This is a genomic window from Flavobacterium sp. KH_001 (assembly GCF_057840745.1).
This window is the reverse complement of the sequence record NZ_CM174520.1, coordinates 4556046-5305289: the sequence shown is the minus strand read 5'-3', so window position 1 is coordinate 5305289 and position 749244 is coordinate 4556046. Positions and strand designations below refer to the sequence as shown.

General features: G+C 34.2%; 602 protein-coding genes, 19 tRNA genes, 3 rRNA genes, 3 other RNA genes and 1 pseudogene (1 of these 628 cut by a window edge). 323 read left to right on the top strand and 305 right to left on the bottom strand.

What is annotated here, in order from left to right; all coding sequences use genetic code 11:
• Positions 1-186 precede the first annotated feature (186 nt).
• Positions 187-591 (top strand): acyl-CoA thioesterase, encoded by a 405-nt coding sequence (locus AC3ITQ_RS22570; protein WP_489236295.1) that lies wholly within the window; start codon positions 187-189, stop codon positions 589-591.
• Between the two features lie 31 nt (positions 592-622).
• Here the strand turns inward: AC3ITQ_RS22570 and AC3ITQ_RS22565 are convergent, their stop codons facing one another.
• The 3 genes from AC3ITQ_RS22565 to ribD form a co-directional block, all read right to left on the bottom strand.
• Positions 623-1255, bottom strand: a complete 633-nt coding sequence (locus AC3ITQ_RS22565) for an IMPACT family protein (RefSeq protein WP_489236294.1) — start codon at positions 1253-1255, stop codon at positions 623-625.
• A gap of 156 nt (positions 1256-1411) precedes the next feature.
• Positions 1412-2014 (bottom strand): HAD family hydrolase, encoded by a 603-nt coding sequence (locus AC3ITQ_RS22560; RefSeq protein ID WP_489236293.1) that lies wholly within the window; start codon positions 2012-2014, stop codon positions 1412-1414.
• Positions 2007-3056: a bifunctional diaminohydroxyphosphoribosylaminopyrimidine deaminase/5-amino-6-(5-phosphoribosylamino)uracil reductase RibD gene (gene ribD, locus AC3ITQ_RS22555; protein ID WP_489236292.1), complete on the bottom strand. Its 1050-nt coding sequence runs from the start codon at positions 3054-3056 to the stop codon at positions 2007-2009. Before ribD ends, AC3ITQ_RS22560 begins: the two co-directional genes overlap by 8 nt.
• Positions 3057-3165: 109 nt before the next feature.
• Here ribD and AC3ITQ_RS22550 point away from each other — a divergent pair, with 109 nt between their 5' ends.
• Positions 3166-3657, top strand: coding sequence for a GNAT family N-acetyltransferase (locus tag AC3ITQ_RS22550; protein ID WP_489236291.1), 492 nt, complete (start codon positions 3166-3168; stop codon positions 3655-3657).
• 78 nt (positions 3658-3735) lie between these two features.
• Entirely contained in the window at positions 3736-4602 is an 867-nt protein-coding gene (prmC, locus tag AC3ITQ_RS22545; protein ID WP_489236290.1) for a peptide chain release factor N(5)-glutamine methyltransferase, read from the top strand.
• Positions 4603-4855: 253 nt separating this feature from the next.
• Here the strand turns inward: prmC and AC3ITQ_RS22540 are convergent, their stop codons facing one another.
• Positions 4856-6100 carry an ABC transporter permease gene (locus AC3ITQ_RS22540; RefSeq protein ID WP_489236289.1) on the bottom strand — a complete coding sequence of 415 codons (1245 nt, stop codon included), beginning with the start codon at positions 6098-6100 and terminating at the stop codon, positions 4856-4858.
• Positions 6101-6300: 200 nt separating this feature from the next.
• Between AC3ITQ_RS22540 and hisS the strand changes: the two genes are divergently transcribed.
• From hisS to AC3ITQ_RS22485, 11 genes are all read left to right on the top strand, one after another.
• Entirely contained in the window at positions 6301-7728 is a 1428-nt protein-coding gene (gene hisS / locus AC3ITQ_RS22535) for a histidine--tRNA ligase (RefSeq protein ID WP_489236288.1), read from the top strand.
• A 120-nt stretch (positions 7729-7848) separates the two neighbouring features.
• A tRNA-Trp gene (locus AC3ITQ_RS22530) sits at positions 7849-7919 on the top strand.
• A 480-nt stretch (positions 7920-8399) separates the two neighbouring features.
• Positions 8400-8978, top strand: coding sequence for a nucleotide exchange factor GrpE (locus AC3ITQ_RS22525; RefSeq protein WP_489236287.1), 579 nt, complete (start codon positions 8400-8402; stop codon positions 8976-8978).
• Positions 8979-9057: 79 nt separating this feature from the next.
• A complete protein-coding gene (dnaJ, locus tag AC3ITQ_RS22520; protein WP_072973206.1) occupies positions 9058-10167 on the top strand; it encodes a molecular chaperone DnaJ in 1110 nt (369 codons plus the stop codon).
• Between the two features lie 163 nt (positions 10168-10330).
• Positions 10331-11260: an ABC transporter ATP-binding protein gene (locus tag AC3ITQ_RS22515; protein WP_072973315.1), complete on the top strand. Its 930-nt coding sequence runs from the start codon at positions 10331-10333 to the stop codon at positions 11258-11260.
• Between the two features lie 77 nt (positions 11261-11337).
• The gene (locus tag AC3ITQ_RS22510; RefSeq protein ID WP_489236286.1) at positions 11338-12654 is read left to right on the top strand and encodes an ABC transporter permease; all 1317 of its coding nucleotides are present in this window, start codon (positions 11338-11340) and stop codon (positions 12652-12654) included.
• Between the two features lie 75 nt (positions 12655-12729).
• The gene (locus AC3ITQ_RS22505) at positions 12730-13893 is read left to right on the top strand and encodes a sigma-54-dependent transcriptional regulator (protein WP_072973203.1); all 1164 of its coding nucleotides are present in this window, start codon (positions 12730-12732) and stop codon (positions 13891-13893) included.
• An 85-nt stretch (positions 13894-13978) separates the two neighbouring features.
• Entirely contained in the window at positions 13979-14644 is a 666-nt protein-coding gene (locus tag AC3ITQ_RS22500; protein ID WP_056196354.1) for a DEAD/DEAH box helicase, read from the top strand.
• An 86-nt stretch (positions 14645-14730) separates the two neighbouring features.
• Positions 14731-14949: a putative signal transducing protein gene (locus AC3ITQ_RS22495; RefSeq protein ID WP_026727963.1), complete on the top strand. Its 219-nt coding sequence runs from the start codon at positions 14731-14733 to the stop codon at positions 14947-14949.
• A 145-nt stretch (positions 14950-15094) separates the two neighbouring features.
• Positions 15095-15910 (top strand): Cof-type HAD-IIB family hydrolase, encoded by an 816-nt coding sequence (locus tag AC3ITQ_RS22490; RefSeq protein ID WP_489236285.1) that lies wholly within the window; start codon positions 15095-15097, stop codon positions 15908-15910.
• Positions 15894-16424 carry a GNAT family N-acetyltransferase gene (locus AC3ITQ_RS22485; protein ID WP_489236284.1) on the top strand — a complete coding sequence of 177 codons (531 nt, stop codon included), beginning with the start codon at positions 15894-15896 and terminating at the stop codon, positions 16422-16424. Before AC3ITQ_RS22490 ends, AC3ITQ_RS22485 begins: the two co-directional genes overlap by 17 nt.
• Before the next feature lie 99 nt (positions 16425-16523).
• Here the strand turns inward: AC3ITQ_RS22485 and AC3ITQ_RS22480 are convergent, their stop codons facing one another.
• Complete coding sequence (locus tag AC3ITQ_RS22480) at positions 16524-17045, bottom strand: hypothetical protein (RefSeq protein ID WP_375032385.1); 522 nt, start codon at positions 17043-17045, stop codon at positions 16524-16526.
• A gap of 490 nt (positions 17046-17535) precedes the next feature.
• On the opposite strand from AC3ITQ_RS22480, the gene mtaB reads away from it, so the two are divergent.
• Complete coding sequence (gene mtaB, locus AC3ITQ_RS22475) at positions 17536-18870, top strand: tRNA (N(6)-L-threonylcarbamoyladenosine(37)-C(2))-methylthiotransferase MtaB (RefSeq protein ID WP_489236283.1); 1335 nt, start codon at positions 17536-17538, stop codon at positions 18868-18870.
• Positions 18871-18953: 83 nt separating this feature from the next.
• On the opposite strand, the gene AC3ITQ_RS22470 is transcribed toward mtaB, so the two are convergent.
• From AC3ITQ_RS22470 to AC3ITQ_RS22440, 7 genes are all read right to left on the bottom strand, one after another.
• Complete coding sequence (locus AC3ITQ_RS22470) at positions 18954-19574, bottom strand: hypothetical protein (RefSeq protein WP_489236282.1); 621 nt, start codon at positions 19572-19574, stop codon at positions 18954-18956.
• 2 nt (positions 19575-19576) lie between these two features.
• Positions 19577-20086 (bottom strand): hypothetical protein, encoded by a 510-nt coding sequence (locus tag AC3ITQ_RS22465; RefSeq protein ID WP_072973194.1) that lies wholly within the window; start codon positions 20084-20086, stop codon positions 19577-19579.
• 246 nt (positions 20087-20332) lie between these two features.
• Positions 20333-21049 carry a 3-ketoacyl-ACP reductase gene (locus AC3ITQ_RS22460; RefSeq protein WP_026984935.1) on the bottom strand — a complete coding sequence of 239 codons (717 nt, stop codon included), beginning with the start codon at positions 21047-21049 and terminating at the stop codon, positions 20333-20335.
• 110 nt (positions 21050-21159) lie between these two features.
• The gene (locus AC3ITQ_RS22455) at positions 21160-21576 is read right to left on the bottom strand and encodes a TonB-dependent receptor plug domain-containing protein (RefSeq protein WP_489236281.1); all 417 of its coding nucleotides are present in this window, start codon (positions 21574-21576) and stop codon (positions 21160-21162) included.
• 92 nt (positions 21577-21668) lie between these two features.
• Positions 21669-22631 carry a hypothetical protein gene (locus AC3ITQ_RS22450; protein WP_489236280.1) on the bottom strand — a complete coding sequence of 321 codons (963 nt, stop codon included), beginning with the start codon at positions 22629-22631 and terminating at the stop codon, positions 21669-21671.
• A 2-nt stretch (positions 22632-22633) separates the two neighbouring features.
• The gene (locus tag AC3ITQ_RS22445; protein ID WP_489238962.1) at positions 22634-23134 is read right to left on the bottom strand and encodes an RNA polymerase sigma factor; all 501 of its coding nucleotides are present in this window, start codon (positions 23132-23134) and stop codon (positions 22634-22636) included.
• Between the two features lie 367 nt (positions 23135-23501).
• Positions 23502-24338, bottom strand: a complete 837-nt coding sequence (locus tag AC3ITQ_RS22440) for a DUF6929 family protein (RefSeq protein ID WP_489236279.1) — start codon at positions 24336-24338, stop codon at positions 23502-23504.
• Between the two features lie 206 nt (positions 24339-24544).
• On the opposite strand from AC3ITQ_RS22440, the gene AC3ITQ_RS22435 reads away from it, so the two are divergent.
• Positions 24545-25420: a PPK2 family polyphosphate kinase gene (locus AC3ITQ_RS22435; protein WP_489236278.1), complete on the top strand. Its 876-nt coding sequence runs from the start codon at positions 24545-24547 to the stop codon at positions 25418-25420.
• Positions 25421-25615: 195 nt separating this feature from the next.
• Here the strand turns inward: AC3ITQ_RS22435 and AC3ITQ_RS22430 are convergent, their stop codons facing one another.
• Positions 25616-26161, bottom strand: a complete 546-nt coding sequence (locus tag AC3ITQ_RS22430; protein WP_489236277.1) for a hypothetical protein — start codon at positions 26159-26161, stop codon at positions 25616-25618.
• 524 nt (positions 26162-26685) lie between these two features.
• On the opposite strand from AC3ITQ_RS22430, the gene AC3ITQ_RS22425 reads away from it, so the two are divergent.
• From AC3ITQ_RS22425 to AC3ITQ_RS22405, 5 genes are all read left to right on the top strand, one after another.
• Entirely contained in the window at positions 26686-28071 is a 1386-nt protein-coding gene (locus tag AC3ITQ_RS22425) for an MATE family efflux transporter (RefSeq protein ID WP_489236276.1), read from the top strand.
• A 27-nt stretch (positions 28072-28098) separates the two neighbouring features.
• The gene (locus AC3ITQ_RS22420; protein ID WP_026984926.1) at positions 28099-28326 is read left to right on the top strand and encodes a DUF8828 family protein; all 228 of its coding nucleotides are present in this window, start codon (positions 28099-28101) and stop codon (positions 28324-28326) included.
• Positions 28327-28370: 44 nt separating this feature from the next.
• Positions 28371-30305, top strand: coding sequence for an LTA synthase family protein (locus tag AC3ITQ_RS22415; protein WP_489236275.1), 1935 nt, complete (start codon positions 28371-28373; stop codon positions 30303-30305).
• 161 nt (positions 30306-30466) lie between these two features.
• Positions 30467-30739: a hypothetical protein gene (locus AC3ITQ_RS22410; protein ID WP_489236274.1), complete on the top strand. Its 273-nt coding sequence runs from the start codon at positions 30467-30469 to the stop codon at positions 30737-30739.
• Between the two features lie 19 nt (positions 30740-30758).
• Entirely contained in the window at positions 30759-31235 is a 477-nt protein-coding gene (locus AC3ITQ_RS22405; protein ID WP_489236273.1) for an HAD domain-containing protein, read from the top strand.
• Positions 31236-31248: 13 nt separating this feature from the next.
• Here AC3ITQ_RS22405 and meaB read toward each other — a convergent pair whose 3' ends face one another.
• The 3 genes from meaB to AC3ITQ_RS22390 form a co-directional block, all read right to left on the bottom strand.
• A complete protein-coding gene (gene meaB, locus AC3ITQ_RS22400) occupies positions 31249-32337 on the bottom strand; it encodes a methylmalonyl Co-A mutase-associated GTPase MeaB (protein ID WP_489236272.1) in 1089 nt (362 codons plus the stop codon).
• 126 nt (positions 32338-32463) lie between these two features.
• A complete protein-coding gene (locus AC3ITQ_RS22395; protein ID WP_489236271.1) occupies positions 32464-33105 on the bottom strand; it encodes an NAD(P)-dependent oxidoreductase in 642 nt (213 codons plus the stop codon).
• A 57-nt stretch (positions 33106-33162) separates the two neighbouring features.
• A complete protein-coding gene (locus tag AC3ITQ_RS22390) occupies positions 33163-33570 on the bottom strand; it encodes an RrF2 family transcriptional regulator (RefSeq protein WP_072973170.1) in 408 nt (135 codons plus the stop codon).
• Positions 33571-33670: 100 nt separating this feature from the next.
• Between AC3ITQ_RS22390 and AC3ITQ_RS22385 the strand changes: the two genes are divergently transcribed.
• The 3 genes from AC3ITQ_RS22385 (at position 33671) to AC3ITQ_RS22375 (ending at position 36289) form a co-directional block, all read left to right on the top strand.
• Positions 33671-34606, top strand: coding sequence for an AEC family transporter (locus tag AC3ITQ_RS22385; protein ID WP_489236270.1), 936 nt, complete (start codon positions 33671-33673; stop codon positions 34604-34606).
• Entirely contained in the window at positions 34603-35376 is a 774-nt protein-coding gene (locus tag AC3ITQ_RS22380) for a leucine-rich repeat domain-containing protein (protein WP_489236269.1), read from the top strand. Before AC3ITQ_RS22385 ends, AC3ITQ_RS22380 begins: the two co-directional genes overlap by 4 nt.
• 274 nt (positions 35377-35650) lie before the next feature.
• Complete coding sequence (locus AC3ITQ_RS22375) at positions 35651-36289, top strand: peroxiredoxin (protein WP_026984920.1); 639 nt, start codon at positions 35651-35653, stop codon at positions 36287-36289.
• A gap of 95 nt (positions 36290-36384) precedes the next feature.
• Here AC3ITQ_RS22375 and AC3ITQ_RS22370 read toward each other — a convergent pair whose 3' ends face one another.
• From AC3ITQ_RS22370 to AC3ITQ_RS22350, 5 genes are all read right to left on the bottom strand, one after another.
• Positions 36385-38622 carry a cation:proton antiporter gene (locus AC3ITQ_RS22370; RefSeq protein WP_489236268.1) on the bottom strand — a complete coding sequence of 746 codons (2238 nt, stop codon included), beginning with the start codon at positions 38620-38622 and terminating at the stop codon, positions 36385-36387.
• 302 nt (positions 38623-38924) lie between these two features.
• Positions 38925-39536 carry a hypothetical protein gene (locus AC3ITQ_RS22365; protein WP_489236267.1) on the bottom strand — a complete coding sequence of 204 codons (612 nt, stop codon included), beginning with the start codon at positions 39534-39536 and terminating at the stop codon, positions 38925-38927.
• A 10-nt stretch (positions 39537-39546) separates the two neighbouring features.
• Complete coding sequence (gene purB / locus AC3ITQ_RS22360; protein ID WP_489236266.1) at positions 39547-40893, bottom strand: adenylosuccinate lyase; 1347 nt, start codon at positions 40891-40893, stop codon at positions 39547-39549.
• A 91-nt stretch (positions 40894-40984) separates the two neighbouring features.
• Positions 40985-41611, bottom strand: coding sequence for a sterol desaturase family protein (locus AC3ITQ_RS22355; RefSeq protein WP_489236265.1), 627 nt, complete (start codon positions 41609-41611; stop codon positions 40985-40987).
• Positions 41612-41673: 62 nt separating this feature from the next.
• Entirely contained in the window at positions 41674-42375 is a 702-nt protein-coding gene (locus AC3ITQ_RS22350; protein WP_489236264.1) for an SIR2 family NAD-dependent protein deacylase, read from the bottom strand.
• 175 nt (positions 42376-42550) lie between these two features.
• Between AC3ITQ_RS22350 and cysC the strand changes: the two genes are divergently transcribed.
• From cysC to AC3ITQ_RS22330, 4 genes are all read left to right on the top strand, one after another.
• Positions 42551-43075, top strand: a complete 525-nt coding sequence (cysC, locus tag AC3ITQ_RS22345; protein ID WP_489236263.1) for an adenylyl-sulfate kinase — start codon at positions 42551-42553, stop codon at positions 43073-43075.
• 16 nt (positions 43076-43091) lie between these two features.
• Positions 43092-43775 carry an aspartyl/asparaginyl beta-hydroxylase domain-containing protein gene (locus AC3ITQ_RS22340; protein WP_489236262.1) on the top strand — a complete coding sequence of 228 codons (684 nt, stop codon included), beginning with the start codon at positions 43092-43094 and terminating at the stop codon, positions 43773-43775.
• 9 nt (positions 43776-43784) lie between these two features.
• Complete coding sequence (locus AC3ITQ_RS22335; protein ID WP_489236261.1) at positions 43785-44753, top strand: sulfotransferase family protein; 969 nt, start codon at positions 43785-43787, stop codon at positions 44751-44753.
• A 64-nt stretch (positions 44754-44817) separates the two neighbouring features.
• Complete coding sequence (locus AC3ITQ_RS22330; protein ID WP_489236260.1) at positions 44818-45480, top strand: TrmH family RNA methyltransferase; 663 nt, start codon at positions 44818-44820, stop codon at positions 45478-45480.
• 111 nt (positions 45481-45591) lie between these two features.
• Here the strand turns inward: AC3ITQ_RS22330 and AC3ITQ_RS22325 are convergent, their stop codons facing one another.
• The 7 genes from AC3ITQ_RS22325 to AC3ITQ_RS22295 all read right to left on the bottom strand — a co-directional run bounded on the left by AC3ITQ_RS22325 (position 45592) and on the right by AC3ITQ_RS22295 (position 55281).
• Positions 45592-47187, bottom strand: coding sequence for a PepSY domain-containing protein (locus tag AC3ITQ_RS22325; protein WP_489236259.1), 1596 nt, complete (start codon positions 47185-47187; stop codon positions 45592-45594).
• Between the two features lie 81 nt (positions 47188-47268).
• Positions 47269-49428, bottom strand: a complete 2160-nt coding sequence (locus AC3ITQ_RS22320; protein ID WP_489236258.1) for a TonB-dependent receptor — start codon at positions 49426-49428, stop codon at positions 47269-47271.
• Positions 49429-49528: 100 nt separating this feature from the next.
• Positions 49529-49906, bottom strand: a complete 378-nt coding sequence (locus AC3ITQ_RS22315) for a hypothetical protein (RefSeq protein WP_489236257.1) — start codon at positions 49904-49906, stop codon at positions 49529-49531.
• 135 nt (positions 49907-50041) lie between these two features.
• Positions 50042-53383 carry a preprotein translocase subunit SecA gene (gene secA, locus AC3ITQ_RS22310; RefSeq protein WP_489236256.1) on the bottom strand — a complete coding sequence of 1114 codons (3342 nt, stop codon included), beginning with the start codon at positions 53381-53383 and terminating at the stop codon, positions 50042-50044.
• 89 nt (positions 53384-53472) lie between these two features.
• Positions 53473-53694, bottom strand: a complete 222-nt coding sequence (locus AC3ITQ_RS22305; RefSeq protein ID WP_007138072.1) for a DUF2795 domain-containing protein — start codon at positions 53692-53694, stop codon at positions 53473-53475.
• 239 nt (positions 53695-53933) lie between these two features.
• A complete protein-coding gene (locus AC3ITQ_RS22300) occupies positions 53934-54503 on the bottom strand; it encodes a cob(I)yrinic acid a,c-diamide adenosyltransferase (RefSeq protein WP_489236255.1) in 570 nt (189 codons plus the stop codon).
• A 91-nt stretch (positions 54504-54594) separates the two neighbouring features.
• The gene (locus tag AC3ITQ_RS22295) at positions 54595-55281 is read right to left on the bottom strand and encodes an ABC transporter ATP-binding protein (protein WP_489236254.1); all 687 of its coding nucleotides are present in this window, start codon (positions 55279-55281) and stop codon (positions 54595-54597) included.
• A 293-nt stretch (positions 55282-55574) separates the two neighbouring features.
• On the opposite strand from AC3ITQ_RS22295, the gene AC3ITQ_RS22290 reads away from it, so the two are divergent.
• Entirely contained in the window at positions 55575-56234 is a 660-nt protein-coding gene (locus tag AC3ITQ_RS22290; protein WP_489236253.1) for a DUF6565 domain-containing protein, read from the top strand.
• Positions 56235-56289: 55 nt separating this feature from the next.
• Here the strand turns inward: AC3ITQ_RS22290 and AC3ITQ_RS22285 are convergent, their stop codons facing one another.
• The 5 genes from AC3ITQ_RS22285 to AC3ITQ_RS22265 all read right to left on the bottom strand — a co-directional run bounded on the left by AC3ITQ_RS22285 (position 56290) and on the right by AC3ITQ_RS22265 (position 61501).
• Positions 56290-57069, bottom strand: a complete 780-nt coding sequence (locus AC3ITQ_RS22285) for an O-methyltransferase (protein ID WP_489236252.1) — start codon at positions 57067-57069, stop codon at positions 56290-56292.
• A gap of 110 nt (positions 57070-57179) precedes the next feature.
• The gene (locus AC3ITQ_RS22280) at positions 57180-57722 is read right to left on the bottom strand and encodes a hypothetical protein (protein WP_489236251.1); all 543 of its coding nucleotides are present in this window, start codon (positions 57720-57722) and stop codon (positions 57180-57182) included.
• Between the two features lie 250 nt (positions 57723-57972).
• Positions 57973-58434, bottom strand: coding sequence for an FKBP-type peptidyl-prolyl cis-trans isomerase (locus AC3ITQ_RS22275; RefSeq protein WP_489236250.1), 462 nt, complete (start codon positions 58432-58434; stop codon positions 57973-57975).
• Positions 58435-58579: 145 nt separating this feature from the next.
• Positions 58580-60442 carry an ABC-F family ATP-binding cassette domain-containing protein gene (locus tag AC3ITQ_RS22270; protein WP_489236249.1) on the bottom strand — a complete coding sequence of 621 codons (1863 nt, stop codon included), beginning with the start codon at positions 60440-60442 and terminating at the stop codon, positions 58580-58582.
• Between the two features lie 93 nt (positions 60443-60535).
• Positions 60536-61501 carry a T9SS C-terminal target domain-containing protein gene (locus AC3ITQ_RS22265; protein ID WP_489236248.1) on the bottom strand — a complete coding sequence of 322 codons (966 nt, stop codon included), beginning with the start codon at positions 61499-61501 and terminating at the stop codon, positions 60536-60538.
• A 172-nt stretch (positions 61502-61673) separates the two neighbouring features.
• On the opposite strand from AC3ITQ_RS22265, the gene AC3ITQ_RS22260 reads away from it, so the two are divergent.
• On the top strand, positions 61674-63092 hold the full coding sequence (locus AC3ITQ_RS22260) for an undecaprenyl-phosphate glucose phosphotransferase (protein WP_489236247.1): 1419 nt from the start codon (positions 61674-61676) through the stop codon (positions 63090-63092).
• A 9-nt stretch (positions 63093-63101) separates the two neighbouring features.
• Here AC3ITQ_RS22260 and AC3ITQ_RS22255 read toward each other — a convergent pair whose 3' ends face one another.
• Positions 63102-63839: a tyrosine-protein phosphatase gene (locus tag AC3ITQ_RS22255; RefSeq protein ID WP_489236246.1), complete on the bottom strand. Its 738-nt coding sequence runs from the start codon at positions 63837-63839 to the stop codon at positions 63102-63104.
• Between the two features lie 138 nt (positions 63840-63977).
• On the opposite strand from AC3ITQ_RS22255, the gene AC3ITQ_RS22250 reads away from it, so the two are divergent.
• The 13 genes from AC3ITQ_RS22250 to AC3ITQ_RS22190 all read left to right on the top strand — a co-directional run bounded on the left by AC3ITQ_RS22250 (position 63978) and on the right by AC3ITQ_RS22190 (position 75278).
• Complete coding sequence (locus tag AC3ITQ_RS22250; RefSeq protein WP_489236245.1) at positions 63978-65168, top strand: DUF5009 domain-containing protein; 1191 nt, start codon at positions 63978-63980, stop codon at positions 65166-65168.
• Between the two features lie 150 nt (positions 65169-65318).
• Complete coding sequence (locus tag AC3ITQ_RS22245; RefSeq protein WP_489236244.1) at positions 65319-66497, top strand: hypothetical protein; 1179 nt, start codon at positions 65319-65321, stop codon at positions 66495-66497.
• Between the two features lie 30 nt (positions 66498-66527).
• Positions 66528-67691, top strand: coding sequence for a glycosyltransferase family 2 protein (locus AC3ITQ_RS22240; RefSeq protein ID WP_194658735.1), 1164 nt, complete (start codon positions 66528-66530; stop codon positions 67689-67691).
• A gap of 84 nt (positions 67692-67775) precedes the next feature.
• Positions 67776-69101 carry a dihydrolipoamide acetyltransferase family protein gene (locus AC3ITQ_RS22235; RefSeq protein WP_489236243.1) on the top strand — a complete coding sequence of 442 codons (1326 nt, stop codon included), beginning with the start codon at positions 67776-67778 and terminating at the stop codon, positions 69099-69101.
• A 217-nt stretch (positions 69102-69318) separates the two neighbouring features.
• Positions 69319-70089 carry a 3'-5' exonuclease gene (locus AC3ITQ_RS22230; RefSeq protein WP_072973054.1) on the top strand — a complete coding sequence of 257 codons (771 nt, stop codon included), beginning with the start codon at positions 69319-69321 and terminating at the stop codon, positions 70087-70089.
• 88 nt (positions 70090-70177) lie between these two features.
• The gene (locus AC3ITQ_RS22225) at positions 70178-70789 is read left to right on the top strand and encodes a fumarylacetoacetate hydrolase family protein (protein WP_489236242.1); all 612 of its coding nucleotides are present in this window, start codon (positions 70178-70180) and stop codon (positions 70787-70789) included.
• Positions 70789-71133 carry an Hpt domain-containing protein gene (locus AC3ITQ_RS22220; RefSeq protein WP_489236241.1) on the top strand — a complete coding sequence of 115 codons (345 nt, stop codon included), beginning with the start codon at positions 70789-70791 and terminating at the stop codon, positions 71131-71133. The genes AC3ITQ_RS22225 and AC3ITQ_RS22220 overlap by 1 nt, the downstream gene beginning before the upstream one ends.
• Before the next feature lie 214 nt (positions 71134-71347).
• Complete coding sequence (locus AC3ITQ_RS22215; RefSeq protein WP_489236240.1) at positions 71348-72601, top strand: CinA family nicotinamide mononucleotide deamidase-related protein; 1254 nt, start codon at positions 71348-71350, stop codon at positions 72599-72601.
• 71 nt (positions 72602-72672) lie between these two features.
• On the top strand, positions 72673-72909 hold the full coding sequence (gene rpmB / locus AC3ITQ_RS22210; RefSeq protein WP_007805815.1) for a 50S ribosomal protein L28: 237 nt from the start codon (positions 72673-72675) through the stop codon (positions 72907-72909).
• A gap of 27 nt (positions 72910-72936) precedes the next feature.
• A complete protein-coding gene (gene rpmG, locus AC3ITQ_RS22205) occupies positions 72937-73119 on the top strand; it encodes a 50S ribosomal protein L33 (protein ID WP_008253902.1) in 183 nt (60 codons plus the stop codon).
• Between the two features lie 74 nt (positions 73120-73193).
• Complete coding sequence (locus AC3ITQ_RS22200) at positions 73194-73346, top strand: DUF4295 domain-containing protein (RefSeq protein ID WP_008468081.1); 153 nt, start codon at positions 73194-73196, stop codon at positions 73344-73346.
• Positions 73347-73514: 168 nt separating this feature from the next.
• Positions 73515-74468, top strand: a complete 954-nt coding sequence (gene ftsY / locus AC3ITQ_RS22195) for a signal recognition particle-docking protein FtsY (RefSeq protein ID WP_489236239.1) — start codon at positions 73515-73517, stop codon at positions 74466-74468.
• 204 nt (positions 74469-74672) lie between these two features.
• The gene (locus AC3ITQ_RS22190) at positions 74673-75278 is read left to right on the top strand and encodes a Zn-dependent protease (RefSeq protein WP_489236238.1); all 606 of its coding nucleotides are present in this window, start codon (positions 74673-74675) and stop codon (positions 75276-75278) included.
• Between the two features lie 21 nt (positions 75279-75299).
• Here the strand turns inward: AC3ITQ_RS22190 and AC3ITQ_RS22185 are convergent, their stop codons facing one another.
• Positions 75300-75821, bottom strand: a complete 522-nt coding sequence (locus AC3ITQ_RS22185) for a hypothetical protein (RefSeq protein ID WP_489236237.1) — start codon at positions 75819-75821, stop codon at positions 75300-75302.
• 315 nt (positions 75822-76136) lie between these two features.
• A complete protein-coding gene (locus AC3ITQ_RS22180; protein ID WP_489236236.1) occupies positions 76137-77201 on the bottom strand; it encodes a serine hydrolase domain-containing protein in 1065 nt (354 codons plus the stop codon).
• A 277-nt stretch (positions 77202-77478) separates the two neighbouring features.
• On the opposite strand from AC3ITQ_RS22180, the gene AC3ITQ_RS22175 reads away from it, so the two are divergent.
• Positions 77479-77919, top strand: coding sequence for a hypothetical protein (locus AC3ITQ_RS22175; RefSeq protein WP_489236235.1), 441 nt, complete (start codon positions 77479-77481; stop codon positions 77917-77919).
• Entirely contained in the window at positions 77900-78196 is a 297-nt protein-coding gene (locus AC3ITQ_RS22170; protein ID WP_375032442.1) for a DciA family protein, read from the top strand. Before AC3ITQ_RS22175 ends, AC3ITQ_RS22170 begins: the two co-directional genes overlap by 20 nt.
• A 125-nt stretch (positions 78197-78321) precedes the next feature.
• Here AC3ITQ_RS22170 and AC3ITQ_RS22165 read toward each other — a convergent pair whose 3' ends face one another.
• The 3 genes from AC3ITQ_RS22165 to bshC form a co-directional block, all read right to left on the bottom strand.
• On the bottom strand, positions 78322-78741 hold the full coding sequence (locus AC3ITQ_RS22165) for a nucleoside-diphosphate kinase (RefSeq protein ID WP_026984871.1): 420 nt from the start codon (positions 78739-78741) through the stop codon (positions 78322-78324).
• 209 nt (positions 78742-78950) lie between these two features.
• A complete protein-coding gene (locus AC3ITQ_RS22160) occupies positions 78951-80222 on the bottom strand; it encodes an acyltransferase family protein (protein ID WP_489236234.1) in 1272 nt (423 codons plus the stop codon).
• Between the two features lie 120 nt (positions 80223-80342).
• Positions 80343-81932 (bottom strand): bacillithiol biosynthesis cysteine-adding enzyme BshC, encoded by a 1590-nt coding sequence (bshC, locus tag AC3ITQ_RS22155; protein ID WP_489236233.1) that lies wholly within the window; start codon positions 81930-81932, stop codon positions 80343-80345.
• Positions 81933-82278: 346 nt separating this feature from the next.
• Between bshC and AC3ITQ_RS22150 the strand changes: the two genes are divergently transcribed.
• The 4 genes from AC3ITQ_RS22150 to AC3ITQ_RS22135 all read left to right on the top strand — a co-directional run bounded on the left by AC3ITQ_RS22150 (position 82279) and on the right by AC3ITQ_RS22135 (position 85982).
• Positions 82279-83556, top strand: a complete 1278-nt coding sequence (locus tag AC3ITQ_RS22150; RefSeq protein WP_489236232.1) for an MFS transporter — start codon at positions 82279-82281, stop codon at positions 83554-83556.
• A gap of 103 nt (positions 83557-83659) precedes the next feature.
• Complete coding sequence (locus AC3ITQ_RS22145) at positions 83660-83914, top strand: autorepressor SdpR family transcription factor (protein WP_026984867.1); 255 nt, start codon at positions 83660-83662, stop codon at positions 83912-83914.
• A 3-nt stretch (positions 83915-83917) separates the two neighbouring features.
• A complete protein-coding gene (locus AC3ITQ_RS22140) occupies positions 83918-84580 on the top strand; it encodes an SdpI family protein (protein WP_489236231.1) in 663 nt (220 codons plus the stop codon).
• A gap of 25 nt (positions 84581-84605) precedes the next feature.
• Positions 84606-85982 carry an alpha/beta hydrolase family protein gene (locus AC3ITQ_RS22135; RefSeq protein ID WP_489236230.1) on the top strand — a complete coding sequence of 459 codons (1377 nt, stop codon included), beginning with the start codon at positions 84606-84608 and terminating at the stop codon, positions 85980-85982.
• 56 nt (positions 85983-86038) lie between these two features.
• On the opposite strand, the gene AC3ITQ_RS22130 is transcribed toward AC3ITQ_RS22135, so the two are convergent.
• Positions 86039-90067, bottom strand: coding sequence for an Ig-like domain-containing protein (locus AC3ITQ_RS22130; protein ID WP_489236229.1), 4029 nt, complete (start codon positions 90065-90067; stop codon positions 86039-86041).
• Positions 90068-90188: 121 nt separating this feature from the next.
• Here AC3ITQ_RS22130 and AC3ITQ_RS22125 point away from each other — a divergent pair, with 121 nt between their 5' ends.
• On the top strand, positions 90189-92393 hold the full coding sequence (locus AC3ITQ_RS22125; protein WP_489236228.1) for a B12-binding domain-containing radical SAM protein: 2205 nt from the start codon (positions 90189-90191) through the stop codon (positions 92391-92393).
• A 20-nt stretch (positions 92394-92413) separates the two neighbouring features.
• Here the strand turns inward: AC3ITQ_RS22125 and AC3ITQ_RS22120 are convergent, their stop codons facing one another.
• The 4 genes from AC3ITQ_RS22120 to AC3ITQ_RS22105 all read right to left on the bottom strand — a co-directional run bounded on the left by AC3ITQ_RS22120 (position 92414) and on the right by AC3ITQ_RS22105 (position 95872).
• On the bottom strand, positions 92414-92941 hold the full coding sequence (locus AC3ITQ_RS22120) for a hypothetical protein (RefSeq protein WP_489236227.1): 528 nt from the start codon (positions 92939-92941) through the stop codon (positions 92414-92416).
• A gap of 99 nt (positions 92942-93040) precedes the next feature.
• Positions 93041-93805 carry an MBL fold metallo-hydrolase gene (locus AC3ITQ_RS22115; protein WP_489236226.1) on the bottom strand — a complete coding sequence of 255 codons (765 nt, stop codon included), beginning with the start codon at positions 93803-93805 and terminating at the stop codon, positions 93041-93043.
• A gap of 121 nt (positions 93806-93926) precedes the next feature.
• Positions 93927-94613, bottom strand: coding sequence for a response regulator transcription factor (locus AC3ITQ_RS22110; RefSeq protein WP_489236225.1), 687 nt, complete (start codon positions 94611-94613; stop codon positions 93927-93929).
• A complete protein-coding gene (locus tag AC3ITQ_RS22105) occupies positions 94610-95872 on the bottom strand; it encodes a sensor histidine kinase (protein WP_489236224.1) in 1263 nt (420 codons plus the stop codon). Before AC3ITQ_RS22105 ends, AC3ITQ_RS22110 begins: the two co-directional genes overlap by 4 nt.
• 164 nt (positions 95873-96036) lie before the next feature.
• Here AC3ITQ_RS22105 and AC3ITQ_RS22100 point away from each other — a divergent pair, with 164 nt between their 5' ends.
• Both AC3ITQ_RS22100 and AC3ITQ_RS22095 read left to right on the top strand, forming a co-directional pair.
• Positions 96037-96444: a DUF1573 domain-containing protein gene (locus AC3ITQ_RS22100; protein ID WP_489236223.1), complete on the top strand. Its 408-nt coding sequence runs from the start codon at positions 96037-96039 to the stop codon at positions 96442-96444.
• 177 nt (positions 96445-96621) lie between these two features.
• Entirely contained in the window at positions 96622-98202 is a 1581-nt protein-coding gene (locus tag AC3ITQ_RS22095; RefSeq protein WP_375032456.1) for a L,D-transpeptidase family protein, read from the top strand.
• Positions 98203-98350: 148 nt separating this feature from the next.
• On the opposite strand, the gene AC3ITQ_RS22090 is transcribed toward AC3ITQ_RS22095, so the two are convergent.
• Positions 98351-98863: a C40 family peptidase gene (locus tag AC3ITQ_RS22090; protein ID WP_489236222.1), complete on the bottom strand. Its 513-nt coding sequence runs from the start codon at positions 98861-98863 to the stop codon at positions 98351-98353.
• Positions 98864-99071: 208 nt separating this feature from the next.
• Between AC3ITQ_RS22090 and AC3ITQ_RS22085 the strand changes: the two genes are divergently transcribed.
• The 4 genes from AC3ITQ_RS22085 to AC3ITQ_RS22070 all read left to right on the top strand — a co-directional run bounded on the left by AC3ITQ_RS22085 (position 99072) and on the right by AC3ITQ_RS22070 (position 105190).
• On the top strand, positions 99072-100157 hold the full coding sequence (locus AC3ITQ_RS22085; protein WP_489236221.1) for an SGNH/GDSL hydrolase family protein: 1086 nt from the start codon (positions 99072-99074) through the stop codon (positions 100155-100157).
• Positions 100147-101526 carry a sialate O-acetylesterase gene (locus AC3ITQ_RS22080; protein WP_489236220.1) on the top strand — a complete coding sequence of 460 codons (1380 nt, stop codon included), beginning with the start codon at positions 100147-100149 and terminating at the stop codon, positions 101524-101526. The genes AC3ITQ_RS22085 and AC3ITQ_RS22080 overlap by 11 nt, the downstream gene beginning before the upstream one ends.
• 194 nt (positions 101527-101720) lie before the next feature.
• Entirely contained in the window at positions 101721-104015 is a 2295-nt protein-coding gene (bglX, locus tag AC3ITQ_RS22075) for a beta-glucosidase BglX (protein ID WP_489236219.1), read from the top strand.
• A 218-nt stretch (positions 104016-104233) separates the two neighbouring features.
• The gene (locus AC3ITQ_RS22070; RefSeq protein ID WP_489236218.1) at positions 104234-105190 is read left to right on the top strand and encodes an aldo/keto reductase; all 957 of its coding nucleotides are present in this window, start codon (positions 104234-104236) and stop codon (positions 105188-105190) included.
• Between the two features lie 63 nt (positions 105191-105253).
• Here the strand turns inward: AC3ITQ_RS22070 and AC3ITQ_RS22065 are convergent, their stop codons facing one another.
• The 6 genes from AC3ITQ_RS22065 to AC3ITQ_RS22040 form a co-directional block, all read right to left on the bottom strand.
• Complete coding sequence (locus AC3ITQ_RS22065) at positions 105254-106540, bottom strand: glycoside hydrolase 5 family protein (RefSeq protein WP_489236217.1); 1287 nt, start codon at positions 106538-106540, stop codon at positions 105254-105256.
• 252 nt (positions 106541-106792) lie between these two features.
• Positions 106793-108028 carry a glycoside hydrolase family 26 protein gene (locus AC3ITQ_RS22060; protein WP_489236216.1) on the bottom strand — a complete coding sequence of 412 codons (1236 nt, stop codon included), beginning with the start codon at positions 108026-108028 and terminating at the stop codon, positions 106793-106795.
• A gap of 36 nt (positions 108029-108064) precedes the next feature.
• Positions 108065-109255: an AGE family epimerase/isomerase gene (locus tag AC3ITQ_RS22055; protein ID WP_489236215.1), complete on the bottom strand. Its 1191-nt coding sequence runs from the start codon at positions 109253-109255 to the stop codon at positions 108065-108067.
• A 6-nt stretch (positions 109256-109261) separates the two neighbouring features.
• Positions 109262-110452 (bottom strand): glycoside hydrolase family 130 protein, encoded by a 1191-nt coding sequence (locus tag AC3ITQ_RS22050; protein WP_489236214.1) that lies wholly within the window; start codon positions 110450-110452, stop codon positions 109262-109264.
• A gap of 27 nt (positions 110453-110479) precedes the next feature.
• Positions 110480-111871: an MFS transporter gene (locus tag AC3ITQ_RS22045; RefSeq protein WP_489236213.1), complete on the bottom strand. Its 1392-nt coding sequence runs from the start codon at positions 111869-111871 to the stop codon at positions 110480-110482.
• A gap of 36 nt (positions 111872-111907) precedes the next feature.
• A complete protein-coding gene (locus tag AC3ITQ_RS22040) occupies positions 111908-113044 on the bottom strand; it encodes a glycoside hydrolase family 26 protein (RefSeq protein ID WP_489236212.1) in 1137 nt (378 codons plus the stop codon).
• A 305-nt stretch (positions 113045-113349) separates the two neighbouring features.
• Here AC3ITQ_RS22040 and AC3ITQ_RS22035 point away from each other — a divergent pair, with 305 nt between their 5' ends.
• The 8 genes from AC3ITQ_RS22035 (at position 113350) to AC3ITQ_RS22000 (ending at position 125724) form a co-directional block, all read left to right on the top strand.
• Positions 113350-114228 carry an AraC family transcriptional regulator gene (locus tag AC3ITQ_RS22035; RefSeq protein ID WP_489236211.1) on the top strand — a complete coding sequence of 293 codons (879 nt, stop codon included), beginning with the start codon at positions 113350-113352 and terminating at the stop codon, positions 114226-114228.
• 313 nt (positions 114229-114541) lie between these two features.
• The gene (locus AC3ITQ_RS22030; protein WP_489236210.1) at positions 114542-117709 is read left to right on the top strand and encodes a SusC/RagA family TonB-linked outer membrane protein; all 3168 of its coding nucleotides are present in this window, start codon (positions 114542-114544) and stop codon (positions 117707-117709) included.
• Between the two features lie 11 nt (positions 117710-117720).
• On the top strand, positions 117721-119283 hold the full coding sequence (locus tag AC3ITQ_RS22025) for a RagB/SusD family nutrient uptake outer membrane protein (protein ID WP_489236209.1): 1563 nt from the start codon (positions 117721-117723) through the stop codon (positions 119281-119283).
• Between the two features lie 20 nt (positions 119284-119303).
• On the top strand, positions 119304-120386 hold the full coding sequence (locus AC3ITQ_RS22020; protein WP_489236208.1) for an IPT/TIG domain-containing protein: 1083 nt from the start codon (positions 119304-119306) through the stop codon (positions 120384-120386).
• A gap of 84 nt (positions 120387-120470) precedes the next feature.
• Positions 120471-121736 carry a fasciclin domain-containing protein gene (locus tag AC3ITQ_RS22015; protein WP_489236207.1) on the top strand — a complete coding sequence of 422 codons (1266 nt, stop codon included), beginning with the start codon at positions 120471-120473 and terminating at the stop codon, positions 121734-121736.
• Between the two features lie 86 nt (positions 121737-121822).
• Positions 121823-123055 (top strand): glycoside hydrolase family 27 protein, encoded by a 1233-nt coding sequence (locus AC3ITQ_RS22010; protein WP_489236206.1) that lies wholly within the window; start codon positions 121823-121825, stop codon positions 123053-123055.
• Between the two features lie 12 nt (positions 123056-123067).
• Complete coding sequence (locus AC3ITQ_RS22005) at positions 123068-124033, top strand: glycoside hydrolase family 5 protein (protein WP_489236205.1); 966 nt, start codon at positions 123068-123070, stop codon at positions 124031-124033.
• Positions 124034-124647: 614 nt separating this feature from the next.
• A complete protein-coding gene (locus tag AC3ITQ_RS22000; protein WP_489236204.1) occupies positions 124648-125724 on the top strand; it encodes an outer membrane beta-barrel protein in 1077 nt (358 codons plus the stop codon).
• 381 nt (positions 125725-126105) lie between these two features.
• On the opposite strand, the gene AC3ITQ_RS21995 is transcribed toward AC3ITQ_RS22000, so the two are convergent.
• From AC3ITQ_RS21995 to AC3ITQ_RS21975, 5 genes are all read right to left on the bottom strand, one after another.
• Positions 126106-127011, bottom strand: a complete 906-nt coding sequence (locus AC3ITQ_RS21995) for an N-acetylmuramoyl-L-alanine amidase (protein ID WP_489236203.1) — start codon at positions 127009-127011, stop codon at positions 126106-126108.
• Between the two features lie 34 nt (positions 127012-127045).
• A complete protein-coding gene (locus tag AC3ITQ_RS21990; protein ID WP_489236202.1) occupies positions 127046-127585 on the bottom strand; it encodes a hypothetical protein in 540 nt (179 codons plus the stop codon).
• 41 nt (positions 127586-127626) lie between these two features.
• Complete coding sequence (gene rimO / locus AC3ITQ_RS21985) at positions 127627-128940, bottom strand: 30S ribosomal protein S12 methylthiotransferase RimO (protein WP_072972978.1); 1314 nt, start codon at positions 128938-128940, stop codon at positions 127627-127629.
• Positions 128941-129162: 222 nt separating this feature from the next.
• On the bottom strand, positions 129163-130740 hold the full coding sequence (locus tag AC3ITQ_RS21980; RefSeq protein ID WP_489236201.1) for an OmpP1/FadL family transporter: 1578 nt from the start codon (positions 130738-130740) through the stop codon (positions 129163-129165).
• Between the two features lie 47 nt (positions 130741-130787).
• Positions 130788-131756, bottom strand: coding sequence for a hypothetical protein (locus AC3ITQ_RS21975; RefSeq protein ID WP_489236200.1), 969 nt, complete (start codon positions 131754-131756; stop codon positions 130788-130790).
• A gap of 101 nt (positions 131757-131857) precedes the next feature.
• On the opposite strand from AC3ITQ_RS21975, the gene proS reads away from it, so the two are divergent.
• From proS to rpsT, 5 genes are all read left to right on the top strand, one after another.
• Positions 131858-133336: a proline--tRNA ligase gene (gene proS, locus AC3ITQ_RS21970; protein ID WP_489236199.1), complete on the top strand. Its 1479-nt coding sequence runs from the start codon at positions 131858-131860 to the stop codon at positions 133334-133336.
• 77 nt (positions 133337-133413) lie between these two features.
• Positions 133414-133485 (top strand) — tRNA-Glu (locus AC3ITQ_RS21965).
• Between the two features lie 45 nt (positions 133486-133530).
• Positions 133531-133602, top strand: a tRNA-Glu gene (locus tag AC3ITQ_RS21960).
• 45 nt (positions 133603-133647) lie between these two features.
• Positions 133648-133719: transfer RNA gene (locus AC3ITQ_RS21955), tRNA-Glu, on the top strand.
• A gap of 154 nt (positions 133720-133873) precedes the next feature.
• Positions 133874-134125 carry a 30S ribosomal protein S20 gene (gene rpsT, locus AC3ITQ_RS21950; protein ID WP_007803459.1) on the top strand — a complete coding sequence of 84 codons (252 nt, stop codon included), beginning with the start codon at positions 133874-133876 and terminating at the stop codon, positions 134123-134125.
• A gap of 73 nt (positions 134126-134198) precedes the next feature.
• Here rpsT and AC3ITQ_RS21945 read toward each other — a convergent pair whose 3' ends face one another.
• The 3 genes from AC3ITQ_RS21945 to AC3ITQ_RS21935 form a co-directional block, all read right to left on the bottom strand.
• The gene (locus tag AC3ITQ_RS21945) at positions 134199-134465 is read right to left on the bottom strand and encodes a hypothetical protein (protein ID WP_489236198.1); all 267 of its coding nucleotides are present in this window, start codon (positions 134463-134465) and stop codon (positions 134199-134201) included.
• 140 nt (positions 134466-134605) lie between these two features.
• Positions 134606-135022 carry a response regulator gene (locus AC3ITQ_RS21940; RefSeq protein ID WP_489236197.1) on the bottom strand — a complete coding sequence of 139 codons (417 nt, stop codon included), beginning with the start codon at positions 135020-135022 and terminating at the stop codon, positions 134606-134608.
• A 6-nt stretch (positions 135023-135028) separates the two neighbouring features.
• Positions 135029-136738 (bottom strand): sensor histidine kinase, encoded by a 1710-nt coding sequence (locus AC3ITQ_RS21935; RefSeq protein WP_489236196.1) that lies wholly within the window; start codon positions 136736-136738, stop codon positions 135029-135031.
• A gap of 167 nt (positions 136739-136905) precedes the next feature.
• Here AC3ITQ_RS21935 and typA point away from each other — a divergent pair, with 167 nt between their 5' ends.
• Positions 136906-138702, top strand: coding sequence for a translational GTPase TypA (gene typA / locus AC3ITQ_RS21930; RefSeq protein ID WP_072972968.1), 1797 nt, complete (start codon positions 136906-136908; stop codon positions 138700-138702).
• 108 nt (positions 138703-138810) lie between these two features.
• Here the strand turns inward: typA and AC3ITQ_RS21925 are convergent, their stop codons facing one another.
• Genes AC3ITQ_RS21925 through AC3ITQ_RS21915 form a run of 3 tightly spaced genes read right to left on the bottom strand, consistent with a single transcriptional unit; the run spans position 138811 to position 142929 of the window.
• Positions 138811-141162 carry a T9SS type B sorting domain-containing protein gene (locus AC3ITQ_RS21925; RefSeq protein ID WP_489236195.1) on the bottom strand — a complete coding sequence of 784 codons (2352 nt, stop codon included), beginning with the start codon at positions 141160-141162 and terminating at the stop codon, positions 138811-138813.
• Positions 141163-141177: 15 nt separating this feature from the next.
• Positions 141178-142014 (bottom strand): ABC transporter permease, encoded by an 837-nt coding sequence (locus AC3ITQ_RS21920; RefSeq protein ID WP_489236194.1) that lies wholly within the window; start codon positions 142012-142014, stop codon positions 141178-141180.
• 3 nt (positions 142015-142017) lie between these two features.
• The gene (locus AC3ITQ_RS21915) at positions 142018-142929 is read right to left on the bottom strand and encodes an ABC transporter ATP-binding protein (protein ID WP_489236193.1); all 912 of its coding nucleotides are present in this window, start codon (positions 142927-142929) and stop codon (positions 142018-142020) included.
• 109 nt (positions 142930-143038) lie between these two features.
• Between AC3ITQ_RS21915 and AC3ITQ_RS21910 the strand changes: the two genes are divergently transcribed.
• Positions 143039-144091, top strand: coding sequence for a hypothetical protein (locus AC3ITQ_RS21910; protein WP_056196099.1), 1053 nt, complete (start codon positions 143039-143041; stop codon positions 144089-144091).
• 106 nt (positions 144092-144197) lie between these two features.
• Complete coding sequence (locus AC3ITQ_RS21905; RefSeq protein WP_489236192.1) at positions 144198-145058, top strand: hypothetical protein; 861 nt, start codon at positions 144198-144200, stop codon at positions 145056-145058.
• Positions 145059-145243: 185 nt separating this feature from the next.
• Here the strand turns inward: AC3ITQ_RS21905 and AC3ITQ_RS21900 are convergent, their stop codons facing one another.
• Entirely contained in the window at positions 145244-148978 is a 3735-nt protein-coding gene (locus AC3ITQ_RS21900; RefSeq protein ID WP_489236191.1) for a metallophosphoesterase, read from the bottom strand.
• 26 nt (positions 148979-149004) lie between these two features.
• Between AC3ITQ_RS21900 and AC3ITQ_RS21895 the strand changes: the two genes are divergently transcribed.
• Positions 149005-150183: a Pycsar system effector family protein gene (locus AC3ITQ_RS21895; RefSeq protein WP_489236190.1), complete on the top strand. Its 1179-nt coding sequence runs from the start codon at positions 149005-149007 to the stop codon at positions 150181-150183.
• 196 nt (positions 150184-150379) lie between these two features.
• Here the strand turns inward: AC3ITQ_RS21895 and AC3ITQ_RS21890 are convergent, their stop codons facing one another.
• Positions 150380-152746: a GAF domain-containing protein gene (locus AC3ITQ_RS21890; RefSeq protein WP_489236189.1), complete on the bottom strand. Its 2367-nt coding sequence runs from the start codon at positions 152744-152746 to the stop codon at positions 150380-150382.
• A gap of 226 nt (positions 152747-152972) precedes the next feature.
• Between AC3ITQ_RS21890 and AC3ITQ_RS21885 the strand changes: the two genes are divergently transcribed.
• Together AC3ITQ_RS21885 and AC3ITQ_RS21880 are read left to right on the top strand one after the other, a co-directional pair.
• On the top strand, positions 152973-153725 hold the full coding sequence (locus AC3ITQ_RS21885) for a glucose 1-dehydrogenase (protein WP_489236188.1): 753 nt from the start codon (positions 152973-152975) through the stop codon (positions 153723-153725).
• Positions 153726-153799: 74 nt separating this feature from the next.
• Complete coding sequence (locus tag AC3ITQ_RS21880) at positions 153800-154381, top strand: TetR/AcrR family transcriptional regulator (RefSeq protein WP_489236187.1); 582 nt, start codon at positions 153800-153802, stop codon at positions 154379-154381.
• An 89-nt stretch (positions 154382-154470) separates the two neighbouring features.
• On the opposite strand, the gene AC3ITQ_RS21875 is transcribed toward AC3ITQ_RS21880, so the two are convergent.
• The 11 genes from AC3ITQ_RS21875 to AC3ITQ_RS21825 all read right to left on the bottom strand — a co-directional run bounded on the left by AC3ITQ_RS21875 (position 154471) and on the right by AC3ITQ_RS21825 (position 162196).
• Positions 154471-155529 (bottom strand): nucleoid-associated protein, encoded by a 1059-nt coding sequence (locus tag AC3ITQ_RS21875; protein ID WP_026984812.1) that lies wholly within the window; start codon positions 155527-155529, stop codon positions 154471-154473.
• 44 nt (positions 155530-155573) lie between these two features.
• Positions 155574-155933: a four helix bundle protein gene (locus AC3ITQ_RS21870; protein ID WP_489236185.1), complete on the bottom strand. Its 360-nt coding sequence runs from the start codon at positions 155931-155933 to the stop codon at positions 155574-155576.
• Positions 155934-156039: 106 nt separating this feature from the next.
• Positions 156040-156579 carry an IS1096 element passenger TnpR family protein gene (locus AC3ITQ_RS21865; protein WP_489236184.1) on the bottom strand — a complete coding sequence of 180 codons (540 nt, stop codon included), beginning with the start codon at positions 156577-156579 and terminating at the stop codon, positions 156040-156042.
• Between the two features lie 96 nt (positions 156580-156675).
• Positions 156676-157275: an HPP family protein gene (locus AC3ITQ_RS21860; RefSeq protein WP_489236183.1), complete on the bottom strand. Its 600-nt coding sequence runs from the start codon at positions 157273-157275 to the stop codon at positions 156676-156678.
• 81 nt (positions 157276-157356) lie between these two features.
• The gene (locus AC3ITQ_RS21855; RefSeq protein ID WP_489236182.1) at positions 157357-158634 is read right to left on the bottom strand and encodes a chloride channel protein; all 1278 of its coding nucleotides are present in this window, start codon (positions 158632-158634) and stop codon (positions 157357-157359) included.
• 226 nt (positions 158635-158860) lie between these two features.
• The gene (gene gloA2 / locus AC3ITQ_RS21850) at positions 158861-159250 is read right to left on the bottom strand and encodes an SMU1112c/YaeR family gloxylase I-like metalloprotein (RefSeq protein WP_489236181.1); all 390 of its coding nucleotides are present in this window, start codon (positions 159248-159250) and stop codon (positions 158861-158863) included.
• A 3-nt stretch (positions 159251-159253) separates the two neighbouring features.
• Positions 159254-159826 carry a sugar O-acetyltransferase gene (locus AC3ITQ_RS21845; RefSeq protein ID WP_489236180.1) on the bottom strand — a complete coding sequence of 191 codons (573 nt, stop codon included), beginning with the start codon at positions 159824-159826 and terminating at the stop codon, positions 159254-159256.
• Positions 159827-159834: 8 nt separating this feature from the next.
• Positions 159835-160290: a YciI family protein gene (locus tag AC3ITQ_RS21840; RefSeq protein ID WP_489236179.1), complete on the bottom strand. Its 456-nt coding sequence runs from the start codon at positions 160288-160290 to the stop codon at positions 159835-159837.
• 10 nt (positions 160291-160300) lie between these two features.
• The gene (locus tag AC3ITQ_RS21835; protein WP_489236178.1) at positions 160301-160924 is read right to left on the bottom strand and encodes a hypothetical protein; all 624 of its coding nucleotides are present in this window, start codon (positions 160922-160924) and stop codon (positions 160301-160303) included.
• Positions 160925-160934: 10 nt separating this feature from the next.
• On the bottom strand, positions 160935-161393 hold the full coding sequence (locus tag AC3ITQ_RS21830; protein WP_489236177.1) for a DinB family protein: 459 nt from the start codon (positions 161391-161393) through the stop codon (positions 160935-160937).
• 74 nt (positions 161394-161467) lie between these two features.
• Positions 161468-162196, bottom strand: coding sequence for a carbon-nitrogen hydrolase family protein (locus AC3ITQ_RS21825; RefSeq protein WP_489236176.1), 729 nt, complete (start codon positions 162194-162196; stop codon positions 161468-161470).
• Between the two features lie 148 nt (positions 162197-162344).
• On the opposite strand from AC3ITQ_RS21825, the gene AC3ITQ_RS21820 reads away from it, so the two are divergent.
• From AC3ITQ_RS21820 to AC3ITQ_RS21780, 9 genes are all read left to right on the top strand, one after another.
• Positions 162345-164510: a TonB-dependent receptor gene (locus AC3ITQ_RS21820; RefSeq protein ID WP_489236175.1), complete on the top strand. Its 2166-nt coding sequence runs from the start codon at positions 162345-162347 to the stop codon at positions 164508-164510.
• Positions 164511-164807: 297 nt separating this feature from the next.
• Complete coding sequence (locus AC3ITQ_RS21815) at positions 164808-165431, top strand: hypothetical protein (protein WP_489236174.1); 624 nt, start codon at positions 164808-164810, stop codon at positions 165429-165431.
• 21 nt (positions 165432-165452) lie between these two features.
• Positions 165453-166811, top strand: a complete 1359-nt coding sequence (locus AC3ITQ_RS21810) for a 2TM domain-containing protein (protein WP_489236173.1) — start codon at positions 165453-165455, stop codon at positions 166809-166811.
• Between the two features lie 2 nt (positions 166812-166813).
• On the top strand, positions 166814-167116 hold the full coding sequence (locus AC3ITQ_RS21805) for a 2TM domain-containing protein (RefSeq protein WP_489236172.1): 303 nt from the start codon (positions 166814-166816) through the stop codon (positions 167114-167116).
• A gap of 2 nt (positions 167117-167118) precedes the next feature.
• On the top strand, positions 167119-167427 hold the full coding sequence (locus AC3ITQ_RS21800) for a 2TM domain-containing protein (protein ID WP_489236171.1): 309 nt from the start codon (positions 167119-167121) through the stop codon (positions 167425-167427).
• Between the two features lie 2 nt (positions 167428-167429).
• Positions 167430-167759, top strand: coding sequence for a 2TM domain-containing protein (locus tag AC3ITQ_RS21795; RefSeq protein WP_489236170.1), 330 nt, complete (start codon positions 167430-167432; stop codon positions 167757-167759).
• Between the two features lie 2 nt (positions 167760-167761).
• Positions 167762-168067: a 2TM domain-containing protein gene (locus tag AC3ITQ_RS21790; RefSeq protein ID WP_489236169.1), complete on the top strand. Its 306-nt coding sequence runs from the start codon at positions 167762-167764 to the stop codon at positions 168065-168067.
• A gap of 18 nt (positions 168068-168085) precedes the next feature.
• Positions 168086-168454 (top strand): 2TM domain-containing protein, encoded by a 369-nt coding sequence (locus AC3ITQ_RS21785; RefSeq protein WP_489236168.1) that lies wholly within the window; start codon positions 168086-168088, stop codon positions 168452-168454.
• Positions 168455-168492: 38 nt separating this feature from the next.
• The gene (locus AC3ITQ_RS21780; RefSeq protein ID WP_489236167.1) at positions 168493-169260 is read left to right on the top strand and encodes a LytR/AlgR family response regulator transcription factor; all 768 of its coding nucleotides are present in this window, start codon (positions 168493-168495) and stop codon (positions 169258-169260) included.
• Here AC3ITQ_RS21780 and AC3ITQ_RS21775 read toward each other — a convergent pair.
• A complete protein-coding gene (locus AC3ITQ_RS21775) occupies positions 169241-170266 on the bottom strand; it encodes a COX15/CtaA family protein (protein ID WP_489236166.1) in 1026 nt (341 codons plus the stop codon). The two genes, AC3ITQ_RS21780 and AC3ITQ_RS21775, sit on opposite strands and share 20 nt — an antisense overlap.
• A 118-nt stretch (positions 170267-170384) precedes the next feature.
• The gene (locus AC3ITQ_RS21770; protein ID WP_489236165.1) at positions 170385-171815 is read right to left on the bottom strand and encodes a CCA tRNA nucleotidyltransferase; all 1431 of its coding nucleotides are present in this window, start codon (positions 171813-171815) and stop codon (positions 170385-170387) included.
• A gap of 319 nt (positions 171816-172134) precedes the next feature.
• On the opposite strand from AC3ITQ_RS21770, the gene yaaA reads away from it, so the two are divergent.
• Positions 172135-172893 (top strand): peroxide stress protein YaaA, encoded by a 759-nt coding sequence (gene yaaA / locus AC3ITQ_RS21765; RefSeq protein WP_489236164.1) that lies wholly within the window; start codon positions 172135-172137, stop codon positions 172891-172893.
• 218 nt (positions 172894-173111) lie between these two features.
• On the opposite strand, the gene AC3ITQ_RS21760 is transcribed toward yaaA, so the two are convergent.
• The 25 genes from AC3ITQ_RS21760 to AC3ITQ_RS21640 form a co-directional block, all read right to left on the bottom strand.
• Positions 173112-174701 (bottom strand): MDR family MFS transporter, encoded by a 1590-nt coding sequence (locus tag AC3ITQ_RS21760; protein ID WP_489236163.1) that lies wholly within the window; start codon positions 174699-174701, stop codon positions 173112-173114.
• 4 nt (positions 174702-174705) lie between these two features.
• Positions 174706-175785 carry an HlyD family secretion protein gene (locus AC3ITQ_RS21755; RefSeq protein WP_489236162.1) on the bottom strand — a complete coding sequence of 360 codons (1080 nt, stop codon included), beginning with the start codon at positions 175783-175785 and terminating at the stop codon, positions 174706-174708.
• 12 nt (positions 175786-175797) lie between these two features.
• Positions 175798-177120 (bottom strand): TolC family protein, encoded by a 1323-nt coding sequence (locus AC3ITQ_RS21750; RefSeq protein WP_489236161.1) that lies wholly within the window; start codon positions 177118-177120, stop codon positions 175798-175800.
• Positions 177110-177739, bottom strand: a complete 630-nt coding sequence (locus AC3ITQ_RS21745) for a TetR/AcrR family transcriptional regulator (protein WP_072972904.1) — start codon at positions 177737-177739, stop codon at positions 177110-177112. The genes AC3ITQ_RS21750 and AC3ITQ_RS21745 overlap by 11 nt, the downstream gene beginning before the upstream one ends.
• A gap of 124 nt (positions 177740-177863) precedes the next feature.
• A complete protein-coding gene (locus AC3ITQ_RS21740) occupies positions 177864-179543 on the bottom strand; it encodes a M1 family metallopeptidase (protein ID WP_489236159.1) in 1680 nt (559 codons plus the stop codon).
• Between the two features lie 49 nt (positions 179544-179592).
• A complete protein-coding gene (gene trpA, locus AC3ITQ_RS21735; protein ID WP_489236157.1) occupies positions 179593-180354 on the bottom strand; it encodes a tryptophan synthase subunit alpha in 762 nt (253 codons plus the stop codon).
• Between the two features lie 63 nt (positions 180355-180417).
• The gene (locus AC3ITQ_RS21730) at positions 180418-181155 is read right to left on the bottom strand and encodes a carbon-nitrogen hydrolase family protein (RefSeq protein WP_489236156.1); all 738 of its coding nucleotides are present in this window, start codon (positions 181153-181155) and stop codon (positions 180418-180420) included.
• 12 nt (positions 181156-181167) lie between these two features.
• A complete protein-coding gene (locus AC3ITQ_RS21725) occupies positions 181168-181485 on the bottom strand; it encodes a gamma-glutamylcyclotransferase family protein (RefSeq protein WP_489236155.1) in 318 nt (105 codons plus the stop codon).
• Positions 181486-181509: 24 nt separating this feature from the next.
• Positions 181510-182691 (bottom strand): tryptophan synthase subunit beta, encoded by a 1182-nt coding sequence (gene trpB / locus AC3ITQ_RS21720; RefSeq protein WP_489236154.1) that lies wholly within the window; start codon positions 182689-182691, stop codon positions 181510-181512.
• A 12-nt stretch (positions 182692-182703) separates the two neighbouring features.
• Complete coding sequence (locus AC3ITQ_RS21715; protein WP_489236153.1) at positions 182704-183336, bottom strand: phosphoribosylanthranilate isomerase; 633 nt, start codon at positions 183334-183336, stop codon at positions 182704-182706.
• 114 nt (positions 183337-183450) lie between these two features.
• Positions 183451-184236: an indole-3-glycerol phosphate synthase TrpC gene (trpC, locus tag AC3ITQ_RS21710; RefSeq protein WP_489236152.1), complete on the bottom strand. Its 786-nt coding sequence runs from the start codon at positions 184234-184236 to the stop codon at positions 183451-183453.
• A gap of 89 nt (positions 184237-184325) precedes the next feature.
• Positions 184326-185318, bottom strand: a complete 993-nt coding sequence (gene trpD, locus AC3ITQ_RS21705; protein ID WP_489236151.1) for an anthranilate phosphoribosyltransferase — start codon at positions 185316-185318, stop codon at positions 184326-184328.
• Between the two features lie 146 nt (positions 185319-185464).
• On the bottom strand, positions 185465-185869 hold the full coding sequence (locus AC3ITQ_RS21700) for a GNAT family N-acetyltransferase (RefSeq protein ID WP_489236150.1): 405 nt from the start codon (positions 185867-185869) through the stop codon (positions 185465-185467).
• 92 nt (positions 185870-185961) lie between these two features.
• Entirely contained in the window at positions 185962-186528 is a 567-nt protein-coding gene (locus AC3ITQ_RS21695) for an anthranilate synthase component II (RefSeq protein ID WP_056195974.1), read from the bottom strand.
• Positions 186529-186614: 86 nt separating this feature from the next.
• A complete protein-coding gene (locus tag AC3ITQ_RS21690) occupies positions 186615-187058 on the bottom strand; it encodes a hypothetical protein (RefSeq protein WP_489236149.1) in 444 nt (147 codons plus the stop codon).
• A gap of 216 nt (positions 187059-187274) precedes the next feature.
• A complete protein-coding gene (locus AC3ITQ_RS21685; RefSeq protein WP_489236148.1) occupies positions 187275-188675 on the bottom strand; it encodes an anthranilate synthase component I family protein in 1401 nt (466 codons plus the stop codon).
• A 299-nt stretch (positions 188676-188974) separates the two neighbouring features.
• Positions 188975-190255: a hypothetical protein gene (locus AC3ITQ_RS21680; protein ID WP_489236147.1), complete on the bottom strand. Its 1281-nt coding sequence runs from the start codon at positions 190253-190255 to the stop codon at positions 188975-188977.
• Positions 190256-190471: 216 nt separating this feature from the next.
• Positions 190472-192961: a mechanosensitive ion channel family protein gene (locus AC3ITQ_RS21675; RefSeq protein ID WP_489236146.1), complete on the bottom strand. Its 2490-nt coding sequence runs from the start codon at positions 192959-192961 to the stop codon at positions 190472-190474.
• A gap of 192 nt (positions 192962-193153) precedes the next feature.
• Positions 193154-193720, bottom strand: coding sequence for a YceI family protein (locus AC3ITQ_RS21670; protein WP_194657016.1), 567 nt, complete (start codon positions 193718-193720; stop codon positions 193154-193156).
• 31 nt (positions 193721-193751) lie between these two features.
• On the bottom strand, positions 193752-194384 hold the full coding sequence (locus tag AC3ITQ_RS21665; RefSeq protein ID WP_489236145.1) for an NAD(P)H-dependent oxidoreductase: 633 nt from the start codon (positions 194382-194384) through the stop codon (positions 193752-193754).
• 4 nt (positions 194385-194388) lie between these two features.
• Positions 194389-194850, bottom strand: a complete 462-nt coding sequence (locus AC3ITQ_RS21660) for a MarR family winged helix-turn-helix transcriptional regulator (protein ID WP_489236144.1) — start codon at positions 194848-194850, stop codon at positions 194389-194391.
• Positions 194851-195662: 812 nt separating this feature from the next.
• Positions 195663-196178 carry a GNAT family N-acetyltransferase gene (locus AC3ITQ_RS21655; RefSeq protein ID WP_489236143.1) on the bottom strand — a complete coding sequence of 172 codons (516 nt, stop codon included), beginning with the start codon at positions 196176-196178 and terminating at the stop codon, positions 195663-195665.
• A 24-nt stretch (positions 196179-196202) separates the two neighbouring features.
• Positions 196203-196682: a DUF6691 family protein gene (locus AC3ITQ_RS21650; RefSeq protein ID WP_072972872.1), complete on the bottom strand. Its 480-nt coding sequence runs from the start codon at positions 196680-196682 to the stop codon at positions 196203-196205.
• Between the two features lie 28 nt (positions 196683-196710).
• Positions 196711-197280: a YeeE/YedE family protein gene (locus AC3ITQ_RS21645; protein WP_489236142.1), complete on the bottom strand. Its 570-nt coding sequence runs from the start codon at positions 197278-197280 to the stop codon at positions 196711-196713.
• A 299-nt stretch (positions 197281-197579) separates the two neighbouring features.
• Entirely contained in the window at positions 197580-198998 is a 1419-nt protein-coding gene (locus AC3ITQ_RS21640) for an MBL fold metallo-hydrolase (protein WP_489236141.1), read from the bottom strand.
• Between the two features lie 784 nt (positions 198999-199782).
• Here AC3ITQ_RS21640 and AC3ITQ_RS21635 point away from each other — a divergent pair.
• The 6 genes from AC3ITQ_RS21635 to AC3ITQ_RS21610 all read left to right on the top strand — a co-directional run bounded on the left by AC3ITQ_RS21635 (position 199783) and on the right by AC3ITQ_RS21610 (position 204543).
• Complete coding sequence (locus AC3ITQ_RS21635; RefSeq protein ID WP_489236140.1) at positions 199783-200376, top strand: HD domain-containing protein; 594 nt, start codon at positions 199783-199785, stop codon at positions 200374-200376.
• A 272-nt stretch (positions 200377-200648) separates the two neighbouring features.
• Entirely contained in the window at positions 200649-201995 is a 1347-nt protein-coding gene (locus AC3ITQ_RS21630; protein ID WP_489236139.1) for a cytochrome ubiquinol oxidase subunit I, read from the top strand.
• A gap of 2 nt (positions 201996-201997) precedes the next feature.
• Positions 201998-203074, top strand: coding sequence for a cytochrome d ubiquinol oxidase subunit II (gene cydB, locus AC3ITQ_RS21625; RefSeq protein ID WP_489236138.1), 1077 nt, complete (start codon positions 201998-202000; stop codon positions 203072-203074).
• 145 nt (positions 203075-203219) lie between these two features.
• Positions 203220-203600, top strand: coding sequence for a hypothetical protein (locus tag AC3ITQ_RS21620; RefSeq protein WP_489236137.1), 381 nt, complete (start codon positions 203220-203222; stop codon positions 203598-203600).
• Between the two features lie 53 nt (positions 203601-203653).
• Positions 203654-204070 (top strand): hypothetical protein, encoded by a 417-nt coding sequence (locus AC3ITQ_RS21615; protein WP_489236136.1) that lies wholly within the window; start codon positions 203654-203656, stop codon positions 204068-204070.
• A gap of 86 nt (positions 204071-204156) precedes the next feature.
• A complete protein-coding gene (locus AC3ITQ_RS21610) occupies positions 204157-204543 on the top strand; it encodes a hypothetical protein (RefSeq protein ID WP_489236135.1) in 387 nt (128 codons plus the stop codon).
• A 276-nt stretch (positions 204544-204819) separates the two neighbouring features.
• Here AC3ITQ_RS21610 and AC3ITQ_RS21605 read toward each other — a convergent pair whose 3' ends face one another.
• Both AC3ITQ_RS21605 and AC3ITQ_RS21600 read right to left on the bottom strand, forming a co-directional pair.
• On the bottom strand, positions 204820-205605 hold the full coding sequence (locus AC3ITQ_RS21605) for a sulfite exporter TauE/SafE family protein (protein ID WP_489236134.1): 786 nt from the start codon (positions 205603-205605) through the stop codon (positions 204820-204822).
• A 156-nt stretch (positions 205606-205761) separates the two neighbouring features.
• On the bottom strand, positions 205762-206388 hold the full coding sequence (locus tag AC3ITQ_RS21600) for a Crp/Fnr family transcriptional regulator (protein ID WP_489236133.1): 627 nt from the start codon (positions 206386-206388) through the stop codon (positions 205762-205764).
• Positions 206389-206872: 484 nt separating this feature from the next.
• On the opposite strand from AC3ITQ_RS21600, the gene AC3ITQ_RS21595 reads away from it, so the two are divergent.
• The 4 genes from AC3ITQ_RS21595 (at position 206873) to AC3ITQ_RS21580 (ending at position 212409) form a co-directional block, all read left to right on the top strand.
• Entirely contained in the window at positions 206873-207184 is a 312-nt protein-coding gene (locus tag AC3ITQ_RS21595) for a rhodanese-like domain-containing protein (RefSeq protein ID WP_072972856.1), read from the top strand.
• 77 nt (positions 207185-207261) lie between these two features.
• Positions 207262-208842, top strand: coding sequence for an NADP-dependent glyceraldehyde-3-phosphate dehydrogenase (locus AC3ITQ_RS21590; RefSeq protein WP_489236132.1), 1581 nt, complete (start codon positions 207262-207264; stop codon positions 208840-208842).
• Between the two features lie 354 nt (positions 208843-209196).
• On the top strand, positions 209197-211068 hold the full coding sequence (locus tag AC3ITQ_RS21585; RefSeq protein ID WP_489236131.1) for a M1 family metallopeptidase: 1872 nt from the start codon (positions 209197-209199) through the stop codon (positions 211066-211068).
• 84 nt (positions 211069-211152) lie between these two features.
• A complete protein-coding gene (locus AC3ITQ_RS21580; protein ID WP_489236130.1) occupies positions 211153-212409 on the top strand; it encodes an alpha/beta hydrolase-fold protein in 1257 nt (418 codons plus the stop codon).
• 137 nt (positions 212410-212546) lie between these two features.
• On the opposite strand, the gene AC3ITQ_RS21575 is transcribed toward AC3ITQ_RS21580, so the two are convergent.
• Positions 212547-213110, bottom strand: a complete 564-nt coding sequence (locus tag AC3ITQ_RS21575; protein WP_375032544.1) for a hypothetical protein — start codon at positions 213108-213110, stop codon at positions 212547-212549.
• Positions 213111-213272: 162 nt separating this feature from the next.
• On the opposite strand from AC3ITQ_RS21575, the gene AC3ITQ_RS21570 reads away from it, so the two are divergent.
• The 9 genes from AC3ITQ_RS21570 to AC3ITQ_RS21530 all read left to right on the top strand — a co-directional run bounded on the left by AC3ITQ_RS21570 (position 213273) and on the right by AC3ITQ_RS21530 (position 223373).
• Complete coding sequence (locus AC3ITQ_RS21570) at positions 213273-213701, top strand: GNAT family N-acetyltransferase (RefSeq protein ID WP_489236129.1); 429 nt, start codon at positions 213273-213275, stop codon at positions 213699-213701.
• 256 nt (positions 213702-213957) lie between these two features.
• Positions 213958-214338, top strand: coding sequence for a hypothetical protein (locus AC3ITQ_RS21565; RefSeq protein WP_375032546.1), 381 nt, complete (start codon positions 213958-213960; stop codon positions 214336-214338).
• Positions 214339-214512: 174 nt separating this feature from the next.
• Positions 214513-215595 (top strand): efflux RND transporter periplasmic adaptor subunit, encoded by a 1083-nt coding sequence (locus tag AC3ITQ_RS21560; RefSeq protein ID WP_489236128.1) that lies wholly within the window; start codon positions 214513-214515, stop codon positions 215593-215595.
• A gap of 100 nt (positions 215596-215695) precedes the next feature.
• Positions 215696-218863, top strand: a complete 3168-nt coding sequence (locus tag AC3ITQ_RS21555) for an efflux RND transporter permease subunit (protein ID WP_489236127.1) — start codon at positions 215696-215698, stop codon at positions 218861-218863.
• Complete coding sequence (locus AC3ITQ_RS21550) at positions 218856-220295, top strand: TolC family protein (protein WP_489236126.1); 1440 nt, start codon at positions 218856-218858, stop codon at positions 220293-220295. Before AC3ITQ_RS21555 ends, AC3ITQ_RS21550 begins: the two co-directional genes overlap by 8 nt.
• A gap of 475 nt (positions 220296-220770) precedes the next feature.
• Positions 220771-221178: a hypothetical protein gene (locus AC3ITQ_RS21545; protein WP_489236125.1), complete on the top strand. Its 408-nt coding sequence runs from the start codon at positions 220771-220773 to the stop codon at positions 221176-221178.
• A gap of 193 nt (positions 221179-221371) precedes the next feature.
• A complete protein-coding gene (locus AC3ITQ_RS21540; RefSeq protein WP_489236124.1) occupies positions 221372-221836 on the top strand; it encodes a hypothetical protein in 465 nt (154 codons plus the stop codon).
• Between the two features lie 161 nt (positions 221837-221997).
• Positions 221998-222435 carry a hypothetical protein gene (locus AC3ITQ_RS21535; RefSeq protein ID WP_489236123.1) on the top strand — a complete coding sequence of 146 codons (438 nt, stop codon included), beginning with the start codon at positions 221998-222000 and terminating at the stop codon, positions 222433-222435.
• Positions 222436-222599: 164 nt separating this feature from the next.
• Positions 222600-223373, top strand: a complete 774-nt coding sequence (locus tag AC3ITQ_RS21530; RefSeq protein ID WP_489236122.1) for a DUF1835 domain-containing protein — start codon at positions 222600-222602, stop codon at positions 223371-223373.
• Positions 223374-223416: 43 nt separating this feature from the next.
• Here the strand turns inward: AC3ITQ_RS21530 and AC3ITQ_RS21525 are convergent, their stop codons facing one another.
• Both AC3ITQ_RS21525 and AC3ITQ_RS21520 read right to left on the bottom strand, forming a co-directional pair.
• Positions 223417-225123 carry a tetratricopeptide repeat-containing sensor histidine kinase gene (locus AC3ITQ_RS21525; protein ID WP_489236121.1) on the bottom strand — a complete coding sequence of 569 codons (1707 nt, stop codon included), beginning with the start codon at positions 225121-225123 and terminating at the stop codon, positions 223417-223419.
• A gap of 51 nt (positions 225124-225174) precedes the next feature.
• Entirely contained in the window at positions 225175-225372 is a 198-nt protein-coding gene (locus tag AC3ITQ_RS21520; protein WP_489236120.1) for a hypothetical protein, read from the bottom strand.
• 642 nt (positions 225373-226014) lie between these two features.
• Here AC3ITQ_RS21520 and AC3ITQ_RS21515 point away from each other — a divergent pair.
• On the top strand, positions 226015-226647 hold the full coding sequence (locus tag AC3ITQ_RS21515) for a hypothetical protein (RefSeq protein ID WP_489236119.1): 633 nt from the start codon (positions 226015-226017) through the stop codon (positions 226645-226647).
• A gap of 361 nt (positions 226648-227008) precedes the next feature.
• Here AC3ITQ_RS21515 and AC3ITQ_RS21510 read toward each other — a convergent pair whose 3' ends face one another.
• Positions 227009-228142, bottom strand: coding sequence for a nuclear transport factor 2 family protein (locus tag AC3ITQ_RS21510; protein ID WP_489236118.1), 1134 nt, complete (start codon positions 228140-228142; stop codon positions 227009-227011).
• Between the two features lie 281 nt (positions 228143-228423).
• Here AC3ITQ_RS21510 and AC3ITQ_RS21505 point away from each other — a divergent pair, with 281 nt between their 5' ends.
• The 4 genes from AC3ITQ_RS21505 to AC3ITQ_RS21490 all read left to right on the top strand — a co-directional run bounded on the left by AC3ITQ_RS21505 (position 228424) and on the right by AC3ITQ_RS21490 (position 231085).
• Positions 228424-228792 (top strand): hypothetical protein, encoded by a 369-nt coding sequence (locus AC3ITQ_RS21505; protein WP_489236117.1) that lies wholly within the window; start codon positions 228424-228426, stop codon positions 228790-228792.
• A gap of 172 nt (positions 228793-228964) precedes the next feature.
• Positions 228965-229711: a CPBP family intramembrane glutamic endopeptidase gene (locus AC3ITQ_RS21500; protein WP_489236116.1), complete on the top strand. Its 747-nt coding sequence runs from the start codon at positions 228965-228967 to the stop codon at positions 229709-229711.
• A 261-nt stretch (positions 229712-229972) separates the two neighbouring features.
• Positions 229973-230440: a nuclear transport factor 2 family protein gene (locus AC3ITQ_RS21495; RefSeq protein WP_489236115.1), complete on the top strand. Its 468-nt coding sequence runs from the start codon at positions 229973-229975 to the stop codon at positions 230438-230440.
• Between the two features lie 198 nt (positions 230441-230638).
• Positions 230639-231085 carry an SRPBCC family protein gene (locus tag AC3ITQ_RS21490; protein ID WP_489236114.1) on the top strand — a complete coding sequence of 149 codons (447 nt, stop codon included), beginning with the start codon at positions 230639-230641 and terminating at the stop codon, positions 231083-231085.
• A 101-nt stretch (positions 231086-231186) separates the two neighbouring features.
• On the opposite strand, the gene AC3ITQ_RS21485 is transcribed toward AC3ITQ_RS21490, so the two are convergent.
• The 3 genes from AC3ITQ_RS21485 to AC3ITQ_RS21475 form a co-directional block, all read right to left on the bottom strand.
• The gene (locus tag AC3ITQ_RS21485; RefSeq protein ID WP_489236113.1) at positions 231187-231351 is read right to left on the bottom strand and encodes a hypothetical protein; all 165 of its coding nucleotides are present in this window, start codon (positions 231349-231351) and stop codon (positions 231187-231189) included.
• A 34-nt stretch (positions 231352-231385) separates the two neighbouring features.
• Entirely contained in the window at positions 231386-232738 is a 1353-nt protein-coding gene (locus AC3ITQ_RS21480) for a GH1 family beta-glucosidase (protein ID WP_489236112.1), read from the bottom strand.
• A gap of 390 nt (positions 232739-233128) precedes the next feature.
• Complete coding sequence (locus AC3ITQ_RS21475) at positions 233129-234754, bottom strand: L,D-transpeptidase family protein (protein ID WP_489236111.1); 1626 nt, start codon at positions 234752-234754, stop codon at positions 233129-233131.
• 281 nt (positions 234755-235035) lie between these two features.
• Here AC3ITQ_RS21475 and AC3ITQ_RS21470 point away from each other — a divergent pair, with 281 nt between their 5' ends.
• The gene (locus AC3ITQ_RS21470) at positions 235036-235821 is read left to right on the top strand and encodes a bestrophin-like domain (protein ID WP_489236110.1); all 786 of its coding nucleotides are present in this window, start codon (positions 235036-235038) and stop codon (positions 235819-235821) included.
• 8 nt (positions 235822-235829) lie between these two features.
• On the opposite strand, the gene AC3ITQ_RS21465 is transcribed toward AC3ITQ_RS21470, so the two are convergent.
• A complete protein-coding gene (locus tag AC3ITQ_RS21465) occupies positions 235830-238460 on the bottom strand; it encodes a glycoside hydrolase family 3 C-terminal domain-containing protein (protein ID WP_489236109.1) in 2631 nt (876 codons plus the stop codon).
• A 249-nt stretch (positions 238461-238709) separates the two neighbouring features.
• Here AC3ITQ_RS21465 and AC3ITQ_RS21460 point away from each other — a divergent pair, with 249 nt between their 5' ends.
• The 15 genes from AC3ITQ_RS21460 to AC3ITQ_RS21390 all read left to right on the top strand — a co-directional run bounded on the left by AC3ITQ_RS21460 (position 238710) and on the right by AC3ITQ_RS21390 (position 263980).
• Positions 238710-239759 carry a LacI family DNA-binding transcriptional regulator gene (locus AC3ITQ_RS21460; protein ID WP_489236108.1) on the top strand — a complete coding sequence of 350 codons (1050 nt, stop codon included), beginning with the start codon at positions 238710-238712 and terminating at the stop codon, positions 239757-239759.
• A gap of 236 nt (positions 239760-239995) precedes the next feature.
• A complete protein-coding gene (locus AC3ITQ_RS21455; RefSeq protein WP_489236107.1) occupies positions 239996-242092 on the top strand; it encodes an alpha-glucuronidase family glycosyl hydrolase in 2097 nt (698 codons plus the stop codon).
• 18 nt (positions 242093-242110) lie between these two features.
• Positions 242111-242848, top strand: a complete 738-nt coding sequence (locus AC3ITQ_RS21450) for an SDR family NAD(P)-dependent oxidoreductase (RefSeq protein WP_375032576.1) — start codon at positions 242111-242113, stop codon at positions 242846-242848.
• 245 nt (positions 242849-243093) lie between these two features.
• Positions 243094-244257, top strand: a complete 1164-nt coding sequence (uxuA, locus tag AC3ITQ_RS21445) for a mannonate dehydratase (protein ID WP_489238960.1) — start codon at positions 243094-243096, stop codon at positions 244255-244257.
• 105 nt (positions 244258-244362) lie between these two features.
• Entirely contained in the window at positions 244363-247233 is a 2871-nt protein-coding gene (locus AC3ITQ_RS21440) for a glycosyl hydrolase 115 family protein (RefSeq protein WP_489236106.1), read from the top strand.
• Positions 247234-247386: 153 nt separating this feature from the next.
• Positions 247387-248487 carry an endo-1,4-beta-xylanase gene (locus AC3ITQ_RS21435; protein ID WP_489236105.1) on the top strand — a complete coding sequence of 367 codons (1101 nt, stop codon included), beginning with the start codon at positions 247387-247389 and terminating at the stop codon, positions 248485-248487.
• Positions 248488-248712: 225 nt separating this feature from the next.
• Entirely contained in the window at positions 248713-250146 is a 1434-nt protein-coding gene (locus AC3ITQ_RS21430) for an MFS transporter (protein WP_489236103.1), read from the top strand.
• A 34-nt stretch (positions 250147-250180) separates the two neighbouring features.
• Complete coding sequence (locus AC3ITQ_RS21425; RefSeq protein ID WP_489236102.1) at positions 250181-251200, top strand: glycoside hydrolase family 43 protein; 1020 nt, start codon at positions 250181-250183, stop codon at positions 251198-251200.
• Between the two features lie 176 nt (positions 251201-251376).
• Positions 251377-252387: a GntR family transcriptional regulator gene (locus AC3ITQ_RS21420; protein WP_489236101.1), complete on the top strand. Its 1011-nt coding sequence runs from the start codon at positions 251377-251379 to the stop codon at positions 252385-252387.
• Positions 252388-252390: 3 nt separating this feature from the next.
• Positions 252391-253878 (top strand): xylulokinase, encoded by a 1488-nt coding sequence (locus tag AC3ITQ_RS21415; RefSeq protein ID WP_489236100.1) that lies wholly within the window; start codon positions 252391-252393, stop codon positions 253876-253878.
• Positions 253879-253884: 6 nt separating this feature from the next.
• On the top strand, positions 253885-255210 hold the full coding sequence (xylA, locus tag AC3ITQ_RS21410; protein ID WP_489236099.1) for a xylose isomerase: 1326 nt from the start codon (positions 253885-253887) through the stop codon (positions 255208-255210).
• A gap of 351 nt (positions 255211-255561) precedes the next feature.
• On the top strand, positions 255562-256218 hold the full coding sequence (gene fsa, locus AC3ITQ_RS21405; protein WP_194656965.1) for a fructose-6-phosphate aldolase: 657 nt from the start codon (positions 255562-255564) through the stop codon (positions 256216-256218).
• Between the two features lie 601 nt (positions 256219-256819).
• Positions 256820-259894, top strand: a complete 3075-nt coding sequence (locus tag AC3ITQ_RS21400; protein WP_489236098.1) for a SusC/RagA family TonB-linked outer membrane protein — start codon at positions 256820-256822, stop codon at positions 259892-259894.
• 11 nt (positions 259895-259905) lie between these two features.
• Positions 259906-261831: a RagB/SusD family nutrient uptake outer membrane protein gene (locus AC3ITQ_RS21395; protein WP_489236097.1), complete on the top strand. Its 1926-nt coding sequence runs from the start codon at positions 259906-259908 to the stop codon at positions 261829-261831.
• A 235-nt stretch (positions 261832-262066) separates the two neighbouring features.
• A complete protein-coding gene (locus tag AC3ITQ_RS21390) occupies positions 262067-263980 on the top strand; it encodes a sialate O-acetylesterase (protein ID WP_489236096.1) in 1914 nt (637 codons plus the stop codon).
• A gap of 111 nt (positions 263981-264091) precedes the next feature.
• Here the strand turns inward: AC3ITQ_RS21390 and AC3ITQ_RS21385 are convergent, their stop codons facing one another.
• From AC3ITQ_RS21385 to AC3ITQ_RS21350, 8 genes are all read right to left on the bottom strand, one after another.
• The gene (locus AC3ITQ_RS21385) at positions 264092-268105 is read right to left on the bottom strand and encodes a PAS domain-containing sensor histidine kinase (RefSeq protein WP_489236095.1); all 4014 of its coding nucleotides are present in this window, start codon (positions 268103-268105) and stop codon (positions 264092-264094) included.
• Between the two features lie 11 nt (positions 268106-268116).
• The gene (locus tag AC3ITQ_RS21380) at positions 268117-268566 is read right to left on the bottom strand and encodes a response regulator (protein ID WP_489236094.1); all 450 of its coding nucleotides are present in this window, start codon (positions 268564-268566) and stop codon (positions 268117-268119) included.
• A 481-nt stretch (positions 268567-269047) separates the two neighbouring features.
• Positions 269048-270259, bottom strand: coding sequence for an NO-inducible flavohemoprotein (gene hmpA, locus AC3ITQ_RS21375; protein WP_489236093.1), 1212 nt, complete (start codon positions 270257-270259; stop codon positions 269048-269050).
• A 126-nt stretch (positions 270260-270385) separates the two neighbouring features.
• Positions 270386-271126 (bottom strand): ZIP family metal transporter, encoded by a 741-nt coding sequence (locus AC3ITQ_RS21370; RefSeq protein WP_489236092.1) that lies wholly within the window; start codon positions 271124-271126, stop codon positions 270386-270388.
• 62 nt (positions 271127-271188) lie between these two features.
• Positions 271189-272619, bottom strand: a complete 1431-nt coding sequence (locus tag AC3ITQ_RS21365) for an anion permease (protein WP_489236091.1) — start codon at positions 272617-272619, stop codon at positions 271189-271191.
• 22 nt (positions 272620-272641) lie between these two features.
• Entirely contained in the window at positions 272642-273793 is a 1152-nt protein-coding gene (locus AC3ITQ_RS21360) for a porin (protein ID WP_489236090.1), read from the bottom strand.
• Positions 273794-274055: 262 nt separating this feature from the next.
• Positions 274056-274949: a dienelactone hydrolase family protein gene (locus AC3ITQ_RS21355; protein WP_489236089.1), complete on the bottom strand. Its 894-nt coding sequence runs from the start codon at positions 274947-274949 to the stop codon at positions 274056-274058.
• An 87-nt stretch (positions 274950-275036) separates the two neighbouring features.
• A complete protein-coding gene (locus AC3ITQ_RS21350; protein ID WP_489236088.1) occupies positions 275037-276626 on the bottom strand; it encodes a tetratricopeptide repeat protein in 1590 nt (529 codons plus the stop codon).
• Positions 276627-276846: 220 nt separating this feature from the next.
• On the opposite strand from AC3ITQ_RS21350, the gene AC3ITQ_RS21345 reads away from it, so the two are divergent.
• The 11 genes from AC3ITQ_RS21345 to AC3ITQ_RS21295 all read left to right on the top strand — a co-directional run bounded on the left by AC3ITQ_RS21345 (position 276847) and on the right by AC3ITQ_RS21295 (position 291084).
• The gene (locus AC3ITQ_RS21345; RefSeq protein WP_489236087.1) at positions 276847-277089 is read left to right on the top strand and encodes a hypothetical protein; all 243 of its coding nucleotides are present in this window, start codon (positions 276847-276849) and stop codon (positions 277087-277089) included.
• Positions 277090-277192: 103 nt separating this feature from the next.
• Positions 277193-278398 (top strand): DcaP family trimeric outer membrane transporter, encoded by a 1206-nt coding sequence (locus AC3ITQ_RS21340; RefSeq protein WP_489236086.1) that lies wholly within the window; start codon positions 277193-277195, stop codon positions 278396-278398.
• A 48-nt stretch (positions 278399-278446) separates the two neighbouring features.
• Positions 278447-279895: an aspartate ammonia-lyase gene (locus AC3ITQ_RS21335; RefSeq protein WP_489236085.1), complete on the top strand. Its 1449-nt coding sequence runs from the start codon at positions 278447-278449 to the stop codon at positions 279893-279895.
• Positions 279896-279918: 23 nt separating this feature from the next.
• A complete protein-coding gene (locus AC3ITQ_RS21330) occupies positions 279919-280986 on the top strand; it encodes a type II asparaginase (protein ID WP_489236084.1) in 1068 nt (355 codons plus the stop codon).
• A gap of 18 nt (positions 280987-281004) precedes the next feature.
• Complete coding sequence (locus tag AC3ITQ_RS21325; RefSeq protein WP_489236083.1) at positions 281005-282315, top strand: OprO/OprP family phosphate-selective porin; 1311 nt, start codon at positions 281005-281007, stop codon at positions 282313-282315.
• A 353-nt stretch (positions 282316-282668) separates the two neighbouring features.
• Positions 282669-284990, top strand: coding sequence for a TonB-dependent siderophore receptor (locus AC3ITQ_RS21320; protein WP_489236082.1), 2322 nt, complete (start codon positions 282669-282671; stop codon positions 284988-284990).
• A gap of 185 nt (positions 284991-285175) precedes the next feature.
• On the top strand, positions 285176-287164 hold the full coding sequence (locus tag AC3ITQ_RS21315) for a GAF domain-containing hybrid sensor histidine kinase/response regulator (protein WP_489236081.1): 1989 nt from the start codon (positions 285176-285178) through the stop codon (positions 287162-287164).
• Positions 287165-287239: 75 nt separating this feature from the next.
• Positions 287240-287605, top strand: coding sequence for a response regulator transcription factor (locus AC3ITQ_RS21310; protein WP_194614705.1), 366 nt, complete (start codon positions 287240-287242; stop codon positions 287603-287605).
• Positions 287605-288819: a YaiO family outer membrane beta-barrel protein gene (locus AC3ITQ_RS21305; RefSeq protein WP_489236080.1), complete on the top strand. Its 1215-nt coding sequence runs from the start codon at positions 287605-287607 to the stop codon at positions 288817-288819. Before AC3ITQ_RS21310 ends, AC3ITQ_RS21305 begins: the two co-directional genes overlap by 1 nt.
• A 1-nt stretch (position 288820) precedes the next feature.
• Entirely contained in the window at positions 288821-289642 is an 822-nt protein-coding gene (locus tag AC3ITQ_RS21300; protein WP_489236079.1) for a hypothetical protein, read from the top strand.
• A gap of 11 nt (positions 289643-289653) precedes the next feature.
• Positions 289654-291084 carry a glycosyltransferase family 2 protein gene (locus AC3ITQ_RS21295; protein ID WP_489236078.1) on the top strand — a complete coding sequence of 477 codons (1431 nt, stop codon included), beginning with the start codon at positions 289654-289656 and terminating at the stop codon, positions 291082-291084.
• Between the two features lie 39 nt (positions 291085-291123).
• Here the strand turns inward: AC3ITQ_RS21295 and ssrA are convergent.
• Together ssrA and AC3ITQ_RS21285 are read right to left on the bottom strand one after the other, a co-directional pair.
• Positions 291124-291519, bottom strand: a transfer-messenger RNA (tmRNA) gene (gene ssrA, locus AC3ITQ_RS21290).
• Between the two features lie 67 nt (positions 291520-291586).
• On the bottom strand, positions 291587-292789 hold the full coding sequence (locus AC3ITQ_RS21285; RefSeq protein WP_489238958.1) for a serine hydrolase domain-containing protein: 1203 nt from the start codon (positions 292787-292789) through the stop codon (positions 291587-291589).
• A 240-nt stretch (positions 292790-293029) separates the two neighbouring features.
• On the opposite strand from AC3ITQ_RS21285, the gene AC3ITQ_RS21280 reads away from it, so the two are divergent.
• Entirely contained in the window at positions 293030-294232 is a 1203-nt protein-coding gene (locus tag AC3ITQ_RS21280; protein WP_489236077.1) for an NAD(P)-dependent oxidoreductase, read from the top strand.
• A gap of 137 nt (positions 294233-294369) precedes the next feature.
• On the opposite strand, the gene fumC is transcribed toward AC3ITQ_RS21280, so the two are convergent.
• From fumC to AC3ITQ_RS21265, 3 genes are all read right to left on the bottom strand, one after another.
• Positions 294370-295755 carry a class II fumarate hydratase gene (gene fumC, locus AC3ITQ_RS21275; protein ID WP_489236076.1) on the bottom strand — a complete coding sequence of 462 codons (1386 nt, stop codon included), beginning with the start codon at positions 295753-295755 and terminating at the stop codon, positions 294370-294372.
• A 709-nt stretch (positions 295756-296464) separates the two neighbouring features.
• Positions 296465-298957, bottom strand: a complete 2493-nt coding sequence (locus tag AC3ITQ_RS21270; RefSeq protein WP_489236075.1) for a TonB-dependent receptor — start codon at positions 298955-298957, stop codon at positions 296465-296467.
• 94 nt (positions 298958-299051) lie between these two features.
• The gene (locus AC3ITQ_RS21265) at positions 299052-299396 is read right to left on the bottom strand and encodes an arsenate reductase family protein (RefSeq protein ID WP_489236073.1); all 345 of its coding nucleotides are present in this window, start codon (positions 299394-299396) and stop codon (positions 299052-299054) included.
• 112 nt (positions 299397-299508) lie between these two features.
• On the opposite strand from AC3ITQ_RS21265, the gene AC3ITQ_RS21260 reads away from it, so the two are divergent.
• A complete protein-coding gene (locus AC3ITQ_RS21260) occupies positions 299509-300441 on the top strand; it encodes a CPBP family intramembrane glutamic endopeptidase (protein WP_489236072.1) in 933 nt (310 codons plus the stop codon).
• A gap of 6 nt (positions 300442-300447) precedes the next feature.
• A complete protein-coding gene (locus AC3ITQ_RS21255) occupies positions 300448-301488 on the top strand; it encodes an AMP-binding protein (protein ID WP_489236071.1) in 1041 nt (346 codons plus the stop codon).
• Positions 301489-301664: 176 nt separating this feature from the next.
• Here the strand turns inward: AC3ITQ_RS21255 and AC3ITQ_RS21250 are convergent, their stop codons facing one another.
• The 3 genes from AC3ITQ_RS21250 to AC3ITQ_RS21240 all read right to left on the bottom strand — a co-directional run bounded on the left by AC3ITQ_RS21250 (position 301665) and on the right by AC3ITQ_RS21240 (position 306445).
• Positions 301665-302879 (bottom strand): RsmB/NOP family class I SAM-dependent RNA methyltransferase, encoded by a 1215-nt coding sequence (locus tag AC3ITQ_RS21250; RefSeq protein ID WP_194656942.1) that lies wholly within the window; start codon positions 302877-302879, stop codon positions 301665-301667.
• Positions 302880-303025: 146 nt separating this feature from the next.
• Positions 303026-304999 (bottom strand): KUP/HAK/KT family potassium transporter, encoded by a 1974-nt coding sequence (locus AC3ITQ_RS21245; protein WP_072972711.1) that lies wholly within the window; start codon positions 304997-304999, stop codon positions 303026-303028.
• A gap of 129 nt (positions 305000-305128) precedes the next feature.
• Positions 305129-306445, bottom strand: coding sequence for a hypothetical protein (locus AC3ITQ_RS21240; protein ID WP_489236070.1), 1317 nt, complete (start codon positions 306443-306445; stop codon positions 305129-305131).
• A gap of 120 nt (positions 306446-306565) precedes the next feature.
• Here AC3ITQ_RS21240 and AC3ITQ_RS21235 point away from each other — a divergent pair, with 120 nt between their 5' ends.
• Positions 306566-307627 carry a WD40/YVTN/BNR-like repeat-containing protein gene (locus tag AC3ITQ_RS21235; protein WP_489236069.1) on the top strand — a complete coding sequence of 354 codons (1062 nt, stop codon included), beginning with the start codon at positions 306566-306568 and terminating at the stop codon, positions 307625-307627.
• An 85-nt stretch (positions 307628-307712) separates the two neighbouring features.
• Here the strand turns inward: AC3ITQ_RS21235 and AC3ITQ_RS21230 are convergent, their stop codons facing one another.
• From AC3ITQ_RS21230 to AC3ITQ_RS21210, 5 genes are all read right to left on the bottom strand, one after another.
• Positions 307713-308168 carry a sensor of ECF-type sigma factor gene (locus AC3ITQ_RS21230; RefSeq protein WP_375032646.1) on the bottom strand — a complete coding sequence of 152 codons (456 nt, stop codon included), beginning with the start codon at positions 308166-308168 and terminating at the stop codon, positions 307713-307715.
• 17 nt (positions 308169-308185) lie between these two features.
• The gene (locus tag AC3ITQ_RS21225; RefSeq protein WP_489236068.1) at positions 308186-308602 is read right to left on the bottom strand and encodes a hypothetical protein; all 417 of its coding nucleotides are present in this window, start codon (positions 308600-308602) and stop codon (positions 308186-308188) included.
• A 33-nt stretch (positions 308603-308635) separates the two neighbouring features.
• Entirely contained in the window at positions 308636-309178 is a 543-nt protein-coding gene (locus tag AC3ITQ_RS21220) for an RNA polymerase sigma factor (RefSeq protein ID WP_489236067.1), read from the bottom strand.
• 102 nt (positions 309179-309280) lie between these two features.
• Positions 309281-310420 carry an SRPBCC family protein gene (locus tag AC3ITQ_RS21215; protein ID WP_489236066.1) on the bottom strand — a complete coding sequence of 380 codons (1140 nt, stop codon included), beginning with the start codon at positions 310418-310420 and terminating at the stop codon, positions 309281-309283.
• Positions 310421-310618: 198 nt separating this feature from the next.
• The gene (locus AC3ITQ_RS21210) at positions 310619-310807 is read right to left on the bottom strand and encodes a hypothetical protein (RefSeq protein WP_072972699.1); all 189 of its coding nucleotides are present in this window, start codon (positions 310805-310807) and stop codon (positions 310619-310621) included.
• 92 nt (positions 310808-310899) lie between these two features.
• On the opposite strand from AC3ITQ_RS21210, the gene AC3ITQ_RS21205 reads away from it, so the two are divergent.
• Positions 310900-311280, top strand: coding sequence for a pyrophosphohydrolase domain-containing protein (locus AC3ITQ_RS21205; protein WP_194656934.1), 381 nt, complete (start codon positions 310900-310902; stop codon positions 311278-311280).
• Positions 311281-311426: 146 nt separating this feature from the next.
• On the opposite strand, the gene AC3ITQ_RS21200 is transcribed toward AC3ITQ_RS21205, so the two are convergent.
• The gene (locus AC3ITQ_RS21200) at positions 311427-312497 is read right to left on the bottom strand and encodes a branched-chain amino acid aminotransferase (protein WP_375032653.1); all 1071 of its coding nucleotides are present in this window, start codon (positions 312495-312497) and stop codon (positions 311427-311429) included.
• 308 nt (positions 312498-312805) lie between these two features.
• Between AC3ITQ_RS21200 and mnmC2 the strand changes: the two genes are divergently transcribed.
• Complete coding sequence (gene mnmC2 / locus AC3ITQ_RS21195) at positions 312806-313471, top strand: tRNA (5-methylaminomethyl-2-thiouridine)(34)-methyltransferase MnmC2 (protein ID WP_489236065.1); 666 nt, start codon at positions 312806-312808, stop codon at positions 313469-313471.
• 166 nt (positions 313472-313637) lie between these two features.
• The gene (locus tag AC3ITQ_RS21190; RefSeq protein ID WP_017496117.1) at positions 313638-313835 is read left to right on the top strand and encodes a hypothetical protein; all 198 of its coding nucleotides are present in this window, start codon (positions 313638-313640) and stop codon (positions 313833-313835) included.
• 34 nt (positions 313836-313869) lie between these two features.
• On the opposite strand, the gene AC3ITQ_RS21185 is transcribed toward AC3ITQ_RS21190, so the two are convergent.
• Positions 313870-314811, bottom strand: coding sequence for a LysR substrate-binding domain-containing protein (locus tag AC3ITQ_RS21185; RefSeq protein ID WP_194656931.1), 942 nt, complete (start codon positions 314809-314811; stop codon positions 313870-313872).
• A 108-nt stretch (positions 314812-314919) separates the two neighbouring features.
• On the opposite strand from AC3ITQ_RS21185, the gene AC3ITQ_RS21180 reads away from it, so the two are divergent.
• The 4 genes from AC3ITQ_RS21180 to can all read left to right on the top strand — a co-directional run bounded on the left by AC3ITQ_RS21180 (position 314920) and on the right by can (position 318287).
• Complete coding sequence (locus tag AC3ITQ_RS21180) at positions 314920-315399, top strand: Dps family protein (RefSeq protein ID WP_194656930.1); 480 nt, start codon at positions 314920-314922, stop codon at positions 315397-315399.
• A gap of 134 nt (positions 315400-315533) precedes the next feature.
• Positions 315534-315818, top strand: coding sequence for a hypothetical protein (locus AC3ITQ_RS21175; protein ID WP_072972689.1), 285 nt, complete (start codon positions 315534-315536; stop codon positions 315816-315818).
• A 79-nt stretch (positions 315819-315897) separates the two neighbouring features.
• Positions 315898-317541 carry a SulP family inorganic anion transporter gene (locus tag AC3ITQ_RS21170; RefSeq protein WP_375032657.1) on the top strand — a complete coding sequence of 548 codons (1644 nt, stop codon included), beginning with the start codon at positions 315898-315900 and terminating at the stop codon, positions 317539-317541.
• Between the two features lie 107 nt (positions 317542-317648).
• Positions 317649-318287 carry a carbonate dehydratase gene (gene can / locus AC3ITQ_RS21165; protein WP_489236064.1) on the top strand — a complete coding sequence of 213 codons (639 nt, stop codon included), beginning with the start codon at positions 317649-317651 and terminating at the stop codon, positions 318285-318287.
• A gap of 48 nt (positions 318288-318335) precedes the next feature.
• Here can and AC3ITQ_RS21160 read toward each other — a convergent pair whose 3' ends face one another.
• Both AC3ITQ_RS21160 and AC3ITQ_RS21155 read right to left on the bottom strand, forming a co-directional pair.
• Positions 318336-319538, bottom strand: a complete 1203-nt coding sequence (locus tag AC3ITQ_RS21160) for an LETM1-related biofilm-associated protein (RefSeq protein WP_375032659.1) — start codon at positions 319536-319538, stop codon at positions 318336-318338.
• A gap of 105 nt (positions 319539-319643) precedes the next feature.
• The gene (locus AC3ITQ_RS21155) at positions 319644-320171 is read right to left on the bottom strand and encodes a superoxide dismutase family protein (protein WP_489236063.1); all 528 of its coding nucleotides are present in this window, start codon (positions 320169-320171) and stop codon (positions 319644-319646) included.
• Between the two features lie 213 nt (positions 320172-320384).
• Here AC3ITQ_RS21155 and AC3ITQ_RS21150 point away from each other — a divergent pair, with 213 nt between their 5' ends.
• From AC3ITQ_RS21150 to AC3ITQ_RS21135, 4 genes are all read left to right on the top strand, one after another.
• Positions 320385-320810, top strand: a complete 426-nt coding sequence (locus AC3ITQ_RS21150; protein ID WP_489236062.1) for an META domain-containing protein — start codon at positions 320385-320387, stop codon at positions 320808-320810.
• Positions 320811-320846: 36 nt separating this feature from the next.
• Entirely contained in the window at positions 320847-321368 is a 522-nt protein-coding gene (locus AC3ITQ_RS21145) for a DUF4251 domain-containing protein (protein WP_489236061.1), read from the top strand.
• A gap of 47 nt (positions 321369-321415) precedes the next feature.
• Positions 321416-322333: a transporter gene (locus tag AC3ITQ_RS21140; protein WP_489236060.1), complete on the top strand. Its 918-nt coding sequence runs from the start codon at positions 321416-321418 to the stop codon at positions 322331-322333.
• 82 nt (positions 322334-322415) lie between these two features.
• A complete protein-coding gene (locus AC3ITQ_RS21135) occupies positions 322416-322904 on the top strand; it encodes a hypothetical protein (RefSeq protein ID WP_489236059.1) in 489 nt (162 codons plus the stop codon).
• A gap of 76 nt (positions 322905-322980) precedes the next feature.
• Here the strand turns inward: AC3ITQ_RS21135 and AC3ITQ_RS21130 are convergent, their stop codons facing one another.
• The 7 genes from AC3ITQ_RS21130 to AC3ITQ_RS21100 all read right to left on the bottom strand — a co-directional run bounded on the left by AC3ITQ_RS21130 (position 322981) and on the right by AC3ITQ_RS21100 (position 333289).
• On the bottom strand, positions 322981-324075 hold the full coding sequence (locus AC3ITQ_RS21130; protein WP_489236058.1) for a glycoside hydrolase family 18 protein: 1095 nt from the start codon (positions 324073-324075) through the stop codon (positions 322981-322983).
• Positions 324076-324411: 336 nt separating this feature from the next.
• Positions 324412-326217 carry an acyl-CoA dehydrogenase FadE gene (locus AC3ITQ_RS21125; RefSeq protein ID WP_489236057.1) on the bottom strand — a complete coding sequence of 602 codons (1806 nt, stop codon included), beginning with the start codon at positions 326215-326217 and terminating at the stop codon, positions 324412-324414.
• A 234-nt stretch (positions 326218-326451) separates the two neighbouring features.
• Positions 326452-327633: a thiolase family protein gene (locus AC3ITQ_RS21120; protein WP_026984655.1), complete on the bottom strand. Its 1182-nt coding sequence runs from the start codon at positions 327631-327633 to the stop codon at positions 326452-326454.
• Between the two features lie 96 nt (positions 327634-327729).
• On the bottom strand, positions 327730-330120 hold the full coding sequence (locus AC3ITQ_RS21115; protein WP_489236056.1) for a 3-hydroxyacyl-CoA dehydrogenase/enoyl-CoA hydratase family protein: 2391 nt from the start codon (positions 330118-330120) through the stop codon (positions 327730-327732).
• A gap of 64 nt (positions 330121-330184) precedes the next feature.
• Positions 330185-330643: a MarR family winged helix-turn-helix transcriptional regulator gene (locus AC3ITQ_RS21110; protein WP_056193743.1), complete on the bottom strand. Its 459-nt coding sequence runs from the start codon at positions 330641-330643 to the stop codon at positions 330185-330187.
• A gap of 227 nt (positions 330644-330870) precedes the next feature.
• The gene (locus AC3ITQ_RS21105; RefSeq protein ID WP_489236055.1) at positions 330871-331902 is read right to left on the bottom strand and encodes a helix-turn-helix transcriptional regulator; all 1032 of its coding nucleotides are present in this window, start codon (positions 331900-331902) and stop codon (positions 330871-330873) included.
• Between the two features lie 748 nt (positions 331903-332650).
• Positions 332651-333289 (bottom strand): HD domain-containing protein, encoded by a 639-nt coding sequence (locus AC3ITQ_RS21100; protein ID WP_489236054.1) that lies wholly within the window; start codon positions 333287-333289, stop codon positions 332651-332653.
• Positions 333290-333364: 75 nt separating this feature from the next.
• Here AC3ITQ_RS21100 and AC3ITQ_RS21095 point away from each other — a divergent pair, with 75 nt between their 5' ends.
• The 6 genes from AC3ITQ_RS21095 (at position 333365) to AC3ITQ_RS21070 (ending at position 340489) form a co-directional block, all read left to right on the top strand.
• On the top strand, positions 333365-333925 hold the full coding sequence (locus AC3ITQ_RS21095; RefSeq protein WP_489236053.1) for a hypothetical protein: 561 nt from the start codon (positions 333365-333367) through the stop codon (positions 333923-333925).
• Between the two features lie 73 nt (positions 333926-333998).
• A complete protein-coding gene (locus AC3ITQ_RS21090) occupies positions 333999-335420 on the top strand; it encodes an RtcB family protein (protein ID WP_489236052.1) in 1422 nt (473 codons plus the stop codon).
• A 334-nt stretch (positions 335421-335754) separates the two neighbouring features.
• Positions 335755-336567, top strand: a complete 813-nt coding sequence (locus tag AC3ITQ_RS21085) for a hypothetical protein (protein WP_489236051.1) — start codon at positions 335755-335757, stop codon at positions 336565-336567.
• Positions 336568-336669: 102 nt separating this feature from the next.
• Complete coding sequence (locus AC3ITQ_RS21080; RefSeq protein WP_489236050.1) at positions 336670-337419, top strand: nucleotidyltransferase domain-containing protein; 750 nt, start codon at positions 336670-336672, stop codon at positions 337417-337419.
• Positions 337420-337421: 2 nt separating this feature from the next.
• Positions 337422-339431, top strand: a complete 2010-nt coding sequence (locus tag AC3ITQ_RS21075) for an AAA family ATPase (RefSeq protein ID WP_489236049.1) — start codon at positions 337422-337424, stop codon at positions 339429-339431.
• Positions 339431-340489, top strand: coding sequence for a nucleotidyltransferase domain-containing protein (locus tag AC3ITQ_RS21070; RefSeq protein WP_489236048.1), 1059 nt, complete (start codon positions 339431-339433; stop codon positions 340487-340489). Before AC3ITQ_RS21075 ends, AC3ITQ_RS21070 begins: the two co-directional genes overlap by 1 nt.
• A 244-nt stretch (positions 340490-340733) precedes the next feature.
• Here AC3ITQ_RS21070 and AC3ITQ_RS21065 read toward each other — a convergent pair.
• Positions 340734-340907: pseudogene (locus AC3ITQ_RS21065) on the bottom strand (transcriptional regulator); the annotation flags it as partial.
• 87 nt (positions 340908-340994) lie between these two features.
• Between AC3ITQ_RS21065 and AC3ITQ_RS21060 the strand changes: the two are divergent.
• Entirely contained in the window at positions 340995-341621 is a 627-nt protein-coding gene (locus AC3ITQ_RS21060) for a putative polyvalent protein kinase domain-containing protein (protein ID WP_489236047.1), read from the top strand.
• Between the two features lie 4 nt (positions 341622-341625).
• On the opposite strand, the gene AC3ITQ_RS21055 is transcribed toward AC3ITQ_RS21060, so the two are convergent.
• Positions 341626-342504: a hypothetical protein gene (locus tag AC3ITQ_RS21055; protein WP_489236046.1), complete on the bottom strand. Its 879-nt coding sequence runs from the start codon at positions 342502-342504 to the stop codon at positions 341626-341628.
• Between the two features lie 601 nt (positions 342505-343105).
• Here AC3ITQ_RS21055 and AC3ITQ_RS21050 point away from each other — a divergent pair.
• From AC3ITQ_RS21050 to AC3ITQ_RS20995, 12 genes are all read left to right on the top strand, one after another.
• Positions 343106-343306: a hypothetical protein gene (locus AC3ITQ_RS21050; protein ID WP_489236045.1), complete on the top strand. Its 201-nt coding sequence runs from the start codon at positions 343106-343108 to the stop codon at positions 343304-343306.
• 69 nt (positions 343307-343375) lie between these two features.
• A tRNA-Arg gene (locus AC3ITQ_RS21045) sits at positions 343376-343449 on the top strand.
• Between the two features lie 20 nt (positions 343450-343469).
• Positions 343470-343542, top strand: a tRNA-Asp gene (locus AC3ITQ_RS21040).
• A 113-nt stretch (positions 343543-343655) separates the two neighbouring features.
• Positions 343656-343728 (top strand) — tRNA-Pro (locus tag AC3ITQ_RS21035).
• Positions 343729-343733: 5 nt separating this feature from the next.
• Positions 343734-343816: transfer RNA gene (locus tag AC3ITQ_RS21030), tRNA-Tyr, on the top strand.
• Positions 343817-343852: 36 nt separating this feature from the next.
• Positions 343853-343925, top strand: a tRNA-Leu gene (locus AC3ITQ_RS21025).
• Positions 343926-344069: 144 nt separating this feature from the next.
• A tRNA-Leu gene (locus AC3ITQ_RS21020) sits at positions 344070-344155 on the top strand.
• Between the two features lie 144 nt (positions 344156-344299).
• A tRNA-Leu gene (locus tag AC3ITQ_RS21015) sits at positions 344300-344385 on the top strand.
• Positions 344386-345307: 922 nt separating this feature from the next.
• A complete protein-coding gene (locus tag AC3ITQ_RS21010; protein ID WP_489236044.1) occupies positions 345308-346405 on the top strand; it encodes a slipin family protein in 1098 nt (365 codons plus the stop codon).
• 56 nt (positions 346406-346461) lie between these two features.
• Positions 346462-346656: a hypothetical protein gene (locus AC3ITQ_RS21005; RefSeq protein WP_489236043.1), complete on the top strand. Its 195-nt coding sequence runs from the start codon at positions 346462-346464 to the stop codon at positions 346654-346656.
• Positions 346657-346730: 74 nt separating this feature from the next.
• On the top strand, positions 346731-347210 hold the full coding sequence (locus AC3ITQ_RS21000; RefSeq protein WP_489236042.1) for a hypothetical protein: 480 nt from the start codon (positions 346731-346733) through the stop codon (positions 347208-347210).
• Positions 347211-347244: 34 nt separating this feature from the next.
• The gene (locus AC3ITQ_RS20995; protein ID WP_489236041.1) at positions 347245-347790 is read left to right on the top strand and encodes a 3'-5' exonuclease; all 546 of its coding nucleotides are present in this window, start codon (positions 347245-347247) and stop codon (positions 347788-347790) included.
• Positions 347791-347843: 53 nt separating this feature from the next.
• On the opposite strand, the gene AC3ITQ_RS20990 is transcribed toward AC3ITQ_RS20995, so the two are convergent.
• Together AC3ITQ_RS20990 and AC3ITQ_RS20985 are read right to left on the bottom strand one after the other, a co-directional pair.
• Positions 347844-349622, bottom strand: coding sequence for an AMP-dependent synthetase/ligase (locus AC3ITQ_RS20990; protein ID WP_489236040.1), 1779 nt, complete (start codon positions 349620-349622; stop codon positions 347844-347846).
• A gap of 180 nt (positions 349623-349802) precedes the next feature.
• Positions 349803-350234: a hypothetical protein gene (locus AC3ITQ_RS20985; RefSeq protein ID WP_489236039.1), complete on the bottom strand. Its 432-nt coding sequence runs from the start codon at positions 350232-350234 to the stop codon at positions 349803-349805.
• A gap of 242 nt (positions 350235-350476) precedes the next feature.
• Here AC3ITQ_RS20985 and AC3ITQ_RS20980 point away from each other — a divergent pair, with 242 nt between their 5' ends.
• Positions 350477-350761: a hypothetical protein gene (locus AC3ITQ_RS20980; protein ID WP_489236038.1), complete on the top strand. Its 285-nt coding sequence runs from the start codon at positions 350477-350479 to the stop codon at positions 350759-350761.
• 95 nt (positions 350762-350856) lie between these two features.
• On the opposite strand, the gene AC3ITQ_RS20975 is transcribed toward AC3ITQ_RS20980, so the two are convergent.
• The 4 genes from AC3ITQ_RS20975 to AC3ITQ_RS20960 form a co-directional block, all read right to left on the bottom strand.
• Complete coding sequence (locus AC3ITQ_RS20975; protein WP_489236037.1) at positions 350857-351732, bottom strand: hypothetical protein; 876 nt, start codon at positions 351730-351732, stop codon at positions 350857-350859.
• Positions 351733-351975: 243 nt separating this feature from the next.
• Positions 351976-355629 carry a phosphoribosylformylglycinamidine synthase gene (gene purL / locus AC3ITQ_RS20970; protein WP_489236036.1) on the bottom strand — a complete coding sequence of 1218 codons (3654 nt, stop codon included), beginning with the start codon at positions 355627-355629 and terminating at the stop codon, positions 351976-351978.
• A gap of 348 nt (positions 355630-355977) precedes the next feature.
• Entirely contained in the window at positions 355978-357825 is a 1848-nt protein-coding gene (locus tag AC3ITQ_RS20965; RefSeq protein WP_489236035.1) for an endonuclease, read from the bottom strand.
• A gap of 370 nt (positions 357826-358195) precedes the next feature.
• A complete protein-coding gene (locus tag AC3ITQ_RS20960) occupies positions 358196-359710 on the bottom strand; it encodes a hypothetical protein (RefSeq protein WP_489236034.1) in 1515 nt (504 codons plus the stop codon).
• A 127-nt stretch (positions 359711-359837) separates the two neighbouring features.
• Here AC3ITQ_RS20960 and AC3ITQ_RS20955 point away from each other — a divergent pair, with 127 nt between their 5' ends.
• The 4 genes from AC3ITQ_RS20955 to AC3ITQ_RS20940 all read left to right on the top strand — a co-directional run bounded on the left by AC3ITQ_RS20955 (position 359838) and on the right by AC3ITQ_RS20940 (position 362297).
• Positions 359838-360269: a PaaI family thioesterase gene (locus tag AC3ITQ_RS20955; RefSeq protein WP_489236033.1), complete on the top strand. Its 432-nt coding sequence runs from the start codon at positions 359838-359840 to the stop codon at positions 360267-360269.
• 4 nt (positions 360270-360273) lie between these two features.
• On the top strand, positions 360274-361356 hold the full coding sequence (locus tag AC3ITQ_RS20950; protein WP_489236032.1) for a chorismate-binding protein: 1083 nt from the start codon (positions 360274-360276) through the stop codon (positions 361354-361356).
• A 74-nt stretch (positions 361357-361430) separates the two neighbouring features.
• The gene (gene bshB1 / locus AC3ITQ_RS20945; protein ID WP_489236031.1) at positions 361431-362147 is read left to right on the top strand and encodes a bacillithiol biosynthesis deacetylase BshB1; all 717 of its coding nucleotides are present in this window, start codon (positions 361431-361433) and stop codon (positions 362145-362147) included.
• 76 nt (positions 362148-362223) lie between these two features.
• A tRNA-His gene (locus AC3ITQ_RS20940) sits at positions 362224-362297 on the top strand.
• 323 nt (positions 362298-362620) lie between these two features.
• On the opposite strand, the gene ypfJ is transcribed toward AC3ITQ_RS20940, so the two are convergent.
• The 7 genes from ypfJ to AC3ITQ_RS20905 form a co-directional block, all read right to left on the bottom strand.
• On the bottom strand, positions 362621-363469 hold the full coding sequence (ypfJ, locus tag AC3ITQ_RS20935; protein ID WP_375032694.1) for a KPN_02809 family neutral zinc metallopeptidase: 849 nt from the start codon (positions 363467-363469) through the stop codon (positions 362621-362623).
• A gap of 94 nt (positions 363470-363563) precedes the next feature.
• Complete coding sequence (locus AC3ITQ_RS20930; protein WP_489236030.1) at positions 363564-367247, bottom strand: response regulator; 3684 nt, start codon at positions 367245-367247, stop codon at positions 363564-363566.
• 89 nt (positions 367248-367336) lie between these two features.
• Positions 367337-368140, bottom strand: coding sequence for a hypothetical protein (locus AC3ITQ_RS20925; protein WP_489236029.1), 804 nt, complete (start codon positions 368138-368140; stop codon positions 367337-367339).
• Between the two features lie 124 nt (positions 368141-368264).
• Positions 368265-369593 (bottom strand): aldehyde dehydrogenase, encoded by a 1329-nt coding sequence (locus AC3ITQ_RS20920; RefSeq protein WP_489236028.1) that lies wholly within the window; start codon positions 369591-369593, stop codon positions 368265-368267.
• Between the two features lie 76 nt (positions 369594-369669).
• The gene (locus tag AC3ITQ_RS20915; RefSeq protein ID WP_489236027.1) at positions 369670-370359 is read right to left on the bottom strand and encodes an RluA family pseudouridine synthase; all 690 of its coding nucleotides are present in this window, start codon (positions 370357-370359) and stop codon (positions 369670-369672) included.
• Between the two features lie 188 nt (positions 370360-370547).
• Positions 370548-371366: a 3-methyl-2-oxobutanoate hydroxymethyltransferase gene (gene panB, locus AC3ITQ_RS20910; RefSeq protein ID WP_026984628.1), complete on the bottom strand. Its 819-nt coding sequence runs from the start codon at positions 371364-371366 to the stop codon at positions 370548-370550.
• Positions 371367-371461: 95 nt separating this feature from the next.
• A complete protein-coding gene (locus AC3ITQ_RS20905; protein ID WP_489236026.1) occupies positions 371462-372889 on the bottom strand; it encodes an L-serine ammonia-lyase in 1428 nt (475 codons plus the stop codon).
• A 319-nt stretch (positions 372890-373208) separates the two neighbouring features.
• Between AC3ITQ_RS20905 and AC3ITQ_RS20900 the strand changes: the two genes are divergently transcribed.
• From AC3ITQ_RS20900 to AC3ITQ_RS20890, 3 genes are read left to right on the top strand one after another with little or no spacing between them, the layout of a single operon-like run.
• Entirely contained in the window at positions 373209-375356 is a 2148-nt protein-coding gene (locus AC3ITQ_RS20900) for a cation:proton antiporter (protein WP_489236025.1), read from the top strand.
• Positions 375357-375394: 38 nt separating this feature from the next.
• A complete protein-coding gene (locus AC3ITQ_RS20895; RefSeq protein WP_489236024.1) occupies positions 375395-375823 on the top strand; it encodes an SMI1/KNR4 family protein in 429 nt (142 codons plus the stop codon).
• Between the two features lie 39 nt (positions 375824-375862).
• Positions 375863-376222 carry a VOC family protein gene (locus AC3ITQ_RS20890; RefSeq protein ID WP_489236023.1) on the top strand — a complete coding sequence of 120 codons (360 nt, stop codon included), beginning with the start codon at positions 375863-375865 and terminating at the stop codon, positions 376220-376222.
• Positions 376223-376308: 86 nt separating this feature from the next.
• On the opposite strand, the gene AC3ITQ_RS20885 is transcribed toward AC3ITQ_RS20890, so the two are convergent.
• From AC3ITQ_RS20885 to AC3ITQ_RS20800, 18 genes are all read right to left on the bottom strand, one after another.
• Positions 376309-376989: a 2'-5' RNA ligase family protein gene (locus AC3ITQ_RS20885; RefSeq protein ID WP_489236022.1), complete on the bottom strand. Its 681-nt coding sequence runs from the start codon at positions 376987-376989 to the stop codon at positions 376309-376311.
• A 6-nt stretch (positions 376990-376995) separates the two neighbouring features.
• A complete protein-coding gene (locus AC3ITQ_RS20880) occupies positions 376996-377364 on the bottom strand; it encodes an iron chaperone (RefSeq protein WP_489236021.1) in 369 nt (122 codons plus the stop codon).
• 106 nt (positions 377365-377470) lie between these two features.
• Positions 377471-377938: an SRPBCC family protein gene (locus AC3ITQ_RS20875; protein WP_489236020.1), complete on the bottom strand. Its 468-nt coding sequence runs from the start codon at positions 377936-377938 to the stop codon at positions 377471-377473.
• A 109-nt stretch (positions 377939-378047) separates the two neighbouring features.
• Entirely contained in the window at positions 378048-379241 is a 1194-nt protein-coding gene (locus AC3ITQ_RS20870; RefSeq protein WP_489236019.1) for a porin family protein, read from the bottom strand.
• Between the two features lie 181 nt (positions 379242-379422).
• On the bottom strand, positions 379423-380649 hold the full coding sequence (locus AC3ITQ_RS20865; RefSeq protein WP_489236018.1) for a tRNA modification GTPase: 1227 nt from the start codon (positions 380647-380649) through the stop codon (positions 379423-379425).
• Positions 380650-380734: 85 nt separating this feature from the next.
• Complete coding sequence (locus tag AC3ITQ_RS20860; RefSeq protein ID WP_489236017.1) at positions 380735-381316, bottom strand: LOG family protein; 582 nt, start codon at positions 381314-381316, stop codon at positions 380735-380737.
• A 2-nt stretch (positions 381317-381318) separates the two neighbouring features.
• Positions 381319-381846, bottom strand: coding sequence for a GNAT family N-acetyltransferase (locus AC3ITQ_RS20855; RefSeq protein WP_489236016.1), 528 nt, complete (start codon positions 381844-381846; stop codon positions 381319-381321).
• A 212-nt stretch (positions 381847-382058) separates the two neighbouring features.
• The gene (locus AC3ITQ_RS20850) at positions 382059-383183 is read right to left on the bottom strand and encodes a lactonase family protein (RefSeq protein ID WP_489236015.1); all 1125 of its coding nucleotides are present in this window, start codon (positions 383181-383183) and stop codon (positions 382059-382061) included.
• 26 nt (positions 383184-383209) lie between these two features.
• Positions 383210-383740, bottom strand: a complete 531-nt coding sequence (locus tag AC3ITQ_RS20845) for a GNAT family N-acetyltransferase (RefSeq protein WP_489236014.1) — start codon at positions 383738-383740, stop codon at positions 383210-383212.
• 1 nt (position 383741) lies between these two features.
• Positions 383742-384839 (bottom strand): MBL fold metallo-hydrolase, encoded by a 1098-nt coding sequence (locus AC3ITQ_RS20840; RefSeq protein WP_489236013.1) that lies wholly within the window; start codon positions 384837-384839, stop codon positions 383742-383744.
• Between the two features lie 6 nt (positions 384840-384845).
• On the bottom strand, positions 384846-385271 hold the full coding sequence (locus AC3ITQ_RS20835; protein ID WP_489236012.1) for a DUF1801 domain-containing protein: 426 nt from the start codon (positions 385269-385271) through the stop codon (positions 384846-384848).
• A gap of 3 nt (positions 385272-385274) precedes the next feature.
• Positions 385275-386324 carry a serine hydrolase domain-containing protein gene (locus AC3ITQ_RS20830; protein WP_489236011.1) on the bottom strand — a complete coding sequence of 350 codons (1050 nt, stop codon included), beginning with the start codon at positions 386322-386324 and terminating at the stop codon, positions 385275-385277.
• 112 nt (positions 386325-386436) lie between these two features.
• Positions 386437-386805 (bottom strand): nuclear transport factor 2 family protein, encoded by a 369-nt coding sequence (locus tag AC3ITQ_RS20825; RefSeq protein ID WP_489236010.1) that lies wholly within the window; start codon positions 386803-386805, stop codon positions 386437-386439.
• 81 nt (positions 386806-386886) lie between these two features.
• A complete protein-coding gene (locus AC3ITQ_RS20820) occupies positions 386887-387102 on the bottom strand; it encodes an ArsR family transcriptional regulator (RefSeq protein WP_489236009.1) in 216 nt (71 codons plus the stop codon).
• 19 nt (positions 387103-387121) lie between these two features.
• Entirely contained in the window at positions 387122-387535 is a 414-nt protein-coding gene (locus AC3ITQ_RS20815; protein WP_489236008.1) for a hypothetical protein, read from the bottom strand.
• A gap of 80 nt (positions 387536-387615) precedes the next feature.
• On the bottom strand, positions 387616-388101 hold the full coding sequence (locus AC3ITQ_RS20810) for an SRPBCC family protein (protein ID WP_489236007.1): 486 nt from the start codon (positions 388099-388101) through the stop codon (positions 387616-387618).
• Positions 388102-388445: 344 nt separating this feature from the next.
• Complete coding sequence (locus AC3ITQ_RS20805) at positions 388446-388787, bottom strand: nuclear transport factor 2 family protein (protein ID WP_489236006.1); 342 nt, start codon at positions 388785-388787, stop codon at positions 388446-388448.
• A 661-nt stretch (positions 388788-389448) separates the two neighbouring features.
• Entirely contained in the window at positions 389449-390045 is a 597-nt protein-coding gene (locus tag AC3ITQ_RS20800) for an NAD(P)H-dependent oxidoreductase (protein ID WP_489236005.1), read from the bottom strand.
• Between the two features lie 205 nt (positions 390046-390250).
• On the opposite strand from AC3ITQ_RS20800, the gene AC3ITQ_RS20795 reads away from it, so the two are divergent.
• Complete coding sequence (locus AC3ITQ_RS20795; protein WP_489236004.1) at positions 390251-392758, top strand: M14 family zinc carboxypeptidase; 2508 nt, start codon at positions 390251-390253, stop codon at positions 392756-392758.
• Between the two features lie 287 nt (positions 392759-393045).
• Here the strand turns inward: AC3ITQ_RS20795 and AC3ITQ_RS20790 are convergent, their stop codons facing one another.
• The 11 genes from AC3ITQ_RS20790 to truA all read right to left on the bottom strand — a co-directional run bounded on the left by AC3ITQ_RS20790 (position 393046) and on the right by truA (position 404897).
• Positions 393046-393726, bottom strand: a complete 681-nt coding sequence (locus tag AC3ITQ_RS20790) for a DUF4919 domain-containing protein (protein ID WP_489236003.1) — start codon at positions 393724-393726, stop codon at positions 393046-393048.
• A gap of 155 nt (positions 393727-393881) precedes the next feature.
• Complete coding sequence (locus tag AC3ITQ_RS20785) at positions 393882-396275, bottom strand: hypothetical protein (RefSeq protein WP_489236002.1); 2394 nt, start codon at positions 396273-396275, stop codon at positions 393882-393884.
• A 100-nt stretch (positions 396276-396375) separates the two neighbouring features.
• Entirely contained in the window at positions 396376-396765 is a 390-nt protein-coding gene (locus tag AC3ITQ_RS20780; protein WP_489236001.1) for a DUF1801 domain-containing protein, read from the bottom strand.
• Positions 396766-397065: 300 nt separating this feature from the next.
• Positions 397066-397269 (bottom strand): helix-turn-helix domain-containing protein, encoded by a 204-nt coding sequence (locus tag AC3ITQ_RS20775; RefSeq protein ID WP_489236000.1) that lies wholly within the window; start codon positions 397267-397269, stop codon positions 397066-397068.
• Between the two features lie 2 nt (positions 397270-397271).
• Positions 397272-397811 (bottom strand): hypothetical protein, encoded by a 540-nt coding sequence (locus AC3ITQ_RS20770; RefSeq protein WP_489235999.1) that lies wholly within the window; start codon positions 397809-397811, stop codon positions 397272-397274.
• A 176-nt stretch (positions 397812-397987) separates the two neighbouring features.
• Positions 397988-398647, bottom strand: coding sequence for a carbonic anhydrase (locus AC3ITQ_RS20765; RefSeq protein ID WP_489235998.1), 660 nt, complete (start codon positions 398645-398647; stop codon positions 397988-397990).
• A gap of 103 nt (positions 398648-398750) precedes the next feature.
• Entirely contained in the window at positions 398751-399650 is a 900-nt protein-coding gene (locus AC3ITQ_RS20760) for an arginase family protein (RefSeq protein ID WP_489235997.1), read from the bottom strand.
• Between the two features lie 142 nt (positions 399651-399792).
• Positions 399793-401181 (bottom strand): dihydrolipoyl dehydrogenase, encoded by a 1389-nt coding sequence (gene lpdA, locus AC3ITQ_RS20755; RefSeq protein ID WP_070907207.1) that lies wholly within the window; start codon positions 401179-401181, stop codon positions 399793-399795.
• Between the two features lie 341 nt (positions 401182-401522).
• Positions 401523-402107 carry an NUMOD4 domain-containing protein gene (locus tag AC3ITQ_RS20750; protein WP_194656866.1) on the bottom strand — a complete coding sequence of 195 codons (585 nt, stop codon included), beginning with the start codon at positions 402105-402107 and terminating at the stop codon, positions 401523-401525.
• A 144-nt stretch (positions 402108-402251) separates the two neighbouring features.
• On the bottom strand, positions 402252-404006 hold the full coding sequence (locus tag AC3ITQ_RS20745) for an ABC transporter ATP-binding protein (RefSeq protein ID WP_489235996.1): 1755 nt from the start codon (positions 404004-404006) through the stop codon (positions 402252-402254).
• A gap of 150 nt (positions 404007-404156) precedes the next feature.
• Entirely contained in the window at positions 404157-404897 is a 741-nt protein-coding gene (truA, locus tag AC3ITQ_RS20740) for a tRNA pseudouridine(38-40) synthase TruA (protein WP_489235995.1), read from the bottom strand.
• 428 nt (positions 404898-405325) lie between these two features.
• Between truA and AC3ITQ_RS20735 the strand changes: the two genes are divergently transcribed.
• Positions 405326-407239, top strand: coding sequence for an SPFH domain-containing protein (locus AC3ITQ_RS20735; protein ID WP_375032733.1), 1914 nt, complete (start codon positions 405326-405328; stop codon positions 407237-407239).
• A gap of 189 nt (positions 407240-407428) precedes the next feature.
• Positions 407429-407923, top strand: coding sequence for a metallophosphoesterase family protein (locus AC3ITQ_RS20730; RefSeq protein ID WP_489235994.1), 495 nt, complete (start codon positions 407429-407431; stop codon positions 407921-407923).
• Between the two features lie 9 nt (positions 407924-407932).
• Here AC3ITQ_RS20730 and AC3ITQ_RS20725 read toward each other — a convergent pair whose 3' ends face one another.
• The 3 genes from AC3ITQ_RS20725 to AC3ITQ_RS20715 form a co-directional block, all read right to left on the bottom strand.
• Complete coding sequence (locus AC3ITQ_RS20725; protein ID WP_489235993.1) at positions 407933-408766, bottom strand: sensor histidine kinase; 834 nt, start codon at positions 408764-408766, stop codon at positions 407933-407935.
• A gap of 84 nt (positions 408767-408850) precedes the next feature.
• Entirely contained in the window at positions 408851-409513 is a 663-nt protein-coding gene (locus tag AC3ITQ_RS20720) for a response regulator (RefSeq protein ID WP_489238955.1), read from the bottom strand.
• Positions 409514-409660: 147 nt separating this feature from the next.
• Positions 409661-410077 (bottom strand): DUF4293 domain-containing protein, encoded by a 417-nt coding sequence (locus AC3ITQ_RS20715; protein ID WP_489235992.1) that lies wholly within the window; start codon positions 410075-410077, stop codon positions 409661-409663.
• A gap of 183 nt (positions 410078-410260) precedes the next feature.
• Between AC3ITQ_RS20715 and rho the strand changes: the two genes are divergently transcribed.
• Positions 410261-412096 (top strand): transcription termination factor Rho, encoded by a 1836-nt coding sequence (gene rho / locus AC3ITQ_RS20710; protein ID WP_489235991.1) that lies wholly within the window; start codon positions 410261-410263, stop codon positions 412094-412096.
• 176 nt (positions 412097-412272) lie between these two features.
• Positions 412273-415044 carry a T9SS type A sorting domain-containing protein gene (locus tag AC3ITQ_RS20705; protein ID WP_489235990.1) on the top strand — a complete coding sequence of 924 codons (2772 nt, stop codon included), beginning with the start codon at positions 412273-412275 and terminating at the stop codon, positions 415042-415044.
• Between the two features lie 186 nt (positions 415045-415230).
• Here the strand turns inward: AC3ITQ_RS20705 and AC3ITQ_RS20700 are convergent, their stop codons facing one another.
• The 6 genes from AC3ITQ_RS20700 to AC3ITQ_RS20675 all read right to left on the bottom strand — a co-directional run bounded on the left by AC3ITQ_RS20700 (position 415231) and on the right by AC3ITQ_RS20675 (position 421724).
• A complete protein-coding gene (locus AC3ITQ_RS20700; protein WP_489235989.1) occupies positions 415231-416247 on the bottom strand; it encodes a M28 family peptidase in 1017 nt (338 codons plus the stop codon).
• An 8-nt stretch (positions 416248-416255) separates the two neighbouring features.
• Positions 416256-417266: a DUF3667 domain-containing protein gene (locus AC3ITQ_RS20695; protein WP_489235988.1), complete on the bottom strand. Its 1011-nt coding sequence runs from the start codon at positions 417264-417266 to the stop codon at positions 416256-416258.
• 40 nt (positions 417267-417306) lie between these two features.
• The gene (locus AC3ITQ_RS20690; RefSeq protein ID WP_489235987.1) at positions 417307-418080 is read right to left on the bottom strand and encodes a dienelactone hydrolase family protein; all 774 of its coding nucleotides are present in this window, start codon (positions 418078-418080) and stop codon (positions 417307-417309) included.
• 98 nt (positions 418081-418178) lie between these two features.
• Entirely contained in the window at positions 418179-420380 is a 2202-nt protein-coding gene (locus AC3ITQ_RS20685; RefSeq protein WP_489235986.1) for a penicillin acylase family protein, read from the bottom strand.
• A gap of 2 nt (positions 420381-420382) precedes the next feature.
• Complete coding sequence (locus tag AC3ITQ_RS20680) at positions 420383-421246, bottom strand: cyanophycinase (protein WP_489235985.1); 864 nt, start codon at positions 421244-421246, stop codon at positions 420383-420385.
• Between the two features lie 25 nt (positions 421247-421271).
• Positions 421272-421724: an Lrp/AsnC family transcriptional regulator gene (locus AC3ITQ_RS20675; protein WP_026984584.1), complete on the bottom strand. Its 453-nt coding sequence runs from the start codon at positions 421722-421724 to the stop codon at positions 421272-421274.
• Between the two features lie 216 nt (positions 421725-421940).
• On the opposite strand from AC3ITQ_RS20675, the gene rocD reads away from it, so the two are divergent.
• Positions 421941-423194 carry an ornithine--oxo-acid transaminase gene (rocD, locus tag AC3ITQ_RS20670; RefSeq protein WP_489235984.1) on the top strand — a complete coding sequence of 418 codons (1254 nt, stop codon included), beginning with the start codon at positions 421941-421943 and terminating at the stop codon, positions 423192-423194.
• Positions 423195-423429: 235 nt separating this feature from the next.
• The gene (locus AC3ITQ_RS20665) at positions 423430-423882 is read left to right on the top strand and encodes a DUF1810 domain-containing protein (RefSeq protein WP_489235983.1); all 453 of its coding nucleotides are present in this window, start codon (positions 423430-423432) and stop codon (positions 423880-423882) included.
• A gap of 121 nt (positions 423883-424003) precedes the next feature.
• Here the strand turns inward: AC3ITQ_RS20665 and AC3ITQ_RS20660 are convergent, their stop codons facing one another.
• From AC3ITQ_RS20660 to AC3ITQ_RS20605, 12 genes are all read right to left on the bottom strand, one after another.
• A complete protein-coding gene (locus AC3ITQ_RS20660; RefSeq protein ID WP_489235982.1) occupies positions 424004-425395 on the bottom strand; it encodes a RagB/SusD family nutrient uptake outer membrane protein in 1392 nt (463 codons plus the stop codon).
• A gap of 11 nt (positions 425396-425406) precedes the next feature.
• Positions 425407-428394 (bottom strand): SusC/RagA family TonB-linked outer membrane protein, encoded by a 2988-nt coding sequence (locus tag AC3ITQ_RS20655; protein WP_489235981.1) that lies wholly within the window; start codon positions 428392-428394, stop codon positions 425407-425409.
• Between the two features lie 392 nt (positions 428395-428786).
• The gene (locus AC3ITQ_RS20650; protein WP_489235980.1) at positions 428787-430718 is read right to left on the bottom strand and encodes a family 2A encapsulin nanocompartment cargo protein cysteine desulfurase; all 1932 of its coding nucleotides are present in this window, start codon (positions 430716-430718) and stop codon (positions 428787-428789) included.
• Entirely contained in the window at positions 430702-431622 is a 921-nt protein-coding gene (locus tag AC3ITQ_RS20645) for a family 2A encapsulin nanocompartment shell protein (RefSeq protein WP_489235979.1), read from the bottom strand. The genes AC3ITQ_RS20650 and AC3ITQ_RS20645 overlap by 17 nt, the downstream gene beginning before the upstream one ends.
• Positions 431623-431768: 146 nt before the next feature.
• Positions 431769-433424 carry an arylsulfatase gene (locus AC3ITQ_RS20640; protein WP_489235978.1) on the bottom strand — a complete coding sequence of 552 codons (1656 nt, stop codon included), beginning with the start codon at positions 433422-433424 and terminating at the stop codon, positions 431769-431771.
• A 51-nt stretch (positions 433425-433475) separates the two neighbouring features.
• On the bottom strand, positions 433476-434738 hold the full coding sequence (locus tag AC3ITQ_RS20635; protein ID WP_489235977.1) for a YeiH family protein: 1263 nt from the start codon (positions 434736-434738) through the stop codon (positions 433476-433478).
• Positions 434739-434842: 104 nt separating this feature from the next.
• Positions 434843-436459: a sulfatase-like hydrolase/transferase gene (locus tag AC3ITQ_RS20630; RefSeq protein WP_489235976.1), complete on the bottom strand. Its 1617-nt coding sequence runs from the start codon at positions 436457-436459 to the stop codon at positions 434843-434845.
• 10 nt (positions 436460-436469) lie between these two features.
• Complete coding sequence (locus AC3ITQ_RS20625) at positions 436470-437189, bottom strand: rhodanese-like domain-containing protein (RefSeq protein ID WP_489235975.1); 720 nt, start codon at positions 437187-437189, stop codon at positions 436470-436472.
• Between the two features lie 105 nt (positions 437190-437294).
• On the bottom strand, positions 437295-438356 hold the full coding sequence (locus tag AC3ITQ_RS20620) for a sterol desaturase family protein (RefSeq protein ID WP_489235974.1): 1062 nt from the start codon (positions 438354-438356) through the stop codon (positions 437295-437297).
• Between the two features lie 367 nt (positions 438357-438723).
• Positions 438724-440649, bottom strand: coding sequence for an arylsulfatase (locus AC3ITQ_RS20615; RefSeq protein WP_489235973.1), 1926 nt, complete (start codon positions 440647-440649; stop codon positions 438724-438726).
• 28 nt (positions 440650-440677) lie between these two features.
• Positions 440678-442150: a RagB/SusD family nutrient uptake outer membrane protein gene (locus AC3ITQ_RS20610; protein ID WP_489235972.1), complete on the bottom strand. Its 1473-nt coding sequence runs from the start codon at positions 442148-442150 to the stop codon at positions 440678-440680.
• Positions 442151-442165: 15 nt separating this feature from the next.
• Positions 442166-445297 carry a SusC/RagA family TonB-linked outer membrane protein gene (locus AC3ITQ_RS20605; protein WP_489235971.1) on the bottom strand — a complete coding sequence of 1044 codons (3132 nt, stop codon included), beginning with the start codon at positions 445295-445297 and terminating at the stop codon, positions 442166-442168.
• 938 nt (positions 445298-446235) lie between these two features.
• Here AC3ITQ_RS20605 and AC3ITQ_RS20600 point away from each other — a divergent pair.
• The 9 genes from AC3ITQ_RS20600 (at position 446236) to moaA (ending at position 453780) form a co-directional block, all read left to right on the top strand.
• Positions 446236-447408 carry a molybdopterin molybdotransferase MoeA gene (locus AC3ITQ_RS20600; protein WP_489235970.1) on the top strand — a complete coding sequence of 391 codons (1173 nt, stop codon included), beginning with the start codon at positions 446236-446238 and terminating at the stop codon, positions 447406-447408.
• A 183-nt stretch (positions 447409-447591) separates the two neighbouring features.
• On the top strand, positions 447592-448338 hold the full coding sequence (locus AC3ITQ_RS20595; RefSeq protein ID WP_489235969.1) for a sulfite exporter TauE/SafE family protein: 747 nt from the start codon (positions 447592-447594) through the stop codon (positions 448336-448338).
• A gap of 218 nt (positions 448339-448556) precedes the next feature.
• Positions 448557-449129, top strand: coding sequence for a molybdenum cofactor guanylyltransferase (locus AC3ITQ_RS20590; protein WP_489235968.1), 573 nt, complete (start codon positions 448557-448559; stop codon positions 449127-449129).
• Positions 449130-449134: 5 nt separating this feature from the next.
• On the top strand, positions 449135-449926 hold the full coding sequence (cobA, locus tag AC3ITQ_RS20585; RefSeq protein WP_489235967.1) for a uroporphyrinogen-III C-methyltransferase: 792 nt from the start codon (positions 449135-449137) through the stop codon (positions 449924-449926).
• Positions 449926-450162, top strand: coding sequence for a MoaD/ThiS family protein (locus tag AC3ITQ_RS20580; protein WP_489235966.1), 237 nt, complete (start codon positions 449926-449928; stop codon positions 450160-450162). Before cobA ends, AC3ITQ_RS20580 begins: the two co-directional genes overlap by 1 nt.
• A 10-nt stretch (positions 450163-450172) precedes the next feature.
• Positions 450173-451252: a molybdopterin-synthase adenylyltransferase MoeB gene (gene moeB / locus AC3ITQ_RS20575; RefSeq protein WP_489235965.1), complete on the top strand. Its 1080-nt coding sequence runs from the start codon at positions 450173-450175 to the stop codon at positions 451250-451252.
• Positions 451253-451441: 189 nt separating this feature from the next.
• Positions 451442-451879, top strand: coding sequence for a molybdenum cofactor biosynthesis protein MoaE (locus tag AC3ITQ_RS20570; protein WP_072972525.1), 438 nt, complete (start codon positions 451442-451444; stop codon positions 451877-451879).
• Positions 451872-452786 (top strand): bifunctional molybdenum cofactor biosynthesis protein MoaC/MoaB, encoded by a 915-nt coding sequence (gene moaCB, locus AC3ITQ_RS20565; protein ID WP_489235964.1) that lies wholly within the window; start codon positions 451872-451874, stop codon positions 452784-452786. The genes AC3ITQ_RS20570 and moaCB overlap by 8 nt, the downstream gene beginning before the upstream one ends.
• On the top strand, positions 452773-453780 hold the full coding sequence (moaA, locus tag AC3ITQ_RS20560) for a GTP 3',8-cyclase MoaA (protein ID WP_489235963.1): 1008 nt from the start codon (positions 452773-452775) through the stop codon (positions 453778-453780). The genes moaCB and moaA overlap by 14 nt, the downstream gene beginning before the upstream one ends.
• 230 nt (positions 453781-454010) lie before the next feature.
• On the opposite strand, the gene AC3ITQ_RS20555 is transcribed toward moaA, so the two are convergent.
• The 3 genes from AC3ITQ_RS20555 to AC3ITQ_RS20545 all read right to left on the bottom strand — a co-directional run bounded on the left by AC3ITQ_RS20555 (position 454011) and on the right by AC3ITQ_RS20545 (position 460054).
• Entirely contained in the window at positions 454011-454649 is a 639-nt protein-coding gene (locus AC3ITQ_RS20555) for a hypothetical protein (protein ID WP_489235962.1), read from the bottom strand.
• A gap of 159 nt (positions 454650-454808) precedes the next feature.
• A complete protein-coding gene (locus AC3ITQ_RS20550) occupies positions 454809-456239 on the bottom strand; it encodes a rubredoxin (protein WP_489235961.1) in 1431 nt (476 codons plus the stop codon).
• A gap of 296 nt (positions 456240-456535) precedes the next feature.
• Positions 456536-460054 (bottom strand): molybdopterin-dependent oxidoreductase, encoded by a 3519-nt coding sequence (locus AC3ITQ_RS20545; RefSeq protein WP_489235960.1) that lies wholly within the window; start codon positions 460052-460054, stop codon positions 456536-456538.
• Between the two features lie 187 nt (positions 460055-460241).
• On the opposite strand from AC3ITQ_RS20545, the gene AC3ITQ_RS20540 reads away from it, so the two are divergent.
• The 5 genes from AC3ITQ_RS20540 to AC3ITQ_RS20520 all read left to right on the top strand — a co-directional run bounded on the left by AC3ITQ_RS20540 (position 460242) and on the right by AC3ITQ_RS20520 (position 465928).
• Positions 460242-460946, top strand: a complete 705-nt coding sequence (locus AC3ITQ_RS20540; protein ID WP_026984541.1) for a Crp/Fnr family transcriptional regulator — start codon at positions 460242-460244, stop codon at positions 460944-460946.
• 443 nt (positions 460947-461389) lie between these two features.
• A complete protein-coding gene (locus AC3ITQ_RS20535; RefSeq protein ID WP_489235959.1) occupies positions 461390-462829 on the top strand; it encodes an alginate export family protein in 1440 nt (479 codons plus the stop codon).
• Between the two features lie 28 nt (positions 462830-462857).
• The gene (locus AC3ITQ_RS20530; RefSeq protein WP_489235958.1) at positions 462858-464087 is read left to right on the top strand and encodes a CmpA/NrtA family ABC transporter substrate-binding protein; all 1230 of its coding nucleotides are present in this window, start codon (positions 462858-462860) and stop codon (positions 464085-464087) included.
• A gap of 24 nt (positions 464088-464111) precedes the next feature.
• A complete protein-coding gene (ntrB, locus tag AC3ITQ_RS20525; protein WP_489235957.1) occupies positions 464112-464999 on the top strand; it encodes a nitrate ABC transporter permease in 888 nt (295 codons plus the stop codon).
• A 122-nt stretch (positions 465000-465121) separates the two neighbouring features.
• Positions 465122-465928, top strand: a complete 807-nt coding sequence (locus AC3ITQ_RS20520; protein WP_489235956.1) for an ABC transporter ATP-binding protein — start codon at positions 465122-465124, stop codon at positions 465926-465928.
• Between the two features lie 59 nt (positions 465929-465987).
• Here the strand turns inward: AC3ITQ_RS20520 and AC3ITQ_RS20515 are convergent, their stop codons facing one another.
• The 11 genes from AC3ITQ_RS20515 to nirB form a co-directional block, all read right to left on the bottom strand.
• Entirely contained in the window at positions 465988-466611 is a 624-nt protein-coding gene (locus tag AC3ITQ_RS20515; RefSeq protein WP_489235955.1) for a class I SAM-dependent methyltransferase, read from the bottom strand.
• 3 nt (positions 466612-466614) lie between these two features.
• Positions 466615-467328: an endonuclease/exonuclease/phosphatase family protein gene (locus tag AC3ITQ_RS20510; protein WP_489235954.1), complete on the bottom strand. Its 714-nt coding sequence runs from the start codon at positions 467326-467328 to the stop codon at positions 466615-466617.
• Between the two features lie 31 nt (positions 467329-467359).
• The gene (locus AC3ITQ_RS20505) at positions 467360-467848 is read right to left on the bottom strand and encodes a GRAM domain-containing protein (RefSeq protein ID WP_489235953.1); all 489 of its coding nucleotides are present in this window, start codon (positions 467846-467848) and stop codon (positions 467360-467362) included.
• A 234-nt stretch (positions 467849-468082) separates the two neighbouring features.
• Entirely contained in the window at positions 468083-468448 is a 366-nt protein-coding gene (locus AC3ITQ_RS20500; RefSeq protein ID WP_489235952.1) for a hypothetical protein, read from the bottom strand.
• Between the two features lie 138 nt (positions 468449-468586).
• Positions 468587-469849 (bottom strand): alginate export family protein, encoded by a 1263-nt coding sequence (locus AC3ITQ_RS20495; RefSeq protein WP_489235951.1) that lies wholly within the window; start codon positions 469847-469849, stop codon positions 468587-468589.
• Between the two features lie 91 nt (positions 469850-469940).
• Positions 469941-471419, bottom strand: a complete 1479-nt coding sequence (locus AC3ITQ_RS20490) for an MFS transporter (protein ID WP_489235950.1) — start codon at positions 471417-471419, stop codon at positions 469941-469943.
• 97 nt (positions 471420-471516) lie between these two features.
• On the bottom strand, positions 471517-472176 hold the full coding sequence (locus tag AC3ITQ_RS20485) for a response regulator transcription factor (protein ID WP_074658528.1): 660 nt from the start codon (positions 472174-472176) through the stop codon (positions 471517-471519).
• 335 nt (positions 472177-472511) lie between these two features.
• Positions 472512-474317 (bottom strand): ATP-binding protein, encoded by a 1806-nt coding sequence (locus tag AC3ITQ_RS20480; protein ID WP_489235949.1) that lies wholly within the window; start codon positions 474315-474317, stop codon positions 472512-472514.
• 6 nt (positions 474318-474323) lie between these two features.
• Positions 474324-474908 (bottom strand): DUF4202 domain-containing protein, encoded by a 585-nt coding sequence (locus AC3ITQ_RS20475; RefSeq protein ID WP_026984528.1) that lies wholly within the window; start codon positions 474906-474908, stop codon positions 474324-474326.
• Positions 474909-475168: 260 nt separating this feature from the next.
• A complete protein-coding gene (nirD, locus tag AC3ITQ_RS20470; protein ID WP_194656816.1) occupies positions 475169-475549 on the bottom strand; it encodes a nitrite reductase small subunit NirD in 381 nt (126 codons plus the stop codon).
• Positions 475550-475773: 224 nt separating this feature from the next.
• The gene (nirB, locus tag AC3ITQ_RS20465) at positions 475774-478287 is read right to left on the bottom strand and encodes a nitrite reductase large subunit NirB (RefSeq protein WP_489235948.1); all 2514 of its coding nucleotides are present in this window, start codon (positions 478285-478287) and stop codon (positions 475774-475776) included.
• Between the two features lie 292 nt (positions 478288-478579).
• On the opposite strand from nirB, the gene AC3ITQ_RS20460 reads away from it, so the two are divergent.
• Positions 478580-479353, top strand: coding sequence for an META domain-containing protein (locus AC3ITQ_RS20460; RefSeq protein ID WP_489235947.1), 774 nt, complete (start codon positions 478580-478582; stop codon positions 479351-479353).
• Between the two features lie 219 nt (positions 479354-479572).
• Here AC3ITQ_RS20460 and AC3ITQ_RS20455 read toward each other — a convergent pair whose 3' ends face one another.
• Both AC3ITQ_RS20455 and AC3ITQ_RS20450 read right to left on the bottom strand, forming a co-directional pair.
• The gene (locus tag AC3ITQ_RS20455; protein WP_489235946.1) at positions 479573-480853 is read right to left on the bottom strand and encodes a DUF2130 domain-containing protein; all 1281 of its coding nucleotides are present in this window, start codon (positions 480851-480853) and stop codon (positions 479573-479575) included.
• 308 nt (positions 480854-481161) lie between these two features.
• Positions 481162-482043, bottom strand: coding sequence for a LysR family transcriptional regulator (locus tag AC3ITQ_RS20450; RefSeq protein WP_489235945.1), 882 nt, complete (start codon positions 482041-482043; stop codon positions 481162-481164).
• A gap of 259 nt (positions 482044-482302) precedes the next feature.
• On the opposite strand from AC3ITQ_RS20450, the gene AC3ITQ_RS20445 reads away from it, so the two are divergent.
• Entirely contained in the window at positions 482303-483010 is a 708-nt protein-coding gene (locus tag AC3ITQ_RS20445) for a class I SAM-dependent methyltransferase (RefSeq protein ID WP_489235944.1), read from the top strand.
• A gap of 157 nt (positions 483011-483167) precedes the next feature.
• Here the strand turns inward: AC3ITQ_RS20445 and AC3ITQ_RS20440 are convergent, their stop codons facing one another.
• From AC3ITQ_RS20440 to AC3ITQ_RS20425, 4 genes are all read right to left on the bottom strand, one after another.
• A complete protein-coding gene (locus AC3ITQ_RS20440; RefSeq protein ID WP_489235943.1) occupies positions 483168-483635 on the bottom strand; it encodes a DUF3291 domain-containing protein in 468 nt (155 codons plus the stop codon).
• A 59-nt stretch (positions 483636-483694) separates the two neighbouring features.
• A complete protein-coding gene (locus AC3ITQ_RS20435) occupies positions 483695-483973 on the bottom strand; it encodes a putative quinol monooxygenase (RefSeq protein WP_489235942.1) in 279 nt (92 codons plus the stop codon).
• A gap of 19 nt (positions 483974-483992) precedes the next feature.
• A complete protein-coding gene (locus tag AC3ITQ_RS20430) occupies positions 483993-484595 on the bottom strand; it encodes an NAD(P)H-dependent oxidoreductase (protein WP_489235941.1) in 603 nt (200 codons plus the stop codon).
• A 312-nt stretch (positions 484596-484907) separates the two neighbouring features.
• Entirely contained in the window at positions 484908-485894 is a 987-nt protein-coding gene (locus AC3ITQ_RS20425; RefSeq protein ID WP_489235940.1) for an aldo/keto reductase, read from the bottom strand.
• Positions 485895-486013: 119 nt separating this feature from the next.
• Between AC3ITQ_RS20425 and AC3ITQ_RS20420 the strand changes: the two genes are divergently transcribed.
• Positions 486014-486859 carry an AraC family transcriptional regulator gene (locus AC3ITQ_RS20420; protein ID WP_026984517.1) on the top strand — a complete coding sequence of 282 codons (846 nt, stop codon included), beginning with the start codon at positions 486014-486016 and terminating at the stop codon, positions 486857-486859.
• Between the two features lie 134 nt (positions 486860-486993).
• On the opposite strand, the gene AC3ITQ_RS20415 is transcribed toward AC3ITQ_RS20420, so the two are convergent.
• Both AC3ITQ_RS20415 and AC3ITQ_RS20410 read right to left on the bottom strand, forming a co-directional pair.
• The gene (locus AC3ITQ_RS20415) at positions 486994-487755 is read right to left on the bottom strand and encodes a C40 family peptidase (protein WP_375032792.1); all 762 of its coding nucleotides are present in this window, start codon (positions 487753-487755) and stop codon (positions 486994-486996) included.
• Between the two features lie 70 nt (positions 487756-487825).
• Positions 487826-489004, bottom strand: a complete 1179-nt coding sequence (locus AC3ITQ_RS20410; protein ID WP_489235939.1) for an acetyl-CoA C-acyltransferase — start codon at positions 489002-489004, stop codon at positions 487826-487828.
• 250 nt (positions 489005-489254) lie between these two features.
• On the opposite strand from AC3ITQ_RS20410, the gene AC3ITQ_RS20405 reads away from it, so the two are divergent.
• The 3 genes from AC3ITQ_RS20405 to AC3ITQ_RS20395 all read left to right on the top strand — a co-directional run bounded on the left by AC3ITQ_RS20405 (position 489255) and on the right by AC3ITQ_RS20395 (position 489534).
• Positions 489255-489338: transfer RNA gene (locus AC3ITQ_RS20405), tRNA-Ser, on the top strand.
• Between the two features lie 15 nt (positions 489339-489353).
• Positions 489354-489428 (top strand) — tRNA-Pro (locus tag AC3ITQ_RS20400).
• A gap of 32 nt (positions 489429-489460) precedes the next feature.
• Positions 489461-489534, top strand: a tRNA-Arg gene (locus AC3ITQ_RS20395).
• 88 nt (positions 489535-489622) lie between these two features.
• Here AC3ITQ_RS20395 and AC3ITQ_RS20390 read toward each other — a convergent pair.
• Together AC3ITQ_RS20390 and AC3ITQ_RS20385 are read right to left on the bottom strand one after the other, a co-directional pair.
• The gene (locus tag AC3ITQ_RS20390; protein ID WP_489235938.1) at positions 489623-489913 is read right to left on the bottom strand and encodes a hypothetical protein; all 291 of its coding nucleotides are present in this window, start codon (positions 489911-489913) and stop codon (positions 489623-489625) included.
• A gap of 47 nt (positions 489914-489960) precedes the next feature.
• Entirely contained in the window at positions 489961-490239 is a 279-nt protein-coding gene (locus tag AC3ITQ_RS20385) for a hypothetical protein (protein WP_489235937.1), read from the bottom strand.
• A gap of 422 nt (positions 490240-490661) precedes the next feature.
• On the opposite strand from AC3ITQ_RS20385, the gene AC3ITQ_RS20380 reads away from it, so the two are divergent.
• The 15 genes from AC3ITQ_RS20380 (at position 490662) to AC3ITQ_RS20310 (ending at position 514724) form a co-directional block, all read left to right on the top strand.
• Positions 490662-490853 carry a cold-shock protein gene (locus AC3ITQ_RS20380; RefSeq protein WP_056194237.1) on the top strand — a complete coding sequence of 64 codons (192 nt, stop codon included), beginning with the start codon at positions 490662-490664 and terminating at the stop codon, positions 490851-490853.
• Positions 490854-491106: 253 nt separating this feature from the next.
• Positions 491107-491928 carry a phospholipase A gene (locus tag AC3ITQ_RS20375; RefSeq protein ID WP_489235936.1) on the top strand — a complete coding sequence of 274 codons (822 nt, stop codon included), beginning with the start codon at positions 491107-491109 and terminating at the stop codon, positions 491926-491928.
• Between the two features lie 328 nt (positions 491929-492256).
• Positions 492257-492778: an RNA polymerase sigma factor gene (locus tag AC3ITQ_RS20370; protein WP_489235935.1), complete on the top strand. Its 522-nt coding sequence runs from the start codon at positions 492257-492259 to the stop codon at positions 492776-492778.
• A 46-nt stretch (positions 492779-492824) separates the two neighbouring features.
• Positions 492825-493064, top strand: coding sequence for a hypothetical protein (locus AC3ITQ_RS20365; RefSeq protein ID WP_489235934.1), 240 nt, complete (start codon positions 492825-492827; stop codon positions 493062-493064).
• On the top strand, positions 493046-493891 hold the full coding sequence (locus tag AC3ITQ_RS20360; protein ID WP_489235933.1) for a FecR family protein: 846 nt from the start codon (positions 493046-493048) through the stop codon (positions 493889-493891). The genes AC3ITQ_RS20365 and AC3ITQ_RS20360 overlap by 19 nt, the downstream gene beginning before the upstream one ends.
• A 98-nt stretch (positions 493892-493989) precedes the next feature.
• The gene (locus tag AC3ITQ_RS20355; protein WP_489235932.1) at positions 493990-496602 is read left to right on the top strand and encodes a TonB-dependent receptor; all 2613 of its coding nucleotides are present in this window, start codon (positions 493990-493992) and stop codon (positions 496600-496602) included.
• 5 nt (positions 496603-496607) lie between these two features.
• Positions 496608-497450 (top strand): DUF4249 domain-containing protein, encoded by an 843-nt coding sequence (locus AC3ITQ_RS20350; protein WP_489235931.1) that lies wholly within the window; start codon positions 496608-496610, stop codon positions 497448-497450.
• Positions 497451-497619: 169 nt separating this feature from the next.
• Positions 497620-498723 carry a fatty acid desaturase family protein gene (locus AC3ITQ_RS20345; protein ID WP_489235930.1) on the top strand — a complete coding sequence of 368 codons (1104 nt, stop codon included), beginning with the start codon at positions 497620-497622 and terminating at the stop codon, positions 498721-498723.
• A gap of 265 nt (positions 498724-498988) precedes the next feature.
• A complete protein-coding gene (locus AC3ITQ_RS20340; protein ID WP_489235929.1) occupies positions 498989-499690 on the top strand; it encodes an outer membrane beta-barrel protein in 702 nt (233 codons plus the stop codon).
• 14 nt (positions 499691-499704) lie between these two features.
• Positions 499705-500436: an outer membrane beta-barrel protein gene (locus tag AC3ITQ_RS20335; protein WP_489235928.1), complete on the top strand. Its 732-nt coding sequence runs from the start codon at positions 499705-499707 to the stop codon at positions 500434-500436.
• A gap of 30 nt (positions 500437-500466) precedes the next feature.
• Positions 500467-502431 (top strand): T9SS type A sorting domain-containing protein, encoded by a 1965-nt coding sequence (locus AC3ITQ_RS20330; protein WP_489235927.1) that lies wholly within the window; start codon positions 500467-500469, stop codon positions 502429-502431.
• Between the two features lie 80 nt (positions 502432-502511).
• Complete coding sequence (locus tag AC3ITQ_RS20325) at positions 502512-512363, top strand: SpvB/TcaC N-terminal domain-containing protein (protein ID WP_489235926.1); 9852 nt, start codon at positions 502512-502514, stop codon at positions 512361-512363.
• Positions 512364-512671: 308 nt separating this feature from the next.
• A complete protein-coding gene (locus AC3ITQ_RS20320) occupies positions 512672-513847 on the top strand; it encodes an RHS repeat domain-containing protein (protein WP_489235925.1) in 1176 nt (391 codons plus the stop codon).
• Positions 513840-514343, top strand: coding sequence for a hypothetical protein (locus tag AC3ITQ_RS20315; protein WP_489235924.1), 504 nt, complete (start codon positions 513840-513842; stop codon positions 514341-514343). The genes AC3ITQ_RS20320 and AC3ITQ_RS20315 overlap by 8 nt, the downstream gene beginning before the upstream one ends.
• 87 nt (positions 514344-514430) lie before the next feature.
• Positions 514431-514724: a hypothetical protein gene (locus AC3ITQ_RS20310; protein ID WP_489235923.1), complete on the top strand. Its 294-nt coding sequence runs from the start codon at positions 514431-514433 to the stop codon at positions 514722-514724.
• Positions 514725-514917: 193 nt separating this feature from the next.
• Here AC3ITQ_RS20310 and AC3ITQ_RS20305 read toward each other — a convergent pair whose 3' ends face one another.
• A complete protein-coding gene (locus AC3ITQ_RS20305) occupies positions 514918-515448 on the bottom strand; it encodes an Ivy family c-type lysozyme inhibitor (RefSeq protein WP_489235922.1) in 531 nt (176 codons plus the stop codon).
• Between the two features lie 198 nt (positions 515449-515646).
• Here AC3ITQ_RS20305 and AC3ITQ_RS20300 point away from each other — a divergent pair, with 198 nt between their 5' ends.
• Positions 515647-516300, top strand: a complete 654-nt coding sequence (locus AC3ITQ_RS20300) for a M15 family metallopeptidase (protein WP_489235921.1) — start codon at positions 515647-515649, stop codon at positions 516298-516300.
• On the opposite strand, the gene AC3ITQ_RS20295 is transcribed toward AC3ITQ_RS20300, so the two are convergent.
• From AC3ITQ_RS20295 to tsaD, 8 genes are all read right to left on the bottom strand, one after another.
• Entirely contained in the window at positions 516301-516867 is a 567-nt protein-coding gene (locus AC3ITQ_RS20295; protein WP_375032813.1) for a hypothetical protein, read from the bottom strand.
• Between the two features lie 2 nt (positions 516868-516869).
• On the bottom strand, positions 516870-518051 hold the full coding sequence (locus tag AC3ITQ_RS20290) for a THUMP-like domain-containing protein (protein ID WP_489235920.1): 1182 nt from the start codon (positions 518049-518051) through the stop codon (positions 516870-516872).
• 2 nt (positions 518052-518053) lie between these two features.
• Positions 518054-519145 carry an AI-2E family transporter gene (locus AC3ITQ_RS20285; protein WP_489235919.1) on the bottom strand — a complete coding sequence of 364 codons (1092 nt, stop codon included), beginning with the start codon at positions 519143-519145 and terminating at the stop codon, positions 518054-518056.
• A 103-nt stretch (positions 519146-519248) separates the two neighbouring features.
• Positions 519249-520199 (bottom strand): zinc metalloprotease, encoded by a 951-nt coding sequence (locus tag AC3ITQ_RS20280; protein WP_489235918.1) that lies wholly within the window; start codon positions 520197-520199, stop codon positions 519249-519251.
• A 159-nt stretch (positions 520200-520358) separates the two neighbouring features.
• On the bottom strand, positions 520359-520853 hold the full coding sequence (locus AC3ITQ_RS20275) for a TrmH family RNA methyltransferase (protein WP_489235917.1): 495 nt from the start codon (positions 520851-520853) through the stop codon (positions 520359-520361).
• 10 nt (positions 520854-520863) lie between these two features.
• On the bottom strand, positions 520864-521502 hold the full coding sequence (locus AC3ITQ_RS20270) for a DUF4159 domain-containing protein (protein ID WP_489235916.1): 639 nt from the start codon (positions 521500-521502) through the stop codon (positions 520864-520866).
• 16 nt (positions 521503-521518) lie between these two features.
• Positions 521519-522232 (bottom strand): 16S rRNA (uracil(1498)-N(3))-methyltransferase, encoded by a 714-nt coding sequence (locus tag AC3ITQ_RS20265; RefSeq protein ID WP_489235915.1) that lies wholly within the window; start codon positions 522230-522232, stop codon positions 521519-521521.
• A 2-nt stretch (positions 522233-522234) separates the two neighbouring features.
• Positions 522235-523257 carry a tRNA (adenosine(37)-N6)-threonylcarbamoyltransferase complex transferase subunit TsaD gene (gene tsaD / locus AC3ITQ_RS20260; RefSeq protein WP_489235914.1) on the bottom strand — a complete coding sequence of 341 codons (1023 nt, stop codon included), beginning with the start codon at positions 523255-523257 and terminating at the stop codon, positions 522235-522237.
• Between the two features lie 206 nt (positions 523258-523463).
• On the opposite strand from tsaD, the gene AC3ITQ_RS20255 reads away from it, so the two are divergent.
• The 5 genes from AC3ITQ_RS20255 (at position 523464) to AC3ITQ_RS20235 (ending at position 531725) form a co-directional block, all read left to right on the top strand.
• Complete coding sequence (locus tag AC3ITQ_RS20255) at positions 523464-527951, top strand: translocation/assembly module TamB domain-containing protein (protein WP_489235913.1); 4488 nt, start codon at positions 523464-523466, stop codon at positions 527949-527951.
• Between the two features lie 317 nt (positions 527952-528268).
• Positions 528269-529255, top strand: a complete 987-nt coding sequence (gene pfkA, locus AC3ITQ_RS20250; RefSeq protein ID WP_072972069.1) for a 6-phosphofructokinase — start codon at positions 528269-528271, stop codon at positions 529253-529255.
• Between the two features lie 96 nt (positions 529256-529351).
• Positions 529352-530356, top strand: coding sequence for a type I glyceraldehyde-3-phosphate dehydrogenase (gap, locus tag AC3ITQ_RS20245; protein ID WP_026984486.1), 1005 nt, complete (start codon positions 529352-529354; stop codon positions 530354-530356).
• Between the two features lie 132 nt (positions 530357-530488).
• Complete coding sequence (locus AC3ITQ_RS20240) at positions 530489-531340, top strand: N-acetylglucosamine kinase (RefSeq protein WP_072972066.1); 852 nt, start codon at positions 530489-530491, stop codon at positions 531338-531340.
• A 10-nt stretch (positions 531341-531350) separates the two neighbouring features.
• Positions 531351-531725 carry a methylglyoxal synthase gene (locus AC3ITQ_RS20235; protein WP_072973259.1) on the top strand — a complete coding sequence of 125 codons (375 nt, stop codon included), beginning with the start codon at positions 531351-531353 and terminating at the stop codon, positions 531723-531725.
• On the opposite strand, the gene AC3ITQ_RS20230 is transcribed toward AC3ITQ_RS20235, so the two are convergent.
• On the bottom strand, positions 531706-532086 hold the full coding sequence (locus AC3ITQ_RS20230) for a RidA family protein (RefSeq protein ID WP_489235912.1): 381 nt from the start codon (positions 532084-532086) through the stop codon (positions 531706-531708). The two genes, AC3ITQ_RS20235 and AC3ITQ_RS20230, sit on opposite strands and share 20 nt — an antisense overlap.
• Positions 532087-532110: 24 nt before the next feature.
• Positions 532111-534810, bottom strand: coding sequence for a putative LPS assembly protein LptD (locus tag AC3ITQ_RS20225; RefSeq protein WP_489235911.1), 2700 nt, complete (start codon positions 534808-534810; stop codon positions 532111-532113).
• An 82-nt stretch (positions 534811-534892) separates the two neighbouring features.
• Here AC3ITQ_RS20225 and AC3ITQ_RS20220 point away from each other — a divergent pair, with 82 nt between their 5' ends.
• From AC3ITQ_RS20220 to AC3ITQ_RS20185, 8 genes are all read left to right on the top strand, one after another.
• Positions 534893-536011 (top strand): N-acetylmuramoyl-L-alanine amidase family protein, encoded by a 1119-nt coding sequence (locus tag AC3ITQ_RS20220; protein ID WP_375032824.1) that lies wholly within the window; start codon positions 534893-534895, stop codon positions 536009-536011.
• Between the two features lie 50 nt (positions 536012-536061).
• Complete coding sequence (locus AC3ITQ_RS20215; protein ID WP_375032825.1) at positions 536062-537027, top strand: MlaD family protein; 966 nt, start codon at positions 536062-536064, stop codon at positions 537025-537027.
• A gap of 6 nt (positions 537028-537033) precedes the next feature.
• Complete coding sequence (locus AC3ITQ_RS20210) at positions 537034-538371, top strand: 4Fe-4S dicluster domain-containing protein (RefSeq protein ID WP_489235910.1); 1338 nt, start codon at positions 537034-537036, stop codon at positions 538369-538371.
• A 130-nt stretch (positions 538372-538501) separates the two neighbouring features.
• Entirely contained in the window at positions 538502-539293 is a 792-nt protein-coding gene (locus AC3ITQ_RS20205) for a (Fe-S)-binding protein (protein ID WP_489235909.1), read from the top strand.
• 95 nt (positions 539294-539388) lie between these two features.
• Positions 539389-539871, top strand: coding sequence for a hypothetical protein (locus AC3ITQ_RS20200; RefSeq protein WP_056194321.1), 483 nt, complete (start codon positions 539389-539391; stop codon positions 539869-539871).
• A gap of 103 nt (positions 539872-539974) precedes the next feature.
• On the top strand, positions 539975-540421 hold the full coding sequence (locus AC3ITQ_RS20195; protein ID WP_489235908.1) for a hypothetical protein: 447 nt from the start codon (positions 539975-539977) through the stop codon (positions 540419-540421).
• Positions 540422-540785: 364 nt separating this feature from the next.
• Entirely contained in the window at positions 540786-541922 is a 1137-nt protein-coding gene (bshA, locus tag AC3ITQ_RS20190; RefSeq protein ID WP_489235907.1) for an N-acetyl-alpha-D-glucosaminyl L-malate synthase BshA, read from the top strand.
• Positions 541923-541947: 25 nt separating this feature from the next.
• Positions 541948-542370 (top strand): protease complex subunit PrcB family protein, encoded by a 423-nt coding sequence (locus AC3ITQ_RS20185; RefSeq protein ID WP_489235906.1) that lies wholly within the window; start codon positions 541948-541950, stop codon positions 542368-542370.
• Positions 542371-542455: 85 nt separating this feature from the next.
• On the opposite strand, the gene AC3ITQ_RS20180 is transcribed toward AC3ITQ_RS20185, so the two are convergent.
• From AC3ITQ_RS20180 to AC3ITQ_RS20170, 3 genes are all read right to left on the bottom strand, one after another.
• Positions 542456-542953, bottom strand: coding sequence for a hypothetical protein (locus AC3ITQ_RS20180; RefSeq protein WP_072972045.1), 498 nt, complete (start codon positions 542951-542953; stop codon positions 542456-542458).
• A gap of 278 nt (positions 542954-543231) precedes the next feature.
• Positions 543232-543732, bottom strand: coding sequence for a hypothetical protein (locus AC3ITQ_RS20175; RefSeq protein WP_489235905.1), 501 nt, complete (start codon positions 543730-543732; stop codon positions 543232-543234).
• A gap of 164 nt (positions 543733-543896) precedes the next feature.
• Complete coding sequence (locus tag AC3ITQ_RS20170) at positions 543897-544724, bottom strand: UDP-2,3-diacylglucosamine diphosphatase (RefSeq protein ID WP_489235904.1); 828 nt, start codon at positions 544722-544724, stop codon at positions 543897-543899.
• A 188-nt stretch (positions 544725-544912) separates the two neighbouring features.
• Here AC3ITQ_RS20170 and aroC point away from each other — a divergent pair, with 188 nt between their 5' ends.
• Both aroC and AC3ITQ_RS20160 read left to right on the top strand, forming a co-directional pair.
• The gene (gene aroC, locus AC3ITQ_RS20165) at positions 544913-545971 is read left to right on the top strand and encodes a chorismate synthase (protein ID WP_489235903.1); all 1059 of its coding nucleotides are present in this window, start codon (positions 544913-544915) and stop codon (positions 545969-545971) included.
• A gap of 53 nt (positions 545972-546024) precedes the next feature.
• Positions 546025-547317, top strand: coding sequence for a dicarboxylate/amino acid:cation symporter (locus AC3ITQ_RS20160; RefSeq protein WP_489235902.1), 1293 nt, complete (start codon positions 546025-546027; stop codon positions 547315-547317).
• A gap of 72 nt (positions 547318-547389) precedes the next feature.
• Here the strand turns inward: AC3ITQ_RS20160 and AC3ITQ_RS20155 are convergent, their stop codons facing one another.
• Positions 547390-547518, bottom strand: a complete 129-nt coding sequence (locus tag AC3ITQ_RS20155) for a hypothetical protein (RefSeq protein WP_489235901.1) — start codon at positions 547516-547518, stop codon at positions 547390-547392.
• Between the two features lie 318 nt (positions 547519-547836).
• On the opposite strand from AC3ITQ_RS20155, the gene AC3ITQ_RS20150 reads away from it, so the two are divergent.
• Entirely contained in the window at positions 547837-550023 is a 2187-nt protein-coding gene (locus tag AC3ITQ_RS20150) for a response regulator (RefSeq protein WP_489235900.1), read from the top strand.
• Here AC3ITQ_RS20150 and AC3ITQ_RS20145 read toward each other — a convergent pair.
• Positions 550020-551270: a DEAD/DEAH box helicase gene (locus AC3ITQ_RS20145; protein ID WP_026984469.1), complete on the bottom strand. Its 1251-nt coding sequence runs from the start codon at positions 551268-551270 to the stop codon at positions 550020-550022. The two genes, AC3ITQ_RS20150 and AC3ITQ_RS20145, sit on opposite strands and share 4 nt — an antisense overlap.
• Before the next feature lie 135 nt (positions 551271-551405).
• Positions 551406-552443 (bottom strand): formimidoylglutamase, encoded by a 1038-nt coding sequence (locus AC3ITQ_RS20140; RefSeq protein WP_489235899.1) that lies wholly within the window; start codon positions 552441-552443, stop codon positions 551406-551408.
• Positions 552444-552540: 97 nt separating this feature from the next.
• Between AC3ITQ_RS20140 and AC3ITQ_RS20135 the strand changes: the two genes are divergently transcribed.
• Positions 552541-553419 (top strand): hypothetical protein, encoded by an 879-nt coding sequence (locus tag AC3ITQ_RS20135; protein ID WP_072972025.1) that lies wholly within the window; start codon positions 552541-552543, stop codon positions 553417-553419.
• 80 nt (positions 553420-553499) lie between these two features.
• Here AC3ITQ_RS20135 and hutI read toward each other — a convergent pair whose 3' ends face one another.
• Together hutI and AC3ITQ_RS20125 are read right to left on the bottom strand one after the other, a co-directional pair.
• Positions 553500-554738, bottom strand: a complete 1239-nt coding sequence (hutI, locus tag AC3ITQ_RS20130) for an imidazolonepropionase (protein ID WP_489235898.1) — start codon at positions 554736-554738, stop codon at positions 553500-553502.
• 119 nt (positions 554739-554857) lie between these two features.
• The gene (locus tag AC3ITQ_RS20125; protein WP_489235897.1) at positions 554858-555910 is read right to left on the bottom strand and encodes a glutaminyl-peptide cyclotransferase; all 1053 of its coding nucleotides are present in this window, start codon (positions 555908-555910) and stop codon (positions 554858-554860) included.
• A gap of 88 nt (positions 555911-555998) precedes the next feature.
• On the opposite strand from AC3ITQ_RS20125, the gene ffs reads away from it, so the two are divergent.
• From ffs to AC3ITQ_RS20100, 5 genes are all read left to right on the top strand, one after another.
• An RNA gene (gene ffs, locus AC3ITQ_RS20120) (signal recognition particle sRNA small type) lies at positions 555999-556096 on the top strand.
• Between the two features lie 175 nt (positions 556097-556271).
• A complete protein-coding gene (locus AC3ITQ_RS20115; protein ID WP_489235896.1) occupies positions 556272-557075 on the top strand; it encodes an SDR family oxidoreductase in 804 nt (267 codons plus the stop codon).
• A 4-nt stretch (positions 557076-557079) separates the two neighbouring features.
• On the top strand, positions 557080-557280 hold the full coding sequence (locus AC3ITQ_RS20110) for a hypothetical protein (RefSeq protein WP_489235895.1): 201 nt from the start codon (positions 557080-557082) through the stop codon (positions 557278-557280).
• A gap of 184 nt (positions 557281-557464) precedes the next feature.
• Positions 557465-558121: a fructose-6-phosphate aldolase gene (gene fsa / locus AC3ITQ_RS20105; protein ID WP_029273133.1), complete on the top strand. Its 657-nt coding sequence runs from the start codon at positions 557465-557467 to the stop codon at positions 558119-558121.
• 88 nt (positions 558122-558209) lie between these two features.
• Complete coding sequence (locus AC3ITQ_RS20100) at positions 558210-558704, top strand: hypothetical protein (RefSeq protein ID WP_489235894.1); 495 nt, start codon at positions 558210-558212, stop codon at positions 558702-558704.
• Positions 558705-558789: 85 nt separating this feature from the next.
• On the opposite strand, the gene AC3ITQ_RS20095 is transcribed toward AC3ITQ_RS20100, so the two are convergent.
• The 3 genes from AC3ITQ_RS20095 to AC3ITQ_RS20085 form a co-directional block, all read right to left on the bottom strand.
• Complete coding sequence (locus tag AC3ITQ_RS20095; RefSeq protein WP_489235893.1) at positions 558790-560259, bottom strand: MFS transporter; 1470 nt, start codon at positions 560257-560259, stop codon at positions 558790-558792.
• A gap of 177 nt (positions 560260-560436) precedes the next feature.
• A complete protein-coding gene (locus AC3ITQ_RS20090; protein ID WP_489235892.1) occupies positions 560437-561138 on the bottom strand; it encodes a LytR/AlgR family response regulator transcription factor in 702 nt (233 codons plus the stop codon).
• Positions 561128-562180: a sensor histidine kinase gene (locus AC3ITQ_RS20085; protein WP_489235891.1), complete on the bottom strand. Its 1053-nt coding sequence runs from the start codon at positions 562178-562180 to the stop codon at positions 561128-561130. The genes AC3ITQ_RS20090 and AC3ITQ_RS20085 overlap by 11 nt, the downstream gene beginning before the upstream one ends.
• Before the next feature lie 267 nt (positions 562181-562447).
• On the opposite strand from AC3ITQ_RS20085, the gene AC3ITQ_RS20080 reads away from it, so the two are divergent.
• From AC3ITQ_RS20080 to AC3ITQ_RS20060, 5 genes are all read left to right on the top strand, one after another.
• A complete protein-coding gene (locus AC3ITQ_RS20080; RefSeq protein ID WP_489235890.1) occupies positions 562448-565495 on the top strand; it encodes a SusC/RagA family TonB-linked outer membrane protein in 3048 nt (1015 codons plus the stop codon).
• An 11-nt stretch (positions 565496-565506) separates the two neighbouring features.
• Positions 565507-567084, top strand: a complete 1578-nt coding sequence (locus tag AC3ITQ_RS20075) for a RagB/SusD family nutrient uptake outer membrane protein (protein WP_489235889.1) — start codon at positions 565507-565509, stop codon at positions 567082-567084.
• Between the two features lie 107 nt (positions 567085-567191).
• Positions 567192-569129 carry a glucosamine-6-phosphate deaminase gene (gene nagB, locus AC3ITQ_RS20070; protein WP_489235888.1) on the top strand — a complete coding sequence of 646 codons (1938 nt, stop codon included), beginning with the start codon at positions 567192-567194 and terminating at the stop codon, positions 569127-569129.
• Positions 569130-569279: 150 nt separating this feature from the next.
• Complete coding sequence (locus AC3ITQ_RS20065; protein WP_489235887.1) at positions 569280-571346, top strand: beta-N-acetylhexosaminidase; 2067 nt, start codon at positions 569280-569282, stop codon at positions 571344-571346.
• A 496-nt stretch (positions 571347-571842) separates the two neighbouring features.
• Positions 571843-577329 carry a glycosyl hydrolase family 18 protein gene (locus tag AC3ITQ_RS20060; protein WP_489235886.1) on the top strand — a complete coding sequence of 1829 codons (5487 nt, stop codon included), beginning with the start codon at positions 571843-571845 and terminating at the stop codon, positions 577327-577329.
• A 178-nt stretch (positions 577330-577507) separates the two neighbouring features.
• Here the strand turns inward: AC3ITQ_RS20060 and AC3ITQ_RS20055 are convergent, their stop codons facing one another.
• The 3 genes from AC3ITQ_RS20055 to AC3ITQ_RS20045 all read right to left on the bottom strand — a co-directional run bounded on the left by AC3ITQ_RS20055 (position 577508) and on the right by AC3ITQ_RS20045 (position 580089).
• Positions 577508-577705: a hypothetical protein gene (locus AC3ITQ_RS20055; RefSeq protein ID WP_489235885.1), complete on the bottom strand. Its 198-nt coding sequence runs from the start codon at positions 577703-577705 to the stop codon at positions 577508-577510.
• Positions 577706-577928: 223 nt separating this feature from the next.
• Positions 577929-579317, bottom strand: a complete 1389-nt coding sequence (locus tag AC3ITQ_RS20050; protein ID WP_489235884.1) for a radical SAM protein — start codon at positions 579315-579317, stop codon at positions 577929-577931.
• 10 nt (positions 579318-579327) lie between these two features.
• On the bottom strand, positions 579328-580089 hold the full coding sequence (locus AC3ITQ_RS20045) for a prolipoprotein diacylglyceryl transferase (RefSeq protein WP_489235883.1): 762 nt from the start codon (positions 580087-580089) through the stop codon (positions 579328-579330).
• Positions 580090-580187: 98 nt separating this feature from the next.
• On the opposite strand from AC3ITQ_RS20045, the gene AC3ITQ_RS20040 reads away from it, so the two are divergent.
• Positions 580188-580961, top strand: coding sequence for a TlpA family protein disulfide reductase (locus AC3ITQ_RS20040; RefSeq protein WP_489235882.1), 774 nt, complete (start codon positions 580188-580190; stop codon positions 580959-580961).
• A 231-nt stretch (positions 580962-581192) separates the two neighbouring features.
• Positions 581193-582812 carry an ABC-F family ATP-binding cassette domain-containing protein gene (locus tag AC3ITQ_RS20035; protein WP_026984448.1) on the top strand — a complete coding sequence of 540 codons (1620 nt, stop codon included), beginning with the start codon at positions 581193-581195 and terminating at the stop codon, positions 582810-582812.
• A 63-nt stretch (positions 582813-582875) separates the two neighbouring features.
• Here the strand turns inward: AC3ITQ_RS20035 and AC3ITQ_RS20030 are convergent, their stop codons facing one another.
• Positions 582876-583046, bottom strand: a complete 171-nt coding sequence (locus AC3ITQ_RS20030; RefSeq protein ID WP_194659260.1) for a hypothetical protein — start codon at positions 583044-583046, stop codon at positions 582876-582878.
• A 184-nt stretch (positions 583047-583230) separates the two neighbouring features.
• Here AC3ITQ_RS20030 and AC3ITQ_RS20025 point away from each other — a divergent pair, with 184 nt between their 5' ends.
• Complete coding sequence (locus tag AC3ITQ_RS20025) at positions 583231-583812, top strand: hypothetical protein (protein WP_489235881.1); 582 nt, start codon at positions 583231-583233, stop codon at positions 583810-583812.
• A gap of 8 nt (positions 583813-583820) precedes the next feature.
• On the opposite strand, the gene AC3ITQ_RS20020 is transcribed toward AC3ITQ_RS20025, so the two are convergent.
• The 4 genes from AC3ITQ_RS20020 to AC3ITQ_RS20005 all read right to left on the bottom strand — a co-directional run bounded on the left by AC3ITQ_RS20020 (position 583821) and on the right by AC3ITQ_RS20005 (position 586265).
• Positions 583821-584225 carry a hypothetical protein gene (locus tag AC3ITQ_RS20020; protein ID WP_489235880.1) on the bottom strand — a complete coding sequence of 135 codons (405 nt, stop codon included), beginning with the start codon at positions 584223-584225 and terminating at the stop codon, positions 583821-583823.
• 3 nt (positions 584226-584228) lie between these two features.
• Positions 584229-584822, bottom strand: coding sequence for a dihydrofolate reductase family protein (locus AC3ITQ_RS20015; protein WP_489235879.1), 594 nt, complete (start codon positions 584820-584822; stop codon positions 584229-584231).
• Between the two features lie 69 nt (positions 584823-584891).
• Positions 584892-585524, bottom strand: a complete 633-nt coding sequence (locus tag AC3ITQ_RS20010; RefSeq protein WP_489235878.1) for a class I SAM-dependent DNA methyltransferase — start codon at positions 585522-585524, stop codon at positions 584892-584894.
• 72 nt (positions 585525-585596) lie between these two features.
• Complete coding sequence (locus AC3ITQ_RS20005; protein WP_489235877.1) at positions 585597-586265, bottom strand: hypothetical protein; 669 nt, start codon at positions 586263-586265, stop codon at positions 585597-585599.
• 203 nt (positions 586266-586468) lie between these two features.
• Between AC3ITQ_RS20005 and pyrR the strand changes: the two genes are divergently transcribed.
• From pyrR to AC3ITQ_RS19970, 7 genes are all read left to right on the top strand, one after another.
• Positions 586469-587008: a bifunctional pyr operon transcriptional regulator/uracil phosphoribosyltransferase PyrR gene (gene pyrR, locus AC3ITQ_RS20000; protein WP_074658383.1), complete on the top strand. Its 540-nt coding sequence runs from the start codon at positions 586469-586471 to the stop codon at positions 587006-587008.
• 34 nt (positions 587009-587042) lie between these two features.
• On the top strand, positions 587043-587684 hold the full coding sequence (locus AC3ITQ_RS19995; protein ID WP_489235876.1) for a DUF6891 domain-containing protein: 642 nt from the start codon (positions 587043-587045) through the stop codon (positions 587682-587684).
• 49 nt (positions 587685-587733) lie between these two features.
• The gene (locus tag AC3ITQ_RS19990) at positions 587734-588660 is read left to right on the top strand and encodes an aspartate carbamoyltransferase catalytic subunit (protein WP_029273654.1); all 927 of its coding nucleotides are present in this window, start codon (positions 587734-587736) and stop codon (positions 588658-588660) included.
• A gap of 118 nt (positions 588661-588778) precedes the next feature.
• On the top strand, positions 588779-589111 hold the full coding sequence (locus AC3ITQ_RS19985) for a ribonuclease Z (protein WP_489235875.1): 333 nt from the start codon (positions 588779-588781) through the stop codon (positions 589109-589111).
• Positions 589112-589202: 91 nt separating this feature from the next.
• Complete coding sequence (locus tag AC3ITQ_RS19980) at positions 589203-590108, top strand: ribonuclease Z (protein ID WP_489235874.1); 906 nt, start codon at positions 589203-589205, stop codon at positions 590106-590108.
• Between the two features lie 90 nt (positions 590109-590198).
• Positions 590199-590843 carry a pyridoxamine 5'-phosphate oxidase gene (gene pdxH, locus AC3ITQ_RS19975; protein WP_072971963.1) on the top strand — a complete coding sequence of 215 codons (645 nt, stop codon included), beginning with the start codon at positions 590199-590201 and terminating at the stop codon, positions 590841-590843.
• A gap of 174 nt (positions 590844-591017) precedes the next feature.
• Positions 591018-591524, top strand: a complete 507-nt coding sequence (locus AC3ITQ_RS19970; protein WP_072973251.1) for a CAP domain-containing protein — start codon at positions 591018-591020, stop codon at positions 591522-591524.
• Between the two features lie 131 nt (positions 591525-591655).
• Here the strand turns inward: AC3ITQ_RS19970 and AC3ITQ_RS19965 are convergent, their stop codons facing one another.
• The 3 genes from AC3ITQ_RS19965 to AC3ITQ_RS19955 all read right to left on the bottom strand — a co-directional run bounded on the left by AC3ITQ_RS19965 (position 591656) and on the right by AC3ITQ_RS19955 (position 603369).
• Positions 591656-593578 carry an OmpA family protein gene (locus tag AC3ITQ_RS19965; RefSeq protein WP_489235873.1) on the bottom strand — a complete coding sequence of 641 codons (1923 nt, stop codon included), beginning with the start codon at positions 593576-593578 and terminating at the stop codon, positions 591656-591658.
• A 13-nt stretch (positions 593579-593591) separates the two neighbouring features.
• Positions 593592-594509, bottom strand: a complete 918-nt coding sequence (locus tag AC3ITQ_RS19960; protein ID WP_489235872.1) for a PorP/SprF family type IX secretion system membrane protein — start codon at positions 594507-594509, stop codon at positions 593592-593594.
• 160 nt (positions 594510-594669) lie between these two features.
• Positions 594670-603369, bottom strand: a complete 8700-nt coding sequence (locus AC3ITQ_RS19955; protein WP_489235871.1) for an HYR-like domain-containing protein — start codon at positions 603367-603369, stop codon at positions 594670-594672.
• A gap of 1008 nt (positions 603370-604377) precedes the next feature.
• Here AC3ITQ_RS19955 and AC3ITQ_RS19950 point away from each other — a divergent pair.
• The 8 genes from AC3ITQ_RS19950 to AC3ITQ_RS19915 all read left to right on the top strand — a co-directional run bounded on the left by AC3ITQ_RS19950 (position 604378) and on the right by AC3ITQ_RS19915 (position 611495).
• Entirely contained in the window at positions 604378-604863 is a 486-nt protein-coding gene (locus AC3ITQ_RS19950; protein ID WP_072976070.1) for a SixA phosphatase family protein, read from the top strand.
• A 5-nt stretch (positions 604864-604868) separates the two neighbouring features.
• The gene (ppk1, locus tag AC3ITQ_RS19945) at positions 604869-606950 is read left to right on the top strand and encodes a polyphosphate kinase 1 (protein ID WP_489235870.1); all 2082 of its coding nucleotides are present in this window, start codon (positions 604869-604871) and stop codon (positions 606948-606950) included.
• 29 nt (positions 606951-606979) lie between these two features.
• Entirely contained in the window at positions 606980-607870 is an 891-nt protein-coding gene (locus tag AC3ITQ_RS19940) for a Ppx/GppA phosphatase family protein (protein ID WP_072976074.1), read from the top strand.
• A gap of 126 nt (positions 607871-607996) precedes the next feature.
• Positions 607997-608572: a TMEM175 family protein gene (locus AC3ITQ_RS19935; RefSeq protein WP_489235869.1), complete on the top strand. Its 576-nt coding sequence runs from the start codon at positions 607997-607999 to the stop codon at positions 608570-608572.
• Positions 608573-608665: 93 nt separating this feature from the next.
• Positions 608666-609223: a hypothetical protein gene (locus tag AC3ITQ_RS19930; protein WP_489235868.1), complete on the top strand. Its 558-nt coding sequence runs from the start codon at positions 608666-608668 to the stop codon at positions 609221-609223.
• 35 nt (positions 609224-609258) lie between these two features.
• Complete coding sequence (locus AC3ITQ_RS19925) at positions 609259-609819, top strand: Crp/Fnr family transcriptional regulator (RefSeq protein ID WP_489235867.1); 561 nt, start codon at positions 609259-609261, stop codon at positions 609817-609819.
• A 62-nt stretch (positions 609820-609881) separates the two neighbouring features.
• Positions 609882-610913, top strand: a complete 1032-nt coding sequence (locus AC3ITQ_RS19920; RefSeq protein ID WP_489235866.1) for a saccharopine dehydrogenase — start codon at positions 609882-609884, stop codon at positions 610911-610913.
• Between the two features lie 3 nt (positions 610914-610916).
• Complete coding sequence (locus tag AC3ITQ_RS19915; RefSeq protein ID WP_489235865.1) at positions 610917-611495, top strand: NAD(P)H-dependent oxidoreductase; 579 nt, start codon at positions 610917-610919, stop codon at positions 611493-611495.
• Between the two features lie 18 nt (positions 611496-611513).
• Here the strand turns inward: AC3ITQ_RS19915 and AC3ITQ_RS19910 are convergent, their stop codons facing one another.
• Together AC3ITQ_RS19910 and dnaX are read right to left on the bottom strand one after the other, a co-directional pair.
• Positions 611514-611930, bottom strand: coding sequence for a DNA polymerase III subunit gamma/tau (locus AC3ITQ_RS19910; RefSeq protein ID WP_489235864.1), 417 nt, complete (start codon positions 611928-611930; stop codon positions 611514-611516).
• Positions 611931-612181: 251 nt separating this feature from the next.
• Positions 612182-613267, bottom strand: coding sequence for a DNA polymerase III subunit gamma/tau (gene dnaX, locus AC3ITQ_RS19905; protein ID WP_489235863.1), 1086 nt, complete (start codon positions 613265-613267; stop codon positions 612182-612184).
• Between the two features lie 257 nt (positions 613268-613524).
• Here dnaX and AC3ITQ_RS19900 point away from each other — a divergent pair, with 257 nt between their 5' ends.
• The 6 genes from AC3ITQ_RS19900 (at position 613525) to AC3ITQ_RS19875 (ending at position 616970) form a co-directional block, all read left to right on the top strand.
• A complete protein-coding gene (locus tag AC3ITQ_RS19900; RefSeq protein ID WP_489235862.1) occupies positions 613525-614319 on the top strand; it encodes a hypothetical protein in 795 nt (264 codons plus the stop codon).
• Positions 614320-614329: 10 nt separating this feature from the next.
• Positions 614330-614833 carry a LemA family protein gene (locus AC3ITQ_RS19895; protein ID WP_489235861.1) on the top strand — a complete coding sequence of 168 codons (504 nt, stop codon included), beginning with the start codon at positions 614330-614332 and terminating at the stop codon, positions 614831-614833.
• A gap of 46 nt (positions 614834-614879) precedes the next feature.
• Positions 614880-615377 carry a hypothetical protein gene (locus tag AC3ITQ_RS19890; RefSeq protein WP_489235860.1) on the top strand — a complete coding sequence of 166 codons (498 nt, stop codon included), beginning with the start codon at positions 614880-614882 and terminating at the stop codon, positions 615375-615377.
• A gap of 148 nt (positions 615378-615525) precedes the next feature.
• Positions 615526-616011: a cupin domain-containing protein gene (locus tag AC3ITQ_RS19885; protein WP_489235859.1), complete on the top strand. Its 486-nt coding sequence runs from the start codon at positions 615526-615528 to the stop codon at positions 616009-616011.
• Positions 616012-616108: 97 nt separating this feature from the next.
• Positions 616109-616591 (top strand): BON domain-containing protein, encoded by a 483-nt coding sequence (locus tag AC3ITQ_RS19880; RefSeq protein ID WP_489235858.1) that lies wholly within the window; start codon positions 616109-616111, stop codon positions 616589-616591.
• Positions 616592-616598: 7 nt separating this feature from the next.
• Complete coding sequence (locus AC3ITQ_RS19875) at positions 616599-616970, top strand: LysM peptidoglycan-binding domain-containing protein (protein WP_489235857.1); 372 nt, start codon at positions 616599-616601, stop codon at positions 616968-616970.
• Positions 616971-617305: 335 nt separating this feature from the next.
• Here AC3ITQ_RS19875 and AC3ITQ_RS19870 read toward each other — a convergent pair whose 3' ends face one another.
• Complete coding sequence (locus AC3ITQ_RS19870; protein ID WP_489235856.1) at positions 617306-617599, bottom strand: SH3 domain-containing protein; 294 nt, start codon at positions 617597-617599, stop codon at positions 617306-617308.
• A gap of 123 nt (positions 617600-617722) precedes the next feature.
• On the opposite strand from AC3ITQ_RS19870, the gene rnpB reads away from it, so the two are divergent.
• The 3 genes from rnpB (at position 617723) to AC3ITQ_RS19855 (ending at position 620334) form a co-directional block, all read left to right on the top strand.
• An RNA gene (gene rnpB / locus AC3ITQ_RS19865) (RNase P RNA component class A) lies at positions 617723-618038 on the top strand.
• Positions 618039-618068: 30 nt separating this feature from the next.
• Positions 618069-619319 carry a cation:dicarboxylate symporter family transporter gene (locus AC3ITQ_RS19860; protein ID WP_489235855.1) on the top strand — a complete coding sequence of 417 codons (1251 nt, stop codon included), beginning with the start codon at positions 618069-618071 and terminating at the stop codon, positions 619317-619319.
• A 100-nt stretch (positions 619320-619419) separates the two neighbouring features.
• Complete coding sequence (locus AC3ITQ_RS19855; RefSeq protein WP_489235854.1) at positions 619420-620334, top strand: ketopantoate reductase family protein; 915 nt, start codon at positions 619420-619422, stop codon at positions 620332-620334.
• Between the two features lies 1 nt (position 620335).
• Here AC3ITQ_RS19855 and AC3ITQ_RS19850 read toward each other — a convergent pair whose 3' ends face one another.
• On the bottom strand, positions 620336-620530 hold the full coding sequence (locus AC3ITQ_RS19850) for a hypothetical protein (RefSeq protein ID WP_489235853.1): 195 nt from the start codon (positions 620528-620530) through the stop codon (positions 620336-620338).
• A 224-nt stretch (positions 620531-620754) separates the two neighbouring features.
• Between AC3ITQ_RS19850 and AC3ITQ_RS19845 the strand changes: the two genes are divergently transcribed.
• The gene (locus AC3ITQ_RS19845; protein WP_489235852.1) at positions 620755-621297 is read left to right on the top strand and encodes a hypothetical protein; all 543 of its coding nucleotides are present in this window, start codon (positions 620755-620757) and stop codon (positions 621295-621297) included.
• A gap of 33 nt (positions 621298-621330) precedes the next feature.
• Here AC3ITQ_RS19845 and AC3ITQ_RS19840 read toward each other — a convergent pair whose 3' ends face one another.
• Entirely contained in the window at positions 621331-622020 is a 690-nt protein-coding gene (locus tag AC3ITQ_RS19840; protein WP_489235851.1) for a response regulator transcription factor, read from the bottom strand.
• A gap of 10 nt (positions 622021-622030) precedes the next feature.
• Complete coding sequence (locus AC3ITQ_RS19835; protein WP_489235850.1) at positions 622031-623389, bottom strand: sensor histidine kinase; 1359 nt, start codon at positions 623387-623389, stop codon at positions 622031-622033.
• A gap of 285 nt (positions 623390-623674) precedes the next feature.
• Here AC3ITQ_RS19835 and AC3ITQ_RS19830 point away from each other — a divergent pair, with 285 nt between their 5' ends.
• The 3 genes from AC3ITQ_RS19830 to AC3ITQ_RS19820 all read left to right on the top strand — a co-directional run bounded on the left by AC3ITQ_RS19830 (position 623675) and on the right by AC3ITQ_RS19820 (position 627177).
• Positions 623675-625789, top strand: a complete 2115-nt coding sequence (locus AC3ITQ_RS19830; RefSeq protein WP_489235849.1) for a TonB-dependent receptor domain-containing protein — start codon at positions 623675-623677, stop codon at positions 625787-625789.
• Positions 625790-625876: 87 nt separating this feature from the next.
• Complete coding sequence (locus AC3ITQ_RS19825) at positions 625877-626311, top strand: transposase (protein ID WP_489234806.1); 435 nt, start codon at positions 625877-625879, stop codon at positions 626309-626311.
• Positions 626311-627177 carry an IS3 family transposase gene (locus AC3ITQ_RS19820; RefSeq protein ID WP_489234807.1) on the top strand — a complete coding sequence of 289 codons (867 nt, stop codon included), beginning with the start codon at positions 626311-626313 and terminating at the stop codon, positions 627175-627177. The genes AC3ITQ_RS19825 and AC3ITQ_RS19820 overlap by 1 nt, the downstream gene beginning before the upstream one ends.
• Positions 627178-627233: 56 nt before the next feature.
• Here AC3ITQ_RS19820 and AC3ITQ_RS19815 read toward each other — a convergent pair whose 3' ends face one another.
• Positions 627234-627839 (bottom strand): RsmD family RNA methyltransferase, encoded by a 606-nt coding sequence (locus tag AC3ITQ_RS19815; RefSeq protein ID WP_072976100.1) that lies wholly within the window; start codon positions 627837-627839, stop codon positions 627234-627236.
• Complete coding sequence (locus tag AC3ITQ_RS19810; protein ID WP_489235848.1) at positions 627836-628657, bottom strand: DUF3822 family protein; 822 nt, start codon at positions 628655-628657, stop codon at positions 627836-627838. The genes AC3ITQ_RS19815 and AC3ITQ_RS19810 overlap by 4 nt, the downstream gene beginning before the upstream one ends.
• A gap of 341 nt (positions 628658-628998) precedes the next feature.
• On the opposite strand from AC3ITQ_RS19810, the gene AC3ITQ_RS19805 reads away from it, so the two are divergent.
• The 4 genes from AC3ITQ_RS19805 to kdsB all read left to right on the top strand — a co-directional run bounded on the left by AC3ITQ_RS19805 (position 628999) and on the right by kdsB (position 632743).
• Positions 628999-630423 (top strand): ATP-dependent DNA helicase, encoded by a 1425-nt coding sequence (locus AC3ITQ_RS19805; protein WP_072976103.1) that lies wholly within the window; start codon positions 628999-629001, stop codon positions 630421-630423.
• Between the two features lie 56 nt (positions 630424-630479).
• Positions 630480-631016: a hypothetical protein gene (locus tag AC3ITQ_RS19800; RefSeq protein WP_489235847.1), complete on the top strand. Its 537-nt coding sequence runs from the start codon at positions 630480-630482 to the stop codon at positions 631014-631016.
• Positions 631017-631061: 45 nt separating this feature from the next.
• The gene (gene ygiD, locus AC3ITQ_RS19795) at positions 631062-631892 is read left to right on the top strand and encodes a 4,5-DOPA-extradiol-dioxygenase (protein WP_489235846.1); all 831 of its coding nucleotides are present in this window, start codon (positions 631062-631064) and stop codon (positions 631890-631892) included.
• A gap of 116 nt (positions 631893-632008) precedes the next feature.
• Entirely contained in the window at positions 632009-632743 is a 735-nt protein-coding gene (gene kdsB / locus AC3ITQ_RS19790) for a 3-deoxy-manno-octulosonate cytidylyltransferase (protein ID WP_489235845.1), read from the top strand.
• Between the two features lie 183 nt (positions 632744-632926).
• On the opposite strand, the gene AC3ITQ_RS19785 is transcribed toward kdsB, so the two are convergent.
• The 8 genes from AC3ITQ_RS19785 to AC3ITQ_RS19750 form a co-directional block, all read right to left on the bottom strand.
• Positions 632927-635338 (bottom strand): alpha-ketoacid dehydrogenase subunit alpha/beta, encoded by a 2412-nt coding sequence (locus tag AC3ITQ_RS19785; RefSeq protein ID WP_489235844.1) that lies wholly within the window; start codon positions 635336-635338, stop codon positions 632927-632929.
• A gap of 188 nt (positions 635339-635526) precedes the next feature.
• Entirely contained in the window at positions 635527-638277 is a 2751-nt protein-coding gene (locus AC3ITQ_RS19780; RefSeq protein WP_489235843.1) for a gluzincin family metallopeptidase, read from the bottom strand.
• Between the two features lie 280 nt (positions 638278-638557).
• A complete protein-coding gene (locus AC3ITQ_RS19775) occupies positions 638558-639286 on the bottom strand; it encodes an LOG family protein (protein ID WP_489235842.1) in 729 nt (242 codons plus the stop codon).
• A 167-nt stretch (positions 639287-639453) separates the two neighbouring features.
• Positions 639454-639813 (bottom strand): cupin domain-containing protein, encoded by a 360-nt coding sequence (locus AC3ITQ_RS19770; protein WP_489235841.1) that lies wholly within the window; start codon positions 639811-639813, stop codon positions 639454-639456.
• A gap of 511 nt (positions 639814-640324) precedes the next feature.
• Entirely contained in the window at positions 640325-643156 is a 2832-nt protein-coding gene (gene uvrA, locus AC3ITQ_RS19765) for an excinuclease ABC subunit UvrA (RefSeq protein ID WP_489235840.1), read from the bottom strand.
• Between the two features lie 139 nt (positions 643157-643295).
• Positions 643296-645080 carry a chloride channel protein gene (locus AC3ITQ_RS19760; protein ID WP_489235839.1) on the bottom strand — a complete coding sequence of 595 codons (1785 nt, stop codon included), beginning with the start codon at positions 645078-645080 and terminating at the stop codon, positions 643296-643298.
• Between the two features lie 85 nt (positions 645081-645165).
• The gene (gene ggt / locus AC3ITQ_RS19755; RefSeq protein ID WP_489235838.1) at positions 645166-646842 is read right to left on the bottom strand and encodes a gamma-glutamyltransferase; all 1677 of its coding nucleotides are present in this window, start codon (positions 646840-646842) and stop codon (positions 645166-645168) included.
• A 38-nt stretch (positions 646843-646880) separates the two neighbouring features.
• Positions 646881-647465, bottom strand: coding sequence for an acyl carrier protein phosphodiesterase (locus tag AC3ITQ_RS19750; RefSeq protein WP_489235837.1), 585 nt, complete (start codon positions 647463-647465; stop codon positions 646881-646883).
• Positions 647466-647738: 273 nt separating this feature from the next.
• Here AC3ITQ_RS19750 and glmM point away from each other — a divergent pair, with 273 nt between their 5' ends.
• Positions 647739-649127: a phosphoglucosamine mutase gene (glmM, locus tag AC3ITQ_RS19745; protein ID WP_489235836.1), complete on the top strand. Its 1389-nt coding sequence runs from the start codon at positions 647739-647741 to the stop codon at positions 649125-649127.
• A 117-nt stretch (positions 649128-649244) separates the two neighbouring features.
• Here glmM and AC3ITQ_RS19740 read toward each other — a convergent pair whose 3' ends face one another.
• Entirely contained in the window at positions 649245-650729 is a 1485-nt protein-coding gene (locus AC3ITQ_RS19740; RefSeq protein WP_489235835.1) for a glycosyl hydrolase, read from the bottom strand.
• A 232-nt stretch (positions 650730-650961) separates the two neighbouring features.
• Positions 650962-651834 carry a lysophospholipid acyltransferase family protein gene (locus AC3ITQ_RS19735; RefSeq protein ID WP_489235834.1) on the bottom strand — a complete coding sequence of 291 codons (873 nt, stop codon included), beginning with the start codon at positions 651832-651834 and terminating at the stop codon, positions 650962-650964.
• Between the two features lie 112 nt (positions 651835-651946).
• On the opposite strand from AC3ITQ_RS19735, the gene AC3ITQ_RS19730 reads away from it, so the two are divergent.
• Both AC3ITQ_RS19730 and AC3ITQ_RS19725 read left to right on the top strand, forming a co-directional pair.
• Positions 651947-652594: a rhomboid family intramembrane serine protease gene (locus AC3ITQ_RS19730; protein WP_194659314.1), complete on the top strand. Its 648-nt coding sequence runs from the start codon at positions 651947-651949 to the stop codon at positions 652592-652594.
• Between the two features lie 53 nt (positions 652595-652647).
• Entirely contained in the window at positions 652648-653337 is a 690-nt protein-coding gene (locus tag AC3ITQ_RS19725) for an SIMPL domain-containing protein (RefSeq protein ID WP_489235833.1), read from the top strand.
• A gap of 123 nt (positions 653338-653460) precedes the next feature.
• On the opposite strand, the gene AC3ITQ_RS19720 is transcribed toward AC3ITQ_RS19725, so the two are convergent.
• Positions 653461-653931 (bottom strand): Lrp/AsnC family transcriptional regulator, encoded by a 471-nt coding sequence (locus tag AC3ITQ_RS19720; protein WP_072976147.1) that lies wholly within the window; start codon positions 653929-653931, stop codon positions 653461-653463.
• Positions 653932-654119: 188 nt separating this feature from the next.
• On the opposite strand from AC3ITQ_RS19720, the gene AC3ITQ_RS19715 reads away from it, so the two are divergent.
• The 32 genes from AC3ITQ_RS19715 (at position 654120) to AC3ITQ_RS19560 (ending at position 709556) form a co-directional block, all read left to right on the top strand.
• A complete protein-coding gene (locus tag AC3ITQ_RS19715; RefSeq protein ID WP_489235832.1) occupies positions 654120-654935 on the top strand; it encodes a DUF1338 domain-containing protein in 816 nt (271 codons plus the stop codon).
• 199 nt (positions 654936-655134) lie between these two features.
• Entirely contained in the window at positions 655135-656688 is a 1554-nt protein-coding gene (amaB, locus tag AC3ITQ_RS19710; RefSeq protein ID WP_489235831.1) for an L-piperidine-6-carboxylate dehydrogenase, read from the top strand.
• Between the two features lie 155 nt (positions 656689-656843).
• Positions 656844-657008 (top strand): hypothetical protein, encoded by a 165-nt coding sequence (locus AC3ITQ_RS19705; RefSeq protein WP_489235830.1) that lies wholly within the window; start codon positions 656844-656846, stop codon positions 657006-657008.
• Positions 657009-657134: 126 nt separating this feature from the next.
• Positions 657135-659141, top strand: a complete 2007-nt coding sequence (locus AC3ITQ_RS19700; protein WP_489235829.1) for an MGH1-like glycoside hydrolase domain-containing protein — start codon at positions 657135-657137, stop codon at positions 659139-659141.
• A 45-nt stretch (positions 659142-659186) separates the two neighbouring features.
• Entirely contained in the window at positions 659187-661322 is a 2136-nt protein-coding gene (locus AC3ITQ_RS19695; protein WP_489235828.1) for a beta-galactosidase, read from the top strand.
• A gap of 34 nt (positions 661323-661356) precedes the next feature.
• Positions 661357-663654: an aminotransferase class III-fold pyridoxal phosphate-dependent enzyme gene (locus AC3ITQ_RS19690; protein WP_489235827.1), complete on the top strand. Its 2298-nt coding sequence runs from the start codon at positions 661357-661359 to the stop codon at positions 663652-663654.
• 91 nt (positions 663655-663745) lie between these two features.
• Positions 663746-666697: an FAD-binding and (Fe-S)-binding domain-containing protein gene (locus AC3ITQ_RS19685; protein WP_489235826.1), complete on the top strand. Its 2952-nt coding sequence runs from the start codon at positions 663746-663748 to the stop codon at positions 666695-666697.
• A 209-nt stretch (positions 666698-666906) separates the two neighbouring features.
• Positions 666907-669111 carry an alpha-galactosidase gene (locus AC3ITQ_RS19680; protein ID WP_489235825.1) on the top strand — a complete coding sequence of 735 codons (2205 nt, stop codon included), beginning with the start codon at positions 666907-666909 and terminating at the stop codon, positions 669109-669111.
• A 281-nt stretch (positions 669112-669392) separates the two neighbouring features.
• Positions 669393-672131, top strand: coding sequence for a substrate-binding domain-containing protein (locus AC3ITQ_RS19675; protein WP_489235824.1), 2739 nt, complete (start codon positions 669393-669395; stop codon positions 672129-672131).
• Between the two features lie 230 nt (positions 672132-672361).
• Positions 672362-673720, top strand: a complete 1359-nt coding sequence (locus AC3ITQ_RS19670) for a sugar porter family MFS transporter (RefSeq protein WP_489235823.1) — start codon at positions 672362-672364, stop codon at positions 673718-673720.
• Positions 673692-675290 carry a glycoside hydrolase family 32 protein gene (locus AC3ITQ_RS19665; protein WP_489235822.1) on the top strand — a complete coding sequence of 533 codons (1599 nt, stop codon included), beginning with the start codon at positions 673692-673694 and terminating at the stop codon, positions 675288-675290. The genes AC3ITQ_RS19670 and AC3ITQ_RS19665 overlap by 29 nt, the downstream gene beginning before the upstream one ends.
• An 18-nt stretch (positions 675291-675308) precedes the next feature.
• Positions 675309-678422 (top strand): SusC/RagA family TonB-linked outer membrane protein, encoded by a 3114-nt coding sequence (locus AC3ITQ_RS19660; protein ID WP_489235821.1) that lies wholly within the window; start codon positions 675309-675311, stop codon positions 678420-678422.
• 22 nt (positions 678423-678444) lie between these two features.
• On the top strand, positions 678445-680136 hold the full coding sequence (locus tag AC3ITQ_RS19655) for a RagB/SusD family nutrient uptake outer membrane protein (protein ID WP_489235820.1): 1692 nt from the start codon (positions 678445-678447) through the stop codon (positions 680134-680136).
• A gap of 20 nt (positions 680137-680156) precedes the next feature.
• Entirely contained in the window at positions 680157-681554 is a 1398-nt protein-coding gene (locus tag AC3ITQ_RS19650; RefSeq protein ID WP_489235819.1) for a DUF4960 domain-containing protein, read from the top strand.
• A 20-nt stretch (positions 681555-681574) separates the two neighbouring features.
• The gene (locus AC3ITQ_RS19645) at positions 681575-683131 is read left to right on the top strand and encodes a glycoside hydrolase domain-containing protein (RefSeq protein WP_489235818.1); all 1557 of its coding nucleotides are present in this window, start codon (positions 681575-681577) and stop codon (positions 683129-683131) included.
• Between the two features lie 23 nt (positions 683132-683154).
• The gene (locus AC3ITQ_RS19640; protein WP_489235817.1) at positions 683155-684060 is read left to right on the top strand and encodes a carbohydrate kinase family protein; all 906 of its coding nucleotides are present in this window, start codon (positions 683155-683157) and stop codon (positions 684058-684060) included.
• A gap of 484 nt (positions 684061-684544) precedes the next feature.
• A complete protein-coding gene (locus AC3ITQ_RS19635) occupies positions 684545-684832 on the top strand; it encodes a hypothetical protein (protein WP_489235816.1) in 288 nt (95 codons plus the stop codon).
• A 495-nt stretch (positions 684833-685327) separates the two neighbouring features.
• Positions 685328-686841, top strand: a 16S ribosomal RNA gene (locus AC3ITQ_RS19630).
• Between the two features lie 123 nt (positions 686842-686964).
• Positions 686965-687038, top strand: a tRNA-Ile gene (locus AC3ITQ_RS19625).
• Positions 687039-687125: 87 nt separating this feature from the next.
• Positions 687126-687199 (top strand) — tRNA-Ala (locus tag AC3ITQ_RS19620).
• A gap of 136 nt (positions 687200-687335) precedes the next feature.
• Positions 687336-690220, top strand: a 23S ribosomal RNA gene (locus tag AC3ITQ_RS19615).
• Between the two features lie 131 nt (positions 690221-690351).
• Positions 690352-690461: ribosomal RNA gene (gene rrf / locus AC3ITQ_RS19610) — 5S ribosomal RNA — on the top strand.
• Together the 16S, 23S and 5S rRNA genes with 4 tRNA genes alongside form the textbook arrangement of a ribosomal RNA operon.
• Positions 690462-690525: 64 nt before the next feature.
• Positions 690526-690598 (top strand) — tRNA-Phe (locus AC3ITQ_RS19605).
• Between the two features lie 6 nt (positions 690599-690604).
• Positions 690605-690690 (top strand) — tRNA-Leu (locus AC3ITQ_RS19600).
• A gap of 902 nt (positions 690691-691592) precedes the next feature.
• Positions 691593-692234, top strand: a complete 642-nt coding sequence (locus tag AC3ITQ_RS19595) for an RNA polymerase sigma factor (RefSeq protein WP_489235815.1) — start codon at positions 691593-691595, stop codon at positions 692232-692234.
• Positions 692235-692322: 88 nt separating this feature from the next.
• The gene (locus tag AC3ITQ_RS19590) at positions 692323-693504 is read left to right on the top strand and encodes a FecR family protein (protein WP_489235814.1); all 1182 of its coding nucleotides are present in this window, start codon (positions 692323-692325) and stop codon (positions 693502-693504) included.
• Between the two features lie 177 nt (positions 693505-693681).
• Complete coding sequence (locus tag AC3ITQ_RS19585; protein ID WP_489235813.1) at positions 693682-697062, top strand: TonB-dependent receptor; 3381 nt, start codon at positions 693682-693684, stop codon at positions 697060-697062.
• A gap of 27 nt (positions 697063-697089) precedes the next feature.
• A complete protein-coding gene (locus AC3ITQ_RS19580) occupies positions 697090-698697 on the top strand; it encodes a RagB/SusD family nutrient uptake outer membrane protein (RefSeq protein ID WP_489235812.1) in 1608 nt (535 codons plus the stop codon).
• A gap of 179 nt (positions 698698-698876) precedes the next feature.
• Positions 698877-702848, top strand: a complete 3972-nt coding sequence (locus AC3ITQ_RS19575; RefSeq protein WP_489235811.1) for a beta-galactosidase — start codon at positions 698877-698879, stop codon at positions 702846-702848.
• Positions 702849-702901: 53 nt separating this feature from the next.
• Entirely contained in the window at positions 702902-705253 is a 2352-nt protein-coding gene (locus tag AC3ITQ_RS19570; protein ID WP_489235810.1) for a beta-galactosidase, read from the top strand.
• Positions 705254-705290: 37 nt separating this feature from the next.
• Entirely contained in the window at positions 705291-708260 is a 2970-nt protein-coding gene (locus tag AC3ITQ_RS19565) for a glycoside hydrolase family 2 TIM barrel-domain containing protein (protein WP_489235809.1), read from the top strand.
• Positions 708261-708329: 69 nt separating this feature from the next.
• The gene (locus tag AC3ITQ_RS19560) at positions 708330-709556 is read left to right on the top strand and encodes a purple acid phosphatase family protein (protein WP_489235808.1); all 1227 of its coding nucleotides are present in this window, start codon (positions 708330-708332) and stop codon (positions 709554-709556) included.
• Between the two features lie 89 nt (positions 709557-709645).
• Here AC3ITQ_RS19560 and AC3ITQ_RS19555 read toward each other — a convergent pair whose 3' ends face one another.
• From AC3ITQ_RS19555 to AC3ITQ_RS19505, 11 genes are all read right to left on the bottom strand, one after another.
• Positions 709646-710593, bottom strand: a complete 948-nt coding sequence (locus AC3ITQ_RS19555; protein ID WP_489235807.1) for a DMT family transporter — start codon at positions 710591-710593, stop codon at positions 709646-709648.
• 1 nt (position 710594) lies between these two features.
• Positions 710595-711734, bottom strand: coding sequence for an N-acetylglucosamine-6-phosphate deacetylase (gene nagA, locus AC3ITQ_RS19550; protein WP_489235806.1), 1140 nt, complete (start codon positions 711732-711734; stop codon positions 710595-710597).
• 11 nt (positions 711735-711745) lie between these two features.
• The gene (locus tag AC3ITQ_RS19545) at positions 711746-714949 is read right to left on the bottom strand and encodes a LamG-like jellyroll fold domain-containing protein (RefSeq protein ID WP_489235805.1); all 3204 of its coding nucleotides are present in this window, start codon (positions 714947-714949) and stop codon (positions 711746-711748) included.
• 86 nt (positions 714950-715035) lie between these two features.
• On the bottom strand, positions 715036-716223 hold the full coding sequence (locus tag AC3ITQ_RS19540; protein WP_489235804.1) for an AGE family epimerase/isomerase: 1188 nt from the start codon (positions 716221-716223) through the stop codon (positions 715036-715038).
• A gap of 69 nt (positions 716224-716292) precedes the next feature.
• Positions 716293-718368, bottom strand: coding sequence for a GDSL-type esterase/lipase family protein (locus AC3ITQ_RS19535; RefSeq protein WP_489235803.1), 2076 nt, complete (start codon positions 718366-718368; stop codon positions 716293-716295).
• Positions 718369-718524: 156 nt separating this feature from the next.
• Complete coding sequence (locus AC3ITQ_RS19530) at positions 718525-719766, bottom strand: MFS transporter (protein WP_489235802.1); 1242 nt, start codon at positions 719764-719766, stop codon at positions 718525-718527.
• 47 nt (positions 719767-719813) lie between these two features.
• Entirely contained in the window at positions 719814-720974 is a 1161-nt protein-coding gene (locus AC3ITQ_RS19525; RefSeq protein ID WP_489235801.1) for a galactose oxidase, read from the bottom strand.
• 29 nt (positions 720975-721003) lie between these two features.
• A complete protein-coding gene (locus AC3ITQ_RS19520; protein ID WP_489235800.1) occupies positions 721004-721924 on the bottom strand; it encodes a dihydrodipicolinate synthase family protein in 921 nt (306 codons plus the stop codon).
• Positions 721925-722011: 87 nt separating this feature from the next.
• Entirely contained in the window at positions 722012-723466 is a 1455-nt protein-coding gene (locus tag AC3ITQ_RS19515) for a RagB/SusD family nutrient uptake outer membrane protein (RefSeq protein ID WP_489235798.1), read from the bottom strand.
• Positions 723467-723483: 17 nt separating this feature from the next.
• Positions 723484-726918, bottom strand: a complete 3435-nt coding sequence (locus AC3ITQ_RS19510; RefSeq protein ID WP_489235797.1) for a SusC/RagA family TonB-linked outer membrane protein — start codon at positions 726916-726918, stop codon at positions 723484-723486.
• A gap of 511 nt (positions 726919-727429) precedes the next feature.
• Positions 727430-728662, bottom strand: a complete 1233-nt coding sequence (locus AC3ITQ_RS19505) for an ROK family transcriptional regulator (protein WP_489235796.1) — start codon at positions 728660-728662, stop codon at positions 727430-727432.
• A 187-nt stretch (positions 728663-728849) separates the two neighbouring features.
• On the opposite strand from AC3ITQ_RS19505, the gene AC3ITQ_RS19500 reads away from it, so the two are divergent.
• Both AC3ITQ_RS19500 and AC3ITQ_RS19495 read left to right on the top strand, forming a co-directional pair.
• Positions 728850-729806: a YheT family hydrolase gene (locus AC3ITQ_RS19500; protein ID WP_489235795.1), complete on the top strand. Its 957-nt coding sequence runs from the start codon at positions 728850-728852 to the stop codon at positions 729804-729806.
• Between the two features lie 279 nt (positions 729807-730085).
• A complete protein-coding gene (locus tag AC3ITQ_RS19495; RefSeq protein WP_489235794.1) occupies positions 730086-730334 on the top strand; it encodes a hypothetical protein in 249 nt (82 codons plus the stop codon).
• A gap of 189 nt (positions 730335-730523) precedes the next feature.
• Here the strand turns inward: AC3ITQ_RS19495 and AC3ITQ_RS19490 are convergent, their stop codons facing one another.
• From AC3ITQ_RS19490 to AC3ITQ_RS19475, 4 genes are all read right to left on the bottom strand, one after another.
• Entirely contained in the window at positions 730524-731216 is a 693-nt protein-coding gene (locus tag AC3ITQ_RS19490; protein ID WP_489235793.1) for a DUF4386 domain-containing protein, read from the bottom strand.
• 12 nt (positions 731217-731228) lie between these two features.
• The gene (locus AC3ITQ_RS19485; RefSeq protein WP_489235792.1) at positions 731229-731654 is read right to left on the bottom strand and encodes a DUF6326 family protein; all 426 of its coding nucleotides are present in this window, start codon (positions 731652-731654) and stop codon (positions 731229-731231) included.
• 114 nt (positions 731655-731768) lie between these two features.
• Entirely contained in the window at positions 731769-732530 is a 762-nt protein-coding gene (locus tag AC3ITQ_RS19480; RefSeq protein WP_489235791.1) for a phosphatase PAP2 family protein, read from the bottom strand.
• 114 nt (positions 732531-732644) lie between these two features.
• Complete coding sequence (locus AC3ITQ_RS19475) at positions 732645-732956, bottom strand: helix-turn-helix domain-containing protein (RefSeq protein ID WP_489235790.1); 312 nt, start codon at positions 732954-732956, stop codon at positions 732645-732647.
• 881 nt (positions 732957-733837) lie between these two features.
• On the opposite strand from AC3ITQ_RS19475, the gene AC3ITQ_RS19470 reads away from it, so the two are divergent.
• The 3 genes from AC3ITQ_RS19470 to AC3ITQ_RS19460 all read left to right on the top strand — a co-directional run bounded on the left by AC3ITQ_RS19470 (position 733838) and on the right by AC3ITQ_RS19460 (position 737538).
• Entirely contained in the window at positions 733838-734821 is a 984-nt protein-coding gene (locus AC3ITQ_RS19470) for a BstXI family restriction endonuclease (protein WP_489235789.1), read from the top strand.
• Positions 734822-735128: 307 nt separating this feature from the next.
• Positions 735129-736400 carry an MFS transporter gene (locus tag AC3ITQ_RS19465; RefSeq protein WP_489235788.1) on the top strand — a complete coding sequence of 424 codons (1272 nt, stop codon included), beginning with the start codon at positions 735129-735131 and terminating at the stop codon, positions 736398-736400.
• 61 nt (positions 736401-736461) lie between these two features.
• Positions 736462-737538 (top strand): Ppx/GppA phosphatase family protein, encoded by a 1077-nt coding sequence (locus AC3ITQ_RS19460; protein ID WP_489235787.1) that lies wholly within the window; start codon positions 736462-736464, stop codon positions 737536-737538.
• A gap of 246 nt (positions 737539-737784) precedes the next feature.
• On the opposite strand, the gene AC3ITQ_RS19455 is transcribed toward AC3ITQ_RS19460, so the two are convergent.
• The 5 genes from AC3ITQ_RS19455 to AC3ITQ_RS19435 form a co-directional block, all read right to left on the bottom strand.
• Positions 737785-739050 carry a hypothetical protein gene (locus AC3ITQ_RS19455; RefSeq protein WP_489235786.1) on the bottom strand — a complete coding sequence of 422 codons (1266 nt, stop codon included), beginning with the start codon at positions 739048-739050 and terminating at the stop codon, positions 737785-737787.
• Between the two features lie 76 nt (positions 739051-739126).
• Positions 739127-739504 carry a hypothetical protein gene (locus AC3ITQ_RS19450; RefSeq protein ID WP_489235785.1) on the bottom strand — a complete coding sequence of 126 codons (378 nt, stop codon included), beginning with the start codon at positions 739502-739504 and terminating at the stop codon, positions 739127-739129.
• A gap of 1250 nt (positions 739505-740754) precedes the next feature.
• Positions 740755-741543 (bottom strand): 4'-phosphopantetheinyl transferase family protein, encoded by a 789-nt coding sequence (locus AC3ITQ_RS19445; RefSeq protein WP_489235784.1) that lies wholly within the window; start codon positions 741541-741543, stop codon positions 740755-740757.
• On the bottom strand, positions 741530-745543 hold the full coding sequence (locus AC3ITQ_RS19440; protein ID WP_489235783.1) for a non-ribosomal peptide synthetase: 4014 nt from the start codon (positions 745541-745543) through the stop codon (positions 741530-741532). The genes AC3ITQ_RS19445 and AC3ITQ_RS19440 overlap by 14 nt, the downstream gene beginning before the upstream one ends.
• Before the next feature lie 60 nt (positions 745544-745603).
• A protein-coding gene (locus AC3ITQ_RS19435) for an amino acid adenylation domain-containing protein (protein WP_489235782.1) crosses the window boundary here: on the bottom strand, positions 745604-749244 show its 3' portion. It continues 1711 nt past the right edge of the window; only the last 3641 of its 5352 coding nucleotides appear in the window; its start codon lies beyond the right edge, outside the window; the stop codon is at positions 745604-745606.

Sequence of the window (749244 nt, the reverse complement as noted above, 5' to 3'; positions counted from 1 at the left end):
AGATTCAGATAAATTTTTTATTATTGATAAAGATTCTCCTAATAAAAAGGGAGCAATTTTATTCCGTATTTCGGGATAACAAATATGTGAACAAATTTCTGTAAAAAAAAATATTTTGGGGTCTAATTTTATAAAAAAATGTTGTAAGTGAACTTTTGTAAGTTAATTTTTTTTAATCAATAAATAATGAAAAATCATCAAACGCAAGTGCGTGTTCGTTACTCTGAAACAGACCAAATGGGAGTCGTTTATCACGGAAATTATGTGCCATATTTTGAGATCGGACGCGTGGAATGGCTTAGAGACAAAGGGATTTCGTATAAAAGTATGGAAGAAAGCGGAATTGGATTACCAATTGTTTCGATGCAAATAAATTACAAAAAATCGGCGCGTTATGATGAGCTCCTTACGATTCATACCACTTTCAAAACTCAATCATCTGTCAAGATTGAATTCGACTGTGCGATCTATAACGAAGCGAATGAGTTATTAACAACGGCCGTGTTTATTTTAGTATTTATTTCGTTAAAATCAGGTCGTCCAACTGCCCCTCCGGATTATATTTTGGAATTATTTAAAACGCTTGTATAATTGTTAAAATGATGTGCGTTTTTGTATCAATTTATATAATTTTGATGTCGATTTCAAACATTAAATCAAAAATGTCGAATACAGATTCGGCATTTTTTTTTCGCGTTTTTGTAATAATTTTGCCAATTGGAAGTCCTGAATCTTCGTCAATTTCCATTTCCTGAGAGGTAATTTCCAGTTTTTTTTCTTTGATGACACGCATCACTTTATTCATATTTTTATAATCAAAAGAGATTAAAAAATGTACGTCGATCGTTTTTTCGACAATTTCGCAAACTTCAAGTGTCATTTGAGCAGTAGTTTTGTAAGCGGCAATCAATCCGCCGACTCCCAATTTGACTCCACCAAAAATTCTGACTACCACTACCAAAACGTTTGTTAATCCAAAAGATTGAATTTGGCCATAAATAGGAGCGCCGGCTGTGTTGCTGGGTTCTCCATCGTCATTGGCACGATAAGATATTTTTGGAGCAGTACCCAATTGATAAGCATAACAATAATGAACCGCGTGAGGATGTTGTTTTTTTAGGTTTTCAATAATTGGTTTTACTTCGTCTTCATTTGAAAGAGGAAATGCACAACCAAAGAACTTGCTTCCTTTTTCTTTAAAAAGGACTTCTTCAGATTCAAAAGCTATGGTTTGATAGGTATCGTTATATTCCAAAAGTAAAATTTCTAAATTATATTTTTTTACCACAGTTAATTTTACCGCAAAGCACGCAAAGTATTTTTTTGGTATGTACGTAATTGGCTTTATTAAGTTCGCAAAGTTTTGTGACGAACTTTGCATAAAACCTTTGCGAACTTTGAGGTTAAGTGGCTAAAGTATTTTTTTATCAAATAAATCAACAACATCTTCCTGGCCCACTTGTAAATTCCATACATTGAAACCTAAAGCTGCAGCTGAATCTGTGTTTTCTTTTTTATCGTCAATAAATAAAGTGCGTTTTGGCGACAACTCATGTTTGTTAATTAAGTATTGAAAAACATCAGCATTTGGTTTTCGTTTTCCAATTTCAAAAGAAAAATAAACTTTTTCAAAACATTGGTAGAAATCACTGTAAAATGAAATGCCACTTTTGGTTTCGAAAGTTTCTATATGAATCGAATCAGTGTTACTCAATAAAAACAAACGGTATTTTTTTGAAAGCATCTGAAGAAACTCTAATCGGTATAAAGGGAAGTCTGCCAGAATAGCATTCCACGCTTCCAGGATTTCTTCGATTGAAGCATTTGGAAGTTGTTTTTGAAAACCTGCCAGAAAATCATCATGCGAAATATCTCCGGTTTCAAATAAAAGATTCAAACGATCCAATTCTGAATTCCATTCGGTCATGCCTAGTTTCTGCAAGCCCGAAATAGTAGCCTGTTTGTCTAAATTGATAAAAATATCTCCAAAGTCAAAAATTATAGTATCAATCATGATTTCTAACGTATATTAATTCGTCGTTTTGAATGTAGGTTTTGGCTATGGTTTTCTTTTGTATAATCGGAGCTTTTGTTCCTTTGCTAAAAATAGTTTTTCCAATAAAAATACGGGCTTCGTCCCAGATATCCTGGTCTATAAAAGCTTGTAATGTTTTCATGCCGCCTTCTATAATAATAGACTGAATTTGGTTTTGATGTAAAACAGCTAAAACCTGCGGTATAATATTTTGATTAAAATCGATTACTTCAAAGGTAGTGTTTTCTGCTGAAAAGTTAATTTTAGATTTCGTAAATACGATAGTTTTTACACTATCATCAAAAATAAAACTCTCTTTTGAAATGCGATTATTTTGGTCTAAAACAACTCTTACCGGATTATTTCCAGACCAGTCTCTAACGTTTAGTTTCGGATTGTCGTCAATTACGGTTTGAGTTCCAACTAAAATGGCCTGTTCCTCGCTTCGCCATTTATGAACCAATTGTCTGGAGTATGTATTGGTAATCCAAACTGGTTTTCGTTCCTGATCAATTTCTTTTTCAGGTGCCAGAAAGCCGTCCTGACTCTCGGCCCATTTTAATATAATATAAGGTCTCTTCTTATTATGAAAGGTGAAAAAGCGTTTGTTAAGCTCATAACATTCTTTTTCTAAAATGCCTACAGTGACATTTGCACCGGCTTCAATTAATTTTTTGATCCCTTTTCCTGCTACTTTTTCGTTTGAATCTACAGTTCCGACAACAACGTTCGGAATTTCATTTGCAATAATCAAATCACAACAAGGCGGCGTTTTTCCAAAATGACTGCAAGGTTCTAAACTTACATAAATAGTAGCTTTTTTTAGCAACGATTTGTCTTTTACAGATTGAACCGCATTGACTTCTGCATGTGGTGCTCCGGCTTTTTTATGCCAGCCTTCTCCTATAATCTGGTCATTGTAAACAATTACGCTTCCTACCATTGGATTTGGGTAAGTTGTTCCAAAACCATTTTTGGCAAGTTCTATACAGCGCTTTATGTATTTTTCATGTGTATTCACAGCACAAAAGTAATTATTTTTGAGTTTAGTGCCATAGTAATTGATGTAGGATAAGAGACTATCAAAAAAGTATTTTTACTTTTGTAGATATTACAAGAATAAACTTAATATGGAAAATTGGTTAATTAGAGAAATTAAAAAGGAAGACAATCAGGTAGTTGCACATTTAATAAGATCCGTTTTTGATGAACTGGAAATTCCAAAAGTGGGTACAGCCTATGAGGATCCCTATTTAGATTTGATGTTTGAAGAATATAACAAACCGCAATCTGTTTATTTTGTGGTTGAAAATGACGGTAAAATAGTAGGGTGCTGCGGAATTGCTCCTTTAGAAAATGGAGATCCTTTAATTTGTGAACTGCAAAAAATGTATTTTTTACCTGAAACAAGAGGTTTAGGAATTGGAAGTAAAATGATGGAGACATGCTTGGAGCAGGCTAAAGTTTTTGGTTTTGAGAAATGTTATATTGAGACAATGCCATTTATGCATGCGGCTCAAAAATTATATAAAAAATCAGGTTTTGAATATTTAGATGCACCAATGGGCTGTACCGGCCATTGTTCTTGCCCCGTTTGGATGTTGAAAGATTTGAAAAATTAACTGTAACAAATTAGTTTTTTTAATACTTATTTGAAAGAAAATTGGCTTTTGCCAAATGATAATACTCAAAGACCCGAAATGAAAATTAAACAATACCGCACTCAATTTATAAAAGAATTATCGCCTTTTTACGATGCGTATGAAGCGGAGAGTTTTTTCTATTTAATATTGGAAGATAAACACAAGCTGAGGCAAATTGATTTGGCTCTAAATCATGAATTAAATTTTTCAGAAAGTGATTTTGTGGTTTGGAATTCATTGTTAGGTCAATTAAAAAAAGAAGTCCCAATTCAGTATTTGCTGGGGAAAACAAGTTTTTATGGTTTGGATTTTGAAGTTAATGAAAATGTTTTGATTCCGAGGCCAGAGACCGAAGAATTGGTTGAATGGATTATAAATGAAAATTCAAAAACAGATAAAACTAAAAAACTTCGAATTTTAGATATCGGAACAGGAAGTGGTTGTGTTGCTATTTCACTGGCTAAAAATCTTCCTAATGCTGAAGTATATGGTGTCGATATTTCGAAAAAGGCCATAGTAACAGCAAAAAGAAATGCAGTAAGAAATAATGTTGATGTTACTTTTGTTTTTTTGGATATTTTGAAAACGGAAAAATTGAGATTTAATTATGATATAATTGTTTCGAATCCGCCTTATGTTCGAAATTTAGAAAAAGAAGAAATTAAAAAGAATGTTCTGGATTATGAACCGCATTTGGCACTTTTTGTAGAGGATAATGATGCTTTGATTTTTTACCGAAAAATAGCTGCTTTAGCTAAAAGTAGTCTTTTAGAAAATGGCCAGTTGTTCTTTGAAATCAATCAATATTTAGGAAAAGAAATGACGGAGTTGTTGGAGACAATGAATTTTAAAAATATTGAATTGAAAAAAGATATCTACGATAATGATCGTATGATTTCCTGTAAGGTTTCCAAAACCCTGTAGGTTTGTAGATTGTATTAATTTATACCTGCAAGGTTTTGGAAACCTTGCAGGAGAATATCTTAAAAAGTTGAAATCTTCTAATTTAGCCCCGATAGAAGAGGAAATCCTTTTTTGCTGGGGTTCAGCAAAAAAGATTGGAACGGATAGCGGGACAGGTGGCCTTTTGAAAACAATAAATTCTGCTTCTAAAAACTCATCAGAATTTTTACAGTGCAATGACTGAAAACTGCAACTGAAAACTGAAATTTAAAATCTACTCATAACGTAAAGCCTCAATAGGATCGAGTTGTGAAGCTTTTATTGCGGGATATAAGCCAGAAACAATAGCTACCATAAAACTAGTGGCAAAAGCGGCAAAAATGGCCATCCACGGAATTACAAATGCAAAACTCATTGCAGCCGCAAAAGCAAAACCGATTAAGATTCCTAATACGATACCAACCATTCCTCCAATTTGCCCAATCAATAAAGTTTCGATAAAAAACTGAACTGATATGGTGACTTTTGTAGCGCCTAAAGCTTTACGAACTCCAATTTCGCGGGTGCGTTCTGTAACCGAAACAATCATGATATTCATTAAGGCGATAGACGATCCCAGAATTGTGATAATACTGATAATCCAGGAAGCCCAGCCTAAATATTTTGTGATTCCGAGAATTCGGTTGATTAAATCGTCGCTTCGGCCAATGCCAAAATTATTATCACGAACCGGACTTAATTTACGAACTCTTCGCATGGTACTTGTGGCGTTGTCAACAGCTTCGTCAAGAAGTTCTTTTTTAGAAACCATTACACTCATAGTGTAATTAATGTTTGGCGCTGTAAATAAGGAACGCGCAACCTGAATTGGAATCAAGACCCGTAAATCCTGACTGTTTCCAAACGTTGAACCTTTTTCTTTTAATACACCAATTACTTTAAAGCGGGCACCACGAATCGAAATTATTTTATCAATTGGGTTAATGTCTTTTAGTAAACCTTTTTCAAAATCAGAACCTACAACGCAGGAGTAGGTATTATTGTCAATATCAAATTGATTGAAAGAACGACCCAAATTTATTTCTAAACCAGAGTTGCTTATAAAATGTTCGTCGACACCTAGGATTTTGATTTCCGGATCTGTTTTTTGATCTAAATATTTTACTTCGGCAGTTGATGTAGCTGTAAACGAAAGAGAAGTTTCGGTAAAAGGATATTTGTATTTGTTTTTGAAAGCAACGGCTTCTGGGTAAGAAATAATGGGGTTTACAATTTCGCGTTCATTTCCGCCACGATTCTTTACATTATTTTCGTATTGATTGATGTTGAAGGTGTTGGCTCCCATTGAAGCAAAATTGGTAGAAACGGTATTTTCAAGAGCCGTTACAACTGTCAGGATACCAACTAGTGCTGTGATCCCTATCGCGATGATTAATACGGTAAGAATAGTTCGCAGCAATTGTGTTTTGATGGAACCAAAAGCAATTCGGATATTTTCTTTAAATAATTTTAGCATCATGACCAATTTGTCACGAAAATACGTTTTTTGTTACAAGTTTGTTTTCGAACTGCCAATATTTATTTTAAAAAATAAGATATTTGCACACGATTTAGGATTTGTAGAAATCTAAATTGGAATGAAATTAATATTAAAGAGCTTAAGTTTTGGAGTTTCAAAAGGAATCTAAAATCTAAGATCTAAAATCTAAAATAAAAAAAATGGCTTCAAAACCAAGCATACCACAAGGAACAAGAGATTTTTCGCCTGTAGAGGTGTCAAAACGTCAATATATTATTCAGACGATAAAAAATAATTTTGAGAAATTTGGTTTTCAGCCGATTGAAACGCCGTCGTTTGAAAATTCTGATACCTTAATGGGTAAATATGGAGAAGAAGGAGATCGTTTGATTTTTAAAATATTAAATTCAGGTAATTTCTTCTTCAATAAAAATAAAATTGAATTGCCGGAATCTATTGAATCACTGCAGGTTAATTCGGCAGAAACAATTGATTTGAATCAAAGAATTGAACTGAATAAGTTTACAGGAAAAATCTCAGAGAAAGCGCTGCGTTACGATTTGACAGTTCCGTTTGCAAGATATGTGGTACAGCACCAAAACGAAATTGAATTTCCTTTTAAAAGATATCAAATCCAGCCAGTTTGGAGAGCTGACAGACCACAAAGAGGGCGTTACAGAGAATTTTATCAATGTGATGCCGATGTTGTAGGTTCAAAATCATTATGGCAGGAAGTAGAATTGGTTCAGTTGTATGATACTGTTTTTACATCTTTAGGATTAGAAGGTGTTACCATTAAAATTAATAACAGAAAAATATTATCTGGAATTGCTGAAGTAATTGGCGCTTCTGACAAATTGATTGATTTTACGGTTGCTCTTGATAAACTGGATAAAATTGGTGAAGACGGCGTTAAAAAAGAAATGATCGAAAAAGGGATTTCTGAAGAAGCTTTGGTTAAAGTACAGCCGCTTTTTAGTTTTACAGGATCTTTTTCAGATAAAATAAACCAGCTTTCAGATTTATTAGCTTCATCAGAAGAAGGAATGAAAGGAGTGCAGGAATTAAAATTTATTTGTGACAATGTGGCTACTTTAGGATTGTCGACTGCGACATTAGATCTTGATGTGACATTAGCGCGCGGATTGAATTATTATACAGGTGCTATTTTTGAAGTTGCGGCTCCAAAAACAGTTTCGATGGGTTCTATAGGAGGCGGCGGAAGATACGACGATTTGACGGGTATTTTTGGTTTGAAGAACATGAGTGGTGTTGGTATATCTTTTGGTTTAGATAGAATTTACCTAGTTCTGGAAGAATTGCAATTATTCCCGGAAACAGTTGCGGCAACATCAAAAGCGTTGTTTATTAATTATGGAGATGCTGAGGCGTTGTATGCTTCGCAGGCGATTCAGAAATTGAGAAAAGAAAATATAAAAGTGGAACTTTATCCGGACAATGTAAAAGTTGGAAAACAGTTTCAATATGCAGATAAGAGATTGATTCCGTTTGCAGTAATTGTAGGCGAGCAGGAGATTGCTTCAAATTCGTATTCAGTTAAAAATTTAGTGACAGGCGAGCAGGTTTCAGTTGATTTCGAAGGATTGAAAAACACTTTGTTAGGTTAACTGTTTGAAACGTAGGTTTTTGCTGTAGATTGCCCAGATTTAAAGGGATTTCTTTTAAAATCTCTTGTTGAAATAGTTGCTGGAGAAGAAAAAAAACTTTTAATTTGCCCACCTTAAGTTACGGGCGTAGTTCAAGGGTAGAATAGCGGTCTCCAAAACCGTTGATGGGGGTTCGAATCCCTCCGCCCGTGCAATTTTTTTACCGTAAAGGACGCAAAGAATTTGTTTAAGAGTACTTTTAAAAAATACAAAGTTCGCAAAGCTACATCAATAGAAAGCTTTGCGAACTTTGTGTTTTTAAAAAGCTTAAAAGTAAAAAACGTTGCGTCCTTTGCGGTAAAATTTTTTCGCTTTTCAGGTTTTAGGGAGGGATAAGCATAAAAAAAGCTTCGTCTCTTAAGACGAAGCTTTTTTTTAATATAAGGTAAACTTGAATTAATAATTATTTATGAGGCCGAAGCCAACCCTTAAATTCAATTTTGATAGGTAATAATTTAGTTTTTCATTTTGGATACCAAATATACTATAAACTATAACGTAATAGTCTTAAAATTATACTAAATTTTATGGTGCTGTTGTAGTTTTTTAACCCTCTCATTTTTAATAAAGTGACAATTTGACATTTTAAGAGATTTGGCAGTACTTTTGCAATCCAACAGAAAGAATAAAAAATGAAGTTTAAAGATATTTTTAAAAATAAAAGTAATATGACTACGGAAAATACAGAGTTCGATCAGGAATTAGATGATGTAACGTTAGAAAACAATGCCAACGGTGAGCAATTAATTGTTGAAGAATTAAGTGTTGAAGAGCAATTGGCTCAAGACTTGGCAAAAGAAAAAGATAAATTTTTGAGATTATTTGCCGAATTTGAAAATTACAAAAAAAGAACTTCAAAAGAGCGTATGGATCTGTTTAAAACAGCAAACCAAGAAGTTTTGTTAGCAATGCTTCCTGTTTTGGACGATTTTGACAGAGCGACAGTAGAGATCAACAAGTCTGACGATGAAAATTTGAAAAAAGGAGTTGAATTGATTCACGAAAAACTAAAAAGCACTTTGGTAGCTAAAGGTTTAGAGCAAGTTGAAGTTAGAGCTGGTGATGCTTTTAATGCTGACTTTGCTGAAGCAATTACACAAATTCCTGCACCTTCTGACAAATTGAAAGGTAAAATTGTTGACGTTATTGAAAAAGGATACAAATTAGGAGACAAAATTATTCGTTTCCCTAAAGTGGTTATTGGTAACTAAAAAATACAATTAATACATTCTGAGAGTCAATTTTAAGAATTGGAATTTGGAGTTTATATTTTGGAATTTAACCTAAATTATGAAAAAAGATTTTTACGAAATACTAGGCATTTCAAAAAATGCTGACGCTGCCGAAATAAAAAAAGCTTACCGAAAAAGTGCGTTGAAATATCACCCGGATAAAAATCCAGGCGACAAAGAGGCAGAAGAAAACTTCAAATTGGCGGCAGAAGCTTATGAAGTTTTAAGTGATCCTAGCAAAAAAGCAAAATACGATCAATACGGACATCAGGCATTTGATGGTTCTGGCGGATTTGGCGGTGGCCACGGTGGTATGAATATGGATGACATTTTCAGCCAGTTTGGTGATATTTTTGGTGGAGGATTTGGCGGATTCGGTGGAGGCGGAGGCGGTCCTCGTCGCGCTAAAGGAAGCAATCTTCGAATTAAAGTTAAACTGACATTAGAAGAAATTGCAAATGGAGTTGAGAAAAAAGTAAAAGTAAAACGTAAAGTTCAGGCTAAAGGTGTAACGTATAAAACGTGTTCGACTTGTAATGGTCAGGGACAGGTAATGCGTGTAACCAACACTATTTTAGGAAGAATGCAATCTGCATCAACTTGTCCTACGTGTGGTGGTTCTGGACAAATTTTAGATAAAAGACCTTCTGAAGCTGATGCGCAGGGAATGATTTTGGAAGATGAAACGGTTTCTATCAAAATTCCTGCGGGAGTTGTTGATGGAATGCAGTTGAAAGTTTCTAATAAAGGAAATGATGCTCCAGGAAACAGTGTTCCTGGTGATTTGATTGTTGCAATTGAGGAACTAGAACACGAATTTTTGAAACGTGAAGGTGAAAACATTCACTTTGATTTATACATTAGTTTTCCAGAGGCTGTTTTAGGTGTTTCTAAAGATATCGAAGCAATCAACGGAAAAGTTCGTATTAAACTGGAAGAAGGAATTCAATCTGGTAAAATATTAAGATTAAAAGGAAAAGGTATTCCAAGCATAAACGGTTACGGAAGCGGAGATTTACTGGTTCACGTAAATGTTTGGACACCAAAAACATTAAACAAAGAGCAAAAACAATTCTTTGAAAATGCTCTTAACGACGAACACTTTGTTCCAAGTCCTGAAAAATCTGAAAAATCATTTTTTGAAAAAGTAAAAGATATGTTTTCATAAGCTAAACTTTTTTAGAAATGTTTAAATAAATATAAAACCCATTCTAACATAAATTTAGAATGGGTTTTTTGCGTATTAGTACTCAGATTCGCTGTGAATTATTTACTTTTACAGGCGCAAAGCCACAATGGTCAAATTGACCGCAGAAAATCTAAAAAATCGCATGAGCAACTTACTCGAAGTACATAAAGTCGTAAAACAATACGGTGATTATGTAGCGCTTAACGAAGTTTCATTAAATGTGCCAAAAGGCAGTATTTACGGATTATTAGGTCCGAATGGAGCTGGAAAAACTTCCCTTATCCGAATCATCAATCAAATTACTTTGCCAGATAGCGGAGAAATAATTTTAGATGGAGAAAAATTGCAGCCCAAACATGTGCAGACTATTGGTTATTTGCCTGAGGAAAGAGGTTTGTATACTTCTATGAAAGTGGGAGAACAATGTTTGTATCTGGCGCAGATGAAGGGACTTTCTAAAGCCGAGGCAAAAGTACAATTGGAATATTGGTTTGACCGCTTGGGAATTCAGGGTTGGTGGAACAAAAAGATTCAAGAGCTTTCAAAAGGAATGGCGCAGAAAATTCAGTTCGTGGTTTGTGTTTTGCATAAGCCTAAATTGCTGATTTTTGACGAGCCCTTTTCTGGTTTTGACCCGGTTAATGCCAATATTATTAAAGATGAAATTTTGGCATTGAAAGAACAGGGTGCAACGATTATTTTTTCGACACACCGAATGGAAAGTGTGGAAGAGCTTTGTGATCATATTGCTTTAATTCATAAATCGAATAAATTAATTGAAGGAAAACTGAGTGATGTAAAACGTCAGTTTAAAACCAATAGTTTCGAAGTTGGAATCCTCACAAGCAATGTTGAAGGTTTGATGTATGATATTACACAGAAGTTTACGGTTTCGCCAGCAAATTTTAAATCACTAAATGATGATTTGAAATTAAACATCCAAATTGGAGATGCTGCGCCAAATGAGTTATTGAATATTTTAACGCAACGTGGACAAGTGACACATTTTGTAGAAAAAATTCCAAGTGTAAACGATATTTTCATTCAAACGGTTACAGAGAGCAAAAATTAAAATCCCAAAAAATAAATTCCAAATTCCAATTTGAACGTTTTAAAATTGGAATTTGGAATTTGAAAATTAAAATATTTATGAGCATCATTTCGCTGATTATAAAAAGAGAATTTATTGCAAAAGTCCGCAATAAGTCTTTTGTTGTCATGACTTTTTTGAGTCCGCTTTTGTTTGTGGCAATTGCTGTTTTTATTGGGTATTTGAGTTCAATGAAAGCAGATACTAAACGAATTGCTATTCACGACGAAACGGGGTTATTTGCAGATGATTTTGTAAAACAGAATAAAAAAGATGCCGAATACAAATACCTGAATTTGTCTGAAATCGATACACAATCTTTGAAAGACAGTATTGCCAAGGAAGATTTTAGCGGTCTGATTGTGATTCCAAAAACAAACAATTTAAAGGATTTAGAAAGTAAAATAGAATTTATCTCGAATAACAGTCCGAGTATTGCTTTTATTGAAAATACACAGGATGTTATTGCAGGAAAGATCACAAAACTAAATCTGGAAAAAGCCAATTTAGATACACTTGCGATTCAGAAAGCTCAGGCTAAAGTTAATATTCATTTGGCAAAAGCATCCGGTGAAGAAAGTTTAAAAGGATTAAACGAAATCAAAATCGGTATTGGTGGTGCTTTCGGATATTTGATTATGATGTTTATTATCATTTATGGAAACATGGTGATGCGAAGTGTTATCGAAGAAAAAACAAACCGAATTATCGAAATCATAATTTCATCGGTAAAACCTTTTCAATTAATGATTGGTAAAATTGTTGGAACTTCGCTTGCAGGAATATTGCAATTTATGATTTGGGCCATCATTGGATTGGGATTAATGTTTGCAGCTTCGGCATTTTTTGGAGTAAATGTTGGACCAACAGCCAGAATTTCTCCTGAATTAATGCAATCGGCACAACATGAAATGGGAGGAAAAGCACAAATGTACATTAGTGAATTATGGAATTTACCAATTGCCAGTATCCTGATTGGTTTTGTGGTTTATTTCATCGGTGGTTACTTTTTGTACAGTTCGTTTTATGCAGCAATTGGAGCAGCAGTAGACAATCAAACTGATTCGCAACAATTTCTTTTACCTATTATTATGCCGCTTATTTTAAGCGTTTACATAGGATTTTTTACAGTAGTAAATGATCCACACGGAACCGTTGCGGTAGTATTTTCAATGATTCCGTTAACATCACCAATTGTCATGTTAATGCGTATTCCGTTTGGCGTGCCGTGGTGGCAAATTGCGATTTCGGTATCATTATTGTTTGCTACCTTTTTCCTTGTAGTGTGGTTTGCTGCAAAAATTTACCGTGTTGGTATTTTGATGTATGGCAAGAAACCAACGTGGAAGGAGCTTTATAGATGGTTAAGTTATTAAATTCCAACCCTTACGGGGGAATTCAAAATTCCAAAAGTTGGGTTTTGGATTTTTTAAAATTGAAAATTACGAAGAATGAGTAGGATACTAATTATTGAAGACGAAGCAGCGATCAGACGCGTGTTGGTAAAGATTTTATCAGAGGAAAATGATACGTATCAGGTTGATGAGGCGGAAGATGGTGCTGTGGGACTTGACAAAATAAAAAACAACGATTACGATTTGGTTTTGTGCGATATCAAAATGCCAAAGATGGACGGTGTTGAGGTTTTAGAAGAAGTAAAAAAGATAAAACCAGAAATTCCGATGGTCATGATTTCTGGTCATGGTGATATGGAAACTGCTATTCATACGATGCGTTTGGGCGCTTTTGATTATATCTCGAAACCGCCGGATTTAAATCGTTTATTGAATACAGTTCGTAATGCTTTAGATAAAAAACAACTGGTAGTTGAGAATAAAATTTTAAAGAAAAAAGTCAGCAAAAACTACGAAATGGTAGGGGAGAGCGAAGCTATCAGTCATATTAAACTGATGATTGATAAAGTGGCGCAAACCGAAGCCAGAGTTTTGATTACGGGGCCAAATGGAACTGGAAAAGAATTAGTAGCACATCAATTACACGAAAAAAGCGAGCGTGCTAATTATCCTTTAATCGAAGTAAACTGTGCTGCCATTCCGAGTGAATTGATCGAAAGCGAATTGTTTGGTCACGTAAAAGGTGCTTTTACATCGGCGGTGAAAGATCGTGCCGGAAAGTTTGAAGCAGCAGACAAAGGAACTATTTTCTTAGATGAAATTGGAGATATGAGTCTTTCGGCGCAAGCCAAAGTGTTACGTGCTTTACAGGAAAGTATGATTACCAGAGTTGGTGCTGAAAAAGATATTAAAGTTGACGTTCGCGTAGTTGCGGCGACCAACAAAGATTTAAAAACAGAAATTGCCGAAGGTCGTTTTCGTGAAGATTTATACCATCGTTTGGCAGTAATTTTAATTAAAGTTCCGCCATTGAATGAAAGACGAGATGATATCCCGGCTTTGATAAGACACTTTGCAGAGAAAATTGCTTCGGAACAAGGAAATGTAGTGAAAGTATTTTCACAGCCAGCCATAAAACTATTGCAGGAATACGATTGGACAGGAAATATCCGTGAACTTCGAAATGTAGTCGAAAGATTGATTATTTTAGGAGGAACAGAAATTTCTGAAACCGATGTGAAAATGTTTGCAAGCAAGTAGATGCTTCGCGCAATAAGCTTATAGCATTTTAAATATAAATAATTTTAGCTTACGGCTTATAGCCTAAAGCCTAAAGCATTAAAAAATGAAACTAAAAAAAATAAACGAGAAGTTACAAGATGCCTTAATTGAAAACGGTTTGACAGAAGCAAATATATTGCAGATGGAAACTTTTTCAACCATAAAAAGTGGTGCGGACTGTATGATTGTTTCTCCAAAAGGAACCGGAAAATCGACAACGATCGTATTGAATGTAATTCAGCAATTGGCTGGACATACAGAAGAATCGCCACGCGCTTTAATTATTGTGGAAGACAAGGAAAAAGTATTGGCGATGGAAGCTCTTTTCGAGAAATATGGAAAATATACCAATCTTGAAGTTTACGGTGTTCATGACAAAGGCGATATGGACTACGATAAAAACTATATTTCAACAGGAGTTGATGTTTTAATTGGAACGCCAAATAAATTGAGTGATATGTTTACTACCGCTGGATACAATGTGAATCGCTTAAAAATGTTGATTTTGGATGATGCGGATCCTATTTTGAGATTGCGTAATGAAACTAAAATCATGCGTATTTCGAACAGTATTGCAAAAACACAACGAATTATTTTTGCTGAAATATTGACGGAACGTATCGAAATTCTGGCAGATAAATTCCTGTTAGAACCTTATTTCTTTGATATGGATGAAGAAGGAGAAGAAGAGTTGGACGAAGAAGAGGACGGAATTGAAGAGGAGGAATAAGTTTTCAGTCGCAGTTTACAGTGTGAAGTGAAAAATGGTTCTTTGTAAATCAGCTACAATAAAAAATAACAATAAAATAAAATGTCATGGGATTAATGAAGGTGTTTTCGGGGAGTGAAGTTTTAGCAATTGCTTTACAGGAAAGATTAGAAGAAGCGGGAGTAGAAACCGTAAAAAAAGATAATATTCAATCAGCTCGTTTGGGAGGTTTTGGCGGAACAGATTTGGCTGTTGAAGTTTTCATTCAGGAAACCGATTTTGCAAAAGCGAATCCGGTAATTGAAGATTTCAGAATGAGTATTTAAGAAAGTCTTCAGTCCCAGTTTTCAGTCTCAGTACAGAAAACCGATTGTTGTTAATTAAGTAAAAGTTATAAATCGCAATTTTCAGTTTCCATTTTACTGAAAACTGAGACTGCGACTGAAAACTCCAAAAAATATGCAATATAAAATGTTAGTGCTCGACATGGATGATACCTTGTTGACAGACGATCATAAAATTTCAGAATTAAATAAAAAAGTACTGCTTGAAGCTCAGGCAAAAGGCGTTTATGTGGTTTTGGCTTCGGGCCGTCCAACATCTGCCATGACCGCTTATGCTAAAGAACTGGAATTAGATTTGAATGATTCTTATATTATTTCCTTTAACGGTGCTATAATTAGTACAGTAAAAGACGATCTTGTTTTATTCGAACAGAAACTGACTGTAGAGCAGATCCATGAATTGTATGATTATAGTGTGAAAAAAAATACACATATTATAACGTATCTGGATGACGAAATTATCAGTGAAACAGATTCAGAGTATATTGAAATCGAAAAAGAAATCACAGGATTAGCCCATCTTAAAGTTCCTAGTTTTAAAGATGCCGTTTCTAAACCTGCGGTAAAATGTATTTTATTGGCGGAGCCTTCTTATTTAAAAGGTTTAGAAAACGATTTGAAATTAGCAATGCCTCATTTAAGTGTTGCGATGTCAAAACCATTTTTTCTGGAAGCAGCGCAAAACGGAATCGATAAAGCGGCAAGTATAAAAATCTTAGCAGAAAAGCTAAACATTCATCAAAGTGAAATTATAGCGGTCGGAAACGCAGGAAATGATTTAACTATGATCGAATATGCCGGTTTAGGCGTTTGGGTTGATAATGTGATACCTGAATTGCGCGACAGGGCGAATGTAATTGTCGCGTCAAATAATGATAACGGTGTTGCTGAAGTTGTTCAAAAATATATCTTAAATAATTATGTTTATGAAGAAATCAATTGAAACAGAACGTCTGCTTTTGAGGGAATTTGAACTTTCTGATATAGAAGGGATGTTTGAATTGGATTCGAATCCAAATGTACATACTTTCGTAGGGAAAAAACCAGTGACGACTATAGAGGAAAGTATTGCGATGATTGAAAATATTCAACAGCAATACAAAGATTTTGGAATAGGTCGCTGGGCTGTCATTCTAAAAGAAACCAATGAATTTTTAGGCTGGTCCGGAATAAAATTTATTACCAATGAAATCAATAATCATAAAGACTTTTATGAAATTGGATACCGTTTTATAGAGAAACACTGGGGAAAAGGATATGCTACTGAAGCAGGGAAAGTCTTTGTGGATTATGCTTTTAACGAATTGAAAGCAGATGCAGTGTATGCTTACGCAGATGCAGGAAATGAAAATTCAAGAAAGATTCTGGAAAAACTCGGTTTGCAGTATGTCAATTCGTTTGAATATGAAGGAGAATCTGAAGTTTGGTATGAATTGAAAAATCCAAATTTGGTTTAAACCAGAGAAATGCGTCCCAAATCTTTGTAAACTTTCCTCATATAGGTTTGCAAAGATTTGGAAAACAACTCGTAATTTTTATTCTCTGTTTTTTTGGTATTATTTTTTAGCTACAGAAACAAAATATTTATTTCCATCACCCATAGTTAATTTTACACGTTCATCACAAAGATCGATTGCAAAATTTACACTTTCGTAGCAGCTGCAAGTTGTGTTTTTGTCTTTAGACATTTCTGTTTTACAGTTGTTATTTTTGAAGGTTGCTAATTGTGGTGTATATAAACTCACTAAATCTGTTGAAGCAGTAACCAATGAAATAATACTTGCTGAATTATTGTTTGTAATTCTATAAACAATTCTATCAGTATAATTTACTTCATTTACAGTCACTTTACGAATGTAAGTATAAGCAGTTGAACCTTCACCTGGCTCTTTTACTTCAAATTTAAATCCAACCGCACGAATAGCAATGTCAAATTGTGACTGAGAGTTTAAACTCGCCCAAGTTGTTAAAGTGCTAATCGATGGGAAAGGATTAGTTGCAGCCGGAGCATTAGTTTGCGCTTGCGAACTAAAAACGGTTAAGAACATCAAGCAGATTGTGGGTAAAAATGCTTTCATATAGAATTTAATTTATAATTTTCGCCTACTCTTTCTGGTTTTCGGCCTGCCCATTTTTTATTATAACAAAACAACAACATAACGAGTAAAAAACAAAATTGTTATGCGTAAATTGTTTATAAAATAATTTAGTTGTTTTTAGCGGAGTGAAAATACTTCTAAAAACTTTCTAAACAAAGTTAAATGTAAGAAAATTTCAATTTAAAGAATGAAAAAATGCATTTAATCGATAATATTTGCATTTAATCGATGTTTTGTCAATTTATTCTTATTGAAAATATTTTTTGTATTTCTAAAATTATCCTGTTTTCAAAATATACTTTGTCCTGCTAACTGTTTTTCAGGCTGATTCAAAATACAGGTTCCGTGCAAAATGTTGATATATAGTGTATTATTGATTTTATTTTAAAGAATATTGTACGTAAATTTGCAAACTCTTCAAAAGAGATGTAAATATAATATCTTACTACTTAAAACGTAGTCTATTCCTATGGAAAACAGAAAAAAAGTTGCCTTTTATACGCTTGGTTGCAAACTGAACTTTTCAGAGACTTCTACAATCGCCAGAAACTTCAATGATGAAGGTTTTGATCGTGTCGATTTTGAAGAAGTTGCAGACATCTATGTTATCAATACCTGCTCGGTTACAGAGAATGCCGATAAACAATTTAAACAGGTTGTAAAAAAAGCAATGAAACTCAATGAAAAGGCATTTGTGGCGGCTGTTGGTTGTTATGCACAATTAAAACCAGAAGAATTAGCAGCGGTTGATGGTGTTGATTTAGTTTTGGGTGCTACAGAGAAATTTAAAATTACTGATTATATTCACGACTTAAGCAAAAACGATATGGGTGAAGTCCACTCCTGCGAAATTGCTGAGGCTGATTTTTATGTTGGAAGTTATTCTATTGGAGACAGAACCCGTGCGTTCCTGAAAGTTCAGGATGGTTGTGATTATAAATGTACGTATTGTACAATTCCGTTAGCAAGAGGAATTTCACGAAGTGATGCTCTTGAAAATGTTTTGCAAAACGCTAAAGAAATTTCAGCTCAGAACATCAAAGAAATTGTTTTGACTGGAGTAAATATAGGAGATTACGGAAAAGGTGAATTTGGAAATAAAAAACACGAACATACTTTTCTTGATTTAGTTCAGGCTTTAGATAAAGTTGAAGGAATTGAGCGTTTGCGAATTTCATCGATTGAACCTAATTTATTGAAAAACGAAACAATTGAATTCGTTTCTAAAAGCCGCACTTTTGTACCGCATTTTCATATTCCGTTACAATCAGGAAGCAATGATATTTTGAAGTTGATGAAACGTCGTTATTTGCGTGAAGTTTATACGGAACGTGTAAACAAGATTCGTGAAGTAATGCCACACGCTTGTATTGGTGTTGATGTTATCGTTGGTTTCCCAGGAGAAACGGATGAGCACTTTTTAGAAACGTATCATTTCTTGAATGAAATGGACATTTCGTATTTACACGTATTTACCTATTCGGAAAGAGATAATACAGAAGCCGCTAATATGTCTGGAGTTGTTCCTGCAAATGTGCGTGCAAAACGAAGTAAAATGCTTCGCGGTTTATCTGTTAAAAAGCGTCGTGCTTTTTACGAAAGCCAATTAGGAACCAAAAGAACGGTTCTTTTTGAAAGTGAAAATAAAGAAGGATACATTCATGGTTTTACTGAAAACTACGTAAAAGTAAAAACACCATGGAATCCTGAATTGATTAATACGCTGCAAGATATTAATTTGACAAAAATTGATGAAGACGGAAGTGTTCGTTTAGAGTTTGTAAACAAATTAGCGGAAGTGTAAAATGATAATTGTGAAATGTAAATGGTTTATATTTCTAAAGTTTACAAAAACAGCAAAGCCCTTCTTAAAGGGCTTTGCTGTTTTTAATTTAATTCAATCTTTTTCTTAATCAATTTGTAATTTTCATCATTTGGATCTTCCTTGAGGATATACAATGTATTGTTTTCAAGAAAGACTCTCTTTTGTAGATCTTCGTTATTCAGTTCTTCATGTGCCGTTGGTATCAAAAACGTTTCTACTATTTGTTTCCAATTTGAATTTTGAAGTGAATAGGTTGTCATTTCATAAACAGTCCCATTCATTGGAGCCTGATAAACTGAAAAATCTTCTCTGCCATCCTGATTTAAATCGCCTTCATTTATTAATTGAGCTTCACAACATCCAATAAGGATTGGTTTTAATTCTTTATTACTAAAAGAGATTGTGTATTCATCCGGAGTTCCATCTTCAACGGGATTTCCTTCACCTTGTTTTGTCTCAGTAATAAGTGCGAATTCATCTTTACCATCACCATCAAAATCTCCTTCTATTTTAGGGCCAATTAAAATTCGGTCCGTTTTTTCCGGTTGAATAGATTTTGTTTCGCTTTTTGCAGTATCAATGCTTTTTGCAGTAGAAGAAGATGACGTTATTTCATTATTGTTTTTTGTATTGCAGGAAAATACTAAAAAAGAAACAATCGTAAAACAGATAATTTTATTCATGCTTACTTTATTTCTTGCTCCAATACCAATTTCAAGGAATTAATATAATCCGTATCAAATTCAATAACTCTGATTTTTTCCGGATTGAAACTTAATTCACCACCAAACTGACCTCTTGTATCCAGGAAGTCGATAGTTAATTCTTCATCATTCAATTCAAGCAATTTGCCTAAATAAGCCGATTTGGCAGATTTTTTTGCAATCTGAAAAATGCCATATTTATTGGTTAAGAAATTTACAATCGAAGCTAAGTCTTTAATAGGGATAATATCTTCGGCGCTTGTTTTCAAACCTTTTAAGCGGATGACTTTTTCGGTAAAGGCAAGATCCTGATCTCTGTGAATTGCTTCTATGTTTTTGTTTTTCAGAATCACAAAACCATCCAAAATGTAATCGACCGGATTATTTCGAAGTAAAATCCAGTCATCGGAATAATCAATAAGGAATCCAGTGAAAATTTCTTTTTTATCTGTGAATTCTATTGCAATTAATTGTCTTAAATATTGTTCCATCATTTTAGTTTTAGTAAAATTCCAATCCCGAAGACTCGGGATAAATTCCAAATCCCAATTCAATCAGTATTTTGAATATGGAATTTAAATATTAAAATTTATATTTTTTAGGCTATTAGATCTTTGTGAAAGTTTTAAACTTTCACAAAGATTAAAGTACGATAGTTTTTAGACTCCAATTTTTTAAATTCTAATCATATAAGAGTTGGAATTTGGAATTTAAATATTGGAATTTATTTTTTAAAATTAAGGATTAGTAGACCAAATACTGCTGTTTTTAATAAAAACTCGTCGGTTTAATTTAAGTTGAGCGATTAGTAATTCTGCAATATCTTCAGATTGCATTACTTTTTCAGGATTTCCATCCGTTAAGTTTAAATCTTTTGCCATATCGGTTGCAACAGTACTTGGAGTTAAGGCAGAAACGCGGATGTTGTGCTTTCTCATTTCCTGCATTAAAGAATCTGTCAAACCTAAAACTGCAAATTTTGAAGCGCTGTAAGCACTCGTTAATGCGTTTCCAGCAAGTCCTGCAGTTGATGAAATATTAATAATATCACCAGTCTGTCTTTCAATCATATTTGGAATAACGGCGCGGGTTGTATAATAAGTTCCCATTAAATTCACCTGGATGATTTTTTCCCAGGCTGCGGGCTCTAATTCCATGAATTTTCCAAAAGAAGCAATTCCGGCACTATTGATTAAAATATCTATCGTTTTAAATTTTGATAAAGCTTTTTCTACAGCGCTGTTTATCGAATTCATATCTGAAACGTCTGCTGCTAAAGCCAATGATTTTACACCCAGATTAGAAGCTTCATCTGCCAATTGATCAATGTCGGTTTGGGTTCTTGAAACTAAAATTACATTTACGCCTTCTTTGGCTAAAGCAAGTGCAATTGCTTTTCCAATTCCTTTTCCCGCTCCTGTAATTAGGGCATTTTTATTTTTTAAGTCTGTCATGGTAGTATTTTTAGAAATGCAGAAAGCATCATTTAGTAACACAAAAATACAGTTTTTGCTTCCTAAATTAATGCTTTAAATGTTTTCTTAATCTAAGTTTAACAACTTTCTTATTCGTCGTTATTGTTTTGACTATTCTTTTTTGTTGTAATAATTATAACCCCATTTTTTCCTTGATTTCCATAAATGGAAGTAGCTTCAGTGCCTTTTAAAACTTTTATGTCCTGAATATCATTTGGATTAACTTTAGAAAATTGCTTAGTATTTATCAGTCGACCATCAAGAATGTATAAAGGTTCATTTCTTTCCTGAATACTTTTAATACATACAATTCGTAAACTTGGTGGTGAAGTATCCGTTTTTACAAAATTTGAAGAAACTTTTACAGGTGATATCTCAACTTCCGTTTTGACAAATTTAGCTTCTTTTATTTCAGAAATTAAGTCAGTAACTATTTTTTCTTGTGCTTTAGTGCTGAGACCTATAAGCATAGCAATGCCCAATGAAAGAGTTTTGATATTTTTCATGAAAGTCATTTTTTAGATAATTTTTGAGATTTATCTTTGTCAAAGTTTAAAACTTTGACAAAGATTTTCAGGAATCAATTTGAGTTTTGTAATTAATTTTTAGGAGCAGGCTTTCCGTTTTTAGTCGTAATAATAACAACTCCTTTTTTTCCTTTTTCGCCATATTTTGCAACGGCTTCTGTATCCTGAAGAATGGTAATAGTCTTTATCTCCTGTTTGTTTAAAGGAGCGTATGGACTAGTAGGGTTATTTCCGAATAAATCATTTTCTGAATAATAGACTCCGTCAATAATGTATAAAGGTTCGTCTAAAACCACTAACGATTCTACGTTTTCGGGTTGCAGGTTTGGTAATTCTGCCTGCATCATTTCGTCTCTTTTTGCATCATTGCTATGAGACATTGCTTTTCCGTTTAAGATAACCAAAGGAGTTGTTTTTTTAGCTTTTTCAGCTTGTTGTCCAGCTGCTTTTGCTGCAAAAGCTTCTCTTTCTACCTTTTTTGAATAGCCAAAATCAGCAACTTTATCTTTTGCAACTGAATCTTCTTCGTCATTAACAAAACCTGAAGAAGACACAGATTCCGAAATTGGTGCGCTTACTTCAACAGGTTCAGAAACAGTTCCTATACCAACAGCTTCTGCAACTGTAATTTGATCATTGTTAGCAACAACAGTTTGCTGTTCTTTTATTTGTTTGTCTAAGACCATAACAGCTTCAGCTTTCGGAACTAGTTTTGAATCCTCGATGGCAACTCCATCCTTTTTAATTTCTGATTTCTGAATTACTTCTTTCTCCGTTTCATTTACGACCACTTCTGAAGCTGGAATCGTAGTGTTTTGATCTGATTTAAAAAATTGTGTACCTAAAGAAATTAATAATAAAAGAGAAGCAGCAATGGCAATTTTTTTCCATAGCGAAATGGCTTTTTTATCTTCTTTTTTGTCCAGTTTCTCTTCAACGCGCGCCCAGACTTTATCCATTCCCGGAAACTCCTTTTGTTCCGAGTTGTGGGCGGCTTCTTTAAATTTATCGAATATTTTATCTTGATTGTCCATGACTACTTTGCTTTTTGATAATACAATTTGTTTACTAATTCCTTCAGCTTGGTTTTAGCTGCATTTAATTGTGATTTTGAGGTACCTTCAGAAATGTTTAGCATTGCTGCAATTTCTTTGTGACCAAAACCTTCAATGACAAAAAGGTTAAAAACAGTTTTACAGCCGTCCGGAATATGGTTTAGTAAATTGAGTAAATCTTCTTCTTCCAGAGAATTGATTTCTTCTGTAAAAGGTTGTGATAGCAATTTGACATCATCAAGATACATATTGAAATTGGTGTTTTTCCTGATAGTTGCCAAACAGTGATTGACGGTTATTTTTCGCGCCCAGGCTTCAAAAGCTAAAATTTCTTTTAACTGATCCAGTTTCGTGAAAATGGTATAGAAAGCGTCGGCCATCGCTTCTTCAATTTCCTCTTCCTTCTTTAAGTATCGTTTGCAAACGCGATACAATTTTGGAGCCATATGCTCATACACCTGACGCTGCGCATCACGTTGCATTTTTTTGCAGTTGGAAATAATGGTTTCGTTTATCACAATTGTTGTCTTTATACTAAAGAGAGCTTAAAAGATAAAAAGGTTGGGAAGGCTGTGAAAAAAAGTTTTTTTTAAAGGCTCAAAGTTGCTAAGGTTCAAAGGTACAGAGTTTTATTGTAAAGGTTTACAGCAGTGCGTCTTTAAGCGTGGTTTTTATTGAAATGGGCATTCTTTGCAGAGACGCACTACGATGTGCTTCTACGATTACAAGGAGAATAATTTGCGCTGAATCTTTGCGTTACTCTGTGAATTCTTTGTGAATCTCTGTGGTAAAGCTATTACACAAAGATTCACAAAGGATTCGCAAAATTGCACAAAGTGAATGTGTTATTTACTTAACTGGCAAACTCAACTTAAAAATCTTAGTTTCCAATAACTCCGTATCATTATCCTCGCAAAGCAAAAACTCAATTTTATCATTTGATTTTTTATAAAAAGTCAAACCTTCAAATTTATTGGTTGATGTTATTTTTTGAGTGAAATCGATTTTCATGGTTTTAAGATCTATTCTTCCAATGAAACTTCCTAAGATATCACCATCATCATAAGTTGATTTGGTGTCTTCCGCAGTTGATAAGAAATAGATTTTATCTTCAACCAAAATAGCATCTGTAAAACTGGAACGAACTCCTTTTATTTTTGGCAGTTTATAATTGGTTGCCACCAAAGCAAATTCTTCGCCCAGACTTTTGGCGTGAATGGTGAAAATGGTGTTTTTGTTGGATATTCCGTTACCGCGGTTGAATAAATACCAATTTTCGCCATCGAAAATAGCGCCTTCCAAATTGAAATCTTCCGGTTTTATTTCTCCGAAACTTTGCATTAAAGCATATAAATCGACTAAATCATTTTTCTGTAAGATGGTTTTCGATTTAAGATCGAAGGCAATCATTTTGTTTCGTTTGTCTGTAGAACCCGAACCAAAAACATATAAAGTATCGTTATGATGCGTGATCGATTCAAAATCGGGTTTTATGTTTTTTGGAATATTTTGCGACGGATTGTCAATTAAAGGATGATGACTTAATTGCTGATTTTGTATATTGTATTCGTATAAGAATCCGCTATTATCGCCAATGATATAAAGAGAATTGTTATTGAAAAATAATCCTGATGCTGATCCGATTCCGATGATTTGAAATAGTATTTCTAATGTGAATTTTTCCATGAATGTTGTTTTGTAAAAGTGTCGCTAGCCCTGATAGAAATGAAAATACTTTGAGGAGAAATTGTATTTTTTACTGACAGAACAAAGCGACCAGCGGAAGCTCTTGTTATGGCTTGTAAAAAAACAATTTATTGAAAAAGTATTGTAATGAATAGCAGGAATATGCTTCGTAAAATTAGTATATTTATAATATAAAATGGAAAAATATGAAATCTATAGACCCGAATGATTTTAAAGTTGTAAAAAAAATAAAGTTATCAAAGATTTCGACTTTGCTCGATATTGATGCAGACGAAGAGACAAAAGAAAAAAAACTAGATAAAGTTCAGGCGAAATTGAGTGACTTACAAGACGTTATGTATTCGCATAATAAATACGGCGTTTTGATTTGCCTGCAGGGAATGGATACCTCTGGGAAGGATAGTTTAATCAGGGAGGTTTTTAAGGAATTTAATCCGCGTGGGGTTGTGGTGCACAGTTTTAAAACGCCGAATTCTACCGAGTTAGAACATGATTATTTGTGGCGACATTATTTGGCACTTCCGGAAAAAGGAAAGTTTGCGATTTTTAACAGAACGCATTACGAGAATGTTTTGGTAACGCGCGTGCATCCGGAATATATTTTGGGAGAAAATTTACCGGGAATAAATTCGGTTGACGATATCACACCTGAGTTTTGGGAAAACAGAATTGAGCAGATTAATAATTTTGAAAAGCATATTTCGCAAAACGGAACTATTGTAATGAAATTTTATTTGCATTTGAGCAAAGAGGAGCAAAGGGAACGTTTGTTGCGTCGTTTGGAAGAAGAAAAGCACCATTGGAAATTTTCTCCTGGCGATTTGAAGGAAAGAGAACACTGGAAAGAATATCAGGAATATTATGAAGAAGCCATCAATAAGACTTCGACAGATTATGCGCCCTGGTATATTGTTCCAGCCGATGATAAAGAAATGGCGCGTTATATTGTTGCCAAAATTATTTGGGAAGAAATGCAAAAACATACTGATATTAAAGAACCGGAATTAGACGATAAGATTAAGGCTAATATCGAAATGTATAAAAAGGAATTGGGTGCTTAATTACCTAATTAGATAATGTGGCAACTAGAAAATTAGATAATTTTTTATCATAATAACCCGACTGGTTTTTGACCAGTCGGGTTTATTTTTTGTAGCTGTTTTTTAAACTGCTAACTTCTTTAAATAACAAAACCCGACAGACTATGAGGATCTGTCGGGTTCATACCAAAAACAAAAGAATAAATGAACGTATTTTTATAAATCAAATCCGTAGGCAAGACGTAAAGCCACCTGATTGGTTTTGAATTTGTTGTAATCCTCGTAGCGGACACTGATATCGATATATTTGTTAGCGTACCCAATTCCTGGCGCCCATAAAAAAGTAGTGTCGTCATATCCGTTTGTAACGGCAAAACCAGCACCCACTTCACCTAAAACATAGAATTGATCTTCCCAAATGAAGGCTTTAAAACCAGCTTTTGCGGGAATAAATCCAAGATCTTTTTGATCAACTCCATTGTCGTCTTTTCCCATAAATAGGTTTGTAAAACCTGTGGTCAATGTCAACGATGTTCTTTTAGACAAATCATATTGTAAACGAACATCTCCACCAAGAGACCAATCGTAAGCATTGTCAGTTGGTAAACCTCCGTTTAAACCAAATCCCAATCTAAAACCCTGATCGTAATTTTTAATTTCACTTTCCGTATTTGCAGTTGCAGTGTCTTGAGCGAAAGTTGTGTTGGCAGATAAAAAAGCTATAGCAGCTAGGCAGATAAATTTCAGATTTCTTGAGATCATAAAGACATTTTTTTTTGAATTATTAATAATGTAAAAGTAGCAGTGAGGTCGTTTTTAGTCGTTATATAATTTTCTGAAATTGTTATATAATTCTCAAACGGGCCTTTATTTTTCTGGATCAGAAATGCAGGATTCTTTTAGAATCATAGCTAGATGTTGTTGGGAAACATTGAAAATTTCATACATCTTAATTATTTTTTGACGCAGAGAGCACAATCCCGGGAGCTATCGGGGTTCGCAGAGTTCACTAATATTTAAGTTGTCTTTACACGATCTAAGTCCACAAAGCTTTGTGAACTTTGTGTTTTTTATTAAACGTAGAATATTTAAAAAAGACTTTGTGTTCTCCGTGGTAATTTTTTTTCTCTCTACAGCTTTTCGTATTGATCCATTTTGCTTCCTTTACCGTTTTTGGAATTTGGAATTTTATTTTTTTTTGAATTTTTAATATTAGCTTATCTTTTTTAATAATACCGCAGAATTCAAAGCTTCTGATTATCTTTGCCGACTTAAAAACAATAGAATTGAACTTAGCACAGTATACAAAGGAGTTTTCGTATAATTTTAAGTTGGCTTATCCCGTAATTTTAGGAATGGTGGGCCATACTTTAATAGGTATTGTCGATAATATAATGGTAGGGAAGTTGGGAAGTACTGAACTTGCCGCAGTTTCGCTTGGAAACAGTATGGTTTTTATTGCCATGTCTTTAGGGATAGGTTTCTCGACAGCCATTACGCCAATTGTAGCAGAAGGTGATGCGGAGAAGAATGATACTAAAGTTCGTTCTGCTTTTCATCATGGCTTGTTTTTATGTACTATTTTAGGATTAATGCTTTTTGGTGTAATTGTTCTGGCAAAGCCAATAATGGAATTACTACATCAACCCGCTGATGTTATTAAACTTGCAAAACCTTATTTGGACTGGGTTGCTTTTTCATTAATTCCGCTAATTATATATCAGGGATACAAACAATTTGCTGATGGAATGTCGATGACAAAATATTCGATGTACGCTATGATCATGGCAAATGTGCTACACGTAGGTATAAATTATGTTTTGATTTATGGTATTTGGATTTTTCCTAAAATGGGAATTATTGGTGCAGCTCTAGGAACGGTTATATCAAGAATATTTTTGGTCATGTTTATGCACATTATGCTGTCGCGAAGAAATGATTTAAAACGCTTTTTTCAAGATTTTAGTTTTCAGGAAATTAAAAAAGAAACCATAAAAAAAATAATAAGCATTGGTTTTCCATCAGCCATGCAAATGCTTTTTGAAGTGGTGTTGTTTACAGCGTCGATCTGGCTTTGCGGAAATATTGGTAAAACCAGTCAGGCAGCCAATCAAATTGCATTGAGCCTTGCATCGATGACTTTTATGTTTGCAATGGGATTAAGTGTAACGTCAATGATTAGAGTTAGTAACCAGAGAGGTTTGCAGGATTTTAAAAAATTAGTGGTTGTGGCCCGTTCTATTTTCTTGTTAGCCATTATACTTGAAACCCTTTTTGCTATACTCTTTGTTGCGTTTCATAATTACTTACCGTATCTCTTTTTGAATATGGAAAATGGAGGACAATTACTGGATAATAATGAAGTAATAAGTATTGCATCGAAATTACTTTTGATAGCGGCTATTTTTCAAATTTCTGATGGAATACAAGTGGTGGTTCTTGGAGCACTTCGCGGTTTGCAGGATGTAAAAGTACCAATGTATATTACCTTTGTGGCCTATTGGGTAATTGGTTTCCCGATTTCGTATTATTTGGCAGAATATACGCCATGGAAAGCAGAAGGAGTTTGGATTGGACTTTTGGCAGGATTAACTTCAGCGGCGATATTCTTATACATTCGTTTCCATTACTTAACAAAAAAATTAATCAATAATTCAGTTTCAAATAGTTAAATTTGAAGCATATAAAACAAAAATAAAATGGAATTACCTAAATTTTTACTCGGAGACAATACTGATTTTCCAGATGATATTTTTATCATTCATCTTGATTACCCAAGATTTATAATCAATTTAAAAGATGATGAGGTTGAGTTTTTAGAAGAAGCGGAAGATCTTGATGAAGCCGAATTAAATGCAGAAATGGAAGGCTTAATTGAGAAAGCCAATGATTTTTATGACAGAGAAATAAATCGTTACGAAGAGTAATTGATTTTATTTTTAAGCTATTTTTTACGTTCTAAATCTTTCTAATGAAAAAATTAAGTTTTTTAAAACCTATTTTCAATTTTATAGCAATCGGATTGCTAATTACTACTCTTAGCCGACTATTTTTATTTTTTCTTTTTAAAGACAGGGTTGTTGAAACACTAAATTTCTGGTATATTTTTCCAATCGGTCTTCGAATGGATTTGATTTTACTATGTTATTTATCTTTTCTTCCGGCTGTTTTAATTACTTTTTCACCGAATAAATGGTTGAAGTTCACTAATAAATTCCTTGTAATTTATAGTTTCTTATTCCTTTTCTTAATTCTGTTTGTAGAATTAGCTTCTCCGGATTTTGTAAAACAATACGACACGCGTCCGAATAAAATTTTCTTAGATTATCTAATATACCCAAAGGAAGTTGTTGGAATGCTTTTAAAAAGTTACCTAACTTCAATTATTGTTACTTTTTTGATTTTGGGAGCGGTTATCTATTTTGCTTTCAAAAAAGGGAAAAAATATTTCTATACTTCACTAGCTGATTATAAATTCAAATTAATGGTTTTTCCGTTAGTTGCTTTTTTATTGTTTTTTGGAGCGCGTTCAAGTTTGGTTTCAAAACGACCAATTAATGCGAGTAATGCTGTTTTCTCTACCGATCAGCTAACAAATACTTTAGGGTTGAATTCATTTTATACTGTTGCATTTGCAGCATATTCTATCAAAAATGAAGGAAATACTAAGATGTACGGGAAAATGGATGAGGCCGAAGCTATTGCCCGTGTAAAAAAATACATGATTGCCGGTCCAAATGATTTTACAGATGCTGAAATTCCGTTTTTACATGTACAACAACCAGACTCAGCTAATAAGAAGCCTTATAATTTGGTTATCTTTTTACAAGAAAGTTTAGGAGCAGAATATGTTGGAATTTTAGGTGGAAAACCATTGACACCGGAATTTGATAAATTGTCAAAAGAAGGTTTATTATTTACCAATTTGTATTGCACCGGAACTAGAAGTGTACGTGGAATTGAAGCAGTTGTAACCGGATTTTTACCTTCACCTTCAGAAAGCGTTGTAAAGTTAGGAAACTCACAACAAGGATTTTTTACGCTTGCTGATGCCTTGAAACAAAAAGGATACGACACCAGTTTTATTTATGGCGGAATGGCAAACTTTGATAACATGGCTTCGTTTTTCAACGGAAATGGTTTTCAGGATATTGTTGATCAAACAGATTTTGAATCAGATGGAAACAAATATGCTTTCAAAGGAACCTGGGGTTATTCAGATGAAGATTTAGTTACTAAAGCGAATAGTTATTTTAAGGCTAAAGGAGATAAACCATTCTTTTCTTTAATGTTTTCAACTTCAAATCACGAACCTTTCGAATATCCGGCGGGAAGAATTAAACCTTTTGATAAAGTACCAGCTACTGTAAATAATGCCATGAAATATGCCGATTTCTCCATTGGGAAATTCTTCGAAATGGCTAAGAAAGAGGCCTATTTTAAAAACACTATTTTCATAGTTATTGCTGATCATAACACGAGAACATACGGTAAAAATTTAGTACCAATTAATAAATTCCATATTCCTGCTTTAATAATGGGGCCAGGAGTGAAGAAAGGTTCAGTTTACAGCAATTTGGCAAGCCAGATTGATATTCCGCCAACCTTATTAGGTTATTTAGGAATTCCTTTTGAAACGCCAATGGTAGGTAGAAACTTAAATAAGTTAGATGCCAAAACACAAGGAAGATCAATTATGCAGTTTAATGATATTAACGCCTTCAGAGTCGAAAATCAAGTTGTAATCATGCAGCCTAATTTGAAACCATTGCAATTTGAAATCAAAAATGATACGACTTTAATTCCTGTTAAATTAAATGAAGAATTAGCAAAAGATGCTTTGGCGCATGTAATTACAGCAGGAAATTTGTATAAAGAGAATAAGTATAAATTGAGAAGGAAGTGATTTTTTTGTAGTATTTTATTTACTTTTGTGGTGAATAAATTATAACTATGATTGAAATTACTTCAGAAGAAATTAAAAAATATATAACAAGTACAGAGATTGTTCTAGTATCAACCCATCACAAATTAAGCATTCCGGTAATAAAAAGGATTTATAAGAAGATGGTGAATGGTATTAAATTCGATGACATCAAAATATGTGGAAATTTAGTAATCGATGGACATCATCGATATATAAGCTCATTATTAGCTGAAATTGAAATTGGTAAAATTAAAAGTTTAAAATCATCTGCCACAAAAGAATGTAAATGGAATGATATTGAGTTTGATGAAAACGACTGGGATACTATTTCAAAAATTCAATATTTGAATCAAAGAGATGCCGAATATAACCATGTTGATATAGAAACTATTAATGATATTATTTCTGAATAATTATTTGTAAATTTGCAATATGTTGATATTGTTAGATATAGATGGAGTTATGGTTCCTGCTAATTCCTGGAAAAAGCCTGAATTCTTAAACGATGGCTTTCCGGTTTTTAGTTCGAGGGCTACACATGCACTTCAGAAAATTATTTCTGAAACAAGTGCTGATATTTTATTAACTACATCTCACAAATCAAAATATAGCATATCGGAGTGGTTTAAAATTTTTGAATTGCGTGGAATCTTAGTTAATAAAATTGATAGATTATCTGAAAATTTATCGTACTTAAATCGTAAAGAGGAGATTTTGAATTGGTTCAATTCGAAAAATAATCACGAAAATTTTGTAATAATTGACGATGATAAATCTTTAAATGGATTGCCACTTTTTTTGAAAGAGCATCTTATTTTAACAAGTCCGTTAGTAGGTTTAACTGACGAATTAGCTATAGAAACTATTGTTAACCTAAATAAAGAAAAATTAGATATTATATCGAAATAGAAATATATAGTTTTTATCTCTTAAAATACATTTTCAACAAATTTTGAGCAGCTGCAAAAGGTGAAATTTCATCGTTTTGCACTGCTTTTTTGTTTTGCTCTAGTTGCGCAATAATTTCTGGTCGATTGTAGAAGTTTAATTTCAATTGTTCGTTGATGGTTTCCATCATCCAAAAATGATTTTGTTCTTTTCTTTTTTCCTGGAAGAAACCCGTTTCGTTGGTCATTTGAACATAATCACAAATGGTGTTCCAAATATCTGAAATGCCTTCTTTGGTAATGGCGCTACAAGTCGTAACTTTTGGCTGCCAGTTTGATTTTTTGGGAGGAAATAAATGCAAAGCGCGATTGAATTCCAGTTTCGCCTGATTTGCTTTTTTAATATTATCACCATCGGCTTTGTTGATGACAATCGCATCTGCCATTTCCATGATGCCGCGTTTGATGCCCTGAAGTTCATCTCCGGCACCAGAAATTTTTAATAACAAGAAAAAATCCACCATACTGTGAACAGCAGTTTCACTTTGTCCTACGCCAACAGTTTCGATAATGATAGTGTCATAACCAGCGGCTTCGCACAAAATAATCGATTCACGGGTTTTTCTCGCCACACCACCTAAAGTATCTCCGGAAGCACTTGGTCTGATAAAAGCATTTTCATCTTTTACCAATTCTTCCATTCGGGTTTTATCCCCTAAAATACTTCCATGCGAAAGGGAACTACTCGGGTCAACAGCTAATACGGCTACTTTTTTGCCAAGTTGTGTTAGGAAGGTTCCAAAAGCTTCAATAAAAGTGCTTTTTCCAACGCCGGGAACGCCTGTAATTCCAATTCTAATAGATTTATTGGCTTGAGGTAAACATCCATTAATAACTTCGTTTGCTTTATTCGCATGTTCGGGATTGGTACTTTCGACCAAAGTAATGGCACGGCTTAAGGCAGTTCTGTTTCCATCCAGAATTCCGGCAATTAATTCTTCTGAAGAAGGTTGTTTTCGCCTGTTTTTCTGAATTTGACTGATAGCCGATACATTGATAATTTCAGGAGGTGAAATACCGGCTTTTTCTTGTAAACTGCTAGATTGTTTTTTTGGACTTGACAAAATACATTTTTTGGTATTGTAAAAGTACAGAAAACAAAAACAGTTTCAAAAAAGGATTCTTGAAACTGTTTTTAGGTACAATACGAATTTCACGAATTAATTAGTGCTAATTAGTGAAATTCGTGTTTAATAAGCTGCAGTAAATCTTACTTGGTGGTGTTTTGGAGTTTCTGCTTCATCAGCAATTACAACAGCCAGATCTTCTACAGATAAAATACTTCTTTGCTCGTCATTGAATACTGGGTTTTCTAGTCCTAAACGATATTTCCCTGTTCTTCCTGTTGTCGTTCCCGCATGCATTTCGAATGCCGGACTAAAAAAGGCCCAGTCCAGTTCTTTTTCTTCTTTAATGATGTTCAGGTAATCACGTGCAGCAGTTGCAGCAACATAGTATTCTTTTGGGAAATCTGGTGTATCTACAGCTTGGAAACCTGGTGCAACAAACAAACTTCCGCCACCTCCAATTACAATGAAACGTTTTACTCCTGATTTTTTTACGGCTTCCTGAACAGCTTTTGAGCCAGCAATAAAATCGTCATAAATGTTTGGGTTGGTCCATCCCGCATTGTAAGCACTGATGATAAGATCATTTCCTTTTAAGATTTCGGCTAATGCATCTGAATTAAAAATATCAGCGGCTACCCAATTTACATTTGCAGCCTCTTTTGGTGTTCTTGCAATAGCAGTAATTTCATGATTTCTGCCTGCTAATTCATTTAAAATGGCTGAGCCAACAAATCCTGTTGCTCCAATAAGTGCGATTTTCATAATATATAATTTTTATTAGTAATAAAAAATGTTACAGTTTTGTATAAAAAAATAGTTTTAGAACTGATTCGAAAAATCTTCTAAAGAAATTCCCTCTAATTGTAAACTAACTTTCTGATTCATATCCGCGTATAAAGCGGCTAAATTTTGATTGATTTTTTTTCCAACCGGACAATCTGGATTCGGCTGATTCTTGGCGTATCCCAGATTAATGGTTTCAAAAGTCATTTCAAATATTTCTTTCAAAGTAAGATTCGTAGGATCCACAGCTAATTTTGTTCCACCATTTTTACCTTCTTTACTTTCTACAATATGATGTGCTTTTAGATTGGCAATTTCTTTTCGTACCAAAACAGGATTCAGATTAATACTTCCCGCAATATATTCAGATGATAAATAATCATTTGGATATTTGGTGAGCAAAGTAAGAATGTGAATCGTTATGGCAAATTTACCTGAAATCATACTGTAATAAAATATGTTACAAATGTAAAGTGTTTTATTGAACAAAAAAAATATTTTAACGAATAATTAATGTCTCTCAACAATTTAGAAATTCCTATTTTTGTCGGGAACCTACGATATGAACAACTTTATTCAGATATTCTTCTTCTTGTTTTTAGGATTGCTTTTGCAAAAGGTAAAGTGGTTTCCCACTCATATTTACAAAAGCATTAATAAAATTGTCATTTACGTTTGCTTACCGGCTATCACTTTATATCATATTCCCAAAATAAAATGGAACAATGATTTGTTGTTTCCAATAGGAGCGGGCTGGATTAGTTTTTTCCTGGCATTTGTTTTCTTTCATTTTTTAGGTCGACGATTGGGTTGGTCAAATAAACTTATTGGTTGTTTGGTTCTGACAGCTGGCTTGAGTAATTCCTCATTTCTAGGTTATCCTATAGTGGAAGCTTTATTTGGGAAAAAAGGCTTAGAAACTGCTATTTTAGTAGATCAGCCAGGCACTTTTGTTGTGGTTTCCACTTTAGGTGTTTTTGTTGCTGCCTTTTATTCTAAAGGTAGTCCGGATGCCTGGAGCATTCTTAAAAAAGTAATTATCTTTCCGCCTTTTATTACGTTTGTGGTGGCGTGTTCTTTGAATATTTTTAGTTATGATTTAGATCTAAATCTTCAATCTGTATTATTGAAAGTAGGAAGTCTTGTTACGCCATTGGCTCTGTTTTCTGTTGGGTTGCAATTAAATTTTGATAGAAGAAGTCAGCATTGGCGATTTTTACGATTGGGACTTTTTTTCAGACTTATTATAACACCATTCATTATTATGGTCTTGTATGTTTTCATTTTCAATCAGCATTCTGAAGCGATTAAAATTACCATAATAGAAATCGCAATGGCACCAATGATTACAGGTGCGATATTAGCTTCTACTTATGGTTTAAAACCAAAGTTAAGCAGTATGATGATTGGTTTCGGAATTCCCATCTCTTTTATAACTCTTGCCATCTGGTACTTTATTGTTACCAGCAATATTATATGAACGACAGATATAAATTTCACGAATTTTACAAAGGAAAAGAAAACGAATTGGAATACAAAATCGTTCAATTACCTATATATAAAAATATAAATTCAGAAAATATTTTCATAACAGGTTTATCGCCTGCTGCAATTAAAAGAGGATCCGAAAAAGAAAAAAAAATACTCAATGATTGGGACGAAATATTTGAAACTCTTGACAATGTCAAAAGGTTGAAAATAAATATTTATAATCAAGAAATTTTAAATTCTGTATGCAAAATTCCTAACTTAAGTGAACTCATAATCGAAAATTCGAATTTTGAAGATATTTCAGCATTGAAAAAATTGGAAAAATTAACTAGATTAGAAATTAATTATAACTCAAAATTAACTGACATCGATTCTATTTCAAATCTCAAATTAAAACAATTGAAATTGGAACAATGCTTTAATATAAACAATTATGAAACCATTGGAAAAATAAAAACCTTAAAAGGGCTTTCTTTAAATGGAAATTGGACTGCGCCAAAAAATCTAAAAATTAATTCTTTAATTCCTTTTGAAGAGTTAAATAATTTAGAGCATTTAGATTTAGATTATTCTGTTGTAATGGACAAATCGTTTGAAAGTATTTTAAAAATGACCAAACTAAAACGTTTTGATTATTTAGCAACAATAAAAAAAGATATTAGATTGAAAATTAAAAATAATCATCAAAGTTTAGTTGCAGGATTTTTTATGGATTATGATTACGATAATAATGAATTCTATGAAGGTAAGCGATGGTAAAAATACTTCTGGTAACTGATACTACCGGATTTTGGAAATTGGTTCAATATATAAATGGTTTTATATTTGGAAGATTTGACAAATCAGAATAATGTGCTTAATTTAGTCCCAAGCAAGTTGTTGTCCCAAGCAAGTTGTTGTCCCAAGGCATTAATTTTATCTAAGTTGTTTTAAGCTATTTAAGCAGTTTAGAATAAAATTGATAGAAAAAGTAGAGTTTAGTTTTTTTAATTATATTTTTTAGTAATTTTAGAGGAACTAAAAAAATATAATTATGTCAACATTAAGATTAGGCGATATAGCTCCGGATTTTCATGCAGAAACCACAGAAGGACCAATCAATTTTCATGAATGGTTAGGAGATTCATGGGGAGTTTTATTTTCGCATCCATCAGATTTCACTCCTGTTTGTACAACAGAATTAGGAACAGTAGCCAATTATCTTCCGGAATTTACAAAAAGAAATACAAAGGTTATCGCTTTGAGTGTTGATGGTTTAGAGTCGCACAAAGAGTGGATCAAAGACATTAACGAAACTCAAAATACAACAGTAAATTTCCCGATAATTGCTGATGAAGATAAAAAGATAGCCACTTTATATGATATGCTGCATCCAAATGCAAGCGATAAATTTACAGTACGTTCTGTTTTTGTAATTGGTGCTGATAAAAAAATCAAACTAACTTTAACATACCCAGCTTCAACAGGAAGAAATTTTGACGAATTGCTTCGTGTTATCGATAGTTTGCAATTAACAGCAAATTACAGCGTAGCAACTCCGGCAAACTGGAAAGACGGTGAAGATGTAGTAATTACTCCGGCAGTTCCTGACAGCGATATTCCGGCTAAATTCCCAAAAGGGCACACGCCAATAAAACCATATTTGCGTATGACACCGCAACCGAACAAATAAGATTAAGTAGCTAAGATTCTGAGATACTAAGTTTCTAAGGTTTACTAAAAATAAATTCTTAGTGTCTTAGAAACTTAGCATCTTAGCAACTTTTCCTAAGTTCTCTTCATCAACTCACTCATTCTTTTTTTATCTCCAACAACCCAGATAATATCATTTTTTCCTAAGATGATATTCGATTCAGGGTTTAAGATTCGATTTCCGTTTCTTTCAATTCCAACAACCATCCCACCAGTTTTTCCTCTAAACTGACCAATGCTTTTATCGATAAATTCTTCTTGCGAAACCTCCAGCTGGCGTAAGACAATTTGAGATTCTTCAATAGTATCCGGTGCTTCGACTTCGTTTTGATTTAAATATTTAGTAAACTCGGTAACCTGAGCATCTGTACCAATTACACATACTTCATCGCCAGGAAACAAACGCTCATTTTTAGTGGGAATAGAGATCATGACATCACCTCGTTTTATGTAGGCAATATTAATTCCCATTTGTTCTCGAATGCGTAATTCTTCTAAAGTTTTTCCAGCCAAATTTGATTCTTTTCCAATGTCAAAAAACGACATGTGACCATCCCAAGGCATCAAGTTCGCATAACGTCTGTCTATTTTTTTGTTTTCGCGATCGTTTAAATTCTTTAAAAAGTGACTTTCAATTTTATGATATTGTTCGTTCAGTTTTTTAGGAAAAAGCTGGTACGCGGCAATAGCAATGACCAAGGCAACAAAAGCGACCAATGGTGAGAAGAAAATATTCAGTAAGAAACCAATAAAAAACAATCCTAATCCCATCCTAATCAAAATCATCATCAATAAGGCACCACGATATTTACGTTCTTCCCAAAGTAATTCTACTTCATCATCCGCAATGCGTCGTAATGAAAGTGCCCATAAAAAAGGAGCGATAACAACCAATGTTATAAGTGCTGCCAATGTATTTCCAAATCGCGTATCAGCCACTAAAGGCGCAACAAATTTGGCTGATAATAAAATGACGGCTGTAATAATAACGGTATGGAGAATAATCTGAATGATATAAGCATTCAGTACTTTTTGCCAGATGCTCACAGATTTTATTGCTTGCGCGTTGACACTATAACGGTTAATGTTTTTGACCCATTTTCGTGGTAATTTATGTTCCAGAAAGTTTGAAAAAGGAACCGCATATTTCACCATAAAGGGCGTAGTAAAGGTTGTTATAGCAGAAACGGCTACTACAACAGGATATAAAAAGGAACTAGTAACATTTAAAGTCATTCCTAACGTAGCAATGATAAATGAGAATTCCCCAATTTGCGACAAACTCATTCCAGTTTGTACAGATTGTTTTAGAGGCTGTCCGGCAAGTAGAGCTCCAATTGTTGAACTTACAGATTGACCAATAATTGTAACAAGTGTTAAAATAGCAACCGGAAGTGCATGTGTATAAAGCATTTTTGGGTCAATTAACATTCCCACAGAAACAAAGAAAATCGCCCCAAATAAATCTTTTACAGGTTTTATTAAATGTTCAATATGTTCTGCCTGTGTAGTTTCTGCGATAATAGATCCCATTATAAAAGCGCCTAAAGCAGGTGAAAACCCAACATTGGCAGCAAAACTAACCATCATTAAACATAAGGCTAATGAAACAATTAATAACATTTCATCTGTTAGCAAATGCTTTGTTTTTTTAAGAAGGGTAGGGATAAAAAAGATTCCGCCTAAGAACCAAACAGTCAAAAAGAAAATCAGTTTTAAAACAGACATCATCAATTCGCTTCCAGAAAATTGCTGACTTACCGCAATAGTCGAAAGTAAAACCATCATTAAAATCGCCACAATATCCTGAACAATAAGGGATCCGATAACAATTCCGGCAAACTTTTGTGCCTTAACGCCTAGTTCATCAAAGGTCTTCAGAATAATTGTAGTGGATGAAATTGATAAAATTACCCCAAGAAAGATACTATCCATAGACGCCCATCCCATCCATTGCCCGACCAGATAACCAATAATGACCATGGTAATAATCTGGGTAATAGCAGTAATAGATGCCGTGCCACCGACTTTCATTAATTTCTTAAAACTAAATTCGAGGCCCAAACTAAACAACAAAATGATCACACCAATTTCAGCCCAAACCTCCACACTTTTCATTTCGGTTATAGACGGAAAAAAATCAAAATGATTTCCTGCAAGAAAACCAGCAATCAAATACCCTAAAACCAAAGGCTGTTTCATTTTTTTAAAAAGTAATACAGCGATTCCGGCAGTGATCAGGATTAATCCCAAATCACTAATTAAAGGTCTCAAATGGTGTGTAGTTTCTGCAGCAGCGTATAAAGAAATCATAAAGTGGTATTTTTTGTTCAGGAGCTAATCCAGCTTTCCATTTCAAGCTTTTATTCAAAAAACATATTTTTAAAGTAGTTACAGGAGCTTCCGAAGTTTATCCCGATACTTCGGGAGTCGCTCTGTATCTACAAAAAAATATAGTTTTTTTCACAAAAGGCTTTTCATTCTAATCTGGGCTAGTTCCCAATCGGGTTTATAGGGAATAAAAAAAGCTATCGTTAAAGATAGCTTTTTTTGAGAAAATATTTTAGGTTTTCTTTAAATTCCTTAGTATTTGTTGGGATTTAAATCAATTTTCATTACTCTGTTTTTGCAATTCCTATTTGCGTGTCTTTATAATATAAATCAAAAGTTGAAACATTCAATTCTTTAGGAACAATGAAAAACAATTCAGCTTTAAAATTTTTATAGGCAGTTCTTCCAAAAAAAACAATACTTGAATCTGGATTTTTTGTTGTTCCAAATTCAACGGGTATCTCAACATTAAGATATCCTTCTAAGTTGAATTTATCAAATTGATCTATCTCACTTGGATTATATTGAGGAAGATTTGATCCGTAATTTTTATCTTTAGACTTTGTTTTCCTAAAATAATTTCTTTCAGGATTTCCAACAACTGCTGCATATCCTAAATAATCTCCAAGGCGATATCTTAATTTGTTTTCATTATCAACTAATGAAAAAGCGCTGATTTTGGCGTGATTTAAATTCAATGATTTCACACGGCACTTGACCATAATATACTTATACTTCGCCTGGTCAAATTTTATCCCTCTTAAAAGTAGTGTCGAAAAAGATGATGGTTCTTTTGTTTTTAGAATTTCTATTTCAATTTCATCGACGACTTTCTCTTGTGAATATGCTGTTAAATTTAAAAATAAAAATAAAACAATAATATGTCTAAATTTCATTTAGGAAAGATTAAATACCTGTGAAATTTGCAGGTGTTATCTGCATTAATTCTGCTTTAATAGCATCAGAGACTTCTAAAGTTGCAATAAAATTATGAATCGCTTTTTTGTCAATTGCTTCATTTGTTCTTGTCAAACCTTTCAAAGCTTCATACGGATTTGGATACGCTTCACGACGTAAAATCGTCTGAATAGCCTCAGCAACAACTGCCCAGTTTTTCTCTAAATCTTCAGCGAATTTACCTTCGTTCAATAACAATTTGTTTAAACCTTTCAATGTAGCCTCAAAAGCGATAATAGTATGTCCGATTGGAACTCCAATATTACGTAAAACAGTACTGTCAGTTAAATCACGCTGTAATCTTGAAACGGGTAATTTAGCTGCTAAATGCTCAAAAATAGCATTGGCAATTCCTAAGTTTCCTTCGGAGTTTTCAAAATCAATTGGGTTAACTTTATGTGGCATTGCAGATGATCCAATTTCGCCTGCTTTGATTTTTTGTTTAAAATATTCCATTGATACATACGTCCAGATATCACGGTCTAAATCGATGATGATATTGTTGATCCTTTTTAAAGCATCAAAAAATGCCGCAAAATGATCGTAGTGTTCAATTTGAGTTGTTGGAAAAGAGTGGTGTAAACCAAGATCTGTTTCTACAAATTTATTTCCGAATTGTTTCCAGTCGATTTGTGGGTAAGCTACGTGATGTGCATTGTAGTTTCCTGTTGCACCACCAAATTTAGCTGCAAACGGAATGTTGAATAACAAACGCATTTGCTCTTCTAAACGCTCTACAAAAACCAAAATTTCTTTACCTAAACGAGTAGGAGAAGCCGGTTGTCCGTGTGTGCGCGCCAACATTGGAATATCCTTCCATTCTACGCTTAATTCTTTTAATTTAGAAATTAAAGAAATTAATGATGGCATATATACCTGCTCAAAAGCTTCTTTTGTAGAAAGCGGAATCGCAGTGTTGTTAATATCCTGGGATGTTAATCCGAAGTGAATGAACTCTTTATATTGAGATAAACCTAATTTTTCAAAAGCATCTTTGATAAAGTATTCCACCGCTTTTACGTCGTGGTTGGTTACTTTCTCCGTTTCTTTAATCCAAAGTGCATCTTCAGTTGAGAATTTTTTATAGATATCTCTTAAACTGTCAAATAAATTTGGGTTTACACCTGAAAGTTGAGGCAATGGCACTTCGCATAAAGCAATAAAGTACTCGATTTCAACTAATACACGGTATTTGATTAAAGCTTCTTCAGAGAAAAAAGGTGCTAATGAAAGGGTTTTGCTTCTATATCTTCCATCAATTGGCGATATAGCATTCAATTCGTTTAAAGTAGTCATTGTTATGTTGTTTGTTCGAAAGGTGCAAATATAAGTCATTGTTAAAACTTCTGAAAGTTACAAGAGATATATTATGCCTTAATAGTATGATTTAGAAAATAGTTTTAAAGATTTTGTCCCAAATGGTAAAATAAAAACCATAATTATGAGACTGATGTTTATGATGATCAGAATGAAATTTAGTCGTTGAGATCCATCTTGTTGCAAAATTTTTATACCAAAAATCGGGAAAAATATCAGTTTTTAAATGCCCAAATATTCCATATAAAAGATTTAAAATTAGATAAACAATAATGCTAAGATAATTGAAGTTCAAAACTGTAATCGAAAACAGCCAGATAATTCCAAATCCTAAAGTTTCTACGGGGTGTAATACATATAGGCTGTATACACTCGTTTCGACATGTGTGTGATGAAGTTTGTGAATAAGAGAAAACCATTTTAAGTAATGCGCTAGAAAATGGAAGCAAAACATGAAAAAATCCATTACAATAATCAATAATAAAGTATCCGTCATAATTGAAAATAATGAGGGAGAAAAATCTATTTTGATAACACCAAAACGATATAATTCAAAACCCAATAGCGTTATAAATGTATTGCAGATCAAAGTTGCAAGTATCCATTTACGATCTGTTTTGTTCAGTTTCGTATTATCATATTCAATTAATTTGGCTAAAAGAACAGACAGAATTATCAAAACTAAATTTTCTATCAAAAAGAAAACAAATAAACTCAGTAAATTAAATTGAGATAAGAGCTGTAACCAGCTTTGAAATATCATATTGTTTTCGCCATTTCAAATAATTTTTCTCTCATAATTGCAACGCCTTCAGATGCAGGCTTCGCAATAATTTCAACTTTATTTTGGATATTCGGAATCGCAATTGGCTTTGGATCAATATAGAAAACCGGAGTAATGCTGTAAGTATACGAAATCAGTCCGGCCGCAGGATATACTTGTAATGACGTTCCAATTACCGCAAAATAATCTGCAGTTTCCGTAATTTCAATCGCTTCTTCCAACGTGGGAACATCTTCGCCAAACCAAACAATATGCGGACGTAATTGATGTCCGTTTTCATCAAAATCTCCGGTGTATAAATCTTCGGTCCAATCGAGAATATGATTTCTGTTTTGAACGCTTCGTACTTTTAATAATTCTCCATGTAAATGCAAAACCTTTGTGCTTCCGGCGCGTTCGTGCAAATCATCCACATTTTGTGTAATAATATGAACATCAAAATCTTGTTCTAATTCGGCTAAAATTTTGTGACCTAAATTTGGTTCTACTTCTTTAAGCTGCTGACGTCTTTTGTTGTAAAAATCCAAAACCAATTCCTGGTTTTTGCGCCAGCCTTCTGGAGTTGCCACTTCCATCACATCATGGCCTTCCCATAAACCATCGCTGTCACGAAACGTTTTAATACCACTTTCAGCACTGATTCCGGCTCCGGTTAAAACAACTAACTTCTTTTTCATCTTGTTTAATTAAAAGATAAAAATAACAATTTACGTATCTAATTCTTTGAAAAAAGGGAATTTATAGCACAATTTCTTTTAGTATTTGAAAGACCAATAAAAGCGTATTTCTACTTATTGTACCAGTATTATAAATTATTTAGCTTTAAAGGGAATAAAACAAAGCCAATTTTCGATGATTTTAATTCAGTTTACAGGATTGTCAGGTTCAGGTAAAACGACATTAGCAGAAAATGTTCGGCATTTGTTAATTGAAAAAGGTTACAAGGTTGAAATAATTGATGGTGATGTTTACAGAAAGACAATTTGTAATGATTTAGGCTTTTCTAAAGAGGACAGATGCGAAAATGTCAGACGCCTTTTCAATTTAGGACGAAATTTTATAAGTGAAGATACAATCGTCCTGATGTCTGTAATAAATCCTTATGAAAATCTCAGAAATGAATTGCGATCGCATGAATTTGTCAGAACAGTATTTCTCGATTGTTCTATAAATAATTTGATAAAGAGAGATCCCAAAGGATTGTATAAAAAGGCATTATTGCCAGATCACGATCGTAACAAAATAAAAAATTTTACGGGAATAAGTGATGTATATGAGGTTCCCTCAAGAGTAGATTTGGTATTAAAAACAGATTTTGAAACAGTTCCCTTTTCAACTCATAAGTTATACGATTTTATTATAACCAATTTAGCTTAATTTATAATCTAAAGATATGAATCCATCTTTCAGTAAACTTCCGATTTCTTTCTCGATAGATAAATTGCAAAAAGAACTCGTTATATGCGAAACTGATTTGTGGACTCCTCATTTTAATACCAATCGATACGAAGGTAACTGGACAAGCGTTTCTTTAAGATCGCAATCCGGCTTAACAAACGACATAACCTCTTTTGCAAATAAAGCCTATAAAAACACAAATCTCCTTGATCGCTGTCCTTATTTTAAAGAAATAATGGACTGGTTTCAATGTGAAAAAGAAGCAGTACGATTACTTAGATTGGGGCCACTAAGTGAGATAAAAGAACATGTTGACAATGATACCTCTTATGAAGATGGTTTTTTCAGAATCCATATTCCCATTATAACAAATTCTGAGGTTTTCTTTTACGTTGATAAAAAACAAGTTCCAATGCAAATGGGTGAGTGTTGGTACGCCAATTTTCAGCTTTTGCATAGCGTGGAAAATAAAAGTACTGAACCACGTATTCATCTTACACTTGATTGTATAAGAAATGATTGGTCGGATAAATTATTTACAGAAATGGGTTTTGACTTAGAATATTCTAATGAAAAAGTACAATATTCAGAGGATGTAAAACAGCAGATTATAGCGGAACTTTCAAGAAATCCATCAGAAGTTAACGCTAAAATTATCGCTGATTTATTAGCAGAATAAATAGAAAAAATGGAAAATAGCAATCACCCTCTTTCAAACTGGATTCCGTATAAATTAATAGAAAAAGACAATGAAGTTTATTTTGAATGGATTTATTTGGATGATATAAGATATGCTGATCCTTTTTTTGATGAAACAATTTCAAAATGCTGGAAACATTCTTATAACTCAAAACCATTTAAAGTAGTTACAACTGCAGAAAATCTTATTGATTGGTCTAATCAATTAATTGCTATTGAACTCAAGTCATTAATATTTCATGTGTCACGTTGTGGTTCTACTATGCTGAGTCAGTATTTGGCAAGTTCTTCAGAAAATATTATGATTTCTGAAGCGCCCATTATAGATGAAATTCTGAGATGTGATCTTTTTGATTTAGATAAAAAAGGCATTCTTTTAAAATCAGTACTTTTATTATTGGGACAAAAGCAATTTCCGGAACAAAAGAATTTAATTATAAAATTGGATGCCTGGCATATCTTTAATGCCAGTTATTTGAGATCTATTTTTCCTGAAATACCTTTTGGATTGCTTTACAGAAACCCCATTGAAGTATTAAAATCGCATCAAAAACGGACAGGAATGCACATGATTCCTAATTTATTACCACCTAATATTTTTGGAATTACAGCTAAAGAAATTAATGAAATTAGTTTTCAGCAATACGGAGCGTTAGTTCTGGAAAAATATTTTCAGGGTTTTCTCGATTTTTCTCAAAAGGATCAAAATGTTATCAAGCTCAATTATAATGAAGGAATGCAAGGTGTCATAGAAAATTTTCTTTCCTTTATTAATGCCGATTTTCCTGTCGCTGAACTTGATAAAATGTATGAACGTCTAAAAAAACATTCTAAAGATGAAACCGCGATTTTTAAAGGTGATTCTTTTACTAAGGAAAGTTTGCAAATAGATTTTACAAATGTTAATAAGCTCCATGAAAAGCTGAACAATATTCTTCTTGAAGATGTAGTGCGTTGAAAATACATATGAATTTTTCTTTCTGTTTTATTTATAATGTACTTTTGCGCCAAACTCAAATAAAATGATTGATTTAGATTACCTGGCTTTTCTTGAAAATATATTAACAGACAATCGTAAAGAAAGATTTCTCAATGTATTGGGAAATCGTACAAAGCATTTTACAATTGCAGTCGAAGACGTTTTTCAAATGCACAATACTAGTGCGGTAATGCGTAGTTGTGAGGTTTTCGGAATTCAGGAATTAAATGTTATCGAGCAACGCTACGGAAAAAAAATCGATAAAGAAATCGCAATGGGAGCGCAAAAATGGGTTGATATTAATCAATTTGATTCCATTACAACTTGTGTTTCTACTTTAAAAAATCAAGGTTATCAAATCATTGCAACAACGCCTCATGAAAATGATTGTCTGTTGGAAGACTTCGATATTACAAAACCAAGTGCTTTATTCTTCGGAACAGAAAGAGACGGACTATCTGAAGAAATTCTACAAAAAGCAGATGGTTTTCTAAAAATCCCGATGGTTGGTTTTACCGAGAGTTTGAATATTTCAGTTTCAGCTGCAATCATCATTCAAAACTTAACCAATAGATTGCGAAATTCAGATATCAAATGGCAATTATCAGAAGAAGAAATTCTGGAGAAACGTTTGGCTTGGGCTAGAAGTTCTATCAAAGATATTAAACGAATCGAGGCACGATATTACGAGGAAAATCCAAGATAATATTGTTATGGATTTCCTGCAAGGTTTCTAAAACCTTGTAGGTATTTTTGAAAGCCTACAATTTAAACCTACAAGGTTTTAGAAACCTTGCAGGTTATTAAACTGATTTTTCTATTTTCTCAAAAACAAAATAAATCCTAAAATACTAACAATCAAAATGGTCAAAGCCGCCAGAACCATTGTTAGATCCCGAATGTTTTTCCCAGCCCAATCCATAAATAAAAATTTGTGAAGGATAGCAAACGAATAACCTTCAACCATATCGGAACTCTTAATCTTAGCGGCTAATCTGGAAGTTGCTGTTTCTATGAAATATGTTGTTTTTTCCGGAGTATCATAAGCCAATTTTACAACAGGTAATCTCTTATTTACAAAGCCATATTCTCTGCTTTCAAAATCCGTCAGAACTTTAGATTCTAATAATTTTGCATTTTCTAATGAAGCTTCAGGTTCATCTGAAGTTTCTACCATTTCGCAACAAGCGGCTTTTGGAGCTCCATCTGTAAAATAATATGCCAGAAACTCTGCATATTCAAGATCAATATTAGGAACGATTTTGTTGGTTGTTGCATTGATATAAATGACTTCCGATTTTTTCTCGTCTTTTTTATTCCATTTCGAATTAGAATCGGCTTTTGGTTTTTTGAATTTTTCTTTTTCCAATAATTGGCAACGGAAATAGGTTGTGTCGTTTAAAGTAATAATACTTGCGTTTTGGAAACGACTCCAATCTAAATTTAAAGTATTACTTGCTAAAGGAATTTCTTTGGTTTCAAAAGTTGGTTCATAAACCATTTGTGATAAAGTGTACGGAGCCCATTTTGTAGTGGCGTGATAAGCGCCGCTAAAAGCAAATGTCAAAGTAAAAAGTGAAACCCAAATCCCGATTTGGCGATGGTATTTTCGAAGCCCTTTTTTAGGCTGTAAACTATCAGTTTTTTTGAATTGTTTCCATAATAAACCATAAATTAAGATTCCGCTCAAGGCAGAAAATCCAATTATCGATAACAAGAAAATCATTGTAATGATTCGAATACTATTATTGGTAATAGCATCTACAAAAGACCAATTATGGAAAGTATCGAAAAACCAAATAAACCATTGTCTTGACGTTGGATTATAAGTAGCCAGTTTACTGGAAGAAGTTTCTACATAAACTTCCATAGTGTCGGGACGATCAAAACTTAATTTGTAAACGGGCAAATAACGGTTTACATATTTATATTGAGAGGTGAATTCAGTCACAACTTCACTTTTTGTTACAGCACTTTTCTGATCGTCTAAAAAATAACGGGAAAGCCATTCGGCATATTTTTGATCTCCGTTTTCGAGTTTTTTTGCATTTGAAGTATCAAAATACAAAAGAGCACCGGAAATTGTTTTTACCTGATAATAAATTGCATTGTTAAAAGAAACGATTCGGAAATTCTTGAATTGACTGATTTCGTTTTTTTGTAAAACTTCCTGAATGGAAAAATGCAGTTGATTTTTATCAATAATTTGTTGTTCCAGTTTATCATGGGCAATCTCCGGTTTGAAAAAATGCGCCATAAACGGATGCATCAAACCAGAAAGTGTCCAGAATATTACAGGGATAATTGTAATCAAGCCAATTGTACGGTGCCATTTGTACATCTGTTGTTTGATTTTCTTGACAAGCTTAGAATCTTTCTTTTTAGACTTTTTCTCTTTTATTTCTTTACTCATATTCGTGTTCTTATGATTTGTCTACTTGATATTTTTGCCACAGATTAAAGGATTTAAATGATTTTAATCTGTGGCTAAATATTATTTCTTTAATGAAAAATTATACTGGATTCCGAAAACAAAAGTTCTTGGCGCCGCTGCAGTATAGGTTGGTTGAGCGTTTGCTGCATTGGCTCTGGTAACATTATAAGCGTATAATTTGTCTGTTAAATTAAGTACATTTCCATAGATTTCAATTCCTTTCCATTGATAGCCAATTCGCGCATTGAAGATGTTGTAACCATCATATTTTACGGTGTTGATCTGATCTTGATAATAACTTCCCACAAGTTGCCATTCAATAGAAGTTCTAAGATTAGGAAGCCAGTTTGGATAATAACTTAACTCCGAATTTCCAGACCATTTTGGTGCTGATGGCATTTCTTTTCCGTTTAGATTCTGAACTGGATCAGACGGTTTGTCTGAAAGCTTAAAATCAACGTACGTATGTTGCGCGTAAGTTCCACCAAGACGAAAGTTAATTTGTTTTGATGGTCTGTAAGTCGCTCCAAATTCAATTCCTTTATGGCGTGTTTCTCCAGCTGAACGATAATCAGTTGAATTATCAGCAAGTTTGATGTTTAAAAGTTCATTTTTTCCTTCCATATAATAGAAAGCATAATCAAAATTTAATTTATTTTGAAGGAAAGAAAGCCATCCGCCAACTTCATAATTGTTGAAAGTTGCAGGTTCTAAATTATAATAGAAATCGGCAGGAACGCCAGTTGTTCCGCCAGTCCCTGGTTTTGTTCTGAAAATAGAAGTGATTCCCGGAGGCGCAAAACCTTGTGAATAATTGCCATAAAAACCGGCAAATTCAAACGGATTATAATTTGCACCCGCTTTAAAAGTCATTTTGTCATAAATTTTGCTTCCTGTAGAATTATCTATAGCATTGTCGTAATTGACTTTCATGTTGTCATAACGACTTCCAACAGTAACAACTAGTTTTTCTATCGGATTAAAACTTACTTGTGCATAACCGGCCGTGTTGAAAATGTCAGCAGTATAATCGGCTAATTTAGAATCTGGATGTTCTGCAATAATCTCATAAGAATTCACAGTTTGCTTCCCAACTTCTCCCGGATTTAAATTCGCTTTCAAATCAATCACGTAGGACCAATAAGTAACCGGAGAATAATCGTATAAGGCTCCGGCAACAATTTTAGTATTTAAGAAGTCGAATTTTTGAGTATGCTGGCCGATAGCACCATAACTTTTGAAATTATTCGAATTTACTTCGCCTTTTGCCGTTGTAGGATTTACGGTTGGACTCCATTTAATTCCGTACGATGGATTTTGTCCTAATTTATTATCACGTAAATAAGCGGTAATATAACTGCTTGCATTACCATTCCAGTCGTGCTCTAATGTTAAACGAGTTCTTAGGGCATCCGATTTTCTATAAGTGAAATCTGTTGTGCTTTTGTAAGTTCTGTTATTAAATGCCTCTTCGTTTACACTTCCACTCATATCAGAATAATATTTTCCATACATGGTATTACTAATCAATCGGGTAGAAGGAGAAATATTATAGTCGATTCTAGCATTCAGATTGTCTTTGTTGTAATCAGAATATGTCATCCAGCCATTTTCCTGTAAGCTTGAAATACCGGCAATATGAAAACCGACTTTTCCAATCGTTGTGCCACCGGCGGCCTGAAATCTTCTGTAACCATAATTATCAGCCTGTACGCCAAATTTAAATTCAGGATCAACAGGAGGTTTTAGTGAAATTAAATTAATAGTTCCGCCAACTGCTTCCGGTCCATATAAAGAAGAAACGGGCCCTTTTACCACTTCAATACTTTGTAAATTGTATTGATTGATTTCCAGTAAAGCATTGTGATTGAAGATTCCCATTGGGCGAATTGGTAAACCGTCTTCCAAATACAGATAATAGGCGTTGGTTGTCATTGGCTGACGAATCGACATCATATGCTGTTCGTTCCCTAAATTAATCATTAAAACTCCTGGCGTTTTATTGATGATTTCGTAGACTGCTGTTGCTTTGGTTTCGTTGATCGTTTTTGCTGTTATTTTACTAATTGCGACAGGAGTTTCCTTGCGAATAGTCGCAGTACGATTGGCAGTTATAAAAACGTTTTCTAATTCTTGAGATTTTGTTGTGTCTTGCTTCACTTCATTCTGAGCAAAGACACATTGCCCTATGATGAGTAGGGTAAAGTATATTTTTTTCATTTTAAATTATATAAATTTTAAAAAGTAACATGTCTTTTTCCCTGACGTAAAACCAGGAAAAAGTCTTTTCAATTTTGAAATTGAAAAGTGCAGCTAAAATTTATATAAAATAGGATGGAGGGTGGAAAGTACTATTAGAAACCGAAATTGGTTTCTCATCAATAGAAGCAAAAAGTTTTGCTGCAGATTCGATTGGAGTGACTAATCTATAATTAGCGGTTGTTGTGTTTTGAATGTAAACTACTTCTGCTTTTTCTTTCAGATTGTTTTGCATTCTTTTTTCATTGTCGGCATATTTCTTTAAACTTTTTTGAAGTTCACATCGACCGTTACAAGAATTAAAAACCATTTTTCGTTGTACACAGATGGTTTTTGAAATTTCTTCCTGATTTAATTTGAATGAGGTATAAACAAAGAAACTTCCAAAAGAAGGAAGCAAAAGCATGCAGGAAAGAAATAGTATTAAAATTCGCTTCAAAGCTCTGTTTATTGTTTACGCTGGCAAAAATACAGTTTATTCGATTTAGAAAGAATAAATATTAGATTTTTTGCAAAAAAAAATCCCCAATTACAAAAGTGTAGTTGGGGATTGAAATATATTAATTAAAATTTATTATTTAACAAGTACCCAAGCGCCAGAAGCGATTAAAGTTTCTGCTTTTTTAAATTTCATTTCTTCAGTTTTACCTGTGGCAACTTCCTGAACTGTTACAGTATCATTACGGTTGATTTTTGGCATATCTCTCACAATCGTTTCGGTAACCTGACGTTGTTGTGTTTCTCCGGCTTCGCGATTGATGTCTTCGCTGTTTGGAATTTCATCTTTGCTCAATTTGAAGTTTTCTTTTTGACGAACTTCTTTTGCTTCGTGAATTTCAGGAACGTTTTGAGCTGGTAAATCACCTTTGAATAAGAATGAAATTACTTCCTTATTAACGTTATCCAACATTCCTCTAAACAAGTTGAAAGCTTCTAATTTGTAGATAAGCAATGGATCTTTTTGTTCGTGAACGGCTAATTGAACAGATTGTTTCAATTCGTCCATTTTACGTAAATGTTTTTTCCAGGCCTCATCAACAATAGAAAGTGTAATGTTTTTCTCGAAATCAGCGATTAACTGAGCTCCTTCACTTTCGTAAGCTTTTTTCAAATCTGTAACTACATTCAAAGTTTTGATTCCGTCAGTAAATGGAACTACGATACGCTCAAAATGATTGTTTGGCTCTTCGTAAACTCCTTTAATGATTGGAAAAGCCTCTCTTGCGCTTCTTTCTGTTTTTTCGGTATAGAAAGCCAGAGTCTCTTTGTATATTTTTCCTGTGATTTCGATATCAGTTAATTTCTGGAAATCAGCTTCTGAAATTGGAGAAGTGATAGAAAAATAACGAATTAAATCAAATTCGAAATTTTTGAAATCGTTAGCTGGTTTAGTTTGACTTACAATTAATTCGCAAGTATCATAAAGCATGTTAGCGATATCCAGTTTCAAACGCTCACCAAATAAGGCGTGACGACGACGTTTGTAAACTACTTCACGTTGCGAGTTCATAACGTCATCATATTCTAATAAACGTTTACGAACACCAAAGTTGTTTTCTTCTACTTTTTTCTGAGCACGTTCGATAGATTTAGTCATCATAGAATGCTGAATAACTTCACCTTCCTGTAATCCCATTCTATCCATTACTTTGGCTACTCTTTCAGAACCAAATAAACGCATTAAGTTATCTTCAAGAGAAACGTAGAATTGAGAACTTCCCGGATCTCCCTGACGTCCTGCACGACCACGTAACTGTCTGTCAACACGACGAGAATCATGACGCTCTGTACCCACGATTGCTAAACCTCCTGCAGCCTTAACTTCTGGAGATAATTTAATATCGGTACCACGACCAGCCATGTTGGTTGCAATAGTTACAACTCCGGCTTTACCTGCTTCTTCTACAATTTGAGCCTCTTGTTTGTGCATTTTAGCATTCAAAACGTTATGTGTAACGCCTCTCATTTTCAACATACGGCTTAATAACTCTGAAATCTCAACAGAAGTTGTTCCAATTAATACTGGTCTTCCTGCATTTGATAATTCAGTAACATCTTCAATTACAGCGTTGAATTTCTCACGTGTCGTTTTATAGATGTAATCTTCTTTGTCTTGTCTTGAAATCGGACGGTTGGTTGGAATTTCAACAACATCCAATTTATAAATCTGCCATAACTCTCCAGCTTCAGTAACCGCTGTACCAGTCATACCACCTAATTTGCTGTACATTCTGAAGTAATTCTGTAATGTAACAGTTGCAAATGTTTGTGTAGCAGCTTCGATTTTTACATTTTCTTTCGCTTCGATCGCCTGGTGTAATCCGTCAGAATAACGACGACCATCCATGATACGACCTGTTTGCTCATCGACAATCATAATTTTGTTGTCCATGATCACATATTCTACATCTTTTTCGAATAAGGCGTATGCTTTTAAAAGCTGAGTAAGCGTATGAATACGCTCGCTTTTTACTCCAAAATCCTGGAATAATCTTTCTTTAGCTTCTGCTTCAGCATCTTTATCCAGTTTTTGTTTTTCAATAGCTGCGATTTCTGTTCCAATATCTGGTAAAACGAAGAAATCGGAATCAGTATCTCCAGAAAGGTATTTAATACCATTATCAGTCAATTCAACCTGATTGTTTTTCTCTTCAATCACAAAATACAAAGCTTCATCCACTTTATGCATTTCGCGATTGTTATCCTGCATGTATTGATTCTCCGTTTTTTGAAGCAATTGTTTAATTCCTTCTTCACTTAAAAATTTAATTAATGCTTTATTTTTAGGTAAACTTCTGTAAGCTCTTAATAATAAGAATCCGCCTTCTTTAGTATTTCCTTCTTTGATTAATTTTTTAGCTTCCGCTAAGAAACCATTTGCCAACTGACGTTGTTGAGAAACTAAGTTTTCAATTTTTGGTTTCAACTCGTTAAACTCATGACGATCTCCTTGCGGAACCGGTCCTGAAATAATAAGTGGCGTTCTTGCATCATCAATCAATACAGAATCGACCTCATCGACAATTGCATAGTTGTGTTTTCTTTGTACTAAATCGTTTGGCGAATGCGCCATGTTATCTCTTAAGTAGTCAAAACCAAATTCGTTGTTGGTTCCGTAAGTGATGTCGGCGTCGTATGCTTTTTTTCTTTGTTCCGTACTTGGCTGGTGATTATCAATACAATCAACAGTTAAACCGTGGAATTCGAATAAAGGCGCTTTCCATGTACTATCACGTTTTGCCAAGTAGTCATTCACCGTTACTAAGTGAACACCGTTTCCAGTTAAAGCGTTTAAGTAAAGTGGAAGTGTAGCTACTAAAGTTTTACCTTCTCCTGTTTGCATTTCGGCAACTTTACCTTCGTGCAAAACCATACCACCAATTAACTGAACATCATAATGGATCATGTCCCAGGTAATTTCTTTACCAGCGGCATTCCATTTATTTGCCCATGTAGCTTTTTCACCTTCAATAGTAACATATGTTTTTGTAGCTGAAAATTCGCGGTCTTTTGGAGTTGCAGTCACTTCAATAAATGAATTGTCTTTAAAACGACGCGCTGTTTCTTTAACAACAGAGAATGCTTCCGGAAGAATTTCCAATAAAGTTTTCTCTGAAATTTCGTAAGCTTCTTTTTCAAGAGCATCAATAGCATCATAAAGATCTTCTCTTTTGTCGATGTCTTCAATGTTTTCTACTTCCGCTTTAAGCGTAGCAATTTTAGCATCTTTATCAGCTCTGGCTTCTTTTATTTTTTCTTTAAAATAAACGGTTCTTGCTCTCAATTCGTCGTGAGACAAACTCATTAAGCTAGTTTCGAATGTTTTAATTTTGTTTAAATAAGGTTGTAAAGCTTTGACATCTTTCTGTGATTTATCACCTACAAAGACTTTAATAATACTGTTTATGAAACTCATGATTTGTTATATTTCTATTATATGTAAATGTTGTATTTAGAACCAAAAAAAAAGCCTCTGTGATGAGACTTTTTCCTTTGGTTTATTTTTTAATATTCATCCTCATTCCAAAGATAATCTTCGTCTGTTGGATAATCAGGCCAAATTTCTTCCATTGATTCATATATCTCACCTTCGTCTTCGATTGATTGAAGGTTTTCTACTACTTCTAATGGAGCACCAGCTCTAATAGCGTAGTCAATAAGTTCGTCTTTGTTAGCAGGCCATGGCGCATCACTTAAATAAGATGCTAATTCTAATGTCCAATACATCTGTTATCTGTTTAGTTTGTGCAAAAATAAATTTTTTACTGAAAAAGACAAGTAAATTTTGATTTATTTTAATAAAATTTAAGAACGTCTCTTGTTAAATTCCAATTTTTAAATTTCAAATTCCAAAAAAGGAACGTAAAACCTGCAATTATGAATTTTTGTATGTAATTTAAATTCGCAGAATTTTTAATTTTTTCTTTGGATTTTGGGATTTTTAAAATTGGAATTTACGAGAAAATTTATTTCCTCGGAATCCATTTCACTTCCTCCGCTTTTAAGTCTGAGGACAACTTCCGTGCCAAGACAAAAAGGTAGTCAGAAAGTCGGTTTAAGTACATGATTGCGATTTCAGGAACATGTTCATTATGACTTAAATGAACTGCCAAACGCTCGGCACGACGGCACACGCAACGTGCAATATGACAATATGACACAGTTTGGTGACCTCCTGGTAAAACAAAATGTGTCATAGGCGGAAGGCTTTCTTCCATTTGATCAATTTCATTTTCTAATAATTCTATATCAGTATCAATGATGCCCAAATTTTTCAATCTAAGCTCGCCGTTTTTCAATACTTCTTTTTCCTGTGGCGTTGCTAAAATTGCACCCACTGTAAAAAGACGATCCTGAATTTCAATTAAAATACTTTTATAGTGCGAATCCATTTCCTGATCACGAATCAATCCTATATGAGAATTCAGTTCGTCAACAGTTCCATAACTGTCAATCCTAATATGATCTTTAGGAACACGCGTGCCTCCAAAAAGAGCTGTGGTTCCTTTATCTCCGGTTTTTGTATATACTTTCATTTATTTTAGAATTTAGATTTCTGATTTTAGATTAAATGTTGTAATCTAAAATTTAAGATTTAGAAAATAATCTAAAATCAGAAATCTACAATTATTTAGTAGTGTCGCTTTCAATCAATCCGTCACGTAAACGAATTACACGATGTGCATAAGCCGCAATATCTTCTTCGTGTGTTACAAGAATGACAGTGTTTCCCTGTGCATGAATATCTCCAAAGAGTTTCATAATCTCTACAGAAGTTTTACTATCTAAGTTTCCGGTTGGTTCATCGGCCAATATAATAGAAGGTTTGTTAACCAAAGCGCGGGCAATGGCAACACGCTGACGTTGTCCTCCTGATAGCTGATTCGGCTGGTGATCCATTCTGTCGGCAAGATTTACCTGTGTTAAAACTTCTTTAGCACGTTCATTTCGTTCAGATTTAGAATAGCCTGCGTAAATCATTGGTAATGCAACATTATCTAAAGCAGTTGTTCTTGGCAAAAGATTAAAAGTCTGAAATACAAAACCAATTTCTTTATTGCGGATTCCTGCCAATTCATCGTCCTTCATTTGGCTGACATCTTTTCCATTTAAAACATAGTTTCCGGAAGTTGGCGTATCCAGACAACCTAACAAGTTCATTAAAGTTGATTTCCCGGATCCTGATGGCCCCATAAGCGCTACATATTCGCCTTTATTGATTTGTAAATCTATTCCTTTTAAGACATAAACGATTTCATTACCAAGTACAAAATTTCGTTTAATGTCGGTTATTTTAATTAATGGATTTGCCATTTCGGTTTACAATTTTGGTTTTAAAAGTACAAAACACTTTTCAATAAACGATAAGTAGCGTGAAATTGATTTTTGTTACAAAAACATCTTTTGGTTTACAGGCCTATTAAATAATGCATATATTTTTTTTGAATTAATTATATTTTTTTTGATTTATTTTATAAAATTATCATTATTCTATAAGTTTTACATGTTTAATATCTTTTTAATATTAAAAACATGGTAATGATGTAATTTTTGATATTAGGTTATTAGATACATTTGTTAATGTATTAATTAAACAATCAATAATTATGAAAAACATACAATTATTATCAGGAATTGCATTAATTGCATTGAGTTTTACATCGTGTAAAGACGAAAAACAAGAAAAAGCTCAAAAAACAATTGACGCTTATGTAACCTACGTTGACTCAGTAAAAAATGTCAAAGCTGATGATTTGAAAGCAGATTGGGCAGCTGTTGAAGCTGAATATGACAGAAGAGCCGAAAATGCACAATTGGCACTTGCTGACATTAAAGATAATGCTGCTGAAACCGAAAGGATAAATGCAAGTAAAACAAAGTACGAGGAATTTAAAAGTGAAATGACCACCGTTTTTGCCCCACCTGCTCCAAGTCCGAAACAACAATTGCGTAACGCTCTGTTTGGTGAAGGAAAAATTGGAGACGATATGAGTTTTTCTTGGGTAAACGCCCAAAATATTCATAGTGTGTACCAACAATTTGTTCATACAGTTGAGGATAATAAAGATAGTTACTCTCGTGAAGACTGGGATGAAATTAAAGTGTTGTATGAAGCACTGGACAACCGAAAAAATACGGTTGAAAAAGAAGGTTTAAGCTCTGAAGACAATAGAAAAATTGCTGGCTTAAAAGTAAAATTTGCTCCAATGTATACTGTAAACAGAATGGGAGCTAAATCTGACGAAAATAAAGAAGCTAAAAAATAAATTTTAGATAAATTGAATTAGTACTAAATGGCAATCAGAAATGGTTGCCATTTTTTTATGCTCTAATTACAAAGTGTTCTTTTGGTTGTTCATATCTAAAAAAGACAAATCCCCACTGAAAAGTATCAATTGTAACGGTTACTTTCGGGTGGTTTTTAATAATCTCCCAGGCTTCTTCCATTTCCTGAGACCAATGAATGTCATCGAAAATCCAGACGGAATCATTATCTATCGTTGGTAATAAAAGATCAAAGTAAGCTAATGTTGCTTTTTTTGAATGATTACCGTCGAAATATATTAGATTGTAGATTGTAGATTGTAGATTTTCAGAAATTAGAAAAGATTCAAATTCTGAAATAATACTTTCCACATTTGTACAATCAAATTCATTTAATTGATTTTTAGCAATAGTAGCGGTTTGAGAACAACCTTCCAATGTAATCACTTTTGCTTTCGGATTCCCTAAGGCTAGGGCAGAAGTGGCTAAACCTAATGAAGTTCCTATTTCAAGAATAGTTGCAGGTTGAAAATAATTGCTAACTCTAAAAAGTAATTCGGCTCGTTTTGGAGAAATTCCTGCAGTTTTTGCAATCTTCGAAATTTGTCTTCTGTTTGATTTAAAAACTTTTGAACCGGCACCAAAATCGGTTACTTCAATAAAGTTTTTATTTTGTAATAATGATTTGCGATAGTTTTTTAAAATATCATACTCAGCTTTTACTTTTTTGTCGTAAAAACATTTGGTCAGTAAACTAAAAACAAATGGCGAATGTACTCCATGTTCATTTTTGGAGTTCCAAAGGAATTTTAAATAAGCTTTAATTTGAAATAGCATAATCTTATTTGCAAGAAAGCACGAAGATACGAATCAGAAATTGAAATAATTGAATGAAAAAAGCCTAATCTTTAATTAGATCAGGCTTTTATGTTATAAAATTTTGATACTTATCTGTATATGTTTACGCCATTATTGGCTTCCCATTGCTGTTTAAAATACTCAGCATCTTCGTTATTATGTGGATGCACACCTAACACAACATGGCCGTCTTTAATACCAGATTCGTATATTTTTGCTCTGTCTTCCGGAATTCCTGATCCTACTAAGGCTCCAATTATACCTCCTGCAATTCCTCCAGCACCAGCACCAGCTAATCCTGCCGCCAATGGACCGGCAACAATTAAGCCTAAACCAGGAATAACAAGACTAGTTCCTAGTGCAGCAACAACTCCTGCAATTGCGCCAATTGTTCCTCCAATAGCAGAACCTGTTCCGGCACCTTCAGCTGCTTTTGTTCCAAGTTCAGAGTGATCGTCTTTGTCTGAATAATGTTTTTTTCTGGTTTCGTCAGACATGATCAGGTTTATTTCGTCTTTTGTATAACCTCTTTCGCTTAAAGTATCATATGCTCTTTCTATGCTGTCACGGTCTGAAAACATTCCTGTTAAAACCTCACGTTTTGTTCCGTCGGGATTATGTAAATTTTCCATTTTTATATAGTTTTAGTTTGTGAATTTATTTTCACTTTAACAAAGCTCGCAAAACAGATATAATATTATTTACACAATTTTTTCAAATCATTACATAATGAAATTCAGACTTTTGTAAAATAGAGGGCACTTATATAGTATTACTTTAATTTAAAGAAAAGAATAGTGAGTTGAGGATAACAAAAAAAAGGCCACAATAAAAATATGTTTTATTGTGGCCTTTTATAATGAAAAATAAGATTTTGTCTTACTAATTTACTGAAATCAATTTCACATCAAAAATAAGAACAGATCCTCCGGGAATACCTCTGTCATCAAAAGGGCCATAACCTAAATGGGAAGGAACAAGCAGAGATCCGCTTCCGCCCGTTTTAAAATAGGGAATTCCTTCTCTCCAGCCTTGAATTACCTGATTTAAACCAAAGGACACTCCTTCTGCTTTACTTTGATCAAAAATAGTTCCATTTGAATAGTAACCTTTGTAAGCCACTGTTACATTAGAGCTTGCAGTTGGTTGAGCTCCTTCTCCGGGCTCGTTGATGATATAATACAAACCAGAATCAGTTCTTTGGGCTGTTAGTTTATTTTTGGCAATATAATCAACTATTTCTTTTTCGTTTTCAACAGTGTAATCTGTTTTTTTAGGTTCGTCATTAGAATTGCAGGAGATAAAAAGGGTTAAGATAAGTAATGATGTTACGATGTATTTCATGATATTTTGAAAATGTATTTTTTAATAGGTTAATATAATAAAATGTGTTTTTGTTTCACAGAGATTCACAAAGAAAAAACAAAGATTCACAAAAAAAAACTTAGTGTAACTCTGCGTTTTCTTTGTGAATCTCTGTGTAATAACTCTATCCTTCAATTTTAGCCGAAAGCTCAAACCAGCGTTCTTCTTTCTGATCTATTTTATTGATGATGTTTTGTAGTTCGTTTGCTTTTTTCTCGATATCAGCATCAGCGACTTTTCCATCAGAAAATAATTGTTCAATTTTAGTTTTATCAATTTCAAGATCTTTGATTTCTCTTTCTAGTTTTTGATATTCTTTTTGCTCGTTGAAAGTTAGATTTCCTGTTGGATTATTTTGTTTCCAATCTTTCTTTTCTGCTTTGTTCTCTTCTTTTTGAGCGACATCGGCACTATCTTCATAAGCTCTGAAATCAGAATAATTTCCTGGGAAGCTTTCGATTTCACCTTTTCCTCTAAAAATAAATAAGTGATCCACAATTTTATCCATAAAGTAACGGTCGTGCGAAACTACTAAAAGACATCCTGGATAATCCAAAAGAAAACTCTCTAAAACATTCAATGTTACAATATCCAGATCGTTTGTTGGCTCATCTAGAATCAGGAAGTTCGGATTCTGAATCAAAACCGTACATAAATACAAACGTTTCAATTCTCCACCGCTTAATTTTTCGACAAAATCATACTGTTTTTTAGCATCAAAAAGAAAACGTTCTAATAATTGTGAAGCCGAAATCATTCTGCCTTTTGCCAGCGGAATAAATTCACCGTATTCTTTAATAATATCAATTACACGCTGATTTGGTTTCGGATTAATTCCGCTTTGCGTATAATAACCCACTTTTATGGTTTCACCTTTTACAACACGTCCACTGTCAAGCGGTATTGTTCCTGTAAGAAGATTTAAGAAAGTCGATTTTCCGGTTCCGTTTTTACCAATAATTCCGATACGTTCTCCACGCTGAAAATCAAAACTAAAGTTATCCAGGATAACATGATCCTTGAATTTTTTTGAAATTTTGTGAAGCTCGATAATCTTGCTTCCCATACGTTCCATATTAATTTCAAGTTCTACCTTATTCTCAAGACGGCGACTTTGTGCTTTTTCTTTAATTACATAAAAATCATCCTGACGCGATTTTGATTTAGTAGTTCTCGCTTTTGGCTGACGGCGCATCCATTCTAATTCTTTAACGAATAAGTTTTTTGCTTTGTCAACGCTTGCATTTTCAGAGGCAATTCTTTCTTCCTTCTTTTCTAAGTAATAAGAATAATTTCCTTTGTATTGGTATAGTTTTCCGTTGTCTAATTCGATGATTTCATTACAAACACGCTCTAAAAAGAAACGGTCGTGCGTTACCATAAACAGCGTAATATTTTCTTTGGCAAAATAACTTTCCAGCCATTCAATCATTTCAAGATCTAAGTGATTGGTTGGCTCATCCAGAATCAATAAATCAGGGCGATTGATTAGGATTATGGCCAATGAAAGACGTTTTTTTTGTCCTCCCGAAAGATTTTTTACTTTAAGTTTAAAATCTTCTAGTTTTAATTTAAATAAAATCTGTTTGTATTGCGTTTCAAAGTCCCAGGCATTGTGCTGATCCATTCCGTCAAAGGCTTTTTGATATGCTTCTTCATCGTCTGGGTTTTCAAGCGCTTTTTCGTAGGCTTCGATTATTTTTAGTGTTTCATTATCAGAAGCAAAAATGCTTTCTTCAATGGTTAATTCCTCTTGTAGATTATTATCCTGAGAAAGAAATGCCATTCGGATTCCTTTTCTCAAAACTACCTGACCTGTATCCGGCTCATCCAAACCATTAATAATACTCATAATGGTGGTTTTTCCCGAACCGTTTTTAGCGATAAAAGCGATTTTTTGGTCTTTATTGATTCCGAATGAGATGTTGTCAAAAAGCGTTCTTTCGCCAAAAGACTTCGATATGTTTTCTACAGATAAGTAATTCACTTTGTAAATTATGAGTTATAAATTATAAGTTATGAAGGTTTTACAAAACACAACTTTTTTGCAAAAGTAAACTATTATATCACGATTTGCGAATTATTTATGGAGATAGGAATTCAGAATCGGACTTAAATCAAAATTATGGATTTGCTGACGAACATTCAAAACAGGTTTTCGAACCAAAGCCTCATTGGTTAAATAATAATGCAAAGCATCATTTGTAGCAATACCTTCAATTTGATGAAAAGGCAGACTGATAGTAATTCTTCGTTTATTTCCCAACAAAAAATCATGATTTTTGAAGTCGTACATTAAATATATAAAAGGTTTTCCGAGTTTAGAATATCCACAAAGTGCAATAAGTTTTTTATCTTCTAGATAAGTGGCGCCTGTAACCAAACCTTTTGTATCAAGTGTTGCCTTAAATTGAGCAATATGATTTCCGGATTGGTTCGGTAAAACATAAATATTGGTTTTGGATGATTTCCATTGCTTGGAGAACAGATAAATACTGTCTTTGGAAGCAATAAAGGCTTCGCAGTCAAAATCGGTATTGTTTGGTTTTTGTGGAGATAAATCAATCTGATCATTATAAGTAAAAACAATGGTGTCAATAAGAGGATTTCCTTCTAAAAATGATTTTTTTTGTATTTTAAGAATGTTTAAATCAGTTCTGTTTCCAGAAGCATTATTGCCAAAATCTCCAATGTATATATAAGAGCTGTCTTGCGTGATTTCTTCCCAGTCATGGTTTGTTGCTTTATCAAGGATGATTTTTTTCTGAATTATTCCCAAAGAATCTAATCCGTAAATCGTTTTGTCATGATCGTCATTGTGTGTCCATAGTAAGTTGTTAAAATATATAAGTCCTGAGGTTTCTTGGATAGAGTCGCTTAAATGAATTGAATATATAGGTTTTAAACTCAAAGTAAGATATTGGCAGCTTCCGTCATTAATTGTCGCGTTTGGATCATAGTTTTTTGAAAGCGAATCTGTGCAGCCCGAAATTTGAGCATGTGCTGATGTAATGATCGCGAAGAAAAAGAAGAGTGCTTTTTTCATTATTAGATTCTTTTCAAATACAAAAGTACAAGACAGTATGGAAACATCGGTTTTTTATAACGATACTTCTTATAAATAATTAGATTCAGATAGTTTAAAATATAATTAAAATGTTATTTTGCATCAAAAAAATAGAACCAAAGCTTTTGTTTGGCAAAGCTATTCCTGCAAGATGAAAATTATACAAGATTTATCCCATTACCGTTTGTCACGTTACTCCAAATTGCTATTTGTGCTTTGGGATATTATATTGCTAAACACTGCTTTAGTAGTTTCTGCGTTGGTTCGATTCGGAGATTTGGAGAAACTTTTTTTAAAGGATGAAAAAACAGTTTCGTTATTAGCTAACTTAATTTGGATTGGACTATTACTTACTAAAGATTCACACAGAATAATAAGGATAGAATATATAGAATCAATCTTAAAAAGAACGATTAAAAAAATTGTAATACATATTGCTATATTGACTTGTTTTGTCGTTTTTTATAAATATGCCGATATTTCCAGATTGCGACTTTTGTATTTTTATTTGATATTCTTTGTACTGTTGTTAATTTCCCGGTACACCTTAATGAAGACTTTGAAATACATTAGGGCTAAAGGTTATAATTTTAAGAAATTCATAATCGTTGGAGCCAATGAAACAGGCGAGAGAATGCGAAAAATAATGGCCAAAAATTTGACTTATGGTTATAAGTTTTTAGGTTTTTTTGATGAGCAAACAGAAGAATCAAACAGCAGTTTTGCACCGCTTTTAGGCGGATTTAATGATGTAGAGGAGTTTATATTAAGAGAAGAGGTCGATGAAATTTATGTAGCTTTACATATCAACAATGTTGAAGCTATAAATAAGTTGGTAAAAATTTGCGAACAGAATATGGTCCGAATTAAATTTATACCTGATTTTCAATTGTATACCAAATCAAGTAAAGTTGAGGTTACTTTTTATGAAAACACACCGGTATTGATGTTTCGCCCGGAACCGCTGGAATTAGCAATAAACAGATTAATTAAAAAAGTTTTTGATATTTGTTTTTCAATAGGAGTTATACTTTTAATTTTTCCGTGGTTGTTTCCTATAATAATGATAATCATTAAACTGGAATCATCAGGGCCTATATTTTTTAAGCAAGACCGTTCAGGTCGCGATAATAGATCTTTTACCTGTTACAAGTTTAGAAGCATGTATGTTAATGATTTGGCCCATAAAAAACAAGCAGGAAAAGGCGATCGTCGTATTACGAAATTTGGAGCTTTTATGCGTAAAACGAGTATAGATGAACTGCCTCAGTTTTTTAATGTTTTTTTAGGGGAAATGTCTGTTGTTGGCCCTAGACCTCATATGGTTAACCTCGCCAAAGAATATGGTGAACTCATTGCGAATTATTCAGTTCGCCACTATGCCAAACCTGGAATCACCGGCTGGGCGCAGGTAAACGGATATCGCGGAGAAACAAAAGAGCTGATTGATATGGAGAATAGAGTAGAATACGACATTTGGTATATCGAGAACTGGAGTCTGTTATTGGATATAAAAATTATAGTGAGGACACTTATAAATGTTTTTAAAGGCGAAGAGAACGCGTATTAGTAAGCTTCATCAGAATTTAAAAAATTGATTATTTGCGATAACTTCTTTTACGTCACTTATATTTTCGATTTTTATTTTTTGATTGAAGGCAGCAACATGATCGCTATGATGAATATCAGTTCCTGCGAAATCATACATTCCTTTTTTTAGAAGTTGATCTGCTATTTTAGTGATTTCGCTTCCATAATATCCGGCTACAGCAAGAAGGTTTAATTGAAAAAGACATCCGGCTTTTTTTAATTTGTCATATTCATTGAAGTTTTTATGATAAAATAAATACCGTTCCGGATGTGCCAAAACGGGAATATACCCTGCAACCTGCAAATCAAAAAGTGTTTTATACAATTGTACCGGAGCATTCATATATGACATTTCGACCAAAACGTAATTATCCTTTAAGGTTAGTAGCTTTTCGTTTTGAAAATGAGTTTCAAACCAGTCGTCCATAAAGTACTCAGCTGCGGCCTGAAACGGAATTTGTATGTTGCGTTCTTCCAGCAAAAGCTTTGTTTCGTTATAACTTCCAATAATATCTTCTCTCGAATTATTCCAGATGTAATGACTTATATGTGGTGTCGTGATAAACTGAGAAAAACCCATTTCCTGAAAAGATTTGGCAAGCCTTTCTGTACTCGATATGCTTTTGGCACCGTCGTCTATTCCGGGTAATAAATGAGAATGAATATCAATATAATTCCCGCCTAGCAGATCCTTTAAATAAGGTTTTGATTTTAAGAATGAAAACATAGTACAAAAATAAGAATTGCAGATTGCTTTATAGTATTAAAAATGATGATTTTGTTATTTACGGATATTATTATTCATATCTAATTTGACATTTACTCTATTATTCTATATTTGTTACTATCAATAATGTAGTATTTTATGAAAATTAAAGAGAATTTGTATAACAAGAGAATTATTTCGATTGACGCTTTACGCGGAATTACCATTTTTGTAATGATTTTTGTAAATGAGCTTGCCAGCGTTAAAAACGTACCACAATGGATGAAGCACATGCCGGCAGATGCAGATGCCATGACTTTTGTTGATCTTGTTTTTCCATCTTTCCTGTTTATTGTCGGTATGTCTATTCCGTTTGCATTTAATGCGAGATTACTTAAAGGTGATAGTGCTACAACAATCTGGACTCATACTTTAAAACGGGCAGCGGCATTAATTATTATTGGTGTCTTTATGGTCAATGCAGAATATGGTTATGATGTCTCAAAAATGCTAATTGCACCTGCTTTTTGGGGACTTTTAGCTTATGCAATGCCTATTAATATTTGGAACAAATATCCTAAAGATTTCCCTGTATGGTTAAAAAACATTTTGCAATATGGCGGAATGTTAGTCTTGATAGCGCTTTACTTCTTATATGTTCAGGATACTGGAGAAATCGGAATGACGCCAAAATGGTGGGGAATTCTAGGTTTAATTGGCTGGGCTTATCTCTTTTCAGTAGTTTACTATTGGCTGGTTTCAGGAAGATTATTGGCAATGATAACTTTTTTAGTATTTTGTATAGCCGCAAATGCTATGAATTTAATTGAAAGATCTGTAATACAGCAATCTTCTCCGCTTAGTTTTATAGCCGGACATTTAACTCATGCGGCTGTGGTTACCGCAGGTGTCATTATTTCATTATTGTTTTTTGATCGAAAAATTGCAGCTAAAATCAATTGGCCAGTAATTGGTTTTGCTGTTTTCTTTTTTGCTGTGGGCTTTTTTCTTCGTCCGTATTTTGGAATTTCCAAAATAAAAGGAACACCTTCATGGACCATGATTTCGGCTGGGATTTGTACGGTCTTGTTTTACTTTCTTTATTGGTTAATGGAAATCAAAAAACAAACAAAATGGAGTAATTTCTTCATGCCTGCAGCAGCAAATCCGTTATTGATTTATATTTTACCAGGTGTGATTTATTATTTCAATTTAGCTTTCAAAATAGAAATTATACCGGAGTATTTCAGAGACGGAATTCCAGGTATTATTTGGAGTTTAATCTTTTCAACGATTATGTTATTTGTGATGAAAATCTGCAATAAGTATAAAATCCAATTACATCTGTAAGGAAGTTGGTTTTGTTTCAGGTTTCAGGTTTTAGGTTCTGCAAAACCTGAAACCTGAAACATTTTTTTCTTTCTTTAATTATTTTTAAAATCATGTATTTGTCTTAATAAAATTTTAAATTTGTAAGAATGCATTCCTAAAAGCTTTTTAATGAATAGTTTAAAAATCAAATTTATCTGGTTTGTTTTTTTTATTACGCCATTTTGTTATTCGCAAAATGATAGTACGGCTGTGGAAAGCAAAGATATTTTAGATGTTGTTCGAAAGATTTTCAAAAAAGATGATTCAATCAGCAAGCAAAGAAAATTAGCTTTTTCGTTATTGCCCGTTCCAGTTGGTGCTAATAACTCAAATGGTTTGGTAGTTTCTTTTTTAACCACTTTTTATTTAGATGAGAACCATGAGACAACCAATATGTCACAGGTTTCTTTTTCACCTTATTTTAGTTTTAATAAGCAATTTGTCTTTCCAATTCAGTCCTATATTTACACAAAAGAAAATAAATGGAATTTCATTGGAGATTATCGTTATCTTATTTATCCACAGTTAACGTACGGATTAGGTGATCATAATACAAAGGAAGAAATGTCAAATTTAGACTATCAACAATGGCGCTTTTATCAATTTATTACCCGAAAAGTGGTAGGTAATTACAGATTAGGGGTTGGATTTCTATACGATAATTATCAAAACATTTCTGAAGAGTCATATATTGATGAAGAAACGGACTATGTGAAATATATGAACGGAGATTTTTCAGATGAAACTTCTTTTGGTTTTGCTTTTCAGGGTTTGTATGATTCCAGAAAAAATATCATTAACCCCGAAGAAGGACTATATGTTGAAGCTGATTTAAGAATAAATACAAGTGGTGTAGACGGAAATAAATGGCAATCTTTATATTTTGATGCCCGAAAATACCATTCCTTCAGTAAAACAAAACATCGGGTTTGGGCTTCACGCGCTTTTTATTGGTCAACTTTTGGAGGTAAACCCCATTATCTTGATTTGCCAAGTATAGGCTGGGATCGCGATGGGAAAACAGGGAGAGGTTTTACAAAAAACAGATATCGTAGTAATGCACTGATTTATTTGGAAACGGAGTACAGAACGGACATTACCAGAAATGGTTTTTTTGGAGCTGTCTTTTTTGGTAATATTTCGTCTGTTTCTCAGTTAGATACCTATAAATTTGATAAATGGCATCCGGCTATCGGAACCGGAATCCGAATTAAATGGAACAAAAAAAACAACAGTAATCTGGCCTTAGATTACGGAGTCAGTAAAAACGATTGGTCTTTGCGATTGGGATTAACAGAAAATTTCTAACTTTCCAAAAAATCAACAGTCCAATCTTTCATGCAACTATCGGTAATTATCCTTAATTATAATGTGCGTTACTTTCTGGAACAATGCGTTTTAAGTGTTCAGGAAGCAATCGGTAAACTTGATGCGGAAATTATTGTCATCGATAATAATTCGACTGATGATAGTTGTTTGATGATGCAAGAGCGCTTTCCGTTAGTAAAATTGATTCAAAACAAAGAAAATTTCGGATTTCCAAAAGGGAATAACATTGGCGTTTTTGAGGCAAAAGGAAAATACATTTGTATTCTAAATCCGGATACAGTTGTTGCAGAAGATACTTTTGCTAAAATTTTGGCTTTCGCCGAAGGGCAAAATAATTACGGAATTATAGGTTGTAAATTAATTGATGGAACCGGAAGTTTTCTACCAGAAAGTAAACGCGGAGTTCCAACACCTTGGGTTGCTTTTACAAAGATTTTCGGTTTATATAAAGCTTTTCCAAATTGGAAACTTTTTAATCAATACTACGCTCAGCATATAAATGAAAATGAAACAGGAAAAGTAGAAATTCTGGTTGGTGCTTTTATGTTTATGCAACGCGATTTCTATCTCGAACTTGGTGGTTTTGATGAAGATTGTTTTATGTATGCCGATGATATAGATTTGTCTTATCGCGCGTTACAAAAGCAAAAGTCAAATTACTATTTTCACGAAACTACAGTAATACATTATAAAGGAGAAAGTACGGTTAAAGATGAAAAATACATGAATCGTTTTCAGGAAGCGATGAATTTCTTTTATCAAAAACATTTTAAGAAATCATGGTTTTTTACCTTTTTTATTAAAATCGGTATTGTCCTTTTTTCATTTATAAAAATGTTTCAGGGAAAACCAAAAACAAAATCTGCACCTGAAACCTATATTTTTTACTCTTCAAATGAAATTTTGTCTGAAAAATTACCTTCTATTTTGAAAAATAAAGTGCGGTTTTTCGATTTCAAAAAAGAAAAAATGGTAAATTCGTGCCTTGTTTTAAGGGCTGGTAAGACGGAGATAATTTTGGATAATCAGTATGTTTCATTCAAAAAATGTATCAAAATCATAGAAACTCTTAAAGATAAGAACATTACTTTTAAGATTTTCCCCAAAAACTCAAATTTTATAATAGGAAGTGATTCGCGAAATGACAGGGGGCAAATTATAAAAATCGAGTAAAAAATTATATTAAGTGTAATTTATATATAAAATATTCAGTAATTTCGCAATCAGAAAATCAAAATCACCCTTGAGGTTAACAATATGGCAAGATTTGAATTAAAACTTCCTAAAATGGGAGAAAGTGTCGCTGAAGCAACTATTACCAACTGGTTGAAAGAAGTAGGAGACAAAATTGAAGCTGATGAAGCTGTACTGGAAATTGCAACTGATAAAGTTGATAGTGAGGTACCAAGCGAAGTGTCAGGAATCTTAGTTGAGCAATTATTTGGTAAAGATGATTTGGTTCAGGTAGGACAGACTATTGCAATTATTGAAACTGAAGGTGATGCTCCAACTGCTGCTATAGTAGAGGAAACGACCGCTCCTGCAGAAGTTGCAGAAATTGAAAAAACTATAGAAACAGCTCAGGAAACTGTTGCGGCTCCACAAGATTTTTCAGGATCTGATAAATTCTTTTCTCCTTTGGTGAAAAATATTGCTAAAGAAGAAGGTATTTCTATTGCTGAGCTTGATAGTATTCAGGGTTCAGGAAAAGACGGCCGTGTAACAAAAGAAGATATTTTAAAATATATAGAAGATCGTAAATCTGGTGTCGTAACTCCAAAGGTTGCTGAACCTGCAAAAACGGTTGAACCGGTAAAAGTTGCGGAACCAGTAGTTCAAAAAAGCCAGCAAGCGGTACCGGTTTCTGTAAATGGAGGTGATGAAATTATCGAAATGGACAGAATGCGTAAACTGATTTCAGGATACATGGTAGCTTCTGTGCAAACTTCAGCTCACGTTCAGTCATTCATTGAAGTTGATGTAACGAATATTGTAAAATGGAGAGAGAAAGTTAAAACGGCTTTCGAAAAAAGAGAAGGTGAAAAGCTGACTTTTACTCCAATTATGATGGAAGCGGTTGCAAAAGCATTGAAAGATTTCCCTGGAATGAATATTTCTGTTGATGGCGATTATATCATCAAAAAGAAAAATATAAATTTAGGAATGGCGGCAGCTTTGCCAAACGGAAACTTAATTGTACCTGTAATTAAAAATGCAGATCAGTTAAATCTTGTTGGAATGGCAAAAGCGGTTAACGATTTAGGAAACCGCGCAAAAGCTGGAAAATTAAAACCAGACGATACGCAAGGCGGAACTTACACGGTAACTAACGTTGGTACTTTTGGAAGTGTTTTTGGAACGCCAATTATCAATCAGCCTCAGGTGGGAATCTTAGCACTTGGTGCAATTCGTAAAGTGCCTGCGGTTATCGAAACTCCGGAAGGTGATTTTATCGGAATTCGTCAAAAAATGTTCTTGTCGCACTCTTACGACCATAGAGTTGTTGATGGTGCTTTAGGAGGAAGTTTTGTAAAAAGAGTTGCTGAATATTTAGAAGCTTTTGATGTAGACAGAGATTTCTAAATCAAATTAATAAATAAAATGAAACCCGGAAAATTTTTCAATTTTCCGGGTTTTTTCGTTTAGAGAAAAGAGGAGAATAATTTAAATAAACTCGGTAAATCAATGTTTTTTCAAATTGTAATCACAAATAAATGTCCATTTTAACTAAAAAAAATAAAAAATAAGAGGTAGAAATCCGGCTTTAAAAATTACATTTGTAATCTTATAAAAACTAAAAATGGAACTGAAACTCAACAAACCAATCTGCTTTTTTGATCTTGAAACAACCGGAATTGACATCGGAAAAGATCGAATCGTAGAGATTTCAATATTCAAAGTTTTTCCAAACGGAAATAAAGAAAGTAAAACTTGGTTGGTGAATCCGACAATTCCAATTCCACCTCAAACAACTGCAGTACACGGTATTACTGACGAAAAAGTAGCTAATGAACCTACTTTTAATGAATTGGCGCCACAAATTCATAATATGATTAAGGATAGTGATTTAGGTGGTTTTAATTCAGATCGTTTTGATATTCCGTTATTGGCAGAAGAGTTATTACGTGCCGGAGTTGATTTTGATATGAAGAATAAAGTTTCGGTAGATGTGCAGACTATTTTTCATAAAATGGAAGAGCGTACTTTAAGTGCAGCTTTGAAATTTTACTGCGGAAAAAGTTTGGAAAATGCCCATTCTGCAGAAGCTGATACAATGGCAACTTACGAAATTCTAAAAGCGCAATTAGATCGTTATCCGGATTTAGAAAATGATATGAAATCATTATCTGAATTTACAACCAGAAAAAAAATTGCTGATTTTGCCGGAATGATTGCTTTTGATGCTGACAACGAGGAAATTTTTACCTTCGGAAAACATAAAGGTGCTAAAGTAGATAAAGTACTGGAAACAGAACCTGGGTATTTCAGCTGGATTCAAAATGCTGATTTTCCATTGTACACTAAAAAAGTTCTGACAGCTATTAAGTTAAGAAAGTTAAATACAAAATAAAGTTTTCAGTGTTTAGGAATTAGTGTTCAGTTTTTGGATGCTAAGTAGTTTACTGAACACTAAAAACTGAGAACTGAACACTAAAAAAATGAAGATTATCTGTATCGGTAGAAATTATACCAATCATATCGAAGAATTAAAAAACGAGCGTCCAACAGAGCCGGTGATTTTTATGAAACCGGATTCGGCGGTTTTATTAAAACAGCATCCGTTTGTAATCCCCGAATTTTCTGAAGAAATTCATCACGAAATAGAGATTATTGTTAAAATTAATAAAGTAGGAAAGTATATCGAACCTAAGTTTGCGAATAAGTATTATGACGAAATTAGTGTGGGTATTGATTTTACTGCCAGAGATTTACAAGATAAATTGAAAGCAAAAGGCTTGCCATGGGAAAAAGCAAAAGCATTTGATGGTTCTGCTGTAATTGGAGATTTTTTACCAAAAACCAATTTTGTTTCAATGGAAAACCTTAGTTTTGAGTTGACAAATAATTCTCAAATCGTTCAAAAAGGTAATACATCCCTTATGCTCTGGAAAATTGATGAGCTAATTGCATATGTATCACAATATTTTACGCTAAAAATTGGAGATATTATATTTACTGGTACACCCGCAGGGGTTGCATCTGTCAAACCAAACGATGTTTTGGAAGGCTTTTTAGAAGAGAAAAAATTATTTAGAATACAGGTAAAGTAATGGCTTTAAAATACAACCTTTCGAAAGTATATGCGCTTTCAGACAATGATCCGGAATTTGTAAATGAAATTCTTAAATTATTTGTAACTGAAGTTCCTGAGGATTTGAAACAAATCAAAAAAGGAATTAAAAAGAAGGATCATAAATATGCCTATGCCTATGCGCATAAAATAAAACCTACTTTAGATTTAATTGGTTTAAATGTAGCTTTTGAAGAAATCTTGCAGGTCGAAGCCTGGACAAAAGCTGAAGGCAAGAAAAAAGAAATTATTGAAACTTTCAAAAGCATAAAAATACAAGTTAAAGAAGCGATTAAAGAAATCAAAAAAGACTTTGACGTATAATTTGGGCGTACCCCTATTTTTGCCCTTTTTTAAATTAGGTCAAAAATAGGGTCGGGTCATCCACTATATCTTTTGTTCCAGAAAAATTTCGTTTAACGACTTCTTATTGTTTGTCACAAAAGGATGCCGTTTCTACCCCTTACGCAAATCGTTCTCATAACAACGTCCTTTCTAATAATGACTTACGATCTGGTAAGTATAAAAATACATTTACATGAAAGCAACTATAATTACAATTGGAGACGAAATTCTAATTGGCCAAATCGTTGATACTAATTCTGGCTTTATTGCAAAATCATTGGATAGAATTGGAGTCGAAATACATGAAATGATTTCGATAAGTGATGATAAAAAACATATTATCGACACTTTTGAGCAACTGCAAAATAAAGTCGATGTTGTTGTTGTTACAGGAGGTCTAGGTCCAACAAAAGACGATGTGACCAAAAAAACTTTCTGCGAATATTTTGAAGATGAATTGGTTGTAAATCCTGAGGTTTTAGCGCATGTAACGCAGTTGATTGAAGGTTTTTACAAGCGACCAATTTCACAACTTAATAAAGATCAGGCTTTAGTGCCGTCAAAATGTACGGTATTGCACAATCAGGTGGGTACCGCACCCGGAATGTGGATGAAGAAAGAAAATACTGTTTTTATTTCGCTTCCGGGAGTTCCTTACGAAATGAAATATTTGGTCGAAGAAGAAATAATTCCAAAGATTGTTCGCGAATACAAGCGTCCCTATATCATTCATAAAACCATTTTGACGTACGGACAAGGAGAGAGTATGGTGGCAGAGCGTATAGAAGATTGGGAAAATAATCTGCCCGATTTTATCAAGTTAGCGTATTTACCAAATCCGGGAAGAGTACGTTTGCGATTGACCGGGAGAGGAACGAATAAGGAAGAATTAGAAGCGGCAATTGAAGAAAAGGTAAAATCTTTAGATCTCATAATTCATGATATTATAGTGGGTTATGAAGAAAATGAGACAATCGAAACGGTAATTGGAAAAATATTAACAAAGCAGAATAAAACAATTTCGACAGCTGAAAGTTTTACTGGCGGAAAAATCGCATCTCTTTTAGCAGCAGTTCCTGGAGCTTCAAATTATTTTAAAGGCAGTGTTGTTTCATATGCGACAGAGGCTAAGGTTAATGTTCTCGGTGTCTCGCAAGATTTAGTAGGCCAATATTCGGTAGTTAGTGCTGAGGTTGCTTCGGCTATGGCTTTGAATGTGAAAGAGATACTCAAAACAGACTATGCAATCGCGACCACCGGGAACGCCGGACCATCAAAAGGTGATTCGGATGCTGAAATTGGAGCTGTTTTTATCGCTTTGGCTACTCCAACTGATATAATTGTAGAAGAATTTAACTTTGGTCAACCACGTGAAAAAGTGATAGATAGAGCGACGATTAAGAGTTTAGAAATATTACAGAAAGAAATTTTAAAAAATGTGCAATAATTTTTTGCTACAATGGTTTATTTTTCTTTTCTTTGCACCCTGATTTTGAATAACGATAAAAGATAAGTATAATGTCAAGAGTTTGTGACCTTACAGGTAAAAGAGCGATGGTAGGAAATAACGTTTCTCACGCTATGAACAAAACTAAGAGAAAGTTTTCTGTAAACTTAGTTAAAAAGCGTTTTTATCTTCCAGAAGAAGATAGATGGATTACTCTTAGAGTAGCAGCATCTACGATAAAAACAATTAATAAAAATGGAATTTCTGCAGTTTTGAAAAAAGCGCAGTCAGAAGGATTTATCAAATAATCTTTTCCTAAATAAATATATAGCAAGATGGCAAAGAAAGGTAATAGAATCCAGGTAATTTTAGAATGTACTGAGCACAAGACTTCTGGTGTTCCAGGAACTTCTAGATACATTACAACTAAGAACAAAAAAAATACTCCAGACAGATTAGAGATTAAAAAATTTAATCCAATCTTGAAAAGAGTAACTGTTCACAAAGAAATTAAGTAATAATTAGAGATTTTTGTAAATCTCAATGGTTTTGCCATTCGAGTTTTATAAAAGCTTCAAATAACATTTGAATCATGGCAAAGAAAACCGTAGCATCGTTACAAACATCTTCTAAGAGATTATCAAAAGCCATCAAAATGGTAAAATCTCCTAAAACTGGTGCATATACATTCGTAGAATCTATTATGGCTCCTGAAGAAGTTGATGAATTCTTGAAAAAGAAATAATTACAATCACATTATATAGAAAAGCTACTTTCATTCGGAAGTAGCTTTTTTATTTTTTATATTTGTCTAAAATTTAATGAAGCCTCCCTTATTTTAGGTTTCTTTAAATATTTAAGGATTATTTAGATGGTAAAGTCATATAATCTAAAAAACTAACAACCTATAAAAATGAGTTTTTTTAAAAAATTATTCTCCACTGATAAAAAAGAGACTTTAGACAAAGGTCTTGAAAAATCAAAAACTACTTTTTTCTCAAAGTTAAGCAAAGCCGTTGCCGGAAAATCAAAAGTCGATGACGACGTTTTGGATAATCTGGAAGAAATTCTGGTAGCTTCAGATGTTGGTGTAAATACAACTTTGAAAATTATTTCAAGAATCGAAAAACGCGTTGCCGAAGATAAATATTTAGGAACTGAAGAATTAAATCAAATTCTTCGTGACGAAATTGGTGCTCTATTGTCTGAAACCAATAGAGGTGAAGCAACTGAATTTGAAATTCCAAAAGATAAAAAGCCATATGTTTTAATGGTAGTTGGTGTTAATGGAGTTGGTAAAACGACTACTATTGGTAAGCTGGCTTATCAGTTTAAGAAAGCAGGTTATAAAGTGGTTTTAGGTGCTGCAGATACGTTTCGTGCTGCTGCAATCGATCAGTTACAAGTTTGGGCCGATCGCGTTGATGTTCCGATTGTAAGACAAAATATGGGAAGTGATCCGGCTTCTGTAGCTTTTGATACTTTACAATCTGCAGTTGCTCAAAATGCCGATATTGTTATAATTGATACCGCGGGACGTCTTCATAATAAAATCAACTTGATGAACGAACTTACAAAAGTGAAACGTGTAATGCAGAAAGTCGTTGCCGATGCTCCTCACGATGTACTTTTGGTTTTAGACGGTTCAACTGGTCAAAATGCTTTTGAGCAAGCAAAGCAATTTACAGCTGCAACTGAAGTGACTTCATTAGCTGTAACTAAATTAGACGGAACAGCAAAAGGGGGAGTTGTAATTGGTATTTCTGATCAGTTTCAGATTCCGGTTAAATATATCGGAATTGGCGAAGGAATTGAAGATTTACAAGTCTTTAATAAATACGAATTCGTAGATAGTTTTTTCAAATAAATTTTAGATAATTCAATGAGTTTTTCTTCTTTAAAGAGTATAACGCCTGTTACTTTTTATTTCGCAAGCGTTGTATGTTTTGTTTTAGCCAATGTGTTAAAAGGTACAAGTCTTTCTTTTTACTACATTCTATTGGTTTTAGGTCTAGGTTTATTTTTTGCGGGGATGATTAAAAGAATCAGTACTAAAAAATAAGTATTACCTATGAAATACTGTTTTCTTATTATGCTTTTTAGCCTGATTTCTTGTACCAATAGGAATAATGAAAATAGTGTAGAAAAGAAACAAAGTAAAAAAGTTATTGTGATTCAGCCTTTAGGTAATTTCGATTTGAAACAGTCCGATAAGGTTCTTTCTGAAATCAAGACTATTAACCCAAATGCAGTTTTGAGGGCAACTATTCCTTTTCCTGAAAAGGCCTATTATAAGCCTCGAAACCGATATCGCGCTGACAGTATTATTAAAAATCTTAAAAATAAGATAGGTAAAGACTCGGTAATTGTTGGATTAGCGCATTCTGATATCAGTGCTACTAAAAATGGAATTAAAGATTGGGGTATTATGGGATTGGGTTACCGACCTGGAAAAGCTTGTGTTGTCTCTGATTTTAGATTAGATATTAAAAATAAAAATCAACAATTTTATAAATTAGTTTTGCATGAACTTGGCCATACAGCGGGTTTACCGCACTGTGCAGTTAAAACTTGTTTAATGAGAGATGCAGAAGGAGGGAATCCGCTGGATGAAGAAAAAGATTTTTGCAGGAATTGCAGCGGCTATTTAAAAAGTAAAGGCTGGCAATTGATGTAATTGCTTTTTGCTTACTTCGTGTTAGTGTAATTTCCAGGTTGATCCGTCTGAAAATGCTACAAAATAAGCTCGCGCTGAGATAATAGTCTTAGCATCTGTTGAAAAGTTTTCCCAAATTTGTGATTTGGTTTGCCTGGCGTTTATAGCTAAGTGTGTAGCTCCTTCAGATTTTCCTTTTATAAAAAAGAATTTTCCGCTTGCGGGTTTGTTAAAAGCATTTTCGCAATACCACTCAAATCGGATAGCTCCGATTTTTTTTTTGCTGACATTCATGTAAGTTAATTCAATATCCTTATGGTCTGAATATTGGTTTTTTAATAATTTTGAGGAGATGATTTTTATAGGAGATTCTTTGCAGTCTATAGTATTTAAAAAACTTTGTTTAATAGAATCTGATGGTGATGAAAGATCATTTTGGGGATCAACTTGTTTAGTGACCTGATAGGAGTTTATTTTCTTCTTCATGCTAAATTGATCTTTTTTGTTTTTGGTAATACATGAAGTTGCTAATACTATAACAAGAAAAAGTGTTTTTGTATTCATTGTAGTTTGTTTTCTTTCTTCTTTTTTATATTGTTGTTTTCGTGGTTTTTATGCTATCCGTTGATTGATTTTAATTGCGTATAAATCGAGGCAAAAGTTGTGTTTTTCTTGTAGTTTAATGACTGCTAAAAGGTATTGTAGTAGTATAATAAGCTTTTGTTTTGTAAATTAAAAAGTGTGAGAAAACGCATTTTTTATTTTAAAATGAATTGATAAAAAAAAATACAAGAAAGAAATATAATTTCTTTCTTGTATTTTTAGCAACTTAAGCGGGTGTTGTTTATGTAATATCTTTTACCGTGCCTGAAGTATTAGTTACTGATACAAAGCACTAATTTTCTCCCATAAAGTTTCGTCAAAATCAGATAAAGCTAAGTTGACATCGTCAGCAGCATCTCCCATTCTGATGATAACCATGTTTTTGCTGGGTATAACATATATTTTTTGATCATTTTTACCCAAAGCCATAAACATATCGTTGGGTGCTGTTGGAATTACGCTTCCTGGAAAAGTAAGTTGTGATTGTGGTAAATGGTATGATACTTTTCCGTTTAACCACCATAAATAGCCGTAGGCTAAATTGATGTTTTGTGAAGTTGTAGTCGCTTCGTTAAAAAAAGACTCATTTAGGACTTGCGTATTTTCCCATTTTCCTTTGTTTAGCATTAAGAGACCGAAACGCGCCATACTTCTGGAGTTGCTTGTGTAGACACTGTTTGCTTCGATTTGAATCCAATTACCATTCATTCCTATTTTGTCTCTTAATTTGGTGTTGAAGTAATTCTCCCAGGTTTGTCCGCTTGCTTTTGCGACAACATCCTGCAATTTTACATATACATTATGATAGGCCCATCTTGCGCCGGCGTCGGCTTTATAAATGAGGTTAGCTGGTTCAACATCGTCGGTACTATCATCTAGTCCGGATGTCATGTTTAATAGGTGTTTACAGGTTATGAGGCTTTCTTTTGCAGGTGTTTCGCTTGTCCAGCCGGTTCCAATATATTGAGAAACTTTGTTGTTGATGTTGAGTAAACCTTCTTGTTGTGCAATTCCTGTCACAGTTGAAGTTAGTGTTTTTCCGGCACTTGCCCAATACCAGGGTGTAGCAGCAGTGTGTCCATTGAAGTAGTTTTCTAAAACGATTCGGCCATTGACTAAAATGATAAAGGATTTTGATTGCTTGAGTTCCAGATAGTCTAAAAGTGGCTGAACTGCATTTTGATTCCATTTTAAATCGGAAATAGATGTTGTTTCCCAAGTATTTTCTGTTAAGGGCGGAAAATACATACTTTGTGTCGGTGTTGGTGCGGAATCATTATCTTCTTTGCTGCAGCTTGCACACAATAAGAGGATGAGGATTTTACAAATGTTTTTGGTCATGGTTTTTTGGTGTTGGTTTGGGGTTTGACCAAAAATATGTAAAATAGTTTAATGGGTTTTGTGTTTTTTTTATTTCTTTTGAATGATATAAAGTTAACTTTGTAGTTCACGAAATTTCTTTTGAAAATAGGTGTCCTAGCCCTGATGGGAGGGAAAATCCTTTTGTGGTGGGGTTCACCACAAAAGATTGGAAGGACAGCAGGAAAGAGCTCCTTATTTTTCTCCTGAAGTTAGGAACGATTCAGAATAAAAATAGATTGATTTTAATAGAATAAATATGAAAAACACTTTTGTAATCTTGGTTTTGTCGCTTTTGTTTGTAAGTTGCAAAGAGCAAATTAAACCCGTAGATATTGCTAAATTGAATGGTTATTGGGAAATTGAAAAAGTAGTTTTTGACGAGGGTGAAGTGAAGGATTACGGAATGAATGAGAATTTTGATTACTTTCAGATTAAGGGGACAAAAGGAACCAGAACGAAAGTCATGGCACAGCTTGATGGTACTTTTTTGACCACAAATACATTCGAAAATGTTTCAGTTCGATTTACGGATAAAGGAACTTTTCTGGATTATAAAACGGATTATGCGAAGTGGAGCGAGGAATTAATTTCAGTTTCGGACAAAGAGTTTGTTGTTAAAAATGAGCAACAAAAGGAATATCATTATAAAAAAGCAGCACCACTAAATATTTTAAAAGATGGCAAAGAGACTAAATAGTCAAAGTACAATTGGGGATGTTTTGAACCAGATTATTCAGGTGAATAAATTACAGCCCGGTATGGATCAGATTGATGTAAAAGAAGCGTGGAGACAGCTGATGGGGAATGGTGTAAACACGTATACTAAAAACGTTGTTTTGAAGGGAAGTACGCTTTATGTTGAACTTGGATCTGCTGTTTTAAGAGAAGAATTGAGCCACGGAAAATCTAAAATTGTTAAAATGATTAATGAGGAACTGGGGCGTGAAGTGGTGAAGGATGTAGTGCTTCGCTAATTTTAGATTTTAGATTTTAGATTTTTCGTAGTATAAAAAAAATCCATTCGCCGTGGCGAATGGATTTTTTTATTATGATTGTTAAGTTCAGCAATCTAAAATCTGAACTCTAAAATCATAAATTATTAGAATTGCTCTCTTCCGGCAAAGTGGAATGCACCTTCGATAGCTGCATTTTCATCGCTATCAGAACCGTGAACTGCATTTTCTCCAATAGAAGTTGCGTATGCTTTACGAATAGTTCCTTCAGCAGCTTCAGCTGGATTTGTAGCTCCAATTAAAGTTCTAAAATCTTCTACTGCGTTATCTTTTTCTAAAATAGCAGCAACGATTGGTCCGCGTGACATAAATTCAACTAATTCTCCGTAGAAAGGTCTTGCAGCGTGTACAGCGTAAAAAGCCTGAGCATCAGCTACAGTTAATTGAGTTAGTTTTAATGAAACGATTTTGAAACCTCCGTTAGTAATCATTGCTAAGATGTTCCCGATGTGTCCGTTTGCAACAGCATCTGGTTTAATCATTGTAAAAGTTCTATTTGTTGCCATTTTATTGCTTATTTTTAATTTTGTGCAAAAGTATACTTTTTTTATGAATTGATTTTAATAAATTCATAATTTAAACATCATGAAATGATGTTATGGCAAAGAAAACTGTAAAAAGCGAGTTGTAAATTGTAAAATGTTGATATTAAATGTCTTTTTTTAAATAAAAAGGCGCACTACTGTGCGCCTCTAATTATATGGGAGTATTAATTTTAAACTTTGAAAATGAGTTTCTTTTTGTAGAATACCCACAAAATAAATGTCCAGATTGCAACGTAAACCAGTGCTCCGGCTAAAGAAGCGGTCATTGGATTACTGAAAAATGGCGCTATTCCAAAACTATACAAGTAATTTAAAAGATTGATGTTTTCTGTTGGATTATGCGGATTTTGGAATTCAATCATCACTAGTGCCTGAGGAATAATTTGGGAAGCAAAAAAGACAATCATTGGGTTTACACCCCAAATTAAAAAGGGTTTAAATCCTTTTTTATTGTCGGCTATATCAATTATATAGTACAATATTGCTAAAAATGTAGTTGCTAAACCTGTAGTGTATAAAACGTAACTGCTTGTCCAAAGTGATTTGTTAATTGGGAAAGCGGTATTCCATAACAGTCCTCCAATAATAAGACCTACACCCATTATGGCCATTTTTTGGGCTTTTTCAGTTTTGCCTATTTCTCGTAATAATATTTGACCAATTAATAAACCGATAATTCCGTTTACAATTGATGGAATAGTACTTAAAATACCTTCAGGATCCCAAGTCACGGTTCCGTGATACATATGTCCTTTTAATAAAATGCTGTCTACCCACGATGCTAAATTAGTTCCTTTTTCAAGATTTGCAGCTCCAATTCCGGGAACAGGAATTAAAGTCATGACAGCCCAATAGCCTAATAATAAAGCAACACCTGTTATGATTTGTGTTTTTTGAGAGGTTTTTAGATATAAAAGTGAAACTACAAAATATACAATAGCAATTCGTTGTAAAACCCCTGGAAGGCGTACATCGTGATATGCTTCTATACCACTATAGGCTAAAAACAGGTAAATTATTAGAATGGAGAAGGCCAGAATGTTTTTGACTTTCGAACTAAAACTACCCATTAAGGCATAACCAACAGTAATAGTAATAGCTAAACGACCAACTAAAAGCGGAATTCCATCAAGACCGAAAAGCTGTATTTTGGCAAAGAAATTAAAGAATATTCCAAGGCAGAGCATTCTTAAGGACCGAACCAGTATTTTATTGAAAGTGGTTCCGTCGTAAATTTTATCTGGCATAGCCAAAGGAACGGCAACTCCCATAATAAAGATGAAAAACGGAAATACTAAATCGGTTGGCGTGCAGCCGTGCCATTCGGCGTGTAAAAGTGGTGGGAAAACATTGCCCCAATCTCCGGGGTTGTTTACAATAGTCATTAATAAAATAGTTAATCCTCTGAAGACATCTAGTGAAATCAAGCGCTCTCTGGTCATAGTTTTTGGTAATAGATTAATTTTTGTTTTTTTAAGATTACTATTTGGTTTAGAGAGGCAATAACTTCAGAAGAGGCGGTTATTTATTCTGATGATTATTACTTTATTGTTTATTCGTATTTATATCGTGATAATATTAAAGTTCGTTTCTAATGGTTTTAATTTTTGAATTAAAAGCGGAATCAATTGTTCTCCTTTTTCTAGATAAAACTCCGAAAAATTAGTCTGACGTTCCTGTAAACTTTGATTTGGGAAAAGCTCACATTGTAAATCAATTACGCGTTGTAATTCGTTGTCTAGTTTTCTTTTTTGCGCTTTTAATAATCTTTTTTCAAGATTTTCTAATCCTTTTTTCTGTTTTACTTCCTGCGCCTTTACAGCTCCGGTAAATGATTTATCGGTTTGCTGCGCGAGTTGATAAAGATATTCAAATTGTTTTTCTAATGTTTCTTTTTGAGAAGTTAAATCAATTGGAAAAGCAGATAATTTATGCGTAATAGCATTCACTAAATTCGCAGGTTTTGTAAATAAATCTGCCCAGCTTAATTCTAATTTGTCTGCTTTTTTAGCTTGTTTTTCAGTGTTTAAAAGCACTGAATTACGAACTAAAAGCATAGGAAAAGTAATGTTTACAGCATCAAAAAAAGATTTTAATTCCAGCCAATACGCAATTTCTCCCCCTCCGCCAATGTAACATAAATTAGGCAGGATAATTTCCTGATACAACGGACGCATAATTACATTTGGACTGAATTTCTCCGGATTACTTTCTAATAATTTGAAAATTTCTTCTTTAGAAAAGGAAATTTTAGTGTTGTTCACATAGTATTTATCATTTTCAAAAATGATTCTTTCTCTTAAATCATCTTCGATATAAAACAAATTGATTTCGCGTGGATTTACCTGAACGGTGTAATCTCCAAATTTAGAAATCGTTTCCTGGACAGCTTTGAATGAAGTTTGTTGTTCTAATTCTTCTTTTATAAAAGGAATAAAAGCACGTTTTAAATCGGCGTCATCAGAATCTAAAATCACTAAGCCATAATTAGCAAATAGTTTATCAGCTAAAAAACGAGTAGCATCTGCTAAATTTTCGTGTTTTAAATAGGCCTCTTCAAATAGGTTTTTAAGAACATTCGCGTTTGTGCTGGATCCTAATTCCAGAGAATAAATTTCGAAAAATTCAGCTAATCCTTCTGTTGAAAGTCTGCCAACCGGACCTGTACTTTCTTTGTTCCAGCGAAATTTCTTCCCCTTGAAATTAAAATAATTTATTTCTTCAAAATCGTGATCCTCGGTTGCCATCCAATAAATGGGAACAAAATTATGCGTTGGATATTTCGACTTTAATTCTTTCGTCAAATTAATAGTAGAAATGATTTTATATAAGAAATAAAGAGGGCCGCTAAATAAGTTTAACTGATGCCCGGTAGTGATGGTAAAAGTATTTTGATGTGCTAATAGTTCGATATTTTGCTTAGTTGCATCTGATATTTCGATATTTTGATATTGCTTTTTTAGTGTTTCGACTAAAGGAATTCGGTTTGCATCATCAAAATTGGCCTGTTTTTCAGCTATTTGTTTTTCAAAGTTTTCCAATGTTGGAAAATGATTGTAAAAGAAGTTTAATTCGGGTTTTTGATCTAAATAATCTTGTATCAATTTAGAGAAATATCCTGAGTTTTGGTAGCTGATACAGTCGGTGGGCATAATTTTCGATTTATTTTTGATAGCTGTAAATTTAATGAAAATATGTACTTAAAAGTGTTTTTAACGAATGCTTAAGATTTGATTTTTAGTTTTTGATGTAAAATATTTGTAATCAGTATTTTAAGTTGTATTTTGATCTTAAATGAATAGGGGATTATTTGGTTGATCTTGCAGTATTAGATTTAGGCTTTTTGTTAAAATTTTGAGAGTAATAGTAAACTGTTGTTTCGAAGTGTGTGTTTTTAATAATGAAACTATATTTTTGCAGACAAATGTTTGTTATACTAAATGAGTTAATTCATTTTTATAATGTCATTTTTCAAAAAAAAAATCTATATCAACCACAATGAAAAATAACCCAAATCAGGAGAACTCTCTTCGACATGTTCTTTTTGGTTCGTTAATTGGAACCACAATTGAATTTTTTGATTTTTATATCTATGCCAATGCCGCTGTATTGGTTTTTCCACAACTATTTTTCCCGGGAGCTAGTAGTACAAATTCCACATTGGAGTCTTTGGCTACATTTTCGATCGCCTTTCTTGCCAGACCTTTGGGGTCAGCTGTTTTTGGACATTATGGAGATAAAATAGGACGTAAAGTCACATTGGTTGTAGCATTATTAACGATGGGATTATCCACAATTGCAATTGGTTTTTTACCTGGATATGCCAGTATCGGAATCGCTGCGCCCATTTTATTGATGTTATGCCGATTTGGACAAGGAGTTGGTCTGGGAGGAGAGTGGGGAGGAGCTGTTTTATTGGCAATTGAAAATGCACCGCCAAATAAACGCGCCTGGTACGGAATGTTTCCGCAATTGGGAGCACCAATCGGATTGTTACTTTCTGGTGGTACTTTTTTAATATTAACTGATAGTATGACCAGTGAAGCCTTTATGGATTATGGATGGAGAATTCCATTTATAGCAAGTTCTCTTTTGGTTGTTGTTGGATTTTATATTCGTCTAAAAATTAGTGAAACTCCTGCTTTCGAAAATTCTAAAGAAGAACAGAAAGAAGTTAGAATTCCGTTTTTAACTTTGTTGAAATCATACAAAAATCAATTAATTTTCGGGACATTATCAGCTGTAACTACCTTTTTGGTTTTTTATTTAATGACTGTTTTTACATTGAGTTGGGCGACTTCTGACTTAGGTTTTACTAAAAGAGATGCTTTGTTAATCCAGTTACTTTCAGTACTGTTTTTTGCCTTTTTTATTCCAATTTCAGCTTTGGTTGCAGATAAAATTGGTCGTCGAAAAATATTAATTATCACTACCGCTGCCATCGCTATCTTTGGATTTTTCTTTTCGTACTTTCTTAATTCAGGAAATCCGGTTTTGGTAACTGCATTTGTTTGTATGGGAATGTCTTTAATGGGCTTTACTTACGGGCCATTAGGAACTTTCTTGTCAGAGTTGTTTCCGACTACAGTTCGTTATTCCGGTGCTTCTTTGACATTTAATCTGGCTGGGATTTTGGGTGCGGCATTTGCACCTATGATTGCAATCTGGCTTGCTAGTACATACGGATTAAGTTATGTAGGCTTTTATTTAACTGCCGCTGCTTTAATTTCACTAGTTTCGTTTTTAGTGATTTCTAAGAAAGTACATCAGTTTTAAAAATCAACTCTTAAACCTTATAGAATGGGCAACAATTTAAATTGTTGCCCATTTTTTTTGTGAATTAGAAAAGTATTTAGATATTTGTCTAAATATATAAATGATGAACGATATTTTTAAAGCATTAAATGACGCCACCCGAAGAGAGATTCTGGAGCTTTTAAAAGAGAAAGATTTATCTGCCGGAGAAATTGCTGATGCTTTTAATATTTCAAAACCAAGTATCTCGCATCACTTAGATATTTTAAAACGTGCCGATTTAATTACTTCTGAAAAAAATGGGCAATTCATCATTTACTCCATTAATACCACCATTATGGAAGATGTTTTGCAATGGATACTAACCTTTAAAAAATAAAAAATGAATTTAGAATTGAAAAAAGAACTTCCAATAATTGGAATTGTTCTTACTCCTTTTGTCTATTTAGGTATTATTTGGAATACTCTTCCTGAAAAAGTTCCCGTACATTGGAATTATAAGGGAGAAATCGATAGGTGGGGCGATAAGTTTTCACTTATTACCATATTATTTTTATTGCCCGTTTTAATATATGTGCTAATGACTTTTATTCCGAGAATAGATCCTAAGAACAGGATCTCTTTAATGGGAGGGAAATTTTACCAATTGAAATTTATTTTAGTGCTTTTTATGTCTCTGATTGCTTTGCTTATTCTTTATACAACAAAAGAAAGGTCTATAAATAATCCGAATTTGGTTTTTGCATTACTGGGGGCTTTCTTTATAATTCTAGGGAATTATTTTAAAGTAATTCAACCAAATTATTTTCTAGGAATACGTACACCCTGGACGTTGGAAAATACTGAAGTCTGGAAAGCCACACATTTGTTTGCTGGTAAGCTTTGGGTTGTTGGGGGTTTACTTCTGGTATTGGGCGGATTGCTTCTGAGTACTACATTTGCCAACGCTTTTGTTTTTGTTATAATTATTATGGCACTTGTTCCTGTACTTTATTCTTTTATCAAGTTTAAAGAAATTCAAAAAAGAGATAAAAAATCAATTTAATTTTATTCCATAATTTTTAAATCAAATGAAAAAAGCAATACTTATAATAATAACAATTTTGGTTTCCTCTTTTGCAATAGGGCAAGAAATTGCAGGACAATGGAATGGTCTTTTAAAAGTTCCAGGTGCTCAGTTAAGAATTGTAGCCAATATTAGTAAAACGGAAACGCGATATGTTTCTACTATGGATAGTCCGGATCAAAAGGCGAAGGGAATTCCTGTTGCCACAACAACTTTTGAAAATTCTATTTTAAAATTAGAAATTCCTGTAATTAATGGTTCGTATGAAGGAACTTTAAATAAAGACAATATCATTGTTGGAAAACTTACTCAAAATGGACAATCTTTTGACGTGAATTTATCCAAAGAAAGTATTTCAGAACAAGTTTATGCAAGACCTCAAGAACCTAAAAAACCATATCCGTATTATACTGAAGATGTAAAAATTGTCAATGAAACGGCTAATATTACTTTGGCAGGAACATTATCACTCCCTAAAAAAGAAGGAAATTTTCCTGCTGTAATTTTAATTACGGGAAGTGGAGCGCAAAATAGAGATGAAGAAATATTTGGACATAAACAATTTTTAATATTAGCTGATTATTTAACTAAAAAAGGAATTGCAGTTTTGCGTTTAGATGATCGCGGAGTTGGAGAATCTACAGGTAATTCTAGTACATCAACCACATTAGATTTTGCTAGTGATATACAAGCGGGAGTTGATTATTTAAAAACTCGTACTGAAATTAATAAAAAGAAAATTGGATTAATTGGTCATAGTGAAGGCGGGATAATCGCTCCAATAGTAGCCGGAAACTCAAAGGATATTAATTTTATTGTTTTACTGGCCGGACCAGGACTTCGTGGCGATCAATTATTGCTTTTACAAAATAAATTGACAAAAACACAAATCGGAATACCGGAATTAGAAATTGAAAAGGAAAGCGAAATCTTCAAAGGTGTGTATGATATTATTATTGCTTCTTCTGTAAACGATGGAAAATTAAAAAGTACTATCAGTAGTTATTTAAAAGCACAATATAATGATCCATCAAAGGATGCAACTGTAGAATTACTTACAGGACAAGTTACAAATACCTGGTGGTATAATTTTATAAAACTAGACCCGGTTCCCTTTTTGAAAAAAGTAAAATGCCCTGTTTTAGCATTAAACGGAAGCAAAGATTTACAAGTTCCTGCTGAAGTTAATTTAGAGGCTATTAAAAAGACTCTTACAGAAAGCGGCAATAAGAAAGTCACAACAAAAATATTACCGAATTTGAATCACTTATTTCAGGAATGTGAGACAGGTTCCCCACTAGAATATAAAACAATTGAAGAAACATTTTCTCCAATCGCTTTAGAGGAAATTTCAAATTGGCTTTTGATTCAAACGAAATAAAAAGTGATTATAAATAAAAGGGCTTTAATTTTAAAGCCCTTCTTATTTATATTTTTTTATCTTTTTAAACTAAAATGCCCTCTAAATTCGGTTCCGTTTAATCTTGTAACAGTAAACCAATAATCTGCTGCTGGTTCTTGAGATCCTAAATAAGTTCCATCCCAGGCCCCATTGTTATGAAGTTCTTTAATGAATTTTCCGTAACGATCAAATATTCGAATTCCGGTATTAGGAGCTAAGTAAGCAAAATCTATAGTCCAGGTGTCATGAAAGGTATCATTGTTTGGTGTAAAGTATTTTGGGTAAGGAAGTTCATCTACAAAATTAATGCAGTCCCCAGTTGTTGCCTCAAGAATTTGAATAGTAATCGGAATTCTATCGCTTTCGCAACTGTTTATGGTTTGAGAAGCATAATAGGTGATCCCATTTTCGAGTGGAGTTGATCCAGATAAACTAATATCAGAAGAAACACTATCAAACCACTTTATATTTTCTCCTGTAATATCAATGTCATTTAAGGAAGCCTTTTTTTGAATACAAAATCTTTGTGGTGAAGCGGCAGTCGGAGGTTGAGTATCTTGTATTTTTACTGTTACAGCAAGCCTTTTACTTTCGCAGTTGTTTTCTGTTTGTGTAGCGTAGTAAGTGGTGCTTTGCAATAAAGTTGTTTCAGGAAGAGTAGATCCATTTATTGCGGAGTCATACCATTTAAGATTAGTTCCAACAATACCAATAGAAGCAATTGTTGCGTTTTCATCAATACAATATTGTTTGGAAGTACTTCCTGTTGGTAATGCTGTATCATAAACCTGAACTAAAATTGGAGTTCTGTCGCTTTCACATCCTATAGTTTGTGAGACATAGTATGTCTTATTGTCTTCTAGTAAAGTAGTATTTGGCAAAACAGCAGCAGAAAAACTGGTATCGTACCATTTTAAGTTTTGTCCTGTTATTTGAATGTTGTTTAATGTCACATTTTCAGTTTTACAGAATTCTGTTTGTCCAGATAATATAGGAGCAGATGGTGTATTGACAATTGAAACAGTTATTCCAAATCTTGGACTTTCACAGGTACTAACGGTTTGCGAAGCATAATAGGTTTTTCCATCAACAAGACTTGTAGTTTCTGCTAACAAAGAACTACCGCTTAATGCATCATACCATTTTATTGAATTTCCTGTAATATCAATATTTGCAATCGTTGGATTTTGTGCTGAACAAAAAGGCTGATTTGCATTTCCTGTTGGAGGAGGTGTATTTTGAATGTTTATTGTTACAGGAGTTCTTTCGCTTTCACAGCCATTGATTGTTTGTGATGCATAATATGTTGTCCCATTTTGAACTAATGTTGTATTTGGTAAAAGTGTTCCAACTGTTTGAATATTGTACCATTTTATATTTTGCCCATTAATTTCAATATCAGCTAAAGTTGCATTTTGTTGGATGCAGAAGGTTTGGGGAGTGCTCGCGGTTGGAAGCGGTTGACCTGTTATAGTGACTGTTTGATTTTGCTGCGAAATATTACCATGTCCATCATCATATTTCCATACAATAGTATAAGTTCCAGGTAAACTGTAAGATAAAGGATCTGTTGTTGAACCGGTAATTGCTCCAGCGCAAACATCAGTTGCTGTTGGAATTGTTATTATTGTAGTTTTACAATCTCCAGTTATTGTTGGAAGAGTTGCTAAATCTGGAACTGGTCCTTGAAGGTCTCCAATTGTCACTTCCATGTCGTATTTTTTTTCACATCCACAATTATCGCTTGCAGTTAAATGATAAGTGCCACTATTGACATTGGAAACATTTGTAATTATTGGATTTTGTAGATTACTTGTAAAACTGTTAGGTCCGGTCCATGCATAATTATAACCAGAATCAGCATTTAAATTTAAGTTACCGCCAATACAAACAGGTGAATTACTAGTTGGATTTGCATTAATGTTACAATTATTTTCTTCAGAAAACTTCATTAAGTAAAAGTTTTTGCGCCCTAAAATTTCAGGCTGATATGAATTTGAATCAGCAATACCATCATTAGTCATTATTGATGTTCCACCTACTACTATTTCTTTATTCCTAACAGTTATTTCCGTTTGGGAATATTGATCAAATCCTCCTATATAGCTTCCCCAGATAAATTCTCCTGCTTTAGAAAACTTACCAATGTAACCACCCGAAAAAGAATCAGTTTTATATGCGCACAGACTTGCTATTTTAGCATCTCCTCCGGTAGCACCAACATATAATGAATTGTTTGTAAAAACAAGGGAATAAATAATTGCGTCACGACCTAAGTATGTTCCCCAAACTCTTTGGCCATTTTGATCCAATTTTGCCAAAAAGCCTGTCCAGTCATATAAATTATAATCATCAAAGGAGTTGGATGTGGCTATATTATTTGTGCTGGTTGTTTCTCCACCTACATATACATTATTCTCATCATCAATTTCGATTGCATGAATTTTTTCTCCAGATTCTCCTCCATAATAGGTGCTCCATATTCGATCTCCATCTAAATTTAATTTAAAGACTATGCCATCGTTGGAAAGATTATATGTGTAATTAAGATTTTCCTGAAAAACGCCAGGGGTAGAAATATGATCTAAACTGTAAGACCAGCCTGCAGTTACGATACAGTTTTCTCCTACTTTGACAGTTCTAAACTCATCTGTATCTTTTCCTCCATATAACTTGTTCCAAAGTATATTTCCATTAGGATTAAATTTAGCTACGAAACCATCTCCTATAGGAGTGGCAAAAATATTGTCGTAATGATTGATTGAAAATCTGCCGACCATAATGATATTGTTGTTTTTATCAATATCAAGATCATAGGAAGCATCATTATCTGGTCCTCCATAATAGGTTCCCCAAAGTCTAGTTCCATTTGCGTTAAATTTTACTAAAAAACCGTCATCATAACCGCCAAAAGAAGACCTATAAGAACCAGTTGTGCTAATATTAGTTTTACTATTAGTTTTGCCGACAATAATAACATTGTTTTGTTTATCTGTTTTTACGGCATTTATTCTATCATATTCTTCTCCACCGTAATAGGTACTCCATAATTTTTTGCCATCAGATGAAAATTTAACAAGGATTCCGTCAGAAGCCATTTTATCAGGATTCCCAATTGTAGTTTGATGAGCGCCAGAAGTTGCATATGAAGAATTAGGTACCGAAGTCATTCCCACTAAGTAATTATTACCTAGTAGATCGGTTGCAATTCCTCCAAATTCATTATTGCCATAATCTTCTTCATCTCCATAAAAAGTACCCCAAAGTCTTGTTGGCACCGGATCAATTACAATCGTTTTTCCATCAACAGAATCTACTGAATTAAACCCATAAACATCCTTCTTAATCTTTCTATAACCAACCTCAATTTCCTTTTTACTTGATCCATCTTCAACCCAACTCGCCGGCAAACTTTCTTCCATTTTTCCAAAACGAACATTCATTTGGATTTTGTTATCGACTAAATCCGTTTCAGCACCATTAAATTTTAATTGAATATCAGCTATTTTTCCTTTCGGATGAATGACAAAATTATATTCAACCGTTTTTTGAGTATCTTTTGGAATTGAGAAGACAACATCAATATTCGGGTAGATATTTTTGTATGTAATTTGTTTGTATTTATAAACGCCTGTAATTCCTTCAGGTTTATTGGGAACATTGTAATAATTATCAAAATCATTTGATTTTTGATCCGTAATCAATTCAACTTTTGAGTTAGAATTTACAAAGTCAATATCAATACGATGAAAAATATATTCAAGATTATATTCAGGTTTTGTTTCCTTATCTTTTTCAGGAATTAAATAGGGAAGTGTTTTAGATGTTTTAGCACATACAACAGGTGTTTTCTTGACTTCATAAACATCATACGAAAATCCGTTTTTCTTTAACTGTACATTTAATCCATTAGAATTTAATAGATATTTTACTGCTGTATTTAGTTTTCCTTTTTGATCAATAATCTGGCCTTTATTTTCTTTAAAACCAATAGGTTGATTTTTGCTTTGTGAAAATGTTTGATTGATAATGATTAAAAAAAATAAAAGTAATGTATGCTTCATTTGAAATGATTTGGATCGTCGCAAATGTAATTAAATATCTACAAAATAAAACTAAAATCAACAATCGAATCTTTTCCTGAAAAGTCCCTAAATATCCCTTATTTTTGCAAAAACATTTCTTTTGAAAACAAAGCTTTTTATTATTACGCCTCCTTTTACACAACTGAATACGCCATATCCGGCAACAGCTTATATAAAAGGATTTCTAAATACCAAAAATATCGAATCGGTTCAGGCGGATTTGGGTATTGATGTGATTTTGGAATTGTTTTCGAAGAAAGGTTTGATTGATTTGTTTCAGGTTTCAAGTTCAAAGTTTGAAGTTGTTGGAAACGAAATCTCCGATAATTCAAAGCGTATTTTTGCCTTACAGGACGAATACATCAAAACGATCGACGCCGTAATTCAGTTTTTGCAGGGAAAAAATCCAACTTTAGCTTTACAAATTTGTCAGGAAGATTTTCTGCCGGAAGCTTCTCGTTTTGCTCAATTGGAAGAATTAGATTGGGCTTTTGGAACAATGGGAACTCAGGATAAAGCAAAACATTTGGCGACATTATATCTCGAAGATATTTCAGATTATATTGTTGAATGTGTCGATGAAAATTTTGGCTTTAGCCGATATGCTGAACGTTTGGGCCGAAGTGCCAATTCTTTTGATGAATTGTATGATGCTTTACAACAAGAACCAACTTTTATAGATTCGATTTTAATTTCACTTTTAAAAGCTAAAATTGAAGCTGTAAAACCAACTTTATTTTTAATTTCTGTTCCCTTTCCAGGGAATTTATATAGTTCGTTTCGATCTGCACAATGGGTAAAGCAAAATCATCCTGAAATTAAGATTTCAATGGGCGGTGGCTTTCCAAATACCGAATTGCGTTCCCTTTCTGACAAACGTGTTTTTGAATTCTTCGATTTTATTACTTTGGATGACGGAGAAGTTCCAATTGAAGAATTAATTTTCAATTTAGAAAATCCAAATGCCAATTCTTATAAAAGAACTTTTTTATTAGAAAATGGAGAAGTGGTCTACAAAAATAATTCTTTAAAACACGATTATAAACAAGCACAAGTTGGGACTCCTGATTATTCTGATTTGCCTTTGGATAAATACATTTCAGTTATTGAAATCGTGAATCCGATGCACAGAATGTGGAGCGATGGGCGTTGGAATAAACTCACAATGGCGCACGGTTGTTATTGGGGAAAATGTACTTTCTGTGATATTTCATTAGATTATATAAAGGTTTACGAACCTGTTGCTGCCAATTTGTTATGCGACAGAATGGAAGAAATGATGCTTCAAACCGGTCAAAATGGTTTTCATTTTGTAGATGAAGCAGCACCGCCTGCTTTGATGCGCGCTTTGGCGTTAGAAATTCTACGTCGAAAATTAGCTGTAACCTGGTGGACAAATATTCGTTTTGAAAAAAGCTTTTCTAAAGATTTATGTTTGCTTTTAAAAGCTTCTGGCTGTATTGCGGTTTCCGGAGGTTTAGAAGTAGCTTCTGATAGATTGTTGAAATTAATTGACAAAGGTGTTACGGTAGAGCAAGTAGCAAAAGTCACCCGTAACTTTACCGAAGCTGGAATCATGGTGCATGCGTATTTAATGTACGGCTACCCAACACAGACCATTCAGGAAACGGTTGACAGTCTCGAAATGGTACGCCAATTATTTGAAGCCGGAATTCTCCAGTCTGGTTTTTGGCATCAATTTGCCATGACGGCACACAGTCCGGTTGGATTGTATCCGGAGAAATTTGGTGTGACAAAAGCAACAGAAGCTATTGGAACTTTTGCTAATAATGACATCGATTATACAGATTCAACAGGAATCAATCACGATAAATTCAGTTTCGGATTAAAGAAATCGCTCTTTAATTTCATGCACGGAATCTGTTTCGACTACGAATTACAAGATTGGTTTGATTTTAAGATTCCAAAAACTAAAATTGATCCCGACTTTATTTTCAATGCGCTTGAAGAAGGAAATGATTTCAACACAAAACCAAATGCAAAAGTAGTTTGGCTTGGTGGAAAACCTTCTGTGGAACATTTCACTAAATCAAAAAAAGGAAATTCGTGGGAAATGATGAGTTTTACTTTTCATGATAAAAAGGAAAGTTTCAATTTTCAGACCAATAAAAATGAAGGCGAATGGCTAGTTGAAATTTTGAGTAAAATCTCGATTTCAAATGCTAAGAATTATACTTTTCAGGAAGTAAAAGCAGATTTCGAAACTGAATTAGACGATTTTGAATTGTTCTGGTATTCTAAGCCTGTTAATACTTTACGAGAGTTTGGGTTATTGGTTTTGTAGTTTGTTTTAAAATAGATTTTCTAGTTTTTAGTTACCCAATAATGAAAGTCTCTTTCTAAATCATAAGCCATTCTATTTACACTTCTTCTTATTATAAAATAAGGAACTCCTATCATTAGTGACATATGAATTAAAAGAAATGGAGCCATAAAGAAGGGAATAGTATTTTCACCATTAAAAACCATGCTTATAAAGAAAATTGAATAAAAAAGAAGCGCAATAACTATAAATAAAATCATTCTTTTTCTAAAACAAGAAATTTGAGCGTTTATAATTAATTGATCATTTTCCTCAGTTAGTTCTCCTGTAACTTTAGCAAAAGAATAATTCGTATCGAATAGTTTTTTCCTCTTTTTTATTTCGAAGATATAATTACCGATATAGCCTTTGTATTCATTTATACTAGATCGAAAAACTTCAAATGGTTCGTAATCTAAATTAGATTCATCTACATTAATTCTGAACTTGTGGATAAAATCCATTTTTGAAACGGGTAATTGTATGACAATGTCTTTGGTAAGGTTTATTTTTCTCAGAAAATCACTCATGTATTTTGGTTTGATTTGAAAACCAAATATAATATTAATTATGAAACAGGAATAGTTACTGGAATTATTTAAAAGTGTTCCAAAAGCTTAAAAAAAAAATCAATACTCCACAAAAGTCCCATCAGCAGGAACAGCCGTTTTAGACAAAAGATCATTTTCTAATAAAGCAGTTTTTAATTGTTCTCTCGTCGTAGGGCAATGATTCAAAGCTTCTAAATGATTTGCGAAAACTTTTCCGGGTGCCAATGCCGTGAACTTCAAAATATCGTTCATTCGCATTAATAAAGGCTGGCCAATATCTAATCTCGCCGTTCCGCAGGCGACCGTCGCAATGTCTGGTTTGAATTCAACCAAAACTTTTTGTACGTGTTCTGTGAAAACGGTATCTGAACTTATATAAATAGATTTTTCATTGGCCAATTCAATAAAAAAGCCCATTACATTTCCCATCAATTTAGCGATAAATCCATAACCATGAATGGCTGGTATTCCTGTTATTTTTCCGTCCAGAAAAGGTTGAGGTTCCCAATAATTTAAAGTTTGAGTAATGTTTAAACCTCTTTTCGTTAATTCTTTTTCAATTTGCACACTGCAGATTACCGGAATGCTTTTACGTCTCAAAAAAACTTCGCCAGCTTTATCTATATGGTCCGGATGTAAATGAGTTATGAGGCAATGTGTTACCTTGCTTAAAATTTCCCGACTGTTTTTTGGCAAAGAAACCAAAGGATTTCTATGAGGGTTGTAACGAAAGATGGTAAAGGGCGGAATCGTTTTTCTTTTTCCTAGCATCGGGTCAACTAAAATCACATGTTGCTCCGTTTCAATAACTAAAGTAGCGTTACGTAAATGATGTAATTTCATATCATGCAAAATTAGAACTTAAAAATACAAAGATTTTTCAAATTTAATTTACAGATTTTTCTTTATTTTTAACAGAATTGTTATTATTTAAGATGGAAACTGTACAACGCTTTTTATGTAGCTACACAATAGAAAATCGAAAGCCAATTCCGTGCAGGTTTTCTATCGAAATTCCGTTTTCATTTGCCAGGATTTTGCGCAGTCGCGAAATAAAAACATCCAGACTTCTTCCCATAAAATAATCATCAGTTCCCCAAAGTGAGGTCAAAATCTGCTCTCTTTTTAAAACCGAATTTTTATTATCGAGAAATAATTTTAGCAATTCAGCTTCACGTTGCGTGAGACCAATTTTTTCACTTTCATTAAAAAGAATAAAGTTTTTAGTATCAAACTGGTATTTTCCAATTTCATAAACTGCTTTTTCAACCGGAATGTTTTTCTGCGAACGTTTTAAAAATATTTCAATTTTCAAAAGCAACTCTTCAATACTAAAAGGCTTTACCAAATAGTCATCAGCACCCAGACGCAATCCTTTAATGCGGTCTTCTTTTAAAGTTTTGGCCGAAAGAAAAATTATCGGAATGTCGGTATTGGCTTTTCTGATTTCAGTAGCCAATTCAAAACCATCCATTTTTGGCATCATAATATCGAAAATACAGATATCAAAACTTTCTTTTTTAAAGGTTTCCAGACCCAGTTTTCCATCAGGACAATGAATAACTTCGTAGTTATTTTGCTCCAGATTGTCTTTGGTTAAAAACGCTAAGGTTTCATCGTCTTCGGTATAAAGTATTCTGAATTGTTTCATTTTTTATAAGGAATTGACAAAGTTATAGTGATGCCTTTTTCTAAATTATTTTCGGCTTTTATTTTCCAGTTCTGAAGATTGCAAATTTCTTTGACGTAATATAATCCAAGCCCAAAACCATTTACTTCATTGCTTTTTTCGTTTTGAGCGCGATAAAACTTATCAAAGATAAGCGAAATGTTTTTAGGAGAGATTCCGATTCCGTTATCAATAAAAGCAAGTTTCAAAATTTGATTTTCTACTGAAACCCGAATTGTGATGTCAGGTTTTTCGGAACAATATTTTACAGCATTATCCAGTAAATTATAAACTAAATTGCTAAAATGAAAAACATCTGTTTCAATATAGTATTCTGCTGAAGCACTATCGATTTTAATAGAAGCTTCTGGATATTTCATCTGAATATTTTCAATCGTTTCCTCTATAATAGGAATAATTAAAAGTGTTTCTTTTTTTAGTTCCAAAGGCGAATAATCTGCTTTAGAAATATTTAAAATCTGTTCAATATGACTGTTGAGTTTATTGCTTTGATTGATAATAATATCCGTATAAGTATGCAGTTTTTTGTCTTCTTTAATCGGAGTTTGTTCAATCAAATATTTTGATGCAATTAAAATGGATGACAACGGCGTTTTGAATTCATGCGTCATATTATTAATAAAATCCCGTTGCAATTCAGAATATTTCTTTTGCTGTAAAAGTGTAAAAATAGAATAGACATAAATCAGTAAAATCAAAATCAGTGCAATTGAAAGGATAAACCAAAAACGCATTGAACTGAATAGGTAAGTCGTTTCATTAGGAAAACGAACTGCAAAATAATAAACCAGATCCTTATGTTTTGGAAAGGAAACTGCTTTTTTTGCTTTTCCTTTTTCAGAAGATGAAATGTACTTTCCGTAAACCATCTCGTCACTTTGGCAATTGTACACAGCATATTCAAAGTCGGTTGTAATATGCATTTTTTTGAATTCTGATCTTAAATAAAACTCTAAAATATCAGGTTCAAAAGCATTTTCGATGTTTACAATATAATAATCGTTGGAAATTTTGCGAACAGGATTTTGACAAGACGGTTCATGATCTTTTCCGTTGTATAATTTTCTGGCCACTTCAAGCAAAGCAATATTAGCTTTTTGACTCAGTTTTTTTTGTTCGAGCGTAAAAGCCTCTTTGGTCCAAAGCAATTGTGCCACCAATATGCTGATAATGGCGATCAATCCTAAAAGGATAATACTATTGAGTTTATTTATTTTCAAGAAAACAGTGTTTTTTAGAATGTAATATTAATGAAAATTATAGTGAAAAACAGCGATTAACAAGTCGTTAACAAAGATTTGAAACCGGTTAACAGCGATTTGATTTTGTCTGAAGTACTTTTGAAATAGAAATTCAGAACTAATAACCATTAAATATAATAACTATGAAAATGATCAAAATCTCAATGTTGGCTTTGGCTTTAGGGCTAATGTCTTTTTCAGCAATTGTACCGGTAAAAGTAATTGCGTCTAAAATTGAAACAACGGCTGCAACAATTGCCTGGAAAGCTGAAACTATTGATGTGGGACAAATTCCACAAGGAACGCCAAAAGCAATTGTATATGAGTTTAAAAATACAGGAAAAACAGCAGTTGTAATTACAAACGTGCAAGGATCTTGCGGGTGTACTGCAACAGATTATACTAAAGAGCCAATATTGCCTGGTAAAACAGCTAAAGTTACGGCTACTTACAATGCGGCAAACAAAGGTGCTTTTACAAAAACGGTAACGGTTACAACAAGTGCCGAAGCAACTCCGAAAATTCTTACCCTCAAAGGAACGGTAATCTAAATAAAGGTTGATTTATAAAGGGGAAAACTCCAAATATGTAATGTATTTGGAGTTTTTTTTATGCCTTATTGTGAAGCTGAATTGAGTAAGGAATTTTGCTTTGTAAAGCCAATATTATTTTTCTCGTAAAGCCTTTGTTTTCATCAAAACTTTTTTATTTTTATTAAAAATATTATTATGAAAATTTTCTATTCGCCTGTAGTTGTTATTGTTCTGTTTTTAGTTTTTTCATGTAATTCTAAGTCAGAAAAAAAAGAGGAAGACTTAAAGAAGACTTCAGAAAAAGTGATACCGGAATTAAAACTTCATATTGACAGTGTTGCTGTTTCTAAATTTTATGAAGCCTTTCCAAAGTTGGTTAAATTCCAAACGGAGGTTTTGGCTTTGTACGAAAAGAAAAATTCAACTCAATTGTGGCTCGACAATAAAGGCGTTGTTGAATTTGGAAATACTTTATTCAATAAATATAAAGGATTAGAAGCAGAAGGTTTAAAAGCCAATTTTCCTTACAATGAAAAAATCAATCCTATTTTTGAAACTTCTGTTGATAATAAGCTTTCTAAAGTAGATACTGATTTGATGATTTCAAACCTGTATTTTTATTACGTTCAGAAAGTTTCAGGCGTTGATGAAAAAACAACCAAAAAACTAGAGTGGCTTTTACCACGTAAAAAAGTGAATTATCAGGTGTTTTCAGATTCTATTCATGAAAAAGCTACAATAAGCGATGACAAAAAGAGCAAAATGTTCAGCCAATATTACAAACTTCGTGATGCGCTTCATGAATACAGAGAAATAGAGAAAAAAGGAGGATGGAAAACAGTTGAGGTTGGGGAGGATTTTAAGAATTTTAAAGTTGGAGATTCTGTTGACGCTATTGGCCAAATTAGAGAAAGACTATATATTACAGGCGAACTAAAAGAAAATGACAAAAGTAATGTGTGTGATACAACTTTGATAAAAGCCATTAAAAACTACGAAATACACCACGGATTAACGCCAAAAAATATAATATTAAAAGAACATATTGACGAACTGAATATTCCGGTTTCTGACCGAATCAAAACAATTATTGTCAACATGGAGCGTTGCCGTTGGATTGATCCGCAATTGGAAAAAGGGAAGGAATATATCGAAGTTAATATTCCTGAGTTTAGGTTGTATTTAATTCGCGATCATGAAATTGCTTTTGTTTCGCCTGTAGTAGTTGGAAAAGCAATGACCAAAACCGTTATTTTCAGCGGTATGATGAATAATATTGTTTTTAGTCCGTATTGGAATGTTCCAACAAGTATCATCAACAAAGAAATCAAACCGGGAATGGCCAAAAACAAGAATTACTTGGCACAGAAAAATCTGGAGTGGAACAATGGCGCTGTTCGTCAGGTTCCAGGAAAGAACAATTCGCTAGGTTTAGTAAAGTTTTTATTTCCGAATTCGAATAATATTTATTTACACGATACTCCTTCAAAAAGTTTATTCGAAAGAGAAAACAGAGCCTTTAGCCACGGCTGTGTTCGTGTCGGAAAACCAAGAGAGTTGGCGATTGAACTTTTAAAACAAGATCCAACATGGACTCCGGCCCGAATTGATAAAGCAATGCATGCAGGAAAAGAAAATTGGGTAAGTCTGAAAAAGAAAATTCCTGTATATATCGGGTATTTTACTGCTTGGGTAGACCGTAAAGGCGAACTGAATTTCTACAAAGACGTTTACCAAAGAGATGAAAGTCTTATCAAATTATTGACGGAGGAATAAAAAAGTTGTAAATGTTTTCCACGCAGATTTGGCTGATTAAAGCAGATTTAATTAGATTTTTTTAATCTCATTGCACTAAATAATCTGCGCACATCGGCCTAAATCTTTTTAAATCTGCGTGAAAAACAATTCAAGATCTGGTATAAGCTTATTTCGACAAAACGTCAATACACTTATAAAAACGGTTGGTGTAATGTTCTGTATCAAGAGAAGTAATCGTAACGCTGTTTACTTTTCCGGATGACGCATGAATAAATTTAGACTGCATTCCGTTGGCTTCGCAGATAATTCCGAGATGGCCAATAATAGTATTGTCTTTGTATCCGTAAAAAACTAAAATATCTCCCACTTTAAAATCTTCCGGATTTAACGCCTTGCCTAGATTTTTATAACTGCCGGAACTTCTCGGTAAGTCAACCTCAAAATGATGATAGACATAACTGATAAATCCAGAGCAGTCAAATCCTTTTTTCGGATCATTTCCTGCATATAAATAAGGCGTTCCCAAATATTTTTTAGCATAAGTTATAATTGAGTCGCGTTCAATTTCAGCTTGCGGTTTTTCTATTTGACTTGTTTCTGTTTTATGTTCTTCTTTTGAAGTAAAACAAGAACATAAAACGGCAGTTGAGAATATCGATATGTAAAAGATTGATTTCATTTTTTTAATGTGTTGTATCTATAAAGATAGCTCGTTTTTAATTAGTAAGGAAACGCTTTAAGATGAATTTGTAAGAATAAAGAATAAAAAAGTGAGGTTTGATGTATTTATGTGGTGTTTTTTTATTGCATTTTGACGTTTTAGTATCTTTCTGACTACTTCATTTCAAATATATTTGTGAATACTATTTCTATTTAACCAATATATTATGTTTATCAGAAAATTGCCGTTTTTAATTTTGTTTTTGCTGATTTCGACCCTTTCGATCTCACAAAACAAAAATACTTTTTTATATGCTGGCCGTATTGAAAAGCTTCAAAATGATAATGTTATTTTAATCGGAACTGCTTCGTCCGTATCATTTAATTTTACCGGAAGTGAATGTGCAATTAAACTGCAAAGTGTCGATTCGTACGAACATCATAATTATGTTGCTTTAGTTTTAGACGGAAAATATATAGGGAAAATCAGAATTGAAAAAGGCGATGTACAATCTTTTCCAATTCAAGTTACTTCAAATAAAAAAGAGCATCGCCTGGAAATTTATAAAAATACAGAAGCGCAAAGTGGTAATGTTTTATTCGCCGGAACGACAGCAAAACTGACTTCAATATCCTCTAAAAAGAAAAAGAAAATCGAATTTATAGGAGATTCCATTACTTGTGCTGCCGCGAGCGATTCGGTTGATTGTGATAAAGGAGAATACATGGATCATCATAATGGTTATTACGCTTATGGACCGGTGATTTCAAGAGAAATTGACGTTAATTATTTGGTAAGTTCTGTTTCCGGAATTGGGATCTATCGCAATTGGAATGACGAGAATAAAGAGGAAGCAATTATGCCAGATGTTTATCAAAATTTATATTTAACCAAAGACAATTCAAAACCTAAATATGATTTTGCTTTTCAGCCGAATATTATCAGCATTGCTTTAGGAACAAATGATTTTTCCGGTGGAGATGGCAAAAAAGAACGTTTGCCTTTTAATGCCGAAAAGTACATTTCGAATTACATCAATTTTATAAAAATGCTTTACGAACATAACCCAAAAGCACAGATTGTAATTACAAATAGTCCGATGGTTGGAGGCGAAAGAGGAATCGTTTTTGAAGATTGTCTGAATAAGGTTAAAGCGGCTTTTGCAACAGATAAAACCCATAAAGAAATCCAGATTTTCAAATTCAAACCGATGACACCAAAAGGATGTTTAGGACATCCGGATGTTTCAGATCAAAAAGTAATGGCTGATCAATATGTTCCGTTTTTAAAAAAGCTGTTAAATGAAAAATAATATATTTAAGTTTGTTTTCTTTCTGATGATCTCCGGTACTATGATGGCAAACGTTTCTCTTCCGAATATTTTTGGTGACAATATGGTTTTACAGCGCAATTCTGAAGTGAAAATTTGGGGTTGGGCCAATCCAAAGGAAGAAATCAAATTGGTTTCAAGCTGGAACAATCAGGAATATAAAGTCGTTGCCAATAATCAGGCGCAATGGGAACTTCACATTAAAACTCCGGAAGCGGGCGGACCTTATACCATTTCTATAAAAGGATACAATGAAGTTATTCTAAAAAATATTTTAATTGGAGAAGTCTGGGTTTGCGCCGGACAATCTAACATGGAAATGTCAGCTAGCTGGGGAATTGACAACGGCGAAGAAGAAATGAAAAACGCGACGAATCCCAATATTCGTTTTTTTACCGTTCCGAAATTAACAGCCACGACACCTCAAAATAATTTACTGGGAAACTGGACAGAATCGACTCGGGAAACCATGAAAAACTTCAGTGCCATTGGTTACTTCTTTGCTAAACGTCTGCGTGAAGATTTAAAAAATGTTCCTATCGGATTAATTTCATCCAATTGGGGCGGAACTCCGGCTGAAATCTGGATGCCGGAAGAAGTGGTTCAGAACGATCCTCTTTTATTAGAAAATGCCAAAAAACTAAACGAACAAGAATACGGACCAAGACAACCTGGACGCGCCTATAACGCCATGATTTATCCTCTTGTTGGATTTAAAATTGCGGGTACGCTTTGGTATCAGGGCGAATCGAATGTGGGTTCTTTGGTGTACGACAAAACATTATCGGCTTTAATCTCTTCCTGGAGAAAAGCCTGGCAGGACGAATTCCCTTTTTATTTCGTCCAAATCGCGCCATATAAAACCGGTAACAACAACTTCTCAAATGTTACGGTTAGAAACTCCCAAAGAAAAATATTAAATGAAGTTCCGAAAACCGGAATGGTCTTAACTTCTGATATTTCAGATACGATTGATATTCATCCAAAGAATAAAAAATCAGTCGGAATTCGTCTGGCCAATTTGGCTTTGGCCGAAACGTATAAAGTCAATTTCAATCTGGTAAACGGACCACTTTTTAAAGACATTAAAATTGAAAAAAACAAAGTAGCGGTTTCTTTTGATTATGCTGACGGATTGCATTTTAAAAATAAAACGTCCAATCAATTTGAGTTGGCCGGAGCCGATGGAAATTTTTATCCTGCAGAAACTTCCATAAAAAATAACGAAGTGATTTTGACAAGCAAGAAAGTTCCAAATCCGGTGAAAGTAAGATTCGCATGGGGAAATACAATTCAGCCCGATTTGTTTAATAAAGCGAATTTGCCAGCTTCTTGTTTTGTAACGGAGTGAGGATTTAGAGAATAGAATATAGAAAATAGAGTAAAGAGTCAAGAGCAAGATTTTAGACTTTAGTTTTTTTGTTAAACTAATTCATTCCAAGGTTCGGGAAAAACTTTGAGTAGAGTTACAATAAATAAAATACACAAAGCTTTAAAAAAAACTTTGTGCCTTAGTGCCTTTGTGGCATAAAATAACGAACCACTATGAAAAATAAAAAAATACTAATTATTGGGGTTTTTGCCCTGTTTACTGTTGGAAATATGAATGCACAAAAAAAGCCGTATCTGGATAAAACTAAAACCATTGAAGAACGTATTGATTTGCTTTTGCCGTTAATGACTTTGGAGGAAAAAGTAGGGCAAATGAACCAATATAACGGTTTTTGGGATGTTACCGGGCCGGCTCCAAAAGGAGGAACTGCCGAATTAAAATACGAACATTTGCGAAAAGGCTGGGTTGGATCGATGCTGACAGTTCGCGGTGTTAAAGAAGTTCGTGCGGTGCAGAAAATTGCAGTGGAAGAAACCCGTTTGGGAATTCCATTGATTATTGGTTTTGATGTAATACATGGCTATAAAACGTTAAGTCCGATTCCACTGGCAGAAGCGGCGAGTTGGGATTTAGAAGCGATTAGAAAGTCGGCGGCGATTGCGGCGGATGAAGCTTCGGCATCTGGTATTAACTGGACTTTCGGACCCAATGTCGATGTCGCTAATGATGCGCGCTGGGGACGTGTGATGGAGGGAGCAGGCGAAGATCCTTATTTGGGAAGTAAAGTGGGTTATGCTAGGGTAAAAGGTTTTCAAGGTGAAACAATTGCTGATTTGGCTAAGGTAAATACGATTGCAGCTTGTGCAAAGCATTTTGCAGCTTACGGTTATGTTGAAGCAGGATTGGAATATAATATCGTAGATATTAGCAATTCTAAATTGTATAATTCGGTTTTGCCTCCTTTTGAGGCGACGGTAGAAGCCGGAGTTCGTACGTTTATGAATTCTTTTAATACGTTGAATGGCGTTCCTGCAACCGGTAATACATTTTTACAAAGAGACATTTTAAAAGGAAAATGGAAGTTTGATGGTTTTGTAATTTCAGATTATGCTTCGATTCGTGAAATGATCGCACACGGTTATGCCAAAGACGAAGCCGATGCAACAGCAAAAGCGGTAAACGCAGGTTCTGATATGGATATGGAATCATATTTATATGTCGCAAAATTGACTGGTTTGGTGAAAGAAGGAAAAGTAAAAGAAGCTTTGGTTGATGATGCCGTTCGCCGAATTTTGAGAGTGAAATTTGAATTGGGATTATTTGATGATCCGTACAGATATTGCGATGAAAAACGTGAAAAAGCTACGATTGGAAACAAAGCCAATAATGACGGTGTTTTAGACATGGCGAAGAAATCTATCGTTTTGTTGAAGAACGAAAAGAATTTGCTTCCGCTAAAGAAATCCGGACAGAAAATTGCTTTGATTGGTGCTTTAGCAAATGATAAAAATAGTCCATTAGGAAGCTGGAGAATTGCTGCGGATGATAATTCAGCGGTTTCTGTTTTAGAAGGAATGCAGCAATATAAAGACAATCAATTAACTTTTGAAAAAGGAGTTGATTTACTTTCACAAAAAGCTACTTTTTTGACGGAAACTGTTTTCAATACAACTGATAAAAGCGGTTTTGAGGCTGCAAAAACAGCGGCTAAAAATGCAGATGTTGTCGTAATGGTTTTAGGAGAATATGGTTTTCAGAGTGGGGAAGGGCGCAGCAGAACAGATCTTAACTTGCCTGGTTTACAGCAAGAATTGTTAGAAGAAATTTATAAAGTGAATCCGAATGTTGTCCTGGTTTTAAATAATGGTCGCCCGCTTTCTATTCCATGGGCTGCAGAAAATGTTCCTGCTATTGTGGAAGCATGGCACTTAGGAACTCAAACTGGAAATGCTGTGGCGCAGGTTTTATACGGAGATTATAATCCGAGTGGAAAATTGCCAATGTCGTTTCCTAGAAATGTTGGGCAGGTTCCAATTTATTATAACAAATACAGTACTGGAAGACCAATTGACAGTGATAAAAATGTTTTTTGGTCGCATTATATGGATGTGGAAAAAACACCTCAGTTTCCGTTTGGTTTTGGTCTGAGCTACACCAAATTCGATTATAAAAATCTGAAAATAAATAAAACTTCATTCGCAAAAGGAGAAAATGTTGAGGTTACAGTTGAGGTTACCAATTCAGGAAATTATGATGGAAAAGAAGTGGTACAATTGTACATTCATGATGAGTTCGCCAGTATCATTCGCCCAATTAAAGAATTAAAAGGCTTCGAATTGGTAAACCTGAAAAAAGGAGAAACCAAAACGGTAACTTTTACTTTAACAAATAAGGAACTTGGTTTTTATGATAACGAAGGAAAGTATTTAATCGAAGAAGGAACTTTTAAAATTATGGTTGGCGGAAGTTCTGATAAAGGTTTGGAAAGTGGTTTTGAGATAAAATAGTAATTTGCCACAAAGGCACTAAGACACGAAGTTTTTAATTTCAAAGTCGCAAAGTTTTTTTTCGCCACGAATTCACGAATTAATTGTTCAAAAATTCGTGAATTCGTGGCGATTTCTATTTTAAATAAAAAGCTTAGCGTCTTAGTGTCTTTGTGGCAAAACTTCGTAAGTTTTTTTTACCTTTAAAACCTATTAAACTACAACCTTAAACTAAAATAATGAAATATAACAGATGTGGAAAAAGCGGGTTATTGTTACCTGAAATTTCTTTAGGATTATGGCATAACTTCGGATCAGTAGATAATTTTGACAATGCAGAAAGTATCGCTGTGGAAGCTTTTGACAAGGGAATTACTCATTTTGATTTGGCTAATAATTACGGACCGGTTCCGGGTTCTGCCGAAACTAATTTTGGTAAAATTCTATGGCATAATTTTCAGGGAAATTTGCGTGACGAAATCATTATTTCAACCAAAGCCGGCTACACGATGTGGGATGGACCTTACGGAGACTGGGGTTCAAGAAAGTATTTATTATCGAGTTTAGACCAGAGTTTAAAAAGAATGAAAGTCGATTATGTCGATATTTTCTATTCACACCGCCCAGATCCGGAAACGCCCATTGAAGAAACCATGATGGCTTTAGATTACGCAGTAAGAAGCGGAAAAGCATTGTATGTCGGAATCAGTAATTACTCGGCGGAGCAGACTCGTGTTGCAGTTGATGTTCTAAAGCAATTAGGAACTCCGTGTTTGATTCATCAGGCAAAATATTCAATGTTGGAACGTTGGGTTGAAAATGGTTTGTTAGATGTTCTGGAAGAAAAAGGAGTAGGATGTATTGCTTTTTCGCCTTTGGCACAAGGACTTTTAACAGATAAATACTTGAACGGAATTCCTGAAAACTCAAGAGCACACAATCCAAATGGGCATTTGAAAGAAGATGAGGTTACCGCAGAAAGAATTCAGAAATTGATCCAATTGAATGAAATTGCTAAAAATAGAAATCAATCTTTGGCACAGCTGGCCTTGGCGTGGTTGCAAAAAGACAAACGAATTACTTCAGTTTTAATTGGGGCAAGTTCTGTAAAACAATTATGTAATAATATTGATTGTTTGCAAAATACGGAGTTTACAACAGATGAATTGAATGCGATTGAGAAGATATTAGCATAACAATTTTTAGGTATGCATAATCGTAGAGACGCACTGCTGTGCGCCTCTACGGTAAAAAAGGACTTATTTTTTCAATTCCATATTGTATTTCTTCACAATCTCCAAAGTCGATTTATCTGAAGAAAAAACCGAATTCAATCCTTGCGGTTCCTGAGGAGGATCTGTTGTCAAAGGATCACCCGGACTCCATTTTCCGCTGTCATTTATCGCTTTTCCTTCACCGCCAAATCCCCAGAAATTGGCGCCTTGCAACGGTCCATTGTTTTTAACGCTTTCAGCAACTCTTCCAAAAATATAATTGTAGAAAACATCTCTGTTTGCAACTGATGCTGTTGGTAATAAACTTTCGTTTTCTCTTCCCAAACCAAATTCTTCAATAATAATCGGGCGTTTTAGATGATTGGCAACAGCCACATGTTTATCAATATATTTTCCGGCATTTTCTAAAGTTGTTGGTAATGTTTTTTCAGCATTATCCGCTTTAAACCAATTCCAGTTTTTCGGCCAAATGTGCATGGTCAAATAATCAATATTCTGATTTTGATGTGTTCTCTCAAAAATTCCAATGTCATCATTCGAACTGTTCAATCCTTCAGAACCTGTCGAAATCAAATGATTTTTATCTAAACGGTCCATTAAATTCACAATATTATTCAGCCAAACCGTAAATTTTGCTTCATTTTCAACTGTAAAAAGTCTCGGTTCATTTCCAACCTGCCAAGCCATAATCGTGTTGTCTTCTGTATATTTTTTATGAGAATACGCATTCGTTCTTCCCATAATAAATTTCACATGATTTTCTAAAGCCTGCATACAAGGTTCACAACTATGAAATTGTTCTGTATATGCCATGTATTGTGGCCATGTATTAGGCGCAATTCCCGGAACGGGAATCGGACCTTTGCCATTCCATTCTAAATATTGCGACATACCGCCAGACCATTCCCAATTGTTTGTCAAATACAAAACGGCGTACATTTTACGTTTTCGCATTTCGTTCATCAAAAAATCCAGTCCGTCAAGCAAATCTTCATCGTATTCTCCTTGTTCGTATTGCAACGCCGGACGAACTGTAAAATCATATTTTCCGCCATCGCCACCTACTAAAATTCGGAGATTGTCAATGCCGTTTTTCTGCATTAAATCCAACTCGCGAAGCAATCTTTTACGATCACCTATTTTTTTCGAAGCCAGTAAACTTCCGTACCAATAATTTGTTCCAATGTACGCGTAGGGTTTGTCGCCCTTATAAAATTGCGTTCCTTTCACCGTAATTCGTTCCTGCGCCTGACAAGCCATTGAGGAAAAAATTAAAGCCAATCCGAGGGTTTTAAGAAATGTATTTTTCATTATTATATTTTTTAGGAGCTATTTCCCGCTGTTCCTTCCAATCTTTTGTGCCGAACCCCGGCACAAAAGGATTTTCCCTCCCATCGGGGCTAGGGGTTTACGGTTTTTAAGAATTTTTTTTTTGTTCAATTTCCACAATCTTGTCATTTCGACGAAGGAGAAATCACACTAGGAATTCCGCAAAGAAGATCGCCAATCTTTGTCGAGCTTCGTCTGTGATTTCTCCTTCGTCGAAATGACAAACTAGGTCTACTACTTCGGCAATTCATACATCTTCGGCAAAGAATTCACCAAAGCCGATTTTGTTTTAGAACTAAATGTTTTAAAATCAGCGGCGTTTGAAACTGTTCCATTCGGTACCCAATACCCATCTTTAGTATTGTTCCAAAATAATACATAACTCACTTCAATATTATTTGATGTTAAAGCACTGTATAAATAGGTCGAAAACCAATCTGTAATCGGTGATTTTGTACTTGTAACCTGATAACCGGTTTCAGTCAAAGCGGCAATTTTTACCTTGGTTTTAGCCAAATCAGATATTATTTTTAATTTAGAATTTGCTCTGGTTGCTCCGGCTGACCCTTGATTGTCAAAATCGCCGTAATTGTCCATTCCTAAAACATCAACATATTTATCGCCTGGATAGCGGCTTAAATAATTGGTTTCTGTCGTATAAGAGTTGTCTGGAGAAAACGCATACAAAATATTGTGAACGCCTTTTGTGTTTTTCAAATAATCAACCGTAAACTGATAAGCTGTTTTGTATTCTTCAGGTGAGCAAAAACTCGCTCCCCACCAAAACCAACTTCCGTCAAACTCATGGAATGGCCTGAAAATAATCGGAATCAATTCGCCATTTGCACCTTTTAAATTAGAAACTACACTGGCAATTTTGTCTAGTTTTTTCTTGTACCATTCATGATTTGATCCATCAGGCAAAATACTTTTAAAAGCAGTTGCTTTTTGTTCTGATGTCATTTCGGAGGTGTAAAAAGTTTCTTCTTTGCCCGGTTCTCTTAAATGCCAGCTAAACGTATTGATCATGCCTTTGGAGTAAGCAAGTTTCACATCGGCTATGATTTTTACTTCCTCTCCATAAAACCAGTTGCCTACTTGGTTATTATTTTGTTTATCTGCAATAAACATAAAGTCTGAACCTAAAACAGCTGGGTCATAACCCGTATTCTTTTTGATATCAGAATCACCACCTGCATCTTGGTAAAAACTGTTAAAAGCAGCCTGCTGACCAATAGCAAATTTGTTTTTGGCTAGTTTTTTTAAATTATAAAACAAAGCCACGGTTTCTTTTGTTGCAGTTGCGTCAACTAAATAGGTTGCGGCATTTGAGGTAGTCAACGGATCAGTATCAACAATAACTGGTGGATCAACGACCACTTCCGAATCTGATTCGTCATTCGAAGAACATCCTGAAATTGTCAAAATCGATAAGCTTATAAAAAGAATATTTAGAAGATTTTTTTTCATTTTGATTTGTTTTAAAAGCTTAATTTGAAATAAATGTTAGTCTTTTATTCTCTGAATAAGTTCCAGACAAGCACGACTGTTGTGATATGGACATTTCCAGAAACCAGCTTTGTCTTTTTCCATTAATGAATAATCGCGATAAACTCCCCAAAACCATTCTCCGTTTTCTTTATCCAAAATGTGTTTTTTAATGAAATCCCAGTTTTTCAAAACCATGTCCAAATGCTTTTCGTCGTCTGTTAATTGGTATGCATTATAAAAACCAATTAAAGCTTCGGCCTGAACCCACCAATGTTTTTCAGCTATCAATTCATTATTTTTAGGCTCCAATTCATACCATAAACCGCCGTCAGTATCCAAACCTTCCTGTGTGACTTCCGCCATTTGAATGGCGTATTTTTTATAATTGGCAATTAGATTTTCATCTTCAGAAATTTCAGCACACTGCAATAATAGCCAGGCTGCTTCAATATCATGACCATACGAAATCACGTCTGGTTTTTCAATCCATTCTTCGTTAAAAAATAAACGTAAATGCCCTGTTTCTGTATTAATGAAATGTTTTTCTATCGTCTCTAATATTTCAGTAATGGAGTTTTGTAGCTTTTTGTCTTTCCAAACCTTAAATAAATTTGCATACGCTTCCACAATATGCAAATGCGTATTCATGGTTTTCTTTTCGTTCGCATCTTTTTCACTCAGACGCAAATCGGCAATAGGTTTCCATTCTCGTGTAAAAGCTTCTAAGTAACCTCCGTTTATGGAGTCGTAACTGTGTCTTTCTATTTGTAAATATAAATTTATGGCTATTTCTAAGGCCTTTTCCTCTTTAGAAATAACATAATATTCTGATAGTCCATAAATGGCAAAAGCTAAAGCATAAATCTGATTTTTAGTATCTTTTGGTGTTTTATCAGCATTAATACTCCAAAATAAACCTCCAAATTCGGAATCATAAAAATATTTTGAGAGAAATTCAAAAGCTCTAGTTGCTAATTTTTTATGTTCTTCATTTTTAGTAACCTGATAACTGGCAGAAAAGGACCATAAAATTCGGGCGTTTAAGACAGAACCTTTTTCGGCCGTAGCAATCAAATGATCATTAAAATCAATCTGACCAATAAAACCGGCATTTTGATCGTCAACAGTATGTTCTGACCAATATTTTAAAATGGAATCAAGTTCGGCAGTTAATTCAGATTTAAGTTCCTTTAGTTTTGTTGACACGTCTAATTATATTGCGTTATTTTTCTCAATCTGATTGATAATTGTTTTCACAGAACCTGCTGAAATAAAAGTGTCAGCTGGTGTATTGGTTACATAATCAACCAGTTTTGCTACAGATGAAACCGCAACATGCATCCTTGTATCTGATGAAGCGTAGTACACATAAACTGTTCCGTCAGCATCTTCAATCCATCCATTAGAAAATAAAACATTCGATACGTCTCCAACTCTTTCAATACCTTCAGGTCCCATAAAATGACCCGCCGGAACGTGTGTTACCTTTGTAATGTCATTCAAATCGGTCATAAACATATAAAGAGTATAGCGTAGTCCTGCAGCCGTGTTACGAACGCCATGCGCCAAATGCAGCCAACCTTTATCCGTTTTGATAGGAGCAGGGCCAAGACCATTTTTCAATTCGTAAATAGTGTGATATTGTTTCCCAAAGATGATTTTTTCTTCTTTTACAACAGGATTTGTCATGTCTTCAACATATCCTAATCCAATTCCACCACCAGCGCCAACGTCAATAAAACCATCTTGAGGACGTGTATATAAAGCGTATTTTCCGTTTACAAATTCCGGATGCAAAACGACATTTCGCTGTTGACCTGTATTCGAAATTAAATCAGGAAGCCTTTCCCAATTCACTAAATCTTTAGAACGCACGATTCCGGCATTGGCTACAGCCGAACTAGTATCACCTTTTGGTGCTTTTGGATCTTTTCTTTCCGTACAAAAAATACCGTAAACCCAGCCGTCCTCGTGATTGATCAAACGCATATCGTAAACATTGGTGTCTGGTTCTGCCGTTTGCGGAATCACGCATGGTTTTTCCCAAAACTTGAAATTATCGACTCCGTTTGGACTTTCCGCTATAGCGAAAAAAGACTTTCTGTCAATTCCTTCAACACGAACTGCCAGTAAATATTTGCCATTCCATTTCATGGCTCCAGCATTAAAAGCAGCATTCATCCCGATTCGTTCCTGCAAAAACGGATTAGTTTTTTCGTTTAAGTCAAAACGCCAGTTCAGTGGTACATGAGCCGCTGTAACTACTGGGTTTTTATAGCGTTGGTAGATGCCGTTTCCAGCATTTTCTTCAGGAGTGTTTTTTTGCTCCGTCAGTGTTTTATGTTCTTTCTCTATTGCTACTTTTCTATCCTGAAATGTAGTGGAAGTGGCTATTGTTGTCATAGTAATCTATTTCTGATATCTGTATAATTAATTGGTATGGTCTCTTTTTTCGTTTAAATCTTGTTCTATGGTTTGCAATTTTTCTTCAGATAAAGGATAAAACAAAATAAAAGCGACTGATATAAATGCTGCGATGGCAGGAAGTATGCTTAACATTAATTGTATTCCGTTTTGGGCCACGGCAGTTTGTTCAACATTGGCCTGAAAACCATAATAGCCTAAAAGCCATCCAGCTCCGGCACCTCCAATGGTCCAGCCAAATTTTTGTGACATGGATGATGCGGAGAAAACTAATCCGGTTGCTCTTCTTCCTTGTTTCCATTCTGAATAATCGGCACTGTCGGCGTACATGGACCAGATTAACGGGAAAATACAACCTGCACAAACACTGATTAAAACCTGAAAACTTAAGATTAAGAAAATATCTTCTTTTCCGAAGAAATAAAATACCAAACTCAAAATTGCAGCTAAAGCCATAGCACCAAAAAAGGTTTTCTTTTTTCCAATTTTATTGGCAATTGGTGTGGCAATAATTACTCCGATGATATTGGCAGCCTGACCCAGAACTAAATAAATGGAAGTGGGTGTCATGTGAAAGTCTGTTCCAAAAAGCGTGAAATCAAAGTTGATACTACTGCTTACATAATATTTAAAGTAATAAACGGCAGCACCGTCACGAATAGAATTAAAAACTAAAGCGCCAATTCCGGCTCCCAGCAAAATCCACCATGGTTTATTTTTCCACAAGTCTTTTAAATCTTCTTTTAAGTTCGATTGTTCATCAGAAATTGGTTTTACTCTTTCTTTTGTAAATAAAAAACAAGCCCAGAAAAAAGCGGTTGTAATCACTCCAAAAACGGCAATTGTTGCCAACCAGCCTGATTTAGAATTTAGGCTTCCGCCGAAATAATTTACAAGCGGTTCAATTAACCAAAGTGCTAATAAACTTCCTCCAAAAGCAAAAACCATTCGATAAGAAGATAACGTGTTTCTTTCTTTTCTGTCAGATGACATTACACCTAAAAGTGAGGCGTACGGAACATTGATCAACGAATAAATCATCATCATTAGAGAATAGGTCACGTAAGCATAAATTATTTTTCCCTTTTCATCAAAATCAGGTGTGTAAAAAGTTAAAACCCCAATTACGGCAAAAGGCACGGCTACCCATAATAAGTACGGTCTGAATTTTCCCCATTTGCTTTTTGTTCTGTCGGCAATGATTCCAACAATTGGATCAAAGCAGGAATCCCAGATTCTGGTGATTAAAAACATGGTTCCTACCACGGCAGGTGCTATTCCGAAAACGTCGGTATAGAAAAAGAGGAGGTACATGCTGAAAATTTTCCAGAACATGGATGATGCGGCATCTCCAAGGCCGTAACCTACTTTTTCTTTTAAACTAATTTTGTCGTGCATTGGGTTCTTTTTAAGGTTGTAATTTAGATTTGGTTATTATTTTAGTGCTTTCTGAATGTCTTTTTCAAATAAAGTTTTGTCGAGATTATAAAAATCAACAAAATCTTTTTCGCTTATTTGCCCAGTGTATGGAGCGTAATAATGCATTTTTTGTTCTTTTTCCTGCCAGCCATGGTTTCTCCACAATAAAACATAGGATATTTTGTAATCGCCAATGGCTTTTGATAAAGTTCCGGTCCACCATTTTGGGTCAGGAATTGCTTCGTAACCTGCTTCTGCAATCGCGATTAATTTATGTTTATCAGCACCAATTTCATTTACGATTTTAAGCTGATCCTGAACTTCTTTAATGAATTTTGTACCGTCTTTATCGTCATTATTCTGATAGGAATCAAAACTTAACATGTCCGCATAATTATCACCTGGATAATGAGATAAAAAATCTTCTTTTGAGCTGAAACTACTAGTGTTATAGACATAAATTAGATTATGGACCCCTTTTTTCTGAAGGTATTCAATGGTGAATTTCCATAAAGATTTAAATTCTTCCGGAGTACAATTTCCTTTTCCCCACCAAAACCAGCCTCCGGTAAGTTCGTGATAAGGTCTAAAAAGAACTGGAATGTTTTTTCCTTTTTTATCTTTTAAGGATAATAGATAATTAGCCGCTTTGTCCAACCAAATGGTAAATTTTTGATTATTTTCTCCTCCTGGTAAAACTGTTTTTACAGCGTTTGGAGTATTGTCCCAAGCACTTTTTCCCGTTGCGGGATTATCAAAATGCCAGCTAATGGTTGTAATTCCACCCCTTTCATGGCCTTCTTCAATATATTGCTTCATTTTTGTAAAGGGGATTCCATCTATATTATTAGGGCTGTCTTTTTCCAGTCCGGCCAAGTCCCAACCATAAACTGCTGGATAATCTCCAACGACATCTTTTATATCGCTTCTGCCGTTTTCGTATTTCCAGTTTACGCCATAAGCAAGATCATCCTGATGTCCAAATAAATAACCTTTTTGAACCAATTGATTTAGTTTTTTATAAAGAGAAACAGTTTCAGATGTCGCTTTTTTATCTGAAAGTGATAAATTAGTATTAGTGATAATGGCTTTGGAAGAACATGAAGTCCCTGTAAGTACTGTTATTATTAATAGTAGTATGTTTTTTTTCATTCGAAATGAGTTGTTTTCCATTGTAATAAGTGTATGAATAACAATTGATAAAAGTATTATAAAACAGTTAATTTTTCAATCTTTAAATCAATATTGTTTTTCTGCTAAAATTATTAAAACTTTAAAAAGTTATTATATTAAAAATGATTAATGTTTATTATTGATGTGCTTTTTAGAAAAATGATAATTCTATTTTTCAAAGATAATCCGATGTTTATCGTGTAATTAATATTATTTTATCAATTATATATCATATTATTGCAAAACAAAAAGGATAAAAATACTTCATAAATAGATTTTTAAAGATGAGTAGTACTAAAAATTTTTACAGGGAAATTGCTCCGCTTTCTGCTGGAGATAGTTTTTTGGTTTTCGACAGGATTAAAGATAGTTTTGATTTTCCGGTACATTATCATCCGGAATTCGAAATCAATTTTATTTTAAATGGAAAAGGAGTAAAGCGGGTTGTTGGCGATAATATAGAAGAAATTGACAGTGTTGAACTAGTTTTAATTGGACCGAATTTATATCACGGATGGGAATTGAATAAATGTACCAGTAAAAAAATTCACGAAATTACCATTCAGTTTCATAACGATTTATTTCATGAATCTTTATTGTCAAGACGAATTATGAATCCAATTCGCGATATGTTTAATCGTTCGATTCATGGTATTTTATTTTCCAAAAAAGTGGCCGAAGAATTAACGCCAAGGCTTGTAAGGCTTTCTAAATTAGATGGTATGGATTATTTTTTGGAAATCACTTCCTTATTATATGATCTTGCTAATTCGAGGAATCAACGTTTGCTCTCAACTTATACGGTAGATTATGATACGTTTGATGATTACGATAAAATGAAGCTCGTATATGAATATGTTCAAAAACATTTTGCTGAAAAAATTACTTTAGAAGACGTTGCGGGTGTTGCCAGTATGTCGATAATTTCTTTTAACAGATTTATTAAAAAGCGAACCGGAAAAACTTTTGTCAATTATATAAATGATATCCGAATTGGATATGCGGCTCGTTGGCTGGTTGAGAAAGATATGAGTGTATCTGAAGTTGCTTTTAAATCAGGTTTTAATAATATTGCGAACTTCAATCGTAGTTTTAAAGCTACTAAAAACTGTACACCTAGTCAATATAGAGAAGATTTTTCTGGTTTAAAGCGTATTTTATAGTGATACTTTTTTAGCACAAACAAATATTATTTTTAACGAAATCGTTTGCTTTTTTAATGATTTGTTAATTTTTATTTATAATTCGTACTGGATTAAGGGATGGTTGTTGCGAAAAATGCATTTTTTTATAGTTTTTATTTTCATATGTGTTTTTTTAAGGCGGTATAGTAAAAATATTATCATCAAATGATATAATACTATCGATTTAATGTTTTGTTCTGTTATAGATTTGTTAAATAATTTAGATAATAAATCACGCCCTTTTTATTACTTCATTATGAACTAACAAATTTAAACTAACCAAACATTTATTATGAAAAAACTAATGACTAACTTTATTCATTGGAATGCTGGACACAGAGCGGTTCCTTTGATTTTATTCTTGTTACTGACGAGTAATTTTATTACTGCTCAGGTAAAGGTTTCGGGAACAATATCTGATGATAAGGGATTAGCTATTCCTGGTGCCAACATATTGGTTACAGGAACAAAAAAGACGGCTTCAACAGATTTTGATGGGAGATATTCTATTGAAACAAATGCAAATTCTACAATCTCTGTTTCATTTATTGGATACATTACGCAGACAATTAATGTAAAAAACGGAGGAACTATCAATGTAGTTTTGAAACTTAGTGCCGAAGATTTACGTGAAGTGTTAGTAAATGTAGGATATCGCAGTGTCAAGAAAAAAGATTTAACAGGAGCAATTTCTACGGTTGGAGCCAAGGATATTGCAGATTCTCCACAAGTATCAGTAGATCAATTATTACAAGGACGTGCTGCAGGGGTGTCAGTTACAAATAACTCTGGCCAGCCAGGTGGTAGTGTGTCAGTAAAAATACGTGGAACTACTTCTATATCCGGAACTAATGAGCCATTGTATATTGTAGACGGTATTCCGATTTCAGGAGATGCTGCCAATACCAATACAGGAGGTTCAATTGTTAGTGGTTATTTGGGTGCAAACACAGGAAACGTAACTTCGAGCCCTATTGCATTTTTGAATCCTAATGATATTGAAACGATGGATATTTTGAAAGATGCTTCTGCGACTGCAATTTATGGTTCCAGAGCGTCAAATGGGGTTGTAATTATTACTACAAAAAGAGGTAAGAAGGGTGCAGGAAAAATTACTTATGATACCTATTTCTCTATTCAAAATGTTACGAGTTTGTTGGATACCATGACTTTGAGTCAATACGCCACGCAGCAAAATGCTTTGGCAGCGGTTTACGGTGTAACGCCACGTGATGAATTTGCTGTTCCGTCTGTTTTGGGTAAAGGAACAAATTGGCAGGATGAGATTTATAAAACGGCGGTGATGAGTAATCACCAGATTTCATTTTCAGGGGCAAAAGAAGGTACTACGTATTATATTTCAGGAGGTTATGTAGATCAGGAAGGTATTGTTATTGGTTCTAGTTTTAGAAGATACAATTTTAAAACAAACGTAGATAGCAAAATAAAGGATTGGTTGACTGTTGGTGTTTCTATTGGAGCCGGTGTAACAAATGAGGATATTACAATTAATGGTGCGAGTAATGGTATTATTAGTACTTCTATTTTATCTACTCCGGATGTTGCAGTAAAAGATACTAATGGGAATTATGCAGGTCCACCGGCCGATGGGTCAATTGGGGTTTGGATTAACCCAGTGGCTTCAGCTTTGATGAATACTAATAAGTTGATTAAAAAGAACTTCATAGGAAATTTTTATGCTAATTTTAGAATAGCAAAGGGGCTTGAGTATCGATTTGATGTGGGAGGATCTACAAATATTGATAATTTTGAAGGCTTCGAACCTACTTATACTTGGGGCGCTGCCGTTAAAGAAACAAATCAGTTAGTAGAGAGATCGAATAATTGGTATGGTCTTAATATTAAAAATGTTTTGACTTATAAAATTGATGCAGGTGCGCATCATTTTAATGTCTTAGCCGGTCAAGAGGCAAATGATAGCCATTGGACGGGAAATTCGCAATCAGTTTCTGGTTTGGTAAGCAATGATATTCATTCTATTAGCTTGGGAGATCCTGATACACTTACAGCTTCAGAATACAAAGGGAGCTCTGGATTGTACTCTTTCTTCGGGTCTTTTAATTACGATTATGACAATCGATATGGCTTACAGGCAACAATGAGAGCAGATGGAAGTTCTAATTTTGGGCCAGGCGAAAAATGGGGCTACTTTCCTTCATTTTCAGGATATTGGAAACTTTCAAATGAAAAATTCATGGAAGGTACCAAAGAATATATTGACAACATTAAATTTAGGGCTGGTTATGGTGAAACTGGTAATCAAAATGTTGGCGGTGCAGGTTACATGAGTACAGTTCGTGCAATAAAATCGGCACTGGGTAATTTCTTTACAGTTAATAATATTGCAAATCCGGGTTTAACCTGGGAAACTTCTAAGCAAACAAACTTTGGTTTGGATTTTACACTTTTTAAGTCAAAACTTCAGGCTACATTCGATGTATATAGAAAAGAATCAGAAGGATTTTTATTCGTTTTGCCATTGCCTTATTATGTTACGGGTACAGATACTTATCAAGGAGGTTTAGGAGCGCCAAATGTAAATTTAGGAAGCTTAAGAAATGAAGGTTTTGAGATGACTTTAGATTATAACAATAAGTTTGGGAAAGATTTTACATGGAATTCTAAAGTAATTTTTTCTACAAATAGAAATGAATTGTTAAGCTTGCAGGATAATTTTGATTTGACAAAAGATGTAATGCTTAATGATTATACTAATAAAGCAGTGACCAAAACAGTGGTTGGTCAGCCAGTTGGTCAATTTTACGGATACCAGACCGTTGGTATTATCAGAACAAATGAACAATTAGCAAATGCACCTATTCCTTATACAGGAAATAAAGCTGTGAAAAGTCAATTAGGAGATGTTGAGTATGTAGACCAAAATAAAGACGGTTTAATTGATGACAAGGATTTAACTTATATTGGTAATCCTCAGCCGAAATTTACTTATGGCTTCAATAACACTTTTAAATACAAAAATGTTGATTTAGGGGTCTTTTTACAAGGATCTTATGGTAATAAGGTTATGAACTTAACCAGACGTGCCGGCACTAAAAACCAACGTTTGTATGAAAATCAATTGGCTGAAGCTGCGGATTTTTGGACACCGGAAAATGTTGATGCAAAGTATCCAAGACCTGATGGTGGAGATGGACATCCAAATATAGCAATCTCTGATCGTTATGTGGAAGATGGGTCATATCTCAGAATTCAACAAGTAACTTTAGGTTATAACATGCCTTCGGATGTAATTTCAAAAGCGAGTATTAGTAAATTAAGATTTTATTTCGGTATTCAAAATCTTTACACATTTACCAAATATACAGGTTATGATCCAGAGATAGGAGCGTACAATCAAGATCCATTATTAGTCGGAATTGATTCAGGACGCTATCCAACCAATCGCAGTTTTACTTTTGGAATGAATTTAGAATTTTAATTACTATCCTTATGAAAAAATATATCAATATAAAGACCTTAGTTTTATTCATAACACTAGGTTTGGTAACTACTTCTTGCAGCGAAGATTTCTTGGATCGCCCATCTGAAGATAGTTACAGCAGTGACCAGTTTTATAATAGTGATGAACAGGTAGAGAGAACAACTTATGGTATGTATGGCGCAATGTGGGCTCCTTATTATACTAAAAATTTCTATGCATTAGCTGAATTGTCATCAGGGAATTGTTTAGCGTATGCAGATGGACCAGAACTGATTCAGTTTAAATTAACTTCCGATAGTCCAATATTGCTAGATCCCTGGAGAGCCTGTTTTGCAATTGTGGCACAGTCCAATAATTTAATTAATAATATAGAGAAAGATGCTACTGGAAATGTAAGTAAAGCTGTAATTAAAAATACTGTTGCAGAAGCGCATTTTTTTAGAGCGATAGCTTATTTTTATTTGGTTCGTTTGTATGGGCCGGTGCCTATTATTGAAGATAATTTAGCTTTGGCAAAAGACCCTTTAGTTAATACAAATAGAATTGAAGATGTTTATACGTTTATTGAAAACGATTTAAAATATGCAGCAGCAAATCTAAAATCAAAAATTAGATCCAGAACTCCTGGTGGTGAAAATATTTTTGTAACACAAGGTTCTGCCGAAGCATTCCTTGCCAAAATTTATTTGTATGAGAAGAAATATGCAGATTCTAAATTAATGGCTGAAAAAGTTATTAATTCTGGCGAGTTTGGTTTGGTGCCAAATTTTGCAGATTTGTTTTTGACAAGTAAAAATAATAACGAAGAGTCTATTTATTCCTGGCAATGGTCTGGTGCTATCAACACTTATGGCGGAGGAAATTTTTCAAATATTCAATATGGTTTGGATATTTTGAATGATAACGCTTCATATGGTGCTACTTACGTACCAAGTAATGATGTTCAGGATGCTTTTGAAATTGGAGATTTAAGAAGAAAAGAATCTTTTATGATTTACGGTGATTCTTACCCTAATTTAAAAGCTAAAGGAGAGGTAGGTTTTGTAATGGATAAGGATAAATATGGCGATGTATTAGCTAATACCGGTGCCGCAGTTAAGAAATACGTAGTGGGTCAGGCTACTAGTGAGACAGGACCTGCCGATTCATGGGGAGGGATGAATAATTGCAATTATATTATGCGCTATGCAGATCTTTTATTGATTCATGCTGAGGCTATTATGGCTGGAGCCGATGAAACTGCAAGTCCTGCTGCAAAAGAATCATATAATAAAGTGAGACGTAGAGCTGGTCTGGGAATTTTAGGAAATAATGTTCCTTTAACAAAAGCAGCTTTATTTCATGAGCGTAGAGTTGAATTTGCTTTTGAAGGAGAATTTTGGTTCGATTTAGGAAGACTTCCGCGTCAGGAAGCAATCAGTATAATTTCTCAACAAGATAGGGGGTTTGATTCTCAGGGAGAAATACATTATACACCGACACCAGCTGATTTTACTTATCCAAAGCCAGATATCGAAGTTAGAAAAAATCCAAAATTGAAAGAGGCACCAGTTCCTTACAGTTTCAAATAATTTTTTAAAAGTAAATCACTATGAAAAATATAAAAAATAGAATGTTATTGAAGTTGTGTCTTTTGGCTTCGATCTCAATTTTACTGTTTACTTCCTGTTCAAATGATTCAGGAGATTCAGGAGGTTCTTCTACTGGAAAGCTTGAAGTTACCGGTATTAGTAAATCTGTTGTTGATGATCCTTTGGTTGATGGGGATAGAGAAGTTGATGTTCCTACAGATATTATTAACGCTGGAAATTATTATATCATTAGAGGATCTGGTTTTAGTACATTAAAATCAATTTCATTTAATGGATTAGAATCCTATTTTAATTCAACATTTGTAACAGATAATGCTATCGTTGTACTAGTTGATGAAAAAACTCCATATTACAATGAAATGGATGAAATGAAAATAGTTACCAACGTGGGTACTTTGAAGTATAAAGTGGCTATAAGACCTCCAAGTCCTAGTATTAAAGGATTTCCAATCAATCCTAATGCGGGAGATATAATCACGATTAAAGGAGAATATTTTTTACGTCCTGTAGTAAATTTTGGAACTACCAAAGTGGAACCTATTGAGTCATCCTTGACTGAAATAAAAGTAAAAGTTCCGGATGATTTTAAATATAAATACCTATCGATAACAAACGTTTCAGGAACAACTGTTGCTAATCAGGCATTTGGCAGTGCGCTTTATGATGATGCTCCTACTAATATCTGGGGTTGGGATGAAAAATGGGATGGAACGAATGTTTTCGATTTGGCTTATACTAAAGATTTTAGCCAGGGATCTAAATGTATTGAATGGAAATCAGGTGAGTGGGATGGTTATCTTATTGCTCTTGCTTCCTGGAATTTTACAGATACAGATAAATTTAAAGCTGTAAGATTTTCTGTTAAAGGCGCAAAAGCTGGAAAAGTAAAGTTTTTTATTAATGGAAATGCAGATAGTAATTTCAAGGTTGTAGAATTTAAATCTGATTCATGGACTTATATAGAAATTCCTTTTAGCGATTTAGGTAATCCAGCTGTATTAAGTAAAATCGGATGGCAGGAATTTGGAGGTTTTGGAGGAAATACCATCTTACTTGATGATATTGGATTGGTATTAAAATAATTGCGAAGGATTCAAAAAAATAAATCTTAAGGGTCAAGTTGACTTTGTTTATAAGAATCCATAATTAAAAATTAAAAGAGAAATATGAAAAATATATATAATAAAGTAAAACATATTGCTATATGTGTCTTTTTGATTGTTGCAGTTTCTTCTTGTGATAATGATATTAAAGATATTGGAGGAGCGCAGCAAAATTATAACACGGCATACGGATTGCTTCAGGCAAATAGTAATCTATCTACGTTTGTAAAAGCAATACAATTAACAGGATTGCAGTCAACATTAGACACGCCGGATGATTATACTTATTTTGTTCCTAATGACGAAACTTTTGCTGCTTATTTAGTTGCAAATGGTTATGTAAATGAGTTGGGATATCCAGATATTAATTTGGTTCCGGTAGAAGATTTAAAACAACTTGTTTTGAGTCATGTTATTAAAGGTGTTAAAAAACGAGTAGCCACACTTGAAGGTGTCGAAGCTGATTATTTAACAACTGGCGAATATGCTACAATGGCAAATGACGTAAATCCTGATTTGTATTTATTGAGTATAAATGTAACCAACAATGTTTTAAAGGTAAACGGATCTGATAAAGCAGCGCCGGGGTTAGATTATTACGCAACAAATGGTTTCGTTCAAGTTTTAAGTAATGTAATTGAATTAACTCCTCCGGCTCCGGTAATTTCAACTCTTTCACAAGTATTAGCTTCGCCGGGAGATGTTATTACAATTAAAGGTCAAAATTTTGTTAAGGTTAAAAGTGTGAAATTTGGAGCTACAGAGGCTGCGTTTACAGTTGTATCTAAAACAGAAATCCAGGCAACTGTTCCAGCTGATTTTGGTTCGTACGCATCAATTGTGGTTGAGACTGAATTTGGAGTGTCTGCGCCGAGTAGCATAGGGATTACATACCTTTTATATGCTGATGATACATCTAAAATTAGTTACCAATGGGATTGGGGTGGTAGTTTTGATATGCTAAATACCGAGCAGGTTAGTAGAGGTACACATTCTATTAAGAAAATTACGGGACCCTGGTCAGGATTTTACATAGGTTTTAAAGAAACTTTGAACACAAGTGATTATCAATTCGTTAAAATATCTGTATATGCTACGGAAAGTACAAAAATATTAGTAAGTATACATCCTAAAGGAAATGAGAATGATGCTTTTGGAACGACCGTTCAGTTAGTTGCCGGACAATGGAATAATATTTCAATTCCGATGTCAGATTTGAAGCTGGATCAGGTAGGACCTACTTTTAATAATGTGTTTATTAAAGAGTATTCTGGAATATCACTTACGCCAGGAAATACTATCTACTATGATGATATAGGGTTTTTATAAAATATTATTTGTTTTGAGTCAGTTTGAAAATGTTCCCTTATTGAAAGATTAGGGAACATTTTTTTAAGTATTTAATTTGAAAAAGAATGAAAAAAATTGCTTTATTACTTGTTTTAAGTATATCCGGGATCTGTTTTAGTCAAGGAAATACTCATGAGCAGCAAGCCGGAAAATTTGAAGGTCTTGCAATGACTCCGCCAATGGGTTGGAACTCATGGAATACTTTTGCTACTAATATTGATGAAAAGTTAGTAAAAGAAACCGCCGACATTATGGTTTCTTCAGGATTGGCCGCAGCAGGTTATAACTATATAGTATTAGATGATGGCTGGATGGCTAAAGAGCGTGATGCAAATGGGGATTTAGTTCCGGATCCGGTTAAGTTTCCAAGCGGAATGAAAGCTGTCATTGATTATGTGCATAGTAAAGGTTTGAAATTCGGACTGTACAATTGTGCAGGAACGCAAACTTGTGCCGGTTATCCGGGAACGCGTGGTTACGAATATCAGGATGCGCGTTTTTATGCTAAATTGGGTATAGATTTTTTAAAGTACGATTGGTGTAACACGAAAGGAATAACTGCACCTGAGGCTTATACAACAATGAGCAATGCCTTAAAAACAGCTGGAAGGCCAATTGTTTTTAGTCTTTGTGAATGGGGAGATAACCAGCCTTGGGAATGGGGAAAATCGGTAGGGAATCTTTGGAGAATTTCCGGAGATATTTACCCTTGTTTTGATTGCGAATTCAAACATCCTGAAAACTGGTCGTCATGGGGATTTATGAAAATTGCCGAAATGCGAAAAGATATCCGCAAATATTCAGGACCGGATCATTGGAATGATTTTGATATGATGGAAGTTGGGAATGAGATGAATGATACTGAAGATAAAGCTCATTTTGCAATGTGGTGTATGTTGGCATCTCCATTGTTTTCAGGAAATGATTACAGAAAAATGTCTAAAGAAACACTTGCAATTTTAACTAATAAAGAATTAATAGCAGTCAATCAGGATAAATTAGGAGTTCAGGGATTTAAGTTTTCTTCTGAAGATGGATTGGAAGTTTGGGTAAAACCGCTATCAGATGGAAACTGGGCTGTTACATTTTTAAATAGAAGTGATGTTGCTAAAAAAATCAATTTCGATTGGAAAAAAAATGCAATTAAAGATGCTGATTTTGGATATGAAGCAGATTTTAATAAAACGGTTTTTAAACTAAAAGATCTGTGGAAGAATAAGGAAACAGGAAATACTAAAAAGAATTTTCAGGCTGAAATTGCTTCTCATGATGTAATCACACTAAAGTTAATCCCGTAAATTCAATTTGAAATGAAATCAAAAACTCGATTGTCTACTATTATTATGTTGTTTGTGTTTTATGTCTCAAATGCGCAATTTGTAAAGTATCATGGGCAACTTCACGTTCAGGGAACTCAGTTAACAGATCAAAATAATAATCCAATCGTATTACGCGGAATGAGTTTTGGCTGGCATAGTATGTGGCCGAGATTTTATAATGAGAAAGCGGTTCAATGGTTGAAGAAGGATTTTAATTGTAATGTGGTTCGTGCTGCAATGGGGATTGAACTTGGAAACATGTCCTATATTAAAGAGCCGGAATTCTCAAAAGAGAAAGTTGATGAGGTTATAAAGGGCGCTATTAAATCAGATATCTATGTAATTATCGATTGGCACAGTCACAATATAAATCTCAAGCAAGCGGTAGAATTTTTTAATGAAATCTCAAAGAAGTATGCTAAATATCCCAATATAATATATGAGATTTTTAATGAACCAGATCATGAAAGTTGGCAGGAAATTAAGGCTTACTCTGAAGAAATAATAAAAGTGATTAGAAAAAACGATCCAGACAATATTATTTTGGTTGGTTCGCCACATTGGGATCAGGATGTTAATCTTCCGGCTGCTGATCCTATAAAAGGTTATAGTAATATAATGTATACCATGCATTTTTACGCAGCCACACACGGTAAAGAATTAAGAGACAGGACAGATGAAGCCTTAAATAAAGGCCTGCCAATATTTATTTCTGAGTCTGCAGGAATGGAAGCATCTGGAGATGGACCTTTAAATATAAAAGCATGGGAGGAATACATAGATTGGATGGAAGATCGAAAACTGAGTTGGATAACATGGTCAGTTTCTGATAAAGAGGAAACGTGTTCTATTCTTAAAAAATCTGCAAAATCAGAAGGAAAATGGAAAAGGGAAGATTTAAAAGAATCTGGAATACAAGTTCGTGAATTTTTAAGAAAGTATAATTCGCAAGAGTAGAAGTGGTTACTTTTATTTCAAAAAAGCCTGTTCAGTTTATGATCAGGCTTTTTTGTTTTTAATTGTAAAACTTTTTGCTTTTGATTTAAAAATTATATTGAGTGTTTTAAGCTTCTAAGAAGGTTTTTGGTTCCTATTTTTTGTAAGAATTTTTAATTCAAAAATATAATTTATATAGATATTTATAAATTAATGTTTGTGAATTAGTTTTTATGTGAAATTTTAATAACCCCTGTTTTAAGAGGGGTTTTATTTTTTTTTATTGCTTTTTGTGGTGGTTTTTTGGTTGTTTGTGTGTTGTTTTTTGTTGTGTACCCTAAAAATTTTCTGATTTTTACTAAAACAGCATTAGGAATTTTTCAAAATTAAATCAGTATTAATGTCAAATAACGATTATTGTTAATTTAATTTTTGTAATCCATAATTCTGCTTGTAAAACGTCAAAAAAATAGACTTCAATTCTTTTGCTCGTACAAAAGTTAATAAATTCGCTAATGAAAATGAAGAGGTTTTAGGGGGAGATTAGAGGTTTTAAAAGTGACTTATAGTAGAATATACATATATAAAAGATTAACTAACCAGAATCAATTTAATAACTAAAAACCAATTAAAACATGAAAAAAGTATTGCACATTTTAGCCGCGATGTTAACGAGTTCTTTTGCATTTGCTCAGGAAGATACCGAAACTCCAGTTGTACCAGCAACTACATGGGGAGGATCAGCAGATGCTTATTATAAATATGATTTTTCAAAACAAATGAATGGATTAACGAGCTTTACCAACTCACAAGATTCATTTGAATTAGGAATGGCGTCTATTAATGCAGGTCATACTTTCGGAAAAGCATCTGTATTTGTAGATTTAGGTTTCGGAAAAAGAGCGGGAGAATTTTCATATAATGAAACAACAGATAAAGATATAAATGCAAAATTTTTAATTAAACAATTATTTTTTACATACCAACTTACAGAAAAATTTAAATTAGTTGCGGGAAGTTTTGGAACTCATATAGGCTATGAAGTGCTTGACGCAGTAGGTAATAAAAACTACAGTATGTCATATGCTTTTTCATATGGACCATTCTTTAATACTGGAGTAAAAGCACAATATACTTCAGGGAAGTTTACGGCAATGTTTGGTATAACTAATCCAACTGATTTTAAATCGGCTATGGATGCAGGTTCATCACAAAAAACATATATAGGTCAATTAGGGTATATAGGTGAAACAGGAAGCGCTTATCTAAACTTTACATCAGGAAGTAGTAATCCGGCTTCTGAAGATAATAAAACACAATTTGATTTAGTTGCTTCAAAGACAATAAGTGATAGTTTTGGTCTTGGTTTTAATGCAACATATGCTAAAACTAAAAATGATATTTCAAGCTTAGGTGATGGTGAATGGTTTTCACTAGTAGGATATGCTAATTATTCATTTAGCCCGTCTTTACTATTGGCATACAGAATGGAATATTTTGACGCTAAAGATGCTGCTCTGGCAAGTTTAGGGACACTAACAGGGTCAAACGTATTCGCAAATACAATTTCATTGAACTATAAAGTTGGAAAACTTACTATAATTCCTGAGTTTAGATACGATGCTGCATCAGAAGATATCTTTTTAGATAGTGATGCTGCTCCAACAGGAGGGTCGTTCTACGGATTAATTGCTACAACATACTCTTTCTAGAGATAAAGATTGATATTTTTTTTTTTTTTTGGAGCTGTCAAAACATGTAAATGTTTTGGCAGCTTTTTTATTTGTTTAAGATTGATAAAAGTAAAAAGTAAAAAGTAAAAAGTAAAAAGTAAAAAGTAAAAAGTAAAAAGTAAAGAGTAAAGAGTGAAGATGAAAGAGTGAAGATGAAAGAGGAGTGGTAGTGAGATATAAAAACTTTAAAATATTGATTGCTTAACAAGTATTTTAAGGAGCTTAATATAATTTCAGTCATTTCTTTTCTTTGTTCTATACTCTTGCATCCTTCATCATAAGGTGGTATGCTTCAAAAAATACAAAAACGCGTTTCTAAGTGTTTAGAAACGCGTTTTTGTATTTTTACTAATTGTCTTTTTACTGAATCTGTTTTTTGTAAATCGAATAAATAGTATCTATTGTTTTTCTATCTAAAACTGATGTAGCATCTGTTTGAATATAGTGTAATTTAAAAGCCTGTATTGCGGCTGAAAGATTTTTTGTATTGTAGCCAATAATACGTAAAGCAGGTTCTATTTTGAAATCAAAAGGAGCTTCTTCTAAAATTGGGTCTGGCCAAATTCCGAATCCTTTTTCTGCCAAAGTTTTCCAGGGAAATAAAGCGCTTGGATCTTGCTTTCTTCCTGGTGCAATATCAGAATGCCCTAAAATATTTTGAGTTGGAATATTATAATCTTTTTTCAATTTTGTTAAAAGGGCTACAAGACTGCTAATTTGTGCTTCGGTAAAAGGTTTAAAGCCATTGTTGTCAATTTCAATACCAATAGAGCATGAGTTTAAATCTGTGTTTTTACCCCAGGTAGATGCACCTGCATGCCAAGCTCTTAAATAGTCATTTAGCATCTGTACAACTTTTCCGTTTTCAGAAATTATATAATGGGCGCTAACCTGTGTTCTGGTTTTGGTAAAAGTGCTTATGGTTTGTTGTACAGAATCTTGTGCCGTATGATGTAGAATGATAAAACTCGGTTTTCTTAAATTAAAATTAACCGTACCAATCCATTCTGTATTAATGCCGTTTAACAACGCAGTTGAACCTGTTTTTGATAAGGTGTCCTTTACAATTCCTAATTGCGAAGCATACGAGGTATCAATAACCACTGGACTAACAGCGGGAATTGTCTTTGCTTCTTTGCTTGTAATCTGGTTTTCTAAGGTTTTAAGCTGTTGATCGTAGGCTTTTTCTGTAGATTTATAAGGATTCGTGGAGCACGAAGTTATTACAATTGCTAAAATCAAATAATAAAAATGCTTTGTCGTCATGATTAGTTACATTCTAGGATTAGGTTATAAACAATTATTCGTGAACTTTTATTGCTTCTGTTTCCTCTTTTATTTCTTTTGTGTCAGAATCTTTTTTCTTTTTGTTTTTCGTTTTCTTGACCTCTTTAAAATTAGCCATGAAATTGGTGTATTTTTCTATTTGATCAGGATTTAAAAAAGCAGTGATTTTTTTAGTGGTACTTTCTCTTAATGCAGTCAATTGTTCGATTTTTTGATCTTGACTGCTCTCTTCGTTTTTCAAAAGAATTCCTTGTTCTCTCATGCTGTCTGCAAGAACATTGGTAATTGCGATAGCTTGTAAGTCATCCAATTTTACCTCTGGCTTCATTTGCTCAACAATTTTTGCGGCAGTTTCTTCAGCAGGAATTTCTTTAGGCTTGCTCGGAGTGCTTTGCGGGCCAGACATCATACTTCTGTCCATTCCCATTCCGCCACTTCTCCCATAACCACCTCCACCATAGCCATTATTATACCCATTTCCATATTGTGCCGAAACAGAATTGAAACACAATAAAGTGAAAACTAAAATAAAAAGTGTGTGTGTAGGTTTCATAAATATATTTTATCTAAAATTGACAATAGGTTACCGTAAATTTAAGCAGGTTCTCCGTATAAATCAAATTCTGTTGCTTCTATTATGCGTATATTAACAAATTCTCCTGTTTTTACATAATGTTTAGACGCATCTATCAAAACTTCATTGTCTACATCCGGGCTGTCAAATTCTGTTCTTCCAACAAAATGAGCGCCTTCTTTTCTGTCAATAATACATTTGTAAACTTGTCCAACTTTCTCCTGGTTTAAATCCCATGAAATTTGAGATTGTAATTCCATGATTTCGTTAGCTCTGGCTTGTTTTACATCGTCTGGTACATCATCTTCCAGTAAATAAGCATGTGTATTTTCTTCATGAGAATAAGCAAAACATCCCATTCTGTCAAATTTCATTTCCTGAACAAAGTCTTTCAAAATTTCAAAATCTTCCTGTGTCTCTCCCGGATAACCAACAATCAAAGTAGTTCTGATTGCCATTCCTGGAACTGCTGCGCGGAAATCTTTTAGTAATTGAGTTGTTTTGGCTTGTGTAGTTCCACGACGCATCGATTTTAAAATAGAATCTGAGATGTGTTGTAACGGAATATCAATGTAATTACAAATCTTAGGTTCGCGTTTCATAACTTCTAAAACATCCATTGGGAAACCAGTTGGAAAAGCATAGTGTAAGCGAATCCACTCAATTCCTTCCACTTTTACCAAAGCTTCTAAAAGTTCAGCAAGATTTCTCTTTTTATAAATATCAAGACCATAGTAAGTTAAGTCTTGAGCGATTAAGATTAATTCTTTTACGCCATTTTTAGCTAATCCTTCAGCTTCTTTTACTAACTTCTCAATTGATTGAGAAACGTGTTTACCTCGCATTAAAGGAATCGCACAAAAACTACAAGGTCTGTCGCAACCTTCTGCAATTTTTAAATAAGCGTAGTTTTTAGGGGTTGTAGTTAAACGTTCTCCTAGTAATTCATGTTTATAATCGGCTCCTAAAGCTTTCAATAGCTGAGGTAACTCAGTTGTACCAAAATATTGATCAACATTTGGAATCTCTTTTTCAAGATCTGGTCTGTAACGTTCCGATAAACATCCGGTTACAAAAACTTTGTCAACTAAACCTTTGTCTTTTTTATCTGCATATTCCAAAATCATGTTTACTGATTCGGCTTTTGCGTTATCAATAAAACCACAAGTGTTGATTACGATAATGTTTCCTTCCTCGGCTGCAGGCGCTTCATGTTGTACTTCTTTGCCATTGGCACGAAGTTGTCCCATTAGCACTTCACTGTCATATACATTCTTCGAACACCCAAGAGTGATTACGTTAATTTTGTTCTTTTTTAAAGACTTGGTTCTCATACTTTTATAAATTGGAGTGCAAAATTACACTTTTTTATTCAAACACCACTTGTTTCGGTTTCTTTTAGATGATTTTTATAAGTCAATCTCCTTAGATTTCGGGATGTGTTATGTATTTTCTTTCTAAAGAAGTTAGTAAAAGGGTGTTGCTCTCATCAGGGTTAAAAAAAATCCGCCAGGTAAGACCTGACGGAAATTTCAAATTAATCTATTTTAATTTAATTACAATTCAAATAATAAAGTCAAAGAAACATTATTAAGTTTCGATGAAATGTTGGCGCCATCAGTAAATCCGGTGGCAAAAAATCCCTGATTTGATTTTCTTTCTGAATAAGAATAAGCTAAATCTAATTTGGTAGAACCAAAGCTATAACCTAAACCTCCTGAGTAGCTGTTTAAATCTCCAATTGTTGATTCGTTTTTATAAGGGCTACCTTCAAATCGGTAACCGCCTCTTAGGCTTAGTCGCTTTATTTTGTACTCAGCACCAATTCTCAATTCACCGTTACTAGTCAATTGGTTATTTATGTCTCCATTTAATCCGCTAAAACCTGGGTCATTTGTCGGTTTGTATTTTGTGTTTGAATAATCTTTAATTGCATAATCAACACTAATTAAACCTGATTTTCCAAATACATAGGCACCACTAAAAGTCCATTTTGCAGGAGTTTGTAAAGTGTAGCGTTCGTAAATATTTATAACATTAGGGTTTAAATTTGCGTATAATTCAGGGCCATTTGTGGCTTGTCGTGTTGTGTATAAGCTTTGATGAACTTCGTCGTAAAGATCGTACCATGTATTAGATTCGTATGCTAAACCAAGACGGAAAGCTTCTGTAACTTTACCAATTGCTCCAAGTTGAAAAGAAAAACCGTTTCCGTAAGTATATAATTCATTATTGAAAGTTAAGTTAGATATAGTTTCTCTAGGTACTAATGGATTATCGTTAGTTTCGTAAAAACTGCTTGATCTTCTGTAATCTGTAATATGAACATTTAAATTGGCTCCAAAATAAATTCTTTCTTTATATGATGTTGCAATGTTAAAGCTTAATTTACTATTGTATCCTGTGGTGTAAACGTTATTCTCCTGATAATATTTTCCTCCTGATGGAACATTGGTAACATAGGTGCTGTTAGGGTTGTTTGGGTTGTCCGGATTTATTACAAATCCCTGATAGCCTAACATGGCTTGTTGTGCGGAATAGCCAGATAAGTTTGGGTATTGATAATTAGGTAAATTAGAGCCTAAAAAACCATATAGGTCACTAATTGATTCGCCAGGTTGTAGTTTTACAAATTGTTGAGGTACAGGTGCTCCGCCATTGCTATTGTTTGCAAAGGCTAAAAAATAACTATCAATAGAATTAGCATTTAATCCAGCTGAAAAAATCTCATTATCAAAGTTATTGGTGTTTTCGTAAGTTGCACCAATAGCAATTTTTTTCCAGTTGTTATTTGGATTTCGGTCATTGAAAACAAAAACACCGCCAGCCTGATTTAGAATAAAAGAATTTTCTTTATCACTAGTTTGAGTTTGGTTGTAATTAGAATTGTTTTTAATGATTTGATTACTAAAAGTTGTTCCAAACTGATTGTTATTGAATATTGCAGAACCGGCAGGGTTTACAGTTAGAGATGATAAATCTCCTCCAACAGCTCCAAATGCACCACCCATAGCTCTAAATCTTGCAGTTCCGGTTATATTATCTTGTGCATAACGCACAGCATCTGATACTTCCTGAGAATGTGAGACGCTAAAAGTTAGTCCTGTAATAAAAAGGAAAAGTATTTTTTTCATGTGGTTAAGTTTTAAATGTGAGTTATCCGATTAGTGAGAAGGAGAAATTATCTTCTTCCTCCGCCGCCACCGCCAGATCTTCCGCCACCGCCACCGCCGTATGAGCCACCGCCGGACGATCTCATGCTTCCTCCGCTGCTATTCATTGAGCGAGATGGGCTAGGAGAGTATGATCTTGTCGAGTTACTGTTGGTATTGTTGTAACTTCTGTTTGTAGTTGTGCCAGATCTTCTGTAGTCATAACTGTTGCTTTGACCTTGTGCTGTCCCTCTTCTGTTTGTGAAAGTGGGGCTTGTTGAGTAGCTTCTGCTGTTTGCATTAGAGCTTCTTCTAAAGTCAGAGTAGTCTGTACGTCTGTTAGTAGTGTAGCCGTTTCTGTTTGTGGTATAGTTTCCTCTTCCGGCATAATTTCTACCAGTATTGTATGAACTTCTTGTAGAATATCCTCTAGATCCGTAGTAAGCTGCAGATCCTCTTCTTCCGTAGTTGTAAGAGTAGTTGTTGTATCCATAGCCGTAGCCTGGGTAGTAACCCGGGTAACCCCAGCCTGGATAATATCCAGGATAGCCCCATCCATAATAAGGATAGCCCCATCCGTAGCCATAGCCATATCCGTAGTATGGGTATCCCCATCCAAATCCAATTCCCCATGACCACATTGGGTCAGAGTAAACGGTTACAGATACATCTGTATTAGCGCTTCCCCAAGCAGGATAAGCTTTTGCTGCAGTTTGTGTACTGTCGTTTTCTGCATAATTACCATAGCTGTCTACATCAGTAAATATTTCTGTAGGCTGGTCATCAGTGTCTTGTAGTGATTTAAAATAATCTTTATATTGGCTGTTAGCAGAATTGTTTGTTGACTGTGCGTATGTTCTTGTCGAACCACCATAAACGCCATCATTGTCCTGATAGGATGTATTTTGATAAGAACCACACGAAGCAACTAGTAAACTCAGTAGTCCAATTAAGTAAAAATGACTTGAGTTTTGGCGGAGAGTAGTAGAAGTTTTCATATCTGTGGTGTTTTTTATTGTTGCACATTACAAAAATAGTTAGTTTTGTCAAACTATTTAGTTAAAATTATTAAAACAAAATTTGTGCCAAACTATTCAATATGAGTAAGAACCTCACTACAAGATCAGAAGATTATTCGAAATGGTATAACGAACTGGTTGTTAAAGCAGATTTAGCTGAAAACTCGGGAGTTAGAGGCTGTATGGTTATTAAACCGTACGGATATGCTATTTGGGAAAAAATGCAGGCGGAGTTAGATCGAATGTTTAAAGAGACAGGACATCAAAATGCATACTTTCCTTTGTTCGTGCCGAAAAGCATGTTTGAAGCGGAAGAGAAAAATGCAGAAGGATTTGCAAAAGAGTGTGCAATCGTAACACATTATAGATTAAAGAATGATCCGGATAAACCCGGAAAACTAATGGTTGATCCAAATGCTAAATTGGAGGAAGAGCTTATTGTTCGTCCTACAAGTGAAGCTATTATTTGGTCTACCTATAAAGGATGGGTACAATCTTATAGAGATTTGCCTTTATTGATTAATCAATGGGCGAATGTGGTTCGTTGGGAAATGCGTACACGTTTGTTTTTAAGAACTGCAGAGTTTTTATGGCAGGAAGGGCATACGGCACATGCTACAAAAGCAGAAGCTTTGGAAGAATCTGAGAAAATGATGAATGTTTATGCCGATTTTGCCGAAAATTTTATGGCAATTCCAGTAGTAAAAGGAATTAAAACAGAAACAGAGCGTTTTGCCGGTGCAGATGAAACGTATTGTATTGAGGCTTTAATGCAGGATGGGAAAGCATTGCAAGCTGGTACTTCTCACTTTTTAGGGCAAAATTTCGCAAAAGCTTTCGATGTGAAGTTTGCTAATGCTGAAGGAAAACAAGAGCACGTTTGGGGAACTTCATGGGGGGTTTCAACTCGTTTAATGGGAGCTTTGGTTATGACGCACTCTGATGATCAGGGATTAGTTTTGCCTCCAAATTTAGCGCCTATACAAGTTGTGATTGTTCCTATATATAAGACAGATGAGCAATTGGCAGAAATTACAACTGCGGTTAATGATTTAACTGCGAAATTGAAAAAGTTGAAAATTTCAGTTAAATATGATGACAGAACAACGCAAAAACCAGGATTCAAATTTGCTGAATGGGAATTGAAAGGTGTTCCTGTTAGAATTGCTGTGGGTCCAAAAGATTTAGAAAATGGAACTTTTGAAGTTGCAAGACGTGATACATTGACAAAGGAAGTGGTTTCTGCTGAAGGAATTGTTACTTATGTAAATGACCTGTTAGAGCAGATTCAGGCAGACTTATTTAATAAAGCATTAGACTATCGTAATATACATATTACGGAAGTAAATAGTTTTGAGGAATTTAAGGAAGTTTTAGAAGGTAAAGCAGGTTTTGTGTCAGCTCATTGGGATGGTACTGCTGCTACTGAAGAGAAAATAAAAGACTTGACAAAAGCAACGATTCGTTGTATTCCTTTGGATAGTGTGGAAGAAGCGGGAACCTGCGTATTTACTGGTAATCCGTCAACAAAAAGAGTGTTATTCGCAAAGGCATATTAATTTTTTTTAATTTTTTTTGCATCAGGTATTGTACATCTTAAAAATAGTTGTATTTTTGCATCCGCATTAGAGAAGCAGGCCCGTTCGTCTATCGGTTAGGACGCATGGTTTTCATCCATGTAAGAGCGGTTCGATTCCGCTACGGGCTACTACTTTTTCTGCGAAATTGTTCTTAAAATACTGAGAATAAAAATGGCCCGTTCGTCTATCGGTTAGGACGCATGGTTTTCATCCATGTAAGAGCGGTTCGATTCCGCTACGGGCTACAATAATACCTCTATAGTAAATATAGAAAAACTTAGAACGATAATGGTCTGTTCGTCTAGGGGTTAGGACTCCAGGCTTTCGTCCTGGTAACAGGGGTTCGATTCCCTTACAGACTACTAAATTAGTTGTAAATAAGTTTTGTAAAATAAAAGTTGGTGTCTCGATTTTTGTTTTATTAGTTAAAACCAAAGTGATTGTTTTACAATTGTGGGAGGTTTTTCTTTTTTAACTAGTATTTATAATAATTATTACATCTAAAATTAAGAAAAAATGGCAAATCATAAGTCAGCATTAAAAAGAATCAGAAGTAACGAAAAAAGAAGAGTTCTTAACAGATATCAACATAAAACTACTCGTAATGCAATTAAAGCATTAAGATTAGCTACTGAAAAATCTGATGCAGCTTCTAAATTATCAACTGTAATCTCTATGATTGATAAGTTAGCTAAAAAGAACATCATTCATGATAATAAAGCTTCTAACTTGAAGTCTAAATTAACTAAGCATGTTGCTAAATTGTAATTAACTACAATTTCCTAAATATACGAAAAGCCCTCTTTAGAGGGCTTTTTTGTTTGGATAAATAGTGTAAATTTTAAATTCCAAATAAGAAATTCCACATTCCAATATTGTGGATCAACAAGAAAAGCTGTTGAGCAGCAAAAGAAAACCACAAAGCGCGCAAAGTTTTTTTCTGCTGTGTTTGCAGGATCTTTAATAAGTTCGCAAAGCTGTGGGTGATTAATCTTTTTCCGCCTTTCGTGACCCCTTTGCTGATGTTAGAAAATAAAAAATTACCACAGAAAATACTGAATTTTATTGATCCAGCTTTGTGAACTCTTAGTTTTTCTACGGTATTCAAAGATAAAAATCTTAGTGATCTTTGTGGTAAAAAATAATTAGTGAATACATTCTTTATTTTTTCACAACATTTATCGTTGATCCAATATTGCTTTTAGACGAAGTTTAGCATTGGAATTTGGAATTTTTCATTTGGAATTTTTAAAGATCTATCTTCTTTTTAAGATATTCTAACATTGGAAGGGTAATTGGCTTTGAAAGGAAATCGATAATTATTGGGTATTTTTTTGCTTTGGCTAAATCATCAGGGTCTATTGTAGAAGATAAAACAATGACACTTGCGGCGTTGCTGAACTCAGTGTAATCTCCCGATGTAAAATGATCCAGGAATTCCCAGCCACCCATGACGGGCATGTTTAAATCTAAAAAAATTAATTCGGGTTTTTTGCTTACTTTGTTTTTGTTGTTGGTGTATTTTAATGTATTGAAGTGGAGTAGTGCTTCTTCGCCATTTTGAGCCGTAATAATTTCATTCGAAAACTCGGATTTTGAAATTACTTTTTTGCAGAGCATTAATGTGATTGGATCGTCATCAATGCATAAGATTTGCTCAAGCATAATCTGTTAATTTTTAAATGTTATTGTAAATGTGGTTCCTTTGTTGACCTCGCTTTCGATGCTTATGGTGCCACCCATCGTTTCGACCTGCGATTTTACCAGATATAATCCTAGTCCTTTGCTGTCAGGATAATTATGGAATCGTTGATATAAGCCAAAAACCTTGTCCCGGTTTCTTTCAAGATCTATGCCAATTCCATTGTCTTTAAAAGTTAATATGGCTTTGTGATCTATTTGTTCAGCCATTATTGATATTTTTAATTTTCGATTTTCTGATTTGTATTTTATGGAATTCGTTAGTAAATTAAGTAAAATGCTTTCTATGTAGGCTTTGTTTGTGTTTAATAACGGGACTCTGTCGAACTTTAGTTTTATGATTGGTTTGTGTAATTCTATCTGAAATGATAATTGACTAAATACGTTTTCGAATACTTCTTGTAAAGAGACTTCTTCTTTTTGCATTGAAGGGTTGTCTTTGATAATAATGACTTTTACCAGGTCATTGATTGTTTCGTTTAGCAGATGTGTCGATTTTGTGAATCCTGCTATGATTTCTTCAAGTTCGGTATTTTCAACAGGTATGTCTTCAATGAGATTTAAAAGACCAATTAAGTTAGATAAAGGGGCTCTAAGATTGTGTGATGTAATATATGAGAATTGTTTTAAATCCTTGTTGTTTTGTGTTAATTCGCGAATAAGATGTTCCTTTTCTGTTTCTAGTTTTTTCTCATCGGTGATGTCTCTTTGTATGGAGATCCAGTGTGAAATCACGCCTTCGTTATTGAAAATTGGAATCATTGAAAATCGAACCCAAAATTCTTCTTTTTGTTTGGTGTAGCTAATGGTTTCAATTAAACATTCTTCTTCATTTTTTATAGCTCTTAATAGTTTTTTTAGCTCCTCTGAATCTGATTTTGGCCCTTTGAAAATATTTGGAGATTTTCCAATTATTTCATTGGATTGATATCCTGACATTTGAGAAAATGCGGGGTTTACGTAAACAATCTTCGGAATCCTGCGGGCTACGGAATTTGCTTCTGTAATTAAAATAGAGTCTTTAGATTGTGTAATTACAGTTTCTAAAAGTTTTAATCGCTGTTCTTCTTCTTTTTGTTTCGTGATATCCTGGATAGCTCCAATCATTCTGATGGCTCTTCCTTTTTCATCTTTTAATAAAAAGCCTCTGTCTAATACATATTTATAAGTTCCGTCAGCACATCTGAAACGATATTGATCCTGCCATTTTTCGGTTTTTTGCTCAATGAACGAATATAATTTTATTGACATCCTGATGCTGTCTTCAGGGTGGATTTTATCAAACCACCATTTTGAGGTTTTGCCGACATCTTCCTGATTGTAGCCAAATATCCCTTCGATACCTCTATTCCAGCTGATGCTGTCTTCCTGAATTTTCCAGTCCCAAATAGTGTCGCTTGTTGCCTTGGCTACAATATCATATTTTTCGTTAGATTCTTTAATTTCTTCGTTAGTCTGTTTTAGTTTTTCAAAAACAGATTTATTTTTGACTTCATTTTTCGAGAGTATATATTTGAATACCAGTCCTGTGGCTAGAATAAAAAAAATGTCTTTGGCAAGGAATAAATTATAGTTTTCTGTTGGTGAAAAGTAAATCGTGAGTAATTTATGACAGATTATAGTCATAAATAACGAAATGATAATATAAACTAGAGTAATTTGGAGAGTTTTACTTTTCATTACTCAAATATAGTTAAATTAACTATAATTCAGCAATTATTGAATGTCAATTTGACAGTTAAATTTACATTGTTCAGTGAACTAATTAGTTGGATATACGCAAAGTATCAAAGAAACGTTTTTTATATCAAAATAAAGTGTACCTTTGCACCCATTAAAAATCACAGATGGAATCTATTAGAAACATTGCAATTATTGCCCACGTCGATCACGGTAAAACCACTTTGGTTGATAAAATTATGTATCACTGTCAGTTATTTCGCGATAACGAAAACACAGGTGATTTAATTCTTGATAATAACGATTTAGAGCGTGAGAGAGGGATTACTATTACTTCTAAAAACGTATCAGTTCAATATAAAGGAACAAAAATCAATATTATTGACACTCCAGGCCACGCCGATTTTGGAGGTGAAGTAGAACGTGTATTGAACATGGCCGATGGTGTATGTTTGCTAGTGGATGCTTTTGAAGGTCCAATGCCACAAACTCGTTTTGTATTACAAAAAGCTATTGACTTAGGTCTTAAGCCATGCGTAGTTATTAATAAAGTAGACAAAGAAAACTGTACTCCTGAAGAAGTTCATGAAAAAGTTTTTGACTTAATGTTTGAATTAGGTGCTGAAGAATGGCAGTTGGATTTTCCAACAGTTTATGGTTCTGCTAAAAACAACTGGATGTCTGATCATTGGGAAAACGTAACTGATAATGTTGAAGCATTATTAGATATGGTTGTTGAAAATGTACCAGCTCCTAAAGTTTCTGAAGGAACACCACAAATGTTAATTACTTCTTTAGATTTCTCTGCCTTTACAGGTCGTATTGCTATTGGTCGTTTAGAAAGAGGTGTTCTTAAAGAAGGTATGCCAATCTCATTAGTAAAAAGAGATGGTACTGTATCTAAGTCTCGTATCAAAGAACTTCATACTTTTGAAGGACTTGGTCGTAAAAAAGTACAAGAAGTTATTGCTGGAGATATTTGTGCAATCATTGGAGTTGAAGGTTTTGAAATTGGTGATACTATTGCTGATTTTGAAAATCCTGAAGGTCTAAAAACGATTGATATCGATGAGCCTACAATGAGTATGTTGTTTACAATCAACGACTCACCTTTCTTTGGTAAAGAAGGTAAATTTGTAACTTCTCGCCATATTAGAGAAAGACTTACAAAAGAATTAGAGAAAAACTTGGCTATGAAGTTAGGTGAAACTGATTCTGCTGATAAATTCATGGTTTTTGGCCGTGGAGTACTTCACTTATCTGTTCTTATTGAAACAATGAGAAGAGAAGGGTATGAGTTACAAATTGGTCAGCCACAAGTTATCATCAAAGAAATTGATGGTAAAAAATGTGAGCCAATTGAGGAATTGACAATCGATTTACCAGAATCGCTTTCTGGAAGAGCAGTTGAATTCGTTACAATGCGTAAAGGAGAAATGCTTTCTATGGAAACTAAAGGGGAACGTATGATTGTAAAATTTAATATTCCATCACGTGGAATTATTGGATTACGTAATCAATTGCTTACTGCTACTGCTGGTGAGGCTATTATGGCACACCGTTTTATAGGATATGAGCCGTACAAAGGAGAAATTGCCGGACGTAACAAAGGTTCATTGATTTCTATGGAAAAAGGAAAAGCTATTCCTTATTCTATCGATAAATTACAAGATCGTGGTAAGTTTTTCGTTGAACCAAATGCTGAAATTTACGAAGGTCAGGTAATTGGAGAAAACTCTCGTGGTGACGATATGTGTGTAAACGTAACTAAAGAGAAAAAACAATCTAACGTTCGTTCTTCTGGAAATGATGAAAAAGCCAGAATTATTCCACCAATTATTTTCTCTCTTGAAGAAGCTTTAGAGTATATTCAAAAAGATGAATATGTAGAGGTTACTCCAAAATCAATCCGTTTAAGAAAAATTTATTTGACTGAAACTGATAGAAAAAGATTTAAAATCTAAGGATTTAATTTTCAATAGAAAAATCCCAAATTCCAATTATAGGAGTTTGGGATTTTTTATTTAAGATCAATATTGGAATTTGGAATCTTTTATTTGGAATTTGTTAGTTTATCTTTTTAAACTAAAATGCCCTTTAACATTTTTGCCGTCATCAAAAGTTAAAGTAAACCAATAATCGTCTGAGGGTAGTTCCTGGCCATTAAATTGCCCGTTCCATCCAGTACTGTTTTTATTCATTTGTTTTAGTAATTTACCGTAGCGATCAAAAATAAAAATTTTATAATCAGGAAGCAGACTGGAATTTTCAATTGCCCATAAATCATGATAAGTATCTCCGTTTGGCGTAAAATATCTTGGGTAGTCTAAAACAATTATCTGAAAAGTGTTAGAAGGTCCGCAGCCATTTTTATCTCTTGCAACAGCATTGTAGATACCTGGTTCTACGTTGTTAAACATTGGTTCATCCTGAAAGCCAAGGCCATCTATTGAGAATTCATAATTTCCAGCACCGGTATATTCAAGTAAAACTGAATTGTCATTAGCAGAAAAATCCTTGATTACTGCTCCGGTTATTATTGCAGGTTCTGATAAAATAACTTTAAAAGTTTTAGTTTTTTTACAACCATTAGCATCTTGTACGGTGACCGAATAATTGCCGGCATCATAAGCTATTAGTGAATTAGTGGTATTCGTAGGGTCAGTGTTCCATGAATAGCTGCTAAAACTGGGATCGACAGTTAAGGTTATATTACCATCTTTACATAAAATTACTGACTCGTCCTCAAAATTAGGCGGATCAAAAGTGTTTACAACAAGTGTTATAGGTGTAATATCATAACAATCGGGTCCATTTACAACTCTGGCATAAATGGTCTGGGAAAAAGCGGTAGTGTTTTTAAAGATATTTGGAACTGCACCGGTTTCTGTTACTGCATCAGTCGCTGTTAGGTAATATTGTACAGTTAGTCCGTTTGGTAGCCCGAAAACGATTTGTGAAGTTGCTTCCGCATTTAAATCAAATTGATAGAAACCGTCCTGAATTCCATCTTCATCACATGTTTCTATTGGGTTTTGATTTGCTATCGTGTTATTAGAAATTTGCAATGTGACTTCAGCAATTTTATAGCAGCCGTATTTATTTTCTAATCTCGCAAAAACAACTTGATTGAGCGATTTATTTTGATATTTATCAGGAGTTGAAATAGGGTTTGTTTTTGCTTCAGCATTGGCCGCTGATTCATAATAACCGCTATTTAAAATTTCGGAATCATTATTTTTTATAATGTTATCTGCTTTGGTTAAATTGAAAATAGATATCCCATCTGTATTATCATCACATTGTACTAGAGAAGTATTTGTTGAAGGAATTTCCGGAGCATAATCAATCTTTATTTCACCCGATAGTGTACATGTTGTACTTATAACAGTTGCTTCAACCTTGTAGGTTCCGGTTTCTGTAACTTCAAAAGTTGAATTTGTACCCAGAATGGTAGCAGGATTGTCTTTTTTATACCATTTAAATGTATAGTCTGAAGGAGAAAGTTTGCTGTCTAAAAGGATTTTTTCTTGAAAACAAGCGGGATTATTGGTTGCCATTGTACGGTCTTCTCCAAGAACAATTTTTGAAGCAAAACTACCTGCTTCAAGGAAAATTGCTGAATTTTGATATCTAACGTCAGCATCGCCGATTACCAATTTTACATGGTATTTTTTTCCTGTAACTACAGTGCTTTGAGCAGTCATAACCACAGTTTGTCCTGCATAATTTATTGGACTGGTATTGGTGTTCAATCCATTAAAATAGCTTGCATTTGAAGCTTCACAGCCTGTATATGAAATACCACCAGGTCTTGTTCCAGGTTCAATTTTCGGATGAATGTTTATAGAAGAAACTGGTATGCTGGTATTCGGTATTACAGCTAAATTTTTATACGGATCAGTAGTTCCGGCTTCTTTTATTAAAAAAGCAAATCCGTCTGAATATTGGCAAGGATAATTATACTGATATTCATTTGAAGCAAAAACATAATTAAAGCTTAATAAACTTGTATAAGCAATAAAATCAAATTCTAAAACTGTAGTATTTAAGGAATTAATGCTGAGTATTGCATCAAGATCGCTGTCATTGCCCCACTGAGGACTATCGCCAGCACCTTCATTTGCATCACTACTAAATGGTCCAACTGCACTTTGAGCTGTTGATGTTACTAAAACAATACCTTCATTAAAAGGAAAATTGCTTCCGTTGTTATTAAAATAAGCAAAACTTTGTTTTCCTGGGGTAAAAGTGTCTCCGCTACCAGAAAAATTTGAAGCGGAGGCACAAGAGCTATTGACTAAAGTGTTTTCAATAAGTTGTTGCGGTGATCTTTGATCATCAATAGTTATGACCTGTGCATTTACCTTTGCAGACAGACAGCATAAAAATAAAACGATTAAAAAACTTTTTGCCTTATTCATAGTATAACAAATATACTATAAATCTCGATTTTTTAATAATTTGTAAGAGAAGTAAACAAATAAAGCAGTCCATGCCAAAACGATTACTATCGTGAAGTAATTTACACTATAATCCATGTCAGTTTCGATTCCTATTTGAGAACCAATATTTTTAACAACTGATAATCGAGGTCCTGGATTTACAATTAAGTTTGACATAGCTTCTAGAGGAAGAAATTGCATGATTTTCTCATCTGTATTACTTTCTGGAAAAATTTTGAAAGCCAGAATACCTTTTAAAATTCCTTCAAGAATACTCCACACTAAAAGAAAACCTAGTGCAAAAGCAGAACGTTTTACCAAAATTCCAAGAAATAAACAGAATGAAAAGAAACCTGTCAGCTTTACGAAAAAAGCTAAAAGATAATCTAAATCACTAAAAATAATACTGAATTCTGTATAAGAAGAGAAAAATAATCCTAAGATTAAGCTCATTACAAAAACAAAAACCGTTGAAGCAAATGCAAACAAAACTACTGTTAAAAACTTGGACAGAATAAATTCTTTTTTGCTTAAACCGTCAATTAAGTTTTGTTTTAGAGTTCCGTAGCTATATTCATTAGCCATCATAGAGACAATAACTATGGCTAGGAAAAACTTAAGGATTGCGGCAACATAAGTATTAAAATGCCAGATAAAAGGAAAATTAAAAATTCCCATTTCGGCCAAATGAAATTTAAAAACGCCTATGTCAAATTTTATAGCAGCGATAAGCGCTATAAAAGAAAGTAATATAAAATAAGTTAATGTTAAAATGCGGCTGGCTTTATTCATCCAGATTTTTTGAAGTTCTATAGAGATAAGTCTGTTCATGGTTTAATTTTTTTGGATGGTGGCGTTTTTGGTTAATTCTAAAAATTGTGCTTCTAAACTGTTTTTGCGTTTTACTAAATGACTTAAAGCAATATTTTTAGAAAACAAAAACTGATTAAGTTCTGAAGCTGATAATTCTGATTTTAAGTACACCAAAATTTTTCCATCTTCTTCAGTAATTCTGTCTATAGAAGAATGTTCTTGTAAAGCTGTTTTCAAAAGTAAATTGTCATCGGCCTGAACTTCAAAGAAACCTTCATTAGCCGACATTCCGTCAACCGAACCGGAATATAAAATTTCGCCTTTTCTCAGAACAATTACGTGCGAACATACTTTTTCTACTTCATCTAATAAATGAGATGCCAGTAAAATAGTAGTTCCTTGTGAGGCGATTTTTTTAATAATATCACGAATCTGATGAATTCCTTGGGGATCTAATCCATTTGTTGGTTCATCCAAAATCAAAATTTCAGGATCGTTCAAAAGTGCCGAAGCAATGGCTAAACGCTGTTTCATTCCTAATGAAAAAGTACTGAACTTGCTGTCTTTTCTTTCGGACAACCCAACCAAATCCAATTTTTCATTGATTTTAGTATAATTGATGCTTTTTATTTTACAAACCAGTTTCAGGTTTTCTTCAGCTGTCATGTACGGGTAAAAGTTGGGTCTCTCAATAATAGCGCCCACTTTTTTCAAAGCTTCATGTGTTTGCATTTGTCCGTTGAACCAGCGATAATCGCCTGAACTCCTGTTTACAACACTAAGTACAATTCCTAAAGTAGTCGATTTTCCACTTCCGTTTGGGCCTAGAATTCCGTAAACACGGCCTTTTTGTATTTCAAAAGATACATTTTTTAAGGCCTGAATACGCCCGTATCTTTTACTAAGATTTTCAATGGTAAGAATGGTTTCCAAATTTATTTCGGTTTTAGTTTTTAGTATGACGATCCAACTTGTATATTGTTACGCTAAATTTATTTATATCATGCGATTGATGTAAATTTGTACTAAAGATATTTAAAAAATGAGTGAACCTTTAATGGTTTTAAAAAAACCGTCTTATCCTTTAACACCTTCTCTTTTAAGTTATTTAGAACGCTACGAACGGATCTCGAAAGTATCTGTGTTCTATGATGATTTGTTGCGATTTGCTGGTTCTATAAATGTCTACGATAAAAATGAAACGGATACTCTGTGGATTCGCGTTTATTACAGCGAGTTTGAAAGAAATGAAATTGACTTAAATCTGAAAAAAATCTATTCGCTTTTGCATTCTGATGGGAATAGCGAGATTATTCAGTTTTTAAATATTGATGCTATTGATTATTGCACTTTCGGAAATTCAAAACCTTTCCGAATTAAAGTCCGAAATATTCTCAATGATAATTACGTTCATTTTTATATTAAAAAAGCAGATGCTTCAAGAATTTATGGTTTAGAATTAGAGGATATTCTTTCGCCGGATAAAATCAACTTTTTAGTTTTTAAAGATACTTTAATCGAAGAGCACATCATCGGAATTCCGGGTGACGTTTTCATGGATACTTTATTGGATAGCTGTACTGAAATGGAAAAGTCTCAAATTGCAAAAGAGTTTGTAAAGTTCAACGAACGCTGTATGATTCGTCTTCTGGGAGATATGCGTGCGTATAATTATGTAATTGTCCCGATTCATGATTTTGATCAGGTAGTTTATAAAATACGTCCGATTGATTTTGATCAGCAGTGTTATGAAGGGAATTTTAAAGTCTATCGTCCTCAGTTTTTCAAGGAAAATTATCCAATGATAAAACTGATTAAGGAGAAATTAGAAGAGCGTTCGATTATTCAATATAAAGATGAGGAAAGAGCAATTTTAGCGAAACGTATTCATTCTGCCGAAAACAGAATTAAAAAACTATTGAATATAATGTGCCACGATACTATTTCGACAGAAGAACATTTGAATCAACTAAAAATGGAATTGTACCGTTATACTAATGATATGAAATTTAAAAATGCCAAATCAATGGGACATATTATGTTCGCGGCATTTGAATTTATTACTCGTAACTTTAAAAACACGAATTTGATTTAACTTTTTGCCACAGATTTCACAGATTAGAAAGTTTTTTTTGGAGATTTACTTTGTGAAATCATTTTAATCTGTGAAATCTGTGGCTAAATAAAAATAAATGTATACTATGAAAAAGTCTTTGTTAATTATATCTTCTCTCGTTTTATTAGCTTGTCAGCAACAATCAGACAGTGATTTGAAAACGCTTTATTCGCTTCCGAAAAAGTTAAAAGAAGTTTCCGGAATTACTTATTTTTCAGATTCTAAATTAATTTATACGCTGGAAGACAGTGGAAATAAAAATGCTATTTACGCTATAAATTCTGAAGGTAAATTAGATAAAACGATCACGATTTCAAATGCAAAAAATGTAGATTGGGAAGATATTACGAAAGATAAAAATGGGAATATTTACATTGGAGATTTTGGAAATAACGACAATGAACGAAAAGATCTTTGCATATATAAAGTAAATAAAAATCAGCTCAATAAAGATCAGGCTTCCGCCGAATATAAGATCTCTTTTTCATATCCGGAACAAACAGAATTTCCTCCAAAGAAAAAAGAAATGTTTTATGATGTTGAAGGCTTTTTTGAACACGGAAACTACTTTTATCTTTTTACAAAAAACAGAAGTAAGGGATTTGACGGAACTGCTTTTATTTATAAAATAGCAAATAAACCAGGCACTCAAAAAGCAACTAAAATTGGAGAGTTTAAAACTTGTAATAATTATAATCATTGCGTGTTAACCAGTGCAACCATTAGTCCTGATGGAAAAAAAGTAGTACTATTAAGCCACGATAAAATTGTTTTGTTCAAAGGTTATAAAGGAGATTTATTCCACAAAGGAACTCAAACAGAAATAAACCTAAATCACTTTTCTCAAAAAGAGGCCGTAGTTTTCAAAGACAACAACACTTTACTGATCGCCGACGAAAAAACAAATAAAGTAGGAGGTAACGTTTACGAGTTCAAATTAAAATAAAGTAAGGTTCTAAGACGCTAAGGTTCTGAGGTACTAAGAAAAAAATAGGCACGCATTCACGAATTATTTATTACAAATAACTTGTGAATGCGTGTCTAAAAAATCTTTGTTACTTTGAGCCTTTGCAACTTTGAACCTAAGAAAAAGCCTTAGAACCTCAGTCCCTCAGAACCTTAGCGCCTTTTTTAAAAACTATATGCCGCTCCAAAAATAACTCTTCCCACTTCATCAGGAGATTGGAAATAAGAGATTCTTGCTGTGATCACGTTGATGGCATTCAACCAAAGTCCGCCTCCGTAATCCTGATGCCATTTTTTAGAATCTTCACCGTCAAGCCAAATTCTTCCGTAGTCAAAACCTCCTAAAATACCATACGTTAAAGGAGCAACTGTACGTTGAATTTTTCCAATGCTAAGTCTTAAATCTGTACTCTGAGAAAAATACGAATTTCCTAGAAAACGTTCGTTTCTATAACCGCGTAAATCGGTATCTCCACCTAAAGCAGCACCTTGATAAAATTCGTAATTGTTGTTTAAAATGGCTTTTCCTTTTAAGATGGTAGCCAAAACTAACTTGCCATTTTTATCAATTTTATGCGTAAATCCAAGAATACTTTCCAGCGTTGGGAAATTTTGCTTCGTTTCGTTTAAGTTTGCTGTCCAGGTGGCTGCAAGCATAAAGGCCATTCCTAGAGTTGGTTTTGCAGCAAAATCAGCATTTTTAAAAAGATATTTTACTTTTAATCCTCCATAATTCTGACTGTCGAAAACAGCCGGATTAACTATATTGGGAGTATCGATATACCTGTTTTCTGTTTCTTCAACTGTCATTCTCTGATAAATAGGCTGTACGCTAAACTCGCTGCCATAACGCCCAACGTGTCTGATTGCACCTGAAACATTAAATTTTCTGATACGAACACGGTTATAATCCAATCCTAGTTCATCATCATTATTTACCGTTTCATTTCCGTAACCAAAGTAGTTCATTGCAAAATTTGGCGTTGTATACAATGATTCAACATCTATAACCCACTTACCTAATAAGCCCGGAAAATGTGCCGCATAATTAAACTCTAAACCGCCAGTAGCAAAATAGTAAAAGGCATTAAAAATATGTCTTTGTGTATATGGATTTTGTTTGAAATTATTTACCGTATAATTTAAATTAATACCGACTTTTACGCCGTCATCAGGGTTGTAGCCAATATTAGGCAGACCTGAAAAAACATTGTATTTTGGTTTTTCATAATTATACAAATTCACATCATAATCATCTGTAAGTTCCGTTTTTGTTTTAGAATCCAGATTATAAGTGTTTTCTTTTGATTTAAAATCGTAAACAATAACTTTTTTTCCGTTCTCAATGTTGTAAGTATCATTATTTTGACCACCAATCAAACGGATTTTAATATCAGACTTTTGTTCTCCTGTAACCTGAAAAACATCGGCATCATCTAATCCGTAGATCCACAGATTTTTAGTTTTGTCATCTTTTACTGTTTTAGTATAAACCAATTCATCGCCCTCTTTTTTTATTCTGAAAACCTGAATTTCAATATTTTTTCGGGCATTATGATTTAAAATAAATTTGTCTTTTTTATCTGTTCCTGCAATCATTACCGTTTTATTAAGAACATCTGAGTATTCTGAAGCGTATTTCTGTAGCTCTTTTTTTCTGCTCTTTAGTTTTTGCTTGATGTCTTCAATCGTTCCGTCCTGAACTTCTTTAGGTAAATTTTTAAATGCATTATCAATGTCGCTGTCTGATAAATTTTCCTGAATATATTTAGCCTGTTCAATCCAGTCTTTTTCTTCTGCGGTTTTTAAGAAAGCCAAATCTAATGGGTAAGGTTCTCTATTAAGCCATTTCACATTATCGATTTTGCTTTTAAAAGTTCTCATATGACGAATTGCCGGAACGTTCATTAAGAGTGATAGTAAAGTTCCGTCGTACTTAGGGAAAGCCTGATCACGATCGCGTGGAATAGCCTTGTAAACTACTTTATCGCCAATTTTGTGTTCTGCCCAACGCCATTGATCACTATGTCTGTCCCAATCGCCAATAAGCATATCAAATAAGCGAACTTTTATATATTCTTTTTCATCAACTGAATATTTTTCATCTTTACGAAGATTGGCCATCATATCATCTGTACTAATAATATTAGTTGGTTTTCCAAAGTTCTTTCCATCAAGATGATTGTCCGCAGGTCGCTCTTCAACCATATATAATTGATCTCCAAAATTCGAATTGAATTCTTTTAAACCTTCCTGTTTCGGAATATAATACAAAACCGGATTAGTATGCAAAAGCCCCAATTGATCTGATAAACTGGCAATTGCGTAAGGAGTATAAGGATGTGTAGTGGTGTAAAAATCTAAAAGAAAATCTTCAGCATAAGTTTGTTCAAAATCATTTACAACATATTGATCTTTAAAAGCAACAGACTGTAAAAATACAGTGGCGCTTTTTTTCATCGCACGCATTACATATTCTCTTCCTTTTGGATCAGACATTCTTAAGGAAACAGATTGATGTCCTCCGCCTTCGCGAATAGGTTTTAAACCGCCTTTTAAAGTATCTAAAGTAGCAGTTTTGGCTTCAATAGGCATGCTGTAATATTTTCTGTAATGCTGACCGAATAAAAATTTATGAAAGATGCCTTTGTCCGTCATTTTAGCCGAATAAATAGAAGTCGTAACTGTTGATGGGAATTTATTTGGAACATTTGCAGCCCAGTTTATTTCTTTCGCTTTAATGATTTCGCGTTCAAAAAGCATTTTTTCGTGATTATTTTCGTTTCCAAAGAAATTTACTTTTGCATCACCGCTTTTGAATAAAGTCAGGGTTGCATATCCATTGCCACCATAAGAAAAATCAGTTGGATTGACAGCTCTTGCTGCTTCAGATTTAGATCCGGCACCACTAATAATCTGCGTGATGTTTTCGTTATTGATATATTGCAGATTGTGATCATGTCCTGAAACTACAATAACATTTTTTTGGCCTTGTAATAATGTTTTAATTCGCTTGGCATAAATGATATATTGTTTGTTTTGAAGATCCTGCGGGCTTACTCCGGAAGTCTTTCGAAGTAAATTAATAAAAGAGCCAATTACTGGCAGTGGAATTTTTTTCTCCAAAGGAAATAATTGTTTTTCCCACGAATATTGTCCACCGTGTGATCCATTGCTTAATAACGGATGATGAATCGCCAGAATAACCGTTTTCTCCTGATTTTTATTTAAAATGCTTTCAAGTTCTTCAAAAAAAGCTTCGCGGGTTTTAATATCACAATTGTCGTTTATTGTCGGGTGGTTGTCCCAATCTTCCAGAAACCATTCACTGTCAATGGTAACTAATGTAGCTGTACTGTCAATTTTTACATCTTCTATCGGACAACTTTTTCGAGGAAGAAATGCTTTTTTATCATTAAGATATTTGGCCACAAAATCAGACTGATTTTCTAAACCCTTTATTCCACTGTACCAATCATGATTTCCCGGAATCATAATGGTTTTTCCTTTAAATCCTTTGGTTAATTTTAATTGATTGGTAAGTTTGGTTTCGGCTAAAGGCTTTTGTGAATCGTTTTTATCAGCAGGATAACCTTTGGGATAAATATTATCGCCCAGGAAAACTAAAGTCGATTTTTTACTCGCTTTTTTTAGCTTTTCGTGTAATAGTTCTAAAGTTTGTTGTGCCTGCTCTTCATCTGCATTTCCTGCATCACCTACTAAGAAAAAGGTGTGCGCAATTTTTATAGTGTCTGTTGCGTTCTCTGTTTCGTGAGTGCTAACATTTTTACCATATTGGGCTTTATGCGTCGCACAGGAATTAAGCAAAAGCACTAGGGTTATTACAAAAGAATACGTTTTAATCTTCGTAATAAAATGGTTATACAAAAACAATTTCATAATTTAGTGGTATAAAAATATTCTCAATGAATCTTATAGAACAATCCGAAGATTTCGTCAGTAATTTACTCAAAGATAAACTTTCTAATTTATATTCTTATCATAATCTCAATCATACTTTAACAGTTGTAAGTGCTGTAAAAGAGTTGTGCAAAAAAGAAGAAGTAAAGGGAGAAGAAAAAGAACTTTTGCTTGTGGCAGCCTGGTTTCATGACACCGGATACATTGTAGGTTTTGAAAATCACGAAAAGGAAAGCGTGAAAATTGCAGCTGCTTTTTTGAAAGAGAAAGGCCAATCTGATGATTTTATCGAAAAAATTTCTAACCTTATTTTAGCGACAGTTAAAGAATATATTCCGAAAACGCTTTTAGAAAAGATCATTAAAGATGCTGATTATGCACATCTTATGGGCAATGAGTATGAGATTACCTGCGAATTATTGCGTTTAGAACTCAAAAATGCTTTTAATGTTTCATATTCAAATGCAGATTGGGCGAAAGAAAATTTGAGTTTTTTAATGAACAAACATCGTTTTTATACTGATTTTGCATTGAAAAAATGGCAGCCTCTTAAAGAAAGAAACATACTTTTGGTTCAGAAAAGAATTGAAAAACAAGAACAGAAGGAGGCTGATAAAATGGAAGAGGAAAATAAAAAGAAAGATAAAGTAGAGAAACCTGATCGCGGTGTTGATACTTTGTTCCGTGTAACTTTGGGAAATCATACACGATTAAGCGGTATTGCTGATAGTAAAGCGAATATTTTATTGTCTGTAAACGCCATTATTATTTCAATTGCACTTTCGTCTATTATTCCAAAACTAGACAGTCCGAGAAATGCACATTTAGTGATTCCAACTTTTGTGATGCTGATTTCTAGTGTAACAACAATTATTTTTGCCATTTTGTCGACGCGACCAAAAGTAACTTCCGGATTTTTTACACGCGAAGATGTTGAAGCGAAAAAAGTGAACTTGATGTTTTTTGGGAATTTCTACAAAATGCCATTGGTAGAATACGATTGGGCGATGAACGAAATGATGAAAGATCGTGATTATCTGTATTCAACCATGATCAAAGATTTGTATTATCTTGGATTGGTTTTGCAGCGAAAATACAACCTGTTACGAATTGCCTACAATATTTTCATGGTTGGACTGATCGTAACAGTAATCTCGTTTGTGATTGCTTTTAAATCAATTTAATTGTGGTTAAGAATTTTAAACACATCGAAACATAGATACTGAGAATTTGGTAAAGGCGTTTCACTAATCTAAAAACACATAGCTATGTGTGAGAAACATGTTTCTTTTATATATCCTTTTTTCAACACATAGAATCTATGTTTTCTATGTGTTGAATTAAAATTTTAAACAGAAAATTCAAAAAAGCTCAACTAAATTAATTGAGCTCATCTAATAAATCCTGATAGGTGATTTTTTTCGCCGGACTTGCAGTATTGTTAATCACTTTGACGCGTATTGCTCTCAATCCTGAAACACCCTGGAGATCTTCAACTTCAAATTGTTCGATAGCAGGTTCCAGAATTTTTTTGTGTTGTAAATATTTGATGTATTTCAAATACTCCGTTTCTTCGTTATTTTGAGAATAAACAATTGTGATTTTTTCTTTTTCTGTAATTCGTTCTTGTGTGCCTTTGATATTTGCTTTATCAATTCGTTTCTTCACGACTTCATATCTGGCATTGTAAGTGCCGTCAACATCAAAACGTTTTTCATCCATTCTAAAACGAATCGAAAGCGGTGCACTGAAAACCAAAATTAAAGAAGTCACATCCAATTCGTATGGTAATGATTCCTTAAGCTGATGGTGCTCTAATTCCATTTCGCATAAAGTCTGCAGCTGCCACAAACGTAAATTGTGCAGATACATAATATCAAAAGGTTTTGTTGGTGAAATTGATGCTCCAATGTATAAATTATGCTCGACACCATCGGTTTTAAAACGCTCGTAATAATGCGGATAAATTTGCTGTGCGTCTAATTGTTTTCTATCTAGAACAGAAGCTAGTTTCTTGTTGATAATAGACATTGCATTATCAAACTTCTTTCTCTCCTGATAAAATAAACCTGTTTTTTCATCTAAATTTTCAAAATACAATTGTTCTAATTTTTCGTTTTTAGCAGAACCTTTTGTGTTTTTTAAAATCGGATGAATTTCTTCTTCAATATATCTTTGAATATGTTGCTCTGTATCTGCTTTTAGTGGAAAATCCAATTCGTTTCGAAGCGATTCCAACTCAAATTTTCTTTGTTCCAACAGCACCAGATTTGAATTTGGTTTCTGATTATCAAAAATTTCCAAAAGTGTACTCAGCTGACTTTTTAAATCTCTTTTTACAGTTTCATTTCGATGCTCAGATGAACCTTTAATATCAATTTGTCCATATAAAGGATATACATTTTTAAAAACGATTTCCTTAAAAATATAATCTTTTGTAGGATTGTTGTTTTGAAAGTAATTTTGAGATTCTTTTCTGAATTTCCAGTAAACACTAGGGTGTATCGTGGTATATTCACGTTGAATGATCGCTTCAATCTGGTGTTGCATATCCGTATTATAACGATCAATAGTATCTGTTAAATAGGGAAGGACCAATTCCAGTTTTTGAGCATTCACACTATTTAAAGCTCTTGAGTTAGAAGAAACCAACTCTAAAACGCCCAATAAATGATCGTCTTTTATAACCGGCGCAAAAATACAGCTCTGAATACCTTGTTTTAATAAATGCTCTCCCATTTTTTTGTTTGGAGATTCTTCTATAAATTTTGTTACGTTTGAAATAACGAAAGGTTCTTTTTTATTTAGTAAATTATCAAAAGAACATCCAAAAAAGGCATTTTTGCAATCAACTTCCTGATCGTTTGAAAGTAAAAAACTCTCTAGCTGACTTTCTAATTTTGCAGGTTTAACGAATTTTTCTTCTTCAGGATTGTATATAATGAAACCTACTTTCAAATCAGGAATTTTAAATATTGATCTGAAAATATTGGCTACAACCTCGTCAGTTGTAACAGATTCTCTATCTGGTTTAAGTAAATTACTTTTCAAATTTGAAATGGAACTTTCTGTAGTGGCGTCAAACAAAGAAACAATTCCGAAACCTTTTAATATCCAGCTTCCTTTAGGGAATTTAGATTTCCAAAGTTCAAGATTATCATAGTTGTCGATTAAGTTATCAATATCATCCTGAGTTAATTGTATTGCATTTTCTGTTGGAGTAATTTCCATAAAATCTGCATTATACAAAATTCGATAATGTTTTTCGATACCTTCTTCATCCGGAATATCGTAGAAAAACGGTCTGTTGAAATCGATGTGTTGTTTGTAATAACTACTTAGAATTAAACAACAGTTGTTGATATAGAATTGGTGATCATCAAAATCACGAATTTCCATGTAAAATTCGTCGCCTGCATTACGCAGGATTTTTTTGAAACGCTCTGTATAATTAAAAGATATATTTTGAAAAGGAATGGTAACGGCTTTTATTTCATTTTGAGTTAAAGCTGTTGGGAATAGATCAGCTAAAATGTATTTGATTAAGCCTTCATTGTTTTTGATTATGGAATAATCCTCAATTCCTGTTCTTAACTCGGGAATTGATTCTATTTGTTGTAGTATAGCCTTAGCATAGTTTGCACGATAGTCGATATTTGAGGAAGCTATTTCTTCAAAAGATTCGATTAGCTTGTGAAAAGAAATGATAGTTTTAAAAGGACTTTCGTTATGTAAATGAATATCCATCTTTTTTGTTTTTAGGTTACAAAATTAAGCATAATTTAAGAATGTTTTACATTTTACAATCTCTTTCATTTATAGTTCCATAGACGTAAACCTTGTATTTATTGGCCGTTTTAAAGCAGTGAATTATTTTAACTAAAAATTAACGCTAATTATAACGGAACGATCGTTCCGTTATAATATCTTTGTACCATAATAATGAATAATCAATAAGTTAAAAATAAATAAAATGAAAAATTTAGAAAACAAAGTTGCAATCGTGACTGGAGGAAACAGCGGAATTGGGTATGCAGCAGCAGCTGAATTAGTTGCTAAAGGTGCAAAAGTAATTGTAACAGGAAGAAACAAAGAAGCTTTGGTAAAAGCAGAGCAGGAATTGAATGTGACAGGAATTGTTTCAGATCAGGCTGATTTGAAATCTATTGATGCACTAGTAGAAGAAGTAAAAGTAAAATTTGGGAAAGTAGACATCTTATTCTTAAATGCAGGAATTGCTTCTTTTGCGCCAGTTGAGTCTGCTTCAGAAGAACATTATGACAGCATTATGAATGTCAATGTAAAAGGTGTTTACTTTACAGTTCAAAAAGTATTACCAATATTAAATGATGGAGGTTCTATTATTTTTAACACTTCTATAAACGCTCACGTTGGTATGCCAAATTCAAGTGTTTACGCCTCAAGCAAAGCGGCAGTTTTATCTTTAAATAAAGTTTTTGCTACCGAATTAGCACCACGAAAAATCAGAGTAAACGCCGTTTCTCCTGGTCCTGTTGAAACTCCTCTTTATGGAAAATTAGGTTTAGAAAAAGAACAAGTAGACGGATTTGGAGCCGTTTTAGGAGAGAAAATCCTATTGAAACGTTTTGGACAAGCTTCTGAAATTGCTAAAACCGTTGGATTTCTTGCTTCTGATGACGCATCATTTATTACTGGAGCTGAAATTGTTGTGGATGGCGGACTTACTGTTAACGCTGTAGTATAATTTTTTTGAAAAAATTCAGGAACGTTTGTTCCGTATTTTTTGTATCTTTGTAAAGTAATTTTAATTTTGAAGTCATGGCTAGAACAAAAGAATTTAATGAAGATCAGGCTTTAGACAAAGCAATTGAAATATTTTGGCACAAAGGTTATAACGGAACTTCGGCGCAGGACTTGGTAACACATTTAGGTTTAAGTCGTTCTAGTTTATATGATACTTTTGGTGATAAGCAAAAGCTATTTAGTCAGTCTCTGCAACGTTATCAAAAACAATCGCAGGATCAGGTTATAAAGCTTTTAGAGGAATCTAAGAACATCAAAGAAACACTTCATGACCTTTTTAAACAGGCAATTATAGAAAGTTTGCAAGACCGAATTACAAAAGGTTGTTTTATGGTAAATTCTTCTGTAGAACTTGCTATGCACGATGAAGAAATAGCAAAAATTGTTAAAAATAACAGCCAGGTCATGGAGGAAGTGTTTACAAAAGCAGTTCAAAAAGGACAGGAAGCCGGACATATTTCCAAAGCAATTGAAGCCAGAGTATTAGCCCGGTTTATTTTTAATAATTATTCTGGAATTCGTGTTTTGGCCAGAACAGGAGAAAGAGATAAACAAGTTTATGATGATATAGTAAAGGCAATGTTTTCTTTATTGTAATTATAAATTTCAAATAAAAAAACGGCAGGTACAATTTGTATCTGCCGTTTTCTTTTGTAGTAAGTAAGTAATAGAAAATGAATGACTTCTTAGCTTTTTTCTTCTTTATTGAAATACACTAAGTAGTAATACATTTGTTTTTCTTCATCCCAGCCTTTTTCAACAAATTTCTCTGCGCTTTCAGGATTGATAAAATCCATCTTAATCTGAATATGAGTATCCAGGTTAATAACGTTTTTAATCGATTTTCTGGCGTCAGAAACTGCTGCGTTTGCAATAGGGAATGAGGTTACATCTTCGATGCTGTATTTTTCTCCTTTATCAACTTTGTAGTTTTTAAATTCAGGAATTAAGTCCGGATTGTCTAATACTTCATTCAGGAAATTTTGCTCTTCAAACTGATCATTTTTAGCGAAATAATTCACAGATCGGTTCATAAACATTACTTCTTCTTTCTTGTCTTCTGCTGGCAAAACAACATCTTTTGCGAAGTTTTGACAGAATTTTAAATATTTTTTAGTGATGAAGTTTTCATCTTCAAAAGCATCAACAGATAAAAAGTGCTCTAACCAGTAGCGCGCATCATAACGGTTACTATCAACAGTTAGAATTTTATATCCTTCTTCTTTTTTATAGTTGAAAATCAAACATCCTTTATCTAATTTACTCAGGTTGATACCTTGCTGTAAAATCATTTCCAGGTTGCTGTCTTTTTCTTCAAATTGTAAAAAGTCGGCTTGTAACTCACTTTTAAAAATTCCGATAGCATCAACAACATTATTGTCGATACTTAAATTGGTTAAGTACGTTACATAAACCTCTCCGTTTTTAATATGCGGATGATTCGATTGCTCAAATAAATGTGTAGTAATTTTTTTTGAGATCTCTTGTAAATTCCCCGGATTTGTAAAAATCTCAGTCGCATATTTAAACATGTCGTTGTAATCCAAATCGACTTCGTGCGCAAACTGATAATAGTTTTCTTCTTTCTCTCTAAAAGGTTTAAAAAAGTACTCTTTTATCAGAGGTACAATTTCATCATTCAAATTAAAAGGCTGTTCCGATAAAAAAATCGCTTCGTTTCTGCTTTTGTTTCCTACGCGGTGTATCGCAAGCGTCTCGATGTGGGTGTTGAAAAGGTTGATCATATTTTTTTAGGTACTGAGGTTCTTAGATGCTAAGGTACTGAGGTTTAGTTTCTGTCTTTTATTTTTTTAATAAAAGAAACTAACATTCTTTCTACTTTGCGGCTGTCCTCATATAAGTTGTTAAAATCGTATTCTTTTAAATAAGATATGTTTTTTGCGATTTCTAATTGCGTTTGCATTTCGAATAAAGATCCAACGGAAATGTTTAAAAATCGTAAAAGTTCTTTATCGCTTTCTCTTCCAAATCCTTCTGCAATATTGCTTGGAATAGATATCGAACTGCGTCTAATTTGTGAAGTTAATCCGAAAATTTCTTCTTTTGGGAAATTATTTGTTGAAAAGTAAATCTTTGTGGTCAAGGCCATTGATTTTTGCCAGATAAGCAGGCTTCTAAAATTGCTCATTTTTACATATTTTAATTAATTTGATAAAATTAATTAAAATACAAGAAAAAACTTTCAAAATAAAAACCTTAGATCCTTAGCATCTCAGAACCTTAGCACCTCAAACCTAATTCCAGTTTTCCTCAAACCCGTAATCTTCAAAGCTATCATCGCCTTCGAACATGTCTAAGTCGTCTTCGTCAAGATCGTCTTCAAATTCTCCGTAGATATCGTCGTGCATATCGGCTTCGAAGGTTTTTTCTGTGGCTTCATCCGGCATTTCTCCGTGAGAGAATAAGGTTTCAGGATAAATAGCTCCGGCAGATTGCTCCTCAATAGCAGCCAATTCAACTAAGAAAGTCCACATACTGATGAAATCATATACGTAGATGATTTTGGTGTTTTCCTTGTCTAAAATAGAAGATAACGGATAATCACTCATGGTTCTTTGTTCGCCAGGAACATCGCCAGTATCAAAAAGTGGAATTTCATCTTCCTGGTTCCAGGTTTCATCACAAGTATAAAATGAAGCAACTTCCGTTCCGTCAAAACCGAAAGCGTTGAAGATCGCATTGTGTAAATCTTCAAGTGTATCGTCTTCAAGAATTGCAATGTCTCTAAAAATATCTTCTTCGGCGTCTAGAATTACTCTAAATTTATAAACCATAATCTTTGTTTTTATTGAAAGGTCAAAGGTAAAATATAATTAATGATTTACGAATTAGGAATTGTGATTTGTTGAAAAGATTTTAATTGATAAAATCTATTTCCCTGATAAGCGTTTTCTAATCTTATGATAATGTTTGTGATAAGTACTATGACTCGGGTAAGTTCTGCTCGAAGTCATATTATTAAAAACTAAAGCAGTCAGAAATAAAATCAAAACACCAACCAAAACGGGAGAAAGTACATACATATAGCCTAAAGCTTTTATTTTATCGGAACCAATAACAGCAATAAGTGCCGTTGCACCTCCTGGCGGATGTAGCGTTTTAGTCATCTGCATTAATATAATAGCAAATGAAACAGCCAAAGGAGCTGCAATCCAAATAATATCCGGAGCCAATTTATGAACCGTAACACCAATGAAGGCCGAAATAACATGGCCGCCAATCAAATTTCGAGGCTGAGAAAACGGACTTTGTATAATTCCGTAAACCAAAACACTCGATGCTCCAAAAGAGCCAATTAAGTAAACCGCGTCATTTCCTGAAAAATGTATCGACTGAATATAAGCCAGAATTCCGATGCCGACAAAAGAACCTAAGAAAGACCAAAAATGTTCTTTATAATCTACTAGAGTTTCTTTGTAAAGAATGTAACGTGTTTTGCGATATCCTCTTTTTATTTTTTGAACAGGCATAAGTAACTAATATTCGTTGTGGTATTTTTTTGCCACAGATTAAATGATTTAAAATGATTAATCTGTGAAATTTGACATTGTTTATTTGATTAAGCTAGGAGAGTAAGTATAAACGGTGTGCGGATAAATCATTTTTGCAGTGTATTTAGAAATGAGGCAAACTACCAAAATGGGTAAAAACAAAGTGTAATCATTTGTTAAGCCACAAACTAAAAATATGGCTGTAAAAGGTGCGTGAATACTGGCGCTTAAAACTGCTGCCATTCCGATAATCATAAAGTTAACCGGAATCACATTTACATGGAAAAAAGTATTTAAACCTGAAGCTAATAATAACCCTAAAAAGGCTCCAATGAATAAGCTGGGAGCAAATACACCACCATCGCCTCCTGAAGCTAATGTTATCGAAGTTACAATTGGTTTTAAAAGTAAAATTCCAATAAAAGTTAAAGCTAAAGTAAGTGTCATTATTTGATTTGGAGCAATGAAACTGGTTTTAATGGCATGATATCCTTCTCCATATAATTGTGGAAAAATAAATAATGAAATACTTAAAACGGCCGATCCTAAAATGATTTTATAATAATGAGTGTCGATTTTTCCGAATTGAGATTTAAAAAACAAAACGCATTTTGTTAAGTAAACGGAGTTCATTCCTGCCAAAATTCCCAAAAGAATAAAATAAGGAATTGCTTTTAAATGCCAGGTCGTAATAGAAACAGCAAACAAAGGTTCTTCTTTTAAAATAGTAAGCAATCCAAAAGCAATTGAAACGGCAATAACATTTGAAATGATAAAAGCACGTGTTACTTTTCTGGAAATAACTTCTAAGGCAAATAAAATTCCGGCAATCGGGCTGCTGAATAAAGCGGTAACTCCGGCTGCAACACCCGCACAGATTAATTCGGTTTTGTATTGACGAAAAACATTTTCTTTTTGCTGTGCTACAGAACCAATAGTGGCGGTGGCAACGACCGTAGAAACTTCGATTCCCGTTGAACCTCCAAAAATAACCGTCAATAATCCGTTTATAAAGTGCGATGGAATTTTATAAGAAGGCAGGTTTTTTGAAGTTGATTTGGTGCTTTCGAAAACCTCTTTAATTCCTTTGTTTTCTTTTTTCTTAAATAAATATTGTCTTAGAAAATATATTACAGACAATCCGAAAACAGGGAAAATGATATAAAAAATGGGATTTACCGAGACTTCATGAAAGAAGATTTCTTCGTAATATTCGGTTATTTTTTTAAGTGAGATTCCGAGAAAGGCTGAAAGAAAGCCAATTAAAACAGAAACAATAACTAATTTTCGGAATTTAATAAATTGATGATTTTTCTTGATTTGCGCCGTTTTGTTCATCAGATGTGGATTTGTAGATCGCGAGATTTATTTGCGATTTCACAAAATTAGACAATCAAATCTGTTTTTTAATAATAAACGGTCTTTATAATTTGTTAAAATTATTAAGGCAACAAATTCTCTTAGCTAAAAAAAATGCCACAAAGACACTAAGTTGCTAAGTTTCCTATAATTAATTTTATAAAAAAACTTTGTGACTTAGTGTCTTCGTGGCCAAAAATCTTAGTTATCTTTCATAAAACTCAATTGGCAATAAATCAGGGTCTGCGATAAAAGTAAAACGTTTATCAGTAGTTTCATCAATTCTGATAGGCTCAGATTCGATATTTTTTGAATCCAGGAAAGCAATGATTTCTTCTAAATTAATTACTTCAAAAGCCAAATGTCGTAAACCAACTGCTTCCGGTCTTGACGGACGTTTCGGTGGGTTTGGAAATGAGAATAATTCAACGATGTAAGTACCATTCAAAGCCAAATCTAGTTTATAAGACTGGCGTTCTTCTCGGTAGATTTCTCTAATAATAGTTAAGCCTAAAACCTCTGTATAAAAAGTTTTAGATTTTTGATAATCGGAGCATAAAATGGCAATGTGATGAACTTTATTTAAGGTAAGCATTATTTATTTTGATTCAGGTTCTTGATTTAATTTTCTAATAATTTTTGCCGGATTTCCAACAGCTAGCGAGTTATCAGGAATGTCTTTTGTAACAACAGATCCTGCTCCAATAACACAGCCTTTCCCTATAGTTACCCCTGGGCAAATTACGGAGTTTCCACCAATCCAGCAATCATCTCCTATAGAAATAGGTAAGGCATTTTCTAGTGATTTTCGCAATTCGGCGTCAAGCGGATGCGTTGCGGTATAAATTTGAACATTCGGTGCAAAAAAGACATTGGATCCAATAGTTATAGGCGCGCAGTCCAAAACAACGCAATTGACATTGAAATAAACGTTGTCCCCGCAAACAATATTGTAGCCGTAATCACAATGAAAAGGTGGTTCTATATAAAAACTCTTTCCTGTATTCGGAATTAATTCGGCTAAAATTTCTTTGGCTTTTTTGGTCAAACGATATTCGGTTACGTTTAATCGGTGCAATAAATTTTTGGCTTTTCGACGTTCTTTTACTAAAACAGGATCACCCGCAATGTAATATTCTCCCGAGATCATTTTTTCTTTTTCTGTTTTCATATAAAGTATTACATTTTTTTCTTAGAAATCTTCTCGTGAATTTTTACAGTTTCCTGCAAAGCGGCAGTTGCATACCAAGGCGTTAATTCGGCCTCAAGTAATTTTGCCTGTATCGCCGGGTCCGTTGCAACAAGTGCTTCTGCTTCCTGAACTGTTTCAACATTAAAAATATAAATGCCTCTGTAATTTCGATCATTTTTCATAAAAGGTCCGGCAACAACCAATTTTCCTTCTTTGGCTAATTTGTTGATATTCGCCATATGACCTTCAAATAATTTTTGGGTTTCTTCTTTTGAAGCCGTTTTATTAGTTCCGGATTTCAAGAGACAGAAAACGTATTTCTTCATTCCGTATTCATCAGCGTTTAAAGATTTTGCCAAACTTTCGTCGAATTTCACTTCTGTTTCCTGGGAAAATCCCTCACAGCAAAACAAAAGAAATAGAATTAGTATAGATTTTTTCATCTTCAGCGTATTATTTATTTAGCATTCTGTTTTTTGTCAATTCCAAGTTCCTGATCGAGGCTACAGGGGCGATCTTGACTGTAGGATTTCCTTCTGATAAATAAAAGTAGTAGGCAGTATTAGAACCAATTATATAAACATTTTCAGATTTATCATTCGTATAATTTAGCTTATAATTATAGTCAATTTTATTGTTTTTTATTTTTTGAGAAATATATCTGCCATCAGCAAATCCGTATCCAAGGAAAATGGATATTAGAAAAGCAGCAAGAAATTCTATTGCAACGTTGTTATAATAATCAATTCTTTCCTTTTCCGGAACTTCATTTTTATTTTTCTCAGTTTTACTAATCTTCGATCCAAAAACCTTATGCAGACCTTTTTTATCTTCATTTTTTAGCAAGATCTGCGGAAGTTTAAAAGAAAAAATGAATAAAATGAATACCGTTATAAAGAATATGGGATGTGATGTAATTGCGGCTACCGGACTAATCAAAATATCCATGATAGACGAATACTTTACAATGTTTATTCCAATTTGATAATAAAAAATGCTCTCTTTAGCGATTCCTAAAAGTATAAGAAAAAGATACCCCAAGGGAAGTAGATTTTGTAGTTTATCAATGTTTTTCATATGGAATATTTTATACCAACTTCTTCAAAATAACAATTTGGCCTAAGTGATAAACGTCATGCTGAATAATGCCATGAATGTCTTCGTAAAAATTATGATTGTTATTTGGATCTATCTTATCAAAATCAGCATCATTAAAATCATTAAAAAAGGTGGTCCATAATTCCTGTGATTTTGCAAGACTTTGCAGGGATTGCTCCCAGGCAGCTTCAGAGGAATCAATTATAGGTACGAAATAATTATGATCAGGAGTTGTAACGATTTCTCCCTGAACTCTTCTCAAAATATTCCTTCTCCATTGTATGAGATGATTGACAATTTCCCAAATTGTATTGAGGTTTGGATTTGCTTTTTTATAAGCTTGTTCAGCAGTTACATTGCTTAAAGTATCAGCCAGAGTTACTTCCAGCCAGGGATTTCCATTGTAAATGGATTGATATAAATTCGAAACTCTTTTACTTTCTGACATAGCTAATAGGGATTAATTGTGTTTTTTAATATGTTTTTTCAAGCTGACTTTCAGTTGCGTAAATCAAATTTTTGCTAGATAATCTGTTTTATTACTTCTTCAGTTGTCGTATTAAAAACAAGTATACCTTCATTTTTGTTGTCGAGTTGTTCTGCTAGTTTTCCTTCTTTTGTCCAAACAGAACTAAAACCAATACTTACAAAATTATCACATTCTCCAATACAATTTGACATTAAAATGGGCATAGAATGTTTTTTTGCCACTTCCGGGTAGTGTATAAAGGCTTTTTCTACTCCATTTTTTGATTTGGCTACGCTGGCAACATAAATTTCACCTCCAAGATTACTTCCTTTTTCGGCATGTTCTATTTGTAGGCTTTCGTAGCAAATTGCCGGGATAATTTTTTGGTTTTCAATTTTGATTATGACTTGTTCAGTACCATTTTCAAAATAAGGAAATTCATCTTCATGAAGTTGTTGCTTTGAATAGGAGATTCTCTGTTGATTCGGTTGAAACACAATCATACTAATTTGTAGTCCGCTTTTTGTTTTTGTTGGAATTCCAACTCCAATTGTTATCTTTTTTAGATTGCTAATTTCCTGAAAAGTGTCAAAACGATTATCATCTTTGTCAGTTGCCAGATCTTTGGCTAAATCAGGTTCATATCCTGTTAAGGAGAGTTCAGGAAAAAAAATAGAATTTGCATTTAATGATGATGCTATTTCTACAAATTTAAGATGCTTTTCTATGTTAGCTGGAATATCTCCCTTTGCAGGCTTTATTTGTGCGACTGCTATGTTCATTTATTGTTTTTTTATTTAATACTACGAACTAAAAGCTAAGATACAAATAAGTATTTTACAACTCATCCCCGAAATTCTACAATTGGGTTATTTAATATTTTTTAACAGGTACTGTTAAAATACATTTGCTTCATCAAAAACCAAGATCATGCAAACCAAAACACTTTTTACAATTGTCTTTTTATTTTTAACAGCTTTCCTTTTTGCTCAAAACACCATTTCCGGGAAAGTGGTTGACCAGAAAGGAAAACCAGTTCCAGGAGCCAATATTTATATTGACGGAACTTATGACGGAGCGACAAGTTCTGAAACGGGTGAATTTTCTTTTGAAACTGCCGCCGCAGGAAATCAATCTATAATTGTTAGTTTTTTACTTTACGAAACATTCAAAACAGAAATTGATGTTACCAATTTTAAAAATCAAACCATAAAATTAAGAGAAAATGTAAATGCACTTGATGCCGTTGTTATTACGGCCGGAACTTTAGAATCTGGAGATAAGGCAAGGGTTTCTGTTTTAAAACCGTTAGACATTGTAACCACAGCAGGTTCTGCAGGAAACATTATTGCAGCTTTGCAAACTTTGCCTGGAACTCAAACTGTTGGTGAAGACGGGCGTTTGTTTGTACGTGGAGGAGAAGCCAGCGAAACACAAACTTTTGTTGACGGAATTCGTGTCGCACAACCGTATGGAGCAACAACTAATAATTTACCAACAAGAGGAAGATTTTCTCCTTTTTTATTCAGCGGAATTGCTTTCTCGACCGGAGGTTATTCGGCTGAATATGGCGAGGCTTTATCGAGTGTTTTATTATTGAATACACAAGATGAACCAGATATGAACAAAACCGACATTGCTCTAATGACTGTTGGTTTAGGTTTAGGAAATACTCAAAAATGGGAAAAAAGTTCGTTGAGCGTAAATACAGCTTATATCAATTTAGCACCTTATCAGGCAGTAGTTCCGCAAAATGTTGATTGGAATAATCCGTACCAATCTTTGTCTGGAGAAACAGTTTATCGTTATCATTTTACAAACGGAATCTTCAAATTGTACGCAGCTTTCGATTCGGAGAAATTTGACTTAAATCAGAAAAATGTAAACTTTGAAGATAAAATCAGAACTGATTTAAATAACAATAATTTCTACCTGAATGCATCTTACAAAGGAACTTTTGGAACGGGCTGGCAATTAACATCAGGAATCAGTTATGGCTACAATAACAACAAAATAAAATACGATATTAACGATGTTGATAGTAACGAAAATGCAGCACAATTGAAATTGAAACTAAGAAAAAATGTATCGGATCATTTTAAATTGTCTTTTGGAGCTGATTATTTCATTACCAGATTCAATGAAAATTTCGATGACAATGCTTCTATTCAGGTTGCAAATGGTTACAATTCTAATATTACCGCTTTTTACACCGAAGGAGATATTTTATTCTCTAAAAATTTAGCAGCAAAAGTAGGTTTCAGGCTTTCAAATAATAGCTTGTTAGACGAAACCAATATTGCGCCAAGAGCTTCAATTGCTTATAAAGTTTCAAAAAGCAGCCAATTCTCTTTCGCTTATGGAGATTTTACTCAGACACCTGTGGTTGATTATATTAAATATTCGAAATACCATCAATTTGAAAGTGAAAAAGCAAGACATTATATTTTAAATTATCAATTTACAAAACCAGGACAAACTTTTAGAGCCGAAGCGTATTATAAAGATTACAGTAATTTAGTTCAGTATGATACAAGAGATATTGCTTATAATTCGGTTTTTAACAATAACGGTTCTGGGTATGCAAAAGGATTAGATTTATTCTGGAGAGACAGTAACTTATATAAAAACCTGGAGTATTGGATCTCCTATTCTTATATCGATTCTGAACGACAATATAAAAATTTCCCAAACATGGCGACACCAAGTTTTGTAGCCAATCATAGTTTATCAATTGTAACCAAGTATTTCATCACCGATTGGAAATCGCAAATAGGTTTTACTAATAGTTATAGTTCTGGAAGACCATATAACGATCAAAACCAAACGCAATTCATGAATGGAAAAACAAAATCATACAACAGTTTGAGTTTTAACTGGGCCTATTTATTGACAACTCAAAAAATCCTGTATTTCTCTGTTTCAAATGTATTAGGAAGCCAAAATGTTTTTGGATACGATTACGCAAAACTTCCAGATGCCAGCGGAGTGTACCAAAGACAAGCCGTTGTACCAACCGCAGACCGATTTTTCTTCGTAGGCTTCTTTTGGACCATTAGCAAGAACAAAAATGAGAATCAGTTGAAGAATCTTTAGAGGAAGGTGCAAAGTGGCAAAGGTTCAAAGGAGCAGAGGTTTCTTTCATGACTTTTTAAAAAAGCCCAAAATTCGCAGAATTTAGAGAAAAACCTTTGAAACTTTGCAACTTTGAACCTTTGTCCCTCAAAAAAAAACAATTCAGTCACCAAATTCGACAACTCAGTATCATTTAATTTTAAAACAGTACAAACCGATATACTTTTGAAGTATAATAATCAACAGAGTTTTAATCATCAACAAAATAACTTAGACTCTCAGAACCTTAGAACCTTAGTAACTTAAAAAAAAGAAATCATGACCAAAATTATTACAATTACCACTTTATTTATTTGCAGTTTATTATCTGCACAAACACAATTTGAACAAGGAATGGGAAAAGCTTTTGGGCTTTGGAAAGAAGGAAAAAATGCTGATGCTTCGGCAATGTTTGAAAGAATCGCGGCGGCTGAGAAAACAAGTTATTTGCCAAATTATTATGTAGCTTTAATCAACACTACATCAGCTTTTAATGAGAAAGATAAAACAAAAATTGATTTGTTATTGACAAAAGCACAAGACGCCTTAGATGTAGAATTCATTAAGGATCAAAATAATGCAGAATTATATGCGATGCAGGCTTTGATTTATACAGCCTGGGTAGTAGCAGATCCGATGACTAACGGAATGAAATATTCGGCTAAAGTAATGGAAGCTTACGCGAAAGGAAAAGCGATAGACCCAAACAACCCAAGAATCGTTTTTGGTGAAGCAGATTATCAGATAGGAGGAGCAAAATGGTCAGGTGTTGATACAAAACCGCTTTGCGCACAAGTTGATAAAGCTATCGAACTTTTTGCTACTTTTAAACCAGAAACGCCTTTTTCGCCAAAATGGGGATTGGAAAGAGCTTTGGAAACACAGAAAAATTGCAAAAAATAAAATTAATTTAAGAAGATTATAATGGGAGACAATAGAAATACATTTTCGAATTTAAAGAGTGGAACGATAGCTTGTTTCAGGATTTCTATGGTCTTTACAATAATTTTCTCAGCTTTCCTGGGTGCCGATTTAACTTTTAAAAATGTTCTGATTACATTCCTTTTAAGTTGTTTATATTCTTTTGGCTTAGGTTTCGGAAACGGATATATCAATGTTCTTTTAGATAGAAAATGGGATTGGCTCGAGCAGACTAATTTAAGAGTGTATTACGGAATTTTAGTTACTGTTTTATACACTGTTCCAGCTGTTTTGGGAATCAATTATATCATTTTTGTGGTAATACAAAATATGCCTTTAGGCAGTTTTTTTAGCGAAAGAATGATCTGGGTGCATCTTTTTTATATCATTTTATCTCTTGGGGTTTCGACTTTTATGCAGGCCAGAAGTTTTATGGTAAAATGGAAACAGGCATCAAAATTTGAAATTACACAACAAAAGATTATCGCAGGAACGGCAAATGCTAAGTTCGAAAGTTTAAAAAATCAGATCGATCCGCATTTTCTTTTTAACAGCCTAAATGTATTAAGTTCTTTGATTGAAGAAAATCCGGATAATGCACAGCGATTCACTACTTCGTTATCTAAGATTTATCGCTACGTTTTAGAGCAAAAAGACAAAGAATTGGTTTCAGTAGATGATGAATTGTCGTTTGCCAAAACGTATATGAATCTGTTGAAAATGCGTTTTGAAAACAGTTTGTTTTATGAATTGCCAACAACACCGATTAATCCGGATGCAAAGGTAGTTCCGTTATCATTACAGCTTTTATTGGAGAATACAGTAAAACACAATGTGGTAAGCGAACAGAGACCATTACATATTAGAATTTTTATTGATGGTGATTATTTAGCAATTCAAAATGATTTTCAGAAAAAAGAAGTTTTACAAGACAGACAAGGAGTTGGGCTGACAAACATCGTAAATCGATACGGAATTGTAACTAACAGAAAAGTATTGGTCGAACAAAATGAAGAAACATTCACCGTTAAGATTCCGATTTTAACGAAACAAATAACAGTTATGGAAACAAGTGCAGACTATAGTGATGAAAATAAGGCTTATTTCAGAGCTAAGAAAAGAGTAGAAGAACTAAAAGGATTTTACGGAAATGTAATTTCGTATTGTTGTGTGATTCCCTTTTTAATTTTTATAAATTTGAGGTATTCTCCTGGATTTCAGTGGTTTTGGTTTTCGGCTTTAGGCTGGGGATTTGGAGTTGTAATGCACGCTTTTAAAGTTTTCGGTTATAGCTCAGATTGGGAAGAACGAAAAATAAGAGAGATTCTGGAAAAGGAAAACAACAAGCAAACCTGGAAATAATCATGGAAACAAAGTATGAAGAAGCTGAATGTTATTATCAGGCTCAAAAAAGAGTCAAAGAAATAAGAGAATTTTACGAACATTTGACCGTATTCCTGATTTGTAACCCAATTGTCATGGTTGTAAATCTTATGACTTCACCTGGTTATTTGTGGTTTTTATGGTGTGTATTTGGCTGGGGATTTGCAATTTTGATGCACGGATTGAAAGTTTTTAGAGTTTCACCGGTTTTTAATAAAGATTGGGAAGAACGAAAAATTCGGGAGATTTTGGAGAAAGAAAATAAAAGACAAACCTGGAAGTAATCATGGAACCAGATTATACAGAAGAAAGACGTTATCATCAGGCTCAGAAAAAGGTGAAAGAGATAAAAGATTTTTACCAACATCTAACAATATTTATTCTTGTAACGATAATGCTAATTGTCATTAATCTAATGACTTCGCCAGAGTATTTATGGTTTATTTGGTGCATATTGGGTTGGGGAGTAGGAGTGGTTTTCCAAGGATTGAAAGCTTTTGGAGTTTCACCATTTTTTAATAAAGAATGGGAAGAACGAAAAATCAGAGAATTTCTGGAAAAAGAAAAAGAAAGTAAAAAACAAACCTGGAAATAGTCATGGAAACGAATTGTAGTTATAATCCTGTTAAATTTAAATTTGGAGCGATCTTTAGTAAAAAGATAGTTAGACTAAGATCCTTTTATATACATGCCTTTATTTATGGTGCCGGATTAGTTTTTTATGTTTTAAAAGAGTTTTATGGAATACCTCTAAATTTCTTTCCGGTGATATATTTAAATAGTGTTGTAATGATAATTTGGACCAGTGTATTTTTAGTGTCCGCAATTGATTTATTTGCGTATTATAAGATTTTCGGAGAAGAATGGGAAGAACGCAAAGTGAAAAATCTTTTAGAAAAAAGAACAAAAACACAAAAATGGGAGTAATTATGGAAGTAAATTTTAATGATGAGGATAGATATTATTTGGCCAAAAAGAAAGTTGAAAATATAAAAGGATTTTATGGTAATTTAACTTCTTTTATTGTAGTTAATATAGTTTTGATTTTTATCAATTTATATACAACACCAGATCATTTATGGTTTTATTGGCCTTTAATGTGGTGGGGAGTAGGGGTCGTTTTTCATGGTCTGAAAGTTTTCGAAGTATTTCCGGTTTTAGGAAAAGGCTGGGAAGAAAGAAAGATCAAAGAGATCATGGATAAAGAAAAAGAGAATCAAAGCAAGTGGCAATAATTTTTAAAATTTAAAAAAATGGGACGTTTTAGAACACGTATGTACGAAGAATACGCACAGGAATTTAAGAATGACGAGAGCTTTGAAAGGGCATACAAAAAAGTAAAAAAAATAAAAGGCTTTTACTCGCACCTGAAGGTTTACATTATAATCAATCTTCTAATTATCATTTCGAATTTAGATGGAGATTTTTTTGGATGGAACCTTGAGGAAAAGGGTTTATTAGATTGGCATACTTATTCAACAGCATTTTATTGGGGTATTGCTTTATTGATTCATGCTTTTACAGTGTTTGGACCGGATATTTTTTTCAATGGAGATTGGGAACAAAAGAAAATCCGGGAATATATGGATAAGGATGCTTCAAATACCAATAAATGGGAGTAATTTTAAATTATTTTTTTTCAATTTTTTCAGTTTAGTAAATGACCACATTAATTATAGAAGACGAAAAACCGGCAGCAAGATTATTGCAGCGAAAGCTTGAAAAGCTAGAAATTTCCGTAGAAACCATGTTGCACTCTGTAGAAGAATCTGTAGATTGGTTCGCTAACAATGAACATCCGGATTTGATTTTTTTGGATATTCAATTGTCTGATGGTTTATCGTTTGAAATTTTTGAAAAAATAGACATTAAAAGTGCGATCATCTTTACAACGGCTTATGATGAATATGCCTTAAAAGCATTCAAGCTGAATAGTATAGATTATCTTTTAAAGCCAATTGACGAAGACGATTTAGAAGTTGCCGTTACTAAATTTAAGGCTCGTATGCCAAAATCAACTTCAGAAAATCAAAATCTTCAACTTGATTTTGAGCAAATACGCCGCATGCTTTCAAATCCTTTTGAGAAGAATTATAAAAAACGATTCACGGTTAAAATTGGGCAGCATTTAAAAGTAATAACTACAGAGGAAATAGAATGTTTCTTTAGCGAAAACAAAGGAACGTATATTCATACTTTCGATAACAGAAATTATTTGATCGATTCGACTTTAGAAATTTTGGAACAGGAATTAGACATGAAGGATTTCTTCCGCGTAAGCAGAAAATTTATTGTGCCACTTCAGGCCATAAAAGAAATTCAAGTTTATACTAATTCACGACTTAAAGTTATTTTGCCTTCTTATAAAGAAGATGAGGTAGTTGTTAGCCGTGAAAAGGTGCAGGATTTTAAGAGTTGGCTGGGGTAGGTTTCTTAGCCTCCAGAATCATGTAAAACTGTATTCCAAATAAGATTGATGCCAATACTAAATGTATCGCCTGACTTCCTATTGGGAAATCAAGATAAGCCATTGCCATTCCAGTCAGAATTTCAATTCCAATTATCACAATTACCCAGTTTATTTTTGAATATCCTAAACCAAATTTGGTGTTTTTAATGTATAAATAAACATTAACTAAAAAGACAACAATAGAAAAGGAACGGTGAACATAAAAAGTAACCGATGGATTTTGTAACCAAAGAATACTTGCAGTCAATCCGTTTTTAACTTGTTCGTCTACAAACTGACGCACCTGTGTTCCAATCGCTACCTGAATTAAAGTCAGTAAAAGCGAAAACAAAAGTACATTTCTAAAAGTTGAATTGTATTTTACAGTGGCTATTTTTGGTCTGGCCAATTGAATAATGTATAAAATTACCGCAACGATTACCAAAGCCATAACCATGTGAACTGTTATTTTTATTGGGTTCAAGACCGAATAAACTACTTTAGCTCCTAACCACGCCTGAAAGCCCATCATAAATACTACCAACCAGGAAAGTAAAGTGATTTTCTTGTTTTGCCTCCAAAATCTGAAAGAGGCAATTGCCATGAAAAAACAAGCCATTCCAGCCAAAGCACCGCAAAGTCTGTTGATATATTCAATCCAGGTATGCAACGGGTTAAAAATTGCATAATCATGTTTGGTGTATTTTTCCCAATGTGAAGCATCAAAAGATGTTTCAGTCGTAAAATTATGTTTTGCAACCAAAAGACTTTCATCTTTAATAATTACCTGTCCTTTTTCGAAAACACGGTTGGGTTCCCACGTCAATTCCTTTAAATCGGTTGGCGGAATGTAATATCCAAAACACTTTGGCCAATCCGGACAACCCATTCCAGATCCTGTCATACGAACCAGAGCTCCTGCAACAATTACTAAATAAACTAAAACTAATGCTGTTTTTGCGATTGTAGGGAAATGTTTTTTCATTCTTTTTTTAAAGTTGCAAAGTTTCAAAGTTGCAGAGGTTCAAAGGATAGGAACACTTGATTTGAAACATTTAATATTTTAAATTTAAATAAACCTTTGTTGCTTTGTGCCTTTGTTACTATGCACCTTTTTTTAAACCCATTTTTTCAGCTCTTTTAATTACAAAATCATAAGCAGCCTGATATTCATTCGGGATATCACCTTCTAAAATTGCTTCTTTTACAGCTTCTTTTAAAACTCCAATTTCACGGGAAGGTTTCAAGTTGAAGATTTCCATGATTTCTTCACCAGAAATTGGTGGTTGAAAATTACGAACATGGTCGCGCTCTTCAACTTCAACAATTTTCTTGCGGACAATATCAAAGTTTTTATGGTACTTCTTAAACTTTGCTGGATTTTTAGTTGTGATGTCAGCTTCGCACAAAGTCATTAAATCTTCCACATCTTCGCCGGCATCAAAAACCAAACGACGAACAGCGCTGTCTGTTACAATATCCTGTGCCAAAACAATAGGACGCGAACTCATAATGACCATTTTTTGCACAAACTTCATTTTGTGGTTCAATGGCATGTGCAAACGTTCAAATATTTTCTTAGCCATTTTTCCACCTAAGAATTCATGACCGTGAAAAGTCCAGCCTTGTTTTTTAGTGAAACGTTTTGTCGGTGCTTTTCCAATATCGTGTAACAAAGCCGACCAACGCAACCAAACATCATCTGTATTTGGACAAATATTATCGACAACTTCTAATGTGTGGTAAAAGTTGTTTTTATGGGTATGACCTTCAATTTCTTCTACCTGATTCAAAGCTGTTAATTCAGGAAGAATAATATCTAAAAGCCCAGTTTGGTACAAAAGTAAAAATCCGATTGACGGTTTATCTGTCGAAAGAATTTTATTCAATTCATCCACAATTCTTTCTCCCGAAATAATTTTAATTCTTTCTGCATTTTTTGTAATTGCATCTAGAGAATTTTTCTCTATTTCAAAACCTAACTGATTCGCAAAACGAATGGCACGAAGCATTCTTAATGGATCGTCAGAATAGGTAATGTCCGGATCTAAAGGTGTTTTAATTGTTTTATTTTCAAGATCAGCCAAACCATTAAAAGGATCTGAAAGATCTCCGAATGTTTTTTCGTTTAATGATAGTGCCAAAGCATTTATGGTAAAATCACGACGATTCTGATCATCTTCTAGCGTTCCGTTTTCAACGATTGGATTTCGGCTTTCGAAATTATAAGATTCTTTTCGTGCACCAACAAATTCTATATCAGTATCTTCAAAACGTAACATTGCAGTTCCATAAGTCTTAAAAACCTGTACTTTTGGTTTTTTTGGAAGCAATTCAGAAACTTTCAAAGCCAATTCTATTCCGCTTCCAACGGCAACAACATCAATATCTTTTTTAGAACCACGTTTTAAAAGCAAATCGCGAACAAAACCACCAATAACGTAACTGTCAACGTTTAGTTCCTGAGAGGCCTGCGAAATAATCCCGAAGATTTTATGTTCTAAAGCTGTTTTATAATTTGTTTGTATAGCCACGAATTGAGTAATTTTTATAATAATTGTTTCTAATCTTGAAGAGAAGGAAACGCTTGCAAATTTACAACATAGAAAACGCCTTTTACAATCTATTGTTTACTTTTTTGAACAAATTCATATTTTCAGGATGAAGTTTTATTAAAACAAAAAACTTAAGGCTGAATTTCACGAATCACAATCAATAAAAAAAGAAATTCGTGAATTCGTGGCGGAAAAACGATTAGTAGAAATTCACTTATGGAACTATCAAACAAATCAATTCTGATACCTCATTTTTAAAATATCAATTTGTATTTTTGAATCATAGAAAAACGTACAAATGAAAATTGTTATATCTCCAGCGAAGTCACTGAATTTCGAAAAAGAATTACCAACTACTCAATATACTGAACCGTCTTTTTTAAAAGAAGCACGCCAGGTTCATAAAATTTTAAAAACTAAAAAGCCAGCCGAATTATCTGAATTAATGTCGATTTCAGATAAATTATCCGACTTAAACTGGGAGCGTAATCAAAAATGGAAAACTCCTTTTTCACCCGAAAATGCGCGTCCGGCAGTTTATACTTTTGACGGTGATGTTTATACCGGTTTGGATGCTTATACCATTCCGTTAGAAAAATTAGAAGTGTTACAGGATAAACTTAGAATTCTGTCGGGACTTTATGGTGTTTTAAAACCACTAGATTTAATGCAGGCGTACCGTTTAGAAATGGGAACAAAAATGCCAGTGGGTGAATACAAAAATCTTCATGAATTCTGGAAGCCAACCGTTACAAAAGCTTTAAATAAAGAGTTGACGAAAGGGGAGTTGTTTGTGAATTTAGCCAGTAACGAATATTTTTCTGCCGTTGATGTAAAAGCCTTGAAAGTTCCTGTAATAACTCCGGATTTTAAAGATTACAAGGACGGAAAACTAAAAATGATCAGTTTTTTTGCGAAAAAGGCGAGAGGAATGATGGTGCGTTATATCATCGATACTAATGCTGAAACTATTGATGATTTAAAAGGTTTCAATTACGAAGGATATCAGTTTGATGCGAATCTTTCTAAAGGGAACCATTTGGTTTTTACGAGATAGGTTTCCTACAAGTTCAAAGTTTAAAAGGGACAAAGGTTCAGAGGTTTAAAAGAGTCGTAGACTTTACCCATATTGTAGGCAGGGATTTTAATCCCTGTAATCTATACGATATGATTAATTAGAATGATATTAATTATAAAAAATAAAAAAGCCGGGTTAAATTAATTACCCGGCTTTTTCGTATTATAAATTATAAATCAATTATTATATTAACGCTATTAATGCATTGCATCAGCAGGATTAATCTTGTTTTTACCTCTTTTGATAAAGAGGATAATTGGAATACAACATAAGAACATGATACCTAAATACATGAAAATGTCTATGTACGACATTACAGTACTTTGTTTTAACACAGCGTAATCTATAGCTTGATAGGCTTTTTTAAGGGCAACATCGGCACTGTATCCTTTTGCCATAAAGGCGTGCTGCATTCCTTGAATACGTTGTTGCACTTCAAATTTTGCAGGATCCAGATTGTTGATCAGATTTACTCTGTGTTCCTGACTAAAACGGGTAATAAAAGTGGTAATAATAGCAATACCAAATGAACCTCCTAATTGTCTCATCATTCCGGTAAAAGCCGCTCCTTCACCAATATGTTTTCCTTTTAAAGTTGAAAGCGAAAGTGTGGTAATAGGTACAAATAAAAGTCCTAAACCAATTCCTCTCAAAATCAATGGCCAATACATATGTTCTACACCGGTATCAGGTGTCATACGAGTTTGCATCATAAAAGTAAAGAAGAAGAAAACTAAAAATCCAACTCCTACCATATAACCTTGCGGAACTCCTTTCTGGATCATGTTTCCAACAAATGGCATCATGATCGCAGTAGTGATCGAACCTGGAATCAATAATAATCCGGCATCCGTTGCGGTCCATCCTAAAATAGACTGTGTATAAATCGGAATAATTAAAGTTGATCCGTATAATCCGAAACCAAGAATAAAACACATTACGGTTCCGATTCTAAGATTTCCATCTTTTAAAACACTTAAATTTACAATTGGATGTTTGTAGGTTAGCTCTCTCCATATGAAAAGCACCAATCCAAGAACCGTCACAACACTTAAAGTCACGATTGTAGAATCGTTAAACCAATCGTCTTGTTGACCATGTTCCAGAACGAATTGTAAAGACCCGATAAAAGCGGATAATAATATAATTCCCCACCAGTCAACCTGATTCGCTTTTAATTTTTCACCGTATTTTGGACTTCTAACAAAAGTTAATGCCAAAATAGTAGCGATAATTCCTAATGGAATATTGATGTAAAAGATGTAAGGCCACGAATAATTATCTACCAAATAACCTCCCAAAGGCGGTCCTAAAGTTGGCCCCACAATAACCCCCATTCCGTAAATAGCTTGCGCCATACCACGTTTTGCAACGGGGTAACTTTCGGTAATAATGGTTTGGGCCGTTACCAGGAGGGCACCTCCACCCATTCCCTGAACGAATCTAAAAGCTACTAGTTCCCAAATATTGCTTGCATTACCACATAAAAAGGAGCAGACCGTAAATATTATGATAGAAGCCACAAAATAATTACGTCTTCCAAATTGCTGCGATAGCCAGCTCGTCATCGGAATTACAATTACATTCGCAATAGCGTATGCTGTAATTACCCACGCCACATCGGTCAAGGTAGCACCAAGACTTCCGCGCATGTCTGTTAGAGCTACGTTTACAATCGTAGTATCTACAATTTCCAGCAAGGCACAAAGTACTGCTGTTATTGTAATGATAACTCGTCTGTAACCGTATTCTACTAAATCGTCGTCTGCTTGTACTGCTGTTGCCATTTATTTATTTTAAATGTACGTCTACATCAACATTCATTCCCGGACGTAATAAATTTACTTTCTCAGGGTCATTCGATGGATCTAAACTAATTTTTACCGGTAATCTCTGAATTGTTTTTACGAAGTTTCCTGTTGCATTGTCAGGAGGTAATAATGAAAAACGAGATCCTGTAGCAGGAGAGAATGAGGTTACAATTCCTTTAAACTCGTAATTAGGATAAGCATCTACTTTTAAGCTTACTTTTTGTCCCACAATCATTTTGTTTAATTGTGTTTCTTTGAAGTTAGCTACAACCCATGCTTCATTGTTATTGATGATGTAAAATAAAGATTGTCCTGGCTGAACCAATTGTCCTGGCTGAATATCAACTTTCGAAACCTGACCGTCAATTGCAGCAGTTACAACTGTGTAAGTAAGATTTAAATGTGCAACATCCAACATTGTTTTAGCTCTTTTAATGTTTGCTGCAGCAACTTCTGTTTGTTTGTCAGAAGCTTTAGATTTAGATTCGATTACCGATTTTTGATAAGAACTAGCTCTTTGTTGTTGCTCTAAAACACGCACTTGATTTTCAGCTTCTTCTTTTGCAGTTTGAGCCTGCTCAAATTGTTGCTTTGTTATTGTATGTGTTTTGTACAAATTATTGTAACGGTTAAAATCGTTTGTAAGTTGTCTCAATCTGATTTTTGCACTTTCGATAGAACCACTTGCAGATTTCATATTGGCATCAGAAACATTGATACTTGCGTATGCGCTTCCAATATCTGCTTTTGCAGCTTCGTACTGACCTTCAGCTCCTAATAAAGCAGCATTTGCTTCGTCAATTTTCAATTGATAATCTCTCTTATCGATAGTAAATAAAGTATCTCCCTTTTTTACAAAGTCATTATCTTTTACATACACTTTGCTAATGTATCCAGATACTCTCGGAATAATCGGATTCATTTTTTTCTCAATCTGAGCATCATCCGTTTCTTCGTGCGCTTGTCCGTGTAAGTATTTTGATACTCCGTAAGTTCCCCCCAATAAAACCAAAACGGTTAGTATAATGATGAATTTAGTATTTGTTTTTTTCTTTTCCATGAGAGCTATCGATTATATTTTAGAAAGATTGAATGATTGAGATAATTGTCCTGATACTGAAAGTAATTCGTAATATTTTTGAATTATAGTTGCTTTAGATAAAGCGGTATTGATTTTTGCACTTAAATGTTCCACATCAGCTTCAACTAAATCATTTGTGTCTGATAAACCATTGTCAAATTTATCTTTTACAAGTCTATAATTTTCAGAAGCCTGTTGTAAAGCTTCATCATAAACTACACTTTGATTGATCGCTAAGTCATAATCTTCAATAGATTTCTGAACTTCGTTTTTAATACGATCAGTCAAAATTGCTTCTGAACTTTTTGCTTCTAAAGCTTGGCTTTCAGCAACTTTTACGTGTGCACTGTTTTTATAGAGCCCTGATATATCGTATGATAAACCAAGTCCAAAATTCATTGCATATTTTACAGTAATAAAATCTTTAAGATCCAACGCTGTATATCCGCCTAATAAAGCAAGTGAAGGATAATAGCCCGCTTTTGCTATTTTGATATTAGCCTCGCTCGCTTTTTGTTGCAAACGAACTGCTTCTAAATCTTTTCTATTTTCAAGTGCCACTACATCAGATGATGGAGCATTGCTTGTTTTCAAGCTAAAGAAATCACCTTCGTTAACAGTCAATTTCACACTTGGATCTAACTTAAGTAAAGTAGTCAGATAGAAGTTAATATTATTGATATTGTTGTTAGCTTCATCAATAGATAATTGCGTTTTTGAAACCAATAATTGTGCTTTCAATAAATCATTTCTTGGTATGATTCCGTTTTTCTCTAATTCTGTAAAATCAGTAACACGCTGTTTTGCCTGTTTTTGATTTTCGTTTAATAGATCCAACGTTTTTTGCGCTTTGTATAAGGCAGTATAATAAGTGATTACACGCAAAGCAACATCTTCTTTTGTTTTGGCAGCATAAGCACTTTCAGCTTCATATAAATTATCATAAGCATCGATGCTGTTCTGAATTTTAAATCCGGAAAATATTGGCAAGCTTAAAGTTGCCATTCCTAACAATGCCTGATCCGGAGAGGGCATTGGCTCGGCACTAGCCTGATCATTATGCATGTCGATTGAAGCTTTTGTCAATCGTTGATATTGTCCTGAAATTTTAATATCTGGATATTGATTGTTTTTAACCTCTTGTAATTCGTATTTTTTTGAGTTTACCTTAGTGTTGGCAAGCGTAACTTCGTTACTTTTTTCCCAAGCCATTTTTACAGCTTCGTCTAAGGTTAAACTTGTTTTTTCTTGTGCTTCTATTGATGAGATTCCGATAAAGAAAATACCAAAGAGCAATAATGGATTAATTTTCATAAACAAGTAGCGCTTTTATAGTTTGTTGAATGTGCTTTGTAAGACTGGTTTTAATGTAATTATTATACATTTCTTCGGTTTTTAAATTTAATAACTCCACAAAAAAAGATTTATTCATGTGAAAGTGAAAAAAGGTTCCGATGATCGTTGGTGTAAGAAGCGGAATTATAACATCTTTTCTGAAAACGCCTTTTGCCTGCCCTTGCGCAATAATCGTTTCTACAGATTTTAGATTTCCTTTTTTTAATTCAGTAAAAGCGATCATGCTTTTTTCTCTTTTCTCTGAGTTGAGTTCAAAATGTAAAACTCTGAAAATCCCTTTGTTACAACTGATTCTGTTAATGTAAATTTCGATTAATTTATTGACTTTTTCAATAGGTTCGAGATTTTCCTGCAATAAATTTTCGAGTTGTAATTTTAAATCAGATGTTTTATAAAGAATTAAAGCCTCCAGTAGTCTTTCTTTTGAGCCAAAATAATACGAGACCATTGCAATATTAATTTTTGCATGTTTTGAGATATCCCGTATCGATGTACCCTCAAATCCTTTCTCTGAAAATAGCTTTTCAGCAACCTCCAGAATCTGAATTTTTTTATCGTTTAATTCGATGTTTGACATAGTAGTGTTTCTAATCGGATACAAAATTAAACAAGTGTTTAAATTAAACGATCGTTTAATTTTTGTTTAACATAATATTAACATAAAACGGTGTAGTGGTTAGATGATTTGTTTTTGATAGAAACTATTTGGTTTTCTTTGTTGTAATGTAAAAATTAATGTCAAGTTTTAGGGTGTCATCTGGTAATAGGTTTTTTATTTTCAATGATTTCCAGTTAGTTGTTGGGTAAATCCAGGCCTCTTTGGTGAGATTGGTTTTAATTGGTAACGAAAAATTATCATTACAATTGCTGTAGCGATAAAACAGTTGATTGTCTTTTATTTGATATTCTAAAACAGGAACAAGATTAGTCCTCAAATATTGATCAAACAAGTATTGAAAGTCAATCGCTGTATTTAAACTGATATAATTTTCTATTTGTTTAGTGGTGACAATTTTATGGTAGAAATTACGATTTAAGCCTTGTAGAACTTCTCTATATATTGAATCGTTGTCGACAATAATTTTAATCATATGCAAAATAGCCCATCCTTTTATATAATTGTCCTGGCTTCCATCTTCATTTATGCCGTAGCGTGCTATTATCGGCTTGTCGTTTTCTATAGTTCTAAATCTTCCGGCCATAAATTCGTTGCCTGCTTGTTTACCTGCAATGTCAGCGATAACAAGTTCTTCGGCCAGACCGGCAAATCCTTCCTGAATCCAGCGGTCAGCAATATCAGCAGCGGTCATATTGTTGCCAAACCATTCGTGAGCCATTTCATGAACAATCATTTTATCTGTTTTTTTGCCCCAGCCTGTATTTGATATATCTCCGCCTTTTTTATTCGTGCCTCTTTTATATCCGCCTCCATAGGCAATGGCACTTTGATGCTCCATTCCAATATAAGGTGCGTCTGCTATTTTGAAACCATCTTCATAAAAAGGGAAGGGACCAAACCAATGTTCTAATGAGTTCATAGTAAAGTTTACTTCTGGAATCATATGTTTTTCGGCTTTGGTCTTATTATAGTCAAGAACCCAGTAATCCATAGTTAGTTTTCCTTTTTTGCCTTGATATGCTTGGCTAATATTTATATATTTTCCAATATAAAATGAAATTGCATAATGACTTATAGGATTTTTAACTTCCCATTGATAGGTGTTAGTACCGTCATGATTTTTAATTGTGGTTTTTAATCGCCCGTTTGAGATCGCAATTAAGGTATCTGGAGCAGTAACAGCAATCGAGGCTCCGTGATCAGGCTCATCATACATGGTATTTTTGCAAGGGTACCATAAACTTGCTCCTTTGTATTGGCAGGCTACTGAAATCCAAGGACGATTTAAGGAATCTTTTGCCCATACTAAACCACCATCCCAGGGAGGTTTTATCGATTCTGTTGGTTTTCCAGAATAATAAATCGTGATTTTGTTTTTTTTAGAAGCTTGATTTTTAGATAATTTTAAATACCAGATATTCTGATTTTGTGTAAAATCGACTTTTTTATCTTTTTGAAATACACTGTCAATTTTAAGTGGGCTTACCAAGTCAATCTGCATTAAGTCCGAATGCTTTTTGTTAGTAACGTTATATTCAATTACATTTTTGCCTGTTATTGTTTTATTGACATAATCGGGTTTAATGCTTAAATCATAATGCTGAATATCCCACCAAATTCGTTCTGGAGTAATCGAACCATTCAAGGTATCTTGTTTGGTTGGGATATTCAGAGTTTGACCTTCCTGAGCTTGTACTGAATAAAACCACAGATTTAGAATCAGAAAAAGTGTTTTTTTTGAAATTATCAAATGTTTGGGCATAACAAGGATTTTGAATTGACTTAAAAAAATCCCTGTAAATTACATTTAATTAGCGAATATCACCAACAAATTCTGCAATTTTACCAGAACCACTTTCACTCAAATGTTTGATAAAAGCACTACCAATAATAGCGCCTTTTGCAAATTTCGTAGCCTGATTAAAAGTTTCTTTATTCGAAATTCCGAAACCAACAATTTGTGGGTTTTTCAAATTCATGTTTCCGATTCTTTCAAAATAACTTTCCTGAATATTTCCAAAACCAGATTGAGAACCGGTAACACTCGCCGAACTTACCATGTAAATAAAGCCGTTTGAAACGCTGTCAATAAAACGAATACGTTCGTCTGAAGTTTGAGGTGTAATCAGGAATACATTGATTAATCCATATTTTTCAAAAATAGCTTTGTATTCGTCTGCATAAACATCAACCGGTAGATCCGGAATAATTAATCCGTCAATACCAATTTCGGAACATTTTTTACAAAAAGCTTCAACTCCATATTGCAACATCGGATTAAAATAGCCCATGATAATCAAAGGAATTTTTACGCTTTCGCGGATGTTCTTCAGCTGATCAAAAAGAATTTGAGTTGTCATTCCGTTATGAAGCGCCGTCGTCGAACTCGCCTGAATTGTTGGGCCATCTGCCAAAGGATCACTAAAAGGCAAACCAATTTCAATTAAATCAACGCCATTTTTTTCTAAATCCTGAATAATCTGAACGGTATCATTTAAGTTAGGATATCCGGCAGAAAAGTAAATAGAAAGTATCTTTTTATCTTCTTGTAATTTTTGAGTTATTCTGTTCATTTCTTTTATGTTTTTCTCCTAACAGGTTTTTAAAACCTGTTAGGTGTTTTATTACGTTTTTATTTAAAGTATAATAATCTGAGTCGCCCAATTATCATTTTTATTCTCCACCAATAATAGTCCGGAATCCGAATCATTCATTTGTCCAACCAATTCTCCTTTGTTATTCCAAAAAGCGCTTTGTCCTGCCGATGGATAACCCCAGGATTCTCCACTAAAATTAGACATCAAAACATTCATTTTATGATTCTCAGCATAGCTTTGTAAATTTCTATATGCATTCGGAATTCCGTTTGGTGTAAAGAAAATACTGGCGATGTAAATATCACTTGCTCTTTTGCAAGCATTTTCAGGATGCAGGGGATTATCAATATCAGCACAAATGGCAAATGAAATCTTTTGATCCTTAATAGTAATCATCGGATTATAATCGAATGAAGATTGAAAAAACTCATCCTCGCCTTCATGCAAAAACTGCTTCGTATAAATCGAAACCAAATTGTCAGGGGCAATAACAAACTCTCCAATAAACATTTCAGCATCAATTTGAATTGGAGCACCGGCAACAATGATAATATTATTTTCAGAAGCCAGTTTTTTTAAGTGATCTAATCGTGAATCGTTTTTTTGAAAAGCCAGTTTTTGGGCATATTCTCTCTCGTAACCTGTAATAGACATTTCAGGAAATGCAATTAATTGTGCTCCGTTTTGCACCGCCAATTCGATGAGGCGATAATGATCTAATAAATTAGCTTCAATATTTCCCCTGGTTGGTTTTGTTTGTGCTGCTGCTAGAATCATTTCTGTTTTTTATTAATTTTCTATATAAATCCAGGCAACGATTCCTGAGTTCAATGTAACTTCAACTCTTTTATAAGCATTCGATTCGAATATGTCTACTGTAGCTAAATCTGAAGGAGAAATATTATAAACAATACCATGTATTGGGTCTGAAGAACCTTCTGTTGGCACAGCTACAACATAATCTGCCATTCCAAATTCTTCTTCTATCTGAAGACTTTTCAGTCTGTGACCCAAAAGCTGATCTTTAGTTCCGGTTAATACCTTATTAAAAAGCTGCATTTGAATCTGCTTTGACCGTAATGTTCCGTAAGAGAATAACTTTTCCATAATTGCTATTTTTCTTGTTTTGTTTTACAATTTAAAATATTCAATATAATTATCTAAATCTTTATCACCACGTCCAGAAAGACTGATTACCACAATATCAGTTGGCTTAAATTTCTTTTGATCTAAAACCGCAAATGCGTGCGCACTTTCAATAGCCGGAATAATTCCTTCTAATTTAGTTAATTGCAAACCTGCGTTCATCGCATCATCATCAGTAACTGAGAAAAATTCCCCGCGTCCGGTTTTTGCCAAATGCGCGTGCATTGGACCAACTCCTGGATAATCTAAACCTGCGGAAATTGAATACGGTTCTGTAATTTGTCCGTCTGGTGTTTGCATCAAAAGGGTTTTACAACCATGAATAACGCCTACTTTTCCTAATTTACTGGTTGCCGCGCTATGACCGCTGTCAACACCTTTTCCTGCGGCTTCAACAGCAATGATTCCAACTTCTGGCTCGTGCAAAAAGTGGTAATAGGTTCCGGCTGCGTTACTTCCACCGCCAATGCAAGCTACAACATAATCAGGATTTTCACGCCCTTCTTTTTCTTTTAATTGCCATTTTATTTCTTCTGAAATAACACTTTGAAAACGTGTTACCATATCCGGATAAGGATGCGGTCCAATTGCTGATCCTATAATGTAATGAGTGTCAACAGGATTATTAATCCAATCTCTAATAGCTTCGTTTGTGGCGTCTTTCAACGTTCGTGAACCCGAAAGTGCCGGACGAACTTCTGCGCCTAACATTTTCATACGGGCAACGTTTGGCGCCTGACGAGCGATGTCAATTTCGCCCATATAAACGATACATTCCATTCCCATTAAGGCACAAACTGTTGCAGTTGCCACACCATGCTGGCCAGCTCCGGTTTCAGCAATAATTCTTTTTTTACCTAAACGTTTGGCTACCAATATTTGCCCAATTGTATTGTTGACTTTATGTGCGCCGGTATGATTTAAGTCCTCTCTTTTTAGATAGACTTTGGTATTGTATTTTTCAGATAAACGCTTAGCGAAATAAAGCGGGCTAGGGCGTCCAACATAATCTTTTAATAACTGATCAAATTCAGCTTTAAAATCGGGTTCGCTTGTTATTTTTAAATAATTCTGACGTAATTCTTCTACATTCGGATATAGCATTTCGGGAATGTAAGCTCCTCCAAATTCTCCGTAATATCCTTTTTCGTTAACGTTAAAGTTCATTTCGTTTCAAGTTTAAAAGTTGGCAACATCAAATTTTCGTTTGAAATTGCTAAATAGATTTTTGTTTTTAAGCCCCGGTTCGATTTCAAATTTACTATTTACATCAATAGCGTAAATAGGTAAATTGCTTTTTGAAATTTCTTCGATCGCTTTTAATTCGTTTATTCCGATGCCGCCACTCAAAAAGAATGGTTTTTCAGATTTGTATTTTTTTAATATCGTCCAGTCAAAAGTGGTTCCGTTACCTCCGGGTAATTTCCCTTTTGTATCAAAAAGGAAGAAATCAGAGACCGCTTCGAAGGGCTTTATGGCTTCAAAATCAAAATCATTATCTGCAGAAAATGCTTTTATGATTTGGACTTTTTTTGGTAATTGTTTTTTTAATTCTGATAAAAAATCAACCGATTCATTTCCGTGTAATTGAACGGCTTGTAAATTGTATTTTTGAACTTTTTCCAGAATTTCTTCCTGACTCTGATTTACAAAAACGCCCACTTTTTTAACCGTTTCTATCAGTTCCGGAATTTCTCCGTTAAAGTATCTCGCGGATTTCTCCCAGAAAATAAATCCCATATAATCGGGTAGGAGTGTGCCTACTTCGAGTATGTTTTCAGGATATTTCATTCCGCATATTTTGAGTTTCATTTTTTTTGATGTTTTTGCCACGAAGGCGCTAAGACACAAAGTTTTTATTCTTACCATTAATTTCACGAAATAGCACAAATTAAATTTGCGCCTTAGTTACTTTGTGGCAAACCTTTATATATCTAATTGTTTAATAAATTCTGTTGCAGCTTCTCCGGCATTATCGGTTTTCATGAAGTTTTCCCCAATTAAGAAACCACTGTAGCCGTAAGGTCTTAATTCTGAAATGGCTTCTATTGATGAGATTCCACTTTCTGAGACTTTTACAAAATCATTCGGAATTTGCGCTGCGAGTTGTTTGCTGAAATCTAAACTTACCTCGAATGTTTTTAGGTTTCTGTTGTTTACGCCAATCATGTCTAAACTCGGCATAATTGATTTTTCTAATTCTTCCTGATTATGAACCTCAAGTAAAACTTCTAAACCTAATTTCTTTGCAAATTCGGATAATGATTTGATTTCTTCACGAGTTAAAACCGCGGCGATCAATAAAATTAAATCGGCTCCAAAAGCTTTAGCTTCTAAAATTTGGTATTCATCAACAATAAATTCTTTTCGCAAAAGCGGAATATTTACACTTGCTCTTGCCAAAAGCAAATCGTCTAAAGAACCTCCAAAATATTTTCCATCGGTTAAAACCGAAATTCCGCAAGCACCTGCATTTTCATATCCTTTCACCACTTCTTCAACCGTAAATCTTTGGTTAATAACCGATTTGGATGGAGAACGGCGCTTGTGTTCTGCGATAATTCCAGTTAAACTTGTTCTCAGTTTTTGGCTCAAAGAAATCGTTTCTCTTCCAAAAAACACTGAACTTTCCAATTGTGAAACCGGAATGATTGATTTTTTAAGAACGACTTCACGCTGTTTATCAAATATTATTTTATCTAAAATGTTCATGTTGTATTTGTTTCAGGTTTCAGGTTTCAAGTTTCAGGTTACGTTCCAACAACTTGAAACCCGAAACAAAGAAAACTTGAAACTATTTTTTACTTACTTAGTTCTTGTAATGTTTGTAATGCCTTTAACCCTTTTCCGGAGAATAAGCTTTCTTTCGCCAATTCAAATCCTTCCAGCGGAGAACATTTGGTTACGGTTGCAATAGCCATTGCAGCATTGGCCAGAACCACATTGTTTTGAGCTTCTGTTCCTTTTCCTGAAATGATATTAGTGAACATTTCTGCTGATTCTTCGATCGTTTTTCCACCTTCAATTTCGGTTTGTGATAAAAGACGAACGCCAAAATCAGAAGGGTTTAACATTCCTTCCATGTGTGATGTGATCGTTTTGGTTGGACCTGTTAAGGAAATTTCGTCATATCCGTCAAGGGAATGTAAAATGGTGAAATTGATATCAGTATTTTGGTATAAATAAGCATACATTCGGGCTAGTTCCAAATTGAAAACACCAACCAATTGATTTTGTGGAAACGACGGATTTACCATTGGCCCCAACATATTAAAGAAGGTTTTTACAGCCAATTCTTTTCTGATTGGTCCAACGTTTTTCATTGCCGGGTGGAATAGAGGAGCGTGTAAAACGCAGATTCCGGCTTTGTCAATACATTTTTCCAAAAAGGAAGGATTGTTACTGAATTTAATTCCCATTTTTTCCATCACGTTGCTTGATCCTGAAATAGAGGATACGCCGTAATTTCCATGTTTTGCTACTTTTATTCCAGCTCCTGCTGCTATAAACGATGCTAAAGTGGAGATGTTGAAAGTGTCTTTTCCGTCGCCACCCGTTCCGCATAAATCGATGGTGTTGTAAGCTGATAAATCAACGCGAACACATAATTCTAATAAGGCTTCACGAAAACCCGAAAGCTCGTCAATAGTAATACTGCGCATCATAAACACGGTCAAAAATGCCGAAATCTGACTTGGGTTATAATTCCCACTTGAGATATTAATCAATACGTCTTTTGCTTCTTCTTTTGAAAGCACTTCGTGATTGATTAATTTATTTAATATAGTTTTCATTTTTTTTTATTCTAAGGTTCTAAGATGCTGAGGTTCTGAGGTTCTAAGCTTTTAGTTTTTTTGTTTCAAATTTCAGGGTTCAAGTTAATTTTGCGACTGAAAACTGTGACTGAATACTAAAAATGCTGAACACTGCTTACTGCTTTTTAATGTTCATTTCCCTGATAAATCCACATGGGTTCTGTTTTTCCGGCTCTTTCAAACCCGTTCTTTTTATAAAAATCAACTGATTTTCCGTCGGCGGTTAGCATTTGCATGTGAAAATGACTGTATTTCTCCTGCATTTTATCTACAACCATTTTTCCAATTCCTTTTCCCTGATACTCTGGAAGTACCAATAAATGCGGATAATAAACAGTCAAAAATCCATCAGAAATTGCATTCCCAAGTCCGACTAGTTTTGTCCCTTCCCAAGCCGTAACTAAAGTTTCGGAATTTAAAAGACCGTTGTATAATTCATTTGGTTTGCTGGCCGAACTCCATTCGTTGGCTTTGTATAAAATCAAGATATCTTCAATGTTGATTTCTCGGGTTTCTGAAAGTGTTATCATTTTTAAGGTTCTAAGTTGCTAAGAGACTAAGGTTCTAAGTTTTTTGTTTCAAGTTTCGCTAACCTGAAACTTGAAACTTGAAACAAAAGAAACTAACTTTTAATCCAGTTCTCTAAAATCAATTTTCCTTTTGGCGTCAAAACACTTTCCGGATGAAATTGCACACCTCTTACGTCAAAGGTTTTGTGTCTTAGCGACATAATTTGTCCATTTTCATCTATTGAAGTTGCTTCTAAAACGTCTGGTAGATTTGCGTCAACAACCCAAGAATGGTATCTTCCCACTTCGAATTCGTTTCCTAAACCTTCAAATAGAATTTCATCAGAAACAACCGTTTTTACATTTGTTGCCACACCGTGATATACTTTATCAAGGTTTGAAAGTGTTCCGCCAAAAACTTCTCCAATGGCTTGTTGTCCTAAACAAACACCTAAAATGCTTTTTGTCGGTCCATATTTCTGAATTACTTCTTTTAATAATCCTGCTTCATCCGGAATTCCAGGTCCCGGAGAAAGTAATATTTTATCGAAAGTTGCGATTTCGTCAATATCAAATTCGTCGTTTCTATAAACGGTTACTTCGCAGTTTAAATCTTCTAGATAGTGCACTAAATTATAAGTGAAACTATCGTAATTGTCTATAACTAATATTTTTTTCATGAGTTTTTTTGTTTCAGGTTTCAAGTTTTTTTTGTTTCAAGTTCCAACAACGTGAAACCTGAAACTTGAAACTTGAAACTATTTTTTTATTTTTCTCGAACGTATCTTTCTGTAATAATTCGGTTGATTCCTAATTTTTCTACTTTTTCGATTCCTTTTTGAGTTAGTGTATCATTTTTAATTTTTACTACAAACTCAAATTTTCCATTTTCCCATTGACGGTTGTTGAAGTATTCCAGATTTTCGGTGTAAACACTATCTTTCAAAGTATATTTTCCGCCTCCGCCAAAGAATACAGCTGCTGTACTGTCTTTTCCGTTATTCAAATCATGATTGAAAAAGGCAAAATGAGTATCATTTATAATTTTAATCATTTTTGTTTTTGGATTGAAAGTGGAGAAAGTCGAATCTTTTTCTGTCGTTTCAGCTGATATAAGACGCCAGGTTCCTTCAATTGGATTCTCTTTTTTTTCCGATTTGCAAGAGGTTATAGTAATGATTAAAAATAAAATTGAAACTGCTTTTTTCATGATTATTTATGGTTTTTATGGTTTGTTTTTTAATTGTTTCATCGGGTTTTGTTAATCTTTGTTTCCAACGGTTGAAACCGTTGGCTATGCTTATAAGCGTTTTTTTCATATTTGCTTTTCAAACATTGTCCGAGGTTTCAACCTCGGGAGACATATCGCTGAATATTCTGTATTTCTTTCTCTGCGACTGAATACTAAAAAGCTGAATACTGATTACTATATTTTCTCTGCCATTTCAAGCGCTGTATTCAACGCTCTTAATTTATTATAAACTTCCTGCATTTCGCTTTCTTCGTCTGAGCTGGCAACGATTCCGGCTCCGGCCTGACAATGCAGTTGATGATTTTTGCTTAAGAAAGTACGAATCATAATGGCGTGATTAAAATTTCCTTCAAAATCCATAAATCCTATTGCGCCACCATAGAAATTACGGTTTGTTTTTTCGTAATCTTCGATCAATTGCATCGCTCTGTGTTTTGGTGCGCCGCTTAAAGTTCCGGCTGGGAAGGTGTCTGCAACCACCTGCATTGTTGTGGCTTTTTCGTGTAAATGTCCTGTAACTTTAGATACCAGATGAATTACGTGCGAGAAAAACTGAACTTCTCTGTATTTCTCAACGTTCACATCATGTCCATTTCGGCTTAAATCGTTTCTGGCCAAATCAACTAACATTACGTGCTCGCTGTTTTCTTTTTTGTCTTCAGAAAGTTGTTTGGCTAAAACCGCATCGTGTTCGTCATTTCCGGTTCTTTTGAACGTTCCGGCGATTGGGTGAATTTCTGCTTTTCTATTTTTTACGATAATTTGTGCTTCGGGCGAAGACCCAAATATTTTAAAATCTCCATAATCAAAAAAGAATAAGTACGGAGATGGATTGATACTGCGTAAAGCTCTGTAAACATTGAATTCATCACCTTTAAAACCTTGTGTAAAACGACGTGATAAAACCAATTGAAATACATCGCCCCTAAAACAATGCTTCTTTGCCAAAGCCACATTGTGTTTGAATTCCTCATCAGTTAAGTTAGAAAAACCTTCGCCTTCTTTGGAGAATTTATAAGAAGCAATATTTCTGGATTGTAACAATTGCTCAATTTCAGAAATGTTGTTTTTTCCATCAACACTATGACAAAAGATGTAGGCTTCATTTTTGAAGTGATTGATCGCAATAATGTTTTGATAAACCGCATAAAAAACATCCGGAATTAAAGTTGCACTGTCTTTTTTAGCAATTGAAACTTTCTCAAAATAGCGAACAGCATCATAAGAAATGTATCCGAATAAACCGTTATTAATGAATTTAAAATCATTTTTCTCCGATTTAAACTGACTTGAAAATTGCTGAATTACTTCTGGTATATTAGTCGAAGCATCGATTGCAATTTGTTCTGTAGTTCCATCAGGAAAAGTTTTGGAAATGATTTCGTTTTCGATTTTAATCGTCGCAATCGGGTTGCAGCAAACGTAAGAGAAACTGTTATCATTTCCGTGATAGTCACTACTTTCCAATAATAAACTGTTTGGAAATTTATCTCTGATTTTAAAATAAATACTTACCGGCGTGATGGTATCTGCCAGGATTTGTTTGTAGTGTGTGTTGAGTATAAAAGGTTTCAATGTATATAGTTTTTTAATTTTTAGAATATTTCAGTTTAGTTTTGACCAAAAAAAAAGGCTTGTCGTGATGACAAGCCTTTTATATTTATAGTTTTGAAAATACCATAGGAAGCTTTGTTCACGACGTTTGACGTAAATTCTTCCACCACCAAGTATTGTTCATTAATATTTTCATTTTCTTATTTTGATGTCACAAAGATATAAATGTAAATTGGAATAGGAGACATAAAATTTTAAAAAAATCTTTTCTTAATTTGAAAATTTGTTAAATTTCATTAGAAACGATCATTTTTAAAAGCTTAATTTCCAATAGCAATTGTGTTGTTTTGGTTCATTCTAAAGTCAGGATTGCCTTTAATATTAGGCATTGCAAACAATTCGCTATTTTTAAGTTTAGTGTAATCCAGGAAGAAAGTTGGATTTCCGTAAAATCCTTGGATTGCCGGGTTTGCACTTCCTGATTCGCTAGTAATTCCACCATTACAATTGTTAATTATTAAATTTTTGAATGTTATTTTCGATAAATTAGCTTCGCCGTCTCCAATATTTCCTTCCAGTAAAACAAAAGGAGTAAAGCCTGAAACAATACTATTAGACAGATTAAAAAAGGTATTTTCTCTAACATAAATAGATTCCCTAACCAATCCCTGATTGTTTTCTTCTAAATTAACTAAAGTGATATTACTTGCATTTATTTTAGTTAATTTTTTAGTCATATCCGTATTTCCTATCTTATCATAAGAATCTACTTCAAAACATCTTGACCCGGAAACATCTGATGAAAAGGGGTGACGTATGGCAATACTGTTGTTAATATTGATTTGTGCTCCCTGAGTAAAATCGAAATCATCATCGGTAGTACGATATGAAATTAGATTATTCATGTTTAACTCACCTCCATAACATTCAAAAGAATCGTCATTTGAATAACTAACCTGAATATTACTCAAAACTGTTTTTCTTCCAACACCTGCTAATGATAGTCCGTTAAGTTCTTTTAGCGAACTTAATTTTCTGCCTGCATATTCAACTCTTACATATTTTAGAACACCGGAGTTATCATCGGCATCCTGACCTCCGTAGTGATTTAACATTGGCTCTAAATCGAAAGGGAGAATATGAATTCCGCCAATAGTATTTATGGGAGCTTTTCCAAGAATGATAATTCCGCCCCAGTCGCCAGGTTTTCTTTCTGCAATTTCTTTGTTTGAAGTAAAAACGATAGGATCAGTTTCTAAACCTTCTGCCATAATTTTGGCACCATTTGTAATAACAAGAGTACCACAGGTTTTATCATCGCCTCGAATAACGGTTCCGGGTTCAATAGTTAAAGTGGCATTATTGGTAACATAAACTACTCCAACAAGCTGATAGGTGTTGCGTTTTGTTAATCGGGTATCTTTATCTATCGTTCCGGCAATGATATTGGTTGCTTCGTTGTATTCTATTTTAGCTGGATTAAAAGTGGTCCAGTTGGACATCCAGTTGGAGGTACCGGTAATTCCTTTTGGTTGTTGTTGTGCTTGTATAAAAAAACTGCTCAGCAGCGTTAGAATTGCAATTGGTAGTTTTGTTTTCATAACTGTGATTTGAATTTCTAGTTTCTTTTTTTAGTTGCCCAAAATTAGAAGCCGAATGTTAATCAAAGCATGATAAGCTATTACCAAAGTGTTATTTAAGTATTAAGAACGTTATGTTTTTGAAAAGAAAATCTCTTTTATTAAAGAGTGACAATTGTAAATTAAACTGTTTTAACGTAGAATTGAGAATGATTTGTGAGCCTAAACACAAACGCTTTAATCTTCAGGCTCTGTATTTTTATTTATAATGTGAATATCCTGTTGTGAAAACGGTATTACAATTTTGTTTTGTTTTAATGCTTTGTCAATGGCTATAATCATTTCACTTTTAACATCATAGTCAAAGTCGAAATGCTTGATCCAATACATTACCACTAAATCAATCGAACTATCTCCAAATTTGGTAAACCAAATCGTTGGTGCCGGTTTTAATAGAATATTTTTATTCTTACCAATTATTTCTAAAAGTATTTTTTTTGTCAACTCTAAGTCGGTTCCATAAGCAACTCCAAACCGGATTTGCGATCGTCGCTGGTTGCTTCCCAGAGTCCAGTTGGTTAAATTTTGATTTAATAATTCGCCATTCGGAATCACTACATCAGCTCCGTCGTATGTAGTTACAACGCTGCTTCGAATACCAATTGATTTCATTTTTCCGGATTGTGTACCTACTTCAATAATGTCGTTTAGATTTACCGGTTTTTCAAAGGCAATAATTAATCCGCTTATTAGGTTGTTGACAAGGCTTTGCATACCAAAACCTATACCGACTCCAAGTGCACTTATGATTAGTGTTATTCTGTCTAACGGAATACCGGTCGAAGCAAATGCAACCAGAACACCTACAGTTACAATTGTAATTCTTGACAAAAACATCCAGCTGCCAATGTTTTTAGCCTTGTCTTTGTTTTTAATAACCTGATTATCGCTGGCTAAAAAGGAAACCACCTTTGAAATGAAGCCAGACAATAAAATAATAAGAATGAATATGATGATATTTTCAAATGTAAAGGAGATGTTTCCAATATTTCTTGTCTCTGAAATAGAGTTTCTAAAAGGATCAACGATACTTTGAAAAATATAGGTGTTTCTAATCATTAGTATAAAACAAGCAACAAAAAGCAGTAGATAAAAACTAAAGTTAAAATTATGCGGGATGCCTTTTATCGTTTTTTTCGAACTATCTTCATCGGTTGTTTTTAAAATTTTGGAAACCAAATTAATCTCTTTTACAACTATTAAAGTATGGTAAAGAGAAAAAATTACCACTACGGAATAAACGGCTTTTGTCATTAAAAATTTACCTAAATTATAGTGGCCGTTTACCAAATAATAGAAGGAGAAAAATTGAAGAAAAGCGCCTGCAAGAATATACCACAAATAGATTTTTCTTTGAAATTGGCCCCTGTTTAGGAAGGAATAAATACCTATTCCGATACCAAGAAGGTTTATCGCTAATATTAAATAAGATTCTCCAACAAAGTGAATTAGTATTATAATATCAAAAAAGGCTAATAAATTAAGGATAAAGATGGAAATCATTACTTTCCAGACAAATGTCTTTATCGTATGCAGCATCATTATGACCAATGCAATAGTTGATATTGTCCAGATAATTATGGCGAAAATTAGTGGCGGCATTGGAAGTACAAATTGATATAAATTCAACACAACCAAAATGGCAGCAGAAATGGGGCTGTTTAATATATTGATGTCAACTAACATTTCTTTTTTAAAGCCGAGATCAATAAACTTTCCTTTTTGCAATCTGAAATAAATCGCTGTTCCAATTATCAAAAGCAACATGGTGAGGATTGAATTTTTATTGTTTATCAAATAAAAATACATCACAAGAGCATTTGTTCTTATAGAAGTAGCAAAGGGATCTATATGAATAAGAGGACGCTCAAAAACTGGGACTTTTTTTGTAAACAATTGATCGAGTTCTAATCTTCTGAGCCTGTTATTTTCAATTATATCCGATTCAATTTTGTATTTCAATTGATCTCCCATGATTTCCAATGTCTGGATGCTGTCTACGGCATTTTTTAACCTTTCAGAAATCAGTGTGATATCCTTACTCGTCCTTTCGGATTGAAGGCGGTAAATTTCTCTTGAAACAGAATCACTCGGAATATAATACAGGATTTTTTGAGCAACCAGAGAATCTATTTTTTCCTGAGTTCGGCTGAGCTGTTGGTTTTCAAGACTGATTTTTTTTAAACGATCAGTGGATCGGTTTAGCAATTCGTCAAGAAGAATAGAAGTGGAGCTAAGATTTCGATCTGTTAAAACTCTAAATTTTCTCCCAACAATTCCCTTAACTGCAAATTCTTCCCAATCTTTTAATTGGTAAATTTCTCCGGCAACGTCTTTGTAATTGAATCCTTTGGTTAAAAGAAATTTTGCATTCTGGATTTCGAGTTCAATTAAATTGAAAAGTCTATTTTGTTTTTGAACATTTTGGTAGTTAATGTATTTTTCCTCTCTCATTTTTTTTTCTCTTTCGGCCTGGCCTTTAAGTAAAATGAGAGAAGCTTTATCCTTAATTCCCAATTCCTTAACAATCGAATCTAATTTGCTTGTTGTAGTTTGAGAAATACCAGAGACAGAGGATAACGCGGTCAATGCGATTAAAAAAAGTTTAAAACCAATACTTTTGTATTTCTTTGCGGTGTTTTGGAGTAGAAATGCAAAATTTGACATTTGGCTATATTTATTTCATTAGTTATTTTGAAATATTTATTCGATGCGTTAACCAAATTTAACAAAAAAAAATGTCTTTTTTATAATATATGTATTTTAAAAAGAGTTAGTTAGGGTATTATGTCGTTTTTAAGCATAAAAAAAACCTGAACTTTCATTCAGGTTTTTATATAAGAATTAGTAAGTCTTATATTAGAATTTTAAAGCTACAGTCAATTCGAAATCGTCATTGATAGTTTTGTCTCCTAAGTTTTCGAAGAAGTTACCAGAGTTGTATTTGATATCGTATTTAGTTCTGTCAACTTTGAAAGCAGTTGTAGCAGTGTTTCCAGCTACAGTGATGTCAAAAGTTACTGGTTTAGTGATTCCTTTAATAGTTAAATCAGCAGTTACAGTATAAACGTCAGTTGCTTTAGCTCCAATAGTTTTGAAAACTAATTTTGCAGTTGGGAATTTGTCAGTTCCAAAGAAATCGTCAGCTTTTAAGTGACCGTTTAATTTTCCTTGGTATTCTCCAGTTAAGTCAGTTGCAGTTAATGAAGTCATATCAACTGTAAAGCTTCCTCCAGTTAATTTTTTCCCTTTGAAAACTACAGCTCCGTCTTTGAAGTTTACAGTTCCAGAGTGCTCTCCAGTTACTTTTTTACCTACCCATTTGATAGTAGATGCTTTTACGTCGATTTTCTTTGTTTGAGCATTTACTGAAATACTAGCCACCGCTACGAATAATGCTATTGCAATTGTTTTGAAATTTTTCATTTTGTTAAAATTGATTTTGGATTAATAATAATTATATAGTGATAAATAATTCCTCGTGAGATTTTCTAACTTTTTTGTAATGCTGAGCGTCGTCCTCATCATGTCTGTAACCAACAGTTGCAATAACTGAAGCATTTAAACCTAATTTGTCAAAACCTAAGATTTCATTAAATGCAGCAGCATTAAATCCTTCCATTGGAGTTGCATCAATTTTTAATTCAGAAGCGGCACTTAATAAAGTTCCTAAAGCGATATACGTTTGTTTTGCTGTCCAGATGTTTTTGTTTTCATCTGATAAATTGGCGATAGTACCTTTCATCATGTCGCTAAATCCAGCCAATGCATCAGCAGGAACACCTCTTGTTTCGCTAATGTTTTTGATGTAATTGTCTACAGAAACCGCGCCAAGATTTAAATCATTCGCAAATATAAACAATTGCGATGCATCTGTAATCTGAGTTTGGCCGTAAGCCGCAGCTTTTAATTTTTCTCTAATTTCCGGATTTTCAACAATAACAACTTTGTAAGGTTGTAATCCGTATGAAGAAGCACTTAGTCTAACTGCTTCTTTTAAAGTATTTAAATCTGAAGCAGAGATTTTTTTTGTTGCATCAAATTTTTTTGTTGCGTATCTCCAATTTAGATTTTCTAATAGTGTACTCATAATATTAATTTTGTTGGGTTCTGTATTTTTCTAATAACTGATTCAATAATTCTAATTCTTCCTGACTTATATTGTTAGCAAACGTGCGCTCGTGCTCATCTACTTTCGGATCTAATTCTTTTAATATATCTAACCCTTTTTGTGTGATTAGAACTTCAATTTTTCGTCGGTTGTCCGGGCAAACATTTCGGGTCACATAATCTTTCAATAAAAGTTTATCTACTAATCGGGTTGTATTGCTCGTTTTTGCGAGCATACGTTCCTGTATCACACACATATTAGCCGGCTTTCCTTTTTGTCCTCTTAATATACGTAGCACATTATATTGCTCTCCGGATAAATCATACGGTTTTATCAACTCGTTAAAATGATCGTGAATCACATTCTGCGTGTACATGATATTCAGAATAACTTTTTTCGCATTATCCAGCTTTACTGTACTTTTTATAACCTCTTCAATTGTCATAGTCGTAAGTGTATAATTTGTATATACAAATGTAAAACTTTTAATAGTTGTATATACAAATGTGATGTTAAATTTTCGTTAATTCAATTAAGGCGAAATTTTATAACTATACCTAATCTATAAAGTTAATGTAAATGTACTATAAAATTTTAATTTAGAATAGTGCTTTTTATAATGTTTGCTACTGAATTTGCTGAAATTTTTTCATTGAATACCACAAATACCTGAGAGGTCTTAAGATTTTTGATCGCGTGAGGGATAGAAGCCGGCTACCGAAGTAGCGCGGATAGCCCGACAGCATTTAAGAAAAGGCCTAATGAGCGCAAACTGCATCAGGCCTTTTCTTAAATGCTGGCACGCCCTAATTGATATAAGTTTCAAGTTTCAAGTTTCAAGTTTCAGGTTTCAAGTTTCAGGTTTCACGTTATATTGAAACCTGGAACACAAAACCCGACAGGTTTGTAAAACCTGTCGGGTTTGGAAAATCTAAAATCTAAAATCTAAAATCTAAAATCTAAAATCTAAAATCTAAAATCTAAAATCTAAAATCTAAAATCTAAAATCTAAAATCTAAAATCTAAAATCTAAAATCTAAAATCTAAAATCTAAAATCTAAAATCTATAGGGGCGTGCCACCATCCCGATGAGAGGGCAAATTTTCTTTGCGCGTATACGCCCTCTCATCGATATGCTGTCAGGCTTTCGCTGCTACTTCGGTAGCTTAGCTCTATCCTTCACGCGGGCATATGATACAAGAAACCCGACAGGTTATTAAAACGTGTCGGGTTTCATAGATAATGCTGAGTATAAATTTATTTTAACTGTTTCTCGTAAGCTCTTCGTGCGCCGCCTCTAAAATAGACTTCCCCACAATACGTATAATTTAATTTGTCTAAAATTTTAAGCATCGGAACATTGTCAAAATTAGTGTCTACCTTAATGCTGTAAACATTATTTTTAATGCTTAAACCTTCAACGTGTTCAAAAAGTTTGGTAGCAATACCTTTTCCTTTTGCCAATTTTGAAACGGCAACACGATGTACCACAACATAATCGCCATTCGTAAGCCATTTGCCTTCGATTTCTTCGTAAGCCGGTTCTATGTCGAAAATAATGGCAGCGTAACATAAAATAGTTTCGTTTTCTGTAAGCACGTAACCAAAACCATTATTGATATCATTTGTAATTGAAAGCTCGTTAGGATAGCCGTCTTGCCATTGTTTGCTTCCTTCTAATCTTCTTTGTTCGATAGCATCTTGTATAATTTCCCAAATTTGAGGAACTTCTGCAAGAGTTGCTTTTCTTAATTGTAATGCTGTTATACTCATTTTTTTAGTCTAACTATATATTTATTAGTGAGGCAATTTATCTTTAATTAAACCATAAAACCAAGTTCCTGCAATGGCACTTAATAAAGTAACTACAATTACAGTAACTCCAGTCCCAATTTGTGCGAACAAAGGTCCAGGGCAAGCTCCGGTAATAGCCCAACCAAATCCGAACATCAATCCGCCATAGATTTGCCCTTTACTGAAAACCTTTGGCTGAATTTCGATTTTTTCTCCGTGAATGGTTTTAATGTTGAATCTTTTAATGATCTGAACGGATATTACGCCAACTACAACCGCGCTTCCAATTACGCCATACATAAAGAAAGACTGCAATTGAAACATTTCCTGAATACGGAACCAGCTGATGATTTCGGCTTTTACGAATACAATTCCGAAAAAGATTCCCACCAAAAGATATTTTAAGTTTGATAATCCGGAATCTTTCAATTGGCTTGCGTTGATTCCTTCAGTATCGGTATTTTTATTTTCTAAATTATTCATTTTTGAAATTTTAAAGTGAAAGAATATCCTAAAGAGCAAGAATATACGGTAAAATCAAATTCGCCATTATGAAACCGCCAATCATAAAACAGATTGTCGCCACTAATGAAGGCCATTGTAAATTTGAAATTCCCATAATCGCATGTCCGCTCGTGCATCCGCCAGCATAACGCGTTCCAAAACCAACTAAAAATCCACCAACGACAATCATGATGAAACCACGAAGCGTGAATAAACTTTCCCAGGAAAATAACTCTTTTGGCAATAATCCCGAATGATCGGTGATACCGTAAGAAGCCAATTGTTCCGAAAGCTGCGGTGTAATTTCAACCGGATTTGGATTGGCTAAAAGATAAGCGGCGATAATTCCGCCAAGAAAAATCCCGAAAACGAAAAATAAATTCCAGCTTTCTTTTTTCCAGTCGTATTTAAAAAACGAAATATTCGCCGGAATACAAGCCGCACAAATATGTCGTAAAGACGAACTAATCCCGAAAGATTTATTTCCGATAATCAATAAAATTGGCACAGTCAGTCCAATTAAGGGGCCAGCAACGTACCAAGGCCAAGGTTCTTTAATAATTTCTATTATACTCATGTTTTAATATTAAATGTTTTTCCACCATATAAGTGATATAAGTAATTGTAAGTTGGTGTTTAAATCGCACAGACTTAATATCAGTACATATAATCGTTATGTTTTTTTACCATATAAGTGATATAAGTAAATTATAGGCTGGGCTTTAAATCACGCCGAATTACAAACTTATATAATCCTTATGTTTTTTCACCATATAAGTGATGTAAGTAATGATAAGTTTAGCTTTAACCAGTTTAAAGTTAAAACGCTCCGTAATTAAATGAACTTATATAACTTATATGGTGAAAAATTTATGTTTACGCTTTCAAAATCTTGCTTTGGCAAACGAAATCTGATTTTGGAATTGCTGTTTTAGCAATTGCTCCAAAACCTCCGTCAATTTCGGTAAAGTTTCTGAAACCGCGTGCTTGTAAAATGGACGCTGCAATCATACTTCTGTAGCCGCCTGCGCAATGTAGATAAAAATGCTCCTTTGGATTAATGTCTTTTACCCAGTCATTAATATAGGTCAAAGGTTTGCTGTAAGCGTCTTCGATATGTTCTGCTTCATATTCCGTTTCTTTTCGAACATCAATAACTTTGTCTTCTTCTATTTTAAATTCAGAAGCAAATTGTTCAGCTGAAATTCTGTTTACAGTATCCACTTCAAAACCAGCTTTTTCCCACGCATCAAAACCACCTTCTAAATGTCCGATAATCGAATCAAAACCTACACGGCTTAAACGTGTTACGGTTTCTTCTTCCAAACCATTTTCGGTTACTAATATAATAGGTTGTTTTACATTGGCAATCAAAGTTCCAACCCACGGTGCAAAATCGCCGTTGATTCCAATATTAATAGATTGCGGAATAAATCCTTTATAAAAATCGCCGCTTTTTCGGGTGTCTAAAATTAACGCTCCGGTTTCTTCGGCAATAGCCTCAAAATCTTCTGCTTTTATTGCTTTCATTCCGTTATGCAAAACTGATTCGAAGCTTTCGTAACCGCCTTTGTTCATGGCTACATTCATGCTGAAGTACGCCGGAGGAGGTAATAATCCGTCGGTTACTTCTTTAATAAATTCGGCTTCCGTCATATCGGCACGCAAAGCATAATTCGTTGCTTTTTGGTTCCCGATTGTTGAAACGGTTTCTTTACTCATGTTTTTTCCACAGGCACTTCCCGCACCATGCGCTGGATAAACGATTACATCATCGGCCAAAGTCATCACTTTATTTCGAAGCGAATGAAATAAAATTCCGGCCAATTGATCCTGTGTCATTCCAGCTGCTTTTTGAGCTAAATCCGGACGACCAACATCTCCGATAAATAAAGTATCTCCTGAGAAAATTGCATGATCTTTTCCGTTTTCGTCAATCAATAAATACGTCGTGCTTTCCATGGTATGTCCTGGAGTATGCAACGCTTTGATTGTAATTTTTCCGATTTTAAATTCTTGTCCGTCTTTAGCAGAAATACAATCGAATTCGCAGGCCGCGTTTGGTCCGTAAACGATTGGCGCTCCGGTTTCTTTGCTTAAATCAATATGTCCCGAAACGAAATCGGCGTGGAAATGAGTTTCAAAAATGTATTTCAACTTAACGGCATCGCGGTCTAAACGATCCAGATAAGGCTGAATTTCCCTAAGCGGATCAATTATAGCTGCTTCTCCGTTTGACGTTATATAGTATGCACCCTGCGCAAGGCATCCGGTGTAAATTTGTTCAATTTTCATGATATGAAATCTTAAATAAGTTCCACAAAGGTAACTCTGTTTTTTCGGAAAATAAGTGACTAATGTTACAGAAATTCGACTTTTCCAAAAAAACGTTTGATTGTTTTACCATATAAGGCATATAAGAAATTATAAGTTGGATTGTCAATCGTTATGTTTTTTTTACCATATAAGTTATATAAGCAATTATAAGTTGGAGTTTAATTGCGTTGAACTTATATGAGCTCATATAAGTTTAATCGGTTTAGAGTTATAACACACTGCAATTAAATGAACTTATATGACTTATATGACTTATATGGTGGAAAAAAATGTTTGGTGGGTTTCACCATATAAGTCATATAAGGAATTATAGGCTGGAGTTTAGATTGTGCTGAACTTATATGAGCTCATATAAGTTTAATCGGTTTAGAATTATAATACACCGCAATTAAATGAACTTATATGACTTATATGGTGGAAAAAAATGTTTGGTGGGTTTCACCATATAAGTCATATAAGCAATTATAAGTTGGAGTTTAATGCGTTGAACTTATATGAGCTCATATAAGTTAAATAGTTTTGAGTTAAAACACACCGCAATTAAATGAACTTATATCACTTATATGGTGGAAAAAAATGTTTGCGGGTAATTGCTTATATGACTTATATTGTGCTGAACTTATATGAGCTCATATAAGTTTAAACAGTTTTGAGTTAAAACGCACCGCAATTAAATGAACTTATATCACTTATATGGTGGAAAAAAAAATCTACGTAATTTTACTACTCTAGATTAAACATTATGAACACAAAAGACTTATTGGATCAAATTGCTTTTATAAAAGAGATTGATAAAGTAAAATACATTCAGCGAAAAACGAAGCTCTTTAACAGCGACCGATGCGAAAATGATGCCGAACACAGCTGGCATTTGGCTTTGATGGCGATCGTTTTAGCAGAACATTCAGATCAACCGATTGATGTTTTGAAAGTAGTAAAAATGGTTTTGATTCATGATATTGTAGAAATCGACGCAGGAGATGTTTTTATTTATGATACAATAAAAAGTCACGATAATACCGATGAAGAACGATTGGCCGCAAATCGTATTTTTGGTTTGCTTCCGAAGAAACAAGCGGAGGATATGATTGCCATTTGGGAAGAATTTGAAGCCGGCGAAACCAACGAAGCCAAATTCGCAAAATCGATGGACAGGTTAGAGCCTTTATTGCAAAACACCTCTAACGATGGAGGAACCTGGAAAGAGTTTGACGTAAACTATAAAAAGGTGTACGAAAAAAAGAGCGTCATAAAAGAAGGCTCCACAACTTTATGGAACTACGCAGAAGGCTTAATAAATGAAAGTGTTGAAAAAGGAATTTTGAAAAAGGAATAAATATTAAACACATAGAATCATAGTTTTTCATAGCTTAAAAAAAGGCGTTTCACTAATTTAAAGACACATAGCTATGTGTTTTGAAGCAAGTGAAACGCCTTTTTACGTTTCCAAAATCCTATGTCTCTATGTGTTTAATATTTTAGCTTTTAAATTTTTCAAAATTGTTGAAAAGTTTAACAAATACCAGCATATAAACTTTTTTTAAAGGCAGGAATTTCGGGTTTTAATGGGTAAATTTGTGGAACTTCATAAAACCAAATACCACTATAATGGAAGAAATGCTTTTTTATGACCGAATGCAATTCGCCTTCACAATTACCTTTCACTATCTTTTTCCGCAACTTACAATGGGTCTTTCTTTGATCATTGTTTATTTCAAATGGAAATATCTTAAAACTCAAAACGAACAATACAATCACGCCACACATTTCTGGATGAAAATTTTTGCCCTGAATTTTGCAATGGGCGTTGTTACCGGAATCCCGATGGAGTTTCAATTTGGGACCAATTGGGCTAAATTCTCAGAATTAACAGGAGGAATTATAGGTCAAACATTAGCGATGGAGGGTATGTTTTCTTTCTTTTTAGAATCTTCCTTTCTTGGGATATTTTTATTTGGAGAAAAAATTCTTGGACATAAATGGCATTTTGTAACCGGAGTGTTAATCATGATTGGTTCCTGGGCCAGCGGTTATCTAATTATTGCTACCCATTCATGGATGCAGAATCCGGTTGGGTATGAAATTCTGGCAAACGGTAAATTTGTACTGACGAATTTTAAAGCTTTATTTCTAAATCCTTGGCTTTGGCCCTCTTATCTGCACAATCAGGCCGCTTCTTTGGTGACGAGCTCTTTTGTCGTAGCGGGAATTGGTGCTTTTTATATTTTGAGTCAGAAGAATGTTTCTTTCGGAAAATTGTTTCTTAAAACAGGCGTTATTTTCGGATTGATTTCGAGTATAATTGTCGCAGTTCCAACGGGAGATTTACTGGCAAAAAACGTTGTAAAATATCAACCGGTAACTTTTGCCGCTATGGAAGGAATCTTTCATACCGAGAAAAAAGGTTCTGAAATTGTTTTAATCGGTCAGCCCGATGTCAAAGACAAAAAGCTGGACAATAAAATCGCAGTTCCTAATATTTTGAGTTTCCTGACATATGGAAACTGGGATCAGGAAATTAAAGGATTGGATCAATTTGAAGAAGATTTGCATCCAACGAATATTTCAGGATTGTATTATGCCTATCATATTATGGTGGGACTCGGAACCGTATTTATTGGTTTGATGGTAATTGCTCTTTTCCAATTAATCAGAAAGAAATTGTTCGAGACCAAATGGATATTATGGTCGCTCATGTTTATGATGCCGTTTCCGTATATTGCCAATACCACAGGTTGGTACACCGCGGAATTAGGAAGACAACCGTGGCTTGTTTATAATTTAATGCGAACCGCAGCCGGCGCATCGCCAACCGTTTCGTCCGGAAATACCTTGTTTACTTTATTAGGTTTTATAGGATTGTATCTTTTACTCGGAATGCTGTTTTTGCTTTTGATTGGAAAAATTATCAATAAAGGACCTCATCACGTGGAACTTTCAACAGAAAAAATATAAGTATGGAATTTTTTTGGTACGTCGTTTTAATGGGAATTCTGGCCGTTTACATTGTATTGGACGGTTATGATTTTGGAGCAGGAATTATTCATTTGTTTTTTGCCAATACAGAAAAAGATAAAAAAGCAATTACAAGCGCAATTGGTCCGTTTTGGGATGCCAACGAAGTCTGGATTATTGCTGCCGGAGGTGTTTTGTTTTTTGCTTTTCCAACCTTATATGCATCTTCTTTCAGCGGCTTTTATTTGCCGTTGATTATGATTTTATGGTTGTTGATTTTCCGTGCCATCGGTTTAGAAATGCGAGGTCAAGTACATCATCCCATGTGGGAGGCGATTTGGGATAAAGCGTTCGGAATTGCGAGTTTGCTGCTGGCTTTGTTCTTCGGAATTGCTTTGGGAAATATCGTGCGCGGTGTCAATCTCGGAATGGTGCAAAACGGCGTTTCGACGCAAGAAGCTCATTTTTTCTTTTTGCCATTGTGGAATCCAACGTTTAGCCCGCAAGCTAACGAATTGGGAATTATAGATTGGTTTACCCTTTTCCTCGGAATTGTAAGTGTTGTCGCTTTAACGATTCATGGTGCCAATTGGATTATCTTTAAAACCAATTCGTCTTTAAATGAACAGCTTAAAAAAGTCGTTTTTAAACTGAATTTCTTTTTATTGCTTTTAGTTTTTATTTCCTTGGGAATTTGGCATTTTATTGAGCCGGAACCGTTTCATAATTTTGTTGAAAATCCAGTTTTGTGGTTTTTCCCAATCATGACTTTTGTTGGTATTTTAGGATTGTTCAAAGTGCGTTCGTTCAAAAAAGACGGTCAGGCATTTATATTTTCGACCTTGTTTTTAGTGGGAGGATTCGCTTCAACAGCGGTTTCGATTTTTCCGAATGTTTTGCCTTCGACCAATAATGTAAATCCGTCTTTAACGATTTATAATACTGCTGCTGGAGAATACGGATTGAACGCTGGCCTAAGCTGGTTTTTTATCGCTTTGTTTTTAGTGATTGTTTATTTTATTATTCAGTATCGTGTTTTTAGCGGGAAGATGGATGATGTTGGGTATGGGGAGCATTAAGATGTTTTTTTGCCACGAATTCACGAATTAATTTATAGGAATGGCCGTTGGTTTTAACTGACGGTTTTTTAATTTTAGAGAATCTGAAATTTATTATAAAATGGGTATATTTGGCTAAAGCCGGGAAGATATTCTATAAAGTGTTATGAAGAAAAAAGTAGTAATTATATTTTTAGCTCTTGTTTTAATTATATCTGGGAAATTTCTTTTTCAAAAATGGTATTTTAATTCAGATAGAATTCATGAAAGACGAGAGGAAACATGGAATGAAAGAATATCAAATTATAAATATGTAGAATACATTCCGATTATTTTTCAACAAGATGAACTTATCGATGCACGAGATTTACTTTCTAAGACTCATATTAAAAATGTTATTCATGTTTTAAAATTTCATAATGAAAAGTGGAAAGTTCGCAATGGAAAATTGTTAGTTTCTCGTAATATTGACAGGGAGATTTTGTGGAATTATACTACTAAGGCAAATGATTCTGTTTGGTTGGCTGAGCATCGGATAGGGGAATAAATTTATTTAATACACGAAAAACGAAAGTTTGAAGTTTTATACTACATATCAAAATGAAAACCGATAAGTCGAAGAAAAATATCGTAATAGCTTCTATTAGTCGTAAAATTATGAATCCTGAGGAATGGCTTTATTCAAAAGTTTACTTTGTTGGTACAAGTTTAGAATTTGATCTTGAAGAAAATGAACTGTCAATTTTTGAAGTTAAAAGCGCTAGTGCAACAACGATTATTACCACACGTCGTATTTTAGAAAGAAATAATGATGAAATTAATTTCGTAAGGTTTGAAGATATCGATGATGTAGTCTATGGGCATTTTAAAGGACAAGTAAATAAGCCTCAATTATCAATATTTAGAATATTTGATATATATGGAGAGGAACACAATTTTCAAATGGAAACTGGAAAAGCGTCAATAGGATTAATAAATGCTTTAAATACTAGTTTGCGATTAGTTAAGCATATTTAAGTTTCTTTTAGAAAGAAACGAAAGAATCTCACTAAGTATCTTTTTACTATCACAGATAAAGCTTTGATTAAAGTCAACGAGTAAAAATGAAAAAAGAAAGTCTTGAGTTTTCAAATAAACAGTTGAAAAATATTTTAAATGTTGTAGTAGCAATATTTGTAATTTTTCTTTTTGTTAGATCTTTTATAATAGATACTGACAAAAAAAGACTTGATGATGGGCTAAGAAATATTAAAGAAGAAAGTTTTCAAGGACATGTAATTGATAAGGGATTTGAAAAGTTTAATCACAATGCTTCAATGATTTATTTAAGCAATAACACAAAATTTGCTGTTTTAGGACAATTTTGGGCAGAAATCAAGATCGGAGATTCAATTGTAAAGAAAAAAGGAGAAACGACTATTACAGTTTATAGAAATAAAGAAAAATTTGTATTAGATAATAAGGATGTCATAAAATCTTGGAAAAAATAGATACCGAAAACCTCAATTCACACAAGTCCATGTTAGGGATAGTAGCGGTATCTCCCATTTTTTTAACAAGGCTTTTTAGCCGTAGTTTTTGTTAATCGGGAATATAGCTGATAGCCCGTTAGCCACTGAGAAAACGCCCAAAATATATAAATCCGTTTACTCTTAAGAATAAACGGATTTTTTAGTTTTCGTCTACAAGTAAAACTAAAATTGATATCATAAAATAAAAAGATCTGCAAAATCTGCTCCCGATAGCTATCGGGACTGCGAGAAACTTTAAAACAAAACCTCTTTAGTAATAATATAAAACCCCATCACTAAAACAAACCATCCAAAAATAGGTTTCAGTTTAGTTCCGTCGATTTTTTTAGAAAGCTGGCTTCCTACTACCATCCCGAGAAGTGCCATTGCAGAAACGCCTAATAAAAACGGATAATTGATGGGAGTTCCGATGTATAAATCGCCTGCAAAACCTATTGAAGAATTAATTGAAATAATTAATAAGGAAGTCCCAACGGCTTGTTTCATGGGTAATTTGGCAAAAAAGAGAAGCGCAGGAATAATTAAGAATCCGCCACCGGCACCCAGAAATCCGGTTATGATTCCGACTATGAAACCTATAAAACCGAGTTGAATATAATTGGTTTCAGCGCCTTTTATTTCGGGTTGGTTTTTTCGAATCATCGAAATCGCGGCCGTAATCATCAATACTGAAAAGATAATCATAATCAGAAAATCTTTGGAAACGGAATAAGAGGCAATTGAAAATAGAGTCGAAGCAATCTGAGGAAAAATAACTTCACGAATAATCAAAATCGAAATCACGGAAGGAATCGCAAAATACAATGCCGATTTCAGTTTAAGATTTCCCATTTTGTAATGGCTGTAACTTCCAGACATTGCGGTCAATCCCACAATAAATAAAGAATAAGAAGTAGCCTGCTCCGGATTTACTTTAAACAAATACACTAAAATTGGAATGGTCAGAATCGATCCGCCACCACCAATTAAGCCTAGCGAAATCCCGATAATAATCGAAGCAAAATAACCCAGATATTCCATTGCATTTGTTTTTATGCAAAGGTGGTTCGGAAATTAAAATTCTACAGTAACATTTATCACAGAAGCGTTAAATGTTTTTTTTCGCCACGAATTCACGAATTTGTTTTTGTTAATTTAAATTGAAAAACAAATTCGTGAATTCGTGGCTATTTTTAATTATCTCAATAACTCGATTTGGTTACGGTTGAGTTTGACCAAACCTCTTTGTTCCATTTTTTTAAGTAATCGGGATACGACTTCTCTGGAGGTATTTAATTCAGTTGCGATTTCCTGATGTGATAATTTAACTTCAGAGCAGCCACAGGCATCAGAATGTCTTTTTAGATAAAATTCCAAACGTTCATCCATCGAACGGAAGGCAATATTGTCAACGACTTCTAAGACTTCTTCAAAACGGCTTCGGTACGTTTCGATTACAAATTCGTACCAGGAACGGTGTTCCATCATCCATTTGTCCATCATTTGCAGTGGAATCATCATAACCGAAACATCTTCGACTACTTTGGCCATGATCTGGCTTTTTTCACTTTTTGCGGTGCAAATCATCGAAATGGCGCAGGCTTGGCCGGGTTGTAAATAATACATTAAAAACTCACCGCCATCTTCGCCTTCGCGATAGATTTTGATTTTTCCTTTGGTAATTAAAACCGTGTTTTTGATGTATTGTCCGGTGCGCATTAAAATGGTTCCCGCTTTAAAATCCTGAGCACTTCCGTTTTCTTCGATAGTCGAAAGGAGTTCATTGGAGAAATTCGGGAATATGTCTTTTAATGTATTTTGCATTGGTTATTTTTTAAAACTTAGAGTCATAGTTTTTCATAGCTTAAAAAAAAGGCGTCTCACTTGTATCAAAACACATGGCTATGTGTGGAAACTAGTTTCTTCCATTTTCTTTTTTCCACAAAGTAAATCTATGTTTCTATGTGTTGAATTGCATTTTTTTACAAACTAATTCGTGCTAATTCGTAAAATTAGTGGCAAACAATTTTTTATCAAAATGAAATTAAAACATCTCATTTAATACAAAGATAGCAGATTGAAATGGTATAAATTATCAGAAAACCATATTTGACAGTATTTTATGAAAATGAAAAAATCCTATTTTCTATCGATTTTATAGGGTGTATTTTTAAAAATAGTGAGTAAATTTGTGTTTCACTGATTATAATACTTTCTCTAAAACGTTTTCTGAGAATAATAATCGAAATCGCATTTGGCACGTTTTTAATTAATAGAAACGTCGTAATTTTACAAAAACACATTTATTATGAATTTATCACAAGAAGATTGGGTTAATCAGCTTGCTGCTGACGAGAATGCAGTTATACTGGACGTAAGAACTGAAGACGAATTTAATGACGGTTATATCGAGAATGCCGTAAACATTGACATCAATAAAGGTCAGGGTTTTATTTATGAAATCGAAGAGTTAGATAAAAACAAAAATTATTATGTGTATTGCCGTTCTGGAGCGAGAAGCGCCAAAGCATGTCAGATTATGAATGAGTTAGGTATAAATAATGCCTATAATCTGCTTGGTGGAATTCTGGACTGGGAAGGGGATACCGTGAATCCATAAAATAGAAGAAGAGGCAAGAAAAAGCCTCTTTTTTCGTTTAAAATGCTATTAATAACCAAACTATAAATTACCAGATTATGAGTTTAATACCCGAAGAATATCAGATCACAAACCTGATAAATCAAGATACTTATCTTGTAAATGGAGAACTGAAAAAATGGACAGGGCAAACCACACCTGTGTTTTCGACTATTTCTTCTACTGAAAAATATACACCAACATTATTAGGATCGATTCCGTTTATGGCAGATAAAGAAGCTGCTGAAGTGGTGGAAGCTGCAAACGCTGCTTATAATAAAGGACAAGGTTTATGGCCAACAATGAAAGTAGTTGACCGTATTAAATGCATGGAAAATTTCGTAAGACAGATGAAGGAAACCCGCGAAGAAGTGGTGAAACTTTTGATGTGGGAAATTGGAAAAAACCTTGGTGACTCTCAAAAAGAATTTGACAGAACAGTTGAATATATTCAGGATACTATTGCCAGTTATAAAGAACTAAACGGACGCAGTTCACACTTTGAAAAAGTGCAAGGTGTAAACGCGATGATTCGTCGTGGGCCTCTTGGTGTTGTATTGTGTCTTGGACCTTACAATTATCCTTTAAATGAAACTTTCTCGTTATTGATTCCGGCTTTGATTATGGGTAATACTGTAATTTTTAAACCAGCTAAACACGGGGTTTTATGTATTTCACCTTTATTGGAAGCTTTCAGAAGCAGTTTTCCAAAAGGGGTTATCAATATCGTATACGGACGTGGACGCGAAGTAGCTTCTCCAATCATGAAATCGGGTAAGATTGATGTTTTGGCCTTAATTGGAAACAGTAAATCGGCGATTGCTTTGCAGGATCAGCATCCAAATAAAAACAGACTACGTTTGATTTTAGGTTTAGAAGCAAAGAACCCGGCGATTATTTTACCAGACGCCGACTTAGATTTGGCTATTCAGGAATGTATTGCAGGAAGTTTATCTTTCAACGGTCAGCGTTGTACAGCTTTGAAAGTACTGTATGTTCATGAATCTATAGCAGAAGAATTTAACAGACGTTTCTCTGAAAAAGTAGATGCCTTAGGATTTGGAAATCCATGGGATAAAAATGCTTCTTTGACACCACTTCCAGAAACGGATAAACCAGCTTACATTCAGGGATTAATTGATGATGCTTTACATAAAGGCGCAAAAATCCTAAATGACAAAGGTGGAAAACATACCGATAATTTTATTTTTCCGGCAGTTTTATATCCTGTAAATAAAGAAATGAGAGTGTATCATGAAGAACAATTTGGACCAGTTGTGCCAATTATTTCTTTTAAAGATATTAACGAGCCTCTTGAAGATATGGCCGAATCAAACTACGGTCAGCAAGTAAGTTTGTTCGGAAAAGATATTAAAACTTTAGCACCGCTTATTGATGCTTTGGTAAATTTAGTTTGCAGAGTAAACCTCAACAGTTCTTGCCAAAGAGGACCGGATGCGTTCCCGTTTACAGGCCGTAAAGATTCTGCTGTAGGAACTTTAAGTATTCCGGATGCTTTACGTTCTTTCTCAATCCGTACGTTCGTGGCTTCAAAAGATATCGCGTATAACAATGAAATTCTGCAGGAATTGCTAAACAGCAAAGAATCTAACTTCATCAATACCGATTATATTTTGTAGTTATTAAGGTTATATATTAATTGTAGATACCGTCTTTTTTCGCCAGAGAAAGACGGTTTTTCTTTTTTAAGGTACTAAGTTGCTAAGGTTCTGAGGTACTAAGTTTTTTTGCCACAAAGACACTAAGGCACTAAGTTTTTTTAACTTTTCGGCCTTGCGACTTTGCGTGGAATTCTTGCCCGAGTAAAGAAAAAGTCAACTTTGCGACACTTGCGTAATTCTTTGCGACCTTTGCGGTTAAGTGAACCCCAACTTAACAAAAAGCATAATTTTGCAAAAAAGTGTAACTTTAAGTTAAAAAAATCCACTAATATTATAATCAATATTAAATCATCAAAAATCTTAAAACAAGTTATGAGAAAAAATGTACTTCAATTAGTGGTAATTGCATTTGTTTTTCTTGCACAAAACAGCTTTGGACAGGAATTGTATATGCCACGAAACATAAAAGAGGCCTACGCTAAAGGCACTCGTTCTATGGACGGAAAACCAGGAAAAAACTACTGGCAGAATCACGGAAAATATACCATGGAAATTACTGTTGATGCCAAGACAAAAATCGTGAGCGGAACAGAAACGATTATTTACGAAAACAACAGTAATGATACTTTGAGAAATCTTCCAATTCGTTTTGTAAATAACCTTCATAAACCATCTTCTCCAAGAAGCGGCAATGTGAGTCAGGATTTTTTAAGTGACGGTTTAACGATCACATCTTTAAAAATTGCAGATGAAATTTATAAGGAAGATGGAAGAAAATGGGGAACAGTTGGAAATGTAAAATTGAAAAAACCGGTACCTCCTCATTCTAAAGTTACGATTAATATCGATTGGAATTATCCATTGTCTAAAGAGAGCGGGAGAGAAGGGCAAATTGATGAGACTACGTTTTTTGTAGCTTACAGTTATCCACGTGTTTCTGTTTTTGATGACTATAATAAATGGGATAGATTACCTCATACGGATCGTCAGGAATTTTATAACGACTTTAATGATTATACCTACTCGGTTAAGGCTCCAAAAAACTATGTTGTTTATGCAACCGGAGATTTGTTGAACCCTGATGAGGTTTTACAGCCTGAATTTGCGACGCGTTTGAAAAAGTCTTATACAGCTAATGAAGTGATGCATATTGCTAACGAACAAGAAATGAAAAGTGGTGCTGTAACCAAACAAAATGAATGGAACGTTTGGAAATTTGAAGCTAAAAATATTGTAGACGTTTGTTTCGGATTGAGTGATCATTATCTATGGGATGCTAGCAGTGTTGTAGTTGATAAAAAAACAAATCGTCGCGCAAGTGTTCAGGCGGCTTATGATGTGAAAGGAACTGACTTTGTGGCTTCTGTCAAAAACAATCAATATGCTTTGGATTATTTTTCAAATAAATGGCCGGGAGTTCCTTATCCGTTTTCAAAAATGACCGCTTTTCAGGGATTTGCTGACATGGAATACCCAATGATGTGTAACGATTCACAAATGGGAGATCCTAAATTTGCTCAATTAGTGCAAGATCACGAAGTAGCACATACTTATTTTCCTTTTTACATGGGAATTAACGAAACACGTTACGCTTTCATGGATGAGGGTTGGGCAACCACTTTTGAATATTTAATTGGGATTGAAGAGCACGGTAAAGAAGCGGCCGATAAATTCTACAAAGAATTTAGAGTAGAATATTATATAAAAGATCCATCTACTGAAGAAGATCAGCCTATCATTTCAATGTCTTCTCAGGTTTCGGATGCAGGTTACGGAAATAACTCTTATGGAAAAGCTTCTCTTTCTTATTTGGCTTTAAAAGATATGCTTGGCGATGATTTGTTCAAAAAATCATTACATGCTTATATGGAGAATTGGAACGGAAAACACCCAATTCCTTGGGATTATTTCAACTCTATAAATACAGCTTCAGGAAAAAATTTGAATTGGTTCTTTAACAATTGGTTTTTTACCAATAACTATATTGATATAGCAGTTAAAAATGTTACTAAGGACGTAGTTTCTGTAGAAAATGTTGGTGGCTTTGCGATTCCGTTTGACCTTAATATTGTTTATGCAGATGGTTCGAAAGAAACTGTTCATCAAACTCCTGCTGTTTGGGAAAACAATCAAAAGCTGACAACAATTACTTTGAAGAACAAGAAACAAATTAAACAAATTGCACTTGATGGAGGTATTTTTATGGATGCCACACCAAACAATAATAATTTAGAATTGAAGTAAAATTAACTAATTTCTAAGCCGCCTTTTTCATTGAGAAAGGCGGTTTTATTTTTAGTATTAAATAGTATAAAACTAAACCAACTTATGAAAAACAATAATTTTAAGTATGTATTCGGATTTAAGATTGTACTAATTTTTTTAATGATTGCTAGTTTTGGGTTTGCCCAGAATAGAAACAATATTCAAATTGGTACTATTGACAGTATTTCTTCTAAAGTTTTAAATGAGGAAAGGAAAATTTGGATTCATCTTCCAAGAAGTGCCCAGAATACTGGTTTTGCAAAACAAAAATATCCGGTAGTTTATTTGTTGGATGGGGATGCTCATTTTAGCTCAGTTGTGGGTACGATCGAAGAATTGAGTGAAATCAACGGAAATACCATTTGTCCTGAAATGATAGTAATAGGCATCACAAACACAAATCGTACCCGTGATTTGACTCCCACACATTCAGATATCGATCCTCCATTTGTTCCTCAAAATTTAAGCGAGCAATCTGGTGGAGGAGAAAAGTTTGCCGAATTTCTTGAAAAAGAATTGATTCCGTATATTGATAGTAAATATCCAACAGCACCATACAAGACCTTAATAGGCCATTCTTTTGGAGGTTTGACAGCGATAAATATTTTGACAAATCATTCCAATTTATTCAACTCTTATATTGCGATCGATCCGAGTATGTGGTGGGACCACCAGAAGTTCTTAGCAGAGACTCAAAAAAAACTGGCCAATAAAAATTTAGCCAATGTTTCCTTGTTTTTGGCGGCTGCCAACACGATGGATGACACGATGGATATAATAAAAGTGAGAAAGGATACAACACTTTTTACCCGTCATATTAGATCAATTTTGGATTTTAATGATTTCTTAAATCAGAATAAAAAAAGCAATCTGAAGTATCAATATAAATACTATAATGATGATAATCACGGATCAGTTCCTTTGATTGCTACTTACGATGGACTTCGCTATATCTTCAAGTTCAATCAGCTCAAACTTTCGATCCCGGAACAGGTTAATTTCAATAAAGCTGTTTTAACTAAGATTGAAAAACATTTCGAAGAGGTTTCAAAACATTTAGGTTATAAAGTAAGTATTCCCGAAAATACTGTGAATGCTTATGCATATCAGTCTCTTGGCAAAAAAGATATGGATTTAGCGGGTTACTTATTTAAATTGAATGTGACGAATTATCCTAATAGTCCAAATGTGTATGATTCACTAGGAGATTTTTATGAAGCCATTGGAGATAAAAAAAATGCAATTTCAAGCTATGAAAAAGTATTAGTACTGGATAAAAATTTTCCTGAAACAAGAGCAAAATTAGAAAAACTAAAATAAGCTATAAATAGAATGGCAAAAGCAAGGGCATGAAATTGAAAAAGTAACTAGCAATAATCTGGAACTCTTTTATCTCAAAATACAATAATTAAAAAAGGGAATCATTTTTTGATTCCCTTTTTATTATATAAGAAGTTTTATAAAAACTTAAAGCCGACGGATAAATTAGAAATTCCAGTTTTGATACTTCGTCCTGACGGGTCAAGATCTGTTACACCGGCGAGATAGCGATAGTCTACAGTAAATCGCCATAAATCTACACCAGCACCGCCAAGAAAACTGCTATTGTTGTTTTCAAATGCAATGTAATTGAGGTTATTACTCGCTTTTATATCAGAATAGTTTTTCCAGTTGTAACCTACAAAAATTCGGATGTTTCCCATTTTTCCTAACGGAACAATTTTGAAACCTGCAATTAAAGTAGCGTCTGTTCCTCCCAATGTATATTCAGTTTCTCCAATTCCGGTTTGAGAAACACTAAATTTAGAAGAGGAGTACCCAAATTCGCCCTGACCATAAAAAAGTAATAAATTCACTCTTACAAAACCAGCAAAACCAACGTCTGTGCCAGAGCTTTTGGAACTAAAATCATCTGTTATAGGTGAAGTAATATTGGTAGAGAATTGGGGGCCAAATTGTATCAATTGTGCAAAACCATTCACACTAATACATAATAATGCTGCTAAAATGAATTTTTTCATAATCGGATTTATTTGTTTTACGTACCATAAAAATAATTATTATTAATCAGAATTGTATCATAATTTTAAATTTATTTTAAGGTATCTTTTTGATTATGAGTATTATGTGTTTGGTTTGTGTGATGTGGTAACTACTATAGAAATCCTGTAAATTTGTTTTGAATGATAAACGAAAATTGTACTATGGAAATTAAAGCAATCAAAGCGTCAGAAACCTGGGAAATTCGGCACAAAGTAATGTGGCCAGATCAGCCTTTTGAATTCGTACAATTAGTAGAGGATAATTTCGGACTACATTTTGGAGTGTTTGACCAGGAAAAATTAGTTTCAATTGTTTCTTGTTTTATTGTTTGCGATGAAATGCAGTTCCGCAAATTAGCGACACTTGACGAATATCAGGGAAAGGGAATTGCCTCACTATTGTTACATCATATTTTAGAGTTGGCAAAAGATATGAGTTTGAAAAAAGTATGGTGTAACGCGCGAAGCAATAAAAAATCATTTTACGAGAAATTTGGAATGAGAGAAACAGGGCAAACTTTTGTTAAATTAGGTCAGGAATTTTCAATAATGGAAATTTTGCTTTTTTAATACAATCATTTTTAAAGAATAAAGTATTCGGGACTAGATATTTACGATTTTGATTATATTTCACAAATTACTTAGTTTTACTTAGTAAGATTTTGGTTACAAAATGATTTTTTTATGAGATTTTGCAAGAAATTATTAAGCTTTTATTATAATTTCTGAGTAAAAAAACAATGAAAACGTTTTCGTGTTTTTTTAATGTTAAAGCTAATCAAAATTTCTTTTTTTGTATAATTACTTTGCTTACTTTCGCACCCAAATGAGAAAGTTAGTAGTATTTTTAGTGTTTATGAATTTCCTTCTGCTAGGCGGAGGGCAATATCTTAATGCTGAAACACACCAAAGTTCTCATCACTATCTGGAGAAAAGACACCGCGTTAAATTCACCAATCAGGATCAGGGAAATTCTATTATTGAAGATGCCGATGTAGATCTTGATGAAGAATGTGTTGGAAATGATAATCTTAAGGATGGTTTAAGTACTAAATTTTTTGCAACAACTTACAGTCTACTAGATAGCTGGTATTTGACAATCTCTCGTCAGATCGTTGTGAATTCTTTTAATCGTTTTGAAATTTTCGGCTCCTCTTGTGGCCAATCAAATCCTATCTATATTACTCAACGAGTATTAAGAATTTGATATACAATATACATCAGTCACCTTTGTTGTGATCGTGCATATCTTTTGATGTATATTTTTCTACTTCTTCTTATATGAAATTTTAAGATCCGACTTAGGCTTGCTGATGCATTTTTTCATCTCAAGGAATCATCGCATTCCAAGCATTCAATCGCTTAAATTTCTATTAAAATCATGAAAAGAATTATCGTGTTAACGGGCATGCTTGCCTTGTTGTGCCTAACCAGTTGTACATCAAAAAAAGAAGAAAAAGAAGAAGTTGAAAAATTTACAGTGACAAGTCCTGTAAAAATTGACACTTCATTTACAAAAGAGTATGTTTCGCAGATTAAATCTGTTCGAAATATCGAACTCCGCGCCCAGGAAAAAGGGTTTCTACAAAACATTTATGTTGACGAAGGTCAGTTTGTAAAAAAAGGACAGTTGTTGTTTAAAATTATGCCAAACATGTATCAGGCTGAATTACTGAAAGCGCAGGCTGAACAAAAATCAGTAGAAATTGAATTGCAAAATTCGAAATTACTGGCAGATAAAAATATCGTTTCTAAAAACGAATTAAGTGTAGCTCAGGCAAAATTGCAATCTGCAAAAGCTGAGGTTGCCTTAGCAAAACTTCATTTATCATTTACCGAAATCAGAGCTCCGTTTGACGGAACAATCGACCGTATTCCTTTAAAATTAGGAAGTCTTATAGACGAAGGTGAATTGTTGACCAGCCTTTCAGATAATAGCCAAATGTTTGCCTATTTCAACGTATCTGAGCCTGAATATCTTCAATATCAAACGGATGTAAAAGATCGTGCAGAGAATAAAGTGAATTTACTTTTAGCTAATGGCGAATCTTTTAAATACAAAGGAAATGTAGAAGTTATCGAAAGTGAATTTAATAATGAAACCGGAAATATTGCTTTCAGAGCACGATTCCCTAATTCAGAAAAATTACTTAGAAACGGTGAAACAGGAAAAATTCAAATGTTGGTTCCTCTTAAAAATGCTATTGTAATTCCGCAAAAAGCAACTTATGAAATTCAGGATAAAAAGTATGTTTTTATAGTGGATAAAAACAATAAAGTAAGTTCAAGAGAAATCACTATTACAGGTGAAGTACCTGATTTGTATGTAGTAAAAACAGGACTTGCTGAAACTGATAAAATTTTACTTGAAGGAGTTCAGAAAGTAAAAGAGAACGACAAAATTAATTTTGAATTCCAATCTCCTCAAACGGTAATCAATCATTTACGCGTAAAAGCGGAATAGAAGTTTTGTTTCAAGTTTCAGGTTCAGTGCAAAACTTGAAACCTGAAACTTGAAACTAAGAAAACTTTTTACATGGTTTAATCATTAAAAAAATATAAAAATGTTTAATAAATTTATACAAAGACCCGTACTGTCGATAGTAATATCGTTGGTTATTGTCTTTTTAGGAATATTGTCGGTGATGAATTTACCAATCACCCAGTTTCCTTCGATATCGCCACCGATGGTAAACGTTACGGCAGATTATCCTGGATCGAATGGTGAATTGATGATCAAATCTGTTGTTATTCCGTTAGAAAGAGCTCTAAATGGAGTTCCGGGAATGAAATACATGACCTCTGATGCCGGAAATGATGGTGAAGCGAGTATTCAGGTTGTATTTAATTTGGGTACCGATCCTAACCAGGCTGCGATTAACGTGCAAAACCGTGTAGCTTCGGTTACTAATAAACTTCCTCCGTTGGTAGTTAGAGAAGGTGTTAAGATTACCCGTGAAGTTCCGAGTATGTTAATGTATGTGAATCTTTATAGTACGGATAAAAATACCGACATGAAGTTTCTTTACAACTATGCCGATATCAACGTATTATCAGAATTAAAAAGGGTAAACGGAGTAGGTTCCGGAGATATTTTAGGAACACGTGAATATGCGATGCGTATTTGGTTAAAACCAGATCGTATGCTGGCTTACAAAATTTCTGCTGATGAAGTAATGGAAGCATTATCAAGTCAGAGTTTGGAGGCTTCTCCTGGTAAAACCGGAGAAAGTTCTGGTAAACGTTCTCAGGCATTTGAATATGTATTGAAATATTCCGGACGTTTTACAACCAAAGAACAATATGAGAATATTGTAGTAAAATCAAACAGCAACGGAGAGCTTTTACGTTTGAAAGATATTGCAAAAATTGAATTTGGGAGCTCGATGTATGATATTTATTCTAATTTGAATGGAAGACCATCTGCGGCTATTGTATTGAAACAATCTTTTGGTAGTAATGCAAATCAGGTTATTGAAGACGTTAAAGCCAAATTGGAAAAAATCAAACAAAAATTTCCAAAAGGAATGGATTACGAAATCTCCTATGACGTTTCTAAATTCCTGGATGCTTCTATTGAAAAAGTAATTCACACTTTGATCGAAGCCTTTATTTTGGTTGGTTTGGTTGTGTTTCTTTTCTTAGGAGACTGGCGTTCAACGGTTATTCCGGCAATTGCGGTACCGGTTTCGTTGGTTGGAACCTTTGTGTTCATGACCTTCTTTGATATTTCATTGAACTTAATTACGTTGTTTGCTTTGGTTCTGGCGATTGGGGTCGTCGTCGATGATGCGATTGTAGTTATTGAAGCCGTTCACGCCAAGATGGAGGAAGAACATCTTTCGCCATTGAAAGCAACTAAAAAAGCGATGCATGAGATTGCAGGAGCTATTGTAGCGATTACATTTTTAATGGCAGCGGTATTTATTCCGGTTGCGTTTATGTCTGGTCCGGTTGGAGTATTTTACCGACAGTTCTCGATTACAATGGCAACGGCGATTATCCTTTCAGGTATTGTGGCTTTGACTTTGACACCGGCGCTTTGTGCGATGATGCTAAAAAACAATCACGGTAAACCTAAAAAGAAAACACCTGTAAACCGATTTATTGATGGTTTCAATAATAAGTTTAATCTTGCTCAGGGTAAATACCAAAATGTATTAGCTAAAATCGTAAACAGAAGAGCCGTTACTATTATAGCACTTCTTGGATTTTGTGCCGGAACATGGTTGATTAGTAGCACCGTTCCTTCAGGGTTTATTCCAAATGAGGATCAGGGAATGTTTTATGCGATTATCCAGACACCGCCGGGTTCATCATTAGAAAGAACCAATAATATTGCTGAAAAACTGCAAAAAATAGCCGAAACTGTTGAAGGAGTAAAATCAGTTTCTTCATTGGCTGGTTACGAAATTTTGACCGAAGGTACCGGATCGAATGCGGGAACTTGTTTGATCAACTTAAAAGACTGGAACGATCGTAAACAATCGGTACAGGAAATTATGATCGAACTGGAAGAAAAATCAAAAGATATTCCGGGTGCTAATATCGAATTTTTCCAACCGCCAGCAGTACCAGGATATGGAGCAGCAGGAGGATTTGAGCTTCGTTTACTGGATAAAACGGGTGCGGGTGATTTCAAAAAAGTAGAAGAGGTTAATAAAGAGTTTGTTGAAGAATTGAACAAACGCCCAGAGCTATCCAACGTATTTAGTTTCTTTAGTGCGAGTTTTCCTCAATACATGATGAAAGTCGACAATGACTTGGCACAGCAAAAAGGAGTTTCTATCGAAAATGCGATGAACACCTTGTCAACTCTTGTGGGAAGTAACTACGAAATCAGTTTCATTAAATACGGAATTAACTATAAAGTAATCGTTCAGGCTGCACCGGAATATCGGGCACAGCCAGACGACATTTTGAAATTGTATGTGAAAAATGACCGCGATGAAATGGTTCCTTTTTCTGCCTTTATGAAATTAGAAAAAGTATACGGTCTTTCAGAAATTACGAGACATAATATGTATACCTCAACAGAAATTAGTGGAGGTCCTGCTCCGGGATATAGTTCCGGAACGGCGATTAAAGTAATTCAGGAAGTTGCGGCTAAAAAATTACCTCGAGGATTTGATATTGACTGGGCAGGTATTTCTGCCGATGAGGTAGCACAGGGAAATCAGGCAATTTGGGTATTCCTGATCTGTTTAGGATTCGTTTACCTGGTTTTGGCTGCACAATACGAAAGTTTCATTTTACCACTATCCGTAATCCTTTCTTTACCGGCAGGTATTTTTGGAGCTTTCCTTTTATTGAAAGTAACGGGATTAGAGAATAATATTTATGCTCAGGTTGCCATGGTAATGCTTATTGGTTTATTAGGTAAAAATGCCGTACTGATTGTAGAGTTTGCGATACAGCGACATGCAGCCGGTAAAACTGTTCTTGAAGCTGCAATGGAGGGAGCGAAAGCGAGGTTCCGTCCAATCTTGATGACTTCATTTGCATTTATTGCTGGTTTATTACCGCTTGCATTTGCTTCTGGTCCGGGTAAAATTGGTAACAGAACCATTGGTACTGCTGCTGCCGGAGGTATGCTTATCGGAACTATTTGTGGCGTATTTGTAATTCCTGGATTGTACTACATCTTCGGAAGAATTGCGGAGAAACACAAACTGGTTAAAAACGAAGAAGAAAATCCATTAACTGAAGAAATTGATAACAATCATGTCTAAATTCAAATTATATCAATATAGTGTTGTGGTAGGTTTATGTCTTGCTGTTGCGGGCTGTAAAGCTCCGGCAGCAGAGACGGCAACGACCAGCACACCTGTTCCTGAAGCATTTGGAATTGCAAAAGCTCAGGATACAACGAATACGTCTACTGTAAAATGGAATGAGTTCTTTAAAGATCAAAACCTTGTTGATTTGATTGATGTGGCCCTGAAAAACAATCAGGAGTTAAACATGACGCTACAGGAAATCGAAATAGCAAAAAATGATGTTAGGGTTCGCAAAGGCCTTTTATTACCAACTGTCGGAGTACGCGCCGGAGCTGGAGTAGAGAAAGTAGGAAGGTACACCAGCCAAGGGGCTGGTGATGCCACTACAGAAATAAAACCAGGTGTAGAAACGCCTGATCCGCTTGGAGATTTTACTATTGCAGCTTATGCAAATTGGGAAGTCGATATTTGGAAAAAACTACGAAATTCTAAAAAAGCAGCCGTAAACAGATATTTGGCTACTGTTGAAGGTAAAAACTTTGTGGTTACCAATCTTATTGCTGAAATAGCGGATTCTTACTATGAATTATTGGCTTTGGATACGCAATTGGATATTGTAAAACAAACGATCAAATTGCAGTCAAATGCCTTGGAAATTGTAAAAATTCAAAAGCAAGCGGCGAGAGCAACAGAATTGGGTGTTAAGAAATTTGAGGCTGAGGTTCTAACTTCAAGAAGTTTGGAGTTTGACATTTTACAGCAAATCAAAGAAAATGAGAATAAAATTAATTTCTTGTTAGGACGTTATCCGCAGGAAATTAAAAGAACAAATACCAATTTCTTAACGTTGTTGCCAGCTTCAGTTAGCGCCGGTATGCCATCGCAATTGTTGATGAACCGTCCTGACGTAAAACAGGCCGAATTAGAATTGGTTGCTGCCAAATTAGATGTAAAAGTAGCGCGTGCCGAATTTTATCCGTCACTTGATATTTCTGCAGCGTTTGGAGTTCAGGCTTTTAAACCTTCTTATTTGTTTACGTTCCCTGAATCTATTTTGTATTCTTTGGCCGGAGATCTTGCCGCGCCTTTGATTAACAGAAATGCAATTAAAGCGGAGTTTTCAAGCGCTAATGCAAGACAGCTTCAGGCTTTATACAATTATGACAAAACTATTTTAAACGCTTATTTAGAAGTATCTAATCAGCTTTCTAAAATCGATAATCTTCAAAAGAGTTATGATCTAAAATCACAACAAGTTGATGCGTTAAACACTTCGATTGATGTGTCTAATGATTTATTTAAATCGGCCAGAGTTGATTATTTTGAAGTTTTAATGACACAACGTGACGCATTAGAATCGAAATTAGAACTGATCGATACTAAAAAAGAACAACTCAACGCTGCAGTTCATGTTTACAGAGACTTAGGCGGGGGTTGGAAGTAGAATACCATTTTAATTAGTTATTAGTAGAGGCCTCTCAGAAGTAAAATTCTGGGAGGTTTTTTTTGTCTAAAGAATAAAGAGGAAAGAATAAAGAGGAAAGAATAAAGAGGAAAGGATAAAGAGGAAAGGATAAAGAGGAAAGGATAAAGAGGAAAGGATAAAGAGGAAAGGATAAAGAGGAAAGGATAAAGAGGAAAGGATAAAGAGGAAAGACTATAGATTGACTCTTTTTATGGGAAGTTAACAGTTCTTACGGGAATGAGTGTTCTGGAGCAGACAGAAATAGGATTTTTTGAGATGTTGTTGTTAATGGATGTTATTTTGTAATTTGAGAAAAGAAAAAGAATATATTTGAAAATAAATAAACACTGTCATTTGTCAGACATAGCGACCCAATTTTGGGTAGAAAAATCGGATTTTGTCAGATATATATACAAGTTAGTGGCAAGAAATCCGCAGAAACAAAAAATAAAATATGAACAATAAAAGCAATATTGATTCTAAATTTCAATCCCTATTAGAAGTTATCTCGGAAGAATATTTTCACGATTTGTTTGCAGAACTTATTGAAAGCTCACTATTTCTTGACGAACAGAAGCAAATTGAATTATTGGAAATTCTTGCAGAAAAATTTCAGAAGTTTTATAACGTTGATGAATTAACTGAAAACGAAAAAATATTTATTTCTAACCAGCTGATAAAATGGACGCATTTTTCTGATCTAAATAGAGTTTGCGAATTGGTTGGTTTTATGTTTTCTTTTGTCGATAAAAGATACTATGAATTTTTGCGAGTTAGTTTAAAAACTGAACAATTAACTTTTGATGTGAGAATGGAAATAGAGGAAAGTGTTGAAGAATTTGAAAAGATATATTTTAAATAATAACAAGCCAGCCACTAACAGCCAGTACAACGGATTTGGGCATTTGGCTTAATGGAAAAATGGTCTTTTATTTGGAATATTTGGCAAATCCGAAGAATGGGCTTAATTTAGTCCCAAACCCGTTGTAGTACCAGAACGTTAGCAGTAACCTTATCAGAAAATTGAGAATAAACCAAATTATATATAATTAAAAATGAAGAAATTATTAGTTATTGTATTCTTTATATTTTCAACAAATTTTTCATTTGCTTGTAGTTGCATTGGTAAATCTAAAATGAAAAAAGAAATTGAAAATACTAATGTTGTGTTTACAGGAAAAATAGTTTCGCGTAAAGTCTATGAAGAAAAAAATGAATATAATGAAAACTTGAATTTTGCCAAAGTGGAATATAAAGTTCTTATAATTGAAAGGTTAAAAGGCGAAATTAAAACAGATACTTTGACAATTTATACAGGTTTGGGTAACGGAGATTGTGGAATAAAATTTCAAATTGGAAAAAGCTATATCATTTATTCAAATTATGAAGATGAACATTTTAATAATGGCAAAAAAGTTCAAAAGTACTTAAGCACAAATATTTGTACTCGAACAATTGAATTTGAAAATACAAAATACAAAAAAATAAAGAAATATGCCAGAAGAAAAGGCTACTGCTAACAGATACTCCTATGGATTTGCGCAACAAGCTTAAAGGAAAGCCGATTTTGTATTTAGGATAATTTGCAAATCCGAAGAATGATCTTAATTTAGTCTCAAACCCAGCTGTAGACCAGAACGTTATAAGCAATATTAGACAGCATTTAGTTTAAATAGAAACAATGAAAATAAAAATCTTTCTACTCTTAGCATTTTCCCTTAATTCATGTGCGCAGAATTCTAACAAGTATGATTTTAAAAAATCTGATGTTCCAAAAGAGTATCAAGAATTATTGATTAATATTGAAACTTTGAAAACTGGTATGGTTAACTACATGAATGAAGCAAATCCAGACTATACCGAGAAAGATGTAAATCAATGTGTAATAATCTTGCAAAGCTATATTTTAGAAATCGCAAAGAGTACCTCAAAAAAAGATGGAATTGAAATAATCAAGTCAAAAATCCAAGAGTTAAATGAACTCAATAAAAAATGTGGCGATCAACTTATTGAGACAGGTGAAAGAGAACAAATTGCAGAAATTATTATTTCGGCAGGCTATAAAAAAGGTTATAACCAAAAAGACGAAGATGTAACCGAAGAGTGGCGGGAATGGTAATACTCCTCATAACAGCTATTCCTATAGATTTGGGCAATTGGCTTAGTGGAAAGTTGGTTTTGTATTTGAGATGATTTGGCAAATCCGAAGAATGGGCTTAATTTACTTCCAAACCCACTGTAGTAAACAGAACATTATAGGTAACACAAAAAAGCATCACAAACATGATTTATAATATTTTAAATGGTGATTCTATTGCTTACAGTTTTCCTGACACTAAAATTGAAGGAGACATAATCGTTGTTAGAGAAGCACTTATTGACGGAGATTTATCAGGCAATGACTTGCAAAATTTTTGGCATTCAAGAGCGAAGTATTTGAAAGTTACAGAAGCCGAGTATCACGACAAGGTTGTAAGTGAATTTGAAAAAATAATGAATGTGCGCGGCGATTCCGAATTCAATCTTTGGTTTGAGTATGACCTATTCTGCCAGGTAAACATGTGGTTTATTATTTCGGTCATCAATAGTTTGCCAGTAAAGAGAAAAGTTTATGCCGTTTATACTTCCTATTTAGACAGAAAGAATAAGCATTTTTGGAATGGATTTGGACCAGCTAATGCAAGTCAGCTTCAAGCTTGCTTTGCTGATAGAGTTCTTTTAAGTGATGCTGACTTACAATTAGGACAAGAATTATGGACAGCCTATAAAGACAACAATTTTGACCAATTAATTTACCTTGCAAAAAATCAATCTTTTGCTTTTCCATATTTGCAGGAAGTAGTAAAGGCTCATATTGAACGTTTCCCAAAAGATGGCTCAAAAGGAAGACCCGAAAAAGTTATCGAAGACATTATAAAAAATGTTTCTACTGACTTTCATAAAGTGTTTAAAGAATTCTGTAATAGGGAAAGTATTTATGGCTTCGGTGATACTCAGGTAAAAGTCATTTATGATAAAGTAATGCTTTATCAAGATACAAATGATAATTGTTTTTAGGTATAAAGTATAGAATATAGAATTTAAATTTTGCAATTTCACTTTACTTCGGCATTGAAATTTTGACCTTAAACCCTTTATCAGGTTCTGTATCAAAATTAATAGTTCCTTTAACGGCCTGAATACGGCTTTCCATGTTTTGGAGGCCATTTTTTGTCATCTTCGTTTTTTCGCATCCTACACCATTATCCGTGTAGTGTATTAAAATAGATTTGTGATCATTTTCAAATTTTATAAGCACTAAACTTGCCTTACTGTGTTTCTTCATATTCACCATTAGTTCCTGTAAAACTCTACTGATGGTTATCTTTTTTGTATCGTCAATAATTTCCCAGTTGATATCTTCTAAATTAGTGGCAATGATATTTCTTTCATTGGTATTAAAAGCCAAAAGCATTTCTTTTATACTGTTGGTAAAATCTGTTCCGGTTTCAATTCTATTGTTTTCTTTTGAAATTCCTCTCACCCGTCCGTAAATATCATCTAATTTTTCGAGTAGATTCTCTTTAGTACTTTCATTAGATAGAGGTTGAGATTCGGCAAAAGCAATTACATGATACACATCGTTTGCTAATTCGTCATGGATTTTTTTAGCAATACGGGTTTCGGTGTTATACGAAGTTTTAAATGCTGTAACCTTGTTTTTATTTTTATAATAGCGAATTAAAATGGCTATTAAAATGACTAGAAAAATAAAAACAATTCCAAAAACAATCCGTAAATATTTAGCTTGCTGAAGTGACAAAAGATTTTCTGCTTTTTCTAAACGAAGTTTTGCGTTTTCGTCTTTTTCTATTTTAGCATCGTATTTAATTTTGGCAAATTTATTTTTAAAGTTATTTCTAACCTTAATGATGCTGTCATTTAGTGTAAAATACTGTTGCACATATTTGCTGTGCTGACCGCTGTGATTATTTGAAATTATAATTTGAAGCGCTTCTAATCTTTCATCAACACTATTTAGTTTGGTAGCAATATTGTAAGCCTTAAAAGCATTTTCATCTGATTTTTGAATGTCTTTTTTGGAATAGTAATCAGCCAGATGCAGATAACTTTCAATACTTCCATAAGAGTCTTTGATTTCGTCTCTTCTATGAAGCGCTTCAGTCATTAAAGAGAATCCTTTTTCATTCATTCCGTTTTTAAAATAGGCATAACCTAAATTGTCTTGAATTCTTGCTTTAGTAGATGCTGTGGCTTTATTTTCCAAAAATTTCTTTCGTAAAATTGATTCTAGAATTGTAATCGCCTTATCGTATTTTTTTTGGTAGATATAGACAGCAGCAATATTGCTTATGGGCATGTATTTACCAACAGGATCTGGCTCATCTTTAATGGCTTCCTTATAGTAAAAAATAGCATCATCGTAAAGGGATAGTTCTTTATCAGCGATACCTAATGTATTATTTATTGAAGAGGTGTATGCATTCCTTTTTTTATAATAAGCTAAGGCTTCGGTAACAGTTTCTTTACTTCCATAGTAGTCTCCATTGACTTGTTGAATGAATGCCATTTCAATAAGTATGTATCCAATATTGGCACTGTCTTTTAAAGTTTCAAAAAGTTGTTTTGATTTATTGAACTCGTAAAAAGCGACATTAAAGTTTTGTTTGGATCTATTTTCAATTGCTTTATCTCGTAAAGTAAATGCCTCTTTTTTGATAGGTTCTGTGTTAATATCGACAGTCTTTTTTTCCTGACAGGAAATGAAAAGAAGAATAATAAAACAAAAAAACGGGGACCGTAACATATAAATTTACTTTCCCCGAAAATAGTAATTAATTAGATACTAAAAATATATTTATTTATCAGTTGACGGTGGCGGAGGTGGCGGAAATTTTGGTTCGTCACCAGGACCACCAGGAATAGGAATTTCAGCCTGGATAGGATTAGTAATCTTTTCGATTTTCTTTTTTGGTTGAGTTTCAATCTCATCCGGAGTACAAGAAAATATAGTAAATAGTAAAGCGAAAGCGCTTAAAAGTATTAGTTTTTTCATTTTAATTTAATTTAGAAATTAGACATGGGTATGGCCGTCCGGAATATTCCGGCGCTTGTTAATGGCGACACCAAATTGATTTTGGGAAGTAAAAAGTGTAGAACTGTAAGACGTTATTTATACTTCCCGAATAAACTCGGTCTTACTGTTTTCCACAATGTTAATTTGAACTAGTTTTATATTTTTGTTTTAATCTGCAGACAAAACTTGAACTAATTTCTATGGCAAAGGAAAGGCGCTTCTAGCCCTTTGTTGATAAGGGATTCCCAGAATTCCCGCGTTTTCCTGAGATTCCCGCGAATTCCTGAAAAACAAAATACAATGCATACTAAATTAGGTTTGTTAGAACATGTTTTGTGAATTTAAAAACACACCCGACCTTTATTTAATAGAGATAAAAACCACTAAAAAGGTTGTCTCGCACTATTAAAAAAAGATGAAAAATGGAGTTTTGAAGAAATCAGCCCGTTTACGGTTTTCCACATTTTTAATTTGAACTAGTTTTATATATTTGTTTTAATCAGTACATAAAACGGGAACTAATTTCTACGGAAAAATAAAGGCGCTTTGAAGTCTTTTTTTATACGGAATTATCAGAATTGTTACGTTTTTCTGAGATTCCAAAAAATCTTAAAAAATACCATGCATCATACATTAGAAGAATATAAAAAAGCGATTAAAATTAAATACGAGATAGAAAAAGAAGCAGAACATTTTGATTTTTTGTATAACCCTTCCCGCGGAAAACTCCGTGACTTGTGCTGGCTCATTTTTGAAAATAACCCAACGAAAGAGGACCTAAATGTTTTTAGAAATTTATTTTGTTTAGATTTTGATCATACTAAAAAAAATAAGTTTAAGGAACAAAAAGACAAGTTCAGGCCTATTGAAACTTTCTTTAAAGGCGAAACAGATCCATCAAATATTGATGCAATAAATCTCGCAGCAGTTATGGTTGATTTTCAACCGCGACCTTTTAAAAAATTTAATGAAAAATGTAGAATTGAAGAAGCAAAACAGATTGAGATTGCGGATAAAGCTAATGAAGTTGTTGAAATAGAAAAAGAAGTCATAGGCGTAGAGTGTTTAGTGAAAAATGAACATGAAGAGTCGAAAGAGCATCCTAAAAAAGGAAATCTTTGGTTTGATTTTGCAGCTACATTTTCTAAAAAAATAGGTCAGAAAATATATCCACGAAAAATAATTACGATAGGAATTGGAGCGGTTGCTCTGATGTCTTCTGCGCTTTTATATTTTGTGCAGAAAAAAGATTAGAAAGCAAAGTTTCTAAAGAATAGTGGAAAGCATTTTTTCGAAAAATAAAATGCATAAAGAAGTAAAAAGAATAATTTTCTAAAGGGAAATTTTGGCTTTGAAATAGTTTGTTTTTTGGCATATATTATCTGTTATTTATAATATAAAGATAAGAAAAATAATCCGTTAAACCTAATTAATATCAAGGAAATAGCGATTTTTTTTGCTCTAAAATGCATTTTTTTTTAGAAATTTATTGGATGATTATAGCATGAAAAAATAAGGTATTTTTTAGATCATAATTTCGCAGGGAATGATAAAAAAAGCCTGTAAATTTTATGTTACAGGCTTACGATTTTTCATTTGTGCCGATCAGTTACTACTAAAGTTCATTATTTGTTTTTGCACCATTTAGTATTTCTATAATTTTTAAAGCGACGTCGCTTGATGATTGAAAATTTTGCCCAGTAACGATTCTCCCATCCGTTTCTACATGTGAGACATCACCTTTGGAAAACTTAAAAGTGCCACCCCTCGCTTCAATTGTCTTTTGAATTAAGAAAGGAAACTGCTTAAAATAGGCTCCATCTTGTTTTTCGAAGGAATCGGGATAACCGCTAATTTTTTTCCCCGCTACTAAATATTTGCCATCATTTGTTTTTAAGTTCACAATTCCGGCGGTTCCATGGCAAACAGAAGAAATAACCCCTTTATTTTCTTCATATACTTTTAAGGCAATAGTTTGAATTTGCTTGTTTTCTGGTACATCATACATCGCAGCTCCGCCGCCAACGTAATAAACAGCCTTGTAATTTTTGGAATCTATTTCTTCTGGCTTTTTAGTATTTTTTATCGCATACATAAAATCCGGGTCAAATAAATATTGCTTTTGTAAAGTGTCGGAGGTATTGATGTAGGCTAATGGAATACTTCCCCCTTCAGGACTTACAAAATCGACGTTGTAACCTGCTATTTTAAAAGTATTGTAAGCATTTACTATTTCAGCAAAACTATTGCCCGTTGCTATGGTCGATTTGCCGTAATAATGAGCATTGGAAACAATAAATAAAATTTGCTGCCCTAATTTATTACTAGTCATACTGCCAGCGGACTTACTGATTATTTTCCATTCGCCCTGAATCTTTTTGAGTAAAAAAAGATCAATAAATTCCATTTTTTTGTCGGGTATTAGTATTTCGGCCTTAGCCAAAGCTATATTGTTAAATAAATCAATTGAAATAACCCTGCCTACGCGACCATTAAACTGTCCCTGCTTATCATTTTTAAACCATGAAGTATATTCGCTAATGGGTACAATCCATAATTCTTTGTCTTTGTGGCTCAAAAATAGATTGGCCTCCGGATAAAATGCTTTTTCGATGCATTCAGGTTTGTTGTACGAGGTACCATCAATGTAATTTTGAATACATTTTTTAACTGCTGACTCTTCTTCTGTTTGTGCCAGTAAACAAGTTGGTAAAAATACCAGTGTGATAAAATAGATGATTTTTTTCATAAGCTTTTAGAATTAAAATTTTCACAAAGCTATGATTGGCCGTATTTGAACCGGAATAAATTTATAATTCAGGAGTACTGATTTATAAATTAGGACAAAAAAGTACGTTTTTGATGAGTTTACAAGTGCTATTTCTTTAGCTTTTTATAAGTTAGTCATTGAGAATTATTATGTTTAAAATATGAAAACTTCCTTTTTCCGGACAATTGATTTGTAATAAAATTATTTATATTTATAAAATATTACAATAGAGTCGATCACTTGTAACTAAAAACATTTTTATGAAAAAGCTCCTAATACTATTCATTCTTTTATCAACTTTTGGTTGTAAAAAATATGTTGTCTCGTTTGAACAGCCAACAAATATGAAACTTGATAAATTAAAACTGGAAGTACTTCTGGATAAAAAGAAAGTTCAGGATATTAACTTGAATGCAACAAATGCGCTGCCTTCGTATGAAACAGTAGCATTGTCAACATCAGGTGATGGAAAACATCTGCTTCAGGTTAAAGTAAAAGATACTGTCTTTAGTTATGATATAAACTATCCCGAAGAAAAATACATCCTTTTGACTGCGCACTTAAAAGAGAATGGCAAGATCCATATTGGCATTCTAAAACAGCAGTATAAATTTAGGTTTCAAAGATAAGTAGTTGTGAATAAAACCTTTTTTAAATTGAAAAAATACTTTCCCTGAAAAAATAATGCGTGATTAAAATCATACATATCTATATTAATTTGGGTAGCTATGTATGATTTTATAAGACATATAAATAAGCTACAGGCAAGTTTAAAAAAAACGAATTACAAAAAAAACATTAATGACTAATCGACTTTATTTAAATTTATTTATAAGCTTAACAATATTGTTGATAGGATATTATTCCGCAACAGAAATCACAACTTATTGGGGGAATAAAATTGTAAATATAACTTCTATAGTTTTGGCAAGTTTATTTTTAACAGGCTTTAGTTTTAAAAACTTACCGAAGAAAGTTGATTTAGAAATTTATTATAAATATTTGTTTCCAATCTCATTTGGAATTATTGGTTTATGTTTGCTGAATTATTTCATTCCTGCATTGGTTTACAAATTAATGGACTGGAATTTTAATAATGATATTTTAGAATCAATTACAAATTTACCGAGATTTTTAATTATGATGGTTTTGAGCGTATTCTTGGAAGAATTATATTACAGAAGAATAATTGCGCAAAAAATATTAAATGAAAAGGGGTTTAGAAAATCAATTTGGTTGTCAGCATTGGCTTTTTGTATTGGTCATTTCTTTTCAAGCACAGGTTTACTAAGTGCTTTTTTAGGCGGTTTGGTTTTAGGGTATATATTTCTGAAAACAAAGAGTTTAATGTTAAGCTTTATTGCTCACTTAATTTACAATTATACTACATATTTTGGTGCATCAAAACTTAATGAAAACACTAATTTGTGGAACTCATATCTAATAATTACTTTCATTATTTTGATTGGACTTTTAATGATTGCTATAATGTTTTATATCATAAAAAAGTGGAAACCGAAAGTAGAAGCTAAAAAAACCTGCCAGTAACAGCTACTCGGATTTGGGCAATTGGCTTATTGGAAAGTTGGTTTTGTATTTGGGATGATTTGGCAAATCCGAAAATAGAGATTAATTTAGTCCCAAACCCGCTGTAGTACCAGAACGTTAGCAGTAATTATCAATCGACAAAAAACACCAGACAGTAATACTAGCTGGATTTTAATGGAATTTTCGTTTAAACTGAAATAATCGTTTTCAAAATTCCACAATGTGGGACCGTTAAGTAGAATTTGAACTAACAAAATACATATGAAAACACATTTAAAAATATTATTTTCTATTTCATTACTTTTTTTATTAACTAACCAAATAATTGCGCAGGATGCCTCAAAAGCTCATAAAGACTCACTAGATACTGTAGTGAAGAAATATTACGATTTGAACCTTAAAATATTTCAGAAAAACTCAACAATCGAAGATATTGATCGCGCTTTTGAACTTTTTACGGATGACTTTGAATATGTTCATCCAAAATATGGTGGAACTTATACCAGACAAGATTTGTATAATGGATACGTCAGAAATCAAAAAAAAGGAGGTTATGACGGAAAAATTACAGATATAAAAATAGTAAACAAAATTATCGGACTAAACGCAGTAGTTGTAGAAAAAAGGTTTGTTAAAAAGAAAGATGATGGTATTAAAGTTGGAGACTCAGAAATGACACTTTTTGAGTTTAAAAATGGGAAAATTTCCCGAATCTTTGAATATTGGTAATCAACTGAAAACTATACCTAAAAGCTACTACAACGGATTTGGGCAATTGTCTTAATGGAAAGTTGGTTTTGTATGTAAGATTATGTGGCAAATCAGAAAAATGGATTTAATTTAGTGCCAAAACCGCTATAGTGGCAGAACATTCACGGTCATTGTAACAGATAATTTTTCTAATTTAATTATTAGTTTACTAAAATTATGGACAAGGAAACATTTAAAGACTCACTATTTATCGAGACTATAATCCATACTTCAGTTGAAAAAGTGTGGGAAGCGTGGACCGAACCTAATGTTATAATGAAGTGGTTTGGATCTGATCCCAAAGGAAAAGTATTAAGTGCAAAACTAGATGTCAGGTCAGGTGGTAGTTTTGAAGTAGTTTTTAAAGATGCCGACCAGACCGAGCATACTTGTCATGGCATTTATACCGAGATTGAAAAATTAAGTAAGCTAACGTTTACCTGGCATTGGAAAAGCGAACCCAGCGTAGAATCTTTTATTGTTTTGTTGCTAACTGAAGAGGGTAAATCAACGAAAATGCAGTTTGAACATATGAATTTCGGAAACGGTTCAAAACATGACTATGTAAAAGGATGGCAAAGTACATTCTTAAAACTTAAACAACTATTAGGTGATAACCTTTAAAATTATAGAGAAAGAATAATGAACGTAGCAGCTATGAAAATATAAGTAAACCACATGCGGCGAAGGATATTGTACATAGTAGGTCTAGCTTCTAAAAATCCTTACAAATTAGGATCATCATTAATCTCCACTTCCTCAGATTTTTTAGTGTAGTTTAATTCTTCTTCGATCTTTTTACGGTCTTTTTTATTTTGCTTGATTAGAAAATAAACTAATATAGCAACTCCAATTATGATTGCTGAAATAATAAGCCAATTGATTTCCATAAGATTGCTATTTTAAGTTTATCAGAATTTTTATTTAAGATAAGAAATCGCGAAACCATAAACCGGAATGCTTGATGGTTCTTTTCTGCGTTTCAAAATCAACGTGTATTAATCCGAAACGGGCGTTGTACCCTTCGGCCCATTCAAAGTTATCCGTAAGGCTCCACACAAAATAGCCATCAACACTTAAACCATCTTCTTTGGCCTTCAGGATTTGCTCTAAATGATCCTGAATAAAGTGTGTGCGTTTAATGTCGTAAACTTTTCCGTTAGTAACTGTATCAGGAAAAGCAGCACCATTCTCCGTAATTATAATTTTTCGGATGCCTTCATATGCATTAAATCTTTTTAGGATATGATACAGGGCAGGAGGATAGACTTCCCAACCCATGTCGGTGGCGATGACATTTCTTTTTTCGGCACTTATTAATTCGGCACCAATATAGGGCGTCAATAACGAAGCTTTTACAATTTCTCTAGTATAACATTGCAATCCGATAAAATCGAAATCAAAGGCCAGATTGTTGCCGTCATCTTCTTTGATATAATTATTCAGTTTTTTAAGTACTGCCAAATCTTTTTGAGGATAACCCATTCCTAAAATAGGTTCTATAAAAGTTCTGTTCAGTAAAGTATCGACACGTTTTGCGGCTTCGATATCTTTTATGTTCTGAGAAAAAGGTTCAATATGCGTACAGGAGAAAGTAGTTCCGATGTTCGCATCAGCTACTTTATCTCTCAGTATTTTGCCACCGGCGGCTGTAGCCAAAGTTACATGATGCATGGCTTTTAGGTAATTGGTAATTCCCTTTTTTCCGGGAGCGTGAATTCCCAGAAAATAACCCGCTCCGGTAAAAACAGAAGGTTCATTGATGACCATCCAGTTTTTTACGCGATCGCCAAAGTGTTTTGCACAAACCTCGACATAGTCAGAAAACCAGGAAACTGAATCGCGATTGGTCCATCCGCCGTTTACTTCGAGTGCATGTGGCAAGTCCCAATGATAAAGTGTAACCCAGGGTTCGATACCTTGTTCAAGTAAAGAATCTATAATTTTATTGTAGTAATCAATTCCGGCCTGATTAACAGGATGCGTTCCGGTTGGCATAATTCGGGGCCAGCTGATCGAAAATCTGAAATTCGGAATATTTAAATGGCTTATTAAATTTATATCGTTTTGGTACGAATTATAAAAATCGCAAGCCGTTAGGGCATGATGACCGTTTTTTACTTTTCCTTTTTGAGCTGTAAAAACATCCCAGATTGAAGAACCTTTTCCGTCGGCATCATGTGCTCCTTCAATTTGGAAAGCGGCGGTAGAAACACCCCACAAGAAATCCTGTCCAAATTGGTCTTTGTGTAAAAATGACTTCTCAACTTTATTCATTCAATTGACTTTCCTTATTTTTAAACTAATAATTTATTTTAAACTGATAACTTATTAGTGAAGGAAAGTAGAATGCATCGCTCTTAAAAAAAGCCATTCTTTGAATGAAACCAAGAAATTTAGATTGAAGAATTTCATAATGTTTAGTTTTACTCAAATTAATAAAACTAATATGAATTGATCGTAACGGTAAGATTATGAAATTGTTAAGAGATTAAAAAAAGTTTTTCCAGGGGTTATTTTTTTATTAGAATTAGTATTCAGCTAAAAAAATAATAATACAAACAAAAATAGAAAAACCTCCAGAAATACCATTCCAGGAGGTTTATTCTCTATATTCTTTAATCTATACTCTTTCTTCTTTACTCTTTACTCTATTTTCTAAAAAGACTAATTATTAGCCGTCTTATACCCCGTATCCAAAGGAAAAAGCAAGCTGTTAAGTTTAACATCACGCTCATAAACATCAGGAAAAAATCCAATATCACCTTCTTTGCTTACCCAGGCAGTGAAATAGCCTATATAGATTGGGATTTTTTTAGTTAGTTTGAATGGCGTTTCTTTTTCACCGCTCATTGCCGTATTAATCTTATCAATCGTCCAGTCTGGATAATCCTTCATCATGGCAACGGCAAGTTCTTTTGCTTTTTCGACATTGATACAGCCGTGACTGAAAATCCGTTTTTCAAAACCAAATAAAGTTTTAGAAGGGGAGTCGTGCATGTAAATATCGTTTGGATTTGGAAACATAAATTTCACAAGTCCCAAAGCGTTTTCCGGACCTGGCTTTTGTCTTACGTTTCCGCCGTTCCATTCCATATTATGCTCTGCCAGATAATTTTTGTCTTCCGCAATTTTTAACTGTAATTCATTTTTAATAATACTTGCCGGTACATACCAATACGGACTAAAAACAATGCGATCTATCTGTCCGCTAAAGATGACGGTTTTGGTTAATGGAGTACCGATAAAAACTTTAGATACAACATCGTAATTTCCATTTCGGACGAAATACAGCCTGAACGACGGAATGTTAACCATCACATATTCTTCTTGGTTTTCTAATGTTGGCGGAATCCATCGACAGCGTTCCATATTTAACATCAAAGTTTTGATACGATCACTTACCGGCTCATTCATTTGATTAATATGCTCTTTGTTAATAATATAATTTGGAGTGAGTACATGGCGGAGTTTGTATTTCATTACACCATCCATTAATTCCTGATCATAAAAATTACTTTTAGAATCCTGGGCCAAATCACCAAGAACAAAAAGTCGTGTTCTGATGTCCTGAATCGTAACTCCGGTATCATCCGGTCTTAAGTCTTTGTATGGATTTGGCATTGTAATGGTTTTCCAGGTGTTGTTTTTTTCAATTTCCCTGTATTTTTTTAAAACATTCTGAAGTTTGTAATATTGACTAAAAAGAATATGATTATTTTCATCCAATAAATTGTGATTGGTAACAATAGAATCTAATAAAGTCTCATAAGAAAGTTTTTTCTTTGGTAAATACCATTCGATTTTATTTTGTTCAGCGGCATCCATTCCCTGAAAAACATGTTTTGCATAAAGGATATACATGGAACTCAATAAAAGCTCAGTATCCGACTCTGAAATCTTTTCAGTCAAATCTTCATCAAAAACCTTGTCTATTTTATCTTTATACGGAATCCTCACCTGAACACCTTGTTCGTAAGTAGAGTTCAGTTTTTGATACATCAAATGTCCAAATTCGTTGATGTCATTGCCCTCGTACCAGATTGACTTATAGGATCTGTCTTTGTAAAGTGTTGAAACATCTTTTTGATACTCTTTTAATTGAGAATATTTTTTAAAAAAGGCCAACACAGTTACATCGTCAATAATGGGTGCTGTGTAATTATCAAAAGAAGGATCTGGAATAAAAAAAGCAATTTTCTTATGGTCAGAAAGAGTTTTATCCTTTGAAAATCCAAAGGAAGAAACAATAAAGCAGGAAATTAAAAAGATTGTCAGAGTAAAATTTTTCATTTTTTTTCATTTTACGTTACTACTATTTGCCAAAAGGTCAATGCAGGTTGAGGTAATAAAAAAAATGATTTGGGGAAATCGTATAGAAAGCAAATTTCTACAATCAAATTTAGAAAAAAAATCTTATTATTTTTCCTTTTTAGTTCAGAATAATGTTTGATTTAATTTCAAATAGAGAAGAAAAATAATAATTGTAATATTTTGAAATTCAATAGGTTTAGAATTACGGAATAAAGATTATATTTGATTTGCCAGTTTTACTATCCAAATACGAAAGAACCATGATAAATGTAAGTTTTTTTGAGCTTTTAGGAATGTTTGTTATTCCTTTCTTCAGTATTTTAATCCCCATTCTTGCAGGTCAGTATTACGGCTTATTAGTGAGGAATAAATCCGGAAAAGTAAATGATTCTCCAGTCGGATCAGTAGTAGGAGCCGCACTTGGGCTTTTGGCTTTCATGCTGGCTTTTACATTTCAGATTGTAGACAATCGCTATAATAACAGAAAAGAGCTTTTGCTGGAAGAAGTGACCATAATCAGAAAGGCGTATCTTCAATCCGGATTAATACCGGACCCCTATCGTTCTTCTTCCCGAAATCTTTTAAAAGAATATACAGATTTGCGTGTTAGTCTTTTTAAAGATCTTTCAGTAAAAAAAATAGAAAATCTAAAGAAAAGATCACAAAGTATCCTTGATTCACTATGGAGCTATTCTGAAGCTTTAGCGGCGCAAGATCGCAGTTCTGAAGCGTATTCACTTTATACCGGTTCAGTAAACGAACTCGTTGACAATTATAATAAGCGCGTCACTTTTACTTTCGAATACCGACTGCCAGCCACAATTTTATGGGTACTGTTTATAATAATTTTATTTACGATGCTCATTCTCGGCTATCAATTTGGAATTTCAGGTAAAAAAAATCATGTTTTGGCCGTTTTTATTTCCATTATTTTTTCTTCGGTTATGTTTCTGATTTTAGCTTTAGATCGTCCGGAAACGGGAATAATGCAATTAAATCAGGCTCCGATGGAAACGCTTTATAAACAGCTTCACAGTAAAAAATAGCTTTGTTTTTATTCAATCAAAAGACTTTTGGTTAAAACATTACCACTTGTTTTATTAGTTTCATCAGGCTGATGACCGCCAATGGCAATTTTAATCTCGCCATTATATTCCTGATAAACACCTTCAGTACTAACATGCGATAAGTCTTCTGGAGAGAGGGTAAAAGTTATAGTTTTACTTTCGCCAGATTTAAGATTAATACGTTCAAATCCCTTCAAAGTTTTCAAAGGTGCTTTGATGGCTTTGTTTTTATTGATAACATATAACTGCGCAACTTCTTCGCCTGCCATTTTTCCGGTATTGGTAATGCGTACAGAAATAGAAACGCTTTTTCCTTTACTAATTTTAGAAGGCATTGTTAACTGATCGTATTTAAAAGAAGTATAACTAAGACCATATCCAAAACCATAAAGCGGCGTTCCTTTAAAATAACGATACGTTCTGTTATCCATTTTATAATCTACAAATTCAGGTAAGTCTGAGTCGCCTTTATAAAAAGTAATTGGTAATCTTCCGGCGGGATTATAATCTCCAAAAAGAATATCAGCAACCGCAGTTCCCGCTGCCTGTCCGCCATACCACGCATTTACAATAGCAGGAACATTTTGAGCTTCCCACGGAATAGCAATTGCACTTCCGGTCATCATCACAAAAACTACTGGTTTTCCGCTCGTTTTTAAAGCTTTCATTAAATCGGTTTGTACTGCTGGCAATAAAATTGAAGTACGGTCGCCGCCTTTAAAGCCTGGAAAATTCACTTTCATTTCTTCGCCCTCCAGTTGAGGTGAAATTCCACCTGCAAAAACAAAAGCATCAACATCTTTTAAACGATTGATAAGAGCCGTAAAATTGGTTTTTTTATAGTTTCCGGCATTCAGGGCAACGTTGCCTTTTCCTTCTCCCTGCCAGTATTCGACAACCAAATTATAAACGGTTCCTTTTATTGTTTTTAATTCAAAAGTTTGTCCACCCCATCTGTTTTTAGTCCAGGCATTTAGTTCTTCTTTTCCATTCACAAGAAAACGATAGCCATCGTCTGCGGTAAGTTCAAAAGTGATACTTCCATTTTCAGCTGCCGTAAAGTTGGTGGTGTAACGGGCAGAAAAATTATTGGCTTTGATGTTTTGAACCACTGTCTGGCCTTCCTGCCAAAAATGATTCAATTCTGTTTCTATTCTTGTAATTTCAGGCTTTCCTGACAGGTCTGTGTTGTTGAAATATTCTGCTTTAAAACCTTGTTTGCCTTCAAAAGCATATTGGTTTTTAAGATCGGCATACACTAATAAAGTATCATTTGTAAAGTTGATGGCCTGCTCATAAATAACTTCGGTATTGCTGCCTAATTTATCTTTAATGCCTTGTAAAACCGTTGATAGTTTAGAAGGTGTTCCGTTGTAATTTCCTAAAATAGAAATCGAATTATCTGCGTTTGGCCCCAGAACTGCAATCTTTTTAATTTTTTTGCTAAGAGGCAACGTATTGTTTTCGTTTTTCAGTAAAACCATCGATTGTCTGGCCATTTTTAAAGCATGTTCCTGATGTGCCGGACTTTCTAAAACAGAAGCTGGAGTTTGCGCATATTTTACCATTTCGACAGGATCAAACATTCCTAATCGGAAACGGATCATGTAAAGACGTTTTACCGAAATATCAATTTGTGATTCTGGTATTTTTCCGGTTTTAACTGCTTCTACCAAAGCTTTATAGGCGTCTGTTCCGCAGTCAATATCGGTTCCATGAAAAACCGCATCTGCAGAAGCAGAAGCTGCATCCGGATGTGTTTTATGATTTTTGAAGAAGTCGTCAATAGCCCAACAATCTGACGTTACATAACCATCAAATTTCCATTGGTTGCGCAAAATATCGGTCATCAGAATATCGCTCGCACAACAAGGCTGAGTCCTGAAAGCATTGTAGGCACACATAACACCCGCAACTTTTGATTCGGTTATCAGTTTTTTGAAGGCAGGCAAATACGTATCCCAAAGTTCATATGGCGTTACATCAACATCAAAAGTATGTCGCAAAGGTTCCGGACCGCTATGAACCGCATAATGTTTGGCACAAGCTGCCGCTTTTAAATATTTTGGATCATCTCCCTGGAGCCCTTTAACAAAAAAGTCACCTAAAGCAGCAGTCAAAAACGGATCTTCGCCATAGGTTTCCTGTCCGCGTCCCCAACGAGGATCACGAAAAATATTAATATTGGGTGTCCAATAAGTAAGCCCCAGATAACGTTCGTTGGTTCGGCCTAATTCGACGGCCTTATTGTAAATCGCCCTTCCTTCAAGAGCTGAATAATCGGCCATTGTAAAAAGTGAATTTTTATCAAAAGTCGCAGCCATTGCAATAGCTTGCGGATATACCGTTGTTTTAAAAGGTGTTCTTGCAACTCCATGAAGTGTTTCATTCCACCAGTCGTAAGCCGGAATTTCCAATCTCGGAATTGCAGGCGAGGAATTCAGCATTTGAGATACTTTTTCTTCCAGAGTCAGACGGCTTACAAGATCATTCACCCTTGCTTCAAAACTTAAAGAGGTATTTTGAAATTGGAATTTTTCTTTTTTATCCTGTGCTATAGAAGAGATCGAAAGAAAAGAAAAGAGTATGATTTGATAAAGAGCGATTGATTTTTTCATATGACATTTTTTTTAATCTGTCTCCATAATTCTCCAAAGCATATCGATGCTTATTTGAACTATAAAAAGGAAGTATGTTTTATTGTAAAATTTAATTGCAACCGATTGTGTAAAGAAAGAAAAAATAATTTAATTTTACCGAAAAAATATCAGGAATTTATTTCTCATAAATAGTGGAAACATGAAGTCAGCAAATTTTAATGTCGATTTATAATGTAAAATAACCACTATTTTATTTATAAAATTTTTATGGAAGAAAGTAGAGATGTTACCATTTATGATATTGCGCAGCGAATGAATGTTGCGACTTCGACGATTTCGCGTGCTTTAAAAGATCATCCTACTATAAGCGATAAAACTATAAAAAAAGTAAAGAAAGTAGCCGAAGAAATGGGCTTTCGACCAAATATTCTGGCAGCGGGCTTACGCGGAAATTCAACCAAAATTATTGGAGTTTTAGTAACCCGAATCAATAGACCTTTTATTTCATCCTTAATTAGTGGTATTGAGGAAATTGCCCAAAAATCGGGTTATAGTGTTATGATCACACAAAGCCACGATTCGTATGAGGCTGAGGTTAATTTATCAAAAGCACTTTATGATAGTCGGGTTTGTGGTATAATTTGTTCTTTGGCAATGGCTACACGTGATACTTCTCATTTCCAAAAGTTTATCGATAAAAATATCCCATTGGTTTTTGTGGACAGGGTGCCAAAGGATTTTAGTACCTATCGCGTTATGATTGATAATTACTCTGCCGGATATAAAGCGACAAAACACCTGATTGATCAAGGTTGTAAGCGTATTGCACACATTACAGGTTCGCAACATCGGAATACCTATAGTGAACGAAAAAGAGGTTATGTAGATGCTTTGCTGGAAGCCGGATTGATTGTAGATGAAGGACTTATAACCGAAACGAACTTGTCTTTTGAAGAAGGTGAAACTGTGGCTAATGCGTTATTCGATTTGCCAAATCCTCCAGATGGTATATTTGCTTCAAATGATACTGCTGCTGTCGGCGCCATTCAGGTGGCGAAAAGAAGAGGTCTTAAAATTCCTCATGATATTGCAATTGTTGGTTTTAATGATGACCCAATTGCCTCAATAATTGATCCGGGATTAACCACAATTTCGCATCCTGCCGTCAAAATGGGGCAGACATCAGCCAAGAAAATACTAAACCACTTAAAGACGGGTAAAAAGAACTCTGAAACGCCTAAAAAAGATAGTATTACCGAAGTTACTTTTTTAAATACTGAAGTTTTAGTTCGCGCTTCTTCAAAGCGAATAGAATAATTTTTTTTTGATATAAATTGATAATTTTCTATCGATTGCTTCTCTTTTTTAACAAAAGAATTGGTGTAGTGTAAAAAATTTTGCAGTAAAATTTTTTTCTTAAAACACAATGCTATATTTTTACGCAACCGATTGCAAGTTTTTTAATTAATCATTCAAAAAATCACCCGATGCGATATCTAAAGAACCATTTATTTATACTTCCTCTTTTTCTGCTTTTGTTCTCCTTTAAAACAATGGCACAAAAGGATTATAAATTGTGGCTGCAATATAACCAGAAAACGGATGTTGAATTGGTTTCAAAATACCGTTCTGATATGCAGGGAATCGTTTCTTTCGGAAATTCTGAAACTTTAAAAATTGCTTCAAAAGAATTAGAAGTCGGATTGAGTGAAATGTTCGGAAATAAAATTAGTCTTAAATCAGAATTTGACGGAGATCGAAATATCATCATTGGTTCTCAGGTATTACTAAGTACGGAAATTCAAAAAGAAATTGGGAATTTTAATCAGATCAATGACGAAGGTTTTATCATCAAATCGATTTCATTAAAAGGTAAAAATCAAATTGTCATTACCGGTAAAAAAGATATTGGCGTTTTATACGGAGTTTATAGTTTTCTAAGACTGGTGCAGACGAATAAATCCATCAAAAATTTAAACATTGCTGATGCGCCAAAAACGAATATCCGAATCTTAAATCACTGGGATAATTTAGACCGAACTGTAGAGCGTGGTTATGCTGGTTTTTCTTTATGGAACTGGCAGAAACTTCCTGATTTTATTGATCAGCGTTATATCGATTACGCAAGAGCAAATGCGTCAATCGGAATTAACGGAGCAGTTTTAACCAACGTAAACGCAAACGCCTTAATCCTGACGCCACAATATTTAGAAAAGGTTGAAGCCTTAGCGAATGTATTTCGACCATATGGAATAAAAGTGTATTTGACAGCTCGTTTCTCAGCACCAATTGAAATTGGCAGTTTAAAAACAGCCGATCCAAAAGACGCAGATGTCGCGAATTGGTGGAAAAATAAAGCCAAAGAAATTTATAAAAGAATCCCTGATTTTGGTGGATTTCTGGTAAAAGCAAATTCTGAAGGTCAGCCTGGCCCACAGAATTACGGTAGAGATCATGTGGATGGAGCGAACATGCTGGCCGATGCTGTTGCGCCTTTTGGAGGTGTAATTATGTGGAGAGCATTTGTGTATTCGGAACATGATGCCAACGATCGAGCCAAACAAGCTTATGCCGAATTTGTGCCCTACGATGGAAAATTCAAAGACAATGTTATCGTTCAGGTAAAAAATGGAGCGATCGATTTTCAGCCTCGTGAGCCTTTTCATCCTATGTTTGGTGCTATGCCCAAAACGCCCTTAATGATGGAGTTTCAAATTACGCAGGAATATCTAGGTTTTAGTACCCATTTGGTTTTTCTGCCGAAATTATTTCAGGAAGTATTAGAATCAGATACCTGGCAAAAAGGAAAAGGGACTACCGTTGCCAAAGTGATTGATGGTACCATAACGAAAACAAAACTAACCGGAATTGCCGGAGTTTCCAACATCGGAAATGATTTAAACTGGACAGGTCATCCTTTCGCGCAGGCGAATTGGTACGGCTTTGGAAGACTGGCCTGGAATCCGAATTTAGATTCTGAGGTTATTGCGGATGAATGGTTGCGATGTACTTTCTCCAATGATGAAAACTTCATAAAACCAGTAAAAGAAATGATGATGGATTCGCGTGAAGCAGTTGTGAATTATATGACACCGCTTGGTTTACATCATATTATGGATACCGGCCATCATTATGGTCCAGGTCCGTGGGTTTCGAATTTATCCCGACCAGAATGGAATCCGGTATATTATCATAAAGCAGATAAAAACGGAATCGGTTTTGACCGTTCTAAAACCGGTACCAATGCCACAGCACAATATGCTCCCGAAGCAGCCAAAATTTTTGATAATCTGGAAACCTGTCCGGAAAAAGATTTACTATGGTTTCATCATGTTTCCTGGGATTATAAATTGAAGAACGGTCAGACATTATGGAACGGTTTGGCTCTGAAATATCAGGAAGGCGTAAATCAGGTGGCAGCCATGCAAAACGTTTGGAATAAAACTGCAAAGTATGTTGATCAAGAACGTTTCAAAGAAGTAAAAATGTTATTAGAGATTCAATATAAAGAAGCAAAATGGTGGCGAGATGCGTGTTTGTTATACTTTCAACAATATTCTGGTAAGGAATTGCCAGTTGGAGTAGAGAAGCCAACGCAATCTTTAGACTATTTTCAATCCTTAAAATTCCCTTTTGCACCGGGAAATTAAATATTCAAATTAAAAAATATGAGTACAAAAACAGCAATTGTAACCGGAGGGAATTCGGGTTTGGGTTTTGCAACAGCAAAGAAATTATGTGATAACGGAATCAAAACCTATATAATTGGAAGATCAAAAGACAAGACAGAAGATGCGTGTAAAGAGATCGGTCCAAATGCGATTCCGGTTATTTGTGATCTAAATGATTTGGCAGGAATTCCGGCCATGATTGAAAATATAAGCAAAGAAAATCCGATTGATATTTTGGTAAACAATGCCGGAATCAATCTTAAAAAAGAATTTTTGGATGTAACGGATGAAGATTTTTTATCGATAATTCACACCAATCTTTTAAGTGTTTTTGCAGTTAGTAAAGCCGTTGTAAAAAACATGAAAGAAAATGGGGTAGGAAGCATTATCAATATAAGTTCAATGGCATCGCAATACGGTATTCCGAAAGTAATAGCATACTCGGCAAGTAAAGGTGCAATTGAATCGATGACAAGAGCTATGGCGGTTGAGTTGGCTCCGTTTGGAGTTCGTGTAAACTGTATTGCTCCGGGATTTATCAAAACAAAAATGTCTTCTACTGCGCTTGATAATGATCCGGAAAGAAAAAATAAAGTACTGGGTAGAACGCCAATGGGATTCTTAGGAGAACCATCGGACATTGCAGATGCAGTTTATTATTTTGCTTTAAGCGAATCAAAATATACAACCGGAACTGTTTTACCTGTTGATGGCGGAAATAGTATTGGGTTCTAAAAATTTACAGATTGAAAAATATTTTAACACATACGAACATAGATTTAGTTTGGCGTTAAAGGCGTTTCACTCGTTTTGAAAACACATTAGCTATGGTTAAATCTATGTGTTTCAAAGAATACCCCACAAATAGCCTGCTATGTGTTTTTAAACAAATGAAATGCCTTTTTTTAACATCATGTTAAGCTATGTCTCTATGTGTTTAAAAAAATAAAGTGTTATAACAAGTTAGTATTATGATAAAAATGCAACAAACCATGCGTTGGTTTGGTCCTCAGGATAACGTTACTTTAAGAGATATTAAGCAAGCCGGAGCAACCGGAATTGTTACGGCTTTGCATCAAATTCCGGTTGGGGAAATTTGGTCAATTGAAGACATTAAAGAAAGACAGCAAATCATCAGAGAAGCCGGATTGGAGTGGTCTGTTGTTGAAAGTTTGCCGGTTCATGAAGAAATAAAACGTGCTACTGGGGATTATTTGCAATACATCAAAAATTATAAAATCAGTTTAAAAAATTTGGCTGATTGTGGCATTAAAATCATCACCTATAATTTTATGCCGATTCTCGACTGGGTTCGCACCAATCATAATTTTATCAATGAAGATGGAAGTAAAGCGTTGTTATACAATCAGGTTGCTTTTACTTATTTTGATGTGTTTTTGCTGAAAAGGCCTAATGCTGAAAATGATTATTCGGAGGAAGAAAAAGCAAATGCATTGGTATACGGAAATAAGCTTTCTGAAGATGAGAAAGCCTTACTTTTTAAGAATGTTTTATTAGGATTACCGGGAAGTAAAATCAATTTTACGGCTGAACAAATTCTTTCGCTTTTAGATAATTACGCTCAAATTGATAATAATAAACTTAGAGAAAACCTAATTTACTTTTTATCTGAAGTGGCTCCGGTTGCTGAAGAATTAGGTTCGAAATTGGCTATTCATCCTGATGATCCGCCGTTTTCGGTTTTAGGTTTACCCCGAATTGTTTCAACAGAAAAAGATATCAAAGCCATTTTTGAAGCCGTGCCTTTAAACGCAAACGGACTTTGTTATTGCACGGGTTCATTAGGAGCAGATCCAAAAAATAATCTGGAAAAAATTATTGATGATTGTGGAGATAGAATTCATTTTTTACACATGCGAAATACCTTCCGCGAAAGCGCAACTATTTTTAGGGAATCTGCCCATTTAGAAGGAGATACAAAAATGGAAATTCTAGTTGAAAAACTACTTTTATTGATGAATAAAAGAAAAGTGAGTTTACCAATGCGTCCGGATCACGGTTTTTTACATGATGTAGATGAAAAAACAGAAACATATCCAGGATATTCTTTGGTCGGAAGATTAAAAGGTCTTGCTGAATTAAGAGGCTTGGAAATGGGAATTGCCTATAAATTGAATTTGTAATATAAGTATCCTAACAGGTTTTAAAAACCTGTTAGGTATAATTCAAAGTTTATACACGCATTTTTGTGGTCAAAACTGTTTAGCGTTAATATTAATAAAATTATCATGCATTTACTAAAATCTCCATTATTACCAATAATTCTAATGCTTTTCCTCTTCGGAATCAGCACAAAATCCTACGCAATAAATGGAGAAAAATATGTAGTAAACAAAGCTTCTGTAGAAAATTTCCCATTAGCATCTAAAGGAAAAACAGCTTCTATTTTAGTAAGCGAAAATGATTTCCCAGGTGTTTTGCGTGTTGCCGGACATTTGGAAAATGACCTTTTTAGAGTAACAAATGTTCATCCAAAACAAATCAAAACCCTTTCAGGAGCAACCGATTATGTTGTTATTATTGGCACAATCGGAAAAAGTGAAATCATAGATAAATTAGTTCAGGAAGGAAAAATTGATGCAGATCAATTGAAAGGAAAATGGGAAAAATTCATCACTCAAATTGTCGATAATCCTTCAACAGGAATCAAAAAAGCGTTGGTCGTTGCAGGTTCAGATAAAAGGGGAACGATTTACGGAATGTATGATTTGTCGAATCAAATTGGAGTTTCTCCGTGGTATTTCTGGGCTGATGTTCCGGTGAAAAAACAATCGGAATTGCATGTTTTAAGTGGAATTCATTCCAACGGAGAACCGAAAGTAAAATACCGTGGCATCTTTATAAATGATGAAGCTCCGGCCTTGTCAGGCTGGGCATTTGATACGTATGGCGGATTTAATGCAAAATTCTATGATAAGGTTTTTGAATTGATTTTGAGAATGAAGGGCAATTATTTGTGGCCTTCGATGTGGGGAAGAATGTTTTATGTAGATGATCCTCAAAACGCTGTTTTAGCAGATGAATACGGAATCGTAATGGGAACTTCGCATCACGAACCGCTGACAAGAGCACATGCAGAATGGGCAAAATTAGGCAAAGGAAAATGGGATTTTAGTACCAATTCTGAAAACCTGATTTCGTTTTGGAAAGAAGGAATGAAAAGAATGGCAAACACGGAAACTATTGTAACAGTTGGAATGCGTGGCGACGGCGACGAACCAATGACACAGGGAACGGCAATTGATTTACTAGAAAATATCGTAAAAACGCAGAGAGAAATTATAAAAGAAACCACTAAAAAGCCAATTGAAGAAACGCCTCAAATGTGGGCACTTTACAAAGAAGTTCAGGATTATTATGACAAAGGCATGCGCGTTCCGGATGATATTACGCTTTTATTGTGCGATGACAATTGGGGGAATATCAGGAAGTTGCCAGAACTAAACGCAAAACCAAGAAAAGGCGGCTATGGCATTTATTATCATTTTGATTATGTGGGAGGACCGCGAAATTACAAATGGATTAATACCAACCAAATTGAAAGAACCTGGGAACAAATGGATTTGGCGTACCAATATGGCGTTGATAAAATTTGGATTGTCAATGTGGGCGATATCAAACCAATGGAATTTCCAACGGAGTTTTTTCTTGATTTGGCATGGAATCCGGAGAAATGGAATGCAGAGAATTTAGATCAATATTATGTGCAATGGGCGAAGGAAAATTTTGGTGATCAAAATAAGAATGAAATTGCTCAAATTATAAAATTGTACACCAAATACAATTCCAGAAGAAAACCGGAACTACTAAACGAGAAAACGTATAGCATTACCAATTACAACGAAGCAGAAACCGTTTTAGCCGATTATAAAAAATTGGTTGATAAAGCCAATGCAATCAATGAAAAAATTAAACCGGAATACAAGGACGCTTTTTATCAATTGGTTTTGTTTCCAGTTTTGGCAAGTGCAAATCTAAATGAATTGTATGTGGCGACGGCTAAAAATCGCTTGTACGCAAGTCAGGGAAGAGCTTCTGCAAATGTGTATGCAAAACAAGTAAAAGAATTATTCCAAAAAGATAGTTTGTTGACAAATTATTACCATACCAAGCTAGCAAATGGCAAGTGGAATCATATGATGGCGCAAACACACATTGGTTACACGTCCTGGCAAGAGCCGAAAAACAATGTAATTCCGGAAACAAAAAATATTGAAATATCAAATAAATCAGAAGCCGGAATTGCCATTGAAGGTTCTGAAAATTGGTGGCCAAATACTACTTCGGAAATCGTTTTGCCGACTTTTATTTCAGCTGAAAACCAATCTTATTTTGTAGACATTTTCAACAGAGGAACTATTCCTTTTGACTTTAAAATAACCTCTAAAGAGAATTGGATTAAATTTTCAACATCAAAAGGAAAAATCAATTCCGAAGAAAGGATATTGATGAGTATTGACTGGAAAAAAGCTCCGAAAGGCGATGCTAAAAGTCAATTTACAATTTCGGCCAATAATCAGAATTTCATTGTAAGTGTAAATACTAAAAACATTGATTTAACCGGAATAAAAGGTTTTGTTGAGAATAATGGTTTTGTGTCAATTGAGGCGCAGCATTACTCAAGAGCCACTAATTCAGATTTGAAATGGACTGTAATTCCCAACATCGGAAAAACAGAATCGGGAATTACATTAAAACCTTCCAACGTTCAGCCAATTGCAATTTCTGAAAAATCACCAAGATTAGAATATGATATTCATTTGTTGCAAAAAGGAACTATAAAAGTACACGCTTATTTTTCGCCAACCATTAATTTTTCTACTCGTGAAGGTTTGAAATATGGAATTGCTATTGATGATGAAAAACCACAAATCATCAATTTTAATGAAAAAGACTCGGATAAAACATGGAATAAGGCTGTGGCCGATAATATTAAAATAATAACCTCTTCGCATGCGATTGAAAAAGCCGGAAATCATACCTTAAAGTTTTACGGAATTGATCCTGCTTTAGTGCTTCAGAAAATTGTAATTGAAACCGAGTCGGGAAAAATTCTGGAGTCTTATTTAGGACCACCAGAAAGTTTTCAAAAGAAATAAAAGACCAGACCTAAAAGGTTTTAAAAACCTGTTAGGTCTCAATACGCAAAGCTATGTTTTTTAAAAGTAGTGAAACGCCTCTACAGACAAAGTAAATCTATGTCTCTATGTGTTTGAAAAAAAAATTAACTATCAACCAAAAAAATAAAAAAAATGAAATTAATTAAACCCTGTTTACTGGCAATAACCACCTTGCTGTTTGTAAACTGTACGGCGCAAAAAAAAGCCACCTCGCTGAAAGAAGCGTATAAGAAAGATTTTTATATCGGAACAGCTTTAAGCGCTGATCAAATTGAAGTGAAAGATGCCAAACAAGACGCCTTGATTCGTAAAGAATTTAATGCGATTACAGCAGAAAATATCATGAAATCGATGTTTGTACATCCTGAAAAAGATAAATATGATTTTGTATTGTCTGATAAATTTGTGACTTATGGCAAGAAGAATAAAATGTTTATTCACGGTCATACCCTGATCTGGCACAGTCAGTTAGCGCCCTGGATGGAGAAAATCAAAGACAGTACAGAAATGAGGGCTTTCATGAAAGATCACATTACGACGATTGTTTCAAAATATAAAGGAAGAATCGATTCGTGGGATGTTGTAAATGAAGCTTTAAACGAAGACGGAACGTTAAGAACTTCTGTTTTTTTGAGTACCCTTGGCGAGCAATATCTTACTGATGCATTCAAATTAGCTGCAGCAGCAGATTCAAAAGTAGATTTGTATTACAACGATTATAATAACGAAGCGCCGGCGAAAAGACAGGGTACAATTGATTTAATTAAAAAAGTGAGAGCAGGAGGAGGTAAGGTTGACGGTGTTGGAATTCAGGCGCATTGGCGATTGGAAAGTCCTTCTTTACAAGAAATTGAAGAAAGTATTTTGGCTTATTCTGCATTAGGTTTAAAAGTTGCTTTTACAGAATTAGACATCACTGTTTTGCCAAATCCATGGGATTTACAAGGGGCAGATGTAAATCAGAATTTTGAAGGAAGTGCTAAAATGAATCCGTATCCGGAGAAACTTCCAGATTCGATCCAGGAAAAGCTTGCGCAGCGTTATGCAGATATTTTCAAGTTATTTTTAAAACACAAAAACAAAATTAGCCGTGTTACTTTTTGGGGTGTTTATGACGGGCAATCGTGGTTAAATGACTGGCCTATAAGGGGTCGTACGAATTATCCTTTGCTATTTGATACTCAGCTTCAGCCAAAAAAAGCGTATGATACTGTAATGCAATTAAAGAATTAGAAAAATAGCAGTATTGACAAGGGCTTAAAGAATTAATACATCAGACGGTTCCTAAAAAAAAATGTAATAACACAAAGTAAATTTGGATGGTTTGTTTTTTTTGCTAATTTTACACAACCGATTGCTTAAGTAAAAGCCTTTTGAAAGCAGTATACGAGCTAAGTAAATAGTCAAATTTAAATCAACTTTGATTATAAAATTAACCAAAATAACCACAAACAAATAATGAATTTTAATTCTCAAAAACTATCCATAAAAGAAAAAATTGGATACAGCTTAGGCGACCTGGCGGCAAATTTAGTCTTTCAGACACTGATTACTTACCTCGCTTATTTTTATACAGATATTTACGGATTATCGCCTCAGGATTCTTCTATAATTATGTTGGTTGTGGGTTTAATAGCAGCTTTTGTATTTAATCCAATTATTGGAGTTTTGGCAGACAGGACCAGTACCAAATGGGGAAAATTCAGACCATGGATTTTATGGACCGCAGTACCCTTGGGAGTTATTGCTTTGTTAGCTTTCACAACACCTAATTTTGCATATCATGGTAAAATAATTTATGCGGTTGTGACCTATACTTTTTTGTTATTGTTTTATGCCAGTAACAATTTACCGTATTCTGCTTTAAGCGGCGTAATTACTGGTGATATGGGCGAACGCAATAGTTTATCGTCTTATCGTTTTGTGGCGGTAATGTTTGCACAGTTTTTTGTTCAGGTTTTTATGCTTGGGATTATCAAAAGTGCAGGAAATGGCGATAAAGCAATTGGTATTGAAAAAGTAATGACAGCGTTGGCAATATTTGGCACCATAATGCTATTAATTACATTTTTTACAACAAAAGAACGTATCGTTCCAAAACCAGAGCAAAAATCAAGTATTAAAGAAGATTTAAGCGATTTAGTAAAAAATAAACCATGGTTAATCATGCTGGCGTTGACGACTTTGGTATTTATTACTTTGGCAATCAAAGGCAGTGCTTATGTGTATTATTTTGAAAATTATGTAGACAAGCAACAACTGGCAATCCTTATTCAGCCAATTCTGGATGGTTTAGCAAGTATCGGATTGAATCAATTTGGTGATGATCCTATTGCGGCCGGATTTGGTTTGTTTAATGCTGGCGGAATTATTTTCATGATTGTCGGAATCACTTTATCAAAAAGATTAGCAGATAAATTCGGTAAGCGAAACATCTTTGGTTCCTTTCTATTTGTCTCCACCTTATTTATATTGGCTTTTTACTTCTTTTCTTCCAAATCAGTGAGTCTGATTTTTGTTTCCCAAATTCTGCACGGCTTTTTCTACGGAATTACAATTCCGATTCTGTGGGCGATGATTGCCGATGTGGCTGATTACTCAGAATGGTTAAATAACCGTCGTGCAACTGCGATTATATTCTCTGCCATGATGGTGGGCTTAAAAGCAGGATTGAGTATTGGGGGAGCTTTGACAACTTCATTATTAGGACACTTTGATTATGTTCCTAATGCGGCGGTACAAAGTGCAGTAGCAATAAACGGAATTAAACTTTTGGTTAGTGTCTTTCCTGCAATTCCTTTTCTGATTGGAGTTGCATTGTTATTTTTCTACAAAATCGACAAAAAAATGGAGATTCAGATTGAATCGGATTTAAAAGAAAGAAGAGCCTAGCTTATTTTAAAAATTAAAAAAAACCTGAAAAAAAATGCCTGAAGATAGTATTGAAAATATTGACTTTTTAGAGTTAGAAAAACGAGCGATCTCGAATCCATTAATAAATCATATGTATACCGCTGATCCATCGGCGCATGTTTTTAATGGAAAAATATATATTTACCCGTCTCACGATATTGATGCCGGAATTCCTTTTAATGACAATGGAGATCATTTCGGAATGGAAGATTATCACGTCATTTCGATGGAAAACGTAAATGCTGAGGCTGTAGATAATGGCTTGGCTTTGCATGTAAATGATGTGCCGTGGGCTGAAAGACAAATGTGGGCACCGGATGCCGCGTGTAAAAACGGAAAATATTATTTGTATTTCCCAGCCAAACGTGCCAACGGAATTTTCCAGATTGGAGTAGCCATTAGTGATTCGCCAACGGGTCCTTTTGTATCTGAACCGGAAGCAATCAAAGGGAGTTATACCATTGATCCTGCCGTTTTTGAAGACAATGATGGGAAGTATTATATCTATTTTGGTGGTATTTGGGGTGGTCAGCTTCAAAAGTACCGAGGCAACAAATACGATGAAAATAACGAGGAACCGTTAGCAAATGAACCTGCATTAGGACCAATTGTGGCTTTACTTTCTGAAGACATGAAAGAATTTGCCGAAGAACCAAAAGAAATCAAAATTCTGGATGAGAATGGAGAAGTTTTAAAGGCAGGTGATAACGATCGCCGTTTTTTTGAAGCTTCATGGTTGCACAAATACAATGGCAAATATTATTTCTCGTATTCAACCGGAGATACCCATTTCATTTGTTATGCAATAGGAGATAGCCCTTACGGACCTTTTACCTATAAAGGAAGAATTCTGAATCCTGTAATTGGATGGACTTCTCATCACTCTATTTGTGAGATTGAAAACGAATGGTATTTGTTTTATCACGATTCAAGCTTGTCAAAAGGAGTAACGCATTTGAGATCGATCAAAGTGACCAAAATTGAATACAATGCTGACGGTTCGATTGTGACGATTGATCCTTATAAAAAATAGAAATAAGCACTAAAAAAATTTCAAGAAAACAACAACCGGTTGTCCATGTATTTTTTAAGAAAGTATTTTTAAAATAAAGAATCGGATTTATAAAAAAATAACAATTTCAGTGTTAAAATGTTTTTTTTATAAAATCCGATTAGTTACTTTAGCATACCAGAACAGAACGGAACAGCATGCTAAACGAAGAACAGGAAAAATTTGTATTTGTAATTAATCACGACAGTGATATCCCGAAATACCAGCAATTGGTAAACGGGATAAATAATGCTATTGCGGAGAATATTTTACAAAAAGGAGATTTACTTCCCTCTGTAAATGCGATTTGTAAAGAAAATCAGTTGTCGAGAGACACTGTTTTTAAAGCGTATACTATTTTGAAAGATCAGAATGTAATTGATTCTGTTCCGAATAAAGGATATTATGTATCGGGTGAAACGAGGAAAGTGCTCTTGGTATTGGATACTTTCAAGGCCTATAAAGAAGTTTTGTATCACTCGTTTGTGAATAATTTACCGGATAATGTTATTACTGATGTGCAATTTCATCATTATAATATTGATGTTTTTAAAACAATCATTAATAACAGCGTTGGGAAGTATTACAAATATGTGGTGATGAATTTTGATCACAAAGAGGTATCGCCAACATTATCGGCTATTTCGAATGATAAATTGCTTTTGATTGACTGGAATATTCATTCTAAGAAAGATAATAATTATGTTTTTCAGGATTTCGGAAAAGCATTTTACAATTCGCTTAAAGAAGCAGCTGATTTGTTTAAAAAGTATAAAAACATACAATTTATTTATCCGGATTATACGAATCACCCAAAAGAGACATTGGAGTCCTTTAAGAAGTTTTGTGCTGATTTTCATTTTAAATATGACATTGTCACAGATTCAAAAAAGTTTAATATCGAAAAAGGAATCGCTTATATCAGTGTTAGTGACAGGATTTTAGGAGACTTTTTAGAGCAGTGTAAAGAGAAAGATTTAGAGCCGGGAACGGATGTTGGGTTTTTATCTTACAATGAAACACCAATGAAGAAATTTATTTATAAAGGAATCTCGGTGGTGTCAACAGATTTTAAAGAAATGGGAACAAAAGCCGCAGCATTTATCACAACAGATGAAACGGTACAGCAATATATAGCAACAAGTTTAACAATAAGAGAATCATTATAAAGTATGTATTATATAGGATATGATATTGGAAGTTCTTCGGTCAAGGTTGCCTTGGTAGAAGCAGCAACAGGCAAAAAAATAGTCGTTTTGCACGAACCGCAAAACGAAATGGAGATCGTTTCATTGCATGCTGATTGGGCAGAACAGGATCCGGAAATTTGGTGGCAACACATTTGCACAGCGACAAAAAGAGCGATTCGTGAAGCAAATATCGAAGCTTCTAAAATTCAGGGTGTGGGTATATCGTATCAAATGCACGGATTGGTTATTGTGGATGACGCATGCAACCCATTGCGCAACGCTATAATCTGGTGTGATAGTAGAGCTGTAGCTATTGGCGACAAAGCTTTTGAAGAAATTGGAGCAGAAAAATGTTTCAGTCATTTATTAAATTCTCCTGGGAATTTCACGGCTTCAAAATTAAAATGGGTTAAAGAAAACGAACCAGAAATATACAGTAAAGTCTACAAATACATGTTACCGGGTGATTATATCGCTTACAAATTAACAGGCGATGTTACCACGACAAAAAACGGACTTTCTGAAGGAATGCTTTGGGATTATAAAGAGAACAAAGTAGCTGATTGGTTGTTGGATTATTACGGAATCGACCAATCATTAACGCCAACAATTGTGGAGAATTTCACGAATCAGGGTGTGTTGAATGAGAAAGGGGCAAAAGAATCTGGGCTTCCAACTGGTATTCCAGTTGTTTATAGAGCCGGTGATCAGCCTAATAATGCATTGGCTTTAAATGTATTAAATCCGGGTGAAGTTGCGGCAACTGGTGGAACTTCAGGTGTTTTTTATGCCGTTAGCGAAATGTCAGCCGGAAATAAAAGTACGAGAGTAAACAACTTCGTGCATGTTAATTATGAAGTAGAAAAGCCAAGAATCGGGAAATTACTGAATATTAACGGAGCCGGAATTCAGTACAGATGGTTGCGAAATAATATGGGTGATGAAACCTATGAATCGATGAACCGCAAGGCATCAAAAATTGATATCGGATCTGATGGAGTTGTGGTTATTCCGTTTGGGAATGGCGCTGAACGTATGTTCAACAATAAAAACATCGGAACACACTTTTTGAATCTTAATTTAAACATCCACAGTAGTTCGCATTTGTTCAGGGCTTCTTTGGAAGGAATCGCTTTTTCATTTGTGTACGGAATGGAATGTTTAAAAGATGACAATGCGACAATTGGTGTAATCAGAGCAGGAAATGATAATTTATTCCGCTCAGAAATTTTTTCTAATACGGTGGCAACGCTTATTGGGCATGAAATTGAAATTTATAATACAACAGGAGCAGTAGGTGCAGCAAGAGCAGTCGGTTTGATCGATGGCGATTTTGAAAAGTTTGGTTCAAGTATTACCACAAACGACCACGTAATGACTTTTTTACCGTTGCAAAACAAAGAACCATACGTTCAGGCTTACCAAAAATGGAAACAGGAATTAGAATTAATATTAACATACAAAAAATAAAAGGATATGATAGTTTTAGGCAATAAAGAATACTACAAAGGTATAGGCCAAATTAAATTTGAAGGCAAAGAGTCTGATAATCCACTGGCATTTAAGTATTATAATCCAGAGCAGGTTGTGGCTGGAAAAACAATGCGTGAGCACTTTAAATTTGCGATCGCTTACTGGCATACTTTCTGTGGTCAGGGTTCAGATCCATTCGGACCAGGAACGCAACATTTTCCTTGGGATCAGCCTACAGATGCTATCGCTGCGGCAAAAGAAAAAGCAGATGCAGCATTCGAATTCATTACCAAAATGGGATTTGACTATTACTGTTTTCACGATTATGACCTGGTTAATGAAGGAGCTACTTTCGCAGAATCAGAAAGCAGATTGGCTACGATTACAGAGTATTTGAAAGAAAAACAAGCTGCTTCCGGAGTGAAATTACTTTGGGGAACTGCAAACTGTTTTTCTAATCCAAGATACATGAACGGTGCGGCTACGAATCCAGATTTTAATGTATTGGCGAGAGCCGGTGGTCAAATAAAATTGGCGTTGGATGCTACCATTGCTTTAGGAGGAGAAAACTATGTATTCTGGGGAGGTCGTGAAGGTTATATGACTTTGCTGAACACAGATATGGGAAGAGAATTGGATCACATGGGGCAATTCCTTGCTCAGGCAAGAGACTATGCAAGAGCACAAGGATTTAAAGGAAATTTCTTCATTGAGCCAAAACCTATGGAGCCAATGAAACACCAATATGATTTTGACTCGGCTACAGCTATTGGATTTTTGCATAAATACGGCTTAGAGAAAGACTTCAAGATGAACATTGAGGTGAATCACGCGACATTAGCGCAACACACTTTTCAACACGAAATGGAAGTAGCTGCTAAAGCTGGAATGTTAGGAAGTTTAGATGCTAACAGAGGTGACTACCAAAACGGATGGGATACAGATCAATTTCCAAATAACATCCAGGAAGTTACAGAAGCAATGTTGGTTTTCTTAAAAGCAGGCGGACTACAAGGTGGAGGAGTTAATTTTGATGCCAAAATTAGAAGAAACTCTACTGATATGGAAGATGTATTCTTAGCTCACATTGGTGGAGCTGATACTTTTGCCAGAGCATTATTGACGGCTGACAAAATTATCACATCTTCTCCTTATGATAAATTAAGAACAGAACGTTACAGTTCTTTTGATTCTGGAAACGGAAAAGCTTTTGAAGAAGGAAAATTAAGTTTGACTGATTTGTATAAAATTGCCCAGGAAAATGGAGAATTAAATTTACAAAGCGGTAAACAGGAATTGTTCGAAAATATCATCAATCAATATATTTAATTGATTGACGACAGAAAAATAATTTTCGGTTAAAGTGAAACCGAAATCAAGATTGTTTTTTGTAGTTTTTTTGTCTCTGGCAAAATATTTTGGTTAGTGTATTTGCCAGGGAAAATTAAGTGAATTATTTAGTAATTGTGGCCGTTGATGTTGAAGAGGTCAACGGCCATTTCACTAATTTCTTATTCAAAACAGATAATTTTTAAAATTGTCTTCGCAGTGATTTCTTTCACTGTTTTATTCAAATTTCAAATTATATTTTCAAATCAAATTACTTGTTTCTAATTCATTTTTATTGAATTGGAATACAGAACTATTATTTAATCAAAAATAAACTTAAACCAAAAACCAATGAAATTTTTTATTGACACAGCAAATTTAGAAGATATTAAAGAAGCTCAGGCACTTGGAGTTTTAGATGGTGTTACGACGAATCCGTCTTTAATGGCCAAAGAGGGAATTACAGGAAAAGACAATATTTTGAAGCATTATCTGGCAATCTGTAATATTGTAGATGGCGATGTTTCCGCAGAAGTTATTTCAACAGATTTTGACGGAATGATCAGAGAAGGTGAGGAGCTTGCAGCATTGCACGAGCAAATCGTTGTAAAATTGCCAATGATTGCTGACGGAATCAAAGCTTGTAAATATTTTTCGGATAAAGGAATCAGAACAAATGTTACTTTAGTTTTTTCACCGGGACAAGCTTTATTAGCTGCAAAGGCAGGAGCAACTTATGTGTCTCCATTTTTAGGAAGACTCGACGATATCTCAACTGACGGAATGCATTTGATTTCAGAAATCAGAGAGATTTATGATAATTATGCTTTCAATACACAAATACTTTCAGCTTCAATCAGACATACTATGCATGTAGTGAATTGCGCAAAAGTGGGTTCTGATGTAATGACCGGACCATTATCTTCTATTAAAGGATTATTGAAACATCCTTTGACTGATATTGGTTTGAATCAATTTATTGAAGATGCTAAAAAGATGCAGCTTTAATCCAAAATACGAATAATGGGACTCAATTATTTTTGAGTAATCCACTTTTTCTTTTAAGAGCTTCTATTGTTATTGATAGGAGTTTTTTTTGTTTTTAAAACAAGCGATTGTGTAAAGCTGTATCTCAGGAAAAAAAAATTGACATTACTTTATTTCTTTAGCTTTAACTCGAAGAATATTAGCGTGTTAGTACTTGTTAATTTGTCATAAGCCTTCGTTTTAGGGAATTCGTTTTCTTGTTTTTAGCTGTAATGCCTTTAAAAATAGCAGTTTTTTATCTTTTACTACTTCCATAGATATTATTCATAATAAATTAATTAAGGATCAGATTTTCCCGATCACTCAAGTGTTTATTGAGTTTAAAGCAAAATTTTAATTATAAAATTACACTAACTCTATTTTAATTCTGTATTTTTTTAGATATAAATAAAAAAATATTACGCAACCGATTGTGTGTTTTAGATTTTTATTTATATTTGTTAAATGAATATTAAAAAAGAGATTCAAACTGACTTATAATGGAGTTTCAAAACTTCAATATTTATGCAATAAAAAAAAAACTAACTCAACCATTACTATTAATTATCTAAATCAATTTTTTATGACTAACTTTTTTACAGTTAAAAGCAAATCAAAGCTCCTAAGATGTTTAGGGTTTCTTGCTCTGATGTTTCTGTTTTCTTTGAGTGCCAACGCTCAGGCAACAGTTACCGGAGTTGTTTCTGATGCTCAGGGTCCGATTCCGGGAGCAAATGTGAATATTAAAGGCACCAAAACGGGTGTTGTGACAGGTTTTGATGGAAATTATACTATTACAAATGTTCCTTCTAATGGAGTGCTAGTATTTAGTTTTTTAGGTTTAACTACAAAAGAAATCCCTGTTGCAGGTAAAACTAAGGTTGATGCCGTGCTACAGGAAAGTTCTAATGCTTTGCAGGAAGTTGTCGTTATTGGTTATGGCGCTCAACGTAAAGAAGCCGTTACCGGTTCTGTTGCTTCTATAACAGGAGATAATTTACGAGAAGTACCCGCTGGTAATATTACACAGGCTTTACAAGGAAGGCTCGCCGGGGTGGAAATGACTCAGACATCCTCTAAACCTGGGGCAACTATGCAAATTAGAATTCGTGGAACCCGCTCCTTAAACGCAAGTAATGATCCTTTGGTAGTTTTGGATGGTATACCATTCGCTGGTTCGCTTGGCGATATTAATCCAACTGATATCAAAAGTGTTGATATTTTAAAAGATGCATCTGCAACTGCAATTTATGGTTCTCGCGGAGCAAATGGTGTAATTTTAGTATCAACTAATAAAGGGAAGAAAGGGCAAAAGGCACGATTTACTTTTGACAATTATTATGGTTTAAAAAGTGTTTTCGCCAGATATCCTATGATGGACGGACCAGAATTTGTAAAATTGCGTAAAGCAGCCGGTATCTACACAAATGGTATTGATGAAGCTGATAATGTAAATACAGACTGGCAGGATTTATTTTATGGAACAGGTATGGTGTCCAGTAATGATTTTGGAGTTTCAGGCGGAACAGAAGGCGGTTCGTATAATTTTGGACTTGGTCATTATAAAGATGAAGCAGTTATTCCGGGTCAGGATTATGAACGTATTTCTTTGCGCGCTGCTGTAGATCAGGAAATTGGAAAGTATTTTCGTTTTGGAATCACTACTAACAATAACTATTCAATTACAAAAGGAAATAATCTGTCTATGTATGGGGTCTTAAATAGCTCTCCTATTGCTGATCCTTATAATGTTGATGGTTCATTAAAAAGAATTATACAAATGCCATTGGATCAGCAATGGGTTTATACACGAGAGAGTATAGAAAATTTAGGTGATAAATGGATTGATCAAACCAGAGCCTTTGGATCTTATAATAACTTTTTTGGTGAAGTTAAGATTCCAGGTGTTGAGGGATTGAAATACCGCCTAAATGTTGGACTTAATTTCCGCATGACAGATGTTGGAAGTTATACTGGTGAAGGTGTTTTTAGCGCGCAGGAAACAACTCCTTCGACAGCAACTATTGGTCATTCTTTAACCACAAACTGGGTTATTGAAAATTTAGTAAGCTACGATCGCACTTTTGCTGATAAACACAAAATTAATTTAGTTGGACTGTATTCTTCTGAACAGACTTCTTTTAACGATTCTTCTGTATCAGCAAAAGGAATTCCTTCTGATGCTTTTCAATTTTACAACTTAGGAAACGCAACAGGAGAAATTACAATTAATCCGGATAACCAACATTATAACAAAAGTGGTTTAATGTCTTATATGGCACGTGCGATGTATTCGTATGATAACCGCTATATGCTGACAGCTACTGTTCGTTCGGACGCTTCTTCAAGATTAGCACCGGGATATAAATGGCATACTTATCCTGCAGTTTCAGCTGGATGGAATGTGAAAGGTGAATCCTTCATGAAAAATGTAAACTTCTTAGATGCTTTGAAATTACGTGTTGGTTATGGAGAAACTTCAAATCAATCTGTAAACCCTTATGCAACGCTTGGACTTTTAGGTACAAGACCATATAATTTTGGAGATGAGTACTCCGTTGGATATTATGTTTCGCAATTGACTAACCCTAAGCTTGGTTGGGAATATTCACAAACATGGAACTATGGAATCGATTTTGCAATTTTAAAAAATCGCTTGTCAGGTACAGTTGAATATTATGTTACAGACACAAGAGATATTTTATTAGGAGTGGGTCTTCCTGCTACATCTGGTGTAAATAGTTATACGGCAAATATTGGGCAGTCTCAAAATAAAGGTATTGAATTCTCTTTAAATGGAGTGATAATAGATGATGCTGCCGGATGGACGTGGGAAGCAGGAGTGAATTTCTATTCTAATAAAAATAAATTGGTTGCACTGGATTCAGGACAAACAAGAGATGAAGGAAACTGGTGGTTTGTTGGTCAGCCAATAAATGTAATTTATGATTATGAAAAAGTAGGACTTTGGCAGGAAGGTGATGCTAATTTGACCAAGTTTGAGCCGGGAGGAAACCCGGGTATGATCAAGGTAAAATATACAGGAGGATTTAACGCTGATGGTTCGCCAACAAGAGCAATTGGTCCGGAAGACAGACAAGTTATGAAAATCGATCCTGATTTTCAGGGTGGTTTTAATACACGTGTAGCCTATAAGAATTTTGACTTAAGTGCAGTTGGTGCTTTTCAGAGCGGAGGTATTTTAATTAGTACCCTTTATTCTGCTTCTGGTTATCTGAACATGATGAGTGGTCGTAGAGGTAATGTTGATGTCGATTACTGGTCGCCGGAAAATACTGATGCCAAATATCCAAAACCAGGCGGAATTGCAAGTGGAGATAATCCAAAATATGGCTCAACTCTTGGTTATTTTGATGCTTCTTATTTAAAAATCCGTACTATTTCACTTGGATATAATTTTAAAAATAAATTTTTGGATCAATCAGGTTTAGAAAGATTCCGTATTTATTGTACGGTTCAAAATCCATTTGTAATGTTTTCGCCTTATCACAAAGAATCAGGAATGGATCCTGAAACCAATTCATATGGGGACCAAAATGCTGCAGTAACAACGGCATACCAAAGACGTTTATTGACTCTGGGAACTAATACTCCGGCAACGCGTAATTTCTTAATTGGTTTTAACTTAACATTTTAAATAAAAAAATAATGAAACGTATACAAATAAGAACTTTTATAGCAACAGCTCTGATGCTGTTGTTCTTAGGGTCATGTACAGAAATATTAGATGAACAGCCTCGCAGTATTTATGAACCAAGTTTTTTTAAAACAGAAAAGGGTGTTTATGGCGGATTGACTTCTATGTATGCTCATTTGCGTTACATCTATGGACAGGCTTACTATTATAATACTACAGTAACAGGTACAGATGAAGCTACTTACGGTCAAAGTGCTGATAATAACTTTAAAGATATGGATCTTTCAGGTGTAGGGTCTATAACTTCGACAAGCAGCCGTACAGATGCATTATGGGGAGCGGCATTCCTAAATATCAATACGGCGAGCGGTATCATTGAAAATGCAGCCGAAGTAGGAATTGCTCCTGCCTTAATAGCAGAGGCAAGATTCTTCAGAGCGTTTGATTATTTTGTGCTGACACAGACTTTTGGAGGAGTGCCGTTAGATTTAGGTTCCGGTGAATTAAAATTTAATGTCAATCCCGTTAGAACTTCAGTTCGTAATACGGTTCCTGAAGTGTATACCAAAGCTATCTTTCCTGATTTATTGACAGCAGTAAATGATTTGCCTGAGGTAGGAAGAGTAAAAGGAGGGGTAACTAAAACTGTCGCAAGATTATATTTGTCAAAAGCCTATTTAACTTATGCATGGTGGCTGCAAAATCCAAATAATATTCCAACATATCCTGAAGCCAACAGAACCGATCCTGATGGACATGACGCCGCATGGTATTTTCAACAAGCATATAATATTGCAACGGAGGGTATTGAAAATCCGGGGACTTTCAGCTTACAAAATACCTATTACGATGTGAATTTAGGGCCAAACGATCGCAATAGTGAAATTCTATTATATGCAGATCATACAGAAACAAGCGAATTTTATAACGCGAGCAGTTTAACGTATTCAAATGGTGCAGCTCCGGAAAACTTTGCAGGATGGATGATGACATGGAATTATACCAATATCAGAAGCGGTGGTATAAGCTCTGTTCAGCGTGAAGCAGTGCAGTCATTAGGACGTCCGTGGACTCGTATGTGCCCAACAATAAATGTAATTAAAAATACTTTTGCTGATAAAACAAATGATTCTCGTTACGATGGAACTTTTACAACTGTTTATCGTGGTAATTGGAACAAAGTTAAAGTGGTGCCGCCACTTCCTGGAACCTTGACTAATGCAAATGAAATGACAGTTAATCCGGGTGATGCCATTCTTACTTTTCTTAATGAAGACAATCCAGCAGTAGTATATTCAAATACAACTGGTAATATTGGGGCTGGAGTGCTTCCGGGAAGAGCAGATTATGTAATTAATCCAAGCGGAATCAGCAGAGTTGTATATCCGGGACTTTGGAAGCTAGGTGTTTACCGTACGGATAACGATGGAACATTAGGACAGCCGAATGCGGCAAGTACACGACCTTTTAGCATTGCTAAATTCTCAGAGTTTTATTTTATCGCGGCTGAGGCAGCTGTAAAAGGGGCAGCTGTAAAAGGTGGAAAAAGCGCCAGAGAGTTAATAAATGTGATTCGTGCACGTGCAGGAAAGTGGAGATGGAACAATGCTGGCAATACAGCTAAGATTGAAGACAATAGCGCTGTTCTGACAGCTGCTACACCAGCAGTTATTGATATTAATTATATTTTGGCAGAACGTTCACGTGAATATTATGCTGAAGGATATCGTTGGTATGATTTAATTCGTACTCAAAAATGGGAAGAACTTGCCGGTTCTTATCAAATTTGTGGTACTGCTTATGGAGATCACACACCTGTAACGATAACACGAACTATCGATAAACATCATTATCTGCGTCCAATTCCTCAGGGACAGCTTGATGCAATGGTGATGTCGGCTGCAGATAAAGCGGCTTATCAGAATCCGGGTTACTAAGTAGAATTAAAATATTGAAACAAATTTGGTTAGATCTAAAAGTAGTTAGTTAGTCGTTATACATTTTTTTTACAGAATTAATTTATAACATAATGTAAGTTTGTTTCCAAAAAAGCCGGAAGTTTATTTCTTTCGGCTTTTTGTTGTTGAAGTAATGAAATGTCATATTCTAAATATTTCATTGTAAATTCAGCATCAAAACAATGATCATTCGGATATTAAAAGAAAAAATAAAATGAAAAAAATACTCCTCTTTCTAACATTGTTTATTTGCAGTGGTATGTATCCTCAGATAAAACTGCCACGTTTAATTAGCGATGGAATGGTTTTGCAGCGCGATATTCCCTTGGAAATTTGGGGTTGGGCGTCGCCGGATGAAAAGATCGAAATTAATTTCAATCAAAAGAAATTCAAAACAACAGCTGCAAAAGATGGAAACTGGACTGTTACACTACCATCTCAAAAAGCAGGTGGACCGTATGAAATGACTTTATCGGCCAGTAATACTATTGTTTTGAAAAATATCCTAATTGGTGATGTCTGGCTTTGTTCCGGACAATCTAATATGGAACTTCCACTGGAACGTGTTAAGGGAAAATATAAGGACATAATCGCAAAGATTGATAATAACAATATCAGACAATTTTTGGTGCCTGATCAATACGAATTTGCAAACGAAAATACAGATCTCTCATCAGGAGAATGGCTTTCGGCAATTCCTGAAAACATCTTAAAATTCTCGGCTGTCGCCTATTTTTTTGCCGATGAAATCTATCAAAAGTATAACATTCCCATTGGTTTAGTTAATAGTGCCTTGGGAGGTTCTCCGGCCGAATGCTGGATCAGTGCCGATGCGGTAAAAAAGTTTCCGGAATATGATACTGAATATCAGAAATTCAAAGACGGAACTTTAGGGGGTCAAATTGAAGCAAATGATAAACAAATTAGTTCAAACTGGTATTCAACTATAAACAGTCAGGATGAAGGTTTAAAGAAGAAATGGTCAAATCCTGAATTGGAAGATACGGATTGGAAAAGCATGAATATTCCGGGATATTGGGCTGATACTGAATTGGGAAATGTAAACGGTGTGGTTTGGTTAAGAAAAGAATTTACAATTTCAAATCTTAAAGAAACTAATGCAAAACTTATTTTAGGGAGAATTGTCGATGCTGATTCGGTGTATGTAAACGGTCATTTTGTGGGTACAACCTCTTATATGTACCCGCCAAGAATTTATCCTTTTGATGCGAAGTTTTTAAAAGAAGGAAAAAATGAAATTGCCATTCGTGTCATTAATAATTCAGGAAGAGGTGGTTTTGTTGAAGACAAACCATACGAATTGCTACTTGGTAATGAAGTTATTGATTTGAAAGGTTCCTGGAAGTATAAGTTAGGTGTAAAGATGTTGCCTTTGCCTTCGCCTACTTTTATTAGATGGAAACCAGTCGGGTTGTATAATGCGATGATTGCACCATTGAAAAATTATGGAATAAAAGGTGTGCTTTGGTATCAGGGTGAATCGAGTACTAAAAAACCGGAAGAATATTCAGCTTTGATGGAAACCTTAATTACAAACTGGAGAACAGAGTGGAAGCAGGGTACTTTTCCGTTTTTATATGTGCAGCTGACTAATTTCATGACGCCAAAAACAGAGCCGGGAGAAAGTAACTGGGCCGCATTAAGACAACAGCAAAAAAACACTTTATCAGTTCCGAATACAGGAATGGCTGTTACTATTGATCTTGGAGAGTGGAATGACATTCATCCTTTAAACAAATACGATGTTGGAAAACGACTTTCTTTATTGGCCAGAAAAATGGTTTATGGAGAAAAAAATCTTGTTGCTTCCGGACCTCTTTTTAAATCAATGGAACAAAAAGGGAATCAACTTCTTTTAAGTTTTACCGATATTGGGACAGGTTTAACATCCAAAGAAAATCAACCTCTTAAAGCCTTTGAAATTGCTGGAAAAGATGGGAAATTTGTTTGGGCTAATGCGGTTATTCAAGGAGATAAAATTATCATATCAAATGAAACCATTTTAAATCCAACAAGAGTGCGCTATGCCTGGGCAGATAATCCGGATCAGGCAAATTTATACAATAAAGAAAACTTACCGGCTTCTCCTTTTGAAGGCAGTTTGTAAAATCATAATCGAATTAAAGTAAAAAAAAGCGGGAGCTCTAAAATAGACTCCCGCTTTTATATTGAATTTAAGTTTTGAAGTTTACGTTTTGGAATTTGGAATTTAATTCATTTATTGAACCGGAAGATAAATGTCAAAAGTAGCTCCTTTGTTCTTTTCGCCGGTGGCCGTAATAATACCACTATGGTTGTCTACAATTTTTTTCACAATGGCAAGTCCAATTCCAGTTCCGGTATATTCTAGTTTCCCATGCAAACGCTGGAAAACTTCAAAAATCTTAGAGCTGTATTGCTGCTCAAAACCAATTCCATTATCCGAAATTTTAATATGACAATAGTCGGTGTCATTTTCCAATTTTTCATTATTTAAAAGTGCTCCTTTTTTAATTTCACTTTCAATCTTTATGACAATTGGTGTTTCAGGATTGGAGAATTTAAGCGAATTGCTCACTAAATTATACAAGAGTTGTCTAAATTGAAATGGAATAATATTAGCTTCGCAATTCTCACAGTTATCAATTGTGGCATTTTTTTGCTCAATTTCTTCTTTTAAATCGTCTTTAACTTCATCAATAATTTTAGAAAGATCTGTTTTCTCAAAAACACGTTCCTGAATATTTGTTCTGGAATATGAGAGTAAATCATTAATTAGCGTTTGCATACGTTGAGCCGCATTTTGCATTCGCTGAAACTTATCTTTTCCGCTATCAGATAAATTTTCAAACTCTTTTTCCAAGATGAGCGTAGCAAAAGTTTGAATTTTTCTTAACGGTTCCTGTAAATCATGACTTGAGATATAAGCAAATGATTGAAGTTCCTGATTCATTTTCTCCAGCTCTTCATTTTTTTCTTTAAGCTCTAAGGCATTTAATTTTAATTTATCATCTGCTTTCTTTTTTTCTGATAGATCATGTGTCACTTTTGAAAAACCAATTACATGGCCTTTTTTGTTGTGAACCGCAGTAATAACAGAACTAGCCCAGAAATAGGTTCCGTCTTTGCGAACGCGCCATCCTTCATGGCTTGATTTCCCTTTTTCTATGGCTACGTTTAGCAGTTTTTGAGGAAGATTTTTCTTTATATCTTCTTCGGTATAAAATTTAGAGAAATTGTGCCCAATAATTTCATCAGCTTTATATCCTTTGATCTTTTGAGCACCTAAATTCCAATTTTCTACAGTTCCTTGATGATCAAGGTATAAAATGGCATAATCCTGCACTTCTTCCACCATTAAATGATAACGTTCTTCACTTTTTTGAAGTGATTCGTTCATTAAATTCAATTCTCTGGTTCTGGCGGCTACTTGCTGTTCGAGCTCATGCGTAAAAGCTTTTTCAGTATGAATATCGGTGAAGGCACCCACCCATTTTAGAATTTTACCATCAATATCTAAAACCGGTTCACCAATTACGGCGTGCCATCTGTAATTACCATCTTTCCTTCTAACCCGAACATCACAGCGGTAAACTTCTCCCGTTGCTATGCTATGCGCCCATATTCTGGCATTGTCATCAAAATCATCGGGATGAATCATCGCTCTCCATTCGGGTTCACCGTCGGGATGAATTCCGGTGTATTCAAACCATTTTCCTGATGCGAACAAGGCATTCCCTTTTTCATCGGTTTCCCAAATAAGCTGCGGAATACTTTCTGTTAAAGAGCGAAATCTTTTCTCGCTTTCTTCCAGTTCATGCTGATGATTTTTTTCATCCGTAATATCTCTGATAGTTCCAATTAATTTCTCTGGTTTATTTTCTTCATCATAGAAAAGTTTTCCTTTTCCTTCTATCCAGTGAATTGAACCATCGATCCATATTGTTCTTGCTTCATAATTAAGATATCCTGAGATAAGAGATTCTTTAAAAGCTTTATTTCGAATGTGCATATCATCAGGATGAAGATGTTTCAGCAATTGGTCATGGGTTAATTTTAGATTTTCCTTGTATCCACCAACAATTTCAAGATATCTATGAGAATAAATAGGTTCTCTGGTTTTTACATTTAATTCCCATGTTCCCAGTTCACTTGCTTCTACAATAATTTTCAGCCTTTCTTCATTTTGCTCTATTTCTTTTCGTGTTTCAACTTTTTCGCTGACTTCTGTGACAGTTACAATAATTCCGGAGATCGTTCCGTCTTCTTCTTTTAAAGGAGAATATAAGAAATCGAAATACGAAATTTCCAGTTTTCCATAGCGATTTAAAGGAATTGGTACTTCATATCCATGAAACGGAATTCCTGTTGTTAAAACATCTTTTAAAAGAGAACTTACGCTTTCTTCAACTTCTGGTAAAGATTCAAATAATGGCTTTCCAACAAAAGTATTTTCATCTCTGTCAACTAGTTTTAAATAAGCTTCATTTGCCATTTCAACCATATAGTCAGAACCACGTAAAATAGTGATTCCAATTGGTGCTTGTTTTACAGTATTACGGAAACGTTTGTCTGCTTTTTCAATTTCTTGTCTTGCTTTTACCTGAGGTGTATTGTCCAGAACCCAGATAGCGACTTTTGTTACTTTTCCTTCTATATTTTTAAGAGGCGCATAGACAAAAGTCACATATACAATTTCTTCCTTGCCATGTCGCACAAGCATCATTTCTACTTCATTTGCATGAAAGGGCAGACCTTCATTTATAACTTTTTGTAATGCTTCTTCGTAGTAAGGTTTAACTTCTGCAAAAGAATCCCAATAGTGTTTTCCTGCAATTTGATCGTATGATTTTCCTGCGACTTCAATAAAACTTTCATTTACGATTTCGCTTATCAAAGTCTTAGCATCTAAAACACAGATACCAATTGGAGCTTCCAAAACCATGCTTCGCAAATTATTCTCGTTTTCTTCTATTCTTTTTTTGGCGAGATTAAGGTCAGTTGTTTCGGCTGCAGTATTCATTACCCCATAAATGTTCCCATTTATATCGTATAATGGCGTGAAACTATAATCAAAATAAAAAGTTTCTAATACACCATTTATAGTCAGATCAATACGGGTATTTTTGGAGTGGAAAGATTGACCCGTTTCAAAAACCTGAGTAATTTGATCAAAAACCAATTGATTATCAAGTTCCGGTAAAATTTCTGTGTATAATTTTCCAACGACATCATTTCCTTTCCCCCAAACGTCCATAATCGATTGGTTAGCAAGTTCAATTCGTTTTTCTTTACCCACATAAACACCAATAGGGAAAGGGGCATTTTCTACAAGCTGTCTTACTTTTTGTTCACCTTCGTGAATTCTTTCTCTGGCTAGAACCTGTGTTGTTACATCGATAGCAATAGCTACAACTCCAGAGATACTTCCGTCGCTTTCTTTAAGGGAATCATAAACAAAATTCAGATAAAAAGTTTCAATTTTTCCGTTACGTGGCAATTGAACCGGACGCTCATTTGCAATAAATTTTTCACCCGTGCTATAGACCGTATTGATTAAATTTTCTAAACCCTGATCTTTTGCTTCAGGCAAACCTTCAAAAATAGGTTTATTTAATACTTTTTCTGCTGTTGTTCCCCACAATTGAATCATTTTTTCATTTGCAATTTCTACAATGTGTTCTTTTCCTCTAAAAACACACATTGCAACGGGAGCCTGCATAATATTATTTAAAAAACGGGAATTGCTTTCCTTTAGGGCATCAGTGGCACGTTTCTTTTCTGTCGTCTCAATAACAGTAACAAGGACACCTCCAACGGTACCATCTTCTTTTCTAATGGGACTGTATGAAAAATCGAAGTAGCATTCTTCTATAAATCCATTTCTGTTTAAAGGCAACATAAAGTCTGGAAAACCAATAGGTTTGCCTTCCATAACGCCATCAAACATAGGACCTATAATTTCCCAGATTTCGGAGAAGGTTTTTCTTGTACTAATGCCGAGAGCATCGGGATGTTTGGTTGAACCTAAAATAGGACGATATCCATCGTTATACAATTGTGTATAATCGTCACCCCAGGCAATATACATTCCAAAAGGGTTTTCCAGCATAACGGCCACCATAGTACAAAGACTTTGGGGCCAGGTTGAAGGATCACCCAAAGATGTTTTGCCCCAGTCTTTGGCACGAATTAATTCGCCCATTTCACCACCACCGGCTAGAAAATAATGTTCCTTGTTTGTACGGCTCATTCTAAAACTATTTAAGGTTGAAGAACAAAATGCTCTCGTACAGGTTGTTTTAATTTATTCTCGGAAACGATATTCAGGGCGTTGCCAATGACTTTTTTTAATTTAGAAAATTCGCCGGGTTTCCGAATATAGTAAGTCGCGCCTTTCTGATACATCAAATCAACAATTTCTGTATCCAGGGATGTTGAGAAAATAATTACCGGCAGCGAATTGAGTTCGGCAATTTCTTTTATTTCCTTTAAGCATTCATGCCCATTTTTACGAGGCATATTAAGATCAAGAAATAACATATCGGGTAAATTATCAGAAGAATTGGCAGCTAAATAATCCATAAGCTGAACGCCATCATTAACAACAGCAAGAGATATCGGAAGCGACAGTTCATCAAGTGCTTCTTTAAAAAAAGCGCAATCGTCTTCATCATCGTCCGCTAGTAAAAGATTGTAATGCTGTTTATTCATTGTATTGTAGGATATAATCTGGGTTAAAATATTTTTTATTAAAGGATCTCATCCTGATTAGGTTAGATGATATTTTACTGTTTTGTTTCTGCTAAGATAGAACTAATTACACACTTAGGAATCGACAATAACGCAATAAATTTAACGATTTAAACTAGAAATTCACAATCTTTTTTTGATTTTACTTTTTTTAATTTGTCAGTAAAGTATTTTTCAAATTTATAAATATCTGAAAAATAAAAACCTTCAAATCAGTTGATTGAAGGTTTTTGTGAAATTTATCATTTTAGAAGAAAACAATAAGGAAAGAAAGTTTGAAATCAAACAAGCCACGATCCAGGAACGCATCCAAAAGAATAGAAAATTAGATGTGTCTGAACAATTAATACTGGCTAATGTCAACGTGATAAAAAATGTTGTAATACAATTTTTCAAGAATGGATTTAACTTTTTTTTCCTGTAAAAAGAAATAACTTTCACGTTAATTCAGATTAATCAATTGAGGGCCAAACTCTTCATAAAAGATATTTTTCTGATTGATATTCAGATTGAGTAACGCTTCGTATTGTGTTTTAATGAACATTTCAGGACCGCAGATATAAAATTTAGCTTCTTCAAGTAAAATGGCTTCTTTGCATTTATGAAGATCAACGCGCCCTTCAATGATTTTATTTGAAAAAATTACATCATTTGGCGCCGAATCATAAAAAGTAAAGGTCTCCAGCCATTCTGCTTCTTCTTTTAGAGTTGAAATTTGTTCTTTAAAAGCATGAACAGACTCATTTCGGCAGCCATGAATCCATACTGTTTTTTTATTTTGAATGGCATTTAAATTGGTCTCCAACATGCTTAACATCGGCGTAAGCCCAACACCTCCGCTAATTAAAACCAATGGATTTTTAGAGTCCTTTTCTAAATGAAATAATCCGGCTGGAGCCGAAATTGAAATAACATCTCCTTCTGATTTTGAATGTAAAGTTTGAGAAACCAGACCTGATGGATTTGGTGCGATTCCGCTTTCGTTTTTTACTGAAATTCGGTAATATTCAGGATTGAAAGCACTCGATAAACTATATTGTCTGGGCTGTAAAAGTCCTAATTCCGGAACGAAAACCTGAACGCTGATGAATTGTCCTGCATGAAAATTGGCAATTTCTCTTTCATCTTCAGGGTAGAGATAAAATGACTTGATTTCTGTTGATTCTTCGACAATTTTTTTAATGACAAATTTTCTCCAGCCGTTCCAGCTTCCGGGTTTGGCTGCATTTTCTTCATATAAACCTTTTTCAAGATCAATCATAATTTTTGCCAATTGATAAAAAGCGACGGTCCAGGCTTCTAATATTTCCGGAGTTGCAGCGTCTCCCACAACTTCGCCAATAGAAGCTATTAATTGTGTTCCAACAATTTTATATTGTTCCGGCTGAATATTTAAGCTTCTGTGTTTGGTTCCGATTCCTTTCAAAACGCCAATTAAAACGCTCGGGTCTTCTATATTTTCGGCGTAAGCCAAAACGGCATTTGCCAATGCAGATTTTTGTCTTCCATTGGCCTGATTTCCCATATTGAACATATTTCGCAATTCAGGATGTTCTCTAAACATTCTGGCATAAAAATAATGGGTAAGGTCTTCGCCGCTGGCTCTTAAAATGGGAATTGTAGCTTTGATCAGCTCTTTTTGTTGTGAATTCATTTTGTGATATTTAGGATTTGATTTAGATAAACGCTCTTATCAAAACATTTATAGTCACAAATTTAATTATCACGCGAAGCTACTTTTTATGACTCAAATCATAAGAAGTAAAATTGATTCTGTTTTTTAATGGAAGTTCTCAAAAACGACGATACATACAGAAAAGAAGAATCCAAATACGGTAAAGACTCCTGCTAATTTACCTCCGTGTTCATAAGCTTCCGGAATCATGGAGTTGGCCAGCATCATTAATATTGCACCTCCGGCAAAAGCCTGAATAAACGAAAGCCATTCTTGTGATGCACTGCTAAAAACCGAGAAACCGGCCAGAGTTGCCACTGCACAAAGCAAGGCAATACAGATCCAGAGCAATATGATTTTTTTATTACTCCAGCCACTCGATTTCATTCCGGAAGATCCTGCGATAGCTTCCGGTAAATTAGAAATGAAAACCGCTACTAACATCGTAAGATTTCCTGAAACTCCTTCAAAGATTCCTAAGCCGATGATGATGGATTCTGGAACTCCATCCAAAATAATCGCCAAAACCATCGGGATTATTAAATTGGAGTTTTTACTTTGCCCTAATTTCATTGGATTATTGGTTCCAAAATTGGCAATAAGCTTGTCTGAAAAATAAAATATGGATGCGCCTGCAAAAAAGCCAAAAGCAGGATACATAGTACCTCGTCCCAATTTGACAGCTTCAAAGATTAATTCATACGATATGGCCGAAATTAATGTTCCGGCACCAAATCCCATAATCACACCAATAGCACGATTACTTAGCGAATACCGAATAGCCAGTATTCCGCCAATAATCAGGGATGAAGTCGCTAATAAACCTGTGATAAAAGCTTGTAGCATAATAACGATGTTTTATTGCATGATCTTACTTTTGAATTGCTGATTTTTAACCTAATTGGCTTTTAGAAATAGCCAATAACCCTCATCCATAATCCGCCAATTACCATGTAAATAAGCAACATGACCAGTCCGGTTATCAAACCTTTAACCCACCAGCTTTTTAGGTCGACATAACCACTACCAAAGAAAACCGGTGCCGGTCCGTGACCGTAATGTGTTAAAGTTCCGTATAACGAACCCACGAATCCAAGCATGAAAGCAAGCAGTAATCCCGGAATTCCGATAGAAATACCAACACCTAATAATGCAGCATACATCGCAGCCACGTGTGCTGTTGCGCTGGCAAAAAGATAATGACTAAAGAAGTACACCAAAATAATTATTGGAAAAGCCATTTGCCAGCTTAAACCACCAATCTCCGCTTTTACCTGATCGCTAAACCAGCCAATAAAACCTAATTCGTTAAGTGAGCTTGCCATCATTACCAAAACAGAAAACCAAACAATAGTGTCCCAGGCGCCTTTCTCGGCCTTAATATCTTCCCAGGTTAAAACTGAAGTTAGTAATAACACCACTAAACCAATAAAAGCAGTAGTTGTAGCATCTATAGAGAATAAATCACCTGTTATCCAAAGGAATAATAAAATAAAGAACGTCAATAACATTAACCATTCATTTCGGGAAATTGGTCCCATTTCTTTTAGCTTCTGACTGGCAATTTGTGGAGCGTCTCCAGTACTTTTGAGTTCGGGAGGATAAATTTTATACAATACAAACGGAATGACAAAGAAGGAAACGATACCCGGAACAATCGCTGCAGTTGCCCACGACATCCACGAAATTTTGATTCCTAAATTGAGCGCAAATTTTTGGCACATGGGGTTACTGGCCGTTCCTGTTAAAAACATGGAAGAGGCGATCAGGTTCATGTTATAACTGTTTAATGTTAAAAACGCACCCAATTTTCGATGTGTTTCCGGTTGATCCGGCATAGAGCCAAAACTCATAGACATTGATTTCATGATAGGATAAATAATTCCGCCACCTCTAGCGGTATTACTTGGTACAGCAGGAGCCAATACCACATCAGCAAGTCCTAAACCATAAGCTAATCCCAGTGAACTTTTACCGAATACTCTGATGAATAGAAAAGCGATTCTGTTTCCTAATCCCGTTTTAATAAAACCTCTCGCAATAAAGAATGAAATTCCGATTAACCAGATTACCTTATCTCCAAAACCTTTTAATGCCAGCGTGATCGATTTACCAGCTTCGCCCGGTGCGAGAACTTGTGTAAAGGCAGTCAATGCAATCGCAATCATACACATGGTTCCCATTGGAGCTGCTTTCAGAATGATTCCGAGAATAGTAGCTACAAAAATGGCAAATAAATGCCAGGCTTCAATTACAACACCTTGTGGCGCCGGAATAAACCAAATAATAATTCCAACGGCAAAGGTAATGATGGTTTGGAGAATTTTTACTTCTTTCATAATGAACGAGAATTAAATTAAACTAAAGTCGGCATTGCAGCTGCATTAAAAATAAATTGCTGCTGTAGGTCGACGTATCGGGAATGTCTTTTTCATAATTATCAAGTGTAAATCCTAACTCGATGCGGCCGGTGTAGGCTTTACCAAATTCCAGACTTATCATTGGCGTATAAGTTTGTCTTACGTTTGAGTTGATTTTATAACTGGAATCAAAAGTTTCATATCGACAGGATACTTCTATAGAGGACAATCTGTTGTAAGCTATTGCATATCTTAAATTAGGCAAAAAATAAAAACCTCGCATTTGATAATCGGCAACACTTGCTGTTCTGGCGTCAACGGGTAATGAAAAATATAAATTATGATTTGTTCCTTGCTTGTATTCAGCTTGCAGCTCTAAATGAAATTTGTCAGCAAGTTTAAAATTACTGGTTATATCTGCTCCAACAGCAAAAACTTCCTGTGTTGAAACTCTTCCGGTTCCTCCGTTTAAACCCAGATTTATGTTGTTCTTTTTTGATAAACCGAAAACCCATCTTGTAAAATATTGTTTTCCGTTATCCTTATCTTTTTCCTGATTCTTTCCATTTCCATTGACAATAGTAAAGGCATAATTTACAGGAACTTTTCCAATATCAACTGATCCCAAAACTGAAGCACCAATCTGAAAACTGGTCCAGCCGTTTTTTCCGAATTCATAATATTGATTGGAGAAATCAAATGATTTTATGATATCTACCGAAACCTGATCTTCTATACCAAATGGAGCTCTAAACTGCCCTCCAACTAATGCTGCATATTTATTAAATGTATATTTTGCGTAAGCATTCTCTAAAACTTTTCCTTTTGTATCCGATTTAAAATCGGCTAAGTTTACCAGAATTACGACTTCCGTTTCGGGACTAATTTTAGTGGTGAGACCAATACGCATCCTTTTGATATCAAACGAAGTTTGTGTAACTTCTCCGGTTGTATGCTGAACGCCAAGTACATCAACATTATCTGTCATCGCTGCCAGAAATCTTCCCTGAAAAAGTCCTCTAAATTGAAACTGAGGATATTTTACAGCACTTTCAGCTGTTGTAGTTTCCGGAGTTTGGGCTTGTATCTTAAGTGGAAACAGTAAAAAAGTAAAACAGGCAAATACTAGTAAAATTGTACGGATACAGTTCATAAATAAAAAATTAAGTTTTTTATTATTGATCTTAAATTAGTGACAAAAGGGAAAAGGAATATAGTTGTCCGGCTTGTCACTGTTAGAAATGTTGTACTAAAGTAAGAAAAAAAGTAACTTATTGTAGAAAAAGTACCATTAAAATACTGTTAGCATTTCAGATCAAAAAAATATCCATTCACGACTATCACTGTAAAATTGTAATCTTAGATGACTTACATTATCATCTTTCCGACTTTGAACTTCTTCAAAAGATTCATAATTATTTCTTTTTCAATTTCAATTTAAAAAAATCAATAGTTCTTGTCCAGGATAAGGTCGCTGCTGCTTCATCATATCTTAGTGTGGTATTATTATGAAAACCGTGATTCACTCCCGGATAGAAATAAGCGGTGTTTTCTACTTTGTTTTTTTTCAATACATCTTCAAAAGCAGGCCAGCCTTCGTTAACTCTTGTATCTAAACCAGCGTAATGCAGCATTAACGGAGTTGTTATTTTTTCGGCTTCTTCTTTAGTTGGTTGTCCGCCATAATAAGGAACTGCGGCAGATAATGTTGGTATTTTTACCGCCATCATATTAGATATCCATCCACCAAAACAAAATCCGACAACACCTACATAACCATTACAATCTTTATGTGTTTTTAAGTATTCATACGCCGCAATAAAATCTTCCAGCATTTCTTCACGGGTACGTTTTTTTTGCAATTCACGTCCTGCGTCATCGTTTCCCGGATAACCTCCTAATGGCGATAAGGCATCTGGAGCAAGAGTGATGAAACCTTCAACCGCCGCTCTTCGGCCTACATCTTCGATATAAGGATTAAGGCCCCGGTTTTCATGAACGACTATAATTCCGGGTAGTTTTTTTTTGGTTTCAAGAGATTGTGACAAAAGTCCTTTAATGGCACCGCCACCTTTAGGAGAGTCATAAGTAATGTAGTCTGATTTTATTCTTGGGTCTTCCGGTTTAATTAAGATGCTGTCTGCATAATTGGGCATCATAAAACTTAAAAGCGACGGAAGTGTAAGTGTTCCTACTGCAAAAATGGATAGTTTTTCGATGAATTGTCTTCTCTCAATTTTATTATGGGCATAGTCATCATAGAGATCAAATACTTCTTGTGAAATATCTTCTTTGGTTAATTTCTGCATGGCATTTATTTTTTTGAACTAAATTTTGAAAATAAAATGATTCGTGTTTTATGGAAATGTAACGATTTGATTTTTAGCTATAAATAATTAATTCTTTTGAGCTAATCCGATTCTTTCCACTGCTTCAACTATTTCTGTTACTACATCTTCTGAAAGAATTACACTTGAAAGAATTCGATGGATTTTGTTTGGTATGTCAGGCTGTAGAACTAAAAGTTTCGAAAGATATTTTTGTGACTTAATGTCTTCATTAATCAAAGATAATGTAGCAGCTTTAAGAAGCGGATCCCAAAAACTTTCTTCGGAATCTATTTTTTCAGCCCATAAAAAAGCATTTTTATATTCTTTTTTATATAAATAATAACAACAAAAACCAATATTAATCCACCACGGAGAATACGGATTTTTTTCAATGGCATTTTGCATAATTGAATAGCCTTTATCAAAATATCCTGCAAAAACAAGCATGCACCCAACTCCGCAAACGCGGCCCGACGCATTAGGATTTATTTTAATGCATTGCTCAGCAGAATAGAGACACGCGTCCGGCTCTTTTCTAAGTAAATTAATTGCCGTTAAAGTGTGCCAGGCATGTTGGCAATGCGGATCTATTTTTAAAGATTTCATTACACATCGGTAAGATTCTTCAATAGTATTTTCGTCATTGTCAATAGCAAAAGCCACTCCATAAAGATGAAATTCGCCTAACATCGCCCAGGTGGTTGCGTGATTTGGATGTAATTTTGTTGCCTCAGCCAAATTTCTGAAAGCCGACCAGTAATTCTCAAAGGTACAGTCGCATTGATATTTATAATAACTGTAAATTCCTTTCCAAATACTCAAATTGTCTGTAATTCTGGAAGGAGAAGTTTTTATGATTTCTTTAAAAATAATCCCGTAATATCCACCTATTTCACTGACAATACTGTGTGTGATTTCATTTTGAATATGATGAATGTCTTTTATATTGATATGATCGAAAGATTTCGTCATTACGAATTCTCCGGTCTTTGAGTTTAAAAGATTAACTCTTATTTGTATTGTTTTATCATTGCATTGTATGTTTCCGGTAATAATAAAATCGGCACCTAGTGACTTAGCTGCCTCCATAATGTTTTGATTGATTTTTGAAATCATTTCAGATGAAAAATTTCCTACAACAGAAATGTCATCAAATAATGACAATTGCGCGCTTAGCTCTTCGCAAAGCATTAGCGAAAAAAGATCTAGATTTTGTTCGGTAGTAATCGATTTAAATGGGAATATGGCAATGATTGGATTTGTGTTGTTATGGGGAAGCACAATGGGGAGTGCATTTTCCTCTCGATCATTGTTCTTTCGAATAAATCTTGGAATATAACAACCTTTCGGAATATCTATTATTAACGAATTTTTTTGCCCAATAGTCAAATAATATTCGTTCAAAATTCTCCTTAACCTACCAGCATGAATACGCACAACGGCATCATCGTTAGAATTAAAATCAGCTGATCTGTTAAGCACATTTATAGCAATAGAATATTCTTTGATAAAGTGCTGGTTCTCATTAAGTGTTTCCTCTACAATATATCTTAGAAATTTACTTAAGATAGGAGAGTTTTTTAATGAGTGAAAGTTTAAAACAGATTCTAGTTCGGTAAAAATATCTTCATGTGTATTCTTTTTTAAATTCTCCATGTAAGTTTCATTAAATGAGAATAATAAGGTGAAAATTTGGTATGACTAAAGTTAAAAAAAATATTTTCATTTTATGATAAAATTTGGTTTTTTGTAAGAAAAATTATCAAAAAATAAGGTTTTCCCTGCATTTAACGGTTAAATTTAACGGTTTTTAACTGTTCTAGGACTGTATGCTTTTTTATATTTGACTGTATATCAGTGTCTAATGAAAGATAAAATGGCAATTCCAGAGAAATTATATAGCGAAAAGCTTTCCAGTTTTCAAGAATCTATCAAGGTATTGTACCTGGTTGATGATGATTTCAAAAGCATGTGTGATGATTATTGCTGCAGTAAAATAAATGTTGAAAAGTACACACAAATACTGCAGGATAATTTTCAGCGGAAGGTCGAGTATGAAAATTTGACCAAAGAACTCGAGAACGATATAATACACTATATAATAAAAAACATGGAATAAATTTTCTCCACTAATTATAAAACCCATTAAAGTTAGTGGTTCAGTAATACTAGCAATCAAACAATTTTAAACCATAAACAATATGAAAAAAATGTTTTTACAAATGGCGAAGATTAGAGACCTGGCCATTATAATTTGTTTTCTTATGGCGAACCTTATGCAGGCGCAGGAGGATGAGGCTAACAAGAGTATGGAAATTTATGGGTTTATCATGACCGATATTGGCTATAATTTTAATCAGATTCAGCCAGATTGGTATGATGCTGTTCGACCTACCAAGTTACCATCCTATGAAAATGAATATGGACCAGACGGCAGTTATTATGCCTCTGTACGTCAGACGAGATTTGGTATCAAAAATTATTTTGATACCGGAATCGGTGAATTGAAAACACAATTTGAATTTGAGTTGTATGGTACAGGTGTTGATGCAGGTCAGACCACATTCCGTTTGCGACATGCTTACGCGGAGTTAGGAAAATTTGGAGCCGGTCAGACCTGGAGCCCCTTTATGGATATTGATGTTTTTCCTAATACTTTAGAATACTGGGGACCAACGGGAATGGTATTCTTCAGAAACATACAAATACGTTATATGCCAATTCAGGGCGATACCCGTTTGACTATTGCATTGGAGCGACCGGGAGCAAGTGCTGATCAGGGGGTTTATGAAAATCGTATAGAACTTCAGGGCGTAAAAGGAAGGTTTCCGTTGCCGGATCTTTCAGCAGAATATCATCATGGATTTAACTGGGGATATCTGGAATTAGCCGGTATTGTGAGAAAAATTGAATGGAAAGATCAAAATAATGATCAATTTGATTTATCAGGTGATGCTCTTGGTTGGGGTTTGAATTTAAGTACCAATATTAAATTTGGAGAAAGTACTGTTTTTAAAGGGCAGGTTGTTTATGGAGAAGGAATTCAGAATTACATGAATGATGCGCCGGTAGATATCGGAATAGAAAATAATCCTGGAAATGTAACAGAACCTGTTAAAGGTGTTGCACTTCCTCTTGTTGGGGTTGTGGCTTTTATTGATCATACCTGGAGTGAAAAATTCACCAGCTCACTAGGATATTCTATGATTGATATTGATAATTCTGACGGACAAACTCCTGACGCTTTCAAAAAAGGGCAATACGTAGTGGGAAATATATTGTATTCTCCGGCAAAAAATTGCCTGGTTGGAGCTGAATTTCAATGGGGTGATCGTGAAAATTTTAGCGACGGATGGAGTACTTCTATATCAAAAGTACAATTCTCATTTAAGTATAATTTCTCGCAAGCATTTTACAGAAAAAACTAAAAAGAAATAGCTCTCTAAAAGTTACCAAAAACTAAAAAACAGAATATCATGTGTAAAAAAATACATTATGTAATCCTCTTCGGATTATACATCAGCTTCCTTAGTGCTCAAACCCGAACTGAAAAAGATCTTTTGGGTGAGAAGCAAATTCCGAACAATGCTTACTACGGAGTTCAGACCGCCCGTGCTCTTGAAAATTTTCAAATTAGCGGAATGACGACCCAATTTTATCCCGATTATGTAAAGGCTTTTGCGATGGTGAAATTAGCTGCAGCCCGCGCTAATGCAGCTGATGGCCGACTTAAAAAAGAGCGACTCGCAGCCATAGAAAAAGCGTGTCAGGCTGTTATGGACGGAAAATACCACGATCAGTTTCTGGTAGATTTGTATCAGGGTGGTGCAGGTACTTCGGCAAATATGAATGTCAATGAAGTTCTTGCTAACATCGGTTTAGAAATGAGCGGCCACAAAAAAGGGGAGTATCAATATTTAGAACCGCACGATGATTTAAATATGGGACAATCTACAAATGATGTGTATCCGACAGCGATCAAAGTGGCGCTATTATTACACAATGATAAATTGATAAAAGAAGCTGATTTACTTGCCAAAGCATTCCATAAAAAAGGTGACGAGTTTAAAGACATTCTAAAAATGGGGCGTACCGAAGGACAGGATGCCGTACCAATGACAATGGGGCAGGAATTTCACGCTTTTGGAAATCAGCTTGACGCAGAAATTGCCACCTTACGAAAAGCAGAAGTATTTTTATGTGAACAAAATATGGGAGCGACAGCAATAGGAACCGGAATTACAGCCTCACCAGGTTATGCCGAAAAGGTGGCCACGCATCTTGCTAAAATTACAGGAAAACCTATAGTGATGAGTAAAGACCTTATTGCTGCCACTTCTAGTCAACAGGGATTTGTAATTTATTCTTCGGCACTTAAAAGCATGGCCGTTGCTATGTCAAAAATAAGTAGTGATCTTATTTTCCTGGCCTCGGGACCACGCGCTGGTATATTTGAAATTAATTTGCCGGCCCTTCAACCGGGATCTTCGATTATGCCGGGTAAAGTAAATCCTGTAATGCCGGAGTTAATGAATGAGGTTTGCTTTAAAGTAATAGGGAATGATCTAACTGTTACGCTTGCTGCGCATTCCGGTTTACTGCAATTGAATGCTTTTGAACCAGTTGAAGCTATAGCCATGATGGAATCACAAGGATTGTTTTTTAAAACATTTCCCTTATTCAGAAAAAATTGTATCGAAGGAATTACAGCAAACAAATCTGTGCAAGACCATTATATGGAAAGAAGCGTAGGTATTGTTACCGCTCTTAATCCGGTTTTGGGTTATGAAAAAACTACTGAGCTGGCCAAAGAAGCCCTTGAAACCAACAAAGGAATCCTGGAACTTATTCGCGAAAAGAAATTGCTAACTGAGGATCAAATTAAAAAATTGCTTGACCCTGCAAGTTTAACTGGACAAAAATAACCATCAACTAAAAAATCTATATCATGAAAATAAATACAATCTTTTATAAAAAACTGTTTCTTTTAATCTTTTTATCAGTAAGTACAGGCGTAATTGCTCAAACGAAACCTAAAGTTTTAATTCTGGCAACGGGAGGTACCATCGCGGGATCTGCTGCAAGTGGTGTACAATCGGGTTATACTTCCGGACAGGTAACCATCGATGCGATGGTAAATGCAGTACCAGATGCGATGAAGTTGGCCGATATTAAAGGGGAACAAATTTCGAATGTAGGATCTCAGGATATGTCATTTGAAATCATGCTGAAAGTAGCCAACAGAATCAATGAACTGGCCGGAAGTAAAGATGTTGACGGTTTTGTAATCACACACGGAACTGATACTATGGAGGAAACAGCCTATTTTCTAAATCTGGTGGTAAAAACAGAGAAACCTGTTGTACTTGTAGGATCGATGCGACCATCGACTGCAATTAGTGCTGACGGGCCATTAAATCTTTACAATGCGATTGCTGTGGCTGCAGATCCTAAAGCAAAAGCCCACGGCGTACTTTTGGTAATGAACGACTGGATACATTCGGCACAATCTTTAACTAAAGTTAGTACGACTGCTGTTCAGACTTTTATGTCTCCAATACGCGGACTTATTGGAACTACTTCTTATGGAGTAAATGATTTTTACCATTATCCTGATCAAAAATTCGGAAAAAGTTCTGAATTCGATGTGAAAGGAGTAACCACTTTTCCACGTGTGGATATTATTTATGCTGATGCCGATATGAAACCGGATTTGATCGATGCTTCAATTGAAAAAGGTGCAAAAGGAATTGTAATTGCCGGCGTTGGTAACGGAAACATGAATAAAGCTTCTCTTGACGCTTGTGCAAGAGCAAGTAAAAAAGGAATTATTGTAGTTCGAAGCACACGTGTAGCTACTGGTATTGTAGGGCGTAATGTAGAGTGCAATGATGATGAATTAGGACTTATCGCTTCTTATGGATTAAATCCACAAAAATCAAGAATCCTGTTGACCGTAGCCTTACTTAAACCAAGAAAATTGGATGAATTGCAAAAAATATTCCTGGAATATTAATCTATAAATAATAGTACTTTGAAAGCAAAACGAATCATAGCAAATTGTTCTTTTCTGTCGCAATTGCGGGTTGGTTTGGTTGTCTTTATAATGCTGATTTTACCTTGTCGTTCACTAGGTCAGGAACTGCCAAAAACAGTACCTGACGGAACTGAAGGTGATGTGTTACAGGCTGCAGACACTACAAAGTCTGAAAAACTACCCTGGAATATGTTTGACACCAGTTTTACAACGATCAAATTGGGTGCTGGTTTTTTATATGAATATGCCGGATACACGCAGGATGCAACCGGGAAACGACAAATGGATTCTATTGGCGAAAAGCTTAAATACGATTTTGATGTTCGTGACTTTAGGGTTTTAATCGGCGGCCAGCTGAAAACAAAAAGAACCATAACCTGGAAAACCGGTTTCATGTATGACGGAGATGCGAAAGAATGGTATGTTCGGGAGTCAGGTGTAATGATCGCAACTCCGGAGATTTGGGGAAGCATTTTCATCGGTCGAACAAAAGAAGGTTACTCACTTAGTAAAGTAATGAACGGTTACTCCGGAGAATCTTTGGAGCGTCATATGAATATTGACGCGATACCCATTTTGGGTGATGGCATAAAATGGCTTGGTTATCTGCCAAAACAAAGAATCGTATGGAATATGGGAATTTTTGCAGACTGGCTTTCTCATAACCAAGGCTTCAGTACCTATAGCTGGCAATTTATAACAAGAGCGGCATGGCTTCCAATTCATTCTGAAGAAAAACAAACTACGCTTCATATTGGAGGTAATTTCAGAATAGGGCAGCCGGAAGATAATATGATCAGACTTAAATCGAGACCCGAATCAAACACGGCTCCCATTTTTATCGATACAGGTAGTTTTTCATCCAATCAGGGAACTTTTGTAGGTTGGGAAATCTACTATAATAAAGGACCATGGTTGTTTGGAACTGAATATGGCTGGCAAATGTTTAATTCAAAAGAAAAAAACGATCCCGTTTTTCATGGGGGAGAAGTAATGATGAGTTACATTTTTACGGGAGCAAGCAGACCTTACACGACAACAAGCGGTATATATACTTTTATTCCGGTTAAAAAATCTGTTTTTGAGGGAGGACTTGGTGAAATCGAGGCCGCATTACGATATTCAACCAATGAATTGAACGGCGGATTAATTGAGGGCGGACGTTTTTGGAGAATAACGCCAACGGTAAACTGGTACCTTTCTAAAAATTTTAGATTTGAATTCGCTTATGGTTATGGAATATTAGACCGGTACAGCCTGAAAGGGGCAACCCAGTTTTTTCAATCCAGAATTCAGATTTTACTTTAATAAAACAAATACTTTAATAAAATAAAGGTTGGCTTAAATTGTTTCATTTTTAAAATTGTTTTTTAGTTGAATATAGCGAAATGGGTTTTGTTATATTGGTTAATAATAAAGCCCTTGCGCTATATGAATTAAGGAAGTTAAAAAAAGAATTTAAAATAAAGAGGTCTGCAGAACTAGTTTTGCAGACCTCTTTTCGTGTATATAAGTACTTTAATCGGCGGTAAGTATTTTAATATGGTTTAGTTAAATACCATTAGACAAAATAAATACTTGTTAAACAATTATTAATTTTTACATTTGCACTGTTTTTATTAATTCTAAATAAAAATAAAATCAACCAAATGTAAAAATCAATGAAATATCTTAGTTTAAAAACAGTACTCATTTTATGTATTATCACTCTTTTATTTTCAGTCCATTCCTTTTCGCAGAATCATGGAAAAGTAAAAGGACAAATCACAACTTCAGATGGGGCTCCGGCAGCAGACGTAAACATTACGCTTAAGAACTCAAAATACAATACATCAACAAATGATGACGGAAGTTTTGAATTGAACAGAGTAAAAGCCAATACCTATACTTTGCAAATATCCCTGACAGGTTATGAAACTTCAGAACAAGAAATAACGGTTGCAGATAATGAAACGACTACAATTAATTTGCAATTGAAAGTTTCCAATAAAGAATTGCAGGAAGTTGTTATTAATAGCAGAAAAAGCATTTTATCAAAAAAGACAACTTATGTAGCCAGAATGCCTTTAAAAAATCTCGAAAATCCACAGGTTTACAGCGTAGTTCATAAAGAACTTTTACAAGAACAAATTGCAGTCGAGATAGGAAGTGCTGTTAGAAATTCACCCGGAGTAGTACCGCTTAATTATCCATCAGGTGGTTTTGCAGCTATTTTTAGAGGATTTGCTGTAGGGATAAATTCAAGAAACGGAATGGAAACATTATCTGGCCGTTCTTCCGTTGGGATTGCAAATGTAGAACGAATCGAAATTTTGAAAGGCCCTTCAGGAACTTTGTTCGGATCTTCAGCATCTTCATTTGGTGGAGTAGTTAATTTGGTAACCAAAAAACCTTTTGAAGCTTCAGTAACCGAAATCGCCTACACAGGAGGAAGTTTTGGATTAAATCGTTTGACAGCCGATATTAATACGCCACTTACAAAAGATAAAAATGTATTGTTCCGACTAAATGTAGCGGTAAACAGAGAAAAAAGCTTCCTGGATTATGGTTTCAACAATACACTCGAATTCACGCCAAGTATCATTTATAAAGCATCAGAGAAACTTACATTTAATATCGATGCGGAGTTGTTTAATACGAATAACACAAAACCTTTATATCCTAATGCGACTGCCACATCTGGTATAACAAATCCTGGTGATTTAAAACTAGATTATAAAAAAGCATTAGTTCACGATGATGCTGATGCTAAATCATCGTCAGCGAAAGCTTTTGTTCAGGGAGAATATCAAATCAATGATAGTTGGAAATCGACTACTTTATTTTCTTATGTAAGTGAGAACGTGGACTACAGTTATCAGGCTTTGCCAACCTGGACTTCACCAACAACAGTTACGATGCGTGCTACCGTTTTTGGACCTATATCAAGTAACTATACCAACATACAAGAAAATATTAATGGTGAATTTGCAACCGGATTTCTAAAACACAAATTACTAACCGGTGTAAATTACAGATATTATTCGGATACCTTTTCAACGGTTACAACACCGGCAGCTCCTTTTAGAACTATTGATGTGACAACGAATTTTGTTCCCGTGAGGAAAAAAGAGATTGATGATGTACTGGGAAATCCAACGATAAGAGCAGGCCGAGAAGAATTTACTTTTAGTGCCTACGTTTCTGATGTTATCAGTATTGCTGATCGATTTTCTGCGATGTTGAGTTTACGTGTAGATAATTTTGATCGTAAAGAAAGTGGTACTACGCCGGCGTATAATCAAACCTCTTTGTCTCCTAAATTAGGATTGGTGTATCAAATAGTTAAAGATCAGGTTTCTGTGTTCGGGAATTATTTAAACGGATTTCAGAATCTTGCTCCTGTAAACCAGCCTGATGGCGGACAGTTGATCTTAGATCCGCTTTATGCAAATCAGTTTGAGGCTGGTATCAAAGCGGAAGTTTTCAATAAGAAATTAAGCACTACAATTAGTTATTACAACATTACAAATGACAATGCCGTAATGCGATATGCGGACTTAACCTATGAACAAGGAGGAAAGCAGGTAAGTAAAGGTTTTGATTTTGAATTAATTGCCAATCCTATTCCGGGATTAGACATTATTGCAGGCTACGCTTACAATGATAATAAGATTGTAAAATCTACTACTTTTGAAGGAAATAAAGCGGCAGATGCACCTGAAAATGTCGTAAACTTTTGGGCTTCTTATAAATTCCAAAACAAGATAAAAGGCTTAGGCTTAGGTTTTGGAGCTAACTATGTAGATGAAACGTATATGTCGACTGCCAATACCTTTTATATTCCATCTTATACTATTTTAAATGCGACTGTTTTTTATGAACGACCAAATTGGAGAATCGGGATTAAATTAAATAATCTAAGTAACGAGAAATATTGGAGCACCTGGGGAGCTCCACAAGCCCCAACCAATTTCCTGGCTAATCTTACTTTTAAATTTTAGTCTGCTATTTATCTTATAAAAACACCTTTTTTTATTAAAGGTGTTTTTGTTTTTTAAATGACTTATTTTAAGATTGTAAAGTCAGGTAGAAAAGTGTTTATATTGTTAAAACTACTTTCTGATTCTTTTTTTGGCTACGTGTTATTTTAAAAAGATTTATATTTATACATTTTACTTTTAAGAAAATGAATAATACAGAAGAACCAATACCACACAACGAATTAGCGCGTTTAGCGGCATTAAAGCGCTATAATATTCTGGATAGTTTACCTGATCATGCTTTTGATGATGCAACTAAACTTGTTTCCTATATCTGTGGTGTACCCATCGCCCATATTTCTTTTATAGATGAAAGCCGTCAGTGGTTTAAATCTGAAATTGGAATTGGGGTATCAGAGGTGCCAAGAGAAATTAGCTTTTGCCGATATACCATTATGGATTCACATATGGTTGAAATACCCGATACTCATTTAAACGAAAGATTTAAGGATGATCCTAATGTTACCGGCGGTTTTAAGGTAAGATTCTACGCAGGAGTCCCACTAACAACGCCTGACGGTTATAACATAGGAACTATTTGTGCCATAGATCATGTGTGCAAAGATCTTAATGAAAACCAGCGTAATGCACTTTCAATAGTGGCAAAACACGTTATAAATCAGTTAGAATTAAGAACAAAAAATATTGAACTCGACATGCAGAAAAAAATTGCAGAACGAGCAGTATTTGCAAAAGATAGTTTTTTGGCTAACATGAGTCACGAAATCAGAACTCCGTTGAATGCTGTAATTGGTTTTACAGATCTTCTGGCTCAAACCAAATTGGATGCCGTTCAGCAGGATTATATTGGCAGTGTTCAGGTAGCAGGAGAAAATTTGCTTTTGATCGTAAACGACATTTTAGATCTTTCTAAAATAGAATCTGGTAATTTGGTTATTGAAGCGCAGCCATTCAATTTAAAAAAGACACTTAAACATATCTATAAGCTTCTACAAGTAAAGGTTCCGAAAGAAATCGAATTCAATCTTTTTCTGGATGCCAATATGCCTGACAATGTAGTTGGTGATCAGGGAAGACTAAATCAGATTTTGGTTAACCTTACAGGAAATGCCCTAAAATTTACCGAAGAAGGGGAAGTAACAGTTTCTGTAAAATTGGTTGATGAAACAGACGATCATTATTCGCTTCGATTTTCAGTTAAAGATACGGGTATTGGTATACCAGAAGATAAGCTTGTAACTATTTTTGAACGATTTAAACAAGCAGAAGAAAGTACTACAAGAAGATTTGGCGGTACAGGGCTTGGACTCAATATTGTGAAGCAATTAGTTGAATTGCACGGAAGTGAAATTCAGGTGAAAAGCAAACAAAATAGAGGTTCAGAGTTTTTCTTTGTGTTTCATTATAAAAAAGTAAAACAGGATGAAATAGCTGCGGAATCAGTTTCAGAAGATAAACTGGGTAAACTTAAAATTCTGCTTTGCGAGGATAATCTTTTAAATCAGAAATTGGTACGAAGCGTTATTCAAAATTTTGGTTTTGAATTGGATATTGCCGAACATGGTGAAGCAGGAATAGCATTGTTATCTAAAAATAAATATGATTTGGTACTGATGGATCTTCAGATGCCGGTTAAAGATGGATACCAAACTACAGAATATATCAGGAATGAAATGAATTTATCGATTCCGATTATAGCCATGACGGCGCACTCGCTCGTTGGTGAGCAGGAGCGTTGTTTTGATACAGGGATGGATGCTTATGTGCCAAAACCATTTAAGCAGGCAGTACTCTTAAAGGCTATTAAAACAGTAATGAATAAGGGTCTTCATGCTGTAAAGAAAAGAAAAATAGACTTTTCTTATTTAGACGAAATGGCCTGTGGTGATCCGGCGTTTAAAAAAGAAATGATAACTCTTTTTATAGAAAAAATCCCTGCCGAATTGGAGCAATTAGAAGAAGCATTCAACGATGAAAATCATGATAAAGTAAAGAAACTATCGCACAACATGAAGTCTAGTTTAGACATGTTTATGCTAACGGATCTTAGTCATTCTTTGTCTATTCTTGAGGAAGAAGCTTCACTGGGAGATTTCTCTTCTGAAGCTGGAAATCAAATGAACCTATTAAAATGTGGCGTTAATGAAGTAGTTAAAATTCTGAATGAACTATGAAAAGTGAGAAATATACTCTAGCTTTACGTTAGATCCAAAAGTTATAAAGTCAAATTTGCCTCAAATTAATAACCTATGAGAATCATTTTATCTGAAGATAATGATATGCTGCGTAAATCATTATCCTTTTTCCTGGAGTCTAAGGGATTTACTGTTGACCAGTTTTCTGATGGAAAAGAAGCATTAGATGCAATTGAAACAAATAATTATGACTTGATCCTGACGGATATCAACATGCCCGGCATAAGCGGAATGGAAATTACGCAATATGTGAGAGAAACCATAGGCTCTGATGTTCCGATCATTATATTTACTTCTTCAGGTGTAGAGCAAACCGAACTCGATTCATTTGATCTTGGCGCTAACGAGTTCATTGCAAAACCCGTGAGTCCTGCAGTGCTTTTAGTGAGAATTAATAAATTACTAAAAACACGTGCTTAATGAAGTTGCTATATTATACCATTTTCCTGCTGCTTATTTCTCCTGTCGTATTGGCACAGGAAAATACTATTGATGAGGTAATGAGGCACGCAAAGCGTGAAGTAGAGAAAGGTAACTATGATGCTGCCTTAGCACTCACTGAACCTTTAAGTGTAAAATTTCCTGAGAATGAAGAAATAAAAATTTACAACGGACGTATTTACAGCTGGAAAAAAGACTACAACGCTTCCATCAAAATTTTAGCGCCAATGTCAGACAGGACCAATCCAAGTTCCGATGCTTTATTGGCAATTATAAATGTGTATTATTGGTCAGAACAATTCGATAAGTGTATTACGTATTGCGATAGGTATTTAGGCATTGAACCCAATTCGCTTGATGTTTTACGGATTAAAGTAACCTGTCTTGAAAAACTAAATCGGGATGAAGAAGCTTTAGCCATTATCGAAAAAGTATCAATTACAGATAACAGTACTCAGGCCTTTAGAGGAGTGAGAACACTGATTGGAGAGAAGGCAAAAAATGCAATATCGGCTTCTTATTTAAATATTTCTACATCGAATCCCGGACAATCACCATTGCATTATGGCTATGTCGAATACTCTCATAAGTTTACCAAATCAGCACTTGTGGGACGTGCTAATGTAGGTCATGTAAATGGCGATACACAAATGCTGTTTGAAGCAGACTATTATCAAACTTTCGCTAAAAAGAACTATTTGTATGTGAATGGAGGGGTTTCAACAGGAGAGACTGTGTTTCCTGTAGCAAAAGCCGGTGTTGAGTATTATTTCGTTCCGCATAAAAAGTTTGACTATGCCTTGGGTGTTCGATACATGCATTTTGAAACAGAAGATGTAACCTTACTAACAGGACAATTGGCCTACCATATTGGTGCCAATACAATTGCCTACAGACCTTATTACGATACGACAAACGAATTATTTTCTCATGTTTTGAGTTTTCAAAACACAAATGAAGAAAAAGAAAGTATCATAAGGTTTGAACTGCAATATGGAAATGTCCCATATCTTTATCTTTACAATAACCTGACACAACCTTTAAAGTCATACAGAGCAGGTATACAATACCAACGTCGTCTTGGTGATTCCTTTTTTATCAGACCTGTTTTTCTTTACGAGTACGAAGAATATCTGCCTGATGCCTACAGAAATAGATTCAATGTTCAGGTAATTCTAACGAAACGCTTCTGATATGACGAAACTATGGGAACTTTATAAGAGCGGAACCTGGGTAGAACCTTTTTTAATTCTGTCCATAGGCCTGTTTATACTAACATCATTTATTCTTTACTTAATAATAATAAGCAGCCGAAGCAGGAAGATAAGAAGGAACAAACGCCTTGCGGAATATACCATCATTATTGAAAAATTAATGTTTTCGGTGGTTTTTCAGGATATGCCTTTTTCAGAAGTTAATAAGGACGAAAATTTTAATAAACTCTTTCGTAAATCCTTTTTCAGGGAAGTTATGATCGATTCGATTATGAATCTTCATAAAAATTACGAAGGAAATTATGCCGAAAAGTTAGAGCAGTTTTACAAAGATTCAGAATTGATAAAAGATTCCTTCAAAAAACTCAGGAGCCTGAGGTGGGAAGTAAAATGCAAAGGAATTACAGAATTATCAGAAATAAATTGTGCTGACGCTTTTGACAGGATCATAAAAGCATCTCAAGGCGGAAATAAAATTTTAAAAATCACAGCCGTAAATGCTGCTATCAAGCTTGGAGGTACAAAAAGTCTGCCATATCTCACAGAGCATCCACATCCAATTGATGACTGGACTCAGATTAATATCATACATGCTTTCAAAAAGCACGATATTGGCGATATTAAAGGGGTTGAGTTATTGCTTGAATCTCAAAATACAACCGTAATTGCACTGGGATTAAAACTTATTAAGGAGCTTAAATTGACACAAAAAATCCCTTACGTCACAAAGCTGGTTGCCAATGCTCCCAATACATTAATAAAGTACGAAGCACAAAACGTACTACAGCTATTAACTGTTTAATAGAATAAAAAATGACTTTTTTTACTACTGAATTAGCAATGTTTTTTGAGGAATATCTAATCCTTATAATTGGTTATGCGGTATTAATTATGTCTTCTTATCTTGTACTAGCTCACTTGTCTACCAGAGAACTTAGGGAATATCTTAAAAAGAATAGTTTTGTTGATTATGATGTGCTTCTTACAAGTGAATTTGCGCCCAGTCTCTCTCTAATAGCTCCTGCTTACAACGAAGGTTTTACAATTGAAGAAAATGTAAAATCACTACTTTCCCTTAATTACAATAATTACCAAGTTATTGTGGTCAACGATGGAAGCAAGGACAATTCTATGGAAATCCTGATTAAAAAGTACGATCTTGTCCTGACAGAACTTGCTATTCACCCAAAAATAGTAACAAAAAAAATTAGGGGAATTTATACTTCCAGAAATGCTGCTTTCAAAAAACTGATTGTAGTCGATAAGGAAAATGGGGGTAAAGCTGACGCACTAAATGTCGGACTTAATATCGCCCAGAATCAATATGTGGTTTGTATTGATGTTGATTGTATTCTGGATAAAGATGCGTTACTCAAGCTGGCAAAACCTTTTCTGGAATCTTACGGCAAACGTATTATCGCTACTGGTGGTGTAGTCAGGATAGCGAACCAGTGTGTTATTAAAAACGGCCGTTTGGTTGAGGTAAATATTCCGGATAAGATGCTCCCAAGAATACAGGTTTTAGAATACTTAAGAGCGTTTCTTTTAGGCAGAATGGCATGGAGCAGGCTGGATGGTTTATTGCTTATAAGTGGTGCATTTGGTGCCTTTGATAAGGAAATTGCTTTAATGGCTGGTGGTTATAACATAAAAACAGTTGGTGAAGATATGGAACTGGTCGTGAGAATGCGCCGTTATATGCTGGAAAATAAAATACCATACGGTGTTAGTTACATACCGGACCCGCTTTGCTGGACAGAAGCACCTGAAGATTTTAAAATATTTAAGAAACAGCGCAGCCGCTGGATGAGAGGGACAATTGAAACACTTAGTCTGCACAAAAAAATGTTTCTGAATCCGAAGTACAAATTGTTGGGTATGATTAGTGTGCCTTACTGGACCTTGTTTGAATTCCTGGCTCCCGGAATAGAATTTATAGGTCTTGTTATAACACTTGTATTTATTGTAATGGGCTTACTTAACTGGCATTTTTTCATATTGCTGGTTCTTTTTGTTTACTTTTTTGCTGTTATGTTTTCGGTTATAGCGCTTTATAGTGAAGAGTATTCTTATCACAAGTACCCAAAACAAACTCATTTTTTTAAACTTTTAATAGCTGCTTTTATAGAACCCATTTACTTTCATCCACTAACAGTTTACGCCGCCCTAATTGGTTACAAAGAAAAAATTATGGGAACCAAAGGCTGGGGGGAAATGACCAGAAAAGGTTTTACTAAGAAATAAAAAAAACCGTAAAGACTTTTTAAGTCAATTACGGTTTTTTTGTGGAGTCGCCGGGAATCGAACCCGGGTCCAAACAAGCAACTAAAGAGCTTTCTACGCGTTTATTTCCTGATTGGATTTTCGATGTTAAGCTAGGTCAGGAACAACCACTCAACACTTATCTTCTTAATTTCGAAATCCACCCGAAGCTCATGGAAATCTAGGTTTATTTTTACGGTTCCCCTATACTGAACGCCACAAACCAAGGCTTTCAAGGAGAATCCAGCTTCCCTATCTGATAGGGACGTGGCTAATCTTACTATAATTCGGATTATGCAGCTAAAGCGTAGTTATTTTCGCCGTGTAAAATTGTAAGATCTTATATTTACGAGCAAGGTCTCAATGCTCGACGTGCTTACTTTCCAATTCGACTTGCTGTCAAAACCAGTCGACCCCAAAATTGAGTTTGCAAATTTATACTATTTGCGCTTAGATAAATAATAAATTTTACTTAAAAATTATATTATTCTTCATCCTTGAAATTAAAAGGATAATCTCCAAAAATTGGTGCCAGTTTACGAACAGCATAAGTGTTTCTGGTCATTTTATTAGATAAGGCAATAATCGTAACATTTTCTTTCTTTAAAGTAATGTAAGAGGAGGTGTTACCATGCCACCAGCCATTATGGAAATAGAAATTTTGTCCCGTTTCCCAATTGATCATTCGGATACCTAAGCCATAATTTTTCGTCCCTTTTCTTTCGTTGCTGTAACCCGTATATACTTCTTTTAGTAAAGCAGGCTTCAAAAAGTCAGATGAATTTCTTGCTCTGTCAAATTTTAAAAGATCGCGTACAGTCGAAAATACGTTTTTATCTCCGTATACATTATCCAGGTAATCAAAACCAATTTCGGCTCCATTCCCTTTGTATGACGGAACAATTGTTTTTCTTTCTTTATCATCATCAAAAACATAGGTATGTGTCATGCCTAAAGGTTTAAAAATGATTTCAGACATAGCTTCTTTATATTTTAAGCCTGTAATTTTTTCGATGATAAGGGCTAGCATTGCATAATTGGTATTGCAGTATCCAAAACGTGTTCCTGTTTTTGACTCCAGTCCAATATCTTTTGTGGCTAAAATATCTAAAATATCCTTATTGGTAAGCTGATTATGTCTGTCCCAAACCGATTTGTCGTGATCTGTAAAATAGGCATAATTACGCATACCACTGCGATGCGTTAAAAGCATTCGAACCGTACAATCTTCGTACGGAAAAGTTTTCAAGATTGTATTTACTTTCTGGTCTAATTGTAGTTTACCTGCATTGACTAATTTTAGTACCGCTGTTGCAGTTAATACTTTACTGACAGAAGCAATTTGTACAGGTGTTTCTGCCGTTATTTTTGTGCCTTCATTTTTGTTGGCATATCCATTATATTTTTCAAAAATAATCTGACCATTGCGGGCAACAAGAAAGCTTCCGTTCATGCTGTTGTTTGGCCAGTTTTTATAGTAAAAATGATTTATTCTCCCTTTTACTGAATTGATATAGGCCTGTGAAATTCTTTTTTCGGGACCTAATGGCTTCATTCTTGGCATTGTATCTTCAACTGTTGAAGTGGTATCAACACTTGTTTTTTTATCTTTTCCGCATGAACTTAAAACTAAGATTAGGAAAAGTATTTGTGGTATATTTGTTTTTTTTAGGAGACTCATTTTCATCATTCTTTAAAAACAAATATATAGAATTCAATATTTATGTTTTCGGTTTTTGACTCTTTCAAAAATCTGATTTTAACATTGTTTTAACTTCTTTTTTTGTTAGTCGATTGTACATCAGCTATTAGCGTTATAAAAATGTTTAAAAAGAGAAAATAACAACAAAATTTTAACTAATTTTGTTATATTTGAAACAAATTGAATCTAAAAAGTTATATTAATATCTATCTTAATCTCGTATAAATGAAATTTGGAATTATAAAAGAAAGAAAATCCCCACCAGACAGACGTGTAGTGTTCGCACCAAGTGAACTTGCTAAACTAAAACAGCTTTATCATGAAGCCACTGTTGAAGTTGAAAGTTCTGATATTCGAATTTTTACTGATGTGCAATACAAAAGTATGGGCATAACAGTGACCGATGATGTATCTGATTGCGATGTTTTATTTGGGGTAAAAGAAGTTCCGGTTGAGAATTTGATTCCAAACAAGGCTTATTTCTTTTTCTCGCATACTATAAAAAAGCAGCCTTATAATAGAAAATTGTTGAAAGCAATTTTAGAGAAAAATATCGATTTATACGATCACGAAACTATTGTGGATGCTGAAAATCGTCGTTTGATTGGTTTTGGAAAATATGCCGGAATGGTTGGTGTTTACAATGGAATTCGTGCCTTCGGAATAAAATTTGAATTGTTCAAATTACCTAAAGCAGAAACCCTTGCCGGAAAAGAAGCTTTAATTGCACAATTAAAACGTATTACTTTACCGCCTTTAAAATTTGTACTTACAGGAACTGGAAAGGTAGGAAGTGGCGCAAAAGAAATTTTGGATGCCATTAAAATAAAGGAAGTTACAATTGAAAATTATTTGACTAAAAACTATACACAATCGGTTTACGTGCAGTTAGATGTTTTAGAATACAATAAACGAATTGACGGACAGGTTTTAGATTTCAATGATTTTACCTCACATCCTGACGCCTACGTTTCTGATTTTGAAAAATTCACAAAAGTCTCAGATATTTATTATGCAGGTCATTTTTATGACAATGCAGCACCCATGATTTTAACTCAGGAAATGTTGAATGCAAGTGATTGCAAATTAAGAGTCGTTGCTGATATTTCATGTGATGTTAACGGACCAATTGCCTGTACGTTGCGTTCTTCTACTATTGAGGAGCCTATTTACGGTTATTTCCCGTTAGAAAATAAAGAAGTTGATGTTTTTCATCCTGCTGCCATTGTAGTAATGGCGGTTGATAATCTGCCATGCGAAATCCCGAAAGATGCAAGTGAAGGTTTTGGAGAGCAATTTATGGAACATGTTATTCCGGCATTTTTTAACGGAGATAAAGATGGAATTTTACAAAGAGCTAAAATTACGGAGAAAGGAAAATTGACTCCAAGGTTTGCTTATTTGCAAGACTATGTAGACGGGATATAATTATTAATTGTAAATGGTGAATTGTGAATTGTGAATTGTTTTTTGCACTTTCATCTAAAAAAAGAGCTTCATAAATTTTAAGTTTTATGAAGCTTTTTTTTTAATTAATAATTCACCATTTACAATTCACAATTAGTTTAAACCATCTCTTCCGGTTTCACCCAATCATCAAAATCTTCTGGGGTTACGTAACCCAAACGTACAGCTTCCTCTTTAAGAGTTGTTCCGTTTTTGTGAGCGGTTTGAGCGATTTCTGCGGCTTTATAGTAGCCGATTTTTGTGTTTAAAGCGGTGACTAACATTAAAGAATTGTCTACTAATTCTTTGATGCGTTTGTAGTTTGGTTCGATTCCCTGAGCGCAATGTTCGTCGAATGAAACGCAGGCATCGCCCAATAATCTTGCTGATTGAAGGAAATTTGCTGCCATAACCGGCTTGAAAACATTCAATTCATAATGTCCCTGCATTCCCCCAATAGCAATTGCCATATCATTTCCGATAACCTGAGCACAGACCATTGTCAAGGCTTCGCATTGTGTTGGATTTACTTTTCCGGGCATAATGGAAGAACCCGGTTCGTTTTCAGGAATATGGATTTCGCCAATTCCGGATCGTGGTCCTGAGGCTAACATTCTAACATCATTGGCGATTTTATTCAAAGAAACAGCCAATTGTTTTAGAGCGCCATGTGTTTCTACAATAGCATCATGTGCTGCCAATGCTTCAAATTTATTTTCTGCCGTTACAAAAGGATGATTGGTGAATTTTGCAATATATTCGGCAACTTTTACATCGTAGCCTTTTGGGGTATTTAAGCCTGTTCCAACAGCAGTTCCGCCTAATGCGATTTCTGATAAATGAGCTAAAGTATTTTTTAAGGCTTTTAAACCAAAAGACAATTGAGTGGTATATCCTGAAATTTCCTGTCCCAAAGTTAATGGTGTAGCATCCATAAGGTGCGTGCGGCCAATTTTTACAACATCTTTAAATTCGACTGCTTTTGCTGCTAAGGTTGCATGTAATTTCTCAACTCCCGGAATAGTTGTTTCAACAATCATTTTATAAGCCGCAATATGCATTCCGGTTGGGAAAGTATCGTTTGAGGATTGTGATTTGTTCACATCATCATTAGCTTTTATGAATTGTTCGCCTTCGCCAATTTCAAAACCTTTAAGAACCTGAGCGCGGTTGGCGATAACTTCATTTACATTCATATTGCTTTGTGTACCTGAACCGGTTTGCCAGATTACAAGAGGAAACTGATCGTCTAATTTTCCTTCTAAAATTTCGTCGCAGACTGCTGCAATAGCATCTCTTTTCTCTATAGGTAAAACTCCAAGATCGTAATTTGCATAAGCAGCGGCTTTTTTAAGATACGCAAAACCTTCAATGATTTCTGGTGGCATGGAGCCCGATGGCCCAATTTTGAAATTGTTTCGCGAACGTTCTGTTTGAGCGCCCCAATATTTATCTGCAGGGACTTGTACTTCGCCCATGGTATCTTTTTCTATTCTGTATTTCATTTGTATATATAGTTTGTTGTAAAATGCTGCTGGTAAATTGAACGCGGATAACACGGATTTACTTTGTAAAAACGCGGATTAAAAACGGATTCTTTTCTTTGATGTTTAAAATTTCTTTTGAAAATGAATGCCTAGCCCCGATAGTAGTGAAAATCCTTTTATGTCCGCCGCGGCGGATATAAAAGATTGTAACGGATAGCGGGAAATAGCTCCTGAAAATACTCATATTCTTCTGATTTAGATAGTTAAATAAAAATGGAAAAAAAACCTTATTTAAAATGAGTTTAAATATACGGATAATTGTGTTTTTATAAAAATTGATTTGGATTTTATTGCTAAGCAAAAATATAAAACTTACATTTGTCCTTACATTCAAAAATTCCGGAAAACATGTTTGAATTTTCACAGTACTTAGGTTTTTTACTTTTCTTGACCATACTAACTATAGGGTTTTGGTTGATGTTTTTCTTAGTTGGTTTCGTATCTTATTGGGTTACGGGAGCAAGCTGGGAAATGTTCAAAGAGAAAAGAGCAAAAAAGAGACAAGAAGAGCAATCAATTTAATTTTAAATTGACTTCATAAAGAAAGGACCCGTTTTAAACGAGTCCTTTTTTTTATGCTAAAAAGAAAATCCAATAAAAAAAATTCCAAATTCCAATCAGAGCTTAATTGGAATTTGGAATTTTTATTTTTGGAATTTAACTAAGTTTATCCAGGAAATTCTCCTCCACCATCACCTTCATTTCTAGGCTGTGCATTCTTTTCTCTGTCGCTTTTAGGTTTGTTGAAACGGTAAGTAAACGATAAGTTGAATTGACGTTTACGGAATTGCATTTCACTGTATGAAGTTTGATAATCAAGATAAGTGTATGATTTCATGATTCTTGAGTTGAAAATATCGCTTATATTGAAAGCAATGGTTGCTTTGTCTTTTAAGACATCTTTACTGAAAGCGGTATTCAAACCAAACATACCCAGATTTTTACCTTGTGCTGTTTTTTGCTCACCATTGTACATTCCGGTTAATTGCCAGTCGATTTTGTATGGCAATGTAATTTTAGAACTAATTCTAGCAAACCAAGAATTGGCTTGGTTGTCAAGGTTTTGCACTATAAGATCACCATTTGTATCTGTATAACTGTTTTCTCCGGTTGTTTTTACATTATAAAGATTGAAGTTACTGTTTAATCTCCACCACTTAAAAGGAGTGTAATTCAGGGTAAATTCGAAACCAAATTTCTGTTCTTTTCCTAAGTTAATGGGAGTACTTTTAATAACCGGAACACCATCAATATTTTCGCCTGGTGCGGGAGTTACGACCTCGCCATCAGGAGTTACAACTTCACCTGTAGGAAATCTCACGAAGCTAAAAACATCTTTTGTATCTTCAAAATAAGCTGATGTATTGAAAGTGACCTTATCCCATCTTTTTATAAATCCTATATCATATTTGTCAGTTAAGGAAGGATCTAAGTCCGGATTTCCCTGAAAAATATTAACGTTGCTTGAATAGTTTACCGCCGGGTTCATGAAACGTCCTCTTGGTCTTGATAAACGTTTACTATAACTGGCAGTGAAATTGCTTTGATCTGAGATTTCATAACTAACAAAAGCACTTGGAAACAGGTTGTTGTATTTTTTTGTATTGAAATCGTTAGTGTCTAACAAGTTAACCTGAATATTGGTATCTTCCCAACGTAAACCTAATAAATAAGAGAATTTGTTTACTTTAAATCCGTACGAAGTATAAAGTGCATTGATGTTTTCTTTGTACTCTAAATTGTTTGATAAATTTGGAATTGCCGCACCATTTTCATCAAGAACGTAATATTCATTATTTAAATCTCCAAAACTTCCTTTATATCCAGCTTCAAATTGACTTCCTTTACCTAAAGGCAAAACATAATCAGCTTGTAACTGAACTTGTTTCTGAACCTGATCGTTTAATGTATTATTAAAGTTGTCAGATCCTGTAATAAGGCTGTTACTGTCATCTGTGTTTCTTGAAATAGAGAAATCAGCAGTCAGTTTGTGTCCTTTATCATTAAAGTTCTTAATTAAATTTGAAGTAAACTCTACATTTTCGCTTCCTGTATCACCATTATTTAGACGATAAGATTTACCTGTAAAATTACGATCTGCATCAAAATTTTGGTAATTGATGATGTCTTCATCTTCACCTGAATTTTTTTGATAGTTGATGGCATTGGTCCAGAAAGTGGTTGGTGTGATTGACCATTCTATTCCGGCTCTCCCATTAAAACCGTCTCTGGTTCTTTTTGTATCACGATCTTCGTCTAAAAAACCTGTTGTAGCTCCGGTAGTTTTGTCGAAGTATTCAGAAGTAGTTCCACCACCACCTTCGTTAGTTCTGTAATTATAACCTGCAGTCGTGAAGTAGTTTAATTTCTCTGTTTTGTAGTTTAAATTAGCACTTAAACCATACGTTTCAGGAATTCCTGTTGAGGCAATAAAAGTTCCGTTGAAACCCTGATTTTTACCTTTTTTAAGGATAATATTAATTAATCCTGATCCGCCTTCGGCATCATAACGTGCTGATGGATTGGTGATAACTTCAACTTTGTCAATGGCATCTGCAGGAAGCTGACGCAAAGCTTCGGCAACGTTTATAGCATTTGATGGTCTTCCGTCAATTAAAATTCGGATATTATCACTTCCTCTCAAACTAACATTTCCTTCCGTGTCAACAGAAACTGACGGAACATTGTCTAAAACGTCGCTTACAGTTCCGCCTTTTACTATCATGTCCTGCCCAACATTATAAACTTTTTTGTCCAGTTTAATTTCAACTGTTGATTTTTCGGAACGAACAACAACTTCACTCAATTGTGCTGCATCTTCTGATAAGTTTACAACTCCTAAATTAGTGTCTTCGGAAATAGTTTTACCTTTTATTTCGTTTGATTTAAACGAAATAAATTCAACTTTTATATCATAAGTTCCAGGAGCAACAGCTACTTCAAATTCCCCTTTTGGGTTGGTGATTCCACCTGCAATAACTTTGGTGTCGTTTGGAGCCATGATCGAGATTGTAGCATACTCAAGTGGTTGTTTACTAACTTTTTCGAATACTTTTCCGGTAACTTTTACCTTGTTTTTACCTGTAGGCGGCTGCTGTGCATAGTTGTAAAAACTTGTAAAAAAAAGAACAAGTAATACAGCAAATTTGATTTTTTTCATTGTTATTTTTGGTTTCATTTACTCTTAGACCGCAAAAGTAGCCTATGGTTTAAAGAGTAAAATCACAAAAAAATGTTAATTCGATATTTTATATTCAATCTAAAAAAGAAGCCACCAAATCTAAATCTCTTCCAATAATGGCTTTTCCGTCTTTTATCACAATCGGGCGTTCAATTAAAATGGGATTGTCAACCATTGATTGAATTATTTGGTCGTTGGTCAATGTTTTTCCCTTATAGTTTTCAATCCAGATTTTTTCTTTAGTTCTGACTAATTGAAGTGGTTCAAGACCTAATTTTTGAAGTAAAACTTTTAAATCTTCAAATGATGGAGTCTCTGTTAAATAGGGAATGATTTCATATTCCTGGTTAGTCTGGTCCATAAAAGCAAGGCAGGTTCTTGATTTTCCGCAACGTGGATTATGATAAATTTGTATCATTTTGTTATATTTAGGATGTTGTAAGAATAGTTAATGCAAAAAAAGGTATTTTAGCAACACCAAAAGTAAGATTTACTTATTAAATTGAATCCTCATTTTTAAATTTTAAAATATGTTTTTAGAACAGGGAATTAAACCACAAAACAAATTTTGGCTCTATCTAATCGGATCCGTTTTAATTATTATTGCATCTTTTATAGGACAAATTCCTTTCTCTGCAGCACTTTTATATTCCAGTTTTGCAAACAAAAAAGCTTTCCCTACGGACAACGCTGGAGCTATGAGCGTTTTTGATCCCAATCTTACTTTGTTTTTGGTCATGATTTCTTTTGCTTTTGCTTTCGCAGGAATTTATTTTGTTGTTAAATATTTGCATAATCAAACACTTTTGTCGGTAACGACATCACGTAAAAAGGTAGATTTGAACCGTATTTTATTTTCATTTTTGTTATGGGCTGTATTTTCAGCTCTAAGTTTTTGGGCAATCTATATGAGATCTCCAGAGAATTTTGTCTGGAATTTTAAACTGCTGCCTTTCTTAATTTTAGTTGTAGTGGGTACAATATTTATTCCGATACAAACGAGTACTGAAGAATATGTTTTTAGAGGATATTTAATGCAGGGATTTGCTAATCTGGCTCAAAATAGATGGTTTCCACTTCTAATGACTTCGCTGATTTTTGGATCAATGCATGTTTTTAATCCTGAAGTTGCAAAAATGGGTTATGTTATTATGATTTATTATATTGGAACCGGATTGTTTCTGGGAATCATTACGTTAATGGATGAAGGAATGGAACTGGCTTTAGGTTTTCATGCTGCTAATAATTTGGTTGGAGCTATACTAGTTACTTCAGATTGGTCAGTGTTTCAGACTTATTCTATCTTTAAAGATATGTCAGAGCCTTCCGCTGGACTGGATGTGATTCTGCCTATTTTTGTGGTTTACCCAATTTTGCTTTTTATTTTTGCTAAAAAGTATAAATGGACTAATTGGAAAGAAAAGTTAACAGGGAAAATTACTACCTTAGAGACATCAAACTAAATACTTATGTTAGAATTAACACACAAGAACGTTCACAACCATTTTCGGATAAATGGATACCATTTAAGCGCAACTGATTTGTGCAGGGTGGCTTATGATTATATAAAAGAAGGTGATGTAAATGAACAGGCTATAGGCGAATTTTTACTGGATTGGTTCGATAATAAAGATTATATCGAAATGAGAACTTCGGGGACAACCGGACTTCCTAAGACTGTAAAATTAGAGAAACAAGCTATGATTCAATCAGCCTTGGCTACTGGAGATTTCTTTGAATTAGAGCCTCGTAATAAAGCTTTGCTGTGTTTGCCTGTAAAATTTGTTGCCGGTAAAATGATGTTGGTTCGAAGCTTAATTTTAGGTCTCGATTTAGATGTCGTAACACCAACTACAGAGCCGTTAGTGCTAAATGAAACCAAATACGATTTTGTTGCAATGGTACCTTTACAGGTTCAAAATTCGATTGAAGAATTAGTAAATGTAAAAAAGTTAATCATTGGAGGAGCAAAATTGGATTCGGCACTTGAAGCTAAATTATTGCCTTTGAAAACAGAGATTTACGAAACCTATGGTATGACAGAAACCATTACCCATATTGCTGCTAAAAAATTGGGGGAAAGTGTTTTTACTGTTTTACCAAATGTAAAAATAGCACAGGATGATCGTGGTTGTCTGGTGATTACAGTACCGTCAATTTCTGATGAGCCGATTATTACCAACGACTTAGTTGAAATAATAAGAGAAAATCAATTTATCTTTTTAGGAAGAATTGATAATGTGATTAATAGTGGAGGAGTGAAGCTGATTCCTGAACAAATAGAAGCAAAGCTGATTGAGAAATTAGATTCCAGATTTTTTGTGACCGGAATACCGGATGTTACTTTGGGAGAGAAATTAATTTTGGTTATTGAAGGGGAAAAACAAGATTTTGCTGCTGATTTTTTTGATGTTTTAGATAAGTACGAAAAACCAAAAGAAATAGTTTTTGTTCCGAAATTCAAGGAAAATGAAAATGGAAAGTTGTTAAGAAAGCCTAGCTTACTTTAATAGAAATTCCAAGAAAAAAAATCCAAATTCCGATTTTGGTATAGTCCCGCGGGACAGATAATGACTTCGGGTATTTTATAATCCTAAGGAAACAAAAAATTCCAAATCCCAATTATAAAGTTGGAATTTGGAATTTTTTTATTGGAATTTAATCCCACAAAGGTGGAATTTTAATTTTAAGCTTTACGTTCTAACAACGCCATGTAAAATCCATCAAAACCAGACTCAGAGGCCAAAATTTTACGATCTTTTATGAATGTAAATTGTTTTCCGATTTCAGTTTTTAAGAATTTCTCCACTTGCTCCTGATTCTCTGATGGCAATACAGAACAAGTTGCGTAAACTAATTTTCCGCCTGGTTTTACAATTTTAGAATAACTCTCTAAAACTTCGCTTTGAACTTTACGGATATTATCAATAAATTCAGGTTGTAATTTCCATTTCGCATCAGGATTTCTTTTTAAAACCCCTAAACCGCTACATGGTGCATCGATTAAAACACGGTCAGCTTTTTCGTGTAATTTTTTGATCACTTTTGTAGTGTCAATAATACGATATTCAATATTAAAAGCGCCATTTCTTTTCGCTCTTAATTTTAATTGTTTCAATTTGCTTTCGTACAAATCCATTGCAATCAATTGTCCTTTGTTTTCCATTAAAGAAGCAATATGCAATGTTTTTCCTCCGGCTCCGGCACAAGTGTCAACTACACGCATTCCGGGCTTTACATCAAGAAAACCGGCAACCAATTGTGAGTTGGCATCCTGAACTTCAAAAAGTCCTTGTTTAAAAGCGTCTGTTAAAAATACGTTTGCTCTTTCTTTTAAAACCAAAGCTTCCGGCTGATCTTTTAAATATTCTGTTTCAATATTTAAATCCATCAAGGTGTTTCTTAAGTTTTCTTTAGTTCCTTTAAGAGTATTGGTTCTTAAAATAACTTTTGCAGGTTGATTCTGAGCGGTAATTTCTTTAGACCAAACTGCTTCGCCAAGTTCTTTTACACCCAATTCATCCATCCAGTCCGGAATAGATTCTTTAAGTGCTCTGGTTTTTGAAAGTTCGTCAAAACGACCTTTAATTTTTCTTTCAGGAGTTCCTTCCAATTGTCTCCAATCCGGAATAGGATATCCTCTCAACACTGCCCAAACAGCAAACATTCTCCATAAATTGTCTCTGTCAAAAGGTTCCTTAACTTCGGCAATTTCAGCGTATAATCTTTTCCAACGAACAATTTCGTATATCGTTTCAGCAACAAATTTCCTGTCAGAACTTCCCCAACGTTTGTCTTTTTTTAATGCTCTTGCTACCACTTTATCTGCATATTCTCCTTCGTTGAAGATAGCATTTAAAGAATCGATGGTAGTATAAACTAAATTTCTGTGTAATCTCATTTTAATTATTTGAGTTGCAAAGGTACTATTAATTGATTGAAAGTTAAATTTTTAATTTTGATTCTTATTTTTCGACTTTCAGTAAAAGAAAAAAAACACTCTGATAAAGTTTAAAAGAGTGTTTTTCTAAGTTATTTACAAATGATTTATTTTATAATTCGGGTTAATCCGATATTTTCCGGAGCATGAAGCACCATTGGGAATTTCTCGATTTTTACTGAACTACTATCTAAACCAAAAGCTCTTTCTTCAGACAAACTCAGTTTCTTAATAAAGAAATAAGAGTTCATGATAATGTTTTCGTGCCATCTTAAATCATTGTCATTTGATAAAAACTTCTCAGACAATACAAATTTAAAGTCACCAATAATATTGTTTTTATTCAATGATTCGTAACGGCTCGTAATATCCACTTCTCCACGTTTTACCATGTCGCGAATTACTTCTCTAAACATCAAATTGATTTTAGTAGGCTCTCTAAACCCTAAATTAAAGTCAATTCTGTAAATATCGTCTTTCGCAATTTCGGTAACTTTATATTGTGTTTTATAAGGTTCTGTCAAAATATTAACGTGTACGAACCAATAGATATCAGCTCTTTTTGGACGTTTTTGTAAAATAGAGTAAATCACTTTTTCTTCCAATTCATCAACACGATTCGCATTAGTCATGTATACTAAATGCGTTGCATATTTAGGGATTGAAAGATCTTCGCTCAACTCCATTAAAACTTTCTTATAATCATCGATCTTGATGATTTTAGTGTAGCTTTTATTAATTTTCTTAGCCAAATACCAAATCGTCATGATCGAAATAAGCATTATTGCAATGATTAAAGTCACATAACCACCTTCGGCAAATTTGGTAATATTAGCAAAAAGAAAACTAAATTCAATTAATAAATAAATCGTGATCAAGGGAACCATAAAGTACAGTTTCACACGTTTCATGATTAAGTAATAATTCAGCAAAATAGTTGTCATGATCATACATAAGATAATAGCAAGACCATAAGCATGTTCCATATTTCCTGATTCCTGAAAGTGCAATACAATACCAACACAACCAAAAAACAATAACCAGTTAATTGATGGAATATATAATTGTCCTTTTACTTCAGTTGGATATTTGATTTTTACCTTCGGCCAGAAATTCAAACGCATTGCTTCATTTATCAATGTAAATGAACCACTAATAAGTGCCTGAGATGCAATTACAGCCGCTAAAGTAGCTACTACAATTCCGAATGGCAAAAACCAATGCGGCATAATAAGATAAAAAGGGTTTCCGTTTTCTCCGCCTAATTGTTGTAATGTATTTCCTTCGTGGTGAATTAAGTAAGCTGCCTGACCAAAATAATTTAAAACCAAAGTTGTTTTTACAAAGATCCAGCTAATTCTAATGTTTTTTCGTCCACAATGTCCCATATCTGAATACAATGCTTCAGCTCCTGTAGTACATAAAAATACAAATCCTAAAACGAAGAAACCATCAGGATGTATAGATAGCAAATGGTAAGCATAATATGGATTAATAGCTTTTATAACCTCTGGATGATCTAAAATTTGAATAGCTCCCAACGTACCTAACATCGCGAACCAAATTAACATCATAGGAGCGAAAAACTTACCAACTAGTTTAGTTCCAAATTGTTGAATGGTAAATAGTATGAATAAAATTCCAATTACAATATAGACAATGGTTGAAGTTTCCATTGTTGGATAGAATGCCCTGATTCCTTCTACGGCAGAGGAAATCGAAATGGGTGGGGTAATAATTCCGTCTGCAAGCAATGCACTTCCTCCAATAATGGCGGGCACGATGAGCCACTGAATTTTGGTTTTTTTAACTAAGGCATACAAAGCAAAAATACCGCCTTCGCCATGATTATCTGCACTTAACGTGATAAGTACATATTTTATAGTGGTTTGCAATGTCAATGTCCAGAAGACACAAGAGATACCTCCTAAAACGATGTCCGCATTGATGATATGATCACCTAAAATGGCTTTCATTACATACAATGGAGATGTACCAATATCTCCATAAATAATTCCTAATGTGATCAATAAACCTCCAATAGACAACTTACTGTGTAAGTTTTTATGCGCTGCGCTCATGTATATTTTTATAAAAGACGGTTGCAAATTTACTGTTTTAAAATAAATTAGCGTCAATTAATAGTAAAAATAAAAAAAAGCACAATTAAACAATTGTGCTTTTAGTTTTTACTGAAATATGGTTTCAGATTAAATTCTTCTACCGTTACCTCTTGAGCCGCCTGAGTTGTTCTCTCTTTGCGATTGACCTCCTCCTCTTGATTCCTGACTTACTCGCGGTGCTTCAGATCTTTGAGGACTTTGAGTAGTTTGCGGTCTTGCAGCATTGGTTCTGTTTTCAGAGTAGTTTCTTGACGTTTCTGCTCTTGGCGACGGAGCTGTTCTATTTGAGTTCATTCTGTTTTCAGAATTTCCTCTTGAGTTATTTGTGTTATAGTCTGAGTTTCTAGGTGCTTCAGCTCTTGGAGTTGCAGCGGTTCTGTTTGTATTAATTCTATTTTCAGAATTTCCTCTTGAATTATTGTTTTCAGAATAATCACGTCTTGGTTCAGCGTTTCTCTGTGTGCTTTCAACTCTTGAAGGTGTGCTTACTCTGTTTTGATTGTCTTTTGATGAAACACGATTTGAGTTGTAGTTTCTATCAGAGTTTGTTCTGTTTTGACTATAATCTCTGTTTGAATTTGTGGTATTGTTGCCAGAAACCCTATTCGTGTTAGATCTGTTGCTGTTGTAAACATTAGAATTTCTGTTTGTTTCTCTGCTCGCAACACGTCTTTGATCTAATTCATATCTATTACTAACATTTGAATGTCTTTGTGCAAAACTATTGTTTGGACGCATTCTTTCATATCCGTAAGTACGTCTTGATTCGTACAATGCAGGAGCTCTGTAGCTTCTTCTGGTATTAACATAATTGTAATGATTATTTACGTTTATGCATACATTAATGTTATTTCTGTATCTGTAAATTGGATAAGGTCTCCATGCATAATAATAAGTTGGATAATAACCCCAAGTCCAGGTAGAGATATAAGGTCTGTAGTTTGTTATCCAAAATGAGGTATAAATTACCGGAACAACACTGTAAACAGGCTCATAAATATAGTTGGCTCCGTATAAATAGCTGTTTCCAACAACCTGCACATTTACCTGATTGTAATTATCTCTCTCTACATCAATTGTGGCAATATCCTGATACACATCTCGATCAAGAACTGCCTGAATAATTACAACGTGAGTTCTCGATTCTACAGATTCGATTACACGAAGATAGTCAACCTGATCATCTCCATTTAAATCTAGATTTGATATTTGATATTTTGGATCATTTAAACGTCTTTCAAAATCCTGAAGATTAGCTGATTCTCCAAAAATGGAGGCAACCGCTCTTAAATCTAAATTATCGCTGATATCTGAATTTTTCGCATATACTGTGGTTTGGCTTTGTACAGAACAAGAGCTAAGACCTATTGCTAAGAACACTAAAAAAAGTACTTTGGCTTTCATGGCAAATCATATTAAGATTAATATTCAGGGATATCCAATTACTGTGCCAGAAAAAAAAACAAAAGCTATTTTATATGTTATAAATAATTGTATTTTAGCAACACCTAAATCTCTACCTATATGAAGAAAGTATTATTGTTTTGTTGCGCTTTTGTTTTATTCATGTCCTTTAAAACGCTGAATAACAAGAGTGAAAAGTTGTTTTTGAATGGTTTTACATCAATGCAGGTGGATACTTTATTTAAGGATAAAATTAGTATTAGAGCCATTTCTATTGATAAGGATAAAATTTGGTACGGTGGAGATAATTCTCGTTTTGGATATTATGATTTAGAAAAAAAAGAAAAATTTGAAGAGCATATTTACCGCGATACCTTGAAGTTAGAATTCAGAAGTATTGCCCAAAATTCAAAAAATATCTTTTTATTGAGCGTAGGAAATCCCGCACTTCTTTATCAGGTTTCTAAAAAAGATCACAAAGTAAAATTAGTTTACAAAGAAATTAATCCTAAAGTTTTTTACGATAGTATGCAATTTTGGAATGATAAAGAAGGGATTGCGATAGGAGATCCGACTGAAGATACTTTCTCAATTATTGTTACACGTGACGGGGGTGAATCCTGGACAAAATTATTATCGGATAAATTACCGACTAATGCTCAGGGTGAAGCAGCTTTTGCAGCCAGTAATACAAATATTGTAATAAATGGGGATGAAACCTGGCTGGTTTCCGGAGGTAAAAAAGCACGTGTTTTTTATTCTCCTGATAAAGGGAAAACATGGAAAGTAACTGAGACCCCTATTGTTCAGGGGAAAACAATGACAGGTATTTTTACTGCTGATTTTTACGATTCTAAACACGGATTTATTGCAGGTGGCGATTATGAACTTCCGAACAATAAATCTGGAAATAAGGCCTTTACTACTGATGGTGGAAAAACCTGGCAGATAATTGGGCAGAACATGGGATTTGGGTATGCATCATGTGTACAATATGTTCCGGGAGGAAATGGTAAAGAAATTATTTGTGTTGGTTCAGAAGGAATACAATATTCTCAAAATGGAGGAGAAAACTGGACGCAATTATCAACTGATTCAAAGCTTTTTACAATTCGTTTCATCAATCGAAACACTGCAATTGCGGCAGGTCATAACAAAATGGTAAGACTACGCTTTAAATAAAAAATAAATAGTTTAAAAATAATAAGCCCCCTAAATAATAAAGTAAGTATTATTATATAGGGGGCTTATCGCTGTTGTTTCTTTATTATTTTCCAGCCTTATCGCGATATTGTTTTAGCAATTTTCGGTTAAAATCATCTTCTGATTTTTTAAGCTTTAATATCTTTTTTGCCGAAAGTATCTTCTTTAGGTTGGACATGTATTTTTCACGCAAAAGATAAAGTTCTTTGTCTGTGCTTTCTATTTGACATAGCAGACTAGCGGCTTCTTTTTCTGAAATTGAATTAATTTTGTCATCATCCAGCTTGCGCAGATACGTTTTCATTTTCTCGTGACGCAATTCATATTGCTTGTCATCAAAAGCATTATAAATAGGCCAGAATTTTTCTGCTTCTGTAGAAGTAAGCTCCAGTTCTGTTGTTAAAAATGATACTTTGTAGGCTTTAATTTTCTCGCGTTTTTCATCTACTTTATCATTTTGGGCATAAAATGAGAAACTGATTAAGAACATCAATAGCGGTAGTATGTTTTTAATTTTCATCTTTTTAAGTTTTTGTTTTATTCTGAAATTAAGTTTTCAATATTAGGATTGGAAGACAAAATATCTTCTAATGTTTCTTGTTCAAGTGCTACGCCTTTATTTAGTTTGTCAATATCTTTTGTATCAAGTTCTTTCATTAAATCATATTGATTTAAATTGGATTGATAAGATAAATAAGTTTCTAATGTCGCTTCATCAAGTTCTTTTGATGTTGCATTGTAATTGTTTACTACAGGAATCATCAGAGTTGCCACAACTGCGGCAGCAGCAACCAGTGAAAGTACTTTTTTACGTTTGTAAATCGGAATTACTTTTACTTCTTTTTCGTCGTTTATTTGCTGTAAAACTTTTGCCGATAAAGTATCAAAATAATGATCCGGAGTTTTAAATCCGCTTTGTATTTTCGGTTCGTTTTCTAATTTAAATGCTTTCATAATGTCTATAAGATAGGTTTAGTTACAAAAGGTTTAATTTGACGTAACATATAATTCAATTTTTTTAACCGCATGATGATAAGAAGCTTTCAATGCACCTACTGATGTACCTAAAATTTCTGCAATTTCTTCGTATTTTAATTCTTCAAAATATTTCATTTTAAAGACTAATTGTTGTTTTTCGGGCAAGGTGACAATTGCTTTTTGGAGTTTAATCTGAATTTCATCCCCGTCAAAATAAGTATCAGCTTTTAAATTGTCTATGGCTTTATTTTGTAAAGCTTCAGATGTTATTCCGTTTAGCTTTGCTTTTTGGTTTAAGAATGTCAAGGCTTCATTTGTTGCAATACGATATATCCAGGAAAAGAGTTTGCTTTCTCCCTTGAAGCTTTTTAGGTACTGAAATACTTTTACAAAAGTATTTTGTAAAACATCATCGGCATCATCATGATTCAAAACAATGTTTCGAATATGATTATACAATGGTTTTTGATAATCAGACAAGAGTTTTTGAAACGCAACATTCTGCGTTTTAGGATCTAATAATTGTGCTATAAATTCCTTCTCGTTTGTCAAGCTTTAACCTTTATCTTGTTACAACATATAAAGTTAGGAATTTTAACCTTATAATGATTAGAATGAATTAGGAGCAAAAGGTTTAATCGTCTTTACTTTTTTTTAGAATTCTGAGTCTTCTTCTTCAGTTGTTTTTGGTGCAGCAGGAGCAGGAGTTGCCGGTCTTGCAGTTTGTGGTTCTGTTTGAGGTTGATAAACAGGAACTTTTGCAACCGGTATTACTTTAGGTTTTGTTGGAAAATAGATTTCCGTCATTAGTTTTGATGGGCTTTTTGTGTCCATTTTGTTAATAGTCAATATCTCAAGGTGTGACCAGCTTAAATCCGGAACAATTTTTTCATTGTTAATAAAAGCTGTTGTTTTAGCAATAGCTTCGTTTGTATGGGTGTAGTCTCCTTTTAAAGTTGTTTTTACAGCTTCAAATCCATTTAGTTTGCCTGCCGTAATATCACTTCCTGCACTTGTTGAAATTTCTTTATTTATAGGTAAACAGATTGAAATTTTTGCCAATCCGCTTGCGGTGTCATAAGTATGATAAATGATGAAAGGTTTTCCGTTCGTAGCTAAACCGTTTGTTTCGCTGAATTCTATAAGCTTCGGAATTACGATTCGGGCATTTTTATTTACCTTCAGAATTTCGCTAGTGAAAGTCTGTTTGATGTAAGGTGTCTCAATTTTTTTAACTACTCCGTTAACTTTTATTGCATAAGTTCTGGTTTCGTAATCCAGGTTTTTATCGATGTTGGCAAGGCTCTTTTCAGAAATGGTTCCAATAATATTATCTGAACCACCATTTAAAGCAGTGTAAATTTTAAATAAGAAACTCATAGTTCCTTTGGCTTTCCAGGTTACTTTTGTTTTACCTGCCAAAGTATCTTTAAATGTCCAGTTGATATCTGCTGCTGTACCGTCAAAATTCATTTTTTGCTGAATGCTTTCTCCTTCTTTTGTTTTTAAGGTTATTGCATTTCCTTTTCCATCAGAACCTTCCCAATAAAAAGAGGCACCATTACCAGCTGTTTTGTTTGGAAAAGTCATTCTCATTGTAGGATCTTCTACTGACCAGGATTCAAAATCTTCATAATTTCTAAAATCGTTTATGTAGTTATAAACAGTCGATCGGGGAGAGTTGATGACTTTGCTTCTTTCTACAGAAAAAATCCCTTTTTGTGTAGCAACAAAAACGGTTAACGCAACTAAGCTTAATAACGATAAAAGAAATAAATATTTTAAAATCTTCATTGGTGGTAGGTTGTTTGGTGTCGTAAAGTTATAAATTTTATTACTAGTCGCACTATAGCAGAAAAAAAATAAAAATATACTTTTTAAATTGTTTTTTCTGGTAAAAAATAACTTTGAGCAGAACGATTCTGATGAAGTTTAATTGTGAAACTTCGACATTTATTTTATATTTTTAAATATAGAAATAAATTACGAAAATTACCTTTTAAAAAAGAATTTGATGACAAATAGTATCGCAATAAAAAGAAGAAAAACGATTAATACTTTATAGTTTCCCTTGTAAAAAATCTTGTGCAATGCAAGATCTTTTCGATAAGCAAATATCATTACGATTACAAAGGCGATGAAAAAACAGACTGCGAATATTAATTGTCCCTGACTAAACATAGTTAAAATAATTTTTGACAAATTTAGAGAATTGTATATGAATAGTTGCTAATTTGGCTTTTCATTTCATTAAAAAACAAATTTATCTATATATGAAAAAACAAATAGACGCGGTAAAGGAATTTCATACTGCTTTTAAAATAGGACACAGCGAAACCCCGATTGCAGATGTGGGCGAAACTAAAAAATATCTTCGTTATAATTTGATGAAGGAAGAGAACGAAGAATATCTCGATGCAGTACAAAATAATGATTTGGTTGAAATTGCAGATGCTCTTGGAGATATGATGTATATTTTGTGCGGAACCATTATTGAACATGGTTTGCAGGATAAAATCGAAGCTGTTTTTGATGAAATTCAACGTAGTAATATGAGTAAATTAGGTGAAGATGGTCAGCCCATTTATCGTGAAGACGGAAAAGTAATGAAAGGGCCGAATTATTTTAAACCCGATTTTTCAAAACTTTTATAACGAAGATTAACCGCAAAGAACGCTAAGTTTTTTTTCTTGAGTTCCTATAAAAACACAAAGTTCGCAAAGCTTTGTGTTATTTTTGTGAAAAAATAAAACCCGACAGCTTTAGCTGTCGGGTTTTTGTATTTAATATCCTTTTTTGATTACTGAACTTTAACAGTCCAGCCAAAAGTATCTTCAGAAAGTTTGTTTTGAAGACTTGTTAGTTTTTCTTTTAAAAGAGAAGCATAAGAATTTTCAATTGGAGTCATTTCATAATAAACATCCTGATAAGAGAATCCTTTGATTACGCTTATAACTGCTGCAGTTCCGGCTCCAAAAATTTCTTTTAAAGATCCGTTTTTAGCTGCTTCTACTAATTCTGATACAAGAACAGGACGAACTTCTACATTTAATCCTTCTTTTTCGGCCATAGCAATCAAACTTTTTCTGGTGATACCATCTAAAATTCTTTCGCTTGTTGGAGCAGTCATTAAGGTATCATTAATTCTGAAGAAAACGTTCATTGTTCCCGCTTCTTCTAATTTAGTATGCGTTGCATCATCTGTCCAGATTACTTGTTGGAAACCGTCTTTGTTGGCCAAATTAGTTGGGTAAAACTGTGCAGCATAATTTCCTGCCGCTTTTGCAGCTCCAATTCCACCATTTGCTGCTCTACTATAATGTTCAGCAATAATTACTTTCACTTCGCCTCCATAATATGATTTTGCAGGAGAAAGTAAAATCATGAATTTATATTCGTCAGACGGATTAGCAATAACACCAGGTCCCGTAGCAATCATAAAAGGACGAATGTACATACTTGCTCCGTTTCCTCTTTGAATCCATTCCTGATCGATTTTTAATAATTCATTCAAACCATCCATAAAAATAGCTTCCGGAACTTCTGGCATTGCCATACGTACAGCAGAATTATTAAAACGTTTGTAGTTTTCATCAGGTCTAAACAACCAAACATCATTATTTTCATCTTTATAAGCTTTCATTCCTTCAAAAATAGCCTGACCGTAATGAAAGACTTTTGAAGAAGGATCCATTAAAATAGGAGCATACGGCTTAATGACAGGATTTTGCCATTCTCCATTTTTAAAATCACATTCGAATAAATGGTCTGTAAAAACAGCACCAAAGCTTAAGTTTTCAAAGTCTACAGTGCTTATTTTTGACGACGTAGCTTTTCTGATTTCAATTTTGCTTGTTTGAGTTGTACTCATAATAATATATGTTTTATGTAATTTTCATCTCAACAGAAAGAGTTCTAACGTGATGATTTGGTGTAAAATAGGTTTTATTAAATGCAAAATTAAGTAAAAATATATAAATTACTTGCTAAAACTGTATTAATTACGGCCTTTAACTGAGATTTATTTATCTTATAATAAACCTAAAAAAATCACTTACTTTTATAAAGAATTTATGAAAAAAGTATCGTTTTTTAAGGCTTTACGCATTTGTTTTGACTAAATTTGACTAGTAAAATGGTCTGAAAAACAATAAAATCAGATTGTAAATATTGAAAAAGGTGGAAAGAGAAATAATTAAAACGCTAGATGGTTCAACAACAATTCATTTGAAAGAGTGGGATGAATGTTATCACTCGAAGCACGGTGCTATTCAGGAAGCAAAACATGTTTTTATAAAAAACGGACTTTCATTATTTGAAAAAGATCCGGTTAGTATTCTTGAAATTGGTTTTGGCACCGGTTTAAATGCTTTTATTACTTTTTTAGAAGCAATCCAAAAAAATCAGAAGATCGATTATGTTGGGGTAGAAGCATACCCTGTAAATGCTGAAGAAGTTTTAGCCATGAATTATGTAGAAGAGCTGGAAGCATTGGAATTTCATAACATTTTTGAGAAAATGCATAAATGTGAATGGGATAATAAAGTGGAAATTTGCGATCAGTTCTCGTTAACTAAAAGGAAACAATTTTTTGATGAAATCGACGATTTTGAAACTTTTGATTTGATTTACTTTGATGCCTTCGGATATCGTGTACAACCCGAATTATGGAGTACTGAAATTTTTCAGAAAATGTACAATAGTTTAAAACCAAATGGCGTTTTAGTGACATATGCTGCTCGCGGAGTTGTTAAAAGAAGCATGATTGCTGTTGGTTTTACTGTCGAAAAATTAGCCGGACCTCCAGGGAAACGAGAAATGTTTCGAGCCTTTAAAAGGGTTTAAATTAGTTATTTATAACGGTTCTATATTGATTTATCTGTACTAAGAAAACGGTTTCGTTGCTAAAGTTTTTAAAAAAAATAGTTAAAATAAAGCTTTGTATGTGTTATTTGTTTAAATTTGGTGCGAGTTTAGAAATATAGATAACCCCCAAAAATCTTATTTTATTATGTCAAAAATGATGTTTGATTACACGAAATCAATACTTGAGAGAGTTAGTTTCGATCCGATACTTTTCTGCAAAGAGCTGGAAAAAGCTATCAAAACACTGTTACCGTATGAGATGGAACAATTGCAAGAATGGTTATTAAATTTTATTATTGAAAAACCAGAATTAAAACAAAGTCTACTACTAATTAAAGTATAAAGAAAAAGGAGCCAAATTGGCTCCTTTTTTATTTTTATTTCTTTGATAGCGGACTGATGATTTGCACATTCTGAAAAACTATTGCTCCTTTAACGACTCCGGCAATAGTGGATCGAAGCGCGTCAATGATTTGCATTTTTAATTCGCTCTTCGGGTAAATTAAACTTACCTCACGAGCAGGCTTTGGTTCCTTAAAATTACGTAGTTTCAGTTTATCGGAATCTTTTAGATCCATGGTGTGCAAGTACGGTAGTAACGTTGTGCCCAAGCCTTCGTCGGCCAATTTTATCAGTGTTTCAAAACTTCCACTTTGAATCTGAAAATTGTTTTGTTCGACGTCAGTTCCGTTTTTGCATAAATTCAAAATACCATCTCTAAAACAATGCCCGTCCTGCAAAAGCAAAATTTCGTTGATATTTAAGTCGGCTACCTCAATTTCTTCTTTCTGAAAATTAGCATGTTGTTCCGGTATGTAAGCCACAAACGGCTCGAAATACAAAACAATTTCTTTTATTTTTTCGTCTTCAAGCGGAGTAGCGGCAATGGCAGCATCAAGATGGCCATTTTTAAGTTTCACAATAATTTCATCTGTATTCAGCTCTTCGATTAAGAGTTTTACTTTTGGATATTTTTTAATGAAATTGTTCAGGAACATTGGTAAAAGCGTTGGCATAATCGTCGGTATAATTCCCAAACGGAATTCTCCCCCAATGAAACCTTTTTGCTGTTCTACAATATCTTTGATTCTATCTGCTTCGTTTACAATGTTTTTAGCCTGATTTACAATTTTCTGACCAATGTCTGTAAGTTGAATAGGTTTTTTGCTTCTGTCGAAAATTAAAATGTTAAGTTCTTCTTCAATTTTCTGAATCTGCATGCTTAAAGTGGGTTGCGTCACAAAACATTTTTCGGCAGCAAGAGTAAAGTTTTTGTGTTCGGCAACTGCTAACACATATTGTAATTGAGTTATCGTCATTTTGATAGTATTTTGTGATGCAAAAATAAGAAAATATAATTTTTTTTTATAACTTTTTTTAAGGAGTTACTTTAAATTTGTAGTAACTTACTGTAAAATAATAAAAACATGAAAACGAATATTTTAGGATTACCTGTAAAAGAGTCAGAATTGTTAGTAAAAGAATTGAATGTCTTATTGTCTAATTTTCAGGTTTACTACCAAAATTTAAGAGGGATACATTGGAATATTAGAGGAAAACGTTTCTTTGATTTACATGTAAAATTTGAGGAATTATACACAGATTCTCAATTAAAAATTGATATGATAGCAGAGAGAGTTTTGACAATTGGCGGAACTCCTTTACATACTTTTGAAGACTATATAAAAAACAACAAATTGACAGTTGGAAAAAATATTTCAAATGATGAAAAAGCGGTTCAATTGATCGTACATTCTTTATCAGATTTACTTAAAATTGAAAGAGAAATCTTAAATCAGTCAGCTGAAATCAATGATGAAGGGACAAATTCTATGATGAGTGACTTCATTGCGGAGCAGGAAAAAACGATTTGGATGATGAATGCATGGCTTGAAGAAGAGTTGTAATTCGTTGTTTATAAATAATTTAAAAAGCAGTATTGTCGCCATAGATGATACTGCTTTTTTTTCGAATGTTAAATTTCTATAAAAATTTTTGCTTCAAGCTTTGATTTTATTTGTTTAACACTATTTTTGCGACAATGAAATTACTCGCTCGCATATTATTATTCATATTTATTGCTTTCCTGGCAACGCCTACTGTTGTGACGTTGATGAAGAAAAGTAATGATACGTCTATATTCTTTAGTTTTTCTGAAGAGGAGCACTCACACAAAGAACTTAAGGCTGCTGTTTATCCGGCAATACTTCACCATGAAGTTGTAATGCCTGCTTATATTGAAAAAAAGACCATCGTGTCTGAAAATATTGTAAAATTAGACAATATTTCTCCGAGCATATTTGCTCCACCTCCCAATTTAGTATAATACTTCCGATTATTTTAAACTAACTGTATTTATAGTAGATGCAGTAGATCTTTAATGTATCAATTTTTAGTATTGTATTATGTCAAAAAAAATTAATCTTTTTGCCAACCTTAAATCTGATTTTGCTTCAGGTTTGGTGGTTTTCTTGGTGGCTCTTCCATTGTGTTTAGGTATTGCAATGGCTTCTGGAGCGCCATTATTTTCTGGAATTATCGCAGGTGTTGTTGGTGGTATTGTGGTAGGTTTTTTAAGCCAGTCACATATTAGTGTATCTGGTCCGGCAGCTGGTCTAACAGCTATTATTCTTACCGCTATCACTGATTTTGGTGCCTTCGATGTTTTTTTAATGTCTGTTTTTATTGCTGGATTAATTCAATTAGCATTAGGATTTTTAAAAGCCGGAAGTATTTCAAATTATTTTCCAACCAATGTAATCGAGGGAATGCTTGCGGGTATCGGGATTATTATTATTCTGAAACAATTGCCACATGCTTTTGGTTATGATGCTGATTTTGAAGGTGATCAGGCTTTTATTCAGAATGATGGTAGCAATTCATTCTCCTTTTTATTTGATGTAATTAATCATATTCAATTAGGAGCTGTAGTTATTTCGTTAGTTTCATTTGTAATATTAATTGCCTGGGATAAAGTTCCTTTTTTAAAGAAATTAAAGCTAGTTCCGGGAGCACTTATCGCGGTTATTGCAGGTGTAGTCTTAAATGAAGTTTTTACTTCTACAGGAAGCTCATTGGCAATTGCAAAAGAACATTTGGTTTCTTTGCCAGTTCCAAAATCTTTTGACGAATTTAAATCAATTCTTATTACACCAAATTTTGCCGCTGTAACAAATCCGCAGGTTTGGGTAGTAGCTGTTACAATTGCCATTGTAGCTTCTATTGAAACTTTATTATGTATTGAAGCTGCTGACAGAATGGACGTTCAAAAACGTTATACCAATACAAACGTTGAGTTAAGAGCTCAGGGGATTGGTAACATTGTGAGTTCACTTTTAGGAGGTTTACCAATGACATCAGTTGTGGTTAGATCATCTGCAAATAACAATGCAGGTGCAAAATCTAAGATGTCTGCTATTATTCACGGTGTACTTTTATTAGTAAGTGTATTGAGTATTCCGGCAATATTAAATAAAATTCCGTTAGCTACTTTAGCAACTGTTTTAATATTAGTTGGATACAAATTAGCCAAGCCGGCAACTTTCTTGCATTTCTGGGAAAAAGGAAAATACCAATTCGTACCTTTTATTGCCACTCTAGTATTTGTTGTAGCGACAGATTTATTGAAAGGTGTTGCATTAGGAATTATCATCAGTATTATTTTTGTATTGAGAGGAAACCTGAAAAGAGCTTACAGCTTTAAAAAGGAAGAGTACGAAGATGGAGATGTTATTCATATCGACTTAGCTCAGGAAGTTTCTTTCTTAAACAAAGCGGCTATCAAGTTGACATTGAATGAAATTCCAGAAAATTCAAAAGTGATCATCAACGCGCATGATACGGAATATATCGCACATGATGTTTTGGATTTAATTCGTGAGTTTAAAGAAACTCGTGCTATTGATGAAAATATCAAAGTAAAACTGAAAGGTTTTAAGAAAGCTTACGAGTTAGAAAACACACCTGACAAAGATAATCACGTTACAATCGAACATTATTATGATGTTGCGAAGAGAGCATTGGTTAAAAAAGAAACAGTAAAAAAATAAATTAAGGTATTTCTGCAGTGGTAGAACCATCAAAATTTAGGTAACTTTACATAAGTTCTTTTGGTACGTTTAATCACATGGAAATGCCATTCAAAAAATAAAAAACAATGAAAGAGTTTTATAAGCAATTAATAGAAAACAACAAGCAGTGGGTAGAAAAATCATTAGCATTAGACCCAAATTATTTCGCAGATTTAGCAAAAGGACAAACACCACCATTGTTATGGATTGGATGTTCTGACAGCCGTGTTCCTGCAAACGAAATTATTGGAGCTAAGCCAGGTGAGGTTTTTGTACACCGTAATATTGCTAATATGGTAGTGCACTCAGACATGAACATGTTAAGTGTATTAGATTATGCGGTAAATGTTTTAAAAGTAAAACACGTTATTGTTTGCGGGCATTACGGTTGTGGTGGTGTAAAAGCGGCAATGGGAAATATGTCTGTTGGAATTATCGACAACTGGATTCGTCATATTAAAGATGAATACCGTTTACACGACAAATACTTAAACTCAATTGAAGATGAAACAGAGCGTTTTAATGCTTTTGTTGAAATCAATGCTAAAGAACAAGTTTACAACTTAGCAAAAACATCTATCGTACAAGGAGCTTGGCAAAATGGTCAGGACTTAATGCTTCACGGATGGGTTTACGGATTAAATTCAGGTTTTGTAACCGATTTAAATGTGAACATTTCTTCGAATGCTGAATTAGATGATGTTTATCAATTGAATAATCTATAAGAAGATCATTTATATGAATAAAAAATCGCCTCAAAAGGGCGATTTTTTTTATTCATTTTCGTCTAGGTTTTCATTGAAAGCTGATGGTAACATTGTTGGAATAAACTTTATTAGGATCGGCAATAACAAACTTCCGCCTGGAAGTAAAAAGATCGTAAGCGATGGTATTGTTTTACAGATATCCAAAAGTTGTTTTTTTACTTTTTTCTTTTCCTTGGCATCTAAGTCCCTGGTTGTAGAATAAGCTAACAACACCATTAATTCTTTACTCTGAACTATTTCCTTAACCAGTCTGTTTTTATTCCTAATAATCAATTTTACGACTGTGTGTGTCATCTGATCATAAAAATGTTTCACCGGATTTGAATAATTGAAATACGGAATCTTCTTTTTATGTGTTGTGATAAACGAATTGGTAGTATCAATACTATGTGTTACAAAATCGTCTGAAACCTGCATCATTGATCCTAAGGAATATAAAAAGTAAGCTTCTTCATTCTCTACTACACCATCACTCCATAAAGCCATTCCGGCCATATCGATTAAATAATAATGCTCCAGTTTATTGGTAAAATAATCAAGTTGTAAAGTTTCTAAAGTATCGACAGTAACTTTTGAAAATTTTGAATAGCGTATTGATGCTTCAAAAAGCTTAATCAGTAAATCATCATGCTGCGATTTTACCGTTTTCGTTTTTAAAGCCAAACCAACAATACCAAGAACGGTTTCCTCAATTCGCTTTAAATATTTCTCCGGAATTGCACCATGTTCTAAATATTGTCTAAACGCTAATACATCAATAAATAACAATGCATTCGTCACCAAATGTGAAAAGTTTTTACTGATAATACTGTCATTCGTTTGTACCCTCTGATCGATTATACTTTCTAACGAAAGGGAAGGAGTATCTTTTGGAAGTAAAATTTTAAACAGATTAAATCCTTCAGGATTCATTTCTTTATAAAATTTTAAAACTTCGGTAGTAAAATTGTTGGGTTCAGAATTTCTTTTTTCCAGACAAAAAACACCATACAAAGTATTTAATAAGGCAATTTTAGAAATCTCTGTTTTAAACCAGCCTTTTATCGGAATGGGAATTTGAGAATCAATCGAAATGATATGGCCATAAATAAATCCGGTGGCTCTGACTTTATCGTAAAACGATTCATTAGTCTCAAAAGGAATAGCTTCTGAAAACTTTTGTTCGCTAAAAAACTTATCTATCCAACCTGGTGCTGATGGGTTAATCATTAACTTTTGTTTGAGGCTACAAAGCTATATCTTTTTCTTGTTTTAGAATTACTTTAAAATGAAATAACCACTAGATTTTGTGAAAAAATAGTGGTTACTGTATTTTTATTTGATGATTCCTGCACAGGCAACTCTACCACCGGCATTTCCGGTAGGCTGAGTAGTAAAATCATCTGTTCCCTGATGTACTATTAAACCTTTGCCTAAAACATCTTTGGATGCATCTCCACAGCCAACACACCATTCGTCAGTGGTTAAAGTTATAGTTCCGTTACCTTTTGCATCAGCAGTGAAGTTTCCTATATCGCCTTTGTGATATTCACCAACGCCCCATTTTCCGTGTTTTTTAAAGGTTGGATTCCAGTGTCCGCCAGCTGAACTTCCATCTGCTGCAGTACAATCTGATTTTTCGTGAATGTGTATAGCGTGAACACCAGGCTGTAATCCGGCCACTTTTGCAACAAAAGTTACTTTTCCGTTTTTCTCTGTAAAAGTTGCAGTTCCGCTTACGGTGCTGTTACTTTTTGGTTCCAGATTTACAGTTAAAGTCTTGGCATCACTCGATTTTGTATTCGTCTTACAGCCAATTATTAAGGCAGTAATTATAGCGAAGGAAACAATGATTTTTTTCATATGTGAGGCATTTAAATTAAAGATTAAGTAAATTTAACATAAAAAATACGATATAACTTAACGTCTTAAGTTAAAAAAAACTAAAACTATTTGTCTTATTTTAATAGCAGTTTGAGGCTGAAGACAAAAATATTGCTTAAATTCGTAAAGGTTTTTAACGAAAATTTTCCCAAATTCGATTTTCTAATTCATTAATATTTAATCTTTAACGTTATGATGAAGAATGTTTTTATCCTGTTTTTTTTAAGCACCATACTAGTTTCCTGTAAATGTAAAAAAACAGATTCGGTTTCTAAACTGGAAGGAAACTGGGAACTAAATTATATCTCAGGTCCAAGAATTGCTTTTGATGGATTGTACCCCACTAAAAAACCAACCCTAAATTTCGATCTAAAAGAAAATCATATTTCCGGGAACAGCAGCTGTAATTCTTTTAACGGAAAATTAGTTCTCGACGGCAATAAAATTGATTTTACGCAGCCTATGGCGATGACCAAAATGATGTGCCAGGATGGACAGGGAGAACAGGTATTTATGAGCACTTTGCAAAAAATAACATCTTATGATGTGACAGATGATGGCAAGACCCTGAATCTTATTTCTGGTGATATTGCTATGATGCGTTTCACAAAAAAATAGAAGGTTTATTTATTAACTCTATTAAAAGTTTATTTTATGAAACATAAATTATTGATTTTACTAGTGTTAGTGTGCTTTGTAAGTTTCCCGGTTTTGTCTCAGGAAAAAACGAAAAAGGAATTAAAAGCCGAACGGGAATTACAGAAACAAAAAGAAATTGAAGCACTTATCGATTCTAAGAATTTTGTTTTTGAAGCACAAAAAGCAATTCCACAAGGAGGCAGGATGTTAAATTTAGATTACAATACCTATTTTTTGAAATTTAATACAGACAAAACCACGTGCGATTTGCCATTCTTTGGTCGTGCTTTTAGTGTACCATATGGTGGTGATGGAGGCATAAAATTTGAAGGCGTTCCGGAAAACGTAAAGATTGAAAAAAAGAAAAAGTCGTATAACGTCAAAGCAACTGTTAAAGGTAAGGATGATGTTTACACACTGTATTTTAATATTTTTTTTGATGGAGGAGCATCGCTTTCTATCAGTAGTAATAACAGAGCATCGATTTCATATGATGGAGAAATTGAAGCTCCAAAAACAGATGAAATTAAGAAATAAGAAGCACGTTTTAGTTTTAATAATTAGATCCCCGAATTCTTTACTTTATGCCAAAAAATACTTTTTATGTTTTGATTGAGAAACACTATTTTTTGATGTTGTTTCTGCTGGGAATGTCTTCAGGTTTTAGCCAGGATTTAGAACCTCGGGTATATGCTAATGTTCCTAAAAAATTAAATGTAGCTGCCATCGGATATGCTTTTATGGATGGAAATGTACTAACAGAACCATCATTGCCAATTTCTGATTTTACTATTCAAAGTCATAATCTGGCCGCAACCTATGTGAGAACATTTGGTTTGGCAAATAAATTGGCTCGTGTGCAAGTTGCATTGCCTTTTACTTTTATGGATGGATCAGCAAACGTAAGTGGTCAGAATATAACAGGATCAAGAACGGGCTTTGGTGATATGAAAGTTCGATTTGGTGTAAATCTGTTAGGTTCTCCCGCTCTTGATAAATCCGAATTTAGAAAATTTGAGCAAAAAACCATTTTAGGGGTGAGTTTAGTAACATCCATTCCCACAGGTAAATATTATGATGATAAGCGCGTGAATATTGGTACAAACCGTTGGGGATTTAAGCCTGAGGTTGGTATTTCACAGCGATTTTCTCATTTTTATGCTGAAGTCTACGGAGGTATTTGGTTTTATACCGATAACAATGATTTTTTAGGAAAAAAAATGGAGCAGAAACCTACAGGAAGTTTGCAGGCACACGCCAGTTATTATTTTAAGAATAGTATGTGGCTTGGTTTTAATACGACTTGGTTTTTTGGAGGCAAAACAATTACCGATGGTGTTTCTGATGCCAGTGAAATTGATAATTGGAGGGTAGGAGCAACGTTTTCTACACCAATTGCAAAAGGTCAGTCTCTTAGGTTTCAATACCATGTAGGGGCTTATACAAACAATGGCTTAAATTATTATGCTTTAACGGCAGCGTATCAATATTCTTTCTTTTAAAGATTGAAGATGGTGTAATGTGTTTAAAATCAGTATATTTGATAATGAATAAATGTTTGAATTAATCTAAAACCAAAAAACTATGAAAAAATTAAGTCTTATTCTTGTTATGGCAATCGCCTCGTTTTCATCGTATGCGCAATCTTCGTATAAAGAAGATGTAGAATTAGTGCAGAGTATTTATGGAAAATCTAAAACTGACCTCGTAAAACAATATATGAATTTGTCTGATACTCAGAATGCTGCTTTTACAAAAGTATATGAAAATTACGAAAACGAACGTAAAGCTCTTGGTCAAACCAAATTACAGTTAATTAATTATTATGCAGAGAATTATGCAACTCTTACAGAAGAAAAAGCAGACGAATTGGCCAAAGGAACTTTAAAAAATAATCAGGATTACGAAAAGTTATATTCCAAAACTTATGGTCAGGCTAAAAAGGCAATCGGTGCAATAAATGCAGCAAAATTTATTCAGTTAGAGGTTTATTTGCAGACTGTTATTCGTAACGAAATTCAGGATACAATTCCTTTTATTGGAGAATTGGATAAAACGAAGGTTCAGATGTAACAACTTTTACCTTTACTAAAAAAAAAGCGACAGTTGTAGATTTCTACAACTGTCGCTTTTTTTATTTTCAGACTCTTTATTTAGCTGCTTTAACTTCATAAATAGCATTTAGCATCCCATTTTTCGGACTATCGAGAGTAAGTTCCCAAAACATAATTCCACCTAATTTTTTGGCTTTCACATATTCTGTTTTTGCTTTGACAGATTTAAGATCATCAGATGTTGCAAATGTTTTTGTTCCTGCGTTGTACCAATAAGGCGCTTGCGCTTTTTCATCATAAAAATATTTCCATCCATTTGCTTCTGTATAAGTTGTAGCAAAGTTTTTAAAATCAGCGCCCGGAATGTGCTCACCAGCCTGATATAAACCATTGTTGATGTTTTCAACATTCTTCCATGTTCTGGTATAAAAAGCAGCACCAATAACTAATTTTTCAGCAGGAACGCCTTGTTTTAAAAGATAAGTAACAGCTCTGTCAGTAGATTCTTCTTTCGGATTTGTACTGTATAATGGCGTATGATGTCCCGTAACCTTAGAATATCCGTTTACTAAATCGTAACTCATAATATTAATACGATTTACATATGGTGCAACGCCTTTCCAGTCTATAGACTCATCCAAACATTTTTGAAAACCTCCTGCGGCAAAACTTAATTCATACTTTTTACCTAGAGTGGATCGCAATTTTTTTAACAAATCAGTAAAATTAGGCTTATCTGCAGCTTGGTACAAATGACCTGGCAAACCTTCAATTGATGGATATTCCCAGTCTAAATCTAAACCATCTACTTTAAAATAATCACTAACTTCTTTCACAGATTTTGCAAAAGTAAGTCTGCCTTCATCTGTCGAAAAGGCAGCAGAGCAAGGTTCGCAGCCACCCCAGCCTCCAAGAGATAAAACAATTTTAAGTTGCGGATTCTTAGCTTTTGCAGCAACCAGATGTTTAATTGTGATAGAATCTTTAGGAGAATCAACACTTAGTTTACCATTTTTTAAATGACAAAAACTAAAAATAATTTGATCCAGTTTGTTGACTTCGTATTCGTTAATCAATTTGTCATCGCCCGTGTAGTAAGCAATGATATCCATTTTTTTATTTTTTTGTGCAAAAACAGTAGTCGTAAAACTGCACAATAATAAAAAGGCAATCAGGTTAATTTGTTTCATTTTAAAGTTTTTTGTTTTTTGAATGCTAAATATAAGGCAATACATTTAATATTTAACTATGTTCTTTGTGTCATAAAACAAATTTTAACGAAAATTTGCAAATTCCTGCAAAAATATTGCGCTTCATAAATCAGGTTCTCAAAGATTTTTAATCCGTAGCAAAACCTATTTTATATGCACTGTAGTTTACCACACTGCTATACATCTCTACTTTTAAATGAACTTATATCACTTATATGGTGAAAAAAACACATGGTAGAAAACAAAAAAATAAACCCGCACAGTTTCGGACTTGCGCGGGTTTAAACAAATTAAAAGCTAAAAACTATTTTTGTATTAGAAGCAGTATTCGTTTTCTGCAACCAATTTAGAAGTAATCGTTTCTCTCAATGCCACAACATTTGGATTGTTTGTGTATTTTGTGAAACGTTTTAATCCCATTAACATCATACGTTGTTCGTCACCTTCAGCAAAAGAAATAATTCCTTCTTTTCCTCTTGAGTTAACGATATCCACAGCTTTGTATAAGTATAATTTTGCCATTGCAATTTGCTCTTGTACTTTAGCTTCACCTTGAGTTTTAGCTAATTTCTCTGTTCTAAGAATAGTACTTTCAGCCATGTAAACCTCGATTAAGATATCAGAAGCAGCCATTAATAACTGTTGGTGAGAATCTAAATCCGGTCCGTATTTTTGAACAGCGCTACCAGCAACCATTAAGAATACTTTTTTCAGGTTAGCGATAATTCCTTTTTCTTCAGCAAATAATTCAGAGAAATCAGGAGTATCAAAAGATGGAATTCCCATTAATTCTTCCTGAACTTTCATTGCTGGTCCAAGTAAATCAACGTGACCTTTCATTGCTTTTTTGATCAACATACCTACAGAAAGCATTCTGTTGATTTCGTTTGTTCCTTCGTAGATTCTAGCAATACGAGCATCTCTCCAGGCACTCTCCATTGGAGTATCTTCAGAGAATCCCATTCCACCAAAAATCTGAATTCCTTCATCAGCACAAGATTGTACGTCTTCAGAAACAGCAACTTTTAAGATTGAGCATTCGATAGCATATTCTTCAACACCTTTCAATTCAGCTTCCTGGTGAGAAGTTCCTTCTGCCTCACGAGCAGCAATTCTGTCTTCGATATCTTTTGCAGCTCTGTAAGAAGCACTTTCTCCAGCGTATGCATTAGTTGCCATTTCAGCTAATTTAGAACGGATAGCTCCAAAAGATGAAATTGCAGTATTAAACTGAATTCTTTCGTTAGCATATTTTACTGCATTTGAAGTAACTCTACGTTGTGCATCTAAACAAGCAGCAGCCAATTTAATACGTCCAACGTTCAAAGCATTCATTGCAATTTTGAAACCGTTTCCTCTTTCAGATAACATGTTTTCAACAGGAACTTTCGTATCGTTGAAGAAAACCTGACGAGTAGAAGAAGCACGGATTCCTAATTTATGCTCTTCTTCATTCATAGAAATTCCGTTTGACGGATCGTTTTCTACGATGAAACCTGTAATATTTTTATCATCTCCAATACGGGCAAAAACGATGAAAACGCTGCAGAAACCTGCATTCGAAATCCACATTTTTTGTCCTGTAATTTTATAATGAGTTCCATCTTCAGATAAAACAGCTTTTGTTTTTCCTGAGTTTGCATCAGATCCTGCACCTGGCTCAGTTAAGCAATAAGCTCCAAACCATTCTCCGGAAGCCAATTTAGGAACGTATTTTTTCTTTTGTTCTTCAGTACCATAAAGTGTAATTGGCATAGTTCCAATTCCTGTATGAGCACCAAAAGCAGTTGAGAAAGATCCAGTTGCACCAGAAATGTAATCGCAAACTAACATTGTAGATACGAATCCCATTCCCAATCCACCGTATTCTTCAGGAACCGCAACTCCAAGAAGTCCCAATTCTCCAGCTTTACGCATAGAAGCTTCTGTATAAGCGTAATCTTTTTTCTCAAAACGATCTTTATGCGCCCATAATTCTTTATCAACGAACTCTTTTACAGAGTCACGCATCATTAACTGCTCTTCTGAGAAATCTTCTGGTGTAAAGACATCTTCGCACTTTGTTTCTTTAACTAAAAACTGACCACCACGGGTTACGTTTTTTTCGATTGTATCTGCCATTGCTTTTTGTTTTTTGTATATTTTTTTATTTTATAACCTTGTATAATTTAGTATTTCCAGCTTTTTTGTCATTCCGACGGAGGAGGAATCCCCGCAAGTAGCTCCACAACGATTGACAAACTATGCGGATAATTGTCGCGGAGATTCCTCGTTCCTCGGAATGACAAACTAAACGTTTACTTTGTCGAATCACTAGTGTGATTTCTCCTTCGTCGAAATGACAAAGAAGACGTTTTACAATACCTCGTAAATCCCTGCAGAACCTTGTCCAGTCCCCACACACATAGAAACAATTCCGTATTTACTACCTCTGCGTTTCATTTCATCAAATAACTGAACAGAAAGTTTAGCACCTGTACATCCCAGAGGGTGACCTAAAGCGATCGCTCCACCGTTTACGTTTACGATATCAGGGTTTAAACCTAACTCGCGAATTACAGCCAAAGACTGAGAAGCGAATGCCTCGTTTAATTCAACCAAGTCAATATCTTTCAATTCTAAACCAGCTTGTTTCAACGCTTTCGGAATAGCTTTTACAGGACCGATACCCATAATTCTTGGCTCAACGCCAGATGAAGCAAAATTTACTAATCTGGCAATTGGCTCAAGGTTTAATTCTTTAACCATGTCCTCACTCATGATTAAAACAAAAGCAGCACCATCACTCATTTGTGATGAGTTACCTGCTGTAACGCTACCATCCGCAGCAAAAACAGGTCTCAATCCAGCCAAAGCAGCAACTGATGTTCCGGCTCTTGGACCTTCGTCTTGTTTTACAACGTATGATTTAGTTTCTTTTTTTCCATTTTCATTGATGAAAGTCTGCTCAACAGTAATCGGAACGATTTGTTTGTCGAATTTACCTTCAGCCTGCGCTTTTAACGCTTTCATATGAGAGTTGTAAGCAAACTCATCCTGATCTTCTCTTGAGATTTTGTATTGGTTCGCAACCGCTTCAGCAGTTAAACCCATTCCCCAGTAATAATCTTCGTGACCTGCAGCGGCAACTTTATAATCCGGAGTTGGTTTGTAACCTCCCATCGGAATAAAACTCATACTTTCAGCTCCACCGGCGATAATACAATCTGCCATTCCTGATTGGATTTTAGCAGTTGCCATTCCGATAGTTTCTAATCCAGATGCGCAATAACGGTTAACTGTAACTCCAGGAACATCTTCAACTTTTAATCCCATTAATGAGATCAAACGTCCAACGTTAAGTCCTTGTTCTGCTTCCGGCATGGCATTTCCTACCATAACGTCATCGATACGTTTTTTGTCGAAATCAGGCAGTTCATCCATCATAAACTGAATAGTTTCTGCTGCTAATTCGTCAGGTCTTTTAAATCTAAAAACCCCTTTTGGTGCTTTTCCTACCGCAGTACGGTAAGCTTTTACGATATATGCTGTTTTCATTTGTTTTGTTTTTTTAAGATTTATTAGAAGAAAGAAGAAAGAGGCAAGAAGCAAGATATTTCTAAAGTCTTGCTTCTTGTTTCTTGCATCTATTTTCTAATTACGAAGTGGTTTTCCTTTAGTTAACATATACTGAATTCTCTCTAAAGTCTTACGCTCAGTACAAAGAGATAAGAAAGCTTCACGTTCGATATCTAATAAATATTGTTCAGATACTAAAGTCGCTTCAGATAAATCACCACCGGCCATTACATAAGCCAGTTTGTTAGCGATTTTTTTATCGTGCTCAGAAATGTATTTTCCAGCTTCCATTTGGTCAGTTCCTACTAAGAACATTCCAAGTGCTTGTTTACCTAAAACCTTAACATCAGTTCTTCTGATAGGTTGTGTATAACCTGCTTCAGCCATTAATAAAGCATGTTTCTTAGCCTCAGCAATCTGACGATCTTTGTTTACTACGATAACATCTTTACCATGTTGAAGAAGTCCAGTGTCAAAAGCTTCATAACCAGAAGTAGAAACTTTTGCCATAGCGATCGTTAAGAAATACTCCTGAAGAACGTTCAATTCCACATCATTTTTGCGGAATAAATCTGAAGCTCTCAAAGCCATTTCTTTAGATCCACCACCACCAGGAAGTACACCAACACCAAATTCAACCAATCCCATGTACGTTTCTGCAGCAGCAACCACTTTATCAGCGTGTAAGCTCATTTCGCATCCACCACCAAAAGTCATTCCGTGAGGCGCAACCACAACTGGAATAGAAGAGTAACGAACGCGCATCATCGTGTCCTGGAACATTTTGATAGCCATGTTCAATTCGTCATATTCCTGCTCAACAGCCATCATGAAAATCATTCCGATATTAGCTCCAACAGAGAAATTTGCTGCTTGGTTACCAATAACTAAACCTTGATATTCTTTTTCAGATAAGTCGATTGCTTTATTGATAGCCTGAAGTACATCGCCACCAATAGTATTCATTTTAGATTGGAATTCTAAGTTCAAAATTCCATCTCCTAAATCCTGAATGATTGCGCCACTATTGCTCCAAACTTTTTTGCTTTCGCGAATGTTGTTCAGAATAATGAATGAATCTTGTCCAGGAACTTTTACTTGTGATTTTGTTGGAATGTTATAGAAATAAGTTGCTCCTTCTTTTACAGAGTAGAAACTTTCGCTTCCAGAAGCTAACATTTCAGTAACCCATGCAGCTGGCTCTAAACCTTCTGCTTTCATGATTTCGATTCCGTTGGCTACACCAATCGCATCCCAGATTTCGAATGGACCATTTTCCCATCCAAAACCGGCTTTCATCGCATCATCAATTTTGTATAATTCGTCTGAGATTTCAGGAATTCTGTTTGACACATAAGCAAACATTCCAGAGAAACTCTTACGGTAGAATTCACCTGCTTTGTCTTTTCCTTTTACTAAAACTTTAAAGCGATTGATTGGTTTATCAATAGTTTTTGTCAGTTCAAGTGTAGCAAAATTTGCTTTTTTAGCAGCACGGTATTCTAATGTATCTAAGTCTAAAGACAAAATATCTTTATCTACTTTTTTATAAAACCCTTGACCTGTTTTGCTTCCTAACCATTTATTTTCCATCATTTTGTTGACGAAATCAGGAAGTTTAAACAATTCGTGTTGTTCGTCTGTTGGGCAGTTTTCGTAGATACCGTTGGCAACGTGTACCAAAGTATCCAAACCAACAACGTCAACGGTACGGAAAGTAGCCGATTTTGGACGACCAATTACCGGACCAGTCAATTTATCCACTTCTTCAATTGTTAATCCCATTTCTTTTACCAAATGGAATAAACTCTGAATTCCGTAAATACCAATTCTGTTTCCAATAAACGCCGGAGTATCTTTAGCAACAACCGAAGTTTTCCCTAGGAATTTAGATCCGTATTCGTTTAAGAAATCCAATACTTCAGTTGAAGTTTTTGGACCAGGAATAATTTCAAATAATTTTAAGTAACGCGCAGGGTTAAAAAAGTGAGTTCCGCAGAAGTGTTGTTGAAAATCTTCGCTTCTTCCTTCGCTCATAAAATGAATTGGAATACCAGAAGTGTTTGATGTAACCAAAGTTCCCGGAGTACGGAATTTCTCGATTTGTTCAAAAACCAGTTTTTTGATATCCAAACGCTCCACAACAACTTCAATAATCCAGTCAACATTGGCAATTTTTGCCATATCATCTGTCGTATTTCCAGTTGTGATTCTGCTAGCAAATTTTTGACTGTAAATAGGAGACGGTTTCGATTTTAATGAATTCGCCAAGTGCTCGTTTACGACACGGTTGCGAACTGCTTTACTTTCAAGTGTTAATCCTTTTTTAGCTTCAGCTTCTGTCAACTCGCGTGGTACGATGTCAAGCAGTAAAACTTCAACACCAATGTTGGCAAAATGACAAGCTATTCCTGAACCCATAATTCCGGATCCAATTACAGCAACTTTTTTAATTGTGCGTTTCATAATTTGTTACTATTTGTTTTTTGTTTTGAATTGAAATAAGCCGTCCCCTTTAATACGAATCTGCTTATTCCTTTTCTTTGTTTTCTGTTTGGGTAAATATGTTTTTGTCCTGAATCAATTCGTTGATAATTTCAGAAACTTCGATAAAATGTTTCAGTTTTTCATCCGAAACATGTTTTCTAACGGTTTCATTAAATTTCAGAACTGTATTCTTAGATAAATCTCTTTTTTCTTTTCCAAATTCGGTTAGGTAAATTAAAACACCGCGACCGTCAGATGGATTCTTTTTGCGAACAATCAAACCTTTGTCTTCCATTGATTTTAATGTTCTGGTCAGGCTCGTGGCTTCCATTCCCATTCTTGGCCCTAAGGCAGTCGAAGGTGTTCCTTCTTCCTTGTCGATACTCAAAAGAGCAAACCCGGTGGCCATAGTGGCATCGTATTTTGCAGCTTCTTCGTTATACATTCTTGAAACAGCTTGCCATGTCGCTCTCAAAATATAATCTATTGTTTTGTCTTTCATAGGTAACTATATCGATTTCAAATATAATCAAAAAATACTATGCATGCATATTATTTTAAGATAAATTTTTGGTTAATAAATTTTTTGTTCTGGTTTTCAGTGTTTTATGGTTATTTTTAATTTGAAATATACTATTCTTTTTTGATATTTTAACAAATTAAGTGCGGTAAAAATTGTTTTATGACTTTAAAACGGAGTTAAATTCCATATAATGTAAAAATTGCTGTTTATAATGCAGTATTATTATCCAATTCATATTTGGAAAGTGCCTTTTGCAGTATATTTTTCATTCGTTTTCGGAGGTTTTCGGGTCGGAGAATTTCGATTCCGTCGCCAAAACCCAATAAAATACGTTCCATCTCATAATTCGGCAAAATAAAGAGATGTACAATAATACTTCCGTCTTCATTTTCTTTAATCAACCGCTGTGACGAATGCAAAGGTTTGGTCACAACATAAGGCGCATTTACCGAATCAATCCAAAGTTCGATTCGTCGTGGCTGTAATCCCTGATTAACCGTAACGCCAATTACATTTTTATAAAACAAATCGGCATCAAAATCTTCTTCTATATAAGGTAGGTTAAAATCGTAGTCGATTGCGATAATGCGATCCAAAGCCAAATTTTTAATGGGCTGTGAACTTTTTGTCTTTCCCACCAAAAACCAACGGTTATTAAATTCCTTCAATATAAAAGGATGAAAGTGGAATTTGGTTTCTTCTCTCGATTTAAAAGACTTGTACGTAATCACAAGCGTAACTTTCTTAATAATCGCCTGATAAATCTCGTCTAAGAAATGGAGCCCTTTCAAATTCTCATTTTTATCCAGATAGATAACCGGTTTCGTATGTGACTTCTCCGCATAGATTTTATCCTCCAGACGTTGTAAAATATCTGAGACATCGCTAAACAAAGAGAAATCCTTAAACTGTTTCAGCATCGAAACCGTTTCAGTCAAAACATTCATATCCGTTTCCGTTAGCGGAATATCTGTGATCGAAAATTCGTCATCTTCATATTTATAATACTTTTTATCATAAACAACAATCGGCGCATTATAACCCAGTTTTTCACTTCGCATCAGCTGAATATCCATCTGAATCGTTCGTTTGCTAATCGGGTTTTCCCGACCTTCATATTCAAACAAAGCTTCAGAACAGCATTCGATCAAATCTTCCAGAGTCCATTGCCGGTATTTATTCTGCAGGCATTTGTCAATCGTTTTGTAGCGTATTAAGGCATTTTTGTTTTGTGACATATTTTGAGGTTTTGCCGCAAAGGCACGAAGGCTCAAAGTTTTTGTTTCACGCAGATTATGCAGATTTAGCGGATTTTTTAAATCATTTTAATCCTTTAATCTGTGGCTATAAAAAACTTGGTGACTTCTGCTCCCGATAGCTATCGGGATTGCGCGATTCAAATTTTCAGTTTTTCAATTACGTATAATTATTTCCAGTTTTTGGGCGTGTCCCTCCGGGCCGGGCTTTCGGCTTTATCTTTTGTTCCGTTCCACTTCACAAAAGGATATCGCCTCTATCCCTCACGCGTCTTGTTTCATAATGGCATTTATATTATTACAATATTATTTACCGTCAAAATATTTAAGTCCCAGCGGGACAGTATGTTTATAGAAACCAGTGGGACAGTATGTTTATAGAAACCAGCGTGACAACATGTTTATAGAAATAATAAAACACGTTTTCATTAACCCCATCGGGGTGACATATTTTGTAATGTATTTACAGCCTAAATATCGCTCCGCTGGAGCTTTGATTCAACAATTCAATATTAAGCTATAAACATATTGCTCCTCTGGAGCCTTTAATTCAATTCAAAAAAATCTGCAAAATCTGCGAGAGAAAAATTTTGCGTCAAATTTTTTATAGCCACAGATTAAAGGATTCAATTAATAAAAAAAAACTTTTTAAATCTGCTTAAAACTTTTTAAATCTGCGTGAAACAAAAACTTTGCGCCTTTGCTCCCGATAGCTATCGGGATTGCGCGATTATTTTTTGCGTTCTAAAATGTTTATCTCTTTTTCAATATTAATTCGTGCCTTCTCTTCATACAATTTCCTGAATTCATCCGTTTGAAAAATAAAATCATTTTCCAGAAAATGTTTCAACGCTTTTGCCCGCCCGGGTTTATAAAGAAAATCAGGATAAATGCGGTATTCTTTTCTAATCTGTTCAAAATAGATTTTATAATCGTCCCAATCTCTGGCGAGGATTTTCAAATCAAAATCAATCAGCCAGTTAATATCTTCAACTTCATTATGCTGATGCAATTGTGTCGCACAAATAATATCAAAAACCAATTCCGAATTCAAAGTGGTTTCGTTCGGAAGAATCTTAACCGCATATTCCGCACTTTTTAATTCGTTGTCTTTTTTACTGCTGACATAAATGTAGTCGTGATAAAAGATCGAATACAAAACTTCATTCGGAAATTGAAGCTGATCAAAATAGGTTTCATAACAGATAATCATATCTTGTATATGCGTCAGATTATGATAATGTCTTGATTTTTTGGAATAGGCTTTTTCTAAATCAAGCCAATTTTGCTGAATCTCATTTTCTCCGAAGCCAATATTCGTGAGTAATTCGGTATATTTATCTTTAAGATTCATGTAGTTTTTTCTCAAAAATAAAGATTCTTTTTTACTGCGCAAAATAATTGCGTAGTAGTATTTGAATCTTTGAAAATAAAATTGATAGATATGAAAAAGTCAGGATTTGAAATTCATCCTTTTGATGAAGCTTTTTATAGTCAAGCTTTATTAACCAAAACACGTTCAATTTTGAATGATGTTGAATCATTAAATGATTTTTGGAAAAAAGACTATTATGATTGCAAAAACGATGATGTAATTCTAGATTTACTTCAGAATATTATTCTTAGTGTAGGAGGAATTTCCCGATTTTTTTGGCCTCCAATGAGTAATTTATGTTATAAGAATAGAGGAGAAAAGCTGCGCGAAGTTTACCATATTAATGATTCAAGTATTTTAAAAAATAGAGATATGCGAAATCTTTTGGAACATTTTGATGAAAGATTAGATGATTTTTTAAAAGAATTTACTATTGGGACAATAATGCAAAAATACGTCGGGCCAATAACTTACGTAGATGATAATAGAACATTTTTTAGAGCATATTTTTATGATAAGGACATTTTTAAGATGTTCAATGTAGAATATGAAATACAGCCAATTATAGATGAGATTAATAGAATTCATGAAATTTTATTAGTTCAACAAGAAAATGGTGGTCGATTTTAAATAACTGCGTAGTAGTAAAAAAAACTTTGCACCTATGAACCTCTGCAACTTTGCCCCTTAAAAAATAGAAAAAATGAAAACACAAATCAACGGATTTGAATTAATGGAATTAGGATTCCCGGAAGGAAAAATAATCGGAATCGCATTAAAAATAAACAGTAAAAGACATGGGTTAAAACGTGATGAAATGATAACCAATTTCAAAAGCGTTTTGGAAACACCAGAAAATTATACAGACGATGCTATTTTTAGCAAACTCGCTACTGCCCTAATCGAAAAAGCAAATGAAAAACCAGAAGATTTCATCACTTTAAATCAAAATCCAAACGCCTATTCTGCTTACGGATTAGAACATATCGAAGACGGCGCCAGAAAACAAATGGAAGTTGCTATGAAATTGCCGGTTACGGTTGTTGGAGCTTTAATGCCAGATGCGCATCAGGGGTACGGATTGCCTATCGGTGGAGTTTTAGCTACCAAAAATGCCATTATTCCGTATGGTGTTGGAGTTGATATTGGTTGTAGAATGGCTTTGTCGGTTTATGATATTCCGGAAGATTTTTACTTTGAAAACGAAGCTAAATTCAAAAGAGAATTAGTGGCACATTCTAAGTTTGGTGCAGGTCATGGTTTTCAGGGACAATACAAATCAGATCACGCGATTTTGGAGAACGATACTTTTAATATGAATCCGTTTGTGAAGAATTTGAAAGATAAGGCCTGGTCGCAATTAGGTTCTTCCGGTGGAGGAAATCACTTTGTGGAATTCGGAATCATGGAATTTGCCAAAGACGATGCGGTTTTAAATATTCCGAAAGGAAAGTATGTCGCTTTGTTAACGCATTCGGGTTCACGTGGAATGGGCGCAACCATTGCCGGACATTATACTAAAATTGCTAAGGATGTTTGTAAACTTCCTGAAGTGGCAAGAAACTTAGCGTATCTGGATATGAACTCGCAATTGGGTCAGGAATATTGGATGGCGATGAATCTGGCGGGAGATTACGCTTCGGCTTGTCATGAAATTATCCATAACAAAATGGAGAAAGCTTTGGGAGCAACGATTTTAGCGAAAGTAGAAAACCACCATAATTTCGCGTGGAAAGAAACATGGAATGGAGAAGAAGTAATCGTGCATAGAAAAGGAGCAACCCCAGCCGGAAAAGGCGTAATGGGAATCATTCCGGGAAGTATGACCGCACCGGGATTTTTGGTGAGAGGAAAAGGGGAGGAGAACGCGATCAATTCGGCTTCGCACGGAGCAGGAAGACAAATGAGCAGAACTCAGGCCATTAAAAACATCACGAAAACCGAAATGCAATCTATCTTAAAAGATCACGGCGTAACCCTTATTGGAGCTGGTTTAGACGAAGCACCAATGGCCTATAAAGACATCAATCAGGTGATGGAAGCACAACAGGATTTAGTCGATGTCGTAGCAAAGTTTACCCCAAAAATGGTCAGAATGGCGGATGATGGGAGTAGAGAGGATTAAAAAAGAGGCAAGAAGCAAGAAGCAAGAAGCAAGAAGCAAGAAGCAAGAGGCAAGAAGCAAGAAGTAAGAAAATAGACTTTACTCATTTTATGACAAGCATTAAATTAAGAAGATGACTGGGTATTTACTTATCAGTCGCAGTTTTCAGTGGGTTAGACGTGCAGCAGTGCGTTTAACCCACTGAAAACTTAAAACACACCCCGTTAAAAAAACTTTGTGCCTTAGTGCCTTCGTGGCAGAAAGAAAACTTAGTGTCTTCGCGGCAGAAAGAAAACTTTGCGCCTTAGTGCCTTCGTGGCATTAAAATACTTTAATTTGCGCCAAAAAAAAATTAATGAAATTTATACAGCAGCGAACCATAATCCTAAAGTCACTTATTGCCGCACTGGCCATACTAATAATTAAAAATTTTGTATTCAAAAACCTTTCTTTTTACGGACAGGATTTTCACGATTTGATAGAACTATCCGATATTACGATTATTTTTACCGGAGCCTTTTTTGTATTCGGATTATTATTGGCCGCGACCATGACCGATTTTAAAGAAAGTGAAAAAATCCCGGGAGAAGTGGCTTCAAATTTAGAAGCGATAAAAGACTGGATTTATCTGGCTTTCAAGGCGCCAAGAACAGGAACTTCTGATTTGTGTAAGGAGGAACTGGACAGCACTTTTTTACGCGAGCAAATGATCGCGATTACCGATGGTATTATTGCATGGATTTATTCCCACGGAAAAGATTCTACCGTTATCTTTCCCTTAATTCGAAAATCAAATGAGATTGCCTATTATTTTGCCGAAAGAGGTGTCGACAAAGAAGCCATAAAAGGGATACAGGAAAATACGAATGCGATGCGAAAACAGCTTACCCGTGCCTATTCGATTTCGAGAAACAACTTCATCAAACCGGCTTATACGTTGCTGCAAAGTATTTTGTTTATCGTGATGTCGCTTTTACTGATTACCAAATTCAAAAGCCCTTCAGCCGATTATCTGGTAACATCTGCCATTACGTTTTTGTTTTGCTATTTGTATTTGTTAATTAGCGGTTTAGATGATCCTTTTGATATTCTCAACGGAGATACCAATGTCGATTTGAAACCTATCGATCGATTTAAACAACGATTGTGTTCGGATTTTTTGGTTTGATAGTAAGAAATTACGTCTGTAACTGACTTTATTTATAGCCTTTAAATCAGGTACTTTTACTGGGTTTAAAGGCTTTTTGTTTATTTATATTTGAAAAGAATCATGAAAGAAAAAATACTTGAGAAATTAAAAGAAATAGAAAAAAGTAAAGATGTAGAAATACTTTTTGCTGTGGAATCAGGAAGTCGCGCCTGGGGATTTGCTTCTCCGGACAGCGATTATGATATCCGCTTTATATACAAGCATAAACCAGAATATTATTTATCACTTTGGGAAAAACCAGACGTAATCGAATTCATGACCGAAGACGATCTTGACGGTTCTGGTTGGGACTTACGGAAAGCCGTAAAGTTATTAGCAAAATCTAACGCACCTTTGATAGAGTGGTTGTTTTCGCCTGTGGTGTATTACCAAAATGAAGATTTTGTGAAACAAATGCAGGACTTAGCCGTAGAATGTTTCTCGCCAATAGCAACTTTACATCATTATTTAGGAACGACAAAGAATTTTATGGAAGTATGCGAAATGGAAGAAGTAAAACTAAAAAGTTATTTCTACGCCTTAAGAACTGCTTTAGCAGGGAAATGGATAATAGAAAATAATACTTTTCCGCCCGTTGCTTTTGCTGATTTATTGCCAATCGCGCCACAAAATGTACAAGATAAAATAATAGAATTACAGAAAATAAAAGCCAATCAAGACGAAAAGTATTTACATCCAAAAGAAGTAGTAATAACTGATTTTTTATTGGAAACGATTAAGTTTAATCAAGATAATGCTAGTAAGTTGGGAAGTGGGAAGAAGATGAGTGAGGAGTTAGATTTGTTTTTTAGGAAAATAATAAATAAATGATTATGAAAAATACTTATGACCTAATTATTGAAAATACGGAAAATTTTAGAGACTATTTTTTAAATGATCAAGACCATCCTATAAAGTATTTTCCAAAATTTAATTCAATAAATATAATTGTTGGAGCTAATAATTGTGGTAAAAGTAGATTTATGAGACAGTTGATGTCTTTAAATTCATATTATGGAATTAATGATTTATTTTTATTGAGACAACATATTAATGAGTACAATCTATATGTTGAAATGTTTAATAGAGATAAAATAAAAACCTTTTTAGATAAGTATACTAAACGAATTTATGGAGGAAGTGCGAGTGTATTGGATCAGAAAGCAGATAAAGTTCAAAGAAATACGCTCGTTAAATTGAACGGAGATGATTTAAATAATATAATATCTGTTATAACAGCTAACAAAAAAAGACTTGATGAAATACGAAGTTATCCTAATATGCAAGATGATTTTTTAAAGAATTATTCTAAAATTGACGAGATATATAACAAAGAATTTAAACCTAAAAAATATTATATACCAACTTTAAGAACAGCCCATTCATTATTTCAAATAATAAAACCTGGTTCAGAAAAAAAATTAAATGAACCAGGTACAAATGAATATGAAAAAATTGAAAAAGATATATTTCATCATACTTACTTACAGAATTATAGAATAAATAATACTGTTCAAATTTTTACGGGTCTACATTTATATAGAGATATATTGAATTCAAGAAATTCAGAAAAAGCCATAAGAATTCAGTTTGAAAATTTTGAAAAATTTTTAAGCGCTAATTTTTTTGATAGCAAACAAATTGATATTGTAGCTAAATTCGATAAAAATGATAATGAAAAAGGAATTAATGAATCCGAATTAATTCTGATACATGTTGAAGGGGAAAAAGAGACTAGAAAGCTATATGATTTAGGTGATGGTGTCCAAGCATTAATTGTCCTAATTTACAAGATTTTCATGTCGGAACCTGAATCCTTTATTTTTATTGATGAGCCAGAACTTAATTTGCATCCTGGAATGCAAAGATTATTTCTGGAGCAAATTACATCTAATAAAGATTTGACTGATAAGAACCTGAAATATGTAATTAGCACCCATTCAAATCATTTTTTAGATTTAACAATTGAAAAAGAAGATGTCTCCATTTATTTATTTTCTCAAAGAAAGAATGAATTAAACGATAAACAGTTTACTATAAAAAACGTAAACAGAGGTGATAATTCTTTGCTTAAGGATTTAGGAGTAAATAACTCTTCTGTTTTTATGGCAAATTGTAGTATTTGGGTCGAAGGAATATCTGATCGTAATTACATAAAAGCATTTTTAAAATCATATTGTGATTCAATTGAAAAATCTTATCTAAAAGAAGATATAGATTTTGCATTTTTTGAATATGCAGGATCAAATATTGACCACTATATTTTTGACGATGAAGTAGAAAAAGAAAACATAGAAATAGTTTTAAAAGATATCAAAGCCTTAGCAATTAGTAATAGAATATTTCTTTTAGCAGACTCTGATGCATCTAAGCAAAGTAGTAAAAAAGGTATTAGATTAAAAGAGTTAGAAGAGTTAAAAACAGATAATTTTATTCCTAAGATTGTTTGGAATATAAGAGAAATAGAGAATCTATTGACTAATGAAATGTGGAAAGAAGTTCTAATTGATCTTTGCAATAAAACTTTGGTTAAGTCACACGAAGCTGAAATTTTATTAAAAATTGATGAAGCATTATCTCAAGTTAGCTATTCCGATTTTGCGAAAAAATATGTTGGAGAATTTCTGGAGGAAATAAGAAAAAAAATGGGTAAAATATCATCGACGTTTATTCTTAATCAATCAACTTATGAAGTAAAAGCCGAATCTTTGGGAACAATTATTAATAAACGGGAATTAAGCGAGTTGGTTTTTGATAAAAAATTTTCATGGGATATCTTATCAAAAAATAAAGAAATTGAAAAATTAACTATTGAAATTTATAATTTCATTACGCAAAAATAATGACAATTCAAGACTTAAAATCCCGAAACCTAATCCTTTTCGAAGTTATTTCGGGAAGTAAATCTTTTGGGTTAAATACACCAACATCTGATACTGATATTAAAGGGGTTTATTATCTACCAAAAGAAAAATTCTTTGGGTTAGATTATATTCCGCAAATCAGTAATGAAACCAATGATGAGGTATATTATGAGATTGGTCGTTTTGTAGAATTGTTGCTTAAAAATAATCCTAATATTCTGGAAATTTTGGCTTCTCCGGAAGATTGTATTTTGTACAAACATCCTTTAATGGAGCATTTGAAACTAGAAGATTTTCTATCGAAACTCTGCAAAGATTCTTTTGCAGGTTATGCTGTAACGCAAATCAAAAAGGCGAGAGGTTTAAACAAGAAAATAGTAAACCCAATGCCAAAGGAAAAGAAAAGCCTTTTAGATTTTTGTTATGTCCTGAAAGGTTATGAAACACTTGCTTTAAATAGTTTTTTAGCAGAAAATAAGTTGAATCAGGAACAATGCGGTTTGATTAATTTACCCAATTCAAAAGGAATGTTTGCGTTATTTTATGATCAGGATAAAACTTTAGGTTATAAAGGAATTACTCAAAAAGAAAACTCAAATGAAGTTTCGCTTTCGTCTATTCCTAAAAACGAAAAGTTAATAGGCTATTTGTCCTGCAATCAGGATGGCTATTCGAAATATTGTAAAGAATACACTGAATATTGGAATTGGATAGAGAAACGAAACGAAGATCGTTACGATACAAACCAAAAGCACGGTAAAAACTACGACAGCAAAAACATGATGCATACGATCCGGCTTTTGCAAACCGCTGACCAAATTCTGTCTACTGGAAAATTGAATATCAGAGTTTCAAATCGCGAGGAATTACTCGATATAAAAGCTGGAAATAAAGAATATGATGATTTGCTTGACATGACAGATAATCTAATTGTTTCAATTGAAAATCATTATGAGACTTCAACTTTACCAGAAAAGCCAAATGATGAAAAAGCAATTAAAACTTTAATAAAAATGAGAGAACAATTATATGGATGAATTAAAATATGAAACAAAACTGCAGGTCTTACTTTTAATAGAACAGAATAATATTCCGGAAGCAACTTTAGTTGTTCACTTAGAATTAAACTGTGGTTTGAGAGAAGCTAAGGAAATTGTGGAGAACCTAAAAAGGCAAAAAAATTTTAATAGTAATTGACGCTCAATCACATTTTTAACAAGTTTAGACCCATACAAATCACTTTACCCATTTTATATATACGAAATCCTCTAATCAAGAATATTATTTCCCTTTCAACAACTTCTCTAAATATTCAACCTTTTCTTTTTCAGCCAAAACCAAACGCTCATAAAGCTCCACGACTTTATCAAGAGGATTGAATGTACAATGATTGTTATGAGTATTTCCTTGAGCACCACTATTAGTACTATTATCGTAAAAGCTATTAAAGAAATTTCATAAATTATAAAAATATGTTTTTTCTTACTTTTTTAAGTGATAAAATAGTAACTTTAAAATCTTTATATTTGCATTATCAACTTCATGAAACATGAACTACAAAATATCATTTCAGGAAAGAGCCAAGTTAAGCATGGAGCAAATATCCAAGCAATCTCCGGTTACCTTAGAAAAAGCAAGAGCCCAAGCGGAACGTTTGAGTCAGGCAAGCAAATCAAAAGTGAAGAAACAGCGATAATAAAACAATTTTGCGATCGGAATAGTTTTTGGATTACTTATATAAATATCAATGCTTTTATTTCTTCAGGTGCTGAACAAAAAGTTTATCTTCAAAACAAACATAAAGTAGTAAAGCTAAACGATAGTATTTATTATGAAACTTGGGAAGATTATTTCAATAATTTATTACTAAATAATTTCTATTTCCCTGATACTGCTTATCAATTAATTGGGTTTTATGATCAAAATGAAACAATCTATGCTGTAGTTGAACAAATGTTTGTAGAATCTGATAGTGATACAGAATTAGAAAACGTAAAAGTTTTTTTAACGTCAAATGGTTTTCTTAATACTAGAAATAATGATTATTTTAATCCTGAATTAGGAATTATTCTTGAAGATTTACACGATGAAAATGTTTTAACTCAAGATAATGTATTGAAATTTATCGACACCGTTTTCTACATTACTGAACAATTTTATAAACCATGATATTTTAATTAGGAGCAATCACATTTTCAACAGGCTTCAAACCACTAAAATTATCATCCTTCCTCTTCACAAACTTCAAATAAATAAAATACTCCACAAAAGGAATAATCAAAAACAAAAGGAAAAAAAGCAATTCGTGTTTCAGGATTTCATTAAAAATAAGATCCAATCCGGCTTGTAATTTGCGTCCTATTTCAGATTGTATGGAGTTTTCGATTCGTTGCGGTTCGATTTGATCCAGTTTTTGTAAAAGCGTTTTGAATTTAGCATAATCAATATCTTTTACATTTTTCATGTCGGCTTTGTCGTCAACGACTTTCATAAAACCATACACGCAGGCGCTGTAAACTTCCGACTCGTATTTTTGAAGCAAAAACGAAGTCGATGAATTCTTAAAGTTATCTACAGTTTGTAAACCGCTGTTGTTTTGTTTGATATAAAGCGCCAATGCCTGGGTCAAAGATTTGCTGACATCTTCTGAAGAATTAGAAAGCAATTGAAGCGAATGCAGAAAATCTTTTTTTTCCTTTTCAGATGAAAAAGTGGTTCCAATTGTTTTAGCATAAATATTCGCCGTTATGTTTTTGTTTTCTGATCGCAAAACCGATTTCCCTCCATACAAAAGGCCAATCATAGCAAAGAAATAAAGGAAAACAATCATAAAATACGGAATCCAGAGTTTGGTTATCCAATTGTAATATTTCCTGTCACGGGTGAAAATGTTTTTTCTGTACAAAAAGACATTGAAAATGATTCCTACAATAAGGCCGAGAATAATAAATAAAACGGTCCAGAATAGAAACCAACCAATATTGGGTAAAATAAATTGTTTCGAAAATTCCCAAACTTCAGACCAGACAATACTGTCAATATATTCTTTCATAGGTTTCATTTAAGTGAGATAAAAATAATCAAAAGTTGCTACCAAACTAAAATTCTGGAATAAATCAATAGGTTTTATTTGTTTTAATTTTAACAAAAACAACAGAAAAAGTTATATTAAATAAAAATATACGTTACATTTGCCCTCGAATTAGTAAAAAAACAAACATATGAACCTGTCAGCAATAAAAAATAGCGATCGTTTAGCGGGATTTCTTCCAGCTAAAGACTCAGGATGTCATATGTATTTTATGGAATAGAAACGGAATTGTAGTTCCAAACTCAACATAAATAGATAAAAGCGTCCTCCTCGGGACGCTTTTTTTGTTTTTAATGCGACTTCGACTCCGCCCAGTGTGACAAGAAAATTGCAGAATAGGACAAGAAAATGATAAAAAATAACCCTTAACTAAAAATAATTAAAAAAATAATTGACCAAATGTTACATGATAAAACAAATTAGTGAAATATAATCTTGAAAAGTAATCTGATGAGAGACAGTCATTTGATACAAAAAGAAATCTGCACCAGTATGCGGACAGGGATTTTTATGGATTTTATTCAAGTTTAACTAATTGATAATCAGTAAAATAATTTTAAAAATGATTTGGATAATTGATTTTTTCGACTTTATCTTTGCCGAAGAAAATCTGAAGAAAGAATTTCAAAAAACAACAACGATTTCAAAATATAATACAACATATAAAATGGCTTTTAATAAAAACATATATAACGAACAACTGCTAAACCCGAGCTCAGATCTTGGACGTTTAACAACACAGGTGCATCAATACAGGCAATAGGATAGTTATATCCCGTTGAATTTATAAAGCACCTTTAATCGGGTGCTTTTTTTATGCCCAAAACATACTGATTTTGTAGCTCAGTTGGATAGAGCGTCTGCCTACGAAGCAGAGGGTCGAAGGTTCGAACCCTTCCAAAATCACTCGTTCTCTAGAAAGAACTGGCTCATTGGGGTTACTGGCTAACCTTCCCGACTGTCTCTCGGGAGAAACGGGTTCGACTCCCGTATGAGCCGCTTTTTTTAAAGGTGCGGAGGAAAGGTGCAGAGTTGCAGAGGTACAAAGGAGCAAAGGTTGAAAAACTTAGAATCTTAGCAGCTAAGAACCTTAGAACCTTTTAAAAAAAAATCTGGGAAGATAACGATTGGCTGTTTACCTGCTTTGGATGCAGGAGGTTGCAGGTTCGAGTCCTGCTTCCCAGACAAATGGAAATACGCTAAAGCTGGAGAGTTAGGTCGGTCTGTAAAACCGTTGTCTTTGACTGAGTAGGTTCGAATCCTACTATTTCCACAACTTTCAGGTTGGAATCCTGAAAGTTAATTAAAAGCAGGAGTGGCGGAACGGCAGACGCGGCTGACTTAGAATCAGTATTTTGAGAGTTCGAATCTCTTTTCCTGTACTAGATAAAACTTTGCGACTTTGCGTCTTTGCGCGAGATTAACAAAATAAAGTTAAGCAATACCGGCGAGCAATTTTCGCGCAAAGACGCAAAGTCGCAAAGAAAAATAAGATTAGTGTCTTTGTGCCTTCGTGGCAAAAAAAAGCAGGAGTGGCGGAACGGCAGACGCGGCTGACTTAGAATCAGTATTTTGAGAGTTCGTCCCGATAGCTATCGGGACTCTTCCTGTACTAGATAAAACTTTGCGACTTTGCGTCTTTGCGCGAGATTAACAAAATAAAGTTAAACAATACCGGCGAGCAATTTTCGCGCAAAGACGCAAAGTCGCAAAGAAAAATAAGATTAGTGTCTTTGTGCCTTCGTGGCAAAAAAAAGCAGGAGTGGCGGAACGGCAGACGCGGCTGACTTAGAATCAGTATTTTGAGAGTTCGTCCCGATAGCTATCGGGACTCTTCCTGTACTAGATAAAACTTTGCGACTTTGCGTCTTTGCGCGAGATTAACAAAATAAAGTTAAACAATACCGGCGAGCAATTTTCGCGCAAAGACGCAAAGTCGCAAAGAAAAATAAGATTAGTGTCTTTGTGCCTTTGTGGCAAAAAAAAACACTACGCAGAATAACTGCGCAGTGTGATTTGAATATTTGCTCAGGAATTAAAACAAGTTCTTTTATAAACTGAAATTCATCAAAGGAAACTTTGATTTACAATATCAAACAAGTCCTGTTGCGTGTTTCTGTATAGCACCATTGTAGGGAACTTTCCGCGAAAGCGTATTATGTTTTTCTATGCAACTTGATTTGAAGGCTTTGGATTGTTTGCCAAAAAATAATCTCACTCTATGGGTCATGGGTTCGACTCCCATTCGCAGCAATGCGATAGTTCAGTTGGTTAGAACAATAGACAATTCGCAGGTTCAATTCCTGCACCGATTTTGGATCGGGAAAGTCACAGACTGAAAATCTGTATTTCCAGAGAACATCACTCTTTAAAAGATGACCAGGAAAAAACTGATTTGTCTTTGTCAGTGAAATTAGGATTTGGGGATCCTAATTCACACTCATGATAAAACCAGTGCGAACAGAAATGTATTTTGAAATACGCTATTTCTTTTCGGTTTGATTGTTCAAGTGATTTTTTTAGAATTTAAAATCGCTTTTTCAAAATAGAATTGCAAAACAATTAGAGTAAGCAAATTACAAACTGTTAGTCCGTTTTTCTCGGAGGAGAAGGGCAATGAGGTTTTTTTATTTAAGAATATAGAATATAGAAGCAAGAGGCAAGAAGCAAGAGAATAGAATATAGAGAATAGATTTATGCGGTTTCAAAACTTGAAACTTGAAACTTGAAACAAACAAAACAAAACAAACTAAAAAATAAAACCATGATTACAAGAATTAAAATTGAGGCTTACCAAGTAGGATTAGTATTCGAAAATAGAAAATTGGTAAACGTACTAGAAGAAGGATTGCACTGGATTTTTGGAAATAAAAATGTGATGATCTACAATACGAATGAATCATTTCAGGCGCCATTTGAATTGAATATTTTGTTACAGAACGAAGTATTGGCTTCTATGCTGGAAATCGTTGAGGTGGCGGATAACGAGATTGTTTTGCAATTCGTAAACGGAAACTTTAAAGGTACTTTGCAAGCGGGAAGATATGCTTTCTGGAAAGGAATCATAAAAAATGAATTCACCAAAGTGGATGTTTCTAAAATTGAAATTACAGAAAATGTCCCAGTGAACTTATTGGAGCATGCTCAATTGCGATTTTTTATTAGAAAATTCATAGTGTCAAGCAACGACAAAGCTTTATTGTTTGTGAACGGAACTTTCGTGAAAGAATTGAAAGCCGGAACGCATTACTTTTGGAATAACGCGATTACGATCGAAGTTAAAACGGTTGATGCACGACAACAACAAGTGGAAATTTCGGGTCAGGAATTGTTGACAAAAGATAAAGCAGGATTAAGAATCAATTTCTTTGTGAGATACCAGGTGGTTGATATTATGAAAGCGTTGGTCGATAACAAAGACTTCGATAAACAATTGTATGTTGCCATGCAATTGGCTTTAAGAGCTTTTGTTGGTGGATTGACTCTGGATGAATTATTGGCGAAGAAAGATTCGATTGCCGAGGCAATTTTGGCTGAAGTAACGGCCAAAATAAACGAATTGGGATTGACGATTTCTGATGCCGGAATTCGTGACGTGATTTTGCCAGGTGATATGAAAGAAATCATGAATCAGGTTTTGGTTGCCGAGAAAAAAGCACAGGCCAACAGCATCATGAGAAGAGAAGAAACCGCTGCAACAAGAAGTTTGCTAAACACGGCAAAGCTGATGGAAGAAAACGAAATGTTGTGGAAATTGAAAGAGATGGAATACGTTGAAAAAATCGCTGATAAAATTGGAGAAATCACAATTTCAGGCGGCGGAAACGTTATTGGTCAATTAAAGGAAATCTTCGTGAAGTAAAAAAAGAAACCCTTAGCAGTATCTGTTAAGGGTTTAATTAAAAATAAAATTTAAGAATGAATCAAAAAACAGTATTTACGTCTGATCCTTATGTTGGTCAGACCAATATAAATAGGGGTAGTGAGCTTCCGTTGGCTTCGGCAGAAGAAACGGGTTTAGAGCTCATTAAACGCCGGAAAGAAAAAATAGAAGCAAAGAATATTGTATACAATTTATATAATATTCCTCTGGCAAAGTATGGGTGTTTTTAAAACTTACAGCTGGAGGATTCTGAGAATTCCTGCGTTTTTCCTGAGATTCTCAAGAATTTCTAAAGAGAAATACAATGCGTAACAATACATTAAATGAATATAAAAAAGCGATCAGAATTAAATATGAGATAGAAAAAAACGGAAAATACTTTGATTATTTGCACAAGCCTTCTCGTGGAAAACTTCGAGATTTTTGTTGGCTTATTTTCGAGAAAAACCCAACTCAGGATGACTTAAATGTTTTTAGAAATCTATTTTCTTTAGATTTTGATCATACTAAAAAGAAAAAGTTTAAGGAGCAAAAAGATAAGTTCAGACCTATTGAGACTTTCTTTAAAGGCGAAACAGATCCAGTAAATATTGATGCAATCAATATGGCTGCAATTATGGTTGATTTTCAACCGCGTTCTTTTAAAAAGTTTCACGAACAGTCTAAAATTGAAGAAGGTAAACATATTGGAAATAGCGAGAAAAAAGTCATAAACATTTTCAAATGGCGGAAACGCTATAAAGCAATCGAAAGAAATCTTCGTCAAATGATAGCTCTTTTTTAGAAAGAGAATTATAGAATATTAAAAAAGTAAAAAAATGAAAACAACAGATAAAATTATTATTATCGATTTAGAAGCCACATGTTGGCAAAGTGCAGTTCCGCAGGGGCAGGAAAATGAAATCATCGAAATCGGATTAGCGATTTTGGATTCAGAAACGGGTGAGATAACGCAAAATCAAGGTATTTTGATCAAACCGCAACGTTCCAATGTGAGTCCGTTTTGTACGGAATTAACCACTATTACCCAGGATTTACTAGACAGAAACGGAGTAAGTTTTGAAGAAGCAATTGAAAAATTAGTTGACGAATATAATCCCGATTTATATACTTGGGCAAGTTATGGTCAGTATGATATCAATATGCTTAGAAAACAATGTAAATCATTCGGAATTCCATATCCAATGGCCGACGAACATATTAATGTCAAGGTTTGGTTTGGAGAAAAATTTGGTTTAGTGAAGTCAACCGGAATGAATGGCGCTTTGCATTTATTGGATATTCCGCTTGAAGGAACACATCACCGCGGGATTGATGATGCAAAGAATATTGCCAAGATTCTACATTGGTGTTTGCAGAATTAAAAAAGGCTGTCCTTGGAAGACAGCCTTTTTCTTGGTTAAATTATTTTGGAATGTTATTCGTGACCATAGATTTTAGCGTAAAGATCTTTGTAAATTTCTTTAATGATCTTACGTTTTAATTTTAAAGTAGGAGTAAGTTGTCCGCCATCGATAGACCAAACATCAGGAGTTAACTCAAAACGTTTGATTTTTTCCCAGTTTCCAAACTTCTCATTAATCGTTTCAACTTCTTCGTCGATACGTTTAATTACCTCCGGATTTGCGCTTATTTCAGCGTTTGTGCTTCCTAAAGTTGTTTTATGAAGCTTTGCCCATTCTTTTACAAATTCAAAGTTAGGCTGGATAAAAGCAGCCGGCATTTTTTCACCGTCTCCAATAACCATAATCTGCTCGATAAAACGAGATTGTTTCATGGCATTTTCGATTAACTGAGGTGCAATATATTTTCCACCAGAAGTCTTGAACATCTCTTTCTTACGATCTGTAATTTTTAAGAAACCTTCGCTGTCAATTTCACCAATATCTCCAGTGTGGAAATACCCGTCTTGCAATGCTTCGGCCGTTTTTTCAGGATCTTTAAAGTAGCCTAACATTACGTTTGGTCCTTTGCAAAGAATTTCTCCGTCTGCAGCAATTTTAACTTCGACATTACGAATTACTTTTCCAACCGTTCCAATTTTAAATCCTTTGTTTCTTTGATCGTTTACGGCAATTACCGGTGATGTTTCAGACAAACCGTAACCTTCCATAACCGGAATTTCTGCAGCAGCAAAAACTCTTGTTAAACGCGGCTGTAAAGCAGCACTTCCGGAAACCATTAAATCTAAATTTCCTCCCAAACCTTCTTTCCATTTACTGAAAATAAGTTTCCGTGCAATTTTTAACTGAAACTCATACCAGGCACCATTGGCTCCGTATGGTTCGTATTTTAAACCTAAATCAATAGCCCAGAAAAACAGTTTTTTCTTGATACCGGTTAATTCAGATCCTTTTGCATAAATTTTATCGTAAACTTTCTCTAAAAGTCTTGGTACCGCTGTAATTACAGTCGGACGAACTTCTTTTAAGTTATCACTGATTTTATCAATTGATTCTCCAAAGTAAACCGAAACACCATAATATTGATAGATGTACAAAATCATTCTTTCAAAAATATGACAAATAGGCAAGAAGCTCAACGCCGTGCTTTTTCCCGGATCAAACGGAATTCTTGGCGCACTGTCTAAAACATTAGAAACAATATTTTTGTGTGAAAGCATAACACCTTTAGGTCTTCCTGTAGTTCCTGAAGTATAAATAATAGTGGCTAAATCATCCGTTTGAATACTGTCTTTTCTCGCTTCAACTTCGTTTTGATTGCTTTGGTCTTCACCAAGTGCCAATAAATCACTCCAGTGTTTACAACCCGGAATTTCATTAAAAGAATACACTTCTTTTAAAGTCGGAACATTGGCCTGTATCAGTCTTACTTTTTGAAGTACTTCATCATCAGACACAAAACAGTAAATGCTGCCACTGTGGTTCAATATATATTCGTAATCTTCTTCAGAAATCGTTGGATAAATAGGCACGTTCTGAGCACCAGTCTGCAGAATACCAATATCCATGATATTCCATTCAGTACGGTTATTTGAGGTGATCAAAGCGATTTTATCATCTTTCTGAACGCCCATGCGCAACAATGCTCTCGAAACAGCATTGGCTTTAGCAATATATTCTTCGCTAGATGTTTTTTCCCAGACTCCGTCTTTTTTTGTTGCCAAAGCAACCGGAAGGTTATAAGTTTCTTGTTGATAATAGGGAAAATCAAAAAGGCGTGTGATTGAAACCATGTTTAATATGTTGAATTTTATCGCAAATTAAATAAAAAATAGGTATAATTTTTAATTTTGTGGAATTTTATGGGAAAATTTATAAGGACTCTTGAAAATCAACGAAAACGTTTTCTTTTTGCGGGTAATTTTTCCCAAAAAATAAAAATTATGTAATTTGATGTGTGATTTTTTTTCAGATTACTGAACATCATAATCTACATATTCTTTCACTCTTTCTCCCATTAAAAACATTTTTTTCTTGGTAAAGTGAATAGAAAATTGAGAGTTAATCCATTCGTTGCTATCGTTTGGCCTGTACCAAAAAGTGTAAGAGGCGCTATTGAAACCTTCTCTAAAAACAGGAATTCCTTCTTCGGTACATTCAATTCCCCAATTCATCTTTGTTTTGCTTAAATCTTCAGACTGAATTACTCCGGTTCCATCAGGGTTTAAAACTGTAATAGGCTCTTTTTGTCCTGCGGGAATATAAGTACCGGGAACGGGATAGCCAATTGTTGTGGTAATGTAGCGATCACGACCATTATAAGAAATTTTATTTACCTCGACTTGTGAATAAGACTGTGCAACAGTAAAAAATAATGTAATTACTAATAAATGTAAAGATTTCATTCTATGTAGGTTTAAGTGTTTTTGGGGTTTAAAAAAAATCAGTGGCAAATATTTTTAAGCTAATATACTTCAAATTTTAATTAAAAATAAAGATTTATTTTAACTAAAAAATACCGTGTTTTTCCCCTTTGAAAAACAGTTATTTACCTTGCTAATTTAGAGTTTGCTTACTATAATTTTATTTCAAATTAAATGCGTGAGCCGAAAAGCAAAAGAGTAGGCATTATTTTAAAATTGAAATTATGGAAACAGCTTTCTTTTTGATTATGGGATGGTGTGGTACAGGGTACCCGGGATGGTTAAGAGACTTATTGAAAAAAATCCCACCACCGCCAGATCCGGAGCCTTGGTGGCATATTGGCATTATTGGCCTGGGATTAGTTGCAGGTGTAGTTGGCGGACATTACTTTAATGATGCAATTGTAGATAATCAGTTTTTTGCAGGTCAGAAGGCGATTGCATCAGGATTGTTCGCTTTTGGTGCTTCAAATGTGGCAACGGGAATTGCCTCCTCACTAAAACGCTAAAAAAAAATGCCTCAGCTGATAGGGATAGTGCTGAGGCATTTTTTTATATTGTGATAGTTAAAATTTAGTTATCCCTATCCGCTTATGTTGTCAAATTAATAGGAGAGTGTGATTTTAAGATTGGATGAAAAGTAATTATTAAAACCATATAACATTACATACCATTCTCCCGACGGAGGATTTGTGATTGTGATGTTTTCCTTATCTCTGTTAGGTAGTATGCTTGAATATTCGGCATTCCATTTGTATGGATAAGTAGAGATTATTGAAGGACGGCTTTTGCCGACAAACAAATCTGCAGAATTCAAATAGCAGCCACCATCTTCAGATGTTTCAATTACCATTTTCTTTACGTTTGCAGGAAGAGTTAATTTGAAACTTTTTTGATCACCTTGTTTGCCTTCTACGCACTGGTTCATTAATTCTTGAGTGTCATTTCCCCCAGTGCCGCCACCTGTTCCACCGCCAGTACCTCCATCAGTTCCCCCGCCAGTACCTCCTCCAGTTCCACCATCTGGTTCATTATCTGTGGATATGGTCTCGTTTTTGCCATTTACAAGTATTTTCCAGTCAGAACCTTCTCTGATGATATTGATTTTATTAGTTTGATCTTTTAGAAACGCATCATCATTTAATGTGCCTGAGTATGTTTTTCTGGTTTCTGGGTATGGAGTTCCAAATCCCCACTCTCTAACTAAAAACGAATATTTGACTCCGTTGCCACTTAATTTAAATTCAGAAACGATGCCTTCTTCAAGAGCATAAGATTCAGACTTGTAAACGGGTGTGCTGCTTCCATCATTTAGTATAATGCTATAGATACTAACTTTAGAGTCGTTAGAAGAGGTTAGCAGGTCACAGATCGCAATAATTTCTCTTAAATCCGGATTTAGATCTTCTTCACTTACACAGCTGCTAAAAGTTAGGATAATAATAAATGTAAGTAGTCTTAAAATTTTGTTCTTGTGCATCTTTCTTTTGTTTAGTTGTTTTGGTATCTTTTACTTTTTAAGATTAAAATGTAAATATTCTTAGCAAATCTAAAAGGTCTATTGCTAAAATAAAATACTCCAAAAGATGTATTTTTATTTCAATTCAAGTGAATTTTAAAAGGAAGCTTCTAAGAAAGAGTGAGCAAAAAAAATCCCTTTACTCTTTCCTGGTATAAGAAAAGATTAAAGGGAAATTTAATTTGTGATTATAGAAAATTCTATTTATCTATTTTCAATCCATTTTCTGGCGTTGATAAAAGCTTCATGCCAAGGTGTAAACTCGTCATTTCTGTCTTTTGGATAATGTGCCCAGTTCCATTGGAAAGTCGAACGCTCAATATGTGGCATTGTAACTAAATGTCTTCCTGTTTTATCACACATCATGGCTACGTTGTAATGAGAACCATTTGGGTTTGCAGGATATCCTTCGTAAGCGTATTTAGAAACAATGTTGTAATTTTCTTCACCCATAGGTAAATTGAATTTACCTTCTCCGTGAGAAACCCAAACTCCTAAAGTAGTTCCTGCCAATGTAGATAACATAACCGAATTGTTTTCCTGAACTTTTACAGAAGTAAAAATACTTTCGTGTTTATTACTATCGTTATGAAGCATTTTTCCGTGAACTTCATGCTCCGGATTAATAACTTCTAATTCCATAAACAACTGACATCCGTTACAGATTCCAACAGATAAAGTATCTTCTCTTTTGAAGAAATTATCTAAAGCTGTTTTTGCTTTTTCGTTGTATAAGAAAGCTCCGGCCCAACCTTTTGCAGAACCTAAAACATCAGAGTTAGAGAATCCTCCAACAGCTCCTATGAACTGAATATCTTCTAATGTTTCACGACCAGAAATTAAATCCGTCATGTGAACGTCTTTTACGTCGAAACCTGCCAAATACATTGCATTTGCCATTTCACGCTCAGAATTACTTCCTTTTTCACGAATAATAGCTGCTTTTGGTCTTGGTTTTGAAGCATTTATTACAGGCGCTTTACCAGTAAAGTGCGTTGGGAAAGTATAGTTTAAAGCCTGATTTTTATAATTTTCAAAACGTGCTTTAGCCGTTCCGTTTTTAGATTGTTTTTGGTCTAACAAATAAGAAGTTTCAAACCAAATGTCTCTGTATTCCGCAATATCCAAATTATAAATTCCAAATTCCAAACTTGGTTTGCTTTGAACTGAACCAATTTTGAAGAATTCGATATTGTTTGCTTTCAATTTAGCTTCAACAGCAGCATCTTCTTTTGCCTGGAATACAATTCCGATGTTTTCAGCGAAAAGGATTTTTAATAGATCTTTTTCTGCGAAAGCAGAGAAATCAATTTTTGCTCCCAAATTGACATCAGCAAAACACAATTCTAATAAAGTAGTAATCAATCCACCGCTTCCGATATCGTGACCTGCTAAAATTTGGCTTTCGCCGATTAATTCCTGAATCGTGTTAAATGCATTTTTGAAGAAAGAAGCATCTTTAATCGTAGAAGTTTCATTTCCGATTGTATTTCTGATTTGTGCAAAAGAGGAACCCCCTAATTTAAAATCATCCTGAGATAAATTGATATAATAAATTGAATCTCCGTTTTTCTGTAAAACAGGTTCAACTACTTTTCTAATATCTGTACAGTTTCCTCCGGCAGAAATAATAACCGTTCCCGGTGCGATTACTTCGTCGTTTGGATATTTTTGTTTCATTGAAAGTGAATCTTTTCCTGTCGGAATATTGATTCCCAATTCAATTGCAAATTCTGAACAACCTTCAACAGCAGCGTACAAACGAGCGTCTTCACCTTCGTTTTTACAAGCCCACATCCAGTTGGCAGATAATGAAATTCCTTTCAATCCGTCTTTAATTGGCGCCCAGACAATGTTTGATAACGATTCCGCAATAGCATTTCTACTACCAGCAACCGGATCAATCAAAGCTGCAATAGGAGCGTGGCCAATAGAAGTAGCGATTCCTTCTTTTCCTAAATAATCCAGAGCCATAACTCCAACATTATTCAAAGGCAATTGCAAAGGTCCTGCACATTGTTGTTTGGCAACTTTTCCGCCAACACAACGGTCCACTTTGTTGGTTAACCAGTCTTTTGAAGCAACCGCTTCTAAACGTAAAACGTCTTTTAAATAGGATTCAAAATTTGCGTTGTCATAAGAAACAGCAGCATATTTTCTATCAATCGTTTTATCGGTCATAACCGTTTTTGGAGAACTTCCGAAGAAATCTTCTAAAGCATAGTCCATCGGTTTTGAACCATTTGATTTTGATTCGAAAGTAAAACGGTGATCTCCCGTTACATCTCCAACCTGATACATTGGCGAACGCTCTCTGTCAGCGATTCTTTGTAAAGTATCAATATCTTTTTGACCAATAACCAATCCCATTCTTTCCTGAGACTCGTTACCAATAATTTCTTTTGCAGAAAGTGTTGGATCTCCAACTGGTAATTTATCCAAATCGATTAAACCTCCTGTTTCTTCAACCAATTCAGAAAGACAGTTTAAGTGTCCTCCAGCTCCGTGATCGTGAATAGAAACAATCGGATTATGATCGCTTTCTACCAAACCACGAATAGCATTAGCAGCACGTTTTTGCATTTCAGGGTTTGAACGCTGAATAGCATTTAATTCGATTCCTGAACCAAAAGCTCCGGTATCTGCAGATGAAACCGCAGCACCACCCATTCCGATTCTATAATTTTCTCCACCTAAGATTACAATTTTATCGCCTTCTTGTGGTTTCTTTTTGATAGCCTGATCTAATTTTCCGTATCCAATTCCACCCGCCTGCATGATTACTTTATCGTAACCAATTTTGCGGTCGTTTTCTGAATGTTCGAAAGTTAAAACCGAACCAGTAATTAACGGTTGCCCGAATTTATTTCCGAAATCAGAAGCTCCGTTTGAAGCTTTGATCAAAATATCCATTGGAGTTTGGTACAACCATTTTCTTTCTTCAACCGCATTTTCCCATTTTCTGTCATCGTTCAAACGAGAGTATGAAGTCATATAAACGGCAGTTCCTGCTAATGGCAATGAACCTTGTCCACCTGCTAAACGGTCACGAATTTCTCCTCCTGAACCTGTTGCAGCTCCATTGAAAGGCTCAACTGTTGTTGGGAAATTGTGTGTTTCTGCTTTTAAAGATAAAACCGAATCAAATTCTTTTATCTCATAATAATCTGGTTTGTCAGCTGTTTTTGGTGCAAACTGCTGCACCTTTGGTCCTTTTACAAAAGCAACATTGTCTTTGTAAGCAGACACGATATCGTTAGGATTTTCCTGTGATGTTTTTTTGATTAATTTGAAAAGAGAAGTTCCTTTTTCTTCACCGTCAATAACAAAAGTTCCGTTGAAGATTTTGTGGCGACAGTGCTCTGAATTCGCTTGTGAGAAAGCAAAAATCTCAGAATCCGTTAATTTTCTTCCAAGTTTTACAGCAAGATTATCTAGGTAATCTACTTCTTCCTGGCTTAAAGCCAAACCTTCCACTTTGTTATATGTTGCAATATCATCGATTTCCAGAATTGGTTCCGGCTGAACGTTGATAGTGAAAATTTCCTGATCTAATTGAGTAAACTTTTGAAAAAGCATTGGATCAAAATCAGTAAAGTCAGCCGTTGCAGGATGAAATTCTTCAATTCTGATGATGCCCGGAATACCCATGTTTTGAGTAATTTCTACAGCATTTGTACTCCAAGGTGTGATCATAGTGGCGCGGGGACCAACAAAAAAATCCGTCAAGGCGGATTTTTCGATCTTATTAGAGTTGGCAAAAAGCCAGTTTAATTTTGAAATGTCTTGAGCCGAAATTTCGTTTTGCGTTTGTACCGCGAAAACAGTTTTGCTTTGGTTTTCAAAGAAATGGATCATTGTGATGTGTAGTTTGTTGTATTGAAGGTGCAAATTTAGTGTAAATAAATAGTAAGCGCAAATTTGAAAAGGAACTCTTTTAATGTTTTTTTGCCACAAAGACACAAAGGCACAAAGTTTTTTTTGTTTCACGCAGATTTTGCAGATTTATGCAGATGCTCGCAGATAATTTATTGCAACTAATTTTTAAAATTAAATCTATTGAAATCTGCTTAAATCTTTTAAAATCTGCGTGAAATACCTATTTTAATCCTTTAATCTGGGGCTAAAGAAAACTTGATGTCTTAGTGGCGAAACAAAAAAAAGCGGCAATATGCCGCTTTTTAAATGAAGTAAGATGTGGTTTTATTATTTGATAACGATGTTTTTAATAATCGTTTTGGAGTCTTTTGTGATTTTTACCAGATAGATTCCTTTAGCAAGATGACTTACTGAAATGGCAGGATCTGATGTATTTTGTTTTTCGAAAACTTTTTGTCCGGCAAAGGAGATAATTTCAATAGAGTAAATTTCGTCTAAAGCAGCAAAACCAACATAGAAATTCCCGTCTGAAGGATTTGGATAAATTATAATTTCATCTGAAAGTTCAATAATTTCTTCGTCTTCAATAGGCTGTGCCATTTTGCTTGCCAGATTGTTACAAGTATCTGTGGTGTACGAATCCCATTGTGAGCTTAAATTGAAAGTTGTTGAGGGAGAAGTTACAGTTGATTTCCTTCTTAAGGTAACATCAATTGCAAAGTTGGCTGTTCCGCCGCTGAAAGTTCCAATAATATCAATCAAAACGCCATTTTTGAATAAACCTACAGCGTCATTTCCGTTGAAGGTCAATTCGGTTGCTGTGGTCGAAATATTGGCTGCGCTTGTAGAAAAACAAGCGGAAGAAATAGAACTGTTTACAATTACAAATTTACTTCCAGTTGTCAGCGTTCCGGTTAAAACTAAACCAGTACTCCAGGAACCGGCACCGTTGGTTTGTTTTTTTATAGTGTAAGCGGATAAGCTAACGGAACTGCCAGTATTATTTGCAATTTCCAAAGCCTTATTATTGCTTGAGCCTTCAATGTATTCAGAGAAAAGCAAATCGGTCGCTGTTCCTGTTCCACTGCTATTTGTTGTTACGGCAATTGTGTTACTTGAAGCAGAAGTATTACCGGCAGCATCTTTTGCTTTTACATAGATTGAATAACTTGTCGAAGCCGCTAAACCAGTGATCGTTGCTGTTACTCCTGAAACAGTAGTTTTTAAAACGCTGTTTGCATAAACATCATAACTTGTAACGGCTACATTATCTGTTGAAGCTGTCCAGGCAACAGTAATTGAACTTGCTGTTTTTGATGTTGAAGCCAAACTCGTTGGAGCAGTTGGCAGCTGCGTATCTCCAGAAGGAGTACCACCCCAAATTTGATTCACATATTCCGGATGATCGATATAGGGATTTCTGTTATTTTGACGTGCATAAATAGCATTATTTCTTGCAATTTCCCTTGCGCTTACCGGATCTTGTGCATTCCAGGCCAAAAGAACATTTAAAAATGCCGTTGTAAATACTTTGTTGCTTGAACCATCAAACATGGCGTATGAATAGCCTGCAACCGTATTTTCATAACGGGTCGCGAAATAAAAATACATTCTGGCAATATCACCTTTAAAAGCATTGATTGGTTCAAAAACAGTTCCTGAATATCCAGATACAGAACTCGAACCTAATTTTCCTCCATTTTGAGCAGTATAAGTGGCTGAAGCTACGGTTCCATGAGGATAGTTGGAACGTATTCCGTTTACTTTTCCATCTGTTGGTGTGATGAAGTGCGCGTCAGAAACCATTGGAGATTGCTCGTTAAATATAGATTGCGGAATAATATGTTCTCTATTATAACAATCGCCTTCAACAGAATAATTTCCGCAACGTTGTGTTGTTCCTGTACTGTAATTGTAAGGATCTGTTCCGGAAGGGTTTTCGGAATACATGTCCAGAACTGTTCCGTCGTTTTCATAAAAATTATCAACGTCAGAAGTTTGATAGGTGGTGTACAAACCGGCATATCCGTTATCGGTATGTCCTTTTATGATGTTGTACAATTGTGTTTTTAAGGTATAACCTGTTCCCGTTGCAGTGTTGTAATACCCACTCGGAATTTGAGCAAAACTTGCCGTAACAACGAGTAATAAGAAAAAAGAGTAGAATTTTTTCATAAAAATAGTTTTAGATTTGGCTGTGTAATAAATTGATATTAAATAAGTTAATTTATTATTGTATCAAAAATACTACTTTTATGAATGCATGAAGTTAAGAAATAATTATTTTTAGATATATTTTCTTACTAGGTGGTTTTCTGCCACGAAGGCACTAAGACACAAAGTTTTTTTAATTTCGCAAAGGCATAGAATTCCTAGGTTGTTTTCATTTTTTTTTCATTTCGAAGAGATGTGATCTGTAGCTTAATTGTTTCTTAAAACAAAAAAACTTTGCGACTCTGTGCCTTTGCGAGATTATTTCACGGGCATAGATTCACATAGAAAAATAAAAAACTTGGTGTCTTAGTGCCTTCGTGGCAAATTCTCTTTATTTAGGGAAGACTGCACTTTGATAAGCACCCAAATCAGGAGGAGAAGTTCTTGTTGCCCCAATAATATCCAACGGAATTATATAGATCTGATTTCCTTTCGCGAAAGCGGGCGACGCATTATCGATGTTGAATTTATTCTGAGAAACATTATAAAATTTCGGATTTTCATTCAGGATAATCTGATTGTAATGTTCTGTGTCTGTTTTAAATTGATAATCTGGATTAGTTGAAGAACTGCTAAATTTTAAAAGACAATTATTTAACTGATAAACAAATGGAGCGCTGGTACTTTTGTTCAAATTAAATTCATTAGTATTTGAACCGAAAATGATGCAGTTATTGAAAGTAGCCTGAGTCAGCGGATTTGCTTCCGGAGTTTCGCCAGGCAAAGTATTACTTATGTTTACTGCGAAATGCGAGCTGCTTTGCCAGTTGTTGTTAAAAGTACAATGCGTAAAGCTATAATTACCGCCATAAACACAAGATAAACTCGCTAAACCTGCATAATTGATTACGATATTTTCTCCTGTAATTCGGGCATTTTGGGCCAGAATTCCATACTCAACACAGTTATAAATCTGCGTATTTTTGATGAAAACAGTCGTTGCATCCTGATTTTTGAAAGACAAACCAACTACTGCGTTTTTAAGTGTCAAATGGTTTATCGAATGATTTGTACTTCCTTCAGCCAAAATAACCGAATTCCATTGTCCGGGAATAGCATCGTAAAGTGATTCTAATCGATCGCCTTCAAAAATAACTTCGTTTTCTAGTTTTTCAGTTGTTGATTTGGCACCATTAATCTGAAGTGAAGCTTTGTTGTCTACAAAAAGACCCGAGTTAGCATGGAAATATACACGCGATCCGGCTTCAAAAGTGACCGTTTTATCTTGAGGAACTCCCGCATAACCGTAAATAACATAAGGTTTGTCATTGGTGAAAATCAATTCATTTCCATTTACGGCATCATTTTCATCCAAATAAAATCCATCGACATCTTTTCCGTCAATTTGAATTTTTTCTTTGGTTCCATCCGGATTTTGCTTCGGATATAAAAAAACAGCATCCTGAATTAAAGTAACCAAAGCGACTTGCTGTAGGTTTGTTCCGCTGTCAAACTGAATTTCATCGGTATATAAAAAGTCGGTTGGATTGGCGTCTGTAATATCCGCAGTTGTTTCTACAAAAATGTACAAACTGTCTTTGGCTAAAAGCGTAACATTATTGAAGATTTTTCCGTTGTTTCCCGTCATTCCGTCTACCGTCATTCGGTATTTAGAACTCAAGCCTTTTTTGAGTTGAATAATCGGAATCGAAATATCATTTTTAGTTTTATTATAGACTTTTAGTTGGTAAGTGCTTGAACCAATATTCTTAAAAACGGTGTCCAAATAAACGGTATCTTTTGAAAACTTTAAATCTCCTGTGCTGGCAACGGTATCAAAATCAGTTCGGCAAGAACTGAAAGCTAAAAGTAGGCCGAGAATGAAGAGTGCAAAATAGTGACGCATTTAAATTCTTTTTTGTAAAAATAACAAAAAAGGGTCAGGTTCATAAATGATTTTTAATATTAGAATTGGATTTTCTAATTTGTATCTCATCTTTTCTTTAATTTTACGATTTTAAAGCCTATTCTAAATGAATTATACAAAAGAACAAATTTTAGAGCGTTGCAATCAGTTTTCTAAAAACACCTTGATGGAGACGCTAAAAATTGAATATATCGATGCAGGCAATGACTTTTTAACTGCAAAAATGCCTGTAAATCCAAGTGTTCATCAACCAATGGGATTACTGCATGGAGGGGCTTCAGTTGCTTTGGCTGAAAGTGTTGGAAGTGCCGCCTCTTTCTTTTTTATTGACACAAAAGAGCAGGAAGTTCGTGGCATTGAAATTTCTGCCAATCACTTAAAAAGTATTCGTGAAGGTTGGGTTTTTGGAACTGCACGCATCATTCATAAAGGAAGAAGCATTCATCTTTGGGAAATTAAAATTACGGATGAAGAAGGAAACCTGATTTCACTTTGTAAACTAACTAATATGGTTTTGGATAAAAAGAAAACCGAATAAAAACATGAACGACTTTTTCTCTACTATAAGAAAACATCAAGAGCAGAAATTGCCTTTTGTCATTTATTCTAAACCTAATTCATCAAGTGTTTTTGCGCTATTGCAGCAAGATGATACTTTGTACAAAGTCACAGATTATAGCGAAAAAGGTTTTGTTTTTGCTTCTTTTGATGAAAAACAGCTGATATTAATTCCGGAGAATGAATCGAAAATTATCAGTGCTGAACAAACAGCCGGCAATTTTGAATTTAATGAAATTGAAGATCCAAGTTTTGATTCAGAAGCAAAAATGCAATATGAAGCTTTAGTTGAAAAAGGAATTCAGGCGATTAAGAATGAAGAGTTCAAAAAAGTAGTTTTGTCAAGAAGCGAAATGGTTGACCTGACTGATTTTGATTTTATCGTCACTTTTAAACGTTTAATTCATTTGTATCCATCAACTTTTACGTATTGCTTTTCGCATCCTGAAATTGGATTTTGGATGGGAGCAACACCGGAACAATTATTAAAAGCAAGTGGAAGTGCTTTTGAAACTACCGCATTGGCCGGAACTCAAAAAGCAGTTTCTGAAGAGCATATTTCCTGGCAGCAAAAAGAAAAAGATGAGCAACAATACGTAACGGATTTTATTATAAAAAGATTGCGTGAAGTGGCTTCGTCTGTAAATGTTACAGAACCTTACAGTATCAAGGCAGGTTCGATCTGGCACATTAAGACCGATATCTCGGGAGTCTTAAAAGAGAATTCAACTTTAGAAGAAGTTGTCGATACTTTACATCCAACACCGGCCGTTTGTGGTTTGCCAAAGAAAAAAGCAAAAGCATTTATTATTGAAAACGAAAATTACGACAGAACTTTTTATACTGGTTTTCTGGGTGAATTAAACAGCAGTTTTGCCCACAAAGCTACAAGTTCTGATTTATTTGTAAATTTACGCAGCATGCAAATCAAGGACAATAAAGCGATTTTGTACATGGGATGCGGCATCACAAAAGAAAGTATTCCGGAAAAAGAATGGGAGGAAAGCGTCAATAAATCCATGACGATGAAAAGAGTTTTGAATATAAAAAAGAATAATAATTGTTAAAGAAAAAGTTTCAGGTTTCAAGTTTCACGTTTTGTACGTAACCTGAAACCTGAAACAAAACAAACAAAAAACAAATGAAATTAGATATACTAGCCTTTGGCGCACATCCTGATGATGTAGAATTGGGTTGTGCGGGAACAATTTTAAAAGAAGTTTCACTGGGAAAGAAAGTGGGAATCGTAGATTTAACCCGAGGAGAATTAGGAACCAGAGGAACAGCAGAAATACGAGATGAAGAAGCGAAAGCAGCTGCAAAAATATTAGGTGTTTTGGTGCGTGAAAACTTGGCCATGCGCGATGGTTTTTTCGTTAATGATGAAAAGCATCAGTTGGAAGTTATTAAGATGATCCGAAAATATAAACCGGAGATTGTATTGTGTAATGCAATTGACGATCGTCATATCGATCACGGAAAAGGGAGCAAATTGGTTTCTGATGCTTGTTTCTTATCTGGATTGATGAAAATCGAAACGGTTGTTGATGGCGAAAAACAAGAAGCCTGGAGACCGAAAGTGGTTTATCATTATATTCAGTGGAAAAACATCGAACCAGATTTTGTTGTAGACATTACGGGCTTTGAGGATAAGAAAGTAGAAGCAATTGCAGCTTATAAAACTCAATTTTATGATCCAAATTCTGATGAACCTGCAACGCCAATTACAAGCAAAAACTTTTTTGAAAGCTTAAATTACCGCGCCAAGGACTTAGGAAGACTTGTTGGGAAAGATTTTGCTGAAGGTTTTACTGTTGAAAGATGTTTGGCAGTCAATAGCTTAGAAGATTTGATTTAAAAAGTTTAATATTTTTTCAATTTTTTATTTGCGGAAGTAAACATTAGTTGTATATTTGCAACCGCTAAGCAAAATGGTGGTTGTAGCTCAGCTGGTTAGAGTAGCGGTTTGTGGTGCCGCGGGTCGCCGGTTCGAACCCGGTCAGCCACCCAGAAATTTAAAGCCTTGAAGAAATTCAAGGCTTTTTTTGTGCGCTTAATTTTTTCACCATATAAGTCACATAAGCTTTTTTTAAAATTACTGCGAAAGCTTGTGGAGTGATTAAGTACATATAAATCTAGTGTGGAAAGGAAATATTTGAACTTCGTATTCTGAAGGAAAAACTCAAACAACACAAATGAAAACTTAAAAAGTCTTTTTATAAGTTCAAAGTAGTTTTAAATAAACTTATATGACTTATATGGTGGAAACAAAAAAAAAGCATGACGGTTAAGTCATGCTTCATCTTGGTTATTATAGTTTGGTTTATTAAATTATCGTATTTCTTCAAATGTTGTTCCTTGTTCAATGTCTCCGGTTTTAAAACCTTTTTTAAACCAGTACATTCTTTGTTCTGATGATCCGTGTGTAAACGAATCCGGAACCACCTGATCGCTCATTTTACTTTGAATTGCGTCATCGCCAACAGCATTGGCAGCACTTAAAGCTTCGTCAATATCGTCAGTATCTAAGTTTTTCTGATTATAGTGTGTCCATACCCCGGCATAAAAGTCGGCTTGTAATTCTAATGCAACGGAAAGTTTGTTTGCTTCGGTCTCACTTTTTCCTTCCTGTGCCTGACGCATTTTAGCCGACGTTCCGAGTAAGGTTTGAACGTGATGGCCAATTTCGTGCGCTATAACGTACGCAATTGCAAAGTCACCACCCTTGGCGCCAAATTTAGTTTTAAGCTCCTCAAAGAAGCCTAAATCCATATAAACCTTTTGGTCACCCGGACAATAAAAAGGGCCGGAGGCAGAAGATGCCCCGCCACAGGCTGTTTGTACAGAACCTCTAAAAAGCACCAATTTTGGTTTTTTATAGGTCATGCCATGTTCTTCAAATATTTTACTCCAGATGTCTTCGTTGTCAGCAAGAATTACACGTACGAAATTCCCCATTTCTTCGTCTTCTTTGCTCAATGGAGCAGCGGCTTCAGTTTGTTGCTGGCCACCTTGCAGTTGCTCTAATGCAGATCCGACAGTTTGACCGGTTTCGCCACCAAAAACATTTAATAACAAAATAATGATACCAATAACGCCGCCTCCAAGAGCTACTTTTCCTCCTGAGACACCTCTTCGGTCTTCAACATTATCACTTTGTCTTCTGCCTAACCATTTCATAATATATTGGGTTTAAACTTTTTTAAGTTTTCTTTTACACGAATTTATATATTTTTTGGGAATTACGCATTAACAGAAACAATTTAGTTTTAAATTATTTTAACCATTTTCGTATGGCTTCTTCGACCGTACCTCTTATAATAGGTTTTGAGATATAATCATTCATTCCGGCTGATAAACATTTATTTCGTTCTTCTTTTTCAGCTCCGGCGGTTACGGCGATTATAGGTATACGCTGACCTATTTCAGTAACTCTGATTGCTTTTGTAGCTTCATAACCATTCATAATTGGCATCTGAATATCCATAAAAACCAGATCCGGATTAATACTTTCAATTTGTTTAACGGCTTCATACCCGTTTTCACATTCAAAAATAATGGCATTTAGGTTTAGATTCTTTACAATCGTTTTTAAAAGAAGCATGTTTACTTTGTTGTCTTCTACGATTAAAATGCTCACTTTTTTTCGATTAGAACTATAGCTTAAAGCATATTCCGGATTATTTTGCTTCGAAATTTCCTTGAATTTTTCATTGATGCTTTCATGACTGGTTTTTAAATTCAGATCAAAGTAGAAATTACTGCCGTCGTTTATTCTGCTCTTAAGCTGCAAACGACTTTCCATTAAAGCTAATAATTGATTAGAAATGGTTAAGCCTAAGCCCGTTCCTCCAAACTTTCTTGTTGTTGAACTATCTTCCTGAGAGAAAGCTTTGAATATTTTTTTCTGATTTTTTTCTAAGATTCCAATTCCGGTGTCAATAACAGAAAAACGAATGATGTAGTTATCATCTGCTTTTTTATCCAAAACAGTTACGTTTAGTTTTATTGATCCTTCGTTTGTAAATTTGATTGCGTTAGATAAAAGATTGATCAAAATTTGTTTAAGACGAACAATATCTGTCCAGATGTATTTTGGCACTTCAGGATCCAGGTTTAATTCGAGTTCGAGATTTTTTTGATTGGATTCGTAAATGATCAAATCAAATATTTGTCCCAGTATTTTCTGAACATCATATAAATCAATAAAAAGCTCCAGTTTTCCGGCTTCAATTTTAGAAAAATCAAGAATATCATTTATGATTTCCAGTAGTGAATGTGCCGATTGATTGATGGTTGTCATGTATTTTTCCTGAATTTCTTCAAGATTGGTTTTCATCAATAAATGGGTAAAACCAATTATACCATTTAAAGGCGTTCTGATTTCGTGCGACATATTGGCCAGAAAATCAGATTTTGATTTATTTGCAGCCTCTGCCAGTTCTTTGGCTTTAATTGCATCTTCACTTTCTTTAATTTTGGCGATATTCCTATTTCGATCTAAGGCAGAAGAAATGTTATTGGCTAATGTTTGAAAAATATAAATTTCATCATCAGTCCATTTTCTCTCTTTGGTACAATCATCAAAACCAATAAAACCTGAAAAAATGTTGTTGGTAAACAGCGGTAATATTAATATGGATTTAATATTATTAGCGATTAGCAATTGCTTAAAAAAAGTGTCTTCCAAATCCCGCGTTCGCGTATTTAATACTTTTCTATTATGAGAATGAAGAATAATTTCTTTTAAATTGTCTTCAGTAAAATCTTGTAATTCAGTTATCTGGTGTTCAATTCCATCTCGGGACCATTTATACTGCTGACTTATAGTATTGGTTTCGAAGTTTTTATCATGGTAAAAAATATGATCCACTTTTGAGGCTTTTCCAATAATATCAAATGTTTCCTGAAACATTTTTTGCAGACTTTTACTCAGTAGAAACTTTTCCGTGCACAAAGCCAATGCAGATAATAGATCACTTTTAAGTTCTAATTTTTTCTCTGCTTTGAGTCGCATCTGAGAAGAAATAGCAAGCGAAATTACATCAGAAATAGTTCTGGCATAGTTGATATCTTCATTGTCCCAATCTCTTTTTTCTCCCGTACTTTCAAAACATACTACACCAGCCAGTTGTCCATTTGAAAAGATTGGAACATCAAGCATTGATTTTATTTTGTTTTTATTAAAATAAATTTCCTGAAATTCAGAGGTTTCTAATTTATCAAAAACATCGGGCGCATTTATTATGGCTTTGTTTTTTAAGGTTTCAAAATAAATAGGATATGACTCCTTGTCCAGAATGTTTTTATCACTTAAATTTTGATCATCACTACTGAATAGGTTTCTGCATATAATTACGTCACCTGTAAATTTCCAGAAACTTACTCTGTTTGCCTTTGATATCGTTGCAGCTTCTTTAATTATTGAATCGATTACGGTTTGCAGATTATTATATTCACGAAAATCTGTTGTCGATAATTTTTTAGTCGAATTATTATAAGCCTCAATTTTTTCTAAACGTCTTTTTTTCTCATTTTCAATATTTTTCATCTCCGTAATGTCTCTGGCGATACCGGCAAAACCAATAATTTCACCTAAATCATTTTTACGGACAATTACTTTTTGAGAGATCCATACCTGGCTTCCGTCTTTCTTTATAATTGGAATTTCGATTGTGGGATAATTGTTTCCATTTTTCTCCAGATTTTCGTAAAAATCAACAGCATTTCTGATATAATCTTCATGTATGAAATTAGAATAATGCTGTAAAATCACTTCATTTTCAGCATAGCCTAAAAGTGAAAAACCAAATTCATTTATAAAGGTAAAATAACCATCGGCACTTATTTCAAAAATAATATCAGTTGCAGTCTGAATAAGATTTTTATATTGATCCTGAACGATAATTTGTTCTGTAACATCCTGACCAATACTAATAATTAATCGCTCGGAGAATTTTTTATCCTTCCATTGGATGTATTTAAATTCGCCATTCTTATTTTTTAATTTTCGAATATATAATTTATTATCAATGTAGTTTTTTTGATAATTCTCTTTATTGAATTCCGGGTCTTCTGTAAGTCTCCAGAACTCCAGTCCTTTTACCTCTTCTGGCAGATAGCCTAAAATTGAAGTGATGGTTTCGCTGCAAAAAAGTAATTCACCTTTTTCATTTGTGGCAATTGTCAGAGAGTTTCCTTTATGAACAATTTCATTGGTAAATCTAAAGTTATCCCGATTATTTAATAGAACGGCATATTTTACCTGATTGATAATAAAAGTGACAATGCTGAAATTGATCAGTAAAACAGATGATTTAAGTGGAATTAGATTAAAAACAACTGTTATGGTAAGAAAGGTAAAGGTGAAAGCAACAAATGCCCAATATATTTTTATTGGTTTTAAGATGTTGTACGAAAAGAAAAATGAAATTAAAAAAGTAATTATGGGCACAACATCATTTGGAAGGTAAATAATATTGCGGGCAACATAGCTTATGTAAATAAAAAACGATACGATAAAAACCCCCTGAATTTTATCTCGAAGTATTTTTATTTTATCTGTCAGAAGATAAATTATCAGGACAAAAACACCTATAGAAACATTGGCAACTAAGAGACTTTTTGGCCTGATCTTAAAGATTTCATTGATGATTTCAATTAAAATAACCGCGATACCAAAAAATAAAGTATATAATTGATATTCGTTATTGGCGGTGTCCGTTTCTTTTCTTTTCTCAATGAAATTACCAATTTTAGCTTTGATTTTAAAAAACTGATAAACGAGAATGCTTAAAAAACCCAAAAGAGATAGCCCTAAAATAATAAGTTTCGGATTGTTGTAGAAAATAATATCAGGAGCAAACACATACCAATTTGTTATAACTGCTTTCAGGGTATTACCAAAATAGGTAACTCCTGAAAGCAGTGAATTGTAAAAACTATAGTTTACTACCATAGTATTCGTGGTATGTTGGTTTAGTAAATAGCATTTTGAATTTTCTAAACAGAGTAGGTTAAGCTCTTGATTTATTTAGAATTTCCGATTTATTCTAAATCTGACTGACCTATTGTTTCAATTGGATCTTCTTCTTCCATATTGAAAATTCCATAATAAGTCGCGTAGGTCATTGATGTATTAAAAGCAAGCGTGAAAATTATAGCTATACAACATCCAAAGAAACCTATGAAAGACCCTATAAAACCAACAATAACCAGAGCAAATATTATTAGCGGATTTTTACTAATGATAATTAAGCATGATTTCAAGGCATCTAATGCTTTTAGATCCCCAAAAATTACCAGTGGAATAGCCAAATAGGTAAGAAATGATATAATTAAATTCAGCAAGATCGACATACCAATGATTCCCATTTCGTTAAAATAAGCGCCAATAATTGTTGAAATTGCACCACTAATGATAGCTATAATAAAACCAACTGTAAATATTTGTGAAAAATGATGTGTTTTATAATAAGTAAAAATAGTTGAAACATTAAATTCTTCATCCTTATCTGCGCAGTCTGCCATTTTAAGAAAACCGGCGCTAAAAGGAGCGATAAGACCACTTATTACTGAAGTGCCCAGTAAAGAAATAAGCATTTGTACAGAGCTTTGTTTCTGACTATCGAAATTTTCAAGAAAATCTTTACTCATGCTTTCCACGCCATAATAGGCAAAAAGTACACTAAAAAGACCGAAAAAAAAGATAACTGAAAAGACTAAAATAATGAGCCCGAAGTAAAGAGCTATTTTTTTATAGTTTTCAAAAGCATGGTTAAAGACAGTTGAAAAATCTAACGAATAGCCGTGATTTTTAATGTCTTCGATTTGATCAAGAGTAGATTTCATTTTAATAGTAGAATTGTTTTTTATACTTTTTACGCCTAGGTTAAATACTGAAACGTAAATATAATATTTTTAATCAATTACATATGATAATCTACAAAATATCCATAAGCACATTTTTGTTTATTTACATCCAGTCTAGTAATCGTTTGATAGAAGCTAATTTATCTTTGTAAGGAGCATATCGCATAGGAAGATCTAACCAGTTTCCTTTTTTGACAATAGCTTTGTGATGAGAGAAAATGTCAAAACTTAATTTACCGTGATAAGCACCAATTCCACTGTGGCCAACGCCGCCAAAAGGTAGTCTTTTGTTCGAAAAATGAACAACGGTATCGTTAATACAGCCTCCGCCAAAAGAATAATTTGCTATAAGTTTTTTTGCAAAAGAATGATTTTCACTAAAAATATAAAAGGCAAGTGGTTTTTCGTATTTGCTTATAATGTTTTGAATTTCCGCTTCAGTTTCATAAGTAAGAATAGGTAAAATTGGGCCAAAAATTTCTTCTTTCATTACAGGACTATCAAGTGCCGGTTCTTCGATTAATGTTGGTGAAATAAATAGCTTATTGGCATCTGTTTCTCCTCCAAAAATAACTTTTTCGCGCTCGATCATACTGTCTAGTCGAAGAAAGTTCTTGGTATTAATAATGCGGGCAAAATCGGGAGATTTGTCCAGTTTTTTGCCATATGATTTTATGATTTCATCAATTAAAAAAGTAATAAAATTGACTTTCATATTCTTTTGAATCAGAATATAATCCGGTGCAATACAAGTCTGACCGGCATTGATGAATTTTCCCCAGGCAATTCGTTTGGCGGCTAATTTTAAATTAGCAGTTTCGTCAATAATACAAGGATTTTTTCCGCCCAGTTCCAATGTTACCGGAGTCAGGTTTTCGGCCGCTGCTTTGGCGACCACTTTACCAACAGCAACACTTCCGGTAAAGAAAATATAATCCCAACGCTGTGCCAGTAATTTATTAGAAACTTCAACACCGCCTTCATGTACTTCAACGTGATTTACGTGGAAAGTCTTTTCAATAATTTTAGCAATGATTGAAGAAGTATTCGGAGTGAGTTCAGAAGGTTTTAAAACAACTCTGTTTCCTGCTGCAACTGCTGCAATAAGAGGGCACAAAGCCAATTGAAAAGGATAATTCCAGGGTGCAATTACTAGAACATTTCCGTATGGTTCTTTATAAATATAATCAGTAGAAGGGAAGTTGAGAATAGAAGGAAAAACGCGTTTACGACGTGACCATTTGTAAATGTTTTTGATGGTGTCTTTTAGGTCTGAGATGACATAATTTGTTTCAGTTAGAACAGCCTCAAATTCTGGCTTTTTAAAATCATCGTATAAAGCTTTTACAATTAAATCTTCGCTTTTTTGGATGTTATATAATAACTTTTTAAGCGTTTCTTTTCTGTATCCGATGTCGTTTTTATAGTCCATTTTTTGATCAACTTGTTTTTTTACTCTATGCAAGTTAATCGATAAAATTTAAAAAAGTAACAATTAAATCATAAAATCACAACGCATTCCAAATGGTTTCATCAGGAGTAGGTGCAATAATTGTTATGTTTTCTTTGGAGACCGGATGAACAAAAACAAGTTTTCTGGCATGAAGATGAATTCCGCCATCAGGATTACTTCGATCAAAGCCATATTTCAAATCTCCCTTAATTGGCGATCCAATAGCGGCTAATTGTGCTCGAATTTGATGATGACGACCTGTGTGAAGATTGATTTCTAAAGCCACATAATTTTGAAGTTCTTTGAAAACAGTATAATCTAAACTGGCAATTTTACTATCAGGAACTTCTTTTAAATGGGCCTTTGAGGTATTATTTTTTTCATTTCGTTTTAAGAAATGAACCAATTTGGCACTTGCTTCCTGCGGTTTATTTTTCACAACTGCCCAATAGGTTTTTTGCGTTTCACGATTACTGAACATTTCGTTCATTCTTGTTAAAGCTTTGCTTGTTCTGGCAAAAACAACAATTCCGGTTGTTGGTCGATCCAAACGATGAATTACACCCAGAAATACATCACCTGGTTTGTTGTACTTGTCTTTGATATATTCCTTAACAACATCAGATAGCGGTTTGTCTCCCGTTTTATCACCCTGTACAATATCACCCACACGTTTGTTTACCACAATGATGTGATTGTCTTCGTGTAAAATTTGGAGGTTATTTTTATCTGAAATTATTTTCATTTTAGACTTACTTAGATTTAGATGGAAAGAATTTGGCTAAAGCCTTTTTTAGATGAAAAAAAAAGTCCTCCAGCTAAAGCTGGAGGCTATTCAATTTTAAAACCTTTGAACCTTTGTTGCTTTGAACCTTTGTACCTAAAAAAGAAACCTTAGAATCTTAGCAACTTAGAACCTTAGTACCTTAAAAATTAATACTGTTCTTTTTCGTTCGGAAAATCACTAGACTTAACATCAGCCGCATACTGACCAATTGCTGTAGTCATTTGTTCGTATAAGTTTAAATAACGACGTAAAAATCTTGGGCTGAATTCATTGTTCATTCCTAACATATCATGAATAACCAAAACTTGTCCGTCAACGGCGCCACCCGCTCCAATACCAATAACCGGAATCGAAATGCTTTCTGCTACTTTTTTTGCTAAATCGGCTGGAATTTTTTCAAGAACCACTCCGAAACAACCTATTTTTTCAAGCATTTTGGCATCTTCAATCAATTTTTCAGCCTCTTCATCTTCTTTTGCACGAACACTGTAAGTCCCGAATTTATAGATAGATTGTGGTGTTAAACCCAAGTGTCCCATTACCGGAATTCCCGCGTTTAATATTTTTTTGATTGATTCTTTAATTTCTTTTCCACCTTCTAATTTTACAGCATGTCCTCCGCTTTCTTTCATGATTCTGATCGCAGAACGCAAAGCTTCTTTAGGATCTGATTGGTAACTTCCAAAAGGTAAATCGACTACAACCAATGCTCTTTCGACAGCACGAACAACAGATGAAGCGTGGTATATCATTTGATCTAAAGTAATAGGCAAAGTTGTTTCGTGACCAGCCATAACATTTGATGCAGAATCTCCCACTAAAATCACATCAACTCCTGCGGTATCAACAATTTTAGCCATTGTGTAATCATACGCGGTAAGCATGGAGATTTTTTCTCCATTGCTTTTCATTTCGATTAGTGATTTGGTAGTGATTCTTTTATAATCTTTTTTAGCAACTGACATTATATAAGTAAGTTTTAGTTTTTTTTGAATAGTTTTAAAAGCAGCATGTACTTTTAAAACGAAAATTTTTTGACTGCAAAATTAAGTAATATATTCTAACAATCGGCCATATTAACTGCAATTGCCAATCCGCCTTCAGAAGTTTCCTTGTATTTGGAATTCATATCTTTAGCGGTTTGCCACATGGTGTTAATTACTTTATCCAAAGGTACTTTTGCATTTTTAGAATCGGTTTCTAAAGCCAGTTCGGCTGCATTGATGGCTTTTATGGCACCCATTGTATTTCTTTCAATACACGGAATCTGAACCAAACCGCCAATCGGATCGCAAGTCAAACCAAGGTGATGTTCCATTGCAATTTCGGCAGCCATCAATACCTGGGCAGGACTTCCGCCCATTAATTCGCACAGTGCCGCCGCAGCCATTGATGACGAAACACCAATTTCAGCCTGACAACCACCCATAGCGGCAGATATAGTCGATCCTTTTTTGAAGATACTTCCAATTTCTCCGGCAACCATCAAAAATTGTTTGATTTCTTTTTCGCCCGCATTATGGTTTTCAATTACCAAATAATACATTAAAACAGCCGGAATTACACCAGCGCTTCCATTAGTTGGAGCAGTAACAACGCGCCCTAAAGAAGCATTTACTTCATTCACGGCAAGTGCAAAACAGCTTACCCATTTTAATATTTGGCGGAATTTAACTTCGGTTTTTCTGATTTCTTCCAGCCAGGATTGTGGGTTGTCATAATTGGCAAGACCAATTAAATTCTGATGCATATCAAAAGCTCTTCGGCGAACATGTAATCCACCAGGAAGAATTCCTCCTGTATGACAGCCAATATACATACATTCTAACATCGTATTCCAGATACGCATTAATTCCGAGTGAATTTCTTCTTCCGGACGCATCGATTTTTCATTGTCATAAACAATCTCTGAGATCAATTTGTTTTCTGAAATAGTATAATTTAAAAGCTCTACCGCATTTTGAATCGGAAACGGAAAAGCACATTTAATTTCTTCTTTGATCTTGGCATTGGTACGTTCTTCTTTGACAACAAAACCTCCTCCAATAGAGTAAAAAGTAGATTCATATTCAGAATCATCAGCTTTATATGCAGTGAATTTTAATCCGTTAGCATGAAAAGGAAGAAAATCTTTGTTGAAAACAATATCCTGAAGAAAATAAAACGGAATCGTAATCTGATTTCCTAAAACGATTTCATTTTTGGTTTCGATCGTTTTAATGATTCCTGCAATATTGTCGACCGGAATATATTCAGGATCCTGGCCACTTAAACCAAGCATAACGGCCAAATCAGTAGCGTGACCCTTGCCGGTTAAGGAAAGTGAACCATATAGATCAACTTTGACTCTGGTAACTTGTTCTAAAATAGATTCGTTTTTTAACTCTTCTAAAAAACGTTCTGCAGCGCGCCACGGTCCCAAAGTATGCGAACTTGAAGGGCCAACGCCAATTTTAAGCATATCAAAAACAGAGATACATTCTTCCATTGTACAATTTTTATTAAGACAAAGATAATTGAATAATGCAATGATGATTTATTTTTGATTGTTAATGTTGCAGTTTTGTTAAAATAAATATTAAATATTAATAATTTGGCAAAGAAGTAAATTTAATTACTTAATATCGGTCTTTCATAAAAAGTTCGGGATTTTTTTAGGTATTTTTGTAAATAGCTATTACTAGAAAAGACTGATTTTTTTAGTTTTTAATAATCGAAATAAACTGCTACTTTGGGTATTTTGTATGAATGCTGAAAATGTCTTTTTCAAGACAATTGATATACCACACAGGAGCTAAAACCACATTATGATAGAATTTTTCAGGAATTTATTAGAAGAGTTTGAACTGCCACTTAGCAATCCAGTATTGATTTTTTCATTAATACTTTTTATAATTTTATTATCGCCAATTTTACTGAAGAAAATTAATATTCCCGGAATTATAGGTTTGATTATTTCAGGAGTAATTATTGGCCCTCACGGACTTAATATTTTGGCTAAAAATTCGGCAGTAGATTTATTCTCAACTATTGGACTTCTTTATATTATGTTTATTGCCGGTCTGGAACTCGATATGAATGAGTTTAAAGCCAACAAAAACAAGAGTTTATTATTTGGTTTTTTTACTTTTATTTTTCCCCTTTCTATTGGTTTTCCCGTTTGTTTTTACCTTTTAAAATATGATTTTAATGCCAGTTTTTTAACAGCAAGTATGTTTGCAACGCACACATTGGTTGCATATCCAATTGTGAGTAAACTAGGTATAGCAAAAAATCAGGCAGTTGCCATTACAGTGGGAGGAACTATTTTGACCGACACCGCAGTTTTGATTATTCTGGCCGTTATTATGGGAAGCAGTGAAGGGAATCTGAATCAGGCTTTTTGGTTGAAACTAACCGCTTCATTGATTATTTTTTCTGCTATTATGTTTTTGGTTATTCCAAGAATTGCGAAATGGTTTTTTAAGAAACTGGAAAGTGAAAAGCATGCGCATTATATTTTTGTATTATCTGTTGTTTTCTTTGCGGCATTTTTAGCGCAAGTGGCAGGAGTAGAACCTATTATTGGTGCTTTCGTTGCAGGTTTGGCTCTGAATCCTTTGATTCCACAATCATCAGCCTTAATGAACAGAATTGAGTTTATTGGTAATTCATTGTTTATTCCGTTTTTCCTTATTTCTGTGGGAATGTTGGTTGATATTAGTGTGATTTTAAGCGGTCCGACAGCATTGATTGTAGCAGGAACATTGAGCGTAGTCGCGATTTTCGGAAAGTGGTTCGCCGCGTTTTTTACTCAAATTGTTTTTAAATATACCAAAACCGAAAGACAGCTTATTTTTGGATTGAGCAGTGCACATGCCGCAGCTACTTTAGCGGTTATTTTAGTAGGATATAAAGCTAAAATTCTGGATGAAAATATCTTAAATGGAACTATTATCTTAATTTTAATTACCTGTATCGTAGCTTCTTTTGCTACAGAAAAAGCAGCGAAAAAAATTGCAATCTGCGAAGAAGAAGTTTCCCATGAAGATGCGCATCAGGATCAGATTTTAGACGAGCATATTTTAATTCCGCTTGCCAAAACGTCTGCAACATCAAGTTTGTTAGATTTTGCACTTTTGATTAAAGATAAAAAATCATCAAACCCGATTACGTTGTTGACGATTGTACCGAATAACGATCAGGCTGAAAAAAATATTTTAAGATACCGAAAAGCAGTTGATAAATTCGTAATTCAGGGCTCGGCTTCAGAAGTAAAAATCAATACAATTGCAAGAATAGACCACAATCCTGCGAGTGGTATTGCCAGGACTTCAAAAGAAATCATGTCGGATATTGTGATTGTGGGATGGCCGAGAAAAACAGGTTTCTTAGATAAAATTTTTGGTGAAAATGTAGATTCAATTATTAATAACGTTGATAAAAGTTTGTTTATCTGTCGTTTTGAAAAGACATTTATAGAAGAGAAAAGATTGGTTTTCATTTGTCCGCCTTTCTCTGAAAGAGGAGTAGGATTTCAACTTTTGATTCAAAAAATCTGTCGCTTATCACAGGAATTAAGTATTCCGATTGTGATTTATGCTGAATATAAAACACATCAGTCAATTCAGCAAATTGCTAATTATTTGAAGCTGAATGCTAAACTGGGTTTCAAAAGTATTTTAGACTGGGATGATTTCGATGCAATCTCAGATGAAATTAAACCAACCGATTTGATTGTTTTTAATTTATCCAGAAAAGGTTCTGTTTCGTACCAATCGATCTTTGATAAACTACCTCAAAAATTCGAAAAATCATTCAGCGAAAACAATCTGATTTTAGTTTATCCGCAAGACGATAACAAAGTAACTTCTATGGATGCTTATGAAGATTTTACTGCGACACCATTAACCAAAGGTCTTGAAGCAATTGAGCAGATTGGTCGAGGTTTGGGGAATATTTTGAAGAAGGGGTAAGAAAAAGAGTTTTCAAAAAAAAGCTCCAAAAGTAAATTATGACCGAAGATCTAGAAAGAATAATTGAAAAATATAGTTTTCCAAAAAGAGATGTAAATTCAGCTGTCGAAGTAATTGATATTGAATTATACTCGAAATTGAAACTTCCCGAAGATTATATCTTTTATCTTGAGAACTATCATGGAATAGATCAGTTTATTGGTGTTGAATTTATAAACCTTTGGAGTTTAGAAGAAATCATTAAAACCAATAAAAATTATAACATAGTAGAAGAATTAAATCAAACGATTGGAATTGGTTCAAATGGAAGTGGAGAATTCATTGGAATAACATTGGATCAAAACCAGAATGTCAAAATAATTCTCTCACCTTTTATTGATTTGAATAGCAAATATCATATTGAAATCGGTTCTTCTTTTACAGATTTTCTTGTTCGTTTGGATAATGGAATTGATTGGTTTTCTTAATTTTACTAAAAACTTCTTGAATTTTAAACCTGAAAAAAAATGCAGCACAAAGCCCAATCCATCAGACCATTCATAGGAGCCAAAGATTTCGAAATCTCCAGAAGTTTCTATCGCGATTTAGGTTTCAAAGAAGTTGTGTTAGATCCCAAATTTTCCGTTTTCAAAACTGGAGAAATTGCCTTTTATCTTCAGGATTATTATGCCAAAGAATGGATTGAAAACACCATGATTTTCTTAGAAGTTGATGATGTCGATCGTTATTATCAAGAACTTTTGGCTTTAAATCTAACAGAAAAATATGGAGTGAAATTAACTCCAACGCGTCATTTAGATTGGGGAAGCGAATGTTTTTTACACGATCCTTCTGGTGTATTATGGCATTTTGGGAAGTTTAAGTAAAAGAAAGTTTGCCACGAATTTCACAAATTTTCGCGAATTTTATTTTTGGATAAATATTTTTAATTAGTGTAAATTAGTGGCGAAAGCTATAAATAGAAATCAGCAAGATTAATAGTATTGCTTTTGCGCTGATACCAATCATTATAAACTAATTCGAGTTTATCAACTGTAAATTCTCCAAAATCGTAATCTCGAAATTTTTCTACAACAGCCATTAGTTTCTCCGGATTTTCTAGTTTTTCCTGAAATCTCAGAACCGTTGAATGTGCAGTTGCAATGGCATAACGGCTGTCGATGCTTTGCTGTAAAGTTGATTTTTTGAAGTTCTCACGCAATTTATCCCGTAAAACATTCAAAGATTCATCCGTTGGAAACCCCTGAATCATTATTGCGGAAGGAGAGGCTGTAACGCCTTTAAAATTGATGCTGATTTTATGTACATCAATTAAACTTTTTTGAATGATTTCGATATATTCTTCAATCCTGATATTATCCAAAGTAAAACCTTCAGAACAGGAAATAATGGACATTACCGTAATATGAATGTCTGAATTAGGATAATAGTATTGTTGGGAATCAACTTCTATTAATTCATTTAAAAACAACTGAATTTCAGCTTTGATTTCATCGCTTGGACGAATCAAAAGTGTAATTCCGAATCGGGAATCCGATGCGTCATTTATTTGATTGTCAATTTTATAATTTTCTTCTAAAATTACTTTAGAAGATGTTTTATAAAGTTGATTGTAATGTTCTTCTAAATTCATTGAGACTTATTTCTTTTTCGCTTTCTCCAAATTTTCTTTAACCCTGAATTTTACAATCTTGGTAATCAAATCAAAAGGCATTTGTTGATTTAAAGGAAATTGTACAGAACCTTTTCCTGATTTATATTGTGAAAGTTCTTCCTGAAAAGCTTCATGTCCGCTCGGCAAAGCATACAAACCAATATGATTTTTAAAGGCGGCAAAGTAAACTACAATTCCGTTTTGCTCAAAAGCCGGCATCGAATAACTGATTTTCTCGGTAGCATCCGGAGCTGCTTTTTGAATCGTCATTCTAACTTTTTCAAGAATTTCCTGAACGTCATTTGGAAAAGCACCAATGTATTCGTCAATATTTGCTGGTTTTTTGATATCCATATTTCTTTTGTTTTTTAATTTCAGGTGTGCTTCGCCAATTTGGCTTCCAGCCTCGGGTCAAGTTTCAGGTTGCTGAAGAACTTGAAACTTGAAACAAAATTAACTTTTACGCAAGTCCCTTAGGAAAACGATCCAAAACTAAATTTAATAAAATATGATGTTCTAAATACGCTTTTGCTCCGGCTAAAACCAATGTAAAGCCTTCAGTAGAATTACGAACCTGATCAATTATTTTATCTGAATCTCCTTTAAAACCTGAATTTGTTATGCTTACAAAAGTTTCATTTTCGTTTAATGGCGTGAAAACCCATTCGACCAAAGTGCTTTCTTCAGGAGTTCCCCATTCGATTACAATTTTTTTATTTTCCTGTAAAACATGGGTCGTGACGGTTAATGAAAAACCATACATTTCCCAGGTCCATTCTGTTTTTTTATCTTGTTTTAATTTGCCTGAGCCTTTTGTAAACCAGAATTTGCTTGTGATTTCCGGATCAGTAAAAGCCTGAAAAACTTCTGAAACAGGTTTTCTAATAAGCATTTCTGCTTTTGCGAATTTATTATTTTCTGGTTTCATTTTTTTAGTTGTGGATTGTGAAACTTATTTTTTCAAGGATAACTAAGTTATGAAAAAATCATTTATGTTCAATAAATTAAAAAAGAGCTTTACAATAAAGATCTTATTCTTAAAATATGGTATATCCAAAAACCAATGAAAAAGATCTGTATGTAGAAGTTTCAAAGAAGTAGCTTTCTAAGATATTTTTTTTGAAATTCATTCTAAATTCTGCACTGTATTTATTTTGGTATTTATATCCTAGGCCCATATAAAGACTACTGCTAGGTACAATTTCCATTTCATTATTTTTATATTTATTTTCTCCAAAATAAGCTGTTGAATTTACGAAATGAACAATGACATATTGGGCATTTACAAAAAACTTAGAGTTATTGTTCAAGAACATGTAATATCTCAGTCCTAAAGGGAATTCAACAGTTTTATAGTCAATTTTGCTTGTCAAATCATTTTGTGTCACTTCTGTTTCGAAATTATGATAAATAGGTTCGATGATTATAGCCCATTTGTTTTTATTGGAAGGTAAAACAAATTCAGCTTCTAGACCTAATCTAAATCCAGTCTTGTTGTCAAAATTATAAGAAGATTGGTTTGCAAGAGACAAGCTGGAATTTGTAATTCCTGGTCTTATATTAAGATTAAATAAGTCTTTCTTTTTTTTGTTTTTAAAATCAATAAATTCTGAATTGCTGCATTTATTAAATTTTATAAAAAAATCAAACAAGTCATCTTGTTTGTAATTTAGATTTTCAGCTTCTTCTATAAGCATATTGTCGCATTTTAACGCGGTCCATAATTGCTGTCTAAATTGAATGTTTTTTCCAATCTGTGTTTCCGAAATTTTGTAAGATTTATAAATTAACTGGGTAATCCGGGATGAATCAGTTTTAAAAAAGAAACGAGTTAAATTTGCGCTATTGTACTCATATAGAGTTGCTTTTCCCTCGACTAAAACTTTTAGCAGTAACATTTCATTTTTAAATATAGGATAGTTTTCATACTTCATTTCTCTGACCTCTTCAGATGAGCGGTCGATTTCTACATTAAATCGTTCGTATTTTGACTCATTATCAATTCCAAATTCTTTAATATCTTCTATGAAAATGCTTTTTAGAGAGCCTTGTTCTTCTATTTTATATAGAAGTTCTGTTGGATTATTTGCCCAATCTAGGTTTTTAATTAAACATGATATTTTATTATTGTTATTATCGACATAGTAACCTTTTTCAAATGTAATTTGCGAATAAAAAGGTATTGTAAAAAAAAGAAAAAGAAAAAGAAAAAAAGGTATTTTTTTTATCATTTGGATCTTAATTGTTTTGTAATTCTTTCATTTAGGAGAGAATAGGCTATTGTAGAAATCAATTATATTTATTTGGAAATTATTTTGAATAAAATACTATTGAGATAGTTTATATTAAAATAATTTCACAAGAGAAAGAGTTTTAAATATTTATATAAAGCTCTTTCCTTTGTTATGGTTCTTAAAATATAGAATAACCAAAAGTTAAAGCGAATAACTTATAGTTAGAATTCCATTCTCTGTAATTGTCAAGAACATTCTTGCCAAAATTGGCTCTAAATTCGACACTGTACTTTTTCTTTAATTTATATCCTAAACCAAATGTAAAGCTAGTAGTTGGCTTTAGCTCAAGAGTAGTATTTCTCTGTGTAGAATATTCAACATAAGCTTCTGAATTAATTGCGTGTTCTATAACGACTTGCCCGTTGATAAATAGACTAGAATTGCTGTTTAAAAACATATAGTATCGTACTCCAATTGGTAATTCGATTGAGCTGTATTCAATATTTCCTTTTAATTCTTCCTTTGTTTTTGAATCTAATCTGGATTTTTCTGCTTTATACCCTCCTACATAAGTCGGTTCAAAAATTAAAGCCCATTTGTTTTTATTTATTGGTAAAATAAACTCGGCTTCAAGACCAAAGCGAAAGCCAATTTTATTGTCGAAATCTCTATCGTAATCAGGTGTTGACATTGAGGGATTACTAATTGATATTACAGAAGTGGTAATTCCTGGTCTAATGTTTAGATTGAATAAATCTCTTTTTTCTTTAGATTCAAAAACGGTATATTCGGAGTTACCACATTTATTATACTTTGTGAAAAATTTCAGCAGACTACTTTTTTTGTAACTAAGTTTTTCAACGTCATTAATAGCAATATTATCACATTTTAAAGTCATCCATAATTGCTGTTTGTATTGATTGTTTTGTGCAATCTGCTCTTCAGAAGTTTTATAAGATTTATAAACCAGCTGAGTAATTGACAACGTATCTGTTTTGAAAAAATAACGCTTGGTATTGCCTGAAATATACTCAAATAAACTAGCTTTCCCCTCTAATAAAACTTTTAATAGCGCCGTCTCCTTTTTGAATTCAGGGTTTTTATCATAATTCATGTTGCTAATTACCTGAGTAGATTTGTCTATATCCACAGTAAATCGCTCGTATTTGGATTGATTGTCAATTCCGAATGCTTTTATTTGTGCTATTGAAATACTTATGGGCTGATCTTGTTCGTCTAACTTATATTGAATTTCTGTTGGATTATTGCTCCAATCAAAGTTTTTAATTAAGCAAGTTGTTTTTTTATCAGTATTGTCAACAAAATATCCTTTTTCAAATATAATTTGTGAGTACGTTTGAAAGCTTAAAAGAAAAAGTAAGCAAATAAGTAATTTATTCTTCATTCTGGGGTTTAGTTAATTAGTTTTTGAGTTTTGCGCAAATATATATGAAATATTTTTACTACAAAGAACTAATTTTGTACTCTAATTAAACTTTCTGATTATCAATCCATTTCCCAACTGTTGGAGGTGTATAATTCCTCATTTTATCTAATAAATCGGAAATAGTATCACTAACTAAAAGCATTTTTTGATTCGCTTCTTTCAACAAACCTTTTTCGACCATGTTTTCGGTTAGTTCAATTAAGGAATCATAAAACCCATTAATATTTAAAATAGCGATTGGTTTTTTATGAAGCCCTAATTGTGCCCATGTTATCATTTCAAAAAGTTCTTCCAGCGTTCCAAAACCACCCGGAAGTGCAATTACACCATCGCATAAATCATTCATTTTGGTTTTTCTTTCGTGCATGCTTTCTACCAAAATTAATTCGGTTAAACCCAGATGCGCGATTTCTTTTGATCTTAAAAAAATTGGAAGAACACCAATTGCTTTTCCTCCATTATTTAAAACTCCATCGGCTACTGCGCCCATCAAGCCTACGTTTGCGCCACCGTAAACGAGTTCTATGTGTTCTTTTGCAAATGTTTCGCCAAGTAATGTGGCTTGCTCTGTATAAATTGCTTCAGTTCCAGAACTTGAGCCGCAAAAAACAGTTATCCTTTTCATTTTTATTCTTCTTTTAATTCATATTCATAATGTAAAATGCCATCGGGAGTAGGTGGGAAATTCATCTCGTTTACTTTTGTCGCACCTAATTTTAAAACTGCTTTTTGAGAACGGAAATTTTCAGCTCCAATGTGAAAAAATACCGAATCTACATGCTGAAAAGCGTAATCAATCAATAATTTTTTATTCGATTTATTATAAAGTCCACCCCAGTATTTTCGGCCAATAAAAGTGTAACCAATCGCAATACTTGAATTTTCCGGTTTGTAATCATAGAATCGGGTAGTGCCTATTACTTCATCATTAACCGCATCCAGAATTAAAAAGCCACTTTTAGAACTCAAAGCCGCATCAAAAAAAGTTTGAAAAACTTCTTTTTTATAACGGTCTTTTATAGGATGTTGTTCCCAAAGCAAAGGATCTGAAGCTATTTCAAATAGTGCATCAAAATCGGTTTCCTTGAGGGGAACTAATTTGGTTATATTGTCTTCTAAGATTTCTGGTTGTAAATTGAATTCTTGATTTTTCATTTCTATTGTTTTTAATTTTTGCTACAGATTAAAGGATTAAATTCATTTTTTTGCTGTTGTAGGATAATTAACCACAAAGTTTGTCATTCCGAGGTACGAGGAATCCCCGCAAGTAATTCCGCACAGAAATGCGGACAATCTTTGTCGATCTACTTACGGGGATTTCTCCTTCGTCGAAATGACAAAAAAAGACGACAAATCTTTATAATTATTTATATCCTTTTAATCTGAACACAAGAAACGTTTTCCATTTTAATCTCGTTTCCAGTTTTCTTTAGCAGACCTGTTTTTTCATTTCTTTTAAAAACTACCACATTACCGGTTATTACATTGCTGGCAACAAGGAATTTTCCGCTTTCATCAAGAGCAAAAATTCTCGGATGTTTTCCTAAAGTTGATTGATAACCAATGTTTTGTAAAATACCATTTTCATCAATAGAAAAAATAGCGATGTTGTTTTCTTTTCCGCGGTTTGTAGCGTATAGAAATTTTCCATCGGGTGAAATATGAATGTCTGAACTTTCAAAACCTTTTGTAATTTTATCCGGGTGCGTATTGATGTGTTGAATTTTGTTCAATGTTCCATTATCGTATTGATACACACTAATCGCACCAGCCATTTCTTCAATACAATAACCAAATTTCTGATTCGGATGAAAAGTAAAATGTCTTGGACCGGCTTCTAAATCGGTTTTCATAAACGGATTTTTTGTTTCGACTAAAGGTTTTTTCAGAGTTTCATCAAAACGATAACAGCGTATTTTATCTGCACCTAAATCAGGTAAAAATAGATAGTCATTCTGAGGCGAAAAGACAGCCGAATGTATATGCGATCTAGTTTGCCTTTCCTTATGAGCGCTTCCGTCTGTATATTGAAAATTCTGCGCAAGCGAATCTATTTTTCCATTTTCTAATAACGGATGAACGGAAACACTTCCTTCTGTGTAATTCGCATTAACCAACCATTTACCACTTTTATGAACAGAAACATAAACCGGATTTTCGCCGCCGCTTTTGTGTTTGTTTAAAAAGGTCAGTGTTTTATTTTCAGTATTAAATTCAAAACTGCTGACATTTCCATCATTTGGCGTTTTGGTTTCGGTGCAGGCATACACATATTTTCCATTTGGAGAAACGGTTAAATACGATGGATTTATGACATTTTTTGCAGAAGTCACTTTAGTCAGTTTTCCTTTTAAAGTATCTAATTGATATATCTGAATTGATTCGGCGTTTTTATCTTTATTGTAACTGCCCAAGAAGACGTAAGTATTTTGAGAAAAAATAGCTGAAGTTGTAAGAAAGGCAAGTGTTAGAAAGATTGCTTTTAGTTTCAAAGTATTGTTTTTTGGAAATTAATTTTTTAGTTAATAATTTTTAATCTGAAGCCAAAAACGGCTAATTCTCCCTGCATGAAATCTAAATCTTCAGAGTGTTTAAATCCAAGATTCTCATACATTCTCCAGGCAGTTTGCATGGCTAAAGTGGAGTGAATGATAACTTGGTTTAAACTATTTTGAGTTGCTTTTCTAATACATTCCTGGGTCAATAGTTTACCAATTCCTTTTCCTCGTGCGTCGTTATCTACGCCTAATAATCGAAATCCAGCAGTATTTTTTTCCTTAGTTGCAATTCCGCCTGAACCGTAATATTGCATGTCATTAAAATAAACGACTGCGCCAAGAATTGTATCATTATTATCAACCGCTACTAAAAGTTCCGTTTCCGCATGGTTGGTAAAATCGCCAATATTAGCCAGCATTTTGTAATAATTAGGTTGTTCATTTTCTTTTGGAAAACCATCTAATTGCGAATAAACACTAATAAGTAATTTTCCTATTGCCTCAAATTCTGAAGGAAAGGCATTTCTAATTTTATATTGAGATTTTGTCATTTTAATTTATTCCTTTCCACCATTGTTTAAATTCCTGTTTTTCATTTTTCAATTCTACTATTTCTCCAATCTTCGGTGTAATCAACGGAATCGGATTTTCGGATAAACTATTCAATTCGGTTACTTTAATCAGAGGTTCATCCCAGGAATGCAGAGATAAAGGGAATTTTGAATTATGAACCGGAAATACTCTTTTAGCATTTAAGTCTTTCATAGCTTTTATTACATCTTCCGGTAAATTGTGAATGTATTTCCATGCCCGATTATATTGCCCATTGTCGATTAATACTATATCAAAAGGACCGTATTTCTCTCCAATTGCTGCAAAGTGAGAATCGTAACCGCTGTCGCCGCCCAAATACATTTTAAAATCTTTGGTTTCTAAAACAAACGAAGTCCAAAGTGTATTACAGCGTTTAATACTTCTGCCAGAAAAATGTCTTGAAGGAGCAGTATAAATGGTCAAATTCTGATCTAATTCTATTTTTTCATGCCAATCTTTTTCTATAATATTTTCTAAAGAAAAACCCCAAAATTCAAAATGCGAACCAACGCCAAGTGCCGTGATTATCTTTTTTATTTTTGGTTTGAGTTCCATAATGGTTTTGTAATCTAAATGATCATAATGGTCATGTGTGATTAGTAAATAATCAATTTCAGGAATATCATCGTACGTATAAATATCTGTTCCTTTAAAGGCTTTTGTAGTTCCGTAAATAGGAGAGGCGTTTCCGCTGAAAACAGGATCGATTAAAAAACGTTTGCCTTCAAGCTGAATATAGTAAGAGGAATGTCCAAACCAGATTAAAACATCCTGATTTATATCTAATTCTTTTAAATTGGTTTTTACGGAAGGAATAATATCAGATGGAATTTTTCGATCAACCTTCTTGAAAAAAAATTGATTTAAAACATCATAATAGCCATAACCTTCCGCAAGTTCAGGGGTGAAACTTTCGTTTTCGAATTTTCCATTTTTATACTGAGGAGACTTTTGTATTAAAGCCAGTCTTTCGCCAGAAGGTCGTTTTCCAAATCTTGGATGATATAAAAAATAAAAAATAACGGCTAGTAAAAGTAATATTAGTGTAAGGATCATGTTTTTTTATTTAGAAGGATATAATTTTTGTAAATATTCAACTGAAGCTGAAGTCATTTCTTTTAGAATTTCTACATTAATATCGCTTAGTTTTTTGATGTAAATACAACCTTTCGCAGCTCTATGTTTTCCTAATTTAGAAAGTAAATCTTCTCTGTTTTCTTCAGACAAATAAACATAAAGCGAAATAGCCGCCTTTCTTGGCGAGAACCCTGCAAGAGGCGCGTCTCCTTCGTGTCCACTAGCATATTTGTAATGATAACTTCCAAAACCAATAATACTGGGGCCCCACATTTTGGGTTCAAAACCGGTTTCTTTCTGCATTATTGTGACAAGTTCAAAAGCGTCATTTCTTTTTGCTTCATCCTCTACAAAAGTGTTGATAAAATCTGTAACACTGGTTTCTGTTTCTGCAGTTTTATTTTTTGCCATGATTTATTTTTTTGGATGAACTAAATCGCTTTTTAATAAAATATCTTTGATTTTTCTTTCAGAAGCGTAAAACAAATTTGAATCTTCATTCATCTGATTCTCAATAACAATTAAACTCACATCACTTTCCGGGAAATACAAATTAACAGAAGAAAATCCATCACCTAAACCTGTATGACCAAGATATTTTACTGTGTCTTTTTCAATAGTTCGAATGCTGTAACCGTAACCTTCTTTTTCTTTTCCAAAGAAATTATGCTGTGATAATACTGATGGTTTAACGATTGATTGATACGATTCCGGTTTTAGAATTTTTCCTTTATGAAAATTATCGTTCCAGATTGCTAAATCTTGTACCGTCGAAATAATTCCATCAGCACCCAAATTTTCAGGTGTTATAAGGGATTTTTTAACAGCTTCATAGGTGTTTTTATTATTTATATATCCAGTAGTCAAATTTTGAATTTTATCCTGATTATAAGCAAAAGTATGCTTCATCTTAAGTTTCTTGAAAAGTTCATTGACCACTTCGCTGTAACTTTTATTTGTAGTGTGCTCAACAATTTGACCAAGAAGACTGTAGCTCATATTTCCGTAATGAAAATTAGTTCCGGGCTTAAATTCAAGAGGTTTATTAATGTCCACAATTCCGTGTGTGTGATTTAAAAGTTGATGAACCGTAACAGAATCTGCCCATGTTTGGGTAAGCTCAGGAAGGTATTTTTTGACTGGATCTTGTAAATTAATTTTTCCTTTCTCGACTTCTAATAAAATCAAAACAGCAGCAATTAACTTGCTATTCGACATAATTTCAAATTGGCTGTTGATTGTTAAAGGTTTCTTAGTTTCAAAATTGGCAAAGCCTTGTGCCTTTTCGTATTTTGTTTTTCCGTTTTGAGCAATCAGAATTACACCATTAAATTTAGGATCAGCAACTTTGATTAAGCTGTCTATTTTGGCAGCATAATTATCTTTTTTTTGAGCAAAAGAATTACAGTTAGAAAATAGAAAAACGAGAGAAAGCAAAGAAGAGAATCGGGTAATGGCGTTCATTAAGAATAGTTGGTTTTAGTTTATTTGTTTCAAGTTTCAAGTTTCAGGTTTCAACCTCAGTCTCAGTTTTCAGCAGTGCAAACTGTCAAACGAGATTGCGACTGAACTTTTTTTAAAAAACTCCGTTTTCGTTAATTGTTTCTTTTGGAATCGGTTGTCCTAAATCCCAAAGTTCTACTATTTTATCTGCTTCAAATCTAAAAATATGTACGACGGCCGTTCCTAGGTCAGTTGAATTCTGTTTAACACAGGAATGTACCGCAACCAAATCGCCATCTCGTAAAGCGTGATGAATTTTGAAAATCTTATTCGGATTTTTTCTGGAAGATTCTTCCATGGCTATCATCAAAGTATTGGCATCACCTTTAAAATAAGCATTATGATGCTTAAAATTCTCGCCTATATAAAGCCGGAAAGCTTCATGTGAATGCCCATTTGCAGAGAGTTTTAAAAATTCCTGGGCAATATATTTCTTAGTCATGACTCTAAAATTAAAAACAAACTAAGTTATGAAATTTAGAGGTATGTTTTCAAGGAAATAAAGCTACAGAAAGGAAGTTTTTTATAAATCTTCCGATTTGATTTTAGAAGTGTCAATACCCAATTTTTCAAATTCTTTTTGACCTAATTCGGTAATGTAAAAATGTTTATCAGAGGATTTATTTTTGGCAATCCAGCCTTTATCTACAAAGGTTTCTGCAAGCAATTGACCGAGTTTCCCACCAATATGTTCGTAACACATTTTTGCCGGTTTTATGGGAGTCGATTTCTCATTCATTTTTTTTAGAATTAAATTTCTAAGCTCTTCTTTTAACCAGTTTAATTGCCAGATAAGCCATTGGAATATAAGCAAAAATTAAATCTACAACCGTAAACCACATTGGCGAAGGCAAAGAACAAACGCTCACAATGCCGCCTAACAAAAAGAAAGCCCCAATAATTAAACCGAGTTTTGTTCTATGATTAAATGCAATTAAAGACGTTGTAAGGGCGCCGGCAAAGGTTCCGATGGCATGTGCCAAAAAAGGGAAAAGAAAATGTTTTGGTTCAAACAAATGCATCGTTTTTTGCAAACCTTCCATAGTGGTATTATCCGCTCCGTCTGGGGGAGGAATAATAGAACCGCTCATTAAAATAATACTCATGTTAACAATGCTTCCAACAATAAGGCCAGCAATAACGGCCAAAGTATTTTTTAAAATGGGATTCATAAATTTTGGTTTTTAGTTGGACTAATTTATGAAAAATATCATTAGCAAAAAGAACCAAATCTATTATTTCAGGAGACTAATTACTTCGCACTCAGTTTTTTTTCGTTTTCTGTCTGCGGTTTGTCTTTACCGTTGGGCAGACCTTTTCCGGTAGTAATTAGTTTTTTTAAACTGTTCTGAATGTAATTGGTCCACGAATCTTTGCAAATATCAAAACACTCATAATCTGGAACCAATCCTACATGCGTAAATCGAAGCTCGGTTTTTCCATCTTTTTCCGAGATCTCAAAAGTGGGTTTTGTACCCGTCCATTCCGTTTCGTCTTCGGTGAATTTGAAGTAGTTTTGCTCCACCAGCCAAACAATTTTCTCATTCTGAATCACCTCAATCAATTTGACTTTGCAGCGATGTATATCTTCATAATGATAATCAAATTCATCGTTCAATTGGGCTGTATGGCCATCAATTTGTTCAGACCACCATCCTCGAACGTTAGTAACAGCATTAAAAACTTCTTCTGGAGATTGGTCAACTATAAGGGTCGTGGTAAAATCTTGCACACTCATTTTGTGTAGTTTAGAAAGTTAGATAACAAATTTACAATCTAAAAATCAATATGTTAGGGTGTTTGCAAGACAATTGTAAGGGGTGAATCAGACAAGTTTAGATTTTAGATTTTAGATTTTTGGAATTTATCCCGAGACTTCGGGATTGGAATTTGGAATTTTTTAATTTGGAATTTTAAATATCAGGAGCAGAAGATTCATTTTCAAAAGAACCACCAGTCCCGCTGTCCGCTATATTCCCAATTAACAAAAACTACGGCTAAAAAGCCTTGTTTTTCTAAATCGGGAGATACCGCTCCCATCGGGGCTATATTAGAAGTTTAGTTTTTTTAAGAAATAAAAAATCATTCCCTTATAATATCCATCCTGCTTATTTTTTGGTCTTGTATTTCAAAAATAACGACTTGTTCTTTTTTTTCCTTAATTCCATTTCGTCCGTAAACATATTCATGAACGATTGCTTTATTAGTAAAGTAAATGGTTTTTATAAAATTGGCATTCAAATCCGGAGATTGCTCGAAGAGTTTGACAAACATTTCCTCACATTCTTTTTTGCCATTAATTACTAATTCATGATCTGAAAAAGTATAAATCTTAGTATCATCTGTATAAAGAGACATCATCTTTACAATGTCTTTGTTGTTAAAGGCTGACATTTGTCTGTCAATGATTTCTTGTATTGTCATTTTAGTTTAATTGAATTAATCTTTGCGAACCTTGCTGTTAAATTAAATTTTATTATCAGTTCTTCTCAGCAGCCCAATCAATAAATTAATTATAAAAATTGGGATCCCTACAAAAGTTATAATAAATAATTCTAAAACTAAAGTTATATTTATAACTTGATCTTTATAATTGAGTAAAGGAAAATTAGGGTCAATTACAAACAATTTATCATCTAGAAAAATAATTAACCAATAGATTATAAAACTTCCAATCACAATAGTAGAATGAATTATAGTTAAAGGTTTTATAAGCTGCTTTTGAGGTAGTTTTTCAAATAGCCAGTAGAGTAGTCCAGTCAAAAAGTAAGTAGTAAACAAAACTAATGTACAATCATAATTGGATATCACATAATAGGTATCATGAACATTAATGTCCAGAATTGAATTGGGATCAGTACTTCGATACATTCCTATCAATAAAATAAGAATCGAAACAATTAAAAATAAGTGGTGGGCTTTTATTTTTTTAAGGATCATACGTTGTTTTAATTGTAAGAAATTGCAGATAAATACGAAAATAACAATTTTATATTCACTGCAATAATAACTACAAAACTTATTTTAATAAAGTAAAAACTATATCTGCGTAAGTACGTTTAAATCTGCAAAATCTGTGTCCAACTTAATCGCAATATTTACGAATCCTATCAACAACTTCTTCAATTTCAATAAAATGCTTCGCCATCGCTTTCTCCAATTCCAATGTTCCTCCTAAAATCAACATTTCTTTATTTTCAAAACGTTTTCCAAGTCGGTCTTCCAGCATAATGGTCTCCATACTCTGCGCCATATTTATTTCTCTCAAAAAATCATTTGGATGCCCGGCTGTACATATCACAAGTCCAAACGGAATGGTTTTCATACTTTGCGAAGTTTCATTTTGCCCATAAGCATATCCAACAGAATAAACCCTGTCAAACCAGCCTTTGAGTTTAGCAGGACAATCGCTCCACCAAACCGGATAAAGAAATATAATGCAATCCGCTTTTTCGATTTTGGCATGCTCATCCAAAACATCATTAGAAATAGGAAGTTCTGTTTTCGCAAAACCTTCTCTTTCATACTCTTGCTCGGACATATCACTCTGAAAATTCATCGCGTATAAATCCGAGACTTCAAGATTCCAGTTTTGCTTTGAAATTTGAGATTTCAAATGTTCCATAACCTGAAAAGTATAAGACTTTTTACTTGGATGTGCGTAGATGATTAAAATATTCATAAGTGATTATCAAAGTTAGGATAATGAATTCTGTATACTATCAAACGAAAATACAAATTAAAACTAGATTAAAGATAACGAAGTAAAAAATCAAATTCAGAATAAATAATGTAATGTTTTACTTAAAACAATATTATTTTTTGTGATTTGTAGGTCATTGTAAAGTTAATTCTTATTTTTAACCATCTACAAATTCAATTCACTTATGAAGAAAACATTTTGCGCCGCAGTATTACTGTTAAGTACTTCTTTTTCTGTTTTTGCACAATTAAAAACACCATCAGAGTTTATTCCCAATTATGGAAAACAAATCAGTTACTATCATCAGGTAGAAGATTATTTTAAATATCTGACAGAACAATCTCAGTTCATTAAAAAACAGAAATACGGAGCAACAAACGAACAGCGCGATCTGAATGTTTATTATATCTCAACTCCGGAAAACCTTTCCAATCTGGAACAAATAAGAAACAACAATTTAGCAGCAATAGGTTTATCAGGAAACAAAACCACAACCGTCGATGATAAAATAATTGTATGGCTAAGTTTCAACGTTCACGGAAATGAATTTGCCGGAACCGAAAGTGCTATGACAGTTGCTTATGAGCTTTTGAATCCATCAAATGAAGCTACCAAACAATGGCTTAAAAACACCATTGTAATTTTAGATCCGTGTATCAATCCTGACGGTTATTCACGTTACGGAAACTGGCTTAGAGAAATTACAGGCAAGAAAAATCACCCGGGTTTATATGATAGAGAACATATGGAAGTTTGGCCGGGCGGACGTTACAATCACTATCTTTTTGATTTAAACAGAGATTGGGCATGGCAAACACAAATCGAATCGCAGCAACGTATTAAATTATACAATCAATGGATGCCGCAAGTACATACTGATGTACACGAAATGAGTTACAATTCACCCTATTTTTTTCCACCTGCAGCAGAACCTTTGCATGAATTTATAGAACAATACCAAAAAGATTTTTACAATGTTTTGGGTAAAAATATTTCGCAAAAATTCGACAAGCAAAACTGGATGTACAATACCAGAGAGCGTTTCGATTTGTTTTATCCTAGTTACGGCGATACCTATCCAACATACAACGGTGCAGTTGGACTAACATTAGAACAGGGCGGAATAGGAGCAGGTCGTGAAATAACAATGGAAAACGGTACTAATGTAACAATCAAAGATCGATTAACACATCACGCAGCAGCAGTTTTGACGGTTGTAGAAAGTGCCGCTTCACAAAAAGACGTTCTCTTAAAAGGATTCAGGGATTTTCATACCAATGCGCGAATAAAAGCGAAAGGGGTTTATAATACTTATGTTTTAAAAGCAAACCCAAAACTGGATCAGTTGGCAGAAATGCTGAAGAAAAATGATATTGAATTCAGTTATGCAGATGCTTCAGGCAGCGCATCAGGTTTTCATTATCAAAACAAAAAAAATGAAAGTTTTAAAATCGAACCAAATGATTTAATTATAAAAGCAGATCAGCCGAGATCAGTTCTGGCACAGGTTTTATTTGAACCGAATCAAAAACTAAACGATAGCTTATCTTACGATATCACGGCCTGGGCTTTGCCATTGGCATATGGAGTTGAAGGTTATGCGGTAAAAAATAACCTTTCCGTTAAAACAAAAGCGAAAATAGAAACAGCTGCAAAAACGCTTCCAGCCAGCGTTTATGCATTTTATGTGCCATGGAATAACAGAACTTCAGCGCAGGTAATTTCATTATTACATCAAGGCGGAATAAAAGTGCGTTCTGCTATGAAAAAAGCGGTTTTCGGAACCATGACGATCGAACCGGGAGGCTTAATTATTAGCCGCGCCGATAATCCAAAAATAGCCGATTTTGAGAAAACAGTTTCGGATATTATCAAAATTAAAACAGACTATAGTTTTATCACAACCGGATTTTCAACCAATTCGAAAGATATTGGTGGGGAGAATTTCGTATTGCTAAAAGCACCAAAAATCCTGATGTTATCAGGTAAAGGAATTGTTTCAACCGAGTTTGGTGCGACCTGGCATTATCTCGATGAAACTATAAGTTATCCCGTTAGTATTGTCGAAACAGCCAATTTCAACAGAGTTAAATTATACAATTACAACACTTTAATTCTTAATGACGGTTCCTATGATTTTTCAGACGATCAGAAAAAACAAATAGACGAATGGGTTAAAAGTGGCGGGAAAGTAATCGCGATGAGCAGCGCTATTTCGTTATTTCAAGATCGCGAGGGCTATGCTTTGAGTTTGTTTGCAAGCAAAGAAGACAAAGAAAAATCAGAGAAAGAAGAAAAGGAAATCGAACTTAAAAAACGCTTTTTAGACTTCGAAGGATCAGAGCGAAGAGAGATTTCAGGAACAATTCCGGGCGCGATTATTGAAAACAAATTAGATAAAACCTACCCAATGGCTTTTGGTTTGGGTAATACTTATTTCAGTCTTAAAACCAACGAAAGATCGTATTCCCTTTTAAAAAGCGCCATCAATGTGGCCTATATTCCAAAAGGATTTGTCAGTTATGGTTTCGTTGGACATACAATTAGCAAAAAACTCAATGAGACGGTAAGTTTTGCGGTAGATAAAAGAGGAGACGGAAGTGTAATCTATATGATGGACAATCCGCTCTTCAGAGGCTTCTGGGAAAACGGAATACTGTTATTCAGCAATTCATTGTTTCTTGTCAACTAATAAAAAAAAGCTCTTCAAATTTATATCTGAAGAGCTTTTTTTTATTTAGAAGCAGAAGATTTCATTTTCAAAAGTGCGTTCAGTCCCGCTGTCCCCTATATTCCCAATTAACAAAAACTACGGCTAAAAAGCCTTGTTTTTCTAAATCGGGAGATACCGCTCCCATCGGGGCTAGAGAAGAGATTTGTTTTTCAAAAAGTACTTATTCCCATTCCCAGTTGGATTTCTTCAACAGGAACAGTCGTTTTGATGGCTTTTGTTTTTTATTGTAATAATATAAAGTTTTTTCACTTCAAAGCCTTAGATTCGTTCTCCAACATCTTTTCGATATTAAAGTAAATACCATCCACTTTGTATTTCCCTTTTTCGAAACTTAGATAATCGCAATTACCAACTAAAGCCTGGGATTTACTTTCGATTTCAAAAACATTAAGCATTAGATATTCATGTTCAACAAGTATAACATGAAACCCGGTTTCACACTGTTTTCCGTCTCCTGTCGAAAAAATGGCATTTAGAATGTTGTGGAATTTTAACGAGGCCATTTTAGCAGCTTCTTCATCTCCTTTTAAGTGATAGATGTAACTTAGAAAATTTAGCTGCTTTAAATCAAAAGGGAAATCACTTAGGGAATGATTGGCTAACTTGATGATTTCATCATAATCCTTGGTGTCGAGCTGTTCTTTGCTGTAAAATTCACGAAGTTTTTTTTCGTCTGGAGATCTCCAGAACGCATTGTATTTTGGTTGAAAAACATAACCAAGATATAAATGCTGGTAATCCTCAGTGGTTAAAAGCGTATCATTTTTCACTAGTCTTTCCATTAATTTCGGATAATAGTAAGAAGAGTTTTTGTCTTTAATTTCTTTTTCGATCGCTTTATAATCTGGAATTTTAAAAGCAGGTTCCTGAGAGAAAGCATGTACTCCCATAAATAATAGGACTAAGATGAAAATTTTTCTGATCATAGGTTATAATTTAGTTTGTGGTTTTTGGTAAAACTAAAGTACAAATTAATACTCATGTTTTCCATTGTAAGAAAAATAGAATAGTAAAAGATTTGAATTATGATAAGTGTTTTATTTTTAGCCAATTAAAAGCAAAAGAAACTAGCTAGTTTATTTTATTTAATTGTTATGATTTCTGAGATCAAAGAGCCGTCTTGTGTATAGCCTTGAACTGAAAAAAGATAGCCTTGTAATTGTTTATTTTGTTTAATTTTAATGAAAGTTTCGCCGTCATTTTTGATTACTAAATCTGGTTTCCAGTCAATTTCAAACCAATTAGAATATTTATTTTCGTCGAAATCGTAGATTGGAGCATAGTATTTTTTTTCTCGATCAAATCCGTCGGTCACAAGATATTCTGCAAAAAGTTCTATGATGTCTTTTTGGTAATTTTCTGAAGTGAAAACCTGAAAAATTTTATTGCCTCGAACAGGCTGAACTAAAATATTGTCTATTTCATTTATTTGCAAGGAAACACTTGAAAGCTCGTTTGAAGTAATATGTTTTCCGTCAATATACAAAAGAGCTTCCTTATTTATACCGGTCTCTAAGTGAGTTTCAATGCCATTCCATTTTACCAATTTAGTATCCTGGTCAAAATTCAAAAAGTACATTAAATCTTTATTCTTAAAATGATCTGCTATTGGTAAATTGTAATATTTTCCAATGTCAAAAACTAACGGTTTGTATTTTCGAATAATTTGTTTTCGTTCCGTATACGTTTTGTTTTTTGAGGTAATACTTATTTCATCGAGTTTTATTGAACCTGAAGTATGTAGTTCAGTCCACAAATCAGAATTTAAGACTGAATCTGTTGTTTTACTTTTTTCTATTTTGAAATTAAAAAAAGGAGATGATTGAACAGTATCCAAATGAAGATTTTCGGGTTTAATGGCCTCGTTTTGATTTTTTATAAATGAAATTTTCATGTGATCTCCTTTGTAAATTAAGAGATTATTAAAGCTGAAATCTTTTTTGTCGTTTAGAAATATTTTGTCAATGATCAAATTGTCTTTTGTCATTAAGGCTAGCTGATTAGTTGGTTTAGGAAAAACATTTCCTTTTATTTTAAATCCAGCCTCAAAATCATATTGGTAAGGAGGGTTTAAATCTGTTACCATTTCTTTCACAGAAAACTGGGTCCATCCTTGGGTGAGTAGCAGTAAATCAAGATGTTCATTTCTTTTTTGATTATCTTTCTTAAAATAGTAACCAGGATTTTCAATATGTCCTTTTACAAATGGCGATAATAAAAAAGCACTTTTAATAGTAATAGTTTCAGCGTAATTAGCGGCATTTATTGGTAGCACTGATAAACTTAAATTGGCTTGTAAACTTTTGTCTGTCTTAATTTTATAAGAGATAGAATCGTTCTCTAAATTATTTTTTTCTATCGTAAGGTTAACTGTTTTTCCTATGTCTTCCTTATAAAATTTACGCTCTGCAATAGGTTGATTGTCTTTGAATAACGTAATTGTGTTAACGCCTTCGAAGAAGTTTTTTTTGTCGAATTCGAAAATGGTGTTTTGAGTTTTTAAATCTGGAATCTCGACATAATCAATAATTTGATTGCGTTGGTGAAATAAGATTTTGTAATTGCTTTTGGATGTCGTACTGCGGTTAGTTTTAATGATTAATTTTAAAATGTCCGAATTGTTGTTGTCAATATTCAGGAGTATGCCGTTTTTTTGAGCAGCGGGAAGATTTGCTTTAAACAACGTGTCATTCGTTTTAATTAAGGCGGTATAGTTTTCGTTCAGGTCATAGAAAAAATGGCACTTTGACATTCCGGAATGTTCACTTTTGAAACTTGCAATTTCCTGATTTTTTTGATTAATAATTTTTCCCGAAAAATCATGTCCCTTACCATTAAGTAATGATTTTATGCCTATTACGTTTTCAGCTCCTTCTAATAAATAGCCACCTTCTGGAAAAAGTTGAACATCATAATTGTTTTTGCCCTTACTTTCTTTTGATACAAGTTTGTTTATAATGTTGATTTTCTGAAAAAAGCGATGATCTACTCCAAAATTCCTCATGTAATTTGTAGAAGCCAATAGGTAATAAGTACCATTTTTTAAAGTATCATTCAATACAAACTGTCCTTTCCCAATACCTTTATTTATAAAAATATTTTGGTCTTGAATTGTTTTTCCGTCGGCATTCAAAAGAGAAACATGAAGACGGCTTGTTTGATTGGATGGCTTGTTTTTTATGTCACTTACATAGGCTTTGAACCAAATAATATCGTCGGCGAAATAAGAAGTTTTATTAAGATGAAGAAATACTTTTTCAAAATACAATTGGTTTTTTTGCAAGGGTAGAATTACAGTTTCTTCAAATGTTGTTTTTGATAAAGTGTCTGTTTTTATTTTTTCTGAAGGACTTTTTATTCTTGTGTTTTCTTGTGAAAATGAAAAACTGCAAGAAAGTAGTAAAATTGATGCTATCAGAAAGTGTAGTTTTATCTGTATCGTATTCTTGGATTTCGATGAAAAAGAGTTACTCATAAAAGGTGTTTTCAAAAATAAAACCTTCATTTTTTAGGGTTCAATGAAGCGGTTCTTAATTTTGGAGTTATTATATTAAAGTTTTGGTTATTTCAAAATATTATTTTAATCGTAACAAAACTCCTTTTCGCTTGACGATGTTTTTATAATCCCATTGTATTTCTCTTGCTTTATTGAGCCAGCGTTTTAAATCTTCTTCATTGATTTGTTCCGATGAAGTATAGCGAAATTCAGCTGCTTTAAAAGAACCCTCGTTTGAAAGTTTTTCTTCGTCAAAAGATTGCCCGCTCCAAAAGAGTAAACGAACATTATTTTTTAATTTACTATAACCAACAATCGGATTCCCGTCTAAAAACCAAACAGGGTGGGCGTGCCATATTTTGTTCTCTGCATCTGGCAGATGTTCGTTAATTATTATGGCAAGTTGATTACAAATTTCTTTGTCTGAATCACTTTGTAAATTGTTATAATCTTTTACGGCTGCATTCATCTTGACAACTTTTAAGTTTTACAATTTTTTTTTCTCAATGTTGAAATTACTGCTATTAGCTAAATTAATCTTTTTTTTATTGCTAAAAATTAAGAAAAAATAAGTTCTTATGAAAACCGGACTGCGTGAGGGATAGGAGCAGGCTACCGAAGTAGCGTGGATAGCCCGACAGCATCACGATAAGAGGGCGTATAGGCTCAAAGTAATTTTGCCCTCTTATCGTGATGGTGGCACGCCCAAATAAAAAATCCAACTTGCTTTCACAAATCGGATTTTGTTCTGAAATTCTATGTAGTGTATTTATTCTACAAATTCTAATATATCGCCGGGTTGGCATTCTAAGACCTTACAAATTGCTTCGAGAGTACTAAAACGTATTGCTTTTGCCTTACCGGTTTTTAGGATCGAAAGGTTAGAAAGGGTTAGATCTACTTTTTCTGAAAGTTCGTTTAATGACATTTTTCTTTTGGCCATCATCACATCTAAGTTTACTATTATTGGCATAGTTAGATTGTTAATTCGTTTTCTTTTTGTAATTCTATTCCTTTTGCAAAAAGCTGTGAGATGAAGTATAAGATTCCGGCAAAAAATAAAAAGGCATCACCATGTCCAATATGATCCGTTAAGTGCGACAGGTTCATTCCCATAGCGGTGAATTTTCCTGAATAAGAAACCGTTATGTTACTGAAAACACCAATTAATAAAGAGAAACCGCTCATTTTCTGGATCAATTTTCCAATTGTTTCATGAAATGGACTAACGTAATTAATTTTTAAGAAAATTTGAATAACGGCATAAAAAAGCAATGCTTCGAATATAGTAATTGTTGTAATGCAGAAAACCATAATGGAGTAATCTACAACGTCATAAGCTTTTAATTGGGACAAATCTAAACCCAATGACAGGTTTTTTGCTCCGACCTCATTGATAAACATGCTTACTCCGTAAGAGCACAATAGTGAACCCGCTTTTATACAAAGTCCAATAAAAACAATCCAAGAAACGACATTCAGGAGTTTTAAAATGTAAGTTGAATTTTTTGACATGATTTTTGATTTTAAATAAATGTATAGCAAATATAAATAAAAATTTATTGTTTATCAATAAATTTTTGTTCAAAAAATATTTAAGAGATCTTATAGTAGCTTTACATTCTTTTTATTTCAAAAAAAATCCGACATGTTTTTACAAATCGGATTTTGATATTTTATTTACAGTTAACTTACAACTGAATTACTTTTCCTGTATGTACATCATAGCGCATAGAAACGATTTTTACCTGATGCTCTTTTACAATGGGATTGTCTTGAATCAATTTTACAGAATGCTCAATATTAGCATTAATCGCCCCTAAATAATTAGTAGCTTTTGGAGTTGCTTTATCGGCATCAATTTCTTCTTTTTCCTGTGAAATTGTTTCTATAATGTTGTCAATATGGTTGAAATGTTTTTTGTACGAACCATCTTTATCATTGATATAAGCTTTGATAGCACCACATTCAGTATGACCTAAAACAACAATTAATTTGGTCTGTAAATGCTCTACAGCATATTCGATACTTCCCATATCAATATCCGAAATAAGGTTTCCGGCATTTCGAATTACAAATAAATCACCAATTCCCTGATCAAATATGATTTCAGGGGAAACACGACTGTCCGAACATGTTATTACAACAGCAAAAGGTTTCTGACTGTCCTGATTGGCTAAGACAGTTCTTTTGTTCTGGCGTGGGTGTGCTGATTTCCCACTTAAAAACCTTTGATTACCTTCTGTTAATTGTTCAAAAGAAGTTAAAATTTTCTCTTCAACTGTTTTGTGTTTTTTACAGCTTATTATAGAAAAAGCGATTAAGACAAGTATTGCAATTTTTGTTTTCATTTTACGAATTTTTAAAATTATTTGTTATTTAAAGAACCGCGCAAAATTATCTTGCTTTTACCTGGAAATTATCCACAAGAAGTTTTTATTGTATCAATTAAATTTATTTTTTAGACGAGTTAAAAGTAGTTGTAATATTGGTTATGAATTCTCTTGTATAATGCCCGGAAGTATCCAAATCTGGATCTAAAATGGTTATTTCGAGTCCGCTTAATTTTTCACTTTGAAATAAATAGGAGGTAAGCTCGTTAAATTCTTCGTAATTAAGTCCATCTGGTGTTCGGCTGTCAACACATGGCATTACAGCATCATTTAAAACATCGACATCTATATGAAGCCAAAAGCCATCTAGGTTCTTACTTTGAATTTCTGAACGAAAAGAATTGACACAATTTTTAATGCCTTGTTTTCGTAACATAGCAAGACTTAAATAAGTCGCAGACGAATTCCGAATTTCATTTTCGTATTCGTCATCATATTCACGATTGCCTACGCACCAAAGATTTTCTTCTTTTATATAAGGAGATAAATTAAGGATATTAGTTAATTTCTCGTGTCCGTTTCCGGTCACGATTGACGCTGCCATTCCACCAACTCCTCCCGTTTCAGATAAAGAAACATCCATAAAATCGGTATGGCCGTCAAGATAGAATAAACCGTAATTTCCTTTTTGTTTTAAAGCAATTGCTGATCCTAATAGAATACTGCAATCACCGCCTAATATAAAAGGGAATTTATTTTGAGTCAATAAATTATTTATTAAATAGGCTTGTTCGCGCGCATATTCAACTAAAGAATTTGCATTGAGAATTTGGGTTTCATTATCCTTACTATTGGAATATTTTGGAGGATCAAGCCGTATAATGTCTTTATGTGGAATGAATTTATGCAAATTGTTTTTCCATAACCAGTCTGGTAATTTTTTTACGCCGGGTTCTTTTCCGGGTTGAGGTTCTTTTAAACCCAGATTTGATGGAAATTCAACAATGTATACTTCTTTCATAACAATTTTATTTATTGTAAAGTTATAAAAATAAATAGGTTTGTTTTTGATGAAGAATTAAATACAAAACAAAAAATCCGACTTGCTTTCACAAATCGGATTTTTAAATTGAAAATTATATGTAACCGTAAAACGGTTTGTATTATAAGTGAATTACTTCGCCGTATGCATCAGCAACAGCTTCCATAACAGCCTCACTCATTGTTGGGTGAGGGTGGATGGATTTTAAGATTTCATGACCTGTAGTTTCTAGTTTACGAGCTACAACTGCTTCAGCAATCATATCTGTAACACCAGCACCAATCATGTGGCATCCTAACCATTCTCCGTATTTTGCATCAAAGATTACTTTTACGAATCCATCTGGAGTTCCGGCAGCTTTAGCTTTTCCTGAAGCTGAGAAAGGGAATTTACCAATTTTTAATTCGTATCCTTTTTCTTTAGCTTGTTTTTCAGTTAAACCAACAGAAGCGATTTCAGGAGTTGCGTAAGTACAACCAGGAACGTTTCCGTAATCGATTGGGTCTACGTGTAAACCAGCAATTTTTTCTACACAGTTGATTCCTTCAGCAGAAGCTACGTGAGCCAAAGCTTGTCCTGGAGTAACGTCTCCAATAGCGTAGTAACCAGGAATGTTAGTTGCGTTGTAAGCGTTTACTAAGATTTTATCTCTGTCAACAGCAATTCCAACTTCTTCTAAACCGATGTTTTCAATGTTTGTTTTGATTCCAACAGCAGAAAGTACAATATCAGCCTCAAGAACTTCTTCTCCTTTTGCAGTTTTAACAAATGCTTTTACTCCTGCACCAGTTGTATCAATACGCTCAACAGATGAGTTAGTCATTACTTTAATTCCGGCTTTTTTCAAAGAACGCTCAAATTGTTTTGAGATATCTTCGTCTTCTACAGGAACAACGTTTGGCATAAATTCTACAATAGTAACTTCCGTTCCCATTGAGTTGTAAAAGTGAGCAAATTCAACTCCAATAGCTCCAGAACCTACAATAATCATAGATTTTGGCTGCGTTGGTAATGTCATTGCCTGACGGTATCCAATAACTTTTACTCCATCCTGAGGTAAGTTTGGTAACTCACGAGAGCGAGCTCCAGTGGCAATAATGATATGGTCAGCACTGTATTCAGTAACTTTATTATCTTTATCTGTAACGTCAAGTTTTTTACCTGGTTTTAGTTTTCCAAAACCTTCAATAACGTCAATTTTGTTTTTTTTCATTAAGAACTGAACTCCTTTGCTCATTCCTTCAGCAACACCACGGCTACGTTGTACAACTGCAGGGAAATCTTTATCGAATTCAGAAACTTTTAATCCGTAGTCTGAAGCGTGTTTTAAGTAATCAAAAACCTGAGCTGATTTTAATAATGCTTTAGTTGGGATACATCCCCAGTTCAAACATACACCACCAAGGTTTTCTTTTTCAACTACAGCTACTTTAAAGCCTAATTGTGAAGCTCTAATCGCTGTTACATATCCGCCAGGACCACTTCCTAAAACAATAACGTCGTATTTCATTTTTTTGGTTTTTAGTATTTATAACCGAAAATGAGGTTTATAATTCCGAAACTCACTCTTCGATTCTTCTTTTGTTATTTGTGATTGCGAATTTAAGGATTTATTTTAAAAAACACTTTAAAATTTATTTTTACCCATACTGATTTTGATCTTTTCACAGAAACTTATGTAATTGTTAATTGTAAATTGTGAATTATGAATTGGAAATTGGAATTGTGGTTATAAATCTGAAAATTATAGTGTTTGCCAAAATAAACAAAGTCGAAGTCCTTTCGTACTGAAAAGCTTCGACTTCGATAAAGGTGACGGGTAATTAATAATTAACCATTCACCATTAATAATTATACTTTAACGTGTCCCCAGTTTTCTCCGCTGGCAATACGTCTAATCTGCATTTCGCTAACGCCAAATTGTTTGGCGATCATTTTTAGACGTGTTTTTTGTTCTGGTCGAGCCAAAATTTTCTTGATTAACATCACTTTAGTTGTGGTTAATTTTCTTCCGTCTGCTTTTAAATTGTGTTCGATTAAATTCTTTTTTGCCTGAATCACACGTGGACTTTTACGGCTGTGCGCCATCATTTCGGCTTTTGTTGCCCATCGTAAATTGCTTACATCATCATTGCTTCGGTTGTAGTCTAAGTGCAAAACATAAGTTTGTTCTTCAGAATCTTTCGGAAGAAAATATTGGGCCACTAGTTTATAAAGGAAAAGATATTTGTTGACAATTTTATCGTCTTTTTTGACCTTGAATCTGAAGGTAGGATAACCATCACTCAAACCGCCTTTTAGGAGACGACCATTTTCAATTTCGTCAGTAAAGCTTATTAAACGGCCTCTGTTTGAAATGGCGTAACGTAATTGTAATGAGGCATTTATTTCTATTTCTTTGAATTGTTCGTTTGGGTAAAATCTGTTTTGTGGCATTTTTCTTTTACATTTGATTTCTATTATCTCAAAGATAAAAAAACCAAAAGTTAAAAAAGTTACATAATTTCCACACAATATTACATTTATGATTCCTATAACGCTAATTTAACTTTTTTAAGAACTTTTTTAGCATTTCAAAATCTAGTTCGCAACTGAAAATTGTGAATCGTATAAATTTTTGTAATAACCTTCTGCCTTATTCAATAATTCCTGATGTGTACCTTGTTCTACAATTAATCCTTTGTCCATTACCACAATTTTATCTGCATTTACAATCGTCGCCAATCGATGCGCGATAATAATCGAAGTTCTTCCTTTGGTAATCGTTTCTGTAGCACGCTGAATCAGTTCTTCAGAATACGTATCAATAGATGAAGTGGCTTCATCCAAAATCAAAATACTTGGATTGCTCACATACGAACGTAAAAAGGCAATTAATTGGCGTTGTCCTGAAGAAAGCATTACGCCACGTTCTTTTACATCAAAATCATAATTATCCGGCAAGCTCATAATGAAATCGTGAACACCAATTTTTTTGGCAGCATCTAAAACTTGTTCACGTGTAATTTCAGGATTTTGTAAAGTGATATTGTTGTAAATGGTATCAGCAAATAAAAACACATCCTGTAAAACCACGGCAATTTGTTTTCGTAAGGAAGCCAAAGTATAATTCTCGATATTATGTCCGTCGATAAAAATAGTTCCACTATTAATTTCGTAAAAACGATTCAGTAAATTAATAATAGTGGATTTACCAGCTCCAGTCGAACCTACAATAGCGATTGTCTGTCCGGCCTCGACAGATAAATCAATTCCTTTAATAACTTCCTCTTCCGGAATATAACTAAAACGCACATCCTTAAATTCAATACTTCCATTAAAAACAGGAGCCTCAATCGTTCCGGTATCCTGAATGTGATCTTGGGTATCGATAATATCAAAAACACGATTGGCTGCAATCATTCCTAATTGCATCTCGTTGAATTTATCCGCAATCTGACGCAAGGGATTAAACAGCATCCCAATAAACATTGTATATGAGAATAAATCTCCAAAAGTCGTAAAATGATCTCCGTTTAGGATTTTAAAGCCACCATAAACGACAACTAAACCTAAAGTTATCGAAGAAATGATATCAGCAATAGGGAAGAATATCGAGTTGTATAGAATCGTTTTGATCCAGGCAACACGGTGTTTGTTATTGATTTCTTTAAAGTTTTCAGCTTCAATTTTCTCACGGTTAAAAAGCTGTACGATTTTCATTCCCGTAACGCGTTCTTGTACGAATGAATTCATATTGGCAATCTGCGTACGAACTTCCTCAAAAGCAACCTGCATTTTACGCTGAAAAATTCGGGTAATATAAACCAGAATTGGCATGGCGACTATTACAATCCATGTCAGTTTCCAGTTCATATAAAACATGAAAATCAAGACCACCAGCATTTTCATCATGTCACTGATAATCATAAACAATCCCTGGCTGAAAATACGGGCAATCGATTCAATATCTGATACTGATCTGGTTACCAATTGTCCAACCGGAACCAAATCAAAATATTTCATTCTGAAACTCAAAATGTGTTTGAAAAGTTTGGTTCGAATATCTTTCACAATGTCCTGCCCAAGCCAGTTGGCCCAGTATACAAAATAGAATTGGGAGAAAACTTCCATTATAAGAACTAACCCCATTAATATAATGTACATTAACAAACCGTACTTATCATGTGTCTTGATATAACCGTCGACCGTTTGTTTTAATAAATAGGGGCGAAGTGCTGCAAAAACCGACAATGAGACTGCAAAAATAATAACGCCGTAGTAGCGCCATTTATAAGGCTTTGTATAGGTTAAAATTCGTTTGAATAATCCGGTATCGAATGCTTTTGCTTTCATTATATTTTTTAGGAGCTATTTCCTGCTTTCCGTTTCAAGTTTTTTTCAAAAATATGTTTTTGTATAATTTTTATAAAGCTTCCGTTGGTCGCTCCATAAATATTACAAAAACAATATTTTTTTCAAAAAAGCTTTCCACTGCAATCAGGGCTATTTTATGATGTAATCGTATTTTATTTCAGTTAAATATAAACCATGAGCAGGCACCGAAAAACCTGCTTTTTCTCTGCTTTTGCTGGCAATAATGTTTTCAAAATCTTCTAATGAAATTTTATGCAATCCAATATTTACCAAAGTTCCAACAATAGAACGAACCATATTTCTTAAAAAACGATTCGCAGAAATCGTAAAAATTAATTTACTTTTTTCTTGTTTCCAATAGGCCTCAAAAATCGTGCAATCAAATGTGTTGACATCCGTATTTACTTTTGAGAAACATTGAAAATCGGTATGTTTCAGTAAAGTTTTTGCCGCTTCATTCATCAAAGCTACATCTAATTTTTGATTAAAATACCAACTCAATTCCTCCAAAAACGGATTTTTAACAGTGTTGATATGATATTCATACGTTCTTTTGGTTGCGTCAAATCGGCAATGAGCATCGTCATGAACTAAAATAATATCAAAAATAGCAATGTCTTTTGGTAAATAAGAATTCAGTTTATGTACCAAATTCGGAATATCAACAGGTCTTTCAAAATCAAAATGACCGTACATTTCCTCAGCATGAACTCCTGTATCGGTTCGTCCGGCGCCCATAACATTTATAGGAGCATTCAATAAAACTGAAAGTGCTTTGTTTAAAGTTTCCTGAACGGAAGAAGCATTCGGCTGAAATTGCCAGCCATGATAATGTGTTCCGTTATAAGCAAATTGAATAAAATATCTCAAGGTAAAGGTTCAAAGGTTCAGAGAGGCAAAGGTACAAAGATTTTTTTCTTTATAGGTTCAAAGTCACAAAGTCACAAAGGGACAAAGGGACAAAGGGACAAAGGTTCAAAGATTTTTTTGTTGCAAAGATACATTGCTGTATAAAATAAGATAAATTTCTAAAGACGTTCAATTTTGCATTCGTCAATAAAAACCTTTGAACCTTTGCCTCTCTGAACCTATGTACCTTTCTCAAGAACTGTTAAACCCCAAAACACCAATCATAGTTTACACAACAAAAAATCGTGTCAGAAATTGACAATTCCAACGATTTAATTGAAGCTTTTTTTAATTTTTTTTTGATGAAAATAGCCAAACGTTAATTTTGAAAATATTTTATTTTAACAGGAAATATTTCTCCTATGTTTGTAGTCTAAATATCAAAAATTATGAATGAAATTACTTCTTATTGGTGGATTCTTTTAATCTTATTCTCCATTATTTTTTACAAATTTATTTTGCGCGTTTTCTTTGGAATGGTAATGGTTCCAGAGGATAAAATTGGTCTTGTGACCAAGAAATTCGTTTTGTTTGGAGCGGATAGGTCGCTTCCTGATGGTCGTATTATTGCGACAAAAGGAGAAGCGGGTTATCAGGCACAAACACTTGCCCCGGGTTTGTACTGGGGAATGTGGATCTGGCAATATTCGATCGATATGACCGGATTTACAATTATCCCGGAAGGGAAAATTGGGTTGGTTTTAAGTAAAGATGGAAAAGAGATTCCAACTGGACGAATTCTTGCCCGAAAAGTAGAAAGCGACAATTTTCAGGATGCGACTTCGTTCCTTAATAACGGCGGACAAAAAGGACGTCAGACCGCTTTTATTACAACAGGTTCGTATCGTATTAATACGTTTTTATTCGAGATCGTTATTGCGGATCAAATCAAGATTTATGAGAACATGATTGGTATTGTAACCGCTTTGGACGGAGAACCAATTCCGCAGGGACAAATTGCGGGTAAGTTTGTTGATAATCATAACAACTTTCAGGATTTTGACAAGTTCTTAGAACATGGTGGAAATCGTGGTTTGCAGCCTCAGGTTATGTTAGCCGGATCTTATTATATTAATACGTGGGGAATCCTGATTGAACAAAATCCGATGACGGATGTTCCAATAGGGTATGTTGGAGTTGTGATTTCTTATATAGGAGAAGATGGTCAGGATGTTACCGGTGATACTTTTAAACACGGAAATATTGTTTCAAAAGGACAACGCGGTGTTTGGATGGAGCCTCTTGGTCCGGGAAAATATGCACTGAATAAATATACAACTAAGTTAGAAGCTGTTCCCACAACAAATCTGGTTTTGAACTGGGCCAATGCCAGAAGTGAATCACATGATTTGGATAAAAACCTTTCTACGATTACCGTGCGTTCAAAAGATGGTTTCCCATTTAATTTAGATGTAGCGCAGATTATTCACGTTCCTGCCGCTGAAGCGCCAAAAGTAATTGCACGTTTTGGAAGCATGAACAATCTGGTCTCCCAGGTTTTAGAACCAACAATTGGTAACTATTTCAGAAACTCAGCTCAGGACAGCGATGTGATTTCTTTCTTAACAACAAGAAAAGAGCGTCAGGAATCGGCTAAAAATCATATTAAATTAGTTCTTGACGAATATAATGTAAATGCAGTTGATACTTTGATTGGAGATATCGTTCCGCCAGATTCATTGATGAAAACACTAACGGATAGAAAATTGGCTGAAGAAGAACAAAAAACATATCAAACTCAAAGAATGGCGCAGGAACAGCGTCAGGGAATGGAGAAAGAAACTGCGATTGCAGATATGCAGAAAGAAATTGTTCGAGCTTCGCAAAGTGTTGAAATTGCTCAAAGAACGGCTGATGCAACGGTTAAAAAAGCAGAAGGAGACGCAACCAGTTTAAAATTGAATGTAAATGCTGAAGCAGAAGCTACAAAAATGCGTGCTAATGCAGAAGCCGAAGCAACAAAAGCAAGAGCAGGAGCACAGGCTGAAGCAACCAAATTGAATGCAAGCGCAGAAGCAGAAAGAATCTCGAAAACAGGTTTGGCCGAAGCAGAAAAAATCATGGCAATTGGTAAGTCAACTGCAGAATCGTATCAATTGCAAGTAAGCGCAATGGGTGGAGACAACTTTACAAGATATAAAGTTACCGAGGAAATTGGTAAAGGAAATATCAAAGTAATTCCAGATGTATTAATTTCCGGAAATGGTGGATCTGATGGTTCAATAAGCGGTTTATTAGGATTAAAACTAATGGAAATGATGGATACCAAAGATTCAAAGGATGGTAAAAATTCTAAGAATTAATTAAATCCAGATGTTATATAACAATACCTAACAGGTTTTTAAAACCTGTTAGGATACAAATCCGGTTTGCGAAAGCAAATCGGTTTTTTTTAATAAAAAAACTTAACAACTTAGTATCTTAGAACCTTAGCACCTTTAAAAAAAACCTTTGTACCTTTGTACCTCTGAACCTTTGCCCCTTAAAAAAGAATGACCAAAATCCTCCTCCTTTCCGATACTCACAGTCATATTGACGATACTATTTTAAAATATGTGGCTCAGGCCGATGAAGTTTGGCATGCCGGAGATATTGGAGATTTGCATGTTACCGATACCATTAAAAAGCTAAAACCTTTACGTTGTGTGTATGGTAATATTGATGGGGCAGAAGCGAGATTGGAATTTCCTTTACACAATCGTTTTTCATGTGAAAATGTTTCAGTTTGGATTACGCATATTGGAGGTTATCCGGGAAAATATAATCCGGCGATTAGAGAAGAAATGACGTTGAATCCTCCTAAATTATTTATTTGTGGACATTCGCACATTTTAAAAGTAATGTTTGATAAAAAGAACAATTTGCTACATATGAATCCCGGTGCATGTGGGAAAAGCGGATTTCATCAAATGCGAACCATGCTACGTTTTGTGATTGAAGATGATAAAATTAAAGACTTGGAGATTATTGAAATAGGGAAAAAATGATCTTTTCACTTAATGAGGAAGCGGAATTTTAATTCTAATCTTTGTTCCTTCATTGGGTTTTGAATCTATAGTAAAACTTCCTTTGAATTTTTTAATTCGGGCTCTGATTCTGTTAAGGCCGAAACCTTCTGCATCTTTTGTTTTTTTAGTTGTGAAGCCTTTTCCATTATCATGAATTACAATAACTAATCGATTGTTTTTTTCGATTAAAGAAATTGTGGTTTTTTCTGCTTCGCTATGTTTTATAATATTACTGAAAAGCTCAGAAACAATAAAATAAAGCTTCATTTCGAATTTTTCAACATATCTTTTTTCTGTCGGAATTGTACTTGAAAATTCAAAAACAATATTCGAATTAGAATTTCTTTCGCATAAATCTTCGAGGGCATAAAGGAGTCCAAAACGAACTAAGAGAGCGGGAACAAGATCGTGAGATATGTCACGCAAAAGATCATGGACTTCTGCCAGAATTGCTTTTGTTTTCTGAATTTCTTCCGAATTAATATTGTTTTGGGTAGTGAAGACATTTAAATGCAATCCTGCTGATGATAAAAGTGAGTTGACGTTGTCATGTAAAAAAGAAGCAATTTTTTTTCGCTCTACTTCCTGATTGTCAATTCCGGCATTAATGACATTAAGCAGTATTCTTTGTTTGATGTCTTTTCGTTTTATTTTCTGTTTTAGTTGATTGTTCTGGTAGAAGAAATAAAACAGAAAAAATAAAATTACAATTAAGATGATAAATAAGCTGACTACTTTTTTGTTTCTTAATTGTTCGTATTTATGAAGTTCAGAAATAGTAGCTTTTTTTGATTTCTCACTTGTTTGAATTTCTACTTTCAATATCTCTTTTTGCTGACTAAAAACTGGAATTCTATTAGACGTAAAGGAAAAGAGAAGGACGACTAAAAATCTAATAAAAAACATCTAAGGATTAATTAAATTGTTTTTTAAAGCGTATTTAACCAGACCAATAGTGTTTTTAGTCTGCAACTTTCGCATAATATTTTTTCGATGGGTTTCAACTGTATTGGTACTAATGAAAAGCTGTTCACTAATTTCTTTGCCACTGTATTCCAATGAAATTAATGCGACAATCTCAATTTCCCGGGGAGTTAAAATAGGATTTTCGATGTGAATATTTTTATTTAATTGGGGATTACTGTGAGTAAAAATATTAAAGATTTTCTCTCTCACTGCATCAGAAAAATATTCTTGTTCTTGATAGACAGTTTCTATTGCTTCGATGATATTTTTGCCTGCGCATTTTTTAGTTAAATAACCTTTTGCCCCTAATTTCATTACTTCTTTTATGATTTTTAATTCATCATAACTTGATAAAATAATGACTTTGCAGGAATTGTTATTTGCGTGAAATTCGTGTAATACTTTAATACCATCTTTTTCAGGCATACTTATATCTAAAACCAAAATATCAGCATTATTTTGAAGAACATCATTATAGATAGTAGTGCCATTCAATGAATTTCCGACAACTTCAAAATTTGGAACAGTCTGCAATAAATTGGTAAGACCATCGATAAGAACCTGATGGTCATCGGCAAGATGAATTCTTATTTTGTTTGTTATCATTGTTTTTGGAAAATGAAAAAGCAAAATTAGAAAGAAGGTATCTGTTGTATTGCCTCAATAAAGCATTAGTATGTCATTTTAAGCCACAAAAAAACCCGAATATAATTCGGGTTCTCTTCGCACAAAAAAATTAAGTTTATAGGTTTACCTCAAACGGTCTACAGATTTTACGAGATCTTCATCCTTCTTGATGGCCTTATTAGCTAAAACTAATAACACGATAGCAACAATTGGTAGAAACATCCCAATACCTTTCTCTGAAACAGCGTTAGCTGTCTCTCCAGATAAATTTAGAGAGCGATATACAAATAATCCTAATAAAATTAAATTTAATATTATGTTCAGTCTGTTCATCACAAACTGATTTTGTCTTTTTTTGAATGAAATAATACTAACAATAGTAAGCATTGTACTTAGGCCTAATAGAATGGTGTAAAACTGGTCCTGCATAAAATAGAATGGTTTTCCAGTGTTTAATGTCCAAAGCGGAATAAAAAACATTAAAACCCCTGTTACAACAAAGGTAAGAAGTAAATAAACAGTTTGAATTCTTTGTATCATGGTCTAAAATTGTTTTACAAAAATATATTTTCTTTTTTTAAAATACTATTGTATGATTAAATTTTATTCGTATTATTGCATCATAATACCGTAAGCACTTCATACTGCGGTCAATTGAAAACAATTATCTACCTATTCTTTTTACAGTATTTCCTTTAAAATAATTAAATTCATAGAATATTCATGTTTGATATTTCTGCATTAAAAGAAATGAAGCTTTCTGAGCTTCAAGAAATAGCTAAGTTAGCTAAAACTATAAAGTTTAATGGCGTTAAAAAAGAGACTTTAATCAGTCAGATTTTAGCACATCAGGAAGCGACTCAAAAGTCGCCTGTCAATGTTGCGCCTCAGGCAGAAATAGAAGATGATAAACCTAAAAGAGCAAGAATTGTTCCGACTAAAAAAGTTGCACCTAATAAAAGTGCTCCTGTTTTAGAGTTTGATAAGGTAGAGGAAACAGCTGAAAAGATAGAGGAGGCACCCGAAAAGGTCTTAACACCTAAAATTTCAAAACCAAATGCAAAAATTCAGCCGGCTCCAAAAGTTCAGGAAACTGCAGAATCTGCACCAGTAGAGAAAAAAGGACCAAAAATCGTAAAATTTAATAAATCAGCTTACGAGAAAAAGGTTGCTTTACAAAAGGAAAAAGAAGTTGCTTCTGAACAAACAACTGAAACGGAAACAGAAACTGTGGCTCCGGTGCCAGTTGCCGAAAAAGTGGAAGGAGCTGCTCCGGTAAAAAAGATCAATCCAAATCAGAATAAAAATCAAAATCCGAACCAAAACCCAAACCAGAATCCAAATCAAAATGGAAATGGCAATGCAAATGGTAACGGGAATAACGGAAACCAAAATCCAAACCATAAAAATAAAAAGAATAATTTCAGAGATTCAGATTTTGAATTTGACGGAATTATCGAAAGTGAAGGTGTTCTTGAAATGATGCCTGATGGTTATGGTTTCTTACGTTCATCAGATTATAATTATTTAGCCTCTCCGGATGATATTTATTTATCAACTTCACAAATCAGATTATTCGGTCTTAAAACCGGAGATACTGTAAAAGGAGTGGTTCGTCCTCCTAAAGAAGGCGAGAAGTTTTTTCCTTTAGTTCGTGTGCTAAAAATTAATGGTCACGATCCACAGGTAGTTCGCGACAGAGTTTCTTTCGAACATCTGACTCCGGTTTTTCCTTCTGAAAAATTCAAATTAGCCGAAAAAGGAAGTTCTGTTTCAACCCGTATTATCGATTTATTTTCTCCAATAGGAAAAGGTCAGCGTGGTATGATAGTCGCACAACCGAAAACCGGTAAAACAATGTTATTAAAAGACATTGCAAACGCGATTGCAGCCAATCACCCTGAAGTTTACTTAATCGTTCTTTTGATTGATGAGCGTCCTGAGGAGGTTACAGATATGCAAAGAAGTGTTCGTGGAGAAGTTATTGCTTCAACTTTTGACAGAGAACCACAAGAACACGTAAAAATTGCCAATATTGTTTTAGAAAAAGCAAAACGTTTAGTAGAATGCGGACATGATGTTGTAATCTTATTAGATTCGATTACACGTTTGGCAAGAGCTTACAATACAGTTCAGCCAGCTTCTGGAAAAGTATTAAGTGGAGGTGTTGATGCCAATGCATTACAAAAACCAAAACGTTTCTTTGGAGCAGCAAGAAATGTTGAAAATGGTGGTTCATTAAGTATCATCGCAACAGCATTGACTGAAACAGGTTCTAAAATGGATGAGGTGATCTTTGAAGAATTTAAAGGTACTGGTAATATGGAGCTTCAATTGGATCGTAAAATTGCCAACAAACGTATTTTCCCTGCAATCGATCTTACGTCTTCAAGTACACGTCGTGATGATTTGTTACTAGACGAGAAAACATTACAAAGAATGTGGATTATGCGTAAATATCTATCGGATATGAATCCTGTAGAATCTATGGATTTTGTAAACGATCGTTTCAAAAAAACCAGAAATAACGAAGAGTTTTTGATTTCTATGAATGATTAAAAAGGTTCTGAGGTACTAAGATACTAAGGATCTAAGTTTTTTTTCTTTGAGATTATAAGACTAAATGATATAAAAAAGGGATGAGGTTTAAACCTCATCCCTTTTTATTAATATATTTAAAAGTTTTATAAATCAGAAGTGTATATTTGTTTTATTATGATCTTTAATAATTTTAAATGAGGACACTTTTACTTTTACTATTATTTACGTTTACAAATTCTTTTAGTCAGGATTTTTTGACACCAATCAAAGCAGAAACATTTGCACTTAATAGACATACTAATAGAGATATTTCTTTTTTCTCTAATGTAGATAGTAATGGAGATATCATTATTTCTGCTACAACAGAGAGGGACAGTACTTTTACCGATATTTTAACTACAAAATTAGACAAAGATTTAAATTTAATTTGGAAACAGAGATACTCACTTGGAAGATATACTTCTGATGACGAACCGTTGGCTGTTCATATTGATAAAAATAACAATATAATTACAATAGGACGAACAATAGTAAATAATAATTCTAATTATTCGGGAGTATTATTTGCAGTATGCTACAATTCTGAAGGCAAAGAGATTTGGCATTATAATTTTGATGATCCTAACACTCCAAAAAACTACAATTTTCATTACCAGAAATCTTTTCTGGATGAAAATAATATACTTCATGTCGTAAACTCAGTAGATAATGATGATCCTATAAAAGTTGATGTTAATTTTTATTCTATTAATGATAAAGGAGTTGTTGTTGAGAAATTTACACATTCAGACATAATTCAATATGTTGGATATTATAATGTATTTAATGACTTTTATTACAACGAAGGTTTTTATTATATGTTACTACAGAGTTATAACGTAAACACAAGTGAGCCAAATCATTATATAAAAAGGATAGATGAAAAATCAGTAATTGAGGTGTCGTTAAATTCTATAATTGATATTTATGATACAGATTCTTTTAAAGATGCTGATCTTCAGTTTGATAAATCAAATAATATATTTTTTACTTACAGTTCTTATAAAAATGGATTTTTCAACGTGCTCAAATTTAATTCATCTTTAAAATTAGTTTATAAAATTGATACTCCCAAAGATGGTGTGAGACATCTTTTATCTACCTATCTTAACTTGGATGATCGTTTATGCATATTAAACAGTGTAGAGAAAAACGACGTTAATAATTTTAGGCAATTAAGTTTATTAGAATTAAATGATGATGGGGGTATTTATAAAGAAACTGTTAAAAATGATGTTGAGGTATTTAATTTTAAAAAGAATAAGGACAGGACATTTTTTATAGAGACAGATAAAACTATCAAATTATTTGATGAAAAATTAAGTTTAGTGACTGATTTTCAGCATACGGGATTGGAAATAAATGATTTTAGTAAACTAGATAATGAAACCTTAATTGTCGCAGAAACAACATATGAAAAAGGATATCCGGCCTCGGATTTTTTTTCAGAATTAGATATACTTGTTCAAAAAGTTCAACCAGAGAAACCTTTACAAACATATAGGTATTCAGGAGAAGGGACTTCCAAAGCATACGGGCAGAAAATTATTATAGATAATAAAAATAATTATATAATAGCTTCAGAAGAAAAATTGGGTCCTGACAATGAAGGTATTGGTGGTTCGCGTGGTCCGGTGCAAAGAAATTTATATAAATACGATTCAAATTTAAAGCTATTGTGGACAATAGAAATTCCATATTATATTGTTAATCCCTTATCTTCTGAAGATAAAAATATAGTTGTTGATTTAGAAGATAATATTTATATAAATGCAAAAACAGAGAATAATAGTGATAGGTTATTGAAAATTTCTGAAGATGGTAATGTTGTTTTTGATGTGCCTAGTTATAATAGTATGAATATATATATTGATAAAAATAAAGATATTAATGTGGTATCGTTACCTGTTTCTAATTCAACTACCAATGATGACGATACGACAGTGTTTACGCTAAGTTCAAAAAATGGAAATCTAATAAATACTACACTTTTTGAAGGTGTCGAATATTTGGGAAATTATACTGCTAAAGATGGAGATTCTTATATATACATGTTTCCGGGTAATAATAATTCCTATAATAATACAAATCCGAGAATTGAAGTTTATAAAAACTTAAAATTAGAATTTCAGCATAAAATAAGTCTCGAGGGGACTTATGCGGGAATGGTTGCTTTTGCAATTGATACAAACGGATCACTATTTTTCTCTTCGTCTTATGGCCCAGTTGAGTATAAGTTGCATCGTTTAAGTTTACAAAATGAATATAAATATATAAACTTAACCAATGAAATTTCCAAGATTGCTTGTACTGCAGGAGATAAGAATTTCATGATTAGTGATAATCATCAACTTAGTATTTATAATAAAGATTTGGAGCTCTTGGCAAAAACAACTGAGCTTTATAGTTCATATGCTAGTTTGTTTGAATTAGGCGATTATTTGCTGATAAATACATATTGGGATAATTTGGTAAAAGTAGTAGATAAAAATGCGCAATTAGTAAGAAGCTTTAAGTTGCCAAGTTCATTAACATATACCAGGGCAGCTAAAGACACCAACAATAATCTTATTTTAACAGGTAGAAATGGAGAACAGATATATACTTTCGCTGAATATAGTTGGTGGCGTGGTTTTATACATAAATATGATATTTTGGATAAAATGTTAGATATAGATGATCCTATTTTGGATTCGTCGACTACCGGCTTAAAAGTATATCCAAATCCTACTTCTTCTGTAGTAAATATTGCTTTAGAAAAAGATGCGATTTTAAAAGTTGAGTTATATGATTTTGCGGGTAAATTAATGCTAAGTTACTTCAATTCTAATAAAGTAGATATTGCTAAATTCCCTGTTGGGTTGTATTTTGTAAAAATTCAATTGTTAAGTGGTCAAGTTTTTTATAAGAAAATTATAAAGAATTAAAATAATATAGTAGTTAGGAATTAAGAAGAGTTCTTGACTTTTATGAATGACTAAGAAAAAGGCCTAAGGGACTATTTTTTTCTTTGAATTATTAAGACTAAACGATATAAAAAAGGGATGAGTTTCAAAACTCATCCCTTTTTGCTTTTTTAACCTTAGTCCCTTAGAATCTCAGTCCCTTAGAACCTATTTTTTATCCACTACCGGTCTATTTTCTCTATTGGCTAAATTCCAGGCTACAACAAATGCCAATTGTGTTCTTTTTGTTAAAGCGTCGTATTCGATTTTTTCCGGTTCGTCACCTTTACCGTGGTAATCTTCGTGAACTCCATTGAAGAAGAAAACGGCAGGAATACCGTGTTTTGCGAAGTTATAATGGTCAGAACGCTCATAAAAATGGTTTGGATCTTTAGGATCATTAAATTTAAAATCTAAATCTAATTTGGTGTATTTGTTATTTTCAGCTACAACTGCATTATGTAAATCTGATGAAAGTCTGTCGGCACCAATTACATAAACATAATTGTTGCTTTTAGCATGTTCAACATCACGACGTCCAATCATGTCAATGTTGATGTCGCTAATAGTGTTTGCAATTGGAAACAAAGGGTTTTCAGAATAATAACGCGAACCGTGTAAACCATGTTCTTCGCCAGTTACATGTAGAAACAAGATAGAACGTTTTGGTCCATGTCCGGCTTTTTTTGCTTTTGCAAATGCTTTAGCCATTTCTATAACTGCAACTGTTCCGGAACCGTCATCATCTGCTCCATTATAGATTTCTCCATTTTTAATTCCAATATGATCGTAATGCGCTGAAATTACCAAAACTTCATCTGGTTTTTCAGAGCCTTCAATATAGGCCCAGATGTTTTCAGAATCCGGTAAGTTTTGATTTCGTTTTGCATTCAAAAATGCTGCAGGAATGTGTTGGTAATAATCTGTAGCACCTTTTGGGAACGAGACCTTATTTTTTTTGTATTGCTCAATCATGTAAAGTCCGGCTTTCTTTTGTCCTTTCGAACCTGTTTCGCGACCTTCCATTTCATCAGAAGCAATAACATAAAGCATTTTTTTTAAGTCCTTTGCTTTAATCTCATTCATGTATTTGGTTGGGTCTGAGTTGTCTTTTGAAGCAACTGACTGTGCATTTTTACATGAAAATGCTGAAGCAATTAGTAATAGAATTGCAATTTTTTTCATTGATTGGTTTAGTGTAAGTTGATAAATATATATAGCACATAAAAAGTGAGTAAAAATAGGATAAAAAAGAAGTTTATAAAAAATAAGATAAAACTTTTAACAAATGAAACTATTCTACTTTCGCCATAAAAACGATGATGCGCGGGATAAAAATAATAAGACATCCAGACAATCCCAACGAAATTAATAATATTACCAACGAAAGTAAGTGGGCCATTTTCTCCAAATAAGCCAATTATTCTTGTGATAATAAATAAAAGGAGAAATATTAAAAGTAAAAAAGAAAAATAATGTAGGGTGAAAATACCGTGATCAAAATAGTACCATTTCTTTTTGCTATGGAAAATCCATAAAAAGAAGGCAAAGAAAGGCATTATAATGAACAGAATTTTGGGGATATTATGAATGAAAGACTCGATGAATTTTTCTATAATTTGCTTTTTGGTATTATGTTCAGTAACATGCACCGCTTTTTCATAAACCCAATATTGAAAATCAGAAAGTTTTTCACTCTCTTTTCCATACTTTTGAATAGAGTCAATTTCTTTCATTGTTTTTAATTGAAAGTAATTTTTGTTGACTTGTTTCATGGTTTTTGATTGCAAGTAGTTTTTATCTTTTAAATTTTCAGTTTTATCTTTACTGGATTTTTCAAAATTTGAACTAATTTCATTTTCACCTTTGGTAAGATTCTCGGTTACCTTGTTCGGGAACATGGCAATTAAAAGGAAAGTAATAAAACTGATAAAAATATAAAGACGAACAGGGGCCAGATAGGATAATCTTTTTCCGGATAAATATTCTTTAGTTAAAGTGGAAGGTTTAAAAAGAAGATTTTTGATGGTTTTCCAAAATGCATTTTCATAATGCGTTAAATCTTCAAAAAAATGAATAAATAAATGATGAAATGTTTTTCGTGAATCTGTATTTTCCTGTCCGCAATTTGGACAAAATTTTTGTTCAACGACATGCCTGCAATTTAAACAGGTTTTATCTTTTCTTATTGGACTATGTGACATTGGTTAATTTGTGGATTTTGATTTGGTTTAGTTATGGTTTTTATTTTTTCAGCACTTCATCAAGAAATAATTTCAAATGTTCAAATGATCTTTTCGCTGCAACTGCATTATACGCCGCGCCTTTAGAATTGTCATTTCCAGCCTCAGGATTTGTAAAAGAGTGAACAGAATCTGCGTAATAAATCATTTGCCAATCTGCTTTTGAATCGCGCATTTCTTGCTGAAAAGCAGCAACTTCTTCTTTAGAAACATAAGGATCATCAGCGCCGTGACAAATTAAAACTTTAGAAGTAATCGGTGTTACAGGTCGGGCAGCATCTTTGCCTAAACCTCCATGGAATGATGCCACTCCTTTTACGTTCAAATGACCGCGTGCAGCTTCAAGAACTCCTGTTCCTCCAAAGCAATATCCAATAACGACAATATTATCTGCATTTGCACCAGATTTGATTAATTCCTGTAAAGCAAGATTGATTCTTTTTTGATAAGCTTCATAATTCGTTTTATAGAAACCTGCTTGTTTTCCTGCTTCTGACGTATTTTTTGGATAATTTCCTTCACCATAAATATCAGCGATAAAAATAGTATAGCCTAGTTTTGATAAATTCTCTGCAATACCTTTTGACGCATTATCAATTCCAAGCCAGGCTGGCAAAAGTAAAATTCCCGGATTATTACTGCTTTTTTTTGCAGCTTTTATGGATAAACCATTTAATTTTTGATCGCCGTCAGCGTATTTTACTGGTTTTAATTGTGCGTTCATGTTGCCCGAAAAGATTAGGGTTGCAAAAATAAGTGCGATTAAATTTTTCATTTCTTACAATTTTTAACAAATATCAGGAATATTATGTTACAAAAAAACCTTGAAAGCTATTTCTTCCAAGGTTATTTAACAGATATGTTTAAATTTAATTATTCACCGGGGTGATAAGTTTTTTCTGCATTTTTTAGAATGTCTTCTTTGTAGAATAAAACGTCTTTAAATTGTCCTTCTCGGTACATCTTAGCCTGATCGATAAAATGTTTTGAGTTTTCATCTCCGCTGTTTCCTCCAGCCAATAATGATTTTGCTTTTATTTTTGGACCAAATTCAACAGCACAAACAAAACTGTTTCCGTTATAGCCATATCGTTTTTTAGAGCCGTTTTGATAACTGCTTTTGAAAGAAGGTAAACTTCCCCATGAACCTGGGCCGAAACCAATTGGCAAACTTGGTTTTGCATCATCATACTTTAAATCGATAGCCCCGCTTGTACGCTGAAAGCGATTTACTTCGCCCCAGGCTATCTGCCACGTTTCCCATTTCAATTTTAATTCTTTTAGTACAGTTTGTAATTGGGGAATAAGTTGATCAGTTCCTGCAGTTGCAGCAAATTTTTTAGTGTTTTCAACCTGGTCTAATTCACCTTCATTAACATAGGCTTTTTGAATGATCGGATCTAGTTTGTAAGCCCATTCGACAGCTAAAGTAGTGGCTACTGAATTTTCCCTGGCATAATAATCCCAGTTTTTCAAAATCGAAATTGCTTCTGATAGTTCCTTATAATCAGGATAATCAGATTTAATATTTTTTTCGAAAACATTCACCAGACTCGGAATCAAAATTTCAAAAATAGACAGTTTCGAATCATAACCATCAGCAATAACCTTGTCGAGAGTATATTTGTCACCTTTGCTGAAAATTCGAACGGCATTTATTCCTCTGAAATTTTCACCGTCAGGCGCCATATATGGCGCATAATTTTCTTCTTTCGGACTATTTTCTCCGGCGACAGAGTAGGGGGTTGAATTGCAATTCTGAAGCCAGCCGTTTACAGGATTATATAAATGAACTGTTTCATCAACTTCGTGTAAACCTTTCCATTGTGTTGCCGAAATTGAACCGTCTATAACCTTTGACCAATTCAAATTCTTATCTCGTATCGGAATAAAATTACCATGCCAATACGCAATATTTCCTTTACTATCAGCATAAACAGTATTGTTGGAAGTATTCGCTTTTAAATCCATTGCTTTTTTATAATCGTCAAAGCTTTTGGATTTTGTTCGAACCCAACTCTGAATCAAACTTGTCATCGAACGATTATTCGATTTTAAGCTAATCCATTTCCCGTCACGTTTGGCCATAATTGGACCGTTATTAGTGAAATAGGTTTTGAATTTTTTCGGAATCAATTTTCCGTTTTCTGTATAATTAATTGTGATTTCCTTTTCGATAACAGGGAAAAGCTTTTTATCGAATTCATAAAATAGTTTTCCGTTTTTATTGGTAATTTTCTCGGCATACATATCTGCAACATCAACATTGGATGAGGTATGCATCCAACCACAATTTTCATTGAATCCCTGGTAGATAAAAAATTGTCCCCAGGTTACGGCTCCGTAAACATTCAGGCCTTCTTCGCTGGTAATCTGAACCTCTGGTCTGAAGTAAAAGGTAGTATGAGGATTAATGTATAAAATAGCATTTCCGTCGGCTGTTTTTGATGGAGCAAAAGCGAAACCATTTGAACCAGTCTGAACATATTTCTCTCTTTCTACATAAGCCACTTTATCATTATTTCCGGAATAAAAAGCTTTTAGTTCAGCCGTAGAAAGATCTGCAGTGCTAATAGCGCCAATACTTCCATCTGTCCAAAGCAATGGAAACCAAGGTTCAAAATGCGTTAGAAGGGCAGGTTTTACTTCGGGATGTTTATAGAGGTAAAAGTTGATCGCATCGGCATAACTGTTCAATAGTTTTTTGAGCCAGGGTGGTGCTTTTTTATAATCAGTTTTGGCTTCGTTAATGTCAATCAAAAGTTTAATCTCTAAATCATTATATAAAACAGCTTGCCCTTTAATTTCAGAAAGACGTCCCAATTTTTCAATATAATTCATTTCAATTCTCTTGAAATCGTCTTCGCATTGTGCGTAAAGCAAACCAAAAACAGCATCAGCATCCGTTTTTCCATAAATGTGCGGAATGCCCCAATTGTCTCGAATTATAGTCGTTTGCTGTGCTAGTTTTTCTAATCGGTTGATTTCTTTTGAATTGATTTTTTGTGCCGAAATCTGCAAACTGATACAGCCAATTAAAAAAGTAAGTTTTATTATTTTGGAATAATTGAACATGCTTATTTGATATTAAATTTTTGCCCGGCTGTATAAATGCTCATTTCTAATTTTTCAATTGAAATAAGGTTGTTGTTTTTAGATTTTATAATTCCCTTCGGATTTTTAACGACAATAACTTCGCTTTCCCCTGCCACTTCAATTTGATTGTTTCGAACGATGATGGCAGTCGCTTCATCAATTCCGATTCCAGTTAAAGATGGAAATTCAACCATAGCAGAAAGCAAACGATTATAGCGGTTTCTCTTTAAAAAATGCTGATCAATAACTGCCGTTTTTAATAATCCCAAACCTTCTGAAGTTTCTAAATTATCATAGCGAATGTTATCAAAAGTTCCTGAATACTCTTTTTGCAGTTTCTGGTTTCCGGTAATCATTTTTTCAGACATTACAGCTGCGCCGGCGCTTGTTCCTGAAATGGTACTTCCGTTTTCATATGCTTTTTGAATGGCCGTTTTGATTGGTGTATTTTGTACCACCTTCATAAACCGACTTTGATCACCTCCACTTATAAAAATCAGTTTTGCTTTTTGAACCGAATCGGTAAGAACTTTATTTTGAGCTGTTGCTGCATTAAAGTTCAACATCACAATTGGGTTTGATGTGAGTTTTACCATCTGTTTTTTAAAAAAGATAAACGAACTATCCGGTTCTTCACTAGACATTGGTAAAACCACGATATAATCTTTTTTTGATAATTCGGCTACAGCCAAAACTTGTTTCATTAAAGCGTCAGAACGATCTCCGCCGCCAATAATAAATAATTTTCCTTTTGGTGTTTGTGCATGAAGAAAATTAAAAGCGAAAAGAAATAGGAATGCAATAAATTGATTCGACGAAAATTTAAAAGGAAATTTATTTTTCATGGATTAAGGCGTTAAATCGATTTTCTTATAAAGTGATATTTCGTTTAAAAGCACAGCCCAATTCAATAATCGAATCCGTTTTGGCGATGCCTGGAATGCTATCGATTTTTTCGTAAAGAATTCTTCGCATATGCTCGTGATTCTTTGCAATAATTTTAATATAAAGCGTGAAGGAACCCGTTACATAATAACATTCTGTGATTTCAGGAATATCTTTTAATGCTTCGATAATACGATCCGAATCCGAATCTTTATTTAATGTTATTCCGGTAAAAGAAGCCCAATCGTATCCAATCTTTTTTTCTTGTATAATTGGTTTTATACCGCCAATTACCCCTTGTTCTATCATTCTGTTGATACGCTGATGCACCATCGTGTTTGATATTTTCAAATTAGCAGCAATTGCAGAAAAAGCCATTCTTCCGTCTTTTTCCAATTCCTTAATTATATTGATATCAAATTCGTCTAATGTTTCCATTCCTTTAAATTGAGTTTACTTTTAACATTCATAAAAGTAATTATTTTTTTTAATAAAAGGTTCTCAAATTGAATTTATGATAAAATCATATTTTACTTTTTAAAGTAAAAATTTATATGTTTTGACTTATTTGGTTAAAATTAAAGTCAAATATTGATTTTAAATAGCTTAAATTAATATTTTTAAATACTTTTGTAGCTCTAAAAAAGAAAGATCATGATTCATACTGAAAATACCCTTTCGTCAAAATCAGAAATTTTGATTGAAAAAGAAAATAAATACGGTGCTCATAATTATCATCCGCTTCCGGTTGTACTGGAAAGAGGTGAAGGTGTATATGTTTGGGATGTTGACGGAAAAAAATATTATGATTTTTTATCAGCTTACTCTGCAGTAAATCAAGGGCATTGTCATCCTAAAATTGTAAAAGCAATGATTGATCAGGCTCAAAAACTGACTTTAACTTCGCGAGCTTTTTATAATGATCAATTAGGAAATTATGAAGAATACATAACGGAGTATTTTGGTTTTGATAAAGTATTGCCAATGAATACTGGTGCTGAAGCAGTTGAAACGGCATTGAAAGTTTGTAGGAAATGGGCGTATGAAGTAAAAGGAATTCCCGAAAATCAGGCACAGATTATTGTGTGTGAAAATAATTTCCATGGAAGAACAACTACTATCATTTCATTTTCTAATGATGAAACTGCCCGTAAAAACTTTGGTCCGTTTACAGATGGATTTATAAAAATTGAATATGATAATCTTGAAGCTCTTGAAAAAGCTTTAGCATCATCAAAAAATATTGCCGGATTCTTAGTTGAACCAATTCAGGGAGAAGCAGGGGTTTATGTGCCTTCTGAAGGTTATTTGGCGAAAGCAAAAGCTTTATGCGAGAAACATAATGTATTGTTTATTGCCGATGAAGTTCAGACTGGAATTGCCCGTACCGGTAAATTATTAGCCGTTCATCATGAAAATGTACAGCCGGATATTTTAATTTTAGGAAAAGCGATTTCTGGTGGGGTTTATCCGGTTTCAGCTGTTTTGTGTAACAACGAAATCATGAACGTGATTAAACCAGGACAACACGGTTCTACTTTTGGAGGAAATCCTGTTGCAGCAGCCGTTGCTATTGCCGCTTTAGAAGTAATTAAAGAGGAAAAACTGGCTGAAAATGCAGAACGTTTGGGAATCATTTTAAGAAAAGGATTAAACGAAATTGCTGAAAGAAATAATCTTATCACACTGGTTCGCGGAAAAGGTTTATTGAATGCCATCGTAATTAATTGCGGAGAAGATTCTGATTTAGCCTGGGAAATTTGTTTAAGATTCAGAGACAACGGATTATTAGCGAAACCGACTCACGGAAATAAAATCAGATTGGCGCCGCCATTGGTCATGACAGAAACTCAAATTCAGGAATGCCTTGAAATTATTGAGAAATCCCTGAATGATTTTAGAGATTAATTTTAGAATCCAAAATAAGAAATATAAGCTGCAGATATTCCTGCAGCTTTTTTATTGCAGTAAAATTATGTAACAAGTGAAAATAATTATATAATTTTTAAATGAGTAGGAGAAGTAGTTTTGGATGTCTTCAAAATGGAAAAAGAAAATTACTAATAAAATATTTTTTATTAGGCTCGAAAGAAGATAAACGGACAACCAATAACGCAATTATAACTTAAATCCAATTTCAAAAATGGCTTACGCAAATAATGATATTACACGTTTTTTAGACGCACAAAACAAACTTTATCTTACTGCTTTTTCTGAAATTAAAAAAGGAAAAAAAGAAACGCACTGGATGTGGTTTATTTTTCCTCAAATAAAAGGTTTAGGAAAAAGTACCATTGCTAACTATTATGCTCTCAATGGTCTTACAGAAGCAGAAGAGTTCCTTAATCATCCCATTTTATCAAAACATTTGATTGAGATTTCGCAGCTTTTATTAGATTATAAAACAAAATCTATTGAGGCTATACTTGGAGAATTGGGTGCAAGAAAATTACGTTCTTCTATGACACTTTTTTCTCAGACTGAAAATGCACATCCTGTTTTTCAGGAAATATTAGATACCTTTTTTTCAGGATATTCAGATCCGTTAACAATGTCCATGCCAGCTGCATCCAGACAAATTGCTATGGCATCGTAATTTTATTATAAAAGAACTTACAGATTTTATATTAATTTTTAATTTTTCTTCATTTATAAAATCGAATAAAAAAACCATCAGTTGGGGGCTGATGGTTTTTGTTTTATAAAAAGGTTATAGATTAACTTCCGTAACCTGGGTTTTGAGTAATTAGTTTATTAGCATCCATTTCTCTTAGTGGGATTGGGAAAACTAAAGTTGGATCGTCATAAGGAATTAATTCTGATCCGTCTGCATTTACATCGATAGAACCTTTTGTTCTTTTTAAGTCATGAATTGCAAAACCTTCCATAGCTAGCTCTAATTCACGTTCTCTTAAAATAGTTGCAAGAGTTAAAGCTGTAAAATTTTCAGCATGTGCCCTGGTTCTTATTAAATTGATGTCATTTAGGGCAGTGTCTCCAACAGAAGTTCCTAATCTAAAGTTAGTCTCAGCTCTGATTAAATACATTTCAGCTAAACGAATTATCCCTACATCTCCGTATTGGTTAGTGTATTTTGAAGTCAGTAGTCTGTCGTTATCTGGATTTATATAGTTAAAATTTGCTCGATCATCATTGGGATCTGTAAATTTATTGATATAAGTATTTCTAATTTCGACATCACCGCCACGTCCTCCATTTCCTTCAGAGGCATACATTACAACAATTTCGTTTTCACCTGTTTGTTTTGTAATCTGAATGGCGAATATGTCTTCAATTTGATTTTCATCATGATTAAAAGCATTTGCATAGCTGGTTGATAATGCTCTTCCGCTATTTTCTATTACTTCATTTGCTGCATCTCTGGCTGCTGCATAATTTTGCTGCTGTAAATAGACTCTGGCTAATAATGCTTTGGCAGCATATTTATCTGGATAAAAGCTGTTCTCTTCAGGAAGTCCGTTATAAGCATCGTTCAATTGCTGAATGATCAAAGTATAAACTTCTTCGACTGTACTTCTTTCTTTAGAAAGATCGGCATTGAAATCATAAATCGCATTAGGTCTGATAATAACTCCAAGCTGTGTGTTTTGTTTACCGGCTTCATATGGCAATCCGAAGAAACGAACTAAATCAAAGTAAGCTAAACTTTTCAAAAAGTTAGCTTCAGCTATCATTCTGGTTCTCTTATCAGCATCTGCTACCTTGTCAATATTTTCAATTACGGTATTAGCGGCATTAATGATTTCGTAATTACGAGCATAGATTTGTCGAACAAAAGCATTATCCACCAGAACTGATTTAGTATACATTTGTCGGAATTCACCATAACTTCCTCTCCATCTAAAATCAGTAGTGCTGGTTAAACCTGTTTGCGCCATTAAATCAGCAGAAACTAAGCTTCGGCCTCCAAATACATCTGCATCTGCGGCAATGGCATATGCTCCGTTTAAAATATTTACGATACCAGTTTCAGTACCTAGGGTGACCTCGGAATCTTGATTTTGTCTTGGTTCGATTTGTAATTCATCTTCACAGCTTGTTAAAAAAGCGGTAAACAGTATAAATATGATAAATTTATATGGTTTCATTTGTGTCGTTTTTAAAAATTAATATTTACGCCTAAAGCAATTGTTCTAGCGGGAGGAGCAGAGTAAAATTCTTCTCCGATACCTGTATCATCTCTTCTGGCTTCAGGATCATAACCATTGTAATTGGTAAAGGTTAATAGATTTACGCCTGTTGCGTAAAAACGTACACTGCTTATTCCTGCGTCTTTTAATGTAGTTTTTGGTAAAGTATAACCAATTGTTAAGTTTCTTAGACGAACAAAATCAGTTTTATCAAGGAATCTTGTAGATTCGCCAGTTCCGTTGCTTCCATACAATCTTGCTTGCGGCACATTAGTGATGTCGCCAGGATTTTGCCAGCGGTTTAACTGATCTGTAGTTTGGTTATCAAAGTAATCGGCGGCTACCGACTGGTATTTTCCAGCCGAATTATAAATGCTAGCTCCCCATTCTCCCTGGAAAGTAAATGAAAAATCAATATTCTTATAGTTGATTGTATTAGTTAAACCAGCCATTAATTCTGGGAACGGATTTCCTGCGATAATTCTTTTTGCTTCGCTGTAATCATTAGTAGTGGTTCTGTCTAGTGAACCATCAGCATTTATAGTGTTCTTGTAGTATAATGCATCTCCGTTTGCAGAATCAACACCAGCATATTCAACTAAATAAAAAGATGAAATGTTTTCACCAACTCTGTTGATTGTAAATGTGGAAACAATATCTTGACCATTAGGCATTTCTAATACCTCAGATTTGTTTGTTGTAATGTTAAAGCTGGTAGTCCATCTTAAATTTTGGTTCTCAATGTTTTTAGTATTTACTGTTACCTCAAAACCACTGCTTTTTACTTTACCAATGTTTTGAGTGATTGTTGTTGGACCTCCTCCACTAAGTGGTTTTGGTACGTCAAAAAGCAATCCGTCGGTACTTTTGTCGTAATAATCTACTTCAAAGCTTAATTTGTTGAATAAACCCCATTCGATACCAACATCTGTTTGAGTTGATTTTTCCCAGGTTAAGTCATCATTTCCTGCCTGTACAAAAGAAAGACCTGATTTTAGATTGTAAGGTCTTGCCCCATATAATTGACGCGACGCAAAGTTTCCAATTTCAGCATTTCCAACTTTTCCCCAGCTTCCTTTTAATTTCAGAAAAGATAAAACATTGTCGTCTTTTAAGAAGTTTTCTTCAGAAATAATCCATCCTGCAGAGAACGCAGGGAAAACCCCATATCTTTCATTTTTTCCAAAACGAGAAGAACCATCACGACGAATACTGGCTTTGAAAAGATATTTATTATCATAAGCATAATTTAATCTTCCAAATTGAGAGACAAAAGTACTAGCTGTTTCATTTCCTTCTCCGGCATTAACTTCTGCACCTCCATCAATGGTTTGAAAAGAATCATCCGGAAAATAGATACTTGTAACAGATTGATATCTGCGGGTGTATTTATTAAATTCCATACCTGCAACCACATTTACGCTGTGTTTTTCTGCAAAAACGGCATCATAAGTTAGGTAGTTACTCCATATGTAGGTTTCATTATTTACAGACGTTGCATATGCTTCTCCGTCTGTTGCCATAAATGGAGCATTTTTTCCCTGCCAATAATCTTCAGTTTGCCCTAAAAGATCATAAGCAAAATCAGAATTTATTTTTAAAGAAGGAATTATTTGATATTCGGCAAAAACTTTGCCTGTAATTCTTCTCATCATCGTTTTCCAAAATGAATTATCTGCAGCTAATAAATAGTTAGCATATAATGTGTTTGGATTTGCTGTTCCATCTTCTAAACGTGCTGGTGACAATGGCGACTGCGCTACAGCTTGAAGTGGTGTTGTAAATGAATTATCATCTTGAACACGATCTATTATAGATCTTGAAAAGCTTAGATTCATTCCCATTGTAAAATTGTCAGAAATTTTGTGAGATATATTTGATCTTGCTGTAATTCTTTCTAATTCATTACTGTCAATGATTCCGGTTGTATTATTATAAGCACCTGAAAAGAAATATTTTGTTTTTGAATCCCCTCCAGAAACTGAAAAATCAACATCTGTAGCAAGACCAGTCTGAAAAGCAAGATCTTGCCAGTCTGTATTTACTTCTCGATTTCTCCAGTCAGTGCCCTGAGCAAGAAAATCGAATGTACTTTCGGCTTCTGCAGCATCTCCGGTTCCATTAATAGAAGCTTCCGTGAATAATTCAATATATTGATCGGTATTCAGCCATGATTTTTTATGAGTAGCTTCACTAACACCCTGAGACATGTTAAGTGAAAAAGTACCTTTTCCATCTTTTCCCTTTTTGGTAGTAATGATTACAACCCCATTAGCACCTCGTGCTCCATAAATTGCAGCCGAAGATGCATCTTTTAACACATCAATAGATTCGATTTCATTTGGACTTAGTGTTATTAAAGGATTTGTTGAGGCCCCATTTGTTGATTCATCTGAAGTGATTAACGGAATCCCGTCTAATACATATAGAGGCTGTGTTCCTGCACTAATACTTGCTGCACCACGAACTCTAATATCCATTCCTCCATCAACTTTACCATTGGTTTGCGTAATTTGCACACCTGCTAGTTTACCCACTAATGCGTTTTGTACGTTGGCAACAGGTACTTGTTGAATATCTTTTGCAGTTACTCTAGCGATATTGTCTGTTGATTTTCGTTTAGTTTGAGTACCATAACCCACAACAAGTACGGCTTCCAATTCATTTTGAGTTTCAACTAATTCAATTTTCATGTCATTTGAAGCTGCTACATTTATAGTGGCAAAACTTACATAACTTAGAGTTAAAATATCACCTTTTTTAGCCGCTATTTTAAAATGCCCATCAAAATCAGTTTGTGTACTTGCACTTGTACCTTTCAAAACAATATTTACGCCAGGAATCGGAATTCCCTTTTTATCTGTGACCTTACCGGAAATATATCCTTCCTGCGCGGTTGCTATTTGCACGAATAGTATCAATACGAACCATAAAAAATGCTTTAACTTAATTCTCATTTTTCAAATATTTAGGATTAGTTTTATCAAATATCTTAAAAATATGTTAATAAGACTAATATCAACGATGTAAAATATAACATTAAGATGCGTTTTTGTAATATTTGTAACTTTTGGGAGAGAATAAATGGATTTTTTAAAAAATAATGCCAATAAATTATTTAATATTTAATAGCTATTGGTGTATATGGTATTTAAATTTATGTAATTTAACATTTTTTGAAAATTAATATCTATTACTTTTTATTTTTAAAGAAGAAAATTTGTTTTTTGAGTGTTATAACCAAAAGCGATTGCTGTAACAAACAATCGCTTTTGGTTATAACACTCAAAATATCAAAAAAGGCAGTTATTTTTTTGAGTTGATGGAGTAAGCATAACTCATTTTTTATTTAGAGTCGAACTTTTTTGAGTTCCCATAACGTTTTTATAAAAATATCTACATCTTGCGTTGTGTTATAAAAAGCTAATGAGGGACGAACTGTAGTTTCAACTCCCATTCTGCGTAAAATAGGCTGTGCACAATGATGTCCTGTTCTAACAGCAATACCTTCTTTATTTAAGGCTTGCCCAACCTGATCATTGGTATAGCCTTGTAAATTAAAGGATAACACACTTGCTTTATCTTTAGCAGTTCCTATCAAACGTACACCCGGAATTTCCTTTAGTAATCGGGTAGCGTATTCTAACAAATAATGCTCGTATTGACCTATGGTGTCGATTCCTATTTTGGTTACATAATCGATAGCGGCGCCAAGACCTATTGCGTCGGCAATGTTGCCTGTTCCGGCTTCAAAACGGTTAGGTGCTTTGTGGTATTTTATTTCCTCAAAAGTCACATCCTGAATCATATTACCACCAGATTGATAGGGCTGCATTTCGTTCAATAATTCTTCTTTGCCATATAATGCCCCAATTCCGGTTGGACCAAACAATTTATGTCCGGAAAAAACAAGCCAATCCGGATTTAAATCCTGAACATCAACTTTCATATGCGAAACAGATTGCGCGCCGTCGATTAAAACTTTTGCTCCGGCAGCATGCGCCATTTCAACTATTTTTTTGGCTGGAGTTACGGTTCCAAGAGCATTCGAAACCTGAGTAAAAGCAACTAAACGTGTTTTTGAATTCAGTAGTTTTGCATATTCATCCAATAAAATCTGACCGTCATCGTCTACCGGAATTACTCTCAGTTTTAAGCCTTTTTTATCGGCCAGTCTTTTCCATGGAACAATATTCGCATGATGTTCCAGATTGCTGACTATAATTTCATCTCCGGCAACCAAATTATGATCGCCCCAGCTTTGCGCCACAAGATTGATTCCTTCTGTAGCACCTCGAACAAATACAATTTCATTTACTGAACCGGCATTTAAAAACGTTTTTACCTTTTCACGTGCTGCTTCGTACGCATCAGATGCGCGTGCTGCTAATTCATGTGCTGCACGATGAATATTCGAATTTTCATGTTCGTAGAAATAGGCAACGCGATCAATTACAGCTTGCGGTTTTTGAGTCGTTGCAGCATTGTCAAACCAAACTAAGGGTTTTCCATTTACAGTTTCACGCAGAATTGGGAAATCTTTTTTGATTAATTCTGCATTAAAATTGTTCCCTGTAATACCGCCAAATTCTTTTAATCCAAAAGTATTTCCAACAATTGCATTTGTGTTTTTTTGATCAAAAGCAAATGGATTCTGATCTAAAAAATAATACGAATTTGCATATTCACTTCCGCTTGACGGAAAATCAACACGTTTTCTGAATTGCGTATCAACCATTTCGAGAGCCACTTTTAATTCCGCCTCAAAAGAAGAATTTTCACTCTGAAATGGTAAATATTGATTGTTCAAAAGCAATGACGAAAAAAAGGATTCCTCATTAATTTGTGGTGCACCTCCGTTTTTCAAATTAATATCTTGAAAACCAGTATGCGGATTATTCATATTTACGCTATTATCTTCAGGAATTCCAGAGGAAGGAATACCGTATTGAGGATCAAAACCGGCACCTGCATTAGGATATAATGCAGAAGCACTCGAACTTTGATTAGCAATTGATGGAGAAACTCCAAAACCACTAAAAGAAGTTGGAGAAGGCTGTATATTTAACGGACTTTGCGTTGGGAATGGTGCCAGGATATTGGCTCCGCCAGCATGTAAAAGTGTTTCTGCAATTTTTGTTGCACGAGGATGTTCTGCTTTATCCGGACTCAACGAAATCTCCTTAGGAAATTCGTTGGGTAAAGTTTGGAACAACTCATTGGCTAAATTTTGCAAATCGTCAATGTTTGGCAATCCGTTTTCGTTAGTATTTATACTCATGATACTTTCCTATTTCTACATCTTCCAAAACGGCAATTGCGTCATCAACCAAAACGGCTAAAGAGCAATAAAGAGATACTAAATACGAAGCAATCGCTCTTTCATTGATTCCCATAAAACGAACAGATAACCCAGGAGATTGTTCTCCTTGTAAACCAGGCTGAATTAATCCGATAACTCCCTGACGGCTTTCTCCGGTTCTCAGTAATATGATTTTAGATTTTCCGTTTTTGATAGGTAATTTATCAGAAGGTATAAGTGGAATTCCTCTCCATGTCAAAAATTGTGACCCAAATAAAGAGGTAGTAGGAGGTGGTACGCCGCGACGTGTACATTCACGTCCAAAAGCAGCAATCGCTAACGGATGTAATAAAAAGAATCCAGGCTCTTTCCATACTTTTGTCAATAATTCATCTAAATCGTCCGGAGTTGGTGCGCCTGTTCTTGTTTTTATAATTTGAGAAGGAGCAACATTGCTTAATAAGCCATAATCTTTATTATTGATTAATTCACTTTCCTGACGTTCTTTGATGGTTTCGATGGCCAATCGCAGCTGTTCTGTAATCTGATTGTATGGCTTGCTGTACAAGTCAGAAACACGGGTGTGAACTTCGACAATAGTTTGTACGGCAGCTAAATTATATTCTCTCGGATTCTCGATATAATCGACAAAAGTATTTGGCAAAACCCTTTCATCTCGGGCAGAACAGTCTACTTCTATATGACTTCCGTCTTTAACTTTATTCAAGCGAAATACGCCAGATTCTACAGGTGTCCAATGCAATAGATGCGTTAACCAGCGTGGAGAAATAGTTCCGATTTGTGGGACTGTACGTGTTGCAATTGCTAACTGCCTTGCTGCAACATCGCCTAATGCGGTCTGTTGTTGTTTAGATTCTGCCATTTTTTTTGGATTTTTACTAATTAATAATTTATTCTTTTTGATAGCTTAAAGTTATTGATAAAATTTAAAAATTCAGTCAAATACTTCATATACAGATTAATATGTTTTAGTCTATAGTGTTATTAAGAGCCGTAATCACGACATTTTTATTTCTTTAAAATTGCCCCACCAGGCATTACCTCTGGTTTCAATTTAAATTTGCTGTATTCGACAACTCCGGTTCTGTCTGCCCATTCAAAATAAGAAGCAGAAAGTTTGTTGACAATTCCAGCATTTTGTTGCGCCACATTGGTTGTTTCACCACGGTCCGTTTCAATGTTGTAAAGTTCCCATTCATACGACGGATATGTCGAAACTAATTTCCATTTGCCATCGCGAACGGCTCTGTTTCCTGCTCTTTCCCAAAATAATGGTGCGCCTCTGTTTACCTCAGAAACATTGTCAAATAATACGGGTAATAAACTTTTCCCTGCTAACGGATTTGAATGCACGCCATTATATTCTTTGGGATATTCAATTCCGGCCAATTCATAAAAAGTGGGAGCGAGGTCGATAATATGGCCAGTTCCTTTATCAATTCGGCCTGCTTTTATTTTTGATGGAAACCAGGCAATAAAAGGAGAGCTGAAACCACCTTCGTGCATGTTGTTCTTATATTGTTGAAGTGGTGTATTAGATAAATAAGCCCAGTTTTGTTCCTGATAATCAAATGATCCTGAAGTTCCAACTGGTCCTTCATTTCGAACTAAACCTCTTCCAAGCGGATTGTAAGTGTTAAATCCACCTTGTGCACCATTATCTGAAATGAAGATTATCAGTGTATTTTTGTCTTTTTTGAGTGCTTTTAACTTGTCTAATACTTTCCCGACATTCTGATCCATATTATCGACCATTGCGGCATAAACTTCCATTTTTGCTTTCCAAAATTGTTTTTCGTCGTAAGTCAGTTTACTCCATTCCGGAACTTCAGGATCTCTTGGTGCAACCGTTTGGTCAGCTGGTAAAATACCATTTGCTTTTAGTTTCTCAATTCTTTTTTCTCTTAAAACATCCCAGCCTTCGTCAAATTTTCCTCTGTATTTGGCAATATCAACCGGTTTTGCCTGCAACGGCCAGTGCGGCGCGGTAAAGGCTAAATACAAAAAGAAAGGTTTGTTTTCTTTGTTTTGCTCGTCTAAGAAAGTGACCGCATTATTCCCAATTTCATCTGTAAAATAATACGAATCATCTTTTGGATGCAGTTCTTCATTATTACGAATCAATTTCACCGGATAAGGTGTTTTTCCGAAAGGCAAACCTTTGGTATCAAAATAATTCGAAGCACCTTTTAATATGCCATAGAATTTATCAAAACCACGTTGATTGGGCCATTGCGCCTGATCTTCAGAACCAACATGCCATTTTCCGGATAAAATAGTGCTGTAGCCTCCGGAACGAAAAACTTCACCTAAAGTCAAAGATTCTTTATTCAAATAACCTTGATACGCCGGCAATCCCAAATTAACATCAAAGAAACCCATTCCGGCTTTGTGCTGGTATTGTCCCGTTAAAAGTGAACCCCGGGTTGGAGCACAAATCGAGTTATTGTAAAATTCGCGTAAGCGTAAACCTTCACCGGCTAATTTATCCAGATTTGGTGTTTTAATTTCAGAACCATAATTTCCTAAATCGGAATAACCCATATCATCGACCATAATCAGGATAATATTCGGTTTTGAAGCAGTTGAGGTTGTTTTATTTTGCGCCTGAATCAAGATAATTGAAGAAAGAAAAAGGCTGAATGTAAGAGATAATTTTTTCATTTTATTTTAAATTTAATAAGTCGGTATTCAGACTTATAGTGGTAATCTAAATTATTTGCTAAAAAGTAAAAAGGCTATTAAGAGTGTAACAAGAACATTGAATAATTGGGCAATTAGAAAGGCGTATAGTGGTTTTTTACTATTATTTTGAAAGAGATCTTTAAAATTGGTTTCTAAGCCAATACTTGTAAATGCTAATGCAAACCAGATTCCCTGTAAATTTTTTAAACTGTCTTTTACTCCGTCCCGAACTTCTGACGTAAGGAAAAAAGAAAATACTATTGAGGCCAGAATAAAACCAATTACAAACTTTGGAAAACGTTCCCAAATTACTTTTAATGTAGGTTTTGATGTTTTGGCTTCCGCCGAATTATTATGCGTATACGTCCAATAAACGGAGATTGCAAAAGCTGCTAATCCTAATAATACATTTTGAGAAAATTTGACAATAGTACTTATTTTTAAAGCTGTTTCTCCAACCAAAGTTCCGGAAGCCACAACAGCGCCCGAAGTGTCAATACTTCCTCCAAGCCAGGCCCCGGTAACTTCTTCCGGAAAATTGAAATATTTGGCAATTATGGGCATGAAAATCATCATGGGAATGGCAGTTACCAAAACAATCGAAATAACATATGACAGTTTCTTTGAATCGCCTTTTATCGCGCCAGATGTTGCAATTGCTGCAGAAACACCACAGATGGAAACGGCACTCGAAATCATCATCGTCAGTTCGTCATCTACTTTTAATTTTCGGCAAAGCCAAAAAGCAAAATACCAAACTGATAAAACCACAATCAAAGCCTGAATCAATCCTAAAGAACCGGCCTTTAGAATATCTGAAAAAATCACACTTGCTCCCAAGAGAACCAATCCAATTTTTACAAAAACTTCTGTAGAAAGGGCAGAGCGAAACCATTCCGGAAGTTTGAAAAAATTGCCAATTGCCAAACCAATTATCAAACTGAAAATTACGGCTTCTAAATTTAAGGCTTTTATTTCAGTATTTCCTGCAATTATCAAGGCAATTACTGTTAAGAAATAGACGATTGGAAAAACCAGTAAAAAATATTTAACCGATTTTCCAATTAAAAAAGCGCCCAAAGTTCCAATTGAAATCAGATATAGAAATTGGATTCCAATGATTTTCAGATTTCCAAAATCAAAGACATCCTTTGACAATTCTGTTCCGTTTGACCATTTAAAAACAGGAACTTCAGGAAGGAAAAGAAAAAGAGAAATTGCGATGATCAGGAATCCGAGAATGACGACTGTCCAATCTTCATGGATGGTAAATTGTTTTGTTTGAGTTGACATTTTATATTTATTTCCTGCAAGGTTTTCAAAACCTTGTAGGTGTTGTTATTTGGTTACATAAATTAAACTTACAAGGTTTTGGAAACCTTGCAGGAATATAGGTTTTACAAATCGACAAAGTATTTTTGTTTGCCAAAGTCAAATTCATAATGCGTTAAATTGGGCCATAAAGGTTTAACCAAACCTTTTTCCCAGTTTTGTAAAGCAATATGAAGTTCTTTTACTTTGGCTGGATTTACTTGGGCAAGGTCAACGGTTTCAGATTTATCTTTAGCCAAATTATAAAGCCATTCCTGGTGCGTTTTTCCGCTAATGATTAATTTCCAGTCACCGCTTCTGATGGCTTTTGCATCGCCGGAACGCCAGTACAAAGTTTTATGGGCTACTTTGTTTTCATTTACGGTACTAATTAAATCAACGCCATCATAAATGCGATCTTTTGGTAAACCCGAGTGTGTAACTGCTGCAATAGTTGCAAAAATATCCAAAGTACTTACCGGTGATTTATAAATGGTATGCGGTTTGATTTTCCCTTTCCATGACAAGGCAAACGGAACATTTACACCACCTTCAAAATGAGAAAATTTTCCACCTTTTAAAGGCGCATTTGTGGTTGCAAAAGTATAATCGGCTCCGCCATTGTCGCTGGCAAAAATGATTAGAGTATTTTCTTCCAGTCCTTCTTTTTTTACTTTGGCTACAATTCTTCCAATAGCATCATCTAGTGCACTGATCATGGCAAAATAAACACGTTTGTTTTCATCTTTTACATTCGGAAAACGGTCATAATATTTCTTTCGAACCTGAAATGGTGTATGCGGTGCGTTGAACGGAACATAAAGCAAAAAAGGTTTTGTTTTATTTTTGTCAATAAAAGCCTCCGCTTCATCAGCAAATGTTTCGGTTAAATACTTCCTGTCTTTTATAATCGTTGTATCACGACGAATTTGCCCGGTTCCGACACGACCATTTCCCCAGATCGTTTTATCGGTAAAATCTTTATGATGATGGTTAATAATATCCGGATTATCATCTTCTGGCGTGTAAAGTGAAAAAGCCTGGTAAAACCCGTAATGATAATCGAAACCTCGGTCTAAAGGAAAAAATCCTTTGTTGTGTCCTAAATGCCATTTTCCGATAATTGCTGTGCTGTAGCCTTCTTTTTTTGCTAAATTGGCAAAGGTGATTTCAGATTGTGGCAAACCCTGAGTGGCAATTGAAGCATCGTTTGGATATTCGATTTTATCATTCAATCGCCAATTATTGGTATTGATTAAATACTTAAAAGCGTAATATTCTAAGTTGTTTTTGGGATAACGATCTCCGGGCTGAAATTCATGACCGAAACGTTCCTGATAACGACCTGTAAGTAATCCGGCGCGCGAAGGCGAACAAATGGAAGAAGAAACATATCCATCTGTAAACGTAACTCCGGAAGCTGCCAAAGAATCTATCTGAGGTGTTGGAGTTGATTTTCCTCCGTACAATGAAATGTCATATTTTCCTAAATCATCTGCAAGCAGAATAATAATATTAGGCTTTTTTTCTGCGGTTCTTGAAGTATCTTTTTGAGCGAGAAATGCTGCTTTTCCTTCGACTAATTTTTCATTTGGTTTTATCAATGTTCCATCAGTATTGATAGGCCAGAATAAAAAAACAGCAATGATTAGTAATACAGTTAAAATCGAGAAAACGATTTTTTTGGTTTTGGTTAATGCCATAATTTTTATTTTATTTTGAAGCCAACGCTACATCAACATCATTCTTCAAATCTCCCAAACCGTCTTTTTTGAAAACGATTTTTCCATTTTGATATAAGATCAAAGTAGGGAAGACTTTTACTGTTTTTAAATCAGCGATTACTTGCGGGCTTTCTTCCAGTTCAATTTGAACAATTTTCAGTTTCTCACCATATTGTGTTCTGAGATTTTCTAAAATTGGTTTTACTGTTCTGCAGGTTGCGCAATATTTTGAACCAATGTCAACCAAAACATAATTATTATCGGCAATAATTTTTTTGTACTCCGGCAATGTTAATTTGCTTTTTAAATTGGTGTAAAAAGGTTTTCCGCCACCAATCCAGCTGGCAATTCCGCCTTCTAAAATATACACTTCAGAAAAGCCTCTTTTTATTAATTCGGTTGATAAAAGGCCACTTCTGTAGGCGGCAATTGAATAAATAAATACAGGTTTTGCCGGATTTAGAGCCGCAACCTGTTTTTCATAATCTTCCGATTTAAGATTGAAGTTTACAGCACCTTCAATATGGTTTAATGCAAATTCATCAGTTCCTCTGGCATCAATTATTTGCGGATTTTTTTGACTTTTAATTTTCGCATAAAAGGCATCCAGTAATACAATACTACTGGAGCTTTTATCTTGCGAAAAACCACTTGTGGCAAAAAGAAAAAATAAGACTGTAAAACTACTTTTGAATATTTTGTTTGTCATGATTTGAGATTTAGAATTTTCCAGGGCAATAAAAATTAGCAGTGCTTTCAAAGTTTAATTTTGATTGCACTGCTACATTTAATTTTAGAAAACTAATTTTAGTTTTTAAGACTGAACCTGTTCGTAATAAACCGGACTCGGTGTAACGTTTTCTGGTTTTGCTTTTAATGGAAACGCAACTACACCTTCGGCAAGTGGGCTTCCTTCTTTTTTAGATTTGAATATTGGCCACAAAAACTGTGCGTACCATTCTTCTTGTTTGTATGATTTTGTTCCATATGATTCCGGGTATTTACGAGTGATTAAACCCGTTCCGAAAATCACGTCCCAAATGAAAAACATATTTCCGAAATTTCCTTTAAAGTGCCCAACACCGTCTCCGCTTGTATCTGCGTGATGAGCGTGATGCGTTGCCGGAGTCGAGATCAAACGCTCTAAAACCCATGCAATCGGGTGCAATGCTCTGTATTTATAAAATGGTTTATCCCATTTAAGACTTGAGTGCGCTCCCAAAGTAATGATGCTTTTGATAACCAAAACAAATAAGGCAGGCAATCCTAAACCTAAAAACGTTAAAGTAGCAGTCAAATAAATTTGAGAGAAGAAAAGCGTGTAAATAAAGTTTTGTCTTGAAGCCATCGCCATTCCCATATATGGAGCAGAGTGATGTGTTCTATGAAAACGCCATAAAAACGGAACCTGATGATGCAATCTATGATACCAATATTGTGTTAAATCGTCAGCAATTGCAATCAGGAAAAATCCGCCCCAAAAAGGAACCCATGAAAGTGAATTAGCCAGATTTGGAATTAAATAGGGTAAAGCAGTTAAGCTGAAAAAAGCAATTACGGGTGGTAAAAGCAATTTAGGCGCTAAGAAACAAATGATATCTACTTTGCGTTCCTGACCTGTCCATTCATCATCGTACAAACCTGCTGTAAATTCGACTGCACCTAAAACCAACATGAAAACGGTTAGTCCCCAAGTTCGGATATTTTGGAAAGCAGGTTGTATAAATTCTAAATACGATGGCAATGTAATATGCGATTCTGCTACAAGGCCATTCGTTAATTTGAAATAAAGGAAAATTGCCAATACAGGCAAACTGTATATTAAAAGACTAATACTTAAATCTCTTGTTAGTTTTTCTTTTTGAACTATTGCCATGATTTCTTATTTTAAAAATTGATTAATTAATGCTAAACCTCCCGCCAATATGACTAGCGGAACTAAAAAAACAATCGCTCCCACGATGATTTTTTTTCCTATAATTTCATAGTCTACTCGTTTCATTGCTTCTTTTTTTATTACTTAAGTGCTTTATTAAATCTTTTTAAACCTGTTTTTAAAATCCACCACTAGATTGTTGGTGTAAAAATAAAACTATTAATTCTATCTAATTAGTAGAGTTAAATTTAATTATTTTGTAAGATTTTGTTATATAAGTTGTTTCAGTTCTATTTTTGCTGTCTCTTATTATTTGCAAATTGAATTTTATCCTGCAAGTTTCTAAAACTTCCAGGATAAAATTTTATTAATTAGAACTTCCTGCGCTTCCTGGTTTTGTTGCTTGTTTAATTAAATCCTGAACCGTTTTACCTTTATCGGCACCAGTATTGTGTATTCTTCTGTTGTATACATCTTGCCAGTCGATTAACGGATAAACGTTATTTTCTTTGGCCTGTTCATCAAACAGTTTTTTAAGTTCGGCCAATTTCTCTGGATATTTTTGTGCCAGATTATTACGCTCGTTAAAATCTTCATTTAGATTGTATAATTCCCAAACATCTGCATCAAAATTACTTGGAGCTGGTTTTTCATTTTTCCCAAAAGACTTTTTAACAGCAAAGGAATCTGGTAAATGTGCAGCTCCGGCTTTCCAGCCATCTTTATAAATCGCTCTGTTTCCGAAAATGTAGTAATACTGAACTTTGTGTAATGATTCTGCTTTAGCATTATCCAAAGAAGCATAAAAAGAAGAACCCTGAATAATATCCTGTTTTACATTCTTGATGTATTCCGGAGCTTTTATTCCTGTAATATCAAGAGTGGTAGGAAGCAAATCGGTTACATGGCTGTATTGATTTCTGATACCACCTTTGTCTTTAATTCCGTTTGGATAAAAAACGATAAGCGGATTATGAGTTCCTCCTTCAGATTGTGCATCTTGTTTCCAGTTTTTGAAAGGAACGTTTGTTGCTTGTGCCCACCCTAAAGGGAAGTTGGTATTTAAACCTTTTGCCGTTCCGATTTCGTCAATGTTAGCTAAGTTTTTCTTCAGGTTTTCTTCATCAGATGTTCCTTGCGAAAACAAACTTTGGTTGATTGTGCCTTCTGTCGTACCTTCTTTACTGGCTCCATTATCTCCAATCGCAACAAAAATTATGGTATTGTCTAACTGATTGGTTTCTTTTAGATAATTCACAACTCTCCCCACTTCATAATCTGTATAAGTTAAAAATCCTGCATAGACTTCCATAAAACGGGCATATACTTTCTTTTGATCCGGAGTTAGTTTTTTCCAGTCTGTAATTAACGGATTGCGTTCGGGTAAAACGGCACTAGACGGAATTACACCCAGTTTCTTTTGGTTTGCAATAACTTCTTCGCGGTAAGCGTCCCAGCCTTTGTCAAATTTTCCTTTGTATGGATCACTCCATTTTGTAGCTACCTGATGTGGTGCATGAGCAGCTCCAGGTGCGTAGTACAAAAAGAAAGGTTTTCCGGGTGCTGCTTTTTGCTGCGTTTTAATATAGCTAATGGCTTTGTCAGTAATTAATTCATTTAAATGGCGTCCGTCAGGCGTAACGTGAACCTGATCTTCAACTAAATCTGGATTGTATTGATCGGTTTGTGAACCTAAGAATCCGTAGAAATGATCGAAACCTTTTCCGGTTGGCCATCTGTCAAATGGTCCTGCATCTGTTGCTTCTTCATCTGGAGTCACACCGTATTTACCAACAGCAAAAGTGTTATAACCGTTTTCGCGTAAGATTTCTGCAATCGTTCCTTTGTCAGAAGGAATTCTTCCGTCCCAACCTGGGAAACCGGCGGATAAAATAGTATGTGAAAAACCGCTTACGTGTACTCTTCCTGAATTTCTTCCAGTTAAAAGCGCCGCACGGGTAGGGGCACAAATCGCAGTTGTATGAAAGTTGGTATAACGTAAACCATTATTTGCTAAAGCATCAAAAGTTGGCGTTTGAATCAAACCTCCAAAAGCTGTCGAAGCCCCAAATCCTACATCATCCAACAAAATCCAGATTACGTTTGGTGCCCCTTTAGGTGCTTTTACGGGCTCTGGCCAATATTCTTTAGAATCGGCTAAGGTTTTTCCGATTACACCTTTAAATTCTTCTGGTTTTGTTTGGGCAAAGCCAAATTGTACTGCTAGCAATGCCGTAATCAAGAGTCCTTTTTTAGGACTTTTGATTGAAATGTTATTTTTAAATTCTTTCATAATTTATAGTTTTAATTGTGGTTAATTGTTAATATCCAGGGTTTTGTGGTAAACCATCAGGATTGATGCTTCTTTCGCTTTGCGGAATCGGATACAGATTATTTCTTTCAGAAACCGAGTTTTTAGCAGTTACCTTTTTTACTTCAGTAACTAAAGTTCCCCAACGCACTAAATCGAACCATCTTTGTCCTTCCTGAACAAATTCTTTTTTGCGCTCTTCCTGAATAGCAGCTCTAAAAGAGGTTTGCGTTAATCCAGTTAAATCTATTGTTGGATCTGGCGTATTGATATCTTTTCCGTAAGCTCTTCTTCTCACCTGATTAATCAATTCATAAGCTTCCGGAGTTGGTGCTCCCTGCTCGTTTATCGCTTCCGCTAAAGACAATAAAATGTCGGCATAACGAATAAGGGGAAAATTGATTGCTACGTTGCCCGGAGTTGCCAAATTGGTTAAATCCAAATATTTTTTAAAAATCGGTTTTGGAAAAGTATAGAGCGTTCCGGTAGCTGGATTCAACAATTGTTTAGCATAGCTCACATCTCTTCTAGTATCTTCAGGAGCATAGATATCATAAAACAAGGCTACATCCGAAATAATATCAGCCGGTTCTGTTGCAGTGAATCCTGTAAATGAAGTAGATTGAAAAGTACTTCCGCTTGAACCGTTTCCGGCTTGGTTCTTTTCAAACTGAACAGAAAAAATATGTTCTTTGCCATTCTTTTTTGCTTTATTAAAAATGTCTGCGAAATTTTCAAAAAGAGCATATCCGTATCCTCCATTAATTACTTCTCTTGATTTTGCAATCGCATTTGGCCAGTCTTTTCTGGTTAGATAGACTTTGGCTAAAATTGCCTTTGCAGCTCCAGAAGTTGCGCGTCCGGCATCAGTTGCAGGATAAGTTGCTGGCAAACTTTCAGCATCTTTTAAATCGGATATAATTTGAGTATAAACTTCTTCAACAGAAGCTCTCTTGGCTTTTAAGTTTTCCAATTCAATAGAAGTTGGCTCGTGTAAAACAATTGGAACACCTCCCCAAATACGAACTGCCTGAAAGTATAATAATCCTCTGATGAATTTAGCTTCATTAATCAATCTCGTCTTAACTGCTTCCGTACCAGCGACCTTTGGGATATTATCAATCGATACATTCGCCCTGTTGATTCCTGCATAAATTTGGCGCCAGGCCACCTGAACACGGTCATTAGTGGCATCGTGCGTTAAACTGCTCATTGCTCTTACCTGTGGATTTGTTGCAGAAACTCCTGCCGCCGCATAATCAGATCCCATATCGGTTAGGAAATAAAGATTTCTTCCAAATAAACTTTGCTCTCCCGGATCAAGGCTTAAAGAAGCATAAACTGCAGTTACACTTGCAACAGCGTCGTCTTGTGTTTTGAAGTAATTATCTTCGGTTACAAAAGAGGTTGGTGTTACCTCTAAATCTGCACACGATACAAATAGACCGGCACTAAATATGAATGTTATAAATATCTTTTTCATCGTTTATTTTTTTACTTAGAAAGTTATGTTCAGTCCCGAAATGAATGTTTTAGAGTTTGGATAAGAACCAAAGTCAATTCCCGGGTATAAGTTGTTTTGTTCGTATGAACTTACCTCTGGATCGTAACCAGTGTATTTTGTCCATGTAATTAAGTTCTCTGCAGAAACGTAGAATTTAATACTCTTTGCTTTTAATCTTGTTGAAATACTCTTAGGTAAAGTATAGCCTAAAGTGATTAGTTTTAGTCTTAAGAAAGAAGCATCTTCAACATAACGTTCTGAAACAATTCCAAGAGGAGAACTTGTTGCTCTTGGAATTTCATTACTTGGATTTGTTGGTGTCCAGCGATCTTCGAGCGTAACGTTAGCATTAGTTCCAAGAGTCGAAATCTCTAATTGCTGATTCAGTGCATTGAATATTTTTCCACCAGAAGCTCCCTGAAAAGAGAAATTCAAATCAAAATCGTGGTACGAAATCGTGTTGCTGAAACTTCCAACAAATTTTGGTTGAGAACTTCCAAGATTTCCTTTATCAAGAGCCGTAATTACACCATCGCCATTGCTATCAACATATCTTCTGTCTCCCACTTTTGTGTTGGCTAAACTGTTGATTTTTGGTTGTGTGTTAACTTCTTCCTGAGTCTGGAAAATTCCATTCGTTCTGTATCCCCAGAAAGTTCCTAAAGGCAAACCAACTTTTACGGTTACAGGCTGTTGTTGCAATAACGAACCATTTGGGACAACCGGGAAAAACTGATCAACTCCATTTCCAATAGAAACGACTTTGTTTTTGTTGGTAGAGAAAACGAAATTAGAATTCCATGAGAAATTGTCGGTTTTGATATTTTCTGTAATCAAACCAATTTCAAGACCTTTATTTTCAACTCCACCAATATTCTGTAGAACAGTTGCATAACCAGAAGTCAACGGAATTGGTACATTGATCAATAAATCATTTGTTTTCTTGTAATACACATCAAAAACAAAATTGATTTTTCTGTCTAATAAGGATAAGTCTAAACCAATATTATATTGATTTGTTTTTTCCCATTTCAAATCCGGATTTGCCAATCGGGTAGGAGCTAAACCTGTTTGCAATGTTCCTCCAAAAGCATAATTTACAGAACCCATTTGCGCTAAAGAAAGGTAGTTTCCAATTTCCTGATTTCCGGTTGTTCCTGCTGTTATTCTCAGTTTGGCTTCTGTTACACCTTTGATGTTGTTCGCAAATTCTTCATCCGTAATATTCCATGAAAATCCTGCCGATGGGAAATAACCCCAAAGCGATTCTGAACCAAATCTTGAAGAACCGTCTGCACGTCCTGAAAGCGTAAAGTTGTATTTTCCTTTATACGAGTAGTTTACTCTGGCTAACCATGATTTTAAAACACTTTCAAAAGCATCACTATAAGGTTTTACCGGAACACCATCTTGTAAAGCATTGTAAGTATTGGCATCATTTACAAAAGTATTGGCACCAGCATTTACAACTTCTCCTTTTGTGTATTGAAGTGTGTATCCTCCTAAAACAGAGAACTTGTGATTTTCGCCAAAATTAGTGTTGTAGTTTAAAGTGTTTTCATTCAAAACAGAACTTACTAATCTGTTACCAACAGAAGCTAAACCTTTAGTACCAGCTCCGGTAGTGGTAGTTGATGGAGCATAATAGTTTTGTTTGGTATCAAGGACATCTCCACTCACAGCCACTTTTGCAGTAAGTTTTTTAGTAATCTTATATTCACCAAATAAACTTGCCAAAATTCTGTTGATTTTAGTTTCGTTAATAGTATTTTCTAAGTCATTAATTGGATTAGGAACAATACCGTTAACAGCTGTAGCGTAAGGATTATCGGTTAAATTATAACTTCCATCAGAGTTTTTGATTGGCACTACCGGAGGTTGATATAAGGCTACAACTAACGGGTTTGGCTGTCTTCCTGCAGAAGAACCACCATTAGTACCGATACCATTGGATATAGAATTACTATAGTTTGCATTTACTCCAAATTTAAAATTCTGAGAATAATTTCTTTCGTAATTAGCACGAAGAGAGATTCGTTTAAAATCGGAAGCGATTACAATTCCTTCCTGTTGAAAGTAACCTGCTGAAATGGAGTAGCGTGATTTCTCATCTCCGCCTGAAAAAGATAATTGATGATTTTGTATTGGTGCAGCAGTTCTAAAAACAGCATCCTGCCAGTCATAACTTCCTGAAGTTTTAAACGCTTCTATTTGATCAGCTGAAAAAGAAGGGGCCTGACCAATACTTGCCTGAACATCATTACGTAAGCTAGCCCATTGGCTGGCATTCATTAAATCTAGTTTTTTAGAAACATTTTGAAATCCAAAATAACCCTGGTAAGAAATAATATCCTGACCTTTTGTTCCTTTTTTTGTGGTGATAATTACCACTCCATTAGCTCCACGTGATCCGTAGATTGCTGTTGCAGAAGCATCTTTTAATACTTCAATAGACTCAATATCACCAGGATTAATAGTTGATAACACATTGACAGTTGCACCTGCATTTGTTACCCCGGCAGTACTGTTGTTATTGTCATTGTAAATTAAGATTCCATCAAGTACATACAGCGGCTCATTACCAGCCGTAATTGAGTTTCCTCCTCTAATACGTACACTGGACGACGCGCCGGGACGACCAGAACTTTGTGTAACTACCACCCCTGGAATGGCACCACGCAATAAGTTATCTGCCGATGAGGTAACCTGCGAAAGATTGGCTTTTGGAACAGAAGCGACAGAACCTGTAATGTCTTTTCGTTTTTGAGAACCGTATCCTACAACTACTAATTCATCTAGTTCCTGGCGTTCTTCTTTAATGCCTATCGTTACCGGGTTTTTATCAACAATAACTTCGGTTTTTTTGTATCCAATATAACTTATGATTAAAGTATAAGGTAATTTCTGACCGGTTTGAAAGTAAAATTTTCCTTCTGCATCGGTTTGAACTCCGTGAGTTGTTCCTTTAATAACTACTGAAGCTCCAATAATGGGCTGATTTGTAACGTCATCAACTATAGTTCCATCTAATTTTGACTGAATTAACGGCGTCGTATTTTGAGCATTAACCCCTGCCGTCAGAAGCAGGAGAAATAGTAATGAGTATGTTTTTAATTTTTTTTTCATTTCTTTGTACTGGTTTAAGTAATTAACAAGACGCCCTGGGCGCTGATTTTTCAGCACCTGTAAATGTGTTCTTGATTTAGCGATAAATATTCTTTAAGCCTCGCCATTTCTGTTGCCGCAGAAATGGCTTTTTTTATTTATAAACAGCAGCGGTGCATCTTTTTCATTTTTAGTTTATTTAGTTATTAATTATTTTTTTTGATTTATAGGTATAGTTTCAAGAATCTGATTAATACAGAAATGTATTAAATAGATTATTGGAATTTTCAATAAGTATTCTTTTGGTGAATTTTAAAAAGATTCGTTTTTGGTTCCGATTTAGAATGAATAAGAAAATCATCGGTTAACGAAAAAAAATGCTGAGATTTAGCAACAGAAGCACATATAACAAAAAGTGTTATAAGTGTATTTTTTTTGAAGATTTAAATACGATATGCTTGCGGTTGTTTTCAAAATATAGTTTTTTTGGTTTTAAATATGATTTTAAACTCTACTAATCCTATAGACAAAGTTAATTTTAATCTAATAAAAACCAAAAATTTCTGAAGTTTTTTTTGAAATTAGTTGGAAAGGCATATTTTTTTATTTCTTTTTAAGTAGTTAAGTTGTTGATTGTTAGTATTTTGATTGTAATTTTCTTAAGGTGTAAAATGTTAAAAAACTATAGTTTATAAACCTGAAAAAGTAAGTATTTTATATCTTTTTTTAAGTTTTAAAGCTCTCAAAAAAGTAAAGAATGGAAATGAAAACGTCTAAAAAAGACTATTTTATATTCCGCTACAAGTTTTTATGCAAAAACTAGAGTCATTTTTGAAGTTGATTTTGAATAAATTAGACTAATTTTATAGATATTAAAATAAATTCAAATTTTTTATTCATCCTATAAATAAATACTTATATTTGTAATAAGTATTTATACGTAGTTTTATATTTTTAAAATGATAAAAGTAAGTGAAGCTTTAGCGATAGTGGCTGAAAACAGTTCGAATATGCCGGTTCAAATAATTCCGGTTCGTAAAGCACTGGGTTATATCCTGGCAGAAACATTATATTCTCCAATTGATATGCCGCCTTTTCGCCAATCGGCTATGGATGGTTATGCCTTCATTCACAGCGAAAAACATCAATATGATGTAATAAGTACTTCGCAGGCTGGAGATCATTCCAATATAAAACTGAATGAAAATGAAGCTGTACGTATTTTTACCGGAGCTTTTGTTCCAAAAAACGCAGATACAGTGGTAATGCAGGAGCATGTTTTAGCAAATAAGGATTCGATTTTAATTGCTGCTATGCCACCGCAATTTTCTAATATTCGCAATAAAGGAGAACAAATTGCAAAAGAAGAAGTTGTTTTTGAAGCCAATACTTTAATAACGCCTGCTGCAATTGGATTTTTAGCTTGTTTGGGAATAACGGAAATAACAGTTTATAAAAAGCCGAAAGTGGCTATTTTAGTAACCGGAAACGAATTGGTAAAACCAGGTAAAAAATTACCGAAAGGTAAAATTTACGAAAGTAATTCGGTAATGTTAGAAGCCGCGCTTCAGACAATCGGAATCAATAAGACAAAAGTCTATAAGGTAAAAGACAATCTTAAAGCCACAAAAAAAGCACTAAAAGGGATTCTTGAAAAATATGATGTTGTTTTAATTTCTGGAGGAATTTCTGTTGGAGATTATGATTTCGTAAAAGATGCCTTATTAGCAAATGGAGTAGAGGAGCTTTTTTATAAAATCAACCAAAAGCCTGGAAAACCAATGTTCTTTGGATCTAAAAAGGATACTTTAGTATTTGCTTTGCCTGGGAATCCGGCTTCATCATTGACCAATTTTTATATCTATGTTTATCCTGCAATTAAAAACCGAATGGGATTCTCAGATATTCATTTGCCAAAATTAGTTCGCAAGTTAAATGGTGCTGTAACCAATACAACTGGAAAAACACTGTTTTTAAAAGCACTCTATGATGAAACCAATGTCACCATTTTAGATAGTCAGGCTTCATCAATGCTAAATACGTTTGCAATTGCCAACAGTTTATTGATTGTTCCGGATGATGTTGAAGCTTTTAAAAAAGGACAATTAGTGACTTTATTGCCGATTAATTAGAATGTTTTAAGAATAAAGAATAAAGAATAAAGAATAAAGAATAAAGAATAAAGAATAAAGAATAAAGAATAAAGAATAAAGAATAAAGAATAAAGAATTTCAAACTTAGACAGCAGTGTGTAATTTTAAACATACAGCAATAACTTGAAACTTTAAACAAAGAAAACCTGAAACAAAAAACAAATGAATCTCCTTAGTTCCGAAAATATCCTCCTTTTTAGCTTTGCATTAATTGTGATTGCATTTTTATATTCAAGCGTTGGACATGGTGGAGCTTCGGGTTATTTGGCTTTGATGACTATTTTTGCTTTTCCTGTTTCAGTGATGAAACCATCGGCTTTACTATTGAATTTATTTGTTTCGAGTATTTCGTTTTTCTTTTATTATCGAATGAATTATTTTAAACCGAAATTGTTTTATCCGTTTGCAATAGCTTCAATACCAGCTGCGTTTATTGGTGGTTTTATCACTTTGGATAATACAGTTTATAAAATTATTTTGGGAATTGTATTGGTTTTTGCAGCGCTAAGATTGTTCGGAATATTCAATTTTAAAGAAAAAGAAGCGGTTCAGATCAATTTACCTTTTGCTTTGGCAATTGGTTTTATTATCGGATTATTATCCGGAATGCTGGGTATCGGTGGTGGAATTATATTGAGTCCGATTTTATTGTTTTTAGGATGGGCTTCGATTAAAGAATCGGCAGCGATTTCGAGTTTGTTCATTTTTGTGAATTCATTCGCCGGAATTATGGGCTTCTTTTTAGGAGGAAAAACAGTTCCGACAGAAAGTTTTTACTTGGTCCCGATTGCCGTTGTAGGTGGCGTTTTGGGTGGCTATTATGGAAGTGGTTATTTCTCTAATAAAACATTAAAAATTGTTTTAGGATCAGTGATTTTAATGGCAAGCATTAAATTAATTTTTCCGTAATAAATTAAAATTAACCGCAAAGTACGCAATGTTCTTTCGCCTAAATAATTTTATTGAACAACAAGGTGCGCAAAGCTTTGTATAGATCTAGCTTTGCGAACTTTACTTTTAAAAAAGTTGCCAATGGATAAAAAACCTTAGCGCTCTTTGCGGTAAAATTTTTTCTCATTTCAACCTGAAACATGAAACAAAGAAAACCTGAAACAAAAATAAAAGTCATGGAAACACTAACAGTATTTATTCTTTGTGGAGGAAAAAGTTCCCGAATGCAGTCAGAAAAAGGATTGGTTTTGTTTCAAGATAAGCCATTCATTGAACACATTATTCAGGCGATTTTACCAATTACGGATCAAATAAAATTAATAACAGCAACCAAAGAATATGATTATTTACCGTATCAAAAAATACCGGATATTATTTTAGATAAAGGACCATTAGGAGGAATTTATACGGCATTGACGAATTCTGAAACCGAATTTAATTTGATTTTAAGTTGTGATATTCCGTTAATTTCAACAGAGTTATTATCGGAACTTATTTCAAAACATAATAACGAAGCTGAAATTACAGTTTTTGCTTCAGAAAGCAGATTACATCCGTTGATCGGGATTTATTCTAAAAAAGTATTGCCCGTTATCAAAAGCGCAATTGATAACGATGAATTAAAAATGATGGATTTGCTGGCGAAAATTCCGCATCAAATTCTCAATATTGACGAAAGTGAAAACTTTCATTTAACAAACATTAATTCGGTTGACGAATTAAACGACCTGAATATCAATTTAAGTTAGAAGTTATGCGAAACTCAAAAACACCAAAATTAACAATTGTAGGCGCAGGTCCTGGAGATGTTGAATTGATTACTTTAAAAGCAATAAAGGCGTTAGAAAGTGCCGACGTTGTTTTATACGACGCATTAGTAAACGAAGAATTACTGCAATACGCTACAAACGCAGAAATTGTTTTTGTGGGCAAAAGATTAGGCTGCCATGCCTATACGCAGGATCAAATTAACGAATTGATTGTTTCGATGGCAAATCGACACGGACATGTGGTGCGTTTGAAAGGTGGCGATCCTTTTATCTTTGGAAGAGGAAGCGAAGAAATTGATTATGTTGAGCAATTTGGTTTGGAAACCGCTATTGTTCCCGGAATTTCATCTGCTTTGGGTGTTCCAGCTTCAGTTGGTATTAGTTTGACACAGCGTCAGGTTGCTGAGAGTTTCTGGGTAATTACCGGAACAACATCTAACCACGAATTGTCGAAAGATGTATATTTGGCTTCAAAATCGGCTGCAACGGTGGTGATTTTGATGGGAATGCATAAACTGGAAGAAATAATTTCGATTTATAAAGAAAACCGAACTGATGATTTGCCGATAGCTATCATCCAAAACGGAACAAAAAATACAGAGCAAAAAGTAGTTGGAACTATAAGTTCAATTACTAAATTGGTATCAGAAAAGAAGATTTCTTCTCCGGCCATTATTGTGATTGGTGAAGTGGTTAAAAATACTTCAAAATTGACTTCCTATTTTCAGGAGCATTTTGATGATGAGTTTATCTTTCAGAATTTAAATTTAGAATAATGATCGAAGTTAAATATTTTGGAGCTGTGGCTGAAAGGACCAAATGTGAATTCGAAAAAATCCCTTTTTCTGAAGTTTCACTGCAACAATTATTGCAGGATTTAGAGGAGAAATATCAGTTCGATTCGCTTACTTTCAGCGTTGCAGTAAACCAAAAAATAGTACCAAAGGCCACCAACTTCGCTTTAAAAACAAGTGATATTGTGGCATTGTTACCTCCTTTTGCAGGAGGATAAATAAATTATCATGAAGGATTCAACACGTTATAACCGACAAATAATTCTCCCAGAAATAGGAGAGGCTGGTCAGTACAAATTATCAAAAGCGAAAGTTTTGATAATTGGTGCAGGCGGTTTGGGTGCTGCTGTTTTGCCTTATTTGGCTGCGGCCGGTGTCGGTGAAATTGGAATTGTTGATGATGATGTTATAGAAGTTTCCAATTTACAGCGTCAGGTAATTTATAAAACTTCGGCTGTTGGGAATTACAAAGTGGAGCAAGCCAAAGCAATGGTTTCGGAATTAAATCCGTTAGTGAAAGTGAATGCGATTGCAGAAAAACTTTCAGGAAAAAACGCAGTTTCCTTATTTGAACAATATGATATTGTAGTTGATGCAACAGATAATCTTTCAATAAAATATTTGATAAACGATGCTTGTGTAGTCACAAATAAACCAATGGTTTACGGATCTATTTTTAGATTTCAGGGACAAGTTTCGGTTTTTAATTATCAAAACGGACCAACATATCGCTGTTTATATCCGGATGAAAGCAGCCAGTCTCTAAATTGTGAAGATGCCGGAGTAATCGGGATTTCAGTTGGAATTATAGGAATGCTTCAGGCAAATGAAGTAATCAAAATGATTCTAGAAATAGGAGAGGTGTTGAGTGGTAAAATACTGGTTTATAATGTTTTAAATAATGAGCAGCAAAAGTATGACTTTGAGAAGAATACAATTGCTAAACCGGATAAAAAGACTTTTGAAGAAAAATATAAAGTAACTGAAAATCAGATTGAAGAAATTGCTGCAGAGGTAATTTTGAATGAAATAGATAATGATGAGGTGTTGTTTTTGGATGTTCGAAATGAAGGTGAACTTCCGAAAATTAATTTCAAAAATGGAATTCAGATTCCGCTCATGAATTTAGAAAGCGAAATTGAAAACTTGAATGCAAATCAAACAATTTATGTTTATTGTCAATCCGGAATCAGAAGTAAAGTCGCAGCTGAATTACTTCGGAAAAAGAATTTCAAAAATGTAAAAAGTATTGCTGGTGGAGCTTTGGCTTTAAGCCAAATATTTAAAGAAGAAAAAATTAAGGTATAGCCACAGATTACGCAGATTAAAAGGATTTTAAATTCTTTGCGATGATTTGTTTGCCACGAATTACACAAATTTTCACGAATTAAAAGTTTTAATTCTCACAATCAAAATAAAAATTAGTGAAAATTTGTGTAATTCGTGGCAAGAAAAAATCATATTAATCTGTGTAATCTGTGGCAAAAAAACAGAAAAATGAGTAAAAATGTATTTGTAGAAGGGCCAATTGCTCCTGAATTCATAGCCGAATCAATCGCCAAACACCAATCAAAACATACGATTGGGGCACACAATATTTTTTTGGGACAAGTTCGTGCCGATGTGATTCACGACAATACTGTTGTTGCCATTGATTATTCAGCTTATACGGATATGGCCAACGAAGCTTTGCACGCAATTCGTGAGAAGGCTTTCGCTAAATTCGACTTAACCTGTATGCATATTTATCATAGTTTAGGCGTTGTAAAAGCAGGCGAAATTTGTTTGTTTGTATTTGTCTCGGCAACGCGCAGAAAACAAGTTTATGAAGCAACAGAAGCCATCGTAAACTGGATCAAAACAGATGTACCGATTTTTGGTAAAGAAATGTTTGAAAACGATACATTCACCTGGAAACAAAATACTAATGGTTGATATTACGCATAAAATAAACACTTTAAGAGCCGCAACGGCTACAGCAATTGTCAAAGTCAGCAAACAGGAAACAATTGATGCTGTGGTTAATAATTTGGTTCCAAAAGGAAATGTGCTTGAAATGGCAAAAACGGCAGGATTATTTGCAGTTAAAAACACGCATTTGTCCATTCCGGATTGTCATCCTATTCCAATTGAATTTACTTCTGTGGAATACAAAATTGAAGGTCTGACGATTCAGATTATCTTCAATGTAAAAACAGTTTATAAAACCGGAGTTGAGGTGGAGGCCATGCACGGCGCTTCGATTGTAGCGCTTACGATGTACGATATGTTGAAACCGATTGATAAGGAAATCGAAATTTCGACTATCAAATTAATAAATAAAGAAGGCGGAAAATCTTCTTTCAAAAATAAATTCCCAAACGTAATAAAAGCAGCCGTTTTTGTTTGTTCCGATTCGATTTTTGCAGGAGACAAACAAGATCGTTCCGGAAAAATCATTGTTGAAAAGTTGAATTCTTACGGAGTTGAAACTTCGCATTATGAGATTATTCCGGATGAAATTGATATTATTCAGGAAAGAACAAAGGTTTTCGCCGAAGAGCATCAGTTGGTCATTTTTACGGGAGGAACAGGTTTGTCTCCAAGAGATGTAACACCGGAAGCATTATCACCGTTATTAGAAAGCAGAATTCCCGGAATTGAAGAAGCAATTCGCAATTACGGGCAACAAAGAATGCCGTATGCCATGTTATCAAGAACTGTAGCAGGAACATTAGGAAAAAGTTTGGTTTTGGCTTTGCCGGGATCAACAAACGGAGCCAGAGAATCGATGGATGCTGTTTTTCCGCATGTAATGCACGTTTTTCATATTTTAAAAGGAAAAAATCATGACACCCTCTAAAACCATTTTAACGGATGATTTTGGACGAAAACACAATTATTTGCGTATTTCGTTGCTGGAGAAATGCAATTTGCGTTGTACGTATTGCATGCCTGCTGACGGAATCGCATTGTCTCCAAAAGCCAGTTTAATGACGGCTGATGAGATTTTTGCTGTGGCTCAAATCTTCGTAGAAAATGGCGTTGATAAAATTAGGTTGACGGGTGGAGAACCTTTATTAAGAAAAGATTTTCCGGAGATTATTTCTAAATTAGCAACTTTAAAAACATCACTTTCGATTACCACAAATGGTATTTTAATTGACCGTCATATTGATGCTTTGAAAGAAGCCAATATCAAAAAAATCAATTTGAGTTTAGACACTTTGGTTTCGTCTAAATTTCACACGATAACACTTCGAAATCAGTTTGAAAAGGTAATTGATAATTTGCACTTGCTTTTAAATAATGATTTTCACGTAAAAGTGAATGTTGTTTTAATGAAAGGATTTAATGAAAATGAAATTACTGATTTTGTCCAGTTAACGCAGTTTTTACCGATTTCTGTTCGCTTTATCGAATTTATGCCTTTTGCAGGAAATGAGTGGGACAGAAGCAAAATGGTTTCTCAAAATGAGATTTTATCAGAAGTAAATAATGCATTTTCATCTGAAGAAATTCAAAAATTAGAAGATGAAAAAAACTTCACAGCGAGAACCTATAAAATAAAAGGTTTTCAAGGTGATTTCGGAATCATAAGTTCCATTACAAATCCGTTTTGTGATGGCTGCAACAGAATCCGCCTGACGGCAAATGGTAAAATCAAGAATTGTCTGTTCTCTAATTCAGAAACTGATTTATTGACAGCTTTTAGAAATGGAGAATCCATTACCAATTTGATTTCAGAATCTATTAAAAATAAAAAGAAGGTTAGGGCAGGAATGGTTACGGTTTCTGAAATGGATGATCCGGCATTGCATTTTGACAATCGTAGTATGATTGCGATTGGGGGATGAGCTTCGAGAGAATCTTTGTCAAAGTTTAGAACTTTGACAAAGATAATCACTCAATCTTGTCATCCCGAGGAGCGAGGGATCACACTAGAAACTCCACAATCAATATCGCCAATCTTTATCGAATCCCGAGTATGATCCTTCGTTCCTCGCGATGACAAGCGAGACGCTTAGGTAAATCTCAATCACAAAAAAAGGTTCAACTTTAATCAAGTCAAACCTTCTTCAAATAATTATTTTTTCTTCTTTTTATCCTTTGATTTACTTTTTTTAGCTTTTTCTTTTTCTGCCTTTTTAGCCTTCGCTTTTGCTTTCTTTTCCTTTTCTTTTTTAGCTTTTTCTTTCTTTTTCGTCTCCGCTTTTAGCTTTGCTTTTTTAGCTTTTTCGAGTTTTTTTATAACTGCTTTTATCGCTTTTTCTCTTTTCTTAGCTTTTTCTTTTTTCTCTTTGAGCTTACTTTTTACTTTTTTGTCCTTTGATTTGTTTTTTACAATCTCCAAGGCAATTTCTTCAATATTTAAAATAGCTTGATTATCCTTAGGCTTTTCAATCGTTTTAATTTCAATGATTTCAGGAGTAACTTCTCCAGTTTTAGGTGCGGCTGTTGTTACTCTTTTAACTATTGCTTTCGGAGTACTTTTTGAAGCTGGTTTTACCGGAGTTTGAGCCGTTGCTTTTACAGTTGCTGCCGGAGTTTTAGCCGCAGTTCGTGGTGCTCTTTTAACCGGAGCTTTTGGAGTTGTTGCTTTTGGCGCCGGAGTTTGTGCAGCGGGTTTAACTTCTGTTGTATTTTCAGTAGTTTCTTTTGTAGGTTCTGTTGCTGGTGTTTCAGTTTTTTTAACGGCTGGGGTTCTGGTTGTTCTTTTTATCATAATGGTATGTTTTATAGAGTAAAATAGACTTTAATTAATTGATTATCAAAACAAATTAATAAAGTTGTGATAACATCAAATTTTAGTAAAGCTAAATTTAAGCAATATTTGCATACGTAAATGTTAAGATTTTCCTTAAGAATTTAATTGCTAACGCAATTAATTTTCTACAGCCTCCAGAATCTTAAAATTACTTTTAGGTGCTTCACATAAAGAACAGCAATAACTTTCAGCTAAATCGGTAAATAAAATCCCTTTTGGAATTCCCTGACTTTCATCACCGTATTCCGAATTATAAAGTGTTAAACATTCCTGGCATTGGTAAATGTCCAATTGCGTTTTCTCTTTTTTCTGTGTGTTTTCTGTTGATTCCGGAATAGAATTTCCTAATTCTTCAAAGTATTTTCGACTTAATTCAATTAAGATAGTTGGCAGTTCTAGTTTGTCAATATCCTGTGAATGCACGATATATTCACGAGTATTTGGATCGAAATTCTTTGCAAATAAAACATTATAGGTATCACGAATTTTAATTGATTCTAAGGCTGCTGGCAGTTCATTTTTTTCAACTACAATCGAAGTAAAATAATGGCCGTCGCGATTGTATTCCGAGATTCCGAAAGTCAATCCGTAGGTACTAATATCAAATTGATCAAGTGTTCGAACCAAAAAGGTTTTCAGATTCAAAGCCCATTCCATAGCGACCGGTAAATGCCAATTTAATTCTAATAAGGAGTGACGGACGTTGATTCCTTTTTTGCCGAGAAATTTCTCCCATTCCAGTTTTCGATCCTTCGGAATTCCTTTCACGATAAATGACTTCCAGGGTGTGATACATATTTTTCCGATTTTACAATCAAAACATAAATCGCACATTTCTTTTAGAAAATCCAGATCATACAAGTTATTTCTCCAATATAAACCTAACCAATACTGATCAATCCCCATTCGGTTCATTCCTTCGTAATAGGGGAAAGGATAAAAAGGAACATTCAATGGCTTGTCAATTGTTCTGTTATTGGTATCTAAAGCTTCACTGACCAAGCTGAAAATCATATCAATTCCATAAGATTCTTCAGAAACGATTTTCTCAATTTCATAATAAAAAGTAGCAATATCCCAGCTGTAAATCAAAACTGGATAAACTTCCATACGTTCCCATTTTGGCAAACGAATGTATAAGTACCAGTAATCTTCATGCTCCGAAGCAATAAAGTTTAAATGACCTGTAAACAACGGAACTAACTGTTGCTTAGGGTCATTAATGTTGACTTTTAGCTTTGGCTGTTCTTTGAACTGCTCTAAAATATATAAGAATTTGTTTCCCGTAAGCCAATTGGTATTTCTGAAAATATCAGTTGAAACATACGATGAAACAATGTTGTTACCACTTTTTTCATTTGGAAAAACAAAATGATGTTTCCCGATTTTTTCTTTGCTGGAAAGATTTAATCCTTTTGGGAAAATGATATCCTGTCTTGATCCAAATGAAATCGAATCCAAACCATGATCCATTGCCATATTGACTACTTCACGTAATTCTCCTGGCGAAATAACGCCTCCTTTTACTATTAATCTTGTCAATTCCATATGCTTTTTGTTTCAGGTTTCAAGTTTTTTTTAGTTTCAAGTTTTGGGTTGCTGGATTGTGCTGATCTAACCGCAAAGTTCGCAAAGGTTTTTCGCAAAGTTTCACAAAGGTTTATATTCTGTGTAAATTGTTTTCTATCGAAATAAGTTCACAAAGCTATACGCTAACATTTTTGCTCAAAGCTTTGTGAACTTTGACTACTTATTAAACATACATTAAAAAAATCTCTGCGAAACTTTGCGAAAAACCTTTGTGAACTCTGTGGTAAAATTTATGTTCAAAGCAAAGAAATAAACTAAACCTTGCATTTCGCTAAAATCTCTTTTACTTCGGTTTTACAACTTCCGCAGCCCAATCCGGCTCCGGTGTTTTTACATAAGTCGGTGAAGTTGTTGACACCGCTTTTAATGGTTTCTTCAATGTTTCCGGCTCCAACCTGACTGCAGGAACACACTAATTTTCCTAATACCGGTTTAGCATTTGAACTTCCTCTTAATAATGAATTTCGCTTGTCTGATAATTCGATTTTGCTTTCAATCATCGTTTTGAACTCAGCAAATTCATTTTTGTCTCCCATTAAAATAGCTCCGACGAGCAGATCATTTTTAACTATGCATTTTTTGTAATAACGCTGTTTTAGATCGGCAAAAACAATTTCTTCGTATGAATCATCGTTTTCCGGAATCTCAATATCTCCAATGCTGCAAAGATTGATATCTTCCAGTTTCAGAATGTTCATTAAAACGGAGCCCTTGTAATAACTGCTGATATCACCTGCTAAATAGTTAGCCAAAATATCAGCCTGCTCTTCTGCAGCAGATGTGATTCCGAACAGTTTATTATCAAATTCTGCAATTTCTCCAATCGCATAAATATCAGGATTTGAAGATTGTAAATACTGATTTACCTTTACGCCACGACCGCAGGCAAGTCCTGTTTCTCGGGCAATTTCGATATTCGGAATAGTTCCGATCGTATACACGATCGTATTTGCCGTAATGATTCTGCCACTTTTAAGGGCGATTTCCAGTTCGTTTGGATTCTCCGTTTCAAAAACCGTACTGACTTCATTATCAAAGTAAATCTGGATGTCACGAAGCTGAACTTCCTCAGCCAATAATTTACTCGAAATCAAATCCAATTGACGTTCCATCAAACGAGAAGCTCGTTGAATTATAGTGATTTTTACTTTTTTATGTTTTAAGGCAGCTGCCAATTCCAATCCTAATAATCCACCACCAATAATGACAACATGCTGTTCTTCCGGAGGTAAATTAGTATTGTCAAGATAGGCTTTTAGTCGGTCGGCATCTTCTTTACGTCGAACTGTAAAACGTCCAGGTAAATGAAGTTGTGCATTTTCAGGAATGAAAGGACGGCTTCCTGTTGCTAAAATTAGAGAATCGAAAGTGTGGGTTTCGCCTAAGCTATCTGTTATGGTTTTTGCCGTTGCATTTATTTTATCAATTGCCACGCCGGCTTTCATCGTTATTTTTAGTTTATTTAAAGCTTCACCGTCTTTTACTTTTAATAATTGTTGCCAGGTAAATTCGCCTGTCATGTATTCCGGCAGTAAAACGCGATTGTAAAACGGATTTACTTCATTCGAAAAAACAATAATTTCATCGGTTGAATTGAATTCGCGATAATTTTGAATAAATCTGAAAGCGGCTGCTCCGGCACCTACAATGGCAATTTTCTGGAAAGGTTTTACATATTTGGTTATGGCAACAGTCGTGTATTTAAAATCCGGCTCTTTTGAAACAGGATCAACAACGGTATTGGTTAAATTATTGGTTCGGTTCAAATCATTATCGAGCTGTTTTCCCCAATGCATTGGCAGGAACACTACTTTTTCTCTGATGGAATCGGTTACTTTTGCTTTTACACGAACTTCTCCGTTTTTGCTCGAAACAATTACAATATCACCATTTTTGATGTCGTTTTTATAAGCGTCAATCGGATTAATTTCTAAAACCGGACTTGGTGTATGCGTCATTAAACGCGATACTTTTCCGGTTTTGGTCATCGTATGCCATTGGTCGCGAACCCTTCCTGTTGTTAGGATAAATGGAAATTGCGGACTTGGTTGTTCTGAAGTATTTTCAATAGCCGTTGGTAAATTGAAAATGGCTTTTTTTGATGGTGTATAGAATTTTTTATCTGTAAAAAGGCGTGGCGTTCCCGGATGTCCGTAATCAGGAACGGGCCATTGAAAAGTACCTTCGGTTCTTAAACGATGATAATTTAGAAATGAAATATCAATATTGGTGTTTTTCGTCAGTGCGCAATGTTCTTTATAAACTTCTTCGGCACTATTAAAATTGAAACCGTTGAAATTCATTTTTTTAGCAAAGCGAATTAAGATTTCAATGTCCGGGAGCGCTTCTCCGGGAGCATTGATTCCTTTTGGCAAATAAGAGATACGACGCTCTGAATTGGTCATCGTACCTTCTTTTTCTAACCAACCGGCGGCAGGCAATAAAAGATCGGCATATTTTGAAGTATCGGCATTATGTGAAATATCCTGAACTACTACGAATTTGGCATTTTGTAGTGCTTTTTCAATACGTCGGGAGTCCGGTAAACTCACCATCGGATTGGTACAGATAATCCAAACGGCTTTCATTTTGCCTGATTCTAATGCTTCAAACATTTCGGTTGCTGTTAATCCCGGTTTGTCTGATATTTCGTCAACTCCCCAGAAATCAGCCACTTCTTTACGATGTTCCGGATTTGCAATGTCTTTGTGCGCAGCCAGAAGCGTTGCCATTCCGCCGACTTCACGTCCGCCCATTGCGTTGGGTTGTCCTGTTAAGGAAAAAGGACCAGAGCCCGGTTTCCCAATTTGCCCGGTCAATAAAGATAAATTAAGTAAAGCCGTATTTTTATCAACACCAACAGCACTTTGATTCAATCCCATTGCCCAAAGCGAAATAAACCCTTTTGCTTTTCCGATAATATCGGCGGCAAGTTTAATATCGTTTACGGAAATGCCGCATAGTTTAGACGCTTTTTCAAGCGAAGTTCCTAAAACTAAGTCTTTATATTGTTTGAAATTTTCAGCGTGATTCTTTACAAAATCATGATCTACGTATCCTTTTTCGATAATGCGTTTCGCAAGAGCATGGTATAAAATAATATCAGATCCAGGAATAATTTGCAGATGTAAATCGGCGAAAGCGGCCGTATCTGTTCGTCTCGGATCAACAATAATAATTTTTATTTTCGGATTATTCTCTTTGTGTTTTTCAATTCTTCTGAATAAAATAGGATGACACCAGGCGGGATTAGCACCGGTAATCAGGAAAGTATCTGCCAGTTCGATATCGTCATAAGAAATCGGTACAGAATCTTCTCCAAAAGTCTTTTTATAACCCACAACCGCAGAACTCATACAAAGTCTCGAATTGGTGTCTATGTTATTGGTTTTCAAAAAACCTTTTACCAGTTTATTGACCAAATAATATTCCTCCGTTAAACATTGGCCAGAAATGTAAAACCCAACGCTATCAGGACCGTGTTTCTTTATGATAGAAGTAAAAACCGCTGCGGCGCGATCAAGAGCAGTGTCCCAGCTAACACGTTCCAGCGGGTAGGATTTGCTGCCTCGCATTTCAGGATATAAAATTCGGTCTGAAGTATCATTGACTACGTAATGCAAGTTCATTCCTTTAGAACACAACATTCCTTTATTTACCGGATGGTCCTTATCGCCCGTAACCATCACACCATTTTTGGCATCATTAGTAACGATAATTCCGCAGCCGACGCCACAATATGAACAGGTAGTTTTGATTTTGGTATTTTGCATTACAGCTTCTTTTTTAAATACAACTATAGTAATTATGCCCAGTCCTAAATGCCTCACGTATTTGACTTAGACAAAAATAAGTATTTTTACGTATAAATACGTATTTTTTGAAATTATTTTTCTATTTTTGATGAAAATAAATGAGGAACAACAAATTAGTTTTTAAATCGATTAAAATTTAGGACTCATGAAAGACGAGCAAGCCATTTGTTATTCCTGCGCCAATGAAAACTGTTTTATTAAAAAGCATCTGCATCTGGAGCAAATGAAACAATATGTTCAGAAGAAGCATAGTTTTGTTTGCAAAAAATCGCAGCAGTTTATCATCGAAGGTGCTCCAATTCAGGGACTTTATTTTATTTGCAAGGGAAAAGTAAAAACGGTTAAAACCGGAATTAACGGCCGCGAGCAAATTGTTAGACTTACTAAAAATGGTGACACAATTGGCTTTCGTGGTTTCGGAACCAGCAAACGCTATCTCATTGGTGCTTATGCGTTGGAAGATACGGTTTTATGTAATTTCAGCAACGAAACCATGATGGAGATTCTTCAAAACGTACCCGAATTTACGTATGCCTTAATGTTGTTTTACGCCGATGAACTTAATAAAAGCGAGAACAATATCCGCAAAATCGCCCACATGAATGTACGTGAGCGCGTAATCGATTTGTTATTGTATATCCACAGAAAATTCGGCCAAATGAACGGTTTAATAGACATCGAACTCTCAAGAAAAGAAATAGCAGACTTCGCCGGAACTACTGAAGAGCAAGTAATTCGCGTACTTTCAAGCCTTAAAAAAGAGTCACTAATAAAAACCGTAGGCAAAAGAATTGGCATCCTCGCCATTCCAAAACTCCAATCAGAAATCATGGAACATAAGTATTTTTAGTTTCAGGTTTTCTTTGTTTCAAGTTTCAGGTTTCAAGTTTCAGGTTTCAAGTTTCAAGTTTCAAGTTTCACGTTTCAGGTTTCACGTTTCACGTTTGTACCCATAATAATACAAATCCATTCCTCTTTTCTCTATATTCTATACTCTTTATTCTTGCTTCTTACTTCTTGCTTCTTTGCTCTATATTCTATTCTCTTTCTTCCAAAAATTATCTAATTATCTAATTGCCACATTATCTAATTCTCCAATTAAGTAAATTACGTAATTCCTAAAATCTCTTATTTTACGGGACTTAATCCCAACTTCATGCGAAAACACAGAAAACAAATTGACTTTCAAACGCTTTTTATGGGTTAAAAAAAATGTTTTAACATGGCATAAGTATTGTACTTAAGTATTTATACGTATATAAATTTGCTTCATACAAATCAAAACAAATTATTATGAGCAAATTAACCAATCCTATATTAAAAAACCACAACACTATTTTTTTATCAAAACTTTCAAAATCTATATTGTTAGGTTTTGCACTTACAATTTTTGGAAGCTATGAAGCACAAGCGCAATTTACACTTACAGGTCAGTTAAGAGACCGTGTTGAAATGCGTGCCGGACAAGGAACTTTACAACAAGAAGGCGATAAAGCAGCAATATTTACAAGTCAGAGAACAAGATTAAACGCAGGATATTCCGGATATAGATTTAAAATATTTACCGCAGTACAAGACGTTCGTGTTTGGGGACAAGATGCTTCCTCTATCAACAGAACAACAACAGAAGCAAATAACGGAATTATATTGCATGAAGCCTGGGCGGAGATTTTTTTGAATGATACGGTGAGTACGATTCAGAATCTGTCAATAAAAGCGGGACGTCAGGAAATCTCTTATGACGATCAAAAAGTCTTAGGCAGTTTAGACTGGTTGCAACAAGGAAGACGTCATGATGCAATTGTTTTCAAATTCGCGAATAAAGGCTGGATTGCTGATGTGGGAGCTGCTTTCAATCAGAATAAGGAAAATAATGCAGGGACAGTTTACAATGGTACAAATCCGGCGTATGGCGCAGGTACTAACGGAATTGGGACGATGTACAAATCATTTCAATATGCTTATGTAGGGAAAAAGTTCTTCTTTGGTGACTTGTCTTTTTTATTCTTCAAGGATGATTTTAATAAATATACTTTAGTGACTGCAGGAACGCCAGCAGTAACTACAAAAGTGAACGGAACGGGAGTTTGGAGCCGAAATACAACCGGAGTTTACTTTAACACTAATGTTACGAGAAAATTAAATTTGGTGGGAAGCTACTACTATCAAGGTGGAAAAAATAAAGATGGAAGATCATTAAACGCCAACTTATTTTCGATTACATCAACCTTACAAGTAGGAAGAAAATTGTTCATTGGTCCTGGAGTTGATTTTTTATCGGGTGATGACGGAACTAAAACAGTGACGGCTGATTCAAAAGACAATCGATTTGATCCGCTTTACGGAACGCCTCATAAATTCTGGGGAAGCATGGATTATTTTTATGCTGCCAATGGCTTTGGAAAACAAGGTTTGCTGGATTATTTCTTCAAAATAAAATACAACGCCAAAGACAATTTAAGTTTTGCATTAGACATTCATGGTTTTGAATCGGCAAATACTTTATCTAACGGAGCAGGCGGAAAACTAAACTCTTATTTAGGAACCGAACTGGATTTACTTGTAAAATACAACCTGACCAAAATCATCAATATCGAAGCAGGTTATTCTTTTATGAAAGCTACGAATTCTATGGCTTCTGCAGCGGTTAAAAATGTTGCCAATGCCGATTTAAGCCCTCAGTTTGCTTATGTAATGCTAAATATCAAACCTAATTTTTTAGCTAAAAAATAAAAACCAATAACTTTTAAATTTCTTAAAAATGAAAAAAATACAGACAAATACATCAGAAGTTTTTAAAAGAATAGTACTGACTTTAATACTCGTTTTAGCCGTTTCTTTTTCGGAAGTATTAGCTCAGAATGATCCAGTAAAACTCGGATTTATTCCGCTAACGGATTGTTCTCCTATCGTAATGGCAAAAGAATTAGGATTGTTTAAAAAGTATGGAGTCGAAGTAGTGGTAACCAAAGAATCTTCATGGGCCAATGTTCGTGATAAGATTTTAACCGGTGAATTAGACGGAGCGCACTGTCTGTATTCAATGCCGTTTTCGGTTTACACCGGGGTAGGAGGAAAAGCAGGTTCTGAAATGAAAATCGCTATGATGCTGAATGTGAACGGGCAGGCGATTACACTTTCAAATGATTTTTGCGGGAAAGTAGGTTTCAAACAAATGAATAAAATTGCACCCGTTGTGGCTGCTAAGCTTAAGGCAGAAAAAGAAGTGACTTTTGCTATGACTTTCCCGGGAGGAACGCACGATTTATGGTTGAGAAACTGGATGGCCATTGCGGGCGTAAATCAAAAAACATCTAAAATTATTACGATCCCGCCTCCGCAAATGGTAGCGAATATGAAAGTGGGAAATATGGATGGCTATTGTGTTGGAGAGCCTTGGGGCGGTGTTGCAGTGAAACAGGGAATTGGTTTTACACAAGTCGCTTCACAAGATATCTGGAAAGATCACCCTGAAAAAGCTTTGGTTGTGAACAAAGAATTTAGTGAAAAACGCAGAACTGATCTTGTAAAAGTGATGAAAGCCGTTTTAGAAGCCTGTATTTGGTTAGACAATCCTGCTAATCGTAAAAAAGCGGCAGCCATAATTGGGAAAGCACCTTATGTAAATGCTCCCGCTGATGTTATTGAAAACAGATTAATTGGAAATTACGATTTGGGCTGCAACCAGGGAACGGAAGTTTATGCCAAAGATTATATGTTGTTTTACAAAGGCGGTTTGGTAAATTATCCTAGAAAATCGTACGCGATTTGGGCTATGGCGCAATATGTTCGATTTGGATATTTGAAAGAAGCACCAAACTATAAAGCGATTGCTGATAAATTGATTCTACAGGATTTATACGAAGAAGTGGCGAAAAGCATGAAAGTAAAAGTGCCAAATGATGATATGAAACCTTTCTCGCTAACAATGGATAAAACGGTTTTTGATCCCTCAAATCCTGCGGCATATTTAAAAGTGGTTAAAAAATAATTTTTTAATTTAAATCAGAATATCATGTCTAATAAAGATACTTTAACGCTAAACGATATCGCGGATCAAACAGAAGTTTTGATGGATAATACCGCGATTGATACGGTAAGAAATGAGAAATTAAAATTGATTTTAAATGCAATTGCGATTAAACTAAAATCAACTGCATTTGCAGGAATCGGAATCGCTTTGTTTATTGGTTTTTGGAGTTTGTTGAGTTTCTATACGAAAGATGCACTTCCGGGACCGCTGGCTACTTTTACTGTTTTGAAAGAAATGTTAAGCGATCCGTTTTACGATTACGGACCGAACGATAAAGGAATCGGATTGCAATTATTCAATTCGATAAAAACCGTTTTACTGGGCTTTTTATTAGGTTCATTAGTAGCAATCCCAATTGGAATTTTGATGGGAGCGAGTACGATTTGCAAACAAATTATGTATCCAATTGTACAGCTTTTAAAACCGGTTTCGCCTTTGGCATGGTTTCCAATTGGATTGGTTGTTTTTAAAGACACGGGAATGGCAACTATATTTATCGTTTTCATTACCTCGTTATGGTCAACCTTAATCAATACTTCTTTCGGAATCGCTTCTATTCCGCAAGATCATAAAAATGTAGCAAAGGCATTTGGTTTTTCTAAAATGCGTTACCTCACCAAAATATTAATTCCGTTTAGCTTGCCCCACATTATAACCGGATTACGTTTGAGTATTAGTGTTGCATGGTTGGTAATTGTAGCAGGAGAAATGCTTTCAGGCGGAGCAGGAATCGGCTTCTTCGTTTGGGACAGTTGGAACGCCTTAAGTCTTGAAAAAGTAATTTCAGCCATCATCATCATCGGAATAGTGGGTTTGATATTCGATAAATTCTTCACGTTTATAGAAAATAAAGTTTCTTATAAAGCTTAATTAGAGGTGCAAAGGTTCAAAGTTGCAAAGGGACAAAGGTTTTTAAACTTAAAACCTGAAACCTGAAACCTGAAACCTCCAGAAATCTAAAATCTAAAATCAACAATCTAAAATCAAAATCCATGAGTTATTTAGAAATCAAAAATTTAGAGATATCATTTCCAACTCCAAAAGGGAAATACATTGCTGTTCGTGATATTAATTTATCCATTCAAAAAGGAGAAATCATTTCGATTATCGGGCATTCGGGTTGTGGAAAATCGACTATTATGAATGCTATTGGCGGGATGCTGACACCAACTGGAGGTTCAGTAGAATTAGACAATCAAAAGATAAAAGGGCCGGGACCGGATCGCGGAATCGTTTTTCAGAATTATTCACTTTTGCCTTGGCTAACAGTAGAACAGAATATCTTTCAGGCTGTTGATTCGGTTATGAATTGCTCTAAAAAAGAGAAACACGAAATTGTGATTGAGAACCTAAAAATGGTGAATCTGTTTGAACATAAAGATAAATTACCAGGACAACTTTCGGGCGGAATGAAACAACGAGTTGCTATTGCGAGAGCATTTGCCATAAATCCGGGAGTATTGCTTTTAGATGAACCTTTCGGAGCTTTAGATGCCTTAACCAAAGGATCAATGCAATTGGAAGTTTTGAAATTGTGGAATTTAGACAACAGGGAAAAAACAATCATTATGATTACGCATGATATTGAAGAGGCTTTGTTTTTATCCGATAGAATTGTAGTGCTGAATAATGGTCCGGCATCGACTATAAGAGAAATTGTAGAAGTGCATTTGCCAAGACCGAGAAACAAAATTGAAATCGTAAAAATGCCTGAATATATTGCTTTGAGAGATAAATTACTACATTTATTGACAGACAAATTCTCTATTGAAGATATGGGAATGAAGTATAAAAATTAAAGAGAATTAAGTTGAGATGTTCTGTTGGGACGCAAATCTTTGCGTCTCAACATTAAGTTTTATTTTTTCCTTCCAACAAATCGAATTACGGAACCTTTTCCGTTATGGAATAAACCTTCGTTCAGTTCGATTTCTGTTTCTTCTAGTTGAATGAATTCGTAGTTTGGGAAATCGGCTTTTATTTCTTCAATTGAAAATAAAGATTCAATATCTTTTGGTCCGCCAACTTTGTCATTTATTGCCAGATATTCTAAATGTTTTTTACTGAAAGCTTCAAAAATAATAATCCCGTCTTTTCGTAAATAAGTTTCAAGTGTTTGATGAAGAGGGGATTTGATTTCAGCTGGAAAATGAGCGTAAATCAAGGCAATCGCATCAAATTGTTCGGATTGATAATTTAGTGTTTCTAATGCTCCAACTTTATAATCGATGGTTACATTATTGGCTTCAGCCAGTTTTAAAGCTTTGTTTTTTCCTTCTGCACTGATATCAAAAGCAGTAACTTCCCAGCCTAATTTTGCGGCGTAAACAGCATTTCGGCCTTCGCCTTCAGCAGGAAAAAGAATCGTTCCGGCATTTAGTTTTTCGATTTGTTCTTTAAAGAAATTATTGGGTTCCTCGCCATACGCAAATGCTGCGTTGCTGTAGCGGTCGTTCCATCTTTCCGTCCAGGTGTCATTCATTATTTATAGATTAAAGTTAATAATTAAAGGCTTGTGGTCACTGTGCATAGTCCAGTCGTGATAAGTTCCGACTTCGACATGGTCCAGAACTTCTATAAAATCATTTGAAGCAAAACAATAATCAAGATGATAAGGTTTATTTTCATGACGATAAAGATACAAAGTAGGATGCTCTTCTTTACCCTGAATCTGATTGAAATATTTATGGTAGGTACTGTAGATTTTCTTTGTTTCGAGTTTGTTTACCACTGTAGTATGGTTTCCTTCCCGACGAGGTTTGTCCCAAATGGTATTACTGTTGAAATCACCAATCAAAATCGTTTTGGTCTCTCTAATTAGATCTTCGTAATAGTTAATAGCTTTCCAAACCTGAGTGACGTATTGTCCGTCTTTATCTTCAGGATTATTGGCCCAAACCGCAAACAAAGTAAAATCAATTGCTCCGCCAGTAACGGCGATAGGTAGAATGTTTTTAAAGCTCGGATTATGACAATCCAACAATTGAAACCGATAATCGCCATAAGAAAAAACACCAACTCCTTTATGCGGATTTGTACCGTACCAAAGAATGTCGGTTGGAAGTTTTGAGTCAGCAGGGAATTTGAGTTTTTCAGGATTTTCACACTCAGAAATTACGACAATATCAGGATTGTAAGGCAGAATGAATGCTGCCTTTTTTCTGAATGCCATGTTGCAATTCCAGGTTATGAGTTTCATTAGAATTGATTTTGTTTTAGAAGATCTTAAATCATATTTTAGTTCTATTTTCAATTTGATCTTTCCAAATTTCCCTATTTGTTACAACAAATTGTTCTTGGCCATTTTTAGTTCTTATTAATAATCCATTGTTAACCATTCTTAAAGTTTTTTCAAATTCTACTGCAATAATATCTTCAAGGTTAATTATGCATTCGTGTTTTTGTAAAAAGTTTAAAATGTTAGTTTGGAATACAAGTTGGTTGTTTGCCAGATATAGATTTCCTCCAACGGTAATTCCATTTATATAATGGTTCGCTCTACCTGAATAATTTATGTTTTTTAGTTTCTGAAATAAAATTTCTTCATTGGCGATAGTTGAAAACATTTTAAAATATGATATTAAAGTCATAAAAATAAAAACAAAAACGGCTACTACTAATAAAACATCAATGGGAAAGTTTTCTTTAAAATAAAAATAGATAGTAAAAAAAATGCTAGTTCCTAATCCTGAAAATAGTGAATATTTTAATCTTTTCATTTAACTTATAGGTAATATTTGATAGGGTACTTTTTAATTAAATAGTCTTTTAAGTTGGACTAAATTACGAATTAATGCAAGATGATATAGATTATTATAAAATAAAACTGCGCTTTTTCTAAGTTTGAAAAAGCGCAGTTTGTACTTCTGAATGCCATTTTGCAATTCCAGGTTATGAGTTTCATTATTAAAGGATAAATGCGATTTAGATTAATATCGCTTTATATCTTAATATTAACCCACAAGTTTTGTTATACCATTGCTGATGTCAATTTCGGCAAAATTGTGTTTTCCCATCACGATAAGTAGCTTGTCTGTATTATATCCTACATATCTTATTTCAGGATTTCCATTTTTTGGTTTTCCACAAATAGAAATTACATTGGTTTGCCATTTCAATTTGCTTCCTTTGTAGGCAGATATGGTTTGCAGGTCGTTTTCAACATAATAAACAATGTTGTTTTTTTTAATTCCTCTTTTTTGTGTTTTTGCAAAATTAATTTCTGAGTTTTTTGAAATTAAAGTGTCATTGAATTTTTGGCCAATGCCAGTGTGAGTGACAAAAAATGTCAACATAGATAGTTTTAAAAATTGTTTCATTTGGATAGAATTGGGGGTTCATAATCGATTCAAATATAATTAATTAAAGCAAATAATAACATTTTATTAAGAGAAAAAAAAAGACCCTTTTCCGAAATAGGAAAAGGGTAAATTATATAGGTTAATTTTAAAGAAAAACTATTTTTTCCAACTAAAAATTCTGGGATTCACAGAAACCATCATCCATGCCCAATTATTGGTGTGACCTGCGTCACCAGCTTTTAAAAATTCCAACGTTTTAGAGCCAAACATTTGAGAATAACCTCCCGTAAGTGTAATGTCTTTTTTGAAATTATAGCCTATTGTAAAATCAATTTCAGTTCCTAAATAATGTTTCAATTCTTCATTTCTAAGCGGCGTTACAATTTTATTCGGAGTATTAAATACATGTGGAATCAAAGTAAACTGCCATTTGTTGCTAGCATAATTCAGTTTTAAATAAGCATCTTCCAGACCCATTGTATTTTGGTAATTGCCAACATAGAAATAATCCATAAAACCGTTGTAAGCATGATTATTACCGAAAATAGGAGAAAAAGATTTGATGACAGTACTTTTATCGTTTGTATCTTTTCCTGATAAAAATTCGTACCCCAAACAAGCTTTAAACGAATCGGTTAAAGTATAGCCAAAACTACCTCCGGCATACCAGGCACTAACTTGTTTGTCAGCATTTTTTCCGGTTTGCCCGTATAGGCCAAGATTCGTGTCAATTTTTTTGGTTTTGTACGTTAGATAGGTTCCAAAAGTCTGCTTGTAATCAACCAATAGTTTCTTTTGAATATTTTCATATTCGTAACCTGTATTCAAAAACAATAAGCTGGCACCAAAATTTTCATAAGTAGAATGAAACCATGCGTATTGCATCGCTTTGTAATTTGTTACCGTGTAAGGCGTCTGGATAATGTTTTCTGCAGTTGAATTATAAGCTGCTCCTATATCCAATTGATGATTTTCAGGATGAAAAGAAACCACTAACGCATCGTGACTTTGTCCTTGTTGTGCCCAATCCATTTCGGCCATAATACGCTGATTATCGTAGGCTAATACTTGTCGGCCGGCACGCGCACTCCATTTTTCGTTTATATCATATTGCGCCCAGGCTTCAAAAAGGGTAACACTATTTTTATCAGCAAGTGTCGTGGTCGGAACATCTCCCCAGGTTCTGATGTTTTGCAGCGTTAATTTTGTACTTAACTGATCTTGTTTGTAATTAAAATTTAATCTCGTACGCTGCGAAATTTGAGACGTTCCTTCCTGACCTTCCGGTAAAAGTGTTCTGTACCCATTTCGATACTCGAAACGGGGTCTGATTTGTAAATTTGCATCTAATTCTTGTGCCTGTACACCTGCTGTGATCATCCCCATCAGCGCTAAAAGAATTATTCCTGATTTTTTCATATTGTGATTTATTAAAAATAAGTCGCAATATTATAAGAATAGGATTACTTTTTAACTGACAAATATCATGTTTTTAAGAGGCGATAAGAGGCTAATTACGATCAATAACACGAGATAAAATAGGTTGTTTTTCGTTCATAATTTTGGTGATGGTATAATGCATCCAAATCAAACAAATAGCAGAGAATATAAGAATAAAAATCCATGAACTTGACCAGATTCCGGTTGCCGTTAATAGGTATCCAAAGATAATCGGTCCAAAGAAACCACCTAATCCACCAATCATTCCAACCATTCCGCCCACAACACCAACTTCTGTCGGAAAGTATTCCGGAATATGTTTGTAAACCGCTGCTTTTCCAATTCCCCACGAAATCCCGATTAGAATAACCAAAACCAGGAAAACCCACATATTGGCATCAAATTTAATTACCGTAATTCCTTTGGCTAAAAGTTCTTTTTTCTTCACTGTTTGGTTTTGTTGTACTACCACTTGCTGCCATGAAGTTTTGGTTGGGAAAATGGCGTTTTCAGCATCAGTTTCGTTTTTCTGAGCAACAGCAAAATCAGTATCTCCAACTTTAATTTTATCGTTTGAAACTTGTGTTATTGTTCCTTTCTTGGTAGCCAAAACTCCGGGTCCTGTAGTTGTGATTTCCATTTTCGGAACCATTAATAAAGCACTTAAAACAACAGAAGAACTTAAAACCCAATACATCACTTTTCTGGCTCCAAATTTATCGGATAAATAACCGCCAAATGCTCTAATTACTCCTGATGGCAAACTGAAAAGCGTTGCAAATAATCCACCCATGACCAAACTCGTTTGATACACGTTCATGAAATTGGGTAACAACCATTGTGAGTAAGCCACGAAACACCCAAAAACTAAAAAGTAATACGCTCCAAAACGCCAAACTCTGGCAGATTTTAAGGATTGCAGCATTTGTGAAACACTTTTGGTATTGTTTTCTATTTTTTTGTTTTTAGCGAAAATTAAAAAGGCTATTCCAATTACAACCAGTGCTACACCATAAATTACAGGCAATATTTTCCAACCATTTTGAGGATCTTCGATAGCAAAATGATTTAATAATGATGGCGCTAAAAAAGTAGTAATTGCAGCACCCGCATTTCCCATTCCGAAAATTCCTAAAGCACGTCCCTGCCATTCTTTTGGATACCAGATAGAAGTATATCCAATTCCGACAGCGAAACTGGTTCCGACCATTCCGAATAAAAAACTCAATAAGGCGAATGTTATAAAACTGTCTGCAAGAGGCAATAAAAATAACGGAATCGAGCAGAGTAGGAGTAAAAGTGAAAAAACATATTTTCCGCCAAATTTATCCGTCAAAATACCTATTGGCAAACGCATAATTGATCCGGTCAGAATCGGAATTCCAAGCAGCCAGCCCACCTGAACAACGCTCCAGTGAAAAATACCATTATCAACTAAAAAGGTTACTAAAACACCATTTAAAGTCCAACAGGCGAAACACACGGTAAAAGCCAGGGTATTTAAGAATAAAATTTTGTGTGATTGCGAGAGTGAGTTTGTAGTTTTCATAGCACTTAATTTTTTAACAAAAATAAGTACTATAACGTAGTTAAAAACTGCGAAAACGCAGTTTTTCAGAAATAATTACGTAATTATACGTAGTTTTTTATAATAAAGAATACTCCGTCGCTTTATTCGAAAGTTCCATTAGATTTTTTACTTTCAGTTTTTTCATTAGGTTAAAACGGTGCACTTCGGCAGTACGCTTACTGATATCAAGAGCTTCGGCAATTTCTTTATTTCCTTTACCGGATAATAAAAGCGTCAGGATTTCTTTTTCTCTTTTCGTAATCATCATTTCTTCACCTAAGTTTTGTTTAGGTTCTAATGAAGCAGAAGAGTTGGTTAGTTGTCCAATAAGTATTGATGAGATATCTCCACTGAAATATTTTCCACCAGCGGCAACAGTATGAAGGGCTTTTAGAAATTCTTCTTTGCTTGAACCTTTCAATAAATAACCATCGGCTCCGGCTTTAATCGATTTCAATACGTATTCTTCAGATTCGTGCATAGAAAGCATAATGATTTTTACATCATTATTCTCACTTCTAAGTTTTTCTACTACCTCGATGCCGGTTAAGTTGGGCATACGAATATCTACTATAAGTAAATCGGGCTTACTGTCAGCGACCACTTCAAGAGCGTCGGCACCGTCAATAGCTTCGCCCACAACCTCGATGTTTGCTTCGTTTTCCAGTAAAGATTTTATTCCATCTCTTACAAATACATGATCATCTGCCAGGACAACTCGAATAGTAGCACTCATATTTTACTTAATTTTGATTCTGAATTTTTACGTATATTCATCTATAAAGAAGATGCTAATATACGTAATTTTTTAAATTAGAGAATGAGTCAATTAGATAATTAGATAATGTGAGAATTGTTTAATTAGATAATTTGCCAATTAGATAATTAGATAATGTGAAAACAACTTTGTTATTTGGTTATTTTTTTGCGCAAACTTGTCATCTCGACGAAGGAGAGATCACACTCGTGGATCGACAAAGATTGGAGATTTTGATTGCGGAGTTTCGCGTGTCATTGATATATACAACGGGAAATTATCTAAATTATCTAATTGGCAAATTATCTAATTATTCAAATTGGTATATTAAAAGTAATCCTTGTTCCTTCACCCGGAATCGATTTGAAGAAAACGCGCCCATTTATATATTGAATTCTTTCCTGCATAAATAACATTCCCATTCCGGATTCACTATTTCGTTTTTTATCGACAGCAGCTACATCAAAACCTTTACCATTGTCATCGACAATAATGCTTAGTAAAGTATTACTGTGCGAAAGCTGTACAATAATATGCGATGATTCGGCGTATTTAATCGCGTTATTGATCGCTTCCTGAGTAAGGCGGTAAATGTTGATTTCGATTAAGGAGTCCAAACGCTGACTAAAATCGGTTTTATTATAAAACAGGATTTCTTTTCCGGTCAGTTTAGAAAGTTCCTGAGTCAGTTTTGCCAGTGATGAAACAATACCGTGATCGCTTAATTCCGGAGGCATTAAATTGAAAGTTGCGGTGCGAACTCCTTTGATAATATCAAGCGATAATTTCTTTAAGTATTCAATTTTTTGAGCCGATTTTTCCTTGTCATCCAGATTGATACTTTCTAAACTGAATTTCAAACCAGTTAACATTTGACCTATTCCGTCGTGAATTTCTTTGGCAATTCGGTTTTGTTCGTTTTCCTGATTTTCAACAATTTTACTCGAAATAACTTTTTGCTGATTGATTTTCTCCGTACTGTTTTCAATGTTAAGACGTTCTACTTCCCGCTGTGCTTTTTTGCGTTCTGTAATATTGAAACAAACAATTAAAAGTTCTAATTCATCTTTTTTAATCGTAACCGGAACCATTGAAAGATCCAGCCAGATATTTTGTGCTTCTTTGTTGATAATATTAATTTCACCCTGCCAGCCACTGCGCTGTTTTTCGAAAATAATACGGTCAATATTAAGTTGTTCTTTCTCGTCAGTAGTAAGAACTTCAGAGAATTTTTTATTAGAGGAGAACTTGGTGTAGTTTAAAAGTTTGGCAAATTTTTCTCCAATATGAATGATTGAGCCATCAGGAGAAATACGGCAATAAAGCAACGTATTTTCCATAGCATAATTCAGGGATTTTAATTCTTTTACGGAGTTTTCCTTTATTTCACTTATAATCTCCGTGTCATATGCAAGTTTTAGCGCTTTCTTTTCAGAAGATAAAAGTTTGGCAATAAGTCGCTCGATTTTTTTATTGGTTGGTTTGAAGATGAAGAAAAACTCCAGCAGTAAAACGAATAGGGTAAAGGCAAAAATCCAGTATTCGATTCTGCGTTGTTCTGTAACTTTTTCGTGTGCTTCAAGATCATACTGACTCACAATCTGATTCATTTTCGAAAGAAAAAGACCTTCGTTTTTCAGAATGGTTTCAACCAGTTTTTGATTAGTTGCTAAGTTGTTTTTTTGCTCTAAATTTAGCAGAAACAAATCGGTTGTTTCTACAATATTGTTGAAACTTGGTTTTATTTCAAGATATAATTTATCGAGCGTTTCGCTTTTTTCTTTCGGAAAAGCCAGACTGTCACTGCCATTTTCGAGTGAATTCTGGTTGTTTTTCCAAAGTGATAAAACATTTTTTAGATGAGCAATTTGTTTTTTAGAACTGATATCAGAAACATAATGTAAAATCAAAACTTCTTTTACAATCTTCTGGCTCAGCATTCTCTGCTTCCCGGAAATGTTAATGATTTTAGAATCGCTAAGTTGTTGTTTTAAGTTGTATTGAACTAAAACCTGACTTATAATTATAGTTACAGCAATAGTCCAGAGTGCAAAAAAATACAGACGGCGTAAATTTTTGAAAGTAATTTTATCTGCAGTTTCCTGATTGCTTTTTTTCATAATAAATTACAATCCTAAAGAAGCTTTTATCAAGTTTAAATTTTCTTCAGAATAATTAATCTTTAAAGCTTCCTGATGTCCTTTGTCCGACATTTTATCCCAGGTTTTTTTGATGATATTTTTTAGTTTTTCCTCATCATGTTTGTGCACAAAAGGATCTAAATAATATTCTAAAAAGACTAAACAAATTACATCTTCAAGCAGTTGTGTTTCGGCATCTTTTTTAAGTAATTTTTTTTCGATTAAAAAAGAAACACGGTCAATAAAATCTTGATTATATCCTGCTTTTTCTAAGATTTCGGCAGTAAGTTTAGCATGAAATTTTTTCAATTCTTCTCTCCATCTCAAATAGCCCACACGATCCATTGGGTATGATTCACGAGCGACTTTCCATCGACAAATGTGTTGTGCTTTTGAGGCAATCTGAACTTCTTCTGAAGCTTCAGGCTCAAATTGCATCAGCCTTTCGTACATCCTGTTGGAATAAAGTAATTCTTTAGGATATTCGTTGTTTTGATCGATTTCGATATTCGGATCCTGAGCGTTTTCGGCATCAATCCATTCGCTTGCTTTTTGAAAAGGTGTAGTCATTTTTTGGTCGGATAATAGATTTCAAAGATACTGAATTAAGTTTTTTTTCTGCCACGAATTTCACGAATTAGCACAAATTATTGTTTTGTTTTTTGCCACAGATTAGAAGATTTTTTAGATTTAATCTGCATTGGCATGAGTCTTAATAAAATTTTCGCCCCGAACTTCACAAATTCCACTAATTTAATTCGTGCTAATTCGTGAAATTCGTGGCAAACAATTTTTAATCCTTTTAATCTGTGTAATCTGTGGCCTATAAATTAATCCACAAACCCAACAAACACTTCATTCTCAATAACTTTAATCGGATACGTTGCGATTTTTAAATCATCATCTCCATTCAGGTTTGAACCATCAACCAATGAAAAGGTTTTTTTGTGCATCGGACACGCAATTTTCGGAATATCATCTGTAGATCCCGTCATTCCTCTGGCCAAAACCATTTCCATTTTGTGCGGACAGGCATTTTGGCAAGCATACCATTCGTTGCGGCGTGTAAAATTGAAAATAGCAATTTGCTTGTTTTTGTATTTGATACAGCCACCACGATTGGTTGGAAAATCTTCTACTTTTCCGGCTTTGAACCAAATTGTAGCATCGTTTGGATGTACTGTTTCGTATTGACTTAAGATTTCTTCCATTTTGTGCATTTTTTTGTTCCTGTTTCTTATCCCTCTTTTTACAATCAAGAGAGTTTTTGATGGCGCAGTAAAAAAGAGGGTAAGAGGACAGCAAACGTTTGTGATATTTTTTTCTTTTTTTGGAGCTTGTGGTGTTTTGCCGCGAAGGCGCAAAGGCGCAAAGTTTTTTTTTAAGTTTTATAATTTGGCTTCGTGACTTTGCGTCTTTGTGGCAAGATATTTTTTTAAGACCACGCTTTTGGCGCTTTTTGATCTCTTAGCGGAACAAAAACAACATTGTCATCTTTCTCCTCAGAGTTTACAAAATGGTTGAAACGTTTTAATAATCTTGGTTTTTCTAATACTTGTTTCCATTCGCATTCAAAAGTGTTAACTAAAGTCTGCATTTCAGCTTCTAAAGTTTCACAGATGCCTAGACTATCTTCAATAATTACTTCTTTCAAATACTCTAAACCCCCGTCTAATTTTTCTAACCAGGTAGAAGTTCTAATAAGTGGACCAGCGGTACGGATATAATACATTAAAAAGCGATCCATATATTTGATAACCGTTTCTTTGTCAATTTTTTCCGCTAATAAAACAGCGTGTTTTGGATTTGCTCCACCATTTCCGGCGATATATAAATTCCATCCACCTTCAACAGCAATTAAACCAAAATCTTTTCCGCGGGCTTCGGCACATTCACGAATACAGGCCGAAACACCACCTTTTAGTTTGTGAGGAGAACGAATTCCTTTGTATCTGTTTTCTAATTCGATTGCAAATCCGGCGCTGTCATCCATTCCGTAACGGCACCAGGCATTTCCAACGCAGCTCTTAACAGCACGAAGGGATTTTCCGTAAGCATGACCACTTTCAAAACCATTATCAATCAAAATTTTCCAGATTTTTGGAAGGTCATTCAAATGTGCTCCGAATAAGTCAACACGTTGAGCACCCGTAATTTTAGTATATAAATCGAATTGCTTGGCAACTTCTCCAATTACAATTAATTTCTCAGCCGTAATTTCTCCACCGGCAACTCTAGGAACAACTGAATACGTTCCGTTTCGTTGAATGTTAGCCAAAAACCGATCGTTAGTATCTTGCGTGGTTAGGTGTTTGTTGGCAGTATCGTTGTAAATACTGGAAAAAATTGAAGCCACAACCGGTTTACAAACTTCACAGCCGTCACCTTTTCCGTGGTGGTCAATTACATCATAGAAATTCTCATATTTATTGATTTTTACCAAATCAAATAATTCCTGACGGTTGTAATTAAAATGCTCGCAGATAACCTCTTTTACTTCTTTTCCAAGTGATTTTTGCGTGGCTTTTACCAAATCATAAACCATTGGTTTACAGCCTCCACAACCCGAAGTTGCTTTGGTATGTTTTACAACATCTGAAAAACTAGAGCAGGTTTCGTCTAAAAGGGAACAACAGATAGAACCTTTCGTTACATTTTCGCAAGAGCAGATTACCGCAGTATCCGGTAAATCCATAACGCTTCCTAAACTTGAACCTTCAGAACCGTCTCTTGAACCTAAAATCAAATCTTCAGGATTTTTAGGCAAAGCCATCGCGTTGCTGTAAATCTGAAATAAAGAATTATAATCACTTGAATCTCCAACTAAAATCCCGCCTAATAAGGTTTTAGAATCTTTAGTAACGTTGATTCTTTTGTAAATACCTGATAATTTATTTTCATAAATAATGGCGGTTACATCATCATTTTCGATAAAAGGATCACCAAAACTCGCAACTTCAACACCAATCAATTTCAATTGTGTCGACATATCGATGGTTTCTCTCATGGTTTTAGAACCATTTAAGATTTGCTCAGCGGCAACATCAGCCATTTCGTAACCTGGAGCAACAAGTCCGTAAATATTTTGATTGTATAAAGCCACTTCGCCAATCGCATAAATAGAAGGATCTGATGTTTGCATCTGATTGTTTACCACAACACCGCCTCGTAAACCGACCTCTAATCCTGAAACTCGAGCTAATTCGTCGCGAGGTTTAATTCCGGCAGATATAACCAACATATCAACTTTTAACAATTCTTCGTTGGCAAACATCATTCCCGTTATGCAGGCTGCTCCATCAATATATTGTGTGGCTTTGTTAAGATGAATGCCAATATTTAATTCTTCAATTTTAGATTGTAACATGTCGCTGGCACCTTTGTCCAATTGTCTTGGCATCAAGCGCGGAGCAAATTCAACCACATGCGGATTAAGACCTAAATCTCGAACCGCTTTTGCTGCTTCAAGTCCTAATAAACCGCCACCTAAAACAGCAGCTTCTGTAGCGCCTTTTTGTTTTATTTTTTTTGCATATCCCATAATCGCATCTAAATCCTCGATCGTTCTGTATACAAAAACGCCTTCTTTTTCAACTCCATCAATTGGTGGTACAAATGCCGAAGATCCTGTAGCAAGAACTAAGTAATCGTACGTATGCGTTTTTTCTAAATGCGTATGTATTGTTTTTTCTGTTCTGTTAATATCTGTAATTAACTCAGAAGTGTTTAGAATAATATTGTTTTCTGCGTACCATTCACTAGTTGACATTGATAAGTCATCAGCGGTTTTGCCTCCAAAGTATTCACTTAAATGAACACGGTCGTAAGCGCGTCTTGGCTCTTCGCCAAAAACGGTAATCTGATACTTTTCCTGTCCTGATTTTGCAATGAATTTTTCGCAAAATTTATAACCAACCATGCCGTTTCCAACTACTATTACTCTAATCATGATTTCTTTAATTAAGTATTACTACGCAAATATAAGTATTTATACTTATAAAAATACGTATGTAATTTGCTTTTTTGTTAGAAAAATAACGAGAAGTAATACGTATTTTGTCGTAATCTCTTAAGTAGTGCGGATTTCAGACGGTTTTTCATCTTCCTAATATTTATGATTTTGGTGCCGATTTTCTTAAATTTGAAAAGATTCTAAATAAGGATTACAGAAAATTGTCGTAAATTCAATTGAATTTTGGAATTTGTTCCTAAAAATTCAATTCATTTTAAATAAAAATCTCATGAAAAATATACTTGCATTTTTGCTCTTCTCGTCGTTGATGATCAGCTGTAAATCAGCATCAACAGGTTCAAAAGAAACAGCTTTGGCAACAAATTCTCAGGAAGCCGATATGACCATCTATTTTAAAGCAACCGGTAATGAACCGTTTTGGGGAATAACACTAGGGAAGGAGCAAACTATTTTTACGTCGCTGATTCCTGGTAAAGAGAAAATCATTTTTTCATCGGTTGAACCAATAAAAGCAATGGATGCGAATGTAAAAATGTATAAATTGAGTAATGAACAGGCAACGGCGACAGTTACGATTCAGCAAGTAGATTGTCAGGATTCAATGTCGGGAGCAATTTCACCTTATAAGGTTTCAATTGAAATTAAAAATAACTCAGAGCTTGAGTCTAAAAAAGTCGAGGGCTGTGGAAAATATATTACTGATTATCGCCTGCACGACATTTGGGTTCTGGAAGAATTAAACGGTTATAAAGTTTTTATCGCCGATTACCAAAGGGAGTTACCAAGAATAGAAATTCATGCACAAGAAAATACTTTTATGGGTTTTGGAGGTTGTAATTCAATTTCCGGAACTCTATTCTATGAAAAAGACCTTTTAAGATTTACCAAAGTAATTTCGACTTTAATGGCCTGCGCACCGGGTAATAAAGAAAGCGAATTTACCAAAGCACTTCAAAGCGCAACAACATATTCAATTGGAGATAATAGATTGACACTTTCAAATCCTTCAGGTAAATTGTTGGTATTTAGAAAGGTTGATTAATTTTTAGGAGCTGTTTACTGCTGTCCTTCCAATCTTTTGTGTCCGCCGCGGCGGACACAAAAGGATTTTCCCTCCCATCAGGGCTAGGGCACTCATTTTTATAAGATGATTTGTTTTTTTGTCATTCCTGACAATACGGGACGAAAAAAATAAAAATCCGTATAAATCCGCGTCTTCGCTTTAGCGAATCCGTTTCATCCGCGTTCTATATTCGCAACGTTATTCTAATAATTCCTTAGGATTTTCTTCGTCTTCTTCAATAAAATCCAATTCCAAAGCACGTACCGTCTGAACTGCATTTCCGGCAATACCCCGAATCGATCCGTACATTCCTAAAGTATTATGAACCACTTTTTCGATTTGTTTTTCGCGTTGTTTCCAGATACGTTGCATGGCTCTTTTTTCGGCATCAAGATCGCCTTGCATTTGCGTAAAACCTTCTACGATTCCTTCAATCTGCAAGCGGAATTCATTACTAGTTAAAAAGTCATACAACATCGACATTTTATCGCCCTTGTTTTCCTGCGCCTGAACCGCCTGACTTACCTGAATCAATGACTGACGCAATACAGCGCTTAAACCTTTGAATTCTTCATAAGTACAAATCCAGATACCGTCGCGCATTCCCATTCGGTCCATTCCGGCTGGCATTACTTCAGTTACTAAAACACCAATATTGGCTCTTTTAGTTCGAATATCATTTTTGAATTTCTCAATCCAGGATGGCTGAAAAGCTTTGGTACGCTTGCTTTCGTAATAAATAGAACCACAATTTTGCAGTTCGCGTGTGTTTACAATCTGAAGACAATCGGCACCGTTGGCGCCTTTTTTAACTTCATCAATACTGTCTAATGGGAAATTATTCGCCAGCCATTCTTCGATCGCTAATTCCATTACTTCGCCTTGTAACTGCATAGAACCTTGTTCCTGCTTGCGTTTCATTTCCTCGATTAGCTTTTTCTGATCGTCAGATTGTTTTTGGTATTCTTTTATTTTAAGTTCGTTTTTTTCTTCTTCCTGTTTACGGATTTTATCACGTTCCAAAACTAAAGTAGCGTTCAGTTGTTTTTGCGCTTCGGCTTCGATTGCTTCTTTCATTTCCAGTTTTTCACGTTGGAGTTTTGCAATTTCGCCTGTCATTTTATTCAATTCACGAAGCTTCTCCGATTTCTCAGAAAGTTCTTTTTCCATTAAGGTCAAACGATCTTTATTTTCTTCTTCGAGTTTTGTTTTTAGCTTTTCGGTAATCTCTTTTTCAGCTGTCTTTTTCTCGCGTTCTAAGCGTTCAGCGAAAAGTTCATTTTCCTGTTTCTTTTTAGCTTCAAAGTCGGCTTTGGCTTTTTCGAATTGTTCATTTTTAAGCTCCAATTCTCTGCTTTGAGCATTGGCTTTTTGTTGAAATTCTTTACGGATACTATCTTCCAACTGATGTTTTAAAACATCATTGACATCGATTGGTGTCCCGCAATTTGGGCATATAATTGAAGATTGCTCAGCCATTTTTATTGATTTTTTAACGAGAATTATAATTTGCTAAGGTATTTAAAAGTTCGGTGTTTTTAGGGAATTTGCTTGTGATAAATTGTAACTTTTTTGACGTGAAATTGGCAGGATATTTTATTAATCGCGCAAAGGCACAGAGTCGCAAAGTTTTTTTTTAAGTTGTAAGTTAAACGCACTGTTTGTCATTGCGAGGAACGAAGCAATCACGCTAGAAAAGCAAAAACTTATTCAGCTAATGTGGTTGCTTCGTTCCTCGCAATGACATAAAATGAGGAAAAACTTTGCGACTCTCCGCCTTTGCGCGATTATCTTTTAAAATTCAACAAAAAATCAACGGCAGATTTCGTAATCTCAGAATCATCTTCTTTTGAAGTAATCAGCGAAACATCCGTAAATAAATTGACTTTTTTCAATTCCATAAAACCAATTTCAGCGTCCTGATTATTCTTCGCAATGTTGGAGGGAACAATCGAAATTCCCAAGCCATTTTTAACCAATTGCACAATCGAATTAATGTTGTTCGATTCGTGAACGACTTTCGGTTCAAAACCATAAAAAGCACAAAGCTCTAATAAAACTTCATGATAATACGGTGCATAATCTTTATTGAAAAACACAAAAGTTTCGTCTTTTAATTTCGGAATTTCTTCTTCGGATTTAATTTGTATCAAACTCTTATTGTAAACCACCGAAAAACCATCCTTAAACCACAATTGTGATTTTATTTTGGGAGATTTTACAGGAGACCGAATGATGCCCAAATCAATTTTTCCTTGTTCTAAAGCTAAAATTTGTTTGGTAGTTGATACTTCAAAAAGCTTGAAATTTACATAAGGGAATTGTTCTTTCAAATGTTTGATCAAATCTGAAATAACAGACGAATAAATCGAACTGATATACGCGATTCTAAATTCGCCGGAAACATTCTCGGCTATCTTTTTTGTTTTAATTGTAATGCTTTCCAAATTTTGAAACAGCTCTCTTACTTCTTTTTCAAAATATTTTCCAGCTTCGGTTAGTTCTACTTTTTTATTATTTCGGTTGAACAAGCGCGCTTGGAGTTCTTCTTCCAATTCTAAAATCTGCCGACTTAAAGGTGGTTGTGAAATAAATAGTTTTTCAGCAGCTTTGGTAAAGCTTAATTCTTCGGCTACAGCCAGAAAATATTTTAAATGACGTAATTCCATAAATACCTGTTAAGTATTGATAATTGACAAAATAAGTATTTTTGAAGTATATATCAAAAGAATACTTTTGAGAAAAAATTGTTTCACGCAGATTTTAAAAAGGATTTAAGCAGATTGGCGCAGATATTTTTTTATGCGTGAATTTTTTAAATTTAATTTAGAATCCTAAATGAAGATTAAAAGAAAAAATCCTTTTTAATCTGCTTAAATCTGTATAAAATCTGCGTGAAAATAAAACTCAAAGTTAAAAAACATAACTATGAAAAAATCAACTATTGAAGAGATCAGAGAACGTTTTGACAATGATGTCGAACGATTTTCGAATTTAGAAACGGGACAAGTCGCCACAATCGACGCTACCATTTCTTTAGAATTAATTACGGAAGCTTCAAAAAGAATTGTGCCGAATGCCGTAAATGTTTTGGATATCGGCTGCGGTGCCGGGAATTATACTTTAAAAATGTTGTCAAAAGTGCCCAATTTGAATAGCACTTTGGTTGATTTGAGTTTGCCGATGTTGGACAGAGCTTTCGAAAGAGTTTCTGCAGCCACCACTGGTAGAGTTGAAGTAAAGCAAGGCGATATTCGGGAAGTTGAATTGCCAGAAAATCATTTTGATATTATTTTGGCCGGAGCGGTTTTGCATCATTTAAGAGATGATGAAGATTGGGAAACAACTTTTACTAAAATATTTAAGTTATTAAAACCAGGAGGTTGCTTCATGATTTCGGATTTGATTACACAAGACACGGACTTATTAAATGAATATACCTGGCAACGTTATGGCGATTATTTAGAAGGAATTGGCGGCGCTGAATATCGCCAGAAAGTGTTGGATTATGTCGAAAAAGAAGATACGCCAAGATCAATGAATTATCAATTGGATTTGATGAAGAAAGTTGGTTTTACAAGCGTTGAAATTTTACACAAGAATATGTGTTTTGGTGCTTTTGGTGGAATAAAGTAAAAAAAGATTTAGCCACGAATTACACGAATTTACACGAATTTTTCCAAACCTTACATAGGTTGAAGCTTTACAAAAAAATAATCTTTTTAATCTTTTAATCTGTGGCAAAAGAAAAAAATAATTAGTGAAAATTCGTGTAATTCGTGGCAAAAAAAAATTATACTTTATTTTCTAATTCTGGCTCAGAAAACTTGTTTTTAAAATCAAAAACCAATTGTGAAGGACCGTTTTGCTGTAAATAATCTAACTTTTCTACGGCTTCTTCAAGTGTTGGAATATGTCCTTTCGGGATCCACCACATTGCTGTTGCTGCTTTTCCGAATTTTAGGAACCATTCTTTACGGCGTTTTAAAAACTCGCTGTGAAACGTTCTATACATATAATGTTCCAAAGTTTCAATATTCTCCCAAACTGAAACATTCACAATAATCTGTTCATCATTATACGGATTCAGGTTTGTGGCATTGTAACTGTCATCTTTTAATCTCCAGACAAAACCTTCGCTTTTTTCGGCTAAAGTATTTACAAGATCTAAATTGTCTACAAATTCCTTCATGATTGGGTCATTTATGGTGACTCCTTTCATTTTGGCAATATTAATTTCGGCAAGATGATAATTACTCATATTTAACTAGTTAAAGATATAGGCAAGTTAACTTTTTGGTACTTAATTATTGTAACTTTTTATAATGATTGTGTGGTTTTATAAACCTGAATAGGAGAGGCGACCATGTCTTCACTTTGTTTGATAAAATCCTGTAAATACGGTTGATTGTTGTGGAAATCAAGGCCAGGCTGATCTTGCCATTCTTCCCAAATGATAAAAACATTCTCGGTTGTATGCAGGTCGTAACGTATGCACGCCGCTTCTTTTTTGGTTTCGGTAACCAAATGATGAATCATGTTTTTAACTTGTTCGATATTTTCCTGTTTACTTTTGATAATTGCGGTAATAGAGATCATGATTGTGAGATGTTAGAAGTTAAAAGTTAAACGTTTTTTCTAAATGCTTTGTGTAATTTTCCTTAAAGATGTCAATGTTTTCGGCAGTGGCACCTTTTTCAACGTCGTGGAAATGAAAACTGTTTAGTTTTTCCATACCTACAAATTTATTCATTTTATGGAAACCAAACATAGCCCCCTCATCTACAGATGTTTCTTCGAAAAATTCTCCCGGAAGTGTGAAGGCGGTTGCAGGTGCATTCCAACTTGTGGTTAGCATATATTTGCGTCCGTGTAATTGTCCACCGGTTCCGTAATTAATGTCCGGATTTGTTCTGGTTCTTCCGTCGCTTCTGTAAATTCCTTTGTTGTGTCCGGCTGTAAAAACGTCGTCGATGTATTTTTTGAAAAGGTTTGGTAATTGAAACCACCAAACTGGCGTATGATACACTACGACATCAGCCCAAATGAATTTTTCGACTTCTTCATCAAGATCAAAATCTTGTTTGATGTCGGTTGTTTTAATTTCGAATTGCTTGCTGTTTGTTAAGTATTCGATTGTCCAGTCGGTAACGGTTTGGTTGAATTTTCCGCCTGAATGAGCGAAATTTTGACTTCCGTTGATGATAAATATTTTTTTCATGTCTTTAATGTTCTTATGAATTCGTGAGTGTGAGGGATAGTAGTGTAAATCCTTTTGTGCCGGGGTTCGGCACAAAAGATTGCAACGGATAGCCCGACCCCGCTTTTTCTGCGGGGACACACCCAAGTTATTTTTATTGTTTTTTTTTAAATGTATTGAGTGTAATTTAAACACATAGAAACATAGGTTTCTTTGGCTAAAAAAGAATGTGGAAAGAAACTAGTTTCTCACACATAGCTATGTATTTTTAAACTAAGTGAAATGCCTTTCTGCGTGCCTATTGGCTATGTTTCTATGTGTTTAAAAACTTTTTTATTTTACTTTTGAAATTGCCTGATTGATAAAATCTAATTCTGAAACTGATAAATCGAAATCCATTGCTTTTGCGTTTGAAATTGCTTGTTCTGCATTTCTTGCTCCGGCCAAAACGATTGTGATTCCCTTTTGTAAAGTCGTCCAGCGTAAAACCAATTGTGAGATCGAAATGTGTTTTGCATTTGCTAATGAACTTAATTCTTCGACTAAAGTTTTTACTTTCTGAAGATCAAACTGTCCGAAATATCCGTTTCTGTGATCGTTGTCTTTTAGTTTGCTGTCGGTAAAATATTTCCCGGTTAATAAACCTCTTTCCATCGGGCTGTAAGCAATAATTCCGATGTTCTCTGCAAGGGTTAACGGAATCAAATCGGTTTCAATTTTACGATTCAACATACTAAACGGGACCTGGTTTGATGCTAATTGAATTGTTTTTTGTGCTTCCTGAATTTGTGAAGCGCTATAATTGCTAACTCCGGCTGCTCTGATTTTTCCTTGTTGAATCAAAGTTTCAAGCGCTTCCATCGTTTCGTGAATTGGCGTTGTCGAATCTGGCCAGTGAATTTGCAATAAATCGATATAATCGGTTTGAAGACGTTTTAAGCTTTCTTCGACTTCTTTAATAACATTTGCTTTTGAAGCGTATTTGTAAACCGGGATTTTCTTTCCGTTGTCATCGGCATCGAAAAAGAAATCGCCTTTTCCGTTATTGCTACCGTCCCAAACCAAACCAAATTTGGTTAATAATTGCACTTTTGAACGATCGTGAGATTTTATGGCTTCGCCAATCATTTCTTCGCTTAAACCAAATCCGTAAAAAGGAGCGGTGTCGATTGTGGTCACGCCGTGGTCGATTGATGCCTGAATAGAAGCGATTGAATCTGCTTTTTCGTTTCCGCCCCACATATTTCCGCCAATGGCAAATGCGCCGTATGTAATAGTTGATAATTCAAGTTCAGTATTGCCTAATTTTCTATATTCCATAATGTTGTATTTTTAAATCTTAAATTTCACTTGGCAAAATTATACCATTTTTAAGAGTGTTAACTTGTATATATTTGTCTTTTTTATGTAAATTTGCAACTTCAAATAATTTACATCTCATGAAAAAAGAAAATTTATACGAGCCGTTTACCGTTTCCTTTGAAACTCTGGATGAATATCCGGATGTGGGAGATCGTCATAATTTCTTTGAATTGGTTTATATTTTGGGAGGAACTGGTTCACAATGCATCAACAAAAATATTTTTGAATATGATGCTGGACATATGTTTTTATTGACGCCTGAAGATTGTCATAATTTTACGATTGAAACGGAAACGAAGTTTTTCTTTTTGCGTTTTAATGATATTTATTTGAAGAACTCTAGTCTGCAAAATGAAAATATTCAGCGTTTAGAATATATCTTACAAAATGCGAATCATCAGCCGGGTTGTATTTTGAAGAATGATGCTGATAAATGTTTGGTCAAAGTGATGATTGAAGCGATTTGTCGTGAACATCAGGATAAAGATGTTTACAATCAGGAATTGATTCAGCAATTGGTGAATACACTGATTATTATTGTAGCAAGAAATATTGCGAAGTATTTGCCTGAACAGGTAAATGTTGGAACTGAAGGTAAGGCGATGGATATTCTGCAATATATTCAGAATAATATTTATTATCCGGAGAAAATAAAAGCGGAATCATTAAGTGAGTATTTCGGAATTTCGAATACGTATTTAGGACGCTATTTTAAGAAGCATGCGAGTGAAACGATGCAACAATATATCAGCAATTACAAAACGAAATTGATTGAACATCGTTTGCAATTTAGTGATAAACGGATTAATGAAATTGCTTATGAATTTGGCTTTACGGATGAAAGTCACTTTAATAAATTCTTTAAAAAGCAGAGAGGGAATAGTCCTTCGGAGTTTAGGAAGACGATACGTATTAGTGCGTAAATGTTGGCACGCGGATGACGCGGATTCGCAAGCGAAAACATGGATTATTGCGGATTTTTTCTTTTTTCGCCACTGATTTCACTGATTTACACAGATTTTAAAATCATTTTAATCCTTTAATCTGTGGCTAAAAACTAAATAATCTTCTTGATAACTCTTAGTTTGTGCGTGTGTTTATTCAATTCAGGATTGTAAATTCCTAAGTGATCTAAACGATCGATACGAACTTTTCCACTGGCGTGAATGATGTAATTATTGTCCATAATGATTCCGACATGAATGATGTTTCCTTCGTCGTTGTCGAAAAACGCTAAATCTCCAGCTTCGCTTTCTTCAATAAAACTTAGAGGTTCTCCATCAAGCGCTTGCTGAGAAGCATCACGATGAATTTTATAGCCGTTTAGTTTATAAACCATTTGTGTGAAACCGGAACAGTCGATTCCAAAAGGTGTTTTTCCGCCCCAAAGATACGGAGCGTTTAAATACATAAAAGCAGTATTGATTAAAGCACTTTTAGGTTTTACACCGCTGGTTTTGGTTCCTTCGAAATCAAAGTTGGAGGTATTGATTTCGCTATTATTTAGAAAAGTTAGGGAAGCGCCAAGCGGAATTGGCAATAATAAATTGTCCGGAGCTGTGATGTAATCAATCAAATCAGCATTCAAAATGATAGCCTCTTTACTTAACTGATTGTAATTGGCTTCAGAAATTACCTGATATTGTTTTGAATCTACCCAGCCTTCATAGTCATCAAACTGAATTTTTATTCGGGCCCATTGATTTTGACGTTCTAAAATTTCGATGTGCTCGCCAAACAAAAGTTGTGTAACGATTTCACTTCTGTCACTTGGTTCAGATCGAACGGGTACTATGGCGAGATTGCAAATTCCGAACATTTAGGGTAATTTATAAGTTGAAAATTGGGAGTTACTTAAAGCAATAACTCCCAATCTATTGTATTATTATTTAAACTCTTTCGATAACAATTGCAGATGCTCCACCACCGCCATTGCAAATTGCAGCAGCTCCGGTTTTAGCATTGTTTTGTTCCAAAACATTCAGTAAAGTTACAATGATTCTAGCTCCTGAACAACCTAGAGGATGTCCTAATGAAACAGCACCGCCATTTACGTTTACTTTATCGTTATCCAGATCAAGAATTTTTGAATTGGCTAATCCAACAACGGCGAAAGCTTCGTTGAATTCGAAATAATCAACATCCCCAATTGCGATTCCAGCTTTATTTAAGGCTTTTGGCAATGCTTTTGCCGGACTTGTTGTGAACCATTTTGGTTCCTGAGCAGCGTCAGCGTAACCTTTGATATAAGCTAAAGGTTTTAATCCTAATGCAATTGCTTTTTCTTCAGACATTAAAACTAAAGCAGCAGCTCCATCGTTGATTGTAGAAGCATTTGCAGCAGTAACCGTTCCGTCTTTTGTGAAAACAGCTGCTAATGAAGGGATTTTATCCAATTTTACATTAGTGTATTCTTCGTCTTTAGAAACGATAATTGGTTCACCGCGTCTTTGTGGTACTTCGACAGGAACAATTTCATTGTCAAATTTTCCGGCATCCCAGGCTTTTGCACTTCTTTCGTACGATTGAATAGCAAAATTATCCTGGTCTTCACGGCTGATGTTGTATTCAGACGCACATAAATCAGCGCAAACTCCCATTGCGTTGTTATCGTAAGCATCTGTCAAACCATCTTTCTGCATTCCGTCAAGCATAGTTGCAGGCCCAAATTTGTTTCCGTTACGCATTTGTACGTAATGCGGAATCAAGCTCATGTTTTCCATTCCTCCGGCAACTACAATTTCTGCATCACCACAAGCGATTGCCTGAGCAGCGAACATTACAGCTTTCATTCCGGAAGCACAAACTTTGTTTACAGTTGTAGCAGCAACTTCTTCAGACAAACCGGCAAAAAGCGCGGCCTGACGTGCCGGAGCTTGTCCAACTCCTGCCTGAACAACGTTGCCCATAAAAACTTCATCAACTAATTTTGGGTCTAGGTTAATTTTTTGAAGTGCGCCTTTTATAGCGGCAGCACCTAATTTTGGTGCGGGTACGGTAGATAACCCTCCCATGAAACTTCCGATAGGTGTTCTAACGGCAGAAACGATAACAACTCTTTTGTTCATTTTCTGTTTAATATTAGTTAATGTAGCAAATTTACTCTTTATTTAAATAAATTCAAATTTTGTATCAATATGTATCAGTTTCATTGGATTTTAAATTTAATATCAATTTTTTGTTAATTCTATTCGTTTGATTGTGAAGTGGTTTTAAAAAAAGATTGAAAAAAGATTAAAAAAAGCGCAGAAATAGTTGTGAGATATGGAATGTTGTCTTACATTTGCAACCGCAAAACAGAACACGTTTCTTGAGCTTGGAGAGGTGCCAGAGCGGTAATGGAGCAGATTGCTAATCTGTCGACGGGTAACCGTCGCCAGGGTTCGAGTCCCTGTCTCTCCGCTTAAATTTTGCCTTCGGGGTGTAGCGTAGCCCGGTTATCGCGCCTGCTTTGGGAGCAGGAGGCCGCAGGTTCGAATCCTGCCACCCCGACAGAAACTTTACCATAAAGTTTTAAAACAAATGGTTCCATAGCTCAGCTGGATAGAGCAACGCACTTCTAATGCGTAGGTCGAAGGTTCGAATCCTTCTGGGATCACAACAAAAGCCACTCAAATCGAGTGGCTTTTTTGTTTTTGCATATTTTTGTAAAAACTTGAAAAACATTCCTTTTATCTTTGAATGTTTTAGTTTTTCATTAAGAAAGCTCCAGGTTGTCCTTCATTTTTATCATATTCACCTTCGAGCCCAATAGATTCCAATTCTTCCCAGTCATTTTCATCGTATTCAGAATCCATATCATCTGAAAGATTTTCTTCCAAATCGCCAAGTTCCAGATCATAATGGTTGCTGGCAGTCAATTCGGCCACAAAAGCATTATCTAAATAATCGTCATAATTTAATAACAACTGTTCTTCATAATATGTTATATCATCTATAGGTTCCTCAGGCGAATAAAAATAATTTTCAGATTTCATATGAATAAGTTTAAAGTTAGTAGTTTGCTAGGTAAACTATTTTTCAGTTAGACGGGTTGCGAAACTTCCTGTTCAGGGTTTTCAAAACTTGCTATTCCTGATTTTAAGACGTCTTTATATTTTGCAAGACCTATTCCTGCTATAGGTACAGCCAGTGATCCAATTATAGAAGCAGCCTGCGTATGGCCTGTTTTATTTAAATAGGAAGATAAAAGTATAGATCCAAGTGCACCTGCAAGAATCAATTCTCCAGGGATATCTTTTATTTTGTTCTCTATAAGTTCTCTAATATCTTCGAGGTTTTCCTGATTAATTAAGTTTTCCATATGTTTTTATTTAAGTTTAATAACTTTATAGAATAAAATTACCTGTTTAGTAACAAATCATTTTATATAATAGATTAGGTGTAATTATATAATTCACAGTAGAGTTAATTGTCAGAAATAAAAGTTTTTTAAAAGATTGATGATAAACTTCCAATTTGAAATGAGTATCTAATTTACAAATAGTTATAAATGAAATTTTGTGATTTCATTCATTGTGGCCTAAATGTAATTTAAAGGAAAATCAATTATGATTTAAATTTGGGAATGGGACTTAACTGATTTAGACCATAACCAAATGCTTGTTTTGAATTGGAATTGTTTATTATATTTAAAAATATTTTTTTATTTTAAATATAAGTGATTCTTTTTCAGTATGGTACTATTAATTGTCTTACATTTACGCTCAACAAATAATTATTAATATGCAAGAAGGTACAGTAAAATTCTTTAATGAAGAAAAAGGTTTTGGATTTATAACACCAAAAAATGGAGGAAGTGAAATCTTTGTTCATGTTTCTGGTCTATCAGAAAACATTCGTGAGAATGATGAAGTACGTTACGACGTAGCAGAAGGTAAAAAAGGACCTAATGCAGTAAATGTAGTTGTAGCTTAATACTACTTCTTTACAAAAAGTATAAAGCATCCGCCCATGGCCGATGCTTTTTTTTATACCCAAAATTAATTTTATTTAGTTGGCCTGGAACTATAAATAAGGCTGCTTTGTTTTAAGAGAAAATAATCTATTAATAAATTTAACTCACTAATGATTGATTGAGACAAATCTCATTTTTATTGAGTCAATACCCTTCATTAAATTAATAGACATTTATAAAGTTTAAAAAATAACTCCAATTTAATCCTTATAAATGCATTTCAAATATCTATTCCTTTGTTTGATTTTCTTTTCAATCCAATCCAATTCACAAATTTTAGAAGAGAAGAAAAATTTCCGTGCAGCAGATTCACTTTTGAAAGAACCTAGTTTTTCTGTTCATAAGGACAATTATTTTTTAACTGGAGTACCTTTGGATGAGCCTATCGATCGCAATTCTGCGGATGTGAAATACCAGATAAGTTTTAAACTGCGATTAAAATCAAAACCTTTGTGGGGCGGATTCTTCCCCTATTTAATGTATACTCAAAAAGCCTTTTGGGACATTTATGCGAGTTCAAAACCATTTGCAGAAATTAATTTTAATCCGGGAGTAGCTGTAGTTCGTCCATTTTATTTAAAAGGTGGAAGATTGACTTACGGAACAATTTCTCTGGAACACGAATCAAACGGTAGAGATTCCATTTATTCGAGAACCTGGAATATGCTTGCTTTTTCTTTAAAATCGCAAATTTCACCACGATGGATTGTCGGATTGAGAGGGTGGATTCCGCTTGTGGATAAAGAAGATAATCCTGAACTTACCAAATATGTAGGTTACGGTGAAGCAAGTGCAACTTATCAGATACAGCCGGGAAGATGGAGTGCCGATATCCTTTTCAGGAAAGGAAGTGGTCTTATCAATTATGGCTCTTTACAGACACAGCTAAACTGGAGGCCTTATAAAAACGAAAATTACTATCTCACCCTTCAATGGTTTATAGGTTATACTGAAAGTTTAATCGACTATCAGGAACACAAAAATATGATACGTATTGGATTTACTATAAAGCCTGAAAATATGGGTATTTTTTAGAATAAAATATTCGAATTTTACCCAATTAGATTCCAAAAAAGCCACTCCAATCGAGTGGCTTTTTATGATTGTTAAACAACGCTTTTTTAGCTACTTAATAACATAGTTCGGTTTCTAATTTCTTTAATTGGACACTTTTTTCTCAATAGAATTTATAAAGAGTTGATGTTAAGATTACAAAATTTTAAAATTATATTTTTCCTATTAGATAATTTTGGTATAAAAAATTCAGTTCTTTGTAGTCATAACTTATTAAGTGAATCTTCAGCTATCAACTTAAAGGCAATATTATTCTGAGCATTGAGTTAAGACTAATGATTATATTAGGATGGACAATAAAAAATTTATAGTAAATTTAAAAAAAGGCCATGAAGCTTCTTTCAAAGAGGCTTATCTGCAGTACTACGATAAACTGATAAATATTGCCAAACGATTTAATTTTACAGTTCTTACTCCACAAGATTTTGTTCAGGAGACTTTTTTGAGATTATATAATAAAAGGGAATTGCTTAATGAAGATGTTTTGTTTGATAAACAATTATTCACGATCTGTAAGAACATCATCATTAATCATGTTAATCGCGAGAATAAAATAATACAACTTGATTCTTCGCAAGTTGAAATGGTGGAAGAAACTGTAGAAACTGGTGTTTTTGAAGAAAGAAGAGAAAAATTACACAGCTTTATAAATCAGCTTCCTGAGCAACAGCAAAAAATATTTACTTTACATAAACTGGAAAACCTTAGCTATAAGGAGATTGCGGCTATGACGGATCTTTCTGAAAAGACCATTGCCAATCATATTTATCTTGCCAGTAAATTTATTCGAAAAAAAATCGAAGACCATTAGGAACTTTTTTGTTTTCGTTTGTTATATATAAAAACGAAACATAAATATGCGTATTGAGTCTTATAAAACTGACGTTAGAACGAAAGAAGATGCAAACTTTATTGTAATTCTTTTGCAGTTCGTTATTTCTGATTGTAAAATGAAATTTGATTTGGAAGATCACAATCATATTTTAAAAATTGAAACCAGCAGAAATATTAAGGAATTAGTTTATGGTGTTTTTAATAAGCAGGGTTTTTATTGTCAAAAACTTAACACTCCAAAAACATGGATGACAAAAGAATAGAAGAAGAATTGAAAAAAGTATGGGGAGAAACTCCTGTTTCACATTCTGATGATACAAAGGAAGCTTCCTGGGAGAAATTTCAATCTGAAGCATTTCCTTCAAAAAAACAAAAATTTAAGGCTTGGCGTTATTATGCTTCTGCTGCTGCAATTTTAATTTTTGGACTTATAGGAACGGGAATTTATTTTAACAGCAGTCCTTTGCAAGACACTATTTATGTGGCTTCGAATGTTGTTAAAAATACTACTTCAAAAGTAAAAACTGTTTTGTTACCTGATAATTCCAGGGTTGAATTAAGTCCGTATTCTAAAATTGTTTATGCGAATAATTTTGAGAGTAACAGAAAAATTCAGGTTGAAGGAGAGGCTTACTTTAAAGTCAAAAAAGATAAAAAACATCCTTTTCAGGTTTTCTGTAATGAGACGACGACAACAGTATTAGGAACTTCTTTTACTGTAACAGGACAAGATAAAGATGGTGTAATAGTACAGCTTTATGAAGGAAGTGTTCAGATGAGTATAAAAGACCAGACGCAAAAATGGATATTAAAACCAGGAGAAAAATTTACTTACGGCAATAAAATAGCTTCGGTAATAGCATTCAACAGGTTTACTGATTTTGATAACGAAAAACTAACAGCTGTTAGCGCTTATATTGAAGCAAATTATGGATATAAAATGATAATTCCGCAGGAATATAGCAACCAGCGAATTACAGTTAGAATCAATAAAAAAGAAGATTTAAAAACAATTGTGCAATTACTATCAGAAATGTATAACCTAAACTTTGAAATAAATGATGAATTAAAGCAAATTACTTTTCGATAGAAAAGAAAAGGATGCAAGCCGCGAAACTACACATCCTCCTCATAATCAGGGTAGCAAAGAGCTAGCCCATTTAATATTATTCAAAAATACAAAATTTCATGAAGCATATAATTTCAGCGTGCTTTTTTTTATTCAGTTGGGCTGTGTTTTCCCAAAGTATAACCGTAACTGTAGATAAAACTGTAACGCTAAAAGAATTATTTAAACAAATTGAGAATCAGACAGATTATAAATTTGCTTTTACTGATCAGATAGATACAAGCCGAAAGTATTTTACTAAAAAAAAGTCGTATAACGGTATCGAAATAAAACAGTTTGTCAATGAGCTGAATAGCATTACACCAATTCAGTTTTCGATCGTAGGCAATAATATTTTTGTCAAGCAAAAGCCCATAAATGCTGCTAAAAAAACAAGCAAGCTAACGGGTCAGGTTCTTGATGAAAGCAGGCAACCTGTTATTGGTGCTAATGTTTTCATTAAAGAACTTTCGACTGGCGCTACAACAGATGCAAATGGGAAATTTTCATTAGAACTTGATAATGGAAACTATACTGTTTTAATTACTTATGTAGGTTTTAAGAACAAGGAAAAACAAATTACGGTTTCTGGCGATGTACGAATAGATTTTAACATTGAAGCAGACAGTCAACAATTAGATCAGGTTATTATAACAACCTCTAAAGCGGTTGATGTAAGAAATACTCAAATGAGTGTCAATAAACTGACTATGGAGGAAATCAAAAAGATTCCGTCTGCAATGGGTGAGCCGGATCCTTTAAAATCAATTTTGACCTTGCCGGGAGTTACAAATGCAGGAGAACTTTCTTCGGGGTTTAATGTCCGCGGAGGTGCGGCTGATCAGAATTTGCTTCTTTTGGATGGTGCTCCTGTTTATGGAGATTCTCATATGTTCGGTTTTTTTTCCGTTTTTAATGCAGATGCAATTAGTGGACTTGATTTATACAAAGGAGGAATTCCGTCTAAATTTGGAGGAAGAGTTTCTTCTGTTCTTGATATAACCCAACAAATTGGTGATTTTGAAGAATACAAAGTAAATGGTGGTATTGGTTTGATCTCGAGCCGTTTATTGGTTCAGGGGCCAATTCAGAAAGATAAAGGTTCTTTTCTCTTGGCCGGTCGTACATCGTATGCTCATTTATTTTTAAAGCTTAATGATAATAGTAATTCAGCAAAGTTTTATGATATAAATGCTAAGCTTAATTATCGATTGGGTGTTAATAACTCTATCTCTTTTTCCGGATATTTTGGAAATGATGTTTTTGATATTGATAACCGCTTTGAGTCTACTTTTGGAAATACAATGGGAATCTTAAGCTGGAAACATAAATTCTCAGATCAATTGAATACAAATTTATCTCTTTACTATAGCGATTATAAATTTACCCTTGGTTTGCCAACAGAATTGTTTGACTGGAACAATAAGATTGAAAACTATGGTCTTAAGTATGCATGGAATCATTCTGTATCCGAAAAATTAAAACTTAATTACGGAATTGATGGCCAATATTATAATTTTAATCCGGGTACTGTGAAACCTACAAGTTCAGAATCACAGTTTAATTACAAACAGCTTGATAAAAAATATGCTTTAGAATCGTCTGTTTATCTGGATTTCGAACATCAGATTACAGAAAAACTGAATCTTCGTTACGGACTCCGTTATAGTATGTTTTACCGTTTAGGAGGAGAAGATATTAGTACTTACGAAAACGGACAGGCCGTAGTATATAATCCGTTATATAATATTTATGAAGAAGGAACTCCAACAGGAAGCATCTCCTATAAAAGTGGAGAAACGATAAGTAAATTTAATAACTTCGAACCTCGTGCCGCATTATCATATGCCTTTAATAATAATACTTCAGTAAAGGCAAGTTATAACAGAATGGCACAATACATCCATATGTTATCGAATACCCAGTTTCCTTTGCCTATGACTATCTGGACACCAAGCGGACCTTTTACAAAACCACAAATTCTGGATCAATATGCTATAGGATATTTTAAGAATTTTAAAGACAATGAATATTCTGTTGAAGGAGAAATGTTTTATAAGAAAATTCAAAACCGTATTGATTACATAGATGGAGCTGATATATTAGCTAATAATAATATAGAACAGGTTATTCTAAACGGTAAGGCCAGATCATATGGAATGGAATTATCATTTAGAAAGAATACGGGTAATTTTACAGGGTGGGTTTCTTACACCTTATCAAGAGCGGAACAAAAAACGCCCGGCAGAACTGCTCAGGAGCCCGGAATTGCAAATGGTGAATGGTATTTGTCAGGATATGATAAACTGCATAATTTAAACGTTGTGGGAAGTTATCAATACAATCCTAAATGGTCTTTTAATGCTAATTTTACACTTCAGTCTGGACAGCCAGTAACGTATGCGAATGGATATTACGAATTTGGAGGAATTAATATCCCGAATTTTTCGCTTAGAAATGAAAACAGACTTCCGCTTTTTCATCATTTAGATCTTGCGGCGACTTATACACCTAAACCAGATAAAAAGAAAGGCTGGCAAAGCTATTGGGTATTTAGCATCTATAATATCTACAACAGAAAAAATGCTGCTGCTATGACGTTCGCTACAAATGATGATACAGGAGCAAATGAAACCAGACGGCTGTCCATTTTTGGGATAGTTCCTGGTATTTCTTATAATTTTAAATTTTAATGGATATGCAAAGGATTATAAAATATAGTTTAAAAAGTAAAGCACTGGCTTTACTGAGTCTTGTTTCCGCACTGTTTTTTGCATCTTGTGAAGATACAGTGACTCTTGATTTAGAAACAGGTCAAACAAAATTAGTTATCGACGCAGAAATTATTTGGCAAAAAGGAACAGCTGGCAATGAACAGGTAATAAAAGTGAGTAAAACGGCTCCTTATTACAATAACACTACACCAAAAGTCTCAGGAGCACAGGTAAAAATTGAAAATAGCAATGGAGATGTTTTTACTTTTAATGAAACAGAACCCGGGTCTTATGTATGCACTAATTTTGTTCCTGTTTTAAATATGGATTATACACTTTCTGTAGCTGCAGAAGGACAAACTTTTAGAGCAGTTGAAAAGCTGACAGCTGTAACGCCAATTGACAGGGTAGAGCAGGAAACTGTTAAGGATGCAGTGGGAGACGAGTTTATTGAGATCGTATTTTATTATAAGGACCCTGCTGATCAGGTCAATTACTATCTGACAGATTTTAAAAGTAACTATCTGCTTTTTCCGGAATATAATCTTTCACGTGATGAATTCTTTAATGGAAATGAAATGGACACCCGATTCACAGACGATGATAAAATAAAACCGGGAATAACATATGATATTACACATCGAGGCATTTCTAAAAACTTTTATAATTACATGAATTTAATTTTGGAAATATATGGAGGAAGTCCTTTTTCGATTCCACCAGGTAATATAAGAGGTAACATTGTAAATACTGCTGATCCTAGTAATTTTGCTTTTGGTTATTTCAGACTTTGTGAGGCAGAAAAAGTCAGTTATTTGGTAAAATAAACAAAATAAGCACATGTTGAGTTAAAACTAAAAACCATTCAAACGAGTGGTTTTTTTGTTTTAATATTGGAATTATTTTATTCTTTTAATTAATAGTAACCTTTTCTTATACTGCGATTTAACTTTTTTTTATTAAATTTGATGTAAGAATTTCTAGCCATTAATCATTATGGAAAAATTAAATCGCCCGGTTTATGTAAAACCTGGTACTGATGATTTTTTTAAAAAGATTCGAAAGGAAGTAAATGAAACGGTTTTAAAAAAAACATCCCTGTATCGGTTTAATGTAATTAAGTCTTTAGGACTAGTAGTACTTTTCTTTTTGTTTTATTCCTGTATTTTGCTGTTCGGAAACAGCACACCTTTACTATTTCTCTTTTATATTTTGTGCGGTATTACTATGATCGTACTTTTTATAAATGCATTTCATGATGCTGCGCATGGCGCCTTGTTTAAAAAACCGAAGCATAACGAATGGTTTATGTATGTGCTGGAGCTTTTTGGTGGTAATCACTGGCTCTGGACACGCCGTCACATCAATCTCCATCATGCGTTTCCAAATGTTCCAGATTGGGACGTTGATATTAAACAAAGTGATATTATCCGGATTTTCCCTAATAGCCCGCTGTTTAATTATCATAAATACCAACATATTTACATGTGGCTTATTTATCCGTTTTACAGCCTGAACTGGATTTATATCAGAGATTTTAAAGATTTTTTTGGGAAGAAAGACAATTATGTAAAAAAAGTGGTGGAGAAAATTCCGACGATAGAAATCTATAAAATGTTTGCGGCTAAAATAATTAATCTGTTTTATATACTATTTCTTCCAATGCTGCTCCTAAATCAGCACTGGTATATAGTTTTAGGAGGTTGGTTTGCCATGCATATGTGTGGAAGCGCACTTGGTGTCGTAGCTTTGGTATCAACGCATGTTGATGAAGATGCTCATTTTCCGAATACAGACGAAGAAGGAAACCTGTCTGCAACTTGGGCAATGCATCAAATGATTGTCACTAAAGATTTCAGTACTGATAGTAAATTGGCTAATTTTTTATATGGCGGGTTCACACATCATGTGGCACATCATCTATTCCCAAACGTTGGTCATACGTATTATCCTTATATTACGCCCATCATAAAACGATATGCTGAAGAATATGATCTTCCGTACACTTCGTATCCTTTTTATCATGCCGTGCGTTCTCATTTCAGAATGCTGAAACAGAAAGGTGTGCACGAGAATATTTTGATGACCGGGGAGATATGAGATTTTTTTTATAAAAGTTTTGATTAAATCCACTCTGGTAAGAGTGGATTTTTTTGTTTCGAAGTACCCTTTCTTAAAGTTTGCTTTAATTTATTTAACATAACAAAAAAATATTTGATTGTAAATTAAGATCTTTTTTGTCAATTCTCTTATTTCAATCCTTTTTTATAAGAATGTGTAATTCGTCGGATTATTTTGATTTTAATCGATTTTATTCCGCTAGTTATTTGAATATTAATACATATATTCGCAAAAATTTTTGTGGATGAAAGTAATAGTATACTTATTAATATTTGGTTGCTTTTTTAACGTGGCTCTTCATGGGCAAAATGAAACAAACATAACCTACGGTTTAAAGTTGGGCGGGCTGTCTTCTAAAATCAGTAATCTGCCAGAAAGTATAAAAGGCCGCGATAACACTTTTGATAATAGTGTAATGGAAAGCAAAGGAGCGTATGGCTTGGAAGGCGGATTTTTCATGAACTGCAAACTTTACGATACCCGTGTCGCTATTCAACCGGAAATTTTGTTCAGACAAGCCGGAGAAACCGTTAATTATCATGATACTACAGGAAAAGAATTTGAGTTAGGCCTGCATTATTCTTATTTGCAATTAGGGGCTTTGTACAAAGTCTATCCTTATGAAGGCTTAAATTTAGGATTTGGCGCATTCTATGGAATCAGTTTATCAGCTAATAATGTTACTTACAAATCCAATGAGGCAGATGGCATGTACAATGTTGCCACCAGACAGTTTTATATAGATGGCCTGGAGGGAAAAGACGACTTCGCTCTCTGTTTTGCAGTTGGATACGAATTACACCAAAGTATTCACTTCGATTTACGCTATTATTTAGGCGTAAAAGATGTGGTCAAAAGTAATTCTTCTTCGTTTCAGTTTATCGAAAATCAAAACAAAAGCAGTGTCATTTGTTTTTCGTTAGGCTATAGTTTTCATCAATGGTAATTTCAATAAAAAACATGAAAAAAATTATTTTACTTCTTTTACTAGTAAGTACAAAATCACTGTTTGCACAAGGTGACAGAGAGATAACATATGGTCTTTTTGCAGGTGGAATTTATTCGTCAATGTCTAATCTTCCTGATGTGATAGTTCCAAAAGGAATTTATGAAGGTTATACATTAGAAGAAGAAGGGAAGTTTGGCGGCACGGCAGGTCTTGTGATCAATTGGAAATATCCATATGCAAAAGTCAGTATCCAGACAGAGCTTTCCTATTCAGGACAAGGTACTGATTTGAATTATGAAGATAACGAAGGACTTAAATATAAAATGACTTTTGGTTACAGTTATATTAATGTGGGAGCACAATTTAAGTATTATCCTGTTGAAGGATTTTATATTGGAGCAGGCCCATATGTGGGATTCAACATCGCAAGCGATAATATCAAATATACCTCTAATGCACAGGAAGTTTTTGGAAACTCAGGTGTTTATTTTGAACCGGATGCCAATGTGCAGAAAGTACTCAAAGAATCCCTGACAGGGAAAAATTATTTTTACGGAATGTTAGCTTTAGGATATGAATTTAATTCCAATTTAAGCATTGGTGCCCGATATACTTTGGGACTTACAGATGCTTTAACTACGGAAGAAAACGGACACCGTTACAGCGAAAATAAAAATAAAGTCAATAGTATTTCATTGATTATCGGCTACTCTTTTGACTTTGATGACTTAGCCAATTTCTAATCGTTGCTTATCCTTTAAAACATAGAAATTATGTGTAAAAAGATTATTTTGATTTCAGCTGTAGTGACCTTGTTGACAAACAATCCCATTTTTTCGCAGCAAAAAGTTTTGCCTGGATTAGTTGAAGAACCACTATATTGGATAAAATCCAGAAATAGTGGTGACGCTTATTATTGGGAAAGTCTAACAAAAAAAGAAGCTAAAATATCTGGTAAAAAGAACGATGGCAGCGCTTTTAATTTTAATCCGAGTATTGTTTTTGATACGACACAGGATTCTTTGATTTTGCCTTTAGGTGTTGAGAGTAAAAGAAAGCAAACGTTGTTTATGGTCTACAAAGTTAAAGATAGTCTGAAAGAGCAATTTTTATGGACCATAAACGACCCTCAAAAAACGATTGCCGTTGCCACCAATAAACGTTTGGTCGATTTAAAAAAATATTCCTATCAATCGTATCAGGAAAAAATTAAACCCCATAAAGCCAATATTCATTTTTTTCAGCAGAATGTAACTGATAGTGTTGCAAAGTTATCCTCATTAACTATTGGTCAAAAGTCTAAATTTGAAAAACTCCCGCCAGAAGAATTTAAAGGAAATATAAGTGAAATTCTGGTTTATAACCGAGTTTTATCAGGTCTTGAAACACAAAAAGTAGCCAGTTATTTGGCGATAAAATACGGTATTTCGCTTTCGCAATTTGATAGTAAGAACTACTTAAACAGCCAGGGACAAACCATTTGGGATATTAACCAGCACAAAGGATTTGAATATTCCATTACCGGAATTGGCCGGGATAATGCCAGCGGATTATTGCAACCCAAAAGTAGTAACATGATCGAAGAAGGACTTTTGACGATTGGTCTTAAAAGTAAATCAAACACGATTCCTGATAACTTTTTTGTTTTTTGGAGTGACAATGGAAAAAATCTTTTGGTCAAAAAACAAGAACAAGGAGAACCAATTGGGATTTCCAGAGAATGGCAGTTGGACTTTAGCAATCCAACCGATTTAAGTCTTGACTGGAGTTTTAATCCAAACTTTATTAAAAGTGCATTACCAAAAGACACCTACTACTGGTTGTTGGTAGATTATTCCGGAAAAGGAACATATGATGAAAAAGATTCAGAATACATTCGTTTAGCTAGTACTTCCAGTAAAGAAAAATTGGTTTTGACAGATTTTAATTGGGATAAGCAAAAATCTGGTAAATCAAAATTCACGATCAAAGTAGCACCGGCAATGTTTAGCAGAGTCTGGATTACGGAGGCCACTTGTGGAGTAGCCGGATCGGGTGAATTAAATTATACGATTGAAGGCGGAGAAGCGCCATTTACCGTTACTGTAAAAAAGGAAGGCAGCGAAGCTATTGTAAAACAATGGAATCAGGCTGCAAAAAGTACTTCCGGACTGAAACTTACCTCAGGAACTTACGATTATGTTGTAAGGGATGGAAAAGGAAATTTGTATACTGAAACTGTGTTTGTCGCAGATAAACAGGGAACAGTTCCGAATCTAAAGTCAGATTATCTGTTAACAGACGGAAATGCTTTGACACTTGATGCAAGTGCCGGTTTGCCAGCAGGAAATTACGAATACCAATGGTACTATGAAGGTGATTTTCTAGATAATAATCCTAAAATATTAATCGATCAGCCGGGTACTTACGAATTGAGATTACTAAACGATCTCGAATGTAAAACCGCAACCAAAATTGCCGTTGCAACAGATGGAAAAGAAATAACGGATTCAAGTGTATTGATTTTATATCCAAACCCAACAGTTGACGGACACTTTTCTATAGCAATGCAATTTCCAACAAAGACAAACGCAACAATCAGCATCTATTCACCAACCGGAGCCCTTGTACAACAAAAGCAATTCTCGCAAATAGAAACCTATTTGCATGATGAGGTTATAAAAAGCGCCGCAGGAATGTATCTGGTTACTGTAAATTCTGATTTTGGTACTAAAACTTTCAAAGTAATTGTGAAGTAATTGAGTTCTGTTTTTACAGAAAAAATTACAGGCTGAAATTAAAAAATAAACCGATTCCCCATAATCGATTATCATACTTTATGAAAAATAAAACTATAATACTGGTATTTTTAATAGGTTCCTTTTTGTTTGCGGCCAATTTTGGACCTTACAAGATAGCTGCTTTTTTTCCTGAAAATAATTCGGAAAAGGAATTGGCAATTTCAGAAAAAGGAGCAGATTCGATAGCCATTGTTACAAAAGGAAATAAGAGTACAAAATCTTTTAACGCAGATATTGTTGAGGGAATTATTGGTGTTAAAAACGAGTCAGATGTTGACGATGCGTATGATAACGTTTTTCATTTGAAAATAGATGCATTACCTTCTCAAAATGAAAATGCTTATTTAGAATATGAATTGTATGGTTATGATCAGGCAGCTTCTGTTTCAAGAAGTTTAAACAATCAGCCGAGTATTGGAGGACAATTTTTATCTCAAAATAAAAGCTGGACCAAACAATCGGAGTTGCTTTCCGAAAAGTCTTTGAGAGCCGGTGATAACGTTTTGTTGTTTACAGCGCCGGAAGGAATTTCGAACGGGTATCGAATTAAAAATGTTCGAATTGTTTACAAATCAGCAACACCTTCTTTTCAGTATACTTTATTACAATCAGAAAATAAACTGTACATCAAAGGAACCAATTTTCCTTCGCAGATCAAAAAAATGAGTATTGGTGGAATGGCTATTGATGTCAATCAGCCTGAATTTGAATTGGTTTTCGATGCTGCAACTGCAGGAAAATCGATTCAGGTTACAAAAGAGACTGCTTCAGGTGTACTTATAAATGAAAAATTAGAAGTTAATCAGTTTTTGAAAGTAGACAGTTTCAGGCCAATTGAAAACGCCAAGGAAAGAATCTCAAAAATAATCGATTTTCAGACTGAAAATAAGCTGGCTTATAAAGAGTTTACGGCTATTTTCCCGGTTGGAGCCTTAAAAAACAATGTTTCAGTATCGGTAAGTGCTTTACGAAAAATTGATATTGCGCCACTAAATTCTGCCATGGTAAATGTTACAGGAACCAACGCCGGATTCCGATTATTGCCACACGGTACTATTTTTGAAAAAGCCGTAACCTTATCATTACCATTTGACAAAAAAGCGATTCCGGAAGGCTACACAGAAAAAGACATCAATGTATTTTATTTTGATGAAAATAAAAGATTGTGGCAGGAAGTAACCAAAGACTCTTTGGATATTAAACAAGGAATTATTAAAGCTAAAACCACGCATTTTACCGATTTTATTGCCGGAATCATCAAGATGCCGGAATCTCCTGAAACTTCCGGCTATACACCAACAAGCATAAAGGATTTAAAAGCAGCAAGTCCTTTAGTTGGTATTCAGTCAATAGCGCCGCCTTCTGCAAACGGAAGAGGAACAGCAAGTACAGGATTTTCTATAGTGATTCCGAATGGAAGAGGAGGTATGCAGCCTTCCTTTAACCTGCAATACGACAGTGATGGCGGTCATAGCTGGGCAGGTATGGGCTGGGATATTTCGGCACCGGCTGTAAGTATCGAAACCCGTTGGGGAGCACCGAGGTATGATGCATCAAAAGAAACAGAAACCTACTCAATCGCCGGAGAACAGTTGATTCCGAATTCACATAGAGCGGACTGGGTTGGCAGAACTTCCGACAAACAATTTTATCCGAGACGCGAAGGTGCTTTTCAGCAGATCATCCGTAAAGGATCCTCTCCCAAAAATTATTACTGGGTTGTACGCGACAAAAGCGGTGTGGCGAGTTATTATGGCGGAACAGCTTCAGGACTTTCGGCTGATGGTGTTTTGCAGGATGCTTCCGGAAATATTGGGCATTGGGCCTTGTGTGAGCAGGTCGATTTAAAAGGAAATAAAGTGACCTACGAATATGATAAAAAAGACGGGGAACTGTATCTTAAAAAAGTGTACTACACCGGTTTTGGTTCAGAAAAAGGGTATTACAATGTGACTTTCTTAAAAAATAGCGATTTAGGCGAAGCAAACCGTCCGGATGTTCAGGTTTCTGCCAGACTTGGGTTCAGACAACTAAACAATCAATTACTACGAAAAATTGAAGTACGCTATAAAAGCGATATGGTTCGCAGTTACGAACTGAATTATAAAGAAGGCGCTTTTAAGAAAACACTTTTGGAATCCATTTCAGAATATGATTCGGAATCTAAATTGTTTTATACCAATAAACTGGAGTATTTTGATGATGTTCGTGATGCTTCGGGGAAATACAATCCTTTTGGGGCTGCTCAAAGTTGGAGTGTACCCAATGACAATCTTAGAAACAATTCTATTCCTTCCTTTAGTGATATTTTATTTTCAGGAAAACATTCTTTGGTAAGTAGTTCTGAAGGTGCTACAAATGGTGTAAGTTACCGACTTGGAATTGGTTTAGCTACTAATGCCGGAAGTTTAAAAGGTTTTACCGTTGGTGGTCACGGAGGAAACAGTTGGGGAACCTCAGATACGGCTGTCATATTAGAAGATTTAGATGGAGATGGGTTACCAGATAAGGTTTTTAAAACAAAAGACGGTGTTTATTACCGAAAAAATCTGGCAGCAACCGGGCAAAACGTTTTCGGAGAATTGCAGTCGATTAATATTAGTGATGTCGGATTTTCAAAGTCAACTTCGTTTAACTGGGGTGTCGATTTAAATTTAAAGTACGGAAATATAGGGTACGACCAACAGCGTTCAAGCAGTAAAACGAAAGTCTATTTTATGGACTTTAACGGAGACGGACTGATTGATTTTGTTCGAAACGGACAAGTATATTACAATAGATTAGAAAACGGAATTCCAACATTTAAAACGAGTAGTACCGGAACTCCATCACCTGTTTTTGGAGGAGGAAATGTAACTATTCCCGGTTATACATCCATTTCGCCGGAAGAAATTGAAAAACAAAATCCGCTGCACGATGTGGTGCGTATGTGGGAGGCTCCTGTAAAAGGAATTATCTCTGTTTCGCATAAATATCAATTGTTTCAGGAAGCAACTCCGGAAGGAATTAAAGCCCGTGCAGAATATGTTAATAATGCCGGAAATGATAAGGCAGATGGCGTTCATTTGTATTTTCAAAAGGGAAATCAATTGTTGTGGAATGAAGCCATCAACGCGACTGATTATACTAGTAAAAGCAAACAAAATACTGCAATTGCTGTAGAGAAAGGCGAACGTTTGTATTTTAGGGTGAGTTCTCTAAAAGATGGAAGTTTTGATACGGTAATTTGGGATCCGGTTATTACCTATTCACAGGTAAAACAATATGACCGTAATGTTAACGGAAATTTGGTGGAAAGCGATGTTGTAGTACTAACTACTTTGAAAGATGTCAATTCTTACTCCTTAGCAACCTATCAGGCAAGTACAGATTTCCTTAGTAGTTCTCTGGCAGGAAAAACAATAGCCACAGCCGGAAATGTTGTAGTAAAAGGAATTCTAAATAAGCCTGTCACCTCAGATCACGTCAGACTTGTCATTACCAAAACGTATCTGGATCAGTCCAGTGCTCCTGTGGTTGTTTTCGAAAAGACTTTTTTAGCCAATGAAGTTGCTGCTTTTAATCTGTCTTCCATTGCTTTACCTGTATTCGAAGCAGAAACGCAAATTAGTCTTGCCTTAGAAACAGACACCAATATCAATTGGCAAACTATTTCTTTTGCGCCAACAGTAACAGTACCTGCTTATCCGGGAGGAATTGTAGAAGAAGTACCTATGGAGGTTTCTCATTTATTGTACAATAAGAGAGAAGGAAATTATACAATTCCGGGTATTACTTCAACCATAGCAGGAAAAGTGAAATTAAATATATTGCCTACAGACTTGGTTTTGGCAACAGCTTTTCCTCCGAGGTCTTTGAATATCTATAATGGCGATGTAATTGTTTCGGCTAAGCAAAATAATTTACTATTAGCACGTAAAAGGTATAAACTGACAGCCGGAACTTTGACTGAAGTGATCAATGCTTTTGATAATGCAGTTGATTATCCTTCTGCAGTAGCGGGAGTTCCCATTCAATTAGAAGTAACTGTTTCCAATCCGTCGTCAACGGCTATACTTAGAAATTATCCCAAACAAAATGCATTAAATATTCAGGTTCAGGTTACCGATTTAAAAGATCTGGTTGATCTTACTGATGATGTAATTTGGAATGCTGCAACCGATGATTTTGGCATTTACAGTCTTTTAAATCCGGACGAAAGAACTTTAGGATTGTACCATAGAAATTGGGGCGGATTTGTTATTAATGGAAATTTAGCTTCCAATACCATAGATCAAACGCAATTAAAACAATCAGACGCTTATAATACGGAGCCGGATTTAAACAATACCGATCCTGATAATTATGACGGAAAAGGTTATGAAGTCGCAGACAGTTATTTTGTTTCTTTAAATCCATCCTACACAAAATTCAGATGGGAAGGTCTTGAAGAAGGAATTTATATCAAAGGACAAACTATCGGAACTTCAAGATTGGGAGAAGATGATATTGCTGATTATGCCGATTTTTCATTACCAACTTTACAGGGAGGAAGTACGACTGCACTCGATATGATTAGCGAAAGCAAAAGTAAAAGTATCTCAGCAGGCGCTTCTGCCGGATTTGCCAATATAGGTTACAGCAAATCGATAGATGGCGATTCGTATGTAACTCAGACTATGAGTGATTTTAACGGTGATCGTTTTCCGGATTATATTCGTGGTGGAAGTGTTCAGCTTACAGCACCGGTTGGAAAAATATCAGATGAAATTATAGATATTGGAGACAATTTCAGTCATGCAAAGACAACCTCTGAAGGGCCGAATTTTGGAGGAAGTTACAGCCACGGCTCAGCTAAAAGCGGATTAGGTATGACAGTTGGAAAAGTAGCAGCTCAAAGAGAAGCTTCAAAAACTTGTGCCGATGAAGAAGCAGAAAAAGCAAAAGACCAGATATCTGTTAGTGCTTCTCAGGGTAAAGGAACAGATCGTGCCGTAATGGTGCATAGTGATATTAACGGCGATGGCTTGCCAGATAAGATCACAGATTCAGGAGATGTTTTGCTAAATACTGGTTACGGATTTGTACCAGGCGGAAACTGGAATCTTGGAAGCCTGAATAAAGGATTTTCTACCGACTGGAGTGCCGGATTAGGTTTTAGCATTAAGCAGGGGTCGATCTCGGGAGGAGCCAATTATGCAAGATCAGAATCAGATGTTGATGAATCCTTTTTGGATATAAATGGAGATGGTTTGGCTGATAAAATTAGCTATCAGGGCAATACGATGCGTGTGGCTTTTAACTTAGGAGGCTCTTTTGATACACCGGTTGTTTATCCAAAATATTCAGAAATGAATTTAAACAAAGGGGTGAGTTATGGTATGAATGCCAATTTCTCCTTTGATATTACCGTTTGGCTGCTGCGTATTACACCAACCGTTGGAGGAAGTAAAGGATGGAGTACAAGCCGTTCTGAAGGAACTTATATGGATATTGACGGTGACGGAAATCTGGATTATATCGTTTCTAAAGATGATAATAATCTTACCGTACAGCTTTCAAATATTAAAAGAACCAATAAACTAAAAAGCGTAACCAATGCCGCAGGAAATAGTTATGTAGTTGATTATAATTTATTAAAACCAAGCTACGAAAACCCTTCAGCAAAATGGGTTTTACAGTCTGTGGATATTTTTGACGGACATATGGGAGACGGTATCGATCATTCGATTGCTAAATTCAGATACGAAGACGGTTATCACGATCGCCGTGAAAGAGAATTTTACGGTTTTGCAAAAGTAATTCAGGAACAAATTGATGCGGCTGATAATTCGGTTTTCTCAACTACGGTTCAGGAATTTTACAATCAGGATTATTTCCGTAAAAACCTTTTGAAGCACAGTTATACGCTGGATAAAAACACCAAAATACGTCAGGAGTCAGAAAACGAATATAGTTTTATTGATGTGGCGACACAGGCCAGCGTTCCGACATCTGAACTAAATTTACCTTCATGTGATGCCAAACGTATTTTTGTAGGATTGATTCACGCCAATCAAAAGGTATATGAGGGAGGAAGTGATTATCTGGAAACCAATACGTTTAATACCTATGATGCCAATGGAAACATTACACAATACGAAGATTTAGGCAACGGAACTGCTACTGATAAAGTAACGGCCAAAATTAGTTATTATGAAAGTACAATGCCGTATTATGGCGGAATTCCAAAACAATTAGAGGTATTTACTACGGATGGTTTAAGACGAAAAAGAGCCACAACCATCAATACAACAACGGCTGAAGTTACCCAAATTAAAAACTATAGTGCTGCCGATAAAATAGCTTTAACGGATATTACCTATGATACTTACGGAAACCTTCAAAAAATAACCGGTCCCGCCAATTACAAAGGGCAGCGTATGACTTTGGAGTATGTATTTGATGCTGACAATCATCAGTTCATGACCGAGATTAAAGATGCATTTGGGTACCAGAACAAAATGGAATACAATTATCGTTTTGGCATTCCAATAAAAACTACGGATCGTAACGATCAAAGTACGATTTATACACTCGATGGTAAAGGACGTATCGCTACAATCAAAGCACCTTACGAAATCGCCTCAGGAAAACCCTATACCATTGCGTATGAATATTTCCCTGAAGCAAAAGTGCCGTACGCCAAAACCAAAAATTACGATCCGGAACTCGATATGGATATTGAAACCTTTACCTATACAGATGGATTAGGCAGAGCGCTGCAGGTGAAGAAAACAGCCAGTTTATTTACACAAGCGGGAAGTCCTGATCAGGAAGCCCAAATCGTATCCGGAAAAATAATTTATGACGGATTGGGAAGACCTATAACAAGTTATTACCCAACAACGACTACCACTATAGACAATAATTTTAGTACAGCAATATCCAGCGTAACACCCACTAAAACGGAGTACGATGAAGTGGGACGCGCTGTAAAAGTTACTTTGCCTGATGGAAGCACTAATAGCACAACTTTTGCTTTAGAAAATTATGATGGAGTTCCTGCATTACGTACTACACAAACCGATGCCCTAAATAAAACAAGCCAGACGTATACAGATGCAACAGGACAGAACATGGCCAGTTTGCAAAATGATTTGCTGACGAAGTTTGAGACTAACGCATTGGGTGAAATGATAAAAGTAACCGATGCGATGGATCATGTTACCAAAAGCAGTTACGACTGGTTGGGAAGACGAATTGAGTTCACACATCCTGATGCAGGAACTACAACGATGCAATACGATTTGGCAGGAAATTTAACTTCCCGTATTACACAGGATATAAAAAATACAGTACCAAATGGAGGTGCTATACAATACGAGTACAACTTTAACAGATTGGAGTCTATTAAATATCCTAAAAACCCGCAAAACAATGTGCAATACAATTATGGCAAAGCCGATGGAACTGCGGCGCGCCGTGGCCGATTATGGTTTGTACAGGATGCCAGTGGCGGACAGGAATTTTTCTACGGTAAATTAGGTGAGGTTGAAAAAGAGATACGAACGCTTCGTATCACACCAACAGATATACAGACGTATATTTCACAATTCGAATACGACACCTGGAACCGAATCCAGAAAATGACGTATCCTGATGGCGAAGTAGTGGAATACACTTATAACCGTGCCGGAAACCTGCAAAGTATGCAGGGTAAAAAAGAAAGCCATACCTACGATTACATCAAACAATTGAGCTACGACGAGTTTGAACAGTGTAAGTATTTAAAATACGGGAACGATACCGAAACCAATTATAACTATGATGCTGTTATGCGCCGATTACAGCAATTGCAGGTAAAAAGCGGTACAAGACAAGTCATGAACAACAGTTATAGTTATGACCTTGTTGGCAATGTTTTAGGGATTAAAAATACTGCCCCGGTAGTAAATAATACTTTGGGTGGAACATCCAACCACGAATATCAATACGATGATTTTTACCGATTAAAATCGGCAAAAGCGACGTATCAGGGCGAGTTTACCAAAGCGAGTTATGAGCTGAATATGAGCTATAATAAAATGCACAATATCACAAAGAAAGATCTGGTGCATACCGTAAACAATGAGCAGAAAGGCTATGTGTTGGATTATAACTACGATAACGAACTGCATCCTAACGCGCCAAACAAAATTGCGGAAACCGGGAAAACTCTTCCAAGAGAATATGTTTACGATGGAAACGGAAACCCAACGGGTTATACAGAAGAAAAAAGTTTCAGAAAAATGACCTGGGATGAAGAAAACCGTTTATCAGGTATTAACGATAACGGAAGAATTCACCAGTTTACCTATGATGCCGGTGGAGAACGAGTGATAAAAAGTTCAGGTGATTCTCAAAACGTTGCCATTAATGGGGAAACCGCTGCTACCATTGTACATACAGACGATTACACAGGTTATGTTTCTCCCTATTTCGTAATAAGTAAAGGTAAATTCACCAAACATTATTTTGAAGGTGCGGGCCGAATTGTGAGTAAACTGGGTAACGGATCATTTGCCCAACCGTTAAAATTAACAGCGGGTGGTGTAAATTATTCCAAACTTACAGCTGAACAGCAAAAAGCTTTAGACAATTACGTAAGAGGTTTAGGAGTTCCACCGGGACCACCAACACAACAAGGCATTTATGCGACACCAGAATTTACAGGAGATCCTTATCCTAGCGAAGTAATTAAACCAGTAGAGGAAAATCAGGAACCACCGGAAGGCTGGCCTAGAAATCCTGTTTTCAATGCACCTGGAGATGTTCCGGGACCACCCGTACAGTTTGGCCCACCAGTAGAACCTACAACGGTTAAGCCAGGAGAAGGATTTACCGGAATTGGTCTGTCGGAGAATGATATTTTTTATTTTCACCCTGATCATTTGGGAAGTACTTCGTATATTACAACCCGAAACGGAAGCATAAGCCAGCATGTGGAATATATTGCTTTTGGTGAGGTATTGTTTGAGGAGCATTCTAGTTCATTTTCTTCACCTTATTTGTTTAATGGGAAGGAATTGGATAGGGAGACGAATCTTAGTTATTATGGGGCTAGGTATTTGGATATGAAGACTAGTTTGTGGTTGAGTGTGGATTCTATGACAGAGAAAATGCCAAATTTTGGTGGATATGTTTATGCTTTTAATAATCCTACGGTTTTTGTAGATCCAGATGGAAATTATGCAGTTTCTGTTCATTATAGAATTACTGTTAATGCGATGATTAAAGCTGGATTCAGTAAAGCAGATGCTAGAAGAATTGCACATGGTGCAAGTATGTATGCAGATCATCCTGATAAGACTGCCCTCACTCTTAATAATTTAGGGAAATCAGGAAGTATGCACTATAGAAGTGATTTTGATTATTCAAAGACAGCTGGGTCACAGGATGAAAAGAATAGTGTTTGGCACTCAATGATGTCTAATGCAGAAAAGAAGAAAGGAAAGACACATTATTACGCAATGCAAAGAGGATTACAATTTGGGTGGTCTAATATTTTTGAACAACAAAACGGACTAGACGAAGGTAAAATGTACCAAGCATTGCATGCACTACAGGATGCCTATGCACATGATGGAGCTAGTACAGATGAACATTTAAATTTAAAGAATAGTACAATGTCAGCGATAGGAATGCTTGCCAATGACATGTATGGAGATACAGCAAAGGCAGAATTAATAACTGAATCTGCTGGGATAGTTTTGAGTTTGTTTAACAAAAAAAATAATGGAGCAAATTTAAAAAATGGAATGAAATTAGATTTAAATGGAATGACAAGAAAACAGCTAGACAAAGTTTCTGATTTATTTTATCAAAATGGATTTGTATTAGAAAAAACAAAAGAATTAAACAACACGTATACACTTAAACAAAATTTCTGATGAAAATTATAGTTTACATTTTATTGATACTAGCGTATATTTTTTTTCTACTAATATGCTTTTTATGGTTAATAACTTATGGCAGTGGCCATAATATTCCAGAGGAAAGTAATAAATGGTTAATTTGCATGACAGGTTTAAGTCTTTTTCTAATAGTGCTTTTTACTATAATGAAAAAAAAAGGTAGTAGCTAGTATCTCTTAGCAAATGTTAGTAATACCACATTGCACATAAGCCTACTACAATATTTACTTGTAAAAGAAAAGTCATATAAAAAAATAAAAACAGCAGACAAAACTCGTCATTATTTGGAGAGTTTTTTTATTAGAGGCGATCCATACCCAAGCGAAGTATTAAAACCAGTAGAGGAAAATCAGGAACCGCCGGAAGGATGGCCCCGTAACCCTGTTTTCAATGCGCCTGGAGATGTTCCCGGACCACCGGTGCAATTTGGACCACCTGTAGAACCTACAACAGTAAAAGCAGGAGAGGGTTTCACAGGAATTGGTATGCCAGAAAATGATATTTTTTATTTTCACCCTGATCATTTAGGAAGTACTTCGTATATTACAACCCGAAACGGTTCTATTTCGCAGCACGTGGAGTATATTGCTTTTGGGGAGGTTTTGTTTGAGGAGCATTCATCATCGTTTTCTTCTCCTTATTTGTTTAATGGGAAGGAATTGGACAGGGAGACAAATCTTAGCTATTATGGGGCAAGGTATTTGGATATGAAGACTTCGCTTTGGTTATCTGTTGACCCAAAGTCTGATAAATATCCAAATATAAGTTCTTATGCCTATTGTTTTAATAATCCTTTAAATGTTATTGATCCAGACGGTAGAGAGGGAATTGTTGTTTCTGGTCAACACGGTGGTACGATGAAGAGTAGAGAACATTTTTTAATTAATGGTTTAGATAGAGTAAAAGGAGCGTTAAAACATAGACAATCAAAATCTGAAGGAGTAACTTGGATAGTCTACAATGATGGTTCTCAAAAATATGGATATACTAAAACGGAATTAGCTAAATACGAAAAGTTAGCTAAAAAAGCGGGGGTAACAATGAAAGTAATGAGTGATACTGATGACATTGTGGATTATGTAAATAATAAAAATGGAGGAAAGTCGAGAGAAAATGACAAAATCACTAGTTTTTATTATGTAGGACACGCAACGCCAGGCGATATGGATGCAGGATATACAGGTGGTATTTTTGGACAAGATTTTGAACCAGATGATTTGGATGATAATGCTTTTTCTAAAGGTTCTTGGATAAATGTGACAGCCGCTTGCAGAACAGCTGTAGGGGGTGTAATTGAAGATAGTGTTGTGGATCAATTTGCGGAAAAGGTAGACCCAACGTCAACAGTAAATGGTTCAGATGTTAGAACTTATTTTCCAGGAGGGGCAAGAACAGATACTGAACTTTTGAAAAAAAATAATGGAACTCAGATAACAAAGAAAGGAGAGAAAAATGATTAAGAAAATTATTATTACATTAATTATATTGGGTGTTGCATATTGCATTTATAGTCCAATAGTTATTCCATTAGGAGAAGTTAAAAATACAGAGGAATTTAATTTTTCTGTAAACGATATTTTTAACCTAAAAAAGATAATAAAAAATGAGGGTAAAAATTATAAGGCATATATCATCTTAAATTATGAAGAATTAGAATATTTATCTCCAAAAATAAATAAATCCAAAGTCTTAATATCTAGTAATGTTGATGTTATTGATGAATTGATGAATTGTAAATTTAAATATACTGGGGGTGATGCTTCAACGATTGAAAGTAAAATTTATATATGTTCTGATGATGGTTTAATTTTTGAAAGCGAAATCTCGTTAGATGCTAATTCTAAAGGTCTGCAAAATCGACAATTTGGATGGATAGAACCCGTAGAATCAGATAAGTTTATAAATATTTGCAGTAAATTTGAGAGATACTATCTTCCTATTTTGATAATCAAATAACAAAAAAGCCTCCACCGCTCCCGCACGAATCCTTTCGTGTGGCGCAAAGAGAATCGACAAAAAATAAAGTCAAAAACCTCGTCAGCAATGGCGAGGTTTTTTTTGTATCCTGAAATGAATACCAAAGCGAGTTATGAGCTGAATATGAGCTATAACAAAATGCACAATATCACGAAGAAAGATTTAGTGCATACTGTAAATAATGAGCAGAAAGGCTATGTGTTGGATTATAACTACGATAACGAACTGCATCCTAATGCACCAAACAAAATTGCGGAAACCGGGAAAATTCTTCCAAGAGAATATGTTTACGATGGAAACGGAAACCCTAGCTCTCCAAAGTGTTCTCATAAAAAGCTGCGCAATCTCCCGATCATTTAGGAAGTACTTCGTATATTACAACCCGAAACGGAAGCATAAGTCAGCACGTGGAATATATTGCTTTTGGGGAGGTTTTGTTTGAGGAGCATAGTTCATCTTTTTCTAGTCCTTATTTGTTTAATGGGAAGGAGTTGGATAGGGAGACAAATCTTTCTTATTATAGTGCTAGGTATTTGGATATGAAGATTTCGTTCTATTTCTCCTTCGGAATATTTGCATTGATTTTTTTGGTATTCAAATCCTGGAATAAAGAATCTTTTAATATGATGCGATAGTCATCTTCGGCAAAGAGAGTTAGCTTAGAGTTACTGAATTTATAGACGTTGATTTTGTTGTTTTTTATATCAATATAAAGATCATAAGAATAAGTATTGCAATCGTGTTGTTTGCAGCCACTGGCATGCAAAATATCGCCTTCTTTTGTAAATGGGGTCTCTGTATTCCAATATTTAACCATTTGATCATAATCAATTCCTAAAAGGTTTTTTAATCTTGGTGAAAGAGTGCTTTCTGTTAATAAGTGAGTTCCAATAACACTTTTATCAACTAAATTAGTTAAGGTATCTGATGGATTAATTATGGCCGAATCTGATTTTAAGGCGTCTATCTTAATCGATGTTGAATCTGTCGAAGGAATACTTTTAATAACTTCTTTTTTGCATGAAATCAATGCTAAACTACTCAAAGCAACTATAAATAAATACATTCTTGTTTCTTTCTTCATAGTTATCTATTTTTAATTAAATAATTGATTTATAAGTCTTGTTTAGCTAATTTAATAAAAAAGTGTCAGATGCTTGTAATGAAAAAGCGTAAAAAAATAATGCTTATTCTTCTTTAAAAGGATTTTTGGAGGTCTCGAATCGGTTTATTTATTCCTATATTTACTTTTCAGAAAATCTTTCAATCTAAAATGTCGGTCATGTCAAAATACATTAACTCTATATTTTTTTTAATTACTCTTTTTTCAGGATTAGTTACCAATGCTCAGAATGAAGTATATACAAGTGAAGCAAAACAAGCTGTTGCCGATACCGTTTTTGTAAATCTAAAAGATTTTAGCCAGGATTTTATTTATGATATGAAGTATGCAACGGATGATAATTTTCTGAAAGCAAAAGTCTATGATTGCGCTGAATGTTTTTTACGTTATAAAACAGTTCAGGCGCTCGTTGCAGCCAATAACGATTTTAAGAAAAAAGGCTATAAGATCAAATTATATGATTGTTACAGACCCTTATCAATCCAAAAAAAGATGTGGGAGATTGTGTCGAACCCGGAGTATGTGGCCGATCCAAAAAAAGGCTCCATCCATAATAGAGGAGGAGCCGTTGATATTTCATTAGTGGATAAAAATGGAAAAGAAGTTGATATGGGAACTCCTTTTGATTTTTTTGGAATACAGGCCAGTCATAATTATACTAAACTTTCAAATGAGGTGAAATCGAACAGAAAGTTGCTGAAAAAAGTAATGATTAAAAATGGCTTCAATTCATTTGATTCGGAATGGTGGCATTATAATTTAAAAACAGGTTTGAAAGATAAAGTTTCGAATCAAAAATGGAATTGCGAATAGTTATTCCACACATCTGATGTTTTCCATCAAATAAGTATCGGGTTTATATACTTTTCCGTTCATCTCAGACTTTAATTCATTTTTTACGATATAATCTTCAGTGGAGGTTAAATATTTAATACGCATGATGTTCACCGGAGATTTTTTTAGTTCCTCAAAATTATCTTTCAGGAACATAAAGATCCCTGTATTTACGCGATTATCATAACCTTTGTCATCACGAATTAAGGTGCCGCAGTTTTCCTGATCAACATGCATTAAAGTCACAACTTTGCCATTTTGTAATTGTAAAAATACTCTTGAATTTTTATCAAAGCAATTGGCTTTTATAAAGTCCTTACTTTTTTGAATCAATTGTAAATTTAGGGTTGGCAAACCATCTGTTTGAGCCAATGCAAAGAATACGTAATTAAACGTGTTTCCAAAGTTTTTTTCACTGATTAGACATTCATTTGTAATCTTATAGGTTCCAATTGAATCAGTAACATTGGCACTGTATTCACACGGTTTTTGAGCAAATGTGGTAAAGGTTAATAGAAAAAAAGTTAGTGTAATTAGTTGTTTCATTGTTAAGTTATTTTTCTGCAAATTAAAACTATTTTGTTATCATTTTTATCTGTTGTAAAAAAACAATATAAATTCCCGCCATTTTTTATTTTCCACTTTTTTCGAATGTTTTCTACCGTGTCAGGAAAATTTCGGGTTGTGATATTGGCTTGCTGATTTAAAAGCTCGGTTTTCATCTCATTTTTGTTGTAGGAGATCACTTTTTCTATCTCAAAAGTTCTTCCCGGAAACGTAATTATCTCTTCAGAAGTATATAAATGAGAATGTTTGTGAAGTTTATTTATTTTAAAAATAGAACTTACTTCGTCAAAGCCTCCCGACTTCATGATAGCTGAATTGGGTTCGTATAGGTATTTTTGAGGTACGTCATACGATGGAAAATCATTATCACTGCCCAAAATAAATTCGAATGTTTCTATTTTGTCTTTTAAAATATTAGCGGTTTTAATAGTTATTTCACCTGAATAATGATTGTGAATTTCGAAGAGTAATTCTTTAACCTCATTTTCCAAAGCAATAATATGAATTTTTTTGACAAATTGTAATTCTGATAAACCTGCGGATAGATCTAATAATGGAGCGGTCTTAATTAAAATAGAGTCTGTTTTTTCAAAATAAAAATTTAATAACTCGGGAACATTTGGCAAACAGTCTTTCAGCATAAAGACTTTGCCTTTTGCATCATTTCTTCTTGATGGATCAATATAAATCCAATCCCATTTTTGATTCAGTTCAATTAAGACATTCGTTGAGTCATCAGCAAAAAAATCACAATTTGTTATTTGTAATTGTTCGAAGTTATGTCTAACAATTTCAGATAAGTCTTTGTTTATTTCGCAATGGGCAATTTTTTCAAATCTTTTCGAAAAATAATAATCATCAACACCAAAACCTCCTGTAAGGTCAATTAAAGTTTCCCCTGAGATCAAAGAAGCTTTATAAGCTGCTGTTTTTTCAGATGAGGTTTGTTCGACTGATATTTTACTTGGGTATATTATGTTTTTGGTCGCAAACCAGGTTGGTAATTTGTCTTTTGCTTTTGTTTTGGCTTCTATTTGGTTCAGTATCAAAATCCAGTCTACTTCTGGAAAAGGATTTTTCTGAAGTGCAAGCTTTGTAAGGGATGCACCAGTATTTTTAGTGATAAATTCCTGAATGTTTTTGCTTAAAATGGAAGAATTCAATGTTAGATTTTTTCAGTTAATACGGAAACAATTTTATTGTCAGGAAAAAATTCTTTTAAAATTACTTTTAACATGGTAAATACCGGAATTGCAATCACCATCCCAACAATTCCAAAAGTAATTCCACTAATTAAAGTAACCAAAAATATTTCTAACGGGTGCGAATTTACACTTTTTGATGAAATTATAGGCTGACTGATATTATTGTCAATAGCCTGAACCAATAAAAAACCAATGACTACATATATAGTTGTTGGTAAAATTTCGGATTGAAAATCACTGCCAATCAAACTGATCATGGTTAATATGGCTGCTAGTATAGTTCCTATAATTGGCCCGATGTAGGGAATAATATTTAAAATGGCACATAAAAAGGCAATTACCAACGCATTTTTATTTCCGAAAATCATTAGGACGATCAGATATAAAATAAAGACAACGGTTAATTGAAGTAACAAACCAATAAAGTAGCGGGTGAGTAAATGGTTTATTTTGGTAATAGAATTTAAGATTTTATCTTCGTTAGAATCGGGAAGAATCCTTTTGGCACCTGCTTTAAAATTCTCCTGGTCTTTGATGAAAAAGAAAGTGATAAAAAATACAGAAACAAGTCCCATTCCCATATCAGCCATAAAACCCATTATTGAATTTATAAAACTTGTAAAATAGCCAAAACTAAAAGCAGTGGTAATTTTTGATTCTTTCAAAACTTTATTCAGATCAACATGCTGAACATTGAAGTAGCTTTCTATACTTCGCTCTGTTTCAAAGAATTGCTGTTGAAGATGATTGGTATCTAAAAGAGACAAGTTGTTTGCCTGAGAAATAATTAACGGGACAAACAGCAAAATGAAACCAACCATTAGTAAAATAAAAAATATAATAGTTGTGGTTGCAGCTAGTGAATTGCTAAACTTTAATTTGTTTTTTAAAAATTGAACCAAAGGATTTGCGATCAGACATAGTATTAATGAAATGCATAAATAGACAATCACCGTTTGTACTTCATATAAAAAATATAAAATAGCTGCCACGATCAGGATTGTAGTTAAAGCTCTTAAAATTCCGTTCGAAATGATTTTTGATGTTACCATGATTTATTTTTAGACTATAAATATAGGAAAAGCTTTTAAATTTTTAGCGAATAAAAAAAGCGAGATGGTGAGATCTCGCTTTCTTGTTTGGTATGTTTTTTCTTTAGATTCCAAATGCTGCTCTTGGACCTCCAGAGGCAAAAATAGCTGCCATTCTGCTTTTTTGACCCAATGAGAACATGTACATTCCTCTGTCATCTGTATAGTCCATATAATTCATGGTCATTTCTACAGGTGTTCCTGTACAAGTACTGTAGTGTGGGTAAGCTGGTACACCATAGTTTGCAGTGTTATGTGTTGGAGTATCAGATACTAAGTCGCTTCCACAGCTTGCATCTCCCCAAATATGGCGTAAATTCATCCAGTGACCAACTTCGTGAGTTCCGGTTCTTCCTAAGTTATAAGGATAACTTGCAGATCCCGAAACACCAAAATATTTAGAGTCAATTACAACTCCATCAGTTGCAGAAGATCCACCAGGAAATTGTGCATATCCTAAAATACCACCACCAATAGTACAAGCCCATAAGTTAAGTTTTGTAGTTGGTGAAGTAGGATCTAAACCACCTTGTTTGGTTTTCTTCATAGCATCTCTTGTACCCCATGAAGTTTTGGTAGTTGATTTTCTGTTGATTTTTTCTAGGACAAATGTAATACCAACGTTTGCTTTAACACCTGAAAATAGAGCTGGTACATCATTGTAATCTGAATTTAACGCATTAAAGTCAGCATTTAAAACATCAATTTGTGATTGAATCTGAGCATCTGAAATGTTTTCAGCAGCAGTCTTGTACAATACATTTACTACAACTGGTATTTCAACTTTGCCATTTACTAAACGGTTTGTTAATAATCTATTGCTTGTAAAAGCTTCGATTTCATTCATTCTAATAGCCAATGTTGGGTCTTCTTTTAACTGCGCTTCTAAAACTTCCTGGGTTGCACAACCACGGTGAGCGGCAGCGGTTGCAGCTGAATCAGACGATTCTGTTTGTTCATTTTGACAAGAGAACAGCACTAATGCTGTAAATGCGGTAATAAAAATTCTTTTCATAATAGTTTGGTTTTTTGTTATAAAAAAATACATTTGGTTAATGATTTGACAATTTTATAACAAAATAGATATTTAACCAAATTTTAATAACATTTTTTTTGTGAGAATTTTAAGAAAACCACGTACAGCTTGATTCCTACAAAAATTAACAAGTATTAATTAAGAAGTAAATTCGTACAAAGCTATGCTAGCTGCTTGTACTACGTTCATACTGCTGTTCTTACCAAACATATTTATGTGTACAATTTGATTTGAAATTTTTAAAAGATCATCTGAAATTCCATCAATCTCACTTCCTATTAAAAGTGCAATTTTTTGATTTTCAGGAATATTCACTTCTTTTAAGGGTTTGCTGGTACTTGCAATTTCTAACGCAATAATTTCAAATTTATTTTGTAGTAAATAGGTAACTAAATCAGATGTTTCTTTGATTATGGTATGTGGCACATGAAGATGAGTGCTTCTTGATGTTTTATTGATTTTTCGAGGTGTTAACGGAATGTCTTTTCCTAAGAAAATAATATGCTCTACACCAAAAGCCTCACTTATTCTAAATAGGGAACCAATGTTTTGCTGAAAGTAAATATTGTCACAAACCAGTGTTATTGGAAATGTTTTTCTCTCAAATTGATTTTCTTCGTGAGTAAGCTGCACTTTCTTAGAATTAATTAGTAAAAATATAGTTGATGATATTCGCGCCCATTTTTAAGGCTTTATCGCGAACAGTAGCAGGGTCATTATGTACTTCAGGATCTTCCCAGCCGTCCCCTAAATCGCATTCGTATGTATAGAGTAAAACCAGTTTGTTTTCAACGAAAATTCCAAATGCCTGAGGACGTGTTCCGTCATGTTCGTGAATTTTTGGTAATCCGTTTGGAAATGGAAAAGGTTTCTGAAAAATAGGATGATTTGCCGGAATTTCTACTAAACTGTTATTTGGGAATATTTTTTTGATTTCTTTTCGAATATATTGATCCATTCCGTAATTGTCATCAATATGAAGAAATCCTCCGGCAGTCAGGTAATTTCTAAGATTTGTCACATCAGCATCGCTAAAAACAACATTCCCGTGTCCGGTCATGTGTACAAAAGGATAGGAGAGTAAATCCGGATTACTTGGTTCAACTGTTGATGGTTTTGCTTTTATTCTCGTATTAATATTCGAATTGCAAAATCTAATAAGGTTTGGTAACGAAGTTGGATTTGCATACCAATCGCCGCCGCCGCTATATTTTAATAAGGCAATTTCTTGTGAAAAGGAAGGAATAGATACCAATAAAAACAAAAAGAATATTTTTTTCATACCAATTTTAGATCAGTTAATTTGGAGTTTCATTAAAAAAAACAACACTATGGCAAGCTACAACAGCAGCAGTTTCAGTACGTAAACGAGTATTTCCCAGCATAACCGGCAGGAAATCATTCTCTAAAGCCAATGCAATTTCCTTATCTGAAAAATCACCTTCTGGTCCAATCAAAATCGTTACATTTTCATTTGGTTTCAAAACTTCTTTCAACGATTTTTTATCCGTTTCCTCACAATGCGCGATTAATTGTAAGCCTTCATTCTTTTGTTTGATGAATTCCTTAAATGAAATTGCTTCATTTAATTTTGGCAGATACGTTTCATTTGATTGTTTCATTGCCGATAGAATTATTTTTTCAAAACGCTCTAGATTAACCACTTTCCTTTCTGATCGATCACAAAAAACAGGAGTGATTTCCTGAATACCTATTTCTGTGGCTTTTTCTAAAAACCATTCAAAACGATCATTCATTTTGGTTGGAGCCACGGCTAAATGCAAACGGAATTTTGGTTCCGGAGACTTTTTTATCGACAGCACTTCAACTATACATTTATTATCAGAAGCCAATGTAATTTCAGTTTCAAACAATAAACCTAAACCATTTGTGACATGTAAAATATCGGAGTCTTTTTTTCGTAAAACCTTGATGATATGTCGGCTTTCTTCTTTGTCAAAAGAAAAAGTTTCGGTCGTTTCGTCTATATCAGGATTGTAAAATAATTGCATAATTAAAATTGAATTCGTGCTTTTGAAACTACAGCCTGAGTTTCAAAACGATTTGATAAATATTTTTGATAACCGACAATTCCAATCATTGCAGCATTATCTGTAGTGTATTCAAATTTCGGAACAAAAGTTTTCCATCCGTATTTGCTTTCACTTTCTTTTAATCGGGTTCGAATTCCTGAATTTGCAGAAACACCGCCACCAATTGCAATTTGTTTTATTCCGGTTTCTTTTACCGCTAATTTCAATTTATCCATCAAAATTTCGATAATAGTATATTGAATAGAAGCACAAATATCATTCAGGTTTTCTTCAATGAAATTTGGGTTTTCTAATTTTTTCTTCTGAATAAAATATAAAATAGCCGTTTTTAATCCGGAGAAACTAAAATCTAATCCGGGTACTTTTGGCTTGGTAAAAGTAAAAGCTTTTGGGTTTCCTTCTTTGGCATACTTATCAATTAACGGACCGCCTGGATAGGGAAGGCCAAGAATTTTGGCACTTTTATCAAAAGCTTCTCCAACGGCATCATCAGTGGTTTCGCCAATAATTTCCATGTCAAAAAAGCCATTTACCTTTACAATCTGCGTGTGACCTCCGCTAATTGTCAGCGCTAAAAATGGAAATTCAGGTTTGTCAAATCCTTCCTCATCAATAAAGTGTGCTAAAATGTGAGCATGCATATGATTGACAGCAATTAACGGAATTTGTAATGCTAATGATAGTGATTTACTGAATGAACTTCCCACTAATAAAGATCCCATTAAACCAGGTCCTTGCGTAAATGCAATGGCTGTTAATTGTTCTTTTTGTACATTTGCTTTGCGTAGTGCAGCATCAATTACAGGAACAATATTTTGCTGATGAGCTCTTGAGGCTAACTCAGGTACAACACCGCCATATTGGTTGTGAATAAGCTGATTGGCCACAACATTTGAGAGTACTTTATCGTTATGTAGAACTGCAGCAGCAGTATCATCGCAAGAACTTTCGATGGCAAGAATAAAAACCTCTGAATTTTGCATATAAAGGCACGAATTTTGGATTATATTTGACAAATCAAATTTTTAATTTTCTTTGATTGTAAGGAGAAGCCAAAATTAAAGAATTTTTATCAAAAACAGTCGCTCTTTGTCTGTTCAAAGTGAATTTAAAAGAAAACTAAAATTAAGAAGCTATCAAAAAAGTAAAGAAAATAATATCAAGAACCCTAATTGGGTTAATTTTACTTTTGTTAGCACTTGCTATAACGCTGTCTTTGCCTGTAGTTCAGACTGAAATTGCACAATATGTAACCAGTTCCCTGAATGAAGATTTTAAAACAGATATTCATGTTGATAAGGTTGCAATAAACATTTTTGGAGGTGTAAAACTTAAAAAAGTTTTGATTTATGACCATCACAAAAAAGTTTTAATCTACTCTGATATTATTTCTACAGACATTTTAAGTGTCAAAAGATTGCTGGATGGTGATTTGATTTTTGGCGATTTGCGTTTAACAGGTTTGATTTTTAATCTGAAAACGTACAAAAACGAAAACGAAAACAATATCAATAAGTTTATACGACTTTTTGATTCTGATAAGCCATCAAAAACAAACAAACATTTTTTACTGACGGCTAAAAACGCCTATATTTCAAAGGGGATTTTTTCTGTAGTTGATGAAAATAAAAAGACACCTAAATTTTTGTCGTTCACAAAACTTAATGCGTATATCAGTGATTTTAAATTGTATGGGCCTGATGTAAATACGACAATTCATCGTTTCTCATTTTTGGATCACCGTGGTCTTTATGTGTCTAATTTTGCAGGGAAGTTTAGTTATACCAAAAAGCAAATCAAAGTTGAAAATCTTGCCATAAAAACGAAGAGATCCTCTATTTACGGTCAGGCAATTTTAAATTATAAAGTAGAAGATTTTTTAAATTTTACTGATAAAGTAAAGTTTGATGTTAGAATTGATTCCTCCTCAATTGCAACAAATGATATCCGTTATTTTTATGATGGATTAGGTAAAAATCAGCATTTTAAGCTTAAAACAAAATTAAAAGGCCCCCTTAATAATCTTAATTTAAAGGGCTTAAGGCTTACGGATACTAATGGTTCAAGAATTATTGGTAACATAAATTTTAAAAGCCTCCTAGGGACCAAAGAGCAAAAATTCTCAATGGATGGAAAATTTGACAGACTGGTTTCCAGTTATGATAATATGGTGGCTTTACTGCCGATTGTATTAGGCAAAAGACTTCCACAAGAGCTTAAAAGGATTGGGAAATTTACAATTATAGGAAAGGCCAAAGTTTCTACAACTGCACTGGAGGCTAATTTTAAAATGGTTACCGATTTAGGTGGTGGTAATGTTGATCTGCATTTAAACAATATGGATTTTATTGATAAGGCATCTTATTCAGGAAATATTGTTTTGGAAAATTTTGATGTCGGAACTTTACTTGAGCGAAAAGATCTTGGCAGAACGACCTTAAATTTAGATGTTGATGGAATTGGTTTTACCGAGAAATATCTTAACACCATTATAAAAGGTGATATTATAAAATTAGATTACAATAAATACACCTATAATAATATAGTAGTAAATGGAAATTTTAAACTGCCTTACTACAAAGGACAAATTTCTGTAAATGATCCTAACTTATCTCTAACATTTGATGGTTTAGTCGATTTAAGTACGCGTGAGAACAAATATGATTTCCATATTAATGTGGAGAATGCTGATTTACGCAAACTTAAATTCATAAACGATTCTATTTCACATTTTACCGGCGATGCAGTTGTTCAGGTTTCAGGAAATTCAATTGAAAATCTACACGGAAATATTTATATAAAAGATGCTATTTATCAAAATCCAAAAGCAACTTATGAATTTGACGAACTAACAATCAATTCAAGTTTTGATGAAGACAGGTTGAGAACTATAACTGTTAATTCTACAGATATTGTTGATGGTAAAATTGTGGGTAAATTCCAATTTGCACAATTAGGTAAATTGGTAATGAATTCCGTTGGAAGCCTTTATACCAATTACAAACCTTATAAAGTTAAAAAAGGACAATTTTTGCGTTTCAATTTCCATGTTTATGATAAGGTTGTTGAGATGTTATATCCTGAAGTAAATGTAGACTCTTCTACTGTGGTGCGTGGAAAAATTGATGCTGATTTAAATGAATTTAAGTTTAGATTTAACTCGCAAAAAATTACTGCTGCAAAAAACACATTCGATAATGTCCGAATAAGTATAGATAATAAGAATCCGCTTTATAATGCCTTTATCGAGTTAGACAGTATTAAAACACCCTATTATAAAATACGTGATTTTAATTTGATCAATGTAACGTCAAAAGATACTTTGTTTGTTCGTTCAGAATTTAAAGGAGGAGAAAAAGGGGAAGATTATTTTAATCTTGATTTATTTCACACTATAGATAAAAATAAAAATAACGTAGTCGGTATAAAAAAATCTGAAATGAAATTTAAGGACTACTTGTGGTACTTAAATGAAGAAGAAGGAGAAGATAATCAGATTGTTTTTGATAAAAACTTTAAAAACTTTACGATTGATAATATTGTGCTAAGTCATGAGGATCAAAAAATTGATTTGAATGGAGTTTTGCGTGGTACTGATTATAAAGATATTGTGCTGAATTTTGAAGATGTCGATATTAATAAAATAACACCTTTAAATTCCAAATTTGTATTTAATGGAAATTTAAACGGAAATGTCAATTTTAAACAGAATAAAGATGTTTATCAACCCACAGCATCTATACAGATAGATCATCTTAATTTAAATAATACGGAATTAGGAACTTTAGATTTTGATATTTCAGGAGATGAGAATCTGAGAAGATTTACTATAAACTCATCGATTCATAATGGTTTTACAGAATCATTCAATGCCAGCGGAAATTTTGCCATTGAAAATAAAGAAACTATATTGGATTTAAAACTTAAACTGGAAGGGTTTAATTTGGCAACGTTAGGAAAAGTTGGTAAAGATGTTTTGTCTAATGTCCGTGGTTCTGTTTCTGGAAATGCAGCTGTTGTTGGGAATATTAAAAAACCTGAAATAAACGGAAGGTTGTATGTTGAGAAAGCAGGGATGACTATTCCATATCTGAATACAGATTACGAATTAAGTGATCGCACTGTTATTGATCTTACAGATGAAAAGTTCTTGTTTAGAAATAATCAATTAACAGATACTAAATACGGAACAAAAGGGCTGCTGAATGGCGCTATTGAGCATCATAATTTTGGTGATTGGAAATTAGATCTAACTATTACTTCAAAACGATTATTGGCACTTGACACTAAAGATAGCGACGATGCAGCTTATTTTGGTACGGCCTTTATTAACGGAACAGCGAGTATAAAAGGACCAACAGAAAGCCTGTTTATTAAAGTAGCAGCTAAATCAGAAAAAGGTACCGAGGTTAAAATCCCTATTAATAATGTACAAAGTGTTGGTGAAAGCAGCTGGATACATTTTGTAACTCCAAAAGAAAAATACAACTTAGCGAATGGTATTGTTGAGAAAACCAGAAACTATGGAGGTCTTGAGTTAGAATTTGATTTTGATATTACACCAGACGCCGAAGTTGAAGTTATTCTGGATCGAAATTCAGGTCATGGAATGAAAGGAAAAGGATACGGATCATTGTTATTTAAAATTAATACACTTGGTAAGTTTAATATGTGGGGAGATTTCCAGGCATATGAAGGAACCTATAATTTTAAATATGGAGGTTTAATTGATAAAAAGTTTGCGGTTAAAAAAGGAGGGTCTATCATTTGGGAAGGAAATCCTATGAAAGCCCAGTTGAATTTGGAAGCTGTATATAGAACGGCAGCAAATCCAGCTGTACTTTTAGAAAATTCTTCTTTCAATAAAAAAGTTCCAGTTGAAGTTGTTATTGGTTTGAGGGGAGATTTAGCTAGTCCGGAACCTAATTTTGATATTCAGTTTCCATCTGTAAGCAGTGTTTTAAAATCAGAGATACAATATAAATTGGACGATAAAGATGTTCGACAAACTCAGGCTTTGTACTTGCTGTCCACAGGTTCATTTATGAGTCCGGACGGATTTAATCAAAGTGATTTGTCTGGAACATTTGCAGAAACTGCAGCCAGTCTATTAGGCGGAATTATAAAATCGGACAATGATAAGTTTAATATCGATCTGAATTTTATTTCTGCAGACAAGAGAATTGGTCAGGAAGCAGATGGTCAGTTCGTGGCCAATATTTCATCACAGATTAATGAGAAAATCTCCATTAACGGAAAAGTTGGAGTTCCGGTTGGAGGAGTGAATGAATCTGCGATTGTAGGAGATATTGAAATACTTTACAGAGTAAATGAAGATGGATCTATGAACCTTCGTTTATTTAATAAAGAAAATGATATTAATTATATAGGACAAGGAATTGGTTATACGCAAGGTGTCGGTATTTCATATGAAGTCGATTTTGATACTTTTAGTGAATTGGTAAATAAACTGTTTAAAAGCCATAAGCTTGAAAGAACATTAAAAGGTTCTCCTGATGATTTACAAGATTCTAACCTGAATCCTGATTATATAAATTTCTCTAGTAAAAAAGATACCGCAAAGGATAAAAAGAAGAATGATAAAAAAGAAGAAGAGAAACCACCACAGCCTCAAAATAATAATCAGGGATTAATTCCGGACAATGACGATTTTTAAGCTTTTGTTAAAAAAGTACAATTATAAAACCATTCGCTGCAACGAATGGTTTTTTTATGCTAATTTTAGATGTTCCATTTTTTTTTTTTTTTTTTGCCAAATCAAGCAGTTGCATATTTTTATAACACTTCATTTATGTATTGTTAATTTTAAGGATTTAATTAAAATAAGGTGCTTTTATTATTTTAAATGAATTTTTTCATATCAAAAAACTTATTAACGAAAACGTTTGAATTTAACATATTTTATTAATTTATTACAATCATAACCCGAAAAGTGGTGAATGTTTGCTAATTTTACACTTTAATACTTAAATAATGCCAAAAACAATAAAAAAAGTTGGTGTTCTAACCTCAGGAGGAGATTCACCTGGAATGAATGCCGCAATACGAGCAGTTGTTCGAACATGTGCTTATCATAATATAGAATGCATAGGGATTTATAGAGGGTATCAGGGAATGATCGAAGGAGATTTCAAGGAAATGGGACCTCGAAGCGTAAATAATATTGTAAACAAAGGTGGGACGATCTTAAAATCGGCTCGTTCTCTTGAGTTTAGAACCCCAGAAGGTAGAAAGAAAGCTCACGAAAATCTTGTGAAGGCTGGTGTAGATGCATTAGTTGTTATTGGAGGAGACGGAAGTTTTACCGGAGGTTTAATTTTTAATTCAGAATATGGTTTTCCTGTAATGGGGATTCCAGGTACAATTGATAACGATATTTTTGGTACAACTCATACTTTGGGTTATGATACAGCTTTAAATACCGTAGTAGATTGTATTGATAAAATTAGAGATACTGCAAGTTCACATAATCGTCTGTTTTTTGTAGAGGTTATGGGTAGAGATGCAGGGCATATTGCTCTTAATGCAGGTATTGGAGCTGGTGCTGAAGAAATCCTTATTCCTGAAGAAGATTTAGGTTTAGACAGATTGCTAGACTCTCTTCAAAAAAGTAAAGCTTCAGGAAAATCATCAAGTATAGTTGTTATTGCCGAAGGGGATAAAATTGGTAAAAACGTTTTCGAATTAAAAGATTATGTTGAAGCTAATTTACCTGAATACGATGTAAGAGTTTCTGTATTGGGACACATGCAGCGTGGTGGTTCTCCATCTTGTTTTGATCGTGTTTTGGCAAGCCGTTTAGGAGTAAAAGCGGTAGAGTCTTTATTAGAAGGAAAATCGAACTATATGGTTGGACTTCGTGAGGACAAAGTGACTTTAACACCTTTAGAACAAGCAATTAAAGGTAAATCTGAAATTGATAGAGAATTATTAAGAGTGTCTGACATCATGTCAACATAAAAATAAATAAAAAGTTTAAAAAAGGAAAGAAGTTTATTGTGAGGAAATTAGACTTTTAAATTAGTGTAATAAAAACAAAAGCAAAAATTAAGTAAAATGTCAAAAGTAAAATTAGGAATAAACGGATTCGGACGTATCGGAAGAATCGTTTTTAGAGAAACTTTCAATAGAGATAATGTAGAAGTAGTTGCGATCAACGATTTATTAGATGTTGATCACTTAGCTTACTTATTAAAATATGATTCAGTTCACGGTCGTTTCAACGGGACTGTAGAAGTAAAAGAAGGAAAACTTTATGTAAACGGAAGAAATATCCGTATTACTGCAGAAAGAAATCCAGCTGACTTAAAATGGAATGAAGTTGATGTTGATGTAGTTGCTGAATGTACTGGTATTTTCACAACTATCGAAACTGCAAATGAGCACATTAAAGGTGGTGCTAAAAAAGTAATCATTTCTGCTCCATCTGCAGATGCTCCAATGTTTGTAATGGGAGTAAACCACGAGACTGCAAAAGCTACTGATTTAGTAGTTTCTAACGCTTCTTGTACTACAAACTGTTTAGCTCCTTTAGCTAAAGTTATTCACGATAACTTCGGAATTGTAGAAGCTTTAATGACAACTGTTCACGCTACAACTTCAACTCAAATGACAGCTGACGGTCCTTCTAGAAAAGACTGGAGAGGTGGACGTGCTGCAAGCATAAATATCATTCCATCATCTACAGGTGCTGCAAAAGCGGTTGGAAAAGTTATTCCGGAATTGAATGGAAAATTAACTGGTATGGCTTTCCGTGTTCCTACAGCTGACGTTTCTACAGTAGATTTAACTGTAAAAGTAGCTAAAGAGACTTCTTACGAAGAAATTATGGCTGTTTTGAAAAATGCTTCTGAAACTACAATGAAAGGTATCTTAGGATATACTGAAGATGCAGTTGTTTCTCAGGATTTTATTTCTGACAAAAGAACTTCAATCATTGATGCTACTGCAGGTATTGGATTGAACTCAACTTTCTTCAAATTAGTATCTTGGTACGATAATGAGTACGGATACTCAAGTAAATTGATCGATTTATCTGTGCATATCGCAGGTTTAAAATAATATTATATATTTTTGCAAAATCCCGTTATTTAATTAGTAACGGGATTTTCTTATTTTGTTTCGTCTTTGATTAATGTAAAAAACACACTTTTTAATTTGTTGAAGAAAAACTAATCCAAAAACAAAAAAAAAATGAAATTAATAGTTGATAGTGGGTCTACGAAAGCCGATTGGATTGCAATTGATGATAATGGAAAAGTATTATTCACGACACAAACTTTGGGATTAAATCCTGAAATTCTTGACGGTCCGGAAATTATTGAAAGATTAAACGATCGTTTTGATATTTTACAAAATAAAAAAAATGCCTCACATTTATTCTTCTACGGAGCAGGATGTGGTACTGACAGAATGAAAATTGCATTGACTCAAATCTTTCAGGAGTATTTTGTTAACGCAATTGTAGAAGTTCATGAAGATACTTATGCAGCCGTGTATGCTACAACTCCAAAGGGAGAAGAAGCAATTGTAAGTATTCTTGGAACAGGTTCTAACTGCAGTTATTTTGATGGAAAAGTATTGCATCAAAAAGTTCAGTCATTGGGTTATATAGCTATGGATGATTGTAGTGGAAATGTTTTTGGAAAAGAATTAATCAGAAAGTATTACTTCAATAAAATGCCTAAAGAATTAGCTGTTGAATTTGAAAAAGAATATGATTTAGATCCTGATTTTATTAAAAATAAACTATATAAAGAACCAAATCCAAACGCGTATTTAGCGACTTTTGCGAAGTTCTTAATCAAACATAAAGACACTGATTTCTGTAGAAAAATCATTTTTAAAGGAATGAAATCTTTCGTTAAAAATTATATCAAGCAATATGATAATTGTAAAGAGGTGCCTGTGCATTTTGTAGGCTCTATCGCTTTTTATTTAAAAGACGAATTACAAGAAACATTTGATAAATATGAACTTCAATTAGGTAATGTTCTAAGAAGACCAATTGATGGATTAATTGCATACCATGTTGCTAATCAATAGTTCTGGTTTTATGGAGATTGCGATTATTGCTCATGATGGTAAAAAAGCAGATTTAATTGACTTTTTGATTAAAAATGAAGCTGTTTTACACCATGAAAAAATTAAGCTTATTGGTACTGGTACCACCGGAGGAAAAGCAGAAGCGGCAGGTTTTAAAACCCAAAGAATGCTTTCCGGACCATTAGGTGGAGATGCGCAAATTGCAGGAAGAGTGGCGGAAGGGATTACAAAAATGGTTTTCTTTTTTAAAGATCCATTATCAAGTCATCCACACGAAGCTGATATAAATATGTTAATTCGTGTTTGCGATGTGCATAATGTGCCGCTGGCAACGAATGAAGCAACGGCACAATTATTATTAGATGCTATTGCACTGCAATTATAGAGATTTCAACATTTACATTTTTTGGCAAACATGCCACTTGAACCGTTTCACGTGCTGGAGCGGTTTTTTCGTTAAAAAAAGATCCGTAAATTGTATTTATAGCTCCAAAGTTATTCATGTCCATAATGAAAATAGTTGCTTTAACAACGTTTTCAAAAGTCATATTTGCAGCTTCAAGGATTGCAGCAATGTTTTCCATTACTTGTTTTGTTTCATCATTGATGTTTTCAGTAACAAGTTCTCCTGAAGCCGGATTTATTGCAATCTGACCAGAGGCATATAGTGTATTTCCTGATAATACGGCCTGATTGTATGGTCCGATTGGAGCGGGAGCCTTTTCGGTAAAGATGATTTTTTTCATAATAATTATTTTAATCGATGTGAATTATCGGTTTGAAGTACTTCGTTTATTCCACTTAATATCACTTAATACTCCGGATTTAATTCCGATGAAGAAGTTCCAGTTTGAGTTTTCTCCAAGTGGTGTCCAGTTAAAAGCCATTCTCCAGCTTAACAAATCTCTTTCAAAACGAAATTGCGTAAAGGTAACTCCTTTTTGAACAAAGTCGTAACCGGTAGACACTCCGCCTTTCCATTTAGGAGTTATATCCATATTGATGGAAACCATTATAGAGTTGTTGGTAATCTTGCTTTCTCTATTTGTATTGGAATAGGTTAATGAGTAGGCCATTGTCATATCCCATGGAATCTTAGAATTGAAGAATTCGGTTATGACATCTTCGCCGTCATCCTCTTTATCTTGGGCGAACTGGCTATTACGACTGTCGTTTAAGTCTGTATTGGTACCAAACAAGTCATCTTTACGACCTCCATTCCGCTCACTTTGTTTGTTTTCTTCTTTGGTTCCTTTATTAGAAAATGAGTAGTTTAAAGTTAAGTTAGCACTTGTCATTCTGAATAAACTACCACCATTGTCAATGTTGAACGTATTCATCTTCTTTCCGGAATTGTCAATCGCATATGGATCTAATGTAGCGCCGAAGTTGACATTCATTTTATTGTCAAAAAGTTGTGTCCCTCCACTTACTAATACAGGCTGCCAGGCAAGAATGTCTTTTCCGTCAGCATTAAAATTATAGCTGGTGCTGAAATTTAAGTTGTTCAGCAGCATTATTTTTTTAGGTTCTGTTTTTGTGCTGTCGCGATCTCTTACTTTAGCTTCAAAAGTATTGCTTAAGGCAAAGCCTACGATGTTTGAGTTTTCTTTGCTAGGAGCTCCGTAAACACCTCCGTCAAAACGTGAATAAGAGTTTGATATTTTTCCTGAAGCATCTACATAATAGTTGTCATAATATTTTTCGAAACTAGGAGTGTACGCATACGTAACAGAAGGTCTCATAACGTGACGAATCGATTGAATTCTTTTATCATCACCAAAATTAAAAGTACCATAAATTGTAGTTCCTAAGTTAGAACTAAAGTTATAGGTCCTGTAAGCGTCAAAACCGTTGATAGTTTGTGTTACAACTTGGTTTTGACTTGTGTCGTAATTTTTTTCTACCGTTTTGGTAACCCAGGTTTCCTGATAGTTTGTGGATGCTCCGGCACTAAAATATTTAAATATTTTAAAGTTTGTACTAATCGGAATAGATTGTTGTAGTCCAATTTGTGCATCTGTAAACATTTGAGGTTTAAAGAATAAAGAATCGGTTGTTACAAATTTATTTTGACCGGTAACATTGTACTGTAAGTTGATGTTTTTAATAAAACCTTTTTTAACACCATCTTTACCCACAAAAGGATAAACACGATCAATACTACCTTGTAACGAAGGCAATGTCATTTGAATTTCTTCTGTTTGTGTATTTTGTTGATGTGTTGCCGTTAATGCAATACGGGCTCCCGGGATTGTATTAAAGGTTTTGTTATAAGAGATAGACGAACTTAAGGTGTTGTTTAGATTTGACCCAACGTTTGCCTGATTAATAGATTGCTTAAAATATTTACTACTACCCATATTCACCGAAGCAGAGAAACTTGAGTTCGGATTTGATTTAGTATCCTTTGAGTGTGACCATTGGATATTATAAATATTTTGCTTCGAATAATCAGGGTAACCTCTTTCGCTGTTGATCAGGTTTTCAAAACGGATATTTACATTTCCACGATACTTGTATCTTGTAGCATACGAAGATTCAAAACGCATGGCATAACTTCCGTTGGTATAGTAATCTCCTAATACAGTCAGGTCATAGTTATCACTTAAGGCAAAATAATAACCACCATTCTGTAAAGAGAATCCTCTTGTATTGGAGTCGTTATAACTTGGGATGATGATTCCGGAAACACTTTTCTCCTGACTCATTGGAAAATACGCAAAAGGCAAGGCGAGAGGAGTAGGTACATCAGCAATAACCATATTGGTTAAGCCGGTAACTACTTTCTTTCCGGGAATAAACTTTACTTTGTTAGTTTGAAAGTAATATTCGGGATTGTCAACATCTGCTGAAGTGGTGAAGCGGGCACCTCTTAAGAAGTAAACAGAATCGTTTTCTTTTTTAGTAACTGCTGCTTTAATTTTAAATTCACCTTGTTCTGTTCTGGAATTGAATATTAAAGCTTTTTTTGTTTTGAAATTAAAGCGAATAGAATCTGGCTGAACTTCACTGGCTCCTTGCTTAAAATTAGGGTATTGACTTAAAACACCTGCAGAATCTTTTATTCTTCCGGCATATACTTCGTCCTTTTCATAATCCAAAACGATTATACCCGATTTTAACTCTACATCTTTATAATATAATTCAGCTTCGTTATATAAAGTGATGCGTTTGCTTTTTTGATCGATTTTCGCATAATCCTTTGCCCTATATTTTACTTTTCCGTCCAGAAAAGTCTTTTTAGGCTTAACAGTATCCAGTTTTATAGTATCAAGTACAGTAGTGACAGGTTTATCTGTTTGTTTTACAGCAGGTAATGCGTTTTTTTTTGATTTTATCTCTTGCGAATATAATTTACCACATCCTAGTGTTAGGAAAAATGATAATAAAACGATATTAAATAAGTTTGTATGCAAAGGTTTAAATGCTATTTTTGTAAAAGTATGGCTTGTTTTTTGACATGTCAAACTTACATATAATTTTTTGGCAAAAATAATCAATTGTAAAAATTATAGCAGTTGCATTTTATTAAAATTAACTTTTAGATTTATGAATATATTTAACAAAACTAGGCTAATATTTAGTTTTTTTCTAACTATAATTTCATTTTGCGCATACAGTCAGGCAAATGTTTTTAAGGTAACACTTGATGCCGGACACGGTGATCATGACTTTGGTGCCGTATATAGCGGAAGAATTGAAAAAAACATTGCATTGGCTATTGTGTTAAAAGTTGGAAAAATATTAGAAGACAGTCCAAATATTAATGTTATTTATACTCGTAAAACCGATGTTTTTATCGATTTGGTTGAAAGAGCCAATATTGCGAACCGTGCTAACTCTAATATTTTTGTGTCTATACATTGTAATGCGAATAAAAATACCGCTGCAGATGGAACTGAAACTTATGTAATGGGTTTAAGTAAAGTAGCATCGAATCTTGAAGCAGCGAAAAAAGAGAACTCGGTTATTACATTAGAAAAAGATTATAAACGTAAATATGAAGGTTACGATCCAAATTCGCCAGAATCTATGATGGCAATGACCTTGATGCAGGAAGAATATTTAGATAATAGTATCGCATTAGCGACTAAAATTGAAGATAATTTTGACAGGTTAGGGAAAAAGCTTCGTCAGGGCGGAGTGAAACAAGCACCATTTATGGTGTTGCATAAAGCATACATGCCAAGAGTTTTGGTTGAAACAGGATTTGTATCTAATCCTACAGAAGGAAATATTTTAAATTCGGAAGAAGGGCAAAACGATATTGCAAAAGCTATTGCTGAAGCTATTATAAGTTATAAAAGAGAGTATTTTGGTTCTGGAGTTCCAGAATTAGCAGATGCACGACCGGTGAAAGATACTGCCAAACCAAAAACGGTTGTTACTCCTCCAGCAAATAAAAATACACCTAAAGGAACTATTTTTAAAGTACAGTTAATTGCCAGTATCAAGAAAACACCATTAGAACCTAAAAATTTTAAAGGGCTGACAAACGTCACAATGTTGTATGAAAATAATATTTATAAATATTTCTATCAGGAAACTTCAGATTACCAGGCGGCACAAAAATATTTGCAAGAAGCTAAAAGTAAAGGATATGGAGCTTCTTTTTTAATTGCTTACAAGGATGGCGAAAAAATCAGTATTCAGGACGCTACTAAATAATAAGCGCAAGTTCGAATATTTATATTAATTTTGTACAAACACTTAGAATTTTGAAACTAACAAGAGAAATTAAAACGGCTATTTTAGTCATCGCGTCAATTTTATTATTTATTTGGGGATACAGCTTTTTAAAAGGCAGAGATCTTTTTACAAATTACAAAACATTTTATGTAGAATATGATAATGTGGAAGATTTGGCTCAGTCTGCACCCGTTACATTAAATGGTCTGGCGATTGGTAAAGTAAATAAAATCACTATCAACGAAAATACTGGAAAACTATTAGTAGAATTGCAATTGAAAACAGATTTTCCAGTTTCTAAATCAAGCACTGCATCTTTATATTCTCCAAGTTTAATTGGAGGAAAACAGATAAAGATTATACCAAATCTTGCAGACAAGGAACTTGCAGTTGATGGGCAAACTTTAACTCCAGCTGTAGAATTAGGTCTAACAGAATCTTTAGGAGGTAAAATCGAGCCAATTCAGCAGAAACTGAATGTGATGCTTGAGAATATTAATACTCTAGTTTCTGGATTAAACAATGTTCTGGATAAAAAAGGACAGGAAGATCTTAAAAAATCATTAGCAGAATTGAGTCAGACAATGGAGCAGTTTCACAAAGCTTCAGGAAGTATTAATTCTATCTTAGATACTAATAAAGCACAAATTAACGGAGCAGTTACTAACTTTAATAAAATGTCAAGTAACTTCAATAAAATCTCAGATTCCTTAAATAAAGCTGACTTAGGTAAAACAGTTAGAAGTTTAAACCAAACTTTAGCAAAAGTTGATGGTATTATGGCTAATCTAAATGCTGGAAAAGGTTCTGCTGGTAAATTATTAAATGATGATGCTTTGTATAATAATTTGGCTAAAACTTCTAAAGAGCTTGAATTATTATTACAGGATGTTCGTTTATATCCAACGCGTTATGTGAATGTTTCTCTTTTTGGAAAGAAAAACAAACCATACGTTGCACCTACGGAAGAAGCCACTACAACTGAAAAAAAATAATAAAGAATGAGTTATTTAGATAATATTTTATTCGCTATACTTCTGATAGCTGGTTTTGGTTTTTTTGCTTCAAGTATAAAGAAAATCATTAGAAATATAAACTTAGGAGTAGATGTAGATCGAAAAGACAATCCAAAAGCACGTTGGAAAAACATGGCTATGATTGCTCTCGGACAATCTAAAATGGTGAAACGTCCAGTTGCGGGAGCATTGCATATTGTAGTATATGTTGGGTTTGTTATCATAAATATAGAATTACTTGAAATTATTATTGATGGATTATTTGGAACTCATAGAGTTTTTGCTCCTTTTTTAGGTGTAGTTTATGATGTTTTAATTGCTTCATTTGAAATATTAGCAATACTGGTAATCTTTGCTGTTATAGTTTTCTGGATTAGAAGAAATGTGATCCGATTGAAACGTTTCATTAATCCGGATTTAAATGGATTTCCAAAAAGTGATGCGAATTACATTTTGTATTTCGAAACAGTTTTAATGCTTTTGTTTTTATTCATGGATGCTGCCGATTTGCATTTGCAAAATGTACCAGGAGGATTTTCACACTTTCATAAAGCAGGAAGTTTTCCAATAAGCCAATTTATTGCTCCAGTATTTAATGGAATGTCAAATGAATTGGTTGCTATATTGTTTGAGGCTTTTTGGTGGTTGCATATTGCAGGTATTTTGGTTTTTATGAACTATTTATACTTCTCAAAACATTTGCATATTCTTTTGGCTTTCCCAAATACTTATTTTGCCAATTTGAAACCAGAAGGGCAATTTGATAATTTAGAATCGGTTACAAAGGAAGTGAAGTTAATGATGGACCCAAATGCTGACCCGTTTGCGGCGGCGCCGGTTGATGAAAATGCTGCTCCGAGTAAATTTGGTGCATGCGATGTTCAGGATTTAAACTGGGTTCAATTGTTAAATGCTTACACCTGTACAGAATGTGGACGTTGTACATCATCTTGTCCGGCAAATCAAACAGGCAAGAAATTGTCTCCTCGTAAAATTATGATGGATACAAGAGATCGTTTGCAGGAAGTTGGTAAAAACATTGATGCTAATAAAGGTGTTTTTGTTCCGGATAATAAAACGTTATTAAACGATTATATTACACCAGAAGAATTATGGGCCTGTACCTCTTGTAACGCTTGTGTTGAAGAATGTCCAGTAAATATCAGTCCATTATCTATTATTATGGATATGCGCCGTTATTTGGTAATGGAACAAAGTGCTGCTCCGATGTCGTTGAATGCTATGATGACAAATATTGAAAACAATGGAGCGCCATGGCAATACAGTCAGCAAGATAGATTGAACTGGAAAAACGAGAATTAAAATTTAAGATTTGATTGGTTATTTGCTTAACCGTTTAATCGAGTAAAATATTTGAGGTTTTTAGTAGGGTTATAGTAGAGAGAGTGCGATTAACCAATTTAACGATTAACCGATTTAACAACAAAAGAAGATGTCAGAAAGTTTAGTAGTGCCAACAATGGCTGAAATGTTAGCCGAAGGAAAACAACCAGAAGTTTTGTTTTGGGTAGGTTGTGCAGGAAGTTTTGATGATAGAGCAAAAAAAATTACTAAAGCATTTGTACGTATTTTAAACCGTACCAATGTTTCATTTGCAGTTTTAGGTACAGAAGAGAGTTGTACCGGAGATCCTGCAAAACGTGCTGGAAATGAATTTTTGTTTCAGATGCAGGCCATGATGAATATCGAGGTTTTGAATGCATATGAGGCTAAAAAAATTGTTACGGCTTGTCCACACTGTTTTAATACTTTAAAAAATGAATATCCTGAATTGGGAGGTCAGTATGATGTAATTCATCATACTGAGTTTTTAAAATCATTAATTGATGAGGGAAGACTGACTGTTGAAGGTGGTCAGTTTAAAGGAAAAAAAATTACTTTTCATGATCCTTGTTATTTAGGAAGAGCGAATAAAGTATACGAAGCTCCAAGAGATTTAATTCAGAAACTTGATGTTGAATTAGTCGAAATGAAACGCTCAAAAGCAAACGGATTATGTTGTGGAGCAGGTGGGGCACAAATGTTTAAAGATGCTGAACCAGGAAACAAAGAAGTGAATGTTTTGCGTACTGAAGATGCTTTAGAAGTACAACCGGATATTATTGCTGCGGGTTGTCCCTTTTGTAATACGATGTTAACAGATGGTATCAAACATAAAGAAAAAGAAGGGCAAGTTAAAGTAATGGATATTGCGGAGTTAATCGCAAATGCACAAGATTTATAACTAAGGTTCTGAGATACCAAGATTCTAAGGTTCTAAGTTATCTAACTTGAAACTATCCAGTAATCTAAAATCAACAATCTAAAATCTAAAATTAAATGTATATACCTTTTGAAAATTTACCTGGTGAATCCAGAGTTTGGATTTATCAATCAAACAGAAAATTTTCTGAGGAAGAATTTTCTGAAATTGAAACTGACCTAAAAGCTTTTGTAGAAGAATGGGCAGCACACGGAACTAGTTTAGAAGCTTCATATTTATTAAAATACAACCGATTTATTATTTTGGCTGTAAATCAGGATGTGCAAGCTGCTACAGGATGTTCTATAGATAGTTCCGTTGAATTTATTCAGAGTTTGGAGAAAAAGTATAACGTTGATTTGTTAGATAAAATGAACGTAACTTTTAAAAATGGCGAGCATATTGCACATAAAACATTAATCGATTTTAAGAAAATGGTTAAAGATAAATCGGTTTCTGAGAATACGATTGTGTTTAATAATTTGGTGAATAATATTGAAGAATTTAATGAATCCTGGGAAGTTCCTGCTGCTGATAGCTGGCATAGCAGATTTTTCTAAGAAATATTTATAAGATATTTGAAAGGCATGAAATTTCGGTTTTATGCCTTTTTTTGTTTCAAAGGTTGAGGAAGTTGAAAAATAATTTTAAAAGTGTTGAATAATGATATATTCTGGTCGGGAGTTTCGTTGGATGAAAATTAAAAATGGAAGATTGCATCTTGCGGTTGTAAATTTAAATATTCAAAAGAACGGAACTGGTAATAAAATTATAGAGAATTATCCTGAAGGGAAAATTTGTAATAATTCTATTGATGTGGGAATAAATGGATTTGAAGATTGGAAAATTGCTTTGAAGGCTGGTTTGAAATTTGCAGCTTCTTTCAGTCAGGACTTTTGGACAATTACTATAAACGAGGTATCTGGAAAACCTTTTATGGATACCAATCCTACTATCGTTGGTTATACAGGTATTTTAGCTTTTATAGAACAGGCAAATGTTGTTATAAGTAATGAGATCATTCAGGAAATTGAGGAATTTGTTTATTCTAGTTGGTATAATGGTAATGAAAAAGAGATTCCGGATTTTAATGAATTAATTTTTAAGTAATTAATGTGGTTTTTTTTGGGGTTTTATAAAAGCTCAACTTTGACAAGATTTCCAGTGAATAGTTCTTATAAAAACTAAAACCTCTAATCTAGCCCCGATGGGAGTGATATCCTTTTGTGCCGGGGTTCGGTACAAAAGATATAACGGACAGCGGGACAGGTCGTTCTTTTGAAAATGAATTTTCTGCTCCTGATAAAAATTACAGTAGAAAATTTCTGGCCATCATTCATATCTTAGTGTATAAAATATTATAATAATTTAAAGCATTAATAATCTGATGCTTCTAAGATTCACAAAAATCTAACATTTTAAATACGGGAATAAACGTGATTTTTGAGTACTTTCGTAGTACTAAATTTAATACATGAAAATAGCAATAGTTTGTTATCCGACATTTGGTGGTAGTGGGGTTGTAGCCACAGAATTAGGCCTCGAATTAGCCAGACGCGGACACGAAATCCACTTTATTACCTACAGTCAGCCGGTTAGACTGGCACTTTTAAATCCTAATGTTCATTATCACGAAGTAAACGTTCCTGAATATCCTCTTTTCCATTATCAGCCTTATGAATTGGCTTTGTCAAGTAAATTGGTTGATATGGTGAAATTATATAAAATAGAAGTGCTTCATGTGCATTATGCAATTCCACACGCGTATGCGGGTTATATGGCGAAGCAAATGCTGAAAAATGAAGGAATTAATCTTCCGATGATTACAACGCTTCATGGAACAGATATTACGTTGGTAGGAAATCATCCTTTTTATAAACCAGCCGTAACTTTTAGCATTAATAAATCAGATTATGTGACTTCGGTTTCACAGAGTCTGAAAGATGATACGTTGAAATTATTCAAAATCAAGAATAAAATAAAGGTAATCCCGAATTTTATTGAGCTGGATAAAGTAAAAAAAGACCCAACTGCGCCTTGTCATCGTAATGTGATGGCGAAGGAAAATGAGCGTATAATTACTCATATCAGTAACTTTAGAAAAGTAAAACGTATTCCGGATATCATTAAGATTTTCTATAATATTCAGAAAGTAATGCCGGCTAAATTGATGATGGTTGGTGATGGTCCTGAAAAAGAAAAAGCGGAAGTTTTATGTATGGAATTAGGAATTTACGACAAAGTAATTTTCTTTGGAAACAGTAATGAGATCGACAAAATTTTATGTCTGACTGATTTGTTTTTACTTCCATCAGAAACAGAAAGTTTTGGTTTGGCTGCTTTAGAAGCGATGGCATGTGGTGTTCCGGTAATTTCAAGTAATTCGGGAGGTTTGCCAGAGGTTAATTTTAACGGTATTTCAGGATATTTGAGCAATGTGGGAGATGTTGAAGAAATGGCTGCAAATGCAATTAAAATTTTGGAAAGTGATGAAGTTTTAAATCAGTTTAAAGCGAATGCTCTTGAAGTGGCTAAGAAATTTGATATCAAAAACATACTTCCAATATATGAGGCATTGTATCAGAAAGCAATTGACGATTATAAAGAGTAGAAACATTAATTTTAAAGTAACGTAAATGAAAAAAGTAGTTTCGGTTTTAGTAGTTTTTGTTTTAATTTCTTGTGGAGCAAAAAAGACATCAGATTCAAAAGCTTTATATGAAGTTTTGACAACGCAATCTGACGGGGGAGGAAATATCAAATTTTATGAGATTTTGACAGAACCAAATGAAATCAAAATGTTAGTAAACGATCCTCTTTTGGCTGATAAAATGAAACAGGATGATATTAGTAACTCGAACTATGTTATTTTGAATATGGGGGAGAAAAATACTGGAGGCTATTCTATTGGAGTTGAAAAAGTAGAAGAAACGGATAAAAATATCATTATCACTGTGAAAGAAAATAATCCGGCTCCTGATGCTATGACGATGCAAGTGATTACTTATCCCTATACTGTTGTAAAAATACATTCAAAAAAAGAGATTGTTATCAAATAGTAATTTCGCTTATTATAACAAATAAAAAAAACCTGTCGTAGTTAAAGCGACAGGTTTTCTTTTACAATTATTTTTTAATTCTATTTTAGAATTTGAATTTGATTCCTAAACCAACATCAAATCCAAAATTATCATCGTCGTAATATCCTGAACCAATTTCAGGTCTTGCGTCTAAAGATAATAGAATTGGCACTTCTTTGAAGCCATATTCGATACCAATGTCACCTGCTGCAAAAACGTAAGTTCCGCTGTCATTATATTTAACGTTTCCGTTATAATAATCATGATCCCAGGCAGCGATACCAGCACCAACACCAGCGTACCAGTTAAAACCTCCGTCGATATTCCAAACCCATTGGTAAAGACCAACTGCTTTAATAGCGTCAACATCGCTACTGTTTCTCCATCCTAAATCGAACTCAAGTCTGTTTTTGTCGTTTAATCCTCTTTGGTACGATATTTCTCCTCCAAATCCGTTATTGTCTCCTAAGCGTAATCCAAGAGCGTTTTTAGCAATGTCTTGTGCCTGAGCCGTAAACGCTAATCCGAATAGCATAATGGCAGATAAAATGATTTTTTTCATAAAAAATGGTTATTAATTTTTTTCAAATGTACTTTTATACGAAAGGATAAAACGTATAATACTTTTTAAAATTGTTATATAATTCACATTTTTATGGTGATTAATATGAGTGATTAGTGAAATCACTCATTGTAAATGGTAAGTTGCTTGAGTGTAATGATTTAGCTTTTGCTAGTCAGCCAATTAAGAAATTCAAGTTTAATTTGTCCTTGATTCAAAAAAAATCCTGTCGTAATTAAGCGACAGGATTTCTTTTACAGTTGTTTTTTACTTTTATTTTAGAATCTGAATTTGACTCCTAGACCTACGTCAAATCCAAAATTGTCATCGTCATAATATCCAGAGCCAATTTCTGGCCTTGCGTCTAATGATAATGTAATTGGTGCTTCTGGAAAAGCATATTCGATACCAATGTCTCCGGCTGCAAATACATAAACACCGCTATCATTACCGTAATGAGATCCTGATCCGTCATAATCATAATTCCAAGCGGATAAACCTGCACCAACTCCTGCATACCAATTAAAACCTCCATCAATATTCCAAACCCATTGGTAAAGCCCTACACCTTTAACAGAATTAACGTCACTATCATTTTTCCAGCCTAAATCAAATTCAAGTCTGTTTTTTTCAGATAGACCTCTTTGATATGATACTTCGGCGCCAAAGCCGTTACTGCCTCCTAAGCGTAGACCCAGAGCATTTTTTGAAGCAATTTGTGCTTGAGCCGTAAATGCTAATCCGAATAGCATAATGGCAGATAAAATAATTTTTTTCATAAAAAAATGATTGTTAATTTTTTTTGAATTTAGTGTTATTTGATAATATAAAACGTACGAAAATAAATAAAAATATTATATAGTTAACATTTATTTGCGTGTTATTTCGAAACCAATTCGAAAAATAAATTGGACATGTGGCAAATTTGTTTGTATATAATGTCTTACTTTTTAACGATCATTGAAGTGATTAATTGTGAAGTTAAAATATCTTCCATTTCGAATAAATTTTCTTCTTCTTCAGTCAGGTTAGATTCGGCATATGAAAATAATTTCCAGCGTTTTTTATGATATTCCAATGCAGTTAGGTTTTCAACCCAATCTCCTGAGTTTAAGTATAAAGTAGATCCGTGTTTGTTTTCTATAGTAGTAATTTTTGGTTCATGAATGTGTCCGCAAATTACATAATCGTAATTTTTTTCGATTGCTAAATCAGTTGCAGTAGTTTCGAAATCAGAAATGAATTTTACTGCTTTTTTTACGCTTGCTTTTATTTTTTTAGAAAACGAATAAGGTTCTCGGCCTAGTTTAGTCAGGCACCAGTTTGCAAAACGATTGCTTAGGATTAGATAGTCATAGCCCAGGCCACCTAATTTTGCAATCCATTTGGAGTGTTGTACTGAGGCATCAAAAACATCTCCATGAAAAATCCAGGCTTTTTTACCGTCCAAATCTAAAACTAATTTATCAAGGAGTGCAAAATTCCCCATGTTCATGTCGCTGAATTTGCGAAGAATTTCATCGTGATTTCCAGTAATGTAATACACTTTTGTGCCTTTAGAAGCCATTCCAATAATACGTTGAATAACTCTTAAATGTGCTTTAGGAAAATAAGATTTTCTAAATTGCCAGGCATCAATAATGTCGCCGTTTAAGACTAAAGTTTTTGGTTTAATGCTTGATAAATAGTTGTTTAATTCTTTGGCGTGGCTTCCGTAAGTTCCTAAGTGAACATCTGAAAGGACAACTAACTCGACATTTCTTTTTTTCAATTTTTCCTGATTTGAAGTTTAGCAAATAAAAGAAACTTGAGTCAGTTTCATTTTATCAAATGGTTACCAATTTGGCTTCAATTTTAATAAATTATGATTTTTATCCAACTTAGTCTTTACTTAATAATACCAACTTTAAATTTTTTAATTTAATTCATAAAACTTACATTTGCTCAAAACAAATTACAATGGCAGGAAATAGCTACGGCACCCTATATAAAGTTACAACATTTGGAGAATCTCATGGTGAAGCTTTAGGTGGAATTATAGATGGATGTCCATCAGGAATTGAACTTGACTTAGAAGCAATTGAGGTTGAAATGTCTCGAAGAAAACCGGGACAATCAGCAATTGTAACCCAAAGAAAAGAACCAGATGCAGTTCAGTTTTTATCTGGAATTTTTGAAGGTAAAACAACGGGAACTCCAATTGGTTTTATTATCCCGAATACCAATCAAAAATCAGACGATTACTCTCATATAAAAGATAATTACAGGCCAAGCCACGCTGATTATGTGTATGATCAAAAGTACGGTTTTCGTGACTATCGCGGTGGCGGAAGAAGTTCTGCACGTGAAACTGCAAGTAGAGTAGTAGCGGGCGCTATTGCAAAACAAATGTTACCTGAAATTAAAATTAATGCTTACGTTTCTTCTGTTGGTCCAATTCATTTGGATACTCCTTATCAGGAATTAGATTTTTCAAAAATTGAAAGCAATCCGGTTCGTTGTCCTGATGAAAAATCGGCTGCGATTATGGAAGAATATATTCGCGATATCCGTAAACAAGGAGATACTGTTGGAGGAGTTGTTTCATGTGTTATTCAAAATGTACCGGTTGGTTTAGGAGAACCTGTTTTTGATAAATTACATGCTGAACTAGGAAAAGCAATGCTTTCTATTAATGCGGTAAAAGGTTTTGAATATGGAAGTGGATTTTCAGGATCTGAGATGAAAGGAAGCGAACATAATGACTTATATAATCCAGACGGAACTACAAAAACAAATCTTTCAGGTGGAATTCAGGGTGGAATAAGTAACGGAATGGATATCTACTTTAGAGTAGCTTTCAAACCTGTTGCGACTATCATGCAGACGCAAGATTCATTAGATAATAAAGGGAATATTATACCAATGACCGGTAAAGGCCGTCATGATCCTTGTGTAGTACCTCGAGCAGTGCCAATTGTTGAAGCAATGGCAGCGATTGTTTTGGCTGATTTTTACCTTATCAACAAAACATATTAATAAAAGTTAAGACAGTGAGGGTCTTAATATTTTAATTTAAAACAAACAGATTAATGCAACAGCAAGTTACAGAAACCAAAAAAAAATCATTTCTTTCAGGATTAACAGGGCAGATTATAATTGCTATGGTTCTTGGAGCAACTTTAGGAATTATATTGCACAATTATATTTCGCCTGAAGCTGCACAATCGTTTAGTAATAAAATAAAAATGTTGGCAACCATTTTTATTCGTTTAGTGCAAATGATTATTTCCCCTTTAGTATTCACCACTTTAGTAGTGGGAATTGCAAAATTAGGTGATATTAAAACGGTTGGAAGAATTGGAGGAAAAGCACTAGCATGGTTTTTTACAGCATCCTTTATTTCACTTTTAATTGGGTTGTTTTATGTGAATGTTTTGCAACCGGGAGTAGGCTTAAAACTTGATCATGTTGATATGGCGGCTGCATCAGAAGTGACTGGTAAAACTAAAATACTTTCTGTTGAGAATTTTGTGGAGCACATCGTGCCTAAAAGTCTTTTCGAAGCAATGGCAACAAATGAGATTTTGCAAATTGTAATATTTTCTATCTTTTTTGGATTGGCTGCAGCTTCCTTAGGAAGTACTGTAAAACCAGTAATAAATGCTTTAGATAAAGCTTCTCATATTGTATTAAGAATGGTGAATTATGTAATGAACTTCGCTCCAATTGGAGTTTTTGGAGCCATTGCGGGAGTTTTTGCCATTAGAGATGCAGAAGAGTTAGTGCTTACTTATTTTAAATTCTTTGGATCCTTTTTAATCGGAATAAGCACATTATGGGTTCTTTTAATTGCAATTGGATACATCTTCTTGAAAGGAAGAATGACCGAGTTATTAAAACGTATTGTAGGTCCATTGGCAATCGCTTTTGGAACAACAAGTAGTGAAGCTGTTTTTCCAAAATTAACGGAGGAATTAGAGCAATTTGGTGTAAAAGACAAAGTAGTATCTTTTATGTTACCGCTTGGGTATTCGTTCAATTTGGACGGGAGTATGATGTATATGACTTTCGCCAGTATTTTTATTGCCCAATTTTATGGCGTTCATTTAGATTTAGGAACTCAAATGGTAATGCTTTTGGTTTTAATGTTAACCAGTAAGGGAATTGCAGGTGTGCCAAGAGCTAGTTTAGTAGTAGTTGCGGCAACGTGTGGTATGTTTGATATTCCGGTTGAAGGAATTGCATTAATTTTGCCGATTGATCACTTTTGTGATATGTTTAGAAGTGCTACCAATGTACTAGGAAATGCTCTTGCAACTTCTGTTGTTGGGCAATGGGAAAATAATAAGGAAGAGAAATTAAATATATTAGAAGAGAATTGATTTTTTCTGTAATTACATAAAAAAAAGCCGTAATAACTTTCGTTGTTACGGCTTTAATTTTATTGCATAAAATTATGCTACTTTTCCTTTTCTTCCTTCTTCCGTTTCTGGTTCAGTAGACGTATCACCTCCATGAACAGTTTTCAATTGTGCTTTTGTTAATTTTTCAGATCCTTCAGATTTTAAAAATTTTTCTAACATAGTTTAAATTTTAAATGCACCAATCTTGATAAGACACTTGGGGCTTGTGTCTGTAAATATGTGTTAAAAATATAACTTTATTTCAATTATCATGTTAAAAAAGATATTATTTTTTAATGTAATTCTTGTTATATAGGTTTGTTGCTTGAGTCTGGTCAATTTGATAAATATTTTACGGTCTTACTTTTTTTAAGATGTTAATCTTAAAAAAAAAACAAGCAAACTAAATTTACCATATTTTGCGCGTGAATAATTTTGTAAAAATTAAGGTCTTTTTTTATAGCTTAATAATGTATATTTGAGAGCAATATATTAACTATGTTTAGATTTCGAATATTTTTAGCGCTGTCTTTATTACTGAATATTGTTTCATTAAAATTAATAGCACAAACTAATACTGAAGCTTCAGTTAAAGCAGATAAGCTTGTAAAAGAAGCATTAGTTAAATTCCGGGAATCAAACTTTGAAAAATCATTAATTATATCCCGAGTTGCGTTAAATTCTGCAACAAGCGCTAAAAATTATTCTTTAATTTCCCGCTCTTATAATATCATTGCTGCTAATTACAATGAATTGTCAGAAGTTGACAAAGCTATTTTCTTCTATAAAAAAAGTTTGTATTATGCCAATAAAACAGATAATGATTCTATAAAATACAATCTCTATAATAACTTGGGGAATATGTATTGTTTTGAAAAAAAGCAATTCGATAAAGGAATTAGTTATTATAAAAAATCGATAGCGTACGGTTTAAAGATTAATGACTTGAATCAAATTTACTTTACGAATGTAAATATTGCCTGGGCCTATTTTGATATTGGGAAATTCAAGGAAGGTTACCCCTATTTAAGATTTGTTGGGAACAATACTGAAAAATATGGTGATAAAACCACCGAGATTGTTGTAAACATGCTTAACGGAATGTATGCAAGTTACTCCAATGAAGATGATACGGCAAATGCTTATTTCTTAAGTGCAATTCATGCGGGACAAGACAGTGAGGAGCAGTCAGATTTATCTTTCGCACATTTAGAATATTCAAAATTTTTAACCAGAAAGAAAAGATATAAAGAAGCTTATGAAAATCTGGCTTCATACAATAAAATTACAGAAGCATTATACAATCAGCAGAAACTGGAAAAAGCCTCTATTGCTGGTTTTAACTTGGAATTGGATGAATACAAAAGGCAAATTGATAAAATTGAAAATGAAAAAATTTCACAATCACAAAGTCTAAAAAAATCCAGAATAATTGTAATTCTCTTTGTTCTTATTTCTCTTATTCTTCTTTTTTTGATAATTACATTGATAAAGAATATCAGATTTAAAAAGAAGCATAATTTAGAGCTTTTAGAAGCAAAAGAAATTGCTGAGGAAGCTTCTCTCCTTAAAACACAATTTATTTCGACTATAAGCCATGAATTGCGTACTCCCTTGTATGGTGTTGTGGGTATAACAAATATGCTGCTTGAGGAGCATAAAGAATTGGCACAAAGTCAACATTTAAGTTCCTTAAAGTTTTCTGCACGATACCTTCTTTCTTTGGTAAATGATATTTTGCAGATTAATAAAATTGAAGAAAATAAAGTTATTCTTGAAAATCTGACATTCAATATCTCAGATGAAATTACAATGATTAAAAATTCACTTTCTTTTCTTTCCCAAAAAAACAATAATAAGATCAAGGTTTGTATTGATCCGTGCATTCCTGAATACCTGATTGGCGATAAATTAAGATTAGCACAGATTTTAATGAATCTGGTTAGCAATGCATTGAAATTTACAAAAGACGGAGAAGTAGAAATTATTGTTAATTTGAATAAAATAGAAGAGAAATTTTATTTTTTAGAGTTTCATATAAAAGATAATGGTGTTGGAATTGCAGTTGTTGATCAGAACAAAATTTTTGAGAAATTTGTTCAGGTCGGAAGAAAAGAGGAGGATTATCAAGGAACCGGATTAGGTTTGAGTATCGTAAAACGACTTTTAGGATTGTTTGGCAGTAAAATTAATCTGGAAAGTAATATTGGTGAAGGAACTTCATTTTCGTTTGTAATTCCGTTTGAACATGATCCTCAAAAAACGAAAAAAATTATTGATGAAATAGAAGTAGATTTAACATCCAGCGAGGTTTATAAAATCTTAATTGTCGAAGATAATCTGATTAATCAGTTGGTTACAAAGAAGATTATCGAGAAAAATAATTATGTATGCAAAGTAGTTGATGATGGTTTTGGCGCGTTGGATATTATTGAGAAAGAAGATTTTGATCTAATTTTAATGGATATTAATATGCCATTGATGAATGGATTTGAAACTTCTAAAAGAATTCGTTTAAAGGGAATAACAACACCGATTGTGGCTTTGACTGCTTTTGATAAAGATGAAATAACAGATGAGTCGATTTCGTCAGGAATAAACGATATTATAGTGAAACCGTTTGAACCAATTAAACTATTTAAGATTATCAGTTACTTAATAAAAGAAGCAAAAAACGTTGGTTAATACCAACGTTTTTTGTTTTGCTTAGAAGCATTTGACTTTCTTGATTTATGAGCTCCGCCACTTCGGTTTGAATTTTTAGGTTTTTCAGCCGTTGCCTCCGGACTTCCTGAATGCCATGGGTAAGGATGGTCAGTAATTGTTTTTACGTCTACTTTTATTAGTTTTTGAATGTCCTTCCAATAAGGTTCTTCATCTTTACCACAAAATGAAATAGCAATTCCACCGTTTCCTGCACGTCCGGTTCTACCAATTCGGTGAACGTACGTCTCAGGAATATTAGGTAAATCAAAGTTGATTACATAAGGTAATTGATCAATATCGATTCCTCTAGCCGCAATATCTGTCGCAACTAAAACGCCAACTTCTTTGTTTTTAAATGCATCCAAGACACGTTGTCTCGCATTTTGCGATTTATCACCGTGAATGGCTTCAGCTGGAATATCTTTTTTACGAAGTGCTTTTACAACATTATCTGCGCCGTGTTTGGTTCTTGAAAAAACCAATACATTTGATAACTCTTCGTTTTTTATTAAATGATATAATAAATTTCTTTTCTCTGTTTTTTCAACAAAATAAACACGTTGCTCTACAGTTTCAGCAGTTGATGAAACAGGAGAAACTTCTACTTTTGCAGGATCCTGAAGAAACATTTCTGCCAGTTCACGAATCGCAATTGGCATTGTTGCAGAAAATAATAAAGTCTGACGGTTTTTAGGTGTTAATTTTACGATTTTTTTTACATCGTTTATAAAACCCATATCCAACATTTGATCGGCTTCATCCAGAACCAATGTATGTAAATGGTCTAAATCAAGAAATCCTTGTTTCTGTAAGTCTAATAATCTTCCTGGTGTTGCTACCAGAATGTCAACACCATTTTTTAAAGTGTCAACCTGAGGATTTTGAGAAACTCCACCAAAAATAGTCAATTGAGTTAGGTTGGTGTATTTGGCATAAGTATCAAAACTTTGTCCAATTTGAACCGCTAATTCACGCGTTGGTGTAACTATAAGAGCACGAATTTGTTTTGCTTTTTTTGATGAGCCTACAATTCGGTGTAACTGATGTATAATTGGAATAGCAAATGCCGCTGTTTTTCCTGTACCTGTTTGTGCACAACCAATTAAATCTCTTCCCGATAAAACGATCGGAATAGATTGTTCCTGAATAGGTGTGGGGTTTAGGTAGCCTTCTTCAAATACGGCTTTTTGTATACTTTTTGAAAGTGATAAATCTTCGAATAACATATCTTAGGTATTAAGATTTTAGTTTAAAGTACTAAAATTCTGTGCAAAGATAGGTTTATTCGGCCAATCGTTTATTTGAATTGGGGTTTATTTAGGAAATTCACTAATTACGACTAATTAAAATTTTAGTTTAGATTAGATTTTTTCGTTGTTGGCCTTGATGAAATCGGTTACCAGATAGCCAATTAATTTTCCTATTAAATTGTTGTTTGGAGAATCAGCTAAATCCGGAGCACCTTCACAAATATGTAAATAAGTAGCATTTTTATGTTGTCCAAAGAAGGATACAAACTGTCTTAATTCTTCTACAGAAAAACCACTTATAGTCATAGCGCTACTGGCGATATTTGGTATGGCATCCAAATCAATTTCGATACCGAAAGAATCATTTTTTATAAAATCTAAAGCCATGATCATTTCTTTGTTGAATTCCTTTTCTTTTCGAATGTTTACGCTGTCGTATGTATTATATCGAACACGATCTTCTAATTTTTTAATAATATCAAGAACGCTTTTTGAAGTATAGTTTTCATGCAGTCCAAATATGAAATATTTTTTAAGGAAACCTTCTTCATAAGCATATGAAAAACCATTTCCGCTATGGCGTCCTTCTAAAATTCGGAAATCAGAATGGGCGTCAAAATTAATGGCATTTATTGGTTTTCCTTTGGCTAAAGCCGAACCTTTTATATTCCCGTAAGCATTATTATGTCCTCCGCCAATAATGATTGGTGTTTTTCCTGCTTTTATAATAGTGAAAATAATATGAGAAACTTCTTTATCAATTTTTTCTACTAACTGACTTAATTTAGATCGGTCGTCAATGTCATTAAAATCTAGATTTTCAACATCACGCATTTCTTCTGCAACATTTATTTGTCCCAAAACAATAATTTGGCTGCCTTTGCAAAAACGATTATGCTGAATATTAGCTATACTTTTTATAGCACATTGCCATGCAGATGCTGCTCCGGGTCTACCGTAATTTGCACGCACGCCAATATCTTCAGGAATTCCCAAAAGCACGTATTTAGCCTCACTTTCTTTTAGAAAAGCAATCTTGTCAGCACCTTTCGGGACAACAATCATCTTCTCTCCAAACTTTATTTCGCCACTTCGGTGATTTGTGACTTTTGCTAAATCATTAACAGTAAAAGGAATTAATTTCTCCATAAAAAAAAATTATTGTCCAAAAATAATATAATTGTATTAACTTACGTTATTAGGATATATTAATTCTTAAATTTGTTTTAAAGAAAATTATTTAAATATGGAAAACCCAAAGAACAACAACTCAAGTCTAAAAGCGGTAATCGCAGTTTTAGCAGTCCTACTTATTGGTAGCTTAGTGTATATTTTTAAATTGTCTTCTGATACTGAAGTAGTTAAGACAGAACTTACAACCACCATGACGGAGAAAGAATCTGTTATGAAAGATTTGCAAGAATTGAAAGCAACGTATGATGCTGCTATCGCTGAAAACACATCAATGTCTGATGAGTTAATTCAGGAAAGAGATAAAGTAGTAGCGTTGATGGACGATTTGAATAAATCTAAAGGAGATGTGTCTAAATACAGATCTCAGGTTCAGGCAATGCAAGGTAAAATGAAAACTTTAGTTGCTGAAAACGACGAATTGAAAAAACAAAATGGTGTTTTGACAGTTCAAAGAGATAGTACTATTGTAGTTTTAGGTGAGTCTAAAAAGTATAACGAAGTATTAGTTGGTCAAAACGAAGAACTAGCTAAAACAGTTGAAAAAGGTTCTAAATTATCAGTTTTAAACACTAAAACTATTGCTTACAAAGTAAAAGGTTCTGGTAAACAAGTTGAAACAGATAAAGCAAGCCGTGCAGACGTTTTAAAAGTTAGTTTTACAATTGCTGAAAATTCAATCGCTAAATCTGGAGATAAAACGTATTATGTACAAGTTATCGATAGTAAAAACAATGTTTTAGGAGATAAAAAGACTGAAACTTTTGGAGACAATACTTTAACTTATAGTTTTAAGACTACTGTAAAATATGAAAATAAAACAGTACAGGTTTCTGAAGACTTAATTGGTAAAGATTTCGAAAAAGGAACTTACTTTATCAATGTTTTTGATAATGATGAATTGGTTTCTAAAACTAGTTTCTCTTTAAGATAAGACGTCCGGAGGGATAATAATACCACTAAAATATTAAAGGTCTGTGAAGTTTTTTACAGACCTTTTTTTATTGCATTTTTTTAATTTAAAATCTTTCCTTCCAGAAAAACACTTTCAATTAAATTACTGCCAAAAGCATATGGAATTTGGTAGTAAGATGAAATGGGTTTTGTCACGATTAAATTGGCCTTTTTGCCTTTTGTAATACTGCCGTGGGTTTCAGAAAGTCCCATTGCGTAAGCTCCGTTTATAGTGGCTGCATTAATGGCTTCTTCAGGAGTCATTTTCATTTTAATACAAGCCGTTGCAACAACAAAATTCATATTTCCTGATGGAGTAGAGCCAGGGTTGAAATCTGTTGCTAAAGCAATAGGTAAACCTGCTTTTATCATTTCACGGGCAGGTGTGTACGGAATACTTAAAAAATAAGAACAAGACGGTAAAGCAACAGGCATTGTTTCAGTATTTTTTAAGGCTTCAATATCTTCCGGGTTCATAATTTCGAGATGATCGACAGAAAGGGCTTTAAATTTAATTCCAGACTGAATTCCTCCGATCGAATTGAATTGATTCACGTGAATTTTTGGTTTTAAACCGAATTGAATTCCGGCTTCTATAATTTTTTCCGTTTCTTCAACAGAAAAATAACCTGTTTCACAAAAAACATCAATATAATCAGCTAGTTTGTTTTGAGCGATTTCAGGAAGCATTTTTGTTATAATTTCATCAATATAACCTTGTTTATTTTCTTTATAGTGCAGAGGGAAAGCATGAGCGCCCAGAAAAGTAGCCTTTATAGCAATGGGATAATTTTCTGCCAGTTTTTTAATAACGCGCAGCATTTTTAATTCTCCTTCAACAGTAAGTCCGTAACCTGATTTTATCTCAACAGCTCCGGTTCCTAAATGCATAACTTCTTCTAATCGAAGTTTGGATTGCTCATAAATTTCTTCTTCAGAAGTTTCATTGAGTTTTTTGGCCGAGTTTAAAATTCCACCACCGCGATTGGCGATTTCTTCATAAGTAAAACCGTTTATTCTGTCGACAAATTCCTGTTCGCGATTTCCTGCATACACAATATGCGTATGACTGTCGCACCAGGAAGGTAAAATAATTCGCCCTGTTGCATTAATAATTTTATCTACTTGAATTTCGGGTAGATTGTCCATCGATCCAAAATCTTCAATAAGATTATCTTTTAAAATTAAAAAAGCATTTTTGATAGTTGGGAGAATTGCCATTTCGGCTCCTGAAACCTTAGAAATTGAAGTTTCACGAACCTGAAGCAGTTCTTTTATATTGGTAATTAAAGTAGTCATATATTGATATTGTTATAAAACACAAATTTCACAAATTAGCACTTAACAATTCGTGAAATCTGTGAAATTTGTATTTAAAATTGGAATTTGGAATTTAAAATATTGGAGTTTATTTTAATTTATTCTGAAACTGTAATTTCAAACATTTTGCTCCAGTTTTTACCGGTTACAAAAATGGTTTTAGTTTTTGGATTGTAAGCAATTCCGTTTACAACATCACCAGAATCAATATCGGTCATTAATTTACGCAAACTTGACATGTTTAAAATTCCTTCAACAGCGCCATTCTTTGGGTCTACTATAGCAATTGCATCTTTTTGAAATACATTCACATAAAATTTTCCGTTGATTAATTCTAATTCGTTTACTGCTTTTATTTTTGAAGTTCCTGAATAAACATTGATATAATCGACCATTTTTTGTGTTGTAGGATCCATTTTCCAGATTTTCTCTGTACCGTCTGATTGATAAATAAATTTACCATCATTTGTCATTCCCCATCCTTCGATCTCTTTTTCGTAAGTAAAGGTTTTTTTAAGTTTTAAAGTATTAGCGTCATAAATAAAACCTGTTTTTTCCTGCCAGGTTAACTGAAACAATTCGCCGTTGATAAAAGTAATTCCTTCGCCGAAATATTTTGGTTCAAGGTTTATTTGTTTAAAAGTTTTGCCTGTTTTGTAATCGTATTTTCTTAAAAACGAATTTCCTTTTTCTCCGGTACTTTCATATAATGTGTCTTTGTAGAATTCTAAACCTTCGGTAAAAGATTTTTTATCATGAGGATAGGTATTAACGATTTTAAAGCTTAATAATTTAGGTTCAACATTAGAAACGACCTCAATTCTTTTTGTTGCATCAGAAAAATCTCCATCAAAAAAGACAGTCGCTTTTAGATATTGATACCCTAATTTTTGGTCTTTTAATTCAAATTTGAATTTTTCTGCACCTTTAGTACTTCCAACTTTTTTGTCGTTAACGAAGTAAGCAATGCTGTCAATTTCCTTTGCATTTGGATTTAAAACTGCGATCGAAACAGCTTCCTGAGGAAGGAAATGTGCTGGAAAAGCAGAATCATCAATAGTAAAAAAAGAATTTTCACTTTTATTTTTATCTCCACATCCAATTAATGTGATTCCTAATAAAATGACAGTTAGGAAGTTATATTTTTTCATAGTTAAAAATTTGAATAAGCCAATATACGACGATATTTTTATAGCAACAAAGCTCTTGCAAAAATATAAAAAGATTGTATATTTGCACCGGCAAGTCCTACACGACCAGCTCCTGCAGACTCCCCCAGGATGGGAACATAGCAAGGGTACGTGGTTGAGCGGTGCGATGTAGGTCGCTTGCCATTTTTTATTTTTTAGATTTAAAACAAAAGTAGTCTTCCTTCGGGAGGATTTTTTTATTTTTGGACCTTTCGTAGAGTGAGAAGTTATATGTTAGAGGTAAAATGTTTTTAACTATTGCATTAATTTCTATCTATGATACATCACATTTCACCTATAACATTTAACATCTAACCAGCAAATGAGTAAAGTCGTTTTAATTACCGGAGGATCCTCAGGGATTGGAAAATCTATTGGAGAATTTTTACATAAAAAAGGTTTCGTTGTTTACGGAACGAGCAGAAATCCTGAAAAAGTTCTTAATTCTATTTTTCCATTATTGACTTTAGATGTTCGTAATACAGAATCGATTCATTCTACTGTTGCAAAGATTATTGAAGTTTCCGGACGATTAGATGTTGTAATTAATAATGCAGGTGTTGGAATTACAGGTCCATTAGAAGAAATTCCGATGGAAGAAATCAAAAACAATTTTGAGACTAATTTTTTTGGGCCAATTGAAGTAATGAAAGCTGTTTTGCCGCAAATGCGTGTACAAAAATCGGGTTTGATTATTAATATCACGTCAATTGCGGGTTATATGGGATTGCCTTACAGAAGTATTTATTCTGCCTCAAAAGGAGCTTTAGAATTAATTACTGAAGCTTTACGAATGGAGGTAAAGTCTTTTGGAATTGAAATTACGAATGTTGCGCCAGGCGATTTCGCTACCAATATTGCTTCAGGGCGTTATCATGCACCGGTTGTTCAGGGATCTGCTTATGAAAAAGTTTATGGAGAAACTCTTGCAACGATGAATGAGCATGTCGATGCAGGAAGTAATCCTAATGAAATGGCCGAGGCGATTTTTAAGATTATGCAGGAGAAAAATCCAAAAGGACATTATAAAGTTGGTGCCTTTATGCAGAAATTTTCGATTGTGTTAAAACGTGTTCTTCCAGATAAAGTTTATGAGAAGATGCTAATGAACCATTATAAATTATAATAGTATGGATAGTATTAAAGAATTTCTGGCTCCTCTTTTTGGTATTTTAGTTCTTGTTGTTATTTGGTTTGTAATTCGTAGAATATTAAGTTCAATCAGTGATAAAATCAATAATTCTGAAGTTTATAAAGAAGATACTTTAAGGGTTCTTGAAGAAATTCGAGATGAATTAAAACAATTAAATCAAAAGGAGGCTTCAAAATAATTATTAGTTGTAATTTTGCACCGATTTTGCGTGAGGGATTACTTCACTTAACTTTTATTGGTTATAGGAGTTCAGTGAATATATTTGAGGCGTTATCCTTTTGTGAAGTGAAACGGAGCAAAAGATATAGCCGAAAGCCCTTGGGGCACGCCCAAATTATGAACACAATTAAATAGATATAATTATGAAATTTTTTATTGATACGGCTAATTTAGCTCAAATTAAAGAAGCACAAGCATTAGGTGTTTTAGATGGTGTAACAACAAATCCATCATTGATGGCAAAAGAAGGAATTACCGGAAAAAACAACATTTTGAAGCATTATGTTGATATTTGTAATCTTGTAGAAGGTGATGTAAGTGCTGAAGTAAATGCGTTGGATTATGATGGAATGATCAAAGAAGGTGAAGAATTAGCTGAATTGCACGACCAAATCGTAGTGAAATTACCTATGACAAAAGAAGGTGTAATGGCTGCGAAATATTTTTCAGATAAAGGAATCAAAACAAACGTAACACTTGTATTCTCTGCTGGACAAGCTTTATTAGCTGCAAAAGCCGGAGCAACTTATGTTTCTCCTTTTATTGGTCGTTTAGATGATATTTCTACAGATGGTCTAAATTTAATCGAAGAGATTAGATTAATTTATGATAATTACGGATACGAAACTCAAATTTTAGCAGCTTCTGTACGTCATACAATGCATATTGTCAACTGTGCTAAAATTGGTGCTGATGTTATGACAGGTCCACTTTCTGCAATTGCAGGATTGTTGAAACACCCGTTAACAGATATTGGATTGGCTCAGTTTGTTGCTGATTTCGAAAAAGGAAATAAGTAATACGATTTAAACATTACATAGAATCGCCATCTTTCTTGTGAAAGGTGGCGATTTTTTTTATATTTTTATTCTTAAAAATAACCTACATATGAAAAAAGTACTAGTAATGTTTTTGTTTTTAGTAGCTGGTTTGCAGGTAAATGCACAAGCGAGGGTTTTGAAATCAGTAAATGAGGCGGGTGATGTCGCCACTTTTGAATTAGACTGTACGGTAAAGTTTCAGACACTCGCAAAAGGGCTGAGATATAATATCACACGCCACGAGTTCAAAGGTCCAGAGATGAAAAATTCTTACCGATTATTGTTGGTAATGGATGGTTTTTATTCTAAAACGCTGAATAAAGAAATGACGATTTCAGCTGTTTTAAATGATGGAACTGTAATTGAGGCAAAAAAGACAATTGAAGATGATGGATTCTTTGATGGTGCCTGTACGTTAAAAATTAAAGATCCTAAAGCGCTTTTAGAAGCCAATATAGCTAAAATTATTGTTCATGCTGATAAAGATGTGGTTTATACATTATCAGAGCAAAATAAGGCTATTTTTAAAAAGAATTTGAGTAACATTATGACGGAAAAATAAAATACAATTGGCTTATTGTATAAGCTAAAAAAATCCCAAATCTCAATTGGTAAAATTGGAATTTGGGATTTTTTATTTTTAGGTTTTAATGACCTCCACCACCACCTTCAACGTGATTAATTCCTTGTCTTTTTAATATTTTAGGACAGTAGTAACCGTAGAATCCTAAGTATGCAAAACCTATTAATGGAACGATATAAGAGAAATGTGTCCAGGTGATCCCGAAAATACCTTCTGGGCTTGTTAGATCGATATCACAGATGCTTCCCTGAACTAAAGGAATAACTCCTCCTCCAAGAATCATCATAATTAAGAATGAAGACGCTTTTCCAGTGTTTTTTCCTAATCCTGCAATGGCTAAATCGAATATAGAAGGCCACATAATAGATAAGAATAAACCTCCAGAGATAAAGAAGAATTTGGCAATAGAAGGATCTGGACAAACCAATCCAATTAACATCATTAACACACCTGATATACCAAAAAGCATTAAAGTTTTTCCTGCATTTTTACCTCCCACAAAACTTACAGCTATGAATAGTAGAATCCAGATTGGATAGATGTAAAATGAAGAAACATCATGTCCGGCGAAAATATTAGCTCCAATAATTACTCCAAATGCGATAGCAGGAACAATAAATTTAAGAGCAGTATTTACAAGGTTTGATGTATTGAAAACGTTTACTCCACCATTCCAGCGACCAATCATTAAACTTCCCCAATAAAGGGCAATAAACGGAGCAATTGCATCTTCTAAAACATTACCAAATTCTGCAGTATGTAGTAAAGCGGGTAAATTACTAATGATAGTTACCTCAGTTCCTACATAAATAAAGATACCTAACATTCCTAAGTATAGTTGTGGGTAATCTAAAATGTTGAATTTTTCGTGTGCTACCTTAACTACTTCTTCCTCTTCTTTTGCAGGATCTTCAATTTTAGAGAAGTTCATGAAAATAGCCACAGCTATAAAAGCAAGACCTAAGATGATAAATGGTAATTTAATATCTTCTAATGAAAGTGACGTTTTCTTGTCATCTCCCATTCCGAATAAAGCAATTCCTAATAAGATAGCTCCGATAGTTGTTCCGAAAGAGTTAATACCTCCTGCCAATGTTAAACGGTGTGCTCCTGTAGCAGGGCTTCCCATTTTAATGGCTAATGGATTAGCTACAATTTGTTGAATTGAAAATCCTAAACCAACAGTAAATAAGGCAGTTAAGAAGAAAGGGAAACTTTCCATTGTAGCAGCTGGAATAAATAAAAATGATCCTACTGCAGAAAGAATCAAACCTGCAGAAAGTGTTTTTTTATATCCAAATTTTTGTAAAACGTCTACTTTTAAAGAAACTAAAAAGAAGATTATTGATCCTACAAAGTAAGAAACGTAGAAAGCCCAAGCTACTAATTGTGATTGTACCTGAGATAAAGTAAATACTTTTTTAAATACCGGAATTAGGATATCGTTGGCAGATCCAACAAAACCCCAAAAGAAGAAGACGATTATCAATGAGATAAATTGCCCCCATTTGGTTTGCACATTTTCTGAACTCATAATTGTAATAAGGTTAATTTTTAATTTATTGTTTTTTGAAGACCGTAAATATATTTGTTAAGTATATCAAAAAAAAATAAAAAGGCACAAATAATGTTAAATTTAAACGAACGACGCCATTTTTTCAACAAAGTGTTAATTTTTACCAAGTTAGAAAACGAAAAATGAAATGTGTTTTTACTCAAGTATTTTAGTTTTTACATCCTTACTGTAGTTTCTTCCAATCGGAATAGTGTAAGATTGTATCTGCACGCGGTTTCCTTCTATAGATTTAACCTTGTTTAGCGCGATAACGTAGGATTTGTGGATTCGAAGGAAGCGATCTGCGGGCAACTCTTCAGATAATGAAGTCAATGATTTGTGGGTAATATAGGTTTTATCAGGAGTAACAATTTTTATATATTCCTTCATTCCTTCAACAAATAAAATCTCTTCAATATTAATTTTCATCATCTTTTTATCAACCTTAATAAAAATATGAGAATCACCTTTTGTGGTTTCTACCTTAATATTGTTTTTAAGATTAAATTCGGTTGTGATTTTATTAATGCACTTTATAAATCGTGGTAGTGGAATAGGTTTTACTAAATAATCTAAAACATCAAGATCGTAACTTTCAGCAGCAAATTCTCTAAATGCTGTTGTGATAATTACTTTGGTTTTGTTTTCGATCAGACTAATTAACTCAAATCCGGTCATCATTGGCATATTAATATCCAAAAATACCGCATCGACAGTTGTACTATTTATAAAATCAAGCGCTTCAAGAGAATTATTGAATGTAGCAATAACCTCAAAATCAGTAAAATTATTAAAATAATTTTGCAAGACTTTGATTGCTAATGGCTCATCATCAACCAACACGCATTTAATCTTCATTTTGAATAGGTATTTGCAAACGGATTATATAGTAATTCAATTTTGTCGTTTGTTTTAAACTGAAATTATTTTTATAAATTAACTTTAGTCTCTTCTTAGTATTGGTTAATCCAATTCCGCCTTTTGAATTAAGATTTTGTGAAATTACAAAATTATTTAGGATTTCAAAATCTAACATTTTATTGTCGCTAACTTTACAATTGATCTTTATTTTTAAGTTTCGATTATTTAAACCTCCATGTTTAAAGGCGTTTTCGACCAATGATATGTATATAAGAGGCGGTACAACAATGTCTTCAATATTAGATTCTAAATTGATTGTAACTTCCACATTTTCAAAACGTAACTTTTCAATTTCGATATAATTTTGAATATAATCGATTTCTTTAATTAAAGGGACAAATTTGGTTCCTTTTACATCATACAAAACGTATTCCATCAAATTTGATAATTTGATAATTACATCCGGAACCTTCGCAGAAGATTCTAATGATAATGCATATAGATTATTTAAAGTATTAAAAAAGAAATGGGGTTGAATCTGGTTTTCAAGATATTTTAATTTAATCTTAAACTGATTTTCTCTTAAAGATCTGTTTCTTTCACGTTCACGCAACCATGTTAAGGTAAGGTAAACAGAGGAAGCCATTGCCAGGACATATAACTCACCAATGCAAACGGCTACAATGTGATTAATTTCAAAAGGATGATATTCTCTATTGGCTTCTGGCCAGATATTTTCAGATATAATATAATAGGTAAGTGCCGTCTTGAGTAAATAGATAGCAAAAAGACTTAGCAGTAATGAAAAGGTATAAGTAATATACTTCTGTTTTAGTACATACCTAGGAACTAAGACGAAGAGATTAAAATAAACTAATGGTATATGAAGTGAGAACTCAACTAAATTCGATTTGAAAGAATAGGGGTAATCATTAAAGTACGCTCCCCATCTTAAAAAATTCAGAGTAAAGTAACTGCCCCAAAACCAGAAGTGATTTTGAAGTTTTATGTCAAAGTTTAATTTTTGAATATCGTTCAATTTAATTGATAAGGGATTAACTCTTTTTTAACTATTCTTAAATATAGTGCAACTTTAAACAATTAGTTGGTAAAACACAATTCTTTTAAAGAAAAAAACAATAAAAACTTAAAAAGGCGTAATATTTTCATGTGAAAACGTTTTCGGAAAACGCATTATTGATTGTTTTATGTCGTTTGTTTAAAAAATAAAGCTGTTTGTATAATTTATTTTTTTTAACAATACCTTAAGAATAATTTTACCTCATAACTAACAAAATAAATAAACATGAAAAAAATTTTCTTAATCTTTATGATTGTTTTTACAGCGCAAGTTTCGCTTGCTCAGGTAAAAAATGTTAAAGGTGTGATTACGGATTCTGAAGGGTTGCCGTTGCCAGGGGCATCCGTTGCAGTACAAGGAGGTCAAAAAGGTACTACTACCGATTTTGATGGTGTGTACACAATTGAAGCACAAAAAGGACAGACTTTAGTTTTTAGCTATGTAGGTCTTGAAACACAAAGTATAGTTGTAGGGGATGCTGCTACAATTAATGTTAAAATGTTAGCAGCAGCTTCGAATGCTCTTAATGAGGTTGTTGTAACTTCATTAGGTGTTAAGAAAACGAGAAAATCTTTGACTTATGCTGCGCAAGAACTTAAAGGAGAAGAATTAACTCGCGTAAAAGACGCAAACGTTATTAATACAATCGCGGGTAAAGTTGCCGGTGTTGCGGTAACAAAAAGTTCTGGTGGTACTGGAGGATCTACAAAAGTAGTTATTCGTGGTAACTCTTCTATCATGAACAGCCAGCCTCTTTATGTTATTGATGGTATCCCTTTATATAATGGAAGTTCAAACCAGCCAAACGATTCTTTTGGAAGTACTGCTGGAGGTAACCGTGATGGAGGTGATGTTGTTTCTTTAATTAATCCTGATGATTATGAAGGAATGACGGTACTTAAAGGTGCGGCGGCTTCTGTATTATACGGGTCTCAAGGCGCAAATGGTGTTATTTTACTTTCGTCTAAAAAGAGTAAAGAAAACACATCTAATTTAGCTGTTTCGTCTGTTACTACTTTTGAATCTGTTCATTCTTTACCAAAATTCCAAAATGAATATGGAACTGCAAATGCACAGAAATCTTGGGGAGGAAAAGTACAGTCAAATGATTTTGTTGATGACTTTTTTAACACTGGAGTTACACAAATTACTTCTTTAGCGTTTACGACAGGAACAGACGTTTCTACTACAAGTTTGTCTTATGCTAATACTTCTGCTTCAGGTATTATAGAAGGTAATGGATTGAAGAAAAATAATTTTGGAATTCGTCAAACTGGGAAATTTTTTGATAATAAATTAACTGTTTCTGCTGATGCAAAATATACAAGTCAAACGATCGATAATAGACCTGTAAATGGACTTTATTCGAATCCTTTAACAGGAGTGTATTTATTTCAAAGAGGAAATGATTTTAATTATTATAAAGATAATTTTGAAACATATATGCCAGACAGAAATTTATACGGTCAAAATTTTTATAGTGCGCCTAATGCTGACATTTATGTTCAAAACCCTTATTGGTTAATTAACAGAAATAAATCTGTTGATAAAGACAATTTCTTTAATGGTAATATAGCTGTAGATTATAAAGCAAACAATTGGTTAAGTATTGGAGCAAGATATAGCTACAATAGAATTGAAAATGATTTTGATAAAAAAATATATGCTACTACAAACACTTCTTTGTCTAATATAAACGGTAGATATATAAATGTTGCTACATTAAGTACACAGCGTTACGGAGATTTAATTGCTAAAATTAACACTAATATTAACGAAAATTTTAGTTTTAATGCTATAGTTGGAGCAAGTATTAATAATACATTAGCAAATCAAGCTACTACTTTAGATTCAGGAATTGTTGGTGGGCTTGTTAATGCTAACCTGTTTACCTTAGGTAATTTTGGAAGCGCATCAGGACTAGATAATTTAAGTCTTCAGGCTACAGGTTCTTCAAGAGAAGTTCAATCTCTATTTGCATCTGCAACTTTCGGTTATAAAAACATGTTATATTTAGATATTACAGGACGTAATGACTGGTCTTCTACTTTAGTAAATACAGATACTCCATCTTACTTTTATCCATCTGTAGGGCTTACTGCTCTTTTAAGCGAAATGATGACTATGCCAGAGTGGATTAACTTTGGAAAAGTGCGAGGAACTTACGCACAAGTTGGTAATGACGTTTCTGCTTTCGTAACTTCTCCTAAATCAACTATCCAGGGTGGTAATATTATTCCTCCTACAGTAGGACCAAGACCTGGTGAAGGATTAAAACCAGAATTAAAATCAGAATTTGAATTTGGTACAGAGTGGAGAATGTTTAATAACAGATTAGGTTTTGAAGTTTCATATTATAATTCAGAAACTAAAAATCAATACATTCAGGTTCCTGCGCCTGCAACAAATCCTTACGGTTATACTTTTTATGGAATTAACGCAGGTAGTATAGAAAACAAAGGTATTGAGCTTGTTGTTACAGGAAAAATTATTACTGGAGATAAATTTTCATGGGATACTACTGTAAACTATTCTCAAAACAAAAATAAAGTTAAAGAAATTCCTGAAGAATTGGGAGGTTCAATTCCTTTAACTCCTGTAAATAATATCAATTACAGATATGCTTTAACTGAAGGTAGACCATTTGGAGTTATTGAAGGGAAATATATTGTTAAAAATGATCAAGGAGAAATTGTTTTAGATGATAATGGAAATGTAGGGCTAGAAAGTGGATTACGTGAAGTAGGAAATGCAAATCCAGATTTTATGTTAGGCTGGTCAAACACATTTAAGTTTGGCGCTTTTACAGCTAACTTCTTAATTGACGGACGTTTTGGAGGGGATGTAATGAGTATTACAGAATCTATGAATGATTGGTATGGAGTTTCAAAAAGAAGTGGAGATGCAAGAAATGCTGGTGGTGTTGCAGTAAATGCAGTTATGCCTAATGGTACAAAAGTAACTTCTATAGATGCTGAAAAATATTATACTACAGTTGGAGGCCTTAATGGTGCTACTGCAGAATATGTATATGATGCTACAAATGTAAGTTTAAGAGAAGTTTCACTTGGATATACTTTCAATAAAAAAACATTACCATTTGTTAATACAGCAACTTTGTCATTAATCGCTAGAAATTTATTCTTTATTTATAAAGATGCACCTTTTGATCCAAACATTGCTTTAAGTACAGGTCAAGGTTTACAAGGAGTTGACATTTATGGTTTACCATCAACAAGAAGCATTGGACTTAATTTAAATGTAACTTTCTAATTTAAAATATCATGAAAAGAAATAATATAAAAAAATCATTAATCTGTTTCGGTCTTTTAACCTTAGTTGGTTGTACAGATAATTTTGACGAGATTAATAGTAATCCCGATGCTTTTACACAGGAGGAACTAACACAGGATTTTAATCATATAAAAGGTCCTTTTACTACTATGTTTGATAATGTAATGGTTAATGTTCCAGGTTGGAAGTATCAGGTAGCTATTGATTTATCTGGTAATACATGGGGAGGTTATACTACAGCTCCAGGTTTTGACGGCGCTAATAATCTTTCTTATGCACTTGGAGATAACTGGAACAAGTGGGGTTGGGAGCCTATCTACGCACAAGTTATGGCAAATTACTTAACAGTAGAAAGAGCGTCAAAGGGTAAATATGATGAATTTTACGCCCTTGCTACAATTGTTAAAGTACAAACTTTACATAAAGCAGCTGATTCATGGGGTCCAATTGTATACTCAAAATTAGGGACTACAGATGCAGCGATTGGATATGATTCTCAAGAAGAAGCTTATGTATTAATGTTTAAAGACTTAGATTTTGCTGTTGGAGAATTAACAAAAAGAATTGATGCTGGAGAAAAAAGTTCTTTTACAAATATAGATCGTTCAACGTATGGAGGAAATTATATACAATGGGTTAAATATGCTAATTCATTGCGTCTTAGATTAGCGATGCGTGTTGTAAAAGTTAATCCTCAATTAGCTAAAGCGGAAGCAGAAAAAGCGATTAGCCAAAAGTTTGGTGTAATGACAGTTGTAGGTGATAGTTTTATAGTAAATAAAAATGTATCACAACATCCTCTTAAGGTAGCTGCTTATGAATATAATGATAGTCGTATGTCTGCAGATATGGAATCTATTATGGGAGGTTATAATGATCCTAGAATGAAAGTTTATTTTGCCGAATCTGAACAGTACCCTGGAGAATATAAAGGAATTCGTACTGGAGGAATTCTTGGTGATAAATCGCTACATATGAAATTTTCAAATTTTGGTAAAGTGATAAAAGATGATAAACAAGTAGTTTGGTTGAATACCGCTGAAGTATACTTTTTAAGAGCTGAAGGAGCATTAAGAGGCTGGAATATGGGTGGTGATGCTGCAACATTCTATAAAGCTGGTATTAATGCATCTTTCGATCAGCTTGCAACAGGTGGTGCTGCTGATTATATAGCTGATAATGTAAAAATGGCTAAAGATTATGTAGATCCAGTTGCTCCATTCAACAGTGGTTTAGCTGTAAATAAAGTTACTGTTGCCTGGGATAATGCAGCAAGTAACGAGGTGAAACTGCAAAAAATTATTACTCAAAAATGGATTGCTAACTTTCCTGATGGTATGGAAGCTTGGGCTGATCACCGTCGAACTGGTTATCCTAAATTATTACCAATTCTTAACAATCAAAGTGCTGGAGTAATTACAACTGAATTTGGAGTAAGAAGAATATCGTTTGTTTCGACTGAATTCGATGGTAATCCTGAAGGTGTTAAAACAGGTATTGCAAAACTTGGAGGACCAGATAATGGTGGAACCAGAACTTGGTGGGACACTACAGCTCCTAACTTCTAAAACATAGGGATTAAAAGAATTTAAGTTTGGTTGGTAAATGGTATAAGCAATGAAAGTTGTTTATACCATTTCAAAAACCAAAATTGTAAATACAAAAAAAGAAAAAAATGAAAAGTGCTTTAGAAATCAAACCTGATATTAGCTATAAAAGTGCAGGAAAATTTGAAGAAACTCGATTTGAAAAAATCCATAATGAGATCTTTAAGAGTTCTGCCGAAGCTTCATTAATTGTGGCGCAGGAAATTGCACAGTTAATCAAATCTAAACAAGAAAAGAATAAATCTTGTGTATTAGGTTTAGCAACAGGTTCTTCTCCTATTAAAGTATATGCTGAATTAGTTAGAATGCACAAAGAAGAAGGTCTGAGTTTTAGCAACGTGATCACTTTTAATCTGGATGAATATTATCCAATGACAAAAGAGAACAATCAGAGCTATCACTATTTCATGCACCAGCATCTTTTTAATCACATTGATATTAAACCTGAAAATGTAAATATTCCTGATGGTACAGTGGCAATAGATGAATTAAATCAATACTGTATCGACTATGAAATGAATATTAAAAATGCAGGAGGTCTTGATTTTCAGTTATTAGGTATCGGACGTACAGGTCACGTAGGTTTCAATGAGCCAGGATCTCACATTAACTCTGGTACAAGAATTATTACACTTGATCATATAACAAGAGTAGATGCTTCATCCGACTTTAATGGTATTGATAACGTTCCAAAAAGAGCGATTACCATGGGAGTTTCTACGATCATGAGATCTAAAAGAATTGTTTTAATGGCTTGGGGACAAAACAAAGCCGATATCATCAAAAGAACTATTCAGGGTGATATCAGTTCAGAAGTTCCTGCCACATTTTTACAAAACCATCCCAATGCAACTTTTGTATTGGACCAGTCTGCTGCTTCAGAATTAACCCGTTTTAAAACGCCCTGGTTAGTTGGAGAATGCATCTGGACACAAGAATTAAAAAGCAAAGCGATTGTTTGGTTATGCCAAAAAACAAAACAATCTATTTTAAAATTAACAGACAGAGATTACAACAATAATGGAATGTCTGATCTTTTGGCACAAGAAGGCTCTGCTTATGATTTGAACATTAATATGTTCAATGTATTGCAGCATACCATCACGGGATGGCCAGGTGGAAAACCTAATACAGACGATTCTCATCGTCCGGAAAGAGCCAATCCTGCAAAAAAACGAGTGATTCTTTTTAGTCCACATCCAGACGATGATGTGATTTCTATGGGAGGAACTTTTTCAAAATTGATAAAACAAGGACATGATGTACATGTAGTATATCAAACCTCTGGAAATATAGCAGTTACTGATGATGAGGCTTTGAAATTTGCTGAAGTTGCCAAGGATTTTGTTGGTGAAGCGGGAAGTGGAATAAATTTTAAATCGGTGATTGAATTCTTAAATAGCAAATCGGAGAATCAAATTGATTCTTTGGAAGTTCGAAAATTAAAAGGACTTATTAGAAGAAGAGAATCTTATGCAGCGACAAGATATATCGGCTTAAAAGATGAAAATACCCATTTCCTGGATCTTCCATTTTATGAAACAGGACAAGTAAAGAAAAATCCGTTAGGCCCTGAAGATATTGAAATTGTCAAAGATATTATCGCCAAAATAAAACCACATCAGGTATTTGCTGCAGGTGATTTGGCTGATCCGCACGGAACGCATGAAGTTTGTTTGAATGCCATTTTCGCAGCAATGGCAGCCCTGAAACCGGAAAAATATATGGATGATTGCTGGTTATGGTTGTACCGAGGAGCATGGCATGAGTGGGATATTCATGAAATTGATATGGCCGTTCCGCTTTCTCCATCAGAAGTATTATTGAAGCGTCATGCAATTTTATACCACCAATCTCAAAAAGACAGAGTTATGTTTCAAGGAAACGATTCTCGAGAATTTTGGGTTAGGGCAGAAGACCGAAATAAAAATACAGCCATCTTATACGATGAATTAGGTTTGGCAGAATATGAAGCAATCGAAGCTTTTAAACGTTTTGATTACTAAAATTAGTTTAAGATTCGGCTAACGAATCAAATTTCAAAATTCAGATTGATTTTATAACGAAAGTGAGGTTCAATAGGAGTCATTCTGAGTTTTGTTTCTTTTATCTATTATTAATGTTATCTCCGGATAGCATCTTTCAAACACAATAAAATGAAATATTTATTAGTCCTACTATTAGCGGGTTTAACTTCTAGTGCTCAAATTCAGAAAGAGCAACTAAATCTTATGCCGTGGCCTCAAAGTGTTGTTTTAAACGATGGTAATTTTACTTTAACTAAAAATTTTAAAGTAAATGTTACAGGGAATCCGAATCCAAGAATTTTTGGAGGTGTGACTCGTTTTTTACGACGATTAGATGGTAGAGCTGGTATTTTTTTCGAGCAGGGTTTTATTACAAAGTTAAATGAAGTTCCAACAGCAGAACTTCAGGTTAACTGTACTAAGAGCGGAAAAATTGGTTTGTATGAAGATGAAAGTTATCATTTGGATATCAAACAGAATAAAATTACAATTAATGCAACAAGTGATTTAGGAGCCTTACATGGTCTTGAAACGTTATTGCAAATGTTGCAAAATAATAATACCTCATTTTATTTTCCAAGCGCACAAATTTCAGATTTTCCAAGATTTACCTGGAGAGGCTTGATGATTGATGCCTCAAGACATTTTCAGCCTGTAGATGTTATCAAAAGAAACATCGATGGATTAGCGGCAATGAAGATGAATGTTTTTCATTGGCATTTGGTTGATGATCAGGGTTGGAGAATCGAAATGAAAAAACATCCAAAACTAATTGAATTAGCTTCAGATGGAATGTATTATACACAAGAGGAAATTAAAAATATCGTAAAATATGCTGATGAGCGTGGTATTTTAATTGTTCCGGAAATAGATGTTCCTGGTCACGGATCGGCAATACTTACAGCTTACCCGGAAATTGGTAGCAAAGTGATTACGCTGACTGGTGGAACTTCAGAAAAAAATATTCAGGGAACCGCTATTGCGACCTATGGAATTGAAAGAAATGCTGGTATTTTTTCACCAACATTAGATCCTTCAAACCCTAAAACGTATCAATTATTAAGTGAACTTTTTGATGAGGTTTGCCCGTTGTTTCCAGGAGCTTATTTTCATATTGGTGGAGATGAAAATGAAGGGAAAGACTGGGATGCAAATCCGAAAATTCAAGCGTTCAAAAAGAAAAATAACCTAACGACTAATCACGAACTGCAAACTTATTTTACCATGCAATTAGTGCCGATGCTTAAAAAGCATGGAAAACAGTTAATGGGTTGGGAAGAAATTTTGACAAAAAACATGTCAAAAGAAGCTATTATCCATTCCTGGAGAGGACCTAATGAAGGCGTTGTTGCCGGTCAATCATTAGTTGATGCAGTAAAAAAAGGTTACAAAACAGTATTGTCAAATGGATTTTATATTGATTTGATGTATCCTGTTGAAAGTCATTATCTGAATGATCCAATGCCAAAAGGGGCTGATTTATCTACAGAAGAAAAAGCAAGAATTTTAGGAGGAGAAGCAACAATGTGGACAGAACTCGCCTCAGCTACGACTATAGATTCTAGAGTTTGGCCAAGAACCGCTGCAATTGCAGAAAGACTTTGGTCAGCGGAAAATATTACAGATGTTGAAAATATGCGTAAACGTCTTGATGTAGTTTCGTTTAGACTGGAAGAATTAGGATTGACGCATATTCGAAATAAAGAGGTAATCTTAAGAAATGTTGCAAACAATCAAAATACAAAAGCATTAGATGAATTTACAAATGTTTGCGAACCTTTAAAAGGATATAAACGTAATAAAGGTGGAACGGAATATCAAATGTATTCTCCCTTAACATTATTTGCAGATGCTTGTACACCAGATGCTAAAGACTCTTTGGCTTTCGACGCAGCAGTTGCCCAATATTTGGCAAATAAAACACCGGAAAATAAAGCAAAGGTAACCGCATTTTTCAATAAATGGATTGCAATGAATAAAGGATTAATCGAGCTGAGTTCCACAGCACCTTTAGTACAGCCAATTTTGCCTTTGTCTAAAAATTTAACTGACGCGTCACAGGAATTGTTGCTTGTTTTGGATAATAAATCAACATTAAAAACAGAAGATTTAAAAAATTTAATAGAACAATGTAATAGCAAAGATCACGCAGATGTTGAGCTATCAGTATATGAAAGTCTTAAAAAATTAATTTAAAGTTTGGTTTGAATTAGTACGTTGTAGTTAGCATTATTTAGTAATTATTTATCTCTACCGGAATTTCTGGTAGAGATATTTATAAGCTGATGAAAGCAATTTCAATTTTTTCAAATTATACAGTCAATAAAAATCTTAAAATAACCATTAAAAGAGTAATAACATTTAAAACCAAATAAGAGAATAAAACAAAACATGACAAAAAAATAGAATTTCAGATTGATGAATCCCCAAGTTTATCTTCTTGTATTTAAAACTAATTTTTAAAAGAATTATATCTAAATATCAATCAATACTATTGGCTAATGATTATGGTAGAATCGGTAATAGTAATATTTATTTATAGAAGTAATATGAATTAATTCCACCTGACTGCAATCTCTCCAAATTGCAGTTAGCTGAAACTCCGGTTATTGTTTTTTTATGTGCTGCGTTTTGACATGTATCATATGGTAACCGGAATATTTATTTTTCTATTAACCAATATTTATTAATTATGAAACATTATTACAGATTGCTTTTTTTGTTACTGTTTCCCTTACTAGCGTTAGCCCAACCAGCTCACGGAAAAAAGGTAGTAGGGTATTATGCGCAATGGTCTATCTATGCCCGGGATTTTAATATTCCGAAGATTGACGGAAGTAAATTGACGCATTTGAATTATTCTTTTTATGGGACAACTTATGACCCTGCCCATCCGGAGAATACAAAGTTATTGTGTTTAGATTCGTATGCTGATTTTGAGCATATGGAAGGTGGAATCCCATGGGATGCTCCGGTAAAAGGAAACTTTTATGATTTGAAAAAATTAAAAGAAAAGTATCCACATCTTAAAATCTTAATTTCTGTTGGAGGCTGGACTAAAGGCCAGGATCTTTCTCCAATTGCTGCAAGTCCGGTAGCAAGAGCTGCTTTAGCTGCAGACATGGCAAACTTCATTGTAACGTATCCTTTTATTGATGGATTCGACATTGACTGGGAATATCCTCTTTCTGGAGGTACAGACGGTACTGAAGTAATTAATGGAGCACCAATTCCTCCACAAAAGTATAGCCCGGATGACAACAAAAACTTAGTCTATTTATTGAAGGCAATGCGTCAGGCAATGCCAAATAAATTGGTTACCATCGCTGCCGGAAATAATGTTCGAAATGTATCCAAACAATATTTAGGACCAAACACCAGAGCACAATATGGAATGACAGAAGACATTTCTACTTATTGTGATTACATCACTTACTTTGGATATGATTTTGGAGGAAACTGGTTTGATAAAACCTGCTATAATGCTCCTTTATATTCAAGCGGAAATTCAAATGATCCATTGTACAATGCAACTCAATCTGAATCGCTTGATGAATTAACAAATCAATATTTGAATGTTGTTGGTTTTCCTGCGAATAAATTAATCATGGGATTGCCTTTCTACGGGAAAAAATTCGACAATGTTGCGAATAATGGAACCAATCCAAACTTACCTGGATTATTCGTTTCTGCACCGAGATATATTGTTTCAGGATGTACAAATCCACAGAATCCTGTAGGAACTTGGGACGGACCAGCTGCCTGCGAAAAATCAGGAAGTATTGAGATATGTGATTTAGTTGGAAATCCGGTTACCAATTCACATCCTTATTTAGACCCAAATACCATGTTAGTTACACCAACTGCAGCAGCTGCAGGATGGGTACGCTATTTTGATAATACTACTAAAGTTCCTTATTTATATAATGCTACTTTAAAGCAGTTTATCTCTTATGAAGATAAACAATCAATGGATTTAAAAGTGCAGTACATTAAATCGAGAAATCTTGCCGGTGGTATGGTTTGGGAATTATCTCAGGATACCAGAGGTTCTATCCCGAATGCATTACTAAATCAGGTAGATACTTCTTTTGGAAGCATCGTTGCAGGAACAGTAAGCATTGCGGGTTCAGTAAAAAACGGATCAGCTTTAGTTCCGGATGTAACAGTTGAATTAAGAGATGCAAGCAATGCCGTATTACAAACAGTGGTTTCTACAGCAGGAAATTTCACATTCAACAATTTACCTTCCGGACAAACTTATAAATTAACAGCTTTAAAAGGAACTTATACTTTTACACCGGTAACTTTAACAAATGTTACGGTTAACCAAACTGCTGTTGTAATTAATGGAACTCAGCCTTTGTACACTGTTAGCGGAACTGTTCTTGACGGAGCAACTCCAGTAGCAGGAGTTACAGTTTCTGCAACTTCAGGATCAACCGTTTTAACCGCAGTTTCAAATGCAAGTGGCGTTTATAGCGTTGCAGGTTTAACAGCCGGACTTAACTTCACCGTTACGGCAGCAAAAACTGGATTTTCTTATACGCCAACTTCTACGGTTTATACTGCAATAGACGCCAACAAAACATTGAATTTTGTTCAGGGTGCACCAATTGTTTATTATACGGTAAGCGGAACTATTTTGAATAATACAACACCAGTTTCTGGCGTTACAGTTACAGCAACTTCAACAGGAGGAACTTTTACTGCAACTACAAACGCAAGTGGAGTATATTCAATCGCTAATTTGCCATCAGGCGGAAATTATACTGTAACGGCTGCCTTAGCAGGACAAACGTATACGCCGGCTTCAACAGTGTATACTAATTTAACGGCCAATAAAACATTGAATTTTTCTCAGGATGTTATTGTAGTTGGTGCCAGTAAAATTAGCGGAACAGTTAAAAACGGAACCGTTGTAGTATCTGGTGCAAAAGTCGAATTGATTTTGCCTTGGACAGATAATACACACCCTTATTTAAGTAAAATTGCAATTACAGATTCGCAGGGAAAATACAGTTTTGACAATGCTCTTTTTGCTGGATATACGACAGTTTCAAGTTTAAAATTAAACACTTGGGAAAACGGAGAAGTTGTTTATTTACCAAACAATTTAGCAAACTTTGCTGTTCCTGCAAATCCAACGGTCTATGATTTTAATACAGGTGCAGTTACAACAACTTATACAGTTAGCGGAACGGTTCTAAACGGTGCATCTCCAGTTTCGGGTGCTACAATTTCAGCAGTTACAGGAACAACGACTTTAACAGCAATTTCCGATGCTTCTGGAAATTATAGTGTGGCTAATTTGGTTTCGGGATCAAATTATACTGTTACTATTGCTAAAACAGGATTAACATTCACTCCGGCTTCTACGGTTTATAATGCAATTAGTTCTAATAAAACGCTGAATTTTACTCAAACAGTTGTAAATCCGGTTTATTACACTGTTAGTGGAACAGTATTAAACGGAGCAACTCCGGTTTCTGGAGCTACGATTTCAGCTGTGACAGGAACAACAACTTTAACAGCAACTTCAGATGCTTCTGGAAATTATAGTGTGGCTAATTTGGTTTCAGGATCAAATTACACTGTAACAATTGCTAAAACAGGATTAACATTCACACCGGCATCAACCGTTTATAGCGCTATCAGTTCTAATAAAACGTTGAATTTTACACAAGTTGTTAATCCGGTTTATTACACCGTTAGCGGAACAACTAAAAACGGAACTACAGCAGTTTCAGGAGTAATCGTTTCTGCTACGACGGGAACAACAACTTTAACAGCAACTTCTGATGCTTCAGGGAATTATAGTGTTGCCAATTTAGTTGCAGGTTCAGATTATACTGTAACAGCTGCTAAAACGGGTTTAAGTTTTAGTCCGGCTTCAACAGTTTATGCTGCAATTAATGCCAATAAAACATTGAACTTTACTCAAAATGTTACCAGCGGTAATTTAATCAGCGGAACGGTAAAAAGCGGTTCAACTCCGGTTGCAGGTGCTAAAGTAGAATTGATTTTACCTTGGACAGACAGCACGCACGGATATGCAAGTTACATTGCAACAACTGATGCTTCAGGAAATTTTAGCTATGCTAATTCAGTTTTAGCAGGATATTCAATTATTACAAGTTTAAAATTGAATGCCTGGGAAAATAATAGTATTGTTTATTCTCCTACGAATTTGGCCAATTTTGCTGTACCAACAACACCTCAGGTTTATAACTTTAATTCAAATTCGGTTGCGCCTCAGGTTACGATTACAAGTCCATCTCTTGCGACGGTTGCAATTGCTCCGGGAACTGCAATTCAGTTAAAAGCAAATGCAAGTTTAACTTTTGCAGATCCAACAGTAACTATTTCTTCTGTTGTATTTAATATCAACGGACAAAATATTACAGGAACGCTTTCTACAGGAACAGAATATGTAGCAAGTTGGACACCAGTTGCAGCTGATTTTAATAAAAATTACACATTGAAAGCAACGACTACAGCTTCAAATATTGTTACTGCAGAGAATACTCGTGCATTTTATTTACAATGTTCAGGTACTTCTTGTCCAAATCAATTACCGGAAATTGCATGGGTTGCACCTGCAGCAACATCTATTAATCAGGCATCAGGATTTCAGGCTGTTCCGGTTAGTGTAAATGTTACCGATGCTGACGGAACAATTTCTACAGTTTCAATAAGTATTGACGGAACTTCTTTTGCTATGACAAAAGGAACAGGAAATGCTTATAATTACACTTTCACACCAAACGCATTCAAAACGTATGCAATTGTTGTAACGGCTACAGATAATGCTGGTGGAGTAAAAACATTCAATCAGTCAGTGAGTATTATCAGTTCTTCTTTCAATCCGTTACCGGCAAAAGTTATTGTGGGTTATGCTCATGGATGGGATAATGCCAGCGCGCCATTCTTATACTTCAATCAAATGGGAGATAAGAAATTTAATGTAGTTGTTTATTCGTTTATCGAAACTTTAAACAGAGATGGTTATACGCCAATTTTGGTTGTAAACGAGCCGAGATACATGACAAATGGAGTTTTCAATCCACAGTTATTAAAGAATGATATTAAATTCCTGAGAGACAAAGGAATTCCGGTTATTGTTTCTATCGGAGGACAAAATGGTCACGTAGAATTACAAACCGTTGCTCAGAAAAATACTTTCGTAAACGGATTAAAAGCAATTGTAGATCAGTATAATTTTGATGGAGTTGATATTGACTTCGAAGGCGGTTCTATGAATTTTGGAGCAGGAGCGCTTAAAGATTTTTCTTATTCAGCGATTTCAGCATATCCAAAATTGAAAAACATTGTAGACGCTTTCAAAGAATTAAAATCAAGTTACGGAAGCGGATTTATACTAACATCTGCACCAGAAACATTCTATGTTCAGGTTGGATATTCTGTTTATTCTGATGGAGCAGGTTCATTCTTGCCAGTCATTCACAACTTGCGTAATGAACTGGATCTATTAATGGTGCAACTGTACAACACAGGATCTATAACAGCTCTGGATAATGTAGCATATTCACAAGCAACACCAGACTTTTTAGTTTCAATGTCAGATATGTTAATGAAAGGATTTAATGTAGCTTCTACGGGTTTCTATTTCCCACCGTTACCAGCTTCTAAAGTGGTGATCGCGATTCCGGCTTGTGCTGGTGCAGCGCCTGCGGGAGGTTATTTAACTCCTGAAAAAGGAATCCAGGCATTCAATTATTTGAGATACGGAACTACTTTCTCCGGAAGAGCTTATACCTTAAAAGGTGGTCCTTACCCAGACATGAGAGGAGTAATGACATGGTCAATTAACTGGGATGCTTCGTGCGGAACAGGTTACGAATTCTCAAATGCTTACGCAGCCTATTTTGCATCAGCAGGGAAAACATTGGCTCTGGATAAAATTGAAGCAAAAGGAAGTACTATCGCTTACTTTAAAAATGATGCTTTGTCGGTTACGAATGAAACAGAAGAAATTGCTCAGGTAGATGTATTTAATACTATCGGACAATCATTGGTAAGTTACAAAAACATTCAAAATAATAAAGAAGTCCTGCTTCAAAATCAAAGTTTCACAACGAAACAATTGTTCATAGTTGTGGTAACAGACAAAGCAGGAAACAGAAAATCATTTAAAGTGATGAACTTTTTAAATTAGTTATTATGAATGAAAATTTAGAAATAAAAAATTGGGACGGTTAAAATTGAGTTTGGTTATTTATTTTTTAATCTGGTTTTTATTTCAAATAAATGCGACGAATTTAAGTGATTTGTTATTTGGTTTTCACTTAGAGGAGCGTATTATAGACCCGGCAATTTATTGCCGGGTTTTTTTATTAATGCATATTGCCAAGTGTAAAATTGGCAGCACAGGTACCAAAACCAATTACGAATGCAATAACGGAGAATAAAATAATTTTTAATGAAAGTTGTTTATTTTCTGATATAAATATCAATCGACCTATTCCAACTAAAAAAGAAATCACGCTGATAAAAGCAATCATGCCGCCAATAAAAACTAAAAAGCCTCCCATATTCTTTTATTTTTTCTTTTATTTTAAATCAAAATTATAAATTGCTCACTATTACAACGCAGGTTCCAAACCCTATAATGACAATAAATATAGGAATTAACATAAGTCGCAGATAAAATTTTTTGTTCTCTTTGGTAAAAATTAAACCAATAAGACCAATTAAAAACATTGCAAAAAGAATAAACCCAAAAAACACTAAACCCTCCATATTTTAATAGTTTTATTAAACATTTAATTTTTCTCTTATTTTTTCAATTTTGTTGTCTCTGTAAAATAAATTCATAGTCTCAAAAGGAATAATTTTCATTTTATCACTCACAATATGAACACATGATTTTTTAACTGCTCTAACATCAAAATCATGAGCATCCATAAAATTCATAATCAAAATTCGAAACAAGTTATTGTAATTTAAGGTGTCGGACTGAACTCTTGGTAAACAGCACATTAATTCATTAAATTCACCTTCTGCACAATCTACAGAAATACCGGTGCTAAATAAATTAAGCATATGTGTTTTTAGTTTTTCATCATGCTCAAAAACGATTGTGTTTTTCGAGTTATTCAACAGATCTTCCGGATTAATTAAATGGGTCATAGGAAAAACTTCTCCATCAATTTTTAGTGCGTAAGCCATACATAAAGCATCTGGATTACAAGGAACGGGAATTAAGTCTTGAGGAGTAAAAAGAGGTGCTTGCTCGTAAATTTTTCTACGGACTTCTGTCAATGTAATTCTTCCTGAAATATCATCGTAATTATCATTTCTGCCGGCAACTTGTGTGGGCTGAAAAGTTACACCACGAACGCATTTTTGTTGTAATGCATATTCTATTATTTTACCAATTTCATCGTCATTTTCTCCTTTTTGAAGTGTGATAACCAAGGTTGTCGAAATATTAAATTGATTTAGATGTTCAATGGCTTTTCTGCGCACTTCGGTTAAATCTTCACCACGCAGTTTTTCTAATACTTCAGGTTTGAAACTGTCGAATTGCAGATAAATTTCAAAATCGGGCATATAGGTAGCAAGAGTCTCTACAAATTTGATGTCTTTTGCAATTCTAATACCGTTTGTATTTACCATCAAGTGTTTGATAGGTTTGCTTTTGGCAATATCTAAAATTTTAAAAAACTCAGGATGCACAGTTGGTTCTCCGCCCGAAATCTGGACTACATCTGGTTCACCTTCATTTGCTACAACAGTATCAAACATTTTTTCAATTTCTTCTAATGTGCGATGTCTGCCGTAGTTTGGAGCTGAGCTGGCGTAACAGGTAGGGCAGGCTAAATTACAGCGATCGGTAACTTCAATAATCGTCAAACAGGAATGCTGTTCGTGATCTGTACATAATCCGCAGTCATACGGACAACCATAATGCACTTTTGTATTGAATTTTAAAGGCATTTCAGATTGTTTATTGTAATTACGAAGTTGCTTATAATAGTTAACATCATCTGCAATCATCGACTTTGACTCGCCATGTGTTTTGCAATGTTTTAACATCCAGACTTTCTCATCCTGAAAAACAATTTTAGTATCTACAAGGGCTAAACAATGAGGGCAAAGGCTTTTAGTATAATCGTAAAAGATGTAATCACGAGTTTTCATTATAATGTTTTTAAGGTGAAGTAATAAGATTTCCTTTGAATTTGAAGGCAAATATTCGGCAGAGAAACTTCCAATAATAAATAAAGATTAAAACGGAACTCCATTGTATAATGCTTAAATTAAGAAATAAGGATTGGTATGGTTTTAAAAATTCTACTAAAAATCGGAATAAAAAATACAAGACCATAAAGAGCTTAAATCGATCTCCATTTATCAAATTTTTATTTTTTATACTTTGAAATAAAACAAAAAGTAAAATCATAAATAGAATTTCATACAAGGCAACAGGGTGTCTTTGCAGACCGTCGCCTAAATTCATTCCTGTGAAAAAGGTAGTTTCGTTGCCGTAAGTTGGCTCTGCAATTCCCATTGAAAAACACCCAATTCTGCCAATAAATAATGCTGTAATAATTGGAATCACATACAGATCTCCCGAAGCGATTTTTACACCAATGATCTTTTTTATTAGTTCAACACCAAATAATCCACCCAAAAAACCTCCTGCAACCGTTTTATTTTGATATAGGGTTAAAAAAGTCTGATGGGTAATTGCTGAAGGGGTTTCTAATAAAGCAATAAATCTGGATCCTATTAAAGCGCCAATCATAGCACCAATCATTATAATTAAGCGATTTATGTCTGATATAGGATCTTGTGTTCTTTTTTTTAGAAAGTAATAGGTTCTTATGCCGATAAAAAAGGCTAAAGTTTCAAATATAAAGTGCCAGTAAAAGGTTTTTCCAAAGATTTCAAATTGAAAAGGGAAGGTCATTTTAGTCAGAATTTTTAGCTAATATAGATAAATCTAATGGAATGGTTTTAAAATAAATTTAAGTATTTTTGAAATCCAAATTTCGGTATTTAAAATTCATGAAAAAGTCCATCACATTCCTATTAGTCTTTCTAATTCCTATTGTTTCTTTCGCTCAAAATAAATTCGGAAATCCGGAAATTGACCCAATTAAAATTCAAAAAAACTTCAGTGAATGGTCACTATATCAAAGTAAGAATATAATGCTTTCGAGAGATTTTGTGGCGCTTGATCTTCTTTCAAAAGAAATCTCAAAAGAAACTTTTTTAAACGAATTGACCAACGGAAATTATATCCCAATCCGATTAAAATCAGACGATTCAATCTATTATTACAAACTGTTTAAAATTGACCCAAATTCCGATTCAAGTATAAAAGCAACCATCAATCAAATAGGTTTTGATGCGCTTAAAAACTATAGAAAGGAAGGTACCGCTTTTCCTGAATTTTCATTTAAAGATTTAAACGAAAATGAAGTTTCAAACGAAACCATGAAAGGAAAAATCATTGTGATAAAATGCTGGTACATTCATTGTACGCCTTGTATAAGGGAATTTCCGCAAGTAAATCGTTTAACAGAAGAATACAAAGACAGAAAAGATATTCTTTTTATAAGCTTAACCGAAGATTCTCCGGAACAATTAAAAGCATTTTTAGCGAGAAAACCCTTGTCGTATGCTGTAATTCCGGACATGAAAATCTACATGAATGAAACATTGGATTTAAACGCTTTTCCAACACATTTCATTGTAAACAAAGAAGGTTTGATTGCAAAAGTATTGCCCAATTTCGAAAGTCTTGAAGTGGCGCTGGCAAAAGAAAGTAAACTGTAGTTTTTTTAACCCTATAAGTAATATAAGGAATGTAAGTCTAGCTTAAAATATTCCAAAACTTATATGATTTACTATATTCAATACAATTACAAGTTTAGTATTAAATGAACTTACATTACTTATATGGTGACAAAATAAGCTGCAATAATAAAAAAAACTTAGAGCCTTAGCACCTTTGCAACTTAGAACCTTTTTCCGTACTTTTGCACAAAATTAATTAAAAAGACATTCATGTTAACAGTCAATAATTTATCAGTTCAATTTGGCAAACGAATTTTGTTTGACGAAGTAAATACCACTTTCACTCACGGAAATATTTACGGCGTTATTGGAGCCAATGGTGCTGGAAAATCTACTTTTCTTAAAATCATTTCGGGTGATATCGACCCAACTTCTGGCCACATTCATTTAGAACCGGGAAAACGTATGTCGGTTTTGAACCAAAATCACAACATGTTCGACGAGCATACTGTTTTGGAAACCGTTTTGATGGGGAATAAAGTTTTGTACGCTGTTAAAAAAGAAATGGATGAACTTTATTTAGACTACAACGACAAAAACGCTGATAGAATTGGAGAACTTCAGGTTCAATTCGAAGAAATGAACGGTTGGAATGCCGATTCTGACGCAGCTTCAATGTTGTCTAACTTAGGAATCAACGAAGAACATCATTATACTTTAATGGGAGATCTTGAGGGGAAAATTAAAGTTCGTGTGCTTTTGGCGCAGGCACTTTTTGGAAACCCGGATTTGCTTATTATGGATGAGCCTACCAACGACTTGGATTTCGAAACAATCGCCTGGTTAGAAAATTTCCTGGCAAATTATGAAAATACAGTAATTGTAGTATCTCACGACCGTCACTTTTTAGATTCGGTTTGTACACATATTTCTGATATTGATTTTGGAAAAATCAATCACTACTCAGGAAACTATACATTCTGGTACGAGTCTAGTCAATTAGCGGCAAAACAACGTGCACAGCAAAACAAAAAAGCAGAAGAGAAGAAACAAGAGCTTGAAGAATTTATTCGTCGTTTTAGTGCGAACGTTGCAAAGTCTAAACAAGCAACTTCTCGTAAAAAAATGATTTCTAAATTGAACATTTCAGATATCAAACCTTCTAGCCGTCGTTATCCTGCGATTATTTTTGATCAGGATCGTGAAGCAGGAGATCAGATTTTGAACGTTGAAAATTTAGAAGCTTCTGTAGAAGGAGATCTTTTGTTTAAAGGTGTTCATTTGAATATGGCAAAAGGCGATAAAATCGTTCTTTTCTCAAAAGATTCACGTGCTACAACCGCGTTCTACGAAATATTAAACGGAAACCAAAAAGCAGATGCCGGAACTTTTGACTGGGGAATCACAACAAACCAGGCTTATTTGCCAGCTGAAAATCATTCATTCTTCGAAAACGATTTGACTTTGGTAGACTGGTTACGTCAATATGCAAAAACAGAAGAAGAGCGCGATGAGGTTTTCATTAGAGGTTTCTTAGGGAAAATGATTTTCTCTGGAGAAGAAGCTTTAAAAACAAGCCGTGTATTATCAGGAGGAGAAAAAGTACGTTGTATGTTATCGAGAATGATGATGGAGCGCGCTAATATATTAATGTTAGATGAACCAACCAATCACTTAGATTTGGAGTCGATTACGGCTTTCAATAACTCTTTGAAAAACTTTAAAGGTTCTGTAATTTTCACAACGCATGACCACGAATTTGCACAAACTGTTGGTAATAGAGTAGTGGAGTTAACACCAAACGGAGCAATTGACCGTTATATGACCTTTGATGAATATCTTGATGATGAAAAAATTCAGGAATTAAGAAAGAAAATGTACAATTTGTAATATTGTAACTGACTATAAAAAAGAAATCCCGATCACAAAATGATCGGGATTTTTTTATGTTTTTTATTTTCTGAAAAGCTTGGCGAAAATAAAAATAATGATCGCAACAATAAAGATTACGATAAATATCCCGAATCCCATTCCGGCTTTAAAAATATCTCCTATAACTTCGCAACTTGTAAATGAAAATAGTATTACGAATACCATTAACAAACGTGTAATGTTCTTTTGCATGATTTTGCTGTTTTAAATGTTTTAAAAAGAATTTAGTATTCTAATTATCGTTAGAATAAAATTACTTTAAACAGCAAAAAAATGTTTTATATAATTTGATTGAAAAGTTCTATGATTTGGGGATTCTATAATTTATTCAGATTTAATTTATGTAATTTTAAAAAGTGTTTAAACAACCTGATTTATGATTCAAAAAGTTTTAGAAAATATTGCCCATCTTTTTTATCCTACAAGTATATGTGCCTGGAAAGAAAGAGAAAAATACGTTGCCTCTGAGGAATACAAAAGATTGCGGTTTGTTATTGATTCTTTTGATACAAATAAATTTAGTAGTATGCTCAAAACTGAATTTGATAGAGATGCAACTTTAAAGGATTTTCAGGATCTTACCCAATTTGATTCTATGGAAGATAGATGTTTTACCTTTCTTTTAACTTTGATTGAAGATGGAGAATTAAAATCAATCAATTTATATATAAGTATTTTAGTTCCTTATTATGTAATTCAAACGATTACTCATACAAAACAAATCCTTATTTCTCAGTCAAAAATGGATGATATTGAAGGAAGTAAGTTGGATGTAAGGAAAATTGATGAGTTGGTTTTGGAAGTTGAAAAAATTATAGAAAATAAATTGTCCTATCAGAAATTTCCAAAAGAATTGTTGAATGCCGTTATTGAAGATATTTCGTTTCAGGATGCTTATCAGGGAGAGTTTGAGATGTTTAATGCTTTTTTTAATAATCAATCTGCAACTCACGAATAAATTAATTTTTAATTAGAGTTTTTGTCTCTTATTGTTTTGATTTCTATGAATATAAGACCTGTGATAATTAGTATTTCTCCAAAAAAATAAGCAATGCCAAAAACTGATATACTTTGGTAGTAATAACGTATGATTCCAAACGTCAAAAGGCAATACAATATATTGGCAATGCAGATTATTTTTAAATATGATTTCCAATTATTAATTATCAGAAAGAAGCACGAAAAGGAATAAGCTGAAAAAATGACTGCCAGTAAAGAAAGATATTCCAGAGTAGTTTTAGACAAACCAAAGAAGTTATTGAAAGTTCTAAGAACAAAAAATAGTAAAAAGGCAGTTAGCATAGCACCAGAACCATCTAATAAAAATATATTTTTTGGTTTTGCTTTAAACCGTTTGATGCTTTCTTTCATATCTTACTCTCCAATAGTTCCAGTCTTAATATCTCCAGCTCGTTTATAACTCACTGCAATCACACCGCTCGGCGTAACCGTGCTTTCAATTAAAGTAAATCCTGCCGGAGTTGAACTATCATCAAACAATTTTTTTCCTTTACCCAGAATTATAGGGTAAATCAAAAGCCCAAGTTCATCAACTAAATCATGTTGAAGCAAAAGCTGAACCAGCGTGGCACTTCCCCAAACTTTAATGTCTTCGCCTTCTGAATTTTTGAGTTTTTCGATGTCTTCTATAGTGGAGAGGAATTCGGTATTTTCCCAGTCTGAATTATTTCTGGTGGAAGACAAAACGTATTTGGTAACTTCATTAATGCCCGGCCAGCCCTCTGCGTGTTTGGGCCAATAGTCTTCAAAAATATCAAATGTTTTTCTGCCTAAAAGAATATCAGCAGGTTTCATTTGTTCCTGCATGACATTGCCATATTCTTCATCTCCAAAAGGCGCCACCCACCCTCCATATTCAAAACCGCCCGAAGTATCTTCTTCAGGGCCACCAGGTGCCTGCATTACGCCATCGATTGTAATCATGGTTATGACGATTATTTTTCTCATGATGTTTGGTGTTTTTTGTTTTATCAAATATAATAAAAAGCTCTTTTTGAAACAATTTGATACTTTTTACTATCCAATTTTCTCGGCAATGATTATCGTGTGAATTTCAAAATCATCAGCTTTTGGATATTTAACTTCGAATGTTTTAACGATTTCAAAATGATTTTTTATAAGTTGATTCTTTATGTCTTCTAAAGAATGATAATAAAAATAGGTACGATCGCCTCTACTTCCTGAAATAAAACCTGATTTAGACGGCGATCCCTCAATGAAACTTATATATAAGAAACCATCTTTAGTAAGTAGTTTATTTGCATCGTATAATAGTTTTGAAGAATCTGTTTCCGAAAGATAGGGTAAACAAAAACCACACATAATCGCGTCAAATTTTTCATTTACTTCGTCTAGTTCTCGTGTATCCATCACTTTAAAATTAGCAGACGGGTTATTTGATTTAGCCAATTCAACCATTTTCGGTGCAATGTCAATACCCGTAATCTTTAAGTTGGATTTTTTGGATAAAAGGTACTTTGTAATATTTCCAGGGCCACAGCCAATTTCAAAAATGTTTACTTGATTTTCTTTTAAAACAGTACAGAAAAAATCATAAGTATCATCATACAAGTTGAGATCCATAAACCTATCCTGATAGAGGTTTGCAATTTTATTCCAGGTTTCAAATGTTTCTTTGTATTTATCCATCGATTTTTAATTCAATAATCAATTAATATTAGATCGGATTGAATCCTTAAACTAGTTTGTGGTTTTCTTACTTCAAATATTTAAATTGTCTTCGTGCTGAGGAATAAAAAAGAAAAAAATAATTGATAGTGATACCCAAAGTGTTATAGAAAAAGATATTAGCCCTTGTGTAGATTCAATTTGAGTTTGCCATAAATTAGATAGCATTAAAAAAATTATCAAAAAAGGGACTAACCCTATTAAGAAAAAAGGTATTAACAATATAAACCCAATAAAAGTTATGATAATTGGCTTTCTAGCTGTAATTGACGACGCAAAATTTGCAATTGAATTTGGAAGATATAGTCTATAAAGAGTGTTATTTAGTAGTTCGTCTTTTAATTCAGAATTAATTAAATTATTTGTTAATTTCGAGGTGATTTTTTTTAGACTTTCATGTAAATCTTGTCTATCTTTTCCCATACGATAAAGATTGAAGAACAACGTGCAAAAGATGATTGGTATTAGTTGAATAACTAAATTTTCTGGATTCGTTATTGTAATTATACCAAGGGAAATGTCAGATAATGATTTGTAGTCTACAAAGAAATAAAGAGTAACTAATATCAATAAAATTAGTGTTTGCCTTTCTTCTTTTTTTATAAGTTCTTGTAAATTGTTGTAAAGTTTATCTCTGTAATCAATAAGGATTTCCTCTTTATTATTTTCTATAAATTCTTTTAAATGATTTTGATTGATCATATCTGAAAATTTTGATTTTTTGTATTGCTAAAATATGATTTTATCGGCTTAAAAATATTAGATATAGGAAAATACAAAAAAAAATACACACTTTCAGAGCTTAAAATCCCAGTATCATACCAAAAAAAATATTTCCCCACCCAACACCCCAACAAATAAATTCTGATTTCGTATATTTGCCCAACCAAACATCACACTTAATTATGAGCCAAAAAGTATTACTTAATTCAAAAGAAGTTACTATCATACTCCATCGTTTGGCTTGTCAGTTAATCGAAAAACATCTTGATTTCTCCGATACTATTTTAGTCGGGATTCAGCCAAGAGGCGTTTTTTTAGCTGAACGTTTAAAACAAATATTAGAAGACGAATATAAAGTTCCTGAAATTTCTTTGGGATATCTGGACATCACTTTTTTTAGAGATGACTTTCGCCGTACTGATAAACCGCTTGAAGCCAATAAAACACAAATTAACTTTATAGTCGAAGACAAAAAAGTCATTTTTATCGATGACGTTTTGTTTACCGGACGAAGCATTCGTTCTGCCTTAACCGCAATTCAATCTTTCGGGAGACCGTCAGAAATCGAATTGTTAGTGTTAATCGACAGACGTTTTAGTAGAAACCTGCCAATTCAGCCCGATTATCGCGGTCGTCAGGTAGATGCCATTAATGATGAAAAGGTAAAAGTAAGCTGGAAAGAAAATGATAGCGAAGATGCGGTTTACCTGATAACCAATTAAATAAATTGAATCGTTAAAAATTGAAAAGATAATAATGACAGAAAACGAAGCGTTTATTTACGAATCAATTTTTAATCAGGTTAGAATGGGATTTCTTTCTGTTGATGAGATTAAAGAGAACATCATAGAAGAAATTGAAGACAACGAATTTGAAGATGAAATTTCAGAAGAGTGGGCTTTTGATACCATAAAAGAAGAATACCAAAAGTTACTTGAAGAAAGTAAACAATGGAAAAGTCCAACTGATACGGAAAGACTAATAAAAGCATTTGATGAATTGGGTGATGAAAACATCGTTGCGCTTCATAATGCAGGCTACACCACAACAGAGGGTGAATATGAAGTAGTTGAGGTGGAAAGAGAGCTGCAGGAAAACGAAGTCTGGTCTGATGGTTATTGTTTTTATCACCAACAAGATTTGGCAAGGGCTGTTGCAGTAGAAGATCCGGGTTTGTTTATCGCTTTTCAGAAAGTAGATAATACTAGTGATGCCGTTGCAATGGAAGTTGGAAAAAAGGTTGCCGAAGTTTTAAGAAACAACGGTTTTCAAATAAAGTGGAGTCCATCTGCCAGAACAAAAATAGAAATTCCGGATTTCAGATGGCAGCATATTTTTGATGAAGATGGAAGAGATTTACAGGATTATGGCGAGGTTATAGAGCGAATGATCCAATAAAGAGAATTGCTCTTAAAGAATTTGACAAATAAATATTAAAGAAATAAAAATGAAAGAATTAAGCGTAAATCATTTATTAGGAATTAAATACATCAACGAGAATGATATTAACCTAATTTTTGAAACGGCAGATCATTTTAAAGAAGTCATTAACCGACCGATTAAAAAAGTTCCTTCATTACGAGATATTACCATTGCTAACATTTTCTTCGAAAACAGTACCAGAACCAAGCTTTCGTTTGAGTTAGCCCAAAAAAGATTATCAGCAGATGTCATTAGTTTTTCTGCAGCTCAGTCTTCGGTTAAAAAAGGAGAAACACTTATTGATACGGTTAACAATATCCTTTCGATGAAAGTAGATATGGTTGTAATGCGCCACTCCAATCCCGGAGCGGCTTATTTTTTATCTAAAAATGTCAAAGCCAGTATCGTAAACGCTGGAGACGGTGCGCACGAACATCCAACGCAGGCTTTATTAGACAGTTATTCGATCAGAGAAAAACTAGGAGATGTTGCAGGAAAGAAAGTAGTTATTGTAGGCGATATTCTGCACTCGCGTGTAGCGCTTTCAAACATATATGCTTTGCAAATGCAAGGCGCTGAAGTAAAAGTATGCGGACCAAAAACCTTAATTCCGAGATATATTGAATCGCTTGGAGTTACAGTCGAGCCGAATTTACGAAAAGCATTAGAATGGTGTGACGTGGCAAATATGCTTCGTGTACAAAACGAACGTATGGATGTAAACTTTTTCCCGTCAACAAGAGAATACGCGCAACAATACGGAGTTGATAAACCTTTGTTAGATTCTCTTGGAAAAGAAATCGTCATCATGCACCCGGGACCAATCAATAGGGGAGTAGAGATTACTTCTGAAGTAGCGGACTCTGATCATTCTGTAATCCTGAATCAGGTGGAAAATGGAGTAGCGATCAGAATGGCGGTTATTTATCTTCTGGCTTCTAAAATACAGTAAATTTTAGTTTATTTTGTTTCAAGTTTCAGGTTTCAAGTTTTGGAACGCTGAGTTTGAACTTGAAACCTGAAACTTGAAACCTGAAACAACAATAAAAAAAACTTCGTACCTTAGTAAAATGAAAGTAGATCAAAAAGGACATACCGTTACGATTAAAGACACCCAGGGAGATTTTAATTCTTTTTTGGAGAAAGTGACGCAACAATTTAAAACCTTTGAAAAACAAAATATTATAATCGATTTATCAGCAGATACTAATTTAGCTGAAAGCGATTTGAAACTTTTTCTGCCACTTTCTAAACAACAAAAGAAATCAAAAAAATCATTTGTAATTGTAGTTTCTGATCTTGATTTCAATTCAATTTCTGATAAATTAGTAGTGGTTCCTTCTCTTTTGGAAGCACACGATATTATTGAGATGGAAGAAATAGAAAGAGACTTAGGATTTTAGATTTTAGAGTCCAGATTTTAGATATTAGATTTTACACTAAATCTAAAAAAAATAAATTCCTCAATCTAAAATCAACAATCTAAAATCTAAAATGAAATTAACCATACTTGGCTGTTATGCCGCAACTCCCAGAACACTTACAAACCCAACTTCGCAGGTTTTAGAAATTAAAAACAGATTGTTTTTAATCGATTGTGGCGAAGGAACTCAGGTTCAATTACGTAAGAACAAGATTAAATTCTCAAAAATTAATCACATTTTTATTTCCCATCTTCATGGAGATCATTTGTATGGATTGATTGGAACCATTTCGACTTTTTCTCTTTTAGGAAGAACGACTGATTTACATGTTTACGGACCAAAAGGAATAAAAGAGTTAATTCTGCTTCAATTAAAACTAACGGAATCCTGGACAACTTACAATTTGTTTTTCCACGAATTGGAGTCTAAGGAAAGTGAAGTGATTTTTGAAGATCAGAAAGTAATTGTAAAAACGATTCCGCTAAAACATCGCGTTTATACCAACGGATTTTTATTTCAGGAAAAACCAGCAGAAAGAAAATTAAATATTGAAGCTGTGCAGCAATATGATATTCATGTTGCTTATTACCAGAAAATAAAAAATGGTGGAAACGTAAAGCTGGATGATGGAACTGTAATTGAAAACAAAAAATTATCTTTCGATCCTATTCCGTCAATGAGTTATGCCTTTTGTTCTGACACGGTTTATAATGAAGCCATAACTTCGATAATTGAAAATGTAGATGTTTTATATCATGAATCTACCTTTTTAGAATCAGAAGCGGCTTTGGCACAAAAAACTTTGCATTCAACAGCCAAAGAAGCGGCGAGAATAGCACTTAAAGCAAATGCCAAACAATTGGTTCTAGGCCATTATTCCACACGATACGATGGAATAGAACGTTTTAAAGAAGAAGCAGAAAGTATTTTTCCAAATGTACTTTTGGGAGATGACGGAGTTTCTTTTGAGTTTTAATTAAAAAAGGTTCTAAGGTTCTGAGATGTTAAGATTCTAAGTTTTTTTGAAACCTGAAACTTGAAACAAAATAAACTAAATTAAAAAATCATGAACGATTTAAGCAATTATAGAAAGTCATACGAGAAGAGCGAATTATTAGAAACCAATATTCCCGAAGATCCAATTAATCTTTTTAACCGATGGTTTCATGAAGTGGAAGATTTTGGTGGAAACGGAGAAGTAAATGCCATGACGGTTTCAACTATTGGTTTAGATGGTTTTCCGAAATCCAGAGTAGTTTTATTGAAGAAATTTTCTGAAGAAGGTTTTATCTTTTATACCAATTATAATTCGGAAAAAGGAAAAGCGATTGCTGCGAATCCACATGTTTGTCTGTCTTTCTTTTGGCAGGAAATGGAACGTCAGGTTATCATTAAAGGAATTGCGCAAAGAACTTCTGAAAATATATCTGATGGTTATTTTGATTCCCGCCCGGACGGAAGTAAATTAGGTGCGATTGTTTCTAATCAGAGCGAAGTGATTCCGTCAAGAACATTTTTAGAAGAAAACCTTAAAAAATTAGAAGCAGCATTTGAAGGAAAATCAATTCCGAGACCTGAAAATTGGGGCGGATTTTTGGTAACTCCCTTAGAAGTAGAATTTTGGCAAGGAAGACCAAACAGGTTACATGATAGGATTCGATACCAAAGTCAATCCGACTATTCATGGAAAATTGAACGACTATCGTCTTAGTTGTAAGAAAATTATATTAAAAGAAAAAATTTAGATGTAGTTCGTCGATTATTTTTGTAGTTTAACGGTAAATTGAATACGTTTGGTGTAAGAAAAAACGATTTAATTTAAATATAAAAATTTAAAGGATTTGCCCCAACATTTACTTTAAGCTTGCGTAAACTACTGATGACTATGACGAAGAAAATTATGCACACCATGCTGTTCATTGCAATATTTATTGCAATGAACTCATGCTCTGCCGATACTGCCGAGGGAAGTGAAAGTAGCACTCCAACAAAAACTCTGATAACTGATTATACTTACAATGATTCAGAGTTAGAAACAATGCAATTGATAAACAATTACCGCGCAACAATTGGTTTAAATGCATTGCAAAGAATCAATCATATTTCATCTCAATGTCTGGATCATAATAATTATATGATTGCTACTAATGCGGTGAATCATAATGATTTTACTGCCCGTTCCGAAAATATAATGCAGGTACTTGGCGCTACAAAAGTAGGCGAAAATGTAGCTTTTAATTATAAAACTTCTGAAGCTGTATTAAAAGCCTGGTTGGAAAGCCCTGGTCATAAAGAAAATATCGAAGGTAATTTTAGCCACTTCGGAATAGCTGTGACAATAGATCCTGCAACAGGAAAAAAATATTACACTAACATCTTTGTTAAAATTTAAGATAATTTAAAACTGGTTGGTTTTTATTAGTGATCGTTGCGACTCTAAGGGTTGCAGCGGTTTTTTTGCAAAAAAAAGCTGTCTTTTTTAAGACAGCTTTTTTAAAATCTATGAAAATCTTAATTAACTAATTACAGTGCAGTAATAATAAATTCGCTTCTTCTGTTTTCTTGGTGTTCTGCTTCGGTACATGGTACATTATCAGCACATTTGTTTACTAGTTGAGTTTCACCATATCCTTTACCGGTTAATCGCCCTTTATCTATACCATTTTTAATTAACCATTGAATAGTAGATTTTGCTCTTCTGTCAGATAAGGCTTCATTGTATTTAAATGTTGCGCGGCTATCTGTATGCGAGCGAATATCAAGTTTCATTCCTGGGTTTTCATTTAATACAACCAGTATTTTTTCTAAATCAATGGCTGCTTCTGTTCTAATATTGGATTTATCTAAATCAAAATAAATCATTTTTATGCCAAAGCAGGTTCCTAAATCATCGCCTATAGTTACACGACAGGTGCTTTTATCCAAAGCGATGGGTAAGTTTGTTTTTCCACTAACTTTTCCTATTGTGATACTAACTTCTTTAGTTTCATATTCTTCTTTTTCGGCTCTTACATTGTAGGTTTTTCCACAGTCAACAGGGAAACTGTAATTTCCTGATGCATCTGCAATAGTGCTATTCAATACAGTTTGATTTTCATATAAGCTTACTTTTGATTCTGGCAAAACAATACCCGTTTTAGCATCGGTTATTGTACCGGTTAGCTCCTGAATACATCTTAATTTTTTAGTTTCCAGGAATTTATAAATATCATCGGATCCTTGTCCGCCATCTTTATTAGAACTGAAGTATCCTTTTCTTGTTTCCGGATCAATCACATAAGCAAAATCATCTTTTGGGGAGTTGATATCGGCTCCCAGATTTTGAATGTCACTAACAGTTCCGTTACTTCCAAGTTTCCCGGCAAACACATCCAAACCTCCAAGGCCGGGATGTCCGTCTGAAGCAAAATAAATTTCGTTTTCATCGGTTACATATGGGAACGTTTCTTTCCCTTCTGTATTAATAGTTGTACCCATGTTTTCGGGAGTACCAAAACTACCGTCGCTGTTAATAGTTACTTTATAAAGATCAGACTGACCTAACGTTCCGGGCATATCAGATGCAAAATATAATGTTTTTTCATCAGGACTAAGTGCTGGGTGTGCGGTACTGTAATTATCGCTGGAAAAAGATACTGGTGTAATGTTGGTCCATTTTTCATTTTCCAGAGTAGCTTTATAGATTTTGATTAAAGTAGTTTTCTCACCATTTTTTCCTTTTTTTCCGTCTAAATAATTATTTCTTGTAAAATATACCGTTTTCCCATCTTTAGTAAGAGCTGGAGAAGACTCATGAAATTTGGTATTTAGATCTGTTTTGAATTTTTTTACTTTTGCAGAGTCTATATCGGCTATGTATAAATTTGTAAAATATTCGCCAGTCCATTTGTGTTTACGTTGAGAAAAATTTCCCGTATCTCTGGCTGAGGCAAAATAGATTTTGTTGTCGTGGACAAAAGTTCCATAGTCAGAATATTTAGAGTTGATTCCTGCATTCTCAATATTATAACGTCCGGAATTGGCTTTTATCTGATCAAGATAATTCACATTTTGCTCATAAAGTTTCGCTCTGTTATCTGTTTTGTTTTTGGCATTAAATTCACCCAAAAGTCTATTGGCCTTATCTGCCTCTCCAATAGATTTTAAGGACTGGGCATATCGGTAATAATATTCCGGTTCAACTTCTGAATTCATGGCAAATAGTTCGCCATACCATTTTGCTGCTCCTTCAAAATTGGAGTTGAAGTAGTAGGCGTTTCCTAGTTTCTTAAACATGTCTTCGGACTTATATCCTTTACTTGCTACTTTCTCGTAGGTCTTTATTGCATCAACATATGCGTAGCTGTCGTATTTTTTGTCAGCAGCATTTATTTTTGATTGCTGTGCATAACTGTCAAATGAAAAAACATTTACAATTATTAGGCAAAGAAGTATATAATTTTTCATAATCATAGTTTTTTTAGAAGAAACGAGGAGTTGTCATTTTACCATTTTTTTTGAAGAATTCATAATGAAGGAATATCTCGTGTGATCCTGAATTGTAATTGTTTAGATTGGTGGTTTCACGATCGTAACCATAACCTAAATAAAGCCCATCCGTAATCTGAAATCCTACCATAGCACTTAATGAAGCGCTCCATCTATAAGCGACACCCACTACAAACTTATCATAGAACATAAAATTGGCTGACATATCTACCTGAAGTGGTGCGCCTTCTACCATTTTGGTAAGTACAGCAGGTTTGAATTTTATGTATTGGTATTTATCAAGGTCAAATACATAACCTGCCATTAAATAATAATTGATTTTATCTTTGAAAATGGCAACATCATTATCATCGTATCGATTGGTTTCTATAAAGTTTGGTACTGAAAAACCGATATAAGCCTTATCCGAGTGCCAATAAATCCCCGCTCCAACATTTGGTGAGAATTTGTTATCTAAATCCTGAAACTGTGGATCTCCCGCATCTTCGGGATTCAGTTTACTGGCATCTAAACTGAAGATGTTGGCAGTTCCCTTGATACCAAATGAAAGCTTGAAATTAGCAGATGTCTGGATGGTGTAAGATAAATCGACAGAAATATTATTCTCATTTGTTGGTCCGATTTTATCATTTACCAACGAGGCTCCAATTCCCAGTTTACTATTGTTGATGGGTGTATTAACTGAAAAAGCGCTTGTTTCAGGAGCTCCATCCAGTCCGACCCATTGTGTACGGTACAGGCCAAAAACGCTTAAAGCCCCACGAGAACCTGCGTAAGCAGGATTAATATTTATAGTATTGTACATGTATTGCGTAAATTGAGAATCTTGCTGTGCAAATCCTACAATCGTTACAAACATTATGACGAAGGAAAATAATTTTGTTCTCATAGTAGATATTTATTATTTTGTTATTACTATTGATTTTTATTAATGGGACTCCTGGAATAAAAGTCAATACATTCGTATATTCAAAAAATAAAGATTTTTTTAATTTTATGTAATTCGCTATAAGTTTGTCTTTTATAGCGAATCACATAATTTTCAATCTTTATTTTGATAGATATAGATAACCATCTTTTTTATTATTCTGCATTACATTATTTCCATCCAAAGATTTATAAGTAATAATGTAGAAGTAAGTTCCAGTTGGCAGACCATCAGATTTTTTAACCGTGGTTCTTCCTCTGGAAGTTCCATCAAATGCATTGGTTGTATTGTTATAATTAGTAGTTTCAAATACTAATACTCCCCAACGATTATATATTTCAACAGTATTTTCAGGATAACAATTTATTTCGTCAATACTATCAATTGTAAAGAAATCATTTATTCCGTCTCCGTTAGGAGAAAAGGCATTGTGTATCACTATATTTCCGCATGGTAATACTTTACAGTCATCTTTTACATCCATTGAAAGTAGTATAGTTCTCGGACAATCTTCATCGATTATTTTATATTCGAATGTGTAATTGCCTATTGCAAGCCCAAATGGATTTAGAACACTACCTTGTAAAGCGTTACTATTACCTGTGTCTGACCATGTACCTGTTGTTGGTTCATTAGTTGGCAGCAAAGTCATTAAATCAATAAGAGAAGAGTCTTCATTACAGGCTTCGCTTGTTAGATTCACTATAGTTGGAAGAACGGTTACTGTAATTGTTCTTGTAACGCAAATTTCAGGGCGGTTTTTAAGACAAATTTGATAATCGTAATTGTATGTTCCTGCAGGAGTTGTACTTGCAACATTTACATTTCCTGATGCGTCCACAGTAATACCAGGATGACCATTGGTACTAGGAAGTAATGTAAAGTTTAGTAGTTCTATTAAAGCAGGATTAAGATCAATTGTATCATTGCTTAAAACATTTCCAACATTTCCGTATCCTTCACAACTAACACTATAAGTGTCTGAAAGAGCATTGATTACTGGTGGTGTATTAATAACGGTTACAGTTACTATCGCTGTATCACAGTTTCCAAAATCAGCATTTTCACAAATTTGATAGGTTAGTACGTATGTTCCCGTAGGTGTATTTGCAGGTACATCTACAGAGCCATCAGTGTTTAATGTCAAGGTTCCTGTTGGGTCTGGTGTAACCGTAGTTAAGGTCACATCAGCCGGATTAATTACATTACCATTCAATGTATCATTTGTGTAAACATTTAGAACGTTTGTACCTCCGGTATTACCACTTATTGGACCTGCATTATCATCATTGGCTACTATTGCAAATGTTGGACGGGCAATACAATAAGGATCTGATGGTGGGTAATTTACAACTATCGTTTGCGAAGGATTAACGCTTATCGTTAAAGTTGCAGTAGGACGTAATGCTTCGAAACCGTCTGCTCCCTCAATCCATTGATTATTCTGGAATAACCATCCTGGCCAATCTACACCATTTCCGGCTTGATCTACAACAGCGCCAGGCCACAATACTCGTCCTGTTAATGGTAAATCGTTCATTGTAGTAATAACATTGTTGTTACTGTCAGCCCAGGCAATTGTTACACCGTTTACCGGAGTGAAATTTCCAGGTGTTACTATGTAGTCTACATAAGGAACATCATTTACACAAATTGCTGTCGCAGTCACGGTCATTACCGGAGCTTCAATGGTAATAGTTACCGTTGCAGTATCACAATTTGAAGTTTGATCTGCTTCGCAAATTTGATAAACCATTGTTAATGTACCTACAGGAGCATTTGGTAGAATATCTACTGAACCATCAGGATTCAATTGTAAAAATTCATTTGGTGTTACTGTAGTTATTATTACATCAGACGCAGTTACCACTACACCTTCAATGGTGTCGTTTGGCAACACATTCAGAACATTAGTAGTTGTATGGTTAACACCTGCAAATGGTCCGGCACTATCATCATTAGCAATAAGATCACGATATTCTTTACAATTGACACCAAAGTCAATGTCTAAATGAACTAAATCTTCCGGCGTTACATTTACTATATATCCTGCATCAGGCGACGTTGTACAAACTGTATGTAATTGTGTTTTACCAGTTTTTGACGGTGCTTTTTTATCTGTCACTGACGGTAGTACTTTTACTAAGCCACCAACTCCTAAAGCAATTGCAGTTGTTTCTAAATTGGCATCGCGAACCAGTTTAACAGTATATTGTCCGTAAGGATTTTCGGTTTCTGGTCTGTCTCTCCAATAGCCCTGAATTCCAATAATTACTTCTTTATGGTATCCGTTTGGACCGTCTACAAAGACATTAGCACTTGATGCATTTCCGAATCCTCCCGCATTTAATTCACCAATATTTTGTGGACCTGCATAACTTCCATCTCCATTAAGATCGATCCATTCCCAAAGACTGTAATCTATAGAGCCTTCGCTATCAGGAATGTTTTGAGTTACGTTGCCATCATTGTTGGCGTCATACCATTCATCCTGAATTCCATTTGCATTTGTATCGTACCAAACATAATCTCCTAAAATAGGAAGTTTTGTTTTTCCATATTCAAAGTTATGTACCTGGAATTTACAATCTTCAAGAGTAGTAAAGAATAAGCTAGAATCTACAGGAAATAACTGATAAACATTATTTAAATTAGCATCCTGAACCTGAACTAAGTAACTTCCTGCAGCCATGCCTGAGAAGGTATACATTCCATCTGCTCCTGTTAAACGGAATAAAATTGGTCCTGTTGTTGTTCCTTGAGGAATCAAGGTTACAGGTACATTTGCAATTGGTGTATTAGTGTCTACATTTATTATTTGTCCGGAGATTTTAATTCTATAGTCTGGCTCAGTTATAATCACTGTAGCAGTGGCAGTACAGGTTTGGTTTCCACTATTTACAGATGATGTTGCTGTAAGTGTATAAGTTCCGGCTGGTAAATTGGTATTTCCAACAACTTCATTATTTCCATTGGTAATCACAACTGTTGATCCGGGGCTATTGGTTACTAAAATTGAACCATCGCTTTCTCCCATACAAGTTACATGTGAAGCAATACCCGATACAGAAACTTTGTTTTCTACAGTAAAGGTTTGTGTTAATTCTGTTTTGTTACCGGCACAATCTGTTAAAGTATATGTTCTGGTAAGGATATAAGGATTTCCTTCGCAACCGCTTCCTCCGTTATTAGAGTCACTTATTGTAATGTTTATATTTTCACTGCAGTTGTCTGCGGCATCTGTTATATCACTTGGATTCCCGACTGGAATATCGGCAATACTTTGCAAATTAGCTACATCTGTTGGAGCAGTTCCTGTTGGAGCCGTTGTATCCTCTACTTTTATAATTTGAGTATGAGAAACTATATTTCCACCACAATCACTTGTTGTCCATTTACGGGTTAAGGTATAATTGGTATTACACTCATTTTGAATATCACTTTTAATTTCAGTATATACTATAGGTAGATTTCCATTGCAATTATCAGAAGCTTCTAGTGTGGCCGCTTCTGGAACGGCATCACAAGAAACGGTCATGTTTTGTGGAAGGTCTCCAATAAATGTTGGAGAAGTAGTATCCTGAATATTGATTACCTGAGTAAAAGTATTTGAGATATTTCCACAATCATCTTTTACAATCCAGGTATTAGTGTAAGTACCTGCATTAGAGCATCCCTCAGAAGCAACAAACTGACCGCTTGTTTTTTCTATATTACTAACATCACTATCGCATAAATCAGTTGCAACAGGGAATGAGGCTTGCGCCGATGCCAAAGCTGTTGTGTCACTACATTCTATTGTTACATTTAAAGAAGCTGTTTGTGTAGTCCATGTTGGAGCAGTTTTATCTTCGATAGTAATAACCTGAGTAAAAGTTTCAGAAGTATTTCCACAAGCATCTTTTACAATCCATGTATTGGTATAAGTACCAGCATTAGAACATCCTTCAGTAGCAACAAACTGACCACTTGTTTTTTCAATATTAGCAACATCACCATCGCATAAATCAGTTGCAATAGGGAATAAGGCTTGCGCCGATGCCAATCCAGTTGCATCATTACATTCTAAAGTTGCATTAAGAGATCCGGCAACGCTAGTCCATGTTGGCGCAGTCGTATCTTCGATAGTAATTATCTGAGTAAAAGTTTCAGAAGTATTTCCACAAGCATCCTTTACTATCCATGTATTGGTATAATTACCAGCATTAGAACATCCTTCAGAAGCTACAAACTGACCACTTGTTTTTTCAATGTTGCTCACATCTGTATCACATAAATCAGTTGCAACAGGAAATGAGGCTTGTGCGGATGCCAATCCGGTTGTATCATTACATTCTAAAGTAACATTAAGAGAAGCATTAATGGTAGTCCATGTTGGTGCAGAAGTATCTTCGATAGTAATTACCTGAGTGAAGGTTTCAGAAGTATTTCCGCAATCGTCTTTTACAATCCAGGTATTCGTATATGTACCAGCATTAGAACATCCTTCAGAAACTACAAACTGACCGGCTGTTTTTTCGATGTTGCTCACATTTGTATCACATAAATCAGTTGCAACAGGGAATGAGGCTTGCGCGGATGCCAATCCGGTTGTATCATTACATTCTAAAGTAACATTTAAAGAAGCTGTTTGTGTAGTCCATGTTGGTGCAGAAGTATCTTCGATGGTAATTACCTGAGTAAATATATCGGAAGTATTTCCACAATCGTCTTTTACAATCCAGGTATTCGTATAAGTACCAGCATTAGAACATCCTTCAGAAGCTACAAACTGACCAGCTGTTTTTTCAATGTTATTCACATTTGTATCACATAAATCAGTTGCAGTAGGGAATAGGGCCTGAGCAGCTTCTAATCCTGCAGCATCACTGCATTGAATAGTTTTATTTAAAGAAGCTGTTTCTGTTGCCCATGCTGGTGCAGTAGTATCCTGGATAATGATTACCTGTGTGAAAATATCAGTAGCATTTCCACAATCATCTTTTGCGATCCATGTATTAGTGTAAGTACCGGCGTTAGAACATCCTTGCGTTGGTATAAACGGACCACTTGTTTTGGTATAAGTAACAATAGTGCATTTTGCATTTGCAACTGGTGCCTGCTCTTGTGCAGCTGCCAATCCTGTTGTATCACTACATTCTAAAGTTACATTTAACGTCCCCGCTACTGTAACCCATGATGGTGCGGCACTATCCTGAATTGTAATTACTTGAGTAAAGGTACTTGATGAATTATTGCAAACATCTTTTGCTACCCATGTATTAGTATATGTTCCGGTACTTCCGCAACTTCCTTTTTGTAATGTGCCGCTTGTTTTGGTATAAGTTACTGTTCCTCCACAATTATCTGTAGCAACTGGTGCCTGATTTTGTGCAGCATTAAAACCTGCATCATCACTACATTGTAAGGTAACGTTTAGTGCGTCAGCTGTGGTTGTCCATGTTGGAGCCGTAGTATCCTGGATTGTAATTACCTGAGTAAAAGTTTGAGAGTTGTTTCCACAGGCGTCTGTTACTGTCCATGTATTGGTATAGGTTCCAGAGTTTATACATTGTGAAGGTACAAACGAACCGCTTACTTTTATGATATTGCTTACATCGGTATCACATAAATCGGCTGCAATTGGTAGGGCAGCTTGTGCATTGGCCAATCCCTGAGTATCACTACATTCCAAAGTTACATTAAGAGCAGTGGCAGCAGTGGTCCATGTTGGAGCTGTAGTATCTTCGATAGTGATGATCTGAGTAAAGAAATCAGAGGTATTTCCACAATCGTCAGTTACGGTCCAAGTATTGGTATAAGTACCTGCATTTCCACAGCCTGAAGAAGCTGTAAACGAACCGCTTACTTTTATGATATTGGTTACATCTGTATCACATAAATCGGCTGCAATCGGTAGTGCAGCTTGTGCATTGGCCAATCCCTGAGTATCACTACATTCCAAAGTTACATTAAGAGCAGTGGCAGCAGTGGTCCATGTTGGAGCCGTAGTATCTTCAATAGTGATGACCTGAGTAAAGACATCAGAGGTATTTCCACAATCGTCAGTTACGGTCCAGGTATTGGTATAAGTACCGGCATTTCCACAGCCTGAAGAAGCTGTAAACGAACCGCTTACTTTTATGATATTGGTTACATCGGTATCACATAAATCGGCTGCAATTGGTAGTGCAGCTTGTGCATTGGCCAATCCTTGAGTATCACTACATTCCAAAGTTACATTAAGAGCAGTTGCAGCAGTTGTCCATGTTGGAGCTGTAGTATCTTCAATAGTGATGATCTGAGTAAAGACATCAGAGGTATTTCCACAATCGTCAGTTACGGTCCAGGTATTGGTATAAGTACCGGAATTTCCACAGCCTGAAGAAGCTGTAAACGAACCGCTTACTTTGATGATATTGCTTACATCTGTATCACATAAATCGGCTGCAATCGGTAGTGCAGCTTGTGCATTGGCCAATCCCTGAGTATCACTACATTCCAAAGTTACATTAAGGGCAGTGGCAGCAGTGGTCCATGTTGGAGCCGTAGTATCTTCGATAGTGATGACCTGAGTAAAGAAATCAGAGGTATTTCCACAATCGTCAGTTACGGTCCAGGTATTGGTATAAGTACCGGAATTTCCACAGCCTGAAGAAGCTGTAAACGAACCGCTTACTTTGATGATATTACTTACATCAGTATCACATAAATCGGCTGCAATCGGTAGTGCAGCTTGTGCATTGGCCAATCCCTGAGTATCACTACATTCCAAAGTTACATTAAGAGCAGTGGCAGCAGTGGTCCATGTTGGAGCCGTAGTATCTTCAATAGTGATGACCTGAGTAAAGACATCAGAGGTATTTCCACAATCGTCAGTAACGGTCCAGGTATTGGTATAAGTACCGGCATTTCCACAGCCTGAAGAAGCTGTAAACGAACCGCTTACTTTTATGATATTGCTTACATCGGTATCACATAAATCGGCTGCAATCGGTAGTGCAGCTTGTGCATTGGCCAATCCTTGATTATCACTACATTCCAAAGTTACATTAAGAGCAGTGGCAGCAGTGGTCCATGTTGGAGCTGTAGTATCTTCAATAGTGATGATCTGAGTAAAGACATCAGAGGTATTTCCACAATCGTCAGTAACGGTCCAGGTATTGGTATAAGTACCGGCATTTCCACAGCCTGAAGAAGCTGTAAACGAACCGCATACTTTGATGATATTGGTTACATCGGTATCACATAAATCGGCTGCAATTGGTAGGGCAGTTTGTGCATTGGCCAATCCCTGAGTATCACTACATTCCAAAGTTACATTAAGGGCAGTTGCAGCAGTTGTCCAAGTTGGAGCTGTAGTATCTTCGATAGTGATGATCTGAGTAAAGACAGTAGAGATATTTGTACATGCATCAGTTGCAGTCCAGGTATTAGTGTATGTTCCTGCATTGCTACAAGTTAGAGATGCTACAAACTGGCCACCTATTTTGTTATAAGTGACTGTTCCTCCACAACTATCTGTTGCTAAAGGGGCATTAGCCTGAGCAGTTGCTAAACCGGCAGCATCACTACATTGCAAAGTTACATTAAGCGCTCCTGCAGCAGTTGTCCAGATTGGTGCCGTTGTGTCGTTAACAGTAACTATTTTTTCGCAAGTAGAACTGCATCCATCGAAAGTAGTAGTTAGTATTAATTTGAACGTTGTATTACAAACAGAACCAGCCTGAACAGTTACATTTTGTGCATTTGATGCAGATGTTATGATGGCACCGTTTGCAGTTGCTGGAGGTAAAGACCACGCATAGGTAGTCATGCCAGCTGGTGCTGAATAAACATTAGACGAAGATAAACACACAGGCCCGGAAGTACCGGTAATGGAACAACTAGTAACAGCTTTCACCGTTACGGTTGCTTCACTTGTAGCGATAGCACTTCCAGAGCATAAGCCTGAATTAGAAAATAAGGCTCTGAATTTTGTGGTTTCTGTTAAATTAGCGGTATTATAAACTGTTAAACCTGCCGTATTAGCAATATCTACCCAAACTGAAAATGGAGAGATAGATGATTGCCATTTAGTTACAGTAGAATTAGCATTTAGACCAGTTAGTGTTAAAGCGGCGCTAGCCCCTGAGCAAATAGTTGAGTTTGGTCCAACTATTCCTTTTAGTGGAATTCCAAAAGTAAGTGGGATATTAGTACATAGACTTGAATTAGGGGAGTTACCACTAACAGAAGCTAATTTTGCAATATTGATTACACCAGGGTTATTGGGATCACAAATGTTGATTCCCAAACTTCCAAAAGGAATATTAAACTCTAAAAATGAACTACCGGTATTACAGTTAGAATTACCAGCTTGAACAGCGAGGCCTGCAGGTATCACATTAGTTTCAGTTAAAATATCTCCATCTCCCGTATATAAAGTAAAACCACTTCCGTTAGAATTAATTTCTAAGATATATTCAGCACCGGCTACACTAATGTCGTCTCCAAATGAATCCTCTGTTAATCCGGTTAAAGGATCATTATTGGTATCTAAGTACAATCTAAAAAGTGCCGAACCACCATTACCAATGTCCATACCTAATCTTAATACTTGATTTTGAGTATCAACTTTAGCGTGAATCGTTCCAATGTTACACGTGGAAGAAGGGTTAGCTGATAATACTGTGCTGTAAACAGTTCCGGTTGCATATTCATCACCAACTGCGTTGGGTCCTGGGCAGTAATCTCCATCATATGTACCTTGAGAATAGCCACTTGTAATAAATATTAAAAGTAACGCTATAAAAACGCCTTTAATATTGATATTTTTTAAAGAAGAAGTAATGTTTTTCATAATCTCTAATTTTTAAAACTTTAATACTTTTATTATGAGACTTATATTTTTTTTTAATCAGTTTTGTTTTGATTAAAAATTATCGATCGGCAATAACAAGGAACTGATGTTTAAAGGGACTTTTCCTGTTTTTGTTTGGGGAGTGTATTTCTTTTAATTTTTTAAATGAGATGAATTATGTAGTAATAGAGTGGTTAGAACTATATTGAAAAGCAATACGATATTCCGTTATAGTGCTTTTAAAAGAATCTGTAAAAGGCCTAATAAACGTAATCTTTGGAATATTTGAATTGCTGTAGACATCTAAAGAAGAAGTTTTATTACTTCTGTTGTTTTCAATCTTTAGATTAAGATCGAGATACCCGGCTTTTTCAAATGAAATAAGTATAATGAAACAGAACAGTATTGAAAAAATGTTTTTTTGGAAGATATTGTTTCTGAGCGAAAAAATAAACTTACAATTGTGGACAAATTTTACAGCTTTTATTAGAGTAGTTTTAGTTCTCATAACTTGGGTTTTTGTTTTTTGGTTTTTGTTGATTTTTAACATAATCAAAGTTATATAGACTGTTTTGTTTTGATTTTTTTTGTCTGTAACTAACCTAAAAACTCGTTGAAATGTCATTATTTTGTTAAATAATGATCAAAAAAGCATTTTTTTATGCCATTTCTAACAAATAAAAAATTGCCGTTTTTTTACTTTTTTAGCTTAAAAAGTATTTTTATTGTAATTTTAAGTTATTGATAATCAGTTATTTATGTTATAAATTGTTGATTTGAATAAATCGACTAAGTGAACGGTTTAATAGATAAAGTGCGCTTTTTTTGAAAATTGGATATTTTTATATTTCGATTCTCTTCATTTCTGGCTCTTCTTTTTTCTTGTTAAAATTTTAGACTAAATGTTAACAGAAATAAAAAAGTGATTACTATTAAAATTTCTTTTGTAAATTAGAACTTCAATAAATCAGAACTTCTTTTTTTGATGTTTCTAAATAACTTCAGCCTATGAAAAATTTAATCTTAATACGTCATGCTAAATCAAGTTGGGAAGCACCTTTAAAAGACTTTGACAGACCTTTAATGAAAAGAGGGATTTTAGATGCGCATGATGTATCGGCCAATATTTCAAAATTTCTTCCAAAAACATATATAATATGGAGTAGTACTGCAGCGCGTGCCTCAGAGACTGCTTTAATTTTTGCCCAAAATATTTCATACCCTATCGAGAGTATCGTTTATAAAGACGATCTTTATACTTTTGATGAAAGACAGCTCGAAAAGGTTATTAAATCATGTGATAATAGTTTCGAAAGCGTTATTCTTTTTGGACATAACGAGGCTATTACAAATTTTGTTAATAAATTTGGGGATGTTTTTATCGAAAACGTCCCGACTTCAGGTTTTGTATCATTACAATTCGACAGTGAAAGCTGGGATAACATCAATAAAGGCAAAACCCATAAAACAATTTTCCCCAAAGATTTAAAATAAATAAAGTGTACGAACAGAAATATATCGATAGAGAAAAAAGTTGGTTAGCGTTTAATGCAAGAGTGCTTCAGGAAGCAGCAGATAACACAGTACCACTTTTAGACAGGTTGCGTTTTGTTGGAATTTTTTCGAACAATTTAGATGAGTTTTTTAGAGTTCGTTATGCCGCAATCCGTAGACTAAGCCTTTCAGGAATTTCTGGCGAAAAATATTTAGGCGGCGTTTCTGCCCATCAATTAGTAAAAGATATTACAGAAATCGTTATTCAGCAGCAATCTGAAAGTCTTCGTATTTTAGGTAATATCGAAGCTGAATTGGAAGCTGAAAACATATTCATCATCAATGAAGATCAAATTACACAAGATCAGGAAAGATTTCTGAAAGACTTTTTTATTCAGAAATTGAGTCCCGAACTCGTAACTATCATCTTGAATGATTTAGCGGAATTTCCTATTCTTAAAGATACTTTGGGATACTTGGCTGTTCGATTAGAGATGAATCAAAATGATGAAGTTCGTTATGCAGTTATCGAAATTCCAAAAACAATAAACAGATTTGTGGTTCTGCCATCGCATGATGATAAACATTATGTTATTTTGATTGATGATGTAATTCGTTATAATTTGAAGAATATCTTCAATATTTTCGATTATAAAAGTGTTTCGGCACACATGATTAAAATTACGCGTGATGCGCAGTTGGATATCGATAGTGATTTGAGCAAGAGTATGCTCGAGAAAATTGCTTCTTCGGTAAAAGACAGAAGGATAGGTGAACCTGTTCGTTTTATTTATGATAATTTAATTGAAGAAGATACTTTGCGTTTCTTTTTGGATAAAATGAAAATTGTCGAAACAGATAGTATTATTCCGGGAGGAAGATATCATAATCGTCGTGATTATATGAATTTTCCAAATTTAGGACGATACGATCTACTCTATAAACCGAATGAACCATTACCAATTCCAGGGCTAAGTTTGGGAGGAAGTATATTGGAGAAAATCAATAAAAAAGACTATTTATTACATGCTCCATATCAATCATTCTCTTATCTGACAAAGTTTTTGCGTGAGGCGGCTTTAGATCCTACAGTAACCAGTATAAAAATTACTTTATATCGTTTGGCTAAGAATTCACAGATTATCAGTTCTTTGATTAATGCAGCAAAAAATGGTAAAAAAGTAACAGTTCAAATTGAATTGCAGGCTCGTTTTGATGAAGCAACCAATATCTCGTATGCTGAACAAATGCAGACGGAAGGAATTAATCTTATTTTCGGAATTAAAGGATTAAAAGTACATAGTAAAATATGTGTTATTGAAAGAGTTGAAGACGGAAAAACAAGGCGCTACGGGTTTATTTCAACCGGAAATTTCAACGAATCTACGGCTAAAATTTACACAGATGTCACACTTTTTACTTGTCATCAGGGAATTCTGAAAGACATTTCTAAAATATTTGAATTTTTCGATATTAATTACAGAGTACACCGATACAAACATTTAATAGTATCGCCACACTATACCAGAACCAAGTTTATCAAACTGATTGATCGTGAAATTTTGCATGCTCTTGCCGGTAGAAAAACACATATTAAGCTTAAAATGAATAGTTTGTCTGATTTTAAAATGATCGATAAATTATACGAAGCCAGTAATGCCGGAGTAAAAATTCAGTTACAGGTTAGGGGGATTTGCTCTTTAATTCCGGGAATTCCGGGAATGAGCGAAAACATAGAAGCTATTAGTATTGTTGATAATTATCTGGAACACTCAAGAGTTTATATTTTTGGAAATGCAGGTTTAACCGAAGTATATATTTCATCTGCCGATTTTATGACCAGAAACCTGGACGGAAGAGTAGAGGTTACGTGCCCTATTTATGATCTGGAAATTAAAAAAGAACTGATCGATAATTTTAATATTGCATGGAAAGGGAATGTTAAAGTGAGATATCATTCCTATAAATTAGATAATAAATACAAGCCTAGAAATCATCATGCCCCATTTAGAGCTCAGCTTGAAACCTACAAATATTACCAAAATAAAATTGCGGTATTAGAAGAGGTTCCACAGAAAATAAATTAATAAAAACCAAAATCAAATCATAAGTGAGCATGATTAATATAAAGAAGTTTGCAGCAATAGATATCGGATCAAATGCCATGAGGCTGCTGATATCGAATGTTGTAGAACAAGAAGGCAAAGAACCGCAATTTAATAAAAGTTCCCTTGTTCGTGTACCAATTCGTTTGGGACAAGATGCCTTTACTGTAGGTGAAATTTCAGAAGAAAATATAGATCGAATGGTTGATGCCATGAAAGCATTCAATCTTTTGATGAAAGTACATAAAGTAGAACGTTATATGGCGTTTGCGACTTCGGCAATGCGTGAAGCGTATAATGCCAAAGAAGTTGTCGCTTTGATCAAGAAAAAAGCCGACATAAAAATTGAAATTATTGATGGTAAAAAAGAAGCTGCTATTATTGCTTCTACAGATTTACATCATTTATTAAAAACAGACGAAACTTATTTATTTGTAGATGTCGGCGGTGGAAGTACCGAATTTACGTTATTCTCTGATGGAAAAATGATCAATTCAAGATCTTTCAAAGCGGGAACAGTTCGTTTGTTAAATGATATGGTTTGCGATGTTGTATGGGATGAAATCGAAAAATGGATTAAAACCAATACGGCAGATTATGAAGAAGTAACATTGATTGGTTCTGGCGGAAACATCAATAAATTGTTTAAAATGTCTGGAAAACAGCAGGAAAAACCGCTTTCTTACATTTACATCAATTCACAATATGCTTTCTTGAATTCTTTGACATACGAGCAAAGAATCGCTGAATTGGGATTAAACTCTGACCGTGCCGACGTAATTATCCATGCAACAAGAATTTATCTTAACGCAATGAAATGGAGTGGGGCACGTCAAATTTATGTTCCAAAAATCGGACTTTCTGATGGTATCGTAAAAGCAATGTACTACGGTAAAATTTAATTTTACGCCCTAATTTTGTTGCCGCGAATTACACTAATTTACACGAATTAATATATTTCATCACGAATAAAAAATTAGTTGAAATTAGTGTAATTTGTGGCAAACCTTTTTTAAAACTTATATAAAATGAATAAAACCAGACTTGAAGCTTTTAGTGATGGTGTTTTAGCAATCATTATAACGATAATGATTTTAGAAATTAAAGTACCTCACGGACATGAATTTGCCGATTTAAAACCGCTTATTCCAAAGTTTTTAAGTTATATTCTAAGTTTTATTTATGTTGGAATTTACTGGAACAATCACCATTATTTACTTCACGGATTATCAAAAGTAAACGGAAAAATACTTTGGGCAAATTTACATTTGCTATTTTGGTTATCACTAATTCCTGTTGCCACAGGCTGGATGGGCGAGCATAATTTTGCAAAAGCAGCAATGGCATTTTATGGAGCTATCTTATTGCTTTCTGCTATTGCTTACGTAATTCTTCAAAAAACTGTATTAGATGTAGAAGGAAAGAGTTCTGTATTGGCAAAAGCCTTGGCAAAAGATTTTAAAGGAAAAGCGTCAATAGTTTTATATAGTTTTGGAATTGTAGCTTCTTTTTATAATGAATGGATTTCCGGTGCAGCCTATTTTATTGTTGCAATGTCATGGCTTATTCCGGATAAAAGGATTGAAAGAGTGTTTACTAAATAAAAGATATCACGGCATACATTTTCTTAAAATGAAAAAAAATGAATTGTAAAAATATAGTTGTAAGTTCGTTATTATAAAACCATTTTGACAAAGATGAAAAAAAGACTACTCACACTATTTTTGACTTTTAATATTTTAGGATTGTTGAATGCCTGCTTTCCTGAATGCCCACACGAAAAATATTATGATTATCATACGATAATTGCTAGTGTAGGTTATCCTAAAGTTGTAGCAAGTGAAAAATTAGTGTTCGGTTATCAGATAGATTGGGATAATCGTGAATATATGGCTGAAGAAAAGGTAAATTTCAACTTTTCGAATGCAATATATGCAACAACTAAATGTCAAAAAGGATATGGAGGTGAAAAATATCCCTTGATTAGAATTTCAATTAAAAGTAATGCAGCTTTTAATGCCAATTTTCCAGCTGGATCTGAATTAAACAGTATTGTTACCGCACATGGTTATGATGTTAATGATAAGCTTGTTGAAGGTTTTCTGGCTGATTTAAATCCTGCTACATTAAATACTTATGTCATGAAAATAGCTTTAAAACCCGAAAGTTTTAAAAAACACAGGTTTACAATAGAAATTGAAAAATCAAATCATGAGATTTTAAAAGCGACAACTGAAGAAGTAACATTTGAATAAAACAGATTTTTTACTACTAAATTATAATGTTAAAAATGAAATCCGTTTTTCAATCTATTCATATTTTACCTCAAGTTGAATTAGATCAATTAGATGATTTAATTACCTTTAGAAAGCTTAAAAAAGGAGATTTTTTATTGACCGAAAATCAGGTTTGCAATGAAATCGTTTTTATAAAAAAAGGAATTTTACGCTCTTATTTTTTCAATCATCAGGGTGATGAAATTACAAATTGTTTTGCTTTCGAAAACGAATTTATGGCTTCATTTTCTAGTTTTATAACTCAGGAAATAGCCGAAGAAAATATTCAGGCTTTAGCCAATACAGAATTGCAGGTTATAAGTCGTGAGAATTTAGAAAAGCTTTATAAATCAAGTATTCATTGGCAGGAAATAGGGCGAAAATTAACTGAAATGGAACATGTAAGGCTTCAGAAACGAATGATTTCTTTTCAGAAATTATCCGGAACACAACGTTATGAAGAACTTTATCAGAACCATAAAAAATACCTTCAGTTAATTCCACTTCAATATTTGGCTTCTTATTTAGGCGTTACACCAAGACATTTAAGTCGAATCAGAAAAGCGATTTTATAGGACATTTGTCTGGTTTCTGAGAAATATTTGCTCATTATTTTTGCTGAAAATAATATACAATAATGAGAAAGAATATTTTAATAATTGGAGGGACAGGATTAGTAGGTAAAGTCATATTACGTATCCTTAAGGGAAGAAATCCTGATTACAACTTATTTATTGGAAGCCGTAAATTAAACAATCAAAGGAATAGTTTGGTTGTTGATGTCGCTAATCCTAAGACTTTTAATTCTATCTTAGAGAATGAAATCGATTTAATCGTAATGTCTACAAAAGATGATGCGAATGAAATTCTGAAATTTGCAATACAAAATAATATTGATTATGTTGATATTACAAAACCAACTCCCGATTTGACCATTGCATATGATTTAGCCAAAGCAGATAAGCAAAATATTAATAGCCGAATTGTTTTTAGTTCTGGCTGGATGGGTGGTATTGTTGGCAGTTTGGTTGATTTTGTAGAAAGGGATAAGTCTAAAATTCAAGAAGCAAATCTTTATATTTATTATTCGGTAAAAGATTTGGCTGGGAAAAGTTCAGCAAATTTTTTAGCAGAAAATGTATGTAAACCATTCGTTGTTTATAAAAATAACAAACCACAACAAGTCAAACATTTTTTAAATTCCGAAAAATTTAATTTCTCATTCGGAATTGGAAAACGTCAGGCTTATAACCTTGATGTTCCGGATTTGTTTATTTTAAATCAGATAGAAAAAATACCAACCGTCTCGGTTAAGATGACTTATAATTCTAAGTTTGTAACAAGTTTAATGGGGTATTTTCAGTCGCTTAAGATTTTTAATATCATGTTTTTAAGAGAAAGACAATTACTCTTTAGTTCAAGCGGAAATGGTGATCAAACTATTTTTGAAGCAATTATTAAAACTCAGGATAAAACAAAAAGAGTTAGCTTGCAAAGTATTAAAGGTCAGGCTGAATTAACTGCATTTTCTACTGTTTTACATATCGAAAAGATGTTAAGTGAAACTTTAGTAAGTGGGATTTATTTTAGTCATCAAATGCATTCGTCGCAGGAAGTTTATGAAGCGTTAAATAATTACAATACCATTAATCTTAAAATAAGCGAATAGAACATGAAAAAAATACTAATTATAAACGGACATCCAAATTCGGAAAGCTTCAATTTCGCTATCGCAGATTCTTACCAAAAAGGCGCTATCACTTCTGGCGCAGAGGTAGAAACAATTATAATTGCTAACTTAAATTTTAGCCCTAATTTAAAATTTGGTTACCAAAAACGAACTGAATTAGAACCTGATTTATTGGAAGCGTGGGAGAAAATTCAAAAAGCCGATCATTTGGTTTGGATTCATCCTGTTTGGTGGGGCGGACTTCCGGCAATTACAAAAGGATTTATTGATCGTTTGTTTTTACCCGGAATGGCTTTTCAATACCGTGAAAACTCAGTTTGGTGGGATAAACTTCTAAAAGGAAAATCAGCACACATTATAACAACTTTAGATCAGCCAGGCTGGTATTACAGATTATTTTATGCGAGGCCAAGTGTTAATCAGTTAAAGAAATCAACTCTGGAATTCTGCGGTGTAAAGCCAGTAAAAGTAAGCTACATCGGAATTATAAAAGGATCTAATGAGTCTCAAAGAGAAAAATGGCTCGATAAAGTATATGATTTCGGACTAAGAAATAAATAACAATATTACGAACAAAAACTAAGTATGCAAATCCAATCCAAAGGTTGTACGTAAGAGTTCAATATTTGGGTTGATTTCTAATAATCGGTTATAACGATCCTGATCATTAAAACTTCTTTTGGTTTCTATTGCTTCATTCACAATAATTTCAATTGTAATATCGTGATTGTGCAAATGCCCTCTCAAATGTCCTAAAAGCCCGTTTAGCTGACTTTCAAAATCTAGTTTCGAACCTTCGTTTGGCAATTCAAGTGTAATTTGGGTGCCGTTTAATTTTGGATCGTTAATCAAAAGTAACGATTCCATAATTTTGAAACCTTTTTCACCAAGACGTTGTGCATATTTGTTCCACTGTACTAACATTTCTGTTTCTGTAAAGTCTTCTGTAGGTAAAACTGAAGTAGGTTTTACATATGATTTGTTGCTTTCTTCCATTTCTTTTTTCGCACGAATACTCGCGAGAGAAAAAGCAGAAACCTTTTTAGGTTGATTTTCAGTTGAAGATGTATTTTCAACAGTAGCAGAAACTGGATTTTCAGCGTTTGCAGTTGAAACTATTTCTTCTTTTTGTTGATTTAAAGCTTCAGAAGAATTATTTGAAGTTTCAGTTTGACTTTCGACTTTCGACTTTTGACCTTTGACTTCAACTATAGAATAACCTCCATTTTTAAAGTAAGTAGGCGGAATTATGAATTGCTCAACTTTTTTTTTTCTCCATCAAAGTTGATAGAGGCTAATTGCATCAAACATAATTCGACCAAAAGACGTTGGTTTTGACTTAGTTTGTATTTTAAATCGCAGTCGTTGGCAATGTCGATTCCTTTTAATAAAAAGTCCTGAGAGCATTTTTGAGCCTGAACACCATACATTTGTTGTGCTTGTTCACCAACTTCAAGTAAACTCAAAGTTGCAGGCGTTTTGCTTACTAATAAATCTCTAAAGTGCGAAGCCAGACCAGCAATAAAATGATGCCCATCAAAACCTTTTGCCAGAATATCATTGTAAGCTAATAAAAGATCCGGAATTTTATTTTCTAAAAGTAAATCTGTAATGCTAATATAAGTTTCGTAATCTAAAACATTTAGGTTTTCGGTTACAGCCTGACGTGTTAAATTACTTCCGCAATAGGAAACTACACGGTCAAAAATAGATAAAGCGTCACGCATGGCACCATCAGCTTTTTGAGCAATAATGTGCAAAGCATCATCTTCAAAATTGATCCCCTGACTTGTTGCAACTTCTGCCAAATGTTCTTTAGCATCTTTTACTGTAATTCTTTTGAAATCAAATATCTGGCAACGCGATAAAATCGTTGGAATAATCTTGTGTTTCTCTGTTGTTGCTAAAATGAAAATAGCATGTTTTGGCGGTTCTTCTAATGTTTTCAAAAAAGCATTAAAAGCTGCCGAAGACAACATATGAACCTCGTCAATAATATAGACTTTATATTGCCCAGTTTGGGGTGGGATTCTAACCTGATCAATAAGGTTACGGATATCATCAACCGAGTTGTTTGAAGCTGCATCTAACTCAAAAACGTTAAAAGCAAAATCTTCATTTGGATCGTCATATCCTGGCTGATTTATTTTACGTGCCAAGATACGTGCGCAGGTCGTTTTTCCAACACCACGCGGTCCGGTGAATAAAAGGGCAGAAGCAAGATGGTTGCTGTCAATAGCATTTAGCAAAGTGTTGGTAATGGCTTTCTGACCTACAACATCCTTAAAGGTTTGTGGGCGATATTTACGAGCCGATACTACAAATTGTTCCATATTCTTTTTTATTCGATAGCAAATATAGGGTATAATTTAATGATTTGAAAATTTAAAAATTGAAAGATTTCATGTGTTTTGAACATTAAAAAGTAATCTGTTTTTTTAGAGAATGTTGCGTTTTTAAATTGAAGTTTTTTGCTTTAATTATTTCTAATGAAATATTGTTTGATTACTATTTTGTAATAAAAAATGTACTATTTTTAATCCCAAACAAATTAATATTTTGATAAAGGAATTAAATATAATTAGTATTTATGAACGCAAAACAAATAGTTAAATTAAGTAACATCATCGGAATAACTTCAATACTTTTATTGGTTTATTGGGTTTTTACTTTTATAATGATTCAGGTTTTTGGTTTAAAAGTATTTAGAGAAAACATGACCGAAACTTTTTATTTAAGTGTTTTAGGAATTCTTGCTTTAATGACTGGTTCGTTGATCGTTAATCTAATGTTTAATTTAACCAGAATAGCCGAAAGACACAATCAAGACACTCTAAATACTAAATCAAATAAAATAAGATTTATAGTCTTACTTTTAATTTTTCCTTTGATTGCCATAATTTTATTTGGAGGAGATTATTTGACTTCTGCCAAAAAGGAAAAATTATTAGTTGCGTCTGCTAAATCTATTATCGAAACCAATAAATCAAGTAGTGACAAAGTGGTAAACTATACTTTTTCCGAAAGCTACATTAAAGAAACTGCAGCGATTTTAGAAGTTTTATCAGGAACAGATAAAAACTTTCCGAGTGTAACAGTTATTGTTAAAGATTCGATTAAAGGTTCACCGGTTTACTTGGGCTTTAATGAATATTATAATGGAAATCTGAAAGATACAATACACCCACAAAAAGCGGACTATATTTACAAAACAACCCAAGAAGAAAGAGACTATTTAAACAGCGTTTTTACAAAAAAAAGCGAAGAAATACGCTATAGTTCGCATGATGGAACATATGAATTATTTTATCCTTATAAGAAAAATGGAAAAAACATTATATTGTATTTTTCTGAGCAACAACGTTATGGTAAATTGGGCCGCTAATTAAGTGAATATGAAAAATATAATTTTTGTAACGGTATTTTGTTTTTTGCAAAGTTTAAACCTTTTGGCTCAGAATGAATCCGAAATTAATCAAAAATGGATAGCACTAAAAGATCAATTTAAACATAAAACAGAGGTAGTTGCTGAATTTACATCTAAGCTTCAAAATTCAAAAATAATAGATAAAAAGGAATTAGAACAAACTAGTTTTTATGCTAGCGAATTTGGTAAAATATGTGAGAATAAAGTATTAAATAAAGATATAGTTGGTAAAGTAAAACAAGCAAATGACTTATTGAATACCCATTTGGTAAGGACTTTAGTTAATTTGGAATCTGATTTTAAACTCAAAACGCAGGAATCAATACTTTCATTATATGATCAATTAACCGCTGTGGAAAATCAGATTTTGGTAGCCATCAAAAAGTATAATGAAGTGTGCATAAAACAAAATAGAAAAGAAGTAATATTCGAAATTCATAGTGAAGATCGAGCGGCTTCAATTAAATTTTGATATTTTTCCTTTCATAGAATTGATTCTAAAATTAATTATCACAAAAATGCATCAATATAATTTCAGTAAAAATATTTTAAAATTAAAAGTTAAAAAATCTCCCTTTGCAGTCAGAATTGTAATGTTCTTTTTTGCATTTGCTTTTTTTGTATTTCCAATTGCGGGAACGATGGTTGGTATATTAACGAGAAGGGGATTGCATTTTGGTTATTTTATTGGAATAGGTTTATTTTCATTAATGGGATTTTACCTTCTTCGACTTTCACTTTGGAATACGTATGGTGAAGAAACTATTGAGATATTAGAAAGTAAGATCGTTTATGAAGCTAACTATGGATGGTTTAAAGATGGAAAGAAAGAATTTGCAATTACGAATCCTAATTATTCATTTAAAGCAGTAGGTTATGAAGAAGACAATGAAGGTGTTCTGATTATTTTTTCTGATGAATCGAAAATGGAATCAGTGGTAAAAATGCCTGCTTCTGCTTTAGAAGAATTGATTTGGATTTTACAGCCTGTAAATAATGAAGTATTGGGTAATTAAAATGAAAAAAATAATTATTACCGGAGCAATTGTTTTTGGAATTTTTCTAGTTTTTATTGGATTAATTATATTCTATTTTTTGAATGTATTTAGTTTTAATTTTGAGTAAATCGAAAAATTGAATCGCTAGAACTAAAAACAGTTAAAAATGAAAACTCCAAACCCAATCATAACCGTCAACGAATCCGAAGGCCAAAAACTAAAAATAGCAGGAGGCGATTACCGAATTATAATCTCAGGAAAACAAACCAATGGAGAATATGCCGTAATCGAAATGTCGGTTCCTCCGCGTGCGGGGCCTAATCCACATTCGCATGCTGATTTTACAGAAACGTTTTTTGTGCTGGAAGGCGAAGTTTCTTTTAAATCAGAATTAGGAAGTTATGTCGCCAAAAAAGGTTCTTTCGTCAATATTCCAAAAGGCGGAATTGTACACGGTTTTAAAAATCTTTCCAACGAACCGGCTAAACTCTTGTGCACCGTCACACCAGCCGGATTAGATGATTTATTTGAAGAAATAGCGGAGTATCTTGAAACAGCTTCTTCAAATACAGAAAATGAAACAAAAGAAAAATTAAATTTCCTCTTCAAAAAATACGGACAGCAAATGTTTCCTCCTGATTATTTAAACTAAAAAAACTGGAAAAAATATAAATTTGATAACATAATTGTGTAAAATGTTGATTTTTAATTTTTTAACTTTAAAGTTACTAAACTAAAAAAATATCATTATGAAAATTAAATCAATTTTATTAGGAATGAGCTTTGCTTTTCTATTGGTCGCCTGCGGTCCTAAAGACGCCGATATTGAAAAAGAGATAGATGCAAAAATCAGTGGTTTGGCGGGAGTTTATGTCACGGTTGTAAAAGGTGTTGCTACTATTTCGGGTACTTGTCAGGATGATAGCGTTAAACAAAATGCGGAGAGTATTGTAAAAGGAGTGAAAGGCGTAAAATCAGTGGTTAATAATTGCGAGATTTTAGCCGAGGAACCTGTAGCCGCGGAACCTGCTCCGGTTGAAATTAATCCAGACACTGTTTTGATAACTTCTGTTAATGAGGTGGTGAAAGCTTATAGTGGTGTTAGTGCTAGTGTTGCTAATGGTGTTGTAACACTTACAGGAGAAATTAAACGCAGTCAATTAGCACCTTTAATTCAAAGTGTTCAGGAATTGAAACCTAAAAAAGTAGAAAACAAATTAACTATTAAATAATGATGTTATGAGTTTACAAGAGAAATACAAAGAGTTAACAGATTTAGCTTCTACTTTGGGTGTAGCAAATTTACAAGTTAGAGAACAGGATAATGTATTGTATATTGACGGTACAGTAAAGTCTGCAGCTGATAAAGAGAAACTTTGGGATAGTTACGGAACATTAGACCCTGATTACAGATCAGCAGATGTGGTTATGAATATTGAAGTAACAGAAGGAACTACTACAGAATACACCGTAAAAAGCGGCGATTCGTTATCCAAAATAGGAAAAGATCATGGCGTGTCGTGGCAGGATATTTTCGAAGCCAATAAAGATATTATTAAAAACCCAGACCTGATTCAGCCGGGTTGGAAATTGAAGATACCAACTTCGTAATTTAATTGCGGGTCGTTTTGAAAGTCTGTCATTTTTATGACGGACTTTTTTGTTTTAACCGCTTTAATTAACCGCAAAGAGCGCAAAGGGTTTGCGCAAAGGGCGCAAGGTTTTTATTCTAATTTTATGTCATTGCGAGGAACGAGAAATCACATTACGAATTTACAGTTCGTTCTCTCTGGATGTGATTTCTCGTTCCTCGAAATGACAAGATTGTGGTCAAAATAAAACATCTTATGAAACTGAGTGCCCTAGCCCTGATGGGAGGGAAAATCCTTTTGTGCCGGGGTTCGGCACAAAAGATTGGAAGGACAGCAGGATTAGCTCCTGAAAAATCACCTTCCCTTTATACTCAATTCAAATAAAAATTTTGCGGTTTCCTGATCGGAGTCGGCGGAGAAACCTGCTACATAAACGCCCTTTTTGCCCGAATTCGATTTAATTCCGTATACAACTGCCTCATCGCCTGGATCTGAATCCCCTTCGTATCGATACACATGTACAATTTCAAATTTTTCAGGATTTTTTTTAATCGCGTCAGCATTGCGATTAAAATCACATGTAAATCCTTTTTCATGAAGTTGGTCCAAAGCTTTTGAAACAGTTGCGTAGTGATACATTCTTGTCATGATAATTGATTTAAAAATTAAGGATTTTAAAGGTAACCAATTTAAAATTAAATTGTTATGAAAAATTTATAAAAATCGGAAATTTAAATGGCTGATTCTTCGTTGATAAATCGCTACTTTTGCACCGCAGACCGCCTTATCGTCGCTCAATTCGTTGGGGGGAGGAAAGTCCGGACACCACAGAGAAGCATAGCGGGTAACCCCCGTCGGTGTTAGAAATAACGCAAGGACAAGTGCAACAGAAAGTATGTACAGGTAATGCTGTAGTGAAACCAGGTAAACTCTATGCGGTGAAATACCAAGTATATCAGCATTTAAGGGCTTCTCGTCCGTTGTTGAAGGGTAGGTAGCTTGAGTCCAGTAGTAATGCTGGATCTAGATAAATGATAAGGCCCTGATTTATCAGGGACAGAATCCGGCTTATAGGTCTGCATTTTTTATATATTTGTGAAAGCACTAAATCTCATTCATGAATATAACTACTCCAAATCCTTCTCCGAAAATTAAGAAAAGCACTTTTCATGCTATCATTACCAATCTTACTTTTTGGGTTTTAATCGCCATTATTGCCGGTGTTTTGCTCGGACATTTTTCGCCTGAGAATGGTGTAAAAATGGAAATTGTCGGAAAAACATTTGTCGACATTATCAAACTATTTATTGGACCGATTATATTTCTTACGATTGTTTTGGGAATTTCGGGAATGGGAAACCTGAAAAAGGTGGGCCGAATTGGAGTGAAAGCTTTGTTTTATTTTGAAGTGGTTTCGACGATTTCATTGGCCATTGGGGTTGGCGTTGCCTATTTTTTTCAACCTGGCAAAATTGATAAATCAGGTTTGGCTTTACAAGATGCGAGCAAATACACGAACCATGCTGCAGAGAATTTTTCGTGGCTGCAGTTTTTCCTTTCTAATTTTACATTACAGGTTCTTTTGGCGGCGATTGTTTGCGGAATAGCCTTGAATTTTTATCAAAAAAGAGAACAGACAATTTTGGTTCTAGAACGTTTCTCAAAAGTAGTTTTTACGGGCTTAAAATATGTGATGTATCTGGCTCCAATAGGTGCATTTGGAGGAATGGCTTATACAATTGGTAAATTTGGATTGCAAACTTTAATTCCGCTTGGAAAATTGATGCTTTGCGTTTATCTAACGATGGCTTTATTTGTGTTTCTGGTTTTAGGAACTCTTCTGAAATATTACAAAATCAAAATTTTATCCATTTTAAAATACATTAAAGAAGAACTTTTGTTAGTTCTCGGAACCTCTTCTTCTGAAGCCGCTTTGCCAAGTATTATGGTGAAACTGGAACAAATGGGCTGCAGTAAATCTGTTGTTGGTTTGGTGATTCCGACAGGTTATTCTTTTAATCTGGATGGAACTTCGATTTATTTGTCGATGTCGGTTATATTTCTTGCGCAGTTGTATGACGTGCATTTGAGTTTTGCCGAGATTCTGAGCGTAATTGGGATTTTAATGATTACTTCAAAAGGAGCTGCGGGCGTAACCGGAAGCGGATTTATTGTCTTAGCTTCTACGTTAACGGCGATTCATAAAATTCCGGTGGAAGGATTGGCTTTTTTATTGGGCGTTGATAAATTTATGAGTGAAGCCAGAGCAATTACAAACTTAATTGGAAATACAGTGGCAACGATTATAATTTCGAAAACAGAACACGATTTTACGGAGCTGAATTTGGAGCCTGTTGCAGAGGAATAATGTTTTTTTTTGCCGCAAAGACACAAAGACACTAAGTTTTTGCTTTTGTTTGATTGTAGCTTTGTGACTTAGCGCCTTTGTGGCATTTTATTATTATACTATGAAAAGAATTGGAATTTTAGGACTTGGTGGAGTAGGCGGATATTTCGGTGGACTTTTGGCGAAAGCCTATTATAACTCTGCTGATATTGAGGTTGTTTTTATTGCCAGAGGCGCAACAAAAGAAGCCATCGCCGAGAATGGATTGAAAATTATTAATGATGATTCTGAAATTGTTGCGTACCCAAAACTGGTTTCAAATGATCCTGATGAAATAGGTGTTTTAGACTATTTAATTTGTGCCACCAAAACGTATGATATTAAAGAAAGTTTGCTTTCGCTGCACAAATGTATTACTTCAAAAACTGTAATTCTTCCTTTATACAATGGTGTTGACGCTCCAGAACGTATCAAAAAAATATTTCCTGAAAATGATATTTTACAAGGTTGTGTTTATATTGTTTCCATGATTGCCTCGCCGGGAACGATTAGAAAAATGGGCTTTTATGAAAAGCTTTTTTTTGGTTCAAAAACAACTTCAATTGCTAAATTAGAAGAACTGCAAAATATCCTTCAAAAAGCTAAAATTGAAAGTTATCTGGTTGAAAATATTGAGGAAACGGTTTGGGAGAAATTTATTTTTATTTCAGCATTGGCTTCAGCCACTTCTTATCTGAATCAGAATATTGGCGAAATTCAAAAGAAAAAGAAATCTATGAAAGTTTATGTAGAATTGCTTCATGAAATTGAAGCGATCGCAAAAGCAAAAGGCTTGCAATTGCCAGATGATATTGTAAATCAAACTATTATTAAGCTTGAAAAATCGCCTAAAGAAGCTACTTCATCGATGCACAGAGATTTGCTGGCAAATCGAAAAACAGAAGTAACTTCGTTGACACAATTTGTAGTCAACGAAGGTTTAAAATATGGTGTTGCAACTCCTCTTTATGAAAAGATCGCAAATGCATTATTATGATCTATGATTCGTCTTTTGTAGTACGAACTAGACTAATTCCGGAGGTAAAGAAAACGATTCCTAGTATTCCGTAAATAATAAGCGATTTAATATCACGTGTTCCTCCTGTAGTATCAGCAAAAATAACTGCTGTGTAAATAAGACCTACAATTCCAAGAATTGTAAGTATTCCTCCAAATAATCTTTTTAGGTTCATGATTTTGATTTTTAATGTTTATCAAATTTACTTTCTAAAAACTTTACGGCTGTTATACAATTACTTAGAGAACTTATATGATTTGCAGTAGAAATCGTGCGGTATAGAATCGATTGACTTTAGGATAAAGCAGTTACTTAATATACTGTAAGAAAATTTTTTATTTTTTAATTTGATTATATCGTTTAAATGCTATTTTTGCCACAACTATTTAAAAACCACCAATGAAGAAAAATTACCTATTCGCTATTTTATTTGCCTTTTTAATTAATGCATCTTACGCACAGGATGAAGCAGTGACATCTGTTCAAAAAAATCAATTTAAAGTTAATATGTTTTTGCCAGGTTTCGTTTGGGAACATGGTTTTGACGCTAAAAACACTTTATACTCTGAAGCTAGTTTAGGTTTAGGATTCTCATCAAATTCTAATGAGTCAAATTTTGCGTTTTTTCCGCAAATCGTTGAGCAATTTCGTCATTACTACAATCTTGAAAAAAGAGCGGCTAAAGGAAAGAGAACCGCATTTAATTCTGGAAATTATCTTGGCTTAGTAGCCGCTTATAATTTTGAATCTATTTCGACGAATGATAAATATAATGAAGCAGTTCCTTCCTTTACAGTAGGCGCGCTTTGGGGATTACAGCGTACTTACAAAAGAAAGTTTAATCTGGAATTTAGCGCAGGTCCCGGAGTGAATTTTGATAAATATGATACTGAATTTGTGCCTCTGGTAAACTTTACCTTAGGCTGGGTAATTGGAAATTAGTTGTTATAAATAGAATAGAAAAGCCTTGATTTATCAAGGCTTTCCTATTTTAAATTCCAGTCCAATATTACGAACACTTTCAATTCTGATTTTTGGATCTGAATTAAAATATTTTCTAAGCCTGCTGATAAAAACATCCATACTGCGTCCTGAGAAATAATCGTCTTTTTTCCAGACAGACATTAAAATTTGGTCTCTCTTTAATAACTGGTTATGGTTTAGATACAAATACTCAATAAGAGAAGCTTCCATTTCTGTGAGCTGCTGTACGTGATTTTTATTGTTGAGGGTTAATCTTTCATTATCAAAAATATAAGAACCAATTTCAATTATATTATTCCCTTCCAGACTTCTCTTTTGTTCAATTCTCTTTAAAATATTCTGTAAACGCAGAATCAGTTCGTCGACTTCAAAAGGTTTTATGATATAGTCGTCTGCACCTAATTTTAATCCGATTATTTTGTCTTCTTTTAACTTTCTTGCTGTCAGAAAAATAAATGGAATTTCAGGATTGATCGTGATTACTTTTTCGGCCAGTGAAAAGCCGTCCATTTTAGGCATCATTACATCAAAAATACAAATATCAAAAGTCTGGTTTTTAAAATAGTCTAAAGCTATTTCTCCATTTTCTGCCCAGACTACTTCGAATTGATGCAGTTCTAAATATTGTTTTAAAATGGCTGCAAAATCAAAATCGTCTTCAGCTAAAAGTAGTCTTTTCAAAATAAGGTATTTAAACTTTTAATAAAATAGTAAACTCGGTTCCTTTTCCTAAATCACTCACAACTTTAACAGTGCCCTGATGCGCTTTTATAATTTGGTCTACATAATAAAGGCCTAAACCTAAGCCTTTTGTGTTGTGCAGGTTTCCTTGTTGTACGCGATAAAATTTATCAAAAAGAAGTGACTGTTTGTTCTTTTCAATTCCGATTCCGTCATCTTCAATACTGATCGAAAATTGATTTTCTATGATTCTGGTTTTTATGGTAATCGTTTTTGAACCATATTTTACAGCATTTTCCAGAACATTTAAAAAAGCGGTTGTCAGATGGAATTTATCTAAAATCAAAATGGTTTTCTGCGTTTGAAAATCGGTTTTAAGATTAATTTTTGGAAAAGTAATTTTAAAATCATTTACAATGGATAGCAGAAAATCTTCGGTTTCTATTTTTTCTTTCTGTAATTCAATTTCATTTTCGGCCAAAGAATTCGCCATAACCTGATCAATCAGATTTTGTAAACGATTATTCTGACGCGAAATCGTATTAACAATTATATTGAAATTTTCATCGTTTTCACGAATGTTTTTCTGTTCTAAAATTTTAGTAGAGATGCCTAAAGTTGCCAAAGGTGTTTTAAGTTCGTGCGTTATATTATTGATAAAATCAGTTTTGACATCACTTACTTTTTTCTGTTTGATTAAAGCTTTAATGGCAATTACAAAAAGTGTTATGAGCGTTACAATGGAAAGTAAGGATAAGATCAGAATGAAAGTCATTCTTCTTAAAATAATCATTTCCCAATCAATAACAGAAACGTACATAGAGTCTTCTGTTAATAATTTATAGTCCTGATTTTCAAAAGTTCCGTTGGTGGTTCCAACATAATTTCGAACTAGAAAGGCATTATTTAAAGAGGCTAAATTACCATATAATTTATTACTGATAAAAGGTTTTTCAGAGAATATGGTATCAGCTTTTTTACTGTTTTTATACAGAATATATTTGTTGAGAACGATGGCAAAATCGATTTTTAGATTTGGTAAATCTCTTTCAAATTTTCGTTTGATTTTCTGTGTTAATGCATCACTAAATTCACTCTTAAGAATGGCTTTCTTAATCTCAATCTTATTCGTTTTACCCTGAAGATAATTCTCTGATAATGATTTGTATAGTGCTTCTTTTTTAGCTACAAGAACCGAATCAATATCGCTGTAATTATTTGAAATCTGAGCGATTTCATTTTTGATTTCCGTATGAAACTGCGCCACTTTATAATCGTAAGTGGTTTTTACCAAATAGCATTGCACCGTTGACAAAACGATTAACGCGACAACTGAAAATGTTATTAATAAATTGATTCTTTGTTTCATTGTTTTATTAGCCCGTGGATGAAACGGATTATTTTATTTTTCACGCAGATTTAAAAATGATTTTAGCAGATTAAAATTGATCTTTTTAAATCTGCTTCAATCTGCATAATCTGCGTGAAATTAATGCACGCTGACCACTAAAATCTGCGGGCAAATTTTCTCATCCCAAAAATAAAGCTTTTATGATACAATTTCAGCATTAACCCCGCATTAACCTTCAATTAACTTTCACAACCTTTTTTTAGAAGCACTTTTGCAGTCAATGTAAACCAAAATCTTTTTAAAATGAATGTTTATTTGCCTTTAAAACTTTTTATAATCCTATTGCTTTTCTTTTTTTCTCTTTTAGGAAATGCCCAAAATAAAATACCAAATGATAGTATTTCGAATAACCTGAAGGAAGTTGTTATCACTCAAAATAAAAAGGCATTTTCGAATCAAAATGGGAATATAAAATTGGATGTTGCCAATTCTATTTACAATTCGATTCCAAATCCAATTGATTTGTTGGCTAAATTGCCGACAATTCAAATTAGTTCAGATAGAGAAAGTATTTCGGTTGTAGGTAAAGGATCTCCTCTGATTTATATAGATGGACAAAAAGCAACGATGAGCGATTTGAATGCTTTGTCAGTTGCTGATATAAAAACGATCGAAATTATCAAGAATCCATCTTCAAAATATGAAGCTGAAGGCAGGGCGGTTATTTTAATTGCAAGGAAATTGAGCAAGAAAGACAGTTTTAGAACTGAAATTACTGAAGTTGCGTCTTTCAAAAAAAACTATAATAATTATTTAGGATTCAATTCGAGTTTCAAGAAGAACAAATTAGAATGGAAGGCTAATTTCAATTACAATCGTCGAAATCCTTGGGAGAACCATAATATTTCTTATGAAATTCCGCAAGCTTCAATTGTTTCCAATTATGATGTTACAGCAAATTCGCATATTCATCAGTATATTTTTGGAGGAGGTTTGTTTTATAAAATAAATGAAGAGGATTATTTTTCGGTTAATGCTAACGGAAACCGAAGGAATGATACTTTTGACATTGATACTTTTACTTTTAATAAAAATCAAAGTGACGTCAACAATGTTTTTACGTTCAGTGAAAATTCAAGTAAAAAGAATTTTGCAAATGCGTTTCTTAATTATTCTAAAAAGCTGAAATTTATCGATACAAAGCTTTTTGCAGGTTTTCAGTATTCCAATTTTAATCAGCATTTGTTAAGTTTGGTTCAAAATAATTTTAATGAAACCCAGCCTGAACTATCACAAAATCGGGATCAAAAATTTAAGGTAGATGTTTTTTCAGGACGTATAGATTTAGAAAAAAAGTTTAAAAATGAAATGAATCTGGAATATGGCGCACTTTATTTAAAAGCCATTTCTAAATCAGATTCTGATATTTTTGATTTTGACAAAAATGAAAATACCTTTCTAAATTATGATTTTAAAGAAGAAAATTTAGCTGCCTATATACAGTTTTCGAGCAAGATAAAAAAGATTGATTTTTCTTTAGGATTAAGAGTAGAAAACACCAAAGTAAAAGGGCAATTTAAAAGCGATATTTCTCCATTGATTGATAAAAATTATACGAATATTTTTCCGAAAGCAACTTTTACATTTCCCATTGACAGTACAAAAAGCATTAATATAAATTATGCCAAAAGTATTATAAGGCCTAATTATTCTTCTTTGAGTCAAATTGCAACGTACATAAATCCCTATTTTATTTATGGGAACAATATAAATCTGAATCCCACATTTAATGATGAAATTTCGACACTTTTTCAATATCATGATAAAACTATTAAACTAAGTTATTATCAAAATCGAAATCCAGTTTATCGCAGTTTTATATTTGATGATCAAACGAATGTTTTGACTTTTACTGAAATCAATTTCAAAAAAGAAACTGGTTTTAATATTGATTTTACTTTACCTTTTACTTATAAAACTTGGACGACAACAAATTCGCTAATTTTCATAAAAAATAAAATTGAAGATGATGCTGCATTGCTCAATTCATCAAAACCCTATTTATATTATTACTCCAATAATGAATTTAAATTACCCAAAGAATTTACTTTTGCTTTTTCATTTTGGGGAATGACAAAGCAAAGAGAAGGCGTTTTTGAAAGACGAGCCAATTTTGTATTTGATATGTCGCTGGTAAAAACTTTTGGCAAAAATTGGAGTTGCATTTTAAGTTATAATGATATCTTCAAAAATACAATTTATGCTGAAAAGTTCACGATAAACAATATAAGTTCAAAATCAAGATATTTGGTTGATGCAAATGAAATTTCTATTTCGGTCAAATATACTTTTGGAAAAATTAAGGAAACGGAATTCAAAGAAAAAACCGTTGATGAAAACCAAAACAGAGTTCGATAAAAATAAAAAAGTCCCTTGATTTTCAAGGGACTTTTTTATGATCTAAAATGTCTTGTCCTGAAATAGCGATACACAAAAAGTATCATTATGGAAAAAGATCAACAATTGCGCTATGTAAAGCGTACACAGAAAGATTACACTATGGCTTTTAAGCTTCAAATTGTTCAGGAAATAGAACAAGGGAGAACTTCAATTTCGCAAGTTAAAAAAGATTATGCCATTCAGTCCCGTTCTACAATCGTTCAATGGCTTCGGAAATTTGGTAACTTTGATTGGGACAATCAAACACCTCTTACTATGTCAAAATCTCCTGAACAAAAAATAATGGAACTTGAAGCCAAAGTGAAGTTATTAGAAAGACAAAAAGCATTTTTAGAACAGCAGGCTTATGTTGCTGATAAAAAGGCTATTATTTTTGATATGATGATTGATATAGCTGAAAAAGAATATCAAATTGACATCCGAAAAAACTCACCACCCGAACAATCGACCATTTTAAAGAAGAACATCAACAAACAATAATGTTTGCCTGTACTTTGTTCGGGATAGACAGACAGGTTTATTATCGAAGAATAAAAAGAACCAGTTCCAGACAGCATCTGGCTTCAGAAGTTATCAGCCTGGTTCTTGGAATTAGACAGACAATGCCCCGAATAGGAGCAAAAAAACTGTATTATCTTTTAAAAGTTCAATTGCATCAACTCAAAATCGGTAGAGATAAATTTATCAATATACTTAGAGCAAATCATTTGTTGATAATGCCTAAACGTTCTTATCACATAACAACAAACTCTCATCACCGATTTAGAAAGCATCAAAATCAAATATTAGATTTACAGATCCGCAGACCTGAGCAAGTCTGGGTATCAGACATAACTTATATTGGGAAAAGAGATAATCCTTGTTATTTAAGTCTAATAACAGATGCTTACTCTAAAAGAATAATGGGCTTTAATGTGGCAGATAACATGAATACTCAAAGTACCTTAACGGCTTTAAAAAATGCAATAAAACAACGCAGTGATAAAGACTCAGTATTAATCCATCATTCCGATAGAGGACTACAGTATTGTTCTGATCAATATCAAAAACTATTAAATCAAAACAATATAAAATGCAGCATGACTCAAAACTCGGATCCATATGAAAATGCAGTGGCAGAGAGAATAAATGGAATTCTAAAACAAGAATTTAATATTGATAAGTTTAATCAGCAGATTGCTGTGATGAAGGCGCTAGTGAAAAATGCAATTGATATTTATAATAATAAAAGACCACATTACTCTAATTATATGCTCACCCCTAATCAAATGCACCAACAAAACATAATACAGATGAGAACTTATAAAAGAAAAACACCTGTAAAAAAAGTTCTTACAGGTGTTTAATTAAAGATATTTGTCTAATAATCTGTATCGATTATTTAGGACTAGTCAAAAGGAAATTATCCCTCGTCTTCTTCAGTAACTTTTTTTAATGAATCATCTGGTAATTCTTCATCGTCGTCTGTCGAATTTAATTCGAAGAAACTAAAAAAGGAACCACCATAACTTTTCTGGAAAGAGAAATTACTCAAATGCTCCATTTTGGTGTATTTGGAATGTTCGATAATCATCATGCCATCTTCGTGCAATAAATCTCTTTCGAAAACCGTCAGCACAATTTTTTCAAATGCAGCCTGATCTAATCCGTAAGGCGGATCGGCAAAGATAATATCGTAAGAAGTTTTGCAGTTTTCCAAGAATTTATAAACATCGCTTTTAGTCGCAGCGATATCAAAATCATATTCTGATGAAACTTGTTTGATGAATTTTACACAACCGAAATCTCCGTCAACAGAGGTAATGGGTGCACTTCCGCGTGAAGCGAATTCAAAGCTAATATTGCCAGTTCCAGAAAATAAATCTAAAACTTTTAAACTGTCAAAACTAAAATGATTGTTCAAAACATTAAATAATGCTTCTTTACTCATGTCAGTTGTAGGTCTTACAGGAAGGTTTTTTGGCGGAAAAATGCGGCGTCCTTTGTATTTTCCAGAAATGATTCTCATGATTGAAATAAGATATAATGTTTTTGATTTTGTGCAGTAGAAAAGTTATTTTTCTCTTGTAATGTGCTTACATCTAAGAAGGAAACATTACGAATGTATTTATACGCTATGGTATAAAAAGGGTCGTTTTTTTCGATAGTACCCAACAATTCGAGTGGAAAAATCTCAGGATTTAAATTCGATTGTTCGGCTGTAAAAAGCAGGTAGTAAATAAAATCTTCCGGGGTATTATATTCAAAAGAATTGAATAATAACAACTTTTGGTTTTGAACTACGATAATTTCAAAATGCTCCGGATTAAAATTAACGATCATTTTTTTGTCATCGTTATTTCGTGAAGCGTCAAGAATTTTTTCGACTAAAATGCTGTTAACATGTTTATAGTCAAAAGATCCAACATTGTCAATCAGGAAATTATTGATGTTTACATACGGAATGTAAACGGCATTCATTTCGTAATTTGAAATAGTGTCGAAGGTAAAAAAATCAGTTTCGAAAACTTTTGTATTGTATTGCAAATAGCTGCCCAGATAATTTTCATCAAAAAGAGCAGTTGGAACAAAAGTGGAAAGATTGTTATTATGAATCACCATAATTTCGTCGTAAGTGTCTTTCAGTTCCGGATATTTTTTAAAAGCATCACTAAAGGATTCTTCAATTTTGGTCGCCTTTTTAGTGGGATCAAATTGAACTTCATTAAAAGAAGTAATGGTATTATTTAAGGTATCAAAACAACAAAAAGAAAATCCGGTCAGGGAAACCTGAATAGAAAGCTTTTTATAATTTTTTGATGTAATATTAGTATTTTGAAATGCCATAATTTGATTTTCAATTCATTACCTGTTGTAGTGTCAAGAAGGAATTTAATTCGAACACAAACTTACAAATTAAAAAGCAAGAATAATAATTGCAATTTCAAAAAACAATTTAATATACATTTTAAGGCAATGTTAAGTTTTTTCTCCACCATATAAGAGATATAAGTTCAATTAATTTCTGATTTTAAGTATTCTTATATTTACTCTAGATCATTTTGAATTAAAAGCGATTATCAGGCTGTGCTTAACTGAACTTATATCACTTATATGGTGGAAAATATTGGTTTTTGAAATTGAAATTGCCATTTAAAAAACCGTACTTTGTTGTTCAATTTTACCCTATGAATTCAGCACTGTTTTACGGCGTTTTACAAAGAAAATTTCCTTTTGCTCCCACCTATAAACAAGATATTTTTTTTCAAAAAATTGCCATCTTTTTAACCGAACCGGCAAACGATACCATTTTTGTACTGAAGGGGTATGCCGGAACCGGAAAAACAACGGTGATTTCGACTATTGTAAATAATCTGGGAGAAATTAATAAGAAGTATGTTTTGCTGGCACCAACGGGTCGCGCGGCAAAAGTAATTGCCAATTATTCCAATACACCTGCATTTACGATTCATAAAAAAATATATTTTCCTAAAAAGTCCTCTGGTGGAGGCGTGGCTTTTACAAAACAGGTAAATAAACATAAAAACACGATTTTTATCGTCGATGAGGCTTCGATGATTTCTGACAGTAATTCGGATTCGAAATTGTATGATAACGGATCGCTTTTAGATGATTTGATTCAGTATGTTTATTCCGGAACTAATTGTAAAATGATTCTTTTGGGAGATACTGCCCAGCTGCCTCCGGTTAATTTAGATATTAGTCCAGCACTTGATATTCAAACTTTAGGAATTCATTACGATAAAGAAGTTGAACATATCGAATTAGACGAAGTAATGCGTCAGGAAGAAAATTCCGGGATTTTATACAATGCAACCGAATTACGTGAATTATTGAAAGAAAGTTTTATTACGGAGTTTAAGTTCAATGTAAAAAAGTTCAAGGATATCGTTCGTTTGACCGACGGTTATGATATTCAGGATGCGATAAATACAGCATACAGTAATTATAGTATTGAAGATACAGCCTTTATTGTGCGCTCGAATAAAAGAGCGAATCAATACAACGAGCAAATCAGAACCCGAATTTTGTTTAAAGAAAGTGAACTTTCGGTAGGTGATTTTTTGATGGTGGTAAAAAATAATTATTTCTGGCTGAAGGAAACAGATGAAGCCGGATTTATTGCCAACGGAGATATTATTGAAGTGTTGGAAATGTTCGGAATTAAAGAACTATACGGATTTACTTTTGCCAAAGTAAAAATCAGAATGGTCGATTATCCTGATCAGAAACCTTTTGAAACAGTTTTGCTTTTGGATACAATAAAAAGTGAATCTCCGTCATTAACTTATGAAGAATCCAATCGCTTGTACGAAGAAGTGATGAAAGATTATGAAGATGAAAGTACAAAATATAAGAAGTTTCAAAAAGTAAAAGAAAACGAATATTTTAACGGCTTGCAAGTGAAATTTTCCTATGCCATAACCTGTCATAAATCGCAGGGAGGGCAGTGGGACACCGTATTCATCGAACAGCCATATTTACCAAACGGAATCGATCGCGATTATATTCGATGGTTGTATACGGCAATGACACGTGCTAAAAATAAGTTATATTTGATAGGATTTAAAGACGAAAGTTTTGAGGAGTAAAGTTTTGCCACGAATTTCACGAATTAGCACGAATTATTTAATGTCAATTAGTAATAATGAAAAAAATACTTTTAGTTCTTATATTAATTAGTTTAAGTTGCTCGAAGAAACAAGATTTTAAGATTGAAGAAAAGGATAAACCAATAGTTTTCTTTGATCCAATTACTTTGGGTAGTAGTGGAGTGGATGCTGGTTTAAAAATCGATGCTCGTTTTAGTGAATGTGGAGAGTGGGGTGGGCATCATGAAGATTTAAAAATATTTGCTAAAGAAGGAAATTATAAAGATTGTTTTTTGAATTATATCAAAACGGATATTGATTGTGAAAAGCGAGATAATAATGGACATAATATAGAAACAATTGTTGTTCAAAAAACAATCAAATTAACAGATTCGAATAAAAAATCAATAATTGAATATATGAAAAGAATGATTGACTCTAAAGCAGGGGAAAGATTCCCAGGACATGCAGGAGATTCATTTTCAATTATAAATTCTGATTCAACTTTTTTAATTAAAGTTTACGATTATAATTCTAAAAATTCAAAAAGTTATAATCAACTATTAACTGAATTAAGGCTTTCCAAAAAATAATTAGTGAAAAATTAGTGAAATTAGTGGCAAAAGAATCTATACAAAATGACAACTCTAAACGACTTACATTCGATTTCCTCTACGTTTTCGAATACAGATAAAATGCCGGTTTTGTTTTTAGGACACGGAAGTCCGATGAACGCCATTGAAGAAAATCAGTTTGTGGCCGGTTTTCGAAATCTGGCTAAAACATTGCCACAACCAAATGCGATTTTATGTATTTCGGCGCATTGGTTTACGAATGGAACCAAAGTAACCTCGATGCAAATGCCAAGAACCATTCATGATTTTGGTGGTTTTCCGCAGGCACTTTTTGATGTTCAATATCCTGCAAAAGGAAGTCCGGAATTGGCTGTAGAAACTAAGAAAATATTAGAACCTGTACATGTTGATTTAGATGAACATTGGGGTTTAGATCACGGTGCCTGGAGCGTAATAAAACATTTATATCCAGAAGCAAATGTTCCCGTAATTCAGTTGAGTATTGATTATACCAAATCGGGACAATATCATTTTGAGTTAGCTCAGAAATTACAATCACTTCGTCATAAAGGTGTTTTGATTATCGGAAGCGGAAACATTGTTCATAATCTTCGTTTAGTAGATTTTAGAAATTTTGATAAAGACAATTATGGTTTCGATTGGGCTATTGAAGCCAGAGAAACAGTAAATAATTATTTATTGGATGGAAATTTCCAGCCTTTAATAGATTTCGAAAAAATGAGCAAAGCCGTGCAGATTGCAATTCCAACTCCTGATCATTATTTACCTTTGTTGTATACTCTGGGTTTAAAAGAAAAGTCAGAAGAATTGAACTTGTTTAATGATAAATTATTGGCGGGTTCGTTGAGTATGACATCTGTAAAAATTATGTAATAATACTTCGTGAATCTCTGTGGAACCTTCGTGTATCTCTGTGAAAAAGCTATTATACAAAGTGACACGAAGGTTTCACAGAGACTCGCAAAGAATAAAATTTAAAAATATCTAAAATGAAAATAATAGCTGTAATTCCGGCGCGATATGCATCAACACGTTTTCCTGCTAAATTGATGCAGGATCTTGGAGGTAAAACGGTAATTCTTAGAACGTATGAAGCTTCAGTAGCAACAAATTTATTTGACGATGTATTTGTCGTTACCGACTCTGATTTGATTTTTAATGAAATTGTTTCAAATGGAGGAAAAGCCATTATGAGCATCAAAGAACACGAATCAGGAAGTGACCGAATTGCGGAAGCTATATTTAGTCTTGATGTTGATATTGTAGTGAATGTTCAGGGTGATGAGCCTTTTACTGAAGCTGGGCCTTTAGAGCAGGTTTTATCTGTTTTTAAGAATGATGAAGATCAAAAGATTGATTTAGCTTCTTTAATGCGTGAAATCACAGATGAAGACGAAATTAATAATCCGAATAATGTGAAGGTTGTTGTAGATCAATCGCAGTTTGCATTATATTTTTCGCGTTCTGTAATTCCGTATCCGAGAGATAAGGATGTTGGTGTTCGTTATTTCCAGCATATTGGAATTTATGCATTCAGAAAACAGGCCTTGTTAGACTTTTATAGCTTGCCAATGAAATCTTTGGAAGCTTCTGAGAAATTAGAGCAATTACGTTATTTAGAATTCGGAAAACGTATTAAGATGGTTGAAACAACGCATGTTGGGATTGGTATTGATACGGCTGAGGATTTAGAAAAGGCTAGGGGTATTTTGGCTTCTAAATAGTTGTGTTGCTGTGAAGATGGTACGCGGATGAAACGGATTCGCTAAAGCGAAAGCGCAGATAAAAACGGATTTTTGTCATTGTAACAAAACAAAAAAGCTCCAAAATTTTGGAGCTTTTTTGTTATCTGAAAAAATCTAAAATCTAAAATCTAAAATCTAAAATCTAAAATCTAAAATCTAAAATTAGTATAAATCCGGGAATTTAGAAGGATTAACTTCATGCATCATACTATAAACCTTTTCGAAAATATCTTCGGCAGAAGGTTTAGAGAAATAGTCGCCATCAGTTCCGTAAGCCGGTCTGTGGGCTTTTGCAGCAAGAGTTTGTGGTTTGCTGTCTAAATGAACATATGCATCTTGCTCTTCCAAAATTTGTTGTAAGATAAAAGCAGAAGCTCCACCGGGAACATCTTCGTCGATTACTAACAAACGATTTGTTTTGGCGATACTTTTTACAATATCCTTATTGATGTCGAATGGAAGTAAAGACTGAATGTCAATAACTTCACAATCAATTCCTAAATCTAATAATTCAGTTGCTGCTTGTTCTACTAATCTTAAAGTTGAACCATAAGAAACAAGTGTAATATCAGAACCTTCCTTTAATGTTTCAACAACACCGATTGGCGTTTTGAACTCACCAAAATTCAAAGGTGTTTTTTCTTTTAAACGGTATCCATTTAAACATTCAATTACCAAAGCTGGTTCATCAGTTTCTAAAAGAGCGTTGTAGAATCCTGCCGCCTGTGTCATGTTTCTTGGAACCAAAACGTGGATTCCGCGAATAGCGTTGATAATCATTCCCATTGGAGAACCAGAATGCCAGATACCTTCTAAACGGTGTCCACGAGTTCTAATAATTAACGGTGCTTTTTGTTTTCCGACAGTTCTATATTGTAATGTAGCCAAATCATCACTCATGATCTGGATCGCATATAATAAATAATCTAAGTACTGAATCTCAGCAATAGGGCGTAAACCTCTTAGAGCCATCCCGATTCCCTGACCAACGATAGTTGCTTCACGAATTCCGACATCGGCAACACGAAGTTCTCCGTATTTTTCCTGCATGCCTTCTAAACCTTGGTTTACATCACCAATGTTTCCTACATCCTCACCAAAAATTAGTGTTTCAGGGTATTTGGTAAACAAAGCGTCGAAGTTATCGCGAAGGATCATTCGGCCATCTGAATCCGGTTTTGCATTTTCTGCATATTCAGGAAGTACTTTTTCTACAGAATAAACATTCAAATCCGAATCAGAATGTAAATGACTGCTGAATCTTGGTTGTGTTTTTGTAATGTAATCTGTAATCCAGTTCGATAATAAAGCCTTGCTGTTTGGCACTTCTACAAAACGCAATATTTTGCGCGCTATAACCAACATTTCCTTTTTTAAAGGCGATTTGATAGCGCTTAATTCTGAAATATATTTTCTAATTCTTTCTTTATGATTGATGCTTGCTTCTGCAATTTGCTCCAATAATGTCAAAAGGTTTTTTTGATCTTCAATAATTGGGTTGATGAAAGAATTCCAGGCTTCTTTTTTAGCCTCAAGGACTTCTTTTTTCAATTCAAATTCAATTTCTGAAAGTTCTTCAGGAGATGCAATATTGATGGCAATCATCCATAAACGCATCTGACGAATACAATCGAAATCTCTTTCCCAAGCCAGTCTTTCTCCATTTTTATAACGTTCGTGTGAACCTGAAGTAGAGTGTCCTTGTGGTTGTGTTAATTCGTTTACGTGAATTAAAACCGGAATATGTTCTTCACGGGCAATGGCGCCAGCTCTTTCGTAAGTCGAAACCAGTTCAGCATAATCCCATCCTTTTACTCTGAAAATTTCATATCCTTTAGAATCTTCATCGCGTTGATATCCTTTAAGGATTTCTGAGATGTTTTCTTTGGTTGTCTGATGTTTAGCGTGAACCGAAATTCCGTATTCATCATCCCAAACGCTCATTACCATCGGAACTTGTAAAACTCCGGCAGCATTAATTGTTTCAAAAAATAAACCTTCAGAAGTACTGGCGTTACCAATAGTTCCCCAGGCTACTTCGTTTCCGTCTACAGAGAATTTATCTTTGATTTTGATTCCATCAACATTTCTGTAAATTTTAGAAGCCTGGGCCAATCCCAATAATCTTGGCATTTGCCCCGCTGTAGGAGATATATCTGCGCTTGAATTTTTTTGTTTTGTCAGGTCTTTCCAGGATCCGTCTTCGTTTAAACTGTGTGTTACAAAGTGTCCGCCCATTTGTCTTCCGGCTGACATTGGATCAAAATCTAAATCGGTATGACCGTATAAACCTGCGAAAAATTGTTTTGGAGTTAATTCGCCAATCGCCATCATAAAAGTCTGATCGCGGTAGTATCCTGAACGAAAGTCACCATTTTTGAAAGCTTTCGCCATCGCAAGTTGTGGAACTTCTTTTCCGTCACCAAATATTCCAAATTTGGCTTTTCCTGTCAATACTTCTTTACGACCTAAAAGGCTACATTCACGACTGGTTACTGCAATTCTGTAGTCCTTTAATACCTCAGTTTTGAAATCCTCAAATGTTAACGTAGTATTGTTTTTTTCTATAATCATAATCTGGAATGGTCATGTTGAGACTGCGAAATTACTTAAAAACAATCAATAATCATAATTCTTTAAAATAAATATAATTTAATTATATGTATTTAAAATCAAAAAACTACGTATTTTATTTATGTTATTTTAAATAAAAAACACAATTTAATAATAATAATGCATCTTTTTGATTAAAATTTATTCAATTAAAACCATTTTCGGGTAAAAAGATTGACTAATGTTTTAGGGGACAATGTTATAACAAATCTAATTTTTTCGTTATATTTTGGTTGGGTAATTTCCCACCCATTATTGGAGTAAACCGGAAAATAAAGTTCAAAATAATCAGGAACAAGGTTTAGACGAACTCCGGTATCATACACAAAATCGGCACTTTGATGTTTACTTTTCATGAAACCAATATCACCATACATTTCAATCCAATTCCATATCGAATAACTCGCGTTTAATGTTGTCATCCATTGATTGGCAAAGGATGGCTCAATTTTAGATTTAAAACCACCTTCAGCCATGACAAATTGCTGACTGAAAAAACCACTACTTTCAGATCTTCCGTAGAAATTATAATCGAACATATAATCGGTTGGACGATCTAAACCAAAGCTGAAATAGTCTGAATCTGTCTTGTTATAAAGAAAACTTCCTGCGTAAAATCTTAAATTTAATTTACGATTATCGTCAAACAATCTTCTGTATTCAATTTCTCCAGCCAATTTTCCAAAATCTCCAGAAAACTGAACATCAGTCATGAAATTAAAATGATTGATTAATTCGGTTTTAGTATTCGAATAACGTGCATTGAAGATAGAATAATTTGCAGGTGAATTATCAGTAATGTATTCGCTGGACTCTCGATTTACAATAACTTCACGCAACAAGAAAAGTTGTTTTCTGTTGTCTCGGAAATTTTTCTCGCGAATGCGAAATTGCACCATTGGATTTAATCTCAAATAGGCAGCATCAGGAGCATAGTGAAAATAATTCTGACTAATCGAATAACGTACATTATAAAGTGTACTATTACGATAATACTGAGTATATGAAAACGCCGATGAGCCGGAAATTGTTCCTGCTTTTATGGAATAAGCCGGATTAATATCAAATATAAACGGTTTGTCTAAAATGGTTTTATTATGAAAGCGAATCCCAGGCGTCAATCCATCATATAAATTATAATTAAGTGTCGGAATGTATAAAATCTGATTGTAGTAAGGATCTTCTAAATCTTTGGCAAAATTAAATTTAATCGGACGATTTACGATTACAATGTTTTTTAACGATTTCCAGTTATTTCTTTGGTTGTATTCTGGAACTTCATTGTCATAATTAAGCACGATTTTGTCCGCATTTTTTCGATCAAAGTTATAAACCGAATCATTCTTTGTTGGTTCAATCCAGGTTTTAAAAACGACTTCATTTTTCTTAATTCCATAAACGGGAATTGGGGCATAAATGCCAGTCTTGTTTTTTATCTGAAATTGTACGCTGTCTTTGGTTCTTGAAACATTGGTGAATTTATAATCAATAATTTCGCGTGAATCGATAATAGTTTCAAAAAACCAATTGATTTTTTTTGGACTATTTTTAGTGAGGATTTCTTCAAAATCAAAACGGTTTGTCTGTTTTACTTTATTTAAATTATAAAATTCCTGAACACTTTCAGGTACAATGTTATGATTTAAATAATCATCTAAATAACTCAAACTTAAACCCGCACGGTATTTACTCGCAATCTGTTCGTTGAATTTGATCAAGGTATTTTTTGGGTCACCAATTGGCTGATCCAGGTTTTTTCGCGCCATCAGCATGTAATAATAGCTGTATTGCTCGTTAAAAGTCAGATTGGTGATATTATAACTTTTAAAAAGTTTCATGTCCGAAAGTCTTCCCAACATCTTTTGATCCAAATGATTTTCTTCCATGTATTTCATCATGGTGTAAATCTGAATTCCGTCATAAACCCAATTGTCTCTTCGGGGATCAAGGCGTAAACTATTCTTCAGATAATTGTTTAGATAAGTTTTTAGGAAAGTAATCTCAAAAACAAATTCATCCGTAAACGGACTAATAAATGATGGCAACTGATTTAATCCGTAAAAAGGATTTCGATCATAATCAGCCTGAGAAACTGTGATTTTTTGATGGGGATATTTTCCAATAAATTCATTGGCAAAAGTAGCTACTCTGTTGATAACAATGGCTCTCTGAATGTCGTTAAGCTTTTTCGTTTTTAAATCAGATAGTACTTCTAAATCTCCAGTAGTATAACTTCTGAAGCTATTTTGTTTTTCGATAAACAAATTAAAATCGGTTCTGTTAGTTCCGGAAAAAGAATAAGTACTGTAAGCAGCATTAGAATCTTCTTTTGAAACCGAATTTAAATCGGTCGTAATGAAATAATTATTTGGAATCTTTATTTCAACCTCATAATCCGAAGTCGCATTAGCAATATCATCAAGATTAAAATTATTGTTTTTGATAAACTTATGATTTTCAAATCGGGCAGGAGTTAAAAACCAGTTTTTTAAGTTCATTCCACCATTTTGCTCAAAGCCGTAATGTGTAAATTTAGCGCTCGGAATTTTTGAAATATAAATAAGGTGGAGGTCTATTTTCTCTCCTGGATTTAACTTTCGATTCAGTTTAACAATAATAAAATCAGGATTTTTATCAGTTCTTTCCCATTCTAAGGCCAAATTATCTGAATCGGTCAAATTCAAAATTGTTGTATTTCCTCTTTCTTCAGATTTGGCAACATGAAAACCCCTGTAAAACTCATCTGAAAAGCGTTTGGCCAAAGGTGTGTTTTTACCTGAAAAAGCGTTGTTCCAGTCATTCAAAACGATGGAAGTCAAAGAATCATTTGAGGTGTTATGAAACGTAATATCCTGTCTTACATTCAATGTTTTAAGTTCAAGATTAACCGCCACATCCATCTTAGACTGATGTTGTGCATATTGTTTTATTGAGCTGAATAAAACTAAAATGAAGAATATGAATTTATAAAATGATTTCAAGGATGACTCGGGATAATTTAGCGTATACTTAAGTTACGAATGTAAAGTCGTTTTGGTTTTTTGTAAAAATAGCATAAAAAAAGCTGTTTTAAAAAACAGCTTTCAATTTTTGTGATACTTAACGTTATTTATGCATTTAAACGATTTATTTTCCTTTTATTAAAGTTACAATAACTTAAAATGCGATATAATTTAAAAATTAGAAATTTGGACTTAAGTCGTATTTTTTGTAGAATTTATCCAGAACATCAACTACTTCATCTTCAGTATCTACGATTTTGAATAAGTTTAAATCGTCTGGACTTACAGTTTGCATTTTTTCAACCAAAACCGTTTTAACCCATTCAATCAATCCTGACCAGAATTCAACTCCCACTAAAATAATTGGGAACTTTCCAATTTTCTTGGTTTGAATTAAAGTAATCGCTTCAAACATTTCATCCAAAGTTCCAAAACCTCCGGGCATTACTACAAATCCCTGAGAGTATTTTACAAACATTACTTTTCTAACAAAGAAATAGTCAAAATTCAGGTTTTTATCGTGGTCGATATAAGGGTTAAAATGCTGTTCAAAAGGCAATTCGATATTTAAGCCAACCGAAGTTCCGCCACCGAGATGAGCACCCTTGTTTCCGGCTTCCATAATCCCGGGACCACCCCCCGTAATCACACCATAACCGGCTTTACTAATTTTATAAGCAATTTTTTCAGCCAATAAATAGTATTTATCATCTGGTTTTGTTCTCGCCGATCCAAAAATCGATACACACGGACCAATACGCCCCATGCTTTCGTAACCGTTTACAAATTCGGACATGATTTTAAAAATCGCCCAGCTGTCATTGGTTCTAATTTCGTTCCACGTTTTTTGTTTCAAACGATCCTGAATTACTTTATCCTCATCATTATCAAAATCTTCTAATCTCATTTTTGGTATATTATAATTTATATTTTATTCTAAGTGCTTATTCAGAGGTTAGTAGAAGGAAGGAGCTGCTTCCTGCTGTCCACTGTATCTTTTATGGTGAACCCCACCATAAAAGGATGCCGTTCCCATCAGGGCTAGGGGACTCGTTTTCAAAAGAAGAATCCTTATTAATAGGTTTGTTCTTCAATTGATTTTGTAATAGGACTTATTACTTTTCCGGTATGCTCTGTTGTTTTAGATTCTATAAGCATTATTAGACATTCCTCAACAGATGAAACCCGGTGATTTATTCCTTTTTTGACTACAAATAATTCGCCTTTTTTCATAGTAAATGATGGCTCGTTTTCAATTTCCATTAAAAGTTCACCTTCGACAATATAGAATAATTCGTCTTCATTTTCGTGATTATGCCACGGTATTTCCTGACCTTTTATTTTTGCCACTTTAATATATTGATCATTTACTTCATCAATTATTTTAGGCGAAAAATAGTGGTCTACGTTACTGAACTTGTCTACTAGATTCATAGATTCTGTATTTAGTCTTCACCGAAATCAAATTTTTTTCAAAAACGGCTAGCTAAATTAAGTCTTTTTTTCAGAATTGTCACAAGAATGTCCATTTATTAATTTAAATGTAACAATTCACATCGGGCTGATTTTGTATTGTTATTCATTATCAAAGGATTAATGAGTTTAAACAAGTATATCGTTCCTGTCGAACTTAAATACAGAGATGCAAATTATCAACGAATTACCCCTTTCCTCGGGACGTTGTTATAAATTTTTCGTTACGATGGAACTATTAAGGTTATTAAAAGACGCTATCAAAATATGCAATTCAAATGGTTTATCCATGGAGAAAAGTATTCTCATTATTATCATTCCGGAACGAGGGATGCCCGTAAGAAACTCCGCAAAGCAAAGTCAATAATATTTGTCGACATATTTGAGTTGATGGATGACAATGATTGTATTGTCGTTTTCAACCTTTGTCAAAGTTTAAAACTTTGACAAAGGTATTAGCGTGAAGATCAAATTATTCCAATTCCTTCTTCAAAAACTTAGCCGTATAGCTTTTTTTATTTTTCGCTACTTCTTCTGGAGTTCCTTTGGCAATTAATTGTCCACCACCTTTTCCACCTTCAGGACCAATATCAATAATATAATCGGCAAGTTTAATAACGTCCATATTATGTTCGATAACCAGAATGGTATTTCCTTTGTCAACCAGTTTATTGATCACATCCATTAAAACACGGATGTCTTCAAAATGCAATCCTGTCGTTGGTTCATCCAGTATATAAAACGTATTTCCGGTATCTTTTTTAGATAATTCTCCAGCCAGTTTAATACGCTGCGCTTCTCCGCCAGAAAGTGTTGTACTTTGTTGACCCAATGTAATATAACCTAAACCAACATCCTGAATCGTTTTTACTTTTCTGTAAATTTTCGGGATATTTTCAAAGAAAGGAACCGCTTCATCAACCGTCATATTCAATACATCCGAAATTGATTTTCCTTTGTAACGAATTTCCAGTGTTTCTCTGTTAAAACGTTTTCCCTGACAAGTTTCGCATTCTACATAAACGTCTGGTAAAAAGTTCATTTCGATCGTTCTAACTCCGGAACCTTCGCAGGTTTCGCAACGTCCGCCTTTTACATTAAAACTAAATCGTCCGGCTTTGTAACCACGAATCATACTCTCAGAAGTCATTGTAAACAGGTTTCTGATTTCAGTAAAAACCTCCGTATAAGTCGCGGGATTAGAACGTGGCGTTCTTCCAATCGGACTTTGATCAATATCAATTACTTTGTCAATATGCTCTAAACCTTCGATTTTTTTATAAGGCTGCGGTTTTTTCACGCCATTAAAATAATAGGCGTTCAAAATAGGGTAGAGTGTCTCGTTTATTAAAGTCGATTTTCCACTTCCTGAAACTCCCGTCACGCAAATCAATTGTCCTAATGGCAATTCGATAGAAACATTTTTTAGGTTGTTTCCTGTTGCTCCGGTTAGTTTTAAAAACTTTCCGTTTCCTTTACGGCGTTCTTTCGGGATCTCCAATTTCATTGTACCATTCAAATATTGAGCGGTAATCGTATTCGATTTTAAAGTTTCAGCCGGAGTTCCAATACTAATAATTTCACCGCCATATTTTCCGGCTTTCGGACCAATATCAATAACATAATCGGCTGTTTCGATCATGTCTTTATCGTGTTCTACGACAATTACAGAGTTTCCGATATCACGTAATTGTTCCAGAGATTTAATCAGTTTTTCATTGTCTCTTTGGTGTAAACCAATACTTGGTTCATCCAAAATATATAGAACACCAACCAATTGTGAGCCAATTTGAGTTGCTAAACGAATACGTTGTGCTTCACCACCAGAAAGTGATTTTGAACTTCGGCTTAAGGCCAAATAATTCAAACCAACATTCATCAGGAAGTTCAAACGATCTTTGATTTCTTTGACAACTTCAGAAGCAATCAAAAGTTGTTTGTCTGATAAATGATTGTTAAGATCCTGAAACCAGGCTGTTAAATCGGAGATATCCATATCACACAATTCGGTGATGTTTTTTCCATTTACCCTAAAAAACTGCGCTTCTTTTTTCAGACGTGAACCTTCACAAACCGGACAATTCACTTCGTCCATAAAATCTTTCGCCCAACGCTTTATAGTTGTTGAAGCACTTTCGTCATATTGATTTTTGATGAAATGTGAGATTCCCTCAAAATCTATTTTATAATCGCGCGTAACCCCTAAATCTTTTGAGTTTACAGTAAATTTATCTTTTCCGCCATGAAGAATCATTTCCATCGCTTCTGCTGGAATTTTCTCAATCGGATCCGTAATTTTAAATCCGAATTTTTCTCCAATAACTTCCAGTTGCTTGAAAATCCAGGAAGATTTATATTCGCCAAGTGGTGCAAAACCTCCAGATTTAATAGATAATTTAGGATTCGGAATAATCTTTTTGATATTGATTTCATGAACCGTTCCCAAACCATTACAATGTGGACAAGCTCCTTTTGGAGAGTTGAAAGAAAATAAATTCGGCTCCGGATTTTGATACGAAATTCCAGTGGTAGGACACATTAAATTTCTACTGAAATAACGTACTTCATTGGTGTCCTGATCTAAAATCATCAGTACATTCTCGCCGTGATGCATCGCAGTATTAATACTTTCAGATAATCTTTTTTGATTGTCTTCGGTATCTTCAATTAACATTCTGTCGACAACAATTTCAATGTCGTGGGTTTTATAACGGTCCAATTTCATACCTGAAACCAGATCCTGAACTTCGCCATTTACCCGAACTTTTAAGAAACCTTGTTTGGTAATTTGTTGGAATAATTCGGCATAATGACCTTTTCTGGCTTTAATTACGGGAGCCAATATATTGATGCGTCTTCCATTAAAATCCTGAATAATCAAATCTTTAATTTGCTCATCAGAATAAGAAACCATTTTTTCGCCAGTGTTGTAACTGTAAGCGTCAGCTCCACGAGCGTATAAAAGTCTTAAGAAATCATATATTTCAGTAATAGTTCCAACGGTCGAACGCGGACTTTTACTGGTTGTTTTTTGTTCAATAGCAATTACCGGCGAAAGTCCGTCGATTTTGTCCACATCCGGACGCTCTAAACCACCAAGAAACTGCCTGGCATAAGCCGAAAAAGTCTCCACATAACGACGTTGTCCTTCAGCATAAATCGTATCAAATGCCAAAGATGATTTTCCCGAGCCTGATAAACCGGTAATTACAACCAGTTTTTCACGCGGAATTGAAATATCAATATTTTTTAGATTATGAACTCTTGCACCAAGAACTTCAATAGTATTGTCTTTTTCTAACATAATTTTGAGCAAAACGCAAAGTTACCACTTTGATTTATTCTTTTAATACTAGAGTACAAAACTTTATGTTACAATTAGTAACAAAATAGCGTTCATTAATGACGTTTTTCTTTCTGAAAAATATTCAAATTGAAGCTTATTATTCAATTGTCATAGAACGCAACTTCATTCTATAAGCTTCAAGTGCTATGGATTTGGAAATGAAGCCGTAATATTTTTCATTTCGTAAAACGGGAAGAAAGGCTGTTTTTGATTTTTCGAACTTACTCATGACAATTTCCATACTGTCATACGAAGAAATAGTGGCTGCTGGGGTCTTCATGACATCTTTAATCAAGGTGTATTTTACGCGATAACTATTAAAAATAATCTCACGAATATCATTAAAATGAACTACACCAACTAATTCTTTTTCATTATTTACAACAGCAAAAACAACCTGATTGGAGTGCGAGATAAGATCAACTAATTTAGTTAGGTTTTCTTCCGGATGAACGGTCAGGTAATCGCATTGAATGATAGTATCAATATCTAAAGTTGATAAGATATTGGAGTCTTTATTACTTGTAAAAGCATGACCTTTCTTAGCCAAACCTTTTACATCAAGTGAATATTTTTCAAAACGTTTTGAAATCGCAAAACTTATAGAAGAGACAATCATTAGTGGAATCATTAAACTATAACCTCCGGTAATTTCTGCAATTAAGAAAATTGCGGTTAATGGAGCATGAAATAATCCGCTCAGAATACCTGCCATTCCAACCATGGTAAAATTACTGATTGGTAATTTTGACAAACCAATCATGGTTATAAATTTTGAAAAAAAGAATCCCAGGTAAGAGCCTAAAAATAGGGAAGGAGCAAAGTTACCGCCATTTCCTCCGCTACCGATAGTTAGTCCGGAAGCGAAAACTTTTACCATCATGGTACATCCAACGAAAAGAAGTAAAACCCATTGGTTATTTCTAAAATCTCCAAATAAGGTATTGTCCAGAATTTTACCCGGATCAGCTTCAGACAAAGTTTTAATGCTTTCATAACCCTCACCAAAAAGTGTTGGGAAGACAAAAATAAGTAGCGCTAATAAGGAAGATCCAATTAACGCTTTTTTGTAAGCACCCATTTTTAAGTGTGCAAAATAATGTTCTACTCTTTGGAAATTTCTTGCGTAATAAACGGCTATAAAGCCAGTTAAAATACCAAGAATTACGTAAAACGGAATATTGTGATAATTGAAAGCTTCTTGTTTCTTGAAGGACAATAAGATAGTTTCATCCAAAACAATTGCAGAAACCAAAGCACCGGTCGCGGCTGAAATCATGATAGGAGTAAAGGCCGAAATGCTAACGTCAACCAATAAAACTTCGATGGCAAATAAAACTCCGGCAATTGGGGCATTAAATGCGGCTGCAATTCCAGCTGCAACACCACAGCCAATCAGTAATGTTCTGTCTTTATAGGGTAATTTATAATTTTGGGCAAAGTTAGATCCAAACGCAGCTCCTGTAACCACGATTGGGCTTTCAAGACCTGCAGAACCTCCTAAGCCAACCGTTAAGGAACTGGTTACAATTTGGGCATACATTTGTTTTCTCGGAATAATACTGGCTTTTTTAGCTACAGCATATAAAATTTGAGAAGTCCCTTTTTCGATGGTTCCGTTAAGCACTTTTTTGATAACAAAAACAGTAAGCAGAATACCAATAATAGGCAAGATACTGTTGATAAAACTTAATTTTAAAATAGCATTGATATAAGTTGCAAAAGAGAAAACACTATGCGCAAAAGTTTTTAAAACGATTACCGCCAAAGAGCATGAAATACCAATTAAAACACTTGATAAAAAAATAAACTGCTTTGGTGTCATTAAGGACTGTGCCAAAGCAATAACGCTTTCTAGTTTTCTGAAATATTTTTTTAGCATTCTGTCTGTAAAAATTAGGGGGATACTGCAAATTTAGGGTATAACATTCAAAATTGTATGATTTTTATTTAAAATCTATTTTAATTTAAAAGCCTACAGCAGTATCATCACCTCTAAAATCAGCTCCTGCTTCTAAAGTTTTATTTGGAAGTACCAAAATAGCATCTACTTTACCAATTATTGGCGTTGAATTCTCATTAATTAAATACCCTTTCGCTTTAAGCTTATTGATGGTGGTGTTATCAAAAGTACTAGGTTCAAAAGTAATAAGGTCTGGTAACCATTGATGATGAAATCTTGGTGCATTTACAGCCTCTTGCATGCTCAATTTATATTCGTAAACATTTAAAATTGTTTGCAAAACCGATGTTATAATGGTAGAACCTCCGGGAGTGCCCACCACCATAAAAAGTTTTCCATCTTTCTCAACAATTGTCGGAGTCATTGAACTCAACATTCTTTTTTGAGGTGCAATGCTATTGGCTTCATTTCCAACTAAACCAAACATATTAGGAGATCCGGGTTTGGCACTAAAATCGTCCATTTCATTGTTTAAAAAGAAACCCAATTCATCACAATAATATTTAGAGCCGTAACCGTCATTTAAGGTTGTGGTTGCTGCAATTGCATTTCCGAATTTATCAACTATAGAATAATGTGTGGTTTCCGTACTTTCATTGTAAGTTACTTTTCCTTCTTTAATTTCTGAGGATAAACTGGCTTTGTCAACATTAAAAGTGGACATTCTATCTTTTAAATAATCTCCAGACAGTAAGGCGTTGACCGGAATTTTTACAAAATCAGGATCACCAAGAAACTGACTTCTGTCAGCGTAAGCTCTTCTTTCTGCTTCCACAATGACCTGAATGGCTTCAGGAGAATTATGTCCCATTTTTGCCAAATCATAAGGAGCAATCATTTTTAGAATTTGTGCCAGACAGATTCCCCCGCTGCTTGGTGGAGACATTGAAGTAATCTTTAAATCTTTATAAGTAAATTGAAGTGGTTTTCTCCATTTTGCTTCATATTTAGACAAATCTTCTAAAGTGATAATTCCACCGTTTTTCTGAAGATAATCAACTAGAATTTTGGCCGTTTCACCTTTATAAAATTCATTTCTTCCATTCTTAGAAATTCGTTTTAAAGTCTTAGCAAGTGCCGGATATTTAATAGTGTCCTTTTCTTTAAAATTTGCTGCTAAAAGTGTCGTTCCTCCGTTTACTTTTACAATTGCATCACGATAATCGTTTAGACTTTTTTCTTGTTTTTTGGTAACCACAACACCTCTCTCGGCTAAAGCAATGACAGGTTTTAAAATTTCGGATATTGGCATCGAGCCAAATTTTCTATGAACCGCAAAAACGCCTGCCACCGTTCCCGGAACACCAATTGCCAAAGCAGTTTCAGTACTTTTTCCCTTAATTACATTTCCATCCTGATCTAAAAACATATCTTTTGATGCTGCCAAAGGTGCTTTTTCACGATAGTCTAATGACCCAACTTCTCCATTTGCTTTTCGGTAAACCATAAAACCGCCACCACCAATGTTTCCAGCGAAAGGAAAAGCGACTGCTAAAGCTAGTTCAGTACCCACCATAGCATCAAAGGCATTTCCACCTTTTTTCATAATATCAGCACCTATTTTAGATGCTTCTTCTCTGGCAGAAACGACCATGGCTTTAGAAGTAACCAATCCGGTTTGACTTTGTTGTGCAAAACTAAAAACGGAAATAAAGGAGAATAAGAATGTAATTTTTTTCATAAAGGAGAAAATATTGGTTTTTATAAAATCAATTAACTTTATAAGGAAAGTAATTTTTGTTTGGCCTGAAGTTGCATTTCTTCAAAGAAAGTCGTGAATTCCTGCTCAAATTCGGAGTAAAATTCTTTAAGCTCTTCACTGGCAAATTGCATTTTAGAAAGGTTTTTCGACCTTCGATCCATTTGGGTTAAAATTTGATGAATGCCGTCCACTGTTCGATAACTCAAAAGCCAATTTCTTTCGATCATATAAGGCATTAAACCTTGTGTTTTTTCAGTCAGAATATCATAATTGGTATGAAGTGAACTGTAGAATCGATTAATAAAATCTTCTAGTTTTTCATCAGAATAGTTGCTCCAGTTTTTAGCTAAAAAATGATCATAAACAATGTCTACAATCACACCGGCATAATGATGGTATTTTTCATGTAACCGTTTGGTACTTTGTCTAAAAACATCGTGGGAATCAGTATAAGTGTCTATAAAGCGATGTAGAATAATTCCTTTTTGAACATCTTCAGGAAAATGTTCAAACTGTTTTCCACGAATACCGTCCGCCATAAAATTGCCGATTTTGATCAAATCATTATCACCTGAAAGATATATGTGGGCTAGGAAATTCATTTTTTTTATAAGGTACTAAGGTTCTAAGTTGCTAAGATTCTGAGGTTATTTACTAAAGTATACTTTTTATAATTACTAAGTTTCTAAGCTTATTTAGTAAAAGTATGAAAACTTTTTGACATCGTTTAAAGAATGATAATGGCTTTAAACTTAATATTTGAAATCTTAGTCCCGAGGTTTCGGGATAGCATCTCAGAACCTTAGTAACTTTTTTTACAAGAACCTTAGTAACTTTTCTATATTTGTAAATAAAAATAACCATATCTCAAAAAAATGACTTTAATAAAATCAATATCCGGGATTCGCGGAACTATAGGAGGAAAAGTTGGTGATAATCTGACTCCGGTTGATGCTGTGAAATTTGCATCAGCTTATGGAACTTTTCTGAAAAATAACACTTCAAAAGAGAAATTAACGGTTGTGATTGGTCGTGATGCAAGAATTTCTGGTCCGATGATTCATAATCTTGTTGTAAATACGTTGATAGGTTTAGGAATTAATGTAATTGATCTTGGACTTTCAACAACTCCAACTGTAGAAGTTGCTGTGCCATTAGAAAAAGCAGATGGAGGAATTATTCTAACAGCTTCTCACAATCCAAAACAATGGAACGCTCTTAAATTATTGAATGAAAAAGGAGAATTTTTAAGCGGGGCTGAAGGAGCGAAAATTCTTGAAATTGCAGAGGCAGAAGCTTTCGATTTCTCTGATGTAGATAATTTAGGAGAAATTACTGTTAATGATGCCTATATGGATATTCATATCGACGAGGTTTTAAACTTGCCTTTGGTTGATGTTGAAGCGGTAAAAGCGGCTAAATTTAAAGTTGTTGTTGATGGAGTAAACTCTTCTGGAGGAATCATTATTCCGAAATTATTAGAATTAATGGGTGTTGAAGTAGTAAAATTATATTGCGAACCAAACGGACATTTTCCTCATAATCCTGAGCCTTTAAAAGAACATTTAACGGATATTTCAGAATTGGTAGTTAAGGAAAAAGCGCATTTAGGAGTTGTTGTTGACCCGGATGTGGATCGTTTAGCATTCATTTGTGAAGATGGAGAAATGTTTGGAGAAGAATATACATTGGTGGCTTGCGCCGATTATGTTTTGAGTAAAACTCCAGGAAATACAGTTTCAAATATGTCATCATCACGTGCTTTACGTGATGTTACTAAAGCGCATAACGGAAACTACGAAGCAAGTGCTGTAGGCGAGGTGAATGTAGTTGAGTTGATGAAGAAAAATAACGCCATCATTGGTGGTGAAGGAAACGGTGGAATTATCTATCCTGAATCGCATTACGGACGTGATAGTTTGGTTGGAGTTGCTTTATTCTTAACGCACTTGGCGAACAAAAAAATGTCAGTTTCGGCTTTAAGGGCTTCTTATCCGGAATATTATATGAGCAAAAATAAAATTGAATTAACACCACAAATTGATGTTGATGCCATTTTAGTTGCCATGACTGAAAAATATAAAAACGAAGATATTACCACTATTGATGGTGTGAAAATTGATTTTGCTACAGAATGGGTTCATTTAAGAAAATCAAACACAGAGCCAATTATTCGTATCTACACTGAAGCTCCTTCTCAGGAAAAAGCTGATGTTTTAGCACTTAGAATAATAGATGAAATAAAAGCAATTGCCGGAATTTAGTTAGAAAAGATTCTAAGATACTAAGGTTTTAAGATTTTTAAATCTGTTTCAAACAAAAAACTCTTTCATTAATTTGAAAGAGTTTTTTTTTGGGGAACTATTTTAGAGAGTTGGTTATTAGTTTTTGATGATTTTTATGGATTTTTTTACTGTTCCATAAGTTGCATTAACTATGTAAACGCCATTAGATAGTTTATCGCCAATTTTGATATCTTCATTTGTAAAATGATCATTTGATGAGTAGCAAACAATCCCTTTTATATCAATAATTTTTAGACTTAAAGGTTCCGTCACATTTGATTTAATATGAAGTGTTGATTGTGTTTTAATTGGATTTGGATAAACAGTAAAGAAATCTTTTTCAATAATTGGGTCGTTTATACCTAAGTTAGCAGCAGTAACATCAATAAAGTTAAAATTCATATCATCTGATTTAAACTTGATTTTCAGATAAACTTCTCCTTTGGGTAATGTAACTCCACTTACAAGTTTGTCAGCATAGGTTTGATAACCACCAGTAATTGGGAAAGTTTCATCTGTTTTTACTACAACATCATTAACTAAAATGTCAAATTTTCCTGGAATTGTTGGTGATGCCACTCTAAAAGTTAGGTTGTACGTTCCGGCATCAGCAACATTTAGCATGAATTCATTCCAGTCTCCTGCTTCGATAAAACAAACATTTTGACCAGTTCCGGAATCTGTTGTGTTTTGTAAGCCTGTTCCCTTTCTTCTATAGTGTTTGTTGGCTGTTATTCGCCCCGGAACATTTATTTTTTTTGCAGTGTAGTTTGTATTTATATATTCTGTGCCAATTGGCTTTAGAACACCACTTTCAGGTGCTAATAATTGACCTTCCTGCATATCGGTCCAATCTGCAGGAACTCTTCCTGTAAACCAGGAATATCTGTATATATCCGGATCGTTTTCAAAACTGGTAATGATTTCTTTCATGAAGGTAGTTTTCTGATCTGCAGTTTGAATAACTCTATTTGCAAATTCAGTTACCCAAACAGGCCGATTGTATTTTTTGAGAAGACCTGTAACACCAATGACAGAACCTGATGTATTATCATAAGTATGAAAAGCAATATAATCGACTTTACAATTTGGGCATAAAAGGAAAAATTGATCATGCCAGGCTACAGGATCAGAAAAACCACCGTAGTTATTTGGACCATTGTAAGCTGGTGAAGCACTAACAATTTCCAGATTTTTTGCTACTGCAATTTTTTCGACATTACCCCATGCATTTACAGCTTCTTGCGGCGTTAATCTGGCACCATCATTAAAGTTTGGCTCATTAAAAGCTAGTAAATACTTTGCACCCGGTTTTATTCTGTTGATGAAAGCCTGTACTTCGGCATCACTAATTTTTCCCCAAGCCATAGGAACATATTCGACACCTAGAGATTCGTAATTTGCATTAATATCATTTTCAGGTGATGAGCCCCAATTGTACCACCAGGAAATACCAGGTTTTAGTGCTGTTAAATCGGCAAGAGAATTGTTTCCATAAGCAATCCCTCTTTTTGGACTTTGAGCAAAAGAGGTTATGAAGATGACAGATATAAAAAATGTAAAGAGTAATTTTTTAAACATGGTACTAATTTTAATGTGGTTTTTGGATAGATTTTAATCAACTTCAAATGTATACTGTTTGTGTAGATTACCATTTATTCTAATTCAGAAAAAATCATTACAAAAACCCATCAAAATCTACTTTATATGGCTTAAAAACATTGTTTTCGAGTTTTAGCTGCCTTACATAAAAGCAAAAGTCCAAAAAGCAATTGCTGCCTTTTGGACTTTTACGTATTTTAATAAATGAGTATTATTGAACGCGATGTTTCCATCTTTTATGCGTCCATAAATAATATTCAGGAGCTTCGTAGATTTGTTTTTCTACTTCTCTTAAATATTTTTCAGTAATTTCAAAATTTTCATATTCTTTTGGATTATCAGCTATAGGTATGATCGTCGCTTCATAATAACCTCTTCCAACTTTTTTAACTTTGATAAAAATAACGCTTAAGTCATATTTTTTAGCCAACATTTCAGCTCCTGTATGAACCGGAACTTCAATTCCCATAAATTTCATCGAATGAAAAATCCTGTCGAGTTTTGGTGATTGATCACTGGCCAAACCATAGAGACTTAAAATTCCGTCTCGTTGGTTTTGTGCCATTAACGGAATTGCTTTTTTTGTTTCAACCAATTCGGCATCATATTTTCCTCTGATTTTTCGAACTAATTTATCAAAATAAGGATTGGCAATTTTTTTATAAACTCCAACGCCGTTAAAAAGCATTCTTTTGTTAAGTGTTAAAAGCCATTCCCAGCTTGCGTAGTGCGAAGCAACTAGTACAACACTTTTTCCTCTATTTTCATATTCATGAAAAAGATCCATATTGGTAATGGTAAATCTTTTTTCCATTTCTTCAGGCGTAATGCTCATCGTTTTGATCATCTCCAAAAACATATCACACATATGCTGATAGAATTTCTTTTCGATTTCTTTTCTTTTAGCATTACTTAAATGGGGTAAAGTAAGTGCCAGATTTTCACGGACTGTTTTTCTGCGATATCCAATAACATGATAAACAAGAAAATACACGAAATCTGAAAACCAATAAAATATACGAAATGGAAGTATAGAAATAAGCCAAAGAAAAGGGTAGGCTACTATATAAGCGAGAAACTGCATCTAAATTTTTTTTACAAAGATAAATTAAAAATGAATAACGATCGATGTTTTGGTTTCTTGTAAAGTTATGTTTGAGAATCATTATATTTACCGTTCACATTAAATATTTTTTATGAATACCGTTAATACCGTTTTGGTTGGGATTATAGTTGCCAATGCCTTGATTAGTTACAAAGGTTTTAATGATCTTGCTTTTTTTAGAAAATACGAATTTCATGTTGGAAGTATTCGTTCCGGTGAGCAAATCAGAATGTTGTCGTCTGGTTTTTTACATGTTGACATGATGCACTTAATATTTAATATGTTGACGCTTTGGTTTTTTGCACCGGTTGTCATTGAGTGGCTCGGTACCATTTCTTTCATTTTGATTTATTTTGGAAGTTTGATTTTTGGAAGCTTGCTAACAATGCTGTTTCATAAAAATGATTATAGTTATCGTGCGGTAGGAGCTTCGGGCGCCGTGACCGGAATTTTATATTCTGCGATATTATTACAGCCCGATATGATGTTGGGAATCTTTTTTGTCATTCCGATGCCCGCTTATTTGTTCGGAATTTTATATTTATTATATTCAATTTATGGAATGAAAGCCAAAAATGACAATATTGGGCACACAGCCCACTTTGGAGGTGCTATAGGTGGTTATTTGATTACTTTGGTAAAAGAACCTTCCTTAATTGTAGATCACAGTTTGATGGTTATTTTATTAGCAATTCCGATTTTAATACTTTTTGCGATGGCTAAATTAGGAAAATTGTAAGGTTGGCATAACTTTTGAAATGCCCTTATCAATAATTTTAAAATATAACAAAAATGAAGAAAGTAGTATTATTTTTAACAATCATGTTTATGACTATGTCTTACGGCCAGGAAACCAAACAAATTCCGCAGATCAATGTAAATGGAGAAGGAAAAGTAAAAGTAGCTCCAGATCAGGTTTCTATTTCAGCTACAGTTGAAACTAAGGGAAATAATGCTAAAGACGTCAAAAAGCAAAATGACGAAAAAATGGACGCTGTTTTAAAATTCATCAAAAAAATGAATATTCCAGCAACAGATTTCAGAACAAAACAAGTGGCTCTAAATCCGCAATACGATTACGAAAAAAAGAAAACAAGTTATAATGCTGTTCAGACAGTTGAAATTTTAGTGAAAGATTTATCTAAATATGATGAATTGATGGAAGGTTTAGTTCAGCAAGGAATTAACCGTTTGGACAAAGTTTCTTTTGAATCATCAAAATTAGCGCAATATCAGTCTGAGGCAAGAAAAATTGCAATGAAAGATGCTAAAGCAAAAGCAGAAGATTATGTTTCTGTTTTAGGTCAAAAAGTTGGTAAAGCTTTTGTGATTTCTGATAACTCACAAGTTTATCACCCACAACCAATGTATGCGATGAAATCTATGGCTATGGATAATGCTGAAGGCGCTTCAAATGAAACGTTAGCCATTGGAGAAATTGAAATTACAGCAAATGTTAGTGTTAGTTTTATTTTAGACTAAACGATATAATAAATTCCCATATTTAAATCCCAAATTCCAACTTAACAATTGGAATTTGGGATTTTTTATTAAAAGTCTTTTTTGATTTCAGGTTTGGAATTTAAAAATTTGAAATTTACATTCTTAAACTGGCAGATTTTTTTCAAACGCAGCACCAAAAGAAAAAAACGAATCTGTACTTCCAACGCCTTCAATTTGATGAATTTGCTCGTATAAAATTTTACGAAGCTCTTCATTATTAAAAGAAACAATTTTAATAAATAAGGCATATTTTCCCGAAACCCAGTGGCATTCTATAACTTCCGGGATTTCTTTCAGTTTTTCGGCTATAGAATAGGAGTAACGGGCTTCTTTTGTAACAATCCCTGTGTAGGTAATAGTTTCAAAACCAAGTTCTTTAGCATTTAGTTTTACAGAGAAACCTGTAATTACTCCTGCTTCCTGTAACTTCTTCACTCTTAAATGTACCAAAGAATTGGATATATTTAATTCCTTCGCAAGATCTGAAAATGGTATTCTTCCATTCTCACTTAGTTTCTGCATGATTTCTCTATCTAAATAGTCAGTATTTTCATTCTTCTTGGTACTTGCCATAGCGCACGAGTGTTTATAGATTCTATTATTTTGACAATTCTTATGTTAAAACTGGATTTTAAAGTGTCAAAATTACAAAAAAAAGCGTTTGAAATGTCTATATGTCAATAATAGTATATAATGACTGTTATATTTACATCTTTATATATAGATTTGTGTCATAATAACAGTATTTTAACATAACAGAAATGAATAAAGATCAATTACTTACGAAACTATGGGAGCAATATGCTGATATTACTCCATCTGCAAAAAAAATACATGAATTGTTAGAAGACAGAGGTGAAGAAATTCAGAATGATCATATCGCGATTCGTACTTTCAATGATAAACGTGTTAATATCGAGGTTTTAGAAAGACCTTTTTTAAATGTTGGTTATGAGGCAAGGGGAGAATATAATTTTGAGACTAAAAAGTTATATGCTAAACACTATGAACATGTTACTGATAAGAATGCTCCAAGAATTTTTATTTCTGAATTAGAATTAGAAAAATGTTCGGCTGAATTGCAAGAAACAGTACAAGATATCTTAAACAGTTGTGATCAAAATGTATTCAACGATCCTGAATTGGTTTTAAGCGGTTCTGTTTGGAAAGGAAATTCACAAAAAATCTACAAATCATTATTGGAGGAATCTGAATATGCAGCCTGGATGTATGTTTACGGTTTTAGAGCCAATCATTTCACTATAAATACCAATGCTTTAAAAGAGTTTAAAACTTTAGAAGAATTAAACAACTTTTTAGAAGAAAGCGGATGGAAACTAAATGCATCCGGAGGAAAAATTAAAGGTACACCAGAGCAATTGTTGGAACAATCAAGCACATTAGCAGATTTGTATGTGGTAGATTTTGAAGAAGGTGCTTTAGAAATTCCATCTTGTTATTATGAATTTGCCCTGCGTTATCCAATGGCAAACGGAGAATTATACCAGGGATTTGTGGCATCATCTGCCGATAAAATATTTGAGAGTACTGATGTAAAGCTGCAGGAAACTAAATAATAAAATTCAAAATTAGTTTATTGACAATGCTTTATTCCTGCAAGGTTTTTTTCAACCTTGTAGGTATGGCTATATATTCAAAACCTGATATTTAAAACCTACAAGGTTGAAAAAAACCTTGCAGGATAATGAACTTAGGGAGTTAAAAACAATTCTGCTTTTTGATAAAAGCAGCATAACAAATTAATAAAAAGTCGAAATGACAACAACAGAAATAGGATTCGGAATTAAAGAAGCTTTAGGCCAACTGGGGATAAAGGAAATTAACGAAGGAACTTCAACAGGAGTAAACCATTTTTCGAATGGAGAAATTTTAGAAAGTTATTCTCCGGTTGATGGAGCATTAATTGGAAAAATTAAAACTTCTACCGCAGCAGATTATGAAAAAGTAATGGAATCAGCGACAGCAGCTTTCAAACAATTCAGAGTAATGCCAGCACCACAACGTGGAGAAATCGTGCGTCAGTTTGGTGAGAAATTGAGAAAAAATAAAGAAGCTTTAGGTAAACTGGTTTCTTATGAAATGGGAAAATCACTGCAGGAAGGTTATGGTGAAGTTCAGGAAATGATCGATATCTGTGATTTTGCAGTGGGGCTTTCACGTCAGCTTCACGGTTTGACAATGCACTCTGAGCGCCCTGGACATAGAATGTACGAACAATATCATCCTTTGGGAGTTGTTGGAATCATTTCGGCATTCAACTTTCCGGTAGCAGTTTGGGCCTGGAATACAGCTTTAGCTTGGATTTGTGGCGATGTTTGTGTTTGGAAACCATCTGAAAAAACGCCTCTTTGCGGAATTGCATGCCAAAATATTATTGCTGAAGTTATCAAAGAAAATAACCTTCCTGAAGGTATTTCTTGTTTAATCAATGGTGATTATAAAATAGGAGAATTATTGACAAGCGATAAACGTGTACCATTAATTTCAGCTACTGGTTCTACTCGTATGGGTAAAATTGTCGCACAGGTAGTTGCGGGACGTTTAGGAAATTCATTATTAGAATTAGGTGGAAACAATGCCATTATTGTAACGCCGGACGCAGATATTAAGATGACTGTGATTGGTGCCGTTTTTGGTGCTGTGGGAACAGCCGGACAAAGATGTACTTCAACGCGTCGTCTGATCATTCATGAAAGTATATATGATAAAGTTAAAGATGCAATAGTTTCTGCTTACAAGCAACTACGTATTGGAAATCCATTAGACGAAAAGAATCATGTTGGTCCGTTAATTGACAAGCATGCGGTTGAAATGTATAATCAGGCGCTTGAAAAAGTCGTTGCCGAAGGTGGAAAAATCCTAGTTGAAGGCGGTGTACTTTCAGGAGAAGGTTACGAAAGTGGCTGTTATGTGAAACCTGCAATTGCTGAAGCTGATAATACATTTGAGATTGTACAACACGAAACTTTTGCCCCGGTATTGTACTTATTAAAATATTCAGGAACTGTTACAGATGCAATTGAAATCCAAAATGGCGTAGGACAGGGATTATCATCTGCAATTATGACCAATAACTTAAGAGAAGCGGAACTATTCTTATCAGTTACAGGCTCTGATTGTGGTATTGCCAATGTAAATATCGGAACATCTGGTGCTGAAATTGGCGGTGCTTTTGGTGGAGAAAAAGAAACAGGCGGAGGAAGAGAGTCAGGTTCTGATGCCTGGAAAGTTTACATGCGAAGACAAACGAATACAATCAACTACACTACGAGTTTGCCATTAGCACAAGGAATAAAATTTGATTTATAGACCCCGGAACAGGTCTATAAAAAAAAATCAGAATAAAGAGAATACCGTAGTTTATTTGGTCAATGTTTTTTTCGGCATTGACCAGATAAATTGCCTGCATAAACTAAAAAACAAAAAAAGAAAACGAAAAAAAATTAATCAAAACCATTACCAAAATGAAAAAACTATTAATCAGGAAATTAAACTTTATTCCTTTACTGTTATGCTTGTGGATGCCAACCATCAACTTTGCACAAGCACAGAAAACAATTTCAGGAAAGCTCACTGATGAAAAAAATAACTTTTACCCAATTCCATTGACAGAATTACAAACGAATTAATACTGTAAATGATTTTAATTTAAAAAGAATAGCCTATATTTCTTGGGCTATTCTTTTTATGTAAAAAAAATTTCCATAAGGAGAGGTAGAAATTGAAGTAAAAACACATCATAAAAACGAAATAACATGGGCAAAAAGAAAATACTTTTTATTCTTGCACCCTTTTTTATACTGCAATTAGGTTGGTCTCAAAAAAGTTTCCCAAACTTAGAATCCGCTAAAAACAGTATTAATTATAAAGGAAACCCAACAAATGCTACAGACAGAAAATCATTAGCTTTCTCAGATAAAGGTGCGTGGTTTGCATTCGGATTTTTGGAACCATCAGAAATTAAGGCAGGATTTTCAGGACCTTTTTTAATGACAGAACAAAACGGGGTTTGGTTAAGTCCTTCGTTTGTTTCGTTAGAATTAAAGGATGAAAACAAGCAGGAAGTAATCAATTGGAAAAGTGCATTAATCGATCAAAATAGCTATAACAGCCATTTAGAGCAACAATTTAAAAATGACAAATTAGAGATAAAACAACAGTTGGTATTTTTATCCGGTCATTCGGCATTACAAAAAACAAGTATTACTAATAAATCAGGAAAAACGATAACCCTTTTCCCGTCTTATAATTCGAACATTTTTTTAGACGATTTACAATTGTCTCAAGAAGATAAAAAAATAAAAATTGTTTCTGCGAAAAGTACTGCGACAGGCTACATTCAGTTCTTAAATAGTAATCCTGAAATTGAAATTACAAAACAAGGATACAAAGCCGAGACAGAAAAATTGGTATTAAAACCAAATGAAACTAAAGAAATTGTAGTGGCTCAAACTTTTATTTTTGCTCAATATTCATGGAAAAATGAAAATGAAACGATTGCAAAGACAGTTTTTAATACATTGCTTAATAACACACAAAAAGACAAAGAAAGACAGTTAGCAGCATTAATAGCCAAAAAGAAAAGCATTTACACAGATACAGTTTATTCTGATTTGATTGCAAAATTGGTTTTAACGCTACAAAACAACACCAGAATTGCTGCAGAAGGATTAAAGCACGGAGGCCTTTTTCCGAGTTATAATTACGAGTGGTTTCATGGTTTTTGGGCTTGGGATAGTTGGAAACATGCTGTTGCTGTAGCCAATTATGATTCGGAATTGGCAAAAAATCAAATGCGTGCTTTATTTGATTATCAGGAACCAAACGGATTTATCCCGGATTGTATCTACAGAAATAATCTTCTGGAAGAAAACAATTACCGAAATACGAAAGCACCGCTTGCTGCCTGGGCAATCTGGAAAATTTATGAAAAAACGAAAGACGTTAACTTCATAAAAGAGTTTTATCCAAAGTTAAAATTATATCACAATTGGTGGTATAAAGACCGTGATCATGATCAGGATGGTCTATGTGAATTTGGTTCAACTGACGGAACTGTGATCGCTGCTAAATGGGAAAGTGGAATGGATAATGCCGTTCGTTTTGATGATAGTAAAATTCTGAAAAACGGAGAAAAAGCCTATTCACTAGATCAGGAAAGTGTAGACTTAAATTCGTTTTTATATGCTGAAAAGGACTATTTAAATAAAATGGCTGCCGTTTTAAAACTGACGGAAGAAGCTAAAAAATGGAAAGACGAAAGTGTAACGCTAAAAGCTAAAATTCAAAATCAGTTTTGGGATGCGTCAACAGGTTGGTTTTACGACACTACAATCGACGGTGAAACATTGATTAAAGCAATGGGATGTGAGGGATATTTGCCAATTTGGGCTGAGGTTGCCACGGCCGAACAAGCCAAAGTTGCTAAAGCGAATATGTTAGATACAAATTCCTTAAACACCTTTGTTCCTTTACCAACATTGGCCGCAAATCATCCTAAATTTAAACCTGAAGGTGGCTATTGGAGAGGACCGGTTTGGCTTGATCAAAGTTATTTTGGAATTAACGGATTAGAAAAATACGGATACACAACTGAGGCAAATGAATTAGCACACAAACTGATTTACAATGCAGAAGGAGTTTTAGACAAAGGAACTTCAATTAGAGAAAATTATCAGCCTGTTACAGGAAAAGGATTGGAAGCTTTTAATTTTAGCTGGTCTGCCTCTCATTATTTAATGCTCCTTTTACAAGACAAATAGTCGAACTAATTTCTAAATTTGATTAACACAACAATATTAAAAAGTATGTTCAACCAAAAAATATCGTTAACAAAAATAGTTTTAACAGGCTTGCTTATTGCGAATTGCAATTCAACACCTGTTTTTTCTCAAACTAAAAAAACTACTGCAACGGAAAAGAAAGACCCACAGCGTTTTTTCCCGAAACAAGATTTAATGCAAATTGGGGTTTATTATTATCCCGAGCAATGGCCAAGAGAGCAATGGGAACGTGATTTAAAAAATATTAAAAAGTTCGGATTTGAATTTACTCATTTTGCTGAATTTGCCTGGACTTATATGGAACCCGAAGAAGGAAAGTATGATTTTAAATGGCTCGATGATGCTTTGGCTATAGCCGAAAAAGAAGGATTAAAAGTTATTCTTTGTACGCCTACACCAACTCCTCCGGCATGGATGGGAGAGAAATATCCTGAAATTTATCTGGTTGATGCAAACGGTCGACGCAGAGAACACGGAAATAGAGCCAATGTGTCTATTACGAATGAAAAATACCGTGAATTTACCGATAAGATTGTAGCGGAGTTAGGGAAAAGATACGGTAAGAATAAAAATATTATGGGTTGGCAAATCGACAATGAACCTCTTGGAACTGCCGATTTTAGTCCTTCTGCCCGTAAAGCTTTTCAAACCTGGCTTAAAGTCAAATATGGAACAATCGAAAAGTTAAATACAGAATGGGTTGGGAGTTTTTGGAGTACGAGATATAGTAATTTCGAACAAATTGTTTTACCTAATTCTGAAATGTATTTTGAAGATAAACTAAGTCCGCATGCTGTTCTAGATTTTAAAAGATTTACTTCGGATGCACAAGGTGAATACTTGAACAGACAAGCCGAAATACTTCGAAAATACACAGATCCAAAACAATGGATTACAACAAACTTTACCAATGTAATTTATGATGCCGATCCAAGAAGTGCAGACAAAATGGACTTCATCACCTATACCATGTATCCTGTAAGTGGCCAAAATCCTTTAGGCGGAGATAGTTTTAGAATGGGTTCTCCAAGTAAAATTTCAGAGGCAAACGATTATTACAGATCAATAAGCGGAGTTACTGGTGTTATGGAATTGCAGCCGGGACAAGTAAATTGGGCCAGTATCAATCCACAATTACTTCCGGGAACAGTACGTATGTGGCTTTCACAAGCTTTTGGCGGTGGTTGTTCTTTTACCTGTACGTACCGATACAGACACCCGCTTGGAAGCAGCGAAATGTACCACGAAGGAATAGTAGGAACAGATGGAGTGACACTTTCTCAGGGCGGAAAAGAATTTGTACAATCGATCGAAGACATGAAAAAGCTTCGTAAAGAGTACGATCCAAAAGCTATAATGCCTCAGGAAATCGCAAAGAGAAAAACAGGTTTTTTATGGAGTCATGAAAATCTTTGGGATTTAGAAAATCAAAAGCAAACCCGATTTTGGAACACCTGGAAACATAGAAATACTTATACTGCCGCCGTTAAATCAACTGGTGCGCCAATGGATTTTATTACCGAAGGAGATAATTTTGATGAGTATGCTTTTATTGTGGCACCGGCTTATCAGCTAGTAGATCAAAAACTTGTAGCAAAGTGGCAAAAATATGTGGAGAATGGAGGAAATTTAATTCTGTCATGTCGCACAGGCCAAAAAGATAAAAACGGTCATTTCTTTGAAGCAAACTGGAACGCTCCAATTGTTCCATTAATTGGTGCAGATGTTGACTTTTTTGATATGTTAGTTGCAGATGTAAACGGGACTATTAAAGCAGGAAATAACAGTTATAAATGGAATACCTGGGCAGATGTATTGACTCCAAAACAAGGAACAGAAGTTTTAGCAACTTATGATGATCAGTTTTACAAAGATAAAGCGGCTGTTGTTACCAGAAAGTTAGGAAAAGGAACCATTACCTATATTGGTGTCGAAAGTAATGACGGTGCCTTAGAAAGAGAAGTGGTTCGTACTGTTTACTCTCGCGCTAAAGTAGCCATTGAAGATTTGCCAAAAGGAGTTTTTATAGAATGGCGTGATGGTTTTTATGTAGGTGTAAACTATACAAATCAGCCTGTAAACTTACCGGTACCTCAAGGAAGCAAAATATTGGTGGGACAAAATCCGCTACAGCCGGCACAAGCTATAATTTGGAAATAAAATAAAAAGACAAAAACAATTTAATATAATACCAATGACTTTTTCAGAAGAAACAATTCAGGGTTTAGTAAAAGAGCATTACGGACTAAATGTAACCGTAAAAGCATTAAATGGGTATGATGAATTAAATTTTCTTTTATCGAATGAAAAAAATGAAAAATACATTCTAAAAGTATCAAATGAGAGTCACCCGTTTCCTTTTCTGGAAGCGCAGATTAATATTATCCAGCATCTTAAAAAAAGCGATATTTCAGATTGTTTTCAGCATTTTAGCATCAATAAACAAGGAGAAGAATTAACGAAGATAATAAGAGATTCTAAAACCTATTATATAAGAATTCTAAACTTTTTAGAAGGTACTTTTTGGGTTGATGCAAAAGAAAAAACAAGTGAATTACACCATAATTTAGGCTCATTTTTGGGAAGTATGGATCATGCATTACAGGATTTTTCTCACCCTGCAATGCATCGTAGTTATACTTGGGATATTAGCCGTGCCAGTGAAGCAGGTGATAATCTAAAACATATTCTGAACCATGAAAAAAGAAGAATTGCAGGATATTTTCTGTTACAGTTTGACACAGAAGTAGTACCGCAAATTCACCGTTTAAGACATGCTTATATTCATAACGATGCCAATGATTATAACATATTAGTACAAGAAAATCGTATTAGTGGTTTGATTGATTTTGGCGATATGGTTTATACTGTGCTAGTCAATAATTTGGCGATAGCCTGTACTTACGCAATGCTCGACGAAGAAGATCCCTTGGCTGTTGCGGCATCGATTGTAGCGGGGTATCATAAAGCATATCCACTTAAAGAGCAGGAATTAGATTTATTATGCTATTTAATTGCGGGAAGACTTTGTATCAGCGTAACACAATCGGCTTATAATGCGTCATTAGACAGTAATAATGAGCATCATTTTATTACTGAAAAACCAGCTTGGAATTTGCTATATAAATTAATCGAGATTAATCCAATCAAAGCGCAAGATGCTTTTAGAAAAGCTTGCGGTTTTACCGGATTAATAAACAATGATGATTACAGCAATTTACTCGAAGTTCGAAAAAAGAAAATTGGTCGAAATTTAAGTATCGGCTACAAAGACAAATTAAAAATTGTTAAAGGAGCTTTGCAATATTTATATGATGATAAAGGAAGAACCTTTATAGATTGCGTCAATAACCCTTCACATGTGGGGCATTGTCATCCGGTTGTAGTTCGAAAAATGCAAAAGCAAATAGCAACTTTAAATACCAATACAAGATATTTAAATGACACCATAACGAAGTATGCGGAAAAACTAACTGCAACATTACCATCTAAATTGAGCGTTTGTTACTTCGTGAATTCGGGTAGTGAAGCTAATGATTTGGCAATTCGAATGAGCCGCCATTTTACCAAACAAAAAGATATTATTGTTTTGGATCATGCCTATCACGGAACTTCGACGGTGGCAATGGAAATGAGTCCATATAAATTTGACAGCAAAGGCGGTTCCGGTCAAATGCCGTGGATACACAAAGCAATTAATCCGGATTTGTATCGCGGACCTTATAAATATGGCGACACAAAAGCGGGTGAGAAATATGCTGCTGATGTACAAAGAATCATTGAAGATTTAAAAAAAGAAGACAAAGCACCAGCCGTATTTATCTGCGAAACGCTATTAGGAGTTGGTGGTCAGATTCCGTTACCGGAAAATTACTTAAAAACAGCTTATGACTATGTCAGAGCAGCCGGAGGTGTTTGTATTGCTGATGAGGTTCAGGTTGGTTTCGGAAGAATTGGAGATCATTTCTGGGGATTCGAGTTACAAAATGTAGTTCCGGATATTGTGGTTTTAGGAAAACCAATTGGTAACGGACATCCTTTAGCTGCTGTAATTGTAACAGAAGAAATTGCTGATGCTTTCAATAACGGATTAGAGTATTTTAACACTTTTGGAGGGAATCCTGTTTCAATGACTACAGGATTAGCCGTTTTAGATGTTATTCAGGAAGAAGAAATGCAAAAACATGCCTTAGAAGTTGGAAATCATTTAATGAACGGGCTTAAAGGTTTAATGGCAAAATATCCAATCATTAGTGACGTTCGCGGACATGGATTTTTCATTGGTGCCGAAATGGTAAAAGACAGAACAACCATGGAACCAGCCGTTCCTGAAATAGATATCGTCGTAGAAAAAATGAAAGCAAACGGCTATTTATTAAGTACCGACGGACCTTTGCACAACGTTTTAAAAATAAAGCCTCCAATGACATTCAGTAAGCAAAATGCGGATGAAATGGTTAGACTATTAGATATCGCATTAAGCGAATTGTAAAAGAAATGTCATCGCAAAGGCACGAAGTTTAAGAACAAAACCTTGGCGACTTTGCGCCTTTGTGGCGAAATTTATATAATAAAGTATTAAAATGAATGATAATAATATCCTTTCCAGGAGTTCTATTAATCTTGAAAGTTTAGAGAAACAATTAGAGGGTAAATTATTTTACGATCATACCATGCGTTTGCTCTACGCAACTGATGCCAGCGCTTATAAAGAAATGCCTTTAGCGGTAGCGATTCCGAAAACAAAAGAAGATATTCGAAAAATTATCGCTTTTGCAAGAGAGAATGGCAGCAGTGTAATACCTCGTGCAGCCGGAACTTCGCTTGCGGGTCAGGTGGTTGGAAACGGAATTATAGTTGATATTTCGCAGGAATTCACCAATATTATATCGGTAGATCAGGCTAATAAATCAGCTTGGGTAGAGCCGGGAGTAATTCGCGATGAATTAAATCTTCATTTAAAATCATATAAATTATTTTTTGGCCCGGAAACGTCAACCAGTAATCGTTGCATGATTGGTGGAATGGTCGGAAACAATGCCTGTGGCGCAAGATCTGTTATTTATGGATCTACACGTGAGCATTTATTAGAAATTAAAGGTTTTTTGGCTGATGGTAATGAAGTCACGTTTGGTTCTTTGACCAATACTGAATTTGAAGATAAATGCAACGGAATCAATGTTGTGAGCCCTTTAGAACAAGCAATTTATGTTCAGGCAAAAGAAATATTATCTTCTGAAAGTAATAGAACTTTATTTGAAGATAATTTTCCGAAGAAAACAATTCCGAGAAGAAATACAGGTTATGCTTTAGATTTATTGGGAGATGCTATGCCTTTTTGTAATTCAGATGAAAAATTCAATTTTTGTAAATTAATAGCAGGATCTGAGGGGACTTTATTCTTTTCCACCGCTATAAAATTAAATTTAGTTGATGCTTTAAAACCGTATGCAGCTTTAGTTTGTGTTCATTTTGAAAGTATCAATGAATCGCTTAAAGCGAATATAGAAGCTTTGAAATTCAATCCGGATAGTGTTGAGTTAATTGACCATTATATTTTGGAATGTACCAAAGAAAATATAGAACAAAGCAAGAATCGTTTTTTTGTAAAAGGAGATCCTCAGGCTATTTTAGCGGTTGAATTTTTAAGAGATTCACAAGAAGAAATTGATGCTGTTGCGAAGGAAATGGAAGCTTTGATGCGTTCTAAAAATCTGGGCTATCATTTTCCGATTGTTTATGGTGATGATACTAATAAAGTTTGGACGTTAAGAAAAGCGGGGTTGGGGTTATTATCTAATATTCCCGGCGACGCAAAAGCCGTTGCTGTAATTGAAGATACTGCGGTAGATGTTAATGATTTACCTGATTTTATCGAAGATTTTAATGCAATATTAAAAGAAAGAAATTTAAACTGCGTTCATTATGCGCATGCAGCCACGGGAGAATTACACCTTCGTCCCATTATTGATTTAAAAACTAAAGAAGGAACAGCACTCTTTAGAACCATAGCGACAGATATTGCCCATTTGGTGAAAAAATATAAGGGATCTTTAAGTGGAGAACATGGTGACGGAAGACTTCGAGGAGAATTTATTCCGCTGATGTTAGGTGAAGAAATTTATCAATTGTTTATTCAGATAAAAGAAGTTTGGGATCCCTGGGGCGTTTTTAATCCGGGTAAAATCGTGAATACACCACCGATGGATTCTAGTTTAAGATACACAGCGGGTCAGGACACGCCAATGCCGGAAACGTATTTTGATTTTTCAGAAAATAACGGAATCCTGCGAGCTGCCGAAATGTGCAACGGATCTGGAGATTGCAGAAAAACAGAAAAAAGCGGTGGTACCATGTGTCCGAGTTATATGGCGACGCGTGATGAAAAACATACTACCCGTGCAAGAGCCAACATTTTGAGAGAAACCATAACGAATTCAAAAAAAGAAAATAAGTTTGATGATGAAAATCTTCTGGATGTACTTGATTTGTGCTTAAGTTGTAAGGGCTGTAAATCAGAATGTCCTTCTAATGTTGATATGGCAAAGCTAAAAGCTGAAACATTACAACAATATCATGATAAAAATGGAGTGAAATTTCGCTCGAGACTAATAGGGAACACACCAAAAATAAACCATTTGTTTGCCTCAATTCCGTGGGCTTATAATTTATCTACTAAAGGTTTATTAGGGAATATCATCAAAAAATCAACTGGTTTTGCAACAGAGAGAAAATTGCCTTTAATGCACAAAATTACTTTTGCCAAATGGATAAAAAATTACATTCAGGAAGGAGATTTTATAAATGGTATAGTATATCTTTATAATGATGAGTTTCTGAATTATTATGATGTAGAAATTGGTCAGACAACGGTAAAGCTTCTGAATCGTTTAGGTTATTTGGTTGAAATTCCTAAAATAGGTATAAGCGGAAGAACCTATCTATCAAAAGGAATGCTAAAAGAAGCTAGAGAAATTGCAGAAAAAAATACTCAGGATTTTGAGAAAGCGATTCCCGAAGAGGGTTTGTTAATCGGAATTGAACCTTCTGCAATATTAACGTTCCGTGATGAATACCCTGATTTATGTCGTGGCGACTTAAAAGCAAAAGCAAAATTATTTGGAACAAAAACTTTTTTAATCGAAGAGTTTTTAGCCAAAGAATTAGAAGCGGGAAGAATCACCTCTGATAGTTTTTCGGATAAAATAGAAAGAGTTAGAATGCACGGACATTGTTTTCAGAAAGCTTTATCGTCATTGGTACCACTAAAGAAAATTTTAACGTTACCAAAGAATTATACTGTTCTGAATATCCCGAGTGGTTGCTGCGGTATGGCTGGATCTTTTGGTTATGAGAAAGAACACTATGATATTTCGATGAAAATAGGAGAACTGGTTTTGTTTCCAACCATCCGTTCTGAGGAACACGCAACATTGATTTCTGCATCAGGAACAAGTTGCAGGCATCAAATTGCAGATGGTACAGGACGCAAAGCACAACATCCGGTAGAGATACTTTATAATGCTTTAAAGTAATTTTTAGTACTGGATAAATGCGGAAGAGACTATACTTTTAGATGATAAGAAAAGTAATATATTGTTAAAAAAATTAAGTTTTTTCTATTTTTGAAGATATTTAGGATTTGATTCCTATTTTTATTTCTTAAAGAAGTCTCGATAATATAATATAGAGCTTCTTTTCGAAATAATGTTTATCAACTAAAAAAGTAAATAGATATACTTAAATGAAAAAACAATTTATAACCTTAACAAGTTCTTTTACAGTAGTTTTTTTTATTCTAACGAGCTATAGTAGTACAATAACCGCACAACAAATTATCTCAGTAAAAACAAAAAGCAATGCACTTGTTTTAAATGTAAGTCCGGGAAAAGAAGTAAACACTATTTATTTGGGAGAAAAACTGGCAAATGATTTTGAGTATGAAAAAATTCAGGGACAGTTTCGTCAGGGAGCAGATTATTCGGGAATTTATAATGCAGCCTATACACCATCAGGATCTAAAAACTTACTAGAACCTGCAATATCTGTAACACATGCTGATGGGAATACGTCATTAGATTTGTTATATGTATCACACAAAACGACAACGGTAAGTACAGGAATTTCGCAAACAGAAATTACCCTTAAAGATCCCATATATCCTGTTGAGGTTCATCTGTTTATTCTTGCCTATTATGACACAGATGTTATCGAACAATGGACCACAATTCAGCACGGTGAAAAAGGAAATATTACTTTAAATAAGTATGCTTCTGCAAATTTATATTTGAAAGGCTACAATAATTTTTGGCTAAACCAATATCATGGTGAATGGGCAAGAGAAATGCAGCCTGAAGAAACAAAACTGACACACGGAATTAAGGTTTTAGACACAAAACTAGGTGCTCGCGCTAATTTATTTCAGCCGTCAGTATTTATGGTTTCTTTGGATAAACCAGCTACAGAAAACGAAGGAAAAGTTTTGTTTGCAGGTTTAGAATGGTCAGGGAATTTTAGAACCGATTTAGAGTTGGATCCATTAAATAATCTGCGTGTTATTTCGGGTATTAATAACGCTGCTGCAGCTTATTCATTGCCTAAAAATGAAGTTTTTACAACACCAAAATTTTGGTATACCTTATCATCAAAGGGAAAAGGATATGCAAGTCGTAATTTACACGATTGGTCAAGAAATTATAAAATATTAGACGGTAAAGGAAACCGCATGACATTGCTGAACAACTGGGAAGCGACTTATTTCAACTTTGACGAAGATAAACTTAAAGTGCTTATTGCTGACAGTAAAAAATTGGGTGTAGATATGTTTTTATTGGATGACGGGTGGTTTGGAAACAATTATCCCCGTAACAATGACAATGCAGGTTTGGGAGATTGGGAGGTAAACAAAAAGAAGTTACCAAACGGAATTGGAACTTTAGTAAAAACGGCTAAAGATAATCAGGTAAAATTCGGAATCTGGATTGAGCCGGAAATGGTCAACCCTGCAAGTGATTTATATAAAAAACATCCGGAATGGGTTATCAAACAACCGGGAAGAGCAGAACATTATTTCCGTAATCAGTTAGTTTTGGATTTATCAAACCCAAAAGTTCAGGATTTTGTTTACGGTATTGTAGATAATCTTTTTACCGAAAATCCAGAATTGGCTTATATCAAATGGGATTGTAATGCCGTAATTTATAACGCATATTCCAGTAATCTAAAAGATAAGCAGAATAATTTTTATACCGATTATGTAAATGGACTATATAAGGTATTAGAACGAATTCGTGTAAAATATCCAAAAGTGCCAATGATGCTTTGTTCTGGCGGAGGAGGTCGAGTAGACTATGCAGCCTTGAAATATTTTACTGATTTTTGGCCAAGTGACAATACCGATCCCTTAGAGCGTGTATACATACAATGGGAATACTCGTATTTTTATCCGGCGCTTACCATTGCGGCACACGTTACCGATTGGGGTAAACAGCCGATTAAATACCGTACTGATATTGCCATGATGGGAAGATTAGGTTTTGATATTGTGGTTAAAGATCTAAATGAAAAAGATTTAGCTTTTACCCAAGAAGCTATAAAAAATTATAAAGCACTAAGTAACACAATCTGGCAGGGTGACCAGTATCGTTTGCAAAGTCCGTGGGACAATGATGCCGCATCGGTAATGTTTGTCAATAAAAATGGAAACGAAGCAGTGGTATTCAGCTATTCTGTTAACTCCAGATATGAAGCTGGAACACATCTTCCAGTTAAATTAAAAGGACTACAATCAGACTTAAATTATAAAGTAGAAGAAATTAATATTTATCCTGGTAAAAAAGCAGCCGTACAAACTGCTGTTTATTCAGGTGATTTTTTAATGCAGATTGGTATTAATCCAAATGTTACAGCGTCAAATAGCAGCGTTGTATTGAAAATCACCAAGAGCTAGAATAAATTTCAATTTATAAAGGAGTTAGAAAATTACTAAAGAGAAAATAAAATGTTTACCTACCAAAACTTAAGATATTAATTTTAAGTTTTGGTAGGTAAACATTTATTCTTTAAATATAACTACACCAAATTTGTACACATTAAATAAAAGTTTAATTTTACTTTTTCAAAATAGATTTCCTTCTTGCTTGTCATAAAAATAATCCTTCCTAATTATTTTGACAATCGGTGTTTCAAGAAGATAGTTTCGAAATTCATTTTCATTAAACTCAAAATCCCATGTGTCAATTTGTAAAATATATTTTGATGCTTTTTTTGGCATCCCTAATTTTAACTTCCTGTAAACAAAAACAAGGAAATAAAATCAAAGTCGGGTTTTCTCAGGCCATGACTACCGACGACTGGCGCAAGCAAATGAACAGCTCTATTAAGATTGAAGCTTCGTTACGACCTGAAGTTGATCTGACCATTAAAGACGCTAATAACAATATCGAGAAACAAATTGAAGATATAGAACGATTCATTTCTAATAAAGTAGATGTTATTATTGTTTCGCCAATTCAATCTAAACCTTTAACGGCAGTTGTCGAAAAATCAATAAAAGCCGGAATCCCGGTTCTTGTGGTCGACAGAAAAATAGAAGGCGAAAATTATACTGCATATCTTGGCGCTGATAATATTGAGATTGGCAGAATTGCTGCCCGATATATTATTTCGCACAGTAAAGGTTCTGGTAAAATTATTGAAATTACCGGAGCAAATGGTTCGTCGCCAGCGTATGAACGTAGTCTGGGATTTGAGCAGATAATCAATGAAAACAAGCGTTTCAAAATAGAAAACACCATTCATGGCGATTGGGAGGGTGAATCTGTTAAAGCGCCTTTGAAAACGATTCTATTGCAAAATCCCGATATTGAATACATTTTTGCCCATAATGACCGAATGGCTTTAAGTGCCTGGGAAACAGCTAAGACCGTTGGATTAGAAAAGAAAATTAAATTTATAGGAGTTGATGGACTAAATACGGTTAATGGCGGAATAGAATTGGTGAAAAACGGTGTTTTAGACGGAACCATTTTATATCCGACAGGCGGAAACGAAGCCCTGAAGTTAGCTCTTAAAATGTATAATAAAGAACCTGTCGCTAAAAATAATATACTGAATACCATTGTAATTGATGAAAATAATGCAGAGATTATCGAAAATCAAATGGACAAGGTCGATCAGCAACAAGCGGTCATTGAGTCACAGCAAGGAGCAATAAATGTACAGGAAAGAGAATATGCTTCTCAGAACAATCTGGTAAGACTACTAAGTTTTTTCCTGGTGATCATTTTGAGTTTGACGATTTACAGTATTTATTCGACTATTTCTATTTCAAGAAAGAAAAAACAGCTTGAAAGAATTAACCAGACTGTAATTGATCAGAATAATGAAATTCAGGAAATGGCAAAAATTGCAGAAAGAAGTAATGAAGCAAAATTGAATTTCTTTACCGGACTTTCGCATGAATTTAAAACACCCATAACTTTGATCATGAGTTATGTGGAGTCCTTAATAGAAAACGAAAAAATCAAAGGAACTGCACTTATTGATGAGGTAAAACTGATTCATAAAAATTCAAATCGATTACTCAGATTAATAAACCAGCTGTTGGATTTTAGAAAAATCGAAGAGCAAAAATTTACCTTAAGAGCTTCGAATACTAAAATCTATGATTTTTCAAATGAGGTGATGACCAATTTCAAAGGCGAGGCTGCCCGCAGAAATATTGATTTTCAGCTTACCTGCAAAAATAAAAATCTGGAAATATTTATTGATAGGGGTTTGATGGATAAAGTGTATTTCAATTTGCTTTCAAATGCTTTTAAATTTACTCCCAATAACGGAAAAATTAGTATTTCGATTATAGAAAATCAGGACAATACAGTTAAAATTAGTTTTAAAGATTCCGGAATTGGAATACCTGAAAATGAATTGTCGAATGTTTTTAATCCCTTTTTCAGAGCATCAAACAATAATAAGAATAGTTCCGGAATTGGACTTCATTTGTCAAAAGAATTTGTGCTATTGCACCAGGGAACAATCGAATTAAAATCGAAACAAGGAAGCGAGTTTGTGATTACGCTATTAAAAGGAAACAGTCATTTACAGCCTTCTGAAATGATTAATAAAGCTGAAAATCTAAATACAGCTCCAAATTTAATATCGGATAATTTAGATATAGAAACAGATTTAAATGAAGCAAATGTAATTTCTGAATCAGAGAAACATACTCTTTTGATTATAGAAGATAATAGCGATTTGGTAACATTCTTAAAGGCCAAATTAGCGAACGAATATCTGGTTCATACTTCTGATGGAAGTGATGCAATTGAAAAAGCAATGGAAATTGTTCCTGACATTATAATTTGTGACATTAACCTGGTAGACAAAGACGGTTACGAAATTAGTAAAGAATTGAAAAAGGATTTACGTTCGTCACATATTCCAATTATTATTTTAACAGCTCAAAGCAATAAGGAATCTGTTTTGAAAGGCTTGCAAAGCGGAGTAGATCAGTATCTTACAAAGCCTTTTAGTCTTTCTATTTTAAAACAATCTATTTCAGGTTTACTTTTCAACAGAGAAAAACTTCGTTATTATTATACCAATAATATATATCGCATTGAGCCTGAGTCTAAATTTGGTAATCAGGAACAGTCCTTTATTACTAAAATGAATGATATTATTAAAATGAATGTCGAAAATCCTAAATTCTCAGTTGAAGATTTAGCCGATAGGCTTGGTGTTTCTCGCGTTCAGCTGTACCGAAAGGTAAAAGCTATTATCGGAATCAACATCAGTGATCACATAAATAATGTAAAATTGGAGAAAGCAGCTGAGCTTTTAAAGGCTAATAATATGAATATTTCTGAAATTGCATATTCACTTGGATTCTCTTCACCAAATTATTTTTCTACAGCTTTTAAGAATAAATTTGGAATTTCACCAAAGGAATACAAATCTTCAAATTAACAATGGTTTGAAATTGATACAATTCGTGTATCAATTTTAAACCAAATGTAACAAAATCGAAACTACACGGTTTTCGTAAATAAATTTTAAACTCTGTAAAGCCTTGTAAATAAAGCTTTTGTTGTTTAAATGCTAATCCATCAGTATTTATAGAATTAAATTGTAACATCATTAAAAATAAGTTGTTTTTTTTGCGGATATCTTAGCAACAAGTTTTTAATACATGTACAATGAATAAGATATTGATTTGGTCTGTTACTGCTGCACTGGCAGGTTTTCTATTCGGTTTTGATACCGTAGTTATTTCTGGAGCTGATAAACAATTACAGCTTCTTTGGCATTCATCTGATGCGTTTCATGGATCTGTTGTTATGGCAATGGCACTTTGGGGAACAGTTGTAGGTGCTATTTTTGGAGGAATTCCAACTAATAAAATAGGTCGTAAAAAGACATTATTCTGGATCGGAATTTTATATTTCATTTCAGCTGTAGGTGCTGCTTTTGCAAATGATCCTTTCGTATTTGCTGCTTTCAGATTTATTGGAGGTTTAGGTGTTGGTGCTTCTACTATTGCTGCTCCGGCCTATGTTTCTGAAATTGCTCCGGCAGACAAGCGCGGACGCTTAGTAGCCTTATACCAGTTTAATATTGTACTGGGGATTTTAATTGCCTTTATCTCAAACTACTTTTTAAAAGATATTGGAGAAAATGCCTGGCGTTGGATGGTAGGGGTTCAGGCAATTCCATCTTTTATTTATATACTTTTTATACTTACAATCCCGGAAAGTCCAAGATGGTTATTGTCTAAAAACCGAGATGAAGAAGCGCGCAAGGTGTTGTTTCAAATAGATCCAACAGCAAATCTCAAAGATATCATGGATGAGTCTAGAGAAAATGGTGTGACCAAACATGAAAACATCTTCATGAAAAAATACCGTTTTCCATTAATATTGGCTTTCTTAATTGCATTTTTTAATCAGTTCTCTGGAATCAATGCCTTTTTATATTATGCGCCAAGAATTTTTGAAGAAGCTGGTTTAGGACAAAACACAGCTCTTTTAAGCAGTATCGGAATTGGAATTACGAATCTTATCTTTACTTTAATCGGAGTAGCATTAATCGACAAATTAGGAAGAAAGTTGTTAATGTACATTGGTTCTATTGGATATATTATTTCTTTAGGGTTAGTATCTGCTTCGTTTTATTTTAATTGGGGAGGATTATCAGTACCTATTTTCCTTTTCTTATTTATTGCTTCTCACGCCATTGGGCAAGGAGCTGTAATCTGGGTTTTTATCTCAGAAATCTTTCCAAATCATATCCGTGCATCGGGACAGGCTTTTGGAAGTTCAGTACACTGGGTCCTGGCAGCAATTATTCCATCGTTGATTCCGATGTTGTTTTCAGAAATAGGTCCGGAAGTCGTATTCTTAATTTTTACATTAATGATGGTGTTGCAGTTACTGTTTGTAATTTTTATAATGCCGGAAACTAAAGGAATATCCTTAGAAGTTTTAAGTGAAAATCTAACCAAAAAAAATATCAAAAAAAATGAAATCAATGAAACATCTACCGCTGGCATTTTATAGTGCTATACTAATATCTATAGCAGGCTGTAAACCATATTCGGCTGTTGCACAAAATACAACTGTTTCAGTTTCGACTTCTGCCGAGGAAAAAATGTATCGCCCTAATTTTCATTTTACGCCAAAAAAAGGATGGATGAACGATCCTAACGGGATGTTCTACGCAAACGGTTATTATCATTTATTCTATCAGCATTATCCTGACGGAAATAAATGGGGACCAATGCACTGGGGACATGCGATTAGTAAAGACTTGGTTAAATGGGAAGAACAACCAATTGCTATTTATCCGGACAACGATAAATATATTTTTTCAGGAAGTGCTGTTGTAGATACAGACAATACTTCAGGTTTAGGTACTGGTAAGACAGCTCCAATTGTAGCGATTTATACGCTGCACGATATGACAAAAGAAAAAGAAAACAAAATTGATGTTGAGCAGCAGGATATTGCGTATTCGAATGATAATGGTTTTACATGGCAGAAATTTAAGGAAGGAAATCCTGTCGTGAAAAACCCTGGAATTCGTGATTTTCGTGATCCAAAAGCGACCTGGGATGAAACACACAAACAATGGATATTGGTTTTAGCCGCTCAGGATCGATCTCAGTTTTACAAATCAAAAGATCTTAGAAACTGGGAATATTTATCTGATTTCGGAAAAAATATTGGAGCTCACGGAGGTGTTTGGGAATGTCCCGATTTCTTTGAGATAAAAGTGCAAGGCACAAATGAAACCAAATGGGTTTTAATACAAAGTTTAAATCCAGGTGGAGCCAACGGAGGTTCAGGAACACAATATTTTATAGGAGATTTTGATGGAACAACTTTTACGTTAGATTCTAATTTTGCAAAAAGAGTAGAAAAAGAAAAAGCCGTTTGGATCGATTACGGAAAAGATAATTATGCCGGTGTGACCTGGAATAATGTTCCGAGTGCTGACGGCAGACGATTGTTTATTGGATGGATGTCTAATTGGGAGTACGCACAAGATGTACCAACTAATACTTGGAGAAGCGCGACGACAATTGCACGTGAAATACAGTTAATTAAAAAAGGAAATGATTATAGTCTGGTTAGTAATCCGGTTAAAGAAATCAATAAATATGTTTCTAAAACAATCAAAGGGAAAAACCTTAAAGGAAAAGGAAATCTTTCAATTTTAGAACCGGGAAAAATTGATTTAACTCAAGCCATTGTCAATTTTAATTTAAAAAACTTAAAACAGGATACTTATACGATTACGCTTTCAAACGTAGCCGGAGAAGCGTTGACTTTCGGATTAAATAATTCAGATCATTATTTATTTCTGGATCGTTCGAAGGCAGGAAAAAATGATTTCTCAGATAAATTCGCTTCCACAATAACCAAAGCGGCTTTAGAAGGAAATCAAAAAGAAGGTGCTTTTAAAATCATTTTAGACAAAACCTCTATCGAAATATTTTACAACAATGGAGAAAAAGTAATCACCGAAATCTTTTTCACAAACCAGCCATTTACTTCTCTGTCGGTTTCTTCAAACGAAGGAGTTGAATTGAGCAACCTCGTAATTAACCAATTAAATATAAACTAACTAAAAACCACTAACCTCATGAAAAGTAAAATTATTTATTTTCTATTTTTCTTCTTTCCAATGCTGATGATGACAGCGCAGGAAACAGGAATTAAAGGAATCGTAATTTCGTCCGACGATGGAATGCCGCTTCCGGGAGCAACCGTACTTATTTCGGGTACAAATACGAGTACCGTAACAGATTTTGATGGAAATTTTTCTTTCGGAAATATAAATTCAGATGCTGTAATTGTTGTTTCTTTTATCGGATACGCACCGCAATCAATTCCCGTTAAAGGACAAAAAACAGTTACTGTAACTTTAAAAGTAGACAACAACCAACTAAATGAAGTGGTTGTTACTGGATACTCCAAACAAAAGAAAACAGATATTACCGGAGCAGTAGCGGTTGTAAACATGAAGGAAGTCATGAAACAACCGGAGCCAAACCCAATTAAAGCGTTACAGGGAAGAGTAGCGGGGGTGAAAGTTTCGTCTGACGGATCTCCGAGCGGAGGAAATACAAAAGTTGTAATTCGTGGAGTAGGAACTTTAAATAATACAGATCCTCTTTATGTAATTGACGGAATGCCTACTAAATCAGGAATGCATGAATTGAACCCGAATGATATTGAAACGATTCAGGTTTTAAAAGATGCTTCTTCGGCAAGTATTTATGGTTCACGTGCTTCAAATGGAGTAATTATAATTACTACAAAGAAAGGAAAAGAAGGTAAGATGAGAATCAATTTTAGTACTTATACTTCTATTTCTGATTATTCAAGAAAGTTGGAGGTGTTAAATGCAAATCAATTCGGGCAGGCTTTATGGCAGGCGAATGTTAACGACGGATTAAATCCAAACAATAATAATCTGCGCTATCAATTTGATTGGGAAGTTAACAATAATAAACCGCAATTAAATAAAGTTTTAGTTCCTGAATATTTAGATGCAGATCAAACTCTGAAAGCATCCAATACAGATTGGTATGATGCCATTTCGCAAACAGGAATTGCTGAATCTTATGATTTATCTGTATCAAACGCATCAGAAAGAGGAAACTATGTTTTTTCTTTGGGCTATTATGGAAGTGAAGGTGTTGTGAAAACAACTGACTTTGAAAGAATCTCTGCCAGAATGAATGGCTCTTATAAATATTTTGATGGTAAACTGGTTATTGGAGAAAACTTTAGTTTCAATCGTACCAATGAGGTTACAGATCCCGGAGTACTAGATCCGGCACTTCGTGCCTTGCCAATTATTCCGGTGCATACTGTTGACGGAAAAGGCTGGGGCGGACCAGTGGGTGGAATGAATGACAGACAAAATCCGGTTCGTCTTTTAGAATATAATAAAGACAATAATTATGATTATTTACGTCTTTTCGGAAATATGTATGCCGATTTAGAAATTATCAAAAACCTTCACATCAAAAGTAGTTTTGGTATTGATTACGGATTTTATAAAAAACGTACCCTTCAAAGAAGTTATAAGTCCGGGTATTTGCAAAACGATCAGACATCTGTAACTATTGATGAGTCAGTGAGCGATAAATGGACATGGACCAATACAGCAATTTACAGCCTGAATTTCGGAAAAAGTAATCTGAATTTAATGGCCGGAACCGAGATGTATAAAGACGTTTTTGACAACACAACTTTGCGTAAAAATGACTTTTTAATTGAAACCCCTGATTATATGTATCCTGATGCTGGAACCGGAGAATCGTTTACAAGCGGAACTTCAACAGTATATTCATTGCTTTCGTATTTTGGAAAAGCGGACTATGAGTTTGACAATCGTTATTTGCTTTCAGCTACAATTCGTCGTGATGGTTCATCTCGTTTTGGTAAAAACAATCAATTCGGAACCTTTCCGGCAGTTTCTGCAGGATGGAGAATCAGCAATGAAAATTTTATCAAAAATAGTGCACCTGTCTTTTCAGATTTAAAATTACGTGCTGGTTGGGGGCAAACCGGAAATCAGGAAATCAGTAATACTGCAGTCTATAGTTTGTATTTGGCTAGTTATGCAGGTGGAAGTCCAACCTGGGCAACTTCTTACGGAACAGCTTATGACATTGCAGGAAACGGAAACGGATTACTTCCTTCTGGTTTTATCGCAACACAATCTGGAAATGATGATTTAAAATGGGAAACTACTACGCAAACCAACATTGGTTTAGACTTCGGATTATTCAAACAAAGATTAAGCGGTTCTGTTGATTATTATATCAAGAAAACCGAAGATATCCTGGTTTTACCTCCTTATTTAGGAGTAATTGGCGAAGGAGGAAATCGTTGGGTAAATGGTGCTTCGATGGAAAATGAAGGATGGGAAGTTACTTTAGGATACCACGATGAAACATCATTTGGATTGAAATATGATATCTCTGGAAATATTTCGGCAAACAAAAATAAGATAACACAATTACCAGATGAAGTAAGAAATAATTATGGTGGAGACGGATTAAATGATAATATTTTAGGTAGACCAATTAACTCTATGTATGGTTATGTTACAGACGGACTGTTTAAAAGTCAGAACGAAGTTGATAACTCGGCCAATCAGGAAGGAAAAGGCCTGGGGAGAATTCGTTATAAAGATTTAAACGGAGACGGAACCATTACCGATAAAGACCGTACCTGGATTGGAAATCCAAATCCGGGTCTGTTGTATGGATTTAATTTAGGACTAGGATATAAAAATTGGGATTTCACTACTTTCTGGGAAGGAGCAAGTGATGTTGATGTAATTAATAATTCCAAATACCAGACTGATTTTTGGAGTGTGGATGATGTAGGTTCAAACAAAGGAACCCGCTTACTTAACGCCTGGTCTTTGGATAATCCAAATTCTACTATTCCTGCTTTAACAACGGTAGATAGAAATGCAGAATCAAGATTTTCAACTTATTATGTAGAAAACGGAAATTATCTTAAACTGCGTGTTTTACAATTTGGATATAGTTTACCAAAAGATTTATTGAAAAAGATGAATTTTGAAAGTTTCAGATTTTATGTTAGTGGACAAAATTTACTGATTATTGATGCTAAAACTTTCACTGGTGTAGACCCTGAAAATGCTGCAAATGCAGTATCTGGATACCCGCAGCCAACGACTTTTACAGTAGGGCTTAATTTTACGCTATAATAAAAAGATTAAATCAAAAAACATGAAAAAAATACTATATATAACAGGGTTTTTAGTGCTGGGAATATTTGCTTCCTGCTCAGATTTTCTGGAAAATGATCCGCGTGGTGTGTTGTCAGAAGAAGATATTGTAACACCTGAGTCGGTAGAAGGATTTATGAATGCAGCTTATGCACAGTTAGGAAATGATCATTATGATTCGCCTTATAGTTTGTGGCCATTTGGAAATGTACGTTCTGATGATGCTTACAAAGGAGGAAGCGGAACTAATGATATTCAGGATTTTCACTTTTTTGAAGTTTCGAATAACATCAGACCAGATTTTGGAGAGTTAGATTCTTTTTGGTACATCAGTTATGTAGGCGTTTCAAGAGCGAATAAAGCTTTGAAAGCATTAGAACAAATTTCGGAAGCTGATTATCCGCTAAAGAAAACACGTATGGCTGAAATGCGTTTTTTAAGAGGGCATTTTTATTTTATGCTAAAAATTATGTTCCGAAATGTTCCTTACATCACAGAAGATATTCCGGTAGAAGATTATAAAACGATTTCAAACAAAGCACTTTCAAACGAAGAGCTTTGGAATAAAATTGCGGAAGATTTTCAAACTGCGGCCGATGGTTTACCAGATACACAACCACAAGTGGGTCGTGCTACTAAAAAAGCAGCTTACGCTTATTTGGCAAAAACACGTTTGTATCAGGCTTATACACAAGATGAAACTTATAAAGTTACAGGAACCAATGCACAGCATTTACAGGAAGTTATTGCAGCAACTGACAACGTAATAGGAAAGGCAAGCTTAGAGCCAGATTTTGCAAATAACTTTCTACCTGGAACGTATGAAAACGGAGCGGAATCGATTTTCTCAATTCAATTTTCAGACAATGACGGGACTTTATACGGAAGATTAAATTTTTCAGATGTCCTGTCAACTCCTCAAGGATTGGGATGCTGCGATTTTCATAAACCAAGTCAAAATTTAGTAAACGCGTTTAAAACAGGCGCAAATGGTTTACCTGAATTTGATACCTATAACAATCAGGATTTTGATTATAAAAATATAGATGCTAATACAGTTGATCCAAGATTGTATCACACTGTTGCGATGCCGGGTTTACCTTATAAGTATGATCCTGAATTTTTATACGTTGAGGCATGGGTAAGATCTCCTGGCACATATGGCTATTTTGCTTCATTAAAAGAAAATGTAGCGCCAAGTTGCAGCTGTGTAGTGAACATTGATCCGTTTTACGGGAATTCAAAGAACAGAATCCAGATTCGTTATGCCGATGTGATTTTAATGCGTGCCGAAGCTTTGATTGAATTAGGAAGACAAGCAGAAGCTTTACCATTAATCAATCAAATTAGAGAAAGAGCTGCGCAAAGTACGGGAAGACTTCCGTATGTGAACAACTTTAAAATTAGTACCTATGTTGACGGAGTGAATTGCAACTGGACACAGGATTTTGCCCGTAAAGCTATGCGCTTTGAACGTCGTTTAGAATTAGCTATGGAAGGAAGCCGTTTCTTTGATTTAGTTCGCTGGGGAGTGACAGATCAGGTATTGAATGATTTTTATGCAGGAGAAAAAACAAAACGTACCTATTATCAGGACGCCTTTTTTGATGAAGGTAAAGAAGAGTATTGCCCAATCCCGTTGAAACAAATTAATTTCAGTCAGGGATTATACAAACAAAATCCTGGTTATTAATCTATTTTAAGAACATTCACATGAGAAAATTTATATATAAAAATTGGACAAGAGTGTCTTTCATTCTGGCAGTAGTTTTTACACTTACTGCCTGCGAAAACAGTTTTGAGAGTGGCGGTTTTGATGTCGATTCACCTTCGAATGTTACTTCTTTTAAAATAAATGGAGTAGCTGGTAAAATTGATCAGAAAACAGGAAATATTAATGTTACTATGCCTTATGGATCTGACATTACAGCTGTAAAACCTGATATGGTTCTAGAGGCCGGAGCAACATCAAATCTGGATGTAACAGCGCCAGTCAATTTTACAAATCCGGTAAAATTCAGAGTAGTAAATGGTAATTTGTTCAAAGACTATACCGTAACGACGGTAGTTTTAAGTCCAATTAAAAGTTTTACCATTAATGGAATTGCAGGAACAGTAAATGATGCGAGTAAAACCATTACCATGACGCTGCCAGAAGGAACCAATTTGACAGTCTTGAAGCCAATTATTGAATTGACGGAAGGTGTTTCTATTTCACCGGCATCGGGTCAGACAATTGATTTTACAAACTCAGTGATTTTTGTAATAACGTCTAATGGAAAAAGCGTGAATTATACCGCTAATGTAGGAGTTCCGGTAACTGGTTTAGTTGTTGCTTTTTTAGGAACCGCTGCAACCAGAGCAGAAATTACAAATATGGATGAGATTGCTGCTGCTGATTGGTTCTTTTCTACTTTTAGCGGAGCGAAATATATTTCATTTAACAGTGTTGAAAGCGGTGCTGATTTAAGCGATGTCGATGTAATCTGGTGGCATTTTGATTCAGCTGCTAATTTACCGGCAATCGCCTACAAACCTGCTGTCACTACAGCTTTAAAGAACTTCAGATCTAACGGAGGGAATTTACTTTTGACATCTTTTGCCTCTCAATATGTTGATGCCTTAGGAATTGTTCCTTCAGGAAAAGGACCTAATAATGTTTTTGGAGATTTTCCTCCAAACGGATTCGTTGATGCAAATTCGTGGGGAATGTCTTTTGTAGGCCATGAGGGTCATCCAATTTTTGATGGACTAATAACGTATGAAAACGGGAAAGCAAATCTATTACAAGGCGGAACTTTCAGATTAAACCATACCGCATGGTGGTTTGTGCCGGAGTGGGGAGGCTATGTTAATGGAGAAGGCTGGAGAAACCAAACAGGCGGAACCAATTTAGCGAGTGAGGCCTGGGATAATAATCTTGACGGAAGAGTTACTATAGCAGAGTTTCCAAATACAGCAAGTAATAAAAATGTGGTCGTGATTTCAATGGGTGCGTATGATTGGTATAATGAAGCTAACAGCAGTGGCGTGCCAAGTCAGGCTAACGAATTTATCAATAATATCAAAAAAATGACACAGAACAGTATCAATTATTTAGCTAAAAATTAATTACCTTGAATTCACTAAAAATGAAATATAGAAATATAGCAACAATCGCTTCCATTTTCTTTTCGCTTGTTTCGTGCAGTCAGGACGATACGTATGTGGGAGGTTCTATTTCAGGAGGGAATTCTGAGATAACAAGCATTTTTCCTGTTCCGCCTTCGCAATGGATGGGCGCAAGTGACCCATATTATAGTGCGGGATATACAGGAGATATTATGCCTTTTTTCGATAACGGAAAATTTCACATTTATTTCCTTCATGATGCTCAGAATAAACCTGCAGGAAAAGGGTTTCACGATATTCATGAATATTTAAGCACCGATTTGGCTCATTTTACCTACGAAGGACAAATGATTCCATATGGAAAAACTACCGATCCTGATTTTGCCATTGGCACAGGATCAGTTGTAAAAGTGGGTAATCTTTATTACTTTTATTATACAGGACACAATGAAACGCCAGCTTTTGTACAATCCAATGCTCGTGAAAGTGTTTTATGCGCAACAAGCTCTGATTTGAAAAACTGGACAAAAGTCCTTTCTTTTAAAATTACGGCACCGGCCGGATATTATAATTATGATTTCAGGGATCCTCATGTATTTTATAATGAGGAACTGAAAAAGTATTCAATGTTGGTGAGCACACAAACAGAACCGGGAAGAAAAGCAGTTTTACTGCATTTTACAAGTACTGATCCTGCGTCAGGAAAATGGGATGTTCAGGCTCCTATTTATACGACAACTCCTCAGGATAATTATTTAATGATGGAGTGTGCCGATATTTTTAAAATGGGTAATTATTGGTATTTAGTTTTCTCTGAAAATTGGAGTGGTAATAAAGGAACACATTACAGAATGGCAAATTCTATCAATGGACCGTGGACGACACCAGAAAATGACATGATCGACGGAGAATATTTTTATGCCGGTAAAACAGCTTCTGATGGAAATAAAAGATATGTTTTTGGATGGAATGCCCGTAAAATTCCTGAAAATGATCTTGGAAATAAAGATTGGGCAGGCAATATGGTCATCCATGAATTGGTTCAAAATGGTGATGGAACTCTGGGGACACATGCACCGCAATCAGTTGAAGATTTATTTGCTAAAAAGAGCAGTACAGCTGAGGTTGATATAATCACAGCAAATGTGACAACAAATAATGGAAGTTATAGTTTGTCGGGTGAAGCAGAAAAAGCAATGGTAACTTTTAAATCCGCAGGTAAGAAAGCCAGAATAAAAGCAGAAGTCACTTTATCAAATAATGCCGGAACAACAGGATTTGTTTTTCATACCAATGATAGCGGAAGTTATTATAAGATTGTTTTCGATATAGCAAAAGGTAAAATAATAGGTTATAATTCTATTTCACAAGAAGTAACCCGCATGCCATTTCAGTTTCAGACAAATTCGAAGTATGATGTTGAAGTAATTACAGAAGGAAGCGTTGTAGTACTTTATATTAACGGCAAAGCAGCTTTGACGAATCGTGTTTACGGTAGAGAACAAAACAAATGGGGATTAATTGCTGAAGGACAAAATAGTATCTTTTCTAATCTGCAAATTACACAACCAGAATAACATTAATATAAAATAATTTTAGAATGAATAACGGAAAAAACCTTAAGGCAGTGGCCTACGGAGAGGTGCTTTGGGATGTTTTCGACAAAGAGAAAAAGATTGGTGGTGCACCTCTAAATGTAGCATTACGTATGAAAACATTCGGTTGCGAGGTAGCCATGATTAGCTGCGTGGGAAATGATGAAGACGGAGAAGCCATTATCAATCAGGTAAAAAGCTTAGGACTGGAAACAGATACTATTGTTAAATCAGAAGATTTTCCTACTGGTTTAGTAAATGTAACATTGAATGAACGTGGTTCAGCAAGTTATGAAATCGCTTATCCTTCAGCTTGGGATAAAATTGAATTGAACGATTTCGCTAAAAAGATAGCTTTCGGTGCTGATGTCTTAATTTACGGAAGTTTAGTTTGTAGAGATAAGATATCAAGAGCGTCTTTGGAAGAATTGTTGCAAACCCGGGCTTATAAGGTTTTTGATGTTAATTTAAGAAAACCACATTATACTTATGAAATGCTGGAGCAATTAATGCATGCTTCCGATTTTATTAAGTTCAATGATGAAGAGTTACTAGAAATTACGGCAACGATGAAGTCGTCATCTATTAGTTTAGAAGAAAATATGCGTTTTATTGCAGAAAGAACTAAAGTTACCGCAATGTGTGTCACCAGAGGTAAGCACGGTGCTTTGTTAATGTGGGATGGGCAAATTTACGAAAACAGTGGTTATCCTGTTGAAGTTGCCGATACAGTAGGAGCAGGCGATTCATTTCTGGCAGCTTTAATTACTTCTTTACTTACAGGTAAAGAACCTCAATACGCTATTAATTTTGCTTGTGCAGTTGGAGCATTAGTTGCAGCGGCGCCAGGAGCCAATCCGGAAATACCTTATTCTAAGATTGAAAATTTAATGTTAAATGTTAAAGTATAGTCTTCCTTATATATGTGTTTAAAATTATGCCCTTGAACTGAGAATGTTTAAGGGCTATTTTTTTATTACCTTATTATAGTATAGATTAATGTCTGATCTATTTTAGACAGCTAACTTTTCTGGTCCCTAATTATGATGAACAAGAAAAACTAAACTTCAGCTGTATTAGTAACTATTTATTCTACTATAATATATAAGAAGGATTCTTTAGATAGGAAGTAGTATTTTAATCAGGAGCTATTCCCGCTGTCCTTCCAATCTTTTGTGCCGAACCCCGGCACAAAAGGATTTTTCCTCCCATCGGGGCTAGGGCAGCTGTTTTCAGAAGAAAATTATCGTTTCAAAGAAATAAAAAGAAGACTTTGTGCCTCTGCGTCTTTGCGAGAACCTTTGAAAGCAAAGAAAAACCCAGCTTTGTGTCTTTTTCAAAAGCAAGTAAGCATAATAAAAAGGGAAACTCAAAACTTTTTGTCCTGGTGCCTTTATGGCAAAAATCACCAAAAACAATCCAAATCATCCAAAAGCGAGAAAATCCGGAGGAAAAAAGAAGACTTTGCGCCTCTGCGTCTTTGCGAGAACCTTTGAAAGCAAAGAAAAACCCAGCTTTGTGTCTTTTGAAAAGCAAGTAAAGTCCAATAAAAAGGGAAAATCAAAACTTCGTGTCCTGGTGCCTTTGTGGCAAAACCCACCCAAAACAGGCAAATCCAGCCAAAACCCAGAAAACGCTAAAAAAACTTTGTCTTATAAAAACCGTTATACCAGTGACTTATAAAAAAGATTGAAATTATATAATAAAAACCCTTGGAAATGTAAATAAAGGTGGTACTTTTGCACCCGCAACAGCGATAGACGTTCACTGAAATACTGACAAGCATACGAATTAATACTGAAAAAATATTTTCAAAAAAAGATTCCAAAAAGCTTGTGAGATTTGAAAACGGATGTTACATTTGCACCCCGCAAAACACGGAAAGTTCATTGATAGATTGGTAAATAAGAAGAGGAAATTGAAATGAAAATTTTTAAAAAAAAACTTCAAAAAACATTTGCCAGTTAGAAATAAGTTTTCTACTTTTGCACCCGCTTTGAGAAACAAATCAAAGCAACAAAATTGAAACACGTTCGTAGACATATTGAATTGACAGCCGCTTTAACAGAGATGTTAGAGCAAAAGAATAAAGAGTAAGATAATCGAGAGATTTATAAAAGAACCGATAGAGACTGATTCGAATAATAATTAGTTCTGATTTATTAGAACAAACAATATACGATGAAGAGTTTGATCCTGGCTCAGGATGAACGCTAGCGGCAGGCTTAACACATGCAAGTCGAGGGGTATAGTTCTTCGGAATTAGAGACCGGCGCACGGGTGCGTAACGCGTATGCAATCTACCTTTTACAGAGGGATAGCCCAGAGAAATTTGGATTAATACCTCATAGTATTACGAAATGGCATCATTTTGTAATTAAAGTCACAACGGTAAAAGATGAGCATGCGTCCCATTAGCTAGTTGGTAAGGTAACGGCTTACCAAGGCTACGATGGGTAGGGGTCCTGAGAGGGAGATCCCCCACACTGGTACTGAGACACGGACCAGACTCCTACGGGAGGCAGCAGTGAGGAATATTGGACAATGGGCGCAAGCCTGATCCAGCCATGCCGCGTGCAGGATGACGGTCCTATGGATTGTAAACTGCTTTTATACGAGAAGAAACACTACTTCGTGAAGTAGCTTGACGGTATCGTAAGAATAAGGATCGGCTAACTCCGTGCCAGCAGCCGCGGTAATACGGAGGATCCAAGCGTTATCCGGAATCATTGGGTTTAAAGGGTCCGTAGGCGGTTTAATAAGTCAGTGGTGAAAGCCCATCGCTCAACGGTGGAACGGCCATTGATACTGTTAAACTTGAATTATTAGGAAGTAACTAGAATATGTAGTGTAGCGGTGAAATGCTTAGAGATTACATGGAATACCAATTGCGAAGGCAGGTTACTACTAATGGATTGACGCTGATGGACGAAAGCGTGGGTAGCGAACAGGATTAGATACCCTGGTAGTCCACGCCGTAAACGATGGATACTAGCTGTTGGAAGCAATTTCAGTGGCTAAGCGAAAGTGATAAGTATCCCACCTGGGGAGTACGTTCGCAAGAATGAAACTCAAAGGAATTGACGGGGGCCCGCACAAGCGGTGGAGCATGTGGTTTAATTCGATGATACGCGAGGAACCTTACCAAGGCTTAAATGTAGATTGACCGGTTTGGAAACAGATCTTTCGCAAGACAATTTACAAGGTGCTGCATGGTTGTCGTCAGCTCGTGCCGTGAGGTGTCAGGTTAAGTCCTATAACGAGCGCAACCCCTGTTGTTAGTTGCCAGCGAGTCATGTCGGGAACTCTAACAAGACTGCCAGTGCAAACTGTGAGGAAGGTGGGGATGACGTCAAATCATCACGGCCCTTACGCCTTGGGCTACACACGTGCTACAATGGCCGGTACAGAGAGCAGCCACTGGGCGACCAGGAGCGAATCTATAAAACCGGTCACAGTTCGGATCGGAGTCTGCAACTCGACTCCGTGAAGCTGGAATCGCTAGTAATCGGATATCAGCCATGATCCGGTGAATACGTTCCCGGGCCTTGTACACACCGCCCGTCAAGCCATGGAAGCTGGGGGTGCCTGAAGTCGGTGACCGCAAGGAGCTGCCTAGGGTAAAACTGGTAACTAGGGCTAAGTCGTAACAAGGTAGCCGTACCGGAAGGTGCGGCTGGAACACCTCCTTTCTAGAGCCCCAATTGTTAGTATTAATACACGATGGGGAAAAAAGAAGAAGCTTTATGGGTTTTTAATTTTAAGACTATTTTACTCTTGCTGTTAGTTCAAATAATAAATTTTAAGTAAAACAGAGTCTCGTAGCTCAGCTGGTTAGAGTACTACACTGATAATGTAGGGGTCGGCAGTTCGAGTCTGCCCGGGACTACTATTTAACTTAAAAAAAAGGAAATTTTAGAAGTTGAGCATTTATGAGTATTCATAACTCATAATTCATAACTCATCATTTAAAAATGGGGGATTAGCTCAGCTGGCTAGAGCGCCTGCCTTGCACGCAGGAGGTCAACGGTTCGACTCCGTTATTCTCCACTGGTTTACTGTGAAGATAGTAAATAAAAGTTCATTGACATATTGAGATAAGAAAATAATAAAAAGTAGAAAGCGTTTTTTACTATTTAAAGTAGAAAACAAAAAAAAACGGTCTTAATTAAATTTAAGATTGGTACAATAAGCAAAATAAGGGCGTATGGGGGATGCCTTGGCTCTCAGAGGCGATGAAAGGCGTGATAAGCTGCGAAAAGCTACGGGGATCGGCACACACGAATTGATCCGTAGATACCTGAATGGGGCAACCCACTATGTTGAAGACATAGTACACCGATAGGTGGGCAAACCCGCTGAACTGAAACATCTAAGTAGGCGGAGGAGAAGAAAACAAAAGTGATTCCGTAAGTAGTGGCGAGCGAACGCGGATTAGCCCAAACCAATGATGTTACGGCATTGTTGGGGTTGTAGGACCACGACATTTTATGTACAAGGAACCGGAAGTTACTGGAAAGTGACGCCATAGAGGGTGATAGCCCCGTATGGGTAACGAGTATAATAGATAGTGGTATCCTGAGTAGGGCGGGGCACGTGAAACCCTGTCTGAATTTGGCGGGACCATCCGCTAAGGCTAAATACTCCTGAGAGACCGATAGTGAACCAGTACCGTGAGGGAAAGGTGAAAAGAACCGTGAATAACGGAGTGAAATAGATCCTGAAACCATACGCTTACAAGCGGTCGGAGCCCTTTCGTGGGGTGACGGCGTGCCTTTTGCATAATGAGCCTACGAGTTAACGTTGCTGGCAAGGTTAAGTGGTTAAGCCACGGATCCGTAGCGAAAGCGAGTCTGAATAGGGCGCTTTAGTCAGTAGTGTTAGACGCGAAACCGTGTGATCTACCCATGGGCAGGATGAAGCTGTGGTAACACACAGTGGAGGTCCGAACCGGTTGACGTTGAAAAGTCTTCGGATGACCTGTGGGTAGGGGTGAAAGGCCAATCAAACTCGGAAATAGCTCGTACTCCCCGAAATGCATTTAGGTGCAGCGCTGAATTTAAGTTATATAGAGGTAGAGCTACTGATTGGATGCGGGGGCTTCACCGCCTACCAATTCCTGACAAACTCCGAATGCTATATAATGTTTCTCAGCAGTGAGGGCTTGGGTGCTAAGGTCCAAGTCCGAGAGGGAAAGAACCCAGACCATCAGCTAAGGTCCCCAAATATACGCTAAGTTGAAAGAACGAGGTTTGTCTGCCCAGACAGCTAGGATGTTGGCTTGGAAGCAGCCATTCATTTAAAGAGTGCGTAACAGCTCACTAGTCGAGCGGACGAGCATGGATAATAATCGGGCATAAGCGTATTACCGAAGCTATGGATTTACAGTTTACTGTAAGTGGTAGGGGAGCATTCCAGCAGGGTTGAAGGTGTATCGTAAGGTATGCTGGACTGGCTGGAAAAGAAAATGTAGGCATAAGTAACGATAATGCGGGCGAGAAACCCGCACACCGAAAAACTAAGGTTTCCACAGCTATGCTAATCAGCTGTGGGTTAGTCTGGTCCTAAGGCGAACCCGAAAGGGACAGTCGATGGCTAACGGGTTAATATTCCCGTACTACTAATTACTGTGATGGGGTGACGGAGTGATGAAAGCGCCGCGAACTGACGGAATAGTTCGTTGAAGTACCTACCTATAAGATCTGCAGGCAAATCCACAGATCTTGGGGAAATACGATAGTACTCGGAGTCTTCGGACAAAGAGATAGTGCGCCTAAGGGCTTCCAAGAAAAACCTCTAAACTTCAGGTAATTAGTACCAGTACCGTAAACCGACACAGGTAGTTGAGGAGAGAATCCTAAGGTGCTCGAGAGATTCATGGCTAAGGAATTAGGCAAAATAGACCCGTAACTTCGGGAGAAGGGTCGCCCTGTAGCAATACAGGGCCGCAGTGAAGAGGTCCAGGCGACTGTTTATCAAAAACACAGGGCTCTGCAAAATCGTAAGATGAAGTATAGGGCCTGACACCTGCCCGGTGCTGGAAGGTTAAGAGGAGATGTTATCTTCGGAGAAGCATTGAATTGAAGCCCCAGTAAACGGCGGCCGTAACTATAACGGTCCTAAGGTAGCGAAATTCCTTGTCGGGTAAGTTCCGACCTGCACGAATGGTGTAACGATCTGGACACTGTCTCAGCCATGAGCTCGGTGAAATTGTAGTAACGGTGAAGATGCCGTTTACCCGCAGTGGGACGAAAAGACCCTGTGCACCTTTACTATAGCTTAGTATTGACCTTGGATAAATGATGTGTAGGATAGGTTGGAGACTGTGAAGTGGCGTCGCCAGGCGTTGTGGAGTCATTGTTGAAATACAACCCTTTGTTTATCTGAGGCCTAACCCCATATTGTGGGGGACATTGCTTGGTGGGTAGTTTGACTGGGGTGGTCGCCTCCAAAAGAGTAACGGAGGCTTCTAAAGGTTCCCTCAGTACGCTTGGTAACCGTGCGTAGAGTGCAATGGCATAAGGGAGCTTGACTGAGAGACATACAGGTCGATCAGGTACGAAAGTAGAGCATAGTGATCCGGTGGTTCCGCATGGAAGGGCCATCGCTCAAAGGATAAAAGGTACGCCGGGGATAACAGGCTGATCTCCCCCAAGAGCTCATATCGACGGGGGGGTTTGGCACCTCGATGTCGGCTCGTCACATCCTGGGGCTGGAGAAGGTCCCAAGGGTTGGGCTGTTCGCCCATTAAAGTGGCACGCGAGCTGGGTTCAGAACGTCGTGAGACAGTTCGGTCTCTATCTACTGTGGGCGTTAGAAATTTGAGTGGATCTGATTCTAGTACGAGAGGACCGAATTGGACAAACCTCTAGTGTATCTGTTGTCCCGCCAGGGGCACCGCAGAGTAGCTACGTTTGGAAGGGATAAGCGCTGAAAGCATATAAGCGCGAAACCCACCACAAGATGAGATTTCTTTTAAGGATCGTGGAAGATGACCACGTTGATAGGCTATAGATGTAAAGGCAGTAATGTCATAGTCGAGTAGTACTAATAATCCGTAAGCTTATGTACACCCTTTTCTCCCCGATGCAAATCGGGGAGAAGAAACTTTCTAAATATAAAATACTTTTCTTTATCTCAGTATGTTAAGATATTCTGTAATGTTGACTAGCTAAAGCTAATCACCCATTGCAAAACGACCTTAAGGTGGTTATTGCGGCGGGGCTCACCTCTTCCCATCCCGAACAGAGTAGTTAAGCCCGCCTGCGCAGATGGTACTGCAGTTATGTGGGAGAGTATGTCGTCGCCTTTCTTTTTAAAACCCTATCTGATACAAATGGTAGGGTTTTTTATTTATACTTTTTAAAAGTATTAAAGGTACCTTAGCTCAGATGGTAGAGCAATGGACTGAAAATCCATGTGTCCCTGGTTCGATCCCTGGAGGTACCACATAATGCTCGGATGGTGAAATTGGTAGACACGCTGGACTTAAAATCCAGTGAACAGCAATGTTCGTGCGGGTTCAAGTCCCGCTCTGAGTACAAGAAAGCCCTTTCAATTTTTTGAAAGGGCTTTTTTTATGCAATTTTTTTTTGTTTTACTTCTTTTCTTCAAAAAATGATCAAGTCATCCATAAAATAGTTTCTAGTTGGCAAGAGCTATTAAAAAGCCTGATTAACTAATCTCAAAAGTGCAATGTTGGAGTTCAATAAGAAATACTTTTCTCTTTAATTTTTATTGGATAAAGATTTTCTGTATGGTTATTTGTATTAGTAAATAAAACCATCAAAGTATTTAAGATGATCTTAATTGACAATATAAGAAAGTATATTTTATTGTTGAACGGTTCTTTTTAGATATTTACGATGTTTTATAGTATCTGAGGCTATAATACCTTTCCATAAATCTGTATAATATTCTTTAATATTTTCTATGATAATAGAGGCAAAATATGTTCTAGGCGTGCCAACAACTTTACTTTTCAATATTAAACTTTGTTATAATCTAGATCTCAATATAAATAGTAGAAAAAGAAGTCCATTATATTGATTTTTGATTTCATTTTGTAATTATTCAATTTTGTACATAACCTTTTAGTATAACCAATTGGTCATAGTGACTCTTCGTGATGTATTCTTAAAACATGAATTCGTTAAGTTTATTGGATCATATATTTGTAAGATTATTACTTTTGTAAATGACAATAAGCCGGTAAAGTATAGGACTTCTAAAATCATTATTTTTTTTCTTTCTTACAAAAGATAAGTTGGTAATATTTGTATAGTATTGAATGTATTCTCATAAAGAAAATGAAATTAACGCTTATTGAATCAATAATTGTTTTTTCCGTAAAAATTCTAAAAAGCTAATTTCCATCGCGAATAGTTATGTGTTCGAGCACATTTTTTTTTATTTTTTGTCTCTAAGTGTAAATTTTTTAATTATGTTTGCTCATATTTCATTAAAAAAATATGCTGTGACCAAAATTCACCCCCCGTTAATTTTACTAAATGAACCTGCTCTTTTATTAAAAGTGGCAGAGGGAGATGAATTGATATATACCCGACTTGTCGAAAAATATTGGCAGAAGGTACTACAGCATGCACTCAGCTTTGTAAAATCATATCCGATTGCTGAGGAATTAACCCAAGATGTCTTTATTCAGATTTGGGATAAACGTGAAAAGTTAGCAGAGGTAAACTGTTTTAATAATTATCTTTTCATAGTGAGTCGAAATTTGATCATTAGTCATATTCGGAAAAAACTGATAGAAACAGATTCACTAAAAGGAGAAAAATTGCAAGAGCTATTTTTCAATCCTGATGAACAATATGAGTTTAAAGAATTGATTGAAATAATAAACGATGGCGCTGCACTTTTGCAAGAGCCAAGACGCTCTGTTTTTCTGTTAAGTAGAATGGAAGGAAGAGATACGGACTATATTAGTAAAGAACTCGGTATAGCAACCAGAACTGTGCGTTGGCACTTGTTACAAGCCTTAAACTTTCTTAGAAAACACCTACATAGTCAATATAATGTCTATGTAATCATGTTATTTTTATTTATCTCATATTTTTTTTCATAAAATTTTCATTTTTCATTGCCACTTTGGTATTGAATCCTCGTCTTTATAATTGGAGTCCTTTTTAGATCTCTACAAAATCATTTTATTTATGTATCAAGAAGAATTGTTTAAAGAACTTATGGAGCAGTTTGTCTCGGGAGAGATTACCCCTAAGGGAAAAGAAATGCTACTTTCAATGCTTGATGATCCAAAGTATTCACAAGAACTCAATACAATTCTCCGGGAAAATTATGATTCTGTAGAAATCTCTCAAGTGAGTCCTGAAGCCACAGGAAAATTTATAGAGGAGTTAAAAATTAAAATGGAGAAATCTTCTAAGACAGAGAATGAAGATCCTACTGTTTTTAATCTGTTGAATTGGAGAAAAATTGTAATTGCGGCAAGTGTACTTTTGGTAGTAGGACTTGGAAGTTATTATGTTTTTCAAAAAAACAATAGAATGTCAGTAGCAGTCGCGTCAAAAGAAACACATGATAAAAAGCCTGGTAAAACTGGGGCGATACTTACGTTGTCTAATGGCTCTAAGATAGTTTTGGATAGTGTAGGGAACGGTTTGTTGGCCAATCAGAACAATACAACTGTTTCAAAAAAGAATGGTGGGGTAGTGTATACCTCAGGTGCAAATGCCGAAGTGGTATACAATACCATGACTACACCAAGAGCGCATCAGTACAATCTGGAATTATCAGATGGTACAAAAGTATGGCTCAACGCTTCATCATCAATTACTTTTCCAACTTCTTTTGGTGAAAACGAAAGAAAAGTAAAGATAACAGGAGAGGTTTATTTTGAAGTAGCCAAAGATAAAACAAAGCCTTTTAGAGTTTTGGTAAATGATATGCAAGTCAATGTATTGGGGACTCATTTTAATGTAAATGCTTATCAGGATGAAGAGACAGTAAATACTACTCTTTTGGAAGGTAGCGTGTTAATAACCGAAAAAAGTAAAAAGATACTGTTGAAACCGGGACAACAGGCTATAAAACAAAAATCAGGAATTATTTCGGTAAACAATAATGTGAACATGGATATGGTAATGGGGTGGAAAAACGGTTTGTTTTATTTTGAAAATGCAAGCCTTGAAAAAGTTTTACGACAAGTGAGCCGCTGGTATGATGTGGATGTTGTTTTTGAAAAAGGGGTACCGTCAAGAGCATTTGAAGGAGAAATACAAAGAGATTTAAAGCTCTCGCAAGTATTAAAAATTTTAGAAAAGAATAAAGTTCATTTCAAAATCGAGGGAAAGATTTTAAGGGTAATGCCTGATTAGATTACAATGGGGAAACCCTATTTATAGCATATGTATTTATTGTCCATAAAAAAGCCAGCAGATGTTGGAAGCATTGCTGGCTAGGTTCTGAAAACAGAACAGTTATGGAAAAATAAATAGATAAACCAGCCAAGCAAGCATGGAGAATTTATTATTAACCAAAACCATTACGAAAGTATGAAATTATTACCAAAATCCCAGCCAAAGAATTATTGGCTGACATCAAAAACCTGGAAAGTTATGAAATTAACATCCATACTGGTTATTGCCCTTACTTTTCAAGTTTCGGCAGCAGTATCTTCACAAAACATTACTTTTTCAGGAAAGAATGTTGCGATTAAGAAAGTATTATCGGTCATAAAAAATCAGACAAATTATGTTTTTTTCTATGACGTTGAAGTCCTGAAAAATGTTAAACCCATTTCTCTTAATGTAGTAAATGCTCCAATTGAGAAAGTTTTAGAACAAACTTTTGCAGGCCAGCCTGTCACCTGGATTATCGAAGGAAAAACAATTTCGTTTGTTCCTAAAGTAGAGAAAATAAAAGAAGTACTCCCTTTGAAATCCGCAGAAAAGCAAGTTAAAGGAAAAGTAACTGATGAAGCTGGTCTACCTATTCCAGGAGCAAATGTTAGAGTAAAAAACGGAGTAGCATCGGTACAAACTGATATGGATGGTAGCTTTAGTATTTCTGTACCATCTTCTAATAGTATATTGATTATTTCCTTTATGGGAATGCAAACTCAGGAGGTAATAGTTTCAAGTGATTTTTTGCCTGTCGTTTTGATTGCACAAGGACAAAAATTAGACGAAGTTATGGTACAGGTTGCTTACGGAACTCAAAAGAAAAAGACACTGACAGGTGCACAAGCCTCTGTGAGTCAGAAAGCGCTTCAAGACAGACCAATTACTAGCTTAACGACTGGTTTGCAAGGGACTATGTCGGGAGTTACTGTTACCACTACAAATGGACAGCCTGGCAAAGATGGAGCCGCCATTAAAATACGTGGAATAGGAACCTTAAATAATAGTAATCCTTTGGTTGTTGTTGATGGAGTGATCGCTACCATGAGTGAAGTAAATCCTTCTGATGTTGAAAATGTAACGGTATTAAAAGATGCTGCTTCTTCTGCAATTTATGGTTCCAGAGCGGCAAATGGTGTAATTTTGGTTACAACCAAAAAAGGAAAAAAGGGAGGGGTTCAGGTTCATTTCGAATCCAATATGGGAGTTCAGAATTTGGGACCATTACCTGATTATTTACCTTCCTGGCAACAAGCAGAAATGTTTAACCAAGCCAAGTTAAATGAAGGGACTGCCATTGCAAACTTACCATGGAGTGCTGATAAAATCCAAAAATTAAAAGACGGTAGCGATCCATATAACTATCCTAATACTGATTGGCTGGATTTGTTTTATAAACGTGCAGCGATACAAACCAATCATTATCTTAGTATAGGCGGGGGAGACGGTAAATCACAGTACTCTTTCTCTATGGGGTATTTTGATCAAAATGGTAACGTAGACGGATTAAGAAGTCAAAAAGTATCAACCCGATTTAATATCAATACAAAAGTTAGTGATCGGTTCAGTATCAGCGGAAATATAGCTTACCAATATATGCCTACTGTGGAACCAATAAGTTCTTATGCACCTGGTTTTAGTTCGATGCTAAAGTTACTTAATCGTATTTCTAACACGGTAGTTAATCAATATCCAAATGGTCAATATGGCTATGTTGGGGATGGAAATCCAATGGCTTGGCTGGATTCAGGTTCTGAAAACAAGACCATAGCAAATACACTTACAGCAAATTTTGGTGCCGACTGGGAAATTGTGAAAAATTTGCATTTTAGACCAGCATTGCAATATCGTGGTACTTCGGGCCAAAGAAAGCAATTCATGGAAAAAATCGAATATTTTAGCCAGACAACAGGAGCTTTAACCAAAACCCAAGGACCTAATCAGTTGTATCAAACTTCAGATAAAAGTACTTATTATAACGTTCAGGCATTATTGGATTATAAATTGAACCTGGGAGAGAAACATCATCTTAGTTTCTTAGGAGGAGCAACCAAAGAGTATAGTCTTTATGAATTTATGTCGGCTTATCGTCAGGATTTCTTAAATAATGAGTTAACAGAAATAAATGCCGGACCTGCTGCAGGACAAAAAACAGAAGGATATTCTAATGATTGGGCTTTACTGGGATATTTTGCAAGATTCAATTACAATTACAATGAGCGTTATTTATTTGAAGCCAATTACAGATACGACGGCTCTTCTCGTTTTGCGGGAGATAATAAATGGGCAGCATTTCCTTCATTCTCTGCGGGATGGAATATTTCTAACGAGCAATTTTTTGAACCTATAAAGGAAGTAGTTAATTCATTGAAGTTTAGAGCTTCGTGGGGCCAATTAGGAAACCAACAAGCTAACTCTAGTGATCAACCAAACACTAATTACTATCCAACTTATGCAACTGTTGAATCTGGACAAAATTATTCTTTTAATCAGTCTTTAGCAGCTGGTATTGCACCAAATAATGGAGCCAATGCTAATGCAAAATGGGAAACTACCACAGCAACCGACTTCGGTTTGGATTTTTCTTTCCTTAATAATAAACTGTCATTTACAGTTGATTATTTTACTAAAATTACCGATGATATTTTGATGACTCTGCCGGTTGGTGAAGTATATGGTTTGAGTGCTCCGGTTGTAAATGCTGGGTCTGTGTCTAATAAAGGTTGGGAATTTTCCGGAAAGTACAATACCAATATTGGAGAAGTTAACCTTGATTTTGGTGCTAACCTTACTTATATTGACAATAAAATTACTGATTTGAAAGGTGTTGGCCCGATCGTTGGTTCCGGAAGTTCTACTTTCCAGGATGTAGGCTACCCAATTAATTCTCTTTACGGTTATAAAGCAGAGGGGATTTTCAGGAGCAAACAAGAGGTATTAGATCATGCCACGCAAGGTTCAAATACAGCTCCCGGAGATTTGAAATATACTGACATCAACAACGACGGTAAGATTGACTCTGGTGACAGAACGTATTTAGGCACCTATTTCCCTAAAACTACTTATGGATTTAACATAGGAGCAACTTATAAAACATTTGAAATCTCTGCATTTTTTCAAGGAGCAGCAGGTGTAAAAGCAAACGTATCGAACATGATTGGTCAAATTGGGGGGACAAGCTCTAAGCCTACCTCTGCATTTTTAGATAACTGGACTGTTGATAATCCAGATGCTTCTTTCCCAAGACTTTGGACATCTTATAAACAAAATGATCCGGAAAGCACTCCATCTTCTTTTTGGGTAAAAGATGCATCTTACTTACGTTTGAAAGCGCTAACAGTAGCCTTTAATTTTCCTGAGAGTTTAAATAAAAAGCTCGGTGTTGTTAATGCCAAGATTTATTACACAGGTCAAAATATTCTGACTTTCACTAAGTTCTATTCCTGGATAGATCCGGAAGTTGGTTCTTCGGCAAGTATTTATAGTTATCCGCAAGTGGTTACAAATTCAATTGGACTTACTATCAATTTTTAATTAAAGATCTTTTTATACAATATAGTTATGAAGAAAATATTTCTTTTTATAAGTTTTACGGCTATTCTTTTAGTAAGCTGTCAGGACGACTTTTTGGAGAGAGCTCCAAAGGATTCTTATAGCGATGCTTCATTATGGTCTTCAAAAGCCGATGCTATCGCGGCTTTAAATGGTTGTTATGCCGGATGGGAACTCGGGTCAACGATTATTGGTGATGATTGTTTTACAGACAACGGTTTTGATCAATTTGGCTGGGATGGATATGAACCGATGGCTTCCGGACTAATTAGTCCTGGTGATGAGTGGTTTCCAAATTTTTGGAATTACAAAACCATCCAAAGATGTAACTGGTTTCTAAGTAATGTTGACAAAACCCCTGTTTCTTCTTTGAGCGAAGATTTAAAAAACAGAATGAAATCTGAGGTTCGCTTTTTAAGAGCTTATCAATATTATAAGATGAGTGTTTATTATGGTGATGTTCCTTTGGTTTTAACCTCATTGACTCCGAGTGAATCGAATACCGTTACAAGAACTCCTAAAGCAGAAGTGATTGCGTTTATTACCAAAGAACTAAATGAAATTGCTCCTTTATTACCAGTTAGTTATCCAGCTTCAGATGCTGGGCGTATCACCAGGGGAGCAACACTTGGACTAAAAGCCAGAATTCAGCTAATCGAAGGGGATTATGCTGGAGCAGCTGCTACTAGTGAAGCCTTAATGGGAGCACCTTTTAATTATAGTTTGTTTGATAATTTTCAGGAGCTTTTCAGACCAATTAACCATGACAATCAAGAAACATTGCTTAATTGCCAGGCTCTAAAAGATCTTAATGCTGATTGGTACCCAATTGCGTACGCTCCTAAGTCACAGGGAGGATGGAGTTCTTATGCGCCAACTCAGGCACTGGTTGATACTTATGAAACCATTAATGGTAAAACAATTGCAGAAGATGCAACCTATGACCCATTACAACCTTATAAAAACAGAGATCCTCGTTTGGATATGAGTATTATAAGACCGGGATCTCTTTACATGGGGTCTTATTTTGACCCTTATCAAGGAGATGATGATTATAATTTGGTAGGAGATAATACATCACAAACAGGTTATAATCTAAAAAAGTACATCGCTAATCTTGATGATTATAGAGGAACTGATTATGGGACAGATATAGATAATATTGGTGGAGCTGTAATGGTAATTAGATATGCAGAGGTTTTATTAACTTATGCAGAGGCTAAAATTGAATTAAATCAAATTGACCAATCGGTATATGATGCTATCGATAAGATTAGAACCAGAGCTGGAATGCCAAATGTTGATAAAACAGTTTATAATAATCAAACAAAAATGCGTGAGTTAATACGCAGAGAAAGAAGAGTAGAGTTAGCGTTTGAAGGATTAAGATTTGTTGATACCAGACGTTGGAAAATCGCTGAGCAAGTGATGCCTGGAACGGTGAAAGGTATTTTAAAAGGGTCTGTTAATCCTGAAAACGGCGAGCTTACTTTGGAACCTAATACTGTAAAAGAAGTTACCATACGTGTCTTTACAAATCCTAAGCATTATTTGTTACCAATTAAACAGAAAGAAATTGATATCAATAAAAATCTAAAGCAAAACCCAGGTTATTAATGTTTATTGTGGTTTGATACCCTTGATTTTGGATTGGTTGAGAGAGGAGCTCAGGCTCCTCTTTTTTATTTACAGTTAATTTTTTTAAAATTATTTATCTCTTAAGGAATATAGGCAGTAAAAAAAATAAAAGTTAGGTAAATTAATTATCTACAGTTGTTTTAATGAATTTTAAACATATGAAAAAAGTACTCTTGTTATTGCTTTTCTTTTTTTTTGCAAAGGCAACAATACTTACAGCACAAATACAAACTACATCAAAAATATGGACTGCAGATAATAATGATGGCACCTATAAAAATCCATTGTTGTGGGGTGATTGGCCCGATCCGGATTTTATTCGTGTAGATGATGAGTTTTATTTTGTGTCTACAAGTATGCATTATGTTCCAGGGTGTCCTATTTTAAAATCGAATGATTTGGTAAATTGGGAGATGGCCGGTTATGCCGTGGATCAATATAATGAAGATTCTCGTTATAGTTTGCAAAATGGGGACCGATATCTCAGAGGCTCTTGGGCTGCCACCATTCGTCATCACAATGGATTATTTTATGTTGGATTTTGTACACCAAATTGGGATAAGGAAAAAGGCAATTTTTCAATTTGCACTGCCAAGGATATAAAAGGACCCTGGACGAGAACTATTTTTCCTGAATATTTATATGATCCGGGTTTGTTTTTTGATGATAACGGAAAAGTGTATGTGGCACATGGACAACAAAAACTCTATATAACCGAATTAAATGCTGATGCTTTATCGGTTAAAACACCTCAAAAAGAAATCTACAATAATAGTGATTATCCTTATTTAGAAGGATCACATATGTACAAAGTCAATGGTAAATATTATATCTTAGGTTCTACTGGAGGTACAAAAGGGCGACAGGTTTGTTTGAGATCAGATAATATTTATGGTCCTTATGAATCCAAGGTAATAATTAACGACGATCATACTTATCCGGGAAATGGTTTACATCAGGGTGGAATGGTACAGCTAAAAGATGGTTCCTGGTGGTTTATCATTATGCAGGATCGAGGGCCAATTGGTCGTACTCCTAATCTGGAACCCGTTACTTGGGTAGATGGATGGCCGATGTTGGGCGTAGATGGTAAAGGCGTGGAAAACTATAAAAAGCCTAATGTAGAAAAAGCATCCCCAATCACAGTTCCTGCAACTTCCGATGAATTCAATACTCCTACACTAGGCCTGCAATGGCAATGGAATCACAATCCTGATCATAAAAAATGGTCACTAAAAGAACGTAAAGGTTATATGCGTTTGAAAGCTTCTCAAGCCTCCAGACTTTATGAAGCCAGAAACACTTTGACACAAAGGGTACAAGGGCCCTATTCTACAGGTACTGTAGAAATGAATGTGAGTGGTATCAAGGACGGAAATGTAGCGGGCTTTGGTATTTTTCAAATGCCTTATGCGTACGTAGCTGTCCAACAAAAAGGGAAACAAAGAAACTTAGTGATGGTAAATAATGATACCATTATTGCTTCAACCCATTTTACTGGGAATACCATTTGGCTTAAAGCCAATGTCTCTCATAAAGACTATATTGCCACTTTCGAGTACAGTACAGATGGGAAAAAATTCCAATCCATTGGAAACACTTTAAAAATGGGTCTGGGTCTGGATTGGACTGCAAATCGTTTTGCTTTATTTAATTTTAGTACCACAAAAACGGGTATTAACGGATTCGCCGATTTTAACTGGTTTCACTTTGATAATGAAAATGCATTTGAGAGCAGTAAAAGCGAAGCATTAATCCCAAAAAAGTTCTCTAATCCAGAGCGTATTCGTTACGACGCAAAAGGAATGATCATTGAAGGAAAAGAATTTTTTACTTATAGCGCGGCTTTCCACTATTTCCGTTGTCCAAAAGAATTATGGAGAGATCGTTTTAAAAAAATAAAAGAAGCCGGATTCAATACCGTGGAGACCTATGTCCCATGGAATTGGCACGAACGTGATATGCCTGCTAATATTGATGATTACTCAAAATTTGACTTTACAGATTTGATGGCTTGGCTAAAAATGGCTCACGAAGAATTTGGTTTCTATACAATTGTTCGCCCCGGTCCTTTTATTTGTGCCGAGTGGTCGGGAGGAGGGTATCCGCAATGGCTGGCAAAATATACCCCTGGTAAAGAAGAATTTTGGTTAAGAAGTTCTGATCCTGAACATATCAAATGGTCCCAGCATTGGTACAAGGCTGTTTGTAAGGCTGTTGCTAACGAGCAGATCACAAAAAAGGCAAAAGGAGAAAAAGGTATTATTTTATTTCAAATTGAGAACGAATACAATCATGACGATTCTACCAATAAAGAAGTCTTACTTAAGGGCTTATATGAAGCTGTAAAAGAGAATGGTATCAATGTACCGATGTTTACCTGTTTAACAGAAGAATGTCGTAGCAGTAAAGATCCTGAGTTGTCGCAAGTTTTTGATAGTGATAATTATTACGTAGGTCTTAATGAAGCGCCAAGTTGTGCTATACGAATGGCCGATCTTAGAAACAAACAAAGTGATTCACCCGGATTTGTCACTGAACTTCAGGGAGGATGGTTTTCTTTGGTTAACGGGAGACTTAGCGAAGAAAATTATTCGGATGCCCGCCACTATAAGGCCATTACAATGATGAGTCTGTTAGGCGGAGCTTCAGGATTAAATGCTTATATGTTTTACGGAGGCACTCATTTTGATGGATGGGGTGCACGCGGAATGACTACTTCCTATGATTATAATGCGGCTATTAGAGAAAATGGAGCACTTAGCGCAAAGTATTATGTTTCCCAAAAAATTGGTGATTTTATAAAATTATATGGAACTAAGCTGATGCAATCCCAAGGAGGACCGTGCCAGCTAGATGTTGATGGAAAACCCGCACCTAAAAACCTTTTTGGAGGAGTACGTATTGCTCCTGATGGAACAAAATTCGTTTTTCTTCACAATATCGATGATAAAAATGCCATTTCAGGTAAAGTTACCTTATCACCCGGAAAGATCAGTAAAGACGATGAACCTCTTTATAACATCAACCAAAATGGCGAAAAAGTATTAATCCACACTAATAATGCTAACCTAAATGAAGCTGTTAGTATTCCTTCCTTTGACGTCGATTACCAATTAAACGATTTGGATGCCAAAGTTTTTGTAATTGCGCCAGGTAAAACGGCTTCTCAAGGGGAATGGTGGCCAAAAAACATTGAGAAGACAAAATCTGTTTCAGTTCCAAAAAGTATACGTGTCACTAAAGCAAAAGTGTTAGAGGATCCATTGGCAAAAGCAAAATGGCAACCTTTGAAGCCAGCAACAGCATTATCAGAAATTGGGGTTAACGATTTTAGATATTGTTATTACAAAGCCAATATTAAATTAACAGCTGCTCAGGCTGCAAGTCAAAACAAGTTGCTATTCAATATGTTTACTCGTGATATTGTTAATGCACAGATCAATGGGCAAATAGCCAAAAGAATAGCTCCTAATGAAGCTGATGCACAATCCTGGCCAACCCGAGACTGTTTTATTCGTATTGGATCAGATGTTTTTGACAACCAATTTGATACATCAGGTTTATTAAAAGAAGGAAATAATGAAATTGTAGTTGTTTACGAAAATTTGGGACATGCCCACGGTTATATGCCAATGGAAGAATTGGCAGGTATCAAAAGTGCCGGTTTATCTGATTCTACTTCTAAAATTAATTATCCGTTACAATGGGAAATCGCTAAAGATTTGGCAGGTATTACTGAAGGTTTCACCAAAGAAGAATTCAAGACTTCAAAATGGAAAAAAGTTAGCCTTGATAGTACTTCTGAAGTAGTAAGAAAGGCAAAGGGAGTGCTAACCAAGACAAATCCAACTGGTTTGGTAACCTGGTACAGCGTAGAGTTTGAACTTGGTCCAAATGTAAATCCAGAAACTACATGGCGTCTTTTGATAAATGCATCAGGAAATGGTTATATGTATCTGAACGGGCATAATATAGGCAGGCACTGGGAAGCTGGTCCACAGCGGGAATTTTATTTACCGGAGTGTTGGCTGCATTTTGAAAAAAACAAAAAGAATGTGCTGCTTCTTGGATTGCGCCAAACTGAAAATGGAGCTGTAATTAAGGGAATGGAAATAAAAGAGTATTAATTGAAATAGGTAGTTAATAGGTTTAAAAGAATATAAGATCAAAATAAAACAAAATGATGAAAAATTTAATTGCGCTTTTATCCTTGCTATTCATACAAATAGCATCATCTCAAAATCTTCCGAAGAGTCAATTGTCAACTGACCAGCCAACAGATTTTAAAATAGGAGTAAATGATTTTATGCTTAATGGAAAGCCATATGTGATTCGCTGTGGTGAAATGCATCTTGCAAGAATTCCCAGAGAATATTGGGAGCACCGTTTGAAAATGGCAAAAGCAATGGGACTCAACACCGTTTGTGCTTATTTGTTTTGGAATGTGCATGAACCTGAACCAGGCAAATTCAATTGGGATGGAATGGCCGATGCAGCAGCGTTTTGTAAGCTGGCACAAAAGCAAGGGTTATATGTTATTTTGCGCCCGGGTCCATATGCTTGTGCAGAATGGGATTTTGGAGGTTTTCCATGGTGGTTACTTAAAAAGAAAGATATCAAACTCCGTACGCAAGATCCTTATTATTTAGAGCGTTGCCGTTTGTATTTAAAAGAAGTTGGTAGGGTTTTAGCACCACATCAGATCGATAAAGGAGGAAACATTATTATGACTCAGGTAGAGAATGAGTATGGTTCTTACGGAAATGACAAAGAATATTTAGGAAAAATAAGAGATTTTCTAAAAGAAGCTGGTTTTACAGTACCACTCTTTACTTGTGATGGTCCATCACAATTAAAAAGCGATGTAAGAGATGATATTTTCAGTGTTGTAAATTTTGGAGGAAATCCGGAGTCGGCTTTTAAATCCTTAAGAGAAATTCGTCCTACAGGCCCTTTAATGTGTGGAGAATATTATCCGGGCTGGTTTGATTCCTGGGGAACCAAGCACCATACAGGTTCCGTAGATAATGTGGTCAAAGAGATAAAATATATGCTGGATAACAAAGCGTCTTTTAGTATATACATGGCGCACGGCGGTACTACTTTTGGCATGTGGACAGGTGCTAATAGTCCTCCTTATTTACCACAAACCTCAAGTTATGATTATGACGCGCCGATTAGCGAAGCAGGTTGGGATACTGAAAAATTCTACGCGTTACGCAAGCTCTTCTCAGGATATTTGCAGCAAGGAGAAACATTACCTGATGTGCCTGCACGAAACAAAGTGATCAAAATACCAGAATTTGCAACAACAGAAATTGCTCCTTTATTTTCAAATCTTCCTGATTTTATACAGGATAAAGTTCCTCAAAATATGGAACAATATAATCAGGGATACGGAAGCATATTGTACAGAACCACATTAGAAGGAGGAAAAGCAACCACACTAAGTATAAAAGAAGTACACGATTTTGCTTTGATTTTTATCGATGGAAAAAAAATAGCAACTCTGGACAGAAGAAAAGAAGAAAACAGCTGTAAAATACCCGCTACTAAGAAGGGAGCAGTTTTGGATATTTTGATTGAAGCTACCGGTCGCGTAAATTATGGTGGCGACCTGCATGATCGAAAAGGAATTACAGAAAAAGTATTTTTAAAAGGAGAAGACGGAAAAATCACGGATTTATACAACTGGAAAGTATTTCCAATTGCATTAAGTAATGACGAGACTCCAAAATACTTAAAATTTAAAACAGGAAATACTACAATGCCAGCCTTTCACAAAGGAAATTTTATTCTGGAGGAAACAGGAGATACCTTTCTTGATGTAAGTACCTGGGGTAAAGGTTTAGTGTGGATTAATGGACATTGTCTGGGAAGATTTTGGAATATTGGCCCAACACAGTCAATGTATGTTTGTGGACCCTGGTTAAAAAAAGGAAATAATGAAGTGATCGTTTTAGATTATGTAGGACCGTCAAAGAATGTCTTATCCGGGATGGAACTTCCAATATTAGATGCCTTAGATCCTTCTCTTGTCATGACAAAGCATAAAAAAGAAAATCAAAAATTGCAGATGAATGCGATGACTCCTGTATTTAAAGGACAAGCGAAAGCGTCAATTGAATGGCAGGAAGTAAAATTTAAAAATACAAAGGGACGTTATTTCTGCCTGGAGGCACTAAATGGGCATCAGGATAAACGCCCGTATGCGAGCTTAGCAGAATTATATCTTTTGGATCAAAATGGTAAAGAAATTCCGCGCACCAAATGGAAAATAGTATATGCCGATAGTGAAGAAGTTGATAGTGGAGATGGAAGGTCAGATAACATATTTGATTTACAAAGCACTACGTATTGGCACACACAATATTCAGAAACCAGTGATGATTTTCCTCATCAGATCGTAATTGATTTGGGAAGTATTAAGAATATAGGCGGAATGAAATTTCTTCCCCGACAAGATTCCCCTAATGGACGGATAAAAGACTATCAGGTCTACATTAGCAACGATCTTTTTCCAGGGATATAGTGTGAGAATTATTTAATTATAAAAATTAAAAAACATCATGTTAAAAATCACGCGATATTTAGTTGTGTTTACTATGCTTTTCTTACTGATTAACGCAGCAGGATTTGCTCAAAAAACGGCTTTCCATAAAACGGTCAAATCTGAAGAAAATTCCCGAATAAATTTAAATTTAAACAGCAATTGGGCTTTTTTTAGAGGTGATATCAAGGATGCCGAAAAAATAGATTTTCAGGATAAAAATTGGCTAGGAGTCTCTATTCCGCATACCATGCGTTTGGAAACCAAACACTGTGGAGGTGGTGCTATTTTTCAGGGAATAGGCTGGTACCGAAAATATTTTAAAATAGAGAAACCGGCTTCCCAAAAAAGAATTACCCTCAATTTTGATGGCGTTCAAAAAAACTGCGATGTGTATCTCAATGGCGAAAAGTTAACTACACATTACGGAGGCTATATTGGGTTTGTGATTGATATTACAGATAAAGTTAAGTTTAACGAAAACAATGTATTGGCAGTAAGGGTTTCCAGTCTGGATGATCCTCTAACACCTCCGGGAAGGCCGCAGTCTAAACTAGATTTTTATTATTATGGGGGAATTTACAGAAATGTATCTCTCACGATAACCAATACATTATATATTTCAGATCCTTTAGAAGCTAATAAAATTGCAGGAGGTGGTTTGTTTGTCACTTTTCCCAAAGTCAGCAAAGCAGTAGCCGAAATTCAGGTAAAAACGCATGTTGTTAACCAAAGTAAAGCAGTGGTTAAGACTATCGTAGTTAACAGTATCAGAAACAAAGAAGGTATTGAAGTGGCCCATTCACGTTCTAACGAAATGGTAAGGGAGGATAAAGAATTTGTACAAAAACTGGTTGTAACTAAACCAAAATTATGGCATCCTGACCATCCTTACCTGTATGATTTGGTTACCCAAATTTACAACAATACACAACTGACAGATCAAAAAACGACTCCAATAGGAATTCGGTCAATAGCTTTTAAATCCCCAACAGGAAAAACGGATGGTTTTTACATTAATGGAGAAAAATTGTATCTCAGAGGAGCAAATCGACACCAATGCTATCAAAATATTGGAGATGCAGCTCCTGCTTCTATGCAGTATCGTGATGCGCTTCAATTAAAAAAAGGAGGTTTTAATTCCGTTAGAGCTTCTCATTATCCGCAATCACCAGATTTTTTAGATGCTTGTGATAAAATCGGATTGTTGGTAATTGAATGCGAACCAAGTTGGCAATTTTATAATGAAGATGCAGTTTTTATAACCCGTACACAAGATAACGTACGAGAAATGATCAGACGCGATCGCAATCGCCCGTGTATCTTTCTTTGGGAAACTTCGCTAAATGAATCTCCAACTCCAGATTATTGGGCAAAAGACATCGTAGCAATTGCACATCAGGAAATGCCAAACAATCAAATGTTTACTGCTGATGATTTTTTTGCGAAAGGAAAAAAATACTATGACGTAAGTTACAAGGTAATTAATGAAAATGCAACAGATCCTATGCCCGAGATGCCATCGCTTACGCGTGAATGGGGAGATACATGGATTGCAGATCCAGCTAAGGAAGATGGACTTAGAGCTTCAAGAATTTATACTGAAAAAGGACTAATTAACCAATGTCTGCTCAGGCAAAATGCTCTTAATGGAACAATGCTCGAAGAAGAAGGCGGCTATTGGGATCATGCAAGACTTGATGCAAATCCACGAATTGGAGGATATTTTCTTTGGAGTTTTAATGATGTTGCCCGAGGAACTGACATGACAACTGCCTTTTGTGGTGTGGTAGATATTGACCGCTACGAGAAGTTTGGCTATTACCAGCTTCAATCGATGCAGGATGCCAGAAATCCAACTTACGGTCCTATGGTTTTCATAGCAAGTTATAATAACCGTGCTGATCTGGACAAGGATATTGTGGTTTTCTCCAATTGTGATAAAGTAAGGCTGTATCGTAATAGTATTTTTATCAAAGAAATTACAAGAGAAGAGAATGCAAAAAGTGCCCCATTTGTAGCAGGTAAAGGAGGCAGCCCATATTTTCTTTTCAAGACTGACCATTATCAAAAAGGAGAACTAAAGGCTCAGGGTATTCTTAACGGAAAAGTAGTATCTACCCACATCGTAAAAACTCCTGAAGCACCAGATCATCTTGAAATAGAATGGGCTACTAAAGGGGTTAATCCAATAGCCGATAGTTCGGATATAATTCCTTTTTATGTTAAAGTATGTGATAAGAACGGAACAGTTATTTCAAATGTAAACCCTATGGAATCCTTTGAAATTAACCTAAAGGTTTCCGGAAATGGAAAATTAATAGGTGCTAATGATTCTCGTATCAGCATTGCTCATCAACAAACAGAAAGCGGTATTGGATACGGAATGATTCGCACCTCATTAAAAGAAGGAAGAATTGAAGTAACTGCCAGTTGTACAGGATTGAAATCTGCACAGAGTGCAATAAATACATTGCCTTTTACAGGAACCTTTGCAACAGACGGTCAGCACGCTAACTGGATAGCCGAATCCGATTCGACTCAAATTAATACAGAAGATTTGGTATCTCAGGGAGTGGTACTTCCATCAGAATTAAAAGTTACAACAGCAAAAATATTAGTGACTCCAAAAGAGCAGAGCAAAGGCATTGAAAATCTACTCGATGGTAATACTGCAACGGTTTGGGCTGCTAGCAATAGTTCACAGCCAGTAGAACTAATAATAGACCTTGGAAAACAATATAATCTGCAAGGAAGCCGATTTATATGGGGAAAAGACAGCGACTGGTATACCTATAGTGTAGCTATTTCTGAAAACGGAACCGATTGGACTAATGTAATCCAGCAAAGAAAAACATCAGGACAGGATTACAAACCTGTATTGCACGAGTCTGTGAAAGGGAAATTTATTAAAATTATAATAGAAGATGTGCAACCGGAGAATAGTAAAGTTGCCATAAAGGACATTGTCTTTTTTGGCAAAGAATAGGATAACTACATTAACCATTTACGAATATTAAAGATAATTGCAATTACTTAATTGAAACCATGTAAATCTATGAAAGCAAATAATACACGTCGTTCTTTTCTAACTAAATCCATTGCAGGAGTAACTGGAGCTATGGCAGCAAGTGCAATACCTTTATCTGCTTTTGCAAACACGACAGACGCAGTTGTTTCCTCCGCAGAAGGATCTCATACTTTTTTGACTAAGCCTTATTTACAAGCACCAGGAGTAGACAGTATGACCATTATGTGGCTAACAAATTTAAAATGTTTGAATTGGGTAGAATTTGGTGAAACTGAAAAATTAGGCAAAAAAGCACAACAAGTTATAAACGGAATGCTCAATACTCATTCTAAGATAAATTGTGTAGAATTAAAAGATCTTAAACCGAATACACGATATTTTTATAAAGTTTTTTCAAAACAAATTATAAAGTTTCAACCCTATAAAATGACTTTTGGAGAAATTATCACAAGTGAAACCTATTCTTTTACAACGTTGGATCCTAAGGCCGAAAAAGTCACCTGGTTAGTTTTAAATGATTTGCATGATCGACCGGAATCATTTGGAGAATTGATGGCTATCAATCAGAACAAACCGTATGACTTTGTTTTTTTAAACGGAGATATGTTTGATTATCAAATTGATGAAACTCAGGTTGTCAATCATTTGCTGAACCCTTGCAGTATATTTTCAACTGAAAAGCCTTTTTTATATGTTAGAGGTAACCATGAAACCAGAGGAGAATTCTCAAGGAATCTTTATGATTATTATTATAATTATGATAACAGAGAATATTACTCTTTTCAGATTGGACCCGTTTTTACAATGGTTTTAGATACTGGTGAAGACAAAGAAGATTCACATCCTGTTTATGGCGGAGCAGTTGATTTTGATCATTATAGAGAAGAACAAGCGATTTGGTTAGAGAGCCAAATGAAAAGTAAAGCTTTTAAGAAAGCACCTTTTCGTGTGGTGATGATGCATATCCCACATTTTCATTCTGATGATGCGCATGGGACTCTGCATTGCAGACAACTTTTTCAGCCTTTATTCGAAAAGTATAAAATAGATTTATTTATAGCGGGACATACGCACGAATATGGATTGTATGCCCCTAATGAGGAGCATTCGTATCATTTTGCTATTGGAGGAGGTCCTGAAACAGGAACAAGAACCTTGACCAGAGTTGAGGCTACTTCAAAAAAAATGAATTTAACCATGTTCAAAGATAATGGTACAGAAATCGGTCAGTTTAATTTGGATTCGAAAAGATAAACCGATCTAAAGAGTGGTGATATATTTGAAAAACAGATTTTTTATCAAAGTGAGATAATAATAAAATTAACGATAAAGAAAAAGCAAACTTATGAAGAGTACCTTTTGGTCATATTAATTTTGTTTGGTTTAGTTTTTTTAGAAGTAAGGCTTGTATATAAACCAATTATTACGAAAAGAACACCAAATAAGGTATATAAAGTTAATGGCTCCTGTACGATAAAATAGGCAATTATAAAACCGAAAATAGGACAGAGAAAAAGCCAGTAAGAAGCTTTTATTGGATTAATTTTTAATAAATAAAGCCAAAACTGAACGGCACCAATAGAAACTGCAATTGCCAGCCAGGTAGTAGAAAACCAAAAATCACTGTCAAAAGTGTTTTTATTTGTCTGATAGGTTAGAAATAAAACTGGAAGCAGAAATATAGCTCCAATAATGGTTTGCCACCCATTGATTGTAAGAATATGTAATCCGCTCCAGTTTTGTTTTGAATAATAAATGGTTCCTAGTGAATAAGCAATCATACTCATTACCAAAATAAGTATGCCAGAGGGAGTTGCAAAGCTGCTTTGTAGTAAAGGATAGGCAGCTAAAAAAACACCTATAAAACAAAGAATCAAACTAAGTATGTTTTTGAATTTGATTTTATGGGATAACCAAATCGCCGAGATCAAAACAATAAAAACAGGATTAGTTGCAACAGCAAGACTCCCCAAACCGGCAGATACTTTTTGCATAGCAACGACATACAAACCCAAATAAAAAGTAATGTTGAACAAACCATAAATACTGATTTGAATCCATTCTTTTTTCTGCGGTAATCGTTTTGCCATTACAATATGTGAAATAAAAAGCATAATGCTCCCGGCTATTAAAAATCTGAAAATAGAAATCACAAAAGGCTGAGCAGAGTGCAATCCGATTTTGGTTGCAGTCGAGGCAGAGGCCCACAAAAAGGAAAATAATATTCCGGCAAAAATGATTTTAAATTCTTTAATTTTATTGGTAATCGGGAGCATTTTTTCTTTGATCATTTTAGGAAATAGTTGTTGTAGTTTTTGAAAAAATTAATGTTTCTATTTCAGATAAATCATCATTAAACTGAACAAAACTTGCCGGAAATCCAGTTTTTATTTTTCCGAATTTATCTTCTAAACCAATTGCACTCGCTACGTGAGAAGTTGCCATTTTTATAGCTTCATCAGCCGAAACATTCAAGTGGTTAAATGCATTTTGAACTGCTTCTGCCATTGAGATTGTAGCTCCTGCCAAATTCCCATCTTCATTTCTATAAAAGCCATTTTCTAAATGGGCGTCAAAATTATCCCATTTAAAGTTTTCTACTTTTCGTCCTAAAAAGGTAGCATCACTAATTAAAAAGAATTTATCCTGCTTTAGCTTATGAGCTACTTTTGCAGCTGCATAATCACAATGAGCACCATCTAAAATAACAGGAGCATAAACATTTTCATTTTCAAAAACGGCACCAACTAAACCAGGTTCACGATGACCAAATTGTGTCATTGCATTGAATAAATGAGTCACCAGTTTTATTCCTTTAGAAAAATAATGCTGTGCTTCTTTATGCGTAACAGTCGAATGTCCAATCGATATTTGAATACCACTTTCAAGCAGCATTTTCAGTTGTTCTTCTGTAAAACATTCAGGAGCAATTGTGATGACTTTAATAACTTCTTTTCCAAGTTTAATAATTTCTTCAAGCTCTTCATTCGTTGGTTTTCGAACTTGATCAATACTATGTGCACCACGTTTCAACGGATTCAAAAAAGGCCCTTCCAAATGCATTCCAATTACGCCGTTGTCATGTTTTTTCATGTATTGACGAACAGCTTCAATTCCTTTAAGAATCGTTTCATTAGATGATGAAATTAAACAAGGAAGTACATGAGTTGTTCCATATTTTAAACTCGCATCATAAATATCCTGAATCGCTTCTTCGGTAGGAGTCTGACTAAAATAAAGTCTTTCTCCACCATTAATCTGAATATCAATAAAGCCTGCTGCAATATGTTTTCCGTGTAAATCGATCGTTTCAATATCATTTGGAACCTCTTTTTGAACAGAAAGAATACTTCCATTTTCAATTATAATGACTCCGTTATTAATTATTTCTTTACCAGTATGCACGGTCGCGTTGATAATCGCCTTTTTCATTTTTTGCAATTTTATTTCTTTATTATTTTACTGCTAATTGTAGTATTTGAATCGTTTATGTTTAGCAGATAAATTCCTTTAGCCTGATCTCCCAATGAAAAAAAGATTTCCTTTTCATTCGAGTTCAGGGTTTCTTTTCGGATTATTTTACCTGAAAGATCAAATATTTTTATGTTTACTTTGCCTTTCGCATTGTTAAGTCTAATTCTAATTAAATCTTCAACAGGATTTGGATTTAGATCAATACTGAAGTTTTGTTCTTCATTACTTTCGGTAATTTTTTTCTTTTTAGCAGAAAAACTATTTTCTAAAGGAACAAAAGTGTCAGTTCCATTCGTTAACCAATTTAAACTGAAACGAACAAAATACATTTGGTAGGTCGAACTTTCACCATTTTCATAATAGATACCAATAGTTCCGTCTGACAATACTGTAAGACTGGAATAAGCTGAAGCTCCGGCAAAAATAGTTTTTGGTGCACTCCAAGTAGTTCCCTCATCAGTACTCATTTGAACGCTGACATTTTTTCGACTGTTTGAAAACGGAATTGAATGCAGCAAACGATTTTTATCATAGCCATCAAGGGTAGAAGTGTAGCGTATAAAATCGCCGTCACAGTTAGGATCAGTTATGCTGGATTGGTTATATGCAGTTCCCCAACTAGCCCCTTTGTTGGTAGAAATATTAAAACGACGTGTACCTGAATTACGAATACTCATCATAATATTACCATTGTTCAATTCAACAACTTTAGCTTCATCTCCATCTAATTCTGCTCTTCCTGTGGATGCTGTCCAGGTAATCCCGTGATCAGCACTTGTGATCATGTAATTATTAATATGTTCAACACCTGATACATTTTCTCTTACCGCAATGGCAGCAACAATTTTTCCATCTCTTAATTGATGTGCTCTTCCTGAAGCTACGAATAGGCCTTTCCAATTTGGATTTGGACCATAAATCTGGCTTGTAATATCAACTGGAGTTCCCCAAGTTATTCCATTATCAGTGCTGTGAATGACTAAAACTTTAGCTGGAGCTGCATTTGTAGAAGCGAAAAAACCTTTTTCGGCAGAAACCAGACATAATAATTCTCCAGTAGTTTTATCTAAAACTAAAGCGGCATCGCCCGCCCCGGTTGCAGCTCCAAAATTGGCAATAGTTAATGGTGCCGACCAGGTTTTACCGTTATCTGTGCTGCGACGGACTACCGGATCAATTTTAGCAGCTAAATCCCCTGCACCGTTCCATCTCTTATCTGTTACAGTTACTAATGAACCATCGGCTGCAGTAATAATTGCCGGAATACGATAATTTGAAGATCCCGCATCTCCAGGAGTAAATAAAAGTGTATTGGCTAATAATATAACACGATTTCCGGTAACTGTATTTGAAGTTGTATTGTAAGTAATTGCGTTTGCTATTATTGATTCGCAAGTCGCATCTAATAAATTTCCTTCGATTGCCGTATTTGAAACATCATAGGTTATCCAAAAATAATTATCTCCTGAAGTTAAAACTTGTGATCCATTAACAGTTAAATTTCCGCCTGACGGAGCTATATTCCCAAACAAAGTAGCCGTCGAAGCATTGAAAATTGAAGCAGCTCCACTAGTGTAAATTTTAATATTCGTAACATCAGAAATATTCGTAGTTCCTGTCATCGTAAATTTTAAAGCACTTACCGTAAGTGGATTTATAGTACCACTTACCGAGGCTTTCACAGCGATAATTCGTTGGTTTAAATCACCAATTCCAGTTGGTAATTCGGTTTGAACTAAGGATACTGAATTGATTTGCATTTCATTTGTCTGTGCAATTACTGCGGCACCATTATTTAATATAGCCGGATGATTATGACCAGAAATATCCGGAACGGTTGTCCCGCTTACATTTTCAAAATCCCAGGCTGCAATTAAATTGGTTTCTGTTCCCGTAATTGTTGCTGTTTTATCGGTAAGAATTTCTGTTGCCGTCATGGCTTTATTCCAAAATCGAATATCATCTATTTGGGCGTTCATATAAGAAGCAAAATTACTTAGTGTTCCAAAAAATAAATCACCTGTGTTAGAAACAGTATTTGTACCGCCAATATTGGTTGTAGTTTTTGTTTGTTGCAAAACACCATCCACATAAATCTTGCAACTTGTAGAGGTAACATCTACTACCATTGCCAAATGATGCCAAATGTTGTTTGCTATATTTGATGTTCCGTAAGGAGGCCCTGCAGCACCCGCACTCGTTGTTAGATTAACTCCGAATTGCCCTCCGCCAGAAGAGGAGTTATTAATAAATTCATATCCAATTCCTGAGCCATTTGGGCGTTTACTGAGGATACGTTTTGAAAAATCTGTTGTTTTGATTTTGCAGGTTATCGTCAAATTTTGACCAGCTGCTACATTAAAATCAGCATGATTTGCAACAGACATATAATCATTTACGCCATCTAATGATAGAATCATTGGAAAAGCATTTGAAGTGGTAGGAGATCCGACTAAAGTTCCAGGATGGTTATTTCCGGAAACATCAGGAACTGAAGTACCACTTATGTTTTCAAAATTCCAGGCAGCTAAAAGATCTGTTGCTGCTGCATTTACAATTGCCGTCATATCAGCCTGCAATTGTGTCGCTGTCATGGCTTTATTCCAAATGCGAACATTATCGATCTGACCCGTCCATTTGTAACTATTACCAGAATCTGAAGTCGCTCCCACAATAAAATTTAAAGCATTTGAGAAATCAGAAGTAACAGAGGTAAAAGTTTTGCCTGTATTAGCTAAAACGCCGTCAACATAACCGTACATTGTTCTGTTGCTTGATGCATCAATTACTAACGCAATGTGATGCCAGGTTCCGTCAGCAATAGAGTTTGCAGAATATCCTGCAGAACTAATATTATTGGGAGTTCCGGTACCACTCATGTTCATGGCAAATTTTCCTGCGTTTGAGCCATTACCTGTCCAGAATTCATATCCGTTTCCTGAAGCTCCGTTTCTTTTGGCAAAAATTCGTGGTGTACCTGTAGCAGTTGTCGTTTTTATCCAACAGGTTATCGTTTTATTTTGACCGGAGCCAAAGTCTAAATCCGCATGGTCTGTTACCGTCATAAAAGTAGATATTCCATCAAGGTTTAAAACCTTACCGCTTTGTGCTTTTATACTGTCACCATATAAACACATAAAACACGAACAAAATAAGAGTAATAAATTTTTCATAATTTGATATTTGGTTAAAATTGGTTAATAAGCATAAAATTTTAAGCAAATGGAATCGGGTAACAGACAATTAAGATAGCAATACTTTAGCTTTTTCCTAAGTATTCATTTAATATTTGTGTACAATACCATTCCTGACGAGGTAAATGAAAAGGTCCTTTGAAAAGATTTCCTTTTGCGGTTTGAGCAACAGTTCCGTCTCTGTGTAAATACCCGAACCATTCTCCGTTTTCTTTGTCATGAAATTTGCTGTAAGAGTAGTCGTGAATCATTTTATGCCATGTTGCATATTTTTCATCTCCGGTCATAGTATAGGCTAATAATGTTGCAATAATTACTTCATTATGAGGCCACCAAAATTTCATATCCTGCCAATATTCCTGAACTGGCTGACCATAAACATCACAGAAATATAAGATTCCGCCATGTTCTTTATCCCAACCGCGTTCCCACATATAGTCCAGCATTTTACAACCCAATTCAATCAAATGAGGATCGTTATTTCTATATTTTGCTTCATGCAAAATAAACCATGCACCTTCAATGGCGTGACCTGGATTTAAGGTTCGTCCATCAATATGATTGATTATGGAGCCATCAGGAGCAACTTGTTCCATCACACATTGAATGTCATGTTTTACAAAATCACGTTCAATTTCCGCGATCCATTTGGTAATCCATTCGTCACAGCGTGGATCGCCAATTGTTTCTCTTACCTGCTGTGCCGTATTAATCATAATCATTGGGGATCCAATTCCTTTTGCAGGACGTTCACCAGTATATTTGGGCTCTAACAATCCCGGTGTACTTGAATATTTGATGCATTCCCCAAATAAATGACGCGCCTGTTCTGCGATTACGTCATCTCCGCTGGCCTTTGCATAAGCACTCATTGCGATTACGGCAAAGGTTTCAGAAAAATAATAACGGCGTTTACGAATCGGACTTCCGTCACGGGTTACATGAAAAAACATTCTTCCATCAGTATCAAAACAGTGTTGATTTAAAAAATCGATTCCTGATTTTGCACCTTCTAACCATTCTTGTTTAGGTTCAATTGTGTTGTAAAGCGTTGACAAAAGCCAGGCTGTTCTCCCTTGAAACCAGACCGATTTATCGTCGTCAATAAGATCACCAGTTTGACCTCGCATCAATAAATAACCACCGTGAATTGTGTCAATTGAATGAGGAAACCAAAATGGCACCGTGTCAGTTAATAATTGGTTATGATAAAAATCTTTTAAGTGTAATAGATCCGTTTTTGAATAACTCATTTTATATATGTTTTAGACTTAGTCACACTAATGGTACTAAGTATTGATTTAGCGTTGTTGACTTTTATTTTAATAGTTTGAATTCAATTCTAGTTTAAAGGTGGAACAGGGAAGATCAGCCTCGTTTATCAGATTTGCAGTTGTATAGGGTTTCCAGGCATATAAAACAGCTTTTATTTTTTCATTTTTTGGAATAGGGATCGAAACCTCATTTTTAGTAATTATCGCACGAGATTCGATCCGGATTCCTTTTTCGGTTACTAATTCAAAACCGATTAATTCTTTTTTATCTGCTGTCGACAACTGTTTTGCATTCGAAAAAGTGATTACAATTGCATCTCCTTTTTGTACTGCTTTAATTGCTGATGGTCCGTTTGCGATTACCGCTTTCCCATAAGTGTATTTTAAAGCTAAAAGCGCCAGACGATCTCCAACCTGCTTTTTTTGAATAGGATGAACATTTGTAGAATCACCATAATCCATACTAATCGCCATGCCGCTATAGGCGATATTTTTCTGGATTTTGGTTTGTGCATCTCTAAAGGACGGCCAGGTTGGACGATCTGTTCCTGACAATTGAACATAATAAAAAGGGAGGGAAGCTGTTTCCCATGCTTTGCGCCAGCCTTGTACTAAAACTGGCATTAAATGTTCGTATAATTCGATGTTATGTGCATTACTTTCTCCTTGGTACCATAGAATTCCTTTTATTGGGAATTCTGTAAAATGCGATACACCAGCTTCAAAATTGTAGCAGGGAGCATAAGGATGTCTTTGCTTTGGATTTGTAGCATTTTTTAGATTTACATCTGCTCGAGATCTGACCCACGGCATGATGTAATCCGATTTTCGCCAATTGGTTAAGGCGTCTACAATTTTGTCGTCGTGTTCAAAAGTATAGCGGTCAATCCAGGATTCGATTGGAGATCCTCCAACAGCCACTTGTATTAAACCTATTGGGACATTTTCTTCATGAGTAATGTTTTTACCGAAGTAATAGGCTATTGCTGAAAAATCTTTGGCACTAATAGAATCACATATTTTCCATTTTCCGGAGAAGAATTCTAATTGATTGGTTTTTTGTAGAGTAATGGAATCCCAGGCTTTATCATCTGTTTCTGCAATCGCTTCAAAATTGAATAAACGCAGGGTTGCATTCTTACCAGCATTTTTAACCTCAGATTTCCCATTTGCAGATTTTTGAAGAGGAAAAGCCATATTAGATTGTCCTGAACAAAACCAAACATCTCCAATTAAAATGTTTTTTAGTACTATATTTTTTTCATCAGAAGAAATAGTAATTTGATGCGTTCCACCAGATTTCATTGATGGGAAAACCACTTTCCATTTGCCATATTCATTTGCTGTAACAACTTCTTTTTGATTGTTAAAAGCAACTTCGACTTTACTACCGCCATTTGCATTTCCATAAATAACAATAGGCTGATTGCGTTGAAGTACCATATTGTCAGTAAAAATGGGAGCCAGATTTAGTCCTCCAAAATCTTGTGTAATAGCTCCGTAAACGGTTTTTGCCAGAATTGTGGCGCCTTCTTCTGTTGGATGCAAAGCGTCAGGAAAAAGGTCCGGACGATTGTATAATTTTTCGTGAAGGTCAATTAAGTTTACTTTATTTGCTTTTGCAATCGCAGTAATATGTTCCTGAATCTGCCAAAACCAATCCCGGGTTCCCGATTTAAAACGAGAATGCTCGTTGAATATCGGAGTCATTCGGCAGATGTATATTTTTATATTTGGATTCTGGTTTTTAAAAGTGTCAATTAACCAGGAATAATCAGCGTCAAAATCGTCTTTGTAATTCGGCCAATTTCTTGGATCAGTATCATTTAATCCCAGGTGAATGATAGCAATATCCGGTCGATAAGCAATCGCCTTAGTATATTCTTCGGTTTTAAAATACGGTGTGCTTCCTTTTTTTAGAAGCGTTGCACCACTATGTCCAAAGTTTTTTACCTCGTATTGCTGCCCAATTAAAGTTTGAAGCTGTGAGGGATATGATGCTGCTGAAGGATTAGATAAAAGATAGCCAGCAGTTACAGAATCTCCAATACAAGCAATTTTTGTAATGGTTTGCGCTTTCATTTCAAGATTAAAAATCAGCGAAATGAAGCATATATAGGTCAATATAATCCGATTTTGTATCATCATTATTTCTCAGATATTATTAAAACTGAGTTGATTATTTAGCTGGGCAGAACGCATGGCTCCGCCCTAGCTTAATAAAAAACCAAAAAACTAACTAACAATTCTTTAATGTAAAAAGGGGTAAACGACTACATTCTATGCATCTGCAAAGTCATTTACTTTTGGACGCAGAAAACTAAGTTGAACAAATAGTGCCAACGTTACAACTCCGGCCATTAATGCAAAACCAAAACCTAAAGTTCCACTATCGGCAGATTTTCCGAGTAGCGATGTAACTAGTGCGCCGCAGGCGACTCCAGTCATATTTAGAACACCATAGGCAGTTGCCCGATGTTTTGAAGAAACAAATTGACAAATGATAGGCATATTATTAGCATCGAACATTCCGTATCCTATACCAAAGCATAAAACAGCTCCGACTACGTGAAATAAGGAGTCCCCAAAACCAATCAGCATCAATGCGGGAATCGTTAAACTCAGACCAATTGCACTGGTATAAACTCTTCCTTTTATATTTTTTTGAACCCATTTATCCGACAAGATTCCACCAAAAATAACACCTATTAAAGAGGATAATGAGATTGAAATGGTTGCCAAAGGCCCAGCCTGATCCATTGAAATTCCTAAATTATCAGAGAATAGAGTAGGAAGCCAGTTTTTTGTTGCCCAACCTGGTAAACTAATAATAGCGAAGTAAAATAGAATTACCCAAAATGAAATATTCGTAAGCAATAATGCCAAACCTTTAAAAAGAGAATCTTTTTCGATTGTTTTATTAAATTCAGGATCGAAAACCTTTGTTGCTACTTTTTTCTCACTTAAAAAGAAAACTAAAACAACAGAATATACAATACCCACAATACCAAAATGATGAAAAGTAGTATGCCATGAAAATTTAGCCGCTATTGTTGCTCCAAAACCACCTAAAGCCGAACCTACATAAAGTCCTGTCATGTGAATTCCGATCGCCAGAGATCTGGTTTTTTGCTGATGAAAATCGGCAATTAAAGACAAACCAGCAGGAATATACAAAGCTTCGCTTACTCCCATAACAGCTCTCAGCCAATAAATCTGATTATAGGAAGTAGCATAACCCATTGCATAAGTAACAGCAGACCAAACAAATAAACTTCCAATAATTAACCATTTTCTATTTAGTTTGTCAGCAATAATTCCGGAGATAGGGCTCATTAGTGCATATATCCAAAGAAAAATAGCCATTAGACGTCCAAAATTCTCGCCTGATACCAATTCAGGAATATCCGCTTCCATAGAAGGTCTCATGGTGGCGAGCATTTGCCTGTCCATATAGTTTAAGAGCGCTACAATCCAGAGCAGAGCCACTACCAACCAAGGATAATATTTAGAGTTTTTCATATTTTGTATGCTTTAATTTTATTCTTTAAGCGTTGATGTCCGTTTGATTATTTGATCGTTCCCAGCATAACATCTGGTGTACGAATCCCAGGTTTTATTTCTCCATTCGACAATACGATATTATCATTCCATAGGGTTGCTGTTGTAGTTACGTGGGCAAGGAAAGGCAATTCGCCAATTTTCGACCATTTATCCGTACGTGTGTTGTACAACAGAACATCATTATAAAAACCTTTGTGTGTTGTATTTAATATGTTTTTATCGGTAATAAGTTTTGTTTTTTCTTCTTCAGAAGTAGCTTTTGCAATCTGCGACAAATAGGTTTCGATTTTATGAAAAGTACTTCCGTTATCTCCACCAATAAGTACAATATATTCTTTCCCAAAAGAAACGCCGGCACCGGCTGAAAAATTGGTTTTGTGTTTTCCGTCAGAGATATCGGCTTTGTTTTCCCAAATTTGTTTTTTCAAATCAAAAGCCAAAGTAGTAGGGTGTAAGTCGCTTATTCCTGATGCTGTTTTGGTCCTTCCTCCAACAATAAAAATTTTATTATTTTGTATTACCGCAACAGAATTGGCTAATGCAAAAGGTAATTTGGGTAATGGCTTCCATTCTGGTTTTTCAGTGTTTAAATCAATACTAAAAACTAAATCGGATGAATTTTTTGCCTCATCTCCGCCAATTGCATAAACTATATTCTCATTATGGGTAAGCGCAATGTTGGTAATTGCTATTGGAAGATCAGGTAATGGATTTGTTTCTACTTCATTTTTTACTGCATTCCATTTTAGAAGATAAGCTTTATTTGAAAGTCCGTTTTCATTTTCTCCGCCAACATAAACAACTCCTAAATTTGTGGTTGTGTTTCCGGGATAGGCTATTGCTTCCGGTAAAGTACTGGCCACTTTTTTATTCCAATTGTATTGATTTCCTTCTTTTTGTAAAACATGAATTTCATTTGAATAATGTTTTTTTCCTCCTTCCCAAGGCATTTTATCCTGAAAATTGGCTCCGCCTGCAACAATCAAAACGTCGTTGCTAATTCCATTAATCGGACCAGCAAAACCTAAAGAAAGGCTCCCATCAGCATTTTGCAGTTGAGCTGCTTTTTTCCATTCGACTTTTGAAATATTTGTTTTTTGTGCGTGACCAATCGTTGCTGACATAATTAAAATAGTAAGGATTATGGAAGAAAAGGATGTATTCATATTGTTTGTTTTAAGGAAAACGAACTTGATTATTTTGATTTAAAAGCATCGAAATTTAAACCTTCAACATCTTTTTTGAATAGCTCAAATTGCGCTGCGCTCATGTTTTTAACCGGTAATCTGAATTCTCCTAAATCATGCCCAACTACTTTCATATAAGCTTTTCCTACGGAGATTCCGCCATATTTTCCTAAGAAACGAATCATATCAATTGATTTTTGCTGAAGCGCTCTCGCTTTAACTAAATCATTGTTATTGAAAGCTTCAATTAAATCATAATACAATGGAGCTGCATAATTAAAAGTACTTCCAACAGCACCCTTTGCACCTAAAACCAATGCTGATAACATATTTTCGTCACGTCCCCAAAGCATGTCAAATTTTCCATTTTCATAACTCATACAGCTTTGAAAATCCATGAAATCTTCATGTGTATATTTTACTCCGGCAAAATTCAGCAATTTACCATCCAAAGCTCTTACCAAATCATACATTGCAATGTTAACACCTGTCAACACAGGAATATGATAGTAGTAAAAAGGCATGTTTGGAACACTTTCTCCAACTTTAATACAGATCTCGGCAAGTGTATCAACGTTAGAAGGTTTGAAGTAAAATGCTCCGGTTAAGGAAACGGCGTATAAACCAATTTCATAAGCATGTTTTGCCAAGTCGATACAATCCGTTAGACAAGTTCCGCCAAGGAAAACCATAACTTTAAAATCGGCATCGTGGTTTGAACAGTCTGCCCATGCTTGAGCAACCGCTTTTTTCTCTTCTAACGAAATAGAAACTCCTTCTCCGGTTGATCCGTTGATAAAAGCGCCTGTAATTCCGTTTCTTTTTAGAAATTCGTAATAAGGAGGAATAAGACTTACATCTAGTTTTCCGTTGCTGTCAAAAGGAGTAAAAGGAGCAGAAATCAGACCTTGTAAATGTTCAATTTTCATGATTATATTTTTTTATTGTTTGTGTTGTGTTTAATTAGGCTGGAAGGATTTCCAGCCTAATTTTAAACTGTATTTTTTATTCCGTTCTTATAGTGGATTTTGAACAATTTTTGGATTAAAGTTTATTGTGTTTTGTGAGATTGGAAACAATACTTGTTTTCCAGTCATTGACGGAACCAAATCGGTTCTGTTGAAACGAACGATATCCCACCATGATTTACCTTCAAAAGCTAATTCTTTTAAACGTTCTTTTAAAATAACATCATCATTAGCTGTTGGTGTACTGTTTGTAAAAGAAGCCGAAGCATCTGCTCTTTTCATTACCATATCCATTTCGGCAGTAGGGTCTTGTCCAAGAGCATTTTTAATTTCAGCTTTCATTAAAAGAATGTCAGCCCAACGGTAAATAATAATATCACTAACAAATCTTCTTACAGTTCCATCTACAGTTCCATTATATTTTACTAATCCGGTAACAACTGGGGTAGATTCGTTGTATAATGTTAAATACGTCGCATCTTTTCTTGTATCCGTTGCAGCAAAATTAAATCTTGTAATATCTGGCTGTACTCTTGAAATCCCTGCATTACCAGAACCACTTCCTAAAGTTCCAAATGTTGCTATTGCTGTTGCTGCCGTTAATGGAGCAAAATCACTTGGACCAACAAACATAAACTGATTCCAGTTATCCAGTAATGAAGAAGGTAAATCAGCCAAAGAATAACGAACTGCAAAAACTACTTCGGCATTTGCCTTTTTATCGAATGCAAAAATATCTTTAAAGTTAGGTAATAAAGTTGGTGTTCCAGGTATTGTATTAATAGCGGTTAAAGCCGTATTTAAATCAGTCGTTCCTCCGCCTAATTGTTTTGCTGTCCATAAATTAACATCAGCTTTTAAAGCGTATACAGATGCAAGAGACAATTGAGTTTTGTTATTTGCAGTATCAGGAAAATTTGAAATTGCTAAATCAATATCTGATTTTATGAAAGCAAAAGTTTCTTCAATTGTGTTACGCGGAATAATATATTCTGATTGATTGGTGTTTTCTGTTGGTTGCGTCACAATTGGAACACCACCCCAGGAACGCGCCATGATAAAATAACATAAAGCACGCATTGAGTAGGCTTGAGCAATATAGCGCTTTTGTTCATTAACAGTTGAAGGGCTAAATTGAATTTGAGGAACATATTTCAAAACCAGATTTGCCTGATGAATTACAGTATATAAACCGCCCCATTCAACATCTATGTTTTGCGGCGTAAGATTGTTATTGTAATAGTTTGCTAAAGTTAATGGAGATTGTACACCACCTGTTATTTCAGCACTTCGTGCACCGCCCAGTAAATAATAATTTTGTTGGGTCTGAATCCTAAAGTTAACGTACATTCCGTTTACGCCGGCTTTAGCATCATCTTCAGTTTTCCAAAAACTATCAGATGTTATGACACTATTAGATGTTAGTTCTAAATCTTCCTGACAAGAATTCAATAGAGAAAGACAAGTAAATAGTAGTGTATATAGAAGAAATTTCTTTTTCATGATTTTAGTATTAAAATTTACAAACTGATATTTAAGCCAAGGATAATATTTCTGGGAATTGGATATGTACCAGTTGATCCTGCTGCATTTAATCCTAAACTTGATCCTCCGTCAATACCTTGTACTTCTGGGCTCAACCCTTTGTATTTTGTGAAATAGTATAAATTGCTTCCCGTTACGTACATACGAAATGATGCTAATTTTACCTTTTCAACCCATGTTTTTGGGAAGCTATAGCTGAAAGTGATTTCTCTTATACATAAATAATCTCCACTTTCGTAATAACGGCTATTTCCCTGAAACATATTAGTATTGTAAGCAGCTCCACTAGCTTCAGATCTAAATAAATTGTTTTGATTGGTCTGATCTGCCCAACGGTAGCGAGGTATATCTGTAATATCACCTTCTTTTTGCCATGATTGTGCACTTTCGGCAAGTAATCCATAATTACCTTGAAACTGACCAAGAAAACGTGCTCTTGACTCGTTGTAAATTGTTGCTCCTAATGAGTAATCTGTCCTTACGGCTAATGAAAATCCTTTATAAGCTGCATCAAAATTGAAACCTCCTACGAAAGTTGGGAACATATTACCCATGTAAGTTCTGTCTCTGCTATCGATGATTCCATTATTATCAGTATCTTCGAAAACGGCATCTCCTGCAAATTTTTTACCTTCTGGATTACCACCGGTTACAGCAGTTTTTGTTACATAGGTATCGTGAACTTTTAAGTTGTAAGCATCGGCTTCTGCCTGAGTAGAAAGTATATATAATTGTTTGTGAGCATAAAAATCTCCAATTTTTTGTCCTTCCTGCAAACCTCCAACAAATTTATAGGTTCCACTTCCTGCATCCCAAATCTGAGTTCCGCCAATTCTGTTGTTTCCATTTCCATTAAATGGAAGTTTCTCCACTGTGTTTGTATTATGCGAAACATTTGCACCTACATTAATTTTCCAGTCGTTTTGATTGTAAACGTTGGCTTGTACTTCCAGTTCAAAACCTTTACTTCTTAATCCTCCCAAATTGGTTAAAACCGTATTGAAACCACTATTTGAAGCCAAAGTTAAATTGGTCAATAAATCCGAAGTTAATTTGTTGTAAAAATCTCCGATAATTCTAATTTTATCTTCGTTGAATCCTAAATCAAAACCTCCATTTACAGTTTCTGATTGTTCCCATCTTAAGCCTGGATTTGCAATTTGAGAGTTGATAATTGCTGATTGTCCATTGTAGCTATTAGGAAGACCATTTGTTGTCCCTGAATACAATCCGCCAGCCTGAAAATCACCTAAAGTTCCTAGGTTACCATTTACACCGTAACTTCCTCTAAGTTTAAGCGATGAAAAGAATTTTGGCATAGTAGCAACCCAAAATTTTTCTTCATGCATATTCCATCCTGCAGATATACCAGGAAAGAAACCATATTTATTGTCTGGTCCTAAGCTTGAAGATCCGTCATAACGGAAAGAGGCCGTTGCAAAGTATCTGTTTTTATAATCATAATTAACACGTCCAAAAACACTGTTTAATACTAGTTTAGTATCGTTACTGTAAACAGAAACCGGAATTGGAGAAGAGTCTAATGTTTGTGCTAAATCAGATGGACTTCCTTTTCCAGAAGCATTAAAATATTTAATGGATCTGTCATATTTAGAAACGCCTAACTTGGCATCAAAATTACCAACATTATCCCATTCTTTTTTATAGGCAAAAACTCCTTCGTATTGTGTCTGAAAAATTTGATTGCTTAATCTTGTTGCTGTACGAGTGTTGTCTACTAAACCGCTGCTACCGCTTAAAAATGCTTGTTGAAAAGTGTTGTCATTTTCATTTTCACTGTAAAGAGAGATCGCAGGAGTGAAGGTAAAATCTTTGGCAAGTCTTAACTCACCATCTACACTCATTTGTAATTTATTATTTTCGTTAATTCCTTTAACTTTACCCATTTGATATAATGGATTTCCATTAATATTATTTTGACCCGGAGCTAATGTTCCGTCTTCCAGATACATTTTTGTTGTTGGCGAGTTTCCTAAGTATCGATTAAAAACTACACTATTGGCAACAACCTGATTGTTGCTAGATTTAGAAAATAAAACACGTCCGTTAACAGTAAAATTGTCTGCTATTTTTAAAGAAGCATTTAATTTACTGGTGAATCTTTGATAACCAGTAAAAATAGTAATACCATCTCCTTTTAAGTATCCTAAACTCAAATCAAAAACACCAGTGTCAGTACCTCCGCTAAAACCAAGGGTGTGACTTTGTGTAATAGCATCCTGGAAAAGTACATCATTCCAATCTGTACTTTTGTACATAATGGTATTATTAGCATTAAGCGGGTCTTGAATTTCCTGCCAGCCCTTAGCCTGTAACTGGCCAATAGTTTCTGATGATAAATTAGATTTTAATAAAGTAGCAAAAGGAGTATTGTTTAAAAGGTTATTACCAGTACCTGCAGGTGTAGCTCCTGTTAGTTGCCCTAATCTTGCAATACCTGTTGTAGTTGAAAGCCCTGCCAGTTCAGCAGCATTATACAAACCTAAACGCTGAAATTTAATATAATCTCCACCATCCATGAAATCATATTTTTTAGCAATTCGGCTATTTTGAGTCGAAACATTATAGGTAACTTTTAATTTTCCCGCTTTACCAGTTGAAGTTGTAATGATGATAACACCATTTGAGGCACGAGCTCCATAGATTGATGTTGCTGCAGCATCTTTTAAAACCTGAAGTGAAGCAATATCAAAAGAGTTAATATCATCAATTTGAGTACGAATTACACCATCTACTATATATAAAGGAGTTGCTCCTGATGGATTATCGATAGAAGTACCTCCTCGGACTATAACATTAGAAGCTTTTCCTGGTTGACCAGATGAAGTTTTAACAACCAAACCGGTAACATTTCCTTGTAGTGATTGAGTAACGTTTGAATAAGGCACATTTTCTAATACTTTTTTATCCAGTTTAGAAACGGCAGTACTTAAGGTTCTTCTGTTTTGAGAACCATATCCTACTACAATAACCTCATTCATTTGCTGACCGATCTCTTTAAGAACAATATTAAGCGGAGCAGAAGTTATAGTTACTTCTTGTTCCTGGAGACCTATATAAGAAACAATCAATGTAGTGATGTTATCTGGTAAATCAATACTGAACTTTCCATCAAAATCAGTTTGGGTACTAAAGTTAGTTCCTTTTGCAACAATGTTTACGCCAGGCAGAGCTTCTCCTTTTTCGTTAGTAACGGTCCCTGTTATTTTTTTTTGGTCAGGATTATTCTTTTTTACATTCTTATTTGTAGAAACAATACTTTTTTCTGTCTTTGCAGCTACTGACTGCATGTTGAAAATTAAAAGTACTGCAGCTGCTACTTTAATGATTTTTGAGTGATTAGGAATAAACCTATAATTTTTAGGTTTACCTTTAGGCAATAATTTCATACTTTTGTAATGGTTTGGTTAATAATAACTTTGTTAAAGGTCTATTTATTTATCTTCCAATCATTGATCCTTACGAGGACCAGCCAGCAATGTGTCCAGCATTTGCTGGCTTTTTTATGATTAAAAAACAAAATATTTTATGCAATGGTTTGAATTGATATTTTGATGTGATCTTTAATTTCTTACTTACGATATAAAACTTGTATTTTCCTTTTTTTGATTTTTAATGAATAAGACTGTTAGAAACGATCTTAATATTTTTTTGTTTTTGGAATTCCAGCGTCGATAAATTATTTTATTGATAAAAATGTAATTCAGGATTTTAAAGTGTTTTAAAAAATCCACTACTTATTTTTACTATCATTTAACAATCAAGCACCGCTATTCGGATGAATGTTATGATAACTTTACGAATAAATTAATTTATTATAACGAGGTAAAGATATAAAATATTTTAATATAACAACTTTAGTTATTAAAATATTTTAATAATTAAGAAAGGTTAATGAATTTAGTTGTTCATTAAAGGAGATAACATCTTCTCTTTAATAACACAACAAGCGCCAATAACGCCAGCACGACGGCCTAATGTAGACTTTTTGAGTTTCATATCACGGTTAACTAAACCAAGTGAATATTTTTTTAATGCAGATTGAATTGGTAATAGTGCGTAATCACCTAATTGTGCGAAATCTCCGCCAATTACCAGTAAGTCAGGGTTGAAGATATTTAATAAAACAGATAAATAGCGCCCCATTTTTTCACTTTGTTTAGTAATTAAGTCTACACAAAGAGTATCTTCAGAATTGACAGCTCCCATAATAATGGCATTATGTTGCAGATCAGAAGAATTTTCATCGAGAACAATTTTGGATTGTTTCCCGTTTTTTATAGCATCTTTAAATTGGTTAATTAACGACCAGCCAGAAATTTCAGTTTCTAGACAACCTAATTTTCCACATTGGCACATAATTTCATTGTTGAAAATTGTACTATGGCCAAATTCTCCTGAATACCCTGATTTTCCGTAATAAAGCTTACCATCGGTAATAATACCAATAGCAACTCCCCAGCTATAATTAACAAAGATTATATTTTGTTCATCATCTACAACACCTTCGCAATATTCACCAAAAGTCATGGCACGGGTATCATTTTCAAGATGAACAGGAAGGTCTAATTGTTCAGAGATGATTTCTGTTAAAGGTCTGTTTTCACTAAAAAAATAATTATAGCTAAAACCTTCCATTGAATTGATTCGACCTGAAAAGTTGATGCAAACACCAACAATTAGTTTCTTGTCTACAGAACTATCTTCAATAAATGAATTGATTAGTCCACAAAATTTCAACAAAGATTTTTGATTGTTTTCGAGAACAAAAGCAGTTCCCAATTCAACACTTACTAATTCGTTTTTAATATTTTGTAAACCAATAGACATACTTGTAATTCCTACTTCAACTCCTAGAAAATAAGCACAAGTTGGGTTAATACTAAATAGGGAAGGCCTTCTTCCTCCGCTATTGGTTATTTTTCCCATGTCAACGACGTAACCTTCGCTCAGTAATTCGTTAACAGCTTTAGTTACTGTTGGGACACTAGATTGTAGTTCAGTACTTAATTCAGCGATGGTAGCATTTCCGCCAGACAGTAAACGCTTGGTTATAGATTGTCTTAACATGTGCCACTTTTGGCCGGAAAGGCTTTTGTCTTTACTAATATCTAATAAATCTTTTAAACTCATTATTTTAAGAATTAAGAAGGTCTTTACAAACTTACTATATTTTTTAAATAATAATAATAACAGGGCGACTAATATTAAAATATTTTCAATACTATTTTTTTATTATAAATTAATTTCTCTTCGAAATTAATTTTTCTAACTGATTGATTTCTTAGATTTGTAGTATGCACCAAAAACTCTTTTTACCATGCCTATAATTGAACAATCAGAATATGATTTTCCTTCTATAATGCATCGAAACAGGCATATTTCTACTATTTATGCCGCTTTGTTTAAAAAGTTTGATGCTCCGGGATATACGAGGGAAAAGCTTGAGTTGAGTGATGGAGATTTTATCAATATCGATTTTATTATAAATGATCCTAAAAAAGCAGTGATTTTATGTCATGGTTTAGAGGGAGATTCCCGTAGAACTTATAATAATAGCTGTGCGGCTTATTTTCAACAAAATGGTTTCTCTGTTTTTGCATGGAACAATCGTACTTGCGGAGGAGAAATGAACCGTCTTCCTAGACTTTATCACCACGGTGCAGTCGATGATCTCGATGAAGTAGTTCAGTTTGTTTTGAAAAAAGGATTTCAGGATGTTTATTTGATTGGATATTCAATGGGAGGTGTTCAGCTTCTCAATTATTTAGGATGGACAAAAATTGATAAGCGGATAAAAGCCGCAGTTTCGGTTTCAGTTCCAACTCATATCGCTACTAGTGCTGAAGTACTTAAGCAAGGCTTTAACAGAGTCTATTTAAAGAATTTTACAATCGATATTAAAAGAAAACTGAAATACAAGGCAGCACAGTTTCCTGACTTTATAAACCGCGATCAAATTGATAAAATTTCTTCTTTTGATGAAGTTGATCAATATTTTACAGCGCCTTTGCATGGTTTTGCGAGCCGTGATGATTATTACCAACGCGTCTCTCCGGAATTTTCTCTTAGAAATATTACGACTCCGGTTTTAATTATTAATTCTCTTGACGACCCTTTTTTAGGTGAAAGATGTTACCCAAGAGCTATAGCGCAAGACAGCGCTTATGTTTATCTTGAGACCCCAAAGTACGGAGGACACTGCGCTTTTCCATTGCGTGATTCAGAGTATTCGTATGCTGAGATAAGAGCTTATGAATTTTTTGAATCTTGTTGACCAAGTGAGAGATTTTTAAAACTCAGTAAAAAAAGTAATGTACTTTTGAATTAACATGTCCCGAATTTTTGAATCTTAGATAATCGTATCTATAAGGATGATCTAAAAAATAAATAAAATCAGGAATTTTAGTTAAAAAAATAGCAGTTATATATTTTTTTAAATTGTTATTAATATGTTGATAAATAATGGTTTATAGTTTGTTTTGATGAAGGATTCAAAGCAATTAATATTTATATTTGAAATTAATTAACGGCTTATTAATTTAAAATATTTATTATGGAAAAAGCTATACAATTAAAAGTACGCAAGGAGTTAAATGGGCAGCAGCAATTGAATATAATTAGATTGAAAGGGAGCTTAATTTCTAAAGGCTATACAGAAATAATACATATTCTGGATCAGGATGATGAATTCCATATTAATTCATTTGAAACTCCGGTTGAAACTAAGAATGAAGTGCAGGAGTATATTAAAGCATTTATAACTAGAGAAAACCTGATGGATACAATTTCATTATATAAATGATAAAAATAGTGAAGGACTAAATTTTAATAGTTGGTATTTATTTTAGAAATCTATTATAAATATCTAGTTAAACAACAATAAATGTATAGTCATCAATAATTTTATAGGATCTATGTGTATGAATTTTAATACAGTTCATTACTAAAAATATCAAAAGCATCTTTTAGAATATAAAAGGTGCTTTTTTATTTATATAGATGATGATCTTTCTTTTGCGCCCATAATAAGAAGCCATAAGCAAATGCCGATTTCTCCCAATGCTGAAGGTATACTTATATATTGTGAAATACCAAAAGTTGAATAATTCGGAATTAAAGTATTACCAATAAAATTGATTAGATAGCCAATACAGCCAAGCATTAATAAAAGACCAAAAATTTTCGGTAAGAAACCAGATTTATATACCAAATAACCAAGAGGGAACAGCCATAATCCCCAAAATATCGAAACCATTAGAATTCCATTGTCATATTGGTTAAGATAAAACATCACTTGATTTTGGAGTTGTTCATTTGCGACAGTAATGGAATTATCACCATTAGTAAGGGAAAGAACCGCAAATTTATTTTGGATGTTAACGAATGAAATTGGAACGCTAATTACAGCTAAAAGAACCATTAATTTTGCATAAAATTCGTTTACTGGTTTTAGGAGTTTGTAAAGCGCAATAGGCAGTATTAAAAAGAAACTATAGCAGACTAATCCGCTTACAATTCCAAATCGGAAAAGTGTTTCAGATTCTTTTATAGCATTAAAAGTAGCTGTTGGATTATCCCAAAAGATAAGTTTAGAAGGTACATAAGCCAAACTGAAAACTCCTGTTAGCACTACAACAAGGTATAATAAACCTGCAATTCTCGCCTTTTTTTTATTTGATGTCATTTCTTTAGATGATTATGTTAAGTCGGTTTGTTTTGGCCATTTAAAAGCCGTCCAGACAATTACAAAAGTTAATACACTTTCTAAAATCGCATAAAAAACATAAAATGCTCTCCATTCAGAGATTGATGTGATTGCAATTAATAACATAATAGCAGTGAAAAACAAACCAAATATAATGTTCAGCAACTTGTTTAATCGAGGTTTTGCAAGAATTGAAAAACAAACCATTATAGCGGGAATGGCTAATAATAAAGAAGCTAAAAATAGTTTTACAGGACTGTTTAGTAGATTTGTTCCGTCAACTAAGCCTGCTGTTTTTTCAGGTATGTAAAGCTCAAAATAGTCGCCATATAGATATAAAAAAGTTACAGACGCCCATAAAAATGCCAGTTTAATTTTAATATTGATTTGGAAATCTTCAAGAACAGCTTTTTTCATCTTTTTGAGGTTTAATCTGTTTAAAACTTCTAATAAGACGATTAGGTGCTGATAATGTTACAGTTAGTGGTGAGGATTAATTTAAACCAGCAAGAAGGAGGGCTAGAGAAGGAGTTAGAATGTTTTGATATAATTAATTGCAAAACTTTTTCCATCATATGAAGGTGAAATAAAAGAGGTCGATTTATCTTCTTTTTTACCAAATAGTTTGCGTGTCAAATAAGGATTCATCCAATATGCTGCTTTGGTACATAGTATTCCGATTCCGGCTCCGGCCGCTACATCGGTTAACCAGTGCCTGTTATTATACATTCTGAATATTCCTGTTCCGGTAGCAATGGCATAACCAGCTACACCATACCATATCGATTTGTCTTTATATTCCTGATATAAAAATTCGGCGCCTGCAAAAGCAATCGCGGTATGCCCTGAAGGAAAAGAATCATTTGAAGTTCCATCGGGTCTTTCAACATTGGTAATCGATTTTAATCCGAAAACCGCTCCAATGGTAAGAATAGTTGAAGTAGCTAAAATAACAGAACGATCTCTCATGTTATTTTTTCCTTTTACACCAAAAGCGTTAAGCGCATATACAGAAACAGCAGGAACATATCTTGTAAAATCATCTATTGTAACCTTTGTATCTATGTTTTCTGTAATTTCATCGCGAATCTGAAAATTAAAACTTTTTATCTGTCCACTTTCGATTCCCCAAAATCCATATCCAATTAAAATACCTGGTATTATAATTTGTTTATAATTGAAACGTATATTTCGAACAGTATCCGTCTGAATACTGTCTACTACAATGGTGTTTTGTGCCAAAGAATTATAAGATATCAGTAGTAAAAATAAAAGAAGACTAATTTTTCTCATTTATAAATTATTACATGATAATGAAATTTGATCTAAATACTTTAGAAGTAATTGTTTTGCTGCGGAGTAATTTATTTTTTATTAGAATAAAGATACTAATTTACTGGATGTTTGTTAGTTATCTTGGTTTTCGAACTTCCTTAATTTCTCTTTAAGTTCTAGATTTTCTTTGGTTAAAAAAGCAATTTGATCAAGTAGACCATTTGGAATTGTGGAAGATCGTTTTGTAAAATTAGTGGATATAGAATCTTTTTTGAAATTATCTTCAATGACTTCACTTCTGTCCACATCTAATACTTGCGTAATTCTATCCCATTCATCATTTGTGATTTTAGTTAAACCACGCTCTTTTCGGCTGTAAGTGGCTTGGGTCATATCGAGTAGATTAGCCATTACATCCTGCGTTATTTCTCGCTTTAAACGCATTTCTTGTAATTTGATCCTTTTCAATTTAAATTAATTATGATTTAGATTATTAATACGATCCGTGATTATTGGGATTGTTTTGCTTTAGCAGTAAGTGTAAAGGCCTTATAAACACTAAAATATAAAAAAAGCATGTACTATGTATTGTCTCTTCCATATCTTAAGCAAAAATTAATTTTAGACAGAGCTACAGATAATCGCTTTAAAAAGTTTTTTTCTTTAGTTCCAGATAATAATGTTTTGGTGGTGGAGCTTGTTTTTGTTTTTTAATTGTATTGATTATTTTTTTAGGTATAAATCCTACGTATAAATACGCGAATTTTAAATCTGAGTTATCTGAATGAAATTCCTTAAATCTATCTAAAAAAGTAATTTTAAAAAGGAGAAAAAGGCGAATAAAAACAGGTTATTTGATTTAACAAATGTTTAGGTTGACGAGATTTTAAAAAATATAAAAGTCTAATTAAGTCTGATTTATTTTTGTAAGAAATAATTTGGCGCTTATTTTGTAAAGTGCTATTTTTTAAGGTATTTAAGTAATATGTTAAACTTAATTTTAAAAATAAGTATAATTTGAAAAAAAATAAATGCATGAAAATTTAACTAAAAAAAGTTCCACAAATTTGATAATAATTGTTAATATTGTTATAAAGAAAAAGCCTTTCAATTGTTGAGGATTATTTTTTTGAATCTAAATTTGATTTTATTATGCTTTCACAAATTCTTTATATGCCTATGATTTAACCTCAGTGTATTCAAGTTAGTTAAATTGCTAAAGCCCCTCAGATTATGGATTTATTCTTTTCAATAAAGTTTGTAAATGTATTTCTATATCTGTTAATCTATTAACAAACCAAAACAATCAACCAAACTAATAACCTATGGCAAAACGACTACCCAAATTACCTCCTTTACTACAAAGTAAAATCTACAAAACCGGACAAACCAGAAGTGCAAATGATGATGTGATTTTCCAAAATAGGGCCAATAGAAACGGTACTGTTTTAATACCTTTTGAATCAATTCATTTATTTGATATTTCTGTTTTCACTTCTGACAGATTTGAAAGTGGATTTATTGTTGTCATCAGCCCTGAAGAATATTACACAAATCCTGACACATTAGTTGAGATGAAAGCCAGGAAGTTAAAACTTGGTGTCAATGCTATCTTGCTTTACGAGACAAGAGCACAATGGAATGAATTTAATCCTTACAAAAATAAGCTTGCTATAGCTGAAAAAAGAACATCTCCTATAGATGGTCATTTTGTTGCAAGAATACTAACGTCAACTTCAAAAGACGAAGAGAAGATTATTCTTGGTTTCAATACCAGTAGTTGCAAAGGTGCCGGAATCAGAGTAGCAGAATACGCTTCTCTTTTAACGATCAAATCTTCCCACTTACAATTAGAATATTTATTCTGGCTCTGTTATAATTCCAAAGAAGTAGCACTTGGTGCCGGAATGACAGAAAGTGAGATAGAAAATCGAATAGCAGCTATAAATACTGCTTGTAATAATCAAAAATTATCTAATACAGATCGACTTTACAAAACTCGAATTATTGATAATGCCAAAAACACGATTTGTCCCCTTTGTTTAAAAAAATTAAGTGCAGAGGCTTTTCTACTAAATTTCTTTGAATCTGCAGAGAAGTTAGATATCGATAAAGAGATTAGTCCCATAAATCTTTTTTACATTAATCAGTTGAAAACCGGCGAATTTAATCATGTCCCTTATAATTTGGCATGGGGACATCAGAATTGTAATATGATTTGTAAAGAAACTGGCGTAATCGAAACTATTAAATGGATGAAAGAGGTCGTTGTAAATACGATTATTTTCAACAAGGATTCATCTAATTAATGATTTGGAACAGGTGTTTGGGATAGGTTTAGAAGCCTGTTTTGAATAATGTATCGAAAATAGAATAAATCCATAAAACAATAAATCAACTAATTAGAGAAAAGCTTTTTGTGCTAAAAAGTAATTTTTTGTTATAGACGAAAATTAGTGAGTATGTGGTTTTTCCAGATTATAAGTCATCTTTCAAATCAATTATTCAGGATTATAAAATACATAACCTGAATAAAAATTCAATAAAAGCTGTCTTTTTGATTTATTTAAAAGTGGTCTCAAAAAACCGAAAAAAAATCATCAAAAAAAAAAGAAAATGTTTAGCGACTTAAGAAAAAAATATATAGAAAATTATAGTGGTTTTCCAAAAGAAATTTGGATTCTGGCATTAATAACCTTTATAAACAGAACCGGGACAATGGTAATTCCGTTTCTCTCAAAATACATGAGAGAGAACCTGCATTTTGAATACAATCAAATTGGCTGGGTTATGGTTTGTTTTGGTGTTGGTTCTTTTATTGGCACCTGGTTAAGCGGGGTGTTATCCGATAAAATTGGATTTTATAAAGTAATGATAGGAAGCCTTTTTGGAAGTGGAATAATCTTCTTTACGTTACAGTATACAACATCATTTGAAGGGTTTTGTATTGCAATTCTCTGTTTAACAACTGTTGCCGATATGTTCAGGCCGGCAATGTTAGTATCTTTAAATACATACACTCGAAAAGAAAACAAAACCAGAGCGCTGGCCTTAGTAAGAGCAGCAACAAGTTTGGGGTTTCTGTTTGGTCCGCCTTTGGGTGGTCTTATCATTATACTAATCGGTTATAAATATCTTTTTTATGTAGATGCGGCCACTTGTATTTTGGCAGTTTTAGTTTTTGTTCTTTTAGTTAAAGAAAGAAAACTGCCTTTTAAACTCAAAACACACAATATTGGAGTAGACAAATACGCAATATTAAAAGATAGAACTTTTATAATGCATATGTTCATTTCGCTGATAACAGGGATTATGTATTTTCAGGTGTTTACGACATTGACATTATATCATAGAGAACAATTTAATTTATCAGAAGTAAACAGTGGTTTGCTTTTGAGTTTTAGCGGAATACTAACATTGCTTTTTGAATTACCCATTGTTAATTATGTAGAAAAAAACAAAATGAATAAGCTGAATGTTATAATGGTTGGTTTATCCTTTATGGTGCTTAGTTATGTTCTTCTGCTATTAAATGATAAATGGTATGGAATATTGTATGTAATGATGTTTTTCATGACACTGGGAGTAATGTTGACTTTTCCTTTTTCAAACTCATTTGCCATGACCCGATCACATAATAATCAAGAGGGGAGGTACATGTCTGTTTTTACGATGAGTTTTAGTCTTGCACATATACTAAGCGCTAAGACAGGGATGGAAATTGTCGCATATGCAAGTTACAGAGCCGACTTTATATTTATGAGTTTAATTGGTTTATTGGCTATTTCGCTTTGTTATTGGCTGGTAAGAATGGTTGAAAAGGAAACAATAGAAACTAAAATAAAAATAGTGCAATCCATTTTTGTTGATAAAAGCAAAAAACGATAATCTGCATGCAATGTTTGAATAAAAATGAGCTACTCATATTATTAAAAAACACCCATTTAAAATGAAAAAATATATTGTACTAAATGTCATAATTATTTTTATTTTTTTAGTTTCTCCGAGTTTAATTTCACAAGAACTTTATGCCGGAATTGAAGTAGGAAGTAAGGGAGTAAAAATGTCGGTAATAAATGTCCAAAACATTAGAAAAGGGAAATATGAAGTAGTTGATTTTTGGACAGAAAATGTAGCTATCGCTAAAGGGATAGCCGTAGATAGAAAATTAGCAGCAAATGATATTGACACTGCTTTTGATGTAGTAGTAAAAAATTATACGAAACTTGTTAAGGAATACAAAATTGATGAAAAAAATATCTTTATTGTGGTGTCTTCCGGAGTTGGAATGGCAGAAAATGTTGATGTTTTACTCCAAAGATTGTATGTTTTTACTAATATAAATGTGGGGATAATTACCTCTGAAACAGAAGCAAAGTTGTTGTTAAAAGGATGTATTCCTCCAAAAGAATATTCTGATTCGTTGATTCTTGATATTGGCGGAGGAAATACTAAAGGCGGATATGTGGAGAAATTTAATGAAGATGATATTTTAATATTTTACCCTGTAACACTAGATTTAGGAACTGTAACTTTTACGGAGAAAATAAGCAAAAAAGCGAAAACGAATTCAATTGCCGAATTTAACGAATTGTTGTCTGCAGCACTGCCTGAGTTAAGAGAACAGACAGATCGCTTGTATCAGCAAAGTCCAAAGATTTTTAACAAAGATAATGTTTACATGTCCGGTGGTGCCGTTTGGGCTTTCTACACACTGTTTAAAGGAAGTGGAGCAATAGAAAATTTTAATTCATTTGAAATTAAAGATGTTGAAGCTTACAATACCATGATAAAAACGGATTATGCAAAATTTGAAGCATTAGCAACGCAAAATAAAGATGTTGAGAAAGTGCTGAAAACTTATTCTCAAAAGTATTTAATTGCAGCAAATGCCTTATTATTGACACTATTAGAGAAAATGCCTGATGCCAAATCTAAAAAGATCTACTTCACAAAACAAGGACAAATGGCGTGGCTGCTTTCTTATATTGCTGATTCTGCAAAAAGAGCAAAAAATATCCATTGAGATTAACTTATTTTTTGAATACTTCTTAGGTCTTAAACAGGTTGAAATAAGTGATTTAAAGTGCTGTAATTGGCGATTTTGAAACAAGTAGGGCATTCGTATTTGGGAAATAAATGAATCTAATAATCAATAAAAAACCAGTAATCTCATCGATTACTGGTTTTTTATTGATTATTTGTAAAGAGCAATCTGGTAAACAACGCTCTCTACTCGCATCAAACATATAATTTTAGGTAAGCAGATAGTTTAGTTTTTAATTCTAAAATCAGGTTTTTTTCTCATAGATGTGCTGGCAAACAGTTGATCATTTTTAAGTTTTATAAAGTCTATTCCGAATTGCTTGTCCTGATACCAATTACTGATAAGGGAATTGAAGTCTTTATTTTGAGTTATTCCAATAACCTTGGTATCATTGATGAGCAGATCTTTTAAAATTATTTGATCTAAATATTCGTCGGAAATTGAAATTGCATCAGCAAATACAATAAGGTGGCTGAATCCTGATATTACTGAATTGGTTAGTGTTAAAAAGGTATTTTCTCTAATTAATATTGCTTCGTGTTTAAGCCCTTCAATTTCAGTTCCAATATCTTCTGTATGCATCATTGTGAAATTCGTAGCATTTACTCTTGTCATTTCTTTTTTGCTGTCTAAAACCTCTCCTTTTCTCGTGTCGACAGTTTCCATTTCAAAACATCGGGATCCATAGCTATCTGACAAAAACGGACTCCTAATTGCAATGCTGTTAGATATATTACACTGAACACCCTGAGTAAAATCAAAGTCATCATCGGCAGATCGCAGAGATACTAAATGACTGGTATTTATATATCCTCCGTAGAACTGAAAGGAATCCTCATCAGATGAGGTAACCTGTATATATTCTAATTTTGTTTTCGCTCCAACCCCTGCTAATGATAATCCGTTTATAGGCTTATTATGGCTTGTTTTTTTTCCTGAAAATTCAATTCGAATATATTTTAAAATACCGGAGTCACTGTCCTTGTTATTTCCACCATAAAGTGCTTTTTGTGGGTCAAGCTCAAAATCCAAAGTACCAATTCCTCCAGTTTTGTTTATTGGTGCATCTCCTAAAATAATAATACCTCCCCAGTCCCCAGGATTTCTATCTCCGGAGTTTCTGTTGGAGGTAAAAACAATCGGGTCAGTTTCAGTACCTTCCGCAATGATTTTGGCACCTTTTGTAATTACTAATGTGGTCAAAGTATCTGCATCACATCTTACCAATGTACCCGGTTGAATGGTCAAAATTACATTTGGAGCGACATAAACCGTACCGACCAAAACATAAACATTTTCTTTTTTTAATGTCATGTTTGAAGTAATTGTACCAGTTATTATTATGGAAGCGTCGTTATAGGTGGTCGTTTTGGGATTGAAATTTGTCCACATGTTCAACCAATTGGTATCACCATTAATACCTTTAGTATTCTGTGCTTTAATTAATAGCGTGAAAGTAAAAAATACAAGTAACAGTAATTTCTTTTTCATAACTTCTTTTTTTTAAAATTTATTTTAAAAAAAAGGCCAGCCATTAAAAGCCAGCCATTTTACGATTTCAAATCCATTATAATTTAGAAGCAATTTCTTTTTTATACTTGTTCAGAATTGATTTCGTCATCCCTAAGTTAGCTTTAGTTGAATCAACTGCCAGATAGATCATATACATGTTGTTATCAGAAATATCAATAATATGAATTTGAGATGTCAAAGTAATCATGATATCTGACACAATCTGGTTTTTTAGTCCTAAAGCACTAATTGCATTCATTTTTGCTTTTACAACTTCAAGGTTGAAAGCAGATGCTAATTCAGGATCAAAATCTGCAACAACAGATTGTGAAAAGTAGGACATTCCACTTTGAATTTCAGCAATTGAAACTGCGATGAAACCCGGTACATTTTTTTGAAGATCTTCTCCGAATTGGTTTAAAAAGTCTGACATAGTTTTAGTATTTAATTGTTGTTTTTTATTTTTTTTCATTTTGTTTTCAACTGCAGTTCTGACTTTACAAATATATTTTTAAAAACATTTTGAATTCTTTTATGTTTGATTTGATTTGTTGATTTTTTCTTGTTTTTTTTGGAATTATACCTTGTTTTTGAAACTTTTTTTTGAAAAATACTGAAAATGAGGTATTTGTGTTTTAATATTTTGTAACCATGAAGTGGTTGTTTTTAGAGATATTTGAATTATTTGCTTTTTAAGGTTAATTTATTCATAATCAAAGACTTATATTTTGTTTTTTTTGCCATACAATGGTGTTATAATTTTAAATATTTATTAATCATGTTTTGTTTAAGCTGTTTATATTCTGTTAGTTGTGTTTTGTTGTTCTATTTTTTACCCCTTTAATGGTTTTATTTTGTTTAAAAAATACTTTTCTATTCTCACAAATTACAGGATGAAAATAAAAAGGTCATTTTTGGAATGATTTTATGTCAAAAGCGATATGATTTTAGGTTTGATTGTAATAAAACAAATTTCATCGCAGAGAGAAATTATAATTAAGGAAGCTTGTGCTCAAAAAAGAAATCAATGTTTCTGTCCTGAAAAAAGAATAATTATAAAAAACTTCTTGTGCCATAATTTTGTCACGGGAGCTTTTGGGTTTATAAAAATATTTACAAGGTGCTTTAAATGAAAAAAATCTGCGAAGCTTTATATTCAAGGGTTTTAGGTGTTCTTTAGTACTTTAATTTACGAATCCTTTCTTGATTGTTGTCATATAAATTCTGCACATTTGTAGTTATGTTACTACAAGTTTTTGAATTCAATTTTTACTTTATACCATTATATTTGTAATAGAGAGATTTATTACGGTTTATGGTAGAAACCCAACTTGTCGACGTGACGAGTTGGGTTTTTTTATTTTTCTCCTTACAATAAAGGGATTAGTTGGCAATTGAGCATAAAAAAAGTCCTAATGAAAATTAAGACTTTTTTGTAGGGAGAACAGGATTCGAACCATAAGTTAGGAACCCTTGTATTTCCTGCGTTTTTGTTTTTCTTAAACCTGCGGTGCCATTGGCTTCGCTACTTGAAAAAATAGCTATTCATTAGGCAAAGCTTTTTTAAATTCGGATAATATTTCTTCTCTAGTTTGTTTTTTTTGCAAAACCGCTTTTTTCTCGCATATCTATTTTAGTTCCCACAAAATCATAGTACTCTTCTTAGGAACGAGGTTGCTTAAATTATTTAATTGGAATCAGCTTCAATAACTCAGTCATGGTATTTGGTATGATATACATTTCTAAGTTATTATATGACGATGACAAACCTTCAAAAGCTACAGCACCCAAATAGTAATCTGAAAGATCAAAACTATACACCTGCCAGTTTTGAGTATTTTTTATTAGTTTGAAGTCTACGCTATGATATCCATCTAAACATGGAATATATTTAAAATCTTCATCAATACCTTTTCCTAATGCTTTTACAAAAGACTCTTTGCGTGTCCATAAACTGTAAAAGGTTTTTTTTTTGTCAGTAGCATTTTGAATCGTTAACCTTTCGTTATCATCAAATATATCAGGAAGAAGATTTGTGAATTTAAAATCTTCAGATAGATATTCAATATCTATTCCAACTTTTTTACGTGAAATTGCAATTATAGCAAAGTTTTCGGAATGTGAGATATTGAAATGTAACCAAGGATGCGATGCTAAATATGGTTTTTTATTAAAATCATAATCAAGGTAAATGTTTTTTACAGCTAATTTAGTATAGGCTCCTAGAATTATTTTTAAAATTGATCTGTATATAATGAATCGGTTTCTGTCTATTTCTTTGTAAAAGCGTTTTGCTTTTTTAATTTCTATTGAATTAAGGAACTTATACAAATCAGATTTTAAATCGATGAAGTCAGGTAAATAAATACAGTAAATAATTATATCATTTGTATTTAATGAGTATTCCTTACCAGAGAATAACTTAACGCTCTTGATATTCGAAAAAGAAATATAGAGTCTAGATGTCTTCATGTTTTTTATCTAAAATATCCTGAATTAGTCGCGCTAATACTCTATCATTTGGTGGCGACACAATGTCTAAATGATTACCTGGGATATTATGAATTGTCACGCCCTCTAATGCCGCTTTTTTCCATCCTAAATGCGTAGGGTCTAATTTATAGTTAATATCATCTTTTGCTCTAAATAAGTCTACTTCAAAGTTTTGTGGTTTAAGGTGATAGCGATCAACAATTTTTTTAACCAAATTATCAGCTTCTATGAATTGTTTAAGGGCCAAAGCTTCTTGTTCAGTCATCGTATCGTTCTTGCCAAAATGTCTTTTTAAGATATAATCTTTTTTCCCATTAAAACGCATTTTAAAACCCTTCCAGCTCAATAGCATTTCTTTTAAAAAGTCTAATCTTCTGTGGGTAATATCAAAGTATCTGACTAATTGTTTTTGTCTGTAACTTCCATAATAATAAGAAGAATCAACATAAGAGTCAAGTAGTGCCGTTAGGGTTACTGTTTTTCCTTGTTCTTTTAACTGACGCGTCATTTCGAAGGCAACAATGCCACCAAAAGAAAAACCTGCTAAGGCGTATGGTCCCTCTGGGTTTACTTTTATGATGGCATTTATGTAATGTGTTGCCATAGCTTCAATTGATTCATACCATCCATCAAAACCTTTCGGTTTTGTGCCCTGAATACCATAAATAGGTTGATCCTCATCAAAGTGTTTACTTAAATTGATAAAGTTTAAAACATTAAGTCCTGCTCCGTGTACGATAAAAAGAGGTACTTTGTTTCCATCAGGTTTTATTGGGACTAAACATTCTGCATAAATTTCGGTTCCCGTGTTTAGTAGTTTAGCAAATTTTTCTACTGTTGAATATTTAAATAAAGCAGACAACGGAATTCGCTTGCCAGTGTGTCTCTCTATTTCAATCATAACTTTTACTCCTTTGATTGAATGTCCTCCCATCTCGAAGAAATCACTAAAAATATCTATATTCTGTATGTTTAAGCTTTCTTTCCAAATAGTAGCAACTATATTTTCTTCCTCTGTTCGGGGTGCGGTATATTTAACTTTTTTAATTATTTTATAATTTGATAATGCTTTACGGTCTATTTTGCCATTAAGCGTTGTTGGCATTTTCTCTATTAAATTAAAATTATGTGGAATTAATTGTGACGGTAATTTTGATGCCAAAGCTTCGCGCCATATAGGTATTAGATTTTCATTATTTTCTATATTGGAGTGAGGAACAATATGTGCTACAAGAAAATTTTCGTCAGCTAATACAACGGCATATTTTATGCCATCAAGTAATAGTAGTGCTTGTTCTACTTCTCCTGGTTCGATGCGATGTCCTCTAATTTTAACTTGTTGATCGATACGCCCTAAGCATTCTATTTCGTTGTTTGGAAGTATTTTCCCTAAATCACCTGTACGATAAATTATATCGTTTTTGCCTGCAGAAAATCTATTTTTAATAAATTTTTCTGATGTAAGTTCTGGTCTTTTCCAGTAACCTTTTGCAACACCGTCACCACCTATTACAATTTCACCAATCTTTCCTGGTGCGGCAAGTTGTCCTTGCTCGTCAATGATGTAAAATTGTGTATTTGCAATAGGTTTTCCAATTGTTATTACTGTATCATCAGTATTTATTTGTTTTATGGATGAAAAAATGGTAGTTTCTGTTGGACCATAGACATTCCAAAGCGTATGGCATTTACTTACAAGCTCTTTGGCAAGATCTTCTGGCATAGCTTCACCACCGCATAAAGCTTTAAGCGGTAAAGGTTCAGACCAACCAGAGTCTAAAAGCATTGACCAGGTTGTGGGAGTCGCTTGCAGAAAATTGATGTTTTCTTTTTTTATTATTTCAAGTAAAAGTCTTCCATCTCTAGCTGTTTCATGGTCTGCTATTATTAATGTTGCGCCTTTAATAAGTGGTAAATACAATTCTAATCCTGCAATATCAAAGGAGATAGTGGTTATAGATAATATTCTGTCATTTTCGTTAATACCAGGTTCTAAGGCCATACTCAAAAGAAAGTTAACCAAATTTTTATGGGTGATAGGAACTCCTTTTGGGTTGCCGGTTGATCCAGATGTATACAGTATATAAGCAACATTATCGGAACTAACGGTAAAAGCAAGCGGTAAAGTAGAATATTGGTTTAATAAATCAATAGCATCTTCTATAAAAATAGTATGCGACCATGACGGTAAGGATGCAAATAAAGTTTTACTGGTTATTAACATCTTTGCATCAGAATCATTAAGCATAAATTCTAAACGTTCTTTTGGATATTCGGGATCCAATGGTATATAGGCTGCTCCGCATTGTAAAATGGCTAATAAAGTGTAAAGCAGTTCCGGGCTTCGTGAAAAAGAAACGGCAATAAAATCACCAGATTGTATTCCCTGCGCTTTTAAATAATGTGCTAATTGGTTCACTTTTTCATGTAATCCGGCGTAAGTAGTTTTTGAATCATGAAATTCTAAGGCTATATTTTTAGGTGTAATTTCTGCTTGTTTTCTAAGTAACTCCGTCAAAGTCACATTTGGATATGGCATTTCAGTACTATTTAAGATGTCGTAATCTGCTAAATAGTTGCCTCCTAGTAAATCCGATAATGGATTGTCTGAACCTGATATTAGTTTATGCATTATATCTTCAAATGAAAGCATCATTTGATTTATTTTTTCTGGTTTGAATAATGTAGTATTATAGGACCATTGAAATATAGGTCCATTTTTAGATTTAAAAATATGAAGTTGAATTTCGAAGGTTCCGTATTCTCTCGGATTCATGTTTAAATCGTGAGTAAGACCCGTAAATGAAAATTCATTTTCTATAGTCCGATTCAAATCAACTGTTAGTATAACCGGAACTAACGGAATTCTTGAAGGGTCTCTGGGAATTGCGAGACTCTTAAGAAGATGACCAAAACTAACTTGTTGATGTTCATATGCATCAAACAACTGAGAATTTCTTTGCTTTAGATAGTCAAAAAAGCTAATGTCAGGATTAATTTTACTGCGTAACGGAAGTAAATTAACACAATCTCCAATCAGCTGTCGCATATCATATAGTGTATTTCCTGAAGAAGGGAATCCGACAACCAAATCGTGTTGACCAGTAAGCTTGCATAAAAAGATCTCAAAGGCTGCTAGTATTGTGGTCACCAAACTACAACCGGCATTTATTCCTATATTTTTTAGTGAGGTTATAATTTTATCATCTAAAGGGAAATCCAGGCGAGCACTATTATATGTTCGTAATGAAGGTCTTACATAATCTAATGGTAGTTCAATTGTTGGAACCGATTCTTTATAGATATTTAGCCAAAAATCTTCTAAATTTTGATATTCAGTACTTTCCATAAAAGAATTTATTTTTTCGGCAAAATCACTGAATCGCTCTGGAGCTGGAAGTTCCGGTACTGTATTTTCAATATACGCTGAATAAATTGTGCCGAGTTCTTCTAACATTATATCGATACTGAGTCCGTCACCTATAATATGGTGAATTGTAAGGGTGACTAAATATTCAAAATCTTCGACATTAATTACACTAACTCTTAACAGAGGACCATTGACAAGGTCAAATACAGCATTAACTTCTTCCTTGACTACACTATCTATATATTTTCCTTTTTCAATAGGGGGCAGGTTAGAAAAATTATTGTAAGATATTTTGATATCACCTTCCGTATAAATACACATAAAGTTTCCGTCTGGACTGAAGGAAGCTCTAAGTCCTTCATGGCGTTGTATTAAAGTTTTTAGTGCTTGCTCAAATGTATCTATAACTAAATTACCCTTAAATTTAATCGAAATAGATAAGTTATATGCTTTATTGGCATCACTACTTCCAAAAATACAATCTGACCATATTTCCTGTTGAGAATTTGTTGAATAGATTACTCTTTCAATCTCAGGTGAAAATGGAAAAAATTGAGTTTCATTTTTACTTTGAATTTGGGGTTGAGGTTTGTTTTTCATTACTATCATAATTCTATTTTTAAATGAAATTGTACAGTTCGTGAAGTGACAATTTAAAATAATTGATTATTAATCATGGTTGCAAGATTCTAATAGCTGTATTTTTATGAACTTCCCTTTTTTATTAGAGTCTTCTATAAACCATGCTGGATTCCCGTTTTCGTCGCGTCCTAATTTTCCGCCCTTTATAGGAGGATCGTTAGCCATTATGATATACTTTTTATCTGCGATTTTATTCTCCAAAAATTGCTGATCATTAATCTTCAAAACATCAAAAGGTTTTTCTGGTTGTAGGATTTCATGTGTTTCAATGACCTTTTCGGGATTAAAAGTTTCGGCATCTAAATGTTCTGTTTTCAGACTTCCAAGAGCAGACTTTCCATTTAATGTGGTATTTCGATAATTTTGTAATTGGTCGATCTTTTGGCTCAAAAGCTGTATTTGTTGAACAATTTGTTCTAATGAAATTTGATTTTCAATTGAAGATAATTGAGGTTTATTTATTAAAATATTAGATTCAATGATTTCATTAGGAGTGATTTCAATTTCTTTTTTAGATTCATTGAGATCCTCTTCAGGGAGGTTAAGGTCTATATAATTAGCTAAAAGAGTTGGTGTTGAAAAAACTTCGTTAAGTTGTCTAAAAGTAATTGGTAAGTCAAACTCTTTTTTCAGTTTACCTGACAATTGGGTAAGAGATAAGGAATCAAGTCCAAGTTCTAAGAAAGTATTTGATGCTGCATCAGATTCATAAGTTATTCCTGATGCGTTCCTAATAATTTCTGAAATCTTAAATAGAACTGAATCTTTTCGTGAATTGTTTGCTTTGGTAGCGCTATCTGTTTCTATTGAAGCTATAGGTGTATTTAAAACTGCCGGTATATCAGCAACGACAGTTTTTTGAGGTACTGCTGTCTCAACTGTACTTAAAGGTTCAATCCAACAAGGTTTGCGATCAAAAACATAACTTGGTAATTTGATTTTTTGCCTTTGTTGTTGATCGTAAAAAGCATGCCAGTCAGGCTTTATACCTCTAATCCATAAGTCTCCTAAAGCGTTTAACAAAGTAGAATATTCGTTTTCTTGCTCATCCTTAGGAAAAGTTAGACTAGGAAAAGCTGGTATGACTTTACCAACAGCTTGTTGACGCGCTAAAGTAATTAGAGTTTGCCCAGGGCCAACTTCTAATAGTATATAATCCTCTAAACCAAATGCAGTATCCATTGCATCTGCAAATCTTACCGTATTTTTTAAATGGTTCACCCAATAGATTGCACTTGTGGCTTCTGTATCTGAAAGCCAGGTTCCCGTTACTGTCGAGATAATAGGTAAGCGAGGAATATTTAATTTTATTTTTTCTACTTCATTTTTAAATGATTCTAAAATAGGATCCATCATAAAAGAGTGAAAGGCATGGCTGGTCAGGAGTATTTTGTTGGGAATATCTTGCGAATCAAGTTTTTTATTAAAATCAGTAATATCTTCTTTTGTGCCCGAAACCACACAAAACTGATTCGAATTTATTGCCGCAAGGGAAAGTGTTTCCGGAAGCAGTTCATTTAATTGCTCAATAGGTACACGTACAGCCAGCATAGATCCGCCAGGGAGTCCACTGATTAATTTTCCTCTAACCGCAACGATGTGTAAAGCGTCTTTTAAATTCATAATTCCTGCCAAGTGTGCTGCGGCAAATTCACCAATACTATGGCCACAAAGAAAAGTTGGTTTTATTCCCCAACTCATCCATAATTGAGACAATGCATATTCGGTAACGAATAAAGCAGGTTGCGTTAAACGAGTATCTTTTAAAAGTTCTTCAGCTTCACCGGAGTTAATTTCAGGATAGATTATATGACGTATATCTAAATTTAAATCTTCCATCAATAGTTCAGCGCATTTATCTATCGCATTGCGATATACTTCTTCGTTATCATAAAGCGTTTTACCCATTTGTAAAAATTGGGCTCCTTGTCCCGGGAATAAAAATCCCATTTCGCCAGGTGCACTTTTTAATAGTGCGGATTTGATGCTTTTTGTTTTGAGAGAAATTAATTTTTCGGCTGCATCACTTGCAGTATTGGCTATTAAGAAGCTTCTATGGTTAAAGTCATCGCGCGTTGCACTCAATGAATAAGCTATGTCTGCTAAATCATTATCTTTTGATTTATCAATAAAGTTACCCAGCTCATTTTCATAGCTCAGCAGACTATTTTGGCTTTTAGCAGACCACATGAGTATTTGAAGTGGTCGCGTCGTTGAAGGTGGCAAAGGTTTCATCTCATATTCTTCGACAATAACATGTGCATTGGTACTTCCTATACCAAATGAGCTCACGCCAGCTCTTCTTTTACCATCGGCATTCCAGTCAATCAATTTATTATTGATGTAAAAAGGGCTATTATCAAAATCTATATTTGGATTTGGTTTCGTGAAATTAACCATTGGAGGTATTTGCTTATGACGCATTGCTAATAATGTCTTTATTAGACCTGCAGCACCTGCAGCTGCAGTGGTATGACCCATATTGCTTTTTATAGATCCCAAAGCACAATAGCCATTTTTTTCTTGTTTACCATAAGCGATTTTAAGTCCTTCTATTTCTATTGGATCGCCAATAGGAGTTGCGGTGCCATGTGCTTCCATATAAGTAATGGTTGATGGCGATATTTGAGCGTCATTGAATGCATTTATTATGGCTCCAGCCTGGCCTTTTGGGCTAGGTGCCATAAAACTGCCTTTGTCTCCTCCGTCGTTATTTACACCAACGCCTTTAATTACTCCGTAAATAATATCTCCGTCTTTTTCAGCTTCTTCTAATCTTTTAAGTAAAACGACTCCTGCGCCATCACTAAAGACGGTACCTTTTCCAGAAGCCTCAAAAGATCTGGTAGAACCATCTGGACTTTTAATAAATCCATCATCATAAAGATGACCACTATTTATGGGTGAAGTTACGCTGGAACCGCCCGCAAGAGCAACGTCACACATTCCGGTTCTTATTGCTTTTACCGCTTCAGCAACTGCTAATAACGAAGTCGAGCAAGCGGAATGCACACTAACAGAAGGACCTTTTAAATTTAAATGATATGAAGTTCTGGGGGCAATAAAATCTTTTCCATTTACAGTATAGATCTGAAGTTCGCCTATTGAACTTTTTAGCTCTTTGTTTGAAAATATATTATTTTCGTAGTAAGTATTAATTTCACTACCTGAGTATACTCCAATACTTCCTTTGTAATGTTTAGGAAGATGTCCGGATTGCTCTAATGCCTCAAATGAAATTTCTAGAAACACTCTTATTTGCGGATCCATAGCGGCCGCAAGTTGTGGGTTTAATCCAAAGAAATTGGCATCAAATGTTTTGGCTGAAGACAAAATCCCTCGAGCACCTATATAAAGTGGGTCTTTACGAAGACTTTCAGGCAAACTAATGTCTAATTCATCTTTCGTAAAATAAGATATTGTCTCTTTTCCATTTTTTAAGTTCTCCCATAATTCCTCCATTGAGTCAGAACCAGGGAATCTTCCAGCCATACCAATTACGGCAATGTCTGCAGAAACAGTTTTGCTTTTGGTCTCTTTAAACGCAAACAAATCTTCCTTATTTTTTTCTCCATTCTTATCCTCTCCTAAAATTGTACAAAGCTCTCTAATTGTAGGGTAGATGTACATTTTTGAAACAGGTACTTCAATCGATAAACGTTGTCTCA

Excerpts from the sequence above, each read along its gene's own strand:
- AC3ITQ_RS19725 (WP_489235833.1), top strand. The coding sequence starts at position 652,648 with ATGAAGAAAGTAGTATTATTTTTAACAATCATGTTTATGACTATGTCT.
- bshC (WP_489236233.1), bottom strand. The coding sequence starts at position 81,932 with ATGCCCACCGACTGTATCAGCTACCAAAACTCAGGATATTTCTCTAAA.
- AC3ITQ_RS20280 (WP_489235918.1), bottom strand. The coding sequence starts at position 520,199 with ATGAAAAGAATTTTTATTACCGCATTTACAGCATTAGTGCTGTTCTCT.
- AC3ITQ_RS22395 (WP_489236271.1), bottom strand. The coding sequence starts at position 33,105 with ATGAAAATCGCACTTATTGGAGCAACAGGATTTGTTGGCTCAGCCATT.
- AC3ITQ_RS21925 (WP_489236195.1), bottom strand. The coding sequence starts at position 141,162 with ATGAATAAGGCAAAAAGTTTTTTAATCGTTTTATTTTTATGCTGTCTG.
- pfkA (WP_072972069.1), top strand. The coding sequence starts at position 528,269 with ATGCCAAAAACAATAAAAAAAGTTGGTGTTCTAACCTCAGGAGGAGAT.
- AC3ITQ_RS21145 (WP_489236061.1), top strand. The coding sequence starts at position 320,847 with ATGAAACATAAATTATTGATTTTACTAGTGTTAGTGTGCTTTGTAAGT.
- AC3ITQ_RS22450 (WP_489236280.1), bottom strand. The coding sequence starts at position 22,631 with ATGGACAATCAAGATAAAATATTCGATAAATTTAAAGAAGCCGCCCAC.
- AC3ITQ_RS20840 (WP_489236013.1), bottom strand. The coding sequence starts at position 384,839 with ATGATCCTTACACTAATATTACTTTTACTAGCCGTTATTTTTTATTTT.
- AC3ITQ_RS19495 (WP_489235794.1), top strand. The coding sequence starts at position 730,086 with ATGGAAAAAGCTATACAATTAAAAGTACGCAAGGAGTTAAATGGGCAG.
- rimO (WP_072972978.1), bottom strand. The coding sequence starts at position 128,940 with ATGAGAACCAAGTCTTTAAAAAAGAACAAAATTAACGTAATCACTCTT.
- AC3ITQ_RS20425 (WP_489235940.1), bottom strand. The coding sequence starts at position 485,894 with ATGGAATATAGAAAATTAGGCAATACTGAACTTGAATTATCAACTATT.
- AC3ITQ_RS21630 (WP_489236139.1), top strand. The coding sequence starts at position 200,649 with ATGGAAGAAATGCTTTTTTATGACCGAATGCAATTCGCCTTCACAATT.
- AC3ITQ_RS21320 (WP_489236082.1), top strand. The coding sequence starts at position 282,669 with ATGAAATATCTTAGTTTAAAAACAGTACTCATTTTATGTATTATCACT.
- AC3ITQ_RS21355 (WP_489236089.1), bottom strand. The coding sequence starts at position 274,949 with ATGCAGAAATTAACCAAAGAAGATATTTCACAAGAAGTATTTGATCTC.
- rocD (WP_489235984.1), top strand. The coding sequence starts at position 421,941 with ATGATTCATACTGAAAATACCCTTTCGTCAAAATCAGAAATTTTGATT.
- AC3ITQ_RS20185 (WP_489235906.1), top strand. The coding sequence starts at position 541,948 with ATGAAAAAAGTAGTTTCGGTTTTAGTAGTTTTTGTTTTAATTTCTTGT.
- AC3ITQ_RS20220 (WP_375032824.1), top strand. The coding sequence starts at position 534,893 with ATGAATATATTTAACAAAACTAGGCTAATATTTAGTTTTTTTCTAACT.
- AC3ITQ_RS19500 (WP_489235795.1), top strand. The coding sequence starts at position 728,850 with ATGCCTATAATTGAACAATCAGAATATGATTTTCCTTCTATAATGCAT.
- AC3ITQ_RS20240 (WP_072972066.1), top strand. The coding sequence starts at position 530,489 with ATGAAATTAATAGTTGATAGTGGGTCTACGAAAGCCGATTGGATTGCA.
- yaaA (WP_489236164.1), top strand. The coding sequence starts at position 172,135 with ATGAAAATTGTTATATCTCCAGCGAAGTCACTGAATTTCGAAAAAGAA.
- nagA (WP_489235806.1), bottom strand. The coding sequence starts at position 711,734 with ATGAAAAAGGCGATTATCAACGCGACCGTGCATACTGGTAAAGAAATA.
- AC3ITQ_RS19830 (WP_489235849.1), top strand. The coding sequence starts at position 623,675 with ATGAATGTTTATTTGCCTTTAAAACTTTTTATAATCCTATTGCTTTTC.
- AC3ITQ_RS20140 (WP_489235899.1), bottom strand. The coding sequence starts at position 552,443 with ATGGAGAAATTAATTCCTTTTACTGTTAATGATTTAGCAAAAGTCACA.
- AC3ITQ_RS19995 (WP_489235876.1), top strand. The coding sequence starts at position 587,043 with ATGACAGAAAACGAAGCGTTTATTTACGAATCAATTTTTAATCAGGTT.
- AC3ITQ_RS22090 (WP_489236222.1), bottom strand. The coding sequence starts at position 98,863 with ATGAAATCAATCTTTTACATATCGATATTCTCAACTGCCGTTTTATGT.
- rpmG (WP_008253902.1), top strand. The coding sequence starts at position 72,937 with ATGGCAAAGAAAGGTAATAGAATCCAGGTAATTTTAGAATGTACTGAG.
- hutI (WP_489235898.1), bottom strand. The coding sequence starts at position 554,738 with ATGACTACTTTAATTACCAATATAAAAGAACTGCTTCAGGTTCGTGAA.
- AC3ITQ_RS20770 (WP_489235999.1), bottom strand. The coding sequence starts at position 397,811 with ATGTCAAAAAATTCAACTTACATTTTAAAACTCCTGAATGTCGTTTCT.
- AC3ITQ_RS21300 (WP_489236079.1), top strand. The coding sequence starts at position 288,821 with ATGACGAAACTATGGGAACTTTATAAGAGCGGAACCTGGGTAGAACCT.
- AC3ITQ_RS19760 (WP_489235839.1), bottom strand. The coding sequence starts at position 645,080 with ATGCTAAAAAAATATTTCAGAAAACTAGAAAGCGTTATTGCTTTGGCA.
- AC3ITQ_RS21935 (WP_489236196.1), bottom strand. The coding sequence starts at position 136,738 with ATGAAAAGTAAAACTCTCCAAATTACTCTAGTTTATATTATCATTTCG.
- AC3ITQ_RS21875 (WP_026984812.1), bottom strand. The coding sequence starts at position 155,529 with ATGATCAACCTTTTCAACACCCACATCGAGACGCTTGCGATACACCGC.
- AC3ITQ_RS22115 (WP_489236226.1), bottom strand. The coding sequence starts at position 93,805 with ATGAAATTACATCATTTACGTAACGCTACTTTAGTTATTGAAACGGAG.
- AC3ITQ_RS21440 (WP_489236106.1), top strand. The coding sequence starts at position 244,363 with ATGCATTTACTAAAATCTCCATTATTACCAATAATTCTAATGCTTTTC.
- AC3ITQ_RS20955 (WP_489236033.1), top strand. The coding sequence starts at position 359,838 with ATGAATTATACAAAAGAACAAATTTTAGAGCGTTGCAATCAGTTTTCT.
- AC3ITQ_RS21175 (WP_072972689.1), top strand. The coding sequence starts at position 315,534 with ATGAAATTACTCGCTCGCATATTATTATTCATATTTATTGCTTTCCTG.
- AC3ITQ_RS20865 (WP_489236018.1), bottom strand. The coding sequence starts at position 380,649 with ATGAAGAATAAATTACTTATTTGCTTACTTTTTCTTTTAAGCTTTCAA.
- AC3ITQ_RS21105 (WP_489236055.1), bottom strand. The coding sequence starts at position 331,902 with ATGTCACAAAACAAAAATGCCTTAATACGCTACAAAACGATTGACAAA.
- AC3ITQ_RS19490 (WP_489235793.1), bottom strand. The coding sequence starts at position 731,216 with ATGACATCAAATAAAAAAAAGGCGAGAATTGCAGGTTTATTATACCTT.
- AC3ITQ_RS20780 (WP_489236001.1), bottom strand. The coding sequence starts at position 396,765 with ATGAATGCAGCCGTAAAAGATTATAACAATTTACAAAGTGATTCAGAC.
- lpdA (WP_070907207.1), bottom strand. The coding sequence starts at position 401,181 with ATGAAATACGACGTTATTGTTTTAGGAAGTGGTCCTGGCGGATATGTA.
- AC3ITQ_RS22560 (WP_489236293.1), bottom strand. The coding sequence starts at position 2,014 with ATGATTGATACTATAATTTTTGACTTTGGAGATATTTTTATCAATTTA.
- AC3ITQ_RS20455 (WP_489235946.1), bottom strand. The coding sequence starts at position 480,853 with ATGGCTGAGCAATCTTCAATTATATGCCCAAATTGCGGGACACCAATC.
- AC3ITQ_RS21260 (WP_489236072.1), top strand. The coding sequence starts at position 299,509 with ATGTTTTTAGAACAGGGAATTAAACCACAAAACAAATTTTGGCTCTAT.
- AC3ITQ_RS19470 (WP_489235789.1), top strand. The coding sequence starts at position 733,838 with ATGGCAAAACGACTACCCAAATTACCTCCTTTACTACAAAGTAAAATC.
- AC3ITQ_RS21595 (WP_072972856.1), top strand. The coding sequence starts at position 206,873 with ATGAATTTATCACAAGAAGATTGGGTTAATCAGCTTGCTGCTGACGAG.
- AC3ITQ_RS20340 (WP_489235929.1), top strand. The coding sequence starts at position 498,989 with ATGAAAGTAATAGTATACTTATTAATATTTGGTTGCTTTTTTAACGTG.
- AC3ITQ_RS22430 (WP_489236277.1), bottom strand. The coding sequence starts at position 26,161 with ATGATCTCAAGAAATCTGAAATTTATCTGCCTAGCTGCTATAGCTTTT.
- AC3ITQ_RS20265 (WP_489235915.1), bottom strand. The coding sequence starts at position 522,232 with ATGCAATTATTTTACAATCCTGATATAGACGAAACGACCGAAACTTTT.
- AC3ITQ_RS20570 (WP_072972525.1), top strand. The coding sequence starts at position 451,442 with ATGAGTAAAAATGTATTTGTAGAAGGGCCAATTGCTCCTGAATTCATA.
- AC3ITQ_RS21315 (WP_489236081.1), top strand. The coding sequence starts at position 285,176 with ATGAATAATACAGAAGAACCAATACCACACAACGAATTAGCGCGTTTA.
- AC3ITQ_RS20365 (WP_489235934.1), top strand. The coding sequence starts at position 492,825 with ATGCGTATTGAGTCTTATAAAACTGACGTTAGAACGAAAGAAGATGCA.
- nirD (WP_194656816.1), bottom strand. The coding sequence starts at position 475,549 with ATGGAAGAAATCTTAAGTCAATACGAAACAGTACATCCAAACGATGCT.
- AC3ITQ_RS21810 (WP_489236173.1), top strand. The coding sequence starts at position 165,453 with ATGGGAGACAATAGAAATACATTTTCGAATTTAAAGAGTGGAACGATA.
- AC3ITQ_RS21080 (WP_489236050.1), top strand. The coding sequence starts at position 336,670 with ATGAAAGAAAAAATACTTGAGAAATTAAAAGAAATAGAAAAAAGTAAA.
- AC3ITQ_RS21395 (WP_489236097.1), top strand. The coding sequence starts at position 259,906 with ATGAAACGTATACAAATAAGAACTTTTATAGCAACAGCTCTGATGCTG.
- xylA (WP_489236099.1), top strand. The coding sequence starts at position 253,885 with ATGATAGTTTTAGGCAATAAAGAATACTACAAAGGTATAGGCCAAATT.
- AC3ITQ_RS20100 (WP_489235894.1), top strand. The coding sequence starts at position 558,210 with ATGAAAAAAGTACTAGTAATGTTTTTGTTTTTAGTAGCTGGTTTGCAG.
- purL (WP_489236036.1), bottom strand. The coding sequence starts at position 355,629 with ATGATCCATTTCTTTGAAAACCAAAGCAAAACTGTTTTCGCGGTACAA.
- AC3ITQ_RS19930 (WP_489235868.1), top strand. The coding sequence starts at position 608,666 with ATGAAAAAAAGACTACTCACACTATTTTTGACTTTTAATATTTTAGGA.
- AC3ITQ_RS21095 (WP_489236053.1), top strand. The coding sequence starts at position 333,365 with ATGAAAAAGTCAGGATTTGAAATTCATCCTTTTGATGAAGCTTTTTAT.
- AC3ITQ_RS20920 (WP_489236028.1), bottom strand. The coding sequence starts at position 369,593 with ATGGACTATAAAAACGACATCGGATACAGAAAAGAAACGCTTAAAAAG.
- aroC (WP_489235903.1), top strand. The coding sequence starts at position 544,913 with ATGGCAGGAAATAGCTACGGCACCCTATATAAAGTTACAACATTTGGA.
- AC3ITQ_RS20645 (WP_489235979.1), bottom strand. The coding sequence starts at position 431,622 with ATGGCAGAATCTAAACAACAACAGACCGCATTAGGCGATGTTGCAGCA.
- trpD (WP_489236151.1), bottom strand. The coding sequence starts at position 185,318 with ATGAAAACTATATTAAATAAATTAATCAATCACGAAGTGCTTTCAAAA.
- AC3ITQ_RS22290 (WP_489236253.1), top strand. The coding sequence starts at position 55,575 with ATGAAAAACATACAATTATTATCAGGAATTGCATTAATTGCATTGAGT.
- AC3ITQ_RS22200 (WP_008468081.1), top strand. The coding sequence starts at position 73,194 with ATGGCAAAGAAAACCGTAGCATCGTTACAAACATCTTCTAAGAGATTA.
- AC3ITQ_RS21515 (WP_489236119.1), top strand. The coding sequence starts at position 226,015 with ATGCATCATACATTAGAAGAATATAAAAAAGCGATTAAAATTAAATAC.
- AC3ITQ_RS20705 (WP_489235990.1), top strand. The coding sequence starts at position 412,273 with ATGAGGACACTTTTACTTTTACTATTATTTACGTTTACAAATTCTTTT.
- AC3ITQ_RS20115 (WP_489235896.1), top strand. The coding sequence starts at position 556,272 with ATGAGTAAAGTCGTTTTAATTACCGGAGGATCCTCAGGGATTGGAAAA.
- AC3ITQ_RS19735 (WP_489235834.1), bottom strand. The coding sequence starts at position 651,834 with ATGCAGTTTCTCGCTTATATAGTAGCCTACCCTTTTCTTTGGCTTATT.
- AC3ITQ_RS19705 (WP_489235830.1), top strand. The coding sequence starts at position 656,844 with ATGAAAAAACTATTAATCAGGAAATTAAACTTTATTCCTTTACTGTTA.
- AC3ITQ_RS21755 (WP_489236162.1), bottom strand. The coding sequence starts at position 175,785 with ATGGAAAAGAAAAAAACAAATACTAAATTCATCATTATACTAACCGTT.
- AC3ITQ_RS21795 (WP_489236170.1), top strand. The coding sequence starts at position 167,430 with ATGGAAACGAATTGTAGTTATAATCCTGTTAAATTTAAATTTGGAGCG.
- pdxH (WP_072971963.1), top strand. The coding sequence starts at position 590,199 with ATGAACGATTTAAGCAATTATAGAAAGTCATACGAGAAGAGCGAATTA.
- AC3ITQ_RS20520 (WP_489235956.1), top strand. The coding sequence starts at position 465,122 with ATGAGTTATTTAGAAATCAAAAATTTAGAGATATCATTTCCAACTCCA.
- AC3ITQ_RS21070 (WP_489236048.1), top strand. The coding sequence starts at position 339,431 with ATGACAATTCAAGACTTAAAATCCCGAAACCTAATCCTTTTCGAAGTT.
- AC3ITQ_RS21000 (WP_489236042.1), top strand. The coding sequence starts at position 346,731 with ATGCGTAACAATACATTAAATGAATATAAAAAAGCGATCAGAATTAAA.
- AC3ITQ_RS20625 (WP_489235975.1), bottom strand. The coding sequence starts at position 437,189 with ATGACAAACAAAATATTCAAAAGTAGTTTTACAGTCTTATTTTTTCTT.
- AC3ITQ_RS21565 (WP_375032546.1), top strand. The coding sequence starts at position 213,958 with ATGAGAAAGTTAGTAGTATTTTTAGTGTTTATGAATTTCCTTCTGCTA.
- AC3ITQ_RS22455 (WP_489236281.1), bottom strand. The coding sequence starts at position 21,576 with ATGAAAAATATCAAAACTCTTTCATTGGGCATTGCTATGCTTATAGGT.
- AC3ITQ_RS21585 (WP_489236131.1), top strand. The coding sequence starts at position 209,197 with ATGAGAAAAAATGTACTTCAATTAGTGGTAATTGCATTTGTTTTTCTT.
- AC3ITQ_RS21360 (WP_489236090.1), bottom strand. The coding sequence starts at position 273,793 with ATGAACTGTATCCGTACAATTTTACTAGTATTTGCCTGTTTTACTTTT.
- AC3ITQ_RS21225 (WP_489236068.1), bottom strand. The coding sequence starts at position 308,602 with ATGAAAGCATTTAAATTAGAAAACGAACCGAAAATACAAAGCGGATTT.
- AC3ITQ_RS21520 (WP_489236120.1), bottom strand. The coding sequence starts at position 225,372 with ATGAAAAAACTAATACTTTTAAGCGCTTTCGCTTTACTATTTACTATA.
- AC3ITQ_RS19650 (WP_489235819.1), top strand. The coding sequence starts at position 680,157 with ATGAGAAAATTTATATATAAAAATTGGACAAGAGTGTCTTTCATTCTG.
- AC3ITQ_RS19810 (WP_489235848.1), bottom strand. The coding sequence starts at position 628,657 with ATGGCATTTCAAAATACTAATATTACATCAAAAAATTATAAAAAGCTT.
- AC3ITQ_RS22250 (WP_489236245.1), top strand. The coding sequence starts at position 63,978 with ATGAAAATTAAAGAGAATTTGTATAACAAGAGAATTATTTCGATTGAC.
- AC3ITQ_RS21975 (WP_489236200.1), bottom strand. The coding sequence starts at position 131,756 with ATGAAAACTTCTACTACTCTCCGCCAAAACTCAAGTCATTTTTACTTA.
- AC3ITQ_RS20530 (WP_489235958.1), top strand. The coding sequence starts at position 462,858 with ATGAAAAAAATACAGACAAATACATCAGAAGTTTTTAAAAGAATAGTA.
- AC3ITQ_RS21430 (WP_489236103.1), top strand. The coding sequence starts at position 248,713 with ATGAATTTTAATTCTCAAAAACTATCCATAAAAGAAAAAATTGGATAC.
- AC3ITQ_RS22515 (WP_072973315.1), top strand. The coding sequence starts at position 10,331 with ATGAGCAACTTACTCGAAGTACATAAAGTCGTAAAACAATACGGTGAT.
- AC3ITQ_RS22440 (WP_489236279.1), bottom strand. The coding sequence starts at position 24,338 with ATGGAAAAATTCACATTAGAAATACTATTTCAAATCATCGGAATCGGA.
- AC3ITQ_RS20600 (WP_489235970.1), top strand. The coding sequence starts at position 446,236 with ATGATAAAAGTAAGTGAAGCTTTAGCGATAGTGGCTGAAAACAGTTCG.
- AC3ITQ_RS20415 (WP_375032792.1), bottom strand. The coding sequence starts at position 487,755 with ATGTTCGGAATTTGCAATCTCGCCATAGTACCCGTTCGATCTGAACCA.
- AC3ITQ_RS19460 (WP_489235787.1), top strand. The coding sequence starts at position 736,462 with ATGAAAAAATATATTGTACTAAATGTCATAATTATTTTTATTTTTTTA.
- AC3ITQ_RS20050 (WP_489235884.1), bottom strand. The coding sequence starts at position 579,317 with ATGAAAACTCGTGATTACATCTTTTACGATTATACTAAAAGCCTTTGC.
- AC3ITQ_RS19785 (WP_489235844.1), bottom strand. The coding sequence starts at position 635,338 with ATGATTATAGAAAAAAACAATACTACGTTAACATTTGAGGATTTCAAA.
- AC3ITQ_RS21845 (WP_489236180.1), bottom strand. The coding sequence starts at position 159,826 with ATGAAAACAGAAAAAGAAAAAATGATCTCGGGAGAATATTACATTGCG.
- AC3ITQ_RS20155 (WP_489235901.1), bottom strand. The coding sequence starts at position 547,518 with ATGTTAGAAAAATTTTTAAAATCTGAAGGATCTGAAAAATTAACAAAA.
- AC3ITQ_RS19675 (WP_489235824.1), top strand. The coding sequence starts at position 669,393 with ATGTGTCAATTTGTAAAATATATTTTGATGCTTTTTTTGGCATCCCTA.
- AC3ITQ_RS21160 (WP_375032659.1), bottom strand. The coding sequence starts at position 319,538 with ATGATTAACCCATCAGCACCAGGTTGGATAGATAAGTTTTTTAGCGAA.
- AC3ITQ_RS21635 (WP_489236140.1), top strand. The coding sequence starts at position 199,783 with ATGAACACAAAAGACTTATTGGATCAAATTGCTTTTATAAAAGAGATT.
- AC3ITQ_RS19450 (WP_489235785.1), bottom strand. The coding sequence starts at position 739,504 with ATGTCAGACTTTTTAAACCAATTCGGAGAAGATCTTCAAAAAAATGTA.
- AC3ITQ_RS21880 (WP_489236187.1), top strand. The coding sequence starts at position 153,800 with ATGGCTAGAACAAAAGAATTTAATGAAGATCAGGCTTTAGACAAAGCA.
- AC3ITQ_RS20630 (WP_489235976.1), bottom strand. The coding sequence starts at position 436,459 with ATGGCATTAACCAAAACCAAAAAAATCGTTTTCTCGATTTTAACTGTA.
- AC3ITQ_RS19870 (WP_489235856.1), bottom strand. The coding sequence starts at position 617,599 with ATGACAAGAATGTATCACTACGCAACTGTTTCAAAAGCTTTGGACCAA.
- AC3ITQ_RS19955 (WP_489235871.1), bottom strand. The coding sequence starts at position 603,369 with ATGAAAAACATTACTTCTTCTTTAAAAAATATCAATATTAAAGGCGTT.
- AC3ITQ_RS20930 (WP_489236030.1), bottom strand. The coding sequence starts at position 367,247 with ATGGTAGTAAACTATAGTTTTTACAATTCACTGCTTTCAGGAGTTACC.
- AC3ITQ_RS19575 (WP_489235811.1), top strand. The coding sequence starts at position 698,877 with ATGAAAAAAGTACTCTTGTTATTGCTTTTCTTTTTTTTTGCAAAGGCA.
- AC3ITQ_RS19570 (WP_489235810.1), top strand. The coding sequence starts at position 702,902 with ATGATGAAAAATTTAATTGCGCTTTTATCCTTGCTATTCATACAAATA.
- AC3ITQ_RS20660 (WP_489235982.1), bottom strand. The coding sequence starts at position 425,395 with ATGAAACCATATAAATTTATCATATTTATACTGTTTACCGCTTTTTTA.
- AC3ITQ_RS22280 (WP_489236251.1), bottom strand. The coding sequence starts at position 57,722 with ATGGAAAATTTACATAATCCCGACGGAACAAAACGTGAGGTTTTAACA.
- AC3ITQ_RS22140 (WP_489236231.1), top strand. The coding sequence starts at position 83,918 with ATGAATTTAGAATTGAAAAAAGAACTTCCAATAATTGGAATTGTTCTT.
- AC3ITQ_RS22215 (WP_489236240.1), top strand. The coding sequence starts at position 71,348 with ATGAAAGCAACTATAATTACAATTGGAGACGAAATTCTAATTGGCCAA.
- AC3ITQ_RS21750 (WP_489236161.1), bottom strand. The coding sequence starts at position 177,120 with ATGAAAATTAATCCATTATTGCTCTTTGGTATTTTCTTTATCGGAATC.
- AC3ITQ_RS21170 (WP_375032657.1), top strand. The coding sequence starts at position 315,898 with ATGTCAAAAAAAATTAATCTTTTTGCCAACCTTAAATCTGATTTTGCT.
- AC3ITQ_RS20680 (WP_489235985.1), bottom strand. The coding sequence starts at position 421,246 with ATGAAAAATAAATTTCCTTTTAAATTTTCGTCGAATCAATTTATTGCA.
- AC3ITQ_RS19455 (WP_489235786.1), bottom strand. The coding sequence starts at position 739,050 with ATGAAAAAGAAATTACTGTTACTTGTATTTTTTACTTTCACGCTATTA.
- AC3ITQ_RS20965 (WP_489236035.1), bottom strand. The coding sequence starts at position 357,825 with ATGAAAAAATTCTACTCTTTTTTCTTATTACTCGTTGTTACGGCAAGT.
- moaCB (WP_489235964.1), top strand. The coding sequence starts at position 451,872 with ATGGTTGATATTACGCATAAAATAAACACTTTAAGAGCCGCAACGGCT.
- AC3ITQ_RS20845 (WP_489236014.1), bottom strand. The coding sequence starts at position 383,740 with ATGACAAAATCTCAATATAAAATTAGAAATGCCTTTCCTTCAGAATTT.
- AC3ITQ_RS19485 (WP_489235792.1), bottom strand. The coding sequence starts at position 731,654 with ATGAAAAAAGCTGTTCTTGAAGATTTCCAAATCAATATTAAAATTAAA.
- AC3ITQ_RS21725 (WP_489236155.1), bottom strand. The coding sequence starts at position 181,485 with ATGGAAAAGTTATTCTCTTACGGAACATTACGGTCAAAGCAGATTCAA.
- AC3ITQ_RS20460 (WP_489235947.1), top strand. The coding sequence starts at position 478,580 with ATGAAAAATATACTTGCATTTTTGCTCTTCTCGTCGTTGATGATCAGC.
- AC3ITQ_RS21345 (WP_489236087.1), top strand. The coding sequence starts at position 276,847 with ATGGCAATTCCAGAGAAATTATATAGCGAAAAGCTTTCCAGTTTTCAA.
- AC3ITQ_RS20550 (WP_489235961.1), bottom strand. The coding sequence starts at position 456,239 with ATGGAATTGACAAGATTAATAGTAAAAGGAGGCGTTATTTCGCCAGGA.
- AC3ITQ_RS21200 (WP_375032653.1), bottom strand. The coding sequence starts at position 312,497 with ATGAGTACAACTCAAACAAGCAAAATTGAAATCAGAAAAGCTACGTCG.
- AC3ITQ_RS20925 (WP_489236029.1), bottom strand. The coding sequence starts at position 368,140 with ATGAAATCTACTCTTGATCAAATCGAAGACATTAAAAATCACGGCTAT.
- AC3ITQ_RS22100 (WP_489236223.1), top strand. The coding sequence starts at position 96,037 with ATGAAAATGATCAAAATCTCAATGTTGGCTTTGGCTTTAGGGCTAATG.
- AC3ITQ_RS21310 (WP_194614705.1), top strand. The coding sequence starts at position 287,240 with ATGAGAATCATTTTATCTGAAGATAATGATATGCTGCGTAAATCATTA.
- AC3ITQ_RS22225 (WP_489236242.1), top strand. The coding sequence starts at position 70,178 with ATGAAGATTATCTGTATCGGTAGAAATTATACCAATCATATCGAAGAA.
- AC3ITQ_RS21785 (WP_489236168.1), top strand. The coding sequence starts at position 168,086 with ATGGGACGTTTTAGAACACGTATGTACGAAGAATACGCACAGGAATTT.
- trpB (WP_489236154.1), bottom strand. The coding sequence starts at position 182,691 with ATGAACTTTAACGTTAACGAAAAAGGATATTACGGAGAATTTGGAGGA.
- AC3ITQ_RS19475 (WP_489235790.1), bottom strand. The coding sequence starts at position 732,956 with ATGCGTTTAAAGCGAGAAATAACGCAGGATGTAATGGCTAATCTACTC.
- AC3ITQ_RS21645 (WP_489236142.1), bottom strand. The coding sequence starts at position 197,280 with ATGAGTATAATAGAAATTATTAAAGAACCTTGGCCTTGGTACGTTGCT.
- AC3ITQ_RS20695 (WP_489235988.1), bottom strand. The coding sequence starts at position 417,266 with ATGTCACATAGTCCAATAAGAAAAGATAAAACCTGTTTAAATTGCAGG.
- AC3ITQ_RS22340 (WP_489236262.1), top strand. The coding sequence starts at position 43,092 with ATGAATCCATCTTTCAGTAAACTTCCGATTTCTTTCTCGATAGATAAA.
- AC3ITQ_RS20495 (WP_489235951.1), bottom strand. The coding sequence starts at position 469,849 with ATGAAAAAATCAGGAATAATTCTTTTAGCGCTGATGGGGATGATCACA.
- AC3ITQ_RS19590 (WP_489235814.1), top strand. The coding sequence starts at position 692,323 with ATGTATCAAGAAGAATTGTTTAAAGAACTTATGGAGCAGTTTGTCTCG.
- AC3ITQ_RS22540 (WP_489236289.1), bottom strand. The coding sequence starts at position 6,100 with ATGATGCTAAAATTATTTAAAGAAAATATCCGAATTGCTTTTGGTTCC.
- AC3ITQ_RS22170 (WP_375032442.1), top strand. The coding sequence starts at position 77,900 with ATGGCAAAGAGACTAAATAGTCAAAGTACAATTGGGGATGTTTTGAAC.
- AC3ITQ_RS21090 (WP_489236052.1), top strand. The coding sequence starts at position 333,999 with ATGAAAACACAAATCAACGGATTTGAATTAATGGAATTAGGATTCCCG.
- AC3ITQ_RS20025 (WP_489235881.1), top strand. The coding sequence starts at position 583,231 with ATGATTCAAAAAGTTTTAGAAAATATTGCCCATCTTTTTTATCCTACA.
- AC3ITQ_RS20410 (WP_489235939.1), bottom strand. The coding sequence starts at position 489,004 with ATGAACAAAAGAGTTGTTATCGTTTCTGCCGTTAGAACACCTATCGGA.
- AC3ITQ_RS21455 (WP_489236107.1), top strand. The coding sequence starts at position 239,996 with ATGGCACAAAAGGATTATAAATTGTGGCTGCAATATAACCAGAAAACG.
- AC3ITQ_RS22030 (WP_489236210.1), top strand. The coding sequence starts at position 114,542 with ATGAAAAAACTAATGACTAACTTTATTCATTGGAATGCTGGACACAGA.
- AC3ITQ_RS22550 (WP_489236291.1), top strand. The coding sequence starts at position 3,166 with ATGGAAAATTGGTTAATTAGAGAAATTAAAAAGGAAGACAATCAGGTA.
- AC3ITQ_RS22050 (WP_489236214.1), bottom strand. The coding sequence starts at position 110,452 with ATGACAACAATAGCCACTTCCACTACATTTCAGGATAGAAAAGTAGCA.
- AC3ITQ_RS20020 (WP_489235880.1), bottom strand. The coding sequence starts at position 584,225 with ATGAAAGAAAGCATCAAACGGTTTAAAGCAAAACCAAAAAATATATTT.
- AC3ITQ_RS20775 (WP_489236000.1), bottom strand. The coding sequence starts at position 397,269 with ATGCCAATAATAGTAAACTTAGATGTGATGATGGCCAAAAGAAAAATG.
- AC3ITQ_RS21485 (WP_489236113.1), bottom strand. The coding sequence starts at position 231,351 with ATGGAAATCAATTGGCTTATTATTTCAGCAATCATAATTGGAGTTGCT.
- AC3ITQ_RS22185 (WP_489236237.1), bottom strand. The coding sequence starts at position 75,821 with ATGAATACAAAAACACTTTTTCTTGTTATAGTATTAGCAACTTCATGT.
- AC3ITQ_RS20310 (WP_489235923.1), top strand. The coding sequence starts at position 514,431 with ATGGCGAGGTTTTTTTTGTATCCTGAAATGAATACCAAAGCGAGTTAT.
- AC3ITQ_RS22415 (WP_489236275.1), top strand. The coding sequence starts at position 28,371 with ATGAAAAAATTAAGTTTTTTAAAACCTATTTTCAATTTTATAGCAATC.
- AC3ITQ_RS19850 (WP_489235853.1), bottom strand. The coding sequence starts at position 620,530 with ATGAACCTAAAAAGATTATTTGGAGGAATACTTACAATTCTTGGAATT.
- AC3ITQ_RS20665 (WP_489235983.1), top strand. The coding sequence starts at position 423,430 with ATGGCTTACGCAAATAATGATATTACACGTTTTTTAGACGCACAAAAC.
- nirB (WP_489235948.1), bottom strand. The coding sequence starts at position 478,287 with ATGATTAGAGTAATAGTAGTTGGAAACGGCATGGTTGGTTATAAATTT.
- AC3ITQ_RS21870 (WP_489236185.1), bottom strand. The coding sequence starts at position 155,933 with ATGAGCAATTTTAGAAGCCTGCTTATCTGGCAAAAATCAATGGCCTTG.
- AC3ITQ_RS21235 (WP_489236069.1), top strand. The coding sequence starts at position 306,566 with ATGAAGAAAGTATTATTGTTTTGTTGCGCTTTTGTTTTATTCATGTCC.
- AC3ITQ_RS19695 (WP_489235828.1), top strand. The coding sequence starts at position 659,187 with ATGTTCAACCAAAAAATATCGTTAACAAAAATAGTTTTAACAGGCTTG.
- AC3ITQ_RS20795 (WP_489236004.1), top strand. The coding sequence starts at position 390,251 with ATGAAGAAAACATTTTGCGCCGCAGTATTACTGTTAAGTACTTCTTTT.
- fsa (WP_194656965.1), top strand. The coding sequence starts at position 255,562 with ATGAAATTTTTTATTGACACAGCAAATTTAGAAGATATTAAAGAAGCT.
- AC3ITQ_RS19440 (WP_489235783.1), bottom strand. The coding sequence starts at position 745,543 with ATGATAGTAATGAAAAACAAACCTCAACCCCAAATTCAAAGTAAAAAT.
- AC3ITQ_RS19885 (WP_489235859.1), top strand. The coding sequence starts at position 615,526 with ATGAAAACTCCAAACCCAATCATAACCGTCAACGAATCCGAAGGCCAA.
- AC3ITQ_RS22390 (WP_072973170.1), bottom strand. The coding sequence starts at position 33,570 with ATGATTTCAGGTAAATTTGCCATAACGATTCACATTCTTACTTTGCTC.
- AC3ITQ_RS19915 (WP_489235865.1), top strand. The coding sequence starts at position 610,917 with ATGAAAAAAATACTAATTATAAACGGACATCCAAATTCGGAAAGCTTC.
- AC3ITQ_RS21575 (WP_375032544.1), bottom strand. The coding sequence starts at position 213,110 with ATGAAAAAATTCATTTTAGCAGCATTATTATGTATTAGTGTGAATGGT.
- AC3ITQ_RS21650 (WP_072972872.1), bottom strand. The coding sequence starts at position 196,682 with ATGAATAATTTAGAAAATAAAAATACCGATACTGAAGGAATCAACGCA.
- AC3ITQ_RS21535 (WP_489236123.1), top strand. The coding sequence starts at position 221,998 with ATGAAAATAAAAATCTTTCTACTCTTAGCATTTTCCCTTAATTCATGT.
- AC3ITQ_RS22410 (WP_489236274.1), top strand. The coding sequence starts at position 30,467 with ATGGTGAATGGTATTAAATTCGATGACATCAAAATATGTGGAAATTTA.
- AC3ITQ_RS22160 (WP_489236234.1), bottom strand. The coding sequence starts at position 80,222 with ATGACCAGAGAGCGCTTGATTTCACTAGATGTCTTCAGAGGATTAACT.
- AC3ITQ_RS20810 (WP_489236007.1), bottom strand. The coding sequence starts at position 388,101 with ATGAGTGTGCAAGATTTTACCACGACCCTTATAGTTGACCAATCTCCA.
- AC3ITQ_RS20055 (WP_489235885.1), bottom strand. The coding sequence starts at position 577,705 with ATGGGAGGCTTTTTAGTTTTTATTGGCGGCATGATTGCTTTTATCAGC.
- AC3ITQ_RS21330 (WP_489236084.1), top strand. The coding sequence starts at position 279,919 with ATGAAAATAAATACAATCTTTTATAAAAAACTGTTTCTTTTAATCTTT.
- AC3ITQ_RS19715 (WP_489235832.1), top strand. The coding sequence starts at position 654,120 with ATGAATAAAGATCAATTACTTACGAAACTATGGGAGCAATATGCTGAT.
- AC3ITQ_RS20685 (WP_489235986.1), bottom strand. The coding sequence starts at position 420,380 with ATGTTCAATTATTCCAAAATAATAAAACTTACTTTTTTAATTGGCTGT.
- AC3ITQ_RS21560 (WP_489236128.1), top strand. The coding sequence starts at position 214,513 with ATGAAAAGAATTATCGTGTTAACGGGCATGCTTGCCTTGTTGTGCCTA.
- AC3ITQ_RS20595 (WP_489235969.1), top strand. The coding sequence starts at position 447,592 with ATGAATCTCCTTAGTTCCGAAAATATCCTCCTTTTTAGCTTTGCATTA.
- AC3ITQ_RS19855 (WP_489235854.1), top strand. The coding sequence starts at position 619,420 with ATGAAAAGAATTGGAATTTTAGGACTTGGTGGAGTAGGCGGATATTTC.
- AC3ITQ_RS21280 (WP_489236077.1), top strand. The coding sequence starts at position 293,030 with ATGAAATTTGGAATTATAAAAGAAAGAAAATCCCCACCAGACAGACGT.
- AC3ITQ_RS20435 (WP_489235942.1), bottom strand. The coding sequence starts at position 483,973 with ATGATCTCTATTACCGCAATTATCAAAAGTAAACAGGAAAATATCGAA.
- AC3ITQ_RS19740 (WP_489235835.1), bottom strand. The coding sequence starts at position 650,729 with ATGTTTAAAAAATTACTCTTTACATTTTTTATATCTGTCATCTTCATA.
- AC3ITQ_RS20760 (WP_489235997.1), bottom strand. The coding sequence starts at position 399,650 with ATGAAAGAAGTATACATTGTTGAATTTCCATCAAATCTGGGTTTAAAA.
- AC3ITQ_RS21790 (WP_489236169.1), top strand. The coding sequence starts at position 167,762 with ATGGAAGTAAATTTTAATGATGAGGATAGATATTATTTGGCCAAAAAG.
- AC3ITQ_RS19835 (WP_489235850.1), bottom strand. The coding sequence starts at position 623,389 with ATGAAACAAAGAATCAATTTATTAATAACATTTTCAGTTGTCGCGTTA.
- AC3ITQ_RS19690 (WP_489235827.1), top strand. The coding sequence starts at position 661,357 with ATGACTTTTTCAGAAGAAACAATTCAGGGTTTAGTAAAAGAGCATTAC.
- AC3ITQ_RS22420 (WP_026984926.1), top strand. The coding sequence starts at position 28,099 with ATGGAATTACCTAAATTTTTACTCGGAGACAATACTGATTTTCCAGAT.
- AC3ITQ_RS20350 (WP_489235931.1), top strand. The coding sequence starts at position 496,608 with ATGCAAAGGATTATAAAATATAGTTTAAAAAGTAAAGCACTGGCTTTA.
- AC3ITQ_RS20540 (WP_026984541.1), top strand. The coding sequence starts at position 460,242 with ATGAAAGACGAGCAAGCCATTTGTTATTCCTGCGCCAATGAAAACTGT.
- AC3ITQ_RS22165 (WP_026984871.1), bottom strand. The coding sequence starts at position 78,741 with ATGGCAACAAATAGAACTTTTACAATGATTAAACCAGATGCTGTTGCA.
- AC3ITQ_RS20675 (WP_026984584.1), bottom strand. The coding sequence starts at position 421,724 with ATGGAAACATTAGACGAATTTGATATCAATATAATTAAGGAATTGGAA.
- AC3ITQ_RS21230 (WP_375032646.1), bottom strand. The coding sequence starts at position 308,168 with ATGAAAATTAAAAACATACTACCGCTATTGATGTTCTTAATCAGTTTC.
- AC3ITQ_RS20820 (WP_489236009.1), bottom strand. The coding sequence starts at position 387,102 with ATGAATGAGAAATCGACTCCCATAAAACCGGCAAAAATGTGTTACGAA.
- AC3ITQ_RS19965 (WP_489235873.1), bottom strand. The coding sequence starts at position 593,578 with ATGAAAAATTATATACTTCTTTGCCTAATAATTGTAAATGTTTTTTCA.
- AC3ITQ_RS22470 (WP_489236282.1), bottom strand. The coding sequence starts at position 19,574 with ATGAATAAAATTATCTGTTTTACGATTGTTTCTTTTTTAGTATTTTCC.
- AC3ITQ_RS22025 (WP_489236209.1), top strand. The coding sequence starts at position 117,721 with ATGAAAAAATATATCAATATAAAGACCTTAGTTTTATTCATAACACTA.
- AC3ITQ_RS19800 (WP_489235847.1), top strand. The coding sequence starts at position 630,480 with ATGAAAAAAATACTTTTAGTTCTTATATTAATTAGTTTAAGTTGCTCG.
- AC3ITQ_RS22325 (WP_489236259.1), bottom strand. The coding sequence starts at position 47,187 with ATGAGTAAAGAAATAAAAGAGAAAAAGTCTAAAAAGAAAGATTCTAAG.
- AC3ITQ_RS21475 (WP_489236111.1), bottom strand. The coding sequence starts at position 234,754 with ATGAAAAATTTTACTCTGACAATCTTTTTAATTTCCTGCTTTATTGTT.
- AC3ITQ_RS22295 (WP_489236254.1), bottom strand. The coding sequence starts at position 55,281 with ATGGCAAATCCATTAATTAAAATAACCGACATTAAACGAAATTTTGTA.
- proS (WP_489236199.1), top strand. The coding sequence starts at position 131,858 with ATGAGTAAGAACCTCACTACAAGATCAGAAGATTATTCGAAATGGTAT.
- AC3ITQ_RS21855 (WP_489236182.1), bottom strand. The coding sequence starts at position 158,634 with ATGAACAAAACGGCGCAAATCAAGAAAAATCATCAATTTATTAAATTC.
- AC3ITQ_RS21500 (WP_489236116.1), top strand. The coding sequence starts at position 228,965 with ATGACTAATCGACTTTATTTAAATTTATTTATAAGCTTAACAATATTG.
- AC3ITQ_RS22175 (WP_489236235.1), top strand. The coding sequence starts at position 77,479 with ATGAAAAACACTTTTGTAATCTTGGTTTTGTCGCTTTTGTTTGTAAGT.
- AC3ITQ_RS22190 (WP_489236238.1), top strand. The coding sequence starts at position 74,673 with ATGAAATACTGTTTTCTTATTATGCTTTTTAGCCTGATTTCTTGTACC.
- AC3ITQ_RS20555 (WP_489235962.1), bottom strand. The coding sequence starts at position 454,649 with ATGATAAAAAGAACAACCAGAACCCCAGCCGTTAAAAAAACTGAAACA.
- AC3ITQ_RS20900 (WP_489236025.1), top strand. The coding sequence starts at position 373,209 with ATGATAGAATTTTTCAGGAATTTATTAGAAGAGTTTGAACTGCCACTT.
- AC3ITQ_RS22045 (WP_489236213.1), bottom strand. The coding sequence starts at position 111,871 with ATGCACGACAAAATTAGTTTAAAAGAAAAAGTAGGTTACGGCCTTGGA.
- AC3ITQ_RS22245 (WP_489236244.1), top strand. The coding sequence starts at position 65,319 with ATGAATAGTTTAAAAATCAAATTTATCTGGTTTGTTTTTTTTATTACG.
- AC3ITQ_RS20205 (WP_489235909.1), top strand. The coding sequence starts at position 538,502 with ATGTCAGAAAGTTTAGTAGTGCCAACAATGGCTGAAATGTTAGCCGAA.
- AC3ITQ_RS22180 (WP_489236236.1), bottom strand. The coding sequence starts at position 77,201 with ATGACCAAAAACATTTGTAAAATCCTCATCCTCTTATTGTGTGCAAGC.
- AC3ITQ_RS22485 (WP_489236284.1), top strand. The coding sequence starts at position 15,894 with ATGAAGAAATCAATTGAAACAGAACGTCTGCTTTTGAGGGAATTTGAA.
- AC3ITQ_RS20040 (WP_489235882.1), top strand. The coding sequence starts at position 580,188 with ATGAAAAAGTCCATCACATTCCTATTAGTCTTTCTAATTCCTATTGTT.
- AC3ITQ_RS21240 (WP_489236070.1), bottom strand. The coding sequence starts at position 306,445 with ATGAAAGCCAAAGTACTTTTTTTAGTGTTCTTAGCAATAGGTCTTAGC.
- AC3ITQ_RS21075 (WP_489236049.1), top strand. The coding sequence starts at position 337,422 with ATGAAAAATACTTATGACCTAATTATTGAAAATACGGAAAATTTTAGA.
- AC3ITQ_RS21590 (WP_489236132.1), top strand. The coding sequence starts at position 207,262 with ATGAGTTTAATACCCGAAGAATATCAGATCACAAACCTGATAAATCAA.
- AC3ITQ_RS19655 (WP_489235820.1), top strand. The coding sequence starts at position 678,445 with ATGAAAAAAATACTATATATAACAGGGTTTTTAGTGCTGGGAATATTT.
- AC3ITQ_RS19845 (WP_489235852.1), top strand. The coding sequence starts at position 620,755 with ATGAAGAAAAATTACCTATTCGCTATTTTATTTGCCTTTTTAATTAAT.
- AC3ITQ_RS20335 (WP_489235928.1), top strand. The coding sequence starts at position 499,705 with ATGAAAAAAATTATTTTACTTCTTTTACTAGTAAGTACAAAATCACTG.
- AC3ITQ_RS20790 (WP_489236003.1), bottom strand. The coding sequence starts at position 393,726 with ATGATCAGAAAAATTTTCATCTTAGTCCTATTATTTATGGGAGTACAT.
- AC3ITQ_RS19540 (WP_489235804.1), bottom strand. The coding sequence starts at position 716,223 with ATGAGTTATTCAAAAACGGATCTATTACACTTAAAAGATTTTTATCAT.
- AC3ITQ_RS22300 (WP_489236255.1), bottom strand. The coding sequence starts at position 54,503 with ATGAAAGTATATACAAAAACCGGAGATAAAGGAACCACAGCTCTTTTT.
- AC3ITQ_RS20305 (WP_489235922.1), bottom strand. The coding sequence starts at position 515,448 with ATGAAGAAAGAAACAAGAATGTATTTATTTATAGTTGCTTTGAGTAGT.
- AC3ITQ_RS22505 (WP_072973203.1), top strand. The coding sequence starts at position 12,730 with ATGAGTAGGATACTAATTATTGAAGACGAAGCAGCGATCAGACGCGTG.
- AC3ITQ_RS20005 (WP_489235877.1), bottom strand. The coding sequence starts at position 586,265 with ATGATCAATCAAAATCATTTAAAAGAATTTATAGAAAATAATAAAGAG.
- ygiD (WP_489235846.1), top strand. The coding sequence starts at position 631,062 with ATGACAACTCTAAACGACTTACATTCGATTTCCTCTACGTTTTCGAAT.
- AC3ITQ_RS20860 (WP_489236017.1), bottom strand. The coding sequence starts at position 381,316 with ATGAAAAGGATAACTGTTTTTTGCGGCTCAAGTTCTGGAACTGAAGCA.
- AC3ITQ_RS21885 (WP_489236188.1), top strand. The coding sequence starts at position 152,973 with ATGAAAAATTTAGAAAACAAAGTTGCAATCGTGACTGGAGGAAACAGC.
- AC3ITQ_RS21510 (WP_489236118.1), bottom strand. The coding sequence starts at position 228,142 with ATGAAAAAAATCATCTATTTTATCACACTGGTATTTTTACCAACTTGT.
- AC3ITQ_RS21620 (WP_489236137.1), top strand. The coding sequence starts at position 203,220 with ATGAAGAAAAAAGTAGTAATTATATTTTTAGCTCTTGTTTTAATTATA.
- AC3ITQ_RS20950 (WP_489236032.1), top strand. The coding sequence starts at position 360,274 with ATGAACGACTTTTTCTCTACTATAAGAAAACATCAAGAGCAGAAATTG.
- hisS (WP_489236288.1), top strand. The coding sequence starts at position 6,301 with ATGGCTTCAAAACCAAGCATACCACAAGGAACAAGAGATTTTTCGCCT.
- AC3ITQ_RS22110 (WP_489236225.1), bottom strand. The coding sequence starts at position 94,613 with ATGAAACAATTCAGAATACTTTATACCGAAGACGATGAAACCTTAGCG.
- dnaJ (WP_072973206.1), top strand. The coding sequence starts at position 9,058 with ATGAAAAAAGATTTTTACGAAATACTAGGCATTTCAAAAAATGCTGAC.
- AC3ITQ_RS19775 (WP_489235842.1), bottom strand. The coding sequence starts at position 639,286 with ATGAGATTAGAAGATTTTGATAATGATGAGGATAAAGTAATTCAGGAT.
- AC3ITQ_RS20345 (WP_489235930.1), top strand. The coding sequence starts at position 497,620 with ATGGAAAAATTAAATCGCCCGGTTTATGTAAAACCTGGTACTGATGAT.
- AC3ITQ_RS19780 (WP_489235843.1), bottom strand. The coding sequence starts at position 638,277 with ATGGATGTGGCGGTTAATCTTGAACTTAAAACATTGAATGTAAGACAG.
- AC3ITQ_RS19505 (WP_489235796.1), bottom strand. The coding sequence starts at position 728,662 with ATGAGTTTAAAAGATTTATTAGATATTAGTAAAGACAAAAGCCTTTCC.
- AC3ITQ_RS22020 (WP_489236208.1), top strand. The coding sequence starts at position 119,304 with ATGAAAAATATAAAAAATAGAATGTTATTGAAGTTGTGTCTTTTGGCT.
- AC3ITQ_RS21420 (WP_489236101.1), top strand. The coding sequence starts at position 251,377 with ATGCTAAACGAAGAACAGGAAAAATTTGTATTTGTAATTAATCACGAC.
- AC3ITQ_RS22230 (WP_072973054.1), top strand. The coding sequence starts at position 69,319 with ATGGAACTGAAACTCAACAAACCAATCTGCTTTTTTGATCTTGAAACA.
- AC3ITQ_RS19480 (WP_489235791.1), bottom strand. The coding sequence starts at position 732,530 with ATGAGAAAAATTAGTCTTCTTTTATTTTTACTACTGATATCTTATAAT.
- AC3ITQ_RS20045 (WP_489235883.1), bottom strand. The coding sequence starts at position 580,089 with ATGACCTTCCCTTTTCAATTTGAAATCTTTGGAAAAACCTTTTACTGG.
- AC3ITQ_RS19860 (WP_489235855.1), top strand. The coding sequence starts at position 618,069 with ATGAATATAACTACTCCAAATCCTTCTCCGAAAATTAAGAAAAGCACT.
- uxuA (WP_489238960.1), top strand. The coding sequence starts at position 243,094 with ATGCAACAAACCATGCGTTGGTTTGGTCCTCAGGATAACGTTACTTTA.
- AC3ITQ_RS19700 (WP_489235829.1), top strand. The coding sequence starts at position 657,135 with ATGGGCAAAAAGAAAATACTTTTTATTCTTGCACCCTTTTTTATACTG.
- AC3ITQ_RS21835 (WP_489236178.1), bottom strand. The coding sequence starts at position 160,924 with ATGAAAAACATTGATAAACTACAAAATCTACTTCCCTTGGGGTATCTT.
- AC3ITQ_RS22005 (WP_489236205.1), top strand. The coding sequence starts at position 123,068 with ATGAAATCAAAAACTCGATTGTCTACTATTATTATGTTGTTTGTGTTT.
- AC3ITQ_RS19730 (WP_194659314.1), top strand. The coding sequence starts at position 651,947 with ATGAATACCGTTAATACCGTTTTGGTTGGGATTATAGTTGCCAATGCC.
- AC3ITQ_RS19670 (WP_489235823.1), top strand. The coding sequence starts at position 672,362 with ATGAATAAGATATTGATTTGGTCTGTTACTGCTGCACTGGCAGGTTTT.
- AC3ITQ_RS21550 (WP_489236126.1), top strand. The coding sequence starts at position 218,856 with ATGTCTAAATTCAAATTATATCAATATAGTGTTGTGGTAGGTTTATGT.
- AC3ITQ_RS21425 (WP_489236102.1), top strand. The coding sequence starts at position 250,181 with ATGCCTGAAGATAGTATTGAAAATATTGACTTTTTAGAGTTAGAAAAA.
- AC3ITQ_RS21190 (WP_017496117.1), top strand. The coding sequence starts at position 313,638 with ATGTCAAAAATGATGTTTGATTACACGAAATCAATACTTGAGAGAGTT.
- AC3ITQ_RS21210 (WP_072972699.1), bottom strand. The coding sequence starts at position 310,807 with ATGTTTAGTCAGGGACAATTAATATTCGCAGTCTGTTTTTTCATCGCC.
- AC3ITQ_RS21990 (WP_489236202.1), bottom strand. The coding sequence starts at position 127,585 with ATGAAACCTACACACACACTTTTTATTTTAGTTTTCACTTTATTGTGT.
- AC3ITQ_RS21980 (WP_489236201.1), bottom strand. The coding sequence starts at position 130,740 with ATGAAAAAAATACTTTTCCTTTTTATTACAGGACTAACTTTTAGCGTC.
- AC3ITQ_RS19990 (WP_029273654.1), top strand. The coding sequence starts at position 587,734 with ATGAAAGAATTAAGCGTAAATCATTTATTAGGAATTAAATACATCAAC.
- AC3ITQ_RS21820 (WP_489236175.1), top strand. The coding sequence starts at position 162,345 with ATGCAAACCAAAACACTTTTTACAATTGTCTTTTTATTTTTAACAGCT.
- AC3ITQ_RS20830 (WP_489236011.1), bottom strand. The coding sequence starts at position 386,324 with ATGAACGCCATTACCCGATTCTCTTCTTTGCTTTCTCTCGTTTTTCTA.
- cobA (WP_489235967.1), top strand. The coding sequence starts at position 449,135 with ATGCGAAACTCAAAAACACCAAAATTAACAATTGTAGGCGCAGGTCCT.
- AC3ITQ_RS21480 (WP_489236112.1), bottom strand. The coding sequence starts at position 232,738 with ATGAATAAAGTTGAGAAGTCATTTTTACACAAAGACCAATTTGGACAG.
- AC3ITQ_RS21245 (WP_072972711.1), bottom strand. The coding sequence starts at position 304,999 with ATGAGCGCAGCGCATAAAAACTTACACAGTAAGTTGTCTATTGGAGGT.
- dnaX (WP_489235863.1), bottom strand. The coding sequence starts at position 613,267 with ATGGAACAATTTGTAGTATCGGCTCGTAAATATCGCCCACAAACCTTT.
- uvrA (WP_489235840.1), bottom strand. The coding sequence starts at position 643,156 with ATGTTAGAAAAAGACAATACTATTGAAGTTCTTGGTGCAAGAGTTCAT.
- AC3ITQ_RS20450 (WP_489235945.1), bottom strand. The coding sequence starts at position 482,043 with ATGGAATTACGTCATTTAAAATATTTTCTGGCTGTAGCCGAAGAATTA.
- AC3ITQ_RS20915 (WP_489236027.1), bottom strand. The coding sequence starts at position 370,359 with ATGAAAATAATTTCAGATAAAAATAACCTCCAAATTTTACACGAAGAC.
- AC3ITQ_RS19660 (WP_489235821.1), top strand. The coding sequence starts at position 675,309 with ATGAAAAGTAAAATTATTTATTTTCTATTTTTCTTCTTTCCAATGCTG.
- AC3ITQ_RS20230 (WP_489235912.1), bottom strand. The coding sequence starts at position 532,086 with ATGAAAAAAATCATCTTTACCGAAAAGGCTCCCGCTCCAATCGGACCA.
- AC3ITQ_RS22220 (WP_489236241.1), top strand. The coding sequence starts at position 70,789 with ATGGCTTTAAAATACAACCTTTCGAAAGTATATGCGCTTTCAGACAAT.
- AC3ITQ_RS20765 (WP_489235998.1), bottom strand. The coding sequence starts at position 398,647 with ATGAAAACAAAAATTGCAATACTTGTCTTAATCGCTTTTTCTATAATA.
- AC3ITQ_RS20360 (WP_489235933.1), top strand. The coding sequence starts at position 493,046 with ATGGATGACAAAAGAATAGAAGAAGAATTGAAAAAAGTATGGGGAGAA.
- AC3ITQ_RS20545 (WP_489235960.1), bottom strand. The coding sequence starts at position 460,054 with ATGCAAAATACCAAAATCAAAACTACCTGTTCATATTGTGGCGTCGGC.
- AC3ITQ_RS19585 (WP_489235813.1), top strand. The coding sequence starts at position 693,682 with ATGAAATTATTACCAAAATCCCAGCCAAAGAATTATTGGCTGACATCA.
- AC3ITQ_RS21695 (WP_056195974.1), bottom strand. The coding sequence starts at position 186,528 with ATGAAAAAAATATTAGTTATAGACAATTACGATAGTTTCACTTATAAT.
- AC3ITQ_RS21555 (WP_489236127.1), top strand. The coding sequence starts at position 215,696 with ATGTTTAATAAATTTATACAAAGACCCGTACTGTCGATAGTAATATCG.
- AC3ITQ_RS20620 (WP_489235974.1), bottom strand. The coding sequence starts at position 438,356 with ATGGCAATAGTTCAAAAAGAAAAACTAACAAGAGATTTAAGTATTAGT.
- ftsY (WP_489236239.1), top strand. The coding sequence starts at position 73,515 with ATGAGTTTTTTTAAAAAATTATTCTCCACTGATAAAAAAGAGACTTTA.
- AC3ITQ_RS22130 (WP_489236229.1), bottom strand. The coding sequence starts at position 90,067 with ATGAAGCATACATTACTTTTATTTTTTTTAATCATTATCAATCAAACA.
- AC3ITQ_RS20355 (WP_489235932.1), top strand. The coding sequence starts at position 493,990 with ATGAAGCATATAATTTCAGCGTGCTTTTTTTTATTCAGTTGGGCTGTG.
- bshB1 (WP_489236031.1), top strand. The coding sequence starts at position 361,431 with ATGAAATTAGATATACTAGCCTTTGGCGCACATCCTGATGATGTAGAA.
- AC3ITQ_RS19890 (WP_489235860.1), top strand. The coding sequence starts at position 614,880 with ATGCATCAATATAATTTCAGTAAAAATATTTTAAAATTAAAAGTTAAA.
- AC3ITQ_RS21115 (WP_489236056.1), bottom strand. The coding sequence starts at position 330,120 with ATGAAACGCACAATTAAAAAAGTTGCTGTAATTGGATCCGGAATTATG.
- AC3ITQ_RS21110 (WP_056193743.1), bottom strand. The coding sequence starts at position 330,643 with ATGAAAGACAAAACAATAGATTATATTTTGAGAGCGACATGGCAAGCT.
- AC3ITQ_RS21995 (WP_489236203.1), bottom strand. The coding sequence starts at position 127,011 with ATGACGACAAAGCATTTTTATTATTTGATTTTAGCAATTGTAATAACT.
- AC3ITQ_RS22275 (WP_489236250.1), bottom strand. The coding sequence starts at position 58,434 with ATGAAATACATCGTAACATCATTACTTATCTTAACCCTTTTTATCTCC.
- kdsB (WP_489235845.1), top strand. The coding sequence starts at position 632,009 with ATGAAAATAATAGCTGTAATTCCGGCGCGATATGCATCAACACGTTTT.
- AC3ITQ_RS21525 (WP_489236121.1), bottom strand. The coding sequence starts at position 225,123 with ATGTTACGGTCCCCGTTTTTTTGTTTTATTATTCTTCTTTTCATTTCC.
- AC3ITQ_RS19665 (WP_489235822.1), top strand. The coding sequence starts at position 673,692 with ATGAAACATCTACCGCTGGCATTTTATAGTGCTATACTAATATCTATA.
- secA (WP_489236256.1), bottom strand. The coding sequence starts at position 53,383 with ATGAGTTTCATAAACAGTATTATTAAAGTCTTTGTAGGTGATAAATCA.
- AC3ITQ_RS21130 (WP_489236058.1), bottom strand. The coding sequence starts at position 324,075 with ATGAAACAAATTAACCTGATTGCCTTTTTATTATTGTGCAGTTTTACG.
- AC3ITQ_RS22495 (WP_026727963.1), top strand. The coding sequence starts at position 14,731 with ATGGGATTAATGAAGGTGTTTTCGGGGAGTGAAGTTTTAGCAATTGCT.
- AC3ITQ_RS20515 (WP_489235955.1), bottom strand. The coding sequence starts at position 466,611 with ATGAATGACACCTGGACGGAAAGATGGAACGACCGCTACAGCAACGCA.
- AC3ITQ_RS19635 (WP_489235816.1), top strand. The coding sequence starts at position 684,545 with ATGGCAAAAATCACCAAAAACAATCCAAATCATCCAAAAGCGAGAAAA.
- nagB (WP_489235888.1), top strand. The coding sequence starts at position 567,192 with ATGAAAAGTGCTTTAGAAATCAAACCTGATATTAGCTATAAAAGTGCA.
- AC3ITQ_RS20195 (WP_489235908.1), top strand. The coding sequence starts at position 539,975 with ATGATATATTCTGGTCGGGAGTTTCGTTGGATGAAAATTAAAAATGGA.
- AC3ITQ_RS20110 (WP_489235895.1), top strand. The coding sequence starts at position 557,080 with ATGGATAGTATTAAAGAATTTCTGGCTCCTCTTTTTGGTATTTTAGTT.
- AC3ITQ_RS20690 (WP_489235987.1), bottom strand. The coding sequence starts at position 418,080 with ATGAAAAATTTAATCGCACTTATTTTTGCAACCCTAATCTTTTCGGGC.
- fsa (WP_029273133.1), top strand. The coding sequence starts at position 557,465 with ATGAAATTTTTTATTGATACGGCTAATTTAGCTCAAATTAAAGAAGCA.
- AC3ITQ_RS20980 (WP_489236038.1), top strand. The coding sequence starts at position 350,477 with ATGGAAACAGCTTTCTTTTTGATTATGGGATGGTGTGGTACAGGGTAC.
- AC3ITQ_RS22460 (WP_026984935.1), bottom strand. The coding sequence starts at position 21,049 with ATGACAGACTTAAAAAATAAAAATGCCCTAATTACAGGAGCGGGAAAA.
- AC3ITQ_RS21760 (WP_489236163.1), bottom strand. The coding sequence starts at position 174,701 with ATGGCAACAGCAGTACAAGCAGACGACGATTTAGTAGAATACGGTTAC.
- AC3ITQ_RS22085 (WP_489236221.1), top strand. The coding sequence starts at position 99,072 with ATGTTTATCAGAAAATTGCCGTTTTTAATTTTGTTTTTGCTGATTTCG.
- AC3ITQ_RS20015 (WP_489235879.1), bottom strand. The coding sequence starts at position 584,822 with ATGAGAAAAATAATCGTCATAACCATGATTACAATCGATGGCGTAATG.
- AC3ITQ_RS21390 (WP_489236096.1), top strand. The coding sequence starts at position 262,067 with ATGAAAAAAATACTCCTCTTTCTAACATTGTTTATTTGCAGTGGTATG.
- AC3ITQ_RS21180 (WP_194656930.1), top strand. The coding sequence starts at position 314,920 with ATGAAAACGAATATTTTAGGATTACCTGTAAAAGAGTCAGAATTGTTA.
- AC3ITQ_RS21800 (WP_489236171.1), top strand. The coding sequence starts at position 167,119 with ATGGAACCAGATTATACAGAAGAAAGACGTTATCATCAGGCTCAGAAA.
- AC3ITQ_RS20480 (WP_489235949.1), bottom strand. The coding sequence starts at position 474,317 with ATGAAAAAAAGCAATCAGGAAACTGCAGATAAAATTACTTTCAAAAAT.
- rpsT (WP_007803459.1), top strand. The coding sequence starts at position 133,874 with ATGGCAAATCATAAGTCAGCATTAAAAAGAATCAGAAGTAACGAAAAA.
- AC3ITQ_RS19940 (WP_072976074.1), top strand. The coding sequence starts at position 606,980 with ATGATTAATATAAAGAAGTTTGCAGCAATAGATATCGGATCAAATGCC.
- AC3ITQ_RS20065 (WP_489235887.1), top strand. The coding sequence starts at position 569,280 with ATGAAATATTTATTAGTCCTACTATTAGCGGGTTTAACTTCTAGTGCT.
- AC3ITQ_RS20485 (WP_074658528.1), bottom strand. The coding sequence starts at position 472,176 with ATGAGTGCTACTATTCGAGTTGTCCTGGCAGATGATCATGTATTTGTA.
- cysC (WP_489236263.1), top strand. The coding sequence starts at position 42,551 with ATGATTTTAATTCAGTTTACAGGATTGTCAGGTTCAGGTAAAACGACA.
- AC3ITQ_RS20985 (WP_489236039.1), bottom strand. The coding sequence starts at position 350,234 with ATGAAATCTTTACATTTATTAGTAATTACATTATTTTTTACTGTTGCA.
- AC3ITQ_RS22035 (WP_489236211.1), top strand. The coding sequence starts at position 113,350 with ATGAGTAGTACTAAAAATTTTTACAGGGAAATTGCTCCGCTTTCTGCT.
- AC3ITQ_RS21700 (WP_489236150.1), bottom strand. The coding sequence starts at position 185,869 with ATGATAACACTTTCAGAAACCCGAGAAATCAACATTGAAGATATCTTG.
- AC3ITQ_RS19895 (WP_489235861.1), top strand. The coding sequence starts at position 614,330 with ATGAAAAATATAATTTTTGTAACGGTATTTTGTTTTTTGCAAAGTTTA.
- AC3ITQ_RS21155 (WP_489236063.1), bottom strand. The coding sequence starts at position 320,171 with ATGAAAAAAATCATTGTTTCCTTCGCTATAATTACTGCCTTAATAATT.
- AC3ITQ_RS20700 (WP_489235989.1), bottom strand. The coding sequence starts at position 416,247 with ATGAAAAAAATTGCAATTCTATTACTAATTGCTTCAGCATTTTCATGT.
- AC3ITQ_RS19910 (WP_489235864.1), bottom strand. The coding sequence starts at position 611,930 with ATGGAAGAAAGCAACAAATCATATGTAAAACCTACTTCAGTTTTACCT.
- AC3ITQ_RS21910 (WP_056196099.1), top strand. The coding sequence starts at position 143,039 with ATGAGTGAACCTTTAATGGTTTTAAAAAAACCGTCTTATCCTTTAACA.
- AC3ITQ_RS21805 (WP_489236172.1), top strand. The coding sequence starts at position 166,814 with ATGGAAACAAAGTATGAAGAAGCTGAATGTTATTATCAGGCTCAAAAA.
- AC3ITQ_RS19560 (WP_489235808.1), top strand. The coding sequence starts at position 708,330 with ATGAAAGCAAATAATACACGTCGTTCTTTTCTAACTAAATCCATTGCA.
- AC3ITQ_RS20135 (WP_072972025.1), top strand. The coding sequence starts at position 552,541 with ATGGAAAACCCAAAGAACAACAACTCAAGTCTAAAAGCGGTAATCGCA.
- AC3ITQ_RS21530 (WP_489236122.1), top strand. The coding sequence starts at position 222,600 with ATGATTTATAATATTTTAAATGGTGATTCTATTGCTTACAGTTTTCCT.
- AC3ITQ_RS19825 (WP_489234806.1), top strand. The coding sequence starts at position 625,877 with ATGGAAAAAGATCAACAATTGCGCTATGTAAAGCGTACACAGAAAGAT.
- AC3ITQ_RS19875 (WP_489235857.1), top strand. The coding sequence starts at position 616,599 with ATGAGTTTACAAGAGAAATACAAAGAGTTAACAGATTTAGCTTCTACT.
- AC3ITQ_RS21890 (WP_489236189.1), bottom strand. The coding sequence starts at position 152,746 with ATGGATATTCATTTACATAACGAAAGTCCTTTTAAAACTATCATTTCT.
- pyrR (WP_074658383.1), top strand. The coding sequence starts at position 586,469 with ATGAGCCAAAAAGTATTACTTAATTCAAAAGAAGTTACTATCATACTC.
- hmpA (WP_489236093.1), bottom strand. The coding sequence starts at position 270,259 with ATGAATTCACAACAAAAAGAGCTGATCAAAGCTACAATTCCCATTTTA.
- AC3ITQ_RS19960 (WP_489235872.1), bottom strand. The coding sequence starts at position 594,509 with ATGAGAACAAAATTATTTTCCTTCGTCATAATGTTTGTAACGATTGTA.
- prmC (WP_489236290.1), top strand. The coding sequence starts at position 3,736 with ATGAAAATTAAACAATACCGCACTCAATTTATAAAAGAATTATCGCCT.
- AC3ITQ_RS21860 (WP_489236183.1), bottom strand. The coding sequence starts at position 157,275 with ATGCCTGTTCAAAAAATAAAAAGAGGATATCGCAAAACACGTTACATT.
- AC3ITQ_RS21540 (WP_489236124.1), top strand. The coding sequence starts at position 221,372 with ATGAAGAAATTATTAGTTATTGTATTCTTTATATTTTCAACAAATTTT.
- AC3ITQ_RS19680 (WP_489235825.1), top strand. The coding sequence starts at position 666,907 with ATGAAAAAACAATTTATAACCTTAACAAGTTCTTTTACAGTAGTTTTT.
- AC3ITQ_RS21385 (WP_489236095.1), bottom strand. The coding sequence starts at position 268,105 with ATGAGCCGTACAAACAAGGAACATTATTTTCTAGCCGGTGGTGGTGAA.
- AC3ITQ_RS21675 (WP_489236146.1), bottom strand. The coding sequence starts at position 192,961 with ATGTCAAATTTTGCATTTCTACTCCAAAACACCGCAAAGAAATACAAA.
- AC3ITQ_RS19640 (WP_489235817.1), top strand. The coding sequence starts at position 683,155 with ATGAATAACGGAAAAAACCTTAAGGCAGTGGCCTACGGAGAGGTGCTT.
- AC3ITQ_RS22445 (WP_489238962.1), bottom strand. The coding sequence starts at position 23,134 with ATGCAACGTGATGCGCAGCGTCAGGTGTATGAGCATATGGCTCCAAAA.
- AC3ITQ_RS21010 (WP_489236044.1), top strand. The coding sequence starts at position 345,308 with ATGATTACAAGAATTAAAATTGAGGCTTACCAAGTAGGATTAGTATTC.
- AC3ITQ_RS21505 (WP_489236117.1), top strand. The coding sequence starts at position 228,424 with ATGAAAAAGCTCCTAATACTATTCATTCTTTTATCAACTTTTGGTTGT.
- AC3ITQ_RS22490 (WP_489236285.1), top strand. The coding sequence starts at position 15,095 with ATGTTAGTGCTCGACATGGATGATACCTTGTTGACAGACGATCATAAA.
- AC3ITQ_RS20890 (WP_489236023.1), top strand. The coding sequence starts at position 375,863 with ATGCAGCACAAAGCCCAATCCATCAGACCATTCATAGGAGCCAAAGAT.
- AC3ITQ_RS20200 (WP_056194321.1), top strand. The coding sequence starts at position 539,389 with ATGTATATACCTTTTGAAAATTTACCTGGTGAATCCAGAGTTTGGATT.
- AC3ITQ_RS20610 (WP_489235972.1), bottom strand. The coding sequence starts at position 442,150 with ATGAAAAAGATATTTATAACATTCATATTTAGTGCCGGTCTATTTGTA.
- AC3ITQ_RS22510 (WP_489236286.1), top strand. The coding sequence starts at position 11,338 with ATGAGCATCATTTCGCTGATTATAAAAAGAGAATTTATTGCAAAAGTC.
- AC3ITQ_RS20895 (WP_489236024.1), top strand. The coding sequence starts at position 375,395 with ATGACCGAAGATCTAGAAAGAATAATTGAAAAATATAGTTTTCCAAAA.
- AC3ITQ_RS20420 (WP_026984517.1), top strand. The coding sequence starts at position 486,014 with ATGAAAAAAGAAAATTTATACGAGCCGTTTACCGTTTCCTTTGAAACT.
- AC3ITQ_RS22240 (WP_194658735.1), top strand. The coding sequence starts at position 66,528 with ATGCAACTATCGGTAATTATCCTTAATTATAATGTGCGTTACTTTCTG.
- AC3ITQ_RS20590 (WP_489235968.1), top strand. The coding sequence starts at position 448,557 with ATGGAAACACTAACAGTATTTATTCTTTGTGGAGGAAAAAGTTCCCGA.
- AC3ITQ_RS20285 (WP_489235919.1), bottom strand. The coding sequence starts at position 519,145 with ATGGTAACATCAAAAATCATTTCGAACGGAATTTTAAGAGCTTTAACT.
- AC3ITQ_RS20635 (WP_489235977.1), bottom strand. The coding sequence starts at position 434,738 with ATGTCAACTCAAACAAAACAATTTACCATCCATGAAGATTGGACAGTC.
- AC3ITQ_RS22320 (WP_489236258.1), bottom strand. The coding sequence starts at position 49,428 with ATGAAAAAAATATACTTTACCCTACTCATCATAGGGCAATGTGTCTTT.
- AC3ITQ_RS21125 (WP_489236057.1), bottom strand. The coding sequence starts at position 326,217 with ATGGCAGATACAATCGAAAAAAACGTAACCCGTGGTGGTCAGTTTTTA.
- AC3ITQ_RS19525 (WP_489235801.1), bottom strand. The coding sequence starts at position 720,974 with ATGAATACATCCTTTTCTTCCATAATCCTTACTATTTTAATTATGTCA.
- AC3ITQ_RS21655 (WP_489236143.1), bottom strand. The coding sequence starts at position 196,178 with ATGAGTATAACAGCATTACAATTAAGAAAAGCAACTCTTGCAGAAGTT.
- AC3ITQ_RS22330 (WP_489236260.1), top strand. The coding sequence starts at position 44,818 with ATGATTGATTTAGATTACCTGGCTTTTCTTGAAAATATATTAACAGAC.
- AC3ITQ_RS21060 (WP_489236047.1), top strand. The coding sequence starts at position 340,995 with ATGAAACATGAACTACAAAATATCATTTCAGGAAAGAGCCAAGTTAAG.
- AC3ITQ_RS20060 (WP_489235886.1), top strand. The coding sequence starts at position 571,843 with ATGAAACATTATTACAGATTGCTTTTTTTGTTACTGTTTCCCTTACTA.
- AC3ITQ_RS22370 (WP_489236268.1), bottom strand. The coding sequence starts at position 38,622 with ATGATTTCTTTATACGCTGCTGCAGAAACTACACACCATTTGAGACCT.
- AC3ITQ_RS20180 (WP_072972045.1), bottom strand. The coding sequence starts at position 542,953 with ATGAAAAAAATCATTTTATCTGCCATTATGCTATTCGGATTAGCGTTT.
- purB (WP_489236266.1), bottom strand. The coding sequence starts at position 40,893 with ATGACTACTTTAAACGAATTGAATGCTATATCGCCAATTGATGGAAGA.
- AC3ITQ_RS19465 (WP_489235788.1), top strand. The coding sequence starts at position 735,129 with ATGTTTAGCGACTTAAGAAAAAAATATATAGAAAATTATAGTGGTTTT.
- AC3ITQ_RS19510 (WP_489235797.1), bottom strand. The coding sequence starts at position 726,918 with ATGAAATTATTGCCTAAAGGTAAACCTAAAAATTATAGGTTTATTCCT.
- AC3ITQ_RS21250 (WP_194656942.1), bottom strand. The coding sequence starts at position 302,879 with ATGAGATTACACAGAAATTTAGTTTATACTACCATCGATTCTTTAAAT.
- AC3ITQ_RS20300 (WP_489235921.1), top strand. The coding sequence starts at position 515,647 with ATGTCAAAATACATTAACTCTATATTTTTTTTAATTACTCTTTTTTCA.
- AC3ITQ_RS21905 (WP_489236192.1), top strand. The coding sequence starts at position 144,198 with ATGAAAAAGTCTTTGTTAATTATATCTTCTCTCGTTTTATTAGCTTGT.
- panB (WP_026984628.1), bottom strand. The coding sequence starts at position 371,366 with ATGTCAGTTGCTAAAAAAGATTATAAAAGAATCACTACCAAATCACTA.
- AC3ITQ_RS21665 (WP_489236145.1), bottom strand. The coding sequence starts at position 194,384 with ATGAGTACACTATTAGAAAATCTAAATTGGAGATACGCAACAAAAAAA.
- AC3ITQ_RS20835 (WP_489236012.1), bottom strand. The coding sequence starts at position 385,271 with ATGGCAAAAAATAAAACTGCAGAAACAGAAACCAGTGTTACAGATTTT.
- AC3ITQ_RS21840 (WP_489236179.1), bottom strand. The coding sequence starts at position 160,290 with ATGAAAAAATCTATACTAATTCTATTTCTTTTGTTTTGCTGTGAGGGA.
- bglX (WP_489236219.1), top strand. The coding sequence starts at position 101,721 with ATGAAAAATAAAAAAATACTAATTATTGGGGTTTTTGCCCTGTTTACT.
- glmM (WP_489235836.1), top strand. The coding sequence starts at position 647,739 with ATGACTTTAATAAAATCAATATCCGGGATTCGCGGAACTATAGGAGGA.
- AC3ITQ_RS20745 (WP_489235996.1), bottom strand. The coding sequence starts at position 404,006 with ATGAAAGCAAAAGCATTCGATACCGGATTATTCAAACGAATTTTAACC.
- AC3ITQ_RS22380 (WP_489236269.1), top strand. The coding sequence starts at position 34,603 with ATGAACGACAGATATAAATTTCACGAATTTTACAAAGGAAAAGAAAAC.
- AC3ITQ_RS21495 (WP_489236115.1), top strand. The coding sequence starts at position 229,973 with ATGAAAACACATTTAAAAATATTATTTTCTATTTCATTACTTTTTTTA.
- AC3ITQ_RS19920 (WP_489235866.1), top strand. The coding sequence starts at position 609,882 with ATGAGAAAGAATATTTTAATAATTGGAGGGACAGGATTAGTAGGTAAA.
- AC3ITQ_RS21600 (WP_489236133.1), bottom strand. The coding sequence starts at position 206,388 with ATGCAAAATACATTAAAAGACATATTCCCGAATTTCTCCAATGAACTC.
- rho (WP_489235991.1), top strand. The coding sequence starts at position 410,261 with ATGTTTGATATTTCTGCATTAAAAGAAATGAAGCTTTCTGAGCTTCAA.
- AC3ITQ_RS22080 (WP_489236220.1), top strand. The coding sequence starts at position 100,147 with ATGAAAAATAATATATTTAAGTTTGTTTTCTTTCTGATGATCTCCGGT.
- gloA2 (WP_489236181.1), bottom strand. The coding sequence starts at position 159,250 with ATGCTTACCTTAAATAAAGTTCATCACATTGCCATTTTATGCTCCGAT.
- AC3ITQ_RS20715 (WP_489235992.1), bottom strand. The coding sequence starts at position 410,077 with ATGATACAAAGAATTCAAACTGTTTATTTACTTCTTACCTTTGTTGTA.
- AC3ITQ_RS22010 (WP_489236206.1), top strand. The coding sequence starts at position 121,823 with ATGAAAAAAATTGCTTTATTACTTGTTTTAAGTATATCCGGGATCTGT.
- AC3ITQ_RS20445 (WP_489235944.1), top strand. The coding sequence starts at position 482,303 with ATGAAAAAATCAACTATTGAAGAGATCAGAGAACGTTTTGACAATGAT.
- AC3ITQ_RS21920 (WP_489236194.1), bottom strand. The coding sequence starts at position 142,014 with ATGAACAGACTTATCTCTATAGAACTTCAAAAAATCTGGATGAATAAA.
- AC3ITQ_RS20735 (WP_375032733.1), top strand. The coding sequence starts at position 405,326 with ATGAATGAAATTACTTCTTATTGGTGGATTCTTTTAATCTTATTCTCC.
- AC3ITQ_RS21305 (WP_489236080.1), top strand. The coding sequence starts at position 287,605 with ATGAAGTTGCTATATTATACCATTTTCCTGCTGCTTATTTCTCCTGTC.
- AC3ITQ_RS21255 (WP_489236071.1), top strand. The coding sequence starts at position 300,448 with ATGTTAGAATTAACACACAAGAACGTTCACAACCATTTTCGGATAAAT.
- AC3ITQ_RS21450 (WP_375032576.1), top strand. The coding sequence starts at position 242,111 with ATGAGTACAAAAACAGCAATTGTAACCGGAGGGAATTCGGGTTTGGGT.
- AC3ITQ_RS21380 (WP_489236094.1), bottom strand. The coding sequence starts at position 268,566 with ATGAATAAACAGCATTACAATCTTTTACTAGCGGACGATGATGAAGAC.
- AC3ITQ_RS22235 (WP_489236243.1), top strand. The coding sequence starts at position 67,776 with ATGGCAAGATTTGAATTAAAACTTCCTAAAATGGGAGAAAGTGTCGCT.
- AC3ITQ_RS21900 (WP_489236191.1), bottom strand. The coding sequence starts at position 148,978 with ATGAAATTGTTTTTGTATAACCATTTTATTACGAAGATTAAAACGTAT.
- AC3ITQ_RS21545 (WP_489236125.1), top strand. The coding sequence starts at position 220,771 with ATGAACAATAAAAGCAATATTGATTCTAAATTTCAATCCCTATTAGAA.
- AC3ITQ_RS19985 (WP_489235875.1), top strand. The coding sequence starts at position 588,779 with ATGAAAGTAGATCAAAAAGGACATACCGTTACGATTAAAGACACCCAG.
- AC3ITQ_RS21865 (WP_489236184.1), bottom strand. The coding sequence starts at position 156,579 with ATGGTTTATAAATTTAGAGTAATTCTAGACGCCGAAGAAGATATTTTT.
- moaA (WP_489235963.1), top strand. The coding sequence starts at position 452,773 with ATGACACCCTCTAAAACCATTTTAACGGATGATTTTGGACGAAAACAC.
- AC3ITQ_RS22570 (WP_489236295.1), top strand. The coding sequence starts at position 187 with ATGAAAAATCATCAAACGCAAGTGCGTGTTCGTTACTCTGAAACAGAC.
- AC3ITQ_RS20655 (WP_489235981.1), bottom strand. The coding sequence starts at position 428,394 with ATGAGAATTAAGTTAAAGCATTTTTTATGGTTCGTATTGATACTATTC.
- AC3ITQ_RS20235 (WP_072973259.1), top strand. The coding sequence starts at position 531,351 with ATGGAGATTGCGATTATTGCTCATGATGGTAAAAAAGCAGATTTAATT.
- AC3ITQ_RS20870 (WP_489236019.1), bottom strand. The coding sequence starts at position 379,241 with ATGATAAAAAAAATACCTTTTTTTCTTTTTCTTTTTCTTTTTTTTACA.
- AC3ITQ_RS21050 (WP_489236045.1), top strand. The coding sequence starts at position 343,106 with ATGATTTGGATAATTGATTTTTTCGACTTTATCTTTGCCGAAGAAAAT.
- AC3ITQ_RS21295 (WP_489236078.1), top strand. The coding sequence starts at position 289,654 with ATGACTTTTTTTACTACTGAATTAGCAATGTTTTTTGAGGAATATCTA.
- moeB (WP_489235965.1), top strand. The coding sequence starts at position 450,173 with ATGAAGGATTCAACACGTTATAACCGACAAATAATTCTCCCAGAAATA.
- AC3ITQ_RS20430 (WP_489235941.1), bottom strand. The coding sequence starts at position 484,595 with ATGAAAAAAATATTTATCATCAACGGAAGTCAAAATTTCGCTCATTCA.
- fumC (WP_489236076.1), bottom strand. The coding sequence starts at position 295,755 with ATGAAATACAGAATAGAAAAAGATACCATGGGCGAAGTACAAGTCCCT.
- AC3ITQ_RS20505 (WP_489235953.1), bottom strand. The coding sequence starts at position 467,848 with ATGAAAAGATTAAAATATTCACTATTTTCAGGATTAGGAACTAGCATT.
- AC3ITQ_RS21150 (WP_489236062.1), top strand. The coding sequence starts at position 320,385 with ATGATGAAGAATGTTTTTATCCTGTTTTTTTTAAGCACCATACTAGTT.
- AC3ITQ_RS20475 (WP_026984528.1), bottom strand. The coding sequence starts at position 474,908 with ATGACTACACCTTTTCAAAAAGCAAGCGAATGGATTGATGCCGAAAAC.
- trpA (WP_489236157.1), bottom strand. The coding sequence starts at position 180,354 with ATGAACAGAATAACTCAAAAATTACAAGAAGATAAAAAGATACTTTCT.
- AC3ITQ_RS20145 (WP_026984469.1), bottom strand. The coding sequence starts at position 551,270 with ATGTTATTCGAAGATTTATCACTTTCAAAAAGTATACAAAAAGCCGTA.
- AC3ITQ_RS19530 (WP_489235802.1), bottom strand. The coding sequence starts at position 719,766 with ATGAAAAACTCTAAATATTATCCTTGGTTGGTAGTGGCTCTGCTCTGG.
- AC3ITQ_RS19925 (WP_489235867.1), top strand. The coding sequence starts at position 609,259 with ATGAAATCCGTTTTTCAATCTATTCATATTTTACCTCAAGTTGAATTA.
- AC3ITQ_RS20500 (WP_489235952.1), bottom strand. The coding sequence starts at position 468,448 with ATGAAACAATTTTTAAAACTATCTATGTTGACATTTTTTGTCACTCAC.
- AC3ITQ_RS22435 (WP_489236278.1), top strand. The coding sequence starts at position 24,545 with ATGAAATCTATAGACCCGAATGATTTTAAAGTTGTAAAAAAAATAAAG.
- AC3ITQ_RS20650 (WP_489235980.1), bottom strand. The coding sequence starts at position 430,718 with ATGAGTATAAATACTAACGAAAACGGATTGCCAAACATTGACGATTTG.
- AC3ITQ_RS21740 (WP_489236159.1), bottom strand. The coding sequence starts at position 179,543 with ATGCCCAAACATTTGATAATTTCAAAAAAAACACTTTTTCTGATTCTA.
- AC3ITQ_RS21265 (WP_489236073.1), bottom strand. The coding sequence starts at position 299,396 with ATGATACAAATTTATCATAATCCACGTTGCGGAAAATCAAGAACCTGC.
- AC3ITQ_RS20080 (WP_489235890.1), top strand. The coding sequence starts at position 562,448 with ATGAAAAAAATTTTCTTAATCTTTATGATTGTTTTTACAGCGCAAGTT.
- AC3ITQ_RS21470 (WP_489236110.1), top strand. The coding sequence starts at position 235,036 with ATGATAAATGTAAGTTTTTTTGAGCTTTTAGGAATGTTTGTTATTCCT.
- AC3ITQ_RS20490 (WP_489235950.1), bottom strand. The coding sequence starts at position 471,419 with ATGAAAACTACAAACTCACTCTCGCAATCACACAAAATTTTATTCTTA.
- AC3ITQ_RS21605 (WP_489236134.1), bottom strand. The coding sequence starts at position 205,605 with ATGGAATATCTGGGTTATTTTGCTTCGATTATTATCGGGATTTCGCTA.
- AC3ITQ_RS21775 (WP_489236166.1), bottom strand. The coding sequence starts at position 170,266 with ATGAAAAAACATTTCCCTACAATCGCAAAAACAGCATTAGTTTTAGTT.
- AC3ITQ_RS20995 (WP_489236041.1), top strand. The coding sequence starts at position 347,245 with ATGAAAACAACAGATAAAATTATTATTATCGATTTAGAAGCCACATGT.
- AC3ITQ_RS22260 (WP_489236247.1), top strand. The coding sequence starts at position 61,674 with ATGAAAATTATACAAGATTTATCCCATTACCGTTTGTCACGTTACTCC.
- AC3ITQ_RS19555 (WP_489235807.1), bottom strand. The coding sequence starts at position 710,593 with ATGATCAAAGAAAAAATGCTCCCGATTACCAATAAAATTAAAGAATTT.
- AC3ITQ_RS20605 (WP_489235971.1), bottom strand. The coding sequence starts at position 445,297 with ATGAAAAAAAAATTAAAAACATACTCATTACTATTTCTCCTGCTTCTG.
- AC3ITQ_RS19445 (WP_489235784.1), bottom strand. The coding sequence starts at position 741,543 with ATGAAGACATCTAGACTCTATATTTCTTTTTCGAATATCAAGAGCGTT.
- AC3ITQ_RS20990 (WP_489236040.1), bottom strand. The coding sequence starts at position 349,622 with ATGGTTTCAATCACACGCCTTTTTGATTTTCCCTATTATCAACAAGAA.
- AC3ITQ_RS21745 (WP_072972904.1), bottom strand. The coding sequence starts at position 177,739 with ATGTCAAACATCGAATTAAACGATAAAAAAATTCAGATTCTGGAGGTT.
- AC3ITQ_RS22070 (WP_489236218.1), top strand. The coding sequence starts at position 104,234 with ATGAAATATAACAGATGTGGAAAAAGCGGGTTATTGTTACCTGAAATT.
- AC3ITQ_RS21660 (WP_489236144.1), bottom strand. The coding sequence starts at position 194,850 with ATGACAATTGAAGAGGTTATAAAAAGTACAGTAAAGCTGGATAATGCG.
- AC3ITQ_RS21435 (WP_489236105.1), top strand. The coding sequence starts at position 247,387 with ATGAAATTAATTAAACCCTGTTTACTGGCAATAACCACCTTGCTGTTT.
- AC3ITQ_RS22350 (WP_489236264.1), bottom strand. The coding sequence starts at position 42,375 with ATGAAAAAGAAGTTAGTTGTTTTAACCGGAGCCGGAATCAGTGCTGAA.
- AC3ITQ_RS21610 (WP_489236135.1), top strand. The coding sequence starts at position 204,157 with ATGAAAAAAGAAAGTCTTGAGTTTTCAAATAAACAGTTGAAAAATATT.
- AC3ITQ_RS21895 (WP_489236190.1), top strand. The coding sequence starts at position 149,005 with ATGAATCTTATAGAACAATCCGAAGATTTCGTCAGTAATTTACTCAAA.
- AC3ITQ_RS21185 (WP_194656931.1), bottom strand. The coding sequence starts at position 314,811 with ATGACGATAACTCAATTACAATATGTGTTAGCAGTTGCCGAACACAAA.
- AC3ITQ_RS21365 (WP_489236091.1), bottom strand. The coding sequence starts at position 272,619 with ATGAAAGAAGTAAAAATTCTCCAAACCATCATTACCTTTGCCGTTGGA.
- AC3ITQ_RS21215 (WP_489236066.1), bottom strand. The coding sequence starts at position 310,420 with ATGAAGATTTTAAAATATTTATTTCTTTTATCGTTATTAAGCTTAGTT.
- AC3ITQ_RS19645 (WP_489235818.1), top strand. The coding sequence starts at position 681,575 with ATGAAATATAGAAATATAGCAACAATCGCTTCCATTTTCTTTTCGCTT.
- AC3ITQ_RS20035 (WP_026984448.1), top strand. The coding sequence starts at position 581,193 with ATGTTAACAGTCAATAATTTATCAGTTCAATTTGGCAAACGAATTTTG.
- AC3ITQ_RS19565 (WP_489235809.1), top strand. The coding sequence starts at position 705,291 with ATGTTAAAAATCACGCGATATTTAGTTGTGTTTACTATGCTTTTCTTA.
- AC3ITQ_RS22500 (WP_056196354.1), top strand. The coding sequence starts at position 13,979 with ATGAAACTAAAAAAAATAAACGAGAAGTTACAAGATGCCTTAATTGAA.
- AC3ITQ_RS20905 (WP_489236026.1), bottom strand. The coding sequence starts at position 372,889 with ATGGAAGAATGTATCTCTGTTTTTGATATGCTTAAAATTGGCGTTGGC.
- AC3ITQ_RS20785 (WP_489236002.1), bottom strand. The coding sequence starts at position 396,275 with ATGAGTAACTCTTTTTCATCGAAATCCAAGAATACGATACAGATAAAA.
- AC3ITQ_RS20510 (WP_489235954.1), bottom strand. The coding sequence starts at position 467,328 with ATGAAACTCATAACCTGGAATTGCAACATGGCATTCAGAAAAAAGGCA.
- AC3ITQ_RS20800 (WP_489236005.1), bottom strand. The coding sequence starts at position 390,045 with ATGAATATTTTAATCATCTACGCACATCCAAGTAAAAAGTCTTATACT.
- trpC (WP_489236152.1), bottom strand. The coding sequence starts at position 184,236 with ATGAACATTTTAGATAAAATAATATTTGATAAACAGCGTGAAGTCGTT.
- AC3ITQ_RS20855 (WP_489236016.1), bottom strand. The coding sequence starts at position 381,846 with ATGAAAAATCAAGAATTCAATTTACAACCAGAAATCTTAGAAGACAAT.
- AC3ITQ_RS22060 (WP_489236216.1), bottom strand. The coding sequence starts at position 108,028 with ATGAAAAAAAATCTTCTAAATATTCTTTTTATAAGCTTATCGATTTTG.
- AC3ITQ_RS20825 (WP_489236010.1), bottom strand. The coding sequence starts at position 386,805 with ATGACTAAGAAATATATTGCCCAGGAATTTTTAAAACTCTCTGCAAAT.
- AC3ITQ_RS21680 (WP_489236147.1), bottom strand. The coding sequence starts at position 190,255 with ATGAAAACAAAACTACCAATTGCAATTCTAACGCTGCTGAGCAGTTTT.
- AC3ITQ_RS21690 (WP_489236149.1), bottom strand. The coding sequence starts at position 187,058 with ATGAAAAAAGCAGTTTCAATTTTATTTTTAATCATTACTATAACCTCT.
- AC3ITQ_RS20075 (WP_489235889.1), top strand. The coding sequence starts at position 565,507 with ATGAAAAGAAATAATATAAAAAAATCATTAATCTGTTTCGGTCTTTTA.
- AC3ITQ_RS21415 (WP_489236100.1), top strand. The coding sequence starts at position 252,391 with ATGTATTATATAGGATATGATATTGGAAGTTCTTCGGTCAAGGTTGCC.
- AC3ITQ_RS22145 (WP_026984867.1), top strand. The coding sequence starts at position 83,660 with ATGAACGATATTTTTAAAGCATTAAATGACGCCACCCGAAGAGAGATT.
- can (WP_489236064.1), top strand. The coding sequence starts at position 317,649 with ATGAAAGAGTTTTATAAGCAATTAATAGAAAACAACAAGCAGTGGGTA.
- AC3ITQ_RS19580 (WP_489235812.1), top strand. The coding sequence starts at position 697,090 with ATGAAGAAAATATTTCTTTTTATAAGTTTTACGGCTATTCTTTTAGTA.
- AC3ITQ_RS20160 (WP_489235902.1), top strand. The coding sequence starts at position 546,025 with ATGCAACAGCAAGTTACAGAAACCAAAAAAAAATCATTTCTTTCAGGA.
- AC3ITQ_RS22285 (WP_489236252.1), bottom strand. The coding sequence starts at position 57,069 with ATGCTATTTCAAATTAAAGCTTATTTAAAATTCCTTTGGAACTCCAAA.
- AC3ITQ_RS21270 (WP_489236075.1), bottom strand. The coding sequence starts at position 298,957 with ATGAAAAAAATCAAATTTGCTGTATTACTTGTTCTTTTTTTTACAAGT.
- rpmB (WP_007805815.1), top strand. The coding sequence starts at position 72,673 with ATGTCAAGAGTTTGTGACCTTACAGGTAAAAGAGCGATGGTAGGAAAT.
- AC3ITQ_RS20975 (WP_489236037.1), bottom strand. The coding sequence starts at position 351,732 with ATGCACAAGAACAAAATTTTAAGACTACTTACATTTATTATTATCCTA.
- AC3ITQ_RS20210 (WP_489235910.1), top strand. The coding sequence starts at position 537,034 with ATGAGTTATTTAGATAATATTTTATTCGCTATACTTCTGATAGCTGGT.
- AC3ITQ_RS22525 (WP_489236287.1), top strand. The coding sequence starts at position 8,400 with ATGAAGTTTAAAGATATTTTTAAAAATAAAAGTAATATGACTACGGAA.
- AC3ITQ_RS19515 (WP_489235798.1), bottom strand. The coding sequence starts at position 723,466 with ATGAAAAAGAAATTTCTTCTATATACACTACTATTTACTTGTCTTTCT.
- AC3ITQ_RS22265 (WP_489236248.1), bottom strand. The coding sequence starts at position 61,501 with ATGAAAAAAGCACTCTTCTTTTTCTTCGCGATCATTACATCAGCACAT.
- AC3ITQ_RS20880 (WP_489236021.1), bottom strand. The coding sequence starts at position 377,364 with ATGGATATCAAAAAACCAGCAAATATTGACGAATACATTGGTGCTTTT.
- AC3ITQ_RS22255 (WP_489236246.1), bottom strand. The coding sequence starts at position 63,839 with ATGTTTTCATTCTTAAAATCAAAACCTTATTTAAAGGATCTGCTAGGC.
- AC3ITQ_RS20815 (WP_489236008.1), bottom strand. The coding sequence starts at position 387,535 with ATGAATCCCATTTTAAAAAATACTTTGGCCGTTATTGCTGGCCTTATT.
- AC3ITQ_RS19970 (WP_072973251.1), top strand. The coding sequence starts at position 591,018 with ATGACGAAGAAAATTATGCACACCATGCTGTTCATTGCAATATTTATT.
- AC3ITQ_RS22065 (WP_489236217.1), bottom strand. The coding sequence starts at position 106,540 with ATGAAAAATACATTTCTTAAAACCCTCGGATTGGCTTTAATTTTTTCC.
- AC3ITQ_RS21580 (WP_489236130.1), top strand. The coding sequence starts at position 211,153 with ATGAAAAACAATAATTTTAAGTATGTATTCGGATTTAAGATTGTACTA.
- AC3ITQ_RS21140 (WP_489236060.1), top strand. The coding sequence starts at position 321,416 with ATGCCAAAAAATACTTTTTATGTTTTGATTGAGAAACACTATTTTTTG.
- AC3ITQ_RS22000 (WP_489236204.1), top strand. The coding sequence starts at position 124,648 with ATGAAAAAAGTATTGCACATTTTAGCCGCGATGTTAACGAGTTCTTTT.
- AC3ITQ_RS22135 (WP_489236230.1), top strand. The coding sequence starts at position 84,606 with ATGAAAAAAGCAATACTTATAATAATAACAATTTTGGTTTCCTCTTTT.
- amaB (WP_489235831.1), top strand. The coding sequence starts at position 655,135 with ATGACAACAACAGAAATAGGATTCGGAATTAAAGAAGCTTTAGGCCAA.
- AC3ITQ_RS22365 (WP_489236267.1), bottom strand. The coding sequence starts at position 39,536 with ATGAAATTTAGACATATTATTGTTTTATTTTTATTTTTAAATTTAACA.
- AC3ITQ_RS19900 (WP_489235862.1), top strand. The coding sequence starts at position 613,525 with ATGAACGCAAAACAAATAGTTAAATTAAGTAACATCATCGGAATAACT.
- bshA (WP_489235907.1), top strand. The coding sequence starts at position 540,786 with ATGAAAATAGCAATAGTTTGTTATCCGACATTTGGTGGTAGTGGGGTT.
- AC3ITQ_RS21370 (WP_489236092.1), bottom strand. The coding sequence starts at position 271,126 with ATGCTACAAGCTTTTATCACAGGTTTATTAGCGACTTCATCCCTGATT.
- gap (WP_026984486.1), top strand. The coding sequence starts at position 529,352 with ATGTCAAAAGTAAAATTAGGAATAAACGGATTCGGACGTATCGGAAGA.
- AC3ITQ_RS21490 (WP_489236114.1), top strand. The coding sequence starts at position 230,639 with ATGGACAAGGAAACATTTAAAGACTCACTATTTATCGAGACTATAATC.
- AC3ITQ_RS21570 (WP_489236129.1), top strand. The coding sequence starts at position 213,273 with ATGATAAACGAAAATTGTACTATGGAAATTAAAGCAATCAAAGCGTCA.
- AC3ITQ_RS21400 (WP_489236098.1), top strand. The coding sequence starts at position 256,820 with ATGACTAACTTTTTTACAGTTAAAAGCAAATCAAAGCTCCTAAGATGT.
- AC3ITQ_RS20440 (WP_489235943.1), bottom strand. The coding sequence starts at position 483,635 with ATGAGTAATTATCATCTTGCCGAAATTAATATTGCCAAAATGAAAGGA.
- AC3ITQ_RS21340 (WP_489236086.1), top strand. The coding sequence starts at position 277,193 with ATGGCGAAGATTAGAGACCTGGCCATTATAATTTGTTTTCTTATGGCG.
- AC3ITQ_RS20325 (WP_489235926.1), top strand. The coding sequence starts at position 502,512 with ATGAAAAATAAAACTATAATACTGGTATTTTTAATAGGTTCCTTTTTG.
- cydB (WP_489236138.1), top strand. The coding sequence starts at position 201,998 with ATGGAATTTTTTTGGTACGTCGTTTTAATGGGAATTCTGGCCGTTTAC.
- AC3ITQ_RS22375 (WP_026984920.1), top strand. The coding sequence starts at position 35,651 with ATGTCAACATTAAGATTAGGCGATATAGCTCCGGATTTTCATGCAGAA.
- AC3ITQ_RS20580 (WP_489235966.1), top strand. The coding sequence starts at position 449,926 with ATGATCGAAGTTAAATATTTTGGAGCTGTGGCTGAAAGGACCAAATGT.
- AC3ITQ_RS21715 (WP_489236153.1), bottom strand. The coding sequence starts at position 183,336 with ATGAAACTCAAAATATGCGGAATGAAATATCCTGAAAACATACTCGAA.
- AC3ITQ_RS22150 (WP_489236232.1), top strand. The coding sequence starts at position 82,279 with ATGAAAAATAACCCAAATCAGGAGAACTCTCTTCGACATGTTCTTTTT.
- AC3ITQ_RS22040 (WP_489236212.1), bottom strand. The coding sequence starts at position 113,044 with ATGAAAAAAAACATACTACTATTAATAATAACAGTACTTACAGGGACT.
- AC3ITQ_RS22305 (WP_007138072.1), bottom strand. The coding sequence starts at position 53,694 with ATGTATTGGACATTAGAATTAGCATCTTATTTAAGTGATGCGCCATGG.
- AC3ITQ_RS20330 (WP_489235927.1), top strand. The coding sequence starts at position 500,467 with ATGTGTAAAAAGATTATTTTGATTTCAGCTGTAGTGACCTTGTTGACA.
- AC3ITQ_RS20270 (WP_489235916.1), bottom strand. The coding sequence starts at position 521,502 with ATGAAAAAAATATTCTTTTTGTTTTTATTGGTATCTATTCCTTCCTTT.
- AC3ITQ_RS21670 (WP_194657016.1), bottom strand. The coding sequence starts at position 193,720 with ATGAAAAATTTCAAAACAATTGCAATAGCATTATTCGTAGCGGTGGCT.
- AC3ITQ_RS20885 (WP_489236022.1), bottom strand. The coding sequence starts at position 376,989 with ATGAATTTAGAAGAACATTACAATCAACTTTATAAAACATCTTCTAAA.
- AC3ITQ_RS20175 (WP_489235905.1), bottom strand. The coding sequence starts at position 543,732 with ATGAAAAAAATTATTTTATCTGCCATTATGCTATTCGGATTAGCATTT.
- AC3ITQ_RS22465 (WP_072973194.1), bottom strand. The coding sequence starts at position 20,086 with ATGGAACAATATTTAAGACAATTAATTGCAATAGAATTCACAGATAAA.
- AC3ITQ_RS21830 (WP_489236177.1), bottom strand. The coding sequence starts at position 161,393 with ATGTCAGAAAGTAAAAGAGTTTCGAATTTATATCAATCCATTTACAAT.
- AC3ITQ_RS19935 (WP_489235869.1), top strand. The coding sequence starts at position 607,997 with ATGAATAAAACCAGACTTGAAGCTTTTAGTGATGGTGTTTTAGCAATC.
- AC3ITQ_RS21350 (WP_489236088.1), bottom strand. The coding sequence starts at position 276,626 with ATGGAGAATTTAAAAAAGAATACACATGAAGATATTTTTACCGAACTA.
- AC3ITQ_RS21640 (WP_489236141.1), bottom strand. The coding sequence starts at position 198,998 with ATGAAAATTGAACAAATTTACACCGGATGCCTTGCGCAGGGTGCATAC.
- AC3ITQ_RS21465 (WP_489236109.1), bottom strand. The coding sequence starts at position 238,460 with ATGAAAAAATCAATCGCTCTTTATCAAATCATACTCTTTTCTTTTCTT.
- AC3ITQ_RS19770 (WP_489235841.1), bottom strand. The coding sequence starts at position 639,813 with ATGAATCTAGTAGACAAGTTCAGTAACGTAGACCACTATTTTTCGCCT.
- AC3ITQ_RS21085 (WP_489236051.1), top strand. The coding sequence starts at position 335,755 with ATGAAATTTATACAGCAGCGAACCATAATCCTAAAGTCACTTATTGCC.
- AC3ITQ_RS20385 (WP_489235937.1), bottom strand. The coding sequence starts at position 490,239 with ATGGAAAACTTAATTAATCAGGAAAACCTCGAAGATATTAGAGAACTT.
- AC3ITQ_RS20030 (WP_194659260.1), bottom strand. The coding sequence starts at position 583,046 with ATGCAAAAGAACATTACACGTTTGTTAATGGTATTCGTAATACTATTT.
- AC3ITQ_RS19815 (WP_072976100.1), bottom strand. The coding sequence starts at position 627,839 with ATGAGAATCATTTCTGGAAAATACAAAGGACGCCGCATTTTTCCGCCA.
- AC3ITQ_RS19805 (WP_072976103.1), top strand. The coding sequence starts at position 628,999 with ATGAATTCAGCACTGTTTTACGGCGTTTTACAAAGAAAATTTCCTTTT.
- AC3ITQ_RS21135 (WP_489236059.1), top strand. The coding sequence starts at position 322,416 with ATGAAAAAATTAAGTCTTATTCTTGTTATGGCAATCGCCTCGTTTTCA.
- AC3ITQ_RS22335 (WP_489236261.1), top strand. The coding sequence starts at position 43,785 with ATGGAAAATAGCAATCACCCTCTTTCAAACTGGATTCCGTATAAATTA.
- AC3ITQ_RS19545 (WP_489235805.1), bottom strand. The coding sequence starts at position 714,949 with ATGAAAAATTTATTACTCTTATTTTGTTCGTGTTTTATGTGTTTATAT.
- AC3ITQ_RS21940 (WP_489236197.1), bottom strand. The coding sequence starts at position 135,022 with ATGCTTGAGCAAATCTTATGCATTGATGACGATCCAATCACATTAATG.
- AC3ITQ_RS20390 (WP_489235938.1), bottom strand. The coding sequence starts at position 489,913 with ATGAAATCTGAAAATTATTTTTATTCGCCTGAGGAACCTATAGATGAT.
- AC3ITQ_RS21055 (WP_489236046.1), bottom strand. The coding sequence starts at position 342,504 with ATGAAAGAATATATTGACAGTATTGTCTGGTCTGAAGTTTGGGAATTT.
- AC3ITQ_RS19685 (WP_489235826.1), top strand. The coding sequence starts at position 663,746 with ATGAATGATAATAATATCCTTTCCAGGAGTTCTATTAATCTTGAAAGT.
- AC3ITQ_RS21780 (WP_489236167.1), top strand. The coding sequence starts at position 168,493 with ATGACCACATTAATTATAGAAGACGAAAAACCGGCAGCAAGATTATTG.
- AC3ITQ_RS20375 (WP_489235936.1), top strand. The coding sequence starts at position 491,107 with ATGCATTTCAAATATCTATTCCTTTGTTTGATTTTCTTTTCAATCCAA.
- AC3ITQ_RS21205 (WP_194656934.1), top strand. The coding sequence starts at position 310,900 with ATGAAAAAACAAATAGACGCGGTAAAGGAATTTCATACTGCTTTTAAA.
- AC3ITQ_RS22405 (WP_489236273.1), top strand. The coding sequence starts at position 30,759 with ATGTTGATATTGTTAGATATAGATGGAGTTATGGTTCCTGCTAATTCC.
- ntrB (WP_489235957.1), top strand. The coding sequence starts at position 464,112 with ATGTCTAATAAAGATACTTTAACGCTAAACGATATCGCGGATCAAACA.
- typA (WP_072972968.1), top strand. The coding sequence starts at position 136,906 with ATGGAATCTATTAGAAACATTGCAATTATTGCCCACGTCGATCACGGT.
- AC3ITQ_RS20315 (WP_489235924.1), top strand. The coding sequence starts at position 513,840 with ATGATTAAGAAAATTATTATTACATTAATTATATTGGGTGTTGCATAT.
- AC3ITQ_RS21335 (WP_489236085.1), top strand. The coding sequence starts at position 278,447 with ATGTGTAAAAAAATACATTATGTAATCCTCTTCGGATTATACATCAGC.
- AC3ITQ_RS21120 (WP_026984655.1), bottom strand. The coding sequence starts at position 327,633 with ATGAAAACAGCATATATCGTAAAAGCTTACCGTACTGCGGTAGGAAAA.
- AC3ITQ_RS21825 (WP_489236176.1), bottom strand. The coding sequence starts at position 162,196 with ATGAACATAGCAGTCGCACAAATAAAGCCTGCAAAGGGAGATATTCCA.
- AC3ITQ_RS19880 (WP_489235858.1), top strand. The coding sequence starts at position 616,109 with ATGAAAATTAAATCAATTTTATTAGGAATGAGCTTTGCTTTTCTATTG.
- AC3ITQ_RS21815 (WP_489236174.1), top strand. The coding sequence starts at position 164,808 with ATGACCAAAATTATTACAATTACCACTTTATTTATTTGCAGTTTATTA.
- AC3ITQ_RS20960 (WP_489236034.1), bottom strand. The coding sequence starts at position 359,710 with ATGCGTCACTATTTTGCACTCTTCATTCTCGGCCTACTTTTAGCTTTC.
- AC3ITQ_RS19595 (WP_489235815.1), top strand. The coding sequence starts at position 691,593 with ATGTTTGCTCATATTTCATTAAAAAAATATGCTGTGACCAAAATTCAC.
- AC3ITQ_RS20730 (WP_489235994.1), top strand. The coding sequence starts at position 407,429 with ATGACCAAAATCCTCCTCCTTTCCGATACTCACAGTCATATTGACGAT.
- AC3ITQ_RS21730 (WP_489236156.1), bottom strand. The coding sequence starts at position 181,155 with ATGATTCTAGCAGCAGCACAAACAAAACCAACCAGGGGAAATATTGAA.
- ypfJ (WP_375032694.1), bottom strand. The coding sequence starts at position 363,469 with ATGAAATGGTTAGGCAGAAGACAAAGTGATAATGTTGAAGACCGAAGA.
- AC3ITQ_RS20750 (WP_194656866.1), bottom strand. The coding sequence starts at position 402,107 with ATGCCACAAAACAGATTTTACCCAAACGAACAATTCAAAGAAATAGAA.
- AC3ITQ_RS22015 (WP_489236207.1), top strand. The coding sequence starts at position 120,471 with ATGAAAAATATATATAATAAAGTAAAACATATTGCTATATGTGTCTTT.
- AC3ITQ_RS19520 (WP_489235800.1), bottom strand. The coding sequence starts at position 721,924 with ATGAAAATTGAACATTTACAAGGTCTGATTTCTGCTCCTTTTACTCCT.
- AC3ITQ_RS20875 (WP_489236020.1), bottom strand. The coding sequence starts at position 377,938 with ATGAAACCAGAAAATAATAAATTCGCAAAAGCAGAAATGCTTATTAGA.
- AC3ITQ_RS19750 (WP_489235837.1), bottom strand. The coding sequence starts at position 647,465 with ATGAATTTCCTAGCCCACATATATCTTTCAGGTGATAATGATTTGATC.
- AC3ITQ_RS21615 (WP_489236136.1), top strand. The coding sequence starts at position 203,654 with ATGAAAACCGATAAGTCGAAGAAAAATATCGTAATAGCTTCTATTAGT.
- AC3ITQ_RS20370 (WP_489235935.1), top strand. The coding sequence starts at position 492,257 with ATGGACAATAAAAAATTTATAGTAAATTTAAAAAAAGGCCATGAAGCT.
- AC3ITQ_RS20095 (WP_489235893.1), bottom strand. The coding sequence starts at position 560,259 with ATGAGTTCAGAAAATGTGCAAACCAAATGGGGGCAATTTATCTCATTG.
- AC3ITQ_RS20615 (WP_489235973.1), bottom strand. The coding sequence starts at position 440,649 with ATGAAAGAATTTAAAAATAACATTTCAATCAAAAGTCCTAAAAAAGGA.
- AC3ITQ_RS20295 (WP_375032813.1), bottom strand. The coding sequence starts at position 516,867 with ATGAAACAACTAATTACACTAACTTTTTTTCTATTAACCTTTACCACA.
- AC3ITQ_RS22480 (WP_375032385.1), bottom strand. The coding sequence starts at position 17,045 with ATGAAAGCATTTTTACCCACAATCTGCTTGATGTTCTTAACCGTTTTT.
- AC3ITQ_RS22095 (WP_375032456.1), top strand. The coding sequence starts at position 96,622 with ATGAAAATTTTCTATTCGCCTGTAGTTGTTATTGTTCTGTTTTTAGTT.
- mtaB (WP_489236283.1), top strand. The coding sequence starts at position 17,536 with ATGGAAAACAGAAAAAAAGTTGCCTTTTATACGCTTGGTTGCAAACTG.
- AC3ITQ_RS20535 (WP_489235959.1), top strand. The coding sequence starts at position 461,390 with ATGAGCAAATTAACCAATCCTATATTAAAAAACCACAACACTATTTTT.
- AC3ITQ_RS20805 (WP_489236006.1), bottom strand. The coding sequence starts at position 388,787 with ATGACAATACAAGAAATCATTGACAGACAAATGTCAGCCTTTAACAAC.
- AC3ITQ_RS20150 (WP_489235900.1), top strand. The coding sequence starts at position 547,837 with ATGTTTAGATTTCGAATATTTTTAGCGCTGTCTTTATTACTGAATATT.
- AC3ITQ_RS21460 (WP_489236108.1), top strand. The coding sequence starts at position 238,710 with ATGGAAGAAAGTAGAGATGTTACCATTTATGATATTGCGCAGCGAATG.
- AC3ITQ_RS20090 (WP_489235892.1), bottom strand. The coding sequence starts at position 561,138 with ATGAAGATTAAATGCGTGTTGGTTGATGATGAGCCATTAGCAATCAAA.
- AC3ITQ_RS19820 (WP_489234807.1), top strand. The coding sequence starts at position 626,311 with ATGTTTGCCTGTACTTTGTTCGGGATAGACAGACAGGTTTATTATCGA.
- AC3ITQ_RS19720 (WP_072976147.1), bottom strand. The coding sequence starts at position 653,931 with ATGGCAAGTACCAAGAAGAATGAAAATACTGACTATTTAGATAGAGAA.
- AC3ITQ_RS22120 (WP_489236227.1), bottom strand. The coding sequence starts at position 92,941 with ATGAGTGATTTTCTGAGAAAAATAAACCTTACCAAAGACATTGTCATA.
- AC3ITQ_RS19950 (WP_072976070.1), top strand. The coding sequence starts at position 604,378 with ATGAAAAATTTAATCTTAATACGTCATGCTAAATCAAGTTGGGAAGCA.
- AC3ITQ_RS19980 (WP_489235874.1), top strand. The coding sequence starts at position 589,203 with ATGAAATTAACCATACTTGGCTGTTATGCCGCAACTCCCAGAACACTT.
- AC3ITQ_RS20640 (WP_489235978.1), bottom strand. The coding sequence starts at position 433,424 with ATGAAAAAATTATCTCTTACATTCAGCCTTTTTCTTTCTTCAATTATC.
- ggt (WP_489235838.1), bottom strand. The coding sequence starts at position 646,842 with ATGAAAAAAATTACATTCTTATTCTCCTTTATTTCCGTTTTTAGTTTT.
- AC3ITQ_RS20380 (WP_056194237.1), top strand. The coding sequence starts at position 490,662 with ATGCAAGAAGGTACAGTAAAATTCTTTAATGAAGAAAAAGGTTTTGGA.
- AC3ITQ_RS20125 (WP_489235897.1), bottom strand. The coding sequence starts at position 555,910 with ATGAAAAAATATAACTTCCTAACTGTCATTTTATTAGGAATCACATTA.
- AC3ITQ_RS21005 (WP_489236043.1), top strand. The coding sequence starts at position 346,462 with ATGAATCAAAAAACAGTATTTACGTCTGATCCTTATGTTGGTCAGACC.
- tsaD (WP_489235914.1), bottom strand. The coding sequence starts at position 523,257 with ATGCAAAATTCAGAGGTTTTTATTCTTGCCATCGAAAGTTCTTGCGAT.
- AC3ITQ_RS20010 (WP_489235878.1), bottom strand. The coding sequence starts at position 585,524 with ATGGATAAATACAAAGAAACATTTGAAACCTGGAATAAAATTGCAAAC.
- AC3ITQ_RS21285 (WP_489238958.1), bottom strand. The coding sequence starts at position 292,789 with ATGAAAATGAGTCTCCTAAAAAAAACAAATATACCACAAATACTTTTC.